The following is a 911,769-nucleotide window of genomic DNA, read 5'->3' on the forward strand; positions in this document are numbered from 1 at the left end:
TGGGACGAGATCACCGCCGAGATCCACACCGGCGCCGTGGACGTGCTGCTGATCAGCCCGGAGCGGCTCAACAACCCCGACTTCCGGGACACCGTGCTGCCGAAGCTGGCGGCCACCACCGGCCTGCTGGTGGTCGACGAGGCGCACTGCGTCTCCGACTGGGGGCACGACTTCCGGCCGGACTACCGCCGGCTGCGTACCTTCCTCGGCAACCTGCCCGAGCACACCCCGGTACTGGCGACCACGGCCACCGCCAACGCCCGGGTCACCGCCGACGTGGCGGAGCAGCTCGGCGACGCCCTCGTGCTGCGCGGCAGCCTCGACCGGGAGTCGCTGCGCCTCGGCGTGGTCGAGCTGCCGAGCCCCGCGCACCGGCTGGCATGGCTCGCCGACCACCTGGACCGGCTGCCCGGCTCGGGCATCGTCTACACGCTCACCGTCGCCGCGGCGGGGGAGACCGCCGAGTTCCTGCGGTCCCGGGACTACGCCGTCGCCTCCTACACCGGCCAGGCCGAGGACGCCGACCGGCGGGCGGCCGAGCAGGACCTGCTGGACAACAAGATCAAGGCGCTGGTCGCCACGAGCGCCCTGGGCATGGGCTTCGACAAGCCCGACCTCGGCTTCGTGGTGCACCTCGGCGCGCCGCCCTCGCCGATCGCGTACTACCAGCAGGTCGGCCGCGCCGGCCGCGCCGTCGCGCACGCCGAGGTGCTGCTGCTGCCCGGCGCCGAGGACGCCGCCATCTGGCGCTACTTCGCCTCGCTCGCCTTCCCGCCCGAGGAGCAGGTCCGCGCGGTGCTGGCCGCCCTGCACACCGACCGCCCCCTCTCCACGCAGGCCCTGGAGCCGATCGTCGACCTGCGCCGGGCCCGGCTGGAACTGATGCTCAAGGTGCTCGACGTCGACGGCGCGGTCCGCCGGGTGCGCGGCGGCTGGCTCGCCACCGGCGAGCCCTGGGTCTACGACGAGGCCCGGTTGCGCCGCGTCGCCGAGGCACGCACCGCCGAGCAGCAGGCCATGCGGGAGTACGCGGCCACCGCCGACTGCCGGCTGCGCTACCTGCGCGAGTGCCTGGACGACGCGGGTGCCGCCGACTGCGGCCGGTGCGACCGCTGCGCCGGCCCGCTGTTCGCGCCCGACGTGTCGGACGTCGCGCTGACCGCCGCGCAGACCTTCCTGGGGCGGCCCGGGGTGGAGATCGCGCCGAAGAAGCTCTGGCCGACCGGGCTGGAGGCGGTGGGCGTACCCCTGAAGGGGCGGATCGCCCCGGCGGAGCAGGCGCTGCCGGGGCGCGCGGTGGGGCGGCTGTCCGACCTGGGGTGGGGCGGCCGGCTGCGCGGCCTGGTCGGGCCGGAGGCGCCCGACGGACCGGTGCCGGACGACGTGGCCGCCGCCGTGGTCGAGGTGCTGAAGGCGTGGGCGCACGGCGACGACCCGTGGCCGGCCCGCCCGGTGGGCGTGGTCGCGGTCGGCTCGCGCCGCCGGCCCCGGCTGGTCGGCTCGCTCGCCGAGCGGATCGCCGGCGTCGGCCGGCTGCCGCTGCTCGGCCAGGTGACGCCGACCGGCCCGGCCGCCGGCGACGGCCCGCGCGGCAACAGCGCCCAGCGGGTACGCGCCCTGCACGGCGCCCTCGTCGTGCCTGCGGACGTGGTCGACGCCCTCGCCGGGCTGGACGGGCCGGTGCTCCTCGTCGACGACCTGGTCGACTCGGGCTGGACGATGACGCTGGCCGCCCGGGAACTGCGCCGCGCCGGCGCGCCCGGCGTGCTGCCGCTGGCGCTGGCCGTCGCCGGCTGACCCGCCGCCCGCGCCTGTCGGCCGGGCCGACCTGCTGCCCGCGCTGGCTGCCATGCTGAGCCGCCGCCCGCGCCTGTCGGCCGGGCTGACCTGCTGCCCGCGCTGGCTGCCGTGTTGACCCGCCGCCCGCCACCTGTCGGCCGGGCTGAGCCGCCGCCCGCGCTGGTCGCCGGCTGTCTGTCGGTCGGCCGGTGGCCGGCCCGGCGGGTGGCCGGGCCGTGCGGGGTCCGTCCCGTACGGGGCGGGAAAGTTCCCGGCCGGGCGGGAGTGCGACCGTCGCCACGCCGCCCCGCCGCCGGGCGGGCGCGACCGTGACGGAGGGTAACGTGAGCGGCATGACCGATCAGCAGCCCGGCCACCAGCGGGACGGCGGCCGTGCCTGACCAGTCCCCGGCCGTGCCCGACCAGGCGTCGGCGGCACCCGGCCAGTCCCCGGCCCTGCCCGGCCAGTCCCCGGCCGTTGCTGACCGGGCGTCGGCGGCGTCCGACCGCGCCGCGCCGGACCAGCTCCCGGCCGGGCCGGACGAGGCCGCCGTGGAGTCTCGCGGGGCATCGGCATCGGCCGTGCCGGACCGCAGCACGCTCCGGCTGGCGCTGGTGGTCGGCGGACTGGTGCTCGCGGTGCTGCTCGGCTTCGGCCTGGGCCGGCTGAACGGCGGTGGCCCGTCCGCGTCGGGACGGCTCGACAGCGCCCTCGCCCAGCACACCCACGCTCCGGGCACCGGCGCCCACGAGCACGGCGGCGACCAGGGCGCGGCGGCGGAGGCGGCCGGCCTGTCGGTCACCTCGGCCGGCTACACGCTCGCCCCGGTGACGTCGGCGTTCGCCGCCGGTCGGCCGGGCGAGCTGCGCTTCCAGGTGCGCGACGCGCAGCGCCGCCCGGTGACGCGGTTCGCCGTCGTGCACGACAAGCCGATGCACCTGATCGTGGTGCGTCGCGACCTGACCGGCTACCAGCACCTGCACCCGACCATGGCCGCCGACGGCACGTGGTCGGTGCCGCTGACCCTGCCACAGCCGGGTGTCTGGCGGGCGTACGCCGACTTCACCGCCCTCGCCGACGACGGCCGGCAGTCGGCGGTGACCCTCGGGGTCGACCTGGTCGCGCCCGGCGGTTACCAGCCGCGACCGCTGCCGGCGCCGGCGACCTCGGCCACGGTGGAGGGTTTCACCGTCAGCTACCAGGGCACGCCGCAGACCGGCCTGACCGTGCCGCTGACCTTCCGCTTCGACGCGGCCGGCGGCACTCCGGCGCTGGAGCGCTACCTCGGCGCGTACGGGCACCTGGTGGCGCTGCGCGAGGGCGACCTGGGCTACCTGCACGTCCACCCGGAGCCGCAGGTGGTCGACGGGGCGGTGACGTTCTGGGTGACCACGCCGGGCCCGGGCCGTTACCGGCTCTACCTGGACTTCCAGGTCGGCGGCGTGGTGCGCACCGCCGAGTTCACGCTGGCCGTGCCCTGACCCGTCGGCCCGGCGCGCCGACCGTCGCCCGGCGGTGCCGCGTGGCGGGTCAGCCGGCGCGGCGGATCGGCCGGCGGTGCGTGGTGGGTCAGCCGGCGCGGCGGATCGGGCGGCGGGCCAGGTAGCGCAGCAGGTCGCGGATGTGGTGCTTCTCCTCGGCCGGCACGGTCGGGTCGGCCAGCCGTTGCAGGATCACCCGGACGTCGGCCTCGACCGGGCCGTCGTCGAGGCGGCGGCGCGGGGTGGGGCCGGCGTCGGGCAGGCCGAGCGCGCGGAAGGCGGCCGCTACCGGCAGGTCCAGCGCGGCGCAGAAGCCCCGCACCTTGGCGAGTTCCGGATAGTCCTGCCAGTCGCCGGCGAGCCAGCGGAACACGGTGGAACGACCGACGCCGGTGTGGGACGCCAGGTCCGTCACGGTCCACCCGCGCTCCTCGCGGGCGTCGTCGATGGCGCGCCGCACGAAGCGTGCGAAGGCCATCTGCGGCGATACCTCTACCGAACCCATCCCTGCGGGTCTTCCCTCCCGACCGGCACCCGGCGGTGCGCCTCCGAGGGTAGTACGGAAAGGTAAGGAAACAATTGACTGACCGACCAGACCGTCCCGCCGACGGGACTTTCTGCCGGACCCATGGCGCGGATCACGCGCCCCCGAGCGTTGTCCGCCCTTCCTGATCCAGGTTCGGTGCCCGTCCGTCGACCGGCGCGCGGGTGATCGGCGGGCGCGAATCGTCGTTGCCGGCGGGGGCGTCGTCGGCCGGGCGGAGCAGCGTCTCCAGCCGCGGGGTGACGCCCCACTGGTCGACCAGTTCCCGGTATTCCGCCCGCTGGCCCTCGGTCGGCGGGGCGCCGGTGCGCCGGGCCCGGATCAGCAGGTTGCGCGGCGTGTGCCGGGAGTCGACGAACTCCACCACCTCGGCCCGGTAGCCGTGCAGCCGGAGCAGCCCGGCCCGCAGCGCGTCGGTGAGGACGTCCGCGAAGCGTTCGCGGAGAATGCCCTGCCGGGTCAGCAGCTCGTACGGCGCCGGGGCCGGCCGCGCCCGCAGTTGGGCCGCGACGTCGTGGTGGCAGCACGGCGCGGCGAGCACCCAGCGGGCCCGCCAGCGCACCGCCCGGGCCAGCGCCTCGTCGGTGGCGGTGTCGCAGGCGTGCAGCGCCAGCACCAGGTCGGGGGCGGGCGTGACGACGGCGTCGGCGATCGTGCCGGCCACGAAGCTGACCCGCTCGTCCCAGCCGAGCCGCTCGGCCAGCTCGGTGTTGCGTCGGCGCTGGTCCTCCCGCACGTCCACGCCGACCAGTTCGACGTCGAGCCCCCGCTGCGCCAGCCACCGGTACGCGGCGAAGGTCAGGTAGGCGTTGCCGCAACCCAGGTCGACCACCCGCAGCGGGCCGGTCAGGTCGTCGGGGAGCGTGGCCGCCAGGGCGCGCAGGAAGGCGTCGACCTGGCGCCGCTTCGCCGCCGAGCCGCCGATCTCGGCGAAGATCGGGTCGCCCGGGTCGAGCAGGTACTCCTTCGCCCGGTCGTGCCCACCCGGCTCGGCGGCCGGCCGGGCTGCCGCGGCCCGGTGCACCTGCGCCTCGCCCGACTTCGTCACCCGCAGTTGCAGCGTCGCGTCGGCCGTCTCCACGTGCCAGTTGCCGAACGGCTCGGCCAGCAGCGCGTCCACCGCCGCATCGGCCTCCGCGCCCGGGGCGACGTTACGGGTGTACGGCCGGGATCCGTCGGAGGTGGAGATCTGGATCCGGGGGCCGGCCTTGAGCGCGACCGGCCTCAGCTCGGCCCGGACCACCGAGGGGCGCTGGCCGCGTCTGCGTCCGGCGGCGACCGCCCGGGTCAGCGCGGGGTCGAGCAGCAGGGCCCGGACCTCGGTCAGGGCGGCGTCCAGTGGTTCCGGCATTGCTCCATCTTCCTGCTCGGTCGGGCGAGGCGGCGCAGGGCGTGCGTGGCGTGGCGGGGGCCACCAGACGGACGTCCCCGCACCGGAGACCGGTACGGGGACGTCGGGAAGCACTCGGGTCAGTCGGCGGTCGCCTCGGCCGGCGTACCGGCTGCGGCGCCACCGCCACCACGACGGCGCCGGCGGCGGCGCGGCTTCGGAGCCTCGCCCTCGACGGCGGCGGGGGCGTCGGCGGGAGCGGCCTCGGCGGTGATCACCGCGGTCGGCTCGCCCGAGACCGTCTCGCCGGCCCGGCGGCGCCGGCGGCGACGCGGGGTGCGGGTGCCCTCCTCGGCCGGCACCTCGGCGTCCGGCCCGGCGCCGTGGTCCTGGCGGCGCTCGCCGCGACCGCGACCCTCGCCGCGCCGGGAGCCGCGGCTCTCGCCCCGGCGGGACCGGCCGCCGCCCAGGTCCTCCTCCACCTCGGCCGACAGCCCGGCGCGGGTGCGCTCGGCGGTCGGCAGGGTGCCGGAGACATCGGGGGAGATGTGCAGGTCCGTGTAGAGGTGCGGAGACGTGTGGTAGGTCTCCGGCGGCTCCGGCATGTCCAGGCCCAGCGTCTTGTCGATGATCCGCCAGCGGGGCATGTCGTCCCAGTCGACGAAGGTCACCGCGACGCCGCTCGCCCCGGCCCGGCCGGTGCGGCCGATCCGGTGCGTGTAGGTGTCCTGGTCCTCCGGGCAGTCGTAGTTGATGACGTGGGTGACGCCGCTGACGTCGATGCCGCGCGCGGCCACGTCGGTGGCGACCAGGGTGTCGATCTTGCCGGCCCGGAACGCCCGCAGCGCCCGCTCCCGCGCGCCCTGCCCGAGGTCACCGTGCACGGCGGCGACCGCGAAGCCCCGGAAGTCGAGGTCCTCGGCGACCCGGTCGGCGGCCCGCTTGGTGCGGGTGAAGATCATGGTCAGCCCGCGCCCCTCGGCCTGAAGGATGCGGGCCACGATCTCGATCTTGTTCATCGAGTGGGTGCGGTAGGCCAGCTGCTCGGTCTGCGGCGACGGGCCGGTCTCGGCGGTGTGCCCGGCGTGGATCGTCACCGGGTGGCGCAGGAAGCGCCGGGAGAGGGTGACGATCGGGTCCGGCATGGTCGCCGAGAAGAGCATGGTCTGGCGGTCCTCCGGCAGCATCGCCAGGATCCGCTCGACGTCGTCGAGGAAGCCCAGGTCGAGCATCCGGTCGGCCTCGTCGAGGACCAGCGCGTGCACCCGGTCCAGGCGCAGGTGCTTCTGCTTGGCCAGGTCGAGCAGCCGGCCGGGCGTGCCGACCAGGATCTCGACGCCCTTGCGTAGCGCGTCGACCTGCGGCTCGTACGCCACGCCGCCGTAGATCGGCAGCACCCGGACGCCCCGGGTCCGGCCCGCGGCGGCGAGGTCCTTCGCGACCTGGATGCCCAGCTCACGGGTGGGTACGACGACAAGCGCCTGCGGCACGCCGTCGCCGCCCTCGGCGGGCGCGAAGACCCGCTCCAGCAGCGGCACGCCGAAGCCGAGGGTCTTGCCGGTGCCGGTGGGCGCCTGGCCGATCAGGTCGGTGCCGCGCAGCGCGATCGGCAGCGCGTATTCCTGGATGGCGAACGCGCGGGTGATGCCGGCCGCGGCCAGCGCGTCGACGGTCTCCTGACGCGCGCCCAGCTCGGCGAAGGTGGGTGCCTCCGGTCGCACCGGGGCGGTGGGGGCCAGTTCCTGGCCGTCCATCAGATCTTGGGTCAGCTCGCTCATATGGATCTGGGGGTGCCCTCTCGTGGGTGCGCCCCGTCATGTCCTCAGGGCGCGATCGGTGTGGCGCGGGCCACACGGTCGGCGGCAGAACTGCCGGGCCGGACCGGGCCGCACGCGCGCCGTGGGCTCGGACTTCGACAGGACCGACCGGTCGGTTGAGACCAGGCTGGCCAGCTCGGCGCCCACGGCAACTGCTCCATGCTACCTGAACCGCATGGTGGCCGTCCTGATTCCGGGAGCGGGAGACGCGCCCGGGGTTGCATGTTGTGACCTGCCTCACTTTACCCGTGGCGCGCGGACGGGCGGTAGCCTGCGCTCGTGCCCGCTCCCGATCCCGCGCCCGGCCGTGCCGTCGTCGACCTGCTCGGCCTGGTGGCCTTCGGCGAGCTGCTCGCCTTCGAGCGGATGGCCGCCGACGCCCGGCTCGCCCCCGACGTGCGTCGCCGGGCGGCCCTGAGCGAGATGGCCGCCGCCGAGATCGGCAACTACCGGCGGCTGGCCGACCGGCTGACCGCGCTGGGCGTGCTCCCCGACGACGCGATGGCGCCCTATGTCGCGCCGTTGCAGGCGTACCACGACTCGACCGAGCCGCGGGACTGGGCGGAGGCGGTCACCAAGGCGTACGTGGGCGACGCCGTGACCGACGACTTCGTCCGGGAGATCGCCGCGGGGCTGGACGAGCCGGACCGCCGGCTGGTCCTCGACGTGGTGCACGACTCCACGTACGCCGACTTCGCCGTCGCCGAGATCCGGGCCGCGATCGCCGCCGACCCGAAGGTGGCCGGCCGGCTGTCGATGTGGGCGCGGCGGCTGGTCGGTGAGGCGCTGTCGCAGGCCGGCCGGGTCGCGGCCGCCGACCGGGGCGCGTTGACCGCCCTGATCGCGGGCAGCGACCGGGTGGACGTGCAGGAACTGTTCCGACGGCTCACCGCGGCACACACCACGCGGATGGCCGCCGCCGGACTCAACAACTGACGCGGCGGGGGCCGGCACCCGGGGCGGAAGATCGACGCCCCGGGGCCGGGCAGCGACGCCTCGGCAGGATGCGCCGTGGCCCGCGACGGGTGACCGGGTCACCCGTCGCGGCCGGCCGGCCTGGTCAGCGGACGGTGAAGCCGACCGCCCGCGGCGACGCCTCGGCGATCTCGACGTAGGCGACCTTGTTGACCGGAACGATCACCCGGCGGCCCTTCTCGTCGGTCAGCGAGAGGGTGCCTTCGTCCTTGGCCATGGCGTCGGTCACGATCTGCTCGATCTCGGCCGGCGACTGCGCGCTCTCCAGCACCAGCTCGCGGGGCGCGTACTGCACGCCGATCTTGACCTCCACAGTGCCTCCTCGTTCGGGCGCGAAAGAGCCGCCGAGGGGAAGGCTATCCGATCTCGCGGCCCGATGCTCAGGCTGACTCACCTTGCAGCGGGAAGCTGGCGATGCCCCGCCAGGAGAGCGCGGCGACCAGTGCCTCCGCCTCCGCCTTCGGCACCAGCCGGCCACCGGCGAGCCAGAACTGCGCGGCGGTCTCGGCCGCGCCGACCAGGCCGGAGGCGAGCAGTTCGGCGTGTGCCCGGCTGACGCCCGTGTCGGAGATGATGGTGTCGGTGATCGCCGCGATGCAGCCCTGCTCGACCCGCTCGACGCGCTGCCGCACCGCCGGGTCGTTGCGCAGGTCCGACTCGAAGACGAGGCGGAACGCCTCGCTCTCGTGGTCGACGAAGTCGAAGTACGCGCGCACCGACGCGCCGACCCGCTCCTTGTTGTCGTTGGTGCCGCGCATGGCCTCGTGCACCTTGTCGACGATCGCGTCGCAGTGCGTGTCGAGCAGGGCGAGGTAGAGCTCCATCTTGCCGGGGAAGTGCTGGTAGAGCACCGGCTTGGAGACTCCCGCGCGCTCGGCGATGTCGTCCATCGCCGCCGCGTGGTAACCCTGGGCGACGAACACCTCCTGGGCTGCGGCGAGCAGTTGCTTGCGGCGCGCGGAACGGGGCAGGCGGGTGGGCCGGCCGGCGGTCTGAGCACCGTTCCCCACAGCGGTCATGGGAACCTCCGAGTTCTTCGTACGAGCCGGCATTTCACCCGAACCGGTCGGGGCTCGTCGCCCGTCGCGGAATTGGCCCGCCGCTGTAACTTATCGCCACTGTCACCACACGGTAGCCTCAGCGGGGGCGACCAAGGAGCGCGCGGTGAGTGAAACAGGGCAACCCGGTGCCGCCACCCCGGGAGAGCACGGCGACGGGACGGGTCGGCAGGACGACCTGGGCCGGGCCGGCAGCGGGTGGGCGCCCCCGGCGACCGGTTGGTCCCGGAGCCAGGAGGCCGCCGGAGCCCACGAGCACCCTCCGGCCTGGGGGCCGCCCGAGACCGGTTGGGCCGTCTCGTCACCCCGACACGGAGACCTGCCGTCGCCGCTGCCCGGCCCGCCGGCCGGGGCCGAGCCGCCCGCCCGGGCCAACGGGCACCACGTCAACGGCGTCGGGCACCCCGACGACGCGCCCGCCGGCCGCCAGGCGCCCGTGAGCGCCCCGCCCGGCACGCTCGGCGAGCAGCGCCGCGACCCGGGAGGCGACCGGCTGATGGTGCCCGCGCAGCGGCCGGCGCCGGCGGCCGAGCAGCCGTCGCTCCCGCAGCCCGGGCCCGCCGAGCCAGAGGCCGGGTCGACCCGGCCCGCCCCGGACGAGCCGTCGACCGGCCGTCGGGCGCGCTGGGCGGAGCCGGGGCTGCCGACCTCCGCCCCGCCGGCCGTGCAGGTCCCGCCCGTCGGCACGGCGGCCAGCGGCTTCGAGGTGCCGCCCGGCTTCTACGCGCCGACCGCCGACCGCGCCGCCGAGGAGGCCGCCACGGCCGCCGGCGCGCACGGTTGGGCCGACCAGTTCCCGCCGGAGCCGCCGTCCCTCGCCCCCCGCCCGTTCCCGCCGGCCGGCGAGCGTCCGTCCGAGGCGGAGGTGTCGGCGGGCGATGACCGCCGCTCCGGCGTCGACCGCGCGCTCGACGCGGACCGTCCCTTCGGTGGGGAGCACGGCGCCGGCCGGTTCGGCGAGGAGCCCCGCTCCGCCCCCTTTCGCGCCGACCACGACGCCGTCCCCTTCCGTCCGGAGCACGAGGCCCGGGCGTTCCCCGAGGAGCGCGGCGCCGACGTCGACCGCGGCCCGGTGGTCGGGCAGGATCCGGCGACCCTCGCGGGGCGGGACCGCCCGTCGGACGCGGCCCGCACCTCGGGCCTGGACCGGGCGGCCGGCCTCCCGCACGCCTCGGAGGTCGCCCGTGCCCCGGGCCCCGACCTGGTGGCGGGCGCGGAGCGCGGGCCGGGCCTCGATCGCACGGCGGGCACGGACCGCGCCCCCGGCTTCGACCAGGCGGCCGGCGCGGAGCGGGCGCCGGGCCTCGACCGGCCGTCGGGCGTGGAGGGTGCGCCGGGCCTCGACCGGGCGGCCGGCGTGGAGCAGACGCCCGGTGCCGACCGTGGGCCGGGCGTCGAGCGCGAGCCGGGCGGCGCCGGACGGCCCCCGGCGGCCGAGCCGGACTGGTCGGGCCCGAACTGGAACCGGCCGAGCTGGGGCAACGCCTGGGCGCCCCCCTGGGCCCGGAAGGAGCCCGAGCCGGTCGGCCGGCCCTGGGATGAGCCCGAGCCGTCCGGCCGCCGGTCGCGCGGGGACGAGCCTCCGGACCGCCGGTCCCGCGACGAGCCCGCGCCGATCGCCCGCCGCTCCCGCGAGGAGGACGAACCCGTGGGCCGCCGCTCGCGCGAGGAGGATGCCGTGGGCCGCCGCTTCCGCGAGGAGGACGAACCCACGGGCCGCCGCTCCCGCGAGGAGCAGCCGCCGGCCTGGGCCGCCGAGCCACCCGGCCACCACGAGCCGTCGCGCGCCGAGCCACCCCGCTACCACGAGCCGTCGCGCGCCGAACCGGGGCACGGCCAGGAGGCCGGCTGGGCCGGTGCCGCAGCCCGCGCGGCGTACGAGCCGGCGACCGGTCCCGCCGGCCGGGCCACGTCGTCCGCGGCGGACCGGGCCGTCCCGGTACCGATGGAGCGGCCGGCCTGGGCGGGTGGGGAGCCTGCCGGCGCGCCCGTGAGCGCGCCCCCGCGCCCGTACGACCTGGCCGGCCCGGAGGCCGCCACCCCCTCTGGCGCGGACGAGGATGCCGGCCGGGCCGCCCGGCCGTTCCGGCTCCGGCCGGTCGGCGAGGAGCGGCCCCCGGCGACGCCGGAGGGGCCGGCCGCCACCGGCTCCGCCGCCGCGAGCGGGCTCGGGCGACGCGACCGCGCACCGTCCGCGCCCGCCCCGGCGAGCGCGCCTCCCTACGCGGCCCGCCGGTCCGCCCCCGAGCCGGTGCCGGCGGCCGAGCCGGCCGGCGGTGACGGGCTCTTGGAGCATCCGTCGGCGGCGTTGCCGCAGCGCGTCCCCGCCGAACCGGACGTGCCCGTCGTGCCGGAGCCGCCCGCCGTGGAACCACCCGCCGAAACCCCGGAACTCGCCCGCATCGCCACCCACCTGCGCCGGGACGACGAGCCCGCGCCGCTGCGGGAACGGCCGGAGGGCTTCGACGTCAACGCGATCCTCGACGCCGTACGGGGCGTGGCCGGCGTCCGCGACGCGGCGCTGCGCCGCACCCCGGCCGGCGCGCACAGCCTGCGGCTCGACCTGGCCGACGGGGCCGACCCGGCCGAGGTCAGCCGGCTGGTCGCCCGCCTGCTCCAGGAGCGGATGGGGCTGGCCGCCGCGCCGCAGAACGTGCCGGGCATGCCCGCCGCGCCGGTGCGCCGCCGCTCGGTCGAGCCGCGCGCGGCCGAGCCGAGGTCGCCGGGCTCCGCCCCGCCCCGGGGCGGCGAGCCGGCGTCCGCCGAGACCCGCGTGTCCGGCAGCCGGCGGGCCGGTGGCCCGACCGAGGTCCCGCAGGCCCGCGCCGAGCAGCGTCCCGAGGCGGCGCCGGAGACCCCGCGCCGCCGTCGGCAGTCCGTCACCCCGCACCGGGGTCGGGCCACGGTCGAGGAGCCGGGCTCGGTCTCCGCCGCCCCGGCCGGCGCTCCGCCCGGCAGCCCGGCGACCGTCGGCACGTCGTACTCGGGTGGGCAGGTGACCACCACGGAGAGCGCGCCGTCCCGGCCGCTGGACACCGGCGGCGTGGCCGGCCCCCGCGTGGTGATCGACCACGTCCAGGTGAGCACCTTCGGGCTCGACGCCACCGTGGAGGTGCGCCTCGTCGCCGGTGGCGAGAGCGCCGCCGGCTACTCGACGGGCCCGGCCGTCGACGGGTACGTGCTGCGGCTCTGCGCGGTGGCCGCCGCGGCGGCGGTCGACGAGCTGCTCCGGGGCGGGGAGCCCGGGTCGGACCGGGGACGCTGCTTCGTCGAGCACGCCGCGGTGGTGCCGTTCGGCAACTGCGAGGTGGCCACGGTCGTCGTGCTGCTGGTCTGTGACGGCTGGGTGGAGCAGCTCGTGGGCTCGGCGCTGGTCGCCGGTGACCCCCGGCAGGCGGTCGTCCGCGCCACCCTGGCCGCCGTCAACCGTCGGATCGAGGCGTTGCTGGCCTGAGCGCCGGGGCGCGTACGGCGTGCTGCCGTCGGACGCGGGCGCGGGCAGACTGGAGGGATGAAGCGCGCCACCCTATGGCCGGATCATCTCCTCCCCGAGCACTCCGTCCCGCCGCCCTGGCCGGGGCGCGAGGTGCGCCTCGACGGCACGGTGACGTACGTCCGGGACACTCCGGCGACCGCCTCCGGCGCGGAGCCGGCGCTCTACGTGCACGGCCTGGGCGGCTCGTCGCAGAACTGGACGGACCTGGCCGGCCTGCTCGCCGACCGCCTCGACGGGCAGGCCATCGACCTGCCCGGGTTCGGTCGCAGCGAGCCGGGGCGCAGCTACACGATCCCGGCGTTCGCGCAGCGGGTGGTCCGCTGGATCGAGCACTCCGGCCGAGGGCCGGTGCACCTGTTCGGCAACTCGCTCGGCGGGGCGGTGTCGGTGCAGGTGGCGGCGCTGCGGCCGGACCTGGTGCGGACCCTGACGCTGGTCTCGCCGGCCCTGCCGTTCCTCGACTTCCGGCGCTCGTTGCAGGGGCGGATGCTGCCGCTGCTGGCGATCCCCCGGGGGGAGCGGCTGGCCGCGTGGCGGCTCGCCCAACTCGCCCCCGAGGCGATGGCGCAGCAGGTGCTGGAGGCGTGCGTCGCCGACCTCAGTCGGATCTGCGAGCAGCGCCGGCAGGAGGCGCTGGAGGAGATCCGGGTGCGCTACGAGGCCGAGCACTACGCCGCCGCGTACGTCCGGACGTTCCGCGGGCTGGTCTCCAGCTTCCTGCGGTCGTACCTGCCGGGGGCGGGGTCGCTGTGGCGGCTGGCCGGCGCCGTCCGGGCGCCCACGCTGGTCGTCGGCGGGCGGCACGACCGGCTGGTGGACGTCCGGGTGGCACCGCAGACCGCCCGGGCAGTCCCGGACAGCCGGCTGCTGATGCTCGACGGGGTCGGTCACGTCGCGCAGGTGGAGGTGCCGCGCCTGGTCGCCCGTGCCGTGCTGGGGCTGCTCGCCGAAACGGGGGACACCGCCAGGCGGTCCGACATGGCAGGCTGACCGGGATGCCCTCCGCTCGCCGCCGCCCCGCCACGCCCTCGACCGGGGGCCACCGTGCCCACGCCTCCCCCGCGGGGCGCCGCAGACCGACAGCCCAGGCCCGGCCCGGCGGCCCCGACCTGACGCGGCCACGGCACCGCCGTCCGGGCGGGCGTCGTCGTCTGGTCGAGTTGGTCGCGCTGGTGCTGGCGGTCGGCGCGGCGGTGGCGGTGGTCGCCGACTGGCGCGGCGCCGACGTCGGCGCGGAGGTGCTCACCGCCGAGGAGATGGCTTCCCGGCCGGCGCTCGGGTCGGTCTCCGCCGCACCGGTCACGCCGACGCCCTCCACCAGCGCCTCGACGTCCCCGCCGTCGGTGCTGCGGCTGACCGGGCCGGTGCCGTCGCGGGGCCGGGGCGACTTCGGCTACGACGACCGGACAGGCCCGGTGCTGGGGGAGACCGGCACGCTGCGCCGCTACCGGGTCGCGGTGGAGGACGGCTCCGGCGAGGACGCGGGAGAATTCGCGACCGCCGTCGGGAAGGCGCTCGCCGGGCCGGGAAGCTGGGTCGACGGCGGGCTGCGGTTGCAGCAGGTGGGCGCCGACGCCCGGCACGACTTCACGGTCTACCTCGCCACCCCCGCCACGGCGGGCCGGATGTGCGCGGTCGGCGGGGTCGACATCCGGGTCGGCGGGCGGCCCTACACCTCGTGCCGGGCGCCCGGAAAGGTGATCATCAACCTGGAGCGCTGGCGGCTCTCGGTGCCGCACTACGTCAGCGGTCGGGTGCCGCTGTCGGTCTACCGCACGTACGTGGTCAACCACGAGGTCGGGCACCAGCTGGGCCACCGGCACGAGCGCTGCCCCGGCAAGGGCCGGCCGGCGCCGGTGATGATGCAGCAGACGCTCTTCCTCAACGGCTGCGTCGCCAACCCCTGGCCGTACCGCGACGGTCGCCGCTACGCCGGCCCGCCCCTGTAGCCGGTGGGCGGGCGGCGCCGCGACCGGTGGTCCCGGTGGTCGGCGCTGGCCCGTAGCCCCGCAGGTTGGCGGGGCTACGGACACTCGGCGCATCGGCGCCCAGGCGGGGAGAGGTCGCCACGAAAGGGACCGAACTCGCCTTCCGAATTGCGTTGAAGGCGCGGAAACGCCCGGATTGGCGTGCGACGCTCGGACCATGACGTCGTCGTCCCCTTGCGGCCCACCTGGTCCACCGCCGCCCCACTCGTCGCCGTCGCCGCGTCCGCGCCCGCCGTCGCGGCCGCGATCGCCGGCGGCCCTGCTCCGCGACCGGCGCGTCCTCGGGCCCGCCCTGGCGCTGCTCCTCGCGGCGGCCGTCACGGCCGCGCTGCCCCTGGCGGGCGACCCGGCCGGGGAGCCCACGGACGGCCGGGGCCGGGCGGCCCACGGGGCCGGGGCGGGCGAGCGGGAGCGGCAGACCCGTTATCCATGGGAGGGCGCGGGCGGCTTCACCACCGCGACCGGGGACTCCCCGGTGCGGGGCGTGGCCGGGCCGGTGTGGCGCTACCGGGTGGCCGTGGAGTCGGACATCGGGCAGGACGTCGCCGCCTTCGCCGCCACCGTCGACGAGGTGCTGGCCGACCCGCGCGGCTGGACCGCCTCGGAGGAGTTGCGGGTGCAGCGGGTGGCCGAGGCCGCCGACGCCGACTTCACCGTCTACCTCGCCACGCCGGGGACCTCGGAGCGGATGTGCGCCGAGGGCGGGCTGAGCACCGAGGGCTACACCTCCTGCCGACTCCCCGGGCAGGTGATCATCAACCTGGCCCGCTGGCTGGAGGCGGTACCGGACTACGGCGCGCCGCTGGAGGTCTACCGGGCCTACGTGGTCAACCACGAGGTGGGCCACGAGTTCGGCGAGGTGCACCAGGCCTGCCCGGCGCCCGGCGAGCCGGCGCCGGTGATGCAGCAGCAGACGTACGGCCTGGACGGCTGCGCCGCCAACGCCTGGCCCTACGTCGACGGCTCCCGCTACGAGGGCGAGGTCGTTCCCGGCATCTGAGTTATTCCCGTTCCCGCAGTTCGGGCGACGTGTCACTCCTCATGGCCGATCGAGGTGCGTGCGAGCGACAATGACCCGGTTCGCCTTCAGCCGATCCCGGGGAGTCCACCGTGTCGTTGCCCCCGCTCGTCGAGCCCGCCGCCGAGCTGACCGTTGACGAGATCCGCCGCTACTCGCGCCACCTGATCATCCCGGACGTCGGGGTCGAGGGGCAGAAGCGGCTGAAGAACGCCCGGGTGCTCTGCGTCGGCGCCGGCGGCCTCGGCTCGCCGGCCCTGATGTACCTGGCCGCCGCCGGCGTCGGCACCCTCGGCATCATCGACTTCGACACCGTCGACGAGTCCAACCTCCAGCGCCAGATCATCCACGGCGTCTCCGACGTGGGCCGCTCCAAGGCCGAGTCGGCCGCCGCCTCGATCCGCGAGATCAACCCGCTGGTGCACGTCGAGATCCACAACACCGCACTGGACCGGGAGAACGTGCGGGACATCTTCTCCCGCTACGACCTGATCGTCGACGGCACGGACAACTTCGCCACCCGCTACATGGTCAACGACGCGGCGGTGCTGCTCGGCAAGCCGTACGTCTGGGGGTCGATCTACCGCTTCGACGGCCAGGCGTCGGTCTTCTGGGCCGAGCACGGCCCCTGCTACCGCTGCCTCTACCCGGAGCCCCCGCCGCCCGGCATGGTGCCGTCCTGCGCCGAGGGGGGCGTGCTCGGTGTGCTCTGCGCGTCGATCGGCTCGATCCAGGTCAACGAGGCGATCAAGCTGCTCGCCGGCATCGGCGAGCCGCTGGTCGGCCGGCTGATGGTCTACGACGCCCTGGAGATGAGCTACCGCAAGATCAAGGTCCGGAAGGACCCGGACTGCGTGCTCTGCGGCGAGAACCCCACGGTCACCGACCTGCTGGAGGACTACGAGGACTTCTGCGGCGCGGTGTCGGTGGAGGCCCAGGAGGCGGTGGTCGACGCGACCATCACCGCGCTGGAGCTGAAGGAGTGGCAGGACGCCGGCAAGGACGTCTTCCTCGTCGACGTGCGCGAGCCGGCCGAGTACGAGATCGTCCGGATCCCCGGCGCGACGCTCATCCCCAAGGGCGAGATCATCTCGGGGGAGGCGCTGGCCAGGCTGCCGCAGGACCGGCAGATCGTGCTGCACTGCAAGTCCGGGGTCCGCTCCGCCGAGGCGCTCGCCGCGCTGAAGGCGGCCGGGTTCCGCGACGCGGTGCACGTGCAGGGCGGCGTGCTCTCCTGGATCAAGCAGATCGACCCGTCGCTGCCCGCGTACTGACGGGTCGGCCGAGGTCGCGGCGGGCCCTCCCGACCCCCGCGACCTCGGCCGATTCGCCGAGGCGCGATCACATCCGCGCAGGTAGCGTTGCCGCCGTGGTCGACATCGATGCCGCGGTCGGGTTCGTCGTGGCGCACGGGGACGAGGTGGACCGTGCCCGGCTCTCCCACCTGCGCAGCGGCGCGCCGCCGCCGCCCGAACTGCTCGACGCGGCCGAGGTCGGTCAGACGCCCGGCGGCGGCTGGCCGGCGACGCTGGGCGGGGACGTCGCGTCGGTCGACGCCACCTGCTTCCGCCTGTCGGAGTTGGACGACCTCGGCGCGCTGGGCCGCCCGGCGGCCCGCCGGGCGCTGGACTGGCTGGCCGCCCGGCAGTTGCCCGACGGCGGCTGGGAGGAGGACCCCGCGCTGGCCGACGTCGCCCCCGAGTGGGCCCGGCCGGGCGATCCCGAGGCGGGGTTCCACCTGACCGCCAACGCCGGGTTCTGGCTGACCGTCGCGGGCCTGGACGCCCGGGCCGCCGGCCCGCTTGACCACCGGGTCGGCGGGGCGTACGCGGGCGTCGTCCACGCCGCCGCGCAGTCGCTCGTCGCCCGGCTGCGCCCGGACGGCGGCTGGCCGTCGTTCCTGCCCGCCGGCTGGCTCGGCGCGGCCGTCCTGCACCGGCAGGAGATGTTCCACGAGGCGACGCGGATCCAGGTGCGGCTCGCCGACCGGGTGCCGGAGCTGTCGCCGGGCGACGCGGCCTGGCTGGCCGCGACGCTGCGCCGCGTCGGCATCGACGAGCAGGACTGGCTGCTGGTGCGGGCGCGCCGGCGGCTGGCGGAGACCCAACGCAGCGACGGCGGCTGGGACAGCGAGGACGGGCACCAGTTCGATGTGCACACCACGCTGAGCGCCATCCGGGCCTGCCGCTGACGGCGGCGCGATCCGGGCCCGGCGGCCCGGGGCGGCCGGGCCCACCGGCGACGGCGGCGCGATCCGGGCCCGCCGCCGGGACGGTGGTCGCGGAGGCGGGTGTCGGAGTCGTCGGGGCGGAGGGACCGGCTCAGCGGAGCTGGCTGAGCACCAGCGGCCACCAGGCGTCCGGGGCGAAGGCGGGGCGGTCGATGCTCTCCAGCACGGTGCGCAGCGTCTCGGCCCGCTCGGCCCGGCCCGCCTTTCCCTCGTCGGCCTCCACGAAGAGCGCGAACTGGTAGAGGAACTCGACGAACGTCCGGAAGTTGCTGTTGACCGCCTGGACGTCCTGCTGTTGCAGGTCGAACTGGAGGATCTCGCCGGTCTTCGGGTCGAGCACGTAGAGCAGGTCGGGATTGTCGGCGACCGCGCCGACCACGATCAGCCTGACGTCGAGCGAGCCGTCCTCGGTGCTGAGCTGGATCGTGTCGAACAGCTCGATGTCGCCTTCGAGGAAGGCGGTGTAGACGACCTCCACGTCGAGCGGGATCTCGTCGCCGGCGGGGAGCATGTCGGGGCTGAAGCCCCCCTCCAGCCACGCCTCCCGGGGGTACGGGATCAGCTCGTCCTCGCTCCACAGTGAGCGGAACCGGGGGTCAACGGCCATCGGTGGTCCCTTCGCGACTCGGGTGGCGGAAAAGCGTCAGGACGACAGGTCCGCGGCGATCAGCAGGCGCCGCCAGTTGTCGGCGTACTCACCGGCGTGCCGGCCCCTGCGCAGCCGCTCGTCGCGGACACCGGGACCGAGGACCGTGGCCACCAGCTCCGGGTAGCCGGGGCCGAACACGTGCTCGTCGAAGAACGTGGCGACGTCGGGGGCGATGACGGTGAACTCCACGTCCTCGTCGGGGTGCTCGTACTGGAAGACGTAGTCGTCCGGCTCCATCCAGTACACGTCGAGGTTCTCGGTGTCGAGGTAGATCGGCGACCCGGCCCTGATCTCGCCGCGCAGCCGGGGCGGGATGCTGTGCACCTCGTGGCCGACCGACAACGGGCTGCCCATCGGGTCGTTCTCGTTCACCGTGCGGGCCGCCCACGCCGCCGGAGTGCGGATCTCGTCGGGCGGCTCGAACCGGAAGTTGTCGCCGGCCACGTGCCCGAACAGGCCGTAGACCTCGGCGACGCCGGGCAGGTCGGGGATCGGCTCCAACGGGGTGGGCTCGCCGATGACGACGCCGAGGCCCCGCTCGGCCTCCAGGCGCCGCAGCAGCGCGAGCTTCTCCCGGATCCGGTCGAGGCGGGCGGGATCCTGCGGGCTGCTCACGGGATCACCTTCACGATGACCGGCGTGCCCTCGGGAACGTCCCGCAGCGCGACGGAGATCTCCCTGCCGAGTTCGCGGTTCGTCCAGGCGTCCATCGGCCTGAGGTTATCGTACGTGTCCGTTCCGTCCAGTTGAAGCCGCCGCTTGCCGGTCGACGGGTCGTGGACCTTGTTGCTGTCGCGGCCCGCGCCTGTGCCAGTTGCTCTTCCAGGGCGCTCTCGCCCAGCACGCCGCCTGCCCCAGGACAAGCCGTGCCGGCCCCGACCCACGCTATCGGTGCCGCGCGTCCCCGACCGCCGCCCCACCGTCCGGTGTGGCCGACGCCGCCCCCGCCGGTCAGCCTCGCAGGTGGCCGTCGCCGGTCACCACGTACTTGGTGGAGGTCAGCTCGGGCAGGCCCATCGGCCCGCGCGCGTGCAGCTTCTGCGTGGAGATGCCGATCTCGGCGCCGAAGCCGAACTCGCCGCCGTCGGTGAACCGGGTCGAGGCGTTGACCATCACGACCGCCGCGTCCACCCGGGCCACGAACTCCCGGGCCGCCGTGGCCGAGTCGGTGACGATCGCCTCGGTGTGGCCCGTGCCGTACCGCCGGATGTGCGCGACCGCCGCGTCGAGCGAGTCGACGACGGCGACGGCGATGTCGGCGGAGAGGTACTCGGTGGCGAAGTCCTCGTCGGTGGCCGGCACCACCGCCGCCGCGTGGGCGGCGACCCGCTCGTCGCCGTGCACGGTGACGCCCGCCTCGGCGAAGGCGGCCAGCATCGGCGGCAGGAAGGCGTCGGCGACCGCCGCGTGCACCAGCAGCGACTCGGCGGTGTTGCAGGTGGACAGCCGCTGGGTCTTCGCGTTGAGCGCGATCGCGACGGCCTTCGCCAGGTCGGCGGCGGCGTCGACGTAGACGTGGCAGTTGCCCACGCCGGTCTCGATGACCGGCACGGTGGACTCCTCGACCACCGTGCGGATCAGGGACGCGCCGCCGCGCGGGATCAGCACGTCGACCAGCCCCCGGGCGCGCATCAGCTCCTTGACCGAGTCGCGGCTGCCGGCGTCGAGCAGCTGCACCGCGTCCGCCGGCAGGCCGGCGTCGCCCACCGCGTCGCGCAGCACGGCGACCAGGGCGGCGTTGGACCTGGCCGCCGACGAGGAGCCGCGCAGCAGCGCCGCGTTGCCCGACTTCAGGCAGATGCCGGCGGCGTCGACGGTCACGTTCGGGCGGGCCTCGTAGATGATGCCCACCACGCCGAACGGCACCCGGATCTGGCGCAGCTCCAGCCCGTTGGGCAGGGTCGAGCCCCGGACCACCTCGCCCACCGGGTCCGGCAGCGCCGCCATCTGCCGCAGCGCGTCGGCGATGCCCGCCACCCGCCCCGCGTCGAGGGCCAGCCGGTCCAGCACGGCCGCGCTCAGCCCGGCCTCGCGCCCGGCCGCCAGGTCCGCCGAGTTCGCGGCCAGGATCTCCGGCGTACGCGCCACCAGCGCGTCGGCCATCGCCACCAGCGCGGCGTCCTTGGCCGTACGCGTGGCGACGGCCAGCGCCTCCGCCGCCGTACGCGCCCGCCGGGCCTGCTCGCTCACGCTCATCGCGCACTCCTCACAGCAGCACGAGGTCGTCGCGGTGGACGACCTCCCGTTCGTACGCCGGGCCGAGCGCCGCGGCGAGTTCCGTGGTGGACCGGCCGAGCAGCCCGGGCAGCTCCACCGCGTCGTAGTTGACCAGGCCCCGGGCGACCGGCGCGCCCCCGGCGTCCACCAGGTCGACCGGGTCGCCGGCGGTGAACGCGCCGTCCACGGCCGTGATCCCGGCGGGCAGCAGCGACTTGCGCCGGCCCACCACCGCGTCGACGGCGCCCGGGTCGAGGTGCAACCGCCCCCGGGGCGAGGTGGCGTGGGCCAGCCAGAAGAGCCGGGCCGCCGGGCGTCGGCGGCTCGGATGGAACAGGGTGCCGACCGGCTCGCCGGCCAGCGCCGGGGCGGCCAGCGGGGCGGCGGTCAGCACCACCGGGATGCCGAAGCCGGTGGCGATCCGGGCCGCCTCCACCTTCGTCACCATGCCGCCGGTGCCCACCCCGGCCCGGCCCGCCCCGCCGATGTCGACCCCGGTCAGGTCGCGCTCGTCGTGCACCTCGCTGATCCGGCTCGAGCCGGGGCGGGTGGGGTCGCCGGTCCAGAGGGCGTCCACGTCCGACAGGAGCACCAGCAGGTCGGCGTGGACCAGGGCGGCGACGAGGGCGGCCAGCCGGTCGTTGTCGCCGAACCGGATCTCCTCGGTGGCCACCGTGTCGTTCTCGTTGACGATCGGCACCGCCCGCAGGTCGAGCAGCTTGCGCAGGGTGCGGTAGGCGTTGCGGTAGTGCGCCCGCCGGGTCACGTCGTCGACGGTGAGCAGCACCTGCCCGACGGTGAGCCCGTGCCGGGCGAAGGCGGCGGCGTACCGGCCGATCAGCAGGCCCTGCCCGACGCTGGCGGCGGCCTGCTGGGTGGCCAGGTCGCGCGGGCGTCGGGACAGCCCCAGCGGCGCGAGGCCGGCGGCGATCGCGCCGGAGCTGACCAGCACGACCTCCCGGCCCTCGGCGGCGAGCGCGCCCAGGGTGCCGACGAGCGCGTCGACCCGCTCGTCGTCCAGCCCGCCGGCGGCGGTGGTCAACGAGGAGGATCCGATCTTGACGACGACCCGCCGGGCCGCCGTGACTGCGTCGCGCACCCGCCCATTCTGCGCGGTCGGTCCCGGCGGACTCCGGCGCCTTCTCATATCGTGGCCGGTCGTGAGACCTGACGAGTACGTCGAGGCGGTGCTGGAACTGGTCGAGCGGATCCCGCCCGGCCGGGTGATGTCGTACGGGGCGGTCGCCGACGCGCTCGCCGAACGCTCGGGGCGGGCGTCGGCCCGGCTGGTCGGCTCGATCATGGCTCGGCACGGCGGGGGCGTGCCCTGGCACCGGGTGGTGAACTCGGCGGGCCGCCTGCCACCCGGTCACGAGCGGGAGGCGCGGGCGCGGCTGCGGGCCGAGGGGACGCCGCTGCGCGGCGACGGGGTGGACATGGCGGCGGCGAGCTGGTCCCCGGAAGAGGGGATGTGACGAGGGCCATAACGTGAGTAACATTCGGCCCCATGGACGCGCCGCCGGGTGGAGCCGGCTCGCCGAGCGCCGCCGCGCCGGCCGCCACCACCCCGCCGAGCGCCGCCGGCGCGCTGCCCCGCCGGGTGCACGCGGGATACGCGCTGGGGTCGCTGGCCACGGGCGCGTTCGGCACCGTGCCCGGGCTGCTCCTGCTGCCGTACCTGACCGACACCCTCGGCGTCGCGGCGGGCGCTGCCGCCCTGCTGGTGCTCCTGCCGAAGGCGTGGGACGTGCTGGTCAACCCCGTCGCCGGCCGGATCTCCGACCGCACCCGGTCGCGCTGGGGCGCCCGCCGGCCGTACCTGCTGGGCGCCGGGACGGCCCTCGGCGTGCTCTTCGCCGCCATCTTCGCCGCGCCGTTCGGGGCCGGGCCGGCCGCCGGGGCGTACGTCGCCGTCGCCTTCCTCGCCACCGCCACCGCGTTCGCCTTCTTCCAGGTGCCGTACGTGGCGATGCCGGCCGAGCTGACCGGCGACTACGCCGAACGTACCCGCCTGATGAGCTGGCGGATCGCGGTGCTGGCGCTGGCCATCCTGGTCTCCGGCGCGGTCGCCCCGCTGGTGCGCGACGCGGGCGGCGGGGGCGTCCCGGGGCACCGCTGGATGGGAATCTTCGTCGCCGGGCTGATCGTGCTCGGCGCGGTCGGCGCGTTCCTCGGCACCCGCGCCGCCGGGGAGGGCGCGGTGGGGGAGAGCGAGCCGACGCTGCGCGCCCAGCTCGCCGTCGCCGGTCGCAACCGGCCGTTCCGGGCGCTGCTGGCCTGCTTCGTGGTGCAGTCCGCCGGGGTGGCCACCATCCTCGCCGGGGTCAACTACTTCGCCGACCAGATCCTGCGCGACCCCGAGGGCGGGCCGACGTTGCTCTTCGTCTGCTTCGTCGGGCCGGCGCTGCTGGTGATGCCCCTCTGGACCCGGGTCGGCGCCCGGGTCGGCAAGCTCGCCGCGCTGGTCGCCGCGTCGCTGATCTTCGCGGCGGGCGCGCTGGGCCTGGTCGCCGCGCCGGTGCTGCCCGCGGTGGTGGTCTACCTCCTGGTCGCGCTGGTCGGCGTCGGATACGCCGGCCAGCAGGTCTTCGCCCTCGCCATGCTCCCGGACTGCATCGCGTACGACACGGCGCGCACCGGCCGGCGGCAGGCCGGCGTGTTCACCGGCCTCTGGACGGCGGGGGAGACCCTCGGGCTGGCCCTCGGGCCGGGCATCTTCGGGCTGGTGCTCCAGCTCGGCGGCTACGTCTCCTCCGACACCGGCACCGCCGCCGCCCAGCCCGACACCGCCCGCCTCGGCATCCTGCTCGGCTTCACCGTGCTGCCCGCCCTCCTGGTCGCCCTGGCCACCCTCCTCCTGCGCCCCTACGACCTGACCCCGGCCCGCCTCGCCGCCGCCGGGCCCGCCCCCGCCGCCCCCGCGGCCGGGGACGACAGCCACCGCACCCACGGAAAGGGCGTCACGACTCCATGACCGACGAGAGGCCGGGCGGCAGCGCGCTGCCCGGGACCGGGCTGCCCGCCGAGCGGGTGCTGGCCGAGGTGCGCGCGCTGCGGGCCGCCGACCGGCCCACCCACGGGGGGCGGCTCTTCGCGTACGTGTACGACCCCGCCGTGCCGGGCCTGGACGACCTGGCCGCCGCCGCGCACGCCGAGAGCGCGCACGTCAACGGGCTCGACCCGACCGCCTTCCCGTCGCTGCTGGCGATGGAGAACGCGCTGGTCGGCGCGGCCGCCCGGCTGCTCGGCGGCGGCCCCGGCAGCGCCGCGCCGGACGCGGTCGGCAGCGTCACCAGCGGCGGCACGGAGTCGCTGATCCTGGCCGTGAAGGCCGCCCGCGACGCCCACCCCGAGATCGCCGCGCCCCGGATCGTGGTGCCGGCCAGCGCGCACGCCGCGTTCGCGAAGGCGGCCCACTACCTGCGGGTCGCCGTGGACACGGTGCCCGTGTCCGCGTCCACGCTGCGGCCGGCCGTCACCGACGTGGCCGCCGCCATCGGCCCGGAGACCGTGCTGGTGGCCTGCTCCGCCCCCTCGTACGCGCACGGCGTCGTCGACCCGGTCGCCGGGATCGCCGGGGCGGCCGCCGAGGCCGGAGTGCGCTGCCACGTCGACGCCTGCTTCGGCGGCTGGACCCTGCCGTACCTGCGCCGGCTCGGGGCGGACGTGCCGCCGTTCGACTTCGCCGTCGCCGGGGTCACCTCGATCTCGGTCGACCTGCACAAGTACGCGTACGCCCCGAAGGGCGTCTCGGTGCTGCTGCACCGCGACGCGGCGCTGCGCGCCCCGCAGTACTTCGCGTACGCGGACTGGCCCGGCTACACGATGGTCAACCCGGTCATCGCCTCCACCCGCTCCGGCGGCCCGATCGCCGCCGCGTACGCGACCCTGCGGCACCTCGGCGACGACGGTTACCTGCGGCTCGCGGCGGCGACGCGGGACGCCGTGGCCGGGCTGGCGGACGCCGTCCGCGCGGTCGACGGGCTGCGGCTGGTGGCGGAGCCGGAGTCGACGGTCGTCTGCTTCACCGCCAGCGATCCGGGGCTGGACCTCTTCGTGCTGGTCGACGAGCTGACCGCCCGGGGCTGGCACACCCAGCCCCAGCTCGCGTACGCCGACCTGCCGCGCAGCGTGCACCTGACGGTGACCGCCGCGGTGGCGCCACGGGTGGCGGAGTTCGGTCCGGCCCTCGCCGAGGCGGTGGCCGCCGCGCGGGCGGCCGGGCCGGTCGCGCTCCCCGGTGACCTGCTCGCCCTCGCCGGCACGCTGACCGCCGACGCGCTCACCCCGGACCTGGTCGCCGGCCTCGCGGCCGGGCTGGGACTGGGCGGGCCGGCCGCCGGGGCCGGCCCGGCACCGGACCGGATGGCGGCGGTGAACACCCTGCTCGACGCCGCGCCGCCCGCGCTGCGGGAACGCCTCCTCGTGGAGTTCGTCGGCCTGCTGCAACGCCCGACGTACTGAGGCCCGGCGGGGTGGCGGACACCGCGCCGGGCCCGGTCACCGCCAGTTGATCGTGGCGGTGTTGTTGTCGCGGTCGGGTTCGATCAGGTGGTGGCCGCCCGGTCCGTACGGGACCACGCTCACCTGCGCCGAGCCCGCGGCGAGGGCCGACCCCGGTGGCACCCGCAGCTCCAGCCGGAGGCGGACCTCGCTGCCCGGCGCGATCGGGCCGAGCCGGCAGACGAGCGGGGCGGCCCTCAGCCCGGTGTCGTCGGCGCAGGCCGTCGAGCCCCCGACGAGCCGCAGTTGCCCCGGCAGGTCGAGGTCGAGGACCGCCCTGGTCACCTCCCGGCCACGCAGGTGCCGGACCAGCACCTCCACGGTGCCCGACCGTGAGCCGTCCTCGGCCGTGCTGAGCGTGAGGTCCGTCGCGGAGACCGCGAGGTCGGCGAAGTACGGGTTCGGGCCGAACGTGGTCGGCCCCTCCACCTGCGTGAACCGCCCGTCGCCCCAGCGGTAGCCGCGCCACTGCCGCTGCGACCAGTCGAGCGGCCAGCCGCCGCCCGGGGCGAGGTCGGCCACCTGCACCCGCACCAGGCCGCCGGGGGTGACCTCCAGGTCGGTGATCCACTGCGGTGTCTCGCGCGCGGTGGTCGCCACCCGGCCCAGGGTGACGATCCCGCCGGCCGGATCGCGGTCGAACGCGACCACCTGCATCGGCCCGCCGGTGCCGCGCAGACATTGCGTCAACGCGACCGTCTCGGTCGCGCCGTCTCGGTCGACGTCGCCGTACGCGAGCCCCAACAGCACGTTCGTCTCGTCCCGGGTCGCCTCGCCCACCAGTCGGGCGCCTTTGGTCGGGCAGGCCGAGCCGGGCCGCCACTCCGGCAGCGACACCGGTGTGGCGAGCAGTTGTGCCCGGCTGATCCGGCCGTTGGGGGCCGCCGGAGAGGAGCCGGCGCCGGTCGGTGTCGGCGGCGCCGACGAACCGGCCGAGGTGCTGGGCGCCGGGGAGCCGGACGGGGTTCCGGTGGGCTGCACCGGTCCCGGCGGGGGAGCCGGATCGGTCAGCGCCGCGTACCCGACGACGGGGCCGGTCCCCAGCGCCAGGGCCGCCGCGACGGCCGTGCCGAGTGTCCGGCGCCGGCGCTGCCGCACGCGCCGGCGGACGGCCGCCGGGCCGGGCGGCTCGACCTCGGCCAACACCTCCGTGCGGTACCGGGCGAAGCGCTCGGCGAAGACCACTGCCTCGTGTTCAGACATCCTGTGCCTCCTCGGTGTCCCGCAGGGAAGCGGCGAGCGAGGCCCGCCCCCGGTGCAGCCAGGACTTGACCGTCCCCTCGGCGACGTGTTCCTGCGCGGCGATCTCGGCGACGGTCAGGTCGGCGAGGTAGTGCAGCACCACCGCCCGGCGCTGCCGGGGCGGCAGCAACGCCAACGCCGCCTCCAGCGCCACCCGGTCCGGCGTCGGGCCCGCCACCTGCGCCTCCACCCGCCGCTGCCGGAGCAGGTGGTCGCGGGCGGTCCGCAGCCGCCGCCACCGGCTGCGGGCGAGGTTCCAGGCCACCCGCCGCACCCAGGCCACCGGGTCGTCGTAGTGGACCAGCCGGTTCCACCGCGCCAACGCCCGGCAGAACGCCTCCTGCGCCAGGTCCTGGGCCTGGCCCAGGTCCCCGGTGTACGCGCAGAGTTGCGCGGTCACGCTCCCGAAGTGCGCGTGGTAGAAGGCGTCGAAGACGAGCGGGGAGTCGTCCCGCTTCTCGACCGGCGGTGGTTCGTTCGCGCGGGCCCCCATCGTCACTGTCACTGCCCCTCCCCGTCGGGCCACTCTGGTGTCTGGCGCCGGTAACACCCCGCCGGCAGACGACGGGTTGCGGCACCGCGCCGTCGGGCATCCGACGGCGCGGGCCGTTCCCGCCACCCCGATCGTCGTCGCGTCGGCGGCCGCCGGGGTGCCCCACGGGCCGGCGGCGCCGCGCCGTGCGCCGAGGGGCACCCCGAACACGGACGTGCGGCCGTGGGCGCACCACGGCCGCACGCCCGTCGATCGTCGTCAGTCGCCGGCGACGGCGGTGACGGCGAAGGTGGCGGTGTTGTCGACCGGGTCGACGTCGGTGAGCTCGCCGCCCCAGCCGAAGATCCCGTACAGCCGCACCGAGCCGGTGCCGAGGTCGCCCGGGCCCATCTCGGCGGGCGCCCGGAACAGCAGCGCCAGGGACCGCTCCTCACCCGGCATGAACGGCCCGCCGGCGACCGGGCAGGCGGCCGTGCACGGCTCCTGCGGCTCGCTGCCGGCGAGGCGCACCCCCGACGGCAGCGTCGGCTCCAGCCAGTAGGCGTCGTGCGCCGCGTCGCCCGCCACCCGCACGGTCACCGGCAGCCGGCCCAGCCAGCTCCCGTCCTCCTGCCGGGTCAGGGTGGCGGACCCGACCGTCAGCGACGCGTCGGTCGCGGTGTCCCAGACGTACGGCCGGGCGTCGCGCAGCGAGCCGGTGGTGGAGCGGAACAGCGTGTCGAACGCCCGGGTGTCGTTGGCCGGGTTCGCGTCACCGGTCTCGACCGTCACCCGACCGCCGGTCGCGGACATCGCGTACGCCCGCGGGGTCGTCAACACCTGGAAGTCGACCGTGAACCGACGTCGCTCGCCGGGCTGGAGCGCGCCGCCCGGCACGTAGCAGTAGATCGTCCGCACCGGCTTCGGGGCCCCGTACATGCAGGGCTCGTCCGGGTTCGTGCCGGCGAACGCGCCCGGCACCGGCTCGGTGATCGTCATGTTCACGTAGGACGCCCGCGTACCTCGGTAGGTGACGGTCACCGCCAGGCTTCCGGCGTACCCCCGGTCGGTCGGTTCGAGCACCAGCCGGCCGGTCGACACCGAGGTGTCGGCCGGGGCGGCGGCCTGCGCGGCGGGCGTCGCCGCGCCGAGCAGGGCGAGTCCCGCCCCCAGGACGCCGGCGACGAGCCGACGGGTGATGGTTCCGGTCATGTCTGTCCTCCAGATCCCCGTTGTGCCGCCCGCGGCCTCTCGCCGTCGGGCGGGTGTCACGGGACAGACACCCACGGGCCGGGAGGCGGGTTGCGCGGCGACGGCGCGGATCGGGGTCACGTAACCGACAGTGGTGCGACCGGGGCGCCGGCGGCCGAGCGCGCGGCCGGTGTCGAGCGCGCGGCTGGTGTCGAGCGACCGGTCGGCGCCGAGCGCGCGGTCGGCGTCGAGGGACCGGTCGGCGTCGAGGGACCGGTCGGCGCCGCCGGCGGCTGTGGTTGACTTGGTGCGGGGTCCGGGGAAGGGGGCGGTCGTGCAGGTGCCGGGAGTGCTCGGTGAGCCGATCCGGTTCGTGCTGAACTGGGGCCGCCGCTACTCGCTCTGGGTCTTCAACTTCGGCCTGGCCTGCTGCGCGATCGAGTTCATCGCCACCAGCATGGGCCGGCACGACTTCATCCGGCTGGGCGTGATCCCCTTCGCGCACGGCCCCCGGCAGGCCGACCTGATGGTGGTCTCCGGCACGGTCACCGACAAGATGGCCCCCGCCATCAAGCGGCTCTACGACCAGATGCCCGAGCCGAAGTACGTCATCTCGTTCGGCGCGTGCTCCAACTGCGGCGGCCCCTACTGGGACTCCTACTCGGTGACCAAGGGCGTCGACCAGCTCATCCCGGTCGACGTCTACGTGCCGGGCTGCCCGCCCCGGCCGGAGGCGCTGCTGCACGGCATCCTCCGCCTTCAGGAGAAGATCGCCGCCGAGCAGTCCGGGGTCGGCGGGGTGTCCCGGCCGGACGCGCTCGCCCCGCCGGCCGACGCCCCGCCCCGCCCGGTGGAGTCCCTCACCGCGCCACCGGTGCGTCCCCCGGCCGGCTGAACGGCGCCGGGCGACCGGCCGTGACCTCGACCGCCGAGGCGGCCGCAGGCCCCGACCGCCGAGGGCGGTCGCAGGCCCGCGGCGCGGGGCCGCGGCGTGACCGCGGCGCCCCGGAAGCGCGGCACCGGGGCGTCAGGATCCGGCGGGCCACCACGGCCTGAGCGCGGTGGGGTCGGCGACGGCGGACTCGACCTGACGACGCTCCTCCGCCGTCAGGGTCAGCTCTCGGAGGCGGGCTCCCCACTCCGCCACCCGCTCCGGCTCCCCGAGCGCCGTGGACAGCTCGATGAGCGCGGCCAGCGCCGTCGCCCGCTGCACGACGGGCGCGCTGTCGCCGTGGCGGCGCAGCCCGGAGTTCAACGCCCGGAAGGCGGCCCGGTCGTCGTTCTTGAACTCCCGCAGGATCCGCGCGTTGTCCAGGACCCGGGCCAGCCCTTCGAGTCGCTTGGAGCCGCCGTACTCCAGCTCCATCGGCTCGTCCCGCTGGATGAAGACGATCGAGTTGCCGGACGGATCCAGGACGGTGAACCGGGACGCGCCCGGCCGGTACCGGGTCATCCGAGGCAGCCCCTCGGCGAGCACCTCGCCGTACGCGCGACGCATCGCCTCGGTGAACGCCGCGTGGTAGGGCGCGACGTCGTCGACCATCACCAGGCATCCGCCGGTGTTCTCGAGCGCGGTGTCCACGTTGCCTGACGCGGCCTTGTACTGCAGCTCGAACCCGCTCCACCGGAACGCCAGGGACAGATAGGGTTTCTTCTGTTCGTAGGTCACCGCGAAGCCCAGCGCACGCCAGAAGGCCAGTGTCGCGTCGGCATCGACGCAGGGCAGCAACGGCACGACGGTCTCGGTCGGTTGAACAGGGTTCACGGGCATCGTCATCGCCTCCCGGGTTCGACGGGACGACTGTGGCAGACGATCGATCTCCGCGCACATGCAACCGTTTGCAGTCCGGTCGCGGCAGGGGCGGTGGGCCGGTCGGGCCGGCGGGTGGCGACCGAGGGTTAGCGTGCGGGCCATGACCCAGTCCGCGGACCAGCGTTCCGCCCACATCGTCCACGTGCTCACCGAGGAGTTCGGCGAGTCGATGGCGCTCGACCCGGCCGCCTTCCGGCGCAAGTTCCGCAAGATGGCCGCCTCGCCGTTCGCCTTCTACCGGGGCAGCGCCTCCCTGTTCTACGCCGACCAGCTCGGCGACTTCGCCGACGACCGGTTCCTCGACGACCGGACCAGCCGGGTGTGGATCCACGGCGACCTGCACGCGGAGAACTTCGGCACGTACATGAACGCGTCCGGGCGGCTGGTGTTCAACGTCAACGACTTCGACGAGGCGTACGTCGGGCCGTTCAGCTGGGACCTCAGGCGCCTGGCGGCCAGCGTGGCCCTGCTCGGCTACGCCAAGGCGCTCTCCGACCGGGCGATCAGCGACCTGGTCGCCGGCTTCGCCGGGTCGTACCTGACCGAACTGCGGGCGATCGCCGCGGGCGGCGACGACGCCATCGGCTCGATCACCCTGGACAACGCCGACGGCGTGCTGCGCCGGGTGCTCCAGCAGGCCCGGCTCAACACCCGGGTCGACCTGCTCGCCGCGCAGACCACCGTCGACAACCACGAGCGCCGGTTCTCCCTCGGCGACGGGGTCTTCGCGGTCGACGACGAGACCCGGGAGAAGGTCTGCGCCGCGTTCGACGACTACCTCGGCACGCTGCCGGTCTCCTCGGCGCGGCTCCGCCCGGTGGCGACCCGCATCAAGGACGTGGTGCTGCGCAAGGGCGTGGGCATCGGCTCGGCCGGGCTGCCGTCGTACAACCTGCTGCTGGAGGGGCACACCGAGGCGCTGGAGAACGACGTCGTCATCTACATGAAGCAGGCCCAGGTGCCGGCGGTGGCCCGGCACATCGCCGACGAGGCGATCGCCGGCTACTTCCGGCACCAGGGGCACCGCACCGCCGAGTCGCAGCGGGCGCTCCAGGCGCACGCCGACCCGTGGCTGGGCTTCACCGAGCTGGACGGGGTCGGTCAGCTCGTCGCCGAGGTCTCCCCGTACGCGGCCGACCTGGACTGGGCCGAGGTGAACGAGCCGGAGGAACTGGCCGGGGTGCTGGCCGACCTGGGCCGGGCGGTCGCCCGGATGCACTCGGTCGCCGACGACGAGTCGAGCCACGACCTCGTGGACCACTCCACCGAGGAGGCGATCGTGGCGGCGGTGGACGCCGACGAGGCGGGCTTCGTGGCCCACCTGGTCGACTTCGCCCACGCGTACGGGGTGCGGACCCGACAGGACCACCAGCTCTTCGTCGACCTGTTCCGCAACGGCCGGCTGCCCGGCCTCTGACCCGAGGTCAGGAGCCGAAGTCCAGCACCACCTTGATGTCGTCCGGCTCGGGGGCGTACGCCCGCGCGTACGCCTCCACCGGCACCCGGCGGGTGATCAGCGAGCCGAGCCACGACTGGTCGGCCCGGGTCAGCGCCTCGGCGGCCAGGTCCCAGTGCCGCCGGTTGGCGTTGACGGAACCGAACACGACGTTGTTCTCCAGCACCAGGGAACGGTTGAGGGCGCCCGCGTCGAAGTCGATGGTCCGCCCGCCGCTGGAGACCCCGGTGAGGCAGACGATGCCGGTCGGGCCGGCCTTGCACATCACGTCGAGGACGACGGCCGGCGCCCCGGTGCACTCCAGCACCACGTCCGGCTCGAAGTCCAGCTCGCTGACCGGCACGGTGTGGTAGGTCGCTCCGAGCGCCCGGACCAGCTCCGGCTTCGGCCCGGTGGTGTTGCGGTCCAGCACGTGCACGGCGAGCCCGCGCTGCGTCGCCAGCAGCGCCGCCAGCAGGCCGATCGGCCCGGCGCCGGTGACCAGCACGGTCTGCGGCTGCCACTCGGCACGGGCGCCGATCCGCTCGATGTGGTCCCACGCCTTGGCCACCACGCTGGCCGGCTCCAGCAGCATGCCGACCGGGGCGAGGGCCCGGTCCAGCCCGACGGCGAACCGGGGTTGCAGCCGCCACCGGTCCCGGGCGAAGCCGGGCAACGCCTTGATGCCGTGCTCGGTGAACCGCCCGTTGCGGCACATGTCCCACTCGCCGACCGCGCAGTTCGGGCAGGGCACCGGGTCGGGGTGCCGGACGATCCCGGCCACCAGGTCGCCGGGTTGCAGGGTGCCCGACGGGTCCTCCAGCACCCGGCCCAGCGACTCGTGCCCCAGCACCAGCCGGTCCACGCCGGGCGGCGCCTCGCCGTAGTGGCCAGCGATGATCTCGTGGTCGGTGCCGCAGATCCCGACCGACAGCGCCTCGACCAGGATCGCGCCCTCCTCGGGCGGCGGCTCGGGATGGTCCTCCACGAGCCGCAGGGAGTCGGCGACACCCGGGGTGACAGTCACAGCGCGCACGACCTCATCTTTCCCCGCCGCCCCGCCCACCGCCCGGCGAACCGGCCAGATGACGCGACCACCCCGGGCCGGCCGGCGTACCGCTGCTCCCGTCGGCGGAAGTCGGCCGGGGCGGCGGTCACCCGCCGGCCGGCCGCGTCCCTGACCCCTGCCGGCGGAACACCTAGGATCAGCGGCATGACTCCGGAAGAGGTCGGCCAGCGGATGGTCGCGCTGCTCGCGCCCGCCGAGGCGACCCCGTCGGTCTCCGGCGGTCAGGCGCACGCCCGCGCCACCGTCGACGTACCCCTGGCGGCCTGGCCGGACGCGCTCCGCGCCGCGCGCGACGACGCGGAGCTGGCCTGCGACTTCTTCGACTGGCTCTCCGCGGTGGACGAGCTGGCGGGCGGCTTCGACGTGGTGGCGCACCTCTGGTCCACCACTCACCGGCACGGGCTGCTGCTGCGCACCCGGGTGCCCCGCGAGGCGCCGGCCGTCGCGTCGGTGGTCGACGTCTACCCGGGCGCCGCCTGGCACGAGCGGGAGACGCACGAGATGTTCGGCATCGACTTTCCCGGCCATGCCGGGCTGGCGCCGCTGCTGCTGCCGCCCGAGTTCGAGGGGCATCCGCTGCGCAAGGAGTTCGTGCTCGCCTCCCGGGTGGCCAAGCCCTGGCCGGGCGCCAAGGAGCCGGGTGAGTCCGAGGCCGGCGGGGGGCGCCGCCCGATCCGCCCGCCGGGCGTGCCCGCGCCGGGGGAGTGGGGCACCACGCCGACCCCGGCCGGCGCGGGCGGCGCCGGCGAGGGTCCGCGCGGCGGCGTCCCGGCCCGCCCCGCCCGGGAGCGGCCCGCCCGGCCGGCCCCGGGAGCCCGCCCGGCCCGGCCCGCCGGCCCGGCGGCCCCGGGCGGCGCGGCGCCCGCCGAGCCGACCGCCGCCGAGGCCGGTCCGCTGCCGGGTGCGCCCGGCGGTCGCGGCGCGGGGACCGCCCGCTCCGGTCCGCCGGCCGACCGGCCGTCGCGGGAGGGGCCGGCCGCGACCGAGCGGGCCGACGACGGAGGTACGCCCTGATGCCGCTGTGGTTGGAGCTGGTGATCCGGGTGGGCGGCGTGCTGGTCGCGTTCCTCACCCTGCCGCTGGTGGTCGGTCAGGTCGAGCACAAGGTGATGGCGCACATGCAGGGCCGGCTCGGCCCGATGTACGCGGGCGGCTTCCACGGCTGGGCCCAGCTGATCGCCGACGGCGTGAAGTTCGTGCAGAAGGAGGACGTCACGCCCCGGGAGGCGGACCGGGCCGTCTTCCGGCTCGCCCCGGTCGTCGCGCTCGTGCCCTATCTGCTGGTCCTGCTGGTGATCCCGCTCGGCCCGGACGACCTGGTCGGGCAGCCGCTGGACATCGGCCTGTTCTTCGTGCTGGCCGTCGTGGGCGTGGGCGTCGTGGCGGTGCTGATGTCGGCGTGGGCGTCGGCCAACAAGTACAGCCTCCTCGGCGGCCTGCGCGGCGCCGCCCAGCTGCTCGGCTACGAGCTGCCGCTGGTGCTGGCCGCCGCGTCGGTGGCGATGGCGGCCGGCACGCTCAGCCTCTCCGGCATCGTCGAGGCGTGGCAGCCGTGGTGGCTGCTCTGGCAGGCCCCGGCCATGGTCGTCTTCTTCCTCGCCGGGCTCGCCGAGATCCGCCGCCCGCCGTTCGACATGCCGGTCGCCGACTCGGAGCTGGTCTTCGGCTACATGACGGAGTACACGGGCCTGCGGTTCGCGTTCTTCCTGCTCGCCGAGTACGTCGGCATCGTGGTGATCGCCGCGCTCACCACCGTGCTCTTCCTCGGCGGCTGGCAGGGGCCGTTCGCCGACGCGCAGCTCGGCTGGCTGTGGACCCTGCTCAAGGTCTTCGCCGTCTCGTTCCTGATCATCTGGCTCCGGGTCTCCTATCCCCGGCTGCGCGAGGACCAGCTCCAGCGCCTCTGCTGGCTGGTGCTCGTCCCCGTCTCCCTCGGCCAGCTCGTCCTCACCGCCGCCGTCCGCGTCGCCCTGTAATCCCTCCCGTCCTCCCCGCCCTCGTCCCGCCCCCTGACTCGCGTGGATCTTGCATTTCCTGCCCCGGCACATCGGGCAAAGTGCGCGAATCGCGGGCACAAAGTGCAAGATCGCGGGGGTGGGGGGTGCGGGGGCGGGGTGGGGGTGGGTGGGTCAGGGCAGCGGGGTGTGGGCGGGGTCGACGCGTTCGGCGGGCGGGGGTGGCGGGGGCGGGGTGCCGTCGCCGAAGGGGCGGCCGCCGAGGGCCTCCCGGCCGTGCGGGGTGAGCCAGTTCGTCAGGTCCGGGCCGAGCGGCACCACGCCGGTCGGGTTGATGTCGCGGTGCACCTCGTAGTAGTGCCGCTTGATGTGGTCGAAGTCGACCGTGTCGCCGAAGCCGGGCGTCTGGAACAGGTCCCGGACGTACGCCCAGAGCACCGGCATCTCGGTCAGCTTGCTCCGGTTGCACTTGAAGTGGCCGTGGTAGACCGGGTCGAAGCGGACCAGGGTGGTGAACAGCCGGATGTCCGCCTCGGTGATGGTGTCCCCGACCAGGTAGCGCTGCCCGGCCAGCCGCTCGCCCAGCCAATCCAGCCGGTCGAAGAGCCGGTGGTACGCCTCCTCGTACGCCGCCTGGTCGCCGGCGAAGCCGCACCGGTAGACGCCGTTGTTGACGTCCCGGAAGAGCAGCGTGCTCACCTCGTCGATCTCGTCGCGCAGCCGCTCCGGGTAGAGGTCGGGCGCGCCCGCCCGGTGGTACGCCGTCCACTCGGTGGAGAGGTCGAGGCTCATCTGCCCGAAGTCGTTGGTGACCACCTGCCCGGTCGGCACGTCCACGATCGCGGGCACGGTGATGCCCCGCTCGTACCCGGGGAACCGGGCGAAGTACGCCTCGGCCAGCCGTTCGATGCCGAGCACCGGGTCGCGCCCGCCCGGGTCCAGGTCGAACGTCCAGCTCCGCTTGTCGTGGGTCGGGCCGGCCACCGCCATCGAGATCGCGTCCTCCAGCCCGAGCAGCCGGCGGACGATGATCAGCCGGTTCGCCCACGGGCAGGCGCGGCTGACCGCCAGCCGGTACCGGCCGGCCTCCACCGGCCAACCGTCCCGGGCGTCGGCGGTGATCCGGGTGGTGATGTAGCGCTGGTCCCGGGTGAACTCGCCGCCCGGCTCGACGTACTTGCCGCCGGTCCGCAGCAGCACCTCGTCGGCGCTGGTCGCCGGGCCGCCGCCCGACGTGCCGTCCTCGGTCGTGCCGTTCACGCCCCGCCCCCTCCGCCGTCGCCTTGGTCGCTCGTCCCATCATGGCGGCTCCGCCGCCCGGCGGCGCCCCGAGCGCGGACCTGCCCGCCCCGCCGACCCGCCCGCGCCGGCCTGAGCCGTCGATCTGCGCCCGCTGGCCTGGGCCCGCTGGCCTGGGCCCGCTGGCCTGGGCCCGCCGGCGCACGGGGCGGGGCGGCCGGTCGGCGGTTACGCTGCCGCGATGACCGATGTGGAGGCGGCGGCCCGACGCTTCATCGCCGACGTGTGGAACGGCGCGCGGGAGGAATCGGCGTACGAGCTGGTGTCGCCGGAGTGCCCGGGGTTGGGTGGGGCCGGCCCGGAGGCGACGCTGGCGTGGCACCGGGAACGCCGCGCCGCCTTCCCGGACCTGCGCTACAAGATCGTGGACGTGGTGGCCGCCGGGGACCGGGTGGCGGTGCACTGGCGGGCGGCGGGCACCCAGGCCGGCCAGTTCGGGCCGGTGCCGCCGACCGGGCAGGTGGTCAGCTACTCGGGGGCGACGTTCCTGCGCTTCGACGACGCCGGCCGGATCGTCGACGTGTGGAGCTGCAACGAGCTGTTCCAGCTCCTCCAGCAGCTGGGCGTCGAGATGCTCCCGCCCGCGCCCGGCGGGCTCAGCGGGACCGGGGCGTGATCCTGCTCAGCGGAATGTCGATCTCCCACGGCTCCGGGACGAGGATGCCGTCGGTCATCCGGGCCTGCTCGACGTAGACGCGCTTCGCCGGGTCGAGCTTGTGGGTGTGCACGACGATCCCCGACTCGGTCTCGATCCGCCAGAAATAGGGGATGTCGGCCTCGGCGTAGAGCGCTGGCTTGAGCACCCGGTCGATGCTGCGCGACCCCTCGGAGACGATCTCGACCATCAGCATCACCTCGTGGGGCCGGTAGTGCGAGGGGTTGCGCGAGGCCGCGCCCAGCTCCGTGACCAGCACGTCGGGGATGAAGGCCCGGGTGCGGGAGAGCCGCACCTCGACGCCCTGCGTGACGTCGAGGTCGGCGGGGCAGCTTTCCTGAAGAGCCGCACCGAGCATCAGTGCGATCGACTGGTGGAGTCGCGTGGGGGAGGGCGACACGATGAGGCTGCCGTCCAGGAGTTCATGACAGCGGCCGTCGTCGGGCAGGCGGTCGAGGTCGTCGACCGTCCACCCGCCCGGCGGCGGAAAGTCGCCCTGCAGCGCGGCGGTCATGGCGAGCCCTTTCCGGTGCGTCGTTCTCCCCACGGTCACGGTACCGCCGGCAGACCCCGGGTGGTGGTCGCGCGCGCCGGGGCCACAGGGCAGGATGGTCGGCATGACCGACCGCAGCGAGCGCAGCGAGCCGGGCGGCGCCGGCGGAGACCGTGGCCTGCCCGGCGCGGGCCTGGTAAAGGGGCTCGCGGTCACGTTGAAGACGATGACCCGCCGCTCGACCACCCAGCAGTACCCGGACGTCGCTCCCGAGCTGCCGCCCCGCTCGCGAGGGGTGATCGCGCTGCTGGAGGAGAACTGCACGGTCTGCATGCTCTGCGCCCGGGAGTGCCCGGACTGGTGCATCTACATCGACTCGCACAAGGAGGAGGTGGCGGTGCCCGGCGCCGCCCGCCCCCGCCAGCGCAACGTGCTCGACCGGTTCGACATCGACTTCTCGCTCTGCATGTACTGCGGCATCTGCGTGGAGGTCTGCCCCTTCGACGCGCTCTACTGGTCGCCCGAGTTCGAATACGCCGAGTACGACATCAAGGACCTGCTGCACGACAAGGACCACCTCGGGCAGTGGATGGGCACCGTGCCACCGCCGCCCGCGCACGACCCGAACGGCGAGCCGGCGAAGGAGGAGACCGCCGCCGCGCGCAAGGCCGCGGTCCCGGCCGCGCCCGCCGCCCGTCCCGCCGCCCCGGCCGTACGCCCCGAGCCCGAGGCCGGCGCATGACCGGTGCGGACGTGCTGCTGCTCGCCCTCGGCGCGGTGGCGGTCGGCTCTGGGGTGCTGGTGGTGGCGACCCGGCACCTGGTCCGGGCCGGCCTCTACCTGGTGGTCTGTCTCGGGGCGCTGGCCGGGATGTACCTGGTGCTCACCGCCGAGCTGGTGGCCTGGGTGCAGGTGCTGATCTACGTCGGCGCGGTGGTGGTGCTGCTGCTCTTCGCGGTGATGCTCACCCGCGCCCCGATCGGCGCCTCCGACGACCTGGACCGGCCCGGCTGGGCGGCGGCGCTGATCGGCGGCGGCACCGGGCTCGGGCTGGCCGCCCTGCTGGTCGACGCCTACCGCTGGACAGCCGTCAAGCTGCCCGACGCGGGCACCGCGGAACGCCTGGGCGATCAGATCTTCCGGAGCTGGGTGCTCCCGTTCGAGGTGCTCTCGGTGCTGCTGCTGGCCGCCCTGGTCGGCGCGATCGTGCTCTCCCGCCCCGACATCGGCCGCCCGAAGGCGACCCCCGACGCCGCCCGGCCCGACACCGACGGGCCCGTCGGCGGCAGGCGTCCGAAGGCCGCCTCCGGCAGCGAGCGGCCCGGCGTAGGCCGGCCGGGTGCGACGGTCACCGGGAACGGTCCGGGCGACGGCGGCGGGCGGTCGCGGTGAGACCCGTCATCCCGTACGTCACCGCCGCGCTGCTGTTCGGCCTCGGCGTCTACGGCGTGCTGCGCCGGCGCAACGCGGTGCTGGTGCTGATGGCCGTCGAGCTGATGCTCAACGCGGTCAACCTGATCCTGGTCACCGCCGACACCACCGTGCGCGCGCAGTTGCCGCACGGCGGGCAGGTGTTCGCGCTCTTCGTGATCGTGCTGGCCGCGGCCGAGATCGGGGTCGGCCTGGCGATCGTGCTCCAGCTCTACCGGCTGCGGGCCAGCGTCGCCGTCGACGAGGTCCCGCTGACCGAGCCCGCGTCCGGCGCGCCTCCGGCCGCGCCGGTCACCGTCGCCGCCAGCGCCGGGCCCGCCCCCGCGAGCACCTCCGGCGTCGGGGCCGACCCTGGGAGCGCCGCCGCTGCCGGGGACGACCCCGGGAGCGGCGCCGGGACGGACGTCCGGCCCGGGTCCGCCGACCGCCCGGAGGGACAGCGGTGAGCACGACCACCCTGCTCGGCGCGCTGCTGCCGGCCGTACCGCTGGCGGCGGGCCTGCTGGGCCTGCTGCTGCCGCCCTCGCCGCGCGGCGCACGGACCGGCGAGGACCGGGCGCGGCGGGCGGCGATCGCGCTCGGCGTGGCCGGGGCGGCGGGCGCGCTGGCGCTCGCCGTGGCCCTGCTGGTCAGCCTCGACCGGCCGGCGGAGGCGTCCACCACCTGGGTCGACCTGGGCGGGCTGACGGTGACGCTCGGCGTCCGGCTCGACCCGGCCGCCGCGCTGGTCGCCGTCGCGGTCGCCGCGGTGGCCCTCGCCGTGCAGGTCTACTCGATCGGCTACCTGCGCCGGGGCCCGCACGACGACGTCGACACCGACCACCGCTACCCGCCGTACGCGGCGCAGATCAGCCTCTTCACCGCCGCCATGCTGCTGGTGGTGGTCGCCGGCGACCTGATCCTGCTCCTGGTCGGCTGGGAGGTGATGGGCATCTGCTCCTACCTGCTCATCGCCCACGACCGCCGGCTGCCCGAGGCGCCGGCCGCCGCCATGAAGGCGTTCCTGGTGACCCGGGTCGGCGACGTCGGCTTCCTGCTCGGCATCGCGCTGCTCGGCGTCTCGGCCGGCAGCTTCCGGATCGCCGACGTGCTCGCCCACGACCACGCCACCGGTACGCTGACCGTCGCCTGCCTGCTGCTGCTCGCCGGGGTGGCCGGCAAGAGCGCACAGTTCCCGCTGCACACCTGGCTGCCCGACGCGATGGCCGGCCCGACGCCGATCTCGGCGCTGATCCACGCCGCCACCATGGTCGCCGCCGGCGTGTACGCCGTCACCCGGCTCTACCCGCTGTTCGAGGCGACGCCGGCCGCGCTGGCCGTGCTCGGCGTCATGGCCTCGGTCACCCTGCTGCTCGGCGCGTTCGCCGCCACCGCCCAGGACGACCTCAAGCGCGTGCTGGCCTGGTCGACGGTGTCCCAGATCGGCTACATGACGGGCGCGCTGGCGGTCGGCTCCACCCCGGCCGCGCTGTTCCACCTGCTCACCCACGCCGCGTTCAAGGCGCTGCTGTTCCTCGCCGCCGGCGCGGTCATCCACGCCGTCGGCACCACGCTGATGTCCCGCATGGGCGGGCTGCGCCGCGGCATGCCGGTCACCTTCTGGTGCACGGTGGTCGGGCTCGGGGCGCTGGCCGGGGTGCCGCCGCTGGCGGGCTTCTGGAGCAAGGACGGCGTGCTCACCGTCGCCCAGGAGGCCGCCCTGCACGGCACCGGCCCGGCCCCGACCTGGGTGGGCTGGCTGGTGTGGCTGGCCGGGCTCGTCGGTGTCGCGGTCACCGCCTGGTACGCCACCCGCCTGCTGCTGCGCACCTTCTTCGGCGAGACGCGCACCCCGCTGGCCCGCCCGCACGACCCGCCCGCCGTGATGCGCTGGCCGGTGCTGCTGCTCGCTGTGCCCGCCGCCCTGCTCGGTCTCGCCGGCTTCGACCGGGCCTTCGCCCGCCGGCTGCTGCTCACGTCCACCGTCGGCGAGCCGGCCGGCGAGCAGGCCCTGATCCACGTGGGCCCCGAACTGCTGCTGCCCTTGGCGCTGCTCGCCGTCGGGGCGGGGCTGGCCTGGCTGCGCTGGCGGCGGGACCCGGCCGCCGACCCGGCGACCGCGCTGGGCCCGCTGCGGCCGGTCTTCGCCGCCGCGTTCCGGCTCGACGACGTCCAGCGCGCCCTGGTCGTACGCCCGACGGAGGCGCTGGCCCGCGCGGCGCGTACGGCCGACGAGGTGGTGGTGGACGGCGCGGTCGAGGGCAGCGGCCGGGCCGCGCTCGGCCTCGGCGGCGGCCTGGCGGCGTTGCACCGGGCCGCGCTGCCGCGCGCGGCGGCCGGCGTGCTGGCCGGGGCGCTGCTGATCGGCCTGGCGGCCGTCCTGATCGGAGTTTCCGCATGACCGCGAGGAGTGGGCCGGTGCTGCGCGCCCCACGGCCACGAACCGGGGTGACGCCGTGAGTGACGTCCGGTTCGGGGAGTTCCTGCTGGTGGCGGTGCTGGTGCTGCCGGCGCTCGGCGCGTTGGCGGTGGCGGCGACGCCCCGGGACCGGGCGGCCCGCGCGGTCGGCACGCTCGTCGCCGCGCTGACCCTGGTGGCCGCCGCGCTGCTCGTCCTCGAAGACCGCGGCTGGATGACCTACACGGCCGGCGTCCCCGCCGTGCGCCCGTGGCACCGGCTCGACCTGCCCTGGGTGCCGGGCCTCGACCTGCGGTTCCACCTCGGGGTGGACGGCATCTCCTGGCCGCTGGTGGTGCTGACCGCCCTGCTCACCCTGCTCTGCTGCGCGTACACGCTGTGGAAGGTCCCCGACGGCGGCGGCAGCGGCCGGGCGCTGGTGGCGCTGCTGCTGGTCGTCGAGGTCGGCATCCTCGGCACCTTCCTCGCCCTCGACCTCGTGCTCTTCTTCGTCTTCTTCGAGGTCGTCCTGCTTCCGATGTACGCGATCATCGCCGGCTGGGGCGGCGCGGACCGGCGGCGGGCGGCGGCGAAGTTCGCCCTCTACACGCTGTTCGGCTCGGTCCTCCTGCTCGTCGGCGTCTACGTGGTGGTCGCCGCCGCCGGGACGGCCGACATCGTGGTGCTCACCGGCGGGGCGGGGCTGTCCCGGGGCACCCAGCTTGCCGCGTTCACGCTGCTCGCGCTCGCCTTCGCGGTGAAGAGTCCGCTCTGGCCGCTGCACTCCTGGCTGCCCGACGCGCACACCCAGGCGCCCACCGTCGGCAGCGTCGTCCTCGCCGGGGTGCTGCTCAAGATGGGCACGTACGGGCTGATCCGGATCGCGGTCGGCGTGGCCCCGGAGGGCGCCCGCTGGGCCGCCCCGGTGCTCGGCGTGCTGGCCGTCGCGGCGATCCTGGTCGGGTCGCTGGTCTGCCTCGCGCAGCGCGAGCTGAAGCGGCTGATCGCCTACTCCAGCGTCGGGCACATGGGCTTCGTGCTGCTCGGGGTCGCCACGCTCACCACCACCGGCATCCAGGCCGCCCTGATCGGCAACGTCGCGCACGGGGTGATCACCGGCCTGCTCTTCTTCCTCGCCGGCGCGGTCAAGGACCGCACGCACACCGGGTCCCTGGACGAGCTGTCCGGGCTGCGGGAGACCGCCCCCCGGCTCGCCGGGCTGCTCGGCTTCGCCGCCGTCGCCTCGCTCGGCCTGCCCGGACTGGCCGGCTTCTGGGGCGAGGCGTTCGCGGTGGTCGCCGCCGTTCAGGCCGGCGGGGCGCTCTGGACCACCCTGGGCGTGCTCGCGGCGGTCGGCGGGGCGCTCACCGCGGCGTACTTCCTACGGCTGCTGCGTCGGGTGACGCACGGGCGGCCCAGCCCGGCGGTCGGGCGGCTCGCCCCCGGCCTGGCCCGCGCCGAACTGGTCGCGTGGGCGCCGCTGGTGCTGCTGGCCCTCGCGGTCGGTCTGGCCCCGACCCTGGTGCTCGGCGTCGCCGAGGCCCCGGTCGGCGCCCTGGTGGAGGTGCTGCGATGAGCGACCCGGCCCGGCGGCACGGACGTGACGGGACATCGGCATGAGCGAGCGGAGTGAGCGAATCGTCGGGCTCAGTGCCTTGGTGTCTCGTGGCGGCACGCAGCGGAGCGGAGTGCCGGCATGAGCGAGCGGAGTGAGCGAATCATCGGGCTCAGTGCTTTGGTGCCTCGTGGCGGCACGCAGCGGAGCGGAGTGCCGGCATGAGCCTTGTGCAGAGTGTCGACAACGTGGCGCTGCTCCCGGCGTACCTGGCCGCCGGGACGGCCGTGCTGGTGCTGCTCGCCGACCTGCTGGTGGCTCGGGGCCGGGTCACGCTGGTCACGGCGGCGGCCGGTGCGCTCGCCACGGTGCTCGGCGCGGTCGTGGTCGGCGCCGGGGGCGAGCGGCGGACGTTCTGCGTCGGCGCCGACTGCTCGTACGTCTTCGGCGGGCGCGCCGCCCTGGTCGCCGTCGTCGTCGCCCTGCTCACCCTCGGCGTGCTCGCGCTGTCGGGGCCGCTGCTGCGGGCGGGGCAGTCGCCGACGGGGGAGTACGCCTTCCTGCTCGCCTGCTCGATGACGGGCGGCGTCGTGCTCGGCGCGGCCGGCGACCTGATCACCCTGATCGTGGCGCTGGAGACGCTGACCCTGCCGCTCTACGTGCTCGTCGGGCTGCGGCGCGGCAGCCTGGCCAGCGCCGAGGCGGCGGTCACCTTCTTCGTGGTGAGCGTGGTCGCCACCACGCTGACGCTGCTCGGGGCGGCGCTGCTCTACGCGGCCACCGGCGGGCTGCACCTGGGCCGGATCGGCGCGCTCCTCGCCGACCGGCCGGACCTGCTGGACCTGCCGCTCACCACCGCCGCCGTGGCACTGGTGGTGCTGGGGCTGGCGTTCAAGGTGGCGGCGGTGCCGTTCCACGCCTGGGCACCGGCCACCTACGACGGCGCGCCGCTGCCGGTGGCGGCGTACCTGTCCACCGCCTCGAAGCTGGGCGGCGTGGTGGCCCTGCTCGCCGTGGTGCAGTACGCGCTGCCGGCCGACGTGACCGGCCCGGTGCTCGCCCTGCTGGCGGTGCTGACGATGACCGTCGGCAACCTGGTGGCGCTGCGCCAGCGGCGTACGGTCCGGCTGCTCGCCTGGTCCTCGGTGGCCCAGGCCGGTTACATCCTCGCCCCGCTCGGCGCGTTGGCGCTGGCGGCCGGGCGAAGCGCCGACGCCCGCACCGCCGCGTACGCGGCCGCCGTCGCGTACGCCGTCTTCTTCGTGGTGCTGGAGCTGGCGGCCTTCGCGGCCGTGGTGGCGCTGCGCCCGGCGGGCGCGGACGGCGGCACGCTGGACGACCTGCGCGGCGCGGGCCGGCGGCACCCGTGGCGGGCGGCGGCGCTCGGCCTGGCGCTGGTCGGGCTCGCCGGCCTGCCGCCGGGCCTGGCCGGTCTGTTCGCGAAGGTGACGGTGGTCCGGTCGCTGCTGGACGGCGGCGCGGGCTGGCTGGCCGTGGTGGTGGCCGTCAACGCGGTGATCGGTCTCGCCTACTACCTGCGCCTCACCGCGACCCTCTGGGCCGCCCCGACCACCGATGCCGCCGCCGCACTCTCGGCCGCCGATGCCGGCCCGACCGGTCCCGCCGCCGCTGCTGCCGCCGCCCCGGCCGGGGAGGTTCCCGTCGTGCGGGCGCGGACGGTCGGCGCGGTGCTGGTCGTGGCGACCGTGGTGGCCGTGGTGATCGGCTGCGCCCCGCAGCTCGTGCTCGACGCCGCCACCCGCTGAGGCGCCCTCCCAGGCGCCCCTCGGCAGCCGGCTCCCGCGCCAGGATTCCCGCTCTCGACGGCGGCAATCGGGGCGGGCACTCCGGACATCCCAGGCAACTCACAGCCATGAGACGGATGGTTGACGGGTACCGGGTTGTTGAACCGGTCAGCGGATCCCGCGTGATCCGTGCACCGAAGGAGTGATCGTGCACCACAACCGTCTGAAGACCGCCGCGCTGCTCGGCCTGCTCACCTCGCTGATCCTGGCGGTGGGCTACTGGTTCGGCGGCAGTGGCGGGCTGGTCATCGCCGTCGTCGTCTCGCTGGCGATGAACGGCCTCACCTATTTCTACTCCGACAAGCTCGCGCTGCGCTCGATGCGGGCGCAACCGGTCAGCGAGGCACAGTTCCCCGAGCTGTACCGGATGGTCCGCGAGCTGGCCACCGAGGCCGGGCAGCCCATGCCGCGCCTCTATGTCAGCCCGACGTCGCAGCCCAACGCGTTCGCCACGGGTCGTAACCCGCAGCACGCGGCCGTCTGCGTCACCCAGGGGATCACCGAGATCCTCGACTACCGCGAGCTGCGGGGCGTGATCGGGCACGAGCTGTCGCACGTCTACAACCGGGACATCCTCATCTCCAGCGTGGCGGCCGGTCTGGCCGGCATCATCACCATGCTGGCGAACATCGCCTGGTTCATCCCGCTGGGCGGGGGCGACGACGAGGATTCCCCGAACCCGGTGGTGCTGCTGCTCACCATCATCCTGGGCCCGATCGCCGCGACGGTCATCCAGTTGGCGATCAGCCGCAGCCGCGAGTTCCAGGCAGACGCGTCCGGCGCCCAGCTCACCCGGGACCCGCTGGCCCTGGCCAGCGCCCTGCGGAAGATCCACATGGGCGCCCAGCGCCGCCCGCTGCCGGCCCAGGGACAGCTCACCAGCACCGCCCACCTGATGATCGCCAACCCGTTCAGGGGCGGCGGCGTGGCGGCGCTCTTCTCCACCCACCCGAAGATGGAGGAGCGGGTCGCCCGGCTGGAGCGGATGGCCGCGAGCGGCGGCCCCGTGCAGTTCCAGCGCTGAGGCGCTGATCACCGTTCCGCCCGTGTCCGGTGCGCCGGACACGGGCGGAACGCCGTGTGAGCGCGTTAACCGTTCCGCTCCCGCCGCCGCCGGCGTTAGGGTCCGAAGGTTCCCCGCTCATTACATCCCCTGGAGGTCGACCGTGGCCGTGCGCCAGTACCTGGGCGTCTGGCGGATCCCCGGGGCACCGATGCTGCTGGTCACCGGCATCATCGGACGGCTCGGGATCGGGATGACGCCGCTGGCGCTGCTGCTGGTCGTGGAGCAGGTCACCGGGCGCTACTCGCTGGCGGCCGTCGCCGGGGGCATCTACGCCCTGGCCGGGGCCGCGCTCAGCCCCGTCGCCGGCCGGATCGCCGACCGGATCGGCCCCACCCCGGTGCTCGTCGGCACCGCCGTCGCGCACCCGGTCGCCCTGCTCGGCCTGCTCTGGTCGGCCCGCTCCGGCGCGGGCAGCCTGGCGCTGGTCTTCGTGGCCTCCGGCGTCGCCGGGGCGACGTACCCGCCGCTGACCGCCGCCATCCGGGGCGCGTGGAACGACCTCACCTCGCCCGCGTCCGGCCGGCGCCACCTGCGCAACACCGCGCTCGCCGCCGAGACCACCCTCTTCGAGATCGTCTTCGTGCTCGGCCCGCTGCTGGTCGCCGGCTTCATCCTGGTCGCCGACGCCGGCGCGGCCCTGATCGGTTCGGCCGTCGTCACCCTCGTCGGCACCATCGCGGTCGCGCTCGGCCGGGTGATGCGGGGCTGGCGGCCGCACCCGCGCGAGCACCACACCCGAGGGCTGGGGCCGCTGCGCGTTCCCGGCTTCCCGGCGCTGCTGCTCTGCGTGGGCAGCCTCGGCATCGCCTTCGGCGCGGCCGGCGTCACCGTGCCGGCCTTCGCGACCGCCTACACCTCGGACGACCCGGACAGCCTCGCCGGCGTGCTGCTGGCCGTCTGGGGAGTCGGCAGCGCGATCGGCGGCTTCTGGTTCGGCGTCCGCAAGCCGGCCCGGAACATGACCCGGCAGTTCGCGCTGCTGCTCACCGGGGTGGCCGCCAGCTTCGCCGTCTTCGCGGTGATGCCCACCCCGCTGGCGCTGGGCACCGCCCTGGTGATCGGCGGCGCGACCATCGCGCCCGCGCTCACCCTGGAGAACACCCTGGTCGGTCGGGTCGCCCCGACGAGCATGCTCAACGAGGCGTACACCTGGGTCGTCACCATGTCGGTGGGCGCCAGCGCCGGGGGCGGCGCGGTGGCCGGCCTGATCATCGACCATGCCGGTGGGGTGCCCTGGGCGTTCCTCTTCGCCGGGGCGGCGGTCGCCGTCGGGGCCGGGATCGCGGCCCTGCCCGCCGGGCCCATCGCCCGCGCGGAGGCCACCGCCGTACGCGCCGAGGAGCTCGTGCCCGCCTGATCAGCGCTGGCGCGTCATCAGGTCGGCGAGGCGGCGCAGCGCCGGGGCGGCGGTGAGCAGCGTCGCCCGGTCCGGGGCGTCGAGTTCGGCGAGCGCGGCGCCGAGCAGGTCGTGCCTGACCACCTGGCTGATCGGCATGGCGCTCGGCCAACTGGTCACCGGCCCGCTCAGCGACCTCTCCCTCGCCGTCGTCCTCACCCTGGCCCGCCCGCCCCGGTCGGCCACCCCGGCCCAGGTCGGGGACGTCGCGCCGCTCGCGTCGGTGGCGTCAGAAGTTGAAGTCCCGGATCGCGGCGTCGCCCGCCGCAGCCGTCGCCACGAAGAACTCGACCAGCCCGGCGTGGTGGAATTCGAGGTAGCCGAGGTCGTCGTCGCCCCAGACGGTGGGGTAGACGTTTCGCTCGATCATGCGTTTCGGGTCGTAGTGACGGGCCAGCGCCTCGAACGGCGCCGCGCTCAGCGCCTTGGCGGCGTGGGCGACCAGGGCGTCGTCCCACGCGAAGAGGAGACACTCCTCGTCGATCGCGTCGCCGTCCTCGTAGAGATCGACCCGCACCTCGGCCTCGTCCAGCAGGAACTGGATGCCGGCCCAGGCCTTCTCCAGGAAGCAGCCGGGCCGGTCCTCGTCGTCGACCACGTGCTCCATCGCCCACTCCGGGTCGGCCATCGCCCGGGTCAGCTCCTCAGGGGTGACCCGGGTGAACGACAGCACACTGCCCATGGGTCCACCATCCTCGCGTCGGTCGGTCGGTCGGTCGAGCGGCGGCCATTCTGGCAGCAACCCCCGACAGTCCGGAGGCAGCCGGACCCGTCCGGGCCTGCTCGTGGTCGCCCAACCTCTGGGGTTGCGAACCGTGCCCGACGAGGCTCACCGTCGACACGCAGGCCGGTTTCCCCTGCTGCGCGCGGGCGCTGGCGGATCGCCACGCCTCCACCCGCCCGGTGCGTACGAGCGCGAAGACGCACCCGCACCGCTGCCTCCCGCCCTTCGGGCCGGCGAGGCCGGCAGCGGAGGCCTGCCCGTGTAGTTCGCGCCGCATCCCCACCACGGCCTCGTCGCGGCACCGCCCTGTCCCGGCGTGCGCGAACCGTATGTCAGGGCGACCTTGACACGACTGTCGACCAGCGCGGCCGTGCGCTACGACTACCTGCACGGAGGGGTATCGACCTTCGTCCGGTGTTCACCGGGAACCGCGGCGCAGATCGGCCACCTCAGGTGACGGCGTGAAGCCGGCCGAGGCGTAGGTAGCTACGGCGCCGACGTTGGAACTCTCCACGCACACACTCGCGCTGGACGAACCCATGTCGCGAAGGGCCGCAGCGGCGGCAAGCGTGATCGCCGTGCCGTAACCATGGCCTCGGTGACTGCGGTGAACACCCACCGGTTCCAGCAGTCCTGGCCGACCCGGGCCGGCTGACCACACAGCCGTAACTGCCACGGCCTCGTCGTTGTGATCGAATGCGGCGAGGCAGCGTGCGTCAGCGTAGAACGGGCCGCCGGCCATGGCGAGCCAACCCCCAACCCTGCTGCGCCGGTCGGCATCAGTGAAGGGTGAGCCGCGGAACGCGGACCAGTGGACGCTGACCCACACCTCGGCGCGATCGGGCTCGATCGTCTCGATGCGAAGACCGCAGTCCTGTACCGGGTCCGAGAGACTGCGGTGGAACGTCGTCCACGGCTCATCCGGCTCCCAACCCCGCTCCAGCAGCAGCTGGGTCAGACGCTCCGCACCTCGGGCTTCGACCGTCGCACCGTCGGCATCCAGGACGCGTCCTGGGGCGTCCAGATCAGCGGCGAGCCGGCGGTTCAGTGCCTCGTCATCACGCCAGTCGGGAGCGACGGCCATGCGCGCCAGTTCAGGGCCGTCCAGCAGCCCGATCGCGAGAACCTCCCCGTCGCGCGACCACATCCGGATGGCAGCCGCCGTAGCCTCGGCACCATGTAACGAGTGCCACCCGAGATCGCCGGAGTGCAGATGCAGCGGTCCCCCGTCGTGCTGCCACCCCTTGAGCGCGTCCACCACTGCTGACATCTCATCGACGCTCGGGGTGCTCACACTGATGCTCATGCGTGCACCCAACCCGAGAAAGCGGCCTGGCACCATCGATTTTGGTGGTAGCCGGCGCTCTCGTCACGGTTCGCTGAATGCCTGGCCAGGCCGTCACCACGCCGTCGAAAGCCGATCCGGAACGTGGAAGGACGACTACTGGTGACGACGCCTGACCAGGTTAAGCGGCGTGGCCGACGCGATGACCAGGCCGGCTGGGGCCTGCGTTACCTGTAGTTGGTGAACTGCAGGGCGACGCCGAAGTCCTCGCCCTTGAGCAGCGCGATCACGGTCTGGAGGTCGTCCTTCTTCTTGCCGGTGACCCGGAGCTGGTCGCCCTGAATCTGCGCCTGGACGCCCTTCGGGCCCTCGTCGCGGATCTTCTTGCTGATCGCCTTGGCCTTGTCGGAGTCGATGCCCTGGATCACCTTGCAGTCGATCTTGAACGTCTTGCCCGACGAGCGCGGGTCGCCGGCGTCCAGCGACTTCAGCGAGATGTTCCGCTTGACCAGCTTCTCCTTGAACACCTCCAGCGCCGCCCGCACCCGCTCCTCGGTCTCCGCCTGGAGGCTGATCGCCTCCTCGCCCGACCAGGAAATCTCGGCGCCGGTGCCCCGGAAGTCGAACCGCGTCGCGAGCTCCTTCTCCGCCTGGCGGAGGGCGTTGTCGACCTCCTGGCGGTCGACCTTGCTCACGATGTCGAACGACGGGTTGGCTGCCATGCTCATGCTCCTGCTGTCCGGCGGTTTGTTGTCGTGTGTCCCCCGCTGACCAGCGGTACGACCCCCTGACGGTACCCGGTTGCACCCACGCCGGGGGGAGCCGCTATCCTTGCTTCCGCTGCCGCGTTACGACGCGGTGGGGTGCCCTGGCGGGTTGCCCGAGCGGCCAATGGGAGCGGACTGTAAATCCGTCGCGAAAGCTACAGAGGTTCGAATCCTCTACCCGCCACCAGGAGCACCAACGGCCCCTGACCAGCAGGAATGCTGATCGGGGGCCGTTGTCGTCTGTCCGGCTGCGTCCAGCCGTCGACGACTGGTTGTGGGCGGGTCGATCTTGCACCGAAGGTCGGCGCTTCGTTGTTCGGTGCATGTCTATTGCAGCCGCTTGTGCCTGGCAGACACCTTCGGGCCCCCGCCGGAGGCAGCTTTGTTGCGATACTCCTGCGATGTTGATGTGGATCGGACGGGCCGCGTCTCTGCTCATGGCGCTCGCGTTGGCAGTCGTCGGTGCACTGTTCGTCTACGGCTCCTGGAACGCTTGGGACGATCTGCCGCCGGATGGGCCGCCTCTCGGCGATGCTTCTCGGACCTATGAGGCTGTCATCGCCTTGTTCGGTCTGAGTCTCCTGGCCGGCGGCATCTGGCTCGCTGTCCGAGTCGCCCGCGGCGTGCGTCGACGCCCGGCGTGACCTGAGCCCCGCTTCTGCTGCGGTCTCCGATGCTGCTGAGGGTGGCGAAGCCTGCGCGTAGGGCGGTGTAGACGTCGCGGACGATGTAGCGCTTGAGGCAGCGGAGGGAGGCCGGGGCAAGCCGGTCCCGAGGGCTGGACTGGCGCGGCAGCCGGAAGCTCTGACCACGACGGAGGCCGGGGCGGCGACTTTCGTAGCGGGCCCACTGCTTGTGTAGTGCGGTTGCGCTTCGTGTGACTTGCTGAGCTGGGAAGATCGTCATCACGGGAGGGTCGGGGACATGAAGGCGCTCGACGTTCTGGCAGAGTTCGGCGCGACCGGCCGGGTCGGCCTCCTCCATCCCGGCGCCGGGCTACGAGATGTCGTCGCCGCTTACGGCCTCCCGTGGGGCATCGGGCGGATCGACAGGCGCAGCAGGTGGCCGTACCTGTACTCCTACGGGGACGTCGAGTTCGTCGTGTGCCGCTGCCGGATCATCACCTCAGTGATGGTCCAGACCTGGCGGGGGACGGTCGAGTTGCCGAACGACGCACGGGCGGGCGAGGTGGTCGCCCTGCCCACCCGACTGACCTTCGCACAGGTGGCCGACGCCCTGGCCGCCACGGACTGTGACTGGGAGCCGCTCAAGCCGATCGAGGGGCAGTGCGGGCTGCGCACCCTGCCTCAACGCGTCGACTTCACCTTCGTCACCGACGACGGACCCGATCCCGTGCTGCACGGTGCGGGCACGTGGGCCCACGAGCACGATTGCATGCCTGCGGCAGCCGCCGACGCCGCCTTCGCCGACGACTTTCCGCCCGAGCAGGCCGACTGACCACCGTCCCGGGTGCGGCGTCCTTCCCCGCCGCACAGGTTCGGATCCTTCGCCCCCACCAGGTGCACGAACGGCCCCGTGAGCCGCGGAGACGCGCCCCGGGGCCGCTCTCGCTCGTTCCGGCGTCGACACTGGATCAGGCTGGCACGGAGACCGGGGCGGGGGCCGGCGCCGGCCGGTCCATCAGCCGCCAGGTGCGCCGGCGGACCAGCGGATCCAGGGTGACCAACAGGTACGCCGCGCCCACGACGAGGATGCCGCCGGTGGGGCCGAGCGTCGTGGCGAGCACCCCGCCGACGAGCCCGCCGAGCGGGATGCCGGCCCATGCCAGGCCGCCGACCGCGCCGAGGACACGCGCCCGCAGCTCGGCCGGGATGCGTTCGAACTCCGCGGCGGACAGCAGCGGGTTGATGGCCCCGATCAGCACCCCGCCGGCGAACCCGACGCCCGCGATGACGGGCAGCCCGACCGGCAGCGCCAAGACGAAGATCCGCGGGACGGCGCCGAGCAGGAAGGCCACGGTGTACGTGCGCCAGCGCGGCAGTCGCGCGCCGTACATCGACACGAGCAGCGACCCGACGAGGGCGCCGGCGCTCAGCGCGCCGAACACGAGCCCGACGGGTGCGGCGTCGTCGAAGCGTTCGGCCGCCCACACCGGGACCAGCACCGCCGTCATCGCCTGGTCGAGCAGGTTGGTCAGCAGCACCATGGCGACGATCGCCCGGAGCAGCGGATCACGCCGGACGAAGCGTAGCCCCGCCCCCAGGTCGGCGAGGTAGCCGCGGACGCCGGTGTGGCCCGCCTCGGCCGGTTCGGGTTCGACCCGCCGGACCCGGACCAGTGTCGCCACCAGCGCGCCGGCGAGCAGGAAGGTGGCCGCGTCCAGCGCGATGACCGCGGGCGCGCCGACCAGGGCGATCAGCACCGCGCCCAGCGGCGCCCCGACCAGCGACCCGAGGCGGTGGACGCTGTCGGCCAGCCCGGCGGCGCGCTCGTTGCTCCAGCCGGCGGTGGCCGCGACGTCGGGCACCATCGCGTACTTCGCGTTGTCGGAGGGGCCGCGGAACAGCCCGACCAGGCCGACCAGCACGAGCAGGACCGGATAGGCGAGTAGGCCGGCGGCGTACAGCAGGGGAACCACGCCGAGCACGAGCCCGGCGATCAGGTCGCCGCCGACGCTGGCCACCCGCGGCCCGATGCGGTCCACCAGCGGTCCGCCGAGGATGCGCGCCGCGACCAGGGCACCCATCTCCACGAACGCGGTGACGCCGGTCAGCAGGGCGTCGCCGGTGGTCTCCAGCACGAACCAGGGCACGGCCACGACCGACATCCGGGTGCCCGTGACCGAGACCGCCTGGGCGACGAGCAGCCCGTACGCGGACCGCCGGCTCACGGCCGGTCTCCGTCCGCGGTTTGGGAGGGCTCATCGGTCGGAGTGCCGGAGGATTCGCCACCCGCGGTGGCGGGCCCGTCGGCGGTCGCCGTTCGCGCCGCCAGCAGCGCGTCGAGCTGGCCGCCCCGGGGAAAGATCTGGAACTGCGTGCTCATCGCGACGCGCTCCGATCCGTCACCGGCCCGGTCCGCCGCCTGGTCCCGATAGCGCACCAGCAGGGCCATCATGTCGTCGGCGAGCTGCTGCGCCTCGGCGGCGCTCAGGCTCACCGTGAGGTCGCTCATGCTGGTCGCCCGTACCCACTCCTGCGGCCAGTCGGCCAGCTCGGTGATGGACCGCTCGACGTTCTCCGCGTATATCCGGGCGACCGTGCGCAGGTACGCCTCGCCGAGCTCGCGCTCCGGCGAGTCCCGGTCGGGAGCCTCGAACCAGGTCGAGCGGTGCACGGCGCGCCAGAAGCGTTCCCGGCCCCGCCCCAGCTCCGGCGCGTCGGCGACGAAGCCGTGAGCGGCCAGTGTGCGGAGGTGGTAGCTGGTCGCCGCGCTGGACTCGCCGAACCGGGCGGCCAGCTGGGTGGCGGTCTGCGGTCCGTCGTGACGCAGCGAGCCGAGCAGCCGCAGGCGTAGCGGATGGGCCACGCCGCGCAGCGTCCGCGCGTCGAGAACGACGTCCTGCTTGGAGTCGTAGCCAGGCTTGTGAGGATCCACGGTCATGATGCCAAGATAACTATGCAAAGGAATCTTTGCAACGAGTTGTTGGCATGCCTGGTCTCGCGACCCATGGATGGTCCGATCGTGGCGCGGCGCCCCGGCTCAGTCGTAGGCGTCGGCCACCGGCGCCCTCGGGGCGCTGGTCGCGCTCGCGCTCGGCGCGGCCGCCGTGCTGCCGTCCCTGCGGCCGCCCGTCACTCCGGCGGCCGGCGAGGCCCGTGTGCTGTGGGTCGGCGGCGGCGACCGGGCCCACCTGTACGCGGTGCTGGCCGACTGCGAGACCTGCCCGCAGCGACTGGTCGCCTCGACGGACGGGGGACGAAGCTGGGACCGCCGCACGGACTTCCCGCCCCGTGGCGGCGGCGACCCCGTCACCGTGACCGTGCTCGGCCCGCAGTTCCTGGTGGCGCAGGTGCCGGCGGGGTCGGCCGGCAAGGGTGCGGGCGGGAGCGTCCGGCGGATCAGCACCGACGGCGGCGCGACCTGGCGGGACGCCGGCCGTGGTGGCGCGCCGCGCGTCGCCGCCGCCCCGGGCACCCGGCTCTGGGGCTGCGTGGTCCACGCCCCGCGGGGCTGCGACATCGTGGTGCCCGACCCGGAGCGCGCCGCCGTCGTGCCGCTGGCGACGCAGCCACCGTTGGACGCGGCCGTGCCCGTCGACGCGCCGCCCGCGGCCGGACTCTGGGTACGCGGCTGCGATCCGGCGACCGGGGCGGAGAGCCGTCGCGGTGAGCCGTACCGGCGGCCGGAGTTGGCAGAAGACGGTCCTGGACCGGGAGTCGGAGGACGACCGTTCGACCGGCTGCGAGTTCGACCTCGCCACCACCGACGGCAGGACGCTGTTCGCGACGCTGCCCGACGAGCGGAGCGGCGTGCGCCGGGTGTACCGCAGCGTCGACGGCGCCGTCACCTGGAAGCCGGAGGAGCCGCGGCTGCCGGACGGCTGGGTGGTGCACGCGGGGTCGACGGTCACCGTGGACGGGACGCACGTCCTGCTCGCGGAGCGTGAGTCCCGCTTCGGGCTGTTGACCAGCCGGGACGGGCGGGCCTACGCGCCACTGGCGGTCGACGGGCCGGTGCACCACGACGCGCCGCGGGCCGTGGCCTCGGACCGCTGGGTCCGCCACGACGAGCGGACGGCGTACCTGTCCGACGACGGCCTGCACTGGCGACCGCTGTACATCGGCTGAGCGACGCCGAGGCGCGTCCCTCGCACACGTCGGATCCGCGGTGGTTCGGCGTCGGCGCGATCCCGCGTCGACGCCGAGCCACCGCGGCGGTCACGCGGGCGCGGGGAGCAGACACCCCGAGACGTACGCGCCCGGCGACGGCCGCGTCGCCGTCAGGTGCGACGAGTGCCCCGCGGCTACTCCGCGTAGGGCTGGTCGGTGCCCTGGTCGCTGTAGCCGAGGCTCCAGACGTGGCCGTCGGGGTCGGCGAAGGTGCCGCCGTACCCGCCCCACGGCAGGGCACCGGCGGGCTTGAGGATCGTGGCGCCGGCCTTCTCGGCCTCCGCCATGATCTCGTCGACCCGCGCCTGGCTGCGGACGACGTAGGTGAGGACCATGCCGCCGAAGCCGCTGCCCTCCGGGCTCGCGCCCACCTGCTCGGCCAGGCCCTCCCGCCCGTAGAAGCCGACGAGCGAGCCGTTGTCCGACTCGAAGAACACCGAGATGCCGTAGTCGTCCTTGATTTTCCAGCCGAGCCCCTCCGCGTAGAACTGCTTCGACCGGGCCATGTCCCGCACGCCGAGCAGGATCGAGCTCACGTTCGCCTTCATGCCTTGTCTCCTTGTATTCGAGGAATGCACGTAAGGTCACGCTACGAACAGCTCCGTGTCCGACGCTTCTCGATTCCTGACCGGTTCCGGCTACCAGGGTCGCCGCCTCGAAGGCGGTGTCCTTCCCGGCGGGCTTCCTGCCGGTGGGGTGGCGTCGACGGTGCTGCCGTCGGCGGGACCCGGCGGACTCAGCAGCCGATCTTGTGCAGCGCCGGCCACACCGGGTCGCCGCTGCGGCCGCTGACGTTCAACACGCCGCTGTCGGCACCCCACGTCAGTTCGTACGTGCCCGCGGCGATGGGGCGGTAGCCGTCGTCGGCGGTCCACGAACCGACCCGCCGGCCGATCCCGACGCGACCCACCTCGTACACCGCGCCGCTGCCGGCGAAGAGGAACGCCGTCTCCCGCGCCACGGCCCGGCAGCCGCCCGGGCCGTCCGGGGTCAGGACGTGGTACGTCGTGGAGAGGTCGTTCAGCCCGCCGAGCGCACTGCCCGCCGCCGTCAGGACGGTCAGCAGCGTCAGCGCCCACCGGGATCGGTGGGCCCGGGCGGCCGGGCCGGACGCCGACGCGCGTACGCGGCGCCGGAACAGCGCGAGCGTCCACGAGGCGACGAGCAGGACGCCGCCCAGCGCCCACCCGGGTACGACGCGCCCGCCGACCACCAGCAGCAGCCCGCTCCAGCCCGCGGCGACCACCACGGCGGCCAGCACCCTGCATCCCACCGCGACGGAGCGGAGCGGCGCAGCGCGGAGCGGCCCGACCGACGTACCCGACCGGTCCGCGGCGTCGCCGGTCGGCGGGTACGTCCCCTGCCTGGCCTGCTGTTTCGTCCCTTCCCCCGCGTCCTCTGTCACGCGGCCATCGTATGCAGGCGCCGACCCCTCGGTGCGGTCCCGGGCGTGGGCCGGCCCGGGGACCGTCACACTCCTCGCGATCGCCCCGCCGTCCGCGTCGGCAAATCGACGTGCCCTGATCGGTCGATCCCGCCGAGGGTGACGCCGCCGATCGGACGCGGGGTGTCCCGCCACTGGCGCGATGGCTCAGACCGGGTATGGTGGTCGATGCCCGGATGTGTGTCCGGACGTTGGTGCGACTCGCCGGGCGGTTGACGGATGCTGCCAGCGGGAGCGGCTCGCCCCCTGCCGGGTCCGGTGCCGGCGGAATGCGACGAAGGTCGTATTCAGCACTGTACGAAGTGGTCGGTGACGCCCACAGGGCTCGTGATCTGGCCCGGGACGCCGAGGCCGGTGGTCCGAACGGCGGAACGTCACCGACGCTCGGCTCGGCGGTACGCGCACCGCTTTTCTGGGTACCTGCCTTGTGGCACGATCGTGGAACCTCCACCATCCCCGTGACATCTTCTCGACAGGAGCAAACATGTCTGGTCGAAAGCCGGGCCGGCTGCTTGGCTCGCTTCTCGTGCTCGCCGCCCTCGCCAGCGGTGTCGTCGTCGGCGACCTCTCCACTCTGGGAGAAGCGCGGACGATGGACTGGATCTGGAACATGCCGTCGCTCTGACGACCCACGACTTCGATGATGTGAGCCGGCGCGACCGGTGAGGGGAGCGGCATGGCGGGTCGAGGCCGCACCGGTCCCCGCTCGACGGAGTACGCCTGGCTGATCACCGGCCCGCTGGCGCTGCTCGCCGTCGTCTGCGCGACGGTCGTCGGCCTGGTCGCTCCGGAACCCTTCGGCGAATGGCCACTGGCGGCGCTGCTGCTGGTGGCCATGGTGGCTGCCGGCCTGCCGGTGCTCAACTTCACGGTTCGGCGGCAGTCGATCGGCATGACGCTGAACGAGATCCCCCTCGTCCTGGCGTTCTTCCTCGTCCGACCGCTCACCGTCGTCACGATCTACACGCTCGCGGCGATCATCACCCACGCACGACACCGCTTCGGCGCCACCAAGTTCTGGTTCAACGTGGCCCGGGCGGCCGCGGGATCGTCGCTGGCGGTGCTGGTGCTCCAGGCGTTCCCGCCGTTGCAGGGCGTGGGCCCGCGCACCTGGCTGACCATGCTCGCCGCGGCGAGCATGGTCAATCTCGTCAGCCTGACCGCCATCGCCGGCGTGCACACGCTGTTGCAGGGCTGGCAGGCCGGCCGGGAGGTGTTCCGCAAGTCCGTCCCCGGGCACCTCGCCGCGGCGATCAACATCGTCTGCGGGATCATCATCCTGATCCTGATCGCCGCCACCTGGTGGTCGCTGCTGCTCCTGGCGGTCCTGGTCGCGGCGCTGGCCCTCGTCTACCGCTCCTACGCGCAGTTCTTCCGGCAGCACCGCACCCTCGCCGACATGTACGAGCTGAGCCGCGCGGTGAGCGAGAGCGGCCAGTACGGCACCCTGCCCGACGCCCTCCTCGGGCGCGTACGGGCGCTGATGCAGGCGGAGTACGCCACGCTCTGGCTGCCCGCCCAGGGGCGGCACCCCGAGGTGCTGCTGACCGCGCGCAACGACGACCCGGGCCTGCTCGACTTCGCCAAGACCCCGGCCGCGCTGCGGGAACGCGCCCGCGACGAGGGCCGTACGGTCGCCGTGGGGCGCGGCATGACGACCGACGGCGACCTGCGCGCGGCGCTCTCGGCGCAGCGCGTCAAGGACGTGATCGTGATCCCGCTGCGGTCCGGCCAGGCGGTCATCGGCACGCTTGAGGTGGCGAACCGGCTGGGCGACAGCAACTACTTCGTCCGGGCCGACGTGCCCCTGTTCGAGACGGTCGCGGCGCACGCGGCGGTGGCCCTGGAGAATTCCCGGCTGGTCGACCGGCTGCGGCACGACGCCTACCACGACGCGCTGACCAAGCTGCCGAACCGGCGGCGGATCAGCGGCGCCCTGGACGAGGCGGTGAAGATCCGGGCGCCCGGCGAGGTGGTGGCGCTGCTCCTCTTCGACGTCGACCGGCTGCGTCAGGTCAACGAGTCGCTCGGGCACGCCGCCGGCGACAAGGTGCTGGTCGAGGTCGCCGACCGGCTGCGCTCCTGCGCCCCGTCGTCGGCCCTGGTGGGTCGGGCCGGCGGCGACGAGTTCCTCGTCACGCTGCGGCTGGAGAGCGCGGAGGCGGCGGTCGAGCTGGCCGCGCAGCTGCGCGAGCAGATCCGCGACGAGATGGTCTTCGACGCGCTCACCCTGGACGTGGACACGGCGGTCGGTGTCGCCGTGCACCCGGACCACGGCAGCGACGCCGCCTCCCTGCTGCAACGGGTCGACCTGGCGGCGACGGCGGCCAAGTCCGTGCCGGGCAGCGTGCAGCTGTTCAACCCGGCGCTGGAGTCCCGGTCGTTGCGGCGGCTCGGGCTCGCCGGCGACCTGCGGCGGGCGTTGGACGACGGCGAGCTGGAGGTCTACTTCCAGCCGAAGGTGACGCTGCGGGACCGCCGGCTGGTCGGCGTCGAGTGCCTGGCCCGGTGGGAGCATCCGGCGCACGGGTCGGTCGCCCCGGAGGACTTCGTCGCGGTGGCCGAGCACACGGGTCAGCTCGGCCGGCTCACCGAGGTCGTGCTCCGGGAGGGGCTGCGGCGCAGCCGGGACTGGTCGCACGCCGGCCAGCCGCTCGCCGTCGCGGTCAACCTCTCCGCCCGTACGCTCACCGACCAGCACTTCCCGGCCCGCGTCGGGGAGCTGCTCGACGAGTACGCCGTACCGCCGCAGCGGCTCACGCTGGAGATAAAGGAGGCCGGGGTGCTGGACGGCACCGACCGGCCCATCCCGACCCTGCGGCGGCTGCGCGACCTCGGCGTGCGGCTCTCGGTCGACGACTTCGGCACGGGTGACTCCTCCCTGGCCCACCTGCGCCGGCTGCCCGTGCACGAGGTGAAGGTCGACCGTTCCTTCGTGCAGGGCATGGCGACGGATCCGGGCGACCTGGCGATCGTGAACGCGGTGGTCACCCTCTCCCAGCAGTTCGGCCTGGCCGTGGTCGCCGAGGGCGTGGAGAGCGAGCTGACGCTCGAGCTGCTGCAGGACATCGGCTGCGAGATCGGCCAGGGCTTCCTGTTCAGCCGGCCGCTGCCGTACGAGCGGCTGGAGGCCTGGTTCGGCGCCCAGGTGGACCCGGAGACGATCACCGCGGGGGAGCTGCCCCGGCTGCGGGTCGTGCCCTGAGCTGCGCGGATGCGCGGGTGGGGGATCCGATTTCATCTCCGCCGCGGGGCCGTGTAATGTATCCCCTGCGCGTCACCCCCCGGGGAGATCGCGCAGGCCCCCTTAGCTCAGTCGGCAGAGCGTCTCCATGGTAAGGAGAAGGTCTACGGTTCGATTCCGTAAGGGGGCTCAGAGGGTCCGGCTGGACCCGCCACGGCGGTGTAGCTCAGATGGCAGAGCAAGCGGCTCATAATCGCTGTGTCGCCGGTTCAAGTCCGGCCACCGCTACTCTCGTCCTCCGGGCTGGTTCCCGGTGGCCGGTGGGATGGGCGCCACAGGCGCCCACTTTGCATGTCCGCGCCGTCAGCGCGTAGGCTGATGCGCCGTAGTTGTTACCCGTTAGCGAGGAAGGCACTCCGCCGTGGCGAAGGCGACCGATGTCCGGCCGAAGATCACTTTGGCGTGTGTGGAGTGCAAGGAGCGCAACTACATCACGCGCAAGAACCGTCGTAACGACCCGGACCGCATCGAGCTGAAGAAGTTCTGCCCGCGGGACGGCAAGCACACGGTCCACCGCGAGACCCGCTGACCGGCGGCCGGCCCTGCCGGCCCGGTCCCTGGCACTTCCCGATCGCCGATCCGCGAGGACGGCGCGGCTCCGGCCGCCGCCGCCCGTACGGATCGGCGATCTTTTTTTGCGTGTAGGTTCGCGGCATGTCCCTGGACCCGTCCTTCGTCGGCCGGACGTATCCGCCGACCGCCCCCTACCAGGTGGGCCGAGAAAAGATCCGTGAGTTCGCGACGGCGATCGGCGCGACCGACCCGGCCCACCACGACCCGGAGGTCGCCCGCGCGCTCGGCCACCCCGACGTGGTCGCCCCGCCGACCTTTCCCGTGGTGGTCAGCATGGCCGCCAGCCAGCAGATCATCGACGATCCGGCCCTGGGCGTCGACTACAGCCGGGTCGTCCACGGCGACCAGCGCTTCGCCTACACCCGGCCGGTGGTGGCGGGCGACGAGCTGGTCTGCGTCTGCGTCGTCGAGGACGTCAGCAGCCGCGGTGGGCACGACTTCCTGACCACCCGGACCGAGGTCGGCACGCCGGCCGGCGAGCCGGTGGTGACCGTCTGGTCGAAGATCGTCGTACGCGGGGAGGGCTGAGATGGAGCTGCCAGCCAAGACGTTCCGGGTGACGCGCGCGGACCTGGTCCGCTACGCCGGCGCCTCGGGGGACTTCAACCCGATCCACTGGAGCGACCGGCTCGCCACCAAGGTGGGGCTGCCCGGCGTGATCGCCCACGGCATGTTCACCATGGCGCTGGTCGGTCGCGCGCTGACCGAGTGGGCCGGCCGGCCCGACGCGGTCGTCGACTACAACGTCCGCTTCACCCGGCCGGTGGTCGTCCCGGACGACGACGAGGGCACCGAGATCGAGGTCACGGCGGTGGTCCGTGAGGTCACCGAGGAGGGCCTGACCAGGCTCGACGTGACCGCGACGTGCCACGGCGAGAAGGTGCTCTCGCAGGCCCGGGCGACCGTCCGGACAGCGGGCTGACCAGGCCCGCGACGCGCGATGGGCAGACCGGTTGGGAAAGTCGCGCGACTACCCGTACACTGGTCCGCCGTGGGGCAAGTGACCCCTGCGCGGTCGTGTGACCGGGCGGGGCGAGCGTTGCCGCACAGGGGTGTAGCTCAATTGGCAGAGCAGCGGTCTCCAAAACCGCAGGCTGCAGGTTCAAGTCCTGTCACCCCTGCGCCTCAGGCCTGACCGTTCCCGTGGGTCGCGCCGCCGTAGGGCGGCGTCCGGCCCGTGGTGGTGGCATCGGCGGGGTGGTTCCGAGGCACTCGGGCCGTCCGGCCGATCCGCCGGCCGCGGCCCGTCGCGGGACGGTTGGTCCGGCCGGCGTGACCAAGCGCTGCGCACGCCCCCGGCGTGCGACCCGACATCCCGCGACGGAGGGCGAAGTGGCCGACAAGAAGCGGCGCGGCGAGGACGCCGGCGACGACCGTCTGCACGACGACATCGTCGACGACGTGGCCGACGACGACGCCACCGACGCCGAGGAGCCGGTTTCCCGCGGCGGCACCGCGACGCGGTCGCGGGCGAAGGCCGAGTCGGCCGACAGCCGGCCGAAGACCAAGACGGACACCGATCGCGTGGGTCTGTTCGGCCGCATCGCCCGATTCATCCGCGAGGTCGTGGCCGAGCTGCGTAAGGTCATCTGGCCGACCCGCAAGGAGCTGCTGACCTACACGGCCGTGGTGGTCGCCTTCGTCACGGTGATGCTGACGATCGTGGCCGGCCTGGACTTCGCCTTCGCGAAGGGCGTGCTGTGGGTCTTCGGCAACCCCAGCTGAGCGGCCGACTGAGCCGATAGTGACGGAAGTGAGCGAGCGTGCCTGAGTACGACGAGACCGCCGAGACCACGGACGAGCAGTCCACGGTGGCGACGGCGGCTGGTGACGAGTCGGTCGAGGCCGCCAGCGAGCCGGAGTTCCCCACCACCGAGCCCGCCCCGGACGAGGACTTCGACCCGGTCGCCGAGCTGCGGCAGAAGCTGCGCTACGCGCCGGGCGACTGGTACGTGGTGCACTCGTACGCCGGCTACGAGAACAAGGTCAAGACCAACCTCGAGACCCGGATCACGAGCCTCGACATGGAGGACTACATCTACCAGGTCGAGGTCCCGACCCGGGAAGAGGTCGAGGTCAAGAACGGGAAGCGGTCGCAGGTCCAGGCCAAGGTCTTCCCGGGCTACATCCTGGTGCGGATGGAGCTGACCGCGGAGTCCTACTCCTGCGTGCGCAACACGCCGGGCGTGACGGGCTTCGTCGGCGCGACCGACCGGGCCGACCGGCCGGCTCCGCTCTCCCTCGACGAGGTGCTGAAGTGGCTGGCGCCGGCCGTCGAGACCGAGCAGAAGAAGGCCAAGCCCGAGATCAAGGTCCTCGACTTCGAGGTCGGCGACTCGGTCACGGTCACCGACGGCGCCTTCGCCTCGCTGCCGGCGACGATCAGCGAGATCAACGCCGACCAGCAGAAGCTCAAGGTGCTCGTGTCGATCTTCGGCCGCGAGACGCCCGTGGAGCTCAACTTCAACCAGGTCACCAAGATCTGACGTACGGTCGCCGGCGGTGGGCAGCGTCCCGCCGCCGGCGCACTCGTTCCGGCCCGCTCGACCTCGGCGGGAGGGGCGCCGGGACGCTGCGCTACCCTAGAACGTCGCCGCTGTCGAATCGCGCTGACCGTGCGCGCCCGTGGCCGGCACCTTTCCCAGTTCCAAGCCCCAGGAAGAGACATGCCTCCGAAGAAGAAGCTCGTCAAGACGTTCACGCTTCAGCTGCCGGCGGGCCAGGCCACCCCGGCGCCGCCGGTCGGCCCCGCGCTCGGCCAGCACGGCGTGAACATCATGGAGTTCTGCAAGTCCTACAACGCGCAGACCGAGTCCCAGCGGGGCGACATCGTCCCCGCCGAGATCAGCGTCTACGAGGACCGCAGCTTCACGTTCGTGCTGAAGACCCCGCCCGCCGCCCGGCTGCTGATCAAGGCCGCCGGCGTGCAGAAGGGCTCGGGCGTCCCGCACAAGGAGAAGGTCGGCTCGGTCTCCCGCGCCCAGGTTCGCGAGATCGCCGAGAAGAAGATGGCCGACCTCAACGCCAACGACCTCGACCAGGCCGAGAAGATCATCGCCGGCACCGCCCGGTCGATGGGCCTCAACGTCACCGACTGACCTCGGTCACCGTCAGATCCAGTTCGTGGGAGGGCCCGCGGAAGTCGCGGCCCGCCATAGACCACAGGAGTCACAGGACATGCAGCGCAGCAAGAGCTACCGCAAGGCCGCCGAGGTCATCGACCGGTCGAAGCTCTACACCCCCGCCGAGGCCGTGAAGCTGGCCAAGGACACCACCACCGCCAAGTTCGACGCCACGGTCGAGGTCGCCATGCGCCTCGGCGTCGACCCCCGCAAGGCGGACCAGATGGTCCGCGGCACCGTCAACCTGCCGCACGGCACCGGTAAGACCGCCCGCGTGATCGTCTTCGCCGCCGGCGCGAAGGCCGAGGAGGCCGCCGCCGCCGGTGCGGACGAGGTGGGCACCGATGAGCTGGTCGCCCGGATCCAGGGCGGTTGGCTCGACTTCGACGCGGCGATCGCCACGCCGGACCAGATGGCCAAGATCGGCCGGATCGCGCGGATCCTGGGCCCGCGCGGTCTCATGCCGAACCCGAAGACCGGCACGGTGACCATGGACGTCACCAAGGCCGTCTCGGACATCAAGGGCGGTAAGATCACCTTCCGGGTGGACAAGCACTCCAACCTGCACCTGATCATCGGCAAGGCGTCCTTCTCCGAGGGCCAGCTGATCGACAACTACGCGGCGGTCCTCGACGAGGTCCTGCGGGCCAAGCCGTCCGCCGCGAAGGGCAAGTACCTCAAGAAGGTCACCATCACCACCACCATGGGCCCGGGCGTCCCGGTCGACCCGAACCTGGTGAAGAACCTGCAGGAGGCCTCGGCCGAGGGCTGAGCACACCCACCCGCACCCGTGACGGGGCGTCGCCACACCGTGGCGGCGCCCCGTTCCGCGTCCGCTGTGGCATGCTCGACCGGTGCGGCTGGAAGACGTTTGGCTGCGGTACCGGCGGCGTGGGCCCTGGGTGCTGCGGGCAACCGATGTGCGCGTCGGCCCCGGCGAGGTCGTTGTCGTGCTCGGCCGCAACGGCGTCGGCAAGTCGACCCTGCTCCAGGTGGCGGCCGGGGTGCTGCGGCCGAGCCGGGGGCGGGTGACCGACCGGCCCCGGCACGTCGGGTGGGTCCCGGAGCGCTTCCCCGCCGACCAGCCCTTCACCGTCGAGCGCTACCTGGCCGCCATGGGGCGCGTCGCCGGCCTCGACCCGCTCGCGACGGCCCGGGCCGTCGACCACTGGACCGACCGGCTGGGCCTGGCCGGCTTCCGCCGGGTGCGGCTGCCGGAGCTGTCCAAGGGCACCGCCCAGAAGGTCGGCCTGGCCCAGGCGATGCTGCGCCCGCCCGGCCTGCTGGTGCTCGACGAGCCGTGGGAGGGCCTGGACGCCGCCACCCGGGAACTGGTGCCCGCGGTGATCGACGAGGTGTCGGCCGCCGGTGGGTCGGTGCTGGTCAGCGACCATCGCGGCGAGATCGCCCGGCTGCCCGGGGCCCGGCGCTGGACGGTGGCCGACGGCGTCGTCACCGAGGGCGCGCCGCCGGCCGACGAGGCGGTCGCCGTGGTCGAGGTGGCGGTGCCGGCCGCCCGGGTCGCCGGCGCCGTCGCCCGCCTGCGCGCCGAGGGCCATCACATCCTTCGCGTACGCCCCGACGCGTCCGCACCGCCCGACCTCGCCGAGGGGACGTCGGCGGCGACCGTGGAGATCGGCGCGGCGGAGCCGATCGGGCCGGCCGGCGGGGGAGCGCGGTGACCGCGCTGCTCCGGCTGCGGCTGGCCGGCTTCCTGCGTACGGGAAGGGCGCTGGCGCCGCTGCTCACCGGGCTGGTGGCCCTCGGCGTCCTCTACGGCGGCGGCCGGGCGCAGGCGGGGGAGGCGTACGGCGTCTCGGCGGTGGTGCTCTTCCCCGTGCTGGCCTGGCAGACCAAGGTGCTGCTGGACGTCGAGCCCGACGTGCAGCGCCGGCTGGCCCAGGCCCTGGTCGGCGCGCGCCGGGAGCGGCTCGCCGGGCTGCTCGCCGCCGGCGTGGCGGGGCTGGGCACGGTGGCCGTCGCGCTGGCCTTCCCGTGGCTGGTCGGCGGGGTCACCGGTCCCGTGGCGCCGGGCGACCGCCCGGTGCCCCTCGGCATCGCCGTCGGGCTGTGGGCGCACCTGCTGGCCGTACCGGCGGCGGTGGCGCTCGGGGCGCTGGCCAGCCGCGCGTCGGCGGGCGGTGCGGCCCACGGCGTCGCGGTGCTCGCGCTCGGCGGCGTCGGCGCGGTCGTGCTCGGCCTGAGCGGCTCGGTGGGGCCGTGGCTGGCGCCGCCGGTGATGGCCACCGCGCGGGCCGCCGCCGGCGACCTGGGCGCGTCGACGGTGGCGCTGCTGACCGCCTGGGCGGTCGCCTGGAGCGCGGTCGCCGGCGTGGCCTACCTGTGGCGGCGTCGCCACCGCCCCTGACCGCCACGGCCGCGCCGCCCGACGTGGGGTCGCCACCAATTTCGGGTGGGTGGCGCCCCCGGCCCGCCCACTGGTCCCGGGGGGCGTGACCCGGGACACCAGGGGCGATTTGGCGCTCGCGGCACTCCTCGCGTAACCTTGGCCGCGAAGTTCCACCCAGAGACCGCTGGTCACCGTGCCCCGGCACGGTCGAAGGTCCCGCGACGACGGGCGACCCGCGCAGGGCGGTAAGCGAAATTCGGTGCTGAGCACGGTCCGCCGACTGTGCCTCGTGTCCCGGCCCTCGCCCCGTGCGCCCTGCGCCGGGGCTTTCTCGTTCTCGTGATGCCTCCGCTCCCGTCGAAAGCTCCGGCCGACGACGGTGACCAGCCTCGAGCAACGAGAGAGGAGGGACATGGCGGACAAGCCGATCCGGGCCGACAAGGCCACGGCCGTCGCTGAGCTGACCGAGAGCTTCCGCAACGCGGGCGCCACGGTGCTGACCGAGTACCGCGGTCTGACGGTTTCCCAGCTCACCCAGCTGCGACGCTCGCTCGGCAAGGAGACCAGCTACACGGTCGCGAAGAACACGCTCGCGAAGCGTGCCGCGTCGGACGCTGGCATCTCCGGTCTCGACGAGATGTTCACCGGTCCTACCGCGCTGACTTTCGTTTCGGGCGACGTCGTCGAGGCGGCGAAGGGGCTTCGCGACTTCGCGAAGGCCAACCCGAAGCTCGTCATCAAGGGCGGTGTCTTCGAGGGCAAGGCCATTTCCGCGGCCGAGGTCACGAAGCTCGCCGACCTGGAGTCCCGTGAGGTGCTGCTGGCCAAGCTGGCCGGCGCGATGAAGGGCAACCTGAGCAAGGCCGCGGCCCTGTTCCAGGCTCCGCTCTCCAAGGCCGCCCGTGCGGCGGCCGCCCTGGCGGACAAGCGCGAGAAGGAGGGCGCCGAGGCGGCCTGAGGCCCCACGGCGCACCCAGTTCTTACCTAACAGATTCAGGAAAGGACGCCAGACATGGCGAAGCTCAGCACCGACGAGCTGCTCGACGCGTTCAAGGAGATGACGCTGATCGAGCTCTCCGAGTTCGTGAAGCAGTTCGAGGAGACCTTCGAGGTCACCGCCGCCGCCCCGGTCGCCGTGGCCGCGGGTGCCCCGGCCGCCGGCGGTGCCGCCGCCCCGGCCGAGGAGGAGAAGGACGAGTTCGACGTCATCCTCGAGGCTGACGGTGGCAAGAAGATCCAGGTCATCAAGGTCGTGCGCGAGCTGACCGGCCTGGGCCTCAAGGAGGCCAAGGACCTGGTCGAGTCCGCTCCGAAGGCCGTCCTGGAGAAGGCCAACAAGGAGACCGCCGACAAGGCCAAGACCAAGCTCGAGGGCGAGGGCGCCAAGGTCACCCTCAAGTGACCTGAGGTCGACCAGGCGCGTGTCCGGCTCACGTGAGCCGGGGCACACCGCGTCACGGCGGGCGGTGATCCGACAGTGGATCGCCGCCCGCCGTCTTGGTGGTCCCGGCGTCAACGCGGTGAGCAGGGCGTCCGTGCCCGGCGGCGGTGCCCGCGCGGCGCGTGCCGGTAGCCCTTGGGTGGGAAAGACGGGGCGACCCGGATGCCGGCCCTTGACGCGGCACCGGGCTGACAGGCACGCTGACACCAGCAAGACCTTCCGCGCTTGCAACGGCCACCACTTGGGTAATGGCAGCGGCAGCACCATCGGCCGCGGCACCCGAGCGGCCCGGCAGGAACGTCGCGTTCCGAGCGGCCCGGTGAGACCCGGTTCCAGGGGTCCCGAGGCACGTTCCGCGACGACCTGCGGGGTGGGCTGGACAGCGGTTAGCCTCTCGGCTACACTGCTAGTTTGCGCTGCCTTCCGACTTGACCCCTGCTCGGAAATGTCCGTTTATGGATAATTCCGGTGGGGTCATTGGAGTGCACGCGTACCAGCCGTTCTGCAGCACCGGTCCTCGGAAGGACGCATCTTGGCAGCTTCCCGCCCTGCGAAGACCAGTCGTACGTCGAGCGCATTCGCTCCCCGCCGAGTTTCATTCGGCAGGATCACCGAACACCTCGAGGTCCCCAACCTCCTCGCCATCCAGAACGAGTCCTTCGACTGGCTCGTCGGCAACGAGGCTTGGCAGGGCCGGTCGGCGGACGACCCGCACGCACGCTCGGGTCTCGCGGAGATCCTCGACGAGATCAGTCCCATTGAGGACTTCTCCGGCACCATGTCGCTCTCCTTCTCGGCTCCGCGCTTCGACGAGGTCAAGGCCTCGATCGAGGAGTGCAAGGAGAAGGACCTGACCTACTGCGCGCCGCTGTTCGTGACCGCGGAGTTCACCAACAACACCACCGGCGAGATCAAGAGCCAGACGGTGTTCATGGGTGACTTCCCGATGATGACGCCGAAGGGCACCTTCATCATCAACGGCACCGAGCGCGTCGTGGTCAGCCAGCTCGTCCGGTCCCCGGGCGTCTACTTCGACAAGCAGCCGGACAAGACCTCCGACCGCGACCTCTCCAGCGTCAAGGTCATCCCGAGCCGGGGTGCCTGGCTGGAGTTCGACATCGACAAGCGCGAGACGGTCGGCGTTCGCATCGACCGCAAGCGCCGGCAGGCCGTCACGGTGCTGCTCAAGGCCATCGGCTGGTCCGCCGAGCGGATCCGCGAGCGGTTCGGCTGGTCCGAGCTGATGATGACCACGCTCGAGAAGGACCACATCGCCGGCCAGGACGAGGCGCTACTCGACATCTACCGGAAGCTCCGCCCTGGCGAGCCGCCGACCCGCGAGAACGCCCAGACCCTGCTCGACAACCTCTTCTTCAACCCGAAGCGGTACGACGTCGCCAAGGTCGGGCGCTACAAGTTCAACAAGAAGCTCGAGCTGGACGTGCCGATCACCACCGGCACGCTGACCGAGGACGACATCGTCGCCACCGTGGAATACCTCTGCCGGCTGCACGCCGGTGAGGAGGGCTACGAGGCCGACGACATCGACCACTTCGGCAACCGGCGCCTGCGTACGGTGGGCGAGCTGATCCAGAACCAGGTCCGGGTCGGTCTGTCCCGGATGGAGCGCGTCGTCCGCGAGCGGATGACCACCCAGGACGTCGAGGCGATCACGCCGCAGACCCTGATCAACATCCGCCCCGTGGTGGCGGCGATCAAGGAGTTCTTCGGCACCTCGCAGCTGTCCCAGTTCATGGACCAGACCAACCCGCTGGCGGGCCTGACCCACCGGCGCCGGCTGAGCGCGCTCGGCCCGGGTGGTCTGTCCCGGGAGCGGGCCGGCTTCGAGGTCCGCGACGTGCACCCGTCCCACTACGGCCGGATGTGCCCGATCGAGACGCCGGAAGGCCCGAACATCGGTCTGATCGGCGCGCTGTCCACCTTCGCCCGGGTCAACCCGTTCGGCTTCATCGAGACGCCGTACCGGAAGGTCGTCGACGGTCGGGTCACCGACCAGATCGACTACCTGACCGCGGACGAGGAGGACCGGTTCGTCAAGGCGCAGGCCAACGCGCCGCTGCGGGCCGACGGCACGTTCGCCGAGGACCGGGTCCTGGTCCGCCGTAAGGGCGGCGAGACCGAGGACGTCCCGCCGGCGTCCGTGGACTACATGGACGTGTCGCCGCGGCAGATGACCTCGGTCGCGACCGCGATGATCCCGTTCCTCGAGCACGACGACGCCAACCGGGCGCTGATGGGCGCGAACATGCAGCGCCAGGCGGTGCCGCTGGTCAAGGCCGAGTCCCCGCTGGTCGGCACGGGCATGGAATACCGTGCCGCGGTCGACGCCGGTGACGTGGTCGTCGCCGAGGTCGGCGGCGTCATCGAGGACCTCTGCGCCGACTACATCACCATCCACCAGGACGACGGCCACCGCCGCACGTACCTGCTGCACAAGTTCCGCCGCTCCAACGCCGGCTCCTGCGTCAACCAGAAGCCGGTCGTCTTCGAGGGCGACCGCGTCGAGGCCGGCCAGGTCATCGCCGACGGTCCCTGCACCGACGAGGGCGAGATGGCGCTCGGGCGCAACCTGCTCGTGGCGTTCATGTGCTGGGAGGGCCACAACTACGAGGACGCGATCATCCTGTCGCAGCGCCTCGTGCAGCAGGACGTGCTCACCTCGATCCACATCGAGGAGCACGAGGTCGACGCCCGGGACACCAAGCTGGGCCCGGAGGAGATCACCCGCGACATCCCGAACGTCAGCGAGGAGATGCTCGCCGACCTCGACGAGCGCGGCATCATCCGGATCGGCGCCGAGGTCGTCCCCGGCGACATCCTGGTCGGCAAGGTCACGCCCAAGGGCGAGACCGAGCTGACCCCGGAGGAGCGGCTGCTCCGCGCGATCTTCGGTGAGAAGGCGCGCGAGGTCCGCGACACCTCGCTGAAGGTGCCGCACGGAGAGACCGGCACGGTCATCGGTGTGCGTACCTTCTCCCGCGAGGACGGCGACGAGCTGCCGCCGGGCGTCAACGAGCTGGTCCGGGTCTACGTCGCCCAGAAGCGGAAGATCCAGGACGGTGACAAGCTCGCCGGCCGGCACGGCAACAAGGGCGTCATCTCCAAGATCCTTCCGGTCGAGGACATGCCGTTCCTCGAGGACGGCACCCCGGTCGACATCGTGCTCAACCCGCTGGGTGTGCCGAGCCGGATGAACATCGGCCAGGTGCTGGAGACGCACCTCGGCTGGGTGGCCAAGACCGGCTGGAAGGTCGACGGCGACGACGCCGAGTGGAAGCGCCAGCTCCGCTCGATCGAGGCGCACGAGTCCGAGCCGGACACCAACGTGGCCACGCCGGTCTTCGACGGCGCCCGCGAGGAGGAGATCTCCGGTCTGCTGGCGTCGACCCTGCCCAACCGTGACGGCAAGCAGCTGATCGGCTCCAGCGGCAAGGCGCAGCTGTTCGACGGCCGCTCCGGCGAGCCGCTGCCGGACCCGATCGCGGTCGGCTACATCTACATCCTGAAGCTCAACCACCTGGTCGACGACAAGATCCACGCACGGTCGACCGGCCCGTACTCGATGATCACGCAGCAGCCGCTGGGTGGTAAGGCGCAGTTCGGTGGCCAGCGCTTCGGTGAGATGGAGTGCTGGGCGATGCAGGCGTACGGCGCCGCGTACGCCCTGCAGGAGCTGCTGACGATCAAGTCCGACGACGTCCTCGGCCGGGTCAAGGTCTACGAGGCGATCGTCAAGGGCGAGAACATCCCCGAGCCGGGCATCCCCGAGTCGTTCAAGGTGCTGCTCAAGGAGCTGCAGTCGCTGTGCCTCAACGTCGAGGTGCTCTCCAGCGACGGTGTGGCCCTCGAGATGCGCGAGACCGACGACGAGGTGTTCCGGGCCGCGGAGGAGCTGGGCATCGACCTGTCCCGGCGCGAGCCGAGCTCGGTCGAAGAGGTGTGAGGTGGTGGTTCGGGGCGGGGTGACCGGCTCCAGGCGGTCAGGCTTGATCCTTCCGCCGGTCACCTCGCCCCGAACCCCCCGGATTAACTAGCTTTAAAGACGACGACATAGGGGACATAGTGCTCGACGTCAACTTCTTCGACGAGCTGCGCATTGGCCTCGCCACCGCCGACGACATCCGTCAGTGGTCGCACGGCGAGGTCAAGAAGCCTGAAACGATCAACTACCGCACCCTGAAGCCGGAAAAGGACGGGCTCTTCTGCGAGAAGATCTTCGGTCCGCAGCGGGACTGGGAGTGCTACTGCGGTAAGTACAAGCGGGTCCGCTTCAAGGGCATCATCTGCGAGCGCTGCGGCGTCGAGGTGACCCGGTCGAAGGTCCGCCGCGAGCGCATGGGCCACATCGAGCTCGCCGCCCCGGTGACCCACATCTGGTACTTCAAGGGCGTGCCGAGCCGGCTGGGCTACCTGCTGGACCTCGCCCCCAAGGACCTCGAGAAGATCATCTACTTCGCCTCGTACGTCGTGACGAGCGTGGACGCCGAGGCGCGTCACCGCGACCTCTCGACGATCGAGAACGAGATCCTGGCCGAGAAGCGGCAGGCCGAGAACAGCCGCGACTCGGAGATCGAGAAGCGGGCCGCCAAGCTCGAGGCCGACCTGGCCGAGCTGGAGGCCGAGGGTGCCAAGGCGGACGTCCGGCGCAAGGTCAAGGAGGGCGGAGAGCGCGAGATGCGCCAGATCCGCGACCGGGCCCAGCGCGAGATCGACCGCCTCGACGAGGTGCTGGACACCTTCCGCAAGCTGGAGCCGAAGCAGCTCGTCACCGACGAACTGCTCTACCGCGAGCTGCGCGACCGCTTCGGCGAGTACTTCACCGGCGGCATGGGCGCCGAGGCCATCAAGGCGCTGGTCCAGAACATGGACCTCGACGCCGAGGCCGAGAGCCTGCGCGAGACCATCCGCTCCGGCAAGGGCCAGCGGAAGATCCGGGCGCTCAAGCGGCTCAAGGTCGTCGCGGCGTTCCTGAACACCCGCAACTCGCCGCTCGGCATGGTGCTGGACTGCGTCCCGGTCATCCCGCCGGACCTGCGCCCGATGGTGCAGCTCGACGGTGGCCGCTTCGCGACCTCCGACCTGAACGACCTGTACCGCCGCGTGATCAACCGGAACAACCGCCTCAAGCGGCTGATCGACCTCGGCGCGCCCGAGATCATCGTCAACAACGAGAAGCGGATGCTCCAGGAGGCCGTCGACGCGCTGTTCGACAACGGCCGTCGCGGCCGGCCGGTCACCGGCCCGGGTAACCGCCCGCTCAAGTCGCTGTCCGACATGCTCAAGGGCAAGCAGGGCCGGTTCCGCCAGAACCTGCTGGGCAAGCGCGTCGACTACTCCGGCCGTTCGGTCATCGTGGTCGGCCCGAAGCTGAAGCTGCACCAGTGCGGCCTGCCCAAGCAGATGGCGCTGGAGCTGTTCAAGCCGTTCGTGATGAAGCGGCTGGTGGACCTCAACCACGCGCAGAACATCAAGTCCGCCAAGCGGATGGTCGAGCGGCAGCGGCCGGTCGTGTGGGACGTGCTGGAAGAGGTCATCGGCGAGCACCCGGTCCTGCTGAACCGGGCGCCGACCCTGCACCGCCTGGGCATCCAGGCCTTCGAGCCGCAGCTGGTCGAGGGCAAGGCCATCCAGATCCACCCGCTGGTCTGCACCGCGTTCAACGCCGACTTCGACGGTGACCAGATGGCGGTGCACGTGCCGCTGTCCGCCGAGGCCCAGGCCGAGGCGCGGATCCTGATGCTGTCGTCGAACAACATCCTCAAGCCGGCCGACGGCAAGCCCGTCACCATGCCCACCCAGGACATGGTCATCGGCCTCTACCACCTCACCCACCTCACCGCCGGTGAGAAGGGCGAGGGCCGGGCGTTCAGCTCGGACGCCGAGGCCCGGATGGCGTTCGACAACGGCGAGCTGCACCTGCAGGCCCCGGTGAAGATCCGGCTGCGGGGCGTGGTCGGGGTCGACAACGGCGCCGGCGCCGAGCCGTGGACCGCCCCGGAGGGCTGGGTCGAGGGCGACCCGCTGACCGTGGAGACCACCCTCGGCCGGGTGCTGTTCAACGAGACGCTGCCGCAGGGCTACCGCTTCGTGAACTACGAGATCCGCAAGGGTCAGCTCTCCGCGATCGTCAACGACCTCGCCGAGCGCTTCCCCAAGGTGGCCCTCGCGGCCACCCTGGACGGGCTCAAGGAGGCCGGTTTCCACTGGGCCACCTGGTCCGGCGTGACGATCGGCATGGAGGACGTCATTGCTCCGCCGCGCAAGCGGGAGATCCTGGAGCGGTACGAGAAGGAAGCCGACCGGATCGACAAGCAGTACCAGCGTGGTCTGATGACCGCCGAGGAGCGCCGCGGCGAGCTCATCGAGATCTGGACCAAGGCGACCAACGAGGTCGCCAAGGAGATGGACACCGCGCTGCCGCAGGAGAACCCGCTGTGGAAGATGATCAACTCGGGTGCCCGCGGTAACCTGCTCCAGCTCCGGCAGATCGCGGCGATCCGTGGTCTGGTGGCCAACCCGAAGGGTGAGATCATCCCGCGGCCCATCAAGGCCAGCTACCGGGAGGGTCTGTCCGTGCTGGAGTACTTCATCTCCACGCACGGTGCCCGGAAGGGTCTCGCGGACACCGCCCTGCGTACCGCCGACTCGGGTTACCTGACCCGTCGTCTGGTGGACGTCTCGCAGGACGTCATCATCCGCGAGGAGGACTGCGGCACCGACCGCGCCATCCCGATGCAGATCGGCGAGCGGCTCGACGGCAGGCTGGTCGTGCACGAGCACGCCGAGACCAGCGTGCACGCCCGGACGCTGGCCGACGACATCAAGGGGCCGGACGGCACCGTCGTCGCCGAGCGGGGCCAGGACATCAACTCGATCCTGGTCGACAAGATCGTCGCCGCCGGGGTGGAGACGGTCCGGGTGCGCAGCGTGCTCACCTGCGAGTCGAAGCTGGGCGTCTGCGGTGCGTGCTACGGCCGCTCGCTGCCGACCGGCAAGACCGTGGACGTCGGCGAGGCGGTCGGCATCATCGCCGCCCAGTCGATCGGTGAGCCGGGTACGCAGCTGACGATGCGTACCTTCCACACCGGTGGTGTCGCGGGTGAGGACATCACCCAGGGTCTGCCCCGTGTCCAGGAGATCTTCGAGGCCCGGGTGCCGAAGGGCAAGGCGCCGATCGCCGACACCCCCGGCCGGATCCGGATCGAGGACGGCGAGCGATCGCGGAAGATCATCGTGGTGCCGGACGACGGCAGCGACGAGATCGTCTACGACAAGATCTCCAAGCGGGTCCGGCTGCGGACCCACGACGGCGACCACGTCGAGGTCGGCGAGAAGCTCACCGAGGGCACCATCGACCCGCACGAGCTGCTGCGCATCCTCGGCCCGCGCGCGGTCCAGGTCCACCTGACCCAGGAGGTCCAGGAGGTCTACCGCTCGCAGGGTGTGCTCATCCACGACAAGCACATCGAGATCATCATCCGCCAGATGCTCAAGCGGGTGACGGTCATCGACTCCGGCTCGACCGAGTTCCTGCCGGGCGTGCTGGTCGACCGGGCGCTGTTCGAGTCGGAGAACCGTCGACTCGTCTCCGAGGGCGGCGAGCCCGCCGCCGGTCGCCCGGTGCTGATGGGTATCACCAAGGCCTCGCTGGCCACCGACTCCTGGCTCTCGGCGGCCTCCTTCCAGGAGACCACCCGGGTGCTGACCGACGCGGCGATCAACTCGCGCAGCGACTCGCTCGTCGGCCTCAAGGAGAACGTGATCATCGGTAAGCTCATCCCGGCCGGTACGGGCATCAGCAAGTACCGCAACGTCCGGGTCGAGCCGACCGAGGAGGCGAAGGCCAAGGTCTACTCGATGACCGGCTACCCGGAGACCGACTACGGCTTCGGGCCGGCCAGCGGCCAGGCGGTTCCGCTGGACGACTTCGACTTCGGGTCGTACCGCTAAACAGCACCGACGACGAGGCCCCCGGCACCCGCCGGGGGCCTCGTCGCGTCTCGGGGATCGGCCGGTCCGCGCCGGCGCGGCCGGGGCATGATGGTGGGCATGACGACCGCACCCGGGCAGGCGCCCGTCGCCCCGCCGGGGCCGCCGCGCCACCCGCTCGACCCGGACCCGGCCCGGGCCACCAAGGCGAAGGCGGTCTTCGCGCTGGGCCTGATCGGTGCGCTGACCGGCCTCTTCGTCGGCGGCGTGGTGCCCGCCACGGTGGCGCTCCAGCTCGCCCGGCAGGCGCGCCGCGAGGCGTACGCCTCGGGCGGCTTCCTGACCGGCGCCGCCTGGTTGCGCCAGGGGGAGCGGCTGGCCTGGACGGGCCTGGTCCTGTTCGCGGTCACCGTGGTGGCCGCGGTGGTGATCGGGGTGGTTCGCCTCGCCGACACCCCCTACGGGCAGGACTTCGCGCCGAACGTGGACTGAACGCCCGCCCGGCCGGTCCCGCCCGGGGCGGGGAGCCCGGCCGTCGGCGGTAGCCTGGCCCGGTGTCCGTCGCGTGGCGGTGGACGCCGAGGAAGTCGACAGGAGGACCCGTGACGGAACCGGCGCGCTACCCGGGCAGCGATCCCGCGGCGCACCCCGCCGCGCACCCCGCCCCCGCACCGCCGGGCGCGGGGCAGTGGGCGCGCCCCGACGCGGGCGCCCCGACGGGGCACGCGCCGTCGTCGGCCCCCGCCGCCGCGGGCTGGGGGCCAGCCGCCGGCCCGGGAGCCGGCTGGGGCGCGGGCCCGGCCGCGCCGCCCACGGTGCCTCCGCCGCCGCGGGAGGAGGCCCGGCCGCCGAAGCGGGTCGAGGCCGTCGCCGGTACGCCCTTCGGCGTGGTGCACCTCGACGTGCCGCCGGTCACCTCCGGCCTCGCCGTCGGCTCCCTGGTGGCGGGGATCGTCTCGATCCTCGTCGCGCTGCTGGTGATCTGCTTCGGCGCGGTGGCGGCCATGGGCGGCGCGTGGGCCGCCGGCGCCTTCACGGTGCTGGGCGTGCTGGCGGGCGCGGGCGCGGTCGCCGCGGGCCTGCTCGGGCTGCGGCAGATCCGGCGGGCGGCGCCACCGCCCGCGGTCCGGTTCACCGGCCGTGGGCTGGCGGTGGCGGGGGTGAGCTGCGGCGGCGCGGGCCTGCTGCTCAGCCTGCTCGGCCTGGGGCTGGCGTTGCTGGTGGCGCTGGCGTGACGCCCCGGCGGCGACCGGGGGCGTGGGCGCCCGCCAGCTGCGGCGCCGGCGTGGACGGCCCGGGGTCGACGGGCCGCTCCGGGGGAGAGCCGGTACACTTGTGACCGTAGGTGCCCATCACGGGCGGGCGGGCGCGACGGGTTCGATCGGCGGGCGGTGAGACGCTACGCCGGCCTCTCCGTTTTGACCTGTGCGGTTGTGGTAGGTACTCTTTCCCCTTGTGCCCGGGCAAGCCCGGGCAACTCGTGCGTGCGCTGGATCCGGCGAGCCGGAGATCCCGTGGGAGCACGACAAAGCCAAAGACCCGGTACGCGGCCTGCCGTGTGTCGGCGAAAGACCCCGGTCGACACGCGTGAGCGTAGGCGCCGGGACCGTGATCTGGGCGACACGCCCGACCGCGGGTGCCGGGACCGCCGCGAGGTGGCCCTGGTCGGAATGTAGGAGAGCCGGTCATCAGGCCGGCTACGGCAGACGGCGCGGCCGCCACCCGGCGGTCGAAGGGAGCGGAGAAACCCGGTGCCCACGATCCAGCAGCTGGTCCGAAAGGGCCGCCAGGCGAAGACGAGTAAGACCAAGACCCCGGCGCTGAAGGGTTCCCCTCAGCGGCGCGGCGTGTGCACCCGCGTGTACACCACCACCCCGAAGAAGCCGAACTCGGCGCTGCGCAAGGTCGCTCGTGTCAAGCTCAGCAGCCAGATCGAGGTGACCGCCTACATCCCGGGCGTCGGCCACAACCTGCAGGAGCACTCGATCGTGCTCGTCCGCGGCGGTCGTGTGAAGGATCTCCCCGGCGTGCGTTACAAGATCGTCCGCGGTTCGCTGGACACCCAGGGTGTCCGCAACCGCAAGCAGGCGCGCAGCCGTTACGGCGCGAAGAAGGAGAAGAGCTGACATGCCGCGTAAGGGACCCGCTCCGCGGAAGCCGCTGGTCGCTGACCCGGTGTACAACTCGCCGCTGGTCACCCAGCTGGTGAACAAGATCCTGCTGCGCGGTAAGCGTCAGCTCGCCGAGCGCATCGTCTACGCCGCCCTCGAGGGCTGCCGCGAGAAGTCCGGCACCGACCCGGTCGTCACCCTCAAGCGGGCGATGGACAACGTCAAGCCGACCCTCGAGGTGCGCAGCCGCCGCGTCGGTGGCGCCACCTACCAGGTCCCGGTCGAGGTCCGCCCCGCCCGGGCGACCACCCTGGGCCTGCGCTGGCTGGTCACCTACTCCCGCGCCCGTCGCGAGAAGACCATGGTCGAGCGGCTGATGAACGAGCTGCTGGACGCGAGCAACGGCCTCGGCGCCGCCGTCAAGCGGCGCGAGGACACGCACAAGATGGCCGAGTCCAACAAGGCCTTCGCGCACTACCGCTGGTAACACCCTGGTTCCGGCGCCCTGGCGGCGCCGGAACCGCCACCAGTTGTGTCGAGACGACGATAAGTAGGGATTGAAGTGGCCGCCGCAGACGCGCTCGCCAACGTACGCAACATCGGCATCATGGCCCACATCGATGCCGGAAAGACCACCACCACCGAGCGGATCCTGTTCTACACCGGCATCACGTACAAGATCGGTGAGGTCCACGAGGGCGGTGCCGTCATGGACTGGATGGAGCAGGAGCAGGAGCGTGGTATCACCATCACCTCCGCTGCTACCAAGTGTGAGTGGAAGGGCCACACGATCCAGATCATCGACACGCCCGGCCACGTCGACTTCACGGTCGAGGTCGAGCGGTCGCTGCGGGTGCTGGACGGCGCGGTCGCGGTCTACGACGGTGTCGCCGGCGTCGAGCCGCAGACGGAGAACGTCTGGCGGCAGGCGGACAAGTACAACGTCCCCCGGATGTGCTTCGTCAACAAGCTCGACCGGACCGGCGCCGACTTCTTCCGCTGCGTGCAGATGATGATCGACCGGCTCAACGCCACCCCGCTGGTGCTCCAGATCCCGATCGGCGCCGAGTCCGACTTCATCGGCGTGGTCGACCTGGTCGAGATGCGCGCCCTCACCTGGCGCGGCGAGACGCAGAAGGGTGAGGACTACGCGATCGAGGAGATCCCGGCCGACCTCGCCGACTCCGCCGCGGAGTGGCGCGAGAAGCTGATGGAGACCCTGGCCGACGTCGACGACGCGGTGATGGAGAAGTACCTGGAGGGCGAGGAGATCTCCGTCGAGGAGATCAAGGCCGCCATCCGCCGGGCCACCATCGCCGGCAAGGCCAACCCGGTCCTCACCGGTACCGCCTTCAAGAACAAGGGCATCCAGCCGATGCTGGACGCCGTCGTCGCGTACCTGCCGTCGCCGCTGGACATCCCGGCGATCGAGGGCACGGCCACCGACGGCGAGACGCCGATGCAGCGCAAGCCGTCGAAGTCGGAGCCGTTCTCGGGCCTCGCCTTCAAGATCCAGACGGACAAGCACCTCGGCAAGCTCACCTACGTCCGGATCTACTCCGGCACGCTCGAGTCCGGCTCCCAGGTGGTCAACTCCACCAAGGACCGCAAGGAGCGGATCGGCAAGATCTACCAGATGCACGCCAACAAGCGGGAAGAGCGCAGCTCGGCCCAGGCTGGCGACATCATCGCGGTGCAGGGTCTCAAGCAGACCACCACCGGCGACACCCTGTGCGACCCGGCGAACCCGGTCATCCTGGAGTCGATGACCTTCCCGGAGCCGGTCATCGAGGTCGCCATCGAGCCGAAGACCAAGGCCGACCAGGAGAAGCTCAGCACCGCCATCCAGCGGCTGGCCGAGGAGGACCCGACCTTCCGCGTCAAGCTGGACGACCAGACCGGCCAGACGGTCATCTCCGGCATGGGCGAGCTGCACCTGGACATCCTGGTCGACCGGATGCGCCGCGAGTTCAACGTCGAGGCCAACATCGGCAAGCCGCAGGTGGCGTACCGCGAGACCATCCGCCGCAAGGTGGAGAAGGTCGAGTACACCCACAAGAAGCAGACCGGTGGTTCCGGCCAGTACGCCCGGGTGATCATCAGCCTGGAGCCGCTGCCGCTGGGCAACGACGCCCCGACCTACGAGTTCGCCAACGCCGTCACCGGTGGCCGTATCCCCCGGGAGTTCATCCCGTCGGTGGACGCGGGCGCCCAGGACGCGATGCAGTACGGCATCCTCGCCGGCTTCCCCCTGGTGGGCATCAAGCTCACCCTGGTGGACGGCCAGTACCACGAGGTCGACTCGTCGGAAATGGCATTCAAGATCGCCGGCTCGATGGCGATGAAGGAGGCGGCTCGCAAGGCCGACCCCGCGCTGCTCGAGCCGATGATGGCCGTTGAGGTCACCACTCCCGAGGAGAACATGGGTGACGTCATCGGCGACCTCAACTCCCGCCGCGGCATCATCCAGGCGATGGAGGAGCGCAGCGGCGCCCGCGTCGTCAAGGCTCTGGTGCCGTTGTCGGAGATGTTCGGCTACGTCGGCGACCTGCGGTCGAAGACCCAGGGCCGGGCTAGCTACAGCATGCAGTTCGACTCCTACGCCGAGGTTCCGTCCTCGGTCGCCAAGGAGATCATCGCCAAGGCGACGGGTGAGTGACGCTCACCTGAGCTGATCCGGTGACCCGGGGCTGGTCGCGGGAGGGGCATCCCGCCCGCGGCCACCTCGGTCGGATTGTGTGAATCCGGGCCTGTAGGCTTCATCGCCGCAGAACCCACAAAGGCTCTCCGGCCGTCAGGTCGGAAAGGCTGTCGACAGAGTCCTAAGCGCCGACCGGCGCGCCGGGGCGAACGAACCAAGAAGTCCACAGGAGGACACCAGTGGCGAAGGCGAAGTTCGAGCGGACTAAGCCGCACGTCAACATCGGCACCATTGGTCACATCGACCACGGTAAGACGACGCTGACGGCGGCCATCACCAAGGTCCTGCACGACCAGTACCCGGACCTCAACCCGTACACGCCGTTCGACGAGATCGACAAGGCGCCGGAGGAGAAGGCCCGCGGCATCACGATCTCCATCGCGCACGTCGAGTACCAGACCGAGGCTCGGCACTACGCGCACGTCGACTGCCCCGGGCACGCCGACTACATCAAGAACATGATCACCGGTGCCGCGCAGATGGACGGCGCGATCCTGGTGGTCGCGGCGACCGACGGCCCGATGCCGCAGACCCGCGAGCACGTGCTGCTGGCCCGCCAGGTCGGCGTTCCGTACATCGTCGTGGCGCTCAACAAGAGCGACATGGTCGACGACGAGGAGCTCCTGGAGCTCGTCGAGCTCGAGGTCCGTGAGCTGCTCTCGTCGCAGGAGTACCCGGGTGACGACCTGCCGGTCGTCCGGGTCTCGGCGCTGAAGGCCCTCGAGGGCGACCCCGAGTGGACCCAGAAGCTGCTGGACCTGATGACCGCTGTCGACACCGCGATCCCGCAGCCGGAGCGCGAGACCGACAAGCCGTTCCTGATGCCGATCGAGGACGTCTTCACGATCACCGGTCGTGGCACCGTCGTCACCGGTCGCGCGGAGCGCGGCGTGCTCAAGCCGAACGAGGAGGTGGAGATCGTCGGCATCCGCGAGAAGTCGATGAAGACCACCTGCACCGGCATCGAGATGTTCCGCAAGCTGCTCGACGAGGCCCGTGCGGGCGAGAACGTCGGTCTGCTGCTGCGTGGCATCAAGCGCGAGGACGTCGAGCGCGGCATGGTCGTCATCAAGCCGGGCACCACGACCCCGCACACGGAGTTCGAGGCGACGGTCTACATCCTCTCCAAGGAGGAGGGCGGCCGGCACACCCCGTTCTTCCAGAACTACCGTCCGCAGTTCTACTTCCGGACCACGGACGTCACCGGTGTCGTCACGCTCCCCGAGGGCACCGAGATGGTCATGCCGGGTGACAACACCACCATGACGGTGAAGCTGATCCAGCCCATCGCCATGGAGGAGAACCTCAAGTTCGCGATCCGCGAGGGTGGCCGCACCGTCGGCGCCGGGTTCGTCACCAAGATCATCAAGTGAGCTAGGTAACCCCGATTAGACCCGCCGCCGGTCGTGCGGCATACTAGTCAGGTTGCGTAACGACAGTTCGCTGCCCGTGTTCGGCTTCGGCTGAACCGCCGGGCTGCAGGACAGTCGGGCGTAGGGTGGTTGGCGGCGTGTCCGCCAACCACCCTCGCACGGCGTTCAGGTCGCGGTAGTGCGATCGGCGCCTTGACCCACCGCGCGGTCAGTATCGCTCCGGAGTCCCGGGGCGGAGCCTGGCCCGGGAGCGCGACACGCCCGACCGCGGGGGTCGGCGAAGAGGGCCTGTACCAGCCGGTACAGGCGCCCGCAACACAGCGGCATCGAGAGAAGGAACAGAAGCCACCATGGCGGGACAGAAGATCCGCATCCGGCTCAAGGCCTATGACCACGAGGTCGTCGACTCCTCGGCTCGGAAGATCGTCGAGACGGTGACGCGTACCGGGGCGCAGGTCGCGGGCCCGGTGCCGCTGCCCACGGAGATCAACCGTTTCTGCGTTATCCGCTCGCCGCACAAGTACAAGGACTCGCGCGAGCACTTCGAGATGCGCACGCACAAGCGGCTGATCGACATCATCGACCCGACCCCGAAGACGGTCGACTCGCTCATGCGCCTCGACCTGCCGGCTGGCGTCGACATCGAGATCAAGCTGTAGGGACCGGACAAATGGACAGGCAAGTCAAGGGGATCCTGGGCGCAAAGCTCGGCATGACCCAGGTCTGGGACAACAACCGAGTTGTCCCGGTGACCGTGGTTCAGGCCGGCCCGTGCGTCATCAGCCAGGTTCGTAGCGCCGAGAAGGACGGTTACTCCGCGGTCCAGCTGGCGTACGGCACGATCGACCCGCGCAAGGTCAAGAAGCCGATCAGCGGGCACTACGCGAAGGCCGACGTCGCGCCGCGGCGGCACATCGTCGAGCTGCGCACCGCCGACGCGGCGGACTACTCGCTCGGCCAGGAGATCACGGTCGAGGAGTTCCCGGCCGGCGTCTCGATCGACGTCACCGGCAAGACCAAGGGCAAGGGCTACGCCGGCCCGATGAAGCGGCACGGCTTCCACGGTCTGCGCGCCAGCCACGGTGTCGAGCGCAAGCACCGCTCGCCGGGCTCGATCGGCGCCTGCGCCACCCCCGGTCGTGTCTTCAAGGGCACCCGGATGGCGGGCCGGATGGGTGGCGTGCGCTACACCGTCCAGAACCTGACCGTCCAGGCGGTCGACACCGAGAACAACCTCCTGCTCGTCCGCGGCGCCATTCCCGGCCCGAAGGGCGCGCTGGTCCTGGTCCGCACCGCGGCCAAGACCAAGGCGAAGAAGGGCGGTGTGGCCAAGTGACCACCGTTGACGTCCTCACCGTCGAAGGCACCAAGAGCGGCTCCGTCGAGCTGCCCGCCGACATCTTCGACGTCCAGGCCAACGTCGCGCTGATGCACCAGGTCGTGGTGGCCCAGCTCGCGGCGGCCCGGCAGGGCACGCACAAGACCAAGACCCGCGGCGAGGTCGCCGGCGGCGGCAAGAAGCCGTACAAGCAGAAGGGCACCGGTCGCGCCCGCCAGGGCTCGATCCGCGCTCCGCAGTTCGCCGGCGGTGGCGTGGTGCACGGTCCCGTGCCGCGCGACTACAGCCAGCGCACCCCGAAGAAGATGAAGGCCGCCGCCCTGCGTGGCGCCCTGTCGGACCGGGCCCGCGCCGGGCAGGTGCACGTCGTCGAGGCGTTCGTCTCGGGCGAGAAGCCGTCGACCAAGGCCGCCCTGGCCACGCTGGCCAAGCTGACCGACGCCCGCCGGGTGCTGGTCGTGCTGAGCAGCACCGACGAGCTGAACTGGGTGTCGCTGCGCAACGAGCCGCGGGTGCACCTGATCGAGGCCGGCCAGCTCAACACGTACGACGTGCTGGTGGCCGACGACGTGGTCTTCACGAAGGACGCCCTGGACGAGTTCCTCGGCGTTCCCGCCGAGACCACCGAGGAGGGTGGCAAGTGAGCACGATCGCCGACCCGCGCGACATCATCGTGGCGCCGGTCGTCTCGGAGAAGAGCTACAGCGAGCTGAACCGCAACTGGTACACCTTCCTGGTGCACCCGGACGCGAACAAGACCGAGATCAAGATCGCTATCCAGCAGATCTTCAACGTCCGCGTCCTGACGGTCAACACGCTCAACCGCGAGGGCAAGCGCAAGCGGACCCGCACCGGGTTCGGCAAGCGCAAGGACACCAAGCGGGCGATGGTGAAGCTGGCTGACGGTGACCGTATCGAGGCCTTCGGCGGCCCGGTCAGCTGAGGGGTGTAGACAATGGCTATCCGTAAGTACAAGCCGACGACGCCGGGCCGGCGTGGCTCGAGCGTCGCCGACTTCGCCGAGATCACCCGGTCGACGCCCGAGAAGTCGCTGCTGGCTCCGCTGCCGAAGAAGGGCGGGCGTAACGCCCACGGCCGGATCACCACGCGGCACCACGGTGGCGGTCACAAGCGCCAGTACCGTCTGATCGACTTCAAGCGGGTCGACAAGGACGGCGTGCCGGCGAAGGTCGCCCACATCGAGTACGACCCGAACCGCACCGCGCGCATCGCGCTGCTGCACTACGCCGACGGCGAGAAGCGCTACATCCTCGCGCCGAAGGACCTGAAGCAGGGCGACCGTGTCGAGTCCGGTCCGGGCGCCGACATCAAGCCGGGCAACAACCTGCCGCTGCGCAACATCCCGGTCGGTACCACCATCCACAACGTGGAGCTGCGTCCGGGCGGCGGCGCCAAGCTGGCCCGCTCGGCCGGCGTCGGCATCCAGCTGCTCGGCCGCGAGGGCGCGTACGCGACCCTGCGTATGCCGTCCGGTGAGATCCGGCGGGTCGACGTGCGCTGCCGCGCCAGCGTCGGCGAGATCGGCAACGCCGACCAGTCGAACATCAACTGGGGTAAGGCCGGCCGCATGCGGTGGAAGGGCAAGCGCCCGACCGTCCGTGGTGTCGCGATGAACCCGGTCGACCACCCGCACGGTGGTGGTGAGGGTAAGACCTCCGGCGGTCGCCACCCGGTCAACCCGCAGGGTAAGCCCGAGGGCCGCACCCGTCGTAAGGGCCAGCCGAGTGACCGGCTGATCGTCCGCCGCCGCTACGCCACGCGTAAGCGCGGCTGAGGGAGATAAGACATGCCTCGCAGCCTGAAGAAGGGCCCGTTCGTCGACGACCACCTGCTCAAGAAGGTGGAGACGCAGAACGACAAGGGCTCGAAGAACGTCATCAAGACCTGGTCGCGGCGCTCGACGATCATCCCGGAGATGCTGGGTCACACGATCGCCGTGCACGACGGACGCAAGCACGTCCCGGTGTTCGTGACCGAGGCGATGGTCGGGCACAAGCTCGGCGAGTTCGCGCTGACCCGCACGTTCAAGGGTCACGAGAAGGACGACCGGAAGAGCCGTCGGCGCTGACGCCGCGGGCATACGGATAGAGGAACAAGGGGTTACAGCGATGCCAGGAAAGGGCGACGCTCCGGTGCTTCCGGGCGCGCGGGCGGTTGCGCGGCACGTGCGCATCTCGCCGATGAAGGCGCGCCGGGTGGTCAACCTCGTCCGCGGCCTGCCCGCGAAGGAGGCGCTCACGGTGCTGCAGTTCGCGCCGCAGGCTGCGAGCGAGCAGGTGTACAAGGTGCTCGCGAGCGCGATCGCCAACGCGGAGAACAACGAGCGGCTGGACCCCGACGCGCTGCTCGTCAGCGAGGCGTACGTGGACGAGGGCCCGACCATGAAGCGGTTCCAGCCGCGGGCGCAGGGCCGGGCGTACCGGATCCGCAAGCGCACCTGCCACATCACCGTCGCGGTCGAGGCCGTGGCGCCGGCCGCGCCGAAGAAGGCCGCGGCGAAGAAGGCGGCCCCGGCGAAGCAGGCGGAGCCGGCTGAGACGCAGAGCAAGACGGAGGGCGCCGAGTAATGGGTCAGAAGGTTCACCCGCACGGGTTCCGGCTCGGCATCTCGACCGACTGGAAGTCCCGCTGGTTCGCGGACAAGCTCTACAAGGACTACATCGGCGAGGACGTCAAGATCCGCCGCATGATGTCCAAGGGCCTCGAGCGCGCCGGCATCTCCAAGGTCGACATCGAGCGCACCCGGGACCGGGTCCGCGTCGACATCCACACCGCCCGGCCGGGCATCGTCATCGGCCGCAAGGGTGCGGAGGCCGACCGGATCCGCGGCGAGCTCGAGAAGCTGACCGGCAAGCAGGTCCAGCTGAACATCATCGAGGTGAAGAGCCCCGAGTCGGACGCGCAGCTCGTCGCCCAGGGCGTCGCCGAGCAGCTGTCCAGCCGGGTCAGCTTCCGTCGGGCGATGCGCAAGGCCATGCAGTCCGCGATGAAGAACCCGGTCTGCAAGGGCATCCGGGTCCAGGTCTCGGGCCGTCTGGGCGGCGCCGAGATGAGCCGGACCGAGTTCTACCGCGAGGGCCGGGTCCCGCTGCACACGCTGCGGGCCAACATCGAGTACGGCTTCTTCGAGGCCCGTACCACCTTCGGCCGGATCGGCGTGAAGGTCTGGATCTACAAGGGCGACGCGGTGCCGGGTCGGGAGACCCCGGCCGAGGCTCCGTCGCGCCCGCGCCGTGAGCGCGGCGACCGCCCCGAGCGGCCGCGCCGTGGTCGGTCCGGCTCGTCCGGCACGACCGCCGGCGGCACCGAGGCCGGCCGGGCCGCCGCGACCACCATCGCGCAGCAGGCCGAGACGCCGAGTGGTGACGCGGTGGATCCCGCCGCCGTCTCCGCCGCGGCAGAAACGCAGCAGGAGGGCTGACAGATGCTGATGCCGCGCAAGCCCCCGAAGGGCTTCCGCAAGCCGCACCACCCGGACCGCAGTGGCGCGTCCAAGGGTGGTAACCGGGTGGTGTTCGGCGAGTTCGGGATCCAGGCTCTCGAGCCGGCGTACGTGACCAACCGCCAGATCGAGTCGGCGCGTATCGCGATGACCCGCCACATCAAGCGTGGCGGCAAGGTCTGGATCACGATCTTCCCGGACCAGGCCCTCACCAAGAAGCCGGCCGAGACCCGGATGGGTTCCGGTAAGGGTTCGCCCGAGTGGTGGGTCGCCAACGTGAAGCCGGGGCGGGTTCTCTTCGAGATGTCCTTCCCCAACGAGCAGATCGCGCGAGAGGCGATGCGTCGCGCGATCCACAAGCTCCCGATGAAGTGCCGCATTGTTACGCGCGAAGTGGGTGAATCCTGATGGCAGCGGGCGTTAAGGCCTCCGAGCTGCGTGAGCTCTCCGAGGAGGAGCTGGTCACGAAGCTGCGCGAGGCCAAGGCGGAGCTGTTCAACCTCCGCGTGCAGGCCGCAACCGGGCAGCTGGACAACAACCGGCGGCTGCAGGTCATCCGTCGGGAGATCGCCCGGATCTACACGATCATGCGTGAGCGCGAGCTGGGTCTCTCGGCCGCGCCGACTGAGGTGACTGCATCATGAGCGAGAACACCACCGCCGCCGCGCGGGCCCGCCGCAAGGTGCGTGAGGGCCTCGTGGTCAGCGACAAGATGGAAAAGACCGTCGTCGTCGAGGTCGAGGACCGGGTCAAGCACGCGCTGTACGGCAAGATCATGCGCCGTACCAGCAAGCTGAAGGTGCACGACGAGCAGAACACCGCCGGCATCGGCGACCGGGTCCTGATCATGGAGACCCGGCCGCTGTCCGCCACGAAGCGGTGGCGGCTCGTGGAGATCCTGGAAAAGGCCAAGTAGCGAAGGCTCAAGCTCGCCCGGCGTCAGTCGGGCGCGGGTTCCGCCAGGCTCCGGCCGCCTCGCGCGGCCGGAGAACCGGCAGACATAGGAGATAGACGTGATTCAGCAGGAGTCGCGACTGCGCGTCGCCGACAACACGGGTGCTCGGGAGATCCTGTGCATCCGGGTTCTCGGTGGCTCCGGTCGGCGCTACGCGAGCATCGGCGACGTCATCGTGGCCACCGTCAAGGACGCGATCCCGGGTGCCGGTGTGAAGAAGGGCGACGTCGTCAAGGCCGTCGTCGTTCGCACCGCCAAGGAGAAGCGGCGGCCGGACGGTTCGTACATCCGCTTCGACGAGAACGCCGCCGTCATCATCAAGGACGGCGGGGACCCGCGCGGCACCCGTATCTTCGGCCCGGTGGGCCGGGAGCTGCGGGACAAGCGGTTCATGAAGATCATCTCTCTCGCGCCGGAGGTGTTGTGACCGTGAAGGTCAAGAAGGGCGACACGGTCGTCGTCATCGCCGGCAAGGACAAGGGTGCCAAGGGCAAGGTCATCGCGGCCTACCCGCGGCAGGACAAGGTCCTGGTCGAGGGCGTGAACCGGGTCAAGAAGCACACCCGCATCAGCACCACCCAGCGTGGCGCCAAGACCGGTGGCATCGTCACCCAGGAGGCCCCGATCCACGTCTCGAACGTGATGGTCCTGGACTCCGACGGCAAGCCGACCCGCGTCGGTTACCGGATCGACGACAACGGCCAGAAGGTCCGCATCGCGCGTAGCACCGGTAAGGACCTGTGATGACCACGGCTACCGAAACCAAGACCATGCCGCGCCTCAAGGAGCGGTACCGCAACGAGATCGTGGCCGAGCTGCAGAAGCAGCACAACTACGGCAACCCCATGCAGGTGCCGCGGTTGGTCAAGATCGTCGTCAACATGGGTGTCGGCGAGGCCGCCCGGGACGCCAAGCTCATCGACGGCGCGGTCCGGGACCTGGCCACCATCACCGGCCAGAAGCCGCAGGTGCGGCGGGCGACCAAGTCCATCGCGCAGTTCAAGCTCCGCGAGGGCATGCCGATCGGCGCGAAGGTGACCCTCCGCGGCGACCGGATGTGGGAGTTCCTGGACCGGCTGCTGTCGATCGCCCTGCCGCGTATCCGCGACTTCCGCGGTCTGGACGGGCGCAAGCTCGACGGGCACGGCAACTACACGTTCGGTCTGACCGAGCAGTCGGTGTTCCACGAGATCGACCAGGACAAGATCGATCGGCAGCGGGGCATGGACATCACGGTGGTCACGACCGCCACGACCGACGACGAGGGCCGGGCGCTGCTCAAGCTCCTGGGCTTCCCGTTCAAGGAGAACTGAGATGGCCAAGAAGGCGCTGATCATCAAGGCGGCCGCGAAGCCGAAGTTCTCGGTTCGCGCGTACACCCGCTGCCAGCGGTGCGGGCGTCCGAAGGCGGTCTACCGCAAGTTCGGTCTCTGCCGGGTGTGCATCCGGGAGATGGCCCACCGCGGTGAGCTGCCCGGCGTGTCCAAGGCTTCCTGGTAATAGCTATTGCTCTTCGCCGTAGGCCCGGGGCTCATCGCCCCGGGAACCCCGGCGAGAAAGGCTGACGAATTCCATGACGATGACCGACCCGATCGCAGACATGCTCACGCGTCTGCGTAACGCCAACCAGGCGTACCACGACCGGGTGACGATGCCCTACTCGAAGATCAAGGCGAACATCGCCGAGGTCCTCAAGGCCGAGGGTTACATCGCCACCTGGTCGGTCGAGGAGCCCGAGGAGGGCGCCGTCGGCAAGCGACTGGTCGTCGAGCTGAAGTACGGCCAGAACCGCGAGCGGAGCCTGGCCGGCATCAAGCGAGTGTCCAAGCCCGGTCTGCGGGTTTACGCCAAGTCGGACGGGCTCCCGCGGGTGCTCGGCGGGCTGGGCGTGGCGATCATTTCGACGTCCCAGGGGCTGCTCACCGACCGGCAGGCCCGCAAGCGGAGCGTTGGCGGGGAAGTCCTCGCCTTCGTCTGGTAACGGGAGACAGGTAGAAATGTCGCGTATTGGACGTAAGTCGATCCCGGTGCCAGCCGGCGTCGACATCACGATCGACGGGCAGACCGTCAAGGTCAAGGGCCCGAAGGGCGAGCTCTCGCACACCCTGGCCGAGCCGATCACGATCGACCGGGCCGAGGACGGGCAGCTGAACGTCAACCGCCCGAACGACGAGCGCAAGGCCAAGGAACTGCACGGCCTGAGCCGTACCCTGGTCGCCAACATGATCGTCGGCGTCACCGAGGGCTACCGCAAGAGCCTGGAGATCGCCGGTACCGGTTACCGCGTCACCGCCAAGGGCAAGGACCTGGAGTTCGCGCTCGGGTTCTCGCACCCGGTGCTGGTGCCGGCGCCGGAGGGCATCACCTTCACGGTGGAGAAGCCGACGCTGTTCCACGTGGCCGGCATCGACAAGCAGCTGGTCGGTGAGGTTGCCGCCAACATCCGGAAGATCCGCCCGCCGGAGCCCTACAAGGGCAAGGGCGTGAAGTACCAGGGCGAGGTCATCCGCCGCAAGGCTGGAAAGGCAGGTAAGAAGTGAGCGCCACGCTGCTCAAGCGCCGCCGCGGCGTCGCCGCCAAGCGTGCCGTCGGGCGTGCGCGCCGGCACTTCCGGGTCCGCAAGAACATCAGCGGCACCGCCGAGCGTCCCCGCCTCGTGGTCACCCGCTCCCTGCGGCACATCGTCGCCCAGATCGTGGACGACACCAAGGGTCACACCCTGGCGTCGGCCTCGACCCTGGACGCGTCGCTGCGCGGTTCGGAGGGCGACAAGAGCGCCCTGGCCGGCAAGGTCGGCGCCCTGCTCGCCGAGCGGGCCAAGGCCGCCGGCATCTCCAAGGTCGTCTTCGACCGCGGTGGCAACCGGTACGCGGGGCGGGTCGCCGCGCTTGCCGACGCCGCCCGCGAAGCCGGGCTCGAGTTCTAGAAACCCCGTCACGAGAGAGAAGGAAGGCTGCTGATGCCAGGTCAACAGCGCCGTGGCGGCGGGTCCGGTGGCAACGAGGGTGGTCGCCGCGACAACCGCCGTGAGGGCGGCCGCGGAAACGCGCCCGTCGAGAAGACCCCGCACCTCGAGCGGGTCGTCGCGATCAACCGCGTCGCCAAGGTCGTGAAGGGTGGTCGTCGCTTCAGCTTCACCGCCCTGGTGATCGTGGGCGACGGCGACGGCACCGTCGGCGTGGGCTACGGAAAGGCCAAGGAGGTGCCCGCGGCGATCGCCAAGGGTGTCGAGGAGGCCAAGAAGCACTTCTTCAAGGTGCCGCGGATCGGTCAGTCGATCCCGCACCCGGTGCAGGGCGAGGACGCCGCCGGCGTCGTGCTGCTCAAGCCGGCCTCCGCCGGTACGGGTGTCATCGCCGGTGGCCCGGTGCGCGCCGTGCTGGAGTGCGCGGGTATCCACGACGTGCTCTCCAAGAGCCTCGGTTCGTCGAACCCGATCAACATCGTGCACGCCACCGTGGCGGCGCTGAAGGGGCTCGAGTCCCCCGAGGCCGTCGCCGCCCGTCGTGGTCTGCCGGTCGAGGACGTCGCGCCGGCCGCCATGCTGGCGTCGCGGGCGGGGGTGGCTTCCTGATGGCTCGCCTGAAGGTCACCCAGGTCCGGTCCGAGATCGGGACCAAGCAGAACCAGCGTGACTCGCTGCGCTCGCTCGGTCTCAAGCGGATCAACGACGTGGTGGTCAAGGAGGACCGTCCGGAGATTCGCGGCATGATCTTCGCGGTCAACCACCTCGTGAAGGTCGAGGAGGTCGAGTAATGACGATCAAGGTCCACCACCTGCGTCCGGCGCCCGGTGCCAAGACCGCGAAGACCCGTGTGGGTCGCGGTGAGGGCTCGAAGGGCAAGACCGCCGGTCGCGGTACCAAGGGTTCGAAGGCCCGCAAGAACATCTCGGCGGCGTTCGAGGGTGGGCAGATGCCCATCCACATGCGCCTGCCGAAGATGAAGGGCTTCAAGAACAAGTTCAAGGTGGTCTTCCAGGTGGTCAACCTGGACCGGCTCGCCGAGCTGTTCCCGAACGGCGGCCAGGTCGGCCCGCTGGAGCTGGTCGAGGCCGGCGCGGTCCGCAAGGGCCAGCCGGTCAAGGTCCTCGGCACCGGGGACCTCGGTGGGGTCGCCCTCCAGGTGTCGGCGCACGCGTTCAGCGCGTCGGCCAAGGAGAAGATCACCGCCGCCGGTGGCACCGTCACCGAGCTGTAAGGGCTGTACGACCTGTGGCGCCCGCTCAGTTGACTCAACTGGGCGGGCGCCATGGTCTCCCCGGCATGTGTGCGCCGGGTAACATCGGATTCGGTTTATGTAGCCGGGCACATCTGCCCGGACGGGGATCGGGCTGTTAGAGTCCCTTCCCAGCTATGGATATCGGGCGTTCGCCCGGCACCCACCCCGACCCGCCCGGGATCACCGGCGGCCCGCCGCGCGCAGGAGGAAGAAGTTGCTGTCCGCCTTTCTCAGTGCGTTCCGTACGCCTGACCTGCGCAAGAAGCTGCTGTTCACAGTAGGCATCATCGCGGTCTACCGGCTCGGGGCGACGCTGCCCAGCCCGGGTGTCTCGTACGGCAACGTCCAGAAGTGCCTCGACACCCTGGAGAACGGCTCCACCGGGGTGTTGAACCTGCTCAACCTCTTCTCCGGCGGCGCGCTGCTGCAGCTCTCGGTCTTCGCGCTGGGCATCATGCCCTACATCACCGCGTCGATCATCCTGCAGCTGCTGACGGTGGTCATCCCGCGGCTGGAGCAGCTCCGCAAGGAGGGCCAGGCCGGCCAGGCGAAGATCACCCAGTACACCCGCTACCTGACGCTGGGCCTGGGTGTCCTGCAGGCGTCGGCGTTCGTGGCGCTGGCCCGCTCCGGGCAGCTCTTCCAGAACCAGTGCGACCAGTTCCCGATCATCCCCGAGGGCACCGGGATCCCGGACTGGCTGACGCTGACCATCCTGGTCATGACCATGACCGCCGGCACCGGCGTGGTGATGTGGCTCGGTGAGCTGATCACCGACCGGGGCGTCGGCAACGGCATGTCCGTCCTGATCTTCACCTCGATCGCCGCCCGGCTCCCCGCCGAGGGCTGGCAGATCAAGCAGACCGGCGGCTGGGGCCGCTTCCTCCTGGTCATCGCGCTGGTCCTGGTGGTCATCACCGCCGTGACCTTCATCGAGCAGTCGCAGCGCCGGATCCCGGTGCAGTACGCCAAGCGCATGATCGGCCGGCGGATGTACGGCGGCACCTCGACCTACATCCCGCTGAAGGTCAACCAGGCGGGTGTCATCCCGGTCATCTTCGGCTCGTCGCTGCTCTACCTGCCCCAGCTGGCGCTGCAGTTCTTCGACCAGACCAACCCGGGCAAGACCCAGACGTGGATCCAGAACAACCTGGTCGACCCGACCAGCCCGATCTACATCTCGGTCTACTTCCTGCTGATCATCTTCTTCACGTACTTCTACGTCTCGATCACGTTCAACCCGACCGAGGTCGCGGACAACATGAAGAAGTACGGCGGCTTCGTGCCGGGCATCCGCCCCGGCAAGCCGACCGCCGACTACCTGGACTTCATCCTCAGCCGGATCACGCTGCCGGGCGCCCTCTACCTGGGCATCATCTCGATCCTGCCGAACTTCTTCTTCATCTGGCTGGACAAGCAGCAGTACCTCAACTTCCCGTTCGGCGGCACCGCTGTCCTGATCATGGTCGGCGTCGGTCTGGAGACCACCAAGCAGATCGAGAGCCAACTCATGCAGCGGAACTACGAAGGGTTCCTGCGGTAGATGAGACTCGTTCTGGTTGGCCCGCCGGGCGCGGGCAAGGGTACGCAGGCCGAGTTCGTCGCCGCGCACCTCTCGGTCCCGAAGATCTCGACCGGCGACATCTTCCGGTCGAACGTCTCGCAGGGCACCCCGCTGGGTGTCGAGGCGAAGCGCTACATGGACGCCGGCGAGCTGGTGCCCGACGAGGTCACCATCAACATGGTGCGGGACCGGCTCGCCGAGCCGGACGCCTCGGAGGGCTTCCTGCTCGACGGCTTCCCGCGGACCACGCCGCAGGCCGCCGCGCTGGACAAGCTCCTCGCCGACCTGGGTACCGCGCTCGACCTGGTGCTGGAGCTGGTCGTCGACGACGACGAGGTGATCCGGCGGCTCTCCGGCCGGCGCACGTGCCGGGGCTGCGGCAAGATCTGGCACGTCGAGTTCGACGCGACCACCCGCGAGGGCATCTGCGACCGGTGCGGCGCCGAGCTGTTCCAGCGCGACGACGACAAGCCGGAGACCATCGCCACCCGCCTGCGGGAGTACGCGGACAAGACCGCGCCGCTGGTCGACTACTACGGCGCCCAGGGCAAGCTGGTCGGGATCGACGCCACCGGCCCGGTGGAGGACGTCACCGTCCGGGCCATCGACGCCCTGCGGTCGTACGGCGGCTGACGTCCCGCCGGGCTCCGGCGGATAGAGTGCGAAGAGCGGGGTACGTCCGACGTGCCCCGCTCTTCGGCTTCGGCAACGAAAGGTAACGGCTCCATGCGTCGTCCCCAGCTGGACATCCAGCTGAAGACCCCTGACCAGATCGAGAAGATGCGGGCCGCCGGGCTGGTGGTCGCCGAGGCGCTGCGTCGGATGCGGGAGGCGGTCGCCCCCGGGGTCAGCACCGCCGACCTGGACGCCATCGCCGAGTCGACCATCCGCGAGGCAGGCGCGGTCCCCTCGTTCAAGGGCTACCACGGCTTCCCCGCGTCGATCTGCTCGTCGGTCAACGAGCAGGTCGTGCACGCCATCCCGTCGCCGGGGCAGGTGCTCCGCGACGGCGACCTGATCTCGATCGACTGCGGCGCGGTGCTCGACGGGTGGCACGGCGACGCCGCCATCACGGTCGGGGTGGGCGATGTCGACCCGGCGCTGCTGAAGATGGCCGAGGTGGCCGAGGACGCCATGTGGGCGGGCATCGCCGCCGCCGCCCGGGGCGCGGCCAGCGGCAAGGGCCGGCTCACCGACATCTCGCACGCGGTGGAGAACGCGGTCCGCAAGGGCGGCCGGTACGGCATCGTCGACGGCTACGGCGGGCACGGCATCGGCACCGAGATGCACCAGGACCCGCACGTGCTCAACCACGGGCGGCCGGGCAAGGGCCCGCGCCTCGTGCCGGGCGTGGCGCTGGCGATCGAGCCGATGATCACGATGGGCTCGCCCCGGACGGTCGAGCTCTCCGACGGCTGGACCGTGATCACCCGGGACCGGTCGATGGCGGTGCACGTGGAGCACACGATGGCTCTGCTCCCGGACGGGGTCTGGGTGCTGACGGCGCCGGACGGCGGGCGCGCCCGCCTGGGCGAGCTGGTCACGTCCCGCCAGCCCGCGGATTCGTCGGCCCGCTGAGCCCGCCGGCTCCGCTGACCGTCGGCCCGCTGAGCCCGTCGGCCCGCAGTGGGCGCCGGCTCCGCTGACCCAGCCGGCCCGCTGACCCAGCCGGCCCGCTGACCCAGCCGGCCCGCTGAGCCCGTCGGCCCCGCTGACCCGTCGGTCTCCGCTACCCGCCGGTCCCGTTGGCTCCCGGCCCGGCGAGCCCGCCGGTCCGTCCGTCCCGGCGGCCCGTGCAGGGAGGGCGGTGGCTGGTGGGGTGGTGTCATGCTTGCGGGCATGGAGGGACGCGACGGGATGCGGGCCGCCGACGCCGACCGTCACGCGGTCGCGGAGCGGCTGCGGGTGGCCGTCGACGAGGGCCGGCTGGACCTGCACGAGTACGACGAGCGCCTCCAGCGGGCGTACGCCTCGCGCACGTACGGCGAGCTGGACGCGCTGGTGAACGACCTGCCGGTCACCGGACACCTTCCGGTGCCGGCCGCCCCGGCGGCGTCGCAGCTCGCCACGCCCCCGGAGGACGTCGCGCCGCCGTCGGAGGGGGACCGGTCGCCGGCCACCCCGGCGGTGGTCGCCCGGTGGCTGGCCGAGGTCTGGCTGCCGTACCTGCGGGTGGTCGCGATCGTGGTGACCGTCTGGGCGGTGGCCTCCGCGCTCTCCGCCGAGCTGCTCTACTTCTGGCCCGCCTGGGTGGCGGGGCCGTGGGGCGCTGTGCTCGTGGTGCGTACGGTCGCCGGCCTGACCGGGGGAGAGCCGCAGCGGCGGGCGGTGAAGCGGGAGCGGCGGCGCACGCGCCGACTGGCGAGGCGGGCGCGGAAGCGGGAGTTGGCCGCCGCCGCCGACCGCCGGGAGCGCGAGTTGCCCGCCGCCGCCGCGGACCGCCGGGAGCGCGAGTTGGCTGCCGCCCCTGACGCGGACGTGCGGGAGCGGGAGCGGGAGTTGGCCGCCGACGCGGACCGCCGGGAGCGGGAGCTTCGGGTGGGGGAGGCGCCGACGGCCGGGAGGGAACGCCTGACCGGCGACGTCGAGCTCTGAACGGGCCCTTCTGTCCGGTTCGACGCACCGATTCCCGGCCGGTTTGGCGACGGCGTGCAGGCGGGCGTACACTTTCTGATCGGCGCACAGCGTCCACTCCGGCATGCCCGCCCAGCGCTTCGGCGGGAGTCGGAGCCGCGGCTGGCGCGGGCTTTCTGATCTTGATCAGTCACCCGTGTAAGACGTTGTGGGCCGTCCGGAGTAACCGACGTCAGGACAGCGGAGGACATGCCGAAAAAAGACGGAGCCATCGAGATCGAGGGTCGGGTCATCGAGCCCCTGCCGAACGCAATGTTCCGCGTGGAGCTCGCGAACGGTCACAAGGTGCTGGCTCACATCAGCGGCAAGATGCGGCAGCACTACATCCGCATCCTGCCGGAGGACCGGGTCGTCGTCGAACTCTCGCCGTACGACCTGACCCGCGGGCGCATCGTCTACCGCTACAAGTAAGCCTGACGACGGCCGGGACGTCCCCGTGTCCGTCTTCGACGTCCGGTGTCGCGCCTCGGCGCGTCCTCGGGCCAGATGGGAAGTAAGGCAACCGTGAAGGTCAAGCCGAGCGTCAAGAGGATCTGCAACAAGTGCCGGGTCATCCGCCGGCACGGCCGGGTCATGGTCATCTGCACCGACCCGCGCCACAAGCAGCGCCAGGGCTGAACCAGTTCCGACCGGCCGTTCGACAACGGTCGGTCGTAATCGGTCCGGGCCGCGGATCCAGACAACGAATCACATGCTCGTCCCAGCCGCGGGCGGTGCGCGTCGCGTACCAGTGCGTGGTTGACCCCCGGTCGGAGGCCGGGGCCCGCTCGGGCAGCGACCGATCCCGGTCGCCGGCGCAGTCGCCGGAAGGACAGGGACGGTCGGTAGCGGGATGGGACGGGTCCACACCTCCGCCAGAACACCACGAGGAGCACGCCCGCACATGGCACGTCTAGTCGGCGTCGACCTCCCCCGCGAGAAGCGGATGGAGATCGCGCTCACCTACATCTTCGGCGTGGGTCGCACCCGCGCTCTGGAGACGCTCGCCGCCACCGGCATCTCGCCGGACAAGCGCGCCCGGGACCTCACGGACGAGGAGCTTGTCCAGCTCCGCGACCACATCGAGGCCAACTACAAGGTTGAAGGCGACCTGCGCCGCGAGGTCGCCGCTGACATCCGCCGCAAGGTCGAGATCGGCTGCTACGCCGGTATCCGGCACCGCCGGGGCCTCCCCGTGCGTGGCCAGCGGACGCGGACCAACGCCCGCACCCGCAAGGGCCCGAAGCGGACCGTCGCCGGCAAGAAGAAGCCCGGCAAGAAGTAAGACGTAAACCGGAATCCGGGTCGGCGTCGGCCGAGGTAGGCCGGACTCCAACCCGTTTCGGTAAGTCAACTAGGAGCGCACAGACTTATGCCACCGAAGGCTCGTGCCGGAGCCGCCGTCAAGAAGGTCCGGCGCAAGGAACGCAAGAACGTCGCCCACGGGCAGGCGCACATCAAGAGCACCTTCAACAACACCATCGTGTCCATCACGGACCCGACCGGTGCGGTCATCTCCTGGGCCTCCGCGGGCCAGGTGGGCTTCAAGGGCTCCCGCAAGTCGACCCCGTTCGCCGCGCAGCTCGCCGCCGAGGCCGCCGCGCGCCGGGCGATGGAGCACGGCATGCGCAAGGTCGACGTGTTCGTCAAGGGCCCCGGCTCCGGCCGGGAGACCGCCATTCGTTCGCTGCAGGCCGTGGGCCTGGAGGTCGGTCAGATCTCCGACGTGACCCCGCAGCCGCACAACGGGTGCCGTCCGCCGAAGCGTCGCCGGGTCTGAGAGGTTAGAGAGAGATGGCTCGTTACACCGGTGCTGACTGCCGCCGTTGCCGGCGGGAGAAGATGAAGCTGTTCCTCAAGGGCAGCAAGTGCGATGGCCCGAAGTGCCCGTTCGAGTCCCGGCCGTTCCCGCCCGGGCAGCACGGTCGCGGCCGCACGAAGGAGACGGAGTACCTGCTCCAGCTCCGCGAGAAGCAGAAGGCCCGCCGCGTCTACGGCGTGCTGGAGAAGCAGTTCCGCGGTTACTACGAGGAGGCCGTGGCCAAGCAGGCCAAGACCGGTGAGGTCCTCCTGCAGATCCTCGAGTCGCGGCTGGACAACGTGGTCTACCGGGCCGGCTACGCCAAGTCCCGGGACATGGCCCGCCAGCTGGTCAAGCACGGCCACTTCACCGTGAACGGCAAGAAGGTCGACATCCCGTCGTACCGCGTCAAGGAGCACGACATCATCGAGGTCCGGGGCAAGAGCAAGGAGCTCACCCCGTTCGTCGTGGCGCAGGCCGAGGCCGGCTCGAAGTCGGTTCCGGCGTGGCTGGAGGCTATCCCCAGCCAGATGAAGGTGCTCGTGCACTCGCTCCCGGCCCGCCAGGTCATCGACACGCAGGTCCAGGAGCAGCTGATCGTCGAGCTCTACTCCAAGTAGTCGGAGCTCGTTGCGGTGGCCCGCCCTCACGGGGGCGGGCCACCGGAACAGTTTGTCGTGGGCGTCATATGGCGGGCGCCCCGGAAGAGAAGAGAAGACATGCTCATCAGCCAGCGACCGACCCTCTCCGAGGAGTCGATCAACGAGACCCGGTCCCGGTTCACCATCGAGCCGCTGGAGCCCGGCTTCGGCTACACCCTGGGCAACTCGCTGCGGCGTACGCTGCTGTCGTCGATCCCGGGTGCGGCGGTCACCTCGATCAAGATCGACGGTGTGCTGCACGAGTTCACCACGATCCCCGGTGTCAAGGAGGACGTGGTCGAGCTCGTCATGAACATCAAGGAGCTCTGCGTCAGCTCCGAGCACGACGAGCCGGTCAGCATGTACCTGCGCAAGCAGGGCCCGGGCGACGTGACGGCGGGCGACATCCAGCCGCCGGCCGGCGTCTCGGTGCACAACCCCGACCTGAAGCTCGCCACCCTCAACGGCAAGGGCCGGCTCGACATGGAGCTGACCGTCGAGCGGGGCCGCGGCTACGTCACGGCGGCGCAGAACAAGCAGGCGGGCGCGGAGATCGGCCGGATCCCGGTCGACTCGATCTACTCGCCGGTGCTCAAGGTGACCTACCGCGTCGAGGCGACCCGTGTCGAGCAGCGGACCGACTTCGACCGGCTGATCATCGACGTCGAGACCAAGCCGTCGATGGGCCCGCGTACGGCGCTGGCCTCGGCCGGTTCGACGCTGGTGGAGCTGTTCGGTCTGGCCCGGGAGCTGGACGAGACCGCCGAGGGCATCGACATCGGGCCGTCCCCGCAGGACGCCCAGCTCGCGGCGGACCTGGCGCTGCCGATCGAGGAGCTGGACCTGACCGTCCGCTCCTACAACTGCCTCAAGCGCGAGGGCATCAACTCCGTTGGTGAGCTCATCGGGCGTACCGAGGCCGACCTCCTCGACATCCGCAACTTCGGCCAGAAGTCGATCGACGAGGTCAAGATGAAGCTCGCCGGGATGGGTCTGGGGCTGAAGGACTCGGCTCCGAACTTCGACCCGGCGCACGTCGTGGACGCCTTCGGCGAGGCCGACTACGACACCGACGACTACCGCGAGACCGAGCAGCTCTAGTCCGCGCTGCCGCCACACCTGAGGAGCACCAAGCATGCCCACGCCCACCAAGGGCCCCCGCCTCGGCGGCAGCCCCGCGCACGAACGGCTGATGCTGGCCAACCTGGCCACCGCGCTGTTCCAGCACGGCAAGATCCAGACCACCGAGACGAAGGCCCGGCGGCTGCGTCCGCTGGCCGAGCAGCTCATCACCAAGGCCAAGCGCGGCGACCTGGCGTCCCGCCGGCGGGTGCTGGGCGTCGTCAAGGACAAGGACGTGGTCTACGCCCTGTTCGACCAGATCGCGCCCCGGTACGCCAACCGCAACGGTGGCTACACCCGGATCGTGAAGACCGGTCCGCGCAAGGGTGACGCCGCACCGATGGCGATCATCGAGCTGGTCGAGGAGCTTCAGGTCGCCGAGCCGAAGGCGAACAAGAAGACCGCGGCCCGCAAGGCCGCGCAGCAGGACAAGGTCGAGGCGCTCGCCCCGGCGGAGGAGACCCCGAAGTCGAACTCGGGCGACCAGGACGCCGAGCCGCCCGTGTCGGCGTCCGGCGACACCGCCGCCGCCCGCGAGGACAGCGACGAGGCCGGCGAGAACGACAAGGCCTGATCGAGGCCACCGTCGGGCCCGGCACCCCTCCACGGGGTGCCGGGCCCGATCCATGAGGCGGAGGTACGAGTGGACGAGCGCACCCGGCTCCGGCTGGACGTCGCGTACGACGGCACCGGCTTCTCCGGCTGGGCCGCCCAGCCGACCCGGCGTACCGTCGCCGGGGTGCTCGTGGAGACCCTCGACCTGGTGCTCGGCGCCGGGACGGCGACCGGGCTGACCGTGGCGGGACGCACCGACGCGGGCGTGCACGCCACCGGGCAGGTCTGCCACGTCGACCTGCCCGCCGCCGTGTGGCGGGAGCACGAGGGGCGGCTGCTGCGCCGGCTGGCCCGGCTGCTCCCCACCGACGTGCGGATACGCGCGATGACCGAGGTGCCGGCGGACTTCGACGCCCGGTTCTCGGCCACCTTCCGCCGCTACGAGTACCGGGTGACCGACGCGCCCTGGGGCGCCGAGCCGCTGCGCCGGCACGAGGTGCTGGCCTGGCCGAAGCCGCTTGACCTGGCCGCGCTCAACGCCGCCGCGGCGGGCCTGGTGGGGGAGCACGACTTCGCCGCGTACTGCCGGCGCAAGGAGAACGCCACCACCCTGCGCGAGGTGACCAGGCTGGACTGGCGGCGGGATCCCGACGGGATCCTCGTCGCCACCGTGCAGGCCGACGCGTTCTGCCAGGCGATGGTGCGCAGCCTGGTCGGGGCGATGCTCGTGGCCGGGGACGGGCGCCGGCCGGTCGAGTGGCCGGGCAGCCTGCTCGCCCGCCGGGAGCGTTCCAGCGAGGTGACGGTGGCCCCGGCGCACGGGCTGACCCTGGTCGCCGTGGGCTATCCCGACGACCCGGCCGAGTACGCCCGCCGCGCCGAGGCGACCCGCCGGCTGCGCGTACCCCTGGAGGGTTGACGGCGTCGGCGCGGCACCGCCGACGGCCCGGCGCCGCGCACGCCCCCCGGCAGCGCGCACGCCCCCCGGCAGCGCGGGCGCGGCCGGCACCGGGGACGCGGCCGGTAGCGTGGGCGCGGCTGGTAGCGCGGGCGCGGCCCGGCACGGCGCACGCGGCCGGCAGCGAGAAGGGATCGGAGTCGTGCAGGAATCCCGGCGGGCCCGCGAACTCGGCATCGTCGTGGGGACGCTGCCGACGGGGCCGGTGAACGCCGTCACCGACGTCCCCGGCGTCCGGGTGGGCCACACCACCCTGGTCGAGGGCGACAGCATCCGGACCGGGGTGACGGCGATCGTCCCGGATCAGCTGACCGAGCGCCGGTCGCTGCCCGCCGGGCTGTTCGTCGGCAACGGGCACGGCAAGATGGTCGGCTCCACGCAGGTGACCGAGCTGGGCGAGATCGAGACCCCCGTGGTGCTGACCGCGACGCTGTCCACGTTCCGGGCCGCGGACGCGCTGCTCACCTACATGCTCGGGCAGCCGGGCCGGGAGGCGGTCGAGTCGCTGAACCCGGTGGTCGCCGAGACCAACGACGGGTTCCTCTCCGACATCCGGGCGCGACCGGTGCGGGCGGAGCACGTGCTCGCGGCGCTGGGCGAGGCGCGCGGCGGGCTGCCCGCCGAGGGGGCCGTCGGCGCGGGTACGGGCACGGCGGCCCTGGGCTTCAAGGCCGGCGTCGGCACGTCCTCGCGGCTGGTCGCGACGTCGCGGGGTGCGGTCACCGTCGGCGTGCTGGCGCAGGCCAACTTCTCCGGCGTGCTCCAGGTGCTGGGGGTGCCGATCCGCTGCGAGCAGGTGGGCGTGCCGGTCGCCCCGGGGCGGCCGGAGCACCGGGGGAACTCCTGCGTGATCGTGGTCGCCACGGACGGCCGGTTCGACGCGCGCCAGCTCGGCCGGATCGCCCGCCGGGCCGTGTTCGCGATGGCGCGGGTCGGATCGGACTTCGCCGGCGGCAGCGGCGACTACGCGCTGGCGTTCTCCACGGCGGATCCGGGGGCGTCGGCGGCGCCCGAGCACGACCTGGAACCGGTCTTCGCGGCGGTGCTGGAGGCGGTGGAGGAGGCCCTGCTGAACTCGCTGTTCACGGCGCGCACCACCGTCGGCTTCGCCGGGCGGGTCAAGTACGCCGTCCCGCACGACCGGATGCGGCACCTGCTGCGGACGCACCGCGTCGACCTGCGCGGGTGAGGCGGGGCCGCCGCCCCGCGCGGGTACGCCCGGGTCGGTTCACGAGGCGGGGCGGCGAGACACCGATCGCCACTGGTGGGCGTATCGCGAGGCGCGGCGGGCATCGGCAGGCGCCGTGGCCGCCACGACCGCCCCGCCGACCTGCCAACCGCAGAGCTGGTGGCGGAGTCGCGCGGAACGGGTGCGCGGCCCCGTGGCCCACGCACCCGTCCACACCGGAGGCCCGTCACTCGCCCGGCAGTTCCCCGCCGTCCTGCGTGCCGGTGCGGTCCGCGCCCTCGTCGGTCGGCTGGCCGGCCGTCCCGCCGTCGGCCCGGCGCTCCAGCACGCCCCGGTTGAGGTGCAGCTCGATCATGTCGAACAGGACCTCGCGGGCCTTGATGTCGCCGGACCGGATGGTCTCGCCGTCGGCGCGGGCGACCACCGCGTACGCCAGGTAGTGGCCGCGCACCTGCCAGCCGACCCGGGCCGGCGCGGTGGCGACGGCCTCGCTGTCGTCGTCGGCCGCCATGCCCCGGAACCGACCCTGCCGCTCGTCGAGCATGAGCCGGATCCGGTCGCGGGCGCGCTCGGCGTTGGCCCGGTCGGTCAGGTTGAACAGGCCGGTGGTGACCAGGAGGTCGCCGTCGGGCGTCCGCAGCGTGGCGCGGACCACCTGGTTGCAGCCGAGGCGGACCAGCAGGTCGGCGACCTCCCCGGTGGCCGCCACCGCGCAGCTCGCGCTGGAGTGGGTCTTCAGCACCCGGTAGGCGGGTTGCCCGTCGGCGACGACGAGCTGCTTGCCGGGGAAGACCTCCTTGGCGGTCAGCGGGGCCTGGTCGGTGTCGCGGGAGTCGAGGTCGTGCGCCTCGGCCCCGGCCGACTCGGCGACCTCGGGCCGGCCGGTGGACGTGGCCTGCGGGGACTGGTCGCGCTCGTCGAGCAGGGCGGCGGCGGCGAGGCCGCAGAGCGCGAGCAGCACGAGCACGGCCGCGCCGCCGACCAGCACCTGCCACAGCCGCCCGCCGCCGCGCCGGGGCGGCGGCGGCCCGGCCGGCGCGGTCGCCTCGACAGTCGCGGGCGGCTCGACCGGTGGCGGGGACTGGACCTGCGTGTACGGCTGGGGTGACGACGGCGGCTGCGCGTGCGGCGGGGGCGACGCCGGTGCCGCCGCGCGGACGGGCTCCGGCTCGGCGGAGGGCAGCACGACCCGGTTGGCCCGCGGCAGCGACGGCGTCGGGAAGCGGGACGGGGAGGGGCCGGCCGGGGGAGGCGGACCGGCACCGAGCACCGACCGGTCGGACCCGGGCTCCGGGTACTCCATGAATGCGTCCTCATCGGACTCGTACCGATACACCATGTCGCCCAGAGTAGGAGGCATTGTCCCTTTAGGGGGTAATAATTGGAAATTGTCGGCCGGGTCGTTTCGTGTCGTGCTGCGCCCCGCGCCCCGGACCCGGGCCGGCCGGGCGCGACGGCGGTGCGAGAATTGCCGGCGTGACCGGCGACCACTACTTCACCGCTGAGCCCGCGACGGCCGCCCACCCGCGCGAGGTCGAGTTCTCCGTCGCCGGCCGCGACTACACCCTGACCTCCGCCGGCGGGGTGTTCTCCGCAGCCCGCCTCGACCCCGGCACGGCGGTGCTGCTGCGCAAGGCGGAACTGCCGCCCGCCGGCACCACGGGCGCGCTGCTCGACCTGGGCTGCGGCTTCGGGCCGATCACCTGCGTGCTGGCCAGCTCGGCACCCACGGCGACCGTGTGGGCCGTCGACGTCAACGAGCGGGCCCGCGAGCTGACCGCGGGCAACGCGGCGCGGGTCGGCGCGGCCGACCGGGTGCGCGTCGCCGCACCGGACGACGTGCCCGCCGACGTCACGTTCGCCCAGCTCTGGTCCAACCCGCCGATCCGGGTCGGCAAGGACGAGCTGCACCGGATGCTCCTGCGCTGGCTGCCCCGCCTCGCCCCCGACGGCGTGGCCTGGCTGGTCGTCGCCCGCCACCTGGGCGGCGACTCGCTGCACCGCTGGCTGGTCGAGCAGGGCTGGCAGGTCGAGCGGCACGCCAGCCAGAAGGGCTACCGGGTCCTCCGCGTCACCCGGTAATTGGCTGGGCCGCACGACGGGTGCTCGGGCAGGATGCCGACGTGGGATACGTGGACGTGGCAGCGGTCGGGCACCTCCTCCCCGACGGTCGGGAGCTCTTCGCCGACGTGTCGTTCCGGGTCGGTGAGGGCGCCAAGGTGGCCCTCGTCGGGCCGAACGGCGCCGGCAAGACGACCCTGCTGCGCATGGTCGCCGGCGACCTGCCGGTGAAGACGGGCGCGATCGCGCGGGCCGGCGGGCTCGGCGTCATGCGCCAGTTCATCGGCATGATCGGCGACGAGTCCACGCTGGCCGACCTCGCGTTGTCGCTGGCCCCGCCGGCGCTGCGCGACGCCGGCCGCCGGCTCGCCGCGACCGAGGCGGCCATGCGGGCGGCCGAGGTGCGCGGCAAGTACAGCACCGCCGCCGGCAAGGCCCAGCTGGCGTACGCGGACGCGCTCGCGGCCTGGGGCGAGGTCGGCGGGTACGACGCCGAGGTGCTCTTCGACACCGTCGCCACGATCGTGCTCGACCTGCCGTGGGACGCCGCCCGGGAACGTCCGGTGCGGACCCTCTCCGGCGGCCAGCAGAAACGATTCGCCCTCGAACTGCTGCTGCGCGGCCCCGACGAGGTGCTGCTCCTCGACGAGCCGGACAACTTCCTCGACGTGCCCGGCAAGCGGTGGCTGGAGGGGCGGCTGCGGGAGTCCGGCAAGTCGGTGCTCTACGTCTCGCACGACCGGGAACTCCTCGCCCACACCGCCGACCGGGTGGTCGCCGTCGAGGGCGGCAGCGCCTGGGTGCACCCGAGCGGCTTCGCGAGCTGGCACTCCGCCCGGGTGGCCCGGCACGCCCGCCTCGACGAGCTGCGCAAACGCTGGGACGAGGAACACCAGAAGCTGCGCGAGCTGATGCTGATGTACAAGCAGAAGGCCGCGTACAACGACGGGATGGCCTCGCGCTACCAGGCCGCGCAGACCCGGCTGCGCAAGTTCGAGGAGGCCGGGCCGCCGCCCGTACCCCCGAAGGACCAGGACATCCGGATGCGGCTGACCGGCGGGCGGACCGGCAAGCGCGCGGTGGTCTGCGAGCAGCTCGAACTCGACGGCCTGACCTACCCGTTCGACCTGGAGATCTGGTACGGCGACCGGGTCGCCGTGCTCGGCGCCAACGGCACCGGCAAGTCGCACTTCCTGCGGCTGCTGGCCCGGGGCGGCACCGACCCCGACCCCGCCAACGGCCCGGTCGACGGGGCGGCGGCGCTGGCGCCGGTGGCCCACGCCGGGGTGGCCCGGCTCGGCGCGCGGGTGCGCCCCGGGCACTTCTCGCAGACCCACGACCGGCCGGAGCTGATGGCGAAGACCCTCGTCGAGATCCTCTGGCGGGGCGACGACCACCGGGCCGGCATGGACCGGCACGCGGCGATGGCGGCACTGAGCCGGTACGAGCTGGCCGGGCAGGGCGACCAGCGCTTCGGCACCCTCTCCGGCGGGCAGCAGGCACGCTTCCTGGTGCTGCTGCTGGAGCTGTCCGGCGCGACGCTCCTGCTGCTCGACGAGCCCACCGACAACCTCGACCTGGCCTCCGCCGAGGCGCTGGAGGCCGGGCTGAACGCGTTCGAGGGGACCGTGGTGGCGGTGACCCACGACCGCTGGTTCACCCGGTCGTTCGACCGGTTCGTGCTCTTCCGCGGCGACAACGAGGTGGTGGAGACCCCCGAACCGGTCTGGGACGTGGCGTGATCCCCGCCGGCCTCGCCGACCGCCTGTGCGCGGTCGACGGGGTCGTCGCCGTCGCGCTCGGCGGCAGCCGGGCCCGGGGCGAGCATCGGCCCGACTCCGACTGGGACCTCGGCCTCTACTACCGGGGCGAGCTGGACGTGGCGGGGCTGCGGGCCGTCGCCGCGGCGGTCGCCGACGAGGGGGTCGAGCTGACCCCGCCCGGTGGCTGGGGGCCGTGGATCGACGGCGGCGGATGGCTGCGCGTCGGCGGGGCGGCGGTCGACTGGATCTACCGGGACCTCGACCGGGTGCACCGGATCTGGGCGGACTGCCGGGCCGGCCGCTACGAGGTCGGCGTGCAGGCCGGGCATCCGCTCGGTTTCTACTCGTGCGCCTACGCCGGGGAGGTGGCGTTCTGCCGCGTGCTCGCCGACCCGACGGGCGAGCTGACCGCGCTGCGGAAGGAGACGCTCCGCTACCCGCCAGCCCTGGCCGGGGCCCTGGTCGACGGCGGCTGGGAGGCCCGGCTGCTGCTCGACGGCGCCGGCAAGGCGACGTCCGCCGGCGACAGCGGTTACGTGGCCGGCTGCCTGTTCCGGGTGGTCGGGGTGCTCGCCCAGGTGCTGCACGCCCGGGCCGGGCGGTGGCTGGTCAACGAGAAGGGCATGCTCGCCTCCGCCGGGCGGTTGCCGGACGCCCCGCCCGACTTCGCCCGGCGGGCGCAGGCGCTGCTCGCGGCGGTCGGGCGGACGCCGGACGAACTGGCCGCCACGCTCGCGGACGCCCGCCGCCTCACCGCCGACGTGCTCGGCTGACCGGGGCGGGCGGGTTTCGCGCTCGTCGGCGTGCGGCTTGTGGCCGGCATAGGGTTGATCTCGTGACTGAGATGACCTATCGCCGGCTGGGCGACTCCGGGCTCGTGGTGTCCGTGGTCGGCATCGGCTGCAACAACTTCGGCCGCAAGCTGGACCTCGACGGCACCCGGGCGGTGGTCGACGCCGCGCTCGACGTCGGGATCAACTTCTTCGACACCGCCGACATCTACGGCGAGCCGCAGGGCGGCTCCGAGGAACTGCTCGGCCAGGCTCTCAAGGGCCGCCGCGACGACGTGGTGGTGGCCACCAAGTTCGGCATGGACATGCACGGGCTCAACGGCCCCGACTTCGGCGCTCGGGGCGCGCGACGCTACATCGCCCGCGCGGTCGAGGCGTCGCTGCGCAGGCTCGGCACCGACCACATCGACCTGTACCAGATGCACGAGCCGGACCCGGGCACCCCGATCGACGAGACCCTCGCCGCGCTCGACGACCTGGTGCGCGCCGGCAAGGTGCGCTACCTGGGCAACTCCAACTTCGCCGGGTGGCAGATCGCCGACGCCGACTGGGTGGCGTCGTCCAACGGCCGGTCGCGGTTCATCAGCGCCCAGAACCACTACAGCCTCCTGGAACGCTCCGTCGAGACCGAGGTGGTGCCGGCCTGCGAGCGGTTCGGTCTCGGGCTGCTGCCGTTCTTCCCGCTGGCCAACGGGCTGCTCACCGGGAAGTACAGGCGCGACCAGGCCCCGCCCGCCGGCAGCCGCCTCGCCGGTGGCGGCCGGTACGCCCAGCGCCTCGCCGCCGCCGACTGGGACCTCATCGAGGCCATCGAGGCGTACGCGGACGAGCGGGGCCTGTCGATGCTCCAGGTGGCGATCGGCGGGCTGGCCGCCCAGCCGGCGGTCACCTCGGTGATCGCCGGCGCCACCACGCCGGAGCAGGTGCGGGCCAACGCCGAGGCGGGTGCCTGGCAGCCCACCGACGAGGATCTCGACGCCCTCCGCGCGGTCCTCTGAGCCCTCACCCTCCCCCGCCCGAGCTGCCACGGGTGGAACACCACGGACCCTTCCGACCCCGGGAGACGCGCTTGGTGTTCCACCCGTCGCTGCCGGGCCGAAACGCGCAGCATGGCGCGGGTCAGGAGGCCGTCGGCGACGGCGACGCTGCCCGGAACGGCAGGAAGGCCAGGCGCGGCGGAACCCGGGCGGCGGAGGGCATCCGGACAGCATGTCGGGGGCGGGCGGTCACCCGCTGCCCCGACCGTCGCGATCGGGCGGTCGATGTGAAATCCGCATCCCGACCTTGGCGGATCCGGCGATCCGTCGTACGGTGACACCCGCAAGTGACCCACGGGAGCCCGGTGGACCGGGCTGAGAGGGGGGCTGTGAGCCCCCGACCGTCGAACCTGATCCGGATAATGCCGGCGCAGGGAGGAGTGTTGCCGTGCCGTCCCTCGGGCGACTGCATCTGATCACCGACACCCGACCCGGGCGTGACCCGCTGGCCGTGCTGCGGGCCGCCCTGCCGGTGGCCCGTGACGAACTGGTCGTGCAGGTCCGCGTGGAGGACGACGCCACCGACCGGGAGGCGTACGAGCTGGCCAGCCGGGTGGTCGCGCTCTGTGCGCCGTACGGCGCCACCTGCCTGGTCAACGACCGGTTGCACGTGGCGCTGGCGGTGGGCGCCGCAGGCGGGCACGTCGGCGCGGACGACCTGCCGGTCGGGGCGGCCCGCCGGGTGCTCGGCGCCACCGCCGTGCTCGGCGCCACCGCCCGCGAACCGGGAACGGCCGCCGAGGCGGTCGCCGCCGGGGCCAGCTACCTGGGCGTGGGCCCCTGCCACGCCACCAGCACCAAGACCGGGCTGCCGGCACCGATCGGCCCGGCCGGGGTGCGCGCCGTCGCCGAGGCCGTGGACGTGCCGGTCGTCGCGATAGGCGGCGTGACCGCCGCCAACGCGCCGGCGCTGCTGGCCGCCGGGGCGTACGGGGTGGCGGTGGTGGGGGCGCTCTCCGGGGCGGCCGATCCGGGCCGGGCGACGACGGAGCTGCTGGGAGCCCTGGGGTGCTGAGCCGGCCCGACGTCGCCGTGGTGGGGGCGGGACCGGTCGGGCTGGGAATCGCGTGGCGCTGCGCGGCGCGAGGGCTCCGCGTCGTCGTCCACGATCCCGCCCCGGGCTCCGGCGCGTCCCACGTCGCCGCCGGGATGCTCGCCCCGGTCGCCGAGGCGTACTTCGGGGAGCACGAGCTGACCGGGCTGCTGACGGCCTCCGCCGCCCGCTGGCCCGCCTTCGCCGCCGAGCTGACAGCCGCGACCGGCGCGGACATCGGCTACCGCACCGAGGGCACGCTGATGGTCGGGCTCACCGCCGACGACCTGGCGGAGGCGCGGCGGCTGTGGGCGTACCAGCAGGGTCTCGGACTGCCGGTGACGCCGCTGCGCCCCTCGGCGCTGCGGGACCGCGAGCCGGCGCTGGCCCCCCGGGTGCGCGGCGGCGCGCTCGCCGCCACCGACCACCAGGTCGACCCGCGTCGGCTCGTGCCGGCGCTGCGCACCGCCGCCGAGCGGGCCGGCGCCACGCTGCTGCCCACCGCCGTGCGGCGGCTGTCCGACGTGGACGCCCGCGTCACGGTGGTCGCGGCCGGCTGCGGCGCGGCGGCCCTGACCGGGTTGCCGGTGCGGCCGGTGAAGGGCCAGGTGCTGCGGCTCCGCGCGCCCGGCGGCGTCCCGCCGGGCTTCCGGCACGTCATCCGGGGGTACGCCGACGGCGAGCACGTCTATCTCGTGCCCCGCGAAGACGGGGAGGTGGTGGTGGGCGCGACCGTCGAGGAGCGCACCGACACCGACGTCTCCGCCGGGGCGGTGCTGCGCCTGCTCCGCGCCGCCGTCGACCTGCTGCCGGAGTTGGCCGAGTACGACCTCGTGGAGACGCTCGCCGGCCTGCGCCCCGGCACCCCGGACAACGCGCCGATCCTCGGCCCGCTGCCGGACCGGCCGGGCGTGCTCCTCGCGACCGGGCACCACCGGCACGGCATCGTGCTCACCCCCGTCACCGCCGACCTGATCGCCGACCTGGTCGTCACGGGCACGCCAGACCCGCTGCTCGCCCCCTTCACCCCCGCCCGGTTCCTGCCCCCGAACCCGGCCGGTCCGGTCGGCGTCACTGGGCCGGTCGGCGTCGCCGAGCTTGCCGAGAGCGCCGATTCTGCCGGCATCGCCGGTTCGGCCGCGACGGGCGGTTCGGCCGCGACCGCCGGTTCGGCCAGCGTCGTCCGGTCGGCCGCCGGTGTCGCGCCGGCCGTACCCGCAGTCGGCGGCCGGACCGGTCCCGGACCGTCCGCACCCGAGGAGGAGCACACGTGGAACTGACGGTGAACGGCACCGGGCGCAGCGTGCCCGGCGGCTCGACCGTGGCGGACGTGGTCCGCGCGGTCACCGACCAGCAGCGCGGCCTCGCCGTCGCGGTCAACGGGGAGGTCGTGCCGCGTACCGGCTGGCCGGCGACCGTGCTGCGCGACGGCGACCGCGTCGAGGTGCTCAGCGCCGCCCAGGGCGGGTGACGGGGTGAGCTTCGACGTGGGCGGCGTGAGCTTCACGTCCCGGCTGATCCTCGGCACCGGTGGCGCGGCCAACCTGCGGGTGCTGGAGGACGCCATCCGCGCCTCCGGCACCGAGCTTGTCACCCTGGCCCTGCGCCGGGTGGACACCGCCCCCGGCACCGCCGGCGGCCTGCTGGACCTGCTGGACCGCTGCGGCGTACGGCTGCTGCCGAACACCGCAGGCTGCTACACGGCGGGCGAGGCGGTCAAGGTGGCGCACCTGGCCCGGGAGGCGTTCGGCACCGACTGGGTGAAGCTGGAGGTGATCGGCGACGAGCGCACGCTGCTGCCCGACGGGGTGGAGCTGCTGCGCGCTGCCGAGGAACTCGTCGACGACGGCTTCGTGGTGCTGCCGTACACCTCCGACGACCCGATTCTCGCGCGGCGGCTGGCCGACGTCGGCTGCGCGGCGGTGATGCCGGCGGGCGCGCCCATCGGCTCCGGCCTGGGCGTGTCGAACCCGCACCACATCCGGCTGATCCGGCAGAGCGTCGACGTGCCGGTGATCCTGGACGCCGGCATCGGCACCGCCTCCGACGCGGCGCTGGCGATGGAGCTGGGCTGCGACGCGGTGCTGCTCGCCAGCGCGGTCACCCGCGCCGCCGACCCGGTGGCGATGGCCACCGCGATGCGGCACGCGGTCGAGGCGGGGCGACTCGCTCACGGGGCGGGCCGGATCGCCCGCCGCTTCCACGCCCTCGCCTCCACCCCCGACGAGGGACGGCCCGACCTGTGACCCGCCCCGCCCCCACCGCCCCGCCCCGGGCTGCGGCCCCGCCCCCGGCTGCGGCGCCGGCTGCGGCTGCGGCGCCGGCTGCGGCTTCAGATCTTGGTACCGAAGGGTCCCTGGAGGGGCAGTTTCCTACCAAGATCTCCTGTGCGCCGTCCGGGGTCGTGCTGCTGACCGACCGGTGGCAGGCGCGGCGGCCGTTGGTCGAGGTGGTGGCCGGGGCGGTGGCCGGCGGCGTGCGCTGGGTGGTGCTGCGGGAGAAGGACCTGCCCCGGGCCGAGCGCGCCGCCCTCGCCGCCGAACTGCGCGCGATCCTCGCCGAGGCGGGCGGCACCCTGATCGTCGCCGGCCCCGATCCGCTCGGCGGCGACGCGGTGCACCTGCCCTCCGCCGGTCCGTACCCGCCGCCGAGGCTCGGCCTGGTCGGCCGCTCCTGCCACGACCGGGCCGAGCTGGCTCGGCTCACCACGGAGGACTACGCGACCCTCTCACCCGTCTATCCGACCAGCACCAAACCCGGCTACGGCCCACCCCTGCGCCCGGACGGTCTCGGCGAGCTGATCCGGCACAGCCCTGTGCCGATCCTGGCGCTCGGCGGAGTGCAGAGCCCGGACCAGGTGGCCGCCTGCGTCGAGGCGGGAGCCGTCGGCGTGGCGGTGCTCGGTGCGATCATGCGCGCCGACGACCCCGAGGCGGCAGCAGCCGCCCTCACGGCAGCCGCTCCGACGGTAACCACCCAAACGGCCGCCCCGAAGGCGGTCGCCCTCACAACAGCCGCTGCCCCGGCGGACCGGACCCGGCACGGCAGCACAGATCCCGCCGGGACGACGCGCAGCCGGCACGACCGGACGGAGGTCTCCGCGACGGGGCTGCGGCCGACCGTGCCCGCGGAGGGATCAAGCCTGACCGCCCGGAGTGGGCACGGTCGGCCGCAGCCCCAAACTGTCACGGCCACGCAGGCCCGGACCGAGCTCCCGTCCGGCACCACGGAAGAGGAACGATGACCCCGACGACCGTGCTCACCATTGCCGGCTCCGACTCCGGCGCCGGTGCCGGCATCCAGGCGGACCTCAAGGTCTTCGCGGCCCTCGGCGCGTACGGCACCAGCGTGCTCACAGCGGTCACCGCGCAGAACACGCGCGGCGTAGACGCCGTCCTGCCGTTGCCGCCCCGCACGGTCACCGAGCAGCTCGACAGCGTGCTCGCCGACTTCAGCGTCCGAGCCGCCAAGACGGGCATGCTCGGCACCCCGGCGATCGCCGACGCGGTGGCCGACGCCGCGCAGGACGGGCGGCTGCCGCACCTCGTCGTCGACCCGGTGCTCGTCGCCACCAGCGGGCACCGGCTGGGCGTGGTCGCCGCGGTCGAGCGGCTGCTGCCGTACGCCCGGGTGGCGACGCCGAACTGCGCGGAGGCCGCGGCCATCACCGGGCGGCCGGTGACCACGGTCGAGGAGATGGTGACCGCAGCCGAGGCGCTCGCCGCCGGCGGGTCGGAGCACGTCGTGGTGACCGGCGGCGACGTGGACTCCGACGGCGAGGCGGTCGACGTGCTGCACGGCGACGGGGTCACCACGCTGCTCCGCGCGCCCCGGGTCGCCACCCGGCACAACCACGGCACGGGGTGCTCGTTCTCGGCGGCGATCGCCGTCCGGCTGGCCCTCGGCGACCCGGTGCCGACGGCGGTCGCCGCCGCCAAGGAGTACGTCTTCCGCGCGCTGACCGGCGCGCGGAACTGGGAGCTGGGCGCGGGACGCGGCCCGCTGGACCACTTCGGCTGGTCCGCTTGATCACCAGGGAGGCTGTCATGCAGGCACGTCGCAAGGTGTACGTGGAGGGGTCCCGGCCGGACGTGCGGGTGCCGTTCGCCGAGGTGGAACTGACCGGCGACAACCCGCCGCTGCGGCTCTACGACACCTCCGGGCCCGGCTCCGAGCCGGAGGTGGGTCTCCCGCCGCTGCGCGGGGCGTGGATCGCCGAGCGCGGCGACGTGGCCCCCGTCCGGGGCGCGGGCACCCCGCTCGCCGGCGCCGACGGGCGGCGTCCCACCCAGCTCGCGTACGCGCGGGCGGGCGTGGTGACGCCGGAGATGGAGTTCGTGGCGATCCGGGAGGGCATGGCGCCGGAGTTCGTCCGGGACGAGATCGCCGCCGGGCGGGCGGTGCTGCCGCTCAACGTCAACCACCCCGAGTGCGAGCCGGCGATCATCGGCAAGGCGTTCCTGGTGAAGGTCAACGCCAACATCGGCACGTCGGCGGTCACCTCGTCGGTCGCCGAGGAGGTGGAGAAGCTGACCTGGGCGACCCGGTGGGGCGCGGACACCGTGATGGACCTGTCGACGGGAAAGCGGATCCACGAGACGCGCGAGGCGATCGTGCGGAACTCGCCGGTGCCGATCGGCACCGTGCCGATCTACCAGGCGTTGGAGAAGGTCGGCGGCGACCCGGTGAAGTTGAGCTGGGAGGTGTTCCGGGAGACCGTGATCGAGCAGGCCGAGCAGGGCGTCGACTACATGACGGTGCACGCCGGGGTGCTGCTGCCGTACGTGCCGCTGGCGGTCGACCGGGTGACCGGCATCGTGTCGCGGGGCGGCTCGATCATGGCGGCCTGGTGCCTGGCGCACCACGAGGAGAACTTCCTCTACACGAACTTCCGGGAGCTGTGCGAGATCCTGGCCCGCTACGACGTGACGTTCTCGCTCGGCGACGGGCTGCGCCCCGGCTCGATCGCGGACGCCAACGACGAGGCGCAGTTCGCCGAGCTGCGCACCCTGGGCGAGCTGACGAAGGTCGCCTGGGAGTACGACGTCCAGGTGATGATCGAGGGCCCCGGTCACGTGCCGATGCACAAGATCAAGGAGAACGTGGACCTCCAGCAGGAGTGGTGCCACGAGGCGCCGTTCTACACGCTCGGCCCGCTGACCACGGACATCGCCCCCGCGTACGACCACATCACGTCGGCGATCGGCGCCGCGATGATCGGCATGTTCGGCACCGCCATGCTCTGCTACGTGACCCCGAAGGAGCACCTGGGCCTGCCGGACCGCGACGACGTCAAGGCCGGCGTGATCGCGTACAAGATCGCGGCGCACGCGGCCGACCTGGCCAAGGGGCACCCCGGGGCGCAGGCGTGGGACGACGCGCTGTCCAAGGCGCGGTTCGAGTTCCGCTGGGAGGACCAGTTCAACCTGTCGCTGGACCCGGAGACCGCGCGCTCGTACCACGACGCGACCCTGCCGGCGGAGCCGGCGAAGACCGCCCACTTCTGCTCGATGTGCGGCCCGAAGTTCTGCTCCATGAAGATCACCCAGGAGCTGAAGGAGTACGCGGCGCGCGGCATGAGGGACAAGTCGGAGGAGTTCGTCTCCTCGGGCGGCCGGGTCTACCTGCCGCTGGCCTGACCGTGAGCGGCGGCCCGGCCCGCGCTGTCGGACGGGCCGCCGCGCGGGCCGGTGAGGGTGTCGGACCCGACGTCGGCCCTCCGGGTCAGTCGCGGTGGTGGCGGCCGGTGGAGCGCAACGACCGCCGGCCGCTCTCCTGGTCGGGCTCGTTGTCGGCGATCGGCTTGCCCAGCCCGGCGACCCAGTCCACGTACTCCTCGTCCTGGGCAGGCAGCGGCTCGGGATCCTGGCCCGCGGCGGCGTCCTCGGCCCGGGACCGGTTGCGCCGGAACAGTCCCAGTCGTGCTCGGATCCCCCCGCCGGACTGGTCGGACGCGCCGGCCGCCGCCTCGCGCTCGACCGGCACGTCGGGCGCCTCGGTGGCCGCCGTGCCGTTGCCGAGGGCGGCGTCGACCGGTGCCGGCGCGGGGCCGCCGCGTCGGGCGGTGGCGAGGGCGTCCCAGTTCGCCGCCCGGGCCAGGTCGGGCATCGGGGCCAGGTGCCGGGGCCGGGGCGCCGGATCGGGCGTGGGCTCCGCGTCGGCCGGGCCGGTCGTGTCGGCGGCGGTGTCCGGTCCGACCCGGGGAGTCGTCGGCCACGCCGAGGCGGGCCGCCAGGCCGGTCGGAGCGTGGCGGACGGTTCGCCGGGGGTGGCCCCGCCGACCGGGAAGAGCGGCGCCGGGCGGGGACCGACGCCGTCGGTCTCCGGCGAACCGTAGCTGTCCCCGGTCGCGGCGAAACCGGCGTCTGCCGGTGGTACGGCGGCGGCGGAGTGGGCGGTCACCGGGGTGTCGGTGGCGGCGGGGGAGTGGGTCGGCACCGGGGTGTCGGCGGCGGGGGAGGCGGTGGCCGCAGAGGGCTCGGCGGCCGTCGGCGTTTCGCCGTGCAGGTCACGGTCCGCTGTGGGGGAGCCGGCGGTGGGTACCGGGTCCGTGCTGTCCGTCGAGGCGGTCGCCGGCTGCCGCGTCGCGCGGGTCTTGCGGGCGCGGCGGGGCTTGGGCGCGGGCGAGCCGGCCGGCTGCCCGGTGGGCGCGGCGCCCTCATCGGCGGCCGGCGGCTGCTCGTCGGCCTGGGACGTGGCCGCCGGCCGCTCGCCGTCGGGGGTGCCCGGCGACGGCCCGCCCGCGTCGGGGGCGGTCGCCGGCTCGGCCCGCCCGGGCGTGGCCGGCCTTCGTCCGCCGACCTGCGGTGTGGTCGAGGGCCGGACACCGGCGTCCGGTGTGGCCGGGGGCTGGCTGTTGGCGTCCGGCGTGGTCGGGGGCCGGACACCGGCGTCCGGTGTGGTCGAGGGCTGGGCGGCGGCGTCCGGGGTGGCCGGGGGCCGGGCGGCGGCGTCCGGTGTGGCCGGGGGCAGCACGTCGGCGTCGAGGCGGAGCAGGGTGTCGTCCCGGCCGCCGGGCGCCCTGGCCTCGGCCCGGGCCGGCGACCCGCCCGGGCGCGCGGTGGTGGCGGCTGGTCCGGTCGGGCGCGCGGGGTCGGTGGTGGCCGGCGATCCGGTCGGGCGCGCCGCGTCGGTGGTGGCGGGTGTCGTCGAGGTGGTGCTGCCGTCGGCGGGCCAGTCCCAGTGCGCCGGGGTGGCCCGGGGCGACCCGTCGTCGGCGGAGCCCGCACCCGCGGGTCGGTCGGTGGCGGCGAGCCCCGCGTCGGCCAGGTCGACAGTCGCCGGCTCGTCGGCCCCGGCCGGCTGCGGCAGCGCGGGACCGGCGGGCAGCGGGCGCAGGATGTCGGTCGGCTCGATGGCGCCGGTCGGGGCGGTGCGCGTGACGAGCGGCCAGCGCAGCAGCGTGGCGGCGGCCGAGCCGAGGGCACCGGCGGCCACCGCGAGCAGCGCCGCGTAGTAGGGCGTGAGCTGGTAGCGGTCGGCCGTGTCGCCAGGGCCGGCGGTCAGATAGGCGAACGCCACCAGCACCGGACCCGCCACCCCCGTGGCGCCGCTGACCAGCGGCGGGTGGCCGCGCCACCGCGCGGACCCGCCGGTCGCCGCGCCCGCGAGCAACGCCACCAGGGGCAGGATCACCAGGGCCAGCCGCTGGGCCGCGCCGGCGTCGAGCCAGGTGGGCTCCAGCACCCCGAGGCGTACGGTGGGCAGTTGGCCGGTCGACGCCAGCGACGGCGCCACCGACAGCAGCGCCAGCAACCAGACCACGCCCGCGACCGCCGCGAGGTTCCAGCCGACCGGCGGATGCAGGAGTACGGCGACCGCGGCGCCCGCGCCGGCCAGCGCGCCGAGGAGCGCGCAGATGCCGACGGCCCAGACCGGATCGACCGAGACGAGTTCGGCGGCCCGGGCGGGCTGCATGCACAGCGGCGCGACGACGGTGGCGCCCAGCGCGGCCGCGCCGGCGACGGCGAGGTGGCGGCCGGTGCTGGCCGGCAACCCGTCGCGGCGGGCCAGGCGCTCGGTGAGCACCGCACCGACCACGGCGGCGTTCGCCGCGAACCAGCCCGCCCAGACGAGCTGGGCCGGCCACTGGTTGACGGTGGCGCCGGTGAAGGTGCCGGTGAGCCGGACGATGCCGAAGCCGAACGCGACGCCGAGCTGACCGGCCCCGGCCAGCAGGCTCACCCCGAGCGCCGTGAGCAGCGGTCTGCCCCAGGTCCGATAGGCCATGTCCGGCACGTTACGCACCTGTTGGGCACGTCGCCACCGGCGCGCCGCGAGCGGTCCGGCCCGCCCGGCCAGCGGTTACTTCAGCTCGACCAGCCGCGCGAGGTACGTGGTGTCGCCGACGTTGGTGAGCATGTGCACGGCGCCCGGGTCCCGGTAGACCACTCCGCCGGTCGGCTCGTCGGCGTCGATGGTGGTGCCGTCGATCGTCTGCACGACGTTCTTCGCGCCCTGGACCGCCACCACGAGGTACGGATGGTCGTGCCGGTGCAGCGGCTGCCGCTCGCCCGGTTCGAGCCGGATGTGCCACACCCGGACCCGGTCGTTCTCGTACACGATCTCCTGGCCCACCGGGCCGAGTTCGGGCTGCGTGTCGGTCATGGGGTTCCGTCCAGTCGGGGAAGCACCTCGGTGGCGATGAGTTCCAGGTGGTCGAGGTCGGCGAGGTCGATCAGCCGCAGGTGCACCCGGGTGGCGCCGATCGCGGCGAACTCGCCGATCCGGTCGACGAGCTGCGCGGGCGAGCCGACCACCGGGTCCTCCGGCGGCAGCGCGCTCTTCACGTGCAGCGGGGCGGCCCGGCGCTGCGCCTCGGCGTCGGTGCGGCCGATCGCGACCACGATCCCGGCGGAGAGCGTCAGCGGGGCGCGCCCCGACTCCGTCCGGCCGGTCCGGTCGCAGGCCTCCCGCACCCGCGCGTACGCCTCGGCGGTCTCCTCGACGGTCTTGAACGGCATGTTGAACTCGTCGGCGTACCGGGCGGCGAGTTCGGGGGTGCGCTTCGGGCCGCGTCCGCCGACGATGACCGGCGGGCCGGGCACCTGCACCGGCTTCGGCAGGGCGGGGGCGTCGACCAGCCGGTAGTGGTCGCCGGTGAAGCTGTACGTCTCGCCGGGCGGGGTCCGCCACAGCCCGGTGATGACCTCGAGCTGCTCGGCCAGCCGGTCGAAGCGCTCGCCGACGCCGGGGAACGGGATGCCGTACGAGGTGTGCTCCCGCTCGTACCAGCCGGCACCGATGCCGAGCTCGACCCGGCCGCCGCTCATCTGGTCGACCTGGGCCACCATCACGGCGAGCGGGCCGGGCAGCCGGAAGGTGGCCGAGGTGACCAGGGTGCCGAGCCGGATCCGGGTGGTCTCGCGGGCCAGCGCGGCCAGCGTCAGCCAGGCGTCGGTCGGGCCGGGCAGCCCGGGTTCGTCGCCCATCGCCTGGTAGTGGTCGGCGCGGAGGAAGCCCTCGAAGCCGCCGGCCTCGACCAGCCGGGCGAAGCGGAGCTGGTCGTCGTAGCTCGCGCCCCGGTGCGGCTCCGTGAAGACGGTGACCCGCATGCTCATCGTCCTTCCGCGCCGGCCGCCGCCGGCAGGTCCCGCTCCATGAGGAGTTCGTGCAGTTCGGCGCTGACCCGGGCGACGTCCGCCAGGTGCGCGGTGCGGCCGAGGGTGCGCGGCCGGGGGATGTCGACGTCGACCACCTTGCGGATCCGGCCGGGGCGCGGGCTGAGCACGACCACCCGGTCGGCCAGCAGCACCGCCTCGTCGATCGAGTGGGTGACGAAGACGACGGTGGCCTTGGACTCCATGTGCACGCGCTGGAGTTCGCCGGAGAGTTCCTCGCGGGTGAGCGCGTCGAGTGCGGAGAACGGCTCGTCCATCAGCATCACCCGGGGCTCGCCGATCAGCGACCGGCACAGCGAGACCCGCTGCTGCATGCCGCCGGAGAGCTCGTGCGGCAGCCGCTTCTCGAAGCCGGCGAGCCCGGCGAGGTCCAGCAGTTGCCGGGCCCGCTCGCGGTGCTTCGCCCGCTTCCAGCCGAAGATCTCCACCGGGAGCAGGACGTTGTCCAGCACGGTGCGCCAGGGGAGCAGGGCCGGCCGCTGGAAGAGCATGGCGATGTCGCGGCGGGGCTTGGTGATCGGCGTGCCGGCCACGGTGATCTCGCCGTCGGAGACGGGCAGGAGGCCGGCGATCAGGCGCAGCATGGTGGACTTGCCGCACCCGGAGCGGCCGAGCACCGCCAGGAACTCGCCGTCGGCCACGTGCAGGTCGATGCCGCGCAGCGCCTCCACCCGGCCGCTGCGACCGTCGAAGGTGCGGGACACCCCGGACAGGCGGATCATCTCCGGCGGCCTCCCTGAGTCGGCAATCAGTGGTCGCGGCACAGGGTAGCTCCGCTCCGGGCCTGGACACCGTCCGGGGTGGATCACGCCGGCCCGTCGTTAGTGGAGCGGTGCGCGTGCGTGGTGCCGTGGCGAGTTGTTTCCGTAACGCAACCCGATACGCCTGGCACCGCAAAGGCTGTTTTCTCGTACGCTGTGCCCGCTAAGAGTCCCCTCACGACGGTGGCGTCGGCCTCACCCCTCCGGCCGGCCCGCCAGACAACCCCCTCCGGCGGCGGCGCGCCGTTCCGGTCGGAAAGGACATGGTGTTCTGATGAGAAGGCTGACCCGTACGGTCGCCGCGGCCGCGCTGGCCACCGCCCTCGCCCTGGTCTCCGCCTGCAGCGGCGGCTCTGACTCCGGCGACGACGCCAAGGGCGGCAACGGCGGGAAGCTGGAGAAGGTGACCTACCTCACCTCGTTCGGCAACTTCGGCCGTGACTCCTACGCGTGGGTCGCGAAGGAGAAGGGCTTCTTCAAGGAGGCCGGGTTCGACGTCGAGATCAAGCCGGGCCAGGGCACCGGCATGGTGATCCAGACGGTCGTCGGCGGGCAGGCCGACTTCGGCCCGATCGACCTCACCGGTGGGCTGCTCCAGCTCGGCAACGGCCAGGCCAAGGACTTCGTCGCGGTCGCCGCCATCCAGCAGCGCACCATGGCCGCCATCGCCACCGTCGAGGGCAAGGGCATCGCGTCGCCGAAGGACCTGGAGGGCAAGAAGCTCGCCGACACCCCCACCTCCGTCGTCCGCAACCTCTTCCCGACGTACGCCCGGCTGGCCGGCGTGGACGCGAGCAAGGTGACCTGGGTCAACGGCGAGGCGCAGGCCCTGATGGGCACGCTCGCCAACGGCACGGTGGACGGCATCGGCCAGTTCGTCGTCGGTCAGCCGACCATCGAGACGGTGACCAAGAAGAAGGCCGTCCTGCTGCCGTACAGCAACGTGATGCAGGACCTCTACGGCAACGTGCTGATCACCTCCTCCAAGATCGCCAAGGAGAAGCCGGAGATGGTCAAGCGGTTCACGCAGGCCCTGATGAAGGGCCTCGAGTACTCGCTGACCAACCCGCAGGAGGCGGGCGAGACCCTGAAGAAGAACGTGCCCGCCGCTGACGTCGCCGCGGCCGCCGCCGAGCTGCAGCTGATGGCCGCCTACGTGCGGTCCAGCAACTCGGGCACCCAGCTGGGCGCCCTGGACAGCGGCCGGGTCGCCAAGAGCATCGCCATCCTGCAGGGCGCCGGCCAGCTCAAGCAGAACCTCACCCCCGACCAGATCATCGACTTCAGCCTCGCGCCGAAGGCCTGATCGACGCCGACCAGCCGCGGGGGTGCGGCCCGCCGGGACGACCGGTGGGGCGCACCCCCGTCGCATGCCGGCCCCGGCCGGCGAGGAGAGGAGAATCTTGTGACGGAGACGACCGGTACCCGCGCCGGCGACGCCGGGGCGGAGCGCGAGACCGGCGCCCCCGCGGTGGCGACGCCCACCACGGCGCCGGCAGCCGCGGCCGCCCGCCGGGGCGCCGGTTCCCCGCTGGCCGTCGGCCTGCCGCTGCTCGGCGCGGTGATCGCGCTGGCCGTCTGGTGGCTGGTCACGTCCGTGCTGGAGCTGGTGCACCCGGCGTCCCTGCCGCCGCCGCAGGCGGTGTGGAAGTCGCTGACCGCCTCGGCCGACGTGCTGCTGCCGGCGCTGGGGACGACCACCATGCTGACCCTGGTCGGCTTCCTGCTCTCGACGGTCGCCGGGGTGCTCATCGGGATGGCCCTGGCCGCGTCCCGCCACGTCGAGCGGATGTTCTCGCCGCTGCTGGTGGCGGTGAACGCGGTGCCGAAGATCGCCCTCGGCCCGCTGCTGGTGGTCTCGGTCGGCTGGGGGGAGAAGCCGATCCTGACCATGGTGTTCCTGCTCTGCTTCTTCCCGATCGTGCTCTCCACCGCCACCGGGCTCACCACCACTCCCGCGGACCTGGCCGAGCTGGCCAGGTCGCTCAACGCGTCGTGGTGGCAGTCGTTCCGCAAGGTGCGCTTCCCGGCCGCGCTGCCGCAGGTCTTCGTGGGCCTGAAGGTGGCGATGCCGCTGGCCGCGATCGGTGCGGTGATCGGGGAGTTCTACTCCGACATGCCTGGGCTGGGCTACCAGATCCTGCAGTACAACGGTGTCGGGGACACCGCGACCGCCTGGGCGGCGATCGTGCTGATCGCGGTGATGAGCATCGCGCTCTACAGCGCCCTGTCCCTGGTCGAGCGACTCGCGCTGCCCTGGGTCCGGGCCACCACGTCGGCCCGCTGACCCGGCGGCGGCCGGGCGGTGATCCGCCGCGCTCCGGCGCGGTGTGTCGGATCGTGCCCGGCCGCCGGCACGGAGGCGTGCCCGGCCGCCGGGGCCGGGCACGCCTCCCACCGGCCTCAGCCGGCGAGGCGCCACCGGCCGTTGCGGGCGACCAGGGTCGTCAGGGCCTGCGGCATGAGGCCGGAGTGATTGTCCGGCGTCATCCGGATCGGGCCGGACAGGCCGTCCAGCTGGGACGTCTCCAGCACGTCGCGGATGCCGTCGCGGTCGACCCGGCCGGGCTCGCCGCCGGCGCGCAGTTCGGCGTCGGTGATCAGCTGCACCGCGTCGGCCGCGAACGAGGACGAGCCGTTGTAGGCGCCGAAGCGGGCGGTGTAGTCCTGGAACCACTGCCGGCGGGCGGCCTTGGCCGGGGTGGTCGCGATGATGTCGTCGATGACCATCGTCTGGGTGAAGACCAGGGTCGCGCGCTCGGTGGCCTTGGCGGCGGCGCCGAGGAACAGGTCGCCGGCGGCGGCCGCGTCGAAGAAGAGCGAGCCGGTGAACTCGGCCTGCTGGGCCGCGGTGGCGGCGAGCGCCGCCTGCTCCGGCGGCGTCCAGACCACCAGCGCGTCCACCTTGCGGTCGGTCAGCGCCTTGATCTTCTCGCCGACCTCGGTGTCGGTGGTCTTGACCGACTCCGCGCGCTGCAGCTTGACGCCGGTCTTGGTGAACTCGCCGCGCAGCGCGGCCAGCCCTTCGCGGCCGTAGTTGTCGTCGCTGTACAGCACGCTGGCCTTTCGGACGCCCTTTCGGCGCATCTCGAGGGCGAGGGCGGCGGCGCTGTCGGACGCGTTCGGGGCGAGCTTGAACACGTACCGCCGCTCGGCGACCGGGCTGGACACCGCGCCGGACGAGGCGAGAGCAATGGTGGGAATGCGCTTCTCGTTGATGGTCCGGGCGGCGCCGACGGCGCATTCGTTGCAGCCGCCCATGATGATGGCGCTGACTTCGGAATCGTTGCTGAAGTCGCCGATGTTGCGCAGGGACTCGGCCGGGTCGGACCGGTTGTCCTTCACCTTGAGTTCGACTCTCCGGCCGTTCAGCGCGCCGGAGGAGTTAAGTTGCTCGATCTTCAGTTCCAGAGCCCGCTGGTACGCCTTCCCGACGGGCGCCGCCGCGCCGGAGAGTTCGAGGTCCGCCGCGATGACGATGGGACTGGTGTCCTGCTCGTCCGCGCCGAATTGGCAGCCGGTGAGGGTGGTGGCCAGCACGGCCGATGCGAGCGCCGCGGCGGTCGCGGAGCGGATGGGGCTCAACTCAGTCCTCCAGAAGCGGCCCGGGGCGTTGCCCGGTCACCGCCGGTTGTCCGTCCTCAGTGGAGAAACGGGATCAGTCTGCCGTACGGTGTGCGCGAAGCCTGCAAAACCTTGCCAACGCCGGGCCCTGTGGTCAAGCGCGGGCGTCGGTGGCGTTTCGGGACGCGTATCCCACATGGTGGGGTCGCGGCAAGTTCGTAAGCGCTTACTAATCCGACATGGACGACCACTCTGGAGTTACATGCCCTGTTCACGGGCATGGGGAAATGAAGGTATTAGTTGACCGGATCACGGGATGCGTGCCGTCCGACCGTTTCCTACCCCACTGCGGCTTCCCAAACAGGATCACTTCTGATGAAATCGCGGCCGTGCCGCGTGTGGCGCAGTCCGTCGCACCGGGCGCGAGTCGGCGGGGCAGGCGTGGAAGAAACGACGGAGGCGATGTCGTGAGCACCGGACCGACGACCCTGCCCGACGGTGGCGAGACCGAGCAGCCGAAGCGTCGCCGCCTGTTCCGGCTGCGTGACGCGCGGATCCGCTCCAAGCTCGCGCTGATCCTCGTGGTGCCGGTCGCCGCGGTGCTCGCGCTGGCGACCGTCCGGCTCATCGCCGTCGGCGAGGGCGCATTCGACGCGACCCGGGCCCGGGCGCTCACCGGGCTCTCCATCGACATCTCCGCCCTGACCCAGGACCTGCACGCCGAGCGGATGGCGGCGTCCGCCTTCCTGGCCGCCCCGCCGCGAGATGTCGAGGCGCGGAAGGGGACGTACAACCTGCGGGTGCGCAGCACCGACGCGCGGATCGACGCCTACCGGGCGGAGCGCGGCCGGATCGGCGAGGTCCCGGCCGCCGTCCGGGACCGGCTGGAGGTCATCGACGAGCACCTGGAGGCGCTCGACGGCACCCGGCAGAAGGTGCTCGACCGGCAGCAGATGGCGGTCGCCGAGGCGGCGCTGCGCTACGGGGTCATCCTCACCGACCTGGTCGCGTACGGCGACGGGCTCGCCCAGCTGCCCGGCGAGGAGCGGCTGGCCGACGCCCGGCGCGCGGTCGCCGCGTTCGCCCGCGCCAAGGCGGCGGTCGCCGAGGAGCAGTCGGTGGCCTACACCGCGTTGACCGCCGGCCAGATCGACGAGGAGCAGTTCTCCTCGTTCGTCGCCACCCTGACCAGCCAGCAGGAGGCGCTGCTCGCCTTCTCCCTGGCCGCCGATCCGGCCCAGCGCGCCCTGGTCGACAGCACCGTCTCCGGCGACGCGGTCACCCTCGCCGACCGGGTCGCCGCCGACATCACCCGCTCGGTCGGGCAGCGCCCGCTGGTGACGGCCCAGGACGCCACCGCCGCCATCGGCGCGGTCAACGACCTGATGCGGTGGGCCGAGGTCCGGCTCCAGGAGCGGCTGCTCGACCAGGCCGACGAGGCCCGTTCGGACGTCATCCAGCAGGCCGTCGTCGAGTCGGTGCTGGTGCTGCTCACGCTCGTCATCGCGGTGACCCTCGCCGTGGTGCTGGCCCGCTCGCTCAACCACTCGCTGCGCCGGCTGCGGGAGGGCGCCCTCTCGGTGGCCAACCACGACCTGCCGGACGCCGTGCAGCGGCTGCAGAACGTCGGCAACGTCGGCGACGGCGGCGTCGACGAGATCGTCCGGCAGGTGCGCGACCCGATCCAGCTCAACAGCCGCGACGAGGTCGGCCAGGTGGCGCTCGCCTTCAACGTCGTGCACCGCGAGGCGGTCCGCGTGGCGGCCGAGCAGGCCGCGCTGCGTACCAGCGTCTCCGCGATGTTCCTCAACCTGGCCCGGCGCAGTCAGACCCTGGTCGACCGGATGATCGGCGAGCTGGACGCGATCGAGCGCGGCGAGGAGGACCCGAAGCGGCTGGCGCAGCTCTTCGAGCTGGACCACCTGGCCACCCGGATGCGCCGCAACGACGAGAACCTGCTCGTCCTGGCCGGCGCCGACTCGGCCGTGCCGCGCCGCGACGACGCCCTCCTGGTGGACGTGCTGCGCGCCGCGCAGTCCGAGGTGGAGCTCTACAACCGGATCGAGTTCGGCACCGTCGACACGGACATCTCGGTGGCCGCGCACGCGGTCAACGACGTGGTCCGGCTGGTCGCCGAGCTGCTCGACAACGCCACCCGCTTCTCGCCGCCGACCACCACGGTGGTCGCCGACGGCCGGCGGATCCGCGACTACGTGCTCATCCAGGTGGAGGACCGGGGCCTCGGCCTGACCGACGACCAGCTCGACTCGCTCAACCGGCGGCTCGCCGCCCCGCCGAGCGTCGACGTCGCGGCGTTCCGACTGATGGGTCTGGCCGTGGTCAGCCGGCTCGCCTCCCGCTACGGCATCCGGGTGGAGCTGCGCCGCAACGTGGAGGGTGGCACCGTCGCCCAGGTGACGCTGCCCGCCTCGACGGTGGTGCTGCCCGCGCTCCACAGCGGCCGCGACCAGCAGATCACCCGCCCCCGGCAGCCGCTCGCGGTCGAGCAGACGCCGCTCACCCCCGTCGGCCTCGGCGAGCCGCTCGCCGGGGCGGGACGGACCGCCTCGGCCACGCTGACCGACCAGTGGCGGTCCGCACCGGCGCCGTGGCAGGCGCCCGAGCAGGCGCGGGACACCGCGTCCCCGGTGCAGGCCGGTGGCCTGGCCGCGTCGCCGTCGACTCCGCCCGCGACGCCGCCGGCCCGGCCGGCCTTCGCCGGCGGCGGTGGCCCCTCCGTCGGCACGCCGACCGTCGCGTACCCCACGCTCGACCCGCTGCCCAAGCGCGTCCCGGGCGGCGCGGAGGCCGGTGCGCCGGCCGCGCCGGTCCTGCCGGTCGGGCCGATCGCCGGCACGTCGGTCACCACCCCGACCGCCGGTGGACCCGCCCCGGCGACGGGACTCGGCGCAGGCCGGGGCCTCGGTGCGGACCTGGCCGCCACCGCTCCGCCCGCCCCCGCCGCGCCGATCACCCCGCGTGCCGAGCTGCCGGCCGAGGCGCCGATCTTCCGGGAGATGGAGGCGGTGTGGTTCCGGTCACACGGCAACGACGCCACCGCCATCTTCACCCGTCCGGACTTCAACCAGCCGCCGGCCCCGGCCCAGCCGTCCGCCCCGGCCCAGCCGTCCGCCCCGGCCCAGCCGGCGCCGGCCGAGTCCCGCCCGCCACGGCTGCCCACACGTACGCCGGGCGGCACGGCCACGCCGTCGCCCGCGCAGGCGCCGCCGCCGTCGTACACCCCGCCGGCCCCGGCTCGGCGGCCGGCGCCGGAGGCGGCTCCCGCGGCGTCGACCCCGACGCCGGCCGCCGAGCCGACCCCGGCGGCCGACGCGGACGCCTGGCGGACGGCGGCCGACGAGGGCTGGTCCCGGGCCAGCCGGGCCGCGGAGCCGGCCGCCGGCGGCACCACCCGCTCGGGGCTGCCAAAGCGGGTGCCGCAGGCGCAGCTCGTGCCCGGCGGCATCGAGCCCCGAGGCGGCCGTGACCGCAGCCGGCGCACCCCTGACGAAGTACGCGGCCTGTTGTCGGCCTACCACCGCGGCGTGCAGCGCGGCCGGGCGGCCGGAACGGATCAGAACAGCACCTCGAACAAGGAGACGAGCCGATGAACAGGCCAGCGGCCATGCAGGACATGAGTTGGCTGCTCACCAACTTCGCCGACAGCGTGGCGGGCATCGCCCACGTGGTGGCGGTGTCGGCCGACGGGCTGCTGCTCGCCTCCTCGCGGGACCTGCCCGCGGACCGGGCGGACCAGCTCGCCGCGATCACCTCGGGCGTGGTCAGCCTGACCGAGGGTGCCGCCCGGATGTTCAGCGCCGGCGGCGTGCTGCAGACCGTCATCGAGATGGACAGCGGCTACCTCTTCCTGATGTCGATCAGCGACGGCTCGTCGATGGCGGTGCTGGCCGCCCGCAGCTGCGACGTCGGGCAGGTGGGTTACGAGATGGCGCTCCTGGTGGAGCGCGTCGGCGCCGCGCTGGTGCCGCTGCCCCGGGACGCCGTGCGGTCGTAGCGGGGCGCGACGCGCGGTCGCGCGTCGGCAGGGACGAGGAGACCGGTGCCCGGAAGGCCCGGCCGGAGAGGAGGTGATCGCGGATGGACCAACGGCGCGCGGACCCGCGTGGCGCGCTGGTGCGGCCGTACGCGGTCACCCGCGGTCGGACCGAGGCCCAGATGGACATCGCCCTGGAGGCGGTCCTGTCGGCCAGCCCCACCCAGGTCGCGGAGTCCCGCTTCGCGGGGCACGACAAGCACCGCATCGCCACCGTCTGTGAGGGGCGGGCACAGTCGCTGGCCGAGATCGCCGCGTACACCCGGATGCCGCTGGGCGTCGCCCGGGTGCTGGTCGCCGACATGGTGGCCGAGAGCCTGCTGACGCTACACACTGCCGCTCCCGCCGAGGGGTTCGAGGAGCGGATGGAAATCCTTGGAAGGGTGCTAAGTGGACTTCGCAGGCTATGACCCCGCCGGGGCCCGCCAGAACCGGGGAATCATCTCCGCGAAGATCGTGGTCGCGGGCGGCTTCGGCGTGGGCAAGACGACCCTGGTGGGCGCGATCTCGGAGATCACGCCGCTGAGAACCGAGGCGGTGATGACCGCGGCCGGGGTCGGCATCGACGACCCGTCCAAGGTGCCCGGCAAGCAGACCACCACGGTCGCGATGGACTTCGGCCGTATCACCATGGCCGAGGACCTGATCCTCTACCTCTTCGGCACGCCGGGCCAGACCCGCTTCTGGTTCATGTGGGACGAGATCATCCGGGGTGCCGTGGGCGCCGCCGTCCTGGTGGACACCCGCCGGATCACCGACGCCTTCGCGCCGTTGGACTACTTCGAGAACCGCAAGCTGCCGTACGTGGTGGCGTTGAACCGGTTCGACGGCGCGCCGCAGTACGAGCTGGAGGAGGTCCGCGAGGCGCTCGCCATCTCGCCGGACGTGCCGCTGGTGATGACCGACGCCCGGCACCGGGACTCGGTCAAGCAGGTGCTGGTGACCGTCGTGGAGCACGCCATGATCCGCCTCCAGGCCGAGCACGGCCGGGGCTACCCGGCGCCCGTCGGCTGAGGCCCGGCGGGCGCCACGCCCGGCGCGCGGCGTGAACCCTGGGCCGGCGGGCGGCGTGAACCCCGGGCCGGCGCGCGGCGTGAACCCCGGGCCGGCGGGCGGGCGGCCGGGTTGCCGCCCGGGCGCGCGTCCGTGCCGGCGTACGGCGGGTCGGCTCCCGGCGCGCGTCAGGTGCGTGGCCCCCGCGTCAGTCCACCCGGAGCCGGTAGCCGCGCTTGACGACGGTCTGCACCACCCGGGGCGCGCGCAGCCCGGCCCGCAGCCGGGCCACCGCCATCTCCACCGCGTGCTCGTCGGCGCCGCGCGGCAGCGTGCGCAGCAGCGCGGTGCGGGACAGCACCCGGCCGGGGGAGTGCGCCAGCGCCCGGAGCACCGCCATCGGCGCCGGGGCGAGCGGGCGCAGCTCCCCGTCGATCACGGCGGCGTGCCCGCGCAGGGTGAGCAGGTGGCCGGCCGCCTTCAGGGTGACCGTGCGGCGCGGCAGCTCGTCGACGATGGTCCGGACCAGGGCGCCCAGCCGGGCCCGCGCCGGCGCGCTGACCGGCACCCCGCGCCGCAGCAGCGGTTCGGCCGTGACCGCCCCCACGCAACTGGCGAGCACGTCGTGCCGGAACGCGTCCAGCACCGCGTCGCCACGGTCGCCGGCCGCCCGCAGCAGCGCCTCCGCCGCCGGGGCGGAGGTGAACGTGACGGCGTCGACCAGGCGGCCGGCGACCAGGTCGATCAGCCGGTGCAGCGGGGCCGGGTCGGTCGGCGGCGCCCACCGGTAGACCGGCACCTCGATGACGGTTGCCCCGGCCGCCTCCAGCGCCGCCGTGCACTCCGGCTGCCGCTCGCCGTGCAGCTGCATGGCGATCACCTGCCCGGCGACGCCGCGCCGGCACAGGTGGTCGACCACCTCGTCGCAGCTCTCCGAATCCGGTGACCACTGGTCGTGCAGGCCGGCGGCCCGGATCGCCCCGCGCGCCTTGGGGCCCCGGGCCACCACGTACGCGTCGGCGAGGACGCCGCGCAGCGGCTCGGCCAGCCCCCAGCCCTCGGCGGCCTCCAGCCAGCCGCGCATCCCGATGCCGGTGTTGGCCATCAGGACGTCCGGCGGCCGGTCCAGGCAGGCGCGGGTGGCCTCGCGCAGGTCGGTGTCGTCGGCCAGCGGCACGATCCGCAGGGCCGGGGCGATCACCACCCGGGCGCCACGCCGCTGGAGCAGCGCGGCGAGTTCGTCCCGTCGGCGGTCGGCGGTCACCCCGATGGTGAAGCCGGCCAGGTCGTCGCGCATTCACCCCTCCTGTCGCAGCCGCACCTCGACGAGTCCGTCCCGGCAACGCGCCTCGTGCCGGGGCACGGCGACCCCGGGCAGGTCGAGGCAGATCCCGGTGCGCAGGTCGTACACCTGCTTGTGCAGCGGCGAGGCGACGGTGGGCACCCCGCCCCGGCTGCCGACGATCCCCCTCGACAGCACGTACGCCCCGCCGACCGGGTCGAGGTTGTCGAGGGCGAACAGCCCGTCGGCGGTGCGGAAGAGGGCCACCTGTGCGCCGTCGACCAGGGCCGCGACGCCCCGGTCGGGCTCCAGCCGGTCGATCGGGCAGACCGGGGTCCAGGCGCGCGTCGGGGCGGCCGACCGCGGGGCGGTGGTGGTCGTCGTGGTCATCGCGGTACCTCCGGAGGTCCGGGCGTCGTGGGGGTCATCGCCGCACCCGCGGCATCCCGAGCGCGACCGGCTGCCGGCCCTCGGCGGCGGGCGCGCGCCCCGCCGGGACCGGCTGGCCCCGTTCGAGCGCGAAGGTGATCGACGGGTCGGGCACCTCGGGGGCGTTGACGAAGGAGGCGAAGCGGCGCAGCCGGGCCGGGTCCTCCAGCACGTCCCGCCACTCGTCGGAGTACGAGTCGACGTGCCGGGCCATCGCCGCGTCGAGTTCGGCGCAGAGGCCGAGCGAGTCGTCCACGATCACCGCGCGGAGGTGGTCGAGGCCGCCGTCCATCGCCTCGATCCAGGCGGCGGTGCGTTGCAGCCGGTCGGCGGTGCGGACGTAGTACATCAGGAACCTGTCGATGAGCTGGACCAGCGCCTCCGTCGACAGGTCGGTGGCGAAGAGGTCGGCGTGCCGGGGCCGGAAGCCGCCGTTGCCGCCGACGTAGAGGTTCCAGCCGGTCTCGGTGGCGATGACGCCGAAGTCCTTGCTGCGGGCCTCGGCGCACTCGCGGGCGCAGCCCGACACCGCCGACTTGATCTTGTGTGGGGCGCGCAGGCCCCGGTAGCGCAGCTCCAGGGCGACGGCCAGCCCGACCGAGTCCTGCACCCCGTACCGGCACCACGTCTCGCCGACGCAGGACTTCACCGTGCGCAGCGCCTTGCCGTACGCGTGGCCGGACTCGAAGCCGGCGTCGACCAGCCGGCGCCAGATCTGCGGCAGCTGCTCGACCCGGGCCCCGAACAGGTCGATCCGCTGCCCGCCGGTGATCTTCGTGTAGAGCCGGAAGTCGCGGGCCACCTCGCCGATCACGATGAGCTTCTCCGGGGTGATCTCCCCGCCCGGGATCCGGGGCACCACCGAGTAGCTGCCGTCGCGTTGCAGGTTGGCCAGGAAGTGGTCGTTGGTGTCCTGCAACGACGCCTGCTCTCCGTCGAGCACGTGCCCGGTGCCGAGCGAGGCGAGGATCGAGGCGACCACCGGCTTGCAGATGTCGCAGCCACGGCCCCGGCCGTGCTCGGCGACGAGCTGCGAGAAGGTGCGGATGCCCCGGACCCGGACGATGTCGAACAGCTCCTGCCGGCTGGCGTCGAAGTGCTCGCAGAGCGCGGTCGACTGCGACACCCCGGCCGCGTCGAGGAGCTGCTTGAGCATCGGCACGCAGGAGCCGCAGCTCGTGCCCGCCCGGGTGCACGCCTTCAGCGCCGGCACGTCCGCGCAGCCGCCGGCGATCGCGTCGTCGACGTCGGCGCGGGTCACCGCGTTGCAGGAGCAGACCTGCGCGGTGGCGGGCAGCGCCCCCGCTCCCGCGCCCGGTGCGCCGGCGGGCGCGAGCAGCGCCAGCGGGGGAGCGGGCAGCGGGCCGCCGACGCTGGCCCGCAGCGTGGGGTACGCGCTCGCGTCGCCGACCAGCACCCCGCCGAGCAGGGTCTGCGCGTCGTCGGAGAGGACCAGCCTGGCGTAGACCCGGGTGGCCGGGTCGGTGAACGTCACGTCGAGGCAGCCCGGCGTGGTGCCGTGCGCGTCGCCGAACGAGGCCACGTCCACGCCGAGCAGCTTCAGCTTCGTGGCGGTGTCCGCCCCGGGGAAGGTGGCCGCGCCGCCGACCAGCCGGTCGGCGACGACCTCGGCCATCGCGTAGCCGGGGGCGACCAGGCCGTGGCAGGCGCCGTCGACCGCCGCGCACTCGCCGACCGCCCAGACCCGCTCGTCGGTCGTGCGGCAGGAACCGTCGACCAGCACCCCGCCGCGTGGGCCCAGCGCCAGTCCGGCCGCCCGGGCCAGCTCGTCGCGGGGCCGGATGCCGGCCGCCACCACCACCAGTTCGGCGTCGACCACCGAGCCGTCGGCCAGCTCCAGGCCGGCGACGGCGCCGTCCGGGCCGGGCCGCAGGGCGGTGGTGGCGACGCCCAGGTGGGTGGCCACGCCCAGCTCGTCGACGTAGCGCCGCAGCATCGCGCCGCCGGCCGTGTCCACCTGCGCCGGCATCAGCCGGGGCGCGAACTCCACCACGCTCGTCGCCAGGCCGAGCAGGCGCAGCGCGTTCGCCGCCTCCAGGCCGAGCAGCCCGCCGCCGATCACCGCGCCGGTGCGCCGGCCGCGCGCGTGCTCCCGGATCGCCTCCAGGTCGTCCAGCGTGCGGTAGACGAAGACCCCCGGCAGCGCCGCCCCCCGCACCGGCGGAACGAAGGCGTACGAGCCGGTGGCCAGCACGAGCGCGTCGTACGGATGCTCGCCGGCCGCCGTGCGCACCACCCGCCGCACCCGGTCGATCTCCGTGGCCGGCTCGCCGAGGCGCAGCTCCACCCCGTCGTCGGGGGTGTGCAGGTTGAGCTCCTCGGCGGTGGCCCCGTCGAAGAACGCCGAGAGCCGCACCCGGTCGTACGCCGGGCGGGTCTCCTCGGCGAGCACCGTGACCCGCCACCGTCCCTCGGGGTCGCGGGCGCGCAGCGCGTCGACGAGGCGCTGCCCGACCATGCCGTTGCCGACGACGACCAGCCGACCGTGACTGCCGCTTCGCCCGCTCACGACCGCGCTCCGCTTCGTCGCGTGCCCGCCTGGGGCACTCCCGCACGGAGCCTGCCTCGCCCGCTCATCGCGCCACCTCCACCGAATCCACCTCGGACAACCAGTCGACGATGCCGGCGACCGCGTCCCGGCAGCCGCCGCAGCCGGTGCCGGCCCGGGTGGCCGCCACCACGGCGTCGACCGTCCGGGCGCCGGAACGCCAGCAGCTCACCAGCGCGCCCTTGCTGACGTGGTTGCACTGGCAGACGGTCGCCGCGTCCGGCATCAGCGCCGGGGTGGCGGCGGGCGCCGCCGGGGCCGCACCGAAGGCCCGGCCGAGCAGCAGGGACCGCCGGTCGGCCGGCACCGGCTCACCCCGGTCGAAGAGCTGGACCACCGTGCCGACCGCCGGGTTGTCGCCGAGCAGGATGGCGGCCGTCAACCGCTCGTCGCGGATGCGCAGCCGCGCGTACGTGCCCCGGGCCGGGTCGGCGAAGGTCAGCTCCTCGCCGGCCCCGCCGTCGGCCGGGTCGCCCATCGCGGCGAGGTCGATGCCGGCCGCCTTGAGTCGGGTCACCGCCGGGCGGGGCCGGTAGCGGGCCAGCGGGTCCTCGCCGGTGAGCACCTGCGCCACCACCCGCGCCTGCGCCCAGGCCGGCGCGACCAGCCCGGTGAGGGCGCCGTCGTGCTGGGCGCAGTCGCCGATCGCCGAGATCCGCCGGTCGCTGGTGCGCAGCCGGTCGTCGACCAGCACGCCCCGCTCCACGGCCAGCCCGGCCGCGGCGGCGAGGTCGGTGTCGGGGCGTACCCCGCAGGAGAGGACCAGCAGGTCGGCGGCGAGCGAGCGGCCGTCGGCCAGGTCGAGGCGGACCCCGTCGGCGTCCGCCACCACCCGGGTGGCCGACACGGCCAGGTGGGTGGTCACCCCGAGCCCCGCGAGCGTGCCGGCCAGCACGGCCGCGCCCGCCGGGTCGAGCTGCCGTTCCATCAGGTACGGCAGCGGGTGCACCACCCCGACGGCCAGGCCCCGGGCGGCGAGCCCGCGGGCCGCCTCCAGCCCGAGCAGCCCGCCGCCGAGCACCAGGGCGGTGTGCGCGCCGTCGGCGACGGCGAGGATCCGCCGGCAGTCGTCCAGGGTGCGGAACGGGACCACCCGGTCCGGCAGCCGGAGCCCGTCCAGCCCGGGCAGCGGGGGCACCACGGCCCGGCTGCCGGTGGCGAGCACCAGATGGTCGTACGCGATGCGGTCGCCGTCGTCGGTGCGGACCGTGCGGTCGGCCCGGTCGACGGCGGTGACGGTCACCCCGGGGCGCAGGTCGACGCCGTGCCCGGCGGCCTCCGCCAGCTCCACGTCCGCCTCGCCGATCTTGCCCGCCAGCAGGGTGGAGAGCATGATCCGGTTGTACGCCCGGTGCGGCTCCGCCCCGAGCACGGTGACCTTCCGGTCCCCGCCCCGGGCGTGCAGCTCGGCGGCCAGCCGGGCGCCGGCCATCCCGTTGCCGACGATCACCACGCGCCCGGTCACGGCCGGCCCCCGTCGCGCGGCGGACGGCCCCGGGCCGGCGCCGCGGGACGCCGGACGGTTCGCTCGCTCATGGTCGCTCCACCCTCTCCAGCCGGACGGCGCAGATCTTGAACTCCGGCATCCCGGAGACCGGGTCGACGGCGTCGTTGGTCACCGAGTTGGCCCGCGCCGCGCCGCCCCAGTGGAACGGCGCGAACACCGTGTCCGGCCGGATGGCGGCGCTGAGCCGGGCCGGCGCGCGCAGCTCGCCCCGGCGGGAGACCACCCGCACCAACTCGCCGTCGCCGATGCCCAGCCGGGCGGCCAGGTCGGGATGCAGCTCGACGAAGGCGTCCGGGGCGGCCCGGCGCAGCGCGGCGACCCGGCGGGTCTGGGTGCCGGACTGGTACTGCGCGAGCACCCGGCCGGTGGTGAAGTGCAGCGGGTACTCGGCGCAGACCTCCTCGGCCGCCGGCCGGTGCTCCACGGGGTGGAACCGGGCCCGCCCGTCGGGGGTGGCGAACCGGTCGACGAAGAGCCGGGGCGTGTCGGGCCCGTCCTCGGCCGGGCAGGGCCAGAACACCCCGTCCCGCTCGTCGATCCGCTCCCAGCTCACCCCGGCGTAGTCCGCGGGGCCGCCGGCCGACGCCCGCCGCAGCTCCGCGAACACGGCCCGCGGGTCGCCGCCGTCCTCCTCGCCGGCGGGCGGGGGAACCGGAGTGGCTCCCGCCCGGAGGCGTGCGGTGAGGCCGGCGAGGATCTCCAGGTCGGTACGGACGCCCGGGGGCGGCGGACGCAGCGCCCGCCGGCGCAGCACCCGACCCTCCAGGTTGGTCATCGTGCCGTCCTCCTCGGCCCACTGCGCGGTGGGCAGCACCACGTCGGCCAGCGCGGCCGTCTCGGAGAGCAGGAAGTCGACCACCACCAGCAGGTCGAGCCCGCGCAGCCGGCGTTCGACCCGGGCGGCGCGGGGCGCGGAGACCACCGGGTTGGAGCCGAAGACCAGCAGCGCCCTCGGCCCGGCGGGCGTGCCCAGCGAGTCCAGCAGCTCGTACGCGGGCACGCCCGGGCCGGGCAGTTCGTCGGCCGGCACCCCCCAGACCCCGGCGACGTGCTCCCGGGCGGCCGGGTCGTCGATCCGGCGGTAGCCGGGGAGCTGGTCGGCCTTCTGCCCGTGCTCCCGCCCGCCCTGCCCGTTGCCCTGGCCGGTCAGGCAGCCGTAGCCCGAGCCGGGGCGGCCGGGCAGCCCCAGGGCGAGCGCCAGGTTGACGAAGCCGGTGACCGTGTCGACGCCCTTGGCGTGCTGTTCGGCGCCCCGCGCGGTCAGGATGATCGCGCGCTCGGCGGTGCCGAGGGCCCGGGCGGTCGCCTCCAGGTCGGCCGCCGGCACCCCGGAGAGCGCCTCGGCGCGGGCCGGCCACCAGGCGGTCACGCTGCGGCGGACCGCCTCGAAGCCGGTGGTGCGGGCGGCCACGTACTCGCGGTCGACCAAGCCCTCGGTGAGCGCGACGTGCAGCAGCGCGTTCGCCACCGCCAGGTCGGTGCCGGGCAGGGGCTGCAGGTGCAGGTCGGCCTGCCGGGCGGTGGCGGTGAGCCGGGGGTCGACCACGATCAGCCGGCCGCCGCGCTCGCGCTGCTCGGCCAGCCAGCGCACCAGCGGGGGCATGGTCTCGGCCGGGTTCGCGCCGACCAGCAGCAGCGTGTCGGCCCGCCCCAGGTCGGCCAGCGGGAACGGCAGGCCCCGGTCGACGCCGAAGGCGCGCATCCCGGCCGCCGCCGCCGAGGACATGCAGAACCGGCCGTTGTAGTCGATGTGCCTCGTCCGCAGCGCCACCCGGGCGAACCTGCCGAGCGCGTACGCCTTCTCGTTGGTGAGCCCGCCGCCGCCGAAGACGGCCACCGCGTCCCGGCCGTGTCCACGCTGGACGGCGCGGACCCCGGCCACGATCCGGTCGAGGGCGGCGTCCCAGCTCGCCGGGCGCAGCTCGCCGGTGCGGGGGTCGCGCAGCAGCGGGGTGGTCAGCCGCTCGGGGTGGTCGAGGAGTTCGGCGGCCGTCCAGCCCTTCTGGCAGAGGCCGCCCCGGTTGGTGGGGAACTGGCGGGGGAGCACCGCCACCCGGCCGTCCTCCTCGCGCAGCCGCATGCCGCACTGGAGGGCGCAGTACGGGCAGTGTGTCGCCACCTCCCGGGGCTCCCGCCCCGGTCGAGTCGCCGTCCGCGCACCGTCCGTCATGTCGGCAAAGCGTGCCGGGGGGCGGTTTCCGGCCCGGGTCCCGTTTGTTTCGCTCCTGTCAAGAGCGGCTCACACCGCACCGAGGCACGGGGCCGCTTCGGTGCCTTCTGAGGGGGCGCGGTCGGGCGGCGTGCCGGTGGTCGGCGCAGCCGAGGCCCGGCTGTCGTCGGTCGCGGCCGTTCCAGACGTACCCCGGCCGGCCGGGCCCGGGCGAACGGTGGGATGACTGCCGGTCATACCAGCGGTAGGCTGTTCGGCATGACGGCCAAGGTGACCCTGTCGTTCTCCGACGAGACGATCGAGGAGGCCCGCCGGTTCGCCAAGCGCGAGGGGCTCTCCCTGTCGGCGTGGATGGACCAGGCGGCCCGCGAGAAGGCGCTGCGCGAGGTCTTCACCGCGCACGCCGCCGCTGTCGGCCGCGCCGGGCTCGACCTCGAATCCGCCGCCCTCGCCGACGCCCGCGAGGTGGGCATGGTCGACGACCTGCTCTTCGGCGGGCGCCCGCGTGCTGCGTAGGGGCGAGGTCTGGCGCATCGACGGCGCCCGGGAGCGGCTCGGGCTGGTGATCAGCTCCGACGTCTACAACTCCACCGACGTGCCGATCGTCATCGTGGCCGAGGTGGTCGAGGAGGCGCTGCTGCGCGACTCGCCCCTGGCGGTGCCGATGGGCGCGTACGTGGTGATGCCCGACCGGCTCTCCTCACCGATGAAGAAGTGGTTCACCGAGTGCGTGGACGTCGCCGACACCGAGACCATGCAGCGGGTCGGCCGGGCGCTGCGCATCCTGCAACAGCTCTGACACCTCACCGGCGGCGCCCGGCCGAGGTGCGGTCTCCGTTTCCGGCCCGACCCGCGACGGGCATCGCGGGGTAACCCCCGATTCCTAGCGTTCCTCCAGGTCACACCGACGAGGAGGAGCCGCCGTGCGCACACTCGCCCCCAGCACGCCCCCGGCCGAGGCCGCCCCGGCCGCCGCCGGGCGCCGCCGCATCGACGACTGGCGCCCCGAGGACCCGGAGTTCTGGCGTACGACCGGGGCGCCGATCGCCCGCCGAAACCTCTGGATCTCGATCTTCGCCGAGCACGTGGGCTTCTCCGTGTGGAGCCTCTGGTCGGTGACGGTGCTCTTCCTCGGTCCCGAGTACGGCATCGACCCGGCGGGCAAGTTCCTGCTCACCGCCGTGCCGGCCGCGCTCGGGGCGGTGCTGCGCCTGCCGTACACGCTCGCCGTGGCCCGGTTCGGCGGGCGGAACTGGACGGTCGTCAGCGCGCTGCTGCTGCTCGTCCCGGCCGTGCCGATGGCCGTGCTGCTGGAACCGGGCGTCTCCTACCCCACGCTGATGGTGCTGGCCTGCCTGACCGGCGTCGGCGGCGGCAACTTCGCCTCCTCGATGGCGAACATCAACCTCTTCTTCCCCCAGCGGCTCAAGGGCCGGGCGCTCGGGCTCAACGCCGGCGGCGGCAACCTCGGCGTGCCGGCGGTGCAACTGGTCGGCCTGGCGGTGCTGGCCACGGCGGGCGCCGCGTACCCCCGGCTGGTGCCGGCCGTCTACCTGCCGCTGATCGTGCTGGCCGCGCTGGCCGCGGCGCGCGGGCTGGACAACGTCCCCGGGGCGCGCAACGAGCCCGGCGCGCTGCGCGAGGCCGCCCGCGACCCGCACACCTGGATCATGTCGCTGCTCTACGTCGGCACCTTCGGCTCCTTCATCGGCTTCGGCTTCGCCTTCGGGCAGGTGCTCCAGCTCCAGTTCGCCGAGCGCTTCCCGACGCCTGTCGACGCCGCCTGGCTGACCTTCCTCGGCCCGCTGACCGGCTCGCTGATCCGGCCCGTCGGCGGCCACCTCGCCGACCGGCTCGGCGGGGCCCGGGTGACCTTCTGGAACTTCGTCGCGATGGCGGCCGGCGCCGCGCTCGTGCTCTTCGCCGCCCGGGAGCGCTCGTTCGGGCTCTACCTGGTCGGTTTCCTGTCGCTCTTCGTCTTCTCCGGGATCGGCAACGGGTCGACGTACAAGATGATCCCGGCGATCTTCCGGGCCCGGGCGACGGCGGCGGTGGACGCGGGCCGGCGGGAGGCGGCGGCGGCCGAGCGCTGGGCCGTCCGGATGACCGGGGCGTTGATCGGCGTCGCGGGGGCGGTGGGGGCCTCCGGCGGGGTGCTGGTGAACATCGCCTTCCGGCAGTCGTTCCTCACCCAGGGCAGCGCGGACGCGGCGTATGTCGCCTTCGTGGCCGCCTACGCGGTCTGTTTCGCCGTGACCTGGTCGGTCTACCTGCGGCCGGGACCGCGGCGGCTGGCCGGGGTGTGACCCGGTCCGTGCCGCGCCGCAGGTCAGGGCGGGTGGCACCCCGTTTTGACCTGCCGACGGGGCGCCGGGTATCGTTGCCTGCTGTTGTACGACATCCAGAGGCGTGCCACTGAGGTACGCTTGGTCGTTCGTGCGCGCCCGGTCACCTCGGCGCGCGACCCCAGACCGACGACGAGACAAGGTAGACCTGTGCGTACGTACAGCCCGAAGCCGGGTGAGATCGAGCGTCAGTGGCACGTCATCGACGCCTCTGATGTCGTGCTGGGCCGCCTGGCCACCCACGCCGCCACGCTGCTGCGCGGCAAGCACAAGCCGACTTTCGCGCCGCACGTCGACACGGGCGACTTCGTCGTCATCGTGAACGCGGGCAAGGTGGCGCTGACCGGCAACAAGCGGCAGCAGAAGATCGCCTACCGCCACTCCGGTTACCCGGGTGGTCTGAAGCAGGTCGGCTACGACGAGCTGCTGACCAAGCGCCCCGAGCGGGCCATCGAGCTCGCCGTCAAGGGGATGCTCCCGCACAACAAGCTCGGCCGTAAGCTCATCAAGAAGCTGAAGGTCTACGCCGGTGCCGAGCACCCGCACGGCGCGCAGTCGCCGGTGCCGTTCGAGATCAAGCAGATCGCGCAGTGAGCGCGGGCGAAGGAATCAGCATGACCGACATCACCGCCACCGAGGTCGCCCCCGAGGCCACCGAGGCGCCGGCGCCCGTCGCCCGCGCGCCTCGTGGTGACCGGCCGATCCAGACCGTGGGTCGCCGCAAGGAGGCCATCGTCCGGGTCCGCATCGTGCCGGGCACCGGCAAGATCACCTGCAACGGCCGTGACCTCGAGGCCTACTTCCCGAGCAAGGTGCACCAGCAGCTGATCAAGGACCCGCTGGTCACCGCCGAGAAGCCGGAGGCGTTCGACGTCATCGCCAACCTGCGCGGCGGCGGCACCACCGGTCAGGCCGGCGCGCTCCGGCTGGCCATCGCCCGGGCCCTGATCGTCAGCGAGCCGGACGACCGCCCGGCGCTGAAGAAGGCCGGCTTCCTCACCCGGGACGCCCGGGTCAAGGAAAGCAAGAAGTACGGCCTCAAGAAGGCCCGTAAGGCTCCCCAGTACTCGAAGCGCTGACCCTCAGCGGCACGTTGTACTTCTGACGGACGGCCGGGTCCGCCTCCCCTCGACGGGAGGTGGCCCGGCCGTTCGCCTTTCCTGGACCGTTTCATCGGAGGTTGGCGGGTATGGGCCGGTTGTTCGGCACGGACGGCGTACGCGGGCGGGCGAACGCGGATCTGACGCCCGAGTTGGCGCTGGCGGTGGCGGTCGCCGCCGCGCACACGCTCGCCGAGTCGGATCGGAGCCATCCCCCGCTCGCCGTGGTCGGCCGGGACACCCGGGCCAGCGGCGAGATGCTGGAGGCCGCCGTCGTGGCCGGGCTCACCAGCGCCGGCGCCAACGTGGTCCGGGTGGGCGTGCTGCCGACCCCGGCCGTGGCGTTCCTCACCGCCGAGGCCAAGGCCGACCTGGGCGTGATGCTCTCCGCGTCGCACAACCCGATGCCCGACAACGGCATCAAGCTCTTCGCCGCCGGCGGGCACAAGCTGCCGGACGAGATCGAGATGAAGATCGAGGCGGCCGTCGAGGCGAACGCCACCAGCGCCTGGGCGCGGCCGGTCGGCGCCGGCGTCGGCCGGGTGCACGACCTGCTCGACGGCGCCGACCACTACGTGCAGCACCTGGTCAACACCGTGCCGCACCGCCTGGACGGGATCAAGGTCGTCGTCGACTGCGCCAACGGCGCCGCCGCCGAGGTGGCCCCCGTGGCCTACCGGGAGGCGGGGGCGGAGGTCGTCGCCATCCACGCCGAGCCGGACGGGCTGAACATCAACGACGACTGCGGCTCCAACCACATCGAGGCGCTGCGGGCCGCGGTGGTCGAGCACGGCGCGCACCTGGGCATCGCCCACGACGGCGACGCCGACCGCTGCGTCGCGGTGACCGCCGACGGCGAGGAGGTCGACGGCGACCAGGTGATGGCCATCCTCGCCCTCGCCATGCGCGAGGCCGGCACGCTGACGCAGGACACGCTGGTCGCGACCGTGATGAGCAACCTGGGCCTGCGCCTGGCCATGTCCCGCGAGGGCATCCGGCTGGTCGAGACCAAGGTCGGCGACCGGTACGTGCTGGAGGAGCTGCGGGCGTCCGGGCTGGCGCTGGGCGGCGAGCAGAGCGGGCACATCGTGATGCCCGCGTACGCGACCACCGGCGACGGCGTGCTGACGGGGCTGCACCTGATGTCGCGGATGGCGGCCACCGGCAAGTCCCTGGCCGAGCTGGCCGGGGTGCTCACCCGGCTGCCGCAGGTGCTGGTCAACGTCCCGGTCGGCGACCGCACGATCGGCGCCGCCGCGCCCGCCGTACGCGCCGAGGTCGAGCGGGCCGAGGCGGAGCTGGGGGAGACGGGCCGGGTGCTGCTGCGCCCGTCCGGCACCGAGCCCCTGGTCCGGGTGATGGTCGAGGCCGCCACGGAACACGTCGCCCGCGAGACGGCCGAGCGCATCGCCGACGCGGTCCGCGTCGCCAGCCCCGCCTGACCCGTCCGGCCGCAGTGGCCGGGCCCGCCGGCCCGGCCACGACGCCCCGGTCCCGCAGGGGCGGTCGGAGCGCGGGGCCGACGGGCGGCCCCCTTTCGGGCCGATCGCCGGCTCAGCTCCCGGGCAGCCGGCGCAGCCGGTCGGCCGCCTCGGTCAGCACCTCCGGGCGCTTGCAGAAGGCGAAGCGGATCAGGTGCCGGCCGGCGTCGGGATCGTCGTAGAAGCCCTGGGTGGGGACGGCGACGACCCCGCACCGCCCGGGCAGCGAACGGCAGAACTCCAGCCCGTCGCGCCCGCCCAGTGCGGTGACGTCGGCGGTGACGAAGTACGTCCCCTCCGGCGCGAACACCTCGAACCCGGCATCGGTCAGCCCGCCGACGAGCTGGTCCCGGCGGGCCTGCATGCCGTCGCGGAAACCCGTGAAGTAGTCGTCCGGCAGGGCCAGCGCCACCGCCACGGCCGGCTGCAACGGCGCGGCGTTGACGAAGGTGAGGAACTGCTTCACCCGCAGCACCGCCGAGACCAGCGCCGCCGGGCCGCTTGCCCAGCCGACCTTCCAGCCCGTGCAGGAGAACGTCTTGCCGGCCGAGGAGATGCGCAGGGTGCGCTCGCGCATGCCGGGCAGCGTGGCGAGCGGGACGTGCGGGCTGGACGTGTCGGTGAAGACCAGGTGCTCGTACACCTCGTCGGTCACCGCGTACGCGCCGTGCTCCTGGCACAGCTCGGCGACCAGGGCCAGCTCGTCGGGGGTGAACACCTTGCCAGTCGGGTTGTGCGGCGAGTTCAACAGCACCAGCCGGGTGCGTGGGCCGAACGCGGCGCGCAGGGCGGCGGGGTCGAAGGCGTAGCGGCCGTCGACGTCGGGGCGCAGCGTGACGGGCCGCCGGACCGCGCCGGCCAGCGCGATCGAGGCGGCGTACGAGTCGTAGTACGGCTCGAAGCAGACCACCTCGTCGCCCGGCTCGCAGAGCCCGAGGATCGCCGCGGCGAGCGCCTCGGTGGCGCCCGCGGTCACGACGATCTCGCCCTCGGGGTCGTACTCCAGGCCCCAGAAGCGGCGCTGGTGCGCGGCCACCGCCGCGCGCAGGGCCGGAACGCCCGGGCCCGGCGGGTACTGGTTCTGCCCCGAGCGCAGCGACTCGGCCGCGGCGGCGAGCATCTCCGGCGGCCCGTCGGTGTCGGGGAAGCCCTGACCGAGGTTGACCGCGCCGGTGCGGACGGCGAGGGCGGACATCTCGGCGAAGACGGTCGTCCCGAACGGGCGCATCCGGGCCACCAGCGGATCGACGTCGTCGGTCGTCGTCATCCCGACAGCCTAGAACCCGCCCCCGGAGGGGCCATCGCACGCCTTGCGAGGATGGCACTGCCGACTCGGCCCCCGCGGTGAGAGCCGGCGACCATGACAGGAAGGATGACCAACGTTGCGGGAATGGCAGCTGACCAGGACGTACGACAGCACCATCGGCGAGGTCCGGTGGGACCGACTCGGAGCGGCCGAGGCGGGGCGGCCACCGGTCGTCCTGCTGCACGGCACCCCCTTCTCCTCCTATGTCTGGCGCGGGACCGCCGGCGCGCTGGCGCAGCACCGTCAGGTGTACGTCTGGGACATGCCGGGCTACGGGATGTCGGCCAAGTTCGACGGGCAGGACGTCTCCCTCGCCGCGCAGGGCCGGATCTTCGGCGAACTGATCGAGCACTGGGGGCTGGCCGAGCCGGCGGTGGTCGCGCACGACGTCGGGGGCGCGGTCGCACTGCGCGCGCACCTGCTACACGGTGTCCCGTATCGCAGGCTCGCTCTCGTCGACCCGGTCGCCCTTGCGCCCTGGGGGTCGCCGTTCTTCCGTCTGGTCGGTCAGCACGCGCCGGTGTTCGGCCAGCTCCCGTCCGCCCTGCACCGCGCCCTGGTTCGTGAGTACGTCAGTTCGGCGAGCAGTTGCGGGCTGCACCCGGCGGTCCATGACCGGCTGGTCGAGCCCTGGCTGGGCGAGGCCGGCCAGGCGGCGTTCTACCGGCAGATCGCACAGGCGGACCAGCGGTACACCGACGAGGTCGAGGAGCGGTATGGCGCGATCGACGTGCCGGTTCTGGTCTGCTGGGGTGCCGACGACGAGTGGATTCCGGTGGCGAAGGGTCACGAACTCACCTCGCGGGTCCCGGGTGCGCGTCTGCGGCTCATCCCCGGGGCTGGGCACCTGGTCCAGGAGGACGCCCCTGCGGCGCTCACCGCCGCTCTCCTGGCCTTCCTCGACGAGGATTCCGCCTGAACAGGGTTATCCGCTCTGAAACCGGGAATTGATCAGATCGCCTGCTTGATTGGCCGGCTTTCGCGCACGCGCAATGAGCGAAACTGGGTTAGGCTGCGGGACATGTGTGGAATCGTGGGTTACGCCGGCGCGCGCCCGGCGCTCGGCATCGTGCTCGACGGACTGCGGCGGCTCGAATACCGCGGCTACGACTCGGCCGGCGTCGCCGTCGTCTGCGACGGCGAGCTGCTGACGGAGAAGAAGGCCGGCAAGCTGGCCAACCTGGAGAAGGTGCTCTCCGAGCGGGCCGCCGAGGACCCGACGTCCTGCGCGGCCAGCCCGATCGGCATCGGCGACGGCACCACCGGCATCGGGCACACCCGGTGGGCCACCCACGGCGGCCCCACCGACCGCAACGCCCACCCGCACCTCGCCCCCGACGGCCGCGTCGCCGTGATCCACAACGGCATCATCGAGAACTTCGCGAAGCTCCGCGCCGAGCTGGAGGCCGACGGCGTCCAGTTCGCCAGCGACACCGACACCGAGTGCGCCGCGCACCTGCTCTCCGCCGCGCTGGCCGACCTGCGCGCCGCCGGCCACCCCGACGGCCCGCAGCTGCTCGCCGCCGGCATGCGGGTGGTCTGCCAGCGGCTGGAGGGCGCGTTCACCCTGCTCGCCGTCGACGCGGCGGTGCCCGGCGCCGTCGTCGGCGCCCGGCGCAACTCGCCGCTGGTCGTCGGCCGGGGCGACGGGGAGAACTACCTCGCCAGCGACGTGGCCGCGTTCATCGAGCACACCCGGGACGCGGTGGAGCTGGGCCAGGACCAGATCGTCCTCATCACCGGCGACACCATCGAGATCACCGACTTCGCCGGCCAGCCCGCCAGCGGCAAGGACTTCCACATCGACTGGGACTCCTCGGCCGCCGAGAAGGGCGGCTACGACTGGTTCATGCTCAAGGAGATCGAGGAGCAGCCGCAGGCCATCGCGGACACGCTGCTCGGCCGGCTCACCGAGACCGGCGAGATCATGCTCGACGAGGTCCGCCTCAGCGACCAGGACCTGCGCGACGTCGACAAGATCTTCATCGTCGCCTGCGGCACGGCCTACCACTCCGGGCTGGTCGCCAAGTACGCCATCGAGCACTGGACCCGGATCCCGTGCGAGGTGGAGCTGGCCAGCGAGTTCCGCTACCGCGACCCGGTCCTCGACCGGTCCACGCTGATCGTGGTGATCTCGCAGTCCGGCGAGACGATGGACACCCTGATGGCGCTGCGGCACGCAAAGGAGCAGAAGGCCCGGGTGCTGGCCATCTGCAACACCAACGGCTCCACCATCCCCCGCGAGTCCGACGCGGTCCTCTACACCCACGGCGGGCCCGAGATCGCCGTCGCCTCGACCAAGGCGTTCCTCACCCAGCTCGTCGCCTGCTACCTGATCGGCCTGCACCTGGCCCAGGTGCGGGGCATCAAGTTCGCCGACGAGGTGGCCGCCGTGGTGGAGCAGCTCCACCAGATGCCGGGCAAGCTGCGCGAGCTGCTGGCGCGCATCGAGCCCGTCCGCGAGCTGGCCCGCGACCTGCGGTCCGAGCCGACCGTGCTGTTCATCGGCCGGCACGTGGGCTACCCGGTGGCCCTGGAGGGCGCGCTCAAGCTCAAGGAGCTGGCGTACATGCACGCCGAGGGCTTCGCCGCCGGCGAGCTGAAGCACGGCCCGATCGCCCTGATCGACAAGGGCACCCCGGTGATCTGCATCGTGCCGTCGCCGGTGGGCCGGGGCATGCTGCACGACAAGGTCGTCTCCAACATCCAGGAGGTGCGGGCGCGCGGTGCCCGGACGATCGTGATCGCGGAGGAGGGCGACGAGGCGGTCGTCCGCTACGCCGACCACCTGATCTACGTGCCGCGTACGCCGACCCTGCTCGCGCCGCTGGTCACCACCGTGCCGTTGCAGGTCCTCGCCGCCGAGATCGCCGCCGCCCGGGGGCACGACGTGGACCAGCCCCGCAACCTGGCCAAGTCGGTCACCGTCGAGTAGCCACCGCCGGGCCCGGCCATCCACCCGCTGACGGCCGGGCCCGGCGCGCGCCCGGCGGTCAGCGGCCCAGCACGACCCGGGCCATGCCGTCCAGCGCCGGGTTGTCGGGCGCCCAGTAGCCGGTGTGGCCGTGCCGGCCGCTGGGAAAGGTGCGCCCGCCGAACGCCGGGTGGCTGGGGTCGTGGCCGAACCACAGCTCCCGCGCCGGCCCGGCGACCGTCAGCGGCGACGCGGCGTACAGGGCCTGCCGGGCCAGCTCGTCCGGCGGCCGGGCCAGCCGGATCACGTCGTCCGACGCGGTGCTCGCCCAGACCTGCCCCGGAGGCAGCCGCAGCTCGGCGGCGTGCGCGACCCCCACCCCGGGCGAGCCGACGAAGACCAGGGCGTCGGCGGCGAGCCCGTGGTCGCGCGCCGCCGTGCCGACCACCAGCGAGCCGTAGCTGTGGCCCAGCACGGTCTGCCGGCCCGGCGGCCCCTCGTGGGTCGCCCGCAGCCCCTCCTGGAACCGGTGCAGCGCCGGCCCGGCGTCCCGGGCCTGCCCCGGCCAGGCCGCCTCGTGCAGGAAGTCGGGGGCGTCGTAGTCCAGCCAGAGCACCGCCGCGGCCTCCTCCCCGGGAGCCAGGGCGGCGCAGCGGGACAGCACCCGGGCCGCCCGGCCCAGCTCGCCGGTCGCGTCACCCAGTCCGGAGGTCATCCCGGGCACGTACGTCAGCACCCGCGCCGAGCGGTCCGGGTTGCCCAGCGCCACGACCGCGCGCCCCTCGCCGGCCGTGCCCAGCCCCAGCAGGTACGCCCGGGGCGCCTCCCCGGCGGCCAGGCGGCCGGCCAGCGCGTCCAGCCCGGCCAGCGCCGTCTCGACCCGCAGCAGCCCGGCCAGCTCCGCCGGCCCGCGCGGCACCCGCGCCAGCAGCGCTCGCCGCGCGGCGAGCAGCTCCTCCCGCCGCGCACCGAGCAGCAGCCGGTTGGCCTGGTCGCGGGCGTCCGCCGGCACCCCGTCGAGGCGGCCGACAAGCCCCGGCTCGTGGGCCACCAGCCACCGGCGCTGCGCGGGAGTGAGCCCCGCCCACCACGCCCGCACCGCGGCGGGACTCGCGCCGGGCGACGGCCGGCCGGGCGGCGGCGGGGCCACCCACGTCGACCGGGCGGCCGCCGCCAGGGCGTCCAGCCGGCCGGCCGCCTCCCGGTCGGCGGACCCGGCCAGCTCCAACGCCTCCCGGATCGCCGCGCCCACCCCGGCCGCGACCTGCCCCGACGCAGGGGTGGCCGGCGCGCGGGCGGGGTCGGCCGACACCCGCCCCTGCCGGTCGACCAGCAGCCCGGCGCCCTCCGCGCGCGTCACCGCCGCGGCGAGCCGGGCCTTGGCCGCCCCCAGCCGGCCGGCGAACTCGGCCAGCACCTGATCGACCTCGACGAGGGCGGGGGAGACCGTGGTCAGTTCGGCGCGCAGCGCCGTGAGCCGGGCGTCGGCGGCCCGGGCCGCACCACCGGTCCAGTCGGCGCGCAGCGCCGCCGCGTCGGCGGACAGCTCGCCGGCCCGGCGCCCGACCGGGTCGGTCAGCCCGCGCCAGGCCGCGCCGGCGGTCCGCCACCCACCCGGGTCGGCCGCCCAGAGCTGTCGGTAGCCCACGGCCACCGCCCGCTCGGCGGGGTGGGCCGGCCGCGCGGCGGGCCCGGTCCGGCCCGCCGCCGATGCCCGAGCAGGCGGGCCGGCAGGAGCCGGGACCGCTCCCGGCGGCCCGGGCCCGCCTGCCGCCGTCGTCGGCCCGTTCGGGCCTGCCGCCGTCGTCGGCTGGTTCCGGCTCGCCGCCGGGACCGGCCCGGGCCCGCCGGCTGCCGTTGTCGGCTGGTTCCGGCTCGCCGCCGGCACCGGCCCGGGCCCGCCGGTCGGCGGTGCCGGCGCGGTCACCGGGGCAGGGCGGTGAGCCGGCCGGCCGACCGGTCGTCCACCGCCTCGTAGGCCTGCGCCGCCGCGCGCACCGCCCCGGCCGTCGCGGCCACCCGGGCACCGAGGGCGCCGAACCAGGCGTGCACCGCCGACTCCAGCCCGGTCAGGGCCGCCCCGGCCGCCCACTCCGGGGCCGGCACCACCAGCCCGGTCGCCCCGGCCAGCCCGTGCGCCAGCCGGTACGCGTCGTCGCCGAGCGCGCTCGCGGCCCGGCGCAGCGCCTCTGGTCGTACGGTGATCGGCTCCTCGGTCATCCCGGCCCCCGTGCCTCGCGGAACATCGACGACCCGGACGCTAGGCGGTGTCCACCGGCCGCCGGGCGCCCTGTGGACGGCGGCCGTCGGCCGGCGTGCGCCGCTGTCCACAGGCGTTGCCCCGCCGTGAGCCGGCGGCTAATGTGCGGCGGCCCGCGCCGGTAGGGTGAGCCCGTGATCGTCGCTGTCGGCATCGACGTCGTCCTGGTCGAGCGGTTCGCCAGGGCCCTGGCGCGGACGCCGCTGCTCGCCGACCGGCTCTTCACGGAGGCCGAGCGCTACACCAGCTCCGGCAACCCCCGGTCGCCCGAGTCGCTGGCCGCCCGGTTCGCGGCCAAGGAGGCCGTCGCCAAGGCGCTCGGCGCGCCGGCCGGTCTGAGCTGGCACGACTGCGAGATCGTGCCGGATCCCGACGGTCGTCCCTGGCTGACCGTCTCCGGCACGGTCGCGGCGGCGGCCGCCGAACGCGGGGTCAGCCGCTGGCACCTGTCGTTGTCGCACGACGGCGGGATCGCCTCGGCCATGGTGGTCGCGGAACGGTGATCGGGGCGCGCGGCCGGGCGCGCGCGGAAGTCGGACGGGGGCGGTGGCGTGAGACCGGTGTGGCGGGTCGCGGACGTACGCGCGGCGGAGGCGGGCCTGATGGCGACCCTTCCGCCCGGGACGCTGATGAGGCGGGCGGCCGCCGGGCTGGCCCGCCGGTGCGCGCTGCTGCTCGCCGACCGGGGCGGGGTCTACGCGGCCGGGGTGCTGCTGCTGGTCGGCTCCGGCGACAACGGCGGCGACACCCTCCTGGCCGGCGCGCACCTGGCCCGCCGGGGCGCGGCCGTGTCGGCGCTGCTGCTCACCCCCGGTCGGGCGCACGCCGAGGGGCTGGCCGCGCTGCGGGCCGCCGGCGGGCGGATCGTGGACCGGCCGCCGGCGACGGTCGACCTGGTGCTGGACGGCATCGTCGGGATCGGCGGCCGGGGCGGGCTGCGGGACACCGCCGACCAGCTCGCCGCCAGCCTGGTACGGCACTGCGGGCGCGACGGCGCCCCGGCCACCGTGGTCGCGGTGGACGTGCCCAGCGGCGTCGGGGTCGACACCGGGCACGTGCCGCTGACCGCCTCCGGGCGGCCGAGCGCCGTCCGCGCCGACGTGACGGTCGCCTTCGGCGCGCTGAAACCGGCGCTGGTGGTGGGCCCGGCCGCCGCGCTCGCCGGCGAGGTGGAGCTGGTCGACATCGGGCTGGAGCCGTGGCTGCGCGGCAGCCCGGCGCTGCGCGTCACCGAGTGGTCGGACGTGGCCGACTGGTGGCCCCGGCTCGGCCCGGCCTCGGAGAAGTACACCCGGGGGGTGGTGGGCGTCGCGACCGGTTCGGCGACCTACCCCGGCGCGGCGGTGCTCTCGGTCGCCGGGGCGCTGGCCGGCCCGACCGGCATGGTGCGCTACGCCGGCTCCGCGCGGGCCGACGTGCTGCACCGGCACCCGTCGGTGATCGCGACGGGGCGGGTCGCCGACGCGGGGCGGGTGCAGGCGTGGGTCTGCGGTTCGGGGCTCGGCACCGGCGGGGAGGCGGCCGGGGAGCTGCGCGCCGTGCTCGCCGCCCCGGTGCCGGTGGTGCTCGACGCCGACGCGCTGACCCTGCTGGTCGACGGTTCGCTGGCCGACCGGCTGCGCAAGCGGGACGCTCCGATCGTGGTCACCCCGCACGACCGCGAGTTCACCCGGCTCTGCGGGGAGAGCCCGGGGGCGGACCGGGTGGGGGCCACGCTGCGGCTGGCCGCCTGGATGAACGCGGTGGTGCTGCTCAAGGGGGACCGCACGGTGATCGGCACGCCGGACGGCCGGGCGTACGTGAACCCGACCGGAACCCCGGCGCTGGCCACCGGCGGCACCGGCGACGTGCTGTCCGGGCTGCTCGGCTCGCTGCTCGCGGCCGGGCTGGCGCCGGAGCGCGCGGCGGCCGCGGCCGCGTACCTGCACGGGCTCGCCGGCCGGGAGGCGGCCCGGGGCGGGCCGGTGACCGCGCCCGACGTGGCCGACGCCCTCCGCCCGGTCCTCGCCCGCCTCGGCCAGGGAGATCAGCGCGGAAAGTAGGCTGGGGGCATGTGGCAGGCCGAGGTGCGGGTGGATCTGGACGCGATCCGCGAGAACGTGAGCCGGCTGAGGTCCGGCACCGCCGCCGAGCTGATGGCGGTGGTCAAGGGCGACGGCTACGGCCACGGCATGGTCCCGGCCGCCCGCGCCGCGCTCGACGCCGGGGCGGACTGGCTGGGCGTCTGCACGCTGGACGAGGCGCTGACGCTGCGGCGGGCGGGGATCACCGTGCCGGTGCTGGCCTGGCTCCTCGCGCCGGGGCTGCCGCTGCACGAGGGCGTCTCCGCCGGGGTCGACCTCGGCGTCGCCAGCCTGCCCCAGCTCGACGAGATGGTCGAGGCGGGCCGCGCCGCCGGCCGGCCGGCCCGGCTGCACCTCAAGATCGACACCGGCCTGTCCCGGGGCGGCGCGACCGTCGCGGACTGGCCGGCCCTGCTCGACGCCGCCGCCAAGGCGCAGGCCGACGGCCTGGTCGAGGTGGTCGGGGTGTGGAGCCACTTCGTCTACGCGGACTCGCCGGGCCATCCGACCATCGACCGCCAGATCGCCGTCTTCCACGAGGGCCTCGGCATGGCCGAGCAGGCCGGCCTGCGGCCGCGCTACCGGCACCTGGCCAACTCGGCCGCCACGCTGACCCGACCGGACACCCACTTCGACCTCGTCCGCCCCGGGCTGGCCGTCTACGGCCTCTCCCCGATCGCCGGGGAGAGCTACGGGCTGCGCCCGGCGATGACCGCGCGGGCCCGGGTGATGCTGGCCAAGCGCGTCCCCGCCGGCTCCGGCGTGTCGTACGGGCACACCTACACCACCGAGCGGGAGGCGAACCTCGCCGTGGTGCCGCTCGGCTACGCCGACGGGGTGCCCCGGCACGCCTCCAACAGCGGGCCGGTGCGGCTGCGCGGCAAGCGGCGGACGATCTCGGGCCGGGTCTGCATGGACCAGTTCGTGCTCGACTGCGGCGACGACCCGGTGGCCGCCGGCGACGTCGTCACGCTCTTCGGCAGCGGCGCCGACGGCGAGCCCACCGCCGACGACTGGGCCGAGGCGACCGGCACCATCAACTACGAGATCGTCACCCGGTTCGGCAGCACCCGGGTCCCCCGCGTCTACGACGGCGAGCGCCCGTGACGTCGCGTTCCCGGATCCCCCTGCCCCGCTCCGGGCACGCCAGGGCCGCCGTCGGCGCGCTGGCCGCCGTCGGGGTCGCCGCCGCCGGGCTGGCCGCCGAACGCGCCCTGGTCCGCAAGCTCAAGGCAGACCCCACCGACCGGTACGCCGACGAGGTCTTCGACGAGCAGCGGTACGACGAGTCGTTCCGGCTGGAGATGCCCGACGGCACCGACATCCACGTCGAGGTGGTCGAGCCGACCCGGCCGACGCCCGGCAACCCGACAGTGGTGCTGGTGCACGGCTTCTGCCTGGACATGGGCACCTTCCACTTCCAGCGCAAGGTGCTCGCCGAGCGGGGCGAGCACCGGATCGTCGCGTACGACCAGCCGGGGCACGGCCGGTCGGGGCGGCTGGAGACCGGCGAGTACGACCTCACCGCGCTCGGCCGGACGCTGCGCGAGGTGATCGACCGCGCCGCCCCGGAGGGGCCCCTCGTGCTGGTCGGCCACTCGATGGGCGGCATGACCATCATGGCGTTCGCCGAGCTGTTCCCGGAGATGTTCGGCGACCGGGTCGTCGGCACCGTGCTGATGGCCACCTCCGGCGGCCTGCTCGCCGAGACAAAACTGGTCGCGCCCGCCCTGCTCGGCCGGGTCGGCGCGCCGGTGCTCTACATGGTCGGCAACGTCACCCGCTACGGCGGCACCGCGATCGACTGGGCCCGCAGGTCCACCACCAACGTGGCCTGGCTGCTCACCCGCCGGTACGGCTTCGGCACCCGGCACCCCAGCCCGGCGCTGGTGTCGTACGTCGAGACGATGAACTCGCGCACGTCCGCCGACACGGTGACCCGCTACCTGCGCACGCTGGCGACGCACTCCCGGTTCCCGGCGCTCGCCGCGCTGGCCGGCACCCCCGTGCTGGTGATCGTCGGCGACAAGGACATGATCACCCCCGTGACGCACTCCGAGGAGATCGTCCGGCGGCTGCCGCACGCCGGGTTCGTCAAGATCCCCGACAGCGGGCACGTCGTGATGCTGGAGCACGCCGACGAGGTCAACGAGGCGCTGACGCGCTTCCTGGAGGAGCTGTGACGCACGTCGTCGAGCTGCCGACGGTCGAGGACACCCGCGCGTTCGGGCGGCGGCTGGCCGGGCTGCTGCGCGCCGGCGACCTGCTGCTGCTGACCGGGCCGCTGGGCGCCGGCAAGACCGCGCTCACCCAGGGAATCGGGGCGGGGCTCGGCGTGCTCGGCGACATCACCTCGCCCACCTTCGTGATCGCCCGGGTGCACCGGCCCGACCCGGCGCGGGGCGGCACGGTGGCGCTGGTGCACGCCGACGCGTACCGGCTGGGCGACGCCGCCGACCCGCGCGCCGAGATCGACGACCTCGACCTGGACGCCTCGGTGGACGAGTCGGTCACCGTGGTCGAGTGGGGCGAGGGCCTCGTCGAGCAGCTGGTCGAGGCCCACCTGCGGGTGCGCGTCGACCGGCGCGACGACGACACCCGGGTAGTCGGGCTGGAGCCGGTCGGCGGCGACTGGGCGCGGCGCCTGACCGCCCTCGGGTGAGCGCTGTCGTACCGCCTGCCTAGAGTGCGCGGGACGGACCCGACAGGCGAAAGGTTGCCGATGCCCGACGACGCCCCCACCCTGGACCTGCTGGCGCTGCTGCCGGAGGACTGGCGTGCCGTACTCACCCCGCACCTCGACCCGGCCCGCACGGCCGCGCTGGCCGAGTTCGTCGCAGGGGAATACGCGACCCGCACGGTCTACCCGCCGGTGGAGGACCTCTTCTCGGCCTACCGCCTCTGCGCGCCGGCCGACTGTCGGGTGCTGATCCTCGGGCAGGACCCCTACCACAAGGCGGGGCAGGCGCACGGGCTGAGCTTCAGCGTGCGCGAGGGCGTCAGCGTGCCGCCGTCGCTGCGCAACGTCTTCAAGGAGCTCGGTGAGGACCTCGGCGTGCCGAAGCCGAGCAGCGGCAACCTGAGCGGCTGGGCGGCGCAGGGCGTCCTGCTGCTCAACGCGGTGCTCACCGTCCGCGAGGCCACGCCCGGCTCGCACGCCAACCGGGGCTGGGAGGAGTTCACCGACGCCACCATCCGGGCGCTCGACGCGATGGGATCCCGGGTGGTCTTCCTGCTCTGGGGCGGCTACGCGCGCAAGAAGGCCGCGCTGGTCACCAACCCGCAGCACGTGGTGCTGGAGGCGGGGCACCCCAGCCCGATGAACCCGCGCGGCTTCCTGGGCAGCCGGCCGTTCAGCGCGGCCAACAAGGCCCTCGCCGACGCCGGCCTGCCCACGATCGACTGGGAGCGCTCGGCCGGCTGACGAAGTCCGCAAGCTGCGCGTAATCGGGCGGTGACCGTCCGCTGTAGCCTGTGCCCGCAGGCGCTCGGCGAGCCGGGAGGCGGCGGGATGACGGCGACGGTCAGCGACGAACGGTGGCAGGTGGCGCGGGCGGCCCTGGCGGAGCAGACCGACCGCTTCGTCGAGCTGGTCCGCGCCGCCCCGCCGCAGGCCCACGCCACCGCCCACTGGTCGGTGGCGGACACGCTCGCCCACGTCGGGTCCATCGCGTGGCTGTACGTCTGCCTGGTGGACCCGGAGCGCCCGCTCCCGCCGGTGCCGGGCTTCGACGGGCTGCTCCCCGAGACCACCGTCGACACGGTGGCGGACTTCAACGACGTGCTGCTCGGGCACCTCACCGAGCGCGACCCGCACCTGCTGCTCGACCGGTTGCAGACCGACGTGAAGCAGTTCCTGGTCGCCTGCGAGAGGCGGCGCCCCGACGAGACGGTGCCGTGGCTCGGCGGGGCGCGGGTCCCGCTCGCCGGTCTCTGCGCCCACCTGGTCAACGAGGTGCTCGTCCACGGCCACGACATCTCCCGCGCCACCGGCCTGCCCTGGCGGATCCCCGACCCGCACGCCGCGCTCTTCCTGGAGCTGTTCCTGGCCGGCGTGGTCCGGCACGGCTACGGCCGGCTGATCGACGGCGGCGCGCCCCCGAGCGAGCGCCGGATCGTGGTCGAGTTCCGTTCGGCGTACGCGCCCCCGCTCCGGCTGCTGCTGCACCGGGGCCGGGTGACCTTCGCCGAGCCGGACGCCCGGCCCGACGCCGTGGTCGACCACGAGCCCGCGACGCTCAACCTGATGATGTTCGGCCGGATCAGCCGGGCCCGGGCGGTGCTCAGCGGCAAGGTGCGCGTCAGCGGGCGGCGTCCCTGGCTGCTGCCGGCCTTCCAGCGCAAGTTCCGCACCCCGAGCTGACAGGCGTCGCCGGGTCCGCCGACCGGGGCGGCTAGGCTGGCTTACCGTGCTCGTACTGGTGGTGGACAGCTCGACGCCCGCGGTGACGGCGGCGCTGGTGGAGGTCACGGCGCAGGGCGTCGCGACCCGGGCGCACCGCTGCACCGTCGACGCCCGCGCCCACGGCGAACTGCTCGCCCCGCAGGTCGACGCGGTGCTCGCCGACGCCGACGCCCGGCCGGCCGACCTGGGGGCGATCGTCGCCGGGCTCGGCCCCGGCCCGTTCACCGGGCTCCGGGTGGGGCTGGTCACCGCCGCCACCATGGGCCAGGTGCTCGGCGTGCCCACGTACGGCGTCTGCTCGCTGGACGCCATCGGCCACCCGGCGGCCGCCGGCGAGCCGGTGCTGGCCGCGAGCGACGCGCGGCGGCGCGAGATCTACTGGGCGGTCTACGACGGCGCGGGCCAGCGGCTCGTCGGGCCGGAGGTCTCCGCCCCGGCGGTCGCCGCCGAGCGCGCCCGGGGCCTGGCCGTCACGGTCGCGGTCGGCGACGGCGCGCACCGGTACGCGGACGCGCTCGGCCTGCCCGTGCGGGCGGAGCCGCGCTACCCGGACGCCGGCGTGCTGGCGACCCTGGCGGCCGAGCGGATCCGGGCCGGCGCCCCCGGCGAGGCGCTCACCCCGCTCTACCTGCGCCGCCCCGACGCCGTGGCGGCGACGGCGCGCAAGCCGGTCCTGCCGTGAGCGCGATGAGTGAGCCGCGTGTGCGAGCCGCGCGGCCGCGAGCCGAGGTGGCGCCGTGAGCGGTGTGCGTCTCGAACGGTTCCGGTGGTGGCACGTCGACGAGGTGCTGCCGATCGAGGCGGACCTCTTCGGCGCCGAGCAGTGGTCGGCGGCCATGTTCTGGAACGAGCTGGCCAACGGGCACCACTACCTGGTCGCCACCGACGACGACGGCGCCGTGCTGGGCTACGCCGGGCTCACCGCGGCCCCGCCCGAGGAGGCGTGGGTGCAGAACATCGCAGTGCGTCGGGACGCCCAGCGGCGCGGCGTCGGCCGGCTGCTGCTGGAGGCGCTGCTCGCCGAGGCGGCCCGGCTCGGGGCCCGGAGCACCCTGCTGGAGGTCGCGGCGGACAACGCGCCCGCCCAACTGCTCTACGCGGCGTACGGCTTCGAGCCGATCGGCGTACGGCGCGGCTACTACCAATCGAGCAACACCGACGCGCTGGTCATGCAGCGCACCGCGGGAAGTGAGCGATGACCGAAATTCGCGGCGCGCGAGCTCCTGGCTTTGGCGCTGAGGTAAGCGCGTTTGAAATGCGGTCTTGCTAGTGTTTCAGCGTGGCGGGTCGAGTGGTGAAGCGGGCGTACAAGTACCGCTTCTACCCCACGGTTCAGCAGGCGGAACTGCTGAACCGCACGTTTGGCTGCGTGCGGTTCGTCTACAACCGTGCCCTCGCCGAACGTACGCGGGCCTGGTTTCAGGAACAGGAGAGAGTGACGTTCGCCGCGACCTGCCGGATGCTCACCGCGTGGAAACGCGACCCGGAGATGGCGTGGCTGTCCGAGGTGTCCAACGTGGCCCTGCAACAGGGCCTGCAACACCTGCAACGGGCGTACCTCAACATCGTCTGGTCGAGGCCGCTGCCCGAGGGCGCGAGTCCGTCCACGGTCACGGTGTCACGCGACAGCGCGAACCGCTGGCACATCTCGATCCTGGTCGAGACCACGATCGCAACGCTCGCGCCGAGCCCGAACCGGGTCGGCGTGGACGCCGGCATCACCAGCCTGGTCACCCTGTCCACCGGGGAGAAGGTCACCAACCCGAAGCACGAGAAGCGGGACCGCGAATGCCTGGCCAGGGCGCAGCGGGACCTGGCCCGCAAGGCCAAGGGCTCCATGAATCGGGCCAAGGCCCGGATCAAGGTCGCCCGCATCCACGCCCGTATCGCCGACCGGCGACGCGACCTGCTGCACAAGCTGTCCACGAGGATCACCCGCGAGAACCAAACGGTGGTTATCGAGGACCTGTCGGTACGCAACATGGTCCGCAACCACAGCCTCGCCCGCGCCATCTCCGACGCGGCGTGGTCGCAGTTGCGCCGCCAACTGGAGTACAAGGCCGACTGGTACGGGCGGACCGTGGTCGCGGTCGACCGTTTCTATCCGTCGTCCAAGACCTGTTCGACGTGCGGGCGGATCACCCCGTCCCTGCCGTTGGACGTCCGGTCGTGGACGTGCCTCTGCGGCGCGGTCCACGACCGGGACGTCAACGCGGCGATCAACATTCTGGCGGCCGGGCTGGCCGTGTCCGTCTCTGGAGATGGTGTGAGACCAGCCCGCGCCTAGCGTGGGAAGGCGGCTGTCGATGAAGGAGAAAACCTCGGGCCGTGAGGTCCGGGAATCCCCCGCCTTCAGGCGTGGGAAGGAAGTCAATGACGAACCCCTGATCCTCGGCATCGAGACCTCCTGCGACGAGACCGGGGTCGGCATCGTACGCGGGCACACCCTGCTGGCCGACGCGCTCGCCTCCAGCGTCGAACAGCACGCCCGCTTCGGCGGCGTGGTGCCCGAGGTGGCCAGCCGGGCCCACCTGGAGGCGATCGTGCCGACCATGGACCGGGCGCTGCGCCAGGCGGGGGTGACCCTCGCCGACATCGACGCGATCGCCGTCACCTCCGGCCCGGGGCTGGCCGGCGCGCTGCTCGTCGGGGTGGCCGCCGCGAAGGGGTACGCCCTCGCCGCCGAGAAGCCCGTCTACGGCGTCAACCACCTGGCCGCGCACGTCGCCGTGGACACCCTGGAGCACGGCCCGCTGCCCGAGCCGGCGATCGCCCTGCTGGTCTCCGGCGGGCACTCGTCGCTGCTGCTCGTCGACGACCTGGCCCGCGGCGTCACCCCGCTCGGCGCCACCATCGACGACGCGGCCGGCGAGGCGTTCGACAAGGTGGCCCGGCTGCTCGGGCTGCCGTTCCCCGGCGGCCCGCACATCGACCGGAAGGCCCGGGCCGGCGACCCGGTCGCCATCGGCTTCCCGCGCGGCCTGACCGCCGCCAAGGATCTCGCCGCCCACCGCTACGACTTCTCCTTCTCGGGCCTGAAGACGGCGGTGGCCCGCTGGGTCGAGGCGCGGCAGCGGGCCGGCGAGCCGGTCCCCGTCGCCGACGTGGCCGCGTCCTTCCAGGAGGCGGTCTGCGACGTGCTGGTACGCAAGGCGCTGGACGCCTGCCGGGCCAACGGCGTGGAGACGCTGGTGATCGGCGGGGGCGTCGCGGCCAACTCCCGGCTGCGGGCGATGGCGGAGGACCGCGCCGCCAGGGACGGCATCCGGGTCCGGGTGCCCCGCCCCGGGCTCTGCACCGACAACGGCGCGATGGTCGCCGCCCTCGGCTCGCACCTGGTCTCCGCCGGTGTCGCCCCGAGCCGACTGGACCTGCCCGCCGATTCCGCCATGCCGCTGACCACGGTCAGCGTGTGAACCCCGAGGACGGCTGACGTGATCGTGCGGATGTGGGAGGCCCGGGCGGAGCCGTACGGCGTCGCGGACCTGATCACCTGGGTCTGTGACACCGCGCTGCCGGAGTTCGAGCACGACCCGATGCACCTGTCCAGCGAGGTGTTCTCCTCCACCGACCACCGGGTGGTGGTCATCTCCAAGTGGCGCGGCAACCCGCGCGCCCTGCCGGCGCCGCCCGCGACGCTGCTCGCCCGCCCGCCGCACTCGTGGGACTTCACCCAGGTCGACCGCTGAGGCCCGCGGTCGGCGCGCCGCGCGTCCCACCGCGCTCGTGCCGGCGTACGACCGGCCCGGGTCGAGGCGGCAGCCGGGGCGCCCGGCGGCGGTAATTGGCTGGCGGGCGGGCCGGCCGGGCACCTAGCGTCGAACGGCCATGCGCTTCTCACCGGCCGGCGACCCCGGCGTCCCCGACACCCGCTCGGCCACCCGCTATCTCGTGTGGCTGGCCGGCCGGCAGAGGGTGCTGTTCACCGTCGGCATCGCGCTCGGCGTGGTCTGGATGGTCGCCCAGGCGCTCGTGCCGGCGGCCGTCGGCCGGGCCGTCGACGGGCTCACCGGCCGGGACGAGGAGGCGCTGCTCACCTGGGGGCTGGTGCTGTTCGGGCTGGGCGTGCTCCAGGCGGTCGCCGGGATCCTGCGGCACCGCTGCGCCGTGCACAACTTCCTCGGCGGCGCGTACCGGACGGTGCAGCTCACCGTGGGCGCGGCGAACCGGCTCGGCGCCGCGCTGCCCCGCCGGGTGGCCGCCGGCGAGGTGGTGAGCATCGGCACGGCCGACATCAGCCAGATCGGTTCGGCGATCGACATCACCGCCCGGGGCGCCGGCGCGATCGTGGCGATCGTGACGGTGGGGGTGATCCTGCTCGACGCGTCCGTGCCGCTCGGGCTGGTCGTGGTGCTCGGCGTGCCGCTGCTGATGGCGGTCGTCGGGCTGCTCATCCGACCGCTGCACCGGCAGCAGCAGGCGTACCGGGACTCCGAGGGGGCGCTGACCACCCGGGCCGGCGACATCGTCTCCGGGCTGCGCGTGCTGCGCGGCGTCGGCGGCGAGCCCGTGCTCTCCGCCCGCTACCGGGCGCGGTCCCAGGCGCTGCGCGCCGACGGCCTGCGGGTGGCCCGGGTCGAGTCGCTGCTGGAGGCGGCGCAGGTGCTGCTGCCCGGCGCGTTCCTGGTGCTGGTCACCTGGCTCGGCGCCCGGTTCGCGCTGCGCGGCGAGATCACCGCGGGCCAGCTCGTGGCGTTCTACGGCTACACCGCGTTCCTGGTCAGCCCGCTGCGGCAGCTCACCGAGGCGGTCGACAAGCTGACCCGGGGGCACGTCGCCGCCCGGCGCGTCGTGCGGCTGCTGCGGCTCACCCCCGAGCTGACCGACCCGCCCCGCCCGGCGGCCCTGCCGGACGGTCCCGGCGAGCTGGTCGACGTGGCGTCCGGCGTGGCGGTGCGGCCCGGCCGGTTCACCGCCCTCGCCGCCACGGCACCCGAGGACGCGGCGGCGATCGTGGACCGCCTCGGCCGGTACGCCGACTCGGACGCGACGCTGCACGGCGTACCGCTGCGGGCGCTGCCGCTCGCGACGGTGCGGGAGCGGATCCTGGTGGCCGACAACGACGCACACCTGTTCACCGGGCGACTGCGCGCGGAGCTGGACCCGCACGACCGGGCCGACGACGCGGCGATCGCGGCGGCGCTGGCGGCGGCGAGCGCGACGGACATCGTCGAGGCCCTGCCCGACGGGCTGGACAGCGTCGTGGCCGAGCGCGGGCGGGAGTTCTCCGGCGGGCAGCAGCAGCGGCTGCGGCTGGCCCGGGCGCTGGTCGCCGACCCGGAGACCCTGCTGCTGGTCGAGCCGACCAGCGCCGTGGACGCGCACACCGAGGCCCGGATCGCCGAGCGGCTCACCGCGGCCCGGGCCGGCCGGACCACGCTGGTCTGCACCACCAGCCCGCTCGTGCTGAGCCACGCCGACCACGTGATCTTCGTGGAGGACGGCAAGGCGACGGCCGAGGGCTCGCACACCGCGCTGCTCGACGGCGAACCGCGCTACCGGGCGACGGTCAGCCGGGGGGAGGACTGATGGCCACCGCACTGCCGGTCGCCGACGCGCGCCAGGTGCGGCAGTACGCCCGCACGCTGGTCCGCCGGCACCCGAGGGCGCTCGCCGCCGCCCTCGGCCTGCACGCCCTGGCCGCCGCGGCCGGACTGGTCGCGCCGCGGCTGCTCGGCGACCTCGTCGAGGGCATCTCCCGGGGCACGACAGGCGTCACCGTCGACCGGATCGCGCTGCTGATCGCCGGCTTCGTGGTGGCGCAGTCGGTGCTGGTCCGCTTCGCCCACCTGGCGTCGGCCAGGCTCGGCGAGCGGGTGCTGGCCGAGCTGCGCGAGGAGTTCGTCGACCGGATCCTGGCGCTGCCGCTCGCCACCGTGGAACGGGCGGGCACGGGCGACCTGCTCACCCGGACGTCCCGGGACGTCTCCGCGCTGTCCCGGACGGTCCGGTTCGCGGTGCCGGAGACGCTGATCGCGGTCGTCACCGGCTGCTTCATCGTCGGCGCGCTGCTCCTGGTCAACCCGCTGCTGGCGGTGCCCTGCCTGGTCGCGGTGCCGCTGCTGTGGGTGGGCACCCGGTGGTACCTGCGCCGCGCCCCGGACGGCTACCTGCGGGAGAACGCCGCCTACTCCGACATCACCGACGGGATCAGCGAGACCGTCGAGGGCTCGCGGACCACGGAGGCGCTGCGGCAGCAGGCGCGCCGCCGGGCCCGCACCGACGCCGACATCCGCCGGTCGTACGCGGCCGAGCGCTACACCCTGCGGCTGCGCACGGTGTTCTTCCCGGTCACCGAGATCGGCTACGTGCTGCCGGTGGTCGCCACGCTGATCGTCGGCGGCTGGTTCTACCTCGAGGGCTGGGTGAGCCTCGGCGAGGTCACCGCCGCCACGCTCTACGTGCAGCAACTGATCGACCCGGTCGACCGGCTGCTCTCCTGGCTGGACGAGTTGCAGGTGGGCGGCGCCTCGCTGGCCCGCCTGCTCGGGGTGGCCGACGCGCCGGAAACGTCCCCGGCGCCGACCGGGTCGTCGGCGCGGTCGGCCGGGCCGACGGGGGACCGGCAGCTCGCCGCCCGGGACGTCCGGTACGCCTACCGGGCGGGCCGGGACGTGCTGCACGGGGTGACCCTGGTACCGGAACCGGGGGAGAAGCTGGCCATGGTCGGCCCCTCCGGGGCGGGCAAGTCCACCCTGGGCCGGCTGCTCGCCGGGGTGCACGCGCCCCGCTCCGGCTCGGTCACCGTGGCCGGGCAGCGGCTCGACGAGCTGCCCCTGGCCGAGCTGCGGACGCACGTCGCGCTGGTCACCCAGGAGCACCACGTCTTCATCGGCACCCTGCGGGACAACGTGGCGATGGTCCGGCCGGGCGCCGACGAGGCCGCCGTCCGCTCCGCGCTGGCCGCCGTCGACGCGCTGGACTGGGCCGTCGCGCTGCCGGACGGGCTGGACACGGTGGTCGGCTCGGGCGGGCACCCGCTGTCGCCCGCGCAGGCGCAGCAGCTGGCGCTGGCCCGGTTGGTGCTGGCCGACCCCCACACCCTGGTGCTGGACGAGGCCACCTCCCTGATCGACCCCCGGGCCGCCCGGCACCTGGAGCGTTCCCTGGCCGCGGTGCTGGCGGGCCGGACGGTGATCGCCATCGCACACCGCCTCTTCTCGGCGCACGACGCCGACCGGGTCGCGGTGGTGGAGGACGGCCGGATCACCGAGATCGGCCCGCACGACGAGCTGGTCGCCGCGGGCGGTTCCTACGCGGCCCTCTGGCGCTCCTGGCACGGCACCGCCTCCTGACGCTCGGCACCGCCGCCAGGCGCGCCGCGCGGCCGGCACACCGCGCCGCTGGCACACCGCGCCGCTGGCACACCGCGCCGCTGGCACACCGCGCCGCTGGCACACCGCGCCGCTGGCACACCGCGCCGCTGGCACACCGCGCCGCTGGCACACCGCGCCGCTGGCACACCGCGCCGCTGGCACACCGCGCCGCTGGCACACCGCGCCGCTGGCACACCGCGCCGCTGGCACACCGCGCCGCTGGCACACCGCGCCGCTGGCACACCGCGCCGCTGGCACACCGCGCCGCTGGCACACCGCGCCGCTGGCACACCGCGCCGCTGGCACACCGCGCCGCTGGCACACCGCGCCGCCGGCACGCCGCGCGGCGTTCGCGGGTGTCGCCCGTCGACACCCGGCGGGGCCACCGCCCGTTTCCCGGGTTCCGGGGCGCCGCGCCGCGGCGTCGTACCACGATGGTGGAGCGGCAGGCGACCGGCGCGCACCCGGCACCGAGGCGTTGGCCGGTGACGGGGGTGCGGCGTGGGCAGTCTCGAACTGATCGTGGTGCTGGGCGTCACGGTGCTGGTCGGCACGACCCTCGGCGGCCGGTACAGCGTGGCGCCCCCGGTCCTGCTCATCACGATGGGCGCGCTGCTCGCGCTCCTGCCGCCGCTGTCCCGCGTGGTGCTGGAGCCCGACGTGGTGCTGCTGCTGTTCCTCCCGGCGATCCTCTACAAGGAGAGCATCACCACCAGCCTCCGTGAGATCCGCACCAACCTTCTCGCGATCGCGTTGCTCGCGGTGGGGCTGGTGGTGGCGACGATGGTCGCGGTGTCGCTCGTCGCGCAGCGGTTCGGCGTGGACCCGGCCGCCGCCTGGGTGCTCGGCGCGGTGCTCGCGCCGACCGACGCCGCCGCGGTCGCCGGCCTGGCCAAGCGGATGCCGCGCCGGATCCTGACCACCCTGCACGCGGAGAGCCTGATCAACGACGGTACGGCGCTGGTGCTCTTCTCCGTCGGCGTGGGCCTGATCGTGGGCGGCACCGAGCCGGGGGTGCTCGGGCTCACCGAGCGGTTCGTCGGCGCGTCGGCCGGGGGCGTCGCCGCCGGCCTGCTGGTGGGCGGTGCGGTGATCCTGGTCCGGCGACGCCTCGACGACCCGCTCCGCGAGGGCGCGCTGAGCGTCCTCACGCCGTTCGTCGCCTTCCTCCTCGCCGAGCTCGTGCACGCCAGCGGCGTCCTGGCGGTGGTGGTCGCGGGCCTCCTGCTGTCGTACGCCGCGCCCCGGGTCGTCCGGGCCCGCTCCCGGGTGCTGGCGTACGGCTTCTGGGACCTCGCCACGTTCCTGATCAACGGTGGGCTCTTCGTGCTCCTCGGGATGCAGATTCCACGGGCCCTGCGCGGGGTCACCAGCCTGTCGGTGATGCGGGCGCTGGCCATCGCGGTCGTGGTGACCGGTGTGGTCGTACTGACCCGGATGCTGTGGATCCACCTGGCGGCGTTCGCCTTCCTGGCCGTGGACCGCCGGGCCGCGCAGCAGGACGAACGGTTCAACTGGCGGGTACGGACGGCGGCCGGCTGGGCGGGGTTCCGTGGCGCGGTCTCCCTCGCGGCCGCCCTGGCGGTGCCGGTGGCCACTCCCACCGGCACACCGGTGCACGAGCGTGACCTGATCATCTTCGCCACCGCGGTGGTCATCATGCTGACGATGCTGGTCCAGGGCACCACGTTGCCCGCCGTCGTCGGGTGGGCGGGCCTCGTCGGCGACACCCGGCGGCTCGGCGAGGTGCGGCTGGCCCGGATACGCGCCACCGAGGCCGCGCTGGCAGTGCTGCCCGAGGTCGCCGAGCAGGTAGGCGCCGGGCGGGAGACGGTCGACCGGATCCGGGCGGACTACGAGCAGCACCTCGACGACGTCCGCTCCGCCGACGAGGCCCGCTCCGCCGACGAGGCCCGCTCGGCGGTGCGGGCCCGGGAAGTGGACCGGCGGCTGCGGCTCGCCGTGCTGGAACACAAGCGGCGCGAGATCACCCGGCTGCGGGACACGAACGAGATCGACGACATCGTCCTGCGCGAGTTGCAGGCCGTCCTCGACATCGAGGAGATCCGCCTGCTGGGCCCGGAGCTCAACGAATAGTCGTTACTGAGCGTGCTGAGTCGCCGGGGACTGCGGCTACCTCACGCAGGGTAGTCGATTTCTGCGGCGCTCAATGTCGAATGCGACGCCGTTTCCGGGCCGAGCCCGCTGACCAGGGACTTCTCTCCCGGCCCGCCGGGACGGCCGACAACCTCTCCGGTCCCTTTGCTCTGCAGCCATTTATGCACCAGCCACCGTCTGTAGCCGGTGCGTCGATGGCTGCAGAGCAAAGGGAGCGAGGAGGGTGGCCGGTGGAGCCGCAGGAAACGCCCTGATGGCTACTCACGGTGACGTGAATGCCGGCGCCGCCAGTAACCAACTCCCCCTGTCAAGCCGTCCCGCCGCGACGGCCGGGAGCGGTAGGACCGCCTGGCCGGGAGCGGTAGGACCGCCTGGCCGGGAGCACCCGGACCATCTCGCACGGTCCGACCGCGTCGCGGCCGGCCGCCGTTGGACAGCGGCGGCGGTGGTCAGGTGCGGCGCAGGACGCGGTACGTGGCGATGCCGCCCGTGCCGAGGGCGGCGAGGAAGACCAGCCAGACCACCGTGCTGCTGACCCCGATCGGCGGGCCGGCGTTGGCGGAGGCCGCGGCGAGCAGCCCGTCGTCGCCGGGCGCGGGCAGGGCGGCCGGCGGCAGTTCCGGCCAGCGGACCAGCCCGGTGCTCTCCAGCATCTGCATGTGGTGCAGGACGAACCTGTTGGCGTCCTCGGCGAGTTTGCGGACGATCGGGTTCCGGGTGCTGGCCCGCACCGCCCCGATCACCGGGAAGATCTTGCCGTGGGCGACCCGGAGCCGGGTGACGAAGATCTGGTCGAAGCGGGCGCCGGAGGCGTTCTGCATCTCGGTCAGCCAGCCCCGCTGCTCGGCCGTCGGGTCGGTCGGGATCGTCGCCCCGAGCTTGTTCGCCGCCTCGACGGTGAGCCGGTCCAGCTCCTCGTGTTCGGTGGCGATGCCGGCGCCGATCTCGCGTACCTTGGCGCTCTGTCCCTTATCGGCGGCCATCTGCCCGGCCGGCATCTCCCATAGCCCGGCCAGCCGCACCCCGTTGAGCAGGGCGGAGTCGGCGGCGTTGAGCTGCTGGCCCGCTGGCGCGGCGACGGCCACGCCGGGCAGCACCCCGAGCCCGGCGGCGATCGTGACGAGCAGCACCGCCAGGCGGTGGGACCGGTGCCCCTGCCGGCGACGGGCGGGTCTGAGCGGTGCCATGTCCGTGGTGCCTCCTCGGTCCGACCGACGCGTCGCGGCCGGGCGGCAGCGCCTGCCGTCCGCCCGTCCGTCCGCGCAGTGGTACGGATTGGCCGGCCGATCAGTTCACCGGGCCCGCCTCGCGGGGCGTCGACCGACCGCCTCGCGGAGGTCGCCGGCCGTCGCCGGCCGACGTGCGGTGGCGACCGTGCGGTGGCGACGACCGGGACCTGGCCGGAAGGCGAGGGCCGGGCGGGTCAGCCGGCGTCGAGCGGGTCGGCGAGCAGCCGTTCGAAGGCCAGCTCGGCGGCGCCGATCAGCGTCGCGTCGTCGCCCAGTTTCGGTGTGCGCAGCCGGACGTGCTCCAGGCAGGCGGGCAGGGCGATCGAGTTGAGCCGGCTGCGGACCTGGGCGGCCGCGGCGAGGTAGAGGTCGCGCATGGTGCCACCGAAGAGGATCATTTCCGGGTTGAAGATGTTCACCAGGTTGGCGACTCCGAAGCCGAGCCAGTCGCCGGCCTGGCGGACCGCGCTCTGGGCCCGGGCGTCGCCCCGGTCGGCGGCGTCGAAGACTGCCAGCAGTGCGTCCCGGCCCCGCGCGTCGGTGCGGCCCGCCGCGCGCAGCAGCGCGTACTCGCCGATCTGGGTCTCCCAGCATCCCCGGGAGCCGCACTCGCAGGGCGCGCCGTCGCGGACGACCACCATGTGCCCGACCTCGCCGCCGTAGCCGCCGTGCCCGGTCAGCCGCCGCCCGCCGGCGATGATGCCGGCGCCGACGCCGACGTCCCCGTACAGGTAGATGACGTTGTCGCAGCCCGCCGCCGCGCCGCGCGCGTGCTCCGCGAACGCCGCCACGTCGGCCACGTTGCCGACCGTGACCGGCACCTCGCAGCCCAGTTCGGCGCGGAGCGCCGAGCCGATCGGCTCGTCCACCCAACCGGTGGTCGGCCCCAACCGGACCAGCCCGTCGTCGCGGCGGACCATGCCGCAGACCGCGACGCCCGCACCGACGCAGACCGCGTCCGCCGGCACGGTCTGCTGCATCTCCTTGACCGCCCCGGCCAGCAGCGGGGCGGCCTCGGCGGCGGTCAGACCCCGGGGCCGGGCCAGCTCCCGGCGGTCGAGCACCGCGCCGCCGAGGCCGATCCGCGCGGCCCGCAGGCGGTCCACCTCGATGCTGTACGCGTACGCGTGCACCCGCTCCGACTCGGGCCGGACGACCAGCGACGGTCGCCCGGCCCGGCCGGTCTCCTTCGGCGTTCCCTCGGTGACCAGCCCGGCGCCGGCCAGGTCGGCGGTCAGCGCGCCGATGGTGCTGCGGTTGAGCCCCAGCCTGGTGGTCAGCTCCGCACGGGTGGTGGCGCCGTGCACGTGCACGTACCGCAGCAACGCGCCCAGGTTCTGCCGGCGGATCTCGTCCTGGCTCGGTCCTGCGCGCATCGTGTCGTCACTCCGGTCGTGCGGTCGTCAGCGGGTGCCGGTCGCGGCGGACCGTCGGCGCGAGAGGGCGTCCACACCGGCGGCGAGGAGCAGCACCAGTCCGGTGAAGACGTACTTCAGCCCCGAGCTGAGGTTGAGCAGGTTCATCCCGTTGATGATGACCGCCACCACCGCACCGCCGAGCACCGCGTCGATCATCCGGCCCTTGCCGCCGAAGAGGCTGGTCCCGCCGATCACCGCCGCGCCGACCGCGTACAGCAGGACGTTACTGCCCCCGGTGCTCGGGTCGACCGACCTGTCCCGGCTGGCCGCGATGATGCCGCCGATCGCCGCCATCGTGGAGCAGATGACGAAGGCCGAGATCCGGATCCGGTCGACGTTGATGCCGGCACGGCGCGCGGCCTCCCGGTTGCCGCCGACGGCGTAGAGGTGCCGCCCGTACGCGGTGCGGTTGAGCACGAACGTCCAGGTGACCAGGAGCAGGGCGATCAGGGGCACGACGATCGGCATGCCGCGGTTCGACGTGATCAGTGGGTTGATGCTGCGCTCCTGGTTGAGCACGTGCACGGCCAGGCCGAGAACGACGGCCAGTCCCGCGATCCGGGCGAGCACGACCGCCGCGGGGTCGGTCTGCAGTCCGCGGCCGGCGCGCTTGCGCTGCCGCAGCAGCTGGGCGGCGGCGTAACCCGCGACCGCGACGCCGGCGAGCAACCAGCCGAGGGCCGGCGGCACCCAGTCGTTCTCGATGGAGATGATCACCTCGTCGGCGATGGAGATGTTGGTGCCCTCCTCCATCAGCAGCAGCACGACGCCCTGGAAGGCCAGGAAGCCGGCCAGCGTGACCACGAAGGAGGGGATGCCGACCTTGGCCACCAGGACGCCGAGAGTCAGGCCGATCAGCATCCCGGTGCCGAGCGCGGCGAGTACCGCCACGTACCAGGGGTGGCCGAGCACGGTCACGACGTTGGCCAGGATGGCGGCGCAGACGCCGCTGGTGAAGCCCGCCGAGAGGTCGATCTCGCCCAGCAGCAGAACGAAGATCAGCCCCATCGCGATCACGGTGACGGCCGCGCCCTGGGTGAAGAGGTTGGCGAAGTTGCCCGCGGAGAAGAAGACCGGCCGTACGAGCGCGAACACCGTGCAGAGGACGACCAGGCCGATGACGGCCGGCAACGAGCCGAGATCGCCGCCGCGTACCCGGGCGAGGTAGTCGCGGACGTGGCTTCCGACGGTGGGGCCCGGGGCGACGGTCGCCGACGAGCCCTGCTTCACCGCTGTGTCGGTCATCGGACGGCTCCTGACGTGGGGTCGTGCTCGGTGGCGTCGCGGCCCGTGGCCGGCTCGGTGGTGAGCCCGAGAGCGCCGGAGCGGCCGACGGTGATCAGCTCGACCACTTGAGAGTGGGTGATGTCGATGGTCTTCACCTGGGCGGCCAGCTGGCCGAGGTAGAGCGCGGCGATGCGGTCGGAGACGGCGAAGACGTCGTTCATGTTGTGCGAGATGAGGACGACGGCCAGGCCGTTGTCGGCGAGCCGGCGGACGAGTTCGAGCACCTGGGCCGTCTGCGCGACGCCGAGCGCCGCGGTGGGCTCGTCCAGGATGACCAGCCGGCTGTTCCACAGCACCGCCTTGGCGATCGCCACGGTCTGGCGCTGCCCCCCGGAGAGGCTGGAGACGTGCTGGCGCAGTGACTTGACGGTGCGGACCGAGAGCCCGGCGAGGGTCTCGGCGGCCATCTGTTCCATGGTCGGCTCGTCGAGCACGAGGCCGTTGCGCTTCTCCCGGCCGAGGAACATGTTCTGCACGATGTCGAGGTTGTCGCAGAGCGCGAGGTCCTGGTAGACGACCTCGATGCCCAGCGCGGCGGCGTCCCGGGGGCTGTTCACGCTGACCGGGCGGCCCTCGAAGAGGAAGGTGCCGGAATCGGCCGGGTGGATGCCGCTGATGCACTTGACCAGCGTCGACTTGCCGGCACCGTTGTCGCCGACGAGCGCGGTCACCTCGCCCGGATGAACGGTGAGGTCGACGTCACGCAGGACCTGGACGGGACCGAAGCTCTTGTCGATCCCACGGAGTTCCAACAGGGGGGTCGCTGACACGGGGTCTCCTTCGCCAGATGTGGAGGATCGCGGAGCTCCGCCCGCGGCCGGCGCCGCCCGGCACGGGGACCGTGCCGGGCGGCGGGTGGGCGGCGGAGCGCGCAGTCAGGTCAGCTGATGCCGGCGTCGGCGCAGAGCTTGGCGTACGCACCGGTGCAGACCTGCTCCTTGGTGACGTAGCCGTCGGCCACGACGTCCTTGACGTTGTCCTTGTAGATCGCCTTCGGGGTGAGCAGCACGGAGGGCACGTCACGGCCGCTCTGCGGGTCCCTGACCGTCTTACCGGTGTCCTTACGTTCCCCCTTGGCCAGGGCGATGGCCAGCTCGGAGGCCGCCTTCGCCTGCTCGCGGACCGCCTTGTAGACCGTCATGCACTGGTCCCCGGCGAGGATGTTCTGCAGCGCCTGCGGGGTGGCGTCCTGGCCCGTGACCGGGACCTTGCCGTTGAGCTTGTTCTTCTTGAGTATGGAGATGGCGGCGTTGCCGAGAGCGTCGTTGGCGGCCACCACGCCGTTGATCTTGCCGCCGGTCTGGGTCATCATCTGCTCGAAGATGCCGCCCGCCTCGGTGGCGTTCCACTCGGGGACGGCCTGGTCCGGGCCCTTGACGTACGCGCCGGAGTCGAACTTCGGCTTGAGCACCGAGTCGTAGCCGGTCTTCAGCAGCGTGGCGTTGTTGTCGGTGGGCGACCCGTTGAGGTAGGCGACCACCGGCTTCTGCGCGTTCTTGTCGGTGAGGCACCTGCTGACACCCTCGCCCATGAGCCGGCCGACGGCCTCGTTGTCGAAGCTGACGTAGTACTCGGCCGAGCCGCCCAGCGTGAGCCGGTCGTAGTCGATCGTCGCGACGCCCTGGGACTTGGCCTTCTCCAGCACCGCCTTGCCCGTGCCGGAGTCCAGGTTGACGATCATCAGCGCGGTGACGCCGTCGGTGAGCATGCCGTCGGCGATGGTGGAGAAGCTGGACTTGTCGCCCTGCGCGTTCTGGATGTTGTAGTCGACGCCGGCGGCCTTGAACGCCTCCTCCAGGAACCTGCGGTCCGCGCTTTCCCAACGCGCGGAGGACTTGCTGTCCGGGAGGATCACGCCGATCTTCGCCTTCCTGTCGCCGCCGGCCCGGTCGCTGCCGGAGTCGTCACCACAGGCGGCCACGCTGCCGGTGGCCAGCAGGCTCACGGCGGCGAAGGTGAGGAAGCCCTTGCGCATGTGCAGGGTCCTTTCGGTGGAGGAAGTGACGGTGGTCGTTTGTTGTGCCCGGCAACGTATTCCGCGTCACGCTCGGTGCGCAAGGGTGCCGGGGTCGGAGTTTGTTGGCGGCGGTAACAATTCCGCAACGTCGGCGACGCGCCCGCCCTCGCCCGGGACGGCTCCTCGCGGGTCCCGCGCGGCGTAGCGCGTGACGGGCGGCGACGCGGGGTGCGGCGCCCGGGTCGGGCGGGGTGCTGCATTCCGTGACGGTCTCTTGACGGAGCGCGGAAGTTCCACGAAGATCCTCCCTGTACATCGACAGGCGTTTACATCCTCTCCGTATGGGGGCGCTGTCGACGCAGCTCACGGGAGTGTCCTCATGCGTGTCGAATGCTGCTCCGCACATGACGGGTCGCGCCGGTGAGCGCCGCCGAACTCCTCGCCACCGTGTCGATCTGCCTGGTCTCGGCGATCCTCGTCTGCTCCGGCCTCGGCAAGCTGGCCGCGCCCAGGCACGCCCGCCAGCTCTTCATGGCGCTCCTGCCGGTGCGCCGCGGCACGGCCCTCTCGCTGGTGAGGGCGGTCGCGGTCGTGGAGGCCGTCGTCGGTGCGGCCCTGCTCGTGCCGGCCGGCCGCCCGGCCGCCGCCGCGGCGACCGCCGGCCTGGGGGCCGGCTTCGCGGTGGCCGGTCTCGCGGGTCGGCAGCGCGGGACGACGTTGCCCTGCGGATGCTTCGGTCGGCCCGAGGGCCGTCCGCTGGGCGTGCGGAACGTCCTGATCGGGCTCGCGCTCGTGGGCTTCGGCGCCGCGCTCCTGCTCACCTCACCGGCGGCCCTCCCGGCCGACCGGATGGCCGTCGTGGCCGCGAGCCTCGTCGCGGGCACGGCCCTGCTGCTGTGGCGCGGCATGGTCGTCGACCTGGCCCGACCCCGGACGCGCCCGGCCGGCGCGGAGTTGTCTAAGGAGATCGCTGGATGAGTTACCTCTTCGGGTTCGGGTTGCTGGTGGTCGCGGGCGCCGTGGTGGTGCTCTTCGCGATGCTGGGCGAGCTGTACGCGCGCTCCGGCGGCATGGAGGGCGCGGGCGCGCCCGGCGGCGGCAGCGGCACCGTCCGGTTGCTCGACGGAGCCCGCGTCGGGTCGCGGCCGGAACGCTGGCCCGCCGGTCTGGCGGAGGTCGCCACCGCGGACCTGCGGGTGGTGCTGGTGTTCAGCACCTCCTGCAACAGCTGCGAGAAGGCGGCCGGTGAGGTCGGCGACCTGGCCGACACGCGTGACTTCGCGGTCCTGATCTCGACGATCGACCAGGAACGCGGCGAGGACTTCATGACCCGGCACGAATTGTCGGGACTCCCGCACCACATCGACGTGGGCGGCGAATGGGTGGCTGAAGAACTGGGCGTGATGACCAGCCCGTCGGCGCTGGTCTTCCGGCACGGGCGCCTGGTTTCGGCATTGTTGTTCACCGATCTGGCGGCCCTCAGCGCCGCCGTCTTCCCGGTCAAGGAGGCTGTGGGGAATGAGTGAGGAAAAAATGACGGCGACAGGCCGTCGCGGGGGTAGCCGGCGAGGCTTCCTCGCAAAGATCGGCGTCGCCGGCCTGGTGGCTTCGGGGGCGGTCTTCGCCCGTTCGACGCCGGCGATGGCGGGCAACTACCAGTGCTGCAACCTCGTCTACGTCCCACCGAACATCTCGTACTCGACGTGCAGTTCGGCCCGCTACAAGTACATCTGGTACTGCTCGGTGAACGGCTACCTGCACTGCAACTGCTGCGAGCGGAAGACCAGTTCGGGCAGCATCAATGCCTCTGCGATCCACTGCCAGTACAACTGAGCCCACTGATGGTCGTCTGGCTCGTCGTCGGCATCGCGGGAGCGGTGCTGCAGATTCTCAGTCCTTGAGGCCTCTCCATGGCTGGGGTCGCCAGCCCGATGCTGAGGCGGAACGTCTCTGAGGGACTTCGATTCCTGGCGGGCCTTGCGGTCGGCGGACTCGTCGCCGGAATGGTTCTCGCCGTTCCGGTCCACCTGATCGGATCGGCGGTCGGGGAACTGGTCCCCGAGAGATGGCGGGTCGTGACCCTCGTCGCGCTCGCGGTGCTGTTCGGCGTTCTGGATCTGCTCGACCGGACGCCGCACATCTGGCGACAGGTGCCGCAGCGACTGGTCCGGACCCTGCCGGCCGGCACGCTCGGGGTGGTCTGGGGGATCGACCTGGGTCTGCTCTTCACCACGCAGAAGACCACGTCGCTGATCTGGCTGGCCACGGCGGGCGTCGTGCTCGTCGCGCCCGGGTCCGCGCCGCTGGTGCTGGTCGTCACGGCCCTCACCGTGACCCTCCTGGTCACGCTCTGGAGCCTGACCAGGAAGGCCGCCGAGATCGAGGAAAGGGGTGACCGGGTATGGGTGAGTCGGGTTCGACGGGTCTCCGGAGCGGCGATGCTGCTGCTGGCGGCAGCCCTCGCCGTGACCGTCGCATCTCCGTGACCCCCACTCTGGAAGCCGACACGACCCAGGGGCAGGTGGTGATCACCACGTTCCACTGCGGCGACCTGGCGCGCGTGCTGGTCGTCCTGCTGCTGCATCTGCGGGTGAAGCGGGACGTCCGTCGCCATGCCGAGGGATTCCTCGGCATCAGGCTGCTCGTGCGGTGGCGGGAGCGGACGGTGTGGAGCATCTCGCTCTGGCGTGATCTCGACAGCGTCTACTCGATGGGCGGGGTGTCCAGGCACGTCGCCGCGTCGCGGGTGCCCGCGAAGCTCGGCGTCACCACCAGTTGCGACATCTTCTGCCACGTCGGTGAGTGGACCCGGGTCATGTTCGGCGGCGGCAGGTGTCCGTCACGGCCCGATGGACGCTCCGGAGAGTGATGTCCGAACACATGGAACAACAGGTTCTGCTAACCGGGAGGAGTCCCAGAATGCCTTTGCCAACCGATCGCGGCGTCGTCGTCATCGACGTCGAGGACGACGGCACGAGCACCGTGCGCATCTGTGCGGAGGTCGTGAACGGCGCACCCGTCGACGTCTTCGCGGAGCACCACGGCGCCGTGCACGTCCGCGTGCACAACGACGTCCCGATGTTCACCCAGGGGCGGCGTAGCGTCTCCAAGCGGATCGCCGAGGTCTACGACGACAACGGCACGATCAACGTCGGCCGGGTCCGCGGCGCGGCCTGATCCGTTGGTAGTCGCGGGGGACGGGCCGGTCGTGCCGGCGGTCGGTCCTCCGCGCGTTCCTCGTCCCCGTGTTCCCCGTCCCGCCGCCGGTCGGCGGACGGACAGCGAAGCGGCCCGCGTGCCCGGCGGGTCCGCGCGCCCGACGGCGGGGCGGCCCGCGCGTCCGTCACCGGGTGGGCGGCGGGGCGGCCCGCGCGTCCGTCACCGGGTGGGCGGCGGGGCGGCCCGCGCGTCCGTCACCGGGTGGGCGGCGGGGCGGCCCGCGCGTCCGTCACCGGGTGGACAGCGGGGCGACCTGCGCGTCCGTCAAGGTCAGCAGGTCGGCCGGGGCCAGTTCGACCTGGAGCCCGCGCCGACCCGCCGAGACGTACACGGTGGGGTGGTCGAGCGCCGACGAGTCCAGCACGGTGGGCAGCCGCCGGCGCTGGCCGAGCGGGCTGATGCCGCCGCGCACGTATCCGGTGGCCCGCTCGGCCGCCGCCCGGTCGGCCATGGCCGACCGCTTGCCGCCGACGGCCGCGGCGAGGGCCTTGAGATCCAGCTCGCCGGTGACCGGCACGACCGCCACGGTGAGGGCGCCGTCGACCTCGGCGACCAGCGACTTGAACACCCGCTCCGGCGGCACCCCCAGCGCCGCCGCGACCAGCGCGCCATAGTTCGGCGCGTCGGGGGAGACGTCGTACGGATGGGTGGTGTGGGCGACCTTCCGCTTCGTCAGCAACGCGGTCGCCGGAGTGCCCTGTCCCGCCATGACCGTCACGCTAACCGGGTGCGGCACGGGTGGGCGAGCCGAAAACGCCCGCGCCCCGAGGTGTGGGACGGCCGGCGCGTCGGGGTGCGGGCAGGGCCGCACCGCCTCGTCGGACGGCAGCTCGGCCGGGGCGGGCCGCCGGCCCCGGAGCCTGCCGGGGCCCACCCGACGGGGCCGGCCGGCACCTGCCCGGCCGGCACCTGCCCGGCCGGCACCTGCCCGGTCGGGCCCATCCGACGGGCCGGCTGGCACCTGCCCGGCCGGGGCCTACCCGACGGGCCGGCAGACCAGCACCGTCGGCGCGCCGGCCACCCGGGTCAGCACCAGGCTGGCCGCCTCGTCGCCGGCCAGCCGCAGGTCGCGGCGGAGCTTCTCCGGCTCCAGCGCGGACCCGCGCTTGAGGATCTCCACCCGGCCGACCCGGCGGTCCCGCAGCAGCGCCCGCAGCCGCTTGAGCGAGAACGGCAGCACGTCGGTGACCTCCAGGCAGCGGGCGAACGGGGTCGCCGCCGGGGCGTCCCCGTAGAGGTAGGCGATGCTCGGGTCGGCCAGCGTCGCGTCGAGGGCGTCGGCCAGCTCCGCGACGAGGTGCGCGCGGACCACCGCCGGGTCCGGGTCGTACACGTAGCGGCGCGTCGGTCCGACGGCCGCCTCGGCGTCGCCCGAGCCGCTGAGCTGGAAGAAGGGAATCCCTGCCGCGCCGGAGGCGTCGGCAGGGCGCCCTGCCCCGCCGCGCAGCAGGGTGGCGCGGCGGGGGACCGCGGCGAGCCGGCCGCACCACAGCGCCGCCTCGACCAGGTCGCCGTCCGCGCTCACCCACTCCGCCTCGGCGCCCGCCGGGATGAGCGCGTGGTCGATCCCGGGTGCCACCTTGACCACCGTGTACGGCACCCGCTCGGCCAGCCCGACGACGAAGTCCCAGGGCGGGGAGTAGGCGTTCGGGTCGAAGATCCGCCGCCCGGTGCCGGCCCTCCGCCGCGCCGGGTCGCAGAACACGCCGTCGACCCGGTCCACGTCGAACGCCGTGGCGTCGCCGCACTCCACCGTGAACAGCTCGGCCAGCCCGGCCGCCTCGGCGTTGGCGGCGGCCATCGCGGCGGTCAGCGGGTCGGCCTCCACGCCGTACACCCGGATGCCGACGCGGGCGGCGGCGAGCGCGTCCGCGCCGAGGCCGCAGCCGAGGTCGGCCAGGGTGCGCACGCCGGCGTCGCGCAACCGGGCGGCCCGCCGGTCGGCCACCGGCCGGCGGGTGGCCTGCTCGAGCCCGGCCCGGGTCAGGAACATGCCCGCCGCCGCCGGCCCGAACTTGCCGACCGCCCGGCGGCGCAGCTCGGCCTGGGTGAGCGCGGCCGCGGCCAGCGCGGGCGGCAGTCCGGCCGAGCGGAGCGCGGCCGCCGCGGCCAGCGGATCGCCGCCGGCCACGCGCGCGGCGGCGTCGAGCGCGGCCGACCCCTCGGGCGTACGCAGGGCGGCGAGCTGGTCGAGGTCCACCCGGTCATTCTCGCCGCCCGGTCCGACGCGCCGACCGGCGGGCTGGCACTCTCCTTGACGGAGTGCTAGCCGAGGAATAACCTGCGATTAGCACTCTCACCCCGAGGGTGCCAGCTTCCGGGCCGTCTGGTCCGGGCGCTGAACGCCAGGCGGACCGGCACCCGCGACGACGGCCCCGCCCGGTGGCATGTGGCAGATTGACGCCGGTCGGCATGCCGTCCGGTAACGAAACCAGTACCCCAGGAGGGTATGCCCGTGACTACCGCGACCAAGGTTGCGATCAAGCCGCTCGAGGACCGGATCGTGGTCCAGGCGAACGAGGCTGAGACCACCACGGCGTCGGGCATCGTGATCCCCGACACCGCCAAGGAGAAGCCGCAGGAGGGCACCGTCCTCGCTGTCGGCCCGGGCCGGATCGACGACAAGGGTAACCGCGTGCCGGTCGACGTCAAGGTCGGCGACACCGTCCTCTACTCGAAGTACGGCGGCACCGAGGTCAAGTACGCCGGCGAGGAGTACCTGGTGCTCTCCGCCCGCGACGTCCTCGCGGTCATCGAGAAGTAAGCAACCGATCAGTGTCGCTGCCCCGGTCCGGCTCGCCGGGCCGGGGCAGCGTCGCTTCGAAGGGACATTCATGGCGAAGATCCTGAGCTTCTCGGACGACGCCCGGCACCTGCTCGAGCACGGTGTCAACGCCCTCGCGGACGCGGTCAAGGTGACCCTCGGCCCCCGCGGGCGCAACGTCGTCCTGGACAAGAAATTCGGTGCGCCCACGATCACCAACGACGGCGTGACCATCGCCAAGGAGATCGAGCTCACCAACCCGTACGAGAACCTCGGCGCGCAGCTGGTCAAGGAGGTGGCGACCAAGACCAACGACGTCGCCGGCGACGGGACCACCACCGCCACCGTGCTGGCCCAGGCGATGGTCCGTGAGGGCCTGCGCAACGTGGCCGCCGGCGCCAACCCGACCGGCCTCAAGCGGGGCATCGACGCGGCGGCCGCGAAGGTCTCCGAGGCGCTGCTCGGCCGCGCGGTCGAGGTCGCCGACAAGAAGTCGATCGCGCACGTCGCGACGATCTCCGCGCAGGACGCCACGATCGGCGAGCTGATCGCCGAGGCGATGGAGAAGGTCGGCCGCGACGGTGTCATCACCGTCGAGGAGGGCTCGGCCCTGCACACCGAGCTGGACGTCACCGAGGGTCTCCAGTTCGACAAGGGCTTCATCTCGCCGAACTTCGTCACCGACGTGGAGGGGCAGGAGTCGGTCCTGGAGGACCCGTACATCCTGATCACCACCCAGAAGATCTCGGCGATCGAGGAGCTGCTGCCGCTGCTGGAGAAGGTCCTCCAGAACAGCAAGCCGCTGCTGATCATCGCCGAGGACGTCGAGGGCCAGGCGCTGTCCACCCTGGTGGTCAACTCGATCCGCAAGACCCTCAAGGTCTGCGCGGTCAAGGCCCCCGGCTTCGGCGACCGCCGCAAGGCGATGCTGCAGGACATGGCGATCCTCACCGGCGCCGAGCTGGTCGCCCCGGAGCTGGGCTACAAGCTCGACCAGGTCGGCCTGGAGGTGCTCGGCACCGCCCGCCGCGTGGTGGTCGACAAGGAGAACACCACGGTCGTCGACGGTGGCGGCCAGGCGAGCGAGGTGGCCGACCGGGTCGCGCAGATCCGCAAGGAGATCGAGGCCTCGGACTCCGACTGGGACCGGGAGAAGCTCGCCGAGCGGCTGGCCAAGCTGTCCGGCGGCATCGCGGTCATCAAGGTCGGCGCCGCGACCGAGGTCGAGATGAAGGAGCGCAAGCACCGCATCGAGGACGCGATCGCCGCGACCAAGGCCGCGGTCGAGGAGGGCACCGTGCCCGGCGGCGGCGCCGCCCTGGCGCAGATCCTCCCGGCGCTCGACGACGACCTCGGCTTCACCGGTGACGAGAAGGTCGGCGTCTCGATCGTGCGCAAGGCGCTGGTCGAGCCGCTGCGCTGGATCGCCCAGAACGCCGGCCACGACGGCTACGTGGTGGTGCAGAAGGTCGTCGGCAAGGAGTGGGGCCACGGCCTCGACGCCGCCACCGGCGAGTACGTCGACCTGGCGAAGTCCGGCATCGTCGACCCGGTGAAGGTGACCCGCAACGCGGTCAGCAACGCCGCGTCGATCGCCGGCCTGCTGCTCACCACGGAGAGCCTCGTGGTGGAGAAGCCGGAGAAGGCCGAGCCGGCCGCGGCCGGCGGGCACGGTCACGGCCACGGTCACGGCCACCAGCACGGCCCGGGCTTCTGACCCTCGCCGTACGCGACACACAGGGCGCGCCGTCCTCGCGACGGCGCGCCCTGTGTGCCTTCCGAGGCCGGCGTCGGCCGGTCCGGCCGTCCGGCGCGGTGTGCGGCTCCGGGCCGAGGTGTGCCCGGCCCCTACCCGGGGCGACTGTCCAGGCCCGGTCTGCGCCGGGCCCGCCGGCGGTGGGACGCACGTCTTGGGCGTGATGTTGATCTTCGCCGCGTCTTGACCCGGACGCGCGGACGCCGCGCCCCGGGTGGGGCGCGGCGTCCGAGTACGTCGGTCCGCGAACTCAGGCGATCTTGCGCTGGGCGGGGACGGTCGACTTGTGCGGCCGGCCCAGGCGGGCCTCCAGCCGGGCGACGTCGACTCGGGTCTGCCGGCGGTCGGCCAGGTCCTCCCAGCCGAGGGCGAGCAGCCGAAGCCGCTCCGACTCGCTGAAGCCGCCCCACACGCCGTACGGCTCCCGGACGGAGAGCGCGTGTGCGGCGCACTCGGCCCGGACGGGGCAGGCGCGGCAGACCGCCTTGGCTGCGGACTCGCGGCGCAGTCGCGACGAGCCGCGCTCGCCGTCGGGGTGGAAGAACTGCGCGCTGTCCCGCCCCCGGCAGGCACCGAGCCGCTGCCAGTCCCACAGGTCGACGATGGGTCCGGGCAGTCTGCGTACGTTCGACATCAGCACCCCTCCTCCCGCGCGGCACCGCGCAGATCCTTGTGAATCGGCGTCCGGGCGGCGGTCCGCGCAGGCGCGCCGTTTCCGGCCTGGATGCTCCCTACCCGAGCTTTCCCCGGCTCACACTTCTTTGATCCAAAACTTCGGACAACTCGCGGCATATGCCCTACTTGTCGGAAAAGTTCGGAGGATTGTCGGGAACCCCCTCGCGACTCGACTCGGCCGTGGTCTGCTCGTGGGCGGAGAGGAGACCACTGTGCGTACGGTTCTCGTGTGCGTTCGGACACCGCTTGCGGCGCAGCATCTGACGTCCGCGGCGGCACGGCTGGGGCTGTCCGCCGTCGTGCGGACCGCCGTCTCCGATCCCGAGGTGATGCTGCGACTGGCCGAGCGTCCGGCCGACGTGGTGCTCGCCGACACGGCCCTCACCCGGCCGGACAGCGCGGGCTTCGTCCGGCGGGTGCTCGCCCGCGCGCCCCAGGCCTCCGTCCTGCTGCTCGGCACCGAGGAGTCCGAGGCCGCCGCCGCCACCATCAGCGCCGGCGCCCGGGGTCTGATCCAGGGCGCCGACCACGACCTGACCAGCGCGGTGGCCAAGGCCCTGCTGCTGCTCTCCGCGCCCGGCCGGACGACCCGCCCCCGCATCACCGACCCGGCCCGGGACACCGCGGCGGTCGGCGGACCGGTCCGCGCCACGCCGTCCGGCCGGTCACCGGCCGATCCGGGTCCCGCCTGGTCGACGGCGTCGGCCGACGGCGCGGGTGCCCCGACGGTGGTGCCGGCGCAGCGCGGCGACGACCCGGCCGAGCCGGCCGACGCCCCGCCCGCGGGGCAGCGGGGCGCCTCCGGCGGGCGCGGCGGCCGGTCCGCGATCGGGCTCACCGAGCGCGAGCTACAGGTGCTGCTCGGCATGGCGGAGGGCAAGAGCAACGCCGAGATCGGCCGGGAGTTGTTCGTCTCGGAGGACACGGTGAAGACCCACGCCCGCCGGCTGTTCCGCAAGCTCGGCGCGCGGGACCGCGCGCACGCGGTGGCGGCCGGCTTCCGCGCCGGCCTGGTGGCCTGACCACGCGATGCCCTGGTGCCTCGGTGCCCTGATCGCCTGGCGGCCTGGTGCCGGCCCGTCCGGTGCCCTGATCGCCTGGCGGCCTGGTGCCGGCCCGTCCGGTGCCCTGATCGCCTGGCGGCCTGGTGCCGGCCCGTCCGGTGCCCTGATCGCCTGGCGGCCTGGTGCCGGCCCGTCCGGTGCCCTGATCGCCTGGCGGCCTGGTGCCGGCCCGTCCGGTGCCCTGATGGATCGCCCGGTGTCCCGATCCCGGTCGCCCCAGTGAACTGACCGCGCCGTGCCGGCCGGCGTCAGCGGTCGGCGTCGGGCTCCTCGTCGGTGCCCTCGGTCAGGGTGTCGTGCACGCCGTCGGCGTAGCCCCGCGCGTAGTCCCAGGTGACGTAGTGGTCCGGGTCGGGGTCGTAGGCCGGCTCGTGCACCCTGGGCCGCCCGGAGCTGAGCAGGTGACGCAGGTTGCCCCGGAGCAGGTCCCAGTCGAAGTAGTGCGGCTCCCGGCAGTCCTCGCACTCGATGACCAGCCCGCGCACCCCGATCGGCGCCAGCAGCGCCTGGTAGATCTCCAGGTCGGCGAGGTCCTCCAGCACGTCCTGGCGCTCGACGTCGGTCAGCGGGTCGAGCGGGGCGTCGTCGCCCGGATCGTGCAGGCCGGCGGCCGGGTCGGCCGGGTCGCCGTTGAAGGGGTCGATGGGCTCGTCGTGCACCCCCTCACCGTAGACCCAACGCCCGGGCCACGTCCGCCCCCGGGCACCGGTGACCTGGGCCGCCACCGGCGGGGACGGCCCGGGCCGGTGGGTACGATGGGACGACGCGCCGTCACCCGGCGCGCGCCGGTGCCCGCGCGCGCCACCTCGCTGAAGCCCGTCCGAGCAGCTCAGGGGAGCAATCGTGGAATTTTCGCCCAGCACCGATCTTCCGGCCGGCGCCGACAACGGCGAGGTGGGTGGCCACCTGCCGGAGCTGCCCGCCGGCTCGGCCCGGGTGGTCCCGCTCGGCCTGACCTTCGACGACGTGCTGCTCCAGCCGGGCGAGTCGGACGTGGTGCCCAGCCGGGTCAACACGGTGACGAAGCTGACCCGCAACATCGACCTGAGCATCCCGCTGCTGTCCAGCGCCATGGACACGGTGACCGAGGCGCGGATGGCCATCGCGATGGCGCGTCAGGGCGGCATCGGCGTGCTGCACCGCAACCTGTCGGTGGAGGACCAGGCCCTCCAGGTCGACCTGGTCAAGCGCTCCGAGTCCGGCATGATCACCAACCCGGTCACCGCCAGCCCCGACGACACCCTCCGCGAGGTCGACGCGCTCTGCGGCCGGTACCGGATCTCCGGCGTGCCGGTGGTGGACGGCGAGGGCCAGCTGGTCGGCATCGTGACCAACCGCGACATGCGCTTCGTCACCGACCCGGACACCCCGGTCCGCGAGATCATGACCCGGACGCCGCTGATCACCGCGCCGGTCGGCGTGAGCAAGGACGAGGCGCTGGCCCTGCTGCGCCAGCACAAGGTCGAGAAGCTGCCGATCGTCGACGGGGCCGGCAAGCTGCGCGGGCTGATCACCGTCAAGGACTTCACCAAGAGCGAGCAGTACCCGATGGCGACGAAGGACGAGGCCGGCCGGCTGCGCGTCGCCGCCGCGATCGGGGTCGGCGAGGACTCGTACAAGCGGGCCCGGGCGCTCGTCGACGCGGGCGTGGACGTGCTGATCGTGGACACCGCGCACGGCCACCAGCGGGCCGTGCTGGACATGGTCCGCCGGCTGAAGAAGGACGTGGGCGTCGACATCGTCGGCGGCAACGTCGCCACGTACGCCGGGGCGAAGGCGCTGGTCGACGCGGGCGCCGACGGCGTCAAGGTCGGCGTCGGCCCGGGCGCCATCTGCACCACCCGGATCGTGGCGGGGGTGGGCGTACCGCAGATCACCGCGATCATGGAGGCGGCCCGGGCCGCCCGCCCGGCCGGCGTGCCGGTGATCGGCGACGGCGGCATCCAGTACTCGGGCGACATCGCCAAGGCGCTCGTCGCCGGCGCCGACACGGTGATGCTCGGCAGCCTGCTGGCCGGCTGCGAGGAGAGCCCCGGCGAGCTGATCTTCGTCAACGGCAAGCAGTTCAAGGCCTACCGGGGGATGGGCTCGCTGGGCGCGATGCAGTCCCGGGGCCAGGCGAAGTCCTACTCGAAGGACCGCTACTTCCAGCAGGACGTGACCAGCGACGAGAAGCTGGTCCCCGAGGGCGTCGAGGGTCAGGTGCCCTACCGGGGGCCGTTGGCCCGGGTGGCCCACCAGCTGGTCGGCGGCCTGCGGCTCGCCATGGGGTACGCGGGCGCGGAGAACATTCCCGACCTGCACCACCGGGGCCAGCTCATCCGGATCACCGCGGCCGGGCTCAAGGAGAGCCACCCGCACGACATCCAGATGACCGTCGAGGCGCCCAACTACCACACCCGCTGACCCACCACCCCCAACCACCTGGAGTCCCCCATGCGTGACGTGGTCGAGATCGGGCTGGGCAAGACCGCGCAGCGCGGCTACCACCTGGACGACATCGCCATCGTGCCGAGCCGCCGGACCAGGGACGTCGACGACGTCTCCACCGCCTGGCAGCTCGACGCGTACCAGTTCGGCATCCCCTGCGTCGGGCATCCCTCGGACGCGACGATGAGCCCGGCGTCCGCCGTCCGGCTCGGCCAGCTCGGCGGTCTCGGCGTGCTCAACGTCGAGGGACTGTGGACCCGCTACGAGAACCCGGCCAAGGTGCTGGAGGAGCTGTCCGCGCTCGACGAGGACGCCCGCACCACCAAGCGGCTCCAGGAGGTCTACGCGGAGCCGATCCGCCCCGACCTGATCGCCGAGCGGGTCCGCGAGCTGCGCGCCGGCGGCGGGACGGTGGCGGTGCGGGTCAGCCCGCAGCACACCCTGGCGCTGGCCCCGGTGATCCTCGACGCCGGCGTGGACATCCTGGTCATCCAGGGCACCCTCGTCTCGGCCGAGCACGTCTCGACCACCGAGGAACCGCTCAACCTCAAGGAGTTCATCGCCGACCTCGACCTCCCGGTCGTCGTCGGCGGCTGCACCGACTACAAGACGGCGCTGCACCTGATGCGCACCGGCGCGGCCGGCGTGATCGTCGGCATCGGCGGCGACGAGTGGTCCACCACCGACTCGGTGCTCGGCATCCGGGTGCCGATGGCGACCGCGATCGCCGACGCGGCGGCGGCCCGCCGGGACTACCTCGACGAGACCGGCGGCCGGTACGTGCACCTGATCGCCGACGGCGACATCGAGACCTCCGGCGACATCGCGAAGGCGCTCGGCTGCGGCGCGGACGCGGTGATGCTCGGCGAGCCGCTGTCGCTCTGCGCGGAGGCGCCGGCCGGCGGCGCCTGGTGGCACTCCGCCGCCAGCCACCCGTCGCTGCCGCGCGGCGCGTTCGAGGCGGCCGGCGAGCCGCTCGGCTCGATGGAGCAGCTCCTCTTCGGCCCTGCCGACGAGCCGGACGGCCAGCTCAACCTCTTCGGCGGGCTGCGCCGCGCGATGGCCAAGTGCGGCTACCGCGACCTCAAGGAGTTCCAGAAGGTCGGCCTGGTCCTCGACCGCTGACCTGCGCAAGCGCCACCATCCGCACCGGCCGCGCCGATAGGCTCGGCCGGTGCGTCGTACCCGCCGTCGGATCCGTCCCGCGCTCGCCGTCGCCCTCGTCGCGGCGCTGACGTTCACCTCCTGCACCGACGGCGGTGAGCGGGGCGACTTCCGGCCGGGGGCGGCCGACCTCGCCGACCCGTACGTGCCGGGGGCCGGCAACGGCGGCTACGACGTGGACAACTACCGCCTCGCAGTCCGCTACGACCCGCCCGCCGACCGGCTGACCGGCCGGGCCGTCGTCACCGCCACCGCCACCGCGCCGCTGTCCCGGTTCAACCTCGACCTCGCCGGGCTGGACGTGTCGCGGGTGAGCGTCGACGGCGCGCCGGCCCGGTCCGCCCGCGACGGCGACGAGCTGGTGGTCACCCCGCGCGACGGCCTCTCCCGGGGCGCCCGGTTCGCCGTCGAGGTGGACTACGCGGGCGTGCCGTCGGCGCGGGCCGACGGGCAGCTCGGCAGCGGCGGCTTCCTGCACACCGGCGACGGCGCGATCGCGCTCGGGCAGCCGTGGTCGGCGGCCACCTGGTTCCCGGTCAACGACCACCCGTCCGACAAGGCCACGTACGACATCGAGGTGACCGTCCCGGAGGGGCTGGCCGCGCTGAGCAACGGGGTGCCGGGGGAGCGGACCAGCGCCGACGGCTGGACGACCTGGCGCTGGGCCGAGCGGGCGCCGATGGCCAGCTACCTGACGACCCTGGTGATCGGCGACTACCGGGTGCGGAGCGGCACGCACGCCGGCAGGCCGATCGTCACGGCGGTGCCGGCGAGCCTGCCGGTGGACGGGCCGGAGGCCGCCTCGCTGGCCCGCACCGGTGAGATCGCCGACTTCCTGGCCACCCGGTTCGGGCCGTACCCGTTCGACTCGTACGGGGGGATCGTGGTCACCGACGCCCGGGTCGGCTACGCGCTGGAGACCCAGTCACGACCGGTCTACGGGCCGGGATTCTTCCGCGGTGGACGCCCCAACCTGGGCGTGGTCGCGCACGAGCTGGCCCACCAGTGGTTCGGCAACAGCGTGGCGCTGAGCCGGTGGCGCGACATCTGGCTCAACGAGGGCTTCGCCAGCTACGCGGAGTGGCTGTGGGAGGAGCACGACGGCGGCCGCACCGCGCAGCGCAACTTCGAGCTGGAGTACGCCGCCACCGACTGGTCCCGCCCGGTCGTCGACCCCGGACGGTCGGGGTTGTTCGGCACGGCCGTCTACAAGCGGGGGGCGCTCACCGTGCACGCGCTGCGCCGCACGGTCGGCGACGACGCGTTCTTCCGCATCCTGCGCACCTGGACGGCCGAGCGGCGGGGCGGCAACGCCACCACGGAGGACCTGGTCGCGCTCGCCGAGCGGGTCTCGGGGAAGTCCCTGCGCCCGCTCTTCGACGCCTGGCTCGTCGGCGGCACCGCGCCCGCCCGGCCCTGAAGCGCCCCCGCCCGACCCGGGCGTGCCGGCACTGCCCTGACGCGCCCCGCACTGCCCTGACGCGGCCGTCTCATCCGGGCGTGCCGGCACTGGCCCTGACGCGCCCCGCCATGCCCTGACGCGGCCGTCTCATCCGGGCGTGCCGGCACTGGCCCTGACGCGGGCCGCCGGGCGCGCTCGGTAGGCTGCCGCGGACCGGCCGGGCGCGGGCCCGGCTCCGTCGTCGGCGGCGGGCGGGTCGTGCGGGCGCGGCGACCGGCGGTCGCGGGCCCGCCGTGCGGGCGGCCGGCGAGGCAGGGAGGGGACGAGTCGATGACGCTGTCGCGGCGGGTTCTGCGCGCGGGCACGGGCCTGCTGCTGGGCGGGACGCTCGGGTTGACCGGGTGCGGGTCGGCCGACGACCCGGCCCCCGAGCCGACCACCGCCGCCGCCGCGTCGCCGAGCGGGGGTCGCCAGTTCAAGCCCGGAGCGGCCGGCGTCGGCGACGCGTACTTCCCCACCTACGGCAACGGCGGGTACGACGTCAGCCGCTACACGGTCAAGGTCCGCTACGACCCGGAGCGGGACCGGCTCACCGGCACCACCACCGTGCAGGCGGCCGCGACCGGCGACCTGTCCTCGTTCAACCTGGACCTGGCCGGTCTGAGCGTGCGGTCGGTGACCGTGGACGGCGCCCCGGCCAGGCACAGCCGCAAGGACGACGAACTCGTGGTCACGCCGGCCACCGGCCTGATCGCGGGCAACGGCTTCGTCGCCGAGATCGCGTACGAGGGCGAGCCGCAGCCGCTGCGCAACGAGACCCTCGGCGTCGGCGGATTCCTGCACACCGACGACGGCGCGATCGCCCTCGGCCAGCCCGAGTCGGCGAGCACCTGGTTCCCCGTCAACGACCACCCGTCGGACAAGGCCACCTACGACTTCGAGATCACCGTCCCGAAGGGACTGGCGGCGGTCAGCAACGGCGTGCCGGCGGGAAGGAGCACGGCCGGCGACTGGACCACCTGGAAGTGGTCCGAGCGCAGCCCGATGGCGAGCTACCTCAGCACCGTGGTCATCGGGAAGTTCCGGATCACCGAGGGCGAGCACAAGGGACGGCCGGTGTTCCACGCGGTCACCACCGGCCTGCCCGAGGGCGCGGCGGACCGGTCGATCGCCGACACGGTCGAGGTGGCCGACTACCTGGAGACCGTCTTCGGGCCGTACCCGTTCGGGTCGTACGGCGGCGTGGTCATCTCCGACGCCCGGATCCGGTACGCGCTGGAGACGCAGAGCCGGCCCGTCTACTCGGCGGGCTTCTTCTCCGGCGGCGACAACACCGGGGTCGTGGCGCACGAGCTGGCCCACCAGTGGTTCGGCAACAGCGTGTCGCTGGCCCGTTGGCAGGACATCTGGCTCAACGAGGGGCTGGCCACGTACGCCGAGTGGCTCTGGGCCGAGCACGACGGTGGGCGCACGGCCCAGCAGGCGTTCGACGCCCGGTACGCGGGCTCGTCCGGACAGGTCTGGCGGACCCCGCCGGGCGATCCGGGGGTGGCGAACCTGTTCAGCGAGTCGGTCTACCAGCGGGGCGGGATGACCGTGCACGCGCTGCGGGTGGCCGTCGGCGACAAGAAGTTCTTCGAGATCCTGAAGGCGTGGGCGGCGCAGAAGCGCGACGCCAACGCCACCACGGCCGAGTTCGTCGCGCTGGCCGAGCGGATCTCGGGCAAGCAGCTCGACGGACTCTTCGACGCCTGGCTGCGCGGCACCGAGCGCCCCGCCCGGCCCGCGCGCCTGTGACGGCGGTCAGCCCTTGACGCGCAGCTCCGGGTGGGCGGCGAGGTACGCGTCCGCCCGGCCGGCGCGCAGCTCGGTGAGGAACTTCCGGCCGGTCGGCTTGAGCTGCTCGCCCCGGTAGGCGCTGCCCTTGCCCACCCCCTCGCCGGGCAGGCCCACCAGCACGAACCGGTCCGGCGAGAGCCCGCCGAGGGCGTACGCGACGTCGACGATCCGCGGCCCGCCGGCGTAGACCAGCGTGTCACCGAGGGCGTCGACGACCTGCTGGACGCGCTCCGGCTGCCGGGCCAGGTCCTCGTCGAGGATCTTGGTCACCAGCGCCTTGACCAGCTGCTGCTGGTGGCGCTGTCGGGCGTAGTCGCCGCCGGTGATGTAGCGCTGGCGGGCGTAGTCCAGCGCCTGCCAGCCGGTGAGGTGCCGCTCGCCCTTCTCGTACACCATCTGCGGCCCGACGTAGCCCCCGCCGCCCGGCGCGGGCTCCCGGTGCCGGCCGTCGGGGCGGCGGTGCAGCGAGACGACCCGCTGGTCGACGTAGAGGTCCACCCCGCCGAGCTGGTCCACGAGCTTGTCGAAGCCGTTGAAGGTGAGCACCGCGCCGGCGTCGATGCGCAGCCCGGTGTAGCCGCTGACCGTGCTGCGCAGCAGCTCGTACCCCTGGGCGGCGCTCGGCTGCTTGGGCTTGCCGGGCACCCGGCTGCCGTAGCTCATCGCGTGGGTGAGCTTGGTCCTGCCGCCGCGGTAGCCGGCCCTGGGGAAGGCCGGGATGTCGACCAGCAGGTCGCGGGGGAGGGAGAAGAGGTACGCCCGGTCGAGGCCCTTCGGCACGTGGACCACCAGCACGGCGTCGCCGTGCGGCTCCCAGCCGGGCACGCTGACCCGGGTGTCCACGCCGACCAGCAGGAGGTTGAGCGGGCCGGTGATGCCGGCGCCCGGCGGCGCGGTCGGGCCGGGGGTGGGGCTCGGGGTGGCGGCCGGGCCGGGCGTCCCGGTGGCGGCGGTCGGGCCGCCGCGCCGCGGCCCGTCGTCGCCGACGAGCCGGGTGACCACCAGCGCGCCGACGGCCACCAGCGCCACCGCCGCGAGGGCGGCGAGCCCCAGCACCCACCTCGGGCGCTGCGCCCCTGTCCCCTGAGCCATGCGACACCCCCGTGTGAGACAACGTACGGACGCCGGGCCCGGGTTCGGGTGGGCGCGACCGGATCGACGGACCGGAGCATGATCGCGCGAAACCCGTGCTGGCGCGATGGCTACCGACCGGTAATGATGCGTCCATGCGGTACGACGTGGTCGTCATCGGGTCCGGCTTCGGCGGCAGCGTCGCGGCGCTCCGGCTGGCCGAGAAGGGCTACTCGGTCGGGGTGCTGGAGGCGGGGCGGCGCTTCGCCGACGACGAGTTCCCCCAGACCTCCTGGCGGCTGCGCCGGTTCCTCTGGGCGCCCCGACTCGGCTGCTACGGCCTCCAGCGGCTCACCCTGCTCCGGGCGGCCGACCGGCGGGCCGGCGGCGGCGTGCTGGTGCTCTCCGGGGCCGGGGTGGGCGGCGGCTCGCTGGTCTACGCGAACACGCTCTACGAGCCGCTGGACGCCTTCTACGCCGACCCGCAGTGGCGGGACGTCACCGACTGGCGTGCCGAGCTGGCCCCCCACTACGACCAGGCGAAGCGGATGCTCGGCGTCACCACGTACCCGGTCGACACCAGGGCGGACCGGGCGATGCGGGCGGTGGCCGAGCGGATGGGCGTCGGGCACACCTTCCACTCCACCCCGGTGGGCGTGCACATCGGCATGCCCGGCCAGCGGGTCGCCGACCCGTACTTCGGCGGCGCCGGGCCGGAGCGCACCGGCTGCACGCACTGCGGCGCCTGCATGACGGGCTGCCGGCACGGCGCGAAGAACACGCTGGTCAAGAACTACCTGTGGCTGGCCGAACGGCTCGGCGCGGCGGTGCACCCGCTGACCACGGTGACCGCCGTCCGCCCCGCCGAGGGCGGCGGGTACGCGGTGCACACCGTGCGCACCGGCGCCTGGCTGCGCCGCCGGCGCCAGGTGGTCCACGCCGACCAGGTCGTCTTCGCGGCCGGCGCCCTCGGCACGCAGCGGCTGCTGCACGAGATGAAGGCCACCGGCGCGCTGCCCGCGCTCTCGCCCCGCCTGGGCGAGCTGACCCGCACCAACTCGGAGGCGATCCTCGGCGCCTCGGTGCCCCGCCGGCGGGCCCGCGCCGACGGGCTCGACTTCACCGAGGGGGTGGCGATCACCAGCTCGTTCCACCCCGACGCGCAGACCCACGTCGAGCCGGTCCGCTACGGGCGGGGCTCCAACGCGATGGGCCTGCTCCAGTCGCTGCTGGTCGACGGCGGGCCGCGCCGGGTGCGCCGCTGGCTGGGCGCGCTGCTGCGCCAGCCCGGGCTGGCGGCGCGGATGCTCTCGGTGCGCGGCTGGTCGGAGCGTACGGTGATCGCCCTGGTCATGCAGTCGGTGGACAACTCGCTGACCACCCGGTTCCGGCGTGGCCCGCTCGGCCGGCGCCTGGTCTCCGGGCCGGGGCACGGCGCGCCCAGCCCGACCTGGATTCCGGCGGGGAACCGGGCGGTCCGGCTGCTCGCCGAGGAGATCGGCGGTACGCCCGGCGGCGCGCTGACCGAGCCGTTCGACATCCCGGTGACCGCGCACATCCTCGGCGGGGCGGTCATCGGCGTCACCCCGGCCGAGGGCGTGATCGACCCGTGGCACCGCGTCCACGGTCACCCGGGGCTGCACGTGGTGGACGGCGCGGCGGTCTCGGCGAACCTCGGGGTCAACCCGTCGCTCACCATCACCGCGCAGGCGGAACGCGCGATGTCCTTCTGGCCCAACAGGGGCGACGCGGACCCGAGGCCCCCGCTCGGTGAGCCGTACCGTCGGCTGGAGCCGGTGCCGCCCCGCCTCCCGGCGGTCCCGGCCGACGCCCCCGGCGCCCTCCGGATGTGACGAGGGCGCGGCGTCCGGGTCAACCCGTCGGGCGTCGGAGTCCGGGTTCGCGACGGTCCGTCCAGGCGACCAGTACCGCGTGCGGGAGGGTGAGCGCGGCCAGCACGGCGACCGTCGCGGGCAGCGGGTCGACCCGGTGGCCGGGCCAGGCGACCAGCGCCAGCAGGGCACCGACGGCGACCACCGTGGGAGGCGCCGCCTGCCGGGCGAAGCGACGCAGCGGCGGTCCGACCCGCCCGGCTCGCAGGTCGGCCGCGTTGCGCGGATCGTGTCGCAGCAACCGGGCGACGTGGCGGCCGGAGTGCCAGGCCGCGAAGTACGCCCCCACGGCCAGGGACGGCGGCACGGTGCCGAACAGCGCGGCGAGGAGGGCCGGCTGGACGGCGTCGCCGACACGTCCGGCATTGACGTCCCTGATCATGGTGACCGCGACCGCGCCCAGCACGGTGGCCAGTGCCAACGCCCGCACCTCGGTGGTGAGCAGCGCCGGTGCCCGCGGGGCCACCGCCGCCAGCAGCGGGTCGACGTGGTCCCGCCACAGCGCCAACGGAAGGACGACCGGCAGCCCCCCGTACGCGACCACGGCGGCCACCCTCGGCCGGACCGGGCGGCCGTCCCGTTCCGCGTGGAACGCCTCGTCGGCGGTGCCGAAATGCACGACCGAGACGGTGAGGAACCCGACCAGCGCCAGGGCCGGTGCGGCCCGGAAGGCGGCCAGCCCGGCGCCGGCCACGGCCGCGTAGCTCACCAGCAGCGTCACGCGCGCCGACAGCGGCCGGGCGCGCGCCGACAGCCACGCGGGCACCAGGTGGTCGACGGCGCCGTGCGGGAGCCCGAGGAGCAGCCCCACGAGCAGGAAGACCGGCGAGCCGCCCAGCCCGACGACGTCTATCAGTGGTGCCAGTGCCAGCAGCCCGCCGAGCGCGAGTCGCGAGGCGGTCCCGGCGTGCCGCAGCAGCCGGTCCGGGCGTTGCGAGCCCTCCGCCGGGTCGGTGGTGCCCGCCGGGAGCCGTCGGGTCCCGGCCGACACCCGGCCGGTCGCCGCTGGCGCTCGGCGGCCGGACCCGGCGGCCGGGTCAGGCGACGGTGAGGTGGCCACGATCGGACAGGGCGCGTAGCCGGCCGAGATCGAGGATGCTCCAGCCCACCTTCGACAGGATGGAGAGCACGACGAAGAGCAGGCTGGTGGTGGCGGAGCCGAGCAGGCCGACACCGGACGGGCCGAGGATCCAGAACAGCGGGTAGCCCACCCAGAGCGCGCTGAGCAGCAGGGCCGCCTCCTTGTACACCGCCGCGATCCCCGCCGGCTGGCGATGGGCGTGCAGGCGCAGCGGTCCCCAGATCAGGCCGTACACCGCGCAGAGGGCCAGCACCCCGATCCCGTAGAGGGCGTAACGGACCGTGGCGTCCGTCGCGAACTCGGCGACCAGGCCGCTGAGGAGCATCACCACGTTCACCCCGACGAGGGCGCCCATCAGTCTCCAGCGGCGCCCCGGCAGCGAGTGCGTCGCGGTCAGCATCAGCGCCACCAGCAGCAGGGACGCGGTCACCACCCAGTCGACGTACCGCGCCCAGTAGAGCGTGTGGCCGGCCACCTCCGCCCGGCCGCCGCCCAGCGCCATGACCAGGTACCAGAAGCCGGACCAGAGCGGGATCGCGATCGCCACCCGGTACTCGCTGAGTGGGACTCCGCGCGGGTCGGCGCGCCACCGGTTGAACAACACGACCCCGCCCGCCATGGCGGCGACGTACATCCACAACCACCACTCGGTCATGCCCGCTCCTCGGCCGCGTTCCAGGCGTGCCACATCCGTTCTTCGACTGGCCTTCCGCCCCGCCCTGAGCGGAGCCCTGGTCTCCGTTGCCGGGGATCTCGTTCGGGAAGCCCGTGCCGCCCGGTCCCGATAGCCTATACGCGCAGAAAGGGTAGTTTGTCCAACAGGTGCGTTTTGCTGGAGAGCCCTGAGGTCGCCATGAACGTCGAGAACCTGTTCGGTTACAACGTCGTCCAGTACACGCTGGTGTCCCACGTGCTCACGCTGGGCTTCGCCGTGATGGCCGCCGGGCTGGTCTACTTCCTCGCCACCCGCGGCGCGGCCGCACCGCGCTATCAGCTCGCCTCGGTGCTCTCCGCCGTGGTGATGGTGTCGGCCTTCTTCGAGCTGTGGGTGCTCTCGGAACGCTGGCGCCAGGCGTTCACGTGGAACGGAACTGCCTACGTCCAGTCGGACGTGCTCTTCTCCAACGGCTACCGGTACATGAACTGGTCGATCGACGTCCCCGTCCTGCTGATCCAGCTACTCATCGTGCTGGGGGTCACCGGCCGGGCGTTCCACCTCAACTGGGCGATGTTCGTCGTCGGCGGCCTCGGGATGATCTACACCGGCTACGCCGGGCAGTTCCACGAGGCGGACCGCTCGGCGCCGTACTGGGTCTGGGGCCTGGTCAGCACGGCGTTCTTCCTGTTCCTGCTCGCCCTCGTCGCCCGGGTGATCTTCGGCAGCCTGGCCCGGCTGCCGGAGTCGGCCCGGGGCGTCGCCCGGGCCGTCTGGTGGCTGGTGCTCGTCTCCTGGCTGCTCTACCCGGGTGCCTACCTGATGCCGGCCATGTGGGACTCCGCCGACGGGGTGGTGGCGAGACAGATCACCTACACCGTGGCCGACATCACCTCCAAGGTCGTGTACGGCGTGCTGCTCGGCGTCATCGCGCGGAAGGTCAGCGTGGCCGAGGGGTACGCCCCGGCGGTCGAGGACGACGTCGCCCGGCCCCGCGGTGGGATCACCGCCGCGGCGCGGTGACGGACCGGCGGGGACCGTGCCGGGGTCGTCGGTAGGATTTCCTGCCATGAGCACGCCTCGCCCCGTCCTCGTGGTGGACTTCGGAGCCCAGTACGCCCAGCTCATCGCGCGCCGGGTGCGCGAGGCCAACGTCTACTCGGAGATCGTGCCGCACTCGATGCCGGTCGCCGAGATGCTGGCGAAGGACCCGGCCGCGATCATCCTCTCCGGCGGCCCGTCCAGCGTCTACGCGCCGGGCGCCCCGCAGATCGACGCCGGCATGTTCGACTCCGGGGTGCCGGTCTTCGGCATCTGCTACGGCTTCCAGGCGATGGCCCAGGCGCTCGGCGGCACGGTGGCGCGCACCGGCAACCGCGAGTACGGCGGCACCCCGCTGCGCCCCCGCCTTCTCGACCCCGGCGTGCTGCTCCGCGACCTGCCGGCCGACCTGCCGGTCTGGATGAGCCACGGCGACTGCGTGACCGAGGCCCCGGAGGGCTTCACGGTGACCGCCGAGTCGGCGGGCGCGCCGGTCGCCGCCTTCGAGGACCTGGCCGGCCGGCGGGCCGGCGTGCAGTTCCACCCGGAGGTCGGGCACACCGCGCACGGCCAGGAGATGCTGCGCCGCTTCCTCTACGACATCGCCGGCATCGAGCCGACCTGGACGCCCGAGAACATCATCGACGAGCAGGTCGCCCGGATCCGCGAGCAGGTCGGCGACAAGGAGGTCATCTGCGGCCTGAGCGGCGGGGTCGACTCGGCCGTCGCCGCCGCGCTGGTGCACAGGGCGGTCGGCGACCAGCTCACCTGCGTCTTCGTCGACCACGGCCTGCTGCGTGCCGGCGAGGCCGAGCAGGTGGAGAAGGACTACGTCGCCGCCACCGGCATCAGGCTCAAGGTGGTCGACGCGCAGGAGCGGTTCCTGGGCGCGCTGGCCGGGGTGACCGACCCGGAGCAGAAGCGGAAGATCATCGGTCGCGAGTTCATCCGGGTCTTCGAGGCCGCCGCGCGGGAGATCGCCGCCCACGGCGACGTCGAGTTCCTGGTGCAGGGCACCCTCTACCCGGACGTGGTCGAGTCCGGCGGCGGCACCGGCACCGCCAACATCAAGAGCCACCACAACGTCGGCGGCCTGCCGGAGGACCTGAAGTTCGCCCTGGTCGAGCCGCTGCGCACGCTGTTCAAGGACGAGGTCCGCACGCTCGGCCTCCAGCTCGGCCTGCCCGAGGCGATGGTCTGGCGGCACCCGTTCCCGGGCCCCGGGCTGGCCATCCGGATCATCGGCGCGGTCGACCGGGGGCGGCTCGACCTGCTTCGTCAGGCCGACCTCATCGCCCGGGAGGAGCTCACCGCCGCAGGCCTGGACCGGGGCGTCTGGCAGTTCCCGGTGGTGCTCCTGGCCGACGTGCGCAGCGTCGGGGTGCAGGGCGACGGCCGCAGCTACGGGCACCCCGTGGTGCTGCGGCCGGTCTCCAGCGAGGACGCGATGACCGCCGACTGGTCGCGGCTGCCCTACGAGGTGATCGCCCGGATCTCCACCCGGATCACCAACGAGGTCGCCGAGGTCAACCGGGTGGTGCTGGACGTGACGAGCAAGCCGCCGGGCACCATCGAGTGGGAGTGACCGGCCCTCACGCCGCCGGCGGGTAGACCGGCGGCGTGGGCTGCGCCACCGTCGGCTGCGCGGCCGGCGCCGGGTGCGGCCAGGCCGGGGCGTCCGCCGGCTCCTCGGGCATCAGGAACCACATGATCGGGTACGCGAGCAGCGCGAGCCCGCCCGTGAGCAGGCCGGTGACCGCGAAGACCACCCGGACGAGCGTCGGGTCGACGGCGAAGTAGCGGCCGAGACCGCTGGCCACCCCGGCGACCATGCGGTCGGTGACCGGGCGGCGGAGCTGCTTGTACGGGGGCTGGGAAGGGGCGGTGTGAGTCATGCCTCCACCATCCGCGCCGGCGACCCGGCCGGCCTCGGTGACCGCCCGGAGCCTTACCCTGACCTGCCCCTGAGCCGCGAGTCTAGAGTCAGGAATCTGACTCTTTTCGATGCAGGTAACCCGGGCCGGGGAGAATTTGGCCCCGTGACCACCATGCTGGAGCCGCTCCGCAGGATCGCGGCATACGCAGTTTGTGCAGATTCAGTCGGCCGAGTGTTGCTGGTCCGCGCATCGGAGCGCTCCGGCACCCCCGGCACGTGGTCGCTGCCCGGCGGGGCGGTCGATCACGGTGAGGACCCGCACCACACCGTCGTCCGCGAGACGGCCGCCGAGACCGGCCTCTCCGTCACCGTCGACGGCCTGCACGACGTGCTGGCCGACATGCGGGCGCTGCCCGACCGGGGCATCACCATCCACACCGACCGCCTCGTCTACCACGTCTCCGTCCGGGGCGGGACGCTCACCGACCGCGTCGACCGGCCGACCGACCTGGCCCGCTGGTTCACCCCCGAGGAGGCCCGGGAGCTGCCGCTGCGGTCGTTCACGGCGCGCGCCCTCGGGCTGCCCGCCTCGTCCGCCGACATCGTCCCGGACGAGCCGCCGGAGTTCCCCTCGTTCTACGCCGTGCCCGGCCCCGACGGGCTGCACCGGGCCCAGCGCTTCGCCGCGTACGCGGTGGTGACCGACCCGGACGGGCGGGTGCTGCTCACCCGGGTCTCCGACGGCTACCCGGGGGCGGGCTGCTGGCACCTTCCGGGCGGCGGCACCGACTACGGCGAGCAGCCGGGGGCGGCCCTCATCCGCGAACTCGTCGAGGAGACCGGGCAGACCGGCCGCCTCGTCGAGCTGCTCGGCGTGGCCAGCCACCGGGACGCGGCGTCCCTGGGCCCGGAGGGCTACCCGATCGACTGGCACGGCGTCCGCGCCTTCTACCGGGTCGTGGTCGACAAGCCCGCCCCGCCCACCGTCGCCGACGTCGGCGGCTCCACCTGCGAGGCCCGCTGGTTCGCCCGGGACGAGCTGGGCGCCCTCCCCACCGACCGCCTGACCGAGGTGACGGCGGAGGCCGTCCAGGCCGCCCGCCTGGCCTGACCCCCACCCCACCCCGCCCTGCGTGGTCATGAGCTCGACCGGGCGGCACGCCGGACCGGCTGCCGCTAACCTCATGATCGACGTGAGCGGGTCGGCGCGGGCGGGGGAGTGCGGCGGGTGGAGCGACGGCGGCGGGTCGGGGCGTACGGGGTGTGTCGGGGCTCGGGCGGGCGGGTGCTGCTGGCCCGGGGCTCGGCCTCGTGCCCGTACCCGGGGGTCTGGCGGCTGCCCGGCGGCGGGCTGGAGCACGCGGAGGATCCGGCGCACGCCGTGGTCCGCGAGTTCGCCGAGGAGACCGGCCTCGCCGTCGAGGCGACCGGCCTGCGGGCCGTGCTGGCCGACGTGGCCACGTTCCGTGACTCCGGCGTGGCGGTGCACACCGACCGCCTCGTCTTCGACGTGACCGTGGGCGGTGGCGAGGCGCGTCCGGAGCCGTCCGGCGGCAGCGACGAGGCGGCTTGGTTCACCCCCGACGAGGCGGCGGCGGTGCCGCTGATGCCGTTCACCGCCGAGCTGCTCGGAATTCCCGTCGCGCCCCTGCCGGCGGGCCTGCCCCGGTCGCTGCCCCCGGAGCAGGCCGGCCCGCCCCACCCCGACCGGCGTCAGCGCTTCGGTGCGTACGGCCTGGTGACCGACCCGGCCGGGCGGGTGCTGCTCACCATGATCGCCGACGGCTATCCAGGCGCCGGCCGGTGGCACCTTCCCGGCGGGGGCACCGACCACGGCGAGCAGCCGGTGGCCGCGCTGCTGCGCGAGCTGGTCGAGGAGTCCGGCCAGCTCGGTCGGGTGGTCGAGCTGGTCGGCGTCGACAACCTGCACAACCCGGCCGCCCTGGGCCCGGAAGGGCGCCCGCTGGACTGGCACGGCATCCGGGTGGTCTACCGGGTGGCGGTCGACGCGCCGACCGAGCCGCGGGTGACCGAGCTGGCCGGCGGCTCCACCGCCCGGGCCGACTGGTTCACCCCCGAGCGCCTCGCCGGCCTGCCGCTCACGGAGATCGCCGCCCTGGCGCTGGACCGCCCGCTTCGCTGACCGTCCGCCTCGCTGACCGGCCGTCCCGCTGGACCGGCCGTCCCGCTGGACCGGCCGTCCCGCTGGACCGGCCGTCCCGCTGGACCGGCCGTCCCGCTGACCGCCCGCCTCGCTGACCGGCCGTCCCGCTGGACCGGCCGTCCCGCTGACCGCCCGCCTCGCTGACCGGCCGTCCCGGAAGCGCCCGACGCGTCGGCGGCGGCGGTCCGTAACCGGGCATCGGGGCAGCCGCCGCCCGCTCGCCGAGCCGGTGGCGGAGGCGTCCGGTACATTCGATGTGGGGTTGGTGGAGGAAACGGGCGATGGAGCCCGGGATGGGAATAAGAGAGCGGTTCGCGCGGTTTCAGGAGATATAAGTACCGCCGGCAGCTATCGCCAATCCCCACCCCCCTATGCGATGGTGTACTCCGCAAAACGGCTGCCGGGCCAGGAAGGTCCGGCACGAGACAGCCGGACACCCGCCTTTCGTGGCGGCCAGCCGATCCGGTGATGGAGGAAACGTGCCGAGAGCCCCATGGCGCCGGCGTCGTACCACTGACAGTCCGCGTCCCGCAGGGCGTCGCTGGGCGGGCCCGTTGCGCCGCAGCAGCACGCTCGCCCGGCAGGTGCTGCTGGTCCGGGTGGGTCGCCGCGACGACGACCTGCGCGGCGCCGGCGACCTGTCGCTGCCCGAGCACCGCTACGCCGACCGGCCGCGTCGCCGTTACGGTCCGAGCCGGTTCCAGCGCGCCGAGGTCGAGGCGATCGTCCCGGTCAGCCCCGCCCTCGCGCCCGCGACCCCCGTCGACGAGCCGGCCATGTCGATCCCGCTGCTCCCCGGCGAGCGGACGGTCGCCCGCCGGATGAAGTTCGCGGTGGTCAACGCGTGCACCCTGAGCAGCCTGATGCTCGGCATGCTGGCGATCTTCCTGGCCATGCAGGGCGAGGTGCGGGTCGCCGCGCTCTGCCTGATCGCCTGCGTCGTCTTCGACGGTCTCGACGGCGCGCTCGCCCGCAAGTTCGGCGTGGCCAGCCCCTTCGGCGCGCAGATGGACTCGCTGGCCGACATGTGCTCGTTCGGGCTGGCCGCACCCGTGGTGGTCTACGCCTCGCTGGCCGGTTCGGTCTCCACCCCGGCGGCGGCGGTGGCGTGTGCCCTCGTGGCGGCCTGCGCGGCCATCCGGCTCGCCCGGTTCAACGTCTCGCCGAAGGACGGCCGGTTCTTCTGCGGCGTGCCCACCACGATGGCCGCCGCCGTCCTGGCCCTCACCGTGGCCATCGGGCTGCCGGTGCCGGGCACGGTCCAGGTGGCCGGCGTGGCGCTGCTCGCCTTCGCCATGGTCTCCAGCTTCCCGTACGCGAAGCTGGCCCGCCTGGTCAAGCTGCCGCCGTGGCTGTGGCTGGCCCCGGTGATCGGCGCGCTGATCGACATCCGGCTCACCTTCGCCCTGATCGTGGTCGGCTACCTGATCAGCGGCCCGGTGCTCTGGCTCCGCCAGCGCCGCACCGCCTGACCCACGTACGCGAAGAAGGGGCGCCGCGCGATCGCGCGGCGCCCCTTCTTCGCCTGTGCTCAGCGCCAGCGGGCGATGACCGTCGAGCCCCCGACCACCTTGTCGCCGGGCCCGACCAGCGGCTCGGCGGCGTCGGCCGGCAGGTAGACGTCGGTGCGCGAGCCGAACCGGATCAGGCCGAACCGCTCGCCCCGGGCCAGCAGCGCGCCGATCGGCGCCCGCTGCACGATCCGCCGCGCGATCAGGCCGGTGCGTTGCGCCACGACCACCGTGCCGTGCGCGGTGTCCAGCACCGTGTACGCGGCCACGTTGTGCTCCGCCGCCGGCTTCATCGCGTTGGCGAAGCCGCCGTCGGCGACGAAGTAGTCGATCACCTTGCCGGCCACCGGAGCGCGGTTGACGTGCACGTCCAGCACCGACAGGAACACCGCGATCCGCAGCCACTCGCCCTCGCCGAAGCGCTCGTCGTGCAGTCGCTGCACCGACAGCACCTGGCCGTCGGCCGCGGCGACCACTGCCGACGGGTCCTCCGGCACGTCCCGCTCCGGGTCCCGGAAGAAGGCCGCGACCGGGGCGGCGGCCACGGCGGGGAGCAGCCAGAGCTTCGACTTCGGCCGGGCCAGCCGGGCCAGCGCGGCCAGGCCGAGCGTGATGCCGGCGGCGGCCACCCCGTTGGAGTCGATGTGCATGCCGCGGGTCAGCGGCACGCTCGACGGGCGGTGCGCCGGGGCCAGCCGGGCCGCCGAGGCGGCGTCGGCCGGGGTGAAGCGGAGCCGGTACACCCGCAGCGGCGGGGTGTTGCGCAGCACCAGGTCGGCGCCGACGCCGTACAGCGCGCCCTGCCGGTCCAGTTCCGTGGCCGCGCCCGCGGTACGCCCCGGCGTGGCGGTCGTCGCCACGCTGAGCACCGCGCCGTCGGTGAGGTGCTTCGCCAGGCCCTCGACGGCGCTCCGGGTCTCGTCGGCCGTGCCCGTGAAGGGCTCCCCGACGATCACCACCGCGGCGGGCTCGGCCTCGGCGAGCGTGTCGACCACGCGGACCCGGTCGGCGACCCAGCGGCCCTGGGCGGTTACGTGCTCACGCAGCGCCCCGGGGCCGGTCGCCCCGGCGGGCACCAGCGTGAGGGTGTCGCCGGGCAGCAGGGCGTCGATCGCCGCGGCCAGGACCGCTGACTCCGGCGCCGCTCCGACCAGCAGGGCGGCCTTCGGGTCGTTCATCCGGGCGAGCTCGGTGACGAGGGTACGGGCGGCGCGCTCGCCGATGCGGACCGGACCGGACCGGCCGGCGGCGCGCACGGCGGGGGACTGCGTCATGTCGGACGGGCTCCTGACGGGGTAGAGACGGGAAGCGCGGCGGGACCGCCACGGCGGCGCGGTCCGGCCGGCTCGGCGGCCGGGTCGGCGCGGGCCGGCCGGCGGAGGCGGGATCTCCACGGCCAGCATAGGCGGCTGCGGACGCGGGCCGCACCGCTGTGGTCAGCCGCGCGGCCGCTCCTCGTCGGCCGACGGCCCGCCCGTCGGCCGGGGACGGTCGTCCTCCTCGGCGGGCCGGTCCTCGACCGCGTCGGCGCGGACGTCGGTGACGGCGTCGGTCGGCCGCTCGTCGGCCTCCTCCTCCGCCGACGGCCCGCCCGAGACCGGCGTGGCCCCCGACTCCGGCCGTCCGCCCGAAACCGGCGCGGAGGCCTGCGACTCCGGCCGTCCGCCCGAGACCGGCGCGGAGACGTCCCACTCGGCACGTTCGCCCGACACCGGTGCGCCGGCCTCCCAGCCGGGTCGCCCGCCCGAGACCGGTGCGGCGGCGTCCCACTCGGGTCGCCCGCCCGAGACCGGTGCGGCGGCGTCCCACTCGGGTCGCCCGCCCGAGACCGGCGCGGAGACGTCCCACTCGGACCGTCCGCCCCACTCGGCCGGCTGGCCCCAGTCGGACCGCCGGCCCCACTCGGCGGGGCCCGGGTCGGGCCGTCCGGCCTCCCGGGTCGTCGGGTCGTCGGCCGGGGTCGCGCGGTCGAGGTCCCACCGGGTCGGATCGACGTCGGCGGGATCGGCCGCAGCCCCGGACGCCCCCGGGGCCGGCGGGGCGGAGGCGGGGCCGGCGCCGTCCGGCGCGGTGGCCGTGCCCTGCCCGGTCGCGGCGTTCCGGCCGGAGCGCAGCGCGCCCATCAGGCCCAGGAGGCCGATCACGATAAGCGCGCCGGCCAGGAACCAGCCGACCGGTGGCAGGGCGAGCCCGAGCAGTTGGGCGAGCAGCCACCAGGCGGCGATCCCCACGAAGATCAGCCCGAAGGCGAAGGACACGATGTCGGTGCGGTGGGCCTTCACCGGGTCACCTCCAGGTTGCCGGCGTTCACGTGGACGTAGAGGCGCAGCGTGCCGCCGCCGGCGCCGTCCGCGCCCAGGTCGGTCGTCTCCCGCAGCGGGCCGTCCAGCCCGCCGGAGCGCTTGCCGAAGACGAGCGCGTCGCCGGCGTTGACGTCGACCACCGTGGTCACGTCGACGCCCGGCGGCACCACCACGGTGCACTCGCCGAAGTTGACGGCGACGGTGATCTCGGTGCTCTTCTTGTCGAAGTCGACCGCCCGGAGGTCGAGGATCGCGTCACCGAAGCTGTTCTCGTACCGGACGGCGAGGTCGCGGTGGTCGGTCGGGGCCCAGGTCACGTTGCCGTCGACGCCCCGGATCCGGTCGTAGGACTCGGTCACGGTGGCGACCGTGAGCGCGGCGGCGGCCACCAGGCCGAGCGCGATGAGCCAGCGGGCCCGCCCGAACCAGGTGCCGACCAGCAGCCCGAGACCGACGGTGGCCAGCGTGGCCGCGAAGTACGCCGACGCGCGGACGTCGAAGACGTCGAGCAGGTCGAGGATCGTGACCACGCCCAGGGCCAGGAAGATCAGCGAGAAGGTCACCGCGCCGAGCGGGGAACGCTCGCGGGGCCGCTTCGGCGGCTTCACCCGAGGCTTGGGCGGTGGCGGCGGGGCCGCCGTCTGTCCGGCGTACGGGCCGTGCGGGGCGAACGGGGGCCGGTAGCCCGGCGGCCGGGGCGCGGGATGGCCCGGGGCCGGTGCGCCCGACGTCGCGGTGGGCCAGCCGGCCGTCGGCGGGGCGGGTGGCCAGCCGGCCGTCGGCGGGGCGGGCGGCCAGCCGGCGGTCGGCGTACCCCCGGAGAGGGGTGCGGGCGCCGGCGGGCTCCAGGCGGGCAGCTCGGCGGTCGGCTCGGCCGGCTGGCCGGCGACCGGGACGCCGTCCTCCCGCGCGGCCGGCGGCGCGGCCGGGACCGGTGCCCCGCCGGGGGCCACGGCGACGCTCGGCGGGGCCGGGTACGCGGCCGGGGCGGGATAGCTGACCGGCGGCACCGGGCCGGGCGGGGCGGACGGTGCGGCGCCCGACGCGGGCTGGGCACCCCGGTTTTCCCGGTTGAGCATGAGCGCCCCACCGATCAGGATCGTGGCGCCGAGCAGCACCGCGCGGAACGGGTCGGTGACGATGTAGCCGAAGCTGACCGCGACCAGGATGCTGAGCACGATCACGGTCACCGGGGACATGCTGGACCGGCCCCGGCCGAGCATCGACTCCACCGGGGAGGCGGTGTCCCCCTCACCGGGGATGATCAGCCAGGCGGTGACGTAGACCAGGATGCCGATGCCGCCGAAGAAGCCGAGCACCGCCAGCAGCACCCGCCAGAGCACCGGGTCGGTGTTGGTGGCCCGGCCGATGGCCGCGCACACGCCGGCCAGGTAGCGGCCCTCGCGCGGGCGGACCAGCCCGTACCGCGAGGTGAAGCTGACGCCCCCGGGCGGCGGCTGTGGCCCGGCGCCCGGCGGCGTCGCACCGGCCGCGTCGGGCGCGGCCACCGGCGGCGGGGTGCCGAACCCGGCGGTCGCGGGCCAGTCCGCGGGCGGCGGTCCACCCGGCTGTGCCGCCCCGGGACGCGGCGGCTGGGCAGCTTCCTCGGTCATGCCCTCGATCCTGCTGCCCCGACCGCCCGGACGACCTCAGGACCCGACCCTGACGCCACCCTGAGATCCGGGCGGCCGGAATGTCGGGGGCGTCCCCGTGGCCGCGCGGCGGCGCACCGTGTGACGATCGAACCGGCGCCGGCAGCGGACGGTCGCCCGCCCCGTGCCCGTCGTGACCAGGGAGCCTCCGATCGACGCCGTGACCCAGCCACCCCGCCTCTACCGCGCCCCCGAGCACCGGATGGCCGCCGGGGTGGCCGCCGGCATCGCCGACCACCTCGGCATCTCGGTGCTCCGGGTGCGGGTCGCCTTCATGGTGCTGCTCGGGCTGAGCGGCTTCGGCCTGCTGCTGTACGCGGCCTTCTGGGCGGTCGTGCCGCTGCGTCCCGGCGACATCACGGTGCCACCCCGCCGGGAAGTCGGCCAGTTGCTGCCGTTCGTGGTGATCGGCCTCGGCGTGCTGCTGGTGCAGGTGATGCTCTTCGACTCGGTGGGCGCGGCCGGCACCGCCGGCTGGCTCGTCGCGATCATCGCGGTCGGCGCCGGCGTGATCTGGCACCAGTCGGCCCCCGAGCGGCGACGGCAGTGGGGCGACTCCATGCCGGTGCCCTGGCTGGGCGCGGTCGTGGAGGAGAGCGACCGGCGCGCCTTCGTGCTCCGGTTCATCGGCGGCGGCGTGCTGGTCGCCGTCGGCATCATCGGCGTCGCCGCGGTCTACTCCCCGGCACAGAACTTCGACGCGGTGCTCAACGGCGTGATCTTCGCCCTGGTCGGGCTGGCCGGCGTCGGCGTGGTGGCCGCGCCGGTGCTTTGGCGGACGTACAACCAGCTCCGCTCGGAGCGCGAGGGGCGCATCCGCGAGCAGGAGCGGGCCGAACTGGCCGCCATGGTGCACGACCAGGTGCTGCACACGCTGGCTCTGATCCAGCGCAACGCGACCGACGTCAAGACCGTCCAGCGGCTCGCCCGGGGGCAGGAACGCTCCCTGCGCAACTGGCTCTACAAGCCGACCGGCTCGCCGACCGAGCGCTTCGCCGCCGCCCTCGAGCAGGCCGCCGCCGAGGTCGAGGACACCTTCGCCATCACCGTCGAGACTGTCGTGGTCGGCGACCGGGAGACCGACGAGCGGGTCGGGGCGCTGGTCGCGGCCGCGCGCGAGGCGCTGGTGAACGCCGCCCGGCACGCCGGGGTGCAGACGGTCTCGCTGTACGCCGAGGTCGAGCCGGATCAGGTCAGCGTCTTCGTCCGCGACCGGGGGAAGGGCTTCGACCCGGATACGGTGGAGGATCACCGGCACGGGGTCCGGGGCTCGATCGTCGGGCGGATGAAGCGGCACGGCGGCCGGGCGGAGATCCGCTCCGGGCCGGGGGAGGGGACCGAGGTCCGGTTGATCCTGCCGATCTCCCGGGACTCGTCCACGGCGGAAAGGGACAAGTGATGACCGAGCAGTCGATGGAACCGGTCGAGGGAGCGGGTGCCGGCGCGGAGCGGCTGCGGGTCTTCCTCGTCGACGACCACGCCATGTTCCGCGCGGGGGTCCGCGCCGAGCTGGGCGCGCACGTCGAGGTGGTGGGGGAGGCGAGCACGGTCGCCGAGGCGATCACCCGGATCGCCGCCACCCTGCCCGACGTGGTGCTGCTCGACGTGCACATGCCCGACGGCGGTGGCCGCGCGGTGCTGGAGGGGATGCGACGCACCCACCCGCAGGTCAAGTTCCTGGCGCTGAGCGTCTCGGACGCGGCGGAGGACGTGATCGGGCTGATCCGGGCCGGCGCGCGGGGCTACGTCACCAAGACCATCTCCCCGGACGAGCTGGCCGCCGCGATCCGCCGGGTGGCCGACGGCGACGCCGTGTTCAGCCCACGGTTGGCGGGGTTCGTGCTGGACGCGTTCGCGGCCCGTCCCGACGCGCCGGTGGCCGACCCCGAGCTGGACCAGCTCACCAACCGCGAGCGCGAGGTGCTGCGGCTGCTCGCCCGGGGGTACGCGTACAAGGAGATCGCCAAGGAGCTCTACATCTCGATCAAGACGGTCGAGACGCACGTCTCCAACGTGCTCCGCAAGCTTCAGATGTCCAACAGGTACGAATTGTCCCGCTGGGCGGCCGACCGACGCCTCGTCTGATCAAATTCTCTTCCCCATCATTTCGGGACGAGAGCGACGAATGTGGCACACAGGGGCTGACAAACTCTCAATTCCCGTCCCATAATGCCCCGTCGCGTTCTCGCGCGCGGGTGGTGCGAAATCCCGCGGGAACGGCGACTCCGCTCCGACTCCGTCGCGGGTCACCCCTGGGGAGAGGTACACGAATCTGATGTTCGGACAACGAGGACGGCGCTGGGCGCAGATCGCCCTGGCGACCGTCGCCGGTGGCGCGCTGGCGCTCGGTTTCGCCGCGCCGGCCGCCGCAGCCGATGCGACCGGCGTGGCCAAGTCGGTCGAGGGCAGCAGCGTCAAGCTGATGCTCAACGGCAAGCCGAAGAGCGTCAGCGCGCTGGCGCTGGAGATCGACGGGAAGCTCGTCCCGACCTTCTGCATCGACTACCGCACCAACGTCGCCATCAACGGGAAGTACAAGGAGGGCACCTGGGACGAGTCCCAGGTGAAGAACCTCGGCAAGGTGCAGTGGGTGCTCACCCACGGCTACCCGAACGCCGACCCGGCGAAGCTCCTGGCCGCCGCCGGCGCCACCATGCCGGCGAAGGCCGACGCCAAGAAGCTGCTCTACTTCGGCACCCAGACCGCCATCTGGCGCTTCAGCGACGACGTCACCCTCGGTGACTGGGTCGCCGACAAGGGCCTGCTCGGCAAGCAGCAGTACGACGTGGTCAAGCGGGTCCACGACTACCTCGTCGCCAACGCCACCGACCAGCCGGAGCCGAAGGCCGAGCTGAGCGTCGACCCGGCGAGCGCCAAGGCCACGGTCGGCGAGAAGGCCGGCCCGTTCACGGTCAAGGGCCCGGCGGGCGAGATCGCCCTCAAGGTCAGCGGCGGCACGGCGGTCGACGCCGAGGGCAAGCCGGTCACCACGACCACCAACGGTGGGCAGTTCTGGCTCGTCGCGGACGGTGCCGGCGAGGTGAAGGCCACCCTCTCCGCCGAGGGCTCGGTCTCCTTCGGCCGCGTCTTCCTCTTCACCGGTGACCGTCCCGCGCAGAAGCTGATCCTCGGCGGCAGCACGGGCGAGACCGTGACCGCCAAGGCCGAGGCCATCTTCACCGCCGCCCCGACCGAGTCCCCGTCGCCGAGTGCTCCGGCGGAGTCCCCGTCGCCCAGCGCCCCGGCGGAGTCCCCGTCGCCCAGCGCCCCGGCGGAGAGCCCGGCCCCGTCGACCTCGCCCGCCAGTAGCGGTGGCGACCTGCCGCTGACCGGCTCCCCGATCGCCGCCGCCATCGCGGCCGGCGTGGCGCTGCTGGCCGCCGGCGCGGTCGCCGTGCTGGTGGTGCGTCGCCGCCGGCTGCGCTTCACCGCCTGACCGGCATCCGCTCCACGGCTCCGGCCCCGGCACCCGTTCCACGCGGTGCCGGGGCCGGACCCGTCCGCGTCGGCAGTTCGCCCGACCCCGCCTGTTGTCGCCCACGGCGGCCCGGTCCTGCCGGCTGCCGCATGGGCGGCCCGGCCCTTCGGCGCCGCCCGCGGCAGCCCAGCCCCTTCGGCGCCGCCCGCGGCGGTCCGGTCGGCCGCCGTCGGACGGCGGCGGACGGCGGCGGCGTCATCCGGTACGCAGCACCGTGAACGCCTCGGCCAGCCGGCCGGCGGGCAGCCCGGCCGCGTCCGCCGCCGCGGTCAGCTGGTCCCGCACCCAGGTCTCCACGTCCATCCGCGCGGTCTGCGAGCGGTGTGCCCGCATCGCGGCGACCTTGCGCGCGTACTGCCCGGTGACGTCGACGGTGTGGTCCGGCGCGGGGCCGCCGGCGTACCAGACCTCCCGGACCACCCACGGCCCGAGCCCTCCGGCCAGCAGCTCGGGGTGGGCGCACGGGTTGCGCGCGTCCGGGTAGACCGCGCAGGTGGCCGCCTCGCCGACGGCGAGGTGGTCGGGGTGGCCCGGCCCGGTGAGATGCTCCCAGCGGCGCAGCGGCGAGCTGGTCAGCACCCGGTCGGGCCGGTGCCGGCGGATCGCCGCGGTGATGTCCCGGCGCAGGTCGGGCGTCGGGGCGAGGGCGCCGTCGCCGTACCCGTCGAGGAACTCCACCTGCCGGACGCCGACCGCGGCGGCCGCGGCCCGCTGCTCCTCCTCCCGCAGCCGGCTCGGCGGCTCGCGTGCGGCGTCGTCGCAGCCGCCGGCCTCGCCCCGCGTGACGAGCAGGTACGCGACGTCGACACCCTCCTCCACCCAGGCGGCTATTGTGCCCGCACAGCCGAAGTCGATATCGTCCGGATGGGCAAAAACCGCAAGTGCCCGGGCGACGTCGGAGAGCGCGGGGGCAGAGGCGGGGAAGCTCACAAACGCCGAGCCTACGCCGGGTGCGGCCCGTGTCGATGAGTGTTTTTCCTGCTCATGGCGGTGCGGGTCCGACGTTTCATGATCTTTTCTCAAGTATCGGCAACGTGGCGACCAACTAACGGCTTGATAACGGCACCTTCACGGAACCGGCCGCTGAGTGTCACAGTGGCAGCACCTCGCCCCTCGTGTGAGGCACTCCGTACGGCCCGACGACCACGGCCGCCGTTCTGTGAACGGTGCTCCGTGGTGGTCTCGCGTGCGCGGTGCCGATCCCGGCGGGCGGGGCGGCCCGGCGAATCGGTGCAACCCCTTGTCCCGATCTCACTGCGGTAAGACCGGTGTCCCGCGCTGCGGAGCCGCCGGACGTGTCACCCCCATGCGTGCGTGAAACCCACGACGGAACCAGGTCAGAAAGAGGAGGCCCCTCGGAATGAGAGTCTCGAAGCGGGCAGGCAGCGCGGTCGCGCTGGGCGCGGCGTTCGCGCTCGTCGCGACCGGTTGCTCGAGCAGCGACGGTGGCGACGCCGGCGCGAGCGCCGACGGCGCGATCACCATCGACGGCACGCAGCCGGAGGTCGGCCTGGTCCCGTCGAACACCACCGAGACCGGTGGTGGGGCAGTCATCGACTGGCTCTGGACCGGTCTGGTCGAGTACCCGAACGACGGCAGCGCCCCGCGCAACGCGGTCGCCGAGTCGATCGAGACGACCGACTCGAAGGTCTACACGATCAAGATCAAGAAGGACACGAAGTTCCACGACGGCACCGCCGTCAAGGCCAAGAACTTCGTGGACGCCTGGAACTGGGGCGCCTACTCCAAGAACGGCGCGCAGAACGGCAGCTTCTTCGCCGACATCCAGGGCTTCGCCGACGTCCACACCGAGGACCCGGACGGCGCCGAGGGCCCGAAGAAGGCCCCGGAGCCCAAGACCGACAAGATGTCCGGCCTGAAGGTCATCGACGACTGGACCTTCGAGGTCACCCTGGCCGCGCCGACCGCCGTGTTCCCGACCAAGCTCGGCTACAGCACCTTCATGCCGCTGCCGGACACGTTCTTCACCCAGGGCGCCGAGGCCTTCGGCAAGAAGCCGATCGGCAACGGCCCGGTCAAGTTCGTGTCGTGGGAAGACGACGTCCAGATCAAGCTGACGCGCTTCGACGACTACACGTTGACCGACAAGATGAAGGTCAAGGACGTCAACATCAAGCTCTACCAGGACGACACGGCGGCGTACAACGACCTGCTCGCCGGCAACCTGGACTTCATGCAGCAGGTGCCGGTCTCCTCGCTCGCGGGCGACAAGTGGAAGCAGGACCTGGGCGATCGGGCGATCCAGACCACTATCCCGTCGACCGGCATCATCGCCTTCCCGATCTACGACAAGCGCTTCCAGAACGCCGACCTGCGCCGAGCGATCTCGCTGTCGATCAACCGCCAGGAGATCAGCGACAAGATCTTCTTCGGTGCCCGCAAGCCGGCCGACAGCTGGGCCAACCCGCTGACCCCGGGCGCCAAGCCGGGCAACTGCACCGCCTGCCAGTTCAACCCCGACGAGGCCAAGAAGCTCCTGGAGCAGGCCGGCGGCTTCACCGGTGAGCTGGTCCTGTACTACAACGCCGACGCCAGCCACAAGGAGTGGATGGAGGCCGTCGCGCAGCAGATCAAGACCAACCTGGGCATCAACGCCCGCGCCGAGGGCATGCCGACCTTCGCGGTGTTCCGCCAGGCGATCAACGCCCACAAGATGAAGGGCATGTACCGCGCCGGCTGGCAGCAGGACTACCCGGACGTGGAGAACTGGGTCAACCCGCTCTACGTGACCGGTGGTTCCTCCAACGACGGTCTGTACAGCAACCCGCAGGTCGACGCCCTGGCCAAGGAGGCCAGCGCCGCGCCGAGCCTGGAGGCGTCGCACGCCAAGTTCGCCGAGGCTGTCGCCCTCATCGACAAGGACGTCCCGACGGTTCCGGTCTACTTCAGCGGCCAGCAGTCCGGCCACTCGGAGAAGATCAAGAAGCTCGAGGTGTCCAACGTCGGCGAACTCGACCTCACCTCGGTCGAGCTCTGATCCGAACGGTATGACCCCGGGTCGGGCTCACCTACAGGTGAGCCCGACCCGGGCCGTTCCGTGAGGGAGTGTCACCACAGTCCCTCGCCACGTCCGTCATCCCCGTGTCGGCCGTCCGACGCGCCCCCTGTCTGGAGGACCATCCCATGGGCCGTTATCTGTTGAGACGGCTGCTCCAACTCATCCCGGTCTTCATCGGAACGACGTTCCTGATCTACTGGCTGGTCTGGTCGGTGCCCGGCGACCCGTTCGCCGGCAAGTGCGGCGAACGCCCCTGCCCGGACAGCTACGTCAACTTGATGACCGAGAAGTTCAAGCTGGATCAGTCGATCTGGGTGCAGTACGGGAACTACATGCAGAACCTGTTCCGGGGCGACTTCGGGCAGACGTTCGGCGGCCGGGAGATCGGCGACATCATCGCCACGTCGTACCCGAACACCCTGAAGCTGGCCCTGGTCGCCCTCGCCATCGAGGCGCTCATCGGCCTCACCGCGGGTGTGCTGACCGGCCTGCGCCGTAACGGCTTCCTGGACAACCTGGTCCTGGTCTCCAGCCTCTTCCTGATCGCACTGCCGATCTTCGTCATCGGCTTCGTGATGCAGTGGGTGCTCGGCGTGCAGTGGGGGATCATCAAGCCCACCGTCTCCAGCGAGATGCGCATCTCCGAGCTGATCGTTCCCGGCTTCGTGCTCGGTAGCGCCTCCATGGCGTACATCGCCCGCGTGGCCCGGACGAGCATCGCGGAGAACCGTCGTGCCGACTACGTTCGCACCGCGATCGCCAAGGGCCTGCCGATGCGCCGGGTGGTCGGGGTGCACCTGCTGCGCAACTCGCTCATCCCGGTCGTGACGCTGCTCGGCACCGACCTCGGGGCCCTGATGGGCGGCGCGATCGTCACCGAGGGCATCTTCCAGGTCAACGGGATCGGCCGCCAGGTCTTCCGCGCGATCACCACCAAGGAGAGCGCCACCGTTGTCTCCATCGTGGTGGTCCTGGTGCTCGTCTACCTGGTGATGAACCTGTTGGTCGACCTGCTCTACGCCGCCCTGGACCCGAGGATCCGCTATGAGTGAGCGCAGCGAACGAATCGTCATTGCAGCGTCCGCGGGCACCCGTGCCCGCGCAGAGCGGAGCGAGGTACGGGCATGAGCGACCCGAGTGCCGCGTCGATCGTCACCACACCGCCCGCCCAGCAGCCGACCGAGCTCGGCGCCCCCACCAACGCGGGGCTGCCCGAGAACGCCCGCAAGGAGAAGCCGCGCGGCCTGCTCGGCGACGCCTGGATCATCCTGCGCCGCAAGCCGCTGTTCTGGATCTCCGCGGCGTTCATCGCCGTCTTCCTGCTGATGACCGCCTTCCCGTCGCTGTTCAGCTCCGGCGACCCGGAGACCGGCGATCTGAGCCGGAGCCTGGTCGGCCCGTCGTCGGACGCCTGGTTCGGCTACGACTTCCAGGGCCGCGACGTCTACGCCCGGGTGATCTACGGTGCCCGCGCGTCGATCGTGGTCTCCGTCCTCTCCGTGCTCGGCGTGCTGTTCATCGGCGGCGCGATGGGCATCATCGCGGGCTACCGCGGTGGCTGGGTGGACGCCCTGCTCTCCCGGATCGCCGACGTCTTCTTCGGCCTGCCGTTCGTGCTGGGCGCCATCGTCATCCTGACCACCTTCAACGGGTCGGGCACGAGCAACAGCAAGGCCGAGATCATGGGCCTGGTGAGCATCTCGCTGATCGTGCTGGGCTGGCCGGTCGTGATGCGGCTGATGCGCTCCTCGGTGCTGGCCACCAAGGAGGCGGACTACATCGTCGCCGCCCGTGCGCTGGGTGCCGGCACCGGCCGGATCATCCTCAAGCACCTGCTGCCGAACTGCCTCGCGCCGCTGCTGGTCTACGGGACGATCCTCGTCGGCTCCTTCATCGGCGCCGAGGCGACGCTGTCGTTCCTGGGCGTCGGCCTGAAGAGCCCGGTGGTCTCCTGGGGCATCATGGTCAACGAGGCGCAGGCCCTCATCCGGGTCGCGCCGTACCTGCTCTTCTTCCCGGCAGCCTTCCTCGTCACCGCCGTGCTGAGCTTCGTGATGCTCGGTGAGACGGTCCGCGAGGCCCTCGATCCGAAACTCCGCTAGGGGCGATTCAGTTGTCCGACATTCTCGTGTCCGAGCAGTCCGCAGCGGGTACCTCCGGTCGCCCCTCCGGTCGGCTGCTCGAGGTCGAAGACCTTCGAGTGGAGTTCCGCACCCGGGACGGCGTCGCGAAGGTCATCAACGGGGTCACGTACCACGTCGACGCGGGGGAGACCCTCGCCGTGCTCGGCGAGTCCGGCTCCGGTAAGAGCGTCACCGCCCAGACCATCATGGGCATCCTCGACACGCCGCCCGGCTTCGTCACCGGCGGTGAGGTCCGCTTCCACGGCAAGGACATGCTCAGCATGTCCTTCGAGGAGCGGCGCCGCATCCGCGGCGAGGGCATTGCCATGATCTTCCAGGACGCGCTCTCGGCGCTCAACCCGGTTTTCACCGTCGGGTTCCAGATCGCCGAGCAGTACCGGGTGCGGCGCGGGATGAGCCGCGCCGACGCGAAGAAGCGCGCGATCGAGATGCTCGACCAGGTCAAGATCCCGAACGCCAAGGGCCGGTTCAACAGCTATCCGCACCAGTTCTCCGGCGGCATGCGGCAGCGCGCGATGATCGCGATGTCGCTGGCGCTGGACCCGGAGGTGCTGATCGCCGACGAGCCGACCACGGCGCTGGACGTGACGGTGCAGGCCCAGATCATGGACCTGCTCGCCGAGCTGCAGCGCGAGCGGCAGATGGGCATGATCCTGATCACCCACGACCTCGGCGTGGTCGCCGACGTCGCGGACCGGATCGCGGTCATGTACGCGGGCCGGATCGTCGAGGAAGCCAACGTGTACGACCTGTACGCCAAGCCGGCGCACCCGTACACCATCGGCCTGATCAACTCGATCCCCCGGCTCGACGAGAAGGGGCAGGAGCTCCGGACCATCAAGGGCCTCCCGCCGAACCTGATGAACATCCCGCCGGGCTGCCCCTTCAACCCGCGCTGCCCCATGGCGCAGCCGGTCTGCCGGGAGAAGGTCCCGCCGCTGCTGCAGGTGGGTGCCGGTCGGGCCAGCGCCTGCCACTTCGCCGAGGAGCTGGTGAACCGTGACTGAGAACATCCTCGAGGTGCGTGACCTGGTCAAGCACTACCCGGTGACCCGGGGCGTGGTGTTCAAGAAGACCATCGGCCACGTCAAGGCGGTGGACGGGGTCTCCTTCGACCTCAAGGCCGGCGAGACCCTGGGCGTGGTCGGCGAGTCCGGCTGCGGCAAGTCCACCCTGGCCCGGGTCCTGATGAACCTGGAGCGGCCGACCTCCGGCAGCGTCCTCTACAAGGGCCAGGACATCTCCAAGCTCTCCGGCGGGGCGCTGCGGCGGCTGCGCCGGCAGATCCAGCTGGTGATGCAGGACCCGTACACCTCGCTGAACCCGCGGATGACGGTCGGCGACCTGATCGGCGAGCCGTTCGAGATCCACCCGGAGGTGGCGCCGAAGGGCAGCCGTCGGGGCAGGGTCAAGGAGCTCCTCGACCTCGTCGGCCTCAACCCGGAGCACATCAACCGCTACCCGCACCAGTTCTCCGGCGGTCAGCGCCAGCGCATCGGCATCGCCCGGGCGCTCGCCCTGCGGCCCGAGATCATCATCTGCGACGAGCCGGTGTCGGCGCTGGACGTGTCGATCCAGGCGCAGGTGATGAACCTGCTGGAGAAGCTCCAGGGCGAGTTCGGCCTGTCGTACGTGTTCATCGCCCACGACCTGTCGGTGGTCCGGCACCTGTCGGACCGGGTCGCGGTGATGTACCTCGGCAAGATCGCGGAGATCGGCACCGAGGACGAGATCTACGAGCGGCCGACCCACCCGTACACCCAGGCGCTGCTGTCGGCGGTGCCGGTCCCGGACCCGACCGTCCGGGAGCACAAGGCGATCATCCGCCTCACCGGTGACGTGCCGTCGCCGGTCAGCCCGCCCTCGGGCTGCCGGTTCCGGACCCGCTGCTGGAAGGCGCAGGACGTCTGCGCGGAGCAGGTCCCGCTGCTGGAGATCCGGCCGGGCTCGGACCACCCGAGCGCCTGCCACTTCGCCGAGAAGCGGGAGATCGTGCACACGCACGAGGCGTGACACCCACGGGACCGCCTGCCGACGTCATCGCGACGACGGCAGGCGGTTCCGCCGTTTCCGGGCAGGAACGCGGTACCGGCCCGGCCGTGCGGGGCCGCCCCGCCGGGCCGCCCGGCCCACGTCTCACAGGGGGCCGCGGCCGGCGCGCAGCAGCAGCAGCGCGAGCTGCGTGCCGTCGGCGCCGAGGGCGGCCCGGAAACGCTCCAGGATCTCCCGCTCCCGGGCGAGCACCAGCCGGGTGCCACCGGACGCCATCCGGGTCGCGCCGACCTCCTGCGAGAGACGGGCCCGCTCCTGCCACAGCTCGATCAGCGCCCGGTCGATCTCGTCGATCCGCTCCCGGATCTCCACGATCCGGGCGGCCGCGGTCGGCTCCGCGGTGCCGGTGCGCGCCTCCGGCTTCGCGTCGCCGGCCCGCGCGTCGACCGGGCCGGCCGCCTCCGGGCCGGGCCGGCCCGGTTCGGGCCGGGTCAGGCTGCCGCTGGACTCCACCACGTCTGTCATCATCGGGTACCCCTCGCCGTCAGGTGCCCGGTGCCCGGATCCCGAGACGGAAAAGCCCCGGGCTCCTGGAGCCCGGGGCTTTTCGTAGGTCTGGTGTGCTCAGGCGCGACCTACGGCTGCCGGACTCCCGGTGCCGTAGTAAAAGTAGAAGCGCTCAGCGAACACGTCGTCGAGTATGCCGACCTCGGGGCGGCCGGCGCAAGGATTCGGCCGGACGCGTGCCCGAACGCACGACCCCGGCGCCGGGCGGTCGACGACGGCTCGGTCGCACCCGGGCCCACGCGGCGGGGAAGTGTCCGTCCGGCGGCATAGACTCGCCGTGCGATGCATCCTCTCTTCGACATCCCCGTGTCCCCGCCCGCACCGGCGCCTGCCCCGACCCCGCCGCACCGGCCGGGGGCGGCCGCCCGCCGCCTCGACCCGCAGGCCCTGGTCGAGGGCCTGAACGGGCCGCAGCGCGACGCCGTGATCCACGCCGGCTCGCCGCTGCTGATCGTGGCCGGCGCCGGCTCGGGCAAGACCCGCGTCCTCACCCACCGGATCGCCTACCTGCTGGCCGCCCGGGACGTGCATCCCGGCGAGATCATCGCGATCACCTTCACCAACAAGGCGGCCGGGGAGATGAAGGAGCGCGTCGCCCACCTGGTGGGCCCGCGCGCCCGGCTGATGTGGGTGTCGACGTTCCACTCCGCGTGCGTGCGCATCCTGCGCGCCGAGCACGAGCACGCCGGGCTGAAGTCGACCTTCTCGATCTACGACGCCGACGACTCCCGCCGGCTGATGCAGATGGTCGCCCGCGAGCTCGACCTCGACCCGAAGCGCTACCCGGCGCGAGGGCTGGCCGCCCAGGTCTCCAACCTGAAGAACGAGCTGGTCGACCCGGAGGAGTTCGCCGGCCGGGCCAAGGGCCCCAACGAGCGGGCGCTGGCGGAGGCCTACACGCTCTACCAGCGGCGGCTGCGCGAGGCGCACGCGCTCGACTTCGACGATCTGATCATGACGACGGTGCACCTGTTCCAGTCGCACCCGCACGTCGCGGAGAGCTACCGCCGCCGGTTCCGGCACGTGCTGGTCGACGAATACCAGGACACCAACCACGCCCAGTACGTGCTGATCAAGGAGCTGGTCTCCGGCACCGAGGGGGTCGAGCCGGCGGAGCTGTGCGTCGTCGGCGACGCCGACCAGTCGATCTACGCGTTCCGGGGCGCCACGATCCGCAACATCCTGGAGTTCGAGCGGGACTTCAGCGACGCCCGGACGATCCTGCTGGAGCAGAACTACCGCTCCACCCAGACGATCCTGAACGCGGCCAACGCGGTGATCGACCGGAACACCTCGCGCAAGCCGAAGCGGCTGTGGAGCGAGGCGGGCGCCGGCGAGCAGATCGTCGGCTACGTGGCCGACACCGAGCACGCCGAGGCCGACTGGGTGGCCCGCGAGATCGACCGGCTGGTCGACTCCGGCGACACCCGCCCCGGCGACGTGGCGGTCTTCTACCGCACCAACGCGATGTCCCGCGTCTTCGAGGAGGTGTTCATCCGCGTCGGCCTGCCCTACAAGGTGGTCGGCGGGGTCCGCTTCTACGAGCGCAAGGAGGTCCGCGACGCGCTGGCCTACCTGCGCGCGGTGGTCAACGACGACGACACGGTCAGCCTGCGTCGGATCCTCAACACGCCTCGCCGGGGCATCGGCGACCGCGCCGAGGCGTGCGTGGAGGCGCTGTCCAGCCGGGACCGGATCTCCTTCGGCGCGGCGCTGCGGCGGGCGAAGGACGCCCCGGGCATCTCCACCCGGGCGGCCAACGGCATCGCCGACTTCGTCGCCCTGCTCGACGGCGCCCGCGAGTTGGCCGAGACCGGCACCCCCGAGGAGGTGCTGGAGGCGCTGCTGACCCGCTCGGGCTACCTCACGGAGCTGGAGGAGAGCCTCGACCCGCAGGACGCCGGGCGGGTCGACAACCTCCAGGAGCTGGTCAGCGTCGCCCGGGAGTACACGGAGCGGATCGAGGCGACCGGCGAGGAGGGGGAGCGGGCGACCGTGGCCGGCTTCCTGGAGCAGGTCGCCCTGGTCGCCGACGCCGACCAGCTGCCGACCGACGACCCGGACCACCAGGGCGTGGTCACCCTGATGACGCTGCACACCGCCAAGGGGCTCGAGTTCCCGGTGGTCTTCCTGACCGGCCTGGAGGACGGCGTCTTCCCACACCTGCGCTCGCTCGGCGACACCCGTGAGCTGGAGGAGGAGCGCCGGCTGGCCTACGTGGGCATCACCCGGGCCCGGCAACGGCTCTACCTCTCCCGGGCGGTGACCCGCTCGGCGTGGGGGCAGCCGTCCTACAACCCGCCCTCGCGGTTCCTGGAGGAGTTGCCGCCGGAGCTGGTCCACTGGGAGCGCACCGAGGGGTCGTACACCTCGTGGGCCGGTGGGGGCGGCGGCGTCGGCGGCCGCGCGGACCGCGTGCCCGGCGGGCGCGGCACCTTCAACGGCGGCACGCCCAAGGCCGCGCAGCTGGCGAAGCGGCTCGGCGTCGACGCCAGCCGGCTGACCACGGCGAGCGAGCTGCCGCAGGGGCCGAAGGTGTCCGCCGGGGACCGGGTCAACCACCAGCGCTACGGGCTGGGCCGGGTGCTCGCGGTGGAGGGGCACGGCCCGAGCGCCCGGGCGCAGATCGACTTCGGCGACCAGACCATGTGGCTGGTGCTCCGGCACGCCCCGATCGACAAACTCTGAGCCCCGGTCGGCTTCGTCCCGGGGCCCCGGCGACCGTCCGGCCGGCCCCGGCCCCGGGGCTTCGGGCCAGGGCGGCCCGAACGACGGGTCAAAGACCGGCGCGGCCCGGCCCGGCAGACGCGCCGGGTCGGGCCGTTCGTCGTGCTACGCGGTCAGCAGGCCACGTCGACGCCCCGGGCGCGCAGGAACGGCGCCGGGTCGATCTGGTTCCACATCTGGCCCTGGTGCACCTCGAAGTGCAGGTGCGGGCCGGTGGAGTCGCCGGTGGAGCCCTCCAGGCCGATGGTCTCCCCGGCCCCCACCTTGTCGCCCACGCCCACCTTGGCGGTGCTCAGGTGGGCGTACTGGGTGAGGTAGCCGTTGCCGTGGTCGATGACGACGGAGATGCCGTAGCCGTCGCCGACGTCCCCGGCCTTGGTGACCGTGCCGCCGAAGGCGGCGCGGACGGGGGTGCCGGCGGGCAGCGCGAAGTCGATGCCGGCGTGCAGGGTGCCCCAGCGCGGCCCGTAGCAGGAGGTGATCGCCGCGCCCTTCATCGGGATGACCCAACTCGGCTTCGGCTTGCTGGTCTTCTTCGGCGTGGGCTTGGCGGTGGTGGCCTTCGGGCTGGGCTTCGCCGTCGGGCTGGCCTTCGTGGGGCTCGGTGTCGGGCTGGCGGAGGGGGTGACCGGGGCGGTCGACTCGCGGGCGGACCGGTCGGCGCGGTCGGCGGCCTCGGCGCGGGCCTGCGCGTCGAGGGAGACGGCGGCCGGGGTCGCGGGGTCGTCGTCGCCGGTGGCCGCGAAGGCGGCTCCGCCGAGGCCGAGCCCGGCGAGGGCCGCCGCGGCGATGACCACGCGGGTACGGCTGCCGGCCGACCGCCGGTGCCGGGCCGGGGCGTCGGGGGTGTTCTCGTTCCGGATGTCTTCCTGCACGGCGGACCTTCACTGCGTCGAGGGGGCACTTGACCTCGAAATACTGGTGTCGGCGCCGGCCGGAACGGGTATGGGGCCCGGGTCGGGCGGGCTCGCGGCGGGCGTAGCCGTCCGTTACGTCCCGCCCTGCGGCATTAATTGGGATAACTGATCATGGGCGGCAGTGGCGCCGCTCACAGCTGCGGTTGTGACCCAGCAGACTTTCCTTGATGGCCGGGCAACGAAAAACCGCCCGGATCGACAGATCCGGGCGGTCAACGGTCTATGCGCAGCGTCAGGACGTGGCTACCTCGCTGTAGAATGCCTCGACTTGTAGCTTGATGTCCACTCCGCGCTCCTGGAGCCACGGCACCGGGTCGAGCGGCTCGCCCTTGACATGGACCTCCAGGTGGAGGTGGGAGCCGTAGGAGTGGCCGGTGTTGCCGACCAGGCCGAGCTGGTCGCCCGCCTTGACCTGCTGCCCCTCCTTGACGCTCAGGGCGGAGGAGTGGCCGTAGATCGCCTCGCTGCCGTCGGCGTGCTGGACGATGACCGTGTAGCCGTAGCCGCCGAACCAGCCGGCCTTGGTGACGGTGCCGGCGTGGATGGCGACGTAGGGCGTGCCCTCGGGGGCGACCAGGTCGACGCCGGTGTGCAGCTTGCCCCAGCGCATGCCGTAGGGCGAGTTGAACTCGTAGCCCTGGAGGGGGAGCAGCCACACCTCGCGCTCGGAGGCGGCCTCGGCGCCGGCGGCCCGCGTGCTGTCGCGGGAGGCGCGGTCGGCGGCGTCGGCGCGGGCCGCGGTGTCCTGGCTGAGGGTCGAGGCGGCCTTCAGCTCGTCGAGCACCGACGGGCTGACGCTCTTGGCGTCCGGCAGGGCGCCCGCGCCGATGGCGACGATGCCGGCACCGACGAACGCGGTGGTGACGACGGCCGCGTAGCGGCTACGCGGGGGGGTGGGTACGCGGCGACGGCCGCGATATCTATCGGGCTCAGACGACAGGCGCTGGCGCACGCACACCCTCCGTTGTCGGGGATCCGATGCGGCTTCCCCGACGCCCGTGAAGCTCGGGTGAACGTCGGCTGGCCGCGTCGTCACCCGTCCGTGGACCTGATGACAACCGTGGACACGTTAGCCAACCGCCAGGGGCGTTACAAGCCGAAGCGCCGAATTGCCGCCGCGTTCTGTCCCTTTGCGTCCGTGATTGTCATGGCTCGTACCCCTCGATCGGGGACCCCGTAACTGCCCGTTCGTCGCGCAGCGTGACCGAACGGCGGAGGTGTCCGGCTTGACGGCGGTGATCATCTGCGGCAAGCGTGGCGTCTGCGCCGCCGGGCCTCCCGGCGTCAGGGCGGCCGGTGCGCGGTGAGCTTCGCCGCCCGGATTTCCCGGGCCGGGCGGGGCGGGTTACCGTTCGTTCAGGTGAAGCCGCGGAGCCGGTGAAAGGGATGCGCTGATGAGCTCTCGTGTTCGGGTCGTCGTCGCCAAGCCGGGCCTGGACGGCCACGACCGTGGCGCCAAGGTCGTCGCGCGTGCCCTCCGGGACGCCGGTATGGAGGTCATCTACACCGGCCTGCACCAGACCCCGGAGCAGATCGTGGAGACCGCGATCCAGGAGGACGCCGACGCGGTCGGGCTCTCCGTGCTGTCCGGGGCCCACATGACGCTGTTCCGGCGGGTGGTGGAACTGCTCGGCGAGCGGGACGCCCGCGACATCGTCGTCTTCGGCGGCGGCATCATTCCCGACGCCGACATCCCCGAGCTCCAGAGGCTCGGCGTCGCCAAGATCTTCACGCCGGGGGCCACCACCGCGTCGATCGTGGAGTGGGTGCGGGAGAACGTCGCCCAGCCGGTCGCCTGACCCGCCGTCGTGCCCGGCGGCTGTCCCCGGGCACGGGGGAGGGGCCGGACGCACCCCTCACACGTCCGGCCCCTCTATGCACGATGCCCCGCCGCCACCCCTCGACCGACAGGGCATCGGCCGTTTCCCGCCGTCGCGCTGCATCAGCGCTCCGACACCTGACTCAACGACGCCCCCAATCAGGGGTTACGCGGCCCGGACAACATCGCCCGGACGGCTGACGTCGGGGCGGAAGTCGCGGAAAGGCCGCGCGACGACGCCGGTTGTGCATTACCGCACACCGCGCACCCGTCCGGTTGCCGCCGGTGTCCGCCTCGCTAGGCTGCGCCCAATGGCCTGTTTCAACTTCTGACAGGCGTCAAACTGTTTTCCATAACGCTGGTGGCGGCGCGACGGCGCGCCGCGGAGACGGGACGGGACGCGCAAACGTGGACCTGTACGAGTACCAGGGGCGGGACCTGTTCGAGCGGCACGGTTTGCCCGTGCTCGCCGGCGGCGTCGCCACGACCCCGGAGGAGGCCCGCGCGATCGCCGAACGCCTCGGCGGTCGGGTGGTCGTCAAGGCGCAGGTGAAGGTCGGCGGCCGGGGCAAGGCCGGCGGCGTGAAGCTGGCCGAGGGCGCGGAGGAGACGGTGGCCCGCGCCACCGACATCCTCGGCATGGACATCAAGGGTCACACCGTCCACAAGGTCATGATCACCGTGACCGCGGACGTGGCCGAGGAGTACTACTTCTCCTACCTGCTCGACCGGGCGAACCGCACCTTCCTCTGCATCGCCAGCGTCGCCGGCGGTATGGACATCGAGCAGGTCGCCGCCGACACCCCGGAGAAGGTCGTCAAGGCCCCGATCGACGCCAACACCGGCGTCGACGAGGCGAAGGCGCGCGAGATCGTCGCCGCCGCCGGCTTCCCGGCCGAGGTCGCCGACCAGGTCGTCGAGGCCGCCGTGGGCCTGTGGAAGGCCTTCGTCGCCGAGGACGCGACGCTGGTCGAGGTGAACCCGCTGGCCAAGACCGGCGAGGGCAAGCTGCTGCTGCTCGACGCCAAGGTCACCCTGGACGAGAACGCCGGGTTCCGGCACCCGGACCACGAGGCGCTGGTCGACCAGGCCGCCGTGGACCCGCTGGAGCAGGCCGCCAAGGAGAAGGACCTCAACTACGTCAAGCTCGACGGCGAGGTCGGCATCATCGGCAACGGCGCCGGCCTGGTCATGTCGACCCTCGACGTGGTCGCGTACGCCGGCGAGCGGCACGGCGGCGTCAAGCCGGCCAACTTCCTCGACATCGGCGGCGGCGCGAGCGCCGCGGTGATGGCGAACGGGCTGGAGATCGTCCTCTCCGACCCGTCGGTGAAGAGCGTCTTCGTCAACGTCTTCGGCGGCATCACCGCCTGCGACGAGGTCGCCAACGGCATCGTGCAGGCGCTGGCCCTGCTCGAGCAGCGCGGCGAGAAGGTCACCAAGCCGCTGGTCGTCCGCCTCGACGGCAACAACGCCGAGGCCGGTCGGGCGATCCTCGACGGCGCGAACAACCCGCTGGTGCAGCGGGTCGACACGATGGACGGCGCGGCCGAGCGGGCCGCCGAGCTGGCGGCTGCGGGGGTCTGACAATGGCTATCTGGCTGACCAAGGACTCGAAGGTCATCGTCCAGGGGATGACCGGTTCCGAGGGTTCCAAGCACACCCGGCGGATGCTCGCCGCGGGCACCAACGTCGTCGGCGGCGTCAACCCGCGCAAGGCGGGCCAGACGGTCGACTTCGACGGCACCGAGCTGCCGGTCTTCGCCAGCGTCGCCGACGCGATGGCGCAGACCGGCGCGGACGTGACCGTGATCTTCGTACCGCCGCAGTTCACCAAGGGCGCGGTCGTCGAGGCGATCGACGCCGGGATCGACCTGGCCGTGGTGATCACCGAGGGCGTGCCGGTGCACGACACCGCCGCGTTCTGGGCGTACAACGTCGCCAAGGGCGAGCGCACCCGGATCATCGGGCCGAACTGCCCGGGCATCGCCTCGCCGGGCGCCTCCAACGCCGGCATCATCCCGGCCGACATCACCGGCTCCGGCCGCATCGGCCTGGTCAGCAAGAGCGGCACGCTGACCTACCAGATGATGTACGAGCTGCGGGACATCGGCTTCTCGACCTGCGTCGGCATCGGCGGCGACCCGATCATCGGCACCACCCACATCGACGCGCTCGCCGCGTTCGAGGCCGACCCGGACACCGACGCGATCGTCATGATCGGTGAGATCGGCGGCGACGCCGAGGAGCGGGCCGCCGAGTTCATCAAGGCGAACGTGACCAAGCCGGTGGTCGGCTACATCGCCGGCTTCACCGCGCCCCCCGGCAAGACCATGGGGCACGCCGGCGCGATCATCTCCGGCTCCGCCGGCACGGCCGAGGCCAAGAAGAGCGCGCTGGAGGCCGTCGGCGTCAAGGTCGGCAAGACCCCGACCGAGACCGCCAAGCTGATGCGGGAGATCATGTCCGCGGGCTGACCGCCGCTGACGTACGACCGGAGGGCCGACCGTTCGCGGTCGGCCCTCCGTCGTCGTGCGGCGGACCTCAGTCGTTGTAGACGGGGTAGTTGCCGCCGGCCCAGAGGAACCCGCTGCCGATGATGTTGAGCACGCCGAACACGATCGCCAGCCAGCCGAGCACCGGCGACCTGCCGGAGCGCTTGGCGTCCCGGATCGACAGGTAGCCGAAGACGATTCCCAGGATGCCGCAGCAGAGCAGGCCGAGGACGATGCCGAGCACCCCCCACAGCGTGGTGCGGTCCTGGCCGGCCGCGGGTGGCGGCGGGGGCGGTGGGTACGGAGCGTTCACGGCTTCCCTCCGGGCGTCGGTGCCGCGACTTCGGTCGCGTCCCTGGGCCGAGGCTAGACCGGATCGGAGGCGGGAGACGGTGGATCACGGAACTCGCCGCCGCTACGGGGCGGTATCGGACTGCCGCCGGGCGCGCGGCATGCCAGAGTAGACGCGATGTCCTCCGTCACCCCTGATCAGCCGAGCCGTCCCGGCGTCGAGCCCGGTCCCGACGCCCGGCCGGACGCGCCCGCCGGGCGGGGCAGGCGGGTGCCCGCGCAGCGCGGCGGTGAGCCGCCCCGCAGCCGCGCCCCGCTCGCCGTCGCCGCCGGGGTCGCCGCCGGATGGGCGGCGCTCACCTCGTGGCTGCCGGTCGTGGTCGTGCTCTGGCTGTTCCAGCTCAGCGAGGACGCCGCCTCCGTGCCGGGCGCGCTGCGCGCCGGCCTGGCCGGCTGGCTGCTCGGGCACGGCGTCCCGCTGGAGACCGGCGCCGGCCCGCTCGGGCTGGCCCCGCTGGCGCTGACCGCGTTGGTGATCTGGCGGTTGACCCGGGCGGGCGTGCACACCAGCCGGGCGATCGGCGCGCGCGGCGGGCGGTCCCCCCGGCAGGCGCTCGTCGCCGCCGGCGCGGTCGGCCTCGCGTACGCGCTGCTCGGGATGCTCGCCGCGGTGCTGGCCGGCGCGGGCGGTCCGGGGGCGTCGCCGGTCCGCGCCGGGGCCACCTGCGCGGTGCTGGGCACGCTCGGCGCGCTGATCGGCTCGGCCCGCACCACCGGCGTCGCCGGCCTGCTCGCCGCGCGCTGCCCGGAGCCGCTGCGCGACGGGATCCGCACCGGGCTGGTCGCCGGCCTGCTGCTGCTCGCCGCGGGCGGCGGAGCGGCGGGGCTCGCCGTGGCCACCGGGGGCGGGGACGCCGCCGACCTGATCGGGGCCTACCGCACCGGGGTCGCCGGTCAGGCCGGGATCACCCTGGTCAGCCTCGCCTACGCGCCCAACGCCACCATCTGGTCGACGAGCTACCTGCTCGGCCCGGGTTTCGCCGTGGGCACCGACACGGCGGTCCGCACCAGCGAGGTCTCCGTCGGCGCGCTGCCGGCCGTGCCGCTGCTGGCGGGCCTGCCGCGCGGCCCGGTCGACGGGGTCGGCGCCGGCCTGCTCGCGGTGCCGGTCCTCGCCGGGATGGCCGCGGGCTGGCTGCTGGCCCGGCGGCTGCTCCGGCTCGCCGCCGACGACCGGGCACCGCTGCGCTGGGGCCCGCTGCTCGGGCCGGCGGCGCTCGCCGGTCCGGTGGCCGGCCTGCTGCTGGGCGCCGCCGCCGCCTCCTCCACCGGGCCGCTCGGCGGCGGCCGGCTCGCCGAGATGGGCCCCGTCGCGTGGCAGGTGGCCGGGGTGGCGACCGCCGTGATCGCGGTCGGCGCGCTGCTGGGCGCCGCCGCGACCCGGCTGCTCGCCCGCCCCGCGTCCCGCTGACCTCGGCCTGCCGCCCCGCTTGTTGCCGCCGCGCGCCTTGCTGGTCTCGGCCGCCGCGCTTGACGCCGGCCTTCGCCCCGCCGCGCGCCTCGCTTGACGCCGGCCTTCGCCCCGCCGCGCGCCGTCGACCGGCTCGCTCCTCCGATACGCCGCGCTGTCGGCCGGCTCGTCCCTGGCGGTACGCCGAAGGGGCGCCCCGGACGAGCCGGGACGCCCCTTCGCGCGGTGCCGGTCAGGGCTGGTAGGCGATCCCGAAGATCAGCAGGACGATCTGGAGCAGGCCCAGCGCGGCGCCGATGCCGCCACAGATCAGGCCGGCCAGGGCCTGGCCCTGGTTGTCGGCCAGCCCCTGCGCCGCCTTCTGCCTGCCCATCCAGCCGGTCACCAGCGCGCCGATGCCCAGCGGAATGCCGAGGTAGCAGCAGACCATCGGGATCGAGACGATGCCGAGGATCATCGACACCAGGCCGAGGGTGTTCTGCTGCTGGCCCGGCCCCTTACCCGCGAAGCCGGCGTTCGGGTACATGGGCGGCGGGTACGCCTGCTGGCCGTACGGGTCCTGGTACGGCGGCTGGCCGTAGGGCTGCCCCGAGGTGGGCGGCTGGCCGTAGGGCTGGCCGGAGGTCGGCGGCTGGCCGTAGGGCTGCCCGGAGGTCGGCGGCTGGCCGTAGGGCTGGCCGGAGGTCGGCGGCTGGCCGTAGGGCTGGCCGGAGGTCGGCTGGCCGTAGGGGTTCTGGGGTGCGGCGTACGGGTCGTTCGGCTGCCCGGAGGTGGGCTGCTGACCGTACGGCGCCGCCGGCGGCGGAGCGTACGGGTCGTAGTGCGGCTGCGCGGCCGGATCCTGGTGCGGCTGCTGGCCGTAGGGATCCTGACCGGGGTAACCGGGCTGCATGCGAACTCCTCGTCAGTTCTGTCAGTAGCTGCTGCTCGAGCTGCCGTCGACCATCCCGGCGAGGCCACCGAGCAGGCAGCACACCAGAACGATCACATACCAGCTGATGCCGACGATCAGCGCCCACTTGGACCACTTCTTCGACTCGGCGGCCGCGGCCTGGGCCCCGGCGTAGTCGCCCTGCTGGAGCAGCGGGTTCACCTTGGAGGCGTTGATGATGGCCGGGATCGCCAGCGGCCAGAAGAGGAAGATGGCGACGATCGACATCGTCATGTTGTTGTTGATCGGGGGCTGCTGCGGCTGGTATCCGGGCTGCATCTCGGCGTACTCCTCATTCCACTCGACACCCCCGCGGGGCGTCGGATCACTGACGGGTGCGGGCCGGACGCGCGCCGGGCCCGAGCGACCGGCAGCGTACCTGGTCCGGGCCATTCGCGTCGTCGGTGAATGTCGCGCTGCCCAGCGAATGGACCCGCCGACCTGCCCGATAAGGTTGCCGGGTGACCGAGCCCGCGTCCGTCGCCCGCATCGTCGTCCTCGTCTCCGGCTCCGGAAGCAACCTCCAGGCACTGCTCGACGCCTGCGCCGATCCGGCGTACGGCGCCCGGGTGGTCGCGGTCGGCGCCGACCGGGACGGCATCGCCGGACTGGACCGGGCGGCCGCGGCGGGAGTGCCGACGTTCGTCGAGAGGGTCCCCGACCATCCCACCCGCGAGGACTGGGACGCGGCGCTGACCGCCCGCGTCGCCGAGCACCGGCCCGACCTGGTCGTCTCCGCCGGCTTCCTCAAGCTGGTCGGCCCGCGCTTCCTGGCCGCCTTCGGCGACCGCTACCTGAACACGCACAACACGCTGCTGCCGGCGTTCCCCGGCATCCACGGCCCGCGCGACGCCCTCGCCTACGGCGTGAAGGTCACCGGGGCCACGCTCTTCTTCGTCGACGCCGGAATGGACACCGGCCCGATCGTCGCGCAGGTCGCCGTGCCGGTGCGCGACGACGACGACGTCGAGACGCTCACCGAGCGCATCAAGGAAGCCGAGCGGCGCCAGCTCGTCGAGCAGGTGGGCCGCCTGGTCCGCGAAGGTTGGACGATCACCGGAAGAAAGGTCACGGTCCCGTGAGTTCCACTCAGGACGAACGTCGCCCGATCAGGCGGGCGCTGGTCAGCGTCTACGACAAGACGGGCCTGGTCGAGCTGGCCCGGGCGCTGCACGCGGCCGGGGTGGAGATCGTCTCGACCGGCAGCACGGCGTCGACGATCGCCGGCGCCGGCGTGCCGGTGACCCCCGTGGAGACGGTGACCGGCTTTCCGGAGATCCTCGACGGCCGGGTCAAGACGCTGCACCCGAAGGTGCACGGCGGGCTCCTCGCCGACCTGCGCAAGGATTCGCACGCCGCCCAGCTCGACGAGCACGGCATCGAGGGGATCGACCTGCTGGTGTCCAACCTCTACCCGTTCCAGGCCACCGTCGCCTCCGGGGCCGGCGTCGAGGAGTGCGTGGAGCAGATCGACATCGGCGGTCCCGCCATGGTCCGGGCCGCCGCCAAGAACCACGCCTCGGTCGCCGTGGTGACCGACCCGGCCGCGTACCCGGCCCTGCTCGCCGCGCTCGGCGAGGGCGGCTTCACCCTGTCCCAGCGCCGCGTGCTGGCGGCCCGCGCGTTCGCGGTCATCGCCGAGTACGACGTGGCGGTCGCCGAGTGGTGCGCCACCACGCTGGCCCCCGAGCAGGACGGCTGGCCGGGCTTCGCCGGGCTGTCGCTGCGCCGGCAGGCGGTGCTGCGCTATGGCGAGAACCCGCACCAGGCGGCGGCCCTCTACGCCGACCCGTCCCGCCCCGCCGGACTCGCCCAGGCCGAGCAGCTGCACGGCAAGGAGATGTCCTACAACAACTACGTCGACGCCGACGCCGCGTGGCGGGCGGCCAACGACTTCGCCGACCGGCCGGCGGTGGCGATCATCAAGCACGCCAACCCGTGCGGCATCGCGGTCGGCGCCGACGTGGCCGAGGCGCACCGCAAGGCGCACGCCTGCGACCCGGTGTCCGCGTACGGCGGGGTGATCGCCGTCAACCGCCCGGTGAGCGTGGAGCTTGCCCGGCAGGTCTCGGAGATCTTCACCGAGGTGCTGGTGGCGCCCGGGTTCGACGAGGGCGCGGTGGAGGTCCTCCAGGGCAAGAAGAACATCCGGCTGCTGCGTGCGCCGGCCTTCGACCCGCTGCCGGCGGAGTGGCGGCAGGTCACCGGCGGCGTACTGGTGCAGATGGCCGACCGGGTCGACGCGGACGGCGACGACCCGGCCAACTGGCGACTGGCCACCGGCGAGGCGGCCGACGAGGAGACCCTGCGCGACCTGGCCTTCGCCTGGCGGGCCGTGCGCGCGGTGAAGAGCAACGCGATCCTGCTCGCCAAGGACGGCGCGACCGTCGGCGTCGGCATGGGGCAGGTCAACCGGGTCGACTCGGCGCAGCTCGCGGTCAGCCGGGCCGGGGCGGAACGCGCCCGCGGCTCGGTCTGCGCCTCGGACGCGTTCTTCCCGTTCGCCGACGGCCCGAAGATCCTCATCGACGCCGGGGTGCGGGCCATCGTCCAGCCGGGCGGCTCGATCCGCGACGAGGAGGTGATCGCCGCCTGCAAGGAGGCCGGCGTCACCATGTACCTCACCGCCACCCGCCACTTCTTCCACTGACCACCCCCCACCCCACCCGCCCCGACTCGTCGGCGATCTTGCAGTTTCTGCCCCGGAAAATCGGGCCGAACAGACAAAACGAGGGCAGAAAGTGCAAGATCGTGGGTGCGGGTGCGGGTGCGGGTGCGGGTGCGGGTGCGGGAGTCAGGGGAGGGGGCGGAGTTCGGCGAAGTGGCAGGCCGAGGGGTGCGGGTCCGCCGCCCGGGGCACCGCGTGGGGCTCCTGGGTGGCGCAGACCTCCTGGGCCTTCCAGCAGCGGGTGCGGAAGTTGCAGCCGCTCGGCGGGTCGGCCGGGCTCGGCACGTCGCCGGTGAGCCGGATCATGGTGCGCCGGTCGCGGGCGTCCGGGTCCGGGACCGGCACCGCCGACAGCAGCGCCTGGGTGTACGGGTGGGTCGGCCGCTCGTAGATCTCGTCCTCGGTGCCGATCTCCGCGATCTTGCCGAGGTACATCACCGCCACCCGGTCGGAGATGTGCCGGACCACCGACAGGTCGTGGGCGATGAAGATGTACGACAGGCCGAACTCGTCCTGTAGCTGCTCCAGCAGGTTGATCACCTGCGCCTGGATCGACACGTCGAGAGCGGAGACGGGTTCGTCGCAGATGATGATCTCGGGCCGCAGGGCGAGCGCCCGGGCGATGCCGATGCGCTGGCGCTGACCGCCGGAGAACTGGTGCGGGTACCGGTTGATGTGCTCCGGGTTCAGCCCCACCACGTCGAGCAGTTCCCGCACCCGGTGCCGCCGGCTGCCCTTCGGCGCCGCGTCCGGGTGGATCTCGAACGGCTCGCCGATGATGTCGCCGACCGTCATCCGCGGGTTCAGCGAGGTGTACGGGTCCTGCATCACCATCTGCATGTTGCGCCGCAGTCGGCGCAGCTCGGCGCCGGAGGCGGAGAACAGATCCCGGCCCTCCAGGGTGGCCCGGCCGGCGGTCGGCGTCTCCAGCCGCATGAGCAGCCGGGCCAGGGTGGACTTGCCGCAGCCGGACTCGCCGACCACCCCGAGGGTCTCGCCCCGGCGCAGTTCGAAGCTGACCCCGTCGACGGCCTTCACCGCGCCGGTCTGCTTCTGCAACAGCACGCCCTGGCGGATCGGGAAGTGCTTGACGAGGTTGTCGACGGCGAGGACCGTTTCGCCCCGGACCTTGGTCGGGCTAGCGGGCGCTGTCATCACGGACCTCCTGGGCGAAGTGGCACGCGCTGGTCCGGCCGTCGCCGAGGACCAGGTCGTGCGGCACCACGTCCACGCAGACCTGCTGCACGTACGGGCACCGGGGATGGAAGGGGCAGCCGGACGGGATCCGCATCAGGTTCGGCGGCAACCCCTTGATGGTGGAGAGCTGCTGGCCCCGCACGTCCATCCGCGGGATCGACTCCAGCAGGCCCTTCGTGTACGGATGGGCCGGCGCCCGGTACAGCGAGCGGACGTCGGCGTGCTCGACGATGCGGCCGGCGTACATGACGGCGATCCGGTCCGCCACGCCGGCGACCACGCCCAGGTCGTGGGTGATCAGGATCATCGCCATGTCGAGGTCGCGGCGCAGGTCGGCGAGGAGGTCCATGATCTGGGCCTGCACGGTGACGTCCAGCGCCGTGGTCGGCTCGTCGGCGATCAGCACCTTCGGGTTCATCGCCAGCGCCATCGCGATCATGACCCGCTGGCGCATGCCGCCGGAGAACTGGTGCGGGTAGTCGCCGAGCCGGTTGGTGGCGGCCGGGATCTTCACCAGGTCCATCAGCTCGACGGCGCGCCGCCGGGCGTCCGCCTTGGACATCCCCTCGCGCTGGCGCAGCGTCTCGCCGATCTGCCAGCCCACTGGAAAGACGGGGTTCAGCGCGGAGAGTGCGTCCTGGAAGATCATCGCGATCTCCTTGCCGCGTACCTGGCGGCGCTGCTCCTCCGACGCCTTCAGCAGGTCCCGGCCCCGGTAGAGGATCTGGCCGGAGCGGATCACCGCCGGCGGAGTGTCGAGGATGCCCATGATCGCCTGGGCGGTGACGGACTTGCCGGAGCCGGACTCGCCGAGCACGGCGAGGGTCTCGCCCGGATCCAGGTGGTACGAGACCCCGTTGATCACCTTGGCGACGCCCTCGCCGGTGCGGAACTCGACGTGCAGGTCCCGTACGTCCAGCAGGTGCCCGCCCTCGGGGGTCGGGGAGGCCGGCGTCGGTCGGACGGCGGACTGGCTCACTGCGTTCGCCTTTCGCTCGCGGCTGCGGGGCCCGCTGCGCGCGCTCCCCGCGCTCGCACCGGCCGCTGCCTGTCGTTCACGACTGCCCGGCTCGTTTCGCGTGCTCGCACCCGTCACCGCAGCTTCGGGTCGAACGCGTCGCGGATCGCGTCGCCGAGCATGATGAACGCCAGCACGGTCAGCGCGAGGAAGGCCGAGGGGACGATCAGCGGGGTGGCCGACTCCCGCATGTGCACCCGCCCGGAGTCGATGTCGATGCCCCAGGAGATGGTCGGCGCCCTCAGGCCGATGCCGAGGAAGGAGAGCGTGGCCTCGGCCGCGATGAAGGAACCGAGCGCGATGGTCAGCACCACGATCGCCGGGGCGAGCGCGTTCGGCAGGATGTGCCGCAGCATGATCCGACCGTCGCCGGCGCCGAGCATCCGGGCCGCCGCCACGTAGTCCTGCTCCTTGGCGGTGATCACCGAGGAGCGGACGACGCGGGCGGCCGTGGTCCAGCCGAGGATCGCCAGCACGAAGATCACCGCGCCGATCCGGACCGCGGAGCTGTCGCTGTTCACCCGCTTGAGCAGCACGATCGCGGCGAGCAGGAGCGGAATGCCGAGGACGATGTCGATCACCCGGGAGAGCACCGCGTCGACCCAGCGGCCGAAGTAGCCGGCCAGCATCCCCACGGCGAGCGCGATCAGGCCGGTGAGCAGCGCGGAGAGCGCCCCGACCAGCAGCGACGCGCGGGCGCCGTACACCGCCCGCGAGTAGGTGTCGCAGCCCTGGAAGTCGTACCCGAAGATCGCCCCGCCGGACGGGCCGGCGTGCTGGCGGGCCAGCACGCAGTCGCGGGGGTCGTTGGCGGTGAACAGGCCGGGTGCGGCGGCCATGGCGGCGACCAGCACCACCAGGGTGAGGCTGATCCAGAAGATCGGCTTGCGGCGCAGGTCGCGCCAGGCGTCGCCGGCCAGGCTGCGGGGCTTCTGCGGTACGCCCACCTGGTTCGGCGCGCCGGGCTCACCCGACGGCCCTCGCCGCGCGGCCTGGTTCTCGCTCGCGGCGACGGTCTCGAAGTCACTCATGCCCGATTCCTTCGCTGCGCGCTGTCGGCCCGCCCCCTCGCTGCGCTCCGGGGCGCGCCGAGCCGCGAAACACCGCGCTGCCGATTCGTTCGCTGCGCGCTGTCGGCCCGCCCCCTCGCTGCGCTCCGGGGCGCGCCGAGCCGCGAAACACCGCGTTGCCGATTCGTTCGCTGCGCTCACTCATAGCGGATCCTCGGGTCGAGTACGGCGTACAGGACGTCCACCACCAGGTTGGAGACGAGGTAGACCACGACGAGCACGCTGACGATGCCCACCACCAGCGGGCCGTCCTCGGTGCGGATGCCGCGGAAGAGGTTGAAGCCGACACCGGGGATGTTGAACACGCCCTCGGTGATGATCGCGCCGCTCATCAGGTTGCCCAGTTCGACGCCGAGGAAGGTGACCACCGGGATGAGCGAGTTGCGTAGCACGTGCACGCTGACGATCCGCCGTTTGACCAGGCCCTTCGAGCGGGCGGTGCGGACGTAGTCGGCGCGCAGGTTCTCGGCCACCGAGGTCCGGGTCAGCCGCAGCGCGGTGGCCAGGGAGAGGGAGCCGAGCACGATGCCGGGCAGCAGCAGCGCGTACAGGTCGGGGTCGGCGCCGGCGGTGGGCGGGAAGAGCTGCCACCTGACGCCGAGGAAGTACTGCGCGAGCGGGGCGAGCACGATCGTCGGGATGCCGAGCACCAGCAGCGTCAGCAGCAGCGTCGAGTTGTCGAAGATGCTGGCCCGCCGAATGCCGGCGAGCACGCCGGCGGTGACCCCGAAGAGGATGGTGACGGCCATGGCGATCAGCGCCAGCTTGACCGTGACCGGCCAGGCGGCGGCCAGGATGTCGCCGATCGAGCGTCCGGTGAGGGACTGCCCGAGGTCGCCCCGCAGCAGGTTCTTGATGTAGTCGAAGTAGCGGTAGAAGAAGCCGCCGACCCCGGTCTGGTCGAGGTGGAACTTCTCCGTCAGGTATGCCCGCTGCGCGGCGGTGACCGGTCGCTCGCCGGCGAGCGCCTGGATGGGGTCGCCCTGGCCGGCGAACATCAGCGCGTAGACGATCAGCGTGGTCCCGAAGAACGCGAGGACCATCTGGAGCAGGCGCCGCAGGATGAAGCGGAACATACTTGGCAGTCTCTCTGAAAAAGGGCGAAGAGGAAGGCGGGTCGGGCCACCGTCCGCCGATGGCCCGACCCGTTCTGCCGTGGTGTTACTTGACGGCCTCGATCTTCAGCAGGTCGATCCGGTCGAAGAGATCCATCTCCACGTTCTTGACCTTGGTCGAGTGGCCGAAGTTGTTCTGGCCGTACCGCAGCGGGATCACCGGCAGGTCCTGCGCCAGCAGGCCCTCCGCCGCCTGGTACTTCTTGATCGCCTCGTCCTCGTTCGCGGCGCTGGCGCCCTCGGCGAGCAGCTTGTCGAACGCCGGGTTGCTGTAGCCGTAGTAGTTCGACGAGCCGTTGCTGCTGTACAGCGGGCCCAGGTAGTTCTCCATGGACGGGTAGTCCATGACCCAGCCCATCCGGAACAGGCCCACCGGCTGCTTGGCCTTGACCTTGGTCAGCAGGTCCGCGAACTTCGGCTCGGCGGTGCCCACGCAGTCCACGCCCAGGTTGGCCTTGAGCTGGTTGCAGGTCGCGTCGATCCAGTCCTTGTGGCCGCCGTCACCGTTGTAGGACAGCTCGATCTTCGCCGGACCGCCCGCGGCCTGGTAGAGCGCCTTGGCCTTGGCCGGGTCGAACTCGCCGGCCTCGCCGATGGTGTTGTCGCGGTAGCCGGCGACGACCGGCGAGACGAACGAGCGGGCCGGCTGCTGCGAGTCCTTGAAGATCGACTTGGTGATCTCGTCCCGGTCGATCGCCATCGAGATGGCCTTGCGCACGTCCGGGTTGCTGAACTCCTTCTGGAACGTCGGGAAGGCCAGCACCTGGAGCGACGAGGCAGGGCTCTGCTGGAACCGGTCACCGAGGTCGGTGGCGGCCGTCGACAGGTTCTCGGTCGGGATGGTCTTGATGACGTCCAGGTTGTCCGAGAGCACGTCCGCGTACGCGGCCGTCGGCTGCTGGTAGATCCGGAACTCGACGCCGGCCACCTTCGGCTTCTCGCCGGGGAAGGCGTCGTACTTCTCGACCTCGACCTTGGCGTCGTGCTGCCAGGTGCCCTTCATCTTGAACGGACCCTGGCCGATCGGCGCCTGCTCGTACCCCTCGGCCAGCACGCCGGGCGCGGAGAACGCGGCCTTCGGCATCGGATAGAAGGCGGTGTAGCCGAGCATGCTCTTGAACTCGCTGTACGGCTCGGTCAGCGTGACCGTGAAGGTCAGGTCGTCGACCTTCTTCAGGCCGGACAGCGTCTTCGCCTTCGGCGTCTCGCCCTGCAGGTCCTCGTAGCCCGCGACCTTCTCGAAGAAGTAGCTCGAGTTCTGACCGTTGGGGGCGTAGGCACCGTAGTTCCACGCGTCGATGTAGCTGTCGGCGGTGACCTTCTCGCCGTTGTGGAAGGTGTAGCCGTCCTTGAGCTTGACGGTCCAGGTGGTGTTGTCCTCGGACGTGACCGACTCGGCCGCCACCTCGTACGGCTTGTTGGCCTCGTCGTAGTCGACCAGCGGGCTGAACAGGGCGGCGAGCACCTGCGAGCCGCTCGTCTCGTTGGTGTTGGTCGGCACCAGGTGCTGCGGCTCGGCGATCTCGATCCGCACGGCCGCGTCGGGGTTGCTCTCGCCGGATCCGCCGTCGCCGCCCGAGCCGCAGGCCACCAGGCCCAGGGTCACCGCGAGCGGGAGGGCGGTCCAGGTAGCGAGCCTGCGAACACGCATGTAGCCTCCTCATCTCCTCACGCTGCGCAGTCGGGCCCGACGCTGGGTTTACGCTGCGCAACGTTGGGCAACGGTAGGCCGCAGGTCGGCGTTCGACAACGAGTGCGTTGCGAAGCAATCACGGGGCGCGTTCGGGGCCTTGCCCTGGCTGGCTCGGCCTGGTAGTGCCCGGTCGGTGCCGCATCGCGCCCGACGTGGGAGATGTCTCGTCGTCGGTGGTGTTCGCCGGTGCTCCTTGCCCTCCCTGAGTCGTTTCGGGACCAGCGTCCGCGATCAGCGCCGTCGCGGTCCGCTCGTCCGGATCCGGGTGTGACCGGGCCGACGGAGGATAACTCACAGTGACTAAGGCCACGTCACTCAACGTGATCACCGGTGGGCTGGCGCAGGTCGTCAGCCCACCGGGCGCCGACCGTGAGACGATCTGGGCGTGACGGCGACGCTTCTGGACGGCAAGGCGACCGCGGCCGAGATCAAGGACGAGCTGCGGACGCGGGTCAAGGCACTGGCGGAACGCGGCATCACCCCGGGGCTGGGCACCGTCCTGGTCGGCGCCGACCCGGGCTCCCAGGCGTACGTCAACGGCAAGCACCGCGACTGCGCCGAGGTGGGCATCGCCTCGATCCGCCGGGAGCTGCCGGCCGACGCCACCCAGGAGCAGGTCGACGCCGTGCTCGCCGAGCTGAACGCCGACCCGGCCTGCCACGGCTACATCGTCCAGCTGCCGCTGCCGGGCCACCTCGACACCCAGCGGGTGCTGGAGCTGATCGACCCCGACAAGGACGCCGACGGCCTGCACCCGGTCAACCTGGGCCGGCTCGTCCTCGGCTACGACGGCCCGCTGCCCTGCACCCCGCGTGGGATCGTCGAGCTGCTCCGCCGGCACGACGTGGCGCTGCGCGGGGCCAGGGTCGCGGTGGTCGGCCGGGGCAACACGGTCGGCCGCCCGCTCGGCCTGCTGCTCACCCGGCGCAGCGAGAACGCCACGGTGACCCTGTGCCACACCGGCACCCTCGACCTGGCCGCCCACACGCGGGCCGCCGACATCGTCATCGTGGCCGCCGGCGTGCCGGGGCTGCTCACCGCCGACATGGTCACGCCGGGCGCGGTCGTGGTCGACGTCGGCATCACCCGGGTGATCGGCCCGGACGGCAAGGGCCGCTACACCGGCGACGTCGCCCCCGAGGCCGCCGAGGTGGCCGGCAAGCTCGTGCCCATGCCGGGCGGCGTCGGCCCGATGACCCGCGCGATGCTGCTGACCAACGTCGTGGAGCGCGCCGAGCGCGACTGAACCGCCCGGCTCCCCAACCGGTGGGGCCGGCGCCCGGCCCCGGCCGGTGGTGCGTCCGCCCGGCCCCAACCGGGTGAGTCCCTCGCTTGGTCCCGCCCGGCGGGCGGGACGGCGGTGACGTTCGCCCCATCCCGGCGATGGCCGCCGCCCCTGGCCCGATCGGTGTCAGGATGACTGATACGGTCCGGAAAACCGACTGGTAGCAGGGAGTGGGACGACCATGGGTAAGAAGGTCACTGTCGTCGGGGCCGGCTTCTACGGCTCCACCACCGCGCAGCGCCTGGCCGAGTACGACGTCTTCGACACCGTCGTGATCACCGACATCGTGGAGGGCAAGCCCGCGGGTCTCGCCCTGGACCTCAACCAGTCGCGCGCGATCGAGGGCTTCGAGACCAAGGTGGTCGGCGTGACCACGGGCCCGAACGGCGAGGGCTACGAGGCCATCGAGGGCTCGGACGTCGTGGTGATCACCGCCGGCCTGCCGCGCAAGCCGGGCATGAGCCGGATGGACCTGCTGGAGACGAACGCCAAGATCGTCCGTCAGGTCTCCGAGAACGTCGCCAAGTACGCCCCGAACGCCGTCGTCATCGTCGTGTCCAACCCGCTGGACGAGATGACCGCGCTGGCCCAGCTCGCCACGCAGTTCCCGAAGAACCGCGTGCTCGGCCAGGCCGGCATGCTGGACACCGCCCGGTTCACCAACTTCGTGGCCGAGGCGCTGAGCGTACCGGTGAAGTCGGTCAAGACCCTGACCCTCGGCTCGCACGGCGACACCATGGTGCCGGTGCCGTCGAAGAGCACCGTGGACGGCAAGCCGCTGCGTGAGGCGATGCCGGCCGAGCAGATCGAGGAGCTGGTCGTCAAGACCCGCAACGGCGGCGCCGAGGTGGTCGCGCTGCTCAAGACCGGCTCGGCCTACTACGCGCCGTCGGCCGCCGCCGCCCGGATGGCCAAGGCCGTCGCGGAGGACTCCGGCGAGGTCATGCCGGTCTGCGCCTGGGTCGACGGCGAGTACGGCATCTCCGGCGTCTACCTGGGCGTCGAGGCCGAGATCGGCGCCGAGGGCGTCAAGCGGGTCGTCGAGACCGACCTGGACGCCGACGAGCTGGCCAGCCTGAAGGAGGCCGCCGAGGCCGTCCGCGCCAAGCAGGCCGACGTCGCCAACATGTGACCTGAGCACCACCTCCGGAAGGGGCACGCCACACCAGGCGTGCCCCTTCCGCCGTCTCCGCCCCCACCCATGCGGTCGACCATGAGGTTGTTGTCGCCCGCCTCGGCCTGTCGCGGCAACTTCGTGATCAACGGGGTGACGGGCGGGGACCGGTGGGTGGGGGTTGGAGGGGGAGGAACGGAGGGGTGAGGTGGGGGGTGGCGAGGACGATGGGGCCTCGGGCGGTGAGGGTGCGCAGCAGGGTGGTGCGGGAGGTGCGGGCCGCCTCCGGGTCCATCTCGTGGGCGTACGCCAGCTCCGGGTCGACCAGTTGCACGGCGTGGACCAGCAGGTCGCCGGTGAGCAGCAGGCGCTCGTCCCCCACCTCCAGCAGCACCGACTGGTGCCCGGGCGTGTGGCCCGGGGTCGGCAGCAGCCGTACGCCCGGGTCGATCCGCTCCTCGCCGTCGACCACCCGGAGCTGGCCGGCGGCGCGCAACGGCGCGATCAGGCCGGCCGGCAGCGCCGGGTTGACGCTCTCCACGGCGGCCAGTTCGGCCCGCTGGAGCACGTAGTCGGCGTTCGGGAAGTACGGCGTGCCCGGTGAGCCGGTGACCGCCCAGCCGATGTGGTCGGAGTGCAGGTGGGTGAGCACCACCGTGCGCACGTCGGCCGGGTCGATGCCGGCGGCGGCGAGCTCGGCGGGCAGCCGACCGGGCACCGGCGCCCAGCTCGCGGCGGGGGAGTCGGCCGGGCCGATCCCGGCGTCGACCAGGGTCACCGGGCCGTCCCCGGCGCGGATCGCGAAGCTGCGGAACGGCAGCCACCACCGCCCGTCGGCGGTCACCGCGCCCGGGTCCCGTCGGTCGGCCGCCCGCCAGTGCTCGCCGGTGGCGTCCGGGAAGGCCTCCTCACGGGGTTGGAAGAACGGCCCCTCCCCGTCGGTGAGCGCGGTGACCGTGATAGACCCGAGGGTGCGGCGCGGTGGCATCGGGCGATGATGCCAGCGGAATCGCGCGCCGTGCATCCCGTTATCCGGCCCGACCGAGGCCGGCTGGGGGCTGCCGGCCAGTTTCCAGTACGCTCGTACTGCTTGAGCACGTGTCCCCCGAGAGGAGCGCCGGTCGATGGCGAAGATCAAGGTAAACAACCCGGTCGTGGAGCTCGACGGCGACGAGATGACCCGGATTATCTGGAAGCAGATCCGGGAGCAGCTGATCCTGCCCTACCTCGACGTCGACCTGCACTACTACGACCTGTCGATCCAGCACCGCGACGAGACCGACGACCAGGTCACCGTCGACGCCGCCAACGCCATCAAGGAGCACGGCGTCGGCGTCAAGTGCGCGACCATCACCCCGGACGAGGCCCGGGTCGAGGAGTTCGGCCTGAAGAAGATGTGGCGGTCGCCGAACGGCACCATCCGCAACATCCTCGGCGGCGTCGTCTTCCGCGAGCCGATCATCATGTCCAACGTGCCGCGGCTCGTCCCCGGCTGGACCAAGCCGATCATCATCGGCCGGCACGCCCACGGTGACCAGTACAAGGCCACCGACTTCGTCGTCCCCGGCCCCGGCACGGTGACCATCACCTACCAGCCGGCCGACGGCGGCGCCCCGATGGAGATGGAGGTCGCCAACTTCCCCGGCGGCGGCGTCGCCATGGGCATGTACAACTTCGACGAGTCGATCCGGGACTTCGCCCGCGCCTCGATGCGCTACGGCCTGGACCGCGGCTACCCGGTCTACCTGTCGACCAAGAACACCATCCTCAAGGCGTACGACGGCCGCTTCAAGGACATCTTCGCCGAGGTGTTCGAGAACGAGTTCAAGGCCGAGTTCGAGGCCGCCGGCATCAGCTACGAGCACCGGCTGATCGACGACATGGTCGCCGCCGCGCTGAAGTGGGAGGGCGGCTTCGTCTGGGCCTGCAAGAACTACGACGGTGACGTGCAGTCCGACACCGTCGCGCAGGGCTTCGGCTCGCTGGGCCTGATGACCTCGGTGCTGATGACCCCGGACGGCCGCACGGTCGAGGCCGAGGCCGCCCACGGCACCGTCACCCGGCACTACCGGCAGTGGCAGAAGGGCGAGAAGACCTCGACCAACCCGATCGCGTCGATCTACGCCTGGACCCGGGGCCTCGCCCACCGGGGCAAGCTGGACGGCACCCCGGCGGTCACCGAGTTCGCCGACACCCTGGAGCAGGTCATCATCGACACCGTCGAGGGCGGCCAGATGACCAAGGACCTCGCGCTGCTCATCTCGCGGGACGCCCCGTGGCTGACCACCGACGAGTTCATGGCCGCGCTGGACGAGAACCTGGCGCGCAGGCTCTCCGCCTGATCCTCCGGGCACACCTGGCGGCACCGTCGTGGTGCCGCCGCCGTGTCACACAGGAGCCCGCCGGCACCCGCCGGCGGGCTCCTGCCGTCCCGGTGGCCGCCGGTGGGCTCCTGCCGTTCCGCCGGTTTTCAGATCCTGGTAGCGGAGGGCCCCTCGGAGGGCTGTTTCCTGCCAGGATCGCTTCGGTTGCCACCGGCTGGCGGCGTGTCGGCCGGCGACGCGCCGGGCCGCGTCACCTGGCTCGGCGCGCCTCGTTGACCTGGGTGGACGAGATGCCAGTCGCGTCCAGGAAGGTTGACCGCGGTCGCCTCGCGGCAAGCGTGCCGATCAGCCAGCCTTCCCGGCTGTCGCGCACAGCCAGCCGTCCCTTCCCTGCGGGGGGCCCTGTCCCGGGCCCCCCGCGCCCTGTCCCGGGCCTCGTGCCCCGCGCGCCCGGTCTCGGGCTTCTGCGCCGCGCGCCCTGTCCCGGGCCTCGTGCCTCGCACGCCCCGTCCCGGCTCGTGCGCCGCCCCGCGCTCCGTCCCAGGCCCCCTTGTCCCGCACCGTTTCCCGGGCCCGTGCCCCGCGTGCACCGCCATGGGCTCCGGGGCCCCGCACCGTGCCCGGGCCCCCGCGTGCACCGCCCCGGGCCCCGCGCGCACCGTCTGCGCGGGCCGGTGGCTCAGGCGGCGCGAAGGAGCTCGGCGGCGCGTTCCGGGGCGATGTCGTTGATGAAGACGCCCATGCCGGACTCCGAGCCGGCCAGGTACTTCAGCTTGTCCTTCGCCCGCCGGATGCTGAACAGCTGCAGGTGCAGGTGGCCCAGCTCGCGGTCGACGCGTACCGGGGCCTGGTGCCAGGCGGCGATGTAGGGCATCGGCAGGTCGAACAGCCCGTCGAAGCGGCGCAGCACGTCGAGGTAGAGCGGCCCGAAGGCGTCCCGCTCGGCGTCGTCGAGCGCCGGGATGTCCGGCACCGGCCGGTGCGGGGCGACGTGCACCTCGAACGGCCAGCGCGCCGCCGCCGGGACGTACGCCGTCCAGTGCTCGTTGGCGGCGACCACCCGGTCGCCCGCGGCCCGTTCGGCGGCGAGCACGTCGGCGTAGAGGTTGCGCCCGCCGGTGCGGTCCGCGTGCCGCCGGGCGGCGGCCAGGAGCGCCCGGGTGCGTGGCGTCACGAAGGGGTACGCGTAGATCTGGCCGTGCGGGTGGTGCAGGGTCACGCCGATCTCCACGCCCCGGTTCTCGAAGCAGAACACCTGCTCGACGCCGGGCAGCCCGCCGAGCACGGCGGTGCGGTCGGCGAGCGCGTCGAGCACGGTGCGCACGCGGCGCGGCGGCAGGCTCGCGAACGAGGCGTGGTGGTCGTCGGTGAAGCAGACCACCTCGCAGCGCCCCAGCCCGGGCCGGACCGGGGTGAACGGGGTGATCTCGGCCGGCTCGTCGGCCACCCGGCCGCTCAGCGACGGGAACCGGTTCTCGAAGACGGCGACGTCGTAGTCGGGCGCCGGGATCTCGCTGTGCCGCTCGGTGGTGCTGGGGCAGAGCGGGCACTGGTCGGCCGGCGGGAGGAAGGTGCGGGTCTGGCGGTGCACGGCGACCGCCACCCATTCGTCGGTCAGCGGGTCGAATCGCAGCTGTGACGCGGGCGGCGGCGGGGGCAGCTCGCGCCGGTCCGGCTGGTCGCGGACGGCGTCGTCCCGCTCGTCGAAGTAGACGAGCTCGCGGCCGTCGGCCAGCTCGATCGTGGTGCGCTTCACCGGGCCACCCCTTCCGTGGCGGGGGCCGTGCGGGCGGCCGCCCGTTCCCCGTCCGCCACCGGCACGATCACCAGCTCGCCGACCCGGTCGTCGAGCACCCGTCGCGCGTCCGGGGGCAACCGGTCGTCGGTGACCAGCACGTGGGCGGCGGAGAGCTCGACGATGGAGGAGATGCCGACCGTGCCCCACTTGGTGTGGTCGGCCAGCACCACCAGCCGGTCGGCCGCGGCCACCAGCGCCCGGTCGGTCTCGGCCTCCATCAGGTTAGGGGTGGTGAAGCCGGCCCGCTCGGTGATCCCGTGCACGCCGAGGAAGAGCATGTCCAGGTGCAGGGACCGGACCGCGCCGACGGCCAGCGGCCCGACCAGGGCGTCGGAGGGCGTACGCACCCCGCCGGTGAGCACCACGGTCTGGTCCGGGCGGCCGCCGGCGTGCAGGATCTCGGCCACCGGCAGCGAGTTGGTGACCACGGTCAGGCCCGGCACGTCGACCAGCCGGCGGGCCAGCTCCGCGGTGGTGGTGCCGGCGGAGAGGGCGATCGCGGCGCCCGGCCGGACCAGCTCCGCCGCACGCCCGGCGATGGCGGCCTTCTCCGCCAGTTGCCGCACCGACTTGGCGCGGAACCCCGGTTCGTCGGTCGAGCCGGGGCCGGCGACCGTCGCGCCGCCGTGCACCTTCGCCAGCAGGCCGCGCTCGTCGAGCGCTTCCAGGTCGCGCCGGATGGTCATGTCGGAGACGCCGAACTCGGCGGCCAGCTCCGTGACCCGCACGCCGCCGGTGGCGCGTACCCGGTCGAGGATGGCCGCCTGGCGCTGCTGAGCGAGCAAACTGCCGCACCTCCGTGCTCCCGCGCTCACGCGGTCAAACGTGTTCGAACAAAGATGAACACTAGCGCGCGCGGACGACCCACGGAAGGAAACGGGCGAGGATCAGATGGACTGCAGCCGCGGCTCGACCCAGCCGGTCTCGGTCAGGTGGTGCAGGACGGCCTGGACCGCCTCGTCGACCGTCAGCTCACTGGTGTCGACGACGAGATCCGCGTCGGTCGGCTCCTCGTAGGGGTCGTCGATGCCGGTCATCCCGGTGAGCAGGCCGGCCCGGGCCCGCGCGTACAGGCCCTTGCGGTCGCGCTGCTCACAGACCTCCAGCGGCGTCGCGACGTGCACCAGCAGGAAGCCCGCCCCGGCCGCCAGGGCCATCTCGCGGGCCGTCGCGCGCGCCTGCGCGTACGGGGCGATGGGGCAGCAGATGCCGACGCCGCGGTGCCGCGCGATCTCGGCGGCCACCCAGCCGATCCGCCGTACGTTGAGGTCGCGGTCGGCCTTGCTGAAGCCCAGGCCGGCGGAGAGCTCGCGGCGCACCACGTCGCCGTCGAGCAGCGTGATCGTCCGGTCGCCCTGCTCGCGCAGCGCGTCGGCGAGGCCGCGCGCGATTGTCGACTTGCCGGAGCCCGACAGCCCGGTCAGGAAGACCACCAGGCCGCGGTGCCGCCGGGGCGGCCGAGCCCGGGCCAGCTCCCTCGCCACCGCCGGCGGGGTGTGCCACTCGGGCAGCGGGAAGCCCCGGTCGAGCAGGTCCTCGATCTCCGCCTGGGTCAGCGCCAGGCGCCGGTTGCGCGGTGGGATGTCCTCCCGCCAGCGCCACTGCCCGTCGCGGTTGTCGTAGGCCAGCTCGCGCGGCACCAGCACCCGCAGGCCCGCGCCGGAGAGCGTCTCGCCCGTCGAGAGCAGGTGCGTCACGCCGTACGCCGCCGACACCCGGGCGCGCAGCAGTGCGTCGGTGATCTCGTCGCGGCGCCGGGTGAGCGGCACGGCGACCAGGGTGGCCGGCGGCATCCGGTCGCGGGCGGCGAAGACGCTGCGCACCAGCGCCTCCGGGGGCAGCCCGCCGGTGCCGTCCTCCCCGACGGGGATCATCACCAGCAGGTGGGCGCCGAGCGTCCGGGCGGCGTGGGCGATCTGCGCGAGCTGGGGCCGGTGCAGCGGTCGGTCGGCGACCACCCCGAGCACCCGGCCGGGGGGCAGCAGCGCGCGTACCTCCTCCGGGGTGCGGCGCAGCCGCTGGAACGGGCCGTGACCGCCGTCGCCGAGCCGGCGCACCGCGCCCCCGACGCCGGCCACCCCGTCGCGGACCTGCCAGACGTCGGCGACCTCCAGCGCCGCCACCGGCGCGCCCTCGCCGTCGGTCAGCACCAGGAGCCGGCGCGCCTCGTCGCGCGGGTCCAGGCCCGCGGCGAGCGCCGCGGGCACCTGGAGCGTCACCGCCACCGGCCAGGGGGCGCCGTCGGCGAGCCGCCCCCGGCGGGCGACGGAGACCAGGTCGGCGCGGGTCATGAAGCCGGCCAGCGGGGCGTACGCCCCGGTCAGCAGCAGCTCCAGGTCGGCGAGCTCACCAGGGCGCGGCGTGTACGCCGGCGCGTCCCGGAGCACCTCGTCGGGCAGCACCCAGCCGTTGCTCATCCATCCCCCAACCCACTGACCGGCACACAGTTTCTCAGCCCGTCGGCGATCGGTCGAGAGCGCCACTCCACTCGCAGGGGGCGCGGCCGGCGGATCAGCGGGGCGCCGCCAGGGGTGCCGCGCCGAACGGGACGGCGAACCGCTCGCACCAGATGGCGACGCTGGTCAGGCCGGCCAGGCCGACGTCGGCCGGGATCTCGTACCCCTGGTCGCCCCGGTTGCCCCTGAGCCGGCCCAGCTCGACCCACCGGCCGTCGTCGAGGACCGCCACCCGGCGGTGTCGGTGCGCACCGGCTGGTCGGTGAGCCAGACCCGAAGGTACGGGCCGTTCGAGGCGGCCGGCCCGACCAGCTCCAGCCGGGGCCGGGGGAAGCCCTTCCCCGGCCCCGCCGAGGGCCGGCGGGCGGCCCGGTCAGGGGCGCCCGAGGCGGCGCCGGACGGCCCGGCGCAGGCGGGGCCAGAAACGCTGGTAGTCCTCCACCACCGGGGCGGCGCCGTCGGCGGGGAACCACAGCCGCAGCCGCAGGTGGCCGTCCTCGGCCCAGCCGGCGCTGGTGACGCGGACCTTGAGCGTCCAGGCGCCCGCGGTGCGGCCCCCGTTCAGGGTGGCGGTGTCGACCGTGGCGACGGCCCGGTGCCGCAGGTGCCGGACGCCGGCGGAGCCGGGCACCCAGTCGTGCTCGACCGTGACCGGCAGGAACAGCTCCTCCCTCGTCACCTCGTGCCGGGCGACCAGGTCGAGCCTGCTCCGGCCGAGGACGGCCGGCACCTCCCGCAGCGCGGGGTCGACGCCGTCGACCGGCAGCACCAGGACGTCCCGGTCGCCGTCGGCGGTGAAGGCGACGGGCCGACCGGCCGACTCCAGCCGGGCGGAGACCGCGATCGTCAGCGTGGCGCCGGACAGCTGGTGCCGTTCGACGGCGCCGACGGCGCGGACGCCGGCCTCCCACTCGGCCATCCGGCGCAGGTCCGCCGTGCGGCCCTCTTCGAGCAGGTGCGTCAGCACCCGTTGCAGCGGGGGCAGGCCGGCGGCGACGCCGGGCGCGAACCGCTCCCGGATCACCCCCTGGATCTCCCGTACGACCTCTGCCAACCAGTCCTCGGGGGCGTCGAGCATCCGCCTGCCGCGTACCCGGTTGAGCATCTCGTTGCGCAGCCACCGGCGGTGCAGCCGGTCGCGCAGCGGCCCCGGCTCGGTGTGCGCGTCGACGATGTCCAGCGCCTCCCGCAGGCTGGCGTAGTACTCCACCGGGTCCAGCCGGTTGGCCGTCACGTTCCCGGCGTCGCCGCGGCGCGCGTGGTGATAGCAGGTGTAGTCCGACAGCACGCAGGTCCGCCGGGACAGCAGATAGGACCGCACCACCATCCGGTGGTCCTCCAGGCGCCGCGGCCAGCCCTCCGGGAAGCGCAGCCCGTGCTCGTCGAGGAAGGCGCGGCGGAACATCTTGTGGCAGGTCAGGCTGTCGATCAACGGCGAGTTGGCCAGGGTGGCGTCGAAGCGGTTCCGCCGGAACAGCTCCCGTGGCACGCCGCGACCGTGCCCGGCCATCCGGCCGATCACCACGTCGGCGTCGTGCGCCCGGGCACAGTCGTGCAGCCGTTCGAGCGCCTCGTCGCCGAGCCAGTCGTCGTCGTCGACGAACAGCACGTACTCGCCCCGGGCGTGTGCGACGCCGACGTTGCGCGGCCGGGACGGCCAGCCGGAGTTCTCGATGCGCAGCACCCGGAAGTGCGGGTGCTCGGCGGCGAGCTTCTCCATCCGGTCGGGCGTGTCGTCGGTCGAGCCGTCGTCCACGAAGATCGCCTCGAACTCCGTCGACGGCAGCGACTGGCGCAGCAGCGAGGCCACGAGACTGTCGATGTGCGACCCGGTGTCGTGCGTGGGCACCACCACACTCACCCTGGGTGACGTCGTGCCGCCGGTCATGCTTCTCCCCGTGGTCGGTCGACCCCGGCGGATCCGACTGCCGGGCAGCGGTGAACCGCTCTATGTTGGACGTTTCGCGCACCGGATCGGTTGCGGGGAGATTTCCGCGAAATTGCGCGGTGCCCCCGGGCGGGCGGACCCTAGGGGGCGCGGACGGCGAGGATCAGGGGAGTGCCCGGGGGCGAGCCGCTGCCCACGGAGGCTTCCGCCTCCTAGGCTGGGCGTCGTGACACTGATAGCGACCGAGTCGCTGACCAAGACGTACGGGGGTGGGGTCACCGCGCTGGCCGACCTGACCGTCGCGGTCGAGCCGGGCATCATCGGGCTGGTCGGTGCGAACGGCGCCGGCAAGTCGACCCTGATCAAGATCCTGCTCGGCCTCCTCGCCCCGACCAGCGGGCGGGTCCGGGTGCTCGGCCTCGACCCGGCCACCGACTCCGCCCGGGTCCGCGCCCGGGTGGGCTACATGCCGGAGCACGACGCCCTGCCGCCCGATCTCTCCGCCGCCGAGCTGGTCACCCACCTCGGCCGGATGAGCGGGCTGCCGCGCACCGTGGCCCGGGAGCGGGCCTCCGAGGCGCTGCGGCACGTCGGGCTCTACGAGGAGCGCTACCGCCCCGTCGGCGGCTACTCGACGGGCATGAAGCAGCGGGTGAAGCTCGCCCAGGCCCTGGTGCACGACCCCGACCTGCTGCTGCTCGACGAGCCGACGAACGGCCTCGACCCGGCCGGCCGCGACGCCATGCTGGCCCTGGTGCAGCGGATCGGCACCGAGTTCGGCATCTCCGTGCTGGTCTGCTCGCACCTGCTCGGCGAGGTGGAGCGGATCTGCGACACGCTCGTCGCCATCGACGGCGGGCGGCTGCTGCGCGCCGACCACATCTCGGCCATGACCTCCGCCACCGACGTGCTCGCCGTCGAGGTCAGCGAGGGCACCGACGAACTCGCCGCCCGCCTCGCCGCGCTCGACCTGCCGGTACGCCGCGACGGCCGGCTGCTCCTCGTCGAGCTGGCCGACGACGCCACCTACGACCTGATCCTCGGCGCGGTCGCCGAGCTGGACCTGCCGCTGCACCGGCTGGACCAGCGCCGGCACCGGGTGGCCGAGCTCTTCGCCACGAGGGAGCCCAGCCATGCCTGAGCCGACCGGCGTCATCCACGACATCGGCTACCAGCGCTACACCGGCCCACGGCTGGGCCGCCGGGCCGTCTTCGGCGCGCTCTATTTGCACGGCCTGCGGACGGCGTTCGGGCTGGGCCGCAGCGCCAAGGCCAAGATCTTTCCCTGGCTGGTGGTCGCCATCGTCACCGTGGTGGCCGCCGGGCTCACCGCCGTGCGCAGCCAGATCGGCGAGGCGGTGATGACGTACGCCCAGTTCGCCGACAACATGAGCTGGCTGGTCATCTTCTTCGTCGCGGTGGTGGCGCCCGAGCTGGTCTCGCGGGACCTGCGCAGCGGGGTGCTGCCGCTCTACTTCTCCCGGCCGCTGCCACGTTCGGACTACCCGCTGGCCAAGCTGCTGGCGCTGGCGACCGCGCTCTGGCTGCTGCTCGGCGGGCCGCAGCTGGTGATGTTCCTGGGCGCCGCCTTCACCACCGGCGACGGCATGCGCGGGGTCTGGAACGAGCTGCTCGACCTGCTGCCCGGGCTGCTCTACGCCGGGCTGTGGGCGGTGGTCTTCGCCTCGGTCGGCCTGCTGGTCGCCTCGCTCACCGGCAAGCGGGCGTTCGCGGCCGGCGGGATCGTGGCCGTGTTCCTGATGACGACCCCGATCGTCGGCACCCTGTCGATCATGCCCTCCCAGGCGGTCAACGAGCTGGCCTTCCTCGCCTCGCCGTCGACGCTGGTGGGCGGCGTGGGCGCCTGGGCGCTCGGCGACCTGCTGGTGCCGGCGAGCCAGGGCGGCGGGCTACCGATCGGCGACTTCGGCCCCGTCTACGCGGCCGCCGCCGTGCTGCTCGTGGCCGGCTGCGTGGCCCTGCTGCTGCTGCGATACCGGAAGGTGGCCGCCCGATGACCACGATCAGCGCCGACCCGGCGGCGGGCACTCCCGCCGCCACCAGCACCCTGGACCTCGCCGGCGTCTCCCGCTGGTACGGCAACGTGGTCGCGGTCAACGACGTCAGCATGCGCCTCGGCCCCGGCGTGACCGGGCTGCTCGGCCCGAACGGGGCCGGCAAGACCACCCTGCTGCACATGATGGCCGGCTTCCTCGCCCCGTCCCGGGGCGCGGTCACCCTCGACGGCCGGCCCACCTGGCGCAACCCGGAGGTCTACCGCCGGCTGGGGCTGGTGAGCGAGCGGGAGGCGGTGCACACCTTCCTCACCGCGCACGAGTTCGTGCTGGCCAGCGCCAAGTTGCACCGGCTGCCCGACCCGGCGGAGGCGGCCCGCCGGGCCATCGCCCTGGTCGAGCTGGAGGGCGCGCAGGACCGCCGGATCGGCACGTACTCCAAGGGCATGCGGCAGCGCGCCCGGGTGGCGGCGGCGCTGGTGCACGAGCCGCAGGTGCTGCTGCTGGACGAGCCGTTCAACGGGATGGACCCGCGCCAGCGGCTGCACATGATGGAGCTGCTGCACCGCCTCGGCGACGCGGGCCGCACGATCCTGTTCAGTTCGCACATCCTGGAGGAGGTCGAGCAGGTCTCCGGCACCGTCCAGGTGATGGTGGCCGGCCGGCTGGCCGCCTCCGGCGACTTCCGCACCATCCGCCGGCTGATGACCAACCGGCCGCACGTCTTCGCCGTCCACTCGACCGACGACCGGGCGCTCGCCGTGGCGCTGATGGCCGAGGCGTCGGTGACCGGCGTCGAGCTGGGCCGCACCGGGCTCACGGTGCGGGCCGGCGACTACGGGGCGTTCACCCGCGTCCTGCCGAAGATCGCCCTGGCGCAGGGCATCCGGGTACGGCAACTGGTGCCCGAGGACGAGTCCCTGGAGAGCGTCTTCTCCTACCTGGTGGAGGCCTGAACCCATGTCTACCGTTTCCTGGATCACCGTGCGGGGGCTGTTCGGGCGTCGCCGGTTCCTCCTGCTGCTGCCGCTGCCCGTGGTGCTGGTGCTGCTCGCCGTGCTCTCCCGCTCGCTCGGGGTGGACCCGGGCCAGTGGGGCCCGCCGGTGCTGGTCGGCCTCGGCCTCGCCGTGGTGCTGCCGGTGGTCGCGCTCATCGTCGGCACCGGCGTGCTCGGCGCCGAGATCGACGACGGCACGGTCGTGCACATCCTCACCAAGCCGCTGCCGCGCTGGCAGATCGTGCTGCCCAAGTTGGCGGTGGCCACCGGCGTCACCGCGGTCACCGTCGCCGTGCCGCTCTACGTGGCGGGCGTGCTGGCCGACTCGGCGCGCCTCGGGCTGGCGCTCGCCGCCGCGTCGGCGGTCGGCGCGCTGGCGTACTCGGCGCTGTTCGTGGCGCTCAGCATGCTCACCCGGCGGCCGGTGCTGCTGGGCCTGGTCTACGTGCTGATCTGGGAGGGGCTGCTCGGCAACGTCGTCAGCGGCACCAAGGTGCTCTCCATCCAGCAGTACGTGATCGCCCTCGCCGACCGGATGGCCCCGACCGGGCTGCTGGAGGCCGGCGTCTCGGTGCCGGTGGCGGCGGTGATGGCCGCGCTGATCAGCGCGGGCTTCACCGTGCTGGCGATCGACCGGCTGCGCTCCTTCAGCGTGGCCGGCGAGACGAGCTGACCCCGACGGGCCGGGCCGGCCCTCCGGGACGCGACCTGACGGCCTCCGGGCAGCCCGACCCGGCGATGGTAGGGCTGCCCGGATGGACCGGGCCGGGCGGCTGAGCGAGGCTCACGGAGTGAGCGCGGAGACGGGGCTTGTGATGTCGCGGGAGGCCTATCCGGGTGCCGGTCGGCACTGGATGGTGAGCCTGGCGGTGGCCGGGTTGGCGGCGGCGGCGACCACCACTGCCGCACAGGCCACCGGGCACTTCCACTGGTGGGCGGGGTTCGTGCTGATTCCCGGCGCGCTGATCGCCGCCACCGGCGGGCCGCTGCTGGCCAGGGGCGGCGGGCGGGCCTTCGCCGGCTACGTGGTCGCCTGCCTCGGCGCGCTGGTGTTCGCGGTCGGGGCGCTGCTGATGTTCGGCGTGTTCGGGCGGGGCTGGCCCCTGATGATCATCCTGCCGTGCCTGGCGGTCGCCGGCACCTACCGCTGGCGGCTGGTCCATCCGTTGGCCCGGGGGCTGCACCGGGCGGTCTCCCTGCTGGCGCTGGCCGGCGCCGTGCTGCTCGGCGGGACGCTGCAACTGACCCGCGTCGACCTGGTCGGCGTCGATGCCGCGCCGATGTGGGGCGCGTTCCTGATGCTGGCCGGGGTGATCGTGCTGGGCAACGCCGTGGAGCTGACCCGGCACCGGATGCCGTACCGCCTGCAGGCGATCACCCTGCTGGTCGGCCCCGCCGTCGTCGCCTTCCTGCTGGGTCTGCGGCTGCTGCGCGGCTGGTGACCCGGGCGGGGCGGGCCCGGGCCAGCCGGCGGTGTCGGCGAACGGCCGCCGCCTGACGTCGCAGACGACTCAGTCCGACAGCGTCGTACGGCCGCGTGTCCCGGGCACGGAGCAGGCACAGTGGGCTGCGTGAGGCATCGGCTCGACGGGGCGGCGGGCGGGCGTGCGCAGGGCCCCCGCCACCGAGCCGACCAGGGCCAGCAGCAGGACGACGGCCATGAAGATCTGCCCGTGCATGCCGAGGACGAAGACGGTCCGGTCGGCGAACTCCGGGTCGTAGGCGGCCGTCCCGGGAAACAGCAGCGCGCCGAGCATGCCGAGCCACGGCGTGGCCACGACCGCGTCGGCGCAGAGCAGCCGCGCGCGCAGGGTCGGTCCCGGCCGGGCCGCGAGCCCCAGACCGATGAGGCCGAGGAGAACGGTCATCACCACGTACTGGGCGTCGTGGAACTTGGCGTGCGGCGGCCAACCGGGGTTGTGGACGTGCTGTGCCGCCAGGTCGGGGACGACCAGGTCGGCGAGGAGGGCGCCGATCGTCGTCACCGTCGCGACGAGGATGGTCAGGGTTCGTGGCAGGGTCATGGCGGTGTCACCTCTCGGCGGTCAGTCTCGTGAGGGCGTCGGCGTCGGCACCGACTCAGTGCAGGCCCCGCTTGCCGGGGGCCCAGAACGGCTTGACCTTGACGGAGGTACGCGGCCAGCCGCGCTCGCGGACCAGGAGGTCGCGGACCAGCTGGCAGGTCCTGGCCTCGCCGGCCACGTAGGCGGCCCCGGCGTCGTCGGGCAGGTCGAGGTCGGCCACGGCCGCGAGCAGCACCTGGGAGGAGGCCGCCGGCCGCCCGTGCCGGTGGACGCGACGCAGCGGCCGGTTCCCGGGCATGGGCAGGTCGTGCTCCGGGCTCTCGCTCTCCAGGACCCCGTACACCTCGGCCGAGGCGTCCAGCGCCCGGATCATCGGCCCGAACGCGGCGCTGGCGGTCTCCTCCCCGACGAACACGTGGTAGGGCGCCGGGTGGGTGAAGAAATGGCCCTGCGCCCACCAGAAGGTGACCCGATCGCCGGCCCGGGCCGCGCGGGCCCACCGCAACCCGATGCCGTCGCCCGGATACAGGTGGACGCGGAGTTCGATGGCCCGCCGGTCGGGACCGAGCTCCCAGATCGTGTAGGTGCGCAGTGTCTCGGCGGGACGCAGGATGCCCGCCACCGACAGCGGGTCCGTCAGCTGGATCCGGATGTGCTGACCCGGGGTGCAGGGGAAGGTGACGGGCTGGTCGGCCTCCAGCCGGAGGCGTCGCATGGTGGGCGTGACCTGCTCGGCGACCGTGATGGTCGCCCCGTGGGCGTACCTGCCGAAGACGGCGGTCAGGGGGTTACGCGTCGTACGGGCCACGACTCTCCTTAGAGGCTCTAAATTACTTAGAGGCTATAAGGAAACATAGGTGCCCTAGGATGTCAACCGGCGGGGTGAGCGATGGAGGGCGTGGCGATGGCGACACCGGTCAGCAGGCGGGAGAGACTGCGCCAGGCGACCCTGGAGGAGATCCACGCAGCCGCGCGCGAGCTGCTCGTCGAGCAGGGATCGGCCGCGGTGACCATCAACGCGGTGGCCCGCCGGGTGGGCATGAGCGGGCCGGCCCTCTACCACTACTTCGCGGGCCACGACGAGCTGGTCGGCGCGGTGACCGCCCGCTTCTTCCGTGAGATGGCCGCCGCGATGGAACAGGCCCGCGACGCCCGTGCCGACGCCCCGGTGGGCGACCGCATCCTCGCGGCCTGCCGGGCCATGCGAGCCTGGGCCGTCGCCCATCCGGCCGAGTTCGGCTGGATCTTCGCCAGCCCGATCGCCGCGCCGAACCGCCGGCCGGACTCGGCACGACACCAGGCGGCCGTACGATTCGAGCAGATCCTGCTCGACCTGACCGCCGAGTCGTGGCGGACGCGGCCGTTCCCGGTGCCGGACCTGGCCGACCTGCCCCCGTCCCTGCGCGAGCAGTTGGTCGCCTACTCCGCAGCCATCGACGGGCAGTTGCCGCCCGAGGCCGCGCACGTCTTCCTCGACTGCTGGATCCGCCTGTACGGGCTGCTGTGCATGGAGGTCCTGCACCAGCTGGACTTCGCCTACACCGACGTGGAGCCCGTCTTCGAGGCGAGTCTGCGCGACCTGTCCGCCCGCCTCGCCCTGGACCCCGCCGCGCCGTAGGGGGCGCGGCGGGGCGCCACGGTCAGAACGCGCAGGCGATCACGAGCTCGGACGTGCGGTCGGGGAGCAGGTCCAGCTTGGCGATGCGGCCGGCGGCCCGGACGTCGTCGGCGATCACGGTCAGCTGTTCCAGCAGGGCCGACGGGCCGAGCGCCTCGGCCAGCGGCACCTCCGCCTTCATCGACAGTTTCCGCTCCGACTTGGCCCGGCGCACCTGGCCGAGCGCGTCGGCGGCCAGCCGCAGCAGCTCCGGTTGGCCGGTGCCCTCGATCGCCCGGTCCACCTCGTACGTGGTGGGCCAGGTCGCGCGGTGCACCGAGCCGTAGCGCCACCACGACCACACCTCCTCGGTCACGTACGGCAGCACCGGGGCGAACAGCCGCAGCTGCACCGAGAGCGCGGTGGCCAGCGCCGCCCGGGCCGAGTCCGCCCCCGGCCCGGAGCCGTAGGCGCGCTCCTTGACCAGCTCGATGTAGTCGTCGCAGAACCGCCAGAAGAAGCCCTCTGCGACCTGCAACGCGGCCGTGTGGTCGTACGCCTCCAGCGCCGACGTCGCGGCGGCGACCACGCCGGAGAGTTCGGCGAGCATGGCGCGGTCCAGCGGCTCGGTGGCCGGTGCCCGCAGCGCGTCGGCGGCGCCCAGCCCGAGGGCGAACTTCGACGCGTTCAGCAGCTTGGTCGCCAGCCGCCGGCCGACCTTGATCTGGGCCGGGTCGAAGGCGAGGTCCATGCCCGGCTTGCCGTTCGCCGCCCAGTACCGCACCGCGTCGGCACCGTGCTGCTCCAGCAGCGCCATCGGGGTGACCACGTTCCCCTTGGACTTGGACATCTTCTTGCGGTCGGGGTCGAGGATCCAGCCGGAGAGCACCGCGTCCCGCCACGGCAGCACCCCGTGCTCCAGGTGCGAGCGGACCACGGTGGAGAAGAGCCAGGTGCGGATGATCTCCTGCCCCTGCGGGCGCAGGTCCATCGGGAAGACCCGGGCGAACAGGTCGGGGTCGGTCTCCCACCCGCCCACGATCTGCGGTGTCAGCGACGAGGTGGCCCAGGTGTCGAGCACGTCCGGGTCGCCGACGAAGCCGCCCGGGCGGCCCCGCTGCGACTCCTCGAACCCGGGCGGGGCGTCGCTGGACGGGTCGACCGGCAGCGCGGACTCGTCCGGCGTGAGAGGGTGGGTGTGGTCCGGCTCGCCAGCGTCGTCGAGCCGGTACCACACCGGCACCGGCACTCCGAAGAAGCGCTGCCGGCTGACCAGCCAGTCACCGGTCAGGCCGCCCACCCAGTGCTCGTAGCGGTGCCGCATGTGCTCCGGCACCCAGCGCAGCTGTCCGCCCCGGGCCAGCAGCTCGTCGCGCAGCTCGGCGTCCCGGCCGCCGTTGCGCAGGTACCACTGCCGGGTCGAGACGATCTCCAGCGGCCGGTCGCCGCGCTCGTAGAACTTCACCGGGTGGGTGATCGGGCGCGGCTCGCCGACCAGGTCGCCCGCGTCGGCCAGCATCCCCACCAGCGTCCGCCGGGCGCCGTTTACGGTCTGCCCGGCCAGCGCCGCGTAGGGCCGCGCCGGCACCCCGGCGGGCGCGTCCGGCAGCAGCCGGCCGTCCCGGCCGATCACCACCCGGGTGTCCAGCCGCAGCTCCCGCCACCAGGTCACGTCGGTCAGGTCGCCGAACGTGCAGACCATCGCGATGCCCGTGCCCTTGGCCGGATCCGCCAGCGGGTGCGCCCGCACCGGCACCTCCACCCCGAAGACCGGCGTACGCGCGGTGCCGCCCACCAGGTCGGCGTACCGCTCGTCGTCGGGGTGGCAGACCAGCGCCACGCAGGCCGGCAGCAGCTCCGGGCGGGTGGTGTCGATCAGGATCTCGTGCCCGCCCGGCCCGGCGAACCGCAGCCGGTGGTACGCCCCGGGCCGCTCCCGGTCCTCCAGCTCCGCCTGGGCGACGGCGGTGGCGAAGCCGACGTCCCAGAGCGTCGGCGCCTCCGCCTGGTAGGCCTCGCCCCGGGCCAGGTTGCGCAGGAACGCGCGCTGTGCGGTGGCCCGGGCCGCCCGCCCGATCGTCGTGTACGTCAGCGACCAGTCGACGGAGAGGCCGAGCCGCCGCCACAGCGCCTCGAAGACCTGCTCGTCGGCGATCGTCAGCCGCTCGCACAGCTCGATGAAGTTCCGCCGGGAGATCGGGGTCGGGTCCCTGCGGGCCGCCTCGTCCACCGGGGTCTGCGGGGCCCGCCAGTCCGGGTCGTACGGCAGCGCCGGATCGCAGCGCACGCCGTGGACGTTCTGCACCCGCCGCTCGGTCGGCAGGCCGTTGTCGTCCCAGCCCATCGGATAGAAGACCGCCCGCCCGCGCATCCGCTGGAACCGGGCCACCAGGTCGGTGTGCGTGTACGAGAAGACGTGCCCCATGTGCAGCTCGCCCGATACGGTCGGCGGCGGGGTGTCGATCGCGTACACGTCCGAGCGCTCCTTCGAGCGGTCGAACGCGTACGTGCCCTCCTCCTGCCAGCGGCGCGCCCAGGTCTCCTCGAGCCCGTCCAGGGTCGGACGCTCGGGGACACCGGCGCGGGCCGTCCTCGCCGTATCAGTCATCCGTCGATGGTAGGCAGCGGCCGACGGCCGGGCCACGGGATTGCCGCGCGCGCCGCGCCGGGACCTGCGCCGGCGCTCCCGCCCCGCGCCGGCACTCCCACGCCGCGCCGGGATCCCCGCGGACGCTCCCGCACCGCCAGGCCGGGGAGGGCCGGGTCAGCGGGGGACCGGGCCGCTCACCGGGCCCTTGGTGGCCAGCCGGATCCGCAGCCCGCCGTCGGTGAGGGCGTTCGCCCGGTCCAGGATCGTGGAGACCGGGGCGTAGGAGTTGCGCTCGTTCGGGTTGGTGCACGCGCCCTGGCCCGGGTCGCCGTGCGACAGGATGCCCAGCGCCTTGCCGTCCGCCTCGGTGAACAGTGGACCGCCGCTGTCGCCCGGACGGGCGCAGATGCGCACGTCGATGCCGCCGCTGGCCTTGCCGATGATCTCGCCGCAGCGGGTGCCGGGCAGGTAGCCGGCGCCGGCGCCCGAGTCGACGTACTGCTCGCCGGCCTTCGGGGTGTACGCCGCGCCGGTGGCGCAGACCACCCAGCCGGGCTGGATGGCGCTCCACGGCACGTGCCCGGTGACCGCCACGTCACCGCTGCCCCGGGTGGCACAGCGGGGGTTGTCCGGCACGCACCAGTAGTTGACGAGGCTGGGCACCTGGGTGGCTCCCACCGGGTACGCCCACCTGCCGATCGCGCCGGGCTGGTACGGCATGACCGCGTAGTCGTACGGGTAGGCGTTCTCCGCCAGCCGCGGCTTCGTCGACTCGACGGTCACCGGCACCTTCGGCCCGAGGAACTGGTGCCAGGTGCGGTCCACGAGCTGGTGTCGCCCCCCGACGACGCAGTGCCCGGCCGTCAGCACGTACGGGGTCCGCACTCCGACGATCACGTTGAAGCCCGTCGTGCAGCCGCCGACGGTGCCGTCGTCGCGCGGCACGTCGAGCCGGATGCCGCCGCGCATCGGGGCCTGCGGGCAGTCGCGCGGGTCGCACGCCTTCTGCACCACCGAGCCGGCGATCCGGGCCCGGGCGCGGGCCGGCACCCCGGCTGCGCGCAGCGCGTCGGCCAGCCGGGGCTCGTCGGCGCGGATCCGGTCACCGGTGAGCACGACGACCTCGTTGGCCCGCTCGTCAACGACCACGTCGGCGCCGGCGGTGGCGTCGAGTGTGGCGGCCAGGCGGGTCGCCGCCTCGGTGAGCTGCCGCAGCGGATGCCGGGCCGGCACGACCCGGACGTGCGCCGCGTCCGGCAGGTCGGCGACCGCCGCCCGGACCGGCTCGACGGTCGTGGCGGCGACGGTGAGCACGCCCCCGGCGGCCTGGTCCAGCCACATTCCGCCGTACGCGGCGGGGAACCGCGACGCGAGCGACGCGGCCAGCGGCGCGGAAAGCTCCTGGAGCGCGAGCCGCCGGACCGCCTCGTCGGTGTCGATCCGGTAGCGGTCGCGCAGGTAGGCCACGGAGGCGGGGCTGCCCTCGGCGACCTCGGCGGGCGGGCGGGCCCGGAGGGTCACTCCCGCCCCCGGCGGGGCGCCGCCGCCTGAGGCGCGGCTGCCCAGGCCGCTGTCGGCGCTGGCCGGCGCGGCCGCCGGGACGGCGCCGTCGCCCGGCCGGACCGGGGCCGCCTCGGCGGTGGGCCTGGCCGGCGTCCGGCCGGCGTCGCCGAACGGAAGCCCGGCGACGGCCGCCGCCCCCGCCGCGCAGGCGACGACCACCCCGGCCACCACCACCCGTCGTCGCAACCGCACCTGGGTACCTCCCCGTCGTCGCCGCGGACGGTTGGGAACCGCTCCGCTCGGCGCGGTGAGTCTAGTGGCACCGGTGATCATCGTGGGCCCCGCGCGTTCGTCGGACGCGGTCGTCCACGCGGCCTCACACCAGGGACTCGCGCCACTGCCGGTGCAGGGCGGCGTACCGGCCGCCGGCCCGGGCGAGCCGGGCGGGTGGGCCGTCCTCGACGATCCGGCCGGCGTCGAGCACCAGCACCCGGTCGGCCGTCTCCACGGTGGAGAGCCGGTGGGCGATCACGAGGGCGGTACGGTCCCGCAGGACGGTGCCGAGCGCGCGCTGCACCAGCCGCTCGGTCGGCACGTCCAGCGAGGACGTCGCCTCGTCCAGGATCAGCACCGCCGGATCGGCCAGGAACGCCCGGGCGAACGCGACGAGCTGCCGCTGGCCGGCGGAGAGTCGGCCGCCGCGCCGGTGCACCTCGGTGGCGTACCCGTCGGGGAGGGCCGCGATGAAGTCGTGCGCGCCGATCGCCCGCGCGGCGGCCTCCACGGCGGCGTCGTCGGCGCCCGGCCGGCCGAAGCGGATGTTCTCCGCGACGGTGCCGCCGAAGAGGTGGGTCTCCTGGGTGACCAGCACGACCGCGCGGCGCAGCTCGGCGTCGGCGACGTCGCGCAGGTCGACCCCGCCGAGGCTGACCGTGCCGGCGAGCGGGTCGTGGAACCGGGCGAGCAGCTTCGCCACCGTCGACTTGCCGGCGCCGGTCGACCCGATCAGGGCCACGGTCTGCCCGGCCGGGACGGCGAGGTCGAGCCCGGCCAGGATCGGCGCGTCCGGCCGGTAGCCGAAGGTGACCGCGCGGAACTCGACCGCCCCCCGCCCCGGCCCGGCGCGCAGCGGCACGGGCCGGGCCGGCTCGGCCACCGACGGCCGCTCGTCGAGCACCCCGGCGAGCTTCTCCAGGGCGGCGGTGGCCGACTGCAACGAGTTGTAGAACTGGCTCAGCTCCTGCATCGGCTCGAAGAACCGCCGCAGGTAGAGCAGGAAGGCCGCCAGCACGCCGACCTCGGTCGCCCCGCCCAGCACCCGCCAACCGCCGTAGCAGAGCACCACCGCCACGGTCACGTTGCCGATCACCTTGATCCCCGGCGAGTACGTCGCCATCAGCCGGAACGCCTGCCGGCTCGCCACCCGGTAGTCGTCGTTGACGGTCGCGAAGATCCGTTGGTTGCGGGGCTCCCGGCGGAACGCCTGCACCGCCCGGATACCGCGCATCGACTCGACGAAGTGGACGATGACCAGAGCCATCGACTCCCGGGTGCGCCGCCAGGCGTGCGCCGACGCCCGCGCGAACCAGCGCGACAGGCAGAACAGGAACGGGAACGCGAGCAGGGTCACCGCGGCCAGCGGCAGGTCCAGCCAGAGCAGGATGGCGGCCACCGACAGGATCGACAGCACCGCCAGGACCAGGCCGTCGATGCCGCCGCCGACCAGTTCCCCGATCGCGTCCAGGTCGCTGGTGAGCCGGGAGACCATCCGGCCCGAGGTGTACCGCTCGTGGAACGCCACCGACAGGCGCAGGAAGTGCCCGTACACCCGCTGGCGGAGGTCGAGCAGGACGGCCTGGCCGATCCGGGCGGAGAGGGTGAGGAAGCCCCGGCGGGCCGCGTACTCGACGGCGGAGGCGGCGGCGAACGCGGCGGCGACCGCCAGCAGCGGGCCGGGCTCGCCGGCCCGCAGCGGCGCGATCGCCCGGTCGATGCCGAGCATCACCAGGTACGGCCCGGCCATCGCCGCCGCGTTCTGACCGAGCAGCAGCGCGACGGCCAGCCCCAGCCGTCGCCGGTGCGGGCGCAGCAGGTCGCGCAGCAGCACGCGGCTGCGGGCCCGGAGCCGGGCCACCGCCTCGGGTGAGGTGTCCTCGGCACGGCTGCGGTCGGCGTCCGGGTCGGTGGCCATCCCGCGCCACCGGGTGAGATCCGCCCCGCCGGGGTGGGCGGCCCCGCCGGTCACGACCGCACCAGGCCGCGACCGTCGGGCGGCGCGGGGGCCGGCTCGGCGGAGAGCACCGCCCGGTACGCCGGCACGTCGGCGAGCAGGTCGGAGTGCCGCCCGACGGCGGTGATCCGACCCCCCTCCAGCAGCGCCACCCGGTCGGCGAGGGCGATCGTGGAGGGCCGGTGCACCACCAGCAGGGCTGTGGCGTCGCGCAGCACCCGCTTCAACGCGGTCTCCACCAGCGCCTCGGTGTGCACGTCGAGCGCGGACAGCGGGTCGTCCAGCACCAGCAGCGCCGGCCGCCCGAGCACCGCCCGGGCCAGCGCGAGCCGCTGGCGCTGCCCGCCGGAGAGCGACAGCCCCTGCTCGCCGACCCGGGTGGCCAGCCCCCACGGCAGCTCGTACGCGAACTCCGCCCGGGCCAGCGCGAGTGCGGCCCGGACCTCGTCCTCCCCGGCCTCCGGCCGGCCCAGCGTGAGGTTCTCCCACACCGACATGGAGAACAGCGTCGGCTCCTCGAAGGCGACCCCGACCAGCCGGCGCAGCGAGGAAAGCCGCAGCTCGCGCAGGTCGTGCCCGTCCAGGGTGACCCGGCCGCCGGTCACCTCGTGCAGCCGGGGCACCAGGGAGAGCAGGGTGCTCTTGCCGCTGCCGGTCGCGCCGACCAGCGCCACGGTCTCGCCCGGCTCGACGGTCAGGTCGACGCCGCGCAGCACCGGCGTCGTGGTCCCCGGGTAGCGGAACGAGACCCGCTCGAAGCGCAGCCGGCCGCGCACCTGGGCGCGGCGCAGGGCGACGGCGTCCGGGGCGTCCACGATGGCGGGCGGGGTGTCCAGCACGTCGAGGACCCGGTCGGCGGCGGTCGCCGCCTCCTGGCCGTTGGCGATGATCCAGCCCAGCGACTGCACCGGCCAGATCAGCATCAGCTGGAGGCTGACGAACGCGACCAGCTCGCCGATGGTCAGCACCCCACGGGCGGCGGCCGCCGCGCCGGCCACCAGTACCACGCCCAGGGTCACGTTCGGCACCAGGTCGAGCAGGGCGGAGGTGCGGGCCAGCAGCCGGCCCTTGCCGACCCCGGTGTCGTGCAGCGCGCGGGCGTCGACGGCGAACCGGGCGGCCAGTTCCGGCGCCCGCCCGTACGCCTTCATCGTCCGCAGGCCCTGGGCGGTCTCCTCGACCAGCGTGGCCACGTCGCCCTGCTGGTCCTGCATCCGGCGGGACGCGGCGTGGTAGCGCCGGGCGAAGCGGCGGGTGATCAGGAACAGCGGCACCGCGCTCGCCGCCACCAGCAGCCCCAGCGCGGGGTGCAGCCGGATCAGCAGCACCACCACGGCCAGGTAGGTCACCAGGTTGAGGACCAGGAAGAACAGCCCGAAGGAGAGGAAGCGGCGCAGCACCGACAGGTCGCTGGTGATCCGGGACAGCAGTTGCCCCGACCGCCACCGGTCGTGGAAGCTCGCGGGCAGCCGTTGCAGGTGGGCGTAGACGTCGGCGCGGATCGCCGCCTCGATCCGCATCGAGGACGACGACTGCACCCACCGTCGGATGAAGATCAGCAGCGCCTCGGCCAGGCCGAGCAGCAGGGCCAGTCCGGCCAGCCGGAGCAGCCCGGCCGGATCCTGCCGGGCCACCGGGCCGTCCACCACCCGCTGCGTGACCAGCGGTACGGCGATGCCCGCCCCGGTGGCGGCGAGCCCGGCCAGCAGCAGCCAGCCGAACTCGGCCGCGTGGGGACGCAGGTAGTGGCGCAGCCGCCAGAGGCTGTGCAGCGGACGCGGGCCGGCCTCGACCCCGGGAGCGGGGTTGCCGTCGCTCGCCGCAGGCACTACCCGACGGTAGCGTCAAATGTGAACGACGCCGCTGTCAGCTTCCCGTCACGGCCGCTCGTGCCCGAGAAGCCACTTCTTCACGTCCAGCCCCCAGCGGTAGCCGCCGAGCGTCCCGTCGGTGCGCAGCACCCGGTGGCAGGGGACGAAGAGCGCGGCAGCGTTGCGGGCGCAGGCCGCGGCGGCGGCGCGTACGGCCGCGGGACGGCCGGCGAGCCCGGCGTAGGCCGTGTAGGTCACCGGGTCGCCCGGCTTCACCTCGCGCAGCACCTGCCAGGCGTGCGCCATGAAGACGCCGCCGGTGTGCTGCTGCACCGGCACGTCGTCGATCGCGGTCAGCTCGCCGTCGAGGTAGGCCCGCACGGCGGCGGTGACCGGCCCCAGGTCGGTCCGGCGCCGCAGGGGCGCCCGCAGCGTCGGGTGCACCAGGGGGAGGAGGTGCTCGGGGTCGCCGGTGAAGCCCGCCGCGCGGACCTGGCCGTCCGGGCCGGCCACGATGCTGAGCGGCCCGATCGGGGTGTCGACGACGGTGCTGTCGTTCATGCTCATGCTGCTCTCCAGAGTCGGATCACCGCGTACGAGCGCCAGGGGCGCCAACGGTCGGCGTACGCGTCGAGGGTCTTCGGGTCGTCGGGCAGGCCGAGGGCGGCGGCGCCCCGGCGCACGGCCAGGTCGGTGGGGAGGAGGACGTCCGGGTCGCCGAGGGCGCGCATCGCGACGTAGCCCGCCGTCCACGGGCCGATCCCGGGCAGCGCCAGCAGCCGCCGCACGGTCTCCGCGCGGTCCCCGCCCGGCGCGAGGTCCAGCGCTCCGTCGGCGACGGCTCCGGCCAGGGCGCGGATCGTGCCCCGCCGCCCCGCCGGCATCCCGAACACCTCGTCCGGCACCCCCAGCACCTCCTCGGCGGTGGGGAAGCCGGTCAGCCACGGCGCCGGCCCTTCGGGGTCCTCCGGCGCGGGCGGACGGAGGTGGGTCAGCAGGCGGGTGAGGGTGGTGCGGGCCGACCGCACGGAGACCTGCTGGCCGACGATCGCGCGCAGGGCCATCTCGAAGCCGTCGACCGAGCGGGGCAGCCGGATCCCCGGCTCGGCGGCGACCGCCCCGGCCAGGGCCGGCTCGGCGGCGAGGGTGCCGTCGACGGCGGTCGGGTCGGCGTCGAGATCGAGCAGGCGCCGGCAGCGGGCCACCGCGGGAGCCAGGTCGCGCATGTCGGTCAGCCGCAGGGTGGCGCTCACGTGCCCGTCCGCCGGGGTCAGGGTCGCCTCGCCCGCGCCGTGCGGCAGCCGCAGGCCCCGGCGGTACGTCCCGTCGCGCACCTCCTCGACGCCCGGCAGCGCGCGCAGCGCGAGGAAGTCCAGCAGCGCCCCCGCGTGCAGCGGCGGACGGTACGCGAGCCGCAGCGTGATCGTGCCCGCCCCGCCGGGGGCGCGGCACCGGCCACGGGCGCTGCGCAGCTCGGACGGGGCCCTCCCGTACACCTCCCGGACCGTGTCGTTGAACTGCCGGACGCTGCCGAAGCCGGCGGCGAACGCGATCTCCGCCATGCCCAGGCCGGTGGTCTCGATCAGCGTGCGGGCGGTCTGCGCGCGTTGCGCCCGGGCCAGGGCGAGCGGGCCGGCGCCCATCTCCGCCCGCAGCATCCGGTGCAGGTGCCGTTCGGTGTAGCCGAGCCGGGCGGCCAGCCCCGGGATGCCGTCCCGGTCGACCACCCCGTCGGCGATCAGCCGCATGGCCCGGCCGACCACGTCGGCCCGGACGTCCCACTGCGGGGAGCCCGGGGCGGCGTCCGGCCGGCACCGGCGGCAGGCGCGCAGACCCGCGCCCTGGGCCGCCGCGGCCGAGGGGAAGAACCGGACGTTCTGCCGCTTCGGCGTCGTCGCCGGGCAGGAGGGCCGGCAGTAGATCCCCGTCGAGGTGACGCCGGTGTAGAACCAGCCGTCGAACCGCTGGTCGCGGCTGTCGACGGCCCGGTAGCACCGCTCGAAGTCCAATTCCACGTCACCGATGATGCCCCTGCTCCGGGCCGTCGGCTCGCGGGAATCGGACGTGGTCGTACGGGTGGGAACGGGACGTCCGGCGCCGAAAGTGTCGGTTGTGGCCGGTACCGTCCGGCCACCAACTCAAGAAGGGGTGCGGCAATGGCGAGCGTGGCGGGTCGGGAAGCGGCGTCGACACGGGACGGGCACCCCCCGCTGGACGGCGCGGTGGTGCAGGGCTTCTACGACCGGATGCGTGCGGTCGCCCCGGCCGCTGTCGGCGCCATCGAGCGGGACCGGGCCGGTGACCCGGGGCGGGCGTTCGGCGACACCGCCTGCGGCCGGCTGGTGCGCTCGCTGGACGCCGACGGGCTCCGGGCGCTGGGCATGTGGGTGCACCACTGGTGCATGCGGTTCTACGACGACGACACCCGGGTGGCGCTGCGTCTGGTCCGGGAGATCGCCGGCCGCCCCGGGCTGGGCTGGACGGCCGACGAGGTGCGCTGGATGCTCCGCGAGTCCTACGCGGCCGGCCCGGCGGCCGAGGCGCGCTTCACGCTGCCGCTGGCCGCCGCCGGGGAGCTGGGCCCGGGCGTCCTGCGGATCGAGCCGGTCGTCCCGCGCCAGCCCGGTCCCCGCGACTGACCGGCGGCGTGCCGGCCCGGTCCCCGCGACCGACCGTCGTCGCGGCGGCCCGGCTGCCGTGACCGGCTGCCGGTGACCGGCTGCCGCGCTCGGCGGTCCGGCTCCCGGTGACTGGCTGCCGCGCTCGGCGGCCCGGCTCCCGGTGACCGACCGGCGGCGTGGCGGCCCCGCCCTCGTGGCCGGCCGTTCGCCCGGCAGGATGGGCAGCGCCGACACCGACGGAAGGACGACCGTGCCCGCCAGCGAACCGACCATCCTCGCCACCAGCATGGGCATCCACGCGCCGCGCCGCGCCGGCGAGGCCCGTCGGGTCAACCCCGTCTTCGACCTCGCCGCCGAGCTGGCCGGGGCGGGGCCCGAGCCGAGGATCTGCTTCCTCAACCAGGCCGAGGGGGACCAGCCGACCACGCTGGCCTGGGTCTACGAGGCGTTCGCCGGCAGCCGGTTCCGGATGACGCACCTGGCGCTCTTCCCGATGCCGAACGTCGACGACGTCCGCGCCCACCTGCTCGCGCAGGACGTCGTCTGGGTGGGCGGCGGCAGCGTCGCCAACCTCTGCGCGGTGTGGCGGGTGCACGGCCTCGGCGAGATCCTGCGGGAGTGCTGGGAGGCCGGCGTCGTGCTCGGCGGGGTCTCCGCCGGCTCGATCTGCTGGCACGCCGGCGGCGCCACCGACAGCTTCGGCACCACCCTGCGCGGCTTCACAGACGGGCTCGGCTGGCTGCCGTACGGCAACGGCGTGCACTACGACAGCGAGGACCAGCGCCGGCCGCTGATGCACCGGCTGGTCGGCGACGGCACGCTGCCGACCGCGCACTGCACCGACGACGGCACCGGCCTGCTCTACCGGGGCGACCGGCTGGTCGAGGCGGTCGCGGACCGCGAGGGTGTCTCGGCGTACGAGGTCAGCCGCGGCCCGGACGGCAACGTGCGGGAGACCCCGATCGCGCCGCGCCTGCTCGGCTGAGCGCACCCCCTGACCGGGCCGGTCCCGCGGGCCGATCCTGGTACGGGAGCGCCCCTCGCGGGGCCGTCTCGTACCAGGATCGGTCGGGCGCCGGCCCGGTGCACCGGCCTGCCTCGTCGGGGGCGTGGGGCACCGGCGTAAGCTGGCTCGTCGTGAGTCTCACCATCGGCATCGTCGGCCTGCCCAACGTCGGCAAGAGCACCCTGTTCAACGCGCTGACCAAGAACGACGTGCTCGCGGCGAACTACCCGTTCGCCACCATCGAGCCCAACGTCGGCGTCGTCGGGTTGCCGGACGAGCGGCTGCACAAGCTCGCCGAGATCTTCAGCTCGCAGAAGGTGCTGCCCGCCCCCGTGTCGTTCGTCGACATCGCCGGCCTGGTGCGCGGCGCCTCCAAGGGGCAGGGCCGGGGCAACGCGTTCCTGGCGAACATCCGTGACGCCTCGGCGATCTGCCAGGTCGTCCGGGCCTTCTCCGACCCGAACGTGGTGCACGTCGACGGCAAGGTCTCCCCGGCCGACGACATCGAGACGATCAACACCGAGCTGATCCTCGCCGACCTCCAGACGCTGGAGAAGGCGGTGCCGCGGCTGGAGAAGGAGGCCAAGCTCCGCAAGGACCGGGCCGCCGCGGTGACCGCCGCCAAGCAGGCCGTCGAGCTGCTCGACACCGGCGTCACCCTCTACGCGGGCGCCAAGGACGCGGGCATCGAGCTGGAGCACCTGCGTGAGCTGCACCTGCTCACCACGAAGCCCTTCCTCTACGTCTTCAACGTCGACGAGGCCGAGCTGGGCAACGCCGAGTTCCTCGACGAACTGCGCGCCCTGGTCGCCCCCGCCGAGGCCGTCTTCATGGACGCCAAGATCGAGTCCGAGCTGGTGGACCTGCCCGAGGAGGAGGCCCGCGAGCTGCTGGAGTCGATCGGCCAGCAGGAGCCTGGCCTCGACCAGCTCGTCCGGGTCGGCTTCCGCACGCTCGGGCTCCAGACGTACCTCACCGCCGGCCCCAAGGAGGCGCGGGCCTGGACCATCCCGGTCGGCGCGACCGCGCCGGAGGCCGCCGGGGTGATCCACTCCGACTTCCAGCGCGGCTTCATCAAGGCCGAGGTGGTCTCCTACGCCGACCTGGTCGCGGCGGGATCGATGGCGGCGGCCAAGGCGGCGGGCAAGGTCCGCATCGAGGGCAAGGAGTACGTGATGCAGGACGGCGACGTTGTGGAGTTCCGCTTCAACGTCTGAATCCGACCTGTTTCCCCAGGTCAGGAAGGTGTGCCCTCGCTCTGGGGCACAACCCCGGGCCTCATCGGCCGCGCCGAGGTCAGATGTTGAGGAGAGTCTCGTCGTACCAGACGTCCTCGTAACCGGGTGCCAGTACCACGCCCCAACCTGGTGAAGGGCGAGATACGGCCCAAGCTCCGGGGCGTGTTCGTCCAGGTGCTCGACGTGCAAGGGTGCAGAAGTTGTCGTCTTCCTGGGGAATCGCAGGGCCCCGCCACACGAACCAGCCGTTGCCGTTGCCGGCGGTCGGGTGCCGCAGGGCGTTGAGCGGCTCCATGTGGCGTGGGCGCGACAGCGCGAGGCCGACCATCGTTCGCTGTCTGGGCGGAACTGGCTCGACCGTGAAGCGTCGACACGTGTCGCGTTGCGCGGCTGGGACACCGAAGCCCGGCATACGCCGACGCCAGCTGATCATGTTGCCCATCATGTGAAGTCGAGTTGTCATGGGTCAACCGGAGTACGACAGCGGCTGCCGGCGATGTCGGGTCTCATGACCTGCGTGACAGATCGGTCTCGGGACGTGGGTGACGCGTCCGGCCAGGACGATCGTGGCGTGCCCGCGCTTCCGGTCCAGCCTGGCGGAAGGGGACATGCCCGCCTGGGACGATGGGCGGGTGCAGATCACCCGACTCATCACCTCGGAGGATGCGTCGGCCCTGGACGAGTTGCTTTGCGTCAACCGCGAGTTTCTCGCGCCGTGGGACCCGATCCGGAGTGAGGACTACTTCACCGCACACGGCCAGCACGCCGTCATCGAAGCCGATCTCCAGCAGCACGAGCAGGGATCGAAGTTGCCCCACGTCATCCTCGACGACTCCGGTCGCGTGATCGGCCGCATCACGCTCAACGGCATCGTGCGCGGCCCCTTCCAGTCATGCGCCATGGGCTACTGGGTGAGCGCCAGCCACAATGGCCGAGGGTTCGCGAAGAAGGCGGTGCGCGAGATCGTGCGGGTGGCCTTCGAGGAGTTGGGGTTGCATCGGGTGCAGGCAGAGACCCTGCTGCACAACGTCAGATCGCAACGGGTGTTGGAACGCAACGGGTTCGTGCGGTTCGGCATGGCGCCGGAGTACCTCAACATCGCCGGCCGGTGGCAGGATCACGCCATGTACCAGGTGGTGAACCCGTCTTGGCAACCGGCTGAACGTCACCGCCCGTAACGCAGCACGTCGAAGCCCGCGTCAGTGCTCAAGGCGCCCAGGTGCTTGCTGACACTGATCGCGCCAGCCGGGTGCGGCCGGTCCCTGTCGGGTCCACCCTGCGGGTCACAAGGTATAGGCGGGTTGTTCGGAGATGCCCGCCCGGCGGGCGTGGGTCGCCCGGCGGTAGCGGGCGTTCAACGACTCGACAGCGTTGGTGGCGTTCGGTGCGCCCTCGATGCTTCGCTGTCTCTTGAGCTACCGCGTACGCAGCCGCTCTGTCTGCTGACTGCCGACCTCGGTGGTGCGCTGCAGGTATCGCTCGATCACCGCGAGTTCCTCGTCGGTGAAGTCTTCGAGCGCTTGGACGAAGGCGTGGCCGGGCACGTCCCATGCCGCTTGCAGTTCTGCGTTGCGCTGTGTGGTCAGCGAGACCCGCGCCTTCCTGCGGTCCTGTGGGTCCGGTCTTCTCTCGACGAGGCGGGCCCGCTCCAGCCGATCAACCAGCCGGGTGGCCGATCCCGAGGTCAGGCCGGTCAACTTCGCGATCTCGCCGGTGGTGAGCGGTTCGGATTCGAGGCCGAGCAGGCTTATGCACTGCAGGTCCGTCGGGTGCAGCCCGAGTCGGTCGGCGAGGGTCTGGTTGAAGAGGGTGTAGGCGGCATGGTGCCGCCGGGCGGCCGTGGTGACGGCCGATAGGAGTTCCGCGCGGCTCTGGTTTGACACGGCTCAGCTCCCCTTCCTACGATATCTGCGTCACGCAGATATCGCGTGACGCAGATATCGTATCTGTTGACAGGAGATCATTGTGAGACCCCCATCCGACGCCCAGCTCCGCGACCTCTACGGCCGCTGGGCCGAGATGTGGCGCGGCGACTTCAGCCACGCCAACGAGATCCTCGACCGCGACTTCGTCGTGCACCAGGCACGGCCGGACGGCACCGACTCCGAAGCGACGACCGGCCCCGCACGGCTGCTCCCCGAGATCGAGCAGACGATGGCAGCGTTCGGCGACGTCACCATCACCGTCGACGTCGGACCGATCGTCCAGGACGACCTGGTCTCCGCGCGGTGGACCATGCACGCCACCTACGCGGGAGGCCTTCCGCAGGCGACCGCGCCGATCGGCACCAAGATTGCGTTCAGTGGCCACGACATCCTGCGCGTGTCCGGCGGCAAGTTCGTCGAGTACTGGACCTGCACCGACGTCTTGGACGGCCTTGCCCAACTCGGAGCGATCGCCGGCCCCAACGGACCGGCCCACCGGTAACGCTCGCCCCATGCTCACTGAGGGGCCAGGCTGGGCGTCCCCATCTGGTTGAACCGGTGAATGACCTGCCGGACGGAGTCCTCGTCGGTCAGGGCCAGGCGGGCGATCACCGGCACGGTGTTCCCTCCAGCCGAGGCGAGCACGACCAGCGTTCGACACAGACGGACCGCCGATCTCGTCCCGAGAACCAGACGTTGCGAGTCCTGACCTTCTTGATCACTCAATCGGCGTGCCCGCACGGGTTCTGCCACCCGCATAGCCTCGACCGGTGCCGGGTCCGCGGAGCGGGCCCGGCACCGCGTGTCACCAGACCCGCCGCCGTCTGTGGTCACGACACCAGGGGCTCATTCGCCCAGCGGAGCACCCCGCCAGCGCCATTCCCCGAGCTGTGGGCGTCCCGGCAGCTCGATCCGGCCGGTGGACCACCGCAGTGCCGCCCACGGGTCGACGGTGGCCAGTTCCCGCGCCGCCTCAGGAAACAGTCGGGCGAGTACGCGAGCGCACACCTCACGCGGGGGGTCGATGGCAAGACCCAGGCCCTGGGCGATGTCGTCCCCGTGCAGCAACGTCTCCACGCACCCCATGGCGGCGAAGCCCTCCGGATCAGCTTGACCCGCCGGGTGGTAGGCCCGGACATCCGCTCCGGACGTGCGCACCGTGGCTGCCAGGATGCGGCCACCCGCCTCGGCGAACTCCAGTACCTCCGCCGGGGAAGCGTCCTTGTCGGCGACTGCCATGAAGCGCGTGAACCGCCCCTCCGGCCGGGCCACCAGCTGGCCCGCGAACGACATCAGGCAGTCACCGATGTGTTCGGCGGTGTGCCAGCAGTCCCACTCCAGGCTGCCCGCCCGCGTGGACCAGTCCAGCCCGGTCGCTGGTCGTAGGCTGGCGACAACGCTGGACAATGCCGCATCGAGATCATCGGCGGTGACCGCCACGTCTTCCCCCCAGGTGCGCGAGGCCGATGTCGCACCGGCCTTGATCGGTAGCCGCCACCATGCCTGACCGGTGTGACACCGAAGCCCTGAAAGCCTCGTGAGCAGGCGTGCAGCAGCGGTGCCCTCGGCGGACGAACGCGGCCAGGGGTCCCGCTTCAGCGCCTGAGCGCGCGCACCTGGCGACGGTGTGCGGCACGACGCGCCCGGCGGGACGACGGCAGGCTGACCCCCTTCCTCCTCGTCCCCGGCGAGAGGGCCGTGGTCCCGCTCAGGTCAGGCCGCTCCCGGCGCCGGGATCGCCTTCTCGGCGGCGCGGCTCACCTCTTCCCAGGCCGCCCAGGTCTCCATGCGCCGCTTCGAGATGTCGAAGGCGACGTCGTAGACCATGCTGCCCAGCAGGAGCCGCAGGGGCGGGTCGTCGCTGGCGACCAGCTTCATCACGGCCTCGGCGGCCAGCCGCGGCTCGCTGTCGACCGACCCCTCCGCCCACTGCCTGGCCAGTTCCTCGCGCAGGGCGTCGTAGGCCGGGTTCGGGGTGGTCGCCCTGCTGCTGGTGTAGAGGTCCGTCCAGTAGCCGCCCGGCTGGACGATGGTGACCTTGACGCCGAAGCGGGCGGCCTCGGCGGCCAGCGCCTCGCTCATGCCCTCCAGGGCGAACTTGCTCGCGCTGTAGAGCCCCGTGCTGGGGAACCCGCCGAGCGCGCCGATGCTGGAGATCTGCACGAGGTGCCCGCTGCCCTGGGCCCGCAGGTGCGGCAGGACGGCCTGGCTGACCCAGAGCGCGCCGAAGAAGTTGAGGTCCAACTGGGCGCGGGCCTCGGCCTCGGTGAACTCCTCCACCATCCCGGCATACAGCGCGCCCGCGTTGTTCACGACGATGTCGAGCCGGCCGAAGTGCTGGACCGCCCGGGCGGTGACGTCGAAGACCGCCGCGCGGTCGGTGACGTCGAGGCGCAGCGCCAGCAGCCGGCCGGGATGCCGGGCGGCGAGGTCGTCGAGCGGCGAGACGTCGCGGGCCGCGCCGACCACACGGTCACCGGCGGCGAGCGCGGCCTCGGTGAACGCGCGGCCAAGGCCACGACTCGCTCCGGTGATCAACCAGACCCGGGACGTGGCGGTGGCTGAGGCTTCCATCAGGGTTCCTCCCCATTAGCGAGACGGACCGTCTCGTCTTGCTGATGTCGGTGACTCTACCCGCCCCGGCGCGACTGTCAAGACGGACCGTCTCGTCTCTTTGCTAGATTGGCTCCGTGCCCAAGCAGAAGACCGCCCCGGACTCCAGCCGCCGCAGCGAAGCGGCGCGGAGGGCCATCCTCACCGCCGCCCTCGACCTCGTCGGCGAGCTGGGCTACGCGAAGCTCAGCATCGAGGGCATCGCCGCCGCCGCCGGCGTCGGCAAGCAGACCATCTACCGCTGGTGGCCGTCGAAGGGCGCGCTGCTGTTCGACGCCCTCCTCACGTTCGCCACGGACGGGCAGGACGGGCAGAGCGCCGCCCTGCCCGACACCGGCGACCTGGCGGCCGACCTGAAACTGGTCCTGCGGGCCACCGTCGCCGAGCTGAACGAGCCGCGCTACGACCAGCCCATGCGCGCCCTGCACACCGAGATCGTCCATGACCCCGCGCTGGCCGCCGACTACGCGGAGCGGCTGGACGGGCCCATGCGGGAGATCAAGAAGGAGCGCCTGCGCGCCGCCCAGCGGGCGGGCCAACTGGCCGGGGACGTCGACCTCGACGTGGCCGTCGACCTGTTGTTCGGGCCGGTGCTCAACCGGTGGCTCCAGCGCACCGCGCCGCTGACTCCCGAGTACGCCGACCAGGTGGTGGACACGGCACTGCGCGGGCTGCGGCCCCGCGACCGCCAGGGCTGACGGGCCGAACGCGGCTCAGCCCGGCCGACGCCGGGTCGCCCCCGCCCAGCCGGTCCGACGACGGTCACCTCCGCTTCGAGGAGTTCACCGCCCAGACCGCCACGGCGGCGCAGACGCCCAGGCAACCGACAACGCCGCAGAGCAGTCCGCCGACGGCGACGAGGCTCGATCCCATGAGCGGATCCTAGGCGTACGGCGGGCGACGGCAGACCCGGCCCGGTGCTCCCGCGTCGCGTCGGGGCGCCTCTCGGCTGGTCCCTCCAGCGGGGGAGACGGATCCCCCCGGCACGGGAGTGGAACCCCCGTCGGCCGTGGCTACGGTCGCAGGTATGGACGATCATGTTCGCGGCCGGAGATGGCCGGCGTACGGGGTGGCGGCGCTGTTCCTCGCGTATGCGGTGGGAAAGGCCGTCTTCGCCGCGGAGTCCCGGCTCGGATTCCCGGGCGGTCCGGTCGTGTCGGCCGCCGAGCACGAGAGCTACGCCCGCGACGTGATGGACGTGGCCACCGCGCAGTGGTCGGCGGCCGCGTCCGGGCTGCTGGCCGCCTGCCTCGCCGTCGCCACCGTCACGAGGCCGGGGCGCAGGGTGCCGCGCCCTCTGATGCTGCTGGTGCTCGTCGGCATGCTGCTGGCCGGCGGCTCCGGCGCTCTGATCATGGCGGTGGACGGGTTCGTCGGCATCGGTGTGGGCTGGCAGTGGTACCACGGGCTCGTCGGGCTCGTCGCGATCGGGCTGCTCCTGGAGACGATCCGGTCCTACGCGAAGTCGACGAGACGTGCCCCGGCCTGACCGCGCCCGATGGGGCGCGTACGGGGCGGCGGCGTGCGCCACGGCCTACGGGTCGATGAAGCTCGCGCAGGCGCTCGGCGCCAACGCGCTGGCCGACAAGGACCCGCTCCCGCCGGAACTGCGGGAGCGGTTGCTCGCCCGGGATCCGATGTTCGTGGCGAGCCACTGGGTGCTGGCCACCGCCGCGGTGGTCGGCGTCGTGGTCGCGCTGGCCACCCTGCGCCCGTGGCAGGCCGCCCTGCCGCGCCGTCTCCTGCTCGTGGTCGCGTGGACGCTGGGAGTCTTCATGATCTCGCGGTCGGTCGGGCTGCTCGGGTTCGGCTTCGTCGGCGACACGCTGCTGTTGACGGGGGTGCGCCCGCCACCGGCCGAACACGCCGCGCTGGCCCGCGAACTCGCGTGGTGGGACCTGCTGCTGTGGTCGCCGTTCTTCCTGCTCTGGGGGGCGTCGTGGACGGCGGCGGGATGGCGGCTGGGCAGGAGGCGGGCCGCCACCGAGCCCCGGGTGCCCGGGCCGGCTCAGCCACCGCCCATCTGACCGTGCCGCCACACCTCCCCCTGGACGCCGTGGCGCTCCGCCGCGTACCGCTCCTGCGTGGCGGCCGCGTCGCGCGCGGCGGCGGAGTCCTCAGGGGAGGACCGCCGCCGTCGGTCCCGCCGACCCACGACGGCGAACGCCAGCGCGGCGAGCACCACGACGATCCCGATGATCACCAACGCCGTCTTCATGCGCCGCAGGGTGCGGCCTCGGCGCCACCGTCGCGGGGGCCGCCGGTCCCGCCGAGTCGACCGGTCGAGGACCTGGCGGGCCCCGACCGGCGGCGGCCGACCCGCGGGCTGGGCACGGACCCCGGGCCACGCTGCGCCCCATGGCTCTCCCCGACGCGCCGCGCGGATCCGGCGCTCCCCGTCACAAGGCCCGGGAACAGGGGCGGGAGCAGGGCGGCCGACGGCGCCGTCTGACCGGGGAGCCGTCGACCGCCTACGATCTCGCCATGATCACCCCGCCCCTCCCGCCGGACGCGTTCGCCGCCTACCCCGACCTGGAGCAGCTCGGCCGGACGGCCACCCGGCTGCACCCGCGTCCCGGGGCGGTCACGGCCGCCGACAGTCACGTTGGCGGGCCACTGCTCTGGCCGGCCGACGAGCCCTGGCCCACCTGCGGCACTCCGCACATGGTGCGGGAGGAGGTGCCGATCCCGGTCGAGCTGGTGAACCGGATGCGGGCGGCGGAGCGCGGGCGCCGACAGCCGCACGTCCTGGCCGAGGGTGAGGTCGAGCTGCACGAGGAGATCGCCGCCCTGGTCGGCCCGGGTTTCGTCGGCTGGGGCTCGCGCGACGGCGGGCCGGTCGTCGGCTTCCGGTACGTGCCGCGACCGCACCCCGTGCCGAATCCGATGGTCGCGCTGGCGCAGCTGCGCGCGTCCGACGTTCCCGACCTGCCCCGCCCCGGCGGAGCGGACCTGCTGCAGGTGCTGTGGTGCCCGTTCGAGCACTCGGAGGGCCCGTGGGGGCCGACGGTGCGGCTGCGCTGGCGGCGGGAGGCGGAGCTGACCGACTTGCTCGCCGAGCCGCCGCGCGGCGAGGTCGGCGTCGACCGGTACGTGCCACGGCCGTGCCGGCTGCACCCGGAGCAGGTCGTCGAGTACCCGCACCCCGAGGAGTTGCCGGCGGACCTGCGAGCGCTGGCGGCGGAGGACGAGGACTACGTCGGCACCTTCCTGGCGCCCGGCTGGAAGGTCGGCGGCTACGCGGACTGGAGCCTCACGGACCTGTGCCCGACGCCGTGCCCGCGCTGCGCCGGCCCCACCACGCTGACCCTCGTCGTCGACTCCTCCGAGCGCGGGGCGGGGCGGTGGCAGCCGACGCGGGCCGACGGCGCGCCGGACCTCGACGCCTACGAGCCGACCGGCGTGGTCGTGGGCCGGCACGGCGCACTGCGCGTCTTCGTGTGCCTGCGCTGCCCGGACGTGCCATTCCTGCTCGACCAGCAGTGAGGAGTGACGATGCCGTCGACCAACCCGTGGCTGGCCGGGCCCAGGCCCACCGGCCGCCTGCCCCGCGAACGGCTGGAGGAGCGCATCCTCAACCTGCTGTCGTCGCAGAACATGTGCGTGCTCGCCACCGCCGGCCCGGACGGGCCGCTCGCCACGCCGGTGCGGTACCACCCGCTGGGGTTCGCGGTGCTGTTCACCGCCGCGCCGGGGTCGCCGAAGATGCGCAACGTCGCCGCCGATCCGCGGGTGTCGGTCGGCGTCTTCGCCCCGCTGGTCGGGCTGGCCAGCAGCCGTGGCGCGCAACTGTTCGGCACGGCCCGGGTGCTCGGGCCGGACGACCCGGAGCGGGCGCACTACTGGTCGGCGTTCCGCTGGGAGAACGAGCACGTCGAGCGCGGCGGGTCGCTCGCCGAGCCGCCCCGCGACACGCTCGTGGTGATCGAGGCGGAACGCATCGTCTACACCGAACACTGGCTGCGGCGTGAGGGTTTCGCTCCCCGGCAGTTCTGGCGTCGTGCGGCTTGACGCCGGCGGAGCGGCTGCGCGGAGGCGAATGTTCCTGACCAACGGCATGACGAGCAGGGATCACGAGTTCAAGTTCGGTCATGGCGGGTCGGGGGTTGGCCGGCCCCCTCGTCGTAGCCGGCCTGGTGGTCGTTCTCCGGCTCTGCGGAGGAAGCGTCGGTCATCCCGTCACCGTCCCGGGTTGTGACCCTGCGTGACATCAGCGCGATGGGTGCCCGAAAATCACTCTCCGTGGTCCCATGATGCCGCCCAACTGATCGTACGGACGCCAGCCAGAGGATTCACCCTCCTGAACAGCGCATTCCTGATTTGTCGCGAAGCTGGCCGGGAACTCGCCTCGCGCCCTTTGCTCTGCACCCATATCAGCACCAGTAACCGAGGGTGGCCGGTGCGGATGTGGGTGCAGAGCAAAGCGTCTGCGACGGTGGTGCGAGGTTCGCAGCCGCGAACACGATGAGTGACGACTCTGCGTGGCTTGCTGGTGCCTGGCGCGGTGCCGGCCGCACGGTGCCCGGCTGTCGCGGCGAAGTGGTTCGCTCGGCGTGGCGTCCGGCACGACCGAGTGCTGGCCGGCCCGGCTGACCCGGCCAGACACCGGCCAGCGAGACCAGGAACCGGCTGGCACGACCAGACACCGTCCGGGCGGGGATGCGAGGCTGCGTGGGAGGACCGGCGAAACTTTCGACCGCGACGTGTCCGGAACCGGGCCGCCCGTTCGTCACCCTGGTGAGAACCCGACACCGAGGAGCGCGCAATGAAGTACCTGATGTTCGTCTGCACCGACGGCGAGCCGGACACCGACCGGGCGGACTGGCCGGACATCGAGGCGTGGGTGGCGGAGAACGACGCCCGCGGCCGGCGGCTGACGGGCGACGCCCTCGCCGACACGACGGCGGCCACCACGGTCCGCGTCCGCAACGGTGAACTGCTGGTCTCGGACGGTCCGTTCGCCGAGACCAAGGAGGTGATCGTGGGCTTCGACCTGCTGGAGTGCGCCGACCTCGACGAGGCGATCGAGGTGGCCCGCGCCCACCCGATGGCCCGCCAGGGGCGGCTCGAACTCCGCCCGGTCGTCAGCCTGGATGGCTGACGACGATGCCGACCGGCTCGCGGTCGCTGACGACACCGCCGTCGACCGGCTCGCGGTGATTGACGCCGCCGACCGGCTCGCGGTGGCCGACGCCGTCACGGCCGCGAGCCGGGAGTCGTACGCCGGAATCGTCGCGTCGCTGATCCGGGTGACCGGCGACTGGGCCCTGGCCGAGGACTGCGCCCAGGACGCGCTGACGCTCGCGCTGACGCGGTGGCCCGCCGACGGGGTGCCCGCCAACCCGGGCGGCTGGCTGATGACGGTGGCCCGCAACCGCGCGGTCGACGTGCTGCGGCGCGCCTCGGTGGAGCGGCGCAAGCTGCGTGAGCTGGCCCTGCTCGCGCCGGCCGGCCCGGCGCCCGGACCGGTGGGGGAGGGGGAACTCGTGGACGACCGGCTGCGGCTCGTCTTCACCTGCTGCCACCCGGCCCTGTCGCTGGAGGCGCGGGTCGCCCTGACGCTGCGTACGGTCTGCGGGGTGCCGACCGCGGACATCGCGCGGGCCCTCCTGGTGACCGAGTCGACCATGACCCGGCGGCTGACCCGGGCGAGGACGAAGATCGCCGCCGCCGGCATTCCCTACCGGGTGCCGACCGGCCCGATGCTCGCCGAGCGGCTCCCCGGCGTCCTCGCCGTGCTCTACCTGCTCTTCACGCGGGGCTACGACGCCGACGGCGAGCCGGCCTTCGCCGACGAGGCGATCCGCCTGGCCCGGCTGCTGGACCGGCTGATGCCGGCCGAGCCCGAGGTGGCCGCCCTGCTGGCGCTGTTCCTGCTCCAGCACTCGCGCCGGCGGGCCCGCCGCGACCGCGACGGCAACCTGCTCACCCTCGACCGGCAGGACCGGTCGCGCTGGGACGACGCCGCGATCGCCGAAGGGCTGGCCGTGCTCGCCCGGACGGCGCCGGACGGCCCGTACGCCCTACAGGCCCGGATCGCCGCGTGCCACGCCACCGCGGCGTCGGTCGAGGCCACCGACTGGGGCGCGATCGCCGAGGCGTACGACCGGCTCGCCCGGCGCCAGCCGTCCCCGGTGATCGAGCTGAACCGCGCGGTCGCCCACGGCTACGCGCACGGGCCGGCGGCGGGGCTGGCGCTGCTCGCCGCCGCCCGGGCCGGCGGAGCGCTGGACGGTCATCCGCTCGCCGTCGCCGCCGAGGCCGAGCTGACCGCCCGGCAGGGCGACCGCGAGCGGGCCGCGGCGCTGTTCCGGCGGGCCGCCGACGCGCACTGCGGGGCGGAGCGCCGGGCCCTGCTGGAGCGCGCCGCCCGGCTCAGCTGATGTGGTGCAGGATCACGTTGTGCACGTGGTGGCTCTTCTGGGCGCCACGGAACTCCACCTCGTAGGTGTGGGTGCCGACGTGGATCGCGATCGCCCCGGTGGAGAAGAACGAGCCGCCCCACGACTTGTTGCTGACCACGCTGACGCTCGTGATCTTCGAGTACGGGATGCTGGTGATGGCGTACCGCTTGCCGACGAAGGAGCGGTCCTGGATGATCACACGCCGGTCGGTCAGGCCGATGAAGCCGGTGCCCGTGCCGACGGCGTCGTAGACGGCGATGATCTGTTCTCCCTGGAGCAGGCCGCTCTGGATCTGCTGGAACTGCTCCTTGCGGTCGTACGTCGCGTTGGCCATGTCCCTCACGGTAGGCCGGGCCCGCCAACCGAAAGATCACCTGCGGCGTGCGACGACGACGAACTCGCCGTCGCCCCGCCCGACCGGTTCCCCGTCCCACCCGCCGTGCACCCGTTCGACCGCGAAGCCGGCGGCGCGCAGCGACCCCCGCAGCTCGTCCTCGGTGCGGAAGCGCAGGGTGGCCGAGCTGAGCGGTTCCTCGCCGTCGCCGAACAGGTAGTGGTGGGTGAAGTCGACGACGCCGCCCGCGACGCCGGCCACCTCCGTGCCGGTCGGACCGGCCGCCGGCGCGGGGCCCGTCGCGCGGGTCAGCGTCCGTTCGCGTCGGTCGCGGCCCGGACGAACTCCCGGATCCGGGCGGTGGTGTTGCTCTCCCGCCAGACCAGGCCGCGATGGATCGGCGGCGCGTCGTGGATCGGCACGTACGCCACGTCTGGGCGCGGGTAGTAGCGCCGGGTGTGCTCGCCGACGGGCAGCACACCCCGCCCCATCGCGACCAGCGTCAGCATCTCCGAGAAGGTGTTGCCCGCCGGCCCCTTCGGCACGGGCCGCCCGGACGGGGTGTGCTCGGGCGTGCGGTCGCGCTTGAACTCCGCCGAGGTCACCGCCGGGTACTGCACGACCGGGTGGTCGCCGAGCACTTCCAGGGAGACCGACTCCCGCCGGGTCAACGGGTGCCCCGCGGCCACCGCGAGCACCCGCCCCTCCTCCAGCAGCGCCGGCCCGCAGGCCATCCCGTCGAAGGGGAACGCGGCCATCAGGATGTCGATCGAGCCGTCCACCAGGCTCGGCCGGGAGTTGAAGAGCTGGACCTCGTGCACCTCGACCTGGCAGTCCGGGTGGCGTTCGGCGAACAGGGCGACGGCCTTGAGCAGCACCGGCGCGGTCCACTCGCCGAGGAAGGCGACCCGCAGCACACCGGTGACGCCGCGTCCCGCCTCGACGGCCCGGCGTACCGCGTCGTCCATTCCTGCCACCAGCGGCGCCAGGTCGTCGGCGAGTTGCCGGCCGATCGGGGTGAGCTGCACGACCCGGCTGGTGCGGGCGAACAGTGGGGCGCCGATGCGGCGTTCCAGCTTCTTGACCACGTGGCTGATCCGCCCGGTGGTCACCCGCAGTCGTTCGGCCGTCCGGCCGAAGTGCAGCTCCTCGGCGAGCGTCAGGAAGGTCTCCAGCTCGTGGCGTTCAAGCACGTGGGTGTCCCGTCGTTGAATCCGGATCAACGATCGTAGTGTGATCGCGTCTTGGTCGGCGAGTCCGGTCGGCGGATCGTGAGGGCATGGAAACGACGACAGTCACCGACCGCCCCGCCGGCCCCGACGCCCCGCCGGGGGCGACCTCCGCGCCGCCGACCGGAGGCGACACGAGCGCCGTACGGGTCAAGGGCTTCGACCACCTGGTGCTCAACGTCTCCGACGTCGAGCGGGCGCTGGACTTCTACTGCGGCGTGCTGGGTCTCGCCCCGGTGCGGGTCGACCGGTGGCGGGCCGGCAAGGTCCCGTTCCCCTCGGTACGGGTCAGCCCGGAGACCATCATCGACCTCGTCCGACGCGACCGGGGCGAATCCAACGTGGACCACTTCTGCCTGGTGGTGGAGCCGCTGGACTGGCAGCGGGTCGTCGAAGCGGGGGTGTTCACGGTCCTGGACGGGCCGGTGGGGCGGTTCGGCGCGCGCGGCAGCGCCACCTCGCTCTACGTGCGGGACCCGGACGGCAACTCGGTCGAGCTGCGCTGGTATCCGCAGGACGCCGCGTAGGGAGGACCTGCGACAAGCCCCGCCGGCGTGACGGCCGGCGGGGCTTGTTGTCCCAGGACGTCCGCGACGGAGCGTCAGGATGTCCGCGACGGAGCGTCAGGGCGCGAGCCGGGGCGTCAGGGCTGGGTGACGGCGCGGTAAGCGTCCTCGATGCGCGCCGCCAGCAGGACCTCGCGCTCGCTGAGCGGGACGTTGCCGTGGCCGACCCGGATGTGGGTGTGGTTGGCGCGGCGGCTGATCTCGGGGCGCAGGTGCAGCGCGTCGGCAACCACCTTCACCCGCTCGGTGAGGGCCGCGTGCTGCGTGTCGTCGATCGCCAGGGTCCGTCGGATCTGCTCACCCTCGCGGGTCCAACCCGTCAACAGGGTGAGGGCGTCGCTGAGCTGGTCGTGCTTCGCCCGGCCGCTGAACAGCACGCGCATCACCGCACCTCCCAGGCGCCGTTGCCGGCTTGTGGCCAAATCGTCGCCGTCCCGTGTCTTGTCGGTGCCCTCTAGTCTGTCGTCGCACGGTGGGTGTGTCCACGCCCACACTTCCGTGTTCTCCTGCCCTGACGGTCGGCCACGCTACCCAAATCGCCGATTGATCTGGCACGCTGGACGCCCGTGCGGACCGAACGGGCTAACGGTGGCGGGCAGGCCGAACGACGGGAGCCGAAGGTGATCGTCGGGGCGGCGATCATCAGCGACGGCAGGGTGCTCGCCTGCGCCCGGGCCGCGCCGCCCGAGGTGGCGGGCATGTGGGAGTTCCCCGGCGGCAAGGTGGAGCCGGGCGAGAGCGAGACCGCCGCGCTCGCGCGCGAATGCGCCGAGGAACTCGCCGTGCGCGTGGAGATCGGCGACCGGGTCGGCCGCAACGTCCGGATGGCGCACGGCCGCTCGGTGCTGAAGGTGTACGCGGCCCGCCTGCTGCACGGCGACCAGCCGCAGGCGCTGGAGCACTCGGCGCTGCGCTGGCTCTCCGCCGACGAACTGGACAGCGTCACCTGGCTGCCCGCCGACGCCCCCATCGTGGCGGCCCTCCGCCCGATCCTCGCGCCTGAATGAGCCGAAGCGGACAACCGGGCGGAAACGGGACGGGGGCCGGCGGCATCAGCCGCGGCCCCCGTCATCGTCCGTGCCCTCAGTGCTTGTCCTGCTCCGGGTGGGCGAAGTTCAGGTGTTCCGGAGGCAACGGGAACTTCACGTCCTCGCCGAACGGCGACGGCGCCGCCGCCCGGTCGAAGGTGAGCTCCGTCAGCGGCAGCTTGCCGTGGTCGTCCACGGCCGGCGCCGTCGGCCGCGGCACCTCACGGTGCCAGTTCACGCCGCGCTGCGCCTGCACCTCGGCCTGCGGGTCGTGCGAACCGCCCGCGTGCGAGTGCACGCCCCCGTGGGCCGCGCTGCCGTGCACCGCACCGCTGGCGTGCCCGCTGGTCACGATGGTCTGAGGCACCTGACCCCTCCGGAAGATCTTGCTACCAAGCCACACGAGGGGATCGTACCTGCGGTCGACGACCCGCTCCTTCATGGGGATGATCCCGTTGTCCGTGATCTTGATGTGCTCGGGGCAGACCTCGGTGCAGCACTTGGTGATGTTGCAGAAGCCGAGGCCCTGCTCGGCCTGTGCGTACTCCTTGCGGTCCGTCTTCGCGTCCAGGGGGTGCATGTCCAGCTCGGCTGCGCGGATGAAGTATCGCGGACCGGAGAACGCCTGCTTGTTCTCCTCGTGGTCCCGGATCACGTGGCAGACGTTCTGGCACAGGAAGCACTCGATGCACTTGCGGAACTCCTGCGAGCGTTCCACGTCCACCTGCTGCATCCGGTATTCCCCCGGAGCCAGGTCGGCCGGCGGCGCGAACGCGGGGGTCTCCCGGGCCTTCTCGTAGTTGAACGAGACGTCGGTGACCAGGTCCCGGATGACCGGGAACGTGCGCAGCGGGGTGACGGTGACCGTCTCGTCCTCCGCGAAGGTGGACATCCGGGTCATGCAGCTCAGCCGCGGCTTGCCGTTGATCTCCATCGAGCAGGAGCCGCACTTGCCGGCCTTGCAGTTCCACCGGCAGGCCAGGTCGGGGGCGTCGGTGGCCTGGAGCCGGTGGATGACGTCGAGGACGACCTCGCCCTCGTTCACCTCGACCACGTAGTCCTGCAGGTCGCCGCCGTTCTCGTCGCCGCGCCAGATGCGGAACTGGCGCTTCGCGCCCGGCTTGCCGGGCGCCGCGGAGTCCTGGTTTCCCATTGCGTCAGCGCTCCTTCTCGGTCTCGGCGTCCGCGACGAGGGCGTCGAACTCGGCGAGCTCCTCGTCCGTGAGGTACTTGGCCAGCTCCGCGCGGTCGAAGAGGCCGATCAGCTCCGCGCGCATCTTCGGCAGCGGCTTGCGATCCAGGCGGACATTGTCGCCGTCGAGCGAGCAGACGAGGTTGACCCGGCGCCACTTCGGGTCCATCGCCGGATGGTCCTCCCGGGTGTGGCCGCCGCGCGACTCCTGCCGCTCCAGCGCCGCCTTCGCGGTGCACTCCGAGACCACCAGCATGTTGCGCAGGTCCAGCGCCAGGTGCCAGCCCGGGTTGTAGCGGCGGCCGCCGGCCGCGCTCACCTTGGCCACCCGCTCGCGCAGCTCCGCCAGCCGGCCCAGCGCGTCCACCAGCTCGCCCTCGCGCCGGATGATGCCCACCAGGTCGCCCATGACCGCCTGGAGATCCTGCTGGAGGGTGTACGGGCTCTCGCCGGTGTCGCGCTGCAACGGCGCCAGGGCCGTCTCCACCGCCGCCTCCACCGCCGCGACGTGCACCTTCGGCCGTGCCGGCAGGCTGTCGGCGTACGTGGCGGCGTGGCCGCCCGCGCGCTTGCCGAAGACCAGCAGGTCGGACAGCGAGTTGCCGCCGAGCCGGTTGGAGCCGTGCATGCCGCCGGAGACCTCACCGGCGGCGAAGAGCCCTCGCACGTGGCCGAACGCCGCACCCGTGTCCGGGTCGACCTCGACGCCGCCCATCACGTAGTGGCAGGTCGGCCCGACCTCCATCGGCTCCTTCGTGATGTCGACGTCGGCCAGCTCCTTGAACTGGTGGTACATCGACGGCAGCCGGCGACGGATCTCCTCCGCCGGCAGCCGGGAGGCGATGTCGAGGTAGACGCCGCCGGCGGGCGTGCCCCGGCCGGCCTTGACCTCGCTGTTGATGGCCCGGGCCACCTCGTCGCGGGGCAGCAGCTCCGGCGGGCGCCGGTTGTTGTCCGGGTCGGAGTACCAGCGGTCCGCCTCCGCCTCGTTGTCCGCGTACTGCTTGCGGAAGACGTCGGGGACGTAGTCGAACATGAACCGCTTGCCGTCGGAGTTCTTCAGCACGCCGCCGTCGCCGCGCACCGACTCGGTGACCAGGATGCCCTTCACCGAGGGCGGCCAGACCATGCCGGTCGGGTGGAACTGGAGGAACTCCATGTTGATCAGCGTCGCCCCGGCGCGCAGGGCCAGCGCGTGCCCGTCCCCCGTGTACTCCCAGGAGTTGGAGGTGACCTTGTAGGAGCGGCCGACGCCGCCGGTCGCCAGCACCACGGCCGGCGCCTCGAAGAGGACGAACTCGCCGGACTCCCGGTAGTAGCCGAACGCGCCCGCGACCCGGTCGCCGTCGAGCAGCAGCTCGGTGATGGTGGTCTCGGCGAAGACCTTGATCCGGGCGTCGTACGAGCCGTGGTCCCGCTTGTCCTCCTGCTGCAGGGAGACGATCTTCTGCTGGAGGGTGCGGATCAGCTCCAGGCCGGTCCGGTCGCCGACGTGCGCCAGGCGCGGGTACTCGTGGCCGCCGAAGTTGCGCTGCGAGATCTTCCCGTCCTTGGTGCGGTCGAAGAGCGCGCCGTACGTCTCCAGCTCCCAGATCCGCTGCGGCGACTCCTTCGCGTGCAGCTCGGCCATCCGGAAGTTGTTGAGGAACTTGCCGCCGCGCATCGTGTCGCGGAAGTGCACCTGCCAGTTGTCCCGGCTGTTCACGTTGCCCATCGCGGCGGCGGCGCCGCCCTCGGCCATCACCGTGTGCGCCTTGCCGAAGAGCGACTTCGAGATGATCGCGGTCTTCTTGCCGGCCAACCGGGCCTCGATCGCCGCGCGCAGGCCGGCGCCGCCGGCCCCGATCACGACGACGTCGTAGTGGTGCCGCTCGATTCGCGTGGTGGAGCTCGTCTGGTGGTGAAGATTGGTCATGTCCGGGGCGCCCTCTAGTTGATGAACCGCAGGTCGGAGATCCACTCGGCCGCGACCGCCATGACGTAGAAGTCGGTGAGGGCCAGGGTGCCGAGGGTGATCCAGGCGAGCTGCATGTGTCGGACGTTCAGCTTGGACACGAACGTCCACGCCTTGTACCGCACCGGGCTCTTGGAGAAGTGCTTGAGCCGGCCGCCGATGATGTGCCGGCAGGAGTGGCAGGAGATGGTGTACGCCCACAGCATCACCACGTTGACCAGCAGGATGATGTTGCCCAGCCCGAATCCGAAGCCCTTCGGGGAGTGGAAGGCCAGGATCGCGTCCCACGTGTTGATCAGCGAGATGATCGCGGCGGCGTAGAAGAAGTAGCGGTGCAGGTTCTGCCCGAGCAGCGGGAACCGCGTCTCGCCGCTGTAGGACTTGTGCCCGTCCGGCACCGCGCAGGCGGGCGGCGACAGCCAGAACGACCGGTAGTACGCCTTGCGGTAGTAGTAGCAGGTGAGCCGGAACAACAGCAGGAACGGCAGCGTCAGCGCGGCGTCCGGGATGATCCACCAGCCGGGCAGGAACCGTCCGAAGTGCGCGGCGTCCGGCAGGCAGCGGTCGGTGACGCAGGGGGAGTAGAACGGGGTCAGGTAGTGGTAGTCCTCGACCCAGTAGTTGTCGTGCTGGAAGACCCGGACCGTCGCGTACGCCACCCACGCGCTGAGCCCGATCACGGTGATCAGCGGGGCGAGCCACCAGCGGTCCGTACGCAACGTCTTCGCCGCGATGGCGGCGCGCGCCCGCGCCCCCCGCGGCCTCGTTGCCGTTGATGTCATTCGAGTCGTCTCCCTGACGGGGCCCGCAGGCGCGGGCGGATCAGTTTCCGGTCGGCACGCGGACCGGCGAACCCGCACCCGCTTGCCACGTCATGCGCACACCAACGACCGCGCCGACGATACGGCGCAGCTAAGTGACACACGTTACGCCGATCTTCGCTTGCCGTCCGCGCAAGGCAGTGTCCCGTGTGTCCCGGCCGGTGGAAAGCCCTGAACGATGATCGATGTCCGGATGTTAAGAACCTCACCGGACGCCTGTCCGGCGTACCGGAGCGACTCACTCGGAAGCGTCGCCGGGCGGGCACGGGGGCGGACCCGGTGCGGCTTCAGGCTCCCCACCGGCACGGCGCCACGACCCTGGGCGAGCGCACCGACATCCGTCAGGAGAACAGCTCCTCCGGCCGGACGGTGGCCCGGACGGGCTCGGTCAGCTCGAGCGCCTCCCCGGCCTTGGTGACCGACCGCTCGGCGTAGTGGGCGCCCTGCCACTGGTAGAGGTGCACGGTCAGCGTCTCCTGCTCCACCAGGAGATACCACTCGATGCCCGCCGCCGCGTAGTAGTGCATCTTGAGCACCTTGTCGGTGGCCGCGTTGCCCGGCGAGATGATCTCGCAGACCAGCTTCACGTCGGCCGCGTCGATCCAGGGGTCGTCGAGGTCGATCGGACCCGTGATCACGAGGTCGGGAATCGGGATGCGATCCGGCCGGAGCCGGACGTTCACCGCCTCCAGCAGCTCCAGCCCGAGGGCTTCGGCGCCGGGTTCGAGAAGGTTGCCCAGCCTGCGTGAGATGCGCTGGTGGCGGGGAGTGGGGGCTCGGGTCACGTGGAGGCTCCCGTCGAAGAGTTCGACGCGTTGCCGCGTCTCGCCGAGGGCGAGGTACTCCTCTTCGCTCCACGGGCCGTCGTGGCCGAACACCGCCGCGGTCATGGTCACCTCCACCTCGTGCCGGCGGGAATCCTCCGCGGACTGCCGCGCCCATCGTCGCACCCGCTGTGCGGGCGCGGGGACGTCAACGCCGATGAATGCCGAGGTGAGGGGGTGCGGGCCCGTTGCAGAGTCGTTACGCTGTGGCCCGCTGACAGTCCCCGGCCTTGTAGCTTATTTTCACCCTCGGTGATTTCCTGTAGGTTCTCTTCGTCACTGAGGGAGGCGGTCGTGGGCAGTCCGGAGTCGGCGTCGTCCGGGAGACCGGGCCGCCCCAGCGTGCCGGAACAGCGTACCGGCGCGGATCCGTACCTGCGGGTGAACGACCTGCGGGTCCGCTTCGACACCGAGGACGGCGTGGTGCGCGCCGTCGACGGGGTGTCGTTCACGGTGGAGCGCGGGCGCACGCTCGGCATCGTCGGCGAGTCCGGCTCGGGCAAGAGCGTCACCTCGCTGGCCGTCCTCGGCCTGCACGACGCCAGGCGGACCACCATCACCGGGGAGATCTCCGTCGGCGGGCGCCAACTGGTCGGCCTGCCGGAGGAGGAGGTACGCCGGCTGCGCGGCCGGGACATGGCGATGATCTTCCAGGATCCGCTGTCGGCGCTGCACCCGTACTTCACGGTGGGCCGGCAGATCGCCGAGGCGTACCGGGTGCACCACCCGAAGGCCGGCAAGCGCGAGGCCCGTCGGCGCGCGGTGGACATGCTGGGCCGGGTCGGCATCCCGCAGCCCGCCCGCCGCTTCGACCAGTACCCGCACGAGTTCTCCGGCGGGATGCGGCAGCGGGCGATGATCGCGATGGCGCTGGTCAACGACCCGGACCTGCTGATCGCCGACGAGCCGACCACCGCCCTGGACGTGACGGTGCAGGCGCAGATCCTCGACCTGCTGGCCGATCTCCAGGCCGAGTTCCACTCCGCGATCATCATGATCACCCATGACCTGGGCGTGGTCAGCCAGGTCGCCGACGAGGTGCTGGTCATGTACGGCGGCCGGGCCGTGGAGCACGGCAGCGTCGAGCAGGTGCTCCGCCGGCCGCAGCACCCGTACACCTGGGGTCTGCTCTCCAGCGTGCCCTCCCTGCACGGTGACGCGGACGCGGACCTGGTGCCGATCAAGGGCAACCCGCCCAGCCTGATCAACCTGCCGTCCGGCTGCGCCTTCCATCCGCGCTGCCGGTACGCCGACCGCAACGGCGACCGCTCGCGCGCGGAGGTCCCGGAGCTGCGCCCGGCGGGCGCGCCCGGTCACCTGGTGGCCTGTCACCTCTCCGCCGACGACCGGACCCGGCTGTACGCCGAGGACATCGCCCAGGTGGGAGTTGCCCGGTGAGCGCGAGGAACGCAGCGCAGCGGAGTCCCGCAGTCGCGAACGGAAGGCGGGCCCGGTGAGCGCGAGGAACGCAGCGCAGCGGAGTCCCGCAGTCGCGAACGGAAGGCGGGCCCGGTGAGCGCGAGGAACACAGCGCAGCGGAGTCCCGCAGTCGCGAACGGAGGCGGACTCCGATGAGTGTGGAGGCGGTCGTGGACGGTGGCGCGGCGGGCCGGCAGGCCGTGGAGCCGCTGCTGCGGGTGCGCGGGCTGGCCAAGCATTTCCCGGTGCGCAGCGGGCTGCGCACCACGGGCCTGGTGCGGGCGGTGGACGGGCTGGACTTCGACGTGCGCCCGGGCGAGACGCTCGGCCTCGTGGGGGAGTCGGGCTGCGGCAAGACGACCACGGGGCGGATGCTGGTCCGGCTGCTGGAGCCCAGCGCGGGGAGCATCGAGTTCGAGGGGCGGGACATCACCCACGCGGGTCGCCGCGAGCTGCGCCCGCTGCGGCAGGACCTTCAGATCATCTTCCAGGATCCGTACGCCTCGCTGAACCCCCGGCACACCGTCGGCCGGATCATCGCGATGCCGCTCCAGGTCAACGGGATCGACCCGCCGGGCGGGATCAAGGCCCGGGTGCAGGAGCTGCTGGAGCTGGTCGGGCTGAACCCGGAGCACTACAACCGGTACCCGCACGAGTTCTCCGGCGGTCAGCGCCAGCGCATCGGCATCGCCCGCGCCCTGGCGCTGCGGCCGAAGCTGATCGTCGCCGACGAGCCGGTCTCCGCCCTGGACGTGTCGATCCAGGCGCAGGTGGTCAACCTGCTCCGCGACCTGCAACGCGACCTGGGTCTCGCGTTCGTCTTCATCGCGCACGACCTGGCCGTGGTGCGGCACTTCTGCCAGCGGGTCGCCGTCATGTACCTCGGCAAGATCGTCGAGATCGGCGACCGGGACGACATCTACGAGCGCCCGCAGCACCCGTACACCCGGGCGCTGCTCTCGGCGATCCCGGACGTCACCAAGCTCGGCCCGGCCGGCCGGATCCGGCTGGCCGGCGACGTGCCGACCCCGCTCAACCCGCCCTCGGGCTGCCGCTTCCGCACCCGCTGTTGGAAGGCCCAGGACATCTGCGCGACCGAGGAGCCGGCGCTGGCGCCCCGCGACGGCGGCGACCAGGCCGCTGCCTGCCACTTCCCGGAGCGCGGGCCCGTCGAGACGGGCCCGGACGGCTCGGCGGCCACGCCCGCCGAGCCGTCGGCCACGCCCGAGCAGACAGGCCTGGACGCCTCGATGACCACGCCCGCCGAGGCGTCGGGCGCGGGCACCGGGCCGACGGCCACGCCCGCCGGGCCGACGGGCGCAGGCGCCGAGCAGACGGGCGCGGGCGCCGCGCAGACGGCCACGCCCGCCGAGCAGACGGGCGCGGACGCCGGGTCGGCAGGCCCGGGCGCGGGCACCGGAACGGCGGGCCCGGACGCGGGCGTCGAGGAGGTGTCGAGATGAGCATGTCCCCGGTGGAGGGCGTGGCGCTTGCCGAGATCGAGTCGGGCGGCGACGCCGACGCGCCGAAGGAGAAGGGCTTCGTCGGCCGCTCGCCCGGCCAACTCGCCTGGATCAGGCTGCGCCGCGACCGCACGGCGATGGTCAGCGGGGTGATGCTGGTCTTCTTCGTGCTGGTGGCGCTCGCCGCGCCGCTGATCGAGATGCTCTACGGGATCAGCCCGCGCGACCAGTTCCAGAGCAAGCTGGACGGCTTCGGCATGCCGCTCGGCTACGCCGGTGGCGTGTCGGGTGAGCACTTCTTCGGGCTGGAGCCCAACCTCGGCCGGGACATCTTCATCCGGCTGGTCTACGGCCTGCGTACCTCACTGCTCATCGCCTTCGCGGCGGCGGTCATCACGGCGGCGCTCGGCATCGCGCTCGGCGCCCTCGCCGGCTACCTGGGCGGCTGGCTCGACGCGGTGATCAACTGGGTCACCGACCTGACGCTGGCCATGCCGTTCCTGGTCATCGCGCTCGCCCTGACGCCGACCCTGACGCTGCGCTTCTACGGCGAGCGGGACGCGGTCGACCCGGCCTTCGGGGTCGGGGTGCTGATCGCCGTCTTCGCGATCTTCGGCTGGACCAGCACGGCCCGGCTGGTACGCGGTCAGGTGATCGCGCTGCGCGAGCGGGAGTTCGTGGAGGCCGCGAAGGCCAGCGGCGCGGGGCTGGGACACATGCTCTTCCGGCAGCTGCTGCCGAACATCTGGGCGCCGATCCTGGTGTCGTTCTCGCTGGCGGTGCCGCAGTTCATCACCAGCGAGGCGGCGCTGTCGTTCATCGGCGTCGGTCTGACCGAGGAGACCCCGAGCTTCGGCCGGATGATCTACCAGAGCCTGGACTATCTCCAGACCGACCCGGCGTTCGTGTTCTTCCCCGGCATCACGATCTTCGCGCTCGTGTTCGCGTTCAACCTCTTCGGCGACGCGCTGCGCGACGCGCTCGACCCGAAGTCGTCCCGGTAGGGGTGTCCGATGGCGCGCTTCCTGATCAAGCGGATCTTCTCCGCGGTGCTCACCCTGTTCGCGGTGAGCGTGCTGACCTTCCTGATGTTCTTCGCGCTGCCCCGCGACCCGGTCAGCGGCATGTGCCCGAAGAACTGCAACCCCGAGCGGCTGGAGCGGGTCCGCCAGGAGTTGGGCCTGCGTGACCCGCTGATCACCCAGTACGCCGGCTACATGAAGGGCATCTTCACCGGCCGGGACCTGGGCAGCGCCCAGGGCGGCCGGTGCGACGCGCCCTGCCTGGGCTGGTCGTACGTGAACAACGAGGCGGTGCTGGACACCATCACCCGGGTCCTCCCGGTGACGCTGAGCATCGTGATCCCGGCGGCGATCCTCTGGCTGCTGCTCGGCGTCGGCCTCGGCATGGTCTCGGCGCTGCGCCGGGGCACCTGGCTGGACCGTGCCGCGATCGGCTTCTCGCTGACCGGCGCCTCGCTCCAGCTCTACTTCGTCGGCGCGGTGCTGCTGATGGTCTTCGTCTACAACCTGCGCCTGCTGCCGGTGCCGAGCTACACGTCGATCTTCGACGATCCGGTGAAGTGGGCCAGCGGGCTGGTGCTCGCCTGGGTCGCGCTGGCCTTCCTCTTCTCCGCGATCTACGCCCGCTTGTCGCGGGCGCAGATGCTGGAGACGCTGTCGGAGGACTTCGTCCGCACGGCCCGCGCGAAGGGCCTGGCGAAACCGAAGGTGTACGGGCGGCACGCGCTGCGCGCCGCGATCACCCCCGTGGTCACCATCGCCGGCCTGGACGTCGGGGCGGCGCTGGGCGGCACGGTGATCACGGAGACCACCTTCGGCATCCAGGGGCTGGGGCGGACCGCGGTGGAGGCGGTGCGCGCCGGCGACCTGCCCACCATCATGGCGACCGTGCTCATCTCGGCGGTCTTCGTGGTGCTCGCCAACGTGCTGGTCGACCTGCTCTACGCCGCCATCGACCCCCGCGTGCGGCTGGGCTGAGCGCTTGCCCCGGCGGCGACGCCGAGGCGGGTGTCCGCCGGTCGGACGACGGTGAAATTTATCGACAACTGTTACACAACTCGTAGGTTTTCTTCTTTACGATCCTCGGGACGTCGGCGTTCACGCCCGGCGGCACCTGGGTGGAGGAGGTAGGAGATGCGACCACGCGTGGCGGCCGCCGCAGGCGGCGCGATCGCACTGGTTGTGGCATTGGGTGCGTGCTCGGAGAACACGGGCGAGGGCACCACGGTGGACACCAACCGGCAGCAGACCGGGGTCATCGCGAGCGACCCGAAGGACTCGATGGGTCCGGCGGCCGAGGTGCCGGGCGCCCAGAAGGGCGGCACGCTCACCATCATCCGGGAGACCCCCATCTCCCACCTGGACCCGCAGCGGACGTACTCGTTCGCCGGCCTGATGGCCTCGCCGCTGTTCTCCCGTTACCTGACCACGTGGAAGGACGACGGCAAGGGCGGCCTGGTCCTCGTCGGCGACCTGGCCGAGACGCCGGGCACCAACGTCAACAACGACTGCAAGGTCTGGGAGTTCAAGCTCAAGGACGGGGTCAAGTTCGAGGACGGCCGGCCGATCACCTCCAAGGAGGTCGCGTACGGCATCGCCCGCTCCTTCGACCCGGACCTGTCGGGCGGCCCGACCTACATCCAGGAGTGGCTGGCCGACAGCCCGCAGTTCGACACCAAGTGGGACTTCAAGAAGAACAAGACCTCGCTGCCCCCGGGCCTGACCACCCCGGACGCGAAGACCCTGCGCTTCGAGTTCGCCAAGCCGCGCTGTGACCTGCCGTTCGCGGCCTCGCTGCCGACCACCGCGCCGCTGCCCGCCGACAAGGACACCGGCGTCAACCTGGACAACGCGCCGTTCTCGTCCGGCCCCTACAAGGTCGCCAAGAACCAGGTCGGCGTGCAGCTCACCCTGGACCGCAACCCGAACTGGGACCCGAAGACCGACCCGGTGCGGCACCAGTACCCGGACCAGTTCGTCTGGAGCTTCGGCCCGACGGCCGACGCCGCCAACAACCGGGTGATCGCCGACAACGGCGCGGACCAGAGCGCCGTCGCCTGGAACTTCGTGCCCGCCTCGCTGGTCGCCAAGGTCGCCAACGACCCGGCGCTCAAGCAGCGGAGCATCCTCTCCCCGACGCCGAGCTCCAACCAGCTCGTCATCAACAACCAGCGGGTCAAGGACCTGAAGGTCCGCCAGGCGCTGAACTACGCCATCGACCGCGAGGGCCTGATCAAGGCGGTCGGCGGCCAGACCGTCGCCTCGCCGCTGACCACGCTGATGCCGCCGTCGACGATCGGCTTCAAGGCGTACGACGCCTACCCGGCCGGCGCCAACGGCAACGTCGACAAGGCCAAGGAACTGCTCGGCGGCCAGACGCCGGAGCTGGTCCTCGGCGTCGCCGACAGCACCACCGAGCAGCAGATCGCGACCCAGCTCAAGGGCAACCTGGAGCGGGCCGGCTTCAAGATCACCGTCCGGAACATCCCGGACGACTCGAAGCTCGACGAGGTCAAGAAGAAGGACAACCCCTGGGACCTGTACATCGGTAACTGGGCGGCGGACTGGCCGAGCGGCGCCTCGATCCTGCCGGTGCTCTACGACGGCCGCACCATCAAGCCCGAGGGCAACAGCAACAGCGCGTTCTTCAACGACCCGGCGGTCAACGCCGAGTTCGACCGGATCCTGGCTCTCCCGCCGGCCGACCAGGGCCCGGAGTGGGCCAAGCTCGACGAGCGGATCATGAAGGAGCACGCCCCGGTCGTGCCGCTCTACGTCGACGTGGCCTACCTCGTGCACGGCTCCAAGGTCGGCGGGGTCTACGTCTCCAGCGTCTTCGGCTACCCGGCCTTCGTGAACGCGTACGTCAAGCAGTAACCCGCAGGCACCAACCGCACGGACGGGCCCCGGTCGACAGCGTCGTCGGCCGGGGCCTCCGCGCGTCCGGGCCCGCTCAGCCCCGGTGCCGGCGGTCCGCGTGTCCGGGGCGGGTGCGGCGGCACGTCCAGTCCCGGTGCTGGCGGTCCGCGCGTCCAGGTCCGCTCAGCCGCGGTGCTGGCGGTCCGCGCGTCCGGGTCCGCTCAGCCGCGGTGCTGGCGGTCCGCGCGTCCGGGCCCGGCGCGGCGGGCGGGCTCAGCCCAGGTGCTGGCGGACGAAGTCCAGCTCCAGCCGGAGCAGGCGTTCCGCGGTGCCGCCGGCCGCCATGTGGGTGGCGCCCGTCAGCGGCAGCACCGAGTGCGGGCGGCCGGTCGCCAGCAGCGCCGCCGACAGGCGCAGCGTGTGCGCCGCCACCACGTTGTCGTCGACCAGGCCGTGCACCAGCAGCAGCGGCCGGGCCGCCGCCGGATCCCGCACCGGCTCGCCGGCCAGCTCCACCAGCGAGTGGTGCGCGTAGATGTCCGCCCCGTCGTCCGGCAGACCCAGGTAGCGCTCGGTGTAGGCGGTGTCGTACAGCGCCCAGTCGGTGACCGGCGCCCCGACGACGCCGCACCGGAACAGCTCCGGGTGCCGCAGCACCGCCAGGCCGGCCAGCCAGCCGCCGAACGACCAGCCGCGCACGGCGACCCGGGCGAGGTCGAGGTCGGGGTGCTTGTCGGCCAGCGCGGTGAGCGCGTCCACCTGGTCGAGCAGCACGACGTCCGCCACCCGGCGGTGGATCGCCTTCTCGAACGACGGGGCCACGCCCGGCGTACCGCGGTTGTCGATCGTGACCACGGCGAAGCCGGCGTCGGCCCACCACTGCCGCTCCAGCCAGGCCGAGCGGGCGGCGAGCACCTCCTGGTGGCCCGGCCCGCCGTAGACGTCCAGCAGCACCGGCAGCCGCCGCCCCGTGACGTAGTTGTCCGGATAGAGCACCGCCGTCGGCAGCCGCCGGTCGGTGACCCGCTCCAGCAGCGGCAGCGGAGAGTACGGCGGGGTGGCGGCGAGCGAACGTAGCACCGCCACCTCGCGCTCGCCCTGCCAGACCGTCCACCGGGTGCCCGGGTGGTCGAGCGTGGCGCTGCCCACCACCAGCACGTCCCCGCCCACGGCGGCGGTGTACCAGCCCGGGTCGGTGGTGATCCGGCGCGCGTCGACACCGCCCCCGATCGTGGTGCGCACCCGGAACAGGTGCCGCTCGCTCGGCTCCCCGTCGCTCGCCTCCACCAGCAGGTCGGCCGGGCCGGTGCCGCCCGGCAGCCGCCCCACCACCCGTCGCACGTAGAGCGACGGCGGGGTGAGCAGGGTCCCGTCGGCGAAGAGGCAGCGGGCGTCGTACCCGTCGTGGGCCAACTCGCCGCCGACCAGCACCCGGCCGTCCGGCAGGTGCGCCGGGGTGCCCGGGATCGGCTCCACCCAGCGCGGGTCCGCCAGCTCCGCGTGCACCTGCGTCTCGCCCGTGCGCGGGTCGACGGCGAGCACCAGGCCGTGCTGCTGGGAACGGCGTAGCACGGTGATGAGCGGCCCGCCGTCGGCCCAGTGCACCGCCGTCAGGTACGGGTAGGTCTCCCGGTCCCAGTGCACGTCGACCCAGCCGTCGTCGAGGTCGAGCAGGTGCAGGCTGACCTCCGCGTTCGGGCCGCCCGCCCGCGGGTACGCGACGGTGGTCGGCGGGGTCGCCGGGTCGGCCGGGTCGTGCAGGTGCCAGCGCTCCAGCCGGGACTCGTCCACCCGCGCGGCCAGTACCGAGCGCCCGTCGGGCGCCCACCAGTAGCCGCGGAACCGGTCGAACTCCTCGGCCGCGATGTGCTCGGCCAGCCCCCACGTGACCCCGGAGTCCTCGCCGGCCAGCAGGGTGTCCGTGCCGTCGCCCTCGACCACCCGCAGCTGCCCCCGGCGCACCCCCTCGGCGGCGTCGGTGACGTACGCCAGGCGCTGCCCGGTGGGGTCGGGCCGCGGGTCGAGCACCGGGCCGACGGTGGCCACCTCGACCACGTCGCCGTGCACCAGGTCGGCCCGGAACAGCCGGCCGGCCAGCGCGAAGACCGCCACCCGGCCGGCGCCGTCCAGCGCGTACGAGCCGATGCCGGAAGCGCTCAGCCGCAGCCGCTCGCGCAACGCGCGCTCGCCCGGGCCCAGCGCGTCGACGTCGGCGTCCGCCCCGAGCAGCGCCGCCGGGTCGGCGACCAGCCGCTCCTCGCCGGTCGCCACGTCGAGCAGCCAGAGCGCGTCGGCCGGATCCTCCGGCCCGGCCGAGCGCAGGAAGACCACCCGGGAGCCGTCGTCGGCCACGCAGACCGCGCGCGGCGCTCCCCGGCTGAACCGGCGGGTGCGGGCGGCCAGCTCCGGAAAGTCCACACGCCAGATCGTAGAGCGGCGCCGGTGGTGATGTGGCCGACCTGCCTGGACGCGTCAGAGCCGCCGGGGGAGAACCGCCGGATAGAGTGACCACCGTGACGACGCTGCCCGACCGCCGCCTCCTGCTGGTCCACGCGCACCCCGACGACGAGTCCATCGGCACCGGCTCGACGATGGCGCACTACGCCGCCACCGGTGCCCACGTCACGCTGGTGACCTGCACGCTGGGCGAGGAGGGCGAGATCCACGTGCCGGCGCTGGCCCAGCTCGCCGCCGCCGAGGCGGACCAGCTCGGCGGGTGGCGGATCGCCGAGCTGAACGCCGCCTGCGCGGCGCTCGGCGTCACCGACCACCGCTTCCTCGGCGGCGCCGGCCGCTACCGGGACTCCGGCATGATGGGCCTCGCCACCAACGACCACCCCCGCGCCTTCTGGCAGGCCGACCTCGACGAGGCCGCCGGGCACCTGGTGGAGATCATGCGGGAGGTACGCCCGCAGGTCATGGTCACGTACGACGACAACGGCTTCTACGGCCACCCGGACCACATCCAGGCGCACCGGGTGGCGATGCGCGCGCACGAGCTGGCCGCCGTCGAGGGCTTCGCCCCGGCGAAGGTCTACTGGACGGCGATGCCGCTCAGCGTGCTGGAGGCCGGGATGACCCACTTCGCCGAGTCGTCGGACAACCCCTTCGCCGGCATCGGAGAGGTCTCCGAGCTGCCCTTCGGCACCCCCGACGCGCAGATCGCGGCGCGGATCGACGCCACGGACCAGCACGCCGCCAAGGAGGCGGCGATGCGGGCGCACGCCACCCAGATCCCCGACACCTCCTGGCTCTACTCGATCGCCGGCAACTTCGGCAGCGAGTTCATGGGCGTGGAGTACTACACCCTCGCGGTGGGGGAGAAGGGGCCGGGCAGCGGCCCGTACGGCTGGGAGGACGACCTCTTCGCCGGGCTCGACGTCGCGGACGGCCCGGACCGGTCCCCGGTCGGGGCGGCCGGCCTCCGGTGACGCAGCCCGCCGCGCCGATGTCGGTCGTACCCGAGGAGATCGCCCCGCCGCCCCCCGGACGGCCCCGGCCGATGCTCGACCTCGCCCTGCGGGTGGCCGGCGGGCTCGTCGCCGTCGTGGGCGGGGTGCTCACCGCGGTGCTGGAGCTGCTGCTCGCCACGCTCCGCGTCGGCGGGCACCTGGTCGGCGTCTCGGTGCTGCTCGCCGTCGTGGCGAACGTCGCGCTGAGCTGGTTCGCCCACGAGGCGGTCGGCCGTCGCTGGGCGGTGGCGCTGCCCGCGCTGCCCTGGTTCGTCCTGATGGCGGTCGCGGCGGTCCGCACCGCCGAGGGGGACCTGCTCGTCGCCGGCGACAACTGGGTCGGCCTGGCGATGATCGTGGCCGGCGCGATGACCTTCGCGGTGATGGGCTTCCGGCAGGTCCTGGCGCCGCCGCCGGCCCGTCCGGGGGGCTGACGACACCCAGGTTCCGGTGGTAGACATTCCTGCCAGGAAGCCCGCCGTGGGGGCGGGCGGTACGGCGGGAGGCGTGCGATGAGTGAGCGGTGGCGCGCGATCGGGGTGCTCGCGGTCGCGCTGTTCGCGGTCAACGTGGTCGCCCGGCTGGTCACCCGGTTCGGCTTCGACGGTGACGACACCACCGCCGCCGACCGGGTGTCGCTCGGGATGTTCGTGGTGATCGGGCTGGTGCTGGCCGCGGTCGCCTTCGTCTGGGGCAGGCGCCGGCCGGTCGCCGCCTGGGGGGCGGACCTGGCCGCGGCGGTCGGGATCGCGCTGCTGCTGACGGTGCTGGTGGGGCCGCTGCTGGTCGGCCAGAACCCGTTCGGCGGGGGTGCCGGCACCTTCTTCGCCCAGATCTGGCTCTACCTCGCGGCCACCGGCGTCGGCGTGCTGCTCGGCTACCTGCTGCTCACGGCGCTCGGCCTCGACTACCGCTCGCAGTCCCTCAAGCGCTACGCCGAGCTGCGGGCCACCAAGCCCCGCCGAGTAGTCCGCCGCTAACCCCCCGGCCCCCCGGACCCCCCCCGGGGCCCCCGACTCCCCGCGGCCTCACCTTCCCGACCGCGTTGATCATGACGTTATTGCCGCCGGAAAACGCTTTCAGTGTCGGTAACTCCATGATCAACGCGGCGGTCCCGGGGGTGGGGGGTGGGGGTGGGGGTCAGTGGGGGGCGGTGCGGGTCAGGTAGGTGTGGTGGGTGGTGAAGCCGAGGGAGCGGTAGAGGGCCACGGCCGGCGTGTTGCGCTGTTCGACCTGGAGGAAGGCGTGCGAGGCGCCGGTCGCGGCGCCCCAGTCGACGAGAGCGCGGATGATCCGACCGGCCAGGCCCTGCCGCCTCGCCTCGGGCAGCACCTCGATCAGGCTCAGCCCCAGCCAGCGCCCCTGCCCCGTCACCGTGCCGCGGCCGACCGCGACCAGCGTGCCGTCGGCGTACACGTGGGCGAAGCGGACCTGGCCCACGGCGGTGAGCACGTGTCGGGCGGCGTCCGGCAGGCCGCCCTTGCGGCCGGCGGCGACGGCGAGCCAGTCGTCCGACGGCGCGGCGGCCAACTCCACGGGCGGCGACCCGGCGGGCGCCGGCGTGGCCGGCGGCAGCGCCGCCAGCGGCACGGTCTGCACCAGCACGGGCGGGCGCGCGCCCCAGCCCCGCGCGTCGAGTTCGGCGCCGACCGGAGCGGCGAGCGGCAGCGGGGTGTTGACCATCGCCGGCAGGCCGAGGTCGGCGTACCAGCGTTCCACGGCGTCGAGCGCGGCGGGCAGCGGCCGGTCCGGGTCGCCCACCGGCAGCGCCGAGTTGGCCCGGCCCGTCCACCCGTCGGCGGCGCGCAGCAGCCAGCCGCCGAGCCGCCCCCGGACGGCGGCGGGCCAGGCCTCGTCGGCGGCCAGTTCCAGCTCGACCACGGCAGCGGCGGTGGGCCGGCGGGTCGGCGGCACCCGCTTGGCCCGGTGCACCTCGGCCACCGGGACCCGGAGCCGACCCTGCGCCGTGGCGATAGTGAGATGGGTCTCGCTCAGCTCGACCAGCTCGCCGAGGGCGTCCGAGAAGAGGGGCCGGCCTTCGCGAATCCCCACAATCCGGCGAACCACGATCCGGTGTCCCACATCCTGCTGTCGGAGCACGATCGACCCCCTCCCCGGCGAGATACTAGGCTCTTACCGTCGCGGGTGATCGCGGCGTGTCTTGCGGAGGAGAAGACCGGTGACCTACATCATCGCCGAGCCGTGCGTGGATGTGCTCGACAAGGCATGCATCGAGGAGTGCCCGGTCGACTGCATTTACGAGGGCAACCGGATGCTCTACATCCACCCCGACGAGTGCGTCGACTGTGGTGCCTGTGAGCCCGTCTGCCCGGTCGAGGCGATCTTCTACGAGGACGACGTCCCGGAGCAGTGGAAGGACTACACCGGCGCCAACTACGAGTTCTTCGAGGACCTGGGCTCCCCCGGTGGCGCCTCGAAGATCGGCAAGGTGGAGAAGGACGCGTCCTTCGTCGCCGCGCAGCCGCCGCGCGGCGAGGGCCACTGAACCGCCCCGCGCCGGTCTCGGCACGGCTGCCCGAGTTCACCTGGGACTCCCTGGACGCCGCGGCCGCGCTGGCCGCGGCGCACCCGGAGGGAATGATCAACCTCTCCATGGGTACGCCGGTGGACCCGGTGCCCGAGGTGATCCGGCGGGCGTTGGCGGAGGCGTCGGACGCCCCGGGCTATCCGCTGACCGCCGGCACCCCGGCGCTGCGCGAGGCGATCGCCGCCTGGGTCGCGCGGGCCTGCGGTGCGGGCGTCGACGGCCTCGGCGTGCTGCCCACGATCGGCTCCAAGGAACTCGTCGCCTGGCTGCCCACGCTGCTCGGCGTGGGCCCGGGCGACGTCGTCGTGGTGCCCTCGGTGGCCTACCCGACATACTTCGACGGGGCCGCGCTCGCCGGCGCCACGGTGGTGCGCGCCGACTCGCTCACCGCCGTCGGCCCGACCCCCCGGGTGCGCCTGGTCTGGGTCAACTCGCCGGGCAACCCCACCGGGCGGGTCCTGCCGGCGGCCCACCTGCGCAAGGTGGTCGACTGGGCCCGGGAGCGGGGTGCGGTGGTCGCCAGCGACGAGTGCTACCTGCCCCTGGGCTGGTCCGCCGAGCCGGTCTCGGTGCTCTCGCCCGAGGTCTGCGACGGGTCGTACGACAGCGTGCTGGCGGTGCACTCGCTCTCCAAGCGCTCCAACCTGGCCGGCTACCGGGCCGGATTCGTGGCCGGCGACCCGGCGCTCGTGGCGGAGCTGCTCAAGGTCCGCAAGCACGCCGGCATGATCGTGCCCGCGCCGGTGCAGGCCGCGATGGTGGCCGCGCTGCGCGACGAGCGGCACGCCGACGAGCAGCGCGAGCGCTACCGGGCCCGGCGGGAGGTCCTGCACGCCGCGTTCACCGGCGCGGGCTTCACCGTCGAGCACTCCGAGGCGGGCCTCTACCTCTGGCTGACCCGCGGCGAGGACTGCTGGGAGACGGTCGACTGGCTGGCCCGGCGGGGCATCCTGGCCGCCGCCGGAGCCCTCTACGGCCCGGGCGGCCGGCAGCACGTCCGGGTGGCGCTGACCGAGTCCGACGAGCACGTGGCGGCGGTCGCCGGCCGACTCGCCCAGCCCTGATCACTCAGTCGCCGGTCAGAGGGTGACCGGCCGCACCTCGGTCACGTCTCGTCGGCCTGCGGCAGAGCAGTTTCGGCGGCTCGGCGACATGGTGACCGAACTGCCTTGGGCGTACCTCGACCGTGACGATCCGGGTACCCCGTACGCGCAGTGGCGGGAGAAGGTGACCGGCGGCTGGGGCTGACCGGGGCCGGGCGATATCCTCGGCCGGACGGGGGAGGGGCGGTGTGCCCCGTACCGAACGGAGACGCCGAGGTGGGCCGATTGGCGGGCAGTGCCGGCGGACCGGCCCGTGCGGCGGTGGTGGGCACCGGAATGATCGGTGGCTCGGTGCTGCTCCGGCTGCGTGACGCCGGGCTCGACGTCGCCGGCTGGGACCCGGACCCGGCGACCCGACGGTACGCCCGTGAGCAGGGGTTCGCCTGTCCGGACACCGTCGAGGAGGCGGTGGCGGACCGGGACTTCGTCTTCCTCTGCGGACCACTGCCCAGCCTGCCCGGGATGCTCAGTCGGGTGGCCGCCGCCACCGACGAGGATTGCGTGCTCACCGACGTGGGCAGCACGAAGGCGGCGCTGGCCGCCTTCGCCGACACCCGGGGCGTCGGGCATCGTTTCGTCCCTGGGCACCCGATGGCCGGAGCGGACCGAGCCGGCGTCGCCTCGGCCAGTCCGGCGCTGCTCGACCGCGCGGCCTGGGTGCTCTGCCCGGACCCGGCCGGCGTGGTGGCGTTCCGCCGGCTGGCTCCGTTGATCATCGACGTGTTCCGGGCCAGGTTGGTGCCGATGTCGCCGACCCAGCACGACACGGTGGTCGCGCTCTCCTCGCACGTGCCGCACCTGCTGGCCGGCGCGCTCGCCGGGGCGGTGCAGGAGGCGCCCCTGCGGGACGCCGTCCTCGCGCTGGCCGCCGGCAGCTTCCGTGACGGTAGCCGGGTCGCCGGCACCCCTGCCGAACGGACCGCCAACATGCTGCTCAGCAATCGGGAGCGGGTGCTCGAGGAACTGACCCGGGTCACCGACTACCTCGACAAGCTGGCGGGGGCGGTCCGGGCGGGGGACGCCGAGGCGCTGACCTCGCGGTACCGGGCGGCGGCGGCGGCCCGGACCGTGCTGGCCGGGCGGAACTTCGCCAGCCGGGAGCGCGCCTTCCCGGTCGCCGGGGACGCCGACGCGGAGGTCGCGTACCTGTGGGAGCTCGGGGCGGCCGGCGGTTATCTGAGCGGGTGCCGCGTCGACGCCGGGACCGTCTCGTACATCGCGCACCTTCCGGCGGACGCCGGGCCGGTCTGACCGTTGTTCCCGCGCGCGGGTGGGCCGGTGCGCGATTAGGGTGAGGGCATGGTGGACGGGCCGGTGGTGGCGGTGCGCGGCGAGGCGTACCGCGAGGTCGCGCCGGAGATCGCGCAGTTCACTGTGACCGCGACGGCCCGCGACCGGGACCGGGAGGCCACCCTGACCCGGCTGGCCGAGCGGGCCGCCGCCGTGCGGGTGCTGCTCGACGGCTACGGCGCCGCCATCGACCGGCGGGAGACCGGCGAGCTGCGGGTCCGGCCGGAGACCAGGCGCTCCGGGGAGCGGGTCGTCGCCTACCACGGCAGCGTGGCCACCACCGTGACGGTCAGCGACTTCACCGCGCTCGGCGACCTGATGCTGCGCCTGGCCGACCAGGACCAGGTCGAGGTGGCCGGGCCGTGGTGGTCGCTGCGGCCGGACAGCCCGGCCCACCGGGAGGCCCGGCACGCCGCCATCGCCGACGCGCTGCTGCGTGCCCGCGAGTACGCCGAGGCGCTGGGCGCCCGGGTGACCGCCCTGATCGAGCTGGCCGACGCGGGCGCGGCGGAACGGCCGATGATGAGCAGGATGGCCTACGGGGCGGGTGGGGGTGCCGAGAGCGCCCCGGAGCTGGAGCTCGACCCGCAGCCGCAGACCGTGCAGGCGGCGGTGCACGCGCGCTTCGCGATCAGCGAGCCGGTCCTCGGCTGATGGAGACCGCCAGGGTCGTCGTGGTCGACGAGTTGGTCACGCGGGCGCGGGCCCTCGCCGACGCCGGCCCGCGGCAACTGCTCGGCATCGCCGGGGCGCCCGGCGCGGGCAAGTCCACGCTGGCGGAGCGGATCGTCGAGGCGGTCGGCCCGACCGCCCGGCTGGTGCCGATGGACGGCTTCCATCTCGCCCAGGCCGAGCTGCACCGGTTGGGTCGGGCGGAGCGCAAGGGCGCCATCGACACGTTCGACGCCAACGGCTACGTCTCGATGCTGCGGCGCCTGCGCCGGCTGGAGCCGACCGCCGTCTACGCGCCGGCGTTCCGCCGGGACCTGGAGGAGCCGGTGGCCGGCTCCATCGAGGTGCCGCCGTCGGTGCGGCTGGTGGTCACCGAGGGCAACTACCTGCTGGTGAACCGGATGCCCTGGGACGAGGTGCGGCAGCTGCTGCACGAGGCGTGGTTCCTGGACCTGGACGCCGAGCTGAGGCTGCGCCGGCTGACCGCCCGGCACCAGGCGTACGGGCGGACGGCGGAGCAGGCCCGAGCCTGGGCCACGGGCAGCGACGAGACCAATGCCGCCCTGGTGGCCGGCACCGCGCAGCACGCGGACCTGGTCGTCCGGCTGGCCGAGCCGCCCCCCGTCGGGCCGGCCGTCGGCTGACCCGTACGCGCGGCCGGCGGCGGTCATCGGCGGGCAGGTTCGCACGGGGGCCGTGAGCGACCCCCGTCCGGCAGGGACGTGCCCGGTCCGGCCCGCCCGGCGGGTCGGGCGGGCGGACGTCGGGTCAGCCGGATCCCTGCCGGGGCGCCGGCACGCCCCGCCGCAGCAGCCAGGCCACGCGCGAGCGTTCCCGGTGGAACTCGGGCGCCTCCGGATAGCCGCTGTGGTTGCGGATGGGCGGGTCGGCCACCTCCCCGTCGCTGGGGTGCAACGCCTCCGGGTCCCGTACGGGCAGGTCGCGTTCGCCGGCCGTGACCTGCCAGCCGAGCGGGTCGGTGTCGCGCCAGAAGTTGGTCCAGCGGGTCCGGCCGCCGGGCGGCGTCAGCGCCTCGGCCAGCACCGGCAGCCGGTCCGGCCCGAAGTAGGCCGGGAAGACCCGCCCGTAGAGCCGGGTGAGCTGGCATCCGTAGGAGAAGAACCAGATCCGTCGGCGGGACCGGGCGGGAAGCTGGAGGAGCACGGCCGCGCAGATCACCGTGCCCTGGCTGTGTCCGGAGAGGATGATCCCGTCCACGGCCCGCGGGTCGTGCTCGTCCAGCGCCAGCAGCCCGGCCGCGCGGGTCTGCAACTCGGGCACGGCGCGCTCCGCGTAGCTGGGCGGGGCCAGCGGGTGCGCGGCCCGGGGCCAGAAGGTGCCGACGTCCCAGAGCACGCCGACGGAGCGGCGCACGAGGTCGTTGCGGTAGACGAGCAGGCCCACGGTGCCGACCAGCATCGGTAGCCAGCCGAGCAGCCGGTTGCCCAGGTCGGAGGCCCACGCGACCACGGCGGCGCCGCCGGTGGCCACCGTCGGGTGCGGCGGGTCGCCGGAGAGCACGGCGGCGCAGCCGACGGCGACCAGCACACCGGCCGCGACGGCGTAGCCGCCCACCAGCCGCACCGCGTGCTCGCCGACCAGCCGGTGCAGCGCCCGCCAGGCGCTCACCTGGTGGCCGCGTCGCAGGTCGTGGCCGGAGAGCCGGTGGCCGGGGGGCACCAGGTTCGCGTACTCGCGGCGGCGGAGGCGGACGAAGAGCAGTCCGGCCCGGGCGGCCGTGGCGGCGAGCGCGAGCAGGGCGACGACGAAGGCGAGCCCGGCCCAGCTCAGCGGCACCGGCGGCGTGACGGGGGAGAGCCCGCCGGCCGGCTGGTCGCCGCCGAGCCGATCGGCGGCCCAGTGGAGCATGCCGGCGCTGTAGGAGACGCAGAGCAGCCAGCCGGAACCGGCCAGCAGCGCCGGCGCGCGGCCACCCCAGGCCAGGTCGGTGTGGGGCTCCAGCGGCTGGCGCTCGGCCGGCGTGGGGACGCGGGGCAGCACCAGGCCGGTCGCGGCGAGCGCGACGGCTCCGAGGACGAGCACCCAGATCTCCAGCGGCGCGGGCGGGAGCCCGGGCAGCCGGCCGGTGGTCCAGGCGAGGCCGAGGGCGAGCAGCAGGGCGGCCCCCGCCGGCGCGGCCAGCCCCCGCCGCCCCGACCGGCTGACCGACCCGATCGCGATCAGCAGGAGCAGTTGTCCGGTGCCCAGTCCGGCGACGACCTGGTCGAAGCCGGGCAGCGACCGGTCGGCCACGCACGCCGGCCCGCCGGTGGCGCCGCAGCCGGACACCGGGCGCAGGTCGGCCAGCGGAGTGCCGGCGGGGCCGTCGGGCAGCAGCAGGATCAGCAGGGTCCCCGTCAGCCCGGCGGCGGTGAGCCCGGCGACCGCGACGCTCCACGGGCCGAGCGGGGTGTGCCCCGCGCGCCGGGTCAGCCAGGGGCGCGCGAGCGCGACCACCGCGATCAGCCCGACGGCGGCGAGCGCGGCCACGGTGGGCCAGGCGACGACGGCCCGGACGCCGCGGGGCGGGTCCATGGCGAGGACCGCACCGAGCGGTACGGCGGCGGCGACGACCGTCCCGGTGCACAGGTGCAGCACGGCCGCGCGGCGCAGCTGCCCCTCGCCGCTCCAGAACCTGGCGTCCTGCAGCGGGTTGCCCGGTGGGCCGGGCGGCGGCTCGGGCGCGGGCGGCTCCGGCGCGGGCTGGCCGGGTTCCCCGCTCGGGCCCTCGTCGGTGGGCCGGGCGACGGCGAGCGGCGCGGGCTCGGCCGGCATCTGCGCCTCGTACTGGTAGGTCCGCCAGCTCACCAGCCCGAGCAGGGCCAGCACGCCGAGCGGCGCGAGCAGGCCGACGGCGAGGGGCCGGGCCGCCTCGCTCCACCAGCCCCGCCCGAGGAACTCCCAGGGACCGGGGATCCGGCCCAGACAGTCCTCGTCGACGCACTGCCAGCCGACGAGGTCGACCCCGACGCCGGTGAAGGCGAGCGCGAGGGTGCCGGTGAGGCTGAGGCAGAACAGCCGGATCAACCAGGCGGTGGCGCCCGACCGGCAGGACGGGCGCTCGTCGTCCGGGTCCGCCGGGATACCCGGCCGGGCGTGCAGCGCGATGTTGGCCAGGGTGAAGGGCAGCAGCAGCGTCCACAGCGCCCGTTCCACGTCGCGCGCGGTCCGCGCCCCGGAGGTCAACTGCCCCCAGCTGTACGCCTCGACGACGATCGGGTCGTCCGGCCCGCTGCCGGGCGAGCGGTAGAAGCCGGTCACCGGGCCGCCCGCGACGAGCCACGGCGGGGGCGGGTCGGCCCCGGGTGCGGGCCGCAGACCCAGGATCTGACCAGGGGGCGTGTTGGAGACCCCGTGCACCCGCAGTTCGAGCACTCGACCGATCATCGCGCCTCCTGGTGACGGCATCACCACCCACAGTGCCGTGGGCGGGGCGCGACACGCCAGGCGCAAATGGACGTTTGTGCAGGTGGCGGGCTTGATCGGGGTCAGTCGAGCTGTCGTACGACCCGGGCCGGGTTACCGAGCGCGACCACGTTTGCCGGCAGGTCCCTCGTCACGACGGCGCCCGCGCCGACGACGGTGTTCTCCCCGATGGTGACGCCGGCGAGCACGATCGCCCCGCCGCCGAGCCAGACGTTGTCGCCGATGGTGATCGGCTTGGCCGCCTCCCACTTGTCGCGTCGCGGCCCGGGCTCGACGGGGTGGGTGGGGGTGAGCAGTTGGACGTTCGGTCCGATCTGGACGTCGGCGCCGATGGTGATCGGGGCGACGTCGAGGAAGACCGCGTTGAAGTTGACGAAGCTGCGCGGCCCGATCCGGATCTGCCACCCGTAGTCGCAGTGGAAGGGCGGCCGGACCCAGGTCTCGTCGCCCACCTCGCCGAGCAGGTCACGCAGGGCGGCGAGCCGGCCCTCGGGATCGGCGGCGGGGCTGGTGTTGAAGCGTTCCGTCAGGCGCGCGGCGCGGTCCAGGTCGGCGAGGATCTCCGGCTCGTCGGCGATGTACGGCTCGCCGGCCAGCATGCGTTCCTTCATGGAGGTCACCGGTCGATCCTGCCCGAGGGGCGGGGGATCTGTTGGCCGGTCCGTCACATTCAGGCCTTCACTATGCATACCCGGTATGTAAATATGATGACCGTCAATGCACGTCTCTCTCACAGGTAGTAACGCCCGACGAGGAGGATCCGTTGCAGCGAACAAGAAGAATGGCCGGTCTCGGTCTGGTGCTCGGTCTGGTGCTCGGCACCCCCGGAGTGGCCGTGGCCCAGGCGCCCGCCGAACCCGCCGCCCGTCCCGTCCCGACCGCCGACCGGGGCGCCGCCGCCCCGGCGGGAGTGGCGGGCGAGCGTCCGACCACCGTCACCCTGCTCACGGGCGACCGGGTGACGGTGACCGGCGCCGGGGCCAGCGTGCGTCCGGGGCCGGGGCGGGAGAAGGTCCGCTTCCTGGCCCGGCGCGAGCAGGGCCGGCTCAGCGTCGTGCCGCAGGACGCGGTCCCGCTTATCCGGGCGGGGCGGGTCGACCAGCGGCTGTTCGACGTCACCGGGTTGATCGCCGCCGGCTACGACGACGCGCGGCGCGACGACCTGCCGGTGCTCATCACCGGGCGGGCCGGCGCGGCGCGGCGCGCGGCGACGCCGGCCGGCGTCACGGTCACCCGCGAACTGCCGACCGTCGGTGGGGTCGCCGGGACGGCGGCCAAGGACCGGGTCGGCGAGGTGTGGGCGGCGGTCACCGCCGCCGGGGCGTCGGTCGGCACGGCGGGGGGTGTCGACCGGATCTGGCTCGACGGCCGGCGGCGGCTCACCCTGGACCGCAGCGTGCCGCAGATCGGCGCGCCGGCGGCCCACCGGGCCGGCCTGACCGGCCGCGGCGTGCGGGTGGCGGTGCTGGACACCGGGCTGGACGCCACCCACCCGGATCTGGCCGGCCGGGTGGCGCAGGCGCGCAACTTCACCGAGGAGGCCGCCGCCGGCGACGTGGTCGGGCACGGCACCCACGTCGCCTCGATCATCGCCGGCAGCGGCGCCGCCTCGGGCGGCCGGCACCGGGGAGTGGCCCCGGACGCGACGCTGCTCGACGGGAAGGTCTGCGAGACCAACGGCTGCCCGGAGTCGGCGATCCTGGCCGGGATGCAGTGGGCCGCGGCGGAGCAGCGGGCCGACGTGGTCAACCTGAGCCTCGGCGGCTTCGACACCCCGGAGGTCGACCCGCTGGAGGAGGCGGTCAACACGCTCACCGCGCAGACCGGCGCGCTCTTCGTGATCAGCGCCGGCAACGACGGCGAATTCGCCCCCGTCAGCTCGCCCAGCACCGCCGACGCGGCCCTCTCGGTGGGCGCCGTCGACCGGGACGACAGTCTCGCCGACTTCTCCAGCCGTGGCCCCCGCACGGGTGACGACGCCCTCAAGCCCGACGTCACCGCCCCCGGTGTGGGCATCGTCGCGGCACGCAGCCGGGACGCGGTGATCGGCGAGCCGGCCGGGGACGGCTACGTGTCCCTCTCCGGCACCTCGATGGCCGCGCCGCACGTCACCGGCGCGGCGGCGCTGCTGGCCCAGCGGCACACCGACTGGACCGCCGGGCGGCTCAAGGCCACGCTGACGGCCTCGGCCAAGCCGCACCCGGGGCTGACCGCGTACGAGCAGGGCGCCGGGCGGGTCGACGTGGCCCGCGCGATCGACCAGACGGTGACCAGCGACCCGGCCGGCGTCTCCTTCGGCCGGGCGCTCTGGCCGCACGGCGACGACACGCCGGTCACCCGCACCGTGACCTGGCGCAACGACGGCACGGCCCCGATCACCCTCGACCTCGCCGTCGAGGCGACCGGCCCGGACGGCGATCCGGCGCCGGCCGGTGTGTTCACCCTCGGCGCGAGCCGGCTCACCGTGCCGGCCGGCGGCACGGCCAGCACCACCGTCACGGCCGACACCCGCGTCGAGGGCCCCGACGGCCACTACACCGGCCGGGTCGTCGCCCGCTCCGGCGCCACCGTGGCGGTCACCCCGCTGGCCGTGCACCGGGAGGTGGAGAGCTACACGCTGACCGCTCGGCACATCGACCGCGCCGGCGGGGCCGCGAGCATGTACGGCACCACGCTGATCTCGCTGGACGGCTTCGCCACGTACGACCTGTACGACGCCGACGGCACCGCCGAACTGCGGGTGCCCAAGGGGCGCTACGGCCTGTCCAGCGTCGTGTACGACTTCGACGGCGAGGAGTTCGTCGGGGCCAGCCAGCTCAGCCAGCCGGAGCTGGCGGTGGCCGGGGACACCGCCATCACCGTCGACGCCCGCCGGGCGGGCCCGGTGCGGATGACCGTGCCGCAGCGTTCGGCCACCCCGGCGCTGGTCACCCTCGAGGCGGACTTCGTCACCGACCAGGGCGGCTACGGCTTCTCCCTGCTGTCGGAGAACTTCGACGGCCTCCACGCGGGCGGCATGGGACAGCCGGCGCCCGGGGACCGGTTCGTCGCCTCGGTGAGCAGCCAGTGGGCGGACCGGAATGCGGCGAGCAGCCCCTATCTCTACGCGCTCAGCGAGACGCTGCCCGGCCTGATGCCGGCCGGCTTCGTCCGCCACTACCGGGCGAAGGACCTGGCCACCGTCACCCACCGGTTCAACGGCGGTGCCCCCGGCCTGATCAGCGAGCGCGTGGTCTTCCCGCGCCGGGACCCGGACCTCGGCGGCTGGGCGGTCGTCCTGCCCACCGCGACCCCTGGCCAGCGGGTCGAGTACCACAACACCCGTGGCGTGCGCTGGTCCTCGGAGTTGGACTTCGGGGTGCCTTCGACGGACGGCTGGACCGACATCAAGGCGGTGCTGTTCGGCGAGGAGCGGAGCCTGCGGGCCGGGCGGCACTACCGGGAGAGCTGGAACAGCGCGCCGTACGGGCCGTCGTTCCCGGCGGCCGGCATCACCCGGCGGGGCGACCGCATCGAGGTGAGCCTGCCGCTGCACAGCGACGCCGAGGGGCACGCCGGCGGCTCGCTCGCCGACACCGCCCGCACCGCCCTCTACCGCGACGGGGTGCTGGTCGGGGAGAGCGAGGAGCCGGCGTACGGCGGGTTCGACGTGCCGCCGGGCGCGGCCGACTACCGGCTGGAGGTGTCGTCGAAGCGGAGCTTCACCGACCTCGCCACCGAGGTGGCGGCCACATGGACGTTCCGGTCCCGGCACGTCGCCGGGGACGATCCGGTCGCGCTGCCGGCGTCGGCGATCCGGTTCACGCCCCGGCTCGACCGGGCGAACGCCGCCCCGGCGGGCCGGAGCTTCGCGATCCCCGTCCGCGTGGAGCGGCAGCCGGGTGCGCCCTCGGCCCGGGTCGCGGCGCTGACCGTCGACGTCTCCTACGACGGCGGGAAGACCTGGCAGCGGGCCCGGGTCCGCTCCGGTGGGGACGGCTGGACGGCCACCGTGCGGCACCCCGCCGGCCCCGGACACGTCTCGCTGCGGGCCACCGCCCGGGACACCGCCGGTAACACGGTGACCCAGCGCGTCATCCAGGCGTACCGCCTGCGGTGAGGCGTACCCCCGCCGGGTCCGCGACCAGCGCGGACCCGGCGGGAGGGCCCGTCAGTCGTTGGCGTGCAGCGCGGCGTTCAGCTCGATGCCCCGGCCGCTGCGCTGCCTCGCCTCCAGCGCGCCGGTCACCGAGTTGCGCCAGAACAGCAGCCCGTCCACCCCGGACAGCTCCCGGGCCTTGACCACCCGGCCGTCCGGCAGGGCGATCTTGGACGCGGCCGTCACGTAGCAGCCGGCCTCGACCACGCAGTCGTCGCCGAGCGAGATGCCCACGCCGGCGTTCGCGCCGATCAGGCTGCGCTCGCCGATGCGCACCTTCTCCGTGCCGCCGCCGGAGAGGGTGCCCATGATCGAGGCGCCGCCGCCGATGTCGGAGCCGTCGCCGACCACCACGCCCTGCACGATCCGGCCCTCGACCATCGAGGTGCCGAGGGTGCCGGCGTTGAAGTTGACGAAGCCCTCGTGCATGACGGTGGTGCCGGCCGCCAGGTGCGCGCCGAGCCGCACCCGGTCGGCGTCGGCGATCCGCACGCCCGAGGGCACCACGTAGTCGGTCATCCGGGGGAACTTGTCCACCCCGTGCACGGCCAGGTGGCGGCCGGCGGCCCGCTCGATGACCCGCAGCTCGTCGACCCGCTCCGGCGGGCACGGCCCGGCCGAGGTCCAGGCCACGTTCGCCAGCTTGCCGAAGATGCCGTCGAGGTTGAGCTCGTTCGGCCGCACCAGGCGGTGGGAGAGCAGGTGCAGCCGCAGGTACGCGTCCGCGGCGTCCTTGATCGGGTCGTCCAGCGAGCCGATAACGGTGACCACCTGGACGGTACGCAGCCCGGGCAGCGCCCGGTCGCCGACCGCTCCCGGCGGCAGGTCCAGCACGTCCGCCTCGTCCTCGCCGGCGACCAGCGGCAGCTCGCCGAGCCCCAGCTTGCCGGTCGGATACCAGGTGTCGAGCACCTGGTCGTCAGCGGTCACGGTGGCCAGGCCGATGCCCCAGGCGGATTCGGACGTCACGGATTCACCTCTCGTTCGTGGCTGCGGGTCGCGGGCCCGCCCTGCGCCCCGCGCGACCGCCTCCCGCGGCGGCCACCCGGGCACGCTCGCTCCTCGCGCACACCCGACCTGACGGTACCGTGCGAACCATGGAGAACCCGCTGACCCCCGAGGTCCTGGCCGATCCGGTGGCGCTGACCCGTGCGCTGGTCGACATAGAGTCCGTGTCCCTCAACGAGAAGGCCATCGCCGACTGCGTGGAGGAGGTGCTGCGGGGTGTGCCGCACCTGACCACCTACCGGCACGGCAACACCGTGATGGCGCGGACCGACCTGGGCCGGGACCAGCGGGTGGTGCTCGCCGGGCACCTGGACACGGTGCCGCTGAACAACAACTTCCCGTCGAGCATGCGTGGCGATCTGATGTACGGGTGCGGCACCTCGGACATGAAGTCCGGGGTGGCGTACGCGCTGCACCTGGCGGTGACCCTGCCGGACCCGCGCTACGACGTGACGTACTTCTTCTACGAGGCCGAGGAGATCGAGTCCAGGTACAACGGCCTCTTCCTGGTCGCCGAGGCGCACCCGGAGTGGCTGGAGGCGGACTTCGCGGTGCTGCTGGAGCCGACGTACGGCATCGTCGAGGCCGGCTGCCAGGGCACCATGCGCTCGGTCGTCACCACCACCGGCGTACGCGCCCACTCGGCCCGCTCCTGGCACGGCGTGAACGCCATCCACGCGGCGGGCGAGGTGCTCGACCGGCTGGCCCGGTACGAGGCCCGGCGCGTCACGATCGACGGCTGCGACTACCGGGAGGGGATGAACGCGGTCCGCATCCACGGCGGCGTGGCGGGCAACGTGGTCCCGGACCACTGCGAGGTCGAGGTCAACTACCGGTTCGCGCCGGACCGCACCCCGGCGGAGGCCGAGGCGCACCTGCGCGAGGTCTTCGCCGGCTTCGAGGTGCGGGTCACCGACTCGGCCGCCGGCGCCCCGCCCGGGCTGGAGGCGGCCCCCGCCCGCGAGTTCCTCGCGGCGGTCGGCGCCGCGCCGATCGGCAAGCTCGGCTGGACGGACGTGGCCCGGTTCGCGGCGATGGGCATCCCGGCCCTGAACTTCGGCCCCGGCGACCCGAACCTGGCCCACCACCCCGACGAGCACGTCGAGATCAGCAAGATCCGGGACGGCGCCGCCACACTGCACCGCTGGCTCGCCTCCGCCTGACGGGCGCGCCCGGCCGGGCGTCGGCCGTTCCGGCGGTCGTGCCCCGGCCCGGTGCCGGCGTGCTGAGGGCTGAGTCCCGCCGAATGCCGCCGTGCTGACGGGCGCGCCGCGGTCACGGCGCCGGGGCTCGTCGCGCACGTGACCGGGAGGCCCGCGTCAACCGAGCGGTGCTCGGTAACGCGGGCCTCCCGGTCGACGTCGTGTCGTCGGCGCCGTCAGACGGCGGCGGACGTGTCGGCGGTGGGCCGGGCGTCGGTCGGGCCGCCCTGGTCGGCGGCAGACGGCTCCATCAGGCGGGCGCGGCGGCGCTCGGCCACCACGTCGCGGATCCGGCGCTGCATCTGCCGCCGGATCCGGATCATCTCGCTGTTGCTGATCACGCTGACTCCTCCCCCGCAGGCGCGTGCCGGGGCATACCCGGTATGTGAATAGTAAGACGTACGAGCGACAGATTTAGTTGCCCATGATCCGGAACTAATTTCCGCCGCTGGTCGCCCCGCACACCCGGCGGGTGCCGCTCCACTACGGTTGCTCCCATGGGTCAGAGCAACGGGCGGGAGGCCGGCCGCGAGCCGGGACGGGAACGGCACCGGGGGGCCGTGACGCTGCGGCGGCAGGCGATCACGGACAGCACCGCCGACCAGCGCCTGCTCGACTCGCGGGGGCGCGGCGACTGGAAGACCAAGGACGCCTGGCGGGCCCTGCGCATCCTCTCCGAGTTCGTCGAGGGCTTCGACACCCTCGCCGACCTGCCGCCCGCGGTGAGCGTCTTCGGCTCCGCGCGCAGCCGACCCGAGAGCCCGGAGTGCCGGATGGCCGAGGCGCTCGGCGCGGCCCTGGCCCGGGCCGGCTACGCGGTGATCACCGGCGGCGGGCCGGGCGTGATGGAGGCGGCCAACCGGGGCGCCAGCGAGGCCGGCGGGCTCTCCGTGGGGCTCGGCATCGAGCTGCCCTTCGAGCAGGGCCTCAACGACTGGGTCGACCTGGCCATCGACTTCCGCTACTTCTTCGCCCGCAAGACGATGTTCGTCAAGTACGCGCAGGCGTTCGTCGTGCTGCCCGGCGGGTTCGGCACCATGGACGAGCTCTTCGAGGCGCTCACCCTCGTGCAGACGGGCAAGGTCACCCGGTTCCCCGTGGTGCTGATGGGCGTCGACTACTGGCGTGGCCTGCTCGACTGGCTCCGCGACACCATGGCGGCCGACGGCAAGATCGGGCCGGTCGACCTGGAACTGATCTGCGTGACCGACGACATCGACTCGGCGGTCCGGCACATCGTCGAGGCCGAGGCCACCCTCTCCGCCGAGCAGGAGGCGGTCCGCGAGGAGGCGGTGGCGGTCACCGCAGCCGACCAGCGGGCCGCCGCCGAGGCGGGCGACGAGAGCCGGGAGCGCTGAGCGTGGCGGCGATCTGTGTCTTCTGCGCCTCGTCGCGTACCCTCGACCGGCGCTGGCTGGACCTGGCGGCCGAGACGGGCGCGGAGATCGCCCGGCGCGGGCACACGCTCGTCAGCGGCGGCGGCTGCGTCGGCATGATGGGCGCGCTGGCGGACGGCGCGCGGGCGGCCGGCGGTCGGACGATCGGGGTGATCCCGCAGTCGCTGGTCGACCTGGAGGTCGCCGACCTGGCGTCGGACGAGTTGCTCGTCACCGACTCGATGGCCAGCCGCAAGACGGTCATGATCGACAAGTCGGACGCGTTCGTCACCCTGCCCGGCGGCCTCGGCACCCTCGACGAGCTGTTCGAGGTCTGGACGACCGCGACGCTCGCCCTGCACGCGAAGCCGATGGTGCTGGTCGACACCGACGGCTTCTACCGCCCGATGCTCGACTGGCTGGGCGCCCTGGCCGACCAGACCTTCCTCAAGCCCGCCGGCCTGGGCCTCCTCACGGTGACCGACACAGTCACCGCCGCCCTGGACGCCCTGGACCGCCAGCTGACCTGATCCGGGCGGGCGGAGCGGGGTGGCGGGGTGGGGGTGTCGTACGGGCGTGGTGGGATGGGCAGATGCAGGCGTACCGGCTGGTGCGCCGGCCTGCCGAGGCGGCCCGGGGGGACCGCAGGTCCGGCGGGCCGGCCCGGGGGGACGGTCGGTCCGGTGGGCCGACCGAGGGCGAGCGGCGGTCCGATGGACCGGCCGGCGGTGACGCGCACCGTCGGGCGGCGCGGCTGACCGATCCGCACCAGGCGGAGGTCGTCGCGCACACCGACGGGCCCATGCTGGTGCTCGGCGGCCCCGGCACGGGCAAGACCAGCACCCTGGTCGAGGCGGTCGCCGCACGCGTGGCCGAGGGCGTCGACCCGGAGCGGATCCTGGTGCTCACCTTCAGCCGCCGGGGCGCCACCGCGCTGCGCCAACGGATCGAGGCGCGGGCGGCCGGCGACGGGCACCGGGTGCTGCGCGAGCCGCTGGTCCGCACCTTCCCGGCGTACGCCTTCGGGCTGCTGCGCCGCGCGGCGGCCGAGCGGGGCGAGCCGTCCCCGCGCCTGCTCACCGGCCCGGAGCAGGATCTCATCATCCGCGAGCTGCTCGACGTGGTCGGCGAGGAGCCCGACGACGACCCGGTGGGCTGGCCGGAGGACCTGCGCCCCGCGTTGCGCACCCGGGCCTTCGCCGCGCAACTGCGCGACCTGCTGATGCGCGCCGCCGAGCGCGGCGTCGGCCCCGTCGAGCTGGCCCGGCTGGGCGAGAAGCTCGGCCGCGCCGACTGGCCGGCCGCCGCGCGCTTCCTCCGGGAGTACGTGGCCGTGCTCGCCCTGCGCGACGTGAGCAACCGCGGCTCCGTCGCCTACGACCCGGCCGAGCTGGTCCGGGCCGCCACCGGGATGCTGCTCGACGATCCGGAGCTGCTCGCGGCCGAGCGCCGCCGGCTGGCCCACGTCTACGTCGACGAGCTGGCCGACACCGACCCCGCCCAGCAGGATCTGCTCGCGACGGTGGCCGGCGGCGGCAAGCACCTGGTCGCGTTCGCCGACCCGGATTCGTCCACGTACGCCTTCCGCGGCGCGGACCCCGCGGTGGTGACCACGTTCGCCCACCGCTTCCGCACCGCCTCCGGCGCGCCCGCGGCGCAGGTGGTGCTGACCACCTCCTACCGGGCCGGCCCCCGGCTGCTCGCCGCGTCCGGCCGGCTGGCGCGGCGGCTGCGGGGCCCGGCCGCGCACCGAAGGCAGCATCCGCTGCCCGACGCGCCGCCCGGCTCGGTGGAGGTGCGCACCTTCCGCTCGGCCACCAGCGAGGCGGCCTGGCTGGCCCACGCGTTGCGCGAGGCGCACCTGCTCGGCGGCGTGCCGTGGTCGGAGATGGCCGTGCTGGTGCGCTCCACCGGGCGGCAGCTGCCGTCGCTGCAACGCGCGTTGCACGCCGCCGGGGTGCCCACCGTGGTGCACGGGGAGGACCTGCCACTGCACCTGCAACCGGCGGTCGCGCCCCTGCTGCTCCTGCTGCGCTGCGCGCTGGAGCCCGAGCGGCTCGACGAGGAGGCCGCCGTCGCGCTGCTGCACTCGCCGCTCGGCGGCGCCGATCCGCTGGCCGAGCGGCGGCTGCGGCAGGGGTTGCGCGCCCTGGCGCTGGCCGCCGGCGACCGCCGGCCCTCCGGCGAGCTGATCGTCGAGGCGCTGCGGGACCCGGCCGAGCTGGCCGGGATCGAGCGGCGCTGGGCCGAGCCGGCGCAGACGGTCGCCGGCCTGCTGGCCGTGGCGCGGGAGACCGCCGCCCGGCCCGGCGCGACGGCGGAGGACGTGCTCTGGGCGGTCTGGCGGGCCAGCGGCCTGGCCGAGTTGTGGTCCGCGGCGATCGGCCGGGGCCAGACCGTGGCCGGCGAGGGCGACGTGGCCCGGCGCCGCCGCGCCGAGGCCGCCGACCGGAACCTCGACGCCGTGATGGTGCTCTTCGACGCGGCGGCCCGCTTCACCGACCGGCTGCCCGGCGCGCGCACCGAGGTCTTCCTCGACCACGTCCTCGCCCAGGACCTGCCGGCCGACACCCTCGCGCCGACCGCAGACCGGGGCGAGGCCGTGCGGCTGCTCACCGCGCACGCCGCGAAGGGGCTGGAGTGGGATCTGGTGGCGGTGGCGGGGGTGCAGGAGGGCGTCTGGCCCGACCTGCGGCTGCGCGGCAGCCTGCTCGGCTCCGAGCGGCTGGTCGACGTGCTCGCCGGCCGGGCGGCCGGCGCCGGCCGGGTGGCGACCCTGGTCGGGCAGACCTCGGCGCTGCTCGACGAGGAGCGGCGGCTGTTCCACGTGGCGGTCACCCGGGCCCGGCGGCGGCTGCTGGTCAGTGCGGTCGCCTCCGCCGCCGTGGGCGGCGACGACCACGAGGAGCAGCCCAGCCGATTCCTCTACGAGCTCGGCCCGACCGACCCGCCCCCGCCGGACGACGGCACACCACCGCCTTCGGCCGATCCGGACGGCACACCACCGCCTTCGGCCGATCCGGACGGCACACCACCGCCTTCGGCCGATCCGGACGGCACACCACCGCCTTCGGCCGGTGCGGGCGGTGCACCACCGCCTTCGGCCGGTGCGGACGACGCGGGGCGGACGGCGGCCGGCCCGGACCGCGCCCGACGGTCTCCGGCCGGTCGGGGCGAGGCGGGATCGACCCCCGGCGACGACGGGTTGGCGGCGGTCGAAGAGGAGCCCGACCGGCCGACGACGCTGCCGGTGAGCCGGCCGCCCCGCGCGCTCACCCTGCCGGCGCTGGTGGCGGAGCTGCGTACCGCCGTCAGCGACCCGGCCGCGCCCTACGCCCGGCGGCAGGCCGCGGCGGCCGAACTGGCCCGCCTCGCCGCCGCCGGGGTGGCCGGCGCGCACCCGGACGACTGGTGGGGGCTGCGGCAGCTCTCCGACGACCGCCCGTTGGTCGAGGAGGGGGCGCCGGTCAGGGTCACCCCGTCGGCGATGGAGAGCGCGCTGCGGTGCAGCCTGCGCTGGCTGCTGGAGCGGCACGGCGGCAGCGCCCCGGCCAGCGCCGCCCAGGGCGTCGGCAACCTGGTGCACGCCGCCGCGATGCTCGCCGAGGACGCCAGCGTCGACCGGGGCGCGCTGCTGGACTACGTGGCGGCCCGGTTCGACGCGATCGAGCTGGCCGCCCGCTGGATGGTCGGCCCCGAGCGGACCCGCGCCGAGGCGATGGTCGACAAGCTGCTGCGCTGGCTCGCGGCCAACCCGCGCCGGCTGCTCGCCATCGAGCACGAGTTCGCGGTCCGCCTGGACGACCCGCACCGGCCGGTCGAGCTGGCCGGCCGGGTGGACCGGCTGGAGGTCGACGCCGACGGCCGGCTGGTCGTGATCGACCTGAAGACCGGCAAGTCCACCGCGGTCACCGCGAACGACCTCGCCGAACACCCGCAGCTCGGCGCCTACCAGGCGGCGGTGGAGGCCGGGGCGTTCGCCGAGTTCGGCGAGGAGTCCGGCGGGGCGGCGCTGGTGCAGCTCGGCACCGGGGCCAGGGACGCGAAGGAGCAGAGCCAGCCGCCGGCCGGGGAGGGCCCGGAGGCCGGCTGGGCGACCGCGCTGGTGCGGCGCACCGCCGATACGATGGCCGCCGCCACCTTCGCCGCGGTCGCCAACTCGAAGTGCCGGGTCTGCCCGGTGCGGACGAGCTGCCCGGTGTCCGGGCAGGGGCGCCAGGTGGTCGAGCCCCCGACCACCCGTCCGCCGGAGCACCCGTGAGCGCGAGGAGTGAGCTTGCGAGCCCCGCAGTCGTGAACCGAGACGGCACCGTGAGCGCGAGGAGTGAGCTTGCGAGCCCCGCAGTCGCGAACTGAGGCAGTGCGGTGACGCAGCCCGCCCTGTTCGGCACGGCGACCCCGGCGCCACGGGCGGCCGACGCCGGCCCCCGGTACACGCCGGTGGAGCTGGCGAGGCTGCTGCGGCTGCCGGCCCCCACCCGCGAGCAGGCGGCCATCATCGCCGCCCCCGTCGAGCCGCTGCTGGTGGTCGCGGGCGCCGGCTCGGGCAAGACCGAGACGATGGCGGCCCGGGTGGTCTGGCTGGTCGCCAACTCGTACGTGCGGCCGGAGCAGGTGCTCGGGCTCACCTTCACCCGCAAGGCCGCCGGTGAGCTGGCGCACCGGGTGCGTACCCGGCTGGACCAGTTGGTGCGGCGGCTCGGGCGGCGGGGGCGCGACCCGCTCGACGACCCGCTGGCAGGGGAGCCGACGGTCTCCACCTACCACTCGTACGCGGGCCGGATCGTCACCGAGCACGGGCTGCGGGCCGGCTACGAGCCGTCCACCCGGCTGCTCACCGAGGCGTCCCGCTGGCAACTTGTCGACCTGCTGGTACGCAACTACGACGGCGACATGTCCGAGGTGGACCGGATGCCGAGCACGGTCACCGACGCGGTGCTGGCGCTCGCCGGCGAGCTGGACGAGCACCTGGTCGACCCGGACGCGCTGGCCGCGTGGACGGGCCGCTTCTTCGCCGACGTGCAGGCGCGTCCGGGCCGGGTCTACGCCGACGTGCGCAGGGCGCTCGCCCTCCAGCAGACCCGGCTGAAGCTGCTCCCGCTGGTGCGCGCGTACGCCCGGCGCAAGGAGGACTTCGAGGCGATGGACTTCGCCGACCAGCTCGCGCGGGCGGCCCGGGTGGCCCGGGACCATCCCGGGGTCGGCGAGATCGAGCGGGACCGGTTCCGGGTGGTGCTGCTCGATGAGTACCAGGACACCAGCCACGCCCAGGTGGTGCTGCTCAACGCGCTCTTCGGCGGCGGGCACCCGCTGACGGCGGTCGGCGACCCCTGCCAGTCGATCTACGGGTGGCGGGGCGCCAGCGCCGGCACGCTGGACCGCTTCCCCACGGAGTTCGCCCGCGCCGGCGGCGCGCCGGCCGAGGTGCTCAGCCTCACCACGAGCTGGCGTAACCGGCCGGAGATCCTCGGCGTGGCCAACGCCCTGGCCACGCCGCTGCGGGCCGCCGGCGCCCGGGTGCCGGAGTTGCGCGCCGCGATGAGCGTCGCCGACCCGGTGCCGCACCGCAGCGCCCGCGGCGCCGCCGGTGGCACCGTCCACTGCGCCCTGCTCCGGACGTACGCCGACGAGGCCGACTGGATCGCCGACAGCGTGCTGCACGCCTGGCGTGGGGCGGCGGGGATGCCCGGGGCGCTGCCCGAGCACATCCCGGTGCCGCTGCGCCCCACCACGGCCGTGCTCGTGCGGCTGCGCAGCCAGATCCCGGCGATCGAGTCGGCGCTGCGCGAGCGCGGGCTGCCCGTCGAGGTGGTGGGCCTGGGCGGCCTGCTGGACACCCCCGAGGTGCGGGACGTGGTGTGCACGCTGCGGGTGCTGGCCGACCCGACCGACGGGGCCGCGCTGCTGCGGCTGCTCACCGGGGCGCGCTGGCGGATCGGGCCCCGTGACCTGGTGGCCCTGCACCGCCGGGCGAAGGCCATCGCCGCGGCCCGGCGCAGGCTCGCCGACGACGGCACCCCGGAGATCACCCCGGACCTGCTCGACGAGGCCACCCTGGTCGAGTCGCTGGCCGACCTCGGCCCGGCGCAGGCGTACTCGGCGGAGGGCTACGCCCGGCTGCGTGCGTACGCCCGGGAGCTGGGCCTGTTGCGCTACCGGATGGACCAGTCCCTGCCGGAGTTGATCGCGGACATCGAGCGGACGATCGGCCTGGACGTGGAGGTGGCGGTGCGGGCCGGCCGGGACGGGGCCGGCGACGCCGGCCTGGCCCGGGGCCACCTGGACGCGCTCGGCGACGTCGCGGCCCGGTTCAGCGGGGAGACTCCGGGCGCCACCCTGTCGGGTTTCCTGGCCTATCTCGCCGCCGCCGAGGACGAGGAGCGTGGCCTCAGCCCGGGTGAGGTGGAGGTGGTCGAGGGCGCGGTGCAGATCCTCACCGCGCACGCCGCCAAGGGCCTGGAGTGGGACGTGGTCGCGGTGGCCGGCCTGAGCCGGGGCGTGTGGCCGGGGCCGGTCCGCAACTCCGACCACTGGCTGGGCGGGCTGGGCGTGCTGCCGTTCCCGCTGCGCGGCGACGCCGACGGGCTGCCCGAGCTGGGGCTGGACGAGGCCGAGGACCAGCGGGGGGTGGCCCGGGCGCTGGAGGACTTCACCGACGCCTGGCGGGCGCACGACGAGCGGGAGGAGCGCCGGCTGGCGTACGTGGCGGTGACCCGGCCCCGGCGGCTGCTGCTCTGCTCCGGCCACTGGTGGGGGGAGGGCACGAAGCGGCCGCGCGGCCCGTCGGTGCTGCTGCGCGAGGTGCACGACGCCTGCCTGGACGGCGGCGCGGGGCACCTGGTCGACGAGTGGGCCCCGGAGCCGCCGGGCGACGCGGTCAACCCGACCACCGAGGTGGTGCTGCGCGCCGAGTGGCCGGCCGACCCGCTTGGCGCCCGCCGCCCGGCGCTGGCCGAGGCGGCCGCGCTCGTTCGCCGCTTCCTCACCGACGGCGACGCCGCCCGTCGGCCTGCCAACTCCGAACAGCCGGTCGGCCCGGAACGCCCCGCTGGCTCGGTGCAGCCGGCCGGCCCGGAACGGCCGGTGGACGTGGCCGACGAGGCCGGGGGCGCGGTCGATCCGCTGGCCGACGACCCGGACGTCGCGCGGTGGCGGCGGGAGGCCGACCTGCTGCTCGCCGAGCGGGCCGAGCTGACCCGGCAGACCGGCGCGGTCGAGGTGGCCCTGCCCGGGCAGCTCTCGGTGACCCAGCTGGTGGCGCTTCGCCGGGACCCGGCCGCGCTGGCCCGGGCGCTGCGCCGCCCGGTTCCCACCGAGCCGAGCCCGTACGCCCGCCGGGGCACCGCCTTCCACACCTGGCTGGAGCAGCGGTTCGGCGCGGACCGGCTGCTCGACCTGGACGAGCTGCCCGGCGCGGCCGACGCCGACGCCGCGCCCGACGAGGCGCTGGCCGAGCTCCAGGAGCGCTTCCTGGCCAGCGAGTGGGCCGACCGGGTGCCGGTCGAGGTGGAGGTGCCCTTCGCCACGGTCGTCGCGGGGGTGGTGGTGCGGGGCCGGATGGACGCCGTCTTCGCCCGCCCCGGCGGGCGCTTCGACGTGGTCGACTGGAAGACCGGCCGGCAGCCCTCCGGCCCGGCCGCCGACGTGGCCGCCGTGCAGCTCGCGGTCTACCGGCTGGCCTGGGCGGAGCTGGCCGGGGTGCCGGTGGAGCGGGTCGGCGCGGCGTTCCACTACGTGCGCGACGGCGTCACGGTTCGCCCGGCGGACCTGCTCGACGCCGACGGGCTGACCGCGTTGATCACTTCGGTGCCGGAAAATCCGGCAGACGGTGGCCATCCGGCGAATCCGTGATAGGTTGGTGGCGTTGCAGTTATGGTTCCCAGAGACTCTGTGTGCGCCTGGAGGATTGTGGCCCAGGCGCTCTTTGTTGTGTCCGGAGTTCTCCGGGCGGGGCGACCAGAAGCGACAAGCGAGCCAGGCAGTTCCGCGTGGCGCGCTCCTCTTCGAGCCCACAACAGGTGTGGGCTCGACGTTCCGTCAAGGAGACGAAACAAAAATGGCTATTGGCACCGTCAAGTGGTTCAACGCTGACAAGGGCTTCGGCTTCATCACCCCGGACGGCGGCGGCGCCGACGTCTTCGCCCACTTCTCGGCGATCCAGACCTCCGGCTACCGGAGCCTGGACGAGAACCAGCGGGTCGAGTTCGAGGTGACCCAGGGCCAGAAGGGCCCGCAGGCGGAGAACATCCGCCCGCTCTGATCTTCGGATCTCCACGTAACACCCACCGCGCCCTCCGGGCGTGGTGACGGAACCGGCCCGCCCCCGCCGTCGACCTGCGTACGCAGGCGGCGACGCGTGGCGGCGGGCCGGCCCGTACCCCTTTCGGTTCGTGCTTGTGAGTCATCCGCGGCCTCGCCCGCCGATGACAGCGCCGCCTCCGGCGCCCTCCCTCGACACGTGCCGCGTCGAGGAAGGCTTCCGCATGACCACCGTCGTTCCGTCGTTCGCCCATACCGGGCTGGCCCCGGCGCTCCTCGCCGAGCTGGCCGCCCAGGGCATCACCGAGCCGTTCCCGATCCAGGCGGCGACCCTGCCCGACTCGCTCGCCGGTCGCGACGTGCTCGGCCGGGGCCGCACCGGCTCCGGCAAGACCCTCGCCTTCGGGCTCCCCGTGCTGTCCCGCACCGCCGGTCGCCGCGCCCGCCCGGGCCGTCCGCTGGCCCTGGTGCTGGTGCCGACCCGGGAACTGGCCCAGCAGGTCACCACCGCACTCGACCCGTACGCCCGGGCGGTCGGCCTGCGCTGCGCCACCGTCGTCGGCGGCCTGTCGCTGCAACGCCAGGCGGACGCCCTGCGCGCGGGCGCCGAACTGGTGGTGGCCACCCCCGGGCGGCTGCACGACCTGATCAACCGCGGCGACGCCCGGCTGGACCAGGTCGCGATCACCGTGCTCGACGAGGCCGACCAGATGGCCGACATGGGCTTCCTGCCGCAGGTGACGAAGCTGCTGGAGCAGGTCGCCCCCGACGGGCAGCGGATGCTCTTCTCGGCCACGCTGGACGGCGGCGTGGACAGGCTGGTCCGCCGCTTCCTCACCGACCCGGTCTCGCACTCGGTCGACCCGGGCACCGCGACCGTCACCGCGATGACCCACCACGTGCTGCACGTCGACCCGGCGGACAAGCCGGCCGCGCTGACCCAGATCGCCGCCCGCGAGGGTCGCACCATCCTGTTCATGGGCACCAAGCACCGTGCCGACCGGGTCGCCCGCCAGTTGCTGGCCAAGGGCGTACGCGCGGCGGCGCTGCACGGCGGCAAGTCGCAGCCGCAGCGCACCCGGATCCTGGAGCAGTTCCGCAACGGGCAGGTGACCGCGCTGGTCGCCACCGACGTGGCGGCCCGGGGCATCCACGTGGACGGGCTCGACCTGGTGGTCAACGTGGACCCGCCGACCGAGGCGAAGGACTACCTGCACCGGGGCGGGCGTACGGCCCGGGCGGGGGAGTCCGGCGCGGTGGTCACCCTGGTCCTGCCGGAGCAGCGCCGGGACGTGTCCCGGCTGATGGCCACCGCCGGCATCCGACCCGAGTCCGTCCAGGTGCGCCTCGGCGACGAGGCGCTGGCCCGGGTGACCGGCGCCCGCGAGCCGTCCGGCGTGCCGGTGACGATCGCGCCGCCCCCGCCGCGGCCCGCCGCGTCGGACGCCGGGCGGTCGGGCGGTCGCGCCGGCGAGGGCGGCCGGACCGCGCACCGCGCCTCGGGACGGTCCCGCCGCTCCCGACGTCCCCGCCCGCCGCGCGCGTCCTGACGCCCGCCCGTCCCGCGTCCCCGGCGCTCGGCGGCCGGGCCAGGGCGGCCGTGGCCGTGCCAGGGCTGCCGTGACCGACTGTGAGCAGTCGCTTCCCGTTCGACGTCTGAGCCCGGAATCAGCAGACATTGCGTCCGATCGGCGACTGTTCCGCCGATCGGACGTGGTGGAAGCTGGGGCGGGGGGAAGACCCGGGCGGAACCGCCCGGCGCAGGAGGGGTGACCATGGCGGGTGACGTCGGCTCGGGCGCGGTGCGTGAACTGCTGCTGGTGTTCGCGGTCGCGGTCGCCGGGCTGCTGCTCGCCATGGTCGCGGTCTTCACGCCGTGGCACGCCAGCCCGGACGAGGCCGCGCCGGCCGCACCGGTCGAGCTGCACAGCCCGACCGGAGGCCCGACCGCCATCGCCGGCTGACCCGGCGACGGCGGGGCGCTGCGCGCGGAGACGCACACGTCACTGACCCGCCTGGTCCAGCACGCCCCAGCGACGCCGGATCGCCTTGTCCGCCGCCCCGAACGCGGCGTCCACCGCCAGGCCCAGCACCAGGATCACGATCATCGTGGAGATCAGCCAGGGGGAGTCGGAGAGTTCCCGCGAGTAGGTCAGCTGCGCGCCCAGCGAGGTCTGCGAGATGCCGACCACGATCAGCTCGCCGGCCATCAGGCTGCGCCAGGAGAACGCCCAGCCCTGTTTGAGGCCGGCCACGATGACCAGCAGCGCGGCGGGCGCGATGACGTACCGGTACAGGTTGAGCCCTCGCGCGCCGAGGTTGCGGCCGGCGCGCAGCAGCAGCGGCGGCACGTAGTCCACGCCGGCGATCACGCCGTTGGCGATGGACGGCGCCGCGCCGAGCACCACCACGAAGAAGATCGCCTTCTCGCTCAGCTCGAAGAGCAGGATCGCCAGCGGGAACCACGCGATCGACGGCATGGTCTGCAGCGCGGTGATCATCGACCCGATGGCGGCCCGCAGGATCCGCGACCGGGCCACCGCGAGGCCGAGCAGCAGGCCCACGGCGACCGAGAAGAGGTAGCCGACGGCCGCCCGGCGCAGCGTCGTGGCGAGGCCGTCCCAGAGTTGGACGCCGCTGAGCTGCCGGAGCAGTTCCTGGCCCACGGAGGCCGGGCCGGGCACGGCGTACTCGGGCTTCCAACCCGTCCAGACCACGACCTGCCAGGCGCCGACGGCGATGCCGAGCGCCGCCAGCTTCGGCCAGGTCGCGGCCCAGAGCCGGGCGGCCCGCGGCCGGTTCTCCGCGCGGCCGGCCAGCTCCAGGGCGTCGAGTCCCGAGATCTCCGTGTCGGTACGCGGAACGGCGGCGAGGGTGTCACCGGCCATGGCGGCCCGCGTCCCGGAAGTGTCGGCAATTCCTACTGATTGAATGGCCTTTGCGTTGCCGGCGCGGGGCGTCCTCGCACGACGCCCGGCGGGGCCGGCGGACAGCCGGGGACGCCGGTCGGAGCGGCTGGGGGAAGGTCGACGGTGACAGGGGTGCCGACGCGCTAGGGTCGATCACGTGCCGACGCGGAGAGCCAGAATTCCAGCGACGAAATACCCGGTCGAGCGGTTCACCCTCGACAACGGCCTACGGGTGGTCCTCACCCCCGATCGCAGCGCACCGGTGATCGGGGTCGCGGTCGTCTACGACGTCGGCATCCGCTCCGAGCCGGAGGGGCGCACCGGCTTCGCCCACCTCTTCGAACACCTGATGTTCCAGGGCTCGGAGAACCTGGAGAAGCTCGCCCACTTCCGGCACGTGCAGGGCGCCGGCGGCACCTTCAACGGCTCCACCCACCTGGACTACACCGACTACTTCGAGACGTTGCCGAGCAACGCCCTGGAACGGGCGCTGTTCCTGGAGGCCGACCGCATGCGCGGCCCCCGGCTGACCGAGGAGAACCTGCGCAACCAGGTCGACGTGGTCAAGGAGGAGATCCGGGTCAACGTGCTCAACCGGCCGTACGGCGGATTCCCCTGGCTGACCCTGCCGCCGGTCATGTTCGACACCTTCCCGAACGCGCACGACGGCTACGGCTCCTTCGTCGACCTGGAGTCGGCCACCGTCGCCGACGCCGCCGACTTCTTCCGCCGCTACTACGCCAGCGGCAACGCGGTGCTCGCCGTCAGCGGCGACATCGACGTCGCCGAGGCGACCACGCTGATCGAGCGGCACTTCGGCGACGTGCCGGCCCGGCCCGCGCCGGAGCGGCCCGACTTCGCCGAGCCGGACCTGGCCGCGGAGCGGCGCACCTCGTACACCGACAGGCTGGCGCCGCTGCCGGCGGTGGCCGGCGCCTGGCGCGTACCCGACCCGGTCACCGACTTCGCCGGCTACCTGCCGTACGTCGTGCTGGCCGAGGTGCTCACCGACGGCGACGCCTCCCGGCTGGTCGAGCGGCTGGTCCAGCGCGACCGGGCGGTCACCAGCCTGGGCGGGTACCTCAGCTTCATGGGCGACCCGTTCGACGTGCGGGACCCGACCGCGCTGCTGCTCCAGGCGCACCTGCCGCCGGGCGGGGACGTCGACAAGGTGCTGCGCACCATCGACGAGGAGCTGGACCGGCTGGCCACCGACGGGCTGACCGAGGGGGAGCTGGCCCGCACCCAGGCCCGGATGGCGACCCACCTGCTGCGGGACACCGACGCGGTGCTGGCCCGGGCGCTGCGGATGGCCGTGCTGGAGCAGCAGCGCGGCGAGCCGGGCCTGCTCAACGAGCTGCCCCGGCTGGTCGGCGAGGTCACCGAGGAACAGGTCCGCGCGGCCGCCGCCACCCTGCGGCCGGAGCGCCGCGCGTCCATCGAGGTCATCCCCGGAGGTGGCCGGTGAGCGCGAGGAGTGAGCTTGCCAGCCGCGCAGCCGCGAACGAAGGAAAGTCAGTGAGTACGACCGCACCGGCCGCGCCGCGGGCGCTGCCCCCGCTCGGCCCGAACCGCAGGCTCAAGCTGCCGAAGCAGGCCGAGCGCACGCTGGGCAACGGGCTGACCGTCATCGCCGTACGCCGGCCGGCGGTCCCCCTGGTCGAGCTGCGGCTCTGGATGCCCTTCGGCCGGGCCCACCTGGCTCGGGGCGCGATGCTCGCGCAGACCCTGCTCTCCGGCACGGAGACGATGACCAGCGTGCGGCTCGCCGCCGAGTTGCAGAAGGTCGGCGGCGGGCTGTCCGCCGGGATCGACCCGGACCGGCTGATGCTCTCCGGCACCGGCCTGGTCACCGGGCTGGACCGGATGCTGGAGATTCTCGCCGAGGTGCTCACCGGCGCGACCTATCCGGACGACGACGTGGCCACCGAGCGGGACCGGCTGGTCGACCGGATCCAGGTCGCGCAGAGCCAGCCCGGGCACCTGGCCCGCACCGCCCTGCTCAAGCGGGTCTACGGCAAGCACCCGTACGCGGTGCAGACCCCCGACCCGGACGCGGTCCGCGCGGTCCGGCCGGGCGCCCTGCGCACCCTGCACGCCCAGCGGGTGCATCCCGCCGACGCGGTGCTGGTGCTGGTCGGCGACGTGCAGCCGGAGCGGGCGCTGGACGCCGCCGAGAAGGCCCTGTCCGGGTGGAACGGCGCCGGGCACACCGCCGACCTGCCGCCCGCCCCGGCGCTGGAGCCCGGGCCGCTGCTGCTGGTCGACCGGCCGGGTTCGGTGCAGTCCTCGCTGCGGGTCGCGCTGCCGGCGGTGCCCCGCACCCATCCCGACCACGCCGCGCTGCAACTGGCCAACCTCGTCTTCGGCGGCTACTTCTCCTCCCGCTGGGTGGAGAACATCCGCGAGGACAAGGGCTACACGTACGGGCCCCACTCGCTCGTCGAGCACTCGGTCGCCGGGTCGGTGCTGGTCGCCGCCGCCGAGGTGGCCACCGAGGTCACCGGGCCGGCGCTGCTGGAGACGACGTACGAGCTGGGCCGGCTGGCCACCCTCCCGCCCGGCGAGGACGAGCTGGAGCAGGCCCGCCGGTACGCCCTCGGCACCCTCCAGCTCGGCATGTCCACCCAGGCCGGGCTCGCCTCGCTGACCAGCGCGTACGCCGGCAACGGGCTGCGCCTGGACTTCCTGGCCGAGCACGCCGCCCGGCTGGCCGGGGCCACCGTGGCCGACGTGGCCGAGGCGGCGGCCCGCTACCTCGCCCCGGCCCGGGCGGTGACGGTGGTGCTGGGCGACGCCGAGCGGATCGCCCCCCAGTTGGCGGCGCTCGCCCCGGTCGTCACGGAGCCGGCGCGGCCGTGAGCGGAGAGGCCGCGCCGCCGCTGGCCCGCTCCACCCTGGACCGGGCGGCGCACCGGCGCACGGATCCCGGGTGGCTGGCCCAGGCGTGGGCCCGGGCCCGGGTGCTGGTGCTCGACTCGGGCGACGAGGGCAGGGCGCTCGTGCGGGCCGACGCCTCGCCGCCGACGCTGGTGCTGGTGGACGCGGCCGACCTGCCGGCGGCGGCGTCGCCGATGTTCCTCGGCGTCGAGCCCGACGGGGTGCCGGTCTTCGCCGTGGACGGCCCGCTGCCCGAGGTGGCGGGGGCCCGGGCGGCGCACCTGCGCGAGGTCGGTCACCTGCTCGGCGACCGCGACGCGGGGCTGTTCACCACCGCGCTTGCGCTGGTCAACTGGCACCTGCGGCACCGCTACTCGTCGGCCACCGGCCATCCCACGGAGGTGGACGAGGCCGGTTGGTCCCGCGTCGACGGGGCGGGGGAGCGGATCTGGCCGCGTACCGACCCGGCGATGATCGTGCTGGTGCACGACGGCGTGCCGGGCCCGGACGGTCGGTGCCTGCTCGGTAACAACGCCACCTGGCCGCAGACGCCCGGCCAGCGCCGCTTCTCCTGCCTCGCCGGCTACGTCGAGCCCGGGGAGTCGGCCGAGGCCGCCGTGCTGCGCGAGGTCCGCGAGGAGGTCGGCGTCCCAGTCGCCGACATCGCGTACGCGGGCAGCCAGGCCTGGCCGTTCCCCGGCTCGCTGATGCTGGGCTTTCTCGCCACCGCCGATCCGGAGCATCCGGTGCAGGTCGACCCGGCGGAGATCGCGTACGCGCGGTGGTTCAGCCGCCGGGAGATCGGTGCCGCCCTGGCGGGACGCCCGGTCGACGTGGGCGGCGCCCGGCTGGTGCTGCCACCGCCGTCGTCGATCGCGTTGTTCCTGGTCCACCGTTGGCTCGACGGGCACTGCTGACGGCGCTGTCGTGCGGTCCCGGCTCGTGGCCGCCGTTGCCGCGACGGCCACGAGCCGGGAACACGGACCGTCGTGGTCGGCTGGGCAAGGAACGCGGCGGGGGAGCCGGTCCGGCCACGACGGACGCCTCGGGGTGGGGTCAGCTGCCCCGGTCGGGGGGTGCGGCCCGCCAGGGGCGGGTCGGCTCGTCGAGCGGGAGCACCTTGACCCGCTGTTTACCGCACCGGACCGCGCCGACCGTGGACAGGGCACGGGCCAGCAGCAGCGCGGCGTCCCGGTCCTCGGCGTGCACGATCTGTCGGCGCGGTTCGGGCGCGGTGGTCTCGTCCCGCAGGCGGCCCCCGCACGCCCAGGCGGCGGCGATGTCCACGTCGGCGGCGGCGCGGATGTCGGTGCGAACGATCAGGAAACGCATGTGGGTCTCCGGATGAACCGCGACGGTGGGGGAACGGGTGGAAGTTCCACGTCACTCTGCCGTCATGTTACGCCGCGCGAGTGGCTCAGCAAGTGAAACGCGACTATCGGTCCGCAGCCTCGTCCGATCATCGGATGCCTGGTCAGCGCGGTCGGCGGTGCGGGCGCGGGGCGCGGGCACGGCGGTGGCAACGCGGGGTGTGGCGGTGAAGCGGGTGTGGCGGTGGAGCGGCGGCCGCGGGGGAGCGGCGGTGGCGGCAGGGGGCGGCACGGAGACGCGGCGGGGCCGCCGACACCGTGCCGGCGGCCCCGCGACGGTCTGCGGATCAGTTCAGATCGAACTGTCCGTTCTTCGCGCCGGCGATGAAGCCCAGCCATCCCGCCCGGTTGAACAGCAGCACCGGACCGCCTTGGTCCTTGCTGTCCCGCAGGGCCACCGCCGCCGGGCCCGTCCCCAGTGGCGCGACCTCGACGCAGTTCGAGGTCTGGCTGCGCGTGCTCTTGCGCCACGGGGCGTCGGCGAACTGCGTGTGCGGGGACGGCGTGTTGCGGATCTCGTTCATCGTTTCACTCCTGAGGTGAACTGCACCGATGGAACGAGTGGCGCCGCACGACCCGACGGTGGTTCCCCCGTGATCACCGTTCCGTCAGGCGCCCCGAGTGCCGGCGGCGTTGGGTCGGCGCCGTTGCCGAGCCGTACGCCACCGTGGACGCGGCCGTACCGGGCAGCCGTCCCGTCGCCTCGATCAGCCAGGAGAGGGTGTCCGATGCGGAGAGTGCCGCCGTGCATAACCACTCGAAGACCACTTTATAGCGATTTAGCGCGTTTGCCTCGGTCGACATGACGTCGGTGAACCCACCTTCGATGGCCAGCGTCTCGGGGTCGAGCGGGTCGGCGAACCGGTAGACGGAGAACGCCGTCGGCGGGAGGTACCAGCCGCCGATCTGGGTGTCGCGGGGCAGCACGTGCAGCGTGATGTTCGGCAGCATGGCCAGCTCACAGAGCTGCGTCAGCTGCTCGTGCAGCACCTCGGGCGGCCCGGCCCGGCCGCCGAGCGCCGCCTCCTCCAGCACGGCCGTGTAGCGGGGCGCGTCGGGCGTGCGGGTCAGCAGCGACTGGCGGGCCAGCCGCGCCCTGACCTCGGTGTCGATGTCCTCCCCGGCCTCCGGGTCGCCCGCCTCCTCGCCGACCTGGCGGGCCGAGGCGATCCGCACCGAGGCGTACCCCGGCGTCTGGAGCAGGCCCGGCACCAGGACCGGGTTGTACTCGGAGATCTCCGCGCAGCCCGCCTCCAGCTCTGCGAAGCTGCGCTGCTGCTGGGTCATCACCGGGTAGTTCTTCAGCCAGCCGCGCATGTCGCCGGCCTCCCGGGTGATGCCGAGGAGCTCGTCGCGCAGCGCCTGGCCGGCGCCGTAGAGGTCGAGCAGCACGCGCACGTCGTCGGGATCCGGGCGGCTGCGGCCGTTCTCCAGCCGGGACAGCTTGGACGCGGAGGCCCAGCCGATCCGCTCGATGACCTGGTCCCCGGTGAGACCGCTGGCCTCGCGCAGCCGGCGCAGTTCGGTGCCCAACCTGCGGCGGCGCAGGATCGGGCTGGGTGAGGCAGGAGGCACGACGTCCTCTTTTCCCGTGGACCGCCGCGGACGCGACGGTAACTGTATGAAATTCGCCCCCCACGGTCAGTATGGACGGCGCAACCCCCGCCGGAGGTACCGGTGGGGGCGTGTCTCGCAGAAAAGAGCACCGTGGAAGGGGAGTGGCGGCCGGCACGGCGCCGTCCCCGACCGACCTCACGAACCGACCGCGAGGCGCGTACCACCCCGCCGGAGGGACCCATGCGCACCGTCCTGCGCCGCCCGGATTTCCGCCTGCTCTTCGGCGGTCTGCTCGCCAGCATGGCCGCCGAGTCGATCCTGCTGCTCGCCCTCGCCATCTGGGTGAAGGACCTGACCGGGTCGGACGGGCTGGCCGGCGCCACCATCTTCGCCGTCATCGCGCCGATGACGCTGGCCCCGCTGGTCGGGTGGCTCGTCGACCGCTACCCGCGCCGCCCGTTCTTCGTGACGGCCAACCTGGTCACGGCGGCGCTGCTCACCCCGCTGTTCGCCGTCCGGGACCGCACCGACGTGTGGATCATCTACGCGGTGGCGGCGCTGTACGGCCTGTCGTACATCACGCTCAGCGCCGTGCTCAGCGGCCTGATCCGGCAGATCGTGCCGCTCGACCTGCTGGCCGAGGCGAACGGCGTGCTGCAGACCGTACGCCAGGGGCTGCGGCTGATCGGCCCGCTGGCCGGCGCCGGCCTCTACGCCGCCGTGGGCGGATGGATGCTCGCCGCGATCGGGATGGTGGGCTTCCTGTCGGCGGCCGCCGTGGTCGGGGCGCTGCGCACGACGGACGCCCGGCCGCCCGGGCCGGGGCTGCGCTGGCCCGCCGAGGTGGGCGCCGGGCTGCGGCACCTGGCCGGGGAGCCGGCGCTGCGCCGGGCGCTGCTGGGCTACGGGCTGGGCTCGCTGGCGATGGGCTTCACCGAGTCGCTGATCTTCGCCTACGTCGACCGGGGGCTGGGCCGGGACGCCGCGTTCGTCGGCGTGCTGGTCACCGTGCAGGGCATCGGCGGGCTGATCGGCGGCCTGCTCTCCCCGGCGGTGGTGCGCCGGGCCGGCGAGGTGGGCACGCTCGCCGCCGGGGTGGCGTTCTTCGGGCCGGCGTCGCTGGCGCTGGCGTACCCCAGTCTCTGGCTCGGCTTCGTCGCGGTGCTGCTGGCCGGGGTGTCGCTGCCGCTGACCATGGTCGGGCTGCACACGCTCATCCAGCGGCGCACCCCGGCCGGCCTGCTCGGGCGGGTCGCCGCGGCGTCGGAGGCCGTGGTGAGCGGTCCGCAGGCGCTCTCCATCGGCGCCGGTGCGCTGCTGGTCGGGGTGCTGGACTACCGCGTGCTCTTCGGCCTGATCGGCGTGGCCACCCTGCTCGCCGGCGGCTACCTCTGGCACGGCCGCGCCCTCAGCCGGCCCCCGGCGGGCGCCGCCCCCGCCCGCCGGATCCCCGCCACCCGGCCGTCGGCCCCCGCCGCCCCCGTCCCGGCCCCGCGCCGCCCCGCCGACGACGGGGTCGTGGCCGCGACACGCCGGCGACACGGGCGGTGACCGCACGGCCGGCGGCGGGGCGTCCGCAACGGCCGGCGGCGGGGCGCCCGCAGACGCGACGAGCGGCCGCCCGGGTGGGTCGGCCGCTCGTCGACGGGTGCTGCGCCAGGTCAGGCGGCGAGGCTGGCGAGGTGCTGCTTGACCTGCGTGATCGACGGGTTGGTGAGGGCGCTGCCGTCGGCGAAGCGCAGCGTCGGGACGGTCTGGTTGCCGCCGTTGACGCTCATCACGAACTCGGCGGCCTTCGGGTCCTGCTCGATGTCGACCACCTCGTACCCGATGCCCTCGCGGTCGAGCTGCGACTTCAGCCGGTGGCAGTAGCCGCACCAGGGGGTGGAATACATCGTCAGCATGGTCAGATCCTCCAACGTTCCGCCCGGCGGCTTGCCGATCAAGCCCAGGCTATCCGCTGCAACGTCCGGCGGAGCTGAGACAATTCCTCGCTGTGGTGGTTCACTCAGCGTCCGAGCGCGTGCTCGCCGGTCTGGATCCGGAGCAGCGGTCGGCGGTGACCGCCCCCGCCGGGCCGGTGTGCATCCTGGCCGGCGCCGGCACCGGCAAGACCCGGGCCGTCACCTCCCGCATCGCCCACCGGGCGCTCTCCGGGGAGATCTCCCCCCGGCACGTGCTCGCGGTCACCTTCACCGCCCGCGCCGCCGCCGAGATGCGAAGCCGCCTGGCGGTCCTCGGGGTGCCGGGGGTGCAGGCGCGGACGTTCCACGCCGCCGCGCTGCGCCAGGTGCGCTACTTCGCGCCCCGGCTGCTCGAGGGGCGGGCCATGCCCGAGCTGCTGGACAGCAAGGTCCGGCTGGTCACCCTCGCCGCGGCGAAGGTCGGTCTGCGCGCCGACCGGGCCGCCGCGCGGGACCTGGCCGGCGAGATCGAGTGGGCCAAGTCGTCGCTGGTGGAGCCCGGGGAGTACGTGGTGGCGGCGGCCAAGGCCCTGCGGGACACCCCGCACGAGCCGGCGAAGGTCGCCGACGTCTTCGCCGCGTACGAGCGGCTCAAGCGGTCCAACGGCGTGATCGACTTCGAGGACATGCTGCGCGCCGCCGTCTGGGGGATCGAGGAGCACCGGGACGTCGCCGAGCAGGTCCGCGCCCAGTACCGGCACTTCGTGGTCGACGAGTACCAGGACGTCAACCCGCTCCAGCAGCGGCTGCTCCAGGCGTGGTTGGGCGGCCGGGACGACCTGACCGTGGTCGGCGACGCCAGCCAGACGATCTACTCGTTCACCGGGGCCACCTCGTCCTACCTGGTCGACTTCCCGCGCCGGCACCGTGGGGCGACGGTCGTCCGGCTGGTCCGCGACTACCGCTCCACGCCGCAGGTCGTCGGGCTGGCCAACGCGGTGATCTCCCAGGCGCGGGGCGCCGAGGCGCGGCTGCGGCTGGAACTGGTCGGCCAGCGCCCGCCCGGCCCCGAGCCGGAGCTGCGGATCTTCACCGACGAGCCGGCGGAGGCCAACGCCGTCGCCGCCCGCTGCCGCGCCCTGGTCGAGGCGGGCACGCCGGCGAAGGAGATCGCCGTGCTGTTCCGCACCAACGCGCAGTCCGAGGCGTACGAGAAGGCGCTGACCGAGGCGCAGGTGCCGTACGTGGTGCAGGGGGCGGAGCGGTTCTTCGAGCGCGCCGAGGTCCGGCAGGCGATGGTCGCGCTGCGGGCCGCCACCCGCTCGATCCCGGGGGAGACGCCGCTGCCCGCCGCCGTCGTCGAGGCGCTCGCCGCGGTCGGCTGGGCCCCCGACGCCGCCCCGGCCGGCGGCGCCGCGCGTGAGCGGTGGGAGGCGCTCGCCGCGCTGGTCCAGCTCGCCGAGGAGTACGCGGCCACCCCGGAGGTGCTGCCGATCGGGCCGGCCGCCGCCGTCGAGCGCCCGGTCACCCTGGCCGACTTCAACGACGAGCTGGCCCGCCGGGCCGCCGCGCAGCACGTGCCGACCGTCGACGGGGTGACGCTGGCCTCCCTGCACTCGGCCAAGGGGCTGGAGTGGGACGCGGTCTTCCTGGTCGGCCTCTCCGAGGGCACCCTGCCCACCACGTACGCCAGGACCGCCGAACAGGTCGAGGAGGAGCGCCGGCTGCTCTACGTCGGCATCACCCGGGCGCGGGAGTGGCTCTGGCTGTCGTACGCCTCGGCGCGCTCGCCGGGCGGGCGGGCCCGGCGGCCGTCGCGGTTCCTGCCGCAACTCGACCGCTCGGGCGGGGCGGAGCGGGCCGGCGCCGGCCCGGGGCGGCGGCCGGAGCGCCGGCGGACCCAGATCGTGTCCTGCCGGATCTGCGGCGCCACCCTGCTCGCCGGGCCGGACCGCAAGCTCGGCCGCTGTCCCACCTGCCCCTCCGACATCGACGACGAGCTGCACGAACGGCTGCGCGAGTGGCGCCAGCGGGTGGCCGGCGGGCAGCGGGTTCCGGCCTATGTGGTCTTCACCGACGCCACGCTTGTCGCGCTGGCGGAGCGGCGTCCCGCGCGCGCCGAGGAGCTGATCGCGATCGCCGGCATCGGGCCCCGCAAGCTCGGCCTGTACGGGGAGGCGGTGCTGGCGCTCGTGGCGGGCGCGGCGGTCGACGACGTCTGCCCGGAGAAAACTTTCGAAATCTCGCCGTAAATTCGTTTGCCCTCGCCCCCGGCCGAGGAATAGCCTCATGGCACACCTCGCGAGCGGCGTCATTCGGGCTGCTCACGAGGGGTCGAGACCGTGTCGGCAACGAGTGAACGTCAGAGGAGGTGGCCCCCATGGAGATCGTCTACAACTGCGAGCGTCCGGCGGCGCTGCCCGCTGCCGTCGCTCCGCTGTCGGCTGTCCGGGTGGCCCTTGCCGCTGCGCGACCGTCGGTTCCGCAGGTGCACCAGGTCGAGGCTCAGGCCGAGCTGATCCTCGCGACCGCGCCGAACGGGACCCGGGGGACCAGTGGCTTCACGGGCAAGGGTGTCGATGTCGCTGCCAAGCGCATGGACGTCCGCGGAGTTCCACCTCGAGGTAGACCGGTCTGATCATCAGACCACCGGCTCACCTCGAGGCCGCGGAACCCGCTACCGGGATCCGCGGCCTCAGTTTTTTGCCCGCCAAGTACGTCGGTAGTGCGATCCACGAGATCGAAACGAGAGAGAGGTGACCGGGCGATGAGTCTGGCGTTGGCCCCGCTCGACGTGAGCGTCGAGATGGAGGCGAACCTGCCCTGCCGGAAGTTCGACCCCGACCTGTGGTTCTCCGACTCGCCCGCCGAGCTCGAGCTGGCCAAGTCGCTCTGCGGGGACTGCCCGCTGCGCGTCGAGTGCCTGGCCGGGGCGGTGGAGCGGGCCGAGCCCTGGGGCGTCTGGGGCGGCGAGATCTTCGAGCGTGGCGCGGTCGTCCCGCGCAAGCGGCCCCGTGGCCGTCCGCGCAAGGAGGACCTCGCCCGCGACGCGGCGCTCCGGGTCGAGGCCGAGGCGCGGCTGGCGGCCAGTGGGCTGTCCGAGTCGCGCAACGCGGTCCGGCTGGCGGCCTGACATGCACCCGATCCGCACCATCCACGCCGGTGTCGCACCGGCGACGAGAGAGCTGACCACCATGCTGAACGTTCTTAACGGAGTCGCCGAAATGCAACTACTTCACGAAGCGTTGTCCCGGGCTCGAATGCGCCGGCCTCAGGCCGGTCGTACCACCACGAGCACTGAGGCAACCCGTTCCGCCCGTACCGTCGCGATGAACAGCCGTAACCGATCGGCGCGCGACCTGGGCGTTCTCTAGATCACCACTGATGCCCGAGGGGCGGCGGCCGGTTCGGCCGCCGCCCCCCGGCGTGTTCCGGGGCCGCCTGTCGGCGTGTTCGCGGGCGGCCCTCCGTACGGTCGGGGCGGCGGCGGTCTCAGGAGACCGGGGCGAAGCCGGGCAGCCAGCGCTCCAGGATGCCTCGGTAGGGCGCCTTCGCCTCCAGTTGGCAGAGCACGCCGATCGACCCGAGCGTCACCCGGTGGATGAGCAGGTACGACGGCGGCAGGTTGAGCTGCCGGCTCAGCTGGTACGCGGGGGAGCGTGGGCTGGCCAGCCGGGTCGCCTCGGCGCGCAGCCACGCCCGGGTGAAGCGGAACTCCTCGGCGGCGATCGGCTCCAGCATCGGCCGGAGGAAGTCGAGCACCGCCTGGGCGTCGATCTCCTCGGCGGCGCCGATGAACCCCTCCGCCCGCAGGCCCGCCACCACCTCGTCGGCGTCGCCCCGCAGCGCCAGCCCGGCGATGCGGCCGATCGGCTCGGGCGTGCCCTCCGGCATCCGGGCCACCGCGCCGAAGTCGATCACGCCGAGCCGGCCGTCCGCCAGCAACCGGAAGTTGCCCGGGTGCGGGTCGGCGTGCAGCAGCCCGGCCCGCTGCGGCGCGGACAGGTGCAGGATGGCCATCAGGCGGCCGGCCTCGTCGCGCTGCTTCTCCGTGCCCTCGCGGATGATGTCCGCCAGCGGGGTGCCCTCGACCCACTCGGTGACCAGGACCCGGGGCGACGCCGAGACCACCGCCGGGATGTAGATCTCCGGGTCGTCGGCGTACGCGGCGGCGAAGGCACGCTGCGACTCGGCCTCCAGCTCGTAGTCGAGCTCCTCGGTGATCCGTTCCCGCAGCTCGGTCAGGAGCGGCTTGACGTCCAGCCCGGGCTGGATCGCCCGGAACATCCCACCGAGCCGGGAGAGCTGCTTGAGGTCGGCGAGCAGGGCGTCGCCCGCGCCCGGATACTGGATCTTGACGGCGACGTCGCGGGTCCTCGGCGCGCCCGAGGCCTCGTAGCCCGGCTCCCGCCACACCGCGCGGTGCACCTGGCCGATGCTGGCCGCGGCGGCGGGAGTGTCGTCGAACTCCACGAACCGGTCCCGCCAGTCCGGGCCGAGCTGCTCGGCGAGCACCTTGTGCACGCTGGCCGCCGGCAGCGGTGGCGCGGCCTCCTGGAGCTTGGTCAGCGCCTGGCGGTATGGGGCGGCGATCTCCTCGGGCAGGGCGGCCTCGAAGACCGACAACGCCTGACCGAACTTCATCGCACCGCCCTTGAGCTGCCCCAGCACGCTGAAGAGCTGCTCGGCGGTGCGCTGCTGGATCTCTGCGGAGATCACGTCGGAGGCGAGCCCGGTGACGCGCTTACCCATGCCGAGGACGGTCCGACCGGCGAAGCCGAGCGGCAGAGCGGCGAGCTTGGCGGTCCGGGACACGGCCCGGCGCGGGATGTCGGTCACCCGGTCATTGTTACCGACTCCGGGGGTCCGCGGCTGCTCTGCCGCCGGGCTGGGTGCTGGCCCCCGCCGTCGCGCCGCCGGTCCACCGCCCCTCCCGCCGCCGGTTGCGGGGTCCGGTCGGCTCCCGCCGCCGGTTCCGGGGCTCGGTCGGCTCCCGCTGCCGGTTCCGGAGCGCGGTCGGCTCGCGCCGCCGGTTCCGGGGCCGGGTCGGCTCCCACTGCCGGTCCCCGGGCTCGGTCGGCGTCACCGGCGGCCCCGGGAGCATCCGCAGGCCGGGTGGGGAGGCCAGACCCGGCGGCGGAACCGGCCGGGGCCGGCGATCTCCACCGCACAGCCGAGGGTCTCCGGGCTGCCCCCGTCGAGCTGGGCGAGCCCCTCCGCCGCCGCGTACGCCCCCGCCGCGAGGAGCGTCGCGGTGGCGCACGCCTGCTCCGCGCCGCCGGCGGCGAGCTGGGCGGCCAGCGCCGGCCAGTCCGGGTCGAGGTCGGTCCGGTGCAGGTCCAGGCAGTTCAGGCAGGGGCCGGCCGGCGGTCGGACGAGCGGGCCGACCACGGGCACGCCCTCCCGCAGGCCGACCAGCAGGTGCGGCTGGCGGCGTCGGGCGTGACCGGCGGCGAGCAGGGCGGCCGGTCGGTCCGTGCCGAGCTGGATCACCAGGTCGACCCGGCCGCGCCGCAGCGGACCCGTGCCCGCGCCCGGGGCGGCGCGATCGAGGGCGTCGCGTACCGCCTCGGCGAGCGGACGCCCGATCGCGGCGGCGGGGATCCCGGTGCCGGCCAGGTCGGCCGGGCGGACCGGACCGGCCAGGTCGGGGTGCACGTGCCCGACGCCGGCCTGGGCCAGCGCCAGGGCGACCTGGGCGCCGAGGGGCCCGGCGCCGGCGACCACCACCCGGGCGGCCAGCCGGCGACGCAGCACCTGGGCGGGCGTGCCGGGCAGCCGGGCGGCGGCCAGCGCCAGCGCCCCGGCCTCCGCGGCGAGCCGGGCCCGGAACGGGCTGGCCAGGTCCCTCGGCAGCAGCGTGTGCGCGGGTACGACCAGGCCGGCGGCGCGCAGCGCGTCGAGCAGGATGCGGGCCTCGTCGGGTGCCACCTCGGCGGCGACGGCGTGCTCCAGCACCAGCCGCTCGCTGCGGGTGCCGTCGATCAGGTCGAGCAGCCGGGCCGCCCGGGGGTCGGCGACCTCCAGCAGCACGGCGCGACCAGGCTCGACGCCGAGCTGGAGGGTGTGCCGGTCCCGCCAGAGGCGGGTGATGCCGGGCAGCAGCGTGGGACGGGGCAGTGGGGCAGGGCGCATGACACGAATCGTGACCGTGTCCGTGCTGTCCGTCGATCGTTGTCCACAGGTGGCCGGTCCCCTGTCCAGCGCTGTCCACAGGAATTTCCGCGATATCCACAACCGGCCGGTAACCGTGTCGGTGAGCCGACAGTGGCGGCCGTGCCCGGCGGCGCGGGGAGCGGCCCGTCGGCCGGGGCGCGCCGGATCAGGTGCGGCAACGCCGGAGGGGGCGGCCGGCGGCCACCCCCTCCGAAGCATCCGTACGGGTCAGACCTTGGCCTTGCCCAGGATGCGGTTCACTGTTGTCCCGCACACCGGACACTTGCCCTTGGCCATGTTCATCCCGGTCTTCGAGACCTCGACGCGCCCCTCGAAGTCCCGCTTCTCCTTGCACTTGACGCAGTAACCGTTGTAGGTCTGGGCCTGGTCGGCCACGGTGCCCTCCTCGTCTCGTCCGCCGGCCGATGCCGTCCCGGCGGGTTTCCCGGCGGCGGGCCACACGGGCGCCGGCGCTGGGTCGTTCTCCGCGGCCACCCTCGTGACCGCTGGTCCGCGGACCCTACCCAGGTCTGGGCAGTTCCATGTCAGCTGTGCTTCGTCACTGTGAGCAAGTCGACGTCGAGAGTGTGCATGGCGAATTACGTCTGATAAGTCAGTTTGGCGGGGACACGCCGACCGAATCCGGTCGAATGCCCCGAGCGGGGCCCGGTGCCGGCCCCCGAGCTGTGCCTCGCGGGGTGATCACCTACGGTGGACGTGTCGCCGTCGTACGCCGGCCATCCGCCGCCACGAAGGGTGACGGCGGCGATTGTCGGCCACCCGATCAAAGTTTTTTCGGGACTCTGCCGACCAATCACCATTTTCCGGGCGCGTGTCGACGTGTTGACTCTTGCGGACCCCTGGTCAGTACGCATTAGCTTGCGTTCGTGGCAGGAATCCGAGGCTGCGCGGTCCGCTGATGGCAGGGGCGCGCAAGCCGGTCGTCGAAGTACGGCGCAGCCAGCGCCGGCGACGGACGGTGTCCGCGTACCGCGACGGTGAGCGGGTGGTCGTCCTCATTCCGGACCAGTTCTCCCGGGCCGAGGAGAGCGAGTGGGTCGACCGGATGCTCGCCCGGCTGGCCGCCCGGGAGGGGCGCCTCGCCCGGTCCGACGCCGAACTGCTCGCCCGGGCCACCCGGCTGATCAAGCTCTACCTCGCCGAGCACGGGACGCAGGCCGTGCCGACGAGCATCCGCTGGGTCACCAACCAGAACGGCCGGTGGGGATCCTGCACCCCGGCCGACGGCACGATCCGCATCTCGCACCGGGTGCAGGACATGCCCGACTGGGTGATCGACTACGTGCTCCTGCACGAACTCGCGCACCTCATCGTGCCCAGCCACAACGACCGGTTCTGGGCGCTCGTCGCGCGCTACCCGAAGACCGAGCGGGCGCGCGGCTACCTGGAGGGCGTCGCCGCGGCCGCCGGCGCCCCGCTGACGGACTGACCTCCCCTCGGCTGCGCGCTTCGGCGGTGGTGCGTGTGTGGCGGTGTCGCGTGTGTGGCGGCGTTCCCTCGGCTGTGCGCTTCGGCGGCGGTGCGCGTGCGGCGGTGTCGCGTGTGTGGCGGCGTTCCCTCGGCTGCGCGCTTCGGCGGCGGTGCGCGTGCGGCGGTGTCGCGTGTGTGGCGGCGTTCCCTCGGCTGCGCGCTTCGACGGTGGTGCGCGTGCGGCGGTGTCGCGGGGTGCCCGGATAGGGTCGTGGGGTGGCCAGACGTGTGGTGGTGGCGTTGCTCGGACCGGTGACCTGGTCGCCGCCCGGCATCGATCCGGTGGACTGGCGGGCCGCGCTCGCCGAGGACGTGGTCGACCTGCTCGCCACACTCAACGAGGTGGAGACGGCAGTCGCCGTCACGCCGGACGACCGGTGGCTGGCCGACGCGGTGGTCTGGCCGGACATGGCGATCCACGAGGTGCCCGAGCCGACCCCGAACGCTGTCTTCGCCGCCCTCGCCGAGAACGGTCACGACCAGGTGGCGGTGGTCGCCGGGGACGCTCCGGACGTGCCGGGCCTGACGATCGGCAAGCTGCTCCGCCCGCTCACCACCCGACCCGTGGCGGTCGCCCCGGTCGAGGGCGGCCAACCGGGGCTGCTCGGCGTGGCCGCCCGGCTTCCCGTACCGGCGTGGCTGCCGGCGCTGGACCTGAACGACGCGCGGCCCGCGGCCGTTCGCGGCGCGGCACCGCGCCCGGGCGACCTGGCGGTCACCCCGGCTTGGCGCCGCCTGCGCGGGCCGGCCGACCTGGCCTTCCTCGACCCGGCCGTAGAGGGCTGGGAGACCACCCGTGCCCTGCTCTCGGGCGTCGGCCGGGCCCGCTGACCGCGCCGCCGGGACATAGAGCCGCCCGGCCCGTCCGAGCTGTCTGCCCGGGGCCGGCCCGGCGCCGCCTCGCCTGCCCGGCTCGGAGCCGTCCGGCCCGTCCGAGCTGCGCGACCCACCCGGGTCCGTCCGGCACGCCCGAGCTGCGCGACCCACCCAGGGCCGTCCGGCACGCCCGGCCCGAAGCCGCCCGGTGCGGTCAGGGCCGGGCGGCTTCGGGCCGCGGGTGGGTCAGGGGCGGGCGTCGCCGCCCTCGGTGTCGTCGTCCGGGCGCTGCCCCGGCTCGCCCGGGGCCTTCTCCTCCGGGCCGCCCGGCGCGCTGAAGTCGAAGTTCTCCAGCTCGCTCAGGTCCAGCTCGGACATCGCGAAGGCCACCGGGTCGGCGAAGTCGTCGTCGGAGGGGAGCAGGTCGGGGTGGCCCCACAGGGCGTCCCGGCCGGAGATGCCCCGGTGCTCGGTGAGCGCCGCCCAGAGCGCCGCCGCCTCGCGCAGCCGGCGCGGGCGCAGCTCAAGGCCGACCAGGGCGGCGAACGTCTGCTCCGCCGGCCCGCCGGCGGCCCGGCGGCGACGGAACGCCTCGCCGAGGCTCACCACGTTGGGCAGCCGGCCGCTCGCCGCGCTGTCGACCACGTGGCAGACCCAGCCCTCGACCAGCGCCAGGGCGGTCTCCAGCCGGGCCAGCGACGCCTTCTGCGCCGGGCTGTCCTCCGGCGTGAAGATGCCCTCCAGCGCGATCGCCTGCATCGACTCGGGGTCGGTCGGGTCGACCCGGCCCATCGCCTCCTCGATCGCCTCCCGGTTGACCCGGATGCCGGCGGCGTACATCTCCACGGCACTGAGCACGTGCCCGCGCAGCCACGGCACGTGCTGGAAGAGCCGCTGGTGGGCGGCCTCGCGCAGGGCCACGTAGAGGCGGACCTCGTCCTCCGGCAGCTCCAGGCCCTCGCCGTACGCCCGGATGTTGGCCGGGATGAGCGCGGCCGTGCCCGCCGGGCCGAGCGGCAGCCCGATGTCGCCGGCGGAGAGCACCTCCGCGGCGAGCGAGCCGAGCGCCTGGCCGAGCTGTCCGCCGAAGAGCGCCCCGCCCAGGGTGGCGACCATGGACTGCATCGGGCCGAGCTGGGCGCGCGCCTCCGGCGGCACCAGGTCGCCCATCGCGCCGACCATGCGGCTGGCGACCGGGTCGCAGAGCTTGCGCCAGACGTCTAGGGTCTTGAAGATCCACTCGTTGCGGTTCCAGGCCAGCGAGGTCTGGATGCCCGAGGGCAGGGCGGAGGCCGGCTCCAGCCACAGGTCGGCGAGCCGCAGCGCCTCCTCGACCGCGTTGCGCTCGTAGGGCGAGACCGCCGGGTCACCGGAGGCGGCGAGTTGGCTGGCGGCCACCTGCCGGGCCAGGTCCCAGTTGACCGGCCCGCTGCCCGACGAGGAGAGCAGGTGCTGCAACTGCGACATGAACTGCTGCATCTGCGCGGGATCGTTGGGGTCTGGTGGTTGCCCACCCGGGAGCGCGAAACCGAACGGAATATCAGGCACGACGTCTACGGTACGCGCGCCGCGCCCCAGGTAGCCGCCGCTGGCGTTGCGCTGAGGGCGAAGTCGCGGTTCGCCCGCCAGGGCCACCCACCCCGATCGGTACGCTCAGCCGCATGAGACGTCGCGGCGTGACCGTCCTCCTCGGTGCTCTGCTCACCACCCTGCTCAGCATCGGCGTGCTCGGCGCGCCCATCCCGTACGTGGTGCTCGGCCCCGGGCCGACCGTCAACACGCTGGGCAAGGAGAACGGCAAGGAGGTCATCCAGGTCAGCGGCCGGGAGACCTCCACCTCGGCCGGCCAGCTCCGGCTGACCACGGTCGGGGTGCAGCCCACGGTCAAGCTGCGCTCGGCGATCCAGGGCTGGTTCTCCGACGACGAGGCCGTGGTGCCGCGCGAGCTGGTCTATCCGCCCGGGGAGAGCCGCGAGCAGGTCGAGGAGCGCAACGCGGAGGACTTCAAGGTCTCCCAGACCAGCGCGGAGACCGCGGCGCTGCGCGAGCTGGGGTACCCGGTGCAGGTGGTGGTGAAGACCGTGGCCGCCGACGGCCCCGCCGCCGGTGTGCTCAAGCCCGGCGACGTGGTGACGTCGGTGGACGGGCAGCCGGTGTCGGTGGCCGCCCGGCTCACCGAGCTGATCCGGGCCAAGCCCGCCGGGACCGCGCTGGAGATCGGCTACACCCGGGGCGGCGCCGCCGCCACGGCGAAGGTGACCAGCCGGGAGCAGGACGGCCGGCCCCGCGTCGGCATCGAGATCGAGCAGCAGCAGCCGCACCCGTTCACCCTCAACATCGACCTGGAGGACATCGGCGGGCCGAGCGCCGGCCTGATGTTCGCCCTCGGCATCGTGGACAAGCTGACCCCGGAGGACCTGACCGGCGGGAAGATCATCGCCGGCACCGGCACCATCGACGACACCGGCCGGGTCGGCCCCATCGGCGGCATCGCCCAGAAGCTGGTGGGCGCGAAGGAGGCCGGCGCGACGGCGTTCCTGGTGCCGGCGGACAACTGCGCCGAGGCCGTCCGCAACCCGCAGCCGGGCCTGCCGCTGCTGAAGGTCGGCTCGCTCGACGAGGCGCTGACGGCCCTGGAGACGCTGCGCGCCGGCGGCCAGCCCGCCCGCTGCTGACCGCCGCGCGGCGTGCGACGGCCGGCTCGCCCGCTGCCGGCCGTCGTCCGCCCGCTGACCCGTCGCACGCCGCCGCACCGGCCCGCCCGCCGCCGGCCGTGGCACGCCCGCCGCCGCCGCATCGGCCCGCCCGCCGCCGGCCGTCGTACGCGGGTGCGGGGCCCCGCCGGGGCGGCTCCGGGCACCCGCCGCGTGACCTTGGACCGACACGTTCAGGAACACCCCGTACTCTGGGTGCCTGGTCGGAGCCGATCACATCGAGCGTGCGGAGCCAACAGTGGTCATGCGTAGCAGCAGCCCCCTGCCGAGGATGAGCCGACGCGGACGCGTCACGATCGGTGTCCTGGTCGGGGTGTTCGTGCTCTTCACCCTGCTCGGCTGGGGTGTCCAGGCGTGGACGGACTGGCTGTGGTTCGACGAGGTCCGCTACACCCAGGTCTTCACCGGGGTGCTGACGACCCGGCTGCTGCTCTTCCTCGCCGTCGGCCTCGGCATGGCCCTGATCGTCGGCGGAAACCTCTGGCTCGCCCACCGGCTGCGGCCCCGGATGCGCCCGCATTCGCCCGAGCAGGCCACCCTGGAGCGCTACCGGATGGTGCTGGGCCCCCGGCTCGGCCTGTGGATCGCGCTGGTCGCCGGCGTGGTCGGCCTCTTCGCCGGGCTGTCCGCGCAGTCCCGGTGGAGCCAGTGGCTGCTCTTCCGCAACGGCGGGGACTTCGGCGTCAAGGACCCGGAGTTCAAGGTCGACATCGGCTTCTACGTCTTCGAGCTGCCGTTCTGGCGCTACCTGCTCGGCGTCGGCTTCACCGCGGTGGTGCTGTCGGTGATCGGCGCGCTCGCCGTGCACTACATCTTCGGCGGCGTCCGGCTCCAGGGCGTCGGGGACCGGATGACCAACGCCGCCCGCGCCCACCTCAGCACGCTGGTCGCGGTCTTCGTGCTGCTCAAGGCCATCGCGTACGTGCTGGACCGGCGGGCGATGCTGCTGGAGTACAACGACGGCGCCAACGTCTACGGCGCCGGCTACGCCGACGTCAACGCGTTGCTGCCGGCCAAGGAGATCCTCGCCTACATCTCCATCGTGGTGGCGATCGCGATCATCGTCTTCTCCAACGCCTGGATGCGGAACCTGGTCTGGCCGGGCATCTCGCTGGCCCTGCTCGGCGTCTCCGCGGTCGCCATCGGCGGCATCTATCCCTGGGCGGTGCAGACCTTCGAGGTCAAGCCGAGCGCCAAGGAGAAGGAGGCGCCGTACATCGAGCGCAGCATCAAGGCCACCCGGGCGGCGTTCGGGCTGGAAGGGGTCACCACCACGCCGTACGCGGCGAGCAATCTGACCCCGCCGGCGAGCCTCGTCACGAACACGTCCGTGGTGCCGAACATCCGGCTGCTCGACCCCCAGTTGGTCTCCGAGACCTACACCCAGCGGCAGCAGGTGCGGCAGTTCTACGACTTCGGCGAGAAGTTGGACGTCGACCGGTACGCCGTCAACGGCAAGGTGCAGGACTACGTGGTCGGCCTCCGCGAGGTCAACTACCGGCAGCTGACCGCGCAGCAGAACACCTGGATCAACCGGCACACCGTCTACACCCACGGCTACGGGCTGGTGGCGGCGCCGGGCAACCGGGTGGTCTGCGGCGGCCAGCCGTTCTTCGTCTCCGGTTTCCTCGGCGACCCGCAGGAGCAGCAGAAGGACCAGCCGGGGCAGACGGCGAACGAGCAGTGCGCCGCGCAGACCGAGCAGATCCCGGCGCAGCAGCCCCGCATCTACTACGGCGAGCGGATGGACTCCGGCGACTACGCGATCGTCGGGCAGACCGACCCGGAGCGGAAGGCGGAGTTCGACCGCCCCGTCGGCGAGGGCGGCGAGTCCTACACCTACACCGGTGAGGGCGGCGTCGAGATCGGCTCGTTCACCCGCCGGCTGCTCTACGCGATCAAGGAGCAGGAGTCGAACTTCCTGCTCTCCGACGCCGTCAACGAGAACTCGAAGCTGCTCTACGTGCGCAACCCCCGGGACCGGGTCGAGAAGGTCGCCCCGTTCCTGACCCTCGACGGCGACCCGTACCCGGCGGTGGTCGACGGCCGGATCCAGTGGATCATCGACGGCTACACCACGGCGGCGACCTATCCGTACGCCGAGCGGGTCAACCTCCAGGAGCAGACGGCCGACGAGCTGACCGGGCGGGGCACGTTCCAGCTCGCCCGGGAGAACGTCAACTACATCCGCAACTCGGTCAAGGCCACCGTCGACGCGTACGACGGCACCGTCCGGCTCTACGAGTTCGACGAGGCCGACCCGGTGCTCAAGGCGTGGAACAAGGCGTTCGGCGGCGACCTGGTGGTGCCGAAGTCCGAGACCCCGGTGGAGCTGGCCGAGCACTTCCGCTACCCGTCCGACCTCTTCAAGGTGCAGCGCAACCTGCTGACCCGGTTCCACGTGACCGACCCGGGCGACTTCTACTCCGCGCAGGACTTCTGGCAGGTGCCGAACGTGCCGGACGCCCCCGACACCGGCCAGAAGCAGCCGCCCTACTACCTCTTCACCCAGTTCCCCGGCCAGGATTCGCCGCGCTTCCAGCTCACCTCGGCGGTCACCCCGAACGGCCGGGAGAACCTCGCCGCGCTGATCTCCGGGTCGTACGTCGACGGGCAGCCGAGGCTGGAGGTGCTCGACCTGCCCGACCAGACCCGGGTCTCCGGCCCGGTGCAGGTGCACCAGTCGATGACCAACAACGCGAGCATCCGGCAGCAGCTCAACCTGCTCCAGTCCGCGCAGGCGCAGGTGCAGTACGGCAACCTGCTCTCCCTGCCGTTCGGCGACGGCATGCTCTACGTCGAGCCGGTCTACGTGAAGACCGCCGCGCAGAACGCGCCGCCGCTGTTGCAGCGAGTGCTGATGTCCTACGGCGACGGCGGCTCCTACGTGGTGCTGGCCAACAACGTGGCCGACGGCATCAAGCAGCTCGTCGAGCAGGGCAAGCAGGGCGCCGCGCCGGGCGCGCCGCCGCCCGCCGGTGGCACCCCGCCGACCGGCACGCCGCCCGCGCTGACCGGCGAGCTGGCGGAGGCGGCGAACCGCGTCCAGAGCGCCATCACGGAGGTCCGGGCCGCGCAGACGTCCGGCGACTTCGAGCGGTACGGGCGGGCGTTGAAGGCGCTGGACGAGGCGCTCACCGCTTTCCAGCGGGCCCAGCAGGCGGCGGCCGCCCCGACGCCGGGGGCGACGCCCAGCGGCAGCCCTCCGGCCTCCCCGGCGGCCAGCGGCAGCGCCGCACCGACCCCGAGCGGCTGACCCCGTACCACCGTCGCAGCGCCCCCGGCCCGCGGACCGACCAGGTCCCGGCCCCGGGGGCGCTGTCGCTTACCCGACCGGCGGCCGGGTCGCCGCAACCCGCGCTCCCCTGACCTCGTCCTTCCTGCAAGAGGCGGGAAACGGGCCGGGGGGAGCGTGGTCGAGGATGAGGGACGCGACGAGTTTCGACGAGTTCTACCGGAGCACCTCACGACGGATGCTCCGCTACGGCCACGCGGTCGCCGGCGACCACGCCGAGGCCCAGGACCTGGTGCAGGAGGCGTACGCCCGGGCCTGGCGGCAGTGGGGCCGGCTGACCACCCACCCGGCGCCGGAGGCCTGGCTGCGCTTGGTGATCGCGCGGCTCGCCACCGACCGGTGGCGCCGGCTGCACGGCTGGCGCTCGATGCTCAGCCGGACGGGGCCACCCGAGCCGGTGCCGCCGCCGAGCGAGGACGGCGTGCTGCTGGCGGGCGCGCTGCGCCGACTGCCGGCCGTCCAGCGGCAGGCGCTGGCCCTGCACTACCTCCTCGACATGTCGGTGCAGGACATCGCCCGGGAGACGCAGGTGCCCACCGGCACCGTGAAGTCCTGGTTGGCGCGGGGGCGGGCACGGCTGGCAGCGCTGCTGCCCGACCTCGACGAGGAGTTGGAGGCGAACGATGTCGCGTGAACTGTCGGACCTGTACCGGTCGCTCGCCGAGGACGCCGACGGCCACAGCCTGGCCGCCCCGGAGCAGGTGCGGCGGCGCGCCGACCGCCGCGCCCGGGTGCGGGTCGCCGGCGCCGCGCTCGCGACGGCGCTGCTGGTCGGCGGACTGGCGACCGGCACCCGGCTGGTGCTGGCCGGGGAGGAGACCGCGCTGCCGTCGCCCGCCGGCACCCCGGCGCCCACGGCAAGCGCCCCGGCGCCGGGCCCGTCGCCGTCGCCCGGCGGGACCGCCTCGCCGACCGGCTCGCCCTCGCCGACCGGCGCGCCGCCGTCGACGGGCACGCCCGCGGCGCCGACGACAGGCACCGGTGCGCCGCCACGTACGCCCGCCTCGATCCCGGACCGGGCGTTCTTCGTCCAGGCGCCCGCGAACCGGACGGGCATCGAGCCGGTCTTCCGGGACACCGTCGCGCTGCCGAGGCTCTGCGACGCCCGCTACCGCAGCGACGCCGGCATCGTGCAGCGCCGCACCCGGAACCTGGCCTACAAGCTGCCGCGGACCCCGCAGGGGTACGTCCCCGACGGCAGCTACACGCACAGCATCACCGTCTACCGTCCGGGCCGGGCCGGCGACTTCCTGCGAGAGTTGCGGGCGGCGGTGCGGGGCTGCCCGGAGCAGCCGGGGGTGAGCGGCGGCAACCCGTCGACCTCGCGGGTGCGGCTGCTGGCCGACGGCCGCTTCGGCGACGACTCGGTGCTGTTCGAGATCCGTACGCCGGCCCGGGACGTCGAGGGCGACCCGACCGGCGGCGAGGAGGTCCGGCTGATCCGGGCGGTCCGGCTCGGCGACGTGGTTACCGTGCTGTGGGAGCAGGGCTGGGAGGGCACCTCCGCCGAGCGGTCCCAGGTCGACGCCGACAGCCGGCGTGCGGTCGACGCGATCGAGCGCTGGCTGGGCTGACTCGTACGGCGGTCCGGGCGGCGGCGCGCGGCCCGGACCGCCCCGGTCGGCGGTCGTTTTGCGGCGGCCGGGGTCGGTGAGATACGGTGTACGAACCGACGCGGGGTGGAGCAGCTCGGTAGCTCGCTGGGCTCATAACCCAGAGGTCGCAGGTTCAAATCCTGTCCCCGCTACCACGTCGGAACGGCCCCGAGGATCTCCTCGGGGCCGTTCCGCGTTCCGGGGCCGTTTCGCGGTTCCGGGGCCGTCCGCCGAGCCGCGCCTCCGGCGGCCGGCCGCGTTCCCGTTGCCCGGCGACGGGGACCGTGCCCGGTCCAGCTCGGCCCGCGCGGCGCTCCGCTTCCGGCGGGCCGAGCTGGTCCGGGAGGGAATCGGGGCGGAATCGGGGCCCCGCTGATCATCCGCCCGGGGGATGCGATAGAGTAAACGAGCCGACGCGGGGTGGAGCAGCTCGGTAGCTCGCTGGGCTCATAACCCAGAGGTCGCAGGTTCAAATCCTGTCCCCGCTACTCACGCGAAAGGCCCCGGAGAAACCTCCGGGGCCTTTCGCCGTTTCCGGCCCCGTGACCGGCAGCGCGTCGGTGCTTGCCGACCGACCGACGTGCCGGGGTTGCGGCTGTCGGCGAGGATGTCTGCATGTCTTCATTCGGAAAGTGGTGGGGCCGGCTCAGCGCCGTCCTCGGTGCGGTCGTGCTGTCGGTGTTCGTGCCCGTCGCGGCCTGGGCGTCCACCGGCACGGGTGAGCTTGTGGTGGAGGCCGCCCGGCGGCGTCGCGGCGGTGGCTTCGGATTCCTGAGCCTGCTCTGCTGCCTGGTCGTGGTGGCGGCGATCGTGTTCCTGGTGCTGCGGATGATGCGCAACCGTCGCGGGGGCCCGCCGCGCTGACCTGAGCCGAAGGCCCGGCCGGCGACCCCGACCGCGCAGACGGCGGTCACCCGGCGAGCGCGGCCTCCGCCCGGGCCATGAAGCGCGACGCCGCCGCCCAGGTCCCGGCCGCCCCGCTGCGGACGGTCTCGGCGGCCTCCAGCAGCAGCGCGCGCACGCGCGGGTGGCCCTGCGGCGGCGGGCCGGGCGCCGGCCCCAGCCGGTCGGCCAGCGCGGCGCCGAACGCCGCCGCGCGTTTCTGCGCCGGCTCGGTGATGGTGCCCTCGACGTAGCGGCGGACGGCGAGGCTGGGGTTGAGCCCGCGGTCGTGGCCGAGCACGGCGCCCGCCTCGCCGTTGCCGGTGAGGAAGTTGATCACGTCGGCCACCACCGCGGGGTGCCGGGTGCCGTGGAAGCCCGCCCAGTACATCGACGCCCGCGCCCACTGCGCCGCCACCGGGCCGGGCAGGACGGCCAGGCCGAGTTCGGCGTCGGTGAGCCGCTGCAGTTCCGGGAGCTGGTGCGACCAGGCGAAGGAGGCGGCCGCGGCGCCGGTGACCACCAACTGCCGGGCGGGCACGTCGCTGTCGGCCTGCTCGACCAGGGCGGCGCTCGGGGTGGCCCGGCCGGACCGGGCGTCCCGCCACAGCTCGAACCACTCGGCCAGCGCCTCGGCGTCGAACCCGAGCTGCCGGCCCCGGTAGAGATCGCCGCCCCGGCCGCGCAGCCAGTGCCAGAACGCGCGGTAGTCGCCCGACGCGTCCATCGTGCCGGCCACCCGTCCGTCGCTGGCCCGGGTGACCCGCCGCGCCCAGGCGACGTACTCCGGCCAGGAGATCCCGGCGTCCGGTTCCGGCACGCCCAGCCGGCGCAGCAGCGTGCGGTTGAGCACCAGCGCGGCGGCCGTCTGCCCCGCGGCGACGCCCACCGTGCGCCCGTCGACCTGCCCGTAGCGGAGCAGGCCCGGAGGCAGGGTGCGCACGTCCAGCCGGTGGTCGGCGACGTACTCGCTGAGGTCGAGGACGATCTCGCGCCGGGCGTACTCGGCCAGCATGCCGTCGTCGAGCTGGATCAGGTCCGGCACGTTGCCGCCCGCAGCCTGGGTGGCCAGCCGGTCGTGGTAGCCGTCGACGCCCTGCCAGGTGATCCGGAAGCCGACGCGGGGGTTGCGGTCGGTGTAGAGGCGCAGCACCCGTTCGGTGAGCTCGGCGCGCTTCGCCCCGCCGTACCAGAAGACCGACAGCTCGATCGGGCCGGTCTCCGTCGGCGCCGCCTGCTCCTCGCTGCACCCGGTCAGCCCGCCGGCCGCGAGCACCGGCGCCCCGAGCAGCGCGGCGAGCACCCGCCGCCGGCCCGGGGCCGCCCCGGCGGGGGACAGCGGGCGGCGGGCGGCGGACACGGGGACTCCTGGCGGACGGGCGGATGCGGCCGGATCATTCACGCAGGCGGCGCGGGAGGTGTCAACGTCCGTCCGGCCACACCGCCGCGCCCGTGGGCGTACGCATCGACGCCGTCCGCCACCGCCGCCGGCCGTACGCAGGTCGCCTGGTGTAATAGGCCGCGTGGAACTTCTGCACTCGGGCAAGGTCCGGGACGTCTACGCCGACGGCGACGACCTGATCCTGGTCGCCTCCGACCGCATCTCGATCTACGACGTGGTGCTGCCGACGCCGATCCCCGACAAGGGCAAGTTGCTCACCGCGCTGTCCCTGTGGTGGTTCGAGCAGCTGTCCGACCTGGTGCCGAACCACGTCATCTCGGCCACCGACGTGCCGGCGGAGTTCGCGGGCCGGGCGATCCGCTGCCGGCGGCTGGAGATGGTTCCCGTGGAGTGCGTCGCCCGGGGCTACCTGACCGGCGGCGGCCTGAAGGAGTATCAGCGCACCGGCGCGGTCTCCGGCGTGGAGCTGCCGCGCGGCCTGGTCGAGGCGTCCATCCTGCCCGAGCCGATCTTCACCCCGTCGACCAAGGCGCCGGTGGGGGAGCACGACGAGCCCATCACCTTCGCCGAGGTGGTCGACAAGGTCGGCGCCGAGACCGCCGAGCGGCTGCGGCAGATCACCATCGACGTCTACCGCCGGGGGGCCGAGCTGGCCGCCGACCGGGGAATCCTGGTCGCCGACACCAAGATCGAGCTGGGCTGGGCGGCCGACGGCACCCTGACGGTCGGCGACGAGCTGCTCACCTCCGACTCGTCCCGGTTCTGGCCGGCGGAGTCGTACCAGCCGGGCCGGGCGCAGTTCTCCTACGACAAGCAGTACGTGCGCGACTGGGCGGTGGAGAGCGGCTGGAACAAGCAGGCCCCGGCGCCCGAGGTGCCGGCCGAGGTGGTCGAGGCGACCAGGGCCCGCTACGTCGACGTCTACGAGAAGCTCACCGGCAACCGCTGGGACTGATTTCCCGACCGGTGCAGCGCCTCGGCCACCCCACGGACTTTCTGGGGCGGAGGTGCCATGCAGCCGACGTTCGAGGAGTTCGTGACCGCCCGCGGGGCAGCCCTGCTGCGGTTCGCGCTGATGCTCACCGGGGACCGGCACCAGGCCGAGGACCTGGTGCAGTCGGTGCTGGCCAAGGCGTACGTGCGGTGGGCGCGGGTGGCGGAGATGAGCCGGCCCGAGGCGTACCTCAAGCGGGTCCTGGTCAACGAGAACCTGCGCTGGTGGCGGCGGCTCTCCTCGCGCGAGCTGCCGGTCGCCGCCCCCGCTGACGGGGCGGCCGGCCCGGACGACGCCGGCAGCCACGCGGCGCGCGAGGCCGCCTGGGCGCTGTTGCGCCGGCTGCCGAGCCGCCAGCGGGCGGTGCTCGTGCTGCGCTACTACGAGGACCTCTCCGACACCCAGATCGCGGAGGTCCTCGGCTGCGCCCCGGCCACTGTGCGGTCGCAGGCGACGCGGGCCCTCGCCACGCTTCGGGCCACGGTGCCCACGATCGATCGGGAGGCGCTGCCATGAGTCGGTACGACGTCGAGACGCTGATCCGGGACACGTTCCGCAGCCACGAGGCCGAGGCCGACGAGGGCGGTGCGGACCTGGCCGGGGCGGTGCGGGCGCGGGTGGCCCGGCGGCGTCGCCGGGCCACGGTGGCGGGGGCCGGGGCGGCGGCCGTGGCGGTGCTCGTCGCCGTCGGGGTGGTCCCGGCGCTCGTCGGGCAGGACCGTGCCCGACCGCCGGCGGGAGACACGGCGGCCGAGGACCGGGCGGCGACCGCGGACTGGCGCTGGGAGAGCTCCCTCGGCGCGGAGATCCGGGTGCCGGCGGGCTGGGCGGTCAACGACTTCGGCTGCGGGATGACCGACGGGCCCAGCGTGGTGCGGGGCGGGGGCCTGGCGCACACGTGCCTCACCCCGGAGGCGGTCCACAAGGAACTCGCGATCATCAGCGACCGGGTGGGACGGCAGCCGGACGACGCGCGGTTGCCAGGGCGGTCGGTCACCGTCAGCGGGGTGCCCGCCCTGCGCGCGGAGGGACGGCTGCCCGACGGCCGCTACGCCGGCACCATCAACGTGCCCCGGCGCGACGTCGCGATCGCGGTGCGGACCCGGGACGCGGCCACCACCCGGCGGATCCTGGACAGCCTCCGACTGGTGCAGACGGACCACGTCGGCTGCCCGACCCAGCGCCAACCGGTCGTCAACGCGCCGTTGCCCGGGTGGGAGCCGCCGCAGTCGTCGACGGCCTCCGATGCCCGCACGCCGCCGCGCGAGCCGTTCGTGCCGGAGCACCCGTCCGCCGTCTCCATCTGCGCCTACGGCTCCGGTGTGGGAGGGATGCCCCGCCCCGAACGGATCCGGGCGTCGACCCGGCTGGCCGGCGCGGACGCGACCGCGCTCGCCGTGGCGCTGAACGCCGCCCCCGCCGGGAGCAACCCCGCTGGCAAGGCGTGCCCCAGGCCCGAGCCGGCGGACGGCTACGACGTCCTGCTCCTCCTGCGCAGCCGGGACGGCGAACGACGGGTGGTGGCGAGCTGGAACCGGTGCGTGGGCCGCGGCCTGGACAACGGGGTGCGTCGGGCCCAGCTCACCGAGCCCCTGCTGGCCGCCATCATGCGACCGCTGGGCGTCGGATACGTCCTGGCCGCCCCTCTGTCCGACTGAGCGTGCTCAGTCGACCCAGTCCAGGGTGCGCTCGACGGCCTTGCGCCAGTTGCGCAGCTCCCGTTCCCGGTGCGCGGGGTCCATGGTCGGCTCCCACTGCGCGTCGGAGCGCCACTGGGCGCGCAGCGTCGCCAGGTCCGGCCAGAAGCCGACCGCCAGGCCGGCCGCGTACGCGGCGCCGAGGCAGGTGGTCTCGGTGATCCGGCTGCGGACCACCGGCACGTCGAGCACGTCGGCGAGGAACTGCATCAGCAGCCCGTTCGCGGTCATCCCGCCGTCGACCCGCAGCCGGCGCAGCGCCACGTCGGAGTCGGCGTTCATCGCGTCGACCACCTCGCGGGTCTGCCAGGCCGACGCCTCCAGCACGGCCCGGGCCAGGTGCCCCTTGGTGATGTAGCCGGTCAGCCCGGCGATCACGCCGCGCGCGTCGCTGCGCCAGTGCGGGGCGAACAGCCCGGAGAAGGCCGGGACGACGTAGCAGCCGCCGTTGTCGTCGACGGTGCCCGCCAGCTCCTCCACCTCGGCGGCGGTGGAGATCAGCCCGAGGTTGTCGCGCAGCCACTGCACCAGGGAGCCGGTGACCGCGATCGCCCCCTCCAGCGCGTACGCGGCGGGCTGGCCCTCGATGCGGTAGGCGACCGTGGTGAGCAGGCCGTGGGTGGAGGGGACCGGGCTGGCGCCGGTGTTGAGTAGCAGGAAGCTGCCCGTGCCGTAGGTGCACTTCGCCTCGCCCGGCTGGAAGCAGGTCTGCCCGAACAGGGCCGCCTGCTGGTCGCCGAGCGCGCTGGCCACCGGCACCCCGGCCAGCACCCCGGTCGCCTCCCCGTAGACCTCGGCGGAGCTGCGGATCTCGGGCAGCATCGCCGCCGGCACGCCCATCGCGTCGAGCAGCTCCGGGCTCCAGTCGAGGGTGGTCAGGTCCATCAGCAGGGTGCGGCTGGCGTTGGTCACGTCGGTCACGTGCCGCCCGGTCAGCTTCCAGATCAGCCAGCTGTCCATCGTGCCGAAGAGCACCTCGCCGGCCTCGGCGCGCCCGCGCAGCCCGTCGACGTGCTCCAGGAGCCAGCGCAGCTTCGGCCCGGCGAAGTAGGTGGCCAGCGGCAGGCCGGTGCGGGTGCGGAACAGCTCCTCGCCGTACGCCTGCTCCAGCTCGCGCAGCAGCGGGCCGGTGCGGGTGTCCTGCCAGACGATGGCGTTGGCGACCGGCCGGCCGGTCGCCCGGTCCCAGACGAGGGTGGTCTCCCGCTGGTTGGTGATGCCCACGGCGGCGAGCCCGGCGGCGTCGGTGCCGGCGGCCCGCAGCGCCTCCCGGACCACCAGCTCCACGTTCTGCCAGATCTCCTCGGCGTCGTGCTCCACCCAGCCGGGTCTGGGGAAGATCTGCCGGTGCTCCCGCTGCGCCACGGAGACGATTTCCCCGGCGCGGTCGAAGACGATGCACCGGGAGGAGGTGGTGCCCTGGTCGATGGCGGCGACGTACTGGGGGGTCACGGCAGCACCGTACCCGGACCGGCCGTGCCCCGCCGACCGGCCGCGCCCCGCCCGGCGGTCCCGGCCCCGGTCGGGGGCGGCCCGGGGTGGCGTCCGTACGATGTGTGGACGTGCGTGACATCGCCGTCTTCAGTGGTACCGCCCATCCCGAACTCGCCGCCGAGATCTGCGCCCACCTCGAGGTGCCCCTGCACCCGGTGCGGGTGTCCCGGTTCGCCAACGACTGCCTGGAAGTCCAGTTGCAGGCCAACTGCCGGGAGCGGGACGTCTTCCTGATCCAGCCGTTGGTGCCGCCCGTGCAGGAGCACCTGGTCGAGCTGCTGCTCATGATCGACGCGGCCCGGGGTGCCTCCGCCGGCCGGATCACGGTGGTGCTGCCGCACTACGCGTACGCCCGGTCGGACAAGAAGGACGCGCCGCGCATCTCCATCGGCGGGCGGCTCGTCGCCGACCTGCTCACCTCGGCGGGCGCGGACCGTGTGCTGGCGATGACCCTGCACTCGCCGCAGGTGCACGGCTTCTTCAGCGTGCCGGTCGACCACCTGCACGCGCTGCGCGAGCTGGCCGAGCACTTCGCCCGCTACGACCTGAGCAACACGGTCGTGGTCTCGCCGGACCTGGGCAACGCCAAGGAGGCGGCGGCGTTCGCCCGCCGGCTCGGCACCCCGGTGGCCGCCGGGGCGAAGCAGCGGTTCAGCGACGACCGGGTCAAGATCAGTGCGGTGATCGGGGACGTGGCCGACCGGGACGTGATCGTGCTGGACGACGAGATCGCCAAGGGCAGCACGGTGATCGAGCTGATGGAGCACCTGCGCGAGCTGAAGGTCCGCTCGATCCGGCTGGCCTGCACGCACGGCCTCTTCTCCAGCGACGCCCTGCGGCGGCTCAGCGAGCAGGAGGGCGTGCTGGAGATCGTCTGCACCAACACGGTGCCGATCCCGGCCGACAAGCGGGTGCCGAAGCTCGAGGTCCTCTCCGTCGCGCCGGCGCTGGCGGAGGCGATGCGTCGCATCCACAACGGCGAGTCCGTCAGCACCCTCTTCGCCTGACCCACCCACCCCACCCACCCCACCCCACGCCCCGCCACCCCACGCCCGCCACGCCGGTCCCGCCCGCGATCTTGCCCTTCCTGCCCCGGCAAACAGGGCAAAGCGCCCGATCCGAGGGCTGAGACTGCAAGATCGCGGCGGTGGGGTCGCGGGGGCGGCGCGGCGGTGGCGAGGTCAGTCGCGGCGGTGGCGGCCGATGTGCTCGGGGGCGCCGACGGTGGTGCTGATGCGTACGGTGGTGCCGGCGGCGCCGGTGTCGACCTCCATGGCGTCGCTCAGCTCCCGGGCCAGCCAGAGCCCCCAGCCGCCGGCCGTGTCGGGTGCGGGTCGGCTCCGGTCGCCCAGCCGCTGCGTGCTGATGCCCCTACCGTGGTCGGACACCTCGCAGACGAGTTGCCCCGACTGCCGCCACAGCCGCAGCCAGCCCCGGCCGCCGCCGTGCCGGACCGCGTTCGTGATCAGCTCGTTGACCGCCAGCACGAAGTCGTCCAGGCGCTGCCCGGCCAGCCCGGCGGCGTGCGCGCAGGAGGTGACCGAGTGTCGCAGCTCGGTCACCTGGGCCTGTTCGAAGGCCTCGGCGATCAGGGGGGAAGGTTCGATGGGCACAACCGTACGCGGTGTCGGGGATTCTGCGTTCGTCATGGCCCCGTCCCGACAACTGATCACTGGATTTTTTGCGGCATTTCCACCGTACGTCAGCGTTTCTCGCCGTGCATGTGGCGGCCCGCCGGCCGCCCACTTGGCTGTGGCATCGTGACGACCGTGCCGACGCCCCCCGGTGGTTTCGAGGTCCCGCTCTGGCGGGCCATCGCCGTGTTCCGGGTGGCCTCCCTGGCGTACGTCTGCGTGCTGGTCGTGCGGCACTTCGACCGGTACGCCCACCCGCTCGCGGCCGGCGGCCTGGTCCTGCTGATGGCGGCCTGGACCGGCGTGACCGCCGTCGGGTACGCCCGCCCGGCCCGGCGTGGCTGGCCGCTGCTCGTGGCGGACCTCTCGGTCGTCCTCGGCATCCTGCTGGTCAACCCGTGGGTGGTCGGGCGGGAGGCGCTCGCCTCCGGCGTGCCCACCCTGGCGGTTGCCTGGCTGGCCGGCCCGGTGCTCGCCTGGGCCGTCTCCGGCGGACGGCGGCGGGGCACCGTGGCCGCGCTGGTGCTCGGCGCGGCGGACCTGGCCACCCGGGAACGGATCGGCCAGTCCTCGCTCACCGGGGTGATCCTGCTGCTGCTCGCCGGGGTGGTCGTCGGGCACGTCGCCCGGCTGGCCGTGACCGCCGAGGAGCGGCTGCACCGGGCGGTCGAGCTGGAGGCGGCCACCCGGGAACGGGAGCGGCTGGCCCGGGACATCCACGACGGCGTCCTCCAGGTGCTCGCGCTGGTGCAGCGGCGCGGCGCCCACCTGGACGGCGAGGCCGGCGAGCTGGCCCGGCTCGCCGGGGAGCAGGAGGCGGCGCTGCGCGCCCTGATCGCCGGTGCCGCGCCGGCCGGCGCCGGCACCGAGAGCGGCCCGGTGGACCTGCGCGCGCTGGTCGGCCGGTACGCCTCCGCGACGGTCTCGCTCTCCGCGCCGGCCACCCCGGTGTCGTTGCCCGGGCCGGTGGCCCGCGAACTGGCCGCGGCGACGGCCGCCGCGTTGGACAACGTCGCCCGGCACGCGGACGGGCGGGCCTGGGTGCTGATCGAGGACGAGGAGGCGACGGTGACCGTCTCGGTCCGCGACGAGGGCCCGGGCTTCCCGGACGGTCGGCTGGACGAGGCCGTCGCCGAGGGCCGGCTCGGCGTCGCCCGGTCCATCCGGGGGCGCCTCGCCGACCTGGGCGGCACGGTGCGGATCACCTCCGCGCCGGGCGCCGGCACGGAGGTGGAGCTGACCGTCCCGAGGGCGGCACGGTGAGGCCGGGGACCGGCCGTCCCCGGCCGGTGCGACGGAGGGGGAGACCATGAGCGGTGTGCGCGTGATGGTGGTCGACGACCACCCGATGTGGCGGGAGGGGGTGGCCCGGGACCTCACCGAGGCCGGCCACGTCGTCGTCGCCACCAGCGGCGAGGGGCGGCAGGCCGTCCGGGTCGCCGCGGCCACCCGGCCCGACGTGGTGGTCCTGGACCTGCAACTGCCGGACGTCTCCGGGGTGGAGGTGATCCGGGGGCTGCGCGCCGCGCTGCCGCAGGTGCGGGTGCTGATGTTGTCGGCCAGCGGCGAGCAGCAGAGCGTGCTGGACGCGGTGAAGGCGGGCGCCACGGGCTACCTGGTGAAGTCCGCCGCCCCCGCCGAGTTCCTGGAGGCGGTGCGCCGGACGGCGGCGGGGGAGCCGGTCTTCACGCCCGGCCTGGCGGGGCTGGTCCTCGGCGAGTACCGCCGGCTGGCCGCCGCCCCGTCGGGGGCCGCCGCGACGGCCGGTCGGGACTGCGCCGCCGGCCCGGCACCCCGCCTCACCGACCGGGAGACCGAGGTGCTGCGGCTCGTGGCCAAGGGCATGTCCTACAAGCAGATCGCCGACCGGCTCGGGCTGTCCCACCGCACCGTGCAGAACCACGTGCAGAACACGTTGGGCAAGCTCCAGCTGCACAACCGGGTCGAGCTGACCCGGTACGCGATCGAGCGCGGCCTGGACGACTGAGGCCGCCGGGAGACCGCCCCCGGACGGTTCCCCGACAGCCCCGGCGCCGGCCACGGACCCACTGTCGCGCCGGGTCAGACCGAGTGCGGCGGCCGTGTCTCGTGGATGGCCAGCTCCTCGGCGCTCGCGCCGCCGCCGGCCGAGCCGGCGTCGTACGCGACCGAGTCGGTCTCCTGGTCGGTGTGCGCCCCCTCGTCCGGTTCGACGAGCCGGCCGACCTGGGCGTCGGCGACGCTGCCGAGCTGGCCGTGGTCGTAGAGGGAGACCGGCGAGTTCGGGTCGGAGGTGGGGCCGGGGTCGAGCACGTCCGCGTCGAGCTGGGCCTGCGCCGCGGCCTCCTCGCTGTCGGCCTCGGCGGCGATGTCCGGGTCGACGGGGCCGGCCAGCGGATCGTCGGCGGGGCGCTCGTACAGCTCCCGGTCGAGCTTGTAGTCGAGCGACTCGCCGTCGAGCTGCTCCTCGGCGGTGGTCCCGTACCGGTCCACCGCCACCGGCGTCCGGTCGCCCGGCAGCTGGGCCGGCTCCGGGCCGTCCGCCTCGCGCCCGGTCAGGACGTCGTCGTTGGCGGTCGAGTCGTCGTCGGCGGTGTCGGGCAGGCCCTCCGCCTCGGGGTCGGACACGGGGGTCGGGTACTCGTCGTCGCGCATGGCTGACCTCTACCCACTGCCCTCCCGGCGTAACCGGTGCCGGGCGTGGCCATCCGGGCGGAAGCATCGCTTCCCGGGACGGACGGGGAGGACCCGGGCGACGGTCAGCCGTCGGCGGCGAGCTCGTCCGCGGCGTACAGGACGCACCAGACGACCTTGCCGTCCGGGACGGGGCTGCTGCCCCAGCGGCGGGCGACGGTGTCGATCAGCAGCAGGCCGCGCCCGCCGACGGTGTCCAACGGCGCCGGCCCGGTGAAGGCCGGCTGCCGCGACGAGTGGTCGCGTACCGCGAGGTGCAGGGTGCTGTCCCGGGGGGCCAGCCGCACCGTCATCGGGGTCCGTGCGTGGGCGACCACGTTGCCCACCAGCTCGGTGACCGCGATGCAGCCCGGCTCGGTCAGCTCGTCCAGGCCCCAGCGGCGGCAGCCGTCGGTGACCAGTTGGCGGGCCTGCCGGGCGGCCTCCACGGCGGGCGGGAACTCGGCGTCGACCACGGCGGCCATCGGCGCGGCGGCCAGCCCGGCCATCGCCCCGTCCAGGGTCGGCCAGGCGGGAACCCCCTCCACGGTGCCGGTCGGGTCGCAGAGCAGCAGGTCGGCGGCGGGCCAGTCGCGGATCTCCCGGCGCACTCCGGCGAAGACGTCCCGGGCCGCCGGGTCGGTCATCCGCAGGTCGGTCACGTCGGCCACCACCGGGCCGGGCCGGGCGCAGAGCCGGGCGAGCAGCCCGTCGCGGACCGTGCGGACCTCGGACCGGTCGAGCACGCCGGTCAGCCGGACCACCCCGGAGGACCGGTCGGTCTCCACCCGGCAGCGCACGTCGGTCGGCATGATCGTCCCATTCTGCCTTCCCGGGCCGGGTCCCGCACCGGTCCGCCCGGCCCTGTGCATCAGCGGTCCGTCCGCGTCCGGCGGGCCATCGCGGCCACCGTCCCGACGGCCGTGCCCGCCGCCGCCAGCCCGAAGGCGGCGGACATCCGCACCAGTTGCCGTCGCCGGCCGTGCCAGCCGCCCTCCCGCTGGGCCGCCGCGTCGGCGTGGAAGACGTTGCCGGTGCTGTCCAGCCGCGGGGCGGGTCCGAACTGGGTGCGGTGGGTGTACCAGCCGAGGACCCGTTCGGCCAGCGCCGGGGCGAGCCGCCACTGCAGGCCGATCAGCCGGGCGGCCCCGCCGGCGTACGCCTCGCGGCGCGGCCGGCGCAGCATCCGGACGATCGTCTCCGCCACCACCTCGGGCGGGTACACCGGGGGCGGCGGCGTCAGTTCCCGCCCGCTGTGGTTGGCGGCGTGCCCGAAGAACGGGGTGTCGATGGTGGCCGGCAGCACCGTGCAGATCGAGATGTTGCCGCGCCCGGTGACCCGCAACTCCTGGCGGACCGTGTCGGCCAGGCCGCGGATGCCGTGCTTGGTGGCGTTGTACGCCGACTGGTAGGGCATCGCCACCTCGGCCAGCACCGAGGCGTTGTTGATCAGCACCCCGCCGCCCGCCGCGCCCAGGTGCGGCAGCGCGGCCCGGGTGCCGTACGCGGCGCCGAGCAGGTTCACCTCCAGCACCCGGCGGAACTCGGCCACGGGGATCTCGTCGAAGAGGCCGACCGCGCTGACCGCGGCGTTGTTGACCCAGCCGTCGATCCGGCCGAACTCGGCCACGGCGCGCGCGGCGAGGCGCTCGACCGCCGCCGGGTCGGTCACGTCGGTCGGCACGACGAGCGCGCGCCCGCCCAGTTCCCGGCACCGCTGCGCCACCCGGTGCAGGGCGGGCTCGCTGCGGGCGGCGAGCACCACGGCGGTGCCCCGCCGGGCGAGGGCGTACGCCGTGGCCGTGCCGATCCCGCTGGAGGCACCGGTGATCACCACGGTGGCGTCGGCGAGGCTGCGGGTGAGAGGCATTGTCAGCCCGTACCCAGGCTGACGGGGGTCATGCGGCCGATCATCGGTCGGATAACCGTCGGTGCGCGGGCGGTGAACAGCGGAGGGTTGACGCTTGCCGTCGGGCAAGCACCCGCCGGGCTCTTCCCGATCTGCCAGGTTTCGGCTTGCGGGAGTCTGGTTAATGGGACCCTCTGACCGAGGACCACCGCTTGAGAAGTTCGCATGGAGGTGACCCATGCGCGTCGGCCTCGTCTGCGCGCACGCCGGCCCGCCCAGGCGTGCCGACGCCCCGACCGTCGGCACCCACCAGCACATCGCCAGGGTCGCCGCGGAACTGGCCGCGCGGGGCCACGACGTCCGGGTGTACGAACGCCGCGACGACCCCGACCTGCCGGACACGGCCATGGTCGACGGCTACCGGGTGGAGCGGGTGCCCGTCGGCCCGGCGGCCCCGATCCCCACCGCCGAGCTGGTCCCGTACGTGTCCGAGTTCGGCGCCTGGCTGGCGGACCGGTGGACGGGCGACTGGCAGCCCGAGGTGGTGCACGGGCACTACTGGATCGGCGGGCTGGCCGCCGCGCACGCCGTCCGGGAGACCGACGTCCCGGTGGTGCAGACGTTCCACTCCCTCGGGGTCGAGCAGCTGCGCCACCTCGGCGGCCAGTACGACGGCCCGGGGGAGCGCATCCCGCTGGAGCGGGCGTTGACCCGGGCGGTGGACGTCGCGGTCGCCCAGTGCAACGACGAGGTGGACGAGCTGACCCGGATGGGGTTGCAGCGCGCCTCCGTGGCGATGGTGCCGGCGGGCGTCGACACCGAGCAGTTCCACCCCGACGGCGAGGCCGCCCCCCGCGACCAGCGGGCCCGGATCCTCTCCGTCGGTGGGCTGTCGCCCGGGCACGGCCAGGAGGACCTGATCCGGGCCATGCGGCTGGTCGGCGACGCCGAGCTGGTGATCGCCGGCGGCCCGCCGGCCGAGCAGCTCGCGGGCCACGCCGAGGCCCGCCGGCTGCGCGAGCTGGCCGAGCGGAACGGGGTGGCCGAGCAGGTGAAGCTGGTGGGCGCGGTGCCGCACGACCAGATGGCCACCTGGTACCGCTCGGCGGACGTGGTGGCCTGCACCCCGCACTACTCGTCGGCCGGGCGCGTGTCGCTGGAGGCCATGGCGTGCGGCGTGCCGGTGGTGGGCTATGCCATGGGCGGCATCGCCGACGCGGTGGTCGACGAGGTCACCGGGCGGCTGGTGCCGCCGGGCGACGTGCGCACGCTGGGCGTCACCCTGCGCCGGCTGCTCGCCGACAACGCGGGGCGGTTCGCGTACGGGCACGCCGCCGTGGACCGGGTGCGGTGCAGCTACACCTGGGAACGGACGGCGGGCGCGCTGGAGCGCCTCTACGAGCGGGTGGTGCGCCGGCGCAAGCCGGTCGAGGCGGCCTGACCGGCAGCGGCCCGCCTCGCGCCGGTGACCCGCCCCGCGCCGGCAGCCCGCCCGGTGGCGGGTCGCACGGCGGCGGGCGTCCCGGCGGCGGTCCTCACATCGGGCGGCCGGGGGCGCCGACGCCCACGACGGCCGGCTTCCGCTCCCCGGCCACCGCGTGGTGGTGCTGGGGTTCGGCGTACCGGGTGAGGCCGATGACCGAGGCGAGGGTGACCAGGAACCCGGCCGCGGCGAGCCACTCCCGGCCGGGCCAGATCTTGTCGTTGAGCAGCAGCAGGCCGACGATCGCCGCGGGCACCGCCCCGGCCGCGTCCATGGCGGCGACGGCGGCCGTGGTCGAGCCGCGCTGCATGGCCAGGCCGAGCAGGAGCTGACCGACGATCGAGTGCGCGATCAGCAGGTAGAGCAGCGGGTGCCGGACCAGGTCCTCCGCCGTCGGGGCCGAGGCCAGCGGTCGGGCGGCCACCGCGGCGGCGGAGAACGCCAGCCCGGCCAGCGAGCCGAGCGCCACCGAGCCGGGCGCCCCGTGCAGGCGCACGGCGAAGAAGCCGACCACCGCGATCACGACGAGCACCGCCGCCAGGACGATCATGCCGGTGGTGCCGAGCGGCTTGGACTGCGCGGGCCGGGCGGAGAGCACCAGCGCGGAGATTCCCGCGAAGAGCAGCACCAGCAGGGCCACCTCGGCCGCCGGCAGCCGCCACTTGAGCAGCAGCACGCCGAGCAGTGCGGTGACGCCGAGCCCGGCCGCGACGCTGGACTGGACCAGGAAGAGCGGCAGGTCCCGGCGGGCCAGGAAGGCCAGCACGAACCCGGCCACCTGGCAGGCCAGCCCGACCAGGTAGGTGCGGTGCCCGGCGAGCCGCAGCAGCAGGCCCGGGTCGAAGGTGTGGTGCACGGTGGTGCGGGCGGCGGCGACCGACTGGAGCAGGTTGGCGACGCCGTACGCGATGATCATCGCCGCGAGGAAGCACCAGCCGGAGGAAACCACCTGGCGAGGATAGAGGCTGGCGGAGGTCAGTGCTCGGTTGGCCGACCCAGCCGGGCGAGGATGTCGGCGTGCAGCGCGCCGTTGCTGGCCACGGCGCTGTTCTCGGTGCCGGCGTCGCCCGAGAGGGCCGGCCGGCCGGCCAGGTCGGTGAACGCGCCGCCCGCCTCGGTGACGATCGGCACCAGCGCGGCGACGTCCCACAGCGACAGCTCCGGCTCCACCATCACGTCCAGCGCCCCCTCGGCCAGCAGCATGTAGCCGTAGAAGTCGCCGTACGCCCGGCTGCGCCAGGTGTCCCGCATGAGCTGGAGCATCGCGTCCAGCCGGCCGGCGGACTCCCAGCCGGTCAGGGACGAGTAGCAGAAGCTGGCGTCCGCGAGGTCCCGGACCCCGGAGACCCGGATCGGCGCGCCGCTCGCGGCGTCGGGCCCCGCGTACGCGCCCGCGCCCAGCGCGCCCCACCAGCGGCGGCCCAGCGCCGGGGCGGACACCAGCCCGACGACCGGGCGGTCGCCCTCCAGCAGCGCGATCAGGGTGGCCCAGACCGGCACGCCGCGGATGAAGTTCTTCGTGCCGTCGATGGGGTCGACCACCCAACGCCGGCCGTCCGGGCCGCCGGCCGGCTGCTCGCCGTACTCCTCGCCGAGCAGGCCGTCGGCCGGGCGGTGCGTGGCCAGCAGCGCGCGGATCTCCCGCTCGACCGCGGTGTCCGCGTCGGAGACCGGGGTCAGGTCGGGTTTCGCCTCGACGCGCAGGTCGAGCGCGCGGAACCGGGCCGTGGCGACGGCGTCGGCGGCGTCCGCGAGCAGGTGGGCGAGGGCGATGTCGTCGGCGTACCCGGTCATGCCGCAAACGGTAGCGACGCCCCGGTCAGGACCCGCCGTGCGGGTCGCCCTCGCCGTCACGCGCGCCGGGGCCGCGCTGGTCGGGCTCGCTGCGCGCGTCGCCCTCGCCGGAGCGGGAGGCCAGCAGCCGGCGGTACGAGGCCAGCCGGCGCGGGTCGGCCTTGCCGGCGGCCACCCAGGAGTCCAGCCCGCAGTCGGGGGCGTCCGGGGTGTGCGGGCAGTTGGCGGGGCAGTCGACGCTGCCCTCCACCAGGTCGGGGAAGCCGTGCAGCAGGCTGTCGGCGGAGACGTGTGCCAGCCCGAAGCTGCGCACCCCCGGCGTGTCGACGATCCAGCCGGCGGCGGCGTGCTCGCCGTGCGTCGGGTCCCGGGGCAGGCGCAGCGCGACCGCGCTCGTGGAGGTGTGCCGCCCCCGGCCGATCGCGCTGACCGTGCCGACCGCCCGCGCGGCGTCCGGCACCAGGCGGTTGACCAGCGTCGACTTGCCCACCCCGGAGTGCCCCACCATGACCGAGACCCGGCCGGCGAGCAGGCTGCGCAGGGCGTCGAGGTCGGAGTCGGGGCGGATCAGCACGTACGGCAGCTCCAGCTCCGCGTAGTAGCCGAGCACGGTCTCGGGGCCGGCCAGGTCGGCCTTGGTGAGGCAGAGCAGCGGCTCGATGCCGGCGTCGTACGCGGCCACCAGGCAGCGGTCGACGAACCCGGTGCGCGGCGGCGGGTCGGCCAGCGCGCTGACGATCACCAACTGGTCGGCGTTGGCGACGACCACCCGTTCCAGCCGCCCCTCGGCGGTGGTCTCGTCGTCGTCGGCGGTGCGCCGCAGCACAGACGTCCGCTCGGCGATGCGGACGATCCGGGCCAGCGCCCCGGCCGCCCCGGACGTGTCCCCGACCAGGCCGACGCGGTCGCCGACCACCACCGACTTGCGACCCAGCTCCCGGGCCCGCATGGCGGTGATCGGGGGCACGTCCGGCCCGGCGTCGGGCGGCACGCACGTGTAGCGGCCCCGGTCGACGGCGATCACGAACCCGTCCACCGCGTCGGAGTGCCGGGGCCGGGTGCGGGTACGCGGGCGCGACGACTTCCCGGGCCGGACCCGGACGTCGTCCTCGTCGTACTCCCGCCGTCTGGTCGCCAGGACCCGCCCCCCGTCGTGTCAGCTCTTGCCGGTCACCATCGCCGACCATAGTGCCGGAAACTCGGGCATGGTCTTCGAGGTGCACGCCACGTCGCTCAGCTCGATGCCCGGAACGGCCAGGCCGGCCACCGCGGCGGCGTGCGCCATCCGGTGGTCGTGGTAGGTCTCGAAGACCCCGCCGCGCAGCGGCCGGGGCCGGATCTCCAGCCCGTCGGGGGACTCGGTGATGTCCGCGCCGAGCGCGGCGAACTCCCGCGCCAGCGCGGTCAGCCGGTCGGTCTCGTGGCCCCGGATGTGGCCGATGCCGGTGAACACCGACGGCGAGTCGGCCAGCATGGCCAGCGCGGTCAGCGCCGGGGTCAGCTCGCTGACGTCGGACAGGTCGGCGTCCAGCCCGTGCACCGCGCCGGTGCCCCGCACGGTCAGCCCGGCGGTGGAGAGGGTCACCTCGCCACCCATCCGCTGCAGCAGCGCGCGGAGCTGCTCGACGGGCTGCGCGCTGCCGCGCGGCCAGCCCTGGAGGGTCACCTCGCCGCCGGTGACCAGGGCGGCGGCGAAGAACGGCACCGCGCCCGACAGGTCCGGCTCGATCTCCCAGCCGCGCCCGGTCAGCGGGCCCGGCTCCACCACCCACACGTCGGGCGTGCCGTCGTCGACCGCCGCGCCGGCCGCCCGCAGCATCTGCACCGTCATCCGCAGGTGCGGCGCGGAGGGCACCGGCGGGCCGACGTGCCGGACCACGACGCCCCGGTCGAAGCGCGGGGCGGCCAGCAGCAGCCCGGAGACGAGCTGGCTGGAGGCCGAGGCGTCGATCACCACCTCGCCGCCGGCCACCCGCCCGGCGCCGAGCACGGTCATCGGCAGGCTGCCGGTGGCGGGGGTGTCCACGCGTACGCCGAGGGAGCGCAGCGCGCCGATCAGCGGGCCGAGCGGCCGGATGCGGGCCTGCGGGTCGCCGTCGAAGGTGATCCGCCCGTCGGCCAGCCCGGCCACGGGCGGGACGAAGCGCATCACGGTGCCGGCCAGGCCGACGTCGACGTGGGCGGGGCCGACCAGCGGGTGCGGCCGGACCAGCCAGCGCTCGTCGTCGCTGATCGACATGTGCGCGCCCAGCGCGCGCAGCCCGGCGGCCATCAGTTCGGTGTCCCGCGCGCGCAGCGGCCCGGCCAGCGTCGAGGGGCCGCTGGCCAGCGCGCTGAGCACGAGGGCGCGGGCGGTCATCGACTTGGAGCCGGGCAGGCACAGCGTGGCCGAGACCGGGTCGGAGGCGGTCGGAGCGGTCCACGGCTGCGGCGGCCGGGTCGCGGTCAGGTTCCCCACGGTTACATTCTGCCGTGTCCGGAGGACGATGACGCCGGCCACCGTCCGTGCTCCCGGCCAGCGGGACAGCCGGGCGACGCCCCGCCGGGTTAGCGTGTGCGACATGTGCGGGAGGTATGCGACGACCCGGAGCGCGGGCGACCTGAGCGCGCTGTTCGAGTCCCTCGACGAGACCGACGGCCGGCTCGGCCCCGACCACAACGTCGCGCCCACCGACCCGGTGCCGCTGGTGCGGGTCAGCCCGGAGGGGCACCGCGCGCTGTCTCTTGGGCGCTGGGGGCTGGTGCCGGCCTGGTCCCGGTCGCCCGCCGGCGCCGCCCGCATGATCAACGCCCGTGCCGAGACGGTCGCCACCAGCCGGGCGTACGCGGGGGCCTTCGCCCGCCGCCGCTGTCTCGTCCCGGCCGACGGCTGGTACGAGTGGGTCCGCTCGCCCGACGGGCGCAAGCAGGCCTACTACATGACCCCGCTGGACGGCTCGGTGCTCGCCTTCGCCGGCATCTGGTCGGTCTGGGAGGGCCCGGGCGGGCCGCTGCTGACGTGCAGCGTGCTCACCACGGCCGCCCTGGGCGAGCTGGCCGAGGTGCACGACCGCATGCCGTTGCTGCTGCCCGAGGGCCGGTGGGGGGCGTGGCTGGCGTCGACCGGGGAGCCGGCGGAGTTGCTGGCGCCGCCGCCGTCCGACTGGCTGGCCGGGCTGGAGATCCGCCCGGTGGGGCCGGCGGTGGGCGACGTGCGCAACGACGGGCCGGAGCTGACCGCCCGGGTGCCGGTGGCACGGGCCGTGACGCCGGAGCAGGAAATGACGCTCTTCTGACAGCGGCGGCGCATTGTCGGGTGTGATTTGCCAGAGTTGCGGGTGAAACGTCGGCCGGTTTTTAAACCATATTTGCCGCAGAGTCTTGTCTCCGTGTCCGGAAGTGCGATAGAACACAGCGCCGGTAGTGGGCGGCGATTCGCACGGGGCGAACGGCGTCCACCGATCTTGCCGGTCCCACGGGGGAGGTGGGTGGATGACACGGGCACGTATGCCCCGCCCGCACGAGGTGGCCGCCGCACGACGAGATCCGCGACTGCTGCGGGCGTTGCGGGAGCGGCGACATGACGAGGCGTGGCGGACCAGAGGAACCTGCCAGAATGTCGACCCGGAAACATTCTTTCCGGCGCCGAACGAGCCGGCCGACGCGGCCGTCGCGCTGTGCCGAAGTTGCGATGTGCAGGGCTCCTGCCTCGCCTGGGCGTTGGACGTGGGTGACTGCCACGGAGTCTGGGGCGGCACGACCCCGCGCGAGCGGCGGGCGATGCTGGTCGCCTGGCGTGACGAGGTGCAACCGGATCCGGACGCCGCCGACGAGGCGGGCCCGCCGGTCCGGGACCGGCTGCTCACGCTGGTGCCGCTGAGCTGACCGTCGCCCGGTGGGGCGGGGGTGGCGGACGCACCCCGAATCGATCGACCGGTCTCAGCCGGCCCGCCATGTCGGTGGGCCGGCTGACCGTCGTGCCTCCCACCTCGCAGAATGGGCTGATGCCCCAGGACGACGAGATCCTCACACCGCGCGGGCCCGCCCGGGTCGACACGGACCTGCCGCAGGGGCCACCGACGGCGCTGCTGGTGCTCGGTCACGGCGCGGGTGGCGGTGTGGGCGCCCCGGACCTGTGCGCGCTTCGCGACGCGGCGGTCGGTGCCGGTTCGGTGGTGGCCCGGGTGACCCAGCCCTACCGGGTCGCCGGCCGACGAGCGCCGGCGCCCGCCGGGCACCTCGACGAGGCGTGGGTGGCCGTGCTCGCCGTGCTGCGGAGGCGGCATCCCGGCGTACCGCTGGTGGTGGGTGGACGCTCCAGCGGCGCGCGGGTGGCCTGCCGGACCGCGCGGGCGGTCGAGGCGGCCGGCGTGGTCGCGCTCGCGTTCCCGCTGCACCCGCCGGGCCGCCCCGAGCGGTCGCGGGCGGCGGAGCTGGACACCGGCGTCCCGACCCTCGTGGTCAACGGCGACCGCGACCCCTTCGGGGTGCCGGAGCCGGGGCCCGGGGTGCGGGTGGTGACCCGCCCGGGTGAGCGACACGACCTGCGGGCGGACCCGGCCGGCACCGCCGAGGTCGTGCGCGACTGGCTGCACGGGCAGGGCTGGGCGCGGGCCTGACCATCCCGCCCACGGACGCCTGGCGGGACGACGGGCGGTGCTGCGGTTCGGCGGCCGTGTCCGGCGGCTGCGGCGGGTCGTTGCATCGGATGGCGCCGGACGCCCGGTCCGGGCGGCGGCGCCGGTCCTCCCAGGCCCTTCCTGGTCCCAGCGCCGGCTCCCCGTCGGGGCCGGGACCAGGAACGGGAGACGTGGCCGGAATGCCCCGCCCATCCCTGGGCGTTGCACCCCCCGGGACGACATTTCTGGCGAGGGGGGTGACCGGGTGCCGATCGAGACGCAGGCCCGGGAACGGGACGAGCGGGGGACGCGGCAGCTGCGGCAGTTGCTGGACGCTCCGGACTGGCCCGCGACGGTGCCGCCGGTCGGCGCGACCGCGGTGAGCGCGAGCACACCCGCCGGAAGTGAATCTGCGGGCAGGCCGGTGCGCGTATCCTCGGCGGGAAAGCATCCGACGCGAGGGGATGTGCGGTTGACCACCGAGAAGACGGACGAGCGCAGGGCCCGCTTCGAGCGGGACGCGATGCCCTTCGTCGATCAGCTCTACGCTGCCGGGCTGCGGATGACCCGCAACCCGGCGGATGCCGAGGACCTGGTCCAGGAGACCTACCTGAAGGCGTACGCCGCCTTCCACCAGTTCGAGCAGGGCACGAACCTGAAGGCCTGGCTCTACCGGATCCTGACCAACACCTACATCAACACCTACCGCAAGCGGCAGCGCCAGCCCATCCAGGCGCCGACCGAGGAGATCACCGACTGGCAGCTCGCCGAGGCCGAGTCGCACACCTCCAGCGGGCTGCGCTCCGCCGAGACCGAGGCGCTGGACCGGCTGCCGGACAGCGACGTCAAGGAGGCCCTCCAGCAGTTGCCGGAGGAGTTCCGCCTGGCCGTCTACCTGACCGACGTCGAGGGCTTCTCCTACAAGGAGGTCGCCGACATCATGGGCACGCCGATCGGCACGGTGATGTCGCGGCTGCACCGGGGTCGACGTAATCTGCGCAAGCTGCTCGAGCAGTACGCCGCGGAGCGGGGCTTCAGCGCCGCGTCGTCGAAGAAGGGCTCAACCGCTGCGGCCGGCCGGGAGGTGTGACGTGAGCTGTGGAGATCCGCACGAGACGGACTGCCGTGAGGTCCTGGCCGAGGTCTACCTCTACCTCGACCTGGAGTGCGCGGAGGAGCGGCGGACGCTGATCCGGCACCACCTCGACGAGTGCGGGCCGTGCCTGCGCGAGTACGGCATCGAGCAGGAGGTGAAGGCGCTGGTCGCCCGCTGCTGCGGCAACGAGACCGCGCCCGACCAGCTGCGCGAGCGGCTGAGGCTGCGCCTCACCGAGATCGTCGTCTTCGAGAGCACCGAGTCGCGGGAGCTGGCCGACTGAGGTCGGCGACACCGACGAAAGCAGGTGGCCCGGGTCGTCTCCGACCCGGGCCACCTGCGTTCCGCCGGCTGATCGACGCCGGGCCGTGGGCCCGGCCGCCGCTCAGGAGTTGGGGCGCTTGCCGTGGTTCGCGCCGCTCTTCTTGCGGGCCTTCTTCTTGCGGGCCTTCTTCGCCATGGTGACCTCCTCGTGATGGTCGGATCCGCCTGCGCACGACCTCGGCGCCGGTGCACGCACCGGTCGTCCCGGCGCCGGGGTCCGACCCGCTGATGCTAGTGCGGCCGGCACCCGCCGTCGTGCGCCGGGGCGGCCCGCCGCACGACGCGCCGCACGACACGCCCGCCGTCGCCCCGGGCTGTCGCCGTCCGACCCGCCGCCCGTGGTGGTCGCCGCCCGGCCGCGGCCGCCGCCGGCCCCCGTGTCGCGCCGCGCGCCGGGCAGGTCGGGGACGTGGTCGGGGCCCGCTCCGACGGTGGACCGTTCCGGGCGCCCGGGGGCGCTCCGCATCCCCGTGGGCGGTCCGCATGATTGGATACGTCGGCAGGCAAACGCGAGAGAAGGGGCCGTGGAGATGGCCGAGGAGATCCGCGCCGAGATGGTGGCGAACGTCTGGAAGGTCGTCGCGTCGGCCGGGGACACCGTGTCCGAGGGGGACACGCTGGTGATCCTGGAGTCGATGAAGATGGAGATCCCGGTCGTCGCCGAGTCCGACGGTGTCGTCAAGCAGCTCGCGGTCAACGAGGGCGACGTCGTGCAGGACGGGGACCTCATCGCGGTGATCGATTGACCGGCCTGTCGGTCCGGCACGCCGGGCCGGAGGACTTCGCGGCGGTGGCCCGGCTGACGGTCGCCGCGTACGAGGCCGACGGTCAGCTCAAGGGCGAGCACGGCTACGCCGCCGTGCTCGCCGACGTGGCGGCCCGCGCGGAGCACGGCGAGGTGCTGGTCGCCGTCGACCCGGCCGGCGGCGAGGTGCTCGGCTCGGTGACGTTCGTCCTCCCCGGCAGCCGGTACGCCGAGCTGTCCCGCGCCGGCGAGGCGGAGTTCCGGATGTTGGCGGTCGACCCGGCCGCGCAGGGCCGGGGCGTCGGCGCGGCCCTGGTCGAGGCCTGCGTGTCGCGGGCGACCGAGCTGGGCTGCACGGCGGTGACGATCTGCGTGCGCAGCGGCTTCGCGACCGCGGCCCAGCGGCTCTACGAGCGGCGGGGTTTCGTCCGCGTGCCGGAGCTGGACTGGTCGCCCGTCGTCGGCGTGGAGCTGCTCGGCCTCCGGCTGGACCTCCCGCACGCCTGATCCGGCGGCCCTTGCCGAGCCGCGCCGGGCGGCCTGCTGACCGGCCCGTGTCGGGCGGCCCGCGGTTCGGGCCGGCCGCAGCCCTCTGTGGATCCGGCCGCCCTCGGCCCGCTGCCGATCCGGTCCACCGCGTCCGTTCCGGCGCGGCGGCGACGGGCGTCAGGGCGCCCCGGGCGCGGCTTCGTCGCGCTGCCCGCCGATGGGGGCGAGCAGTTCGTCGGCCATCGTCAGCGCGAGCTCCATCCGCTGGGCGTCGGTGAGCGCCGGGGCGCGGACCGCGAACCAGCTGCTGTGCACGGCGAAGATCGCCAGCACGGCGCGGAGCTGCGCAGCCGGTGACTTGTCGTCCCGGCAGAGCAGGTCGGCCAGCCGCAGCATCCGGCCGCGCATCTGCTGCCCGGCGGAGAGGCTCTTCAGCACGGTCTGGTTCTGCTCGAAGAACCGCATGACGGAGGGTTGGTCGCCGGCGAACATGGCTTCGGCGTACCGGCCGATCACGGCACGCCGGGTGTCCAGGCCGTCGGGCTGCGACTCGGCCCACTCGATGAGGGCGTCCAACCGGGCCAGCCGGTCCTCGACGACGCTGGTGACGATCTCGTCCTTGCTCTTGAAGTGGTAGTAGAGCGCGGCCTTGGTCACGTCCAGCCGCTCGGCGATCTCGCGCAGCGAGGTCTTCTCGTACCCCTGCTCGGTGAAGAGCTCCAGCGCGACGGCCTGGATGCGTTCCCGCGTGCCGCCTGTGCTCTCCCTCACCCGCACCACCCAATCCGCTTGACCGATCCTGGTGCCCAACTTACCGTCCGGCTAGTAAGGTGGCTAGCCGGCCGGCAAGTAAGTGCGGCACATCTCGGGGGGAGCTTACCCATGACGCAGGCAAGCCAGGCTCCGGCACGACCCCACGTGCGGGTGGTGCTCTTCGGCCTGATGATCGCCATGATGCTGGCGATGCTCGACAACATGATCGTCAGCACGGCGCTGCCCCGGATCGTGGGCGAGTTCGGCGGGCTGGACCACTTCACCTGGGTGGTCACCGCCTACGTGCTGGGAACCACCGTCTCCACCCCGATCTGGGGCAAGCTCGGCGACCTCTACGGGCGCAAGTCCGTCTTCCTCACCTCGGTGGTCGTCTTCCTGGTCGGCTCGGCGCTCTGCGGCATGGCCGGCTCCGACCTGCTCGGCGGTCCGGACGACGGCATGGTCGAGCTGATCGCCTTCCGGGCGGTGCAGGGCCTCGGCGCGGGCGGCCTGATGGTCGGCGTGATGGCCATCATCGGTGACCTGGTCCCGCCCCGGGAGCGGGGGCGCTACCAGGGGATGATCGCCGGCATCATGGCCTTCGCCATGGTCGCCGGCCCGCTGGTCGGCGGGTTCATCACCGACCACCTCTCCTGGCGTTGGGCCTTCTACGTCAACCTGCCGCTGGGCGGGGTCGCGCTGGCGCTGCTGGTCACCACCCTGCGACTGCCGAAGCACCGCACCGAGCACCGCATCGACTGGCTTGGCGCGGCGCTGCTCTCGGTCGCCATCACCGCGATCGTGCTGGTCACCACCTGGGGCGGCAACGAGTACGACTGGACCTCCGGGCCCATCCTCGGCCTCGTCGCGCTCACGGTGGTCGCCCTGGCGGCGTTCGGCCTCGTCGAACGGCGCGCCGCCGAGCCGATCCTGCCGCTGCGGCTCTTCGCCAACCGCAACTTCGCCCTGATCTCGGTGATCGGCTTCCTGCTCGGCTTCGCCATGTTCGGCGCGATGAACTTCCTGCCGCTCTACCAGCAGACCGTGCAGGGCGCCTCGGCCACCAACTCCGGTCTGCTGCTGCTCCCGCTGATGTTCGGCATGCTCGTGGTCTCGCTGGTGGTGGGCCGGTCGATCACCAGGACCGGGCGCTACCGCGCCTACCCGATCGTCGGCGGTGTCGTGATGGCCGCCGGCATGGCGCTGCTGACCCGGTTGGACGTCGACACCAGCAAGACCGAGTCGTCGCTCTACATGCTCGTGCTCGGCGTCGGCATGGGCTTCCTCATGCAGACGTCGATGCTGATCGCGCAGAACAGCGTCGAGCAGCGGGACCTGGGGGCGGCGAGCGGCGCGGCCACCTTCTTCCGGTCGATCGGCGGCTCGTTCGGAATCTCGCTGTTCGGGGCGGTCTTCGCCAACCGGCTGGCGGGTTCGCCGGGCGGCAACGCGTTCGGCGGCGGCGGCGAGGCCGGCGCCGCCATGGACCTGGAGAAGTTGAAGAACCTGCCGGCGCAGGCCCGCGAGCTGGTGCTGGGCGGCCTCGCCGACGCGGTCTCGCACGTCTTCTGGTGGGCGTTGCTCTTCAGCGTCGCCGTGCCGGTGCTCGCCTGGTTCGTCCGGGAGGTCCCGCTGCGCACCGCGAACGAGCCCCCGGCGCAGCCCGCCGACGGTGAGCAGGCCGAGATCTCCCTGGCGAAGGCCCCCACGGCCTGAGCCGCGGCGACGTCCGACCCGCCAGGTGCCCGCCCGCCGCCGGCACCCGGCCCGCGGAGATGCCAAGGCCCGCGCGTCGCGTCGGTCCCACCGGGCCGGCGCGCTGCGGTCCGGGTCGCGTCGGCCGCGGTCGGGCCGGCACGACGTGGCCCGAGGGCGCGCCGGTGACGGTCCGAGACGGCGCGGCGCGGTCCCGGGTCGTGCCGGTGGCGGACCGGGTCGGCGCGGCGCGGTCCGGGTCGCGTCGGCCGGTCAGGGGCGGCGGAGCGGGGCGGTGAGGCGGCGCCAGAGGCGGCGCAGGCGGGAGCCGGGCTCGCGGGGTCGGGGGACCGGACGGGCGGCGGCCAGCGAGATCGCCAGGGCCGTCGTCTCCGCGTCGAGGGCGGGTGTGGCCAGGGCCAGGTGGGCCAGCGACGCCGCGATGGGCACCGGGCGGAGCCGGGCCACCGCCGCGACGTCCGCCAGCCGCTCCGCCACCACCGCTGCCACGTCGGGGCGGACGGCCGGGTCGATCCAGGCGGCGGTGACCACGGCGAACAGCGCCGCCTCGGTGGTCCAGTCCTCCACGCCCCAGACCAGCTCCAGCAGCACCCGCCGGCGGGTCGAGGTCGCCCACGGCTCGTCCGTGCGGTGGTGCAGCAGGCCGAGGCAGGCCCACACCTGGACGCAGCGCACCCAGAGCGAGGGGTCCTGCGCGAGCACCCGGCCCAGCGCGGTGGGCGGCGCCTCCGGCGGGTGCGCGAGCAGGCCGAGCAGGTCGGCCAGGTCCAGGGTGGCCAGCCCCACCGCCGCGTCGTACGCCGCCGGGGGGTGCGGCCACGCCGGATGGGCGAGCTGTCGCAGCCGGGCGGCGGCCTCCGCCGAGGGCGCCGGCACCGCGGCCGTGACCGCCGTGCCGTCCCAGCGCCAGAGCTGTCGGGCGTCCGGCCGGCGGGGCTCGCGCGGGTCCGGGTCGGGCACGCCGGCCACCTCGACCCGCATCGCCGGCACGGCGGTGGCGACGGTACGCAGGGCGCTCGGCGGCGCGGGCCGGTCCAGCCGCAGGGCGGCGCCGACCCCGCCGTGGTCGTCGGCGACGGCCCGGCGCAGCGCGTCCACCACCGCCCCGGTGGCCGGGGTGACCTGCCCCAGCCAGGCCTGGCCGCGGCAGCACTCGGCCAGGTCGCCGTGCTCGTGCGTGTCGTCGGGGTGGTCCCGGACGAAGTCGGCGAGCGCGACCAGGTGCGCCACGTCGCCGTCGCGCTGGTAGCGCAGCCGGTGGGCGGTGTGCACGGCGCAGTCGAAGGTGGGATCCCGGGCCAGGGCCCGGTCGATCCAGTCCAGCGCCTCGTCGAGCCGCCCGGTGTCGGCGAGGGTGCCGGCGATGTCGGCGTACACGGCGAGGTCGTCGGGATCGTGCGCGACGGCGCGGCCGAGCGCCGCCAGCGCCTCGCGGGTGCGGCCGGCACTGCGGTACGCGTACCCGAGCCACACCTCGCCGATCTTCGACGGTTCCGCGCGTACGCCCCGGGCGGCCCACTGGATCGCCAGGGCGACCTCGCCGACCCGCCGGGCCAGGGCGGACGCCGCGCCCAGCAGCAGGGCGTGCCCGGCGTGGACGGTGACCGCGTTGCGGGCCAGCGCCAGGTAGGGGGCGAGCGCCGCCCGGTCGGCCCGGGGCGCCGGGTCGGGCACGGCTGCGCAGACCTGCATCAGGATCCGGGCGGTGCGATCGGGGTCGAGTCGTTCGGCGAGTTCCGGCGCGGTCACCCAGGGCACGCCGGCCCAGTCCGTGCCCGGCGCGTGACCGGTCGCCGCGACCAGCAGGTCCAGCCCCTCGGCGGGTCGGCCGGCGGCGGCGAGCAGGTGGGCGCGGGCGACCACGGCGCCGACGAAGGCGTGGTGGTGCAGCGGAAAGAGCTCCACCCCGCCGTTCCCGTCGGCGGCGGCGAGCCGGGCGAGCGTCTCGTGCACCTCGGGCAGGGTCGGGGCCCGGACCAGCGCGGCGGCGACGTGCCCGGCGGCGTGTTCGAGGTCGCCGGCGTCCATGGCGAGGCGGGCCAGGGCGAGTTCCTCCGCCGCGGGCAGCGCCCGGTCGTCCTCGGACACGTCGTCCTCTCGCTCGTCGGTGCTCCGGTGGGCCGGGCAAGCCTAGGTGATGTTGGACCGACATGGTGATCAACTGCGCACTCCTGCGCGTTCGATTGCTCAGATCAGATCAAAGATGCAAGACTGAGCAGGAAACGCGCGGCAACCGCGCAGTGGGAGGAGTTTCCGTGACGCGTGCAGGGGCGGGCATGGCCGCCGACATCGACGAGCAGCCGGCGGGCTACGAGCGGTTGCTCTCCACCGAACACGCCGGGGCGATCGCCCGGGTGGCGGCGGTCGTCGCGGAGCGCCGACCCCGGCACGTGGTCTTCACCGCCCGGGGCACCTCCGACCACGCCGCCCTCTACGGGGCGTACCTGACCGAGATCCGGCTCGGCCTGCCCGCCGGGCTCGCCTCGCCCAGCGTCGTCACCGTCTACGGCGCGCGGCCGGACCTCTCCGACGCGCTCGTCGTCGGCGTCAGCCAGAGCGGCGGCTCGCCCGACCTCGCCGAGGTGCTGCGCACCGCCCGCGCCTCCGGCGCGCTGACCCTCGCCGTGACCAACGCGCCCGACTCCCGGCTGGCCGACGTCGCCGAGCTCAGCGTCGACATCGCCGCCGGACACGAGCGCGCGGTGGCCGCCACCAAGACGTACACCGCCGAGCTGCTCGCCCTGCTGATGCTCGTCGAGGGCGTCCGGGCCGGCGACGGGGCGCTGCCCGCCGACGAGCGCGCCGCGCTCGCCGCCCTGCCCGAGCTGGCCGCCCGCACCCTGGCCGACCAGACCCCGGCCCAGCTCGCGCCCCGCTACCGCTTCGCCGGCCAGCTCGTCACCACCGGCCGCGGGTACGCGTACCCGACCGCCAGGGAGGCCGCGCTGAAGCTGATGGAGACCTCCTACCTGCCGGCGCTCGCCTTCTCCGGCGCGGACCTGCTGCACGGGCCGCTCGCCATGACCGACCCGGACGTGCCGGTGCTCGCCGTGGTCGGCTCCGGGCCGGGCGGCCGGTCGATGGGTGAGGTGCTGCCCCGGCTCGGCGAGCGCCGCGCCGACGTGGTGGTGGTCGGCTCCGCCGACGTCGAGGGCGCCACCCGGATCGCCGTCCCCGAGGTCGACGAGCGGTACGCGCCGCTGCTGGACATCCTGCCGTTGCAGCGCCTCGCGCTGGCGCTGGCGCTGGCCCGGGGCGAGGACCCGGACGCGCCCCGGGGGCTGAAGAAGGTCACCGCGACGATGTGACGCCCGGCGTGGCACGCTGGTCGACGTGTCCACGCTGCGCGACCTCGCCGAGGAGCACACCCGCCTCCGTCCGGCCGACATCGACCACCTGCACCGGATCGCCGGCGACTGGCAGTTGCTCTCCGACCTGTCCTTCGCCGACCTGCTGCTCTGGGTGCCCGTGGACGGTGACGGGACGTACCTCTGCGTCGCCCAGGTCCGGCCGACGACCGCCCCCACCGCGTACCTGGACGACCAGGTGGGGCGGATCGTCGGCGGGCCGGAGGTGGCCCACCTGGAGGTGGCCCACCGGCAGGGCCGGATCTGGCGGGAGGGCGACCCGGTCTGGTACGGCGACGTGCCCGCCCGGCACGAGGCGATCCCGGTCCGGCTGCGCACCACCGACGGCGAGGCCGGCGAGGTGATCGCCGTGGTGGGGCGGGACACCAACCTCTCCACCGCGCGCACCCCGAGCCAGCTGGAGCTGAACTACCTCACCACCGCCGACGACCTGGCGCAGATGATCGCCGACGGCACCTTCCCGCCGCCGCGCCATCCCGGCGAGACCACGTCGGCCCCGCGCGTCGGCGACGGGCTGGTCCGGCTCGACGCCGGCGGCAAGGTCACCTACGCCAGCCCGAACGCGCAGTCGGCGTACCGGCGGCTGGGCTACGCCTCGCACCTGGTGGGGGAGGACCTGGCGGCGCTGCACCGCCGGCTGGCCGGCGACCCGCTGGAGGGCACGGACGCGGCGAACGGGATCCTCGCCGCGCTGCGCGGCGAGGCGCCGCCCCGCCGGGAGATCGACGCGCGGGGCGCGACCATGCTCACCCGGGCGCTGCCGCTGATGCCCGCCGGGGTGCCGATCGGCGCGCTGGTGCTGGTCCGCGACATCACCGAGGTACGCCGCCGCGACCGCGCCCTGATCACCAAGGACGCGACCATCCGGGAGATCCACCACCGGGTGAAGAACAACCTCCAGACCGTCGCCGCCCTGCTGCGCCTCCAGGCGCGCCGGGTGTCCATGCCGGAGGCCCGGGTCGCGCTGGAGGAGTCCGTACGCCGTGTCGCCTCCATCGCGCTGGTGCACGAGACCCTCTCCATGTCCAGCGACGAGGCGGTCGAGTTCGACGGCATCGTGGACCGGGTGGCGAGCGCGGCGACCGAGGTGGCGGCGACCGAGTCGACCGTCGGCATGCGCCGGCTGGGCAGCTTCGGGGTGCTTCCCGCCGAGGTCGCCACCTCGCTGGTGATGGTGCTGAACGAACTGTTGCTCAACGCCGTCGAGCACGGCTTCCCGCCCGCCGCCGAGCCGGCCGGTGCCCCCGACGCCGGCGACGCGGCCGGCGGACCGCCCGAGGTGGTGGTGTCGGCGCACCGGTTCCGCAAGATGCTGCACGTCTCGGTGACCGACAACGGCCGGGGGCTGCCGCCCGACTTCGACGCCGAGCGGGGCGGCAACCTCGGCCTGCAGATCGTCCGGGCGCTGGTCACCGGCGAACTGCGCGGCACCATCGAGCTGCGCGACGGCGCGAACGGCGGCACCGAGGCGACGCTCGTCGTCCCGCTGGCCCGCAACGCCCCGGAGGGCCGCTCCACCGCCTGACCCGACGGACTCCCGGTCCGCCGCGCGGCGGCCTCGCCGGCCCGGCTGTCGGGCGGGCGGTCTGCGTCAGCGGTGGGCGGCGCGACGGCCGGCGCTGGTCCGGCTGTCGGGCGGTCTGTGTCAGCGGGTGAGCAGCGCGACGGTCAGCCCGGGGCGGTGCCAGACCCGGTCGACGGTGTAGCCGGCGCGCAACGCGTCCCCCTTGGCGCCGGGTACGGCGGCCAGCGGGTCCTCTCGGCGGCCGGCCACGACCAGCCAGATCCGGTCCGTGCCGGCCAGGCACGCGGCCGGCCGGTCGCACTCGGCGGCCCACAGGTCGCCCCGGCTCACCTGGTCCCGCGTGGCCAGCACGTCCCGGGGGCGGTGGTCGAGGTGGTAGGCGAGACCGAGATCGAGGAAGAGCCAGCTCTCCCGGGGCGAGTAGACGACCGCGTCGCCCGGTCGCTGGCCGTCGCCGACGATGCGGGCCACGCCCCGGTAGTCGACCGGGGCGCTTCGCGGCCACTCGTGGGTGCGCCGCAGCGCCGCCTGCTCCGGCAGGCCGAGCAGCCCGGCGAGCGCCACCACGGCCAGCGCGGCGGGCAACCGCACCGTGGCCAGCGCCGCCCCGGCCAGCAGGCACGCGAACGGCACGACGAAGACCAGGTAGCGGGGCACCCACAGGGGTACGACGGCGGCGGCGGCGAAGACCAGCAGCACCGGCAGCAGCACCGCGCACCCGGGCAGCAGGGCGCGCCGACCCAGCCCGGCCGCCCCGAGCGCGGCGAGGCCGACCAGCAGCCCGCCCACCACGCCGCTCTGCGCCACCCCGCCCGGCAGCGCGGCCAGGTCGTCGAGGCGGGCGGGGTCCACCCAGTCGAGTTGCCGGGACCGCTGCCGCGCGGCCAGCAGCACCAGCGGGGTCACCAGCAGCGCCGCGGGCACCAGGGCGAGCACCCAGCTCAGTGGACGACGCCACGACCGGGCCGCCCGCACGGGGCCGCCGCTCCCCGTCGGCGGCTCGGTGCGTTCCCGCCCTCGGTGGTCGCGGCGTTCCCGCCCCCGGTGGTCGCGGCGTTCCCGCCTCCGGTGGTAGGTGCCTTCCCGTCCCCGGTGGTCGGCCAGCACGGCCACCGCGTGCGCGGCCAGCAGGGTGAGGGCCATCAGGTGGGTCAGCCCGAGGGCGGCGACGGCGGCGGCGTACCCGGCCCAGCGCGCCCAGCCGGGTCGGCGCAGCGCCTCGACGAGCAGCAGGGTCGCCAGCACCGCGAAGAGCGTGGCCAGCGCGTACGGTCGGGCCTCCTGGCCGTACCGGGACGTGCCCGGGAGCACCGCGAGGAGCAGCCCGGCGAGCAGCCCCGCGCGGGCGTCGACGAGCCGTTGGCCCAGGAACGCGGTCAGCCCGGCCGCGGCGGCCATGGCCAGCGCGGCGGGCAGCCGCAGCGCGGTGACCGAGTCGCCGGCGAGCGCCACCCAGCCGTGCATGAGCAGGTAGTACGGGCCGGTGGCGGCATCGATGGTGCCGGCGAGGCGGAGCAGGTCGTCCACCGGGCGGGTGGCCGCGCTCCAGGTGGCCAGCTCGTCGCGCCACGGTTGGGCGCGGCCGATCCCGGTGCCGGTCACCGACAGCGTCAGCAGCGCCGGCCACGGCCAGACCGGCAGCGGCCGGCGGGCCGGATCAGGCCGGGGGCGGTCCCCGCCGGTCCTGGCGGATCGCCACCTTCCGGACAATCTGCCCACGGACCGAGCCTTCCACACCCGCGTCCACCCCGTGCCTCGCGCCGCAGATCGCGCGAGGACTCGCGCCGCAGATCGCGCGAGGACTCGCGCCGCAGATCGCGCGAGGACTCGCGCCGCAGATCGCCCCGTGCCTCGCGCCGTAGATCCCGCAAGTTCCGGGCAGTAGCGCCCTCTCGGGGCGAGGAGGCCCACTACTGCCCGGAAGTTGCCGTCCTCCAGCCGAGGGAGGGCGGGAGCGCGGAGGCCGACGACGCCGCGTCCCGGCACCGGTGCCCGGGGGTGGATCGGGCGGTGCGGCGGGCGGCCCCGGCGCGTCGCCCGTGATGTGGGATCCCGCACGCGGTCGTTGGCCGGCCCGCACCGGGTGTGGCAGCATGACGTCCATGACCGCCGCTGTCGTCCGCCGCTTCGTGGCTCGTCGCCACGTCGATTACGGCCGCGTGCGCAGCGCGATCTGTCCGGCCCACTGACGACGCCCGACCAATCTGTCTCGGGCGCGCCCCCGCGCCGGCTGTTCCGACACCGTTGTCCCCAGCCCGTTCTCCACGGGCCGGCCGCCGCGCCCGCGCACCCCGAGGCACCGCAGACAACGGAGGACGCCGCCATGGCGGTCAGCAGCATTCCGGCGCGGGCCGGGGACCCGACTGCCCCCCGACCGGCCCGGGCCCCGCGCCGCCCGCGCGGCGAGGGCCAGTGGGCGCTCGGCCACCGCGAGCCGCTCAACGCCAACGAGCGGATCAAGAAGGACGACGACCCGCTGAACGTACGGGCCCGGATCGAGAACATCTACGCCCGCCACGGGTTCGCCTCGATCGACCCGCAGGACCTGCGCGGCCGGTTCCGCTGGTGGGGGCTCTACACCCAGCGCAAGGCGGGCATCGACGGCGGGCGTACGGCCGTGCTGGAGCCGCACGAGCTGGAGGACGAGTTCTTCATGCTCCGGGTCCGGGTGGACGGGGGCGAGCTCAACCTGGCGCAACTGCGGGTGGTGGCGGACATCTCCCGCGAGTTCGCGCGGGACACCGCCGACATCACCGACCGGCAGAACATCCAGTACCACTGGATCCGGATCGAGGACGTGCCGGAGATCTGGCGCCGGCTGGAGTCCGTCGGCCTGCAGACCACCGAGGCGTGCGGCGACTGCCCCCGGGTCGTGCTGGGCAGCCCGGTCGCCGGGGTGGCCCGCGACGAGGTGGTCGACCCGACGCCGGCGCTCGACGAGATCGTCCGCCGGTACGTGGGCGACAAGGCGTACTCCAACCTGCCGCGCAAGTTCAAGACCTCCATCTCCTGGCTGGTCGACACCCCGTACGAGGCGAACGACGTCGCGTTCCTCGGCGTCGACCACCCGGACCACGGCCCCGGTTTCGACGTCTGGGTGGGCGGCGGCCTGTCCACCAACCCGATGCTGGCCCAGCGGCTCGGTGTCTGGGTGCCGCTGGCGGAGGTGCCGGACGTGTGGGCCGGCGTGGTCGGCATCTTCCGCGACTACGGCTACCGCCGGCTGCGCAACCGGGCGCGACTGAAGTTTTTGGTCGCCGACTGGGGCGTGGCGAAGTTCCGCGAGGTGCTGGAGAAGGAATACCTGGGCCGCGCCCTGCTCGACGGGCCGGCCCCGGAGCTGCCGGACAGGCCGGTGGACCACATCGGCGTGCACCCGCAGCGCGACGGGCGCAACTACGTCGGGGCCTCCCCGGTGGTCGGGCGGGTCTCCGGCGGGCAGCTGGCCCGGCTCGCCGACGTGGCCGAGGCGCACGGCAGCGACCGGGTGCGGCTCACCCCGTACCAGAAGCTGCTGGTGCTGGACGTGGCGCCGGAGCGGACCGACTCGCTGGTGCGCGAGCTGCGGGGGATCGGCCTGGAGGCGCAGCCGTCGGCCTGGCGGCGCGGCACCATGGCCTGCACCGGCATCGAGTACTGCAAGCTGGCCATCGTCGAGACGAAGGCGCGCGGCGAGGAACTGGTGGCCCGGCTGGAGGAGCGGCTGCGCGACTTCGACGCCGACATCTCGATCCACCTCAACGGCTGCCCCAACGCCTGCGCCCGCACCCAGGTCGCGGACATCGGCCTCAAGGGCCAGCTCGTGGTCGGCCCGGACGGCCGGCAGGTGGAGGGCTTCCAGGTCCACCTCGGCGGCGGGCTCGGCATGGCCGAGGGGCGGACGGCCGGGTTCGGTCGCAAGCTGCGCGGCCTGAAGACCACCGCCGAGGAGCTTCCGGAGTACGTGGAACGCCTCGCCCGGCGCTACCTGGCCGGCCGGGAGCCGGGCGAGACGTTCGCCAACTGGGTGATCAGGGTCGACGAGGAGGAACTCCGATGAGCGAACCAGTCAGCCGGCCCGGCGGCGCGGCGTCCCGGCCCGGCGAGGTGGCGCGATGAGCGAGAGCCGTTCTGTGCCGCTCTACTGCCCCTACTGCGGCGAGGAGGACCTGCGGCCGAGCGAGGCCGGCCACGGCGCCTGGGAGTGCCACGCCTGCGCCCGGGTGTTCTCGGTGAAGTTCACCGGCCTGCTCGGTCGGGCGGTGGCCCGGTGAGCGGGGGGGCCGACCGGCCGGGCCTCGTCTCCGCGGCCGGCCTGGGCCTGGTCGGCGTGGGCGGTGCCGAGCCGGCCGACCCGGCCCGGCGGGGCCCCGACGAGCTGCGCGCGCTGGCCGAGGAGGCGGGCCGGGAACTGGAGGGCGCGCCGGCGCTGGAGATCGCGCGCTGGGCGGCCGAGACCTTCGGCGACCGGTTCTGCGTCACCAGCTCGATGGCCGACGCCGTGCTGGCCCACCTGGTCAGCCGGGTGGCGCCCGGGGTCGACGTGGTCTTCCTCGACACCGGCCTGCACTTCCCCGAGACGCTGAAGGTCCGCGACGAGGTGGCCCGGACGCTGCCGGTCAACGTCCGGTCGATCCGGCCGAGGCTCACCGTGGGCCAGCAGGACGGCCAGTACGGCCCCCGGCTGTTCAACAAGTCCCCGGACGACTGCTGCCAGCTGCGCAAGGTCGAGCCGCTGGAGCGGGCGCTCGCCGGCTACGACGCCTGGGCCGCCGGGCTGCGCCGGGACGAGTCGCCGACCCGGGCGAACACGCCGGTGGTGACGTTCGACGCCCGCCGGGGCAAGGTCAAGGTCAACCCCATCGCGGCCTGGCGGCAGGCCGACGTGGACGCCTACGTCGCCCGCTGGAACGTGCCGGTCAACGAGCTGTTCAAGCAGGGCTACGGCTCGATCGGCTGCTGGCCCTGCACCCGCCGCACCAGGGCGGGGGAGGACCCGCGCGCCGGCCGCTGGGCCATGTTCGAGAAGACCGAGTGCGGCCTGCACGTCTGACCGGGCCGGTCCCGGGCACTCCCGCGTCGGGGGTGTCCGGGCCGTCGGAACCGGCGGGGCCGTCGGAACCGGCCGGCCCGTCGGGGGCGCCCGGGCCGTCGGAGATGGCCGACCCGGTGGTGCTGGTCGCGCACGGCAGCCGGGACCCGCGCGCCGCCGAGGCGACCCGTGCGCTGGCCCGGGCGGTGTCGGCCGCCCGGCCCGGCACGCCGGTGCTGGCGAGCTGGCTGGACCACACCGACCCGGGACCGGCAGCGGTGCTGCGGGACCTGGCCGCCGCCGGTCGGCAGCGGGCGGTGCTGGTGCCGCTGCTGCTCACCGCCGCGTACCACCGGCGGGTGGACATCCCGGCGGCGGTGGCGGCGGCCCGCGCGCAGGGCCCGCCGATGGCGGTTCGGGTGACCGACGTGCTCGGTCCCGTCGAAGGAGAGGTCGACGCCGGGCTGCTGGCCGGCCTGCGCCGGCGGCTGGGCGAGGCGGGGCCGGGGCGGTTCGACGGGCTGGTGCTCGCGGCGGCGGGCACCCGGGACGCCCGGGCGCGCGCATCGGTGGGGCGGGTGGCCGCCGCGCTGCGCGCCGGTCTCGGGGTGCCCACCCGGGTGTCGTACGCCTCGGCAGCCCCGCCGGCCGTCGACGCCGCGGTGGCCCGGCTGCGGTCGCGGGGCGCCCGGAGGGTGGCGGTGTCGGCGTACTTCCTGGCACCCGGCCTCTTCCACGACGGCGTGGCCGCGGCGGCGCGGGACGCCGGCGCGGTGGCGGTGTCGGCGCCGCTCACCGACGCCCCGGAGCTGGCCGACCTGGTCCTGCGCCGCGTCGACGAGGTGGCCGGGGTCACGCCCCGGCCGTGATCGGAAGGGGCGCCACGCGGGTAGGTGACCGGTGTGCGGACAGCAGTACGCCCCGGCGGGCGGACCCGGCCGGGGCGTGACGCTGTGGTGCGGGGGGATCAGGCGGAGTGAGCGCGCAGCACCCGGAGGCCACCGCGGCGCTTCACGGCGCGCCGCTCCTCCTCGCTCATCCCGCCCCAGACGCCGGCGTCCTGACCGGACTCCAGCGCCCACTGCAGGCACTGGTCGGTCACGGAGCAGCGCCGGCAGACGGCCTTGGCCTGCTCGACCTGCAGGAGAGCCGGTCCGGACGTCCCGATCGGGAAGAACAGCTCCGGGTCCTCGTCGCGGCAGACAGCATGGTGACGCCAGTCCATGGCGGCAACACTCCTCATTCTGGGTGGGTGGCAGATATTGCTTTGGTGCTTTTCCTATATGCATCCGCAGCGCCGATGGTGACGGTTCGCGTCCGCTTATTCGGCAGTGCGTGAGCAGGCTGTGTCGGCCCCGCGGACCTGCTGGAACAGCTCAACCTGACGAGCATATCCAGGCAATGTCCCGGTAACTCAAGTTCGCTTGTGAATACTTTCACGAACGCCCGGGATGTCAAGGGGTGACGCTCGGAAAAACTCCGGGCGGTGAGCAAGCCCACAACCCATTTGTCCGGATTCCAGTGCCTTCCTGGTTACCCGGTGTACCACAGTCGAGGATCAATATAGTACGGTCCGCGTGACAATGCTGACATTTCCGGCACCTGCCTCTCGGTGTGGCGGCCACCTCGTCGGTGCGCGCTCGTCGTCGCGTCGACCTAGGGCAGTACCCGAGACCTAGCAGATTACTCTCAGTGCGGCGGGAACGGATGTGAATCTGACTTTCTCCCGCTCGCCGAGGTAGTCGCCGTCGAGCTGGAACGCCTGCGGACGGGCCGAGACCAGGGTGAACTCCGCGACGTCGTGCAGCCGCAGCACCTGACGGCCGTGCGGGTCGGGCGTCCGGGAGAAGAACTGCGTCACGGTGCGTGTCGTACTGGCGACCCGGAGCTGCCGCAGCGCCAGCACGTCCAGGCCCAGGTCGAACGACGCCTCCGGGTTCGGGTTGACCTCCCGGTCGCCCAGGTAGGTCCACGGCGCGGTGTTCTGGATGATGACGGTGGCCAGCTCGCCCTCCGCCGCCTCGCCCGGCCGCTCCAGGCTGATGGCGGGATGGCGCCGGTCGGAGCCGAGGAAGTACTGGGCGACCGTGGAGCGGAAGTAGAGCGCGGGGGTGGAGACCCGGCCCCGCCGGCGTGCCTGCTCCACCCGGTGGATGACGGCCGCGTCGACGCCGAAGCCGGCGCAGAACGTGAAGTAGCGGTCGTCGGCCCGGCCGAGCCCGATCGTCCGGTACCGGCCCAGCCGCAGGCCCTCCAGGATCATGCTGGTGCCGTCCGGCCAGTCGCGGGGCAGGCCCAGCGCGCGGGCGAAGACGTTCGTCGAGCCCCCCGGTACGGTCGCCAGGGCCGGCAGCCGCTCGGCCGGCGTGGCCGCGCCCGGCACGGTCGGCGGCTGCGCCGCCATCAGGCCGTTGACCACCTCGTTGACCGTGCCGTCGCCACCGAGCGTGACGACGACCTCGACGCCCTCCTCGGCCGCCTCGCGCGCCAGGTCGGTCGCGTGCCCCCGCCGTCGGGTGTAGCGCACGGAGAGGTCGACTTCGCTGCGCAGCGCCCGGACCAGGACGTCCCGGCTGCGCTCGCTGGTGGTGGTGGCCTTCGGATTGACCACCAGGACGGCCCGCATGGGCGGCACTGTACCCCGCCGGAGCCCGGGTATCGTGGCGCGCGTGACCATCGACTCGGACCCGATTCCCGTCACCCTCCGCTGGGCGGTCCGGCTGCTGCGGGGCGAGGCGGTCGCCGTGGGGCTGGTCGCCGCGTGGCTGGTCTGGGCCGATCTCACCGCCACCACCACCGACCTGACGTCGGCGCTGCTGGTCACCGCGTTCGCGGTCGGCGCGGCGGCGGCGCTCTGGGCGCTGGGCGGCGCGCTGGCGCGCCGCCGGGCCGGCGCCCGGGCCCCGGCGATCGTGTTGCAGCTCATGCTGCTGCCGGTCGGGTGGTTCATGGTGCAGGGCGGGGTGGGCTGGTTCGGCGTACCGCTGATGGCGCTCGGCCTCGGCGTCACCGCGCTGTTGGTGAGCACCCCCACCACCCGGGCCCTCGGCTTCGAGTGACGCCCGGCGCCCGGGGCCGGCCGACGGCGCGGGAACGGCGGCCGGCGTCGGATCAGTAGCCGGAGGCGCGCCGGGTCAGCAGCGAGATGGTGGCCCGGCCGTCGGCGGCGCTCGCGGAGGCCGAGGTGGTCAGCGCGGTGAGCACCTTCCACGCGAAGGACGACTCCGCCGGCAGCGTGGCGCCCCGGACCGTCGGCACCGTCACCTCGACGGTGAGCGCGTCGTCGGTGACCGCGAACCGGCAGTCGAGCTCGGCGTCGCGGGTGGCGATGGCGAGCAGCATCGCGCACGCCTCGTCCACGGCGATGCGCAGGTCCTCGATCTCGTCGAGGGCGAACTGTAGCCGCGCCGCGAGCCCGGCGGTGGCGGTACGCAGCACCCCGAGGTAGCCCCCGTCCGCGGGCACGGTGAGGTGCACGACGTCGTCGTCGATCGTCGGCTGCCCGGTCAGTTGAGTCACCACTCATCCCCCCGGTCGGGGACTCTACCCGCTCGGCCGGACCGACGTGTGGGGGCCGCCACGTGCCTGCGCCGCCAGGTCGGCCAGCGCGTCCCCGCTGAGCCGGTACGGCACCCACTCGGAGATCTGCCGCGCCCCGATGGCGGCGTAGAAGCCGGCGGCCGGGTTCCAGTCGATCATCGACCACTCCAGCCGCCGGTAGCCCCGCTCGACGCAGATCGCGGCGAGGGTGGCCAGCAGCCGCCCCGCCCCGGTGCCCCGGGCGGCCGGCCGGACGTAGAGGTCCTCCAGGTGGATGCCGTGCACGCCGGCCCAGGTGGAGAAGTTGAGGAACCACAGCGCGAACCCCAGCGGCCGGTCGTCCGCGTCGACGGCCACGTGGCCGTACAGCGCCGGGGCCGGGTCACGGCCGCTGCCGTTCGGCGCGTCCGGCGCCGCGTCGCGGGCCGGGGCGGTCCCGAACAGGGCGGCGGTGAGCTGCTCCTCGGTGAGGTGGCACTGGTCGGGTGCGCGTTCGTACTCCGCCAGCTCGTGCACCATGGCGACGACGGCCGGCACGTCCTCGGGACGTGCCGGCCGGATCGTCGGCGGACCGGTGAGGGTCACGCCTTCTTGGTCTCCCAGAAGATCTTCGAGATCTCGTCGATCTTCTGCAGCAGCTCGTCGGCCTTGGACGGGTCGGTGCCGCCCTTCGCGCCGGCGGCGCCGGCCAGCTTGGTGGCCTCGTTGAACAGCTGGTGCAGGTGCGGGTACTTCTCGAAGTGGGCCGGCTTGAAGTAGTCGGTCCAGAGCACCCACAGGTGGTGCTTCACCAGGTCGGCGCGCTGCTCCTTGATGAGGATCGCGCGGGTGCGGAACTCGGGGTCGGTGTTGGCCTGGTACTTCTCGCAGATCGCCTTCACCGACTCGGCCTCGATCCGGGCCTGCGCCGGGTCGTAGACGCCGCACGGCAGGTCGCAGTGGGCGCTGGCGGTCACGCGGGGCGTAAGGATGCGCGGAAGTCGCATCGGGATCCTCCATGGGAAGTTTGCGATGATCCAACACGACATTACTCCTGGAGGCGCGCCGCGAGGCCGGGTGGAGGTGAAACCCGTGGAGGCCGATCACCCGGCCGGAGCACCCCGGCTGCGCTGGCCCCTGACCGCCGTGCTGGTCACCGGACCGTCCATGTCGCCGACGCTGCGGCACGGCGACGCGGTGCTGGTCCGCCCCGGCGGGCGGGCCGTCCGCCCCGGCGACGTCGTGGTCGCGGTGTTCCGCAGCCGCCCCGACCTGCTCGTGGTCAAGCGCGCGGTCCGCGCCCAGGACGGCGGCTGGTGGCTGACCGGGGACAACGACCTGGTCACCGACGACTCTCGGGCGTACGGGGTGGCGGACGTGCGGGGGCGGGTGGTGGCGCGCTACTGGCCCCGCCCGGGACGGGTCCGGCCGCGTCGGTTATGACCCTGCTCACATCGGCGTCCCGGCGGCGACACTATGCTCGGGTACGTGCCCGGGTGACCCCCGCACCGCGTGTCGCCGCCCGACGCCTCAACCCGCGCCCGCGCCGGCCGCTCCGTCTGCTCGACAGATCCTGGAGTCACCATGTCATCGTCCACCGTGGACCCCGCTGATCCCGTCTTCCGGCTGCACCGGGGCGGCAAGATGGCCGTCGCCTCGACCGTCCCGCTGACCAGCCGGGAGGACCTCTCCCTCGCGTACACCCCGGGTGTGGCCCGGGTGTGCGAGGCGATCGCCGCCGACCCGAGCCTCGCCGACGACTACACCTGGGCGTCGCACACCGTCGCGGTCGTCACCGACGGCTCGGCCGTACTCGGGCTGGGCAACATCGGCCCGCGCGCGGCGCTGCCGGTGATGGAGGGCAAGGCGGTGCTGTTCAAGCAGTTCGCCGGGGTCGACGCCGTGCCGGTCTGCCTGGACACGCAGGACGTGGACGAGATCGTCGCGGTGGTGCGGGCGCTGGCGCCGTCCTTCGGCGGGATCAACCTGGAGGACATCAGCGCCCCGCGCTGCTTCGAGGTGGAGCGCCGGCTCGACGAGGCCCTCGACATCCCCGTCTTCCACGACGACCAGCACGGCACCGCGATCGTGGTGCTCGCCGCGCTGCGCAACGCCGCCACGCTGCTCAACCGCAAGCTCGGCGACCTGCGGGTGACCGTCAGCGGAGCCGGCGCGGCCGGCGTGGCGGTGACGAAGATGCTGGTCGCGGGGGGCGTCAACCCCGACCAGGTGGTGGTCTGCGACTCCAAGGGCATCATCGGCCGACACCGGGAGGGGCTGACCGGCACCAAGGCCGAGCTGGCCGCCAGCACCAACGCCGACGGCCGCGAGGGCGACGTCACCGAGGCGCTGCGCGGCGCCGACGTGCTGATCGGCGTCTCCGGCGGGCAGATCCCGGAGCGGGCGGTGGCCGGCATGGCCTCCGGCGGCATCGTCTTCGCCCTGGCCAACCCGACGCCCGAGGTGCACCCCGAGGTCGCCGCCCGGCACGTGGCGGTCGTCGCCACCGGCCGCAGCGACTACCCCAACCAGATCAACAACGTGCTGGCGTTCCCGGGCGTGTTCCGGGGCGCGCTGGACGCCCGGGCCACCCGGATCACCGACGGGATGAAGGTGGCCGCCGCCGACGCCATCGCCGGCGTGGTGGCCGAGTCGCTCACCGCCGAGGCGATCGTGCCGTCCCCGCTCGACCCCCGGGTCGCCCCCGCGGTGGCCGAGGCGGTCGCCGAGGCCGCCCGACGCGACGGCGTCACCCGCTGAGCCGGGAGGGGCCCTTCCTGTCACCCGGGTGACAGGAAGGGCCCTTCCCGCGCCGGGGCACTTCTTAACGACCGCTCAGCTTGTTACCGTGCCGATCATGCGTGCCGCCTTCGCCACCCGATTCGACGACGCCAACCCGCTCGCCGCGCTCACCGTCGGCGAGCGGCCCGAGCCGACCCACCCCGCCGACGACTGGGTGACCGTGCAGGTGCGGGCCAGCTCCCTCAACCACCACGACCTCTGGTCGCTGCGCGGGGTCGGGCTGCGCGCGGAGCAGCTGCCGATGATCCTCGGCTGCGACGCCGTCGCGGTCGACCCGGACGGCAACGAGGTCGTCGTCTATCCCGTGGTCGCCACCCCGGGCGACCCGCGCGGCGTCTCCATCCTCTCCGAGCACTTCCCCGGCACGCTGGCCGAGCGGGTCGCCGTACCCCGGTCGAACCTGCTGGCCCTGCCGGCGGGCCTGACGGCCACGGACGCGGCGTGCCTGCCGACCGCCTGGTTGACCGCGTGGCGGATGTTGACCACCAAGGGCCGGGTCGACGAGGCCGACGCCGTGCTGGTGCAGGGCGCCGGCGGGGGCGTGGCCACCGCGGCCGTCGCGCTCGCCGCCGCGATGGGCAAGCGGGTGTACGCGACCAGCCGCGACGCCGCCAAACGGGAGCGGATCGCCGAGCTGGGCGCCACCGCCGTCGAGCCCGGCGCCCGGCTGCCGGAACGCGTCGACGTCGTCATCGAGACGGTCGGGGCGGCGACCTTCGACCACTCGCTGAAGTCCGCCGCGCCGATGGCCCGGATCGTGGTGTCCGGGGCCACCGCCGGGCACGAGCCGAAGGTGAACCTGCGCCGGGTCTTCGCCATGCAGCTGGAGATCCTGGGCACCTCGATGGGCACCCCCGACGAACTGGCCGCCCTGCTCGCGTTCTGCGCCGAGCGGAGCGTGCGTCCGGTGGTGGACACCGTGGTCCCGTTCAGCAGGGTCGCCGACGCCTTCGCCCGCCTGCACTCCGGCGACGTCTTCGGCAAGGTCGTCGTCGACCACACCGCCTGACGCCGCCTTCCGCACCGCGCGCCGCCCGCGTCGCGTCGCGTCGCGTCGCGTCGCGTCGCGTCGCGTCGCGCCTCGCGTCGCACTCCGCACGCGTCGCGCTTGGGGCGGGGCGGGATCGCGCTCTTTCGCGGAAAGAGTGGCCTCCCCGCGTCGGGAGGCCACTATTTCCGGGTAGTTGTGGGGTCGTTGCGGGCAGCGGCATCACCGGGTCACCGATGCCCGAGAGGGCCGACCTGGTGCTGCGCCGCGTCGACGCCGCCGACCGGGTGGCCGGGGCCGGCGGCTCCGGGGAAGGGCGAGGGCGCCGGTCAGAGGCGGTTGTCGAGGGTGGCGATGTCGTCGCGGGCGGCGTCGGTGGGAATGCGGCCCTTGGCGGCCTCGTCGCCGTAGAGGGACCAGCGCAGGAACTCGACGGTGGTGTCCGAGACCACCCGCAGCGCGGTGCCGTCGCTGAGCAGGGCCCGGCCGTGGTCGCCCTTCGGCAGGCTCAGCATGGCCTTCGGCCAGGGCACCTTGTCGTAGGCGGCCCGCCCGGCGGCGTACTCGACCACCTCGTCGGCCTCGCCGTGCACGAAGAGCTGCGGGGCGGCGGCGCCCGCGAAGGCGGTGCCGACGCCGAGCGCGGTGCCGGCGAAGACCACGCCCGCGTCCAGCCGCTCGTCCCGGCCGGCCGTGAAGAGGCCGATCGTGGTCACCCCACCCGCCGAGTGCCCGGCCGCCGCCACCCGGTCGGTGGCCAGCCGGCCGCGCAGCGGGTCGCCGGCCTCGGCGTCGAGGGCGAGCACCCGGGTCAGCGCGTACGACACGTCGGCGGGCTGGTTGAGCACGTCCAGCACGTTGCCGTCGCCGCCCCGGGCCGTGTGCGGGAAGGTCGGCGCGGCCACCACGAACCCGGCCGCCGTCCAGCGGGTGAGCAGCGTCTCGTAGTCGGCCGGTCGTCCGTTCAGCCCGTGGCTGAACATCACGACGGGAAACCTGCCCTCGGCCGCCGCCGCCGACCGCTGCGGCTGCCCGCCGGCTTTCCCGGCCGCCGGGTACCACACGGTCACCGGCAGCGGCCGGTCCCCGTCGCGGTTCAGCTTCAGCTGCCGTACGCCGACGGCGAAGGCCTTGTCGGGCGCGGTGCCGGCGGGTACCCGCGGGGTGGGGACGGCTGCCTGCGGGGGAGCGGTCGGCTGCGGCGCCGCCTGCGGGGCCGGCCCGGCGTCGCGGGAGCAGCCGACCAGGCCGGCGGCGAGCAGAGCGGTGGCGAGCAGGGCGGGGGTGACACGACGCGGCATGGAACCGATTGTGCCTCGCGGCGTGCCGCCACCCTCCGCTGATCGACCGGTGTGCTCGCCGTCCCCGGCCCCCATGATCGGTTGACGCCGACCCGGGCGGACGCGCTCCCAGGCCCGGCGGAGCGTCAACCGGTCATGAACGCCCCTCCGGGACCCCGGCGGCGCGGAGGCGGGCCAGGTCGGCGGCGTCCTTCGCCCGCCGGGGTCGGTCCGGCATCCAGACGGGGAACATCTCCTTGAACTCGACCTGAGCGGCGACCGAGATCATCGGGACGGTCAGCGGGCCGATCCGACCGGGCGGGCCGGCCAGCATCCGGTCGGGCAGCGCCGTGCCCGCCCACGGTCCGGCGCCCACCACGACCCGCCCGGCCGCGTCCCGCGCCAGGTACGCGACGCTCACCTCGACGTCGTCGCGGAGCAGGTCGAGTTGCAGGTCGACGGGCATCGCCGGGTCGGGACGCCAACCGCGGGCGTGGAGCAGCCCGGCCAGCCGCCGCGCGTCGGCGGCCCAGCAGTACCAGTCGACGTCGACGTGCGGCCGGGTCACCTCGCCGAGGTGGAAGTCCATCGCCCAGCCGCCCCGCAGCCACACCTCGACGCCCGCCGCCGACGCCGCCTCGGCCAGCTCGGCGATGCTGCCCAGTTGCCGCCTCGCCAGATCGTCCATCCCGCCAACGTAACGGCGCCGCCTACTCGTTGTGCAGCACCGTGGCGATGGTGAGCCGGGCGGCCGACCGCGCCGGCACGAACGCGCCGAGCACGGCGATCGCGACGCCCGCCAGACCCAGTCCGACCAGCTGGGGCGCGTGCCAGACGTCCTTCATCGACTCGGGGAACGAGACGATGCCGACGTTGTCGACGAGCAGCCGGTGCGCGGCGATGCCGAGGGGGATCCCGAGCAGCCCGGCGATCACGCCCAGCGCCGTCACGGACGTCAGGGTCATGGCCACGACCTGGCGCGGGGTCATCCCGATGGACTTCAGCACGCCGAGGTCCCGACGCCGTTCCCGGGTGGTGAGCAGCACGGTGTTGAACACGCCGAGCGCGGCCACGCTGCTCAGCAGCACGGTGAACACGGTGGCGAAGCCGACCACGGTGGTGGTGACGGCGTCGCCGGAGCCGAACACCGACGGGTGCAGACCGGGATCGGCCGCGCTGACCGCTTCGGCGTAGGCGTGGGCGTCGACGCCGGGTGCGAGCGTGACGGTGTACTCGACGGCCGGGGTGCCCGGGGCGAGGTCGGCCAGGCTCTCCCAGGTGGCTTCCACCGCGCGCGGGTTGCCCGCCACGAGTTCGCCGACGATCGTCGCGGAGGTCAGCCGGCCGTCGACGGTGAGGGTGATCCGGTCACCGAGCGCGAGCCCGCGCTGGACGAGGAACGCCGGCCCGGCGGCGACCTGGCCGGGCCCGTCGGGCCAGTGTCCGGCGACGACCCGGGAGGCGGCGGTCTGCGGTCGCCCCCGGTAGACGTCGACGAAGACGGGCTGCGGGTAGCCGACGATTCCGGCCCGGACGAAGGTGCGGGCGGTCACCTCGCGCGCGCCGGGCAGCGCGCGCAGCAGCGCCTCGATCTGGGCGTCCCCGAGTTCGGTCGGTGTCCCGCGGTTGTCGGGGTTGCCGGCCTGCACACCGACGCGGGCGCCGTCCCCGGCGTCGCCGTAGGCGATCATGGTGGCGCTCAGCCCGGTGGCCAGCGTGACGGTGGCCACCCCGAGCAGGATCGTCGCCATGGTCATCGCGGTGCGGCCGGGGCGCGCGAACGGCTGGCCCAGGCCGAGGCAGACCGGGCGGGGCAGCCGGGTGCCGCTGAGCCAGCGCTGGGTCCGCAGGCCGCGCGCGGTGCGCGGCGCGCTGCCGGCGCTGATCGCCCGCGCCGCGGGGAGTCGGCGGGCGCGCAGCGCGGGGATCAGCGCGGCGGCCGCGACGAGGGCGGGCATGCCCACCAGGGACACGACCGGCACCCAGGAGCCGACGGCGATGGTGGCGGTGCCGGTCTCGATGCCGGAGAACGCGACCGCCAGGATCGGCCGGGCCGCCAGGCTGCCGAGCAGCGTGCCGAGCAGGCAGCCGACGAGGGCGGGTACGGAGACCATCGCGAGGTAGACGGCGGTCACCTGGTCGGGGGTGAAGCCGAGGGCCTTGAGCACGCCGATGTGCCGGTACCCGGAGACGACCGCGCCGCTGACCACGTTGCCGACGATCAGGACGGACACCAGCAGACCCAGTACGCCGAACACGGTCATGAACGGCAGGAAGGCGTCGGCCTGCGCCGAGAACGCCCGCTTGAGGTCGAGGTGCGACTGCGCGGTCGCCAGGGCGTCGTCGGGCAGCCCGGCGGTGACCGCGGCCAGGCCGGTGCCCGCCTCGCGGTCTGTCGTGGCCGCGTGGAAGCGGTACAGCATCTGCCAGGCGGTCGGCCGTAACGCGGCGACCTGCTCCGGCGTCACCCACCCGCCGGCCGACCTGCTCATGCTGCTGGCGAAGCCGACCACGGTCAGCGGCGGGCCGCCGCCGACGTCCAGCCGGGTGCCCAGCGCGTCGGGGTGCCCGCCGTGCGGCATGTCGATGACGATCTCGCCGGGCGCGCTGGCCCACCGTCCGGCCAGGATCTCGATGTTGTCGACCGGGCCGGCGGAGTCGGCGCGACCCACCACGGTCAGCGGCCCGGCCGAGCGGCCGAGCCAGTCCTCGCGGACGTGCACGACGGTCTGGCCGAACGGTCCGGCGGCGGCCCGGACCTCCGGCTGCCGGGCGGTCCGGGCCAACCGTGGCCCGGTCACCTTCGCGGCGTCGAAGGAGGCGACCAGATGCGCGCCCCGCTGCCGGGCGAAGGACTTGTCGAACGGCGACGAGGCGGCGTCGAGCAACCCCAGGGTGATGACGGTCGCGGTGGTGGCGGCCAGGACGACGAGGCCGATGACGAAGGTCTGGAGCCGGCGGCGCCTGACGGCGGCGCGGGAGGATCGCCACACGGCCCTCATACGGCGGCCGCCAGGGCGCGTTCGCGGACCACGCGGCCGTCCGCCATCTCCACCAGCCGACTGGCGCACCGCTGGGCCAGGCGCGGGTCGTGGGTGACGATCAGCAGGGTCTGGCCGGCACGGTGCAGGTCGGTCAGCAGCTCCATCACCTGCTCGCCGGCGCGGCTGTCCAGCGCGCCGGTCGGCTCGTCGGCCAGCAGCAGGGCCGGGCGGTTCACCAGCGCCCGCGCCACGGCGACCCGCTGCCGTTGCCCGCCGCTGAGCGTGGCCGGGTATGCGTCGGCCCGGTCGGCGACGCCGAGCCGGTCGAGCATCTCCAGCGCCCGCGCGCGGGCCTGCCGGGCGGGGACGCCGGTCAGTTGCGCGGCGAGGGCCACGTTGTCCACCGCCGGCAGGTCGTCGAGCAGGTTGAAGAACTGGAAGACGATGCCGACGCGCCGCCGGCGGTACCGGGCCAGCCCGGTCTCGTTCAGCGCCGTCAGGTCCTCGCCGCCGACGGTGACGGTGCCGGCCGTCGGCCGGTCCAGGCCGGCGACCATGTTGAGCAGGGTCGACTTGCCGCAGCCGGACGGCCCCATCACCGCGACGGCCTCACCGGCGGTCACCCGCAGCGACACGCCGTCGAGCGCGGTGGCGCCGTCGTACTCCTTGCGCACGTCGTCGAGTCGTACGACGACGTGGCCCGGGTTGTCTCTCTCGGTCATGCCACGACGCTATGGAGACCGGTGGCGCGCGGCGTCCGGCTGCGGAGCCAACTCCGCGCGTACCTCTCGGGAGCTAGCCGGGTCGGCCGCCGGCCGGGCGCACCACACCCGTCTCGTACGCGAAGACGGCCGCCTGGGTGCGGTCGCGCAGGCCGAGCTTGGTCAGGATGCGGCTCACGTGGGTCTTCACGGTCTGCTCGGCCACCACCAGGTGCTCGGCGATCTCCGCGTTCGACAGGCCCTGCGCGACGAGGGCGAGCACCTCGGTCTCGCGTCCGGTCAACTCGCCGACCCGCTTCCGCAGCGGGGCACGTGGGGTGGCGGAGAGCCGGGAGAACTCAGTGATCAGTCGCCTGGTGACCGTCGGCGCGAGCAGCGCCTCGCCGGCCGCGACGACCCGTACGGCGTGCGCGAGGTCGGCGGCGGAGGCGTCCTTGAGCAGGAAGCCGGAGGCGCCCGCGCGCAGCGCCTCGTAGACGTACTCGTCCAGGTCGAAGGTGGTCAGCATCAGCACCCTGACGGCGGAGTCGGCGGCCTCCGTGAGGCGTCGGGTGGCCTCGATGCCGTCGACGACGGGCATGCGGACGTCCATGAGGACCACGTCCGGCGCCAGCTCGGCGACCTGGGCCACGGCGTCCCGGCCGTCGACCGCCTGGCCGACCACCTCGATGTCGGGTTCGGCGTTCAGCAGCACCGTGAAGCCCTGCCGCACCATGACCTGGTCGTCGGCGATCAGGACGCGGATCGTCGTCATGCGGCTTCCTCGGCGGTTGGTGCGCAGGTGGGTGCGGGCAGGTCGGCGGTCACCTCGTATCCCCCGTCGGGGGTCGGTCCGGCGGTCAGCGTCCCGCCGAGCATGGCGGCCCGTTCCCGCATGCCGAGCAGGCCGTGGCCCTCGTGCGCGGACGGCGGGGCGGGTCGCGTCGGCGGGGTGTTGCCGACCTGGACGACCAGGCTCGTCGGATGGTAGGCCAGCTCGACCCGGACGGTGGCGCCGGGCGCGTGCCGGATCGCGTTGCTGAGCGCCTCCTGCACGATGCGGTAGGCGGACAGCTCGACACCGGGGGGCAGCGGGCGTGGCCGGCCGGTGGTCCGCGTGGTGACGTCGAGCCCGGCGTCGCGTACGTTGCCGACGAGTTCGGGCAACCGCGCCAGGGTGGGCTGCGGCGCGTGGCCGGCGTCGGCCGGACGCTCCACGCGCAGCACCCCCAGCACCCGGCGCAGTTCGGTCAGCGCCTCCAGCGCGTTGCCGCGGATGCCGGCGAGGTTCTGCCGCAGCTCCTCGGGCGGGTCGGTGACCAGGTGCGGGGCCACCTGCGCCTGGATGGAGATGACCGACAGGTGGTGGGCCACCACGTCGTGCAGCTCGCGGGCGATCCGGGCGCGTTCCTCCAGCAGGGTGCGCCGGGCCCGCTCCTCGGCCGACACCAGCTCCTGGGCCACCAGCCGGGTACGGGCCACCCGTCGGGCGCGCACCATCCCGCCCAGGCACGCCGCCAACCCGCAGATCGCGACGACCTGGCCGACGTCGGTGTGGAGCGGGCGGAAGGGCCAGCCGGCGTCGGGACTGTGGTTGTGGACGTGGAACCCGACGCTGGCCAGGCCGGCGAGGACGCTGACCCCCAGCGCCGTGAACACCGCCAGGGGCCGGGTCCGCAGCGCGAGCAGGAAGAGCACCCCGGCGAGGGCGGCGATCGTGGCGCGACTCCACGGGGACGGGGCGTCGACGGCGAGGGGACCGACGACCGCGGTCACGGTGACCGCCCACCAGGCCGGCACCGGTCGGAACATCGCCAGCACGACCGCCGCCGCCTGCACCCCGGTGAGCACGACCGTGGGCCGGCCGATGCCGTGGAACGCCACGAACAGCAGTGCCGCGTAGACCACCACCAGCACGTGCGGCAGCCCGGCCGCCCAGCGCGGCCACGGCAGAGGCGGCAGCGGGTCGGCGGCCACCGTCCACAGCTCACGCGGGGCCGGCGGCAGCCACCGTGCCCGGGATCCCCGACGCCGTCCGGCATCCGGGTCGTCGCTCATGTTCATCGCGTCCGTCCTCGCCGTCGCCGGTCAGAGACGACCCGGGTGCCAGCCCCGGCCCGTCCGCCCCTCCGCGGACCCGGTGCGTGGACCCGGCCGCCGCGCTGTCGGCCCCGTCTCCGGGCACGAGGCTACGGGCGACGCGGGATGGTCCGCGTCCCGCCCCGGAGCGCGATTCGCGCGTAGCTCTCCGGGACTACGCGGGCGCGCCCATCGCCCCCGCGCTGTCCCTTCCGGCGGTCCCGCCCGGCGTAGTCGCGCACGACCGCGCTGACGGCCCCACCCGTCCCGCGCCCCGTCGGACCGCCTGGCGCCGCGGTCGGCCGCCCCCGTTTCCGGTTCAGCGGGCGGGGCGGGTCTCGTAGACCGTCACGCCGGGGGAGCGGGCGTCGCCGGGCAGGCGGCGGCCGGCGGCCGGGTCGCCGTAGAGGGTCCAGCGGAGGAAGTCGGTGGTGGTGGCCAGGACCTGGTCGAAGCCGGGCCGCCCGGGGGTCAGGTACTCGCCGTGGCCCTGCCCGAGCAGGCTCAGGAAGGCGGCCGGCCCGCCCGTGCGGCGGTACGCGGCCCGCCCGACCGACGCCGGCACGATCGGGTCGGCCGTTCCGTGCACGAACAGCAGGGGCGCCGCCGGCCCGGCGAAGCTGCCGGCCATCCCGCCACCGGCGATCACGATGCCGGCCCGCAGCCGCCCCGACCGGCCCGAGGTGAACATGCCCGCCGTGGTGAAGCCCCCCGCCGAGTGCCCGGCGGCGGCGAACCGGGTGACGTCGAGGTGCCCGGCGAGCGGGTCGCCGCCCCGGGCGTCGAGCCGCACCAGGTGCCGGATCAGCCGCCAGCCGTCGGCGGGCTGGCGGCGTACGTCGGCGCGGCTGAACCGGTGTGTGCCGCGCCGGGTGTGCGGGTAGGCCGGGGCGGCGACCACGAACCCGGCGGCGGCCCATCGGGTGGTCAGCCCCGCGTGCAGCTCGGGCAGGCTGTCCAGCCCGTGGCTGTAGACCACCACCGGGAACCGCCCCGCCGCCACCCCGTCGTCGTCCGCCGGGTACCAGACGGTCACCGGCAACGGCCGCGCGGAGGCGGGGTCGACGGTGAACGTGCGCACCCCGACGTCGTACGCCACCGCGGGGGCCGGGCGGGCCGGCGGCGCGCCGGCTCCGGGCGCGGCGGTGGCCTGGGCGCAGCCCGCCAGCAGCGCCGTCATCAGCACGGCGACCAGCCGCTTGACCCCCACCGTTCCACGGTAGGTGCCCGGCTGCCCGGATCGTCCCCGCCGTCCGGTCCGGACCGCCCCGCCACCCGGGCCGGATCGGGTCGACCGGCCGGCCGGACCTGCCGCCCGCGAGCGCGTGGGGGACGGCGGCGGGGGAGCGGTTTGGCTAGGGTCACCGGCATGCCTGAGAACCACACCGACCCCAGCGGCAACACTGCGGCGTTCCGCGCCTTCGCCGAGACCGCCGAGCCCGAGGCGCCCGCCGGCGCGTCCCGCACGCCGCTGCTCGTCGGCGCGGCGGTCGTCGCGGTCGTGCTGGTCGCCCTGCTCGCCTGGCTCGCCCTGGGCTGAGCCCCGCCGTCGCCGCCGGCCGCGACGCCCGCGTCGTCTGCCGCCGCTCCCGACGCCGGCGGATCGGTTCAGCCGGCGGCCTCGACCACCGCGCGGGTCTGGAGGGCGATCTCGCGTTCCTCGTCGGTGCCGACGACGCAGACCGTCACCTCGGCCCCGTCTGGCGAGATGACCCGGTCGCCGCTGCCGGCGTTGCGCTCCGGGTCGACCGCGACACCGAGCCGCTCCAGGCCGGCGAGCGCGGCGGCGCGGACCGGGGCGGCGTGCTCGCCGACGCCGGCCGTGAAGGTGATCGCGTCCACCCGCCCGAGCAGCGCGTAGTACGCCCCGACGTAGCCGGTGATCCGCCGGCAGTAGACGTCGAAGGCGAGCCCCGCCGCCGGGTCGCCGGCCGCCCGGCGGGCCAGCACCTCGCGCATGTCGTTGGCGCCGGTCAGCCCGAGCAGGCCGCTGCGGTGGTTGAGCAGGTCGTCGATCTCGTCGACGGAGAGCCCGCCCTCCCGGCGCAGGTGGAAGATGACGGTCGGGTCGAGGTCGCCGCTGCGGGTGCCCATGACCAGGCCCTCCAGCGGGGACATCCCCATCGAGGTGGCCACGCTCCGGCCGCCGGCCACCGCGCAGGCGCTGGCCCCGTTACCCAGGTGCAGGGTGATCGTGTTGACCTCCGCGTACGGGCGGCCGAGCAGTTCGGCGGTGCGCCGGGACACGTACGCGTGCGAGGTGCCGTGGAAGCCGTACCGTCGGATGCCGTACCGCTCGGCGGTGGCCCGCTCGACCGCGTAGGTCGCGGCGGCCTCGGGCAGCGTGGTGTGGAACGCGGTGTCGAAGACGGCGACCTGCGGCACGTCCGGCAGCGCGGCCAGGGCGACCTCGATGCCGGTCAGGTTCGCGGGGTTGTGCAGCGGCGCGAGCGGGATGAGGTCGCGGATCGCGGCCAGCACCGCGTCGTCGACCAGGACGGGCTCGCCGAAGCGCTTCCCCCCGTGCACGACCCGGTGCCCGACGGCGGTCAGCCCGGCCAGGTCGAGCCCGGCGAGGATCTGCCGGACGGCGGCGTCGTGGTGGGCCGGGCCGCCACCGGGCTCGCCGACCCGCTCCACGGTGCCCTTGCCGAGCACCCTGTCGCCGTCGAAGAGCCGGTACTTGACCGACGACGACCCGCAGTTGAGCACGAGCACCCGGCCCGTGTCCTCGGCGGCGGCCCCGCCGACCGGTACGTTCATGACGACTCCTCGCTGGCCGCGGCCTGGATGGCGGTGATCGCCACGGTGTTCACGATGTCCGGCACGGTGGCTCCCCGCGACAGGTCGTTGACCGGCCGCCGCAGGCCCTGCATCACGGGCCCGACGGCCACCGCTCCGGCGGAGCGCTGCACCGCCTTGTACGTGTTGTTGCCGGTGTTGAGGTCCGGGAAGATGAAGACCGTGGCCCGGCCGGCGACCTCGCTGCCGGGCAGTTTCGTCGCCGCCACCGCCGGGTCGATCGCCGCGTCGTACTGGATCGGCCCCTCGACGAGCAGGTCGGGGCGGCGCTCCCGGACGAGCTTGGTGGCCGCCGCGACCTTCTCCACGTCGGCGCCCGCCCCGGAGCTGCCGGTGGAGTAGGAGAGCATCGCGACCCGTGGCTCGATGCCGAACCGGGCGGCGGTGTCGGCCGAGGAGATGGCGATGTCGGCGAGCTGGGCGGCGTCCGGGTCGGGGTTGACCGCGCAGTCGCCGTAGACCAGCACCCGGTCGGCGAGCAGCATGAAGAAGACGCTGGAGGCGACCGAGACGCCCGGCACGTTGCGGATGATCTCGAACGCGGGACGGATGGTGGCGGCGGTGGTGTGGGTCGCGCCGGAGACCATCCCGTCGGCGTGCCCGGTCTGCACCATCAGGGTGCCGAAGTAGTTGGGCTGGGCGACGATGTCGTGCGCCAGCTCGACCGTGATCCCCCGGTGGGCGCGCAGCCGCGCGTACGTGGTGGCGAACTCGTCGCGCCACTCGCTGGTGACCGGGTCGACGATCTGCGCGCCGGCGATGTCGATGCCCAGCTCGCGGGTCCGCCGCGCGATGTCGTCGGGGCGCCCGAGCAGGGTGATGTCGGCGACGCCCCGGCGCAGGAGGATCTCGGTCGCCCGCAGGATCCGTTCCTCCGCCCCCTCGGGCAGCACGAGGTGGCGGCGGCGCGTCCGGGCCCGGTCGATCAGGTCGTACTCGAACATCAGCGGGGTCACCCGCTCGGACCGGCTGACCCGCAGCCGGCGGGCGAGGTCGTCGGTGTCCACGCAGCGTTCGAACGCGCCGAGGGCGGCCTCGACCTTGCGCGGGTTGTCGGCGCTGGGGCGGCCCTCGATCCGGCTGGACGCGGCCACCGTGTCGTAGCTGTCGCTGGTCACCGAGAGCACCGCGAGGCCGGGCTTCAGCCCCTCCACCAGCCGCATCGCCCGTGGATCCGGCTGCTCGCCGAGGGTGAGCACCAGCCCGGCGACCGACACCTGGCCGGCCACGTGCGCGGCGCTCGTGGCCACCAGCAGGTCGTCCCGGTCGCCGGGCATGATCACCAGGGCGCCGTCGGTGAGGTGGTCCAGCAGGGTCGGCACGTGCGCCGCCCCGACCACGTAGTCGAGCACGTCGCGGGTGAGCGCGTCGTCGTCCCCGGCGAGCAGGGTGGCGCCGAGCGCCGCCGCCACCTCGGCCACCGTCGGCGCCGACACGGTCGGCACCTCGGGGATGGCGTACGTGGGCACGGGCAGTTCGGGCAGCGTCATCTGGCCGGGCACCCGGTTGGCGATCACCGCCAGCACCGTCGCCCCGAGGTCCTCCAGATCGTGGTACGCCCCGCGCGCCGCCGCCGCGATGGCCGCCGGCTCCTGCCCGAAACCGTCGATCACGGGCACCACGACGCTGCCGAACTCGGTCGCCAGCCGGGCGTTGAAGGCCAGCTCGCGGGGCCCGGCCCCGTCGCCGCCGTCGGCGAAGTCGCTGCCCACCACGACCACGGCGGGGCAGCGCCGCTCGACCTCCCGGTAGCGCTCGACGATGCCGCTGACGAGTTCCTCGCGCCGTCCGTCGGCCACCAGCGCGGTCGCCTCGGCGTACGTGGTGCCGCTCAGGTCGGCCAACGGCAGCTCGATCCGGTAGCGGTCGCTGAGCAGGGCGAGGATCGGGTCGGGGCCGTGCCCGCGCACGAGCGGCCGGAACGCGCCGATCCGCTCGACCTGCCGGGACAACAACTCCGCGAGCCCGAGGGCGACGGTCGACTTCCCGCCGCCGGACCCCACACTGGTCAGGTACACACTCCGCGCCACGCACCCACCCTAGGAGATCTTCGGATCCCCGGCTCGGGTCCTTCGCCCTCTCTCGTTGATCATGAAGTTGTTGCGGCGACACGTCGGGCGGACGGCAACTTCACGGGCGTCAGCGGGCGGACGCCGGGGCGGGTGGGGGCGTTCGGGTGGGTTACTCGTCGTCGGGGTCGTCGAGGCGGGCCAGCCAGGTGGCGAAGCGCTCGATCGGCGTCTCGAACTCCGGGTTCAGGTCGACGAAGTCGCGCAGGCGCTCGCCGAGCCACTCCATGCTGACCTGCTCGTCGCCCCGGCGCTCGACCAGTTCCTCGATACCGCGGTCGGTGAAGTACATGCTGTCCGTTCCTCGTTCGTTCCGGATGGTGCGGCGGCGGTCGGTGGCCGGGCGGGGCCGCCGACGGCGACCGGGGCAGAGCCGTCGTGGTGACGGTCCCTGCCCCGGTCGGCGGTGCTGCTCAGGTCACGGGCGGGGCAGGGCCGCCTCGATCAGCGCGGCCTGCTCGACCTCGTGCATCTTGGCCGAGCCGACGGCCGGGGCGGCCGCCGCCGGCCGGGAGATGCGGCGCAGCCGGACGTCGGCCAGGTGCTCCAGCAGGTTGAGCGCGACGAACGACCAGGCGCCCTGGTTGGCCGGCTCCTCCTGCACCCAGGCGTAGTCCTCGGCGTTCGGGTACGCCGCCAAGGCGGCCCGGATCTCCTCCACCGGCAGCGGGTAGAGCTGCTCCAGCCGGATGATCGCGGTGTCGGTGACGCCCCGCTCCTGCCGGGCCTGGAACAGGTCGTAGTAGACCTTGCCCGAGCAGAGCAGCACCCGCTTCACCTGCTCCGGCGCCGGGGCTCCCGAGTCGCCCAGCACCGGGGAGAAGGTGCCGGTGGTGAAGTCCTCGACCGGGGAGACGCAGAGCTTGTGCCGCAGCAGCGACTTCGGCGTGAACACCACGAGCGGCTTGCGCTTCGGCGAGAGCGCCTGCCGGCGCAGCAGGTGGAAGTAGTTCGCCGGGGTGGTCGGGATGGCCACCCGCATGTTGTCCTCGGCGCACATCTGCAGGAACCGCTCCGGCCGGCCCGAGGTGTGGTCGGGGCCCTGGCCCTCGTGACCGTGCGGCAGCAGCAGGGTCACGGCGGAGCGCTGGCCCCACTTCACCTCGCCGGAGGAGATGAACTCGTCGATCACCGACTGGGCGCCGTTGACGAAGTCGCCGAACTGCGCCTCCCAGCAGACCAGCGCGTTGACGTTCTCCACCGAGTAGCCGTACTCGAAGCCCATCGCCGCGTACTCGCTGAGCAGGGAGTCGTGCACGAAGAAGCGGGACCGCTCCCCGTCGCCGGTCAGCGACTGGAGGGGGAGGTAGTCCTCGCCGGTCTGCGCGTCGACCACGGCGGCGTGCCGCTGCACGAAGGTGCCCCGGCGGGAGTCCTGCCCGGCCAGCCGGACGGTGACGCCGTCGTGCAGCAGCGAGCCGAACGCGATGATCTCGCCGAAGCCCCAGTCGATGTTGCCCTCGACGGACATCTTGGCGCGCCGGTCGAGCAGCTGCTGGATCCGCTTGTGCGGGGTGAAGCCCTCCGGCAGGCTGACGTGCGCCTCGCCGACGGCCTTCACGACGGCGGCGTCGGTGGCGGTGTCGACCTGCGGCTCCGGCTCGTCCTCCCGCTTCGGGCGGCTGAGCTGGCGCGGCGTGGTGGCCGCGTCGCGGGTGGCCTTGAAGACCCGCTCCAGCTGCGACTGGTAGTCGCGCAGCAGCTCCTCCGCGTCCTCGACGGTGATGTCGCCGCGCCCGATCAGCTCCTCGGTGTAGAGCTTCCGGACGGACCGCTTCGAGTCGATGATCTTGTACATCTGCGGGTTGGACATCGACGGGTCGTCGCCCTCGTTGTGCCCGCGCCGGCGGTAGCAGACCATGTCGATGACGACGTCCTTGTTGAACGCCTGGCGGTACTCGAAGGCCAGCCGCGCGACCCGGACCACGGCCTCGGGGTCGTCGCCGTTGACGTGGAAGATCGGCGCCTGGATCATCCGGGCGACGTCGGTGCTGTAGAGGCTGGAGCGGCTGTACTCCGGGGCGGTGGTGAAGCCGACCTGGTTGTTGACAACCACGTGCACGGTGCCGCCCGTGCGGTAGCCGCGCAGCTGGGAGAGGTTGAGCGTCTCGGCCACCACGCCCTGGCCGGCGAAGGCGGCGTCGCCGTGCACCGCGAGCGGCAGCACGGTGTAGCCCTCCAGCTTGAGGTCTATCCGGTCCTGCTTGGCCCGGACGATGCCCTCCAGCACCGGGTCGACGGCCTCCAGGTGCGACGGGTTCGCCACCACCGAGACCTTGACCGAGTGGTCGCCGTCCGGCGTGGTGAACTTGCCGTTCTGGCCGAGGTGGTACTTCACGTCGCCGGAGCCCTGCGTGGAGCGCGGGTCCAGGTGCCCCTCGAACTCCGAGAAGATCTTCTCGTACGGCTTGCCGACGATGTTGGCCAGCACGTTGAGCCGGCCGCGGTGGGCCATCCCGATGACGACCTCGTCCAGCCCGCCCTCGGCGGAGGCCTCCAGCACCTCGCCGAGCAGCGGGATCAGCGACTCGCCGCCCTCCAGCGAGAAGCGCTTCTGCCCGACGTACTTGGTCTGCAGGAAGGTCTCGAACGCCTCGGCGGCGTTGAGCCGGTTGAGCACGTGCTTCTGCTCGTCCGGGGACGGCTTCTCGTACTTGCGCTCGATCCGCTCCTGGATCCAGCGCCGCTCCTCCGGGTCCTGGATGTGCATGTACTCGACGCCGACCCGCCGGCAGTACGAGTCGCGCAGCACGCCGAGGATGTCGCGCAGCTTCATCCGCTGCTTGCCGGCGAAGCCGTTGACCGGGAACTCGCGGTCCAGGTCCCACAGGGTCAGCCCGTGCTGGAGCACGTCCAGGTCGGGGTGCTTGCGGATCTTGAATTCGAGCGGGTCGGTGTCGGCCATCAGGTGCCCGCGCACCCGGTAGGCGTGGATCAGCTCGTGCACCCGGGCCGTCTTGTTGATCTGGCCCTCGTTGTTGACCGCGACGTCGCGCATCCAGCGCACGGGCTCGTAGGGGATGCGCAGCGAGGTGAAGATCTGGTCGTAGAAGCTGTGCTCGCCCAGCAGCAGCTCGTGCATGACCTTGAGGAACTCGCCGGACTGCGCGCCCTGGATGATCCGGTGGTCGTACGTGCTGGTCAGGGTGATGACCTTGCTGACCGCGAGCTCGGCCAGGGTGGCCTCGGACATGCCCTGGTAGGGAGCCGGGTATTCCATCGCGCCGACGCCGATGATCGCGCTCTGCCCCTGCATGAGGCGCGGCATCGAGTGCACGGTGCCGATGCCGCCGGGGTTGGTCAGCGAGATCGTGGTGCCGGAGTAGTCCTCCATGGTCAGCTCGTTGCGGCGGGCGCGCCGGACCACGTCCTCGTACGCCTGCCAGAACTGCCGGAAGTCCATCTGCTCACAGGCCTTGATGGAGGGGACCACCAGGTTGCGGCTGCCGTCCGGCTTGACCAGGTCGATCGCGATGCCGAGGTTGACGTGCTCCGGCCGCACCATGGCCGGCTTGCCGTCGACCTCGGCGAAGGAGTTGTTCATCTCCGGGTGGGCCACCAGCGCGCGGACCATCGCGTAGCCGATGAGGTGGGTGAAGCTGACCTTGCCGCCGCGCCCACGGGTGAGGTGGTTGTTGATCACGATGCGGTTGTCGACCAGCAGCTTGGCCGGGACGGCGCGCACGCTGGTGGCGGTCGGCACGTTCAGCGAGGCGTCCATGTTCTGGACGATCTTCGCCGCGACGCCGCGCAGCGGGGTGGTCTGCGGGCCGGTGGCGGTGGGCTTGGCCGGCGCGGGCTTCGCCGCCGCCTTAGCGGGCGCCGGCTTGGCGGGGGCGGCCTTGGCCGCGGGCTTCTCGGGCTTGGGCTCCGGCTTCTTCTCGGCCGGCTTCTTCTCCGCCGGCTGCGCGACCTTCGCGGTCGCCTCCTGCTGACCGGCGGGCTCCGGCTCGGCGGCCGGCTTCGGGGCCGGCTGCTCCGCGCGGGGCGTGCCGGCGCCCGGCGCCGGACGGTAGTCCGCGAAGAAGTCGTGCCAGGCCGAATCGACGCTGGTGGGGTCGGCGAGGTAGCGCTGGTACATCTCCTCGACGATCCACTCGTTCGGGCCGAAACCCGCCAGTGGGTTCTCCTGCGAAGTCTGCTGGGTCGACACGGCCGGTAATCGCCTCTTTCACGCGGGTTTGTGTGTCACGCGGCGTCCGGTGACGCCCTGCCTGCGAGCGCACACGAGACGGCTCCCAGGCTACGCCGTGCGGATCCCGCAGGCATTTCCGGCTCCGCCCCGTGGCCGGTTTCACAGAAGATGCCAGAAGTTCGCCAAACGCTGCGTGTCCGGCCGGCTGCTGGTAGGGGCCGGTGTGTCGCCGCCCCCCGGGAGAAAGCGGGCGGGGGTGGCGCCTCGCGCCACCCCCGCCCCGTCCCGCCGAGGTGCGTCAGGAGACGTCGCGGCGGCGGGTGATCATGATGCCGACGGCCCCGCTGACCACCGCGTAGCCGATGAGCACGAGCGCGCCGACCCACCACGCGGGGGCGAAGTCGTTCTGGCCCTCGCTCACCATCACGGTCGAGGCGACGGCGGGCCAGATCACCTGCCACTTGACCACGGCCTCGTTGTCGAGCACGTTCGCCAGCAGCATGAACAACAGCCCCACCACCTGCGTGCCGACCAGGTAGAGCACCGCGGAGGTGATCACCGCGCCGAGCTGGTTGGTGATGAGCGTGCCGATGCCGACGCCGAGGACGGTCCAGATCGCGTACGCCAGCAGGTTGAGCAGCAGCGCCCGCTGCACGGCCCACTCGTCGAGCAGGGTGCCGTAATCGTTGAGGGACAGGAACGTGGCCCCGGCGATCAGGTCGATCACCGTGGTCACCAGCCAGAAGGCGAAGCCCAGCAGGCTGGCCGCGACGAGCTTGCTGAGGATCACCGAGGTGCGCCGCGGCGTGGACAGGAACGTCGTGGTCGCCGTCTGGTGGAAGAACTCGTTGGTGACCATCAGGATGCCGATCAGCATCACGAACATCAGGCCCAGGTACTGCCCGGAGGTGTAGAGGTTGGCGGCCTGCGCCGCCGCGGTCGCCTGGTCGCCGGTGATGCCCAGGTTCTCGCCCTCGCCGCTGAGGGTCTCGTCGGCGACCCAGGCGTTGAAGGCGAAGGCGAGCGCGATCGACAGGAACGCGCCGATGGCCAGCCACCACCAGGTGCTGGTGGTGCGGATCTTGAGCAGCTCGGATCGGACGAGGTTCATCGGATGCCCGCCTTTCCGGCCGTCAGCTCCAGGAAGACCCGTTCCAGGTCGGGTCGTTCCGTGGTCAGTTCGTGCAGTTCGACGCCGGCGGTCAGGGCGACCCGGCCCACGGTCGGGGCGTCCACGCCGCCCACCAGCAGGACGCCGTGCTCGTCGACCTCGACGGTGGCCGGCCCCTCCTTGAGCGCGGCCGTCAGCGCGTCGGCCTGCGGGGTGCGCACCCGGACCCGGACGCCCTGCGCCATCGACCCGATGACGTGCTCGACGGTGCCCTGCCGGACGAGCTGGCCCGCGGCGATGATCACCACGTCGTCGGCGAGCAGCTGCATCTCCGACAGCAGGTGGCTGGAGACCAGCACGGTGCGGCCCTCGTGCGCGAGGTTCTTGAGGAACCCGCGCATCCACCGGATGCCCTCCGGGTCCAGCCCGTTGGCCGGCTCGTCGAGGATCAGCACCCGGGGGTCGCCGAGCATCGCGGCGGCGATGCCGAGCCGCTGCTTCATGCCCAGCGAGTAGCCCTTGAACTTGCGCTTGGCCGCCGGCGTGAGGCCGACCAGCGCCAGCGCCTCGTCGGCCCGCCGTTTCGGCAGCCCCGCCGCCGCGCAGATGACCCGCAGGTGGTTGATCCCGGTGCGGCCCTTGTGCGCGCTGGACGCCTCCAACACCGCGCCGACGTGTCGCAGCGGGTCGGTCAGGTCGGCGTACCGCCGGCCGCTGATGGTCGCCTCCCCGCCGGTGGGGGTGACGAGGTTCAGCAGCATGCGCAGGGTGGTGGTCTTGCCGGCGCCGTTGGGGCCGAGGAACCCGGTCACCCGACCCGGTTCGACGGTGAACGACAGGTTGTTCACGGCCCGGACGTTCTTGTACTGCTTCGTCAGGCCGGACACCACGATCTGACCCTCACCGGTGGGGCTTCGCTGCCCGTCAGTCATTGCTCTCCTTCGTGCGGGGGCGTCGGGGTACGCCGTTACACAGCGTGGCGGTCCGGCGCAACGAGGTCAATCAGGCGCGCTCCGTAGATCCACCTCCCCCTCAGGCAGGAGGCCCTCCTCCCCGAGGGGGATCAGCCGGCGTGGGCCGCCACGGCGATCCAGGTCGCGCGGGCCCAGGCCAGGAGCGTGCCGTCGGGGGCGTACAGGCTGGTGTGCACGAGCGCCTTGCGGCCCTCGCCGCCGACCATCGCGCCGGTCACCACGCACTCGTCGCCCGGCGCGGGCAGCGCCGCGACCGTCGCGGAGATCCGGCCGAGGACGTACGGGCGGCCGGGGGCGATGACCGCCCAGCCGCCGGGGCAGTCCAGCGCGGCCCAGACCGTGGCGGCGGTGACCGGGCCGGGCACCCGGAACGGCGCGGCGGTCCGGCCGTCCGGCAGCCGGCCGGGGAAGATCCGCAGCCCGTCCGGCCGGTCGGGGCCGCACACGTAGCAGCCGGGGAAGGGGTGGTCCACCAGCCCGGGGTACGCCGCCGACGCGGCCCGCGCCGTCGGCAGGTCCACCGGCGGCACGACCGTCCGGGCGTCCTGCGCCGGGCGGACCTGCGCGACGACCACGCCGTCGGGGCCGCGTACCTCCCCGTCGACCACGGTCAGCGGGGTCTCCAGCGGCGGTGGCCGGCGCAGCGTCACCTCGACCGGCCCGGGGGCGCCGGACGCGGCGGCGAAGACGCCGGCGCTCCAGCCGCCGTTGCCCGAGCCGGGCGGCCCGTTGAAGCGCGACTCGATGATCATCAGACATCCTCCGTGGCGTGGCGCCCGGCCCCGTCGCCGGCACGCGCCGCCGGCAGCCTCGCACGCCGTCGGCCCGACACCGGCACGGGCCGTTCACCTCATCGACACTCCTCACCCCGCCGCCCGGCAACCCGGACCGCCTACACAGGTGCCATGGCCGTTCTGCACGCCGCTGGCACACCCCTGACGACCAGCGGATACACCTTGCTGATCGCCGACGACCCGAGTGCGGTCGCGGCGGCGCAACGTCTGCGTCACGAGGTGTTCGGCGCCGAACTCGGCGCCACCCTCCGCCCGGGCGACGTCGGGCTCGACGTCGACGAGTTCGACGCGTACTGCGACCACCTGATCGTCCGTCGGGAGGGCACCGGCGAGGTCGTCGGCACGTACCGTCTCCTGCCGCCGGGCCGCACCGACCGCCGGTACGCCGAGACCGAGTTCGACCTCGCGGCGCTCGACCCGCTCCGCGACCAACTCGTCGAGGCCGGCCGGTCCTGTGTGCACCCCGACCACCGCTGCGGCGCGGTGATCAACCTGATGTGGGCCGGCATCATCCGCTACCTGCACCTGCGCGGGTCGCGCTGGCTCGGCGGCTGCGCCTCGGTGCCGGTGGCCGACGGGGGCGGTGCCGCCGCCGCGGTGTGGCGGGAGGTCCGAGGCCGGCACCTGGCCCCGCCGCCACTGCGGGTGCGCCCGCACCGCCCCTGGTTCGCCGAGCCGGACGCGGCGTCGGCGCCGGTCGACGGGCCGGCCGGCCGGGCCGCGCTGCCGCCGCTGCTGCGCGGCTACCTGCGCCTCGGGGCGTGGGTCTGCGGCGAGCCCGCGTACGACCCGGACTTCGGGGTGGCCGACTTCTACGTGCTCTTCTCCCTGGACCGGATGAGCCCCCGCTACCTGCGGCACTTCCTCGGGACGCGACGGTGAGCGCCGCGCCCCTGTGGCTACCCGCGTCGGGGTGCGGTCCCGCCTGCCTCCCGGTGGCCGGCGAGGTGCCGTCCGTGCCGGTGCTCCGCCGGGCGGGCCGGCTGCTGGCCGTGCTCGGGATGCTGGGGGCGGGCGCCCTGCTCGCCCCGCTGCTGCCGGTGCTGCCGGCGGGGGAGCGGGCGGCGGCCGTGCGCGGCTGGGCCCGCGGCACGCTGCGCGCCCTCGGCGTACGGCTGGCGGTGCGCGGCCGGGCACCCCGACGGGCGGCGCTGCTGGCCGCCAACCACGCCTCCTGGCTGGACGTGCTGGCGCTGCTGGCGGTCGCGCCGGCCCGGATGGTGGCCAAGCGGGAGGTGCGGTCCTGGCCGCTGGTCGGGCTGCTCGCGGCGGCCGCCGGCACCGTCCTGGTCGACCGGTCCCGCCCGCGCGACCTGCCGGCGACGGTCGCCCGCGTCGCCGCCGCGCTGCGTGCCGGCCGCCCGGTGGCGGTCTTCCCGGAGGGTACGACGTGGTGCGGCGCCGCCGACGCGCCCGGCTGCCGGCCCCGCCGAGGGTTCCGGCCGGCGCTGTTCCAGGCCGCCGTCGACGCCGGGGCGCCCGTGGTGCCGGTGCGGATCGGCTACCGGTGCGCCGCGACGGGCGCGGCGACCACGGCAGCCGCCTTCGTCGGCGACGACGACCTGCTCCGCTCGCTGACCCGGGTGCTCGCCGCCCGGGGGCTGGAGGTGCGGGTGGCCGTCTCCGCCGCGCTGTACCCGGCCCGGGACGCCGACCGGCGGCTGCTCGCCCGGGCCGCCGAGTCGGCCGTGCACCTCGTGCCGCCGCCCGCCCGCCCGGCGGAGACCCGGCGGCCGGCCCGGCCACGCCGCCCCGGCCGCGTCCGGGGGCTGGGTCTGGCCGCCTGATCGCGCGTTCGGCCTGACCGCGCCGCCCGACCGCGCCGCTCCGACCGTGCCCGAGGGCTGGGTCTGGCCGCCTGATCGCGCGTTCGGCCCGGCCGCGCCGCCCCGACCGTGCCCGGAGGGCTGGGCCTGGCCGCCTGACCCGGCGTCCGGCTGTCGCGCTTGCTGTATCGCGATGTATCGCGTTACTGTCGTGGGACACGCCGCGCCGCCTCCGGCGCGCCGCCGGAAGGAGGGCGCCGTGACCGCCTGGACCGTGGCCGCCCCGCGGCGGCTCACCCTGGACGAGCCGGTCACCCGGCTCGACGTCCGACTGCTCGGCGGCAGCCTCAACGTCGTGGCCAGCGACGGCCCGGCCCGGGTCGACGTCACCCGGGTCGGACGCCGGCCGGTACTGGTGGAGCACCGCGACGGCCGGCTCTCCGTGCGCCAGGAGCGGCACCGACGGTGGTCGGAGTTCGCCTGGTGGCTGGGACCGCTGTCCCGGCTGCTCCGGGTCGACGTCTCCGTCGCGGTCCCCGCCGACGTGCTGGCCGAACTGGAGCTGGTGGACGGCTCGCTGGTCGCGTCGGGCCTGCGTGGCCGCACCAGGGTCGAGGTGAGGGCGGGCCGGATCACGCTGATGGGGCTGCGCGGCGACACCTCGGCGAAGATCACGTCGGGCCCGGTCGAGGCGCTCGGCGTGGCGGGCGACCTCGACATGGAGACGGTCTCGGGCGAGGTGACCCTCGCCGACAGCGCGGCCGGGCAGGTGCGCGCCCGGACCGTCTCCGGCGCCATCACCTGCGACCTGGACAACCCCCGACGCAGCGACATCCGGCTCAGCACGATCTCCGGCAGCATCACCGTCCGGGTCCGCGAGGACAGCGACCTCGCCGTCCGCCTGCACACCGCCGCGGGCCGGATCACCAGCGGCTTCGCCCAGGTGCGCGGCAGTGCCGCGCCCGGGGCCGTGGTCGACAGCGAGGGAGTGCTCGGCGCGGGCGAGGGTAGGCTCTGGGCGTCCGCCACGTCGGGCAGCATCGCGCTGCTCGCGCGCCCCGCGGGCACCGACGAGGAGGAGCTGCCGTGACCGCCGTGTTCAGTCACGGGCGGCTCCGGCTCTACCTGCTCAAACTCCTCGACGACGGCCCGAAGCACGGCTACGAGCTGATCCGTCTGCTGGAGGAGCGCTTCCTCGGCCTCTACGCGCCCAGCGCCGGCACCATCTACCCCCGCCTGCAACGCCTGGAGGCCGACGGGCTCGTCGCCCACACCGCCGTCGGCGGCCGCAAGGTATACGAGATCACCGACGCCGGCCGGGCCGAGCTGCGCCACCGGGCCGGCGAGCTGACCGCCCTGGAGTCGGACATCGCGGCCTCGGTCGAGGACCTGTCCGCCCTGGCCGGGGAGATCCGGGCCGAGGTACGCGGCTCCGTCCGCGACCTGAAACGGGAGCTGCGGGAGGCGGCCCGACAGTCCCGCCAGGCCCGGTCGACGCCCTCGGCGCCCGCCCCGACCCACCCGCCCGCGCCGCAGACGGCCCCGCTCGCCGAGTTCGACCAGCGGCTGGCCGCCTTCACCGTCGAGATGGGCGCCCTGGTACGGTCCCGCCGGCTCACCGACTCCCAGGTGCGTACGGCGATCCGGCTGCTCGACGGCGCGCTGGACGGCCTGCGCCGGCTGCTGCGCTGACTCCGGGCGGCGCGCCGCGCGGTGACCGGCCCCCGCCGCCTCCACCGGCCTCACAGGTTTTTTTCAGCGACCGCCCAGCGCGGACGCAGCGACGGCGCGGATGATGGGCGGCATGGCCGCTACCCAGACCGAGGCGCGACTGCTCGTCGTCGAGGACGATCCCAACATCCTCGAACTGCTCTCCGCGAGCCTGCGCTTCGCGGGCTTCGACGTGGCCACCGCGACCAGCGGCAGCGCCGCCCTGCACGCCGCCAAGGACCACCGGCCCGACCTCGTCGTGCTGGACGTGATGCTGCCCGACCTGGACGGCTTCGAGGTCATCCGGATGCTGCGCGAGGGCGGCACCCGCACCCCGGTGGTCTTCCTCACCGCCCGCGACGCCACCGACGACAAGATCCGCGGGCTGACCCTGGGCGGCGACGACTACGTCACCAAGCCGTTCAGCCTGGAGGAGCTCACCGCCCGGATCCGGGCGGTGCTGCGCCGCACCAGCACCGGCGAGCAGGCGCCCTCCCGGCTCACCTTCGCCGACCTGGAGCTGGACGAGGAGACCCACGAGGTGCACCGGGCCGGCCAGCGGGTGCAGCTGTCGCCGACCGAGTTCAAGCTGCTGCGCTACCTGATGCTGAACGCCAACCGGGTGCTGTCCAAGGCGCAGATCCTCGACCACGTGTGGAACTACGACTTCCGCGGCGACGACAACATCGTCGAGTCGTACATCTCCTACCTGCGCCGGAAGGTGGACAACACCCAACCCCGGCTGATCCACACCCTCCGGGGCGTGGGCTACGTGCTGCGCAAGCCGGCGGCGTGAACCCGGTACACCAGGGGAAGACATGGCTGCGCGGCGTCCCGCTGCGGGTGAAGCTGGTCGCCGCGGTGCTCGCCCTGGTCGCCGCCGCCCTCCTGGTGATCAGCTCGCTGACCACCGTCTTCCTCCGGGGCTACCTCATCGAGCAGGTGGACGAGGAACTGAGCCGCACCACCGGCTCAGTGGCCGCGGTGTTGAACCTGTACAAGGAAGGCCGGAGAGGCACCACCACGCTGCCCAGCGACTTCATCATTTCGTTGGCCCAGCCGACCGGGGTGATGTCGCCCGAGTACGACAGCCGCAACATCCGCCCGGAACAGTTGCCGCGACTACCGAGCACCACCGAGGGGTTCGCTGCGCTGGTCGGCGAGCCGCGCACCGTGACCGCGCAGGACCACAGGTCTCGCTGGCGGATGCTCTACACCCAGTTGGACGACGGTGAGGTCCTGGCCGTCGGGCAGCACCTCACCGACGTCGACCTGGCGGTCAAGCGCCTGGTCTGGATAGACCTGCTGGTCGGCGGCGCGGTGCTGATCCTGCTCGCCTCCATCGGCGCGGCGATCGTCCGGACCAGCCTGAAACCGCTGGTGGAGATCGAGCGTACGGCCGCCGCGATCGCCGGCGGTGATCTCACCCGGCGGGTGCCCGACCCGGAGGAGGGGCAGCCCGTCCCGACCTCGGAGCTGGGCCGGCTCTCCCGGGCGTTGAACGCCATGCTGACGCAGATCGAGGCCGCCTTCACCGCGCGCGCCGCCTCCGAGACGGCCGCCCGGGCCGCCGAGGCCGGCGCCCGGGACGCGGCCGGCGCCGCACGCGCCTCGGAGGCGCGGGCCCGGCGCTCCGAGGAGCGGATGCGGCAGTTCGTCGCGGACGCCTCGCACGAGCTGCGGACCCCGCTGACCACCATCCGGGGCTTCGCCGAGCTGTACCGGCAGGGCGCGGCGAGCGCGCCGGAGCAGACCGCCGACCTGCTGCGCCGGATCGAGCAGGAGGCCGCCCGGATGGGCCTGCTGGTGGAGGACCTGCTGCTGCTGGCCCGCCTGGACCGGGAACGGCCGCTCTCCCTCGCCCCGGTGGAGCTGCCCGTGCTGGCCAGCGACGCGGTCGAGGCCGCCCGGGTGATGGCGCCGGAGCGCAGGGTGGAACTGGAGATCGAGCCCGGCTCCGGGCCGCTGGTGGTCTACGGCGACGACGCCCGGCTCCGCCAGGTGATCGGCAACCTGATGACCAACGCCCTCACGCACACCCCGCCGGAGGCCTCGGTGACGCTGCGGCTGCGGGCCGAGGCGGGGAACCTCGCCGTGGCGGAGGTGGCGGACACCGGCCCCGGGCTCACCCCCGACCAGGCGGAGCGGGTCTTCGAGCGCTTCTACCGCGTCGACGCGGCGCGTACCCGGCGAGCCGGCGGAAACACCGGCACCGGGCTCGGCCTGGCCATCGTCGCGGCACTGGTGCGGGCCCACCACGGCACCGTCGAGGTGACCGACACCCCGGGCGGAGGCTCGACCTTCCGGGTCCGGCTGCCGCTCGCGCCCGACACCGAGGGCGACGGCGAGTGACTTTCAGCCAACATTCAGGCCGGTTCCAGGCTGGTCGCAGTGGCACGAGCGAAGCTGGATCCATGACCGAGTACGAGTCCGACCCGCAGCGCCGGCCGGCCGCCACCGACGCCGAGCCGTCGCACCCCACCGCCGAGCTGCCCCGCGCCGAGCGCGCGCAGTCCGACTCCCCGTCGGCCGCCGACACCGTGGCCATGGAGACCGTGGCCTCCGGCCCCGGCGGTTCCGCCCCGGCGCCCGGCGAGGCGTCCCGTACCGCCGGGCCCGGCGCGACCGCCGAGCTGCCGGCCGCCTCCGACGCGGCCCTCCGTGCCCCGGAGCCGGTTCGCGCGCCCGACGCGGCCCCTGCCGCCCCGGCCTCCGCCGGCCCGGCCCCGGCCTCCACCGGCCCGGCCCCGGCCTCCACCGGCCCGGCCCCGGCCTCCACCGGCCCGGCCCCGGCCTCCACCGGCCCGGCCCCGGCCTCCACCGGCCCGGCCCCGGCCTCCACCGGCCCGGCCCCGGCCTCCACCGGCCCGGCCCCGGCCTCCGCCGGCCCGGCCCCGGCCTCCGCCGGCCCGGCCCCGGCCTCCGCCGGCCCGGCCCCGGCCTCCGCCGGCCCGGCCCCGGCCTCCGCCGGCCCGGCCCCGGCCTCCGCCGGCCCGGCCCCGGCCTCCGCCGGCCCGGCCCCGGCCTCCGCCGGCCCGGCCCCGGCACCCGGGTCGCCGGTGCCGGGCTCCTCCGCCGCCCCGGCCGCCTGGTCCGCCCCGGCGGGCCCGTCGGCCCCGGCGGGCCCGTCCGCCCCCGCCGGCCCGTTTGCGCCGGCGGCCACCCCGTCCTATCCGGGCGGGCCCCGGCCCGCGGGGCACCCCCAGGGCCAGCCCGGCCACCCGCCGGCCGCCGCGCACCCCGGCGCGCCGTATCACGGCCAGCAGCAGTCCGGCTGGAGTGGGGGACAGCCGGGCCCGGGCTACGGCCAGCACGCGGGCCAGTACCAGCCGGGCCAGCCCTGGGCGCCCGCGCCGGCGGCCGCTCCCCGGCCGGGCCGGATCGCCAAGCTCGCCGGCGCCGGCGTCGCGGTCTTCGCCCTGATGCTCGGCTCGGGCGTGGCCGGCGGCGCGCTCGCGCTCGCCGTCGACGACGACTCCGGGATCACGCGCACCTACTCGGCGGCTCCCGTGATCAACGGCGCCGACCTGCCCCGGATCGCCGCCGCGGTCCAGCCCAGCGTGGTCTCCATCGCCACCGACAGCGGCGAGGGTTCCGGCGTGATCCTCACCGCCGACGGTTTCGTGCTCACCAACAACCACGTGGTGGCCTCCGCCGGCCGGGACAGCGTCCGGGTGGTCTTCGCCGACGGCAAGACCGCCGAGGCGCGGATCGTCGGCACGGACCCGAAGACCGACCTCGCGGTGGTGCGGGCCACCGGCGTCAGCGACCTGAAGCCGGCGACGTTCGGCGACAGCGACGGGATGCAGGTCGGCGACCAGGTGCTCGCCCTCGGCAGCCCGCTGGGCCTGCAGGGTTCGGTCACCGCCGGCATCCTCAGCGCCCGGGACCGCACCATCCAGGCCGGCAGCGGCCAGCAGCGGCAGGAGCCGGGCCAGGGCGCCAGCTCGATCGCCGGGCTGCTCCAGACCGACGCGCCGATCAACCCGGGCAACTCCGGCGGCGCCCTGGTCAACACCCGCGGCGAGGTGATCGGCATCAACACCGCGATCGCCACCGCCGGTCAGGGCAGCACCGGCAACATCGGCGTCGGGTTCGCGATCCCCAGCAACAAGGCCAAGGACGTCGCCGGCAAGCTCCAGCGCGGCGAGAAGGTGAGCCACCCGTCGCTCGGGGTCAGCGTGACGGCCGCCGAGGGCGGCGGGGCCCTGGTCGCCGCCGTCACCTCCGGCAGCGCCGCCGAGAAGGCCGGGCTCCAGCGCGGCGACGTGATCACCCGGTTCGGCGACAAGGTGGTCAACGACTCCGACGACCTGGTCGGCGCGGTGCAGGCCGGCAAGGTCGGCGACCGGGTCGAGGTGACCTACAAGCGCAACGGCGCCGAGTCCAGGGCAACCGTGACGCTCGCCGAGACGTCGTAACCCGTAACCGGAACTTTCCTCCTCCCTCCGGCGGCGGGTGGCGGGGCCAAGGGGGTTGGCTCCGTCACCCGCCGCTCTCTCCTCGGACGGCGGTTCACCCGGTGCGGGTGAACCGCCGTCACCCGTCCTGGCGGCAGGGTCGGTGGCAGACCCGGCGAGGCGTACGGAGGGGTGCGATGACCACGGCAGCGGCCGTCCGGACCGACGAGCGGATCCAGCGGGACGTGCTCGACGAGCTGGCCTGGGACGCCCAGGTGCAGCCGAACGACATCGGGGTGACCGTGGCCGACGGCGTGGTCACCCTGACCGGATGGGTGGACGGCTACGCCCGCAGGTGGGCGGCGCAACGCTGCGCCCAGCGCGTACGCGGGGTGCGGGCGGTCGCCGACGACATCGAGGTGCGCCTGCCGGGCGAGGCGGGGCGTACGGACGCCGAGATCGCGATCGCCGCGAGCCGGGCCCTGGAGTGGGACAGCTTCGTCCCCGCCGAGCGGCTGGACGTCACCGTGGCCAACGGCTGGGTGATGCTGCGGGGCGAGGTGGAGTTCGGCTGGCAGCGGCGTACCGCCGAACGGGAGCTGCGCCGGCTGCGCGGCGTACGCGGGGTGACCAACCTGGTCGAGGTGCGGCCCGCCGGCCGCCCCGACACCGAGCGGATCCGGCACGACCTGCGGCGGGCGCTGCTGCGGGGCATCGGCACGGAACGCGTGACCGTCGAGCTGGACGGCGACACGGTCGTCCTCGGCGGGGTGGTCCGGTCCTGGTGGGAGCGGGACGAGGCGGAGCGGATGGCCTGGTCGACCGAGGGCGTGCGGGCGGTGCGGGACCAGCTCCTCGTGGGCGGGTGAGCGCCCGGCCTGTCCGGTTTAGTGGTGCGCCCCGTCGGGAAGACGTCGCCGATCCCGCCGAGGGCGGGAACCGGTCGCGGCGCCCGTCCGGGCCGTCCACCACACCAGTGACCGACGGGGGAGGACTCGTGGCCATGAACCACCTGCCGACCGACCGCGTGGCGCGCCGGCCGCTGCGGATCGCGATGGTGGTCCCGCCGTGGCTGTCGGTGCCGCCGCCGGGCTACGGCGGGCTGGAACAGGTGGTGACCGGGCTGGTGGACGCGTTGGTCGACCGGGGCCACGCGGTGACCCTCTTCGGCGCGGGCCGGGAGCACGGGACCAGCGCCGCCTTCGTCTCCACGGCGCCCGACCTCCAGTACGAACGCCTCGGCGAGTCGCTGCCCGAGCTGGCCCACCTGGCCCGGGTCAACCACCTCGTCGACGCGGCCGACTTCGACGTCGTCCACGACCACACCACGATCGGCCCGCTGGTCGCCGGTCGCCGGGCCGTGCCCACCGTGGCCACCGTGCACGGCAACCCCGTCGGCGAGTACGGCGACGTGCTCAGCGACACCGACCGGGGCGTCGGGCTGGTCGCCATCTCCCACGCCCAGCGCCGGCTCAACCCGCGGCTGCCCTGGGTCGGCACCGTGCACAACGCGATGGACGTCCGGGGCATCCCGCACAAGACGGCGCCCAGCCACGGGCCGGTCCTCTGGCTGGCCCGCTTCAGCCCCGACAAGGGCCCGGACGCCGCGATCCGCGCGTGCCGGGCGGCAGGCCTGCCGCTCGTGCTCGCCGGCAAGTGCAACGAGCCCGCCGAGCGTCGCTACTTCGACCAGGTGGTCCGGCCCATGCTCGACGACGACGTCCGCGTCGTGCTCGACGCCGACCGGGCCGAGGCGCTGCGGCTGCTGGTCGAGGCCCGTTGCCTGATCATGCCGATCCAGTGGGAGGAGCCGTTCGGCATGGTGATGGTGGAGGCCATGGCGACCGGCACGCCGGTGGTGGCGCTGAACCGGGGGGCCGTGCCGGAACTCGTCCGGCCCGGGGTGACGGGCGTGATCTGCGATCGCCCGGACGACCTGCCCGGCGCGCTGCGCGCCGCGCCCGACCTCGACCCGGCGGCCTGCGTCGCGCACGTGGCACGGAACTTCACCACCGAGCAGATCGCCGCCGGCTACGAGCAGGTGTACCAGCGTTTCACCGCCGCCGCGGCCCGCTCCGGCGAGGTCCGGGAGCCGGTTCGCGCGGCGGCGCGCTGACCTGGGTCGGTGGCGGGCGTACGGCCCGGTCGGGTCTGGGTGGCGGCGAGCGCGGTGAGCGCGCGGTCGAGGCGGCGGGCGTACGGCCCGGTCAGGTCTGGGTGGCGGCGAGCGCGGTGAGCGCGCGGTCGAGGCGGCGGGCGTACGACTCGCTGATGGCGCCCTCGCCGCGGCGGACCGCGACCTTTTCCCGGAGCCGGGCCACCCGCTCGCTCAGGTCGCCCGTGCCGGCGCGGGCCGCGTCGGTCAGGTTGCGCAGCTCGTTGCGGATGTCCTGGCCGACGTCCGGGCGGATGCCGCCGTCGTCGAGGCCGGCACCGATGAGGCCGTCGAGCCGGTTCGCGGCCTCGACCAGGTCCCCGGGCGCCCGGGGAGTCGTCGGGGCCGGCTCGGGCGTGACCGGCGGGGCGCCCGTCGGGGACGCCGACGGTGACGCTGCGGCGGCCGGCGACGTGGCGGAGGCGGTCGGGGCGGGCGGGCCGGTGGTGGGCAGCGACCGGGGCGGGCGGGCCTCGTCCGGGCGGAACGCCGGCACGGCCAGCGCCACCCCGACGACCACCACGACCGGCACGATCAGCGCGGGCCGCGGCAGCCGGCGTCGCGGGCGTCCCCGGGCGTGGCGGGCACCGCGAGGATCCGCCGGGCCGCCCGATCCGTCCCGTGCCGCCGGGCTGGCCGATCCGTCCTGTGCCGCCGGGCCGCCCGATCCGTCCTGTGCCGTCGTGGCCGGCGCGTCCGTCGTCGCCCCGAGCGGCGCGGGCGGCCCCGCCGCGCCGGCCGGCGGGGCCGCCCGCGGGGGCGCGACGGCCGGGAGGGTCATCGTCGGCGCGAGCATGGTGGCGGCCTGCGGGTCGGCCGGCAGCAGCTGGTCGCGCAGGATGGTGGCGACCTGCCGGGCGGTGGGCCGCTCCAGCGGGTCCCGGGCCAGGCAGCGCAGGCAGGTGCGGGCCACCTCGGGCGGCAGGCCCGGCAGGTCGGCCAGTGGGGGCGGGCCCTCGCCGGCCAGCGCCTCGCTGAGCTGCTCCCAGGTGTCCGCCGGGTACGGCACCCGGCCGGTCAGTGCCTCGTAGAGCAGTACGCCGAGGGAGTAGACGTCCGTGGCCGGCTGCGCGGGCGCCCCGTCGAGCCGTTCCGGCGCCACGTACGCGGGCGTGCCGAAGGTGCCGCCGTCCTCGTCGTCGTCGGGCGTGCCGATCCGGGTGGCGATGCCGAAGTCGAGCACCTTGACCCCGGCCCGGGTCATCATCACGTTGGCCGGGGTGATGTCCCGGTGCACGATGCCGAGCCGGTGCGCGGCGGCGAGCGCGTCGGCCACCTGGGCGGCCACCTCGACCGCGTCGGCCCACGGCAGCGGCCCCTCGGTCAGCCGGAACTCCAGCTCCTCACCGGTCAGCAGCTCCATCACCACGAACGAGGTGATCGACCCGTCGGGCGCCACGGTCTCGCCGTAGTCGTGCACGGAGGTGACGTGCGGGTGGACGAGCTGGGCCGCCGCGCGGGCCTCCTCGCGGACCATGTCGCGGAAGCGGGCGTCGGCGGCGAGCGACGGGGCCAGCACCTTCAGCGCCACGACCCGGTCCAGCACCTCGTCCCGGGCCCGCCAGATCACCGACATGCCGCCGGCCCCGATCTGGTCGAGGAGCCGGTACCGGCGGGACAGCAGACGGCCGGGGTGCAGTGCTGGTTTCACGGAATCGCACCTGCCTCGCTGTGGGAGCGCTATCAGGTTGCGTGAATGTGTCCGGCCTGTCAACGCCCGCCGCACCAGCGCGAGGAAGGCCCCCCTGCTCGGGGACGAGGCACGTTCCGCACGCCTGTCGGAAGGGGCGGTGCGGGCGCGTGCCAGGATGGGGCGCATGGCGCGGGGACCGGTGGCGTTCGTGCTCGGGGGCGGGGGAGTCCTCGGCGCGGTCGAGGTGGGGATGCTGCGTGCCCTGTTCCGGGCCGGGATCCGGCCCGACATGGTGCTCGGCACGTCGATCGGGGCGGTCAACGGCGCGCTGGTCGCCGCCGAACCCTCCGAGTCGGTCACCGACCGGCTGGTCCGGCTCTGGGCCTCGCCGGAGGCCAGCGAGGTCTACGGCGACTCGGTGGCGCGGCAGCTGCGCCGGTTCGCCGCCCGGACCCACCTGCACTCGCCCCGCCCGCTGCGCAAGCTGCTGGAGAGCGAGCTGGGCGCGGAGACCACCTTCGCCGACCTCCAGGTGCCGTTCCGCTGCTGCGCGGCCAACATCGAACGCGCCGCCGAGCACTGGTTCCACAGTGGGCCCCTGGTGCCGGCCGTGCTCGCGTCCGCCTCGGTGCCGGGGCTGCTGCCGCCGGCCCGGATCGGCGACGAGCACTTCGTCGACGGCGGGATCGTCAACTCGATCCCGATCGGCGAGGCGGTCGCGGCGGGCGCCGGCCGGATCTTCGTACTTCAGGTGGGCCGGATCGAACGGGAGCTGAGCCCGCCCCGCCGGCCCTGGGAGATCGCGCAGGTCGCGTTCGAGATCGCCCGGCGGCACCGGTTCGCCCGCGAGATGGCCGCCCTGCCCGACGGGGTCGAGGTGCACGTGCTGCCCACCGGCGGGCTGAACCCACGCGACGACACCCCGTGGGCCTACCGCGACATGGCGGCGGTGGGACGGCGGATCAGCCGGGCCTACACGGCCTCGCGGCACTACCTGGCCACCCAACTGGAGCGCTGATGCCCCTCCCGCCGCGGTGGGTACGCCGGCTGATCCTGGCCCCCGGCGCGGTGCTGCTCGCCTTCCTCGTGGTGACCACCCTGCCGGTGTGGGCGCTCCTCGCGGCGGCGGCCTCGCCGCTGGTCCCGGGCCGGCTGCGGCCGCTGCGACTGCTCTGGATCGGCTGCGTCTACCTGGTCTGGGACGCGGCGGCGCTGCTCGCGCTCTTCGGGCTCTGGGTCGGCTCCGGCTTCGGCTGGCGGGTCCGCTCGCCGGCCTTCCAGCGGGCGCACTACCTGCTCGCCGGCTGGTTCCTGCGGGTGCTCTTCTGGCAGGCACGCTGGACGCTGCACCTGAACATCGACGTGGTGGGCACCGACCCGGACACGGCGCTGCCCGGGCGGCCCGAGCTGGTGCTCTGCCGGCACGCCGGGCCCGGCGACTCGTTCATCCTGATCCACGCCCTGGTGAACTGGTTCAACCGGGAGCCGCGGATCGTGCTCAAGGACAGCCTCCAGTGGGACCCGGCGATCGACGTGCTGCTCAACCGCCTGCCCAACCGCTTCCTCGCGCCCGGCCCGGACGGGCGGGGCTCGGTGACCGAGCAGATCGGGCACCTGGCCGAAGGGCTGGACGACGACGACGCGTTCGTGATCTTTCCGGAGGGCGGCAACTTCACCCCCGGTCGCCGGCTGCGGGCCATCGCCCGGCTGCGCGGGCTGGGCCTGGAACGGATGGCGCTGCGCGCGGAGCGGATGCGGCACGTGCTCGCCCCGCAGCCCGGTGGGCTGCTCGCCGCGCTGGAAGCCGCCCCCGACGCCGGGGTGATCTTCGTGGCGCACACCGGACTGGACCGGATGCTCACCGTCGCCGACGTGTGGCGGGAGCTGCCGATGGACAAGCGGATCGTGATGCGGTTCTGGTCGGTGCCGCCGGAGCAGGTGCCGACCGGCAGGCAGGAGCGGATCGACTGGCTCTTCGACTGGTGGGCGCGGATCGACGAGTGGATCGCGGCCAATCGGGACGGCGCCGCGTAGGGTGCGCTCGTGGACCAGATCTGCGTGGTGACGACGGTGGTGGACGCGCGGTCGGTCGCCGACGTGCTGGCGGCCGCGGCCGTCGCCGGGCGGCTGGCGGCCTGCGCGCAGGTGGGCGGCCAGGTGGACAGCACCTACTGGTGGCGTTCGGGGGTGGAGACCAGCACCGAGTGGTCGGTGCAGTTCAAGACCGCGCCGGACCGGGCCGCCGCGCTGGTGGAGCAGATCCGGGCCAGCCATCCGTACGAGGTGCCGGAGATCCTCGTGAGCCGGGTGGACAGCGGCGACCCCGCGTACGCCGCCTGGGTGCACGAGCACACCCGCCCCTGAGTACGCGCACTCTGGGCCGGTGACGGCCGCCGGCCGAGAATGGCCGGGTGCAGAACCTCGGCTACCCCTGTCCCGCCTGCGGCGCGCCGGCCGACCTCGCCTCCGGCTGCTCCGGTTGCGGGCTGCCGCCGTATCCGCGGGCCGCCGAGGTGATCCGACTCGACGGGGAGATCGTCGCGCTCGTCGGCGAGACCGAGCGGGCCCGTGCGGCGTACCAGGGGCTGGTCGACCGGCTGGCGGCGAGCCGGCGGCGTCGCGCGGAGCTGGCCGCCGCGATCAGGGCGGAGTTCCCCGGCCCGGCCGCGCGCCCGACGCCGGCCGCGCCTCCGATGCCCGCCCACCCGACGCCCGCCGCGCGCCCGGTGCCGGCCCACCCGACGCCCGCCGCGCGCCCGGTGCCGGCCCACCCGGTGCCGGCCCACCCGGTGCCGGCCCACCCGGTGCCGGCCCACGCGGGGGCGGCGTGGCCGGGGCGAGGGCCGGTCGCGCCGGTTCCCGCGTCGGTCGGCGCGGTCGTGGGCGGGGCGGAGACCTCGACCCGGACGGTGCAGAGCCTGCTGTTCGTCCTCGGCGGACTGCTGCTGGGCACCGCGGCGGTGGTCTTCACGGCGGTCGCCTGGGCGGCGGTCGGGGTCGCCGGCCGGGCCCTGATCCTGGCCGCGTTCACCGCGCTCGCCCTGGCCGCGCCCCTGGTGGCGGTGCGTCGGCGGCTGCGCGGCACCGCGGAGACGTTCGCCGCGGTGGGGCTGCTGCTGGTGCTTCTCGACGGGTACGCCGCCTGGTCGGTGGACCTGTTCGGGGTGGCCGGCTGGCCCGCCACCCGCTACGCCGCGCTGGTCGGGGGGGCCGGCGCGGCGGTCGCCGTCGGGTACGCCCGGCTCAGTGGGCTGACCGTGCCGTGGTTCGCGGCGCTGGTGACCGCGCAGCCGGTGCTGCCCCTGCTCGCCGCCGGCGCCCGGCCGGACGCCGCCGGCTGGGCGGTGGTCCTCGTCGGAGTGGCGCTGCTGAACCTGGCGGTGCTGGCCGCGCTGCGCCGCCGGAGCCAGCCGGCGGGCGGAACGGGGGAGCGTCCGGCGGTCCTCGCCGGGCGCGTCCTCGCCTGGGTCGGGTACGCCGCCGCGCTGGCGTTCGCCGCGGGCGGCGCGCTGGTGCCGCTGACCGTCGGCCGGGCCGCCGGCACCCCGCTGCTGGCCGGTGCGCCCCTGCTGCTGGTGGCGCTGACGCTGCTCGGCGCGGCGCTGCTCACCGGCGGGCGGGTGTTCCGCGCCGTCGCCGCCGGGGCGCTGGTGCCGGTGCTGGCCGGCGTGGTCGTCCGCCCGATCGCGGAGCTGTGGCCCTCGCCGGCGCCGCTGCTCGCGGCGCTCGTCGTGGTGGCGCTCGCCGGCGCGGTGCGGCTGCTGCCCGCCGGGTGGCGGACCGGTCCCCGGTTCGGCGCGCTGCTGGTGGCCGGCGGGACGGCCCAGCTCACCGTGCTGGTGGTCGTCCTGCTCGCCGGCGCCACGGCGGTCCGGTCGCTGCCCCCGTGGCAGGACGCCGCCGCCGGCCCGGACCTCGCGCGGGGATGGCAGTTGCCGCTGACTGTCGCGTTGGCGCTCGCGGCCCTGGGACTGCTGCTGCCCCGCGCCGCCCGGTCGCCGCTCGCCGCGTTCGGCGTGGCGGCAGTCGTGCTCGCGGCGCCCGCGGCCTGGCCGTCGCCGTGGCCGGCGGTGGTGGCCCTGGACCTGGCGGCGGGGGCGGGCCTGCTGGCCGTCGCGGTGGGTCGGGCGGGCGTCCGGTCCTGGACGGTGGCGACCGCGGCGACGTCCGGGGTCGTCCTGCTCGGGCACGGGCTGCTGGTGGGGCTCGCGGCCCCCGTCGGCGCGGGGGCGGCGCTCGCGGTGCTCCTCGCCGTCGGGCTCGCCGCGGCCGCCGCCGGACGGCGGGGCACGGCCGTCCAGCGTGGGGTCGCCGGGGTCTCCCTGGCCGTCGCGCCGCTCGCGGCGCCGGCCGGCGCGGCCGTCGCCCTGATCGCCGCCGGGGCACCGGCCTGGTGGCAGGCGCGGGCGGCGCTCGCCGCCGTCGTGCTGCTGCCGGCCGGGCTGCTCGCGGTCCGTCGGCACTGGCCCGACCTGCGGGCGTACGGCGGTGTCGCGCTCGCCGTGGCGGTCACGCTGGTCGGGTCGGCGCCGCTGGTCGTGCCGGCTGACGAGCCGGTGACCCTCTACGCCGCCGTGGCGGTCCTGCTGGCGGCGCTGGGCGGTGCGGCGTGCCCGGGCGTCGTCCTGCGGGTGGCCGGCGTCGGACTGCTGGTGATCTCCGTCGTCGCCGCCGCGCCGGTCGCGCTCACGGTGCTCCTCGCCCCGTACGGCGGGGTGGCGCCCTGGTCCGGTGCGCCGGACGTCGAGCCCGCGCCGGAGGCGTTCCCCGCCGGCGTGGCGCTGGCCGCGCTGGCGGTGGCCGCGATCCTGGCCGCCCGCCCCGGTGCGGGCGTGCCGGAAGCCGCCGGGCCCGGCGCTGGGGAGCCGGGTGTGACGCGCCCGCACCCGGGTGCGTCGGGGGTCGCCCGCCCCGACGCGAACGGCCCGCACGCCGCCGGGTCCGCCGCGCCCGCGCGCGCCGGGCGGTGGCGGGCCCCGCTGGCCGCGCTGCCGTTCGCCGCGACCGCGCTGCCGGTGCTGCTCGTGGCCGCCGGCACGCCGTGGCCGGTGGCGCCGGCCGTCACGCTGGTCGTCGGGGTGGCCGTGGTGCTGGTCGCCGCCCTGGCCGCGCCCCGCCCGTTGCTCGTCCCGGTCGGGGTGCCGGTGGGGCTGGCGCTGACCGGCTCCGGGCTGCTGGGGCTGCTGGCCACCCGGGCGGGCACCCTCGCCGGCCTGGGGGTGCTGGTGGTGGCGGCGACCGTGGTCGGTGTGGCCGCGCGCCGGGACGAGGCTCGGCTCGCCGGCTGCCTGGTGGCGGTGACCGCCGCGACGGGTCTGGCGGTGACCGCCCCGCCGGCCGGCGGGCTGCCGCTGCGGACGGCCGCGTTCAGCGTGCTCGCGGTCGCGGTGCTCACGCTGGGCGCCGCCGCGCTGCTCGGCGGTCCCCGGGCCGCCGTCGCGGCCGGTCAGGCACGGCGGGGAGCCGCCACGGCGGCGGCGCTGGACGCGGTCGCCCAGGCGGTGGCGCTGGTCGCGCTGCTGCTCGCGGTCGGCGCGCTCCGGTACGCCGCGGCGGTCTGCGTGCTGTGGGGTGCCGCCGTCGCGCTGCGGGTGCTGCGCCGGGGCGAGTCGACGGGCCGGCGCTGGGCCTTCGCGGGCGTCGCCGGCGGCAGCGAACTGCTCGGCGGCTGGCTGCTGCTGGCCGCCGGGAAGGTGGCGCTGCTGGAGGCGTACACGGTGCCGGCGGCGGCGCTGGCCCTCGGGGCGGGCGTGGCGGCGCTGCGCACCCGGCCGGGGCTGAACAGTTGGCTGGCGCTCGGGCCGGGGCTCGCGGCCGCGCTGCTGCCGAGCCTGGTGTCGGTGCTGGTGGCCCCGGATCCGCAGCCGTGGCGACGGCTGCTGCTGGGCGCGGTCGCGCTCGGCACGGTGCTCGCCGGGGCGACCCGCCGCTGGCAGGCGCCGGTGCTGCTCGGCGGGGTCACGCTGGCCCTGCTCGCACTGCACGAGCTGGCTCGCGGCTGGGATCTGCTGCCCCGGTGGATCTTCCTCGCCGTCGGCGGGTTCGCGTTGATCGGCCTCGCCGCCACGTACGAGCGACGACGGCGCGATCTGGCCCGGCTCCGCGCCGCCGTCGGCCGGATGGGCTGACCGGCGGAGTCCGCGCCGCGACCGGCGCCGCGGCGGACGGGGGTAGGGCCTGCCCTACCCCCGGTCGGGGGGTTGCCAGGGTTACTCAGAGCTACCGGATTGCCCAGACTGGACGGGAGGGACGCGCCGGCCGGCGCGGCTCGGGGTCGAGGAACGGGGGCCGCGATGGTGCTTGCAGCGGTGGCGGAACCGCCGGTACGGCGGGGCAGTGACTACGCACAGTTGTCCCGGCGGATCAGCGGGGCGGGCCTGCTGGAGCGGCGGCCGGGCCGGTACGTGACGCGGATCGTGCTCACCCTGGGCGTCTACGCGGCGGGCTGGGCCGTCGTCGGGCTGGTCGGCGACTCCTGGGCGCAACTCCTGGTCGCCGTCTTCCTGGCCGTCGCCACCACGCAGGTCGCGTTCCTCGGGCACGACGCCGGGCACCGGCAGATGTTCCGCCGGCGCGGGCCGAGCGAGGCGGTGGGTCTGCTCGCCGGCAACCTGGCGGTGGGGCTGAGCTACGGCTGGTGGGTCGACAAGCACAACCGGCACCACGCCAACCCGAACCACGAGGACGAGGACCCGGACGTCGGGGCGGGCGCGCTGGTGTGGACGTACGAGCAGGCCGCCGGGACGCGCGGCTTCGGCCGCTGGCTGGCCCGCCGACAGGCGTGGCTGTTCTTTCCGATGCTGCTGCTGGAAGGGCTCGCCCTGCACGTGGCGAGCGTGCGGGCGGTGGTGGGGCGGGAGCCGGACGGCCGGTTCGGCACCCCGATGCGGCACCGCCGGGTCGAGGCGCTGCTGCTGGGCCTGCACGCGGTGGGCTACCTCGGCGCGCTGCTGCTGGCGATGTCGCCGGTGAAGGCGCTGCTTTTCGTCGCCGTCCACCAGGGGCTGTGGGGGCTCTACATGGGCTGCTCGTTCGCCCCGAACCACAAGGGGATGCCGATGCCGACCGCCGACGACGACCTCGACTTCCTGCGTAAGCAGGTGCTGACCTCGCGCAACGTCCGGGGCGGCCGGTTCGTCGACTTCGCCCTCGGCGGGCTCAACTACCAGATCGAGCACCATCTGTTCCCGAACATGCCCCGGGCGAACCTGCGCCGGGCGCAGCCGATCGTGGCCGCGTACTGCGCGGAGCGGGGCATCCCGTACGCGCAGACGGGGCTGGTCGAGTCGTACCGCCAGGCGCTCGCGCACCTGCACGAGGTGGGCCGGCCGCTGCGCGGTTGAGACCGGGACGCGGAAGGGGGCGGCGCCGACGGCGCCGCCCCCTTCGCCTCGCGTACGTCCGATCAGGAGCCCATGGCCTTGATCAGCTCCTCCGGGGCCTCCTGGGTGTCGCTCGCGGCGGGCTTCTTCACCGAGACCGGGGCGCCGAAGTCCGAGTACGTCGTGGTCATCATCCCCAGCGACTCGTGCAGCACGCTGGTGTCGATGGCGAACTCGACCAGCCGGCCCTGGTCGTCCACCCTGGCGGTGAACGGCACGGCCTTGGCCTTCTCGCCGAGGGCCTGGATGGCCTTGTCCTCGCTCTTGGTGCGCGTGTAGTCCAGCGTGCCGGCGAACTTGCCCTCGCCGGTCCTCTTCACGTCCACCACGCTGTCGATCATCTGCTTCGCGCCGCCCGGGTCGCCCTCGGGCATCAGGTTGAGGTTGCCGCTCCTGCCGAGCTTCGTGGCGTCCATGTGCAGCCACTTCTTCGGCATCCCCGTCACACCGGTGATCTTCAGGTAGGCGTCGTCGCCGAGCATCAGGACCCGGAAGGTGCCCTGGGCACCCATCTTCATCGTCATGTCGCCGGTCTTGGTGGCCGGGTCCATCACGCCGTCACCGTCGATGACGGACGACTTGAGCTTCATCCGGACGCTCTGCTCGTTGAGCTTCAGCGCGGCGGCGCTCAGCTCGGCGCTGGCGTCCGCCGGGGCCGAGCTGGTGGCCGGTGCCGGGTTGGCGCCACCGTTGCCGGCCGGGGTGTCCGCGTCCGTCTTCGTGCCGCACCCGCTCAGACCGAGGCTGAGCGCGGCGACGATCGCGACCCCCGTGGTCGCCAGCCGTCGAGTGTTCATGCGGGACATCTCCTCACGCAGGGTGGGCCGGGGCGACGAGGGTCGCGGCCCGGCCGGGCCGCCGGTCAGCCTAACGTCCGCCGTCCAGTGGGGTTCGTCCATGCCGCGTCGGGCGGCCTGCCGGAGGTGACGCTCGGCGTCGGCCCGCAGTGAGGTCCGTCCATGCCACGCCGGGCCGGCTGCCGGCTGTGACACACCTCCCGCCGCTGGTCGGCGTCGTGCCGATCAGCCCCGGTAGGGTCTCCCCATGGCAGACGTGCTCACCGCCGAGGCGGTGCGAGACGAGCTGGGCGGGCTGGCGGGCTGGTCGGGGGACCCCGCCGGAATCACCCGCACCGTGGAGCTGGCCAGCTTCCCGGACGCCATCGCGGTCGTCGACCGGGTCGCCGCGACGGCGGAGGAACTGGACCACCACCCCGACATCGACATCCGGTGGCGCACCCTGACCTTCCGCTGCGTCACGCACTCGGCGGGCGGGGTCACCCGGCGTGACCTGGAACTGGCCCGGCGGATCGACGAGATCGTGGAGAGCGTCCGATGAGATTCGAGATCAGCAAGGTGTTGGACGCCATCGAGGGGCGGGTCTGCACCGACCCCTCGCTGGCCCGGGCCGTCCTCGACCTGGCCGAGGTCATCCGTTACCAGAACATCGACGGCGGCAGGCCGGCCAGCCTGCTCCGCCTCGGCATGGTGATCGACGCCCTCGCCCGGGAGCTGGAGGAGGACAGCGTCCCCGTCTACGCGGTCGTCCACCGGGCGCTGCTCTCCGACGCGGACCTCACCTCCAACGAGCGGATGGTGGTCCGTCGGTGGGCCGACGACGGGTTGGTCGAGGTGCTCGACAACCCGGGCGACCGGATGTTCGAGGTGGCCGACCTGCTCGGGCTGCCGGTGCTCACCCGGGCGCGGGCGGACGGCCTGCGCGGGCGCTACCCCTGGTTGGTCGAGCAGGCGGGGCGCGTCCTCGCGCCGGTGCCCGGCGCCGGTGGGCCGGTCTTCATCGCCCACGTCGGCGGCGGACACACCCCGGTCGCCGGCGACCGGTCACCGGCCGGGGTGAAGCTGCTCTCCCGGCAGTGGCGCTGCCCGGAGCCGGGCTGCGCGCTCTTCGGTGGCGGTGGGGGCGGCGGTGCCTTCGCCGACCTGGCCCGGGTGGAGCGCAGCCCGGCCGGTCAGCCGCCGCCCTCGCTGCGCGGCGGGGCGCCGACCTGCCCCCGGCACGGCGCCCGGCTCTCCGACGCCGGCCCGCGCCCGCGCAGCGAGGTCCTGGCCGTCCGCGTCGGCGGGCTGATCCGGCGTCGCTTCGCGCTCACCGAGGAGCAGCCGGTGGTGGTCGGCCGGGCGCCGGAGCAGACGGGCGGGATCGTGCTGGGCCAGTGGCTCAACGACGAGGCGCGCCGCTGGATCAGCCGTAACCACGTCCGGTTCGAGCTGCGCGTCGGCGAGGTGATCGTGACCGACGTGAGCACCAACGGCTCCGGCATCCGGCCGGGCGGGTCGATGGCGGAGGCCGACCGCGTCCCGCTGGCGCCGAGGCAGTCGCGGGTGCTCGCGGAGGGCGACATGGTGGAGCTGTACCCCGGGGTGCAGATCGGCCGGCCGGGCGAGCTGCCCGCCGGCGCCCCCTACACGCCGAACTCGGTCATGGCCGAGGCGCCGACGATGGCGATGCGCCTGCCCAAGTGAGGGCGGGCGGACGACGGCGGGCGCCGGGACCGTGGTCCCGGCGCCCGCTCTCGTCGTACGGAGTTCAGCCGGCCAGCACGGCGGCGAGCTGGGCGACCGCGTGGTCGATCTCCTCCTCGGTGATCACCAGCGGCGGGGCGAGCCGGATGGTCGAGCCGTGGGTGTCCTTGGCCAGCACGCCCCGCTCCATCAGCCGCTCGCAGGCCTCCCGGCCGCTCATCAGCGCGGGGTCGATGTCCAGGCCGGCCCAGAGGCCCCGGCCCCGGACGGCGACGAGGCCCTTGCCGACCAGCGCCGTCAGCCCGGCGTGCAGCCGCGCGCCCAGCTCGGCGGAGCGGCGCTGGAACTCGCCGGTGGCCAGCAGCCGGACCACCTCGGTCGCCACGGCACAGGCCAGCGGGTTGCCGCCGAACGTGGAGCCGTGCTGGCCGGGCTTGAGCACGCCGAGCACGTCGGCGTTCGCGGCCACCGCGGAGACCGGCACGATGCCGCCGCCGAGGGCCTTGCCCAGCAGGTACATGTCGGGCGTGACGCCCTCGTGGTCGCAGGCGAAGGTGTCCCCGGTGCGGCCCAGGCCGGACTGGATCTCGTCGGCGACGAAGAGCACGTTCCGCTCGGTGCAGACCCGGCGCACGCCCGGCAGGTAGCCCGCGGGCGGCACCACGACGCCCTGCTCGCCCTGGATCGGCTCGATCAGGACCGCGACGGTGTTCTCGTCGATCGCGGCGGTCAGCGCGGCCAGGTCGCCGTAGGGGACCACCGTGAAGCCGGGGGTGTACGGCCCGAAGTCGGCGCGCGCGTCCTCGTCGGTGGAGAAGCTGACGATGGTGGTCGTACGGCCGTGGAAGTTGCCCTCGGCGACCACGATGTTGGCCTGGCCCGGGGCGACGCCCTTGACCTGGTAGCCCCACTTGCGGGCGACCTTGATGCCGGTCTCCACCGCCTCGGCGCCGGTGTTCATCGGCAGCACCAGGTCCTTGCCGCACAGCTCGGCCAGCTCCCGGCAGAAGTCGGCGAACTGGTCGTGGATGAACGCCCGGCTGGTGAGGGTCAGCCTGTCGAGCTGCGCGTGCGCGGCCTCGATGAGCTTCGGGTGCCGGTGGCCGAAGTTCAGCGCCGAGTAGCCGGCCAGGCAGTCCAGGTAGCGGCGGCCGTCCACGTCGGTCAGCCAGGAGCCCTCGGCGGAGGCGATCACCACCGGCAGCGGGTGGTAGTTGTGCGCGGTCCACCGCTCCGCGTCGCGGACCGCCTCCGGCGTCCGCAGCATGTCCTCGATCACTTGCTCGCCTTTCCCTGACGGAGTCGCAACGTGCAGCACTTCGGTCCACCGCCGGCCTTGCGCAGCTCGGACAGGTCGACGCCGATGGTCTCGTAGCCCCGGTCGCGCAGCTTCGCGGCCAGGCCGGTGGCCTGCGCCGGCAGCACCACGTGCCGGCCGTCGCTGACCGCGTTCAGCCCGAACACCTCGGCGTCGGCCAGGGTGGCGTGCACCGCGTCCGGGAAGAGCCGGCGCAGCACGGCGCGGCTGCCCGGCGAGAACGCCTCCGGCAGGTACGCCACGGTGTGCTCGTCGAGCACGGTGAGCGCGGTGTCCAGGTGGTAGAAGCGCGGGTCGACCAGCTGCATCGTGACCACCGGGTAGCCGAAGACCTCCTGGAGCTGCGCGTGCGAGGCGTGCGCGGTGCGGAAGCCGGTGCCGGCCAGCAGGTGGTCGCCGGCCAGGAGGATGTCGCCCTCGCCCTCGTTGACGTGCTTCGGGTCGTACATCTCGAAGCCGGCGGCCTCGAACCAGGCGCGGTACGCGGGAGCCTCGTCGGCGCGCTGCGGGTCGCGGAACTGCACCGCCATCGCCTTGCCGTCGATCACGGTGCCGCCGTTGGCGGCGAAGACCATGTCGGGCAGCCCGGGCACCGGAGTGATCTCCTCGACGGTGTGGCCCAGGTCCCGGTAGATCTGGCGTAGCTGCTCCCACTGCCGGACGGCCAGGTCGGCGTCGACCGGAGCGGTCGGGTCCATCCACGGGTTGATCGCGTAGTCGACGGCGAAGTACGTCGGCCGGCACATCAGGAAGCGCTGGCTGGTGGCGTCCATCGTCATTGTCCTGCTCCCAGGGTCGGGCGCGCCCGGCCACCGTCGGCCCACGGGCTGGCGCCGTTGCTCAACGGTATGTGGCCCGGGGCGACGGGATCCACCGCTGGAAGTTGCGCAGGCCGTTCGATCGTTGCGTCTGGGGCGGGGTCGCCGGCCGTTCGTTGCGCCCAGGGCCGCCAGGGCGGACGGATGCGGTCGCGGCCCCGGCAGCGTCGAGGACTGGACGCGGAAACACTTCGGGGGCGGCGAACCGCCGCCCCCGAAAAAGGGTCGCCCGGCTGGTGAACCACCAGGCTGGTCGGGCTGTCCGCCGGTTCCTCACCGGCGGTGTCGCCGGCGCACCGCCGGCGAGCCGGACAGTGCCCGCTAGAACCGGTCCACAAACTGTGAGTCGAGCCACTCCCGGAACCGGGCCACCCAGTCGCCGTCGGTGGTCGGCCAGTCGAACTGGCCGGTCATCGCGACCACGCCCAGGACGACCGCCCCGAGGCCGAACACGATGCCCAGCAGCGCGTCGGTCTTGCCGGCGATGTGCCGGCGCCGGGTGGCCGTCAGGCCCAGCACCGCGAGGACGGCGCCGATCGCGCCGAGCCCGATGCCGTACCCGGCGAGGGTGCCGGTGAGCACGAAGAGCGCGCCGGCCAGGCCGACGACGAGGCCGAGCGTGGCGAGCATGCTTGCCCGGGGCTTCGGGCCGGCGACCACCGGCTGTTCGGCGCGGTCGGCGACGCCGTCGCCGTCCCGGTCTACGGGCCGATCGTCCATCTCGACGGGCCGGTCGGGCCGGCGGTCCACCGGGCGGTCCCGGTCCGTCCCGGCGGCGCGGGCCGCCGCCGCGTCCCGGCCCAGGTCGACGGTCCGGCCGTCGAGGGTCCGTTCCAGGGTCGGGTCCGCGTCGGTGACCCGGGGGTGGCGCCGGGTGTCGTCGTCGACGGGCCGGGCGGTGGCGGCCCGCGCCACGGCGGCCCGCTCGGCCGCCCGCCGCTCGGCCTCGGCGTCCCGCGGGTCACCGGCGCGCGCGCCGCCGCCCGGCCCGTCGACGGTCGCGGCGCTGCTCCGGTACGTCGCCTGGTCGCTGTCGCGTTCGGTGACCACCGGCCGGTTGGGCCCCGAGCCACCGACCGGGTCGGTCCGCGTCGCCCGGTCCGGTCCGACACCCACCGGGGCATCGCGGCCGTCGACGCGGCCGTCGAGGTTCTCGTCCCGCGTCGGCGCCTCTTCCGACCGGCGCGACAGCGAAGGAATCCTGACCACAACACACCTCCTGGGGAATGCGGGTGGCCGATGGAACGACTGCCGCCCACGTTGTCCGTCACAGCAGTACCCAGCAGGCCGTTTCCTGACACCGGGGCACGCGGCGGAGGGCCGCTGTCGTCCGCGCGGCGGGTGGTGAGCCGGCTTCGTCCGCGCGCGGCGGGTGGTGAGCCGGTCGGGCGTGCCGGCGTCCGAGCGGAGCCCGGCGGGAGTGGCTAGCGGCGCCAGGCGTCGAGGGCGGCGACGGCGGTACGGGTGAGATCGTCCATCAGGGCGGGGTCGCCGCTGGTGCCCTCCCACCCCTGGTCGTGGAGCACGGTCGTCACGTCGGCGACACGGATCACGGCGATCTGGCTGACCGCCTCGCCGCCGACGCGGTTGCCCTGAAGGTCGGTCTGCGGCCATCTCAGGGTCACGAGCAGCGCCTCGTCGCCGACGCCGGGCAGCGGGCGGGTCCGGACGTCGACGGTGCCTCCCCAGCGGCGGAAGGATCGGCACGAGTCGAGCGAGCCGCGGACCCGCCGCAGGTGTGCGTCGGCGCCGTCGCCCTCGAAGGCGAAGATCGTCTGTGTGATCGTGCCCTGCGGCACGTTCTCGGGCGGGTCACCGGGCCGCTTGTAGACGCTCATCATCGCGGCGCTCGCGGTCACCGCCCGACCGCCGGTGCCGAACTCCTGACCGCACAGCTTCGGCAGGGCGTTCGCGACGGGCGTCGTCGTCCTCGGTGACTTGCGGATCTCCGCCTGCAGTTCGAGGAAGGCCGAGGTGGGTACGGTCACCGCCGCCCGCACGGTGGGCGAGGGCTGCGGAGTCGTCCCGGTGGGCGTCGGCACGGTCGCCGACGGGGTGGGCGTCGCGTCCCGCCTCCCGCCGTCTGCGCCGGTCGTGCAGCCACCGGCGAGGGCGGCGGCGCCGAGCAACGCCATGCCGAGGGCGACGCGCGGTCGCGCCCGGACGGTGGAACGTCGGCTGCGGTGATCCATACCGTTCCTCCCTGCCTCAGCCCGACTCTACGGGCCTGCCCGCCGTTCGGCAGGCCGCAGCCGAGGGTGGCGGGCGGAGCCGCGGGCGAGGGCGGCCCGGCCGCAGGTGAGGCGGTGCGGCCGGGCCGGCGGTGCGGCGGGTGTGCTGCGCGGTGGGCCGTGCGGCAGGTCCGGCTACGCTTGGCACCCGTGCCTGAGGGACACACCATCCACCGACTCGCCGCGCGGCACGCCGAACTGTTCGCCGGCGACAAGCTGCACGCCGCCAGCCCGCAGGGCCGCTTCGCCGAGGGCGCCGCCCTGCTCAGCGGCACCGTGCTGGAGGCCACCGAGGCGTACGGCAAGCACCTGCTGCACCACCACGCCGGCGAGTTGACCCTGCACGTCCACCTCGGGCTCTACGGCAGGTTCACCGACGGCGCGGGGGAGCCCCCGGAGCCGGTCGGCCAGGTGCGGCTGCGGCTGACCAGCGACCGGCACTGGCTCGACCTGCGCGGGCCGACGGCCTGCGAACTGCTCACCCCGCCCGAGGTGGCGGCGCTGCGCGATCGGCTCGGCCCCGACCCGCTGCGCGCCGACGCCGACCCCGGTCGGTCGTACGCCCGGATCTCCCGCAGCCCGACGCCGCTGGCCGCGCTGCTGCTGGACCAGTCGGTGGTGGCCGGCACCGGGCTGATCTTCGTCACCGAGGCGCTGTTCCGGGCCGGGCTGCCGCCGACGCTGCCCGGGCGGCGGCTGGACCGCGCCCGCTGGGACGCGCTCTGGGCCGACCTGGTGGCGCTGATGCGGCTCGCCGTCGTGCGGGGGCGGATCGACACCGTTCGCGACGCCCATCTGCCCGAGGCGATGGGCCGGGCCGCCCGCGTCGACCGGCACGGCGGCGAGGTGTACGTCTACCGGCGCCCCGGCGATCCCTGCCACGTCTGCGGCACGTCGGTCAGCCGCGGCGAGCTGGCCGGCCGCAACCTCTACTGGTGCGCCACCTGCCAACGGGGCTGACGCCCGCCCCGGGCGTCCGCCCCCGAACGCCGCCCCGCCCGCCCGGACATCCGCCCCGGCGCCCGGCCCTGACGCCCGCTGGCTCCCACCGCCCCGGCGCCCGGCCCTGACGCCCGCTGGCTCCCACCGCCCCGGCGCCCGGCCCTGACGCCCGCTGGCTCCCACCGCCCCGGCGCCCGGCTCCGGTGGTCACTCCTGACCGAGCAGCCAGCGGACCACCTCGACCTGGCGGGGGAAGACCTGCCCCTCGCCGATGCTCCAGGCCAGGGTCTGCCCGACCGCCCAGCCGCGCACCCGCTCCCGGTCCAGCCCCAGCTCCGCGCTGAGCCGGTCCAGCCGGCGCCGGACGGCGTCCGGCGAGTGCCCCAGCTCGGGGCCGCGCACCAGCGGCACGACGCCGAACTCCCGCTCGCCGGTCAGCGGCTTCGGGTCGATGACGAGCCACGGCTCGCGGGTGGCCCGCAGCACGTTGCCGGCGTGCAGGTCCTGGTTGACCAGCACCTGCTCGCCCTGGCTCCCGACGAGGTCCGCCAGCAGGCCGAGGGCCGCGTCGAGCAGCCGCCGCTCGTACGGCCGGCCGGCCCGCTCCCACTTCGCCGGCAGGCGCTCCCGCCACCCGGCGGCCTCCTCGGCGAGCGGGGTGAACGGCGGGCCGGCCGGGCGCCACAGTCGGGGCAGCAGCCCGACGGCCACGTCCAGCGCCGCGTCGGCGGGCAGCGCGTGCAGCGGTGTGCCGGGCACGCACCGCTCGACCAGCAGCGCCCGTCGGTCCGGGTCGTGCGCGAGCAGCCGGGCCGCTCCCGCGCCGGCCCAGAGGTCGAGGGCCGTCGCCTCGTGCGCGCTGTCCGGGTCCGGGTACTGGAGCTTGAGCACGGCCGGCGTGCCGTCGGGCAGCTCGGCGGGCAGGGCCAGCGAGGCGAAGGCGTACGGGAAGGGTGGCCCGACCCGCAGCGACCAGCGTGCGGCGCAGTCGGCCAGCCGCTCCGGCAGGGCCGCCAGCCACAGTCGTCCGGCGGGGACGTCCCGCACCCAGCCGAGCCCGTCGGGGATTCGCAGCTCCGTGTCCATCCGGCCATCCTGTACGCCGGTCCGCCCGGTCGTACAACCGATTCCGGACGGCGACCGTCTACAGGGGGACCGACGGAGGTAACCGGATGCCGGACGCATCGGAACAGGAATACGTCGAGTACCTCAGCGCGCGGCTGCCCATGCTGCGCCGGCTGGCGTACTCGCTGTGCGGGGACAGCGACCAGGCCGACGACCTGGTGCAGGAGGCGGCGACCCGGCTCTTCCAGCGGTGGTCCCAGGCGTCGCGGGCGGATCAGATCGACGCGTACGTGCGCACGGTGGTGGTGCGGCTATTCCTGGACAGCCGGCGCAAGGGCTGGTGGCGGATCCGGCTCTTCCCCGCCCCGCCCGACGTGCGCCGCACGGAGGACCGGGGCGTCGAGGAGCGCACGGTGCTGTGGGACGCGCTCAAGCGGGTGCCGCCGCGCCAGCGGGCGGTGCTTGTGCTGCGGTTCCTGCACGACCTGTCGGTGGAGGAGGTGGCCAGGATCATGGGCTGCTCCGTGGGGACGGTCAAGAGCCAGACCTCGCACGGGCTGGCCGCGATGCGCCGGCTGCTCGACGGCGCGGAGCTGATGGAGACGACGAAGGGGGCAGTGGGATGAGCGAGGACGAGGACCGGATCGTCGGTCTGCTGCGGGGGCTCGACGTCGATCCGGGCCGCCCGACGCGCGTCGACCTGGCCGGCGCCGTACGTGAGGCGCGCCGGCGCCGACGCAGCCGCCGGACGATGAGCGCCTCGGCCGCCGGGCTGGCCGTGGTCGCGGCCGCCGCCGTGCCGCTCCTGCCCGGCGGCGGACCGCAGGCCGACCGGCCGGTGACGGTCTGGCCCGCCGCGCCGTCGGCGGCCGGACGTCCCAGCCCCGTAGCGGCCGGCCCGACCGCCTGCGTCGTCGAGCACCTGACGGTGCCCAGCGGGCACGCCAGGAGCATGGTCACCGGCGGCGACCCGACCGGCCGGTTCCTGGTGGGCCGGTCGTACCCGGTCGACGACCGGGGCGCCTTGGTGATCATCTGGGACGGTGGGCAGGCGCGCGAGTACCGGCTGCCCGGCGCGGAGCAGCGGCTGGTCGACGTGAGCCCCACCGGCCTCGCCGTCGGCTCGACGTACGTCGACAACCGCCCCCAGCCCTGGATCGTCCGCGACGGCCGCCCCGCCCCGCTGTCCGGCGTGCGGGAGGGGGAGGCGACGGCGGTCAGCGAGGACGGCCGGGTCGTCGGGGCGCGGCTGGTCGACGACCGGCAGCTCCCGGTGCTCTGGCCCTCGCCGGACACCCCGCCGGTGGAGCTGCCGCTGCCCGGCAGTGGCTGGGCCGGGACCGCCGTCGGCGTCGACTCCGACGGGACGGTCGTCGGCAAGCTCCAGGACGGTCCGCACGGCGGGTTCCGGGCGGTCGTCTGGCGGGCCGGTGGCGGCCCCGAGGTGCTGCCGCTGCCCGAGGTCGAGGGCGGAACGGCGACCGAGTTCGTGCCCCACACCTTCCAGGGCGGCTGGATAACCGGGACCGCGATCCGCGCGGTGAGCGGAGCGCGGTACGACCAGCCGGCCCGCTACCACCTGCCCACGGGGCGGTACGAGTCACTGCCGTGGCCTACCACCCCCTCGCTGCGGCCGACCCCGTCGGACGGTGGAGCCGCCCCCGGCGGCGTCGCGCCCCCGCCACTCGCGGGCAACGGGCCGGTCGCGGACGTTCCCCCGCCGGGTTCGCCGGGCGACGGGGCCCCCGGCCCTTCGTCCGACGCCTCGACGACCCCGAGCCCATCCGCTGGCAACGCCGGCGGTCCCGCCTGGCACGGCTTCGTCACCAATGCCGGCAACGGCCGGGGCTGGGTGGTCGGCGCGACGCGTGAACGGCGAGCCGGGCTGCTCACCGACGCCCGGCTGGTGAGCCTGCCCGGCCGGGACGAGGACCCCGGCCGGGACGGCGCTCTGGCGGTGACCGTCAGCGACGACGGGCGGGTGATCGGCGGCCAACTGCACGCCGATCAGAACGGCCGCGGGACGACGACAACCGCCGTCCGCTGGCGCTGCCGCTGACCGGACCGCCCCTCCCCGCGGCGGGTTGCCGGGCGGGACGGCGGGGCGGGTGGCCGGGCGGGACGGCGCTGACCGGGCCGGGGGCGGTCCCGCACCACCCCCGGCCCGGAGTCTTCAGCGCAGCCGGCGGATGTCGCCGTACGCGCGGTAGAAGCCGCCCCGGCCGGACTCGCGGACCTGGGTGACGAGGTAGCGCGCGCCCGGTTCGCGGATGCCCTTGGGGAACTGCACCGACCAGTCCGGGTGGTAGCCGGGGGAGAGCACGTGCACGCGCAGTCGGCCCCGGTCCTCGACGCACTGCACGACCACGCCGCCGTCGACGTCGCTGGTCACCTCGACGGTCGTCCACGCCGCCGGCTCGGGCAGCCGGGGCGGGGCCTTGACGTCGACCACCTCCGGCACGCTGCCGGCCTCCGCCGCCCGGATGGCCGGCTCGCTGGCGTCGACGCAGGCCAGGTAGCCGCTCGTGGTGACCACGTAGAGCCGCTCGTCGTGGTATTGCATCGAGTAGGCCGAGCCGCAGCCGGTGCCGAGCTTCCACAGCCGGTTGCCGGCGGCGTCGAAGCAGTAGATCGAGGACTGGCTGTCGCCGGCGAAGACGTACCGGCCGCCCTCGGCGGTGGCGCAGGAGAAGACCGGGGCGTCGCACCGGTAGGCGCGCTCGGCGCGGCCGTCCTTCGCCAGCCGCACCACCTCCCGGGTCGCGGTGCCGGCGAACACGGCGCCGGGCTCCTGCCAGCCGAAGAGCACCGAGCCGGTGCGGGTGTGCCACAGCTCCTGCCCGGTGCGCCAGTCGTAGCCGGTCACGCCCTGCGAGTGACCGTGGTAGACGGCATCGGCGTCGCAGCGCACCATCCACGCCGACCGGCCGCGCCCCGACCGGCGCCAGAGGAACTCGTCCTCGTGGTCGACGGCGGCGATGCCGCCGTCGGCGTCGGAGACGCCCAGCACGCCGTCGTGGATGTCCAGCCAGTAGATGTCGATCTCCGGAGCGATCGCGTACGCGACCCGGGGCACCTTGCCGGACAGGTCGTAGACGTTGCCGTCGTCGCAGCCCGCGTAGATCCAGGCGTCGTCGGCGACGATGCACTTCACCCCGTCGGGGAGGCGGACCTGGTTCAGCACCCGGGCGTCGTGGCCGAGCGTGGTGATGACCCCGCGCTCGTTGCCGACCATGCAGCTGTGCCCGTCGACGAAGATGCCGAACGCGGGCGCGCCGGAGTCGTAGCGCCACAGCACCGGGGCGGTGCGGGCGGTGGAGCGGGTGCTGACGATCTGCCGCCGGGAGACGGCGCGCTTCTGCCGCACGCCGGGCACCGCCGGGGCGTAGCCCTTGCGGACCTTCTCGCCGATCTTCTTCGCCGCCGCCGCGCGCGCCTTGGCGTTGTCGGCGTAGGCGGTGGTCTTGACCTGCCCCTGGTCGCCGATCCTGCCATAGCGGACGGTCAGCGCGGCGTCGTCGACCACGACCTCGTAGAACTTGTGCGCGCCGTCCACTTCGGACAGTTCGAGGTAGGTCGTCTCCTGCGACATGGGCCCTCCGAGGGGTCAGCGACCGGCCCGACGTGGCCGGCGCGGCGACAGCGGGCACACGCTAACCGCCACCCCCGACAAGCCCACGAAAAGGGATCCCCGCGCTGCGGCCCCGCCGCTGACCCTGCCGGGCGGGGACCTCGGCCGACCTGTGCTCGGAGATCCCTGCCCGGCTCACGCGGTGACCGATGCGGCGCAGGGCACCGCGCAGCTCCGACGGCCGCACGTCGCGCAGATCGGCGTCGAAGGTGATGAGGAGCCCCGCGACGCCGACCCAGGACCAGCCGCCGACGGTGAGCCGGCTGTGGCGTGGGTCGACGGGTTCGACGACCGATCCGCCGGGCGCCCAGCGTGCGACGAGGTGCGCGGGGAGGTCGAGGACGGCCGAGCCGACGCACTGCCACTGCCCGGGGGTGTCGCCGCGGTCCGGGTTCCGCACGACGAGGCGGGTCAGGTCGTCGTCGGTGAGCGGGTGGGGCCGGAACGCCGCTCCCGCGGGCGTGCGGGGGGCGATCCGGTCGACGCGGTAGGTGTGCCACGTCCCGCGTCGGTGGTCCCGGGCGACGAGGTACCAGCGTCCCGCCCAGACGACGAGGTGATGGGGTTCGGCCTCGACAGGCGGCCGGAAGCCGGGCTCCGCGGGTGCGGGATCGGCACCGTCCGGCTCGCGGTAGTCGAAGCGCAGCACGCGGGTGGTGCGGATGGCGGCGCCCACGGCCTGCAACGTGTCGACGTCGACGGGTGGTGCGGCGAACTCCCAGTAGTTTCGCAGCGTCGTGACGGTGAAGGTCTCGGTCGTCGCGCGCAGCCGGGCCGGCATGACCTGACGCAGGGTGGTCAGGGCGCGGGTGACGGCGTCGTCGATGCCGGTGACGGTGGCAGGCGCGGTCTGCAGGGCGAGGGCGATCGCGATGGCCTGGTCGTCGTCGAGGACCAGGGGTGGCAGCTTGCCGCCGGGGCCGAGCCGGTAGCCACCGCCGGGGCCCTTGACGGCGTCGACCGGATATCCGAGCTCGCGCAGCGTCTCGACGTCCCGCCGCAGGGTACGGGCCGACACGCCGAGTCGGTCGGCGAGTTCGGCGCCGGGCCATTCGATGCGGGCCTCGAGCAGGGACAGCAGGCGCAGGATCCGGGCAGAGGTGTTGGCCACGAGATCCACCCTCCCAGAGGTAGCGGTCACTCGACGGCCGCCACCGATGCCACGGTGAGGCCATGAGCACTGAAACCGCGCCCCAGGCGCTGCCCGACCAGTCGTCGATCGCGGGCCGACGCGCGTCGCTGGCACTGCTGGTCATCCTGTTCGCCTCGTTCATGGACCTGCTCGACGTCACGATCGTCACGGTCGCCGCTCCGGACATCGCGCGGGACCTCGACGCCGGCGAGGCGCAACTGCAGTGGATGGTCGCCGCGTACACGCTGGCGCTGGGATCCGGGCTGATCACCGGCGGTCGGCTCGGTGACGCCTACGGCCGCCGTAGGGTCTTCCTCGCGTCCCTGGTGTGCTTCACGGTCGCGTCGGCGGCCTGCGCGCTGGCGCCGACGGCAGGCGTGTTGATCGCGGTGCGGGCGGCGCAGGGCCTGGCCGGCGGGTTCATGGTCCCGCAGGTGTTCGGGATCGTCCGCTCCTCCTTCACACCGGCCGCGATGGCCAAGGCGTTCGGTGCGTTCGGCGCCGTCCAGGGCCTGGCGTCGGTCGCCGGGCCACTGCTCGGTGGCGCGCTCGTCGACGCGGACCTGTGGGGCCTGGGATGGCGCACGATCTTCTGGATCAACATCCCCGTCGCCGTCGTCGCCATCGTCCTGGGGGTGCGCGTCCTGCCGGAGTCCACCGCCCCCGTCCGGGCGCGCCTCGACGTGGCAGGGGCGGTCCTGTCCGCGGCCGGGGTCGTGCTGGTGCTGCTGCCACTGGTGCAGGGCCGGGACTGGGGTTGGCCCTGGTGGGGCTGGGCGGTCCTCGTCGTCGGCGTACTGCTGCTCGCCGGGTTCGTGGCCTACGAGCGGAGCGTCGCCGGGCGAGGCGGGCAGCCGGTCCTGGATCCGGCGCTGCTGGCCATCCGCCCGTTCACCGCCGGACTGGCGGCGTCGGTGTTGTTCTTCGGCGCGCTGGCGTCGTTCTTCCTCGTTCTGTCGATCTACCTGCAGGCCGGCACCGGGCGGTCCGCGTGGGACACCGGCCTGGTGATCCTGCCGTACGCGATCGGGTCGATCCTCACCTCCGGGGCAGGGGTCGCCCTCGCGACGAAGGCCGGCCGCGCCCTGATCGTCACCGGGTCCCTCACCCTCGCCGCCTCCCAGGCGCTGCTGTGGCTCCTCGTCCGCGACGACGCGTCCCCCGGCTACTGGCCGCTCGCCGCGGCGATGTTCCTCGGCGGCCTCGGCCTGGGCCTGGGCGCCCCGATCCTGATCAACGTCGTCCTCACCGGGGTCCCCGGCCGGCACGCCGGCGCGGCCGGCGGGGTGCTGTCCACGGTCAACCAGGTCGGCGGCGCAATCGGCGTAGCAGCCCTCGGCACCGTCTTCTTCAACGCGCTCGTCCCCGCCGCAGGCCCCGCGACGGGCGCGGGCGACACGGCCGCGGCCTACGGGCACGCCCTCGTCCAGGTCATGCCCTGGCAGGTCGGCGCCTACCTGCTCGCCGCGATCGCGATGCTCGCACTGCCCAGGACGGCCGCCACGCACCAGCCCTGACCGGGTGTCGCGGAAGGGGCCCCTCCCATGCCTCGGGCGTTGGGAAGGGCCCCTTCCGCACCGTTCACCGCGCGGTGGCGGCCAGGGCGTCGACGGCCTTGCGGGCGGCGATCAGCACCGGGTCCCAGACCGGGGCGTACGGCGGGGCGTAGCCGAGGTCGAGGGCGGTCATGTCGTCGACCGTCATGCCGTTCCACAGCGCCACCGCGAGGGTGTCGATCCGCTTGGCGGCCTCGGACCAGCCGACGATCTGCGCCCCGAGCAGCCGCCCGCTGGGCTTTTCCGCGATCAGCTTCACGGTCATCGACCGGGCGCCCGGGTAGTAGCCGGCGCGGTTGGTGGACTCGGCGATCACCGAGACGAACTCGAAGCCGGCCGCCGCGGCGTCCCGCTCGCGCAGCCCCGTACGCCCAACCTCCAGCTCGCAGACCTTGGTGACGGCGGTGCCGATCACCCCGGCGAACGTGGCGTAGCCGCCGCCGATGTTGATGCCGGCCACCCGGCCCTGCTTGTTGGCGTGGGTGCCCAGCGGCACGTGCACCGGCATCCCGGTCACCCGGTGCACGGTCTCCACGCAGTCGCCGGCGGCCCACACGTCCGGCACCCCCTGCACCCGCATCCGGCGGTCCACCCGGATGCCGCCGGTGACACCGAGCGGCAGGCCGGCGGCCTTCGCGAGCGCGGTGTTGGGGCGTACTCCCAGGCCGAGGACGACCAGGTCGGCGGGGATCGGCCCCTCGGCGGTGACCACCGCGGACACCCGGCCGTCGGTCTCCTCCAGCCCGGTCACGGCGAGGCCGGTGCGGATGGTGATGCCGATGCCCCGCATCGCGCCCGTGACCAGCTCGGCCATGTCCGGGTCGACGGTGGACATCGGCTGCTCGGCCTGCTCGACCAGGGTGACGGTGAGCCCGCGCTGGATCAGCGCCTCGGCCATCTCCACGCCGATGTAGCCGCCGCCGACCACCACCGCGCGGCGGGGCCGCGGCTCGGACTCCAGCCAGCCGCGCAGCGCCGCGCCGTCGTCGAGGGTCTGCACGCCGAACACCCCGGCGGTGTCGGTACGCGCCCAGTCCGGCTTCGTCGGCACCGCGCCGGTCGCGTAGACCAGGGTGTCGAACCGCTCGCGGACCTCGCCGCCGCCTTCGAGGTCCCGCGCGACCACCTCGCGCCGGCCGAGGTCGATGCCGGTCACCTCGTGCCGCATCCGGACGTCGATGTCGAACCGCTCCCGGAACGTCGCCGGGTCGCGGGCGATCAACTGGTCCCGCTCGGGCACCAGCCCGCTGATCCAGTACGGGATGCCACACGCCGAGTACGACGTGAAGTGCCCCCGCTCGAAGGCGACGATCTCCAGGTCGCCGCGATCGCGGCGGCGGCGCGCCTGGGACGCCGCCGCCATGCCCGCGGCGTCCCCACCGATGACGATCAGCCGTTGCGCCACGGGGACCATACTGTCACGGGTGGCCCGACCCACGGGTCTGCCGGGCGACGTCCCGGACCACGTCCACGAGGTCGCCGCCGCGCGCGAGCACGGCGCGCTGCCGGGCCGCCCCGGTGCCGTGCCGGCGCAGCCCGCCGATCAGGTCGGTCACCTCGTCGAGGTCGCCGTGCCGTTCCAGGGCCGGGCGCATCCGCTCGACGAACTGGTCGAACAGCTCCCACGCCGGCCGCAGCTCGCCGTCGGTGAGGTCGACGCCCTCGCCCTCCAGCCCGTCGTGCGCCGCCCGCCAGTGCGCGGCGACCAGCAGGTGGTGGTCGGTGCGGATGGCGGGCCGCCCGGCGGCGATGTCGTCGAGCGCGGTCGCCACCATGGCCCGGACCAGCGCGGCGACGAGCACCGCGTCGTCCACCGACGGGCAGACGTCGCCGATCCGGATCTCGACGGTCGGGTACTTGGCCGACAGCCGGGCGTACCAGTAGAGCATCCCCTCGTCGAGCATCACGCCGCTGGCGATGAGCTGGCGGATCAGCCGCTCGTAGTGCTCGTGCGACTCCAGGAAGGGGGTCGGTGCCACCGAGGGCCAGTGCTCCCACTCGACCGACCGCCAGCTCGCGTAGCCGGTGTCCTCGCCCTTGGCGAACGGGGAGTTGACGGTCACCGCCTGCAGCACCGGCAGCCAGGGCCGGACGTGGTTGAGCACCTGCACGCCGGTCTCCGGGTCGGGCACCCCGACGTGCACGTGCATGCCGTTGTTGCCCGGGCCGGGCACCAGCAGCCGGAACCGCTCGATCATCCGGTCGAAGCGGGGCTTGTCGACCACCGGGGGCACGGGCCCGTCCACCGGCCCGGTGCCGATGGCGAGCAGCCGTACGCCGGCCCGCTCGGCCGCGTCGGCGAGCGCGACGCGCAGCATGCCGAGGGAGTGCCGGATCGAGGAGAGCTCCAGGCCGGGCGGGCTGCCGATCTCGATCTGGCTGGTCTGGAACTCCCGCTCCACCTGGCCGCGCAGCTCGGGCGGCACCTGCTCCATCACGAGGTCGACGGCGGGCACCGCGGTTCCGGTGTGCGGGTCGACGAGCAGGAACTCCTCCTCGACACCCACCGTGAGCAGATCCGTCTCCTCGACCGTCGCGCTCGGGGCCTCCGCCACCTGGCCGGTCATCGTCACCACCGTCCGTTCGTGACCGGGCGCGGTCCGTCCGCGCCGGCCGGCCGATGGTTACCCAGGGTGCCGGTGCCGGAAAACGCGGTCCTGCGTGTCGCCCGGCGCGCCGCGCGATCGGGTGCGACGCCGCGCGACCGGCGGCGGCCACGGGCGCGCGTTTCCGGGCGGCCGGGCGTGACAGGGGGTTCTAGGCTGATCGGCGTGCCGGGTGCGTGGGGGGTCGTGGTGGGGACGTGGGCGTACGCGCTCACCCACCTGGTCCTGCTCGCCGACCGCCCGGCCGGGCTGCTCGCCGGGGCCGCGCTGACCGCCGTCGTGCTCCTCGCCGCCGTGCTCGCGCTGCACGCGGCGGGCGACGCCGGCGCCCCCCGGGCCGCCCGCGCCGCCGCGCTGCGGGCCCGGGCCCGCCGTCGCCGGGTGCCCCGGCAGGTCGATCCGGACGCCGCCGGCCGCCCCCGTCCCCGGGCGCCCGGGGCGCACCCCTCGGCCGCGTAGCGCCCGCCGCGCGGCCGATTCCGCCGTCACCCGAGGCCCGGCGACGTCTTCCGTCCCGTCGGGCCCCACCCGGAATCGGACCGAGGGGTCACCATGTTCGCCTTCGCACCACTGCACGACGCCGTCGGCGCCGCCGGCAGCGCGCTCTCCTGGCTCACCAACCTGCTCGAACCGCTGGCCGGCGGCGCGGCAACGGCCGCCGCCATCGTCGTCCTCACCGTCGTCGTCCGGCTGCTGATCTCGCCGCTGACCGTCGCGCAGGTCCGGGGGGAGCGGCGCCGCGCGGCGCTCGCCCCCGAGGTCCGCGACCTCCAGCGGCGGTACGCGGACGACCCCGCCCGGTTGCAGGGCGAGCTGTTCGCGCTCTACCGGGCGAACGGCGCCAACCCGGTTGCCGGCTGCCTGCCGCTGCTGCTCCAGGCGCCGGTCCTGCTGGTGATGTACCGGCTCTTCGCCACCGCCGAGGGTGGCACCGGGCTGCTCGACGAGCGGCTGGCCGGGGTGCCGTTGGGGCACCACCTCGGCGACGGGCTGGCCGGCGCCGTGCTGCCGCTGTTCGGCGTACTGCTGGCGGTCCTGCTCGCGCTGGCGTGGTGGACCTCCCGGCGGATGCGGCGGGCGGCGGTCGAGACCGGCGCGGTGGCCGGTGCGCCGGCGCAGGGGCCGGGCGCCGCCGTGCTCGGCCGGCTGCTGCCGCTGCTGCCGTACGCGACGGTGCTGGTGGCGCTGGTGCTGCCGCTGGCCGCCGTGATCTATCTGGTCACCACGACCGCCTGGTCGGCGCTGGAGCAGGCGGTGCTGCGCCGTCCACGGCCGGCCCGGGCGGGCGTCGATCGGCGCTGACGAACGCCGGGCGGACGGCGCGGCGGGCCCGCGCCGTCCGCCGCCTGCTGGACAGAAACAGTTAACAGTCCTAATAATAAGCGTCAATGTCGATGGCGATAGATGCCGTCCGGGCGTGGAGGGTGCTGTGAAACGGTCCAGATCTCTGGTGTTGTCGCTGGTCACCGCTTTGGTGGCGGCCGTCGGCGCGGTGTGGGTGGCGATGCCGGCGTTCGCCGCCGGGGCGACCGCGAGCTTCGTCAAGACGTCCGACTGGGGCTCAGGCTGGGAGGGGAAGTACACGATCACCAACGGCGGCGGCAGCACGCTCACCGGCTGGACCGTCACCTTCGACCTGCCCCCGGGCACCACCGTCGGCTCGTACTGGGACGCGCTGCTGACCTCGTCCGGCCAGCGGCACACCTTCACGAACCGGTCCTGGAACGGCAGCGTCGCCCCCGGCGCCTCCGTCTCGTTCGGATTCCTGGGCAGCGGGCCGGGCGCCCCGGCCGACTGCCGGCTCAACGGCGCGCCGTGCGGCGGCGGCACCGGCCCGACGACCGCCCCGCCCACCACCGCCCCACCCACCACCGCGCCCCCGACGACGGCGCCGCCCACCACGCCGCCCCCGACCAGCCCGCCGCCGGACACCGGGCTGCCGGAGCACATCCTCACCGGCTACTGGCACAACTTCGACAACCCGGCCGTCGAGCTGAGGCTGCGCGACGTGCCGGCCGAGTACGACGTGGTCGCTGTCGCGTTCGCGGAGGCCACCGCCACCCCCGGCGCCGTGAGCTTCGCCGTCGACCCGGGGCTGTCCGCCGCCCTCGGCGGCTACCCGGACGCGGAGTTCGCCGCCGACGTGCGTGCCCTGCAGTCCCGGGGCAAGAAGGTGATCATCTCGGTCGGCGGCGAGACGGGCCGGGTGGCGGTCAACGACGCCGCCTCCGCCGCGGCGTTCAGCGACAGCGTCCACGCGCTGATCCAGCGGTACGGCTTCGACGGGGTCGACATCGACCTGGAGAACGGGCTGAACCCGACCTACATGGCGCAGGCGCTGCGCTCGCTGCGGGCCAGGGTGGGCGCCGGGCTGATCATCGCGATGGCCCCGCAGACCATCGACATGCAGTCCCCGGGGAGCAGCTACTTCAAGCTCGCGCTCGACATCAAGGACATCCTCACCGTCGTCAACACCCAGTTCTACAACTCGGGTGCGATGCTCGGCTGCGACCGCAACGCCGCGTACGCCCAGGGGACGGTGAACTTCATCGTCGCGCTGGCCTGCATCCAGTTGGAGGCCGGGCTGCGACCCGACCAGGTCGGTCTCGGCCTGCCCGCCGGGCCGGGCGCGGCCGGCGGCGGCGTCGTCGCGCCGAGCGTGGTGAACGCGGCGCTGGACTGCCTGACCCGCGGCACCAACTGCGGCAGCTTCCGCCCTCCGCGCACCTACCCGGGCCTCCGGGGCGCGATGACCTGGTCGGTCAACTGGGACGTCACCAACGGCAACAACTTCGCCCGCGCGGTGGCTCCCCACCTCGACACCCTCCCCTGACCCCTCGCCCCTCCCCCTGATGCCGCCCCGATGCCGGCCCCACGCCCCGCCGTTCGTCGAGATCCTGATGAGAAGTGCCCCTCCAGGGGCCGTTTCCCGCCAAGATTTCGGCGACGGCGACGGCGACGGCGACGGCGACGGCGACGGCCACCGCGACGGCGAGCGGCCCCCGCGACGGGCTGGTGCGGGTGGAGTGGGGGTCAGCGGGTGGCTGCGTCGGCGTGCTCGCGGCGGCGGGCGGCGCGACGGCGGCTCTTCTTGACCGCCCACCAGGCGATCATCACGACGAAGACGGCGATGATGCCGTAGTCGAACCAGTTGCTGTACCGCTCGATCTGCTGCCAGCGCGAGCCGAGGGCGTAGCCCAGGCCGACGAAGAGGGCGTTCCAGATGCCGCTGCCCAGCGTCGTGAAGGCGACGAACTCGGGCAGCGGCATGCGGTTGGCGCCGGCGGGTACGGAGACCAGGCTGCGCACCACCGGGATCATCCGGCCGAAGAGCACCGCCCACCGGCCGTGCCGCTCGAACCAGCGGTCCGCCTTCTCCAGGTCGTCCCGGTCGACCAGCGGCAGCCGGTCGAGCCAGCGCTTGAGCCGGTCCTCGCCGGCGACCGCGCCCAGCCAGTAGAGGACGAGCGCCCCGGCCAGCGAGCCGGCGGTGGCGGCGAGCACCACCAGCACCACGTTGAACCGGCCCTCGCCGGCCAGGTAGCCCGCCATCGCCAGGACGATCTCGCTCGGGATCGGCGGGATGATGCTCTCCAGGGCGACCAGCAGCGCCACGCCGAGCGCGCCGGCGGCTTCGATCACCCCCGCCACCCAGCCGGTCAGCCCGCCGAGCCGGGTCGGGTCGACGTTCTCGGCGAGTGCCATCGCGATCCTTTCGCCGCTGTCGGGGGATCAGACTTCTCTACCCCGCGACCCGCCGGTCACACCTGCGCCGTGAGCGGAGCCACCCGCTCAGCCCCTCGGCCCGCGACCCGCCGGTCACACCTGCGGCGTGAGCGGAGCCACCCGGCTCAGCCCTCCGGGTGCAGCGCCGCGTCGGCCGGCCCCCGTCGCCAACCGGTGAACCGGATCCGCAGCCCGGCGCGGGTGGGGGAGCAGCAGTACGGCCCGGCCGTCGCCACCGCCTCCGGCGGCAGCGGGGCGAGCCGGACCAGCCGCCACGGCTCGCCGCCGGCCCGGGCCCGGACGGTGAGCGCGTCCCGGTCGCGGCTGACCCGGACGGTCACCTCCCGCCCGGTCCACTCCGGCACCGGGGCGACCGACCAGTCGGACACCTCCCGGGTCACCACGGCCCCGACCTGCGGCTGCCCGTCGCTGACCTCCACCCCGGCCTTGACCCAGTTCCGCTCGTCCACCCGGACCAGCACGCCGGCCTGGTCGAACTGCTCGCCGTAGTCGAGGCGGAAGGCCACCTCGACCGCCTCGCCGACGGGGAAGGGCGCGAGCAGCGCCGGGGCGTCGTCGTGCACGAAGCCGTACGAGGTGTGCCGCCACAGGTCGCTGCCCTCGGCCGGCTGCACCAGCAGCTCGCCCGACGGCCCGCGCTCGACCCGTGCCGGCTCGGCGCGCCACGTGCCCTCTGCCCAGTCGACCGTTCGCAGCTCGTCACCCATGCCGGTGACGGTACCGCCGGCGGTCCTCCGGCCGACGTTCCCCGACCGGCCCCGGTCGCGTGGCCGGCGGCGCGGCGGCGGCTGCCGACAGCGGGCCGACCGCGACGGCTGCCGTCGGGAGAGGGCTGGGCAGGGCGGTGGCCGTCAGGCGGGAGCCGGGCGCGGCGGCGGCCGCCGGCCGTCGGGGGCGCGGTCGTGGGTGGCCGCCGGAGGGGGCCGTCGTCAGGTGGTGGGCCAGCGCCGCCGCGGCCAGGAGCGTCAGCAGGCCGCACACGCCCAGCCACCCCAAGCGGGCGTACGCGGGGGCGCCGACCCACGAGCCCAGGCTGCCGCCGAGGTAGGCGCAGGTCATGTACGCGGTGTTGAGCCGGCTGCGGGCGTCCGGCCGCAGGGCGTAGATCCGCACCTGGTTGGCGACCATGCCGGACTGCATGCCGACGTCGAGCAGCAACGTGCCCAGCACCAGGGCCGCCAGGCCCCCGACTCCGCCGAGCCCGCCGAAGGCGAGGACGACGGCCGAGGCGATGACGCCGAGCAGGCAGATCCGGTTGACCGCGTCGGACCCCCGGCGGTCCACCTGGCGTCCCGCCACCGGGGTGCAGAGCATGGTCGCCGCGTTGACCAGGGCGAGCAGCCCGACCGCCGGGGCGCCGAGGCCGTACGCCGGGCCGGTCAGCAGCAGCGCGACGGTGGTCCAGACCGCCGAGAAGCCGGCGAAGACCGTCGCCTGGTAGAAGCAGGAGCGGCGCAGGTCGCGCTCGGTGCGTAGCAGGCGCAGCGACTCGGCCAGCAGGGCCGGATACCGGTGCCCGGACGGCGGCCGGGTCGCCGGCAGTACGCGGGCCAGGGCCACCGCGATGAGCAGCACGGACACCGCCGCCGTCAGGTAGGGGGCCCGCCACCCCCACCACTCGCTGACGGTCCCCGCGACGGTGCGGGACAGCAGCATGCCGCCGATCGAGCCGCTCAACAGCGTGCCGCTGACCATGCCGCGCCGGTCGTCGGCGGTCAGGTTGGCCGCCATCGGGCCGATGACCGGCGCGACCACCGTCGTTACCCCGACGAGGGCGCTCGCGCCGACCAGCGGCGGCAGGGCGGGGGCGGCGCACGCGGCGAGCAGGGCCAGTCCGGTGATGCCGAGCAGGGTGAGGACCAGCGGCCGGTGCCGGATCCGGTCGCCGAGCGGCACCAGCAGGAAGATCCCGGCGGCGTAGCCGAGTTGCGCCGCGGTCACCACCAGGGCGGCCGAGGCGGGGCTGACGCCCAGGCCGGCGGCGACCAGCGGGCTGATCGTCTGCGGGAAGTAGACGTTTCCGACGGCGACCCCGCAGGCGAGGGTGAGCAGCACCAGCAGCCGGCGGTTCATCTGGGGGCCCGCGGCCCGAGCGACGACCACGTCAGTCCACCGGCCCGCCGGCCACGTAGATGACCTGGCCGGAGACGAACCCGGCCTCGGGGCTCACGAGGTACGACGCGGTGTGCCCGATGTCCTCGGGCTGGCCGACCCGGCGCACCGGGATCGTCTCGGCCACGATCCGCTGGTGCTCCTCGAAGCTGCGGTTGCGGCGCTGCGCCGCGATCCGCGTCATGTCGCTGACCACGAAACCCGGGCCGATGGCGTTGGCGGTCACGCCGTGCCGGCCGAGCCGCAGGGCGAGCGACTTGGTGAAGCCGATCAGACCGGCCTTGGCGGCGGCGTAGTCGACCCGGCCGGAGTCGCCGAGCGCGGAGATGCTCGACATGTTGACGATCCGACCCCAGCCGGCCTCGATCATGTAGGGGACCACGGCCCTGGTGAAGAAGAACGCGCCGCGCAGGCTGACGCCCGTGACCGCGTCCCACTGCTCGGTGCTCGTCTCCTCGACGCCGGCGTTGGGGCCGCCGATGCCGGCGTTGTTGACCAGCACCGTCGGCGGTCCCAGTTCGGCGGCGATCCGGGCGACGGCGGCGCCCACGGCCGCCTCGTCGTTCACGTCCGCGGCGAAGGCCGCCGCCGTGCCGCCGGCGAGGGTGATGGCCCCCACGGTGCCGGCGCAGACGGTCTCGTCGAGGTCGACCACCGCGACCCGGAGACCGTCGCGCGCCAGCCGGGTGGCGACGCCCGCGCCGATGCCGCGCGCCGCTCCGGTCACGATCGCGGTGCGCTGCCGGGGGGCCTGGTCGGTCATGTCCACAGGTGTCATGCCGACAGTCCACGGCAGCGCCCCGCGGCGGCCAACCGATGTAGCGTATGGCTTAATGATCAGCTTTGAGCTCGGCGTCGAGGACCTCGCCGACACCCGCTTCGCGATCTCACCGATCCACGAGGCCGCGCTCAGCCTCCGGGTGCTGCGCGAGCCCGGCCTGTACGCGCTGCACCTGCCCTGGCGCAGGTCGGTCCTGGGGCGGCTGGACGCGTCCGACGTCGACCTGCTGACCTCCCTCGTCGGGCCGGACCGCGCGATCCCCGACTTCCTCACCCGCCGGCCGACCGAGTTCGCCGCCACCTTCGACAAGGAACTGGCCGCCGTACGCCGGACGCCCGCGGACATCGTCCGCCGCGACCTGTGCGCCGCGTACCCGCGCGGCCGGCTGCCGGCCGTCCTGCGCGACGCGACCGCGCCGGACGCCGCCCCCGTCCTGGCCCTCCGCGACACCATCTGCGACCGCCTCCAGCGCTACTGGGACGTCGCGATCAGGCCGAGCTGGCCGCAGATGCGACTCGTGCTGGAAGCCGACATGACCTACCGGGCCCGGCAACTGGCCCTGGGCGGCGCGCGGCTGCTCTTCGCCGACATGCACCCGAACTTGCGCTGGCACGACGGGGTCCTGCACATCGACAGGATGATCGGCCGGCACCGGGTGGTCGCGGGCGGTCGGGGGCTGCTGCTGGTGCCGTCCGTCTTCTCCCACAAGCCCGCCCCGCCGGTCAGCCCGGACGAGGCGCCCCTGCTGGCGTACCCCTGCCGGGGCGTGGCGACACTGTGGGAGGCGCCGCCGGCCGCCGACGCGACCGCGCTCGCGTCGCTGCTCGGCGCGCCCAGGGCGCGTCTGCTCCACCTCCTCGCCGAGCCGCTGCCGACCGTGGAGATCGCCCGCCGGCTCACGGTGACGCCCAGCGCCGTCTCCCAGCACCTGCGGGTCCTGCACGCGGCAGGTCTGCTCAGCCGCGCCCGCGACGGCCGGCACGTCCTCTACCGACGCAGCCCGCTCGGCGACCGACTGATTGGCCAGGCGATCGACACGTGAGCGGCACCGGTCGGCGGGCCCGCCGACCGGTGCCGCTCCAGCAGCAGCCGGTTTCGGGACCCGCCCCGGGCACCGCCGCGCGCCCCCGTCGGCCCGGGAGAGCACCGGCGGTGTTTGCCGGGGGCCGGAACCGGAGACATTAGGCCGGCATGGCTGACAGGTGGTATTCGGAGGCGGTCGTCTACTGCCTCGACATCGACACGTACGCGGACTCCGACGGCGACGGCGTCGGCGACATCCGGGGCCTGATCGGCCGACTAGACTACCTCGCCCGGCTGGGCGTGACCTGCCTCTGGCTGCACCCCATCCACCCGTCGCCCAACCGCGACGACGGCTACGACGCCACCGACTTCTACAACGTCGACCCCCGCTTCGGCACCCTCGGCGACTTCGCCGAACTGCTGCACCAGGCGCAGAACCGGGGCATCCGGGTGATCATCGACCTGGTCGTGAACCACACCTCGGACGAGCACCCGTGGTTCCAGTCCGCCCGCTCGTCGCCGGACTCGCCCTACCGCGACTGGTACGTCTGGTCCGACCACGAGCCGGACGACCGGCACCAGGGCATGGTCTTCCCCGGCGAGCAGCACGAGACGTGGAGCTACGACCGGACCGCCAAGGCCTGGTACTACCACCGGTTCTACAAGTTCCAGCCGGACCTCAACTTCGCGAACCCGAAGGTGCGCGAGGAGATCAAGAAGATCGTGTCGTTCTGGCTCCAGCTCGGCGTCTCCGGCTTCCGGATGGACGCGGTGCCGTTCATCATCGAGCTGACCGAGCCGGGCAACCCGAACTCCCCGAAGGACTTCGAGTTCCTCACCGAGCTGCGCCAGCACGTGCAGTGGCGCCGGGGCGACGCCGTCCTGCTCGCCGAGGCCAACGTCGAGCCCGACCAGCTGCCGACCTTCTTCGCCGACGCCGGCGGCTCGGGCAACCGGCTGCACATGCTCTTCGACTTCATGCTCAACGGGCGGCTGATGCTGGCCCTGGCCCGGCAGGACCCGGAGCCGATCATCGAGGCGCTGCGGGACACCCCGGCGCTGCCCGAGGGCGGGCAGTGGGCCACCTTCCTGCGCAACCACGACGAGATCGACCTGTCCCGGCTCACCGCCGAGCAGCGCAACCAGGTGTACGCGGAGTTCGGCCCCGACGAGAACATGCGCATCTACGACCGGGGCATCCGCCGCCGGCTCGCCCCGATGCTCGGCAACGACCGCCGTCGCATCGAGCTGGCGTACGCGCTGCAGTTCTCGCTGCGCGGCACGCCGGTGCTGCGCTACGGCGAGGAGATCGGCATGGGGGAGGACCTGTCCCTGCCGGGCCGGGAGGCGATCCGCACCCCGATGCAGTGGTCGTACCAGCCGAACGCCGGGTTCTCCACGGCCGACCCGGAGAAGCTGGTCCGCCCGGTGATCGACAAGGGTGACTTCAGCTACGAGAAGGTCAACGTGACCGCCCAGCGCAGCGACCCGAAGTCGCTGCTCGCCTGGTTCGAGCGGATGATCCGTACGCTCCGCGAGGCCCCCGAGGTGGGCTCCGGCTCGACCACGCACATCGACGTGCCGATGCCGCCCGGCGTGCTGGCGCACCGGGCCGACGGGCCGACCGGCACGATGGTCTTCCTGCACAACCTCGGCACCGACGACGCCGAGGTGGACCTCGGCATGCTGGAGCCGGAGGCCGACCTGCCCATCGACGTGCTCGCCGACCGCAACTACGGCGACGTGGGCAAGCTGGACCGCCTCAAGGTGGCCGGCTACGGCTACCGGTGGATCCGTCTCTGCCGGGGCCGCGGCCTCTGACCCGCCCGCCCCGCCGTGGGCCGCCCGCTCCGCCGCCGCGGGCCGCCCGCCCCGTCGCAGGCCGCCCCGCGTCGGCGGGGCGGCCGGTCACTCCCGCCAGCCGGCCAGTTCCACCCCCTTGGCGAGCTCGACCCGGAAGCCCAGGGTGATCTCGCCGCTCTCGCCCGGCCCGAGTCGCAGCCGCCAGGTCAGCTCGCCCAGCTCCGTGCGTTCGGCCGGAGGCGGGACGAGGGCGGACTCCCGCACGACCACCGCCTCGTCGCGCGACACCGGAAGCTGGTCGCGCACCTCCACGGTGGCGGGCCGGGGCGTGTGGTTGGCCACGCTGATCCGGTACTCCACGTCCCGCCGCCGGGTCGAGCCGAGGGTGGCACGGGTGTCGGCGCGCCGGCTGAGCTCGCGCTCCACGCGGACCCGGTCGTCCACGCCGAGGGCCAGCTCGGTCTCCTCGCCGGGCGCCCACGTCGCCAGCCGGGCGGCCGCGACGAAGTCGGCGCCGTGGAAGACCGCCGCCGGGCCGGCGAGCAGCGTGTGCGACGAGGTGTTGCGTACGGTCGCCCGCAGGTGCGCCTCGGCCGCGCGGACCGGCGCGGTCACGTGGTCCAGCCGGGCCGGCAGCTCCAGCACGGCGATGGTGGCGCGGTGGGCGCTGCCGTCCGCCGGCACCGCGACCGGGCGGGCCGGCCGGTAGGTTGCGGCGGTGACGCCCTGCTCGACCGTGGCCGCGCTCTCGCGCACCCTCGGGCGCGGCGTGCCGGACCGGGCCACCGCGCCCGAGGGCGCCGCGCGGGGCGCCGCGGGCGCCGGCATCGCGCCGAAGCCCGCCGCCGCCACCGGCATCGGCGGCGGCACCGGCGGGACCCGGTCGAGATACCAGGGCGTCAGCTCGGGTACGCGGGTCGCCGTCGCCGGGCGGGCCGTGGAGAGTTCGAGCGCGCACTCCGGCCAGTCCTCGCCGGTGTCCTGGCTGACCAGGCCGAACCAGGTGACGGTCACGGTGTCGTCGACGAGCCGCACGTCGTAGGAGGACTGCCAGCGGGCCCCGTCGACCAGATAGGTCAGCTCCAGGTCAAGTTCGGCCTCGTCGGCGTCCACCGACACCGTCACCTCGGCGGCCAGCCGGTCCGGTTCCCGCTTGCCGCTCGCGGCCGCCAACTCCCGCTCGACGACCGCCCGCTCCTCGGTCAGGTCGGTGCGCCGCCGGGCCAGCTCGCGCCGGCGGCGCTGGGAGTCGGCGAGCTGACCCGCCACCGAGTCGGCGAAGGCGGCCACGTCGGTCGGGGCGGCGTCGCCGGAGGCCAGCGCGCGGGCGTACGTGCCGCCGGCCCGGTCGGCCAGTCGGGCGAGGAACTGCCCCCGCTGCGTCTCGACCTCGTCGGCGTCGTCGACCTCGGCCAACTCCTCGGCCAACTCCCGGCTGCGCTGCTCCAGGGCGTGGACCTGCCCGTCGGCGCTGCGGGCCCGCCGCCAGGTCGTGACGTCCACGCCGAGCACGGTGGCCGCGCCCCGGCCGCCGACCCGCAGCGAGTCCCGCCGCACGCCCAGCGGCAACGGTGCGACCCGTACCCGGTGCTCGCCGGCGGTCAGCCGGGTGCTGCCCCGGCGGGTGACCCGGGCCCGGTCCGGATAGACGGTGACGCCGACGACGGGTGCTTCGATCTCCACTGCCTCCACGGCGGCGAGAGTAGCCGGACGACGCTCGCGACCCGACCGGCCGCGACGGCGACCGGCGTCCCGCGTCGGGCCGACCCGGCGTACGCCTGGGTTAAGCTCCTGGCCATCGAGCGCAGGTTACCGGGAGGTAGGCATGTCGGAGGAGCAGCGGGTCGCCATCGTCACGGGCGCGGCGCGGGGGATCGGGGCGGCCACCGCCCGGCGGCTGGCGGCCGACGGTCTCGCCGTCGCGGTGGTCGACATCGACGAGTCGGCGACCAAGGAGACGGTGGACGCCATCGCCGCCGCCGGTGGCCGGGCGCTCGGCGTCGGTGCGGACGTCTCCGACCGGGCCCAGGTCGAGGCGGCCGTCGAGCGGGTCGCCGCCGGGCTGGGCACGCCGACCGTGCTGGTCAACAACGCCGGCGTGCTCCGCGACAACCTGCTGTTCAAGATGACCGACGCCGACTGGGACACGGTCATGGGCGTGCACATGCGCGGAGCGTTCCTGTTCAGCCAGGCCGCCCAGAAGCACATGGTCGAGCAGAAGTGGGGCCGGATCGTCAACCTCTCCAGCACCTCCGCGCTCGGCAACCGGGGCCAGGCGAACTACTCCGCCGCGAAGGCGGGCCTCCAGGGCTTCACCAAGACGCTCGCCATCGAGCTGGGCCCGTTCGGGGTGACCGTCAACGCGGTCGCGCCCGGCTTCATCGTCACCGACATGACCGCCGCCACCGCCGCCCGGATGAAGGTCGACTTCGACGACCTCCAGAAGCACGCCGCGGCGGAGATCCCGGTGCGTCGCCCCGGCCGGCCGGAGGACGTCGCGCACACCATCTCGTTCCTGGTCAGCGAGGGCGCCTCGTTCGTCTCCGGCCAGGTCATCTACGTCGCCGGCGGACCGAAGGACTGAACCCGGCCCCGTCCATCCCTGCCGGCGTGCCGGTCCGAGTGGCGGTCGGCTGCGGCGGCTCCTGCTCGCTCGGCGTCGCTCGTGACGGCCGGCTACGGCGGCTCCTGCTCGTTGGTCGGCGTGGCTCGTGGCGCCCGGCGAGGCCGGCGAACCCGGCCCGGTCGGGCGCCACGACGGCGTGACCGTCGCGCCGGTCGGTGCGGGTCAGTCGCGGGCGGCGCGGGTGCGCCAGAGCCAGAGCAGGCCGAGCGCCGGCAGGACCAGCGGGATGTAGCCGTAGCCGCTGCCGAACCCCGACCAGACCGTCTCGTCGGGGAAGAGTTCCGGGTCGGCCAGGCTGAGGACTCCGACGCCGAGCACCCCGACCAGCTCCACCGCGCAGCACGCCAGGGCGACGCGCCGACCGGTGGCACCCGCGCGGGCCAGCCCCACCGCCGCGACGATGTAGATCGCCGCGGCGAGCGCCGAGAGCAGGTACGCCACCGGGGCCTCGTCGAACTTCGTGGCGATCTGGAGCCCGGCGCGGCTGGTGGCGGCGATCGCGAAGAGCAGGTAGACCGCGATCAGCAGTCGTCCCGGGCCGGCGTTGGTCCGCTTCCGCTCCGGGGCCCGCACCTCAACCACCGAGCACCTCCCACGTCTGCTGCAGCCGCACGACGACCACGGGCGTGACCAGGCAGACCGCGCAGACGATGGCCGAGCCCCAGCGGGTCGGCTCCATCCGGGCCAGCACCCAGGCCAGCGGTGGCAGGCAGACCAGCGTCGCCAGGTAGCCGAAGAAGGCGCCGGGCTCGCCGGGGCGTTCGCCGCCGCCGAGGGCGACCCCCGCCAGCACCGCGAGCACCAGCAGCGCCGCCTCAAGCAGGGCCAGACCGGCGTACTGCACCCGGTCCGGGGCGCGGTGGCGCAGCGTCGCCACCAGCGCCCAGGCCGCGACGAGGAGCGAGAGCACGATCGAGGCGGTCGCGAGCAGCCCGTCCACCGGCGAGCCGGCCGAGGCTGCGCTGGTCATCGGGGCCATCCGGGGCTCGGTTCGGTCACCGGCACAGCCTACTGACCCGCGTGGTACACCCCGCGACCCGCCGCCCCCGTGCCTGCGCCGCGACCCGCCACCCACCCCTATCGACCCCTATTTATGTGTAAGCGCGTCGTTGCGCAGCGTTATCCTCTGGTGATCGTCGCCCGACCTCCGATGGCACGTTCGTCCGACGGAGAGGATCGCCATGTCGCTGCCCACCAACCGCCCGGCGCTGAGTGTGGTGATGCCGAGCTACCAGGATCCGCAGTGCCTCGCGCTGACCCTCCAGGCGCTGACCCGGCAGACGCTGCCGCCCGAACGCTTCGAGGTGATCGTGGTCCGGGACGGCGGCTCGTCCGACGGGTACGCGGAGGCGCTCGCCGAGGGGGCCGGTCTCCGCCTGCGCGTGGTGGAACTCGCCGGACGGAAGGGCCGCTCCGCCGCCCGGAACGCGGGGGCGCGGTGTGCCTCCGCACCCCTGCTGGTCTTCCTCGACGCCGACTCGTGGGCGGTTCCCGACCTGCTGGAGCGGCACCTGGCGTGGCACGGCACGCCCGGCAACGCGGCGGTGCTGATCGGCCGGCGCGACGAGATCGGCCTCGCCGACCTGCCCGCCGTGCTGGCCGGCGAGGCGGACGGGATCGCGCGCGTCTTCCCGCACGGCGGCGACCTGCGGTTCGGGACGGGGCTTCCCGCCGACGACAACGACTGGCTCCGGGTCGGCTGGGTGGTCGCCTACACGCACAACGTCTCGCTGCCCAGCGAGGTCTTCGCCCGGGTCGGCGGCTACCGCGAGGCGTTCGGCCTGAGCTACGGCGTGGAGGACGTCGAGTTGTTCTACCGCGTGGACCGGAGCCTGCCGGACGGCGTGAACTTCGGGTACGACGACGAGGCCCGGGTCGTCCACCTGCCGCACCACAAGAACATCACCCGCAACTGGATGGAGATGAAGGCCAACTTCCAGCAGGCGGCCAGGACGTACCCCTGCCTCGAGTGGGAGTTCCTCACCGCGGTCATGGGATACGAGGCGATCCGGCGGATCCTGCACTACCGGGCGCTCATCGAGGAGTGCGTACAGCGGTCCGCCTGCGCCATCGGGCCCGCCGCCGCGCGCCTCGCCGGCCGGATGCGGGGGCCGCGGGTGCTCTGGATCGGCACCGGCCGTGCCGAGGCGGGACTGCCCGCCGCGGCGCTCACCTACGACTACGCCGCGCCCACCGGGCCGACCAACCTCCACCTGCTCGGCGTCGCCCCGCCCATGCCGCCCGGCAGCCTGGACGCCGTGGTCAGCGTCGACTTCTGGCGGTACCTGCTGTGGCCGGAGCTCTGCCAGTTCATCTCCGCCTCGCTGGCGCTGGCCGGCGAGGTCCACCTGGTCGCCACCGCCGACGCGACGCCGGGGATGTGCGCCGCCGACCCGGCGACGCTGGACTATCTGCGCCAGGCACAGGCGGCCGAGTACGCGGCCGAACTGCGCGCGGTCGAGGGGCTCGGCCACGTGCTGACCCTGCGGTCGCGCCAACCCGTGGCCGGTGCCGCGCGCCGGGTGCCCGCCCAGGCCGCCGCCCGGCGACCCGCGGCGCTGGCGTCCGGGGGCTCCCCGACGCCGGGATAGCGGATCGACGGCGCAGCGGGGCCCGCCGACGGTGTCGGGCCGTCGCGGCCACGCCCGGATTCCGCCGCCAGAGACGGAAAGGCGATCATCATGCGTGTACTGCTGTCGACCCTCGGGTCGCGCGGCGACGTCCAACCACTGGTGGCGCTGGCGTCGCGGCTGAAGGCCCTCGGCCTGCAGGTCCGCCTCTGCGCCCCGCCGGACTTCGCCCGCTGGGTGGCCACCTTCAGGATTCCCTTCGTGCCCGTCGGCCCGCCCTGGCGCAGGTCGGCGGCGCCCACGGCGCGGGCTGCCGCCCTCCGCCCCTCGCCGGCACGGTTACGGCAGCTCGCCGAGTCCTCCGTCGCCGTCCAGTTCGAGGTGCTGTCGGGGGCGGCAGGGGACTGCGACGTCCTCGTCGCGTCGACGGGCCTCCAGATCGCCGCCCGCACCGTGGCGGAGAGGCGGGGCATACCGTACGTCTACACCGCGCTCTGCCCGGCGGCCCTTCCCTCGCCGCACCATCCGCCGCCGCCGCTGCCCCTCCTCGGGGAGGCGCCCGCGCCCGCGTCGGCCGACAACGGCGAACTGTGGGCCGCCAACCTGCGGCACGTCAACGACACCTTCGCCGCGCCGCTCAACGCGCTGCGGACGGCGGTGGGCCTGGTCCCGGTCGACGACGTCAGCGACCACATCCACAGCGACCAGCCGTGGCTGGCCGCCGACCCGACGCTGGCGCCCTGGCCGGAGGCCGCCGACCCGACCGTCTACCAACCGGGCGCCTGGCTCCTGCCGGACGAGCGGGCCCTGCCCGCCGAGCTGACGGCCTTCCTGGAGGCCGGCGGGCCGTGCGTCTACGTCGGATTCGGCAGCGTCGCCGCGCCACCGGGTCTGCTGGAGACGGCGCTTCGGGCGGTGCGCGCGGTCGGCTGCCGACTGGTCGTCTCCCGGGGGTGGGCACCCCTGGCGCCGGTCGACCGGGCGCCCGACTGCGTCGTCGTCGGCGAGGTGAACCAGCAGGCGCTGTTCGGAAAGGTGGCCGCGGTGGTCCACCACGGCGGCTCGGGCACCACGACCACGGCCGCGCTGGCCGGGACTCCACAGGTCGTCATACCGCAGGTCTACGACCAGCACTACTTCGCGCGACGCGTCTGCGCGCTCGGCATCGGGAGCGCGCACCCGGGGTCGGTACCCACCGTCGAGTCGCTGACCGCGGTCCTCGGCGCGGTGCTGCGGCCCGAGGTGGCCGCCCGCGCCCGCGCGTTCGCCGCCGTCATCCGCACGGACGGAGCGCAGGCCGCCGCGCAGCGGTTGACCACCGCTCTCGGGGCCTGAACACCCGGTTGCCGGCGGCTCACCGTCGGTCGCGCCGGCCGGGGCACTGTGGCGGGGCGGGCACCTCGACGAGCCCTCACGGGTACCGTGGTGTGACGACGACGGTGGAGGTTCTCGTGGTGCGGTTCGGGTTGTTCGGCACCGGGCACTGGGCGGCGCAGACGCATGGCGCGGCGCTGCACGCGCACCCGGGGGCCGCCCTCGCGGGGGTGTGGGGCCGCGACCCGCGCAAGGCCGCCAGCCTGGCCGACCACTACGGAGTGCCCGCGTTCACCGACGTCGACGCGCTGCTCGACGCCTGCGACGCCGTCGCGGTGGCCCTTCCGCCGGACGTCCAGGCCGACATCGCGGTCCGCGCCGCCACCGCCGGTCGGCACCTGCTGCTGGACAAGCCGCTCGCGTTGAGCGTCGCCGACGCCGACCGGGTGGTCGACGCCGCGCAGGCGACCGGCGTCGCCTCGGTGGTCTTCTTCACCGGGCGCTACCAGCCGGACATCGCCGGCTTCCTGGCCTCGACCGCCGCCGTCGGCGGGTGGCACACCGCCAAGGCGGTCCGGTTCGGCTCGATTTTTCAGCCCGGCAGCCCGTACGGCGCCTCGCCGTGGCGGCGCACGCACGGCGCGCTCTGGGACATCGGCCCGCACGCGCTGTCGCTCGTCCTGCCGGTGCTCGGCCGGGTCACCCGGGTCGCCGCGATGGACGGCCCGCGCGGGCTCGTCCACCTGCTGCTCACCCACGACGGGGGCGCGACGAGCACCGTCTCGCTGACCCTGGACGCCCCGCCGGAGGCGGTGAGCCGGGAGTTCGTCTTCTACGGCGACAACGGCGTCGAGACCGTCCCGCCCGGCGAGGGCGACTCGGTCACCGCGCTGGGGGTGGCGATCGACCAGTTGCTGGAGGAGATCGCGTCGGGCACCCGGGACCACCGCTGCGACGTGCGCTTCGGCCGCGAGGTCGTCGCGGTGCTCGCCGCCGCCGAGACCGCCCGCGCCGAGGGCCGTACCGTCGACGTGGCGGCCTGACCGGGACGAGCCGCCGCCGGGCGACGGCAGCGGGCCGTCCGCGCTCGGCGGCAGGGGCGGGCCGGGCAGCGGCGGAGGGCCGGTCGGCAGGGGCGGGCCGGGCGGAAATCGGTCGCCGGGTGGGTCCCGGCGGGGCTAGGCTCGCCGGCATGTCCGCGCACGCTCTGATCGACGGGGTCGGCACGCCGGCCGCCTTCGGGCCGCTGTTGACGGCCCGCCCGCGAGTCCGGCGTCCGGCCCTGGCCGGCGCGACCCGCGACTGACTCCGCACACCGCACGCACGGCACCCCGCCCGGACACCTCCGGGTGCCGGCCGCCGTCCCACCGTCGCCCCGGGTGACACCCCGGAGGTGAGCGCCGCCGTCGGCGCCGCCCCGGCCACCGGCTCGGCGACGGGTGCCGTCCCGGCCTCCCCGCCGGCGACGGCGTGCCGCCGTGCGCCGTCGATCCGACGTTCCGCGCCACGCACAGGGCCGTCCGAGTCCGCCGTTTCCTCGGACAGGCCCCCGCTCCCGGCTGCCTGTCCGCTCCGTCGCCGCCCGGCGACAGACAGGACGATGACCCGTGGCGCCCCGCCGTACCCGTGCGACCGAACGCGACCGCTCCCGGCGCTTGCTCTCCCAGAACTTCCTCGTCGACCCGGCCGCGATCGCCCGGCTGGTCCACGCCGCCCGCCCCGCACCCGACCGGCTCCTGCTGGAGGTGGGGGCGGGCCGGGGCCAGCTCACCCGGCCGCTCGCCGACCGCTGCCCACACCTCGTGGCGTACGAGGTGGATCCCGCCGCCGGCGCGGAACTGGCCCGGGTCTGCGCCGCCCGGCCGAACGTGACCCACCGACAGGCCGACTTCCTGACCGCGACGCCGCCGGCCGAGGCGTTCGACGTGGTCGGCAACATCCCCTGGTCGCTCACCTCGGCGGTGGTGCGGTGGTGCCTGGCCGCGCCGGGGCTGCGGGCGGCGACCCTGCTCACCCAGTTGGAGTACGCCCGCCGGCGCAGCGGCGACTACGGACGGTGGACCCGGCTCACCGTGCTGACCTGGCCGGAGTTCGGCTGGCGGCTCGCCGGCAGGGTGCCCCGCACCGCGTTCCGCCCGGTGCCGAGGGTGGACGCCGGAATCCTGCGCGTCGAGCGGCGGCCGGAGCCGCTGCTGCCCGCGTCGGCGCTGCCGGCGTACCGTCGGATGGTGGAGATCGGCTTCGACGGGGTCGGCGGCTCGCTCGCGGCCTCGCTGGGTCGGCGCCATCCCCGGGCGCGGCTGTCGGCGGCGCTGCGGGCGACGCGGCTCGACCCGGCCACGCCGGTCGGGCACGTCTGGCCGGAGCAGTGGCTGGTGCTGTTCCGGCTGCTGCACGCCCGCTAGGGTGCCGCCGACCGGGCGGGCCCGCCCCGTCAGGCCAGCGTGTTCAGGGCGTCGCCGAGCTCGGCGGGGGATTCGAACTCCTCCGCCGGCAGCGACCGGAGCGTCTGGAGCGTCTCCGTGCTGACGCCGTTCTCCTGGCCCCAGCGGATCAGGTCCTCCCGGGAGACCGGGTAGTCGAGCCCGGCCAGGTACTCCTGCAACTGCGCGCCGGTGACGGTCATGCCGTCGGGCTACCCGCTCAGCCCGCCGGCACACCGCCCGGCCCCGCCCCCGGTTCGGCCCCCGCGCGGTGTCCGTCCGGCGGCCGGCACCCGCACCGACACCCTGCGGCGTCCCCCGCCTGGTGTCCCGCCTTCCCGCGCGGCCGTCCCGTGCCCGGCGGCGGTTTGCCCGGCGACCCGCCGGGTAGCCGCCCGGCATGCTGGTTCAGCGGCTCGGCGCGCCGAGCGACTTCGACCCGTTGCTGGAGCGCGTCCGGGACGCCCGGATCGTCATGATCGGCGAGGCCACGCACGGCAGCTACGACTACTACCGGCTGCGCGAGCAGCTCACCCGCCGGCTGATCGCCGAGTGCGGCTTCTCCTTCGTCGCCGTGGAGGGTGACTGGCCGGACTGCGACCGGGTGCACCGGTCGGTGACCGGGGCCCCGGGCGGGGCGGTCGAGCCGCGCGCCGCACTGGAGCGCTTCGAGCGCTGGCCGACGTGGATGTGGGCCAACGCCGAGGTGGCCCGGTTCTGCAGTTGGCTGCGGGCGTGGAACGTCGAGCGACCGGCGGGGGCCCGGGCGGGCTTCCACGGCCTGGACGTCTACAGCCTGTGGGAGTCCATGCAGGCGATCTTCGACTACCTCGGCGAGGAGGACCCGGCGTCGCTGGAGGCGGCGCAGGACGCGTACCGCTGTTTCGAGCCGTACGGCAAGCGCGTCGAGGAGTACGGCACGGCCAGCCGGTTCGTCTCCGCGCGGTGCGAGGAGGAGGTCGTGCGGCTGCTGGCGCGTACCCGCGAACAGGCCGCCGCGGACGGCCCGGACAGCTTCTCGGCCTGGCAGAACGCGGAGGTGGTGGCCGGCGCGGAGCGCTACTACCGGGCCATGGTGCGCGGCGGTCCGGAGTCGTGGAACGTCCGGGACACCCACATGGCGGACACGCTGGACCGGCTCCTCGAACGGTACGGGCCCGACTCGCGCGGGATCGTCTGGGCGCACAACACGCACGTCGGGGACGCCCGGGCCACCGACATGGCCGCCGACGGGATGGTCAACATCGGTCAGCTCGCCCGCGAGCGGCACGGGGCCGACGAGGTGGTCCTGGTCGGCTTCGGCAGCTACCGGGGCACGGTGATCGCCGCCCCTCGCTGGGGCTCGCCGGCCGAGGCGATGGTGGTGCCGCCGGCCCGGCCCGGCTCGGTGGAGCACCGGTTGCACGAGCTGATGCCGGAACGGGCGGTGCTCGTCTTCGGCGGCGCCGACCAGCCCGGCTGGGTCACCGGCACCGCCGACCACCGGGCCATCGGGGTGGTCTACGACCCGTCCTTCGAGTCGTGGGGCAACTACGTGCCGACCCGGCTGGGGGAGCGCTACGACGCCTTCGTCTGGTGCGACGAGACCACCGCCCTGCACCCGCTGCCCGCCCTGACCAGCCCGGGCGAGATGGAGACCTACCCGGCGGGCGTCTGATCCCTCGCTGCGCCCGGAGCCGGTGCGTCCGGTCCCGGCCCGTTCGAAGTCGGTGCGCCCGGTGCCGGGGTGTCCGGTGCCGGTGCGCCCGGAGTCGGCTCGTGCGGTGCCGGCTCGTGCGGTGCCGGTGCGCCCGGGGGCGGCGTGTCCGGGGGCGGCGTGGTGCGCAGGACGCCGGCACGGGCCGCGGTCAGCGCGGCGTCGGCGGCCCGCTCGGCGACCGCCGCGTCGATCGGCTCGCCGCTGACGAAGAGCCGGTAGTAGAGCGGGGCGACGGCCACCCGGACCACCTCGGCGGGGTCGGTGTCGGCGGGCACCTCGCCCCGGCGCACCGCCCGGCTCACCAGAGGCGCGGCCTGCTCGTGCCGGGCGGCGAAGAAGGCGTGCAGCGCGCGGGCGGCGGCCGGGTTCTGCACCGCCGCCGAGACGAAGGCGGTGGCGACCGGCCCGCTCTCGGGGTCGGTGAACCCGACCAGCACCTCCCGGGTCAGCGCCCGCAGGTCGCCGGCGAGGTCCCCGGTGTCCGGGACGGGCCACGGCTCGCCGCCGGCCAGCTCCAGGGCGTCGGCGATCAGCCCCTCGACGCTGCCCCACCGCCGGTAGACGGTGGTCTTGTGCACGCCGGAGCGTTCGGCGACGGCCTCGACGGTCAGCCCCTGGTAGCCCCTCTCCGCCAGCTCCGCCAGGGTGGCCGCGCGGACGGCGGCGCGGACCCGTGCGGTGCGGCCCCCGGGCCGGGTGGCGCGGTCGGCAGGGGCGGCGGAGTCGGGAGACGCGGCGCGGTCGGGAGACGCGGCGCGGTCGGGAGGGGTTGTGCGGTCGGCAGGGGCGGCGCGGTTCGGAGACGCGGCGCGGTCCGGAGACGCGGCGCGGTCGGTAGGGGCGGCGCGGTCGGGAGACAAAGGCAACTCCAGTTGCGTTACGGCGGGGGTTCCGGCATGATGATCCTATCGCAACATCAGTTGCGTTTAACTGGTCGCGCCAGCGCGACGAGAGGAGCCGCATGACCACCGTCCCGGACCCGGCGACCCGTCACCCGCTGCCCGGCTTCGACCGGGTCGCCTTCCTCAAGCCCGTGGTCACCTCACCGACGATCGAGGTCGGGGAGTACACCTACTACGACGACCCGGCCGGGTCGGCCGACTTCGAGCACGCCAACGTGCTCTACGCGTACGGGCCGGAGCGACTGGTCATCGGGCGGTACTGCGCGATCGCCGCCGGCACCCGGTTCCTGATGGCGGGCGGGGCGCACCCCACGTCCGGGGTCTCGACCTATCCGTTCGCCATGTTCGAGGGCGCCTGGCGGGACGCCACGCTGGATCTCGCCACGGGCATGCCGAGCCGGGGCGACACGGTGGTCGGCAACGACGTCTGGTTCGGCTACGGCTGCCTCGTCATGCCCGGCGTGCGGATCGGTGACGGGGCGATCATCGCGGCCGGGTCCGTGGTCACCGCCGACGTGGAGCCGTACGCGGTGGTGGGCGGGAACCCGGCGCGGCTGATCCGGCGGCGCTTCGACGCGGCCGACGTGCGGCGGCTGCTCGACCTGGCGTGGTGGGACTGGCCGGCGGAGCAGGTGACCCGGCACGCCCGCACCATCATGGCGGGCTCCCCGGCTGACCTGGAGCGGGCGGTACGCGGCTGACCCGGCACGGTGCCCGGGTGCCCGCTCGGCACCCGGGCCCGATGGCCCGTCCGGCGTCCCGTCGACGCCGGACGGGCCGGCCGGCTCAGGCGCGCGGAGCCACCGGCGCCCTGTCGTCGAGGTGGGCGCGCAGGCCCTCGCCCTCGATGTCCACGTTGGGCAGGACCTTGTCCAGCCAGCGCGGCAGCCACCAGGCGCTCCGGCCGAGCAGCGACATCACCGCCGGCACGATGGTCATCCGCACCACGAACGCGTCGATGGCGACGCCGACCGCGAGCGCGAAGCCCATCGACTTGATCACCGGGTCGTCGAGGAACACGAAGCCGCCGAAGACGGAGATCATGATCAGCGCGGCGGCCGTGACCACGCGGGCCCCGTGGCCCATGCCGTTGACGGTCGCCTGCTGCGCGGTGTCGCCGTGCACGAAGTCCTCCCGCATCCGGGAGACGAGGAAGACCTCGTAGTCCATCGCCAGCCCGAACAGGATGCCGATCAGCAGGATCGGCAGGAAGCTGACCAGCGGGCCGGGCGTGTCCAGGCCGACCAGGTCGGCGAGGTGGCCCTGCTGGAACACCGCAACGGTGATGCCGAACGTGGCGGCGACCGTGAGCAGGAAACCCAGCGCGGCCTTGACCGGCACCAGCAGCGACCGGAAGACGAGCATCAGCAGCAGCACCGAGAGCCCGACCACCAGGAGCAGGTAGACCGGCAGGGCGTCGGAGAGCTTCTCGGAGACGTCGATGCCGACGGCGGTCGCGCCCGTCAGCAGCACGTCCACGTCGCGGAACTCGGTCACCGAGCCGCGTACGTCGTTGACCAGGGTCTCGGTGGCCTCGTCGGTCGGGCCGGTCTTCGGCACCACGCCGAGCAGCGCGGTGCGGCCGTCCGGGCTGAGCTGCGGCGGGGCCACCGCCAGGACGTTCTCGGTGCGCTGGATCAGCGCGGTGACCTGCGGAATCGCGGCCGAGGTGGCCTGCGGGGTGTCCCCGGCGACCACCACCGCGAGCCGGCCGGTGAAGCCCGGCCCGAAGCCCTCGGTGATCAGGTCGTTCGACGTCCGGGCGGGCGACCCGACGGCCGCGGTGCCCGCGTCGGGCAGCGCCAGCCGCATGTCCGGCGTGGGCAGCGCGAGCAGGCCCAGCCCGAGCAGCCCGACCAGGATCACCGGCACCCGGAGCCGGGTGACGGCGCGCGCCCAGCGGAACCCGAAGCCGGACCGGTCCTCGGCGGCCGCCACGGCGGGGGTGTCCGCCCGGTCCGCGTCGGCGCTGCCGTCCGCGGCCGGCACCGCCGAGCGCAGCTTGCGGGGGAGCACCCGGCGACCCGCGAAGCCGAGCAGGGCGGGCTGGAGGGTGATCGCGACCAGCACCGCGACGGTGACCGTGGCGGCGGCGGCCAGACCCATGATGGTCAGGAACGGGATGTTCACCACGGCCAGGCCGGCCAGCGCGATGACCACGGTGGCGCCGGCGAAGACCACTGCCGACCCGGCGGTGCCCACGGCGCGACCCACCGCCTCGTCCGGCGGCAGCCCTTCCAGCAGGTTCTGCCGGTAGCGGGAGGTGATGAACAGCGAGTAGTCGATGCCGACCGCGAGGCCGAGCATCAGGGCGAGGATCGGCGCGGTGCTGGTCAGGTCGACCACGCTGCTGAGCGCGAAGAGCCCCGCCATGCCGACGCCCACGCCGATCAGGGCGTTGAGCATGGTCATCCCGGCCGCCACCAGCGAGCCGAAGGTGACCACCAGGACGATGGCCGCGATCGCGACACCGATCGCCTCGGTCGAGCCGACCTCCGGCACCTCGCTGAGCACCTCGCCGCCGGGCGCGACCTGCCAGCCCTGGGCCTCGGCCCGCGCGCCGACCTGCTCGTACGCGTCGCGCTGGGCGTCGGTCACCTCGTCGGCGCCGGTGGCGAACTGGACCTGGACCAGCGCGTACCGACCGTCCGGGCTGACCGCGCCCACCTGGAACGGGTCGACGGCGCCGACGACGCCGGGCAGCGTAGCGGCCTCCTGGGCGATCTCCTTCACCACGGCCTGCCCCTGCGGGCTGCCGAGTGCGCCGTCGGCCGGCGCCTTGACCGCGATCGTGCCGGTCGCGCCGCTGGCCGCCGGGAACTGCTCGGCGAGCAGGTCCAGGGCGCGCTGCGACTCCGTGCCCGGCATGGTGAAGTTGTCGCCTATCGGGCCGCGCAGGGTCGCGGCCGCGAGGCCGAGACCGACGAGTACGACGAGCCAGATCGCCGCGACGAGTCGCCGCCGGCGCATCGAGCCCCGGCCGAGCCGGTAGAGCAGGGTGGCCATGAGTTCCTTGTCCTCGCCTAGTGGATGGTTGGGAACGAGTCAGTCGACGGGCTCCAGCGCCCGTCGTACGAGTGCCAGCAGCGCGGGGCGCAGCTCCTCGTCGGGTACGTCGACGAACTCGCCGCAGGTCTCGGAGATGCCGGCGAGCACCACCAGCGCCGCGATCCGCGCGGCGGGGCGCTCCGGGTGCCCGGCGAGCGCCTCGACCAGCCGCTCGGAGATCCGCTGGATGTGTGCGAAGGCGGGCTGCTGGAGCAGTTCCGGGAATTCGCCCCGGAGCAGGGCGATCTCGCGCCGGAAGCGGACCGCGAGGTCGACGAAGCCCTCGGCGGCGACCCGCTGGGCGGCCGCGCCGCGGTGTGCGGCGATCCGCTCGTCGAGCGCCCGGAGGGCGTCGATGGCGGGGGCCATCAGCTCGGTGAGGATGGCCTCCTTGTTGGCGAAGTGGTAGAGCACCGCCGCCTTGGAGCAGCCCACCTCGCGGGCGATGTCCTGGAGCGAGGTGCCCCGGTAGCCGGTCGTCCCGAAGCGCCGCGCCGCCGCCGTCAGGATCTCGTCGTGCGTCTCCGGTACCGCCCGCGCCATGCCGGTCCACCTCCCCGACCAGCATGCCTGACCGATCGGTCAGGTGCTGACCGATCGGTCAGATCGTGGCGTTCCCCACAGGCGCGCCCGCGCCCCGGCGCAAGCGGCCCGGCTGGGCTAGGCGGTGCCGCCGTGCGCCCGGTCGTACGCGGTCCGCGCCTCGGCGATCGCGTTGCGGTGCCTCTCGGCCCAGCTGGTCAGGGCGACCAGCGAGTCGTAGAGCTCCAGCGCGATCGGGGTGGCGGTGTACTCGACCTTCGGCGGCACGGTCGGGTAGACGGTCCGGCTCAGCAGGCCGTCCCGCTCCAGGTTGCGCAGGGTCAGGGTGAGCATCCGGCGGCTGATGCCCTCGACGTGCCGCTCCAGCTCGGTGAAGCGGACCGGCCCCTGGGAGGCGGCGACCAGGATGCCGATGCTCCACTTGCCGCCCACCCGGTCGAGCACCTCGCGGACCGTGCACGCCTTGGCCTGGCCGGGGGTGAAGGGCGCGTCGCCGGCCACGCACGCCTGCGTCGGCTCCACGGACACATCGTTGTTCCCCTGGGACATGAAAGTGCCTCCTTACGCTCCGCCTCATGGTCACAGAAGATGGCGTCGGTAACAAACCATGCACCTAGGAGGCGTGCGATGCCCTTCCGTACCGTCGAGTCCCGCTGGCCGGCGCTGCTCGTACTCTGCGCCGGCAGCCTGATGATCATCCTGGACGGCAGCATCGTCGCGGTGGCGCTGCCCGCCATCCAGCGGGACCTCGGTTTCACCGCGACCGGCCTGGCCTGGGTGGTCAACGCCTACCTGGTCGCCTTCGGTGGGCTGCTGCTGCTCGCCGGACGCCTCGGCGACCTGCTCGGCCGCCGGGCGGTCTTCCTGGCCGGCGTCGCGCTGTTCACCCTGGCCTCACTGCTCTGCGCGGTCGCGGCGGGTCCCGGGACACTGATCGTGGCCCGCTTCCTCCAGGGCGTCGGCGGGGCGCTCACCATGGCAGTCAGCCTCGGCATGATCGTCCGGCTCTTTCCGGAGCCGGCCGAGCGGGCCCGCGCGATCGCCGTCTTCAGCTTCACCGGCGCGGCCGGGTCGTCGATCGGCATGCTGGCCGGGGGCCTGCTCACCGACCTCGCCGGCTGGCCCGCCATCTTCGCGGTCAACCTGCCGATCGGGCTGGTGATCCTGCTCGCCGCCGTACGCCTGCTCGCCGCCGACCGCGGGGTCGGGCTGCGCGCCGGCCTCGACCTGCTCGGCGGGACGCTGGTCACCGGGGGCCTGATGCTGGCCGTGCTGGCGATCGTCGGCACCGAGGAACACGGCTGGGCGTCGGCGCGGACGCTCGGCGTGGCCGGCCTCGCGGCGGCCCTGCTCGCGGCGTTCGCGCTGCGGCAGCGGTCGGCCTCGATCCCGCTGCTGCCGCCGCGGTTGCTGCGTACCCCCGACCTGGTCGCCGCCAACGTCGTGCAGTTCCTCATGGTCGCCGCGTTCTTCGGCTTCCAGTTCCTGCTCGCCCTCGAACTCCAGCTGGTGCTGGATCTCGACCCGACGGCCACCGGGCTGGCCTTCCTGCCCACGCCCGTGACGATCGCGGTGATCTCGCTCGGGCTCGCCGGGCGGCTGATCGCCCGCCACGGCGCGCGGTCGGTGCTGGTGACCGGGCTCGCGCTGGCCGTGGTCGCGTTCCTGCTGCTCGCCCGGCTCCCGGTCGACGGCGGCTACCTGCCCGACGTGCTCCCGTCGATGCTCCTCTTCGGCCTCGCGGGCGGGCTCACCCTGCCGGCGGTCACCACCCTGGCCATGGCCGGCGCCGACCCGGCCGACGCCGGGCTGGCCTCCGGGCTGGTCAACACCACCCAGCAGGTCGGCGGCGCGCTCGGGCTGGCCGTGCTCGCCACCCTGGCCGCCGGCCGCGCCGACGGTCTGCGGGACGCCGGCTGGCGGGAGGCCGACGCGCTCGCCGCCGGCTACCGGACCGCGTTCACCGTGGCCGCCGGCCTCGTCGCGGCGGCGCTGGTGGTCGCCCTGGTCGCCCTGCGCCGCCGACCGGCGCCGGTCCCCCCGACCGCCGAGCCGCCCGCCGACCAGGCCACGGTCCCCCCGACCGTGGCGCCGACCCCGGAGCGCCCCACCGCCGAGCGGCCCACGGACGCACCGACCGCCGAGCCGCCCGCCGGCCCTCCCGGGCACGCGCCGGCCGCCGGGCACCTGGCGGAAGCGCGCTGACCCGCCCCGCCCGCCGCCCGCCCCGCCCCGCCCTCGCCGCCCGCCCCGCCCGCCGCCCGCGCCGCCCCGCCCGCTCCGCGCCGCCCCGCCCGCTCCGCGCCGCCCGGCCCCGCCCGCTCTGCGCCGCCCCGTGCTGCCCGCCGCCCGCCCCGCCGCCCGCGATCTTGCACTTTCGGCCCCCGACATGTGTGGGTTCGCCCCCTTCGCCGGGGCAGAAACTGCATGATCGCGGGCGCGGGCGCGGGCGCGGGCGCGGGCGCGGGCGCGGGCGAGGGCGAGGCGTCGCGGGCGAGGCGGGGCGGCGCGGGCGAGGGCGAGGCGTCGCGGGCGGGGCGGAGCGGGGACGGGGTGCGGGGGAGGGGCGGGTGGGTCAGGGGGTTGTCGTGCGGAGGACGCGCGTCAGCGCGTCGAGGGCGGCCGGGTACGCGTGCGAGGGCGGGGTGGCGTAGCCGACGACCAGGCCCTGCGGTTCCCCGCCGGGGGCGTGCCGGAGCCGGTCGAGGGAGCCCAGGGCCAGCCCCTGACGGGCGGCCTCGGCCAGCACCTCCGCCTCGGTCGGCCCGCCGGGCGGCAGCTCGACCAGGGCGTGCAGGCCGGCCGCGACGCCGCCCACGACATACCGTCCGCCGGCCGCGACACTGCCCACGACATGCCGTCCGCCGGCCGCGACGCCGTCCATGGCATATCGCCCGCCGGCCGCGTCCAGCCGGCCCAGCAGCAGGTCGCGCCGGCGGCGGTAGTGCCGGCGGACCGCGCGGACCTGGCGGTCGTAGCCGTGGGTGACGATCAGGTCGGCGAGCGCGAGCTGCCCGATCGTCTCCGAGTGCAGGTCCAGGTGACGCTTCGCCGCCACCACCGGCTCGACCAGCCGGGCGGGCAGCACCAGCCAGGCCAGGCGCAGCGCGGGACCGAGGGTCTTGGCGGCGGTGCCGACGTAGGCGACCTGCTCCGGCGCGGTGCCCTGGACGGCGCCGACGGGCTGCCGGTCGTAGCGGAACTCGCCGTCGTAGTCGTCCTCGACCACCAGCGCGTCCCGGTCCCGGGCCCAGCGGATCAGCGCGCGGCGGCGCTCGGGGGCCAGGGTCACCCCCGTCGGGTACTGGTGCGCCGGCGTCAGCACCGCGGCGGCCACGTCGGCGAGCGCGCCCGTGCCGAGCAGGTCGGTCCGGGCGCCGTGGGCGTCCACCGGCAGCGGCAGCACCGTGCCGCCCTGGCGGCGGACCACCTCCCGGTGGAACGCCAGCCCCGGGTCCTCCATCGCCAGCACCGGCCGGCCCTCGTCCCGCAGCACGCTGACCAGCAGCACGAGCGCCTGCACGTACCCGGTGGTGACCACGATCCGGTCGGGGTCGGCCAGCACACCCCGGGCGCGGCCCAGGTAGCCGGCGAGCGCGGTGCGCAGCTCGATCCGTCCGCGCGGATCGCCGTAGCCGTAGGCGGCCGGCGGGGCGGCGGCCAGCGCCCGGCGGGTCGCGCGCAGCCAGGCGGTGACCGGGAAGGTACCGAGGTCGGGGCTGCCGGGACGCAGGTCGTACCGGGGCGGGGCCGGGCCGGGCGGCGGGGCGGCCGGCGCCGGCGCGGTGCGGCGCAGGGGGCTCACCTCGGTGCCGGAGCCGATCCGGGCCACCAGCCATCCCTCGGCGACCAGTTGGTCGTACGCGGCGCTGACCGTGCCCCTGGAGAGGCCGAGCTGCGCGGCGAGCGCCCGGGTGGCGGGCAGCCGGGTCGACGGGGCCAGCCGCCCGTCGCGGATGGCGTGCCGCAGCGCCCGTTCCAGTCCGGCCCGGCGGCCGGTCGAGGCGTCCAGCTCCAGGTGCAGGTCGACGCCGAAAGCGGCCCAGTCCATCGGCACGGGATTGGAGCTTAGAGGGGTGCCGCCGCCGACCGAGAATCGGCGCATGACTGACATGCTCGCAACCCGGGCGGAGGCGCTGCGCGAGCTGCACCGGCCCGGTGACCCGCTGGTCCTGCCCAACGCCTGGGACGCCGGCTCCGCCCGCCGCGTCGCCGCGGCCGGCTTCCCGGCGGTCGCCACCAGCAGCAGCGCCGTCGCCGAGTCGCTGGGCCACGCCGACGGCGAGGCCACCCCGCCGGGGGAGATGTTCGCCGCGGTGGCCCGCGTCGCCCGCGCGGTCGCCGTCCCGGTCACCGCCGACCTGGAGCGGGGGTACGGGCTGGGCCCCGCCGAGCTGGTCGAGCGGCTGCTCGGCGCCGGGGCGGTGGGCCTGAACCTGGAGGACTCCGATCCGCGTACGGGCGGGCTGGTGGACGCCGGGGTGCAGGCCGACCTGCTGGCCGGGATCCGGGCGGCGGCCGAGGCGGCGGGGGTCCCGGTGGTGCTCAACGCCCGGGTCGACGTCTTCGTCCGGGCCGACGGCGATTCCGCCGCGCGGCTGTCCGAGGCCATCCGCCGGGCCACCCGCTACCTGGCCGCCGGCGCGGACTGCGTCTACCCGATCCTGCTCGCCGATCCGGCGGCGCTCTCCGCCCTGGTGCGGGCCGTGCCGGGGCCGGTGAACGCGCTCGCCCGGCCCGGCGCGCCGACGGTGCCGGAGTTGGCCGCGCTCGGGGTGGCCCGGGTCAGCTACGGCGGCGGCCTGTACGCCGCCGCCCGCGCGCACACGGACCGGCTGCTCGACGTCGTACGGGCCGGCGGTGACCCGTTTGCCGGGAATCGATCCGCCGCGTCCGGTTGACCGCCGGCCGCCGGGCCGCGAAGGTGGTCGGATGAGTCGCGCTGACGAGACCCGCGACGGGGTGTCGCTGACCAACCTCGACCAGCCGCTGTCCGACGGCGACGACGCGACCAAGCGGGACCTGGTCGACTACCTCGACGCCGTGCACGAGCGGATCCTGCCGGCGCTGCGCGGCCGACCGCTCTCGGTGATCCGGGTCCGGCCCGGCCAGCCCTCGTTCATGCAGAAGAACCTGCCGAAGTACACCCCGGAGTGGGTGCGCCGCACCTCGGTCTGGGCCGAGGCGTCCCACCGCGAGGTCTCGTACGCGCTCTGCGACGACCGGCGCACCCTGCTCTGGTTCGCCAACCAGCGGGCGGTGGAATACCACCCCACCCTCGCCACGGTCGAGGACCTGCACCGCCCCACCCACCTGGTGCTCGACCTCGATCCGCCCGAGGGAGACTCGTTCGGGCTGGCGGTCGCCGCCGCCCTGCTCGTCCGGCAGGCGCTCGCCGACGCGGGGCTCGCCGGTGCGGTGAAGACCAGCGGGGCGAAGGGCGTACACGTCTTCGTGCCGGTGGCGGCGGGCACCGCCGTGGAGGACATGGCCGCCGCGACCCGCGCGGTCGCGGCCCGCGCCGAACGGCTGGATCCGGCGCTGGCCACCACCGCCTTCATCCGCGAGGACCGGGGCGGCAAGGTGTTCGTGGACTCGACCCGTGCCGGCGGGGCGACCGTGGTGGCCGCCTACAGCCCCCGGCTGCGGCCGGGCGTGCCGGTCTCGTTCCCGGTCGACTGGGCCGACCTGGGCGACGTCGCCCCGGCGGACTTCACGATCCGCACCGTGCCGGCGCTGGTCGCCGACCGTGACCCGTGGGCCGAGAGGATGCCCGCGCCGCAGCGGCTCCCGGCGGATCTGGTCGCGGAGGGGCACACCATCCCCATCGCCCGCGTGCAGGCCATGCACGAGGGAAAGCGCCGGGCCCGCGCCCGCCGCGCCGCCGGCTGACGTACGCGCCACGCGCCGCCGGGCGACCGGCCGCTCGTTGGGTGCGGGGGTGAAAGTGGCCGGACGGGCCGGGGACCATTCGATCATCGTGCCTGTGGCGTACCCTACGGACCTCCACCGACGCCATCCGATCGCCAGTGATCCCGCGCCGATCAACGGCAGTTCGACGAGGCGGGCCGGGTCCTCGGCGGTGACGCCTGCCACAGGCCACTGACGATGGACAAACGATGAAGGCCCCTGACCGGATCTCCCTGGTCAGGGGCCTCAACGTGCTGGTCAAGCCTTCTTAGCAAGTGTGCCCCCGGCAGGATTCGAACCTGCGCCCCCGCCTCCGGAGGGCGGTGCTCTATCCCCTGAGCTACGGGGGCTCAGCGACTGGAGAAGACTAGCAAACGCCGCCACGGATTGCCGAATCGGTATGCGGTGCCCGCCCTCGTGTCGCCCAGGCCGCTGTCGGACTGGGCCGGATGCCGCCCGTCGCCGCTGGCCCGGGCCTCGCGCGGCACGAGTGGAACCTCGCGGTTGTCTCCCGGCGCAGGACACACCCATGACGTTCCACTCGTCGATGCCGCCGGCCGTCGGGGCGCTGGCCGGCACGCGGGGCGCTGGCCGGCACGTGGGGCGCGGGCCGCTCCCGGGGCGTTGGCCGTCATGCGGGGTGTGGGCCGGCACGCGGGGCACTGACCGCTCGCGAGGTGCGGGCCGGTCGCGGAGCGTTGGTTGCCCGCGGGTGCCGGCCGTCTGCGGCGCGTTGGCTGTCGTGCCCGGCCCGGGCGGCCGACGCGGTCGCCGGCGTTCGGGGGCGGGGCGGTCAGGCGGCGACGGCGCGGCCGCAGCTGGGCAGCGGGTGCAGCACGATGCGGCGCGGCAGGCGGCGGGGCCACTCGTTGCGGGGCCAGGACCCGTCGACGATCAGGTGCACCGTCCGCTGCTCCTCGCCGCTGAGCCGCAGCACGAAGTCGCGGGGGAGCGGCGGGTCGACCGACGGTGTGGTGATCATGAAGCGGACCCGGCCGCGGGACGAGACGGCGGAGATCACGTCCGCCGCCGGCATCGTGCCGCGCAGGCGTACCCGGCCGATCCAGTAGACCTCGGCGAGGTGCTCCTGCGCCGCCCGGGTGATGGTCGGATACTCGCTGCGTACCCAGCGTTCCACCGCGCCGACGCAGAGCCCGCAGGCGCGCTCCCGGGGCTCCCGCGGACCCAACCCCCAGGCCCGCAGGTACGCCCCGACCGCCCCGGCGTCCATGGGCGCCTCGAAGCGGCTCTGGATGAGCGTGTGCAGGCTCTGCCGCGTCCACAGCTCCTCGTCGAGGCCCAGGTCGTCCGGGTAGACGCCCCGCAGGACGTCGATCAGTTCGAGTTCCTGTTCGCGGCTGAGCGTTCCCGGCTCGCCCTGCCGATGTCCGCGACGGACGGCTGCCACCGCCCCGTCACCGCCGATGGTGTGGCGCCGGCACCAGCTGGTGACCGAACGCCGTGCGTCTCTCAGTGCAACCCCCACGTCCTGCGCAACGAGCCCGAATCGCAACTGGTCACGATATGTGTGGAGAAAACTCTCTAAGTGTCGCAATCGGTCGGACCGCACAGCAAACCACTAATCGGTCAAAGCGGTCGTAGTCCACCGGTCGAGGCCGCGCCTCGCCCGTCGCGCGGAGACGCGAGAGGCCCGCGTCGGCCGGGGTACCGGCGGTGACGCGGGCCTCTGCGACGGGCCGTCAGGCGACGTGACGCGGCGGTCAGCCGCCCAGGCGCTCGAGCGCGTTCTGAAGGTTGGTCAGGTCGTTGCGCTGGGTGTTCTTCATGGTCTGGGCCGTCCGGACGACGTCGGGCTCGTCGCTGGCGTCGAGGATGCCGTCGATCATGTGGATGCCGCCCAGGTGATGCTTGATCATCATTCGCAGGAAGAGGGTGTCGAGTTCCCGGCCCTCGGCCGCGCGCAGCTTCGCCATCTCCTCGGGGGTGGCCATGCCCGGCATGAGCCCGTCCCTGACCAGCCCGGCCCCGTCGGACATCCACGACATCGACGGCTGGCTGCCCGTGGGGTCGAGCCCCCACGAGCGCAGCCACGTCTGCATCGTGCCGATCTCGCCCTGCTGCGCGGCGGCGATGTCGCTGCCGATGTTGCGCACCTCGGGGTCGGTGCCCCGGTCGAAGGCGATCATGCCCATCTCCACCGCCTGCGCGTGGTGGGTCGCCATGTCGCGGGCGAACCCCGCCTCGGCCGAGGCGTCACCCGGCCGGGTCAGCCGGGGCGTCAGCACGCCGCCGGCGTACCCGAGGAGCAGCCCGACCGCGACGGCGAGCGCCAGCGTTACGGTGCCCCAGCGGCGCCCGGACGGCCGCCGCCGCTCCTCCGGGGCCGACCCGGTCGGCCCGCCGGTCTCGATCATGGTCGGGGTGCTCATCGGTCTCCTCAGCCCTGCGGCATCTGGTTGCCGTCGCGCGGGGCGGTGCCGGTGGCGGTGATGCCGCCGCTGCACAGCGCGTTCGGGCCCTCGACGGAGGCGTTGACCCGCAGCGTCTTGATGAACTCGTCGATCCGGCCGTCGTCGGCGCTGTCGACCTTGAGCTGGTAGCCCCAGGCCTGCAGGGAGATCGGCTTGTCCAGCCCCTCGAACGGGCTGAGCATCAGCTTCTCCTTGCCCTGCACCTTCTCCTTGAGCTTCGCCACCTGGTCGGCGGGCAGGTCGGGCCGGTGGGTGATCCACACCGTGCCGTGCTCCAGGCTGTGCACCGCGTGCTCGTTGGCGATCTGGGCGTCGTAGACGTCACCCATGCAGTTCTGCCAGGCGTCGTTGTGCGGGCCGGCCACGGGCGGGAGCACCGAGTAGGTGATGGAACCCCGCTGGTGGTTGCCGCCCTCGACGAGCTTCTTGTCCTTCTCGCGGAAGTTGACGATGCCGTCGATCGCGGCCGCCCGGTCCTCCCACGGCTTGGAGCCCTGGAACGCCGCCCAGGCGCCGTAGCCGATGATCGACACGGCGAGCACGCCCACGGCGACGAAGAGGGCGATCGGGCCCCAGGAGCGGCCCTGGCTCACCTTGACCGGCGTGACCGGCTTGCGGCCCTTGCCGCCGGCGCCAGGGCGAGGGCCCGTCGGCTTGCCGGCGCCGGCCTTGGCGGACCCGGGCTTGGCGCCGGCGGCCGGCCGTCCCGCCGCCGGCTTCTTGCCGGTGCTGACCACGGACGGACGGCGCTCGGGGCCGCCACCCGGTGTGCTGATGCTCATCGTGCCTCGTCAGGTCGGTCGGTCAGGGGATCCGGCGGGCCGGTTTCACACTCTGGGTCGCCGCCGCGGGTGCCGAGTCTACCCCCGATAACATGGATCGGTGACTCCCGCAGAACTCGCCGAGGTCGTCCTCTCCGCAGCCCACGCCGTCTTCACCGAGCGGGGCCTGGACCGTTCCGCCCTGCCGGACTCCACGGCGGTGGAGCGACCCCGCAACCCCGAGCACGGCGACTACGCCTCGACGCTGGCACTCCAGCTCAGCAAGAAGGTGGGCGTCCCGCCGCGCGAGCTCGCCGCCGCCCTCGCCGAGCAGCTCGGCCGGGCCCCGGGGGTCAAGTCGGTCGAGATCGCCGGCCCGGGCTTCCTCAACATCCGGCTCGACGCGGCCGCCGCCGGCCAGCTCGCCCGGACGATCGTCGAGGCCGGCGAGGAGTACGGCCGCAGCGACCGGCTCGCCGGTCAGCGGATCAACCTGGAGTTCGTCTCGGCGAACCCGACCGGCCCGGTGCACATCGGCGGCGTCCGCTGGGCGGCCGTCGGCGACGCGCTCAGCCGGCTGCTGCGCGCCACCGGCGCCGACGTGGGCACGGAATACTACTTCAACGACGCCGGCTCCCAGATCGACCGGTTCGCCCGCTCGCTGCTCGCCGCCGCCCGGGGCGAGCCGGCCCCCGAGGACGGCTACGCCGGGGCGTACATCACCGAGATCGCCGACGCCGTCCGCAGCGCCCGGCCGGATGTGCTGGAGCTGGACGACGCCGCCGCCCAGGAGGTCTTCCGGGTCGAGGGCGTGCAGCTCATGTTCGCCGAGATCAAGTCCTCGCTGCGCGGCTTCGGGGTCGAGTTCGACACCTACTTCAACGAGAAGGACCTGCACGACCGGGGCGAGCTGGACCACGCGCTCGACCGGCTGCGCGAGCAGGGCCACACGTTCGAGGCCGACGGCGCGACCTGGCTGCGCACCACCGACTTCGGCGACGACAAGGACCGGGTGCTGCGCAAGTCCAACGGCGAGTGGACCTACTTCGCCGCCGACTGCGCCTACTACCTCGACAAGCGCGAGCGCGGCTTCGAGCGGGTCGTGATCATGCTGGGCGCCGACCACCACGGCTACATCGGCCGGATGAAGGCGATGGCGGCGTGCTTCGGCGACGACCCGGAGCGCAACCTGGAGATCCTGATCGGCCAGCTGGTCAACCTGGTCCGCGACGGGGCCCCGGTCCGGATGAGCAAGCGGGCCGGCACCGTGGTGACGCTGGAGGACCTGGTCGACGCGATCGGCGTGGACGCCGCCCGGTACGCGCTGGCCCGCTACTCCAGCGACTCCCCGATCGACATCGACGTCGAGCTGTGGACCCGGGCCACCCGCGACAACCCGGTCTACTACGTGCAGTACGTGGCGGCCCGCACGGCCAGCGTCGGCCGCAACGCCGCCGAGGTGGGGCTGACCCGGGGCGACGCCGAGGCGTTCCGCCCGGAGCTGCTCGGGCACGAGAAGGAGAACGAGCTGCTCAAGGCGCTCGCCGAGTTCCCCGCCGTGGTCGCCACGGCGGCCGAGCTGCGGGGGCCGCACCGGGTGGCGCGCTACCTGGAGGAGCTGGCCGGGGCCTACCACCGGTTCTACGACGAGTGCCGGATCCTGCCGCGCGGCGACGAGGAGATCAGCGACCTGCACCGGGCCCGGCTCTGGCTGAACGACGCCACCCGCACCGTGATCGCCAACGGGCTGCGCCTGCTCGGCGTCTCCGCCCCGGAGCGGATGTGACATGGGAGCGCGAGGAGTGAGCATGCGGGCCCGGTCGGCACGAAACGGAGATCGCTGATGCGCGCGCACGAGGCCGGCGCCCTGCACGGTGACATCGGCAGCCGGGGGCCGGCGTGGCTGCGTACGCCGGTCGACGTCAACGCCCTGGTGCCGGCGCTGTGGCCACGCAACGTGACGCGCGGCGCGGACGGCGCGCTCGCGGTGGCCGGGCTCGGCGTCCGCGACGTCGCGGCCGAGTTCGGCACCCCGGTGTACGTCCTCGACGAGGACGACCTGCGCTCGCGCTGCCGCGACTTCCGCGACGCCTTCGACGGCGTCGACGTCTACTACGCGGGCAAGGCGTTCCTGTGTCGCGCCGTGGTGCGGATGATCGCCGAGGAGGGCCTGCACCTCGACGTGTGCACCGGCGGCGAGCTGGCCACCGCGCTGTCGGCCGGGATGCCGCCCGAGCGGATCGGCTTCCACGGCAACAACAAGTCGGTACGCGAACTCACCCGGGCGCTGGACGCCGGGGTCGGCCGGATCATCCTCGACTCGTTCACCGAGATCGACCGGCTCACCGCGCTGGCCCGGGAGCGGGGCGTGCGGCCGAAGGTGATGATCCGGGTCACCGTCGGCGTCGAGGCGCACACCCACGAGTTCATCGCCACCGCCCACGAGGACCAGAAGTTCGGCTTCTCCCTCGCGGGCGGGGCGGCGGCCGAGGCCGCGTTCCGGGTGCTCGACGAGGGCGTGCTGGAGCTGCGCGGCCTGCACTCGCACATCGGCTCGCAGATCTTCGACGCCAGCGGCTTCGAGGTCTCCGCCCGCCGGGTGCTCGCCCTGCAGGCGCAGATCCGCGACGCGCGCGGGGTGGAGCTGCCCGAGCTGGACCTCGGCGGCGGCTTCGGCATCGCGTACACGACGCAGGACGACCCGTCGGCCCCGCAGGACCTGGCGAAGCGGATGCGCCGGATCGTCGAGTCCGAGTGCGCCGCCGAGCGGCTGAGCGTGCCGCACCTGTCGATCGAGCCGGGCCGGGCGATCGTCGGGCCGGCCGTGTTCACCCTCTACGAGGTCGGCACGGTGAAGTCCGTACCGGTAGGCACTGGTGGTGACGGAGCGGAGGGGCGTCGTGCCTACGTCAGCGTCGACGGCGGGATGAGTGACAACATCCGCACCGCGCTCTACGACGCGTCCTACTCCGCGACGCTGGCCTCCCGGGCGTCGGCCGCCGAGCCGATGCTCGCCCGCGTGGTGGGAAAGCACTGTGAGTCCGGGGACATCGTGGTGAAGGATGAATTCCTGCCCGCCGACGTGCAGCCCGGAGATCTTGTCGCGGTGCCCGGCACGGGTGCCTACTGCCGGAGCATGGCCAGCAACTACAACCACGTGCCCCGGCCCCCCGTGGTCGCGGTACGGGACGGCCAGGCGCGCCTGATCGTCCGGCGGGAGACCGAAGAGGACCTGCTCGCATTGGATGTGGGATGACGTCACCTGTGCGCCTGGCGCTGCTCGGCTGCGGCACGGTCGGCAGCGAGGTGGTCCGGCTGCTGCACGAGCAGTCGGCCGACCTCGCGGCCCGGATCGGCGCCCCGCTGGAGATCGCCGGCATCGCCGTACGCCGTCTCGGCCGTGACCGGGGCGACCTGCCGGTCGACCCCGCGCTGTTCACCACCGACGCGCTCGGTCTGATCAAGCGCGACGACGTGGACGTGGTGGTCGAGGTGGTCGGCGGCATCGAGCCGGCGCGGAGCTGGCTCGTCGAGGCGCTGCGGGCCGGCAAGAGCGTCGTGACCGCCAACAAGGCGCTGCTCGCCGAGGACGGCGCCAGCCTGCACGACGCGGCGGCCGAGGGCGGCGGCGACCTCTACTACGAGGCGTCCGTGGCCGGGGCGATCCCGCTGCTGCGCCCGCTGCGCGAGTCGCTGCACGGCGACCGGATCAACCGGGTCACCGGCATCGTCAACGGCACCACCAACTTCATCCTCTCCGCCATGGACGCGACCGGCGCCGGCTTCGCCGAGGCGCTGGAGGAGGCCACCGAGCTGGGGTACGCGGAGGCCGACCCGACCGCCGACGTGGAGGGCTTCGACGCGGCGGCCAAGGCCGCGATCCTCGCCTCGCTGGCCTTCCACACCCGGGTCGGCGCGGCCGACGTGCACCGGGAGGGCATTACCGAGGTCACGGCGGCCGACGTGGCCAGCGCCAAGGCGATGGGCTGCACCATCAAGCTGCTCTGCATCGCCGCCCGGGGCGCCGACGCCGCCGGCCGGGAGACGGTCAGCGTGCGGGTGCACCCGGCGATGATCCCGCTGGCCCACCCGCTGGCCAGCGTCGGCGACGCGTTCAACGCGGTCTTCGTCGAGGCCGAGGCGGCCGGGCCGCTGATGTTCTACGGCCGGGGCGCGGGCGGCGCGCCGACGGCCAGCGCCGTGCTGGGCGACGTGGTGGCGGTCTCCCGCAACCGGCTCGCCGGGGTGCGCTCGGCCAGCGAGTCCGCGTACGCGGACCTGCCGGTGCGGCCGATGGGGGAGGCGCTCACCCGCTACCACATCAGCCTGGACGTGGCCGACCGTCCCGGCGTCCTGGCGGCCGTCGCCGGGGTCTTCGCCCGGCACGACGTCTCCATCGCCACGGTGCGGCAGGGCCCGGCGGGCGGCGAGGCGGCCGGCCGCGGCGAGGACGCCGACCTGGTCATCGTCACCCACGTGGCGCCGGACGCGGCGCTCGCCGCCACCGTGCGCGAGCTGCGCGGGCTGGACATCGTCCGTTCCGTGGCGAGCGTGCTGCGGGTCGAGGGCGGGCTCTGACCGGTCGACCCGCATCCCCGGGGCGCGGGCTCTGATCGGCCGACCGACATTCCCGAGGGGCGGGCTCCGATCGGCCGACCGACATTCCCGTCGGCGGGTGGCCGTGCCGCTCGCCGTCCCGCCCGGCGGGGCGGGTGCCTTCGCGTCTCGCCTGGTGGTTAACTGCGGGTGCGCCGGCGGCGACTTGACGATGCTGGTCCAGGCTGGAGGCGTACCCGGCGGGACGGTAGAGGCGAGGGAGAGCGACATGTGGCGGGGTCTGATCGACGCGTACCGGGACCGTCTGCCGGTCACCGAGGCCACGCCCGTCGTGACCCTGCACGAGGGGAACACCCCGCTGCTGCCCGCGCCCGTGCTCTCCGCCCGGCTCGGCTGCGACGTGCACCTGAAGGTGGAGGGGGCCAACCCGACCGGCTCGTTCAAGGACCGGGGCATGACGCTCGCGGTGTCCAAGGCGGTCGAGGCCGGCAACAAGGCGATCATCTGCGCCTCCACCGGCAACACCAGCGCCTCCGCGGCGGCGTACGCGGCCCGCGCCGGGCTGACCTGCGCGGTGCTCGTGCCGCAGGGCAAGATCGCGCTGGGCAAGCTGGCCCAGGCCCTGGTGCACGGCGCCAGGCTGCTCCAGGTCTCCGGCAACTTCGACGACTGCCTGGCGCTGGCCGCGAAGCTCGCCCAGGACTACCCGGTCGCCCTGGTCAACTCCGTGAACGTCGACCGGCTGCACGGTCAGAAGACGGCCGCGTTCGAGATCGTCGAGGCGCTCGGCGACGCGCCCGACATCCACTGCCTGCCGGTCGGCAACGCCGGCAACGTCTCGGCCTACTGGATGGGCTACTCGGAGGAGCTGCGCGACGGCAACGCCACCCGCGCCCCGAAGATGTACGGCTTCCAGGCGGCCGGCGCCGCCCCGATCGTCAGCGGGCAGGTGGTCCGCGAGCCGTCCACGATCGCCACCGCCATCCGGATCGGCAACCCGGCCAGCTGGACCAGGGCCCTCGACGCCCGGGACTCCTCGGGCGGGCTGATCGCCGCCGTCACCGACCGGGAGATCCTGGCCGCGTACCGACTGCTGGCCCGCGAGATCGGGGTCTTCGTCGAGCTGGGCAGCGCGGCCAGCGTGGCCGGCCTGCTCCAGCAGGCCGCCGCCGGCAGGGTGCCCGCCGGCTCGACGGTGGTCTGCACGGTGACCGGCCACGGCCTGAAGGACCCGGAGTGGGCCATCTCCACCGCCCCGGCCCCGATCACCATCGCCAACGACCCGCTGGCCGCGGCCCGCTCCCTCGACCTGGCCTGAGCCGCGACCCGGTCGTACCGACGGGTCGGGAGCGGCCCGCCCGCGTCCCTGCCGGCGCGGCCGGAGCCGTCACCCTGCCCTCGCGCGACGCGGCGCGGTCCGGTCGCCCGTCACGGCGCGAAGGGCGTCTGCGGTCTTCCGCCCGGCCGACCCGGCGTCCGGGCGCCGGGTCGGCCGGGCGGGAGGGTGTCCGGTTTCCGTGGGGCGACCCCGGAAGGTGTCCGGCTCCCAGCGGGCGGGCCGCTGGGAGCGGTCCCGTGTGCGGGACCCGGGCGGGGGTGCCCGGGGAGCGGCGGGCCGGGTGCGGGAGACTTCAACTCCCGCAACCCGTCCTCTCCAGGAGTGAGCCACGCCGATGTCGCTGCTCGCCAGATTCAGCCTCGCCAACCGAGGGCTGGTCGCCCTCATCGCGGTGGTGATCACGGCGTTCGGAGCGTTCGCCGTACCGTCGCTGAAGCAGCAACTCCTGCCGTCGTTGGAGTTCCCGGCCGCGTTCATCGTGGCGACCTACCCGGGTGCCGGCCCGGAGATCGTCGAGTCGCAGGTCACCGAGCCGATCGAGAACAGCCTCCAGGCCATCCCCGGCCTGGACAAGATCACCTCGACGTCGCGCGAGGGCGCGGCGACGGTCCAGGTGCAGTACGAGTTCGGCACCGACCTGGACGACGTGGTCAACAAGATGGAGACCGCGCTCAACCGGATCGACACGCAACTGCCGGAGGGCGTCGACCCCCAGGTCATCGCCGGTAGCACCGACGACCTGCCCGCCGTGGTGCTCGCCGCGTCCGGCGGCGACGACCCGCGCGCACTCGCCGAGAAGCTGCGCGGCGCGGTCGTGCCGGAGCTGGAGGCGATCGAGGGGGTGCGTTCGGTCGACCTGACCGGCACCCGCGACGACGTCGTGGTCGTCAACCCGAACCCGGCCAAGCTGGCGGCGGCGAAGGTGGCGCCGACCGAGATCGGCACCGCGTTGAAGACCAACGGCGTGACCGTGCCGGCCGGTGCGGTGGCCGACGGCGGCCAGGCGCTGCCCGTGCAGGTGGGCACCCCGCTCGCCACGCTGGACGACCTGCGCGGCATCGTCGTCGCGCCGGCGGCGGGCAAGCGCGCCCCGGTCCGCCTCGGCGACGTGGCCACCGTCGAGCAGCAGCTCGCCCCGGCCACCGCGATCACCCGGACCAACGGCAAGGACAGCCTCGGCATCGCGATCACCGCCGCCCCGGACGGCAACGCGGTGGAGATCTCCCACGAGATCCGGGACCGGCTGGCCGAGCTGCGCGAGGCCTCCGGCACCGAACTGACCGTGGTCTTCGACCAGGCGCCGTTCGTCGAGAAGTCGATCGAGAGCCTGACCACCGAGGGCCTGCTGGGCCTGGTCATGGCCGTCGTCGTCATCCTGGTCTTCCTGCTGTCGGTCCGCTCCACCGTGGTCACCGCGGTCTCCATCCCGCTGTCGGTGGTGGTCGCCCTGATCGCGCTCTGGATCGGCGACTACTCGCTGAACCTGCTCACCCTCGGCGCGCTCACCATCGCGGTCGGCCGGGTCGTCGACGACTCGATCGTCGTGCTGGAGAACATCAAGCGCCACCTGGAGTACGGCGAGCCGAAGCGCGAGGCGATCCTCGCCGCCGTCCGCGAGGTGGCCGGCGCGGTGACCGCGTCGACCCTCACCACGGTCGCCGTCTTCGCGCCCATCGCGCTGGTGGGCGGCTTCGTCGGGCAGCTCTTCGCGCCGTTCGCGATCACCGTCACCGTGGCCCTGCTCGCCTCGCTGCTGGTCTCGCTGACCGTCATCCCGGTGCTCGCGTACTGGTTCCTCAAGCCGTCCGGCGGCACGGCGGACGACGCCGCGGTGCGGCGGGCGGCCGAGGAGAAGGAGCTGCGCAGCCCGTTGCAGCGGGCGTACCTGCCGGTGATCGGTTTCGCGACCCGCAAGCGGGCCACCCGCTGGATCACGCTCGGGCTCGGCGTGCTCGTGCTGTTCGGCACGTTCGGCCTGTCCCGCCAGCTGGAGACCAACTTCATCGACGACTCCGGCCAGGACACGCTGAGCATGACGCAGGAGCTGCCGGCGGGCACCGGGCTGGCAGGCACGGACGCGGCGGCCCGCCAGATCGAGGCGGTGCTGGAGCGCACCGACGGCGTCGAGACGTACCAGGTCACCGCGGGCGGCGGCGACAACCCGTTCGCCGGCGGCGGCAACAACGTCGCCACCTGGTCGCTGGCCCTCGGCGACGAGACCGACGCCAAGGAGATGCGGAAGGTCCTGCGCAAGGAGATCGACGCGCTGGGCGCGGCCGTGGGTGAGGTCAGCTTCGGTTCCGGGCAGGGCGGGGCCGCCGCCAACCAGCTGGAGGTGGTCGTCCAGGCCACCGACCCGCAGACGCTGGCGCGGGCCGCCGACGAGGTCCGGGCCGCCATGGCCGGGGTGCCGGACGTGGAGGACGTCTCCACCAGCCTCGCCACCCGGGTGCCGCGCGTCGACGTCACCGTCGACCGGGTCGCCGCCGGGCGGGCCGGGCTCACCGAGGCCGCCGTCGGCCAGTTCGTGGCGCAGGCGTTCCGGGGCGCGCCGCTGGGCCAGGTGACCCTGGACGGCGGGCAGCGAGACGTGGTGCTGCGGTTCGCCGGCAAGCCGCCGGTCTCCGTCGAGGAGCTGCGCGCGCTGCCGGTGGGGCCGGTGAAGCTGGACGACATCGCCGAGGTCACCGTGGCCGAGGGGCCGCAGCAGGTGACCCGGATCGACGGCGAGCGCAGCGTCTCCGTCACCGGTACGGCCACCGGCTCCAACCTCGGCGCCACCACCCAGGAGCTGCAGAAGAAGCTGGACGCCATCGACGTGCCGAATGCGACGTTCGCCATCGGCGGCGTCAGCGCCGACCAGGAGGAGGCCTTCGCCGACCTGGGCCTGGCGGTGCTCGCGGCCATCGCGATCGTCTTCCTGATCATGGTGGCCACGTTCCGCAGCCTGGTCCAGGCGCTGATCCTGCTGATCTCCGTTCCGTTCGCGGCGACCGGCGCGATCGGCCTGCTGCTGGTCACCGGCACCCCGCTGGGCGTGCCGGCGCTGATCGGCGTGCTCATGCTGGTCGGCATCGTGGTGACCAACGCGATCGTGCTGCTCGACCTGATCAACCAGTACCGGACCCAGGGCATGGGCGTCCGGGAGGCGGTGGTCGAGGGCGGCCGGCGCCGGCTGCGGCCGATCCTGATGACCGCGGTCGCCACGATCTTCGCGCTGCTGCCGATGGCACTCGGCCTCACCGGGGAGGGCGGCTTCATCTCCAAGCCGCTGGCGATCGTGGTGATCGGCGGTCTGCTCAGCTCGACGCTGCTCACCCTGATCCTGGTGCCGACGCTCTACACGATGGCGGAGAACACCAAGGAGAGCCTGCGCTCCCGCCGGACCCGCCGGTCCGGCGCCGCGCCGGTCACGCCGGCCGCCACCGCCACCCCGGGCGCCACCGCCACGCCGGGCGCCAGCGCCGCGCCGGCAGCCGACGCCCCGGCTGCCGGGGCGGAGGCGTCCGCGTCGCCGGCCCCGGTGACCTCGCCGGCCGGCGCGGAGGCGCCGGCCTCGACGGCGTCCCGGCCGGCTCCGTCGGCCGCCCTGGTCGACGGCACCGACCAGTTCGAGGTGCTGCGGCTGCCGAAGAGCCGGAAGTCCCCGCTGCCGCCAGCGGAGTAGCGGCCGGCACGTCCACGAACGCCCCCGACGGGTTCCGCCCGCCGGGGGCGTTCGCGTTCGGTCAGGTACCCGCCGGAGGCCGTGGCGCGTCGGCCCCCGCCGGGTAGGGTCCGGACGTGCCGTCCACCCTCTCGGTCCTCGTCCGCAACCGGAGTTTTCGCAGCCTCGTCCTGGCGGAACTTGTCGTCTTCGGCGCCGACTGGTTCGTCATGGTGCCGCTGCTGGTGCTCCTGCCCGACCTGACCGGCAGCGGTGTGTGGGGTGCCCTGGTGCTCACCGTGGACACCGGCATCGTGGCGCTGCTGCTGCCGTACACGGGCACCGTCGCCGACCGGTTCGACCGACGCAAGATCATGATTGCCGCCAACGTCGCGGCCCTGCTCGGCGTGCTGCTGCTCCTCGGCGTACGCGACGCCGGCACCGCCTGGCTGGCGATGGTCGGGATCGGCGTGATGGCGGTCGCCAAGGCGTTCTACTCGCCGGCGGCGCAGGCCGCCCTGCCCAACGTGCTCGACTCCGACGAGCTGGCGGCGGGCAACGCCGTCGCCGGTTCGGCGTGGGGCACGATGACGATCGTCGGCGCCTCGCTCGGCGGCATGCTCAGCGCCGCCGTCGGCCCGTACGCCTGCTTCTGGGTGGCGGCGGTCGGCCTGGTGGTCGCCGCGGGCCTGGCCACGCTGATCCGCCGGCCGTTGCAGGCCCCCCGCGACGCCGACCGGCCGGCGCAGCAGACCTGGGCGGCGATCCGCGAGGCGCTCGGCTACATCGGGCACCGGCCGAGGGTGCTGGCGCTGGTGACCGTGAAGTCCGCGGTCGGTCTGGGCAACGGGGTGCTGACGGTCTTCCCGCTGCTCGCCGCCGTGTACGGCGCCGGGCCCGTCGGTACCGGGCTGCTCTTCGCGGTACGGGGGGCGGGGGCGCTGGTCGGGCCGATGCTGATGCGCCGGGTGCTGACCAGACGGGCCTGGCTGCTGCCGGGGCTGGCGCTGTCCATGTCCCTCTACGGCCTGTCCTATCTCGGCACGTCGGTCGTCAACTGGTTCCCGCTGGTGCTGGTCCTGGTCTTCGTCGCCCACTTCGCCGGCGGCAGCAACTGGGTGATGTCGAACTTCGCGCTGCAGGGCGAGGTGCCCGACCGGTTGCGCGGCCGGGTCTTCGCCACCGACATGATGCTGGCGACCCTGGCCATCTCGGTCAGCCAGCTCGCCGTGGCAGCCGTGGTGGACGCCGTCGACGAGCGGGTGGTGCTGGCCGGCTGCGGCCTGGTCACGCTCGTCTACGCGGTCGGTTGGCGGATCGCGACCCGCCGGCTCTCCCTCACCGACCCGGTGCCGGAACCGGCCCCCGCCCGCTGACCCGTCGGTACATCCGCTCACCGCCCTCGCGGTCGTCCGCCGGTCAGGGGCGCGCCGCCTCGTCCGCCCCGTCCGGCCGTCCGCTGGTCAGGGGCGCGCCGCCTCGTCCGCGCCGTCCGGCCTCGTCCGGCCACCCCACTGCGCCGGCGGCCCGGCGGGAGCGTCCGCGGCCCACCCGGCGGGAGAAGGCACGGGCGGTCCGGCGGGAGGCGCGGGCGGCCCGGCGAGGGGCGGCGCGGGCGGGCCGGGAGGCCAGCCGCCCGAGGGGCCGGCCGTCGCGCCGGTTGCCCGCCGCCCGGCCAGCACCGCCGCGATCAGCAGGCCCGTCCCGACGGGGTACGCCAGGGCGACCACCCCGCTGTACGTCGTGCTCACGGCCTGGAACTCCGACCAGCCGAAGTCGGCGTGGATCAGGCGGGGAAGCAGCACGACCCAGGCGAGGTTGAGCACCGACGTGACGAGCAGCACGCCCAGCCCGAACAGGGCCAGCAGCCGAGGGCGCCTGGGCAGCCGGCGCCCGGCCGTCGCGGTCAGCACGAGGCCGACCAGCAGCACCAGCACCGTGGGCACCTGGACCGCGCCCACCGTCGCCACGTACCCGAGATCCCGCACTCTGCCTCCCACCGGTCGTCGGTCGGGTCAGGCTAGCGGAGCGGCGCCACTTCCGACCGTCCGCTCGGGACCGGCGGATCCGTCCCACCCGCCGGGCGAAGGGCCGCGACGTCGGCGTGGAGCCATAACATGAGCGCGTGCCGACGACATTCGTCTCCGACCCGGTGCGGGTCCGGGTCCCCGCCACCAGCGCCAACCTGGGGCCGGGTTTCGACGCGCTGGGGCTCGCCCTGACGCTCCACGACGACGTGGCCGCCGAGGTCACGGCCGGGGGCGTCACGGTGGCCGTGACGGGGCAGGGCGCCGGGGAGCTGCCGGCCGACGACCGCCACCTGGTGGTCCGCGCGATGCGGGCCACCTTCGACGCGCTGGGCGGTCAGCCGCCGGGCCTGGCGGTGGAGTGCGTCAACCGCATCCCGCAGGCCAGAGGGCTCGGCTCCTCGTCGGCCGCGATCGTGGCCGGCGTGCTGCTGGCCCGGGCGTTGGTGGCCGACGGGGCGGCCCGCCTGGACGACGCGGCCGCCCTGCGGCTGGCCGCCGAGATCGAGGGCCATCCGGACAATGTGGCGCCCTGCCTGCTCGGCGGGTTCACGCTGGCCTGGACGGAGCCGTCCGGGGCCCGGGCGGTGTCGCTGCCGGTCGCCCCCGGCGTACGGCCGACGGTCTTCGTGCCCGAGGAGCGCGGGCTGACGGCGGCGGCACGGGCCGCGCTGCCGGCCACCGTGCCGCACGGGGACGCGGCGCTCAACGCCGGCCGGGCCGCGCTGCTGGTGCACGCGATGACCGCCGATCCGGCGTTGCTGCTGCCGGCCACCGTCGACCGGCTGCACCAGGACTACCGCGCTGACGGCATGCCCGGCACTGCCGCCCTGGTCAGAGGGTTGCGTGCGACCGGTGTGGCCGCCGTGGTCAGTGGGGCGGGCCCCACCGTCCTGGCCCTGGACGGGCCGCCCGAGGGATTCGATCCGGGAACAGGATGGCAGGTCTGGCGGTTGGAACCGGACGGGCGCGGTGCACGGGTTGCCCGGGGTAGACTGGGACACGCGGAGCGGGACCCTGTTGCCGCAGGTCGGAAGAGTTGATTACGCTCTAGACTTAGCACAGCCGCGAAGCATGCGATCTCCCTGCGGGTCGGCGCACCCCCGAAGCTTTCGGCGGTCAGCCCGTCACCCCTGCCTAGGCCCACGCCGCACCGCAGTCTGCACAGGTCGCCGCAGAGGGCGAGACCTGCTCACCGATGTCGGTGAGTCGGGAAACCGACCGGCTGCTGTGTTACAGACTCCCGCGACGCGTCCATGCGAGGCGGGTGCACCGAGGCCGCCCGGCCACCTTGCTTTTCGACTCCGGGCAGTCCCGGCCTATCGAGGGAAGGAATCCATTGAGCGACACCACCGACGTGACGTCGGATGTTTCCAACGTCGCTGGCGATGCCACCACCGCCGCCGCCCCCGCCCGTCGTCGGCGCAGCGGCACCGGCCTGTCGGCCATGCTGCTGCCGGAGCTGCAGAGCCTGGCCGCGTCGCTCGGCATCTCGGGCACGGCTCGCATGCGTAAGGGCGAGCTGATCAGCGCGATCTCCGAGCGGCAGGGCGGCGCCGCCGCCGGGACCCCTCGACCGCGGGCCGAGGTCGCGGCCGCCGCCGCCCCCGCCCGCGAGGAGGTCCACGCGGAGGTCCGCGAGACCGCCGAGCGGCCGGAGGCCGAGCGGCGGACCGCGGAGCAGGCTCCGGCGGCCGTCGAGACCGAGACGACTCGCGGCCGGACCCGGCGCAGCCGGGCCGCCGCCGCCGAGGCAAGGGGCGCCGAGGCCCGTCCCGCCGAGGTGCGGGCCGGCGAGGCTCGACCCGCGGAGGCCCGCACGGAGGAGGCCGAGGCCGGCGAGCGTGCCGACCGTGGCGAGGGCCGTGGCCGCGACCGTGCGGAGCGTGCCGACCGTGCGGAGCGTGCCGACCGTGCGGAGCGCGGTGAGCGCGGTGAGCGCGGTGAGCGTGCCGAGCGCGGTGAGCGTGCCGAGCGCGGCGAGCGTGCCGAGCGCGAGCGCGGTGACCGTGCCGAGCGCGGCGAGCGTGCCGAGCGCGGCGAGCGTGCCGAGCGCGGTGACCGTGCCGAGCGCGGCGAGCGGAACGAGCGGGCCGAGCGTGCCGAGCGCGGCGACCGTAACGAGCGCGGCGAGCGGGCCGACCGGGGCGACCGCAACGAGCGGGGCGACCGGGGCCAGCGCGCCGAGCGGGACCGCGCCGACGAGGGCGACGACGACGGCGAGGGCGGCGGCCGGCGGGGCCGGCGCAGTCGCTTCCGGGACCGTCGCCGTGGCCGCGGCGAGCGCGGCGAGGGCGAGGGCGGCGGCGGGCGCGAGCCGCAGGTGAGCGAGGACGACGTCCTCGTGCCGGTGGCCGGCATCATCGACGTGCTCGACAACTACGCGTTCGTGCGGACCACCGGCTACCTGGCCGGCCCGAACGACGTCTACGTCTCGATGTCGCAGATCAAGAAGTACGGCCTGCGGCGCGGTGACGCCATCACCGGCGCGGTGCGTGCCTCGCGCGACGGCGAGCAGCGGCGGGACAAGTACAACCCGTTGGTACGGCTGGACACCATCAACGGGATGGAGCCCGACGAGGCGAAGCGCCGGCCGGAGTTCTACAAGCTCACGCCGCTGTACCCGCAGGAGCGGCTGCGGCTGGAGACCGAGCCGCACATCCTCACCACCCGGGTGATCGACCTGGTCATGCCGCTCGGCAAGGGCCAGCGGGCGCTGATCGTGTCGCCGCCGAAGGCGGGCAAGACGATGGTGCTGCAGGCCATCGCGAACGCGATCACGCACAACAACCCGGAATGCCACCTGATGGTGGTGCTGGTGGACGAGCGACCCGAAGAGGTCACCGACATGCAGCGGTCGGTGAAGGGTGAGGTCATCGCGGCGACGTTCGACCGTCCGCCGCAGGACCACACCACGGTGGCGGAGCTGGCGATCGAGCGGGCGAAGCGCCTGGTCGAGCTCGGCCACGACGTGGTCGTGCTGCTCGACTCGGTGACCCGGCTCGGTCGGTCGTACAACCTGGCGGCGCCGGCCAGCGGCCGGATCATGTCGGGTGGTATCGACTCCACCGCGCTCTACCCGCCGAAGCGCTTCCTGGGTGCGGCCCGCAACATCGAGAACGGCGGCTCGCTGACCATCCTCGCCACCGCGCTGGTGGAGACCGGGTCCATGGCGGACACGGTCATCTTCGAGGAGTTCAAGGGCACCGGTAACGCGGAGCTGAAGCTGGACCGGAAGATCGCCGACAAGCGCACCTTCCCGGCCATCGACATCCACCCGTCCGGCACGCGCAAGGAGGAGATCCTGCTCGCGCCGGAGGAGCTTGCCATCATCCACAAGCTCCGCAAGGTCCTGCACTCGCTGGACTCGCAGGCGGCGCTGGACCTGCTGCTCGACAAGCTCAAGCAGACCCGGACCAACATCGAGTTCCTGATGCAGATCGCCAAGTCGACGCCGGGGGAGTGACCTCTCCCGGACGAGGCAGGTGAGAAGGGCACGGCCGTCGCGGCCGTGCCCTTCTGGCGTTCCCGTGTGCCCCGCGCCCCGCGCCCCGTGCCCCGCGCCCCGTGCCCCGCGCCACCTTGCGCCGTCCGTCCGCCCAGGACGGTTACGATCCGTCATCCTGCGCCGTCCGGCGTCTCAGGTGACGCTCGGTAGCCGATTTTCGCCCCGGCCGTGACCGGTGCCGCCGCTTCGAGCGAGGGTACCGCCGCTGAGCAGCGGCTTGCCGAAAAGTGTGCCGCTTCTCCGGCCTCCCCCCACGCTCCCTTTGCTCTGCACCCGCATGCGCACCGCGCACGCAGCGTGGCCGGTGCGGATTCGGGTGCAGAGCAAAGGGGACGGACGGAGGGGTGGCGAGACCCCGGATGAAATCACCCTGCGTCACGGCGGCGCGCGTCCGGGCCCGGGCCCGGAGTGTGCGGCGCGCCGGCGCGGTCGGGCAACGCCGGCGTGGGCCGGGCAACGCCGGCGTGGGCCGGGCAACGCCGGCGGGGCGAGCTGGCGTCAGGAGGATTGTCTCGGGCGGAACCGTCCCGGAAGGGTGGAGTTTTCCTTCGGTTTGGTTGACAGGTATTGAAACTTCTATTCACAGTCCGGTTGACTGTCGTCCATGCGTACCCGCAGACGATCCGCCCGTCTTGCCGGCGTCCTGCTGCTGACGCCGCTGCTCACCATGGCCGGCACCGTGCCGGCGACCGCCGGTGCGCCGGATCCGGCCACCGACCCCTTCCTCACCGCGGCCGAGGACGCCCCCCGCGCCTCCTCGTACCCCACGAACTCCGTGACGCTCGCCGGCGACCCGGCGGCGAGCGCGTCCGCCGCCGGGACGCCGACCGGCGTGGCGCCGGCCGGCGGTCTGGAGACCGCCAAGACCACCCGCCCGGTCGCCCCGGGCCTCCAGCTCACCTCCTTCGACCGGTACGACGCCGACGGCTGGCTGCGTGCCGACGCGCTGACGGCCGACCTCACCGGCGGCGTCACCGTCGACTACGTGAACTCCGGCGCGGTCAGTCGGGCCGAGCCGCTGCGCCGCGCGGTGGACGCCTCCCGCGCGGTCGCCGCCGTCAACGGCGACTTCTTCGACATCAACAACTCCGGCGCGGCCCAGGGCGTGGGCATCCGCAACGGCGAGCTGGTCCAGTCCGCCGTCAGCGGGCACCGCAACGCCGTCGCGATCACCACCGAAGGGCTCGGCCGGGTGATCGAGGTGAACTTCGACGGGACGGCGACGCTGCCCACCGGTGCGGTGCCGCTGACCCAGTTCAACAACATGATCCAGGCGAACGGGATCGGCGTGTTCACCGCGCTCTGGGGGTCGTACACCCGGGAGCGCGCGGTGGCCGGCGCCGCCCGCGTCACGGAGGTCACCGTGGTCGACGGCCGCGTCGCCACGGTGGCCACGACTGCCGGCACCGGGCCGATCCCGGCCGGCACCACCGTGCTGCTCGGCCGCGACGCCGGCGCGGACGCCCTCGCCGGGCTGCGTCCCGGCGACCCGGTGACGGCCGCCTGGCAGCCCAAGCCCGCCGACGGCAGCAAGCTGCGCGCGGCGGTCGGCGGCGGCAACGTGCTGGTCCGCGACGGCGTGGTGCAGAACATCGCCGACGCGTCGCTGGCCCCGCGCACGTCGGTCGGCTTCTCCGCCGACGGCCGGCGCATGATCCTGCTGACGGTGGACGGCCGGCAGGTCGACAGCCGGGGCGTCACCCAGACCGAGATGGGCCGGATGATGGCCGAACTCGGCGCGCACCACGCGCTCAACCTCGACGGCGGTGGGTCGTCCACGCTGCTCGCCCGCGAGCCGGGAGCGGCGGCCGTGCAGGTGGAGAACAGCCCCTCCGACGGCACGGAGCGCGCGGTGCCCAACGGCCTCGCCCTCTACGCGCCCGAGGGCAGCGGCCGGCTCACCGGCTTCTGGCTGGAGACCGCCAGCGACCCGACCAGCGCGCCCGGCGTCGCGCCGGTGCGCGGCGGCCGTCCCGACCGGGTCTTCCCCGGCCTGACCCGCCGGCTCACCGCCGCCGGCCACGACGAGACGTACGGCCCCGCGGCCGGCGCGCCGCTGTGGCGGGCCAACCCGGCGGCGCACGGCGTCGTCGACAGCAAGGGCGTCTTCCGGGCCGGACTGCCCGGCCGCACCACCGTCACCGCGTGGCGCAACGAGGCCCGGGGCACCCTCGACCTCACCGTGCTCGGCCCGCTGGCCCGGATCGACTCCACGGTGGACCGCGTCGGCCTCGACGGCGCGGAGGGCAGCGCGCTGTTCGGCGTGGTCGGCTACGACGCCGAGGGCAACACCGCCCCGATCGAGCCCGCCGACCTCAAGCTCGACTACGACCGGGACCTGCTGAGGATCGCCCCGACCGCCGACGGCAACCTCGCCGTCACCGCGCTGCGGGACACCGGCTCGGCGCTGGTCACCGTCACGGTCGGTCGCAGCAGCACCGTCCTGCCCGTAACCGTCGGCCTCACCGACGTGCCGGTCGCGAACTTCGACGACGCGGCGGCCTGGAAGTTCAGCCAGGCCCGGGCCAGTGGTGCCGTCGCGCCCGCGCCGGGCCGCACCGGCACCGGCCTGAAGATGACGTACGACTTCAGCCAGTCCACCGGCACCCGGGCCGCGTACGCCGACCCGCCGGCCTGGATCGAGGTGGCCGGCCAGCCGCAGGCGTTCGGCATGTGGATCCACGGCAACGGCACCGGGGAGTGGCCCAGCCTGCACCTGCACGACGCGCAGAACACCCAGCACGTCCTGCGTGGCCCGCTGATCACCTGGAAGGGCTGGAAGTACGTCGAGTTCGCCGTGCCGGCCGGGGTGCAGTACCCGGTGCGGATCCGCCGGTTCTACGTGGCGGAGACCAACGCCGCCGCGCAGTACCGCAGCGAGGTGATCATCGACGACCTGGTGGCGAAGGTGCCGCCGACGGTCGACGCGCCGGCCGAGGCGCCGCGCACCGACCGGGTGGTGCTGCGCGACGGCACGGTCGACGGCGCTCCCTGGCGCTTCGCGGTCATGTCCGACGCGCAGTTCGTCGCGGCGAACCCGGACAGCGACCTGGTCGCCCAGGCCCGCCGTACGCTGCGCGAGGTCAAGGCCGCGAAGCCGGACTTCCTGGTGATCAACGGCGACTTCGTGGACACCGCGTACCCGGCCGACTTCGCGCTGGCGAAGCGGATCCTGGACGAGGAACTCGGCGGCGAGCTGCCGTACTACTACGTGCCCGGCAACCACGAGATCATGGGCGCCCCGATCGCCAACTTCCGGGCCGCGTTCGGCGACACCCAGCGGGTCTTCGACCACAAGGGCACCAGGTTCGTCACGCTGAACTCGTCGACCGGCTCGCTGCGCGGCGGCGGCTTCGACCAGGTGCGGATGCTGCGCGAGGCGCTCGACTCGGCTTCCGGCGACCCGGCCGTCGGCTCGGTGGCCGTGCTGCACCACCACCCGCCGCGCGACCCGAGCCCGGCCAAGGCCAGCCAGCTCACCGACCGGAAGGAGGCGGCGCTGCTGGAGCAGTGGCTGGCCGACTTCCAGCACCGCACCGGCAAGGGGGCGGTCTTCGTCGGCGGGCACGTCGGCACCTTCCACGCCGACCGGGTCGACGGGGTGCCCTACCTGATCAACGGCAACGCGGGCAAGAACCCGTCCACCCCCGCCGAGCAGGGCGGCTTCACCGGGTGGACCGAGTTCGGGGTGGATCCGGTGAGCCCGGCCGAGGCCGACCTGGCCCGGCGGAACCCGCTCGTCGAGGGCCCACGCTGGGTCGCCGCCGAGTTCCACGCGCACGTCGACCGGCTCGAGTTGGCCGCCCCGGCCAGCGTCGCGGTCGGCGCCCCGGCCACGGTCACCGCCACGGTGACCCAGCCGGGCGGCCGTACGGTGCCGGTGGCGGCGCCGGTGAGCGCGGACTGGTCCGCCTCGCCGAACCTGCACGTCGGCTCGGTCCTCGGGCTGAAGCCCTGGCACGTGGCCCGCTTCGACCCGGCCACCGGCAAGCTCACCGCCCTGCGCCCCGGCGCCCAGGTCAAGCTGGCCGTCGACGTCAACGGCGTACGCGCCGAGGCGACCGTCACCCTGACGGCGGCCGCCGCGGCTCCCGCCGCCTGAGCTGAGGCCGGCAGGAAGGGCACCGCCGCGGTGCCCTTCCTGCCACTCGGCGGTCGCCCTCGGCCACCACGGAAGCACTCAGAAGTCGCCCTCGGCCACCTGGAAGACGGTGAGGCCGAGGGCGCGCCACATCCGCACCACCTGCTGGCGGTCGTCGAAGACGCCGACCACCCGGTAGCGGCCGGCGACCTCGCGCTCGTAGATCTCCCGCTTGACCACGGAGTCCTTCCGGTTGTCGCCGACGGCGCGCAGGTGCAGCCCGAGGTAGGGGACGCGGACGTGCCGGGCCAGCCACGCCTCGGTGGCGGGCCGGGCGGTGGCGTCCCGGCCGGAGCAGAAGACCACGCCGTACCCGGCCGCGTGCATCGCCCGGACCGCCGCGATCACCGCCGGGTTCGGTTCGTCCTCGCCGACCCGGGTCATGTCGTACGGGCTGCGCGAGACGTTCAGCGCGACCGTGCCGTCGATGTCGACCAGCACGATCTCCGGCGGCTCGGTCGACGGGGCGTGCACCGTGGCCGGCCGTCCCGTCCGGGCCTGCGGCACCGGCAGCGGCAGGGCGCGCCCCTCCAGGTAGCGCTCGTGCAGCCGGCGGATCCACGCCTCGCCGACCCGGTCGGCCTCCGGGCGGGCGGCGTCGCGGCGCAGGCACTCCGCCAGCGGCACGTCGGTGAAGTCGTGCACCTCGAACTCGGCGCCGTGCCGGGCGGCCAGGTCCGCCCAGTCCCGCAGGGTCCGCGACCGCAGGTTGGTGTCGTCGACGCAGACGTCCGCCCGGGCCCGCAGCAGCGCCTCGACCTGCGCCCGCTGCACCACGGTCACCTGCCACTCGGCCCACTGGGTGAACAGCCGCTCGCCGTGCAGCATCCGGCGCAGGTCGTCGCGGTTGACCCGGACCACGGACGGTTGCAGCGTCCGGGCGAAGGTGGTCTTGCCGGAGGCGGGCAGTCCCCGGGTGGCGATCAGGCGGGTCATCGCTCCTCCGTGTCGTGTGTGCGTCCGGACGTGGGGGCGGCGCCCCACCGTGCCCCGGCCGGGGCACGGCCGCGGGCGGCGGCGCTCGTGCCCGAGGCGGCACCGTCGCGGGCGGCGGCCGTGCCGGGATGAATGCCCGTCCAGGCGGCGGGAATGCAGACGGAGAGGCGTGCGTTGTCGATGCCGGACCAGCCGTGCGGCCCGGGTGCCGGGTCGGCCCGCGCCCATGGCACACTGGTCAATCGGCCACCGGTTCCGGTTCACGCCCGAGCCCGTCGCACGTGGCGACGGACACCGAAGGCGACCCGGCGACCATCCACGAAAGGACCGAGGCGACATGAAGCCCAACATCCACCCGGAGTACGTGACCACCGACGTCACCTGCTCCTGCGGCAACACCTTCACCACCCGCAGCACCGCCAAGGGCGGCTCGATCCACGTCGAGACCTGCAGCGCCTGCCACCCGTTCTACACCGGCAAGCAGCGCGTCCTGGACACCGCCGGGCGGGTCGCGAAGTTCCAGCAGAAGTACGCCAAGGTTCAGGCCAAGAAGGCCAAGTAACTCCTCGTTCGGCGCCCGCGCCCGGTTTCGTGCCGGACGCGGGCGTCGTCCGTATCCACCCCGTTTCGTCCTCCGCCCGTCCCGTCGTCGAAGGAGCCTCCCCAGCATGAGCAGCGAGCGCCTGGCCGCCCTCCTCGACGAGTACGCCGAGCTGGAGAAGCGGCTGGCGGACCCGGCGATCCACGCCGACCAGAACACCGCCCGCCGGGTCGGCCGGCGCTACGCCGAGCTGGTCGGACTGCACAAGGCGGCCGGGGAGCTGGAGCAGGCCCGCGCCGACCTCGCCGCCGCCCGGGAGCTGGCCGCCGAGGACGCGTCCTTCGCGGCGGAGGCGGAGTCCATCGCGGCGACCCTGCCGGCCCTCGAGGAGCGGCTGGCCGAGCTGCTCATCCCGCGCGACCCGCACGACGCCAAGGACGTGATCGTCGAGATCAAGGCCGGCGAGGGCGGGGAGGAATCGGCGCTCTTCGCCGGCGACCTGCTGCGGATGTACACCCGCTACGCCGAGCGGCGCGGCTGGCTCACCGAGGTCATCGACGCCCAGGAGTCGGACCTGGGCGGGGTGAAGGACGTCTCGCTGGCGATCAAGACCAAGGGCGTGCCCGAGGGCGGCAACGGCGTCTGGTCGCGGCTCAAGTGGGAGGGCGGCGTTCACCGGGTGCAGCGCGTCCCGGTCACCGAGTCGCAGGGCCGCATCCACACCAGCGCCGCCGGCGTGCTGGTGCTGCCCGAGGCCGAGGACGTGGACGTCACCATCGACCCGAACGACCTGCGCATCGACGTGTTTCGCTCGTCGGGGCCGGGCGGACAGTCGGTGAACACCACCGACTCGGCGGTGCGGATCACCCACGTCCCGACCGGCATCGTGGTCTCCTGCCAGAACGAGAAGTCCCAGTTGCAGAACCGCGAGCAGGCGATGCGGATCCTGCGCGCCCGGCTGCTGGCGGCTGCCCAGGAGCAGGCCGACGCGGCCGCCTCGGACGCCCGCAAGGCGCAGGTGCGCACCGTGGACCGCTCGGAGCGGATCCGCACCTACAACTTCCCGCAGAACCGGATCACCGACCACCGGATCGGCTACACCGCGTACAACCTGGACCTGGCGCTCGCCGGCGACCTGGACGGCGTCCTCGACGCCCTCGCGGAGGCCGACCGCGCCGCCCGCCTGGCCGGCGACACCGAGCTGACCCGCCGCTGACCCCGGCCGGGCACCCACCACCCGGCCCGACGGTCCGCGCCCCGCACACGCCGCCGGCCCGGGACCGGTGCGGGCGGCGGGGTCAGGAGGCGCGGGGGCGGGCCTTCGCCCGGAGCATCTCGCGGTCGGCCGCCTCGAAGGCGGCGCTGAGGGCGTCGCGCAGGCCGGGGCCGGAGGCGCCCACCTCGGCGAAGCCGACGCTGACCCCGACCGGCGTGCCGGGCACCAGGGACTCCCAGTCCTCCGCGCGTACCGCCGCGTCGATGCGGCGACCCACCTCGGCCGCCTCGGTCATCCCGGCGTGCGGGAGCACCACGACGAACTCGTCGCCGCCGTAGCGGGCCACGAAGTCGCCGCGGCGCATCACCCGGTTGATCACCCCGGCGACGCGCTGGAGCACCAGGTCGCCGGAGTGGTGGCCGTGCCGGGTGTTGACCGCCTTGAAGCCGTCCAGGTCGCACACGCCGATCACCACCCGGTCGCCGCCGGCGACCACCGTGGCGATGTAGCGCTCCAGCCGGCGCCGGTTGGGCAGCCCGGTCAGCGGGTCGGTCAGCGCCTCGCCCTCGAAGCGGGCCGCCTCGCGGCGCATCTCCTCGTGGTCGATGCGGGCGGCGATGCCGTCGATGTAGACGTCGCGGAGCCGGTCGTTGCGCTGGGCGGCCAGCCGGAACGCCAGCCGGTCGGCCCGGTGCGCGCCCGCGTGGTCGCCGGAGCGGGCGAGGGCGATGCTGCGCAGCCGCGCCGGCTCGGCGGCGCCCAGCGTCTCGCTGGAGACCTGGACGGTGTCCAGCCGGGTGGCCGCCTCGATCGGGCGGCCCTCGGCGACGGCCAGACAGACCTGGCCGAGCAGGCGCATGTCGCGGGCCCGGGCGCTGTCCCCGCCGTGACCGAGCAGCCGCGCCGGAGCCGCCTCCGTGCCGACCTCCAGCCGGTCGCCGAGGGCGCCCCGCCGGGCGGCGGCGTAGCCGTAGGCGGCCAGGCTGCTCGGGCGCAGCTTCCCGGCCCGGCCGCTGCGCAGGAACCGGTCCAGGTCGGCGGCGACGTCCCGCAGCACCCGCAGGCAGCCGTCGCTGTCGCCGTTGTGGTCCAGCGCCACGGCGTTGCGCAGTCGGATGCCCGGGGCGGCGAAGGTCTCCTCCGGGATCCCGGCGGCCGTGCCGAGCTGCCGGGCCCGCTCGATCGCGCCGAGGGCGTAGCCGTGGAAGCTGAGGTAGGAGTACGCCATCGCCAGGTCGTGCCAGCCCCACGCGGTGTCCCGGTCGGGATCGGGCACCGCGCCCAGCGCCCGGGCGGCCCTCACCAGGTGGGTGACGCAGCGGTCCAGCGCGCCCTGGTGGTGCGCGGCGAGCGCGGCGAGCGCGTTGAGGTGCCCGTGCAGGTAGGGCTCGGCGAGGTCGCGGACGGCCGTGGAGGCCTCCTCGATGGCCCGCGTGTATTCGGCCGTCCGCCCGAGGTTGATCACCGCCGAGAGGCGCTGCACCAGGGCGTCGGCCCGCGCGTACGGGTCGGTGGTGGTGCGGATGACCGGGTCGAGGATCGCGTACGCCTCGGCGGAACGGCTGGACTCCTGCAACGCCCGGGACCGCGTCAGGGCGTCAACCTGGTCGGTGACCCGGTCGAGCCAACCCACCCCGCGACCTCCTGTCGGTGTGCGCCCGGACGCATCCGCTCGTGATGTCGGCCGCGACGCCTCATGATTATCGCGTGACGACCGCGCCGCAACAGCCGTCCGAAGGGACGAGACGGCAACGCCCCTCCGTGACGGTGGCCCGGGCGGCCCGAGCCCTGGCCGACGCCGGGGTGGAGGCGGCCCGCGCCGAGGCCGAGCAGTTGGCCGCGTACGTGCTGGGGGTGCCCCGGGGGCGGCTGGCGCTGGCCGACGGGTTCACCGCCGAGCAGCTCGAGCGCCTCGACGGGCTGGTCGCCCGGCGGGCCGACCGGGAGCCGCTGCAGCACCTCACCGGCGTCGCCGGCTTCCGGCACCTGGAGCTGGCCGTCGGGCCGGGCGTCTTCGTGCCCCGCCCGGAGACCGAGCTGCTCGCCGGCTGGGGGATCGCGCGGGGCCGGGACATGGCCGCCCCGCTGGTGGTGGACCTGTGCAGCGGCTCCGGCGCCATCGCGCTGTCGGTCGCCCAGGAGCTGCCGGCGGCCCGGGTGGTGGCGGTGGAACGCTCGGCCGAGGCGCTGCCCTGGCTGCGGCGCAACGCGGCGGCCCGCGCCGCGGCGGGGGACCGGCCCATCGAGGTGGTGGCGGCGGACGTGACCGCCCCGGACCTGCTGGCCGATCTCGCCGGCCGGGTCGACGTGCTGCTCTGCAACCCGCCGTACGTGCCGTCCGCCGTCGCCGTGCCACCGGAGGTGGGCCGGCACGACCCGGCCGGCGCGGTCTTCGGCGGCGCCGACGGTCTGGCGGTGATCCGTCCCGTGGTCGCCCGGGCGGCGGTACTGCTGCGCCCCGGCGGGGTGTTCGGCGTCGAGCACGACGACACGCACGGCGCGGCGGTGCCCGGCCTGCTGGCCGCGGACGGCCGGTTCGAGGCGGTCGCCGCGCACCCGGACCTGGCCGGGCGGCCCCGCTTCGCGACCGCGTCCCGCCGGGCGGACGGCCCGCACGCCGGCGCGGGCCCGGCGTGGCAGACTGACTCCTCGTGATGCTCTACGACTGCCGGTCGCCCGCCGACCGGGACCGCGGCATCGCCGCTGCCATCGAGGCGGTCAAGAACGGCGAGCTGGTCGTCCTGCCGACCGACACGGTCTACGGGATCGGCGCGGACGCGTTCACCCCGTACGCGGTCAAGGCCCTGCTGGACGCCAAGGGCGGTCGGCACGTGCCGCCGCCGGTGCTGATCGGCTCCCGGCACACCCTCGACGGCCTGGTCTACTCGCTGCCGCAGGCGGCGCGCGACCTGGTGGAGGCGTTCTGGCCCGGCGCGCTGACGATCGTCGTCGAGCACTCGCCGAGCCTGCGCTGGGACCTCGGTGACACGTCCGGGACGGTGGCGGTGCGGATGCCGCTGCACCCGGTGGCGCTGGAGGTGCTGCGCGAGACCGGCCCGATGGCGGTCGCCTCGGCCAACAAGACCGGCCAGCCGGCCGCGCTCACCGCCGAGGCGGCCCGCGACCAGCTCGCCTACTCGGTGCGGGCCTACCTGGAGGCCGGGCCGTGCCCGGATCCGGTGCCGAGCACGATCGTCGACCTCACCGGCGACGCGCCGCGGGTGCTGCGCCAGGGCGCCGTTGCGCTGGAGAAGCTGCGCGACGTGGTGCCGGACATCCTCGCCGGCCAGGGGGTCTGAGTGCCGCCGTTCACCGTGTTGCACGTCTGCATGGGCAACATCTGCCGGTCCCCGATGGCGGAGCGGCTGCTGGCCCTCGCCGTGCGGGAGCGGCTGGCCCGCCGGGAGGCCGACCCGGGCCGCGCCGACGAGCTGGTGCACAGCCACAGCGCCGGCACCGGCGGCTGGCATGCCGGCGAGGAGATGAACCCGCCGGCCGCCCGGCAGGTCACCGGCCGGGGCGGCAGCGTCGCCGGCTTCGCCGCGCGCAAGCTCCGCTCGGACCACATCGACGCCGCCGACCTGGTGCTCACCGCCACCGCCGACCAGCAGGAGTACGTGGTGGCGCTGCGTCCCGACGCCGCGGCGCGCACCTTCGTGCTGGGCGAGTTCGGTCGGCTGCTCGCCGCCGTCGACGCGGCGGGGCTGCCCCCGGCCGAGGCCACCCCGGAGGGGGTGTACGCGCGGGGCGTGGCCCTGGTGGCCGCCGCCCACGCCGCGCGGGAGGGCACCACCGCCCTGCCCACCGACGATCTCGACGACCCGTGGGGGCGCGGCGACCAGTGCTTCGGCCGGGTGGCCGACGAGATCGAGGAGACCGTCCACCCCCTGGCCGCCGCGCTGCTGCCGTAACCCGCCCGAGGTACCCCCGCGCGTGAGTTTCCTGCGGGTTTGGGAGAAAGGGGCGGTGAAGAGGGCTTTTCGGGTCATTCTGGGTTGGTCCTGACCGGCTCCTGCGGGGAGAGCTGATGACCCGGGCACGCCTCGACAAACTGTTCACCGTGCTGATCGCCGGCGTGCTGGCCGGGCTGGCGCTCGCGGTGGCGGCCCTGCCGGCCGCGCTGGTGTTCGGGATCGGGTTCACGGCGCTCGCCGCGCCGTACTCGGAACTGCCCAACACGCTGCGCACGCCGCCGACGGCCCAGCGGTCCAACCTCTACGCCAACGACGGCACCACCCTGATCACGTCCTTCTACCAGGAGGACCGGGTGGACGTGCCGCTGGCCGAGGTCGCGCCGGTGATGCGGCACGCGATCATCGCCGCCGAGGACGCCCGGTTCCACGAGCACAGCGGTGTCGACCTGCGCGGCGTGGTGCGGGCCTTCACGGCCAACCGGCGCGACGGGACGACCCGGCAGGGCGCGTCGACGCTGACCATGCAGTACGTGCGCAACGTGCTCAGCAGCGACCCCCGGCTCAGCGAGCGGCAGCGCGCCGCCGCCACCGAGATCAGCACCGCCCGCAAGATCCAGGAGATGCGGTACGCGCTGGCCCTGGAGCGGGAGCTGACCAAGGACGAGATCCTCACCCGCTACCTCAACATCGCCTACTTCGGCGCCGGGGCGTACGGGGTGGCCGCCGCGAGCAAGCGCTACTTCTCCAAGACGCCGGCCGACCTCACCCTGGCCGAGGCCGCGCTGCTGGCCGGACTGGTCCGCTCCCCGCACACCGACGACCCGATCAACGGCGACGCGGACGCGGCGCTCGCCCGCCGGGCGTACGTGCTCGACCAACTGGTCGAGTCGGGGCACGTCGCCGCCGACGCGGCGGCCCTGGCCGGGGCCGAGCAGTTGCGGCTGCGGCCCAGCCAGACGCCGAACGACTGCACGGCGGTGCCGGCGGAGCACAACGACTGGGGCTTCTTCTGCGACTGGTTCACCCGCTGGTGGAACGCCCAGCCGGCGTTCGGCGCGACCGTCGACGAGCGGCAGCTCACGCTGCGCCGGGGCGGCTTCTCCATCGTCTCGTCGCTCGACCCGGCGGTGCAGCGCGCCGCCACCGAGCAGGTCCGCCGGGTCTACCAGATGGACGACCGCCGGGCGGCGCCGACGGCGGTGGTCCAGCCCGGCACGGGCCGGGTGCTCGCCATGGCGGTGAACCGGAACTACAGCGTGGCCGGCAACCCGGCCGGGCAGAAGAACCACCCGAACACGGTCAACCAGTTGGTCGCCGGGGGCGGGGCGATCGACGGCTACCAGGCCGGCTCGACGTTCAAGCTCTTCACCATGCTGGCCGCGCTGGAGGCCGGGCTGCCGCTGAGCACGGAGTTCGACGCGCCGGGACGGATCGTGACCGACTTCCCGGTGACCGGGGCGGCGAGCTGCGACGGGTACTGGTGCCCGGAGAACGCCAGCGCCGCGATGGACGGGCGGCACACCATGTGGACCGCCTTCGGCGAGTCGGTCAACACCTACTTCGCCTGGCTGGCCGAGCGGGTCGGCGCGGACCGGGTGGTGGAGATGGCCGAGCGGCTGGGCATCGTCTTCCGGGCCGGGGACGACGCGCGGCTGGCCCGCCACGGCGCCCGCGAGTGGGGGCCGTTCACCCTCGGCGTCTCCGCCACCACCCCGCTCGACCTGGCCGGCGCGTACGCGGCGGTGGCGGCCGAGGGGACGTGGTGCGCGCCGCTGCCCGTCGTCTCGGTCACCGACGCCGCCGGACGCCCGGTGGCCGCCGCCGCGCCGGACTGCCGGCGGGCGGTCGACGCGGACGTGGCGCGGGCGGCGGCGGACGCGGCCCGCTGCCCGGTCGGCGACCAGTCGATGTACCGGGAGTGCGACCGCGGCACCGCCGAGGGGCTGCGCCGGCAGCTCGGCCGCCCGGTGGCCGGCAAGACCGGCAGCTCGGACGGGTACGCGACCGAGACGGTGGTCGCCTTCACCCCGCAGCTGGCGGTCGCCTCGATCGCCGCCAACCCCGACGACCCGCGCGACGCCGTCGGCCAGCGGGTGCAGCGGCAACTGGTCGAGGCGGTGGGCGAGGTGCTCTCGTTCGCCCTGCGCGACCAACCCGTGCGGGACTTCGTGCCGCCCAGCGAGGTGATCGCCTTCCGGGTCACCGGCGCCCGCACCGGCGACTGACAGCCGTTTCGCGCCGCAGCGGCCGGACGTCAGCGCGGGCCGGGCTCCGGGCCCGGTCGGCGGGCCGCCTGCTCCGCGCCCCGGGCGATGTTGCGGGCCATCCCACCGAAGACCACCGCGTGGAAGGGCGCGACGGCCCCCCAGTAGGCGTGCCCGGCCAGGCCGCGGGGCAGGAACACGGCCCGCTGGTGGTAGCGGCTGCGGCCGCCGTCCAGCGGGGTCACCCGCATCTCCAGCCAGGCCCGGCCGGGCAGCCGCATCTCGGCGCGCAGCCGCAGCAGCTCGCCCGGCACGATCTCCTCCACCCGCCAGAAGTCGAGCGCCTCGCCGACCCGGAGGCGGTGCGGGTCGCGCCGGCCGCGGCGCAGGCCCACGCCGCCGACCAGCCGGTCCAGCCAGCCCCGGGCCGACCAGGCCAGCGGGAACGAATACCAGCCGTGCTCGCCGCCGACGCCTTCGACGACCCGCCACAGGGCGGCCGGCGGCGCGTGGACGGCCCGTTCGCGGACGTCGGTGTAGGCGGTGCCGCCGGACCACTGCGGGTCGCTGGGCAGCGGTTCGGCAGGCGCGTCCGGGCCGCTCGCCGTCGACCAGCGGGTCTCCACCTCCCCGTCGCGTACCTTCGCCAGGGCCAGGGCGACCGCCTCGTCGAAGCCGGTCAGCCCTTCCGGCGGCTCCGGGACGTACGCGGCGATGTCGTGCTCGCGGGCGACGGCCTCGTGGACCAGGCTCTCCACCAGCGGCCGGGCGATCTTGTTCGGCACCGGGGTGACCAGCCCGACCCAGTACGAGGAGAGCGACGGGGTCAGCGGCCGCACCGGCACGATGATCCGCCGGCGCAGCCCGGCCACCCGCGCGTAGCGCTGCATCATGTCCTGGAAGGTGAGGACGTCCGGCCCGCCGATGTCGAAGGCGCGGTTGACCTCGGGCGGCAGGGTCGCGCAGCCGACCAGGTAGCGCAGCACGTCGCGGACGGCGATCGGCTGGATCCGGTTGCGTACCCAGCGCGGGGTGACCATGCCCGGCAACCGCTCGGTGAGGTAGCGCAGCATCTCGAACGACGCCGACCCGGAGCCGATGATCACGGCCGCCCGCAGCACCGCCGTCGGCACCCCGCTGCCGAGCAGGATCCGCCCCACCTCGGCCCGAGAGCGCAGGTGCGCCGACGGGACGTGGCTCCCCTTTGCCGGCTCCGGCCCGCCGAGGTAGACGATCCGGCGTACGCCGGCGGCGCGGGCCGCGGTCACGAAGTTCGCCGCGGCCTCCCGGTCGGCGGCCTCGAAGCCGGCCTGCCCGAGCGAGTGGACGAGGTAGTAGGCGACGTCCACGCCCTCGAACGCGGCCGACAGCGTCTCCGGCTTGCGCAGGTCGCCCTCGGCGATCTCGGCCCGCGCCGCCCAGGGGACGTCCCGCAGCCGGCCGGCCCGGCGGGCGAGGCAGCGCACCGCGTGCCCCTCGGCCAGCAGCCGGGGTGCGAGCCGCCCACCGATGTAACCCGTCGCTCCGGTCACCAGGCATCTCACGGCTTCCAGTCTGCGGCCCAATAGACTCTGGCGCTGTGACTATCGAGACGAGCACCTTCTGGGGGCCGGACTTCGAGCAGCTCCGCGCGACCGATCCGGAGATCGCCGGGGTGGTGCTCGGCGAGCTGGACCGGTTGCGGGGCGGCCTGCAACTGATCGCCAGTGAGAACCTCACCTCCCCGGCGGTGCTCGCGGCGCTCGGCTCGACCCTGACCAACAAGTACGCCGAGGGCTATCCGGGCCGGCGCTACTACGGTGGCTGCGCCGAGGTCGACCGGGCCGAGGAGATCGGCATCGCCCGGGCCAGGGAGCTCTTCGGCGCGGAGCACGCCAACCTCCAGCCGCACTCGGGGGCGAGCGCCAACCTGGCCGCGTACGCGGCGCTGGTGCAGCCGGGCGACACGGTGCTCGCCATGGACCTGCCGCACGGCGGTCACCTCACCCACGGCAGCCGGGTCAACTTCTCCGGCAAGTGGTTCCACACCGTCGGCTACACCGTCCGGCGGGACACCGAGCTGATCGACTACGACGAGGTGCGAGACCTCGCCCGCGCCCATCGCCCCAAGATGATCATATGCGGGGCCACGGCGTATCCCCGGTTGATTGAATTCTCGCGGTTCCGCGAGATCGCCGACGAGGTCGGCGCCTACCTGATGGTGGACGCGGCGCACTTCATCGGGCTGGTCGCGGGGAAGGCGATCCCGTCGCCGGTGCCGCACGCCGACGTCGTCTGCGCCACCACCCACAAGGTGCTGCGCGGGCCGCGCGGCGGCATGATCCTCTGCCGGGAGTCGCTGGCCCAGCGGATCGACAAGGCGGTCTTCCCGTTCACCCAGGGCGGGCCGCTGATGCACGCCGTCGCGGCGAAGGCCGTCGCGCTGCGCGAGGCCGCCCAGCCCGAGTTCCGGGCGTACGCGGCGCAGGTGGTGGGCAACGCCCAGGCGCTCGCCGTCGGGCTGGCCGCCGAGGGCATGCGCCCGGTCTCCGGCGGCACCGACACCCACCTCGCCCTGATCGACCTGCGCGAGACGGGCGTGACCGGCGCGGACGCCGAGGCTCGCTGCGACGCCGCCGGCATCACCCTGAACAAGAACGCCATCCCGTACGACCCGCAGAAGCCGATGGTCGCCTCCGGCATCCGCGTCGGCACCCCGAGCGTGACCACGCAGGGGATGCGGGAGGGGGAGATGCACCGGATCGCGGGTCTGATCGCCCGCGCGGTGCGCACCGACCCCGCCGCCCCGGGGGGCGCCGACGAGCTGGCCCGGATCGCGTCCGAGGTGACCGCGCTGGTCGCCGACTTCCCGGCGTACCCCCGTGGCTGAGCCCGGGGTGCGCGAGCCGGCGGCGACCACGCCGGCCGACCGGCGGTGGCGGCTGCGGCACCTGCCGGTCCTGCTGGGCGCCAGCGGCGCGCTGGTCGCGGTGGCCGCGCTGGTCGGCGCGCTGACCGGCGGCGCGGACGCGGCGCTGGGCGCGGCGGCCGGGGTCGGTGTCACGGCGGCCAGCTTCACCCTGACGACCGTCGTGCTGGCCTGGGCCGACTCGGTGAACCCGCAGCTCGTGCTGCCGCTCGGCCTCGGCCTGTACGCGGTCAAGATGACCCTGCTCGGCGTCGTGATGGTGGCCGTGGCGTCGACCGGCTGGGCGGGGCTGATCCCGCTCTGCCTGGGCATCGCCGCCGGGGTGGTGGTGTGGACCGGCGTGCACATCTGGTGGCTCACCACGGTGCACGCCCGCCGGTCCCGCTCCTGAGCTGCGTCGTCCCACCACTCGGAACGGCACGGGAAGCTGTCGCCGACCGGTCATTTCCACGGCGGCGGAAGGGGAGTAGCGTGCCTCCAGACGACGCTGCCCGCTCCGGCCCACACAACGACGGTTGTGCGGGGGGCGAGGCACAGCCTCGTAATCCCGACTGATATCGTTCGCCCCGTCATGGCTGGTGACCAAACCCCCCGACCCACCGGCGGCCCGGACGACGTTCCGACCGGAGCCGGCCAGGGTTGGACCGCGCTCAGCTATCTGATCGCGGGCATGCTCGTGTGGGGCTTCATCGGCTGGCTGGTCGACCAGTGGCTCGACTCCGGGGGCATCGCCACCGGGATCGGCGTCGTGCTCGGCATGGCCGGGGGGATCATCCTGGTCGTCCGCAAGCTCGGCACGCCTACTTAGGAAGGGACGCGGTGTTCGGACAGGCGAACGTCCTGGCACAGGGCGAGGCAGCATTCCCACCCAGCGTGGAGGATTTCTACCTGCCCAGCATCCTCCCGTGGGGTGCGGAGAACTCCTACTGGTTCACCAAGATCACGGCGATGGTCTGGCTGGCCGTCGGCGTCCTGATCATCTTCTTCCTGGCCACCTACCGCAAGCCGCAGCTGGTGCCGACGAAGAAGCAGTGGATCGCCGAGTCCATCTACGGCTTCGTGCGCAACAACATCGCGGTCGACATGATCGGGCACGCGGGTGTGCGGTTCGCGCCGTACTTCACCACGCTGTTCTGCTTCATCCTGCTGACCAACTTCTTCGCGATCGTGCCGCTGTTCCAGATCTCGCCGAACTCGCACATCGCCTTCCCGGCGTTCCTCGCGGTGATCAGCTACGTGCTCTTCATCTACGCGGGCATCAAGCACCACGGCGCCGGCAAGTTCATCAAGAACTCGCTCATCCCGCCGGCACCCTGGTACATCCTGCCGCTGCTGATCCCGATCGAGTTCTTCTCGACCTTCCTCGTCCGGCCCTTCTCGCTCGCCGTGCGTCTCTTCGCGAACATGTTCGCCGGCCACATGCTCCTGCTGGTCTTCACGCTCGGCGGCTTCGCGATGCTCAACGCGAACGCCTGGCTGGCGCCCGTCTCGGTGCTGTCCTGGGTGATGACCATCGCGCTCACCTTCCTCGAGTTCCTGGTGATCTGCCTGCAGGCGTACGTCTTCACGGTCCTGACCGCGAGCTACGTGCAGGGCGCGCTCGCCGACGAGCACTGATCCATCCCGCACCAACCGTTGTCGTCCCGCGTGACCGTCACGCGTGATAACCAGGAGGAACCCACTAATGGACATCGTCGCCGCGGTAGAGGGCAGCACCGCCGCCATCGGCTACGGCCTCGCCGCCATCGGCCCGGGTATCGGCGTCGGCCTGGTCTTCGCCGCCTACATCCAGTCGACCGCCCGCCAGCCGGAGTCGTCCAAGATGACCCTGCCGTACGTCTGGATCGGCTTCGCCGTCATCGAGGCGCTCGCGCTGCTGGGCATCGCCTTCGGCTTCATCTGGCAGGGCAACCTCTAATCCCGCCCTTCGACCGGGAGGTTTCCCATGTTCCTGCTCGCCGCTGAGGGCGGTGAAGGCCACAACCCGATCATCCCGATCTGGCAGGAGATCGTGGTCGGTGGCATCGCCTTCGCCCTGCTCTGCATCGTGCTGATGAAGTTCGTCTTCCCCCGCATGGAGCAGACGTTCCAGGCCCGGGTCGACGCGATCGAGGGTGGCATCAAGCGGGCCGAGGCCGCCCAGGCCGAGGCCAACCAGCTCCTCGAGCAGTACCGCGCCCAGCTCGCCGAGGCGCGGACCGACGCCGCGAAGATCCGGGACGACGCCCGGGCCGACGCCGAGGGCATCCGGCAGGACATCCTCGCCAAGGCGCGGGAGGAGTCCGACCGCATCATCGCGGCCGGCAAGGAGCAGCTCGCCGCCGAGCGGGCGACCATCGTGCGCGAGCTGCGCACCGAGGTCGGCACGATCGCGGTGGACCTGGCCAGCAAGATCGTCGGGGAGTCGCTCGCCGACGAGGCGCGTCGCAAGGGCACCGTCGACCGGTTCCTGAGCGGTCTCGAGAGCGCGGGGGCCCGCTGATGCAGGCCGCCAGCCGGGAGTCGTACAAGGTCGCGGCCGAACGCCTCGACGCGTACGTCCGCGGCGCGGAGCCGTCGGCGGTGGCCACCACCGCCGACGAACTCCTCTCCGTCGCCGACCTGCTGCGGCGCGAGCCGCGGCTGCGCCGGGCGCTCTCCGACCCGGCCCGCTCGGGTGCGGACCGTTCCGCCCTGCTCGGCGAGGTGCTCCGGGGCAAGATCGGTGCCGAGGCGCTGGATCTGCTGGCCTCGGTGGTCTCCGGCCGTTGGTCGGCGCCGTCGGAGCTGCTCGACGCCGTCGAGCGGCTGGGCATCGACGCGCTCCTGGCGAGTGCCGACTCCGCGGGCGAGCTGGGCGAGGTCGAGGACGAGCTGTTCCGCTTCGGGCAGGTCGTCTCCGGCTCGCCGGAGCTGTCCAGCGCGCTGGCCGACCCGACCGTCCCGGCCACCCGGCGGGCCACGCTGGTGGACCAGCTGCTCGCCGACAAGGCCCGGCCGGTCACCGGCTACCTCGTCGGGGTCGCGCTCGCCGGCTTCGGCGGACGCAACTTCGCCGGGGCGCTCAGCCGGCTGGTCGAACTCGCCGCCGACCGGCGGGACCGGCAGGTGGCGTACGTGACCGTCGCGGCCCCGTTGAGTGAGGAGGAGGAGCGCCGGCTGGGCGCCAGCCTCTCCGCGATATACGGTCGAGAGGTTTCCGTCAAGCAGACGGTGGACCCTGGAATCCTCGGTGGCGTCAGCGTGCGGGTCGGCTCCGACCTGTACGACGGCACCGTCCTGCGCCGCCTCAACGAGAGCCGCAACGCGCTCGCGAAGCGCTGAGGCGGCACTGCCGCCCAGCGCCCTGATAGACGCCATTCGGACCGGTCGGTACTAGGTATCCCGGGCCCCTGATACTTAAGGAAGCAGAGGATGGCCGAGCTGACCATCTCGACGGAGGAGATCCGCGGCGCCCTGGAGCGCTACGTCTCCTCCTACTCGTCCGAACTCTCCCGCGAGGAGGTCGGCACCGTCGCCGACACCGGCGACGGCATCGCCCACGTCGAGGGTCTTCCCTCGACCATGACCAACGAGCTCCTGGAGTTCGAGGACGGCACCCTGGGTGTGGCGCTGAACCTCGACGTCCGGGAGATCGGTGTCGTCGTTCTCGGTGACTCCGCCAAGCTCGAAGAGGGCCAGCGCGTCAAGCGCACCGGCCGGGTGCTCTCGGTGCCGGTCGGCGACGCCTTCCTCGGCCGCGTGGTCAACGCGCTCGGCCAGCCGATCGACGGGCTCGGCGACATCGCCAACGAGGGCTTCCGCGAGCTGGAGCTCCAGGCCCCGAACGTGATGTCCCGGCAGTCCGTCGACGAGCCGCTGCAGACCGGTCTCAAGGCCGTCGACGCCATGACCCCGATCGGCCGCGGTCAGCGTCAGCTGATCATCGGCGACCGGAAGACCGGCAAGACCACCGTCGCGCTGGACACCATCCTCAACCAGCGGGACAACTGGCGCTCCGGCGACCCGAAGAAGCAGGTCCGCTGCATCTACGTCGCCATCGGCCAGAAGGCCTCCACGGTCGCCTCGATCAAGGGCGTCCTGGAGGAGGCGGGCGCGATGGAGTACACGACGATCGTCGCCTCCCCGGCCTCCGACCCGGCCGGCTTCAAGTACCTCGCCCCCTACACCGGCTCGTCCATCGGGCAGCACTGGATGTACGGCGGCAAGCACGTCCTGATCGTCTTCGACGACCTGAGCAAGCAGGCCGAGGCGTACCGCGCCGTGTCGCTGCTGCTGCGTCGCCCGCCGGGCCGCGAGGCGTACCCGGGTGACGTCTTCTACCTGCACTCCCGTCTGCTGGAGCGCTGCGCGAAGCTCTCCGACGAGCTGGGCGGCGGCTCGATGACCGGCCTGCCGATCATCGAGACGAAGGCCAACGACATCTCGGCCTTCATCCCGACCAACGTCATCTCCATCACCGACGGCCAGATCTTCCTGGAGACCGACCTGTTCAACCAGGGCGTCCGGCCGGCCATCAACGTCGGCACCTCGGTCTCCCGGGTCGGTGGCGCCGCGCAGGTGAAGCCGATGCGGAAGGTCGCCGGTTCGCTGCGGCTCAACCTGGCCCAGTACCGCGAGCTGGAGGCGTTCGCCGCCTTCGCCTCCGACCTGGACAAGGCCTCCCGGGCCCAGTTGGAGCGCGGTTCCCGCCTGGTCGAGCTGCTCAAGCAGGCGAACTACTCGCCGTACCCGGTGCAGGAGCAGGTCGTCTCGGTCTGGGCCGGCACCGAGGGCAAGCTCGACGACATCCCGGTGGGCGAGGTCCGCCGCTTCGAGTCGGAGTTCCTCCAGTACCTGCGCCACAAGCACGAGGGCGTACTGGCCTCGATCGCCGACAACCAGTGGAACGACGACATCATCGGCTCGCTCGACGCCGCCATCGCCGACTTCAAGCAGGTCTTCCTCGGCAAGGCCGACGAGCGTCGGATCAACGAGGCCCCGGCCTCGCCGCTGGAGGGCGACGAGAACCGCGAGACGGTGACCCGCTACCGGGACGGCGCGGGCGACCGCCCGGCCGAGAACCAGTAAGGGCTGATCCATGGCGGCCCAGGTACGCGTTCTTCGTCAACGGATCCGCTCGGCGAAGGGGATGAAGAAGATCACCAAGGCGATGGAGCTCGTGGCGACGAGCCGGATCGCCAAGGCCCAGGCCCGGGTGGAGGCGTCCCTGCCGTACGCCCAGGCCATCACCGGTGTGCTCACGGCGCTGGCGTCCAACGCGCGGATCGACCACCCGCTGCTCACCCCGCGTCCGCGGGTGCGGCGGGCGGGCGTCCTGCTGGTGACCGCCGACCGTGGTCTCGCCGGCGGTTACAGCTCCAACGCGATCAGGATGGCGGAGTCGCTGCTGGCGCGGCTCCGCGCCGACGGCAAGGAGCCGGTGCTCTACGTCATCGGGCGTAAGGGCGTGGGCTTCTTCCGCTTCCGGGACCGGCCGATCGAGGCGAACTGGACCGGGTTCTCGGAGCAGCCGGCGTTCAGCGACGCCCGCGCCGTGGGCGAGACGCTGATCAAGGCGTTCACGGCCGGCGCGGACGACGTCGACGGCGGCCCGGGGGCGGACGGGGTGCTCGGCATCGACGAGTTGCACATCGTCTACACCGAGTTCCACTCTCTGATGACCCAGACCCCGGTCGCGAAGATCATCGGGCCGATGCAGGTCGAGGACCGGCCCCGGTCCGAGGGCCTGCTGCCGGCGTACGAGTTCGAGCCGGAGGCGGAGGCGCTGCTCGACGCGCTGCTGCCGAAGTACATCAACACGCGGATCTACGCGGCGTTGCTGGAGTCGGCGGCGAGCGAGTCGGCGGCCCGTCGGCGGGCGATGAAGAGCGCCACCGACAACGCCGAAGAGATGATCGAGAAGTACACGCGTGAGATGAACTCGGCCCGTCAGGCCGGGATCACCCAGGAGATCAGCGAGATCGTCGGCGGCGCGAACGCGCTGGCCGCGTCGGGAAGTGAAGTGTGATGACTGTATCGACTGCCGCTGGGGGACCAGCGGAGACCAAGACGGCCACCGGTCGCGTGGTCCGGGTCATCGGCCCGGTCGTCGACGCCGAGTTCCCGCGCGACGCCATGCCGGCCCTGTTCAACGCCCTGCACGTGAACGTGACGCTCGCGGGTGGCGAGAAGACGCTGACCCTGGAGGTCGCCCAGCACCTGGGTGACAACATGGTCCGCGCCATCTCGATGCAGCCGACCGACGGCCTGGTCCGCGGCACCGAGGTGCGCGACACCGGCTCGCCGATCACCGTGCCGGTGGGCGACGCGGTCAAGGGCCACGTCTTCAACGCGATCGGCGAGTGCCTCAACCTCACCGAGGGCGAGACGCTCAGCCCGGACGACCACTGGCAGATCCACCGCAAGGCCCCGGCCTTCGCGGACCTGGAGCCGAAGACCGAGATGCTGGAGACCGGCATCAAGGTCATCGACCTGCTCGCCCCGTACGTCAAGGGTGGCAAGATCGGCCTGTTCGGCGGCGCGGGCGTGGGCAAGACGGTGCTCATCCAGGAGATGATCACCCGTGTCGCCCGGAACTTCGGTGGTACCTCGGTCTTCGCCGGCGTGGGTGAGCGCACCCGCGAGGGCAACGACCTCATCGCCGAGATGACCGAGTCCGGCGTCATCGACAAGACCGCGCTGGTCTACGGCCAGATGGACGAGCCGCCGGGCACCCGGCTGCGGGTGGCGCTCTCCGCGCTGACCATGGCCGAGTACTTCCGCGACGTGAAGAAGCAGGAGGTGCTGCTCTTCATCGACAACATCTTCCGCTTCACCCAGGCGGGCTCGGAGGTCTCCACCCTGCTCGGCCGCATGCCGAGCGCCGTGGGTTACCAGCCGACCCTGGCCGACGAGATGGGCGAGCTCCAGGAGCGGATCACCTCCGTCCGGGGCCAGGCCATCACCTCGATGCAGGCGATCTACGTGCCGGCGGACGACTACACCGACCCCGCCCCGGCCACCACGTTCGCCCACCTCGACGCGACCACCAACCTGGAGCGGTCGATCTCCGACAAGGGCATCTACCCGGCCGTGGACCCGCTGGCGTCCTCGTCCCGGATCCTCGCCCCGGAGTTCGTCGGCGCCGAGCACTTCGCGGTGGCGACCGAGGTGAAGCGGATCCTGCAGAAGTACAAGGACCTGCAGGACATCATCGCGATCCTCGGTATCGAGGAGCTCTCCGAGGAGGACAAGGTCACGGTGGGTCGGGCCCGCCGGATCGAGCGCTTCCTGTCGCAGAACACCTATGCGGCCGAGCAGTTCACCGGCGTGCCGGGCTCGACGGTCCCGATCAAGGAGACCATCGAGGCCTTCAAGAAGATCAGCGAGGGCGAGTACGACCACTTCCCCGAGCAGGCCTTCTTCATGTGCGGTGGTCTGGAGGACCTGGAGCGCAAGGCGGCGGAGCTGATGAAGGGCTGACCTGTCGGTCCTGACGAAGGCCGTCCCGGCAATGCCGGGGCGGCCTTTCGTTCATCTTCGGGCCCTATGATCGCCGCTGACCGGTTCCGCGTGCTCGGCGATCAAGCCGGACGCGAGGTACCGTCGATCCGCGCGCCCGAGCTGTCGCGGGCGTCGATCTGTGCAACCAATCGGCTGCGTGCGCCCGTCTCCTGATCGTGGGCGTGACGAACGGAGATGATCGTGGGTAAGGCCGGCAAGGGCGGCGGCAAGTCGTCCATGTGGTCTGGGGTGCCGCGCTGGGCCCGGGTCTGCACCGTCTTCGGTGCCGTCCTCATGCTGCTCAGCGGCGTGGTCCTGGTCGGGGCCGAGGCGCTGATGGCCCGCTACGAGGGCGCGGTGGGCAAGGCCGACCTCTTCGGCGACCAGGCGGCCGGGGCTAAGGAGCGCAAGAGCGACATCAAGGGCCCACTCAACATCCTGCTGGTCGGCATCGATCCACGCAAGCCGGAGACGCCCCCGCTGGCCGATTCGATCATGGTGCTGCACGTCCCGGAGGCGATGGACCGGGCGTACCTCTTCTCCATGCCCCGCGACCTGATCGTGGAGATCCCGCGGTTCGAGAAGGCCGGCTACGACGGTGGCCGGGACAGGATCAACGCGGCCATGTCGCGCGGCAGCCTGGTGCAGGGGCAGAACCCGAGCGCGGCGCAGGGCTTCGAGCTGCTCGCCCAGACCGTGCAGCGGGTCACCGGGATCAAGCGCTTCGACGCCGGCGCCATCATCAACTTCAACGGATTCCAGAAGATCGTCGACGCGATGGGCGGCGTCGACCTCTACATCGAGCGCGAGGTGCGCTCCGAGCACCGGGAGCCGGACGGCAAGCACCGCAAGGGCAACCCGTACGGCGAGGGCTACGTCGGCCCGCAGGCGGTCTACAAGAAGGGCACCCAGCACCTCAACGGGTGGCAGGCGCTCGACTACGTCCGCCAGCGCTACCCGAAGAACGGTGTGCCGGACGGCGACTACGGCCGCCAGCGCCACCAGCAGCAGTTCGTCAAGGCCATGGCGGGCCAGGCGCTCAGCGCCGACGTGGTCACCAACCCGATCAAGCTGGACCGGGTGCTGCGGGCAGCCGGCCAGTCGCTGGTCTTCAGCGGCCGGGGCAACAGCGTGATCGACTTCGGTCTGGCGCTGAAGAACCTCCGCCCGGAGAGCATCCACATGGTCAAGCTGCCCGGCGGTGGTGTCACCGAGAACGGGAGGTACCGGGGGGAGCGCTTCGACCCGGAGGTCGACGACTTCTTCGCCGCCCTGCACAACGAGCAGCTCGACGCGTTCCTGCTGGAGCACCCCGACTTCCAGAACAAGACCAGGTAGCCGTGGCGCAGGTCTCGCCACCCGCGTTGGGGGCGCGCCGGCGGCAAGACTAGACTTTCGACAATCCGCCGCCGCAGCAAGGAGACAGCGTGGCACAGCAGCTTCACGTCGAGCTCGTAGCCGTCGAGGAGAAGGTCTGGTCCGGTGACGCCGAGATGGTCGTCGCCCGGACGACCGAGGGTGAGCTGGGTGTGCTGCCGGGGCACGCGCCCCTGCTCGGCCAGCTCGCTGAGCCCGGTCAGGTGCGCATCAAGCTCGCCGGCGGCGAGCAGGTCTCCTACGAGGTCGCCGGGGGCTTCCTCTCGGTGAGCGCGGAGGGCGTCACCATTCTGGCCGAGAGCGCCACCCCGGTTTCCGCCGCGCAGAGCCGCTGAGTCGCACCGCCGATGGGGATCGTCGAAGGGATCGGAATCGGCTTCGCCGTCATCCTCGGCGCGCTCCTGATCCTCTTCGCCCGTCGGGCGGTCGTCACCCGCAGCGGAGGCATCATCCGGCTCGGCGTCCGGACCTCCACGATGCTCGACGGCCGCGGCTGGTCCCCCGGCTTCGGCCGGTTCGTCGGCGACGAACTCCGGTGGTACCGCATGTTCAGCTTCGCCGTACGCCCCACCCGGGTGCTGTCCCGCAAGAAGCTGGCGGTGGAGCGGCGGCGGCTGCCCGAGGGGCAGGAACGCCTCTCCATGCCCGCCGACTGGGTGATCCTTCGCTGCACCAGCGACCACACTCCGGTCGAGATCGCCATGGCGCGGTCCACCGTCACCGGGTTCCTCTCCTGGCTCGAGGCCGCCCCTCCGGGGGCGGTCTCGCCGCGTCTGGCCTCCCAGGACTGGCCCGCCGCCTGACGTCCCCTCGTCCTCGGGGGTCTCCGGGGAGCACACCCGCTCCGGGCGGTCAGGCTTGATCCCTCCGCGGGCGGGCTCCCCGGAAACCCCTGCCGTCGCGCTGTCCGCAGTCCGGCGCCCACCTCACACCACCCGCACCATCACCGGTTCCGCCAGGTGACCCGCCGAACTAGCCGGGTGGTGCGGCGACGAGTTCGACCTCGTACCCCTGGTTGTCGGTGAGGTAGGCGGCGTAGGTGTCCGGGCCGCCGGCCCGGGGATGGCGGTCCGGGAAGAGCAGCGTCCAGCCGTGTGCCGGCGCGGCCGCGACCAGCCGGTCCACGGCTCCGGGCGGGCCGGCGTGGAAGGCCAGGTGGTTCAGGCCGGGAGCGAGCCGGTCGTGGCGCGACCCGCGCAACGCCGGAGACCGCTCCAGGACCAGGTACGTCGGGCCGAGCCGCCAGGAGCGGCCGGCCGGCCACTCCTGGAACGGCGTCCAGCCCAACTCGCCGAGGAGCCAGCCCCAGCCGCGTACGGCGGCGGCCAGGTCGGGTACCCAGATCTCGACGTGGTGCAACCCGCCGACGGTCAGCGCCTGCCGCCCGGCACCCATAGCACATCTCCGCCCGGGTTGGCCGTTCTTGACAGGATGAACAGCAGGTCGGAGAGCCGGTTGAGATACTTTGCCGGGAGCGAGCTGGTCCGATCGGGGTCGTGCGCGACCAGGGCCCACGCCGCCCGCTCGGCGCGTCGGGCCACCGTCCGCGCCACGTGCAGCAGCGCCGCGCCAGCGGTGCCGCCGGGGAGGATGAAGGAGTCGAGCTTGCTCAGGCGTGCGTTGTATTCGTCGCACCAACCCTCGAGTCGCTCGACGTACTCCTCGGTGACCCGCAGCGGCGGATACTTCGGGTCCGGCTCCACGGGGGTGGCCAGGTCGGCCCCCACGTCGAACATGTCGTTCTGGATCGCCGCCAGGACGCCCCGCAGCTCGTCGTCGAGCTGCCCCAGGGCGAGCGCCACGCCGATCGCGGCGTTGCACTCGTCGACGTCCGCGTACGCGGCGATGCGCGGATCGGTCTTCGGCACCTGCTCGTTGTTGCTCAGCCTGGTCATGCCGGCGTCGCCGGCCTTGGTGTAGATGCGCGTGAGGTGGACGGCCATGACGCACAGCCTACGGATACCGGACCTGACGATCCCGGCGCGCCCGGGCGGCGCCGCCCTTCGGGCGGGTGGAACGGGCCCCGGCGACGCCGGTGACCCGGCGGTCAACGACGTGGACGTCATCCGGGTGCGCGGCGACGCCCGGCTGGCGGGCACGGTGCACGTCGTCGGCGCCAAGAACTCGGCGTTGAAGCTGATGGCCGCCGCGCTGCTCGCCCCGGGGCGCAGCGTGATCACCAACGTCCCGCGGATCACCGACATCGCGATCATGGGGGAGGTGCTGCGCCGGCTCGGCTGCGGCATCCGCTTCGCCGCCGACGACCCGGTCGACCCGATGGTCGCGCACGGCGGGGTGGCCCGGTCCCGGTCGGTCGTCATCGACGTTCCCGAGCACCCCGGCACCGAGGCCGACTACGACCTCGTCCGCCGGCTGCGCGCCTCGATCTGCGTGCTCGGTCCGCTGCTGGCCCGCCGGGGGTACGTGCGGGTGGCCCACCCCGGCGGGGACGCCATCGGCTCGCGAGGGCTGGACATGCACATCTCCGGGCTGACCCGGCTGGGTGCCGAGATCTCCGGCGAGCACGGCTTCGTCATCGCCTCGGCGCCGCACGGGCTGCACGGCGCGGAGATCGTGCTCGACTTCCCCAGCGTGGGGGCCACGGAGAACCTGGTCATGGCGGCGGTGCTGGCCCGCGGCGCCAGCGTCATCGACAACGCCGCCCGCGAGCCCGAGATCGTCGACATCTGCACCATGCTCAACCAGATGGGCGCGCGCATCTCCGGCGCCGGCACGTCGACGCTGCACATCGAGGGGGTGCCCGGGCTGCGGCCGGTGCGGCACGCCACGGTGGGGGACCGGATCGTGGCCGGCACCTGGGCGTTCGGCGCGGCGATGACCCGGGGGGACGTCACCGTCACCGGGGTGGAGCCGGGCTTCCTGGAGGTCGCGCTCGACAAGCTGGTCTCCGCCGGAGGCCTGGTGGAGACCAGGGGCGGCGCGTTCCGGATCCGGATGGACGACCGGCCGAAGGCCGTGGACGTGGTCACCCTGCCGTACCCGGGCTTCGCCACCGACCTGCTGCCGATGGCGATCGGCCTGGCCGCCGTCAGCGACGGGGCGTCGCTGATCACCGAGAACATCTTCGACGGCCGGTTCATGTTCGCCAACGAGATGATGCGGCTTGGCGCCGACATCAAGACCGACGGGCACCACGCGGTGGTCCGGGGCCGGGAGCGGCTCTCCGGCGCCCCCGTACGCGCCACCGACATCCGGGCCGGCGCGGGGCTGATCATCGCGGGGCTCTGCGCGGAGGGAGTCACCGAGGTCTCCCACGTGCACCACGTGGACCGGGGCTATCCGGACTTCGCCGCCGACCTGCGGGCGCTCGGCGTCGAGGTGGAGCGGGGCACCACCCCGGAGGAGCCGGACCTCTCCATCTGAGGGACTTGGCAGTCGTTCGGTCTCGCCGGCCGGGCCGGCCCCGTCATGCCCTCGCTGCGCTCGGTGCGTTCCGTCCTGCAGGGCTGGCTGGTCATGCCGTCACGGCCCTCGCTGCGCTCGGTGCGTTCCGTCCTGACTTGGGCTGGCTGGTCATGCCGTCACGGCCCTCGCTGCGCTCGGTGCGTTCCGTCCTGACTAGGGTGCTGGCAGAACACTCAATCAGGCGAGGGAGAAGCAGATGGCGGGTCGACTCGCGGTCGTCGGGGCCGGGCTGATGGGCTCGGGCATCGCCCAGGTGGCGGCGCAGGCGGGCTGGCAGGTGACGCTGCGGGACCTGGACGACGCGGCCACCCGGCGGGGCGTCGACGGCATCCGGAAGTCGCTGGAGAGGTTCGCCGAGAAGGGCAAGATCGCGGCGGCCGACGTCGAGGCGGCGCTGGGCCGGATCACCCCGACCACCGACCTGGAGGCGGCGGCGGACGCGGACATCGTCGTCGAGGCGGTCTTCGAGAAGCTCGAGATCAAGCACGAGGTGTTCCGGGCGCTCGACAAGATCTGCAAGTCCGACGCGATCCTGGCCACCAACACCTCGGCCATCCCGGTCACCCAGATCGCCACGGCGACCGAGCGGCCGGAGGCGGTCGTCGGCACGCACTTCTTCTCGCCGGTGCCGATGATGAAGCTCTGCGAGCTGGTGCGCGGCTACAAGACCAGCGACGAGACCCTGGCGACGGCGAAGTCGTTCGCCGAGGAGATCGGCAAGACCGTGGTGGTGGTCAACCGGGACATCGCCGGCTTCGTCACCACCCGGCTGATCAGCGCGCTCGCCATGGAGGCGGTCAAGCTGGTCGAGTCCGGGGTGGTCTCCGCCGAGGACCTGGACACCGCGTGCAAGCTGGGCTTCGGCCACGCCATGGGCCCGCTGGCCACGATCGACCTGACCGGCGTGGACGTGCTGCTCAACGCCACGAAGAACATCTACACGGACACGGCGGACGAGAAGTTCTTCCCGCCGGAGCTGCTCCAGCGCATGGCCACCGCCGGCGACCTGGGCCGCAAGTCCGGCAAGGGCTTCTACACGTACTGAGCCGACACCGACGGAGGCGCCGGCACCCGCCGACGCCTCCGTCCTGTGCCGGACCGTCGCCCCGGTGCCCTCGCCGGGAGCCTGCTCACGCCGACGGCGTCGGCATCGCCGTGACCGGTTCGGCTGCGGTGCGTCGCAGCCCCGGGGTGAGCGCGACGGTGGCGGTCAGCGCCGCTCCGGCCAGCAGCGCGACGGCCCAGTACGCCGGGACCAGGTCTGCGATCGCGCCGGCGAGCGCGGCGCACACCGCCTGCCCGGCCAGCATGCCGTTGTGGTGCAGGCCGAGCACCTGGCCCCGGGCCTCGGGTGGCGAGTGGGTGATCAGCCGCTCCTGCAACGGCAGTCCGGCGGCGAAGCCGACCGAGGCGACCAGTGCGACGACCATGGCCAGCGGTAGCGGCGGCGACAGCAGGAAGACCAGATAGGGAACTGCGAGCAGCAACCGCAGCGTGGGCACCCACCGCTCCCGGCGGGCCCCGGTCAGGAACCGCCCCATCACCACGTCGCCGATCAGCATGCCGAGGGCGGCAGCGGCGAACAGGAAGCCGGCGCGATCACCGGCGTACGGGACGAAGAGCGCTTCGCACCCGACGATCAGACCGCCGGGTACCCACAGGTTCAGGAAGAGTGACCGGCGGCCCGGGTCCGCCCAGAGTTCCTTGTTCACCCGCACGGTGCGTGCGATCGTCGTCCGCTCGGTGACCCGGACCGGGCGTTCGGACAGCCCGAACCAGCCCACCGCGGCGGCCACCGCCCGGAGCACCGCGGCGAGCAGGAACACCTGGTACGGGCTCAGTAGGACGAGCAGGGCACCGGCCAGTCCGAATCCGGCGATCTGCATCACGCCGACGCTCGTGTTCATGGTGGCCCGGCCCAGCACGTAGGCGTCGGTCGGCAGGATGTCGGTGAGCAGCGCCCACCTGGCCCCGCCGGTGATCGAGCTCACGTACGCGCTGGCGAAGATGATCGTGAACCGGGCCCACAGCGGCAGCCCGGGCACGGCCTGCACCGCCGCTCCGACGGTGACCAGCACCGCGGCGAGGGTCAGCGCCCGGCGAGGTGGCAGGCTGTCCGCGGCCGACAGCAACGTCAGGCTGCCGAGGACGCCGGCCAGCGGTGCGCCGAACATGCTCAGCGCGGTGAGCAGCGCCGAGCCGGTCGACGTGTAGGTCAACGCGCCCAGCGCCAGCGCCGACGTGGTGTGCGCTGCGATCCCCGCGCAGTTGGCGAGGAACAGGTTGCGGAACTCACGGGCCGCGAACAGGTCTGCGTACGTTCTCACGGGCACGATCGTGTGGGGCGCCGGGTGGAACTCGTAGAGTTACGTCTGGAGGCGAAACGTGGGCGTCTGGCAGATGTCATCGGATCTACTCGCGCGGAGCCGCTTCACGGTCTCGCCGATGGTCGACACGGTCGCGGCGCTGCGCGCGCTGCACGACCCGCGTACTCCCTGGCAGCGGGCCTGGCGAAGGCCCCACGTCGAGGCGTTCCGGCGGATGCTGGCCGCCCGGCCCGTGGCCCGGGCGCTGCTGTCCGCGTCGTTCAACCCCAGGTGGACCGCGGATTTCCTCACCATCGCGCCAACCTCGCCCGAACCGACGTTCCCGGCGGAGCTGGCGGCCGTCGCGCGGTTGTCCGACGAGCGGATCCGGACCGACCTGCGGGCCACCCGCCCGGCGCCGCTCGCCGCCGAGCTGCTGGCGGACGGTCTCACCGGGCAGGTGACGGAGCTTCTCGACTGGGTCTGGACGCACGCCGTCGAGCCGGAGTGGCCGGAGCGGGAACGCCGGCTCCGCGCGGACATCGTGGCCCGCACCACCGCGTTGAGCACGAGCGGCTGGGCCGGGGTGTTCGCCGGCCTCAACCGCGGCATGCGCTGGCTGGGCGACGGTCGTCTCCAGGTCAACGACTACCCGGAGCCGCCGCTGTCGCTCGACGAGGCCGAGCAGCTGGTCTTCATCCCGGCGCACTGCCGTCGCGGCTGGGTGGTCTGGGACAAGCCGATCCGGTTCGGGATGGTGTATCCGGCGCGCGGGATCCTGGTCGATCCCACCTCACCGGCGCCCGACGGGCTCGCCCGGCTGATCGGCGCGAACCGGGCCAACATCCTGGCCCGGCTGGACGCGCCGCTGAGCACCTCGCAGCTGGTGGTGGTGACGGGGCTGTCCCTCGGGACGGTGAGTGACCACCTGCGGGTGCTGCTCGAGGCGGGCGCCGTCAGCAAACGGCGGTCCGGGCGCGAGGTGCTCTACTGGCGTACGCCGCTCGGTGCGACGCTCGTCGGCGGTGGGTGAGCGGGGCCGCCCGGCCGGCGCCGGAACGCCTCAGCGGATCAGCCGTCGCGCCTGGTGGTCCAGCGGAAGGTGGTCAGGCAGAGCACCAGGCCGATCACGCACCAGGCGACGAGCACCAGGGCGACCCGGTCCAGCTCGAACGAGCCCCCCGGCTCCCGCGCGCCGAAGCTCTCCGGCAGGAAGACCGCGCGCAGGCCCTGGCACATCCACTTCAGCGGGAAGATCGCCGCCACCTGCTGCATCCAGCTCGGCAGCTGGGTGAAGACGAAGAAGACCCCGGAGATGAACTGGAGCACCAGCGCGACCGGGGTCACCACCGCCGAACCGCTGCGGGCGGTGCGGGCCAGGGACGAGATGGCGATGCCGCACAGCGTGCAGGCGGTGACGCCGAGCACCGACACCCAACCGAAGGTCAGCCACTTCGCGGCGGTGCCGGGCAGCTCCAGGTCGAACAGCGCGACCGAGACGGCGAGCAGCAGCGCGGTCTCGGCGATGCCGATGGCGACGACCATCAGCACCTTGCCGGCGAACCAGACCCACTTCGGCATCGGCGTGCCCCGGTAGCGCTTGAGCACCCCCCGGTCCCGCTCGATGGGGATCCAGATGCCGAGGTTCTGGAAGCTGACCGTCATCAGGCCGGTGGCGATCATGCCGGTGATGAAGTACTGGGTGTAGCTCACGCCGGGGGCGATCTCGTCGCTGAAGATCGCCGCGAAGATCAGGATCATGATGATCGGGAAGCCCATCGTGAAGACGACGGACTCCCGGCTGCGCAGGAACTGGGTGATCTCCAACCGGCCCTGGCGCAGGGTGAGGGCGACCGGGCCGGGTCGGCGGGCCGGTGCGGCGGTGGCCGGCGGGGCGGGCTTCGTCGTGGTGGTCATCGGTGTCCGATCATGCGCAGGTAGATGTCCTCCAGGGTCGGTCGGGTCACCGTCAGGCCCGGGACCTCGCCGCCGAAGCGCGCGGCGAGCTCCGCCACCAGCGCCGTCGGCGTCGCGCTCTCCGCCGTGTCCAGCGTCCCGTCCGGCGTACGCCAGGAGACCGTCGCCAGGGCCGCCTGCCGGTTGCCGAGCCGGTCGGGCGCGGCGACCTCGACCACCCGGCCGCCGGCGATCACGCCGACCCGGTCGGCCAGCGACTCGGCCTCGTCGAGGTAGTGCGTCGTCAGCACGATGGTGGTGCCGGCGGCGGCCAGGTCCCGGATCAGCTCCCAGAACTCTCGGCGGGCCTCCGGGTCGAAGCCGGTGGTCGGCTCGTCGAGGAAGAGCAGCTCGGGACGGCCGATGATGCCGAGCGCCACGTCGAGCCGCCGCTTCTGCCCGCCGGAGAGGGTGTGGGTGCGGGCCTTCGCCTTGCCGGCCAGCCCGACCCGCTCGATGACCTTGTCCGGGTCGTCGGCGCCCGGATAGAAGCCGGAGAAGTGCCGCACCACCTCGGCGACGGTCAGCTCGTCGAACTCGCCCGTGCCCTGGAGCACGATGCCCACCCGGGAACGCCAGTCGGCGTCGGGCTGGGCCGGGTCGCTGCCGAGGACACGGACCTCGCCGGCGTCGCGCCGCCGGTAGCCCTCCAGGATCTCCACCGTGGTGGTCTTGCCGGCGCCGTTCGGGCCGAGCAGGGCGAACACCTCGCCCCGGCGGACGTCGAGGTCCACCCCCGCCACCGCGACGGTGTCGCCGTACGCCTTGCGCAGCCCCCGGACGGAGATCGCGAGCTCGTCATCCATGCCGTCAAGTGTGCGACCTGGCCCGGGCCGTGACCCGGCCGGGGTGTGGTGCTCCGGCCCATGTCGAGGGCTTCGCACCCCGGCGTCCGCTCCATGGAGCTGTGTGGTTTTCCACAGCCCCGGTGACTGAACGGTAACTTAGACTCCCGCCATGGACGAGAAGGCTCTCCCGGGTCGGCTGCCCGAACGCGACCGCCCGTGGGTGATGCGCACGTACGCCGGGCACAGCTCGGCCACCGCCAGCAACGCGCTCTTCCGCCGGAACCTGGCGAAGGGGCAGACCGGCCTTTCGGTCGCCTTCGATCTGCCGACCCAGACCGGCTACGACCCCGACCACGAGCTCGCCGCCGGCGAGGTGGGCCGGGTGGGCGTGCCGGTGGCGCACCTCGGTGACATGCGGGCCCTCTTCGAGGGCATCCCGCTGGCCGAGATGAACACGTCCATGACCATCAACGCGCCCGCGATGTGGCTGCTCGCCCTCTACGGCACCGTCGGCGCGGAGCAGGGCGCGGAGCTGTCCCGCTGCGCCGGCACCACGCAGAACGACATCATCAAGGAGTACCTGTCCCGGGGGACGTACATCTTCCCGCCGGCGGCGTCGCTGCGGCTGACCGCCGACGTCGTCGCGTACACGCTGCGCGAGATGCCCCGGTGGAACCCGGTCAACATCTGTTCGTACCACCTGCAGGAGGCCGGCGCGACGCCGGTGCAGGAGGTCGGCTTCGCGCTCTCCACCGCCGTCGCGGTGCTCGACGCGGTCCGCGACTCGGGCCAGGTGCCCGCCGAGCGGATGGGCGACGTCGTGCAGCGGATCTCTTTCTTCGTCAACGCCGGGGTGCGCTTCGTCGAGGAGATCGCCAAGATGCGCGCGTTCGGTGCGCTCTGGGACGAGATCACCCGCGAGCGCTACGGGGTGGAGAACCCGAAGCAGCGCCGCTTCCGCTACGGCGTGCAGGTCAACTCGCTGGGCCTGACCGAGGCGCAGCCGGAGAACAACATCCAGCGCATCGTGCTGGAGATGCTCGGCGTGACCCTGTCCCGGGATGCCCGGGCCCGCGCCGTCCAGCTGCCCGCCTGGAACGAGGCGCTCGGCCTGCCCCGGCCGTGGGACCAGCAGTGGTCGCTGCGGATGCAGCAGGTGCTCGCGTACGAGTCGGACCTACTGGAGTACCCGGACCTCTTCGCCGGCTCGCACGTGATGACCGCGCTCGTCGACGAGATCGTCAGCGGCGCCCGGGTCGAGCTGGAGAAGGTGCTGGAGATGGGCGGCGTGGTCGCCGCCGTGGAGACCGGCTACCTCAAGAGCGCGCTGGTCGCCTCGCTGGCCGAGCGGCGCCGCCGGATGGAGTCCGGCGCCGACGTGGTGGTCGGCGTCAACCGGTTCGCCGAGACCGAGCCGTCGCCGCTGACCGCGGCCGGCGCCGAGGCCGTCGAGCAGGTCGACCCCGCCGTCGAGGCGGCCGCCGTGGCGTCCGTACGACAGTGGCGTGCCGGTCGGGACGAGGCGGCCGTGGACGCGGCGCTGGCCCGGCTCCGCGCGGACGCCGCGACCACGGCGAACCTGATGGACGCGACGCTGGAGTGCGTGCGGGCCGGGGTCACCACCGGCGAGTGGGCCGGCGCGCTGCGCCAGGTCTTCGGCGAGTACCGCGCGCCCACCGGACTGGCGGGCGCTGCCGGGGCCGGCGGCGACGCCACCCTGTCCGGCGTCCGGGAGCGGGTCGCCGCCACCGCCCGCGAGCTGGGCAGCGGCCGGCTGCGCCTGCTGGTCGGCAAGCCCGGCCTGGACGGGCACTCCAACGGCGCGGAGCAGATCGCGGTGCGCGCCCGCGACGCCGGCTTCGAGGTGGTCTACCAGGGCATCCGGCTGACCGCCGGGCAGATCGTCGCCGCCGCCGTGGAGGAGGACGTGGACCTGGTCGGCCTCTCCGTGCTCTCCGGATCGCACCTGGCCGCGGTGCCGGCGGTGCTGGACGGGCTGCGCGCCGCCGGCCGGCCGGACCTGCCCGTGGTGGTCGGCGGCATCATCCCGGCCGGCGACGCCCAGCGGCTCCGGGCCGCCGGGGTGGCCCGGGTCTTCACGCCGAAGGACTTCGCCCTCACGGGCATCATCGACGAGCTGGTCACCGTCGTCCGCGAGGCCAACGGGCTCCAGTGACGAGAAGAGGCCCTCGCCGACGCAACGGGTCGACGAGGGCCTCTTCTCCGTCTCGTCAGCGGCTGCTGTACGTCATGCAGTCGGCCATGTCGTTGTCCGGGCCGACCTTGATCCCCGGCGCACGGCACTCCAACTGGTCGTTGTGCCGGCAGTCGGCCCGCTGGCAGGCGCCCACCTGCGCGGTCATCCCGCCGTCCACGCCGCCCCGGACCGACGGCATCTCGACGAAGGTGTGGCAGTGCGCGTGGTCCGGGCTGCCGATCGTGATGGCGAAGGCGTGGCAGTCGTTGGTGTGGTTGTACGAGCAGGCCGCGACCACACACTCCTGGACGCGGGGCATCTCCACTGCTGCGGTCATGAGACCTCCTCTAGATTCTTGCCCCGATTTTAGGCTTTTGGAGTGGTTCGCGATGCGGGTTCAGCCCGCTCCGAGCACCTCCGACAGCGGAGCCGGCTCCAGCCCGCGCTCCGCCAGCCCCGCCAGGATGTGCGGCAGCGCCTCGTCCGTCATCGGCGCGTTCGCCTCCGTCACGTGCAGCACGATGACCGAGCCGGGACGTACGCCGTCCAGCGCCGCCCGCACCACCGGCCGCCAGGACTTCGCGAACGGATCCCCGCTCACCACGTCGCCGTCCACCACCGTGAGCCCCAGCGGCGCCAGCGCGGCCAGCGCCTTCCGGTCGTGGCACAGTCCCGGGAAGCGGAAGTACCTGGTCTGCCGTCCGCCGTACGCGGCCACCACGTCGAAGGTCCGCGCCACGTCGGCGGTCATCTCCCGCTCGGCGATGCGGGGCAGGCCGTAGCAGTCCGGGGTGAACGCCAGGTGCCCGTACGTGTGGTTGGCCAACTCGAATCGCGGGTTCGCGGCGAGCCGCCGGGTCACCGCCGGGTACTGCTCGACCCACTTGCCGGTCAGGAAGAAGGTGGCCGGGACCTGCTCCCGTTCCAGCAGGTCGATGATCTTCAGGTTCGCGTACGACCGCACCGCCCCGCTGCGTAGCTGGTATCGCATCGCGTCCGTCATGTCCGCGTCGAAGGTGAGCGCCACCTTGTTCCCCGTACGCGGTCCGTGGTCGACGACGGGTGGCCTGGTCCCTGGTGGGGTCGCGCCCGGGACGGTCCCGGCGGGTGTCCGCGCCGGCCCCGGTTGTGTCGCCGGCCGTCCCGGGGCCGTCGGCGTGGCCGCGGGCCCCGCGTCCGGGAGCCGGAGGATGCCGGCGTTGGCCGGTGTACGCAGCGGAGCCGGGCCGGCGAGGAGCGCCGCGGCCGCGATCACGGCGGTGACGGTCGCGGCCAACGAAACGTGGGAGATCTTCACGGGCACCGGGAGATGATGCCAGCGGTCGGTGGCTGACGTGTGCCCGCGTGGGTGTGGGTGTGGTTGCCGTGCGTTCTCTGGTGTGCGGTGCGTCGTGGTGGGGGTGTGGGGTGTGGCCCGCCGTGCCCGGCTCCGGGCGGTCAGGCTTGATCCCTGCGCCGGGCACGGCGGGCCACACCCCGTCGGTGGTTGCGCGTCGTCCGTGCCGCCCTGTTCGTCGGCGCCGCTCCGGTCTGCGCTGACGATCCGGTGTGCGTCCGAGCGTTCGGTCTGCGGCGTTGTGCCCGGCGTGTGCCCGGCGTTCTGGGCCGCCTGGTGTTCGACGGTGTCGGGTGTCGGGTCGGGTGTCCGGTTTCGGGGTGTGGCCGGGGGCATCGTGGGCGCGGAATCGTGGCGGGGTCGGGGTCGTTACACCCTGCGTACGGCCGAGTGAGGGCACGTCGCCGCCTGCGGGCGGGGGTGCCGGGCCCGGAATGACGGCGGGCCGGCGGTCGTTGGACATGGTCCGGCCGACGAGGGCGTCCCCCCGCCCCCGCGACACGGGCCACGATCCGGCCCACGCGAGGCCGGTCTGATTCTTCCCGGCACCCGTGCCGGATCCCCCCAGTTCCCTTTTGAGCGCCGGACGGTGCTTGCACCCCTGCTGCCGACCCCCTTCGGCTCGTGGGTGCCTTCCCCCGAATGGAGCCCATCGTGAACACGATCATGCGTAAGAGCGTCCTGGGTGTCGCTGGTCTGGCCTTCGCCGGTGGTGTGTTCGCCGGTCCGGCCACCGCTCACGCCGCCCCGGCCGAGGCCGCTCCGGTCACCGCGGTGGCGGTGCAGGCCGACAAGCCGGCCGTGGACAAGGGCAAGCTGGTTCCGCACGGTGTGCAGGGTGCGCAGTCGCGCATCGATCTGTCGGACGAGCAGGTCGGCAACGTGAAGGCGATCGTCGCGGCGACGAAGAAGGCCGGGATGGACGAGCGTGCCGCCGTGGTGGCGATCGCGACGGCGTTGCAGGAGTCGAAGCTGGAGAACCTGGGTCATCTGGGTGAGCGCAACGACCATGACTCGCAGGGCCTGTTCCAGCAGCGCCCGTCCTCGGGTTGGGGCACGGTGGAGCAGATCACCGACCCGGAGTACTCGACCATGGCGTTCCTGAAGGGTCTCAAGCAGGTCGACGGGTGGCAGGACATGCCGCTGACGAAGGCGGCGCAGACGGTGCAGGTGTCGGCCTACCCCGACCACTACGCGCAGTGGGAGCAGCAGGCCGCCGACCTCGTCACCGAGCACTGGAACAGCTGACACAGACCTTCCACCACAAGGGGGACCGTCGGCCGGCACCCGAACACGGGTGCCGGCCGACGGCACATCCACAAACGTCACGGCCGGCACCCCCACGCGCGGGGTGCCGGCCGTCGACGATCCGCTGGGCCACCCGGCGCACGCGGAAGCCGGGTGGCGGCGCGTACGCGGTCAGACCCGGAAGCCGGCGGCCCGCGCCGCCTGACGTTCCCGGCGGCGGTCGGACCGGCGGCGCAGGAACCAGAAGACGAACAGGACCAGCCCGGCCAGGAACGCCAGCACCAGCACGGGCAGGAGGATGGCCGCCACCGACACGACGACGCTGGTGGCGTCCTCGGCGGTGCTGGCCACGGGGGCGCCCACGCCGGCGGTGGTCGCGTTGATGACGGGTCGGGCGGCCGACTTCAACAGGTGCACGCCGAGGGCGATCAGCACCCCGGTCACCACCGGCACCCACTGGTTCGAGGAGAAGAAGCTCGCGGGGTCGCTCACGGTCACCGTCTCCGACGAGGCTCCCGCCCCGAAGGCCAGGCCGCCGGCGGTCGGCCGGACCACGGTCTGCACCACGTCGTTGACGTGGTCGACGACGGGCACCTTGTCGGCCACCACCTCGATCACCAGCAGCACCGCCAGGATGGCGACCACCCAGCCGTTGCCGAGCCACTGCCACCCGGCGGGCAGGTCGATCACGTCGGTGTAGCGGGCCAGCAAACCCATGGTGAGCAGGGGGATGTAGGCGTTCAACCCCGCCGAGGCGGCGAGGCCGGTACCGGTCAGAACTTCGAGCACCGTCTCAGCATCGCACCGGCACGCCAGTGCCGCTCGGTGGCGCGGGCCGGTGCCTCGGCTACCCTCGTCGGGTGCGGTTGGTCATTGCGAAGTGCTCGGTGGACTACGTCGGACGGCTCTCGGCCCACCTGCCGTTGGCCACCCGGTTGCTGATGGTGAAGGCGGACGGCTCGGTGTCGATCCACGCCGACGACCGGGCGTACAAGCCGCTGAACTGGATGAGCCCGCCCTGCCGGCTGGAGGAGGCTCCCGGCGTCTGGCGGGTGGTCAACAAGGCCGGCGAGGAGCTGCGGATCACCCTGGAGGAGATCTTCCAGGACACCTCGTACGAGTTGGGCGTCGACCCCGGCCTGCGCAAGGACGGGGTGGAGGCGCACCTGCAGGAGCTGCTGGCGGCCAACCCGGAGACGCTCGGCGAGGGGTTCACGCTGGTCCGCCGGGAGTACATGACGGCCATCGGGCCGGTCGACCTGCTCTGCCGCGACGCCAACCAGGGCGCGGTGGCGGTGGAGGTGAAGCGGCGCGGCGAGATCGACGGCGTGGAGCAGCTCACCCGCTACCTGGAGCTGATGAACCGGGACCCGCTGCTCGCGCCGGTGACCGGCGTCTTCGCCGCGCAGGAGATCAAGCCGCAGGCCCGGGTGCTCGCCACCGACCGGGGCATCCGGTGCGTGGTCGTGGACTACGACAAGCTGCGCGGCATCGAACGCGACGAGCTCACGCTCTTCTGACGTCCTCCGCCCGGTGGCCGAGCCCGTCCGCGCGGACGGCGATCAGCGACTTGGGCAGGCCGGCGATCCGCTCGACGAGGATGCGCGAGTCGGGGAAGTAGTGCCGCATCTGCGACCGGTCCAGCAACTCGGTCCAGAGCACCTGGTGGATGGCGGCCTCGTGGGTGCGGGTGGGCTTGTGCCCGAGCGGCCAACGGCGGGCGAACGCGGTGCGCAGCCGTACCGGCAGGAACTGCATCCCCGGCGCGATCCAGTGCGGCTCGATGGGGAAGTAGCGGTAGGGCGTCTGCACCCAGTGCCGGTCGGCCAGGCCGCGTACCGCGTCGGCGAAGCGCAGCCGCCGCTCGTGCCCGCCGACGTGCTCCAGCACGGAGTTGGAGAAGACCAGGTCGTAGCGGCGGGCGGCGATCCGGGCCGGCAGGTCGCAGGCGTCGGCCTGGTCGACCTGCGCCCATTCCGGCACGTCCACCGGCGGCCGCTCCAGGTTGACCACGTGCACGTGGGCCGGCCGCACGTCGGCCCGCGCCCAGGTGCCGAGCCGGCCACCCAGGTCGACGACGTGCATCCGCCCGAGGTCGGGAAACGTCCGGACCAGCCAGTCGGCGCGCCGACGTCGCTGCCGGGCGCTCCACGAGCGTTCGCTGTCGACGAGGTGGAAGCGCAATCGATGGGGGCGCATTTAACGCAATGTACCGCTCCCACCACGGTGGACATACGCGGGCGTCGTCATGATCGGTTATCCGACAGTCACCTACCGTACATCGTCTTGATGGCCTTGACGAGCCGGGCGACGTCGGCGGCCGTCCGCTCGAAGGTCGTGGAGGCCAGCAACGACCGGGCCCGGCGGCGGGTGATCGCCTTGGCCCGGCTGAACTCGCGCAGCCCGTCCTCGCCGTGGATGCGGCCGAAGCCGGAGTCGCCGACGCCGCCGAACGGCAGCGTGGACATCCCGGCGAAGGTCAGCGTCGAGTTGACCGACGCCATCCCCGAGCGCAGCCGCCGGGCGATCGCCACCGCGCGGCGCCGGCCGAAGACCGAACCCCCCAGGCCGTACGACAGGGCGTTGGCCCGGGCGACGGCCTCGTCGACGTCGCGGACCCGGTTGACGGTCAGGGTCGGGCCGAAGGTCTCCTCGCGTACGGCGATCGAGTCCTCCGGCACGTCCACCAGCACGGTCGGCCGCACGTACGGGGGCTGCACGGCGTCCGCGCCGCCGAGCACCGCCCGGCCGCCCCGGGCCAGCGCGTCGTCGATGTGTCGACGGATGACGTCGAGTTGGCTCGGCATGGTGATCGGGCCGATGTCGGCGTCGTCCGGGCCGACGGTCAACCGGCCGGCCCGCTCCACCACCTTGCCGACGAAGGCGTCGAAGACCGGCTCGACCGCGTAGACCCGTTCGATGCCGATGCAGGTCTGGCCGGCGTTGGTCAGCGCGCCCCAGACACATGCCTCGGCGGCGGCGTCCAGGTCGGCGTCCGCGTCGACGATCATCGCGTCCTTGCCGCCGGCCTCCAGCAGCACCGGGGTCAGCGACTCGGCGCAGGCCGCCATCACCTTGCGCGCGGTGGCGGACGAGCCGGTGAAGGCCACCTTGCCCACCCCGGAACGGCAGAGCGCCGCCCCGACGTCGCCCAGCCCGTGCACCGCGGTGAACACCGGCTGCTCCGGCACCACCTCGGCGAACGTGTCGACGAGCCACTGGCCGACGGCGGGGGTGTATTCGCTCGGCTTGAACACCACCGCGTTCCCCGCCGCCAGCGCGTACGCGACGGAGCCGATCGGCGTGAAGACGGGATAGTTCCACGGGCCGATCACGCCGACCACGCCGTGCGGCTGGTATTCGAGGTGGGCCGAGAACTCGGCCAGCACGAGCCGCGAGCGGACCCGGCGGGGGCCCAGCACCCGGCGCGCGTTGCGGGCCGCCCAGTCGACGTGCTCGACGGCGGTGACGATCTCCACGACGGCGTCGGCGACGGGCTTGCCCCCCTCGGCGTGCACCAGGTCGGCGAGTTCCTCGATGCGCCGGGCGAGCAGCGCGCGCCAGCGCAGCAGCCGCTGTCTGCGGCCGGCGAAGCCGAGCCCGGCCCACCACTCGCCGGCCCGGCGGGCCCGGTCGACGGCCCGCCCGACGTCCTCGGGGGTCGCGACGGGCAGGCGGCCGACCTCGGCGCCGCTCGCCGGGCTCGTCGACACCAGTCGACCGTCCTCGATCACCGGGGCGCCCGGGACATGCACAGCCGTCATGGCGGAAGTCTAGACCCGAGGATTACTCGCCGGTAGCCCCGCGACCTGCCGTTCCGGGCGCCGGACCCGCCGGATCCGCGGCCTGCGCCGGCCGTCGGACGCCGAACCGGCGAACGGGAGGTGTCCGCCCGGCGTCGCGGAGGTGACCGCCCGGCGGTCGAGGACGACTACGGTGTGGTGGCAGGCTGACGCGCGGAGTGATCACGTGTGGGCGGAGGGCCGACTGTCCATGGAGGAACATCCGGAACTGATGCCGTTGTTGACGGTCGCCGGCGGGGCGATGCGGGGCCTGAGCGCCCGGATCGGCCCCACGCGGCAGGTCATCGGCCGCGCGCCGACGGCCGACATCGTCGTGCACGACGCGCACCTGAGCCGCCGGCACGCCGAGGTCTGGTTGACCGACGAGGGCGCCTGCCTGGCGGACCTGGGCTCGACCAACGGCACCTGGCTCAACGATCGGCGGATCACCGGCGTGGAACGGTTGGCCGACGGGGACGTGATCCGGGTCGGGCGCACCGAGCTGCGCCTCTTCGACCCGGGTGTGGCACGGACCGATCCGGTGGGGCTGAGCTTCGGCCGGCCGCGCCGCGACCACCGCCCGACGCTGCCGCTGCCGGTCGCCACCCCCGCCCTCCCGGCCGCCGACGCGACGGCGGGCACCGTCCCGTCCTGATCCGCCACACACCCTCCGACCAGCAGACATGGCGGACGCACCCATGGACGCGGCCGGGTCGTCGTGGCAGCATGCCGCGGATGGAGACCGGACAGCAGCTCGTGTCGGCGAACGGCGTCACCCAGGCGGTGCGGGTGGCCGGGCCGCCGGACGGCGTACCCGTGCTGCTGATCCACGGCAACTGCTCGTCGGCGGCCTTCTGGGAGCCGCTGGTGCGCCGGCTGCCCGACACCCTCCGGGTCGTCGCGCCCGACCTGCGCGGCTACGGGGACACCGACACCGCGCCGGTGGACGCCACCCGGGGGCTCACCGACTTCTCCGACGACGTCGCCGCGCTGCTCGACGAGCCGTCCCTGTTCTCGTCCGCCGCCCGGCCGGTGGTGGTCGGGCACTCGCTCGGCGGGGGAGTGGCCATGCGGCTGCTGGTCGACCACCCCGAGCGGGTGGCCGCGCTGCTGCTCGCCGCGCCGGTCTCGCCGTACGGCTACGGGGGCACCCGCGACCTGACCGGCACGCCCACCACGCCCGACTTCGCCGGCACCGGCGCGGGCACCGCCAACGCGGAGTTCGTCAAGCGGCTGGCCGCCGGCGACCGGGGCACGGACAGCCAGGCCAGCCCGCGCAACGTGCTGCGGGCCACCTACGTGGCCGACCCGGCCTCGCTCGGCGCGGACGAGGAACTGCTGCTGGACACCCTTCTCAGCACGGCGACGGGCGACGACAACTACCCGGGCACGGCGGTGGACTCGGCGCACTGGCCCGGCACCGCCCCGGGCCGGCGCGGCGTGCTCAACGCGCTCTCCCCGGCGTACTTCCGGATCGCCGACGAACTCGTGGCCGTGGCCGGCAAGCCGCCGGTCACCTGGATCCACGGGGACGCCGACGTGATCGTCTCGGACACCTCGCTGTTCGACCTGGCCCACCTGGGCTCGCTGGGCGTGGTGCCCGGCTGGCCGGGGGCGGACGCCTGCCCGGCGCAGCCGATGGTGGGGCAGACGCGGGCGGTGCTGGAGCGCTACGCGGCGGCGGGCGGCACGTACCGGGAGGTGCTGCTGCCGGGCTGCGGGCACAGCCCGCACCTGGAGCGGCCGGCCGAGTTCGTCGCCGAGCTGCTGCGGCTGACCGACGGGACGGTCGCCTAGCGGGCTGCCCGGGCGGCTCGTGAAATATCCCACCGCGTCTCGACAACAGCACGTCACGTGGCAGACTCGCGCGCATAACCTTAGTGGCCGTTCATGCGGCCGTGCGGAGCATTGGGGAGGCCGGTCGTGGCGCGCGAGTTCACCAGCGTGGGCGTTGTGGGTCTGGGCACCATGGGTGCCGGCATCGTCGAGGTATTCGCGCGCAACGGCGTCGACGTCGTCGCGGTCGAGATCTCCGAGGCGGCGCTGGAGCGCGGTCGGGCCACCCTGACCGGCTCGACGGACCGGGCCGTGGCCAAGGGCAAGCTCGCCGAGGCCGACCGGGACGCGCTGCTCGCCCGGGTCGACTGGCAGGTCGGGCTCGGCGCGCTGCACTCCGTCGACCTCGTCATCGAGGCGGTGCCCGAGCACCTGGACCTGAAGCAGCGGATCTTCGCCGAGCTGGACCGGGTCTGCAAGCCCGAGGCGATCCTGGCCACCAACACCTCGTCGCTGAGCGTCACCGAGATCTCAGTCGCGACCAGCCGGCCCAACCAGGTGATCGGCATCCACTTCTTCAACCCGGCGCCGGTCATGAAGCTGGTCGAGGTGGTCCGGACGGTGGTCACCTCCGCCGACGTGGTCGCCGACGTCGAGGCGCTCTGCGAGCGGCTGGGCAAGGTCGACGTCACCATCAACGACCGGGCCGGGTTCATCGCCAACGCGCTGCTCTTCGGCTACCTCAACCACGCCGTCGGCATGTTCGAGTCGCACTACGCGACCCGGGAAGACATCGACGCCGCCATGAAGCTCGGCTGCGGGTTGCCGATGGGCCCGCTGGCGCTGATGGACCTGATCGGCCTGGACACCGCGTACGAGATCCTCGACACCATGTACCGGCGCGGCGGCCGCGACCGCCGGCACGCCCCCGTGCCGCTGATCAAGCAGATGGTCACCGCCGGGCTGCTCGGCCGCAAGTCCGGCCGGGGCTTCTACACCTACGAGCGGCCGGGCTCCCCGGTGGTCGTACCCGACGAGCAGACGCCGCAGGCGGCGGAGTCGGCGCTCGCCGACGGCGCCCGCGCGATCGCGAAGGTCGGCGTGGTCGGCTCCGGGACGATGGCCACCGGCATCATCGAGGTCTTCGCCAAGGCCGGCTACGAGGTCGTCTCCGTGACCCGGGGCGCGGAGAAGTCCGCCAAGGTCTTCGAGACGGTCAAGACCTCGCTCAACAAGGGCGTGGTGCGCGGCAAGCTCAGCGAGGCCGACCGGGACGCGGCGCTCGGCCGGATCAACTGGTCGGCCACCCTGGAGCACCTCGCGGACGTCGACCTCGTGGTCGAGGCCGTGGTGGAGGAGCTGAGCGTCAAGAAGGCCCTCTTCGCCAGCCTCGACGAGATCTGCAAGCCGGGCGTGGTGCTCGCCACCACCACCTCGTCGCTGCCGGTGATCGACGTCGCGATGGCCACCCAGCGCCCCGCCGACGTGGTCGGGCTGCACTTCTTCAACCCGGCCCCGATCATGCCGCTGGTCGAGGTCGTGCAGACCATCCGTACCTCCGCGGAGACCGTCGCCACCGCCCGCGCGGTCTGCGCCGCCCTGGGCAAGACGGGCGTGGTCTGCGGCGACCGCTCCGGCTTCATCGTGAACGCGCTGCTCTTCCCGTACCTCAACGACGCGGTCAAGATGCTGGAGGCGAGCTACTCCACCGCCGACGACATCGACCACGCGATGAAGCTCGGCTGCGGCTACCCGATGGGCCCGTTCGAGCTGCTCGACGTCGTCGGGCTGGACGTCTCGCTGGCCATCCAGCGGGAGCTCTACCTGGAGCTGCGGGAGCCGGGCTTCGCGCCCGCGCCGCTGCTGGAGCACCTCGTCACGGCCGGCTACCTCGGCCGCAAGAGCGGTCGCGGCTTCCGCGACCACACCCGCCGCTGATCGGCGGTCGACAGACTGCGTCGGTGACGGCGTCCTGAGGGTGTGACCTTCGAGGAGTACGTCGGCAGCCGCGGTCCGGCCCTGTCGCGCCTGGCCCGGCTGCTGGCCGGGGACCACCTGGGCGTGGACCCCGGCCGGGCCCCGCTACCTGCGCTGGGCCGCTGCTCGACGGCGTACCCCTCCAGCAGTCCGTGACCGGGCTGACCATCGACGGCTCAGTCCGGCAGTTCGGCGGCGCACGGTGGGTGGGCGTCCGGCGCACCTGCACCGGGACGGCAGGACGCTGGAACTGCTCGGCATCCCGAAGGCGCGCGTGACCGCCGAGTTCGGCTCGCCGTTGCCCGGGACGGCCCCGCCCGCGGGCTACCCGACTCTCACGGAGGCCGACGCGACGGTCGTGCTGGCCGGGGCGCGGATCGCGACGGACCTGACCGACCCCGGCACCTGGGAGTGACGGGCGTCGCCGGCCGGGCCGCCCGACCCGGGCCGGTCCGGCCGGCGGCCCGTACGCTTGGCAAGCGTGAGCCCCCGTCGCAACCGACCCCGCCGCGATGACACCGCGCACCTCGACTCCGACCGGGTCCGCCAGGGCGTCGCCTCGGTGCAGCAGTGGCGCGACGGCGAGTGGCAGGTACGCGGAATCAGCGGCGGCGCGTCCACCAAGACGTACCGCTGTCCGGGCTGCGACCAGGAGATCCGCCCCGGGGTGGCGCACCTGGTGGCGTGGCCGGCGGACGGCCGGGGCGACCTGACGGACCGGCGGCACTGGCACAGCGGATGCTGGCGGGCCCGGGACCGGCGCGGCCCGGTCGTCCAGCGGGGGCGCGGCGCGCCCCGCTACGGTTGAGCGATCTGGATCACCCTGTTTCCGCCCCGCCCGGCGCTGCCCGACCGCACGGGTGAGACTGGAGGGGTGAGCACACCGATCCGCGCGTCCACCATCCTGCCCGGGCGCCGCGAGGACATCGAGCTGCACACCGCGGACGGCCTGCGGCTGGTCGGCGAGCTGGCCCGGCCGCTGGACCGGGAGCCGGTGGCCACCCTCGTCTGCCTGCACCCGCTGCCGACGCACGGCGGGATGATGGACAGCCACGTGTTCCGCAAGGCGGCGTGGCGGCTGCCCGCCCTGGCCGACCTGGCGGTGCTCCGCTTCAACACCCGGGGCACCAGCAGCCTGCGCGGCACCAGCGAGGGCGCCTTCGACAACGCGGTCGGGGAGCGCTTCGACGTCGCCGCCGCGATCGAGTACGCCGAGTTCCACGAGCTGCCGGACATCTGGCTGGTCGGGTGGTCGTTCGGCACCGACCTGACCCTGAAGTACGGCTGCGACCCGGCGGTCACCGGGGCGATCCTGCTCTCCCCGCCGCTGCGCTTCTCCGCCCCGGCGGACCTCGACCACTGGGCCGCCTCCGGCAAGCCGCTCACCGCGCTGGTGCCCGAGTTCGACGACTACCTGCGTCCCGACGAGGCGCGGGAGCGCTTCGCGGCGGTGCCGCAGGCCGAGGTGGTCGGGGTGCCCGGCGCGAAGCACCTCTGGGTCGGCGACGCCGAGACCGTGCTGGACGAGGTGGTCCGCCGGGTCAGTCCGGCCGCCGCCGTGCCGTTGCCGACCACCTGGGACGGCCCCGTGGAGACCGGGGACGTCAGCGCGTACGCCGACCGCACGGTCGCCTCCTTCGCCGACCGTCCGGTGCCCGGCCCGCCCGCCGGTCAGGCCGGCTGACCCGGGCGGTCGGCCGGCGCCCCGGGGCCGCCCTGCCGGCCCCGGCGTCCGCTTGGCCCCCGGGCCCTGCGTCTGCTTGGCCCCGGCGTCCGTTTGGACCCGGGCCCTGCGTCTGCTTGGCCCCGGCGTCCGTTTGGACCCGGGCCCTGCGTCTGCTTGGGCCCGGCCCCGACGTCCGCCTCGACGCCGGCCCCTGCGTCCGCCCTCGGGGCGGAGTCAGCGGGACTCCTGCCGGGGCAGCAGCACCTCCCGCAGGATGAGCTGGAACGCGGCCACCGCCGGAATCGCGATGAGCGCGCCCACCACGCCCAGCAGGGACGCGCCGAGCAGCGCGGCGACCAGGGCGGCCACCTCGTTGACCGCCACCGATCGGCGCATGATCTTGGGGTAGATCAGGTAGTTCTCCACCTGTTGATAGATCAGGAAGAACACCACGCAGGCGATGCCCACCCGCAGGTCGGTGGCGAAGGCCACCAGGCTGACGATCACCGCGCCCAGGGTCGCGCCGATCTGCGGGATCAGGTCGGTCACCGCGACCACCACGGCCAGCGCGAACGGGTACGGCAGCCCGACGGCCAGCGCGAAGACGAACGTGGCCGCCCCGGCCAGCACGGCGATGCTGATCGCGCCCACCATGTACGCGCCGACCTTGGTCAGGATCTCGTCGCCGATCAGCCGCACCCGGTCCCGGCGGGAGCGGGGCACCAGTGCGTAGCCCAGGTCGCGGATCCGGTCGAAGTGGACCAGGAAGTAGATCGTCAGCACCAGCACGGTCAGTCCCCGGAACACCGTGCCGAAGATCATCTGAGCCCCGCCGAGCACCCCGCCGAGGGCCTGGCCGACCGTGTCGACGTTCGCCGCGCTCCGCACCCGGTCCATCAGGTCGTACCGCTCGACGAGGTCGTTGACCGTACGGTTGCGGCGCAGCTCCTCGACGTAGTTCGGCAGCTGGTCGATGAACTGCCCGGTCTGCGTGACGATCGGTGGCACCAGGGCGAACAGGCCACCGCAGAGCAGCAGCACGACCGTCAGCGCGACCGCCGCCACGGCAGCGCCGTGCGGCAGCCCCCAGGACCGCAGGCGGACCACGGCCGGGTGCAGGCCGACGGCGAGGAAGAGCGCGATGAGCACCAGGACCAGGATTCCGGCCGCGTTGCGCAGCCCCAGATAGAGGGCGTACGCCAGCAGCACCCCGGCCGCCCCGGAGAAGCCGACCAGGAAGCTGCTGCGCCGCAGCGGTCGTCCCGGCGTACCGAACCGGCTCGACCCGTTCGCGCCCGGCTGCTGACCGCCGCCCGTGGTGCCCGTGGCCGGCTCGTCGCGGTCCGTGGTGCCCGGCGCGGGCTGGCCGCCGGGCGTGTGGCCCGTGGCCTGGTCCTCGCGGTGGGTGGGGCCGGCTCGGTCGGCGTGCCGAGGTGCGGTGGCGTGCTCGGGCCTCGGGCTTCCGCCGCCCGGTCCCGGGGCGCTACCGGGCTCCCGGTCGCCGCTCGACTCCCTCGGTCCGTCGTCTGCCATCGGACCTCCCCTGATCGATTCCCGCCGAGGGTCCGACCTCGGTCCGCGTCGGGCGGATCCCACCCGGGAGCGTACGCCGCCAGCCTGCCCGACCACGCACCCCGAGCGGATCCGCGCACCCCGAGCGGATCCGCGCAGCCTGAGCGGATCCGCGCAGTCCGACCGGGCCAGAGACTTGAGAGATCCTGGTAGGAAGGTGCCCCTCAGGGGGCCGTTTCCAACCAAGATCCGCCCGACGACCTGGGTCGTCGGGCGGAAGGGCTGGTCCGGGTCAGTCCTTCTCGACGACGACCTTGCTCGGCTTGGCGCTGCGCTCGTCGGTGGTCGGCTTCGCCGGTCGCTTGCCGTTCTCGCCGGTGCTGGTGATCTTCGTCGGGGTGGCACCCCGGCCACCCTCGCCCGGCACGGCCGCCACGGTCGGCTCCCCGTCCACGCCCGCGCTCGCGGTGTCGCCGTCGACCGTGGTCACGGCCGCGACGTCGGCGTCGCCCGGCTGCTTGGTGTCGGCGGGTTCGATCCGGCCCTTGGCCGGCTGCCCGGCCGCCGCCGGCTCGACCTTGGCGGGCCTGCCGTCCGAGGCGGTGGTGCCCTTCGCCGTGCCGCCCGTCGGCGCCGCGCCGGCTCCGGCCGGTGCGGCGTCCTTCTTCCCCGCGCCGCCCGCCGGTGTCGTGCCCGCTCCGGCTGGCGCGGCCTCCTTCGCCGCGCCGCCCACCGACGTCGCGCCCGCTCCGGCCGGTGCGGCTTCCTTCTTTCCGGCGCCCGGCTCGGCGGTGTCCTTCTTCCCCGCGCCCGGTCCGGTCGGCGTCCCGTCGACCGGGGACGTGGCCGCCCCGGCGGTCGACGCCTTCCCGCCGTTCGCCCCGGCCGTGCCGGTCGACGCCGGCCTGCCGTCGGCCCCCGCCGGGGCGGTCGCGGCGGCGCCGTCCGTCCCGGCCGGCCGGTCGCCCGCAGCGAGCAGCCCCAGCCGGAGCTCGGCCACCTGGCGCTGGAGCTCGTCGGACTCCTGCCGCGACTTCCAGGTCTCCTGCCGCAGGTCGGCGAGCTGCTGCTGGGCCTGGGCGATCTCCAGCATCACCTGGGCGAGCTGCTGACGGCTGACGGCGGCCTCCTGCTGGGTGGCGGCGAGGTGCTGCTGGGTCGTGGCGAGGTGCTGCTGCGTGGTGGCCGCGTACTCCTCGAACTGGCGGCGTGACGTCGCGACGTGCTCGTCGGCCTTGCGGCGCTTGTCGGCCGCCTCCGACTCGGCACGGCTGAGCAGCGCCGCAGCCTCCTCCTCGGCCTGCCGACGCATCGTCAGCGCGTCCCGCTCGGCGGCCTCGCGCACGGCGGCGGCGCCCTGCTCGATCTCGTTCCTGCGGGCGGTGTACTCCGACTCCAGCGCGGCGCGGCGCGTCTCGAAGCCCGACTCCAGCTCGTCGTGCCGGCTCTTGTGCTTCGTCTCCAGTTCGGTCAGGCGCGCCTTGTACTGCTTCTCCAGTTCGTCGCGGCGCCTGGCGAACTCCTGCTCGGTGGTCGCCCGGCGCTGGGCCAGCTCGCGGTCCGCGGCCTCGCGGCGGCTGTTGACCTCCTGCTCCACCCCCGCCCGCCACGCGCCGAGCTCCTGCTGCGTCTGCGCCCGGGCCTGCTGCACGTACGCCTCGGTCTCGGTGCGCATCCGCTGCACGTACGCCTCGGTCTCGGCCCGGCTGCGCTTGGCCGTCTCGGCCGCCTGGGTGGTGAGCCGCTCCGCCTCCTGCCGGGCCTTGTTGCGGGTCGCCCGACCAGCCTCGGCGGCGTCGTCGATGATCTGCTTCGCGTCCCGTTGGGCCTTGGCGTGGGTGGCCCGACCCGCCTCGGTGGCCTGGTCGATCAGGCGCTTGGCCTCCTGCTGGGCCTTGGCGTGCACCTCCTTGGCGGCCTCCCGGAGCTGGGTGGCCTCCTGCTGCGCCGTGGCGTGCACCTCCTTGGCGGCCTCCCGGAGCCGGGTCGCCTCCTGCTGGGCCCGGTGGTGGATCTCCTTGGCCGCGTCCCGCAGCTGGGTGGCCTCCTGCTGGGCCTTCGCCAGCGCCTCCTGGGCGGCCTTGCGCAGCCGGGCGGCCTCCTCCTTGGCGGCCTTGACCGCGGCGTCCGCCTCGGCCCGGCGGGCCGCGGTGTGCCGCTCCTCCTCGGCGCGTCGGGCGGCCAGCGCGATCTCGAAGTCCTTGAGCGCGGTGGCGGCCTGTTCTCGGGCCTCCTCGACGATGTGCTCGGCGGCGGCCCGGCGCGCCTCGATCTCCTCGTTGGCGGCGGCCAGGATCGCGTCGGCCTGCTCCTCGGCGATCGTGAGGATCTGCTCCACGCGCGGGCCGAGGTGCCGGAAGGAGACGTTCTCCAGCGCACCGGACGACTTGCGCGCCTGGGCGAGATCCCGTTGGAGCACCTCGACCTGGCCGGCCAGCTTGTGGATCTGTGTGTAGGCCTGCTCCCGTTCGGCCGCGAGGGCCGCGATCTCGTGCTCCGCACGAGCGACGTACCGGTCGACCTGTCGTTTCTCGTACCCCCGCAGAGCGGACTCGAAGCTGGGCTCCGTGGTCACGTCCCCGCCGAGAGCGAACAGTTCCTCGCCGTGCGACATGCCCCCATCCTCACACGCCTCCGGGCCGGCTGGGGCGATACGGACGCCCCTGATGGGACCTACTTCACTGGGTTGACGCCCGGGCATTTCCCTGACGGGCAAACGCATACGGCGCGGGGCACACCGGTCACCCGGTGTCACCCCGCGCCGTGGTCATGCCCCGGTCGGCTCGGTCAGTTGGACGTCTCGGCGGCCACCCGCTCGTCCGCGCCGTCGGCCTTCTTGGCCTCCGGCTTGGCGGGCGCGGCCTGGGCGGCCGGCGCCGCCGGGACGCCCGGCACGATCCCGGCGAGGCCGGAGAGCATCTGGCCGAGCTGGGAGGTGACGGCGTCCTTCTGCCGGGTGAGGTCCTCGACCTCGCGGCGGGCCGCCTGGGTGGTCAGCTCGGCCTCGGTGCGCGCCTCGGTGAGCAGCCGCTTCGCCTCGGCCTTCGCCTCGGTCAGCGTCTTGTCGGCCAGCGCCTTGGCCTTGTCGACCGTCTCGTTGGCGGTGCGCTCCGACTCGACCCGGCGGGCCTCGGCGCGCTGCTCGATCTCCTTGGCCCGCTCCTGCGCGGCGTGGGCCCGCTGCTCGGCCTCGCTTACCAGCTTCTGGGTCTGCGCGACCTGCGCCGCGTGCCGCTCCGACTCCTCGCGCTCGGCCTTCTCCCGGCGCTCGGCGAGCTGGAGCTCCAGGGCCTGCAGGTCCTTGTCGCGCTTGTCCCGCGCGTCGGTGAGCAGCTTGGTCGCCTCGGCGCGCTTCTCCTCGGCCTCCCGGGCGGCCTTCGCCCGCTGCTGGGTGATCTCCCGCTCGGCGGTGGCCCGGAGCGTGGCGACCTCGCGCTCGACGGTGGACTTCAGCTCGGCGACCTCGTGCGCCGTGACCGTGCGCAGCTGCTTGGTCTCCCGCTCGGCGTCGGCGCGCAGCGTGTCGGCCTCGCGCCGGGCCTGGACGCGGACCTCGGCGGCCTCCCGCTCGGCGGCGGTGCGGACGCTGCCCGCCTCGCGCTCGGCGGTGGCCTTCATCGCCGCCGCCTCGGCCCGCGCCTTGTCGGTGATCTCGCGGGCCTCGAGGCGTGCGGCGGAGAGGATGCCCTCCGACTCGCGCTTGGCCTCGTTGCGGTGGTCGTTGGCCTGCTCCTCGGCCAGCCGGAGGATCTGCTCGACGCGGGTGCCGAGGCCGGAGAGGGTGGGCCGGCTGTTCTCCTCGAGCTGCTTGTTGGTGTCGGCGAGCTTCTGCTCCAGCGTGCTCATGCGCTGTTCGGCCTGGCGGAGCCGGCGCTGAGCGTCGTTCATGCGCTGCTCGGCCTCGGCGCGGGCCTGCTCGGACTGGGTCAGCGCGGCCGTCATCCGGCCGATGAAGTCATCGACCTGGTGGGTGTTGTAGCCGCGCAGGCCGACGGTGAAATCGGGCTGTGAGTTCGCGTTATCGAAGAACGCAAGAGGGGAGGACTGCTGGGGCATTGGGACATACTCGCAGACCCCCCAGGGTGCTTCGCAAGAGCGGTCCCGAGCTTTCGTGTCCTCTTTACATGGTCAACTGCGGGCGCGCCGGCACGCCGGACCAATCGGCGATCTTGGCAGGTCCCGGGCGGGTCGGACGGTACGGAGAGTGACTGTGGAAAAGGGCCGCGGGGGAACCCCGCGGCCCTTTGTCGCGTCATGGTCCGGGTCACTCGAATGAGCGCCGGCGCGCCGGTGGTGAAAAGGCGATCGCCGTTCGTCGCAATGGTCGACGGCGGATCGTCCGTCGGGTCAGTGGCCGCGGAACCGGTTGATCGCGTCCTCGTGGCGGGAGCGCAGCTCGCGGTCGCGCACGCCGAGCCCGTCGGCGGGCGCGAGGCAACGCACCCCCACCTTGCCCTGGTGGGCGTTGCGGTGCACCTCGTACGCGGCCTGGCCCGTCTGCTCCAGCGCGTACGTCTTCGACACGGTGGGGTGGATCTTGCCGAGGGCCACCAGGCGGTTGGCCTCCCACGCCTCCCGGTAGTTGGCGAAGTGGCTGCCGACGATCCGCTTGAGGTGCATCCACAGGTAGCGGTTGTCGTACTGGTGCTGGTAGCCGCTGGTGGAGGCGCAGGTGACGATCGTGCCGCCCTTCTTGGCGACGAACACGCTCGCGCCGAAGGTCTCCCGGCCGGGGTGCTCGAAGACGATGTCCGGGTCGTCGCCGCCGGTCAGCTCGCGGATCCGCTCGCCGAAGCGGCGCCACTCGTCCTGGTCCTGGGTCTCCTCGTCCTTCCAGAAGCGGAAGCCCTCGGCCGTGCGGTCGATGACCAGCTCGGCGCCCATCTTCCGGCACAGCTCCGCCTTCTCCGGGGAGGAGACCACGCAGACGGGGATCGCGCCGCCGTTGAGCGCCATCTGGGTGGCGTACCCGCCGAGGCCGCCGGAGGCGCCCCAGATCAGCACCACGTCGCCCTGCTTCATGTTCGCGCCGTGGTGGGACACGAGCTGCCGGTACGCCGTCGAGTTGACCAACCCCGGGCTGGCCGCCTCCTCCCAGCTCAGGTGGCGCGGCTTGGGCATCAGCTGGTTGGCCTTGACCACGGCCAGCTCGGCGAGGCCGCCGAAGTTGGTCTCGAAGCCCCAGATCCGCTGCTGCGGGTCGAGCATGGTGTCGTCGTGCCCGGCCGCGTCCTCCAGCTCCACCGACAGGCAGTGCGCGACCACCTCGTCGCCGGTCTTCCACTTCGTCACGCCGGGCCCGGTGCGCAGCACCACGCCCGCGGCGTCCGAGCCGACCACGTGGTACGGCAGGTCGTGCCGCCTGGTCAGCTCGGAGAGCCGGCCGTAGCGCTGGAGGAACTTGAAGGTCGGCAGCGGCTCGAAGATGCTGGTCCAGACCGTGTTGTAGTTGATCGCGCTGGCCATCACGGCAACCAGCGCCTCGCCCGGCCCGAGTTCCGGGGTCGGCACCTCCTGCACGTGCAGCGCCTTGCGCGGGTCCTTGTCCCGGGTCGCCATCCCGTCGAACATCCGGGTCTCTTCGGCGCGCACCACCACGCCCCGGTACGACTCCGGCACCGGCAGGCCGGCGATGCCGGCGAGTTCCCGCTCCGGTTGGTCGGATCCCTCCGCCGCCATGATCGCTTCGAGGATGTCCTGCACGTCGACCTCCCGTTCGTCCGCACCCGCGCACGCGGGCCTGGGTGCTGCCATCGTCGGCGCGAGTGCGGCCGACCGCCATGTCGGCATCCGACACATCCGCGGACCGACCGCGCTCCTGTTGGGGCGGGACGTTACTGAACGGTAGCTAGGGTCGGAAGTCCTCTGTGAAAAACTGCATTGGCCGATGCGTGGAGGTGTCCGGGCAGGCGACGTATCGCGCAGTGCCGTGCTCGGCACGCGGGCGCCGCCGGCCCCCACCCGTGGGCGGGGGCCGACCGTGGCGTCAGTGCGCGGCGGGCTCGACCAGCTCGACAAGCACGCCGCCGGCGTGCTTCGGGTGGACGAAGTTGACCCGGGAGTTCGACGTGCCGCGCTTCGGGGTGTCGTAGAGCAGCTGCACGCCCCGCTCGCGCAGCGTCGCGCAGGCGGCGTCGATGTCCGCCACCTCGTACGCCACCTGCTGCACGCCCGGGCCCTTGCGGTCCAGGAACTTCGCGATGGTCGACTCGGGCGTCAGCGGGGCGAGCAGCTGCACGCAGCCCCCCTCGGCGGTCGGGCCGACGGCCAGCATCGCCTCCCGGACGCCCTGCTCGGCGTTGGTCTCGGTGTGCACGCAGCGCATCCCGAAGGTGCGCTGGTAGAAGTCGATCGCGGCGTCCAGGTCGGGCACCGCGACCCCGACGTGGTCGATGCGGCGCAGGCCGATGTCTGTGACATAGTCGGCAGCGGTCTCGACGGGGGAGTTCTCAGCCATGGCGCTAGTCTGACCGAACAATCGTTAAGGCGTACAGGTCGGCACCCCCTCGGAGGCAGGTAATGGCTTCGGTGATCGTCAGCGGCGCGCGGACCCCCATGGGGCGCCTGCTGGGCAACCTCAAGGACCTCTCCGCGACCAAGCTCGGTGGCGTGGCGATCAAGGCGGCGCTGGAGCGCGCCGGCGTCGCCCCCGAGCAGGTCCAGTACGTGATCATGGGGCAGGTGCTCCAGGCCGGCGCCGGGCAGATCCCGGCCCGGCAGGCGGCGGTCGAGGCGGGCATCCCGATGTCCGTGCCGGCCCTGACCATCAACAAGGTCTGCCTCTCCGGCCTGGACGCGATCGCCCTGGCCGACCAGCTCATCCGGGCCGGCGAGTTCGACATCGTGGTGGCCGGCGGCATGGAGTCGATGACCAACGCCCCGCACCTGCTGCTGGGCCAGCGCGGCGGCTACAAGTACGGCGACGTGGTGATCAAGGACCACATGGCGCTGGACGGGCTCACCGACGCCTGGGACTGCTGCTCGATGGGCGAGTCGACCGAGCGGCTCGGCGCGAAGCACGGCATCACCCGCGAGGAGCAGGACGCGTTCGCCGCGGCCAGCCACCAGCGGGCCGCCGCCGCGCAGAAGAACGGCCACTTCGCCGACGAGATCACCCCGGTGGTCATCCCGCAGCGCAAGGGCGACCCCCTGGTGATCAGCGAGGACGAGGGCATCCGCCCGGACACCACCGCCGAAGGGCTGGCCAAGCTGCGTCCGGCCTTCACCAAGGACGGCACCATCACCGCCGGCAGCTCCTCGCCGATCTCCGACGGCGCCGCGGCCGTGGTCGTGATGAGCAAGGCCAAGGCCAAGGAGCTGGGCCTGACCTGGCTGGCCGAGATCGGCGCGCACGGCAACGTGGCGGGGCCGGACAACTCCCTGCACTCGCAGCCCTCCAACGCCATCCAGCACGCCCTGCGCAAGGGCGGGCTGAGCGTCTCCGACCTCGACCTCATCGAGATCAACGAGGCGTTCGCCCAGGTCGGCATCCAGTCCACCCGTGACCTCGGGATCAGCCCCGACAAGGTCAACGTCAACGGCGGGGCGATCGCGCTGGGCCACCCGATCGGCATGTCCGGCGCCCGGCTCGTGCTCACGCTGGCGCTGGAGCTCAAGCGCCGCGGTGGCGGGACCGGCGCGGCGGCGCTCTGCGGCGGCGGCGGCCAGGGCGACGCCCTGATCATCCACGTCCCGGGCGCCGACGAGAGCGACCAGTGAGCGCGTCGCGCTGACCGGTCACGGTCGCCGAGAAAACGAAGGCAGCACGGTGAGCGGGAGGAGCGAGCTGGTCTTGCGAGCCCCGCGGCCGCGAACAGAGGCAGCACGGTGAGCGGGAGGAGCGAGCTGGTCTTGCGAGCCCCGCAGTCGCGAACAGAGGCAGCACAGTGAGCGAGATCGTCGACAACGGCCCGGCTGCGGGCGCACCCCCGGTGCGCCGCAGCCGGGACGTGCCGATGCTGGTCGAGCGGGCCCGCGCGGGGGATCCCCGCGCGGTGGCCCGGCTGATCACCCTGGTCGAGTCGGGCGACGAGACGCTGCCGCGGATCGCGGCGGCGCTCGCGCCGTACGCCGGGCAGGCCCAGGTGGTCGGCCTGACCGGCTCGCCCGGCGTGGGCAAGTCCACCACCACCAACGAGCTGGTCCGGGCGCTGCGTGCCCGGGGGCACCGGGTCGGCGTGCTGGCCATCGACCCGTCCAGCCCGTTCACCGGTGGGGCGATCCTCGGCGACCGGGTCCGGATGCAGGACCACGCCACCGACCCGGGTGTCTACATCCGCTCGATGTCCAGCCGGGGCCACCTCGGCGGGCTGTCGGCGGCCACGCCGCAGGCGGTCCGGGTGCTGGAGGGCGCCGGCTGCGACGTGGTGCTGGTGGAGACCGTCGGCGTCGGCCAGGCGGAGGTGGAGGTCGCCTCGCTGGCCGACACCACGCTGGTGCTGCTCGCCCCGGGCATGGGTGACGCGATCCAGGCGGTCAAGGCCGGCATCCTGGAGATCGCCGACGTCTTCGTGGTCAACAAGGCCGACCGGGACGGCGCCGACGCGACCTACCGCGACATCCAGGGCATGATCGCCCTGGGCGAGCGCGGCCCGGGCGACTGGCGCCCGCAGGTGGTGCGCGCGATCGCCGCGCGGGGCGAGGGGATCGACGACATCGCCGCCGCGATCGACAAGCACCGTGGCTGGCTCGTCGAGCACGGCGAGCTGCGCCGCCGCCAGGAGGCGCGGGCCGCCGCCGAGATCGAGGCGATCGCGCTGGGCGTGCTCCGCGACCGGATCGGCTCCCTGCGCGACGGTACGGAGCTGCCGGCGCTCGCCGCGAAGGTGGCCGAGGGCGCCATGGACCCGTACGCGGCCGCCGACGAGCTGCTCGCCCAGCTCGGCTCCTGAGGAGCCCACCCGGCGACCCGCCGAACTAGTACGCTCGCACCGCTCCACGACCCCGTGGGGCGGTGCGCGGCCGAGTGGGGGAGACCATGGGCGACGAGGCGACGCAGGAGCTGTCGGTGACGCCGGAGGCGGTGGCGGGCGGGAGCACGCACGTCTCCGACGAGGTGGTGGAGAAGATCGCGGTGGCCGCCACCCGATCGGTGCCGGGGGTGGCCGAGCTGGGCGGCGACGTGGCCCGGTTCTTCAACGCGGTGCTCGACAGGGTCGGCCTCGACCAGGTCGGCGACGCCCGGCGGGGCTGCTCGGCGCACGTCACCAACGGCGCGGCCGTGGTCAACCTGGTCATCGTGATCGAGGCGGGCCGGCCGGTGCCGCAGGTGACCGACGCGGTCCGGGCGAAGGTGACCGAGGCCGTCGAGGCGTACGGGCTGCGGGTCGACGAGATCAACATCCGGGTCGACGACGTGGCCATGGGCGACCCGGTCGCGCCGACCGCCTGACGTGAGGGCCGCCCAGGTTACCGGCCGGTACGACTTCCCTTAGCGATCGTTCAGGCTCCGGCTCTACACTCGACGTGCAGTCGAGGACTCGAGGAGGAGCCCCGCGGATGAACGCCGACGAGATCGCAGCCGGACGGGCACGCTGGCAGGCCCGCTACGACGCCGCGCGCAAGCGGGACGCCGACTTCACCACGCTCTCCGGGATGCCCGTCGACCCGGTCTACGGGCCGCCGGAGGGCGTCGCCTACCCGGGCTTCGAGCGGATCGGCTGGCCGGGCGAGTACCCGTACACCCGGGGCCTCTACCCGACCGGCTACCGCGGGCGGACCTGGACCATCCGGCAGTTCGCGGGCTTCGGCAACGCCCAGCAGACCAACGAGCGCTACAAGATGATCCTGGGCGCCGGCGGCGGCGGCCTCTCGGTCGCCTTCGACATGCCCACGCTGATGGGCCGGGACTCCGACGACCCGCAGTCGCTCGGCGAGGTGGGCCACTGCGGCGTCGCCATCGACTCGGCCGCCGACATGGAGACGCTCTTCGACGGCATCGACCTGGCCGGCGTGACCACCTCGATGACCATCTCCGGCCCGGCCGTGCCGGTCTTCTGCATGTACCTGGTGGCCGCCGAGCGGCAGGGCGCCGACCTGTCCCGGCTGGACGGCACGCTGCAGACCGACATCTTCAAGGAGTACATCGCGCAGAAGGAGTGGCTCTTCGACCCGGAGCCGCACCTGCGCCTCATCGGCGACCTGATGGAGTACTGCGCCCGGGAGATCCCGCGCTACAAGCCGCTCTCGGTCTCCGGCTACCACATCCGCGAGGCCGGCGCGACCGCCGCGCAGGAGCTGGCGTACACCCTCGCCGACGGCTTCGGCTACGTCGAGCTGGGGCTCTCGCGCGGGCTCGACGTCAACGTCTTCGCCCCCGGCCTGAGCTTCTTCTTCGACTCGCACGTCGACTTCTTCGAGGAGATCGCCAAGTTCCGGGCGGCCCGGCGGATCTGGGCGCGCTGGCTACGCGACGTCTACGGGGCCACCAGCGAGAAGGCGCTCTGGCTGCGGTTCCACACGCAGACCGCCGGGGTGTCGCTGACCGCCCAGCAGCCGGTCAACAACGTGGTGCGTACCGCCGTGGAGGCGCTCGCCGCGGTGCTCGGCGGGACCAACTCGCTGCACACCAACGCCCTGGACGAGACCCTGGCCCTGCCCACCGACGAGTCCGCCGAGATCGCCCTGCGTACCCAGCAGGTGCTGATGGAGGAGACCGGGGTGACCAACGTGGCCGACCCGCTCGGCGGGTCGTGGTACGTGGAGGCGCTCACCGACAAGATCGAGGCCGAGGCGGAGGAGATCTTCGCCCGGATCCGCCAGCTCGGCGGGGAGGGCCCGCACCAGATCGGCCCGATGACCTCCGGCATCCTGCGCGGCATCGAGGACGGCTGGTTCACCGGTCACATCGCCGAGTCCGCCTTCGTCTACCAGCAGGCGCTGGAGAAGGGCGAGAAGAAGATCGTCGGGGTCAACTGTCACACGGGCACGGTCGCCAAGGACCTGGAGATCCTGCGGATCTCGCACGAGGTGGAACTGGAGCAGCGCCGGGTGCTGGCCGAGCGGAAGGCCGGCCGCGACGAGGCAGCCGTCAAGGCCGCCATCGAGCGGATGGTCGCCGTCGGCCGGACCGACGGGAACATGATCCCCGCCATGCTGGACGCGGTGCGTGCCGAGGCCACCCTCGGCGAGATCTGCGACGCCCTGCGCGCCGAGTGGGGCATCTACCGCGAACCCGCCCGCTTCTAACCCACCCACCCACCCACCCCCTACCCACCCGCCCCCGCCCCCGCCCTCTCCCGCGATCTTGCACTTGCTGCCCCGGCGAATGCCGCGTACGCCGCGTACCGGGGGCCGAAAGTGCAAGATCGCGGAGGGCCGGGCGGGAGGGCGGGAGCAGGCGTGACAGTTGCAACTGTCGCCGTCGCGGTTGATCTGAGTTCGGCGCGTCGCGTGCGAGACTAGGTAACCATGAGCGACCCACGGATCACCTCGTCGATCTTCACCCGCGGCGCGGTCGACCTCAGCGCGCTGCGCACCCCCGCACCGACCCCCGCCCCCACCCAGCCCGGCCCCTCGGGCGGCCTGCCCGGCGCCACAGCCGGCGGCGGCGTCAGCGTCATCGACGTCAGCGAGGCGACGTTCCAGTCCGAGGTTCTCGAACGCTCGCTGACCACGCCGGTGATCGTGGACTTCTGGGCCGAGTGGTGCGAGCCGTGCAAGCAGCTCTCGCCGGTGCTGGAGCGGTTGGCCACCGAGGGCGGCGGCGCCTGGGTGCTCGCCAAGGTCGACGTGGACGCCAACCCGCGGATCGCGCAGATGTTCCGGGTGCAGGGCATCCCCATGGTCTACGCGGTGGTCGGCGGCCAGCCGATCGACGCCTTCTCCGGCGTGGTGCCCGAGGCGCAGCTGCGGCAGTGGATCCAGGCCGTGCTCAAGGCCGGTGGCGTCACCGTCGCCGAGCCGGAGGACCCCCGGCTCGACGAGGCCGACGACGCCCTGATGAGCGGCGACCTCGACGCCGCCGAGCAGGCGTACAAGAAGATCCTCGCCGAGTCCCCGGCGGACGCCGCGGCGGAGGCGGGCCTGGCCCAGGTCGGGCTGGCGCGCCGGGTGGCGGGGGCCGACCCGGGCGCGGCGATCGCCGCCGCGCAGGCCAACCCCGACGACGTCGAGGCCCAGCTCCTGGCCGCCGACATCGAGGTCCTCAGCGGTCAGGCCGAGGCGGCGTACGCCCGCCTGGTGGGCCTGGTCCGCCGCACCGCCGGCGACGACCGGGAGAAGGTACGCCGGCACCTCGTCGGACTCTTCGCGGTCGCCGGGCCGGAGGACCCCGCCGTCGCCTCGGCCCGCCGGGCGTTGGCCAGCGCCCTGTTCTGAGCACCCTCGACCCGGGCGCGCCCGTTCCTGGGGACGCCCGGTCTCCGCACCTGTAGCACGCCAGCGCGGGCCGGCGTTCCGGCCGGCCCGCCCGATTCTTCGAGGACGGGAGCCCATGATGCGCCGGATCGCCGTCCTCGACGCGCCCAGCAACCTCGGCCTGCGCCCACCCACGCCCACCTCGGTGCCCGGCTGCGCCAAGGCCCCCGGCGCGCTGCGCGACCAGGGGCTGCTCGCCCGGCTGCGGGCCCGGGACGCCGGATGCCTCACCGCGCCCCGCTACGACCCCGGCGACTGGCGGCCGGGCGACGGGGTCTGCCACGCCCGGGAGATCGCCGACTACTCGGTGGTGCTCGCCGAGCGGATCGGCGCGATCATCGACCGCGGGGAGTTCCCGCTGGTCCTCGGCGGGGACTGCTCGATCCTGCTCGGCTCGGCGCTGGCCATGCACCGGCTCGGCGAGGCAGTCGGCGGGCGCATCGGGCTCGTCTTCGTCGACGGCCACTCCGACTTCCGGCACCCCGGCAACGCCTCGTACGTCGGCGCGGCGGCCGGTGAGGACCTCGCGCTGGTGACCGGGCGCGGGCAGGCGGACCTGGCCGCCATCGAGGGGCGTCGGCCGTACTTCCGGGACATCGACGTGGTGGTGCTCGGCATCCGGGCGCAGGACGAGTACCGCCTCGACCTGCAGGCCGCCGGGATCACCACCCGGCCCGTGCCGGCGCTGCGCGCCGAGGGCGCCGCGCGTACGGCGCAGTGGGCGCACGAGCAGCTCGCCGACTGCGCCGGCTACTGGGTGCACATCGACGTCGACGTGCTCGACCCGGCCGTGATGCCCGCGGTCGACGCCCCCGACCCGGGTGGCATCGCCTTCGCCGAGCTGGAGATCCTGCTCGCCGGTCTGGTCGACACGCCGCACTGCCTCGGCGTCGAGCTGACCGTCTTCGACCCCGACTACGACCCCGACGGCGCGTACGCGGCCGAGATCGTCAACACGGTGGTCGCCGGGCTGCGTCCGGTCTCCGCGCCCGGCGCGATGCCGCCCCGGCTGCTGCCGGACGGGACGACCGCCCCGTCGGTCCGTCCGTCGGCTGCCGCCCCGTCGGCCCGGCCTGCGCCGACCGCCTCGTCGGCCCGTTCGTCCGCAACGTCCTCGTCGGTCCGTTCGTCGGGCCCAGCCTCGTCGGTCCGATCGTCCGCAACGTCCTCGTCGGCGGCGGCCCCGTCGGCTGCGTCCTCGTCGGGGGCGGCACCGTCGGCAGCGTCCTCGTCGGTGCCCTCGCCGGCTGCGTCCTCGTCGGCGGCGGACTCGCCGGTGCCGTCCGCCCGGCGGGGTGACAGTCGTCCAGATGGGCCGGCCACGGCCGCGTCGGCACTCGGCCCTGGCTTGGCTCCCGATGCCGGCACTCTCCCCGCCTACGCTGCTGCTGTCGCCGACGGCGCCGGTGACGGCGACGACCGGCATCCGGGGCGCGCCGGGGAGCGCACCGGGGACGCTCCGCCGGCTCCGCTCGGGCCGGTGGCTCCTGTCGTTCCGGTGGCTCCTGTCGTTCCGGTCGCCTCGGTCGATCAGGATGCTCCGCTCGCTGCTGTCGGGAACGGCGGGGCAGGCGGGACCGAGCCGGAGGGGACGGGGTCGGCGCGGCCCGAGCGGGTGGTACCGGAATCGTTGGGACCGGAATTGGCGCGGCCCGAGCTGGCAGGGCCGGAGCCGGTCGGTCCGCCCGCCTCGGCAGGTCCGGGCCGGCTGCGCAGGGTGCCGCTCGTGGGCCTCGGCCCGGAGGACGGGCCGCCCGCGCCCGACGGCGGCTCCTCGTCGTCCGGCGCGGGCATCGCCTGACCCACCCAACCTGCCGTACCGGGCCGGGCCGGCTGCCTCGGCCGTGCTGGCCGCTCCGATCGACCTGCCGCCGGCACAGGGCCGCGGCGGCCAAGTCGCCTGCGTGCGCCCGCGACCAGACCGCTCGGGCTACCCGGTAGCGCCCCATGCCGCGGACTCCCGTCCGCACATCGATGTCAAGATCCGCGCTACCTCCCGGAAATAGTGGCCGCTGGCGCGCCGGAGGCCACTACTTCCCGTAAGTTGTGCGGATCTTGACGCCGGGTGCGGGTGCGGGTGCGGGGATGGCGGGGCGCCGGCTGGGTCGGGTCAGCGGGGGAGGGCGCGTAGGAACCGTTCGACGGCCGGTACGGCGGTGGCGGTGCTGGCGCCGCCCTGCTCGACGAAGACCGCGAACGCGACGTCGCCCTGCCAGCCGACGAACCACGCGTGGGTGTGGGCGGGGTTGTTGTCGTACTCGGCGGTGCCGGTCTTGCCGTGCACGGGCGCCCCCGGCACGTCCTTGAGGGCGCTGCCGCTGCCAGCCGTGACCACCTCGCGCATCATCGCCCGGACGGCCTCGACCGACTCCGGCCTGAGCTGCGGGCCGGGCGCGGCGGGCTGCGCCGGGGCCGGGTCCAGCACCAGTTTCGGCTGCTCGAAGCGGCCCCGGGCGACCGCCGCGGTGGCCGACGCCATGGCCAGCGGGCTGACCACCGTGGTGCCCTGCCCGATCGCGGCGGCGGCCTGCTCGGTCGCGCCGCCGTTCGCCGAGACCTTGCCGGTGAAGGCGTCCAGGCCGAGGTCCCACTGCCCCTCCAGCCCCAGGGAGCGGCCGGTCACGGCCAGCCCGTCGGGGCCGAGCTTCGGCGCCAGCGCGGTGAACGCCGTGTTGCAGGACCTGGCGAAGTCGGTGCGGAACGGCACCGCGCCCAGTTCGAAGTTGTCGGAGTTCTTGAACGACCGGCCGTCCACCGTGAACGTCTTCGGACAGGGGACCGTCGCGTCCGGCGTCACCGCCCCCCGGTCGAGCAGGCCGAGGGCACTGACCATCTTGAAGGTGGAGCCCGGGGGAACCTGCGCGGTGAAGGCCAGGTTCTCGCCGGCGGCGCCGGGACCGTTGGCGGCGGCGAGCACCGCGCCGTCGCTGATCCGTACCGCCACCAGGGCCGAGCGGCGCTTCTCGCCGCGCAGGGCGGCGTCGGCGGCGTTCTGGGTGGCGACGTCGAGGGTCGTCCTCAGCGGCTGCCCCGGCTGTGGCTCGTGGCGGAACACCTCGGTGCCGGTGGGCACCAGCGTGCCGTCCGGGCCGGGGCGCTCGGCGATCACTTTCAGTCCGGGCGTGCCCCGCAGCCGCTCGTCGTAGCGGCCCTGGAGGCCGCCGTGGCCGACCAGGTCGCCGGCCGCGTACCGGTCCGGGTGCTTGGCGAGGTCGTCGGCCTGGGCCTGGTCGACGGAACCGAGCACCGCCCGGGCGAACTCGCGGGTGGGCGCGAGGTCGAGCTTGTCGCCGCGGAACTTGGTGCCCGGCAGGTCGTAGATGCGCGGCTTGATCTGCCGGTACGCCTCCTCGCGCAGCGTCACCACCTCGACGAACGCCCCGGGGTCGGCCTCGGCGAGCCGCTTGGGCAGGCCGGAGAGGTCCACCGGCGGGGTGATCGCCGGCCGGACGGCCCGGAAGGCGGCGTCCAGCTTCCGGGTCAGACCGGGCAGGTCGGTGACCTCGCCCGGCTGCAGCCCGACCCGCACCACCGGGCGGGGCGCCACGATCGGCTTGCCGGCGCCGTCGAGCACCGCGGCCCGAGGGCCGGCGTCGCGGCGCAGCGCGAGCCGGTCGCCCCGGCCGAGCTGCTCCTGCACCACCTGCGGCTCCCAGATCACCCGCCACCCGTCGTCGCCGCCCCGGCTGAGCCGGACCTGCCGGTCGTACGCCCAGCGGGTCTGCCCGGGCAGGGTCCACTCGATCCGGACCGTCGCCGTCGCGACGTTCGCGGTGATCTTCGCGTCGCCCTGCCGGGTCAGTGCCGGCGGCGTGGCCGCCAGCTCGCCGGAGAGCTGCTTGATCTCGCGGGAGACGTCGGCGGCCGGCACCTTCGCGCCCGCCGGGTCGACGAAGCCGACGGCCTGGAGGTCGCCGGAGCGCCAGCCGGCCAGGAACGCGTCGACGCTGCGCTCCGGTCCGTCGCCGCCCGAACACGCGGTGAGCGCGCCGGCCGCGAGAGTGGTCGCGGCGAGCAGCGCCAGCGACGGGCGGCGCCGGTTGCGGCGGTGACGGGTGGGGTACGAGAGGTGCATGGAGCGGGTCCCTCCGGGTCTCGGAACTGCTCCTGCACGCTAGTACGCGCGCGCCGGCCGCACGGCCCCTCCCGGCCGCGACGTGCGCAAAGACAAAGCGGTGACGGTGTGATGAACAACCGGAGGCGGGGTACTCCCCGACCGGCCAACCTCGTACCCGCAACGGGTGAAAGGACGAAGTCCGGAACCGGACGTCCGCACCGTGGTCCGCCGACGAAGGGGCGGAACGGCAGGGCCTAGGCTGGGCGGCAGAGTGACCCACAACGCGGTGGGTCGAGGGGAGTGGCACCGATGGACCGGCGTCCGGCGATCAAACCGGGACCCGACCTCCGGCAGGCTGACACCAGCCGGGACGACAGCTTCGATTCGGCAACCGACGGGGACGGCTTCGGCCGGCTCGACACAGGAGTGACCGGGATGACCGGTACGAGTATCGACACCATCTACGACCTGGGCCTGCCTGCGGACGCGCTGGCCGACGACGTGGAGGACAACGAACTCGACGAGCCGGTACCCAACGCGGAGCGCCTGGTGGCCCAGGCCGTGGCGCTCGCGGGTGACGACCACGACGCGGCGACCCTGGTCGGCCGCTTCTGGCGGTTCGCGCCCGACGAGGAGTTGATCGGCTTCACCGCCGAGGAGATGCTCGACGCCGCCCGGGCGCACCGGGACCTCGCGCAGCAGCGGGTGCCGGGCGAGCTGAAGTTGCGCATCCACGAGCCCGACGCCGACCAGCACCACAGCGTCATCGAGATCGTCACGGACGACATGCCGTTCCTGGTCGACTCGGTGACCGCCCTGCTCAACTCGCACCACCTGGACGTGCACCTGCTGGTGCACCCGCTGGTGGTGGTGCGGCGCGAGCCGTTGGGCCGGCTGCTGGAGGTCGCCGCCGACGTCGAGCCCGACGACGCCATCGCGGGCGACCTGGTCGAGAGCTGGATGCACATCGAGGTCGACCCGGTCCGCGACGCCGACGAGCGGGAGAAGCTGCGCCGGGAGCTGCAGCGGGTGCTGACCGACGTGCGGGAGGCGGTCGAGGACTGGCCCAAGATGCGCCAGCGGGCCCTCGCCCTCGCCGACGAGCTGGCCGCCGCGCGGACGTCGGACAATCGCCCGCCGGTGCCGGAGAAGGACATCACCGACTCGGTGGAGCTGCTCCGCTGGCTCGCCCACGACCACTTCACGTTCCTCGGCTACCGGGAGTACCGCCTGGTCGACACGAGCGACGGCGGCAAGGCGCTGGAGGCCGCGCTCGGCACCGGGCTCGGCATCCTGCGGCAGGACTCGCCCGAGGCCCGGCCGCTGTCGTCCATGACGCCCGAGGCGCACGACAGGGTCACCGAGAAGCGCCTGCTGATCATCACGAAGGCGAACTCCCGGGCCACCGTGCACCGCTCCGCCTACCTGGACTACATCGGCTTCAAGGTCTTCAACTCCGCCGGTGAGGTGGTCGGCGAGCGGCGCTTCCTGGGCCTGTTCTCCACCGCCGCGTACCGGACCAGCGTGCAGGAACTGCCGGTGGTGCGCCGCAAGGTGGCCGAGGTGCTGGACCGCTCCGGCCTGAGCCAGCGCAGCCACTCCGGCAAGGACCTGCTCCAGATCCTGGAGACCTACCCGCGCGACGAGCTGTTCCAGATCAAGACCGACGACCTCTACCACGCGGTGATCGGCGTGCTGCGGATGGCGGGCCGCCGGCAGCTGCGGGTGTTCCTGCGCCGGGACGCGTACGGGCGGTTCATCTCCTGCCTGATCTACCTGCCCCGGGACCGGTTCACCACCCAGAACCGGCTGCGCATGCAGGACATCCTGCTGCGCGAGCTGAACGGTGTCGGGGTCGACTACACGACCCGGGTCACCGAGTCGATGCTGGCCCGGGTGCACTTCATCGTGCGGACCGACCCGACCAGGCCCCCGGGCGACATCGACGCCGACCTGCTCGCCGAGGAGCTGGCCGACGCCACCCGGCTGTGGGACGACGACTACCGGCTGGTGCTGGAGCGCAAGCTCGGCGACGAGCAGGCCAAGCACCTCTTCGCCCGGTACGCCGACGCCTTCCCCGAGGGCTACAAGGACGGCCACACGCCGTACGAGGCGATGAAGGACCTGGCCAAGCTGGAGCTGCTGGAGGAACCCGGCCAGCTGGAGATGCACCTGTTCCGCAAGCAGCTCGCGCCGCGGGCCGGCGGGCGGGGCCCGGACGTCGACGAGGCGATGGACGTCCGCTTCAAGGTCTACCGCTACGGCGAGCCGATGATGCTCTCCGCCGTGCTGCCGGTGCTGCACTCGCTCGGCGTCCGGGTGGTCGACGAGCACCCGCACGAGGTGGACCGGGTCGACGGCCGGGTCTACCTCTACGACTTCGGCCTGCGCCTGCCCGAGGGGCACCAGGAGCTGGCCGAGGTGCGCCCGCACGTGGAGAACGCCTTCGCCGCGGCGTGGCGGGGCGAGGCCGAGGTGGACGGCTTCAACGAGCTGGTGCTGCGCGGCGGGCTCACCTGGCGGCAGGTGGTGGTGCTGCGCGCGTACGCGAAGTACCTGCGCCAGGCCGGCACGGTCTTCTCCCAGGAGTACATGGAGTCGACCTTCATCGCGTACCCGAGGATCGCCGCGCTGCTGGTGCAGCTCTTCGAGGCCCGGTTCGCGCCCGGCGCGACGGACCAGGAGGAGCGGCGGCGGCGCAGCGAGACGCTGGTCGCCGAGATCCGGGGCGCGCTGGACGACGTGGCCAGCCTCGACCAGGACCGGATCCTGCGCGCCTACCTGACGCTGATCCAGGCCACCCTGCGCACCAGCTTCTACCAGAAGCGCTCCGACGGGCGGCCGAAGTCGTACGTCGCGCTCAAGCTGGACCCGCAGGCGATCCCGGACCTGCCGGCGCCCCGCCCGAAGTTCGAGATCTTCGTCTACTCGCCGCGTTTCGAGGGCGTGCACCTGCGGTTCGGGCCGGTGGCCCGGGGCGGGCTGCGCTGGTCGGACCGCCGCGAGGACTTCCGCACCGAGGTGCTGGGCCTGGTCAAGGCGCAGATGGTGAAGAACGCCGTCATCGTGCCGGTCGGCGCCAAGGGCGGCTTCGTGCTCAAGCAGAAGCCGGGGGACCGCGACGAGGCGGTCGTCTGCTACAAGGAGTTCATCTCGGCGCTGCTCGACGTCACGGACAACATCGTCAGCGGCGAGATCGTGCCGCCGGAGGACGTGGTCCGGCACGACGGCGACGACCCGTACATGGTGGTCGCGGCCGACAAGGGCACGGCGACGTTCTCCGACATCGCCAACGAGATCTCCACGGCGCACAACTTCTGGCTCGGCGACGCGTTCGCCTCCGGCGGCTCCGCCGGGTACGACCACAAGAAGATGGGCATCACCGCCCGGGGCGCCTGGGAGTCGGTGAAGCGGCACTTCCGCGAGATGGGCCACGACACCCAGACCCAGGACTTCACCGTGGTCGGCGTCGGCGACATGTCCGGCGACGTGTTCGGCAACGGGATGCTGCTGTCGGAGCACATCCGGCTGGTGGCCGCCTTCGACCACCGGCACATCTTCCTCGACCCGGATCCGGACGCCGCCACGTCGTACGCCGAGCGGAAGCGGCTGTTCGAGCTGCCCCGGTCGTCGTGGGAGGACTACGACCGGAAGCTGATCTCGGCCGGCGGCGGGGTGTATCCGCGTACGGCCAAGTCGGTGCCGATCTCGCCGCAGGTGCGCGAGCGGCTCGGCCTGGACGCCGGCACCGAGCAGCTCTCCCCGCAGGAGTTGATGAAGGCGATCCTGACGGCGCCGGTCGACCTGTTCTGGAACGGCGGCATCGGCACGTACGTGAAGGCCTCCAGCCAGAGCAACGCCGAGGTGGGCGACAAGTCCAACGACTCGATCCGGGTGGACGGCAGGAACCTGCGCTGCCGGGTGGCCGGCGAGGGCGGCAACCTGGGCTGGACCCAGCTCGGCCGGATCGAGTACGCCCAGACCGGCGGCCGGATCTACACGGACTTCATCGACAACGCGGCCGGGGTGGACTGCTCCGACCACGAGGTGAACATCAAGATCCTGCTGAACACGGCGGTCGCCGACGGCGCGCTGACGCTCCCCGAGCGGGACGAGCTGCTCGCCGAGATGACCGACGAGGTCGCCGAGCTGGTGCTGCGGGACAACTACGACCAGGCCCGGGCGATCAACAACGCGCAGGCGCAGGCGGCGTCGCTGCTGCCGGTGCACCGGCGGATGATCACCGAGCTGGAGCGGTCGGGGGCGCTGGACCGGTCCCTGGAGGCGCTGCCGTCGGACGAGGAGCTGGCGGTGCGGACCGAGTCCGGGCTGACCGCGCCGGAGTTCGCGGTGCTGCTCGCGTACGTCAAGATCGTCCTTGAGACGGAGATCCTGGCCGACGGGCTCGCGGACGAGGAGTGGACGACCGGCGTCCTGGTCGACTACTTCCCGACGCCGATGCGCGAGCGGTTCGCCGACCGGATGGGCCAGCACCGGCTGCGCCGGGACATCGTCACCACCGTCCTGGTCAACGAGGCGATCAACCGGGGCGGCATCTCGTTCGTCTTCCGGGTCGTCGAGGAGACGGCCGCCTCGGCGGCGGACGTGATCCGGGCGTACGTGGTGGTCCGCGAGGTGTTCGGGCTGGGCGAGCTGTGGGACGCGGTGGAGGCCCTGGACAACAGGATCGCCCCGGAGCTGCAGACGAGCGTCTACCTCGACACCCGGCGGCTGCTGGACCGGGCGGTGCGGTGGCTGGTCACCAACCGCCGCTCGCCGATCGACGTGCCGGCGGAGATCGCCCGGTTGCGCGACGGGGTGGCCCGGCTCCTGCCCGACCTGGAGGAGCGTTTCCACGGCAGCGAGCGGGAGTCGCTGGCGGCCCACATCGACTCGCTGACCGAGCGGGGGCTGCCGCGTGACCTGGCCGAGCAGGCGACCCGGCTGATGTACAGCTTCGGCCTGCTCGACGTGGTGGAGACCGCGGCGAGCAGCGGGCGGGACGTGGGCGAGGTGGCCTCGGTCTACTTCGTGCTCTCCGACCGGTTCCGGGTCGACTCGCTGCTGTCGAAGATCTCGCTGCTGCCGCGGGAGGACCGCTGGCAGACGCTGGCCCGGATGGCGCTGCGCTACGACCTGTACGCCGCGCTGGCCGCGCTGACCGCGGAGGTGCTCGACTCCACGCCCGCCAGCGAGTCGCCGCAGGAGCGGGTGCTCCAGTGGGAGCAGTCGAACGCCACGTCGATCCACCGGGCCGAGCGGGCGATGGGGGAGTTCGACGAGTCCCGGGCGGACCTCGCCGCCCTGTCGGTGCTGCTGCGCCAGATCCGCACCCTGGTGCGGACCTCCGCCGCCGCCTGACGCCGGACAGCGAAGCGGTCCGGCCGGTCGGGGGAACCGACCGGCCGGACCGCTTCCGTCGTGGGAGCCGTCGCCGCGCCGCCGGCGTGCGGCGCCCGGGCCGGCGAGTGCCGGACGTGCCGGCCGGAACCCGGTGGACGGCCCGAGGTCAGGCAGGCATGGAGGCGAAGACGACCACGTTGTCCGGGTAGCTGCGGGCGGCCTGGTCGAAGACCCCGCCGCAGGTGACCACGCGCAGGCCGGGCCGGTCGCTGGGGCCGTAGACCTGCTCGGTCGGGAACTCGTTCTTCGGGTACGCCTTCACCGACTCGACCGTGAAGGTGGCCCGCTGGCCGTCCTCGCGGGTGACCGTGATCGTGTCCCCGGGTTGCAGGGCGCCGAGGGAGAAGAAGACCGCCGGCCCCATCGCCGCCGAGTCGACGTGCCCGACGATGACCGCGTTGCCGACCTCGCCCGGGCTGGGCCCCGGCTCGTACCAGCCCGCGAGCTGCGCCTGCTCCAGCGGGGGCACCTGGACGGTGCCGTCGGGGTTGGTGCCGAGCGACATGATCGAAGCGTCGACCCCGATGCGGGGAATGGTGATCGTGGTGGGGGTGGAACGGGCGAGCCCGGTGGCGGCCCCGCGGACGACGTCCGGGTCCGCGCCGTCGGAGCCCGGCACGTCGGCGGCCGCCGGCCCGCTGCCGGCCGGCGCGGCCTGGGCCAGGGGCTGGGGAGGGCGGGGCGCGGACGTGGTCTTGAGCGAGGCGCCGATCATGCCGGCGCCCACCATCGCGAGCAGGACGACGACGGCCGCGCCGGCGGCGCGCCACGGTCTCCCGTGACGGCCGCCGGCCGGTGTCGCCGTCACGTCAGACGAAGGACTCATCGGTCCGGCGCCGACGCATCAGCACGAGGCCACCCAGGGCGGCCGCGCCGAGCAGGCTCGCCCCACCGGCGGCCAGGCCCCGGTCGGTGCCGGCGCCGACGCCACCGTCACCGCCGTCGACCCCGCCGCGGGGCAGGACGACCAGTTCGCCCTCGCCGCACGAGCCCTTGAGCTTGTAGCGGCCCGGCTTGGCGTGCTCGGAGACCTCGGCCTCGCCGTAGTAGACGAAGTCCCGCTTGTGCTCCCAGCCCTTGTCCTTGCCGTAGCCCTCGGACTCCTCGTCGGACCAGCCGTTCTCGTGGCCCTTGCGGTCGCGCTCGTCCGAGCCCCACTCGTCCGAGCCGCTGCCCGCGTGGTCCTCGCGGCCGTAGTCGCCACGCTCCGAGTCCCACTTGTCCGAGCCGTAGCCCTCGTGGTCCTCGCGGCTGTAGTCACCGCGCTCCGAGCCGCGCTCGTCCGAGCCGTACCCCTTGTGGTCCTTGCGGTCCTCGCGGCCGCCCTCGGCGTCCTGGCCGTGCTCGTAGCCCTTCCAGTCCCGTCCGCCCTCGTCGGCGGCGGCGTCGGCGGCGCCCCCGCCCCGGCCGTCGGCGGCCGGCGGCTGCGGCTTCCCGGTGCCGTCGTCCGTCGGCTGCGGCTTCGGGGTCTCGTCCTTGCCGTCGTGGTCGCGGCCCTTGTCCTGGTCGCGCCCCTTGTCCTGGTCGTGGCCCTTGTCGTGGTCGCGCCCCTTGTCGTGGTCGCGCCCCTTGTCGTGGTCGCGGGAGCCCTCCTCCCCACGCCGGTCACCGCGGTCCTCGGCCGGCTTGAGCTTGACCTTGCCGGTGACCTTGGACCACACGTAGGCGTGCTCCTGGCGCTCCGTGCAGATCTCGAGCAGCTTGACCGTGTCGCCCGCCTTGACGACGTGGGGCTTGGCGTAGACCTTGCCCTCCTCGCCGTGGTTGCCGTCCGCGAACGCGATCCCCGGCGTGAACACGAGCAGCGACGCGCCGCCGAGGGCAGCGCCCGCAACCATCTTCCCGAGCATCTTGTTTGCCATGACCTGCGTCACTCCATCCCTGTTGTCCTGGGCTCGGTCGACAACCGAGCTAGGAACGACGTTAGACCGTTTCACGAGCTATGCAGGGAAAGATTCGTGTTTTGACCTTTGTTGTGCAGCAGGGCGATAGACGAGTTAAGCCGGTTAAGTCGCTCTCGGTGGCCGGCCGCGCGGTTGCGGCCCTCGGGCGCCGCGACGCCCTCCCCGCGCCCCCCGGGCCGCCGCGGCCGCCGTCGTCCGGTCGGCGCCCCCGCCCTGCCGCCTCATCGCATCGAGGCATTGCCATGGAAGCGCTCCCATGCAAGAATCTCCGCACGCGGTTCTTCACGGAGCCACACCGCGCAGGCAGGAGTTCGAGGGCAACCGGTCCGCCGGGACGACCTCCCGCCCCGGCCGGCCGTCGTCGCCGGTCGCACCACCACCACGCCCGTCCGGGTCGGGCGCCCCCGAAGAATCCCGTTGGTGCCGGCGGTCGTCCGCGCAGGACGCCCATCGGGCCGTATCGCCGGGCCGTTCGCGGATCCGGTCTCGCCCAAGGAGATCAGTGGCATGAATGTGTGGAGAAGGCTGTCCGGTCCACGCCGGGCCCTCGCGCTCGGCGGCGCGGGCGCCCTGGTCGCGGGCGGACTGGTGACCCTTCCGGTCACCGTGGCGCACGCCGCCACCCAGTGCGACGTGTCGTACACGACCAGCGACTGGCAGGGCGGGTTCACCGCCACCGTCAACATCAAGAACGTCGGCGACGCCCTCAACGGCTGGACGCTGGGCTTCACCTTCCCCGACGGCAACCAGCGGGTGCAGCAGGGCTGGTCGGCCCGGTGGTCGCAGACGGGCCAGAACGTCACCGCGCAGAGCGAGTCCTGGAACGGATCGGTGGCCAGCGGGGCCACCGTCAGCATCGGCTTCAACGGCTCGTGGAGCGGCAGCAACCCGAAGCCCACGTCGTTCACCCTCAACGGGGTGACCTGCAACGGCGGCACCACCCCCACGACCCCGCCGCCCACCACGCCGCCGCCGACGACCCCGCCGCCCACCACGCCGCCGCCGACGACCCCGCCGCCCACCACGCCCCCGCCCGGGCAGCGCGTCGACAACCCGTACCTGAACGCCCAGGGGTACGTGAACCCGGAGTGGAAGGCGAAAGCCGAGTCCGTGCCGGGCGGCAACCGGGTGTCGAACAACCCGACCGCCGTGTGGCTGGACCGGATCGCCGCCATCAACGGCACCCCCGACAGCAGCTCCAACGGCGCGATGGGCGTCCGGGACCACCTGGACGAGGCGCTGGAGCAGGGCGCGAAGTACATCCAGTTCGTCATCTACAACCTGCCCGGCCGGGACTGCTCGGCGCTGGCCTCCAACGGTGAGCTGGGCCCGAACGAGCTGCCCCGCTACAAGGCCGAGTACATCGACCCGATCGCCGCGATCCAGGGCGACCCGAAGTACGCCGGCCTGCGGATCATCAACATCATCGAGATCGACTCGCTGCCGAACCTGGTGACCAACACCTCGGGCAACCCCGGCGGCACCGCGATGTGCGACACGGTCAAGGCCAACGGCGCGTACGTCAACGGCGTCGGGTACGCCCTGGCGAAGCTCGGCGCCATCGGCAACGTCTACAACTACATCGACGCCGCCCACCACGGCTGGATCGGCTGGGACAGCAACTTCGGCCCGACCGCCGACCAGCTGAAGGCCGCCGCCGTGGCGTCCGGCAGCACGGTGGCCAACGTGCACGGCTTCATCGTCAACACGGCCAACTACTCCGCCCTGCGGGAGCCGTACGTCAAGATCACCGACACGGTCAACGGCCAGACGGTGCGGCAGTCCAAGTGGATCGACTGGAACCAGTACGTCGACGAGCTGTCGTTCGCCCAGGCGTTCCGGCAGAAGCTGGTCTCCGTCGGCTTCGACAGCAACATCGGCATGCTGATCGACACCTCCCGCAACGGCTGGGGCGGCTCCGCCCGGCCCACCGGCCCGGGCGCGACGACCAGCGTGGACACCTACGTCAACGGCGGCCGGGTGGACCGGCGGATCCACGCCGGCAACTGGTGCAACCAGGCCGGCGCCGGCCTGGGCGAGCGCCCCAAGGCCGCCCCGGAGCCGGGCATCGACGCGTACGTCTGGGTGAAGCCCCCGGGCGAGTCGGACGGCTCCAGCAAGGAGATCCCCAACAACGAGGGCAAGGGCTTCGACCGGATGTGCGACCCGACCTACACCGGCAACGCCCGCAACGGCAACAACATGAGCGGCGCCCTGCCGGACGCCCCGATCTCGGGCGCCTGGTTCCCCGCGCAGTTCACCCAGCTCATGCAGAACGCGTACCCGCCGCTGTCCTGACCCCGGCGCCCACCCGCCGCTGGCAGTAGGTGAGGCACTCCAGCGGCAGGTTCCCCGGGCCCCTGGTCCGACCGCTCGGCGGTCGGGCCAGGGGCCCACTCGCGTACCCCGGTCAGGGGACCGTCTTCTCGATCGCCGCCCGGCCCATCTCCGCCAGGTCGCGCCGGGCCCGCTCGACGTTCTCCGGCGTCAGGTCCTGGCCCCGGGCCGCGACCAGGTCCTCCGGCTCCCAGGGCTGCTCCGCGCCGGTGCGGATGTTGTCCGGGGCCGCCCCCGTGCCGGTGCCGGTGGCTCCCGTGCCGGCGGCGTACGGGTCGCCGATCAGCTCGTCGGTGGGTGCTCCGCCCGCCGGCCGGTCGCCGGGCTCCGTGAACGACGGGGTGTCCCGGTCGGCGCCGCCGCCGGTCATCAGCTGGGGGACGCCGGTGTCGTCCTCGACCGCCGCGGCCACCTCGGGGCTCTCCTCCAGCGGTCGGTCACGGTCACGATCCGTCATATCGCTGCCCTCCTGCCGCCAGGTGGTGTCCTGATCCTCCTCGCGTACCCCACGTGGCGGCGCCCATGCCCGGAACGGCGGGCCGGTCAGCGACCCTCGCCGGGCGGCTCCGACGACGGGGCCGGGGACTCCGGCGGCTGCGCCGGGTTGCGCCACTGCCACAGCAGCATCAGCACGCCGAACGCCAGCATGCCGAGGCCCGCCCAGAGGTTGATCCGCACCCCCTGCGCCTTCTCCACGGCGGTGGCGCCGTCGAAGACGCCGACCAGGGTGACGATCACCCCGTACACCGTGAAGAGACCGCCGATCACCCGACGGATGTCGAACAGCCGCGCGGCGGCGGACCGCCGGCGGGCCTCCTCGGTGGCCCGCACCATGTGGTCGTGCCCCCGGGGGTTGAGGTTCTCCATCGACATGGTCGCGCACCCCTTTCTAGAAGACCGGCAGGTAGAGCAGGAGGGAGAGCACCACCGCGATCAGGCCGAGCAGCACCGGCGACCGCCACCAGACCCGGTCGCCGGCCAGCACGTCGCCCGTCAGGTCGACGTCGCCCGCGCCGTAGACCAGCCCGCGCAGGTCCTCGTCCCGCTTCGGCGCGGTGAACGGGGTGACCACGGCGGCGACGACGGCCGCCGTGACGAACGCGATGCCGGCGCCCCAGAAGCTCTCCTCCAGGTCGGAGTTGAAGTGGATCACCCCGGCCTTGTAGAGCAGGTAGGTGGCCAGCGCGGCCAGGGTGCCGAAGAGCAGGGAGAGGAAGCCGGCCGCCGCGCTCATCCGCCGCCAGAACATGCCGATGATGAAGGTGGCGAACAGCGGCGCGTTGAACAGCGAGAAGAGCGCCTGGATGTAGTTCATGATGTTGCTGAAGCCGGCGGCGATGAACGCCGTGCCGATGCCGACCAGCACGCCGCCGACCGTCGCCCACCGGCCGATGCGGATGTAGTGGTCGTCGGGGCGGTCCCGGCGTACGTACTGCTGCCAGATGTCGTAGGTGAACACGGTGTTGAAGCCGCTGACGTTCGCCGCCATGCCGGCCATGAACGACGCGACCAGGCCGGTCACCGCGATCCCGAGCACGCCGTTGGGCAGCAGGTCGCGCATCAGCAGCGGGATCGCGTTGTTGTAGACCAGGTCGCCGCTCTCCGCGCCGAGCCCCTGCACCGTCACCAGGGCGACCAGGCCGGGGATCACCGTGACCACCGGGATGAGCAGCTTCGGGTACGCGGCGATGATCGGCGTCCGCCGGGCGGCGCTCATGTTCTTGGCCGACAGGGCGCGCTGCACCTCGGCGAAGTTGGTCGTCCAGTAGCCGAAGGAGAGCACGAAGCCGAGGCCGAAGACGATGCCGATCCAGTGCGCGCCGAGCGGGTTGGCGGTGCCGCCCGTGTCCTGCCAGGTGTGCAGCCCCGCCTCGCCCAGCTTCGACTCGCGCACCGCGTCCATCAGGCCGCCGACGCCGCCCACCTTGACCAGGCCCAGGATCGTGATCGGCAGCAGGCCCGCGATGATCACGAAGAACTGGAGCACCTCGTTGTAGATCGCCCCGGAGAGCCCGCCCACCGTGATGTACGCCAGCACGATCAGCGCGCCGACCACGATGGCGACCCAGAGCGGCCAGCCGAGCAGCGCCTGCATGATCAGCGCCAGCGCGTAGAGGTTCACCCCGGCGATGAGCACCTGGGCGGCGGCGAAGCTGAGCGCGTTCAGCAGGTGGGTGGGGCGGTTGAAGCGCAGCCGCAGGTACTCGGGCACGCTGCGGACCTTGGAACCGTAGTAGAAGGGCATCATCACGATGCCGAGGAAGACCATGGCCGGCACGGCGCCGATCCAGTAGTAGTGCAGCGTCATCGCGCCGTACTGGGCGCCGTTGGCGGCCATGCCGATGATCTCCAACGCGCCCAGGTTGGCGGAGACGAAGGCCAGCCCGGTCACCCAGGCGGGCAGGGAGCGGCCGGAGAGGAAGAAGTCGACGCTGGTCCTGATGGCCCGCCGGGCGGCGAAGCCGACGCCGAGCACCGTGACGAAGTAGAGCGCCAGGATTCCGTAGTCCAGGGCGTTCATGCTCAGCCGGAGGCCACCGTCGTCCATCCCGTCACCCTTTCCTCGACCGGCCGCGCCGGATGAGTGCGTGCGTGTCCAGTTACCCGGTACGCGAAGTTAGATGCCTGGAGCGGCCCGGACGTGCGACGGGGATTCGCGCGCCGCCGGGTGGACACGACGGGGCGCCCCGGCCGGTGCCTGCCGGGGCGCCCCGTCGAGCGGTCAGCGGCCGAGGACGCGGTCCAGGAAGTCGCGGTAGTGGCGGACCGCCATCCGCAGTTGCTCGGTGTCGGCCGAGCCGGCGTCCTGCCAGCCGCCCAGCTTGTTCTTCTGCGCGGACAGCGCCGAGGCGAGCGCCTGGATGGCCTCGTCGACCAGCGACTGCGCCTCCCCGGCCGCCGCCCGCGGGTCGTCCACGAACCGCAGCTGGACGTCCCGCCAGCGGTCCCGGAAGCCCTGCGCGGTCGCCGGGTCCAGGAGCGAGGCCGGCTCGGCGGCCACCGTCGACCCGGCCGGCCGGGACGTCCCGGCGTCCTCCAGCGTGCCCGGGGTGCCGGCGCGCCCGGGCGAGGTGTGTTCGGTGTCCGGGTCCACCATCGCGGGGGTGGCGCTGCCGTACCCGGCCCCGCCGGCGGCGGCCGTCTCCGGGTCGCCGGTCCGCCCGGTCACGTCGGCCCGGCGCTCCGGTCGGCCGTCGGTGGCGTCCGGCGGCAGCACGGTCGTGCCGCGCCGGCCCTCCCCGCGCCCGTCCTCCCCCTGCCCGCCGAGGCGGTCCTCCCCGTGCCCGCTCGCGCCGTGACCGCCGGCGCGGTGGAACTCCGCCGTCGGGTCGGCCCGACGGCCCTCGCGCTCGCCGTCCACGGCCCCGTCGCCGGGCCGGGCGGTCCACTCGGCGCGCGGGTCGGGCTCGTTCTCCGGACTCGGGTTCGCCAGGGCGGACGCGGCCACCGCCCCACCGACCGTGGTGGCGCCGAAGGCCGTGGGCACCGGACCCGGCTCGTGGAACTCCGGCCGGCCACCGTCGGTGTCCCGGCCGCGGGATCGCGCCGCGTCGGCGTCCCGGCCGCCGGACCGCCCGCCGTCGGTGGCGCGGTCCGGGGCGCGCTCGCCGGCGACCGCCGGGTCGTCGAAGGTGCCCCGGTCGTCGAGGGCGTCCTCGGGCACCTCGGACCGGCTGGCCTGGTCGCCGGGCGGCGGCACCGGTACCGGCGCGGAGCGGACGGCCTCGGGGTGCGTGTTCTCCACCCGCTGCTCTTCCTGTCGCATCGCGGTCTCCTCAGCGGCTCGTGACGTCGTGCTGACTGTCCGGACTGCGCTGCTCGGGCGGCCGGTGTCCCACCGGCTCCTCGCCGAGCAGGTCGGCGAAGAGGGCGCGGTAGTGGACGACCGCCTGGCGGAGCTCCTCGGTGCTGGCCTCGCCGCGCGAGTTGCGCAGGTGGATCTCGTGGGCGTCGCGGTAGTGGCCCAGCGTCCGGGCGTGTTCCACGGAAAGATGGGCGATCTGGTCGGAGAAGTCACCGGTCGGGTAGCCGCGTTCGGCGATGAGCCGCGTGACGAGTTCGTCCGCGTCGCCCACGGTTTCGGCGGGCGAGTCCACGAAGCGGACCTGCAACTCCTCCCAGGCGGCGGCGTAGCGGGCGCGGGACTCGGGCGCGAGCGGGGTGAGCGCGAGCTCGGCGTGCCGGCGCTCCCGCTCCCGCAGCTCCCGCTCGGCGGCGGTACGGCTGTCCTGCTCGGCGACGGCGCGGTCGTACTCGGGACCGAACCGAGACCGCAGCGCCCGGCGGCGCGCGTATGACCGGGCGGCCACGGCCAGCGCCGCGATCACCAGCACGACGAGAACTATGACGATTACCTGCGTGGGCGACATGGCTCCTCCTTCGCCAGAGGTATTCCCTCCGCTCGGTGATCGCCAATCCCGTTCCGGCGCACTTTCCTGACGAACCCGACGGGTGGGGATTCCCCGGTACCGCCATGGCAAGTCACCCGGACCGACTCGTCGTCGCCACCTCCCGCAAGCTTGACTCGTTCCAGAGAGCGCGCCTGGGTGGGGCGGGTGCCCGGCGCGGGCGGAGGGCCGCCGCTTCCGGGGAAGGATCGCCATGTCGACCGGGAGCGGATCCCGGAGCGCACGACCCGCGCGGCTGCGCGGTGCGAGGCGAAACAGCTACGAACGTCCCACCGGGTTCCGGCGGGGTGCTCGTCCGGTGTGGACGTCCGTCCGGTGGGCCCGACGCGACGGACGGTAGTGCATCGGGCGGTATTTACGTATCCTGCCCAAGGCGTCAGCCGGAGTGCCGGCACCGTGGGTCGGGACCGTCCGACCTCGACGCTGCCCGGCCGGCGCCGGCGCCCCCGCAGCCACACCTTCCGGGCGAGGTCTGATTGAACACCCGCGACTGGCCGATCCGCTCCAAGCTGACCGCGCTGGTCGTCGTCCCGGTCACCGCGCTGCTGGCACTGTGGATCTTCGCCACCACGCTGACCTTCGGGCCGGCCCTCGACCTGCTCTCCGCCCGGACCCTCCTCTACGACCTCGGTCGCCCCGGCGAGGCGGTGGTGGCCGAGCTGCAACGGGAGCGTCGCCTCTCCGTGGTGCAACTGGCCGGGCCGGGTGTCGCCCCCGGGCTCGCCGAGCAGCGCCAGCGGACCGACCGGGCGGTCGCCGAACTGCGCCGCCGGGTCGGCGGGGAGGAACTGCGCGACGCCGCCGACGACATCCTCGACGCCCGGATCGACCAACTGGTCACCGCGCTGGAGGCGCTGCCCGCCGGGCGCGGGTTCATCGACCGGCGCGAGGTCGACCGGGTCGGCGCCGTCGGGCTCTACAGCGGCATGATCAATTCGGCCTTCCTGGCGTTCTCCGCCATGGCCAACCTGCCCGACCGCGACCTGAACCGCGAGGCGCTCGCCGTCACCGCGCTCGGGCGCTCCCGCGAGCTGCTCGGCCGGACCGACGCCCTGCTGGCCGGGGCGTTCACGGCCGGTCGGTTCGGCGAGGGGGAGCACATCCAGCTGGTGCAGAGCGTCGCCAACCAGCGCTTCCTCGTCGAGGGGGCGGTCGCGGACCTGCCCGACGCGGAACGCGTCGCGTTCCAGCGGCTGACCGAGGGCGAGGCCTTCAGCCGGCTGCGGACGATGCAGGACACCCTGGTCGACCCCCGGTCGTCGGCCAGGCCGGCCGTCGACCCGGCGCGTTGGCAGGCCGATCACGAGACGGTGCAGCAGGCGCTGCGCGAGTTCGAGCTGGCCCAGGCCGAGGGCCTCGCCGAACGGTCGGTGCCGTCGGCCGTCCGCATCCTGGTCCGGCTCGGCGCCGCCGGAGTGCTCGGCCTGGTCGCCGTCGTGGTGTCGGTCGTGGTGGCGCTGCGGGTCGGCCGTTCCCTCGCGCACCGGCTCACCGGCGTACGCACGGCCGCGCTCGACATGGCCGAGCATCGGCTGCCCGACGTGGTGGCCCGGCTGCGTCGGGGCGAGCAGGTCGACGTCGCCCGGGAGGCGCCCCCGCTGGAGTACGGCGCCGACGAGATCGGCCAGGTGGCGCGGGCGTTCACCGAGGTGCAGCGGACGGCGGTCCGGTCGGCCGTCGACGAGGTCACCCTGCGCCGGGGGCTCAACGAGGTCTTCCTCAACATCGCCCGGCGCAGCCAGGGGCTGGTGCACCGGCAGCTCGCCCTGCTCGATCGGATGGAGCGGCACACGGAGGATCCGGACGAGCTGGCCGAGCTGTTCCGCGTCGACCACCTCGCCACCCGGCTGCGGCGGCACGCGGAGGACCTGGTCATCCTCGCCGGTGCGGCGCCGGGGCGGGGCTGGCGCAACCCGGTCGCGATGGTCGACCTGATCCGGGGCGCCATCTCCGAGGTGGAGTCGTACGACCGCGTCGACATCGGCGCCGTGCAGCCCGGCGGCACGCTGGGACGGGCCGTCGGCGACGTGATCCACCTGCTCGCCGAGCTGATCGAGAACGCGACGGCGTTCTCCCCGCCGCACACCCGGGTGGAGATCTCCGGGCAGTACGTCGCGAACGGCTACGCGGTGGAGGTGACCGACCATGGCCTCGGCATGTCCACCGCCGCCCTGGAGGACGCGAACCGGCGGCTGGCCCGGTCGCCCGACTTCGAGCCCACCGAGACGGCCCGGCTCGGTCACTTCGTGGTGGCCCGGCTGGCCGCGCGGCACGGCGTCCGGGTGCGGCTGCGCCCGTCCGACGGTGGCGGCGGGCTGACCGCCGTGGTGCTCATCCCCACCGACCTCGTCACCGACGAGCCGGCCCTGGTGCCGGCGGCCGCCGGGCCGGCCGAGCATCCGTCCGGGGGCGCCCCGGAGGAGCGGCGGCTGACCCGGGCGGGCCGGCTGAGCACGCTGCCCCGGCCCCGCCCGGCCCGGCCCGCCGACTCCGCCGCCGGCCAGGCGACCGACGTCGCCGCCGGCCCGGTCCGTGGCGTCGGGCAGCACGAGGACGCTCCCGGCGACCCCGCCCCGGCGGCGCCCGGCGGGCCCGGCCCCGCCCAGACCGCCGGCGAGGTGGACGGGCTGCCCCGCCGGGTACGGCGTCGTGGGTCGGCCGGCCGGCCCGGGCAGTCGAGCCCGGGCGCGCCGGGTGGCCGGCTCGCCGGGGACACGGCGGCCCGGCGGCCGGTGGACGGCCCGACGCTGCGACAGCCGGTGATCGACAGCCCGGCCCCGCGCACCCCGGAGGAGGCGCGACGGGCCATGTCCGCCCTCCAGGCGGGCACCGCCCGGGGCCGCGCGGCCGCCGCCGGTGACGCCGCGCCGGAGCGGGCCGCGGGACGCCCCCCGGGCGCCGACGCCACCACGAACCCGACGCCGGCCGGGTCGCCGGCGGACCCCGACCCCGTGACCGTGACTGAGAGGGACGCCTGATGCTGCATCCGACGAGGCAGAGCGCCGATCTCGACTGGTTGCTCGACGATCTGGTGGAACGGGTGCCACCCGCCCGGCAGGCGGTGGTGCTGTCGGCCGACGGGCTGCTGCTCGGCTCCTCCCGCGGCCTGGACCGCGCCGACGCCGAGCACCTGTGCGCGCTTGCGTCCGGCTTCTCCAGCCTGGCCCGGGGCGCGAGCCGGCACGTGGCCGGCGGGGCGGTCCGGCAGACGGTGGTCGAGATGGAGTCGGCGTACCTCTTCGTCACCGCCGCCGGGCAGGGCGCCTGCCTGGCCGTGGTCAGCGACGCGGACGCGGACATCGGCCTGGTGGCGTACGAGATGGCGATGCTGGTCACCCGAGTGGGGGAGTACCTGAGCGCCCCGGCCCGGTCGACGGCGGGGGCCGCCGATGCGGGCTGAGTCCCCCGGTCCCCAGCACGAGTGGCTCGACGACGACGCCGGCCCCGTGGTGCGCCCCTACACCCTCACCGGTGGCCGGGTCCGGTCGTCCGCGGACGGCTTCGACGTGGTCGCGTACGTGCTGGCCGAACCGGCCGCCGACCCCGACGCCCATCCCGAGCTGCACCCGGAGCACCGGCGGCTGGTGTCGCTGGCGGCCCGCCCGGTCCCCGTCGCCGAGCTGGCGGCCGAACTCGACCTCGCGCTGGGCGTGGTCCGCGTCCTCCTCGGCGACCTGCTGGCCAAGGGGCTCATCGCGGTGCACCAGCCCACCGCCGCCGCCTACCTGCCCGACGACGACATCCTGAAGGCGGTGGTCAGTGGACTCCGTGCGCTATGACCGGCCCGGATCCGGCACCCGGATCCCGCTCGCACTGAAGATCCTCATCGCCGGGGGCTTCGGCGCCGGCAAGACGACGCTGGTGAGCGCGCTCAGCGAGGTCCGGCCGCTGCAGACCGAGGAGGTCCTGACCGGGGCCGGGGTCGGCACCGACGACCTGTCGGGCGTCGAGGCGAAGTCGACCACGACGGTGGCGATGGACTTCGGCCGGATCACGATCAACGACGACCTCCAGGTCTACCTGTTCGGCACGCCGGGCCAGGACCGGTTCTGGTTCCTCTGGGACGAGCTGGCCTTCGGGGCGCTCGGCGCGGTGGTGCTCGCCGACACCCGTCGGCTGGCCGACTGCTTCCCGTCGATCGACTACTTCGAGCAGCGGGGTGTCCCGTTCGTGGTGGGCGTGAACTGCTTCGACGGCGCCCGCCGGTTCGACCTGGAGTCCGTACGCCAGGCGCTGGACCTCGACCCCGACGTGCCGCTGGTGCTCTGCGACGCCCGGGACCGGCAGTCCGGCAAGGAGGTGCTCATCGCCCTGGTCGAGCACGTGGCCCGCCAGCGCGGCGAGCCGGTGCCGGCGGCCTGAGCCCGACCGGCCGGGTGGAGATCGGCGCGGCCCTCGGGGGCTAAGCGGACGGCGCGCGGGGAAGTCCTCTGGTGAGATCGACGGAGGAATCGGCGGAGGGTGGATACGGTGACGGAGCAGGGCGGGATCGTCCACATCGGCGGCTACACGGCGCACAGCGGGGGCCGGGCCACGGGCATCGTCGCGGCGCGGCGGGACCCGCTCTCCGGCGCGCTGTCGCCGCTCGGCACCGTCGCGGTCACCCCGTCGCCCTCCTTCCTCGTCCGGCACCCGCGGCTGCCGGTGCTGTACGCGGTCAACGAGCTGCCCCACGGCGAGGTCAGCGCCTTCCGGGTCGGGTCCGACGGCGACCTGACCCCGCTCGGCACCCGGCCCACCGGCGGTGCGGAGCCCTGTCACCTGGCCGTCGTCCCGGATGGCGGCCATCTCGTCGTGGCCAACTACGGCGGCGGCAGCGTGGCGGTGTTCCCGCTCGACCCCGACGGGGTTCCCGGCGACCGGAGCGACCTGGTGGCGCACGAGGGGCACGGGCCGGATCCGGAGCGGCAGGAGCACGCGCACGCCCACATGGTGAACCCCGCCCCGGGCCGGGGCCCCCTGCTCGCGGTCGACCTCGGCACCGACTCGGTCTACCGCTACGACCTGGACGCCGCCTCCGGGCGGTTGGTGCCCCGGGCGCCCCGGGTGCGTACGGCCGCCGGCTCCGGTCCCCGGCACCTGGCCCGGCACCCCGACGGCCGGCGGTGCTGGGTGGCGGGGGAACTGGACGCCTCGGTCACCGCGTACGAGATGACCGACGGCGCGCTGCACCAGCGGGGCCGGGTCGACGCCAGCGACCGGCCGGGGCACGTCCAGCCGTCGGAGATCGCGGTCGGCCCGGACGGGCGCTTCCTCTACGTGGCCAACCGCGGGGTGGGCACCGTCGCTGTCTTCGCCCTGGCCGGCGAGCTGCCGGAGCTGGTCGCCGAGGTGGACACGGGCGGCGAGTGGCCGCGGCACTTCGCCCGGGCGGGCGAGCACCTCTACGTCGCCGACGAGCGGGCCGACATGGTCCGGGTCTTCCGGGTCGACCCGGAGACCGGCGTCCCGGCCCCGGTCGGCGAGCCGGTGCCGGTGCCGAGCCCCACCTGTGTCCTGCCCTGACCAGCCAGGATCGACGTAGCGGATCGAAGTGGTCACTAGTCGTCAACAATTTGGTGGTCAACTGTTTCTTCTGAGTAACTTTCGTCCGAACGGTTGTGGCAGCCACCCTGGCAGGTACGCACTATGGTCAGCGTGTCAGCAGGCCGCCATCGCATGCGCTCCAACGTTCACGCAGCTACCGCCGCTGCTGCCGTCGGCGTGCTCGCCGTAACGGCGGGCGGCTGGTTCGGCTACCAGCAGCTGGCGCAGCCCGACTGCACCGGCAGGATCGAGCTGTCGGTCGCCGTCGCCGCCGAGCTGGCCCCGGCCGTCGACGAGGCCGCCGCGCAGTGGGTGAAGGAGGGGGCCGCCGTCGGCGGTACCTGCATCGCGGTGAACGTCTCGGCGACCGACCCGGTCGACGTGGCCGCCACGGTCGCCGCCAAGCACGGCGTCACCCTGGCCGGCGTCGGGCAGGCCAGTGGCACGGCGGTCAGCCCGGACGTCTGGGTGCCCGACTCCTCGACCTGGCTGCTGCGGCTCAAGACCGGCGGCGCCACCGCCTTCGACCCGGGCAACGGGGCGTCCATCGCCCGCAGCCCGGTGGTCGTGGCGATGCCGGAGCCGGTGGCCTCCCGGCTGGGCTGGCCGCAGAAGAAGTTCAGCTGGGCCCAGCTCCTCCAGCAGGTGCAGAGCGACAAGCCGCTGCGCACCGGGATCGTCGAGCCGACCCGGGACGCGGCCGGCCTGTCCGGCCTGCTCTCGCTGACCGCCGTCGCCGGCGCCCCCGGCGGCCCGGACGCCGAGAAGGACAAGGTCGCCGCGCTGCGGGCGCTGGCCACCGACCGCTCGGCGCTGCGGCCGGACCTGCTCGCCCGGTTCCCCACCGCCTCGGATCCGACGACGATCGCCAGCAGCCTCGGCGCGGCGGCGCTCTCCGAAGAGGACGTCATCCAGTACAACAGCAAGAAGCCGCCGGTGCCGCTGGCCGCGCTCTACCTGGAGCCGGCGCCCGCGCCGCTGGACTACCCGTACGCGGTGCTGCCCGGCATCGAGCCGGCCAAGGCGTCGGCGGCGCGGGTGCTCTACGACGCGCTCACCACCGACGACTTCCGCGACAAGCTGGCGGCCCGGTCGCTGCGGGCGCCGGACGGCAACTGGGGCAAGGGCTTCGACGCGCCGCAGGGCGCGCCCAGCCCGGCGGGCGGCGCGTCGGCGCCGCCGGCGAACGGCGGTACGGCGGCGACCGGCGGCCTCGACCCGCAGAACATGGACCGCGCGATCTCCAGCTGGTCGATCGCGACCCAGTCCGGCCGGATGCTCGCCGTCATCGACGTCTCCGGCTCGATGAAGGAGAAGGTGGCCAACGCCGGCAACGCCACCCGGCAGCAGGTCACCGTGGAGGCGGCCCGGCGCGGGCTGAACCTCTTCGACGACTCCTGGTCGATCGGCCTCTGGACGTTCTCCACCGAGCTGGTCGGCTCCCGCGACCACCAGGAGCTGGTGCCGATCGGGCCGCTGTCGAGGCAGCGCGGCAGGCTGGAGCAGGCGCTCGGCTCCATCCGCTCCTCCAGCGGCAGCACCGGCCTCTACGACACGGTGCTGGCCGCCTACCAGGAGGTGCAGGACAACTGGGAGCCCGGACGGGTCAACTCGATCGTGCTGTTCACCGACGGCAAGAACGAGGACTCCGACGGCGTCACCCAGCAGCGGCTGCTGGTCGAGCTCAACAAGATCAAGGACCCGGAGCGGCCGGTGCAGGTCGTGATCATCGGCATCGGCGGCGACGTCAGCAAGGCCGAACTGAAGTCGATCACCGACGTCACCGGCGGCGGCGCCTTCGTCACCGAGGACCCGACCAAGATCGGCGACATCTTCCTCAAGGCGATCGCGCTGCGCAAGGCCCCGGCCTGAGTGGTGACGCAGGGCGCGAAGGGCCCGTCGTACCGTCGAATCCGGTATGGCGGGCCCTTTTCCGCAACCGGGTCCGTTCGGCAAAGTGACGGCAATACGTCGGAAGCAATCGTCCACCACGGTTGGCGGGGCAGGATGTCGTAGTGCTCCGCGGCCGGCCCGCGATCCGGACCGGCCGACAGGGGCGGTCGGCGTGCGAAGTGGGGAGGGCCGGTGACCTCGGCGACGCTGTTGACCCCCGCCAGAGCGGCGTCGCGACCGGACGAGACCTGGTCCGGCCCGACGGCCCGCACGGACGAGCGCGCCTACGTCCGTAACCTGGTGGTGCTGGACACCACGATCCTGACCATCGCCGTGCTCATCGGTTACGTGGCCCGCTTCGGCGGCGACACCCCGGGCGGCTCGAAGATCCCCTACGTCGTCGTGGCGCCGGGGCTGGTCCTCGCCTGGCTGGTCTCGCTGCGGGTGCTGCGCTGCTACGACGACCGGGTCCTCGGCTACGGCGCGGACGAGTACCGCCGGGTCAACGCCGCCAGCCTGCGCCTCGCCGGCGGCGTCGCGATCGCCGGCTACATCGCCGAGGTGGGCGTCTCCCGGGGCTTCCTGGCCATCTCGTTCGCGGTGGGCACGGTCGGCCTGGAAGTGGCCCGGTTCGCAGCCCGCAAGCGGCTGCACCGGGCGCGTTCCCGGGGCGCGGGCTGGTCGCGGAAGGTGCTGGTGGTCGGCGACACCGCGCACGTGCTGGAGCTGGTGCACACCCTGCGACGCGAGCCGTACGCGGGCTACCAGGTGGTCGGCGCCTGCATCCCGGACGCGCTGCTGGCCCCGGTCGCGCAGCGGCTGGGCGACGTGCCCGTGGTCGGTTCGTTCCGGGGCATCCCCGAGGCGGTCACCGCCATCGGCGCGGACACCGTGGCGGTGACGGCGTCCGGCGAGCTGACCGCCACCCGACTGCGCCGGCTCGGCTGGCAGTTGGAGGGCACCGGCGTCGACCTGGTGGTGGCGCCGGCGCTGACCGACGTCGCCGGCCCACGCATCCACACCCGGCCGGTCGCCGGCCTGCCCCTGATCCACGTCGAGGCGCCGGAGTTCCGCGGGGCCCGCAAGCTGGTCAAGGGCTTGGTCGACCGGTCGGTCTCCTCGCTGGCCCTGACGCTGCTGCTGCCCCTGCTGGCCGTCATCGCGCTGGCCATCAAGCTCGACAGCCGGGGGCCGGTGCTGTTCCGCCAGACCCGGGTCGGGCAGGGCGGCCGGGAGTTCGGCGTCTACAAGTTCCGCACCATGGTGGTCAACGCCGACGCCCTGCTGGCGGAGCTGGCCTCCCGCAACGAGACCGACGGCCTGATGTTCAAGATGCGCGACGACCCCCGGGTGACCCGGGTCGGGCGGCTGCTGCGCAGGTGGTCGCTGGACGAGCTGCCGCAACTGGTCAACGTCCTGCTCGGGCAGATGAGCCTGGTCGGCCCCCGCCCGCCGCTGCCCTCCGAGGTGGCCCGCTACGACGGGGACGTGGCCCGCCGGCTGCTGGTCAAGCCCGGCATGACGGGGCTCTGGCAGGTCAGCGGCCGGTCCGACCTGAGTTGGGAGGACGGCATCCGGCTCGACCTCTACTACGTGGAGAACTGGTCGCTCGCGGCCGACCTGACGATCCTCTGGAAGACCTTCGGCGCCGTGGTCAACAGCCGCGGGGCGTACTGATGCCGGGTCGGTCCTGCGGGCCGGTCCAGTCCAGGCACACCACCACCGCGTCGTCGACCAGGTCGCCGGCGACGAACGCGCGCAGGTCGCCGATCAGCGAGCGCACCGCGTCCAGCGGCTCCATCGGCCCGGTCCGGCGCAGGAACCGGTCCAGCGCCGTCTCGCCGTACCGGACGTCCTTCCCGGTGGCGTCGACGACGCCGTCACTGACCACGAAGAGCCGGTCGCCCCGGCACAGCTCGAAGCGCTGCTCGCGGTAGTCGGTGGCCTCGAACATGCCGAGCGGGAACTGCGCCTCCAGCGGCAGCTCCCGCACCTCACCGTCGCGCAGCAGCACCAGGCGGGGCGACCCGGCGTCGACCGCGGTCAGCGTGCCGGAGCGCAGGTCGAGTTCCATCAGCAGCGCGGCGAGGTGCCGGTCGCCGCGGTGCAGGTCGAAGATCGCCTGGTCGGCGAGGGCCGCCTGGTCGGCGAGCCTGAGGCCGCCGCGGCGGGCGTTGCGCAGCGCGTACGTGCCGAGCGAGGTGAGCATCGAGGCGGCCACCCCCTCGCCCGTGCCGTTGATGGTGCACAGCCACAGCCGCTGCCCGTCGTCGGACCAGTCGAAGCTGTCGCCGCGCACCGCGTACGCCGGTTCGAGCTGCCCGGCGAGGCTGAACGACGGCCGGATGCGGCTGCGCCCGGGCAGCATCTCCCACTGCATCTCGGCGGCGAGGGTGAGCCGCCGACTGCGCCGGGCCGTCCGGTACACGTCCGTGCCGGCGGTGACCGCGGCGATCTCGTGTGCCAGTGCGGTGGCGATCTCCGTCAGCTCGCCCAGGGCCGTCGGATCGTCCGGGACCGGGGTCACCCGCAGCACCCCCCGGCGTTCCCCGCGCATGGAGACCGGGAGGTAGCCGGCGCCGTCGGACACGATCGGGGTCTGGTGGTCGAAGCAGCGCCAGGCGGGGTGCCCCGGGCCGGTCACCGGCTCCCCGTCGGCGAGGGGCAGCAGGGCCGACAGCCGGTAGTCGACCTGGAGCAGTTCCACCCGCTCGACGCGGTGGGTCTCGGCCAGGACGTCGGCGATCCGGTCCAGCAGGAGATCGGCGGGCGCCTCGGTGAGGGCGCGCCGTGCCCGATTGACCGGTTCGCTCATCGTCGCTCCTTGGTCGCGAGCCCGCAGCAGTGGTTTCGGAGTAGTCTCGGGCGCACCATGGCGGAAGTGCACGGTCCCCCGGGGCCAGATACGAGTATGGCGGTCGAGCTCGACGAGGCGGCCGGTGCCCTGCTGACCGTGTGGGAGGCGGCGCGGGAGCGGACGACCAGCCGCGTCTCCGGCGCCCAGCTTCGCGCGGTCATGCTCGTCGAGCAGCACGACGGGATCAACCTGCGCCGCCTGGCCACCGGCCTCGACATGCTGCTCTCCTCCGCCAGCCGGCTCTGCGACCGGCTGGTCGCCGCGGGCATGTTGGAACGCGAGCCGGGCCGGCTCGACCGGCGGGAGATCTCGCTGCACCTCACCCCGGAGGCACACCGGCTCCTCGCCGAGCTGCGTGACGACCGGCGCCAGCAGCTCTCGGCGATCCTCGCCGACATGACCGCCGAGGGGCGGCAGGCCCTGCTGCGGGGGATGCGGGAGTTCGACGAGGCGGCGCGCCGCCGGAACGCGTCCGTCGAGTCCGTCGAGCCGGCCGGCCCCTGGTCCGGCGGGCGGGCGGAGCACCCGGTCGGGCCACCCCGGCAGGAGTGGCAGGCGGACGAGCCCCGGGTGGCCAGGACGGCCTGACCCGCCGGTCGGCCCGCGCCCGCCGCCGCGACCTGCCCCTCCGAGGTGGCCCGCCCTCCCGGCGTGGCCCGCCCTCCCGGCGTGGTCCGGTCTGTCGGCGTGGTCCCGTCCGCCGTCCGCCGTCCGCCGTCCGCCGTCCGCCGTCCGCCGTCCGCCGTCCGCCGTCCGCCGTCAGGCGGTGGGTGCCGCGGCGACCGCGAGCATCGCGACATCGTCCTGGCTCTGCCCGTCCAACCACTCGTCGACGAGGTGCAGGAGGCGGTCGACCAGCGCCGTGGGGGGCAGCCCGGCCGCCGAGGCCAGCGCGGCGCGCAGCCGCTCCTCGCCGAACATCTCGCCGTCGCGGCGGCCGCCGCGCGCCTCGGTCACCCCGTTGGTGTACGCGAGCAGCAGCTCGCCGGGGGCGAGCCGGACCTCGGCCCGGGCGAACCGGGCGGCGGCCAGCGCGCCCACCGGCATCCCGCCGACCGCGACCGGGGCGACCGTGCCGTCGGCGCGTACGACCAGCGGGGACGGGTGGCCGCCGCCGGCGATCCGGACCGTCAGCCCGCCGCGGGCGGCGCCGCAGAGCGTGCCGAGCAGCAGGGTGGTGAACTGGCTGCGCCGGGCCGCCTCCGGCGCGTCGAGCAGCGCGCGGTTGAGCAGCTCCATCAACTCCAGCGGCCGCTGCTCGACCAGCCGCAGGGTCTGCAGGGACTGCCGGACCCGCCCGGTCAGGACGGCCGCCCCGACGCCCTTGCCGCACACGTCGCCGAGGGCGAACAGCGCTCCGCCGCTGATCCGGAACACGTCGTAGAAGTCGCCGCCGATGCGCAGCCGGTCGCCGGCCGCCCGGTATCCGCCGGCGAGGGTGGCGCCGGGCACGGCCGGCAGCTCGGGCGGGAGCAGGCTGTTCTGCAACACCCGGGCGAGGTGGACCTGCTCGCCGTAGAGCTCGGCCGCGCCGAGGGCGGCCCCGGCCCGGTTGGCGAACTCCCGGGCCAGCTCGACGTCGCGCCGGTCGAAGTCGGGGCGCCCGGCGCGGCGGGCCAGGACCAGGGCGCCGGCGGGTCGGCCGGGTGCGCGCATCGGGCTGACCAGCACCGCGGCGGGGCGGCCGAAGTCGGGCGGCAGCACGGCGGCCAGCTCGCCGGGCTCCGGGGTGGGCCAGGGGCCCGGCTCGGTGGCGTGACCGCGGAGCGCCTCGGCGAGGCCGGGCAGCGCGCCGGTCAGCGACCACGGGGCGAGCCCGGTCGACGGCGCGGGGTCGCCCTCGGCGTACCGGACCCAGTGCGGCAGGTTCTCGGCGGGCGAGGGCGGCAGGTGGACCACCACGGCCAGGTCGGCGAGGTAGGGGACGGGGAGCGTCGCCGCCGCCCGTACCGTCTGGTCGCGGTGCAGGGACAGCCCGAGGCGGCTGCCCGCCTGGGCGAGGAACGCCGTCCGGGAGCGCTCGGTGCGCAGTGCCTCGGCGCGCGCGTGCTCCTCGGTGACGTCCCGCACGTACCAGGCGTGCCGCCCGGCGCCCAGGTCCTGCCGGACGCCGCGCAGCCGGCGGCCCCGGTGCTCGGCCTCGAAGGAGTCCGCGCCGCCCCGGGCCGCGTGGGCGAACGCCGCCACGGCGCACGTCGACAGCTCCGCGCCGGCCACGACCTCGGGGAGGAGCCGGGCCGCGACCGCGTTGACCAGCGCCACCCGTCCCGCCCCGTCGGTCGTCACGACCGCCTCGGTGAGCCCGTCGAGCAGCTCGCGGGCGAGCCGGGGGTCGGTCGGCAGGAGGTTGCCGGCGGAGTGCCGGGCGGGGGAGTGGGCGGGGCCCTCGGGGGCGCCGTCGCGAGGGGTGGTGGTCACCGTCGCTCGCCGGGCGCCCCGGTCCGTCGACCTGTGCGCATGCTGGTCGTGCACTCCTCGCGTGGGGGGTCGTTGCCTCGGGGCAAGCGTACCGAGGCGGTCGCCGCCCGCCCATCGGAGAAGCCGGGATCAGGGCCGACGGCCCAGCCAGCCGGCCGGCCGGGCGAGGATCCGGCCTACCACGGAACCGGCGCCGCCGACGGCCGCGGCGGCGCCGCCGAGCGCCGCGGGACGCACGGTGACCGGCGACCAGGCCGCGGTGAGCACCCGACGCGAGACCTCGGCGAGCACCGGCGGGCGGAGCCAGGGCGTCAGCGGGGCGTAGCCGCCGCCGAGCACCACGGTGTCGAGGTCCAGCAGGTTCACCACGCCCGCGACCGCGATGCCGAGCGCGGTCCCGGCGTCGGCCAGGGCGCGCGACGCGGCCGGGTCGTCGGCCGCGGCCAGCTCGGCGAGGCGGGTCGTCGCGGTGTCCGCCGGGAGGTCCGCGCCGGCCAGGCCGGCCGCCGCGAGGATCGCCTCCTGCCCGGCGTACGTCTCCAGGCAGCCCTGCCCGCCGCACCGGCACGGCCGCCCCTCGGGGCGGACCGGGACGTGGCCGATCTCGCCGCTCCAGCCGCGGGCGCCGCGGAACAGGGACCCGTCCAGGACGATGCCGGCGCCGATGCCGACCTCGCCGGAGATGTGCAGGAAGCTGGCGGGAACGCCCGGCCCGGCGTGCAGCTCGCCCAGCGCGGCGAGGTTGGCCTCGTTGTCGACGACCAGCGGTGGGACGCCGTCGACGCGCGCGGTCAGCGGTGGCTGCCCGGCGAGGAGCGCGGGGACGGGCACGTCGCGCCAGCCGAGGTTCGGCGCGAGGCGGACCAGCCCGGCGTCGTCGACCAGCCCGGGCACCGCGAGGGCCGCGCCGACCAGGGTGAGCCCCTGGCGGGCGGCGTCGGCGCGGGCGCGTGCGGCGAGGCCCGCGAGCCGGGCGAGCGCCTCGGCGGGGGAGACCGGCCGCAGGTCGGCGCGGTGCACGGTGTGGTGGCGGACCCGGCCGGTGAGGTCGACCACGCAGGCGGCCAGGTAGTCGACGTTGACCTCCAGCCCGAGCCCGGCCGGGCCGTCGGCGGCGAGCACCAGGCCCCGGGACGGCCTGCCGGCGCCGGTGCGTGGCGTGGGCTCCGCCTCGCGGACCAGCCGGCCGGCCAGCAGGTCCTCCACCACGGCCGAGACGGTGGCCCGGGTCAGGCCGGTCCCGGCGGCCAGCTCGGCCCGGGAGGGCGGGCGGTCGGCGGCGGCGATCCGGCCGAGCACCACGGCGAGGTTCCACTCGCGCAGGCTGCCCTGCCGGACCGCACCGGGCGGGGCGTCGGGACGGGTCACCCCTTGACACTGCCACAGGCCCGTCAAATAATTCAACCACTGAACAAATAGCGGACGACACCCCCGGAGGAACCGCCATGGCGCCCCGTCCCACCCCCGCCGACAAGTTCTCCTTCGGCCTCTGGACGGTGGGCTGGCCGGGCCGCGACCCGTTCGGCGACGCCACCCGGCCCGCGCTGGACCCGGTCGAGACGGCGCACCGGCTCGCCGGCCTCGGGGCGTACGGGATCACGCTGCACGACGACGACCTGGTGCCCTTCGGCGCGGACGCCGCCACCCGCGACCGGCACGTGGCCCGGTTCCGCAAGGCCCTCGACGAGACCGGCCTGGTCGTGCCCATGGTGACCACCAACCTCTTCAACCACCCCGTCTTCAAGGACGGCGGCTTCACCAGCAACGACCGGGGCGTCCGGCGCTACGCGCTGCGCAAGGTGCTGCGCAACGTCGACCTCGCCGCAGAACTGGGCGCCCGCACCTTCGTCATGTGGGGCGGCCGGGAGGGCGCCGAGTACGACGTCGCCAAGGACGTCCGTGCCGCGCTGGACCGCTACCGGGAGGCCGTCGACCTGCTCTGCCAGTACGTGGTCGATCGCGGCTACGACCTGCGCTTCGCCCTCGAACCCAAGCCGAACGAGCCGCGCGGCGACATCCTCCTGCCGACGATCGGGCACGCCCTGGCCTTCATCTCCACCCTGGCCCATCCCGACCTGGTGGGGCTCAACCCCGAGGTGGGCCACGAGCAGATGGCGGGGCTCAACTTCGCCCACGGCATCGCCCAGGCGCTCTGGCAGGGCAAGCTGTTCCACATCGACCTCAACGGCCAGCGCGGCGTCAAGTACGACCAGGACCTGGTCTTCGGCCACGGCGACCTGCTCAACGCGTTCGCCCTGGTCGACCTGCTGGAGCACGGCGGCCCCGGCGGCGCGCCCGCCTACGACGGCACCCGCCACTTCGACTACAAGCCCTCGCGCACCGAGGACATGGCCGGCGTCTGGGCGTCGGCGGAGGCGAACATGCGCACCTATCTGCTGCTCAGGGAGCGGGCGGCGGCCTTCCGGGCCGACCCGGAGGTCGCCGAGGCGCTGGCCGCCGCGCAGGTCGCCGAGCTGGGCACCCCGACGCTCGCCCCCGGCGAGACCTACGCCGACCTGCTCGCCGACCGGTCCGCGTTCGAGGAGTTCGACGTCGACGGGGCCGCCGCGAAGGGCTTCGGCTTCGTCCGGCTCAACCAGCTCGCCGTCGAGCACCTGCTCGGCGCCCGCTGAGGCGGCCGGCCGTGCCGCTCGTCGCGGGGGTCGACTCCTCCACCCAGTCGTGCAAGGTCGTCGTGCGGGACGCGGAGACCGGCGCCCTGCTCCGGCAGGGCCGGGCGCCGCACCCCGACGGCACCGAGGTCGACCCGTCGGCGTGGTGGTCCGCGCTGGCCGGGGCGGTCGACGCCGCCGGCGGGCTGGCCGACGTCGCGGCGGTCTCCGTCGCCGGCCAGCAGCACGGCATGGTCTGCCTCGACGAGAGCGGCGCCGTCGTCCGGCCCGCGCTGCTGTGGAACGACACCCGCTCCGCCGGGGCCGCCGCCGAGCTGGTCGAGGAGGCCGGCGGCGGGGCGGCCGGCCGCCGGTTCTGGGCGGACGCGGTGGGCAGCGTGCCGGTGGCCAGCTTCACCGTCACCAAGCTGCGCTGGCTGGCCCGGCACGAGCCGGAACACGCCGCCCGGGTGGCGGCGGTCTGCCTGCCGCACGACTGGCTGACCTGGCGGCTGGCCGGCGCGCCGGGCCTGGCCGCGCTGCGCAGCGACCGGGGCGACGCCAGCGGCACCGGCTACTGGTCGCCGGCCACCGGCGACTACCGGCTCGACCTGCTGGAGCGGGCCCTCGGTCGGGTGCCGCACGTGCCGGCCGTGCTCGGCCCGGCGGACCCGGCCGGCGCGGTGCGCCCCGACGCCTTCCGCGCCCCCGGCGGCCGGCTGCCGGACGGGGCCCTGCTCGGCCCCGGCACCGGCGACAACGCCGCCGCCGCGCTCGGCGTCGGCGCGCGTGCGGGCGACGTGATCGTCTCGATCGGCACCTCCGGCACCGTGTTCAGCGTCGCCGACGCCCCCGCCGCCGACCCCACCGGCGCCGTCGCCGGCTTCGCCGACGCCACCGGCCGTTTCCTGCCGCTGGTCTGCACGCTCAACGCCGCGCGGGTGCTCGACGCCGCCGCGGCGATGCTCCGGGTCGGCCTCGACGAGCTGGCGGAGCTGGCACTCTCCGCCCCGACCGGCGCGGACGGGCTGGTCGTGGTGCCCTACCTGGAAGGCGAGCGGACCCCCGACCGCCCCCTCGCGACGGGCGCCGTGCACGGGCTCACCCTGCGCACCTCGACCCCGGCGCACCTGGCCCGGGCCGCCGTCGAGGGGCTGCTCTGCGCCCTCGCCGACGGGCTCGACGCGCTCACCGCCCAGGGCGCCACCGCGCGCCGGGTGATCCTGGTCGGCGGGGGAGCCCGTTCGGCGGCCGTGCGCCGGATCGCGCCCGAGGTGCTGGGGATGCCGGTGGTCGTTCCGCCGCCGGGGGAGTACGTCGCCGACGGCGCAGCCCGCCAGGCCGCCTGGGTCGCGCTGGGCGGCGCGGCGCCCCCCACGTGGTCGGTCCGGGGCACCGAGGAGTACGCCGCCGCGCCCGTCCCCGCCGTCCGCGAGCGGTACGCCGCCGCCCGGGAGCACTTCCTCGACCGGCTCGACCGCGCCCCCGCCGACGACGGGTAAACGACTGTACGGGCGGCCCCCGGCTCGCGATCATCGACGGATGCGAACCACCCCCGACGCGGACGAGGCGCCCGGCGCCGGCATCCCCTCGATGCTCCAGTACGACGACGCGGACACCCCCTGCGACGTCATCGACGCGCTGGTCCTGGCGGACTTCGTCACCGGACGGCATCCCTGGTCGCACACGGTCCGGCTCTCCCGGGTGCGCCCCGACGCGCCGCTGACCGCCCCCGACGGGCGGCTGCTGCGTACGGCTGTGGAGAACCGGCAACGGTCCCGCCTGCTGGCCGGTGACGGCTGGACGGCCCGGGTGGTGACCTGGAAGGGGCGGGGCGCCGAGGTGACGGTCACGGCGGTGACCGAGGAGATCGGTCAGGCGGCGATCGACCGGATCGTCGACGGCGCCGCCGAACCGGAGGACCCGGGCGCCGGCCGGATCGGCTTCTGGCACCAGAATCCGCGCCGGGGCAGCCAGCGGGACGTGCGGGCCATCGCCGCGCCGGAGTGGGCGCAGATCCGGGCCAACTACGCCGCCGCGGCGCGTACCGCCCTCGACGGGCTGATGGCGACCGCCCCGGAGCACCTCGCCGGCCGGCTGGTGCTGCTGCACGGGGCGCCGGGCACGGGGAAGACCACGGCGCTGCGCGCTCTCGCCCGCTCCTGGCGCGACTGGTGCCAGGTCGACGCCGTGCTCGACCCGGACGTGCTCTTCGCGGACCCGGCGTACCTGTCCGAAGTGGCGGTCGGTGACGAGGACGGCGAGCACGGCACGGGTCGCCGGTGGCGGCTGCTCATCCTGGAGGACTGCGACGAGCTGATCCGGGGCGAGGCGAAGCAGGCCGCCGGCCAGGCGCTGTCCCGGCTGCTCAACCTCACCGACGGGCTGCTCGGGCAGGGACGAGAGGTGCTCGTCGCGATCACCACGAACGAGGACCTGTCCCGGCTGCACCCGGCGGTGGTCCGCCCGGGGCGCTGCCTGGCCCGGATCGAGGTCGGCCCGCTGTCGTACGCGGAGGCGACCGGTTGGCTCGGCACGTCGGCGGGGGTGCCGCCGCAGGGCGCCACGCTCGCCGAGCTGTACGCGCTGCGGGCGGGCACGCCGGCCACGCCGGCCGCCCCGCCCACGATCGGCGGCTATCTCTGAACCGCCCGACGCGCCCCGCGCGCCGTCACCCGCTCGTGACCTGACCCTGGTTGGCTGCCGCACATGGCGTTGATCAGGAGCGGGCCGGCGCGGGCCTGGGGCGGGTCGGCCGGGCACCGGTTCTACAGCGTCGTGGTCTTCGTGCTGCTCGCCTCGCTGGACAACGTGGCGATCGGCCTGGTCCCACCGCTGTACGGGCCCATCTCCGACGCCTTCGACGTGCCGCAGCGGCTGCTCGGCCTGGTCACCGCCGTGAGCTTCCTGGCCAGCGCGGTGGCCGCGGTGGGCTGGGCGTACGTCGGCGACCGCGCCAACCGCAAGCCGCTGCTGATGGTCGGCACCCTGATCTGGGCGCTGGGCACGGGCGGCAGCGCGGTCGCGGCGAACTACCCCGCCTTCCTGGCCGCGCAGCTCGTGGCGGCGGTCGGGCTGGGCGCGGTCGGGTCGGTCGGGTTCTCGGTCGTCACCGACCTGATCTCGCCCCGGCGCCGGGGCCTGGTGATGAGCTTCTGGGGGCTGTCCCAGGGGGTCGGCACGCTGGCCGGCACGCTGGTCGGCGGGCTGCTCGGGGCGGCCGACTGGCGGCGGCCGTTCCTGGCGCTGACCGTGGTCGGCCTCGTGGCGACGGCCGCCTACCTGTTCACCTACGACATCCGGCGCGGCCAGAGCGAACCGGAGCTGGCCGACGCGCTCGCCACCGGCGCCGAGTACGACTACCGGATCAGCCGGGCGGACCTGCCGAGGATCCTCGGCAGGCGCACCAACCGGTGGCTGATCCTGCAGGGCCTCACCGCCCAGGCGGCCTTCGGGTCGCTGGTCTGGCTGCCCGTGCTCTTCGCCGAGCGGGCCGAGGACCAGGGCTACTCCGCCGCCACCGCCGTGGTCGTGGGCAGCGTCTTCGCCACCCTGTTCCAGCTCGGCGGGGTGCTCTCCATCGTCGGCGGGCTGGTCGGCGACGCGCTGCAACGGCGTACGCCCCGGGGCCGGGCGATGGTCGCGGCGGTCGGCATCCTCGCCGCCCTGCCGTTCTACCTGGTGCTCTTCTTCGTGCCCGTACGCATCGACGTGCCCGACGGCGCCGGCGCGGGGACGGTGGTCCGCGCGGTGCTGGCCAGCGTGGTCACCGAGCCGACGGTCGGGCTGAGCCTGCTGACCGCCGTGGTGGCGCTGGCGCTGACCTCGGCGAACTCGCCGAACTGGTTCGCCCTGATCGCCGACGTCAACCCGCCCGAGCACCGGGGCACCGTCTACAGCCTCGGCAACCTGGTCAACGGCGTCGGCCGGGCGGCCGGCAACGGGCTGGTCGGGGTGGCCTTCCACGCGCTGCGGGCGGCCTTCCCGCCGCCGCTGAACTACGCGGTCGGGCTGGCCGCCTTCCAGCTCTTCTTCGTCCCCACCGGGATCATGTACTGGCTGGCGTCGCGGACCTCGCCGAAGGACATCGCCGCCGTCCACGACCTCCTGCACGACCGCGCCGAGCGCCTGTGAGGGCGCCCCGTCGACCCGCGTCGACGGGGCGCCCTGCACCGCTACGGCGTCAGGCCGTCCGCACCCAGACCGTCACGTCGGTGGGCACCGCGCCGTCCTCGTCCAGCGGGGCGCTGGCGTGCACCAGCTCGCCGCCGGCCGGCAGCGGCACGGCCGCGTCGCCGAAGTTGGTCAGCACCGTCAGCGCGCCGTTGCGGAACGAGAGCACCTCGTCGCCGGTGGCGAGCCACTCCAGCGGGCCCTCGGCGAGCCGGTACGCACGGCGCAGCCGCAGCGCCGTCCGGTACAGCTCGTACGTCGAGCCGGGCACGTCCCGCTGTCGGTCCAGGGCGTGCTCCGCCCAGACCGGCGGCTGCGGCAGCCAACTCGCGTCGGTCGGCCCGAAGCCGTACGACGGGGCGTCGGCCTCCCACGGGATCGGCACGCGGCAGCCGTCGCGGCCCCGCTCGGTGTGGCCGCTGCGCGCCCAGGTCGGGTCCTGCCGGGCCTCGTCGGGCATCGTGGTGTGCTCCGGCAGGCCCAGCTCCTCGCCCTGGTAGAGGTAGGCCGAGCCGGGCAGGGCGAGCATCAGCAGGGTGGCCGCCCGGGCCCGGCGCAGGCCGAGCGCCGCGTCCGGCTGCGGGTCGCCGATGCCGATGCCGTTGGGCCGCCTGCCGCCCACGGGCAGCCCCAGCCGGGAGGCGTGCCGCACCACGTCGTGGTTGGACAGCACCCAGGTGGTCGGCGCGTCGACGGCGTCGGTGGCCTCCAGCGAGCGGGTGATCACCGCGTACTGGGCCGGCGCGGTCCACGCGGCGAGCAGGTACTCGAAGTTGAACGCCTGGTGCATCTCGTCGGGGCGCACGTACCGGGCCAGCCGCTCGGCCGGCTCGACCCACGCCTCGGCGACCAGGATCCGCTCGCCCGGGTAGCCGTCCAGCACCCGCCGCCAGTCCCGGTAGATTTCGTGCACGCCGTCCTGGTCCCACATCGGCGGGCGCGGCTTGTCGACCTCCTGACCGGAGAGGATCTCCTGCGGCTCCTGCCAGTCGGCCAGGTCGGCCTGCTTGATCAGGCCGTGCGCCACGTCGACCCGGAAGCCGTCGACGCCGCGGTCCAGCCAGAACCGCAGCACGTCCAGGAACTCCGCCCGCACCTCGGGGTTGTCCCAGTTGAGGTCGGGCTGGCCGGTGTCGAACAGGTGCAGGTACCACTGGCCGGGGCGGCCGTCGGGCCCGGTGACCCGGGTCCAGGCCGGCCCGCCGAAGACGCTCTGCCAGTCGTTCGGCGGCTGCGCGCCGTCCGGCCCCCGACCGTCACGGAAGACGTAGCGGTCGCGCTCCGGGCTGCCCGGGGCGGCGGCGAGCGCCGCGGTGAACCACTCGTGCGCCGACGACGTGTGGTTGGGCACCAGGTCGACGATCACCCGCAGCCCGCGCGCGTGGGCCTCGGCGATCAGCCGGTCGGCGTCGGCGAGGCTGCCGAAGAGCGGGTCGACGTCGCGGTAGTCGGCCACGTCGTACCCGGCGTCGGCCTGCGGTGACGGGTAGAAGGGCGACAGCCAGACGGCGTCGACGCCCAGCTCGACGAGGTGGTCGAGGCGGGCGGTGATGCCGGGCAGGTCGCCGATCCCGTCGCCGTTCGAGTCGGCGAAGGAGCGCGGGTAGATCTGGTAGATGACGGCCCGGGTCCACCAGCCGGTGGCCGGGTCGCTGGGTCCGTCCTGGTGGTTCGCGTTGCTGTTCAGGGCCTTCTCCCAGGTGTCTAGCCGTACGGTCGGGTGCGGGTGCCGGAAAGGTCGGCGGTCCCCGTCAGTGTGCCCGGGGCGGCGCGGTCGATTCACGCACGATCAGGCGAGTGGGCAGGATCACGGGCGTCCCGGGCGTGTCGCCGGCGGGGGCGGTGCCGGCCGGGAGCCGGTCGTCGCCGGGGCCACCGGTCGGGCCGGGCCCGCCGCCGACGAGCGGATCGAGCAGCATCCGCGCGGCGAGCAGGCCCTGCTCCGCGGCGGGCTGGGCGATGGTGCTCAGCCCGACGACGCGGGCCAGATCGTGGTCGTCCACGCCGATGACGCTGACGTCCTGCGGCACCCGCAGGCCGGCGTCGCGCAGCGCGGTCATCGCCCCCATCGCCATCTCGTCGCAGGCCGCGAAGATGGCCGTCGGGGGGTCGCCGCGGCGCAGCAGCTCCGCGGTGGCCCGGGTGCCGCCGTCGATGGTGAACTGCGACTCCACGTCCAGCGCCGGGTCCGGGTCGAGGCCGGCCTCGCGCAGGGCGTCCCGCCAGCCCCGCCGCCGGTCGAGGTGGGTGGTGAAGGCCAGCTCGTCGTCGGGGTCGCCGGAGATGTGCGCGATGCGGCGGTGGCCCAGGCCGAGCAGGTGCCGGGTGGCGGTCCGCGCGGCGTCCACGTCGTCGATGCGTACGCAGGGCCAGCCGGGGACCACGCTGCCGGAGCTGACGGTCACCCCGGGCAGCTTCAGCTTCGCCAGGGCGGTCAGGTCGGCGGACCGCAGCGGCGTGGCGACCAGCATGATCGCGTCGACCCGCTTGTGCAGGTTGGCGGCGCGCAGCACCCGCTGGCGGGTCTGCTCCCGCCCGCCGAGGTTGTGCAGGAGCAGGTCGTAGCCCGACTGGTGGACGAACTCCTCGACGGACTCCACGACGGTGCCGAAGAACCACCGGGTGATCCTTGGGACCACGACCGCGATGGCGCCGGTCCGCCCGCCGGCCAGCCGTGAGGCGCTCGGCGAGACGGCGTACTCCAGTTGCTCGGCCGCCGCGAGCACGCGCCGCCGGGTCGCGGCCGAGACCGTCGGGAGCCCGCGCAGCGCCCGGGAGACGGTGGCCGTGGAGACCCCGGCCAGGCGTGCGACATCATCGATCTTCGTCACGGTGGTACCCCCGCTTCGCGCGCTGGCTCCGCCGCCGCCGGGTGACCGGCGGCGGCGGAGCGGCGTCAGCCCTTGACGCTGCCGGCGAGCAGGCCCCGCACGAAGTAGCGCTGCAGGGACAGGAAGACGATCAGCGGTACGACGATCGAGACGAACGCGCCGGAGGTGAGCCGCTGCCACTCGTTGCCCCGGGTGCCGGCCATCTCGGCCAGCCGGACGGTGAGCGGGGCGGTCTCGTTGCTGCCACCGGCGAAGATCAGCGCGACCAGCAGGTCGTTCCAGACCCAGAGGAACTGGAAGATGCCGAACGCGGCCAGCGCCGGGGTGATCAGCGGCAGGACGATGGAGCGGAAGATCTTCGGGTGGCTGGCCCCGTCGACCCGGGCGGCCTCCATCAGGTCGCCCGGGAGCTGCGAGATGAAGTTGTGCAGCAGGAAGACCGCGAACGGCAGCGCGAAGCAGGTGTGCGCGAACCACACCTGCGCGAACTTCTGCTCGTCGACCAGGTCCCAGGCCGGCATGACGGTCACCCCGGCGATGGTGACGCCGGTGGAGAAGAACTTCAGCAGCGGCACCAGGGCCATCTGCAGTGGCACGATCTGCAGCGCGAAGATCGCGATGTACATCCAGTCCCGCCCCCGGAAGTTGATCCAGGCGAGCGCGTACGCGGCCAGGGCCGCGAAGGCGAGCGGGAAGAGCACCGACGGGATGGTGATCGCCAGCGAGTTGATGAAGTAGCTGGCGAGCTGCCCGGACGACGAGGAGCGCCCGAACAGCACCTCCTGGTAGTTCTCGAAGGTGAACTGCGGGTCGGTGAAGAAGGTCCACCACCCGGTGCTCTTGATCTGGTCCTCCGGCCGGAACGACGAGATGAACAGGCCGAAGGTCGGGATGGTCCAGAGCATCGCGATGACGATCGACACGAGGGTCGCGGTGCGGCTGTTGAGGCGCTTGCGCACCCGGGCGGCGGTGGTGGACGTACGGCCGTCGGTCTTCTGGGTGCCGGCGGCGACGGTGGGCGTTGCGGTGGTCATCTCAGCCCTTCCGCTGCTGACGGATGTTGCGGATCTGGTAGATCACGATCGGCACCACCAGGACGAACAGGAAGACCGCCAGCGCCGAGCCCTGCCCGTTCTGGCCGTACCGGAACGCCTGGTTGTACATCTCGTTCGCGATCACGCTCGTTTCGTAGTTGCCGTTCGTCGCCGTCCGCACGATGTCGAAGACCTTGAGGGTGGCGATGGACAGCGTCACCACGACGACGATCAGCGCCGGCCGGATGCTCGGCATGGTGATCTGCCAGAACATCTGCCACGGGGTGACCCCGTCGAGGCGGGCGGCCTCCACGATGTCGGCGGGGATGGCCTTGATGGCGGCGGAGAGCACCACCATCGCGAAGCCGGCCTGGATCCACACCATGATGACGATCAGCAGGAACGTGTTCAGCGGTGACTCGAGCAGCCACTGCTTCGGCTCGCCGCCGAGGCTGACCACGATCTGGTTGAGCAGGCCGATCTGCTCCTGGCCCTCGCCCCGGTACGCGTAGACGAACTTCCAGATGATGCTGGCGCCGACGAAGGAGATCGCCATCGGCAGGAAGATCAGCGACTTGGCGACCGCCTCGAACCGGGCCTTGTCCACCAGCACCGCGTAGATCAGGCCGAACGCGGTGGCCACCAGCGGGACCAGGAGCACCCAGATCAGGCTGTTGACCAGGACCCGGACGATCGAGCCCTCGGAGAACATCCAGCCGTAGTTGCGCAGCCCCACCCAGCCGTTGCTGTTCGCGTCCATGAAGGAGAGCATCGTGGTGCGGATGGCCGGCACCACCAGCCCGATGGTGAGCAGCAGCAGCGTCGGCAGCAGGAAGAACAGCGCGAGGAGCCCCTCCCGCTGCTTCGGACGGCGGGGCAGCGGCGCGCCGTTCGCGGAGGCGGCGACGAGCTGCGCCTCCCGCCGACGGGCGAACCAGGCCGGCACCACGTCGAGGAGCAGGAGCAGACCGCCCACCACCGCGACGAAAGCGATCAGCCCGTACATCAGCATGAGGAACTTCGGCTGTTCCTCCGCGAAGTCGAACTCCATCGACCCTCCCAGGTCTGGATTTGCCGGTGGGCCGGCCCGCGTCCGCGGACCGGCCCACCGGTCAGATCACTTCCAGCTGCTCTCGATGCCGTCGAGCACCGTCTTGGTGTCCTTGCCGTTGATCCAGTCGACCATGCCCTTCCAGAACGTCCCCGCGCCGACGGTCGCCGGCATCAGGTCGGAACCGTCGAAGCGGAAGACCGTGCTCTTGTCCTGCAGGATCTGGACGGAGAGCTTGTCGATCGGGTTGGCGACGTTGGCCAGGTCGAGCTTGTTGTTCGCCGACACCCAGTCACCGATCTTGGCGCGGCTGTTGGCGTACTCGCCGGAGGCCAGGTAGGTCTGCACCGCCTGGACCTCGGGGCGGTCGGCGAAGGCCGTGACGAACTCGCCGCCGCCCAGCACCGGCTTGCCCTTGGCCGCGTCGATGGCCGGGAAGTAGAAGGCGAAGACGTCGCCGTCCTCGGCCACCTTGGTGCCCTGCGGCCACTGGTTGGCGTAGAAGGACGCCTGCCGGTGCAGCGCGCACTTGCCGGTGGTGATCGGCACGCCGGCCTCCTGGAAGGAGGTGGTGGCGATGCTCTTCACGCCGCCGAAGCCGGCGTTGACGTACTTGTCGTTCTTGAGGATGGTGCCGGCCTTGTCGACGGCCTCGACGACCTTCGGGTCGTTGAACGGGATGCCGTGGGTGGTCCACTGGTCGTAGACCTCGGGGGTCTGCGTGCGCAGCATCAGGTCTTCGATCCAGTCGGTGGCCGGCCAGCCGGTGGCGTCACCGGACTCGATGCCGGCGCACCACGGCTTGGTGCCGCTGGCCGCGATCTTGTCGCTCAGGGAGATGAGCTCGTCCCAGCTGGTCGGGACGGTCCAGCCCTTCTCCTTGAAGGTCTTCGGCGAGTACCACACGAACGACTTCACGTTGGAGCCGAGCGGGGCGCCGTAGAACTGGCCGTTGACGGTGCTGTACTTCAGCCAGTCGGCCGGGTAGTTCTCCTCGGCCGTCTTCTTGGTCTCGGCGCCGGCGGGCTTGAGCTTGCCCGAGTCGACGAAGCGCTTGAGCAGCCCGGGCTGCGGGATGAACGCGAGGTCGGGGGCGTTGCCGCCGTCGACGCGGACGCCGAGCTGGGCCTCGAACTCGCCGCTGCCCTCGTGGTCGATCTCGACGCCGGTGCAGGTCTCGAACTGCTTCCAGGACTCCTCGAGGCGGTCCTCCTCGATGTCCCGGATCGACGAGTAGATCGTGACCTTCTTGCCTTCGATGTCGCCGTACTTGTCGTATGCGGCGCACTCCGCGGAGCCCGCGGCGTCACTCTTCTTGTCGTTGCCGGTGCCGCAGGCGGTGGCGCTGAGCGCCAGCCCCAGTACGCCGGCGATCGCGAGAGCCTGGCGTGATCTGGCAAACGCCATGCCGTTCTCCTTCCTTGCCGGCGCGTGGGGGAATCGAACCCGCGCCGGTCCGATGGGCGTCCCCACATGTAAGCGCTTGCATCCGGCCCGGTCCACCCCGGGCCGGACACGACCGAGTAACAATCCGGAAACCCGGCCGCCGTCGCGTGGGCACGCTCCCATATGAGTCCGGACATCTTTTCAGGAGTGGCGATTTCTGTCACGCTGGGGGCAGTCATAGAAAGATTTCAACATGGGAGGTTGTGGATGCGTAAGCGATGGCTCGGCTTGTTGGCGACGGGTCTGTTGGCGGTGGGCGTGGTGCTCCCGGCGGCCCCGGCGATGGCCGCTCCCACGTTCAAGGTGCCCTTCCCCTGCGGGCAGTCCTGGTCCGGCCAGACGAGGACCGGCCACAGCCCGGCGTACGCGGTGGACTTCAACCGCACCGACGACCTCGGCGACCCGGTGGTGGCCAGCGCGCCCGGCACCGTCGACCGGGTCACGGACCTCGGCGGCACCAGCTACGGCAAGTACGTCCGGATCAACCACGGCGGCGGCTACAGCACCTACTACGCCCACCTCAACGGCTTCAACGTCTCCGTCGGCCAGACGGTCGGCTACGGCAAGGTGATCGGCTGGGTCGGCAGCACCGGCGGCTCCACCGGTCCGCACCTGCACTACGAGCAGCGCCTCAACGGCAGCGACATCCAGGTCCGCTTCAACGGCGCGCTCGCTCTCTACTGGGGCACGAAGACCTACACCAGCGACAACGGCTGCGGCAGTGCCGCCGGCTCCGGCACGGTCAACACCAACGGGACCGCGCTGACCGTCCGCTCCGGCCCGGGCACCGGGTACGCCGCGGTAGGCACCGTCGCCGACGGCACCAGGGTGACGATCTACTGCCAGACCAGCGGCACCAGCGTCACCGGCACCTACGGCACCAGCACCATCTGGGACCGGATCGGCAGCGGCCGCTTCATCGCCGACGCCTACGTCTACACCGGCCACGACGGTTACATCCCCAACGTGCCCCGCTGCTGAGCGGGTGCCGGGGCCCCGGCGTCTCGCCGGGGCCCCGGCCCGTCACCCGTCCCGGCGCGGCGGGTCAGCTGTTCAGGCGCCAGATGGTGAAGTTCAGGGCGGCGGCGAAGGTGACCCACGCCCAGTAGGGGAGCATCAGCAGCGTCGCCGGGCGGGAGAGCCGCCGGAAGAGGGCGACCGTCACGCCGATCGCCACCCACATCAGCAGGATCTCGGCGAACGCCAGGCCGTACCGGCCCGCGCCGAAGAAGAGCGGCGTCCAGACCGCGTTGAGCACCAGTTGCGCGATCCACGCCCAGAGGGCCGGGCCGAAGCCGATCCGCCGCCAGACCAGCCAGCCGGCCACCGCGATCATCGCGTAGAGCACGGTCCAGACCGGCCCGAAGAGCCAGGACGGCGGGGCCCAGGAGGGCTGTTCGAGGCTGGCGTACTCCGCCGTGGTGCCCCGCACGCCCAGCCCGCCGACGGCGGCGGCGACGAAGACCGCCGCCCCGAAGCCGAGCAGCGCCCACCACTGCCGCGCGCCGTGCGTCCGCCCCGCGCTCCGAGACATCTCCATGGTCGAGATATCTCCCTTCCGGCGGCCGGTAAACCCGTCCCCGCCCCCCGGACAGCGAAACGCCGGGGTCGTCGCGTCCGGAGGCTCCTGTCGGGAGGACGGAGTTCCGGCCACGACGACCCCGGCGGGTCCTCGGGCGGCGGCGTCGAGCCGCCACGTCAACTGAAGATGCTGACACCACCCGGCCCGACCAGCAGGCCCACCACGATGAGGACGATGCCCCACAGGATCTGCCGGCGGAACAGCGCGAGGATGCCGGCGACCACGAGTACGACTGCGAGAATCCAGAGAATCAGCTCCATGGTCGCTGAGTACCCGAGCCGCCGACCCGGGAAACCTCCGGTTGATCGAGGTGGTCGCCCAGGTGGAAGACGCTGTAGGCCTGCTTGATCACGGGGTGGGCGACGTTGCGGACGCGTACCCCGCCGGGGGTGGTGCCCCGTTCGGTGCCGGCGTGCGCGTGCCCGTGCAGCGCGAGCGCGGTCGGCGCCGAGTCGATCGCCTGCCCGAGCTGGTACGACCCCAGGAACGGGTAGATCTCCAGCGGCTCCCCGGCGAGCGTGTCCGGCACCGGGGAGTAGTGGGTGAGCGCCACCAGCACGTCGCAGTCGAGGCTGTGCAGCGCCGCCGCCAGCGCGTCCGCGCTCTCGGTGGTGGTCCGGACGAACGCCTTCATCTCCGGCTCGCCGAAGTCGCTGGCGCAGCGCCCGGCGAAGCCGCCGCCGAACCCCTTGACGCCGGCGACGCCCAGCCGCCCGCCGGCACACTCGAGCACGACGCCGTCGCCCTCCAGCACCCTGATCCCGGCGTCCTCCAGCACCTTGACCACCTGCGGCACCTGGTCGCACTGGTGGTCGTGGTTGCCGAGCACGGTCACCACCGGCACGCCCAACCCGCCGAACTCGGTGGCCACGCACCGGGCCTCCGACTCCGTCCCGTGCCGGGTCAGGTCCCCGGCGAGCAGCAGCACGTCGGCGTGCTCGGGCAGCTCCTCCAGCGCCGGCCGGAACCGGCCGACCACGTCCTCGTCCAGATGCACGTCACCCACGGCGGCGATCCGGATCACCATGGAACCTCCTCAGGGCAGTTGCTCGATCTCCGTGGGCGCCTGCGCGCGGATCACCCCGATGTCGCTGGTGATCGGCACGTCCGGGAAACGCTCGGCCACCCGGCGCAGGATCTCCTCCCGCCGGTGCGGGCTCTCCACCTCGCCGTAGAGCACGAGGCCGCGCTCCCGGCGGACCACGGTGATGCCCTGCTCTGCCACGTCCGGGTCCTCGGCGAGCAGCCGGTGGATCTCCGCCTCGACGTACTCGTCGGGTGGCCCGGTGGCGACGTCGCGGTGCTCGGTCACGGTGTCCCCTCTCCCTGCGCGGCGCCGGCGTACGGCACCACGTCCAGCCGGTCCAGCAGCACCAGGAACGCCTCGGCGTACGGCGAGTGCTGCGTCTCCTTGCGTACCCGTTCCCAGTCGATCTGCTCCCGCAGCGAGCGGGCGAGCGGCAGGCCCCGGGCGAAGTCGCAGTAGTGCTGCGAGAAGCTCAGCAGCTTGTGCACCATCAACTGGGTGGCCGAGAGCACGGGCATGTGGATCGCGTCGACCGGCCGTACGACCGTGTCGGCGAACGTCTCCTCGGTCACCGGCGTCTCGATGGGCCGGTGGATGAGGTCGACCATCCGCCCGTCGTCGAAGACCTTGACCAGCCAGTCCTCGGGCGGGCGCTCGGCCGTGAAGCCCTCCGCGACCAGGGCCTCCAGCGCGCGCTCCACGTCGACCTCCCGGATGAGGAAGTCGACGTCGTGCTCGCTGGAGTGGCCGCCGTGGGCGTACACGGCGAAGCTGCCGCCGAGCGCGAAGGGAATCTCTTCCTGCTTGAGCACGGCGGCGACCTTCTTCAGCGTGTGCACCAGGCTCTCGTCCCCGCGCTCGGCCATTGGCATCTCCCGTCGTCGTGGTGGGCGGCTGATCCAACTCCGGTACCCGGCATCCCGGCGGGCCACACCTGGCAGGCGGCGCGGGTGGGGTCAACCCGGATGAGTCCGCACAAATCTCCGGGGAACGCGAGCGCGGGTCGGATAGCCTGGGCAAGGTGTCCAGATCACCGGAGGCACGGCGCGGCAGGGCCCGATTGCGCGCCGTCGCCCTGATCGGCATCGACGGCTCGGGCAAGACCACCCAGGCGCACCAACTCGCCGACGCGCTCACCGCGGCGGGTCACCCCGCCACCTACCATCGCAACGCCGGCGGGCGGCGCTGGCTCGGCCGCCTCGCGCACCGCCTCGGCCGCCCGGACGCGCAGCGCCTCGTCGGGCGCACCGGCATGCTGGCCGTGGAGTCCGCGCTGCGCTGGCTCGCCATCGCCGCCGCCCTGCTCGCCTGCCTGACGACCGGCCGGATCGCGGTGATGGACCGCTACTCCGCCTGCCAGTACGCGAGCATCCGCGCGCACGGGGGCCAGCGCTGGGAGCGGCTGGCCCGGTTGGGTTACCGGATCTTCCCGCGGCCGCAGGTGACCTTCCTGCTGGCGGTCGACCCGGCGGAGGCGTACCGGCGGATCGAGCAGCGCGGGACCGACCACGAGAGCATGCGCTACCTGACCGCCGCGGACGCCGCGTACCGGGCCCTGCCGGAATATCCGACCTTCGTCGTGGTCGACGCGGGGCGCCCGCCCGAGGAGGTGTCCCGGCAGATCCGGTCCCACCTGATGGGCTGGCTCGCCGCCGCCGACGGGGGTCGACCCCGCGCCGCCGCGATCCCGGCTCCCCAGGCGGTGGTGGCCGCGCCCGGGGTGGAGCCGGTCGCGGCGGGCGGCTGACGACCGGGGGCGACGGGTCAGGCGCGACCGTAGACCGGGATGCTGGCGCCGCTGGTCGGCGCGGACTCGTCGGAGGCGAGGAAGCGGACCACCGGCGCGATGTCGGCCGGCGTGACCCAGCGCGAGTGGTCGGCGGTGGGTTGGGCCGCGCGGTTCGCGGGGGTGTCGACGACGCTCGGCAGCACGGTGTTGCAGCGGACCCCGGCCGCCCGGTACTCCACCGCCACCGCGTTGGCGAAGGCGAGCACGGCGGCCTTGGCGGTCACGTAGCCCGCGGCGCCGGGAAAGGGCGCGACGGCCGCGCGGGAGGAGACGCAGACGACCGCGCCGCCGCCGGCCGCGACCAGGCGCGGCAGCGCCGCACGGGTGACGAGCAGGGTCGGCCGCAGGTTGAGCGTCAGCATCCGGTCGAACTCCTCGACCGGCGTCTCGTGCACCAGCCCGCCGCCGGCGTATCCGCCGACCAGGTTGACCACGGCCCGCAGCGGCGCCGCCGGGTCGTCGGCGGCCGCCGCGACCGCGCGCTCCGCGCCGGCCGGGTCGGTCAGGTCCGCGACCACTCGGACCGGCCCGCCCCCCGCCGGCTCCGTCGACGTCGGCCGCTCCCGCCCGGGTACGACCACCCGCCAACCCGCCTCAAGAAAGGCGGCGGTGACCGCCCCGCCCAGCCCGCCCGTTCCGCCGGTGACCAGCACACTACGATCCGCCATGCGCCACACGCTAGCGCCCTGAACCGCCGACGCTCGGTGCCGTCGGGGTGGCGGGGCGCCGCGAAACGCGGGAAGGTGGGGTGGTCTGTCCGGATCGGTGCCCATCTTGCGCGCCCGTCCGGCAGGGCCCAGCCGCCCTCCCGGGGGAGGCGACGGCACCGATGGGGTGGCACGCTGTGCGGAACCGGCGATCCCGGGCGGGCAGTGTTTTCCTCGACACGTGGAGTCATGGTTGACGCTCACGCCTCATGAAAGTAAGTTTCATCCGTGGCGAAGAGTCCGAAGATTTCTGCGAGTCACGAGCCGGGTGGGCTGATCGTCCACATCAGCGGCCTGCTCCCGTCGTTGTCGCCGGCCGAGCAGCGGGTCGCCCGGCTGGTCGTCGCCGACCCGGCCGACGCCGCGCGTCGGACGATCACCGACCTCGCCACCGCCGCCGAGACATCCGAGGCGACCGTCATCCGGTTCTGCCGGTCGGTCGGCATGGACGGCTATCCACAGCTTCGGATCCGGCTCGCCGCCGAGGCCGCCCGCCGGGTCGAGCCGCCGGACGCCCGGGTCGTCGGCGGTGACATCCCGCCCGGCGCCGACCTCGCCCAGATCATCGCCACCATCGCGTTCAACGACGCGCGCGCCGTCGAGGAGACGGCCGAGCAGCTCGACCCGGCGATCTGCGAGCAGGTCGTCGAGGCGATCGCGGGCGCCGGCCGGATCGACGTCTACGGCGCCGGCGCCAGCGGCTTCGTCGCCTCGGACTTCCAGCAGAAGCTGCACCGCATCGGCCGCACCGCCTTCTACTTCCCCGACGTGCACACCGCGCTGACGTCGGCCGCTCTGCTCGGCCGCGGCGACGTCGCGGTCGGCATCTCGCACACCGGCACCACCTCCGACGTCATCGAGGTGCTGGAGCAGGCCCGGGCCCGGGGCGCGGCCACGGTGGCGCTGACCAACTTCCCCCGCTCGCCGATCACCGAGGTGGCCGACTTCGTGCTCACCACGGCGGCCCGCGAGACCACCTACCGCTCGGGCGCGATGGCGAGCCGGCTGGCCCAGCTCACCGTCGTCGACTGCCTCTTCGTCGGGGTGGCCGCGCGGAACCGGTCCCGGGCCAGGAAGGCCCTGGAAGCCACCGCCGAGGCGGTCCAGTCGCACCGCGTCGGCTCGGGACGGAGGCGGGCATGACGGCCGAGGCGGTCGAACCGCACGACGTGACGGCCCCGGTGGCGGCCCGGCCGGTGATCCGGGTCGGCGCCCCCACGGAACGGCGCAACCCGCACAGCGCCGACCTCGACCTGATGTCGACCCGGGACGTCCTCGCCGTGATCAACGATGCCGACCGGCGGGTGCCCGGCGCCGTCGCCGACGTGCTGGACGAGATCGCCGCGACGGTGGACCTGGCGGTGACCGCGCTGCGCGGCGGCCACCGGGTGCACTACTTCGGCGCCGGCACGTCCGGCCGGCTCGGCGTGATCGACGCCGCCGAGCTCGCGCCGACCTTCAACTCGCCCCGCCACTGGTTCTGCGCGCACATCGCGGGCGGGCCGGACGCCATGTGGCGGGCCGTCGAGGACGCCGAGGACGACGACCGGGGCGGTGCGGCCGAGGCCGCCGACTGCGTACGGGCGGGGGACCTGGTGGTCGGGCTCGCCGCGAGCGGGCGCACCCCGTACGTCCTCGGGGCGCTCGCCGCGTCCCGGGCCAAGGGCGCCTCTGCCGTGCTGCTCTGTGCCAACCCGGAGGCGGAGGCCGCCCGGTCGGTGGACGTCTTCATCGGGGTGGACACCGGCCCCGAGGTCGTCACCGGGTCGACCCGGATGAAGGCGGGCACGGCGCAGAAGCTGGTGCTGAACACCTTCTCCACGGCCGTGATGGTGCGACTGGGCCGCGTCTACTCGAACCTCATGATCGACATGGTGGCCACCAACGCCAAGCTCCGCGGTCGGATGATCTCGATCCTGATGGAGGCGACCGGCTGCTCGGAGGAGGTCTGCCGGCGGGCCCTCGCCGAGGCCGACGGAGACATGAAGACGGCGCTCGTCTCGCTCGTCTCCGGGGCGGAGATGTCGGCCGCCCGGGCTGCCCTCGCCCGCTCCGCCGACCAGGTCCGCGGCGCCCTGGCCCTCCTGGCGTCCTAGACCCGCCTCACCCACCGGGTCGCCCCGTCACGCGCGGAAGCCCCGCCGCGCGCCGGGCATGGATCCGCGGTGCGGATTGTTCATCTGGGCGTGGGGTATTACCACGGGTGTGGATGAACCGACCGGCCCACCGGCGCGTATCCGGCAGTGACGAGGATCGCAGCGCGGCGGTGAGCCGGGTCGCTGTGCCACCTGGGCGGGCGGTGTTGCCATTACCAGGGGCGGCGGCGACGCGTCGAGCCGCCGACCTCCGTGGTGCCCACCGGCGAGCAGCCACACCGAGTGCTGACAGCAAACGTGGACCGCGCTCTCAGCGGATTATCAGGCATTCGTGACACTTTCGACTCACGACATGGAATCCCCGACGCGTCTCATCTGTTGTGTAGGTGTCAGCACCGGCGGGCACAGCGGAAGTTACGGGGGAGGGCTGATGGACGTGGGGATGGCAAGGAACCGGGCAACCGGCGCGAGCGAGGGGACCGTGGGAAACGTGGACAAGAACATCGGCATGCGAACCGACGAGGTTGCCGAGGAGCGTGACCTGGTCGGCGTCTACCTTCACGAGATCTCCCGGACGCCACTGCTGGACGCCGCCAAGGAGGTCGATCTCTCCAAGGCCATCGAGGCCGGCCTCTACGCCGAGCACCTGCTCGGCGAGGACCGCGTCCCCGCCGGTGTCGACCGGGAGGACCTGGAGCGACTGGTCGCCGAGGGTGAGCGGGCCAAGGACCTGTTCATCCGGGCCAACCTGCGACTGGTCGTGTCGATCGCCCGCCGCTACGTGCGCTCGGGCATGCCCATGCTGGACCTGATCCAGGAGGGCAACACCGGCCTGGTGCGGGCGGTCGAGAAGTTCGACTACGAGCGCGGCTACAAGTTCTCCACCTACGCGACCTGGTGGATCCGTCAGGCCATCAGCCGGGCGATCGCCCAGCAGGAGCGTACGGTGCGCCTGCCGGTGCACCTGGTCGAGGACGTCAACCGGATGCGCAACGTGGCCCGGCAGCTCACCCGTGAGCTGGGCAGCGACCCGGAGCCGGAGCAGATCGCGGCGGCGCTCGGCGTCACCGTCGAGCGGGTCAACGAGCTGGTCCGCTGGTCGCAGGACACCGTGTCGCTGGACACCCCGGTGGGCGACGACGGCGACACCAACCTCGGCGACCTGGTCGCCGACAGCGACGCCCCGTCACCGGAGGAGATCGTCCTCACCGGCCTGGAGCGGCAGCGGATCGAGGGACTGCTCAACCACCTCGACGACCGGTCGGCCGGCATCATGCGGGCCCGCTACGGGTTGGAGGACGGTCGGGAGCACTCCCTGACCGAGGTGGCCTCGCGGTTCTCGCTCTCCCGGGAGCGGATCCGTCAGCTGGAGATCCAGGCGCTGGGCCGGCTCCGCGAGCTGGCCCGGGCCGAGGGGCTCCAGGCGGCCTGAGCAGGTAGCGACCACGGCGAACGGCCGGCGCCCGACAGGGGCGCCGGCCGTTCGCCGTGTCCGCGGGTCAGCGGACCCGACCGTAGCCCTGGATGGGCATCAGGTTCATGCCCCGCTTGAGCACGTTGCGCCCCGCGCTGGGCGCGTCGATCACCTGGCCGCCACCGACGTAGAGGCCCACGTGCCCGAGGCCGCTGTAGAAGACGAGGTCGCCGGGGCGCAGCTCGGCACGGCTGATGTGGGCCACGGCGTCCCACTGCATCCGGGTGTTGTGCGGCAGCGACTTGCCGGCCGCCCGCCAGGCCGCCGAGGTCAGGCCCGAGCAGTCGTAGCCGTTCGGCCCGTCGGCGCCCCAGACGTAGGGCTTGCCGAGCGCGCCGTAGGCGTACCGGACGGCGACGCCGGCGCGGCCGGAGATCGCCGGGGCGTCGTCCGCGCTGTCGGGCCGGGCGGCCGGCTTCTCGGTGGCCCGGCCGTACGCCTGGCGGCGCAGCTCGTAGAGCTCCGCCAGGTCGCCCTCGATCCGCTTCTTCGCGGCGGTCAGTTGGCGGGCCTGGGCGGCCTGCCGGCTCAGCGTGACGTCCAACCGGGTCTTCTCGTCGAGCAGCCGGCGCTGGTTGCCCGTGAAGTTCGCGATCTTCTGCTGTCGCTGCCGGGTGAGCTGGTCGAGCATGCCGAGCCGGTCGAGCATGGTCTCCGACCCGCCCGGGCGCAGCAGCGCCTCGACGGTGGTGAGGTTGCTGCCGGTCTTGTACGCGGTCACCGCCATCTCGCCGACGTCCGCCCGGCTCCGCTCGGTCTCCTCCTCCAGCGGGCCGATCCGGCTCTGCACCCGGGCCACGGCCGCCTTGTTGGTCTTCATCTCCTCCCGGAGCTTGTTGTACGCCTCGACGACGTGTTCCAGCTCCGTGGAGGACTTCTCGATCCGCCGGGTCAGTTCGGCGGGGGACGGTTCGGCCCGGACGGGCACCGCGGGCGCGACCAGGGCGGCCGACACCGCGGCGACGAGCAGGGCGCGCAGCGTGTTCCTGAGGGACGACAAGAGCGGAAGGCTCCTCTCCCATCGGCCGCCGCGGGCTGCTGACGCCCCCGGCGGCACCGGGCCGGTGCCGTCCTGGTGGACGGCGGGCGACCGGCCGGCCCGGACAACGTAACCCGTGGCGAGAGTGACCCGCAGTTGAAGCAGGGGCGAATGTTGGCAAAGTGGCGGGAAGCATCGTCCGGGCGGTTGACGGTGCGTGTCGGTCGGCTCGCCCCGTCGGGGCCTGATCGCCGATTACAAGCGCTTTGGGTCATTCGCGCCGTTCGTCGTTGTCGACTGATGCCGGTGGAGCATGAGTCGCCATGACCGACAAGACGGACATGGAGGTTCGACCTGGCGAGCCAGCAGGTCGGACGTCGCACCGGGCGGGCGGAAACCGGCGTACCGGGTGGCACGTGCGCCACACAATGAACCGCGGAGCCGGGAATCCCGTCGACCGGCATGGATGTGAGCCGTCGGCGGGCCGACCCCGGCACGCAGCCGCGGGAGGTGCAGCCATGGACCCTCAGCCCGCCACGACACGACAGGCGCGGTCGCCGGGGGCGACCGCCGGACGAAACACCCTGCTCTACGCCCGGCCCGGGATCATCGTGACGGTCGACCGGTTCACCGTCGGGCGCAACAGTTGGCCGGTGACGGAACTGACCCACCTGGAGACCACCCGCGGGCCGCACGACCGGGTCGCCGTCCGCGCCGTCGTGGTCACGGGCGCCATGCTCGGCGGGGTCGGGCTGCTGCTCGGCTTCACCGGCGGGCTGCAACGGCTGACCGCCGGGGCGTACCTCATCCTGGGCGCGGTGTTCCTGCTGCCCGTGCTGGTCGCGGTGGTGGGGGACCGGTGGCGGCCGCCGGCGTACGAGCTGTGGGGCCGCCGGCGGGGCGCGCAGGTGCTGCTGTTCAGCAGCGACGACGAACGGCAGTTCGGCCAGGTCACCCGGGCCCTGCGCCGGGCCCGGGAGATGAACCGCCACGGCGGCTGGGAGGACCCGCTCGCCTCGGCCGACCCGTGGCGGCCGAACCGGTAGCCGGCTCAGCCGGCGACCGGCTCCGGGGTGCGCTCCGCCCGGTCGGCGGTCACCCAGCCGCTGACCCGGCGCTCGGCGTAGAAGGAGACGAACGGCACCGTGCCGGCCAGCATGACCAGGACCATCCGCTTCAGCGGCCAGCCCGCCCGGCGGGACAGGTCGAACGCGGCCACCAGATAGAGCATGTAGAGGAAGCCGTGCGCCTGGCCCACGGTCTCCACCAGGATCGGGTTGTCGAAGCCGTACTTCATCGGCATGCCGATCACGACCAACAGGATCAGCGCCACGCCGACGATCCAGGCGATCACGCGGTACCGGGTCAGGGCTGCGCCCACCGTCGTCCGTCCTTCCGCGCCCGGCCTCAGCCGGGGTAGTCACCGGGCTTGGCGCCCGGATTGTCGTTCAGCCATTGCAGGTAGTGGTTGTAGGCGGCCAGGTCCGCGTCCTCGCCGCCGTGGACCGCCGCCGGCACCATCCGGGCGACCCGCACGGGCCGGCGTACGACCGGACGCGCCGGGGCGTCGGCGGGCCGCGTCCCGGCGGTGGCCTGCTCCGGCGCGGCCTGCTCCGGCGCGGCCTGCTCCGGCGCGGCCTGCTCTGGCCGGCCGCGCAGCGTGTGCCGGACCTCACGCCACCAGACGAACACCACGAAGCCCGCGAAGATCGGCCACTCGACCGCGTAGCCCCAGCTGATCGCGTTGCCGGCCGCGGCCCGGCTGACCTGCCACCAGCCCAGCCCCAGGAACCCGGCGACCAGCACGACCATGGCCACGTGGCGCGCGATCCACGCCGGGGTCCAGAGCCGTCTCATGGCATCGAGAGTACCGGGGCGGGCCGGGCTCTCCGACGCGGTGTCGTAGTGGCGGGATGGTTTGGTGCCACCCCCGGTGGGCATCCGTGTAGACGCCAGCCCAAGACGACCAGGGGGGCGATGATGACCGGAACGACACGGCAGGACGAGTTCGGCAGCCCGGAGCAGCGGATGCCCGAGTGGGACGGCGACCACGTCCACGACATGGCCTCCGGCGAGACGGACACCGACGGTGAGCTGCTCGGCGTCGACCCCGCCGAGCTGGGCGACGAGGACCTCGTCCGCGAGATGCACAGCCTGCACCGCACGCGGCTGGACACGCTGCGGCACGCGGCCGACTCGGCGCTCGCCAACCACCTGCGCCGCACGGCGGAACTGGAGACCGAGTACCTCGCCCGGCATCCCGGGCGCGAGGTCGACCCGAGCCGTCTGCGGGACGCCTGATGGCGCACGCCGAGCGCGGCATGTCCGCGCCGCCGGAGGTGGTGTTCAGCACCGCCACCGACCCCGACCGGGCGTCGGCGTGGCTGCCCGAAGCGCTGCGCGCGGACGGCAGCCCGGCGGAGGAGGTCAGCGCGGAGGAGTTGCGGGCCCGGTGGAGCGCCACCGGGGACTGGTCCGCCGAGATCCGGGTGGAGCCGGCCCAGGCCGGCGGCGCCCGGACGCGGCTCGACCTCACCGGCGCGCCGGACGCCGACCGGCTGGCCGGCGAGGCGCTGGACAGCCTCGCCCGCGAGGTGGCCGACAACCTGCAGGCCGGCTGAGCCGGGCCGCACGACCCGAGGAATCGAGGAGACCCGGTGACCGACGTGAAGGAGAAGGTGGCGCGGTTACGCCGGGCGTACGCGCCGCACGAGCACCGGCCGCTCGGCGGCTACCTGGTGTCGATGGGCGTCTACGCCGGCGTGGCGGGCGCGCTCGCCGGCCTGGTCAAGGTGACGGGCCGGCAGGTGCCCGACCGGCCCGCCACGGCCGACGTGGTGCTGCTCGGCATCGCGACCCACAAGCTCAGCCGGCTGCTCGCCAAGGACGCGGTGACCAGCCCGCTGCGGGCGCCGTTCACCCGCTACGACCGGCCGATCGGCAGCGGCGAGGTGATGGAGCAGGTCCGCGACCAGGGCAGCAGCACCCGCCACGCGATCGGGGAGCTGCTGAGCTGCCCCTTCTGCCTGGCCGTCTGGGTCGCCACCGGGCTGACCGGCGGGCTGGTGCTGTCGCCCCGGCTGACCCGACTGGTCGCCACCGCGCTCACCGCCGTGGCCGCCTCGGACTTCCTGCAGATGGCGTACGCGGTGGCGCAGCGCGCCGCCGAGGGCGGCGGACACGACGAGGAGTGAGGACAGGTCGAGCGGGAGCGAGGACGACGACGAAGGGGGGCCGGCACCGCCGGCCCCCCTTCGTGACGTCGAATGTCCGCGGTCAGGTCGGGGTGGTGCCGTGGTCCTCCCCGGCCCAGCCCCGCGACGCCTCCGGCTCGCGCTCGTCCTCGTCCTCGCCGGTGATGACATTACGGTCCACTGCCGTCGCGTCGTGCTCGTTGGCGAAGTCGGGCTCGGGCAGGGTGTCCGTGCCCTCGGGAGGTTGACCGAGCGCCGGCAGCTTCTCGTGCTGCTCCTCGTGGTGGGACATGTAGCTCTCCTCACTGCTCGTCGGCCGCCCGGCGCCCGGGAGGCCGCCCGGCCCACCGGCGGCGCGCCGTGGGCCGGCCGTGCGGGGGCCGGGGGCGTCAGGTGACCGATCCGCCGAGCAGGTCGGCCGCCTCGTCGACCGCGTACTCGCCCTCGGGCAGCGCCGAGATCCGGGTGAGCAGTCGCGCGGGCAGCTCGGCGGCGACGGCCCGGCGGTAGATGTCCGCCTGGCTGATCCGCTCCTGGCCGCGGTAGAGGTCCTCGAGCAGGTCGTCGAGGCGCCGGACGTCCGCCTCGTCGGTCGCGGGCGCTTCGGTCACGGGTGCGTCGTCGGTCACGTCGGGTCAGCTACCCGCGACCGAATCGGTCAAACGTCACCGTGCCCCGCCGCGGTGGCCGGCGCTCGGGGCGCGTCCGGCGGGCCAGGCGCCAGTCGGCGTTGCCGGCGCAGCCGCCGCTGGCGTGTGACGGCGCTCTTGGGCGTGGCCTGCGCAGCCGACCGGGCGTGTGACGGCGCTGATGGGGAGGCCGGCGCGCCGCCCCTGGCGTGTGACGGCGCTCATGGGCGGGGACGGAACACCGGCGGCGGGCGGCCGGTTGAGTCAGGTGTCGGTGTGTCCAGTGTCCCCGGGCCTCACCATATTGCCCTCGCGGAGTTCCGTCCGGCTGGAGCCGCGTCGCGCCACTCGCCGAGAGGCGACCTGCACACCGACACCAGCGACCGCCCCGGGCTCACGAGGCCCGGGGCGGCGCTGTCTCTGTCCCTCCGTCCCGTCCGGCGGGACGGGACGGAGCCGAGATCAGGCGGGGGCCGGTGCCGGGGTGCGGCGGCGGCCACGCACGGCGGCGGCCAGGTGGGTCAGGACCTCCTCCGTCGTCTCCCAGCCGATGCAGGCGTCGGTGACCGACTGGCCGTAGGTCAGCTCGCGGGTCGGATCGAGGTCCTGGCGGCCGGGGAGCAGGAAGCTCTCCAACATGATCCCGACGATGCCGCGTTGCCCGGCGGCGAGCTGGGCGGCCACGTCCGCCGCCACCTTCGGCTGGTTGCGGTGGTCCTTGCCGCTGTTGGCGTGGCTCGCGTCCACCACCAGGCGCTCGGGCAGGCCGGCTGCCCGCAGCAGCTCCAGCGCGCCGGCCACCGACTCCGCGTCGTAGTTGGGACGGCCGCCCCCGCCACGCAGCACCAGGTGCCCGTCGGCGTTGCCCCGGGTGTGCATGATCGCCGGCGTTCCGGAGACGTCGATGCCGGGGAAGACGTGCGGCACCCCGGCGGCCCGGATCGCGTCCACGGCGGTGCCGATGCTGCCGTCCGGGCGGTTCTTCATGCCGATCGGCATCGACAGGCCGGAGGCGAGCTGCCGGTGCACCTGGCTCTCGACCGTACGGGCGCCGATCGCCCCCCAGGCCACGGTGTCGGCGATGTACTGCGGCGTGATCGGGTCGAGGAACTCGCAGCCCACCGGCAGGCCGAGGCGCAGCACGTCGAGCAGCAGCGCGCGAGCCGTACGCAGGCCGCCGTTGACGTCGCCCGATCCGTCCAGCCCCGGGTCGTTGATCAGGCCCTTCCAACCCACCGTGGAGCGCGGCTTCTCGAAGTAGACCCGCATCACCACCAGCAGGTCGTCGGCGACCCGGTCGGCGGCGACGCGCAGCCGGCGGGCGTAGTCGAGCGCGGCGGCCGGGTCGTGCACCGAGCACGGGCCGACCACCACCAGCAGGCGGTCGTCGGCGCGGTCCAGCACCCGACCGACGGCGCGCCGGCCGGCCAGCACGGCCGAGGCGAGCGTGTCGTCCAGGGGCAGCTCGTGGTGCAGCAGGGCCGGGGTGGTCAGCGGCACGACGCGGTCGATCCGCTGATCGCTGACCCGATCGGTCTCCGGGGTCGTCACGGTGGGCATCCTTCCGCCGACCGTGCCCCGGGGCCGGTGCCCGGGTCGAGCCGGCTGCTCGTACGCAAAAGGGCAGGAACGAAAGCTCCTGCCCGGCCGGCTCGATGGGGTGACGTCAGATCATGGTGAAGTCACCGGCGTGCGAGCCGGCTGCCTAAACCATCGATACGAACGCGTCACGCGGCCCAGCCTACCCGACGGCCCGCGAACGTCCACCCGTCGTGACGGAAACGCTCCCCACGAACCCCGGCGGCGCCGGGGCCGCCACGACGTCCGCCGCGTGACCGCAGTGCCGGTAGCGTGGTGCGGCCCCCACCAGCGGGCCGTGCAGCCCGCGGACGGGGCCGATGAACAGGCCGAGTCGCTATCATCGCTCTCCGCAAGATCGACCCAGGAGGGTCCAGAGTTGAGCCGTCACGATGGCAGCGAGGGCGCCGGGCTGGACATCGGCGTTCCTGGGTGCGTGGCTGCCACGGAGATCGGTCGGGGCGGCTTCGGCGTCGTCTACCGGGCCTGGCAGCCGGCCTTCTCACGCACGGTGGCGGTCAAGGTGATCGCGACGGACTCCCACAGCGCGGACTCGCGCACCCAGTTCGTGCGCGAGGTCAGGGCGATGGGGCGCCTCTCCAACCATCCACACATCGTCACGGTGCACGAGGCGGGGCACACCGACGCGGGCAACCCGTACATCCTGATGGCCTACGAGGAGGGCGGCTCCGTCGCGGACCGCCTGGCCCGGGCCGCCGGCCCGACCGGCGCCCTGCCGGCGGCGGGCGACCCGCCGTGGGGCGAGGCCGTGGCCGGGGTGATCGCGGTCGCGGGGGCACTGGAGACGGCGCACCAGTCGGGCATCCTGCACCGCGACGTCAAACCCGAGAACATCCTCGTCTCGCGGTACGGCGAGGCCAAGCTGGCCGACTTCGGCCTGGCCCGGCCCCGGGACCCCGACGTCGGCCGGAGCCCGGTGGTGACGGCCACCGTGCTGCACGCCGCGCCGGAGGTCCTCAACGGCGGCGAGGCGTCGGTGGCCTCCGACGTGTACGGCCTCGGCTCGACGCTGTACGCCTGGCTCGCCGGACGGCCCGCGTTCGCGCCGCCGCGCGACCGCCCGCCGGAGCGGGTGGCCGCCGCCATCACCACCGACCCGGTGCCGGACCTGCGCGCTCGCGGCCTGCCCGAGCGGTTGTGCGCCGCCGTCGAGCGGGCCATGGCCAAGCACCCGCGGGACCGGTACCCCACCGCGGCGAGCTTCGCCCGCGACCTGCAACAGGTGCAGCGCGCCGCCGGCCTGCCCGTCACCAACCTGGTGATCGGCGACGTCGACCTGCCCGTCGGGTGGGACGAGACGCCGGGGGCCGCGCCGGCGGGGCGACCGGCGCTGTCGCTGAGCGCGCGGGCGCGGGCCGCCCGCGCGATGTCCGCCACGGTCGAGCGCCGGCCCTCGCCCCGACGGGCGTCCGGGCGGCGCCGCCGGCCGGTGGCGATCGCGCTCGGCGTCGTCCTGGCGGCGGTCGCGACGCTGACGGCCGGGGGCTCCAACGGCCTGCCCTCTCCGACGGCGGTCGACGTCAGCGAGGGCGTCGACTTCGGCGAGCGGGAGCTCAGCGCCGAGCCGCGCAGGGAGCGGGTGGTGGTCCGCAACGGCGGCGGCCGGTCGCTCGGGATGGACCGGGCCCAGCTCGACGGGGCGCACCACGGCGACTTCGCCATCTTTGAGGACGGCTGCACCGGGCGGTCGCTGCCCGCCGGTGACAGCTGCGCCGTCACGGTGTCGTTCATCCCGGGCGACGTCGGCGCCCGCCGGGCGGCGCTGCGGGTCGTGCACTCCGGGGGCGAGTACGTCGTCTCCCTCGTCGGGGCGGGCGTGCGCCGGCCCGCCAGCCGCGACGACGCCCCGCCGGGCCCCTGCTACGCGGACGCCCGCCAGGTCGGGCGGTCGGCGTTCGGGCACGTCGACGGATTGCGCGCGGTGTCGCTGAAGCTCTACCGGTCGGAACGGTGCGACGCCGTGATGGCCTACGTGTGGGTGTGGAAGCAGTACCGGGACAACGCGGGGGCCGACGGCACCTGGCGTATCGACCTCGAGATCGGCGCCGGGCCGGCCGGGAAGGGCGGCCGGCGTTCCGTGGCGGGCCAGCCCTTCGAGCTGTGGACCGAGCCGGTGCCGGTCGAGGGCGGCTGCGCGGCCGCGACGGCGACCCTCAGCGGCGGCGGGGCCTCGTCGGTCACCCTGAGTACCGTCCCCTACTGCGACTGACCAGGGGAGTGGACGGATGCACAGCTACTTCGAGCTGCACCACGACGAGAACGCCGCGATCGTTCCCGCCGTCGGCGACCTGCTGACCATCGGCCGTGCGCCCGAGAACGAACTGCGGGTCGACAGCAGGGAGGTGTCGCGTCTGCACGCCGTGGTGGAGCGCTACCCGGCCGGCTGGTGCATCCGCGACCTGGGCAGCACCAACGGCACCGAGGTCAACGGCATGCCCCTGCGGCAGGCGCGGGTCCTGCGCGACGGGGACCGGATCACCGTGGGGCCGGCGCGGCTGGTCTTCCGGGTGCCGGCCGGGCAGAGCAGCACGCAGACCGTCCCCACGGCTCCCGCGCTGGCGCCGCCGGAGCTGACCCGCCGGGAGCACGACGTGATCGAGGCGCTGTGCCGGCCGTTCGTCGTCGGCGGCACGCCGTTTCCCCAGGCGCCGCCGTTGCGCGCGCTGGCGACGGAGCTGGGCCTCAGCGAGAGCGCGGTCAAGAAGCACCTCGCGCACCTCTACGACAAGTTCGGGCTGCGGACCAGGGAGCAGCGCCGCAGGGCGTGGCTGGCCGGGGAGGCCCTCCGGCGCGGGGTGGTGGCGGCCGTCGAGTCGAGTTCCTGATCACCCCGGCGGCGGGTGACCGAGTGGACACCTTTTCTTCCCCCGCTAGTTTCTGCTGGCGCCCGTGACGACGCGAGTCGCCGCGGACGCCGTCGCGCAGGTACCAGCGACACAGATCGAAGAAGGTCCACTCGTGTCATCTCCCGTGCCACCTCCGTCGTACGGTCCGCCGGGGCCGGCCTATCCGCCACCGCAGCCGCCACCCCACCAGTACGCGCCGCAGCCGTCCCACCACCAGCAGGCGCCCCCGGCGCCGCAGCAACACGCGCCGTGGCAGCAGCCCCAGCCCGCGCCGTGGCAGCAGCCACAGCCCGCGCCGCAGCAGCCGGCGCCGTGGCAGCAGCCGACCGGAGCGGCGGCCGCGCCCCCCGCCGGCGTCCCGGCGCGCAAGGGCGGGGTCCGTACGGTGCTCGGCGTCCTGCTGATGGTGTTCGGCCTGCTGCCCCTGGCCGGCGGCGGGTTCGTCGTGGCCCACGCGTTCTCCAACTCACGGCAGGGGATGACCAACCCGCAGTTCCTCCCCAAGGCCTGGCACAACCTGCCCGCCGAGCAGCTCCTCCCGGAGCGGCTCGGCAGCCACCAGTTCGCGCACGCCTGGTCACGGCAGGGCGTCGACACCACGTCGTCCTGCGAGAAGGCGGGGCTGAAGGCGAACCTCGCCAAGGCGGTCCGGGACAACGGCTGCAAGGCGGTGCTGCGGGCCACGTACGTCGACACCAGCGCCACCCACGTGGCCACTCTCGCGCTCATCGTGCTGAGCACCCCCCAACAGGCCAGGGACCTGCACCTGGAGTTCGACCGTGCCGCCGGCGACCCGGGTGAGCTGGTCGAGGCGTACCCGGTGCCCGGCACGCCCGCCGCCGGCTGGAAGAACTCCCACCGCGCCGGCGTGGCGGTCTACCAGTTGAGTCCCCTCGTCACGGACCAGCCCTACCTGGTGGCGGTCAGCCTCGGTTACGCCGACGGTCGGGCCGTGCCCAGGCTGCCGCAGCCGTGGACCCTGCCCGCGCCCGGCAGCGCCAACGAGCACAGCCTCGACAGCGAGGCCACGTACCTGATCGACCAGTACAGACACACCCTCGACGTGACGCTTCGCGGGAACGAGGAGGAGGAATGAGCCGGCTCTGGACGAAGGAGGCGGCCGTGGGCCTCGTCGTGGCGGGCACCGTGCTCCTCGGTCCCGCTCAGGCCGCCTGGGCCGCGCCCGCGTGGGAACTGCGGGCCATGTCGGTGCCGGAGGCATGGGCGGTCTCCCGGGGCGACGGCGTCACCGTCGCGGTGATCGACTCCGGCATCCGCACCGGGCACGAGGCACTCAAGGGCCGGGCGACGGAGGGCCCGGACATGCTGAACGAGAACGACAAGGACGCGCCCTACTACGGGAGGCACGGCACCGCCATGGCGTCGCACGTCCTCGACGTCGCCCCCGGGGCCAAGGTGCTGGGCCTGCGCACGATCCGGGACGACGGCGACCCGAAGCTCGACGAACGCCAGGAGGGCTTCGGCCAACCCACGGGGGGCAGCGAACCGAACGACCCGTACGCGCTGGCCATCGCCAAGGCGGTCGACCTGGACGCCGACGTGATCTCGCTGTCCCTCGGCACCGACGACCTGGCGTTGTTCAAACGCTCGACGGCCCAGGCCGCCGCCATCGCGTACGCCACCTCCCGCGGCATCCCCGTGGTGGCGTCGGCCGGCAACTCCGGCGACACGGGCAACGGCGTCAGCTATCCGGCGAACTACCCGGGCGTGATCGCGGTGGCCGCGTCGAACAAGGCCGGCGCACGTGCCGACTTCTCGACCGTGCACAGCTACGTCGACGTCGCCGCGCCGGGTCAGCAGGTCGCCGCGGCCGACATCCGGGGTGGTCGCTCCAGGGTCAGCGGCACGTCCTCCGCCGGGGCGCTGACCGCCGGGGTGGTCGCCCTGATCAAGTCGAAGTACCCGGACCTCGCGCCGCGCCAGATCGAGCAGGTGCTGATCCGGACCGCGTCCCGCTACGACGAGGGCCACGACCCGTTCCGCGGGTACGGCCTCGTCGACGCCGAGGCCGCGCTGAAGGCGGCCGGGGCGCTCAAGCCCGAGCCGGCGACGCTGCCCGCCACCCGCTACGAGGGCCCCGCCCACTTCGGTCCCGGCGACGACGGCACGCCGCTGAACGTGAACCAACCCCTGGAGAAGGGGATGCTCGCGCTGGGCGGCGGTGTCGCGGTGCCGGGGGTGCTGGCGATCCTGGGCGGCGTACTGCTGCTGCTGAGCGGGCGCCGGGCCCGGCGTCGGGCCGGCGGCGCCGGGACGGGCGGCGGGGGGTAGCCCCCGCGACCGTCGGGCCACCGCCCGACGGTCGGCCCGCTGCCGCGCACGGTCGCGTCCGGGCGCCCGGTGTCCCCGACGACGGGGCCCGGTCGCCACGGGGTCGGACGCGACCGTGCGGGCGTGCCCGCCGCGCCGGCGGGGTATGTGGGTGGGCATGAGTCACGAGCAGAGCGACCAGGAACGGGTGGAGTCCCGCGCCCACCTGCTGCCCGAGGAGGCGGCGGTCGGCAGCGACGATCCGCAGGCGCAGGCGGACGCCATCCTCGAGGAGTCCGACATCCGCGAGGCCGACCGCAACGCCGCCCCGGACACCGTCCTGGAGCGGCGCACCTCCGATCAGACGGTGACCCCCATCGAGCCCCCGGACTGAACCCGGGCCCCGCGCACCCGCTGCGAGGCCGGGTAGGTGTGCTCCCGCAGCCACGCGAGCGGACCCGCCGCCCGCAGGCCCGGCGGCAGGTTGCCGATCGGGTCGAAGGCCAGCTCGGCGTCCTCCCGGGCGCCGAGCTGGTCGCCGATACCGACCTGACCGAACGGCCGCCACGGCCCGACCGCGGACGCGACCGCCAGCACCAGCCGGGGCGCGGCCGCCCGGGCCGCGGCGGCCACCTCGGCCAGGCTGCGGCCCAGGTCGGGCGACTCCGGGTCGGCCAGCGCGGCCAGGAACAGCCGCCGCCGCCCGGCCCGGAAGGACATGATCGTGCTGTACGTCCCGGAGAAGCGCCGCCGGGGCAGCGGCAGGTTCCGCAGCACCGGCGCGGCCCCGCTGGAACTGACCAGCAGGTCGAACGGCCGGTCGGGATCCCGGTGCAGCCGCACGGCCAGCCCCAGCACGTCGGGCCAGCCGCCCGGCGTCGGCACCCCCTTCGACAGGCGTACGGTCGCCCGGAAGTGCGCCGGGTCGTCCAGCAGCGGGACCCCGGTCGGCGGTCCCGGCACGCCCCACACGGTCACCTCCCCGGCGAAGGAGCGGCCGGCGGGGTGCAGCAGGCGGGCCCGGCGGAGCCGGGTGAGGGCTGCGGTCGCACGATCGACCACGACGGCGGCCCGGTCGGTCACGGTGGCGGCAGGCGGCATCTCCCCCCGGTACCCGGCCGTGCGCGGTCGATGCCTCGCGCCGCGCCGGGTCCCCGCGCTCGCGGCCCGAGCGGCGGTGTCTCCGGGCGCTCGCGGCCCGGCCGGCGGGCTCCCGCGCCTCGCCCGGCGGCGGCGTGTCCCCGTCCGGCCCGCTCGATCGGATAGCGTCGTGCCATGCCCGACAGCGGTTACCCCTGGCCCATCGAGACGACCCGACTGGACAACGGCCTGCGCGTGGTGGTGAGCGAGGACCGCACCGCGCCCGCCGTCGCCGTGAACCTCTGGTACGACGTCGGCTCCCGGCACGAGCCCGCGGGGCAGACGGGCTTCGCCCACCTCTTCGAGCACCTGATGTTCGAGGGTTCGGTCAACGTGGCGAAGACCGAGCACATGAAGCTGGTGCAGGGCTCGGGCGGCTCCCTCAACGCCACCACCAACCCGGACCGCACCAACTACTTCGAGACCGTCCCGGCCGAGCACCTGGAGCTGGCGCTCTGGCTGGAGGCCGACCGGATGGGCGGCCTCGTCCCGGCGCTGACCCAGGAGACGCTGGACAACCAGCGTGACGTGGTGAAGAACGAGCGGCGCCAGCGCTACGAGAACGTGCCCTACGGCGACGCCTGGCTGCGGCTGCTGCCGCTGCTGTATCCGCCGGGGCATCCCTACCACCACGCCACGATCGGCTCGATGGCCGACCTGAACGCCGCCGACCTGGCCACCTTCCAGGCGTTCCACCGCACGTACTACGCGCCGAACAACGCGGTGCTGACCGTGGTGGGCGACGCCTCGGCCGCCGAGGTCTTCGCGCTGGCCGACAAGTACTTCGGCGCGATCCCGCCCCGCGAGGACATCCCGCCCGCCCCCGACGGCCGGGTGGTGCCAGCGACCGGGCGGCCGGCCGTGGAGACGGTCACCGGCGACGTCCCGGCACCCCGCGTCTACGTCGCGCACCGCACCCACGCCTTCGGCAGCCCCGGCTACGACGTGGTGACCGTGCTCGCCACCGTGCTGGGCAGCGGCCGGGGCAGCCGCCTCTACCAGCGCCTCGCCGACGGCGAGCGGATCGCCCAGCCCGACCTCGTCGGGGCGTACGGGGTGGACCTGGCGCACGCCCCGGCGCCGCTGATCGTCACCGCCACGGCCCGCCCCGGCGTCAGCGGCGAGCGGCTGGCCGCCGGGCTGGCCGAGGTGGTCGACGAGCTGGCCACCGTGCCGGTCACCGCCGCCGAGCTGGACCGCGCAAAGTCCCTGCTGACCACCATGTGGTGGCGGCAGATGTCCACCGTGGACGGCCGGGCGGACACGCTCGGGCGGTACGCCACCCAGTTCGGCGACCCGGCGAAGGCCGCCGAGCGGCTGCCGGCCTGGCTCGCGGTGACCGCCGAGCAGATCGCCGAGGCCGCCGCCGAGGTGCTCGCCGCCGACGACCGGGTGACCCTGACCTACCTGCCCGAGGAGAAGCCCTGATGACGCTGATCACCGACCGTCCCGGGCCGGGCCTCGCCCGCCCCTACCGGTTCCCGCAGGTGGTCCGCCGTACGGTGGCCGGCGGCCGGGTGGTCGCCGCGCACCTGCCCGGGCAGAACCTGGCCGTGGCGCTGCTGCTGCTCGACGCGGGCGCCGGGCGCGAGCCGACCGGCAAGGAGGGGCTCGGCGGGGTGCTCGCCAAGGCCCTGGAGGAGGGGACCGCGCAGCGGGACGCCACCGCGTACGCGCTGGCCATCGAGGCGCTCGGCACCGAGCTGGTGACCGGGCTCGACTGGGACTCCTTCCAGGTCAGCGTGCAGGTGCCGGTGGAGCGGCTGCACGCCGCCGTGGAGCTGCTCGCCGAGGCGGTCCGCACCCCGAAGCTCGACCCGGACGACGTCCGGCGGGTCCGCGACGACGAGGCCACCGCGCTGCGGATGGACTGGGCCAATCCCGGCCCCCGCGCCGACGCGGCGCTGCGCGCGGACCTGTTCGGCGCCGAGAACCGCTGGGGCCGCCCCATGTACGGCGACCCCGACTCGGTGGCCGGGCTGGACGTCGAGGACGTCACCGTCTTCCACTCCGAGTGGTTCATCCGCCCCGGCACGCTCGTCGTCGCCGGCGACCTGGACCGGCTCGACCTGGACGCGCTCGGCGCGGCGGCGTTCGCCGGCACCGGCGGCGGGCCGGTCGACCGGGGCGGCCCGATCGAGGTGCCGACCCGCCCCGGCCGGCGGATCATCCTGGTGGACCGTCCCGGCTCGGTGCAGTCCACGCTGCGGCTGGGCCACCCGTCGCCGCACCGCGCCCACCCCGACCACGTGCCGATGACCCTCGCCGGCACGGTGCTCGGCGGGGCGTTCACCTCCCGGCTCAACCACCTCATCCGCGAGGTGCGCGGCTACACGTACGGCATCCGGGGCGACTTCGCCTCGTCCCGCCGGTTCGGGCGGTTCGCGGTCAGCTCCGGCGTGCAGACGGCGGTCACCGCGCCGGCCCTGGTCGAGGCGGTCGGCGAGATCACCCGTACCCAGGAGACCGGGGTGACCGAGGAGGAGCTGGCGGTGGCGCGCTCCTGGCGGGCCGGCCAGCTCTCGGTGGAGCTGCAGAGCCCTCGGGCGATCGCCTCCGCGCTGACCACCCTGGTCGTGCACGACCTGCCGGACGACTACCACGCCCGGCTGCGGGAATCGCTGCTCGCCGCCGACGTGGCGCAGGTCTCCGCGGCGGCCGCCGCGCACCTGCACCCGGAGGCGCTCACCCTGGTGGTGGAGGGCGACGCCGCGGTGATCCGCGACGAGCTGGCCGCCTCCGGCCTGGGTGACCTGGTCGACCACGCCTCCTGACGGCCCCGCCGCCGGTGTGATCTGGGTCGCGCCGCCCCCGACCGGGCCCGTCCGCCGCCCGGGCGGCGCGGCGCGGATGCTCCGGCGGGGCGGCCCCGGGGCGACCGGTTCTTCCGGGCCGCCGGGCCGATCGGCGGCGTCGTTGCGGCCCGCGACCGTTCGGGCGTGACCAGGGCCACCGTCCGGGCCGGCCCCGTGGCGCCCGGGCGGTGGGAAAGCGTTCCCGGTCGGGCGGCCGGGCTGGGTAGCCTCGCGGGCATGAGGATCGGCATTGTGGGGGCCACCGGCCAGGTCGGTGGCGTGATGCGGCAGGTGCTGGCGGAGCGGGAGTTCCCGGCGGAGCAGGTGCGGTTGTTCGCCTCGGCGCGGTCGGCCGGGCGCACCCTGCCCTTCCGGGGCGGCGAGGTGGCCGTGGAGGACGCGGCCACCGCCGACTACTCCGGGCTCGACATCGTGCTCTTCTCGGCCGGGAAGGGCACCGCCAGGGAGCTCGCGCCACGGGTCGCCGCGGCCGGTGCCGTCGTCGTCGACAACTCCTCGGCGTTCCGCACGGACCCGGACGTGCCGCTGGTCGTCGCCGAGGTCAACCCGCACGCCGTCGCCGTACGCCCCAGGGGGATCATCGCGAACCCCAACTGCACCACTATGGCCGCGATGCCGGTGCTGCGTCCGCTGCACGCCGAGGCGGAACTGGTCAGCCTGGTCGTCTCGACCTACCAGGCGGTCTCCGGCGCTGGGCTGGCCGGCGTGGCCGAGCTGGACGAGCAGGTCCGCAAGGTGGCCGAGCACGCCACCGGGCTTGCCTTCGACGGCGCCGCCGTCGAGTTCCCGGCCCCCCGGTCGTTCGCCCGGCCGATCGCGTTCAACGTGCTCCCGCTCGCCGGCTCGATCGTCGACGACGGCTCCTTCGAGACCGACGAGGAGCAGAAGCTGCGCAACGAGAGCCGCAAGATCCTGGAGATTCCGGGGCTCAGGGTCTCCGGCACCTGCGTCCGGGTGCCCGTCTTCACCGGCCACTCGCTGCAGATCAACGCCCGGTTCGCCCGCCCGGTCACCCCGCAGCGGGCCCGCGAGCTGCTCGACGGCGCGCCCGGCGTGGCGCTGAGCGACGTGCCGACCCCGCTCGAGGCCGCCGGTCAGGACCCGACCTACGTCGGCCGGATCCGCGCCGACGAGACCGTCGAGCACGGGCTGGCCCTGTTCTGCTCCAACGACAACCTGCGCAAGGGCGCCGCGCTGAACGCGGTGCAGATCGCCGAGCTGGTCGCCGCCGAGCGCCGCTGACCCCACGCACGCGCCTCTCCCGGGCCCCCGCCGGCTTACCGGCGGGGGCCCGGCGCGTCGGCGGTCGGTGGTGCCTGCCGTGTCGGCGGTCGGTGGTGCCTGCCGTGTCGGCGGTCGGTGGTGCCTGCCGTGTCGGCGGTCGGTGGTGCCCGGCGGGCTGGCCACGCTCGCCGGCTGGCCGGGTGCCGCTGTGGGGGTACGCCGAAGTCGCGTTATCCCGCGTGACCGGCGGGTAGACGGCCGGTGCCGACACCGAGAGGGGAGCACCATGACAACGGTCGGAGAGTTCATGACGACCCGGTTGGTGACGATGGACGGCAACGACACGCTGACCGCCGCGGCGCAGGAGATGCGCGACAGCGCCATCGGCGACGTGGTGGTGACCGACGGCGACGACGTCGTCGGCATCGTGACGGACCGGGACATCGCGGTCCGGGGCGTGGCGGAGAACCTGGACCCGAACTCGACCCCGCTCAACCGGATCACCAGCAAGGACGTGATCACGGTGAGCCAGTACGACGACGCGGTGGCCGCCGCCGACCTGATGCGCACCTACGCCGTGCGCCGGTTGCCGGTCATCGACGACGGGCGGCTCGTCGGTCTCGTCTCGATGGGCGACCTCGCCGTGGAGCGGGAGCCGCAGTCGGTGCTCGCCGACATCAGCGCCGACGAACCGAACAACTGACCCGTCCCGCCGCGGGCGTGCCGGCTCCTCGATCCGGGGAGCCGGCTTCGCGGCGTTCCCGGCGCCGCCCGCTCAGCCCGGGGCGATGGTGACCCGCACGTCGGCGGCGCCGCGCGCCGTGGCGACGGTGGCGGCCTCGGTGTCGACCTCCTGGCGGGCCCGGGCCGACAGCCCGGCCCACGGCGTGACCGTCACCTCCAGCACGCCCCGGCCGGCCTGCTTCGCGCGCCAGGTGCCGGCCACCTCGCCGTCCACGAGCAGCGCGCCGGGACTGCCGATGACCCGCCAGAGCTGCGCCTGACGGGCCCGGTCGGGGAGCAGCACGTCCCGGTCGCGGGCCTGGAGGAACGGGTCGCCGGGCGGCAGCAGCCGGACCCCCGGCAGGGGCGGCGCGTCGCGCAGCGCGTCGAGCCGCTCCGGCGGCAGCCAGGCCCGCCGGCCGTCCACCCGCACCTCCACCAGCCCTTCCGGCCAGACGGGGCGCAGCGCGGTGACGCTGGTGCCGAGGAAACCCGCGATGTGGGCCGGGGTCGCGGGCCCGAGCAGCCGCAGGCAGGTGCGCACCAGGGCGGTGGTGTCCGCCGCCCGCGCGGGCGGCCCGGGCCAGCCCGGCAGCGGCGCGAGCGTCGTCGCCCGCCCCGACACCGCCAGGCGTACGCCTCCGGCGAGGCCAGCCTGCTGGAACAGCGCCCCGGAGACGTGCCGGGCGCCGCACGGGCGGCAGTCGTACGTCAACTCGGCCGGCACCCGTTCGCTCACCGCGCGGCTGGCCTCGCCGCGGGCCATCGGCGCGGTCACCACCTCGGCGAACGCGCGTGCCGCGGCCTCGAACGCGGCGAGCCCCAGCTCGGCGGCGCCCGCGCGGATCTGGTCGGGAAGCCGCCGGGCGGCGTCGGCGTCGTCCAGCGGCCAGATCGCGGCGGCCAACGCCGGCAGCTCGGCGCGCCGGTGCAGGTGCGGCGCGCCCCGCATCGACCAGACCAGCTCCAGCCGGTCGTCGTCGAACACGGTCACGCCCCGGGCGGCCAGTGCCAGCCGGGCGGAGCCGTGCGGCGTGTCCTGCACCCCCAGCTCTGTGACGGCCAGGTCCGCCGTCCGGCGCGCCGGGCGGTGCAGCTCCTGTGCGGACGCCCGGTAGGCGAGTACGCGCTCCCGACCGATCTCCGGACCGCCGCCCGCCATGCCCGACCTCCGACCTCGCCACCAGCTTTCCGCACGCTACCGCGTCGGTACGACCGTCCGTCGCCGCGACTCACCCGATCCGGGCGAGGTTGAGCCCGCACGGGACGGGGACCCCGGGTCGGGACATGACCGACGGGGAGGAGCCGATGGTGGACGCGACGACGAGGTTCCTCGAGGACCTCGACCGGCGGGACTTCGAACCCCTGCTGGCGAAGTCCTCCGGAACCCTGCGCCTGGACCTGCACGAGGGCGCGCAGACGACGCACTGGCTGCTGCGCATCGACCGTGGTCAGGTGCGGGTGAGCCAGGAGGACCTGGAGGCCGACACGGTGATCGGGGCCAGCCCGGCGCTCTTCGAGGACCTCGCCTCAGGGCGGGAGGACGGGGTGGCGGCGCTGCTGCGGGGGGACATGACGGTGACGGGGGACCTTCGGCTGGTGTTGCAGTTGGAGCGGCTCTTCCCCAGCCCGCCGGACTCCCACGGGCCCCGCCGGCGTTTCCAGGCGGAGCGGGAGGTGCACTGATGGCGCAGAGCAACACCATCCGGATTCTGGACGGCAGCACCTTCGTGGTGTCGGAGGACACCGGCGACATCGAGGCGACGCCGAGCGAGCCGACCGGGCTCTTCTCCCTCGACACCCGCTTCCTGTCCACCTGGGTGCTCAAGGTCAACGGGGAGCGGCTCAACCCGCTCTCGTACGACGACCTCCAGTACTACGAGGCCCGGTTCTTCCTGGTGCCGGGGATGGCGACGCACTACGTCGACGCCAAGCTGTCGATCATCCGGGAGCGGGCGGTGGGGGGCAGCTTCCGTGAGACGCTCACCATCCTCAACCACGACGAGAAGCCGGTCGACCTGGAGATCAGGATGGACGCGGCGTCCGACTTCGCCGACCTGTTCCAGGTCAAGGACGAGATCCTGAACAAGAAGGGCGAGATCTACGCCGAGGTCGAGGCCGACCGGCTGCGCCTGGGCTACCGGCGCGGCAACTTCACCCGGGAGACGGTGATCTCGGCGTCCCCGGCGGCGCGGTACGACCGCAAGGGCTTCGCCTACACGATCCACCTGGAGCCGAACGAGCAGTGGGAGGCCCGGATCGACGTCCAGACCCTGGCGCTCGGCCCGGGCGGCCGGGACCTGCGGATGGGGCTGCGGGCGCACGGCACCGAGCGGCTCGCCCTCCAGCACGACCTGGAGGAGTGGCTGGCCAAGGCTCCGCGGTTGAACAGCCAGCACGAGGACCTGTCGCGGACGTACCGGCGCAGCATGATCGACCTGGCGGCGCTGCGCTTCTCGCCGCTCTCGCTCGGCGGGGCGACGCTGCCGGCCGCCGGCCTGCCCTGGTTCATGACCATGTTCGGCCGGGACAGCATCCTGACGTGCCTGCAGACGCTGCCGTTCACGCCGGATCTGTCGAAGACCACGCTGCGGATCCTCGCCTCCCTGCAGGGCACCCGGTTCGACGACTTCCGCGACGAGGACCCGGGCCGGATCCTGCACGAGATGCGGTACGGCGAGACCGCCGCCTTCGAGGAGCAGCCGCACTCGCCGTACTACGGGTCGGTGGACGCGACCCCGCTGTTCCTGGTGCTGCTCGACGAGTACGAGAAGTGGAGCGGGGACGTCGCGCTGGTCATGGAGTTGGAGCGGGAGTGCCGTGCCGCGCTGAGGTGGATCGACGACTACGCCGACCTGGTCGGCACCGGCTACATCTGGTACGAGCGGCGCAACACCGACACCGGCCTGGAGAACCAGTGCTGGAAGGACTCCTGGGACTCCATCTCCTACCGGGACGGCAGGCTGCCGCCGTTTCCCCGGGCCACCTGCGAGGTGCAGGGCTACGCGTACGACGCGAAGCTGCGGGCGGCCCGGCTGGCCCGGCAGTTCTGGGGCGACCCCGAGTTCGCCGACCGGCTCGAGCGCGAGGCGGCGGCGCTGAAGGAGCGGTTCAACCGGGACTTCTGGGTGTCCGACGGCGAGTACTACGCGCTTGCCCTCGACCCGGAAGGCCGCCAGTGCGACGTGCTGAGCTCCAACATCGGCCATTTGCTCTGGAGCGGCATCGTCGAGGCGGACCGCGCCGAGAAGATCGCCCAGCATCTGGTCGGCCCCCGCCTCTTCACCGGCTGGGGGGTGCGGACGCTGGCCGAGGGGGAGGTCCGCTACAACCCCATCGGCTACCACAACGGCACGATCTGGCCGTTCGACAACTCGTTCATCGCCTGGGGCCTGCGCCGATACGGATTCGCGGAGGAGGCGGCGGTCATCGCCAGCGGCATCCTCGACGCGGCCACCTACTTCGAGGGGCGGCTGCCGGAGGCGTTCGGCGGTTATCCGCGCGAGCTGACCAAGTTCCCGGTGGAGTACCCGACGGCGTGCAGCCCGCAGGCCTGGTCGACCGGCACGCCGCTGCTGCTGCTGCGGACGATGCTCGGCCTGGAGCCGCACGAGGGGCACCTGGCGGTGGAGCCCCGGCTGCCGATCGGGATGGGCCGGATCGAGGTGCTGGACATCCCGGGCCGCTGGGGCCGGGTGGACGCGTTCGCCCGGGGCCGGCTCGACATGCACCGGCTCACCGAATGACCCCGCGCCGGCGCCGGCCCCCACGTGCGGGCCGGCGCCGGCGGTTCGGCGCGACGTCCCGGCGGCGACGGCTCCGGGCCGGCGGTCTGCGGGGTGGGCGCCGGCGTTCCGGCGCTACGTCCCGGCGCAGGCCGCCCTGGCCCGGGGTTGTTGGGGCGGCCGGCGCCGGCCGCCCCGAGCCCGTGGCGGCGTCCTCGGCTCAACCCTTCGGCAGGACGGTGTCGAGGAAGGCCGTGGTCACGGCCGCGAGGTCCGGGCGGTCCAGGTCGAGCCCGTGGCCGCCGTGGGTGATCAAGCTGTGCACCGGGTGCCCGGCGGCCAGCAGCGCGGCGGTCAGGTCGACGGTCTGACCGACCGGCACCGACCGGTCGTCGAGGGCGTGCACCAGCAGCACGGGCACCCCGTTGCCGGCGTGCGTGGCCACCGTCGCGTCGACGGTGGCCGGGTCGTCGGCGGCCGGCGGGTGCCCGATCAGGTCCGCCCACGGGTTGCCGTCGGGCCGCAGCCGGAACTGCGCGGCGAGCGGGTCGGTGGGGGCCCACCAGGCCAGCCCGGCGGCCACGTCGTCGCGGCGGTCGACGCCGCGCAGGGCCAGGTGCAGGGCCAGGGTGGCGCCGGCCGAGTCGCCGCCGACCAGCAGCGGCAGCTCCGGGGCCGCCGCGCGGGCCCGCCGCGCCGCCTCGCGTACGTCGTCGAGCTGGGCCGGCCAGTGCGCCTCGTGGGACAGCCGGTAGGTCGCCTGGACCACCCGCAGCCCGTGCCGGGCCAGCCCCGCGCCGTCCTCGCTCGACCGGCCGCGCCATCCGCCGCCGTGGATCCAGAGCAGTACTCCGCGTTCCGTCATCCCGCCATCGTCGTGCCGCCCGGGCCCCGGGGCCAGCCCGCTCTGCCGTGGGCAGACAGCAGTCCGGGAGGCGGGCTGCCGGGGCCGGCGGGCACGGGGCCGCCGTGGCGTGATTCCCAGGTGGGCGGGGTAAGTTCGCGCCATGCCGGAACTCGTGTACCCGCCCGTGATCGCCGCCGCCAAGACGATGTTCCGGGTCCTCGACCTGAAGATCACCGTCGAGGGCGCCCACCACGTCCCGCGTACCGGCGGGGCGGTGATGGCCAGCAACCACGTCAGCTACCTCGACTTCATCTTCTGCGGGCTGGGCGCGCACCCGGCGAAGCGGCTGGTGCGGTTCATGGCCAAGAAGTCGGTCTTCACGCACAAGGTGTCCGGCCCGCTGATGCGCGGCATGCGGCACATCCCGGTGGACCGGCGGGCGGGCGCCGGGTCGTACGCGACGGCGGTCAGCGCGCTGAAGCGCGGCGAGGTGGTCGGCGTCTTCCCCGAGGCGACGATCAGCCGCTCGTTCACCGTGAAGGAGCTCAAGAGCGGAACCACGCGGATGGCCGTCGAGGCGGGTGTGCCGGTCCTCCCGGTGGCCCTGTGGGGCACCCAGCGGCTCTGGACCAAGGGTCGGCCGCGCACCCTCACCCGTCGACACACCCCGATCACCATCCTGGTGGGCGAGCCGATGGACCCGGCCGCCTACCCGGACGCCAACGCGATGACCGCCGACCTGAAGACGCGGCTGAGCGCGCTCGTCGACCGGGCCCAGCGGGAGTACCCGGACCAGCCCGCCGGCCCCGACGACACCTGGTGGCTCCCGGCGCACCTGGGCGGCACCGCCCCCACCCCGGAGGAGGCCGCCGCCCTCGACGCCCCCACCCGCCGCACCCCCACCCCCTGACCCCCACCCACCCCCACCCCCCTCCTTTCCGTGATCTCGCACTTGTTGCCCCGACAAGCCGGACAAACCAGCGCGAACAAAGGGCCGAAAGTGCAAGATCGCCGCAGCGAGGGGGAGGGCGGATCGCGGGGGGAGTGGGGGTGGGGGAGTGGCTGGATTGGTCCGGTGCGGGGCGGGATCGTGCCTGCCGCGCCGGTGTCCGTCGGGCCAGGCTTCACGGCATGAGCAGAGCAGCACTCGTCGTCATCGACGTGCAGGAGTCCTTCCGGCAGCGGCCCATCTGGGCGTACGCCTCGAATCCCGACATCGTCGGCCAGGTCGGCCGGCTGGTTGACGCGGCCCGGGCGAGCGGTGACCTGGTCGTCTGGGTCCTGCACGCGGAGCCCGGCACCGGCAACGTGTTCGATCCGGCGGGCGGGCACGTCCGGCTGATCGAGGGGTTGGCGGCGGCCCCGGGCGAGCCGACGCTGGTCAAGACGTCGCACAACGCCTTCTCCACGACCAACCTCCAGCAGCTCCTCACCGTGGCGGGGATCCGCGAGATCACCGTCTGCGGGATGCGCACGGAGCAGTGCGTCGAGACGACCACCCGGCTCGGTTGCGACCTCGGCTATGAGATGACCTTCGTGACGGACGCGACGGCGACCTTCCCGATCCCGCACCGGGACCTGCCGGACACCGCCACCCTGGCGGAGATCCTCGCCGACCCGCGCACCCTGTCCAACGAGGACGTCGTCGCCCGCACCGAGTACGCCCTCGCCGGCCGCTTCGCCACCGTCCGCACGGTCGCCGAGGTGATCGGCGCGGTTCCCGCCGGCGGCGCCCTCACCGGCGGCGCTCCCGCCGGCGATGCCGCCGGGGCGGTTCCGGCCGGCGGCGTCCGGGCCGGCGCTCGGGGCTGAGCCGATGGCCCGGGTCGTCTTCCTGCTCGTCCCGCAGCTGCACCTGCTGGACCTCGCCGGGCCGGCCCAGGTCTTCTCCACCGCCGCCGACCTCGGGTACGACTACCGGCTGCACTACGTCGCCGAGCGGGAGGTGGTGCCGACCGTGCAGGGCGTACCGCTGGTGGCCGTGCCGGCGTGGCCCGAGCTGACCCGGGACGACCTCGTGGTCGTACCCGGGTGGCGGCCCCGCGCGCACGGGCCGCAGGGGCCGGTCGGGCCGGACGACCTGCGGCGGCTTGCCGACCACCACGCCGCCGGTGGCACCGTCGCCAGCGTGTGCGCCGGGGCGTACGCCCTCGGCCGGGCCGGCCTGCTCGACGGCCGCCGCTGCACCACCCACCACGAGGTGCAGGACGAGCTGGCGCGCCGGTTCCCGGCGGCGCGGATCGTCCGTGACGTGCTCTACATGGTCGACGACCGGGTCGTCACCTCGGCCGGCATCGCCAGCGGCATCGACGTGGCGCTGCACCTGGTGGCGACCCGACACGGCCCGGCGGTCGCGGCGCGGATCGCCCGCGCGCTCGTCGTCCAGACCCGACGCAACGGCCACGAGCAGCAGGCCAGCGCCATGCTGCGGCACCGCTCGCACCCGTCCGACACTGTGCACCGCGTGCAGGACCTGATCGACCGCCACTTCGCCGAGCCCCTGCCGCTGGCCGACCTGGCCGCCGCGGGCGGGGTGGCCGAGCGGACCCTGACCCGGTTGTTCCGGCAGGCCACCGGGTTGACCCCGCTCGGCTACCAGCAACTGCTGCGGGTGGAACGCGCCGAGCACCTCATCGGGCACGGCGCCACCGTGGAGGCCGCCGCCCGCACGGTCGGCTTCACCGATGCCCGGATGCTGCGCCGGCTGCGGGCCCGTGCCAGCCACGGTCGAAGTGTTCCCGCTGGTAGTAGTCGTCCCGCGAGAGGAACTCCACCGGCAGCGAGCCCGGCAGGGTGATCCGGGCGTCGCCGACGGAGAACGCCGCCGCGGCCCGTACCGCCAGCACGTCGCGTTCGGGCGGCGAGAGGTCCACCAGCTCGGGGTGGGCCAGCCGGAACGCGGCCACCGTGCGGCGCAACCTGCGGGCCAGGTCGGCGATCTCCCCGGCGGGGCCGGCGAGGCCGAGGGCCGGCTGCTGGATGGTGCGCAGCGCGTCGCAGACCACCAGCAGCCGGCAGGGCCGGTCCGGCCCGGCGGGGAGCAGCTCCAGCCGGGACGGCCACTGCCAGCGGATCTGACCACTCACCAGGCCCGGCAGCCGTACGCCCCGGCGGTGCCGGGCGACGTCGCCCGTGCCGCCGACCAGGGCGAGCTGCGGCCCGCCCCCGACGTACGCGACGCGCCGGTCGGTGACCGTCACCGCCACGGGCGCGGGCGGCGCCCACCGCCGTCGCCCGTCGGTCGGCCCGAGCAGGTGCCCCGAGGCGTGCAGCCGGTGCCGGGAGAGCACCCGCTCGCCGGTCTCGGGGACCAGTTCGTGCCGCCGGTCCAGCACCGGCGCGTCGTCGTCGGCGCCGTCGAAGCGGTGCGGTGCGATGAAGAAGGGGGACGCGTCATCGTGCATCGTCATGACCTCCGGTGCAGACGGCATCTCAGCACGAGCGTCGCCGACCCGCGACCGGCTGTCATGACGCCCGTTAGGGGGTCGGCCGGTCGTACGACGCCTGTGACCGGTAGATGCCGATCTCCTCCGGGCGGACGAGGCCGTCCTCGATCGCCCGGGCGAGCAGCGCCGCCTTGGTGGCGGCCGGTCGACCCGCACGGGTGTACTTGATCCGAGCCCGGTCGACGTACTGCTTGACGGTGTGCTCGCTGATCCGCATCCGGCGGGCCACCGACGCCTTCGACATCGACTGGAACCACAGCAGCAGCGCCTCGCGTTCCTTGTCGGACAGGGCGGGACGGTCCGGCCGGGGGTCGCCCACGATGGCCCCGGCCAGCGCCGGCGGCACGTACGGGCGGTCGCTGGCGGCGGCGAGCACGGTGGCCACGCAGTGCTCCCGCCCCTCGTGCTTGGCGAGGAACGCCACCGCCCCGGCGTCGAGCGCGGCGAGCATCGTCTCGGGGTCGGTGTGCTCGGAGTAGACCACCACCCGCCGGCCGGCCGCGCTCAGCTCGGCGAGCTTGTCCAGCGCCATCCGCCCGTGCAGCCGCAGGTCGAGCAGGAGCACGTCGGCGTCGGGGGCGGCCCGCAGCACCGCGTCCGGGTCGTCGCCCGTCGCCAGGACGGTCAGCCGGGGCTCGGTGGCCAGCCAGGCGCGCACCCCCTCGACGACGACCGGGTGGTCGTCCACGATCGCCACGCCGACCGGTCGCCCGCCGCTCACCGGCGCCACCGCGTCTGCGTCCATCTGATCTCCCCGTCCCGCTCGTAGAGGTGTTCCACCGCCCCGCCGTCGTCGGCGGCCCACCCGCCGTCGTCGCCCGTCGGCCCGCCGTCGTCGGTCACCGATGCGCCGTCGTCGGAGGGCGGGCCGTCGGTGTCCGGGTCCTCCCGGTCGGGGGTGACCAGGCTGACCACCACCTCGTCGGGGCCGCAGACCACGGTGAGCCGGGCCCAGCCCCGCGCGTCGGCCAGCGTCGCGGTGAGCGGGTCGGCCAGCCGGCGCCGCACCTCGACCGGCAGCGGCGGCGGGGCGCCGATCGTGACCAGGTCGATCGGCAGGCCGTTTCGTTCGGCCAGGTCGGCGGCGGCCCGCAGCTCGTGCAGCAGCGGGTCCGGCACGTCGTCCGACTCGGCGATGAGGCGGCGCAGGCGGGCCGCGGCCCGCACGGCCCGCCGCTGCACGTCCGCGTCCGCCGGGTCGGCCCGCCCGTCGGCCAGCTCGGCGAGCACCTCCCCGGCGGCCCCGCTGACCAGCGCGAGGCGCTCGCGCCGCTCCCGCCGGGCCAGCTCGGCGGCGTCCCGCTCGGCGGTCGCCGCGTGGGCGGCCGAGGCGGCGGCCGCCCGCTGCCGGGCCAGCGCGGCGATCGTCGTGGCGCCGACGAAGACCGCCACCGGCAGCGTCGCGGTGCCGTAGACGTACATCGCGTACCGGGCCACGTCGGCGGGGGCCGTCGCGCCGTGGGCGAGCACCGCCACCAGCGCGATCGCCGAGTGCGCGCCCAGCAGGGCGAGCAGACCGCCCACCCGCCGGCCCCAGACCGCCAGCACGAAGAACCAGCCGAGCGTGCCCCACACCCAGTTCGCGGCGGTGAAGAGCTGCCGGTCGCCGGCCGCGGCGAAGACCGCCGCGTCGACCGTCAGCAGCAGCGCGGCCACCGGCCAGGCCGGCAGCGGCGCGTCGCGCAGCAGCCGCACCCCGGCCAGCACGCCGGTCGCCGCGACGAGCAGCCAGCCGACGAGGACCACCGCCGGCGCGGCGAACTCCGTCCGGGCCCCCAGCGCCGCGGGCAGCGCGATCGCCGCGTGCCACGCCAGCGCGATGACCACCGCGACGACCCGGGCGCCGCGGTCGGAGGCGTCCGCCACGGCCGCCGCCGCGTCCGCCGGGGGCATGCCGTCTCCGGGGGTACGCGGTGCCGGCACCGCCGTGGCCGGCGGCGCGGTCGTCTCAGTCGCCACCTGGCCACTCCAGCCGGATCCGGGTGCCCGTCCCGGGCCGCGAGCTGACCACCGCCCGCCCGCCCACCGTGGACATCCGGCCGCGTACCGACTCGCGCAGCCCGTACCGGTGCGCCGGGACGCCCGCCGGGTCGAAGCCGGGGCCGTCGTCGGCGACCTCGACCACGACGGTGCCGTCGACCCGGACCAGCCGCAGCGCGGCGGTCGCGCCGGACGCGTGCCGGGCCACGTTGGACAGCGCGGCGTAGGCGCTCTCGGCGAGCGCCTCGGCGACCGGCGCCGGCACCGCGCAGGGGGTCAGTTCGGCGGCGACGGGCAGCTCCGGCAGGCGCGCCCGCACCGACCGCAGCCGCTCGTCCAGCGGCACCGGCCCGTCGGCGGGAGCCGACCGCGCGTCGGCAAGCGCGGCGAGCGTGCGCAGGTCGGCGGCGCACCGATCGCGCAGCGCCGCGGACGGGCCGGCGACCGCGCCCAGCCCGACCATGGTCAGCGTGGCCAGCACGGTGTCGTGCAGGTCACGGTTCTGCCGCCGCTCCGCCTCCCGGGCGGTACGCGCGATCAACGCCTCCCGGGTGAGCCGCTGGTCGGCGCCGAAGGCGGCGTCGGCGCGGCCGATCCGCCGGCGCATGATCGCGGTCATCGCAGCCGCGCAGGCGGTCTGCACCAGCAGCGTCGCCGCGTGGGCGGTGGCCTCGTCGGGGTTGCCGGCGGCGTGCGCCCCGACCGCGTACGCGCCGGTCACCAGCAGCCCCGCCGGCACCGACCAGCGCGCCGGGGCGGTGGCCTGCGTGTTGATCACCGTGGTGCTGGCGAGCACCGCGATCCAGCTCGCCTCGCCGGGGAGCACCTCGGGCGCCACCAGCACCGGGATCGCCAGGCACGCGGCAGTGGTGGCCGCCACGTCGCCGGCCACCAGCAGGCCGCCGATGCCGTGCCGCAGCGCCCGGTACGCGTACCAGACCGACCAGGCGGTCAGCGCCGCGACGGCCGGCACGAGCAGCGCCGGCTCGACCGGCGGGGTGCGCACCGACAGGGCCACCACCGCGCCGACCAGGCCGCAGGTCAGGCGCAGCAGCGCCGGCAGCCGGGTGAAGATGAGGGTGAACGCGCCGCCGGCCGGCGTGTCCAGCGTGGTCGGCGACGTGCTCGGGGCGGCAACGGCCGGCATCGGAAGAGGCGTCCTTCTGCGACAACGACCCGGTCCGGGTCCGCGCGGCGGAGATCGACGCCGGAGAATAACACGAGGACCGGCCCGGGATCACCCTCGGTGCGCGCCGTGTCGCCGATCGGTCAACCCGGTCGTGTCGCGGTCGTCGTGGCTGTGGCCGTCGCCGTGGCTGTGGCCATCGTTGTCGCTGTGGCCGTCGCGGAGCCGTGCCGCCGCCAGCAGGTGTCCGCTGGCCCCGATGACCTCCGGGTCGCGCTCGAAGACGGTGGCGCAGCGCAACACCTCCGCGAACAGCGACCCGTCGGACTCCGGGCCTCCCGCCACGCCCAGCATCGGCCACAGGGGACCCTCGACGCCGTACAGGTCGGGCCGGGGCAGCCCCGCCGCTTCGAACTCGTCGAGCACTTCGGACGGTCGGTGGAAGTAGGCGGTGGTGAAGCCGCCCGTGTCGTTGACGCCGGTCGCGTACGTGCGGAGCACCGAGGGTCGGCTCCGGTCGTCCACCCGACCCTGCCGGATCAGGTCCATCAGCGGCGCGTGGCGGCTGATCGTCGCCGTGACCAGCAGGCCGCCGGGCCGGGTCAGCCGGGCCGCCTCGCGCAGCGCCGCGACCCGGTCGGCGCGCTCGGTCAGGTGGTAGAGCGGCCCCATCAGCAGGGCCACGTCGGCGCAGCCGTCGGCCAGCGGCAGCCGCCGGGCGTCGCCGACGGTCGCGCTCACCGTCGGGTAAGCCCGGCGGGCCGCCGCCGCGTGCGCGGGGACCAGGTCGACCAGGTGCACCCGGTGGCCGGCCGCCGCCAGCCAGCCCGCGTGCGCGCCGGGGCCGCCGCCGACGTCGAGTACCGTCGCGGGTGCCACCGGCAGCAGCCGGGTCAGCACCTGGCGGGTACGCAGGCCTTCCAGCCGCCCGAGCGGGGTGCGCTCCAGCCGGTCCGCCTCCACGAAGACGTCCGTGTAGTAGCGCACGATGTCCGGCTCCGCCGGCCGCGATTCCGTCATCCGTCGATGCTGGCCGCTTCCGGCGGCGCCGTCACACCGATTTTTCGGCCGCCCGCCTCGATGGCGGTGGCGAACGGCCCCGATGGCGAGGCCGGAACGGCGTCGGTGGTGGGAAGGCGACAGGCGCCGCCCATTTCGACGTCGGTGCTACGTTCACGCCATCGCCGTACTCACCGGCCGGAGGCGACCGTGAAGAGGTACGTGGGTCTGTTGGGTGTCGTCGTGGTGACAGCGGGCCTCGCCGTCGTGGGTGCGCTCGGCGGCGCCTACCTGGCCGACCGCGGCGCGTCCCGGCAGGCCGACTCCACCGCCGTCACCGGCCGCCCCGCGACGGGATCCGGTGACGCCGGGCCGGGCCCCTCCGGGTCGGCGGCCCGATCGGAGCCGCCGGCCCGGTCCGGGGCGCCGACCCCGTCGAAGTCGTCGGGGGAGCAGCCCGTGCCGCGGACGTACCGGCTCGACAGGGTCATCTACGACCGGGCCTCGATGAGCGTCACGCTGGTCAGCGCGGAGACGACCGGCGGCAAGCTGCGGCTGAACATCAGGTATCGCAACGATTCGCCGGTCGGGTGGCCGGTGAGCTGCCCGACCGCCGACGTCGACCTGGTCTCCTCCCAGGTCACCCTGCCGGACGGCCGGGCAGTGCGCCCCGAGCGGACCTGGTGCGCCGCCACCCGGGCCGGTGAGTCCTTCAGCATCAGGCCGGGCGAGCAGGTGGACAGCTGGGCCGTCTACCCGGCGATCCCGCCGGCCGGGTCGTCATTCGCGCTGACCTGGTACGACTTCCCTGACATCGAGGTCCGGCTCCGGTGAGCGCCGGGCGCGTGTCGTAGCCGTCGCCTATCCTCCGCGCGTGCCCCACGACCAGCCTCCCGGGCCGCCCCTGCGCGAGCTGCCCGAGTGCCCCGCCCCGCTGCCGCGGGCCGCCTGGCACCGCATCATCGCCGAGCCCGAGGCGGTCGCCGGTCACCTCGCCCGCGCGGCCGTCGACGAGGCAGGCGCGGTGGCCCGCGACTGGGTCGCCGGGCAACGGGCGACGTTTCCGGGCGCGCCCGCCCTCACCGTGGCCCACGGGGCTCGGGCGCACCTGCGCCACCTCCTGCTCTATGCCGGGCCGGTGCGGGTGCGCTCGGCGCTCACCCCGGCCGACGCCGTGACCGCGTGGTCGGAGCTGGCCTGGTACCAGGCGCTGCTCGTGCTGCACGTCGCCGCGGCGCTCGGCGCGGACCCGCAGGACCCGCGCCGGGCCCGGGACCTGCTGACCCTGTGGCGGGTCCGTGGCGACGTCCCGTCCCCCTTGGACGCTCCGGCACCGACGGAAGAGCGGCTGCGCGAGGTCACGCCAGGGCTGGCGTCGACGCTGGGCCGGCTGACCGGCCGGCGCCGCCGGGGCGTCACGGCGTTCGCGCCCGATCCGAGCTGGGGATACGTCGCCAGCGACGATGCCCGCACGCTGCGGCCGCTGGCCGATCGAGCGATCCGGTTGTACGGTTCCGCGCCCTCCTGACCGCCGTGTCCCATGTCGCCGCCGCCGGCCCCGGGGGTGTCTGTGCGGGTCGGGAGTTCGTCCACCCTATGTAGACGTCCGCCATAGGGCTATGTAGAGTTTCGAGCATGGGAGTGAGGATCACCGTGCCAGTGGCCAAGGTGCTCGCCGTGCTGCTCAACGAGCCGGACGGCGAGCACTACGGGCTGCGACTGATGCAGCAGACGGGGGTGGCCAGCGGGACGCTCTATCCGGTCCTCGCCCGGCTCCAGGACGCGGGCTGGCTCACCGCCCGGTGGGAGGACGAGGACCCGGCCGAGGCGGGCCGGCCCGTCCGGCGCTACTACCAGCTCACGGCCGAGGGCGTCACCCACGCCCGGGCGGTGCTGGCCGAGCTGCGCGCCACCACCACGGTCGCGGACACCACCGCGTCGGCCCAGGCGAGGCCGGCGTGGTGACCGTGGCCAACCCGCTGGTCCACTGGCTGCTCCGCCTCGCGGCGCGGCGGTGGCCGGCGGAGCAGCGCGCCGACCTGATGCGCGAATGGTCCGCCGAGATCGCCACCATCGCCCGGGACGCCACCATCCGTCCCGTCGCCCGCCACTGGCGCATGCTCGCCTTCAGCGGGAGCCTCGCGGCCACCCCGGGCCCCGTCCCGTACGCGCCGTTCGGCGTGAAGCGGATCGTCGTCGTCGTGGCGGCGTTGTCGGCGTACCTGCTCGGCCTCACGCTGGTGCAGCGGGCCTGGTACGGCGTCTACCAGGTTCGGGCCGAGGGCGACCGGCCGATCGTCGACGACGGCGGCCTCGCCGCCCGGCTCCTCGTCGGCGCCGTCGCCCTGGCTCCCGTCGTCGTGGCCGCGCTGGCCGGGTGGCTGGTCGGCCGGCGGTCCGCGCCGGCGGTACGGCCGATGTCGTTGGGCCTGTGCCTGATCGCCGTGGTCGCCGCCTGGGTGGGCGTCGGCTTCATGCTCGACGCCGTGGGCGGCGGTTACACCGTGCCCACGATGGGCTACCACTTCGGCAGCCAGCCCGCCGGCATGGTGGCGAGCTGGGTCGTCTGGTTGCTCTGCTTCGCGGCAGTCGCCGGGCTGCTGCGCGGGGCCGCCCGTCGCCGCCTGCTCCTCGGGTTCCTCGGCGCGGTGACAGTGGCCGCGGTGGCGGTCACCGCCGGCACGTTCGTGCAGTTCGACTCGGCCACCGCTCCGCGGACCGAGGCGTGGAAGTGGTTCGCCCAGTGGCTGGTGCCGTCCCACCCGTTCGAGACCGCCTTCGACGCGGGAGGGGACAGCTTCCACTCCGCGCGCGGGGTGATCTTCTTCGTCAGCTCCTACCCGCACGTCCTGCTCGCGGTCGCCGCGTTCGGCGTGGCATTCCTCCTCGCCGGAAGGCGGGCCGGCCACCGGGTCGGAGTCGACGGCGCGGAGCCCGACACGCAACCCGCTTGATCGGTCGCGCGGATGCCAGCACCCTCGACGGGATGACGGCCTACTCCGTGTTGTGGCGCAGCCCGGGGGCGGTCACGGTCACCGCCGCGGGACTCGTGGGGCGGCTGCCGATAGCGATGGTCTCCCTCGGCATCGTCCTGCTGGTGCGGTCCCGGTCGGGATTCGCCGATGCCGGCGTCGTCGCCGGGGCGTACGTCTTCGCGGGCGCGGCGGCGACGCCGGTCCTCGGCCGGGTCATGGACCGGGCCGGCCAGCGCCGCGTCCTGCCGGTCCTGCTGGTCGGCTATCCGGGCGCCCTGGTCGGCCTCGTCCTCGCCGTGGCCGGTGGCGCGCCGGTGGCCGTCCTGATCGGATGCGCGGCCGTGGCGGGGCTGCTGATGCCGAACGTCGGGGCGATCGTGCGGTCCCGGTGGAGCCACCTGACCGCCGGGGCCGTACGCCAGTCGGCGTTCGCCTGGGAGTCGGTGGTCGACGAGTTCATCTACGTCGTGGGGCCGATCGTCGTCACGTCGGTCGCGGCGGCGATCGCACCATCGGCGGGCGTGCTGATCGCGGCGGCGCTGGCCGCCGCCGGCCTGTCGGTCCTGTGGTCGCACCGGAGTTCCACACCGCCCGTGGTACGACGGGCGACGGGCCAGGCGTCGGCGGAATCCGTGTCGGGGGTGTGGCCGGTGCTGCTCGCTCTCCTCGGCGTCGGCGCGCTCCTGGGCGCGGTAGACGTGGCGACCCTCGCGCTGGCCGAGCAGGCGGGCCGGAGCGCGTGGGCCGGACCGCTCCTGGCGGTCCTCGCCTTCGGCAGCCTGATCGCCGGGCTCGGCTACGGCGCGCGGTCCTGGCGGGCGCCGGTCGGCCACCGGCTGGCGATCGGAGCGGCCGGACTCCTCGCGGGCTGCGCGTCCCTGACCGTCCTGCCCTTCCCGGCGCTCGCCGGCGGTCTGCTGCTCACCGGTCTCTTCCTCGCCCCCAGCTTCGCCACCGGCTTCACCCACGCCGCCGACCTGGCCCCCGCGTCGCGCCGGACCGAGGTGCTGACCTGGGTGTCGAGCGCGGTCGGCCTCGGCGGCACCATCGGGGTCGCCACGGGAGGCTGGGTGAGCCAGCACCTGGGGCCCCGGGTCGCCTTCGCGATGGCGGCGGGTTTCGCGCTGGTCTCGGCCGCCGCGGCGCTGGTCGTCGCCGTCCGCCAGCGCGGCGCACGGGTCGTCGAGGCCGGTGGCTGAGCTTCGAGGCCGGGCGGCGCCGGGTCGAACCGTCGGCACCGTGACGGGCCACCACGGACCACGCGGCGCGTACAGGCATGCGAGATCGAAGTACGGCCTGCCGTTCGGCCGAGAGAGGTGTCTGTGCGCCCGGCAGGATTCGAACCTGCGGCCTTGGGATTAGAAGTCCCCTGCTCTATCCGCTGAGCTACGGGCGCGCGGCGTACGTGTCGCGCCAGAAGGGTACCGCCGCCCACCGGGTGACCGGTGGAACGGGTGGTGGCGTCCCACGTCGTCGATCAGGGTCGCACGCACGCCCGTCGGAGGTCACCCCGGTTCCGCCGTCCGTGCGGTCGCCGGACCGGCTGGTCGTACCCTCGGCTGGTGCTGCTTGACCCGGACACCGAGAACGACGTCGCCTACGAGCTGTGCCAGCTCCTCGGCCGCGCGATCCTGCCCATCCGCCGGACCGACGCCGGGGCCGCCGACGGCGGCCGGGACGAGGGCACCGCGTTCCTCTTCACCGGGCAGGGGCGGGAGTACCTGCTGACGGCCGACGCCCTCACCCACGCCCCGGCGGGGGAGATCGGGCTGCGGGCGAGCGTGACCGAGCCGGCCGGGGTGGCCGGCGACGCCGTGGCCCTGCCCGACTTCGCCGCCCGCTGGCGGCACCGGGCGGACCTCGGCGTCGCGATCATGCCCACCGGCGGCCTGCACGAGCTCGCTGACTCGGCGGGCTGGCGCTGGCGTACCCAACAGGTGCCGGATCCCGTCGCGGCCGACCGGGACGCGATCGCCCGCATCGGCGCGGAGCCGGGTTCCGCCATCGTCCTCGCCCACGGGGTCGGCGCGGGCGGTGCGCGGCCGCTGGAGGTGGCGATCGAGCGGGTCGCGCGGGTGGGCGACGGCGTCCGGGTCACCACCGGGCTGCCCCTCGGCTACGTCGGCGCGCCCGTCTTCGGCGTGCAGGCCGGCGGCGGCGACGGCGAGGTGGGGCTGCGGTGCCTCGGCCTGGTCCTGCCGGCCCGCGACGGCGGTCACCCGCTGGCCACCTTCGACCGCATCCGCGAGGCGTTCGCCGCCGGGTGAGGCCGCGTGAACGGCCGGCTCAGCCGCCCTGGGCGGGGGCGCCCGCCGGGTCGACGTCGTCGGCCGGCCGCCGGCTCGCCGGTGGGCGCTCGCCGTCGCGGACCGTCGGCCCGGCGTCGAAGAACGCGTCGGCCCAGCGCCCGACCTCCTCGAAGACCCTTTCGCGTACGGCGGGGCCGGAGAGCGTGAGGTCGTGCATGCCGCCGTCGAAGCGTGCGACGGTGACGTGCCGGCCGAGGCGGGGCGCCCAGCGCACCATGTGCTCGACGTCGAGGACGGCGTCGGCGAGGGCGGCCGACTCGTGCCACCTCCTGCCCTTGAACGAGCGGGTCGAGCAGGCGAGCAGCACCGGCACCTGGATGTCCAGCCCGGCGCGGAGCTGCCGCTGGGCGGTGCGGATGGCGTTCAGCCAGCCGGCCCGGACGGGGAACCCGGCGAGCGGCTTCCAGGTCAGGTCGTAGTCCCATTCGCCGTGGTGCTCGGCGTGGATGCTCTGGCTGTAGACGGTGCCCAGCCCGAACGGCAGGACGCGGCGGGGCGCGCGACGGCCCAGGGGGGCGACGAGGGCGGCGAGCGGCCGGCGGACGGCCCAGGGGGCGTTGATGTCGAAGAAGGGGCTGTTCAGGAAGAGCCCGTCGATGATCCCGGCGTCGCGGCGCGCGTGCGCCCAGAGCGGCATGATCAGCCCGCCGGTGGAGTGGCCCATCGCGAGCAGGACGTCGTGCCCGTCGTCCTCGCGAATGATCCTCGCGGCGGCGTCCAGCTCGGGGAAGTGGTCGCTGACGTCGCGGCAGAAGTTCGGCGTCTGGTGGGGCAGCAGGCTGCGCCCGTACTTGCGCAGGTCGAGGGCGTAGAAGTCCCACCCCCGCTCGGCGAAGAAGTGGCCGAGGTGGGCCTGGAAGAAGTAGTCGGTGAAGCCGTGCGTGTAGAGCACGGCCCGCCTGGTCGGGCGGTCGGCCCGGCGACGGACCAGGGTGGCGACCACCGGTCCCTCGTCGTCGGTGCCCAAGTCGATCGTCTGCCGCTCGTACGGCGGGCCCAGCACGTCGGGTTCCACGAACCGACCGTACGCCCGCAAGCTACCGGACGGTAGCCCCAGCGTGCCCGGCTCCTCGCGTCGCCCGGCCTTCCGGGTGCCCGGCCTCTCGGCTTTCCGCGTGCCCGGCTCCCCGGGTGCCCGGCCCCGCCCGCCCGCACCCGGCGGACGGGGCCTCGGGCGTACGCCTCAGACCGTCTCGGCCTCGACGCGGGCCGGGTCGGTGTCCGGGTCGGTCCGCGTCTCGGTCTCGGCGGCCTGCTGGTTGACGTCCCGCAGGTGCTTGTTGTGCCGCGGCTCCTGCTTGGTCTTCGCGTCGTTGAGTCGGCGCCGCAGGTCGTCCCGGACGTCGTTGAGCGCGGCGTGCAGGTCCTCCTCGGCGGAGGTGGTGACGATCTTCTGCCGGCCGGCGATCCAGCATTCCAGGGTGACCTTCTGGCCCTTGGCCTCCCGGTCCTTGACCGACACCTCCAGCTCGGTGGCGTCGGCGTGGAACCCGGCCAGCCGGGCGTCCAGCGTGGCGAACTGCTCCGCGATCCAGTTCCGGTCGCCCTGGGAGAACCCGGCGCCGACCCGCAGGCACTCCGCGACGGTGGCCGGGTTGGCGACGGCGCTCATCGCCGCACCTGGCCGGAGACGGGGGCGGTTGCGGTGGTGGTCATCTTCATGATCGCTGACCTCTCGTTCGTCGTGCTGTCGGCGGTGCGGTTGATCGAATCCATACCCCGCCGCCTTCCGTCCGGAACGTGACCTCTCCGGCACCTCGATCATGATCCGGTCGCCGTACGCGGCCCAGGGCCGCTCGGCCCTAGCACATCGGGACCTTGATCAGGGGTTTGTCCACAGGCGGTCCGGTTGTCCACAGGTCGGCGGCCGGAGGTGGCGCGGACCGCCCCCGGGGGCCGAGGCTCGGTGCCGAGTCGACTCGCGATGGCAAGCCCGATCTCCCCCTGGAGGGACGATGTTCGACACCTACATCACGGTCGTGGGCAACGTGCTGACCGCCCCGGAGTGGCGCCGCACCACCCAGAGCAACACGCTGGTGGCCAACTTCAAGGTCGCCTCGACGGCCCGCCGGCTCGACCGCGACAGCGGTCGCTGGGTCGACGGCAACAGCCTGCGAGTCCGCGTCAACTGCTGGCGCAAGCTCGCCGAGGGGGTGGCCGCCTCGGTGATGGTCGGCGACCCCGTGGTGGTCTGCGGGCGGCTCTACACCCGCGACTGGACCGACGACGCCGGCAACCACCGCACCCTCTACGAACTGGAGGCGGTCGCCGTGGGGCACGACCTGTCCCGGGGGCGGAGCAGGTTCGTGCGCAACCGGCCGAGCATGACGACCAGCACCGTCGAGGACGCGGAGGCCGAACACCGCGTGCACGGCGAGACCACCGAGCCGGTGCCGGACGGAGAGGCCCCCGCCCTGCCCGACGACCGTCCGCTCGACGAGGAGTTCGAGCTGTCCGACTTCGCGGCGTCCCGGCCCGGTCGTGGGCTGCCGACCGACGCCGCGTTCGACGGCTCGCTAGATCCCTTCGACGACCCGGCGGACGGCGCGCGCGACGAGCCCGGCGACGACGAGCCCGACGACCCCGGGTCCGACGGTGACGACCCGACGCCGTCCGAGGAGGCCGGCGCGGCGGGCCCGCTGGGCGGGGAGACCGAGGCGGGCACCGCCCCGAACGGGCGTGGTCGCCGGGGCCGGGGGCGGGTGCCACAGCCCGCCTGACCTCCTCGGCCGAGGGCGACACGACGGGGGCGGGGTGACGCCGGCCGCGCCGTCGTCACCCCGCGTGTCTCCCGCGGCCGACCCTCGCGCCGGCGGCCACGCCGCTGTCGGCCCACCCTCGCGCCGGCGGCCACGCCGCTGTCCGCCCACCCTCGCGCCGGCGGCCACGCCGCTGTCGGCGCCGCCGGCAGCCGGCGGCCCGTATGGGCGGCCCTCCACCAGACGGCCGCCAGGCAGCCTGTGCCGGCCGGCCGGTGCGAGGGCGGTCCGTGCGGGGCGGCCCTCGCCGGACGGCCCCTGCCGGACGTGGGCGCTCCGGCCGGGGCCGGGGGAGCCGCTCGGCTAGGCTGGCCGGCCGGAGGTGATGGCGGGTGCGACAGGCGACGTCGGTGGCGACCGCGGCGGGACTGGTCGCGGGGTACGCCCTCGACGCGCTGCTCGGTGACCCCCGCCGGTACCACCCAGTGGCCGGCTTCGGCCGAGCCGCCGCGACGCTGGAACGGCGGATCCACCGCCCGGACCGGGGCGCCGGCGCCGCGTTCGCCGCGCTGGCGGTCGGCGCGCCGGTGCTGCTCGGTGCGGCGGCGACCCTCGCCACCCGACGCCGGCCGGTGGCCCGGGCGGTGCTGGTCGCCGCCGGCACCTGGACCGTGCTGGGCGGGCGCACCCTGCGGCACGAGGCCACCGTGATGGGCCGGGCGCTGCGCGACGGCGACCTGCCGGCGGCGCGGCGACGCCTCGGCCACCTCTGCGGCCGGGACCCGGCCGCGCTCGACGAGCCCGAACTGGCCCGCGCGACCGTGGAGTCGGTCGCCGAGAACACGTCGGACGCCGTCGTCGCCCCGCTGGTGTGGGGCGCGGTCGCGGGCCTGCCCGGCCTGCTCGGTTACCGGGCGGCGAACACCCTCGACGCGATGGTCGGGCACCGCTCGCCCCGCTACGCGCGGTTCGGCACGCCGGCCGCCCGCCTCGACGACCTGCTCAACCTGGTGCCCGCGCGGCTCACCGGGCTGCTCACCATCGCGGTGGCGCCGGTCGCGCACGGCGACCGGGAACGGGCCTGGCGGGTGTGGCGCCGGGACCGCAACGACCACCCGAGCCCGAACGCCGGGCAGTGCGAGGCGGCCATGGCGGGCGCCCTCGGCGTGCGGCTCGGCGGGCGCAACGTCTACTTCGGGCGCTCGGAGGTGCGTCCGTTCCTCGGCGACGGCCCCCGCCCCGAGGCGCGGCACCTCAGGCGGGCCGCCCGGATCTCGGGTGCCGTCGGGCTGGCCGCGCTAGGCCTGGCCGCCGCCTATCCGCTGACCGCCGGCCGCCTGGTGAACGCCGTCGTCCGCCGCGCCCTCGCCCCGGCGAGGCCTGGCCGTCGCGCCGCCGACCCGGCGGCGCCGAGCCGCGGCGGCCCGGCCCCGGCGAAGCGCGGTCGCGGCGGCTGGAGTCCGGCCGACCGGGGGCGTGGCGGCTCGGTCCCGGCCGGGCGGGGGCGTGGCGTCTTCCTCCGGATGGCGCGGGGGAACGGCTGGTGAGCGGCGGGCTGCTGGTCGCTGGCACGACCTCCGACGCCGGCAAGAGCGTGCTCACCGCCGGCATCTGCCGCTGGTTGCACCGCCGGGGCGTCAAGGTGGCGCCGTTCAAGGCCCAGAACATGTCGAACAACTCGGCAGTGGTCGTCGGGACGGACGGCCGGGGCGGCGAGATCGGCCGGGCCCAGGCGATGCAGGCGGCGGCCTGCGGGCTCGCCCCCGACCTGCGGTTCAACCCGGTGCTGCTCAAGCCCGGTAGCGACCTGGCGAGTCAGGTGGTGCTGCTCGGCGAGGCGGTCGACACGGTCACCGCCGGCAACTTCCGTTCACTGCGGCCCCGCCTGGCGGAGACGGCGTACGCGGCGCTCGCCGAGTTGCGGGCGGCGTACGACGTGGTGATCTGCGAGGGGGCGGGCAGCCCGGCGGAGATCAACCTGCGGGCCGGCGACTACGTCAACATGGGCCTGGCCCGGCACGCCAACCTGCCCACGATCGTCGTCGGCGACATCGACCGGGGCGGGGTGTTCGCCTCGATGTTCGGCACCGTCGCGCTGCTGGAGCCGGCCGACCAGGCGCTGATCGCCGGCTTCGTGATCAACAAGTTCCGGGGCGACCTCGGGCTGCTCCAGCCCGGGCTGGACATGCTGCGCCAGGTGACCGGGCGGCCGACGTACGGGGTGCTGCCCTGGGCGCTCGACCTCTGGCTCGACGCCGAGGACTCGCTCGCCTACGGGCGCGTGCTCGGCCGACCGGCCGCCCCGCGCGGCACCGAGTGGCTGGACGTGGCCGTGGTCCGGCTGCCCCGGATCAGCAACGCCACCGACGTCGAGGCGCTCGCCACCGAGCCCGGCGTACGCGTGCGGTTGACCGTCGAGCCGGCGGAACTCGCCGCCGCCGACCTCGTCGTCCTGCCCGGGTCGAAGTCGACGGTGGCCGACCTGGCCTGGCTGCGGGAGACCGGGCTCGCCGACGCCGTGCTGGCACACGCGGCGGCGGGCAGGCCGCTGCTCGGCATCTGCGGCGGCTTCCAGATGCTGGGCCGGGCCATCCACGACCCGGTGGAGAGCCGGCGGGGGAGCGTGCCGGGGCTGGGCCTGCTGCCGATCGAGGTCACCTTCGACCCGCGCAAGACCGTCCGGCAGTCCGTCGGCACCGCCGGCGACGTCCAGGTGCGCGGCTACGAGATCCACCACGGGTACGTCTCGCACGCCGACCCGGCGCTGACCCCGCTGCTGACCTACGTCGACGGCACTGGTGAGGGAGCGGTCGTCGGCGCCGTGCACGGCACCCACTGGCACGGGGCCTTCGAGTCCGACGGGTTCCGCCGGCGCTTCCTCACCGAGGCGGCCCGGCTGGCCGGCCGGACCGGCTTCCGGGTCGCGCCGGCCACGTCGTTCGCCGCCGCCCGCGAGCGCTCCCTGGACCTGCTCGGCGACCTCGTCGAGGAGCACCTGGACACCGACGCCCTCTGGCGCCTCGTCGAGACCGGCCCGCCGGCCGGCCTCCCCGTCATCCCGCCCGGCGCCCCCACCACCCCCTGAGGGGAGGTGTCGGGGCCGCGGGTGGGGTCAGTGGCGGATGTCGGCCGGACGGTCCGACATGGGCAGCCCCGCGTCGCGCCACGCCTGCACGCCGCCGATCATGTCCGTCGCGCGGTGCAGGCCGAGCGCCCGCAGGCTCGCCACGGCGAGACTGGAGCTGTAGCCGTGCCGGCAGACCACGACGATCCGCAGGTCGTAGCCGGTGGCCTCGGGAATGCGCCAGGCGCTGGCCGGGTCCAGCCGCCACTCCAGCACCGACCGGTCGATCACGATGGCGCCGGGGAGGTCGCCCTGTTCCCGGCGCTGCGCGTCGGTGCGGGTGTCGACCAGCAACGCCCCGGTGCGGACCGCCTCGACGGTCTGGTGCGGGGTCAGCCGGCGTACCCCGGCGCGGGCCTGTTCCAGCAGGGCTTCGATGCCCGGACTCATCACGCTGTGGGACACCAGCCGATCATCCCGCCCGGTCCCGGGTGCCGCTGGCCGAATGCCCCGGCCCGCCCGACGATTGCTCGTTCGGGCGACCCCCGATCGGTGTGCCCGCACGGCTGTCGCCCGGGAACCGGCCGTCGTCGCCGGCCAGCCGCTGGGCCGGGGCGACGGCCCGGTCCGGGCCGCCCGCTACCGTCGGCCACGTGGTGGTGGCGGTGGTCGAGGCGTACGACCGGCTGGCCCGGCGGGTGCTCGCCGGCCCGGCGCGGTTGGGGCGGACCCGGCTGGTGGCGGTGGACGGGCCGAGCGGCGCGGGCAAGAGCGTCTTCGCGGCCCGGCTCGCGGACGCCCTGGCCGGGCTGCCCGGCGGCGTGCGCCCGCCCGTGGTGCACACCGACGACCTGCTCGACGGGTGGGACGACCAGCTCACCTTCTGGCCCCGCCTCGAAGAGTGCGTGCTCGCGCCGCTGCGCGCCGGGCGACCGGGGGCGTACCGCCGGTACAGCTGGGTCCGTCGGGCGTTCCTGTCCCGGCCGGTGCCGGTGCCGGTCGCGCCGGTGCTGCTGGTCGAGGGGGTCAGCGCGGCTCGCGCCGCGGCTGCGGCCGACCGTACCCTCGCGGTCTTCGTCACCGCCCCGGCACCGCTGCGGCTCGCCCGGGCCGTGCGGCGCGACGGCCCGGAGATCCTGCCGGAGCTGCGCCGCTGGCACCTCGGGGAGCGGACGCACTTCGCCGCCGACCGCACCGAGGCCCGGGCCGACGTGGTGGTCGACGGGGCGCCGAGGCTGCCGCACGACGCCGACCGGTACTACGTGCGGCGGCCCTGAACAGGGTCGTCGCGGCCTCGGGCGGTGCGGCCCGGTAAGGCCGGCATACGATGCCGGTCATGACCACACCGATCATGTCCGAGTCCGAGGTCCGGGCCGCCGTCGAGCGGGAGCTGCCCGGCGTCCGGGCCGATCTGGAACGCCTCGTCCGCATCCCCGGCATCGCCTTCGAGGGCTTCGACCACTCGCACGTGGAGCGCTCCGCGGAGGCGGTGGCCGAGCTGCTGCGCGGCTGCGGCCTCGACGTGAAGATCGTGCGCTCCGGCGGCCAGCCTGCGGTCATCGGCAGGAAGCCCGCCCCGCCCGGTGCGCCGACGGTGCTGCTCTACGCCCACCACGACGTGCAGCCGGTCGGCGACCTGTCGCTGTGGGAGTCGGACCCGTTCGAGCCGGTGGAGCGGGACGGCCGCCTCTACGGCCGGGGCGCCGCCGACGACAAGGCGGGCATCATGGCGCACGTGGCGGCGCTGCGCGCGTTCGGCGACGCGCTGCCGGTGGGCGTCGTCCTGTTCATCGAGGGTGAGGAGGAGTACGGCTCCGACTCGTTGGAGCGGCTGCTCGCCGAGCACCGCGACGAGATCGCCTCGGACGTCATCGTCATCGCCGACTCGGGCAACTGGGACGTCGGCGTGCCGGCGCTGACCACCTCGCTGCGCGGCATCGTCAACTGCTTCGTCGAGGTGCGCACCCTCGACCACGCCGTGCACAGCGGCATGTTCGGCGGCGCGGTGCCCGACGCGCTGACCGCGCTGGTGCGGCTGCTGGCCACCCTGCACACCGACGCGGGCGACGTCGCCGTCGACGGCCTGGTCGGCCGGGAGGGCGCGACCGTCGACTACCCGGAGGGCCGGTTCCGGGCCGAGGCCGGGCTGGCCGAGGGCGTGCAGTTCATCGGCACCGGCCGGATCACCGACCGGCTCTGGACCAAGCCGGCCCTCGCCGTGCTCGGCATCGACGCGCCGGCCACCGGCGAGGCGCCGAACGCCCTGGTGCCGGCCGCGAAGGCCAAGCTCAGCGTGCGGCTCGCCCCGGGCGACGACCCCAAGCGGGCGTACGCGGCCCTGCGCGCCCACCTGGGGAAGCACGCGCCGTGGGGCGCGCAGGTGACCGTCACCTTCGAACACGACGGCGAACCGTGCGTCATCGACGCGTCCGGCCCCATGTTCGACGCCGCCCGCTCGGCGTTCCGCACCGCGTGGGACGACACCGACCCGGTGGACATCGGGGTCGGCGGCTCGATCCCGTTCATCGCCACCTTCCAGGAGATGTTCCCGCAGGCGGCGATCCTGGTGACCGGCGTCGAGGACCCGCACGCGCGGGCGCACGGCCCGAACGAGAGCCTGCACCTCGGCGAGTTCGCCCGGGTCTGCCTCGCCGAGGCGCTGCTGCTGAAGAAGGTCGCCGAGGCGGGCGCCGACGGGCGTTAGGTGTCGGAACCGTAACTTCCCGACCGATGTGGGAGTTTGCGGTGTGTCGGGCGCGGGCTTGTTATAGCCTCTCGAACATGCGTACGAACGAGGTGATGAGCCGGCTCGAAGCCGCCGTCAGCGCTCTGGGGGACGTCGATGTCTCCGCGTGGCCCGAGGACACGCTCAAGGAACAGCTCGGCGAGCTCTCCGCCGCCCTGGTCGCCCTCGACACGGTGCTCTCCCGGGTCGCCGACGAGGTTCGCGCCCGCGGGCTCCGCATCGAGGAACCGGTCTCGGCCTGACACCACCCGGGCACGGCAATGCCCGGGTGGTGTCGGGGGCGGCTGGCAGGATGGGGTCCGTGCGGTTCCTCGACCTGGCAGCCACCTCCGCCGCCGTCGGCGCCACCCGTGCCCGCCGGGCCAAGGTGGAGCTGCTGGCCGAGGCGTTGCGGGCGCTCGACCCCGACGAGGTTCCGGCCGGCGCGGGGTGGCTGGCCGGCGAGCTGCGCCAGCGGCAGACCGGGGTGGGCTGGGCGAGCCTGCGTGACCTGCCGCCGCCGGCGGCGGAGCCGACCCTGACCGTGGCCGCGGTCGACGCGGCCATCGACGAGATCGCGGCGGTGCGCGGGCCGGGTTCGCAGGCGCGCCGCCGGTCGTTGCTCGGCGCGCTCTACGCCGCCGCCACCGCCGACGAGCAGCGGCTGCTGACCGGCCTGTTCAGCGGCGAGCTGCGGCAGGGCGCCCAGGCGGGCCTGCTCGCCGACGCGGTGGCCCGGGCGGCCGAGGTGCCGGTCGCCGCCGTACGCCGGGCCCTGCTGCTCGCCGGCGACCTGCGGGCGGTCGCGGTCGCCGCGCTCGACGGCGGCGCGTCGGCGCTGGCCGCCTTCGGCCTCCAGGTCGGCCGCCCGCTCGCGCCGATGCTGGCCCAGAGCGCGCCCTCGGTCGACGAGGCGCTGGCGGCCACCGGCACGCCCGCCGTGGTCGACGTCAAGCTCGACGGCATCCGGATCCAGGTGCACCGCTCCGGCCACGACATCGCGGTCTTCACGCGCAGCCTCGACGACATCACCGCCCGGGTGCCCGAGGTGGTCGCCGCCGTGCGCGCGCTGCCCGCCCGTGAGCTGGTGCTCGACGGCGAGGCGATCGGGCTGGACGCGACGGGCCGGCCGCTGCCGTTCCAGGAGACGTCGAGCCGGGCGGCCCGGCGCACCACCCCGAGCACCACGGGCCGCGCCCCGGTCGCCCCGGCCGTGCTCGCCGCCGCCGAGACCACCGGCGAGCCGGTGCTGACGCCCTACTTCTTCGACCTGCTGCACATCGACGGCGACGACATGATCGACCTGCCCGGCCGGGAGCGCTGGGCGGCGCTCGCCGCGGCGGTCGACCCGCCGCTGCTGGTCGGCCGGATGGAGGTCGACGGCCCGGAGCGGGCCGGCGAGGCCTTCGCCGCCGCGATCGACGCCGGCCAGGAGGGGGTCGTGGTGAAGGCGCCCGACGCCCCCTACGACGCCGGACGCAGGGGCGCCGCCTGGGTCAAGGTGAAGCCGCGGCACACCCTCGACCTGGTGGTGCTGGCGGTCGAGTGGGGCAGCGGCCGGCGTCAGGGCTGGCTGTCCAACCTGCATCTCGGCGCGCGCGACCCGCGCACCGGCGACTTCGTCATGCTCGGCAAGACGTTCAAGGGCCTCACCGACGAGGTGCTGCGCTGGCAGACCGAGCGGTTCCTCTCCCTCGCCGTCGAGCGCGGCGACTGGGTGGTGCGGGTCCGCCCGGAGCAGGTGGTCGAGATCGCGTTCGACGGGGTGCAGACCAGCTCCCGCTACCCGGGCGGGGTGGCGCTGCGCTTCGCCCGGGTGGTGCGCTACCGCGACGACAAGACGGCGGCCGAGGCCGACACCATCGACGCGGTGCGCGCCATCCACGCCGGCCGGCTCACGGGCTGACCACCGGCCGCTCCGCCACGCGCCCTTCCCGTGCCGGCCCGGGTCGGCGGGGCCGGGCCGGCACGGGTCACATCGTCGACAGGGAACGGGCGTAGTTGACCTGGTTGTTGATGTGCTGCACCTGCGCCTGGTCGGCGACCGGGATCCGCGCCACGTACTGCTGGGCGCCGTTCATCACGCTGACCTGGACGGTGCCGTGGTGCCGGGTCTCCTTGATCAGCAGGAAGAGCAGGCTGAAGATGGTCAGGCAGAAGAAGCCGACGATCGCGCAGACGATGGCCCACTGCGCGGTCTTCTCCTCCTTCTGCCAGTAGTCGGTGACGTGCCAGGACGCCCCGGCGAGCGGCAGCACGCCGGCCGGCGTACGGATCACCGGCGGGCTCACCAGGATCTCGCCGATCTGCACCGCCACCGCGCCCTGCGGCGGCGGATAGCCGCCCGGCAGCGCCGGCACGGGCGCCATCACCGGCGGGTGCGGCCCCGGCCGGACGACCGCCGTGCCGGGCGGGGCGGAGTAGGGCGCGCCGGGCGGGGCGGAGTAGGGCGCGCCGGGCGGGGCCGAGTAGGGCGGGGCGGAGTACTGGGCGGTGGCCGGCGGCGCGGAGTACGGCGTCGCGGGGAACTCCGTGGTGGCCGGCGGCGCGGAGGGCTGGCCGGCGGCCGGCGGGGTGGGGAACTCCGCGGTGGCCGGCGGCGCGGGACGGTGCGCCGGCGGCTCCGCGTAGGTGGGCGGGGGCGGGGCGGCCGCCCAGGGGTCGGTCGACGAGGCCGGCTGCGCCACCGGCTCCGGCGGCATCGTGGGATCGGGGGTCACCGCGACCCCCCACACGCGTTGATCATGTGGCGGACCCTACAACCTCGACGGGCCGGGCCGATGCCCCGCGGACCGACCCGGGTACGGATCGGGACAGCCGGACGGGCCGTCCGGAAAAACAGACCGCCGACCGCTGATCGACCTCCGGGCTGTCGGGGCGGGCGTTGGTCGCGACGGGGTCAGGCGGCGGTGTGCGAGGCGGGCTCGGCGGCGCGGTCGGTGGGACGCTCGCGTCCCACGCCTGCCAGCCGACGGGCCTCCCGCCGGGCCACCCAGCCGTAGCCGAAGAGGGTCATCACGGCGAAGATCCACCACTGTACGACGTAGCCGAAGTTCTGCCAGTTGTTCGTGTAACCGACCGGCACGTCCTTGAAGACCGGATCGGCCGCCGGGGTCTGCTCGTCCAGCAGCAGGTACGCGCCGTGCACCGGGTAGGGCAGCTCACGCGCCAGCCGGGGCACGCCGATCCGCCGGGTCTCCAGCTTGCCCTCGCGCCGCGAGACGTCGACCGAGCCGCTCTCGCTCAGGTGCACCCGGCCGGTGACGGTGACCTCGCCGGTAGGGGCGGGTGGCACCTCCGGCTGGACGGTCGCGTCGCCGCCCCGGGCCGGCGGAATCCAACCCCGGTCCACCAGCACCGCCGTGCCGTCGGCCAGGACGAGCGGGGTCACCACCTCGAAGCCGACCTTGCGGTCCACCGAGCGGCCCCGGACCAGGACGACGTTCGCCGGGTCGTAGCGGCCGGTCACGGTGACCTTGGTCCACGACTTGTCCTCGGCGGGCGCGGGGCCGGCCGTGCCGCTGCCCCCGGTCGGGGCGGGCAGCACGTCGCGCAGTGGCACCGGGGCCATCCGCAGGCCGGCGTCGATCCGCTCGTTGATCTCCGTGCGCCCGTGGTAGCGGTCCAGCTGCCAGTTGCCGAGCAGCACCATCACCGCCGAGGCGACCAGGGTCAGCGCGAGGATGCCCAGCCAGCGCGGCGTCAACAGGAACCGGTACACGACCACGAGGCTACCCCTGTGCTCCGGGCCACCGGCCTCGGCGGCCCCGGTCCGCGCCGCAGCGCCGACCGGCGACCGATCCACGCCGGGCCGCCGGGGCGCGAGCCGGAATCGATCGTGGCCGCTACCGCGTCGGGTCGCGCCGACAGGCCCGCTCGGTGGCGGCCACCCGCCGTCGGGTTGGGCTATCGTCACGCGGGCGGACCGCGCGGTCGGTCCGCCGCAGGGTTTTCCCCCGCCGCCCCGCAGGGAGTCGATGATGACCGACGTGCCGCGCCTGGTGCTCAGCGCGCCGTCCTCCGGCCACGGCAAGAACGCGCTGGCGATCGGGCTGCTCGCGGCGCTCGCCGACCGGGGCGTCGACGTCGCCGGGTTCAAGGTCGGCCCGGACCACGTCGACGCCGCGTACCTCGGGCTGGCCGCCGGCCGCCCCGGCCGCACCCTCGACCCCCGGCTGGTCGGCGCCGACCGGGTCGCCCCGCTGGTCGCCCGCGGGGCGCGGGGCGCCGGGTTCGCGCTCGTGCAGGGCAGCATGGGGCTGTACGACAGCCTCTCCGGCCGGCCCGAGAGCGAGTCGACGGCCGCCGTGGCGACCGCGCTGCGCAGCCCCGTCGTGCTGGTGGTCGACGTCGCCGCGATGGGGCAGTCGGTGGCGGCCCTGGTGCACGGCTTCCGGGCGTACGACGAGCAGCTCTGGCTCGGTGGGGTGGTCCTCAACCGGGTGGCGTCGGCGCGACACGAGGAGTTGCTGCGCGCGGCGCTCGACGACATCGGCGTTCCGGTCTACGGCGTGCTGCGCCGCCACGACCTGCCGGCGGTGCTGCCGTCGCGCCGGCAGGGGGCGGTGCCCGCGCTCGCCCGCACCGGCGAGGCCACCCGCGCGGTCCGCCGGCTCGGCGAGGCGGTCGCCGCCACGGTCGACCTGGACCGGCTGCTGGGGCTGGCCCGCTCCGCCCCGCCGCTGCCGGCGGCCCCCTGGACGCCCGAGGTCGACCGGCCCGCCGCCGACCCGCGCCCGGTCGTCGCGGTCGCCGGGGCGGCGGGCGGCAGCTACGGCCACGTCGAGGCCACGGAGCTGCTCCGGGCGGCCGGCGCGGAGGTGGTGACGGTCGATCCGCTGCACGACGAGGCGCTGCCCACCGGCGTCGGCGCGTTGGTCGTCGGCGGCGGGCTGCCCGAGGCGTACGCCGAGCAGCTCTCCGCCAACCGCCGGCTCTGCATCGCCGTCGCCGAGCTGGCCCGCACCGGACGGCCGGTCGTCGCCGAGGGGGCCGGCCTGCTCTGGCTGGCCCGGGAGCTGGACGGGCTGCCCATGTGCGGGGTGCTCGACGCGGTGGGGACCAGCCGCGACGGCCTGGTCGTCGGCTACCGGGAGGCGACGGCGCTGACCGACAGCGTGGTGGCCTCGGCGGGCGCGGTCGTGACCGGGCACAAGGAGCACCGCGCCGTGCTCACCCCGCGGGCCGGGGCGCGGCCGGCCTGGAGCTGGGACGGCGGGGCGCCCGAGGGCTTCGTCTGGCGGGGTGTGCACGCCTCCCAGCTCACCGTGCACTGGGCGGCGTACCCGCAGCTCGCCGCCCGGCTGGTCGACGCGGCGGCGCGGGCGGCGGCCGACCCCGCGACCGCCCGGCCGGGCGGGGTGCCCGCGTGATCGGCCAGGTGGCGGTGCGCCGCTTCCCGTCGTTGACGGTCTCCACGCCGCGCACCGAGGTGCGTGCGCTGACCGCCGCCGACGCGAAGGCGGCCGACGAGGTCTTCGCCGACCGGCAGACCCAGCGGTGGCTGCCGCTGGTCGACACGTCCGGCCAGATCGACGGGCTGGCCTGGTGCACGGACCTGGCGCGGCAGCGGCGCGACAGCGGCGACGGCGACCACTACGCGGTGGTGCGCCGGGAGGACGACCGGGTGGTCGGCTGTCTGTGGACCCGGCGCACCGACTGGGGCGCCCGGTGCACGGAGGTCTCGTACGCGATGGCGCCGCACGCCCGGGGCTTCGGGCTGGCGGTCGAGGCGGTCGACGCGCTCGCCATCGCGCTGATCCTCGAACACGACTTCCAGCGCGTCGAGCTGCGCGTCGCCCCCGGCAACCTGGCGTCCCGGCGGGTCGCCGAGAAGGCCGGCTTCAGCTACGAGGGGCTGCTGCGCAACGCCGGCTTCGTCCGGGGCGGCCGGGTCGACCTGGAGGTCTGGTCCTTCGTCGTCGCCGACCTCCGCTGAGACGGCGGCCGGCGGGATCCGGCGGTGTCAGCCGACCATGCGGTCCGACGGCGGGGTGAACTGGCGGGTGGGCTGGCCCTTGAGGGCGTCCCGGAGCGTCTGCGCCACCGCCTTGATCGGAATCTGGGACTGGCCGTCGCCGACGGCGTTGAACGGGTTGTCCGGGTCGGAGATGAAGCTCGCCGCCGCCAACTCCGGGGTGTAGCCGACGAACCAGGCCGACCGGGTGCTGTCGGTGGTGCCCGTCTTGCCCGCGACCGGCCGGCCGACCGTCCCCCGCACGCTGTCCGCGGTCGACCAGCCGCCGCAGCTGCCCCGGGCCGGGGTGTCGCCGGTCGGGCAGCGGGCGGCGTCGGTGGCGGCCCGGGCGGCGTCGGCGTTCACCACCTGCCGGCAGCGCGGCTTGGCGACCTCGCGTTCGATGCCGGAGGCGGTCTTCCAGGTCGTCGGCGTGCCGTCCCGGTTGTAGATCGCCTGCACCGGGATCGCCTCGCAGTACCGGCCGTCGGCGGCGATGGCGGCGTACGCGTTGGCCATCTCCAGCGGCGTGGCGTCGGAGACGCCCAGCGTGAACGCGCCCCACTTCTTCACCTTGGCCGGAGACGCCTGCTCCTTGTCGACGTCGGTGCGCCAGCGCAGCCCGAGCTGCTCGGCGAGGCGGACCGCCTTGTCCGCGCCGACCTGCTCCTCCAGCCACACGAAGTACGTGTTGACGGACTTGCCGAAGCCGGACCACATGGTCTGGTTGCCGCTCATCGCGCCGCTGGCGTTGGAGGGCGCCCAGCCGTCGTAGACCTCGGAGCGGTACCGGTGCGGGGCGTTGAACGAGGTGGACAGCGGCATGCCCGCGTTGAGCGCGGCCAGCATCGGGAACATCTTGAACGTCGAGCCGGCCTGGTAGCCCGGCAGGTCGCCGCCGCCGAGCAGGGGGGCCACCGTGTTGGGATAGTTGGCCTTGACGTTCGGCCCGGCCTCGGGGTTGGAGCTGGGCCCGTTCTCGCTCAGGTCCAGCGAGTACGTCCGGTTCACCGCCATCGCCTTGACCCGCCCGGTGCCGGGCTCGGAGACCACGATGCCGTTGGCGAAGGGGCTGCCCGTGTTCTCCTTGGTGCCGACGTTCTCCTCGGCCGCTTCCTGGATCTTCGGGTCCATGCTGAGCACGATCCGGTAGCCGCCCCGGCGCAGCTTGTCCATCCGCTCCAGGCGGTTCTCCCCGAACGCCGGCTGGGCGCTCCACCAGTTCTTCAGGTAGTCGCAGGCGAAGCCCCAGCTGTTCCACTTCTCCGGCACGGAGGCGCAGTCGTTCGGGGGGTAGGACAGCTTCAGCCGGATCGGCTCCGTCTTGGCCCGCGTCGCCTCGTCCGGCGAGAGGTAGCCGAGCTGGGTCATCCGGTCCAGCACGTAGTTGCGTCGGCCGGTGGCGTCCTTCTGGTCGGAGGTGGCGGGGTCGTACTCGGACGGGGACTTCACCAGCCCGGCGAGGGTGGCCGCCTCGACCGGGGTGAGGTCCTTCGGGGGCTTGGAGAAGAAGATCTCGCTGGCCGCGTAGATGCCGTACGCGCGGTGGCCGAAGTAGGCGGAGTTGAGGTAGCGCTCCAGGATCTGCTCCTTGCTCATCTCCTTCTCCAGGTCCAGCGCCATCCGCATCTCCCGGACCTTGCGCAGGCTGGTCTGCTGGGTCGCCTCCTGCACCTCCTTCGGCGTCTTCGCGCTGTCGCGCAGCGCCATCCGGACGTACTGCATGGTCAGGGTGGAGGCGCCCTGGGAGACGCCGCTGGAGCGGGCGTTGGCCACGAAGGCGCGGGCGACGCCCTTCGGGTCGACGCCCCGGTGCTGGTAGAAGCGGTTGTCCTCGGCGGCGACGATGGCCTGCTGCATGCTCGGCGAGATGTCCGCCAGCTTGGTGTACTGCCGGTACTCCTCGTAGAACATCGTCAGCACGGTCTTGCCGTCGGGCGCGTAGACGTACGACGTCTCGGCCGGCAGCGCGGTGGTGAGGATCTTGGTCTTGTGCTCCAGGGCGTGCGCCGTGACCTTGGCGCCGAGGCCGGTGGCGGCGGCCACCGGATAGGCCACGGCGGCGACCACGATGCCGGCGATCAGCCCGGCGCGGAGAAGGGGGACGAGACGACCAGCGGCAGCAAGGGGTCGGTTGCTCACACGGTCAAGTTATGACATTTCCGATTCGTACTTGAGAAATATTCATAAACTCCGGCGTGGTGACGCGGCCCACGCCGCGATCCGCTGTCCCGTGCGCCGGCTTCCCGGCAGGATCGCGGACATGCGTGGTCAGCCGACCGAGACCTTGCCCGACGCGGCGTCCGGAGCCGGGCGCGCGGCGGCCGCACCCGGTCCAGCCGGGCCTGCCCCCGGCGACGGTCCTCGTGCCGCTCCCGCCCCGCCCGGGGCCGACGGCTCCCGACCCGACCCCGCCGGCCCCGACCTCACCCACCACGGTGACGCCGAGGTGGGTGAAGGGCTGGTCGACCTCGCCGTCAACGTGCGGCGCGACGCCATGCCGGACTGGTTGGCCGACCCGGTCACCGCCGCGCTCGGCGACCTCGCCGCCTATCCCGATCCGCGCCCCGCGCGGGCCGCCGTCGCCGCCCGGCACGGCCGCCCGCCGGCCGAGGTGCTGCTGACCGCCGGCGCCGCCGAGGGTTTCGTGCTGATCGCGCGGGCGCTGACGGGCGTACGCCGCCCGGTGGTGGTGCACCCGCAGTTCACCGAGCCGGAGGCGGCGCTGCGCGCGGCGGGGCACCAGGTGGAGCGGGTGCTGCTCGACGCGGCCGACGACTTCCGGCTCGATGCGGCCCGGGTGCCCGCCGACGCCGACCTCGTCGTGATCGGCAACCCGACCAACCCGACGTCGGTGCTGCACCCCGCCGCCGACCTGGCCGCGCTGGCCCGGCCCGGCCGGGTGCTGGTGGTCGACGAGGCGTTCGCCGACACCACGGCGGCGCCCGGGGTGCCCGGCGAGCCGGAGTCGCTGGCCGCCCGGCGGGACCTGCCCGGCCTGCTGGTGGTCCGCAGCCTCACCAAGACCTGGGGGCTCGCCGGCCTGCGGATCGGCTACCTGCTCGGCGAGGCCCCGCTGCTGGAGCGGCTGGCCGCCGCCCAGCCGCTGTGGGCCGTCTCCACCCCCGCCCTGGCCGCCGCGTCGGCCTGCGCCACGCCCGTCGCGGTCGAGGCCGAGCGCGCCATCGCCGCCCGGCTCGCCGCCGACCGCGACCACCTGGTCGCCCGCCTGTCGGCCCTGCCCGGCGTACGCGTCGCCGGCCGGCCCGCCAGCGCGTTCGTGCTCGTGCACCTGCCCGGGGCCGCCGAGGTGCGCACCGCCCTGCGCCGACGCGGCTGGGCGGTGCGTCGGGGCGACACGTTCCCCGGTCTCGGCCCGGACTGGCTGCGCGTCGCCGTGCGCGACCCGGCCACCACCGACGCGTTCATCGAGGTACTGGCGGAGATCCTGGAGGCATGATGCTGGAGACCACGATCGCGGCGATCCGGCCGCCGGACGAGTCGGCGATGGCCGCCGCCCGGGAGTTGCAGGGGCGGTTGACCAAGCCCGCCGGTTCGCTCGGCGCGCTGGAGGAACTCTCCGTACGCCTCGCCGGCCTGGCCGGGCACTGCCCGCCGCCGCTGCCGGAGCCGGCGGCGGTCGCGATCTTCGCCGGCGACCACGGCGTGCACGCCCAGGGGGTGACGCCCTGGCCGCAGGAGGTCACCGCGCAGATGATCGGGAACTTCCTGGCCGGCGGAGCGGTGGTCAACGCGTTCGCCCGGCAGGCCGGCGCCTCGGTCACCGTGGTCGACGTCGGTGTGGCCACCCCGCTGCCGTTCGCCGCGCCCGGCGACCAGGCCGCTCATCCGCCGGCCGGCGACGTGCCCCGGCTGGTGGCGGCGAACGTCCGGCCCGGCACCCGGGACCTGGCGGTCACCGCCGCGCTCACCCGCGACGAGGCCCGGGCGGCGGTGGAGACCGGCATCCGGGTGGCCGGCGAGCTGATCGACGCCGGCGCGGGCATCCTGCTCACCGGGGACATGGGCATCGGCAACACCACCCCCGCCGCCGCCCTGATCGCGGCGTTCGCCGGCATCGACCCGGCCGGGACGACCGGCCGGGGCACCGGGGTCGACGACCCGACGTACGCGCGGAAGGTGGCCGTGGTGCGTGCCGCGCTGACCCGGCACGCCCCCGACCCGGCGGACCCGCTGGGCGTGCTGGCGGCGGTCGGCGGCCTGGAGCACGCGGCCCTGGCCGGGCTGATCCTGGGCGCCGCCGCCCGGCGGACCCCGGTCCTGCTGGACGGGGTCATCGCGGTCTCCGCGGCGCTCGCGGCGGCGGCCCTCGCGCCGCACGCCGTGGGCGCCATGGTGGCCGGGCACCGCTCCGCCGAGCCGGGCGCCACGGTCGCGCTGCGCCGGCTGGGGCTGGAGCCGCTGATCGACCTGGGGCTGCGCCTCGGCGAGGGCACCGGCGCGCTGCTCGCCCTGCCGGTGGTCACCGGCGCGGTCCGGGTGCTGCACGAGGTCGCCACCTTCGACTCGGCGGGGGTGGCCGAGAAGTGAGCGGGCGGACCCTCCGGCGCGCCGGCGTGCCGCCCCGCCCGGCCGGGAAGCGGCGCGGGGCGACGGCGTGACCGGCAACCCGTACCCCCTCGGCCTGCGGCTCGCCGGCCGACGGGTGGTCGTGGTGGGCGGGGGAGCGGTGGCCACCCGCCGGGTGCCGGCGTTGCTGGACGCCGGCGCGGACGTCCTGCTCGTCGCGCCGGAGCTGACCCCGGCGCTGCGGGCCCACGTCGACGCCCGGCGGCTGCGCTGGGAGCCCCGCCGGTTCGCCCCCGACGACCTGGACGGGGCCTGGCTGGTGCAGGTCGCGGTGGACGACCCGGTCGCCGCCGCGTCGGTCAGCGCCGCCGCCGCCGAGCGCCGGATCTTCTGCGTACGCGCCGACGACCGGGCCGCCGCCACCGCCTGGACCCCGGCGGTGACCCGGCACGGGCCGGTGACCGTGGCGGTGCTCGGCGGCGGCGACCCGCGCCGGGCGATGACCGTCCGCGACGCGATCCGCGATCTGCTGAGCCTGCGGAATGGCACCCTGTCGACGCCCGCGGTGGAGGAGGGGCCCCTTCCGCACGCGCGGGGCGGGCGGGTCGCGTTGGTGGGGGCCGGGCCCGGTGACCCGGAGTTGATCACGGTGAAGGGCTGGCGGCTGCTCACCGGGGCGGACGTGGTCGTCGCCGACCGGCTGGTGCCCGGGCTGCTCCTGGACGAGCTGCGCCCCGACGTCGAGCTGGTGGACGCCTCCAAGATCCCGTACGGCCCCTCCCGCGCCCAGGAGGAGATCAACCGGATCCTGGTGGAGCGCGCCCTGGCGGGGAAGGCCGTGGTCCGGCTCAAGGGCGGCGACCCGTACGTCTTCGGCCGGGGCGGCGAGGAGTTGCTGGCGTGCGCGGCGGCCGGCGTGCCGGTGACCGTGGTGCCCGGCGTGACCAGCGCGATCTCCGTGCCGGCGGCGGCCGGGGTGCCGGTCACCCACCGGGCGGTGGCGCACGAGTTCACCGTCGTCTCGGGGCACGTCGCGCCGGACTCGCCCGCCTCCCTGGTGCGCTGGGAGGCCCTCGCCGGCCTGCGCGGCACCCTGGTCGTGCTGATGGGGCTGAAGAACCTCGCCGCGATCGCCGGGACCCTCGTCGGGCACGGCAAGGACCCGGCCACCCCCGTCGCGGTCGTGCAGGAGGGCACCACCGGCGCGCAACGCGACCTGCGGACGACCCTCGGGGCGGTCGCCGCCGACGTGGCGGCGGCCGGCCTGCGCCCGCCGGCCGTCGTGGTGATCGGCGACGTCGTCACCGCCCTCGACAGCCCCGCCGGGTGACCCGCCCCGGGCCCGTGGAGCGCACGGCCGGTCAGGTGGGTGCGGGAGACGCACGGCGGCCCGGGCCAGGTGGCCCGGGCCGCCGTCGACGCCGGTCAGGTCACTGCTTGAGCATGTTGTCCAGCAGCAGGGCGCAGCGGATCAGCCCGAGGTGGCTGTAGGCCTGCGGGTGGTTGCCCAGCCCGCGCTCGGCCAGCGGGTCGTACTGCTCGGGGAGCAGGCCTGTCGGGCCGGCGGTGTCGACCATCTGGTGGAACAGCTCCTCGGCGTCGGTGCGCCGCCCGGTGCGCAGGTACGCCTCGATCAGCCACGCCGTGCAGATGTGGAAGCCGCCCTCGCGCCCGGGCAGGCCGTCGTCCCAGTGGTAGCGGTAGACGACCGGGCCGCTGCGCAGGTCGGCCTCGATCCGCAGGACGGTGGAGAGGAAGCGCGGGTCGTCGCCGGGGAGCAGGCCCGACAGCCCGATCCACAGCGACGAGGCGTCCATGTCCTCGTCCCCGTACGCCACGCTGTACGCCTCGACGCTCTCGTGCCAGCCGTACTCCAGCACGTTCGCGCCGATCCGGTCGCGCAGCTCCACCCACTCCGGCCGGTCCTCGCCGCCGTGCTGGCGCACCACGTGCAGCGCCCGGTCGACGGTCATCCAGCACATCACCTTGGAGAAGATGTGGTGCCGCGGGGGGAGGCGGGCCTCCCAGATGCCGTGGTCGGGCTCGTGCCAGCGGCGGCGGACCGCCTCGACCATGTTCTCCAGCACCCGCCACTCGTCCTCGCGGACCGAGCCCCGGGCGTCGGCCACGGCGGCGATCAGGTCCGCGATCGGGCCGAACACGTCGAGCTGGAGCTGGTGGTTGGCGAGGTTGCCGACGCGGACCGGCCGGGAGCCGGCGTAGCCGGGCAGGGTGTCGATGACCGCCTCGGCGCCCAGCTCGTAGCCGTCGACCGTGTAGAGCGGGTGCAGCCGCTCGGGGTGCCCGCCGGTGCGCTCCACGCAGCCGTCGACCCAGCGCAGCAGCGCCTCGGCCTCCTCCGTCGACCCCAGGTCGACAAGCGCCCGCGCGGTCATCGCCGCGTCCCGCAGCCAGCAGTAGCGGTAGTCCCAGTTGCGGACGCCGCCCAGCTCCTCGGGGAGCGAGGTGGTCGCGGCGGCGAGGATCGAGCCGGTGGCCTCGTGACAGAGCCCCCGCAGCGTCAGCGCGCTGCGGGCGACCAGGTCACGCGCCGTGTTCGGCAGCCGCAGCGAGGCGACCCAGTCCTTCCACGGCTGCTCGGCCAGGGCCTGCCGCTCGTGGACGGGCAGCCGGTGGTGTTCCAGGCTGTGGGTGCCGAAGCGCAGCTCCAGCACGACCTGCCCGCCGGCGGCGGAGAGGTCCACGACCGCCCTGGCCGTCTCGTAGCCGCCGTCGTTGCTGACCTGCCACTCGACCCCGGGCGCGTAGAGCGCGACCGGCTCGTTGGAGCCGAGCACCAGCAGGCCGTCGCCGAGCGGCTGCAACTGCACCGCGACCTGGCCGAACTCGGGGCGGGGCGCGAACTCCAGCCGGGCCCGGCCGGAGCCGGTGAGCACCCGGACCAGCGTCGAGTCGCCGGTGATGACGGCCGGGCCGTCGGGCGTGGTCTCCCTGGCCGGCTTGTCGAGCCAGTCGGTGACGGTCAGCCCCGACCAGCGGGTCTCGACGGTCATCGTGCCCGAGCGGTAGCGCTGGCCGAGCGGGATGCCGCCCCGTTCCGGGGCGACGCTGAAGTGCCCCGCGGGGCTGCCGCCGACCAGGTCGGCGAAGATCGCCGCCGAGTCGGGCTTGGGGTGGCAGAGCCAGGTGACCTTGGCCTCGGGGGTGAGCAGGGCCACCGTGCGCCCGTTGGCCAGCATCGAGTGCCGCTCGATGGGCACCGCCCGCTCGCCGAAGAGCCAGTGCCGGCGGGTCTCCAGCAGCAGGCCGAGGGCGCGGGCGGCCTCGATCGGGTCGGCCACCCGGTAGCCGGCTTTGGTGTCGCCGGGGCCGATCTTGATGCCGACGTCCGGCCCGTGCAGGTTGCCGAAGGCGTTCTCGTCGGTGACGTCGTCGCCGATGAAGAGCACCGCGCTGGCGGAGAGCTGGGTGCGCAGCTGGTCGACGGCGGTGCCCTTGTGGGTGGCCACCACGGAAAGTTCGAAGACCTCCTTGCCCTGGGTGACGGTGACGTCGTCCCAGGTCGCGGGGCCGTTGCGGACCGCCTCGATGGCGGCGGCGGCGACCTGCGGGTCGACCCCGCGGGTGTGCACCGCGACGCTCGCCGGCTTGCGTTCCAGCCGGATGCCGGGGTGGGCCGAGGCGATCTCGCGCAGCGTGTCGCGCAGCCGGGTGCGCACGGCGATCAGCTCCGGGGAGAGCCGCTCGACGAAGCCGATGTCGAACTCGGAGCCGTGGCTGCCGACGAGGTGCACCTCGCTGGGCAGCCGGGAGAGCGCCGCCAGGTCGCGCAGGGCCCGCCCGGAGACCACCGCCACGGTGGTCTGGGGCAGCGCGGCCAGCGCCCGGACGGCGGCCACCGACTCCGGCAGCGGCACCGCCTTGCTCGGGTCCTCCACGATCGGCGCCAGGGTGCCGTCGTAGTCGCAGGCGATCAGGAGCTGGGGCACCCGGGCGATCCGGCCGATGGCCGCGCGCAGTTCCGGGTCCATCGTGCCGGCCGCCGGGGTGACGACGTCGGTGGTGGCGTTCACGCGTCCTCCGCTTGCGGCACACCGAGCTCGGTGAGGAAGGACTTCGCCCAGTGCCCCACGTCGTGGGTGCGTAGGTGGCGTTGCATTGTCCGCATTCTGCGGCGGGCCTCCGGCTTCTCGACGTGCACGGCCCTCAGCAGGGCGTCCTTGACCGCGTCAGGGTCGTGCGGGTTACACAGGAACGCCTGACGCAGCTCGGTGGCGGCGCCGGCGAACTCGCTGAGCACGAGTGCACCGCCCTGGTCGGCGCGCGATGCGACGTACTCCTTGGCTACCAGATTCATTCCGTCTCGCAGCGGGGTCACCATCATCACGTCGGCGGCGGCGTACATCGCGGCCAGCTCAGTGCGACTGTACGACTGATGCAGATAATGCACCGCCGGCACGCCGACCCTGCCGAATTCGCCATTGATCCGACCAACTTCGCGTTCCACCTTGACGCGGAGGGCCTGGTAGTGCTCCACGCGCTCGCGGCTCGGCGTGGCGACCTGCACCATGACCGCGTCGGGGACTGTCAACTTCCCGTCAGCGAGCAGTTCGCGGAAGGCCTTGAGCCGCAGCTCGATGCCCTTGGTGTAGTCGAGCCGGTCGACGCCCAGGATGATCGTCTTCGGGTTGCCCAGCTCCTCGCGGATCTCCTTGGCGCGGGCCTGGATCGCCGGGTCGGCGGCCAGCCGCTCCATCTCCTTGGTGTCGATCGAGATGGGGAACGCGCCGGCCTTCACCTGGCGGCCGTCGACCTGGATCATCTGGCCCTCGTAGCGCAGCCCGAGCAGGTGCCGGGCCAGCCGGACGAAGTTCTGCGCGGCGAGCCGCTGCTGGAAGCCGACCAGGTCCGCGCCGAGCAGGCCGCGCAGGATCTCCGTGCGGAACGGCATCTGCATGAACAGCTCGATCGGCGGGAACGGGATGTGCAGGAAGAAGCCGATCCGCAGGTCGGGCCGCAGCTCGCGGAGCATCGCCGGGACGAGCTGGAGCTGGTAGTCCTGCACCCAGACCGTCGCCCCCTCGGCCGCGACCTCCGCCGCGGCCTCCGCGAAGCGGGCGTTGACCAGGCGGTACGCCTCGCGCCAGCGGCGCTTGTAGGCCGGCGTCTCGACGGCGTCGTGGTAGAGCGGCCAGATCGTCGCGTTGGACTGGCCCTCGTAGTAGCGCTCCAGCTCCTCCGCGCTCAGCGGCACCGGGTGCAGCCGGATGCCCTCCAGGTCGAACGGCTCGGGGGCGGCGCCGGTGCCGCCCGCCCAGCCGACCCAGGTGCCCTTGTGTTCGGCGAGGACGGGGTGCAGCGCGGTCACCAACCCCCCGGGACTGCGGCGCCACTGCCGTCCCTCGGGTGTGCTCACCTCGTCGACCGGTAGCCGGTTCGCCACTACGACAAAGGAGCTGCGGACGGTCACGTTCGGCCACCTCCGGGTGCTGACGGGTCAACCGCGAATGAGCGTACTGAGCGTAGCTGCGGCGTCTGGGGCCCCGTGTCGGAGTCACCTACCCGTCCCACGATCGTCCAACCCCGGGCGTGATCTTGTCGACACCCCTGTCCGGAAGCAGGGGTGTCGCGGTGCGCCCGGTGCGTCGGGGCGGGGTGATGTGGGCGCGGCGCCGCGTACCTGTCAGGATTGACGACGGCGTGCGTGCGGCCGGCCGGTGGCCGGCGGCGACGGGCGGAGGTCGCAGCCCGCGCCCGCGCCCGCCGACCCCAGTCGCAACCTACCGGAGGTAGCCCGCACCGTGGCCCAGTACATCTACGTCCTGGAAAAGGCGCGCAAGGCGCACGGCGACAAGGTCGTGCTCGACAACGTGACGCTGAGCTTCCTCCCGGGGGCCAAGATCGGTGTGGTCGGCCCGAACGGCGCCGGTAAGTCCAGCCTCCTCAAGATCATGGCAGGCCTGGACCGGCCGAGCAACGGCGAGGCCCGGCTGATGCCCGGCTACACCGTGGGGCTGCTCGCCCAGGAGCCGCCGCTCAACGACGCCAAGACCGTGCTCGGCAACGTCGAGGAGGCGGTCGCCGAGACCAAGGCCAAGCTGGAGCGGTTCAACAAGATCGCCGAGCAGATGGCCACCGACTACTCCGACGAGCTGATGGAGGAGATGGGCAGGCTCCAGGAGGAGCTGGACCACGCCGACGCGTGGGACATCGACTCCAAGCTCGAACTGGCGATGGACGCGCTGCGCTGCCCGCCGCCGGACGCCGACGTCACCAAGCTCTCCGGCGGGGAGCGCCGCCGGGTGGCGCTGTGCAAGCTGCTGCTGGAGGCGCCCGACCTGCTGCTGCTCGACGAGCCCACCAACCACCTGGACGCGGAGAGCGTCTCCTGGCTGGAGCAGCACCTGGCCAAGTACGCCGGCACCGTCATGGCGATCACCCACGACCGCTACTTCCTCGACAACGTCGCCGGCTGGATCCTGGAGCTGGACCGGGGCCGGGCCGTCGGTTACGAGGGCAACTACTCCACCTATCTGGAGAAGAAGGCCGCCCGGCTGGCCGTCGAGGGCCGCCGCGACGCCAAGATGAAGAAGCGCCTCACCGAGGAGCTGGAGTGGGTCCGCTCCAACGCCAAGGCGCGGCAGACCAAGTCGAAGGCCCGCCTCGACCGCTACGAGGAGATGGCCACCGAGGCGGAGAAGACCCGCAAGCTGGACTTCGAGGAGATCCAGATCCCGCCGGGCCCGCGCCTGGGCAACACGGTCATCGAGGCGCACAACCTGACCAAGGCCTTCGGCGACCGCGTGCTGATCGACAACCTGTCGTTCTCGCTGCCGCGCAACGGCATCGTCGGCATCATCGGCCCGAACGGCGTCGGCAAGACCACCCTGTTCAAGACCATCGTCGGGCTGGAGCAGCCGACGAGCGGCGAGGTCAAGGTCGGCGAGACGGTCTCGCTGTCGTACGTCGACCAGAACCGGCAGGGCCTGGCCGGCGACAAGACGGTCTGGGAGGTCGTCTCCGACGGGCTCGACCACCTGATGGTCGGCAAGGTCGAGATGCCGTCGCGGGCGTACATCGCGGCGTTCGGCTTCAAGGGGCCGGACCAGCAGAAGCCGACCAAGGTGCTCTCCGGCGGCGAGCGCAACCGGCTCAACCTCGCGCTGACGCTGAAGATCGGCGGCAACGTGATCCTGCTCGACGAGCCGACCAACGACCTGGACGTCGAGACGCTCTCCAGCCTGGAGAACGCGCTGCTGGAGTTCCCCGGCTGCGCCGTGGTCATCTCCCACGACCGGATGTTCCTCGACCGGGTCGCCACGCACATCCTGGCCTGGGAGGGCGACGACGAGAACCCGGCGAAGTGGTTCTGGTTCGAGGGCAACTTCGAGGCGTACGAGAAGAACAAGGTCGACCGGCTGGGCGCCGAGGCGGCCCGCCCGCACCGGGTGACCTACCGCAAGCTGACCCGCGACTGATCGTGGCGGACAGGTTCGTCTACCACTGCGCCCTGCGGTGGTCAGACCTGGACGCGTACGGCCACGTCAACAACTCGCGCTTCCTCACCCTCTACGAGGAGGCCCGGGTGGCGCTGATGTTCGCCGGCGGCCGGGCGTGGGGGGTGGGCTCGTTCGCCGACGGGGTCGTGATCCGTCGGCACGAGGTCGACTACCTGCGCCCGGTCGACTACGCCCTCGGCCGGGCGAGCGCGGAGGCGGCCCCGGCCGTGCGCGTCGAGCTGTGGGTGGAGGAGATCCGGGCCGCCTCCTTCACGGTCGCCTACGAGCTCTACGACGGCGACGTGCTGGCCAGCCGGGCCCGCTCGGTGCTGGTGCCGTTCGACCTGACCCGGCAGGCGCCGCGCCGGGTCAGCCCGCAGGAGCGCGAGTTCCTGCTCTCGTACGCGCCGCAGGGCGGGCCGGCGTGACCGCGTCCGGCGGCCCGGTGCGGGTCCCCGCGGGCGGCGGGCACGGGATCGTGGACGCGGCCGACGCGGGCGCCTTCCTGGCCCGCCTGGTCCGGCTGGACCGGGACGCGCCGGTGCGGCTGCGGCCGACCGACGCGGCGGGCCGTACCGCCCTCTGGGGGCGCCTGCCGTGGGGCGTGCTGGTCGTGCGCACCGTGGCCGGTGCGGGCGCCGGCGACGTCACCGTCGCGGCCGGCGAGCTGCTGGCCGAGCTGGCGGCCGGCGGCGCGGCGCTGCCCCGTCGCCGGGACGAGCGGTGGCGCTGGCCGCTGCCGCCCGGGGCCGGCCGCCGGGTGGAGACGCTGCCGGCGGGGGAGCTGCGGCGCATCGCCGCCGCCGCGGCGGGCACCCTGCGCGACGCCGCCGCGCACGGCGTGGCCGGCCGTGCCGTCGGCCAGCGGGCGCTGCGCGACGCGCTGCTCGACCACGTGCCGGTGGTGGTCACCCCGGACGACGCGCCCGGCGAGCCGGTCGAGGTGACCCAGCGGCTGGTCCAGGGGGTGGTCAGGATGGGCTTCCTGGGCGCGGCCGAGGCCGGCCCCGACGACGTCGGAGCGGGCGACGTCCAGGTGCGTACGGTCGGCCGTTGGGTCGGACTTGCAGGACCTTACGGAGCGGCCTGGTCGCAGACGGCTACGGATCTTGCCGTAAGGCCCCTGTGAGGTCATCCGTTCGGATGACCCGTGGTCATTCTTCTGTCCTGGGGCTGTCGTTGGGGGGGTGCCTCAACCCGGCTGTCCGGGTACCGTCCATCCTCGGATCCAACGCACCGTAGGCGGCTGGATCCGCTGGGGAGTGAGGTGCGCGAACGATGCCGTGGTGGTCATGGCGCCCCGGTCCCGCCAACGGCGGCGGCGATCCGGAAAGTCGGAGCGGGATCACAGTGGAGGGCACCGTCCGGGTCGGACCACCGGCCCCCCGTCAGCCGGGCGACGACTGCCCACCGGTCGAGCGGCCGGTGATGGCGGACGTGCCGGCCACCGTCGAGCCGGTCACCCTGCGTCGCGTCTGCGACGCGCTCGACCTGCTCGACGTCCGCTACCTGGCGGACGGCGACGGAAACCTGCTGGCCATGTGGGAGCGGCACGCGGTGCTGGTCACCCTGGAGGGCCCCGAGGACGAGATCCTGGTGATGCGGGCGCGTCCACACGCCACGGTGCCGCCCGACTGGGCCGACCGGGCCTACCGGGTGGTCAACGAGTGGAACCACACCCGCCGCTTCTGCAAGGCCTACGTCGGCGACCCGACCGAACGCGGCCAGCTGCCGATCTACGCGGAGCTGCAGGTGCCGTTCGGCGCCGGGGCGCACGACGCGCTCCTGGTCGAGATGCTCGACTGTGGCGCGGCCGTGGCCACCAGCTTCGTGGACTGGCTGCACGACGAGGGCGCCCTGCTCTGAGCCGGCCGCCGCGCCCGTCGCGCGTTAGGCCGGCCCGGCCGGGTCCTCCATCACGTTGACCATGAAGTACGCGGCCCGCTCCAGGTAGTCCCAGAACGCGGTGGCGATCTCCGGCGGCAGGTCGAGACTGTCGACGGCGCGGCGCATGTGCAGCAGCCACGCGTCCCGCTCGGCGGCGCCGATCCGGTAGGGCGCGTGGCGCATCCGCAGCCGGGGGTGCCCGCGCTGGGCCGAGTAGGTGTGCGGGCCGCCCCAGTACTGCATGAGGAACAGCGCCAGCCGGTCGGCGGCCGGGCCCAGATCCTCCTCCGGATACATGGGGCGCAGCAGCGGGTCGGTGGCCACCCCCGCGTAGAACTCGTCCACCAGCTTGCGGAAGGTGGGCTCGCCGCCTACCGCTTCGAAGAGGGTCATCGACGCGTCGGGACGGTCGGACTCACCTGCGGCATTCACCGTTCCATCCTGCCAGGTGCCACCCCGGGCGCGGGGGACGGCGGCTGTGGGTCAGCTCACCGCGTGCCGCTGGTGGCCGCCTCGCCGCCGGGCCGGCCGCCCACCGGGTCGTCGTCGGCATCGCCCGACCGGCCGCGCCGGTCGTCCCCGGCCGGGCCCGGCCCCGCCGTGCCGGCCCGCAGCGCGGCCTCGTTCGCCGCCTCGGCGGCCTCGATCGCCGCGTCGACCGTCGAGCGGCTCGGCCAGCGCAGGCCGGCGAGCGCCATCAGCAGGACGCCGACCGCGCTCCACACCCCGACCACGACCGGGATCGGGTAGCGCTCGGACAGCAGGCCGGTGACCAGGACGGCCAGGCCCTGGATCACCTGGATGCCGGTGGCCATCACGCCGAAGGCGCGGGCCCGGAAGCCGGTGGGCAGGGCCCGGACGAAGAGCCCGTTGGCCACCGGGAGCATGCCGGCGACCGCGAATCCGCTGGCCGCGGCGAGCAGCGCCACCACCAGCGGCGGCGGGTCGAACAGGGCGGGCACCAGGGCCAGCGGGGAGAGCACCGCCAGCGGCCGCATCAGGCTCAGCCGCCGACCCGGCCCGAAGGCCCGGCTGACGACCAGGCCGCCGACGATGAAGCCGACGGGGCTGGCGGCCATGATGATGGCCTGGGCGGCCCCGGCGTCCAGGCCGCCGGCGTGCTCGTTGGCCCACGCGGCGGCCAGGCCCTCCGGCACCACCGAGAAGAGCATGGCGGTGAAGACCAGCACGGCGATGGCCCGCAGCACCGGGGTGCCGAACACGATCTGGAAGCCCTGCGCGGTCTCCCGCAGCAGGTGGCTGCGGTGCGCGGCGGTCATCGCCGGCGGCCGGTCGGCCACGCCGGAGCGGACCAGCACGGCCGACAGCGCGAACGTCGCGGCGTTCACCAGGAGCGCGACCGTCGGGTCGAAGGCGGCGATGGCGGCGCCCGCGAGGTAGCCGACGACCTGGGCCGCCTGGCCGACGCTGCTGTTGATCGACAACCCGACCACCAGCCGGTCCCCGGTGAGGATCAGGGGGAGCAGCGCGGACTTGGCCGCCTGGCTGGGCGGATTGGCCAGGGTGGTGGCGAAGAGCAGCGCCAGGACCAGCTCGACGGGCATGCCGGGGATGGCGATGCCCACCATCAGCACCATCCGCACCAGGTCGCAGGCGACCATGACCTGCCGGTAGCGGTGCCGCTCCGCGAGCGTGGCGAGCAGGGGACCACCTACCAGCCAGGGCAGGTAGCTGACCGCGAAGGCGGCCGCGGAGAGCGCGACCGAGCGGGTCTCCTCGTAGACCAGCAGGGTGACCGCGGCCTTGGCGATGTAGTCGCCGATCCAGGAGAGAGCGCTCGCCGAGAAGACGGCGCGGTATTCGCGATTGGCGAACACCTCGCGGAAGGTTGCCGGGCCTTCCGGGGATGGTCGCTCGTCGGGCACCGTCGCCTCCATCGTTCCCCTGGGCGGGCCACTCGTGATGGACGGGCCCGGGAACCGTCGTCAGATCTACGGATCAGCGAGGACGTGATCACGCTCCGGGGGGAGCGCGTGCACCGGATTCTGCCCGATCGTCTGACAACTGGCTAGGGCGAACGGATTGATCGTCGCATCCCCGACTGAACGAACGGACGATACCCGAGGGGCCACCCGGACCGCGACCCCCGCCTATGTCGAACCGCCCCGCTCAGGTCGCGCCGCCCTGTCCCGTCTCGCCGGGGGTGTGGACGGGCAGGCCGGGGTAGAGCCGCGCGGCGGCGATCTTCGCGGTGATGCCCGAGTTCTCCAGCGCCTCGGCCAGCCGGCGGCGCAGCTCCCGGCCGACCGCGAACTGCCCGTCGGCCGTCGTCTTGACCACCGTACGGATCACCGCGCCCTCGACCGTCATCTGCTCGACGCCGAGCACCTCGGGCGGCTCGACGATCTCCGGCGACAGTTCGGGATCCACCGCCAGGGAGGCGGCGGCGGTACGCAGCACCGCCGTCGCCTCCTCCGTGCCGGCGAAACCGATGGGCAGGTCGACCACGACCAGGGCCCAGCCCTGGCTCTTGTTGCCCACCCGGACGATCTCGCCGTTGCGGATGTACCAGAGCACGCCCCGCCCGTCGCGGACCGTCGTGACCCGCAGCCCGACCGACTCCACCACGCCCGTCGCCTCGCCGAGGTCCACCGTGTCGCCGACGCCGTACTGGTCCTCGATCAGCATGAACAGGCCGGCGATCAGGTCCTTGACCAGGCTCTGCGCGCCGAAGCCCAGCGCCACGCCCGCGATGCCGGCGCTGGCCAGCAGCGGCGCCAGGTCGAAGCTGAACTCCTTGAGCACCATCAGCACCGCGATGCCGAAGATGAACGCCGTGCTGAGGCTGCGCAGCACGGAACCGATCGCCTCCGCCCGCTGGCGGCGTCGCTCCGGGACGAACTCGCCCGGCTCGGCGGCGGCGGTGGGGATGCGCTCCCGCAGCGGGCGCAGCATGGTGGGCACGCCCGCGTCGCTGGTGGTGCGCACCAGCCGGCGGATCGTCCGGTGCACCAGCCAGCGGGCGGCGACCGCCAGCAGCAGGATCAGGACGATCCGCAGCGGCTTGAGCAGGATCCAGTAGCTGCCCTCGGCGAACCACACCGACCCGGTCATGTCGTAGACGCTCTTGCAGAGCGCGTCGTCCAGGCAGGTCGGCGACGGGTCCGGCTGCGGCGCCTCGACGGCGGGCAGGGCGGGCGGCGGCAGGCTGACAGCGGTCACGCTGTCTTCGTACCGCACCCGGCGGGCCGCCCTCCCGCCGACCCTCCGGGCCGTGACGCGGACCAGCGGCGGGGTGCCGTCGTGCCCGGCGTACGAGGGCGAACCGGTCATCCTGACAGACGCGACGACCGCTTCCGGAGGGACCCCGGATTAGTACGTGCAATCCGGGGGCCGATCAGGGACGATGGGCGCACGGACGTCGGTGATCCGGCCGGCGTCGGCCGTGGTGGGTCGCCGTGCCCGTTGACGGTCGGCGGTGGTGGGCAGGAGCCGCTGAACCGGAAGGGTGACCACGATGCCTGACATACGACCCACGGTGGGCTCCGGTGCGCTGGTCCTCAATGCCACCTACGAGCCGCTGTGTGTCGTGTCCGTGCGTCGTGCCGCAATCCTCGTGCTCTCCGCCAAGGCGGTCTGCGTCGCCGACGGCGACGGCGTCCTGCACAGCGCGCGCAACGCGCTGCCGGTGCCGTCGGTCGTCCGGCTCACCCGCTTCGTGCGGGTGCCCTACCGCACCCACGTCGGCCTCTCGCGCCGGGCGATCTTCGCCCGGGACGGCTGGCGCTGCGCCTACTGCCGGGGGCCCGCCGAGACCATCGACCACGTCTTCCCCCGCAGCCGTGGGGGCCGGCACGCCTGGGAGAACGTGGTCGCCGCCTGCGCCCGGTGCAACCACACCAAAGGCGACAAGACGCCCGCCGAGCTGGGTTGGCGGCTGCACGCGCTGCCGGCCGCGCCGAAGGGCGCCGCGTGGCGGGTGCTCGGCCACCGCGCGCCCGACCCGCGCTGGGCCGACTGGCTCGACCTGCGCGAGCCCGAGGCCGCCTGACCCGCCCTCGCGCGAGCACCGAGGCCGCCCGACGCCGCTGTCTCGTCCCGGGCGAGCGCCGAGGCCGTCCGACGCGGCCGTCCCGTCCCGGGCGAGCGCCGGCCGAGACCATCTGACCTCGCCGCCCCGCTCCGCGCGTGGGCCGAGCGGGCGCGCCGGGTGGGTCACGCGGTGCGGGCCTTGACCAGGGACGCGAAGACCACCACGTTGTCGGCGTAGCCGGTCTCCCCGCCCACCCAGCGCCCGCCGCAGGTGATCAGGCGCAACCGGGGACGGCTGAAGTCGCCGAACACCTCGTCGACGGGCAGCCGCTCCTTGTCGAAGCGCTCGACCGAGTCCACCTCGAAGACCGCCACCGAGCGGTCGGAGCGGGTGACCTCGATGCGGTCGCCCTCGCGCAGGTCCCGCAGCTTGTGGAAGACCGCCGGCCCGGTCGTGGTGTCGACGTGCCCGACGATGACGGCGGGGCCGTACTGGCCGGGGGTGGGGCCCTGGTCGTACCAGCCGGCCTCCTGGGCGCGGGCGGCGTCCGGCACCGCGATGCTGCCGTCCGGGGCGATCCCGACGCCGTGCACGCGTGCCCGGACGTCGATCGGGTCGATGGCGATGTCGACGGGGCGGCTGGCGGGCAGCACCGGGAACTTCTTCGGCGGTGGCCGCAGCCCCGCGATGAACCGGTCCGGCAGCACGCTCACCCCGGCGACCCGCTCCACCGCGAACATCGCGATGATCAGCACCATCAGCGTCCCGATCACGAGGACCGGGAACCCGGGACCCCGGCCGGGCCCCACCCGGCGGCGGCCGGCCGGCACCCACCGGCGCCGGGGCCGGGCGGGCAGCGGCCCGGTCGCCGGGTCGGTGGTGGCGACGCTGGCCGACACCGCCTCCCCGGCCACCCGGCGCAGCCGGCGGGCGGCGGCGAGCGTGCCCCGGCGGGACGCCCGCAGCGCCCGCCGGGTGGTCGCCCGGAACCGGCCCGGATCGGACCGCCCGGTGCGCCTGTGGGAGCCGGCCATGGCGACGGCGGGTCAGGAACCGGTACCGGTCCGACGACGGTTGCCGAGGAATCCGAAGCCGACGGCCAGGGCCACCGCGGCGAGCCCGCCCACCAGCAGCATCGAGCCGGTGCCCGTGCCGCCGGCGGTGCCGCCGCCACCGGTGGCCGGCCCCTTGCTGGGCTGCTCCATGTTCAGCACGGTGAGCGTCGTCGTCGCGGTGTTGCCGTTGTCACAGCGCAGGTCCACCGGGTAGTCCCCGGGATCCTTGCTGCCCGGGATGGTGACCTGCCCGGTCAGGAAGCCGTTGTCGGGCCGGAGCACCACCCGCCCGAACGCGTCCGATTGCACGGTCGCCTGGCGGTTGTTGGCGTTGTCGCAACTGGCACGGATGCTGACCCGGGTGCCGGCCTGCGCGCTGTTGGGCACCACCTCGACGAAGGTGTTCTCCCCGGCCCGCGCGGGCGCGACGGTCATCAGGACGAACGCCCCGACCAGGGCCAACACGGACAGGACGCTGGTCAGGGCACGTGTGAACGCTGTGAGCACCGGCATGATCCCCCCTTCCGGTGACGATCACCGGAATCCTCCCCGGGCAACAGCGCCTGCTTTCCCGCTGGCCCGGGGGCAAACCCGGATCGCGGTCAGCGGGGGCGGGAGGAGGAGGGCAGCGGGGTGACGGGGTGCCAGTCCAGCGGGGTGGACAGGACCATCGTGCTCGACGGCTGGCCGTACGGGGCGAGGCGGTCGATGACGGCCTCGAACTCCCCGATCGACCCGGCCGCCACCTTCAGCATGCTGCACGCGTCGCCCGTGATGCGGTGGATCTCCAGGATCTCCGGCCATCCGGCCACGTCGGGGTCGTGCAGGATGCAGCGCGAGCCGTAGCAGGACATCCGGATCAGCGCGACCACCGTGCGGCCGGCCCGGGTCAGGTCGACGTGGGCGTGGTAGCCCGTGATGATCCCGGCCTCCTCCAGCCGGCGCACCCGCTCGGCCACGGCCGGCGGCGACAGGTGCACCCGCCGGGACAGCTCGCTGAAGGAGAGGCGCGCGTCGGCCTGCAGTTCCCGCAGCAGCGCCCAGTCCATGTCGTCCATGAGGCGACCTTACTTTCCCGAAGCCCAATCGCGCTCACACCTTTCGCGGCGCAGGTCGTTTGCCCTCAGCGCCGTTGATCCGGCATTCCATCCGGCCGTTCCGCCGCGGGATCATGTCGGTCACCCGGCTCGGCCGACGGCCGCGCACCCGATGAGAGCAGAGGAGGAGCGGTGGAGCAGACGGACCTGCGGGCGCCCACCCGGGCGGCGGTACGCCCGGTCACCCCACGGCAGCGCGCGGCCCGCGCGGCCCGCAACGGCGGCGAGCCGACCCTGGAGTTCGCCGAGCGGGTGCCGTACGACGCGTACGTGCAGGCCAGCACCCTGCACCGGTTGCAGCGGCCGCTGAGCGACGACCCCGGCGAGATGTCCTTCCTGATGGTCAGCCAGATCATGGAGCTGTACTTCGGGCTGACCTGCCACGAGCTGCGCGAGACCCAGCGGCTGCTGCGCGCCGACCGCGTCTGGGACGCGCTGGCCCCGCTGCGTCGCGCCGCGCTGCACCTGGAGGCGCTCAACGCCGCCTGGAAGGGGCTGCGCTGGATGACCCCGGCCGACTTCAACCGGTTCCGCAATCTGCTGGGCGAGGGCTCCGGTTTCCAGTCGGCGATGTACCGGCACCTGGAGTTCCTGCTCGGCCTCCGGGACTCCGCGCTGATCCGGCCGTTCCGCCGGCAGACCGACGTGTACGCCGAACTGCGCGCCACCCTGGCGGCGCCGAGCGTCTGGGACGACGTGCTCGCGCTGCTCGCCCGGCACGGCCACGACCTGCCGGCCGAGCTGCTCGACCGGGACGTCGCGGTCGAGCACGAGCCGCACGCCGCGGTCGAGGGGGCCTGGGTGCGGATCTACGCCGCGCCGGGGCCCGACAACCACCTGCGGATGCTGGGCGAGGCGCTCACCGAGGTCGCCGAGCAGTTCGGCGACTGGCGGCAGCACCACGTCAAGGCGGTGCAGCGCACAATGGGCGCGAAGGTCGGCAGCGGCGGCTCCGCCGGACTGGCGTGGCTGCAGCGCAGCATGGCCCGGGTGGTCTTCCCCGAGCTGTGGTCGGCCCGGACCGCGATGTGACCGGAGAGCGAGACACCCCGATGAGCACCCCTCCAACCGAGTCGTGGCGGTCGGCCGCCGGTGAGGCCGAGGCGCGCCGCCGCGACGACGCCGACCCCGGGCACCGCCACCTGTTCCACGTGCCGTCGGCCGACGGCGGGCGCTACCCGGAGGCGGCGTACCTGGCCGGCAACTCCCTCGGCCTGCAACCGCGGGCCACCCGCGGCGAACTCCTCGCCGACCTAGACGCGTGGAGCCGGCTGGGCGTCGAGGGCCACCTGGAGGCGGAACGCCCCTGGCTGCCGTACCACGAGCTGCTGACGGCGCCCGCCGCGCGACTGGTCGGCGCGGCCCCGGCCGAGGTCGTGGTGATGAACTCCCTGACGGTCAACCTGCACCTGCTGATGGTCAGCTTCTACCGGCCGGCCGGGGAGCGCACCCGGATCGTCATCGAGGACAGCGCCTTCCCCTCGGACAGCTACGCCGTGCGCAGCCAGGCCCGCTTCCACGGCCTCGACCCGGACGCCACGGTCGTGCGGCTGCGCCCGCGCGACGGCGAGGACACCCTGCGCACCGAGGACGTGACCGACTACCTGGCCGCCGAGGGCGACCGCGTGGCGCTGGTGCTGCTCGGCGGGGTCAACTACCTCACCGGCGAGCTGATGGACATCCCGACGATCACCGCCGCCGGCCGGGCGGCCGGCGCCGTGGTCGGCTGGGACCTGGCGCACGCCGCCGGCAACGTGCCGCTCGCGCTGCACGACTGGGACGTGGACTTCGCCGCCTGGTGCTCCTACAAGTACCTCAACTCCGGGCCGGGCGCGCTGGCCGGGGTGTTCGTCCACGAGCGGCACCTCGGTGACCCGGGCCTGCCCCGCTTCGAGGGCTGGTGGAGCACCGACGCGGCGACCCGGTTCGAGATGACCCCGGTCTCCCGGCCGCCGGCCACGGTGGAGGCCTGGCAGGTGTCCAACCCGCCGATCTTCGCGATGGGCCCGGTGCGGACGTCGCTGGAGCTGTTCGACTCCGTCGGCATGCCGGCGCTGCGCGAGCGCAGCCTCCGGCTCACCGGCTACCTGGCGGGGCTGCTCGACGAGGTGACCGCCGACCGCCCGCTGACCGTGGTCACCCCGCGCGACCCCGCGCGGCGGGGCTGCCAGCTCTCGGTGCGCATCGGCACGGGCAGCGCCGCCGGGCTGGCCAAGCGGCTGCGCCACGAGCACGGCGTGATCGCCGACGCCCGGGAGCCGGACATCGTGCGGTTTGCCCCGGTGCCGCTCTACTCCACGTTCCACGACTGCTGGCGGGTCGCCGACGCGCTGGCCGCCACGGTGGAGGTGACCCGATGACGGGCGAGCGCGACGAGATCGCGGTCGTCGGCGCCGGCCTGGCCGGCTGCCTGCTGGCCTGCTTCCTGGCCCGCCGCGGCTACCCGGTGGCGCTCTACGAGCGGCGGCCCGACCCGCGTACCGGCACCGTCGAGCGGGGCCGCTCGATCAACCTGGCGCTCTCCGAGCGGGGCCTGGACGCGTTGCGCCGCATCGGCCTCGACGGGCAGGTGCTGGCGGACGCGCTGCCGATGCGCGGCCGGATGATCCACCCGGTCGCCGGCGAGCCGCAGTTCCAGTCGTACAGCGCCTCCGGCGACCGGGCGATCAACTCGATCAGCCGGGGCGCGCTGAACAACGCCCTGCTGGACGCGGCGACCGCCCTGCCCGGGGTGCGGGTCGCCTTCGACCACCGGCTCGTCGGGCTCGACCCGGCCACCGGCGAGATGACCTTCGAGACGCCGCGGGGCAAGGTCGCGGCCACCGCGTCGGTCGTCCTCGGCGCCGACGGCGCCGGCTCGGCGGTGCGCGGGCAGTTGCTGGCGTACGGGCTGCTGACCGAGAGCCTGGACTTCCTCGACTACGGCTACAAGGAGCTGACGATCCCCCCGCTGGGTGGGGACTTCGCCCTCGACCCGGACGCGCTGCACATCTGGCCGCGCGGCACCTCGATGATGATCGCGCTGCCGAACCCGGACCGCTCGTTCACCTGCACGCTCTTCTGGCCCACCCACGGCACCGCCAGCTTCGCGTCGCTGGGCAGCCCGGCGGCCATCGAGCGGCACTTCGCCGAGCACTACCCGGACCTGCCGCCGCTCGCCCCGAACCTGGTCGACGACTACCAGCACAACCCGGTGGGCGTGCTCGGCACCGTCCGCTGCACGCCCTGGCAGGCCAACGGGCGGGTCGGCCTGCTCGGCGACGCCGCGCACGCCATCGTCCCGTTCTACGGCCAGGGCGCGAACTGCGCGTTCGAGGACGTGGTCGAGCTGGACCGGTGCCTGGCGGAGTGCGCCGACGACTGGTCGGCGGCGCTGCCGCTGTTCCAGGAGCGCCGGCAGGCCAACGCCGAGGCGATCGCGCGGATGGCGCTGGCCAACTTCGTGGAGATGCGCGACAAGGTGGCCTCCCCGCTGTTCCAGGCCGGCCGGAAGGTCGAGCACGCCCTGGAACGGGCGCTGCCGGGCCGGTACGTTTCCCGGTACGAGCTGGTGTCCTTCTCGACCACCCCGTACGCCGAGGTGGTCCGGCGCGTCCGCAGGCAGCACCGGCTGCTCGCGGCGGTGGCCGGCGGCGCGGCGGCCCTGCTGGCCGGCGCGGTCGGCGTGGCGATCAACCGAGGGAGGCGTCGATGACCGTCACCTGGGACCCCCGGCTGATGGCCGGGCGGGCGCCCGACGGCCCGGGTCTGCTGCGCAACTTCGTCGGCGGCGAGTTCGTCGAGGCCGGGCGCCGGTTCACCAAGCGCAGCCCGGTCACCGGCGAGCCGGTGTTCGAGGTCGCGGAGGCCGACCGGGCGTGCGTGGACGACGCGGTGGCCGCCGCGCGGGCCGCGCTGCGCGGGCCGTGGGGCCGGATGGGGGAGCGCGAGCGGGCCGAGGTGCTGCGCCGGGTCGCCGACGAGCTGGAGCGCCGCTTCGACGACCTGGTCACCGCCGAGGTCGCCGACACCGGCAAGGCCATCTCGCAGGCGCGGACGCTGGACATCCCGCGCGGGGCGGCGAACTTCCGCGCCTTCGCCGAGATCGTGGCGACCGCGCCGACGGAGTCCTTCACCACGGTCACCCCGACCGGCGGCCGGGCGCTGAACTACGCGGTCCGCAAGCCGGTCGGCGTGGTCGCGGTGATCGTGCCCTGGAACCTGCCGCTGCTGCTGCTCACCTGGAAGGTCGCCCCGGCCCTGGCCTGCGGCGACACGGTGGTGGTGAAACCCAGCGAGGAGACCCCCGCCTCGGCGACCCTGCTCGCCGAGGTGATGGCCGCCGCCGGCGTGCCCGACGGCGTGTTCAACCTGGTGCACGGCTTCGGGCCCGACTCGGCCGGGGAGTTCCTCACCCGTCACCCCGGGGTCGACGCGATCACCTTCACCGGCGAGTCGGCCACCGGCGGTGCCATCATGCGGGCCGCCGCCGACGGCGTGAAGGCCGTCTCCTTCGAGCTGGGCGGCAAGAACGCCGGGCTGGTCTTCGCCGACGCCGACCTCGACGCGGCCGTGGCCGGCTCGGTGCGCTCCAGCTTCACCAACGGCGGGCAGGTGTGCCTCTGCACCGAACGCATCTACGTGCAGCGCCCGGTGTTCGAGGAGTTCACCGCCCGGCTGGCGAAGCGGGCCGGGGAACTGCCGTTCGGCTGGCCGACCGACGAGGCCACCGTCAACATGCCGCTGATCTCGCACCAGCACCGGGCCAAGGTGCTCGGCCACTACGAGCTGGCCCGCACCGAGGGCGCCGAGGTGCTCGCCGGGGGCGGCGCGCCGGCCTTCGGCGACGCCCGCGACGGCGGCGCGTACGTGCAGCCGACGGTGCTGACCGGGCTGGGCCCGGACGCCCGCACCAACCGCGAGGAGATCTTCGGCCCGGTGGTGCACGTCGCCCCGTTCGACGACGAGGAGGAGGCTTACGCGCTGGCCAACGGCACCGAGTACGGCCTCGCGGCGACGGTGTGGACCCGCGACGTCGGGCGGGCGCACCGGGCCGGCGCCCGGCTCGACGCCGGCATCGTCTGGGTCAACACCTGGTTCCTGCGCGACCTGCGTACCCCGTTCGGCGGGGTGAAGGCGTCGGGGATCGGGCGCGAGGGCGGCGTGCACTCCCTCGACTTCTATTCCGAACTGACGAACGTCTGCGTGGACCTGACATGAGCGAGCGGATCGACAGGCGCGGCGCGGGGCGGCCTCGTGGCGGCTGCGCGCGCGGCGAGGAGCGGACATGAGCGTCGACTACGAGGCGGCGGCCAGGGAACTTCTCGACGCGCGGGAGAGCGGCAAGCCCTGCCCGCCGCTGCGCGGGCGGCTGCTGCCCGAGGGGGACGTCACCTCGGCGTACGTCGTCCAGCAGCTCCAGGTGCGACAGTGGCTGCGGCGGGGCGACCGCCGGGTCGGCGCCAAGATCGGCCTGACGTCGCGGGCGGTGCAGGAGAGCTTCGGCGTCTTCCAGCCCGACTTCGGGGTGCTGACCGACGCGATGGCGGTGCCCGACGGCGCCGAGGTGGCCGTCGACCGGCTGCTCCAGCCCAGGGTGGAGGCGGAGGTCGCGTTCGTGCTCGGCGCGGACCTGCCCGACGAGCGGATCACCACCGCCGACCTCGTCCGCGCGGTCGACCACGTGCTGCCGGCGATCGAGATCGTCGACTCGCGGATCGCCGGCTGGGACATCTCCATCGTGGACACCGTCGCCGACAACGCCTCCAGTGGCCTGTTCGTGCTCGGCACCGCGCCGCGCCGGCTCGCCGACGTGGACCTGCGGCTGTGCGGGATGGTCCTCGAACACGCCGGGGAACCGGTGTCGGTCGGCGCGGGCGCGGCCTGCCTGGGCAACCCGCTGCACGCGCTGGAGTGGCTGGCGCGGACGACGGCCCGCTCCGGCGACCCGCTGCGCGCGGGCGACGTGGTGCTCTCCGGGGCGCTCGGCCCGATGGTGCCGGTGACCCCGGGCGCGGCGTACGAGGCGCGGATCTCCGGCCTCGGGTCGGTCCGGACGTGTTTCTCTCAGGAGGCGTCATGAGTGTCGGGGTGGCGGTGATCGGGTCGGGCAACATCGGCACCGATCTGATGATCAAGGTGCTGCGGTTGAGTGACCGTCTGCGCATGGTGGCGATGGCCGGCATCGACCCTGCCTCCGACGGCCTGGCCCGGGCCCGGCGTCTCGGCGTGGCGACCACCGCCGAGGGCGTCGACGGGCTGGTCGCGATGCCCGAGTTCGCCGACGTGGAGCTGGTCTTCGACGCCACCTCGGCCGGGGCGCACCGGCACAACGACGCCGTGCTGCGCGCGCACGGGCGCACCGTGGTCGACCTGACTCCCGCCGCGATCGGCCCGTACGTGGTGCCGCCGGTCAACCTCGACGAGCACCTGCGCGAGCGCAACGTGAACATGGTGACCTGCGGCGGCCAGGCCACCGTTCCGATCGTCGCCGCGGTCGCCCGGGTCACCCCGGTGGCGTACGGGGAGATCGTCGCCTCGATCGCCTCGAAGTCGGCCGGCCCGGGGACCCGGGCCAACATCGACGAGTTCACCGAGACCACCGCCCGGGCCATCGAGGTGGTCGGCGGCGCGGAGCGCGGCAAGGCGATCATCGTGCTGAACCCGGCCGACCCGCCGCTGCTGATGCGGGACACCGTCTACTGCCTCTGCCCGGACGACGACGCCGATCGGGTCGCGATCGCCTCCTCGGTGGCCGACATGGTGGCGGCCGTGCAGGAGTACGTCCCCGGCTACCGGCTCAAGCAGACCGTGCAGTTCGACTGGATCGACACGTACGTGCCGGCACTGGGCCGGAACCTCTTCGGGTTGCAGGTCTCGGTCTTCCTGGAGGTCTCCGGCGCCGGGCACTACCTGCCGGCGTACGCCGGGAACCTGGACATCATGACCTCGGCCGCGCTGCGCACCGCGGAGCGTCTGGTCGCCGTGCGGTCGGCGGCCGGCCGCGCCGCCGCGCCGGACGCCACGGGGGTGACCGCATGACCGACCTGTACATCCAGGACGTGACGCTGCGCGACGGCATGCACGCCGTCGCCCACCGCTACACCGTCGAGCAGGTGCGCGCCATCGCCGCCGCGCTGGACGCCGCCGGGGTGGCCGCCGTCGAGGTGGCGCACGGCGACGGGCTCGCCGGCTCCAGCGTCAACTACGGCCACGGCGCGGCCAGCGACGCCGAGTGGATCTCGGCGGCGGCCGAGGTGATGACGAACGCGAAGCTGACCACCCTGCTGCTGCCCGGCATCGGCACCATCGCCGACCTGAGGGCGGCGAAGGCGCTCGGGGTGACGAGCGTGCGGATCGCCACGCACTGCACCGAGGCGGACATCTCCGCCCAGCACATCTCCTGGGCCCGGGAGAACGGCATGGACGTCTCCGGCTTCCTGATGATGTCGCACATGAACGACCCGGCCGGGCTGGCCGCGCAGGCCAAGCTCATGGAGTCGTACGGCGCGCACTGCGTCTACGTCACCGACTCCGGCGGCCGGCTGCTGATGTCCGACGTGGCGGAGCGCGTCGACGCGTACCGGCAGGTGCTGGAGCCGCAGACGCAGATCGGCATCCACGCGCACCACAACCTGTCGCTGGGGGTGGCCAACAGCGTGGTCGCGGTCGAGCACGGCCGGATCCTCGGCGACGGGCCGGTCGGCTCGCCGCACGGCCGGACGGTGCGGGTGGACGCCTCGCTGGCGGGGCAGGGCGCCGGGGCCGGCAACGCGCCGCTGGAGGTCTTCGTCGCGGTTGCCGAGCTGCACGGCTGGAAGCACGGCTGCGACGTCTTCGCGCTGATGGACGCCGCCGACGACATCGTCCGGCCGTTGCAGGACCGGCCCGTGCAGGTCGACCGGGAGACGCTCTCGCTCGGCTACGCCGGGGTCTACTCCAGCTTCCTGCGGCACGCCGAGCGGGCCTCGGCGAAGTACGGCGTGGACGTCCGGTCGATCCTGGTGGAGCTGGGCCGGCGCCGGATGGTCGGCGGACAGGAGGACATGATCGTCGACGTGGCGTTGGACCTCGCCAGCAAGGGGGAATCGCTGTGAGCGCGAGGAGTGAGCCGGTTCTGCGAGCCCCGCGGTCGCGAACGAAGGTGGCACGGTGATCGGGCCGGACACGGCGGGGATCGCCGAGCGGCTGGACGCGGCGGCCGGCACCGCCACCGCCATTCCGCAACTGGCCGTCGAGACCGGCCTGGACGTCGACGCCGCGTACGCGGTGCAGACCGCGCTGCTGCAGCGCCGGATCGACCGGGGCGAGCGGCTGGTCGGGCTCAAGATGGGGCTGACCAGCCGGGCGAAGATGGCCCAGGTCGGCGTGGACGAGGTGATCTGGGGCCGGCTCACCGACGCCATGCGGGTGCCCGACGGCGGCGTGGTCGACGTCGGCGACCACATCCACCCCCGGGTCGAGCCGGAGGTGGCGTTCCTGCTGGACCGGCTTCCCGAGCCCGGCGAGCCCGTCGGCGACTTCACCGACGCGGTCCGGGCCGTCGCCCCGGCCCTCGAGGTGATCGACTCCCGGTACGCGAACTTCACCTTCTCGCTGCCCGACGTGGTCGCCGACAACACGTCGGCCGCCGCGTTCGTGGTCGGGCCGTGGTGCCCGGTGCCGGACGGGCTGGACAACCTGGGCGTGCTGCTGGAGGTCGACGGCCGGGTGGCCCAGGTCGGTTCGACCGCCGCCATCCTCGGCGACCCGCGCCGGGCGCTCGACGAGGGCATCCGGCTCGCCGGTCGGCACGGGGTGCGGCTGCGCTCCGGGTGGGTGTTCCTGGCCGGCGCGGCCACCGCCGCCGTGCCGCTGCGTCCCGGCGCCCACGTCCGGGCCGTCGTCGAGAAGCTCGGCACGGCGTCGCTGCGGGCGTCGTCGTGAGCGGGGTGAGGGGTTCCGGGCAGCCCACCCGGCTCCGGGCGGTCAGGCTTGATCCCTGCGCCGGGCTGGCTGCCCGGAACCCCGTCGTGGTCACCGTCCGCGCGTCCCTGCCGGGTGGTTCGCGGTGAGCGGCGAGGCGCGCGTGGTGGCGGGGAAGGCCGTGCCGCGCGGGGCGTTTCCGCACGTCAAGGTGGCCGGCGGGTTCGTGTTCGTCTCCGGTACGTCGTCGCGGCGGCCGGACAACAGCTTCGCCGGTGTCGAGGTGGACGAGTTCGGCACCACCAACCTGGACATCCGGGCGCAGACCCGGGCCGTGATCGAGAACATCCGGGACCTGCTGCGGTCGGTCGGCGCGGACCTCACCGACCTCGTGCAGGTCACCTCGTACCTGGTGAACATGAACGACTTCGGCGGTTACAACGAGGTGTGGGCCGAGTTCTTCGACGCCACCGGGCCGACCCGCACCACGGTCGCCGTGCACCAGCTGCCGCACCCGCACCTGCTCATCGAGATTCAGGCCGTGGCCCTTCTCCCCTCAGGAGGTCAGTCGTGAGTGAGATCGCCGAGCCGTTCAGCTTTCCGGGGTGGATCGCGGAGAACCAGCACCTGCTGAAGCCGCCGGTCGGCAACAAGGAGATGTTCCCGGGCGGGGACGACTTCATCGTGATGGTCGTGGGTGGGCCCAACCAGCGCACCGACTTCCACGTCGACCCGTACGAGGAGTTCTTCTACCAGGTCAAGGGCAACATGCACATCAACCTGATGCTCCCGGAGGGGCCGCGTACGGTGCACGTGCGCGAGGGTCAGATGTGGATGCTGCCGCGCAACACCCCGCACTCGCCGCAGCGCCCCGAGGCCGGCTCGATCGGCGTGGTCGTGGAGCGGGTCCGCGAGGAGGGCACGCTGGAGAAGTTCCAGTGGTACTGCCCCGGGTGCGGGCACAAGGTGCACGAGGTCGAGTTGCAGGTCCGGGACATCGCCGCCGACCTGCCCCCGGTCTTCCAGGCGTTCTACGCCGACGAGGCCGCCCGCACCTGTGCCAACTGCGGCGCGCTGCACCCGGGCAAGGGCTGATGCCCGCCGGGTCCGAACCGGCGCGGCTTCCGGTGGTCGACGTGCACACGCACGTCGTACCGAAGGGATGGCCGGACCTCGCCGCGGCGTGCGGCGGGTCCGGCTGGCCCTGGCTGCGGGTCGACTCCGAGCGGGCGGCCATGATCATGGTGGGGGAGACCGAGTTCCGCCCGGTCGGCGCGGAGTGCTGGGACGCGCCGACGCGCCTCGGGGACATGGACGCCGACGGCGTGGACGTGCAGGTCGTCTCGCCCACCCCGGTCTTCTTCAGCTACGACCGCCCCGCCGACCAGGCGGTGCGGGTGGCGCGGATCTTCAACGACCTGACGCTGGAGGTCACCGCCGCCGGTGGCGACCGGCTGGTGCCGTTCTGCCAGGTGCCGTTGCAGGACCCGGACGCGGCCTGCGCGGAGCTGGACCGCTGTCTCGCCGCCGGGCACGCCGGGGTGGAGATCGGCAACCACGTCGGCGACCGCGACCTGGACGACGCCGGCATCGTGCAGTTCCTGACGCACTGCGCCGAGGTGGGCGCGCCGGTCTTCGTGCACCCGTGGGACATGCCGGGCGGCCCCCGGCTGGACCGGTGGATGGCCCGCTGGCTCGCCGGGATGCCCGCCGAGACGCACCTGTCGGTGCTGGCGCTGATCCTCGGCGGCGTCTTCGACCGGGTGCCCGACACGCTGCGGATCTGCTTCGCGCACGGCGGTGGCAGCTTCCCGTTCTGGCTGGGCCGCGCCGACAACGCCTGGCACCGCCGGGGCGACCTGGTACGCGGCGCCTCCACCGCCCCGCCCAGCTCCTACGTCGACCGGTTCCGCGTCGACTCGGTGGTCTTCTCCCCGCCGGCGCTGCGGCTGCTCGTCGACACGATGGGCGTCGAGGGGGTGCTGCTCGGCAGCGACTACCCGTACCCGCTGGGGGAGCGGCCGGTCGGCCGGGTGGTGCGCGAGGCGGACTTCCTCACCGCCGAGCAGCGCGGCATGCTGCTCGGCGGCAACGCCCTGGGCTTCCTCGGCGCCCGCCCCTGACGCGCGCCCGCCGGGCCGGGCCGTCGGGCGGGGCGGGGTCCGGAGCCGTCGCGGCCCCCGGTGTGCGCGACGGCTCCGGGGCGTGGGTTCAGGAGTGCGGGCAGGTGTCCCGGTACTCCTCGATCGCCGAGCCGCGGGGGGCGGGGCAGAGGAACTGCTCGTAGCGGGTGTCGTCGTCGACGAACCGCTTGAGCCACGAGATGCTGTACTTCGCCACCGTCACGTTCGACGAGGTGGGCGCGGAGTGGCTGGCGGCGTTCAGCTCCAGGTACGCCTTGTCGAGGGTGGCCGGCAGGCTGGTGTAGAACGGCTCCGAGTGCGACGACACCGGGGCCACCGTGTCGTTCTCGGCCCCGACGATCAGGGTGGGCACGCGCACCGAGGACCAGCTCTTCTGGGTGTGCCAGCCGGTCAGCGGGATCGCCGCCTGCAACGTGGGCCGGGTGCTGGCCGCCGAGAGGCTGCCTCCGCCGCCCATCGAGTGACCCATCACGGCGAGCCGGTTCCGGTCGATCCGGGTGCGCACGGCGCTGGTGTTGGTCAGGTGGTCGAGGGCGGCCAGCAGTTGGGTGCCCCGGCTGGCCGGCTGGTCGTACACCGACCGGGTGTCGATGGTGATGACGACGAAGCCCTGCGAGGCCAGGCGGGGGCCGAGCCAGGCGACGGAGGACTGGCGCGCGGTGAAGCCGGGGGAGATGGCGACCGCGCCGAAGGTGCCCTCGGCGGTGCTCGTCGGGTAGTAGATGGTGCCGCCGCCGAAGCCGCTGACGCTGCCGGCGGCGACGGTGGTCTGCGCGATGGCGAACGGGCCGCGGGTGGCCTCGATGCTGGCCACTGTGGGCGCGGGGCCCCGCTCGTACGGGTTGGCGGCGAGCGGCGCGGCCGGGGGCACGTCCCGGGCGCCGGCGGGTGCGGCGGGTGCGGCGGTCAGGCTCGCGCCGACCAGGGCGAGGGCCAGCAGCGGCCGGCCGGCGCGCGAGAGCCAGCGACGGTCCGGGCCGGGGTGGGTGGCGGGTACGGGTTGCACGGCGACGCTCCTCGCGGGGGTGGGGGCGGTGGCGGGGGTGCGGGGCCACCGGGGGACAGATCGTCATTGATCGATGTACGTCCATCTTCGGGGTGGAGCGCGGGCGGGCGGTCATCCCGATGTGGTCATGTCAGGGGGATATGCCGCCCGTGGCGCGCACGGCCGGCCGTGTCGCGCGGCGCGGCGGCGGTGCGGGCGGGCAGGATGAGGGGATGGCCGAGCCGCACGACCTCACCGCGCTGGAGCAGGCCGCCGCGATCGCCCGCGGCGAGCTGTCCAGTGTCGAGCTGGTCGAGCACCACCTGACCCGGGTCGACGCCCTCGGCGACACGGTCGGCGCGTTCGTCACGGTCACCGCCGAGCGGGCCCGCGCGGCGGCCCGCGCCGCCGACGCCGTCCCCGCCGACGGGCGCGGCCCGCTGCACGGCGTGCCGACCGCGATCAAGGACCTCACCCTCACCGCCGGGGTGCGCACCACGTTCGGCTCCGCCGCGTTCGCCGACTTCGTGCCGCCGGTGGACGCCGACGTGGTCCGCTTCATGGCGGCGGCCGGGCTGGTCAGCCTCGGCAAGACCACCACCTCCGAGCTGGGCTGCTCGCTCTACTCGGAAGGGCTGGTCGCGCCGCCGGCCCGCAACCCGTGGGACCTGGCGTACACGGCCGGGGGCTCCAGCGGCGGCGCGGCGGCCGCCGTCGCGGCCGGGCTGGTGCCGGTCGCCCAGGGCTCCGACGGCGGCGGCTCGCTGCGCATCCCCGCGTCGCTGTGCGGCCTGGTCGGCTACAAGCCCAGCCGGGGCCTCGTCTCCGGCGGTCCCGTCGGCTTCGGCGGCTACGGCCTGCCGACCAACGGCCCCGTCGGGCGGACGGTCGCCGACGTGGCGGCGCTGCTCGACGTGCTGGCCCGGCCCGTGCCCGGCGAGCCCTACCTGGCGCCCGCCCCGCCCGCCGGCGGCTGGCTCGCGGCGGCCCGGGCGGCCGAGCCCGGCCGGCTGCGCGTGGGCCGGTTCACCGCCCCGATGCTCGCCGACGAGCCGGTCCACCCCGACTGCGTCGCCGCCGTCGACCGGGCCGCCGCGCTGCTCACCGCCGCCGGTCACGAGGTGGTCGAGGTCCCCGCGCCGCTCGGGCCCGCCGTGTGGCCGCTGTTCGAGATCGTCTGGTACGTGCTGGCGCTCGCGCCCGTGCCGCCGGAGCGGGAGGGCCACCTGCTGCCGCTGACCCGCCACCTGCGGGCCCGGGGCGCCGAGATCTCCGCCGGCACCCTCACCACCACGCTCGGCGAGCTCCAGGCGCAGGTACGCCTCGGTCTGCGCCGCACCGCCGGGTGCGACCTGCTGCTCTGCCCGACCCTCGCCGCGCCGCAGGCGCCGATCGGCTGGTTCGCCGAGGGCGGCGATCCGGCGGAGGACTTCGACCGGCAACGCCGGTTCTCGCCGTACTGCGCCGTCTTCAACGTCACCGGCGATCCGTCCGTTTCGCTGCCGGTGGGCGTCACCGCCGAGGGGCTGCCCGTGGGGGTGCTGCTGACCGGCCGGTACGGCGCGGACGCGAGGCTGATCGCCACCGCTGCGCAACTGGAGAAGTCCAGTGGCGGGTGGGATCGCCACCCCGCAATCTGGCGGGCCGTCGGCTCCGCTAACGTGAATGGCAGCGGAGTCGGGCGGTCGACGCCATGATCGTCCACCCGACCCGGTCGATCGAGGTCTCTTCTTCCGCCTGGGGGCGTTGGGATTGTCTGTAACCGAGACGTTGCTGGTCTTCGTCGGCATCCCGGCGGCCGCGGTGCTGGTGATCGCCGGTCTGGCGTACGCCGGCAGCCGTGGCGGCGGCGGTGGCGGCGCCAAGCGCTACCGGCCGGGCCGGCCCTTCGACTTCACTCCGGTCTGGTTCCTGGGCCGCCCGGAGCAGCTGGCCGACTCGGCCGGCACCGCGCTGGCGGCGGGCGCGCAGGCGCCGGCGCTGACCAGCCACAAGCTTGAGCGGGCCGGCATCGAGCCGCCGGCCGGTGGAACCGGAGGCGCAAGTGACCGTTGGTGAGAAGCAGACCGGCGCGGGCAACCCGCCCGAGGTGCTGGACGGGCCGTTCTCGACCCGCCAGCTGCTGCGCATCGACGAGGCCCTGCGCCTGGCCGACCAGGGCACCGGGCTGGTCTTCTCGGTGTTCGTCGGCGGCCTCGACGAGCCGGTCCGGCAGCACGCCGAGCGGCTGCACCGCCAGCTCGCCGAGCCCGACCGGTCGGTGCTGATCGCGGTGTCGCCCAACCAGCGGCAGTTGGAGATCGTCACCGGTCGGCACGCCCGCAAGCGCATCCCCGACACGTACGCCCGCCTCGCCGCCCTCTCGATGGTGGCGGCCTTCGGCGGTGGCGACCTCGCCGGCGGCATCATCAACGGCCTCGACCAGCTCGCCAGCCACGCCGGCCAGGGCTGACCCCGACCCGTACGACGACGACACCCGGTCCGCCTCGGCGGGCCGGGTGTCGTCTTTTCGCGGCCGGCGACGCCCACGGCCCCGATGCGGCGGGGCCGGCCGCGGGCTTCCGCCCGCGCCGGCCCCGGCCGCATACTCCCGGTCAGGCGCTCTGGCTGTCCTTCGCGCGGGCGGCGAGGGCGCGGACGACGCCGTCGCGGCCCTCGGCGACCAGCCGGCGCAGCGACGCCGGGTGACCCTCGCCGGCCAGCCACGCGTCGGTGGCGGCCACCGTCTCGTCGTCCACCAGGTAGGCCGGGTACGCCTGCTGCGCGAACTCCTGCGCCGGCTCGCTGTCCCGGCCGGCCCAGACCTGGCCCACCACGGCGAAGTACTTCTCCCGGTACGGCGCGACCAGCTCGACCTGCGCGGGGTGGACGAAGCCCTGCAGCAACGCCCGGTGCCGCCAGTTCGGCAGCGCCTCCGGGCCGGTCAGCAGCGCCCACACGGCGGCCTTGTTCTCCGCCGTCGGCACCAGCGCGTGCGCGTGCGCGGCCTTCCGGTCGCCGCTGGCCGTCCGGTCCGTGGCCAGCTCCGCCTCGATCTCGTCGGGGCCGGCCGCGCCGTTGGCGACCAGCGCCTGCAGCACCGTCCAGCGCAGCTCGGTGTCGATGGTCAGGCCGGCCGGGACGCCGGTGCCGGCCAGCCAGCCGCGCAGCGCCGCCAGGTCCTCGGCGGAGCGGGCCGCCGAGGCGTACCCCCGCGCCCAGGCGAGCTGGAAGCCGCTGCCCGGTTCCGCGGCGGCCAGCGCCGTGCGGGCGGTGCGGGCCAGCTCCGCCCAGCCGGTCGGCGCCCAGGCCGGGTCGGCGTAGTAGGTGAGCGTGGTGGTGGCCTGCCGCAGCGTCGCCGTGACCAGGTTGATGTCGGTCTCGGCGGGCAGCCCGGCCAGCACCAGCGCCACGTAGTCGCGGGCGGCCAGCTCGGCGTCCCGGGTCATGTCCCAGGCGGCCGTCCAGCACAGCGCGCGGGCCAGCGACGACTCGAGCCCGGCGATGTGCTGCACCACGGTGGACATCGACCCCACGTCCAGCCGCAGCTTGGCGTAGGTGAGGTCGTCGTCGTTGAGCAGCAGCACGTCGGCGGCGCGGACGCCGCGCAGCTCGGTCAGCTCCGTCCGGTCGCCGGCGACGTCCACCTCGACGCGCTCGCGGCGGACGAGCCGGCCGTCGGTCAGGTCGTAGAGGCCGACGCCGATCCGGTGCGTGCGCAGCGTCGGGTGCGCCGCCGGCGCCTCCTGGCGCACCACGACGCTCTCGTAGGTGCCGTCGGCGCCGACCGCCACCACCGGCCGCAGCGTGTTGACCTGCGCGGTCTCCAGCCACTGCGCGGCGAACTTGCGCAGCTCCCGGCCGGAGGCGGCCTCCAGCTCGGAGAGCAGGTCGTCGAAGGTGGCGTTGCCCCACGCGTGCTTGCCGAAGTAGGCCCGCAGCCCGGCCAGGAACGGCTCCTCGCCCACGTACGCGACCAGCTGCTTGAGCACGCTGGCGCCCTTGGCGTAGGTGATGCCGTCGAAGTTGACCTCGACGGCCTCCAGGTCCGGCATCTCGCAGTAGACCGGGTGGGTGGAGGAGAGCTGGTCCTGCCGGTAGCCCCAGTTCTTGCGGATCGACAGGAAGGTCGTCCACGCCTCGGAGAAGCGGGTGGCGTGGGTGTTGCACCAGTGGCTGGCCCACTCGGCGAACGACTCGTTCAGCCACAGGTCGTTCCACCAACGCATGGTCACCAGGTCGCCGAACCACATGTGGGCCAGCTCGTGCAGGATCGTGTTGGCCCGCTGCTCGTACTCGAAGTCGGTGACCTGGGACCGGAAGATGTAGTGCGCCTCGGCGTGGGTGACGCAGCCGAAGTTCTCCATCGCGCCGGCGTTGAAGTCGGGCACCCAGAGCTGGTCGTACTTGGGCAGCGGGTAGCGCACGCCGAACTGCTCGTGGAAGAAGTCGAAGCCCTGCTTGGTGATCAGGAACAGGTCGTCGGAGTCCATGTACTGCGCCATCGAGGCCCGGCAGTACGCACCCAGGTCGATGCCGTCGTGGCTGTCGCGCACCTCGTGGTACGGCCCGGCGCAGAGGGCGGTGATGTAGGTGCTCATCCGCACCGAGGTGGCGAAGTGCACGGTCTTGAGGCCCTCGCCGGCCGCCTCCTCGCGCTCCACCGGCATGTTGGAGACCACCTTCCAGTGGTCCGGAACGGTGGCGTGCCAGGTGTAGACGCTCTTCAGGTCGGGCTGGTCGAAGCAGGCGAAGACGCGCTGGGCGTCGGCCGTCTCGAACTGGCTGTAGAGGTAGGTCTCGCCGTCGACCGGGTCGACGGTGCGGTGCAGGCCCTGCCCGCTGTTCGAGTACGCGAAGTCCGCGTCGACCACCAGCGTGTTCTCGCTGGCCAGCCCGGTCAGCGTGAGCCCCTTCTCGGCCGACCAGTCGCCGAGGTCCACCGGGGCGCCGTTCAGGGTCGCGGATCGTACCGAGTCGGCGGCGACCTCGATGAACGTGCTCGCGCCGGGCTCGGTGCACCGGAACCGGACCTCGGTGGTCGATCGGAAGGTGCGACCCTCGGCCGCCCGCACGGCGGTCGAGAGGTCCAGACTGATGTCGTACCCGGTCACGTCGAGCAGGCGGGCCCGCTCGGTGGCCTCGACCTGCGTCAGGTTGCGCACTCCCGGCACTGTTCGTCTCCATCCCGTCTCGCCGTACGCCTCGTTGGCGTCGTCACCGACCGCTCGTGACGGCCGGATTCGAGTCTTCCATGCACGAACACCCCGCGGTGGGCGAGGTCACGCTCTCATTCCGGTGCCGGTCGATGCCCGCCGGGGTGAAGATCGCAGCATGGCGCCAGAGGCCGGCGCCCTGGTCGTGAAGGGATCCATCGTGAGCGAGCGTGTCGCCGTAGACATGTGGTTCGACCCCATCTGCCCGTGGGCGTGGATCACCTCCCGCTGGCTGCTGGAGGTCGAGCAGGTCCGGGAGGTGGACGTCCGCTTCCACGTGATGAGCCTGTCGGTGCTCAACGAGGGCCGGGAGCTGCCCGAGCAGTACCAGGAGCTGATGCGTACGGGCTGGGGCCCGGTGCGGGTCTGCGTCGCGGTGGAGCAGCGGTACGGCCGCGACGCCGTCCGCAAGCTCTACACCGCGCTGGGCACCCGGATCCACCTCGGGCAGGAGAAGCTCTCGCCGGAGCTGTTCGCGGCCGCGCTGGCCGACGCCGGGCTCGACCCGGCGCTGGCGGACGCCGCCGAGAGCGCCGGTCACGACGAGGCGCTGCGGGCCAGCCACGAGGCCGGCATGCGGCCGGTCGGCACCGACGTCGGCACCCCGGTGATCCACGCGCCCGGCCCGGACGGCGGCACGGTCGCCTTCTTCGGCCCGGTGGTCACCCCGGCCCCGAAGGGCGAGGCGGCCGGTCGGCTGTGGGACGGCGTCCTGCTGGTCGCCGGCACCCCGGGCTTCTACGAGCTCAAGCGCTCCCGGGAGCTCGGCCCCATCTTCGACTGATCCGCGTCGGCGGCCGTGCGCCGGGCCCGCACCCGACGCACGGCGCCTGCCCACGCGGCGCCGACTGCACGGCGGCATCGGTCCGCACGGTCGCACCGGCCCGCACGGCACCCCGGGCCGGCAGGGCGCTCGTCGTCGGGCGCCGCGCCGCGGCGACCTGCCGTACTCCGGCGTCACCGGGGGACCGGCGGACTCGTTCTCTTCGGTGTCCGCCGCAGCGACCCGCAGGGCCGCACCCCGCAGCTCGTGGAGGCAATCCCGATGGCCAAGCACCGTGCGTCCGCTGACGACCAGTCGACCGGGGAGGAGGTGACCGAGCGCCCGCAGCCGGCGTACTGGTCGGTCGACGACTCCCGCTGGCCGGTGGTCCGCCCCGATCTGCCCGCGCACATGGCGGACCTGCTCGCCCCGCCGATCGTGGTCGGGGTCGCCCGGGTGCCGGTCACCTCCCGGCTCACCCCGCCGCCCGAGCACCGGCGCAACGCGCCGGTCGAGCACCTGCTCGCCCCCGCCGAGCACCGGCGCAACGCCCCCGCCGAGCACCGGCCGGCGGCCGGGCCGCGGGCGGTCGTGCCCGCCGGGGCGGGCGGGTCGGGCCGGCGGTCGGCGAACGCCCCCGCGTCGGGCGGCCGGCACCGCCTGCCGGCGAAGTAGCCACTCCCGTCCGGCGCCGCTCCGGCCCGGCCGCGCTTTCACCTGATGGACGTCACGCGGGTCCGGCGACGCCGGGACCTCCGCCGCCGGTAGCGTGATCGCACATGACGGTCGTGCATCCGATCGCCCGGGCCTGGATCACCACTGGCGGCACCGGCGCGCAGAACTACGACGAGTTCGCCGACGACGCGGAGATCACCGCGATCATCGAGGCGAACCCGCACAGTGCCCTCGGCATCGAGATGCCGCACCGGGCCCCGGAAAGCCTGGGCAAGTCCTTCCTCGACGCCCTGCCCGACGCGGTGGCCCGCCTCGCCGAGGCCAAGGCCGACGGCAGCTACACCCCCGCCGAGCAGGTCGTGGTCCTCTACCGGATCAGCGCGCCGGGGGAGGAGACGGCGTACGGGCTCTGGGCCATGACCGACACCGACCAGATCTCCACCCGGGCCGACGAGCCCGGCCTGGTCATCCGCAACGAGGACGTCTTCATCGCCAAGGTGCGGGAGCGGGTGGCGCTGGCCGAGGCGCTGGGCCACCTGCTCTCGCCCGTACTCCTGCTCCAGACCGGGCGCGGCGACGAGCTGCACGCCGCGCTCGCGGCGGCGACCGACGCGGCCGGGGCGCCCGCGGCGACCGACACCGACCAGGCCGGTCGCACCCATGCCATCTGGCTGCTCGGCCCCGGCCCGCAGCAGGACGAGCTGACCGCCCTCGCGGGCGGCGGCGAGCTGGTCGTGGCCGACGGCAACCACCGCAGCCTCGCCGCGCAGACCGGCGGGCTGCCGCGCTTCCTGTCGGTGATCACCACTCCGGCGTCGGTGGCGATCCAGCCCTACAACCGTCTCGTCAGCGAGCTGACCACCACCGCCGACGAGCTGCTCGACCGGCTCCGCGCCGCCGGCGCCGAGATCACCGACCTCGACGGCCCGGTCGAGGTCCCGGCGGCCGGCGGCACCGTCCACCTCCGGCTGCCCGGCCGGGGATACGCGGTCACCCTGCCGCACGTCGGCGGCGGCCGGCTGGAGAACCTGGACCACGCGCTGGTCGAGCGGCTGCTGCTGCGCGACGCCCTCGGGCTCGACCCGGGCGACAAGCGGATCACCTACGTCGGCGGCGACTACCCGGCGAGCTGGCTGACCGGCGAGGTCGACGCGGGCCGGGCCGAGCTGGCCGTCCTGATCGCCCCGGTGACGGTGGACGACTTCGTGGCCGTCAACCTGGCGCGGGAGAAGATGCCACGCAAGAGCACCTGGTTCACGCCGAAGGCGCGCGGCGGCCTGGTGGTCGCCGAGCTGTCCCGCTGAGTTGTGACGAATCCGCCCCGGGGCGCCGCCCGCGCGGCGTCCCGGGCGCGTGCCCTGAGAGACTGCGCGGTATGCGCGTCTACCTGGGATCCGACCACGCCGGCTTCGAGTTGAAGGTGCACCTGGTCAACCACCTGACCAAGGAGGGGTACGACGTCGTCGACGTCGGCCCGCACGCCTTCGACCCGGACGACGACTACCCGGCCTTCTGCCTGCACACCGGTGACCGGGTGGTGGCGGACGCCGGCAGCCTCGGGGTGGTCATCGGCGGCTCCGGCAACGGCGAGCAGATCGCCGCGAACAAGGTGCCCGGCGTCCGGGCGGCCCTCGCCTGGAACGTCGACACCGCCCAGCTCGCCCGCGAGCACAACGACGCCAACGTCGTCGCGGTCGGCGCCCGCCAGCACACCCTGGACGAGGCGACCGCCATCGTCGAGGCGTTCCTGACCACCCCGTTCTCGGGCAACGAGCGGCACGCCCGCCGGATCGGCCAGATGGCCGACTACGAGCGCACCCGCCAGCTCCCCGACCTGCCCTGAGCCGCGGCACCGGGCGGGGCGACGCCCCGCCCGGCTCGCGGCCGCCCGAGCCACGGGCTGAGCAGCCGCGCACCGGGGGCGCGCACGGGCCGGTTCCGCCGGGCGGGCGGGTCGGCGCGGGCGCCGTCGCAACTCAGCGGCGGGGCAGGTCCTCGCGGGGGGTCCAGTTCCGGCGGATGATCACCACGCGTTCCTCGGCCCGGGCCAGGTCCTCGTCGGTGGGTCGGGCAGCGTCGCGGGCCCGCATCGCGGCGGTCACGCTGACCTGGGAGGAGCCGGAGCCGACCAGGCCGCGCAGGCCGCGATCGCCCTCGTCGCCCGGGCCGCCCCGGCGGGCGCGCGGTGGGTCGCCGCCGTCGTGCACCCCCGTGGTCGACGCCTGCGGCGCCTCGGTCGGGCCCGCGTCGCCGCCCGAGTGCCGCTGCCGGCGTCGCCGTCGCTCCACGTCCCCCATCAGCCGACCGTACCGCCCGCGACGCGCCGCCGCGGGCCCGGCCGACCGGTGCGGGATCGGCGACCGGTTTGCCGGCTGGCTACCCTCGGAACCGGACGGTGGCCGATGGTCGCCGTCGGTCCAGGGGGAGGGGACGAGATGGCCGACCAGACACAGCCGTGGGCCGAGCGCACCGTCGAGGTGCCGCCGCAGCCCGGTGTCGGGGTGCCGCCGCAGCGGGACGCGTACCGGCGGGGGGTTGCCTCGGTGGGGCAGCCCCGGACTCCGCGCACCGAACCGTTCCCCGTCGTCGAGCAGGAGCCGACCGGCACGGGCTGGCCCGGCGCGCAGGCGCCCCGGCGGCCGCTGAGCTGGCACGTCGCGCAGCTTCGGCGCGGCGGCGAGTGGAGCGCGGCGGGGGCGCTCTTCGCGTTCGTCTGCTGGGGGATCTGGGCGATCTCCGGCGGGGGCGACCTGGCCGGGCCGCTGCTGATCTTCGTGCTGAGCCTGCTGGTGGCGGCCGGCCTGTTCGCGCTGGCCCGGCTGCTCGGCCGGCTGGTGCTGGAGCGGCAGTTGGGTCGGGTGCGGCGCAGCGCGCGCGGGGCGCACCTGGTCACCGCCGTCTTCCTGGCCGGCCTCGGGATCGCCTACCTCCAGCAGACCGAGTGGGTCGTGTCCGCCTGGAACTGGATCAGCGGCAACTGACCGTACGCCCGGGCGGGTCGGCGTGCCGCCGCCCGCCCGCGCGTCCGGTCGCGGGGTGCCGCGACCCGGTCGTTCTCCACTCCACCAGGTCGGCGGCTGCTTACCCGGCCGGCCGCGGTTCATCCGCGTCCCGGCTGGGCTGACCCGCCGGTCAGTGCTTGCCGCCGTGGCCCTCCGCGTCCGCCTTCGGGGAGGCGACCCGGGCGGCCGGGTCCTCGACGCCGGGCTCGCCGCCGTCGGGCGCGACCATCCCGTCGTAGTTGTAGACCGTGCCGTTCTCGCCGTGCCGCTGCGTCGTGCGGATGTAGCGGTGCATCATGCCGTCGATCTCGACCTCCACGAGGGCGTCGCCGCCCGCGTCGATGGTGCTGCCGTCTCGAGGGCCGCCGACCAGGTGTGCCTTCGTGTTCGTGTCCATGGGGCAGCGGTACCCGGGGCGACCCGGCGCAAAACGGGCGGTCGCCCGCGAGCGGGTCACCATCCCCTGCGCGGCGGTATGACCGACGCGGGATGAGCGACGACATTGCTGTTCATCGATAGGTGTCCATAGGATCTCCGCCATCGGTTGCCGGCGCGTCGACCCCCGCGCCGCGAAGGTTGGAGGCTCCCCATGGTCCGTTGGCGCAGACTCATCGGCCGGTTGGCCGCCGCGTTGGTGGCGGTCACCGCAGGCTCGTTCGTCCTGGCCGTGCCGGCGCACGCCAAGCCCGCCTCCGACGTGACCCCGTACGTCGTGGGCGGCACCCTGGCCGCGCAGGGCGAGTTCCCCTTCATGGTCCGACTCTCGATGGGCTGCGGCGGGGCCCTCTACAGCCCGCGCCTGGTGCTGACCGCCGCGCACTGCGTCGGCAGGACCGGTACGAACACCAGCATCACCGCCACCCTCGGCGTGGTGGACCTCCAGTCGTCGAGCCGGATCCAGGTGCGGTCCAACTACGTCTACCGGGCGCCGGGCTACAACGGCAGCGGCAAGGACTGGGCCCTGATTAGGCTGGCCACCCCGGTGACCACGCTGCCCACCCTCAAGATCGCCACCAGCACGGCGTACGACAACGGCACCTTCACGGTCGCCGGGTGGGGTGCGACCCGGGAGGGTGGCGCGCAGCAGCGCTACCTGCGCAAGGCGACCGTGCCGTTCGTCAGCGACGCCACCTGCAACTCGTACTACGGCGGCCAGATCATCGCGAACGAGGAGATCTGCGCGGGCTACGCCAGTGGTGGCGTCGACACGTGCCAGGGTGACTCGGGTGGCCCGATGTTCCGCCGGGACGCGAACAACGCCTGGATCCAGGTCGGGATCACGAGCTGGGGCAACGGCTGCGCCCGCCCCAACTACCCCGGCGTCTACACCCAGGTGAGCACCTTCGCGTCGGCGATCGCCTCGGCGGCGGCGAGCCTCGGCGGCTGAGCCCGGGCGACGGCACGCGGGGACCCGACCGGCCCGCCCGGTCGGGTCCCTGCGCGTGTCCGCCCTGCGCGTGTCCGTCCCGCGCGTGTCCGTACCGCCCGCGTTCGTCCCGTGGTGGGTTCCGGGGCGGCCGACTACCGGACGTGATCCGCCCTGCTCGACCGCGCGGCGCGGGCCGGCGCGCGCGACCCCGTGCCGGTTCGCCCCGTCCGGCGACGGCCGGCGCGGGGTCTCCGGGCCGGCCCGCGCGTACGCGAAGGATCGCCTGGTCGCCGGCCGTTTCCCCGGACGATCGGCCGGCCCTGGTCCGGCGGCGGCCGACCGAACTCCAGTAAGCGATCGCCATCGATGTAGCAGAAAGTTGCATATTCCCTACGGTCGATCAGCCCTCTAGTGTCCATGACCGACGGCTGGCCATCGACCAACGCCGATAACTATCGGTGTGCGTCGGGCCGGCTCGGCTCTGCCTGCGGCTGCGAGCGGACAGCCGCGCGGGCTCGGGACAGGAGGCGTGATGAGGTCGGGCGACAGCGGTTCCGCGGCACCGGTTCCCGTCTCGGACACCTCGACGTACCGGTACACCGCCACCCGCCCGGCGGCCACCGGGCCGCACCCCGCGCCGGACCGGGCGGCCACGGCGGCCCTGGCCGCCGCGGAACTGCTCGACCGGCTGGGCCGCCAGGCGCCGGTGCGGGTCCGGACCGGCACTGCCGCGCTCGACCTGCCGGCCTGGCCGGCCCAGGTGCACCGGATGCCCGGCGAGCGGGCCCGCGCCACGGTCCGCGCGTGCGCCGCCGCACCCGATCACGACGGCGCCGACCACGTCCTCGTGCTGCTCGACGGCGGAGCGCCGGCGCCCGGCGCCGCCACCCCACCCGTGCTGCTCACCGCCGACGTCACCGACGAGGCCGTCGCGGTCGTGCTGCACTGCGCCGCCGACGATCCCTGGTCGGCCGGCGGCGCCGCCGTGGCGGAGATGTTCGCCGAACTGCTCGCCGCGCTCCTCGCCGACCCCGCGCTGCCCGCCTCGCGGGCGCCGGCCCTCGGGCCCGCCTCCCGGACGCTGGTCGAGCGCGCCGCCGGCCGCGGCCACGACGACGGGCCCTTCGAGGCGGTACCCCGCATGATCGAACGCCGCGTCGACCTGCACCCGCACCGCCGGGCCGTGTCGTTCCGGGGCCGCTCGCTCACCTACCGCGAACTGGACGACCTGGCCAACGGCGTCGCCGCCGACCTGGCCGCCCGGGGCGTCGGCCGGGGCGACGTGGTGCCCGTCCTCCTCGCCGACGGCCTCGAACTGCCCGTCGTCGACCTGGCGCTGATGAAGCTCGGCGCGGCCTTCGTACCCGTCGATCCCGGCTGGCCGGCCGACCGGCTGCGCGCGTCGCTGCGGGTGATCCGGCCCCGGCTCGCCGTGGTCCGGGGCGACGGCCCGCGCCCCGACACCGGGGACGTCCCCTGCCTGCCGGTCGACCTCGACGACGTCGCCCCGACCCGCCGCCGGCCCGGGGTGCCCGTCGGCCCGGGGGACCTGATCTACGGCATCTTCACCTCCGGCACCACCGGGACCCCCAAGTGCGCGGTGAACCGGCACGACGGGATCGCCAACCGGTTCCGGTTCATGACCCGCTACTTCGCCGCGACCGGCGCGGAGGTGGTGCTGCAGAACAGCCGGCACACCTTCGACTCGTCGGTGTGGCAGATGTTCTGGCCGCTCACCACCGGCGGCCGGGTGGTGGTGCCCGTCGAGGGCGGCTTCCTCGACGTCGAGCGGACGATCCGGACCATCGCCGACGAGGCCGTCACGATGACCGACTTCGTGCCGAGCGTCCTCGGCGCGCTGGTGTCGGTGCTGGACCGCGACCCGGCAGCCCGCCGCGCCGTCGGCACGCTGCGGCACGTCATCGTCGGCGGCGAGGAGATCGACCCGTGGGCGGTGCACCGCCTGGCCGACCTCGTGCCCGGGGTGTCGGCCACCAACGGGTACGGCCCGACCGAGGCCTCCATCGGCATGGTCTTCCACACCGTCGCCCGCTCCGACGGCGACGTCATCCCCATCGGCCGGCCGATCGACAACTGCTACGCGGCCGTGGTGGACGCCGAGCTGCGCCCGCTGCCGCCCGGCGCGACCGGCGAGATCGTCATCGGCGGGGTCTGCCTCGGCGAGGGCTACCTCGGCGACCCGGCCCGCACCGCCGAGGTGTTCGTCCCCAACCCGCTCCCCGGCGTTCCCGGCCCTCGGCTCTACCGGACCGGAGACCTCGGCCGCCTCGCCACCGACGGCCGACTGCACTTCGCCGGCCGGCGCGACTTCCAGCTCAAGGTCAACGGCGTCCGGATCGAGGCGGGCGAGATCGAGACCGCCGCCACCCGCCTGCCGGGCGTACGGCAGGCGAAGGTCCTGGTGGCTCGGGAGGGCAGGGCGAGGTCGCTGGCCCTCTTCGTCGCCGCCGAGCCGGGGGTGACCGAGTCGGCGGTGCGGGCGCACCTGCGCCGGCTGCTGCCCCGGCCCCACGTTCCCCGGCACGTCGTGGTGCGCGACGCGCTGCCGCTGACCGGCAACGGCAAGGTCGACCGGCGGGCGCTGGAGAGCTGGCTCGACCGTACGCTCGCCGACCGGGCGCGCGCCGCCGCCGTCCGCGCCGAGGCGCGTACGCTGCCCGACCGGGTGCTGGCCGTGTTCCGGAGCGTCCTCGGCCGGCCGGACCTCGGCCCCGACACCGACTTCCTCGACGTCGGGGGCGACTCGCTCCAGGCCCTCGACGTGGTGACCGCGCTCGGCGCGGACCACCGCGTCCGGGTCGGCGTCCAGGATCTCTTCGCCCACCCCACCGCCGCCCGCCTCGCCCGGAGGATCGCCGCGCGGCTGGGCGCGGCCGAATCCGCCGAGACCGAGGCCGAGCTGGTGGAGCGCGACGCGGCCGTCCCGGCCGACCTGCCGGTGCGGCCCGCGGCTTGGCGCCGCTCGCCGCGCACCGTCCTCGTCACCGGCGCCACCGGGTTCGTCGGCGCGCGGCTGGTGCACGAGCTGCTCGCCACGACCGACGTGCGGGTGCTCTGCCTCGCCCGGGCCGCCGACGACGCCGGGGCCACCGCCCGCGTGGTCGGGGCGCTGACCGAGCGGGGGCTGTGGCGCCCCGGCCACACCCCGCGCCTGCGCGGGTACGCCGCCGACCTGGCCCGGCCGTCCCTCGGCCTGGACCCGGACGCCTGGGCCCGGCTGGCCCACGACTGCGACCTCGTGCTGCACGCCGGCGCCCTGGTCAACTTCCTGTTCGACTACCGGGCCCACCGCGCCGCGAACGTCCTCGGCACCGCCGAACTGCTCCGGCTGGCCCTGACCGGCCGGCCGAAGCCGCTGCACCACGTCTCCACCCTCGGCGTCCTCGACACCGAGGCGGCCCGCCGCCCCGAACCGCTGCCGGAGGGCTGCGACCCGGCCCTCGCCGTCGCGCCGACCAGCGGCTACAGCCGGTCGAAGTGGGTGGCGGAGCGGTACCTCGCCGAGGCCCGGCGGCGCGGCGCCACCGTCACCGTGCTGCGCCTCGGCGAGGTGATGCCCGCCGCCGACGACGGCGTGCCCAACCCCCGGGCGCTGACCCACCTGCTGCTGGCCGCCTGCCACCGGCTGCGGATGCGCCCCGACGCGCCGGTCCGCTCCGACTGGACGCCGGTGGACTGGGCCGCCCGGCGGATCGTCGCCACCGTGGTCGACCCCCGACAGTGGGGCGGCACGCTGCACGTCCTGCACCCGGTGAGCGTCGACTTCACCGACCTGCCCCTGGCCGGCGCGGGCGCCCTGCCCCGGGTGAGCTGCGTGCGTTTCGTGGCGGCGCTGCGCGAGGCGGCGACCGACGGCGACCGGGCCGCCGCCGTGCTGCTCGCGCTCTTCCCGCCCGGCGCCGGCGCCGACGAGCAGCGGCTGCGGGCGGTCTTCGCGACGCTGCTCACCGACAACCCCCGGCTGTTCCGCCGCGACGGCTGCGCCGAGCTGGAACGGCGCCGGGGCTTCACCGACCACCGGCTCGGGCCGTCCGTCGACGCCTACCGGGCGTGGCTGGGTGAGTACGAGCGGCAGGACACCGACCGGCTGCTGCCGGCGGGACCAGGCTGACCGGCCGCGCACGGCGCGGCGACCGGCACGGATGAGGGAGTGGGATGCGATACCGCAGGATGGGTCGGCTCGGCTGGCAGGTCAGCGAGGTCGGGTACGGGATGTGGGGCATCGGCGGCGGGCCCGGCGGGTTCACCGGCTGGGACTACGACACCGCGCCGGCCTGCCTCGACGAGGCGGTCGAACGGGGCTGCAACTTCTTCGACACCGCCTGGGTCTACGGGCGGGGCGTCAGCGAGCGGCTGCTCGGCGCCCTGGTGCGCCGGCACCCCGACCGCCGGCTCCACCTGGCCACCAAGATCCCGCCGAAGAACCGGGAGTGGCCGCCCGGCCCGCAGGACACGCTCGACGACGTCTTCCCGGTCGACCACATCCGCGAGTACACCCACCGCAGCCTGGAGAACCTGGGCGTGGACCGGATCGACCTGCTCCAGTTCCACGTCTGGGAGGACCGCTGGGCCTCCGACGGCCGCTGGCAGGAGGCCGTGGCGGACCTCAAGCGCGAGGGCGTGGTCGACGGCGTCGGGATCAGCGTCAACCGGTGGGAGCCGACGAACTGCCACGCCGCCCTCGACACCGGCCTGATCGACGTCGTCCAGGTCATCTACAACATCTTCGACCAGGCGCCGGAAGACGAGCTGTTCCCGCGCGCCCAGCGCGACGACATCGGGATCATCGCCCGAGTGCCGTTCGACGAGGGGACGCTGACCGGCACGCTGACCGCCGACAGCACCTGGCCGGAGGAGGACTGGCGCAGCACGTACTTCGGCCCGGAGAACCTGCCGCCCAGCGTGGAACGTGCCGAGCGGCTGGCCACGGACGTGCCGCCCGGCATGACCATGCCGGAGCTGGCGCTGCGGTTCATCCTGCACCACCCGGCGGTGAGCACGGTGATCCCCGGCATGCGCCGGGTCGAGCACGTGCGCGCCAACCTGGCGGTCAGCGACGGCGCGCCGCTGGAGGCCGGGCTGCTGGACCGGCTGCGCGGCCACCGCTGGGACCGCAAGCCCACCTGGTGGTCCCAGTGAGGCCCGTCCGCCGCCCCGGCTCCGCGCCGGCCCGGCGGCCCAGGGGGTACGGGGGCCCGGCATGCCGGTGATCGCCATGTGGGCGCATCCCCGCGCGCTCTCCACCGCGTTCCTGCGCATGATGATCGCCCGCGGCGACGTGACGGTCGTGCACGAGCCGCTGGTGACCCTCGTCGACGAGGGGCACGTCGACCTGCCCACCGCCGACGGCGGCACCGTCACCGTGACCGAACCGGCCGCCGTCACCGCGCACCTGACCGCGCTGGGCCGGGACCGGACGGTCTTCGTCAAGGACACCCTGGAGTACCGGTACCGGCACCTGTTCGACGACCCCGAGGCGATCGCCGACGTCACGCACACGTTCATCGTCCGGGAACCGGCCCGCACGATCAGCTCGCACTACGCGATCAAACCCACGGTGACCTGCCCGGAGATCGGCTTCGAGCACCAGTGGGAGCTGTTCGACCTGGTCCGCCGGACCGCGCGCCGCCCTCCGGTGGTGATCCGGGCCGAGGACCTGCTGCGTCGGCCCGCCGAGACCGTGGCGGCCTGGTGCGCCGCGGTCGGGCTGCCGTTCCGCCCCGAGGCGCTGAACTGGGCGCCGGGGGAGCGCGCCGAGTGGCGGCGCACCCGCAAGTGGCACCTCGACGTCGAACGCACCTCGGGCTTCTCGCCGGTCGCCAAGTCCTTCGCGGTGACCGTCGGGAACAACGACACCCTGCGCGCGTACCACGACCACCACCAGCCCTTCTACCAGCGGCTGATCCGGCACGCCATCTGCATCGGGGAGGACTCATGACCACCACCGTCGCGCCGCCCGCGACCGCGTCGTCGACGCTGTCGCCCGGCGAGCTGTTCGCCCGCGCGTACGTCGACGACCCCGCCGTCGCCGAGGTGCGCTTCGACTACACCATCACCGACGCGTTCCAGCCGACCAAGGAACGCCCCCGGGTCACCGTCCGCAACCTGTTCCGCAAGCGGTCGGTCGGGATGGACCCGGTGCGGTTCTGGTGCGAGGGCCGACCCGACGCCGGGGAGGCCGCGGCCGTGCACGAGTCGGGCCTGCGCCGGGAGGCCGCCTTCCGGTTCGGCACCGCCACCGCCGGCGTGCACCCGATCCGGGCCTGGGTACGCGTCCCCGAGGAGTTGGCCGACGACCCGGAGGCGCTGGCCGTCTTCATCGACTACCGGCTGCTGGTCCGCCTGGCCACGGCCGAGAACCAGGCGCTGACCATCGGCGAGGGCGGCCTGCTGCGGCACCCGGAGATCGGCCGGCTGCCGTACCGGCACGACTGGCTGAGCGGCCTGCTCGCCGCCTGCGACGAGATCGAGCAGACGGGCGCCACCCCGCACGCGATGATCGTCAACCCGAGGGACTACTACACCCACCTGCTCGGGCGGGGCGCGCTGCTGGCCGACCTGACCCGCAACGGCGTGCAGATCAGCCGTACCCGGATGGTGGCGCCGGGCGAGGCGGTGGTGGGCGACTTCGCGATGGCGGCGCGCCTGCTGGACGCCGGGCGCTCGGCCATCCGCGTCGGGACCCCGCCGCCGGGCACCTTCGCGACCGACGGCCCGGCCGTCTGCGCCGAGATCCACGAGGGGCTGGCCGTGCACCTGCCGACCCACTTCTTCCACGTCGTACCGGCCTAGGAGCGTCGCCGCATGACCACCACCGGCGGGAAACTCGCGTTCTACCGGCCCGTCGTGCCGCTCTTCGCCGCCATCTTCCTGTGCCTGCTCGGCGTCGGCGCGTCCCTGGCCGTGCTGCCCTTCTACGTCCTCGACGAACTCGACGGCAGCCGGGTCGAGGTGGGCGTGGTGATCGCCGCGATCGCGGTCTCCGCCGTGATCGCCCGGCCCGTCGCGGGCCGGTTCGGCGACCGGCACGGGTACCGGACGGTGATGCTGGCCGGCGCGGCGGTCTGCGCGGCGGCCGGCGCGGCCTACCTCATGGCCGGCAACGTGGGCGTGCTGGTCGGCGTGCGGGTGCTGCACGGCGTGGGCGAGGCGGCCGTCTACACCGCCGGCGCGGCCTGGCTGGTGGCGCTGGCGCCGGCCGACCGGCGCGGCCGGGTCGTCGGCCTGTACGGCATCCACATGTGGCTGGGCATCACGCTCGGCGCCCTGCTCGGCGCGGTGCTGCTGCGCACCTCGGGCGGCTATCCGACGGTGTGGCTGTTCGCGATCGCAACGGCGGCGGCCGGGGCCGCGCTCGTCGCCGCCCGCCCGCGCCCCGAGCAGCCGGCCCCGAAGGGCCGGGCCGGCATCCTGCCGGGCAGCGCGGTGGCCCCGGGAGTCGCGCTCTCCCTGGCCGGCTTCGGCTACGCCGCGCTGGCCGCGTTCGTCGCCCTGCACCTGGCCGACCGGGGGATCGAGAACGGCATCGCCGCGTTCAACGCGTTCGGCTTCACCTACGTCGGGGTGCGGCTGTTCGTGGGCGGGCTGCCCGACCGGCTCGGCGCCGGCCGGGTGGCGGTCGGGTCGGCCCTGGTGGAGGCGGTGGGGCTGCTCCTGGTCGCGGTCGCGCCGAACCTGGTCGTCGCGGTCGTCGGCGGGCTGGTGATCGGCGCCGGGCTCTCGCTGCTCTTCCCGGCGCTGGCCCTGCTGGTGATCAACCGGACGGACCCGGCCCACCAGGGCGCGGCGCTCGGCGCGTTCACCTCGTTCTGGGACATCGGCCTGGTGGCGGGGGCGCCCCTGGCCGGCCTGGTCGCCAGCGTGGCCGGCTATCCGGCGGTCTTCCAGGTGATGCTGGTGGCGGCCCTGATGTCGGCCGCCCTCTCGGCCTGGACGATGCTCCCCCGCCGCACCCTCACCCCCCACCCCTGACGGCGGGGTCAGCCGCACCCTGCCCCCCCACCGCCGACGGCGGGGTCAGGGGAAGCGGGTGGGGGAGAGGGGGGCGGGGTCCACGGGGGGCGGGGCGTCGACCGCCAGCGCGGCGAGCAGGGCGCCGGCCGCGGGCGAGGTCTGGACGCCGTAGCCGCCGAGCCCGGCCATCCAGAGGAACCCCGGTGCGTCGGCCGCCGGGCCGATCACGGGCACGTCGTCCGGGGCGGCGGTCCGCAGCCCGGCCCAGGGCCGGTGGACGCGGCGGATCCGCAGCGTGGTCGCCGCCTGCACCCGTTCGGCGCCGATCGCCACGTCGAGGTCGTCGGGGCGGGCGTCGCCGGGCGGCACCGCGGTGGTGTCGCACGGCGAGACCAGCAGGCGTCCCGACTCCGGCTTGAAGTAGAAGCTCCCGTCTACGTCGTTGACCATCGGCCAGCCCGCCGCCGCGACGCCGGCGGGCGCGTCCACCAGGAAGGCGGTGCGCCGCAGCGGCGTCAACCCCATCGGCCGTACGCCGGCCGCCGTCGCGATCTCGTCGGCCCAGGCGCCCGCCGCGTTGACGACGACCCGGGCGGTGAACTCGCCGGCGTCCGTGCCCACCCGCCATCCGCCGCCGTCCCGCCGCAGCCGACGGACCCGCGCGCCGCACACGATCCGGCCGCCGGCCGCCCGGAGGCCCCGCAGGTAGCCCTGGTGCAGCGCGGCGACGTCGAGATCCCGCGCGCCGGGCTTCACCATCGCCCGCCGGCACCATTCGGCCCGCACGACAGGGCAGTGCCGGGGCACGTCGGCGACGTCGATCTCGCGGGCCGGCGGGTCGACCTCGGCGCCGTCGCGCAGCGCCGCCTCGAAGGCGTCCTCGCTGCCCGGCGGGCAGAGGCTGAGCACGCCGCGCGGGGTGAGCAGCGGGTGCTCGGCGAAGCCGGGCGGCGGCGCGGCGAGGAAGCCCCGGCTGGCCCGGGTCAGGGCGCGCACCGTCGGCCCGCCGTAGTACTCGGAGAAGACCGCGGCCGAGCGGCCGGTGGAGTGCCGGCCGGGAACCTGCTCCATCTCCAGCAGCACCACGGTCCCGTACGCGGCGAGGTGGTGCCCGGCGCTGGCGCCCGCGATGCCCCCGCCGACGACGAGATAGTCGATCATCGATCGAACGGTAGTCGGCGGTTCCGGCGGAGGCAAGGGTCGACAAACATCGATCTTCGGGGGGCCGCTCGGCTCGTCGGCCGGGCCGGCGTCTCCGCGGCGGCGGCCGGCGTGGCTCGCATGGCGGCGCGACGGGCCCGGCCATTCCGGGCGCGATCAGGGGCCGCAGTAGAGCAGGCGGTTCGGCGTGCCGCTGACCGTGCCGGTGACCACGCCGACCGTCGCCCGACCGGTCAGGTGGGCCGCCACCTGGGCGGGGCTCCAGGTGGGATTGGCCGAGAGGGCGAGCGCGGCGCACCCGGCCACGTGCGCGGCGGCCATCGACCCGCCGCTGAGGATCGTCGCGGCGCTGTCGCCGGTGTGCCAGGTGGAGGTGATGTTCGCGCCGGGGGCGTACAGGTCCAGGCAGCTGCCGTGGTTGCCGCTCGGCATCCTGGCGTCGGTGCTGGTGGTGCCGGCCACCGTCAGCGCCGCCGGCACCCGGGCGGGGGAGTAGTTGCAGGCGTTGGCGTTCGAGCTGCCCGCCGTGACCACGTAGGTGACGCCGGACGCGATCGACCGGTTCACCGCGGCGTCCAGGGCCGTGCTGGCCCCGCCGCCGAGCGCCAGCAGCGCCACCGCCGGGCGGACGGCGTTCGCGGTGACCCAGTCCACCCCGGCGATCACCTGGGCGAAGGTGCCGCTGCCGGAGCAGTTGAGCACCCGCACCGGGCGCAACTGGATCTCCTTGGCCACCCCGTGCCGGGTGCCGCCGATCGTGCCGGCCAGGTGGGTGCCGTGACCGTTGCAGTCGTCCGCCGGGCCGCCGTCGACGAGGTCGACTCCCACGCCGGCCCGGCCGCCGAAGTCGCCGTGGGTGCGCCGCAGGCCCGTGTCGAGGACGTACGCGTGCACGTTGTGGGCCGTGTTCGGGTAGGCGTACCGGCGGTCGAGGGGGAGCGCGCGCTGGTCGATCCGGTCCAGTCCCCAGGAGGGCGGGTCGAGCTGGACGCCCGGCCCGACGAGGGTCACCAGGCGGTCCCGCTCCACGTACGCCACGGCCGGGTCGGCGGCGAGCCGGCGGGCCGCCCGCTCCGGCAGGCGGGCCTGGAATCCGGCGAGCGCGTGCCCGTAGACGTGGCCGACGGAGGCGCCGTACCGGTCGGCGAGCCGGTCTGCGACGCCCCTGACCGCCGACCGCCGGTCGCCGGCGCGGCGCGCCACGCCGTCCTCCCTGAGCACCACGACGTAGCCGTCCGCCACGGCGGCCGGGTCGTCGGCGTACCGGATCGTGCCGCCGGGGGCCGCGGTGGCGGGCGCGCCGACCGTGGCCACGACCGTGGCGGCGAGGGCGAGTGCGCCCGCCGCGCGCGCCCGCCACCGTCGGGTACGGGGAGATGTCATGCCGGTCCTCCTCCTGTCGGCCCCGCGCCGGCTCGTGGCCGGGGCGCGGGGCGGCCTGGTCGTTGAGAGGAGGCTATCGATTACATAGATCGATCTGAATTGTTCGTCCGGGATCCGCTAACTGTCGGCAAACCGGTGGAGCACGAAGTCTCTGCCGGCCCCGCAGGCGATCACGCTGGTGTTCCACGAGCAGGTCTCGCTGCGCACGTCCTCGAGCTGGCCCAGCTCGGCCACCGCGCCCGAGCCGGCCGCCACCCCGGCGACGCTGCGGTCGTCCTCCGCCGGACTCGGCGGGTCGGCGAAGACCAGCAGGTTTCCCGCGTCGAGCCGGACCGCCACCCCGGGCCGGTCCCGCAGCACCGCGCGGCCCTCCGGGTCGAACAGCGTGCTTGTCGACTCCGGGGAGGTCCGGCGCACGAGCAGGTGCTCGCCGAGCGGCACCAGACTGGTCGCCCCCGGCGCCGGCCAGCGGGCCGCCTTCTTCTCGGTCGCCGCCACCACCTCGGTGCTCTCGTCGTCGCCGGCGGTGGTCTCCAGCAGGCACGCCCGGTGCTCGCCGCAGGGCACCAGCGCCTTCGGCCGCTTCCGGTCGCCCGCCGCGGTGTGCAGCACCCTCGGTTGGGCGTCGGTCGACAGGTCGTACGCGAGCAACTGGTAGTTGGCCTCGTCGCGGGCGACGTAGACGCGGTCCTCGTGCGCCACCACCAGGTCGTCGTGGTCGGCCACGCCGGCGCGGCCGTGGACGACGCGGCCGCTGCCCATGTCCAGGATCCGGACGGAACGGTCCGCGCCCACCTGCACGATCCGGCGGACCTCGCCGCGCCACGGATCGCGCGGCGAGCCGTCGACGAAGGCCGGCCCGCCCAGCGCCTTCTCCGTCGTGACCGGGTGGACGCTGGTGCGGGCGCCGCCGTACTCGTCGCGCGGGCTGTCCCGCGCCCACACCTCCCCGCCGTCGGCCAGCCGCAGCCCGACCAGCCGCTTCCCGGCCCGGTCGACCAGCACCGCGACGCCCTCGCCGAAGAGGACGTCGTCGTCGCCCCGGATCGACCGGCGCCACCGCTGCTCGCCGGAGGCGCCGTCGAGCAGCACCAGGTCCCTGGGGGTGTCGTCGCCGATGGCGTCGGCGACGACCGCGACCGCGCCGGGCAGCGCGACGATGCGGTCCCAGCGCTCGGCGGACGCCACCGTCTGCTTCCGCCACTTCTGCGCGCCGGTGCCGGCGTCGACCGCCGTCACCTCCAGCCGCCCGTCGTCGAGCGGGTACGCGAGGTAGGCGCGGTCGCCGAGCACCGCCGTGAACATCGCCGTCGGCCGGTCCGCCCCGGCGGCCACCCGCTCCACGACCTCGACCGAGGTCCGGAACTCCAGGGCGGGGTAGCGGTCCCGGGTCAGGTAGAGCACCGTCGCGGTCACCACGCCGGCGAGGGCGACGACGGCCCCCACCGTGATCCACAGCGCCCGCCGGCGGGGGGACGCCGGCGCGGTCGGGCCGGTGCCGGGCGGCGGCGACACCGGCGCACCGGAGACGGGTACGCCCGGCCACGCCGCCGGCGGCACCCACCCTGCCTGCGGCGGCGCGGGCAGGCCCGGCGGCTGCCCGCCGTGGCCGTCGGGCGCGTGACCCGGCGACCCGTAAGGCACCGGGCTGCCGGCGGGCGCGGCGGCGCCGGGCTGTGCCTGCGCGCCGTACGACATCGGGTGCCCTGCCGGCGCGGCGGCGGGCGACCCGTGGGGCACGGCCGGCGACGGCGCGGCGGTCGGTGTGGCCGACGCTCCCGCCACCAGGGTCGGCGCCAGTGGCGCGGGCAGGGCAGGGGTGACGCCCTCCGGCCAGGCCACGACCATCGGCGTCGGCCCCACCGGCCCCACCGGCCCGGCCGGCTGCTCCGCCTGCGCCTCGGCTGGCTCGGCCTGCGCGACCGGCGGCGACGCCGGCTCTGCCTGGTGCGCCGGCACGGGTGGCGGCGGCTGCTGCGCGGTTGCCCCGCCGGCGCGTCGGGGCAGCGGCAGGTCGGTCAGCGCCCCCTCGGCCACGGGCAGTTCCGGCTGCTCGAGCACGGTCGGCGCCACGCCCAGCTCGGCGTGCAGCAGCCGGGCGACCATCGGCATCCGGGTGGCGCCGCCGACCAGGAACAGGCCGGCGAGCTGCTGCGGGTCGAGGCCGGCGGTGGCGATCACCTCCCGGGTCACCGCCACCGCGCGAGCCAGCAGCGGCGCGGCCACCCGCTCCAGGTCGGCCCGGGAGAGCGTGACGACCGCCTCCACCCCGGGCACGGCCACCGGCGCCGCCGTGACGCGGGACAGCATCTCCTTCGCGCCCCGGACGTTCTCCCACAGCTCGTGCCGCTCCCGCCACTGTGTCGCGGACGACGGGCGGACCAGCCGCTGCCACTGCGCCGGGTGCTCGCCGGCGACCAGCTCGCCCACCCGGCCGAGCAGGGCCGCGTCGACGTCCAGCCCGCCGAGGTCGTCGGCGCCGCCCGCGGCGACCACGCTGAACCCCGAGTCGCCCCACGGGTCGGCGCCCTCGTTGCGAAGCACGGCGACGTCCAGGGTGCCGGCGCCGAAGTCGAACACCGCGATCGCCCCGCCGACCGGCACCGGCCGGCGCAACACCTGCGTGTAGTAGCGGGCGGCGGCGACCGGCTCCCGCAGCAGCCGGGTGCCCGGTGGCGTAGGGCCGGAAAGCGTGTGCTCGGCCGCCGACGGCCACCCGGCGACGGCCAGGGCGTCGGCGAGCACCTGCCGCCGGGCCTCGTCCCACGTCGCCGGGCAGGTGAGCACCGCCTGGGGCAGGAAGCCGACCGCGTCGACGACCGCCCGGGCCACCGCGTGCAGCGTCGCGGCCAGCAGTTCCGCCGGCGGGTACCGGCGGTCGCCGAGCGACACCCCGGGCTCGTCGATGCGCCGCTTCGGGTTGGGCTCGTACCGGCCCGGATCGGTGCGGGCCAGCCGCTGGGCGTCCCGGCCGGCGTGCAGCAGCCCGTCGGCGTCGGCGTACACGCCGGAGGGGATGACCGGCTGACCGTCCACGAGCAGCGGACGGGTGTGCCCGTCGGGCCGGCGCAGCACGGCGACGGTGTGGGACGTGCCGAGGTCGACGCCGAGGGCGTACCCCTCGTGCTGGCCTACCATCTGCCGATACCTCCGCGGGACGAGGGGATGCCCGGCCCGCATCGTACGCAGCCGCCACACCGGCGCCGATCCCGCCCTGACGCGCCCCGGCGGCCGGCTCGACGCCCGCCACGAGATCCGACGACGCCCTGCGGCCCGACGGGTGCTCCCGGCCGCCGGCGTGGCGTCGCCGCCGCCCGCCACGGGGACGTACCAGCCGGCGGGCCGGGTCGACGGGCCGATGGTGCGGCGGCTGCTGGACTCGCCGACCCGGGGCAACCTCGCCGGCGACAGGGCGCTGATCGCGGACATCGAGCGGCAGTACCGGGCAGCCCGTGCCCGGCTGCTGGTCGACCCGACGCTGGACAGGGTGAAGGTGCTGCTCGCGCACGACGTGCCGGGCGCCCGGACCGTGGTGGTGGCCTTCCTGAACGACTCGCACGCGCTGCTGCGCCATGGGGACGGGCCGGCCGGGGCGGCCGTGCCGGAACTGCTGCGAATGACCGGCACCCCCGACGAGCCGCACCCCCTGGAGCCGTACCTCTTCTACGGTCGGCACTGGCCGACGGACGTCGGCTTTCGCCCCGATCTCCTCGTCGGGCTGGCGCCGGCCGGGTGTGTCGTCGAGACCTCCGCCGACGGTCGGATCCAGCGGGACGGACGGGTCGTCCGAAGCTGGCAGGCGGCGGGCACGGACGGGTTCGTCGTGCGCGGCGCGGGCCAGACGGCCGAACGGTGGCGGTTCACCTGCGACGGCGTGGTGCGGTACTCCGCTCCGGCAGGCGGTGGAGGCGTGGTGCGGTACTCCGGTCCGGCAGGCGGTGGACCGGCTGCGGCGGGGCCGACGGCGTCGGCCGTCTCCACCGCCGGCGCGCGCGGCCCGGTGGACGCCACGCTCGCCGCCGACGCGGTGCGCGACCTACGCGGGGAACTCGACAGGCACGGGCTGACCGGATCCGTGCCCCGGGTCGTCTGGGGCGGGCGGTTGCCGGACTGGGTTCCCGGCGCGCCGGAGGCCGTCATGGTGAGTTCCTGCTCGGCCGACGAGGGCTGCGCCCTGCTGCTCAAGACCAGGGCCGGGACGCTGCCGCGATCGGAGCCGGGGTCACCGACCGACTCCTCCGCCGTCGCGGGCAGTCCTGACCTGCTCGTCGTCCCGGTGCCGGGAGAGGCGGCCGGCGTGCTGGTCGTCGGGCCGGAACCGGCGGCGCGCGTCGAGCTGTTCGACGGGAAGGGGCGGACGATCGCCAGCGGCCGGCTCGACAACGGTGCGGGCGCGGTACGCGTCGACCCTCGTCGGGTAGCTCAGGCGAAGGTCTTCGACAAGGGCGGCCGGCCCCTGCGGACCGGGGCCACACCGGGGCTCGACGGCGGCCTCGGCGAGCCGACCGTCTGGGCCCGGTGACGACGGAGCGTCGACCGCGTGTCCGGCTCGACCTCGGTCGACCGGGCACGCGGCTCTCGCCGCCTACGGGGCGATCATGCCGTGAGAGGGCGCCTTCACCGTGCTCATCGCCGCCGTGGCCGTCGAGGCCGCGGCCTTCGCGGTCAGCCAGGCCGTGGCCCTGCGGCAGGCGGGTCCGCGTGGTCTCGCCCAGCGGGCCGTGCGGTGAGTCGAGGGAGGCGGGTCTCCTCGTCGGCCCGTGCCGCCAGCGCGCGCTCCACACCTCGACGCATTCGTCTCGACGCGCCGGGAAGGCGCTGCAGGCGACGCACCTCGTGGGGCGCCAGCTCACGTCGGCCGGCCACCGCGATCGCCGCGGCGTAGGGCCTCGACGTTCGGCGGTCCAGCCGGGCGGCGATCTCCTTCAGGACGTCGAGCAGTACGCCCCGGTCCGCCTGCGGATGCCGGGCGACGAGCCGCAGGAGACGGTTGCGGTCCCACTCGGAGAACGACCCGGCGAGCAGTTCCCTCAGCGCCACCGCGTCCGCGCGGACGTCCTCGGCGACGGCCAGGCGCACGAACGGGTAGGGACTGCGGGCGAGGACGCGCATCCCGGCCGCGTCGACACGCGGGTCTGCGACGACGTCCAGATAGTCCCGGGGCGTCCGCGACCGTGGAAGCAGCGTCTCGACATCCATGACCGCTCCTCACCGCGACCCTCCATGTTGCGCCATGCTCACGGATCGACGCCTGACCGGGGACATCCTCCGCGCGCCGTGACCGGGTCGACAGCGGCCTGATCGAGATCCAGACTGATGTCGATCAGCGGCTGATCCGAGGGAGGAACGCGTGGGTGAACTGGTTGCCGCCACGGACCTGCGCGTCCAGCCGGACCACCACATGTTCGGCATCGGGGACCAGACTGCCGGGTTTGGTGGACGCGCGCCACTACCGGGACGCGGCTGGCTGGGAGTCGGCAGTTCCGCCGTGCTGATCGGGGCCGCCGAAGACCTGGTCTGTCCGGCTCTACGGTTGGAATACTGGGACGGTGAGCCGCCGACCGGCCCACCCGACCACGAAGCGCAGGAGACGACCAGTCTGCTGTTGCCGACGGGCAGGCTCGCGCTCGACGAGATCACCGGCGGGGCCGTTCCGGACGTCTTCGTCCTTCCACCCGGCGTCTACGCGCTCCGGATCACCTGCTGGAACCGGGAGCGGGTCAGACGCGAGTTCGAAGCGCTGTGCCGGGGCGGGCTGGACTGGGACGGACCCGAGTTCGAGGCGGCCCGGGCCGGCCTGGCGGGACAGGAGCGCTACCTGTTCCAGTTCTGGCTCCAGGCGCCCACCTCCGCGCTGCTCGGCTCCACCGGCGTGCTGATCCACCCCGGCTACGACCGCCTCGGGATCACCGACTCCGCCGCCCGGGTCACGCTGATCCCTCCGGCAGAGGCAGAGCCACTCACGGTTGGCCCGTCGAGTGTCCTGATCCCGATGGAGCATCAGCACGGCCGGCCTGCCTTGCGGATGGAGTCGTGGAACGGGCCGCCACCTGCCCCCGGACCCGACCACCCGGGGAAGCAGCTGCGCCTTCACCTTCCGTCCGGCAGGCTGGACCTTCTGCACCTACCGGCGGGGCCGGCGGGAGTCGGAGAGATTTCCGCCGGGATGATCCCACGCATCTTCGACCTGCCGCCCGGTGACTACGAACTCCGCCTGACCAGGCGCGGGTCAGAGCCGGGCGAGGACGCCCGGAAGGAGCGCCAACTGATCCAGTTCTGGCCGATCCGGTGAACCAGTTCGCCGGGCGAGTGCCGGACGCCCGGAGCGGACCTGCTGGGTCAGCTCCGACGCCTGGCGCGATGATCGAGGACCCCGTGGGCGGCCATCAGTGCCAACGCGGCCAGCAACAGCACGGCGGCGATCCAGCGGCCCGGAGTGCGCCACGCGCTGGGCGTGACCTCCGTGAGGTTTCCCAGCGCCAGGAGAACGTAGAGGCCCATGCATGCCGCCCCGGCGGCCCACAGCCGAGGATGACGCAGGACCCGCCCGAAGAGCCGAACCGTCGACGCGCGCCGGCTGTGAATGACCGACCAGGCAGCGCACCCGACCAGGGCGACGGCGGCGCCGGCGAGCAGGATGTCCACGGCCACCGCGCCCGCCTCCGAGGTCGTCACGGCCTCACGGTAGCGGCGTCACCCAAGCCGACCGGAGACAGTCGGTGGCAACGCCGGCGGCCTGGGCCGGAATTCGTGGGGCGGGCGACGGGAATCGAACCCGCACCGTCGGTTCGGGAGAGCGTGCCCGGGTAATCGTGATGCCCGAAGACGCCCGCGGCCAGCAGCAGCGCGCCGTACCTCTCGCGCCCGCTCATGGCCGCCGCACGCCACGGTCACCGGCCCGTGGACGGGCCCAGACGGAACCGGGCCGCAAGGTCATCGACAAGGTCGGTGACGTCACGCGAGCCATCGATGGACACCACCGGCAGGTGTAGCTCGACGGCCTGGCGCCGAACCTCGGCGTCCCACAGTTCGTCGCGAGCCAGTCGCAGAGCGAGTGCTTCGCCGTGGTCGCTGTCTCCCCAGTTCGCTCGGGCCCTCGCGGCGTCGGCGAATCGAGCCCGCAACGCGCGATCCCGAAACTGCGGCGTCGGCAGGAGGAAGGCTGCCTGCTCCGGCCACGCCAGCAGCGGAGCAACCTCGCGGGGCAGAGTTCGGAAATCGTCGACCAGGACCGGACGCCCAGTGCGCATCGCGAGCAGGTCATCGACAACGAACCCGAACGTCTCCCCGTGCAGGCTCGGCATCGATTCGAAGATCTCCTGGGCGCTGCGGCTGTTCCACTTCTGCGCCGGCGGAGCTTGCCGCAATGCCCAGAGGTACGGCTGCTCGTGCGCGGTGCACCGGCTGACGTAGCCGCGCTCCGCGCGGTCGCCGTCGTAGATCAGCACGTCGTAGCGCTCGGCTAGGGCTCGGGCGAGGGTGCTCTTGCCTGACCCGGTGCCCCCGGCGAGCCATCGAACATGCGAAAGGCGGCGAGCCAGGTCTGCACCTTGGTTGTCGGCGACCATGCCACGAGAGACTGCCGACATCGGGGGCAAATGAACAGTCTTGTTCTTTCCTGTGCGGCCGGTGAGGATCAGGAAAGGGCGCTCGGCATGCGGGTGCGGATGCGACGGATCTCTGACGAGGGCCGGGGTTCGGGGCGGAGCCCGAGGTCTCCAACGTCCTGGTCGTTGCTCAGTGTGGCCGGGCGAGTGGGACCGCGAGATCGCCTCGGCCATGCCCCGGCGGATCGCCCGGCAGACCCGAGGCAAGGGCGGCCAGAGCAGCTGTCGGCCCGCAAGATCGAAGCGGGGCGTGGCCGACGGGCCCAGGATCGGGGGGTGCGGCCTCTGACCGGACAGTCACGGCTCGGAGCTGGTAGGAGCTGCTGTTGACCCTTGTTGACCGACCTCACGGGCACGACCGGCTCTCCGTCACCACCGACACCCTGTTCGTGATCGCCGCGGTTGTGCGGCCTACTGGTGCGTCAGCGGCAGATACCGCTCCCGGCCGCTCTGCTCAGTCGTCTGCGTGAACCCGGCCGCCTCCAGGATCGCAGCGAACTTGGCCCGTCTGCGTCGACGAATGGAGACCAAAAATAGGGTGACAGACATCAGCGCCGCCCAGGCGACGGCGGCGACAGCCGCGGCGGCGGTGGGGGACGTCCCTCCTAGCCCGAGCCGCACACCGAGGACCGCGCACAGCACGGTGAGAACGACATAGAGGAGCCACGTTCGCTGCTTGTCGTCGTTCCAGCCCTCGAGGTCGTAGCTGATACGGGCCTTGAACAGTTCCAGCACGTCGGCAGGCACGGGGGGCAGTGCGCCCCCGGTGGAAGCATCCGGGTACTGCACTCGGTTCCGCTCGGCCCTTTCGCGGGCCTGCGGACGGGGGTCGGGTACGAAGAACAGCTGCGGTCCGCTGCGGTGTCGCTGCCGTGTGTCCGTGTACGCGTAACCGAATTGCTCGGCAACAGCGGCCATAAGGGCGAGTGAGCGCAACGTGGCCACCTGCTCGACCTCCACCGGCTGCCCGCCGGCCATCTTCCGCAACATCTTCCGCACGTGCCGCTGTCCCACCAGCGATTCCCCATCACATCGTTGATCCGACTTGCACAGCCTCTCGCCCGGAAAGGCCGGGTCACGTCCGCGCTGGTGGTGTAAGAGACGGCCATCGCGGGATCCGGGTTGATGTTATGCGGCGATCGGGGTGGGCTCGTCCTGGTCGGTGTCGTGTCGGTCGGGCTGGGCAGGGATGAGGCGGGCTTTGGCGAGGAGTTCCAAGCCCATGTAGCGGCGGCCTTCGGTCCACTCGTCGGTCTGCTCGGCCAGGACGGCGCCGACGAGGCGGATGATCGCCGGCCGGTTGGGGAAAATCCCGACGACGTCGGTGCGGCGGCGGATCTCCTTGTTCAGCCGTTCCTGCGGGTTGTTCGACCAGATCTGGCGCCAGATCTCGCGGGGGAAGCCGGTGAAGGCGAGGAGGTCGTCGCGGGCGGTGTCGAGGTGCTCAGCGGCGGTCGGGAACTTCGCCTCGATGGTGGCCACGACCCGCTGGAACTGGGCTCGGACGGCGTCGGCGTCGGGCTGGTCGAAGATCGTCCGCACCAGGGTGGCGATCCACGGCTGTGCGGACTTGGGCACTTTCGTCAGCAGATTCCGCAGGTAGTGGGTCCGGCACCGCTGCCACGACGCCCCGGGCAGGGCGGCGCCGATGGCGGCCACGAGGCCGGCGTGGGCGTCGGAGATGACCAGGCGGACGCCGGTCAGGCCGCGGGCGGTCAACGATCGTAGGAACGCCAGCCAGCCGGCGCCGTCCTCGTCGGAGGCCACATCCACGCCGAGGACTTCGCGTTGGCCGTCGGCGTTGACGCCGACGGCGATCAGGGCGTGGACGTTGACGGTGCGGCCGTGTTCGCGGACCTTCATCGTCAGCGCGTCGGTCCACACGAACGTGTAATGACCTGAGTCGAGGGGCCGGTTGCGGAACGCCTCGACCTGCGCGTCCAGGTGGGCGGCCATCTCCGATACCTGCGACTTCGACAGCTGCCGGATCCCGAGCTGCTCGACCAGCTTCTCCACCCGCCGGGTCGACACCCCGAGCAGGTAGGAGGTGGCCACGACCGAGACCAGGGCCTGCTCGGCCCGCCGGCGATGCGTCAGCAACCAGTCGGGGAAGTAGGAGCCCTGGCGCAGCTTCGGGATCGCCAGGTCGATCGTCCCGGCCCGGGTGTCCCACTCCCGAGGCCGGTAGCCGTTACGGGAGTTCACCCGATCCTCGCTGCGCTGCCCGTAACCGGCGCCGCAGATCGCGTCCGCCTCAGCAGACATCAACGCCTGCGCGAACGTTCTGATCATCGCCTGCAACACGTCCGGCGACGCGCCCTCGATCTGCTCGCGCAGCAGGTCAACAGGGTTCACACTCTCTGAAGCGGCCATCGCGTTCTCTCTTCCTTCTCTGACTTGGTCGTCTTGAAGGATCGACGCGATGGCCGTCTCTCATCTACGCAACACGCCCATCACGGGCAAGTCGTACACAACTTCCCTGGACGCAACCCGAGCGGCGCGGCTACCCGGGCGGCTTACGGCTCACCGCCCCCGGCCTTCGGGCCGGGGGCGGCCTGCCGTGTCGCCGGCTCTCCGCGCGCCTGGACCCCGGTACCCGATGGCAAGCCGCGAAGCGGCGCGGCAGCGATTGCCCGAACCACCACGATGGCGGACTGCCCTCGCAATCGATACGGCCCGGACTCCGTCGTATGGCTCTGTCACGCTCTCGTCATGCCTGAGCGACCAACAGCCCGATGGCTGCGCTATGTCGATGAGCAGACCGCCCAGCTCCAAGCGGGGACTTTGCGGGAGCCGGAGGAAGCCTGGGCCTTGTCCGACTTCCCAAGCTCGCTCATCACCTCGACAGACGCAGCGTTGTCTGACTTCGAGCGGCGCCTGGTGCAGATCGACCCGGAGTCTGACGCCGCCGTCCTCGCTGCGGTGCAGCAAGTCGTCCTCGCTCTCAACGCGGTCAACGAGGACCCGGCAAGCCCCACCTATGACACCGATGGGCGTGAGGATCTCTGTGGGTACATCGACGAGGCGCTGACGAGTGCTGGCGTCGACGTACCAGCACTGGCCGCCAGACACGGCCTACAGCCATGGGAGATCACTGATCGGTGGCGTGACTGGTAGCCAACGCGCTGCGGCGCCCGAGGACGGCCGGAGGCCGCCCGCAGGGCAAGCCGCAGGCGCGTTGCGCCGCGCGAGCGCGGCGCCTTGATCCTAATGAGAACGTTTCGGCAGTGGCGTCGCTTGCAGAATCTCGCCGAGATCTCGCTCACGCTCTGCAGCACGTCCGCTGGCGTCCATGTAGGTCGGCCGCCTCGGGCCATCATCCGCGCGTGTGCCGTGCGCGACTGTCCTCGTCCGCGCCGGTTACTGTCAGCGTTGCTGTCGAAGGACCGCTTCCGTAGCAAGGAACGATCTCACGTCGGTACGCTGCGAGGTTGCCGGTTCCGAATGGTCCATAAAGTCCGGCAGCATCCACAGGCATCCCTTACTGCGCTCAGCCGTCATCCCCAGTGGTCACCTAGGCCAAAGAGCGTCAGCTGTTGAAGTGACACTCAGGTCTGCTCTCCATTCATCAGAACTCGCACATTCGACCTTGGTCGAATTGAGCCCGACACGAAGGACGGCACCCAGGCCAGATCATGTCCAAGAGTGTCCCTTACTTCAAGAGATCTACCTATTGAATCGACGACCAGAAGGTCTAGTTCATCGAGTTGCGGAAGGTTCAACAGAGTCTGTTTAATCCCGGTGGTTAAGCCAAAGTACGGGTAGTCCCCACCGTCCGAAGATATCCGTCGCCGAAGTTCATCCCGGACAGCTACCACTCGCAGGACACGCAGGGCCGAAAGACTCTGCAGGAGAATCAGCTCCTCGCGATTCGGCCAGCCCGTTAACGTGATCTCTTCCACCTGAGTAAGATCACTGAAACTTGACAACGATGGCCTTTTCCAGCTCAGGGAGTGCTGAGGCTCGCGCGAGAGCCGCCCGCTGTAGGCGTCCTCAAAGAGCCGTATCAACGACGCCGAGGAGAGTACTGCCAGAGATCTGAGTGATGGAATCCCCGGAACTACATCGACTAAACCCTTAGCCAAGTATGACGCGTCGATAGTCAACTTCCGCAAGGCCACAAATGACGGGAGGACATCAATGTAAGCTGGCCCAGCTGAATTGGGATCGCGTCCAGAGAAGCCTAGAAGCGTAAGTTCTCGTAGGAGGACTCCGATCATCGGCCTAAGGCCTCCACGCACTGAGGCATAACAGAGGCTCAGCCTCTCCACGTCACCTTGGCTTAGTGGCTCAAGGCTCGCCAGTTCACAATTCGTCAAAGCAACTTGCTCTAGGAATTGGTTCGAACCGAGGGGTTCTAGGGAACCGTTATGGTTCTCGACCGCTAGCCGTCGTAAGCCTTCGATGTGGACGACTGCACCTAACTGCTCCTCACCGCGAGCCACCACCGTCACGTCGTCAAGCTTCATGCCTGCAAGAACCGTGCGCGCGTAGTCGTCTGCAGGAACCTGCGGCCAAAATGAAGCAAGCCTAGACCTTACAACCTGTCGCGGGCAGCCCGCAATGCGGGCCAAGACGGGCAGCGTTTCCTCTGGGTCGAATCTGTTGATCAACTGCAGCAGGTACAGGCCCTGATCATCGTTTAGGTTTGTCGGATCAGGAATCAGGTCGAGAACTATGTCCCCTGCCTGCGCCAGCTGGTCGGCTTCAAATCGAGTTCGTGGGGGAACAAGCCGACCTACCTTCTCTCTTACCGATTCTGCAAGTGCTGGGTCTAGCGCTCCCGGGTGTCCTAGGCATGCTGCGGCGACTAGAATTCGGCGGTTACGTTCTTCAAGATCGAATTCGTCACCGACAAACTCAAGTAAGCCTCTGACGATCCGCTCCCTTTCGTCCCGACGGCCATGACCGACGGCCATGACAACTACTTCTCGCCAAGAATCCTCATGAGCATGTCTGATTAAGTAATCGATGTCGCCATCATCGAGTATTGCTTGAGCCGCCAAATACTCTTGAAACGTTTTATGCAGAAAGTCAATACGGCCCTTGACAGGCTCTCGCAACACTCCAGAACGCATTAGCAGGTGATCGAAGACCTCCTTTGGCGTGGCCGTGACGTGGGACATAGCCTTCATGTAGTTGCGTAGCCGGCGCATGGCTTCACTTCGGTCCGCGTCTGACCTTCCGTTTCGAACCAGCCAATACGCTAGCTGCGCCAGGAGTGCCTCTTGGTCGTTCTGCGACAGAGGCGGACCATCAATGGTTATTTCTTTGGCCTCGTCGCGTCTAACGAGCAACATCTCCAACGCCGCACGGTAGAGACCAATCCTGTCTCGCGGAAGCTGCCGGTACCGATCGAGGTGAAGCGCACAGGTTAGCGCACACAATAGGGGATTGGTGGCGAGTCGGCGCAGGTCTCGCCGCTGCGCCAACTTATCCAAGAGGTCTTCCTCGTACTTCTTTAGAACCTCACGTTCGCCACCATCCTTACGCATGGACGCCATTGCTGCGTGCCATTGCTTCACAAACGCCCTAACGTCCGCCGATCCCATGGGCAGCAACAGGAAAGTCCGAAAATCGTCAGGCACCAAAATGGTTGCGTCGGCGGCTGGCGGACGCGATGTTATAACGTACCGTGCATCTTCGTACGTCACTACCAAATCGTGGAGCCAGAGCCATACTTCGTTCCGCTTAGCAGCTGGTAGCTCATCCACCCCATCTATAAGAACAAGCGCACGTCCCGATCGGAGCGTTCGCTGCACCCAGTTATGGGGCGCTTCGCTAGATAGCGCCGGGGCAATTTCCTTGATGAAATGCTCTGGACTCGGAAGATCCTTAAGCCCGTATCGCCTCAGGGGTATGAAAAAGGGGACGGCTCCTAGCCATCCATGCGGCCTCTCCCCGTCCGGCTTCACCGAGTTAATGGCAAGCCATTGAAGGAGTGTGGTTTTCCCGGATCCCGCCTCGCCGCGAATTAAAACTCGGTTCGTATCAGCGAGCGCTTCGTGAACTCTAAGCCGTTGGGCCGTCGCGAGATCAAGTTGTGGACTGCCTTTACCTTTCCGGCCACCGGCCTCGGGCGTCGCAGAGAGGCTGAGATATGCGGTGCTCAGCGGGTAGGTGTGGTTCTCTTGAAGCGTTACGCCAAAGAGTTGCAGCGAGTCGAGCTTTCTTCGGACCAGATCTCCATACTTCTTCTCGAATTCTCGATCGTCCTGCGTTAGATGGGCTCGATCGAGAGCGTCGACACTTTCCTGTATCGCTGCGGTACGCTGGACGAGTTCCACCTCTACACGCCTAGAGAATTCTGGACGCTGCGTTATGAACTCTATTATCTGCCGGCATGATTCATCCAAGAACCTGTAGTATGCGACCGTGGCAGCGCCACTCAAGGCAACTTTCTGCGGCCTCTCAGGGTCCGCGTCTAACGCCAGCCTAAGTAGGTGCTCATATCGCAGATCCATTGCGATTGCTGTTGTGACGGTAATCGGGGCGGTAGCCTTTAGGGTTGCTGCAACGGCAGCTAAGGCGGTAGTCCATTCGTCTTCGGCAAGATTCCTGAACTCGGCCCGCCTCATTCCCTCTAAACGGTGGGCTAGGCGCTCCAGTAGAACGTCTACATGTTTGCGGGACAGCGACCGCTCAGTCCTCTTCCCCGGGATCCTGAACCGGCTTTCCAGACGGATCGGATCATTTACGAGTCCGGCTCCCTGAGGTGGCTGCTCGATCAGCGACTTGACGAGCCAGTTGATTGCTGGCCCCAGCATGCGAGCCGCCTCGGCGAACACCGCGGCCTCCTTCAAGCGGTCTAGATCCACAAAAACAACCCTGGCTGCGGCGTAGCACTAGACCACCCGCTGGACGAACATGAGGTTCTATCGCAGCACACATGGGCAAGCGGCGCCAGACCGCTCTTGCTTACATCCCGTTCGCCGTCGAACCGGCCTTCAAGGGGAGCGGGCCACCGGCCGGGGGCCGCCATGTCAAGCGCACCTTGACGTACGCAGGGGCGACGGCCGCTTCGGCTGGTGGCGCGCTCGGCTTGCCCGGCTCGATGGCATCCCGGAGCCGGAGCGCCCCATCGGAGGCGTCGTGACCCGCAACCCCCACGACCGCCCGCAGCTCGCCGATGCTTGCCCGGCCGGCTGGCGGCGCATCACCCTCACGATTGAAAGTCATGTCGTCTAGCGGCGGACCATCGCTCTTACCCGCCTCGTGTCAGCCGACGGAAGTTGTTCGCGCGGTCCGCGTGGAGCGACAGCGGAGCGTCGGACGCGACCAGGTGGCGGCGCGTGCGAACCCGTTTGGAGAATCTGAACTAAGGCGTGTTTCAGAAGTCGTGGTGGCCGGTGAGGGTCACGGCGTGGCGGTGATCGACAACTGAAGAGGTCTCCGGTATCTGGTTCTGCGACCAAGCAAGAACTTCATACCGGAGACCTCGTGGCCAGCGTAGCGGTGACGAGGCGGCATGACCTCACCGACGCCCAGTGGCAGCGCCTCGCCGTACTGCTGCCTGCCGCGTCGGCGAAGGGTCGGCCGCCGAAATGGGAGAAACGGCAGCTCCTCGACGGGATCAGGTGGCGGATCCGGATCGGGTCGCCCTGGCGTGACGTCCCGGCCGAGTACGGACCCTGGCAGACGGTCTACGGCCTGTTCCGTCGCTGGCAGCGCGACGGCACCTGGGACAAGATCCTGGCCGCGTCACAGGCCACCGCAGATGCGCAAGGCCGGATCGGCTGGACGATCAGCGTGGACTCGATGACCAGCCGCGCCCACCAACACGCCGCCGGCGCCCGCAGGAACGGCCACCTGCAGAAAGAGCCGCCCGGCGGCGTGCACGACGAACCCGCCGATCACGCCCTCGGACGATCTCGCGGCGGTCTGACCACCAAGACGCATCTGGCCTGCGAGCAGGGCCAGAAGGTCCTATCGATGGTCGTGACCGCCGGGCACCGTGGTGACAGCCCGCAGTTCATCCCGGTCCTGCGCCGTATCAAGGTGACCCGTCTCGGGGTGGGCCGGCCCCGCACCTGCCCCGACCTCGTCCTGGCCGACAAGGCGTACACCAGCCGTGGTAACCGCGCCTACCTGCGCAAGCGTGGGATCAAGGCGTGCATCCCTAGCAAGAAAGACCAGGACGCTCACCGCAAGGCCAAAGGCGGCCGCGGCGGACGCCCGCCGAAGTTCGACCGAGACCTCTACCGGATGCGACACGCCGTCGAGAACGGCATCGCCTGACTCAAGCGCCACCGCGGCGTGGCCACCCGCTACGACAAGTTGGCCGTCCGGTTCCAGGCCGTCCTGACCATCACCATCATCTGCGAGTGGCTCTGACCCGCTTATGAAACACGCCTTAAAGGGCGTTGCCATGCTCCGCATAGGTGGCGTTGCTGCTGTTGCGCGCTGCGATCGCCGTACGCAGCCTCCGAGTGAGTCGAGGCGGTCCGTAATGGTCCAGGCCATCTGCTGTCACGTAGCGCCATTCGGTGAGTTCTCCGTCCGCGAAGCGGATGGCCTGTTCCTGCTCCGTGGTGAGAGGTCCGGCGTCGAAGATGAAGAGGAGCTTGTCTCCTTCGTGCTCGGCCGGCGCCCAGTCAACGACGAGCAGAGGGCCGAGAGAAGTGGTCAGGCCTAATTCCTCCTCGATCTCGCGGATGCACGCGGCACGCGGTGACTCGCCTGGTTCGACGTAGCCGCCGGGGATGTCCCAGTGCTTCTTGTAGCTGGGGCGTACGAGGAGCACGCGGCCTTCGTTGTCGAAGAAGAGGGCGCCGGCGGCGACGCGTGGGGTTGCCATGGGTGGCATCTCGTTGGCCGTCACCAGGGCAGCCTAGATGGGCTTGGTTCAGTCGAGCACCACCGCGATCCGACCGGCGTCCACGATGCCCGGCTCGGTGGCTGCCTGACTGCTCCTTGGCGCGCGGGGCGGGTCGTTTCCCCGCCAAGAGTCCCGGCCCGTCCCGCGCTCTCCCATCCCTCACACATGAAGGAGGGCGTGATGCCCACCGTAGTTCCCCCTGCCCTGAGCTGCTCCGAGGGCCGCTGCTCGTCGGGGTGGTGGTCCTGATGTCCCGTACCCGTCTGGTCGGTCTGCGCCACGCCTACCGGGGACTGGTTCGGGTGGGCCAACGCCGCCATCTCCGAACTCCTCCCCTTGGCCGCGCTGCTTACCATCCGGCGGCGCCGCCGCACGCGCGGGCCGATCGGCTACCCGATGTTCCTGCTCGTCTGCGCCGTCGCACTGTCCCTGTCCGCGCAGCTCGCCGTTGCCAAGCCGGGCGTGTCCGGATGGCTGCTGTCGGCCGTGCCCGCGCTGGCGTTCCTCGGCCTGTCCAAGCTCATCTTCTCCACCACCCTGGCAGCGGCGTCCGTCGACAAGCAGGCAGACGCCAACGCTTGGGGCGATATGCCGCCCGGCTACGACCCGACTGAGGAACGGCCGTCCGCCGACCTCGTCAACGAGGACCAGGCGGCGACCGTCGCCGTGGAAGCCACCAACGAGAAGCCTCGCCCGGCGGCTCTCCGCCCGGTTTCCGTCGTGCCGGTGGAACGGCGGCCCGGACTGGTGCCCGTACCGGCGGCAGCGTTCGCGCCCCGCAACGGCAGCGTCTTCGGCGGGGAGCGTGACCGGTGAACCAACTCGAACTCATCCCCACGACTCCCGTCGACCAGCCCCGACCGGGATCGCGCGCGGACCGGATGCGCAAGCCCCTGGCAAAGGACGCGCTCAAGCAACTCGCCGAACAGAACGGCGTCTGCGTCCGCCCTCTCGCCCTGCGCCGCACCGATACCGCCACCGGCCTGACCGAGGTCGTCGAGGTGCCCTGCGGCGCGACCCTGGCAGCAAAGTGCAAGCCCTGTGCGGAGCGGGGTCGGCGGCTGCGCATCCAACAGATCCGCGAGGGCTGGCACCTCGCCGACGAACCCGCCGTCCGACCCGACAAGCCGGGTGAAGACGTCCTCGCCCTCGTACGGGTCCGGGCACACCTGGAATTCGAGCGCGAAGCCGCGCAGTACCAGCCGATGACCCCCGACGAGCGGGCCGCGCACCTGGCCGAGATCGACGCCGCGATAGCCGAGCTTGATGAAGCGCTCGCCGAAACCAGCCTGCGCGGCCACCTCACTCCGAAGGAGCGCGACGAGCGGCCCCGGCGGAAGCGGTCGACCCGGCGGCGGCAGGACTCGCCGGACCTGCCCCGGCTGCCCGTCGACCCGCGCACGGTCGGACGGGCCTACTCAGGCAGGGCAGGCAAGACGCACCGGCCGTCGATGCTCGTCACGCTGACGCTCGGCTCGCACGGGCCGGTGCACTCCCACCTGCGGCGCGGCGCCTACGTCGCCCCGTGCGAGTGCGGCCAGCGCCACGGCCCGTATGACGACGTGCTCGGCACACCCGTCGACCCGACCAGCTACGACTACCGGCGGGCCGCCCTGGACGCGATCCACTTCGCGCGGGTCCTCGACCGGTGGTGGCAGAACGTCCGCCGCGCCGCCGGCTGGAACGTCCAGTACGCCGGTGCCGTCGAGCTGCAACGACGACTCGCCCCACACGCTCACTTCGCCATCCGCGGCACCCTGCCCCGACGGCTGCTCAAGCAAATCGCCGCGGCCACCTACCACCAGGTGTGGTGGCCACCCTTCGACGAACTGACCTACCCGGTCGACAAACCGCCGGTCTGGGACGTCGACCAGCAGGCATACGTCGACCCCAAGACGCGCGAGCCGCTGCCCACCTGGGGCGAAGCCCTCGACGCCCTGGAAGAACCCGACAGCCGACCCGCCTACGTCGCCCGCCTCGGGCGGATTGACGCCCGGGGCATCGAGCAGGGAACCAAGGACGCGGAACGCTCCATCCGCTACGTGACCAAGTACGTCACCAAGGACCTGACCGACCAAGCCAAGCCACGCTCCGACGCGCAGAAGGCGCACTTCGACCGACTCCACGCGGAACTGTCGGTGCTGCCGTGCTCGCCGACGTGCGCGAACTGGCTGCTCTACGGCGTCCAGCCCGACGGGGTCAAGGCCGGCTTGACCCCGGACGGTGCACCGGCTTGACCCCCGGACGGTGCACCGGGAAGGTCCACCAACGCTCCACCCTCGGCTTCACCGGCCGCCGCGTCCTCGTCTCGCGGCAGTGGTCCGGCAAGACCCTCGCCGACCACCGCGCCGACAACCGGTCCTGGGTCCGCGCCATCCTCGCCGGCGGCATGGCCGACACCGAGGAGCACGACCAGGCGGCCGACGAGGCAGACGGGCCAAAGCGGTACCGGTTCGAACTCGCTCGCCCGGAAGACCCCGACGTGCCACCCCTGGAACACCGCCTCCTGCGATCGATCTCCGCTCGCATCCGGTGGCGTGCAGATCTCGACACCGCCCGGCTACGAACAGCCGCCGCCGTTTCGGCAACCGCACAACCCGCCGCGCTCGCGGCCTGAACTGCTGGGAGGAGCAACCGCATGGATGACGAGCTGTTGACCGCTGACGAGGTCGCCGCTCGCCTGAAGGCAACGCCGCGATTCGTCCGCCGGCTGGTCGCCGAACGACGGATCGCCTTCGTCAAGGTCGGCCGCCTGGTGCGCTTCGAGGCGTCGGCCGTCGCCGCCTACATCGACAGCAACCGGGTCGTACCGATGACTCGGGCGCACCTGCGCGACTACCTGGGGGAGGTGGCCTGATGGCGGCCAGCAAGGGCCGGCGGCGTTTCGGCAACGTGCGTCGCCTCCCCTCAGGGCGGTACCAGGCCCGGTACGTCGGCCCGGACGGGTTGGAGCGGAAGGCGCCGCACACCTTCGAAACCGAGCGCCAGGCGGCCAAGTGGCTGACCGTGGTGGAGTCCGAGATCATCAAGGGGGAGTGGACGGCCCCGGAGGCGGGAGAGGTCAAGCTCGACGCGTACGGCCGGAAGTGGATCGCCGAACGGAAGCTCCAACCGCGTAGCCGGGAGAACTACGAAGACCTGTTCCGGCTGCACATCCGCCCGCACCTCGGCGCGCTCGCCCTGGGCGCGATCAAGCCGCAGACCATCCGCACCTGGCGTCGCACGCTGCTCGACGGCGGCACCACCGAGCCGCAGGCCGTCAAGGCGTACTCACTCCTTCGAGCGATCCTCAACACCGCCGTCAAGGAAGACGAGCTCATCCGGCAGAACCCCTGCCGTATCCCGGGCTATGACCGCTATCACACACCTGAGCGCCCGGTTGCGACCGTCGCCCAGGTGCTCGCGCTCGCCGAGCGGATGCCACCCCGGTTCTCCGCGCTGGTGATCGTCGCCGCGTTCTCCGGGCTCCGTTGGGGCGAGCTGGCGGCGCTGCGGCGCTCGGATGTCGACCTCGCGGCCGGCACGGTTCGCGTCCCGCGCAAGCTGGCTGCACTGCGCAACGGGATGGAGTTCGGGCCGCCCAAGTCGGAGGCGGGCAACCGGACGGTGACCCTGCCGGCGGCGGCCCGGACCGCGCTGGCCGATCACCTGACGGAGTACGTGGGGGAGGGGTCGGAGGCGCTGGTCTTCACGGGCGACAAGGGTGCGGTGCTGCGTTCCGGCAACTTCCGGCGGGCGGTCGGCTGGGCGGCGGCGCTGCGGGCGGCTGGTATGCCAGAGGGCTTCCATTTCCACGACCTGCGGCACACGGGCAACAACCTGGCGGCGGCGACCGGGGCCAGCACCCGGGACCTGATGCACCGGATGGGCCACGCGAGCATGCGGGCGGCCCTGGTCTACCAGCACGCCAACAGCGAGCGGGATCGGGAGATCGCCGACGCCATGGACCGCCGAATCGTCAAGCAGGCGAAGCGATCGGCGGCGCCGGCCAAGGCAAGCAAGACGAAGGACAAGGCGACCAAGGGCAAGGCTGCCAAGCAGAACGCGGCCAAGGGGAAGCCGGCGGCGCGCAAGGCGGCCAAAGGCACGAAGACCGAGCGGCCGGCACGGGAACCCGTCTCGGATGGCACGGCCGGCGCTATTGGCACGCCAATGGCACGCAAGATCAAAAAGAGCTGAAACGAGAACGGCCCAGGCTCGGCGACAACGCCGCTGACCTGGGCCGGAAGCTGTGGAGCGGGCGACGGGAATCGAACCCGCACCGTCAGTTTGGAAGACTGAAGCTCTGCCATTGAGCTACGCCCGCGTCGCGCCCCCGACGCTGCGGGGCGCGCCGACAGCGTACCCAATGCCCGCCCGGCACGCTCAGCCGTATCCCCGCGCGGCGACGCCAAGATCCGCACAACTTCGGGGAAGAAGCTCCCACCCGCCGCCCGGAGGCCACCTCTTCCCCGAAGTTGCTGCCAGCCGCGACACCCCGGACGGCGCGGCGGGTGTCCGGTTGGTCCCCGTTCGGCGCGTTGGGTGACGCCCCGGCACGTCGTGCGGGGCGCGACGGCATAGACTGCTCGTCGCCACGGGGTGTGGCGCAGCTTGGTAGCGCACTCGCTTTGGGAGCGAGGGGCCGTGGGTTCAAATCCCGCCACCCCGACTGTCGTCCGCGGCCGGTCGCCGGGGTCGCCCTCCGCGCGGTCCCCGGCCGCTGCCGGTGCGCCCGGCCGGCTCGCCTACACTCGATGGGCTAATTGCGCCCAGACTCAAAACCGAGATCCGTCAAGGAGTACGCCTGTGAAGAGCACCGTCGAGACTCTGAGCCCGACGCGCGTGCGGCTCGCCATCGAGGTGCCGTTCGTCGAGCTCGAGCCGAGCCTCAAGAAGGCGTACCGGGAGATCGGGCAGCAGGTCCAGGTTCCCGGCTTCCGCAAGGGCAAGGTTCCGGCGGCCGTGATCGACCAGCGGGTCGGCCGGGGCACCGTCCTCAACGAGGCGGTCCAGGAGGCCATCCCGCAGAACATCCTCGCCGCGGTCCGCGAGCACGACCTGAAGACGCTCGGCCGGCCCGAGGTCGAGATCACCGAGTTCAGCGACGGTGACTCGCTCAACTTCACCGCCGAGGTCGACGTCCGTCCGGAGATCATCCTGCCGGACCCGGCCACCATCGAGGTGACCGTCGACGAGCTGCAGATCGACGACAGCGAGATCGACGAGCAGGTGAAGAGCCTGCGCGAGCGGTTCGCCACCCTGAAGACCGTCGAGCGGGCCGCCCAGGAGGGCGACTACGTCCAGATCGACCTGAACGCGACCGTCGACGGCGAGGACGTGCCGGGCGGCTCGGCGAGCAACATCTCCCACGAGGTCGGCAGCAAGCAGCTCCTCCCGGGCCTGGACGAGGCCGTCGTCGGCCTGGCCGCCGGCGAGAGCACCACCTTCACCACCCAGCTCGTCGGCGGCGACTTCGCCGGCCGGGACGCCGAGGTGGCGGTGACCGTCCGCACGGTCAAGGAGAAGGAGCTGCCGGAGCTGGACGACGACTTCGCCCAGATGGCGAGCGAGTTCGACACCATCGGGGAGCTCCGCGACGACCTGCGCGAGCGGGTCACCCGGGGTAAGCGGGTCGAGCAGATCTACGCCGCCCGCGACAAGGCCCTGGAGCAGCTCGTCGCGGCCGCCGACGTGCCGGCGCCGGAGGGCGTCGTCCGCGAGGAGGTCGCCAGCCGCAAGCAGGCGATGGTCGACCAGCTCGAGCGCATCGGCGCCTCCCTGGAGGAATACCTCGCGGCCGAGGAGAAGACCGAGGAGCAGATCGACGCCGAGCTGACCGAGGCGGCGACCGAGGGCGTCAAGATCCAGCTGCTGCTGGACACCCTCGCCGACGCCGAGGACGTCCAGGTCACCGACGACGAGTTCGGCCACGAGATCGTGCACCGGGCGCAGCGCGCCGGGATGGCTCCGCAGCAGTACTACGACCAGCTGGTCCGCTCCGGCGCGGCTGGTGCCGTCTTCGGCGACGTCCGGCGCGGCAAGGCCCTGGCGTCGGTCATGGAGCGCATCAAGATCAAGGATTCGGCCGGCAACGAGGTGACGCTCGACGCGCTGCGCGCCGCGAGCGAGGCCGAGCACGACCACGAGCACTGATCGTCGGGTGAGGCCGCCGTCCGCCGCTCGCGGTGGACGGCGGCCCGATCCCTTTTTCGGGTACGTCTCCAGGGCTGCGCTGTCAGCGAACACTGCCCGGACCGGGACTCTGCCGCCCGGCTGAGCGGTTAGTGTCGGGTAGGACGGTACGGAGAGCGAAGGGCTGCCATGACCGACATGCACATGCAAGCGAAGCCGCTCCGGGCGATCGAGGCCCGCGGTGGCGACAACATTGGCAACCTCGATGACTCGGTCTACAACCGGTTGCTCAAGGAGCGCATCATCTTCCTGGGCAGCGAGGTGACCGACCAGGTCGCCAACCGCATCTGCGCGCAGCTCCTGCTGCTCGCCGCGGAGGACCCGGACCGCGACATCAACCTGTGGATCAACTCGCCGGGTGGTTCGGTCTACTCCGGCATGGCGATCTACGACACGATGCAGTTCATCGACAACGACGTGTCGACCGTGGCGATGGGCATGGCGGCCTCGATGGGCCAGCTGCTGCTCTGCGCCGGCACCAAGGGCAAGCGCTACGCCCTGCCGCACGCGCGGATCATGATGCACCAGCCCTCGGGCGGCATGGGCGGCACGGCGTCCGACATCGCCATCCAGGCGGAGCAGATGCTCTACACCAAGCGGATGTTCCAGGAGCGGGTCGCCTTCCACACCGGGCAGAGCCAGGCGCAGATCGAGGCCGATTCCGACCGCGACCGCTGGTTCACCGCCCAGGAGGCCATGGACTACGGCTTCATCGACAAGGTGATCACCGGAGCCACGCAGGTTCCGGAAGGCGCCGGGACCCTGAGCTGAGGAGCTGACGATGACCGACCTGAGCCTGCCGCCGCAGTTCGCGGCCGTGCACAACCGCTACGTCCTGCCGTCGTTCGTCGAGCGCACGTCGTACGGGGTCAAGGAATCCAACCCCTACAACAAGCTCTTCGAGGACCGGATCATCTTCCTCGGCGTCCAGGTCGACGACGCGTCGGCCAACGACGTGATGGCGCAGCTGCTGACGCTCGAGGGCACCGACCCGGACCGTGACATCATCATGTACATCAACTCCCCGGGTGGCTCGTTCACCGCCATGACGGCGATCTACGACACCATGCAGTACGTCCGGCCGGACATCCAGACGGTCTGCCTCGGCCAGGCGGCCAGCGCCGCGGCCGTCCTGCTGGCCGCCGGCACCCCGGGCAAGCGCATGGCGCTGCCGAACTCGCGGATCATCATCCACCAGCCGGCCACCGAGGGCGGCTACGGGCAGGGCTCGGACATCGAGATCCAGGCCCGGGAGATCCTGCGGATGCGGACCCAGCTGGAGGAGATGCTCTCCCGGCACTGCAACCAGCCGATCGACAAGGTCCGCAAGGACATCGACCGTGACAAGATCATGACGGCCGAGGAGTCTCGGGAGTACGGGCTGGTGGACACCATCCTCACCAGCCGGAAGAAGGGCCTGCTGGCGGCCAACGCCGCCAGCTGAGCACCACGCGTCGAGGTCGGCCGGGAGTACGCTCCCGGCCGACCGTCTGACACACCCGTTTTGGGGGTCGGAGAAACCTCCGCCAGCGGGTAACGTCGGGTCTGTACCGCTGCGCCGGATCCTCCGGCGGGGTGAACGAGGCGGGCGGCGTACCGTCCGCAGGTCAGGGCCGGGTCTCCGGCCGATGAGTGCAGGGAGAACGTAGGTGGCACGGATCGGTGACGGCGGCGACCTACTGAAATGCTCCTTCTGCGGCAAGTCGCAGAAGCAGGTCAAGAAGCTCATCGCGGGCCCAGGGGTCTACATCTGCGACGAGTGCATCGATCTCTGCAACGAGATCATCGAGGAGGAGCTGGCCGAGTCCGGCGAGGTGAAGTGGGAAGAGCTTCCCAAGCCGATGGAGATCTGCCAGTTCCTCGACAACTACGTCGTCGGGCAGGACCAGGCCAAGAAGGCGCTCGCCGTCGCGGTCTACAACCACTACAAGCGGATCCAGGCCGAGGCTGCCGGCGCTCCGGGCTCCGGCGGTGACGCCGTCGAGCTGGCCAAGTCCAACATCCTGCTGCTGGGTCCGACGGGGTGCGGCAAGACCCACCTGGCGCAGACCCTGGCGCGGATGCTGAACGTGCCGTTCGCCATCGCCGACGCCACCGCCCTGACGGAGGCGGGCTACGTCGGCGAGGACGTGGAGAACATCCTCCTCAAGCTGATCCAGGCGGCGGACTACGACATCAAGCGCGCCGAGACCGGCATCATCTACATCGACGAGGTCGACAAGATCGCCCGCAAGTCGGAAAACCCGTCGATCACCCGGGACGTCTCCGGCGAGGGCGTCCAGCAGGCACTGCTGAAGATGCTCGAAGGCACGGTGGCCAACGTGCCGCCGCAGGGTGGGCGCAAGCACCCGCACCAGGAGTTCATCCAGATCGACACCACCAACGTGCTGTTCATCTGCGGTGGCGCCTTCGCGGGGCTCGACCAGATCATCGAGGCCCGCACCGGCCACGGCGGCACCGGCTTCGGCGCCCGGCTCCGGTCGGTCAGCGAGCGTTCGACCGACGACATCTTCAGCCAGGTCATGCCGGAGGACATGCTGAAGTTCGGGTTGATCCCCGAGTTCATCGGCCGGCTCCCGGTCATCACCAACGTGCGCAGCCTCGACCGCACCGCCCTGGTGCGCATCCTCACCGAGCCGCGCAACGCCCTCGTCCGGCAGTACCAGCGCCTCTTCGAGCTCGACGGCGTCGAGCTGGAGTTCGAGCCGCCGGCGCTGGAGGCGATCGCCGACCAGGCGATGCTGCGGGGCACCGGTGCCCGTGGCCTGCGCGCGATCATGGAGGAGGTCCTGCTCTCCGTGATGTACGAGGTGCCGAGCAACCCCGACGCCGCCCGGGTGCTGATCACCCGCGAGGTCGTCCTGGAGAACGTCAACCCGACGATCGTGCCGCGCGAGTTCACCGGCCGGCGCGCCCGGCGGGACCGCGAGGAGAAGTCGGCCTGATCCACTTTCACCGCGCCCGGCCCTCGCGGGTCGGGCGCGGTCGCGTATCCGCCCGTCGGCGTGCTCCGGCCCGGCCGGTGACTCCCGCCGGTCGCCGCCGCTGTCGCCGGGGCCCCTTCCGGCCGTACGCTCATCTCATGCGCGTCGCCGTCTGCCAGCTGAACGCCCGGGACGACCGTAAGGCGAACCTCGCCGCCGCGGAGGCCCTGCTGGAGCGTGCGGCCGCAGCCGGCGCGGATCTCTCCCTCCTGCCGGAGTACGTCGACTATCTCGGTCCCGCCGCCGGCCTGCCGGAGCCGGAGCCGGTGGACGGCGAGGTGGGGCAGTTCTTCGCCGGCGTCGCGCGGCGGCTGGGCATGTGGGTGATCGTCGGGTCGGTCCACGAGCGCGGGCCGGATACGGCCCGCACCTGGAACACCACCCTGGTCTTCGACCGCTCAGGGGCGCTCGCCGCCACGTATCGGAAGATCCACCTGTACGACGTGGAGATCCCCGGCCGGGTCTCCTACCTCGAGTCGGCGACCGTCGCTCCGGGCGACCAGCCGGTGGTCGTCGACGTCGAAGGGCTCCGCGTCGGGTTGTCGATCTGCTACGACCTCCGCTTTCCCGAGCTGTACCGGCAGCTCGCCGCCGACGGCGGCGCGCAGCTGCTGGTGGTGCCGGCGGCGTTCATGCTGCATACCGGGCGGGACCACTGGGAGGTGCTGCTGCGCGCGAGGGCGATCGAGAACCAGTGCTTCGTCGCCGCGGCGGGGCAGACCGGCGACCACGAGCCCGGCCGGACCTGTTTCGGGCGCAGCATGGTGATCGACCCGTGGGGCACGGTGCTCACCCAGGTGCCGGACGGCCCGGGCCTCGCCGTCGCCGACCTCGACCTCGACCGCCTGCGCGCCATCCGGGCGGAGCTGCCGAGCCTGGCCAACCGGCGCCTGTAGCCCGTCACCCCTCCAGCAGCACGCCCACCACGGCGAAGCCGACGATCGCGGCGGCCGTGACCAGGAGGGCCGTCGTCATCCGGGACCGCCCGCGCCGGGCCAGCCGAGCGACCGACACCACGACGACGAAGAGCACGAATGCGCCGATGACCAGATGCCAGAACGGCAGCAGCAGCCCGAGCAGCGCGTCCTCGGCGAGCAACGCCGGCCGGGGGCGGGGGAGGTCATCCATGCCAGACACTCTGGCACGGCGAAGCCCCGTCCGGACCCCGTGCCGCATCACGAAGGACACGGCACCGCCTGCCCACGCCGGCCGGGCGGAAGTCGCCCGACGCCGGGGACCGACGGGCGCCGACGCGCGTCCCGGTACACCCCGCGCCCGCCGCCCGGCCGCGCGAGTGACGCTCCTCGATTTGCCTTCCAGGGACGGTCCGCGTAACTTTCTCTCTGCACGCGGAAGGCCGGGCAAACCGGCTGACAGCGGGCATCAGGCTCGTGGCGGGAACGCCGAGCGAGGCTGGTGACCGGGCGGTGCGAGAACACCCCGACAGGGAGTTGCGCTCGCGAGACTGACCGGGTAGAGTGCTGAAGCCGGCAGGAGCCGGGCGGAGAGCCGCACAGCGGCGATCGGCCGGTCTGCGGCTTCCCACGACAGAAGCGACCGCCGTAACACGGCGTGCGTCATCGTGGATCGGAACGCCAAGTGGTGATGACCTCCAGAGCGAGGTTGACGCCGCGAGGCGGGCCGAGTAAGGTAGAGAAGTTGCCCCAAGCGACTTCCCACGATGTGGGATGCTCGGTTGGTGTGTGGTTGTTCTTTGAGAACTCAACAGGGTGCTTGATAAGCCAGTGCCAAATTGTTTATACCCCGGACTGGTCAGGCTTTGGTTTGGCTGGTTTCGGATTCCTTTGGCAACACTTTTGTTGTCGGGACAGTTTTTCAACAAGTTTTTGTTGGAGAGTTTGATCCTGGCTCAGGACGAACGCTGGCGGCGTGCTTAACACATGCAAGTCGAGCGGAAAAGCCCTTCGGGGTACTCGAGCGGCGAACGGGTGAGTAACACGTGAGCAACCTGCCCTAGGCTTTGGGATAACCCCGGGAAACCGGGGCTAATACCGAATATGACCTCCGATCGCATGGTTGGTGGTGGAAAGTTTTTCGGCCTGGGATGGGCTCGCGGCCTATCAGCTTGTTGGTGGGGTGATGGCCTACCAAGGCGACGACGGGTAGCCGGCCTGAGAGGGCGACCGGCCACACTGGGACTGAGACACGGCCCAGACTCCTACGGGAGGCAGCAGTGGGGAATATTGCACAATGGGCGGAAGCCTGATGCAGCGACGCCGCGTGAGGGATGACGGCCTTCGGGTTGTAAACCTCTTTCAGCAGGGACGAAGCGTAAGTGACGGTACCTGCAGAAGAAGCGCCGGCCAACTACGTGCCAGCAGCCGCGGTAAGACGTAGGGCGCGAGCGTTGTCCGGATTTATTGGGCGTAAAGAGCTCGTAGGCGGCTTGTCGCGTCGACTGTGAAAACCCGCAGCTCAACTGCGGGCCTGCAGTCGATACGGGCAGGCTAGAGTTCGGTAGGGGAGACTGGAATTCCTGGTGTAGCGGTGAAATGCGCAGATATCAGGAGGAACACCGGTGGCGAAGGCGGGTCTCTGGGCCGATACTGACGCTGAGGAGCGAAAGCGTGGGGAGCGAACAGGATTAGATACCCTGGTAGTCCACGCTGTAAACGTTGGGCGCTAGGTGTGGGGGGCCTCTCCGGTTCCCTGTGCCGCAGCTAACGCATTAAGCGCCCCGCCTGGGGAGTACGGCCGCAAGGCTAAAACTCAAAGGAATTGACGGGGGCCCGCACAAGCGGCGGAGCATGCGGATTAATTCGATGCAACGCGAAGAACCTTACCTGGGTTTGACATGGCCGCAAAACTCGCAGAGATGTGAGGTCCTTCGGGGGCGGTCACAGGTGGTGCATGGCTGTCGTCAGCTCGTGTCGTGAGATGTTGGGTTAAGTCCCGCAACGAGCGCAACCCTCGTTCGATGTTGCCAGCGCGTTATGGCGGGGACTCATCGAAGACTGCCGGGGTCAACTCGGAGGAAGGTGGGGATGACGTCAAGTCATCATGCCCCTTATGTCCAGGGCTTCACGCATGCTACAATGGCCGGTACAATGGGCTGCGATACCGTGAGGTGGAGCGAATCCCAAAAAGCCGGTCTCAGTTCGGATCGGGGTCTGCAACTCGACCCCGTGAAGTCGGAGTCGCTAGTAATCGCAGATCAGCAACGCTGCGGTGAATACGTTCCCGGGCCTTGTACACACCGCCCGTCACGTCACGAAAGTCGGCAACACCCGAAGCCGGTGGCCCAACCCTTGTGGAGGGAGCCGTCGAAGGTGGGGCTGGCGATTGGGACGAAGTCGTAACAAGGTAGCCGTACCGGAAGGTGCGGCTGGATCACCTCCTTTCTAAGGAGCACCTTCCGACGAAAGTCGGTGAGGAGCCCGCGACCTGCGAATGTCGGGTCGGGGTGCTCGATGGCGGAGACACTGGTCAGTCAGGCGCCGGCAACGGTCACGGATGTCTAGTACACGCCCTTTCGGGGGTGCAGGAACGATGGATGTGGTGCGGCTGGTGGCTGGTGTATAGCACCCTGTTGGGTCCTGAAAGAACAACCGGTGGTTGTTTCTTTCGGAGCCGTAGGCGAGCGTGAGTGCTTGTCGGGCTGCCAGGCATGGCCTGGTCTCGCATACCGGTCACGGTGGTGGTGCTGGTGTGGGGCTGTGGGTTGTGGGTTGGTCGTTTGTTGAGAATTGCACAGTGGACGCGAGCATCTTTGTGGTCAAGTTGTCAAGGGCGAACGGTGGATGCCTTGGCACCAGGAGCCGATGAAGGACGTGGGAGGCCGCGATAGGCCTGGGGGAGCTGTCAACCGAGCTGTGATCCCAGGGTGTCCGAATGGGGGAACCCGGCATCAGTCATGTGATGTCACCTGCACCTGAACACATAGGGTGTATGGGGGGAACGCGGGGAAGTGAAACATCTCAGTACCCGTAGGAAGAGAAAACAAATTAGTGATTCCGTGAGTAGTGGCGAGCGAAAGCGGATTGAGGCTAAACCGGCTGCGTGTGATACCTGTCAGGGGTTGCGTGGTCGGGGTTGTGGGACCCTGCTGAGCAAGCTGACACTTGTTCGAGGAGTTATAAAGTCAGTGGCTAGCCGAACAGTCTGGAATGGCTGACCGTAGGCGGTGATAGTCCGGTAGGTGAAAGTTGCTGACCTTCTGTGGGTGTTCCCGAGTAGCGGCGGACCCCTGAAATCTGCCGTGAATCTGCCAGGACCACCTGGTAAGCCTAAATACTTCCTGGTGACCGATAGCGGACGAGTACCGTGAGGGAATGGTGAAAAGTACCCCGGGAGGGGAGTGAAATAGTACCTGAAACCGTTCGCCTACAATCCGTCGGAGCCTTGCGGGGTGACGGCGTGCCTTTTGAAGAATGAGCCTGCGAGTTAGTGGCATGTGGCGAGGTTAACCCGTGTGGGGGAGCCGTAGCGAAAGCGAGTCTGAATAGGGCGATTCAGTCGCGTGTCCTAGACCCGAAGCGGAGTGATCTAGCCATGGGCAGGCTGAAGCGCGGGTAAGACCGCGTGGAGGGCCGAACCCACCAACGTTGAAAAGTTGGGGGATGACCTGTGGTTAGGGGTGAAAGGCCAATCAAACTCCGTGATAGCTGGTTCTCCCCGAAATGCATTTAGGTGCAGCGTCGCGTGTTTCTTGCCGGAGGTAGAGCACTGGATGGTCTAGGGGGCCCACAAGCTTACCGAAATCAGCCAAACTCCGAATGCCGGTAAGTGAGAGCGCGGCAGTGAGACTGCGGGGGATAAGCTTCGTAGTCGAGAGGGAAACAGCCCAGATCACCAGCTAAGGCCCCTAAGCGTGTGCTAAGTGGAAAAGGATGTGGGGTCGCATAGACAACCAGGAGGTTGGCTTAGAAGCAGCCACCCTTTAAAGAGTGCGTAATAGCTCACTGGTCAAGTGGTTCCGCGCCGACAATGTAGCGGGGCTCAAGCACACCGCCGAAGCTGTGGCATTCACATTTTTACTTCGCAACGCCTTGATGTGTTGTGCAGGTGTGTGGATGGGTAGGGGAGCGTCGTGCCGGGGGTGAAGCAGCGGGGTGACCCAGTTGTGGACGCGGCACGAGTGAGAATGCAGGCATGAGTAGCGAAAGAAGGGTGAGAAACCCTTCCGCCGGATGACCAAGGGTTCCAGGGCCAGGCTAATCCGCCCTGGGTGAGTCGGGACCTAAGGCGAGGCCGAGAGGCGTAGTCGATGGACAACGGGTTGATATTCCCGTACCCGCGAAAGAGCGTCCCTGATGAACCTCGTTGTGCTAACCACCCAAACCAGCCAAGGCCTTCGGGTTGAGGTTGGGGAGCGTGGGAACCTGGCGGGTAGTAGTCAAGCGATGGGGTGACGCAGGAAGGTAGCTGAGCCCGGCCGGTGGTTGTGCCGGGGTAAGCGTGTAGGCCGTGCTGTAGGCAAATCCGCAGCACATGTAGGCTGAGACGTGATGCCGAGCCGATTCAGGTGAAGTCAGTGATCCTATGCTGCCGAGAAAAGCCTCTAGCGAGTTCTGAGCGGCCCGTACCCCAAACCGACACAGGTGGTCAGGTAGAGAATACCGAGGCGATCGGGCGAACTGTGGTTAAGGAACTCGGCAAATTGCCCCCGTAACTTAGGGAGAAGGGGGGCCGGAGACGTGAAGCCCCGCGCGGGTGGAGCGTTGTATGGCCGCAGAGAGCAGGGGGAAGCGACTGTTTACTAAAAACACAGGTCCATGCGAAGAAGTAATTCGATGTATATGGACTGACGCCTGCCCGGTGCTGGAACGTTAAGGGGACCTGTTAGCTCTTCGGGGCGAAGCGGAGAACTTAAGCGCCAGTAAACGGCGGTGGTAACTATAACCATCCTAAGGTAGCGAAATTCCTTGTCGGGTAAGTTCCGACCTGCACGAATGGCGTAACGACTTCCCCACTGTCTCAACCACAGGCCCGGCGAAATTGCATTACGAGTAAAGATGCTCGTTACGCGCGGCAGGACGGAAAGACCCCGGGACCTTTACTATAGCTTGACATTGGTATCTGAGTTAGCTTGTGTAGGATAGGTGGGAGCCGGTGAAGTCCATACGCCAGTATGGGTGGAGGCAATCTTGAAATACCACTCTGGTTGATTTGGGTATCTAACTTCGGACCGTTATCCGGTTCAGGGACAGTGTCTGGTGGGTAGTTTAACTGGGGCGGTTGCCTCCTAAAGGGTAACGGAGGCGCCCAAAGGTTCCCTCAGCCTGGTTGGCAATCAGGTGTTGAGTGCAAGTACACAAGGGAGCTTGACTGTGAGACTGACAGGTCGAGCAGGGACGAAAGTCGGGACTAGTGATCCGGCACTTGCGTGTGGAAGCGGTGTCGCTCAACGGATAAAAGGTACCCCGGGGATAACAGGCTGATCTTCCCCAAGAGTCCATATCGACGGGATGGTTTGGCACCTCGATGTCGGCTCGTCGCATCCTGGGGCTGTAGCAGGTCCCAAGGGTTGGGCTGTTCGCCCATTAAAGCGGTACGCGAGCTGGGTTTAGAACGTCGTGAGACAGTTCGGTCCCTATCCGCCGTGCGCGTAGGATACTTGAGAAGGGCTGTCCCTAGTACGAGAGGACCGGGACGGACGAACCTCTGGTGTGCCAGTTGTCCCGCCAGGGGCACGGCTGGTTAGCTACGTTCGGAAGGGATAACCGCTGAAAGCATCTAAGCGGGAAGCTCGCTTCAAGATGAGGTATCCCACCATCCTTTGGATGGGTAAGGCCCCCAGCTAGACGACTGGGTTGATAGGCCGGAAATGTAAGCCCGGTAACGGGTTCAGTTGACCGGTACTAATAGGCCGAGGACTTGATTACTAAGCTGCTACGCGTCCACTGTGCAACTCTGAACGAGCGAACACTCCACGTGTGTTTGACATGTTCATAGAGTTACGGCGGTCATGGCGGAGGGGAAACGCCCGGTTACATTCCGAACCCGGAAGCTAAGCCCTCCAGCGCCGATGGTACTGCACTCGGGAGGGTGTGGGAGAGTAGGACACCGCCGGACATTCTTTCGTTCAGGGCCACCCCCTTGTGGGGTGGCCCTGAACGCATTCTGGCGTCCATTCCGTTCGCGTCGCGCCGAGGGCTGCCCCCACAAGCCGGCAGCCTGGGCTTCAACCCTCCCACCAGTGGCGCACCGGAGACGACCAACGGCGCGGCCGGCGGAGCCGGCAAGTCAGTGGACGGCGCCCGCCGTGCCCGGTGCAGGGATCAGGCCTGACCGCCCGGAGCCGGGCACGGCGGGCCTCAACCCGCACGCGACACGTACCGCTGGCGCACCTCGTGAGATCGAGCCCGGCGCGCCCTCGCCCCCACCCTCACCCGCGGGTCTGCATCGCCTCGCGCATCGAGCGGAACAGCTTGCCGGCGTCGTCGATCGCGCGCCCGGGGAACATGGCCATCACGACGCTGCCGTGGTCGGCCCACCCGCAGACGGCGAAGTCGCCGCCGTCGCCGCTGGTGGTGCCGCACTTCATCACGCCGCCCAGCCGCCCGGCCGGCACGTCCCGCAGGCCCGTCACCTTGCCGGTCTCGTCGGTCAGCAGGCCGAAGAGGCTGTCGAGGTCCCGCTCCGGCTGCCAGAGCAGGGTCGTGCCGCCGAAGACGAGCACCGAGCGCTTGTCGTCGGCCGGGTCCCGGTAGACCGTGCCGAAGCTGCTGTCCAGGTCGATGTCGGCGGCGAAGCCGCTGCGCAGGTAGTCCGACGTGCTGCGGGCCCGTTCGCTGTCGTCCCGTACCAGGCCCGCCACGCGATCCGGGGTGGCCAGGTCGGCGTCCTTCTGCTGGGCCACGCGCCATCCCGCCGTGCCGATGGTGGCGGCTCCCGCGAGCCCGACCAGCGCCGCGGCGGCCCAGGCGATCCGCCGGCGCCGCGACCGTGCCGCCCGCCGCTCGGGGGCGTTCTCCGGGTCCCGGTTGCTCAGCTGGATGGGCTCGTCGGTCAGGTCGATCGGCTCGGCGCCGTCGTTGACCGGCCGCTCGGTGAGATGTGCGTCGGACATAGCCGACACCGTACGCGAACAGCAGGTGGCGCACGTCGGGTCCGGGGAAGCCCTCCGTAGACTTTCGGGGTGACCGAGAGACTGGATGCCCGACGCCCCGACGCCCCGACCCTTGCCGGCCAGTACCAGCCCGGCGAGGTAGAGCAGCGACGGTACGAGCAGTGGGTAGCCGCCGGCCACTTCCGGGCGTCGGCGGAGAGCGACAAGCCCCCGTTCACCATCGTCATCCCGCCGCCGAACGTGACCGGCTCCCTGCACATGGGCCACGCCCTCGACCACACCGTCCAGGACGCCCTGGTGCGGCGCAAGCGGATGCAGGGCCACGAGGCGCTGTGGCTGCCCGGCATGGACCACGCCGGCATCGCCACGCAGAACGTGGTGGAGCGGCAGCTCGCCGCCCAGGGTCTCTCCCGGCACGACCTGGGCCGGGAGCAGTTCGTGGAGCGGGTCTGGCAGTGGAAGGCCGAGTCCGGTGGCGCGATCCTCGGCCAGATGCGCCGCCTCGGCGACTCCGTCGACTGGGACCGCGAGCGCTTCACGATGGACGAGGGCCTGTCGCGGGCCGTCCAGACCATGTTCAAGAAGCTCTACGACGACGGGCTGATCTACCGGGCCAACCGGATCATCAACTGGTGTCCGCGCTGCCTGACCGCGCTCTCCGACATCGAGGTGGAGCACACCGACGACGACGGTGAGCTGATCTCGATCCGCTACAGCGACGACGTCGTGGTCGCCACCACCCGGGCCGAGACGATGCTCGGTGACACCGCGGTCGCCGTGCACCCCGACGACGAGCGCTACCGGCACCTCATCGGCACCGAGGTGCCCGTGCCGCTGACCGACCGGCGGATCCCGATCGTGGCCGACGAGCACGTCGACCCGAGCTTCGGCACCGGCATGGTCAAGGTGACCCCCGCGCACGACCCGAACGACTTCGAGATCGGCCAGCGGCACGGCCTGCCCTCGCTGACGATCATGGACGAGCGGGGCGTCATCACCGCGCACGGTCCGTTCCAGGGCCTGGACCGGTACGAGGCCCGGCCGGCGATCGTCGCCGCGCTGCGCGAGCAGGGCCTCATCGTGGCCGAGAAGCGGCCGTACGTGCACGCGGTGGGGCACTGCTCCCGGTGCAAGACGACCGTCGAGCCGCGGCTGTCGCTCCAGTGGTTCGTCAACACCGCCCCGCTGGCCGAGGCGGCCGGCGACGCGGTGCGCGACGGCCGGGTGAAGATCGAGCCGGCGGAGCTGGCCAAGCGGTACTTCGCCTGGGTCGACAACATGCACGACTGGTGCATCTCCCGGCAGCTCTGGTGGGGCCACCGCATCCCCGTCTGGTACGGCCCGGACGGCGAGATCGTCTGCGTCGGCCCGGACGAGGAGCCGCCGACCGGCGAGGGCTGGCGCCAGGACGAGGACGTGCTGGACACCTGGTTCTCCAGCGGCCTGTGGCCGTTCTCCACGCTCGGCTGGCCGGAGCAGACCCCGGACCTGGCGAAGTTCTATCCGACGAGCGTCCTGGTGACCGGCTACGACATCCTCTTCTTCTGGGTCGCCCGGATGATGATGTTCGGCCTGTACGCCATGGACGGGCGGCAGCCGTTCGACACGGTGGCCCTGCACGGCATGGTCCGCGACCAGTTCGGCAAGAAGATGTCGAAGTCGTTCGGCAACGTGATCGACCCGCTGGACTGGATCGACCGCTACGGCGCCGACGCCACCCGGTTCACCCTCGCCCGGGGCGCCAACCCGGGCGGGGACGTGCCGGTCAGCGAGGAGTGGTGCCAGGGCTCGCGCAACTTCTGCAACAAGCTGTGGAACGCCACCCGGTTCGCGCTGCTCAACGGCGCGCACACCGAGGGGCCGCTGCCGGCGGCCGACACGCTGTCGACGGTCGACAGGTGGATCCTGTCCCGGCTGGCGCACGTCACCGCCGAGGTCGACGAGCAGTTCGAGGCGTACGAGTTCGCGAAGGTCTGCGACCTGCTCTACCACTTCGCCTGGGACGACGTCTGCGACTGGTACGTGGAGCTGACCAAGCCGGTGCTCGCCGAGGGCGGCCCGACCGCCGAGGCGACCCGCCGGGTGCTCGGGCACGTGCTGGACCAGCTGCTGCGGCTGCTGCACCCGGTCATCCCGTTCGTCACCGAGGAGCTGTGGACCGCGCTCACCGGCGGCGAGACGGTCATGACGGCCGCCTGGCCGGTGGCCGACCGTACCGGCGTCGACGACGCCGCGGAGGTCGAGGTCGGCACCCTCCAGCGGGTGGTGACCGAGATCCGGCGGTTCCGCTCCGACCAGGGGCTGCGCCCGACGCAGCGGGTCGCCGCGCGGCTGGACGGCCTGGCCGCCGCCGGCATCGTCGCGCACGAGCCGCTGATCCGGTCGCTGGTGCGCCTCGACGCGGCCGGCGACGACTTCCAGGCCAGCGCGACGCTCGCCATGCCCGGCGAGGTGAGCGTGGCCCTGGACACCCGGGGAACGATCGACGTGGCCGCCGAGCGGGCCCGGCTGACCAAGGACCGGGCCGCCGCCGAGAAGGAGGCCGCGCAGGCCCGGGCGAAGCTCGACAACCCCGCGTTCGTGGGCAAGGCGCCGGAGCCGGTGGTCGCCAAGATCCGTGACCGGCTCGCCGTGGCCGAGGCCGACCTGGTCCGCATCGACGCCGCTCTGGAGGCGCTGCCCTCGTGACCGACCGCACCGATTTCGCCGCCGTCGAGGCCGAGCTGGCCGACCGCGGGTTCACCCGCATGGCCTTCGAGCTGGACAAGATCGAGTCGCTGCTCGACCTGCTCGGCAGCCCGCAGCGGGCGTACCCGTCGATCCACCTGACCGGCACGAACGGCAAGACCTCGACGGCCCGGATGATCGACTCGCTGCTGCGGGCGTTCGGGCTGCACACCGGCCGCTACACCAGTCCGCACCTGGAGACCGTCCGGGAGCGGATCAGCCTGGACGGCGAGCCGGTCGACGAGGGGCGGTTCGCCGCCACGTACCGGGAGGTCGAGCCGCTCGCCCGGCTGGTCGACGAGCGCTCGGCGGAGCCGCTGACGTACTTCGACATGACCACCGCGATGGCGTTCGCCGCCTTCGCCGACGCCCCCGTGGACGTGGCGGTGGTCGAGGTGGGGCTGGGCGGCGCCGAGGACGCGACCAACGTGATCCAGGCCGGCGTCGCGGTGATCACGCCGATCGGGCTGGACCACACCGAGTGGCTCGGCGACACCATCCAGGACATCGCGCTGGCCAAGGCGGGGATCATCCACAAGGGCGCGACGGTGATCTCGGCGGCGCAGGAGGAGGAGGCCGCCGGGCCGATCCTGGAGCGTTGCGCCGAGGTCGGCGCGACCATCGCCCGGGAGGGCGCCGAGTTCGGGGTGCTGCGGCGGGCGGTCGCCGTCGGCGGGCAGGTGCTCACCCTCCAGGGCCTCGGCGGCGTCTACGAGGAGGTGTTCATCCCGTTGCACGGCGCCCACCAGGCGCAGAACGCGGCGGTGGCGCTGGCGGCGGTCGAGGCGTTCCTCGGCGCCGGGGCGAAGCGGCAGCTCGACGTCGAGGCGGTCCGGGAGGGCTTCGCCACCGCCAGCTCGCCGGGGCGGCTGGAGCGCGTACGCAGCGCGCCCACCATCCTGCTCGACGGCGCGCACAACCCGCACGGGATGGCCGCCACGGTCACCGCGCTGCAGGAGGAGTTCGCCTTCAGCAAGCTGGTGGCCGTCGTCGGCGTCCTCGGCGACAAGGACGCGGCCAGCCTGCTGGAGCTGCTGGAGCCGGTGGTCGACCGGGTCGTGGTGACCCGGAACAGCTCGCCCCGGGCGATGCCGACGCGGGAGCTGGCGGCGCTGGCCGCCGAGGTCTTCGGCCCCGAGCGGGTCGAGGTGGCCGAGGAGATGCCGGACGCGATCGAGACGGCGGTGGCGATGGCCGAGGAGGACGTACCGGGAGAGCTGAGCGGCGTCGGGGTGCTGGTCACCGGGTCGGTGGTGACCGTGGCCGACGCCCGCCGGCTGCTGAAGCGATGAGCCGGCCGGAGCGGGGCCCGGTGGGCGAGGGCCGTCCGGAGGGCGCGACCGTCGGTGCGGACCCCGGCGGGCGGCCGGCGGGCGGGCCGCGCCGATCGGGGCTGCGCAACCCGGAGCGGGCGGTCCGCGGGCTCGGGGCCGGCACGCTGGTCCTGGAGGCGCTGGTGCTGGTGCTGGCCATCCAGCCGATCCGGATGGTCGGGGGAGACCTGGGTGGGGCGGCCATCGCGACGGTCGTGGGACTGGCCGTGGCGGCGGTGCTGCTGGCCGGCACGATGCGCCGGCCGTGGGCCTGGCACGCCGGCACCGTCCTGCAGGGGCTGCTGATGCTGGCGGGCCTGCTGCACTGGTCCCTGCTCGCGCTGGGCGTCGTCTTCGCCCTGGTCTGGGCCTACGCGCTGCACGTCCGCCGCGTCATCCTGGGCTGACCGAGCGGCACACCGAGGAGCCGCCGCCAGGCCGGCAGGCCCGCGCCGTGAGCCGGCAGACGCCGCGCCGACCTGCGACGAGCCCGCAACCGCCGACGGCGGGCCCGGGCCGGCGCCGAGGATGCCGACCCGCAGCGGCGGCGCGGCGAAGCCGACGGAGACCTTCTTGAAAGCCCGAGCCGGCAGGCCCGAGCCGGCAGGCCCGAGCCGGCAGGCCCGAGCCGGCAGGCCCGAGCCGGCGGACCGGCAAGCCCGGGCCGACGGGTTCAGGCGTCGGCGCGTTCGCGCCACTGGGTGAGGGCGATGCCGTGGCCGTCCGGGTCGCGGAACGCGGCCGCCCACACCTCCAGCTTCGTGCCCCGGTTGACCACCCTGGGTGCGTACGTGAACCGGACGCCGGAGCCGCGCAGCCGCTCGTACGCGGAGTCGATGTCGTCGACCTCGAGGTTGACGTGCACGAGCCGGCGGCTGATCGGCGCGGCCTCGGTGACCTCCCGCAGCACCAGCCGGGTCGCGCCGGAGGCGAGGACCGCGTTGCCAGCGCCCCGGTCGACCTCGGTGAAGCCCAGGTCCCGGTAGAACGCCAGCGAGCGGGGCAGGTCGGTGACCAGCAGCGTCAGCCCCACGCCGGCGATCGGCGCACCGGGGTCGTCGGGATCCGCCGCGGTGGCGCCGGCCTCCTCGTCGGCGCGGCCCGCCGTGGGGCCGAAGATCGCCTCGTCCAGCTCCGCCTGGCTGATCCGCTCCCCGCGTGGCCGTTCGCGGGCCTGGATGGGGTCGTCCAGGGGCAGGTCGAGCGGGTCGGCGCTCCGGTCGGCGGGGGCGGGCGGATCGAACCGCTCCTCCGCCGGCGGGCGGGGCGTCGGGGTGGCGCGACGGGGCAGGGTGCCCGTCGTGGGCTGCTCGACGAGCGTGCCCTCCAGCACGACCGGGCCGCCGGGTCGCTGGTGCACCACGACGGGCTCGCGCTCCTCGGGCCGCCCGACGGGCTCGTCGCCGAGCGGGTCGCCGAGCGGGTCGCCCAGCGGGTCCGCGCCGGGGGCGCCGAGCGGATCGCGGAAGTCGTCTTCCGGCGCGCGGTCGGCCCAGGGCGGCGCCTCCTGCTGGATCAGCACGTCGTCCAGCGGATCCGGGCCCGCGTACTCGGGCGGGAGGTCGGCGGCGACGGTGGCGGCGGTCTCCGCGTGGGTGGGCACGTCGTCCCAGAGCACCCGGACGTGGCGCTGGTCGTCCAGGGCCACCCGGATCGGCAGCGTCTGCCCCAGCGACGGCCACTTCGCCACCGGCACCCGCGGCTCGATGATCTTCTTGGACCGGGGCGGCAGCCCCGGCGCGTCGATCACCAGTTGCAGCTCGCAGCGGCCGAAGGCGTACTGGGTGGGCGGCTCGGAGGCGCTGTGCACGTGGCCCACGCCCACCACCCAGGTGCGCCCGCCGCCGCGCACGGTGGCCAGCGCGACGGCCAGCACCAGCAGGGCGACCCCGAGCGCCACGATGGCCCAGCTCGTCATGCCCAGCCCGAAGAGGACCACGAAGGTGGCCACGGTGCCGAGCACCGCGGCGATCAGCTTGCGTACCGGCGCGATGGGCCGGTTCCCGCCATTCGCCACTGTGGACCTCCCGGGGGTCAAGGGCCAGGCTAGGCCGGATCGGCCGCCGGGGGAAAGACCGGCCGCCGCGCCGGCGCCGGGACCGGGTCGCTACGCTGACCGTACCCAGCCCGACCGCCTTCCGCGCACAGGAGGAACCCAGCGTGTCCAGCAGCAGCCCCGATGAGCGCACCCTCGTACTGATCAAGCCCGACGCGGTCCGCCGTGGGCTGGTCGGTGAGGTGATCTCCCGCTTCGAGCGCAAGGGGCTGCGGATCGACGCGATGGTGTCCCGGACGATGGACGCGGCGCTGGCCGACGAGCACTACGCCGAGCACGTGGACAAGCCGTTCTACCCGCCGCTGAAGGACTTCATGACCGGCGGCCCGCTGGTCGCGTTGGTGCTCTCGGGCGACCAGGTCATCGACGTGGTGCGCGGGCTGGTCGGGTCGACCGACGGGCGCAAGGCGGCCGCCGGCACCATCCGCGGCGACTTCTCGCTGTCCAACCGGGAGAACCTGGTGCACGCCTCCGACTCGCCGGACAGCGCGAAGCGCGAGATCGCGCTCTGGTTCCCCGAGCTGGGCTGACCACCCGCGGCGGTTGCGCGGCCCGGCCGTCCGGTCAGGCCGCCCACCGCAGCTTGTCGGGGTTGCCGACCAGGTAGAGCCCGGTGATCCGCCCGCCGGCCGCGCCGACGGTCAACGCGTACGTGGCGCCGTCGGGGCGGGTCACCAGGGCGGCCGGCTGGCCGTTGAGCTCCACCCGGCGCACGGTGAACTCCCGGCCGGGCCCGTAGAGGCCGGCGAAGAAGCGGGCCACCCGGTCCGCTCCCGAGACCGGGTTGCGGGCCGCCTTCACCCGGCCGCCGCCGTCGGACCAGGCGGTCGCGTCGGCCGCCACCAGCCCGGTCAGCGCCGCCAGGTCGCCGTCGCGGGCGGCGGCGAGGAAGGCGTCCAGCAGCCGTTCCTGCTCGGCCCGGTCGGCGGTGAACCGCCGCCGGTCCTGGCCGATCCGGGCCGCCGCCCGGTGGTGCAGCTGCCGGCAGTCCGCCACCGACCGGTCCAGGATCCCGGCGATCTCGGCGTACGGCAGGTCGAAGGCGGTGTGCAGCACGTAGACCGCGCGCTCCGGCGGGGTGAGCCGCTCCAGCAGGTGCAGCAGGGCCGTGGAGAGGGAGTCGCGCAGCTCCACGGCGTCCAGCGGCCCGAACGGCGACGGCGCGGTCGGCACGGGCTCGGGCAGCCACGGACCGACGTACGTCTCCCGGGAGGCCCGCCGGGCGCGCAGCCGGTCCAGCGCCAGCCGGGTGACCACCCGGGACAGGTAGCGGCGCGGCTCCGCGACCGCCGCCCGGTCGGCCCCCAGCCAGCGCAGGTACGCCTCCTGGAGCACGTCCTCCGCGTCGTGCCGGCTGCCGAGCAGGCGGTACGCCAGGCCGAGCAGCATCGGCCGGTGCGCGTCGAGCGCACCGGCCGCCTGCGTCGCCCCTGCCGTGGTCACACGTCCAGCGGCGGCTGGGTCCGGCTGGTCACGGCGATGCGGTTCCACACGTTGATTGTGGCGATCGCGATCAGCAGGTCGGCGAGCTCCCTCTCCGACCACACCTTCGCCGCCGCGTCCCACACCTCGTCGGGCACGCCGTGCTCGCCGAGCCGGGTGACCGCGTCGGTGAGCGCCAGCGCGGCCCGCTCCCGCTCGTCGAAGAAGGGCGCCTCCCGCCAGGCGGCGACCGCGAAGAGCCGCCGGCTCGACTCGCCCTCGGCGAGCGCGTCGCGGGTGTGCATGTCGACGCAGAACGCGCACCCGTTCAGCACCGACGCCCGGAGCTTGACCAGGTGGTACACGGTGCGCTCGACGTTCGTCCGGGCGTACTTCTCCAGCCCCAGCACGGCCTGGTAGCCCTGCGGTGCCGCCTCCGCCACGTTGATCCTGTGCATGACGACCTCCTCGATCCGGTCGGTGTGCCGACACCCGCACGACGGATCGGGCGGGCCCGGGCGTGACAGTCGTGGCTGTGACGCCCGTCATGTCCGCCGGGCCGTCGGCGCACCCCGTTACTCGGCGGCGGTCCCCGCCCGAGGTCGGGTAACCTTGACGGCCGTAAGGCGATGACCCGGCCATCACCGGCGAGCCTCCGGAAGAACAGCCGGGTGACCGGCCCAGTAGAACCGGACGGGTCCGGCCCGTCACAGCCGGCCAACGAGCGGGCGGTCGATCCTGGCCGCCAAGCGGGGTGGTACCGCGGGCCTTGCCCCGGCGCGCCGGACGGCGTACCGGATCGGGGCTCGTCCTCGCAGACCCACACGACGAGTGAGCTGCGCGAGGAGAGCGACCCCGATGGCCTATCCGTTGCACGACCCGACCGCCGCCGGCGTCCCGGCGAGCCCGGACCTGCCCGCGGTCGAACGCCGGGTCCTGGAGCACTGGACGGCCGACAAGACCTTCGAGGCCTCCGTCGAGGCAAGGCCGACCTCCGGTCGACGACCGGAAACGACGGACTCTGCCGATGCCGGCGCCGCAGGCGACGCCGAAAACGAGTACGTCTTCTACGACGGCCCGCCCTTCGCCAACGGCCTGCCCCACTACGGCCACCTCTTCACCGGCTACGTCAAGGACGTGGTGCCGCGCTACCAGACGATGCGCGGGCGCCGGGTGGAGCGGCGCTTCGGCTGGGACTGCCACGGCCTGCCCGCCGAGGTGGTCGCCGAGAAGCAGCTCGGCATCACCAGCAAGGCGGAGATCCTCGACCTCGGCGTGGCCCGGTTCAACGAGGCGTGCCGCACGTCGGTGCTGGAGTTCACCCAGGACTGGGAGCGCTACGTCACCCGGCAGGCCCGCTGGGTGGACTTCGCCGACGACTACAAGACCCTCGACCTGGACTACATGGAAAGCGTCATGTGGGCCTTCAAGACGCTGCACGACAAGGGCCTGGTCTACGAGGGCTTCCGGGTGCTGGCGTACTGCTGGCGCTGCGAGACGCCGCTGTCGAACACCGAGACCCGGATGGACGACGTCTACCGGGACCGGCACGACCCCACGCTGTCGGTGTGGTTCGCGCTGACCGCCGACGAGAGCGCGCCGGAGCTGGTGCGCGGGCCGGTGCGCCTGGGCGTCTGGACCACCACGCCGTGGACCCTGCCGTCCAACCTCGCGCTCGCCGTCGGCCCCGACATCGAGTACGCGGTGCTGGAGCGCGACGGCCAGCGGTACGTCGTCGGGGCGGCCCGGCTGGCCGCGTACGCCAAGGAGCTGGAGGGCTACGAGCAGCTCGGCACGGTCCTCGGCCGGGACCTGGTCGGGCGCCGGTACACCCCGCTGTTCGACTTCCTGGTCGAGCAGGCGGGGGAGAACGCCTACCAGGTGCTCGGCGCGGAGTTCGTCACCACCGAGGACGGCACCGGGATCGTGCACCTGGCCCCCGCCTTCGGTGAGGACGACCAGAACGTCTGCAACGCGGCCGGGATCCCGACCGTCGTCACGGTGGACGACCACACCCGGTTCACCGCGCTGGTCCCGCCCTACCAGGGCGAGCAGGTCTTCGACGTCAACAAGCCGGTGATCCGGGAGCTCAAGGAGCGGGGGGTGGTGCTCAAGCAGGACACCTACACCCACTCCTACCCGCACTGCTGGCGCTGCGACACCCCGCTGGTCTACAAGGCGGTCTCGTCGTGGTTCGTCGCGGTGACGCGGTTCAAGGACCGGATGGTCGAGCTGAACCAGCAGATCAACTGGACGCCCGGGCACATCAAGGACGGCTCGTTCGGCAAGTGGCTGGCCAACGCCCGCGACTGGTCGATCAGCCGGAACCGGTTCTGGGGCTCGCCGATCCCCGTGTGGAAGTCGGACGACCCGAACCACCCGCGCGTCGACGTCTACGGCTCGCTGGCGGAGATCGAGCGGGACTTCGGCGTACGCCTGACCGACCTGCACCGGCCGGCGGTGGACGAGCTGGTCCGCCCCAACCCGGACGACCCGACCGGGAAGTCGACGATGCGCCGGGTGCCGGAGGTGCTGGACTGCTGGTTCGAGTCCGGCTCGATGCCGTTCGCCCAGGTGCACTACCCGTTCGAGAACCGCGACTGGTTCGAGCACCACTACCCGGGCGACTTCATCGTGGAATACATCGGACAGACGCGTGGCTGGTTCTACACCATGCACGTGCTGGCCACCGCGCTGTTCGACCGGCCGGCGTTCCGCAACTGCCTCAGCCACGGCATCCTGCTCGGCTCCGACGGGCGCAAGATGTCCAAGAGCCTGCGCAACTACCCGGACGTCTACCACGTGTTCGACTCGTACGGCTCGGACGCGATGCGCTGGATGCTGATGTCCTCGCCGGTGCTGCGCGGCGGCGACATGGCGGTCACCGAGGCGGGCATCCGCGACGCCGTCCGGCAGGTGCTGCTGCCGCTCTGGAACGTCTGGTACTTCTTCTCGCTCTACGCCAACGCCGACGGGCACACGGCGCGGCGCAGGACGGACAGCACGCACCTGCTCGACCGGTACGTGCTGGCGAAGACCAACGAGCTGGTGTCGACGGTCGGTGCGCAGATGGACGCGTACGACATCTCGGGCGCCTGCGTCACCGTCCGGTCCTACCTGGACGCGCTGACCAACTGGTACGTGCGCCGCTCCCGGGACCGGTTCTGGTCCGGCGACGTCGACGCGTTCGACACGCTCTGGACGGTGCTGGAGACCCTGTGCCGGGTGGTGGCGCCGCTGGCGCCGCTGACCGCCGAGGAGATCTGGCGCGGGCTGACCGGCGAGCGGTCGGTGCACCTGACCGACTGGCCGGACGCGGCGCAGTTCCCGGCCGACCACGACCTGGTCGCGGCGATGGACGCCACCCGCGACGTCTGCTCGGCGGCGCTGTCGCTGCGCAAGGCCAAGGGGCTGCGGGTCCGGCTGCCCCTGGCGAAGCTCACCGTCGCCTCCCCGGCGGCGGAGCAGCTGCGGCCGTTCGCCGACCTCGTCGCCGACGAGGTCAACGTGAAGTCGGTGGAGGTCACCGGCGAGGTGTCCGCGTACTGCCAGCAGGTGCTGACCGTGGTGCCGCGCGCGCTCGGCCCGCGCGTCGGCAAGCAGGTCCAACAGGTCATCAGGGCGGTCAAGGCGGGCGAGTGGGAGCTGGTCGACGGCGCCCCCGTCGCCGCCGGCGTCACCCTCGCCGAGGGCGAGTACGAGCTGCGGCTGGTCGCGGCCGACGCCGAGCACTCCGCGCCGCTGCCCGGCGGTGAGGGCGTGGTCGTGCTGGACACCGAGGTCACCCCGGAGCTGGCGGCCGAAGGGCTGGCCCGCGACGTCGTCCGGGTGGTGCAGCAGGCCCGCCGGGACGCCGACCTGGACGTGTCGGACCGGATCGTCGTGGCGCTGTCGGCCTCCGAGCAGGTGCGCGCGGCGGTCGCCGGCTACACCGACTTCGTGGCCCGGGAGGTGCTCGCCGACACCGTCGACTTCGCCGACGGGGTGGAGGGCTTCACCGGGGAGGTCGGCGAGGGGGACCGGGTGACGGTCGCCGTCCGCCGGGTATGAGGAAGTGACGGGGGTGGTGGTCCGGCGGTGCGCCGCCGGGCCGCCACCACCGGCCCCGGCACCCCTGCCCAGCAGCCGGTCTGCCCGCCACCCCCGTATGGCGGTGTGGATCCGTCCGCTACCGTGACACCGCCTGCCCGCACACGATTCGCCGGAGGACCAGTGCCCCTGCTCTACACCATCGGCAAGCTCACCGTGGCGCCCGCGCTCCGGCTGGCCTTCCGTCCGACCGTGGAGGGGTTGGAGCACATTCCGGAGACCGGTGGCGCGATCTTCGCGGGCAACCACCTCTCGGTCGCCGACGAGCTCTTCCTCGGCACCGTGGTGCCCCGGCACCTGGCGTTCTGGGCCAAGTCGGAGTACTTCAAGGGCACCGGTCCGAAGGGCGCCTTCTCCAAGTTCGTGCTCACCGGCCTGGGGGCCATCCCGGTCGAGCGGGCCGGCGGCCGGGCGGCACTGTCCGCGTTCGACGCCGCCATCCCGGTGCTGAAGGCCGGTGACCTCGTCGCCGTCTATCCCGAGGGGACGCGGTCGCCGGACGGCCGGCTCTACCGGGGGCGCACCGGCGCGGCCCGCCTGGCGGTGGCGGCCGGCGTGCCGGTCATCCCGGTCGGCATGCTGGGCACCGACAAGGCCCAGCCCATCGGCACCCGGGTGCCCCGCCCCGGCCGCGCCAAGATCACCGTACGGTTCGGCAAGCCGCTGGACTTCACCGGCCGGCCCGACGACCGTACCTCGCTGCGCGAGATGACCGACGAGATCATGGCCGAGATCCAGAAGCTCACCGGCCAGGAGTACGTCCCCCGCTACGCCCCGCCGCGCGCCCAGTCCACCGCTCCCGACGACCGTTCGGCCTGAGCCGACGTCGCCACGCCGGCCCGCCGCCGACGTCGCCACGCCGGCCCGCCGCTAGAGTCGGCTCAGCCCTGCTCGGCGGTGACGATCTGCTCCCGCAGCCGGCCCAGCAGGGCGGCGCTGTCGTCGACGGAGAGCCGGGTGAAGACCGCGGTGGTGATGCTGCCGTGGTCGACCGAGGTGCACACGACCACGTCGTCGCCGTCGGCGCGGCCCACCGCGCACCGCTCGTGCCGGCCGCGTACGCCGGTGTCCACCACCTGCGCCTCGCCGAGCGAGTACGGCCCGGCCAGCCGGGTGATCTCCTCCTCCGCGTCCGACTCGGGGGTGAACCGGAAACCGGTGCCGCCGAAGACCGTCACCCGCTTGCCCGCGGACGTGCCGTAGACGCCGGCGAAGGTGTCCTCGGCCAGCCAGTGCGCCTTGCGTACCTCCGTCTCCAGCCGCTTGGCGGCCTCCTTGCTGCCCTGGTCGTCGCGCAGCCGCAGGTCCGCAACCTCGGCGGGGAGGGTGGCGTTGGCCGGGTACTGCGTCACCATCGGCGTCCCGTAGTAGGCCGGGCAGCCGCAGCAGCAGACCAGCGTGAGCAGCAGCATCCACGGCCAGCGGCGACGCTTGCGGACGGCGACCGGGACGTACCCCTCGGGGGCCTGGAAGCCGGGTGGCGGCGCGGCCGGCGGCGTCTTCGCGCGCCGCTGCCGCGGCGGCGCGGGCGGTGGGGGCGGTGGCGCCGCCCGCTGCGCCGGGACGGGCGCCCGGGAGACCGGAGGCGGCGAGACCGGCCGCGCGACCGGAGGCGGCGAGACCGGCCGCGCGACCGGAGGCGGCGAGACCGGCCGCGCGACCGGAGGCGGCGAGACCGGCCGCGCGACCGGAGGCGGCGAAACCGGGTAGGCGACCGGCGGCGGGTCGTGGTGCGGTCGGGCGACCGGCGGCGGGTCGTGGTGCGGTCGGGCGGGCGGCGGCGCGGGGGACTGGACGGCCGGCGCGGGCCGGGCCGGCGGCGCGGCCGGGTAGGGCAGGGTCGGCGGCAGCGGCGGCAGCTCGGCCGGCGGCAGGTCCCACCCGCCGGTGTCCACGCCGGCCCACGGGTCGACCGGGGTGCGGTGCTCGGGCGGCTCCGCCGGGAGCGGCGGCACGGGAGTGGGCTCGGCCGACTCGCCCCAGGCCCGCCTGCGCGGCGGCGGGGGAGGAACCGACGCGGAGCCGCTCCACCGGGGCGCGGACGGCTGCTCGTCGGCGGGCAGCATCCGGGTGCCCTGCGGGCCGACCGTCGGGCGGTCCCCGGCGGCACCATCGGGGGCGAGCGGGCGGGTGCCCTGCGGTTCGGCGGCCGATGGCTCCGCCGCCGGCCCGTCGGTGGGGAGCATCCGGGTGCCCTGCGGGCCGACCGCCGGGCGGTCCCCGGCGGGACCGTCGGCGGGCGGCGGGCCGGTGGCGCCGGACCCGGCGGGGTCTCCCGGGCCGGTGGGGTCCTCCGGGCTGGCGGGTGCCCTGGCGCCGGCGTGGTCCTCCGGGCTGGCGGGGCCCGCCGGAGACGTGGCGTCCGGCTCACCCTGCCCGGCCTCGGGACCGGCGTCGCCCGGGTGGCCGGCGGCGGTCGCCTCGGGGTCGTCGACGGGCAGCTCACGGGTGCCCTCCGGGCCCGTGCGAGCGGGCGCTGCGGGGGAGGACGTGGGCTGCCCGGTGGGCGCCGGATCCCGGCCCTGGACCGGGCCCGGGGTGCTCCCGTCGGCCGGCCGGTCCGGGCCCGGCTGCGGCTGCGGCATCGCGGCAATCTCCTCTCGCGCCGGTCCGAGGTTAGTACCGACGTGCCAACGCGGCGATCCCGCCCGCCCGATCCCGCCCGCCGCCACCGCTGGTGAACCGGACGGAAGCCGGTCGGGCGGCCGGGGCGACCGCCTGCCGGGCGACGGACCGCCGGGGGTGGGCGGCGCGGCGGCGGCGTCCGCGCGGTCGCCCCCGGCGGGGCGCGTACCCTTGGGCATCATGAGCGTCCCGTCCACCACGCCGCGCCCCGTCGCGGCCAATTCGGTCTGGCCCCGGCTGGAATCGCTGCTGCCCCAGGTCACCAAGCCCATCCAGTACGTCGGTGGCGAGCTGGGCGCGGTGGTCAAGGACTGGGACTCGGCGGCCGTGCGCTGGGCGCTGATGTATCCCGACGCCTACGAGGTGGGCCTGCCCAACCAGGGCGTGCAGATCCTCTACGAGGTGCTCAACGAGCTGCCCGACGTGCTCGCCGAGCGGACGTACGCGGTCTGGCCGGACCTGGAGCGGCTGATGCGCGCCCACGGCGTGCCGCAGTTCACCGTCGACGCGCACCGCTCGGTGCGCGACTTCGACGTGTTCGGCGTCTCCTTCTCCACCGAGCTGGGCTACACCAACCTGCTCACCGCGATCGACCTGGCCGGCATCCCCCTGCTCGCCGCCGACCGCACCGACGCCGACCCGGTGATCGTGGCCGGCGGTCACGCGGCGTTCAACCCGGAGCCCATCGCCGACTTCGTCGACGCCGCCGTGCTCGGCGACGGCGAGGAGGCCGTCCTGGAGATCACCGGGATCGTCCGGGAGTGGAAGGCGGAGGGCTCCCCGGGCGGGCGCGACGAGCTGCTGCTGCGCCTGGCCCGCACCGAGAGCGTCTACGTGCCGCGCTTCTACGACGTGGACTACCTGCCCGACGGCCGGATCCAGCGGGTCGTGCCGAACCGGGCGGACGTGCCGTTCCGGGTGCACAAGCGCACGACGATGGACCTGGACGCCTGGCCGTACCCGAAGAAGCCCCTGGTGCCGCTCGCCGAGACGGTGCACGAGCGGTACGCCGTGGAGATCTTCCGGGGCTGCACCCGGGGCTGCCGGTTCTGCCAGGCCGGCATGATCACGCGCCCGGTGCGTGAGCGCTCGATCACCACGGTGGGCCAGATGGTGCAGCAGGGGCTGGAGTTCTCCGGCTTCCACGAGGTGGGGCTGCTGTCGCTGTCGTCGGCCGACCACTCCGAGATCGGCGACATGTGCTCGGGCCTCGCCCAGCAGTACGAGGGCACCAACGTCTCGCTCTCGCTGCCGTCGACCCGGGTCGACGCGTTCAACATCGACCTCGCGCAGGAGCTGTCCCGCAACGGGCGGCGCACGGGCCTGACCTTCGCCCCGGAGGGCGGGTCGGAGCGGATCCGCAAGGTCATCAACAAGATGGTGTCGAAGGACGACCTGATCCGCACCGTCGTCACCGCGTACACCAACGGCTGGCGGCAGGTGAAGCTCTACTTCATGTGCGGCCTGCCGACCGAGACGGACGAGGACGTCCTCGAGATCGCCGACATGGCGCACGAGGTGATCAAGGCCGGTCGGGCCGCCACCGGGTCCAAGGACATCCGCTGTACGGTCTCCATCGGCGGGTTCGTGCCGAAGCCGCACACCCCGTTCCAGTGGGCGTCGATGGAGCGGCCGGAGGTCATCGACGGCCGGCTCAAGCTGCTCAAGCAGGCGATCAACTCGGACCGGTCGCTGGGTCGGGCCATCGGCTTCCGCTACCACGACGGCGAGCCCTCGCTGATCGAGGGCCTGCTCAGCCGGGGTGACCGCCGGGTCGGCGCGGTGATCCGCAAGGTCTGGGAGAACGGTGGCCGGTTCGACGGCTGGAGCGAACACTTCTCCTACCAGCGCTGGGTGGACGCGGCGGCCGAGGTGCTGCCGGCCTTCGGGGTCGACCTCGACTGGTACACCACCCGGGAGCGCGACGAGCTGGAGGTCCTGCCCTGGGACCACCTGGACTCGGGCCTGGACAAGGACTGGCTCTGGCAGGACTGGCAGGACTCGCTGAGCGAGTACGAGCAGGACGACTGCCGGTGGACCCCGTGCTTCGACTGCGGCGTCTGCCCCTCCATGGACACCGAGATCCAGATCGGCCCGACCGGGAGGAAGCTCCTCCCGCTCACCCCGGTCAACGGCCTCAGGTCGCCCACCGGCGCCCAGCAGTAACCCGCCCCCGCCGGGCCCCACTCCGTTGACCATGGCGTCGGTGGCGGCTGGTCATGGCGTCGGTGGCGGTGCCGCCGAGCGTCGTCGACAATGACGCCATGATCAACGAGCACTGACCGAACGAGGAGCACGACGATCAGTAGGAAACCACAGCCAGAGGGCGGCCAGGCGCCGGTCGTCCAACGCGTCCGGATCCGGTACGCCAAGCGCGGCCCGCTGCGCTTCACCTCCCACCGGGACTTCGCGCGGGCGTTCGAGCGGGCGCTGCGCCGGGCCGGCGTCCCGATCGCCTTCTCGCAGGGCTTCACCCCGCACCCCAAGATCTCGTACGCCAGCGCCGCGCCCACCGGGGTCGCGAGCGAGGCGGAGTACCTGGAGATCGGCCTGCGGGAGCCGGTCGACCCACGGGAGCTGCGCGCCGCGCTGGACGCCGCGCTCTCGCCCGGGCTCGACGTGCTCGACGCGGTCGTGGCCGGCGGCGGGAGTCTTGCCGACCGGATCGAGGCGTCGCACTGGCGGATCGAGCTGCCCGAGGTAGACCCCGCCGTCCTGGAACGGGCGGTTTCCGCCTTCACCGCCGCGGACGAGGTGCTGGTGGAGCGGATGACCAAGCAGGGTCGGCGCACGTTCGACGCCCGAGCCGCAGTCATCCGCATCGATGTCGTGGCGTCGCCGGAGACGCCTTCCGGGGCCCCGGCCGTACCGTGTGCGATACTCGAACTGGTCGTGCGGCAGGTCACCCCCGCCGTGCGGCCCGATGACGTCCTTTCCGGCCTCCGCGTGGTGGCCGACCTGGAGCCGCCGGTCTCCCCGAGGGTGATCCGGCTGGCACAGGGCACGCTGACCGCGCAGGGTGCGATCGCGGATCCGTTGGACGCGGACCGCGACGGGGCAACCATCGGTGGACGCTGACCGTCGGTCGGCGTCCAGGCAGGCAGACTTCGGCGGTCGCGCACCCTGCGCGCCCGGCGGAAACACTTTTGCGGCGACCCTGCGTGGCAGCGCTCACCCGCGCCCGGGGCAGCCAGAACTGGAGAACGTCCATGCTCGAGAACGAGCCCGAGGGCGGCGAACGGACCGGTTCACAGCCGGCCGACGAGACCGCTGACAACAGCACCACCGGGAACGCGACCGGCGCCCCGAGCGGCACGGGAGCGGAGGACACGGCCACCGGCACGGCCGACGCCGGAGCGACGGAGGCGGGACAGGCCCCGGTCGCGCCGGCCCGACGGCGCACCACCCGGCGGCGCACCGCGCCGCTGAACCAGCCGGAGCAGACCGAGGCGCCGGCCGAGGCGTCGACCGCCCCGGTGGCGGGCAGCGCCGAGGCGCCGCAGGCCGAGGTCCTCGCCCCGGTCGCCGGCGACCTCGAAGCCGCCCCGAAGGCGACGCGCCGCCGCCGCAAGGCCACCACCGCCAAGGCCGCCGAGGAGCCGGCGCCGGCCGCCGAGGAGCCCGCCGCGGCGCAGGCCGCCGGGGAGCCGCCGGCCACGGCGGGGGAGACCCCCGCCGAGACCGCGCCGCCGGTCAAGGCGACCCGTACCCGCCGGAAGAAGGCCGCCCCCGCGGCGGCCGAGCCGGCCGCGCAGGCCCCGGCCGACGCCGCCGGGCCGGCCACCGGAGCCGAGGAGCGCTCCGCCGCGACCACGCCGCAGACGACGGCGGCGGCCGCGACCACGCCGGAGGCGGGCACCGAGTTCGGCGCCGCCGCGCCCGTGGCGGTCAGCGGCGCGGAGACCCGCTCCGGCGAGGTCCCGCCGGGCGTGGCGGTGACCCCGCCCGCCGAGGAGGAGCCGGTCACGGAGGAGCAGCCGGTCGCCGAGCCGGAGCCCGTCGCCGAGCCGGAGCCGCGCACCCGCCGTCGGCGGGCCGCGCTCTCCGCGCCGACCGTGCTGTTCATGGCCCCGCAGCCGGAGGATATCCCGCTGGCCCGGGTCGTCACGCCCGCGCCGGTCGAGGAGGAGCCCGCCGTCGAGGAGGCGCCCGAGCCGGTCGAGCCGGCGCGCCGCCGCCGGCGCGGACGCCGCGACGCCGAGGTGGTCGAGGCCGTCGAGGCCGAGGAGGAGCCGGCCGAGGAGGCCGAGGAGGCCGCCGAGGAAGAGGACGAGGACGAGGACGACGCCGCCGCGGCCCGCCGTCGGCGCCGCCGGGGCCGTCGCGGCCGTGGCCGGGGCAAGGGCGGTGCGGACGAGGCCGAGGACGAGGAGTCCGAGGAGGCCGCGCAGGCCGAGGCCGAGGCCGAGGAGGCCGAAGGCGAGGAGGACGAGGAGGCCGAGGGCGGCGACGGGCTGACCCGCCGGCGCCGGCGTCGCCGCCGCCGGGGCGCCGGAGACGTCGAGGCCGGGGCCGACGACGGCGTGCCGACGGTCGTCAAGATCCGCGAGCCGCGCAAGACCGTCGACGAGGTGCAGGGCGTCTCCGGCTCGACCCGGCTGGAGGCCAAGCGCCAGCGCCGCCGCGACGGCCGCGAGCAGCGCCGGACCCGGCCGCCGATCCTCAGCGAGTCGGAGTTCCTGGCCCGCCGGGAGGCCGTCGACCGGGTGATGGCGGTACGCCAGCGCGGCGACCGCACCCAGATCGCCGTCCTCGAGGACGGGGTGCTGGTCGAGCACTACGTCACCCGCAACTCGTCCGGCACCATGGCCGGCAACGTCTACCTGGGCAAGGTGCAAAACGTCCTGCCCAGCATGGAGGCGGCATTCGTCGACATCGGGCGCGGTCGCAACGCCGTGCTGTACGCCGGCGAGGTCAACTGGGACACCACCGGCCTGGAGGGCCGGGCCCGCTCGATCGAGCAGGCGCTGAAGTCCGGCGACTCCGTGCTCGTGCAGGTCACGAAGGACCCGATCGGCCACAAGGGCGCGCGGCTGACCAGCCACATCGCGCTCTCCGGCCGGCACCTGGTCTACGTGCCCCACGGCAACGCCTCCGGCATCAGCCGCAAGCTGCCCGACACCGAGCGCAAGCGGCTGCGCGACGTGCTGAAGAAGCTGGTCCCGGACGGCGCGGGCGTGATCGTCCGGACCGCCGCCGAGGGCGCCAGCGAGGACGAGTTGGCCCGCGACGTCAAGCGGCTGCAGGCGCAGTGGGAGGACATCCAGGCCAAGGCGGCCGAGGGCGGCGCCCCGGTACTGCTCTACGAGGAGCCGGACCTGGTCATCCGGGTCGTGCGGGACCTGTTCAACGAGGACTTCCGCGAGCTGGTGATCGAGGGCGAGCAGTCCTACGACATGGTCGAGTCGTACCTGTCGCACGTCTCGCCGGACCTGGTCGCCCGGCTGCGCCGGCACGTCGGGACCACCGACGTGTTCGCCGAGTACCGGATCGACGAGCAGATCATCAAGGGACTGGACCGCAAGGTCTTCCTCCCCTCGGGCGGTTCACTGGTGATCGACCGGACCGAGGCGATGACCGTCATCGACGTCAACACCGGCAAGTACACCGGCTCCGGGGGCAACCTCGAGGAGACGGTCACCCGGAACAACCTGGAGGCGGCTGAGGAGATCGTCCGCCAGCTCCGGCTGCGCGACCTCGGCGGCATCGTGGTGATCGACTTCATCGACATGGTGCTGGAGTCCAACCGTGAGCTGGTGCTGCGCCGGCTGACCGAGTGCCTGGGGCGCGACCGCACCAAGCACCAGGTCACCGAGATCACCTCGCTCGGCCTCGTGCAGATGACCCGCAAGCGGATCGGCGCGGGCCTGCTGGAGGCGTTCAGCGAGACCTGCGAGTGCTGCAAGGGCCGGGGCCTGATCATCCACACCGAGCCGGTGCCGGAGAAGCCGCGTTCCGGCGGTGGGGCGGGGGAGAAGGTCAAGGCGGTCGCCTCGGCCGTGGCCGCCCCGGCGACGGAGCAGGGCGGCGGGGCGTCGTCGCGGCGGCGGGCCCGCAAGAGCGCGCCGGTCGAGCGGACCGTGGCCGAGGTCGTCGAGGCCGACACCGGGGCCGTCCCCGACGCCGACTACCACGACACCATGGGCTACGACCTGTCCCGCTACGAGGCGGACACCCCCGCCGCGCTCGAGGTCGCCGACAGCCAGACGGGCGAGTCCGCGCGGCTGGCCGCCCCCGACGACCCGGACGCGCTGGCCGACACCGACGGCGACGAGTCGGAGGGCGGCTCCGGCCGACGCCGGCCCCGGCGCGGCGGCGCGCGGCGGCGTACCCGGCCCTGACCGGCTGACCGGCCCGATGTTTGGCAGGGCCCCTTCCCCGGCAATGTCCCGGGGAGGGGGCCCTGTCGTATGGTCGATCCCCGGTCACGACCGGCCACCTGTGGTCAGGAGAGGAACGATGCGCCGTCTGCTCGCCGTCATCACGGTCACCGCTGTCCTGTTCACCGGCGCCGGGTGCGCGGACGATCGGCCGGAGCCGGCCACTCCCGGCGCCGCGTCCGGCGGCCCGGGGGGCGGGGCGCCGGGTGCCGGCAGCGGGGCGGCGGGCGGCAACGCCCCCGAGGTGTGCGCCGCCGCACAGGCGGCCGGGGACACGGCCGTGCGGACGTACGTCGAGGAACTCGGCAAGATGGTCGCGGCGGTCGGGGCGAACGACGGCACGGCCGCCGAGACGGCCCGCAAGCGCATCTCCGCGGCGCTGACCGACTGGCGGGCCGCGCTGCGCCGGGAGTCGGGCCGGGCCGAGGACACCCAGCTCAAGACGCTCCTCGCGGACATGGCGGCCGAGGTCGGCACCCTGGGCACCGACGTCGACGCGATCGACGAGACCGAGCTCGACCGGCTCCGGCAGCGCCTCGACCAGCTCTGCGCCCGCTGACCTGCGGGGCCGGTTTGGGCGTCGGGCCCGCCATGGCGTACGCTTGCCTGCGGCGCACTTTGGTGTGCCGAGTTCTCGCGTGCCCACGCCGCCGTGCCTCTGCTGCCCGGCGAGCCGCCGCGGGAACGACCGACCGGCAACGGTGGGAAAAGACGCTAGCAGCCTCAACGACAGGGAGTCCGCCTCCGATGTACGCGATCGTCAAGACCGGCGGCAAGCAGTACAAGGTCGCCGAGGGCGACGTGATCGAGGTCGAGAAGCTCGCCGGTGCCCCCGGCGACGCGGTGCAGCTCACCGCGGTGCTCCTCGTCGACGGTGACGACCTGGTGACCGACGCGGCGAAGCTTGCCTCGGTCGCGGTGTCCGGCGAGATCGCCGCGCACACCAAGGGCCCGAAGATCCGGATCCACAAGTTCAAGAACAAGACCGGCTACCACAAGCGCCAGGGTCACCGCCAGCCGCTGACCCAGGTCAAGGTGACCGGCATCTCCAGCGGGAAGTAGGTCGTCCTCCAATGGCTCACAAAAAGGGTGCGTCCAGCTCGCGTAACGGTCGCGACTCCGCGGCCCAGCGGCTCGGCGTGAAGCGCTTCGGTGGTCAGGTCGTCAGCGCGGGTGAGATCCTCATCCGTCAGCGTGGCACCAAGTTCCACCCCGGTGACCTGGTCGGCCGCGGCGGAGACGACACGCTCTTCGCGCTGGCCGCCGGTGCGGTCCAGTTCGGCACCAAGCGCGGTCGCAAGACCGTCAGCATCGTGCCGCAGCAGTAGTCCCTCCGGCGCAGCGGGCCGCGGACCTCGTGTCCCGGCCCGCTTCGCTTTTCTCGTGCGGGGCGTCGACCTCGCTGGAAGGATTGACGCCCGTGGCGACGTTCGTTGACCGGGTCGTCCTGCACCTGCAGGCCGGCGATGGCGGGCACGGTTGTGTCTCGATCCACCGGGAGAAGTTCAAGCCGTTCGGCGGCCCCGACGGCGGCAACGGCGGGCACGGCGGCAGCGTGTCCCTGGAAGTCGACCCGCAGGTGACGACGCTGCTCGACTTCCACTTCCGTCCGCACGTCAAGGCCGAGAACGGCAAGGGCGGCGCCGGGTCGAACCGCGACGGCGCCAACGGCCGCAACCTCGTGCTGAAGGTGCCCAACGGCACCGTCGTGCAGGCGCCCGACGGCACCGTGCTGGCCGACATGGTCGGCGCCGGCACGACCTTCGAGGTGGCCCGGGGCGGGCGCGGCGGCCGGGGCAACGCGTCGCTGGCCAATGCCCGGCGCAAGGCCCCCGGCTTCGCGGAGCTGGGCGAGCCCGGCGAGCAGCTCGACGTGGTGCTGGAGCTCAAGAGCGTCGCCGACGTCGGCCTGGTGGGCTTCCCGTCGGCCGGCAAGTCGTCGCTGATCTCGGTGATCTCCGCCGCCAAGCCGAAGATCGCGGACTACCCGTTCACCACCCTGGTGCCGAACCTGGGCGTGGTCCGGGTGGACAACCACACCTTCACGGTCGCCGACGTGCCCGGCCTGATCCCCGGGGCCGCCACCGGCAAGGGCCTCGGCCTGGAGTTCCTGCGGCACATCGAACGCTGCTCGGTGCTGGTGCACGTGATCGACACGGCCACCCTGGAGCCCGGCCGGGACCCGGTCGCCGACATCGACACCATCGAGGCCGAGCTGGCCGAGTACGGCGGCCTGGCCGACCGGCCCCGACTGGTGGCGCTGAACAAGGTCGACGTGCCGGACGGCCGGGACCTCGCCGAGATCGTCCGCCCCGACCTGGTGGAGCGCGGCTTCCGGGTGTTCGAGGTCTCCGCGGCCACCCGGGAGGGGCTGAAGGAGCTGACGTACGCCATGGCGGAGCTGGTGGAGCAGGCGCGCAGCGCGGCGCCGCCGGCCGAGCCGACCCGGATCGTGATCCGGCCGCGGGCGGTCGACGACGCCGGCTTCACGATCGAGGCCGCGCCGGACGGCGCCTGGGTGGTGCGCGGCGTCCGTCCCGAGCGCTGGGTGCGGCAGACGAACTTCGACAACGACGAGGCGGTGGGCTACCTGGCCGACCGGCTGGCCCGGCTGGGCGTCGAGGAGAAGCTCGGCAAGGCCGGCGCGGAGCCCGGCGACCTGGTCCGGATCGGCGACCGCGAGTTCGACTGGCAGCCGACCCTCTACGCCGGCGCCGACTTCGTCCCGGGCAACCGGGGCACCGACGTCCGGCTGGAGGAGAAGTCGACCCGCGCCTCGGCGGCGGAGCGGCTGGCGGCCCGCAAGGCCCGCCGGCAGCGGCCGGCCGACGAGATCGAGGGCACGGACGCCGACGTCTCGGACGACGTTCCCGACGACGCCGAATAGCTCGTTGCGCTCCGTGACCGCGACGGCTGGCGGAAACCTCCGCGAAACGCGGTCGGCCTAACGTGGCGGGATGCTGATCGAGACGCGTCCCGCCACCGATCCGGAGATCGCCACGCTGGTGGTCGCCCAGCAGCGTGAGCTGCGGGAGGCCGACGGCGGCCTCGAGGGCCAGGCGACGCTGACCCACGACGACATCCGCTACCTGGCGGTGGTGGTCGACGGCCGGGCCGTCGCCTGCGGCGGCCTGCAGGCCCTGCCCGACGGCGGCGGCGAGGTCAAGCGGATGTACGTGCGCCCGGCGTACCGGGGGCGGGGCATCGCCCGTCAGTTGCTCTCCGCCCTGGAGGAGCTGGCCCACCAGCACGGGCACCGCAGGGTCTGCCTGGAGACCGCGACCTACCTGCCGGCCGCGATCGGCCTCTACACCTCCTGCGGGTACGAGCCGATCCCGGTCTACGGCGAGTACGTCGACAACCCGTACAGCGTCTGCTTCGCCAAGCGGCTGCCCGTCTCGGCCTGACGGCGGCCGTCCCCGGCGGCGGTCGCGACCGGCCGTGCCGCCTCGGGCTCGTGGCGGTCCCGGCTCGCGGGCTCGCGGCTCGTGGTTCGTGGCGGTCCCGGCTCGCGGGCTCGCGGCCTTCGCGCTTCGTGGGTCCGGCCGGGCGGTTCCCGGTCAGTCGCCGGTGTGCGCGTGCGCCACCGTGACCGGCTTCGACTCGGGCGAGGCGTGCTGGCGCAGGAAGATGCTCAGCACGATCAGCGTGCCGACGGCGAGGAACTCGCTCTGCCAGTTCTGCATGGACTGGAACCAGAACTCACTGGTGCCGAGGAAATCCCACGCGCCGATCGGCGGCGCCCCGCTCTGCAGCGCCTGCTGCTCGTTGTAGTCGGCGGTGCCGCCGAGCAGGTGGCCGACGAACGAGCCGGCGAAGATCAGCAGCAGCGCGATGGAGAGGCCGTTCCGGTAGATCACCAGGGGCAGGCCGCCGATGCGCACCGGCCAGGGCGAGTCGGCGGTGGCCCGGCGCTCGTCGTCCTCGGGCCGGTCGGTCTGCTGCACCGGCTTCGACTCCGCCGAGCCGCGCTGCACCAGGTACGCGGTGAGCAGCACGTAGCCGCCCATCTGGAGGAACTCCGACTCCCAGTTCTCGAAGACCGACTCCATGAAGTGGCCGCTGCGCAGGTACGCCGCCCAGCTCGTCGGCTCGGCTCCGAACTCGGCGAGTTCCTCGTTGTGGGTCTGCCAGCCGAACACGCTCTGCAGCACCAGGAAGACGAGGAAAGCGCCGAACATGGCGATGGTCAGCGCGTTGTCGCGCAGCCAACGAGGCATGACGACCTCCTTGTCGACGTCCTGATCCTCGGTGCCCGGGAGGCGAGTCGGGCAAACGCCACAGAGCCGGCGAGGGTCAGGGGCGGTCGAAGGGGTCGTCCAGGGCGGTGCCCGTGCCCACCCGGTTGGACAGCAGCAGGCCGAGGGCCAGCATGCCGAAGCCGAGGACCAGGTGCAGCCAGTTGTCGGCGTCGTTGACCGGGATGAAGTTCGCCGCGCTCTCCCGGTCGATCGCCAGACCGTACAGCCACAGGCCGAGATAGAGCGCGCCGCCGCCGGCGAGGAAGACCCGGGCTCCGGCGACGCTGCGGGCCAGCACCAGGCCGACCAGCCCGAAGCCCAGGTGCAGCACGTTGTGCAGGATCGACACCTGGAACAGGCCGAGCAGCCGGGCCTCGGAGTGGTGCCCGGCGAACGTCATGTCGCCGTAGTCGGTGGTGATGCCGGGGACGAACCCGAGCACGCCGACCAGGAGGAAGACCCCGGCTGCGGCCACGGCCGCCAGCTGCACCCGCGGCCTGGGTCCCGCCGGTCCGCCGCGTGCGTTCCGTGCCATCGATGTCACCTCCGTGGAGCCGCGGAACGCCCTGCCCGCGGCGCCGGTCGCGGAAACGTCGACCGTCACACTGTGCGACGGCTTCGATACCCGGCCCGACGATCCTCCATTTTGTAGTTCCTCGGCGGCGGGGCGCAGGAGAAGCCACGAACGAGGTATGGAAACGACGACGGAGGGTAGGTCAAGGGAGGCGACGGCAGGAACGGCCGGCGCATCCCCCCAGCACAACCGCGACGACTTTCCGAGCGGAAGGGAAACCATGACTTACGATCTGTCACCCACGACTTCCACGTACGGGCAGGAGTCGACCAACGGCGGTGGAGTCCGCGACCAGGCCCGTCAGGTCGGTACCGAGGCCAAGCAGGCCGGCGGCGCCGTCGCCGAGACGGCCAAGCAGCAGGGCAGGGAGGTCGTCGGCGAGGCGAAGCTCCAGGCGCGCAACCTCCTCGGCGAGGCCCGCACCCAGGTCGCCAGCCAGGCAGGCGATCAGCAGCGGCGCGCCGCCGGCGGGCTCCGCTCGCTGGCCGACGAGATGCGCTCGATGGCCGAGCAGGGCGGTCAGGCGGGCCCTGTGAGCGAGATCGCCCGCCAGGCCGCCGACCGGGTGCACGGGGTGGCCGGCTGGCTGGAGCAGCGGGAGCCCGGCGACCTCATCGCCGAGGTCCGCGACTACGCCCGCCGCAATCCGGGCACCTTCCTGGTCGGCGCGGCCGTGCTGGGTGTGCTCGCCGGCCGGCTGACCAAGAACATCTCCGCCGCCGGCGACGACCAGGGCGGCAACGGCTACTCCGCGTACAACTCGGGTGCCGGCTACGACCCGGACCGCACCGCGGTCATCCCGACCCCGCCGGCCCCGCGCGCGGTGCCGGACGCCGTGCCGCCGGGCGGCTACCTGGACCCGACCCCGGGCGCGTACGCCGACCCGCAGACCACCACCAGCTACGCCGACCCGGCCGGCGGCGTGGGGCAGCCGCTGCCGCCGGTGTCCCAGACCGACCCGCTGCCGGGCGTGCCGTCGAGCGGGACCACCCGTCCGTGAGACCACGAGTCATTCGAAGGGAGGCGGCGGCATGAGCATGCCGACGCAGGGGTCGGGGCTGAACTCCGGTTACCACCCCCACGACGCGGACGAGGTCCGGAGCAGCTCGATCGGTGAGCTGATGCGCCAGGTCACCACCGGCCTGTCCACCCTGATGCGGCAGGAGGTCGAACTCGCCAAGGCCGAGATCCGCCAGGAGGGCAAGAAGGCGGGCAAGGCCGCCGGCTTCTTCGGCGGCGCCGGCTTCGGCGGCTACATGGTGGCCCTGTTCCTGTCGCTGGCCCTCTGGGCCGGGCTGTCCAACGTGATGGACGCCGGCTGGGCGGCCCTGATCGTGGCCGTCATCTGGGGCGCCATCGCCGCGGTCCTCTACTCCATGGCCAAGAAGAACGCCGAGCGGATCCGCGGCCTCAAGCAGACCAACGACAGCGTGCAGCGGATTCCCGACGCGCTCAAGCCCCACCCGCAGGAGGTCACCCGATGAGCACCGACCCGGACCAGATCCGCCGGGAGATCGAAGCCACCCGGAGCAACCTGAGCTCCGACGTGGACGCGCTGGCGTACAAGGTCAGCCCCGCCCGCATCGTCGACGACCGCAAGCAGCGGGCCCGCAACGCACTGCAGAATGTGAGGGACAAGGTGATGGGAACCGCTTCCGACCTGGGTCACAGCACCAAGCACGGCGCCCACTCGGTGGGCGACCACGCCTCCTCGGCGGCGTCCGCCGTCAGCGACAAGGCGCACTCGGCCGCCTCGACGGTCGGTGACAAGGCGCACTCGGCCGCCTCGACGGTCAGCGACGCCGCGCACCGGGCCCCGCACGTGATCCGCCAGAAGTCCGAGGGCAACCCGCTGGCCGCCGGCCTGATCGCGTTCGGCGTCGGCTGGCTCGCCTCCTCGCTGATCCCGGCCACCAGCCGCGAGCAGCAGATGGCGTCGCAGGTCAAGGAGAAGGCCGGCGAGCACGCCGGGGTCGTGAAGGAGAAGCTGGGCGAGGTCGCCACCGAACTGAAGGAGGAGCTGCGCGAGCCGGCGCAGCACGCCACCGAGTCGGTCAAGTCCACCGCCCAGGAGGCGGTGCACGCCGTCAAGGACGACACCCGCTCCGCCGCCCACGACGTGAAGGACCAGGCGCAGCAGTCGCGCGAACAGGTGCGGTACTGACCGGACCGGTCACCGTACGCCGCAGCTCGCGGCCACTCCCGGAACTGCCCGGGAAGTGGCCGCGAGCTGTCGCGTGCGTCCCGGCCCATCGCCACCCCGCGCCCCGACGCGCCTCCCCGCCTTCCGCGATCTTGCAGTTGCGGCCCCGCTTTTGCGCCTTGTGCCCGTTGTGTCGGGGCAGAAAGTGCAAGATCGCGGGAGTGTGAGGGGGGTGCGGGGGAGGGCGCGGGGGTCAGCGGCGGTGGTGGCGGAGGGTGCGTTCGAAGTGGGCGGCGCGGCGTACCCGGCCGCCGGCGTAGCGCACCCCGCCGAAGAGGAGCCGCCGGCCGACGGCGAACCAGCTGCACGTGCCGCGTTCCAGCACCCAGAGCGGTGCCGCCAGGGCGGTTGACGGCGGGAAGACCTCGACGCCGCCGCCCCGGCGCCGGCCCGCCTCGGCCAGAGCCACCGTGGTCGCGGCCGCGCCGAGCAACAGCCCCGGTCGCCGGGCCGCGACCGCCGCCGCCAGCGCCGGCAGGACCGCGAGCGAGGCCACCAGGCGGGCCGGCTGGGCCAGGTCGTCGTACGCCTGGCGGACCCGCTGGCCGAGGAAGTGGCCGGTGTCGGGCGGCAGCCGGCGTACGTGCAGCCAGGCGGGCGCCGCCTCGGTGCCCCCGTACGCGCGCACGGTGCGGATCAGCTCCAGGTTCTCGAACAGCACGTTCGGGTCGTAGCCGCCCATGGCGAGGAAGGTGCTCCGGCGCACCGCCAGGGTGCCCGGGTAGTCGGCGCCGAGCGCCCGGTTGAGCAGGGTCCGCCCGGTGTCCCACCAGGCGTGCCAGGGCAGCGGGTCGAAGTAGTTCTGCGGCCGGACCAGGTCCACCCGGTCGAGCAGCCGGTGCACGGCGCGCAGCCCCGCCTCGTCGTACCGGACGTCGTCGTCGGCGATCACCACGTGCTCGTGTCGGGCCGCGCCGACGCCGGTGAGCACGCCGGTCACCTTCCCGTTGACACCGCGCAGGGCGGGATCGGGCGGCAGGTGCCGGACCAGCCCGCGCCAGGCCGACCGGTGCCGGTGGAACAGCTCCGGCGGCGACCCGTCCACCACGGTCACCTCGACGCGGGCGCTCAGCCAGCGCAGATAGCCGGTCAGCCCGGGCAGCCCGCCGTCGTCGGCCCAGCGCAGCGGCAGGACGTACGCGACGGGCAGGCGACTGCCAGCGACAGGGGCGGCGGCGGGCGTGGCGCGGCCGACCCGGGCGGTGCCCGGAGTCGGCGCCGGGCCGGCGGAGTCGTCGTCGGGGGTGGTCGGGGCCGGCGGGGGGCGGTGTCGGTCGTCCTGGGCGGTGCCCGGAGTCGGCGCCGGGCCGGCGGGGCGGTGGTCGGGGGTGGTCGGGGCCGGCGCGCGGCGGCCGTCCGGGCCCGGAGCGTCGGGCGCCCGGGTGGGCGTGCTCACGCCCGCTCCGGGCGGCGGTAGACCGACACGTGGTCGCGGCTGTCGTCGGTGAAGGGCCGCCCGGTCCAGTCGGCCCACCGGTGCTCCCGGCGCAGCCCGGCCAGCTCGGCCATCAGGTCCAGCTCGGCGGGCCAGGCGTAGCGGTGGTTGGCCGGCAGCAACTGCACCCCGGCGCTGCTGAGCCGCACCTTCGTCGTGGTCATCCGTTGCTCGGCGGGGTGCAGCAGGGCCGCCTCCAGCAGCACCGCGTCCTCGGCGACCCGCACCGGGCGCAGCGCGCCGCCGGCCCGGAACGCCCCGGGATCGGGCACCCAGGCCTCGACCACGAACCGGCCGCCGGGCCGCAGGTGGGCGGCGGCGTTGCGGAAGCAGGCGACCTGGGCGGCCTGGTCCGGCAGCGCGAAGATGGTGTTGAACGCGAGCACCACCAGCGCGAACTCGCCCGGCACCCGGGTCTCGGCGAAGTCGCCGACGGCGACCTCGATCGCGTCGCCGCCGGGCTTCTCGCGCAGGCCGGCGACCATCTCGGGGGAGCCCTCGATGCCGGCGACGGTCAACCCTCGGGCGACCAGCGGCAGCGCCAGCCGGCCGGTGCCGATGCCGAACTCGCACACCGGGCCGCCGTCGGCCAGCGCGGCCAGCCGCTCGACGGCGGCGTCCGGCGTGAGGTGGGCGTACGCCTCGTCGTAGACCTCGGCGACGTGTCGGCCGTACTCGCTGGCGTCGAAGGACAACGGTGGCTCCCGGTGACGGTGGCTGCCCGCAGCAGGTGCCCGGATAACGGGCGGTCAAACCGGTTCGTCGTTCCGGTCCGGCGGCGCCGGGTAGCACGATTGCCGCGGGTGGTCCCTCCGACCGCCCCACCATGCTGCTGGACCGGCTCACGGTCGGCGAGATCGACCCCGGCTACCTGGCCACCCACCCGATGTCGCTGGCAGAGGGCGCGCGCGGCTACGAGGTGTTCGAGAAGAAGGAGGACGGCTGCCTGCGGTCCGTCCTGCACCCGGCCTGAGCCGCCGCGCCGGCGGGGGCCGGTCGTGTCCCCGTCGACGCGGCGCCGCTCAGGCCGTACGCCGGACGTTCGTGATCATGAAGCCGCTCGGCGGCAGCGCCGGCATCCGGCTGAGGCTCAGCGCCAGGTCCTGCGGGGGCACCTCGTAGCGCATGGCGGTGGTCAGGTTGGTCACGGCCCGCTTCATCAGCTCGATGGTGATCCACTCGCCCGCGCAGCGGTGGCCGGTCAGGTGCTGGCCGCCGCCCTGCGGGACGAGGCCGAACGGGTCGCCCCGCCAGCCGGTGAAGCGTTCCGGGCGGAACCGCTCCGGCTCGGGCCAGAGCCGGGGGTGGTGGTCGGTGCCGTACAGGTCGAGCAGCACCCGACGGCCGCGCGGGAAGTGGTAGCCCCGCCAGTCGAAGGAGCGGCGGACCCGGGCCGCGGCGACCGGGAAGAAGGGATAGAAGCGGCGTACCTCCTGCACGAAGCTCTCGGTGACCTCCTCGCTCTCGCGGACGCGCTGCCGCCAGGCCGGATGGTCGTGCAGGGCCAGGGCGGCGAAGACGACGAAACGGTCGACGGCGACCGTGGGGCGCAGGATGTTGAGCAGCTCGACCGCCGCTATCCGGCGGGGGAGCAGCCGCCCCCGGGCGTCCCGGTGCTCGGCGATGACCCGCAGCGCGCTGCCCTCGGGCGCCGGCAGCGTGCCGACGCGCTCGCGGTCGATGACGCCGCCGATCCAGCGCTCGCCCCGGCGGCGGCCGAACAGGCCCCGCCAGTGCCGCAGGCCGAGCGCCGCCGGTCCCTCGATCATCGCGTGCAGGTCCGCGGTGCGTCGGTCGACCTCGCCGCCGGCCAGCGGGACGCCCGCCCAGGCGCAGACCGCGCGGGTCAGCATCCGGGCCACCTCGTCGTAGAGCACCACCGGGCCGCCCGACTCCCAGGCCGGGACACGGGCGCGCCACTCGTCGTCGAAGAGTTGCCCGAGGTGACGGATGGCGTCCGGCGTCATGATCGACATGAACATGGCCTTGCGGTCCGCGTGGTCCGGGCCGTCCAGGCCCTGCACGCCGCCCCGGCCGGTGAGGGTGCGCTGCGCCCGCTTCGGCATGGCCCCCGCGCGGACGAAGCGCTCGGCGTCGTAGAAGAGCTCGGCAGCCGGCCGCCCGCGCAGACAGATGGTGCGCTCCAGCAGCAGCCGGGCCTGGAAGATGTCGCTGCCGTGGCGGTCGCATCGGCGGCCGACGAAGCGGTAGCCGTCGCGCAGGAACGCCAGCGAACTGTCGGGGCTGCGCTCCGTCGGGATGGTGGCCATCGGGTCTCCTGACCGGGGTGGCGGCCGTCGCCGGCCGGCGGATCTCGTCGACGCCTCTGCGTCTACCCAGGCCGGCGTGGCTGAATCCCACCGGCGGTCCGGCCGTGTCACCGGCGGCTTCGCGGTCCGGCCTTGTCACCGGCGTTCGCCCGCCCCGGCGGTGCGGTGGCGTGACGATAGGCGTGGGGGAGGGGCCAGCCGGACGGCAGGGCGCTGGCCCCTCCCAGGGGCGCGGAAAGCTGGTTGGCTCGGGGGAGCGGTCCGGTCGGGTGCCGGCGTACCGACGGCCGGCCGGGCCGCAACCGGGCCCGTCACGCCGACGACGGGCCCGTCCACGATCGCCACGGGGAGGACGCATGCGCGACAACAGGCCGCCGTACTGGCGGCAACGGCGGGCGCTGGAGGGGCTCGGCGCGGGACGGGAGGTCGCCGGCGCGTCCTTGATCGCGCCGCCGCGCCGTCCGGCCCGCCCGGGTCGGTTCTTCACCGTGCACCTCGGGTTCACCGCGCCCGACACGGAGTCCGCTCGGGAACTCGCCGTCGGGTACGCGGAGGCGCTGAGCCTGCTGCGCCCGGAGCTGGCCCTGGGCGCGTCGGCGCTGTCGCCGGCCGACGCCTGGCAGCGGGCAGAGCGGCTGTTCTGCGGCGCGTCCGGCCCGGACGGCGAGCGCTGCGTCGACGTGGCCGGCCACCCCGGCTTCCACCACGCCCCCGGTCCTGGCGGGCTGGGCTGGGGCGACGGCGACGGCGATTGACGGCACCGCGCGACGGGCCGGCACCACGGGCCGGCCCGTCGTAGCGGGATCGCAGGCACGGCGCGGCGCCGATGGGACGACCGCACCGACAGGCGCGGTGCCGGCGACCCGGCTGCACCAGCAGGCGCGGCGCGGACGGACGGCCGCGTCAACAGGCGCGGTGCGGGCGTGGTGGCGCGGGGGCCGGCGGGACGGCTCCGCCGAGCGCGGATCAGTCCAGGTCGAACTCGCCGTCCTGCGCGCCGGCGACGAAGGCGTCCCACTCCGCCTGGGTGAAGACCAGCACCGGGCCGTCCGGCTCGGCGGAGTTGCGCATGCCGATCAGGTCGTCGACGAAGGCCACCTCGACGGCGCTCTCGGAGGTGTCGCCCTCGGCCCGCTGCCAGACCGCCCGGGACAGGTCGAAGTCGCCCTTGGGGTGCGAAGCCATGGTTCAGTCCTCCAGTGCCACGGGTCATGGGGAGACACGTGCGCATCCCCATCGGGCAGGATAAGCGGATGCCGAGCCTGACCCGTGTAGAGGCGACCGCGCGTGGCGCGGCGATCACCGTCGAGTCCTATCAGGTGGACCTCGACCTGACCGGCGGCGGCGAGCGGTTCCGCTCCCACGTCACCATCCGCTTCCGGGCGACCCCCGGCGCGGAGACCTTCGCCGAGGTCAGGCCCGCGACGCTGCTCGCGGTACGCCTCAACGACCGGGAGCTCGACCCGGCCACGCTGGACGACAACCGGCTGCCGCTGGCCGGGCTGGCCGAGGCCAACACGCTGACCGTCGCCGCCGAGATGGCGTACACGAACACCGGCGAGGGGATGCACCGCTTCGTCGACCCCGCCGACGGCGAGACCTACCTCTACGCCATGTCCTTCCTGGACGACGTGCAGCGCATCTTCGCCGCGTTCGACCAGCCCGACCTGAAGGCGCCGGTCACCCTCTCGGTGACGGCCCCGGAGCACTGGGTCGTCGCGGCCAACGGCCGGCTCGCCGACAACCCGGGGCCGGGGCGCTGGGAGTTCGCCCCGACGGCGCCGCTGGCGACGTACTTCGTCTCGCTGGTCGCCGGGCCCTGGCACGTGCGGCGCGACGAGCACGACGGCATCCCCCTCGGCCTCTACTGCCGGCGTTCGCTCGCGCCGCACCTGGACGCCGACGCCGAGGAGATCTTCACCGTCACGAAGCAGTGCCTCGACCGGTTCCACCGGCTCTTCGCCGAGCGTTACCCCTTCGAGAAGTACGACCAGGCGTTCGTGCCGGAGTTCAACGCCGGCGCGATGGAGAACCCGGGCCTCGTGACCTTCCGGGACGACTACGTCTTCCGTTCGGCGGTCACCGACACCCAGCGCGAGCTGCGCGCCACCACCATCGCCCACGAGATGGCCCACATGTGGTTCGGCGACCTGGTCACCATGCGCTGGTGGGACGACCTCTGGCTCAACGAGTCCTTCGCGGAGTACCTCGGCACCCGGGTCACCGCCGAGGCCACCCGCTTCGACCGGGCCTGGACGACCTTCGCCCTGCGGCGTAAGGCGTGGGGCTACGCCGCCGACCAGCGCCCCTCCACCCACCCGGTGGCCCCGCAGGAGGTGGCCGACGCGGCCCAGGCGCTGCTCAACTTCGACGGCATCTCGTACGCAAAGGGCGCCAGCGTGCTGCGGCAGCTGGTCGCCTGGCTCGGCGACGACGCCTTCCTCGCCGGCCTCAACGCGCACTTCGCGAAGCACCGGTTCGGCAACGCCACCCTGGCCGACCTGCTCGGCAGCCTCGGCGCGGCGAGCGGGCGCGACCTGTCCGGCTGGGCCGAGCGCTGGCTGCGGGCGGCGCAGGTCAACACGCTGCGCGCCGAGGTGGCCGTCGACGCGGACGGCCGCTACACCGAGGTGGCGATCGTGCAGACCGCCCCGGCGACGCATCCGGTGTCGCGGCCGCACCGCGTCGGGATCGGCCGGTACGCCGCCGACGGGACGGTCACCCGCGCGGAGGTCGACCTCGACCCGGGTGCCGAGGGTGGCCGGACCGTCCTCCCGGAGCTGGCGGGGGAGCCGGCGGCGCGGCTGCTGCTGCCCAACGACGGCGACCTGACCTTCGCGAAGATCCGGCTCGACCCGGCGTCGGCGGAGGCCGCGCCGACGGTGCTGCCCGCCCTGACCGACCCGTTGGCCCGGGCGCTGCTCTGGGGCGAGGCGCTGGACGCCGCCACCGACGGGGAACGGCCGGTCACCGGCCTGGTCGCCCTGATCGCCGCCGCGCTGCCCGTCGAGACCGAGGTGATCATCGCGGAGGACGTGCTCACGCTCAGCCGCTCGCTGGTCGACCGTTACCTCGACCCGGCCGCCCGCGAGGCCGCGCTGGCGCAGATCGCCGGGGCGTGTCGCGGGCTGCTCGACGGTGCCCCGGCCGGCGGGTCCCTCCAGCTCGCCGCCGCCCGGGGCTGGATCGCGGCCACGACCGACGCCGACCTGCTGACCGGCTGGCTCGCCGGCCGGGACGTCCCGGCGGGGCTGGCGGTCGACGCCGAGCTGCGCTGGGCGGTGCTGCGCCGGCTGGTGGTGCTCGGCGCGGCCGGGGCGGCGGAGATCGCCGCGGAGGCGGCGGCCGATCCCAGCGCCACCGGTGCCGAGCGGGCCGCCCGCTGTCGGGCGGCGCTGCCCGACCCGGCGGCCAAGCAGGCCGCGTGGGAGATCATCGTGTCGAACACGGAGCTGTCCAACCGGCTCGTCGAGGCGACCGCCGAGGGCTTCTGGCAGCCCGAGCAGGCCGAGCTGACGAGCGCATACGTCGAGCGGTACTTCGCCGACATGCCGGCCGCCGCGCGGGCGCGTACGCCCTGGGTGGCGGACCGGGTCGCGAACCTGGCCTTCCCCCGCTACGCCGTGGCGCAGCCCACCCGGGAGGCGGCCGCGGCGCTGCTGGCCCGCGACGACCTCACCCCCGGCCTGCGCCGGGTGGTGACCGACGCCGACGACGACCTGCGCCGGGCGTTGGTGGCGCGGACGGCGGTGGCTGCCGCGTCGGCCTGAGCCGACGGGTGGACGCCGACGGCCGGCGACCCGGGAGGGGCGCCGGCCGTGCCCGGCCTACGATCATCGGATGGAGGAGGACATCCGGCGGGTCGGCATCATGGGCGGCACCTTCGATCCGATCCACCACGGGCACCTCGTCGCGGCCAGCGAGGTGGCGGACCGGTTCGGGCTGGACGAGGTGGTCTTCGTGCCCACCGGCCAGCCGTGGCAGAAGGCGGACGAGCCGGTCAGCCCGGCGGAGGACCGCTACCTGATGACGGTGATCGCCACCGCCTCCAACCCGCGTTTCCAGGTCAGCCGGGTCGACATCGACCGGGGCGGGCCGACCTACACGGTCGACACGCTGCGCGACCTGCAGGCCGAGTACGGCCCGAAGGTGCAGCTGTACTTCATCACGGGGGCCGACGCGCTGGAGCGGATCCTCTCCTGGAAGGACCTGGACGAGATCTTCGAGCTGGCCCACTTCATCGGTGTCACCCGGCCCGGCTTCGAGCTCACCGACGCGCACCTGCCCGCAGACACGGTGAGTCTGGTGCAGGTTCCGGCGATGGCCATCTCGTCCACGGACTGCCGGGCCCGGGTCGCCCGGGGCGAGCCGGTCTGGTACCTCGTGCCGGACGGTGTGGTGCAGTACATCGCCAAGCGGCGCCTCTACCAGCAGTGATTTGACACCGTATCGGGCGGTTCGGGAGGGTAACACGGCGAAACTGGCGAGTCGGGATTCCGCCGTGTGTGAGACGCTTGGAGGATCGCACGGTTGATCGAAGGAGTACGGTGACAGTTTCCGAACGCGCTCACGAGTTGGCTCTCGCCGCCGCCCAGGCCGCGGCCGACAAGAAGGCGCAGGACATCGTCATCATCGACGTGGGCGATCAGCTCGCCATCACCGACGCGTTCCTGCTCGCCTCGGCTCCCAACGAGCGGCAGGTGCTCGCCATCGTCGACGCCATCGAGGAGCGCCTGCTCCAGCTGCCGGAGAAGGCCAAGCCGGTCCGCCGCGAGGGCGAGCGGGGCGGCCGGTGGGTGCTGCTCGACTACGTCGACATCGTGGTGCACGTCCAGCACACCGAGGAGCGCGAGTTCTACGCCCTCGACCGGCTGTGGAAGGACTGCCCGACGATCCCGTTCGTCGACCGGGACCTCGTCGACGCCGAGTCCGGCGCCGGCTCCGCCGCCGCCGAATGACCCGTCTGATCGTCTGGCGGCACGGCAACACCGACTGGAACGCCGCCAGCCGGGTGCAGGGGCAGACCGACGTGCCGCTCAACGACCTCGGCCGCGAGCAGGCCCGCGCCGCCGCGCCCCTGCTCGCCGCGCTGCGGCCGGACGCCATCGTCGCCAGCGACCTGAGCCGCGCGATGGACACCGCCGCCGCGCTCGCCGCGGTGACCGGGCTGCCGGTGGGCACCGACCCCCGGCTGCGGGAGCGGCACTTCGGGCTCTGGCAGGGCCTGGTCCTCGCCGAGGCCGCCGAGCGTCACCCCGCCGAGTACGCCCGCTGGCGCGCCGGCGACCCGGATCCGGGTGCCGGCATCGAGACCCTCGACGACCTCGGCAAGCGGGTCGGTGCGGCATTCCAGGACGCGGCCGACCTCGCCCCCGGCGGCACCGTCGTGGTGACCACCCACGGCGCGGGCGCCCGCCAGGGCGTCGGTCAACTGCTGGGGTGGGAGCACGCGGTGCTGCGCACCATCGGGTCGCTGTCCAACTGCCACTGGACGGAGCTGCGGCACGACGACGCCCGCGGCTGGCACCTGCGCGCCCACAATGTCGGCCTGATCACCGTGCCGGCCACCGAGGCAGTCTGATCCCGGCGTTCCCCAGCCGGATCGGCTAGCGTGCCGGGCATGCCCGTCGCGGTCGTCACCGACTCCACCGCCTATCTCCCGTCCGAGCTGCTGCGCGCCCACCGGCTGACGGTGGTGCCGCTGACCGTCGTGCTCAACGGCGCGGAGGGGCTGGAGGGGGTGGAGACCACCCCGGCCGACGCCACCCGGGCGCTCGGCGGCCGGCGGGTCTCGGTGAGCACGTCCCGGCCCGCGCCGGAGCAGTTCGCGCGGACGTATCGGGAGCTGTTCGACGCCGGCGTGGACGGCATCGTCTCGGTGCACCTCTCGGCCGAACTCTCCGGCACGGTGGAGGCCGCCCGGCTGGCCGCCGCCGAGTTCGGCGACCGGGTCGCCGTGGTCGACAGCCGCTCGACCGGCATGGGCCTGGGCTTCCCGGCCGTCGTCGCCGCCACGGCCGCCGAGCGGGGCGAGGACCTTCCGGGCGTACGCGACGCGGCGCTCGCGGCGATCGCCCGCACCAGCATCTGGTTCTACGTCGACACGCTGGAGTTCCTGCGCAGGGGCGGCCGGATCGGCGCGGCCGAGGCGCTGCTCGGCACCGCCCTGTCGGTCAAGCCGATCATGCACATGCCGGACGGCGCGATCGTCGTCAGGGACAAGGTGCGCACCGCCAGCCGGGGCATCGCCCGCCTGGTCGACCTGGCCGTCGAGGCGGCCGGCGACGACGAGGTGGACCTGGCCGTGCACCACCTGGCCGCCCCGCAACGGGCCGACGCGCTGCTGGAGGCGCTGACCGTCCGGCTGGGCGACCGGCTGCGCCACGCGTACGTCTCGGAGGCGGGCGCGGTGGTCGCCGCGCACGCCGGACCGGGCCTGGCCTGCGTGGTCGTGCACCGCCGCCCGACCGCCGAGTAGCGTCGATCCCCACGGGGGGACGCTCCGTCTTCGGCCCGGATCCGGAGGCCCACTGACCTGCGGCGTGCCGGGGCCTAGCACAGCTCCGGCATGATCAGGCGGTTGTCCACAGGTGGTCCCGCCGTCCACAGCCCACCCGCCGGGCGGCCACCGCCGTCCTAGCCTCGCCTCGTGTCAGACGACGAGGAGACGGTGGTCCGGGAACGGCTGCGCCGGCTGGTGACGGGCCCGCCCCCGGCGGTCGCCCCGGCGCGTCCGGCCCGCCCCGCCGAGCACACCGGATGGTCGCCGTCGGCCCCGGCCGTGCCCGACCTCGATGCGCCGCCGGGGGCCGGTCCCGGCAATGCTTCGACGTTGCGGCCGGCGCCGGCGCTCGCGTCCACCCCGGGCCGGCGGGCGAGCCCGGTCCCGGCCGGGTGGGCGGCGGAACCCGAGCCGTCGCCCGGGACCGAGCCGTCGCGGGCCGAGGCGGCGTCGCCCTCCCGGTTGCCAGGGCCGGGCGCGTTCGACCCCGGGCGGCGGGGTGTGCGGGCGCTGGCCGTCGTCGCCGTGCTGGTGGTGCTCGGTGCCGGCTTCTGGGCCTGGCGGTCCCGGCCGCAGGCCGAGCCGGTCCGGCCGGTGGCCACTGCCGGGCCGCCGGTGGCGTCGGAGGGCGGGCCGGTGGAGCCGGGGGCGTCGTCCCCCGACGGCGAGTTGGTGGTCGCGGTCGCCGGCAAGGTACGCCGCCCGGGGCTGGTCCGGGTGCCGGCCGGCGCGCGGGTCGCCGACGCCGTCGAGGCGGCCGGCGGGGCGCTGCCCGGGGTGGACGTGGCCCTGCTCAACCCCGCCCGCAAGGTCACCGACGGTGAGCTGATCCTGGTCGGCGTGGCCGCGCCGCCGGGCGCCGCGCCACCGCCCGGGACGGCGTCCGGCGGCGCGCCGGGAGCGGCCCCGGGACCGGGCGGCCGGCTCAACCTCAACACCGCGACGCTCGCGCAGCTCGACGCCCTGCCCGGGGTCGGCCCGGTGCTCGCCCAGCGCATCCTCGCCCACCGCGACCAGCACGGCGGCTTCCGTTCGGTCGGCGACCTGCGCCAGGTCGACGGCATCGGCGACGCCCGCTACGAGCAGCTCAAGGATCTGGTGACGGTGTGACGACGACGGGCGGACGACCCGCGCCCGGGACGTCCGGCCCGGTGAAGGAGCGGGGGACCGGCGTCCCCGACGAGCGGGGCGCGGACGGGCCGGACCTGCGGCTGGCCGGCCTGGCCGTCGCGGCCTGGCTCGCCGCGCTGGCCGGGCTGCACCTGAGCGTCGGCGCGGCGCTGCTGCTGGCGGCGGTGGCCGCCGGCGCGGCCGGCCTGGCCGGCCTGCACCTGGCAGGCGTCGTCGGCCGACCGTCCGTCCCGGTGCGGCGGTACGGCTGGATCGCCGTCGCGGTGCTGATCGGCGTGGTCTGCGGCGCGACGGCGACCGCCGCCCGGGTGTCGGTCCGCGACGCCGGGCCGGTGCGCGCCCTGGTCGAGCAGCGTGCCGTGGTCACCGCCGAGCTGGTCGTCCGCGACGATCCCCGGCCCGTACGCGGCGTCGCGGGGCGGCCGGCCACCCTGCTCGTGCCGACCGAGCTGACCGAGGTCACCGGCCCGGACGGGCGGCGCGTCGGCGCGCCGGTCCGCGTGCTGGTGCTCGCCGCCGATCCGGCCTGGAAGGGGCTGCTGCCGGGGCAGCGGGTGACCGCCGAGGGGCGCCTGGCCGCCCCTCGCGGCGGGGACCTGACCGCCGCCGTGCTGAGCGCGGCGGGGCCGCCTGAGCCGCGTGGCGCGGCGCCGACGTCGCAGCGGGCCGCCGGGACACTGCGCGCCGGCCTGCAACGGGCCTGCGCGCCGCTGCCGGACGAGCAGGGCGGGCTCCTGCCCGGTCTGGTGGTGGGCGACACGAGCCGGCTGCCGCCCACTGTGGAGGAGGACTTCCTCGCCACCGGAATGACGCACCTGAACGCCGTCTCCGGCTCCAACGTGGCCATCGTCGTCGGCGCCGTGCTGCTGCTGGCCCGCTGGGCGCGGGCCGGCCCGTGGCTGGCCGCGGCGCTGTGCGGGCTGGCGCTCGTGGGCTTCGTCATCCTGGTCCGCCCCTCGCCGAGCGTGGTGCGCGCCGCCACCATGGGCGCGATCGGGCTGGCCGCGCTGGCGGCCGGGCGTCCCCGGGCGGCGCTGCCCGCCCTGGCCGCCGGCGTGGCCGTGCTGGTGCTGCTCGACCCCGAGTTGGCCGGCGACGCCGGCTTCGCGCTCTCCGTCCTGGCCACTGGCGGTCTCCTGCTGCTCGCCCCGAGGTGGCGCGACGGGCTGCGCCGCCGCGGGGTGCCGGCCGGGCTCGCCGAGGCGCTGGCCGTGCCGGCCGCCGCCCAGCTCGCCTGCGCGCCGGTGGTGGCCGGCATCTCGGGCACGGTCAGCCTGGTCGCGGTGCCGGCGAACCTGCTGGCGGTGCCGGCGATCGCGCCCGCCACGGTGCTCGGCGTGCTGGCGGCGGCGGTGTCGCCCGTCTGGCCCGCCGGGGCGGAGTTCCTCGCGTGGCTGGCCAGTTGGCCGGCGTGGTGGCTGGTCACCGTGGCCCGGCACGGGGCACGACTGCCGGCCGGGACGCTGCCGTGGCCGGGCGGGGTGACCGGGGCACTGCTGTTGACCGGGCTGACCGTCGCGCTGCTGGTGGCGGCGCGACGCCCGGTGGTCCGCCGGTTGGTGGCGGTGGTCGTCGTCGCGGTGGTGGCCGGCGCGTTGCCGGTGCGGCTGGCGGCACCCGGTTGGCCTCCGCCGAACTGGGTGGTCGCCGCCTGCGCGGTGGGCCAGGGCGACACCGTCGTACTGCCGGTGGCGCCGGGCCGGGCCGTGGTGGTCGACGCCGGGCCGGACCCGGCGGCGGCGGACGGCTGCCTGCGCCGCCTCGGCGTACGCGAGGTCGCGCTGCTGGTGTTCAGCCACTTCCACGCCGACCACACCGGCGGTGTGACGGGCGTCTTCCGGGGGCGGCCGGTGGACGCCGTGCTCGCCCCGCGTTGGCCGGAGCCGGCGGCCGGTCGGGATCTCGTCCGTGCCGAGGCGGCGGCGCGCTCGGTGGAGGTGGTGCCCGCCCCGGCCGGCTGGCGGTACCGGGAGGGCGCGGTCGACCTGCTCGTCATCGGCCCGCCGTACCCGTTGCGGGGCACCCGGTCGGACCCGAACAACAACTCGCTGGTGCTGCTCGCCACCGTCGGCGGGGTGCGGATCCTGCTCGCCGGCGACGCCGAGACCGAGGAGCAGCGGGCGCTGCTGGACGGCCCACCGCCGGGCGGGTTGCGGGCCGACGTGTTGAAGGTGGCCCACCACGGCTCCGCCTACCAGGATCCGGCCTTCCTGGACGCGGTCCGCCCGGCGGTCGCCCTGGTGCCGGTCGGGGTCGGCAACACCTACGGGCACCCCAATCCGGCGGTGCTCGGGCGGCTGGCCCGGGGCGGGGCGCGGGTGCTGCGTACCGACACCGACGGGGACGTGGCGGCGGTGCTCGGCCGGTCGGGGCTCGCGGTCGTGACGCGCGGCACGCCGCCGGGCCGGCAGCCCTAGAAGATCGATGGAAATTCAAGGCTTTGGAGGCGAATTGAAATAAATGTCTGGATTTGCACTGAGTGCGGGCTCCGCCGTCACAGTGGCGGATGAGCAGGCTGGATCCGGCCACCGGCCGTGCGAATATGGGCGGCGTGACCGCCGCCAGTCTCGCCCCCATTCTGCTCGTTCTCGGCGACGAGGAGCTGCTCGCCACGCGCGCGGTCACCGAAGCCGTGGCCCGGGCCCGCAGTGTCGACCCCGACGTCGACGTCCGCGAGTACCAGGCCGGCTCCCTGGCCGTCGGCGAGATCGCCGAGATGCTCAGTCCGTCCCTCTTCGGCGGGCGGCGGGTGCTGGTGCTCCGCGCCGGTCAGGACGCCCGCAAGGACCTGGTGGCCGCCCTGTTGGCGTACGCGAAGAACCCCGACCCCGAGGTGCAGCTCGTCGTGCTGCACCTCGGCGGCGCCAAGGGCAAGGCGTTCGCCGACGGGCTGAAGGCGGCCGGCGCGACGGTCGTCCCGGCGGCCAAGCTGAAGGGGCACCGCGAACGGGTGGCGTTCGTGCGCGACGAGATCCGCCGTGCCGGCGGGAAGTGCACCGAGGACGCCGCCGAGGCGCTCATCGCGGCCGTCGGCAACGACCTGCGCGAGCTGGCCGCCGCCTGTTCGCAGCTGATGGCCGACACCGACGGTCGCATCGGCGCCGAGACGGTCGCCCGCTACTACCGGGGCCGGGTCGAGGTGACCGGCTTCACCGTCGCCGACGCCACCATGGTCGGCGACGTGCCGGCCGCGCTGGAAGCGTTGCGCTGGGCGCTGCACGTCGGGGTCGACCCGGTGCCGATCGCCGACGCGATCGCCGACGGCGTGCGCACCGTGGCCCGGGTCGCGTCCGCCGGGCGGGGCAGCCCCTACCAGCTCGCGAGCAGCCTGGGCATGCCGGCGTGGAAGATCGAGCGGGCGCAGCGGCAGGGGCGCGGGTGGACGCCGGAGGGCCTCGTCGAGGCGATGCGGGCCGCAGCCGAGTGCAACGCCGCCGTCAAGGGTGGGGCGGACGACCGGGCGTACGCCCTGGAGCGGGCCGTCTTCTCGGTCGCGGCCGCCCGGCGGGACGGCGCCCGGTGAGCGGAGCGCCCCGCGGCTCGTGGGCCACGATCCCGGCCGACGAGGAACGCTACCGCCCGCTCTACGCCAGGGCCCTCGGGCTGCGCGTGGTCAACCCGGGCGGGGTGCTCTGCTTCCTCTTCTTCGAGGGCGCCCTCGCCCTCGCCGCGCTGCTCGCCCTCGCCGAGCTGGTCACCTGGTGGGCCGTGCTGATCCTGCCGGCCACGGTGGCGGTGATGGTGAAGCTCAACGACATGGTGGCCGCGATGGTCGTCCGGTCCGCGGCCCTCGTGCCCGAGCAGGAGCGGGACCGTTTCCGCCGGCAGATGGAGCCCGTCGTCGGGCGGGCCAGGGTCGACTGGATCACGCACAGCGTGCCCGGTGTGGTCGTCACCGCCGAGCCGACGCCGCGGGCCGCCCGGCCCGAGCGCAGCCGGCCCGGCCAGCCGGACCCGCACCCGGGCACCTGAGGCGACCGGACCCGTGCCCCGCGCGGGCAGCGTCCGACGAATGCCCGGCCGGGCGGCCGGATCCCGGGCGACGTGCCGACCGGGCACGCCGAATGCCCGGCCGGTCATTCCGGCCGGGTGCGGAACGCAGAAGGGCAGACAGCCGGAAGCCCCGGGGAATGCCCGGGGCTTCCGGTCAGGTCTGAGGTCGCCGCGTCAGGCGGAGAGCGAGACCACGCGCTTGGCGATCGCGGACTTGCGGTTCGCGGCCTGGTTCGAGTGGATCACGCCCTTGCTGACCGCCTTGTCCAGCTTGCGCGAGGCGTCGCGCATGAGGATGGTGGCCTTCTCGACGTCACCAGCCTCCGCGGCCTCGTGGAACTTCCGGACGGCGGTCTTCAGCGACGACTTGACCGACTTGTTACGCAGCCGGCGCTTCTCGTTCTGCCGGTTGCGCTTGATCTGGGACTTGATGTTCGCCACGCGACAGCCTCGTCTTGATAGCTCGGGTTGGTCAGCTTTTGCGCGCGACGAGCATGCGTCATCGCTGCGCGAATAGCCAGGTTACCAGGTCGCCCGGGACGAGCCAAAACGGCTCCGTCCCACCCTGGTCGCCGCGCCCGGCCGGCGGCGGGCACGGGGAGCGGTCGCCGCGCCGGGCCGCCGGCGGACCTGGGCGCGGGGGTCGGTCCGGGCGCGGGTCAGGTCCAGCCCTGCCGGCGGGCGAGCCAGCCGAGCGACTGCTCGCCGCTCCACCGCTGGTGCGCCGGCAGGTGCGGGGACGCGGTCGCGGGTGCCGAGGCGGCCGTGGTGAGGAAGTAGCCGGACAGCGCGGCCAGGGTGGCGTCCAACGCGTCCGGGGGCGCGCCGGCCGCCGCCGAATGTCGGGCGAAGAGCGCGTCGGCGTCCAGGCCGCTGGCGTACGCGGTGAGGAGCAGGCCGGCCAGGTCGAACCAGGCGGGCCCGTGACAGAGCCAGGTCCAGTCGCAGAGCCAGGCCCGCCCGGTCGGGTCGACCAGCACGTTGTCCAGCCGCAGGTCGCCGTGGATCAGGCCGGTCGCGCCGGCGGCGTACCCGGGGAGCCGGGACTCCAGGGCGACCAGCTCGGGCAGGCGGTCCCGGGCGGGCGCGGGCAGCGACGGCGTCGGCTCCCGGCCGGCGGCCACCTCGCCCCACCAGAGAATGTCCTCGCGGGCCAGGTCGGCGAGGTGGGGCAGCCCGAGCCCGACCAGCGCCGCCGGGGGCGTGGTCAGCGCGGCGGCGACCTCGGCGTACCCGGCGAGGGTGGCGTCCAGCTCGGCGGGATCCCAGGGCATCCGGGGCGTGTGGCCGTCGACGGCGTCGAGGCAGAGCGCGTACCAGCCGGCCACGTCCAGCGTCCAGCGCGGGCGGGGGGCCGGCAGGCCGGCCGGGAGCCGGTCGAGGATCGCGGCCTCCCTGGCGTACCAGTCGACCAGGCGCGGTTGCTCGGCGGTGGCCGCCGCCTTGACGAAGGCCCGGTCTCCGGCGGCGGTGGTGACCACGGCGGCGAAGCCGCGGGTGAAGCCGGCGCCGGCGGTCCGGGCGGCGACGACCGGGGCGCGGAGCCGGTCGCCGATCGCGGCGCGCAGCGTCGCCGGCAACGTCTCCCAGGCCGGACGGCGGGCGGTCGCGTGGTACGGCACCGGGGGCGGGCAGGAGGGGAGCACGCCACCATGCTGCCCGGTTCCGGGTCCGGCGGCACCGGGACGCTCCGCCGGGGCGGGGGCGTCGGTACGGTCTGCCAGACTGCCAGCTCATGAGGACCGACGACTTCTGGCAGTTGATCGACCGGGCGCGCGCCGGCGGCGGGGGAGAGCCGCACGCGGTCGCCGCGCGGGCCGTCGCCCTGCTCGCCGAGCGCGACCCGGAGGAGATCGTCGGGTACGCCCGCCACCAGGCCCGGGTGCTGGCGGCCTCGCACAAGGCCGACCTGTGGGGCGCCGCCTACCTGATCAACGGCGGGGTCTCCGACGAGGGCTTCCACGACTTCCGCGGTTGGCTGATGACGCTGGGCCGGGAGGTCTTCGCCCGTGCCGTCGCCGAGCCGGACTCGCTGGCCGCGCTGCCGCAGGTGCGGGCGGCGTCGCTGAGCGGCGAGGAGTTCTCGGCCGGGGAGATGCTGGCGGTGCCGTGGGACGCGTACCGCAGGGCCACCGCCACCGACCTGCCGGCGGACCGGGAGCCGGCGCCCGTGCCGGACCTCAACGACCTCTGGGACTTCGACGACGAGGAGGAGGCGCGGCGGCGGCTGCCCCGGCTCGCCGCCCTCTTCGTCGAGCCGCCCGCCGAGTGACGCGGCGGGGCCCGGTCCGGTCGTCCTCGGGGCGGGGATCGCCCGCGCAGCGGGTGCGCGGCGGCGACGTGGGAGCATAGAGGGGGCCGGCGTCGCGCCGGCCTGCTCACGTCAGCCGACCAGAACGGACCGCTGTGCCACCGACGCTCGATTCCGGCGCGAACGCTCCTGGTGCCACCGACCCGGCGCGCATCCGGAACTTCTGCATCATCGCCCACATCGACCACGGGAAGTCGACCCTGGCCGACCGGATGTTGCAGCTCACCGGTGTGGTCGACCCACGGCAGATGCGTGCGCAGTACCTCGACCGGATGGACATCGAGCGCGAGCGCGGCATCACGATCAAGAGCCAGGCGGTCCGGATGCCCTGGACCGTCCGGGAGGGCGACCGGGCCGGCGAGACCGCCGTGCTCAACATGATCGACACCCCGGGCCACGTCGACTTCACCTACGAGGTGTCCCGGTCGCTGGCCGCCTGCGAGGGGGCGATCCTGCTGGTCGACGCCGCCCAGGGCATCGAGGCGCAGACCCTGGCGAACCTCTACCTGGCGCTCGAGAACGACCTGCACATCATCCCGGTGCTCAACAAGATCGACCTGCCGGCCGCCCAGCCCGAGAAGTACGCCGAGGAGTTGGCCCGCCTCATCGGCGGAGACCCGGCGGACTGCATCAGGGTCTCCGGCAAGACCGGCGAGGGCGTGCCGTACCTGCTCGACGAGATCGTCCGGCAGTTCAAGCCCCCGGTCGGCGACGCCGACGCGCCCGCCCGCGCGATGATCTTCGACTCGGTCTACGACGTCTACCGGGGCGTGGTCACCTACGTCCGGGTGATCGACGGGCGGATCAGCGCCCGGGACCGGATCAAGATGATGTCCACCGCCGCGGTGCACGAGCTGCTGGAGATCGGCGTCATCTCGCCGGAGATGGTGAAGGCCGACGCGCTCGGCGTCGGCGAGGTCGGTTACCTGATCACCGGCGTGAAGGACGTCCGCCAGTCCCGGGTCGGTGACACGGTCACCATCAACTCCCGGCCGGCGGCGGAGGCCCTGGGCGGCTACAAGGACCCGAAGCCGATGGTCTACTCGGGTCTCTACCCGATCGACGGTTCCGACTACCCCAACCTCCGCGAGGCGCTGGACAAGCTCAAGCTCAACGACGCCGCGCTCGACTACGAGCCGGAGACGTCGGGGGCGCTCGGCTTCGGCTTCCGCTGCGGCTTCCTCGGCCTGCTGCACCTGGAGATCATCCGGGAGCGGCTGGAGCGCGAATACAACCTCGACCTCATCTCCACCGCGCCGAACGTGGTCTACCGGGCCATCACGGAGGACGGCCAGGAGATCGTCGTGACGAACCCGAGCGAGTACCCGACCGGCAAGATCGCCGAGGTGTACGAGCCGGTCGTGCGCGCCACGGTGCTCACCCCGAACGACTACGTCGGCGCGGTGATGGAGCTCTGCCAGGGCCGGCGGGGCAGCCTGCTCGGCATGGACTACCTCTCCGCCGACCGGGTGGAGCTGCGCTACACGCTGCCCCTCGCGGAGATCATCTTCGACTTCTTCGACCAGCTGAAGAGCCGCACCAAGGGCTACGCCTCGCTGGACTACGAGCCCTCCGGCGAGCAGGCGTCCGACCTGGTGAAGGTCGACATCCTGCTGCACGGCGAGCCGGTGGACGCGTTCAGCGCGATCGTGCACAAGGACAAGGCGTACAACTACGGGGTCACCATCGCGGCGAAGCTGCGCAACCTGATCCCGCGCCAGCAGTTCGAGGTGCCGATCCAGGCGGCGATCGGCAGCCGGGTGATCGCCCGGGAGACCATCCGGGCGATCCGCAAGGACGTGCTCGCCAAGTGCTACGGCGGTGACATCAGCCGTAAGCGCAAGCTGCTGGAGAAGCAGAAGGAGGGCAAGAAGCGGATGAAGATGGTGGGCCGGGTGGAGGTCCCCCAGGAGGCCTTCATCGCCGCGCTCTCCTCCGACTCCGGCGACGGCAAGGCGCCCGGCAAGAAGTGACGCGCCGCCGGTCCGCCGGCGGATGACGACGTACGACGGCCGGCGCCCCCGGCCGGGCAGCGGACCTCCATCGGTTCCGCCCGGCCCGGGGGCGTCGGCCGTTCGCGTCGGACCGCCCGGCGGTCCCGCCCGCCCGGCCGTCCCGCCCGCCCGGCCGTTCGCGTCGGACCGCCCCGTGGCCCGACCTGCCCGGCGTGCCGGCCGTCCGCGGCGGAAATTTTCTACGGCTCGCCGTCGTCCGTCCCGTCCGCGCGGGACGGGGCGCCACCTGCGCGGACGGGCGCGCGGCGGTATTCGCGGCGCGGTACGCATCGACGTCTGACACCGTCTCCGGAACTGCGAACCGGTTTGGCCTTTCGGCCGGTCGGGAACATTGCGGTCACGACAGGAACACCACAGACCGTGGAATTGCTTATTCGCAGAAGGAGGGGCGACGTGGAGCTCACCGTTTGGGGCATCATCACTGCGCTCATCGTTGGTCTGATCGTCGGCGCTCTGGGTCGCCTGCTCGTGCCGGGCCGCCAGAACATGCCGATGTGGCTGCACATGCTGATCGGTGTCGGCGCCGCGCTGCTGGGCACCGTGCTGGCTCGGGCGATGGGTATCGCCACCGAGACCGCCGGTATCGACTGGGGCGAGCTGCTGGTCCAGGTGGTGCTGGCCGCCATCGCCGTGGCGCTGGTCGCCGGGGTGGGTCGTCGCCGCAGCGTCACCCACCGGTAATCCCCGCGCAGCCTGAACTCGAACGGGCGCCCGACCACCAGGTCGGGCGCCCGTTCCGCGTCCGTCCGACGCCGGTCGGGCGCCCGTTCCGTGCCCGCCCGGGCGACCGGACGGTTGTCCGTGCCGCGTCCGCCCGGGCGACCGGACCGGTGCCCGTTCCGGGTAGGCCCGGGCGACCGACGATCGCCCGTTTCCGCGTACGCCGAAGGCGCCGGACGGCCGCCGCAGCCCCGTCTGCGGGCCGCCCGTCGCCCGACGGTGGATCGACGGGCGTCGGTCGAGCGCGTGGCGGAGCGAGGGGTGCCCGGTTCGGGGTGGACGCGTATTCCGCGTGCCGCAAAGTCGGTTTGGGGCCGCGACGGGTCGGGAACTTAACGGTCACGACAGGAACACCACAGACCGTGGAATTGCTTATTCGCAGAAGGAGGGGCGACGTGGAGCTCACCGTTTGGGGCATCATCACTGCGCTCATCGTTGGTCTGATCGTCGGCGCTCTGGGTCGCCTGCTCGTGCCGGGCCGCCAGAACATGCCGATGTGGCTGCACATGCTGATCGGTGTCGGCGCCGCGCTGCTGGGCACCGTGCTGGCTCGGGCGATGGGTATCGCCACCGAGACCGCCGGTATCGACTGGGGCGAGCTGCTGGTCCAGGTGGTGCTGGCCGCCATCGCCGTGGCGCTGGTCGCCGGGGTGGGTCGTCGCCGCAGCGTCACCCACCGGTAATCCCCGCGCAGCCTGAACTCGAACGGGCGCCCGACCACCAGGTCGGGCGCCCGTTCGCATGGGTACGCCCGGTTTCGCCCCGGTCCCGACTCCCGCCCCGCCCGCCGCTGCGATACCGTCGCCTCTCTTTCGCCGTGCCGTCCACTGTCGTAAAGGAATTTTTCCTACTAAGGTGCGGCGGAGAAGGTTAGTGCCAAGTGGCGCGAGGGAGATATGGCGTGAACAGGTGGAAGCGGCTGGCCCCGGTCACCGCCGTCGTGGCCTCGGCCGCGATGGTGCTGTCCGGTTGCGGTGGCTCCGATGACGAGAAGGCCGCCGACAACAGCAAGCTGACGGTCTGGATGATGGGCGAGGGAAGCGAGGCGCAGACCAAGTTCCTCGACAGCGTCGAGGCCGAGTTCCGGCAGAAGCACCCGGACACCGACGTGGTGGTCCAGTACATCCCCTGGCTCGAGGCGCCGAAGAAGTTCCAGGCCGCCCTCGCCGGCGGTGAGGGGCCGGACGTCACGGAGCTCGGCAACACCGAGACCCAGGGCTGGGCGGCGCAGGAGGCCCTGGCCGACGTCACCGACAAGATGAACGGCTGGAGCGAGGGCAAGGACATCCTGCCCGACCTGGTGAAGAACGCCCAGCTCGACGGCAAGCAGTACGGCGTGCCGTGGTACGCCGGCGTCCGGGCGATGTACTACCGCACCGACTGGTTCGCCGAGGCGGGCGTGAAGCCGCCGACGAACTGGGAGGAGCTGGTGGCCGCCGCCAAGGCCGTGCAGGCCAAGAAGCCGGGCACCTACGGCATCGCCCTGCCGGGCAACTCCGAGCTGCCCTTCTACTCGTTCCTCTGGGGCGCGGGCGCGGAGATCGCCACCCAGCAGGGCGACACCTGGAAGTCCGGCTACACCACGCCGGAGGCGCAGAAGGCGGTCAAGTTCTGGACCGACCTGGTGACGGTGCACAAGGTGGCCCCGCCGGCCGCCGCGGGCTGGAACGAGATCGACGCCCGGACCCAGTTCGCCACCGGTAAGGCGGCGATGGCCTTCGGTGGCAGCTGGCAGCAGGGCGCCATCAAGAAGGACAACCCGGAGATCGAGAAGGTGTGGGGCACGTTCCCGATCCCCGGCCCGGACGGCAAGGCCGCGCCCGGCTTCGCCGGCGGCTCCGACATCGCGATCTGGAAGGACAGCGAGCGGCAGAGCCTGGCCTGGGACTACCTGACCGTGCTGCTCAGCAAGAAGAACGACCAGGCCTTCGCCGACAGCCTCGGCTTCTTCCCGGTCTACAAGGACCTCGTCGGCGGCGACAAGTACGCCAACGACAAGATCATGGCGGCGTTCGCCACCACGATGCAGAACACCAAGCTCACGCCGCTCACCCCGAAGTGGGTGGAGGTCAGCCGCACCAAGACGGTGACCCAGGCGATGAACAGCTCGGTCATGAAGGGTCAGAAGACGGTCGAGAAGGCTACCGCCGACGCGGCCGCGGAGATGGAAAGCATCCTCAACGCCAAGTGACCACGCTGACCGAGGCGCCGGAGGCGGCCGCCGCGCGGGAGACCCCCGCGCGGCGGCGCCGCCGGGTGGACCGCCTGCCCTACCTGCTGCTCCTGCCCTGCCTGGTGATCATCGGCGTGCTGCTGCTCTGGCCGCTCGGCCAGGTGGTGGTGATGTCCTTCCACCAGCTCAACAACGTCCGACAGCTGCGCGGCGACCGCGAGTGGCCGTGGGTGGGCCTGGGCAACTACACCGAGATCCTCGGCGACCCGTTCTTCCTGACGGTGCTGCGCAACACCGTGCTCTTCGCGGTGGCCAACGTGGTGCTCACGATGATCCTCGGCACCCTGGTCGGGCTGCTGCTCAACCGGCTCGGCAAGCGGATGGCCGCGTTCGTGGCCAGCTGCGTGATGCTCGCCTGGGCCACCCCGGCCCTGACCGGCACGATCGTCTGGAAGTGGATCTTCGACGACACCAGCGGCCTGGTCACCTGGCTGTTCAACGCGCTGCCGGACGGGCTCTCGCAGAGCCTCTTCGGGCGCAGCGACTGGACCGGGTACGGCTGGTTCAACTCGCCGCTGCTGTTCTTCTCGATCCTGACGCTCGTCGTGGTCTGGCACTCGTTCCCGTTCATCGCGGTCAGCGTGCTGGCCGGGCTCAAGAGCGTGCCGAGCGAGCTGCACGAGGCCGCCCGGGTCGACGGGGCCGGGCCGTGGAAGGTGTTCTGGAAGATCACCTTCCCGCTGCTGCGGCCGGTCTTCGGGATCCTGATCGTGCTCTCCACGATCTGGGACTTCAAGGTCTTCACCCAGCAGTTCGTGCTGGCCGGCGGCACGCAGGACCGGCCGACGTTCATGCTCTCCATCTACTCGTACGCGGAGGCGTTCTCACCCCCGCCCAAGTACGGGCTCGGCGCGGCGATCGCGGTGATCCTCACCCTGATCCTGCTGGTGGTGACCGGCCTCTACGTCCGCATGGTGCTCAAGCAGGAGGAGGACGCGTGACGCGACCCGCAGGAGGAGGATGCGTGACGCGGCGCGGAGGCGGCGGGGGCGTGAAGCGACTCGCCCTCAACGGCGCGGGCCTGCTGGTGGCGCTGTTCGCGGCGTTCCCGGTCTACTGGATGATCGCCACCTCGCTCAAGCCGAGTTCGGAGATCTTCTCGTCCACGCCCCGGCCGGTGCCGACGGAGCCGACGCTGGAGCACTACCAGCAGATCCTCACCGGCAACCTGATCCCGGGGGTGACCTTCGCCGACTTCTTCCTCAACAGCGCGTTGGTCGCCGTCTCCACGGTGGTGCTCAGCGGCCTGGTCGCGCTGCTCGCCGCCACCGCCGTGGCGCGGTTCCGGTTCAAGCTGCGGACCACCTTCCTGATCATGCTGCTGGTGGTGCAGATGATCCCGCTGGAGGCGCTGGTCATCCCGCTGTTCCTGATGATCCAGCGGCTGGGGCTCTACAACACCCTGCCCAGCCTGATCCTCACCTACCTCGGCTTCTCGCTGCCGTTCGCGGTCTGGATGCTGCGCGGCTTCGTCGCGGCGGTGCCGAAGGAGTTGGAGGAGGCCGCCGCCATCGACGGGGCCAGTCGGGCGCAGACCTTCCGGAAGGTCCTCTTCCCGCTGGTGGCGCCCGGGCTGGTGGCGACGAGCATCTTCTCGTTCATCACCGCCTGGAACGAGCTGATCTTCGCGCTGACCTTCATCAACGACCAGGACAGCTACACCCTCCCGGTGGCGATGACGTTCTTCTTCGGCCGCGACGACACCGCGTGGGGGCCCGTGATGGCCGCCTCCACGCTGTTCACCCTGCCGGTGATCATCTTCTTCCTGCTGGTGCAGCGGCGGATGGTCTCCGGCCTGGTGGCCGGCGCCGTGAAGGGCTGACCCGCGCGGGTACGCACAGGGCCCCTCGTCGACGCCGAGCGCCGACGAGGGGCCCTTCCCTGCGTCCGGGGGGTGGCTGTGGGGCGGACTAGGCTGATCACCATGACGGGCAGGCTGGCATCGGTGAACCTCGGCATCGTGACCGAGGCCGAGTGGGCGGGCGACGCGAGCGGGCGCAGCGGCATCGACAAGCGCCCGGTGGACGGCCCGGTGCTGCTGCGCGCCGACGGGGTGGCCGGCGACTTCATCGGCGAGCCCGCCCACCACGGCGGTCCGGACCAGGCGGTCTACGCGTACGCCGAGGAGGACGCCGGCTGGTGGGCCACCGAGATCGGCCGCGCCATCCGCCCCGGCGGCTTCGGCGAGAACCTGACCACGTACGCGGTCGACGTGACGGGCGCCGTGATCGGCGAGCAGTGGGCGGTCGGGTCGGCGCTGCTCCAGGTGACCAAGCCTCGGACGCCCTGCCGGACGTTCGCCGGCTTCTGGGGCGTACCGGACCTGATCAAGCGGTTCACCGTGCGGGCGATGCCGGGGGCGTACCTGCGGGTGCTGCGGGAGGGTGAGGTCGGCGCGGGCGACCCGGTGGAGGTGGTGGACCGGCCCGCGCACGGGGTGACGATCGGCGAGGTGTTCCGGGCGCTGAACCTGGAGCCCGAGCTGCTGCCCCGGCTGCTCGACGCCCCGGACCTGCCCGAGCCGCTCCGGCAGAAGGCCCGCCGCCGGCTCGCCGCCCGCGGCTGACGCCTGGCCCCGCCGGCGGCCGACGCCTCACGGGTGTCGGCTCCGTCGGCCCTCGCCGCCCGCGGCCGACGCCTCACGGGTGTCGGCTCCGCCGGCCCTCGCCGCCAGCGGCCGACGCCGGACGGGTGCGGGTCGGCCGGGCCCGCAGCCGACGCCGGACGGGTGCGGGTCGGCCGGGCCCGCAGCCCGACGCGCGGTGTCGACTCCGCCGGGCCGCGGGCGGGAAGTGTGGAATGACGGCAACGGGCCCCCTCCCACACAGGGAGGGGGCCCGTCCGACGTCGTCCCGACGGAAGCCGGGTGACCGGCTCAGCGCAGCCAGGGAATCCGGCTCAGCGCAGCCCGGGGGATCCGGCTCAGCGCAGCCAGGGGATGCTGCGGTCGAGCAGACCGCGCTGCTTGAGCTCCTTGCGCAGCGGGATCTCGTCGTCGATGTAGCCGTCCCAGTTGATGCCCCAGTAGTTGGCGGTGTGGGTGCCCTCACCGCAGAGCTGGCGCTGCACCGGCGTGCGGTTGGCCCACCACTCGCCGTCCTTGTCGATGTGCAGCTCGTCCAGGGGCCGGATCCAGCGGTAGGTGTAGCCGACGAAGAGCATCTTGCGGGTGATCGTCGACAGGTTCGTCGACCGGGAGTGCCACTGGCGGCGGTCGAAGATGAAGGCGTCGCCCGGGTTCGCGGTGATCTCCACCGTGCCCTCCGGGTCCGGGTTGTGCACCGAGGTGTCCGCCGGGCGGGGCAGCGAGTTCCACAGGTGGCTGCCCGGGATCACCTTGGTGGCGCCCCGGCCCTTCTCCGACAGGTCGGACAGGACGTAGGCCACCTTCAGCGAGAACATCGGCCGGGGCAGGTTCGGGTCCATCGTCTCCGGGTCGGAGTTCTGCCGGTACCCGTCCTGGTGCCATCCCCAGTACGGCTTCTCCGGCTCCGCCGCCGGCGGGGTGACGTCCAGGTGGTTGTGGTGCGTGTAGATGTTCCAGCCGGCCAGGCCCCACATGTAGGGGAAGGCGATCGGGTGGGTCAGCAGGTCGCCGAAGAGCTCGTCGCGCTCCAGGAAGCCCAGCAGGTGCAGGGTGCCGTCCTTGGTGGTGTTGCCCTTGGCCTGCTCCTCGGCGTAGACGCGGTCGACCGCCGCCTCCAGCGCCGCCCGGTGGTCCTCCGTCAGGACGTTGCGCAGCAGGAGGAAGCCCTGCTCGTGGAACTCCTTGCGGTCGGTGTCACTGATCGGTTCGTAACCGGTCCGGTCGCCGTAGTCGAACACCTCGACGTACCCCTCCCCATGAGGCGAAACCATTGCTGGCACAGGCCGCCGATCGTAACGCGCTGGAGTCGGGGCGGGATAGCGCCGGGCGTGATATGCGACCGTTGCCCGGACCGTGGGGAGTCGGTCGACTACCATGCGTCATCACCGCTCGCGTTCGCGGGGTTTTTGGGGCGAAATGACGGATTGTGCGGTTACTGCCGGTAGGGAGATCGGGGCCCGTGCGGCCATCGGCCGCGCACCTGCGGCTACGCCTCGGCGAAGACCTCGGCCACCACCCGGTCGCCGGCGGTGGGCTCGCCGTCGACCCGGTTCCAGGTGCCGTCGCGGGCGGTCCACTCCAGGCCGCCGAAGCGCACCCGCTTCACTCCGTGGTCGTGCGCGTGGGAGACCAGCCAGTGCGCGTACCGCCAGCCCCGGCGCTCGTCGGCGGCCGGAACGGTGAGGCCGGTCAGGTCCGCCGCGCCGGCGGCGGCCAGGCCCCAGTCCAGCGACAGGCCGCGGGTCAGCGCGGTCGCCGCCGCCTCCCCGCGCATCGCCGGGTCGCGGCTAACCGTGCAGGCGACCGCGCCGGTGGCGTGCCCGAGCAGGGCACGGGTCAGCACCTCGGACTCGTCCGCCCACTTCTGGTACGCCTCGGGGAAGGCGGAGCGCTGCACCTTCTGCGCGGCGTCGGTGACCCGCATCCGCTCCCAGCCGCGCACCTTCTTGAGCGCGGCGTAGAACCGGTTCGTCGCGTAGCGCGGGTCGCGGATCTCCTCCGGGGTGCCCCAGCCCTGGCTCGGGCGCTGCTGGAACAGCCCCACCGAGTCGCGGTCGCCCCCGGCGAGGTTTCGCAACCCGGACTCCTGGTAGGCGGTGGCCAGCGCCACCACGACGGCCCGCTCGGGCATCTTGCGCTGGATGCCGATGGCCGCGATCGTCGCCGCGTTGGCCATCTGGTCGGCGTCCAGGGCCACCCGGCCGTCCGCCTGCACCGTGCACGTCCGGCTGGACAGCGGCAGGCGCAGCTGCCCGCCCACCTGCCGGACGACGATCCAGATTCCGACCACGGCGACGAGGACGAGGACGACGCCGCCCGTCACGACTGCCCGAGTTCGCACCCACACCCCCTGTTCGACAGCCCGACAAGCGTACGTCCCCCGTGGGGCCCGGCGGGTCGTCCGACCGGTTCCGGTGCCCGGCCGGGCGGAGCGCTGGCCGGCCGACCCGCCGCAACCACGGCCCTCCACGGGCCTGGCGGGGGTGAGCCCCACGTTTCCCGTTTCCGGCACGGCCTCACCTGCCGGCCCCGGCGAGCCGTCGGACCCCGGCACGGCGTCGCCCAGCCCGTTCGCCCACGGCGGGTCCGCCCGCTACCGGCCGGCGTCCGCCTCGGCGTCGCCGTCGGCGGCGGGCACCCAGCGTGCCGGACGCTTCTCCCGGAACGCCAGCACGCCCTCGCGGCCCTCCTCCGACAGGAAGTAGCCGGTCGACAGCGTCGACAGCCCGGCGATCTCCTCCCGCAGGTCGGCGGCGGGCCGCCGGCGCAGCAGCTCCTTCGCCCCGGCCAGCGCGCGGGGCGCCCCCCGCACCAGCGAGTCGCAGTATCCGGCGACGGCGGCGTCCAGCCCGTCCGCCGGCACCGCGGCGGTGACCAGCCCGATCTCCGCCGCCCGCCGGCCGTCGAAGGTGTCCCCGGTCAGGTAGAGCTCGGCCGCCGCGCGGGGGTGCAGCCGGGGCAGCACGGTCGCGGAGATCACCGCCGGGACCACCCCGATCCGCACCTCGGTGAAGGCGAACGTCGCCTCCCGCGCGCACACCGCCAGGTCGGCCGCCGCGATCAGGCCCAGCCCGCCGGCCCGGGCCGGCCCCGCCACCTTCGCCACCACCGGCTTCGGGCACTCCCAGACCGCCGCGAGCACGTCGCCCAGCATCCCCGCCGGCACCGTTCCGCTGGCGTACGCGGCGGCCGTCTCCTTCAGGTCCGCACCCGAGCAGAAGACCGGACCGGTGTGGTCCAGCACGATCACGCGTACGGCGTCGTCGGCGACCGCCTCGGCGAGCCCGGCCAGCAGCTGGGTCATCAGCGGCGTGGAGAGCGCGTTGCGGTTGTGCGGGCTGTCCAGGGTGAGCGTGGTCACCCCGCGGGCCGTGGCGGCCCGTACGAGCACGTCGGGAGAGGTCATGGAAGGGCACACTAGTGGCCATGCCCGGCGTCCTTCCAGAAGGCGAAACCGTCCCCGTCGACGGGTCGCTGCCCGCCACCGCCACCCGTGCCGTCGGCGCACGCGGCTTCGGCGTGTACGTGCACGTGCCGTTCTGCGCCAGCCGCTGCGGCTACTGCGACTTCAACACGTACACCGCCGCCGAGCTGGGCGGCGGCGCGAGCCGGGAGGGGTACGCCGACACCGTGCTGGCCGAGCTGGCGCTCGCCCGCCGGGTGCTGGGCGACGCCCCACCACCCCGGGTCGACACGGTCTTCGTCGGCGGCGGCACCCCGACCCTGCTCCCCGCCGACGACCTGGCGCGGATCCTCGACGGCATCGACCGCACCTGGGGGCTCGCGCCCGACGCCGAGGTGACCACCGAGGCCAACCCGGAGTCGGTCACGCCGGAGTCGCTCAGGGCGCTGCGGGCCGCCGGCTACACCCGGATCTCGCTGGGCATGCAGTCCGCCGCCCCCGGGGTGCTGGCGATCCTCGACCGCACGCACAGCGCCGGCCGGGCCGTCGCCGCCGCCCGCGAGGCCCGCGAGGCGGGGTTCGACCACGTCAACCTGGACCTCATCTACGGCACGCCGGGGGAGACCGAGGCCGACTTCGCCGCCTCCCTCGACCAGGTCGTCGCCGCCGGGGTGGACCACGTCAGCGCGTACGCCCTGATCGTGGAGGACGGCACCCGGCTGGCCGCCCGGATGCGGCGCGGCGAGCTGCCGTACCCCTCCGACGACGTCGCCGCGGACCGCTACCTCGCCGCGGAGGCCGCCCTCGGCGCGGCCGGTCTCTCCTGGTACGAGGTGTCGAACTGGGCTCGCGGCGAGGCGGCCCGGTGCCGCCACAACCTGCTCTACTGGACCGGCGCCGACTGGTGGGGCCTCGGCCCGGGCGCGCACAGCCACGTCGGCGGTGTGCGCTGGTGGAACGTCAAGCACCCCACGACGTACGCGAAGCGGCTGGCCGCCGGCGAGTCGCCCGGCCTGGCCCGGGAGGTGCTGACCGCCGACGAGGCGCACATGGAGGACGTCATGCTCCGGCTGCGCCTCGCCTCGGGGCTGCCCCTGGCCGCGCTGGACGACGCGGGCCGGGCCGGGGCCGCGCGGGCGCTCGCCGACGGCCTGCTGGCCGCCCCCGGGTACGCGGCGGGCCGCGCCGTGCTGACCCTGCGCGGGCGGCTGCTCGCCGACGCGGTGGTCCGCGACCTGCTGCCCTGAGCGGCCGGTGGGACGTGGCCGGGGCCGGCCGGGGGAGCGGCCGGCGCCGGCTCACCTGGTGAAGCTGTAGCTCATCGGGTAGCGGTAGAGGACGCCCTCGTTGGCCTTGACCCCGCCGATGATCCCGAAGATCAGCGGCACGAGCCAGACGAGCATCGGGACGAAGAACAGGATCCCGCAGGTGATCAGGGTGAGCACCCAGCTCAGCACGCTCGCGATCGCCCAGGTGATCTGGAAGTTCAGCGCCGCGACGGCGTGCGCCCGGGCGGTCGGCGACTGCTGACCCCGGGTCATCAGCGCGATGAGCGGCGCCACCCAGCCGAGGAGGCCGCCGCCGACGATCACCCCGAGCGCGCCGCCGAAGTGGGCGATCAGGGCCCAGTTCTTGTCGTCGTTGCTGGCGTAGCCGGCGGTGGGCGCGCCGTAGCCACCGCCCGGCGGGGGATAGCCGCCTGGCGGGGGATAGCCGCCTGGCGGGGGATAGCCGCCCGGCGGGGGATAGCCACCCGGCGGCGGGTAGCCACCCGACGGCGGTTGGTCACCGACGGGCGGCGGATGGCCACCGGGCGGGGGATGGCCGCCCGGGCTCGGTGCCCCGGACAGTGGTGCGGTGGGTTCGTCGGCGCCGGGCGGGCCGGGAACCCCCGACGGAGCGGCCAGGTCCGGCCGGTCGCCGGGGTCCCCCGCTCCGGGAGGGCGAGGTGGTTCAGTCATGGACGTCACGGTAGGTGCAGCCGGCAAGGCCGCACCAGAGCGACACCGGCCGGGTTGTCGGGATGATCGGCCCTGGCGGCCGTCGCCCCGGCCGTCCCCCGGCACGCCTCGGACGACCGGTCCAAGGTCGATCATCGCGTGGCCGGGCGCGCCGACGTAGACTGGCACTCGCTACGGACGAGTGCCAGCGGCCCGCCCGGCCCCTCGGGTGCCGGGCCCGACGTGCGACAGGGAGGTGGGGAGGATGGGTCTCGACGAGCGCAAACTCGCCGTGCTGCGCGCGATCGTCGAGGACTACGTCGCCACGCAGGAGCCCGTCGGCAGCAAGGCGCTGGTCGAGCGGCACCAACTCGGGGTCTCCCCGGCGACCGTCCGCAACGACATGGCCGTGCTGGAGGAGGAGGGCTACATCCGCCAGCCGCACACCAGCGCCGGCCGGGTGCCCACCGACCGCGGCTACCGGCTCTTCGTGGACCGGCTGTCCCGGGTCAAGCCGCTCAGCCCGGCCGAGCGCCGGGCGATCGAGCGCTTCCTGGTCGGCGCCGTCGACCTCGACGACGTGGTGCACCGCACCGTCCGGCTGCTGGCGCAGCTCACCCGGCAGGTCGCCGTCGTGCAGTACCCGTCGCTGGCCCGCTCCTCGGTGCGCCACCTGGAGCTGGTGCCGATCTCCACGACGCGGCTCATGCTGGTCATGATCGCCGACACCGGGCGGGTCGAGCAGCGGCTGGTCGAGCTGCCCGCGCCGATCCCCGCCGAGGACGTCACGGACCTGCGCCGGCTGGTCAACGAGAAGCTGGTCGGCACCCGGATGTCGGAGACCCCGCCGCTGGTGCAGGCGCTGGTCGACGAGTCGGTGCCGCACCTGCGGCCCGCCATGACCACCCTCTCCACGGTGCTGCTGGAGACGCTGATCGAGCGGCACGAGGAGCGGATCGCGCTGGCCGGCACCGCCAACCTCACCCGCGGCGGCCTGCTCGACTTCCAGGGCTCGCTGCGCCCCATCCTGGAGGCGCTGGAGGAGGAGGTCGTGATGCTCAAGCTGATCGGCGAGGCGGAGCCGAGCACGACGCGGGTGCTGATCGGCGACGAGAACGAGATCGACAACCTGCGCGCCGCCTCGGTGGTCAGCACCGGCTACGGCCCGGGCTCGACCAGCGTCGGCGGCCTCGGCGTGCTCGGGCCGACCCGGATGGACTACCCCGGCACCATCGCCACGGTGCGGGCCGTGGCACGCTACGTGGGCGAGCTGCTGGCCCAGAACTGACCAGTCAGGGCCGACGGCCGGCTCCGGCCGACGACCGGCGCAACGCGAGACGAACATGAGGACACGGAACGCAGTGGCCAGGGACTACTACGGCATTCTCGGGGTTGGCCGGGAAGCCTCCGACGACGAGATCAAGCGCGCCTACCGCAAGCTGGCGCGGCAGTTCCACCCGGACGTCAATCCGGACCCGGAGGCCCAGGAGAAGTTCAAGGACATCAACGCCGCGTACGAGGTCCTCTCGGACGACCGGAAACGGCAGATCGTCGACCTGGGCGGCGACCCGCTCGCCCCGGGCGGCGGGGGCGCGGGCGGCCCGGGCGGTCCCGGCGGCGCCGGCCCGTTCGTCGGCTTCCAGGACATCATGGACGCCTTCTTCGGCGGTGCGGCCGGCGGTTCGCGGGGTCCCCGACCCCGGACCCGGCCGGGCGCCGACGCGATCCTGCGGCTGGAGCTGGACCTGCACGAGACCGCGTTCGGCGTCGAGGCGCCGATCACGGTCGACACCGCCGTGCTCTGCACCACCTGCTCCGGCGCCGGTACCGCCGCCGGCACCCACCTCGCCACCTGCGAGGCGTGCGGCGGCCGGGGCGAGGTGCAGTCCGTGCAGCGCACCTTCCTCGGCCAGGTGGTCTCCGCCCGGCCGTGCACGGTCTGCCAGGGCTACGGCACCACCATCCCGCATCCCTGCCCGACCTGCGCCGGCGACGGCCGCGTCCGCACCCGGCGTTCGCTGACCGTCAAGATCCCGGCCGGCGTCGAGGACGGCATGCGCATCCGACTCGCCCAGCAGGGCGAGGTCGGCCCGGGCGGCGGCACGGCCGGCGACCTGTACGTGGAGATCCACGAGCGGCCGCACGACGTCTACTCCCGCAAGGGCGACGACCTGCACTGCCGGGTCACCGTGCCGATGACGGCGGCGGCGCTGGGCACGCGGCTGACCATCAAGACGCTCGACAGCGAGGAGACCGTCGACGTCAAGGCCGGCACCCAGCCGGGCAGCACGCTGCGGCTGCGCGCCCGGGGCGTGCCGCACCTGCGCGGCACCGGCCGGGGCGACCTCTACGTCCACCTCGACGTGCGCACCCCGACCAAGCTCGACGCCGACCAGGAACGGATGCTGCGCGACTTCGCCAAGACCCGGGGCGAGGAGGTCGCCGAGCTGACCAAGCAGGGCGGCTTCTTCTCCCGGATGCGCGACGCGTTCAACGGTCACGCCTGACCGACGGCTCGCCGTCCCCGGAGCAGCCGGGGACGGCTAGCCTGTTGATCGTGTCCGCACCGCTGTTCCTGGTCGAGTCGCTGCCCACCGCCGACCGGCTGACCCTCGACGGCCCCGAGGGGCACCACGCCGCCACCGTGCAACGCCTGCGCGTCGGCGAGGAGCTGCTGCTCGCCGACGGGCGCGGTGGCACGGCCGCCGCCGTGGTCACCGCCGTCGGCCGGGGCACGCTCGACCTGGAGATCACCTCCCGGGGGTACGCCGACGCGTCCGTCCCACGCCTCGTGGTGGTGCAGGGCATCGCCAAGGGCGACCGGGGCGAGCTGGCCGTGCAGGCGATGACCGAGGTCGGGGTGGACGAGATCGTGCCCTGGGCGGCGGCCCGCTCGGTCACCCAGTGGCGCGGCGAGCGGGGCGTACGGGCGCGGGAGAAGTGGGCGGCGACCGCCCGGGAGGCGGCCAAGCAGGCCCGGCGCGCCTGGCTGCCCGTGGTGGCGGGCACCCCGGACGAGTCGACCGCCCGGGTCGCGCGCCGGATCGCCGGGGCCGCCGCGGCGTTCGTGCTGCACGAGGAGGCGCAGGAGCGGCTGACCACGGCCGAGCTGCCCGCCACCGGCGAGATCGTGCTGGTCGTCGGCCCGGAGGGCGGCATCGCCGACGCCGAGCTGGACGCCTTCACCGGGGCCGGCGCCCGCGCCGTACGCCTGGGTTCCTCGGTGCTGCGCACCTCGACGGCCGGCGTGGCCGCCCTCTCGGTGCTCGCCACCCGCCTCGCCCGCTGGTGACCCGGCCCGCGCACCCGGGCGCGACGGACGGTCAGGTGCGCAGGTAGGACGCGCCGTTGAGGTCGACGATCGTGCCGGAGGCCCACTCCGCCCCGGGGCTGGCCAGCCAGTGCACGGCGGCGGCGATCTCCTCGGGGCGGGCCACCCGGTTGAACGGGCTCTGCGCCCGGATCGCGGCGCCCCGCTCGCCGCGCAGGTGCTCGGTCGTCATGTCGGTCTCCACGAAGCCCGGGGCGACCGTGGCGACGGTGATGCCGTACGGGGCGAGGGCCACGGCCAGCGACTGCCCCAGCGCGTTCAGTCCCGCCTTGCTGGCCCCGTACGCGGGCTGCTCCGGCTCGCCCCGGAAGGCTCCCCGGGAGGAGACGTTGACGATCCGGCCGCCCCCGTCGCGCATGTGCTGTGCGGCGCACCAGATGACGTTGCCCGCGCCGGTCAGGTTGGTCTCGACCACCTGCCGCCACTGCTGTCGCCACTGCTCGTAGGAGGCGCCGAAGACGGGGTGCGGGGCGTCCCGCTCGCCGTACACGCCGGCGTTGTTGACCAGCACGTCCAGCCCGCCCAGCAGGCCGGCGGCCTCGTCGACCATGGCGCGTACGGCGTCCGGGTCGGTCAGGTCGGCGCGCACCACCACGTGCCCCTCGCCGGGCAGTTCGGCGCGCAGCCGCTCGGCCGCCACCGCGGAGTCCCGGTGGTGGATCGCCACCCGGTCGCCGCCCGCGGCGAACGCGCTCGCCACCGCCCGCCCGATGCCGCGCGAGGCCCCCGTCACCAGTACCGCCCGTGAAGTCACGCCGGCCATCATGCCGTGCCGGCCCGAGGGGCGGGGAAGGGACCCGTCCGCCACGCAGGCGCTGGCGGGGTGCCCTTCCTTACACTGCCCCGATGGGAACCGACTGCCTGTTCTGCCGGATCGTCGCCGGGGAGATCCCGGCCACCGTCGTCCGGGAAACCGCCGCCACGCTCGCCTTCCGCGACATCGACCCCAAGGCGCCCGTGCACGTGCTGGTCATCCCGAAGGAGCACTACGCCGACGTGGCGACGCTCGCCCAGGGCGACCCGGCGCTGGCCGGCGAGGTGCTCGCCACGGCCGCCGCGGTGGCCGAGGACGAGGGGCTGCTCGGCGACGGCTTCCGGCTGATGTTCAACACCGGCGCGTACGGCGGCCAGGAGGTCTTCCACGCGCACGCCCACGTGCTCGGCGGCGCGCCGCTGGGCCCGATGCTGGCCCGGGACCTCGCGTGACGGGGATCGACGAACGCCTGTCCCGGCTGGTGCGCGCGGTGCAGGCGCAGGCCCGGGTGCCGGCGGTCTCGGTGGCCCTGCACCGGGCGGACCGCCCGCTGTGGACGTGTGTGGTCGGCGGCACCGGCAACGACACCGAGCTGGGGCCGGGCACGCGGTTCCGGATCGGCTCGGTCACCAAGACGTTCACCGCCGTGCTGACCCTCCAGTGCCGCGACGACGGCCTGCTCGACCTGGACGACCCGCTGGGCCGCCACCTGGACCTGCCGGCCCACGGCGAGCTGACCGTGCGCCGACTGCTGTCGCACACCGCCGGCCTGCAGCGGGAGCCGTACGGCGACGTCTGGGACACCCTGCGCGCCCCCGACGTCGACGAGCTGGTCGCCGACCTGGCCCGGGCCGAGCGGGTGCTGCCGCCGGGCCGCCGCTACCACTACTCCAACCTCGGCATGGCGCTGCTCGGTCGGCTCGTCGGGCACCTGCGCGGCGGCACCTGGGCGGAGGTGCTCGCCGAGCGGGTGCTGACCCCGCTGGGGCTGGCCGACACCTCGGTGACGCCGGGCCCGCACGCGGCGACCGGTTTCCTGGTCGACGCGTACTCCGACGAGGCGCACCCGGAGCCGCCCACCGACTTCGGCGCGGTGGGCCCGGCGGCGCAGCTCTGGGGCACCGCCTCCGACATGGCCCGCTGGGCGGCCTTCCTCGCCGACCCGGCGGCGCTGGACCCGGCGGGCGCGGTGCTCGCCCCGGCCACGCTCGAGGAGATGCGCTGGCCGGCGACGGTCACCGACGAGACGCTCTGGTCGGGCGGCTTCGGGCTCGGGCTGATCCTGGTGCCGCAGGGCAGGCGGATCATGCACGTCGGGCACGACGGCGCGATGCCCGGCTTCCTGGCCGGCGTCTACGGCCGGCGCGGCGGCGAGGGGACGCCCGGCGCGATGGGCGTGGCGGTGCTCGGCTCCTCCGGCACGGCCGCCGAGGTTCTCGACCTGCCGCACCGGCTGCTGTCCGCCGCCGTCGAGCACGATCCCGCCGACATCGCGCCGTGGCGGCCGGGCCCGCCCGCCCCGCCGGACGTACGCGGGCTGCTGGGGCGCTGGTGGGGCGAGGGCTTCGAGTACGTCTTCTCCTGGCACGACGGCGCGCTGCGCGCCCGGGGCGCGGACGACCCGGCGGGGAAGCCGCCGGCGGTCTTCGCGCCGCTGCCGGACCGGCCCGACGTCTACCGCACGGTCTCGGGCCGCGAGGTGGGCGAGCTGCTGCGGCTCACCCGGGACGAGAGCGGGGCGGTGGTCCGGATGCACTGGGCGACCTACCGGTTCACCCGCGCCCAGGAGACCTTCGACCGGTACGACTTCCGCGTCGGCTCCTGAAGGCCGTCCCGCATGTCCCGGTCGGGCCGGGGCTGCCCGCTGTGTCCGCCTTCGCGGCCGTCTGGCCGGTCCGGGCGGGCGTGCCGCGCGCGCGGAAATGGGCGCGGTGCCGCCCCTGTCGAACCGATACGATGGAGCCAACGTCAGCACGCCGCGCCGGCAGGCCCGGCAACGAGATCGAGAGCAGGTGGCGCAGGGCCCTTCGGCCCGACCTATGACCGGCACCCCACCTCCCGGCCCGCCCCGGGTGCAGACCAGGATCACCGTCCCGGATCCCAAGATCATGGTCAACCTGCTGGGCGCGGGCGACGAGATCCTGCGACTGGTCGAGCGCTCCGTCAACAGCGACGTGCACGTGCGGGGCAACGAGATCACCATCACCGGCGCCCCCGCCGACAACGCCCTCGCCGAGCGGGTCTTCAGCGAGCTGCTCGAACTCATCGAGAAAGGCGAGACCCTGACCACTGACGCCGTCCGGCGTACCGTCGGCATGCTCGAGCAGGGTGGCGCCGAGCGGCCCGCCGAGGTCCTGACGCTCAACATCCTCTCGCGGCGCGGGCGCACCATCCGTCCCAAGACGCTGGGGCAGAAGAAGTACGTCGACGCGATCGACGCGCACACCATCGTCTTCGGCATCGGCCCCGCGGGCACCGGCAAGACCTACCTGGCCATGGCCAAGGCCGTCCAGGCGTTGCAGGCGAAGCAGGTCAACCGGATCATCCTCACCCGGCCGGCGGTCGAGGCGGGGGAGCGGCTCGGCTTCCTGCCCGGCACGCTCAACGAGAAGATCGACCCCTACCTGCGCCCGCTCTACGACGCGCTGCACGACATGCTCGACCCGGACTCCATCCCCAAGCTGATGGCGGCGGGCACGATCGAGGTCGCGCCGCTGGCATACATGAGGGGCCGAGCGCAGCCGTACGACGCCCGGGTGTTGACCCCGGAGGGCTTCAAGCCGTTCGGTTCGCTGCGGATCGGTGACCTGGTCATCGGCTCGAACGGCGCGCCCACGCCGGTGATCGGCATCTATCCGCAGGGCCCGAAGCAGGTCTACCGGGTCACCACGCAGGACGGGGCATCCACCGTCTGTTGCGGTGAGCACCTCTGGACCGTCGCCACTCCCGACGACAAACGGCGCGGCCGTCGGCGCACTCTCGAGACGCGAGAGATGATCGGCAAGGAGTGGCGGGGGCACGCCCGACGGTACGAACTCCCGGTCGTGGCGCCCGTGCACCTGGAGCCGCAGGACGTCCCGCTCGATCCGTACGCCCTCGGTCTGCTGCTCGGTGACGGCTCGATCTCGTCCCGAGCGACGCCCGCCTTCTGCACGTCGGATCCGGAGCTCGCCGTCGCGCTCGAGGACGCGCTGCCCGACATCGAAGTCGTCCGCACGGGCGGCTACGACTACGTCCTCCGGCACGTCAACGGGCACCGGGGCGGGGTGATCGTCGCCAACCCGGTGACGCTCGCCGTCCGTGAGTTGGGCCTGGCCGGGGCCAAGCCGGGCACGAAGTTCGTGCCCGACGTCTACAAGAACAACAGTGTCGGCGTCCGGCTGGCCGTGCTTCAGGGGCTGCTGGACACGGACGGCGGGCTGGTCGTCCAGGCGGGGCGTACGTGTCGGGTGCAGTACTCGACGACGTCCCCGCGGCTGCGAGACGACGTGGTGCACCTGGTCCAGTCGCTCGGCGGAGTGGCCACTTGGCGGGTCCGGGAGGCCGAGGGGCGCAAGCCCGGGCTGGCCAAGGGTCGTCCGGTTCCCTACCGTGCCGACGCCTACGTCGTGGAGATCCGGCTTCCCGCCGGTGTGGCGCCGTTCCGCCTGTCCCGTAAGCGACGGCTGTACGACGAGGGCGGTGGCGGCAGGCCCATGCGTTTCATCGACTCGATCATCCCGGCGGGTGTGCAGGAGACGATGTGCATCCAGGTGGCGGCGGAAGACTCGCTGTACGTGACCGATGACTTCCTGGTCACGCACAACACCTTGAACGACGCCTTCATCATCCTCGACGAGGCGCAGAACACGACGCCCGAGCAGATGAAGATGTTCCTGACCCGGCTCGGCTTCAACTCCAAGATCGTCGTCACCGGTGACGTCACCCAGGTGGACCTTCCCGGCGGGACGACCAGCGGCCTGCGGGTGGTCCGGGAGATCCTGGAGAACGTCGAGGACGTGCACTTCGCCCAGCTCTCCAGCTCCGACGTGGTCCGCCACCGGCTGGTCGGGGAGATCGTCGACGCGTACGCCCGCTGGGACGCCGAGCGGGAGAACCAGCAGGCGCAGAGCGTGCACGCCGTGCCCGGGCGGACAGCCCAGGGCGGCCGGGCCGGCCGGCGCCGCTAGACCACCGAGGGAAGACAGTTGTCCATCGAGATCGCCAACGAGTCCGGCGTCGACGTCGACACCGACGCCGTGCTCGCCGTCGCCCGGCACGCCCTCGACGAGATGGGGGTCAACCCCCTCGCCGAGCTCTCCGTGCTGCTGGTCGACATCGACTACATGACCGAGCTCAACCACCGGTGGATGGGCGGCGACGGCCCGACCGACGTGCTCGCCTTCCCCATGGACGAGGGCAGCGTCGACCACGGGCCGGGCGAGAGCACCGCGGCCGGCGGCGAGCCGGCGTTGCTCGGCGACATCGTGCTCTGCCCGGAGGTGGCGGCCAAGCAGGCGGCCACCGCCGGGCACTCCGCCGCCGACGAGCTGCACCTGCTCACCGTGCACGGGGTGCTGCACCTGCTCGGCTACGACCATGCCGAGCCGGAGGAGGAACGGGAGATGTTCGCGCTCCAGGCCCGACTGCTGGCGAGCTGGCGGTCGACCCGGTCCCGGTGATGGCCACCCCGACACTGGCGGCAGGTGCCACCGGCCTGCCCGACCTGCAACTGCTGGTCTCCGCGGCGGGCCTGGTGGTGCTGGCCGGCCTGATCGCGATGACCGAGGCGGCCCTCGCCGCGGTCTCGCCCGCCCGCGCCGCCGAGCTGGCCCGCGACGGCGTGCGGGGCGCGCGCACGCTCCAGGTCGTCGCCGGCGACGTGGTCCGCCACCTCAACCTGCTCCTGCTGCTGCGGCTGCTCGCCGAGCTGACCGCCACCACCCTGGTGGCGCTCGTCGCGGTCGACACCTTCGGCGCCGGCTGGCGTGCGGCGCTGGTCACCGCCGGCGCGATGACCGTGATCAGCTTCGTGGTGGTCGGGGTCGGGCCGCGCACCATCGGCCGGCAGCACGCGTACGTGGTCGGGCGCTCCGTCGCGCCGCTGGTGCGCTGGCTGGGCCGGGCGCTGAACCCGCTGGCCTCGCTGCTGATCCTGATCGGCAACGCGGTCACCCCGGGGCGCGGCTTCCGGGAGGGGCCGTTCGCCACCCAGGTGGAGCTGCGCGAGCTGGTCGACCTCGCCGAGCAGCGCGGCGTCGTGGAGCACGGCGAACGCCAGATGATCCACTCGGTCTTCGCGCTGGGCGACACGATCGCCCGCGAGGTGATGGTGCCGCGCACCGAGATGGTGTGGATCGAGGAACGCAAGACGCTCTCCCAGGCGCTGGCGCTCTTTCTGCGCTCCGGGTTCTCCCGGATCCCGGTCATCGGCGAGAGCGTCGACGACGTGCTCGGCGTGCTCTACCTCAAGGACCTGATCCGGCGCACCCAGGGCGGCGCCCCGGAGGACCGCCGGCTCCCCGTCGCCGAGCTGATGCGCCCGGCCACCTTCGTGCCGGAGTCCAAGCCGGTCGACGACCTGCTCTCGGAGATGCAGGCCGCCCGCAACCACCTGGTCATCGTCGTCGACGAGTACGGCGGCACCGGCGGGCTGGTCACCATCGAGGACATCCTGGAGGAGATCGTCGGCGAGATCACCGACGAGTACGATGTCGAGCGTCCGCCGGTCGAGCACCTCGACGACGGGGCGGTGCGGGTCACCGCGCGGCTCCCGGTGGAGGATCTGGGCGAGCTGTTCGACACCGAACTGCCCACCGACGAGGTGGAGACCGTCGGCGGCCTGCTCGCCCAGTCCCTGGGCCGCGTCCCTATCCCCGGGGCGCAGGTCGAGGTCGCCGGTCTCCGGCTGATCGCCGAGGGCACCACCGGCCGACGCAACCGGATAGACACCGTACTGGTGAGCCGGGTGAAGTCGACCGACACGCAGGAAGCCCCGGGCCGCGGCGAGCACGCCGAGCCCCGGGACGACACGAACCGATCCGAGGAGAGGCAACCCGCCGATGCCTGAGTCACCCGCCGTGCCGGCCGCCCGGCCCACCCCGTCCGAACCGGTCGAGCTGAGCGCCGAGGACGGCAAGCTGGTCGTCCTGGCCCGGGGCGCGCGCGGCCGGGTGGGTGCCGTGGAGGGCGCGGCGGTGCGCGACCAGGACGGCCGGACGTACGCCGCGGCCAGCGTCTCCCTGCCCTCGCTGACGATCACCGCGCTCCAGCTCGCGGTGGCCTCGGCGGCGGCGGCCGGCGCGAGCCGGCTGGAGGCCGCCGTGGTGGTGACCGAGGCGTCGACGCTCGACGGCGCCGGGCACGCGGCGGTGCGGGACCTCGCCGCCGACGCGCCGATCCACGTGGCCGCGCCGGACGGCACCGTCCTGGGCACGGTGGTCGAGTGAGCTGCCGGGCGGCGACGCGCGCCGGCCAGCGGGACGGGGCGGCGGCGTGAGCGACCCGCAGCGGCCCCCGTACCGGGCCGGTTTCGCCTGTTTCGTCGGCCGGCCGAACGCCGGGAAGTCGACGCTGACCAACGCGATCGTCGGGCAGAAGATCGCCATCACCTCGAACAAGCCGCAGACCACCCGGCACGTCATCCGGGCCGTCCTGCACCGCCCCGACTCCCAGCTCGTCCTGGTCGACACCCCGGGCCTGCACCGTCCCCGCACGCTGCTCGGCGAGCGCCTGAACGACCTGGTGCGGCAGACGTGGAGCGAGGTCGACGTGATCGGCCTGTGCATCCCGGCGGACGAGCCGATCGGGCGCGGCGACCGGTTCATCACCGGGGAGCTGGCCGAGCTGAAGGCCACGGTGCTGGCGGTGGTGACCAAGACCGACCTGGTGGATCGCAAGCGGCTCGCGGAGCAGTTGCTCGCCGTCAGCGAGCTGGGCGAGTTCGCCGAGGTGGTGCCGGTCAGCGCGGTCTCCGGGCACCAGGTGGACACGCTGGTCGAGGTGATGACCCGCTACCTGCCCGAGTCGCCGCAGCTCTATCCGGACGACATGCTCACCGACGACCCGGAGCAGGTGCTGGTCGCCGAGCTGATCCGTGAGGCCGCCCTGGAGGGCGTCCGCGACGAGCTGCCGCACTCCATCGCGGTGGTCGTCGAGGAGATGATCCCCGAGGGCAGGCTCACGAAGATCTATGCCGACGTGTACGTCGAGCGGCCCAGCCAGAAGGCGATCGTGATCGGCCACCGGGCCAGCCGGCTCAAGGAGGTCGGCACGACCGCGCGGCGGCAGATCGAGGAGCTGCTCGGCACCCGGGTCTACCTGGACCTGCACGTCCGGGTGGCGAAGGACTGGCAGCGCGACCCGAAGCAGCTGCGCAAGCTGGGCTTCTGACCGGCTCCGGGTCGGGGCGCGCCCCGGCCCGGAGACCCGGCCGTGATCGGTACCGGTCGGCCGAATGGGACATCTCACGTTTCGTCGGGCCGCCGGCCGTTTGCCGGTGTCGCTCCGGAGGGTAGGGAAAGGAACAGCCCCCGTGCCCCCGGACATAGATGCAGGCTGATGCGAAACCGATACCTGGACCTGCTCCGCTTCCTGGCCATCGTTCGAGTCGTCGTCTACCACGTCACCGGATGGGCCACCCTGACCCTCGTCTTCCCGGCGATGTCGGTGATGTTCGCGCTGGCCGGCTCCCTGATGGCCGCCTCGCTGCACCGCTGGGGGCCGGGGGCGGTCGTCCGCCGGCTGCGGCGCCTGCTGCCGTCGCTCTGGGTGGTCGCCGCCGTCTTCGTGCCCGCCATGCTGCTCACCGGGCTGCCGTTGAGCCCGAAGGTGCTGCTCTGGCTCTTCCCCGTCGCCGACCCGCCGGCCAACGGCTGGGGCGCGATCGCGCTCAGCGTGATCTGGTACCTGCGCGACTACCTCTGGTTCGTGCTCGCCTCCCCGGTGGCCCTCTGGCTGTTCCGCCGCGCCCCGGTGCCCACGCTGGTCGCGCCGTACGCCCTGATCGCCGCGGCCGAACTGGGCCTGCTGCCGGCGCTGCCGGTGGCGCTGCACCACTTCGGGCTCTACTTCGGCGCCTGGCTGCTCGGCTTCGCCCACCAGGCGGGCATGCTGCGCCGCCTGGCCAACCGGGTGCTGGTGCCGGTCGCGCTGGCCCTCGCCGCCGCCGGTGCCGCCTGGATCGTCACCCACCCGGGCCCTCGCGGGTACGACCTGAACGACAACCCCCTGGGCAACGCCCTCTGGTCGGCGGCCTTCGTCCTCGTCCTGCTCGGCCGGGGGCCAGCGAGCGCCTCCTGGGTGGACCGCAGCGCGCTGTTCGGCCGGGTGGTGACCGTGTTCAACCGGCGGGCGCTCACCGTATACCTGTGGCACATGCCGTTCGTGGTGGCGCTCACCCCGCTGGTGGACGTGGTGGGCTGGTCGCACCAGGACCCGGTCGGCCTGGCGATCCGGGTGGCGCTGGTCTTCGCGCTGGTCGCGGTGGTGACCGCCCTGGTCGGGTGGGTCGAGGACGTGGCGGCCCGCCGACCGCCGGAGCTGATGCCCGGTGGCCCGGCCGTGGGCTCCGCCGGTCCGGGCGTGGGCTCTCGTGGCCCGGCCGTGGGCTCCGCCGGTCCGGGCGTGGGCTCTCGTGGCCCGGTGGTGGGCTCCGGCGGCCGGGTCGCGGGGCGCGCCACCGCGCCGGCGCCCCGCGTGGCCCGGGAGCCGGAGACCGTCGAGATCAGCGCTGGGTGACCGTCTGGTCGCCCCCGCCGGTGGAGAGGTCGAGCACCAGCGGGGCGGACGGATCGTGGCTCACGCCCAGCTTGGTCTCCCCGCCGTCGGCGTCGGAGCGGACCTGGTAGCGGCCCGCCGGCACGACGAGCTCGATGTCCCCGCTGGAGGTGTGCGCCCGCGCGGAGGCGGGCACGCCCAGGTCGAGCGTGATGTTGCCGGACCCCGCCTCGGCGTCCGCTCCCGCGCCGAGCCGGCGCCCGGTGATGTCGCCGGAGCCGGCCCGCAGGGTCACGGCCGCCGGGGCGTCCTCCACCTCGATGTTGCCCGAGCCGGTCCGGATGGTGACCGTGTCGCCGGCATCGGTCACCCGGACGTCGCCCGAGCCGGTCTCGGCCCGGACGGGGCCGTCGGCGCCGCTCACCCGGATGTTGCCGGACCCGAGTGTCATCTCCACCGGACCGACCTTGCTCAGGTCGACGTCGCCGGAGCCGGTCTCGCCCTTCACGGCAACGCCCTCCGGGGCGATGACCTCGTAGGAGACGCTGCAGTCGTTGCCGCAGTCCGTGTCCAGCACCAGCTCGGAGCCCGTCACCTCGTACGTCGCGTCGGGCTGGCCTCCGTGGTAGCGCACCACCCGCTTGATCCGCACCTCGCCCGGCACGCCGATGGCGCGGACGGTGATGTCACCGGCCCCCGGCAGCACCCGCACGGTGCTGATCCGGACCGCCTCGGTGCTGTCGTAGTCGAGCCGGCGGGAGGCCAGGTTGTCGCACCCGGCGGAGACGATCAGGGTGGCGGCCACGGCGATCGTCGCGGCGGTCCGGTGGAGAGCCATGCGAGCACGCTACGAGGCGGCGTGAGCGCCGCGCATCGGGGTTCTCCGCGCGTCCACCCCGAGCCGACCCTGATTTCGCACCCCGAGAGAGAATGGTCCGATGCCCGGTTACCGCCGACAGCTCTACCGCGACGACGCGGTGGTCCTGCGTGTGCAGAAGCTCGGCGAGTCCGACCGGATCATCACCCTGCTCACCCGCCGGCACGGCCGGCTGCGGGCCGTGGCCCGGGGGATCCGCCGCACCACCAGCAAGTTCGGCGCCCGGCTGGAGCCGTTCGGGCACGTCGACCTCCAGCTCGCCGGCGACCCGAAGGGCAACCAGGGCAGCTCGCTGCACACGGTCAGCCAGGTCGAGGGCATCGACCTCTACGGCAAGCGGTTTTTCGGCGACTATCCCCGCTACACGGCCGCCAGCGCGATCGCCGAGACAGCCGAGCGGCTCACCCCCGTCGAGCGGGAGCCGTCGCTGCGGCTGTTCCAGCTGACCCTGGGCGCGCTGCGGGCGCTCTCCGACGGCAGCCACGACACCACGTTGGTGCTCGACGCGTACCTGCTGCGCGGGATGACCCTCGCGGGCTGGGCGCCGGCGTTGACCGCCTGCGCCGTCTGCGGCACGCCCGGGCGGCACCGGGCGTTCTCCGTGCCGGCCGGGGGCGCGGTCTGCCCGGACTGCCGGCCCCCCGGCGCGGCCCACCCCGCCCCGGCCACCATCGACCTGATGTCCGCGCTGACCACCGGCGACTGGCGGGTCGCCGACGCCACCGAGACCGGCGTACGCCGGGAGTGCAGCGGCCTCGTCGCGGCGCACCTGCAGTGGCACCTCGAACGCGCGCTACGCTCGCTGCCGCTGGTCGACCGGGGTGCCCCGACGCCCGGCCCGGTCCCGCCGCCGGGCGGTGGCGCGGCCGGCCCGGTCCCGCCGCCCCGTGGCGTCGGGCCGGAGCGGACGGCGTGAGCAGGGAGAGAAGCGAGTGATCCGATCGATGAGGGCCGGCCGGCGCGAGCCGGTGCCGCCGACGCCGCACCCGTCGGGCGCCCGGCCGCCTGCGCTGCCCGCCGAGGCGGTGCCGCGGCACGTCGCCGTGGTGATGGACGGCAACGGCCGGTGGGCCAAGGAACGCGGGCTGCCCCGCACCAAGGGCCACGAGGCGGGGGAGTTCTCCCTCTTCGACACGATCGAGGGCGCCATCGAGCTGGGCATCCCCTACCTCTCGGCGTACGCCTTCTCCACCGAGAACTGGCGGCGCTCGCCCGACGAGGTCCGCTTCCTGATGGGCTTCAACCGGGACGTCATCCGCCGCCGCCGCGACCAGCTGGTCGACCTCGGGGTGCGGGTGGTCTGGTCCGGGCGCGCCGGGCGGCTCTGGAAGAGCGTCATCTCCGAGCTGCAGACGGCGGAGGAGATGTCGCGGGGAAACTCGACGCTGACCCTCCAGTTCTGCGTCAACTACGGCGGGCAGGCCGAGATCGCCGATGCCGCCGCCGCCATCGCCCGCGACGCGGCCGCGGGCCGGCTCGACCCGGCGAAGGTCACCGAGAAGACGGTGGCGAAGTACCTCTACCACCCGGAGGTCCCCGAGGTGGACCTGTTCCTGCGCCCCTCCGGGGAGCAGCGGATCTCCAACTACCTGCTCTGGCAGACCGCGTACGCCGAACTGGTGTTCCTCGACACGCTGTGGCCCGACTTCGACCGCCGGCACCTCTGGTACGCCTGCGAGCTGTACGCCCAGCGGGACCGTCGCTTCGGCGGCGCGCTGCCCAATCCGGTCGCCCCGCCGACCTGAGGCTTACCGCCCCGCCGCGCGGGGTACCACCTCGGTCAGCAGCCACTGACGGAGGTGAACCCACATGATCCAGAAGCGTATCGCCCAGTGGGCGCTGATGGCGGTCGCGGTGCCGCTGGCGGCGGCCGGCGCGCGTCGACTCAGCCACACGCTGGAGGCCCGCCGCGGCCCGTCCGGGGTGAGCCGCCTGCTCAACAAGGGCGCCGACATGCTCCGCCCGCAGAAGGCGAAGCGCCGCCGCTTCTTCTGACGCCTCGCCGGTCAGCGTCGCCGCGCGCGACGCTGACCGCGCCCCATCCCGATCACCGGCCCACCCCTCCGCCGTGACCCGCCCGGCGATGGTGCGGGTTGTGCCGTCCGCGACGGCTCCCGGGGCGGGATGCGCCCGCCCGGCGATCGTGCGGGTTGCGCCGCCCGCGGCGGCCCCCCGTGGCGAGATCCCCAGCCCAGCGATCGCGCGGTCTTGCGGCTTGGCCCTGTGCCGGAACGCTCCGCCAGCCGCTCGGGCGCGGTCGCGTGCTGGGCCGGTGTTCGCGGTTTGGACGCGGGGGACCGGGGCGCGGTGCCTAGGATCGGGAAGCGGGGCGGACGCCCCGGGCCGCGTCGAGCCTCGGGGGTGGGGATGCGGGATCTCCGGCACAAGATGATCATGGCGTTGAGCGCCGCCGACCTCGGCGACCCGATCTGCGAGCAGGCGGCCGAGATCTGCGCCGAGATCGCCGAGCAGCACTGCCAGGAGCTCGGCCACGCGCCACGGCTGCGCTCCGGCGAGATCGCCGAACTGGCCACGGGCGAGCCGGCGCTCACCTGGGCGCCCACCGACACCGGGCAGCGAGCCTGGTGACGGCTCCCGCGCCGGCCGTCGACGTCCGACGGGCCGCCGACCGCTTCGCCACCCGCATCTCCTGGCTCGACTCGAAGCACTCCTTCTCGTTCTCGCGGCACTACGACCCGGCCAACACCCACCACGGTCTGCTGCTGGTCAACAACGACGACGTGGTCCGGCCGGGCGCCGGCTTCGAGACGCATCCCCACCAGGACATGGAGATCGTCACCTGGGTGCTGCGCGGGTCGTTGGTGCACCAGGACTCGACCGGTCACTCCGGGGTGATCTACCCGGGGCTGGCGCAGCGGATGAGCGCCGGGAGCGGCATCCTGCACTCCGAGAAGAACGACTCCTGGCGGCTCGACGGCCGCGACCCGCACACCGACCCCGTGCACTTCGTGCAGATGTGGGTGCTGCCGGACGAACAGGGCGTCGACCCCGGGTACGAGCAGCTCGAGATCGACGACCGGCTCCTGCGCGGCGCCCTGGTGCCCGTGGCCTCCGGAATGGAACGCCACGACGGGGCCGCGGCGATCCGAATCCGCAACCGCCTCGCCGCCCTGCACGCCGCCCGCCTCGAACCCGGCGACGCGGTGGATCTGCCCGACGCGCCCTTCGTCCACCTGTACGTGCCGACCGGCGCGGTCGCCTTGGAGGGCAGCGGTCCGCTCGGCACCGGCGACGCCGCCCGGCTCACCATGACGGGCGGGCGACGAGTCACCGCCACCGAGCCGGCCGAGATCCTGGTCTGGGAGATGCACGCCACCCTCGCCTGACCCCCGCCCCCTCCGCGCCCCCGCACCCTCCCGCGATCTTGCACTTTCGGCCCCCGTGACGCGGCCTTTGCGGTCATTCACGGGGCAGAAACTGCAAGATCGCGGGCGGTGGGTATCGCGGGGGTGGCGGGGTGGTGGGGCTGGGCCGGCGAGGCTGGTGGGGGCGGTAGGGAGGGGGGCGGCAGGGAGGGGGGGCGGGCGGGTCAGGGTTGGACTTCGGTGCGGTCGGCGGCCCAGCGGGTGTGGAAGGTGCCGTCGCGGTCCACGCGGTGGTAGGTGTGCGCGCCGAAGTTGTCCCGCAGCCCCTGGATCAGCGCCGCCGGGAGCCGCTCCGCGCGCAGCGCGTCGAAGTACGCGAGCGACGAGGCGAACGCCGGCGCCGGCACCCCGGCCCGGGCCGCGTCGGCGACGACCCGCCGCCAGCTCGGCACGCCGTCGTCGACCGTGTCGGCGAACCACGGCGCGACCAGCAGCGTCGGCAGCTCCGGCTGCTCGTCGTACGCCTGCCGGATGCGGTCGAGGAAGCGGGCCCGGATGATGCAGCCGCCCCGCCAGATCGTCGCGGTGCCGCCCAGGTCGATGCCCCAGTCGTACTCCCGGGAGCCGGCGCGGATGTGGTCGAAGCCCTGCGCGTACGCGACGATCTTGGAGGCGAGCAGCGCGCGCCGCACGTCCTCGACGAACGTCTCCCGGTCGCCGACCTGCCACCTCTCGCCCGCGTCCGGGAACGCCCGGCGCGCCGCCGCGCGCTGGTCGGCGTGCCCGGACAGCGACCGGGCGAAGGTCGCCTCGGCGATGCCGGTGATCGGGATGCCGAGGTCGAGGGCGCTCTGCACCGTCCACCGGCCGGTGCCCTTCTGCTCGGCGCGGTCCAGCACGACGTCCACGAACGCCCGCCCGGTGGCCGCGTCGGTGTGCGCCAGCACGTCCGCGGTGATCTCGATGAGGAAGGACTCCAACTCGCCGGAGTTCCAGCCACGGAAGATCTCCGCGATCTCCGCCGGCTCCGCCGACAGCCCGGCCCGCAGCAGGTCGTACGCCTCGGCGATGAGCTGCATGTCGGCGTACTCGATGCCGTTGTGCACCATCTTGACGAAGTGCCCGGCCCCGTCCGGCCCGATGTGCCGGCAGCACGGCACCCCGTCCACCTGCGCGGCGATCTTCTCGAAGATCGGGCCGAGCTTGCGGTACGACTCCGCGGAGCCGCCGGGCATGATGCTCGGGCCGTGCAGCGCGCCCTCCTCGCCCCCGGAGACACCGGTGCCGACGAAGTGCAGCCCGTGGCTCCGCAGCGCCTCCTCCCGTCGGCGGGTGTCGGCGAAGTGCGCGTTGCCGCAGTCGACGACGATGTCGCCGGAGTCGAGCAGCGGGACCAACTCGTCGATCACGGCGTCGGTGGGGCCGCCCGCCTTGACCATCACGATCACCGCCCGGGGCCGCTCCAGCGCGGCGACGAAGTCGGCCATCGACTCGGCCGGCAGGAACCGCCCCTCGTCGCCGTGCTCGTCGACCAGGCTGCGGGTGCGCTCCGGCGAGCGGTTGTGCACCGCCACGGTGAAGCCGTTGCGGGCCAGGTTCCGGGCCAGGTTGCGGCCCATCACCGCCAGCCCGGTCACGCCGATCTGCGCCGTCGCCCGCTCGGCCATCCGTCCGCCGCCCTCCCGCCGCCGGCCGCCACTCGCCGGTGAGCGGCATGCCGGGCTCCCACGACACCTGTCGCTGCGACCGTATCGCGGCGCGCGGCGGGTGCGAGGCCGTGTTCGGCAGCCGTCACCGCCGCGTGGCGTACCGCGTCGGGCCCGCTCCCGTACGGAGGGAGGCACCGCCAACGGGCCCGTGTCGGTGATTCGCGCCCGCACGGCGGTGCCGTCAATTCGCGTGCGCGCGGCGGTGCCGGTCGGTTAGTGTGTGGGCATGCGTAACTGACGCCCCACCTCCGAGCCGGCCCGCCGCTCCTGCGGCGCGGTCCGCTTGCTCCCGGGCGTCCGCATTCCCACCTGCCGCCGACGCGGCGGTGTCCTTCCAGGTCGCACCCGGGGAGCAGTCCCTTTCCGTTCGACCGTCGCAGCCCGACGGTCGCCCAACGACGTGGGCACCCGTACACCGGACGTAGCGCCGGGCCGGGACGGCCCACAGACCGAGGAGGCACCGGATGCCCGCCAGGCGTAACCCGAAGAAGTCCCGTACCAACCAGCCCGTGCCGTCCGTCGCGGACCTGACGCCGGTCAACCTCGACGAGGTGGCGGTCGCGCAGGTCACGCCGGCTGTGCCGGCGCTGCCTGCCGCCCGGCCGGCGGCGCCGAAGGCCGGCCCGCCGGTCGCCGGTGCCGTCCGCGCCGGCGGATCGCGCGGCCAGCGGGCCGGCCAGGCCCGCCGCTACGCCTTCCGGCGTAGCTGACAGGGCCCGCCGGGTGGGGTCGCCGCGGCGATCCCACCCGGCCCGAAACGCCTGTCCGGGACGGCCCGGACGGCCCGGCCGGTCTGAACGGCCTGGCCGGCCCGGCCGGCCCGGACGGTCCGGTCCGTCTGGACGGCACGGAAGGCCCGGCCGACGGAGATCGGGGCGCTCGCCGGCGCGCCTCAGCCGATCAGCGGGCGGAAGGTGCCGAGGAGCACGCTGACCGTCAGCGCCGCCCCGGCGAGCGCCGCGGCTGCGGCGATCAGCAGCGCGTCGGCGGCGACGAAGCGCTGCCGGCGGGCGACAGTGCGCGGGGTGCCGGCGTCGAAGCCCCGGGCGTCCATCGCCACGGCCAGCCGGGTACCCCGGCGGATCGCGCCGACCAGCAGCGCGAACGCAGTCGAGGCGAACAGCCGCAGCTTCGCCAGCGGGCTGCGTCCCGCCTCCACCCCTCGGGCGCGGCGGGCCATGGAGATCATCTGCCACTCCTGGCCGAGCAGCGGCACCAGCCGGAACGCCGCCAGCGCCCCGATGGCGAAGCGGGCGGGCGCCTTCGCGTTCTGGACCAGGGCGTCGGCCAGGTCGGTCGGGTCGGTGGTGGCGAACACGATCACGCCGGGCAGCGCCACGGCGAACATGCGCAGCACCAGGCCGAGCGCGGTGAGCAGCACCCCGGAGGTGACCACCGCCGGACCGGCCTCGACCAGCACCCGGCCGGAGCGCTCGGCCGCGAAGAGCACAAGCGTCACCACGATGCCGACCGCGCCGACGAGCAGCGGCAGCGCCCGCCGGGCCAGCACCCGGAGGCGAACGCCGAACAGCGGCAGCACGGCCAGTTCGACGGCGATCGCGATCGCCGGGGCCACCGGGTCCAGGGTGGCGATCAGGATGAACGAGAACACCAGCGCCGCGGCGAGCTTCGCCACCGGGTTGCGCCGGGCCAGCGGCGCGTCCGGGGTGGCGACCGGCTCCAGACTGATCACGACGACTCCCGACGAGCGGGCCGGCCATGGTGCGAGGCCGAGTTGGGGCTGGTGAGGGCTGTTCCCTGGCGACGGGCCGCTCGGGAACCGGGATCGGTCGACGGGCCGGTCACGGCCGGCCTGGGGGCGAGCGCCGTTCGGGGGCCGGGGTCGGTCGGCAGACCGGTCACGGCCGGTCCGGGGCGAGGCACCGCCCGGGTGCCGGTGCGTGGGCCGGTCACGGCCGGTCCAGGGTCAGGCGCCGGTCCGCCAGGGCGGCGACGAACTCCGCGTCGTGGGTGACGGCGACGAGGCCGTGCCCGGCGTCGCGCAGCTCGGCGAAGAGGTCCACCAGCTCCAGCCAGGTCCGCCGGTCCTGGCCGAAGGTCGGTTCGTCGCAGACGAGCAGGCGGGGCGCGGTGGCCAGGGCCGTCGCCACGCTCAGCCGCCGCGCCTCCCCGCCCGAGAGGGTGTACGGGTTGGCCGCGGCGAGTTTCGTCAACCGCAGTCGGGACAGTAGCGCGTCCACGGTGGAGCGGACCGCCGCCTCGGGCTGGCCGGTGCGGCGCGGGCCGAGGGCCAGCTCGTCGAAGACGGTGTTGGTGACGAACTGGTGCTCCGGGTCCTGGAAGACCGAGCCGATCCGGCGGGCCAGCGCCGGGGCGCGCCAGCGGTGCGGGGGAGTGCGGGCGTCGGCGCCGGCCAGTGCCGCCGTCGCCGCGACCCGCCCGACGCCCGGCTTCAGCAGCCCGCCGAGCAGCAGCGCGAGGGTGGACTTCCCGGCCCCGTTCGGGCCCAGCACGGCGAGCGCCTCGCCGGCGCGTACGGTCAGGTCGACGGCGGCCAGCCGGGGCGGCAGGCCGAGCCGGTCGGCGGTGAGCAGCACGTCGCCGGCCGGGGCGGTCGCGTGTCGGGGCGGTACGGGCCGGCCGGGCACCCAGACGCCCTCCGCGGCGAGCGCGTCGCCGTGCGCGCCGAAGACGGCCTCGGGCGGGCCGTCCGCGCGGACGCCGCCGCCGGGTTCGAGCACGACCACCCGGTCGACCAGCGGCAGCGCCTCGGCGACCCGGTGCTCGACCAGGATCAGGGTGGTGTCGGCGTCCAGGGCGCCGGCCACCGCCGCCCGGATCAGCGCGGCGCCGGTCGGGTCCAGGTTGGCGGTCGGCTCGTCGAGCAGCAGCAGCCCCGGCCGCAGGGCCAGCACGCCGGCCAGGGCGAGTCGCTGCTGCTCGCCGCCGGAGAGGGCGGCGGTGGGCCGGTCCCGGTGGTAGGGGAAGCCGACCCGGGTCAGCGCCTCGTCGACGCGCGGCCAGATCTCCTCGGCGGGCACCCCGCGGTTCTCCAGCCCGAACGCCACGTCGTCGCCGCTGCGGGCCATCACGAGCTGGGTCTCCGGGTCCTGGAAGACGATGCCCACCCGCTCCCGGCCCTTGCGGGGGTCGAGGCCGTCGATCTCGACGGTGCCCTCCTGCTCGCCCGAGTCCTCGGGTAGCAGCCCGGCCAGCGCGGCGAGCAGCGTGCTCTTGCCGGCCCCCGACGGCCCGAGCAGCAGCACCCGCTCGCCCAACTCGACGCGCAGGTCGACCCCGCGCACCGCCCAGGCCCGGCGCCCGGCGTGCCGCCACCCGAACCCCCGCAGCGTCACCGCCCCCACGCCGCCCTCCTTCCCGCCTGCCCACAGGCGTTGATCATGACGTTGTCGTCATCCGGTGCGGCGTGTCGCGGCGATAACGTCATGATCAACGCGGCCGGGTCCGTGGGTGGGGGTGGGGTGGGGTGGGGTTAGATCAGGGGGCGGTCGCGGGCGGCGGGGAAGCGGTCCAGGGCGCCCGTGGTGGCCAGGGCGCGGGTCAGGGCCCAGCCGCCGGCGCCGGCGACGATCGTCGCGCTGACGACGGTGAGCAGGGCGTACGGGATGCGGTAGCTGCCGAGCGCGTAGTCGACGTTCCAGACGAAGAAGTCGAACAGCGCCGCGCCCAGGCCGGTCAGCGCGCCGGCGAGCAGCGCGGTGGGCAGCCGGAACGAGCGGTACCGGAACGCGGCGAACGCCAACTCGGCGCCCAGCCCCTGGATCAGGCCCTGGACGATGGTGATGCCGCCCCACTCCGAGCCGAGCAGCGCGGAGACCGTCGCGGCCACCGCCTCGCAGAAGAGCGCCGCCCCGGGCTTGCGGACCACCAGGCCGCCGAGCACGGCGGGAACCAGCCACACGCCGTACATGATCGCCTGACCGGCCGGGAAGAAGGCGAACGCGGGGTCGACGGCCCGCCACAGCAGGCCCCAGGCCCAGAAGATGACGCCGAACGCCACCGCGATCACCGCGGCGACGACGACGTCGAGTGTGCGCCACCGGGTGGTGGTGTCGTCTCGCATGGTTGCTCCCAGTCCTGAACGCGAACCAGGAGAAGACGCACGCCGCGCCCGGAGGTGCCGGACGTCGACGCGGCTGGAGGTCGACCGAACTCCCTGCGCTGGCATTACCCAGATCAGGTTCGAGGGTCTGCGGGCGTGCCCGCACTCTCAGCGCTGTGCGCTCCCCTGTCGGATGTGAAGTTGTCGCGCCGACGCTAACACCTTCGAAGATCATCGGGCAAAGTGATCTTTCCGCAGGTCATCAGCGCGTTCTGTCGACCCCGTCGATTCCGGCCGGTAGTCTCGGGCGGCCACTGGCGGGACCGGCAGAGGGACGCGTACGTGACATCCGAGGTTGACCGTGGTGCCCGGGAGGGCGGGGCGGTCGGCGGGGCCCCGCCGGACGTACCGCCGAACGAACCGGCGGACGGCGACGGACCCTGGCGCATCGGGTCGGTCGAGGTGCTCGCCGGCCTGCTGGTCCTGCTCGTCGTCCTCCGGGAGCCGCTCGCCCGAGCCCTCTCCACGCCCCGGCTGCAGACCTGGACCACCGTCTTCGTCTCGGTGCTGGTGCAGGCGGTGCCGTTCCTGGTCTTCGGCGTGGTCCTCTCCGCGGTGATCGCGGTCTTCGTGCCGCGGTCGTTCTGGGCCCGGGCGCTGCCGCGCCACCCCGCGCTGGCGGTGCCGGTCGCGAGCGCGGCCGGCGTGGTGCTGCCCGGCTGCGAGTGCGGCTCGGTGCCGATCGCCGGGTCGCTGATCCGGCGCGGGGTCACGCCGGCGGCCGCGCTGGCCTTCCTGCTCGCCGCTCCGGCCGTCAACCCGATCGTGCTCACCGCCACCGCGGTGGCCTTCCCCGGCGACCCGGAGATGGTGGTCGGCCGCGCGGTGGCGAGCCTCGTCGTCGCGATGGTCATGGGCTGGCTCTGGTTGCGGCTCGGCCGGGCCGAGTGGATCCGGCTGCCGCGCCGGCCCGAGCTGGACGACGGCTCCCGTGGACGGGCGTTCTGGGCGGCGGTCCGGCACGACGTCACGCACGCCGGCGGGTTCCTGGTGATCGGCGCGGCGGCCGCCGCCACCATCAACGTCGTCGTGCCCGAGCGCTGGTTGCAGACCCTCGCCGACGACCCGGTCCTCTCCGTGCTCGCGCTGGCCGGGCTCGCGGTGCTGCTCTCCCTCTGCTCCGAGGCCGACGCCTTCGTCGCCGCCTCCCTGTCGCAGTTCTCGCTGACCTCCCGACTGGTCTTCCTGGTGGTGGGGCCGATGGTCGACCTCAAGCTCATCGCGATGCAGGCCGGCGTCTTCGGCCGGCGGTTCGCGCTGCGGTTCGCCCCGGCCACCCTCGCCGTGGCCGTGGCGGTCGCCGCCGCGACCGGGGCGGTGCTGCTGTGAACCGGCAGGCGCAGGCCGTCGTCCTGCTGCTGCTCGGTGGCGCGGTGGTCCGGGCCGGCCTCACCGACCTGCACCTGCGCTACGTCAAGGAGGGGCTGCGTCCGTTCCTGGTCGCCGCCGGCCTGCTGCTGGTGGTCGCCGCGGTGATGACCCTCTGGTACGAGCTGCGTCCGCTCCTGCGGCGCACCGACGCGCCCCCGGCCACCCCCGCCGGGTCCGCCGACCACGACGAGCACTCCGCCGGCCGCGCCGACCACGACGCGCGCGATGCCGGCCGGGCGTACGATGCCGGCCGCGCCGACCACGACGCGCGCGATGCCGGCCGGGCGTACGACGCCGGCCGCGCCGACCGGGATGCCGCCAGCGTCGACCACGATTACGGGCACGACGGGCACGGGCACGAGCCGCGGGTCGGCTGGTTGCTGATCCTGCCGGTGCTGGGCCTGCTCCTGGTCGCCCCGCCGGCCCTCGGGTCGTACGCGGCCGGGCAGGCCGGCACCGCGCTGTCCGACCGGCAGCAGCCCTCCGACTACCCGCCCCTGCCCGACGGCGACCCGGCGCAGGTCACCGTGCTCGACTACGCCTCCCGGGCGCTGTTCGACCGGGGCACCTCGATCGGGCAGCGCCGGGTCCGGCTGACCGGCTTCGTCACCACCGGCCCCGACGGCCGGCCGCTGCTGGCCCGCATCGTGCTCTCCTGCTGCGCCGCCGACGGGCGGCCGGTCAAGCTGGGCCTGACCGGCGCGGTGCCCGAAGGGCTCGCCGACGACACCTGGATCGAGGTGACGGGCCGCTACAGCGACCGGATCGCCCGCGACCCGGTCAACGACGCCGAGATCCCCTACCTCGACGTGGAGTCCTGGCGGCAGGTGCCCGTGCCCCGACGCCAGTACGAGTGACGCGCGCCCGCCCTGGGTAGGCTGGCGATCATGCGGATCGACGCCCGGGGGTTCACGTTCGACGTACGCGTCGGCGGTCCGGCCGGCGGCGCGCCCGTCCTGCTGCTGCACGGCTTCCCCCAGCACGGCGGCGAGTGGGACGACGTGGTCCCGTACCTGCACACCGCCGGCCTGCGCACGTACGCGCTCGACCAGCGCGGCTACTCGCCGGACGCGCGGCCCGAGGCGGTCGAGGCGTACCGGCTGCCGGAGCTGGTGGCCGACGCGGCGGCCGTGCTGGACGCCCTCGACGTCGACGCGGCGCACCTGGTGGGGCACGACTGGGGCGCGATGGTGGCCTGGGACCTGGCCGCCCGTCACCCGCAGCGGGTCCGCACCCTGACCGCGGTCTCCGTGCCGCACCCCGCCGCGATGGCGCACGCGCTGGCCGAGGACCCGGGGCAGAAGGCCCGCTCGGCCTACATCGCGCTGTTCCGCAAGCCGGGCAAGGCGGAGAAGGCGCTGCTGGCGTTGGGCGCGACGGGGCTGCGCCGGATGCTGCACGGGGTGGGCGACGACGAGCGGGTGGCGACGTACGCCGACCCGATGCGCCGGCCCGGCGCGCTCACGGCCGCGCTGAACTGGTACCGCGCGATGTCCCGCCGCGACATGGCGGCCACCGGGCCGGTGCGGGTGCCGACCACCTTCGTGTGGAGCGACCGCGACATCGCGATCGGCCGGACGGCCGCCGAGGCGTGCGCCGGGCAGGTGAGCGCCGACTACCGTTTCGTCGAGCTGCCCGGGATGAGCCACTGGATTCCCGACGAGGCGCCCGCGCCGCTGGCCGAGGCGATCCTGGCCCGGGCGCTCGGCCCGGCCTGACCGGGGCGCGGCGGCGCCCGGCCGGTGGTGAGCGGGAACGGGACGACGGACGACCGGTGGCCGGGCGGCCGGCGAGGGGCCGACGCCAGACCGGCGCCCGGTGGCCGGTGAGGGACCGACGACCGGTGGCCGGCCCGGCGTCCGGTGGCCGGGCAGCCGGTGAGCGACGACGACCGGTGGCCGGGCAGCCGGTGAGGGACCGACGACCGGTGCCCCGGGCAGCCGGTGGTGGACCGACGACATGGACGGAGGAGACATGACGGTGAGCGCCGAGGACTACCTGACCGTGGTGACGGACACGATGCGGCGGGTGGCCGCCAGCCAGCGTGAGGCGGTGGGGCGGGCCGCCGACCTGATCGCCGACGCCGTGCGCGCCGACGGGGTCGTGCACGCGTTCGGCACCGGCCACTCCGAGGCCCTGGCCATGGAGATCGCGGGCCGGGCCGGCGGGCTGGTGCCGACCAACCGGATCGCGCTGCGGGACCTGGTGCTGGTCGGCGGCGCGCCGTCCGACGTGCTCGGGCCGCTGCTGGAGCGCGATCCGTCGGTGGCGCACCGCCTCTACGAGCTGGCCCCGGTGGGCCCCCGGGACGTGTTCGTGCTCGCCTCCAACTCCGGCGTCAACGGCGCGATGGTGGAGTTCGCGTCCCTGGTCAAGGAGAAGGGCCACGGGCTGGTCGCGATCACCTCGGCGCAGCACTCCGGGCAGATGACGTCCCGCCACCCGTCGGGGCGCAAGCTCGCCGACTTCGCCGACGTGGTGCTCGACAACGGCGCCCCGTACGGCGACGCCACGCTGCCGCTGCCCGGCGGCGGCGCGGTCGGCGCGGTCTCCTCCATCACCGCGGCGCTGCTGGCGCAGCAGATCACGGTCGAGGTGGTGGCCCGGCTGCTGGCCGCGGGGGAGCGGCCCCCGGTCTACCTGTCGGCCAACATCGCGGGCGGCGACGAGCACAACAACGCCCTGGAGGCCCGGTACGCCGGCCGGATCCGTCGCGGCTCCTGACCCGGCGGGCCGCCCGGCGGCGACCGTACGCCGGGGCAGCCCCGGCGGTGACTGTTCGGCGGGTCGCCCCGGCGGTGACCGTTCGCCGGGTCGCCCGGCGGCGGCCGTGCACCGGCGACGTGAGTCGGTTTCGCGGCAGCGCCGGTGGGGCATCAGCGTTGCTGCCGACGGGCCACCCCCCGTCGGCAGTACCGTCTGACCGGAGGTAGCCCGTGTCCAAGGAAACCGAGCGGCAACGCTGGCAGCGCAACTTCGCCGACCTGTTGCAGGAGCTGCGGGTCGCCCAGACGGGTGTGCAGATCCTGTTCGCCTTCCTGCTCACCCTGCCGTTCAGCAACGGGTTCACGCGTACGAGCGGTTTCCAGAAGGACGTCTACATCGTCGCGCTGCTCGCCGCCGCCGCGGCGACCGCGATGATCATCTCGCCGGTGGCGTTCCACCGGGCCCTGTTCCGTCAGGGCCGCAAGCCGGAGCTGGTCCGGTTCGCCCACCGCATGGCCAGCGGCGGTCTCGCGTTCATGCTGATCTCGATGGTCAGCGCGGTGCTGCTGATCACCGACTTCGTGCTGGACCGGGCCGTCGCGCTGGTGCTCAGCGGCGTCACCGGCCTCTGGTTCCTCACCTTCTGGGTGTTCCTGCCGTTCGCCCGGCGCAACTGGGGCGAGGACGACCTCGACGACGAGGACGACGACCCGCGCAGCCTCCCCGGCGACTGACGGGACGCCGCGCGGCCGGCGACCGGCCCCGCCGCCCGTCGACGCAACTCGATCTTTACGGAGCGCTACCCCTGGGTAACACCCGGGGGTAGCGTGCTGTTTGTCGAGCACGTCGACGCAGCCGGACCGAGGTTCGAGGGGGCAGCCGTGACCACGACGCAGAACAGCCGACCCACGCCGGACGGATCCGGCGCCGACCAGCCCGGGGCGACCGCCGCCGGTGACGCGGCCCCGGCCGCCGCCGAGGAGGCGTCGACGGCCGGCACGACCGGGCCGCTGCCGAAGGAGGCGGGACAGGTCTCCGAGAAGGAGGCCCGCCAGGTCGCCGAGGCGGCCCGGGAGTCCTCCTGGGACCGGCCCAGCTTCGGCAAGGAACTCTTCCTCGGCCGCTTCCGGCTCGACCTGATCAACCCCTGGCCGCGCTCCGACGCGGCGGACGTCGCCCGGGCCGACGACTTCCTCGGCCGGTTCCGCGACTTCCTCACCTCCGAGGTGGACGGTGCGGCGATCGAGCGGGACGCGTCCATCCCGGACGAGGTGTTCCACGGCCTGGCCCGGCTCGGCGCGTTCGGCATGAAGATCGACCGGTCGTACGGCGGGCTCGGGCTGAGCAACCTGCACTACTGCCGGGCCCTCATGCTGGCCGGCTCGGTCAGCCCGGCGATCGGCGCGCTGCTGTCGGCGCACCAGTCCATCGGGGTGCCGCAGCCGCTGAAGATGTTCGGCACCGCCGAGCAGAAGCAGCGCTTCCTGCCCCGGCTCGCCGCCGGCGAGGTGTCGGCGTTCCTGCTCACCGAGCCGGACGTCGGCTCCGACCCGGCCCGGCTGGCCACCACCGCCGAGCCGACGCCCGACGGCACCGGCTACCGGCTCAACGGAGTCAAGCTCTGGGCCACCAACGGCACGGTCGCCACCCTGCTCGTGGTGATGGCCCGGGTCCCCGCCGCCGAGGGGCGGCGCGGTGGGATCACCGCCTTCGTCGTCGAGGGCGACAGCGAGGGCATCACCGTCGAACGACGCAACGCCTTCGTCGGCCTGCGCGGCCTGGAGAACAGCCTCACCCGCTTCCACGACGTCTTCGTACCCAACGAGAACGTCATCGGCGGGGAGGGCAAGGGGCTGAAGATCGCGCTGACCACCCTCAACACCGGGCGGCTGTCGCTGCCGGCCATGTGCGTGGGCGCGGGAAAGTGGGCGCTGAACGTGGCCCGGGAGTGGGCCGCCGACCGGGTGCAGTGGGGCCGGCCTGTCGGCGAGCACGAGGCGGTGGCCCAGAAGCTCTCCTTCATCGCCGCCACCACGTACGGCATGGAGACCATGCTCGACCTCTGCTGCCTGCTGGCCGACGACGACCGCAACGACATCCGGATCGAGGCGGCGCTGGTCAAGCTCTACGCCAGCGAGATGGCCTGGAAGATCGCCGACGAGCTGATCCAGATCCGGGGCGGTCGCGGCTACGAGACGGCCGACTCCCTCGCGGCGCGGGGCGAGCGCCCGGCGGCCGTCGAGCAGTTGCTGCGCGACCTGCGGATCAACCGGATCTTCGAGGGCTCGACCGAGATCATGCACCTGCTGATCGCCCGGGAGGCGGTCGACGCGCACCTCTCCGTCGCCGGCGACATCATCGACCCGGACGCCGGGCTCGGCCGCAAGGCGCGCGCCGGCGCACGGGCCGGCGCCTTCTACGCGAAGTGGCTGCCCACCCTCGCCGTCGGCAAGGGCCAGCGCCCCTCGGCGTACGCCGAGTTCGGCCCGCTCGCCGGCCACCTGCGGCAGGTCGAGCGCGCCTCGCGCAAGCTGGCCCGCTCGACGTTCTACGCGATGTCGCGCTGGCAGGGAAGGATGGAGCGCAAGCAGGCGTTCCTCGGCCGGGTGGTGGACATCGGCGCGGAGCTGTTCGCGATGTCCGCCGTCTGCGTGCGCGCCTACGCCGAGCGGGACACCCGGCCGGAGAACGTCGAGCTGGCCGACCTCTTCTGCCGGCAGGCCCGGGTCCGCGTCGACGCGCTCTTCACCGCCCTGTGGGACAACACCGACTCGGTCGACGTGGCCGCCGCGAAGCGGATCCTGGCCGGGCGCTACGCCGGCCTGGAGGACGGCGTGATCACCCCGGCCGACGAGCTGCCGTGGGTGGCGCGCTGGTCGCCCGGCCCGTCCACCGCCGCCGACGTCCGCCGCCGGGTGTGAGCGGGGCAGGTCGTCCCACCGGGTGACGCCCCGGTGCCGGGCCGGGCGCGCAGCCGGCCCGGCACCGGCGGGTCAGCGGGCGATCCCCCAGGCCAGGACCGCCGCGAGGATCAGCCCGTTGAGCACGGCCAGCCACAGGTGCGCCGCCGGCGGGATCTTGCGACCCTTGCGGAGGAAGATGACCAGGACGGCGGCGTAGACGAGCAGCAGGACGGCGATGCCGACGAGGAAGTAGAACACCCGACGACCCTATCGGCCGCCCCGCAGGCCGAGTTGGCGCAGCTCCAGTGCGGCGAGCGCGTCGACCGTGGCGTCGTCGCCGCGTCGCCACGCCTCGGCCACGTCGGGCGCGATCCGGGTCAGCCGCCCCAGCGGCTGGGTGGCCAGCGCCCGCAGGGCGAGCAGGTCCCGGCCGGCAGGCGCGCCGGCCAGCCTGGCGGCGGAGGAGGCCCGGCGCACCCAGCGCACCCGCAGCGGCAGCCAGCCGAAGAGGACGAGGCCGAGTGGGAAGACCAGCACGGCCACGGCCAGCGCGAGGGCGAGCTGGTCGACCAGCTCCTGCTGGTCCCGGCCGGCCTCGGCGAGCGACCGGGCGGCGCCGGCGGCCCGCTGGAACGGGGCGGTCAGCTCGTCGCCCACCAGCGGCACCCGGCCGACCTTGCCGCCGGCCTCGGCCAGGTTGTCGGCGAGGCCGCCGCCGGCCCCCTCCAGCTTCTGCCCGGGTACGGCGAGCTTCTGGACGAGGTCGTGCAGCCAGAGCGCGCCGCGGACCGCGGCGTACACCCAGACGACGACGAGCAGGTCGGTGATCAGCTGTCGGACGGCGGTGGGGAAGCGATCAGCGTAGATCTTCACGCCGGACAGCGTGCCACGCCCCGCCGCCGTCGGCATCGGTCGCGAGGAGCGGGCCGGCGCCGGGAGGGGTCAGCCGGCGCAGGCCGGGCAGGTGCCGAAGATCTCCAGGGTGTGGCTGACGTCGGCGTAGCCGTGCTGCGCGGCCACCCGCTCCGCCCAGTTCTCCACCGCGGGCCCGGCCACCTCCACCGTGCGCCCGCAGCCGCGGCAGACCAGGTGGTGGTGGTGCCCCTCGCTGCACCGGCGGTAGAGGTGCTCGCCGCCCGGCGGGCGCATCACGTCGATCTCGCCCGCGTCGGCCAGGCCCTGAAGGGTGCGGTAGACGGTGGTGAGGCCGACGCGCTCGCCGCGTTCGCGCAGCATCGCGTGCAGCTCCTGGGCGCTGTGGAAGCCCTCCACCTCGCCCAGCAGCGCGCTGACGGCCGAGCGCTGCCGGGTGTTGCGGACCGCGGAACTCGTCATGACCCCTCCCCGGCGTGGCTGACCGCGTCGGCCACGATGTGCGCGACGTGCTCGTCGACGAGGGCGTACGCGATCTCCCGCCCCCGTCGTGAGCCGCGCACCACGCCGGCGCCCCGCAGCACCCGCAGGTGCTGGGAGACCAGCGGCTGCGCGGCCCCGAGCTTGTCGACCAGTTCGTGCACGCAGCGCTCGCCCTCGGCGAGCTCGCTGACGATGGCCAGCCGGATCGGCGCCGACAGGGCCCGCAGCAGCTCGCTGGCTCCCTCGAAGGCGTCGTAGCCTGATCCACCGGTCACCCAGTAACGGTAACCAATCCCACCGGCACGCCGCTGAGCAGGATCAGTGGAGCACGACCTCGTGCGGTTCGGGGGTCGGGGCGGCGGCCGGCACGCGCCGCCGGCGCACCGCCCGCCAGCCCGCGCCGAGCATCGCGACGACCGCGAACGAGGCGATCGCCATCAGCACCACCGACGCGCCGGGGGCGGTGTCGGCGTTGGCGGCGACCCAGACCCCGGAGCCGGCGGCGAAGAGACCGAGCGTCATGGCCGCCGCCATCGTGCTGCGGAACCCGCGCGTCACCTGCTGCGCCGTGGCCACCGGCACCACCATCAGCGCGCTGATCAGCAGCACGCCGACCGCCCGCATGGCGATCGTCACGGTGACCGCGGTCGCCACGGCGAGCAGCAGGTTGAGCGTACGCACCGGCAGCCCGGAGACCCGGGCGTACTCCTCGTCGTGGCAGACCGCGAAGAGCGCGGGACGCAGCCCCAGCATGGTGACCAGGATCGCGCCGCCGAGCACCGCGATGGTGACCAGGTCGCCCGTGGCGATGGTGCTCAACGATCCGAAGAGGTAGGAGTTGAGGCTGGAGCTGGTGCTGTCGGAGAGCCCCACCAGCATCACGCCGCCGGCTATGCCGCCGTAGAAGAGCAGGGCCAGCGCCAGGTCGCCGGAGGTGCGGCCGCGCGCGCGGACCACCTCGATGGTGATCGCGCCGACGGTCGCCACGACCACCGCGACCAGCACGGGGGACCGGTTGAGCAGCAGGCCCGCGCCGACGCCGGTGAGCGCCACGTGCCCGACCCCGTCGCCGATCAGCGCGAGCCGCCGCTGCACCAGGTAGATGCCGAGCGCCGGGGCGGCCAGGCCGATGACCAGCGCGCCGATCAGGGCGCGCTGCATGTAGGGGTACTGGAAGAGTTCCATCTCAGCTGCTCCACAGCCCGGCGGGCTCGTCGGGACCGTGCGGGTGCACGTGGTCGTGGTCCGGCTCCGCGTGGTGGCCGGCGGGCTCCGGCACCGCGCCGTCGTGGCAGATCCCACCCTGGTGTACGACGACCGCCCGGCTGATCAACGGTCGCAGCGGCCCGAGTTCGTGGGCGACCAGCAGCACCGTGCCGCCGTCGGCCACGAAGTCGCGCAGCGCCCCGGCGAACGCCTCCTGGCTGGCCGCGTCCACGCCGGCGGTCGGCTCGTCGAGGACGAGCAGTTCCGGCTGGCCGGCCAGCGCCCGGGCGATCAGGGTGCGCTGCTGCTGCCCCCCGGAGAGGGTGGCGACCGGGTCGCGGGCCCGGTCGGCGAGCCCGACGGACTCCAGTGCCGCGTCGACGGCGGCCCGGTCGGCCCGCCCGGGCGGGCGCAGGACGCCCCGGCGCGCCAGCCGGCCGGAGGCCACCACCTCGCGGACGGTGGCCGGTACGCCGCTGCCGGCACCGAGGCGCTGCGGGACGTACCCGATCCGGTGCCACTGCCGGAAGCGGCGCAGCGGGCGGTCGAAGAGGGTGACCGACCCGGAGCTGAGCGGCACCAGGCCGAGCGCGGCGCGGATCAGCGTGGACTTGCCGGAGCCGTTGGCGCCGAGCACCGCGACCACCTCGCCGGCGGTCACGGTCAGGGAGACGTCACGCAGCACGGGGCGGCCGTCGTAGCCGACCACCCCGTGCGCGACGGTGATGACTGGGGTTGTCACGAGCAGCTCAACGCCGTCCTCAGGGTCGCAAGGTTGGTGCGCATCACCGAAAGGTAGTCGCCGCCGCCGGGCGTCAGCCCCTCCAGGGGGTCCAGCACGGCGGTCTTCGCGCCGACCTCCTTGGCGATCGTCTCGGCCACCTTCGGGCTGACCAGCGTCTCGAAGAAGATCGTGGTGGCCTTGTGCTCCCGGGCCTCCTCGATCACCTCGGCGAGGCGCTGCGGGGCGGGCTCGTTCTCCGGGCTGAGCCCGGTGATGCCGATCTGCTCCAGCTGGTAGCGCTCGGTGAGGTAGCCGAAGGCGGTGTGGCTGACCACGATCTCCCGCCGCTGGCAGGTCTTCAGCCCGGTCGTGAACTCGGCGTCCAGCTTCTCCAGCTCGGTACGCAGCGTCCTGGCGCGGGCGGTGTAGTCGGCTGCCCGGTCCGGGTCGGCCTGGCCGAGCCGCTCGGCGAGCTTGTCGCCGACCGTGGCCAGGCGGGTCGGGTCCAGCCAGAGGTGCGGGTCCTTGGCGCCGTCCTTCTCGTGGCCGGGCTCCTCGGCCTTGGCCGACTCCTCGGGGTGGGCGTGCTCCTCGCCCTCGTGGTCGTGGTCGTGGCCGCCCGCGGCGGCGTCCATCAGCGGCTGCACGGTCGACACGTCGAATGCGCGCTCCTTGGCGTTCTGCTCGACGGCCTCGTCCAGCGCCGGCTGGAAGCCCTTGAGCAGGACGACCAGCTCCGCCTCGGCGACCTGGCCCACCTGGCCCGGGTTCAGCTCCAGGTCGTGCGGCTCCGCCCCGGGCTTGACCAGATTGGTCACATTCACCGCGTCGCCGCCGATGCGCTCGGCGAGGAACTGCAACGGGTAGAAGGCCGCCACCACGTCGACCCGCTGCGGGTCGGCGCCGGCGGTGCCGTCGTCGGAGCAGGCCGTGACACCGCCCAGGGCGAGCAGGGCGGCGGTGGCGGCGGCGAGGGCGCGCGGGGCGGGGCGGATGTTCATGACATGAACCTTCCGCGACAACGACAATGATTGTCAAAAACGCATGCTTGCATGTCAGAGCAGCTTCACCAGGCCCGCGGTCACCAGCAGGGTGAGCACCACCAGCCGGATCACCCGGGTCGGCGCGGTCTGCACCGCCCAGGTGGTGACCAGCAGCGCGGCGACGGCCGCGGCGAGCAGCAGGGTGAGCAGGCCGCCGACCGCTCCGGGGGTGAAGAACGCGACCAGCGCCAGCACCAGGGTGACCAGGAACACCGTCGTCGGGTTCGCCCGGGCCAACCGGGCCGGCAACCGGCTCTGCGTACGCTGCATCCCACAGACTCTACGAGGAGGAACCCGGTGCTGGTGACCAACCGGTTCGTGGTCGACGTCGATGTCGCCGACGGCTTCACCGAGCGGGCGCACGCCGCCCTCGCCGCGCTCGCGGCCCGCCCCGGTTACCTGCGCGGGCAACTGGTCCGGGCGCTGGACGACCCGCGGCACTGGTGCCTGGTCACCGAGTGGGAGTCCGTCGGCGCCTACCGGCGCGCCCTCGGCGGCTTCGACGTCAAGGTCACAGCGGTGCCGCTGCTCGCCGAGTCGGTCGACGAGCCGTCCGCCTACGAGGCGCTCGCCGCCGCCGCCCCGGGTGGGGACGTGGTCGTGACGGCGAGCGATCGGGCCGCTGGTCCGTACCGCTGAGCCGGCGGCCACTAGATTGCTCTCATGACCGCTCCCGGATCGGCGGCACCGCCGCCGCACTCGTCGCTGCCCGGCCAGGAGGGGGCGCAGCCGCCCGGCGTGCCCGTCCCGCCGGCGGATCCGGGCGTGCCCGTCCCGCCGGCCGGCCCCGGGGTGGCCCCGCCGTTCGCGGCGCCGCCCACCGAGGGGCGCAACACCCGGCTCTGGCTGGGGCTGGGCGCCGGGGCGCTCGCCGTGCTGCTCTGCTGCGGCGGTGGCGGCGCGGCCGTCGTGGGCCTGGTGGTGACCGGGGTGCAGGCCGTCCGGGAGCAGGGGCACACCGTCTCCACCGACTACTACCAGGCGCTTGTCGAACGGAAGTACGGCGCCGCGTACGACCAGCTCTGCGACGACGCGCAGCGCCGCGAGTCGCGTGGGGAGTTCGAGCGTCGGGTCGCCGCCGAGCCGCAGATCTCGGCGTTCCGGGTGGGCGAGGTGGACGCCACGACCCTGACCGTCCCGGTGGACGTGACCTACACCGGCGGCCGGCAGGACCGGCAGGAGGTCGTCCTCGGGCAGGACCGGGAGACCGGCGGCATGGAGGTGTGCGGGGTCAACTGACCCGCCCCCGGTATTCTGCTGGGCTCGGGGCGGTGCTGGTCGTACCGTTGTCCCGAACTGCTCCTTCCGTCCTTTTGCCGCGTCCCCGCCGACCGCCAGTCGGCGTAGGAGGAAACATGCCAGCCGACCGTATCGACGCCGTCGTCAGTCTCGCCAAGCGCCGAGGCTTCGTCTTCCCCTCCAGCGAGATCTACGGAGGCACCCGGTCGGCGTGGGACTACGGTCCGCTCGGCGTGGAGCTGAAGGAGAACGTCCGCCGGCAGTGGTGGAAGACCATGGTCCAGCAGCGTGACGACGTGGTCGGCCTCGACTCCGCCGTGATCCTGGCCCGCGATGTCTGGGCCGCCTCCGGCCACCTGGACGCCTTCGTCGACCCGCTGACCGAGTGCCAGTCGTGCCACAAGCGGTTCCGGGCCGACCACCTCGAGGAGGCGTACGAGGCCAAGCACGGCAGGCCGCCGGCCTCGCTGACCGAGCTGAACTGCCCGAACTGCGGCAACAAGGGCACCTTCACCGAGCCGAGGATGTTCAACGGCCTGATGAAGACCTTCCTCGGCCCGGTCGAGAGCGAGGAGGGCATGCACTACCTGCGGCCCGAGACCGCCCAGGGCATCTTCGTCAACTACAAGAACGTCGAGACCGTCGCCCGCAAGAAGCCGCCGTTCGGCATCGCCCAGACCGGCAAGTCGTTCCGCAACGAGATCACCCCGGGCAACTTCATCTTCCGCACCCGCGAGTTCGAGCAGATGGAGATGGAGTTCTTCGTCGAGCCGGGCTCCGACGAGCAGTGGCACGAGTACTGGCTTCAGGAGCGCTGGAACTGGTACCTCGACCTGGGCTTGTCGGAGGGCAACCTGCGCTTCTACGAGCACCCGAAGGAGAAGCTCTCCCACTACTCGAAGCGCACGGTCGACATCGAGTACCGCTTCCAGTTCGGCGGCACCGAGTTCGCCGAGCTGGAGGGCATCGCCAACCGCACCGACTTCGACCTCAGCACGCACAGCAAGCACTCCGGCGTCGACCTGTCCTACTTCGATCAGACGAAGCAGGAGCGCTGGGTGCCGTACGTGATCGAGCCGGCCGCCGGCCTCACCCGGGCGGTGCTCGCGTTCCTGCTCGAGGCGTACGACGAGGACGAGGCGCCGAACACCAAGGGCGGCGTGGACAAGCGCACGGTGATGCGCTTCGACCCGCGGCTCGCCCCGGTCAAGGTGGCGGTGCTGCCGCTGTCGCGCAACGAGGCGCTCTCGCCGAAGGCGAAGGGCCTCGCCGCCGACCTGCGCAAGCGCTGGGTCGTGGAGTTCGACGACTCGCAGGCGATCGGCCGCCGCTACCGCCGCCAGGACGAGATCGGCACGCCGTTCTGCGTGACGGTCGACTTCGACACCCTGGACGACAACGCGGTGACCGTGCGGAACCGGGACACCATGGCCCAGGAGCGCATCTCGCTGGACCAGGTCGAGCGCTACCTCATCGAGCGCCTCCCCGGCTGCTGAGCTGCCCGGACGGGGCCCCGGTCGGCGTGGGAACGCGCCGGCCGGGGCCCCGTACACTTGTCCGGTGACCGCACCGACCGTTCCCGCGCTGCGCCCGCTGACCGTCGGGCCGCACCAGGTGTGGCCGCCGGTGGTGCTCGCGCCGATGGCGGGCATCACCAATGTCGGCTTCCGGCAGCTCTGCCGCGAGCAGGGCGGTGGCATCTACGTCTGCGAGATGATCACCACCGTCGCGCTGGTGGAGCGGAACCCGAAGACGCTGCGCATGATCGCGTTCGGCGAGAACGAGCGCCCCCGCAGCCTCCAGCTCTACGGCACCGACCCCGAGATCACCGCCGCCGCCGTGCGGATCGTGGTCGAGAAGGACCTCGCCGACCACATCGACCTCAACTTCGGCTGCCCGGTGCCCAAGGTCACCCGCAAGGGCGGCGGCTCGGCGCTGCCGTGGCGGCGCCGGCTCTTCGCCCGCCTGGTCAGGGCCGCGGTGGACGCCGCGTCGCCCGCCGGGGTGCCGGTCACGGTCAAGATGCGCAAGGGCATCGACGACGACCACCTGACGTACGTCGAGGCGGGCCTCGCCGCGCAGGACGCCGGCGTGGCGGCGGTCGCCCTGCACGGTCGTACGGCGGCGCAGCGCTACTCGGGCACGGCGGACTGGGACGCCATCGCCACCCTCAAGCAGGAGCTCGACGTGCCGGTGCTCGGCAACGGCGACATCTGGGAGGCCGACGACGCGCTGCGCATGGTGGCGCACACCGGTGTCGACGGGGTGGTGATCGGCCGGGGCTGCCTGGGCCGTCCGTGGCTCTTCGCCGACCTGGAGGCAGCCTTCAACGGGCGTCCGGAGCGCCGGCTGCCCACCCTCGGCGAGGTCGCGAAGACCATGCGCCGTCACGCGGAGCTGCTGGTCGACCAGTTCACCGCCGGCTCCCGCACCCCTGCCCGGGGCGAGCGGGACGGCTGCACCGACTTCCGCAAGCACGTCGCCTGGTACCTGAAGGGCTTCCCCGTCGGCAGCGAGCTGCGCCGCGAACTGGCCATGATCGAGAGCCTGGCCCAGCTCGACGACCTGCTGGGCAAGCTCGATCCGACCGAGCCGTTCCCGGTCGCCACGCTCGGCCAGCCGCGCGGCCGCACCAACTCGCCCGGCAAGGTCTTCCTGCCCGACGGCTGGCTCGCCAGCCGGGACGACGACACCGTGCCCGAGGGCGCCGAACTGGCCGACTCGGGCGGCTGAGCCGGCTCCCGCCGCACGCCCCGGCTCAGCGGCATGACTCATGACGAAAGGGCCGGCCCCCGAGGGCCGGCCCTTTGCGTCGTGTTGGTGTCAGGCGGTGTAGCCGCGGGTGGCGATCCAGTCGGCGAGGTTGCCGGTGCTCATCCGGTAGGAGGCCTGGTTGGGGTCGGCGGAGTCGGCGATGGTGACGGTGTTGCCGTTGTCGCGGTAGCCGACGACGCTGATGTAGTGGCCGCCTTCGAAGGAGTGGGTGGTGCCGTCGGTGTCGGTGGCGGTGCCGGCGATGTTGGCGACGACGGCGTGGCCTTCGTCGATGGCGGTGACGATGTCGGTGCGCAGCTTGTCGGTCTTCTTGTCGTCGGCCTTGGCTTCGCGGATCTCGACGGACTGGTAGGCGTCCTTACCGGTTTCCTTGTTGAGGACGGGGGTGATGTCGTTGATGGAGTTGGTGCCGGCTTCGGTGGTGCCCATCAGTTTGGCCATGCCGTCGACGTCGATGTCCTTGCCCTGGACGCTGAGGGCGTTGCGGGCGGCGGCGGGGCCGCAGTAGTAGAAGTTCGGCTGGGCCTCGTAGCGCACGCCGAGTTCCCGCTCGCCGTTGTTGCGGTCCTGGCTGACGGTGGCGGGCTTGTTCTCGGTGGTGGTGGCGTGGGCGGCGGTGACGGGGCCGGCGATGGCGCCGCCGGTGAAGGCGAGGCCGGCAGCGGTCAGGGCGGTCTTACGCAGGATGTCGGTACGCATGGTGAGGTCACCTTTCGATCGGGGGTACGTGACACGCCCGGGGGGTGGGTCGTGTCGCGAAAGGGAAGTCAGAACGGATCGCTCCGGCGGCGGGGCCTGCTCGGGCGTCCGGGGTGTCTCAACGACCCGACCCGGCCACGCATTCCACCAGCCGATCGGGCACCGCGGCGCGGGGGAGCGCCGTGGGTATGCCATGTTCAACGACCCGGGCCCGCCCACGATTCCGCGGCCCGGGTGGCGCCGACCACGGAACGTAAACGGACATAAGCTGACATCCTGGCATTCATCGGACGCCGCAAATCGGACAAAAGACCCTTATCTCGCAGGCTGCCGCCGTCGGTCGTCGGGTGAGCATGGCACCGCGAGCGCCCTGTCGAGCTGATGTCGTAAACGATTCACCAGTCCCGCCTGCCCGAGCCGGGCCCTGAGTCGGGGCGTGCCGAGGCCCGACCCCGGGGGGTGCCGGGGGCCAAGGTCTGGGCGTGTCGGGCCCAGTCGGGCGTGCCGGGGCCCGGAGTCTGGGCGTGCCGGAGTCTGACCCGAGGGTGCCGGGGGCCAAGGTCTGGGCGTGTCGGGGTCGGGAGTCTGGGCGTGTCGGGGCCCGAGTTGGGGGTGCCGGGGCCGGGAGTCTGGGCGTGTCGGGGCCGGGAGTCTGGGCGTGTCGGGGGCCCGAGTCGGGGGTGCCGGGGCCGGAAGTCTGGGCATGTCAGAGGCCCCAGTCGGGCGTGTCGGGGTCCGGCTGGGCGTGCCGGAGTCTGAGCCGGGGGTGTCAGAGTCTGAGCCGGGCGTGCCGGGCCCGCCGGGTGACCCGTTGGGCCCGCTGTTCCGGCAGGCCGGCCACCCGGCCAGCATGTTCCGGCCAGCGTCGGCAACCGCCGCCCCGACGGCGCGGCGTTCGCCGAGCAACGCGCCCACCACGAAGGCCCCGGTCCAGGCCCCGGCCGTCGGGCCCGCCGTTCCGCCCGTCCGTTCGCCGCGCCCCGTTCGCCGTTCCGCCCGTCCGTTCGCCGCGCCCCGTTCGCCGTTCCGCCCGTCCGCCGTCCGATTCGAGACGGGCGGGCATCCCTGAATCGTCTACGACATCAGCTCGACAGCGGTGCGGGGAGGTGTGGGTGTCAGGCGGGCCGGGTGGGTGCGGAGGCGTCCTCATCGGTTCGGCAGGGGTGCGGGGAGGTGTGGGTGTCAGGCGGGCCGGGTGGGTGCGGAGGCGTCCTCATCGGTTCGGCAGGGGTGCGGGGAGGTGTGGGTGTCAGGCGGGCCGGGTGGGTGCGGAGGCGTCCTCGGGGCCGGGCTGGCGCAGGACAGCTGTGGGCGCCGGTGCTTCCGGCTGGGTGGGGACTGCCGGGTGAGGTCGGGTGGGAGCCGGCGGTTCCGGCCGGGTGGGGATCGCCGTCTCCGGCGTGCTGGAAGCCGGTGCCTCCGTCGGCCACGGGATCTCCGGCGAGCGGTGGAAGGCGATGCCGGCGGCCGACCAGCGCGGACCGTGCCCGGCGAGCCGGTCGCGGAACCCGGCCCAGTCGTGCGTCGTCCGCGGCGACCAGCCCAGCTCGGCGATCGCGGGCAGCCGCGGGAAGAGCATGAACTCGACCTCGGCCCGGGACGTGACGGACTCGGTCCACAGCGGCGCCTCCACCCCGAGCACCGCCTCGGCCGGGACGTCTGCCACGTGGGCGCCGGGGTCCCAGTCGTACGACCGCCGGAGGTCGATCAGGCCCGCCCAGTCGTGCCCGATGGGGGTGTCGGCGGCGTACTTCATGTCGAGGTAGGCGTGGTTTCCGGGGGAGAGGATCACCCGCGCGCCCCGGCGGACTGCGTCGGCGGTGACCGGGTCCTCGCCCGCCGTCCCCCACCACTGGAGCACCCGCCCCTCGGCGTGCCGGACGGGCGCGATCTGGTGCCAGCCGACCACCGTCTTGCCGGTGCCGGCGACGATCCGCTGGACCCGCTCGACGAAGGCGGCGTAGGCGTCGGGGAGCACCTTGAACGCCTCATCGCCCCCGATGTGCAGCCAGGGCCCGGGGGTGAGCTCGGCGATCTCGCCGAGCACGTCGGCGACGAACTCGTACGTCCGCTCGCTGGCCGGGTCGACGTAGCTGAAGCCGACCTCGGTGCCGGTGTACGGCGGCGGTGCGACCCGGTCCGGCGCGAGCTCACCGTACGCGGTCAGCGCCGCGTGGGTGTGCCCCGGCAGGTCGATCTCCGGCACCACGGTGATGTGCCGCTGGGCCGCGTAGGCCACGATCCGGCGGTAGTCGTCGCGCGTGTAGTGCCCGCCGGGGCCGTCGCCCACCTCGGTCGCCCCGCCGACGGTGGCCAGCCGGGGCCAGGAGTCGACCGCGATCCGCCAGCCCTGGTCGTCGGTGAGGTGCAGGTGCAGGTGGTTGAGCTTGTAGCGGGCCAGGTGGTCGATCACCCGGAGCACGTCCGACACGCCGAAGAAGTGCCGGGCCACGTCGAGCATCGCGCCCCGGTAGGGGAACCGGGGTCGGTCGATGATCGAGCCGCCGGACAGCGTCCAGCGCTCGACGACCGGCGTCCGGCTCTCGATCGCCGCCGGCAGGAGTTGCCGCAGCGTCTGCACGCCGAGGAAGAGGCCGGCCGGGGTGGCGGCCCGGAGGCGCACCCCGTCGGGCGTCACGTCGAGCCGGTAGCCCTCCGCGCCGAGGTCGCCGGCGTCGACCAGCTCCAGGGCGATGCCGCCGGCGGGCTCCGGCCGGGCGGCGTCGGCGACCGGCAGCGGGTAGCCGGTGGCGGGCCGGAGCAGGGCGGCGAGCTGCTCGCCCACGTTCCGGGCGGCGTCGTCGCCGCTCACCTGGACGACCGACTCGGCGGTGAGGACGAAGTCGGCGGCCGGGTCCGGCGCGACCAGTTCCGGGGCGGGCACCACGTCGCCGAGCCGGACCGGGGTCGGCGGGGCGAGCAGGTCTCCGGCGGTGCGGGCCGCCGCCCGGGCCAGCTCGGCGGCGGCGGGCGCGTGGGTCGCCAGGTCGGCGTGGCCGGGCAGCCGGTCGTCCGGCCTGACGGCGGACGGGCCGAGGGGTTCCGGGACGGCGGTGGGAACGGTTGCCACGGTGACGGCTCCGAGGGGGTGTATTTGCGGCTGTTATGGCAAAGGTGAAGTTCACCGAAACGCGTGCCGTCAAGAGTACGGGGGAGGGCCGGAATTGCGTGATCGTGCTCGTGGAAGCGTTCCCAAAAACCCGTACGAACGCGGATAGTCGTGATGGCTGTGCCTATTGTCACCGAACGCTCCCAGGCCACGCGATGTTCGCTTAGCCTTCGCCCACCAGCCGGCATGGCATCGGGATTACCGGTGGTCCGCCCCGGGGTATGGGAGCAACTGAACCTTCGTTAAGTGTCTTACCGGCGCGCGTGGGAGGCTTCTGGTGGCAGCGCAAGAGACGGCGGCAGACAAGTACGTCTACGACTTCGCCGAGGGCAACAAGGACCTGAAGGACCTGCTCGGCGGCAAGGGGGCCAACCTGGCCGAGATGACAAACCTCGGCCTGCCGGTGCCCCCGGGCTTCACCATCACCACCGAGGCCTGCAAGGCGTACCTGGCCACCGGCGAGGAGCCGGAGGGGCTCGCCGAGCAGATCGCCGCCCACCTCGCCTCGCTGGAGCAGGCGATGGGCAAGCGCCTCGGTGACCCGCAGGACCCGCTGCTCGTCTCCGTCCGCTCCGGGGCCAGGTTCTCCATGCCCGGCATGATGGAGACCGTCCTCAACGTCGGGCTCAACGACCGCAGCGTGGTCGGGCTGAGCGCCCAGGCGGGCGGCAACGACAGGTTCGCCTGGGACTCCTACCGCCGCCTGATCCAGATGTTCGGCAAGACCGTCTGCGAGGTGCCGGGCGAGGAGTTCGAGCACGCGCTCGACGAGGCCAAGCGCGCCAAGGGCACGACGAACGACCTGGACCTGGACGCGGACGACCTGCGCGGGCTGGTCGACGAGTACAAGAAGATCTTCCTCAAGCACACCGGCCGGGACTTCCCACAGGAGCCGCGGGAGCAGCTCGACCTCGCCATCCGCGCGGTCTTCGAGTCGTGGAACGCCGAGCGCGCGGTGCTCTACCGTCGCCAGGAGCGGATCCCGGCCGACCTCGGCACCGCGGTCAACGTGGTGTCGATGGTCTTCGGCAACCTCGGCCCCGACTCCGGCACCGGCGTCGCGTTCACCCGCGACCCCGCCAGCGGCGCGCAGGGCATCTACGGCGACTACCTGGCCAACGCGCAGGGCGAGGACGTCGTCGCCGGCATCCGCAACACCGTGCCGTTGCAGGAGCTGGAGCGGCTGGACAAGAAGTCCTACGACGAACTGCTCGGCATCATGGCCCGGTTGGAGGGCCACTACAAGGACCTCTGCGACATCGAGTTCACCATCGAGCGCGGCAAGCTCTGGATGCTCCAGACGCGGGTCGGCAAGCGCACCGCGGCGGCGGCGTTCGTCATCGCCGGTCAGCTCGTCGACGAAGGGCTGATCGACCTCGACGAGGCGCTGCACCGCGTCAACGGCGCCCAGCTCGCCCAGCTGATGTTCCCGCGCTTCCAGCTCGACCACGAGTTCCAGCCGGTCGCCAAGGGCATCGGCGCGTCCCCGGGGGCGGCGGTGGGCAAGGTGGTCTTCACCTCCGCCCGCGCCGTCGAGCTGGCCGCCGAGGGGGAGTCGGTGATCCTGGTCCGCCGGGAGACCAACCCCGACGACCTGAACGGCATGATCGCGGCCCAGGGCATCCTCACCTCCCGCGGCGGCAAGACCAGCCACGCCGCCGTGGTGGCCCGGGGGATGGGCAAGACCTGCGTCTCCGGCGCCGACGAGCTGGACATCGACATCCCGCAGCGGCGGTTCACCGTCGCCGGGCAGACGGTCACCGAGGGCGACGTCGTCAGCATCGACGGCACCACCGGCAAGGTCTACCTCGGCGAGGTGCCGGTCATGCCCTCCGAGGTGGTGCAGTACTTCGAGGGCGAACTCGACCCCGAGCAGGCCGACGACGTGCTGGTCAGGGCCGTACACCGGATCATGTCGCACGCCGACGCCAAGCGGCGGCTGGCCGTGCGGACGAACGCCGACACCGGCGCGGACGCCGCCCGGGCCCGGCGCTTCGGCGCGGAGGGCATCGGGCTCTGCCGCACCGAGCACATGTTCCTCGGCGACCGGCGCGAGCTGGTCGAGAAGCTGATCCTGGCCCGCGACGACGCGGAGCGGCAGGCCGCGCTGGCGGCGCTGCTGCCGTTGCAGCGGGCCGACTTCATCGAGATCTTCCGGGAGATGGACGGGCAGCCGGTCACCGTCCGGCTGATCGACCCGCCGCTGCACGAGTTCCTGCCCCCGCTGGAGCAGCTCGCGGTCAACGTGGCGGTCGCCCAGGAGCGCGGCGAGGACGTGGCCCAGGAGGAGGCGCTGCTCGCCGCCGTCCGCCGGATGCACGAGCAGAACCCGATGCTGGGGCTGCGCGGCGTACGCCTCGGCCTGGTCATCCCCGGCCTGTTCGCGATGCAGGTCCGCGCGATCGTCGAGGCTGCGGTCGAGTGCGCCCGGGACGGCCGCACGCCGCGTCCGGAGATCATGGTGCCGCTGGTCGGGGCGGTGCAGGAGCTGGAGACGGTACGGGCCGAGGCGGAGCGGATCATCGCCGAGGTGACCCGGGAGCAGCCGGTCGAGGTGCTGATCGGCACGATGATCGAGGTGCCCCGGGCGGCGCTGACCGCCGGCCAGATCGCCGAGGCGGCACAGTTCTTCTCCTTCGGCACCAACGACCTGACCCAGATGGGCTGGGGATTCTCCCGCGACGACGTCGAGGGCGCGTTCTTCTGGCGCTACCTGGAGCTGGGCATCTTCGGCATCTCGCCGTTCGAGTCCATCGACCGGGACGGCGTGGGCCGGCTCGTCCGGATCGCCGCGGAGGAGGGCCGGGCCGCCCGGCCGGAGCTGAAGCTCGGCGTCTGCGGCGAGCACGGCGGCGACCCGGACTCGGTGCACTTCTTCCACGAGGTGGGGCTGGACTACGTCTCCTGCTCGCCCTTCCGGGTGCCCGTCGCCCGGCTGGAGGCCGGCCGCGCCGCGGTGGAGACGGACGGCTCCGACAGCCGCTGAGCCCGGACGAGTACGGCCAGTCGGTGGCGGACCCGGGGCGCGGGTCCGCCACCGAGCCGTCCGGGCCACCCGGGCGTAACCTGATCGACATGAGCAGCGTCTGGGAGAGCCTGACCGTCGACGCCCGGGACCCGGCCCGGCTCGCCCGCTGGTGGGCCGAGGCACTGGGCTACCAGGTGGTGACCGAGGAGCCGGACGGGGCGGTGGAGATCCGCCGGTCCGCCGACCGGCTCCCGGGCCTCACCTTCGTGCCCGTCGGCGACGACAAGGAGACCAAGAACCGGCTGCACATCGACCTGCGCCCCGACGACCAGGAGGCCGAGGTCGAGCGGTTGGTCGACATGGGCGCCCGGCACGTCGACATCGGCCAGGGTGACGTCGAGTGGACCGTGCTCGCCGACCCGGAGGGCAACGAGTTCTGCGTGCTGCGGCAGCGTGGGGACTGAGCGTCCGGGGCCGGACGACCCGGACACCGCCCGCCGGGTCGGCGAACCGCCGAAGGACACCGGCTACGGGCGGTCGGCGTACGAGCGGGACCGGGCCCGGGTGCTGCACTCGGCCGCGTTCCGGCGGCTCGCCGCGAAGACCCAGGTGCACACCGCCGGCACCGACGACTTCCTGCGTACCCGGCTGACCCACTCGCTGGAGGTCGCGCAGATCGCCCGGGAGATGGGCGCCCGGCTGGGCTGCGACCCCGACGTGGTGGACACCGCCGGGCTCGCCCACGACCTGGGGCACCCGCCGTTCGGGCACAACGGCGAGGACGCGCTCGACGAGTTGGCCGCCGGCTGCGGCGGCTTCGAGGGCAACGCGCAGACGCTGCGGGTGCTGACCCGGCTGGAGGCCAAGGTGGTCGCCCCGGACGGCACGTCCGCCGGCCTCAACCTCACCCGCGCCTCGCTCGACGCGGTCAGCAAGTACCCGTGGCCCCGCCGCCCCGGCACCCGCAAGTTCGGGGTGTACGCCGACGACCTGCCCGTCTTCGGCTGGCTGCGGGCCGGGGCCCCGGCCGGCCCGCCCGCGTCCGGCGGCGGTGACGCGCGGCGCTGCCTGGAGGCGCAGGTGATGGACTGGGCCGACGACGTCGCGTACTCGGTGCACGACGTCGAGGACGGCATCCACGGCGGGTACGTCGCGCTGCGGCTGCTCGACGACCCAGACGAGCGGGCGGCGCTCTGCGCCGACGTCGCGGCCACCTACTCCGGCGAGTCCCCGGCCGACCTCGACGAGGTGCTGCGGGAACTGCTCGGCGATCCGGTGCTCGCGCCGCTGGCCGGCTACGACGGCAGCCACCGCGCGCAGGCCGCGCTGAAGGCGACCACGAGCGTGCTGACCGGCCGGTTCGTGTCGACCGTGGTGGCGGCCACGCGGGAGCGGCACGGCCCCGGCCCGCACCGCCGGTACGCGGCCGACCTCGTGGTGCCCCGGCCGACCCGGGCGCGGTGCGCGCTGCTCAAGGGCATCGCCCTGCGGTACGTCATGCGCCGCCCCGGCGCGGAGGACCGCTACCGGCGGCAGCGGGAGGTGCTGGCCGAGCTGGTGCACGCCCTGGCCGACCGGGCGCCGGAGGGGCTGGACCCGGTCTTCGGCCCGCTCTGGCGGGCCGCGCCGGACGACGCCGCCCGGCTGCGGGTGGTGATCGACCAGGTCGCCTCGCTGACCGACCCGGCGGCCGTGGCCTGGCACGAGCGGCTGGTGCGTGCCCCGGGGCGAGGGGGAATGGGCGGCCCGAGCAAGTTAGGTTAGCCTAACCAGCATGACGGAGCGCCCGAAGAAGGTCACGTCCGCCCGCGTACTGCGCACCGAGCGGCCCACCCCCCACCTGATCCGGCTCGTGCTCGGCGGCGAGGAGCTGACCGGCCTGCCCGTGGGCGAGTTCACCGACCACTACATCAAGATCGTATTTCCGGTGTCGGGCGTCGACTACCCGAGCCCCATGGACCTCGCCGCGATCCGGCGTGAACTGCCGCGCGAGCAGTGGCCCCGGCTGCGGGCCTACACGGTGCGCGCCTGGGACCCGCTGGCCGGGGAGTTGACCGTCGACGTCGTGCACCACGGCGACGAGGGGCTCGCCGGGCCGTGGGCCGCCGCGCTGCGCCCCGGCGACCCGGTGCGTTTCGTCGGCCCCGGCGGCGCGTACGCCCCGAGCCCCGACGCCGACTGGCACCTGCTCGTCGGCGACGAGAGCGCGCTGCCGGCGATCGCCGCCGCCCTGGAGCGGCTGCCGGCCGGCGCCCCGGCGCTCGCGTTCGTCGAGGTCGCCGACCCGGCGGAGGAGCAGCCGCTGGCCAGCCCGGGCGCGGTGCGCCTGACCTGGCTGCACCGGGGCGACCGCCCGGTCGGGCAGGCGCTGGTCGCGGCGGTCCGCGACCTGGAGTTCCCGCCCGGCGAGGTGCACGCCTTCGTCCACGGCGAGGCCACCTTCGTCAAGGAGCTGCGCCGGCTGCTCCGGGTGGAGCGCGGCGTCCCGCGCGACCGGCTCTCCATCTCGGGCTACTGGCGCCGGGGCATGGACGACGAGGGCTGGCGCGCCACCAAGCCCGACTGGAACCGCCAGGTCGAGGCCGAGGAGTCCGCCGCCGTCCCGGCCTGACCGGCCGCCCGGTGGGGTTCCTGCGATAACCGCGTGCGTCGCCCCCGCGCCCAGCAGGATGGGCGGGGGGTGACCATGAGCGAGCAGGTACGCGACCACGCGCCGGCCGTCGGCAGGGTCGACCGGGTGGTGCTGGCGCTCAGCGTCGGCGGCGTGCTGGCCGTGGTGGCGTGGGGCGTGCTGGCCCGCGGTTCCCTGGCCGGCTTCGGCGAGTCCGGCCTGGCCTGGGTGATCGACACCTTCGGGTGGTTCTTCGTCGTGGCCGCCGACGCCTTCCTCGTGCTCTCGGTGGTCATCGCCGCGACGAGGTTCGGCCGGATCCGGCTCGGCGCCGACGACGACGAACCGGAGTTCAGCACGCTGGCCTGGGTGGCCATGATGTTCAGCGCCGGGATGGGGATCGGCCTGGTCTTCTTCGCCGTCGCCGAACCCATCCAGCACTACGCGACGCCGCCGCCGGCCACCGGCGTCGCGGCGCAGACCGGCGCGGCCGGTGCGACGGCGATGCAGTACACCCTCTTCCACTGGACCCTGCACCCCTGGGGGATCTACGCGCTCGTCGCGCTCGCGTTGGCGTACTCGACCTTCCGCAAGGGCCGGGAGAACCGCATCTCGGCCGCCTTCCGCCCCCTGCTCGGGCGGCGTGCCGACGGCGCGGCCGGCCGCGCGATCGACCTGCTGGCCGTCTTCGCGACCGTGTTCGGCTCGGCGACCAGTCTCGGCCTCGGCGCGCTCCAGGTCGCCGCCGGCCTCGACCTGGTGGCGGGGGTTCCGGACACCACCACGGTGGAACTGGTGGTGATCGGCGCGCTCACCCTGGCCTTCGTGATCTCCGCCTTCTCCGGGCTGCACCGGGGCATCAAGTGGCTCTCCACCACCAACGTGCTGTTGGCGGTGCTGCTGATGCTCTTCGTCTTCGTGGTCGGGCCGACCGTCTACACCCTGGAGGTGCTGCCGGCCTCGGTCGGCGACTACCTGAGCAACCTGGTCTTCATGTCCACCCGCACCGGCGCGTTCTCCGACCCGTCGTGGCTCGGCTCCTGGACGATCTTCTACTGGGCGTGGTGGATCTCGTGGGCGCCCTTCGTGGGCACCTTCATCGCCCGCATCTCCCGGGGCCGCACCGTCCGGCAGTTCCTCGTCGGGGTGCTGCTGGTGCCGAGCGGGGCCAGCGCGGTCTGGTTCGCGGTGATGGGCGGCAGCGCTCTGCGAGCGCAGGCCACCGGCGCCAGGGATCTCGTCGCCGACGTCGGCGCGGGCACCGAGCAGGCCCTCTTCGGCCTGCTGGACGGGCTGCCGTTGGCGTCCCTGACCAGCGTGCTGGCGATGGTGCTGATCGCGCTGTACTTCGTCACCAGCGCCGATTCGGCCTCGCTGGTGCTCGGCTCGCTGACCTCCCGGGGGGCGCTGCGCCCGCACCGCGCGCTGGTGGTGGTCTGGGGGGTGCTGATCGGCGCGGTCGCCGCCGTGCTGCTGCTCGTCGGCGGGCTGGACGCGTTGCAACAGGCGACGATCCTGGTCGCGCTGCCGTTCGTGGTGGTCATGCTCGGCCTGGCCGTCGCGCTGGTCCGCGAGATGGCCCGCGACCCGGCGGTCAACCCGCCCTCCCGGGTACGCCGCTCCGGCCTGGCCGCCGCGATCCGGGCCGCCCGCTCGTACGACGAGGAGGACCCGCCGCCGGTGCGGCGCTACCTGCGGCGCCGCCCCCGCTGACCCGCGCGCCGAAAGCAGCGAGCGGCAGGCGCTCGACACCCTGCTCGCCGCCATGCCGGGGCGGGGTGACCCGGCCGAGGCCGCCGGCCGGCGGCGGCCGCCCGGGGAGTAGCGCCGGTCGCGGCGACCGACCGGCCGCGCCGGCCGCGCCCGCGAGTGGGCCCGGTGGAGCGCACGACCTCCCCCGGCGTCGCGCCGCCGACCGGGCAGGGCAGGATGTACGACGAGGGGGTGGCGGACATGGCTGGGCGGATCCGGGACGAGGACATCGCGCTGGTCCGGGAGCGCACCTCGATCGCGGACGTCATCTCCGAGACGGTGACCCTGAAGTCGGCCGGCGGCGGCAACCTCAAGGGCCTGTGCCCGTTCCACGACGAGAAGAGCCCGTCGTTCAACGTCTCGCCCGCCCGCAACGTCTGGTACTGCTTCGGCTGCGGCGCCGGCGGCGACGCGATCAAGTTCCTGATGGACGCGGAGCACCTGAGCTTCGTCGAGTCGGTCGAGCGGCTCGCCGCCCGGGCCGGCATCCAGCTGCGCTACGTCGAGGGCGACTCCGCCGCGCCCCGGCCCCGCCCGCAGCAGGGGCAGCGGCAGCGCCTCGTCGCCGCGCACGCCGCCGCCGTCGACTTCTACCGCGCCCAGCTCACCACGGCCGGCGCGCGCCCGGCCCGGGAGTTCCTGGCCCGGCGCGGCTTCGACCGGGCCGCCGCCGAGCGCTACGGCTGCGGGTTCGCCCCGGACGCCTGGGACCTGCTCACCAAACACCTGCGCCAGCAGGGCTTCACCCACGACGAGCTGGTCACCGGAGGGCTGTCCCGGCCGTCGCGCTCCGGCACGCTGATCGACCGGTTCCGCCGCCGGCTGATGTGGCCGATCCGCGACATCACCGGCGACGTCATCGGCTTCGGCGCGCGGAAGCTCTTCGACGACGACGACGGCCCGAAATACCTCAACACCCCCGAGACGCCGATCTACAAGAAGTCGCACGTCCTCTACGGCATCGACCAGGCCAAGCGGGAGATCGCCAAGCAGGGCAAGGTGGTGGTCGTCGAGGGCTACACCGACGTGATGGCCTGCCACCTGGCGGACGTGCCGACGGCGGTGGCGACCTGCGGCACGGCGTTCGGCGCCGACCACATCGCCGTGCTGCGCCGGGTGCTCTTCGACAGCGACGAGCGGGCCGGCGAGATCATCTTCACCTTCGACGGGGACGCCGCCGGGCAGAAGGCCGCGCTGCGGGCGTTCGAGGACGACCAGCGCTTCGTCGGGCGCACCTTCATCGCGGTCAGCCCCGACAACATGGACCCGTGCGACCTGCGCCTGGCCAAGGGCGACATGGCGGTCCGCGACCTGGTCGCCCGCCGCGAGCCGCTCGTCGACTTCGCGCTGCGCCACGTGATCAACCGGTACGACCTCGACACCGTCGACGGCCGGGTGGAGGCGATGCGCCGGGCCGCGCCGCTGGTCGCCAAGATCAAGGACCGGGAGAAGCGCCCGGAGTACGTCCGCAAGCTCGCCGGCGACCTCGGCATGGAGATCGAGCCGGTGCAGCGGGCCGTGCTGGCCGCCGGATCCGCCCCCACCGGCCGGGACGCCCCGCCGCCGTCCCGGCCCGCCCCGGCCGAGCCGGTCGTCGACAACCCGCAGTCGATGGTGGAGCGGGAGGCGCTCAAGCTCGCCCTCCAGGAACCCGTGCTGGCCGGGCCGATGTTCGACGCGGTCGAGGCGTCCGAATACCGCCACCCCGTGCACGTGGCGGTGCGGGCGGCGGTCGCTGCCGTCGGCGGGGCCGCCACGGCGACCGGCGGCGCGGTCTGGATCGAGTCGGTCCGCGACGCCTGCGAGGACCTCGCGGCCCGGGCGCTCGTGGGCGAGCTGGCCGTCGAGCCGCTGCGCATCGACGGGGAGCCCGACCCGCGCTACGTCTCGGTCACCATGGCCCGGTTGCAGTGGGGCTCGGTGACCGGCCGGATCAGGGATCTGAAGTCCCGGATCCAGCGGATCAACCCGGTCAACAACAAGGACGAGTACTTCGCCGCCTTCGGCGAGCTGCTCTCGCTGGAGCAGCACGCCCGGGCGTTGCGCGAGCAGGCCGCGGGAGGACTGTAGATGGGACTGTTCCGCCGCAGGCCGAAGCTGCCGCCGGCCGACCGCCCGCCGCTGGCCACCGACGAGCGGGTGCTCGCCTGGGCCGCGGCCGGCAACGGCGAGGGCGGCGGCGTGGTGGTGGCCAGCAACCTCGGGCTCTGGCTGCCCGGCCGGGCGCACCGGCTGGGCTGGCACGACATCCTCAAGGCGGTGTGGTCCGGCCGGGAGCTGGCCGTCACGCCGGCGGAACGGATCGCCGAACGCGACGGCTATCTGGTGGTGGCGGACGGCCCCGCCGAGACCCACCTGCTGCTCGACCCGGGGGAGCTGCCGCACCAGGTGCGGCAGCGGGTCACCGGCTCGGTGGCGTACACCCGGCACCACCCGGTGCCCGGCGGCGCCGGCCGGATCGCCGCCCGGCGGGTGCCCGGCGTGGACGGTCTGACCTGGACGGTGCGCCTCGACCCCGGCACCCCGGCGGACGACCCGGACGTGCTCGCCGAGACCGACCGCCTCGTGGCCGAGGCCCGCGCCGCCACCGCCCCGGCGGACGCCTGACCGCCACCGCCCCGGCGGACGCCTGACCGGCGCCGGTCAGCCGCTGCGGTAGAACCGGGCCGCGCCGGGGTGCAGCGGGATCGGGTCGGTGCCGGCGGCGCTCTGCCGGGTGAAGTTGCCCCCCTCCGGGTGCACGCTGACCAGGTCGGCCTGATAGGTGAAGAGCAGCCGCGTCAGGTCGTACGCCAACTGGTCCGGCATGTCGGCGCTGACCAGGATGATGTTCGCCACCGTGACCGTCGGCGTGCCGCGCCTGGTCTTGTAGACCTCCTTCGGCAGCTCCGCCGTCGTGTAGACCGCGCCGTACTTCGCGGTGAGCGGCTCGATCAGGTCGGCGATCGGCAGCAGCGCGAACTTCCCCGGCGCGCTGGCCAGCAGGTCGGCGACGCCCGGGGTGGGCAGGCCGCCGGCGAAGAACATCGCGTCGAGGGTGCCCGCGCGCATCCGCTTCACCGTCTCGGGCAGCGACAGGGTGGCGCGGCGGACGTCCCTGTCGGGGTCGAGCCCGGCGGCGGTCAGCAGCCGCCCCGCGACGATGTCCGTGCCCGACTTCGGCGAACCGGTGGAGACCCGCTTGCCACGCAGCTCCGACAGCTTCCCGATCTTGGCGTCGACGCGGACGATCACGTGGGTGTAGTTGCTGTAGACGCGGGCCAGCGCCCGTACCCGCTGGGGCTGCCCCTCGAAGGCCCCGCGTCCCTGGGCGGCGTCCGCCGCGGTGTCCGCGAGACTGAAGGCGATCTCCATGTCGCCGCTGGCCAGCCGGTTGATGTTCTCCACCGACGCGCCGGTCGGTTCGGCCCGGGCCTCGTAGCCGGGCAGGTGCCGGCTGATGATGTCCGCGTAGCCGCCGCCGAGCTGGTAGTAGACGCCGGTGGTGTTGCCGGTGGCGAGGAAGATCCGCCCGCCGTGCCACGGCTGCGGGCCCTCGTCCTCGGCGCCGCAGCCGGCGGCGGCGAGCACGGTCACGCCCACCAGCAGACCCGCCAGCAGCCGGGACAACCGTCCGGTCACGACCGGACCGCCGGTTCCAGCGCCTCCGCCACCCGCTGGACCAGCATGGCGGTCTCGTAGCCGACCTGGCCCAGGTCGCAGCCCGGCGCGGCCAGCACCCCGACGAGCGCACGCTCACCGACCGCCATCACCAGCAGCACGCCGCCGTCCATGTCGACGATCTGCTGGCGTACCCGGCCGGCGGACATCAGCCGGGCGGCGCCGACGGTCAGGCTGGCCAGGCCGCTGATCACGGCGGCGAGCTGGTCGACCTGATCCGTCGCGAGGTGGGGCGACGCCGCCAGGCGCAGCCCGTCGCCGGAGACCGCGAGGGCGTGCGACACGTCCGGCACCTGCTCGGCGAAGTTGGCCAGCAGCCAGTCGAGGCCGGCGCTCGCGGAAGGGTGGTTCATGTGGTTCTCCTGGTGGGTGTCGTCTGCTGGGTACGCGACGCGGCGGCCACGCCCTCGGAGAGCGCGGACAGCCTCGACCGCACCGTCTCAGGATCGAGCAGGTCGTCCTTCGGACGCGGCGCGGGGACGTCGTGCAGGGCGGCGGGCAGCTGGCTGCCCCGGGTGCGCCGGGGCAGCCCGGCTCCGGTGACGCCCGGGGCGGCCGGCGACGGGGGTGGGCCCGCCGGCTGCGGCGGTGGCGTGGGCTGCGCGGGTGTCATCGGGTGCGTCGCTCCCATCGGTGGGCGACCGGCGGTCGGTGCCCCGAGCACGGGCAACGCGACCGTCGGCGCGCGGTGGACGCTGGTCATGTCGGCCGGATAGGCCGGGCGGCCGGCCACCGGCGCCGGCGGGGACGCCGCGGCGGAGCGCGGTTGGAACCAGGCGGTCGTGCCGGCCATCGCGTCGACCGCCGGCCGGCCGGCGGTCGGCACGGACATCGGGATGGTGGCCGGGCCGCCGCCCGGGGCGGCGCCGGCCACCGGCCGGCCGAGGCCGGCGGTGGGGTCCGTGGCGGGACGCGCGGCCACCGCCTCCATCCGGGTCAACACCGACTCCGGGATGTCCACCTGCGCCACGGTGCCCGCGCCGGTGTTGTGCAGTTGTACGCGTACCCCGTGCCGCGCCGCCAGGTGCGACACCACGTGCAGGCCCATGCTGCCGGCCGCCGCGCTGGACAGCGTCGCCGGCATCCGGAGCCGTTCGTTGATCGCCCCCAGGCGGTTGTCGCCGATGCCGATGCCCTGGTCGTGCACCCGCAGCGTCAGACCGTCGATCGTGCGCCGGCCGTCGACGTGCACATGGGTGTGCGGTGGGGAGTAGACGGCGGCGTTCTCCAGCAGCTCGGCGAGCAGGTGCACCAGGTTGCCGACGGCGGCGCCGTCCACCGCCACGGCGGGCACGTCGACGTCGACCCGGGGATAGTCCTCGATCTCGGACGCCGCGGCCCGTACGACGTCGGCCAGCAGGTGTGCGCCCTCCTGCGCGCGTCCGGGCTCGCCGCCGGCGAGGACCAGCAGGTTCTCGCCGTTGCGCCGCATCCGGGCGGCGAGGTGGTCCAGCGCGAAGAGCCGGGACAGCGCGTCCGGGTCGGTCTCCTCCCGTTCGAACTCGTCGAGCAGCCGCAACTGCCGGGTGATCAGGGTACGGATGCGCCGGGCCAGCGCCTCGACCATCCGGGTCACGTCCATGCGCAGCTCGGCCTGCTCACCGGCCAGCCGCAGCGCGGCCTGGTTCACGGTGTCGAAGGCCTCGGCCACCTGGGCGATCTCGTCGCGTCCCTGTCGGATGCCGGCGGTGATCCGGCTCGCCTCACCCTCGCCCGGCGCGCCGCCGCCCGCCGAGATCGCGGTGATCCGCTCGGGCAGCTCGCGGTGGGCCATGGCCAGCGCGGCGGCCCGCAGCCGGCGCAGCCGGCGGCTGGTGCGCACGGCGAGCAGCACGGCGGTGATCAGTGACGCCAGCGCGACGGCGGTGGTCGCGCCACCGGTCACCAGGGCGCGCCGCTCGGCGTCCCGGGCCAGCTCGACCGCCTGCCGGTCGAGGTTCTCGGACAGCTCGCGGCCGAGCAGGTTGTAGCGGCGGATCGCGCCGCTCTGCGCCACGTACCAGGCGTCGCCGTCGGCCCGGAGCCCGGCCGGTTCGGCCTCGGCGTTGAGGGCGCTGTCCCGCATCCGCCGGGCCGTGGAGACGTCGTTGCCCGCCACCAACCGGGTGTACGCGTCCGCCGACCGCCGGCCGGCGATCCGCGAGAACTCGGCCTGGCGCTGCTCCTGGGCGCCGCGCAGCTGGCCGAGGCGGACCAGCTCGCCGTCGACCAGCGCCCCACGGACGAAGACGGTCCGCAGCAGGTCGCGTTCCAGGGCGGCGAGGTGTTCCTGGGCGGCCACCGTCGCCACCTCCCGCGCCCCGTTGGCCAGGCCACGGTCGCGGAGCTGGGCGGGCAGCGCGTCGGCGACGGCGAGCAGCGACTCGACAAGCGCCAGGTAGGTCGCGTCGGCGGTGGTGGCGCCCAGCGCGGTCTGGCGGGCCGGGGCGAGCCGGTCGAGCTGCGCGTCGGCGCCGTCGAGCACCTGGTCGAGGTCCGGGGCGGCGCGGCGGGCGTCCCGGCTGGCGCCCCGGTACCGCTCGACGGAGGTGTCGACCCGCCGTCGTTGCGCGTCGACGAGGGGACGGCCGGTCGAGCCGCCCCGCTGGCGCAGCGCCGCCGTCTCGCCGAGTTCCCGCTCCAGCTCGTGCACGAGGCGCACGGTGGCCGTGGCGGTGCCGGCCAGCACCCGGGCCCGGTCGGCGTCGGCGGAGGCGTCCAGGGCGGTGGCGGTCTGGGTGGCGCCCAGCACCACCAGGCCGATCGTGGCCACCAGGATGGGCGCGAGCAGTTGGGTGCGTACTGACCAGAGCCGGTCGGTGTGGTCGGCGGAGCGGTTGTGCCGGCGCACGCGGGCGGGGTCGGGGAGCGACACTCGGGCCTTCCGGGGGTGGGTCGGGAGGGTGCCGGGTCCGGGGCGTCGCCCGGACCCGGCACCGGCGGGTCAGCTCGCGCCGAGGTCCTGCAGCGCCTTGGCCGCGCCGCGGTGCAGCGGCACGGGCTCGGTCTTGCGGGCGGTCTCCAGGCTGATGCCCTTGGCCGCCGGGTTGGCCTGGGCCAGGGCGTCCTTCTTGTCGAACACCGTCCGGGTGATCGCGCACGCCACGTCGGCGTTGAGGTTCTTGCGGACCAGCAGCACGTTCGGCACCACGATGGTCGGGGTGTCCGCCGTCGTCTTGTAGACGTCGGCGGCGATGGTGCCCGCCTGGTACGCGGGGTTGAGCTCGGCCATCTTCGGTAGCAGCGGGGTGATGTCGATGAACTTCACCTTGTCGCCGGCGGTGGTGAACAGGTCGGTCACGCCGCCCGTGGGCACGCCGCCCGACCAGAAGAGGCCGTCGATGCTGCCGTCCTTGACGCCCTCGACGGTCTTGGTCAGGTCCAGCCGCTGCGCCTGGACGTCCTTGGCCGGGTCGAGGCCGGCGGCCTCCAGCAGCCGGTTGGCGATGACCTCGGTGCCGGACTTCGGGGAGCCCGTGGAGATCTTCTTGCCCTTCATGTCGGCGACCGAGTTGATCCCCGAGTCGGCCCGGACGACGACCTGCGTGTAGTTGTCGTAGATCCGGGCGAGCGCCTCGACCGGCTGGGGCGACGTGAAGGTGCCCTTGCCCTGCACCGCGTTGACCGCCGTGTCGAACAGCGAGAAGGCGACGTCGTACTGGCCGGCGACGAGCTGCTCGATGTTCTGCACCGAGGCGCCGGTCTCGGCGGCGGTGCCGCTCAGCTTGCCGTCGGTCGTGCCGGAGAGCTGGCCGGCGAGGGCGTTGCCGACCACGTAGTAGACGCCGGTGGCGTTGCCGGTGGCGATGCCGACGCGGGTGTTCTCGGTGACCTTGCAGGTGACCTCGCTCGCGGCGTCGTCCTTGGTGGCGCCGTCCTGGCGGCCCCCGCAGCCGGCGACGCCCGCCGCGACGAGCGCCAGCGCACCCATCCCGGCGGCGATCCGCACGTTGGTCCGTATCACTGTTTCTCCTCCCCATGGTGCAGCGTTGGCACTGCTGACGGCTCGCCGGTCCGGCCGGCGGCGCCGCGTCTGACGAGCACACCCGCCACCATGACGGCAGCCAGGACGGCGCCGACCGTGACGGGTACGGGTTCGAGCCAGAGCAGCGTCAGCCCGGCGAGGGCGCCGAGGATCCGCTCCGGCGTGCCGGCCGGGCCGACGCCGGGCAGCCAGCCGCCCGCGGCCACCGCCAGCACGGCGACGCTGAGGGCGGCGACGACCCCGGCCACGGCGATCCGCTGCGCGCCCCCGATGCCGAGCAGCCCGAGACCGGTCGGGGTGACCACGAAGGCGAGCGGGATGAGGTAGGCGGGCAGGGCGTACCGCAGGGTCTGCCACATGGTCGGCACCAGCCGGCCGCCGGTCACGGCGGCGGCGGCCACCGCGGCGAGCGCGGTCGGCGGCGACGCCTCGGACAGGACCGCGAAGTAGAAGACGAACATGGCGGCGGCCGGCGCGGTGACGCCCAGGTCCAGCAGGGCCGGACCGATGATGACCCAGCCGATCACGAACGACGCGGTGACCGGCACGGCCAGCCCGAGCAGCGTGAGGGCGACGGCGGCGAGGACGGCGGTGAGCGCCAGCACCACGGCCGGGTCGGAGCTGACGGCCTGGGCCCCGCTGACCAGCAGCGCCGCCGCCTGTGGGCCGAGGCCGGTCTTGGTGGTGGTGGCCGTGATGATGCCGGCCGCGGCGCAGACCGCGCTCACGGCGAGCACCCCGCGCACGCCGGCGCTCAGCGCGGAGAGCAGGCGGGCGGGGGTGAGCCGGTGCCGACGATCCAGGTAGGACAGCGTGGCGGCCAGGACGGTGGCGAGCACCACGGCGCGGGTCGCGGAGAAGCCCACCGCGAGCAGCACGACGATCGCCAGCAGCGATAGGAAGTGGTAGCCGAACCTGCCCAGCAGCCGCCAGGGCGAGGTGGTGTCGAGCACCACCGGGCGCACCCCCGAGCGTCGGGCGTCGATCTCCACCGCGAGCAGGATGCCGAGGTAGTAGAGCACCGTCGGGACGGTCGCCCAGCCGAGCACCTGCAGGTACGACACGCCGAGGTACTCGGCGATGATGAAGGCCGCCGCGCCGAGGGTGGGCGGGGACAGGATCGCCCCGACGCCGGCCGCGGCGAGCATGCCGCCCGCGCGCTCCGGCGGGTAGCCGGCCCGCCGCAGGACGGGCCAGGTCACCGCGCCGATGCTGACGGTCGTCGCCGCGCCGGAGCCGGAGACGGTGCCGAGCAGGAAGCCCGAGGCGACGGCCGTGCGCCCGGCCGCCGTCCGGGAGCGCCGGAACGCGGCGGCGGAGAGCTCCACGAAGAACCGGCCGGCCCCGGAGAGGTCCAGCACCGCGCCGTAGATGGTGAACAGCACGATGTACGTCGCCGCCACGTCGAGCGGGGTGCCGTAGAAGCCGCTGTCGGAGTTGTAGAAGGCGTCGACGAGCTGCCCGAAGTCGAGGCCGGCGTGGGCCACCGGCCAGGACTGGGGCAGCAGCCCGCCGTAGTAGCCGTAGGCGAGGAAGACCAGGCAGACGGCCGGCAGGATCCATCCGGTGGTGCGCCGGCACGCCTCCAGCAGCAGCAGGAGCAGCACCGTCCCCATGGCCACGTCGACCCCGACCAGCAGGCCCTGTCGGTCGAGGAAGGCGTCGTACCCGCCGCCGCCGGCGCCGAGGCGGATCGGCAGCACCGGGTAGAGGCAGCTGACCAGCGCCGCGGCGGCCAGCACCCAGTCGGCGACGCTCGGGCCGCGCTCGCCGGCGTCGGGCCGGTCCGCTCCGTCCGGTCCCCGCCCTCCGCGCCGCAGGCGCCGGGGCAGTCGCAGATCCGCCGGGTACGCCAGGAAGACGATCGGCAGGACGCCGGCCAGGAAGATCATCAGGTAGAACTTGCTGCCCTGCGGGAGCGGGCGGAACACCTGCCAGAGGGCGAGCAGCGCGATCGCCAGGGTGGCGCCGGTGACCAGGACCGCGACGGGCCCGGAAAGCGGCCGCTCCGGCTTCTCCTCCTCGAACTGGGCGGCCAGGTCCCGTGGATCGGGCGCACCCGGATCGGTCCGCTCGGTGGGCTCCGGGGGCAGGGGCATCGGGGCGTCGTCCACGCTGGATCCGGAGGCCGCCGAAGGCTGCTGGGGGGCGGATTCGCCGGGGGAACGTACTGGTGACACGAGGGGGCACGATACGCGAATTGCACACCCGAGGGGAATATTGCTGATCATAATTGCGGTAAGTAATGGTTGGGGGTGATCAATTACGCAGAGGCACCTTGTTTGGGCCGGCTATTGATCGGAATGTGCACCGCAACTGGCGGCAATACGGATTGCTGGCGACCGTTTGAATCCATCTTGTCCACTATGGCCCCCGGCGTGGCCAGCCGGAGCCACCGGTCGGCCACGCGCCGTCGCCGCGTCCCCTGCTGGTGGCCCCATGACGGAGAGTAGTTTCGTCGCTCTCCGTGCCCGTCGGCTGGTCGATTCCGCCGCTTCGCGGGCGCGTCCCGCCGCGCTCGCGGCCCGCGAATCCGGTGGGAGGTGTCGGTCGGGGCGGCTAGGGTCGGGCGGTGACCACGGCTCGACCACTCATCCAGGCGGAAGGGTTGGTGAAGCGGTTCGGCGACTTCACCGCCGTCGACGGCATCGACGTCGAGGTGCGCGCCGGTGAGGCCTTCGGCTTCCTCGGACCCAACGGCGCCGGCAAGTCCTCCACCATGCGGATGGTCGGGTGTGTCTCCCCGCCCAGCGGTGGCAGGCTGCGCATCCTCGGCATGGATCCGGTCCGCGACGGGCCGGCCATCCGTGCCCGGCTCGGCGTCTGCCCCCAGCTCGACAACCTCGACCCCGAGCTGACCGTCCGGGAGAACCTCACGACCTACGCGCGCTACTTCGGCGTCCCCCGCCGGGTGGCCCGGGCGCGCGCCGCCGAGCTGCTCGACTTCGTCCAGCTCGGCGAGCGGGCCGACAGCAAGGTCGAGCCCCTCTCCGGAGGCATGAAACGCCGGCTGACCATCGCCCGCGCGCTGGTCAACGAGCCGGAGATCGTGCTGCTCGACGAGCCGACGACCGGGCTCGACCCGCAGGCCCGGCACCTGGTGTGGGAGCGGCTGTTCCGGCTCAAGCAGCAGGGCGTCACGCTGGTGCTCACCACGCACTACATGGACGAGGCCGAGCAGCTCTGCGACCGCCTGGTCGTGATGGACGGCGGGCGGATCGTCGCCGAGGGTTCGCCACGCGCGCTGATCGAGCGGCACGCCACCCGCGAGGTGGTGGAACTGCGGTTCGCCGCCGAGTCGCAGGAGGACCTCGCAGGCAAGCTCGACGGCCTGGGGGAGCGGGTCGAGGTGCTGCCGGACCGGATTCTGCTCTACGTCGCCGACGGCGACGCGGCCGTCGCGGAGGTCGGCGCCTCGGGGCTGCACCCCGCCAACGTGCTGATTCGGCGCAGCAGCCTGGAGGACGTCTTCCTCCACCTGACCGGCCGCACCCTGGTCGACTGACCGGCCCGCCGACGTCCGGGCTCGCCGGCCGCCGGAGTCGCGGTCGCGGGCCCGCTGGTGTCGCGGTCGCCGGCCGCTGGTGTCCCGGCCCGCGCCGACCCGGCCCGCTGGGTCGGGGTCGCCGGCGCGCGGTTGCCGCCGGGGCGCCGGCTCGCGGTTGCCCGGCCCGGCAGGGGCCGCCGGACGCGGCGATGATGATCCTTCGTAGCATCGGCGGGCCGCGGCACGCCGCCGCCGGCGAGAGCACGGGGGTGTCATGTCGAGGTTGCAGTTCCAGTCCCGGCACCAGGCCGGGTTGGGCGCTCTTTATCTGGGTGTCTTCGCCACCATCTGGTTCAGCGTGCCGGCCGCGGACCTACCGCTGCGGGCCCTGCTCGTCGTGGGCAGCGGCGTGGCGCTGCTCACGGCGGTGGCCGGCGCGGTCGTGGCGGCGCGGAGCCGGAGGGCCGCCGTCGCCCGGGACCGCACCGCCGACCGCCGGTACCTGCTGATCGTCGCCGCAGAGTTCGCCGCCGCCGGGATCGGGGCCGCCGTGCTCGGCCTCGTGGGCTGGTCGGAGTTCGCTCCGGTGCTGGTGTGCGCCGTGGTGGGGTTGCACTTCTTCCCGCTCACCCCGGTGCTGCGCGACCCGCTGCTGCGTCCCCTCGGCGCCGCCATGTGCGCCGTCGCGCTGGCCGGGCTGATCACCGGGCTCGCCTCGGGGGTGTCGGCGGGCCTGGTCGTCGGCACCGGCGCCGGCGTGCTGCTGCTCGGCTACGCGGTGCTGTCGCTCGTACGCGCCCTCCGCACGCGCTGACCGTCGGCCGGCGGCCACCCGCGCGGGCAGTCGACCGTGGGTCAGGCCCTCGGCACCGCCAGGGCGGCCGGCCGCGAAACGGGACGACAGGGCGGACGGCCCGCCGTAGGGTTGCCGCGGTCTGTCGTACCGTCCGGGTAGGAAGGCCGTGGTGGACGCGGAGCGAGGCGGGGTGGTCGCGTGAGCGCGGCGCAACAGGCACGGGAGCGGGCACGGCCCTCGCTGCCGCGGGTGCCGGCGCTGGCGGTGCTGGCCCACCACCTGGTCGGCTACCGGCGCACCTGGCGGGGCGGGGTCTTCTCGTCCTTCCTGCTGCCGGTGTTGACCGTGCTCGGGTTCGGGCTCGGCGTCGGGGCCTACATCGACGAGGGCGTCGGCGGGGTGCGCTACCTCGACTGGATCGTGCCCGGCCTCATCGCGTCGACCGCGCTGCAGACGGCGATCGGCGAGTCGACGTGGCCGGTGTTCAGCAACTTCCAGTGGATCAAGACCTACTTCGCGCAGAGCGCCGCGCCCCTGCGGGTGGGCGACATCCTCACCGGTCACCTGGCCTTCGTGGTGTTCCGGGTGCTGACCACCATCGCCGCGTTCCTGCTGGTGACGGCGTTGTTCGGGGCGCTGCGCTCACCGTGGGCGGTGGCCGCCCTGCCGGTGGTGGCGCTGCTCGGCCTCGCCGTCGCCGCGCCGACCTTCGCGTACGCGGCGGTGGTGTCCACCGACAGTTGGCTGGCGATGCTGCTCCGCTTCGCGGTGATCCCGATGACGCTCTTCGCCGGGGTGTTCTTCCCCGTGGAGTCGCTGCCCACGGCGCTGCGCTGGCTGGCGTACGCCACGCCGCTGTGGCACGGCGTCGACCTGTGCCGGGCGGCGACGCTGGGCACCGCTCCCCAGTGGTCGGTCGCCGGTCACCTGCTCTACCTCGCGGCATGGGTGGTCGCCGGCTGGCTGCTGGCCCGTCGCGCGTTCCGTCGCCGGCTCGTCGTCTAGGGAGGCGCCCGTGGTCAGTCTCGTCCTGCCCCGGCTGGTCGACGTCTCCGGCGCGTCCCGTCGGGCGGCGTCGGTGGCCGAGCGCAACGTCGCGGCCCTGAAGTCCGTCTACTGGCTGCTGCTGGTGTCCGGGTTCGTCGAGCCGCTGCTCTACCTGCTCTCCATCGGCGTCGGGGTGGGCGCGCTGGTCGGCGACCTGACGCTGCCCGAAGGCCAGGTGGTCACGTACGCGGCGTTCGTCGCCCCGGCCATGCTCGCCTCGTCGGCGATGACGGGCGCGCTGTCGGAAACGACGTTCAACTTCTTCGGCAAGATGAAGTACATGAAGCTGTACGACGGGGTGATCGCCACCCCGGTGCAGCCGTTCGAGATCGCCCTCGGGGAGTTGGGCTGGGCGATGCTGCGGGGCGGCTCCTACTCGGCCGCGTTCCTGGTGGTGATGGTGGGGATGGATCTGACCACCGCGGCGCGGGCGCTGGTCGCCTTTCCCGCGGCGGTGCTGGTCGGCTTCGCCTTCGGCGCGCTCGGCATGACGATCTCGACCTTCATGCGCAGCTGGCAGGACTTCGACCTGATGGGCTCGGCCCAGTTCACGCTCTTCCTCTTCTCCGGCACGTTCGTCCCGGCCGAGGCCTATCCGGCCCTGCTGCGCTGGGTGGTCGAGGTGACCCCGCTCTACCGCGCGGTGCACCTGATCCGCGGCGTCACCGTGGGCACCGCCGGCCCGGAGTGGGTGCTCGACGTGCTCTACCTGCTCGGCGTGCTGGCCGTCGGTCTGCTGGTCGCGTCGCGCCGGATGGGCAGGTTGCTCTACAAGTAGGTGGTTAACCGTCGCCGCTGCCGGGGCATGTCGAGGGGACACGAACCGACCAGCAGGGGAGGGGCGATGGCCTCCGACGAGTCTTCCGCCCGCGGGCGCGACCACGACGTTTCCGGGGCGGTGGGCGCGGGGCGGGCGGGCGGTGACCGCCGGGCGGGCGGCGCCGACCGGAGTCCGGATCCCGGGCACGGCGAACGGCACCGCGCCGGGCGCGGCCCCGTCGGGCCCGACGAGGGCCCCGACAGCCCGACCGAGTTGCCGGGCACCGGGTGGAAGGCGGCGCTGCGTCGCACGCTGCGCGAGTTCCAGGAGGACAGCCTCACCGACTGGGCGGCGGCCCTGACCTACTACGGCGTGCTCTCCATCTTCCCCGGCCTGCTGGTGCTGGTCTCGATCCTCGGCCTGCTCGGCCCGGAGGCGACGCAGGGCGTCAAGGACACCGTCAACCAGGCCGTTCCGCAGGAGAACGTCCGGCAGATCGTCGAGGGCGCGATCAACCAGGCGCAGCAGAGCGGCGGGTTCGCCGGCCTCGCCGCCATCCTCGGTCTGGTGGCCGCGTTCTGGTCGGCGTCGGGCTACATCGCCGCCTTCATGCGCGCCTCGAACACGATCTACGACGTCCCGGAAGGGCGGCCGATCTGGAAGACGCTGCCGATCCGCGTCGGCGTCACCGCGCTGATCGGCGTGATGCTGCTGGCCAGCGCGGTGATCGTGGTCTTCACGGGCGGCTTCGCCGAGCAGGCCGGTGAGGCGATCGGGCTGGGCTCCACCGCGGTGACCGTGTGGAACATCGCCAAGTGGCCGGTGCTGCTGCTCCTGGTGAGCCTGATGTTCGCGATCCTCTACTGGGCCTCGCCGAACGCGCGGCACGGCGGGTTCCGCTGGGTCAGCCCGGGCGGCGTGCTGGCCGTGGTGATCTGGCTGATGATCTCCGGCCTCTTCGCCCTCTACGTCACCAACTTCGGCTCGTACAACAAGACGTACGGGGCGCTCGCGGGTGTGATCATCTTCCTGATCTGGCTGTGGCTGAGCAACATCGCGATCCTCCTCGGCGCGGAGTTCGACGCCGAACTGGAGCGCAGCCGCGCCATCGAGGCAGGGCACTCGCCCGACGAGGAGCCCTACGTCGAGCTCCGCGACGACCGCAAGCTCAAGAAGAAGCGCAACGCGCCGGCCCGCCGCTGATCCCGCACGCCCGACATCGCACCGCTCCCGCGCCCCGCCGCCCACCCGGTCGGCGGGGCGCTTCCCTCTGCGCCCCACCACCCCCTCAACCCCGCCCCGCCCACCCTCGCCCCCGCCCCCGCGTGCCCGCTGCCGCGATCTTGCAGTTTCGGCCCCTCGGATCGCCCGGTTACGCCCCGGTCGCGGCATATGTCGAGGGCGCGAACTGCAAGATCGCGGGGGGAGGGAGGGGGAGGGAGGGGGTCGCGGCGGGCGCGGCGGGGCGGGCGGGAGCGGGTGGCGCAGGGCGGGCTTTTGCTCGATCCGACAAAAGTTGGTGTCGAATCTGCCGAAGGTATGGACAGCCCGCGCAGAAGGCTCCTACTGTGTCGGACACAACACCTCGGCGTCAGTCGATGTGAAGCGAGCCCGTGAAGAGGTGAGTCCGGTGCGGAGCATCGATCCCCTGCACGTACGGCTGTTGCGGCTGCTCCGCGACGAGGGGGCCGTGTCCCGGGCCGAGCTGGGCGCCCGGCTCCAGATGCCCCGCCCCCGGCTGCTGGCCGAGCTGGAACGCCTGGTCGGCCTCGGCTACGTGGCCGAGGCGGGTCTGGCCGCCTCCCGGGGCGGTCGCCGATCCACCCTGGTCGAACTGAGCCCGCGCCTGCGCTTCGCCGCCGTCGACCTCGGCGCCAGCTCGATCGACGTCGAGGTCGTCAACGGGCGCCTGGAACCGGTGGCCGCCTACGCCGAGCCGGCCGACATCCGCACCGGCCCGAAGGCGATCCTCCAGCGGGTCAACGAGCTGCTGCACAAGGCCCGGGCCGATGGCGCCTACGAGCGGCTCGACGCCGTCGGCATCGGGGTGCCCGGCCCGGTCAGCTTCCGCGACGGCGTCCCGGTCTCCCCGCCGATCATGCCGGGCTGGGACCGGTTCCCGGTGCGCGAGCTGCTCACCCGCGAGCACGGCTGCCCGGCGGTGGTCGACAACGACGTCAACATCATGGCCATCGGGGAGCGACACGGCGGGGTCGCCCACTCCGTGGACGACTTCCTCTTCGTGAAGATCGGCACCGGAATAGGGTGCGGGATCTACCTCAGCGGCGAGGTCTACCGGGGCACCGACGGCTGCGCCGGGGACATCGGCCACATCCAGGTCGACGCGCAGGGCCCCATGTGCTCCTGCGGCAACGTCGGCTGCCTGGAGGCGCTGTTCAGCGGCGCCGCGCTGGCCAAGGACGCGACCACCGCCGCGCGCAGCGGGGTGTCGCCCGCGCTGGCCGAGCGCCTCGCCGCACGCGGCGCGGTGACGGCGCTGGACGTCGCCGGGGGCGCCGTCGAGGGGGACGTGACGTGCATCCAACTGATCCGCGACGGGGGGCGGCGGGTGGGTGGGGTCCTGGCCGGGCTGGTCAGCTTCACCAATCCGTCGATGATCGTGATCGGCGGCGGGCTCGCCCAGCTCGGGCACATCCTGCTCGCCGAGATCCGCAGCGTCGTCTACCGCCGGTCGCTGCCGCTGGCGACCGGCAACCTTCCCGTCGTCCTCTCCGAACTCGGCCCGCGCGCCGGCGTGGCCGGCGCGGCCGTGCTCGCCAGTGACGTCGCCTTCGCGGAGGCATCGTGAGCGCGAGGAGTGAGCCGGGTCTGCGAGCCCCGCAGTCGCGATCGGAAGGTGGGCCTGTGAGCGCGAGGAGTGAGCCGGGTCTGCGAGCCCCGCAGTCGCGATCGGAAGGTGGGCCTGTGAGCGCGAGGAGTGAGCCGGGTCTGCGAGCCGCGCAGTCGCGATCGGAGAAGGCATCGTGACCGAGCGCGAGGAGGAGACCGTGGTCCCATCCGAGGAGACGCCCGCCGGGTCGGCGGAGGCCGTCCCCGTCGGCGCCCCGCTGGTCGAGACGCCCGCCGACGCCGTCGCGGGCGAGGTGGTGCTGCGCCTCACCGACGTGGTCAAGACCTTTCCGGGCGTACGGGCCCTGGACGGGGTGCGCCTGGAGGTGCGCGCCGGCGAGGTGCACTGCCTGCTCGGGCAGAACGGCGCCGGCAAGTCCACCCTGATCAAGGTGCTCGCCGGGGTGCACCGGCCCGACTCGGGGCTCGTCGAGTGGCGGGGCGAGCCGACCACGTTCGCCGATCCGCAGGCCGCCATGCGCGCCGGCATCGCCACCATCTACCAGGAACTCGACCTGGTCGAGGACCTCTCGGTCGCGGAGAACGCCTTTCTCGGCCACGAGCCGCGTCGGCTCGGCTTCGTCCGGCGGGGCGCCATGGTCCGGCGTACCCGGCAGATACTCGGCCGGCTCGGCCACGCCGAGATCCCGCCCGGACGGATGGTGCGCGCGCTGCCCGCCGCCGGCAAGCAGATCGTCAGCATGGCCCGCGCCCTCTCCCACGAGGCCCGGCTGATCATCATGGACGAGCCGAGCGCCGTGCTGGCCCACGACGAGGTGGGCAACCTGTTCCGGATCATCCGGGAGCTGACCGCGCAGGGCATCGCCGTCATCTACATCTCGCACCGGCTGGAGGAGATCCGCGAGATCGGCGACCGGGTCACCGTACTCAAGGACGGCCGGACCACCGCGGCGAACCTGTCGGCGCGCGACACCCCGACCCGCGACCTGGTCAGCCGGATGACCGGCCGCACCATCGAGTACGTCTTCCCGGACCGCCCGGCCGGCGCGGCCGGCGGCGCGCAGCTGCTCACGGTCGAGGGGCTGACCCGGGCCGGTGAGTTCGCCGACGTCTCGCTCGACGTCCGGGCCGGCGAGATCGTCGGCATCGCCGGGCTGGTCGGCTCGGGCCGTTCCGAGCTGCTGGAGACCATCTACGGCGCGCGCCGCGCCGACGCCGGCTCGGTGCGGATGGCCGGCCGGGCGCTGCGCCCCGGCAGCGTCGGCGCGGCGGTACGGGCCGGCATGGGAATGGCCCCCGAGGAGCGCAAGAGCCAGGCGCTGCTGCTGGGCGAGCCGATCTACCGCAACGTGACCCTGGCGACCTTCGCCCGCTACGCCCGCGCCGGGTTCACCGACGCCGGGCGGGAACGGGCCGAGGCGGACCGGATCGCCGAGAGCCTGGAGCTGCGCCCCCGCGACGTACGCCGGCCGGTGCGCACCCTCTCGGGCGGCAACCAGCAGAAGGTGGTGGTCGGCCGCTGGCTGCTCGGCGACACCCGGCTGCTGCTGCTCGACGAGCCGACCCGGGGCGTCGACGTCGGCGCGCGGGCGGAGCTCTACCAGGTGATCCGGGGGCTGGCCGCGCGCGGCGTCGGGGTGCTGCTGGTCTCCAGCGAGGTCCCCGAGGTGCTCGGCCTGGCCGACCGGGTGCTGGTGATGCGGGAGGGGCGGGTCGTCCACGAGGCCCCGGCCCGCGAACTCGACGAGAACACCGTGCTCGACCTCGTCATGGCGGGGTCCCTGATGGAAGGCGCACCGGCATGACCGAGGGTCCTGTTCCCACCGTGGCGCCGCAGGCTGCGGCGCAACTGCCGGCGCAGTCGCCGCCGGTGGATCCGGCGCAGACCGGGGCGGGCGTCGACAAGAGGCCGGCACCGGGCCGGATCTCCTGGTGGCGGGGCGACGGCGGCGAGGGCGCCCGCCGCAACCTCGGCCTGATCGGGGTGCTGGTCGTGCTCGTCGTGATCGGCGCCCTCACCCGCTCCGACCTGTACTCGAACCCGGACTGGGTGTGGGACAACGTCCTGAGCATCCTCAAGCTGGCGGCCGTGGTCGGCGTGGTCACCGTCGGCATGACCTTCGTGATCATCGGCGGCGGCATCGACCTCTCCGTCGGCGCGATCGTCGCGCTGGCCGGCGTCTGGTGCACCACGGTGGCCACCCAGAGCTACGGCGCCGGCGGCATGATCTTCAGCGCGCTCACCGTCGGGCTGGCGGTCGGCCTGGTCAACGGGCTGCTCATCTCGTACGGCCGGCTGGTGCCGTTCATCGCGACCCTCGCGATGCTGGTGGCGGCCCGGGGCCTGGCGGCCGAGATCTCCGACAAGCAGACCCAGGTGTCGGAGAACGGCTTCATCAACGGGCTCGCCAGCAACAGCCTGCTGGGCATCCCGCTGCTGGTCTACATCCTCGCCGCCGTGGTGGCCGCCGGCTGGGTGCTGCTCAACCGCACCACCTTCGGCCGGCGTACGGTCGCCGTCGGCGGCAACCCGGAGGCCGCCCGGCTCGCCGGCATCAACGTCCGGCGGCACACCGTGCTGCTCTACGCGCTCTCCGGGCTCTGCTGCGGGATCGCCGCCATCATGCTCACCGCCCAGGCCAACTCGGCGCAGGCGGCGATGGCGAACCTCTACGAGCTGGACGCGATCGCCGCCGCGATCATCGGCGGCACGCTGCTCAGCGGCGGGCGGGGCACCATCATCGGTTCCCTGCTCGGGGTGGTCATCTTCGCCACCATCACCAACCTCTTCGCCATCAACGGCCTCTCCACGGAGGCCCAGAACATGGTCAAGGGCGGCATCATCGTCGCCGCCGTACTGGTCCAGCAGGTCCAGTTCCGCAGCCTCACCCAGTTCCTGAACCGCAACCGGCTCACCACCACCTGACCCGCACCACAGCACACCCGGCCGGGTCGCACCGACCCGCATCCGCACTCCCGCGACATCCGGGCCACCCGAGCGACGGTGGCCGGGCACCGCACGCGCTCTTCCGTTCCGCACCGCGAGATTTCCTCCACCACCGTCAACCCAGGAGGTCGTCATGACCCAGCACAGTCGCGACATGTCGCGTCGCCGGCTGCTCTTCGGCGGGGCCGCCGTCGGCGCCGGCGTGCTGCTCGCCGGCTGCACCAGCAACGAGGCCAAGCCGACCGAGGCGCAGACCAAGGCGGCGGCCGCGCCGGGCGGCAACAACGAACCCGGCAAGCGGGTCGTCATCGGCTTCTCCGCGCCGGCCGCCGACCACGGCTGGATCGCCGCCATCACCAACAACGCCAAGGCGCAGGCCGGGACGTACTCCGACGTGGAGTTCAAGTCGGTCGAGGCCGGCGCGGACGCGGCGGCCCAGCGGGCGGCGCTGTCCACGCTGATCTCGCAGAAGCCCGACGTGATCGTGCTGCTGCCGCACGACGGCAAGGAGCTCAACGCGTTCGGGCTGGAGGCGATGAAGGCCGGCGTGCCGGTGGTCAACCTGGACCGGGCGTTCCCCGACGCGCGGGCCTACCGGCTCCAGATCAAGGGCGACAACTACGGCATGGGCGTGGCCGCCGCCACCTACATGATCGAGCAGTTCAAGGCCAAGGGCGTCAGCAACCCCGTGATCGCCGAGATCGCCGGCATGGACGAGCTGGAGCTGACCCAGGAGCGGTCGAAGGGCTTCCTCGACACCCTGACGGCGAGCGGCTTCAAGGTCGCCAACCGCCGGGCCGCCCGGTTCACGGCCGACTCGGGGCAGCAGGAGGCGGCGCAGCTGCTCCAGGCCCTGCCGAAGATCGACGCGCTCTGGAACCACGACGACGACCAGGGCATCGGCGTGCTGGCCGCGGTCAACCAGAGCGGCCGCAAGGAGTTCTTCATGGTCGGCGGCGCCGGCTCGAAGAAGGCGATGGAGGACATCCAGGCGGACAACACGGTGCTGAAGGCGACGGTGACCTACAGCCCCTCGATGGCCTCCTCGGCCATCTCCCTGGCCCGGCTGATCGGCCAGGGCAGGGGCATGTCCGACCTGGTGGAACTCCAGGTGCCCAAGGAGATCATCCTCGCCTCGGAGACGATCACCAAGGAGAACGCGGGCAGCTACCTCAAGCTCGGGTTCTGACACACGGGGGGAGACCCACCTTGTCCACGACAGACAGACAACTGCGGGTCGGCATGGTCGGCTACGCGTTCATGGGCGCCGCGCACTCGCAGGCGTGGCGCACCGTGAACCGGGTGTTCGACCTGCCGGCGCGGGCCCGGATGTCGCTGATCTGCGGCCGGGACGCCGGGAAGGTGGCCGACGCCGCCGACCGGCTCGGCTGGGACGCGTACACGACGGACTGGCGCGACCTGATCGCCCGGGACGACATCGACGTGGTCGACGTCTGCACGCCCGGGGACAGCCACGCCGAGATCGCCCTCGCCGCGCTGGCCGCCGGCAAGCACGTGCTGTGCGAGAAGCCGTTGGCCAACACGGTCTCCGAGGCCCGGGCGATGGCCGCCGCGGCGGTCACCGCGCAGGCCGCCGGGGTGCGGTCGATGTGCGGGTTCAACTACCGGCGGGTGCCGGCGGTCGCGATGATGCGCCAGTTCGTCGCCGACGGGCGGCTCGGGGTGATCCGGCACGTCCGGGCGACGTACCTGCAGGACTGGATCGTGGACCCGCAGTTCCCCCTGGTGTGGCGGTTGCAGCGGGACAAGGCCGGCTCCGGCGCGCTCGGCGACATCGGCGCGCACATCATCGACCTGACCCAGTACGTCACCGGCCGGCGGATCACCGGGGTCAGCGCGGTCACCGAGACGTTCGTCAAGGAGCGGCCGCTGCCGGCCGGGTCGAGCGGGCTGGCGGCGACGGTGGACGGGGCGGCGGTCGACGGCAACGGCGCCGACGGTCACCGCCCGGCCACCGGGGCGGTCACCGTCGACGACGCGGCGGTCTTCGTGGCCCGCCTCGACGGCGGCGTGCTGGCGACGTACGAGGCGAGCCGCTTCGCCACCGGACGCAAGAACGCCCTCCGGGTGGAGATCAACGGCTCGTTGGGCACGGTGGCCTTCGACCTGGAACGCCTCAACGAGCTGGAGTTCTACGACGCGACGCGACCCGCCGGCGAGCAGGGTTTCAGCCGCATCCTGGTGACCGAGGGGGAGCACCCGTACATGTCCGCGTGGTGGCCGCCCGGCCATCTCATCGGCTACGAGCACTCCTTCACCCACCAGGCGCGCGACTTCGTCGAGGCGGTCGCCACCGGCGTCGACCCGGCGCCCTCCTTCGTCGACGGGTTGCAGGTCCAGCTGGTGCTGGACGCGGTGACCCGGTCGGCGGAGCTGGGCTCCTCGTGGACCGAGGTGGAGCCGGCCCTGGCCACGGTCGCCGCCTGAGCCGACTCCGGCGCCGACCGGCGAGGGACCGGCCGCGGTTGCGCCCCGCGGCCGGGACGAGGTCGGAGCCGGAGGACGTGCGGCCGGGCCGGCGTGGCCCGGTGACGCACGAGCAGAACGGTCGTCCGGTGCGGCCGGACCGGGATTCCCCGGTCGCACCGGAGGACCGTCACCACCCGGCGACCGTTGCCGGGCCGTGTCACCCCACGACGTCCGGTCGGCGCGCGCCGTCGTCCCGACCGGCGGACGCGGGGGAGGCAGGGACGAGACGCCGACCGGCCCTGCCTGCCAGCCCCGTCCGTCCGTGCCCGCGCCGGGATCCGGGCCGGGGTCGTCGCCGCCGACGTCGACACCGGACCGGTGGGCTCCTCCCGGGGCGGCCGGCGGACGGGGCCCATCCGCATAGATGCATATCTTTCTGAACAAACTTCTGATATCTATATAACTCTATGCACGGCTGGTTCCTCCTGATCGGGAAGGAGCACCATGCGCACGGGTGTCTGGCTGGTGGGAGCACGCGGCTCGGTCGCGACCACCAGCATCGTGGGGGCGCTCGCCCTGCGGTCCGGGCTCACCGGCCCGACCGGCTGCGTCACCGAGCTGCCCGACCTGCGCGGGCCCGCCCTGCCGGCCTTCACCGACCTGGTCCTCGGCGGGCACGACGTGGTCACCACCCCGCTGGCGAAGCGGGCCGAGGCCCTGGCCGCCGCCGGCGTGCTGCCCGGCCGGCTGGTCGCCGCCCTCCCCGACGAGCTGGCCGCCGTCGAACGCGAGCTGCGTCCGGCCCCCGCCGGCGGCACCCAGGCGGACCGGGCCGCCGTGACCGTACGCGACCTCACCGACTTCCGCCGCCGGCACGGGCTCGACCGGGTCGTGGTGGTCAACGTCTCGGCCACCGAACCCGCCGCCCGTCCGCACCCGGGCCACGCCGACCCGGACGCGCTGGCCGCCGCGCTCGCCGGTGGCGACGAGGTGCTGCCGCCCAGCTCCCTCTACGCGTACGCGGCGGTGCGCGCCGGCTGCCCGTACGTCGACTTCACCCCGTCCACCGGGCTGCGACTGCCGGCCCTGGTGGCGCTGGCCGCCGAGCGCGGGATCCCGTACGCAGGGCACGACGGCAAGACGGGGGAGACGCTGGTCAAGTCCGTGCTCGCGCCGATGTTCGCGATGCGGCACCTGGCGGTGCGCTCCTGGTCCGGCGTCAACCTGCTCGGCGGCGGCGACGGCGCCACCCTCGCCGACCCGGCGGCCAACGCGGCCAAGGTGGAGAGCAAGCAGCGGGTGCTCGGCGAGACCCTCGGCCACCTGCCGCAGGGCGGCACCCGGATCGAGTACGTCGAGGCGCTGGGCGACTTCAAGACCGCCTGGGACCTGGTCACGTTCGCCGGGTTCCTCGGCACCGGGATGCGGATGGAGTTCACCTGGCACGGCTGCGACTCCGCGCTGGCCGCGCCCCTCGTGCTCGACCTGGCCCGGCTCACCGCCGCCGCGCACGCCGCCGGCCACGCCGGCCCCCTGACCGACCTCGCCTTCTTCTTCAAGGACCCGCTCGGCTCGCCCACCCACTCGCTGGCCGACCAGTGGACCCGACTGTGCGGCTTCGCCCACCGGCTGCACGCGGGAGGCACCGATGCCGCGCCTCGCTGACCTCGCCGAACTCGTCCGGGCGCCGGCCGCGCTCTCGGTGCCCGGGGACGTCGTCGCCGGGGCGGCGGCCGCCGGCACCCTCGGGCGGCGTACGCCCGCGCTGGCCGCCGCGTCCGTCCTGCTCTACTGGGCGGGGATGGCGGCCAACGACTGGGCCGACCGCCGACTCGACGCCGTCGAACGCCCCGAGCGGCCCATCCCCAGCGGCCGGGTGGCCCCCGGGGCCGCGCTCGGCCTCGCCGCCGGGCTCACCGCCGCCGGGGTCGCGCTGGCCACCGCCGCCGGGGGCCGGCGTGCCGCGACGGTCGCGGTCCCGCTCGCCGCCGCCGTCTGGGGGTACGACCTGGCGGCGAAGTCGACCCCCGCCGGCCCGGCCGTGATGGCCGCCTGCCGAGGGCTGGACGTGCTGCTCGGCGCGACTGGCGGCCGGATGCTGCGGGCGGTGCCGGCGGCGGTCACCGTCGCCGCGCACACGTGGACGGTCACCGCCCTGTCCCGCCGGGAGGTCAGCGGCGCCGACGCCGCGCTGCCGCTGCGTACCCTCGCCGGCACCGCCCTGGTCGCCGCGGGCGCCGCCGCGCCGCGCGTCGCCCCGCCGGTGCGGGACCGCCGTCCCGGCGCAGGCGCCGAACCGCCCGGCCGCGCCCCCCGGCGGGGCCCGGCCGCCGCGCTGCCCGCCCTGCTGGCCGGCTGGTACGCGGCCCGCTACGGCGCGGCCCAGGCCCGGGCCGCGGCCGACCCCCGCGCGGGCCGGGTGCGGGCGGCGGTGGGGGCCGGCATCACCGGGCTGCCCGCGTTGCAGGGCGCCCTCACCGCACGCGCCGGGGCCGGGCTGCTGGGGCTGGCGGTGGCGGCGGCCGCGCCGCTCGGCGGCCGGCTCGCCCGAAGGATCTCCCCGACATGACCGCCCCGACCCGTCCCGCGCCGGGCCCCCGGGGGCCGGCGGCGGCCGACGGCGGGCTCCGGTTCGGCTACGGGACCAACGGGTTCGCCAACCACCGGCTGACCGACGCGCTCGCCGTCCTCGCCGACCTGGGCTACGAGGGCGTCGCGCTCACCCTGGACCACGACCACCTCGATCCGTTCGCGGCCGCGCTGGCCCGCCGGGTGGCCGCCGTCGCCCGCCGGCTCGCGGCGCTCGACCTCGCCGTGGTCGTCGAGACCGGCGCCCGCTACCTGCTCGACCCGTGGCACAAGCACGCCCCGACGCTGCTGCACGACGACCCGGCGCGGCGGGTCGAGTTCCTGCGCCGGGCCGTGCGGATCGGCGCCGACCTGGGCGCGGAGGCCGTCTCCCTCTGGTCCGGCGTACGCCCCGACGCCGTCGCACCGGAGACCGCCTGGGACCGGCTGGTCGCCGGCTGCGCGACCGTGCTCGACGCCGCCGAGGCGGCCGGCACGACCCTCGGCTTCGAGCCGGAGCCGGGCATGCTGGTCGAGGACATCGCCGGCTGGCGCCGGCTGCGCGCCGCGCTCGGCGATCCGGCCCGCTTCGGCATCACCCTCGACATCGGGCACTGCCGCTGCCTGGAGCCGCGGCCGGTCCCCGAGTGCGTCCGCGAGGTGGGCGCGTACCTGGTCAACGTGCAGATCGACGACATGCGCCGGGGCGTGCACGAGCACCTGGAGTTCGGCGCGGGGGAGATCGACTTCCCGCCCGTGCTGCGGGCCCTGGGCGAAGCCGGCTACCGGGGCCTGGTCGCCGTGGAGCTGCCCCGGCACTCGCACGCCGCCCCCGCCGTCGCGGCCCGCTCGCTCGACTTCCTGCGCGCCGCCGCGACGGAGGCGGCACACCCCGAAACGGGTGACGCCGCGACGGAGGCGGCACGCCGGCAACGGTGACGGGGCCACGTCGGCAGCACGAGGGAGGAGACGGGATGACACCGGATCAACTGCGGGCCGCGCTGCGGGGCGTACCCGAGCCCGACTGGCTCGACGAGGCGCTGCGGCGGGTGGCGGCCGATCCGGCGACGATCGACCGGTTCTTCCCGGCCGCCGGGCGGCGCTGCGGCCGGGCGCCGCTGCCCGGGGCGCCCGGCTGGAGCGCCGACGAGGCGGCCCGGGCGCTGCTGCTGACCGCGCTGCCGACCGACCACGCGACCCACGCCGAGACCCGCTACCGGCAGGGCGACGCCGCCGAGAAGCGGGCCGTGCTCAAGGCCCTGCCGCTGCTGCCGGTCGGCGCGGCCGGGACGCCGCTGCTGCACGACGCGATCCGCACCAACGACACCCGGCTGCTGGCCGCCGCCCTCGGCCCGTACGCCCGGCACCTCGACCCGCCCGCCTGGCGGCAGGCGGTGCTCAAGTGCGTCTTCACCGGCGTGCCGCTGGCCGTGGTGCACGACCTCGACGCCCGCGCCGACGGCGAACTCGCCGCGATGCTCGCGTCCCTGGCCGCCGAGCGGCAGGCCGCCGGGCGCGCCGTGCCGGCGGACGCGACCGACCTGCTCACCCGGCTGCGCGACATCCAGGAGGCCTGATGCGCATCTTCGACCCGCACATCCACATGACCTCGCGGACCACCGACGACTACGAGCGGATGGCCGCCGCCGGCGTCCGGGCGGTGGTGGAGCCGGCGTTCTGGCTCGGCCAGCCCCGCACCAGCCCCGCCTCCTTCGCCGACTACTTCGACTCGCTCGTCGGCTGGGAGCCGTTCCGGGCCGGACAGTTCGGGATCCGCCACCACGCCACCGTGGCGCTGAACCCGAAGGAGGCCAACGACCCGCGCTGCCGCCCGGTGCTCGACCTGCTGCCGCGCTACCTCGACAAGGACGCCGTGGTGGCGGTCGGCGAGATCGGCTACGACTCGATGACGCCGGAGGAGGACGAGGCGTTCGCCGCCCAGCTCGCCCTGGCCGTGGCCCACGACCTGCCGGCCCTGGTGCACACCCCGCACCGGGACAAGGCGCGCGGCGTCGAGCGCAGCCTCGCGGTGGTGGCCGAGTCGGGGATCGAGCCGGGCCGGGTGGTGCTCGACCACCTCAACGAGGTGACGGTGGGGCTGGTCCGCGACACCGGCTGCTGGCTGGGCTTCTCCATCTATCCCGACACCAAGATGTCCCCGCCGCGCATGGTGGAGCTGCTGCGGACGTACGGGACGGAACGGGTGCTGGTCAACTCGGCGGCCGACTGGGGGCGCTCGGACCCGCTGCTCACCCGGGCCACCGGGGAGGCGATGCTGCTGGCCGGCTTCACCGACGACGACGTGGACCGGGTGCTGTGGCGCAACCCGGTCGAGTTCTACGGCCAGTCCGGGCGGCTCGACCTGACGGGCCTGGACGCCGCCGTCGACGCCGGGACGGGCACCTGGGCCGGCAACTCGATCCTGCGTGGCGGCAGCTGATGCGGCTGCGGCACGCCGGCGGCGACACCGTCCACCTCGGCTACTGCACCAACGTGCACCCCGCCGAGGACCTCGCCGGCATCCTGCGCCAACTGGACACCCACGCCGTGCCCGTACGCGAGGCGCTCGGCGCCGACCTGCTCGGCCTCGGGCTGTGGCTGGCCGCCCCGGTCGCCGCCGAGCTGGCCGCCGACCCGGCCGCCCGCCGCCGGCTACGGGCCGCGCTGGCCGCCCGAGGGCTGGAGGTGGTCACCCTCAACGGCTTCCCGTACGCGGCCTTCCAGGCGCCCGTGGTCAAGGGCGACGTCTACCACCCGGACTGGACCACGCCAGAGCGGCTCGCGTACACCCTGGACCTGGCCCGGGTGCTCGCCGACCTGCTGCCCGACGACGCGGCCCGGGGCTCGGTCTCCACCCTGCCGCTGGCCTGGCGGCGGCCCTGGGACGCCGCCCACGCGGACGCCGCCCGGCACCGGCTGGACCAGCTCGCGGCCGGTCTCGCGGCCGTCGAGCGGGCGACCGGCCGCAGCGTGCGGGTCGGGTTCGAGCCGGAGCCGGGCTGCGTGGTGGAGAGCACCGGGCAGGCCGTCGCGGCGCTGTCCGGCGTGGACACCGAGCGGCTCGGCGTCTGCCTGGACCTCGCCCACCTCGCCTGCGCGTGGGAGGAGCCCGCCGACGCGCTGGGCCGGCTGCGCACGGCCGGACTGCCGGTGGTGAAGGTGCAGGTGTCGGCCGCCATCGAGGCGCCCGCCGGGGCGACGCCGGCGCTGCGCCGCTGGGTGGAGCCGCGCTTCCTGCACCAGACCCGCGCGGCCGGCTGCGCGGGGGCCGCCGACCCCGCCGACCCCGCCCACGCCGCCGACGACCTGGACGCCGCCCTGGAGGCGCGGCTGCCCGGCCCGTGGCGGGTGCACTACCACGTGCCGCTGCACGCCCCGCCCGAGCCGCCGCTGGGCTCGACCCTGCCGGTGCTGCGCGCCGCGCTGGCCGCGCTCTACGCCGGGCCGGAGGCGGGCTGCGACCACCTCGACGTCGAGACGTACACCTGGGGGGTGCTGCCGGCCGCGCGGCGCCCGCGCACCGACGCGGAGCTGGCCGCCGGCATCGCCGCCGAGCTGGCCTTCGCCCGCGCGGAGCTGGTCGCCCTCGGCCTCGCGCCGGCGGGCCGCGCGGTCCCGGCGACGGCGGAGGTACGGCGATGAGCGGGCGTCAGCGAGCGAACCGTCGACACCGCGCGGGGGTGCCGGCATGAGCCGGCGGCTGGTGGTGCTGGACGTGGTGGGGCTGACCCCGCGCCTGCTGGCGCACATGCCGCGGCTGCGCGCGGTCGCCGACGCCGGCTTCCGCGCGGAGCTGGGCACGGTGCTGCCCGCGCTGACCTGCCCGGTGCAGTCGACGTTCCTCACCGGGGAGCTTCCGGCCGGGCACGGGATCGTCGGCAACGGCTGGTACTTCCGGGACCTCGGCGAGGTGCTGCTCTGGCGGCAGCACCACGCCCTGGTCGGCGGCGAGAAGCTGTGGCAGGCGGCCCGTCGGGTCGAGCCGGGCTTCACGGTCGCCAACGTCTGCTGGTGGTACGCCATGGGCGCCGACGTGGACTGGACGGTCACCCCCCGCCCCGTCTACCGGGCGGACGGGCGCAAGGAGCCGGACTGCTACACCGACCCGCCGGAGCTGCACGACGCCCTCACCGATGGGCTCGGCACCTTCCCGCTGTTCAGCTACTGGGGGCCGGGCGCCGGGCTGGCGTCGTCGGCGTGGATCTGCCGGGCCGCCGAGCGGATCCTCGCCGACCACGCGCCGGACCTGACCCTGGTCTACGTCCCGCACCTCGACTACGACCTGCAACGCTTCGGCCCCTCGTCGCCCCGCGCCGCCGCGGCGGCGGCCGAGCTGGACGGCGTGCTCGGGCCGCTGCTGGACGCCGCCCGCGCCCGCGACGCGACCGTGGTGGTGCTCTCGGAGTACGGCATCACCGACGTCTCCCGCCCGGTCGACGTCAACCGGGCGCTGCGCGCCGAGGGGCTGCTGCGGGTGCACACCCAGGCCGGCATGGAGTACCTGGACCCGTGGACCTCGCGGGCCTTCGCGGTGGCGGACCACCAGGTGGCGCACGTCCACGTCCGCGACCCGGCCGACGTGCCGGCGGTGGCGGCGCTCTGCGCGGGGCTGCCCGGGGTGGCCGAGGTGCTCGACGCCGACGGCCGGGCCGCGTACGGGCTGGACCATCCGCGCGCCGGGGAGCTGGTCCTCGTCGCCGAGCCGGACGCCTGGTTCACCTACTACTACTGGCTCGACGACGCCCGCGCGCCGGACTTCGCCCGGCTGGTGGACATTCATCGCAAGCCGGGTTACGACCCCGCCGAACTCTTCTTCGACCCGGCCGCACCGTTGGCGGCGAAGCGGCGGGCCGCCGTGGCGTTGGCGCGCAAGAAGCTCGGGATGCGCTACCTGATGAGCGTGGTGGGGCTGGACGCCGGCGCCCGGGCGGTGCGCGGGTCGCACGGCCGGCTCCCGGCCGACCCGGCCGACGGGCCGGTGCTGCTCTGCTCCGATCCGTCCGCCGCCCGGGACCGGGTCGCCGCGACCGAGGTCAAGGCGCTCCTGCTGGAGCTGGCGGGGCTGGCGCCGCCGGCGCTCCCCGGCACGGTCCCGCCACCGCGCCGCGCCGGGCCGTCCACCCCGGCGTCGGCCGGGCCGTCCACCCCGGCGTCGGCCGGGCCGTCCACCCCGGCGTCGGCCGGGCCGTCCACCCCGGCGTCGGCCGGGCCGCCCACCCCGCAGTCGGCCGGGCCGTCCAGGGAGGAGGCGTGACCGCCGTCGTCGCCCCGACCGACACGAGCGGGCTGCGGGCCCGGTTCGACGCCGCGCTCGCCGCCTTCCTCGACCGGCAGGGCCGGGACTGGCCGGACGGCGCGCCCCGGGGCGTCTTCACCGCGCTGCACCGGTTCGTGCTGGCCGGCGGCAAGCGGCTGCGTCCGCTCTTCTGCTACTGGGGCTGGCGGGGCGCGGGCGGCGCCGACGGCGCACCGATCGTGGCGGCCGCCGCCGCGTTGGAGCTGTTCCACGCGTTCGCGCTGATCCACGACGACATCCTGGACGGCAGCGACCGCCGTCGGGGCGGGCCGTCGGTGCACCGGCTCTTCGCCGACCTGCACGCCCGCTCGTCCTGGCGCGGCGACCCCGAGGCGTACGGGCGCAACACCGCGCTGCTCTGCGGTGACCTCTGCGCCGCCTGGTCCGACCAGATGTTCCACGAGTGCGGCCTGGACGTGGGGCGGGTGCGCCGGGGGTACGCGGTCTACGCGCTGATGCGCACCGAGGTGATCGCGGGGGAGTACCTGGACCTGGTCTCCGGGGTGGGCGACGGGTCGGTGGCGAGCGCGCTGACCGTCGTCCGGATGAAGGCGGCCCGCTACACGGTCACCCGGCCGTTGCAGATCGGGGCGACGCTGGCCGGGGCCGGGCCGGAGCTGCTCGCCGCGCTGGCCGAGTTCGGCGACCCGCTGGGCGACGCGTTCCAACTGCGCGACGACGTGCTGGGGGTCTTCGGCGACCCGACGGTCACCGGCAAGTCGGTCCTGGACGACCTGCGGGAGGGCAAGCCGACGGTGATGATGGCGCTGGCCCGTGGCGCCGCCGACCGGGCGCAGGCCGCGCGGCTGCGGGAGCTGTTCGGCAACCCGGCGCTCGACGGCGACGGCGCCGCCGAGCTGCGGAAGATCATCGAAGCCACCGGGGCCCGCGAGCGGATCGAGGAGATGATCCGGGTGCGCGCGGAGGCCGCCCTGGCGGCCCTGGGGGCCACCCCGGTGACCGCCGAGGCCCGCGCCGCCCTGACCACCCTCGCCGCCCGGGCCGTCGACCGTCCCCACTGAGTCGTGGCTTCGGGCAGGCGGCGACTTTTGACGAGATCGACGAAAGTTGGTGCCGAATCGGCGGAAGGTATGGACACATCGATGCTCGTCGCTTAATGTCGGGCCATCACGAATGTGTTTCGTCGAGGTGAACCGGCGGCGCGGGAACCCATCGACTGGTGACCTCCGATCGATGGGGTCCGCTCCATCCCTCGCAGGTCGCGGCCGGCCGGGCACGGCACCCCGGCGGGCCGACCGCATCCCCCCGCTACGGCATCCGGCGCGACGGCGCGCGCCCGCCCTGGCAGTCACTCGTCAGGAAGGGACGGCACACCCATGTCCACCCAGGACGTCTCCACTCCACGGCTCCGGCGACGCTTCTCCGCCGCCTCGGCGCTGCTGCTGGTCGCCACCGCCGGCACGGTCGCCCTCGGCGCCGGCCCGGCCCAGGCCCACCCCATCGTCGGCACCGACTTCCAGCAGGTCACCCTCGCCAAGGGCGTCGCCGAGGTGGGCGAGCCCATGACGATCGCGGTGCTGCCGGACCGGTCGGTCCTGCACACCGCCCGCAACGGCACCGTCCGGCGGACGGACTCCGCCGGCACCACCTCCGTGATCGGCACGCTGCCGGTCTACACCCACGACGAGGAGGGGTTGCAGGGCATCGGGGCCGACCCGAACTTCGCCAGCAACCGGCACATCTACCTCTACTACGCGCCACCGCTGGCCACCCCCGCCGGCGACGCGCCGGCGACCGGCACCGACTTCTCGGCCTGGCAGGGCGTCAACCGGCTGTCCCGGTTCACCCTCAACGCCGACTTCACGATCAACACCGGCAGCAGGGTCGACATCCTCGACGTGCCCGCCGACCGGGGCATCTGCTGCCACGTCGGCGGCGACATCGACTTCGACGCCGCCGGCAACCTCTACCTCTCCACCGGCGACGACACCAACCCGTTCGACTCGGCCGGGTACGCGCCCATCGACGAGCGCACCAACCGCAACCCTGCGTACGACGCGCAGCGCACCGCCGCCAACACCAACGACCTGCGCGGCAAGATCCTGCGGATCAAGGTGAACGCCAACGGCACGTACTCGATCCCGGCCGGCAACATGTTCGTCGACTCGGACGCGCGGACCCGCCCCGAGATCTACGCGATGGGCTTCCGCAACCCGTTCCGGATGAGCGTCGACCGGGCCACCGGCATCGTCTACGTGGGCGACTACGGCCCGGACGCCGGCACCACCAGCGCCCGGGGCCCCAGCGGCCAGGTCGAGTTCAACCGGATCACCGGTCCCGGCAACTACGGCTGGCCGTACTGCACGGGCACCAACACCGCCACCGAGACGTACGCCGAGTGGGACTTCGCCGCCGGGACCGGTGGGGCGAAGTACAACTGCTCCGGCGGGCCGACCAACAACTCGTTCCGCAACACGGGCCTGCCCACCCTGCCCGGCGCGAAGCCGGCCTGGATCCGGTACGCCGGCGACGCCGGCACCCCGCCGGAGTTCGGCGGCGGCTCCGAGTCGCCCATGGCCGGCCCCGTCTACCGCTACGACGCCGCGCTCAACTCCACCACCAAGTTCCCGCAGTCCTTCGACGGGCAGTTCTTCGCCGGCGAACTCGGCCGGGGCTGGGTCAAGCCGATCCACCTCAACGCCGACGGCAGCCCGGGCGGCATCGACACGTTCCCGTGGAACGGCAAGCAGATCATGGACATGGCGTTCGGGCCCGAGGGCGCGCTCTACATCCTCGACTACGGCACCGGCTACTTCAACGGCGACGCCAACTCGGCGCTCTACCGCTACGACTACATCGCCGGCGGCAACCGGGCGCCGACCGCTGTCGCCGCGGCCGACAAGACCTCCGGCGCGGCCCCGCTGACCGTGAACTTCTCCTCGGCCGGGTCCAGCGACCCGGAGGGCGGGGCGCTCACGTACTCCTGGGCGTTCGGCGACGGCACCAGCTCGACGGCGGCCAACCCCAGCAAGACCTACACCGCCAACGGCACCTACCAGGTCACGCTGACCGTACGCGACCCCCAGGGCGCCACCGGCACGGCGAACGTGCAGATCGGCGTCGGCAACACCGCGCCCACGGTCACCATCAACAGCCCGGCCAACGGCAAGCTGTTCAGCTACGGCGACACCGTGCCGTTCAGCATCACGGTGACCGACCCGGAGGACGGGGCCATCGACTGCACCAAGGTCAAGATGACGTACGTGCTGGGCCACGACAACCACGGCCACCAGATCACCTCGAAGAACGGCTGCTCGGGCTCGATCACCATCCCCGTCGACGGTGAACACGACGACGCGGCGAACATCTTCGCCGTCTTCGACGCCGAGTACACCGACGCGGGCGGGCTGACCACGCACAAGCAGCACACCCTCCAGCCGCGCAAGCGCCAGGCGGAGCACTTCAAGACCTCCTCCGGCGTCGGCACCTTCGACAAGGGCACCGCCGAGGGCGGCAGGACCGTCGGTGACATCCACAACGGCGACTGGATCGCGTTCGAGCCGTACCGGATCGACAACGCGACCTCGTTCAGCGCCCGGGTCTCCTCGGCCGGTGCCGGCGGCACCCTCCAGGTGCGGGTCGGCTCGCCCACGGGCACCGTGCTCGGCTCCGCGACCGTGCCGGTCACCGGCGCCTGGGACGCGTTCACCACGGTCAGCGGCAGCATCTCCGGGGCGCCGGCCAGCACCGGCACGCTCTACCTCACGTTCGCGGGTACGGGCACCGGCGCGCTCTACGACGTGGACACGTTCGCCTTCACCACCGGCTCGGCGGGGGTCCGCACCGGCCCGGTCGTCGGGCTCGGCGGCAAGTGCCTGGACGTGCGCAACGCCGCCACGGCCGACGGCACCCAGATCCAGATCTACGGCTGCAACGGCTCCGCCGCGCAGACGTGGACGGTGACGCCGAACTCGACGGTGAAGGCGCTGGGCAAGTGCCTGGACGTCTCGGGCGGCGCGTCGGCCGACGGGACGAAGATCCAGTTGTGGACGTGCAACGGCACGGGCGCGCAGAACTGGTCGGCCCAGGCGGACGGGACGCTGAAGAACCCGCAGTCGGGCAAGTGCCTGGACGTCTCGGGCAACAACCCGGCCGACGGTCAGGCCGTGCACCTGTGGACCTGCCACACCGGCGCCAACCAGAAGTGGACCCTGCCCTGACCTGAGGCGGGGAGGGGCCGCCGTGCTCCTCCCCGCCCCGGTAGGCCCTCGACAGCCCCGGCAATTGGAGAGCGACATGCGCAGACTCCTCCGACCCCTCCTCGGCGCGGCCACCGCCGTCCTCGCCGTCCTCGCCTGCACCACCCCGGCCACCCCGGCCAGCGCCGCCGACGCCCCGTACGACGTGCTGGTCTTCTCCAAGACGGCCGGCTTCCGGCACGACTCCATCGCGGTCGGCACCCAGGCGATCCGCGACCTCGGCGCGGCCAACAACTTCACCGTCACCGCCACCGAGGACGCCGCCCAGTTCACGACCGCCAACCTGTCCCGCTTCGAGGCGGTGGTCTTCCTCAACACCACCGGCGACGTGCTCGACGGCACGCAGCAGAGCGCCTTCGAGTCGTACATCGGCGCGGGCGGCGGGTACGTCGGCGTGCACGCCGCCGCCGACACCGAGTACGGCTGGTCCTTCTACGGCAACCTGGTCGGGGCGTACTTCGCCTCGCACCCGCACATCCAGCAGGCGAACGTGAAGGCGGAGAACCGGGCGCACGCGGCGACCGCGCACCTGCCGCAGACCTGGACCCGCACCGACGAGTGGTACAACTACCAGACCAACGCCCGCTCCACGGCCCGGGTGCTGGCCACCCTGGACGAGTCCTCCTACTCGGGCGGCTCGATGGGTGCCGACCACCCGCACTCCTGGTGCAAGACCTACAGCGGCGGCCGGTCCTTCTACACCGGCGGCGGGCACACCCAGGCGTCGTACGCCGAGCCGGCCTTCCGCGCCCACCTGCTCGGCGGCATCCGGTACGCGGCCGGCCGGGCCAAGGCCGACTGCCGGCCCGAGACCGGATACACGCCGCTCTACAACGGCTCCACCACCGGCTGGTCCCAGGCCGGGCCGGGCAGCTTCAGCAACGCCGACGCCACCCTCACCTCGGTCGGCGGGATGGGCCTGTACTGGTACAGCGCGAAGCAGTTCACCAACTACTCGCTGAAGCTGGACTGGCGGCTCGCCGGTGACGACAACTCCGGCGTCTTCATCGGCTTCCCGGCCTCCAGCGACCCCTGGTCGGCGGTCAACAACGGCTACGAGGTGCAGATCGACGCCACCGACGCCGCCGACCGCACGACCGGCGCCGTCTACACCTTCAAGTCCGCCGACATCGCCGCCCGGGACGCGGCGCTGAACCCGCCGGGGGAGTGGAACACCTACGAGCTGCTGGTCGAGGGCGAGCGCCTCCAGGTCTTCCTGAACGGCATGAAGATCAACGACTTCACCAACACCGACCCGGTCCGCTCGCTCGCCGGCCACATCGGGCTCCAGAACCACGGCACCGGCGACGACGCCTCGTTCCGCAACATCCGGATCAGGGAACTGGGTGTCAACCCGCCGGGCGGGAACACCGTCCAGGCCGAGGCGTTCAGCTCGGCCTCCGGGGTCTCGCCGTTCACCAAGGCCGGCGCGAACGGCGGGCAGACCCTCGGGCACATCGACCCGGGCGACTGGGCCGCGTACGCCGGGCTCGACCTGACCGGCACGACGTCGCTGCGGGCGCGGGTGGTCTCCGGCGGGCCGGGCGGCACCCTCCAGGTGCGTACCGGCTCCGCGACCGGCACCGTGCTCGGCTCGGTCGCCGTGCCGAACACGGGGAGCTGGACCACCTTCGCCGACGTCACGGCCGCCCTCTCCGGGGTGCCGTCCGGCACCGGCACGCTCTACCTGACCTTCACCGGCTCGGGCACGGGGCTCTTCGACGTGGACGACTTCACCCTGGTCAGGTCCGGCGGCAGCGGCGGCGTCGGCCCGATCCGGGGTCTGGGCGGCAAGTGCCTGGACGTGCGCAACGCGGCCACGGCCGACGGCACGCAGATCCAGATCTACGGCTGCAACGGCTCCGCCGCGCAGACGTGGACGGTGACGCCGAACTCGACGGTGAAGGCGCTGGGCAAGTGCCTGGACGTCTCGGGCGGCGCGTCGGCGGACGGGACGAAGATCCAGTTGTGGACGTGCAACGGCACGGGTGCGCAGAACTGGTCGGCCCAGGCGGACGGGACGCTGAAGAACCCGCAGTCGGGCAAGTGCCTGGACGTCTCGGGCAACAACCCGGCCGACGGTCAGGCCGTGCACCTGTGGACCTGCCACACCGGCGCCAACCAGAAGTGGACCCTGCCCTGATCCGCTGACCCTCCCGTTCCTCCCCGCGATCCCGCGGTCCGTCCCCGGCACGGTGTGCGCACCGGGGACGGACAGCCGCGGCATCGCGGGGAGGGCGGGGGGTTTCGTGGAGGGCCCGGCGGTTCTAGAGTGGGGGCGGCGACCGTGGCGGTTGCCGGTGACCGGCGGGAGGCGCAACCCGGCGGGTCCAGGTGCGCACCCGCACCCACCGGTGCCCCGCCGTGGCCCGCCGCCGCACCGGCCCGGCCGGTCACCCTCGCCCCGGTCACGCACCCACGGAATCCCCCATCACCCCAGGGGAGAAGCACCATGGCGCGACCCATCACGCTCTTCACCGGCCAGTGGGCCGACCTTCCGTTCGACGAGGTCTGCCGGCTCGCCTCCGAGTGGGGCTACGACGGGCTGGAGATCGCCTGCTGGGGCGACCACTTCGAGGTCGACAGGGCACTCGTGGACGACTCGTACGTCGAGCGGAAGCGCGAGACCCTGGCGAAGCACAACCTGAAGGTCTTCGCGATCTCCAACCACCTGGTCGGCCAGGCCGTCTGCGACCACCCGATCGACGAGCGGCACCAGGGCATCCTGCCGGCCAGGATCTGGGGCGACGGCGAGCCCGAGGGCGTACGCCGCCGGGCCGCCGAGGAGATGAAGGACACCGCCCGGGCGGCGGCGAAGCTCGGCGTCGACACCGTCGTCGGCTTCACCGGCTCGTCGATCTGGCACACGCTGGCGATGTTCCCGCCGGTGCCGCCGTCGATGATCGAGCGTGGCTACCAGGACTTCGCCGACCGGTGGAACCCGATCCTCGACGTCTTCGACGAGACGGGGGTGCGCTTCGCCCACGAGGTGCACCCGAGCGAGATCGCGTACGACTACTGGACGACGAAGCGGGCGTTGGAGGCGGTCGGGCACCGGCCCGCGTTCGGGCTGAACTGGGATCCGTCGCACTTCGTCTGGCAGGAGCTGGACCCGGTGAACTTCATCTTCGACTTCGCCGACCGGATCTACCACGTCGACTGCAAGGACGCGAAGGTGCGTACGGGGGACGGGCGGCGGGGCCGGCTCGCCTCGCACCTGCCGTGGGCGGACATGCGGCGCGGCTGGGACTTCGTCTCCACCGGCCACGGCGACGTGCCCTGGGAGGACTGCTTCCGGGCGTTGAACGCGATCGGCTACGCCGGCCCGATCTCGATCGAGTGGGAGGACGCCGGCATGGACCGCCTCGTCGGCGCCCCGGAGGCCCTGAAGTTCGTCCGCGGGCTCGCCTTCGACGCCCCGGCCGCCGCGTTCGACGCCGCGTTCAGCAGCCGGGACTGAGCCGGGCCGTCGCACCTGCCCGTACGCACACGAGCGGGTCGGTCACCGGATGGCGACCGACCCGCTCGGAGGTGCGATCAGAGAGTGCTGCCGTTGGTGCCCGAGCTGGACGGCTTGCTGCGGGGCGTGGTGGTGGCCGACGTCGACGCGGAGGTCGAGCCGGTGCCGGACGAGCCGGAGCCCGCCTTCGCCCCCACCGTGGCCGGCGTTCCGGCGAACGCGTCGTCGGCGGCGGTGAGCTCCTGCTTGCTGCCGTTGCTGCTCAGCTTCTCGCCCAGCTTCGACTGGCCGAGCTTGTCCTTGCCCTCGCTGTAGAGGCGGGTCGCCTGGGCCTGCGCGACACCGGCCGCCTCCTGGACGGTCGGGTGGTCGAGCACCTTGCGGCCCCGGATCACCAGCTCCTCGTACTTCTCCCGACCGGCACGGGCGCCCAGGACGAATCCCGCAGCCAGCCCGCCAAGAAACATGATCTTTCCGCGCATGGCGGCTCCTTCCGTACCTGACGCGCCGTCGTCCGGCGGTTACCCCGCCGGAGGCGACCAAATCGCGCCTGTCTCCTCTGTCCGCAGCTAACTACCCATCCTGCTCTCCGCTCATACCTCCTTGTGCCCGGATGACGATTTGTCTGGTTTATTGTCGTGTCGGCGGGGCACGGAGGGCGGGGGGTAACCCCCTGGACCAACACCCCCCGGAATCCTGTACTCTTGTCCCCGTCGCACGGCGCGGAGAGATCCGCACCGCACGGCACAGCGGTCCCCCGTAGCTCAATTGGCAGAGCAGCCGGCTGTTAACCGGCAGGTTTTTGGTTCGAGTCCAAACGGGGGAGCTTCCACACCGAACGCCCGTCGGCCCTGCCGGCGGGCGTTCGTCGTAGGCGCCCCCTCCGTCCTCCCGGCGGCCGGGTTTCGGCCACCCCGAGCGCTCTCGCCCGGCAGGATGGGCGGTGTCGACCTAGGCTCCATCTGCGTCGATCGGTGCGTCGATTCTTGGAGTGGGTGCGGATGCCCGGAAGAGGTGGCCACGGCAAAATCACGCTCGCCGCCGTGGCGGTCGTGCTCGCGTGGCTGATCGTCGGGGCGGTCGCCGGGCCGTTCTCCGGCCGGCTCGGCGAGGTCGCGACCAACGACAACGCCTCGTTCCTGCCCGCCGACGCCGAGGCGACCCGGGCGCAGGAACTGGCCGGGCGCTTCGTCGACCGGGAGACCACCCCGGCCCTGGTGGTCTACGAGCGCGCCTCCGGCATCACCGAGGCCGACACCCGACGGGCCGCCGCCGACGCCGCCCGGTTCGCCGAGGTGCCCGGCGTCGTCGGCCCCCTGCCGCCGCCGATCCCCAGCGAGGACGGGCAGGCGCTCCAGGTGGTGGTGCCGATCGACGACGCCGGCGGCGAACGGATCGGCACGGTCGTCGAGGAACTGCGCGACATCGCCGGCGGCGACCGCGACGGGCTCACCGTCGACGTGGCCGGACCCGCCGGCCTGCTCGCCGACCTGATCGAGGTCTTCTCCGCCATCGACGGCACCCTGCTGGTCGTCACGCTCTGTGTGGTGCTGGTCATCCTGCTCGTCGTCTACCGCAGCCCGATCCTGTGGCTCTTCCCGCTGCTCGCCGCCGGGATGTCCTTCGCGCTCGCCGCCGTCTTCGTGTACCTGCTCGCCGACGCCGACGTCATCAAGCTCAACGGGCAGGCCCAGGGCATCCTCACCGTGCTCGTCTTCGGCGCGGGCACCGACTACGCGCTGCTGCTCGTCGCGCGCTACCGCGAGGAGCTGCACCGGCACGAGCGCCCCTGGGACGCGATGCGCACCGCCTGGAAGGGCGCCGCGCCGGCGATCGTCGCCTCCGGCGGCACCGTGATCGTCAGCCTGCTCTGCCTGCTGCTGTCCAGCCTCAACTCCAACCGCGCGCTCGGCCCCGTCGCCGCCATCGGCATCGCCGCCACCCTGCTGGTCATGCTGACCTTCCTGCCCGCCCTGCTGGTGCTGGGCGGGCGGTGGGCGTTCTGGCCGCGCCGGCCCCGGCCCGACCAGGCCGACCCGCGCGTCGAGCACGGCCTCTGGAGCCGGATCGCCGGCTTCGTCGCCCGCCGGGCCCGGCCCGTCTGGGTGCTCACCACCCTCGCGCTGGCCGCGCTCGCGCTGGGCGTGACCCAGCTCGGCGCCACCACCCTCGGCCAGACCGACCTGTTCACCGAGCGCACCGACTCCGTCGCCGGCCAGGAGGTCGTCGCCCGGCACTATCCCGCCGGCACCGGCAGCCCGGCCACCATCTTCACCAGGCAGGAGACCGCGCGGCAGGTCGCCGAGGTCGCCCAGGGCGTGCCGGGGGTGGCCGCCGTACGGCCGGTCACCGGCGAGCGAACCGGCCCGCCCGACCCGAACGCGCCGCCGAAGGTCGTCGACGGCACGGTGCAACTGGAGGCGACGCTCGCCGACCCGCCCGACTCCGACGGCGCCGAGCGAGCCATCCGCGACCTGCGGGCGGCGGTGCACGCCGTACCCGGCTCCGACGCCGTGGTCGGCGGCTTCACGGCGATCAACGTGGACACGTCCGACGCCTCGACGCGGGACCGGAACGTGATCATCCCGGTCGTGCTGCTGGTGATCGCGATCATCCTGGCCCTGCTGCTGCGGGCGCTGCTGGCGCCGCTCCTGCTGATCGCGACCGTGCTGCTGAGCTTCGCCGCCACCCTCGGCCTCTGCGCGTTGATCTTCCGGTACGTCTTCGACTTCCCCGGCGTGGACGCCTCGTTCCCGCTGTTCGCCTTCGTCTTCCTGGTCGCCCTCGGCATCGACTACAACATCTTCCTGATGAGCCGGGTCCGCGAGGAGTCCGCCCGGCGGGGCACCCGGGCCGGCGTGCTGACCGGGCTCGCCGTCACCGGCGGCGTGATCACCTCCGCCGGCATCGTGCTCGCCGCGACGTTCTCCGCGCTCGCCGTACTGCCGTTGGTGGTGCTGGTCGAGCTGGGCGTCGCGGTCGCGGTCGGGGTGCTGCTCGACACCGTCGTCGTCCGCTCGCTGCTGGTGCCCGCGCTGTCGTACGACATCGGTCCGAAGGTCTGGTGGCCGGGCCGGCTGTCCCGGACGAACGGTGAGCGGGAGGCGCGACATGCTCGCTGAGACCGACGTGGTCGTGGTCGGTGGCGGCCTGGCCGGCCTGGCGGCGGCCCGGCGGCTGCACCGCGCCGGGGTGCCGTGGCGGCTGCTGGAGGCCGGCGGCCGGCTCGGCGGCCGGGTCGCCACCGACGCGGTCGACGGATACCTGCTGGACCGGGGCTTCCAGGTGCTCAACACCGCCTACCCCCGGCTCGGCACCCTGCTCGACGTCGACCGGCTGCGGCTGGGCCACTTCACCGCCGGCGTGCTGGTGCGCAGGGGCGACCGCCTCGACCGCCTGGTCAACCCGCTGCGCGAGCCCACCGGCGCGCCCGGCACCGCGCTGGCCGGCGTCGGCTCGCTGCTCGACCGGCTGCGCTTCGCCGCCCTCGCCACCGGCTGCGCCACCCTGCCGAAGGCGCGGCTGCTCGCCGCGCCGGAGACCACCACCCAGACCGCCCTGCGCCGCGCCGGCCTCTCCGACGCGATCATCGAGGAGTTGCTGCGGCCGTTCCTCTCCGGCGTCTTCGTCGAACGGGAGCTGGAGACCTCCAGTCACGTGCTGGCGATGGTGCTGCGGTCGTTCGCCCGCGGCCGGATCGGCCTGCCCGCCGAGGGGATGGCCGCACTGCCCCGCGCCGTCGCCGAGCCGCTCCCGGCCGAACTGATCGACCTGGACAGCCCTGTCTCGGCGGTGTCGCCCGGCCGGGTCCGCACCCAGGCCGGCGACATCCGCTGCCGCGCCGTCGTGGTCGCCGTCGACCCGCCGGCGGCGACCGCGCTGCTGCCGACCCTGCCGGCGGTACGCACCCACAGCTACACGACGTACTACCACAGCGCGCCGGAGGCGCCGCTCGACGAGCCGATCCTGCTGGTCGACGGCGACCGGCGGGAGATCCTCGCCAACACCGTGGTGGTCAGCCGGGCCGCGCCCACGTACGCGCCGGCCGGGCGGCACCTGGTCGCCACCTCCGTCGTCGGCCCGTCGGCCCCGCCCGAGCCCACGGTGCGGGCGGAGCTGACCCGGCTCTACGGACGGTCCACGGCGGACTGGACCCACCTGACCACGGTGTCGATTCCCGACGCGCTGCCCGCCGCGCCGCCGCCGCAGGGACGGCTGCGCAAGCCGGTGGCGCTGGGGGAGGGCCTCTTCGTGGCCGGCGACCACCGCGACAGCCCATCCATCCAGGGCGCGCTGGCCAGCGGCTGGCGCGCCGCCGGGGCGGTCCTGTCGGCGCTGCGTACCGGCTCCTGACGGCGGCGACCGGACGGGTGCGGGCCGACGCGGGCCGGCTGCTCGCTGTTATCCTCGCGTTGCCCATCGTGCTGCCGCGCCGACGACGCCGATGAGCGACGGTGCCGGTTCGTGCTGGCCGGTGATCCACCGGGCGGGATAAGATCCGGCGCGGTGCCGGGGCGGTAGCTCAGCCGGTTAGAGCAGGGGACTCATAATCCCTCGGTCGCGGGTTCGAGTCCCGCCCGCCCCACCTTCTTGATCTTCCATGCGAATGAGTTGGCCGCGGTGCGTCGTGGCGCTCTGCGTGGCTGCCCGACGCGGGACTGTGGCCGGCCACGGATCCGCCGCCCGAATGTACTAGCGTCGAGGGAATGAGGAATCGCGCCGCCCGGTACGAGCCACTGACGGTGGCGCGCCTAGGGGCTCTGCTCGTCGGATCAGACGAGCCGCGACGGTGGCGGTTGGTGGCGGAGTTCCTTGAGGAGTACCGCTGGGAACCAGCCGAGATGCGCGCCGGTCTACTGGACCAGGAACCAACGTCTACCGGCGACGAGCGCTGGGACGTATTCCTCGCGGCACTGACGGAACACCTGGCAGCCAAGGACGGGCGGGGTGCGCCGGCGTGGGTCGAGGCCCGGTCGCTCCGGCGGTTCTGGTTCCCCTTCAACACCCGTGCCGCCCGTGTCGACGCGGTGGTACACGCGCCAGCAGCGTTCCGTCGTCGGGGCGTGTACGTGTCGGTGCAGGAGTTGAATGTCGCGTGAGCATCAATGATCCATTGCTGGACCGCTCGGCGATCGAGGATGCCTTCCGCCGCCTCGGGGACCGGCTGGCGAGGCGAGGTGTGGTCGCAGACCTCTACATCTTCGGTGGGGCGGCGATGGCTCTGGCCTACGACGCCCGACGGGCTACTCGGGACATCGGGGCGGTGTTCCAACCGCATGGCATCGTGCTCGACGAGGCTCGTGCGGTAGCGGACGAACTCGGCCTGCCGCACTGGTGGCTCAACGAGCAGGCGAGTGCTTATGTCGCTCCGGGAGGCGATGCGACGGCTCCGCGCGTCTTCGACCACCCCGGCCTGCGGGTGGCGGCGGCGTCTCCGGAGCATCTGCTGACCATGAAGGTCCTTGCCGCACGGCGGCGGGACGCCGAGGACATCCGCTTCCTGGTCGACCACCTCGGGTTGACCAGCGCGGAGCAGGTCCTCGCCCTGTGTGCGGAAGTCTTCCCGGAGGAGGAGGTCCCAGGCCGGGCGAGACTCGTGCTCGACGACGTCTTTGACGACTCGTAGACCCGTCATCGGGCTCTCAACGCGGTAGGAAAACTGTGCAAACGCAGCGGCAGCGGCTCACCGGCGATCGTGGCGGTGTGGTTCGTGCGGTGGCACCTCGGCCCACCACGGAAACGCCCCGGTCACGCATGGTGCCGGCGATTTGGACGCACCGCGTGAGGGTCCGGACCGACTCCGTCAGTCCGCACCGGGTCCGCGGCAGCACGGTTCGCTGCCTGGTCGAGACGGTACAAGCGGGCGGCCAGTGGGCTGGTGGACCGGGCCTACCATGAGCCGATGATCGAGCAACGACGGCGACGCGTTCCTGTGCCGGTTGCCGCCGCCTCGGTGATTCTGGTCGTGGCGGCCGCGCTCGCGGTGGCGATGATGTCTTCAGGTGGTCCGTCCATTGCCACCGGGTTGATAGGGGTGCTTCTTCTCCTGGCGTTGGCCTACGGCCTGTGGCGTGGTAGCGGGCGGGCCCGGTTCTGGACAACCGTTCTCGCGACCGTCGGCGTTGTGCACGGCGTCGTCACGATCAGGGCTGACACGTTCGGGCTGTTGCAGATCGTTGGTGCGTCAGTCCTGGTCGGCCTGTTGCTGGTGCCCGCATCGTCCCGGCGGTGGTTTGACGGCTTGCCGGCGGGGGAGTAGCGCCCGCCGCCAGTTGGGCGTGCGGTCGGCCTCTGGTCCACAAGAGGTCGACGGACGGTGGGGGAGCGGTGTGCGGTGTCGAGAGACGTTTCCGCTGCCGGGACCCCGTTCGCGCAGGTCGTCCGGGTTGATCCCCGGGTTGCGGGTACGAGTCCCGCCCCGCCCATCGTGGCCGCTCACGTATGAAGGCCGCCGCTCGCCTGTCGACCGGCGTTCGAGGCCGAGGTTCTGGTGAACCTGCGGGCGAGGTGTGCGAAGGCGTCGGTCAGTTGGGCGGGACCGACGACTTCCGAGGTGCCCTAGCCGGCGGCTTTCCTCAAGTCGGAGACGATGTTCACACTGTTGCCTTCGGTGTCCATGAACGTCGCGAAGACCATGGCGATGGCCGGGATCTCAGTACGATGAACGATCGTTCTTCCGCCGGCCTCCGTGATCTTCCGGAGGGCTTCGTCGAGGTCGTCGACGCGGATCACCAGTCGAGGATGGTGCAGTTCCTCGGTGCGCTGCGCGATCTCGCCGTTGATGGCGCCTGGCTGCGCCACGTTCGCGTACGCCGCATCCCGGCTCCAGCCGAAGGCCTCCTTGTAGAAGCTCCAGGCTCGCTCGACGTCGTCCGCTGGGAGTTGAAACCAGGTCACCATGTTGGACGGAATCTCGGTCACTCGATCCTCCTGTTTTGTGCTCGCGACCTTCGGCAGACCCGACCGGCGGCGACACATGCAGACGTAGCTAGTCGAAGTGCGCCGGAGATTACCGGCGGGGTCCGACAGGCGGCCGCCAGACAAGGCCCTCTGGTCTCCCAGCCTGATGCCAACGGCCGCCCCGCCAGCGCGGAATGCCTGGCCAGTTGGTCTGCCTATGCCCACGGCACTGCGCGGGTCCGGGCGTCGGTACCCGACGACTTCCGCAACCGTCGGAAGTCCTGCTGCTCAGTGCGCCCGGGCGGCCAGGTCCCAGACCCTGACCGTCCGGTCGTCGCCTGCGCTCACGGCCACGGGACGGCCGCGCAGGGTGCCGGTCACCACCTTGCGCACCGAATCGCGATGGCCGGTCAGCGGAGCGCCGAGCGCCCGCCCGTCGGACAGGTCCCAGACGCGCACGCTTCCGTCGGCTCCGCCGGTGACGACGACCGGGCGGTCATCGACGACGGCGGTCGCCAACGCGGTGATCGAACCCTCGTGCCCGACGAACGGGTCCCGGACCGGCTCGATCTCCTCGTCCGGCTCATCGAGGTCGTCAGGCAGGCCCGCCCGGGCCCGCGTCAGCCCCTCGCGGGCAGGCTCACCATCCGTGCCGGCGGGGCGGGGCGACGGGAGCGTCCAGACCAGGACGCTCCCGGAATCCGTCAGTGCCACGACCGCCAAGCCGCCGCCCTGCCGGGCGAGGGCGACGGCACGGATCCGCTCGTCGTCGGCGTCCTCGTCGTAGTCGTCGATGTCCTCGTCCTCGTCGACGTGTTCGTCCCCGCCGTCGGTGTACAGCGAGGCCCATCGCTCGCGCGAATCCACGTCCCACAGCGTGACGTCCTCGCGAGTGCCGGCCACGACCAGCGAGCGGCCCTCGAAACTGCCCGTGCCGAGGGCGTCCACGGTGGACTCGGGCAGCTCGACAGGGGACGGCCCCCCGAGCGGCTCCCACATCGTGATGCCGTCCCGGTGCACTCCGCTGCACGAAACGAACCGCGCCGGACCGTCCCCACCGCCCAGGGCCGCAACGGCCGCGACGTAGGGGGCGTCGAAGGACGTCCCGCTGATCAGCTCGCCGGCGCCGACATCCCAGAACGCGACGCCCTGCTCGTCGCCGCCGGCCGCCAACACCACCCGCCCGTCGGAGACGGCCAACGCCAACGAGTCCAACTCGTTCCCGGCGTCCGGATATTGCGCCGCCTGCGGATCCGCGGCGCAGGCGAACGGCAACACCAGGTTGCGCCAGACGTTCCGCGCCGGCTCCCAGACCCACACCCCGTCGCGGCCCCAACGGGACACGCCGACCACGGTCAGCGCGCCATCCACCTCGACCGCCGCGATGTCCCCGATTCCACCACCGGGCATCTCATCACTGACAAACAGGGCTGAATTGATCATCGTGAGAATCTAGCGCGTTCAGTGTGCTCTTCGGGGGGCACCTACCGGGCCGGCGTCCGGCGCCGATGCTCCGGGAGCACGTGCGGCACCCGCGACAAGATGGCTCGACATCAGTCCGGCGCACAGCCCGAACGCCCGGCGGCGCGTGGCGGACCGTCAGTCGGCGGAGGGCGCGGCGCGCCCGCTCCGACCGGACCGGGCACGCGGGCGGCTCTGGGCGAGCGTTAGCGCGCGCCGGTTCAGCGACTCGACGCGCCCGGTCAACTCGCGTACCCCGGCCTCGTCGGCACCGTCGACGGCGGCGAGGCGGTCGAGCACGGCGGTGTAGTCGGTGGTCAGTTTCAGGTAGTTCCGGGCGAACTTCGAATCGCTGCCGCCGCGGCGGGCCGCGTGGGCGTACCGCTGGTCCAGGTCGATGATCTGCTGGGCCAGGACGGCGGCGGCGGCGCCCAGCGCGCTGCGGGCGTCGGCGTGCTCGTCGCGCCGGTGGCGCCGGGCGGCGGCGAGCCGGCCGGCGCGGCGCCCGCCGACCCAGAGCGTGGCCGCGCCGGCGACGACGGCCAGGACCGCCGCGGCCGCGAGCATGAACCGGGGCAGCGACGGGCTGATCGTACGGGCGCCGTCGGGCACGGTGCCGGCCTTCACCAGCAGGTCGTAGTTGACGGTGACGACCTTCAGCGCCTCCAGGGGACGGTCGGCGAAGATGTCGACGCCCCGACTGACGGTCGTCTCCGCGACCACGGCCCGGCCGAAGTTGTCGTCGTCGCGGTCGGGGAGCAGCGCGCAGCCGTAGGTGTCGTACTCGTCGTTGTCGCGGCTCATCACCAGCACGAGGGTTCCGTCGGCGGCGTGCTCGACCTGGCGGCAGGCGTCCCGCAGGTCGGCGCCCGGCTCCAGCAGGACCACGACCAGCCGGCGGTTGCCGATGATCCGCTGCGCGGCGGCCCGGTCCAGGTCGACGCCGGGCGCCACGTACACAGACGAGGTGCGGACCTCGCGGGCGATCGGGCCGTCCAGCGCCCCGCCGGTCCACAGCGCCCAGCCGGCCAGGACCGTGCAGGCCAGGACCGCGAGGCCGAAGGGCGTGCCGACCAGGCCACCGAGCCATCGACGTACGGACGGTGTCACGACAGCCTGCCCCGCAGGTAGAGGTCCGGACGGTAACTGGGGATGCCCAGGGTGCGGGCGGTGTCGTCCAGTTCGGTGGCGGCCTCGGCCAGCAGCGTACGCACGTGCCGGTCGGGCAGCCCCTCGTCGAGCGCCGCGCGGGCGGCCCCCAGCTTGACGATGCCCCGGGCCAGGGCCGGGTTGCCGCGCGCGTCGGTCAGCAGGGACACCTCGACGGCCAGCGCGGTGAGCCCGGCCAGCCGGGCCGGCGTGCCGCCCCGCCGGACGCCCGCCGCGCCGTCGGCCCGGCGCAGCGAACGGACCGACAGGACCAGGAACGTCGCCACGCAGCCCGCGAAGATCCACGGCAGGGCGGGCAGCGCCACCCGCAGCGGATCGACCGGCCGGTACGGCAGCTCGCGGTCGAACAGGCCCGCGTAGCGCAGGTCGGTCACCCGGTTCAGCCAGGCCGCCAGCACGTTGCCCTGCGGGTAGTCGTACCGGCTGAGGCGGGCGGCCACCTGACCGTAGAAGCTCGCCCCGGCCAGCTCCGCGAAGTCCGCCGCCGCCGGGCCGTGGTATTCGATCCAGAGGCCGTACATCACCACGATCGGCGTGTCCGGGAAGAGCCCGGTCAGCGCGGGCCCGTACCGGGGGAGCGGCTGGCCGTACGGCTGCGCGGGCAGCGCCACCACCCTGACCCCGTCCGGGAAGGCGTTCCGCGCGGCCTCGCCGGGAACGCCGGTCAGGGTGGCGCCCGGCCCGACGTGCACGCCCGTGGCCCGCAGGTCGGCGGCGACGGCGGCCAGCTCCCGGTCGGTGGGCTCGCGCCACCGCAGCTCGTCGCGGTCGGGCGGGGCGGGCGCGTCCCGCAGCCCGGCGATCAGCCCCACCAGCAGGTCCGTCACGTCACCGGTGGCGAACTGGGCCCGCCAGCCCGGCAGGGTGTCGGCCAGGGACCGGTAGAGCCCGCCGCTGACCTCGGTGCCGATGACCCGGATGGTGGCGTTCTCCACGTCCCGGACCCGGTCGCGCTCTTCCTCGTCGAGGCCGGGCGGCGCGACCAGGATGCGGACCGGCCGGTCGCCGGCGGCCTCCCGGACCCGTTGCTCGTTCCAGCGCGCCACGGAGCCGGGGAGCCGCACCACGGGCTCGGCGTCCACCATCGCGGTCATCTCGGCCACCGACGGCACGCTCGCCTCGCTCAGCTCGCCCGCCGACCCCTCCTCGATCGTGGCGGCGGACGACGGCGACCGGCCGTAGCTGACGTCGACGCTCTGCCGCTGGGCGAGCAGGAAGACCACCAGGACGACCACGGCGAGGCCGAGCAGCGCCCAGCGCAGCAGCTCGTACCACCGGCGGCCGGTCATCGGCGTGTCCGCCACAGCAGGTCCGCCTCCTTCGCGTATCCCGCCGCCGCTCTGGCCGCCGTCGCCCCGCCGCCCTCGGCGGCGATCGACTCGGCGCGGGCCAGCAACTGCTCGGCCTCGGGCACCCGGACGGCCGCCGCGTCCCGGCTGACGGCCGCGCTGTCGATCGCCGCCCGGGCGGTGGACCAGGCGAGCAGGCGCTCCTGCCCCCGGGCCCGCAACCGGGGCAGCAGGGTCGTGGCGAATCCGGCTCCCACCAGCAGCACGCCGCCGACCAGCCAGATCGGGAGGGTGTCGGGCATGTGCTCCAGCCGTCTGGTCAGGGGCGCGGGACTGCGCCGCGGGGGGAGTCGGGGCGGGGTGTGGGCTCCGGCCGAGTCTGGCTGATCGAGTCAACGCGATCCGCGCCACCCCCGCCACGTCCTTCCCGCCGCCCACCGCTCACCGCCCACCGTCGTCCACCGCCCGTCGCCGTCCGCCGCCCACCGCCGTCCGCCGCCCACCGCCCACCGCCGTTCACCGCCGCCCACCGCCGCTCGTCGCCGGCCGTGCGCCGTCGCGCCGAGCGGTCCGCGCCGGGCCGCCCGGCGTGCGGGTCCGCCGTATGGTGTGCGAATGGCGCATCCGGTCTGGGCCGACGGCGCGGCCTACGAGGCGTACGTCGGCCGGTGGAGCCGCCCGGTCGCGGCGGCGTTCCTGCGCTGGCTGGCCGTACCGCCTGGGCGCCGGTGGCTCGACGTGGGCTGCGGGACGGGCGCGCTGACGTCGACGGTGCTGGCGCTGGCGGAGCCGGCGCGCGTCGTGGGCGTCGACCGGTCCGAGGGTTTCGTGGCCCACGCCCGGGCCCGGGTCGGCGACGCACGCGCGGCCTTCCACGTCGGCGACGCCCGGTCGCTGCCGCTGCCCGACCGCGCCGTCGACGCTGTCGTCAGCGGCCTGGCGGTCAACTTCGTGCCGGACCCGGCGCGGGCCGTGGCCGAGTTCGCGCGGGTCGCGCGGCCGGCCGGCGTGGTGGCGGCCTACGTCTGGGACTACACCGACGGCATGGCGATGATGCGCCACTTCTGGGACGCCGCCGCGGCGCTCGACCCGGCGTTGGCCGACCTGGACGAGGGCCGCCGGTTCCCGCTCTGCGAGCCGGAGGCGCTGCGCGCGCTGTGGGTCGGCGCGGGCCTGGAGGCGGTGTCCGTCCGGTCTGTCGACGTGCCGACGGTGTTCGCGGACTTCGCCGACTACTGGACGCCGTTCCTCGGCGGGCAGGGAGCCGCCCCGGCCTACGTCACCTCCCTGGCCGAGCCGGACCGGGCCCGCCTGCGCGACCTGCTGGCCGCCCGCCTGCCGGTCCAGCCGGACGGCTCGATCCGGCTCACCGCCCGGGCGTGGGCGGTCCGGGGATCCGTGCCGCGCTGACCGCCCCGCATCCACGACTGACGTCGATCCGCCTGTCCGCTTGGGGACTGAGCGGTCTTCGCGGTCGGTGTCCTCGGCCAGCCTGGTCCGTGACGCCGGGCGTCCGCGCGTCGTGGAGATCGGAGGACCGATGAAGACGCATCCCCGATGGCGGTCGACCGGCGGGCGGCTGGTCGTGGCGCTCGTCGTCGCGCTGGCCGCCACCCTGCTGCCCGCCGCGCCCGCGCTCGCGCTGCCCTCCGGCAGCGGCTGGTCGGGCTCGTGGAGCTACTACCATCCCACCGCCTACCAGTACGCCGGCACGCTGCCAGGGGTGCGGCTGACCGGCTACGCGACCGACAACGCCGGCACCGCCACCACGGTCGGCACCATCGAGGACACCGCCGACGACGGCCGGTGCGCCCGCGTCATGCTGTACGCCACCGGCGTCGGCTACGTCGCCGACCGGACCACCTGCGGCAACGGCAGCTACCTGACCTATTCCACCGGCAGCTTCAGCCAGGGGCTGCTGGTGATCGTCTATCGGATGGTGCCGGGCACGAACACCCAGGACAAGGGCTTCGCGATGTTCGTCCCCGGCTCGTCCGCCGACCCTGAGCTGCGGACCGTGGGCACCGGCGCGAGCTGGTCGTACTACACGTCGACGGCGTTCCAGTACACGGTGACCCGCCCCGGCGTGCGGTTGGTCGGCTACGGCGTCCACCAGTACACGGACGAGCGTTCCTCGCTGAACACGGTGGAGAAGACCGCCGGCACGGTCGGCTGCGCCACGGCCAAGGTCACCGGCGGCGTGACCACCAGCGGCGGCACCTGCGTCAACGGCGGCAGCACCTCGTTCTCCCGGTTCGACCTGACGAACAACCTGGAGGCGTCCGCCTGCTACCAGCCGGTCCCCGGCACCCGGCGCTGCGTGGCGGTCAACATCCCCGAGCCCTGGTGACCCGACGGCCCGACGCCCCCGGCCGGTCGGGGGCGTCGGGATCCGTCAGCGGCGGGTCTTCGGCAGGTCGAGCCGGTCGGCGGCCACGCAGTCGCGTCGGCCGCCGACCGCGCCCGGCCCGGCCCGGTCGAGCGCCTCGCGTGCCCGGACCCGGCCCAGGTTCCAGGCGTACCAGGGGTCCGGCTCGTCGAGGTCGTCGGCGATCCAGCTCAACGCGCAGCGGCGCGCCGGGTCGGGCAGGCCCGTGAGGGCCGGCGTCGCGTCGGCCGAGAGCGCCCGCAGGTACCAGGCGTCGATCTTCCCCGTCTGCTCGTAGCGGGCGATGTTGCGGCGCGCCGCGTAGTCCTCGGGGTTGAGCACGGCCAGGCTCAGCAGCATCGCCACGGCGAGCGCCACGGTCAGCCGGGGGATCCAGGCTCCCCGCCACCGGATCCCGGCCACCAGGATCATCAGGAAGACGGTGCCGAGCAGCAGCTCGAACGCCATCACGAAGAGCCGTTCCCCGGTGAAGCTGTAGGCCTTCTGGTACGTGTACATCCGGGACAGCGCCGACACCACGATGACGAAGCTGAGCGCGCTGAGCAGGCCGAGCAGGATCCGGAGCAGCTGCCGCTCGACCGGGCGGTCGCGCCGGGCCCAGCGGGCCACCGCGGCGAGCACCGCCAGCGTCAGCATCGTGACGACGACGAGCTGCCAGAAGCCGCTGCGGGCGTACTCGGCGTAGCTGAGGCCGGCGGTGCGCAGCACGTGCCGCTCCCCGCCGAACAGGACGGTGAACTGCACCGCGACGAAGCCGCCGAACAGCAGCGTCAACGCGGTGATGACCGGTGCCCACTCCACGACGCCGAGGCGGCGCCTGCCGGGCCGGTCCACGGTCGACAGGTCGGGCGGCGCGGCCAGCGTGTAGACGGCGGCGATCGCGCTCAGCCCGCCCACGGCGCCGAGGAAGATCCACCGGAACACCGTGCCGGCGTTGACCTCGGGGATGACCTCGTCGAGCACCACGGAGAAGGCCCCGTCGGCGGAGGAGAGGAGCGCACCGAAGACGATCAGCGCGGCCAGCGTGGCCGCCGCCGAGCCGACGACGCGGCGGACCAGGCCCGGGTTCGCCGGGGCGTGCAGGTGGCCGCCCACCCAGGGCAGCCCTCGTAGCGCCGCGAACGGCGCCGCCACCAGGCTGAACAGGATCGAGCGTACGAGCCGGCCACCCACGATCGCGAGGGTCGCGCAGCCGAGGGCGCCGAGGACGCAGAACGTCACCAGCCACCAGGCGTTGCGGAAGGCCAGGACCGCCAGCAGCGCCAACGCGGCCACCGCCCAGCCGGCGCGTACCCACCGCTCGGCGCGCGGCAGGTCGGCGCCGGCCCGGCGGACCGCGAGGACCACCGCGACGGTCAGGGTGAGCCAGCCGAGGAACCAGCCGATGCCGGTGCGGGTCAGCGGCACGAACGCCGCCAGCCCCAGCGCGCCGGCGAGGACGGCGAGCGGCGCGGACCGGTCCCGTGCCGCCGTCGGGCCCGGCCAGCGGGTGGCGAGGAACGACGGCCGCGGCGGCAGCGGCTGGAAGCCGCGGTACGGCATCGGAGGATGGCCCGGCGCGCCCGCCGGGTACGGCGGTGGGTACGGCCCGGCACCCGGCCGCCACGGAGCGGCGACGGTCGTCGCCGCGGTGGCGGGTGCCGACGCGGCGGCGGTGGCCGGCTGCGGCGGTGTGCCGGAGGCGGCCGGTGCGGTGGTCGGTGGTGTGCCGGGGGCGGCGGGCGCGGTGGTCGGTTGTGGCGGCGTGCCGGGCGCGGTGGCGGCGGAGGGCGGCTCGCTGTCGGTGGGGGAGGGCGTCGGGGCTCCGGCCGGGGCCGGCCGCGCCGAGCCGGCGTCGTCGGGCGACGGCTCGCCGGGTGGCGGCGACGCCTGCCCGGTGACCGTGTCGGCGGGGGCCGTCGGGGTCGGGCGGGCCTCCCCGCCTCCCTGCCGAGGCACGGCCGCCGGGCGGACGTCCGGACCCGCCGTCGCCTCGGCCGTGCGGGCGCCCGGGGCCGCCGGTGTCGGCGTCTCGGCCGCCGGGTGCGTGCCCGGGCCAGGCGATGAAGTCGTCCCGGCCGCCGGGTGGGTGTCCGGGCCAGGCGGGGTCGGCGTCCCGGCAGTCGGGCGGGTGCCCGGGTCCGGTGCCGGCGCGGTTGTCGACACCAGCGGGACGAACACGGCGTACCCGGGTGTGCCCGCCGGGATGCTGACCGGGATCGCCCAGGCGGGCACGCCCTCGGGACCGGGCCACGCCATGGTGGGCGGTGCCCCTTCGAGGGGCGGCATGACGAGCAGGTAGGGCGTCGCGGTCCCGGGGTTCTCACCGCCGGGGCTCGGGGGCGCGCCGGCGGGTTCCGGGGATCCCGGCACCGGTGGCGGCTGGGTCACGGGACCCTCCTTGATCGAATGGTCCGCACACTGTACGGCCGATTCCGATCCCCTCGCCGCCCGGTGCACGGTGCGTCATCCGCCCCGCACGGTGAGGTGATGCCGGGCCGGTGCCGTCGGTCGCTAGGCGTCCGGACCGGCGGTGGCGCGGCGCCGCGTGGCCGCCCGCAGCAGGCGCAGGCCGCTGCGGGCCGCGCCACCGAGGGCGAGCGAGGCGGGCAGGAAGACGAAGACCAGCGCCGCCACGCCGGACCAGCCGGCCAGGGTGGTCAGGCCGGGATCTTCGATCGCGCCCACGGCCATTCGGAGAATGCGCAGGGAGCCGGGGATTCCGAAATACGCGAGATATCCGAGCGCGTAGACCAGGCCTGGCACGTACAGGCACACGAATACCTTTGCCCATCGCAGTTCCCGTGCGGTGGCGTCGGCCAGGGTGGTGCGGTCGGCGGCGGTTTCCCGGCGTATCCAACGGCGCAGCAGCGCCCCTTTCAGAACCCACAGGTTCCGGCTGCTCGTGGCGGTCGTGAACAACGCGTACAGGTCGGTCCGCATGAATATCCAGGTCTGGATGAGGATTCCGCTGATCTGCACGAGCACGAGCGTGCGCAGGATCTGCACGGCGTCGGCGTCGAGCCTCGGCGCGAGGAGCGCCTGCGCGATCAGGAACGCCCCCAGGGTCGCGGCGTCCAGCGCCATGCCGGCCAGCAGCGGCCCGAAGCGCTGGCGGCGCGGCACGCTCCACAGCCGGGTCAGGTCGGCCTGGAACACCACGAAGTAGAGCCGCCGGCTGACCGAGAGCGAGCTGCGCAGGCCGAGGCGGGCCGCGGCGGCGACGTGACCGGCCTCGTGCACGAGGATGCAGACGACGGTGACGAGCGAGACGAGCAGCAGGCTGGACAGCGCGGACCGGGTGGGCGTCAGGTCGGTGTAGTGGGGCCGCAGCTCCGGACGGGCGACGAGCAGCAGTACGGCGGCGACGGCCAGCGCCGCGTGGACGGCCCACGCGACCGGGTGGAAGAGGACCCGGCCGACGAGCCGCCAGCCGGCGGCGGCGGTGCCGGCGGACCCGAACGCGCCGGGGGCTCCGGGCGATCCGGCTGCGTCGGCGCCGTCCGTCCCGTCGTCGCCCCCACCCGCCGGCAGCAGGCCGTGCTCGACCAGCGTGTCGACGAAGTCGGCCACGTCCACCGGCTCGCCGGCGAGTTCCTCGGCGCGGGCGGCGCACCGCTCGATGCTCTCGCCCGCCTGCAACCAGCGGATGACGGTCGCGCCGATCTCGGGTACGGCCAGGTATTCCGCCGAGTGCAGGCTGCCGACGATGTGGACGTCGCCGTCGGGCACCACGGTCAGCGCGGCGAAGCGCTCGGCGGTGGGCGCGGTCATCGGTCGCCGCCTGAGGCCCGGCCGCACAGCGCGCAGTCGGGGTGCCGTTCCCAGGCCGTCGCGTCGGTGCGCATGCGGTCGCCGATCTCGATGGTCTGGTAGGTGCCGCCGGCGACCGGCTCCTCCGTCCGGGCGAGGTAGCGCTGCGCCTCCAGGGCGATCAGCCCGGACAGCAGCTGCGCCACCGGGCCGGTGGTGCGGTTGACCGGGTCGGCCTCCAGCCGCAGCCCGCTGCGGACCCACTCGTCCCGGCCGCGAAGGTCGTCGTCGCGGTGCAGCTCCAGGCAGAGCCGGCAGGGCGTGTGCCCGGGCTCGACGGACCAGTAGAACAGGGTGGAGAGCTTGAAGCCCCCCGCGATGAACGGGACGCCGAGGTCGAAGCACGCCTCGTTGGTCATCACCTGGATCCCGACGGGCTGGTCGGCGGCGAGCACGACCAGATCCACGCCGGCGCCGAGCGCGCGGATCGTCGCGGCGTCGGTGACCTCCCGCTCGACGGCCTCGACCACGGTCTGCGGCGAGTACCGCCGGGCCCAGGCCGCCGCCGCCGTGACCTTGGGCTGGCCGACCTCGCCCGCGCCGTAGACGAACTGGCGGGCCAGGTTCTTGGGCTCGACCGCGTCGAAGTCGACGACGCGTACCCGGCCCACGCCCAGCCCCAGCAGCGACTGGAGCACCCCGCCGCCGAGGCCACCCGCGCCGATCACGAGCACGGTCGAGTCGGCGAGCCGGCGGTGCAGGTCGCCGCTGGACCGGCCGAGGTCGGCGTAGAGGTCGTAGAAGCGCAGGTTGCTCTCGTGCCGGCGCAGCGTCTCGGCGTCCGGGTCCGCGTCGGCGTTCTCCAGCAGCCGCAGGTCGTCGAGTGCGGCGATGGCGTCGCGCACGTCCTCGCAGGTGGTCGGGTGGCCGAGGCGGGCGAGTTCCGCCGGCAGGTCGGCCTCCTCGTGGGTGCCCCGGGCCAGGAGCTCGACCAGCGCCCGTACGCCGCCGCCGGGGTCGTCGAGGTGGATCCGTTCGGTCGGCCGCCGGTAGATGACGACCGTGCCGTCGGTGGTGAGTGTGTTCAGGGACTTCAGCCTGGGGCGCACGGCGGTCGGCATCCTTTCCGGGCGGGACTGGTGGGAGGGAGGGGGCCCGGCCCGCCGGAGCAGACCGGGCCACGTGGCGGCTGTCAGGCGCCGCCCTCCAGCTCCGGGTCCGGGTGCGGACGGGTCGCCTCGATACGCTCGACCTTGATCACCTTGATCTTCATTTCTGTACACCCCCACTCTTTTTCTCGTGTCGATTTCACGTGGCCCGCAGGTTATTTGCAGGGCGTCGTGGTGTGCCGAAAACATCTCCCGAACAAAGGTGTCGCCGCAACCATTCGATCGTCTTGGCGACAATGCGCGAAACCGACCGGAAGCCGGGACGGGTCGTTTGTCGGATTCGGGTTCCCGGTCGGTCGGGAAATGTCGCCGAAGGGGCTGTTCCGTCGTGTGCCCCGATTACGCCGCATCGGCGCGGAACGGCAGTTCCGCGGACACGGGCCGCCGCGCCCGCGCCGGCTCCGCCCGCCCGATCGGTCCCGTCAGACGTACGGCCGGGTGGCGTACGCGGCGCGCAGCGCGGCCAGCCCCGTCGACTTCGGCGAGAGCGTGCCCCAGCCGGAGTTGAAGTAGTTGGTCCGCACGATCCGGGGCCCCCGCTCGGCGTTGAGCTGGGCGATGGCGGCCGGCACGGTGGCGATCCAGGCCGCCTGGTCGGGGATCTCGGCCACCCGTACGCCCCACTCGGCGATGATCACCGGCCGGGAGAGCGCGACCGGGCCGAGGTCGGCCACCGCCCAGTCCTTCGTCCGCCGGAACCGGGCCAGGGCGGTGTGCGTGGCGTTGGTGGCGTAGACGTTCCACTGGAGGAAGTCGAGCTTCGCCATCAGCGCCTCCGGGTGGGTGCGCTGGTAGCAGGCCCGGTCGAAGCCGCCCACCCCGACCGAGAAGGTGGTGTCGGCGGGCAACTGCCGGGCCCGGAACCAGTTCACGACGTACGTCATCGCCTGCACCGCCCGGGCGTCCGACTGGGCCCAGGTGTAGGTGACCCCCGACTCGGTGGTGCCGAACTCGTGGTCGGTGTCCAGCTCCGAGGCGAGCTGGATGTTGACCCCGAAGCCCATGGTCCGGTACTGGGACAGGGCGCGGGCGAACAGGCCGTCGCAGTGCCCGGCCATGACCTGGCCGTAGCCGTACGCCCGGGGCCAGGTCGTGCCCGGTCGCTGCTGGATGGTCATCGCGGGCGCCGGGACGGTGTAGGTGACGCCGTCCACGGTGAAGGTCTGCGGCCCGACGGTGGGCGCGCCGTAGTGCTTCAGCTCCAGCACCATGTTGATCCGCACCCCGGCCCGGCCCAGGGTGATGAGCCACGGTCGCTGGTAGCCGGGGAACGTGTAGCCGTCGGCGAAGCTGCGGTACTGCGTCAGCGAGCGGAAGTTGCCGCCGGCCATGTCCGCCGTCGGGTCCGCGCCGCCGGAGAGGTAGTAGCCGCCCAGCACGGGCGGCGCGATCGTGTAGTCGGCGGTGGCGGTGGCGGTGCGCCCGCCGTTGTCGCGGACCGTGACGGTGACCCGGGGCATCACGCCACCGCCCGGTAGACGGCCACCGAGCCGTTGTCCGACACCCTGGTCCAGGTGCGGCCGGAGTCGTCGGTGACGGTGACGGTGAGCGGGTCGATTACTGCGGTGACCGTGACGGGGGCGCTGCTGTTGCCCTGGGCGTCGGTGACCACGATCGTGACGGTCACCGGCTTCGTGTCGGCGTCGCCGTAGGTGACCGTCAGGGTCATCTGGTCGCCGGGGGAGTAGGTCGAGGCGTTCAGGGAGGCGGTCGCGGTGGGAGCGGCCATGGCCGGCTCCTCTCGTGCTCGGTCGCCGGCCCGGCCGGTTCGTGACCACGGCCGGGCCCGGCGGAAATGATGGGTCTGGCGACGACCGGCCGCCGGGCCCGCGACGGCGCGGCCGGGGGCCGGTTCGGGGGTACGACTCGTCGACCGCGCCCGCTTCGGGGTCGCCGCGCGCGGGGCTCGACGGCTGCCGCAGTTGGTGACGTCGGTGTCGGTGACAGTGCGGCGGCACCGCCCCGGGCGCCCGGGACGGCGGCTGCCGGAGCGCGGTCCCACGGTGCGCGGTCCGGCGCTGCGTCACGCCGGGGCCGTCGCGGTGCGCGGTCCGGCGCTGCGCTACGCCGGGGCCGTCGCGGGGCCGGGCTCGGTGATGGCGGCGTCGGCGGGGACGGTGCTGTCCCCGCCGGACCCGAGGAATGGGATGTGGCCCGCCATCCTTACGCCTCTCACCTGCTACAACAGTGCGACGCGGAGGTGCCCGGCGTCCTGTCCGCTACCCGACCGTCGTCTCGTCGGGCAGCGGACTGCGCTCGGCGCGGATCTGTGCATGCCGCGCTGGTGCCGCCTGCGAGCGCGGGCCGCCTTGTCGGCCACGGCGTCGTCTGCGGCAGCGTGCCGCCTTGTCGGCCACGGCGTCGCCTGCGGCAGCGTGCCGCCTTGTCACGGGCGTCGCCGGTGACCGCGCGGCCTCGTCGCGGCACCGTCTGCGACAGCGCCGCCTCGTCAGGGTGCCGGTGTCAGTAGGCCAGCTCCACGGGCCGGCCGAGCACCCGGGCGCCGTTGTTGCCGAGCCAGCCCTCGGCCGCCGCCGCGTGCTGGCTGAAGGTGTGGATGTCCCGGAACCGCCGCTGGAGCGGCGACGAGTCGCGGGCCGCCCCGCCGCCGGCCGCCCGGTAGCAGGTGTCGACCGCGGCGGCGGCCCGCTCGGTCACCCACGGCAGGGCGGCGGAGACGCGCGGGTGCAGCCCGGGTATGGCCGCCGGATCGGTGGCGCAGGCCGTCCACAGCTCGTCGGCCAGGTCGCGCAGCAGCGCCCGGGCCGCCCGTACGTCCAGGTCCGCCCGGCCGAGCTGGAGGCGGAAGGCGGGCGAGTCGGCGAGCGACTGCCGGGCGTACAACCGCTGCCGGCCGCCCTCGATCAGGGCGACCATGTCGTCCAGCGCGCCCTGCGCGATGCCGACCGCCACCGCGCCGAGGTGCAGGACGAAATGGACCAGCGGCGCCACGAAGCCCGGCCCCGGCACGCAGGGCACGCCGGTGAACAGGTCGAAGCTCTCCTCCGCCGAGCAGAACGCGTCCGTCACCTCGACGTCGTGGCTGCCGGTGCCGCGCAGGCCCAGCACGTGCCAGGTGTCGTGGACGGCGACCCGGGAGGCCGGGAAGAGCATGGAGCGCACCGGCGGCGGCGCCCCCGCCGGCCCGGGCAGCGGCGCGTCGCCGTCGGTCAGCACGCAGTTGCCGAAGATCCAGTCGGCGTGCCGGGCACCGCTCGCGAACGCCCACCGGCCGGTGACCCGGTAGCCCCCGTCGACCGGCTCGGCGCGCCCCTGCGGGGCGAAGCCGCCCCCGACCACCACGTCCGGCCCGTCGGCGTAGACCTTGTCGAACCGGTCGCGCGGCAGCATCGCCAGCAGGTGCGGCGTCTCTGCGCCGATCATGACCGTCCACCCGGTCGAGCCGTCCGCCCGGGCCAGCGCCTCCAGCACCCGCAGCCCGGTGCGCAGGTCCGCCTCGTACCCGCCGTGGCTGCGGGGGACGAACATCCGGAAGCAGCCGGCCGCGCGGAGCGTGTCGAGCAGGTCGGTGGGGATCTCCCGCGCCGCCTCGATCTCGCCGGCCCGGCGGGACACCTCCGGCAGCAGCGCGTCGACCGCGCCGGTCAGCCGGTCCCGGTGCTGGTCCTGCATGTGGTTCTCCCTCGCCTCGTCGCCCGCCCTCCACTCTGGACCGGCGAGGACCCGGGAACCAGAGGCGCCGCTATCGGATGCCCGCCACTTCGCTCGGCGGGCGCCCGTCCGGCCCGCCGGCCGGGAGGGGAGTGCGTCGGCCGGGAGGGGATCGCGTGGGCCGGGAGGGGCCGGACCGGCACGCCGGCCCGGCCGGCTCCCTATGCTCGGAAGCATGGAACTGCGGATCTTTACCGAACCCCAGCAGGGCGCCACCTACGACGACCTGCTCGCCGTGGCCCGCTGCGCGGAGGACGCCGGCTACGGCGCCTTCTTCCGCTCCGACCACTACCTGAAGATGGGCTCGGTGAGCGGCGATCCCGGTCCGACGGACGCCTGGACCACCCTCGCCGGCCTGGCGCGGGACACCCGGCGGATCCGGCTGGGCACGTTGATGACCGCCGCCACCTTCCGGCTGCCCGGCCCGCTGGCGATCACCGTGGCGCAGGTCGACCAGATGAGCGGCGGCCGGGTCGAGCTGGGCATCGGCACCGGCTGGTACGCCGAGGAGCACACCGCGTACGGGATCCCGTTCCCGTCGCTGGGGGAGCGCTTCGACCGGCTGGAGGAGCAGCTCGCCGTCATCACCGGGCTCTGGGCGACGCCGCCGGGCGGGACCTTCGACTTCGCCGGCACGTACTACCCGGTCAGCGACTCGCCGGCCCTGCCGAAGCCGGTGCAGGACCCGCGCCCGCCGATCCTGCTCGGCGGCATGGGCCCGAAGCGCACGCCCCGCCTGGCCGCCCGGTACGCCGACGAGTTCAACCTGCCGTTCGCCTCGATCGAGGACTCGGCCGCCCAGTTCGCGCGGGTCCGCGCCGCCTGCGCCGAGGTCGGCCGGGACGCCGGCGAGTTGTGCTGGTCCAACGCCCTGGTGCTCTGCTGCGGCCGGGACGACGCCGAGGTGGCCCGGCGGGCGGCCGCCATCGGCCGGGAGCCGGACGAACTGCGCCTCAACGGCCTCGCCGGCACCCCCGCCGAGGTCGTGGACAAGATCGGCCGGTACGCGGAGATCGGCAGCGAGCGGCTCTACCTCCAGGTGCTCGACCTGGCCGACCTGGATCACCTGGAGCTGGTCGCGGCCGAGGTGATGCCCCAACTGTGAGCCGACGACCGCCCGCCCCGGCGTGGGGCGTGAGCCGCCCGTCCCGGCGTGGGGCGTGAGCCGCCCGTCCCGGCGTCGGGCGTGGGCCGGTGGCGGTCGGGCCTGCGTCAGGCGGGAACCGGCGACGCTCAGGCGTGGGCCAGGCCGGCCGCGCGCGGTGCCGGCCCGGGGTGGGGCACCGGGTGCGGTGCGGGCGGGGGCGCGGGCGTCGGCTGGGGCCCGGGGGTCGTACCCGCCGGGTGCCCCCCGGCCGGCGGCGCGCTCGACGGCGCCAGCCCGGTGCCGGTCGGGTCGATCTCCTCTTCGGAGGGGTACACGTCGCCCCGCGGGGCCGGATCGCGATGGGTGCTCATCGGCGTAGGGTTCCCCGACGACGGCGGTGGTAACCGGCGCCGCCGAGTGGCGGCGCGGGGGTGGCCCGGCGTCGCGGGGCGGCCGACACCGGCACCCGGTAGGGGACAGGGGGATCGACGTGGACGTGGACGGCGTCAGGGCGGCCGGCAGGGACGGCCCGCCGCAGCCCCGGCGCGAGGCCGGGACGCCGGGCGGCGACGGCGGCCCGCCGCGTCCCCGGCGCGGGGTCGACCCGCCCGGCGACGGGGCGGTGCCCGGCCGCAACTGGGCGGGCAACGTCCGCTACGCCGCCCGCCGGCGGCACCGGCCGGCCTCGCTCGACGAGCTACGCCGGCTGGTCGCGGGCGGCGAACGCGTCCGGGCCGTCGGCACCGGGCACTCCTTCAACCGGCTCGGGGACACCACCGGGGACCTGGTCTCGTTGGCCGGGATGCCCGCGACCGTCGCGCTCGACCCGGACCGGCGGACCGTCTCCGTGCCGGCAGCGATGCGGTACGGGGACCTGGCCGCCCGGCTGCACGAGCGGGGGTACGCCCTGGCGAACCTCGCCTCCCTGCCGCACATCTCGGTCGCCGGGGCGGTCGCCACGGGCACCCACGGCTCGGGCGTGACCGTCGGCAACCTCGCCACCGCGGTCGCCGGGCTGGAACTGGTGACCGCCGACGGGGACCTGCTGACCGTGGACCGGGCCACGGACGGGGACACGTTCGCCGGGATGGTGGTGTCGCTCGGCGCGCTGGGCGTGGTCACCCGGCTCACCCTCGACGTGGTGCCCGCCTACGACCTGCGCCAGTACGTCCGCCTCGGCCTGCCCCGCGAGACGCTGGACGCGGCGTTCGCCTCGGCGTACAGCGTCAGCGTCTTCACCGACTTCCGGAGCCGGCGGCTGCGGGAGGTGTGGCTGAAGCAGCGCGCGGACGCGCCCCCACCGCCGGCGGACTGGCTGGGCACGACGGCGGCCGAGGGGCCGCGGCATCCGGTGCCCGGCATGCCGGCGGAGAACTGCACCCCGCAGCTCGGCGCGCCCGGGCCGTGGCACGAGCGGCTGCCGCACTTCCGGCTCGGATTCACCCCGAGCAGCGGCGACGAGCTCCAGTCGGAGTACCACCTGCCGCGCGGCGCGGCGGCGGCCGTGCTGGCCGCGCTGGACCCGGTGGCGCACCTGATCGCGCCGGTGCTCCAGGTCTGCGAGCTGCGGGCGGTGGCGGCGGACGCGCTCTGGCTCAGCCCGAACCACGGGCGGGACAGCCTCGCCGTCCACTTCACCTGGGTCGCCGACGCGGCGGCGGTGCTGCCGGTGGTGGCGGCGGTGGAGGAGCGGCTCGCGCCGTTCGCGCCGCGCCCGCACTGGGGCAAGGTGTTCGGCCTCGCCCCGGCGGCGGTGGCCGCCGCCTGGCCCCGGTACGCGGACTTCCTCGACCTGATGCGACGGCTCGACCCGGCCGGGAAGTTCCGCACCGACCTGCTGGACCGCTACTTCCCCCGGAGCTGACGGGCCGGGCGGGGCGGTCTCGACGGGGACGCCGGCGGCCGGGCGGGGCGGTCCGACGAGACGCTAGCGGCCGGGCCGGTCGGCGAGCTGCTCGCGCAGGCTGCCGCGCTGCACGGCCCGGCTGATGTCGCTGGGCGAGACGATCCCGACCAGCCGCCCGTCGGCGACCACCAGGGCTCGCCCGTCGGCGCACTCGCTGAGCCGGGGCAGCAGGTCGTTCAGCGACTCCTCCGGCCGCGCCAGCACCAGCTCGTCGGCGCGGCACGCCACCTCGGCCAGCGTGGTGGCATCCCGGCGGTCCGCCGGGATGCCGCGCACCCGGTCGAGGGTGACCAGGCCGACGGGCCGGTCGTCCTCGGTGAGCGGCAGTGCCGTGTGCCGGTACGCGAACAGGTAGTGGTCGACGAAGTCGGCAACCGTCATCTGACCCGACGCGGTCTGCGGCTGCGGCGTCATCACGTCGGCGACTCGCACGCCGCGCAGCGCGCTGCCCATCCGGGCCTGCCGCTCCTCCATGCCGGCGGCGCCGATCAGGAACCAGCCGATCAGGGCCAGCCACAGCCCGCCGAAGCCGACGCCCGCCAGGAACTGCCACAGCCCCAGCCCGATCAGCAGCGCGCCGAGCACCCAGCCGGCCCGGGCGGCCACCACCGACGCCTTCGTCCGGTCGCCGGTCGCCTTCCAGACCGCCGCGCGCAGCAGCCGCCCGCCGTCCAGCGGGGCGGCCGGCAGCGCGTTGAAGACCGCCAGCAGCACGTTGATGCCGGCCAGCCAGGCCAGCGAGCCGAGCAGCAGCCCCTCCACCCCGGCCAGGGCGAGCAGCACCGCGATCGCGCCGAAGAAGAACCCGATCAGCAGGCTCACCAGCGGCCCCACGCCCGCGATGCGCAGCTCCGCGCCCGGGTCGCGCGCCTCGCCGCGCAGCTCGGCCACCCCGCCGAAGAGCCAGAGCGTGATGCCGCCGACCTCCAGCCCGTTGCGCTTGGCGACGACCGCGTGCGACACCTCGTGGGCGAGCAGGCCGAGGAAGAAGACCACCGCCGCCGCGAGCCCCGCCAGGACGTACGCGATCACCGGCCGGTCCGGGTAGGCCCGGGGGAACTGGTTGGCCGACAGCGCCCAGGCGATCAGCGCGAAGATGACCAGGACGCTCCAGTTGACCCCGACCGGAACGCCCGCGATCCGGCCGAGCCGGAAACTCGCCCTCATTCCTGCCCCTTACCCAGGGCGAGCCGGCTCATGCCGCCGACAACGGTTGGCGCCGACAACGGTTGGCGCCGCCGCTGCGGAATGTGGAGGCGGCGCAGGCAATCAGGTCAGCAGCCCAGCGTCTCGTCCTTGACGGCCCGAACGAAGGCAGCCCAACTGATCGGCTCGAAGGCGAGGATCGGGCCGGTCGGGTCCTTGCTGTCACGAAGCCCGACGACGCCGGGGAGATTGTCGGCGAACTCGACGCAGTTGCCGGAGCCGTTGCTGCGGGTGCTCTTGCGCCAGGTCACTGCGGCCTGGTTGACCTCTTCCACCCGCGCCGTCCTCTCACAGCTCGTCGATCGCCCCCTGGATCAGGTCGCGTGACTCGCGGGCGCTGGCCGCCGTGGCGACCAGGTGCTCGAAGACGCGGCTGTACTCCCTGACCTGTTGGCCTTCGAGATAGAGGCTACCCGCGCGGGTTTCGACGTAGACGACCCCCGGATCGGCCGGCTCGGGGAAGGTCAGCACGCTGAAGGCGCTGCCCATCGAGCCGTACTCGCCTGCGCCGAAGGTCAGGATCTGGATGGTGCGGCCGGGCCGGTCCGCCTCCTCGACCAGCCGCCGCAACTGTGCCGCGAACACCTCCGCGCCGCCGACCGGCCGCCGCAGGGCTGCCTCGTCCAGCACCACCCAGAGCTTCGGCGGAGTGTCGGAGTTCTGGCGGCGCATCCGCAACTCCACCCGCCGGTCGACCTCGTCGCCGGGCGCGTCCGGGTGCTCGGCGCGGATCACCGCGCGGGCGTAGTCGGCGGTCTGGAGCAGGCCCGGGATCAGTTGCGGCTCGAAGGCTCGGATCTCCGACGCCTCGGCCTCCAGCCCGACGTAGACCTCGAACCAGTCCGGCAGCACATCGTCGTACGCCTGCCACCAGCCGCGTTTCCGGGCGTCGCGGGCCACCTGGACGAGTGCGTCGACCTCCTCACCCTCGACGCCGTACAGCTCAAGGAGGCCACGGGCGACCGGCGGCATGACGGAGACCTGGGCGTTCTCGATGCGGCTGATCGCCGACTTCGAGATACCCACCTCCTTGGCGGCCTGGTCGGCGGTCATGCCGGTCTGCTCGCGAAGGCGACGAAGCGCGGCAGCCAGGCGTCGACGTCGGACGGTCGGACTTCCAGTCATGCCGGTCAGTGTGGCGGATCCGGACGTGCTTCGCAATGACACGCTCCCGAATCGGGAGTTGCGTAACGGGTGCAGTTCGCTGCACGATGCGTGAGTGGCCGGATCGCCTGGGTTACCAGACCCGTGGTCCGCGCTGCCCGGTATGCCCTGCTGCCGTACCGCCGATCGAGGCTGCGGTGGTAGGTGCCGGGGCGGGTCCGTCGGTTCGCGGCGGATCGACGGGTCCGCCCCTTCCACAGATCAATCTCGATGATGAGAGGCAGGTTCCTGTCATGCGCGTCTTCTTTCGGCATGCCCGGCGTCGCCAGCGGTCGGTCCTCGGGCCGACCCGCTACCGCTCGGCGGCCTACCATCCGTTGCGGCCGTGGCAGGTGCGCGAGCGTCGGTTCCGGCCGACCCCGCTCGGCCGGCGCGGGCTCGACCCGGTCGAGGTGCGGGAGTTTCTCGACCAGGTCGCCGGGGACCTGGCCATCGTCTACGACGCGCTCGCCCAGAGCCGCCGGGAGACCGACCGGATCAAGGACGCGCTGCGCCGCTGGCAGTCGGAGCAGACCCGGGCCCGCAACGAGCGGCGGTACGACCGGTGAGCGGGCGGTGGGTCATCCACCTGCCGGTGGTCGCCAGCGACCTGCTCTCCGCCCAGCGGCTGGCCCGGGTGGTGGCGCACTGGACGCACGTCCTGCCGCAGACCGATCCGGGCGGCACCAGCGTCTCGGCCGAGGATGACCAGAACGTACGCCACTGGGCCTTCTGCGACCGGTTGATGCCCGGAGGTCTGCGCTGCCTGCTGCGGCCCGAGCACGACGGCGAGTGCTCCCGGCGTTTCCGTTGGCGGTGACGCTGAAGCTGCGTATCGGACAGCGGCAGCACCCGCAGCGCAAGTCAGCGCGGTCTCTCGTTGGGCGACTGGGCTAATCAGGTGGCGGCTACCGCGACGTCAGTCGGCGGTGCCGGCCGGGACGACCCAGGTCGTGGGCTGCCCGGTGATCGCGGTGATCATGTCGAAGTCACCGTCGTAGTGGAGGACCGTGACTCCGTGCCGCTCAGCAGTTACCGTGCACGCTCGACGGGGCCGGTGAGGTCGGGCAGCCCTCCGCTCGCGAGCCAGTCGGCGAACTGCCGCCGCTTCTCACGGTCGACGATCGCCTTGAGCGCCGCGTTGACGGTGGCCTTCCTGGTCGTCGTGCCGAGGATCTTGCCGGCCTCGGCGAGCAGCTCGTCATCGACGTCGAGAATCGTCCGGCTCACGGGTGGACTCCTCCGGTAGGCGGTACTCGCCGATGAGATCGATCTGGCGTCACCTTGATATCACCGACGCCAGGCCTGTTGCCCGGGTGGTCGTCGCCATGCCGACAGTCGGCCGGGCATGGGGGCGCGGCGTACGTCGGGGATAGTGGCGAGCGTGACCGTGC

819 protein-coding genes, 12 tRNA genes, 3 rRNA genes, 19 pseudogenes and 2 riboswitches (2 of these 855 only partly in view) are annotated in these 911,769 nt (G+C 73.8%); of the genes and pseudogenes, 542 read left to right on the forward strand and 311 right to left on the reverse strand.

The features are described 5' to 3' along the window. Together GA0070606_RS19270 and GA0070606_RS19275 are read left to right on the forward strand one after the other, a co-directional pair. On the forward strand, positions 1-1,797 hold the 3' portion of the coding sequence (locus tag GA0070606_RS19270) for a RecQ family ATP-dependent DNA helicase (RefSeq protein WP_091102339.1). 426 nt of this gene lie to the left of the window's left edge; 1,797 of the gene's 2,223 nt are visible here — the last part of the coding sequence; its start codon lies off the left edge, out of view; its stop codon occupies positions 1,795-1,797. A 375-nt stretch (positions 1,798-2,172) separates the two neighbouring features. Then, entirely contained in the window at positions 2,173-3,261 is a 1,089-nt protein-coding gene (locus tag GA0070606_RS19275) for a hypothetical protein (protein WP_245724741.1), read from the forward strand. An 88-nt stretch (positions 3,262-3,349) separates the two neighbouring features. Here the strand turns inward: GA0070606_RS19275 and GA0070606_RS19280 are convergent, their stop codons facing one another. The 3 genes from GA0070606_RS19280 to GA0070606_RS19290 all read right to left on the reverse strand — a co-directional run bounded on the left by GA0070606_RS19280 (position 3,350) and on the right by GA0070606_RS19290 (position 6,913). Next, a complete protein-coding gene (locus GA0070606_RS19280; protein WP_091102342.1) occupies positions 3,350-3,766 on the reverse strand; it encodes a helix-turn-helix domain-containing protein in 417 nt (138 codons plus the stop codon). 133 nt (positions 3,767-3,899) lie between these two features. Beyond that, positions 3,900-5,156, reverse strand: a complete 1,257-nt coding sequence (locus GA0070606_RS19285) for a class I SAM-dependent methyltransferase (protein WP_245724742.1) — start codon at positions 5,154-5,156, stop codon at positions 3,900-3,902. A 119-nt stretch (positions 5,157-5,275) separates the two neighbouring features. Then, positions 5,276-6,913, reverse strand: a complete 1,638-nt coding sequence (locus GA0070606_RS19290; protein WP_091102346.1) for a DEAD/DEAH box helicase — start codon at positions 6,911-6,913, stop codon at positions 5,276-5,278. Between the two features lie 318 nt (positions 6,914-7,231). Between GA0070606_RS19290 and GA0070606_RS19295 the strand changes: the two genes are divergently transcribed. After that, a complete protein-coding gene (locus tag GA0070606_RS19295) occupies positions 7,232-7,888 on the forward strand; it encodes a ferritin-like fold-containing protein (protein WP_091102349.1) in 657 nt (218 codons plus the stop codon). A 124-nt stretch (positions 7,889-8,012) separates the two neighbouring features. Here GA0070606_RS19295 and GA0070606_RS19300 read toward each other — a convergent pair whose 3' ends face one another. Further along, on the reverse strand, positions 8,013-8,240 hold the full coding sequence (locus GA0070606_RS19300) for a DUF3107 domain-containing protein (RefSeq protein ID WP_091102353.1): 228 nt from the start codon (positions 8,238-8,240) through the stop codon (positions 8,013-8,015). 67 nt (positions 8,241-8,307) lie between these two features. Continuing rightward, positions 8,308-8,946 carry a TetR/AcrR family transcriptional regulator gene (locus GA0070606_RS19305; RefSeq protein ID WP_091102356.1) on the reverse strand — a complete coding sequence of 213 codons (639 nt, stop codon included), beginning with the start codon at positions 8,944-8,946 and terminating at the stop codon, positions 8,308-8,310. A gap of 1,717 nt (positions 8,947-10,663) precedes the next feature. On the opposite strand from GA0070606_RS19305, the gene GA0070606_RS33400 reads away from it, so the two are divergent. From GA0070606_RS33400 to GA0070606_RS19335, 6 genes are all read left to right on the forward strand, one after another. Beyond that, positions 10,664-12,439: a hypothetical protein gene (locus GA0070606_RS33400; RefSeq protein WP_425413104.1), complete on the forward strand. Its 1,776-nt coding sequence runs from the start codon at positions 10,664-10,666 to the stop codon at positions 12,437-12,439. Positions 12,440-12,496: 57 nt separating this feature from the next. After that, positions 12,497-13,471: an alpha/beta fold hydrolase gene (locus GA0070606_RS19315; protein WP_091102363.1), complete on the forward strand. Its 975-nt coding sequence runs from the start codon at positions 12,497-12,499 to the stop codon at positions 13,469-13,471. A 170-nt stretch (positions 13,472-13,641) separates the two neighbouring features. After that, the gene (locus GA0070606_RS19320) at positions 13,642-14,430 is read left to right on the forward strand and encodes a DUF3152 domain-containing protein (RefSeq protein WP_245724743.1); all 789 of its coding nucleotides are present in this window, start codon (positions 13,642-13,644) and stop codon (positions 14,428-14,430) included. Positions 14,431-14,626: 196 nt separating this feature from the next. Beyond that, positions 14,627-15,469: a DUF3152 domain-containing protein gene (locus tag GA0070606_RS19325; protein ID WP_091102369.1), complete on the forward strand. Its 843-nt coding sequence runs from the start codon at positions 14,627-14,629 to the stop codon at positions 15,467-15,469. Positions 15,470-15,579: 110 nt separating this feature from the next. After that, positions 15,580-16,761, forward strand: coding sequence for an adenylyltransferase/sulfurtransferase MoeZ (gene moeZ, locus GA0070606_RS19330; RefSeq protein ID WP_091102373.1), 1,182 nt, complete (start codon positions 15,580-15,582; stop codon positions 16,759-16,761). 71 nt (positions 16,762-16,832) lie between these two features. Then, complete coding sequence (locus GA0070606_RS19335; RefSeq protein ID WP_245724973.1) at positions 16,833-17,678, forward strand: prenyltransferase/squalene oxidase repeat-containing protein; 846 nt, start codon at positions 16,833-16,835, stop codon at positions 17,676-17,678. A gap of 130 nt (positions 17,679-17,808) precedes the next feature. Here GA0070606_RS19335 and GA0070606_RS19340 read toward each other — a convergent pair whose 3' ends face one another. The 4 genes from GA0070606_RS19340 to proB all read right to left on the reverse strand — a co-directional run bounded on the left by GA0070606_RS19340 (position 17,809) and on the right by proB (position 21,682). Then, on the reverse strand, positions 17,809-18,324 hold the full coding sequence (locus GA0070606_RS19340) for an SUKH-4 family immunity protein (RefSeq protein WP_091102376.1): 516 nt from the start codon (positions 18,322-18,324) through the stop codon (positions 17,809-17,811). A gap of 36 nt (positions 18,325-18,360) precedes the next feature. Then, positions 18,361-18,981 (reverse strand): hypothetical protein, encoded by a 621-nt coding sequence (locus GA0070606_RS19345; RefSeq protein WP_091102379.1) that lies wholly within the window; start codon positions 18,979-18,981, stop codon positions 18,361-18,363. Between the two features lie 336 nt (positions 18,982-19,317). Beyond that, positions 19,318-20,562, reverse strand: a complete 1,245-nt coding sequence (locus tag GA0070606_RS19350) for a glutamate-5-semialdehyde dehydrogenase (RefSeq protein WP_091102382.1) — start codon at positions 20,560-20,562, stop codon at positions 19,318-19,320. Positions 20,563-20,572: 10 nt separating this feature from the next. Next, a complete protein-coding gene (gene proB, locus GA0070606_RS19355) occupies positions 20,573-21,682 on the reverse strand; it encodes a glutamate 5-kinase (RefSeq protein ID WP_176737367.1) in 1,110 nt (369 codons plus the stop codon). Between the two features lie 61 nt (positions 21,683-21,743). On the opposite strand from proB, the gene GA0070606_RS19360 reads away from it, so the two are divergent. From GA0070606_RS19360 to GA0070606_RS19370, 3 genes are read left to right on the forward strand one after another with little or no spacing between them, the layout of a single operon-like run. Beyond that, a complete protein-coding gene (locus tag GA0070606_RS19360; RefSeq protein ID WP_091102387.1) occupies positions 21,744-22,058 on the forward strand; it encodes an MGMT family protein in 315 nt (104 codons plus the stop codon). Between the two features lie 32 nt (positions 22,059-22,090). Further along, positions 22,091-23,557: an MFS transporter gene (locus tag GA0070606_RS19365; protein ID WP_091102390.1), complete on the forward strand. Its 1,467-nt coding sequence runs from the start codon at positions 22,091-22,093 to the stop codon at positions 23,555-23,557. Next, a complete protein-coding gene (locus tag GA0070606_RS19370; RefSeq protein WP_091102394.1) occupies positions 23,554-25,047 on the forward strand; it encodes a pyridoxal phosphate-dependent decarboxylase family protein in 1,494 nt (497 codons plus the stop codon). Before GA0070606_RS19365 ends, GA0070606_RS19370 begins: the two co-directional genes overlap by 4 nt. Before the next feature lie 36 nt (positions 25,048-25,083). On the opposite strand, the gene GA0070606_RS19375 is transcribed toward GA0070606_RS19370, so the two are convergent. The 3 genes from GA0070606_RS19375 to GA0070606_RS19385 form a co-directional block, all read right to left on the reverse strand. Continuing rightward, positions 25,084-26,289: a hypothetical protein gene (locus GA0070606_RS19375; RefSeq protein ID WP_141721734.1), complete on the reverse strand. Its 1,206-nt coding sequence runs from the start codon at positions 26,287-26,289 to the stop codon at positions 25,084-25,086. Continuing rightward, entirely contained in the window at positions 26,282-26,833 is a 552-nt protein-coding gene (locus tag GA0070606_RS19380) for a sigma-70 family RNA polymerase sigma factor (protein ID WP_425413060.1), read from the reverse strand. Before GA0070606_RS19380 ends, GA0070606_RS19375 begins: the two co-directional genes overlap by 8 nt. 246 nt (positions 26,834-27,079) lie before the next feature. After that, positions 27,080-28,012, reverse strand: a complete 933-nt coding sequence (locus GA0070606_RS19385; RefSeq protein ID WP_091102404.1) for a hypothetical protein — start codon at positions 28,010-28,012, stop codon at positions 27,080-27,082. 313 nt (positions 28,013-28,325) lie between these two features. Here GA0070606_RS19385 and GA0070606_RS19390 point away from each other — a divergent pair, with 313 nt between their 5' ends. Then, positions 28,326-28,886 carry an NADH-quinone oxidoreductase subunit B gene (locus GA0070606_RS19390; protein WP_091102407.1) on the forward strand — a complete coding sequence of 187 codons (561 nt, stop codon included), beginning with the start codon at positions 28,326-28,328 and terminating at the stop codon, positions 28,884-28,886. Between the two features lie 132 nt (positions 28,887-29,018). On the opposite strand, the gene GA0070606_RS19395 is transcribed toward GA0070606_RS19390, so the two are convergent. After that, a complete protein-coding gene (locus GA0070606_RS19395) occupies positions 29,019-29,768 on the reverse strand; it encodes a VOC family protein (RefSeq protein ID WP_091102410.1) in 750 nt (249 codons plus the stop codon). A 136-nt stretch (positions 29,769-29,904) separates the two neighbouring features. On the opposite strand from GA0070606_RS19395, the gene GA0070606_RS19400 reads away from it, so the two are divergent. After that, a complete protein-coding gene (locus GA0070606_RS19400) occupies positions 29,905-31,221 on the forward strand; it encodes a DUF2252 domain-containing protein (protein ID WP_091102413.1) in 1,317 nt (438 codons plus the stop codon). A gap of 7 nt (positions 31,222-31,228) precedes the next feature. On the opposite strand, the gene GA0070606_RS19405 is transcribed toward GA0070606_RS19400, so the two are convergent. Next, positions 31,229-32,275 carry a glucose 1-dehydrogenase gene (locus GA0070606_RS19405; RefSeq protein WP_091102415.1) on the reverse strand — a complete coding sequence of 349 codons (1,047 nt, stop codon included), beginning with the start codon at positions 32,273-32,275 and terminating at the stop codon, positions 31,229-31,231. Between the two features lie 177 nt (positions 32,276-32,452). Between GA0070606_RS19405 and GA0070606_RS19410 the strand changes: the two are divergent. Further along, positions 32,453-33,052: pseudogene (locus tag GA0070606_RS19410) on the forward strand (NADH-quinone oxidoreductase subunit C); the annotation flags it as partial. A gap of 269 nt (positions 33,053-33,321) precedes the next feature. Continuing rightward, positions 33,322-34,284, forward strand: a complete 963-nt coding sequence (locus GA0070606_RS19415) for a complex I subunit 1/NuoH family protein (RefSeq protein WP_091102422.1) — start codon at positions 33,322-33,324, stop codon at positions 34,282-34,284. A 153-nt stretch (positions 34,285-34,437) separates the two neighbouring features. Here GA0070606_RS19415 and GA0070606_RS19420 read toward each other — a convergent pair whose 3' ends face one another. Next, entirely contained in the window at positions 34,438-35,523 is a 1,086-nt protein-coding gene (locus GA0070606_RS19420) for a glutathione S-transferase family protein (RefSeq protein ID WP_425413061.1), read from the reverse strand. 220 nt (positions 35,524-35,743) lie between these two features. Between GA0070606_RS19420 and GA0070606_RS19425 the strand changes: the two genes are divergently transcribed. Continuing rightward, a complete protein-coding gene (locus GA0070606_RS19425) occupies positions 35,744-36,178 on the forward strand; it encodes an ester cyclase (protein WP_091102426.1) in 435 nt (144 codons plus the stop codon). Here GA0070606_RS19425 and GA0070606_RS19430 read toward each other — a convergent pair. Next, positions 36,159-36,731, reverse strand: a complete 573-nt coding sequence (locus GA0070606_RS19430; RefSeq protein WP_091102430.1) for a Uma2 family endonuclease — start codon at positions 36,729-36,731, stop codon at positions 36,159-36,161. The two genes, GA0070606_RS19425 and GA0070606_RS19430, sit on opposite strands and share 20 nt — an antisense overlap. A gap of 94 nt (positions 36,732-36,825) precedes the next feature. On the opposite strand from GA0070606_RS19430, the gene GA0070606_RS19435 reads away from it, so the two are divergent. From GA0070606_RS19435 to GA0070606_RS19470, 8 genes and pseudogenes are all read left to right on the forward strand, one after another. Continuing rightward, a complete protein-coding gene (locus tag GA0070606_RS19435) occupies positions 36,826-37,452 on the forward strand; it encodes a NuoI/complex I 23 kDa subunit family protein (protein ID WP_091102433.1) in 627 nt (208 codons plus the stop codon). Continuing rightward, positions 37,449-38,102: an NADH-quinone oxidoreductase subunit J family protein gene (locus tag GA0070606_RS19440; RefSeq protein WP_245724744.1), complete on the forward strand. Its 654-nt coding sequence runs from the start codon at positions 37,449-37,451 to the stop codon at positions 38,100-38,102. Before GA0070606_RS19435 ends, GA0070606_RS19440 begins: the two co-directional genes overlap by 4 nt. Next, positions 38,099-38,455 (forward strand): annotated as a pseudogene (gene nuoK / locus GA0070606_RS33405) (NADH-quinone oxidoreductase subunit NuoK); the annotation flags it as partial. The gene GA0070606_RS19440 and the pseudogene nuoK, both read left to right, overlap by 4 nt. A 128-nt stretch (positions 38,456-38,583) precedes the next feature. Next, positions 38,584-40,521, forward strand: coding sequence for an NADH-quinone oxidoreductase subunit 5 family protein (locus tag GA0070606_RS19450; protein WP_091102441.1), 1,938 nt, complete (start codon positions 38,584-38,586; stop codon positions 40,519-40,521). 55 nt (positions 40,522-40,576) lie between these two features. Continuing rightward, positions 40,577-42,094, forward strand: coding sequence for a complex I subunit 4 family protein (locus GA0070606_RS19455; protein ID WP_091102445.1), 1,518 nt, complete (start codon positions 40,577-40,579; stop codon positions 42,092-42,094). A 200-nt stretch (positions 42,095-42,294) separates the two neighbouring features. Next, positions 42,295-43,839, forward strand: coding sequence for an NADH-quinone oxidoreductase subunit N (locus GA0070606_RS19460; RefSeq protein ID WP_091102449.1), 1,545 nt, complete (start codon positions 42,295-42,297; stop codon positions 43,837-43,839). 187 nt (positions 43,840-44,026) lie between these two features. After that, complete coding sequence (gene htpX, locus GA0070606_RS19465) at positions 44,027-44,902, forward strand: zinc metalloprotease HtpX (RefSeq protein ID WP_091107908.1); 876 nt, start codon at positions 44,027-44,029, stop codon at positions 44,900-44,902. Positions 44,903-45,092: 190 nt separating this feature from the next. Next, the gene (locus tag GA0070606_RS19470) at positions 45,093-46,301 is read left to right on the forward strand and encodes an MFS transporter (RefSeq protein ID WP_091107909.1); all 1,209 of its coding nucleotides are present in this window, start codon (positions 45,093-45,095) and stop codon (positions 46,299-46,301) included. On the opposite strand, the gene GA0070606_RS32080 is transcribed toward GA0070606_RS19470, so the two are convergent. The 4 genes from GA0070606_RS32080 to GA0070606_RS19485 all read right to left on the reverse strand — a co-directional run bounded on the left by GA0070606_RS32080 (position 46,302) and on the right by GA0070606_RS19485 (position 49,071). Next, positions 46,302-46,460: a hypothetical protein gene (locus GA0070606_RS32080; RefSeq protein ID WP_176737368.1), complete on the reverse strand. Its 159-nt coding sequence runs from the start codon at positions 46,458-46,460 to the stop codon at positions 46,302-46,304. 109 nt (positions 46,461-46,569) lie between these two features. Further along, positions 46,570-47,022, reverse strand: a complete 453-nt coding sequence (locus GA0070606_RS19475) for a DUF1877 family protein (RefSeq protein ID WP_091102452.1) — start codon at positions 47,020-47,022, stop codon at positions 46,570-46,572. A gap of 460 nt (positions 47,023-47,482) precedes the next feature. Further along, complete coding sequence (locus GA0070606_RS19480; RefSeq protein WP_091102456.1) at positions 47,483-48,370, reverse strand: GNAT family N-acetyltransferase; 888 nt, start codon at positions 48,368-48,370, stop codon at positions 47,483-47,485. A gap of 206 nt (positions 48,371-48,576) precedes the next feature. Then, the gene (locus GA0070606_RS19485; RefSeq protein ID WP_091102462.1) at positions 48,577-49,071 is read right to left on the reverse strand and encodes a YajQ family cyclic di-GMP-binding protein; all 495 of its coding nucleotides are present in this window, start codon (positions 49,069-49,071) and stop codon (positions 48,577-48,579) included. A gap of 148 nt (positions 49,072-49,219) precedes the next feature. On the opposite strand from GA0070606_RS19485, the gene GA0070606_RS19490 reads away from it, so the two are divergent. The 3 genes from GA0070606_RS19490 (at position 49,220) to GA0070606_RS19500 (ending at position 50,574) form a co-directional block, all read left to right on the forward strand. Then, a tRNA-Tyr gene (locus tag GA0070606_RS19490) sits at positions 49,220-49,303 on the forward strand. Positions 49,304-49,517: 214 nt separating this feature from the next. Then, positions 49,518-49,760: a hypothetical protein gene (locus tag GA0070606_RS19495; RefSeq protein ID WP_091102465.1), complete on the forward strand. Its 243-nt coding sequence runs from the start codon at positions 49,518-49,520 to the stop codon at positions 49,758-49,760. A 280-nt stretch (positions 49,761-50,040) separates the two neighbouring features. Beyond that, the gene (locus tag GA0070606_RS19500) at positions 50,041-50,574 is read left to right on the forward strand and encodes a hypothetical protein (RefSeq protein WP_091102467.1); all 534 of its coding nucleotides are present in this window, start codon (positions 50,041-50,043) and stop codon (positions 50,572-50,574) included. A 136-nt stretch (positions 50,575-50,710) separates the two neighbouring features. Here the strand turns inward: GA0070606_RS19500 and GA0070606_RS19505 are convergent, their stop codons facing one another. Then, positions 50,711-51,967, reverse strand: coding sequence for an MFS transporter (locus tag GA0070606_RS19505; protein WP_091102471.1), 1,257 nt, complete (start codon positions 51,965-51,967; stop codon positions 50,711-50,713). After that, complete coding sequence (locus GA0070606_RS19510) at positions 51,964-52,680, reverse strand: winged helix-turn-helix domain-containing protein (RefSeq protein WP_091102474.1); 717 nt, start codon at positions 52,678-52,680, stop codon at positions 51,964-51,966. The genes GA0070606_RS19505 and GA0070606_RS19510 overlap by 4 nt, the downstream gene beginning before the upstream one ends. A gap of 725 nt (positions 52,681-53,405) precedes the next feature. On the opposite strand from GA0070606_RS19510, the gene GA0070606_RS19520 reads away from it, so the two are divergent. Continuing rightward, the gene (locus GA0070606_RS19520) at positions 53,406-53,867 is read left to right on the forward strand and encodes a beta propeller repeat protein (protein ID WP_091102486.1); all 462 of its coding nucleotides are present in this window, start codon (positions 53,406-53,408) and stop codon (positions 53,865-53,867) included. A 176-nt stretch (positions 53,868-54,043) separates the two neighbouring features. Here the strand turns inward: GA0070606_RS19520 and GA0070606_RS19525 are convergent, their stop codons facing one another. Together GA0070606_RS19525 and GA0070606_RS19530 are read right to left on the reverse strand one after the other, a co-directional pair. After that, positions 54,044-54,457 carry a VOC family protein gene (locus GA0070606_RS19525; protein WP_091102489.1) on the reverse strand — a complete coding sequence of 138 codons (414 nt, stop codon included), beginning with the start codon at positions 54,455-54,457 and terminating at the stop codon, positions 54,044-54,046. Positions 54,458-54,645: 188 nt separating this feature from the next. After that, positions 54,646-55,314, reverse strand: a complete 669-nt coding sequence (locus tag GA0070606_RS19530; protein ID WP_141721736.1) for a hypothetical protein — start codon at positions 55,312-55,314, stop codon at positions 54,646-54,648. Between the two features lie 523 nt (positions 55,315-55,837). On the opposite strand from GA0070606_RS19530, the gene GA0070606_RS32615 reads away from it, so the two are divergent. The 58 genes and pseudogenes from GA0070606_RS32615 to GA0070606_RS19815 all read left to right on the forward strand — a co-directional run bounded on the left by GA0070606_RS32615 (position 55,838) and on the right by GA0070606_RS19815 (position 100,638). After that, a complete protein-coding gene (locus tag GA0070606_RS32615) occupies positions 55,838-55,978 on the forward strand; it encodes a hypothetical protein (protein ID WP_176737369.1) in 141 nt (46 codons plus the stop codon). A 51-nt stretch (positions 55,979-56,029) separates the two neighbouring features. Continuing rightward, a complete protein-coding gene (locus tag GA0070606_RS19535; protein WP_091102501.1) occupies positions 56,030-58,558 on the forward strand; it encodes a putative bifunctional diguanylate cyclase/phosphodiesterase in 2,529 nt (842 codons plus the stop codon). Between the two features lie 96 nt (positions 58,559-58,654). Next, a tRNA-Thr gene (locus GA0070606_RS19540) sits at positions 58,655-58,727 on the forward strand. Positions 58,728-58,752: 25 nt separating this feature from the next. Beyond that, a tRNA-Met gene (locus GA0070606_RS19545) sits at positions 58,753-58,825 on the forward strand. 133 nt (positions 58,826-58,958) lie between these two features. Then, the gene (gene rpmG / locus GA0070606_RS19550) at positions 58,959-59,126 is read left to right on the forward strand and encodes a 50S ribosomal protein L33 (protein ID WP_013288652.1); all 168 of its coding nucleotides are present in this window, start codon (positions 58,959-58,961) and stop codon (positions 59,124-59,126) included. 125 nt (positions 59,127-59,251) lie between these two features. Further along, the gene (locus GA0070606_RS19555) at positions 59,252-59,698 is read left to right on the forward strand and encodes a MaoC family dehydratase N-terminal domain-containing protein (protein ID WP_091102506.1); all 447 of its coding nucleotides are present in this window, start codon (positions 59,252-59,254) and stop codon (positions 59,696-59,698) included. A 1-nt stretch (position 59,699) separates the two neighbouring features. Continuing rightward, on the forward strand, positions 59,700-60,092 hold the full coding sequence (locus GA0070606_RS19560; RefSeq protein ID WP_091102510.1) for a MaoC family dehydratase: 393 nt from the start codon (positions 59,700-59,702) through the stop codon (positions 60,090-60,092). Between the two features lie 126 nt (positions 60,093-60,218). After that, positions 60,219-60,291, forward strand: a tRNA-Trp gene (locus tag GA0070606_RS19565). 211 nt (positions 60,292-60,502) lie between these two features. Further along, on the forward strand, positions 60,503-60,895 hold the full coding sequence (gene secE / locus GA0070606_RS19570; RefSeq protein ID WP_091102514.1) for a preprotein translocase subunit SecE: 393 nt from the start codon (positions 60,503-60,505) through the stop codon (positions 60,893-60,895). A 38-nt stretch (positions 60,896-60,933) separates the two neighbouring features. Continuing rightward, complete coding sequence (gene nusG, locus GA0070606_RS19575; protein ID WP_091102517.1) at positions 60,934-61,656, forward strand: transcription termination/antitermination protein NusG; 723 nt, start codon at positions 60,934-60,936, stop codon at positions 61,654-61,656. Between the two features lie 180 nt (positions 61,657-61,836). Further along, positions 61,837-62,268, forward strand: coding sequence for a 50S ribosomal protein L11 (gene rplK, locus GA0070606_RS19580; RefSeq protein ID WP_013735966.1), 432 nt, complete (start codon positions 61,837-61,839; stop codon positions 62,266-62,268). 79 nt (positions 62,269-62,347) lie between these two features. Then, complete coding sequence (gene rplA / locus GA0070606_RS19585) at positions 62,348-63,064, forward strand: 50S ribosomal protein L1 (RefSeq protein ID WP_091102521.1); 717 nt, start codon at positions 62,348-62,350, stop codon at positions 63,062-63,064. An 82-nt stretch (positions 63,065-63,146) separates the two neighbouring features. Further along, a complete protein-coding gene (locus GA0070606_RS19590; protein ID WP_091102524.1) occupies positions 63,147-63,974 on the forward strand; it encodes an ATP-binding cassette domain-containing protein in 828 nt (275 codons plus the stop codon). Beyond that, complete coding sequence (locus GA0070606_RS19595; protein WP_091102528.1) at positions 63,971-64,660, forward strand: hypothetical protein; 690 nt, start codon at positions 63,971-63,973, stop codon at positions 64,658-64,660. Before GA0070606_RS19590 ends, GA0070606_RS19595 begins: the two co-directional genes overlap by 4 nt. 394 nt (positions 64,661-65,054) lie before the next feature. Further along, complete coding sequence (gene rplJ, locus GA0070606_RS19600) at positions 65,055-65,600, forward strand: 50S ribosomal protein L10 (RefSeq protein ID WP_091102532.1); 546 nt, start codon at positions 65,055-65,057, stop codon at positions 65,598-65,600. Positions 65,601-65,654: 54 nt separating this feature from the next. Continuing rightward, positions 65,655-66,044 (forward strand): 50S ribosomal protein L7/L12, encoded by a 390-nt coding sequence (gene rplL / locus GA0070606_RS19605; RefSeq protein WP_091102535.1) that lies wholly within the window; start codon positions 65,655-65,657, stop codon positions 66,042-66,044. Between the two features lie 571 nt (positions 66,045-66,615). After that, on the forward strand, positions 66,616-70,047 hold the full coding sequence (rpoB, locus tag GA0070606_RS19610; RefSeq protein ID WP_091102539.1) for a DNA-directed RNA polymerase subunit beta: 3,432 nt from the start codon (positions 66,616-66,618) through the stop codon (positions 70,045-70,047). A gap of 119 nt (positions 70,048-70,166) precedes the next feature. Then, positions 70,167-74,054, forward strand: a complete 3,888-nt coding sequence (locus GA0070606_RS19615; RefSeq protein ID WP_091102542.1) for a DNA-directed RNA polymerase subunit beta' — start codon at positions 70,167-70,169, stop codon at positions 74,052-74,054. A gap of 99 nt (positions 74,055-74,153) precedes the next feature. After that, complete coding sequence (locus GA0070606_RS19620; RefSeq protein WP_091102546.1) at positions 74,154-74,525, forward strand: hypothetical protein; 372 nt, start codon at positions 74,154-74,156, stop codon at positions 74,523-74,525. A gap of 323 nt (positions 74,526-74,848) precedes the next feature. Next, positions 74,849-75,268, forward strand: coding sequence for a hypothetical protein (locus tag GA0070606_RS19625; RefSeq protein ID WP_091107912.1), 420 nt, complete (start codon positions 74,849-74,851; stop codon positions 75,266-75,268). A gap of 516 nt (positions 75,269-75,784) precedes the next feature. After that, on the forward strand, positions 75,785-76,159 hold the full coding sequence (gene rpsL, locus GA0070606_RS19630; protein ID WP_014440718.1) for a 30S ribosomal protein S12: 375 nt from the start codon (positions 75,785-75,787) through the stop codon (positions 76,157-76,159). Between the two features lies 1 nt (position 76,160). Then, a complete protein-coding gene (gene rpsG, locus GA0070606_RS19635; RefSeq protein WP_013735957.1) occupies positions 76,161-76,631 on the forward strand; it encodes a 30S ribosomal protein S7 in 471 nt (156 codons plus the stop codon). Positions 76,632-76,706: 75 nt separating this feature from the next. Next, positions 76,707-78,803: an elongation factor G gene (fusA, locus tag GA0070606_RS19640; protein ID WP_091102550.1), complete on the forward strand. Its 2,097-nt coding sequence runs from the start codon at positions 76,707-76,709 to the stop codon at positions 78,801-78,803. Between the two features lie 221 nt (positions 78,804-79,024). After that, positions 79,025-80,218 carry an elongation factor Tu gene (gene tuf, locus GA0070606_RS19645; protein ID WP_091102553.1) on the forward strand — a complete coding sequence of 398 codons (1,194 nt, stop codon included), beginning with the start codon at positions 79,025-79,027 and terminating at the stop codon, positions 80,216-80,218. Between the two features lie 350 nt (positions 80,219-80,568). Then, on the forward strand, positions 80,569-80,877 hold the full coding sequence (rpsJ, locus tag GA0070606_RS19650) for a 30S ribosomal protein S10 (RefSeq protein ID WP_007073037.1): 309 nt from the start codon (positions 80,569-80,571) through the stop codon (positions 80,875-80,877). Between the two features lie 11 nt (positions 80,878-80,888). Continuing rightward, a complete protein-coding gene (gene rplC, locus GA0070606_RS19655; protein WP_091102556.1) occupies positions 80,889-81,554 on the forward strand; it encodes a 50S ribosomal protein L3 in 666 nt (221 codons plus the stop codon). After that, entirely contained in the window at positions 81,551-82,201 is a 651-nt protein-coding gene (gene rplD, locus GA0070606_RS19660) for a 50S ribosomal protein L4 (RefSeq protein WP_091102560.1), read from the forward strand. Before rplC ends, rplD begins: the two co-directional genes overlap by 4 nt. Continuing rightward, entirely contained in the window at positions 82,198-82,500 is a 303-nt protein-coding gene (rplW, locus tag GA0070606_RS19665; protein WP_076466668.1) for a 50S ribosomal protein L23, read from the forward strand. Before rplD ends, rplW begins: the two co-directional genes overlap by 4 nt. Positions 82,501-82,512: 12 nt before the next feature. Next, positions 82,513-83,352: a 50S ribosomal protein L2 gene (gene rplB / locus GA0070606_RS19670; protein ID WP_091065788.1), complete on the forward strand. Its 840-nt coding sequence runs from the start codon at positions 82,513-82,515 to the stop codon at positions 83,350-83,352. Between the two features lie 12 nt (positions 83,353-83,364). After that, entirely contained in the window at positions 83,365-83,646 is a 282-nt protein-coding gene (gene rpsS, locus GA0070606_RS19675) for a 30S ribosomal protein S19 (protein WP_007073032.1), read from the forward strand. Between the two features lie 40 nt (positions 83,647-83,686). Beyond that, positions 83,687-84,145: a 50S ribosomal protein L22 gene (rplV, locus tag GA0070606_RS19680; protein ID WP_091102565.1), complete on the forward strand. Its 459-nt coding sequence runs from the start codon at positions 83,687-83,689 to the stop codon at positions 84,143-84,145. After that, positions 84,145-84,999 carry a 30S ribosomal protein S3 gene (gene rpsC / locus GA0070606_RS19685; RefSeq protein ID WP_091102569.1) on the forward strand — a complete coding sequence of 285 codons (855 nt, stop codon included), beginning with the start codon at positions 84,145-84,147 and terminating at the stop codon, positions 84,997-84,999. Before rplV ends, rpsC begins: the two co-directional genes overlap by 1 nt. Before the next feature lie 3 nt (positions 85,000-85,002). Then, entirely contained in the window at positions 85,003-85,428 is a 426-nt protein-coding gene (gene rplP / locus GA0070606_RS19690; RefSeq protein WP_007465292.1) for a 50S ribosomal protein L16, read from the forward strand. Continuing rightward, complete coding sequence (gene rpmC, locus GA0070606_RS19695) at positions 85,428-85,664, forward strand: 50S ribosomal protein L29 (protein WP_007073028.1); 237 nt, start codon at positions 85,428-85,430, stop codon at positions 85,662-85,664. The genes rplP and rpmC overlap by 1 nt, the downstream gene beginning before the upstream one ends. Further along, complete coding sequence (rpsQ, locus tag GA0070606_RS19700) at positions 85,661-85,936, forward strand: 30S ribosomal protein S17 (protein WP_088998356.1); 276 nt, start codon at positions 85,661-85,663, stop codon at positions 85,934-85,936. The genes rpmC and rpsQ overlap by 4 nt, the downstream gene beginning before the upstream one ends. A gap of 97 nt (positions 85,937-86,033) precedes the next feature. Continuing rightward, positions 86,034-86,402 carry a 50S ribosomal protein L14 gene (gene rplN, locus GA0070606_RS19705; RefSeq protein ID WP_007073026.1) on the forward strand — a complete coding sequence of 123 codons (369 nt, stop codon included), beginning with the start codon at positions 86,034-86,036 and terminating at the stop codon, positions 86,400-86,402. After that, entirely contained in the window at positions 86,399-86,719 is a 321-nt protein-coding gene (gene rplX / locus GA0070606_RS19710) for a 50S ribosomal protein L24 (protein ID WP_013288626.1), read from the forward strand. The genes rplN and rplX overlap by 4 nt, the downstream gene beginning before the upstream one ends. Beyond that, the gene (rplE, locus tag GA0070606_RS19715; RefSeq protein WP_073834925.1) at positions 86,719-87,288 is read left to right on the forward strand and encodes a 50S ribosomal protein L5; all 570 of its coding nucleotides are present in this window, start codon (positions 86,719-86,721) and stop codon (positions 87,286-87,288) included. The genes rplX and rplE overlap by 1 nt, the downstream gene beginning before the upstream one ends. A gap of 1 nt (position 87,289) precedes the next feature. Continuing rightward, positions 87,290-87,475: a type Z 30S ribosomal protein S14 gene (locus GA0070606_RS19720; RefSeq protein WP_007465272.1), complete on the forward strand. Its 186-nt coding sequence runs from the start codon at positions 87,290-87,292 to the stop codon at positions 87,473-87,475. A 73-nt stretch (positions 87,476-87,548) separates the two neighbouring features. Next, positions 87,549-87,956 carry a 30S ribosomal protein S8 gene (gene rpsH, locus GA0070606_RS19725; protein WP_013288624.1) on the forward strand — a complete coding sequence of 136 codons (408 nt, stop codon included), beginning with the start codon at positions 87,549-87,551 and terminating at the stop codon, positions 87,954-87,956. A 16-nt stretch (positions 87,957-87,972) separates the two neighbouring features. Continuing rightward, positions 87,973-88,515: a 50S ribosomal protein L6 gene (gene rplF / locus GA0070606_RS19730; protein WP_091102572.1), complete on the forward strand. Its 543-nt coding sequence runs from the start codon at positions 87,973-87,975 to the stop codon at positions 88,513-88,515. Continuing rightward, positions 88,512-88,901: a 50S ribosomal protein L18 gene (gene rplR / locus GA0070606_RS19735; RefSeq protein WP_091102576.1), complete on the forward strand. Its 390-nt coding sequence runs from the start codon at positions 88,512-88,514 to the stop codon at positions 88,899-88,901. Before rplF ends, rplR begins: the two co-directional genes overlap by 4 nt. A gap of 33 nt (positions 88,902-88,934) precedes the next feature. Further along, positions 88,935-89,549: a 30S ribosomal protein S5 gene (gene rpsE / locus GA0070606_RS19740; protein WP_091102580.1), complete on the forward strand. Its 615-nt coding sequence runs from the start codon at positions 88,935-88,937 to the stop codon at positions 89,547-89,549. Further along, the gene (gene rpmD, locus GA0070606_RS19745; RefSeq protein WP_007073018.1) at positions 89,549-89,731 is read left to right on the forward strand and encodes a 50S ribosomal protein L30; all 183 of its coding nucleotides are present in this window, start codon (positions 89,549-89,551) and stop codon (positions 89,729-89,731) included. Before rpsE ends, rpmD begins: the two co-directional genes overlap by 1 nt. Beyond that, positions 89,731-90,174: a 50S ribosomal protein L15 gene (rplO, locus tag GA0070606_RS19750; RefSeq protein WP_091102583.1), complete on the forward strand. Its 444-nt coding sequence runs from the start codon at positions 89,731-89,733 to the stop codon at positions 90,172-90,174. Before rpmD ends, rplO begins: the two co-directional genes overlap by 1 nt. Before the next feature lie 235 nt (positions 90,175-90,409). Beyond that, entirely contained in the window at positions 90,410-91,738 is a 1,329-nt protein-coding gene (gene secY / locus GA0070606_RS19755) for a preprotein translocase subunit SecY (protein WP_091102586.1), read from the forward strand. Further along, positions 91,739-92,392, forward strand: a complete 654-nt coding sequence (locus GA0070606_RS19760; RefSeq protein ID WP_091102592.1) for an adenylate kinase — start codon at positions 91,739-91,741, stop codon at positions 92,390-92,392. A gap of 93 nt (positions 92,393-92,485) precedes the next feature. After that, on the forward strand, positions 92,486-93,337 hold the full coding sequence (gene map, locus GA0070606_RS19765) for a type I methionyl aminopeptidase (protein ID WP_091102596.1): 852 nt from the start codon (positions 92,486-92,488) through the stop codon (positions 93,335-93,337). 261 nt (positions 93,338-93,598) lie between these two features. Then, positions 93,599-94,183, forward strand: a pseudogene (locus GA0070606_RS19770) (DUF1707 SHOCT-like domain-containing protein); the annotation flags it as partial. 399 nt (positions 94,184-94,582) lie between these two features. Then, a complete protein-coding gene (gene infA / locus GA0070606_RS19775; protein ID WP_007073013.1) occupies positions 94,583-94,804 on the forward strand; it encodes a translation initiation factor IF-1 in 222 nt (73 codons plus the stop codon). A 93-nt stretch (positions 94,805-94,897) separates the two neighbouring features. Continuing rightward, positions 94,898-95,011, forward strand: a complete 114-nt coding sequence (rpmJ, locus tag GA0070606_RS19780; RefSeq protein ID WP_012184307.1) for a 50S ribosomal protein L36 — start codon at positions 94,898-94,900, stop codon at positions 95,009-95,011. Positions 95,012-95,276: 265 nt separating this feature from the next. Beyond that, positions 95,277-95,657 carry a 30S ribosomal protein S13 gene (rpsM, locus tag GA0070606_RS19785; protein WP_007073012.1) on the forward strand — a complete coding sequence of 127 codons (381 nt, stop codon included), beginning with the start codon at positions 95,277-95,279 and terminating at the stop codon, positions 95,655-95,657. 87 nt (positions 95,658-95,744) lie between these two features. Then, positions 95,745-96,152: a 30S ribosomal protein S11 gene (rpsK, locus tag GA0070606_RS19790; protein ID WP_007073011.1), complete on the forward strand. Its 408-nt coding sequence runs from the start codon at positions 95,745-95,747 to the stop codon at positions 96,150-96,152. Between the two features lie 14 nt (positions 96,153-96,166). Further along, a complete protein-coding gene (rpsD, locus tag GA0070606_RS19795; protein WP_091102599.1) occupies positions 96,167-96,793 on the forward strand; it encodes a 30S ribosomal protein S4 in 627 nt (208 codons plus the stop codon). A 99-nt stretch (positions 96,794-96,892) separates the two neighbouring features. Continuing rightward, the gene (locus GA0070606_RS19800) at positions 96,893-97,915 is read left to right on the forward strand and encodes a DNA-directed RNA polymerase subunit alpha (protein WP_013735931.1); all 1,023 of its coding nucleotides are present in this window, start codon (positions 96,893-96,895) and stop codon (positions 97,913-97,915) included. A gap of 34 nt (positions 97,916-97,949) precedes the next feature. Beyond that, positions 97,950-98,510 (forward strand): 50S ribosomal protein L17, encoded by a 561-nt coding sequence (gene rplQ, locus GA0070606_RS19805; RefSeq protein WP_091102603.1) that lies wholly within the window; start codon positions 97,950-97,952, stop codon positions 98,508-98,510. Between the two features lie 69 nt (positions 98,511-98,579). Further along, a complete protein-coding gene (gene truA / locus GA0070606_RS19810; RefSeq protein ID WP_091102607.1) occupies positions 98,580-99,410 on the forward strand; it encodes a tRNA pseudouridine(38-40) synthase TruA in 831 nt (276 codons plus the stop codon). Positions 99,411-99,591: 181 nt separating this feature from the next. Further along, positions 99,592-100,638, forward strand: a complete 1,047-nt coding sequence (locus tag GA0070606_RS19815; protein ID WP_245724745.1) for a P1 family peptidase — start codon at positions 99,592-99,594, stop codon at positions 100,636-100,638. Positions 100,639-100,864: 226 nt separating this feature from the next. Here GA0070606_RS19815 and GA0070606_RS19820 read toward each other — a convergent pair whose 3' ends face one another. Next, entirely contained in the window at positions 100,865-101,977 is a 1,113-nt protein-coding gene (locus GA0070606_RS19820; protein ID WP_176737370.1) for a hypothetical protein, read from the reverse strand. 137 nt (positions 101,978-102,114) lie between these two features. Between GA0070606_RS19820 and GA0070606_RS19825 the strand changes: the two genes are divergently transcribed. From GA0070606_RS19825 to thiC, 11 genes and pseudogenes are all read left to right on the forward strand, one after another. Next, complete coding sequence (locus GA0070606_RS19825; RefSeq protein ID WP_091102616.1) at positions 102,115-102,720, forward strand: class I SAM-dependent methyltransferase; 606 nt, start codon at positions 102,115-102,117, stop codon at positions 102,718-102,720. A 41-nt stretch (positions 102,721-102,761) separates the two neighbouring features. Further along, the gene (locus GA0070606_RS19830; protein WP_091107916.1) at positions 102,762-104,441 is read left to right on the forward strand and encodes an ABC-F family ATP-binding cassette domain-containing protein; all 1,680 of its coding nucleotides are present in this window, start codon (positions 102,762-102,764) and stop codon (positions 104,439-104,441) included. Beyond that, complete coding sequence (locus GA0070606_RS19835) at positions 104,438-105,235, forward strand: nucleotidyltransferase domain-containing protein (protein WP_091102618.1); 798 nt, start codon at positions 104,438-104,440, stop codon at positions 105,233-105,235. The genes GA0070606_RS19830 and GA0070606_RS19835 overlap by 4 nt, the downstream gene beginning before the upstream one ends. Positions 105,236-105,306: 71 nt before the next feature. Continuing rightward, positions 105,307-106,251: an aldo/keto reductase gene (locus tag GA0070606_RS19840; protein ID WP_091102621.1), complete on the forward strand. Its 945-nt coding sequence runs from the start codon at positions 105,307-105,309 to the stop codon at positions 106,249-106,251. Positions 106,252-106,575: 324 nt separating this feature from the next. Next, positions 106,576-106,684, forward strand: a riboswitch (TPP riboswitch). Continuing rightward, the gene (thiE, locus tag GA0070606_RS19845) at positions 106,679-107,305 is read left to right on the forward strand and encodes a thiamine phosphate synthase (protein ID WP_091102625.1); all 627 of its coding nucleotides are present in this window, start codon (positions 106,679-106,681) and stop codon (positions 107,303-107,305) included. (Overlaps the previous riboswitch by 6 nt.) Continuing rightward, the gene (gene thiO / locus GA0070606_RS19850) at positions 107,299-108,603 is read left to right on the forward strand and encodes a glycine oxidase ThiO (RefSeq protein ID WP_091102628.1); all 1,305 of its coding nucleotides are present in this window, start codon (positions 107,299-107,301) and stop codon (positions 108,601-108,603) included. The genes thiE and thiO overlap by 7 nt, the downstream gene beginning before the upstream one ends. Then, the gene (gene thiS, locus GA0070606_RS19855; protein ID WP_091102631.1) at positions 108,594-108,794 is read left to right on the forward strand and encodes a sulfur carrier protein ThiS; all 201 of its coding nucleotides are present in this window, start codon (positions 108,594-108,596) and stop codon (positions 108,792-108,794) included. The genes thiO and thiS overlap by 10 nt, the downstream gene beginning before the upstream one ends. A 4-nt stretch (positions 108,795-108,798) precedes the next feature. Beyond that, entirely contained in the window at positions 108,799-109,569 is a 771-nt protein-coding gene (locus GA0070606_RS19860; protein WP_091102635.1) for a thiazole synthase, read from the forward strand. A gap of 134 nt (positions 109,570-109,703) precedes the next feature. After that, positions 109,704-110,283: pseudogene (locus GA0070606_RS33410) on the forward strand (thiamine phosphate synthase); the annotation flags it as partial. A gap of 280 nt (positions 110,284-110,563) precedes the next feature. Further along, the gene (thiD, locus tag GA0070606_RS19870) at positions 110,564-111,352 is read left to right on the forward strand and encodes a bifunctional hydroxymethylpyrimidine kinase/phosphomethylpyrimidine kinase (RefSeq protein WP_091102640.1); all 789 of its coding nucleotides are present in this window, start codon (positions 110,564-110,566) and stop codon (positions 111,350-111,352) included. Positions 111,353-111,369: 17 nt separating this feature from the next. Beyond that, entirely contained in the window at positions 111,370-112,962 is a 1,593-nt protein-coding gene (gene thiC / locus GA0070606_RS19875; protein ID WP_091102643.1) for a phosphomethylpyrimidine synthase ThiC, read from the forward strand. 85 nt (positions 112,963-113,047) lie between these two features. Here thiC and GA0070606_RS19880 read toward each other — a convergent pair whose 3' ends face one another. From GA0070606_RS19880 to GA0070606_RS19895, 4 genes are all read right to left on the reverse strand, one after another. Next, entirely contained in the window at positions 113,048-115,552 is a 2,505-nt protein-coding gene (locus tag GA0070606_RS19880; protein ID WP_091102646.1) for a hypothetical protein, read from the reverse strand. A 75-nt stretch (positions 115,553-115,627) separates the two neighbouring features. Further along, positions 115,628-115,930 carry a cupin domain-containing protein gene (locus GA0070606_RS19885; protein ID WP_091102648.1) on the reverse strand — a complete coding sequence of 101 codons (303 nt, stop codon included), beginning with the start codon at positions 115,928-115,930 and terminating at the stop codon, positions 115,628-115,630. Beyond that, positions 115,927-116,877, reverse strand: coding sequence for an LLM class F420-dependent oxidoreductase (locus tag GA0070606_RS19890; RefSeq protein ID WP_091102651.1), 951 nt, complete (start codon positions 116,875-116,877; stop codon positions 115,927-115,929). The genes GA0070606_RS19885 and GA0070606_RS19890 overlap by 4 nt, the downstream gene beginning before the upstream one ends. 2 nt (positions 116,878-116,879) lie before the next feature. Then, positions 116,880-117,665 carry an ABC transporter ATP-binding protein gene (locus GA0070606_RS19895; protein WP_091102654.1) on the reverse strand — a complete coding sequence of 262 codons (786 nt, stop codon included), beginning with the start codon at positions 117,663-117,665 and terminating at the stop codon, positions 116,880-116,882. A 313-nt stretch (positions 117,666-117,978) separates the two neighbouring features. Between GA0070606_RS19895 and GA0070606_RS19900 the strand changes: the two genes are divergently transcribed. Both GA0070606_RS19900 and GA0070606_RS19905 read left to right on the forward strand, forming a co-directional pair. Then, complete coding sequence (locus GA0070606_RS19900; protein ID WP_091102658.1) at positions 117,979-119,010, forward strand: ABC transporter substrate-binding protein; 1,032 nt, start codon at positions 117,979-117,981, stop codon at positions 119,008-119,010. A gap of 165 nt (positions 119,011-119,175) precedes the next feature. Then, a complete protein-coding gene (locus tag GA0070606_RS19905) occupies positions 119,176-119,991 on the forward strand; it encodes an ABC transporter permease (protein ID WP_091107920.1) in 816 nt (271 codons plus the stop codon). A 116-nt stretch (positions 119,992-120,107) separates the two neighbouring features. Here GA0070606_RS19905 and GA0070606_RS19910 read toward each other — a convergent pair whose 3' ends face one another. Beyond that, positions 120,108-121,289 carry an ABC transporter substrate-binding protein gene (locus GA0070606_RS19910; protein WP_091102662.1) on the reverse strand — a complete coding sequence of 394 codons (1,182 nt, stop codon included), beginning with the start codon at positions 121,287-121,289 and terminating at the stop codon, positions 120,108-120,110. A 446-nt stretch (positions 121,290-121,735) separates the two neighbouring features. Here GA0070606_RS19910 and GA0070606_RS19915 point away from each other — a divergent pair, with 446 nt between their 5' ends. From GA0070606_RS19915 to GA0070606_RS19930, 4 genes are all read left to right on the forward strand, one after another. Further along, the gene (locus GA0070606_RS19915) at positions 121,736-124,879 is read left to right on the forward strand and encodes a sensor histidine kinase (protein ID WP_091102666.1); all 3,144 of its coding nucleotides are present in this window, start codon (positions 121,736-121,738) and stop codon (positions 124,877-124,879) included. Next, entirely contained in the window at positions 124,876-125,283 is a 408-nt protein-coding gene (locus tag GA0070606_RS19920) for a roadblock/LC7 domain-containing protein (RefSeq protein WP_067359650.1), read from the forward strand. Before GA0070606_RS19915 ends, GA0070606_RS19920 begins: the two co-directional genes overlap by 4 nt. Positions 125,284-125,366: 83 nt before the next feature. Next, on the forward strand, positions 125,367-125,732 hold the full coding sequence (locus GA0070606_RS19925) for a DUF742 domain-containing protein (protein ID WP_091102670.1): 366 nt from the start codon (positions 125,367-125,369) through the stop codon (positions 125,730-125,732). After that, entirely contained in the window at positions 125,713-126,336 is a 624-nt protein-coding gene (locus GA0070606_RS19930; protein ID WP_091102673.1) for a GTP-binding protein, read from the forward strand. The genes GA0070606_RS19925 and GA0070606_RS19930 overlap by 20 nt, the downstream gene beginning before the upstream one ends. Positions 126,337-126,523: 187 nt before the next feature. Here GA0070606_RS19930 and GA0070606_RS19935 read toward each other — a convergent pair whose 3' ends face one another. The 5 genes from GA0070606_RS19935 to GA0070606_RS19955 form a co-directional block, all read right to left on the reverse strand. After that, positions 126,524-127,612 carry a uroporphyrinogen-III synthase gene (locus tag GA0070606_RS19935; protein WP_091102677.1) on the reverse strand — a complete coding sequence of 363 codons (1,089 nt, stop codon included), beginning with the start codon at positions 127,610-127,612 and terminating at the stop codon, positions 126,524-126,526. Then, positions 127,613-127,987 carry a nitrite reductase small subunit NirD gene (gene nirD, locus GA0070606_RS19940; RefSeq protein WP_091102680.1) on the reverse strand — a complete coding sequence of 125 codons (375 nt, stop codon included), beginning with the start codon at positions 127,985-127,987 and terminating at the stop codon, positions 127,613-127,615. A gap of 34 nt (positions 127,988-128,021) precedes the next feature. Continuing rightward, a complete protein-coding gene (gene nirB, locus GA0070606_RS19945) occupies positions 128,022-130,556 on the reverse strand; it encodes a nitrite reductase large subunit NirB (protein ID WP_281190818.1) in 2,535 nt (844 codons plus the stop codon). Between the two features lie 64 nt (positions 130,557-130,620). Continuing rightward, a complete protein-coding gene (locus GA0070606_RS19950) occupies positions 130,621-132,060 on the reverse strand; it encodes an FAD-dependent oxidoreductase (protein WP_091102684.1) in 1,440 nt (479 codons plus the stop codon). Positions 132,061-132,127: 67 nt separating this feature from the next. After that, on the reverse strand, positions 132,128-134,272 hold the full coding sequence (locus tag GA0070606_RS19955; RefSeq protein WP_091102688.1) for a molybdopterin oxidoreductase family protein: 2,145 nt from the start codon (positions 134,270-134,272) through the stop codon (positions 132,128-132,130). Positions 134,273-134,530: 258 nt separating this feature from the next. Between GA0070606_RS19955 and GA0070606_RS19960 the strand changes: the two genes are divergently transcribed. The 6 genes from GA0070606_RS19960 to glmM all read left to right on the forward strand — a co-directional run bounded on the left by GA0070606_RS19960 (position 134,531) and on the right by glmM (position 139,159). After that, the gene (locus GA0070606_RS19960) at positions 134,531-134,788 is read left to right on the forward strand and encodes a DUF6364 family protein (protein WP_091102692.1); all 258 of its coding nucleotides are present in this window, start codon (positions 134,531-134,533) and stop codon (positions 134,786-134,788) included. Further along, the gene (locus GA0070606_RS19965) at positions 134,778-135,071 is read left to right on the forward strand and encodes a type II toxin-antitoxin system PemK/MazF family toxin (RefSeq protein WP_091102696.1); all 294 of its coding nucleotides are present in this window, start codon (positions 134,778-134,780) and stop codon (positions 135,069-135,071) included. Before GA0070606_RS19960 ends, GA0070606_RS19965 begins: the two co-directional genes overlap by 11 nt. Before the next feature lie 124 nt (positions 135,072-135,195). Further along, positions 135,196-136,578, forward strand: coding sequence for an MFS transporter (locus GA0070606_RS19970; protein WP_091102700.1), 1,383 nt, complete (start codon positions 135,196-135,198; stop codon positions 136,576-136,578). 189 nt (positions 136,579-136,767) lie between these two features. Then, a complete protein-coding gene (rplM, locus tag GA0070606_RS19975) occupies positions 136,768-137,211 on the forward strand; it encodes a 50S ribosomal protein L13 (protein WP_091102704.1) in 444 nt (147 codons plus the stop codon). Positions 137,212-137,231: 20 nt separating this feature from the next. Then, positions 137,232-137,696: a 30S ribosomal protein S9 gene (gene rpsI, locus GA0070606_RS19980; RefSeq protein WP_018784602.1), complete on the forward strand. Its 465-nt coding sequence runs from the start codon at positions 137,232-137,234 to the stop codon at positions 137,694-137,696. Between the two features lie 110 nt (positions 137,697-137,806). After that, on the forward strand, positions 137,807-139,159 hold the full coding sequence (glmM, locus tag GA0070606_RS19985) for a phosphoglucosamine mutase (RefSeq protein ID WP_091102708.1): 1,353 nt from the start codon (positions 137,807-137,809) through the stop codon (positions 139,157-139,159). A gap of 112 nt (positions 139,160-139,271) precedes the next feature. On the opposite strand, the gene GA0070606_RS19990 is transcribed toward glmM, so the two are convergent. Then, the gene (locus GA0070606_RS19990) at positions 139,272-140,465 is read right to left on the reverse strand and encodes a pyridoxal phosphate-dependent aminotransferase (protein ID WP_091102712.1); all 1,194 of its coding nucleotides are present in this window, start codon (positions 140,463-140,465) and stop codon (positions 139,272-139,274) included. Positions 140,466-140,580: 115 nt separating this feature from the next. On the opposite strand from GA0070606_RS19990, the gene GA0070606_RS19995 reads away from it, so the two are divergent. Together GA0070606_RS19995 and glmS are read left to right on the forward strand one after the other, a co-directional pair. Beyond that, positions 140,581-141,423, forward strand: a complete 843-nt coding sequence (locus tag GA0070606_RS19995) for an alpha/beta fold hydrolase (RefSeq protein ID WP_091102717.1) — start codon at positions 140,581-140,583, stop codon at positions 141,421-141,423. Between the two features lie 102 nt (positions 141,424-141,525). After that, positions 141,526-143,439 (forward strand): glutamine--fructose-6-phosphate transaminase (isomerizing), encoded by a 1,914-nt coding sequence (glmS, locus tag GA0070606_RS20000; protein ID WP_091102719.1) that lies wholly within the window; start codon positions 141,526-141,528, stop codon positions 143,437-143,439. 58 nt (positions 143,440-143,497) lie between these two features. On the opposite strand, the gene GA0070606_RS20005 is transcribed toward glmS, so the two are convergent. Both GA0070606_RS20005 and GA0070606_RS20010 read right to left on the reverse strand, forming a co-directional pair. After that, positions 143,498-145,072: an alpha/beta hydrolase gene (locus tag GA0070606_RS20005; protein WP_091102723.1), complete on the reverse strand. Its 1,575-nt coding sequence runs from the start codon at positions 145,070-145,072 to the stop codon at positions 143,498-143,500. Positions 145,073-145,341: 269 nt separating this feature from the next. Further along, positions 145,342-145,638, reverse strand: a complete 297-nt coding sequence (locus GA0070606_RS20010; RefSeq protein ID WP_091102726.1) for a type VII secretion target — start codon at positions 145,636-145,638, stop codon at positions 145,342-145,344. A 174-nt stretch (positions 145,639-145,812) separates the two neighbouring features. Here GA0070606_RS20010 and GA0070606_RS20015 point away from each other — a divergent pair, with 174 nt between their 5' ends. The 15 genes from GA0070606_RS20015 to GA0070606_RS20085 all read left to right on the forward strand — a co-directional run bounded on the left by GA0070606_RS20015 (position 145,813) and on the right by GA0070606_RS20085 (position 161,559). After that, on the forward strand, positions 145,813-146,181 hold the full coding sequence (locus GA0070606_RS20015; RefSeq protein WP_091102729.1) for a holo-ACP synthase: 369 nt from the start codon (positions 145,813-145,815) through the stop codon (positions 146,179-146,181). Positions 146,182-146,229: 48 nt separating this feature from the next. Next, positions 146,230-147,720 (forward strand): NAD(P)H-hydrate dehydratase, encoded by a 1,491-nt coding sequence (locus tag GA0070606_RS20020; RefSeq protein WP_091102734.1) that lies wholly within the window; start codon positions 146,230-146,232, stop codon positions 147,718-147,720. Positions 147,721-147,729: 9 nt separating this feature from the next. Continuing rightward, positions 147,730-148,848 carry an alanine racemase gene (gene alr / locus GA0070606_RS20025; RefSeq protein WP_091102737.1) on the forward strand — a complete coding sequence of 373 codons (1,119 nt, stop codon included), beginning with the start codon at positions 147,730-147,732 and terminating at the stop codon, positions 148,846-148,848. Further along, the gene (locus tag GA0070606_RS20030) at positions 148,845-149,924 is read left to right on the forward strand and encodes an alpha/beta fold hydrolase (protein WP_091102740.1); all 1,080 of its coding nucleotides are present in this window, start codon (positions 148,845-148,847) and stop codon (positions 149,922-149,924) included. The genes alr and GA0070606_RS20030 overlap by 4 nt, the downstream gene beginning before the upstream one ends. Beyond that, positions 149,921-150,403 carry a tRNA (adenosine(37)-N6)-threonylcarbamoyltransferase complex ATPase subunit type 1 TsaE gene (gene tsaE, locus GA0070606_RS20035; protein ID WP_091102744.1) on the forward strand — a complete coding sequence of 161 codons (483 nt, stop codon included), beginning with the start codon at positions 149,921-149,923 and terminating at the stop codon, positions 150,401-150,403. Before GA0070606_RS20030 ends, tsaE begins: the two co-directional genes overlap by 4 nt. A 60-nt stretch (positions 150,404-150,463) precedes the next feature. Then, entirely contained in the window at positions 150,464-151,165 is a 702-nt protein-coding gene (gene ung / locus GA0070606_RS20040) for a uracil-DNA glycosylase (protein WP_091102747.1), read from the forward strand. A gap of 30 nt (positions 151,166-151,195) precedes the next feature. Continuing rightward, positions 151,196-152,104, forward strand: coding sequence for a maleylpyruvate isomerase family mycothiol-dependent enzyme (locus GA0070606_RS20045; RefSeq protein ID WP_245724746.1), 909 nt, complete (start codon positions 151,196-151,198; stop codon positions 152,102-152,104). Positions 152,105-152,150: 46 nt separating this feature from the next. Beyond that, a complete protein-coding gene (tsaB, locus tag GA0070606_RS20050) occupies positions 152,151-152,828 on the forward strand; it encodes a tRNA (adenosine(37)-N6)-threonylcarbamoyltransferase complex dimerization subunit type 1 TsaB (protein ID WP_091102753.1) in 678 nt (225 codons plus the stop codon). Positions 152,829-152,883: 55 nt separating this feature from the next. Continuing rightward, positions 152,884-153,345 (forward strand): ribosomal protein S18-alanine N-acetyltransferase, encoded by a 462-nt coding sequence (rimI, locus tag GA0070606_RS20055; RefSeq protein WP_176737372.1) that lies wholly within the window; start codon positions 152,884-152,886, stop codon positions 153,343-153,345. A gap of 80 nt (positions 153,346-153,425) precedes the next feature. Next, positions 153,426-154,433, forward strand: a complete 1,008-nt coding sequence (locus GA0070606_RS20060) for an RNA-guided endonuclease InsQ/TnpB family protein (protein ID WP_218106032.1) — start codon at positions 153,426-153,428, stop codon at positions 154,431-154,433. Positions 154,434-154,452: 19 nt separating this feature from the next. After that, positions 154,453-155,562 (forward strand): tRNA (adenosine(37)-N6)-threonylcarbamoyltransferase complex transferase subunit TsaD, encoded by a 1,110-nt coding sequence (tsaD, locus tag GA0070606_RS20065; protein WP_245724747.1) that lies wholly within the window; start codon positions 154,453-154,455, stop codon positions 155,560-155,562. Between the two features lie 18 nt (positions 155,563-155,580). Further along, positions 155,581-155,835, forward strand: a complete 255-nt coding sequence (locus tag GA0070606_RS20070; protein ID WP_091102763.1) for a hypothetical protein — start codon at positions 155,581-155,583, stop codon at positions 155,833-155,835. 139 nt (positions 155,836-155,974) lie between these two features. Further along, complete coding sequence (locus GA0070606_RS20075; RefSeq protein WP_091102766.1) at positions 155,975-157,675, forward strand: ABC transporter ATP-binding protein; 1,701 nt, start codon at positions 155,975-155,977, stop codon at positions 157,673-157,675. Beyond that, complete coding sequence (locus tag GA0070606_RS20080) at positions 157,675-159,441, forward strand: ABC transporter ATP-binding protein (protein ID WP_091102770.1); 1,767 nt, start codon at positions 157,675-157,677, stop codon at positions 159,439-159,441. The genes GA0070606_RS20075 and GA0070606_RS20080 overlap by 1 nt, the downstream gene beginning before the upstream one ends. A 522-nt stretch (positions 159,442-159,963) precedes the next feature. Next, a complete protein-coding gene (locus GA0070606_RS20085) occupies positions 159,964-161,559 on the forward strand; it encodes a Na+/H+ antiporter (RefSeq protein ID WP_091102773.1) in 1,596 nt (531 codons plus the stop codon). A gap of 470 nt (positions 161,560-162,029) precedes the next feature. Here GA0070606_RS20085 and GA0070606_RS20090 read toward each other — a convergent pair whose 3' ends face one another. From GA0070606_RS20090 to GA0070606_RS20110, 5 genes are all read right to left on the reverse strand, one after another. Beyond that, on the reverse strand, positions 162,030-162,767 hold the full coding sequence (locus tag GA0070606_RS20090; protein WP_091102780.1) for a DUF4142 domain-containing protein: 738 nt from the start codon (positions 162,765-162,767) through the stop codon (positions 162,030-162,032). Between the two features lie 236 nt (positions 162,768-163,003). Next, complete coding sequence (locus tag GA0070606_RS20095) at positions 163,004-164,185, reverse strand: ROK family transcriptional regulator (RefSeq protein WP_091102784.1); 1,182 nt, start codon at positions 164,183-164,185, stop codon at positions 163,004-163,006. A 27-nt stretch (positions 164,186-164,212) separates the two neighbouring features. Further along, positions 164,213-165,472 carry a sugar ABC transporter permease gene (locus tag GA0070606_RS20100; RefSeq protein WP_091102788.1) on the reverse strand — a complete coding sequence of 420 codons (1,260 nt, stop codon included), beginning with the start codon at positions 165,470-165,472 and terminating at the stop codon, positions 164,213-164,215. Next, positions 165,469-166,284 carry an ATP-binding cassette domain-containing protein gene (locus tag GA0070606_RS20105; protein ID WP_091102791.1) on the reverse strand — a complete coding sequence of 272 codons (816 nt, stop codon included), beginning with the start codon at positions 166,282-166,284 and terminating at the stop codon, positions 165,469-165,471. Before GA0070606_RS20105 ends, GA0070606_RS20100 begins: the two co-directional genes overlap by 4 nt. A gap of 110 nt (positions 166,285-166,394) precedes the next feature. Beyond that, positions 166,395-167,489, reverse strand: a complete 1,095-nt coding sequence (locus tag GA0070606_RS20110) for a sugar ABC transporter substrate-binding protein (RefSeq protein ID WP_091102794.1) — start codon at positions 167,487-167,489, stop codon at positions 166,395-166,397. A 402-nt stretch (positions 167,490-167,891) separates the two neighbouring features. Here GA0070606_RS20110 and GA0070606_RS20115 point away from each other — a divergent pair, with 402 nt between their 5' ends. The 6 genes from GA0070606_RS20115 to GA0070606_RS20140 all read left to right on the forward strand — a co-directional run bounded on the left by GA0070606_RS20115 (position 167,892) and on the right by GA0070606_RS20140 (position 170,648). Continuing rightward, the gene (locus tag GA0070606_RS20115) at positions 167,892-168,449 is read left to right on the forward strand and encodes a MauE/DoxX family redox-associated membrane protein (RefSeq protein WP_091102798.1); all 558 of its coding nucleotides are present in this window, start codon (positions 167,892-167,894) and stop codon (positions 168,447-168,449) included. Beyond that, positions 168,446-168,997 carry a hypothetical protein gene (locus tag GA0070606_RS20120; RefSeq protein ID WP_091102802.1) on the forward strand — a complete coding sequence of 184 codons (552 nt, stop codon included), beginning with the start codon at positions 168,446-168,448 and terminating at the stop codon, positions 168,995-168,997. Before GA0070606_RS20115 ends, GA0070606_RS20120 begins: the two co-directional genes overlap by 4 nt. Next, positions 168,990-169,304: a hypothetical protein gene (locus GA0070606_RS32090; protein WP_141721740.1), complete on the forward strand. Its 315-nt coding sequence runs from the start codon at positions 168,990-168,992 to the stop codon at positions 169,302-169,304. Before GA0070606_RS20120 ends, GA0070606_RS32090 begins: the two co-directional genes overlap by 8 nt. A 242-nt stretch (positions 169,305-169,546) precedes the next feature. Beyond that, a complete protein-coding gene (locus GA0070606_RS20130; RefSeq protein ID WP_141721742.1) occupies positions 169,547-169,957 on the forward strand; it encodes a hypothetical protein in 411 nt (136 codons plus the stop codon). Next, positions 169,954-170,340 (forward strand): hypothetical protein, encoded by a 387-nt coding sequence (locus GA0070606_RS20135; protein WP_091102814.1) that lies wholly within the window; start codon positions 169,954-169,956, stop codon positions 170,338-170,340. The genes GA0070606_RS20130 and GA0070606_RS20135 overlap by 4 nt, the downstream gene beginning before the upstream one ends. A gap of 50 nt (positions 170,341-170,390) precedes the next feature. Further along, a complete protein-coding gene (locus GA0070606_RS20140) occupies positions 170,391-170,648 on the forward strand; it encodes a hypothetical protein (RefSeq protein WP_141721744.1) in 258 nt (85 codons plus the stop codon). Positions 170,649-170,919: 271 nt separating this feature from the next. Here GA0070606_RS20140 and ybaK read toward each other — a convergent pair whose 3' ends face one another. Next, positions 170,920-171,399: a Cys-tRNA(Pro) deacylase gene (ybaK, locus tag GA0070606_RS20145; protein WP_091107927.1), complete on the reverse strand. Its 480-nt coding sequence runs from the start codon at positions 171,397-171,399 to the stop codon at positions 170,920-170,922. A 267-nt stretch (positions 171,400-171,666) separates the two neighbouring features. Next, positions 171,667-172,890 carry a THUMP-like domain-containing protein gene (locus tag GA0070606_RS20150; RefSeq protein WP_091102820.1) on the reverse strand — a complete coding sequence of 408 codons (1,224 nt, stop codon included), beginning with the start codon at positions 172,888-172,890 and terminating at the stop codon, positions 171,667-171,669. 249 nt (positions 172,891-173,139) lie between these two features. Here GA0070606_RS20150 and groES point away from each other — a divergent pair, with 249 nt between their 5' ends. Next, positions 173,140-173,454, forward strand: a complete 315-nt coding sequence (gene groES / locus GA0070606_RS20155) for a co-chaperone GroES (protein WP_088998427.1) — start codon at positions 173,140-173,142, stop codon at positions 173,452-173,454. Between the two features lie 70 nt (positions 173,455-173,524). Further along, positions 173,525-175,171, forward strand: coding sequence for a chaperonin GroEL (gene groL / locus GA0070606_RS20160; RefSeq protein ID WP_091102824.1), 1,647 nt, complete (start codon positions 173,525-173,527; stop codon positions 175,169-175,171). A 289-nt stretch (positions 175,172-175,460) separates the two neighbouring features. Here the strand turns inward: groL and GA0070606_RS20165 are convergent, their stop codons facing one another. Then, a complete protein-coding gene (locus GA0070606_RS20165; protein WP_091107929.1) occupies positions 175,461-175,844 on the reverse strand; it encodes a WhiB family transcriptional regulator in 384 nt (127 codons plus the stop codon). A gap of 253 nt (positions 175,845-176,097) precedes the next feature. Here GA0070606_RS20165 and GA0070606_RS20170 point away from each other — a divergent pair, with 253 nt between their 5' ends. Next, entirely contained in the window at positions 176,098-176,907 is an 810-nt protein-coding gene (locus GA0070606_RS20170; protein ID WP_091102827.1) for a helix-turn-helix transcriptional regulator, read from the forward strand. A 290-nt stretch (positions 176,908-177,197) separates the two neighbouring features. Here GA0070606_RS20170 and GA0070606_RS20175 read toward each other — a convergent pair whose 3' ends face one another. Next, positions 177,198-177,608 carry a DUF5319 domain-containing protein gene (locus tag GA0070606_RS20175; protein ID WP_091107931.1) on the reverse strand — a complete coding sequence of 137 codons (411 nt, stop codon included), beginning with the start codon at positions 177,606-177,608 and terminating at the stop codon, positions 177,198-177,200. A 184-nt stretch (positions 177,609-177,792) separates the two neighbouring features. Between GA0070606_RS20175 and guaB the strand changes: the two genes are divergently transcribed. The 4 genes from guaB to GA0070606_RS20195 all read left to right on the forward strand — a co-directional run bounded on the left by guaB (position 177,793) and on the right by GA0070606_RS20195 (position 183,742). Further along, the gene (gene guaB, locus GA0070606_RS20180; RefSeq protein ID WP_091102830.1) at positions 177,793-179,355 is read left to right on the forward strand and encodes an IMP dehydrogenase; all 1,563 of its coding nucleotides are present in this window, start codon (positions 177,793-177,795) and stop codon (positions 179,353-179,355) included. Between the two features lie 30 nt (positions 179,356-179,385). Continuing rightward, positions 179,386-180,504, forward strand: a complete 1,119-nt coding sequence (locus tag GA0070606_RS20185; RefSeq protein ID WP_091102833.1) for a GuaB3 family IMP dehydrogenase-related protein — start codon at positions 179,386-179,388, stop codon at positions 180,502-180,504. 49 nt (positions 180,505-180,553) lie between these two features. Beyond that, a complete protein-coding gene (locus GA0070606_RS20190; RefSeq protein WP_091102835.1) occupies positions 180,554-181,963 on the forward strand; it encodes a M1 family metallopeptidase in 1,410 nt (469 codons plus the stop codon). 312 nt (positions 181,964-182,275) lie between these two features. Then, positions 182,276-183,742 (forward strand): M1 family metallopeptidase, encoded by a 1,467-nt coding sequence (locus GA0070606_RS20195; protein WP_176737373.1) that lies wholly within the window; start codon positions 182,276-182,278, stop codon positions 183,740-183,742. Positions 183,743-183,748: 6 nt separating this feature from the next. On the opposite strand, the gene GA0070606_RS20200 is transcribed toward GA0070606_RS20195, so the two are convergent. Continuing rightward, a complete protein-coding gene (locus GA0070606_RS20200) occupies positions 183,749-184,876 on the reverse strand; it encodes an LCP family protein (protein ID WP_091102839.1) in 1,128 nt (375 codons plus the stop codon). A gap of 134 nt (positions 184,877-185,010) precedes the next feature. On the opposite strand from GA0070606_RS20200, the gene GA0070606_RS20205 reads away from it, so the two are divergent. Continuing rightward, the gene (locus GA0070606_RS20205) at positions 185,011-186,708 is read left to right on the forward strand and encodes an FAD-dependent oxidoreductase (protein ID WP_091102842.1); all 1,698 of its coding nucleotides are present in this window, start codon (positions 185,011-185,013) and stop codon (positions 186,706-186,708) included. A gap of 19 nt (positions 186,709-186,727) precedes the next feature. Here the strand turns inward: GA0070606_RS20205 and GA0070606_RS20210 are convergent, their stop codons facing one another. Continuing rightward, positions 186,728-187,738 carry a Brp/Blh family beta-carotene 15,15'-dioxygenase gene (locus GA0070606_RS20210; RefSeq protein ID WP_176737374.1) on the reverse strand — a complete coding sequence of 337 codons (1,011 nt, stop codon included), beginning with the start codon at positions 187,736-187,738 and terminating at the stop codon, positions 186,728-186,730. 46 nt (positions 187,739-187,784) lie between these two features. Beyond that, the gene (locus tag GA0070606_RS20215) at positions 187,785-188,483 is read right to left on the reverse strand and encodes a bacteriorhodopsin (protein ID WP_091102850.1); all 699 of its coding nucleotides are present in this window, start codon (positions 188,481-188,483) and stop codon (positions 187,785-187,787) included. Between the two features lie 174 nt (positions 188,484-188,657). Here GA0070606_RS20215 and GA0070606_RS20220 point away from each other — a divergent pair, with 174 nt between their 5' ends. Together GA0070606_RS20220 and guaA are read left to right on the forward strand one after the other, a co-directional pair. Next, a complete protein-coding gene (locus tag GA0070606_RS20220; protein WP_245724748.1) occupies positions 188,658-189,506 on the forward strand; it encodes a bacteriorhodopsin in 849 nt (282 codons plus the stop codon). A 46-nt stretch (positions 189,507-189,552) separates the two neighbouring features. Beyond that, on the forward strand, positions 189,553-191,109 hold the full coding sequence (guaA, locus tag GA0070606_RS20225; protein WP_091102858.1) for a glutamine-hydrolyzing GMP synthase: 1,557 nt from the start codon (positions 189,553-189,555) through the stop codon (positions 191,107-191,109). A gap of 7 nt (positions 191,110-191,116) precedes the next feature. Here guaA and GA0070606_RS20230 read toward each other — a convergent pair whose 3' ends face one another. Further along, on the reverse strand, positions 191,117-191,419 hold the full coding sequence (locus tag GA0070606_RS20230) for a PspC domain-containing protein (RefSeq protein ID WP_091102861.1): 303 nt from the start codon (positions 191,417-191,419) through the stop codon (positions 191,117-191,119). Between the two features lie 144 nt (positions 191,420-191,563). Between GA0070606_RS20230 and GA0070606_RS20235 the strand changes: the two genes are divergently transcribed. From GA0070606_RS20235 to GA0070606_RS20245, 3 genes are all read left to right on the forward strand, one after another. Continuing rightward, on the forward strand, positions 191,564-192,511 hold the full coding sequence (locus GA0070606_RS20235) for an NUDIX hydrolase (RefSeq protein WP_091102864.1): 948 nt from the start codon (positions 191,564-191,566) through the stop codon (positions 192,509-192,511). A 117-nt stretch (positions 192,512-192,628) separates the two neighbouring features. Continuing rightward, positions 192,629-193,543, forward strand: a complete 915-nt coding sequence (locus GA0070606_RS20240) for an NUDIX hydrolase (protein WP_091107934.1) — start codon at positions 192,629-192,631, stop codon at positions 193,541-193,543. A 575-nt stretch (positions 193,544-194,118) separates the two neighbouring features. Then, positions 194,119-195,036 carry a CDP-alcohol phosphatidyltransferase family protein gene (locus GA0070606_RS20245; protein WP_091102868.1) on the forward strand — a complete coding sequence of 306 codons (918 nt, stop codon included), beginning with the start codon at positions 194,119-194,121 and terminating at the stop codon, positions 195,034-195,036. Positions 195,037-195,095: 59 nt separating this feature from the next. Here the strand turns inward: GA0070606_RS20245 and GA0070606_RS20250 are convergent, their stop codons facing one another. The 3 genes and pseudogenes from GA0070606_RS20250 to GA0070606_RS20260 all read right to left on the reverse strand — a co-directional run bounded on the left by GA0070606_RS20250 (position 195,096) and on the right by GA0070606_RS20260 (position 198,991). Further along, positions 195,096-196,349: a phosphatidylserine decarboxylase gene (locus GA0070606_RS20250; RefSeq protein ID WP_091102870.1), complete on the reverse strand. Its 1,254-nt coding sequence runs from the start codon at positions 196,347-196,349 to the stop codon at positions 195,096-195,098. Positions 196,350-197,114: 765 nt separating this feature from the next. After that, positions 197,115-197,357, reverse strand: a pseudogene (locus tag GA0070606_RS34040) (hypothetical protein); the annotation flags it as partial. Then, on the reverse strand, positions 197,354-198,991 hold the full coding sequence (locus GA0070606_RS20260) for a PspC domain-containing protein (RefSeq protein WP_091102879.1): 1,638 nt from the start codon (positions 198,989-198,991) through the stop codon (positions 197,354-197,356). The gene GA0070606_RS20260 and the pseudogene GA0070606_RS34040, both read right to left, overlap by 4 nt. 172 nt (positions 198,992-199,163) lie before the next feature. Between GA0070606_RS20260 and GA0070606_RS20265 the strand changes: the two genes are divergently transcribed. The 3 genes from GA0070606_RS20265 (at position 199,164) to GA0070606_RS20275 (ending at position 202,466) form a co-directional block, all read left to right on the forward strand. Further along, positions 199,164-200,429 carry an ATP-binding protein gene (locus tag GA0070606_RS20265; RefSeq protein WP_091107936.1) on the forward strand — a complete coding sequence of 422 codons (1,266 nt, stop codon included), beginning with the start codon at positions 199,164-199,166 and terminating at the stop codon, positions 200,427-200,429. Next, a complete protein-coding gene (locus tag GA0070606_RS20270; protein WP_091107938.1) occupies positions 200,429-201,115 on the forward strand; it encodes a response regulator in 687 nt (228 codons plus the stop codon). The genes GA0070606_RS20265 and GA0070606_RS20270 overlap by 1 nt, the downstream gene beginning before the upstream one ends. 190 nt (positions 201,116-201,305) lie before the next feature. Continuing rightward, positions 201,306-202,466: a thioester domain-containing protein gene (locus tag GA0070606_RS20275; protein WP_091102884.1), complete on the forward strand. Its 1,161-nt coding sequence runs from the start codon at positions 201,306-201,308 to the stop codon at positions 202,464-202,466. A gap of 237 nt (positions 202,467-202,703) precedes the next feature. Here GA0070606_RS20275 and GA0070606_RS20280 read toward each other — a convergent pair whose 3' ends face one another. Further along, positions 202,704-203,438 carry a PIG-L deacetylase family protein gene (locus GA0070606_RS20280; RefSeq protein WP_091102888.1) on the reverse strand — a complete coding sequence of 245 codons (735 nt, stop codon included), beginning with the start codon at positions 203,436-203,438 and terminating at the stop codon, positions 202,704-202,706. Between the two features lie 430 nt (positions 203,439-203,868). Here GA0070606_RS20280 and GA0070606_RS20285 point away from each other — a divergent pair, with 430 nt between their 5' ends. The 5 genes from GA0070606_RS20285 to GA0070606_RS20305 all read left to right on the forward strand — a co-directional run bounded on the left by GA0070606_RS20285 (position 203,869) and on the right by GA0070606_RS20305 (position 209,684). Further along, on the forward strand, positions 203,869-205,506 hold the full coding sequence (locus GA0070606_RS20285; protein ID WP_091102891.1) for a peptide ABC transporter substrate-binding protein: 1,638 nt from the start codon (positions 203,869-203,871) through the stop codon (positions 205,504-205,506). 146 nt (positions 205,507-205,652) lie between these two features. Then, entirely contained in the window at positions 205,653-206,579 is a 927-nt protein-coding gene (locus GA0070606_RS20290) for an ABC transporter permease (RefSeq protein ID WP_091102895.1), read from the forward strand. A gap of 72 nt (positions 206,580-206,651) precedes the next feature. Beyond that, positions 206,652-207,629 carry an ABC transporter permease gene (locus tag GA0070606_RS20295; RefSeq protein WP_091102899.1) on the forward strand — a complete coding sequence of 326 codons (978 nt, stop codon included), beginning with the start codon at positions 206,652-206,654 and terminating at the stop codon, positions 207,627-207,629. A gap of 26 nt (positions 207,630-207,655) precedes the next feature. Then, complete coding sequence (locus GA0070606_RS20300) at positions 207,656-208,678, forward strand: ABC transporter ATP-binding protein (RefSeq protein ID WP_091102903.1); 1,023 nt, start codon at positions 207,656-207,658, stop codon at positions 208,676-208,678. Further along, positions 208,671-209,684 carry an ABC transporter ATP-binding protein gene (locus GA0070606_RS20305; protein WP_091102907.1) on the forward strand — a complete coding sequence of 338 codons (1,014 nt, stop codon included), beginning with the start codon at positions 208,671-208,673 and terminating at the stop codon, positions 209,682-209,684. The genes GA0070606_RS20300 and GA0070606_RS20305 overlap by 8 nt, the downstream gene beginning before the upstream one ends. Positions 209,685-209,807: 123 nt before the next feature. Here GA0070606_RS20305 and GA0070606_RS20310 read toward each other — a convergent pair whose 3' ends face one another. Then, a complete protein-coding gene (locus GA0070606_RS20310; RefSeq protein WP_091102911.1) occupies positions 209,808-210,191 on the reverse strand; it encodes a chorismate mutase in 384 nt (127 codons plus the stop codon). A 321-nt stretch (positions 210,192-210,512) separates the two neighbouring features. Between GA0070606_RS20310 and pcrA the strand changes: the two genes are divergently transcribed. Next, entirely contained in the window at positions 210,513-212,918 is a 2,406-nt protein-coding gene (gene pcrA / locus GA0070606_RS20315; protein WP_091102914.1) for a DNA helicase PcrA, read from the forward strand. A gap of 152 nt (positions 212,919-213,070) precedes the next feature. Here pcrA and GA0070606_RS20320 read toward each other — a convergent pair whose 3' ends face one another. Further along, positions 213,071-213,832, reverse strand: coding sequence for a M23 family metallopeptidase (locus tag GA0070606_RS20320; protein ID WP_091102918.1), 762 nt, complete (start codon positions 213,830-213,832; stop codon positions 213,071-213,073). A 274-nt stretch (positions 213,833-214,106) separates the two neighbouring features. Beyond that, positions 214,107-214,826, reverse strand: a complete 720-nt coding sequence (locus GA0070606_RS20325; protein WP_091102921.1) for a M23 family metallopeptidase — start codon at positions 214,824-214,826, stop codon at positions 214,107-214,109. Between the two features lie 442 nt (positions 214,827-215,268). Between GA0070606_RS20325 and icmB the strand changes: the two genes are divergently transcribed. From icmB to sucD, 3 genes are all read left to right on the forward strand, one after another. After that, entirely contained in the window at positions 215,269-215,673 is a 405-nt protein-coding gene (gene icmB, locus GA0070606_RS20330; protein ID WP_091102925.1) for a coenzyme B12-dependent isobutyryl CoA mutase small subunit, read from the forward strand. A 428-nt stretch (positions 215,674-216,101) separates the two neighbouring features. Beyond that, the gene (gene sucC / locus GA0070606_RS20335; protein WP_091102928.1) at positions 216,102-217,280 is read left to right on the forward strand and encodes an ADP-forming succinate--CoA ligase subunit beta; all 1,179 of its coding nucleotides are present in this window, start codon (positions 216,102-216,104) and stop codon (positions 217,278-217,280) included. 2 nt (positions 217,281-217,282) lie between these two features. Next, complete coding sequence (sucD, locus tag GA0070606_RS20340) at positions 217,283-218,170, forward strand: succinate--CoA ligase subunit alpha (RefSeq protein ID WP_091102932.1); 888 nt, start codon at positions 217,283-217,285, stop codon at positions 218,168-218,170. Positions 218,171-218,237: 67 nt separating this feature from the next. On the opposite strand, the gene GA0070606_RS20345 is transcribed toward sucD, so the two are convergent. Further along, on the reverse strand, positions 218,238-218,501 hold the full coding sequence (locus GA0070606_RS20345) for a hypothetical protein (protein WP_091102935.1): 264 nt from the start codon (positions 218,499-218,501) through the stop codon (positions 218,238-218,240). Between the two features lie 156 nt (positions 218,502-218,657). Between GA0070606_RS20345 and GA0070606_RS20350 the strand changes: the two genes are divergently transcribed. Beyond that, entirely contained in the window at positions 218,658-219,950 is a 1,293-nt protein-coding gene (locus GA0070606_RS20350) for a cell division protein PerM (protein ID WP_091102940.1), read from the forward strand. A gap of 232 nt (positions 219,951-220,182) precedes the next feature. Here GA0070606_RS20350 and GA0070606_RS20355 read toward each other — a convergent pair whose 3' ends face one another. After that, positions 220,183-220,842, reverse strand: a complete 660-nt coding sequence (locus GA0070606_RS20355) for a DUF4190 domain-containing protein (protein WP_091102945.1) — start codon at positions 220,840-220,842, stop codon at positions 220,183-220,185. 21 nt (positions 220,843-220,863) lie between these two features. Further along, on the reverse strand, positions 220,864-221,160 hold the full coding sequence (locus tag GA0070606_RS20360) for a CD225/dispanin family protein (protein WP_091102947.1): 297 nt from the start codon (positions 221,158-221,160) through the stop codon (positions 220,864-220,866). A 182-nt stretch (positions 221,161-221,342) separates the two neighbouring features. On the opposite strand from GA0070606_RS20360, the gene purN reads away from it, so the two are divergent. Both purN and purH read left to right on the forward strand, forming a co-directional pair. Beyond that, on the forward strand, positions 221,343-221,963 hold the full coding sequence (purN, locus tag GA0070606_RS20365) for a phosphoribosylglycinamide formyltransferase (RefSeq protein ID WP_091102952.1): 621 nt from the start codon (positions 221,343-221,345) through the stop codon (positions 221,961-221,963). Continuing rightward, the gene (gene purH / locus GA0070606_RS20370) at positions 221,960-223,531 is read left to right on the forward strand and encodes a bifunctional phosphoribosylaminoimidazolecarboxamide formyltransferase/IMP cyclohydrolase (protein WP_091102957.1); all 1,572 of its coding nucleotides are present in this window, start codon (positions 221,960-221,962) and stop codon (positions 223,529-223,531) included. The genes purN and purH overlap by 4 nt, the downstream gene beginning before the upstream one ends. Before the next feature lie 144 nt (positions 223,532-223,675). On the opposite strand, the gene GA0070606_RS20375 is transcribed toward purH, so the two are convergent. The 5 genes from GA0070606_RS20375 to GA0070606_RS20395 all read right to left on the reverse strand — a co-directional run bounded on the left by GA0070606_RS20375 (position 223,676) and on the right by GA0070606_RS20395 (position 229,600). Beyond that, positions 223,676-224,704, reverse strand: a complete 1,029-nt coding sequence (locus GA0070606_RS20375; protein WP_091102960.1) for an ABC transporter ATP-binding protein — start codon at positions 224,702-224,704, stop codon at positions 223,676-223,678. Then, positions 224,688-225,725 carry an ABC transporter ATP-binding protein gene (locus tag GA0070606_RS20380; protein ID WP_091102963.1) on the reverse strand — a complete coding sequence of 346 codons (1,038 nt, stop codon included), beginning with the start codon at positions 225,723-225,725 and terminating at the stop codon, positions 224,688-224,690. The genes GA0070606_RS20375 and GA0070606_RS20380 overlap by 17 nt, the downstream gene beginning before the upstream one ends. A 113-nt stretch (positions 225,726-225,838) precedes the next feature. Continuing rightward, entirely contained in the window at positions 225,839-226,795 is a 957-nt protein-coding gene (locus GA0070606_RS20385) for an ABC transporter permease (protein ID WP_091102967.1), read from the reverse strand. A 176-nt stretch (positions 226,796-226,971) separates the two neighbouring features. Beyond that, entirely contained in the window at positions 226,972-227,910 is a 939-nt protein-coding gene (locus tag GA0070606_RS20390; protein ID WP_091102970.1) for an ABC transporter permease, read from the reverse strand. A gap of 85 nt (positions 227,911-227,995) precedes the next feature. After that, the gene (locus GA0070606_RS20395; RefSeq protein WP_091102974.1) at positions 227,996-229,600 is read right to left on the reverse strand and encodes a peptide ABC transporter substrate-binding protein; all 1,605 of its coding nucleotides are present in this window, start codon (positions 229,598-229,600) and stop codon (positions 227,996-227,998) included. 427 nt (positions 229,601-230,027) lie between these two features. Between GA0070606_RS20395 and GA0070606_RS20400 the strand changes: the two genes are divergently transcribed. Both GA0070606_RS20400 and GA0070606_RS20405 read left to right on the forward strand, forming a co-directional pair. Beyond that, positions 230,028-230,888 (forward strand): bifunctional methylenetetrahydrofolate dehydrogenase/methenyltetrahydrofolate cyclohydrolase, encoded by an 861-nt coding sequence (locus tag GA0070606_RS20400; protein WP_091102978.1) that lies wholly within the window; start codon positions 230,028-230,030, stop codon positions 230,886-230,888. Between the two features lie 220 nt (positions 230,889-231,108). Further along, positions 231,109-232,059: a malate dehydrogenase gene (locus GA0070606_RS20405; RefSeq protein WP_091102982.1), complete on the forward strand. Its 951-nt coding sequence runs from the start codon at positions 231,109-231,111 to the stop codon at positions 232,057-232,059. A 127-nt stretch (positions 232,060-232,186) separates the two neighbouring features. Here GA0070606_RS20405 and GA0070606_RS20410 read toward each other — a convergent pair whose 3' ends face one another. Beyond that, positions 232,187-233,029 (reverse strand): MBL fold metallo-hydrolase, encoded by an 843-nt coding sequence (locus GA0070606_RS20410; RefSeq protein ID WP_091102985.1) that lies wholly within the window; start codon positions 233,027-233,029, stop codon positions 232,187-232,189. Positions 233,030-233,165: 136 nt separating this feature from the next. On the opposite strand from GA0070606_RS20410, the gene GA0070606_RS20415 reads away from it, so the two are divergent. Then, positions 233,166-234,383: an NADP-dependent isocitrate dehydrogenase gene (locus tag GA0070606_RS20415; RefSeq protein ID WP_091102989.1), complete on the forward strand. Its 1,218-nt coding sequence runs from the start codon at positions 233,166-233,168 to the stop codon at positions 234,381-234,383. Positions 234,384-235,044: 661 nt separating this feature from the next. On the opposite strand, the gene galT is transcribed toward GA0070606_RS20415, so the two are convergent. The 5 genes and pseudogenes from galT to GA0070606_RS20440 form a co-directional block, all read right to left on the reverse strand. Beyond that, the gene (gene galT, locus GA0070606_RS20420) at positions 235,045-236,121 is read right to left on the reverse strand and encodes a galactose-1-phosphate uridylyltransferase (protein ID WP_091102994.1); all 1,077 of its coding nucleotides are present in this window, start codon (positions 236,119-236,121) and stop codon (positions 235,045-235,047) included. After that, positions 236,118-236,948: a DeoR/GlpR family DNA-binding transcription regulator gene (locus GA0070606_RS20425; protein ID WP_091102997.1), complete on the reverse strand. Its 831-nt coding sequence runs from the start codon at positions 236,946-236,948 to the stop codon at positions 236,118-236,120. Before GA0070606_RS20425 ends, galT begins: the two co-directional genes overlap by 4 nt. A 102-nt stretch (positions 236,949-237,050) precedes the next feature. Continuing rightward, on the reverse strand, positions 237,051-238,580 hold the full coding sequence (cysC, locus tag GA0070606_RS20430; RefSeq protein WP_091102999.1) for an adenylyl-sulfate kinase: 1,530 nt from the start codon (positions 238,578-238,580) through the stop codon (positions 237,051-237,053). A 94-nt stretch (positions 238,581-238,674) separates the two neighbouring features. Beyond that, positions 238,675-238,940, reverse strand: a pseudogene (locus tag GA0070606_RS20435) (DM13 domain-containing protein); the annotation flags it as partial. 52 nt (positions 238,941-238,992) lie between these two features. Beyond that, a complete protein-coding gene (locus tag GA0070606_RS20440; protein ID WP_091103003.1) occupies positions 238,993-240,507 on the reverse strand; it encodes a glycosyltransferase family 2 protein in 1,515 nt (504 codons plus the stop codon). A 226-nt stretch (positions 240,508-240,733) separates the two neighbouring features. Here GA0070606_RS20440 and GA0070606_RS20445 point away from each other — a divergent pair, with 226 nt between their 5' ends. The 5 genes from GA0070606_RS20445 (at position 240,734) to GA0070606_RS20465 (ending at position 244,962) form a co-directional block, all read left to right on the forward strand. Continuing rightward, a complete protein-coding gene (locus GA0070606_RS20445) occupies positions 240,734-241,648 on the forward strand; it encodes an ABC transporter ATP-binding protein (protein ID WP_091103007.1) in 915 nt (304 codons plus the stop codon). Further along, on the forward strand, positions 241,641-242,525 hold the full coding sequence (locus tag GA0070606_RS20450; RefSeq protein ID WP_091103010.1) for an ABC transporter permease subunit: 885 nt from the start codon (positions 241,641-241,643) through the stop codon (positions 242,523-242,525). Before GA0070606_RS20445 ends, GA0070606_RS20450 begins: the two co-directional genes overlap by 8 nt. Then, the gene (locus GA0070606_RS20455; protein ID WP_091103014.1) at positions 242,522-243,478 is read left to right on the forward strand and encodes an ABC transporter ATP-binding protein; all 957 of its coding nucleotides are present in this window, start codon (positions 242,522-242,524) and stop codon (positions 243,476-243,478) included. The genes GA0070606_RS20450 and GA0070606_RS20455 overlap by 4 nt, the downstream gene beginning before the upstream one ends. 4 nt (positions 243,479-243,482) lie before the next feature. Beyond that, complete coding sequence (locus GA0070606_RS20460; protein ID WP_091103018.1) at positions 243,483-244,193, forward strand: ABC transporter permease; 711 nt, start codon at positions 243,483-243,485, stop codon at positions 244,191-244,193. A gap of 118 nt (positions 244,194-244,311) precedes the next feature. Then, positions 244,312-244,962: a hypothetical protein gene (locus GA0070606_RS20465; protein WP_245724749.1), complete on the forward strand. Its 651-nt coding sequence runs from the start codon at positions 244,312-244,314 to the stop codon at positions 244,960-244,962. 69 nt (positions 244,963-245,031) lie between these two features. On the opposite strand, the gene GA0070606_RS20470 is transcribed toward GA0070606_RS20465, so the two are convergent. Together GA0070606_RS20470 and GA0070606_RS20475 are read right to left on the reverse strand one after the other, a co-directional pair. Beyond that, on the reverse strand, positions 245,032-245,544 hold the full coding sequence (locus GA0070606_RS20470) for a DUF6640 family protein (RefSeq protein WP_218106033.1): 513 nt from the start codon (positions 245,542-245,544) through the stop codon (positions 245,032-245,034). Positions 245,545-245,599: 55 nt separating this feature from the next. Further along, positions 245,600-246,352 carry a siderophore-interacting protein gene (locus GA0070606_RS20475; RefSeq protein ID WP_091103022.1) on the reverse strand — a complete coding sequence of 251 codons (753 nt, stop codon included), beginning with the start codon at positions 246,350-246,352 and terminating at the stop codon, positions 245,600-245,602. 96 nt (positions 246,353-246,448) lie between these two features. Between GA0070606_RS20475 and GA0070606_RS20480 the strand changes: the two genes are divergently transcribed. Further along, on the forward strand, positions 246,449-247,162 hold the full coding sequence (locus GA0070606_RS20480) for a TetR/AcrR family transcriptional regulator (protein WP_091107940.1): 714 nt from the start codon (positions 246,449-246,451) through the stop codon (positions 247,160-247,162). Between the two features lie 22 nt (positions 247,163-247,184). Here the strand turns inward: GA0070606_RS20480 and valS are convergent, their stop codons facing one another. The 6 genes from valS to GA0070606_RS20510 form a co-directional block, all read right to left on the reverse strand. Next, a complete protein-coding gene (valS, locus tag GA0070606_RS20485; RefSeq protein ID WP_091103025.1) occupies positions 247,185-249,749 on the reverse strand; it encodes a valine--tRNA ligase in 2,565 nt (854 codons plus the stop codon). Positions 249,750-249,905: 156 nt separating this feature from the next. Beyond that, the gene (locus tag GA0070606_RS20490) at positions 249,906-251,486 is read right to left on the reverse strand and encodes a trypsin-like serine protease (RefSeq protein WP_141721747.1); all 1,581 of its coding nucleotides are present in this window, start codon (positions 251,484-251,486) and stop codon (positions 249,906-249,908) included. A gap of 124 nt (positions 251,487-251,610) precedes the next feature. Next, the gene (locus tag GA0070606_RS20495) at positions 251,611-253,479 is read right to left on the reverse strand and encodes an ABC transporter ATP-binding protein (protein ID WP_425413062.1); all 1,869 of its coding nucleotides are present in this window, start codon (positions 253,477-253,479) and stop codon (positions 251,611-251,613) included. Next, a complete protein-coding gene (locus GA0070606_RS20500) occupies positions 253,476-255,293 on the reverse strand; it encodes an ABC transporter ATP-binding protein (protein ID WP_091103030.1) in 1,818 nt (605 codons plus the stop codon). Before GA0070606_RS20500 ends, GA0070606_RS20495 begins: the two co-directional genes overlap by 4 nt. Before the next feature lie 48 nt (positions 255,294-255,341). Next, complete coding sequence (locus GA0070606_RS20505) at positions 255,342-255,842, reverse strand: methylated-DNA--[protein]-cysteine S-methyltransferase (RefSeq protein WP_091103032.1); 501 nt, start codon at positions 255,840-255,842, stop codon at positions 255,342-255,344. Beyond that, positions 255,839-257,290, reverse strand: coding sequence for a DNA-3-methyladenine glycosylase 2 family protein (locus GA0070606_RS20510; protein ID WP_091103035.1), 1,452 nt, complete (start codon positions 257,288-257,290; stop codon positions 255,839-255,841). Before GA0070606_RS20510 ends, GA0070606_RS20505 begins: the two co-directional genes overlap by 4 nt. A 141-nt stretch (positions 257,291-257,431) precedes the next feature. Here GA0070606_RS20510 and GA0070606_RS20515 point away from each other — a divergent pair, with 141 nt between their 5' ends. From GA0070606_RS20515 to ychF, 3 genes are all read left to right on the forward strand, one after another. Further along, complete coding sequence (locus GA0070606_RS20515) at positions 257,432-257,914, forward strand: hypothetical protein (RefSeq protein ID WP_091103038.1); 483 nt, start codon at positions 257,432-257,434, stop codon at positions 257,912-257,914. Positions 257,915-258,113: 199 nt separating this feature from the next. Then, complete coding sequence (locus GA0070606_RS20520) at positions 258,114-258,881, forward strand: Type 1 glutamine amidotransferase-like domain-containing protein (RefSeq protein ID WP_176737375.1); 768 nt, start codon at positions 258,114-258,116, stop codon at positions 258,879-258,881. A 152-nt stretch (positions 258,882-259,033) separates the two neighbouring features. Next, entirely contained in the window at positions 259,034-260,119 is a 1,086-nt protein-coding gene (gene ychF / locus GA0070606_RS20525) for a redox-regulated ATPase YchF (protein WP_091107946.1), read from the forward strand. 79 nt (positions 260,120-260,198) lie between these two features. On the opposite strand, the gene GA0070606_RS34045 is transcribed toward ychF, so the two are convergent. Next, positions 260,199-260,603, reverse strand: a complete 405-nt coding sequence (locus GA0070606_RS34045; RefSeq protein ID WP_425413063.1) for an immunity protein Imm33 domain-containing protein — start codon at positions 260,601-260,603, stop codon at positions 260,199-260,201. A 169-nt stretch (positions 260,604-260,772) separates the two neighbouring features. On the opposite strand from GA0070606_RS34045, the gene GA0070606_RS20535 reads away from it, so the two are divergent. Beyond that, positions 260,773-261,318, forward strand: coding sequence for a GNAT family N-acetyltransferase (locus GA0070606_RS20535; protein ID WP_091107948.1), 546 nt, complete (start codon positions 260,773-260,775; stop codon positions 261,316-261,318). A gap of 61 nt (positions 261,319-261,379) precedes the next feature. Here GA0070606_RS20535 and GA0070606_RS33415 read toward each other — a convergent pair. Continuing rightward, positions 261,380-261,525, reverse strand: a pseudogene (locus GA0070606_RS33415) (IS256 family transposase); the annotation flags it as partial. A gap of 30 nt (positions 261,526-261,555) precedes the next feature. Next, the gene (locus tag GA0070606_RS20540) at positions 261,556-262,023 is read right to left on the reverse strand and encodes a MarR family winged helix-turn-helix transcriptional regulator (RefSeq protein WP_091103041.1); all 468 of its coding nucleotides are present in this window, start codon (positions 262,021-262,023) and stop codon (positions 261,556-261,558) included. A gap of 82 nt (positions 262,024-262,105) precedes the next feature. On the opposite strand from GA0070606_RS20540, the gene GA0070606_RS20545 reads away from it, so the two are divergent. Next, a complete protein-coding gene (locus GA0070606_RS20545) occupies positions 262,106-262,567 on the forward strand; it encodes an ester cyclase (RefSeq protein ID WP_218106034.1) in 462 nt (153 codons plus the stop codon). A gap of 14 nt (positions 262,568-262,581) precedes the next feature. Here the strand turns inward: GA0070606_RS20545 and GA0070606_RS20550 are convergent, their stop codons facing one another. The 3 genes from GA0070606_RS20550 to GA0070606_RS20560 form a co-directional block, all read right to left on the reverse strand. Further along, positions 262,582-262,818: a COG3415 family protein gene (locus GA0070606_RS20550; RefSeq protein ID WP_342672170.1), complete on the reverse strand. Its 237-nt coding sequence runs from the start codon at positions 262,816-262,818 to the stop codon at positions 262,582-262,584. A gap of 93 nt (positions 262,819-262,911) precedes the next feature. Then, positions 262,912-263,505 carry a maleylpyruvate isomerase mycothiol-dependent enzyme family protein gene (locus GA0070606_RS20555; protein WP_091103046.1) on the reverse strand — a complete coding sequence of 198 codons (594 nt, stop codon included), beginning with the start codon at positions 263,503-263,505 and terminating at the stop codon, positions 262,912-262,914. A gap of 273 nt (positions 263,506-263,778) precedes the next feature. Beyond that, positions 263,779-264,639: an SDR family oxidoreductase gene (locus GA0070606_RS20560; RefSeq protein WP_091103049.1), complete on the reverse strand. Its 861-nt coding sequence runs from the start codon at positions 264,637-264,639 to the stop codon at positions 263,779-263,781. A gap of 116 nt (positions 264,640-264,755) precedes the next feature. Between GA0070606_RS20560 and GA0070606_RS20565 the strand changes: the two genes are divergently transcribed. The 3 genes from GA0070606_RS20565 (at position 264,756) to GA0070606_RS20575 (ending at position 266,705) form a co-directional block, all read left to right on the forward strand. Then, positions 264,756-265,376, forward strand: a complete 621-nt coding sequence (locus GA0070606_RS20565; RefSeq protein WP_091103052.1) for a TetR/AcrR family transcriptional regulator — start codon at positions 264,756-264,758, stop codon at positions 265,374-265,376. 329 nt (positions 265,377-265,705) lie between these two features. After that, positions 265,706-266,167, forward strand: coding sequence for a hypothetical protein (locus GA0070606_RS20570; RefSeq protein ID WP_091103054.1), 462 nt, complete (start codon positions 265,706-265,708; stop codon positions 266,165-266,167). A gap of 55 nt (positions 266,168-266,222) precedes the next feature. After that, the gene (locus GA0070606_RS20575; protein ID WP_091107952.1) at positions 266,223-266,705 is read left to right on the forward strand and encodes a DUF3995 domain-containing protein; all 483 of its coding nucleotides are present in this window, start codon (positions 266,223-266,225) and stop codon (positions 266,703-266,705) included. On the opposite strand, the gene GA0070606_RS20580 is transcribed toward GA0070606_RS20575, so the two are convergent. Next, the gene (locus GA0070606_RS20580) at positions 266,687-266,896 is read right to left on the reverse strand and encodes a hypothetical protein (protein ID WP_091103056.1); all 210 of its coding nucleotides are present in this window, start codon (positions 266,894-266,896) and stop codon (positions 266,687-266,689) included. The genes GA0070606_RS20575 and GA0070606_RS20580 overlap by 19 nt on opposite strands. A 266-nt stretch (positions 266,897-267,162) precedes the next feature. Here GA0070606_RS20580 and GA0070606_RS20585 point away from each other — a divergent pair, with 266 nt between their 5' ends. The 4 genes from GA0070606_RS20585 to GA0070606_RS20600 all read left to right on the forward strand — a co-directional run bounded on the left by GA0070606_RS20585 (position 267,163) and on the right by GA0070606_RS20600 (position 271,061). Next, the gene (locus tag GA0070606_RS20585; protein WP_091103059.1) at positions 267,163-268,164 is read left to right on the forward strand and encodes a hypothetical protein; all 1,002 of its coding nucleotides are present in this window, start codon (positions 267,163-267,165) and stop codon (positions 268,162-268,164) included. 9 nt (positions 268,165-268,173) lie between these two features. After that, entirely contained in the window at positions 268,174-268,689 is a 516-nt protein-coding gene (locus GA0070606_RS20590) for a pyridoxamine 5'-phosphate oxidase family protein (protein WP_091103061.1), read from the forward strand. 754 nt (positions 268,690-269,443) lie between these two features. Next, positions 269,444-269,779 carry a YciI family protein gene (locus GA0070606_RS20595; RefSeq protein ID WP_091103063.1) on the forward strand — a complete coding sequence of 112 codons (336 nt, stop codon included), beginning with the start codon at positions 269,444-269,446 and terminating at the stop codon, positions 269,777-269,779. Then, positions 269,772-271,061 carry an RNA polymerase sigma factor gene (locus GA0070606_RS20600; protein WP_091103065.1) on the forward strand — a complete coding sequence of 430 codons (1,290 nt, stop codon included), beginning with the start codon at positions 269,772-269,774 and terminating at the stop codon, positions 271,059-271,061. The genes GA0070606_RS20595 and GA0070606_RS20600 overlap by 8 nt, the downstream gene beginning before the upstream one ends. Here the strand turns inward: GA0070606_RS20600 and GA0070606_RS20605 are convergent. From GA0070606_RS20605 to GA0070606_RS20615, 3 genes are read right to left on the reverse strand one after another with little or no spacing between them, the layout of a single operon-like run. Beyond that, on the reverse strand, positions 271,054-271,416 hold the full coding sequence (locus tag GA0070606_RS20605) for a PH domain-containing protein (RefSeq protein ID WP_091103067.1): 363 nt from the start codon (positions 271,414-271,416) through the stop codon (positions 271,054-271,056). The genes GA0070606_RS20600 and GA0070606_RS20605 overlap by 8 nt on opposite strands. Before the next feature lie 36 nt (positions 271,417-271,452). Then, positions 271,453-271,677, reverse strand: a complete 225-nt coding sequence (locus GA0070606_RS20610; protein WP_091103069.1) for a hypothetical protein — start codon at positions 271,675-271,677, stop codon at positions 271,453-271,455. A 47-nt stretch (positions 271,678-271,724) separates the two neighbouring features. Next, positions 271,725-272,609 (reverse strand): LysR family transcriptional regulator, encoded by an 885-nt coding sequence (locus GA0070606_RS20615; RefSeq protein ID WP_091103072.1) that lies wholly within the window; start codon positions 272,607-272,609, stop codon positions 271,725-271,727. Between the two features lie 86 nt (positions 272,610-272,695). Here GA0070606_RS20615 and GA0070606_RS20620 point away from each other — a divergent pair, with 86 nt between their 5' ends. Further along, complete coding sequence (locus tag GA0070606_RS20620; RefSeq protein WP_091103074.1) at positions 272,696-273,172, forward strand: VOC family protein; 477 nt, start codon at positions 272,696-272,698, stop codon at positions 273,170-273,172. 116 nt (positions 273,173-273,288) lie between these two features. On the opposite strand, the gene GA0070606_RS20625 is transcribed toward GA0070606_RS20620, so the two are convergent. Beyond that, complete coding sequence (locus tag GA0070606_RS20625; RefSeq protein ID WP_091103077.1) at positions 273,289-273,594, reverse strand: 4a-hydroxytetrahydrobiopterin dehydratase; 306 nt, start codon at positions 273,592-273,594, stop codon at positions 273,289-273,291. Positions 273,595-273,777: 183 nt separating this feature from the next. On the opposite strand from GA0070606_RS20625, the gene GA0070606_RS20630 reads away from it, so the two are divergent. Beyond that, complete coding sequence (locus tag GA0070606_RS20630; protein WP_091103079.1) at positions 273,778-274,218, forward strand: (deoxy)nucleoside triphosphate pyrophosphohydrolase; 441 nt, start codon at positions 273,778-273,780, stop codon at positions 274,216-274,218. Positions 274,219-274,294: 76 nt separating this feature from the next. Here GA0070606_RS20630 and GA0070606_RS20635 read toward each other — a convergent pair whose 3' ends face one another. From GA0070606_RS20635 to GA0070606_RS20650, 4 genes are all read right to left on the reverse strand, one after another. Beyond that, complete coding sequence (locus GA0070606_RS20635; RefSeq protein WP_091103082.1) at positions 274,295-275,392, reverse strand: succinate dehydrogenase/fumarate reductase iron-sulfur subunit; 1,098 nt, start codon at positions 275,390-275,392, stop codon at positions 274,295-274,297. 4 nt (positions 275,393-275,396) lie between these two features. Next, entirely contained in the window at positions 275,397-277,346 is a 1,950-nt protein-coding gene (locus tag GA0070606_RS20640) for a fumarate reductase/succinate dehydrogenase flavoprotein subunit (protein ID WP_091103084.1), read from the reverse strand. A gap of 14 nt (positions 277,347-277,360) precedes the next feature. Next, on the reverse strand, positions 277,361-278,167 hold the full coding sequence (locus GA0070606_RS20645; RefSeq protein ID WP_091103087.1) for a hypothetical protein: 807 nt from the start codon (positions 278,165-278,167) through the stop codon (positions 277,361-277,363). 380 nt (positions 278,168-278,547) lie between these two features. Further along, entirely contained in the window at positions 278,548-279,096 is a 549-nt protein-coding gene (locus GA0070606_RS20650) for a Uma2 family endonuclease (protein WP_091107954.1), read from the reverse strand. Between the two features lie 276 nt (positions 279,097-279,372). On the opposite strand from GA0070606_RS20650, the gene GA0070606_RS20655 reads away from it, so the two are divergent. The 5 genes and pseudogenes from GA0070606_RS20655 (at position 279,373) to GA0070606_RS20675 (ending at position 285,811) form a co-directional block, all read left to right on the forward strand. Continuing rightward, complete coding sequence (locus tag GA0070606_RS20655; RefSeq protein ID WP_245724750.1) at positions 279,373-280,428, forward strand: ABC transporter ATP-binding protein; 1,056 nt, start codon at positions 279,373-279,375, stop codon at positions 280,426-280,428. A gap of 173 nt (positions 280,429-280,601) precedes the next feature. Continuing rightward, positions 280,602-281,660, forward strand: a pseudogene (locus GA0070606_RS20660) (ABC transporter ATP-binding protein); the annotation flags it as partial. A gap of 248 nt (positions 281,661-281,908) precedes the next feature. Continuing rightward, on the forward strand, positions 281,909-282,916 hold the full coding sequence (locus GA0070606_RS20665) for an ABC transporter permease (RefSeq protein WP_091103093.1): 1,008 nt from the start codon (positions 281,909-281,911) through the stop codon (positions 282,914-282,916). Between the two features lie 9 nt (positions 282,917-282,925). Continuing rightward, complete coding sequence (locus GA0070606_RS20670; protein WP_091103096.1) at positions 282,926-283,912, forward strand: ABC transporter permease; 987 nt, start codon at positions 282,926-282,928, stop codon at positions 283,910-283,912. Positions 283,913-284,068: 156 nt separating this feature from the next. Continuing rightward, on the forward strand, positions 284,069-285,811 hold the full coding sequence (locus GA0070606_RS20675; RefSeq protein ID WP_091103099.1) for an ABC transporter substrate-binding protein: 1,743 nt from the start codon (positions 284,069-284,071) through the stop codon (positions 285,809-285,811). A gap of 255 nt (positions 285,812-286,066) precedes the next feature. On the opposite strand, the gene GA0070606_RS20680 is transcribed toward GA0070606_RS20675, so the two are convergent. Next, the gene (locus tag GA0070606_RS20680) at positions 286,067-288,211 is read right to left on the reverse strand and encodes a S9 family peptidase (protein ID WP_091103103.1); all 2,145 of its coding nucleotides are present in this window, start codon (positions 288,209-288,211) and stop codon (positions 286,067-286,069) included. A gap of 86 nt (positions 288,212-288,297) precedes the next feature. Here GA0070606_RS20680 and mshB point away from each other — a divergent pair, with 86 nt between their 5' ends. The 3 genes from mshB to GA0070606_RS20695 all read left to right on the forward strand — a co-directional run bounded on the left by mshB (position 288,298) and on the right by GA0070606_RS20695 (position 290,225). Further along, positions 288,298-289,224, forward strand: a complete 927-nt coding sequence (gene mshB / locus GA0070606_RS20685; protein ID WP_091103105.1) for an N-acetyl-1-D-myo-inositol-2-amino-2-deoxy-alpha-D-glucopyranoside deacetylase — start codon at positions 288,298-288,300, stop codon at positions 289,222-289,224. 17 nt (positions 289,225-289,241) lie between these two features. Beyond that, complete coding sequence (locus tag GA0070606_RS20690; protein ID WP_091107956.1) at positions 289,242-289,679, forward strand: hypothetical protein; 438 nt, start codon at positions 289,242-289,244, stop codon at positions 289,677-289,679. 78 nt (positions 289,680-289,757) lie between these two features. Then, positions 289,758-290,225: a hypothetical protein gene (locus GA0070606_RS20695; protein ID WP_091103108.1), complete on the forward strand. Its 468-nt coding sequence runs from the start codon at positions 289,758-289,760 to the stop codon at positions 290,223-290,225. Positions 290,226-290,385: 160 nt separating this feature from the next. Here the strand turns inward: GA0070606_RS20695 and GA0070606_RS20700 are convergent, their stop codons facing one another. Next, positions 290,386-291,345, reverse strand: coding sequence for a GNAT family N-acetyltransferase (locus tag GA0070606_RS20700; RefSeq protein ID WP_091103110.1), 960 nt, complete (start codon positions 291,343-291,345; stop codon positions 290,386-290,388). A 79-nt stretch (positions 291,346-291,424) separates the two neighbouring features. On the opposite strand from GA0070606_RS20700, the gene fdxA reads away from it, so the two are divergent. From fdxA to GA0070606_RS20725, 5 genes are all read left to right on the forward strand, one after another. Next, positions 291,425-291,751: a ferredoxin gene (gene fdxA / locus GA0070606_RS20705; protein ID WP_089005361.1), complete on the forward strand. Its 327-nt coding sequence runs from the start codon at positions 291,425-291,427 to the stop codon at positions 291,749-291,751. Continuing rightward, the gene (dapC, locus tag GA0070606_RS20710) at positions 291,748-292,857 is read left to right on the forward strand and encodes a succinyldiaminopimelate transaminase (RefSeq protein ID WP_281191074.1); all 1,110 of its coding nucleotides are present in this window, start codon (positions 291,748-291,750) and stop codon (positions 292,855-292,857) included. Before fdxA ends, dapC begins: the two co-directional genes overlap by 4 nt. A gap of 264 nt (positions 292,858-293,121) precedes the next feature. Beyond that, positions 293,122-294,147: a prephenate dehydrogenase gene (locus GA0070606_RS20715; RefSeq protein WP_281190888.1), complete on the forward strand. Its 1,026-nt coding sequence runs from the start codon at positions 293,122-293,124 to the stop codon at positions 294,145-294,147. Between the two features lie 48 nt (positions 294,148-294,195). Further along, complete coding sequence (locus GA0070606_RS20720) at positions 294,196-294,840, forward strand: SIMPL domain-containing protein (RefSeq protein WP_091103116.1); 645 nt, start codon at positions 294,196-294,198, stop codon at positions 294,838-294,840. Continuing rightward, positions 294,840-295,502, forward strand: a complete 663-nt coding sequence (locus GA0070606_RS20725; RefSeq protein ID WP_091103118.1) for a nucleoside/nucleotide kinase family protein — start codon at positions 294,840-294,842, stop codon at positions 295,500-295,502. The genes GA0070606_RS20720 and GA0070606_RS20725 overlap by 1 nt, the downstream gene beginning before the upstream one ends. Positions 295,503-295,626: 124 nt before the next feature. On the opposite strand, the gene GA0070606_RS20730 is transcribed toward GA0070606_RS20725, so the two are convergent. Further along, positions 295,627-298,245, reverse strand: coding sequence for a hypothetical protein (locus GA0070606_RS20730; RefSeq protein WP_245724751.1), 2,619 nt, complete (start codon positions 298,243-298,245; stop codon positions 295,627-295,629). A 101-nt stretch (positions 298,246-298,346) separates the two neighbouring features. Further along, positions 298,347-298,904: a sugar O-acetyltransferase gene (locus GA0070606_RS20735; RefSeq protein ID WP_091103121.1), complete on the reverse strand. Its 558-nt coding sequence runs from the start codon at positions 298,902-298,904 to the stop codon at positions 298,347-298,349. A 161-nt stretch (positions 298,905-299,065) separates the two neighbouring features. On the opposite strand from GA0070606_RS20735, the gene GA0070606_RS20740 reads away from it, so the two are divergent. Continuing rightward, positions 299,066-302,383 (forward strand): S8 family serine peptidase, encoded by a 3,318-nt coding sequence (locus tag GA0070606_RS20740; protein WP_091103124.1) that lies wholly within the window; start codon positions 299,066-299,068, stop codon positions 302,381-302,383. 51 nt (positions 302,384-302,434) lie between these two features. Here the strand turns inward: GA0070606_RS20740 and dapD are convergent, their stop codons facing one another. After that, positions 302,435-303,391, reverse strand: coding sequence for a 2,3,4,5-tetrahydropyridine-2,6-dicarboxylate N-succinyltransferase (gene dapD / locus GA0070606_RS20745; RefSeq protein ID WP_091103126.1), 957 nt, complete (start codon positions 303,389-303,391; stop codon positions 302,435-302,437). Between the two features lie 128 nt (positions 303,392-303,519). Here dapD and dapE point away from each other — a divergent pair, with 128 nt between their 5' ends. After that, complete coding sequence (gene dapE, locus GA0070606_RS20750; RefSeq protein WP_091103129.1) at positions 303,520-304,593, forward strand: succinyl-diaminopimelate desuccinylase; 1,074 nt, start codon at positions 303,520-303,522, stop codon at positions 304,591-304,593. Positions 304,594-304,808: 215 nt separating this feature from the next. Here dapE and GA0070606_RS32620 read toward each other — a convergent pair whose 3' ends face one another. Continuing rightward, positions 304,809-304,973, reverse strand: a complete 165-nt coding sequence (locus GA0070606_RS32620) for a hypothetical protein (RefSeq protein WP_176737376.1) — start codon at positions 304,971-304,973, stop codon at positions 304,809-304,811. 156 nt (positions 304,974-305,129) lie between these two features. Between GA0070606_RS32620 and GA0070606_RS20755 the strand changes: the two genes are divergently transcribed. The 7 genes from GA0070606_RS20755 to GA0070606_RS20785 all read left to right on the forward strand — a co-directional run bounded on the left by GA0070606_RS20755 (position 305,130) and on the right by GA0070606_RS20785 (position 316,231). After that, positions 305,130-305,990, forward strand: coding sequence for an LOG family protein (locus GA0070606_RS20755; protein WP_091103132.1), 861 nt, complete (start codon positions 305,130-305,132; stop codon positions 305,988-305,990). Between the two features lie 2 nt (positions 305,991-305,992). Continuing rightward, entirely contained in the window at positions 305,993-306,538 is a 546-nt protein-coding gene (locus GA0070606_RS20760) for an LOG family protein (RefSeq protein ID WP_091103134.1), read from the forward strand. Positions 306,539-306,600: 62 nt separating this feature from the next. Next, the gene (locus GA0070606_RS20765; RefSeq protein ID WP_245724752.1) at positions 306,601-310,269 is read left to right on the forward strand and encodes an ATP-dependent helicase; all 3,669 of its coding nucleotides are present in this window, start codon (positions 306,601-306,603) and stop codon (positions 310,267-310,269) included. 104 nt (positions 310,270-310,373) lie between these two features. Next, positions 310,374-313,859 carry an ATP-dependent helicase gene (locus tag GA0070606_RS20770; RefSeq protein WP_091103137.1) on the forward strand — a complete coding sequence of 1,162 codons (3,486 nt, stop codon included), beginning with the start codon at positions 310,374-310,376 and terminating at the stop codon, positions 313,857-313,859. Between the two features lie 205 nt (positions 313,860-314,064). Next, the gene (locus tag GA0070606_RS20775) at positions 314,065-314,268 is read left to right on the forward strand and encodes a cold-shock protein (protein ID WP_067374184.1); all 204 of its coding nucleotides are present in this window, start codon (positions 314,065-314,067) and stop codon (positions 314,266-314,268) included. 223 nt (positions 314,269-314,491) lie between these two features. Further along, positions 314,492-315,817 (forward strand): DEAD/DEAH box helicase, encoded by a 1,326-nt coding sequence (locus GA0070606_RS20780; protein WP_091103140.1) that lies wholly within the window; start codon positions 314,492-314,494, stop codon positions 315,815-315,817. 225 nt (positions 315,818-316,042) lie between these two features. Then, positions 316,043-316,231: a hypothetical protein gene (locus GA0070606_RS20785; RefSeq protein ID WP_091107960.1), complete on the forward strand. Its 189-nt coding sequence runs from the start codon at positions 316,043-316,045 to the stop codon at positions 316,229-316,231. Positions 316,232-316,270: 39 nt separating this feature from the next. Here GA0070606_RS20785 and GA0070606_RS20790 read toward each other — a convergent pair whose 3' ends face one another. Next, positions 316,271-317,155, reverse strand: coding sequence for an ABC transporter permease (locus GA0070606_RS20790; RefSeq protein WP_091103142.1), 885 nt, complete (start codon positions 317,153-317,155; stop codon positions 316,271-316,273). 178 nt (positions 317,156-317,333) lie between these two features. Between GA0070606_RS20790 and GA0070606_RS20795 the strand changes: the two genes are divergently transcribed. The 3 genes from GA0070606_RS20795 to nudC are packed head-to-tail and all read left to right on the forward strand — an operon-like array spanning position 317,334 to position 320,973. Next, entirely contained in the window at positions 317,334-318,644 is a 1,311-nt protein-coding gene (locus tag GA0070606_RS20795; RefSeq protein ID WP_091103144.1) for a M16 family metallopeptidase, read from the forward strand. Between the two features lie 50 nt (positions 318,645-318,694). Next, on the forward strand, positions 318,695-320,038 hold the full coding sequence (locus tag GA0070606_RS20800; RefSeq protein WP_091103147.1) for a M16 family metallopeptidase: 1,344 nt from the start codon (positions 318,695-318,697) through the stop codon (positions 320,036-320,038). Then, a complete protein-coding gene (gene nudC, locus GA0070606_RS20805; protein ID WP_091103150.1) occupies positions 320,035-320,973 on the forward strand; it encodes an NAD(+) diphosphatase in 939 nt (312 codons plus the stop codon). The genes GA0070606_RS20800 and nudC overlap by 4 nt, the downstream gene beginning before the upstream one ends. Positions 320,974-321,112: 139 nt before the next feature. On the opposite strand, the gene GA0070606_RS20810 is transcribed toward nudC, so the two are convergent. The 3 genes from GA0070606_RS20810 to GA0070606_RS20820 form a co-directional block, all read right to left on the reverse strand. After that, positions 321,113-321,388, reverse strand: a complete 276-nt coding sequence (locus tag GA0070606_RS20810; protein WP_091103153.1) for a hypothetical protein — start codon at positions 321,386-321,388, stop codon at positions 321,113-321,115. A 325-nt stretch (positions 321,389-321,713) separates the two neighbouring features. Beyond that, a complete protein-coding gene (locus tag GA0070606_RS20815; protein ID WP_091103156.1) occupies positions 321,714-321,950 on the reverse strand; it encodes a DUF397 domain-containing protein in 237 nt (78 codons plus the stop codon). A gap of 73 nt (positions 321,951-322,023) precedes the next feature. Then, positions 322,024-323,001, reverse strand: a complete 978-nt coding sequence (locus GA0070606_RS20820; protein WP_091103159.1) for a helix-turn-helix domain-containing protein — start codon at positions 322,999-323,001, stop codon at positions 322,024-322,026. A 222-nt stretch (positions 323,002-323,223) separates the two neighbouring features. Between GA0070606_RS20820 and GA0070606_RS20825 the strand changes: the two genes are divergently transcribed. Beyond that, positions 323,224-324,534, forward strand: coding sequence for an MFS transporter (locus tag GA0070606_RS20825; RefSeq protein WP_091103161.1), 1,311 nt, complete (start codon positions 323,224-323,226; stop codon positions 324,532-324,534). A 110-nt stretch (positions 324,535-324,644) separates the two neighbouring features. Here GA0070606_RS20825 and GA0070606_RS20830 read toward each other — a convergent pair whose 3' ends face one another. Further along, positions 324,645-324,887, reverse strand: a complete 243-nt coding sequence (locus tag GA0070606_RS20830; protein ID WP_091103164.1) for a mycoredoxin — start codon at positions 324,885-324,887, stop codon at positions 324,645-324,647. 92 nt (positions 324,888-324,979) lie between these two features. On the opposite strand from GA0070606_RS20830, the gene GA0070606_RS20835 reads away from it, so the two are divergent. The 3 genes from GA0070606_RS20835 to GA0070606_RS20845 all read left to right on the forward strand — a co-directional run bounded on the left by GA0070606_RS20835 (position 324,980) and on the right by GA0070606_RS20845 (position 328,020). Beyond that, positions 324,980-327,139, forward strand: coding sequence for an ATP-dependent DNA helicase UvrD2 (locus GA0070606_RS20835; protein WP_091103166.1), 2,160 nt, complete (start codon positions 324,980-324,982; stop codon positions 327,137-327,139). Positions 327,140-327,267: 128 nt separating this feature from the next. After that, the gene (locus GA0070606_RS20840; RefSeq protein WP_091107962.1) at positions 327,268-327,525 is read left to right on the forward strand and encodes a hypothetical protein; all 258 of its coding nucleotides are present in this window, start codon (positions 327,268-327,270) and stop codon (positions 327,523-327,525) included. Between the two features lie 129 nt (positions 327,526-327,654). Next, positions 327,655-328,020 carry a WhiB family transcriptional regulator gene (locus tag GA0070606_RS20845; RefSeq protein ID WP_091103169.1) on the forward strand — a complete coding sequence of 122 codons (366 nt, stop codon included), beginning with the start codon at positions 327,655-327,657 and terminating at the stop codon, positions 328,018-328,020. Between the two features lie 359 nt (positions 328,021-328,379). On the opposite strand, the gene GA0070606_RS20855 is transcribed toward GA0070606_RS20845, so the two are convergent. The 3 genes from GA0070606_RS20855 to GA0070606_RS32625 form a co-directional block, all read right to left on the reverse strand. Further along, positions 328,380-329,726, reverse strand: a complete 1,347-nt coding sequence (locus GA0070606_RS20855) for an ABC1 kinase family protein (protein WP_091103173.1) — start codon at positions 329,724-329,726, stop codon at positions 328,380-328,382. A 243-nt stretch (positions 329,727-329,969) separates the two neighbouring features. Continuing rightward, positions 329,970-331,022 (reverse strand): PqqD family protein, encoded by a 1,053-nt coding sequence (locus tag GA0070606_RS20865; protein WP_091103177.1) that lies wholly within the window; start codon positions 331,020-331,022, stop codon positions 329,970-329,972. A gap of 249 nt (positions 331,023-331,271) precedes the next feature. Continuing rightward, a complete protein-coding gene (locus GA0070606_RS32625) occupies positions 331,272-331,439 on the reverse strand; it encodes a DUF5679 domain-containing protein (protein WP_012014940.1) in 168 nt (55 codons plus the stop codon). Between the two features lie 523 nt (positions 331,440-331,962). On the opposite strand from GA0070606_RS32625, the gene GA0070606_RS20875 reads away from it, so the two are divergent. Both GA0070606_RS20875 and GA0070606_RS20880 read left to right on the forward strand, forming a co-directional pair. Further along, positions 331,963-332,493: a M48 metallopeptidase family protein gene (locus GA0070606_RS20875; protein WP_091103182.1), complete on the forward strand. Its 531-nt coding sequence runs from the start codon at positions 331,963-331,965 to the stop codon at positions 332,491-332,493. Positions 332,494-332,750: 257 nt separating this feature from the next. After that, on the forward strand, positions 332,751-333,365 hold the full coding sequence (locus tag GA0070606_RS20880) for a hypothetical protein (RefSeq protein ID WP_091103185.1): 615 nt from the start codon (positions 332,751-332,753) through the stop codon (positions 333,363-333,365). A gap of 231 nt (positions 333,366-333,596) precedes the next feature. Here the strand turns inward: GA0070606_RS20880 and GA0070606_RS20885 are convergent, their stop codons facing one another. After that, on the reverse strand, positions 333,597-334,829 hold the full coding sequence (locus GA0070606_RS20885) for a zinc-dependent metalloprotease (protein WP_091103187.1): 1,233 nt from the start codon (positions 334,827-334,829) through the stop codon (positions 333,597-333,599). Between the two features lie 182 nt (positions 334,830-335,011). Here GA0070606_RS20885 and GA0070606_RS20890 point away from each other — a divergent pair, with 182 nt between their 5' ends. The 7 genes from GA0070606_RS20890 (at position 335,012) to GA0070606_RS20920 (ending at position 341,818) form a co-directional block, all read left to right on the forward strand. Then, positions 335,012-336,025, forward strand: coding sequence for a YlbL family protein (locus GA0070606_RS20890; RefSeq protein ID WP_091103190.1), 1,014 nt, complete (start codon positions 335,012-335,014; stop codon positions 336,023-336,025). A gap of 283 nt (positions 336,026-336,308) precedes the next feature. After that, positions 336,309-339,320 (forward strand): UPF0182 family membrane protein, encoded by a 3,012-nt coding sequence (locus GA0070606_RS20895; protein WP_091103192.1) that lies wholly within the window; start codon positions 336,309-336,311, stop codon positions 339,318-339,320. 166 nt (positions 339,321-339,486) lie between these two features. After that, positions 339,487-339,993: a SigE family RNA polymerase sigma factor gene (locus GA0070606_RS20900; RefSeq protein ID WP_091103194.1), complete on the forward strand. Its 507-nt coding sequence runs from the start codon at positions 339,487-339,489 to the stop codon at positions 339,991-339,993. Next, positions 339,983-340,933: a hypothetical protein gene (locus GA0070606_RS20905; RefSeq protein ID WP_091103195.1), complete on the forward strand. Its 951-nt coding sequence runs from the start codon at positions 339,983-339,985 to the stop codon at positions 340,931-340,933. The genes GA0070606_RS20900 and GA0070606_RS20905 overlap by 11 nt, the downstream gene beginning before the upstream one ends. 99 nt (positions 340,934-341,032) lie before the next feature. After that, positions 341,033-341,109 (forward strand) — tRNA-Met (locus tag GA0070606_RS20910). 259 nt (positions 341,110-341,368) lie between these two features. Continuing rightward, a tRNA-Met gene (locus GA0070606_RS20915) sits at positions 341,369-341,442 on the forward strand. Between the two features lie 127 nt (positions 341,443-341,569). After that, on the forward strand, positions 341,570-341,818 hold the full coding sequence (locus GA0070606_RS20920; RefSeq protein WP_091103197.1) for a hypothetical protein: 249 nt from the start codon (positions 341,570-341,572) through the stop codon (positions 341,816-341,818). 46 nt (positions 341,819-341,864) lie between these two features. On the opposite strand, the gene GA0070606_RS20925 is transcribed toward GA0070606_RS20920, so the two are convergent. Continuing rightward, a complete protein-coding gene (locus tag GA0070606_RS20925; RefSeq protein WP_091103199.1) occupies positions 341,865-343,196 on the reverse strand; it encodes an ABC transporter substrate-binding protein in 1,332 nt (443 codons plus the stop codon). 163 nt (positions 343,197-343,359) lie between these two features. Between GA0070606_RS20925 and GA0070606_RS20930 the strand changes: the two genes are divergently transcribed. From GA0070606_RS20930 to GA0070606_RS20940, 3 genes are read left to right on the forward strand one after another with little or no spacing between them, the layout of a single operon-like run. Further along, the gene (locus tag GA0070606_RS20930) at positions 343,360-344,193 is read left to right on the forward strand and encodes a phosphoribosylaminoimidazolesuccinocarboxamide synthase (protein WP_091103201.1); all 834 of its coding nucleotides are present in this window, start codon (positions 343,360-343,362) and stop codon (positions 344,191-344,193) included. 57 nt (positions 344,194-344,250) lie between these two features. Beyond that, entirely contained in the window at positions 344,251-344,748 is a 498-nt protein-coding gene (locus tag GA0070606_RS20935) for a SigE family RNA polymerase sigma factor (protein ID WP_091103203.1), read from the forward strand. Then, the gene (locus tag GA0070606_RS20940) at positions 344,745-345,890 is read left to right on the forward strand and encodes a hypothetical protein (RefSeq protein ID WP_091103206.1); all 1,146 of its coding nucleotides are present in this window, start codon (positions 344,745-344,747) and stop codon (positions 345,888-345,890) included. The genes GA0070606_RS20935 and GA0070606_RS20940 overlap by 4 nt, the downstream gene beginning before the upstream one ends. Positions 345,891-345,896: 6 nt before the next feature. Here the strand turns inward: GA0070606_RS20940 and glpK are convergent, their stop codons facing one another. Continuing rightward, entirely contained in the window at positions 345,897-347,381 is a 1,485-nt protein-coding gene (gene glpK / locus GA0070606_RS20945; RefSeq protein WP_091103208.1) for a glycerol kinase GlpK, read from the reverse strand. Positions 347,382-347,491: 110 nt separating this feature from the next. Between glpK and GA0070606_RS20950 the strand changes: the two genes are divergently transcribed. Further along, entirely contained in the window at positions 347,492-348,430 is a 939-nt protein-coding gene (locus GA0070606_RS20950) for a ribose-phosphate diphosphokinase (protein ID WP_091107964.1), read from the forward strand. 174 nt (positions 348,431-348,604) lie between these two features. On the opposite strand, the gene GA0070606_RS20955 is transcribed toward GA0070606_RS20950, so the two are convergent. Beyond that, a complete protein-coding gene (locus GA0070606_RS20955; protein WP_091103210.1) occupies positions 348,605-349,072 on the reverse strand; it encodes an ATP-binding protein in 468 nt (155 codons plus the stop codon). A 120-nt stretch (positions 349,073-349,192) separates the two neighbouring features. Here GA0070606_RS20955 and macS point away from each other — a divergent pair, with 120 nt between their 5' ends. Both macS and GA0070606_RS20965 read left to right on the forward strand, forming a co-directional pair. Next, the gene (gene macS, locus GA0070606_RS20960) at positions 349,193-350,320 is read left to right on the forward strand and encodes a MacS family sensor histidine kinase (RefSeq protein ID WP_245724753.1); all 1,128 of its coding nucleotides are present in this window, start codon (positions 349,193-349,195) and stop codon (positions 350,318-350,320) included. A 46-nt stretch (positions 350,321-350,366) separates the two neighbouring features. Continuing rightward, complete coding sequence (locus GA0070606_RS20965) at positions 350,367-351,044, forward strand: response regulator (RefSeq protein WP_091103215.1); 678 nt, start codon at positions 350,367-350,369, stop codon at positions 351,042-351,044. A 74-nt stretch (positions 351,045-351,118) separates the two neighbouring features. Here GA0070606_RS20965 and GA0070606_RS20970 read toward each other — a convergent pair whose 3' ends face one another. The 3 genes from GA0070606_RS20970 to GA0070606_RS20980 all read right to left on the reverse strand — a co-directional run bounded on the left by GA0070606_RS20970 (position 351,119) and on the right by GA0070606_RS20980 (position 353,579). Then, entirely contained in the window at positions 351,119-351,691 is a 573-nt protein-coding gene (locus tag GA0070606_RS20970; RefSeq protein ID WP_091103218.1) for a DUF5709 domain-containing protein, read from the reverse strand. 104 nt (positions 351,692-351,795) lie between these two features. After that, a complete protein-coding gene (locus tag GA0070606_RS20975) occupies positions 351,796-352,521 on the reverse strand; it encodes an ATP-binding protein (protein WP_245724754.1) in 726 nt (241 codons plus the stop codon). 59 nt (positions 352,522-352,580) lie between these two features. Further along, on the reverse strand, positions 352,581-353,579 hold the full coding sequence (locus GA0070606_RS20980) for an SDR family oxidoreductase (protein WP_091103224.1): 999 nt from the start codon (positions 353,577-353,579) through the stop codon (positions 352,581-352,583). Positions 353,580-353,796: 217 nt separating this feature from the next. Here GA0070606_RS20980 and GA0070606_RS20985 point away from each other — a divergent pair, with 217 nt between their 5' ends. Then, the gene (locus GA0070606_RS20985) at positions 353,797-354,999 is read left to right on the forward strand and encodes a glycosyltransferase (protein WP_091103225.1); all 1,203 of its coding nucleotides are present in this window, start codon (positions 353,797-353,799) and stop codon (positions 354,997-354,999) included. A gap of 94 nt (positions 355,000-355,093) precedes the next feature. Here the strand turns inward: GA0070606_RS20985 and GA0070606_RS20990 are convergent, their stop codons facing one another. The 4 genes from GA0070606_RS20990 to aroA form a co-directional block, all read right to left on the reverse strand. Further along, entirely contained in the window at positions 355,094-355,957 is an 864-nt protein-coding gene (locus tag GA0070606_RS20990) for a hypothetical protein (protein WP_176737556.1), read from the reverse strand. Between the two features lie 59 nt (positions 355,958-356,016). Beyond that, positions 356,017-356,835, reverse strand: coding sequence for a histidinol-phosphatase (hisN, locus tag GA0070606_RS20995; protein ID WP_091103230.1), 819 nt, complete (start codon positions 356,833-356,835; stop codon positions 356,017-356,019). 25 nt (positions 356,836-356,860) lie between these two features. Further along, a complete protein-coding gene (gene rsgA / locus GA0070606_RS21000) occupies positions 356,861-357,826 on the reverse strand; it encodes a ribosome small subunit-dependent GTPase A (protein WP_091107966.1) in 966 nt (321 codons plus the stop codon). A 165-nt stretch (positions 357,827-357,991) separates the two neighbouring features. After that, the gene (gene aroA / locus GA0070606_RS21005) at positions 357,992-359,293 is read right to left on the reverse strand and encodes a 3-phosphoshikimate 1-carboxyvinyltransferase (protein WP_091103233.1); all 1,302 of its coding nucleotides are present in this window, start codon (positions 359,291-359,293) and stop codon (positions 357,992-357,994) included. Positions 359,294-359,396: 103 nt separating this feature from the next. On the opposite strand from aroA, the gene GA0070606_RS21010 reads away from it, so the two are divergent. The 5 genes from GA0070606_RS21010 (at position 359,397) to rsrA (ending at position 362,812) form a co-directional block, all read left to right on the forward strand. After that, positions 359,397-360,110, forward strand: coding sequence for an SOS response-associated peptidase (locus GA0070606_RS21010; RefSeq protein WP_091103236.1), 714 nt, complete (start codon positions 359,397-359,399; stop codon positions 360,108-360,110). A gap of 196 nt (positions 360,111-360,306) precedes the next feature. Then, complete coding sequence (locus GA0070606_RS21015; protein WP_091103238.1) at positions 360,307-360,699, forward strand: WhiB family transcriptional regulator; 393 nt, start codon at positions 360,307-360,309, stop codon at positions 360,697-360,699. A gap of 119 nt (positions 360,700-360,818) precedes the next feature. Further along, a complete protein-coding gene (locus GA0070606_RS21020) occupies positions 360,819-361,433 on the forward strand; it encodes an alpha/beta hydrolase family protein (protein ID WP_091107968.1) in 615 nt (204 codons plus the stop codon). 265 nt (positions 361,434-361,698) lie between these two features. Further along, the gene (locus GA0070606_RS21025) at positions 361,699-362,523 is read left to right on the forward strand and encodes a sigma-70 family RNA polymerase sigma factor (protein WP_091103241.1); all 825 of its coding nucleotides are present in this window, start codon (positions 361,699-361,701) and stop codon (positions 362,521-362,523) included. A 1-nt stretch (position 362,524) separates the two neighbouring features. Further along, a complete protein-coding gene (gene rsrA / locus GA0070606_RS21030) occupies positions 362,525-362,812 on the forward strand; it encodes a mycothiol system anti-sigma-R factor (RefSeq protein WP_091103244.1) in 288 nt (95 codons plus the stop codon). 102 nt (positions 362,813-362,914) lie between these two features. Here the strand turns inward: rsrA and GA0070606_RS34050 are convergent, their stop codons facing one another. Then, entirely contained in the window at positions 362,915-362,989 is a 75-nt protein-coding gene (locus GA0070606_RS34050) for a 50S ribosomal protein bL37 (RefSeq protein WP_369700219.1), read from the reverse strand. 388 nt (positions 362,990-363,377) lie between these two features. Between GA0070606_RS34050 and GA0070606_RS21035 the strand changes: the two genes are divergently transcribed. After that, positions 363,378-363,599, forward strand: a complete 222-nt coding sequence (locus tag GA0070606_RS21035; protein WP_176737378.1) for a biotin/lipoyl-binding carrier protein — start codon at positions 363,378-363,380, stop codon at positions 363,597-363,599. Then, positions 363,596-364,105, forward strand: a complete 510-nt coding sequence (locus tag GA0070606_RS21040; RefSeq protein ID WP_091103246.1) for a GNAT family N-acetyltransferase — start codon at positions 363,596-363,598, stop codon at positions 364,103-364,105. Before GA0070606_RS21035 ends, GA0070606_RS21040 begins: the two co-directional genes overlap by 4 nt. Before the next feature lie 159 nt (positions 364,106-364,264). Here GA0070606_RS21040 and GA0070606_RS21045 read toward each other — a convergent pair whose 3' ends face one another. Continuing rightward, positions 364,265-364,864, reverse strand: a complete 600-nt coding sequence (locus tag GA0070606_RS21045; protein ID WP_176737379.1) for a TetR/AcrR family transcriptional regulator — start codon at positions 364,862-364,864, stop codon at positions 364,265-364,267. A 105-nt stretch (positions 364,865-364,969) separates the two neighbouring features. Here GA0070606_RS21045 and GA0070606_RS21050 point away from each other — a divergent pair, with 105 nt between their 5' ends. Beyond that, positions 364,970-366,556 carry an MDR family MFS transporter gene (locus GA0070606_RS21050; protein WP_091103248.1) on the forward strand — a complete coding sequence of 529 codons (1,587 nt, stop codon included), beginning with the start codon at positions 364,970-364,972 and terminating at the stop codon, positions 366,554-366,556. A gap of 252 nt (positions 366,557-366,808) precedes the next feature. Here GA0070606_RS21050 and GA0070606_RS21055 read toward each other — a convergent pair whose 3' ends face one another. Beyond that, the gene (locus tag GA0070606_RS21055) at positions 366,809-368,644 is read right to left on the reverse strand and encodes a tetratricopeptide repeat protein (RefSeq protein ID WP_091103251.1); all 1,836 of its coding nucleotides are present in this window, start codon (positions 368,642-368,644) and stop codon (positions 366,809-366,811) included. Positions 368,645-368,832: 188 nt separating this feature from the next. Here GA0070606_RS21055 and GA0070606_RS21060 point away from each other — a divergent pair, with 188 nt between their 5' ends. Further along, positions 368,833-369,864: an SIS domain-containing protein gene (locus tag GA0070606_RS21060; protein ID WP_091103253.1), complete on the forward strand. Its 1,032-nt coding sequence runs from the start codon at positions 368,833-368,835 to the stop codon at positions 369,862-369,864. A 25-nt stretch (positions 369,865-369,889) separates the two neighbouring features. After that, entirely contained in the window at positions 369,890-371,449 is a 1,560-nt protein-coding gene (locus tag GA0070606_RS21065) for a PAS domain-containing sensor histidine kinase (protein WP_091103256.1), read from the forward strand. A gap of 120 nt (positions 371,450-371,569) precedes the next feature. Here the strand turns inward: GA0070606_RS21065 and GA0070606_RS21070 are convergent, their stop codons facing one another. Continuing rightward, on the reverse strand, positions 371,570-373,090 hold the full coding sequence (locus GA0070606_RS21070) for a glycosyltransferase family 39 protein (protein WP_245724977.1): 1,521 nt from the start codon (positions 373,088-373,090) through the stop codon (positions 371,570-371,572). A 682-nt stretch (positions 373,091-373,772) separates the two neighbouring features. Between GA0070606_RS21070 and GA0070606_RS21075 the strand changes: the two genes are divergently transcribed. From GA0070606_RS21075 to GA0070606_RS21085, 4 genes are all read left to right on the forward strand, one after another. After that, on the forward strand, positions 373,773-375,488 hold the full coding sequence (locus tag GA0070606_RS21075) for a nitrite/sulfite reductase (RefSeq protein ID WP_091103259.1): 1,716 nt from the start codon (positions 373,773-373,775) through the stop codon (positions 375,486-375,488). 55 nt (positions 375,489-375,543) lie between these two features. Then, positions 375,544-375,702, forward strand: a complete 159-nt coding sequence (locus GA0070606_RS32100) for an IS1 family transposase (RefSeq protein ID WP_141721751.1) — start codon at positions 375,544-375,546, stop codon at positions 375,700-375,702. Then, entirely contained in the window at positions 375,699-376,481 is a 783-nt protein-coding gene (locus GA0070606_RS21080; protein WP_091103262.1) for a phosphoadenylyl-sulfate reductase, read from the forward strand. The genes GA0070606_RS32100 and GA0070606_RS21080 overlap by 4 nt, the downstream gene beginning before the upstream one ends. A gap of 104 nt (positions 376,482-376,585) precedes the next feature. Continuing rightward, positions 376,586-377,329, forward strand: a complete 744-nt coding sequence (locus GA0070606_RS21085; RefSeq protein WP_091103265.1) for a sirohydrochlorin chelatase — start codon at positions 376,586-376,588, stop codon at positions 377,327-377,329. A 98-nt stretch (positions 377,330-377,427) separates the two neighbouring features. On the opposite strand, the gene GA0070606_RS21090 is transcribed toward GA0070606_RS21085, so the two are convergent. Together GA0070606_RS21090 and GA0070606_RS21095 are read right to left on the reverse strand one after the other, a co-directional pair. Next, positions 377,428-377,685 (reverse strand): WhiB family transcriptional regulator, encoded by a 258-nt coding sequence (locus tag GA0070606_RS21090; RefSeq protein ID WP_007072794.1) that lies wholly within the window; start codon positions 377,683-377,685, stop codon positions 377,428-377,430. 450 nt (positions 377,686-378,135) lie between these two features. Continuing rightward, entirely contained in the window at positions 378,136-379,086 is a 951-nt protein-coding gene (locus GA0070606_RS21095) for a diacylglycerol/lipid kinase family protein (RefSeq protein WP_091103267.1), read from the reverse strand. 43 nt (positions 379,087-379,129) lie between these two features. Between GA0070606_RS21095 and GA0070606_RS21100 the strand changes: the two genes are divergently transcribed. Further along, positions 379,130-379,519 carry a hypothetical protein gene (locus tag GA0070606_RS21100; protein WP_091103270.1) on the forward strand — a complete coding sequence of 130 codons (390 nt, stop codon included), beginning with the start codon at positions 379,130-379,132 and terminating at the stop codon, positions 379,517-379,519. A gap of 52 nt (positions 379,520-379,571) precedes the next feature. On the opposite strand, the gene GA0070606_RS21105 is transcribed toward GA0070606_RS21100, so the two are convergent. The 3 genes from GA0070606_RS21105 to sodN all read right to left on the reverse strand — a co-directional run bounded on the left by GA0070606_RS21105 (position 379,572) and on the right by sodN (position 380,986). Then, the gene (locus GA0070606_RS21105) at positions 379,572-379,979 is read right to left on the reverse strand and encodes an ATP-binding protein (protein ID WP_091103273.1); all 408 of its coding nucleotides are present in this window, start codon (positions 379,977-379,979) and stop codon (positions 379,572-379,574) included. A 24-nt stretch (positions 379,980-380,003) separates the two neighbouring features. Continuing rightward, positions 380,004-380,519, reverse strand: a complete 516-nt coding sequence (locus GA0070606_RS21110; protein WP_091107974.1) for a GNAT family N-acetyltransferase — start codon at positions 380,517-380,519, stop codon at positions 380,004-380,006. 62 nt (positions 380,520-380,581) lie between these two features. Beyond that, positions 380,582-380,986 carry a superoxide dismutase, Ni gene (sodN, locus tag GA0070606_RS21115; protein WP_091103276.1) on the reverse strand — a complete coding sequence of 135 codons (405 nt, stop codon included), beginning with the start codon at positions 380,984-380,986 and terminating at the stop codon, positions 380,582-380,584. A gap of 25 nt (positions 380,987-381,011) precedes the next feature. Between sodN and GA0070606_RS21120 the strand changes: the two genes are divergently transcribed. The 3 genes from GA0070606_RS21120 (at position 381,012) to GA0070606_RS21130 (ending at position 383,790) form a co-directional block, all read left to right on the forward strand. Beyond that, on the forward strand, positions 381,012-381,422 hold the full coding sequence (locus tag GA0070606_RS21120; protein ID WP_091103278.1) for a S24 family peptidase: 411 nt from the start codon (positions 381,012-381,014) through the stop codon (positions 381,420-381,422). A 141-nt stretch (positions 381,423-381,563) separates the two neighbouring features. Then, positions 381,564-382,739, forward strand: coding sequence for an NAD(P)-dependent malic enzyme (locus GA0070606_RS21125; RefSeq protein ID WP_091103281.1), 1,176 nt, complete (start codon positions 381,564-381,566; stop codon positions 382,737-382,739). Positions 382,740-382,827: 88 nt separating this feature from the next. After that, positions 382,828-383,790: a zinc-binding dehydrogenase gene (locus tag GA0070606_RS21130; protein ID WP_091103283.1), complete on the forward strand. Its 963-nt coding sequence runs from the start codon at positions 382,828-382,830 to the stop codon at positions 383,788-383,790. Between the two features lie 308 nt (positions 383,791-384,098). On the opposite strand, the gene GA0070606_RS21135 is transcribed toward GA0070606_RS21130, so the two are convergent. From GA0070606_RS21135 to GA0070606_RS21165, 7 genes are all read right to left on the reverse strand, one after another. After that, the gene (locus tag GA0070606_RS21135) at positions 384,099-385,070 is read right to left on the reverse strand and encodes an alpha/beta hydrolase family protein (protein ID WP_091103286.1); all 972 of its coding nucleotides are present in this window, start codon (positions 385,068-385,070) and stop codon (positions 384,099-384,101) included. 133 nt (positions 385,071-385,203) lie between these two features. Next, positions 385,204-385,737: a nucleotidyltransferase domain-containing protein gene (locus tag GA0070606_RS21140; RefSeq protein WP_091103288.1), complete on the reverse strand. Its 534-nt coding sequence runs from the start codon at positions 385,735-385,737 to the stop codon at positions 385,204-385,206. 22 nt (positions 385,738-385,759) lie between these two features. Beyond that, on the reverse strand, positions 385,760-388,042 hold the full coding sequence (locus GA0070606_RS21145) for an ABC transporter permease (protein WP_425413064.1): 2,283 nt from the start codon (positions 388,040-388,042) through the stop codon (positions 385,760-385,762). Between the two features lie 5 nt (positions 388,043-388,047). Then, positions 388,048-388,755 carry an ABC transporter ATP-binding protein gene (locus tag GA0070606_RS21150; RefSeq protein ID WP_091103292.1) on the reverse strand — a complete coding sequence of 236 codons (708 nt, stop codon included), beginning with the start codon at positions 388,753-388,755 and terminating at the stop codon, positions 388,048-388,050. 73 nt (positions 388,756-388,828) lie between these two features. Further along, positions 388,829-389,509, reverse strand: a complete 681-nt coding sequence (locus GA0070606_RS21155) for a response regulator (protein ID WP_091103294.1) — start codon at positions 389,507-389,509, stop codon at positions 388,829-388,831. Next, the gene (locus tag GA0070606_RS21160) at positions 389,506-390,798 is read right to left on the reverse strand and encodes a sensor histidine kinase (RefSeq protein ID WP_218106036.1); all 1,293 of its coding nucleotides are present in this window, start codon (positions 390,796-390,798) and stop codon (positions 389,506-389,508) included. Before GA0070606_RS21160 ends, GA0070606_RS21155 begins: the two co-directional genes overlap by 4 nt. A gap of 334 nt (positions 390,799-391,132) precedes the next feature. Then, positions 391,133-391,993 carry an alpha/beta hydrolase family protein gene (locus tag GA0070606_RS21165; protein WP_425413105.1) on the reverse strand — a complete coding sequence of 287 codons (861 nt, stop codon included), beginning with the start codon at positions 391,991-391,993 and terminating at the stop codon, positions 391,133-391,135. Between the two features lie 189 nt (positions 391,994-392,182). Here GA0070606_RS21165 and GA0070606_RS32630 point away from each other — a divergent pair, with 189 nt between their 5' ends. Then, positions 392,183-392,353: a hypothetical protein gene (locus GA0070606_RS32630; protein WP_176737380.1), complete on the forward strand. Its 171-nt coding sequence runs from the start codon at positions 392,183-392,185 to the stop codon at positions 392,351-392,353. A gap of 68 nt (positions 392,354-392,421) precedes the next feature. Here the strand turns inward: GA0070606_RS32630 and GA0070606_RS21170 are convergent, their stop codons facing one another. The 7 genes from GA0070606_RS21170 to GA0070606_RS21200 form a co-directional block, all read right to left on the reverse strand. Further along, the gene (locus GA0070606_RS21170) at positions 392,422-393,576 is read right to left on the reverse strand and encodes an acetate/propionate family kinase (RefSeq protein ID WP_091103299.1); all 1,155 of its coding nucleotides are present in this window, start codon (positions 393,574-393,576) and stop codon (positions 392,422-392,424) included. Then, positions 393,573-395,645: a phosphate acetyltransferase gene (gene pta / locus GA0070606_RS21175; protein ID WP_091103302.1), complete on the reverse strand. Its 2,073-nt coding sequence runs from the start codon at positions 395,643-395,645 to the stop codon at positions 393,573-393,575. The genes GA0070606_RS21170 and pta overlap by 4 nt, the downstream gene beginning before the upstream one ends. Positions 395,646-395,796: 151 nt before the next feature. After that, positions 395,797-395,976, reverse strand: a complete 180-nt coding sequence (locus tag GA0070606_RS21180; protein ID WP_091103304.1) for a DUF6104 family protein — start codon at positions 395,974-395,976, stop codon at positions 395,797-395,799. 126 nt (positions 395,977-396,102) lie between these two features. Next, entirely contained in the window at positions 396,103-399,837 is a 3,735-nt protein-coding gene (locus GA0070606_RS21185; RefSeq protein ID WP_091103307.1) for a multifunctional oxoglutarate decarboxylase/oxoglutarate dehydrogenase thiamine pyrophosphate-binding subunit/dihydrolipoyllysine-residue succinyltransferase subunit, read from the reverse strand. A gap of 280 nt (positions 399,838-400,117) precedes the next feature. After that, complete coding sequence (locus tag GA0070606_RS21190) at positions 400,118-400,930, reverse strand: ABC transporter permease (protein ID WP_091103310.1); 813 nt, start codon at positions 400,928-400,930, stop codon at positions 400,118-400,120. Then, positions 400,927-401,862, reverse strand: a complete 936-nt coding sequence (locus GA0070606_RS21195; protein ID WP_091103313.1) for an ABC transporter ATP-binding protein — start codon at positions 401,860-401,862, stop codon at positions 400,927-400,929. Before GA0070606_RS21195 ends, GA0070606_RS21190 begins: the two co-directional genes overlap by 4 nt. 131 nt (positions 401,863-401,993) lie before the next feature. After that, on the reverse strand, positions 401,994-402,656 hold the full coding sequence (locus GA0070606_RS21200) for a hypothetical protein (protein ID WP_091103315.1): 663 nt from the start codon (positions 402,654-402,656) through the stop codon (positions 401,994-401,996). 153 nt (positions 402,657-402,809) lie between these two features. Between GA0070606_RS21200 and GA0070606_RS21205 the strand changes: the two genes are divergently transcribed. The 10 genes and pseudogenes from GA0070606_RS21205 to GA0070606_RS21245 all read left to right on the forward strand — a co-directional run bounded on the left by GA0070606_RS21205 (position 402,810) and on the right by GA0070606_RS21245 (position 412,690). Next, the gene (locus GA0070606_RS21205; protein WP_091103318.1) at positions 402,810-403,580 is read left to right on the forward strand and encodes a GNAT family N-acetyltransferase; all 771 of its coding nucleotides are present in this window, start codon (positions 402,810-402,812) and stop codon (positions 403,578-403,580) included. A 74-nt stretch (positions 403,581-403,654) separates the two neighbouring features. After that, a complete protein-coding gene (locus GA0070606_RS21210; RefSeq protein ID WP_245724755.1) occupies positions 403,655-404,485 on the forward strand; it encodes a lysophospholipid acyltransferase family protein in 831 nt (276 codons plus the stop codon). Positions 404,486-404,723: 238 nt separating this feature from the next. Further along, positions 404,724-405,554 carry a DUF4097 family beta strand repeat-containing protein gene (locus tag GA0070606_RS21215; protein WP_091103323.1) on the forward strand — a complete coding sequence of 277 codons (831 nt, stop codon included), beginning with the start codon at positions 404,724-404,726 and terminating at the stop codon, positions 405,552-405,554. Continuing rightward, on the forward strand, positions 405,551-406,156 hold the full coding sequence (locus tag GA0070606_RS21220) for a PadR family transcriptional regulator (RefSeq protein ID WP_091103326.1): 606 nt from the start codon (positions 405,551-405,553) through the stop codon (positions 406,154-406,156). Before GA0070606_RS21215 ends, GA0070606_RS21220 begins: the two co-directional genes overlap by 4 nt. 112 nt (positions 406,157-406,268) lie before the next feature. Then, positions 406,269-406,970, forward strand: a complete 702-nt coding sequence (locus tag GA0070606_RS21225; RefSeq protein WP_091103329.1) for a response regulator transcription factor — start codon at positions 406,269-406,271, stop codon at positions 406,968-406,970. Beyond that, positions 406,967-407,132 (forward strand): annotated as a pseudogene (locus GA0070606_RS34055) (two-component sensor histidine kinase); the annotation flags it as partial. The gene GA0070606_RS21225 and the pseudogene GA0070606_RS34055, both read left to right, overlap by 4 nt. Before the next feature lie 182 nt (positions 407,133-407,314). Then, a pseudogene (locus GA0070606_RS21230) lies at positions 407,315-408,526 on the forward strand (HAMP domain-containing sensor histidine kinase); the annotation flags it as partial. 62 nt (positions 408,527-408,588) lie between these two features. Further along, positions 408,589-410,595, forward strand: coding sequence for a S1C family serine protease (locus GA0070606_RS21235; RefSeq protein ID WP_245724756.1), 2,007 nt, complete (start codon positions 408,589-408,591; stop codon positions 410,593-410,595). A 176-nt stretch (positions 410,596-410,771) separates the two neighbouring features. Beyond that, positions 410,772-411,443: a BON domain-containing protein gene (locus GA0070606_RS21240; RefSeq protein WP_091103333.1), complete on the forward strand. Its 672-nt coding sequence runs from the start codon at positions 410,772-410,774 to the stop codon at positions 411,441-411,443. Positions 411,444-411,577: 134 nt separating this feature from the next. Then, positions 411,578-412,690 carry a glycosyltransferase family 4 protein gene (locus tag GA0070606_RS21245; protein ID WP_091103334.1) on the forward strand — a complete coding sequence of 371 codons (1,113 nt, stop codon included), beginning with the start codon at positions 411,578-411,580 and terminating at the stop codon, positions 412,688-412,690. 91 nt (positions 412,691-412,781) lie between these two features. Here the strand turns inward: GA0070606_RS21245 and GA0070606_RS21250 are convergent, their stop codons facing one another. Then, positions 412,782-414,380 carry a serine/threonine-protein kinase gene (locus GA0070606_RS21250; protein WP_245724757.1) on the reverse strand — a complete coding sequence of 533 codons (1,599 nt, stop codon included), beginning with the start codon at positions 414,378-414,380 and terminating at the stop codon, positions 412,782-412,784. A gap of 166 nt (positions 414,381-414,546) precedes the next feature. Between GA0070606_RS21250 and GA0070606_RS21255 the strand changes: the two genes are divergently transcribed. From GA0070606_RS21255 to GA0070606_RS21275, 5 genes are all read left to right on the forward strand, one after another. Beyond that, positions 414,547-415,380: a patatin-like phospholipase family protein gene (locus GA0070606_RS21255; protein ID WP_091103341.1), complete on the forward strand. Its 834-nt coding sequence runs from the start codon at positions 414,547-414,549 to the stop codon at positions 415,378-415,380. Beyond that, positions 415,380-416,396, forward strand: a complete 1,017-nt coding sequence (locus GA0070606_RS21260) for a 1-acyl-sn-glycerol-3-phosphate acyltransferase (protein WP_091103343.1) — start codon at positions 415,380-415,382, stop codon at positions 416,394-416,396. The genes GA0070606_RS21255 and GA0070606_RS21260 overlap by 1 nt, the downstream gene beginning before the upstream one ends. A 9-nt stretch (positions 416,397-416,405) precedes the next feature. Continuing rightward, entirely contained in the window at positions 416,406-416,726 is a 321-nt protein-coding gene (cutA, locus tag GA0070606_RS21265; protein WP_091103345.1) for a divalent-cation tolerance protein CutA, read from the forward strand. A 47-nt stretch (positions 416,727-416,773) separates the two neighbouring features. Next, positions 416,774-420,490 (forward strand): SCO7613 C-terminal domain-containing membrane protein, encoded by a 3,717-nt coding sequence (locus GA0070606_RS21270; protein ID WP_091103348.1) that lies wholly within the window; start codon positions 416,774-416,776, stop codon positions 420,488-420,490. 165 nt (positions 420,491-420,655) lie between these two features. Beyond that, positions 420,656-421,705, forward strand: a complete 1,050-nt coding sequence (locus GA0070606_RS21275; protein WP_091103351.1) for a fatty acid desaturase family protein — start codon at positions 420,656-420,658, stop codon at positions 421,703-421,705. A gap of 62 nt (positions 421,706-421,767) precedes the next feature. Here the strand turns inward: GA0070606_RS21275 and GA0070606_RS21280 are convergent, their stop codons facing one another. Beyond that, positions 421,768-422,541 carry a hypothetical protein gene (locus tag GA0070606_RS21280; RefSeq protein ID WP_091103354.1) on the reverse strand — a complete coding sequence of 258 codons (774 nt, stop codon included), beginning with the start codon at positions 422,539-422,541 and terminating at the stop codon, positions 421,768-421,770. Positions 422,542-422,788: 247 nt separating this feature from the next. On the opposite strand from GA0070606_RS21280, the gene GA0070606_RS21285 reads away from it, so the two are divergent. Both GA0070606_RS21285 and GA0070606_RS21290 read left to right on the forward strand, forming a co-directional pair. After that, positions 422,789-423,082, forward strand: a complete 294-nt coding sequence (locus GA0070606_RS21285; RefSeq protein WP_091103356.1) for a 4a-hydroxytetrahydrobiopterin dehydratase — start codon at positions 422,789-422,791, stop codon at positions 423,080-423,082. After that, positions 423,079-424,227: an FHA domain-containing protein gene (locus GA0070606_RS21290; protein ID WP_091103359.1), complete on the forward strand. Its 1,149-nt coding sequence runs from the start codon at positions 423,079-423,081 to the stop codon at positions 424,225-424,227. Before GA0070606_RS21285 ends, GA0070606_RS21290 begins: the two co-directional genes overlap by 4 nt. Before the next feature lie 64 nt (positions 424,228-424,291). Here GA0070606_RS21290 and rocD read toward each other — a convergent pair whose 3' ends face one another. The 4 genes from rocD to GA0070606_RS21310 all read right to left on the reverse strand — a co-directional run bounded on the left by rocD (position 424,292) and on the right by GA0070606_RS21310 (position 428,555). Then, positions 424,292-425,506 (reverse strand): ornithine--oxo-acid transaminase, encoded by a 1,215-nt coding sequence (gene rocD / locus GA0070606_RS21295; RefSeq protein ID WP_176737381.1) that lies wholly within the window; start codon positions 425,504-425,506, stop codon positions 424,292-424,294. Next, complete coding sequence (gene ddaH / locus GA0070606_RS21300) at positions 425,503-426,318, reverse strand: dimethylargininase (RefSeq protein WP_176737558.1); 816 nt, start codon at positions 426,316-426,318, stop codon at positions 425,503-425,505. Before ddaH ends, rocD begins: the two co-directional genes overlap by 4 nt. 366 nt (positions 426,319-426,684) lie before the next feature. Then, complete coding sequence (locus GA0070606_RS21305; RefSeq protein WP_245724758.1) at positions 426,685-427,572, reverse strand: UbiA family prenyltransferase; 888 nt, start codon at positions 427,570-427,572, stop codon at positions 426,685-426,687. A 215-nt stretch (positions 427,573-427,787) separates the two neighbouring features. Next, positions 427,788-428,555 (reverse strand): hypothetical protein, encoded by a 768-nt coding sequence (locus GA0070606_RS21310; RefSeq protein ID WP_091103364.1) that lies wholly within the window; start codon positions 428,553-428,555, stop codon positions 427,788-427,790. 159 nt (positions 428,556-428,714) lie between these two features. Between GA0070606_RS21310 and GA0070606_RS21315 the strand changes: the two genes are divergently transcribed. Continuing rightward, the gene (locus GA0070606_RS21315; protein ID WP_141721753.1) at positions 428,715-429,554 is read left to right on the forward strand and encodes an Fpg/Nei family DNA glycosylase; all 840 of its coding nucleotides are present in this window, start codon (positions 428,715-428,717) and stop codon (positions 429,552-429,554) included. A 189-nt stretch (positions 429,555-429,743) separates the two neighbouring features. Here the strand turns inward: GA0070606_RS21315 and GA0070606_RS21320 are convergent, their stop codons facing one another. Beyond that, positions 429,744-430,622: an aminoglycoside phosphotransferase family protein gene (locus GA0070606_RS21320; protein WP_091103368.1), complete on the reverse strand. Its 879-nt coding sequence runs from the start codon at positions 430,620-430,622 to the stop codon at positions 429,744-429,746. A gap of 86 nt (positions 430,623-430,708) precedes the next feature. Between GA0070606_RS21320 and GA0070606_RS21325 the strand changes: the two genes are divergently transcribed. Then, positions 430,709-431,227, forward strand: coding sequence for a SigE family RNA polymerase sigma factor (locus GA0070606_RS21325; protein ID WP_091103370.1), 519 nt, complete (start codon positions 430,709-430,711; stop codon positions 431,225-431,227). Beyond that, the gene (locus GA0070606_RS21330) at positions 431,224-432,660 is read left to right on the forward strand and encodes a hypothetical protein (protein ID WP_091103373.1); all 1,437 of its coding nucleotides are present in this window, start codon (positions 431,224-431,226) and stop codon (positions 432,658-432,660) included. The genes GA0070606_RS21325 and GA0070606_RS21330 overlap by 4 nt, the downstream gene beginning before the upstream one ends. 114 nt (positions 432,661-432,774) lie before the next feature. Here the strand turns inward: GA0070606_RS21330 and GA0070606_RS21335 are convergent, their stop codons facing one another. Then, on the reverse strand, positions 432,775-434,193 hold the full coding sequence (locus GA0070606_RS21335; protein ID WP_091103376.1) for a WGR domain-containing protein: 1,419 nt from the start codon (positions 434,191-434,193) through the stop codon (positions 432,775-432,777). A 61-nt stretch (positions 434,194-434,254) separates the two neighbouring features. Then, positions 434,255-435,343: a helix-turn-helix transcriptional regulator gene (locus tag GA0070606_RS21340; RefSeq protein WP_091103378.1), complete on the reverse strand. Its 1,089-nt coding sequence runs from the start codon at positions 435,341-435,343 to the stop codon at positions 434,255-434,257. A 62-nt stretch (positions 435,344-435,405) separates the two neighbouring features. Between GA0070606_RS21340 and GA0070606_RS21345 the strand changes: the two genes are divergently transcribed. Further along, positions 435,406-436,881, forward strand: a complete 1,476-nt coding sequence (locus tag GA0070606_RS21345) for an MFS transporter (RefSeq protein ID WP_091103381.1) — start codon at positions 435,406-435,408, stop codon at positions 436,879-436,881. A 64-nt stretch (positions 436,882-436,945) separates the two neighbouring features. Here GA0070606_RS21345 and GA0070606_RS21350 read toward each other — a convergent pair whose 3' ends face one another. Then, positions 436,946-438,325 carry an FAD-dependent oxidoreductase gene (locus GA0070606_RS21350; RefSeq protein ID WP_091107981.1) on the reverse strand — a complete coding sequence of 460 codons (1,380 nt, stop codon included), beginning with the start codon at positions 438,323-438,325 and terminating at the stop codon, positions 436,946-436,948. A gap of 13 nt (positions 438,326-438,338) precedes the next feature. Beyond that, positions 438,339-439,487, reverse strand: coding sequence for a carboxylate-amine ligase (locus GA0070606_RS21355; RefSeq protein ID WP_176737382.1), 1,149 nt, complete (start codon positions 439,485-439,487; stop codon positions 438,339-438,341). A gap of 204 nt (positions 439,488-439,691) precedes the next feature. Between GA0070606_RS21355 and GA0070606_RS33750 the strand changes: the two genes are divergently transcribed. The 3 genes from GA0070606_RS33750 to GA0070606_RS21370 all read left to right on the forward strand — a co-directional run bounded on the left by GA0070606_RS33750 (position 439,692) and on the right by GA0070606_RS21370 (position 442,359). Beyond that, positions 439,692-439,985 (forward strand): DUF6412 domain-containing protein, encoded by a 294-nt coding sequence (locus GA0070606_RS33750; RefSeq protein WP_091103386.1) that lies wholly within the window; start codon positions 439,692-439,694, stop codon positions 439,983-439,985. A 93-nt stretch (positions 439,986-440,078) separates the two neighbouring features. Continuing rightward, entirely contained in the window at positions 440,079-440,828 is a 750-nt protein-coding gene (locus tag GA0070606_RS21365) for a YidC/Oxa1 family membrane protein insertase (protein WP_091103389.1), read from the forward strand. Positions 440,829-440,955: 127 nt separating this feature from the next. After that, positions 440,956-442,359: a chitinase gene (locus GA0070606_RS21370; RefSeq protein ID WP_091103392.1), complete on the forward strand. Its 1,404-nt coding sequence runs from the start codon at positions 440,956-440,958 to the stop codon at positions 442,357-442,359. A 200-nt stretch (positions 442,360-442,559) separates the two neighbouring features. On the opposite strand, the gene GA0070606_RS21375 is transcribed toward GA0070606_RS21370, so the two are convergent. The 4 genes from GA0070606_RS21375 to GA0070606_RS21390 form a co-directional block, all read right to left on the reverse strand. Further along, complete coding sequence (locus GA0070606_RS21375) at positions 442,560-443,231, reverse strand: DedA family protein (RefSeq protein WP_091103395.1); 672 nt, start codon at positions 443,229-443,231, stop codon at positions 442,560-442,562. Positions 443,232-443,377: 146 nt separating this feature from the next. Next, positions 443,378-443,980, reverse strand: coding sequence for a DUF1349 domain-containing protein (locus GA0070606_RS21380; protein ID WP_091103398.1), 603 nt, complete (start codon positions 443,978-443,980; stop codon positions 443,378-443,380). Continuing rightward, entirely contained in the window at positions 443,973-445,346 is a 1,374-nt protein-coding gene (locus tag GA0070606_RS21385; RefSeq protein ID WP_091107982.1) for an MFS transporter, read from the reverse strand. The genes GA0070606_RS21380 and GA0070606_RS21385 overlap by 8 nt, the downstream gene beginning before the upstream one ends. Before the next feature lie 31 nt (positions 445,347-445,377). After that, positions 445,378-446,163 carry an SDR family NAD(P)-dependent oxidoreductase gene (locus tag GA0070606_RS21390; RefSeq protein ID WP_091103400.1) on the reverse strand — a complete coding sequence of 262 codons (786 nt, stop codon included), beginning with the start codon at positions 446,161-446,163 and terminating at the stop codon, positions 445,378-445,380. 55 nt (positions 446,164-446,218) lie between these two features. Here GA0070606_RS21390 and GA0070606_RS21395 point away from each other — a divergent pair, with 55 nt between their 5' ends. Continuing rightward, positions 446,219-447,208, forward strand: a complete 990-nt coding sequence (locus GA0070606_RS21395; protein ID WP_091103403.1) for an ArsR/SmtB family transcription factor — start codon at positions 446,219-446,221, stop codon at positions 447,206-447,208. 149 nt (positions 447,209-447,357) lie between these two features. Then, positions 447,358-449,010, forward strand: coding sequence for an alpha-amylase family protein (locus GA0070606_RS21400; protein WP_091103406.1), 1,653 nt, complete (start codon positions 447,358-447,360; stop codon positions 449,008-449,010). 87 nt (positions 449,011-449,097) lie between these two features. Here GA0070606_RS21400 and GA0070606_RS21405 read toward each other — a convergent pair whose 3' ends face one another. Continuing rightward, positions 449,098-450,675 (reverse strand): DUF4139 domain-containing protein, encoded by a 1,578-nt coding sequence (locus tag GA0070606_RS21405; RefSeq protein WP_425413106.1) that lies wholly within the window; start codon positions 450,673-450,675, stop codon positions 449,098-449,100. A gap of 142 nt (positions 450,676-450,817) precedes the next feature. On the opposite strand from GA0070606_RS21405, the gene fabG reads away from it, so the two are divergent. Next, on the forward strand, positions 450,818-451,576 hold the full coding sequence (gene fabG / locus GA0070606_RS21410) for a 3-oxoacyl-ACP reductase FabG (protein ID WP_091103409.1): 759 nt from the start codon (positions 450,818-450,820) through the stop codon (positions 451,574-451,576). A 204-nt stretch (positions 451,577-451,780) separates the two neighbouring features. On the opposite strand, the gene GA0070606_RS21415 is transcribed toward fabG, so the two are convergent. Both GA0070606_RS21415 and GA0070606_RS21420 read right to left on the reverse strand, forming a co-directional pair. Next, positions 451,781-452,200: a hypothetical protein gene (locus GA0070606_RS21415; protein WP_091103411.1), complete on the reverse strand. Its 420-nt coding sequence runs from the start codon at positions 452,198-452,200 to the stop codon at positions 451,781-451,783. After that, a complete protein-coding gene (locus tag GA0070606_RS21420; protein ID WP_176737383.1) occupies positions 452,193-452,588 on the reverse strand; it encodes a hypothetical protein in 396 nt (131 codons plus the stop codon). Before GA0070606_RS21420 ends, GA0070606_RS21415 begins: the two co-directional genes overlap by 8 nt. Before the next feature lie 211 nt (positions 452,589-452,799). Between GA0070606_RS21420 and GA0070606_RS21425 the strand changes: the two genes are divergently transcribed. From GA0070606_RS21425 to erm, 4 genes are all read left to right on the forward strand, one after another. Continuing rightward, positions 452,800-454,209, forward strand: a complete 1,410-nt coding sequence (locus GA0070606_RS21425) for a glycosyltransferase family 2 protein (RefSeq protein ID WP_091103416.1) — start codon at positions 452,800-452,802, stop codon at positions 454,207-454,209. 90 nt (positions 454,210-454,299) lie between these two features. Beyond that, positions 454,300-455,523 carry a glycosyltransferase gene (locus GA0070606_RS21430; RefSeq protein WP_091103418.1) on the forward strand — a complete coding sequence of 408 codons (1,224 nt, stop codon included), beginning with the start codon at positions 454,300-454,302 and terminating at the stop codon, positions 455,521-455,523. Positions 455,524-455,639: 116 nt separating this feature from the next. After that, a complete protein-coding gene (locus GA0070606_RS21435; RefSeq protein ID WP_176737560.1) occupies positions 455,640-456,545 on the forward strand; it encodes a Gfo/Idh/MocA family protein in 906 nt (301 codons plus the stop codon). A gap of 564 nt (positions 456,546-457,109) precedes the next feature. Then, complete coding sequence (gene erm, locus GA0070606_RS21440; RefSeq protein ID WP_091103421.1) at positions 457,110-457,907, forward strand: ErmE/ErmH/ErmO/ErmR family 23S rRNA (adenine(2058)-N(6))-methyltransferase; 798 nt, start codon at positions 457,110-457,112, stop codon at positions 457,905-457,907. Between the two features lie 29 nt (positions 457,908-457,936). Here the strand turns inward: erm and GA0070606_RS21445 are convergent, their stop codons facing one another. After that, positions 457,937-458,128: a DUF2795 domain-containing protein gene (locus GA0070606_RS21445; RefSeq protein WP_091103424.1), complete on the reverse strand. Its 192-nt coding sequence runs from the start codon at positions 458,126-458,128 to the stop codon at positions 457,937-457,939. Positions 458,129-458,325: 197 nt separating this feature from the next. Here GA0070606_RS21445 and GA0070606_RS21450 point away from each other — a divergent pair, with 197 nt between their 5' ends. Then, complete coding sequence (locus GA0070606_RS21450; protein ID WP_091103427.1) at positions 458,326-459,582, forward strand: erythromycin esterase family protein; 1,257 nt, start codon at positions 458,326-458,328, stop codon at positions 459,580-459,582. On the opposite strand, the gene GA0070606_RS21455 is transcribed toward GA0070606_RS21450, so the two are convergent. Then, positions 459,564-460,490, reverse strand: coding sequence for a TetR/AcrR family transcriptional regulator (locus GA0070606_RS21455; protein WP_342672171.1), 927 nt, complete (start codon positions 460,488-460,490; stop codon positions 459,564-459,566). The genes GA0070606_RS21450 and GA0070606_RS21455 overlap by 19 nt on opposite strands. Positions 460,491-460,585: 95 nt before the next feature. On the opposite strand from GA0070606_RS21455, the gene GA0070606_RS21460 reads away from it, so the two are divergent. Further along, positions 460,586-461,227, forward strand: a complete 642-nt coding sequence (locus GA0070606_RS21460; protein WP_091103430.1) for a CatB-related O-acetyltransferase — start codon at positions 460,586-460,588, stop codon at positions 461,225-461,227. A gap of 85 nt (positions 461,228-461,312) precedes the next feature. Here the strand turns inward: GA0070606_RS21460 and GA0070606_RS21465 are convergent, their stop codons facing one another. The 3 genes from GA0070606_RS21465 to GA0070606_RS21475 form a co-directional block, all read right to left on the reverse strand. Continuing rightward, positions 461,313-463,532 carry an MMPL family transporter gene (locus tag GA0070606_RS21465; protein WP_091103433.1) on the reverse strand — a complete coding sequence of 740 codons (2,220 nt, stop codon included), beginning with the start codon at positions 463,530-463,532 and terminating at the stop codon, positions 461,313-461,315. A 39-nt stretch (positions 463,533-463,571) separates the two neighbouring features. Next, positions 463,572-464,117 carry a TetR/AcrR family transcriptional regulator gene (locus GA0070606_RS21470; RefSeq protein WP_091103435.1) on the reverse strand — a complete coding sequence of 182 codons (546 nt, stop codon included), beginning with the start codon at positions 464,115-464,117 and terminating at the stop codon, positions 463,572-463,574. 117 nt (positions 464,118-464,234) lie between these two features. After that, complete coding sequence (locus tag GA0070606_RS21475; RefSeq protein ID WP_091103438.1) at positions 464,235-464,666, reverse strand: winged helix-turn-helix transcriptional regulator; 432 nt, start codon at positions 464,664-464,666, stop codon at positions 464,235-464,237. 78 nt (positions 464,667-464,744) lie between these two features. Between GA0070606_RS21475 and GA0070606_RS21480 the strand changes: the two genes are divergently transcribed. After that, on the forward strand, positions 464,745-466,322 hold the full coding sequence (locus tag GA0070606_RS21480) for an MFS transporter (RefSeq protein WP_091103440.1): 1,578 nt from the start codon (positions 464,745-464,747) through the stop codon (positions 466,320-466,322). A gap of 370 nt (positions 466,323-466,692) precedes the next feature. Here the strand turns inward: GA0070606_RS21480 and pdxR are convergent, their stop codons facing one another. Then, positions 466,693-468,168: a MocR-like pyridoxine biosynthesis transcription factor PdxR gene (gene pdxR, locus GA0070606_RS21485; RefSeq protein ID WP_091103443.1), complete on the reverse strand. Its 1,476-nt coding sequence runs from the start codon at positions 468,166-468,168 to the stop codon at positions 466,693-466,695. Between the two features lie 52 nt (positions 468,169-468,220). On the opposite strand from pdxR, the gene GA0070606_RS21490 reads away from it, so the two are divergent. Together GA0070606_RS21490 and GA0070606_RS21495 are read left to right on the forward strand one after the other, a co-directional pair. After that, positions 468,221-469,018 (forward strand): isocitrate lyase/PEP mutase family protein, encoded by a 798-nt coding sequence (locus GA0070606_RS21490; RefSeq protein WP_091103444.1) that lies wholly within the window; start codon positions 468,221-468,223, stop codon positions 469,016-469,018. Between the two features lie 31 nt (positions 469,019-469,049). After that, on the forward strand, positions 469,050-470,009 hold the full coding sequence (locus GA0070606_RS21495; RefSeq protein ID WP_091103446.1) for a DNA polymerase domain-containing protein: 960 nt from the start codon (positions 469,050-469,052) through the stop codon (positions 470,007-470,009). Between the two features lie 296 nt (positions 470,010-470,305). Here GA0070606_RS21495 and GA0070606_RS21500 read toward each other — a convergent pair. The 4 genes from GA0070606_RS21500 to GA0070606_RS21515 all read right to left on the reverse strand — a co-directional run bounded on the left by GA0070606_RS21500 (position 470,306) and on the right by GA0070606_RS21515 (position 473,241). Next, positions 470,306-470,377 (reverse strand) — tRNA-Arg (locus GA0070606_RS21500). 443 nt (positions 470,378-470,820) lie between these two features. Continuing rightward, entirely contained in the window at positions 470,821-471,513 is a 693-nt protein-coding gene (locus GA0070606_RS21505) for a winged helix-turn-helix domain-containing protein (RefSeq protein ID WP_091103449.1), read from the reverse strand. A 235-nt stretch (positions 471,514-471,748) separates the two neighbouring features. Further along, positions 471,749-472,417, reverse strand: coding sequence for a DUF305 domain-containing protein (locus GA0070606_RS21510; protein ID WP_091103451.1), 669 nt, complete (start codon positions 472,415-472,417; stop codon positions 471,749-471,751). 8 nt (positions 472,418-472,425) lie between these two features. After that, positions 472,426-473,241, reverse strand: a complete 816-nt coding sequence (locus GA0070606_RS21515) for a thioredoxin-like domain-containing protein (RefSeq protein WP_091103453.1) — start codon at positions 473,239-473,241, stop codon at positions 472,426-472,428. 100 nt (positions 473,242-473,341) lie between these two features. On the opposite strand from GA0070606_RS21515, the gene argS reads away from it, so the two are divergent. The 6 genes and pseudogenes from argS (at position 473,342) to GA0070606_RS21545 (ending at position 484,138) form a co-directional block, all read left to right on the forward strand. Next, positions 473,342-475,006 (forward strand): arginine--tRNA ligase, encoded by a 1,665-nt coding sequence (gene argS / locus GA0070606_RS21520; protein WP_091103455.1) that lies wholly within the window; start codon positions 473,342-473,344, stop codon positions 475,004-475,006. Between the two features lie 57 nt (positions 475,007-475,063). Next, positions 475,064-476,476: a diaminopimelate decarboxylase gene (lysA, locus tag GA0070606_RS21525; RefSeq protein ID WP_091103458.1), complete on the forward strand. Its 1,413-nt coding sequence runs from the start codon at positions 475,064-475,066 to the stop codon at positions 476,474-476,476. An 8-nt stretch (positions 476,477-476,484) separates the two neighbouring features. Then, the gene (locus GA0070606_RS21530; protein ID WP_176737561.1) at positions 476,485-477,798 is read left to right on the forward strand and encodes a homoserine dehydrogenase; all 1,314 of its coding nucleotides are present in this window, start codon (positions 476,485-476,487) and stop codon (positions 477,796-477,798) included. A 247-nt stretch (positions 477,799-478,045) separates the two neighbouring features. Continuing rightward, positions 478,046-479,095, forward strand: a complete 1,050-nt coding sequence (gene thrC, locus GA0070606_RS21535) for a threonine synthase (RefSeq protein WP_091103464.1) — start codon at positions 478,046-478,048, stop codon at positions 479,093-479,095. 355 nt (positions 479,096-479,450) lie between these two features. Beyond that, positions 479,451-482,499 (forward strand): annotated as a pseudogene (locus tag GA0070606_RS21540) (efflux RND transporter permease subunit); the annotation flags it as partial. A 400-nt stretch (positions 482,500-482,899) separates the two neighbouring features. Further along, the gene (locus tag GA0070606_RS21545; RefSeq protein ID WP_091103470.1) at positions 482,900-484,138 is read left to right on the forward strand and encodes an MFS transporter; all 1,239 of its coding nucleotides are present in this window, start codon (positions 482,900-482,902) and stop codon (positions 484,136-484,138) included. Positions 484,139-484,225: 87 nt separating this feature from the next. Here GA0070606_RS21545 and GA0070606_RS21550 read toward each other — a convergent pair whose 3' ends face one another. After that, positions 484,226-484,750 carry a hypothetical protein gene (locus GA0070606_RS21550; RefSeq protein WP_091103472.1) on the reverse strand — a complete coding sequence of 175 codons (525 nt, stop codon included), beginning with the start codon at positions 484,748-484,750 and terminating at the stop codon, positions 484,226-484,228. A 137-nt stretch (positions 484,751-484,887) separates the two neighbouring features. Here GA0070606_RS21550 and thrB point away from each other — a divergent pair, with 137 nt between their 5' ends. The 3 genes from thrB (at position 484,888) to GA0070606_RS21565 (ending at position 492,399) form a co-directional block, all read left to right on the forward strand. Continuing rightward, entirely contained in the window at positions 484,888-485,832 is a 945-nt protein-coding gene (gene thrB, locus GA0070606_RS21555) for a homoserine kinase (protein WP_091103475.1), read from the forward strand. A 296-nt stretch (positions 485,833-486,128) separates the two neighbouring features. Continuing rightward, positions 486,129-488,255 carry a transcription termination factor Rho gene (gene rho / locus GA0070606_RS21560; protein WP_091103478.1) on the forward strand — a complete coding sequence of 709 codons (2,127 nt, stop codon included), beginning with the start codon at positions 486,129-486,131 and terminating at the stop codon, positions 488,253-488,255. 646 nt (positions 488,256-488,901) lie between these two features. Continuing rightward, positions 488,902-492,399, forward strand: a complete 3,498-nt coding sequence (locus GA0070606_RS21565) for a phosphodiester glycosidase family protein (protein WP_091103480.1) — start codon at positions 488,902-488,904, stop codon at positions 492,397-492,399. Between the two features lie 78 nt (positions 492,400-492,477). Here the strand turns inward: GA0070606_RS21565 and GA0070606_RS21570 are convergent, their stop codons facing one another. Continuing rightward, positions 492,478-493,374, reverse strand: coding sequence for a phosphatase domain-containing protein (locus GA0070606_RS21570; RefSeq protein ID WP_091103484.1), 897 nt, complete (start codon positions 493,372-493,374; stop codon positions 492,478-492,480). 337 nt (positions 493,375-493,711) lie between these two features. Here GA0070606_RS21570 and rpmE point away from each other — a divergent pair, with 337 nt between their 5' ends. Continuing rightward, on the forward strand, positions 493,712-493,936 hold the full coding sequence (gene rpmE, locus GA0070606_RS21575) for a 50S ribosomal protein L31 (protein ID WP_091103487.1): 225 nt from the start codon (positions 493,712-493,714) through the stop codon (positions 493,934-493,936). Between the two features lie 106 nt (positions 493,937-494,042). Continuing rightward, entirely contained in the window at positions 494,043-495,131 is a 1,089-nt protein-coding gene (gene prfA / locus GA0070606_RS21580; protein WP_091103490.1) for a peptide chain release factor 1, read from the forward strand. An 82-nt stretch (positions 495,132-495,213) separates the two neighbouring features. Here prfA and GA0070606_RS21585 read toward each other — a convergent pair whose 3' ends face one another. Continuing rightward, a complete protein-coding gene (locus GA0070606_RS21585) occupies positions 495,214-496,764 on the reverse strand; it encodes a GGDEF domain-containing protein (RefSeq protein ID WP_091103493.1) in 1,551 nt (516 codons plus the stop codon). Positions 496,765-496,838: 74 nt separating this feature from the next. Between GA0070606_RS21585 and prmC the strand changes: the two genes are divergently transcribed. The 4 genes from prmC to GA0070606_RS21605 all read left to right on the forward strand — a co-directional run bounded on the left by prmC (position 496,839) and on the right by GA0070606_RS21605 (position 501,270). After that, positions 496,839-497,786: a peptide chain release factor N(5)-glutamine methyltransferase gene (prmC, locus tag GA0070606_RS21590; protein ID WP_176737384.1), complete on the forward strand. Its 948-nt coding sequence runs from the start codon at positions 496,839-496,841 to the stop codon at positions 497,784-497,786. Further along, the gene (locus GA0070606_RS21595) at positions 497,786-498,430 is read left to right on the forward strand and encodes an L-threonylcarbamoyladenylate synthase (protein ID WP_091107986.1); all 645 of its coding nucleotides are present in this window, start codon (positions 497,786-497,788) and stop codon (positions 498,428-498,430) included. The genes prmC and GA0070606_RS21595 overlap by 1 nt, the downstream gene beginning before the upstream one ends. After that, positions 498,431-499,042 (forward strand): arsenate reductase/protein-tyrosine-phosphatase family protein, encoded by a 612-nt coding sequence (locus GA0070606_RS21600; protein ID WP_091103497.1) that lies wholly within the window; start codon positions 498,431-498,433, stop codon positions 499,040-499,042. A gap of 116 nt (positions 499,043-499,158) precedes the next feature. Continuing rightward, positions 499,159-501,270 (forward strand): transglycosylase domain-containing protein, encoded by a 2,112-nt coding sequence (locus tag GA0070606_RS21605; protein ID WP_091103500.1) that lies wholly within the window; start codon positions 499,159-499,161, stop codon positions 501,268-501,270. Between the two features lie 29 nt (positions 501,271-501,299). Here the strand turns inward: GA0070606_RS21605 and GA0070606_RS21610 are convergent, their stop codons facing one another. After that, positions 501,300-502,793, reverse strand: coding sequence for an SDR family oxidoreductase (locus GA0070606_RS21610; RefSeq protein ID WP_091103502.1), 1,494 nt, complete (start codon positions 502,791-502,793; stop codon positions 501,300-501,302). 35 nt (positions 502,794-502,828) lie between these two features. Between GA0070606_RS21610 and GA0070606_RS21615 the strand changes: the two genes are divergently transcribed. The 14 genes from GA0070606_RS21615 to GA0070606_RS21675 all read left to right on the forward strand — a co-directional run bounded on the left by GA0070606_RS21615 (position 502,829) and on the right by GA0070606_RS21675 (position 513,801). After that, on the forward strand, positions 502,829-504,118 hold the full coding sequence (locus GA0070606_RS21615) for a serine hydroxymethyltransferase (RefSeq protein WP_176737385.1): 1,290 nt from the start codon (positions 502,829-502,831) through the stop codon (positions 504,116-504,118). Continuing rightward, a complete protein-coding gene (locus GA0070606_RS21620) occupies positions 504,111-504,548 on the forward strand; it encodes a hypothetical protein (protein ID WP_091103503.1) in 438 nt (145 codons plus the stop codon). Before GA0070606_RS21615 ends, GA0070606_RS21620 begins: the two co-directional genes overlap by 8 nt. 180 nt (positions 504,549-504,728) lie before the next feature. Beyond that, on the forward strand, positions 504,729-504,965 hold the full coding sequence (locus GA0070606_RS21625) for an AtpZ/AtpI family protein (protein ID WP_091107991.1): 237 nt from the start codon (positions 504,729-504,731) through the stop codon (positions 504,963-504,965). 11 nt (positions 504,966-504,976) lie between these two features. Further along, positions 504,977-505,774, forward strand: coding sequence for a F0F1 ATP synthase subunit A (gene atpB, locus GA0070606_RS21630; RefSeq protein WP_091103506.1), 798 nt, complete (start codon positions 504,977-504,979; stop codon positions 505,772-505,774). A 67-nt stretch (positions 505,775-505,841) separates the two neighbouring features. Further along, positions 505,842-506,075 (forward strand): ATP synthase F0 subunit C, encoded by a 234-nt coding sequence (locus tag GA0070606_RS21635; RefSeq protein WP_091103509.1) that lies wholly within the window; start codon positions 505,842-505,844, stop codon positions 506,073-506,075. A gap of 27 nt (positions 506,076-506,102) precedes the next feature. After that, entirely contained in the window at positions 506,103-506,639 is a 537-nt protein-coding gene (locus GA0070606_RS21640; RefSeq protein ID WP_091103512.1) for a F0F1 ATP synthase subunit B, read from the forward strand. Next, positions 506,639-507,460: a F0F1 ATP synthase subunit delta gene (locus GA0070606_RS21645; protein WP_091103515.1), complete on the forward strand. Its 822-nt coding sequence runs from the start codon at positions 506,639-506,641 to the stop codon at positions 507,458-507,460. Before GA0070606_RS21640 ends, GA0070606_RS21645 begins: the two co-directional genes overlap by 1 nt. Positions 507,461-507,550: 90 nt before the next feature. After that, on the forward strand, positions 507,551-509,206 hold the full coding sequence (gene atpA, locus GA0070606_RS21650) for a F0F1 ATP synthase subunit alpha (RefSeq protein ID WP_091103518.1): 1,656 nt from the start codon (positions 507,551-507,553) through the stop codon (positions 509,204-509,206). 10 nt (positions 509,207-509,216) lie between these two features. Continuing rightward, positions 509,217-510,146 (forward strand): F0F1 ATP synthase subunit gamma, encoded by a 930-nt coding sequence (locus tag GA0070606_RS21655; protein ID WP_091103522.1) that lies wholly within the window; start codon positions 509,217-509,219, stop codon positions 510,144-510,146. Next, complete coding sequence (gene atpD / locus GA0070606_RS21660; RefSeq protein ID WP_091103525.1) at positions 510,146-511,600, forward strand: F0F1 ATP synthase subunit beta; 1,455 nt, start codon at positions 510,146-510,148, stop codon at positions 511,598-511,600. The genes GA0070606_RS21655 and atpD overlap by 1 nt, the downstream gene beginning before the upstream one ends. A 66-nt stretch (positions 511,601-511,666) precedes the next feature. Continuing rightward, a complete protein-coding gene (locus GA0070606_RS33755) occupies positions 511,667-511,795 on the forward strand; it encodes a hypothetical protein (RefSeq protein ID WP_281190942.1) in 129 nt (42 codons plus the stop codon). Positions 511,796-511,816: 21 nt separating this feature from the next. Continuing rightward, on the forward strand, positions 511,817-512,959 hold the full coding sequence (locus GA0070606_RS21665) for an LCP family protein (protein ID WP_091103527.1): 1,143 nt from the start codon (positions 511,817-511,819) through the stop codon (positions 512,957-512,959). A gap of 89 nt (positions 512,960-513,048) precedes the next feature. Next, entirely contained in the window at positions 513,049-513,333 is a 285-nt protein-coding gene (locus tag GA0070606_RS21670; RefSeq protein ID WP_091103530.1) for a F0F1 ATP synthase subunit epsilon, read from the forward strand. 12 nt (positions 513,334-513,345) lie between these two features. After that, positions 513,346-513,801 (forward strand): DUF2550 domain-containing protein, encoded by a 456-nt coding sequence (locus GA0070606_RS21675; RefSeq protein ID WP_091103533.1) that lies wholly within the window; start codon positions 513,346-513,348, stop codon positions 513,799-513,801. A gap of 169 nt (positions 513,802-513,970) precedes the next feature. Here GA0070606_RS21675 and GA0070606_RS21680 read toward each other — a convergent pair whose 3' ends face one another. Both GA0070606_RS21680 and GA0070606_RS21685 read right to left on the reverse strand, forming a co-directional pair. Further along, a complete protein-coding gene (locus GA0070606_RS21680) occupies positions 513,971-514,393 on the reverse strand; it encodes a VOC family protein (RefSeq protein WP_091103534.1) in 423 nt (140 codons plus the stop codon). Then, entirely contained in the window at positions 514,369-514,941 is a 573-nt protein-coding gene (locus GA0070606_RS21685) for a cob(I)yrinic acid a,c-diamide adenosyltransferase (protein WP_091103536.1), read from the reverse strand. Before GA0070606_RS21685 ends, GA0070606_RS21680 begins: the two co-directional genes overlap by 25 nt. Here GA0070606_RS21685 and murA point away from each other — a divergent pair. After that, the gene (gene murA / locus GA0070606_RS21690) at positions 514,940-516,382 is read left to right on the forward strand and encodes a UDP-N-acetylglucosamine 1-carboxyvinyltransferase (RefSeq protein WP_091103538.1); all 1,443 of its coding nucleotides are present in this window, start codon (positions 514,940-514,942) and stop codon (positions 516,380-516,382) included. The two genes, GA0070606_RS21685 and murA, sit on opposite strands and share 2 nt — an antisense overlap. Positions 516,383-516,620: 238 nt before the next feature. Next, complete coding sequence (locus GA0070606_RS21695) at positions 516,621-517,469, forward strand: 3-hydroxyacyl-CoA dehydrogenase family protein (RefSeq protein WP_091103541.1); 849 nt, start codon at positions 516,621-516,623, stop codon at positions 517,467-517,469. A gap of 85 nt (positions 517,470-517,554) precedes the next feature. Here the strand turns inward: GA0070606_RS21695 and GA0070606_RS21700 are convergent, their stop codons facing one another. Continuing rightward, complete coding sequence (locus GA0070606_RS21700; RefSeq protein WP_091103543.1) at positions 517,555-518,751, reverse strand: MFS transporter; 1,197 nt, start codon at positions 518,749-518,751, stop codon at positions 517,555-517,557. 118 nt (positions 518,752-518,869) lie between these two features. Here GA0070606_RS21700 and GA0070606_RS21705 point away from each other — a divergent pair, with 118 nt between their 5' ends. Continuing rightward, positions 518,870-519,763: an ArsR/SmtB family transcription factor gene (locus tag GA0070606_RS21705; RefSeq protein WP_245724759.1), complete on the forward strand. Its 894-nt coding sequence runs from the start codon at positions 518,870-518,872 to the stop codon at positions 519,761-519,763. A gap of 38 nt (positions 519,764-519,801) precedes the next feature. Here GA0070606_RS21705 and GA0070606_RS21710 read toward each other — a convergent pair whose 3' ends face one another. After that, positions 519,802-520,647: an ABC transporter permease gene (locus tag GA0070606_RS21710; RefSeq protein WP_091103549.1), complete on the reverse strand. Its 846-nt coding sequence runs from the start codon at positions 520,645-520,647 to the stop codon at positions 519,802-519,804. Beyond that, on the reverse strand, positions 520,644-521,492 hold the full coding sequence (locus GA0070606_RS21715; protein ID WP_091103551.1) for an ABC transporter ATP-binding protein: 849 nt from the start codon (positions 521,490-521,492) through the stop codon (positions 520,644-520,646). Before GA0070606_RS21715 ends, GA0070606_RS21710 begins: the two co-directional genes overlap by 4 nt. A 151-nt stretch (positions 521,493-521,643) precedes the next feature. Between GA0070606_RS21715 and GA0070606_RS21720 the strand changes: the two genes are divergently transcribed. Beyond that, on the forward strand, positions 521,644-523,650 hold the full coding sequence (locus GA0070606_RS21720) for a protein meaA (protein ID WP_091103553.1): 2,007 nt from the start codon (positions 521,644-521,646) through the stop codon (positions 523,648-523,650). A gap of 55 nt (positions 523,651-523,705) precedes the next feature. On the opposite strand, the gene GA0070606_RS21725 is transcribed toward GA0070606_RS21720, so the two are convergent. Continuing rightward, complete coding sequence (locus tag GA0070606_RS21725) at positions 523,706-524,008, reverse strand: DUF1540 domain-containing protein (protein ID WP_091103556.1); 303 nt, start codon at positions 524,006-524,008, stop codon at positions 523,706-523,708. Between the two features lie 60 nt (positions 524,009-524,068). Continuing rightward, entirely contained in the window at positions 524,069-524,887 is an 819-nt protein-coding gene (locus GA0070606_RS33430; protein ID WP_342672192.1) for a polysaccharide deacetylase family protein, read from the reverse strand. Between the two features lie 774 nt (positions 524,888-525,661). Here GA0070606_RS33430 and GA0070606_RS21735 point away from each other — a divergent pair. Then, positions 525,662-526,255: a hypothetical protein gene (locus GA0070606_RS21735; RefSeq protein ID WP_091107992.1), complete on the forward strand. Its 594-nt coding sequence runs from the start codon at positions 525,662-525,664 to the stop codon at positions 526,253-526,255. 171 nt (positions 526,256-526,426) lie between these two features. Here the strand turns inward: GA0070606_RS21735 and GA0070606_RS21740 are convergent, their stop codons facing one another. Continuing rightward, on the reverse strand, positions 526,427-527,044 hold the full coding sequence (locus GA0070606_RS21740) for a DUF4126 domain-containing protein (RefSeq protein WP_091103559.1): 618 nt from the start codon (positions 527,042-527,044) through the stop codon (positions 526,427-526,429). 71 nt (positions 527,045-527,115) lie between these two features. Between GA0070606_RS21740 and nucS the strand changes: the two genes are divergently transcribed. Further along, the gene (nucS, locus tag GA0070606_RS21745; RefSeq protein WP_091103562.1) at positions 527,116-527,775 is read left to right on the forward strand and encodes an endonuclease NucS; all 660 of its coding nucleotides are present in this window, start codon (positions 527,116-527,118) and stop codon (positions 527,773-527,775) included. Here nucS and GA0070606_RS21750 read toward each other — a convergent pair. Both GA0070606_RS21750 and GA0070606_RS21755 read right to left on the reverse strand, forming a co-directional pair. Continuing rightward, positions 527,762-528,454: a class I SAM-dependent methyltransferase gene (locus GA0070606_RS21750; RefSeq protein ID WP_091103565.1), complete on the reverse strand. Its 693-nt coding sequence runs from the start codon at positions 528,452-528,454 to the stop codon at positions 527,762-527,764. The two genes, nucS and GA0070606_RS21750, sit on opposite strands and share 14 nt — an antisense overlap. A gap of 68 nt (positions 528,455-528,522) precedes the next feature. Continuing rightward, positions 528,523-530,019: an aldehyde dehydrogenase family protein gene (locus GA0070606_RS21755; protein WP_091103568.1), complete on the reverse strand. Its 1,497-nt coding sequence runs from the start codon at positions 530,017-530,019 to the stop codon at positions 528,523-528,525. Between the two features lie 229 nt (positions 530,020-530,248). Here GA0070606_RS21755 and GA0070606_RS21760 point away from each other — a divergent pair, with 229 nt between their 5' ends. The 7 genes from GA0070606_RS21760 to GA0070606_RS21785 all read left to right on the forward strand — a co-directional run bounded on the left by GA0070606_RS21760 (position 530,249) and on the right by GA0070606_RS21785 (position 535,474). Next, complete coding sequence (locus tag GA0070606_RS21760; protein WP_091103570.1) at positions 530,249-530,692, forward strand: FHA domain-containing protein; 444 nt, start codon at positions 530,249-530,251, stop codon at positions 530,690-530,692. 71 nt (positions 530,693-530,763) lie between these two features. Then, positions 530,764-531,834: an alpha/beta hydrolase gene (locus GA0070606_RS21765; RefSeq protein WP_176737386.1), complete on the forward strand. Its 1,071-nt coding sequence runs from the start codon at positions 530,764-530,766 to the stop codon at positions 531,832-531,834. A gap of 126 nt (positions 531,835-531,960) precedes the next feature. Continuing rightward, a complete protein-coding gene (locus tag GA0070606_RS21770; protein ID WP_091103576.1) occupies positions 531,961-533,751 on the forward strand; it encodes a 3-hydroxyacyl-CoA dehydrogenase family protein in 1,791 nt (596 codons plus the stop codon). Positions 533,752-533,793: 42 nt separating this feature from the next. Then, positions 533,794-533,946 carry a hypothetical protein gene (locus tag GA0070606_RS33435; RefSeq protein ID WP_245724761.1) on the forward strand — a complete coding sequence of 51 codons (153 nt, stop codon included), beginning with the start codon at positions 533,794-533,796 and terminating at the stop codon, positions 533,944-533,946. 46 nt (positions 533,947-533,992) lie between these two features. Beyond that, entirely contained in the window at positions 533,993-534,205 is a 213-nt protein-coding gene (locus GA0070606_RS21775) for a hypothetical protein (protein ID WP_091103578.1), read from the forward strand. Positions 534,206-534,271: 66 nt separating this feature from the next. Further along, positions 534,272-534,598, forward strand: coding sequence for a hypothetical protein (locus GA0070606_RS21780; protein WP_176737387.1), 327 nt, complete (start codon positions 534,272-534,274; stop codon positions 534,596-534,598). 66 nt (positions 534,599-534,664) lie between these two features. Further along, entirely contained in the window at positions 534,665-535,474 is an 810-nt protein-coding gene (locus tag GA0070606_RS21785) for an alpha/beta hydrolase (protein ID WP_091103582.1), read from the forward strand. Between the two features lie 216 nt (positions 535,475-535,690). On the opposite strand, the gene GA0070606_RS21790 is transcribed toward GA0070606_RS21785, so the two are convergent. The 5 genes from GA0070606_RS21790 to mce all read right to left on the reverse strand — a co-directional run bounded on the left by GA0070606_RS21790 (position 535,691) and on the right by mce (position 543,425). After that, positions 535,691-536,989: an AI-2E family transporter gene (locus tag GA0070606_RS21790; protein WP_245724762.1), complete on the reverse strand. Its 1,299-nt coding sequence runs from the start codon at positions 536,987-536,989 to the stop codon at positions 535,691-535,693. Positions 536,990-537,260: 271 nt separating this feature from the next. Next, the gene (locus tag GA0070606_RS21795) at positions 537,261-539,582 is read right to left on the reverse strand and encodes a hypothetical protein (RefSeq protein ID WP_091103584.1); all 2,322 of its coding nucleotides are present in this window, start codon (positions 539,580-539,582) and stop codon (positions 537,261-537,263) included. Positions 539,583-539,755: 173 nt separating this feature from the next. After that, on the reverse strand, positions 539,756-541,024 hold the full coding sequence (locus GA0070606_RS21800; protein WP_091103586.1) for a coiled-coil domain-containing protein: 1,269 nt from the start codon (positions 541,022-541,024) through the stop codon (positions 539,756-539,758). Positions 541,025-541,315: 291 nt separating this feature from the next. Further along, positions 541,316-542,671, reverse strand: a complete 1,356-nt coding sequence (ccrA, locus tag GA0070606_RS21805; protein WP_091103588.1) for a crotonyl-CoA carboxylase/reductase — start codon at positions 542,669-542,671, stop codon at positions 541,316-541,318. Between the two features lie 283 nt (positions 542,672-542,954). Next, entirely contained in the window at positions 542,955-543,425 is a 471-nt protein-coding gene (gene mce / locus GA0070606_RS21810; RefSeq protein ID WP_091103589.1) for a methylmalonyl-CoA epimerase, read from the reverse strand. A 62-nt stretch (positions 543,426-543,487) separates the two neighbouring features. Between mce and GA0070606_RS21815 the strand changes: the two genes are divergently transcribed. The 6 genes and pseudogenes from GA0070606_RS21815 to GA0070606_RS21840 form a co-directional block, all read left to right on the forward strand. Beyond that, positions 543,488-544,687 (forward strand): acetyl-CoA C-acetyltransferase, encoded by a 1,200-nt coding sequence (locus tag GA0070606_RS21815; RefSeq protein ID WP_091103592.1) that lies wholly within the window; start codon positions 543,488-543,490, stop codon positions 544,685-544,687. A gap of 236 nt (positions 544,688-544,923) precedes the next feature. Beyond that, positions 544,924-545,859 (forward strand): methylmalonyl Co-A mutase-associated GTPase MeaB, encoded by a 936-nt coding sequence (gene meaB / locus GA0070606_RS21820; RefSeq protein ID WP_425413107.1) that lies wholly within the window; start codon positions 544,924-544,926, stop codon positions 545,857-545,859. Between the two features lie 86 nt (positions 545,860-545,945). Beyond that, a complete protein-coding gene (locus GA0070606_RS21825; protein WP_091107996.1) occupies positions 545,946-546,359 on the forward strand; it encodes an Asp23/Gls24 family envelope stress response protein in 414 nt (137 codons plus the stop codon). Positions 546,360-546,466: 107 nt separating this feature from the next. Continuing rightward, positions 546,467-548,155, forward strand: coding sequence for a coenzyme B12-dependent isobutyryl-CoA mutase large subunit (gene icmA / locus GA0070606_RS21830; RefSeq protein ID WP_091103598.1), 1,689 nt, complete (start codon positions 546,467-546,469; stop codon positions 548,153-548,155). 222 nt (positions 548,156-548,377) lie between these two features. Next, positions 548,378-549,286, forward strand: a complete 909-nt coding sequence (locus GA0070606_RS21835) for a tetratricopeptide repeat protein (RefSeq protein ID WP_091103601.1) — start codon at positions 548,378-548,380, stop codon at positions 549,284-549,286. Positions 549,287-549,401: 115 nt separating this feature from the next. Further along, a pseudogene (locus GA0070606_RS21840) lies at positions 549,402-550,383 on the forward strand (arginase family protein); the annotation flags it as partial. A 1,052-nt stretch (positions 550,384-551,435) separates the two neighbouring features. On the opposite strand, the gene GA0070606_RS21845 reads toward GA0070606_RS21840, so the two are convergent. Then, entirely contained in the window at positions 551,436-553,400 is a 1,965-nt protein-coding gene (locus tag GA0070606_RS21845; protein ID WP_091103604.1) for a penicillin-binding transpeptidase domain-containing protein, read from the reverse strand. A gap of 291 nt (positions 553,401-553,691) precedes the next feature. Here GA0070606_RS21845 and GA0070606_RS21850 point away from each other — a divergent pair, with 291 nt between their 5' ends. Continuing rightward, positions 553,692-558,743 (forward strand): NAD-glutamate dehydrogenase, encoded by a 5,052-nt coding sequence (locus GA0070606_RS21850; protein ID WP_091103607.1) that lies wholly within the window; start codon positions 553,692-553,694, stop codon positions 558,741-558,743. 148 nt (positions 558,744-558,891) lie between these two features. Here the strand turns inward: GA0070606_RS21850 and GA0070606_RS21855 are convergent, their stop codons facing one another. Next, on the reverse strand, positions 558,892-559,593 hold the full coding sequence (locus tag GA0070606_RS21855) for a class F sortase (RefSeq protein WP_091103610.1): 702 nt from the start codon (positions 559,591-559,593) through the stop codon (positions 558,892-558,894). A gap of 1 nt (position 559,594) precedes the next feature. Next, the gene (locus GA0070606_RS21860; protein ID WP_091107998.1) at positions 559,595-560,647 is read right to left on the reverse strand and encodes a hypothetical protein; all 1,053 of its coding nucleotides are present in this window, start codon (positions 560,645-560,647) and stop codon (positions 559,595-559,597) included. A 549-nt stretch (positions 560,648-561,196) separates the two neighbouring features. Between GA0070606_RS21860 and GA0070606_RS21865 the strand changes: the two genes are divergently transcribed. Next, positions 561,197-562,987 carry a glycoside hydrolase family 6 protein gene (locus GA0070606_RS21865; RefSeq protein ID WP_091103613.1) on the forward strand — a complete coding sequence of 597 codons (1,791 nt, stop codon included), beginning with the start codon at positions 561,197-561,199 and terminating at the stop codon, positions 562,985-562,987. A gap of 112 nt (positions 562,988-563,099) precedes the next feature. Here GA0070606_RS21865 and GA0070606_RS21870 read toward each other — a convergent pair whose 3' ends face one another. From GA0070606_RS21870 to GA0070606_RS21890, 5 genes are all read right to left on the reverse strand, one after another. Then, positions 563,100-563,483, reverse strand: a complete 384-nt coding sequence (locus GA0070606_RS21870; protein ID WP_091103616.1) for a hypothetical protein — start codon at positions 563,481-563,483, stop codon at positions 563,100-563,102. A gap of 86 nt (positions 563,484-563,569) precedes the next feature. After that, positions 563,570-563,899: a hypothetical protein gene (locus tag GA0070606_RS21875; RefSeq protein WP_245724763.1), complete on the reverse strand. Its 330-nt coding sequence runs from the start codon at positions 563,897-563,899 to the stop codon at positions 563,570-563,572. A gap of 16 nt (positions 563,900-563,915) precedes the next feature. After that, entirely contained in the window at positions 563,916-565,574 is a 1,659-nt protein-coding gene (locus tag GA0070606_RS21880; RefSeq protein ID WP_091103622.1) for a sodium:solute symporter family protein, read from the reverse strand. 174 nt (positions 565,575-565,748) lie between these two features. Continuing rightward, entirely contained in the window at positions 565,749-566,792 is a 1,044-nt protein-coding gene (locus GA0070606_RS21885; RefSeq protein WP_091103625.1) for a hypothetical protein, read from the reverse strand. A 10-nt stretch (positions 566,793-566,802) separates the two neighbouring features. Beyond that, positions 566,803-567,396, reverse strand: a complete 594-nt coding sequence (locus GA0070606_RS21890; protein ID WP_091103629.1) for a hypothetical protein — start codon at positions 567,394-567,396, stop codon at positions 566,803-566,805. Between the two features lie 515 nt (positions 567,397-567,911). On the opposite strand from GA0070606_RS21890, the gene GA0070606_RS21895 reads away from it, so the two are divergent. From GA0070606_RS21895 to GA0070606_RS21925, 7 genes are all read left to right on the forward strand, one after another. Beyond that, entirely contained in the window at positions 567,912-570,413 is a 2,502-nt protein-coding gene (locus GA0070606_RS21895) for a sensor histidine kinase (RefSeq protein ID WP_091103631.1), read from the forward strand. Beyond that, a complete protein-coding gene (locus tag GA0070606_RS21900; RefSeq protein WP_091103634.1) occupies positions 570,413-570,835 on the forward strand; it encodes a roadblock/LC7 domain-containing protein in 423 nt (140 codons plus the stop codon). Before GA0070606_RS21895 ends, GA0070606_RS21900 begins: the two co-directional genes overlap by 1 nt. Next, positions 570,825-571,214: a DUF742 domain-containing protein gene (locus GA0070606_RS21905; RefSeq protein ID WP_091103635.1), complete on the forward strand. Its 390-nt coding sequence runs from the start codon at positions 570,825-570,827 to the stop codon at positions 571,212-571,214. Before GA0070606_RS21900 ends, GA0070606_RS21905 begins: the two co-directional genes overlap by 11 nt. After that, positions 571,195-571,797: a GTP-binding protein gene (locus tag GA0070606_RS21910; RefSeq protein ID WP_091103638.1), complete on the forward strand. Its 603-nt coding sequence runs from the start codon at positions 571,195-571,197 to the stop codon at positions 571,795-571,797. Before GA0070606_RS21905 ends, GA0070606_RS21910 begins: the two co-directional genes overlap by 20 nt. 108 nt (positions 571,798-571,905) lie before the next feature. Next, the gene (locus tag GA0070606_RS21915) at positions 571,906-572,940 is read left to right on the forward strand and encodes a lactonase family protein (protein WP_091103641.1); all 1,035 of its coding nucleotides are present in this window, start codon (positions 571,906-571,908) and stop codon (positions 572,938-572,940) included. Positions 572,941-573,072: 132 nt separating this feature from the next. Further along, the gene (locus GA0070606_RS21920) at positions 573,073-574,833 is read left to right on the forward strand and encodes a substrate-binding domain-containing protein (protein ID WP_091108000.1); all 1,761 of its coding nucleotides are present in this window, start codon (positions 573,073-573,075) and stop codon (positions 574,831-574,833) included. A gap of 213 nt (positions 574,834-575,046) precedes the next feature. Beyond that, on the forward strand, positions 575,047-576,531 hold the full coding sequence (locus GA0070606_RS21925; RefSeq protein WP_091103644.1) for a sugar transferase: 1,485 nt from the start codon (positions 575,047-575,049) through the stop codon (positions 576,529-576,531). On the opposite strand, the gene GA0070606_RS21930 is transcribed toward GA0070606_RS21925, so the two are convergent. Continuing rightward, positions 576,509-577,669: a PP2C family protein-serine/threonine phosphatase gene (locus GA0070606_RS21930; protein ID WP_091103647.1), complete on the reverse strand. Its 1,161-nt coding sequence runs from the start codon at positions 577,667-577,669 to the stop codon at positions 576,509-576,511. The two genes, GA0070606_RS21925 and GA0070606_RS21930, sit on opposite strands and share 23 nt — an antisense overlap. A gap of 96 nt (positions 577,670-577,765) precedes the next feature. Here GA0070606_RS21930 and GA0070606_RS21935 point away from each other — a divergent pair, with 96 nt between their 5' ends. Beyond that, positions 577,766-578,299 carry a MarR family winged helix-turn-helix transcriptional regulator gene (locus GA0070606_RS21935; RefSeq protein ID WP_091103650.1) on the forward strand — a complete coding sequence of 178 codons (534 nt, stop codon included), beginning with the start codon at positions 577,766-577,768 and terminating at the stop codon, positions 578,297-578,299. Positions 578,300-578,470: 171 nt separating this feature from the next. Here GA0070606_RS21935 and GA0070606_RS21940 read toward each other — a convergent pair whose 3' ends face one another. After that, positions 578,471-580,129 (reverse strand): PP2C family protein-serine/threonine phosphatase, encoded by a 1,659-nt coding sequence (locus tag GA0070606_RS21940; RefSeq protein ID WP_245724764.1) that lies wholly within the window; start codon positions 580,127-580,129, stop codon positions 578,471-578,473. Positions 580,130-580,258: 129 nt separating this feature from the next. Next, entirely contained in the window at positions 580,259-581,497 is a 1,239-nt protein-coding gene (locus GA0070606_RS21945; protein ID WP_245724765.1) for an ROK family protein, read from the reverse strand. A gap of 77 nt (positions 581,498-581,574) precedes the next feature. Here GA0070606_RS21945 and xylA point away from each other — a divergent pair, with 77 nt between their 5' ends. The 4 genes from xylA (at position 581,575) to GA0070606_RS21965 (ending at position 586,875) form a co-directional block, all read left to right on the forward strand. Further along, positions 581,575-582,762 (forward strand): xylose isomerase, encoded by a 1,188-nt coding sequence (xylA, locus tag GA0070606_RS21950; RefSeq protein WP_091103656.1) that lies wholly within the window; start codon positions 581,575-581,577, stop codon positions 582,760-582,762. A gap of 11 nt (positions 582,763-582,773) precedes the next feature. Then, complete coding sequence (xylB, locus tag GA0070606_RS21955; protein WP_091103659.1) at positions 582,774-584,243, forward strand: xylulokinase; 1,470 nt, start codon at positions 582,774-582,776, stop codon at positions 584,241-584,243. Positions 584,244-584,283: 40 nt separating this feature from the next. Beyond that, positions 584,284-585,387: a DUF5925 domain-containing protein gene (locus tag GA0070606_RS21960; RefSeq protein WP_176737388.1), complete on the forward strand. Its 1,104-nt coding sequence runs from the start codon at positions 584,284-584,286 to the stop codon at positions 585,385-585,387. A 63-nt stretch (positions 585,388-585,450) separates the two neighbouring features. Next, on the forward strand, positions 585,451-586,875 hold the full coding sequence (locus GA0070606_RS21965; RefSeq protein ID WP_091103662.1) for an MFS transporter: 1,425 nt from the start codon (positions 585,451-585,453) through the stop codon (positions 586,873-586,875). 49 nt (positions 586,876-586,924) lie between these two features. Here the strand turns inward: GA0070606_RS21965 and GA0070606_RS21970 are convergent, their stop codons facing one another. The 5 genes from GA0070606_RS21970 to GA0070606_RS21990 form a co-directional block, all read right to left on the reverse strand. Continuing rightward, positions 586,925-588,601 (reverse strand): glycoside hydrolase family 13 protein, encoded by a 1,677-nt coding sequence (locus GA0070606_RS21970; protein ID WP_091108005.1) that lies wholly within the window; start codon positions 588,599-588,601, stop codon positions 586,925-586,927. 64 nt (positions 588,602-588,665) lie between these two features. Beyond that, positions 588,666-589,745 carry a LacI family DNA-binding transcriptional regulator gene (locus GA0070606_RS21975; protein ID WP_091103665.1) on the reverse strand — a complete coding sequence of 360 codons (1,080 nt, stop codon included), beginning with the start codon at positions 589,743-589,745 and terminating at the stop codon, positions 588,666-588,668. Between the two features lie 65 nt (positions 589,746-589,810). Then, positions 589,811-590,779 (reverse strand): carbohydrate ABC transporter permease, encoded by a 969-nt coding sequence (locus tag GA0070606_RS21980; protein ID WP_091103667.1) that lies wholly within the window; start codon positions 590,777-590,779, stop codon positions 589,811-589,813. A 1-nt stretch (position 590,780) separates the two neighbouring features. Next, positions 590,781-591,830, reverse strand: a complete 1,050-nt coding sequence (locus GA0070606_RS21985) for a carbohydrate ABC transporter permease (protein WP_091103670.1) — start codon at positions 591,828-591,830, stop codon at positions 590,781-590,783. A 66-nt stretch (positions 591,831-591,896) separates the two neighbouring features. Then, positions 591,897-593,237, reverse strand: a complete 1,341-nt coding sequence (locus GA0070606_RS21990) for an ABC transporter substrate-binding protein (protein WP_091103673.1) — start codon at positions 593,235-593,237, stop codon at positions 591,897-591,899. 246 nt (positions 593,238-593,483) lie between these two features. Between GA0070606_RS21990 and GA0070606_RS21995 the strand changes: the two genes are divergently transcribed. Further along, a complete protein-coding gene (locus GA0070606_RS21995) occupies positions 593,484-594,257 on the forward strand; it encodes a M23 family metallopeptidase (RefSeq protein WP_091103676.1) in 774 nt (257 codons plus the stop codon). Between the two features lie 64 nt (positions 594,258-594,321). Here GA0070606_RS21995 and GA0070606_RS22000 read toward each other — a convergent pair whose 3' ends face one another. The 5 genes from GA0070606_RS22000 to GA0070606_RS22015 form a co-directional block, all read right to left on the reverse strand. Next, positions 594,322-594,816, reverse strand: a complete 495-nt coding sequence (locus tag GA0070606_RS22000) for a TspO/MBR family protein (protein WP_091103679.1) — start codon at positions 594,814-594,816, stop codon at positions 594,322-594,324. Positions 594,817-594,974: 158 nt separating this feature from the next. Next, a complete protein-coding gene (locus GA0070606_RS32635) occupies positions 594,975-595,118 on the reverse strand; it encodes a GPGG-motif small membrane protein (RefSeq protein WP_018786997.1) in 144 nt (47 codons plus the stop codon). Beyond that, on the reverse strand, positions 595,109-595,885 hold the full coding sequence (locus tag GA0070606_RS22005; protein WP_091103681.1) for a metallophosphoesterase family protein: 777 nt from the start codon (positions 595,883-595,885) through the stop codon (positions 595,109-595,111). The genes GA0070606_RS32635 and GA0070606_RS22005 overlap by 10 nt, the downstream gene beginning before the upstream one ends. Before the next feature lie 9 nt (positions 595,886-595,894). Beyond that, positions 595,895-596,170, reverse strand: coding sequence for a hypothetical protein (locus tag GA0070606_RS22010; RefSeq protein WP_091103684.1), 276 nt, complete (start codon positions 596,168-596,170; stop codon positions 595,895-595,897). Further along, entirely contained in the window at positions 596,167-596,751 is a 585-nt protein-coding gene (locus GA0070606_RS22015) for a nucleotidyltransferase (protein WP_091103687.1), read from the reverse strand. Before GA0070606_RS22015 ends, GA0070606_RS22010 begins: the two co-directional genes overlap by 4 nt. Before the next feature lie 155 nt (positions 596,752-596,906). Between GA0070606_RS22015 and GA0070606_RS22020 the strand changes: the two genes are divergently transcribed. Further along, on the forward strand, positions 596,907-597,632 hold the full coding sequence (locus tag GA0070606_RS22020; protein ID WP_091103690.1) for a dTMP kinase: 726 nt from the start codon (positions 596,907-596,909) through the stop codon (positions 597,630-597,632). A gap of 17 nt (positions 597,633-597,649) precedes the next feature. Here GA0070606_RS22020 and GA0070606_RS22025 read toward each other — a convergent pair whose 3' ends face one another. Further along, positions 597,650-598,342 (reverse strand): SDR family NAD(P)-dependent oxidoreductase, encoded by a 693-nt coding sequence (locus GA0070606_RS22025; RefSeq protein ID WP_091103693.1) that lies wholly within the window; start codon positions 598,340-598,342, stop codon positions 597,650-597,652. A gap of 267 nt (positions 598,343-598,609) precedes the next feature. Here GA0070606_RS22025 and GA0070606_RS22030 point away from each other — a divergent pair, with 267 nt between their 5' ends. The 3 genes from GA0070606_RS22030 (at position 598,610) to GA0070606_RS22040 (ending at position 601,909) form a co-directional block, all read left to right on the forward strand. Next, positions 598,610-599,524: a MurR/RpiR family transcriptional regulator gene (locus tag GA0070606_RS22030; RefSeq protein ID WP_091103696.1), complete on the forward strand. Its 915-nt coding sequence runs from the start codon at positions 598,610-598,612 to the stop codon at positions 599,522-599,524. Continuing rightward, entirely contained in the window at positions 599,521-600,477 is a 957-nt protein-coding gene (gene murQ, locus GA0070606_RS22035; protein ID WP_091103698.1) for an N-acetylmuramic acid 6-phosphate etherase, read from the forward strand. Before GA0070606_RS22030 ends, murQ begins: the two co-directional genes overlap by 4 nt. Before the next feature lie 442 nt (positions 600,478-600,919). Continuing rightward, a complete protein-coding gene (locus GA0070606_RS22040) occupies positions 600,920-601,909 on the forward strand; it encodes a sigma-70 family RNA polymerase sigma factor (protein WP_176737563.1) in 990 nt (329 codons plus the stop codon). 67 nt (positions 601,910-601,976) lie between these two features. On the opposite strand, the gene GA0070606_RS22045 is transcribed toward GA0070606_RS22040, so the two are convergent. Next, the gene (locus GA0070606_RS22045; RefSeq protein WP_091103704.1) at positions 601,977-602,951 is read right to left on the reverse strand and encodes a C40 family peptidase; all 975 of its coding nucleotides are present in this window, start codon (positions 602,949-602,951) and stop codon (positions 601,977-601,979) included. A gap of 497 nt (positions 602,952-603,448) precedes the next feature. Between GA0070606_RS22045 and GA0070606_RS22050 the strand changes: the two genes are divergently transcribed. After that, entirely contained in the window at positions 603,449-603,976 is a 528-nt protein-coding gene (locus tag GA0070606_RS22050; RefSeq protein ID WP_176737389.1) for a DUF6232 family protein, read from the forward strand. A gap of 5 nt (positions 603,977-603,981) precedes the next feature. On the opposite strand, the gene GA0070606_RS22055 is transcribed toward GA0070606_RS22050, so the two are convergent. Both GA0070606_RS22055 and GA0070606_RS22060 read right to left on the reverse strand, forming a co-directional pair. Continuing rightward, positions 603,982-604,311, reverse strand: coding sequence for a DUF3817 domain-containing protein (locus GA0070606_RS22055; protein WP_091103707.1), 330 nt, complete (start codon positions 604,309-604,311; stop codon positions 603,982-603,984). A 26-nt stretch (positions 604,312-604,337) separates the two neighbouring features. Continuing rightward, the gene (locus GA0070606_RS22060) at positions 604,338-604,787 is read right to left on the reverse strand and encodes an SURF1 family protein (RefSeq protein ID WP_091103710.1); all 450 of its coding nucleotides are present in this window, start codon (positions 604,785-604,787) and stop codon (positions 604,338-604,340) included. Positions 604,788-604,907: 120 nt separating this feature from the next. Here GA0070606_RS22060 and GA0070606_RS22065 point away from each other — a divergent pair, with 120 nt between their 5' ends. From GA0070606_RS22065 to GA0070606_RS22075, 3 genes are read left to right on the forward strand one after another with little or no spacing between them, the layout of a single operon-like run. Next, positions 604,908-605,231 carry a DUF6158 family protein gene (locus tag GA0070606_RS22065; protein ID WP_091103712.1) on the forward strand — a complete coding sequence of 108 codons (324 nt, stop codon included), beginning with the start codon at positions 604,908-604,910 and terminating at the stop codon, positions 605,229-605,231. Next, positions 605,231-605,551: an SRPBCC family protein gene (locus tag GA0070606_RS22070; RefSeq protein WP_091103715.1), complete on the forward strand. Its 321-nt coding sequence runs from the start codon at positions 605,231-605,233 to the stop codon at positions 605,549-605,551. The genes GA0070606_RS22065 and GA0070606_RS22070 overlap by 1 nt, the downstream gene beginning before the upstream one ends. Before the next feature lie 36 nt (positions 605,552-605,587). Further along, on the forward strand, positions 605,588-606,124 hold the full coding sequence (locus GA0070606_RS22075) for a DUF1360 domain-containing protein (protein ID WP_091103717.1): 537 nt from the start codon (positions 605,588-605,590) through the stop codon (positions 606,122-606,124). 82 nt (positions 606,125-606,206) lie between these two features. Here the strand turns inward: GA0070606_RS22075 and GA0070606_RS22080 are convergent, their stop codons facing one another. The 3 genes from GA0070606_RS22080 to GA0070606_RS22090 all read right to left on the reverse strand — a co-directional run bounded on the left by GA0070606_RS22080 (position 606,207) and on the right by GA0070606_RS22090 (position 608,313). Further along, positions 606,207-606,416, reverse strand: coding sequence for a hypothetical protein (locus GA0070606_RS22080; RefSeq protein ID WP_091103720.1), 210 nt, complete (start codon positions 606,414-606,416; stop codon positions 606,207-606,209). A 97-nt stretch (positions 606,417-606,513) separates the two neighbouring features. Continuing rightward, positions 606,514-606,753 (reverse strand): hypothetical protein, encoded by a 240-nt coding sequence (locus GA0070606_RS22085; RefSeq protein WP_091103723.1) that lies wholly within the window; start codon positions 606,751-606,753, stop codon positions 606,514-606,516. Between the two features lie 462 nt (positions 606,754-607,215). Beyond that, a complete protein-coding gene (locus GA0070606_RS22090) occupies positions 607,216-608,313 on the reverse strand; it encodes a 3-deoxy-7-phosphoheptulonate synthase (protein WP_091103725.1) in 1,098 nt (365 codons plus the stop codon). Positions 608,314-608,710: 397 nt separating this feature from the next. On the opposite strand from GA0070606_RS22090, the gene GA0070606_RS22095 reads away from it, so the two are divergent. The 5 genes from GA0070606_RS22095 to GA0070606_RS22115 all read left to right on the forward strand — a co-directional run bounded on the left by GA0070606_RS22095 (position 608,711) and on the right by GA0070606_RS22115 (position 613,863). Continuing rightward, positions 608,711-610,561, forward strand: a complete 1,851-nt coding sequence (locus GA0070606_RS22095) for a protein kinase domain-containing protein (protein WP_141721755.1) — start codon at positions 608,711-608,713, stop codon at positions 610,559-610,561. Between the two features lie 16 nt (positions 610,562-610,577). Further along, positions 610,578-611,177 carry an FHA domain-containing protein gene (locus GA0070606_RS22100; RefSeq protein ID WP_218106037.1) on the forward strand — a complete coding sequence of 200 codons (600 nt, stop codon included), beginning with the start codon at positions 610,578-610,580 and terminating at the stop codon, positions 611,175-611,177. Positions 611,178-611,310: 133 nt separating this feature from the next. Beyond that, complete coding sequence (locus tag GA0070606_RS22105) at positions 611,311-612,294, forward strand: hypothetical protein (RefSeq protein ID WP_141721757.1); 984 nt, start codon at positions 611,311-611,313, stop codon at positions 612,292-612,294. Continuing rightward, positions 612,291-613,490 carry a S8 family peptidase gene (locus GA0070606_RS22110; RefSeq protein WP_091103734.1) on the forward strand — a complete coding sequence of 400 codons (1,200 nt, stop codon included), beginning with the start codon at positions 612,291-612,293 and terminating at the stop codon, positions 613,488-613,490. Before GA0070606_RS22105 ends, GA0070606_RS22110 begins: the two co-directional genes overlap by 4 nt. Positions 613,491-613,647: 157 nt before the next feature. Next, a complete protein-coding gene (locus GA0070606_RS22115; protein WP_176737390.1) occupies positions 613,648-613,863 on the forward strand; it encodes a hypothetical protein in 216 nt (71 codons plus the stop codon). Here GA0070606_RS22115 and GA0070606_RS22120 read toward each other — a convergent pair. Further along, positions 613,830-614,570 (reverse strand): phosphodiesterase, encoded by a 741-nt coding sequence (locus GA0070606_RS22120; RefSeq protein WP_091103736.1) that lies wholly within the window; start codon positions 614,568-614,570, stop codon positions 613,830-613,832. The genes GA0070606_RS22115 and GA0070606_RS22120 overlap by 34 nt on opposite strands. A gap of 174 nt (positions 614,571-614,744) precedes the next feature. Between GA0070606_RS22120 and GA0070606_RS22125 the strand changes: the two genes are divergently transcribed. The 4 genes from GA0070606_RS22125 (at position 614,745) to GA0070606_RS22140 (ending at position 619,352) form a co-directional block, all read left to right on the forward strand. Beyond that, complete coding sequence (locus GA0070606_RS22125) at positions 614,745-616,037, forward strand: M16 family metallopeptidase (RefSeq protein ID WP_091103738.1); 1,293 nt, start codon at positions 614,745-614,747, stop codon at positions 616,035-616,037. After that, positions 616,037-617,383: a M16 family metallopeptidase gene (locus GA0070606_RS22130; protein WP_091103741.1), complete on the forward strand. Its 1,347-nt coding sequence runs from the start codon at positions 616,037-616,039 to the stop codon at positions 617,381-617,383. Before GA0070606_RS22125 ends, GA0070606_RS22130 begins: the two co-directional genes overlap by 1 nt. Before the next feature lie 258 nt (positions 617,384-617,641). Further along, on the forward strand, positions 617,642-618,667 hold the full coding sequence (locus GA0070606_RS22135; protein ID WP_091103744.1) for an aspartate-semialdehyde dehydrogenase: 1,026 nt from the start codon (positions 617,642-617,644) through the stop codon (positions 618,665-618,667). 268 nt (positions 618,668-618,935) lie between these two features. After that, on the forward strand, positions 618,936-619,352 hold the full coding sequence (locus GA0070606_RS22140; protein ID WP_091103746.1) for a CBS domain-containing protein: 417 nt from the start codon (positions 618,936-618,938) through the stop codon (positions 619,350-619,352). Between the two features lie 72 nt (positions 619,353-619,424). Here GA0070606_RS22140 and GA0070606_RS22145 read toward each other — a convergent pair whose 3' ends face one another. Further along, entirely contained in the window at positions 619,425-620,534 is a 1,110-nt protein-coding gene (locus tag GA0070606_RS22145; protein WP_091103748.1) for a DNA glycosylase AlkZ-like family protein, read from the reverse strand. 146 nt (positions 620,535-620,680) lie between these two features. On the opposite strand from GA0070606_RS22145, the gene GA0070606_RS22150 reads away from it, so the two are divergent. Further along, positions 620,681-621,058: an SCP2 sterol-binding domain-containing protein gene (locus GA0070606_RS22150; protein ID WP_091108014.1), complete on the forward strand. Its 378-nt coding sequence runs from the start codon at positions 620,681-620,683 to the stop codon at positions 621,056-621,058. Next, the gene (locus tag GA0070606_RS22155) at positions 621,058-623,118 is read left to right on the forward strand and encodes an amylo-alpha-1,6-glucosidase (RefSeq protein ID WP_091103750.1); all 2,061 of its coding nucleotides are present in this window, start codon (positions 621,058-621,060) and stop codon (positions 623,116-623,118) included. The genes GA0070606_RS22150 and GA0070606_RS22155 overlap by 1 nt, the downstream gene beginning before the upstream one ends. A 199-nt stretch (positions 623,119-623,317) precedes the next feature. Here the strand turns inward: GA0070606_RS22155 and GA0070606_RS22160 are convergent, their stop codons facing one another. Beyond that, entirely contained in the window at positions 623,318-623,962 is a 645-nt protein-coding gene (locus tag GA0070606_RS22160) for an alpha/beta hydrolase (protein ID WP_091103753.1), read from the reverse strand. 142 nt (positions 623,963-624,104) lie between these two features. Between GA0070606_RS22160 and GA0070606_RS22165 the strand changes: the two genes are divergently transcribed. From GA0070606_RS22165 to GA0070606_RS22175, 3 genes are all read left to right on the forward strand, one after another. Further along, on the forward strand, positions 624,105-624,854 hold the full coding sequence (locus GA0070606_RS22165; protein WP_091103755.1) for a lysophospholipid acyltransferase family protein: 750 nt from the start codon (positions 624,105-624,107) through the stop codon (positions 624,852-624,854). A 221-nt stretch (positions 624,855-625,075) separates the two neighbouring features. Beyond that, positions 625,076-625,756 (forward strand): isochorismatase family protein, encoded by a 681-nt coding sequence (locus GA0070606_RS22170; RefSeq protein ID WP_091103758.1) that lies wholly within the window; start codon positions 625,076-625,078, stop codon positions 625,754-625,756. Positions 625,757-625,760: 4 nt separating this feature from the next. Further along, entirely contained in the window at positions 625,761-626,741 is a 981-nt protein-coding gene (locus GA0070606_RS22175) for a GlxA family transcriptional regulator (protein ID WP_091108016.1), read from the forward strand. Here GA0070606_RS22175 and GA0070606_RS22180 read toward each other — a convergent pair. The 5 genes from GA0070606_RS22180 to GA0070606_RS22200 all read right to left on the reverse strand — a co-directional run bounded on the left by GA0070606_RS22180 (position 626,623) and on the right by GA0070606_RS22200 (position 631,516). Next, positions 626,623-627,348, reverse strand: coding sequence for a hypothetical protein (locus GA0070606_RS22180; protein ID WP_141721934.1), 726 nt, complete (start codon positions 627,346-627,348; stop codon positions 626,623-626,625). The two genes, GA0070606_RS22175 and GA0070606_RS22180, sit on opposite strands and share 119 nt — an antisense overlap. A gap of 73 nt (positions 627,349-627,421) precedes the next feature. Next, entirely contained in the window at positions 627,422-628,135 is a 714-nt protein-coding gene (locus GA0070606_RS22185; RefSeq protein ID WP_091103761.1) for a response regulator, read from the reverse strand. Next, positions 628,108-629,283 (reverse strand): hypothetical protein, encoded by a 1,176-nt coding sequence (locus GA0070606_RS22190; protein ID WP_091108018.1) that lies wholly within the window; start codon positions 629,281-629,283, stop codon positions 628,108-628,110. Before GA0070606_RS22190 ends, GA0070606_RS22185 begins: the two co-directional genes overlap by 28 nt. A gap of 55 nt (positions 629,284-629,338) precedes the next feature. Further along, positions 629,339-630,517, reverse strand: coding sequence for a sensor histidine kinase (locus tag GA0070606_RS22195; protein ID WP_091103764.1), 1,179 nt, complete (start codon positions 630,515-630,517; stop codon positions 629,339-629,341). A gap of 90 nt (positions 630,518-630,607) precedes the next feature. Beyond that, on the reverse strand, positions 630,608-631,516 hold the full coding sequence (locus tag GA0070606_RS22200) for a class I SAM-dependent methyltransferase (protein ID WP_091103767.1): 909 nt from the start codon (positions 631,514-631,516) through the stop codon (positions 630,608-630,610). A gap of 189 nt (positions 631,517-631,705) precedes the next feature. Between GA0070606_RS22200 and GA0070606_RS22205 the strand changes: the two genes are divergently transcribed. From GA0070606_RS22205 to GA0070606_RS22225, 5 genes are all read left to right on the forward strand, one after another. Further along, entirely contained in the window at positions 631,706-632,329 is a 624-nt protein-coding gene (locus tag GA0070606_RS22205) for a hypothetical protein (RefSeq protein WP_141721759.1), read from the forward strand. Positions 632,330-632,369: 40 nt separating this feature from the next. Beyond that, positions 632,370-633,023 (forward strand): hypothetical protein, encoded by a 654-nt coding sequence (locus GA0070606_RS32640; protein ID WP_091103772.1) that lies wholly within the window; start codon positions 632,370-632,372, stop codon positions 633,021-633,023. 107 nt (positions 633,024-633,130) lie between these two features. Further along, the gene (locus GA0070606_RS22215; RefSeq protein WP_342672172.1) at positions 633,131-633,460 is read left to right on the forward strand and encodes a PadR family transcriptional regulator; all 330 of its coding nucleotides are present in this window, start codon (positions 633,131-633,133) and stop codon (positions 633,458-633,460) included. Beyond that, positions 633,454-634,449, forward strand: coding sequence for a hypothetical protein (locus GA0070606_RS32645; RefSeq protein WP_091103777.1), 996 nt, complete (start codon positions 633,454-633,456; stop codon positions 634,447-634,449). Before GA0070606_RS22215 ends, GA0070606_RS32645 begins: the two co-directional genes overlap by 7 nt. A 32-nt stretch (positions 634,450-634,481) precedes the next feature. Continuing rightward, a complete protein-coding gene (locus GA0070606_RS22225) occupies positions 634,482-635,669 on the forward strand; it encodes an MFS transporter (protein ID WP_091103779.1) in 1,188 nt (395 codons plus the stop codon). A gap of 124 nt (positions 635,670-635,793) precedes the next feature. Here GA0070606_RS22225 and GA0070606_RS22230 read toward each other — a convergent pair. Beyond that, a tRNA-Arg gene (locus GA0070606_RS22230) sits at positions 635,794-635,866 on the reverse strand. Between the two features lie 166 nt (positions 635,867-636,032). Here GA0070606_RS22230 and GA0070606_RS22235 point away from each other — a divergent pair. Next, complete coding sequence (locus GA0070606_RS22235; protein ID WP_091103781.1) at positions 636,033-636,737, forward strand: hypothetical protein; 705 nt, start codon at positions 636,033-636,035, stop codon at positions 636,735-636,737. 19 nt (positions 636,738-636,756) lie between these two features. Here the strand turns inward: GA0070606_RS22235 and GA0070606_RS22240 are convergent, their stop codons facing one another. Both GA0070606_RS22240 and GA0070606_RS22245 read right to left on the reverse strand, forming a co-directional pair. Further along, the gene (locus GA0070606_RS22240) at positions 636,757-637,794 is read right to left on the reverse strand and encodes an alpha/beta hydrolase (RefSeq protein ID WP_091108020.1); all 1,038 of its coding nucleotides are present in this window, start codon (positions 637,792-637,794) and stop codon (positions 636,757-636,759) included. 168 nt (positions 637,795-637,962) lie between these two features. Then, positions 637,963-638,391: an HPF/RaiA family ribosome-associated protein gene (locus GA0070606_RS22245; protein ID WP_245724767.1), complete on the reverse strand. Its 429-nt coding sequence runs from the start codon at positions 638,389-638,391 to the stop codon at positions 637,963-637,965. A 343-nt stretch (positions 638,392-638,734) separates the two neighbouring features. Here GA0070606_RS22245 and GA0070606_RS22250 point away from each other — a divergent pair, with 343 nt between their 5' ends. The 3 genes and pseudogenes from GA0070606_RS22250 (at position 638,735) to GA0070606_RS22260 (ending at position 642,563) form a co-directional block, all read left to right on the forward strand. After that, positions 638,735-639,499, forward strand: coding sequence for a single-stranded DNA-binding protein (locus GA0070606_RS22250; protein ID WP_091103783.1), 765 nt, complete (start codon positions 638,735-638,737; stop codon positions 639,497-639,499). 371 nt (positions 639,500-639,870) lie between these two features. Continuing rightward, positions 639,871-640,845, forward strand: a pseudogene (locus tag GA0070606_RS22255) (cobalamin biosynthesis protein); the annotation flags it as partial. A 176-nt stretch (positions 640,846-641,021) separates the two neighbouring features. Further along, positions 641,022-642,563 (forward strand): cobyric acid synthase, encoded by a 1,542-nt coding sequence (locus GA0070606_RS22260; protein WP_091103788.1) that lies wholly within the window; start codon positions 641,022-641,024, stop codon positions 642,561-642,563. 27 nt (positions 642,564-642,590) lie between these two features. Here GA0070606_RS22260 and GA0070606_RS22265 read toward each other — a convergent pair whose 3' ends face one another. After that, on the reverse strand, positions 642,591-642,992 hold the full coding sequence (locus GA0070606_RS22265; RefSeq protein ID WP_091103791.1) for a rhodanese-like domain-containing protein: 402 nt from the start codon (positions 642,990-642,992) through the stop codon (positions 642,591-642,593). Between the two features lie 203 nt (positions 642,993-643,195). On the opposite strand from GA0070606_RS22265, the gene GA0070606_RS22270 reads away from it, so the two are divergent. The 4 genes from GA0070606_RS22270 to GA0070606_RS22285 all read left to right on the forward strand — a co-directional run bounded on the left by GA0070606_RS22270 (position 643,196) and on the right by GA0070606_RS22285 (position 647,173). Continuing rightward, a complete protein-coding gene (locus GA0070606_RS22270; RefSeq protein ID WP_091108022.1) occupies positions 643,196-643,819 on the forward strand; it encodes a uridine kinase family protein in 624 nt (207 codons plus the stop codon). Between the two features lie 74 nt (positions 643,820-643,893). Further along, positions 643,894-645,246: a dipeptidase gene (locus GA0070606_RS22275; protein ID WP_176737564.1), complete on the forward strand. Its 1,353-nt coding sequence runs from the start codon at positions 643,894-643,896 to the stop codon at positions 645,244-645,246. A 77-nt stretch (positions 645,247-645,323) separates the two neighbouring features. Further along, on the forward strand, positions 645,324-645,530 hold the full coding sequence (locus GA0070606_RS22280; RefSeq protein WP_091103798.1) for a hypothetical protein: 207 nt from the start codon (positions 645,324-645,326) through the stop codon (positions 645,528-645,530). Between the two features lie 50 nt (positions 645,531-645,580). Next, entirely contained in the window at positions 645,581-647,173 is a 1,593-nt protein-coding gene (locus tag GA0070606_RS22285) for an ATP-dependent DNA ligase (protein WP_176737391.1), read from the forward strand. A gap of 67 nt (positions 647,174-647,240) precedes the next feature. Here GA0070606_RS22285 and GA0070606_RS22290 read toward each other — a convergent pair whose 3' ends face one another. Then, entirely contained in the window at positions 647,241-648,002 is a 762-nt protein-coding gene (locus GA0070606_RS22290) for a hypothetical protein (RefSeq protein WP_245724768.1), read from the reverse strand. A 164-nt stretch (positions 648,003-648,166) separates the two neighbouring features. Continuing rightward, on the reverse strand, positions 648,167-648,994 hold the full coding sequence (locus GA0070606_RS22295; RefSeq protein WP_245724769.1) for an SURF1 family cytochrome oxidase biogenesis protein: 828 nt from the start codon (positions 648,992-648,994) through the stop codon (positions 648,167-648,169). Between the two features lie 253 nt (positions 648,995-649,247). Here GA0070606_RS22295 and GA0070606_RS22300 point away from each other — a divergent pair, with 253 nt between their 5' ends. Further along, a complete protein-coding gene (locus tag GA0070606_RS22300) occupies positions 649,248-650,639 on the forward strand; it encodes a cobyrinic acid a,c-diamide synthase CobB (RefSeq protein ID WP_091103804.1) in 1,392 nt (463 codons plus the stop codon). Beyond that, entirely contained in the window at positions 650,636-651,205 is a 570-nt protein-coding gene (locus GA0070606_RS22305) for a GNAT family N-acetyltransferase (protein WP_091103806.1), read from the forward strand. The genes GA0070606_RS22300 and GA0070606_RS22305 overlap by 4 nt, the downstream gene beginning before the upstream one ends. A gap of 27 nt (positions 651,206-651,232) precedes the next feature. Here the strand turns inward: GA0070606_RS22305 and GA0070606_RS22310 are convergent, their stop codons facing one another. Then, entirely contained in the window at positions 651,233-653,365 is a 2,133-nt protein-coding gene (locus tag GA0070606_RS22310) for a transglycosylase domain-containing protein (RefSeq protein WP_091103807.1), read from the reverse strand. Positions 653,366-653,486: 121 nt separating this feature from the next. On the opposite strand from GA0070606_RS22310, the gene cobC reads away from it, so the two are divergent. The 3 genes from cobC to cobA all read left to right on the forward strand — a co-directional run bounded on the left by cobC (position 653,487) and on the right by cobA (position 657,083). Then, complete coding sequence (gene cobC, locus GA0070606_RS22315) at positions 653,487-654,683, forward strand: Rv2231c family histidinol phosphate aminotransferase CobC (protein ID WP_091103810.1); 1,197 nt, start codon at positions 653,487-653,489, stop codon at positions 654,681-654,683. Continuing rightward, a complete protein-coding gene (gene cobT / locus GA0070606_RS22320) occupies positions 654,683-655,774 on the forward strand; it encodes a nicotinate-nucleotide--dimethylbenzimidazole phosphoribosyltransferase (protein WP_091108028.1) in 1,092 nt (363 codons plus the stop codon). The genes cobC and cobT overlap by 1 nt, the downstream gene beginning before the upstream one ends. A 67-nt stretch (positions 655,775-655,841) precedes the next feature. Next, the gene (gene cobA, locus GA0070606_RS22325) at positions 655,842-657,083 is read left to right on the forward strand and encodes a uroporphyrinogen-III C-methyltransferase (RefSeq protein WP_091103812.1); all 1,242 of its coding nucleotides are present in this window, start codon (positions 655,842-655,844) and stop codon (positions 657,081-657,083) included. A 100-nt stretch (positions 657,084-657,183) separates the two neighbouring features. Here the strand turns inward: cobA and otsB are convergent, their stop codons facing one another. Beyond that, the gene (gene otsB, locus GA0070606_RS22330) at positions 657,184-659,745 is read right to left on the reverse strand and encodes a trehalose-phosphatase (protein WP_425413108.1); all 2,562 of its coding nucleotides are present in this window, start codon (positions 659,743-659,745) and stop codon (positions 657,184-657,186) included. A gap of 38 nt (positions 659,746-659,783) precedes the next feature. Then, positions 659,784-661,184: an alpha,alpha-trehalose-phosphate synthase (UDP-forming) gene (locus tag GA0070606_RS22335; RefSeq protein WP_091103817.1), complete on the reverse strand. Its 1,401-nt coding sequence runs from the start codon at positions 661,182-661,184 to the stop codon at positions 659,784-659,786. 331 nt (positions 661,185-661,515) lie between these two features. Between GA0070606_RS22335 and ettA the strand changes: the two genes are divergently transcribed. The 4 genes from ettA (at position 661,516) to GA0070606_RS22355 (ending at position 665,079) form a co-directional block, all read left to right on the forward strand. After that, a complete protein-coding gene (ettA, locus tag GA0070606_RS22340; protein WP_091108030.1) occupies positions 661,516-663,192 on the forward strand; it encodes an energy-dependent translational throttle protein EttA in 1,677 nt (558 codons plus the stop codon). Between the two features lie 2 nt (positions 663,193-663,194). Then, positions 663,195-663,641 carry an acyl-CoA thioesterase gene (locus GA0070606_RS22345; RefSeq protein ID WP_091103820.1) on the forward strand — a complete coding sequence of 149 codons (447 nt, stop codon included), beginning with the start codon at positions 663,195-663,197 and terminating at the stop codon, positions 663,639-663,641. Further along, positions 663,638-664,342, forward strand: coding sequence for a DUF8185 domain-containing protein (locus GA0070606_RS22350; RefSeq protein WP_091103823.1), 705 nt, complete (start codon positions 663,638-663,640; stop codon positions 664,340-664,342). The genes GA0070606_RS22345 and GA0070606_RS22350 overlap by 4 nt, the downstream gene beginning before the upstream one ends. Before the next feature lie 149 nt (positions 664,343-664,491). Further along, positions 664,492-665,079, forward strand: coding sequence for a type III secretion system chaperone family protein (locus tag GA0070606_RS22355; protein ID WP_091103825.1), 588 nt, complete (start codon positions 664,492-664,494; stop codon positions 665,077-665,079). A gap of 24 nt (positions 665,080-665,103) precedes the next feature. Here the strand turns inward: GA0070606_RS22355 and GA0070606_RS22360 are convergent, their stop codons facing one another. The 3 genes from GA0070606_RS22360 to GA0070606_RS22370 form a co-directional block, all read right to left on the reverse strand. After that, complete coding sequence (locus GA0070606_RS22360; protein ID WP_245724981.1) at positions 665,104-665,493, reverse strand: globin; 390 nt, start codon at positions 665,491-665,493, stop codon at positions 665,104-665,106. A gap of 95 nt (positions 665,494-665,588) precedes the next feature. Next, positions 665,589-666,998: an MFS transporter gene (locus GA0070606_RS22365; protein ID WP_091103831.1), complete on the reverse strand. Its 1,410-nt coding sequence runs from the start codon at positions 666,996-666,998 to the stop codon at positions 665,589-665,591. A 232-nt stretch (positions 666,999-667,230) separates the two neighbouring features. Next, on the reverse strand, positions 667,231-668,301 hold the full coding sequence (locus GA0070606_RS22370; protein WP_483819076.1) for a mechanosensitive ion channel family protein: 1,071 nt from the start codon (positions 668,299-668,301) through the stop codon (positions 667,231-667,233). A gap of 277 nt (positions 668,302-668,578) precedes the next feature. Here GA0070606_RS22370 and GA0070606_RS22375 point away from each other — a divergent pair, with 277 nt between their 5' ends. Beyond that, positions 668,579-669,112, forward strand: coding sequence for an HNH endonuclease (locus GA0070606_RS22375; RefSeq protein WP_091108032.1), 534 nt, complete (start codon positions 668,579-668,581; stop codon positions 669,110-669,112). A gap of 164 nt (positions 669,113-669,276) precedes the next feature. On the opposite strand, the gene GA0070606_RS22380 is transcribed toward GA0070606_RS22375, so the two are convergent. The 3 genes from GA0070606_RS22380 to GA0070606_RS22390 all read right to left on the reverse strand — a co-directional run bounded on the left by GA0070606_RS22380 (position 669,277) and on the right by GA0070606_RS22390 (position 671,207). Continuing rightward, entirely contained in the window at positions 669,277-670,128 is an 852-nt protein-coding gene (locus GA0070606_RS22380) for a class F sortase (RefSeq protein ID WP_091103836.1), read from the reverse strand. A 12-nt stretch (positions 670,129-670,140) separates the two neighbouring features. Beyond that, positions 670,141-670,662: a hypothetical protein gene (locus GA0070606_RS22385; RefSeq protein ID WP_091103838.1), complete on the reverse strand. Its 522-nt coding sequence runs from the start codon at positions 670,660-670,662 to the stop codon at positions 670,141-670,143. An 89-nt stretch (positions 670,663-670,751) separates the two neighbouring features. After that, the gene (locus tag GA0070606_RS22390; RefSeq protein WP_091103841.1) at positions 670,752-671,207 is read right to left on the reverse strand and encodes an Lrp/AsnC family transcriptional regulator; all 456 of its coding nucleotides are present in this window, start codon (positions 671,205-671,207) and stop codon (positions 670,752-670,754) included. Positions 671,208-671,378: 171 nt separating this feature from the next. On the opposite strand from GA0070606_RS22390, the gene GA0070606_RS22395 reads away from it, so the two are divergent. The 11 genes from GA0070606_RS22395 to GA0070606_RS22445 all read left to right on the forward strand — a co-directional run bounded on the left by GA0070606_RS22395 (position 671,379) and on the right by GA0070606_RS22445 (position 682,252). Further along, positions 671,379-672,278 carry a tryptophan 2,3-dioxygenase gene (locus GA0070606_RS22395; protein ID WP_091103843.1) on the forward strand — a complete coding sequence of 300 codons (900 nt, stop codon included), beginning with the start codon at positions 671,379-671,381 and terminating at the stop codon, positions 672,276-672,278. A 20-nt stretch (positions 672,279-672,298) separates the two neighbouring features. Further along, on the forward strand, positions 672,299-673,606 hold the full coding sequence (gene kynU, locus GA0070606_RS22400; protein WP_091108034.1) for a kynureninase: 1,308 nt from the start codon (positions 672,299-672,301) through the stop codon (positions 673,604-673,606). Then, positions 673,603-674,940: an FAD-dependent oxidoreductase gene (locus tag GA0070606_RS22405; RefSeq protein ID WP_091103844.1), complete on the forward strand. Its 1,338-nt coding sequence runs from the start codon at positions 673,603-673,605 to the stop codon at positions 674,938-674,940. Before kynU ends, GA0070606_RS22405 begins: the two co-directional genes overlap by 4 nt. A gap of 23 nt (positions 674,941-674,963) precedes the next feature. Beyond that, entirely contained in the window at positions 674,964-676,445 is a 1,482-nt protein-coding gene (locus GA0070606_RS22410; protein WP_091108036.1) for a 2-hydroxymuconic semialdehyde dehydrogenase, read from the forward strand. 67 nt (positions 676,446-676,512) lie between these two features. Beyond that, positions 676,513-677,307: a 2-keto-4-pentenoate hydratase gene (locus GA0070606_RS22415; RefSeq protein ID WP_091103847.1), complete on the forward strand. Its 795-nt coding sequence runs from the start codon at positions 676,513-676,515 to the stop codon at positions 677,305-677,307. Next, positions 677,304-678,266 (forward strand): acetaldehyde dehydrogenase (acetylating), encoded by a 963-nt coding sequence (locus tag GA0070606_RS22420; protein WP_091103849.1) that lies wholly within the window; start codon positions 677,304-677,306, stop codon positions 678,264-678,266. Before GA0070606_RS22415 ends, GA0070606_RS22420 begins: the two co-directional genes overlap by 4 nt. Further along, the gene (gene dmpG, locus GA0070606_RS22425; protein WP_091103852.1) at positions 678,263-679,321 is read left to right on the forward strand and encodes a 4-hydroxy-2-oxovalerate aldolase; all 1,059 of its coding nucleotides are present in this window, start codon (positions 678,263-678,265) and stop codon (positions 679,319-679,321) included. The genes GA0070606_RS22420 and dmpG overlap by 4 nt, the downstream gene beginning before the upstream one ends. 55 nt (positions 679,322-679,376) lie before the next feature. Then, a complete protein-coding gene (locus GA0070606_RS22430) occupies positions 679,377-680,150 on the forward strand; it encodes a 2-keto-4-pentenoate hydratase (protein ID WP_091103854.1) in 774 nt (257 codons plus the stop codon). A gap of 124 nt (positions 680,151-680,274) precedes the next feature. Next, positions 680,275-680,703, forward strand: a complete 429-nt coding sequence (locus GA0070606_RS22435; protein WP_091103857.1) for a RidA family protein — start codon at positions 680,275-680,277, stop codon at positions 680,701-680,703. Further along, on the forward strand, positions 680,700-681,224 hold the full coding sequence (locus GA0070606_RS22440) for a 3-hydroxyanthranilate 3,4-dioxygenase (RefSeq protein ID WP_091103860.1): 525 nt from the start codon (positions 680,700-680,702) through the stop codon (positions 681,222-681,224). The genes GA0070606_RS22435 and GA0070606_RS22440 overlap by 4 nt, the downstream gene beginning before the upstream one ends. Continuing rightward, entirely contained in the window at positions 681,224-682,252 is a 1,029-nt protein-coding gene (locus GA0070606_RS22445) for an amidohydrolase family protein (protein ID WP_091103863.1), read from the forward strand. Before GA0070606_RS22440 ends, GA0070606_RS22445 begins: the two co-directional genes overlap by 1 nt. A gap of 88 nt (positions 682,253-682,340) precedes the next feature. Here the strand turns inward: GA0070606_RS22445 and GA0070606_RS22450 are convergent, their stop codons facing one another. After that, the gene (locus GA0070606_RS22450; protein ID WP_425413109.1) at positions 682,341-683,198 is read right to left on the reverse strand and encodes a poly(ethylene terephthalate) hydrolase family protein; all 858 of its coding nucleotides are present in this window, start codon (positions 683,196-683,198) and stop codon (positions 682,341-682,343) included. Between the two features lie 293 nt (positions 683,199-683,491). Here GA0070606_RS22450 and GA0070606_RS22455 point away from each other — a divergent pair, with 293 nt between their 5' ends. From GA0070606_RS22455 to GA0070606_RS22465, 3 genes are read left to right on the forward strand one after another with little or no spacing between them, the layout of a single operon-like run. Continuing rightward, the gene (locus GA0070606_RS22455; protein ID WP_091103868.1) at positions 683,492-684,955 is read left to right on the forward strand and encodes an amidase; all 1,464 of its coding nucleotides are present in this window, start codon (positions 683,492-683,494) and stop codon (positions 684,953-684,955) included. A 55-nt stretch (positions 684,956-685,010) separates the two neighbouring features. Then, positions 685,011-685,316 (forward strand): aa3-type cytochrome oxidase subunit CtaJ, encoded by a 306-nt coding sequence (gene ctaJ / locus GA0070606_RS22460; RefSeq protein ID WP_452275566.1) that lies wholly within the window; start codon positions 685,011-685,013, stop codon positions 685,314-685,316. Then, positions 685,303-685,710 (forward strand): DUF5130 family protein, encoded by a 408-nt coding sequence (locus GA0070606_RS22465; protein WP_091103872.1) that lies wholly within the window; start codon positions 685,303-685,305, stop codon positions 685,708-685,710. Before ctaJ ends, GA0070606_RS22465 begins: the two co-directional genes overlap by 14 nt. Before the next feature lie 142 nt (positions 685,711-685,852). Here GA0070606_RS22465 and pepN (GA0070606_RS22470) read toward each other — a convergent pair whose 3' ends face one another. Beyond that, complete coding sequence (pepN, locus tag GA0070606_RS22470; RefSeq protein WP_091103875.1) at positions 685,853-688,402, reverse strand: aminopeptidase N; 2,550 nt, start codon at positions 688,400-688,402, stop codon at positions 685,853-685,855. Between the two features lie 211 nt (positions 688,403-688,613). Here pepN (GA0070606_RS22470) and GA0070606_RS22475 point away from each other — a divergent pair, with 211 nt between their 5' ends. The 4 genes from GA0070606_RS22475 to GA0070606_RS22490 all read left to right on the forward strand — a co-directional run bounded on the left by GA0070606_RS22475 (position 688,614) and on the right by GA0070606_RS22490 (position 691,734). Beyond that, positions 688,614-689,237, forward strand: a complete 624-nt coding sequence (locus GA0070606_RS22475; protein ID WP_091108038.1) for a mycothiol-dependent nitroreductase Rv2466c family protein — start codon at positions 688,614-688,616, stop codon at positions 689,235-689,237. 261 nt (positions 689,238-689,498) lie between these two features. Further along, a complete protein-coding gene (locus GA0070606_RS22480; RefSeq protein WP_091103877.1) occupies positions 689,499-689,891 on the forward strand; it encodes a hypothetical protein in 393 nt (130 codons plus the stop codon). A gap of 104 nt (positions 689,892-689,995) precedes the next feature. Further along, positions 689,996-691,195, forward strand: coding sequence for a DUF1015 family protein (locus GA0070606_RS22485; protein ID WP_091103880.1), 1,200 nt, complete (start codon positions 689,996-689,998; stop codon positions 691,193-691,195). A 71-nt stretch (positions 691,196-691,266) separates the two neighbouring features. Beyond that, positions 691,267-691,734, forward strand: coding sequence for a ribose-5-phosphate isomerase (locus GA0070606_RS22490; RefSeq protein ID WP_091103883.1), 468 nt, complete (start codon positions 691,267-691,269; stop codon positions 691,732-691,734). Positions 691,735-691,867: 133 nt separating this feature from the next. On the opposite strand, the gene GA0070606_RS22495 is transcribed toward GA0070606_RS22490, so the two are convergent. After that, complete coding sequence (locus tag GA0070606_RS22495) at positions 691,868-692,188, reverse strand: hypothetical protein (RefSeq protein WP_091103885.1); 321 nt, start codon at positions 692,186-692,188, stop codon at positions 691,868-691,870. A gap of 138 nt (positions 692,189-692,326) precedes the next feature. Here GA0070606_RS22495 and GA0070606_RS22500 point away from each other — a divergent pair, with 138 nt between their 5' ends. Then, the gene (locus GA0070606_RS22500) at positions 692,327-692,872 is read left to right on the forward strand and encodes a hypothetical protein (protein WP_091103888.1); all 546 of its coding nucleotides are present in this window, start codon (positions 692,327-692,329) and stop codon (positions 692,870-692,872) included. Between the two features lie 151 nt (positions 692,873-693,023). On the opposite strand, the gene GA0070606_RS22505 is transcribed toward GA0070606_RS22500, so the two are convergent. Next, complete coding sequence (locus GA0070606_RS22505) at positions 693,024-693,290, reverse strand: hypothetical protein (protein WP_091103892.1); 267 nt, start codon at positions 693,288-693,290, stop codon at positions 693,024-693,026. A gap of 192 nt (positions 693,291-693,482) precedes the next feature. On the opposite strand from GA0070606_RS22505, the gene GA0070606_RS22510 reads away from it, so the two are divergent. The 6 genes from GA0070606_RS22510 (at position 693,483) to GA0070606_RS22535 (ending at position 702,254) form a co-directional block, all read left to right on the forward strand. Beyond that, complete coding sequence (locus tag GA0070606_RS22510; RefSeq protein WP_091103895.1) at positions 693,483-694,280, forward strand: S1 family peptidase; 798 nt, start codon at positions 693,483-693,485, stop codon at positions 694,278-694,280. A 514-nt stretch (positions 694,281-694,794) separates the two neighbouring features. Beyond that, positions 694,795-698,394 carry a non-ribosomal peptide synthetase gene (locus tag GA0070606_RS22515; RefSeq protein ID WP_091103897.1) on the forward strand — a complete coding sequence of 1,200 codons (3,600 nt, stop codon included), beginning with the start codon at positions 694,795-694,797 and terminating at the stop codon, positions 698,392-698,394. Positions 698,395-698,438: 44 nt separating this feature from the next. Beyond that, positions 698,439-699,422, forward strand: coding sequence for an aldo/keto reductase (locus GA0070606_RS22520; protein WP_091103900.1), 984 nt, complete (start codon positions 698,439-698,441; stop codon positions 699,420-699,422). Positions 699,423-699,483: 61 nt separating this feature from the next. After that, the gene (locus GA0070606_RS22525) at positions 699,484-700,221 is read left to right on the forward strand and encodes a sulfotransferase-like domain-containing protein (protein WP_091103902.1); all 738 of its coding nucleotides are present in this window, start codon (positions 699,484-699,486) and stop codon (positions 700,219-700,221) included. Continuing rightward, positions 700,218-701,075, forward strand: a complete 858-nt coding sequence (locus tag GA0070606_RS22530; protein ID WP_091103905.1) for a family 3 encapsulin nanocompartment shell protein — start codon at positions 700,218-700,220, stop codon at positions 701,073-701,075. The genes GA0070606_RS22525 and GA0070606_RS22530 overlap by 4 nt, the downstream gene beginning before the upstream one ends. A 12-nt stretch (positions 701,076-701,087) precedes the next feature. Beyond that, a complete protein-coding gene (locus GA0070606_RS22535; RefSeq protein WP_091103908.1) occupies positions 701,088-702,254 on the forward strand; it encodes an MFS transporter in 1,167 nt (388 codons plus the stop codon). 45 nt (positions 702,255-702,299) lie between these two features. Here the strand turns inward: GA0070606_RS22535 and GA0070606_RS22540 are convergent, their stop codons facing one another. The 3 genes from GA0070606_RS22540 to GA0070606_RS22550 all read right to left on the reverse strand — a co-directional run bounded on the left by GA0070606_RS22540 (position 702,300) and on the right by GA0070606_RS22550 (position 707,918). Next, a complete protein-coding gene (locus GA0070606_RS22540; RefSeq protein ID WP_091103911.1) occupies positions 702,300-703,397 on the reverse strand; it encodes an NAD(P)/FAD-dependent oxidoreductase in 1,098 nt (365 codons plus the stop codon). Positions 703,398-703,553: 156 nt separating this feature from the next. Further along, the gene (locus GA0070606_RS22545) at positions 703,554-704,780 is read right to left on the reverse strand and encodes a S8 family peptidase (RefSeq protein WP_091103914.1); all 1,227 of its coding nucleotides are present in this window, start codon (positions 704,778-704,780) and stop codon (positions 703,554-703,556) included. A 117-nt stretch (positions 704,781-704,897) separates the two neighbouring features. After that, positions 704,898-707,918 (reverse strand): Hsp70 family protein, encoded by a 3,021-nt coding sequence (locus GA0070606_RS22550; RefSeq protein ID WP_091108040.1) that lies wholly within the window; start codon positions 707,916-707,918, stop codon positions 704,898-704,900. 142 nt (positions 707,919-708,060) lie between these two features. On the opposite strand from GA0070606_RS22550, the gene GA0070606_RS22555 reads away from it, so the two are divergent. Continuing rightward, entirely contained in the window at positions 708,061-709,302 is a 1,242-nt protein-coding gene (locus GA0070606_RS22555; RefSeq protein ID WP_091103916.1) for a hypothetical protein, read from the forward strand. A 143-nt stretch (positions 709,303-709,445) separates the two neighbouring features. Here GA0070606_RS22555 and GA0070606_RS22560 read toward each other — a convergent pair whose 3' ends face one another. Beyond that, positions 709,446-709,979 carry a hypothetical protein gene (locus GA0070606_RS22560; protein ID WP_245724771.1) on the reverse strand — a complete coding sequence of 178 codons (534 nt, stop codon included), beginning with the start codon at positions 709,977-709,979 and terminating at the stop codon, positions 709,446-709,448. Positions 709,980-710,181: 202 nt separating this feature from the next. On the opposite strand from GA0070606_RS22560, the gene GA0070606_RS22565 reads away from it, so the two are divergent. After that, entirely contained in the window at positions 710,182-711,072 is an 891-nt protein-coding gene (locus tag GA0070606_RS22565; protein WP_141721761.1) for a hypothetical protein, read from the forward strand. 47 nt (positions 711,073-711,119) lie between these two features. Here the strand turns inward: GA0070606_RS22565 and GA0070606_RS22570 are convergent, their stop codons facing one another. The 4 genes from GA0070606_RS22570 to GA0070606_RS22585 all read right to left on the reverse strand — a co-directional run bounded on the left by GA0070606_RS22570 (position 711,120) and on the right by GA0070606_RS22585 (position 714,760). Then, positions 711,120-711,455 (reverse strand): hypothetical protein, encoded by a 336-nt coding sequence (locus GA0070606_RS22570; RefSeq protein WP_091103921.1) that lies wholly within the window; start codon positions 711,453-711,455, stop codon positions 711,120-711,122. 215 nt (positions 711,456-711,670) lie between these two features. Then, complete coding sequence (locus tag GA0070606_RS22575) at positions 711,671-712,348, reverse strand: nucleoside/nucleotide kinase family protein (protein WP_091103924.1); 678 nt, start codon at positions 712,346-712,348, stop codon at positions 711,671-711,673. A gap of 450 nt (positions 712,349-712,798) precedes the next feature. Beyond that, the gene (locus tag GA0070606_RS22580) at positions 712,799-713,377 is read right to left on the reverse strand and encodes a hypothetical protein (protein WP_176737392.1); all 579 of its coding nucleotides are present in this window, start codon (positions 713,375-713,377) and stop codon (positions 712,799-712,801) included. Between the two features lie 138 nt (positions 713,378-713,515). Further along, positions 713,516-714,760 (reverse strand): IS256 family transposase, encoded by a 1,245-nt coding sequence (locus GA0070606_RS22585; RefSeq protein WP_091103929.1) that lies wholly within the window; start codon positions 714,758-714,760, stop codon positions 713,516-713,518. A 339-nt stretch (positions 714,761-715,099) separates the two neighbouring features. On the opposite strand from GA0070606_RS22585, the gene GA0070606_RS22590 reads away from it, so the two are divergent. Then, on the forward strand, positions 715,100-715,504 hold the full coding sequence (locus tag GA0070606_RS22590) for a hypothetical protein (RefSeq protein ID WP_218106038.1): 405 nt from the start codon (positions 715,100-715,102) through the stop codon (positions 715,502-715,504). 431 nt (positions 715,505-715,935) lie between these two features. Here GA0070606_RS22590 and GA0070606_RS22595 read toward each other — a convergent pair whose 3' ends face one another. Continuing rightward, on the reverse strand, positions 715,936-719,175 hold the full coding sequence (locus GA0070606_RS22595; RefSeq protein ID WP_141721764.1) for an NACHT domain-containing protein: 3,240 nt from the start codon (positions 719,173-719,175) through the stop codon (positions 715,936-715,938). 652 nt (positions 719,176-719,827) lie between these two features. Here GA0070606_RS22595 and GA0070606_RS22600 point away from each other — a divergent pair. After that, positions 719,828-720,721, forward strand: a pseudogene (locus tag GA0070606_RS22600) (IS5 family transposase). 19 nt (positions 720,722-720,740) lie between these two features. Here GA0070606_RS22600 and GA0070606_RS22605 read toward each other — a convergent pair. After that, on the reverse strand, positions 720,741-721,208 hold the full coding sequence (locus GA0070606_RS22605) for an NUDIX domain-containing protein (protein ID WP_091103933.1): 468 nt from the start codon (positions 721,206-721,208) through the stop codon (positions 720,741-720,743). 279 nt (positions 721,209-721,487) lie between these two features. Between GA0070606_RS22605 and GA0070606_RS22610 the strand changes: the two are divergent. From GA0070606_RS22610 to GA0070606_RS22625, 4 genes and pseudogenes are all read left to right on the forward strand, one after another. Further along, a pseudogene (locus GA0070606_RS22610) lies at positions 721,488-722,021 on the forward strand (DUF2637 domain-containing protein); the annotation flags it as partial. Between the two features lie 65 nt (positions 722,022-722,086). Beyond that, positions 722,087-723,822, forward strand: a pseudogene (locus GA0070606_RS22615) (replication initiator). Between the two features lie 21 nt (positions 723,823-723,843). After that, entirely contained in the window at positions 723,844-724,062 is a 219-nt protein-coding gene (locus GA0070606_RS22620) for a helix-turn-helix domain-containing protein (protein ID WP_018825185.1), read from the forward strand. Next, a complete protein-coding gene (locus GA0070606_RS22625; protein WP_091103936.1) occupies positions 724,062-725,384 on the forward strand; it encodes a tyrosine-type recombinase/integrase in 1,323 nt (440 codons plus the stop codon). The genes GA0070606_RS22620 and GA0070606_RS22625 overlap by 1 nt, the downstream gene beginning before the upstream one ends. 53 nt (positions 725,385-725,437) lie before the next feature. Here the strand turns inward: GA0070606_RS22625 and GA0070606_RS22630 are convergent. After that, a tRNA-Gly gene (locus tag GA0070606_RS22630) sits at positions 725,438-725,511 on the reverse strand. A 271-nt stretch (positions 725,512-725,782) separates the two neighbouring features. Here GA0070606_RS22630 and GA0070606_RS22635 point away from each other — a divergent pair. The 6 genes from GA0070606_RS22635 to GA0070606_RS22660 all read left to right on the forward strand — a co-directional run bounded on the left by GA0070606_RS22635 (position 725,783) and on the right by GA0070606_RS22660 (position 731,259). Further along, positions 725,783-725,856 (forward strand) — tRNA-Pro (locus tag GA0070606_RS22635). A 137-nt stretch (positions 725,857-725,993) separates the two neighbouring features. Further along, complete coding sequence (gene tig / locus GA0070606_RS22640; protein WP_091103939.1) at positions 725,994-727,340, forward strand: trigger factor; 1,347 nt, start codon at positions 725,994-725,996, stop codon at positions 727,338-727,340. 168 nt (positions 727,341-727,508) lie between these two features. Then, positions 727,509-728,150 carry an ATP-dependent Clp protease proteolytic subunit gene (locus GA0070606_RS22645; RefSeq protein ID WP_091103942.1) on the forward strand — a complete coding sequence of 214 codons (642 nt, stop codon included), beginning with the start codon at positions 727,509-727,511 and terminating at the stop codon, positions 728,148-728,150. Positions 728,151-728,160: 10 nt separating this feature from the next. Beyond that, positions 728,161-728,823: an ATP-dependent Clp protease proteolytic subunit gene (locus tag GA0070606_RS22650; RefSeq protein ID WP_091103946.1), complete on the forward strand. Its 663-nt coding sequence runs from the start codon at positions 728,161-728,163 to the stop codon at positions 728,821-728,823. Between the two features lie 205 nt (positions 728,824-729,028). Beyond that, positions 729,029-730,324 carry an ATP-dependent Clp protease ATP-binding subunit ClpX gene (clpX, locus tag GA0070606_RS22655; protein ID WP_091103948.1) on the forward strand — a complete coding sequence of 432 codons (1,296 nt, stop codon included), beginning with the start codon at positions 729,029-729,031 and terminating at the stop codon, positions 730,322-730,324. A 137-nt stretch (positions 730,325-730,461) separates the two neighbouring features. Then, positions 730,462-731,259: a carbon-nitrogen hydrolase family protein gene (locus GA0070606_RS22660; protein WP_091103951.1), complete on the forward strand. Its 798-nt coding sequence runs from the start codon at positions 730,462-730,464 to the stop codon at positions 731,257-731,259. 4 nt (positions 731,260-731,263) lie between these two features. On the opposite strand, the gene GA0070606_RS22665 is transcribed toward GA0070606_RS22660, so the two are convergent. After that, on the reverse strand, positions 731,264-731,491 hold the full coding sequence (locus tag GA0070606_RS22665; protein WP_091103952.1) for a hypothetical protein: 228 nt from the start codon (positions 731,489-731,491) through the stop codon (positions 731,264-731,266). 719 nt (positions 731,492-732,210) lie between these two features. Here GA0070606_RS22665 and GA0070606_RS22670 point away from each other — a divergent pair. From GA0070606_RS22670 to rrf, 3 genes are all read left to right on the forward strand, one after another. Further along, a 16S ribosomal RNA gene (locus GA0070606_RS22670) occupies positions 732,211-733,725 on the forward strand. Positions 733,726-734,097: 372 nt separating this feature from the next. Continuing rightward, positions 734,098-737,208 (forward strand): 23S ribosomal RNA (locus tag GA0070606_RS22675). Positions 737,209-737,281: 73 nt separating this feature from the next. After that, positions 737,282-737,398, forward strand: a 5S ribosomal RNA gene (gene rrf, locus GA0070606_RS22680). Together the 16S, 23S and 5S rRNA genes form the textbook arrangement of a ribosomal RNA operon. 313 nt (positions 737,399-737,711) lie before the next feature. On the opposite strand, the gene GA0070606_RS22685 is transcribed toward rrf, so the two are convergent. After that, entirely contained in the window at positions 737,712-738,395 is a 684-nt protein-coding gene (locus tag GA0070606_RS22685; protein WP_091103954.1) for a hypothetical protein, read from the reverse strand. Positions 738,396-738,464: 69 nt separating this feature from the next. On the opposite strand from GA0070606_RS22685, the gene GA0070606_RS22690 reads away from it, so the two are divergent. Genes GA0070606_RS22690 through GA0070606_RS22700 form a run of 3 tightly spaced genes read left to right on the forward strand, consistent with a single transcriptional unit; the run spans position 738,465 to position 742,842 of the window. Then, a complete protein-coding gene (locus GA0070606_RS22690; protein ID WP_091103957.1) occupies positions 738,465-741,083 on the forward strand; it encodes a valine--tRNA ligase in 2,619 nt (872 codons plus the stop codon). Then, positions 741,080-742,414: a bifunctional folylpolyglutamate synthase/dihydrofolate synthase gene (locus GA0070606_RS22695; RefSeq protein ID WP_091103960.1), complete on the forward strand. Its 1,335-nt coding sequence runs from the start codon at positions 741,080-741,082 to the stop codon at positions 742,412-742,414. The genes GA0070606_RS22690 and GA0070606_RS22695 overlap by 4 nt, the downstream gene beginning before the upstream one ends. Beyond that, the gene (locus tag GA0070606_RS22700; protein WP_091103964.1) at positions 742,411-742,842 is read left to right on the forward strand and encodes a DUF4233 domain-containing protein; all 432 of its coding nucleotides are present in this window, start codon (positions 742,411-742,413) and stop codon (positions 742,840-742,842) included. The genes GA0070606_RS22695 and GA0070606_RS22700 overlap by 4 nt, the downstream gene beginning before the upstream one ends. 266 nt (positions 742,843-743,108) lie before the next feature. On the opposite strand, the gene GA0070606_RS22705 is transcribed toward GA0070606_RS22700, so the two are convergent. Next, on the reverse strand, positions 743,109-744,452 hold the full coding sequence (locus tag GA0070606_RS22705) for a VOC family protein (protein ID WP_091103967.1): 1,344 nt from the start codon (positions 744,450-744,452) through the stop codon (positions 743,109-743,111). 143 nt (positions 744,453-744,595) lie between these two features. Here GA0070606_RS22705 and ndk point away from each other — a divergent pair, with 143 nt between their 5' ends. After that, positions 744,596-745,021 carry a nucleoside-diphosphate kinase gene (gene ndk / locus GA0070606_RS22710; protein WP_091103968.1) on the forward strand — a complete coding sequence of 142 codons (426 nt, stop codon included), beginning with the start codon at positions 744,596-744,598 and terminating at the stop codon, positions 745,019-745,021. Positions 745,022-745,055: 34 nt separating this feature from the next. Here the strand turns inward: ndk and sigJ are convergent, their stop codons facing one another. Both sigJ and GA0070606_RS22720 read right to left on the reverse strand, forming a co-directional pair. Further along, on the reverse strand, positions 745,056-745,934 hold the full coding sequence (gene sigJ, locus GA0070606_RS22715) for an RNA polymerase sigma factor SigJ (protein WP_245724772.1): 879 nt from the start codon (positions 745,932-745,934) through the stop codon (positions 745,056-745,058). Continuing rightward, a complete protein-coding gene (locus GA0070606_RS22720; RefSeq protein WP_091103971.1) occupies positions 745,931-746,371 on the reverse strand; it encodes a carboxymuconolactone decarboxylase family protein in 441 nt (146 codons plus the stop codon). The genes sigJ and GA0070606_RS22720 overlap by 4 nt, the downstream gene beginning before the upstream one ends. A gap of 400 nt (positions 746,372-746,771) precedes the next feature. Here GA0070606_RS22720 and ileS point away from each other — a divergent pair, with 400 nt between their 5' ends. After that, positions 746,772-749,963 carry an isoleucine--tRNA ligase gene (ileS, locus tag GA0070606_RS22725; protein WP_091103972.1) on the forward strand — a complete coding sequence of 1,064 codons (3,192 nt, stop codon included), beginning with the start codon at positions 746,772-746,774 and terminating at the stop codon, positions 749,961-749,963. Between the two features lie 162 nt (positions 749,964-750,125). Next, positions 750,126-750,821: a lysophospholipid acyltransferase family protein gene (locus GA0070606_RS22730; protein WP_091103974.1), complete on the forward strand. Its 696-nt coding sequence runs from the start codon at positions 750,126-750,128 to the stop codon at positions 750,819-750,821. 62 nt (positions 750,822-750,883) lie between these two features. Here the strand turns inward: GA0070606_RS22730 and GA0070606_RS33760 are convergent, their stop codons facing one another. Then, positions 750,884-752,587: a collagen-like domain-containing protein gene (locus GA0070606_RS33760; protein WP_281190987.1), complete on the reverse strand. Its 1,704-nt coding sequence runs from the start codon at positions 752,585-752,587 to the stop codon at positions 750,884-750,886. Positions 752,588-752,807: 220 nt separating this feature from the next. On the opposite strand from GA0070606_RS33760, the gene GA0070606_RS22740 reads away from it, so the two are divergent. The 8 genes from GA0070606_RS22740 (at position 752,808) to GA0070606_RS22775 (ending at position 762,414) form a co-directional block, all read left to right on the forward strand. Beyond that, a complete protein-coding gene (locus GA0070606_RS22740) occupies positions 752,808-754,793 on the forward strand; it encodes a TIGR03960 family B12-binding radical SAM protein (RefSeq protein ID WP_091103976.1) in 1,986 nt (661 codons plus the stop codon). A gap of 192 nt (positions 754,794-754,985) precedes the next feature. Then, positions 754,986-755,705 (forward strand): TIGR03936 family radical SAM-associated protein, encoded by a 720-nt coding sequence (locus GA0070606_RS22745; RefSeq protein WP_091103978.1) that lies wholly within the window; start codon positions 754,986-754,988, stop codon positions 755,703-755,705. Between the two features lie 131 nt (positions 755,706-755,836). Continuing rightward, a complete protein-coding gene (locus GA0070606_RS22750) occupies positions 755,837-758,968 on the forward strand; it encodes an Rne/Rng family ribonuclease (RefSeq protein ID WP_091103983.1) in 3,132 nt (1,043 codons plus the stop codon). A gap of 118 nt (positions 758,969-759,086) precedes the next feature. Next, on the forward strand, positions 759,087-759,566 hold the full coding sequence (locus tag GA0070606_RS22755; RefSeq protein WP_091103985.1) for a hypothetical protein: 480 nt from the start codon (positions 759,087-759,089) through the stop codon (positions 759,564-759,566). A 188-nt stretch (positions 759,567-759,754) separates the two neighbouring features. Next, a complete protein-coding gene (gene rplU, locus GA0070606_RS22760; RefSeq protein WP_091103988.1) occupies positions 759,755-760,069 on the forward strand; it encodes a 50S ribosomal protein L21 in 315 nt (104 codons plus the stop codon). Between the two features lie 11 nt (positions 760,070-760,080). Then, positions 760,081-760,335 carry a 50S ribosomal protein L27 gene (gene rpmA, locus GA0070606_RS22765; RefSeq protein WP_088975624.1) on the forward strand — a complete coding sequence of 85 codons (255 nt, stop codon included), beginning with the start codon at positions 760,081-760,083 and terminating at the stop codon, positions 760,333-760,335. A gap of 92 nt (positions 760,336-760,427) precedes the next feature. Continuing rightward, on the forward strand, positions 760,428-761,894 hold the full coding sequence (obgE, locus tag GA0070606_RS22770) for a GTPase ObgE (RefSeq protein WP_091103991.1): 1,467 nt from the start codon (positions 760,428-760,430) through the stop codon (positions 761,892-761,894). 70 nt (positions 761,895-761,964) lie between these two features. Beyond that, on the forward strand, positions 761,965-762,414 hold the full coding sequence (locus GA0070606_RS22775; protein ID WP_091103994.1) for a GNAT family N-acetyltransferase: 450 nt from the start codon (positions 761,965-761,967) through the stop codon (positions 762,412-762,414). 153 nt (positions 762,415-762,567) lie between these two features. On the opposite strand, the gene GA0070606_RS22780 is transcribed toward GA0070606_RS22775, so the two are convergent. Both GA0070606_RS22780 and GA0070606_RS22785 read right to left on the reverse strand, forming a co-directional pair. Further along, positions 762,568-763,227, reverse strand: coding sequence for a DUF6766 family protein (locus GA0070606_RS22780; protein WP_091103996.1), 660 nt, complete (start codon positions 763,225-763,227; stop codon positions 762,568-762,570). 76 nt (positions 763,228-763,303) lie between these two features. Further along, positions 763,304-763,783, reverse strand: coding sequence for a DUF4383 domain-containing protein (locus tag GA0070606_RS22785; RefSeq protein WP_091108047.1), 480 nt, complete (start codon positions 763,781-763,783; stop codon positions 763,304-763,306). 259 nt (positions 763,784-764,042) lie between these two features. Between GA0070606_RS22785 and GA0070606_RS22790 the strand changes: the two genes are divergently transcribed. Genes GA0070606_RS22790 through GA0070606_RS22800 form a run of 3 tightly spaced genes read left to right on the forward strand, consistent with a single transcriptional unit; the run spans position 764,043 to position 765,986 of the window. Further along, positions 764,043-764,822: a hypothetical protein gene (locus GA0070606_RS22790; RefSeq protein WP_091103998.1), complete on the forward strand. Its 780-nt coding sequence runs from the start codon at positions 764,043-764,045 to the stop codon at positions 764,820-764,822. A 31-nt stretch (positions 764,823-764,853) separates the two neighbouring features. Beyond that, entirely contained in the window at positions 764,854-765,306 is a 453-nt protein-coding gene (locus tag GA0070606_RS22795) for a phage holin family protein (protein ID WP_091104001.1), read from the forward strand. Then, positions 765,303-765,986: a DUF3618 domain-containing protein gene (locus tag GA0070606_RS22800; RefSeq protein ID WP_091104003.1), complete on the forward strand. Its 684-nt coding sequence runs from the start codon at positions 765,303-765,305 to the stop codon at positions 765,984-765,986. Before GA0070606_RS22795 ends, GA0070606_RS22800 begins: the two co-directional genes overlap by 4 nt. 232 nt (positions 765,987-766,218) lie before the next feature. Here the strand turns inward: GA0070606_RS22800 and GA0070606_RS22805 are convergent, their stop codons facing one another. Together GA0070606_RS22805 and GA0070606_RS22810 are read right to left on the reverse strand one after the other, a co-directional pair. Continuing rightward, positions 766,219-767,421, reverse strand: coding sequence for a glycosyltransferase family 2 protein (locus tag GA0070606_RS22805; protein ID WP_141721767.1), 1,203 nt, complete (start codon positions 767,419-767,421; stop codon positions 766,219-766,221). Beyond that, a complete protein-coding gene (locus GA0070606_RS22810) occupies positions 767,418-768,155 on the reverse strand; it encodes a class I SAM-dependent DNA methyltransferase (protein WP_176737393.1) in 738 nt (245 codons plus the stop codon). Before GA0070606_RS22810 ends, GA0070606_RS22805 begins: the two co-directional genes overlap by 4 nt. Positions 768,156-768,286: 131 nt before the next feature. Here GA0070606_RS22810 and GA0070606_RS32125 point away from each other — a divergent pair, with 131 nt between their 5' ends. Continuing rightward, a complete protein-coding gene (locus GA0070606_RS32125) occupies positions 768,287-768,433 on the forward strand; it encodes a hypothetical protein (RefSeq protein ID WP_245724773.1) in 147 nt (48 codons plus the stop codon). Positions 768,434-768,482: 49 nt separating this feature from the next. Here GA0070606_RS32125 and GA0070606_RS22815 read toward each other — a convergent pair whose 3' ends face one another. Further along, complete coding sequence (locus tag GA0070606_RS22815) at positions 768,483-769,730, reverse strand: cytochrome P450 (RefSeq protein ID WP_091104007.1); 1,248 nt, start codon at positions 769,728-769,730, stop codon at positions 768,483-768,485. A gap of 356 nt (positions 769,731-770,086) precedes the next feature. Here GA0070606_RS22815 and GA0070606_RS22820 point away from each other — a divergent pair, with 356 nt between their 5' ends. Continuing rightward, the gene (locus GA0070606_RS22820; RefSeq protein ID WP_091104010.1) at positions 770,087-770,485 is read left to right on the forward strand and encodes a hypothetical protein; all 399 of its coding nucleotides are present in this window, start codon (positions 770,087-770,089) and stop codon (positions 770,483-770,485) included. A 211-nt stretch (positions 770,486-770,696) separates the two neighbouring features. Here the strand turns inward: GA0070606_RS22820 and GA0070606_RS22825 are convergent, their stop codons facing one another. After that, a complete protein-coding gene (locus GA0070606_RS22825; RefSeq protein WP_088992395.1) occupies positions 770,697-770,915 on the reverse strand; it encodes a DUF397 domain-containing protein in 219 nt (72 codons plus the stop codon). Positions 770,916-770,983: 68 nt separating this feature from the next. Here GA0070606_RS22825 and pepN (GA0070606_RS22830) point away from each other — a divergent pair, with 68 nt between their 5' ends. The 9 genes from pepN (GA0070606_RS22830) (at position 770,984) to GA0070606_RS22870 (ending at position 781,335) form a co-directional block, all read left to right on the forward strand. Further along, positions 770,984-773,500, forward strand: coding sequence for an aminopeptidase N (pepN, locus tag GA0070606_RS22830; protein WP_091104013.1), 2,517 nt, complete (start codon positions 770,984-770,986; stop codon positions 773,498-773,500). A gap of 70 nt (positions 773,501-773,570) precedes the next feature. After that, a complete protein-coding gene (gene nadD / locus GA0070606_RS22835; protein ID WP_091104016.1) occupies positions 773,571-774,167 on the forward strand; it encodes a nicotinate-nucleotide adenylyltransferase in 597 nt (198 codons plus the stop codon). Positions 774,168-774,277: 110 nt separating this feature from the next. Beyond that, on the forward strand, positions 774,278-774,688 hold the full coding sequence (gene rsfS / locus GA0070606_RS22840; protein ID WP_091104018.1) for a ribosome silencing factor: 411 nt from the start codon (positions 774,278-774,280) through the stop codon (positions 774,686-774,688). Continuing rightward, entirely contained in the window at positions 774,685-775,311 is a 627-nt protein-coding gene (locus GA0070606_RS22845) for a histidine phosphatase family protein (RefSeq protein ID WP_091104021.1), read from the forward strand. Before rsfS ends, GA0070606_RS22845 begins: the two co-directional genes overlap by 4 nt. Positions 775,312-775,350: 39 nt before the next feature. After that, entirely contained in the window at positions 775,351-776,208 is an 858-nt protein-coding gene (locus tag GA0070606_RS22850) for a DegV family protein (protein ID WP_091104023.1), read from the forward strand. A gap of 171 nt (positions 776,209-776,379) precedes the next feature. Beyond that, positions 776,380-777,342, forward strand: coding sequence for a ComEA family DNA-binding protein (locus GA0070606_RS22855; RefSeq protein ID WP_091104026.1), 963 nt, complete (start codon positions 776,380-776,382; stop codon positions 777,340-777,342). Between the two features lie 41 nt (positions 777,343-777,383). Beyond that, positions 777,384-779,780, forward strand: a complete 2,397-nt coding sequence (locus GA0070606_RS22860; RefSeq protein ID WP_091104029.1) for a ComEC/Rec2 family competence protein — start codon at positions 777,384-777,386, stop codon at positions 779,778-779,780. Positions 779,781-779,905: 125 nt separating this feature from the next. Further along, positions 779,906-780,886 carry a DNA polymerase III subunit delta gene (gene holA, locus GA0070606_RS22865; RefSeq protein WP_091104031.1) on the forward strand — a complete coding sequence of 327 codons (981 nt, stop codon included), beginning with the start codon at positions 779,906-779,908 and terminating at the stop codon, positions 780,884-780,886. Beyond that, on the forward strand, positions 780,883-781,335 hold the full coding sequence (locus GA0070606_RS22870; protein WP_245724774.1) for a hypothetical protein: 453 nt from the start codon (positions 780,883-780,885) through the stop codon (positions 781,333-781,335). Before holA ends, GA0070606_RS22870 begins: the two co-directional genes overlap by 4 nt. Positions 781,336-781,530: 195 nt before the next feature. Here the strand turns inward: GA0070606_RS22870 and rpsT are convergent, their stop codons facing one another. Both rpsT and GA0070606_RS22880 read right to left on the reverse strand, forming a co-directional pair. Then, on the reverse strand, positions 781,531-781,797 hold the full coding sequence (gene rpsT, locus GA0070606_RS22875) for a 30S ribosomal protein S20 (RefSeq protein WP_091104033.1): 267 nt from the start codon (positions 781,795-781,797) through the stop codon (positions 781,531-781,533). A 218-nt stretch (positions 781,798-782,015) separates the two neighbouring features. Next, positions 782,016-783,002, reverse strand: coding sequence for a phosphotransferase family protein (locus GA0070606_RS22880; protein WP_245724775.1), 987 nt, complete (start codon positions 783,000-783,002; stop codon positions 782,016-782,018). A gap of 89 nt (positions 783,003-783,091) precedes the next feature. Here GA0070606_RS22880 and GA0070606_RS22885 point away from each other — a divergent pair, with 89 nt between their 5' ends. The 8 genes from GA0070606_RS22885 (at position 783,092) to GA0070606_RS22920 (ending at position 791,201) form a co-directional block, all read left to right on the forward strand. Next, positions 783,092-783,628, forward strand: coding sequence for a DUF4240 domain-containing protein (locus tag GA0070606_RS22885; RefSeq protein ID WP_091104037.1), 537 nt, complete (start codon positions 783,092-783,094; stop codon positions 783,626-783,628). A gap of 134 nt (positions 783,629-783,762) precedes the next feature. Beyond that, on the forward strand, positions 783,763-785,640 hold the full coding sequence (gene lepA / locus GA0070606_RS22890) for a translation elongation factor 4 (protein ID WP_091104040.1): 1,878 nt from the start codon (positions 783,763-783,765) through the stop codon (positions 785,638-785,640). Between the two features lie 435 nt (positions 785,641-786,075). After that, positions 786,076-786,363, forward strand: coding sequence for a GlsB/YeaQ/YmgE family stress response membrane protein (locus GA0070606_RS22895; protein WP_091104043.1), 288 nt, complete (start codon positions 786,076-786,078; stop codon positions 786,361-786,363). A 434-nt stretch (positions 786,364-786,797) separates the two neighbouring features. Further along, complete coding sequence (locus GA0070606_RS22900; protein WP_091104043.1) at positions 786,798-787,085, forward strand: GlsB/YeaQ/YmgE family stress response membrane protein; 288 nt, start codon at positions 786,798-786,800, stop codon at positions 787,083-787,085. 218 nt (positions 787,086-787,303) lie between these two features. Continuing rightward, entirely contained in the window at positions 787,304-788,593 is a 1,290-nt protein-coding gene (locus tag GA0070606_RS22905; protein ID WP_091104045.1) for a sugar ABC transporter substrate-binding protein, read from the forward strand. Beyond that, positions 788,590-789,576 carry a carbohydrate ABC transporter permease gene (locus GA0070606_RS22910; RefSeq protein ID WP_091104047.1) on the forward strand — a complete coding sequence of 329 codons (987 nt, stop codon included), beginning with the start codon at positions 788,590-788,592 and terminating at the stop codon, positions 789,574-789,576. Before GA0070606_RS22905 ends, GA0070606_RS22910 begins: the two co-directional genes overlap by 4 nt. 50 nt (positions 789,577-789,626) lie before the next feature. After that, the gene (locus GA0070606_RS22915) at positions 789,627-790,457 is read left to right on the forward strand and encodes a carbohydrate ABC transporter permease (RefSeq protein WP_091104050.1); all 831 of its coding nucleotides are present in this window, start codon (positions 789,627-789,629) and stop codon (positions 790,455-790,457) included. A 102-nt stretch (positions 790,458-790,559) separates the two neighbouring features. Then, complete coding sequence (locus tag GA0070606_RS22920; RefSeq protein ID WP_091104052.1) at positions 790,560-791,201, forward strand: MOSC domain-containing protein; 642 nt, start codon at positions 790,560-790,562, stop codon at positions 791,199-791,201. Between the two features lie 356 nt (positions 791,202-791,557). On the opposite strand, the gene GA0070606_RS22925 is transcribed toward GA0070606_RS22920, so the two are convergent. From GA0070606_RS22925 to GA0070606_RS22935, 3 genes are all read right to left on the reverse strand, one after another. Continuing rightward, on the reverse strand, positions 791,558-792,493 hold the full coding sequence (locus tag GA0070606_RS22925) for a phytanoyl-CoA dioxygenase family protein (protein WP_091104054.1): 936 nt from the start codon (positions 792,491-792,493) through the stop codon (positions 791,558-791,560). 215 nt (positions 792,494-792,708) lie between these two features. After that, positions 792,709-793,569 carry a hypothetical protein gene (locus GA0070606_RS22930; protein ID WP_091104056.1) on the reverse strand — a complete coding sequence of 287 codons (861 nt, stop codon included), beginning with the start codon at positions 793,567-793,569 and terminating at the stop codon, positions 792,709-792,711. Positions 793,570-793,815: 246 nt separating this feature from the next. After that, the gene (locus GA0070606_RS22935; RefSeq protein ID WP_091104058.1) at positions 793,816-794,628 is read right to left on the reverse strand and encodes an enoyl-CoA hydratase-related protein; all 813 of its coding nucleotides are present in this window, start codon (positions 794,626-794,628) and stop codon (positions 793,816-793,818) included. Between the two features lie 20 nt (positions 794,629-794,648). Here GA0070606_RS22935 and hemW point away from each other — a divergent pair, with 20 nt between their 5' ends. Beyond that, the gene (gene hemW, locus GA0070606_RS22940; protein ID WP_091108051.1) at positions 794,649-795,872 is read left to right on the forward strand and encodes a radical SAM family heme chaperone HemW; all 1,224 of its coding nucleotides are present in this window, start codon (positions 794,649-794,651) and stop codon (positions 795,870-795,872) included. 51 nt (positions 795,873-795,923) lie between these two features. On the opposite strand, the gene GA0070606_RS33765 is transcribed toward hemW, so the two are convergent. Beyond that, positions 795,924-796,586: a DUF4870 domain-containing protein gene (locus GA0070606_RS33765; protein WP_091104062.1), complete on the reverse strand. Its 663-nt coding sequence runs from the start codon at positions 796,584-796,586 to the stop codon at positions 795,924-795,926. 244 nt (positions 796,587-796,830) lie between these two features. On the opposite strand from GA0070606_RS33765, the gene hrcA reads away from it, so the two are divergent. The 3 genes from hrcA to GA0070606_RS22960 all read left to right on the forward strand — a co-directional run bounded on the left by hrcA (position 796,831) and on the right by GA0070606_RS22960 (position 799,857). Next, a complete protein-coding gene (hrcA, locus tag GA0070606_RS22950) occupies positions 796,831-797,853 on the forward strand; it encodes a heat-inducible transcriptional repressor HrcA (RefSeq protein WP_091104064.1) in 1,023 nt (340 codons plus the stop codon). A gap of 73 nt (positions 797,854-797,926) precedes the next feature. Then, entirely contained in the window at positions 797,927-799,072 is a 1,146-nt protein-coding gene (dnaJ, locus tag GA0070606_RS22955; protein WP_176737568.1) for a molecular chaperone DnaJ, read from the forward strand. A gap of 50 nt (positions 799,073-799,122) precedes the next feature. Further along, the gene (locus GA0070606_RS22960) at positions 799,123-799,857 is read left to right on the forward strand and encodes a 16S rRNA (uracil(1498)-N(3))-methyltransferase (protein WP_091104070.1); all 735 of its coding nucleotides are present in this window, start codon (positions 799,123-799,125) and stop codon (positions 799,855-799,857) included. Between the two features lie 31 nt (positions 799,858-799,888). Here the strand turns inward: GA0070606_RS22960 and GA0070606_RS22965 are convergent, their stop codons facing one another. Continuing rightward, a complete protein-coding gene (locus tag GA0070606_RS22965) occupies positions 799,889-800,650 on the reverse strand; it encodes an SDR family oxidoreductase (protein WP_091108053.1) in 762 nt (253 codons plus the stop codon). 92 nt (positions 800,651-800,742) lie between these two features. Here GA0070606_RS22965 and GA0070606_RS22970 point away from each other — a divergent pair, with 92 nt between their 5' ends. The 10 genes and pseudogenes from GA0070606_RS22970 (at position 800,743) to GA0070606_RS23005 (ending at position 809,368) form a co-directional block, all read left to right on the forward strand. Continuing rightward, positions 800,743-801,102, forward strand: coding sequence for a histidine triad nucleotide-binding protein (locus GA0070606_RS22970; RefSeq protein ID WP_091104073.1), 360 nt, complete (start codon positions 800,743-800,745; stop codon positions 801,100-801,102). Beyond that, entirely contained in the window at positions 801,099-802,475 is a 1,377-nt protein-coding gene (locus GA0070606_RS22975; RefSeq protein ID WP_091104075.1) for a serine hydrolase domain-containing protein, read from the forward strand. The genes GA0070606_RS22970 and GA0070606_RS22975 overlap by 4 nt, the downstream gene beginning before the upstream one ends. Positions 802,476-802,689: 214 nt before the next feature. Next, positions 802,690-803,436: pseudogene (locus GA0070606_RS33445) on the forward strand (PhoH family protein); the annotation flags it as partial. Positions 803,437-803,643: 207 nt separating this feature from the next. Further along, positions 803,644-804,192: pseudogene (locus GA0070606_RS33450) on the forward strand (LAGLIDADG family homing endonuclease); the annotation flags it as partial. A gap of 264 nt (positions 804,193-804,456) precedes the next feature. Then, a pseudogene (locus tag GA0070606_RS33455) lies at positions 804,457-804,819 on the forward strand (PhoH family protein); the annotation flags it as partial. 18 nt (positions 804,820-804,837) lie between these two features. Beyond that, entirely contained in the window at positions 804,838-805,311 is a 474-nt protein-coding gene (ybeY, locus tag GA0070606_RS22985; protein WP_091104080.1) for an rRNA maturation RNase YbeY, read from the forward strand. Continuing rightward, on the forward strand, positions 805,287-806,699 hold the full coding sequence (locus GA0070606_RS22990) for a hemolysin family protein (protein ID WP_091108055.1): 1,413 nt from the start codon (positions 805,287-805,289) through the stop codon (positions 806,697-806,699). Before ybeY ends, GA0070606_RS22990 begins: the two co-directional genes overlap by 25 nt. Beyond that, on the forward strand, positions 806,692-807,078 hold the full coding sequence (locus GA0070606_RS22995) for a cytidine deaminase (protein WP_091104082.1): 387 nt from the start codon (positions 806,692-806,694) through the stop codon (positions 807,076-807,078). The genes GA0070606_RS22990 and GA0070606_RS22995 overlap by 8 nt, the downstream gene beginning before the upstream one ends. A 46-nt stretch (positions 807,079-807,124) precedes the next feature. Beyond that, positions 807,125-808,021, forward strand: coding sequence for a GTPase Era (gene era / locus GA0070606_RS23000; protein ID WP_091104084.1), 897 nt, complete (start codon positions 807,125-807,127; stop codon positions 808,019-808,021). 168 nt (positions 808,022-808,189) lie between these two features. Next, positions 808,190-809,368 carry an acyltransferase family protein gene (locus GA0070606_RS23005; RefSeq protein WP_091104087.1) on the forward strand — a complete coding sequence of 393 codons (1,179 nt, stop codon included), beginning with the start codon at positions 808,190-808,192 and terminating at the stop codon, positions 809,366-809,368. Here the strand turns inward: GA0070606_RS23005 and GA0070606_RS23010 are convergent. Continuing rightward, positions 809,355-810,185 (reverse strand): DUF4097 family beta strand repeat-containing protein, encoded by an 831-nt coding sequence (locus tag GA0070606_RS23010; RefSeq protein ID WP_091104090.1) that lies wholly within the window; start codon positions 810,183-810,185, stop codon positions 809,355-809,357. The genes GA0070606_RS23005 and GA0070606_RS23010 overlap by 14 nt on opposite strands. Positions 810,186-810,285: 100 nt before the next feature. Between GA0070606_RS23010 and recO the strand changes: the two genes are divergently transcribed. From recO to GA0070606_RS23035, 5 genes are all read left to right on the forward strand, one after another. Continuing rightward, entirely contained in the window at positions 810,286-811,140 is an 855-nt protein-coding gene (recO, locus tag GA0070606_RS23015) for a DNA repair protein RecO (protein WP_091104092.1), read from the forward strand. A 28-nt stretch (positions 811,141-811,168) separates the two neighbouring features. Beyond that, positions 811,169-811,969: an isoprenyl transferase gene (locus GA0070606_RS23020; RefSeq protein WP_091108057.1), complete on the forward strand. Its 801-nt coding sequence runs from the start codon at positions 811,169-811,171 to the stop codon at positions 811,967-811,969. A 64-nt stretch (positions 811,970-812,033) separates the two neighbouring features. Further along, on the forward strand, positions 812,034-812,219 hold the full coding sequence (locus GA0070606_RS23025) for a hypothetical protein (RefSeq protein ID WP_091104095.1): 186 nt from the start codon (positions 812,034-812,036) through the stop codon (positions 812,217-812,219). A gap of 372 nt (positions 812,220-812,591) precedes the next feature. After that, on the forward strand, positions 812,592-812,813 hold the full coding sequence (locus GA0070606_RS23030) for a thioredoxin reductase (RefSeq protein ID WP_091104098.1): 222 nt from the start codon (positions 812,592-812,594) through the stop codon (positions 812,811-812,813). Continuing rightward, positions 812,810-813,571, forward strand: a complete 762-nt coding sequence (locus GA0070606_RS23035) for a pirin family protein (protein WP_091104100.1) — start codon at positions 812,810-812,812, stop codon at positions 813,569-813,571. The genes GA0070606_RS23030 and GA0070606_RS23035 overlap by 4 nt, the downstream gene beginning before the upstream one ends. Before the next feature lie 203 nt (positions 813,572-813,774). Here the strand turns inward: GA0070606_RS23035 and gndA are convergent, their stop codons facing one another. After that, the gene (gene gndA / locus GA0070606_RS23040) at positions 813,775-815,217 is read right to left on the reverse strand and encodes an NADP-dependent phosphogluconate dehydrogenase (protein ID WP_091104103.1); all 1,443 of its coding nucleotides are present in this window, start codon (positions 815,215-815,217) and stop codon (positions 813,775-813,777) included. A gap of 506 nt (positions 815,218-815,723) precedes the next feature. On the opposite strand from gndA, the gene GA0070606_RS23045 reads away from it, so the two are divergent. Beyond that, complete coding sequence (locus GA0070606_RS23045) at positions 815,724-815,969, forward strand: hypothetical protein (RefSeq protein ID WP_091104104.1); 246 nt, start codon at positions 815,724-815,726, stop codon at positions 815,967-815,969. Between the two features lie 182 nt (positions 815,970-816,151). Here the strand turns inward: GA0070606_RS23045 and GA0070606_RS23050 are convergent, their stop codons facing one another. The 3 genes from GA0070606_RS23050 to GA0070606_RS23060 form a co-directional block, all read right to left on the reverse strand. Beyond that, positions 816,152-816,952 carry an energy-coupling factor transporter transmembrane component T family protein gene (locus GA0070606_RS23050; protein ID WP_091104107.1) on the reverse strand — a complete coding sequence of 267 codons (801 nt, stop codon included), beginning with the start codon at positions 816,950-816,952 and terminating at the stop codon, positions 816,152-816,154. Between the two features lie 217 nt (positions 816,953-817,169). Beyond that, the gene (locus GA0070606_RS23055; RefSeq protein ID WP_091104110.1) at positions 817,170-818,585 is read right to left on the reverse strand and encodes an ABC transporter ATP-binding protein; all 1,416 of its coding nucleotides are present in this window, start codon (positions 818,583-818,585) and stop codon (positions 817,170-817,172) included. A gap of 128 nt (positions 818,586-818,713) precedes the next feature. Further along, positions 818,714-819,304, reverse strand: coding sequence for an ECF transporter S component (locus tag GA0070606_RS23060; RefSeq protein WP_091104113.1), 591 nt, complete (start codon positions 819,302-819,304; stop codon positions 818,714-818,716). A 72-nt stretch (positions 819,305-819,376) separates the two neighbouring features. After that, positions 819,377-819,481: riboswitch (TPP riboswitch) on the reverse strand. Positions 819,482-819,730: 249 nt separating this feature from the next. Here GA0070606_RS23060 and GA0070606_RS23065 point away from each other — a divergent pair. The 6 genes from GA0070606_RS23065 to GA0070606_RS23090 all read left to right on the forward strand — a co-directional run bounded on the left by GA0070606_RS23065 (position 819,731) and on the right by GA0070606_RS23090 (position 826,341). Beyond that, positions 819,731-820,672: a permease gene (locus tag GA0070606_RS23065; protein ID WP_245724984.1), complete on the forward strand. Its 942-nt coding sequence runs from the start codon at positions 819,731-819,733 to the stop codon at positions 820,670-820,672. Beyond that, positions 820,669-821,571 (forward strand): TIGR03943 family putative permease subunit, encoded by a 903-nt coding sequence (locus GA0070606_RS23070; protein ID WP_091104119.1) that lies wholly within the window; start codon positions 820,669-820,671, stop codon positions 821,569-821,571. Before GA0070606_RS23065 ends, GA0070606_RS23070 begins: the two co-directional genes overlap by 4 nt. Positions 821,572-821,601: 30 nt before the next feature. Continuing rightward, positions 821,602-822,432 carry an alpha/beta fold hydrolase gene (locus tag GA0070606_RS23075; protein ID WP_091104122.1) on the forward strand — a complete coding sequence of 277 codons (831 nt, stop codon included), beginning with the start codon at positions 821,602-821,604 and terminating at the stop codon, positions 822,430-822,432. A gap of 256 nt (positions 822,433-822,688) precedes the next feature. Next, positions 822,689-823,438: a sugar isomerase domain-containing protein gene (locus tag GA0070606_RS23080; RefSeq protein ID WP_091104125.1), complete on the forward strand. Its 750-nt coding sequence runs from the start codon at positions 822,689-822,691 to the stop codon at positions 823,436-823,438. Positions 823,439-823,650: 212 nt separating this feature from the next. Further along, the gene (locus GA0070606_RS23085; RefSeq protein WP_091104128.1) at positions 823,651-824,154 is read left to right on the forward strand and encodes a DUF6328 family protein; all 504 of its coding nucleotides are present in this window, start codon (positions 823,651-823,653) and stop codon (positions 824,152-824,154) included. Positions 824,155-824,301: 147 nt separating this feature from the next. Next, complete coding sequence (locus tag GA0070606_RS23090) at positions 824,302-826,341, forward strand: acyl-CoA dehydrogenase family protein (protein WP_091104131.1); 2,040 nt, start codon at positions 824,302-824,304, stop codon at positions 826,339-826,341. Between the two features lie 72 nt (positions 826,342-826,413). Here GA0070606_RS23090 and GA0070606_RS32650 read toward each other — a convergent pair whose 3' ends face one another. The 8 genes from GA0070606_RS32650 to GA0070606_RS23125 all read right to left on the reverse strand — a co-directional run bounded on the left by GA0070606_RS32650 (position 826,414) and on the right by GA0070606_RS23125 (position 830,922). Further along, complete coding sequence (locus tag GA0070606_RS32650; RefSeq protein ID WP_176737394.1) at positions 826,414-826,581, reverse strand: hypothetical protein; 168 nt, start codon at positions 826,579-826,581, stop codon at positions 826,414-826,416. Between the two features lie 9 nt (positions 826,582-826,590). Beyond that, positions 826,591-827,196, reverse strand: coding sequence for a hypothetical protein (locus tag GA0070606_RS23095; protein ID WP_091108059.1), 606 nt, complete (start codon positions 827,194-827,196; stop codon positions 826,591-826,593). A gap of 69 nt (positions 827,197-827,265) precedes the next feature. Then, positions 827,266-827,658: a Fur family transcriptional regulator gene (locus GA0070606_RS23100; protein WP_091104134.1), complete on the reverse strand. Its 393-nt coding sequence runs from the start codon at positions 827,656-827,658 to the stop codon at positions 827,266-827,268. Then, the gene (locus GA0070606_RS23105) at positions 827,655-827,954 is read right to left on the reverse strand and encodes an ArsR/SmtB family transcription factor (RefSeq protein ID WP_091104136.1); all 300 of its coding nucleotides are present in this window, start codon (positions 827,952-827,954) and stop codon (positions 827,655-827,657) included. The genes GA0070606_RS23100 and GA0070606_RS23105 overlap by 4 nt, the downstream gene beginning before the upstream one ends. Positions 827,955-827,997: 43 nt before the next feature. Continuing rightward, complete coding sequence (locus GA0070606_RS23110) at positions 827,998-828,864, reverse strand: metal ABC transporter permease (protein WP_091104139.1); 867 nt, start codon at positions 828,862-828,864, stop codon at positions 827,998-828,000. Between the two features lies 1 nt (position 828,865). Beyond that, positions 828,866-829,627 (reverse strand): metal ABC transporter ATP-binding protein, encoded by a 762-nt coding sequence (locus GA0070606_RS23115; RefSeq protein WP_091104142.1) that lies wholly within the window; start codon positions 829,625-829,627, stop codon positions 828,866-828,868. Next, entirely contained in the window at positions 829,624-830,610 is a 987-nt protein-coding gene (locus GA0070606_RS23120; protein WP_091104144.1) for a metal ABC transporter substrate-binding protein, read from the reverse strand. Before GA0070606_RS23120 ends, GA0070606_RS23115 begins: the two co-directional genes overlap by 4 nt. Positions 830,611-830,664: 54 nt before the next feature. Further along, positions 830,665-830,922, reverse strand: coding sequence for a hypothetical protein (locus GA0070606_RS23125; protein WP_091104146.1), 258 nt, complete (start codon positions 830,920-830,922; stop codon positions 830,665-830,667). Between the two features lie 27 nt (positions 830,923-830,949). On the opposite strand from GA0070606_RS23125, the gene GA0070606_RS23130 reads away from it, so the two are divergent. From GA0070606_RS23130 to dusB, 4 genes are all read left to right on the forward strand, one after another. After that, on the forward strand, positions 830,950-831,291 hold the full coding sequence (locus GA0070606_RS23130) for an antibiotic biosynthesis monooxygenase family protein (protein ID WP_091104148.1): 342 nt from the start codon (positions 830,950-830,952) through the stop codon (positions 831,289-831,291). Positions 831,292-831,417: 126 nt separating this feature from the next. Then, positions 831,418-831,891 (forward strand): hypothetical protein, encoded by a 474-nt coding sequence (locus GA0070606_RS23135; protein WP_091108061.1) that lies wholly within the window; start codon positions 831,418-831,420, stop codon positions 831,889-831,891. A 116-nt stretch (positions 831,892-832,007) separates the two neighbouring features. After that, entirely contained in the window at positions 832,008-833,387 is a 1,380-nt protein-coding gene (locus tag GA0070606_RS23140) for a glycine--tRNA ligase (protein WP_091104151.1), read from the forward strand. A 64-nt stretch (positions 833,388-833,451) separates the two neighbouring features. Further along, positions 833,452-834,624 (forward strand): tRNA dihydrouridine synthase DusB, encoded by a 1,173-nt coding sequence (dusB, locus tag GA0070606_RS23145; protein WP_091104154.1) that lies wholly within the window; start codon positions 833,452-833,454, stop codon positions 834,622-834,624. A 90-nt stretch (positions 834,625-834,714) separates the two neighbouring features. Here the strand turns inward: dusB and GA0070606_RS23150 are convergent, their stop codons facing one another. Together GA0070606_RS23150 and GA0070606_RS23155 are read right to left on the reverse strand one after the other, a co-directional pair. Beyond that, entirely contained in the window at positions 834,715-835,365 is a 651-nt protein-coding gene (locus GA0070606_RS23150) for a C39 family peptidase (protein WP_091104156.1), read from the reverse strand. Between the two features lie 1,249 nt (positions 835,366-836,614). Next, on the reverse strand, positions 836,615-838,435 hold the full coding sequence (locus GA0070606_RS23155) for a beta-N-acetylhexosaminidase (RefSeq protein WP_425413065.1): 1,821 nt from the start codon (positions 838,433-838,435) through the stop codon (positions 836,615-836,617). A gap of 316 nt (positions 838,436-838,751) precedes the next feature. Between GA0070606_RS23155 and ppdK the strand changes: the two genes are divergently transcribed. The 7 genes from ppdK to GA0070606_RS23190 all read left to right on the forward strand — a co-directional run bounded on the left by ppdK (position 838,752) and on the right by GA0070606_RS23190 (position 848,412). Continuing rightward, entirely contained in the window at positions 838,752-841,460 is a 2,709-nt protein-coding gene (gene ppdK, locus GA0070606_RS23160) for a pyruvate, phosphate dikinase (protein ID WP_091104162.1), read from the forward strand. An 89-nt stretch (positions 841,461-841,549) separates the two neighbouring features. Then, positions 841,550-841,906 (forward strand): VOC family protein, encoded by a 357-nt coding sequence (locus GA0070606_RS23165; protein ID WP_091108062.1) that lies wholly within the window; start codon positions 841,550-841,552, stop codon positions 841,904-841,906. Then, entirely contained in the window at positions 841,896-843,206 is a 1,311-nt protein-coding gene (locus GA0070606_RS23170; RefSeq protein ID WP_091104165.1) for a deoxyguanosinetriphosphate triphosphohydrolase, read from the forward strand. The genes GA0070606_RS23165 and GA0070606_RS23170 overlap by 11 nt, the downstream gene beginning before the upstream one ends. A gap of 10 nt (positions 843,207-843,216) precedes the next feature. Continuing rightward, positions 843,217-844,053 carry a siderophore-interacting protein gene (locus GA0070606_RS23175; RefSeq protein WP_091104168.1) on the forward strand — a complete coding sequence of 279 codons (837 nt, stop codon included), beginning with the start codon at positions 843,217-843,219 and terminating at the stop codon, positions 844,051-844,053. A 75-nt stretch (positions 844,054-844,128) separates the two neighbouring features. After that, positions 844,129-845,766 (forward strand): BCCT family transporter, encoded by a 1,638-nt coding sequence (locus tag GA0070606_RS23180; RefSeq protein WP_091108064.1) that lies wholly within the window; start codon positions 844,129-844,131, stop codon positions 845,764-845,766. A gap of 216 nt (positions 845,767-845,982) precedes the next feature. Further along, positions 845,983-847,875, forward strand: a complete 1,893-nt coding sequence (gene dnaG / locus GA0070606_RS23185) for a DNA primase (protein ID WP_091108065.1) — start codon at positions 845,983-845,985, stop codon at positions 847,873-847,875. After that, on the forward strand, positions 847,876-848,412 hold the full coding sequence (locus GA0070606_RS23190; RefSeq protein WP_091104170.1) for a hypothetical protein: 537 nt from the start codon (positions 847,876-847,878) through the stop codon (positions 848,410-848,412). Between the two features lie 36 nt (positions 848,413-848,448). On the opposite strand, the gene GA0070606_RS23195 is transcribed toward GA0070606_RS23190, so the two are convergent. The 5 genes from GA0070606_RS23195 to GA0070606_RS23215 form a co-directional block, all read right to left on the reverse strand. After that, complete coding sequence (locus tag GA0070606_RS23195; protein WP_091104172.1) at positions 848,449-849,426, reverse strand: TAXI family TRAP transporter solute-binding subunit; 978 nt, start codon at positions 849,424-849,426, stop codon at positions 848,449-848,451. Next, the gene (locus GA0070606_RS23200; protein ID WP_091104175.1) at positions 849,423-849,818 is read right to left on the reverse strand and encodes a roadblock/LC7 domain-containing protein; all 396 of its coding nucleotides are present in this window, start codon (positions 849,816-849,818) and stop codon (positions 849,423-849,425) included. The genes GA0070606_RS23195 and GA0070606_RS23200 overlap by 4 nt, the downstream gene beginning before the upstream one ends. After that, positions 849,815-852,319 (reverse strand): sensor histidine kinase, encoded by a 2,505-nt coding sequence (locus GA0070606_RS23205; protein ID WP_141721769.1) that lies wholly within the window; start codon positions 852,317-852,319, stop codon positions 849,815-849,817. The genes GA0070606_RS23200 and GA0070606_RS23205 overlap by 4 nt, the downstream gene beginning before the upstream one ends. A gap of 69 nt (positions 852,320-852,388) precedes the next feature. Next, a complete protein-coding gene (locus GA0070606_RS23210; protein WP_425413110.1) occupies positions 852,389-853,375 on the reverse strand; it encodes a TAXI family TRAP transporter solute-binding subunit in 987 nt (328 codons plus the stop codon). A gap of 29 nt (positions 853,376-853,404) precedes the next feature. Continuing rightward, positions 853,405-855,528: a TRAP transporter permease gene (locus tag GA0070606_RS23215; RefSeq protein WP_091108067.1), complete on the reverse strand. Its 2,124-nt coding sequence runs from the start codon at positions 855,526-855,528 to the stop codon at positions 853,405-853,407. 473 nt (positions 855,529-856,001) lie between these two features. Here GA0070606_RS23215 and GA0070606_RS23220 point away from each other — a divergent pair, with 473 nt between their 5' ends. The 21 genes from GA0070606_RS23220 (at position 856,002) to GA0070606_RS23320 (ending at position 883,251) form a co-directional block, all read left to right on the forward strand. Beyond that, a complete protein-coding gene (locus GA0070606_RS23220) occupies positions 856,002-856,934 on the forward strand; it encodes an ABC transporter ATP-binding protein (protein WP_091104181.1) in 933 nt (310 codons plus the stop codon). 256 nt (positions 856,935-857,190) lie between these two features. Further along, positions 857,191-857,730: a hypothetical protein gene (locus GA0070606_RS23225; RefSeq protein WP_141721771.1), complete on the forward strand. Its 540-nt coding sequence runs from the start codon at positions 857,191-857,193 to the stop codon at positions 857,728-857,730. Between the two features lie 180 nt (positions 857,731-857,910). Continuing rightward, complete coding sequence (locus GA0070606_RS23230; RefSeq protein ID WP_091104187.1) at positions 857,911-858,717, forward strand: ABC transporter permease; 807 nt, start codon at positions 857,911-857,913, stop codon at positions 858,715-858,717. Positions 858,718-858,727: 10 nt separating this feature from the next. After that, positions 858,728-859,537, forward strand: coding sequence for an ABC transporter permease (locus GA0070606_RS23235; protein WP_091104190.1), 810 nt, complete (start codon positions 858,728-858,730; stop codon positions 859,535-859,537). A 66-nt stretch (positions 859,538-859,603) separates the two neighbouring features. Further along, on the forward strand, positions 859,604-860,722 hold the full coding sequence (locus GA0070606_RS23240; RefSeq protein ID WP_091104193.1) for a YihY/virulence factor BrkB family protein: 1,119 nt from the start codon (positions 859,604-859,606) through the stop codon (positions 860,720-860,722). Positions 860,723-861,149: 427 nt separating this feature from the next. Continuing rightward, positions 861,150-862,328, forward strand: coding sequence for an ROK family protein (locus GA0070606_RS23245; RefSeq protein WP_091104195.1), 1,179 nt, complete (start codon positions 861,150-861,152; stop codon positions 862,326-862,328). A gap of 295 nt (positions 862,329-862,623) precedes the next feature. Continuing rightward, positions 862,624-864,135 carry a sugar ABC transporter ATP-binding protein gene (locus GA0070606_RS23250; protein WP_176737571.1) on the forward strand — a complete coding sequence of 504 codons (1,512 nt, stop codon included), beginning with the start codon at positions 862,624-862,626 and terminating at the stop codon, positions 864,133-864,135. Then, positions 864,132-865,256 (forward strand): ABC transporter permease, encoded by a 1,125-nt coding sequence (locus GA0070606_RS23255; protein WP_091104197.1) that lies wholly within the window; start codon positions 864,132-864,134, stop codon positions 865,254-865,256. Before GA0070606_RS23250 ends, GA0070606_RS23255 begins: the two co-directional genes overlap by 4 nt. Positions 865,257-865,410: 154 nt before the next feature. Next, on the forward strand, positions 865,411-866,466 hold the full coding sequence (locus GA0070606_RS23260; protein WP_091104199.1) for a substrate-binding domain-containing protein: 1,056 nt from the start codon (positions 865,411-865,413) through the stop codon (positions 866,464-866,466). Between the two features lie 53 nt (positions 866,467-866,519). Further along, positions 866,520-867,725: a Gfo/Idh/MocA family protein gene (locus GA0070606_RS23265; RefSeq protein ID WP_176737395.1), complete on the forward strand. Its 1,206-nt coding sequence runs from the start codon at positions 866,520-866,522 to the stop codon at positions 867,723-867,725. Between the two features lie 486 nt (positions 867,726-868,211). Then, positions 868,212-869,372 carry an inositol-3-phosphate synthase gene (locus tag GA0070606_RS23270; protein WP_091104204.1) on the forward strand — a complete coding sequence of 387 codons (1,161 nt, stop codon included), beginning with the start codon at positions 868,212-868,214 and terminating at the stop codon, positions 869,370-869,372. After that, on the forward strand, positions 869,356-870,276 hold the full coding sequence (locus tag GA0070606_RS23275) for an SCO3242 family prenyltransferase (protein WP_091104207.1): 921 nt from the start codon (positions 869,356-869,358) through the stop codon (positions 870,274-870,276). Before GA0070606_RS23270 ends, GA0070606_RS23275 begins: the two co-directional genes overlap by 17 nt. Beyond that, entirely contained in the window at positions 870,273-871,214 is a 942-nt protein-coding gene (locus tag GA0070606_RS23280) for a sugar phosphate isomerase/epimerase family protein (RefSeq protein WP_091104209.1), read from the forward strand. Before GA0070606_RS23275 ends, GA0070606_RS23280 begins: the two co-directional genes overlap by 4 nt. A gap of 35 nt (positions 871,215-871,249) precedes the next feature. After that, positions 871,250-871,852, forward strand: coding sequence for an EboA domain-containing protein (locus GA0070606_RS23285; protein ID WP_091104212.1), 603 nt, complete (start codon positions 871,250-871,252; stop codon positions 871,850-871,852). Then, complete coding sequence (locus GA0070606_RS23290; protein ID WP_091104216.1) at positions 871,852-872,715, forward strand: TatD family hydrolase; 864 nt, start codon at positions 871,852-871,854, stop codon at positions 872,713-872,715. Before GA0070606_RS23285 ends, GA0070606_RS23290 begins: the two co-directional genes overlap by 1 nt. After that, positions 872,715-873,917, forward strand: a complete 1,203-nt coding sequence (gene eboE / locus GA0070606_RS23295) for a metabolite traffic protein EboE (protein WP_091104219.1) — start codon at positions 872,715-872,717, stop codon at positions 873,915-873,917. Before GA0070606_RS23290 ends, eboE begins: the two co-directional genes overlap by 1 nt. A 46-nt stretch (positions 873,918-873,963) precedes the next feature. Then, positions 873,964-875,529, forward strand: a complete 1,566-nt coding sequence (locus tag GA0070606_RS23300; RefSeq protein WP_245724777.1) for an alkaline phosphatase family protein — start codon at positions 873,964-873,966, stop codon at positions 875,527-875,529. After that, positions 875,526-876,593, forward strand: coding sequence for a polyprenyl synthetase family protein (locus tag GA0070606_RS23305; protein ID WP_091104222.1), 1,068 nt, complete (start codon positions 875,526-875,528; stop codon positions 876,591-876,593). Before GA0070606_RS23300 ends, GA0070606_RS23305 begins: the two co-directional genes overlap by 4 nt. A 315-nt stretch (positions 876,594-876,908) precedes the next feature. Then, the gene (locus GA0070606_RS23310; protein WP_091104224.1) at positions 876,909-879,752 is read left to right on the forward strand and encodes a PQQ-dependent sugar dehydrogenase; all 2,844 of its coding nucleotides are present in this window, start codon (positions 876,909-876,911) and stop codon (positions 879,750-879,752) included. A 76-nt stretch (positions 879,753-879,828) separates the two neighbouring features. Next, on the forward strand, positions 879,829-881,934 hold the full coding sequence (locus GA0070606_RS23315) for a ThuA domain-containing protein (protein WP_091104227.1): 2,106 nt from the start codon (positions 879,829-879,831) through the stop codon (positions 881,932-881,934). Between the two features lie 309 nt (positions 881,935-882,243). Further along, positions 882,244-883,251 carry a sugar phosphate isomerase/epimerase family protein gene (locus GA0070606_RS23320; RefSeq protein WP_091104229.1) on the forward strand — a complete coding sequence of 336 codons (1,008 nt, stop codon included), beginning with the start codon at positions 882,244-882,246 and terminating at the stop codon, positions 883,249-883,251. 77 nt (positions 883,252-883,328) lie between these two features. Here GA0070606_RS23320 and GA0070606_RS23325 read toward each other — a convergent pair whose 3' ends face one another. Beyond that, positions 883,329-883,733, reverse strand: a complete 405-nt coding sequence (locus GA0070606_RS23325; protein ID WP_091104231.1) for a hypothetical protein — start codon at positions 883,731-883,733, stop codon at positions 883,329-883,331. 271 nt (positions 883,734-884,004) lie between these two features. Between GA0070606_RS23325 and GA0070606_RS23330 the strand changes: the two genes are divergently transcribed. The 7 genes from GA0070606_RS23330 (at position 884,005) to GA0070606_RS23360 (ending at position 889,510) form a co-directional block, all read left to right on the forward strand. Next, positions 884,005-884,077, forward strand: a tRNA-Asn gene (locus GA0070606_RS23330). A gap of 175 nt (positions 884,078-884,252) precedes the next feature. After that, complete coding sequence (locus tag GA0070606_RS23335; RefSeq protein ID WP_091104233.1) at positions 884,253-886,373, forward strand: MMPL family transporter; 2,121 nt, start codon at positions 884,253-884,255, stop codon at positions 886,371-886,373. Further along, complete coding sequence (locus GA0070606_RS23340; RefSeq protein WP_091104236.1) at positions 886,363-887,604, forward strand: NAD(P)/FAD-dependent oxidoreductase; 1,242 nt, start codon at positions 886,363-886,365, stop codon at positions 887,602-887,604. Before GA0070606_RS23335 ends, GA0070606_RS23340 begins: the two co-directional genes overlap by 11 nt. A 158-nt stretch (positions 887,605-887,762) precedes the next feature. Further along, positions 887,763-887,836, forward strand: a tRNA-Ile gene (locus tag GA0070606_RS23345). Between the two features lie 214 nt (positions 887,837-888,050). Beyond that, on the forward strand, positions 888,051-888,350 hold the full coding sequence (locus tag GA0070606_RS23350) for a hypothetical protein (protein WP_141721773.1): 300 nt from the start codon (positions 888,051-888,053) through the stop codon (positions 888,348-888,350). Further along, the gene (locus GA0070606_RS23355) at positions 888,347-888,877 is read left to right on the forward strand and encodes a DUF6036 family nucleotidyltransferase (protein WP_141721775.1); all 531 of its coding nucleotides are present in this window, start codon (positions 888,347-888,349) and stop codon (positions 888,875-888,877) included. Before GA0070606_RS23350 ends, GA0070606_RS23355 begins: the two co-directional genes overlap by 4 nt. A 276-nt stretch (positions 888,878-889,153) precedes the next feature. After that, positions 889,154-889,510, forward strand: a complete 357-nt coding sequence (locus tag GA0070606_RS23360) for a hypothetical protein (protein WP_141721777.1) — start codon at positions 889,154-889,156, stop codon at positions 889,508-889,510. Between the two features lie 299 nt (positions 889,511-889,809). Here the strand turns inward: GA0070606_RS23360 and GA0070606_RS23365 are convergent, their stop codons facing one another. From GA0070606_RS23365 to GA0070606_RS23385, 5 genes are all read right to left on the reverse strand, one after another. Then, a complete protein-coding gene (locus GA0070606_RS23365) occupies positions 889,810-890,172 on the reverse strand; it encodes a VOC family protein (protein WP_091104245.1) in 363 nt (120 codons plus the stop codon). Between the two features lie 267 nt (positions 890,173-890,439). After that, a complete protein-coding gene (locus GA0070606_RS23370) occupies positions 890,440-891,594 on the reverse strand; it encodes a WD40 repeat domain-containing protein (RefSeq protein ID WP_091104248.1) in 1,155 nt (384 codons plus the stop codon). 156 nt (positions 891,595-891,750) lie between these two features. After that, positions 891,751-892,722, reverse strand: a complete 972-nt coding sequence (locus GA0070606_RS23375; RefSeq protein ID WP_218106039.1) for a hypothetical protein — start codon at positions 892,720-892,722, stop codon at positions 891,751-891,753. Continuing rightward, complete coding sequence (locus GA0070606_RS23380) at positions 892,719-894,086, reverse strand: hypothetical protein (RefSeq protein WP_245724778.1); 1,368 nt, start codon at positions 894,084-894,086, stop codon at positions 892,719-892,721. The genes GA0070606_RS23375 and GA0070606_RS23380 overlap by 4 nt, the downstream gene beginning before the upstream one ends. After that, positions 894,068-894,373: a DUF6403 family protein gene (locus GA0070606_RS23385; protein ID WP_091104251.1), complete on the reverse strand. Its 306-nt coding sequence runs from the start codon at positions 894,371-894,373 to the stop codon at positions 894,068-894,070. The genes GA0070606_RS23380 and GA0070606_RS23385 overlap by 19 nt, the downstream gene beginning before the upstream one ends. A gap of 313 nt (positions 894,374-894,686) precedes the next feature. Here GA0070606_RS23385 and GA0070606_RS23390 point away from each other — a divergent pair, with 313 nt between their 5' ends. Both GA0070606_RS23390 and GA0070606_RS23395 read left to right on the forward strand, forming a co-directional pair. Next, complete coding sequence (locus tag GA0070606_RS23390) at positions 894,687-895,481, forward strand: class I SAM-dependent methyltransferase (RefSeq protein ID WP_091104253.1); 795 nt, start codon at positions 894,687-894,689, stop codon at positions 895,479-895,481. Positions 895,482-895,611: 130 nt separating this feature from the next. Then, a complete protein-coding gene (locus tag GA0070606_RS23395) occupies positions 895,612-896,421 on the forward strand; it encodes a hypothetical protein (protein ID WP_091104257.1) in 810 nt (269 codons plus the stop codon). Positions 896,422-896,466: 45 nt separating this feature from the next. Here the strand turns inward: GA0070606_RS23395 and GA0070606_RS23400 are convergent, their stop codons facing one another. The 6 genes from GA0070606_RS23400 to GA0070606_RS23425 form a co-directional block, all read right to left on the reverse strand. Next, complete coding sequence (locus tag GA0070606_RS23400; RefSeq protein ID WP_091104259.1) at positions 896,467-898,830, reverse strand: DUF4153 domain-containing protein; 2,364 nt, start codon at positions 898,828-898,830, stop codon at positions 896,467-896,469. Positions 898,831-898,953: 123 nt separating this feature from the next. After that, positions 898,954-900,213: a hypothetical protein gene (locus GA0070606_RS23405; protein ID WP_141721779.1), complete on the reverse strand. Its 1,260-nt coding sequence runs from the start codon at positions 900,211-900,213 to the stop codon at positions 898,954-898,956. Next, positions 900,210-901,301, reverse strand: coding sequence for a HesA/MoeB/ThiF family protein (locus GA0070606_RS23410; protein ID WP_176737396.1), 1,092 nt, complete (start codon positions 901,299-901,301; stop codon positions 900,210-900,212). The genes GA0070606_RS23405 and GA0070606_RS23410 overlap by 4 nt, the downstream gene beginning before the upstream one ends. 482 nt (positions 901,302-901,783) lie before the next feature. Next, complete coding sequence (locus tag GA0070606_RS23415) at positions 901,784-902,821, reverse strand: hypothetical protein (RefSeq protein ID WP_091104267.1); 1,038 nt, start codon at positions 902,819-902,821, stop codon at positions 901,784-901,786. After that, a complete protein-coding gene (locus tag GA0070606_RS23420) occupies positions 902,821-903,090 on the reverse strand; it encodes a hypothetical protein (protein ID WP_091104269.1) in 270 nt (89 codons plus the stop codon). Before GA0070606_RS23420 ends, GA0070606_RS23415 begins: the two co-directional genes overlap by 1 nt. Positions 903,091-903,824: 734 nt before the next feature. After that, a complete protein-coding gene (locus GA0070606_RS23425; RefSeq protein WP_091104272.1) occupies positions 903,825-904,994 on the reverse strand; it encodes an acyl-CoA dehydrogenase family protein in 1,170 nt (389 codons plus the stop codon). A 214-nt stretch (positions 904,995-905,208) separates the two neighbouring features. Between GA0070606_RS23425 and GA0070606_RS23430 the strand changes: the two genes are divergently transcribed. Together GA0070606_RS23430 and GA0070606_RS23440 are read left to right on the forward strand one after the other, a co-directional pair. Next, on the forward strand, positions 905,209-906,138 hold the full coding sequence (locus GA0070606_RS23430; RefSeq protein WP_091108074.1) for an LLM class F420-dependent oxidoreductase: 930 nt from the start codon (positions 905,209-905,211) through the stop codon (positions 906,136-906,138). A 604-nt stretch (positions 906,139-906,742) separates the two neighbouring features. After that, on the forward strand, positions 906,743-907,984 hold the full coding sequence (locus tag GA0070606_RS23440) for an FAD-binding protein (protein WP_091108076.1): 1,242 nt from the start codon (positions 906,743-906,745) through the stop codon (positions 907,982-907,984). A gap of 63 nt (positions 907,985-908,047) precedes the next feature. Here the strand turns inward: GA0070606_RS23440 and GA0070606_RS23445 are convergent, their stop codons facing one another. The 3 genes from GA0070606_RS23445 to GA0070606_RS23455 all read right to left on the reverse strand — a co-directional run bounded on the left by GA0070606_RS23445 (position 908,048) and on the right by GA0070606_RS23455 (position 910,357). Then, complete coding sequence (locus tag GA0070606_RS23445; RefSeq protein ID WP_091104274.1) at positions 908,048-909,193, reverse strand: site-2 protease family protein; 1,146 nt, start codon at positions 909,191-909,193, stop codon at positions 908,048-908,050. A 107-nt stretch (positions 909,194-909,300) separates the two neighbouring features. Then, positions 909,301-909,507, reverse strand: coding sequence for a DUF397 domain-containing protein (locus GA0070606_RS23450; RefSeq protein WP_091104276.1), 207 nt, complete (start codon positions 909,505-909,507; stop codon positions 909,301-909,303). A gap of 13 nt (positions 909,508-909,520) precedes the next feature. Beyond that, positions 909,521-910,357, reverse strand: a complete 837-nt coding sequence (locus tag GA0070606_RS23455) for a helix-turn-helix domain-containing protein (protein ID WP_091104278.1) — start codon at positions 910,355-910,357, stop codon at positions 909,521-909,523. A 272-nt stretch (positions 910,358-910,629) separates the two neighbouring features. On the opposite strand from GA0070606_RS23455, the gene GA0070606_RS23460 reads away from it, so the two are divergent. Both GA0070606_RS23460 and GA0070606_RS23465 read left to right on the forward strand, forming a co-directional pair. Next, positions 910,630-910,944, forward strand: a complete 315-nt coding sequence (locus GA0070606_RS23460) for a DivIVA domain-containing protein (RefSeq protein ID WP_091104281.1) — start codon at positions 910,630-910,632, stop codon at positions 910,942-910,944. Then, positions 910,941-911,195: a hypothetical protein gene (locus GA0070606_RS23465; protein ID WP_091104283.1), complete on the forward strand. Its 255-nt coding sequence runs from the start codon at positions 910,941-910,943 to the stop codon at positions 911,193-911,195. Before GA0070606_RS23460 ends, GA0070606_RS23465 begins: the two co-directional genes overlap by 4 nt. A 212-nt stretch (positions 911,196-911,407) precedes the next feature. Here the strand turns inward: GA0070606_RS23465 and GA0070606_RS23475 are convergent, their stop codons facing one another. Continuing rightward, positions 911,408-911,605: a type II toxin-antitoxin system VapB family antitoxin gene (locus tag GA0070606_RS23475; protein WP_091104286.1), complete on the reverse strand. Its 198-nt coding sequence runs from the start codon at positions 911,603-911,605 to the stop codon at positions 911,408-911,410. 154 nt (positions 911,606-911,759) lie between these two features. Between GA0070606_RS23475 and GA0070606_RS23480 the strand changes: the two genes are divergently transcribed. Then, a protein-coding gene (locus GA0070606_RS23480) for a prolyl oligopeptidase family serine peptidase (protein ID WP_245724779.1) crosses the window boundary here: on the forward strand, positions 911,760-911,769 show its 5' end (the start). It continues 2,147 nt past the right edge of the window; the window shows 10 of its 2,157 coding nt (coding positions 1-10); the start codon lies at positions 911,760-911,762; its stop codon lies off the right edge, out of view.

This window comes from Micromonospora citrea, assembly GCF_900090315.1.
Lineage (GTDB): Bacteria > Actinomycetota > Actinomycetes > Mycobacteriales > Micromonosporaceae > Micromonospora > Micromonospora citrea.

What these genes read in the sequence shown, in the direction of transcription:
- GA0070606_RS20875 (WP_091103182.1), top strand. Translation starts at nt 331,963, where the DNA reads ATGGCAGGGGCGCGCAAGCCGGTCGTCGAAGTACGGCGCAGCCAGCGC.
- GA0070606_RS21595 (WP_091107986.1), top strand. Translation starts at nt 497,786, where the DNA reads ATGCTCTACGACTGCCGGTCGCCCGCCGACCGGGACCGCGGCATCGCC.
- GA0070606_RS22280 (WP_091103798.1), top strand. Translation starts at nt 645,324, where the DNA reads ATGCGTACGAACGAGGTGATGAGCCGGCTCGAAGCCGCCGTCAGCGCT.
- GA0070606_RS22820 (WP_091104010.1), top strand. Translation starts at nt 770,087, where the DNA reads ATGCGCGACAACAGGCCGCCGTACTGGCGGCAACGGCGGGCGCTGGAG.
- rpsS (WP_007073032.1), top strand. Translation starts at nt 83,365, where the DNA reads ATGCCTCGCAGCCTGAAGAAGGGCCCGTTCGTCGACGACCACCTGCTC.
- GA0070606_RS20585 (WP_091103059.1), top strand. Translation starts at nt 267,163, where the DNA reads ATGATCACCCCGCCCCTCCCGCCGGACGCGTTCGCCGCCTACCCCGAC.
- GA0070606_RS19525 (WP_091102489.1), bottom strand. Translation starts at nt 54,457, where the DNA reads ATGAAGGCGAACGTGAGCTCGATCCTGCTCGGCGTGCGGGACATGGCC.
- GA0070606_RS21225 (WP_091103329.1), top strand. Translation starts at nt 406,269, where the DNA reads ATGGCCGCTACCCAGACCGAGGCGCGACTGCTCGTCGTCGAGGACGAT.
- GA0070606_RS20480 (WP_091107940.1), top strand. Translation starts at nt 246,449, where the DNA reads ATGGCGACACCGGTCAGCAGGCGGGAGAGACTGCGCCAGGCGACCCTG.
- dapE (WP_091103129.1), top strand. Translation starts at nt 303,520, where the DNA reads ATGGAGAACCCGCTGACCCCCGAGGTCCTGGCCGATCCGGTGGCGCTG.
- GA0070606_RS20095 (WP_091102784.1), bottom strand. Translation starts at nt 164,185, where the DNA reads ATGCGCGCAGGACCGAGCCAGGACGAGATCCGCCGGCAGAACCTGGGC.
- GA0070606_RS22550 (WP_091108040.1), bottom strand. Translation starts at nt 707,918, where the DNA reads ATGGTAGGCCAGCACGAGGGGTACGCCCTCGGCGTCGACCTCGGCACG.
- GA0070606_RS23150 (WP_091104156.1), bottom strand. Translation starts at nt 835,365, where the DNA reads ATGCGTACCGACATCCTGCGTAAGACCGCCCTGACCGCTGCCGGCCTC.
- thrC (WP_091103464.1), top strand. Translation starts at nt 478,046, where the DNA reads ATGTGGCGGGGTCTGATCGACGCGTACCGGGACCGTCTGCCGGTCACC.
- GA0070606_RS22660 (WP_091103951.1), top strand. Translation starts at nt 730,462, where the DNA reads ATGCGCGTCGCCGTCTGCCAGCTGAACGCCCGGGACGACCGTAAGGCG.
- GA0070606_RS20350 (WP_091102940.1), top strand. Translation starts at nt 218,658, where the DNA reads ATGTCCTCCGTCACCCCTGATCAGCCGAGCCGTCCCGGCGTCGAGCCC.
- GA0070606_RS21510 (WP_091103451.1), bottom strand. Translation starts at nt 472,417, where the DNA reads ATGAGCACCCCGACCATGATCGAGACCGGCGGGCCGACCGGGTCGGCC.
- rplJ (WP_091102532.1), top strand. Translation starts at nt 65,055, where the DNA reads ATGGCGGACAAGCCGATCCGGGCCGACAAGGCCACGGCCGTCGCTGAG.
- GA0070606_RS22265 (WP_091103791.1), bottom strand. Translation starts at nt 642,992, where the DNA reads ATGAGTCCGGGCATCGAAGCCCTGCTGGAACAGGCCCGCGCCGGGGTA.
- GA0070606_RS21320 (WP_091103368.1), bottom strand. Translation starts at nt 430,622, where the DNA reads ATGGACACGGAGCTGCGAATCCCCGACGGGCTCGGCTGGGTGCGGGAC.
- GA0070606_RS21475 (WP_091103438.1), bottom strand. Translation starts at nt 464,666, where the DNA reads ATGTCCCAGGGGAACAACGATGTGTCCGTGGAGCCGACGCAGGCGTGC.
- GA0070606_RS19720 (WP_007465272.1), top strand. Translation starts at nt 87,290, where the DNA reads ATGGCCAAGAAGGCGCTGATCATCAAGGCGGCCGCGAAGCCGAAGTTC.
- GA0070606_RS21490 (WP_091103444.1), top strand. Translation starts at nt 468,221, where the DNA reads ATGACTGACATGCTCGCAACCCGGGCGGAGGCGCTGCGCGAGCTGCAC.
- GA0070606_RS22360 (WP_245724981.1), bottom strand. Translation starts at nt 665,493, where the DNA reads ATGACCCTCTTCGAAGCGGTAGGCGGCGAGCCCACCTTCCGCAAGCTG.
- GA0070606_RS20360 (WP_091102947.1), bottom strand. Translation starts at nt 221,160, where the DNA reads ATGCAGCCCGGATACCAGCCGCAGCAGCCCCCGATCAACAACAACATG.
- GA0070606_RS20390 (WP_091102970.1), bottom strand. Translation starts at nt 227,910, where the DNA reads ATGTTCCGCTTCATCCTGCGGCGCCTGCTCCAGATGGTCCTCGCGTTC.
- GA0070606_RS20840 (WP_091107962.1), top strand. Translation starts at nt 327,268, where the DNA reads ATGGAGATCGTCTACAACTGCGAGCGTCCGGCGGCGCTGCCCGCTGCC.
- GA0070606_RS22070 (WP_091103715.1), top strand. Translation starts at nt 605,231, where the DNA reads ATGGCGCACGCCGAGCGCGGCATGTCCGCGCCGCCGGAGGTGGTGTTC.
- GA0070606_RS20355 (WP_091102945.1), bottom strand. Translation starts at nt 220,842, where the DNA reads ATGCAGCCCGGTTACCCCGGTCAGGATCCCTACGGCCAGCAGCCGCAC.
- GA0070606_RS19800 (WP_013735931.1), top strand. Translation starts at nt 96,893, where the DNA reads ATGCTCATCAGCCAGCGACCGACCCTCTCCGAGGAGTCGATCAACGAG.
- GA0070606_RS21170 (WP_091103299.1), bottom strand. Translation starts at nt 393,576, where the DNA reads ATGAACGTACCGGTCGGCGGGGCCGCCGCCGAGGACACGGGCCGGGTG.
- dmpG (WP_091103852.1), top strand. Translation starts at nt 678,263, where the DNA reads ATGACCGACCTGTACATCCAGGACGTGACGCTGCGCGACGGCATGCAC.
- GA0070606_RS22565 (WP_141721761.1), top strand. Translation starts at nt 710,182, where the DNA reads ATGTTCGGCATCGGGGACCAGACTGCCGGGTTTGGTGGACGCGCGCCA.
- GA0070606_RS22775 (WP_091103994.1), top strand. Translation starts at nt 761,965, where the DNA reads ATGCTGATCGAGACGCGTCCCGCCACCGATCCGGAGATCGCCACGCTG.
- GA0070606_RS22015 (WP_091103687.1), bottom strand. Translation starts at nt 596,751, where the DNA reads ATGGCCGAGCGCGGGGACGAGAGCCTGGTGCACACGCTGAAGAAGGTC.
- GA0070606_RS22165 (WP_091103755.1), top strand. Translation starts at nt 624,105, where the DNA reads ATGCCGGAACTCGTGTACCCGCCCGTGATCGCCGCCGCCAAGACGATG.
- rpsM (WP_007073012.1), top strand. Translation starts at nt 95,277, where the DNA reads ATGGCACGTCTAGTCGGCGTCGACCTCCCCCGCGAGAAGCGGATGGAG.
- cobT (WP_091108028.1), top strand. Translation starts at nt 654,683, where the DNA reads ATGCTGGAGACCACGATCGCGGCGATCCGGCCGCCGGACGAGTCGGCG.
- GA0070606_RS19890 (WP_091102651.1), bottom strand. Translation starts at nt 116,877, where the DNA reads ATGCGGGTCACCGTCTTCACGGAGCCGCACCGGGGCGCGAGCTACGAC.
- GA0070606_RS20620 (WP_091103074.1), top strand. Translation starts at nt 272,696, where the DNA reads ATGGAAACGACGACAGTCACCGACCGCCCCGCCGGCCCCGACGCCCCG.
- GA0070606_RS22575 (WP_091103924.1), bottom strand. Translation starts at nt 712,348, where the DNA reads ATGGTCGCCGACAACCAAGGTGCAGACCTGGCTCGCCGCCTTTCGCAT.
- GA0070606_RS21635 (WP_091103509.1), top strand. Translation starts at nt 505,842, where the DNA reads ATGGACATCGTCGCCGCGGTAGAGGGCAGCACCGCCGCCATCGGCTAC.
- GA0070606_RS23165 (WP_091108062.1), top strand. Translation starts at nt 841,550, where the DNA reads ATGAGCAGCGTCTGGGAGAGCCTGACCGTCGACGCCCGGGACCCGGCC.
- ung (WP_091102747.1), top strand. Translation starts at nt 150,464, where the DNA reads ATGCCCGACGACGCCCCCACCCTGGACCTGCTGGCGCTGCTGCCGGAG.
- GA0070606_RS23265 (WP_176737395.1), top strand. Translation starts at nt 866,520, where the DNA reads ATGGTCGGCTACGCGTTCATGGGCGCCGCGCACTCGCAGGCGTGGCGC.
- GA0070606_RS22185 (WP_091103761.1), bottom strand. Translation starts at nt 628,135, where the DNA reads ATGGACGCAGACGCGGTGGCGCCGGTGAGCGGCGGGCGACCGGTCGGC.
- GA0070606_RS19370 (WP_091102394.1), top strand. Translation starts at nt 23,554, where the DNA reads ATGACCGACGAGAGGCCGGGCGGCAGCGCGCTGCCCGGGACCGGGCTG.
- GA0070606_RS20640 (WP_091103084.1), bottom strand. Translation starts at nt 277,346, where the DNA reads ATGACCAATCTTCACCACCAGACGAGCTCCACCACGCGAATCGAGCGG.
- GA0070606_RS21790 (WP_245724762.1), bottom strand. Translation starts at nt 536,989, where the DNA reads ATGGCAGACGACGGACCGAGGGAGTCGAGCGGCGACCGGGAGCCCGGT.
- GA0070606_RS23255 (WP_091104197.1), top strand. Translation starts at nt 864,132, where the DNA reads ATGACCGAGGGTCCTGTTCCCACCGTGGCGCCGCAGGCTGCGGCGCAA.
- glmS (WP_091102719.1), top strand. Translation starts at nt 141,526, where the DNA reads ATGTGTGGAATCGTGGGTTACGCCGGCGCGCGCCCGGCGCTCGGCATC.
- GA0070606_RS22540 (WP_091103911.1), bottom strand. Translation starts at nt 703,397, where the DNA reads ATGATCGACTATCTCGTCGTCGGCGGGGGCATCGCGGGCGCCAGCGCC.
- GA0070606_RS21985 (WP_091103670.1), bottom strand. Translation starts at nt 591,830, where the DNA reads ATGGAGTTCGACTTCGCGGAGGAACAGCCGAAGTTCCTCATGCTGATG.
- GA0070606_RS20980 (WP_091103224.1), bottom strand. Translation starts at nt 353,579, where the DNA reads ATGCCTCTCACCCGCAGCCTCGCCGACGCCACCGTGGTGATCACCGGT.
- GA0070606_RS21310 (WP_091103364.1), bottom strand. Translation starts at nt 428,555, where the DNA reads ATGGATCACCGCAGCCGACGTTCCACCGTCCGGGCGCGACCGCGCGTC.
- GA0070606_RS22750 (WP_091103983.1), top strand. Translation starts at nt 755,837, where the DNA reads ATGCTCGAGAACGAGCCCGAGGGCGGCGAACGGACCGGTTCACAGCCG.
- GA0070606_RS20725 (WP_091103118.1), top strand. Translation starts at nt 294,840, where the DNA reads ATGGAGACCGCCAGGGTCGTCGTGGTCGACGAGTTGGTCACGCGGGCG.
- GA0070606_RS20260 (WP_091102879.1), bottom strand. Translation starts at nt 198,991, where the DNA reads ATGACCGAGGAAGCTGCCCAGCCGCCGCGTCCCGGGGCGGCACAGCCG.
- GA0070606_RS20985 (WP_091103225.1), top strand. Translation starts at nt 353,797, where the DNA reads ATGCGCGTCGGCCTCGTCTGCGCGCACGCCGGCCCGCCCAGGCGTGCC.
- GA0070606_RS21720 (WP_091103553.1), top strand. Translation starts at nt 521,644, where the DNA reads ATGGACGAGAAGGCTCTCCCGGGTCGGCTGCCCGAACGCGACCGCCCG.
- lysA (WP_091103458.1), top strand. Translation starts at nt 475,064, where the DNA reads ATGCGCGCGCACGAGGCCGGCGCCCTGCACGGTGACATCGGCAGCCGG.
- GA0070606_RS21470 (WP_091103435.1), bottom strand. Translation starts at nt 464,117, where the DNA reads ATGGCGCGGGCGGTACCGGAGACGCACGACGAGATCCTGACGGCGGCG.
- GA0070606_RS23360 (WP_141721777.1), top strand. Translation starts at nt 889,154, where the DNA reads ATGATCGAGCAACGACGGCGACGCGTTCCTGTGCCGGTTGCCGCCGCC.
- GA0070606_RS21445 (WP_091103424.1), bottom strand. Translation starts at nt 458,128, where the DNA reads ATGACCGTCACCGGCGCGCAGTTGCAGGAGTACCTGGCCGGGCTCGAC.
- GA0070606_RS21880 (WP_091103622.1), bottom strand. Translation starts at nt 565,574, where the DNA reads ATGGACGACGGTGGCCTCCGGCTGAGCATGAACGCCCTGGACTACGGA.
- GA0070606_RS22405 (WP_091103844.1), top strand. Translation starts at nt 673,603, where the DNA reads ATGACGGGCGAGCGCGACGAGATCGCGGTCGTCGGCGCCGGCCTGGCC.
- GA0070606_RS23455 (WP_091104278.1), bottom strand. Translation starts at nt 910,357, where the DNA reads ATGACTGGAAGTCCGACCGTCCGACGTCGACGCCTGGCTGCCGCGCTT.
- GA0070606_RS22720 (WP_091103971.1), bottom strand. Translation starts at nt 746,371, where the DNA reads ATGCACAGGATCAACGTGGCGGAGGCGGCACCGCAGGGCTACCAGGCC.
- GA0070606_RS19460 (WP_091102449.1), top strand. Translation starts at nt 42,295, where the DNA reads ATGAGCCTTGTGCAGAGTGTCGACAACGTGGCGCTGCTCCCGGCGTAC.
- sodN (WP_091103276.1), bottom strand. Translation starts at nt 380,986, where the DNA reads ATGCGACTTCCGCGCATCCTTACGCCCCGCGTGACCGCCAGCGCCCAC.
- GA0070606_RS19495 (WP_091102465.1), top strand. Translation starts at nt 49,518, where the DNA reads ATGTTGATGTGGATCGGACGGGCCGCGTCTCTGCTCATGGCGCTCGCG.
- GA0070606_RS19955 (WP_091102688.1), bottom strand. Translation starts at nt 134,272, where the DNA reads ATGACGGACGGTGCGCGGACGGCGACTCGACCGGGGCGGGAGCCCCGG.
- GA0070606_RS20720 (WP_091103116.1), top strand. Translation starts at nt 294,196, where the DNA reads ATGGTGGACGGGCCGGTGGTGGCGGTGCGCGGCGAGGCGTACCGCGAG.
- GA0070606_RS22190 (WP_091108018.1), bottom strand. Translation starts at nt 629,283, where the DNA reads ATGCCCCCGGCGGACGCGGCGGCGGCCGTGGCGGACGCCTCCGACCGC.
- GA0070606_RS21680 (WP_091103534.1), bottom strand. Translation starts at nt 514,393, where the DNA reads ATGGGTGCCGGGCGGCAGGCGCTGACCGTCGGCGGGTTGCACCACGTC.
- GA0070606_RS19880 (WP_091102646.1), bottom strand. Translation starts at nt 115,552, where the DNA reads ATGGCCTATCGGACCTGGGGCAGACCGCTGCTCACGGCGCTCGGGGTG.
- GA0070606_RS21825 (WP_091107996.1), top strand. Translation starts at nt 545,946, where the DNA reads ATGGGCGACGAGGCGACGCAGGAGCTGTCGGTGACGCCGGAGGCGGTG.
- GA0070606_RS20670 (WP_091103096.1), top strand. Translation starts at nt 282,926, where the DNA reads ATGGCGCGCTTCCTGATCAAGCGGATCTTCTCCGCGGTGCTCACCCTG.
- GA0070606_RS21605 (WP_091103500.1), top strand. Translation starts at nt 499,159, where the DNA reads ATGACCCGGGCACGCCTCGACAAACTGTTCACCGTGCTGATCGCCGGC.
- GA0070606_RS19620 (WP_091102546.1), top strand. Translation starts at nt 74,154, where the DNA reads ATGACGACCGCACCCGGGCAGGCGCCCGTCGCCCCGCCGGGGCCGCCG.
- GA0070606_RS21380 (WP_091103398.1), bottom strand. Translation starts at nt 443,980, where the DNA reads ATGGGTGACGAGCTGCGAACGGTCGACTGGGCAGAGGGCACGTGGCGC.
- GA0070606_RS19430 (WP_091102430.1), bottom strand. Translation starts at nt 36,731, where the DNA reads ATGACCGCCGCGCTGCAGGGCGACTTTCCGCCGCCGGGCGGGTGGACG.
- GA0070606_RS22525 (WP_091103902.1), top strand. Translation starts at nt 699,484, where the DNA reads ATGCCGGTGATCGCCATGTGGGCGCATCCCCGCGCGCTCTCCACCGCG.
- GA0070606_RS20570 (WP_091103054.1), top strand. Translation starts at nt 265,706, where the DNA reads ATGGACGATCATGTTCGCGGCCGGAGATGGCCGGCGTACGGGGTGGCG.
- GA0070606_RS20375 (WP_091102960.1), bottom strand. Translation starts at nt 224,704, where the DNA reads ATGACAGCGCCCGCTAGCCCGACCAAGGTCCGGGGCGAAACGGTCCTC.
- GA0070606_RS34045 (WP_425413063.1), bottom strand. Translation starts at nt 260,603, where the DNA reads ATGACAACTCGACTTCACATGATGGGCAACATGATCAGCTGGCGTCGG.
- GA0070606_RS21430 (WP_091103418.1), top strand. Translation starts at nt 454,300, where the DNA reads ATGCGTGTACTGCTGTCGACCCTCGGGTCGCGCGGCGACGTCCAACCA.
- GA0070606_RS23005 (WP_091104087.1), top strand. Translation starts at nt 808,190, where the DNA reads ATGCGAAACCGATACCTGGACCTGCTCCGCTTCCTGGCCATCGTTCGA.
- rpsE (WP_091102580.1), top strand. Translation starts at nt 88,935, where the DNA reads ATGCCAGGTCAACAGCGCCGTGGCGGCGGGTCCGGTGGCAACGAGGGT.
- GA0070606_RS20675 (WP_091103099.1), top strand. Translation starts at nt 284,069, where the DNA reads ATGCGACCACGCGTGGCGGCCGCCGCAGGCGGCGCGATCGCACTGGTT.
- GA0070606_RS21665 (WP_091103527.1), top strand. Translation starts at nt 511,817, where the DNA reads ATGATCGTGGGTAAGGCCGGCAAGGGCGGCGGCAAGTCGTCCATGTGG.
- thiD (WP_091102640.1), top strand. Translation starts at nt 110,564, where the DNA reads ATGACCCCGACGACCGTGCTCACCATTGCCGGCTCCGACTCCGGCGCC.
- GA0070606_RS19435 (WP_091102433.1), top strand. Translation starts at nt 36,826, where the DNA reads ATGGTCGGCATGACCGACCGCAGCGAGCGCAGCGAGCCGGGCGGCGCC.
- GA0070606_RS22080 (WP_091103720.1), bottom strand. Translation starts at nt 606,416, where the DNA reads ATGTCCCACCACGAGGAGCAGCACGAGAAGCTGCCGGCGCTCGGTCAA.
- GA0070606_RS22590 (WP_218106038.1), top strand. Translation starts at nt 715,100, where the DNA reads ATGCCTGAGCGACCAACAGCCCGATGGCTGCGCTATGTCGATGAGCAG.
- GA0070606_RS20110 (WP_091102794.1), bottom strand. Translation starts at nt 167,489, where the DNA reads ATGCGCAAGGGCTTCCTCACCTTCGCCGCCGTGAGCCTGCTGGCCACC.
- GA0070606_RS23260 (WP_091104199.1), top strand. Translation starts at nt 865,411, where the DNA reads ATGACCCAGCACAGTCGCGACATGTCGCGTCGCCGGCTGCTCTTCGGC.
- GA0070606_RS20285 (WP_091102891.1), top strand. Translation starts at nt 203,869, where the DNA reads ATGAGAGTCTCGAAGCGGGCAGGCAGCGCGGTCGCGCTGGGCGCGGCG.
- GA0070606_RS20690 (WP_091107956.1), top strand. Translation starts at nt 289,242, where the DNA reads ATGTCGGTCGTACCCGAGGAGATCGCCCCGCCGCCCCCCGGACGGCCC.
- GA0070606_RS21715 (WP_091103551.1), bottom strand. Translation starts at nt 521,492, where the DNA reads ATGGATGACGAGCTCGCGATCTCCGTCCGGGGGCTGCGCAAGGCGTAC.
- pepN (WP_091104013.1), top strand. Translation starts at nt 770,984, where the DNA reads ATGCCGAGCCTGACCCGTGTAGAGGCGACCGCGCGTGGCGCGGCGATC.
- GA0070606_RS21450 (WP_091103427.1), top strand. Translation starts at nt 458,326, where the DNA reads ATGCTGGTTCAGCGGCTCGGCGCGCCGAGCGACTTCGACCCGTTGCTG.
- GA0070606_RS22825 (WP_088992395.1), bottom strand. Translation starts at nt 770,915, where the DNA reads ATGGCTTCGCACCCCAAGGGCGACTTCGACCTGTCCCGGGCGGTCTGG.
- xylA (WP_091103656.1), top strand. Translation starts at nt 581,575, where the DNA reads ATGGCGCCCCGTCCCACCCCCGCCGACAAGTTCTCCTTCGGCCTCTGG.
- GA0070606_RS32615 (WP_176737369.1), top strand. Translation starts at nt 55,838, where the DNA reads ATGTCTGGTCGAAAGCCGGGCCGGCTGCTTGGCTCGCTTCTCGTGCTC.
- valS (WP_091103025.1), bottom strand. Translation starts at nt 249,749, where the DNA reads ATGACTGATACGGCGAGGACGGCCCGCGCCGGTGTCCCCGAGCGTCCG.
- GA0070606_RS23280 (WP_091104209.1), top strand. Translation starts at nt 870,273, where the DNA reads ATGACCGCCCCGACCCGTCCCGCGCCGGGCCCCCGGGGGCCGGCGGCG.
- GA0070606_RS21155 (WP_091103294.1), bottom strand. Translation starts at nt 389,509, where the DNA reads ATGACGACGATCCGCGTCCTGATCGCCGACGACCAGGTCATGGTGCGG.
- GA0070606_RS23390 (WP_091104253.1), top strand. Translation starts at nt 894,687, where the DNA reads ATGGCGCATCCGGTCTGGGCCGACGGCGCGGCCTACGAGGCGTACGTC.
- GA0070606_RS23225 (WP_141721771.1), top strand. Translation starts at nt 857,191, where the DNA reads ATGTCGAGGTTGCAGTTCCAGTCCCGGCACCAGGCCGGGTTGGGCGCT.
- GA0070606_RS22850 (WP_091104023.1), top strand. Translation starts at nt 775,351, where the DNA reads ATGCCCGTCGCGGTCGTCACCGACTCCACCGCCTATCTCCCGTCCGAG.
- GA0070606_RS21815 (WP_091103592.1), top strand. Translation starts at nt 543,488, where the DNA reads ATGGCTTCGGTGATCGTCAGCGGCGCGCGGACCCCCATGGGGCGCCTG.
- GA0070606_RS23395 (WP_091104257.1), top strand. Translation starts at nt 895,612, where the DNA reads ATGAAGACGCATCCCCGATGGCGGTCGACCGGCGGGCGGCTGGTCGTG.
- rpsG (WP_013735957.1), top strand. Translation starts at nt 76,161, where the DNA reads ATGCCGCGTAAGGGACCCGCTCCGCGGAAGCCGCTGGTCGCTGACCCG.
- GA0070606_RS21845 (WP_091103604.1), bottom strand. Translation starts at nt 553,400, where the DNA reads ATGCACCTCTCGTACCCCACCCGTCACCGCCGCAACCGGCGCCGCCCG.
- GA0070606_RS19475 (WP_091102452.1), bottom strand. Translation starts at nt 47,022, where the DNA reads ATGGGCAGTGTGCTGTCGTTCACCCGGGTCACCCCTGAGGAGCTGACC.
- GA0070606_RS20905 (WP_091103195.1), top strand. Translation starts at nt 339,983, where the DNA reads ATGTCGCGTGAACTGTCGGACCTGTACCGGTCGCTCGCCGAGGACGCC.
- pdxR (WP_091103443.1), bottom strand. Translation starts at nt 468,168, where the DNA reads ATGGACTGGGCCGCTTTCGGCGTCGACCTGCACCTGGAGCTGGACGCC.
- GA0070606_RS20520 (WP_176737375.1), top strand. Translation starts at nt 258,114, where the DNA reads ATGGGCAGCGCCGACACCGACGGAAGGACGACCGTGCCCGCCAGCGAA.
- GA0070606_RS19385 (WP_091102404.1), bottom strand. Translation starts at nt 28,012, where the DNA reads ATGACCGGAACCATCACCCGTCGGCTCGTCGCCGGCGTCCTGGGGGCG.
- cobC (WP_091103810.1), top strand. Translation starts at nt 653,487, where the DNA reads ATGCGTGGTCAGCCGACCGAGACCTTGCCCGACGCGGCGTCCGGAGCC.
- GA0070606_RS22245 (WP_245724767.1), bottom strand. Translation starts at nt 638,391, where the DNA reads ATGAGCGCCGTCGCCAACCCGGCCACCGTCGCGGAGTGCCTGCGGGTC.
- nadD (WP_091104016.1), top strand. Translation starts at nt 773,571, where the DNA reads ATGGAGGAGGACATCCGGCGGGTCGGCATCATGGGCGGCACCTTCGAT.
- GA0070606_RS22225 (WP_091103779.1), top strand. Translation starts at nt 634,482, where the DNA reads ATGACGGCCTACTCCGTGTTGTGGCGCAGCCCGGGGGCGGTCACGGTC.
- GA0070606_RS20695 (WP_091103108.1), top strand. Translation starts at nt 289,758, where the DNA reads ATGAGTGAGCGGTGGCGCGCGATCGGGGTGCTCGCGGTCGCGCTGTTC.
- GA0070606_RS22650 (WP_091103946.1), top strand. Translation starts at nt 728,161, where the DNA reads ATGACCGACCTGAGCCTGCCGCCGCAGTTCGCGGCCGTGCACAACCGC.
- GA0070606_RS20895 (WP_091103192.1), top strand. Translation starts at nt 336,309, where the DNA reads ATGCGTAGCAGCAGCCCCCTGCCGAGGATGAGCCGACGCGGACGCGTC.
- GA0070606_RS19925 (WP_091102670.1), top strand. Translation starts at nt 125,367, where the DNA reads ATGGACCAACGGCGCGCGGACCCGCGTGGCGCGCTGGTGCGGCCGTAC.
- GA0070606_RS23290 (WP_091104216.1), top strand. Translation starts at nt 871,852, where the DNA reads ATGCGCATCTTCGACCCGCACATCCACATGACCTCGCGGACCACCGAC.
- GA0070606_RS20865 (WP_091103177.1), bottom strand. Translation starts at nt 331,022, where the DNA reads ATGCGCCCTGCCCCACTGCCCCGTCCCACGCTGCTGCCCGGCATCACC.
- GA0070606_RS20200 (WP_091102839.1), bottom strand. Translation starts at nt 184,876, where the DNA reads ATGGCTCAGGGGACAGGGGCGCAGCGCCCGAGGTGGGTGCTGGGGCTC.
- GA0070606_RS22545 (WP_091103914.1), bottom strand. Translation starts at nt 704,780, where the DNA reads ATGACATCTCCCCGTACCCGACGGTGGCGGGCGCGCGCGGCGGGCGCA.
- GA0070606_RS22490 (WP_091103883.1), top strand. Translation starts at nt 691,267, where the DNA reads ATGCGCGTCTACCTGGGATCCGACCACGCCGGCTTCGAGTTGAAGGTG.
- groES (WP_088998427.1), top strand. Translation starts at nt 173,140, where the DNA reads ATGCCCGTGACTACCGCGACCAAGGTTGCGATCAAGCCGCTCGAGGAC.
- GA0070606_RS23370 (WP_091104248.1), bottom strand. Translation starts at nt 891,594, where the DNA reads ATGATCAATTCAGCCCTGTTTGTCAGTGATGAGATGCCCGGTGGTGGA.
- GA0070606_RS22375 (WP_091108032.1), top strand. Translation starts at nt 668,579, where the DNA reads ATGCCTGACATACGACCCACGGTGGGCTCCGGTGCGCTGGTCCTCAAT.
- GA0070606_RS22410 (WP_091108036.1), top strand. Translation starts at nt 674,964, where the DNA reads ATGGCCGGGCGGGCGCCCGACGGCCCGGGTCTGCTGCGCAACTTCGTC.
- GA0070606_RS19535 (WP_091102501.1), top strand. Translation starts at nt 56,030, where the DNA reads ATGGCGGGTCGAGGCCGCACCGGTCCCCGCTCGACGGAGTACGCCTGG.
- rplP (WP_007465292.1), top strand. Translation starts at nt 85,003, where the DNA reads ATGCTGATGCCGCGCAAGCCCCCGAAGGGCTTCCGCAAGCCGCACCAC.
- GA0070606_RS22025 (WP_091103693.1), bottom strand. Translation starts at nt 598,342, where the DNA reads ATGGCGGATCGTAGTGTGCTGGTCACCGGCGGAACGGGCGGGCTGGGC.
- GA0070606_RS22110 (WP_091103734.1), top strand. Translation starts at nt 612,291, where the DNA reads ATGAGCCGGCTCTGGACGAAGGAGGCGGCCGTGGGCCTCGTCGTGGCG.
- GA0070606_RS22510 (WP_091103895.1), top strand. Translation starts at nt 693,483, where the DNA reads ATGGTCCGTTGGCGCAGACTCATCGGCCGGTTGGCCGCCGCGTTGGTG.
- GA0070606_RS20165 (WP_091107929.1), bottom strand. Translation starts at nt 175,844, where the DNA reads ATGTCGAACGTACGCAGACTGCCCGGACCCATCGTCGACCTGTGGGAC.
- GA0070606_RS21875 (WP_245724763.1), bottom strand. Translation starts at nt 563,899, where the DNA reads ATGTCGATGGAGAACCTCAACCCCCGGGGGCACGACCACATGGTGCGG.
- GA0070606_RS19480 (WP_091102456.1), bottom strand. Translation starts at nt 48,370, where the DNA reads ATGAGCATCAGTGTGAGCACCCCGAGCGTCGATGAGATGTCAGCAGTG.
- tsaD (WP_245724747.1), top strand. Translation starts at nt 154,453, where the DNA reads ATGAAGGAGAAAACCTCGGGCCGTGAGGTCCGGGAATCCCCCGCCTTC.
- GA0070606_RS19500 (WP_091102467.1), top strand. Translation starts at nt 50,041, where the DNA reads ATGAAGGCGCTCGACGTTCTGGCAGAGTTCGGCGCGACCGGCCGGGTC.
- GA0070606_RS23320 (WP_091104229.1), top strand. Translation starts at nt 882,244, where the DNA reads ATGGCGCGACCCATCACGCTCTTCACCGGCCAGTGGGCCGACCTTCCG.
- GA0070606_RS20415 (WP_091102989.1), top strand. Translation starts at nt 233,166, where the DNA reads ATGGCGAAGATCAAGGTAAACAACCCGGTCGTGGAGCTCGACGGCGAC.
- GA0070606_RS20505 (WP_091103032.1), bottom strand. Translation starts at nt 255,842, where the DNA reads ATGAGCATGAACGACAGCACCGTCGTCGACACCCCGATCGGGCCGCTC.
- GA0070606_RS20310 (WP_091102911.1), bottom strand. Translation starts at nt 210,191, where the DNA reads ATGATGACAGACGTGGTGGAGTCCAGCGGCAGCCTGACCCGGCCCGAA.
- rpsQ (WP_088998356.1), top strand. Translation starts at nt 85,661, where the DNA reads ATGAGCGAGAACACCACCGCCGCCGCGCGGGCCCGCCGCAAGGTGCGT.
- rplE (WP_073834925.1), top strand. Translation starts at nt 86,719, where the DNA reads ATGACCACGGCTACCGAAACCAAGACCATGCCGCGCCTCAAGGAGCGG.
- GA0070606_RS20810 (WP_091103153.1), bottom strand. Translation starts at nt 321,388, where the DNA reads ATGCGTTTCCTGATCGTTCGCACCGACATCCGCGCCGCCGCCGACGTG.
- GA0070606_RS21245 (WP_091103334.1), top strand. Translation starts at nt 411,578, where the DNA reads ATGAACCACCTGCCGACCGACCGCGTGGCGCGCCGGCCGCTGCGGATC.
- GA0070606_RS21110 (WP_091107974.1), bottom strand. Translation starts at nt 380,519, where the DNA reads ATGGTGCACGAGCTGGCGGAGTACGAACGCGCACCCGACCAGTGCCAC.
- GA0070606_RS21135 (WP_091103286.1), bottom strand. Translation starts at nt 385,070, where the DNA reads ATGCCGCGTCGTGTCACCCCCGCCCTGCTCGCCACCGCTCTGCTCGCC.
- hemW (WP_091108051.1), top strand. Translation starts at nt 794,649, where the DNA reads ATGCCCGGCGTCCTTCCAGAAGGCGAAACCGTCCCCGTCGACGGGTCG.
- GA0070606_RS21570 (WP_091103484.1), bottom strand. Translation starts at nt 493,374, where the DNA reads ATGACCCGCCTGATCGCCACCCGGGGACTGCCCGCCTCCGGCAAGACC.
- GA0070606_RS19510 (WP_091102474.1), bottom strand. Translation starts at nt 52,680, where the DNA reads ATGACCGTGGATCCTCACAAGCCTGGCTACGACTCCAAGCAGGACGTC.
- GA0070606_RS22065 (WP_091103712.1), top strand. Translation starts at nt 604,908, where the DNA reads ATGATGACCGGAACGACACGGCAGGACGAGTTCGGCAGCCCGGAGCAG.
- atpA (WP_091103518.1), top strand. Translation starts at nt 507,551, where the DNA reads ATGGCCGAGCTGACCATCTCGACGGAGGAGATCCGCGGCGCCCTGGAG.
- GA0070606_RS20625 (WP_091103077.1), bottom strand. Translation starts at nt 273,594, where the DNA reads ATGCGCGTGCTGTTCAGCGGCCGGGCGAAGCACGACCAGCTCAGCGAC.
- GA0070606_RS23120 (WP_091104144.1), bottom strand. Translation starts at nt 830,610, where the DNA reads ATGAACATCCGCCCCGCCCCGCGCGCCCTCGCCGCCGCCACCGCCGCC.
- GA0070606_RS21960 (WP_176737388.1), top strand. Translation starts at nt 584,284, where the DNA reads ATGCGAACCACCCCCGACGCGGACGAGGCGCCCGGCGCCGGCATCCCC.
- GA0070606_RS20935 (WP_091103203.1), top strand. Translation starts at nt 344,251, where the DNA reads ATGCAGCCGACGTTCGAGGAGTTCGTGACCGCCCGCGGGGCAGCCCTG.
- GA0070606_RS20090 (WP_091102780.1), bottom strand. Translation starts at nt 162,767, where the DNA reads ATGGCACCGCTCAGACCCGCCCGTCGCCGGCAGGGGCACCGGTCCCAC.
- GA0070606_RS22140 (WP_091103746.1), top strand. Translation starts at nt 618,936, where the DNA reads ATGACAACGGTCGGAGAGTTCATGACGACCCGGTTGGTGACGATGGAC.
- GA0070606_RS20635 (WP_091103082.1), bottom strand. Translation starts at nt 275,392, where the DNA reads ATGGGAAACCAGGACTCCGCGGCGCCCGGCAAGCCGGGCGCGAAGCGC.
- GA0070606_RS22215 (WP_342672172.1), top strand. Translation starts at nt 633,131, where the DNA reads ATGGGAGTGAGGATCACCGTGCCAGTGGCCAAGGTGCTCGCCGTGCTG.
- GA0070606_RS21010 (WP_091103236.1), top strand. Translation starts at nt 359,397, where the DNA reads ATGTGCGGGAGGTATGCGACGACCCGGAGCGCGGGCGACCTGAGCGCG.
- GA0070606_RS21965 (WP_091103662.1), top strand. Translation starts at nt 585,451, where the DNA reads ATGGCGTTGATCAGGAGCGGGCCGGCGCGGGCCTGGGGCGGGTCGGCC.
- mce (WP_091103589.1), bottom strand. Translation starts at nt 543,425, where the DNA reads ATGGCTGAGAACTCCCCCGTCGAGACCGCTGCCGACTATGTCACAGAC.
- GA0070606_RS20075 (WP_091102766.1), top strand. Translation starts at nt 155,975, where the DNA reads ATGCGCTTCTCACCGGCCGGCGACCCCGGCGTCCCCGACACCCGCTCG.
- GA0070606_RS21495 (WP_091103446.1), top strand. Translation starts at nt 469,050, where the DNA reads ATGAGTCGCGCTGACGAGACCCGCGACGGGGTGTCGCTGACCAACCTC.
- GA0070606_RS23210 (WP_425413110.1), bottom strand. Translation starts at nt 853,375, where the DNA reads ATGGGTGCGCTGGCGCTCGTCGCGGCGGGCGTCGCCGGCTGCGGGGGC.
- thiC (WP_091102643.1), top strand. Translation starts at nt 111,370, where the DNA reads ATGCAGGCACGTCGCAAGGTGTACGTGGAGGGGTCCCGGCCGGACGTG.
- GA0070606_RS22625 (WP_091103936.1), top strand. Translation starts at nt 724,062, where the DNA reads ATGGCGGCCAGCAAGGGCCGGCGGCGTTTCGGCAACGTGCGTCGCCTC.
- GA0070606_RS20600 (WP_091103065.1), top strand. Translation starts at nt 269,772, where the DNA reads ATGGCTGACGACGATGCCGACCGGCTCGCGGTCGCTGACGACACCGCC.
- GA0070606_RS23140 (WP_091104151.1), top strand. Translation starts at nt 832,008, where the DNA reads ATGCCAGCCGACCGTATCGACGCCGTCGTCAGTCTCGCCAAGCGCCGA.
- GA0070606_RS21695 (WP_091103541.1), top strand. Translation starts at nt 516,621, where the DNA reads ATGGCGGGTCGACTCGCGGTCGTCGGGGCCGGGCTGATGGGCTCGGGC.
- GA0070606_RS23180 (WP_091108064.1), top strand. Translation starts at nt 844,129, where the DNA reads ATGAGCGAGCAGGTACGCGACCACGCGCCGGCCGTCGGCAGGGTCGAC.
- GA0070606_RS22005 (WP_091103681.1), bottom strand. Translation starts at nt 595,885, where the DNA reads ATGGTGATCCGGATCGCCGCCGTGGGTGACGTGCATCTGGACGAGGAC.
- rpsD (WP_091102599.1), top strand. Translation starts at nt 96,167, where the DNA reads ATGGCTCGTTACACCGGTGCTGACTGCCGCCGTTGCCGGCGGGAGAAG.
- GA0070606_RS21850 (WP_091103607.1), top strand. Translation starts at nt 553,692, where the DNA reads ATGGACCGGCGTCCGGCGATCAAACCGGGACCCGACCTCCGGCAGGCT.
- GA0070606_RS22145 (WP_091103748.1), bottom strand. Translation starts at nt 620,534, where the DNA reads ATGGCGGGCGGCGGTCCGGAGATCGGTCGGGAGCGCGTACTCGCCTAC.
- GA0070606_RS23045 (WP_091104104.1), top strand. Translation starts at nt 815,724, where the DNA reads ATGCCCGCCAGGCGTAACCCGAAGAAGTCCCGTACCAACCAGCCCGTG.
- GA0070606_RS20955 (WP_091103210.1), bottom strand. Translation starts at nt 349,072, where the DNA reads ATGACGAACGCAGAATCCCCGACACCGCGTACGGTTGTGCCCATCGAA.
- GA0070606_RS32090 (WP_141721740.1), top strand. Translation starts at nt 168,990, where the DNA reads ATGAGTGAGGAAAAAATGACGGCGACAGGCCGTCGCGGGGGTAGCCGG.
- GA0070606_RS23335 (WP_091104233.1), top strand. Translation starts at nt 884,253, where the DNA reads ATGCCCGGAAGAGGTGGCCACGGCAAAATCACGCTCGCCGCCGTGGCG.
- GA0070606_RS22135 (WP_091103744.1), top strand. Translation starts at nt 617,642, where the DNA reads ATGAGGATCGGCATTGTGGGGGCCACCGGCCAGGTCGGTGGCGTGATG.
- GA0070606_RS22170 (WP_091103758.1), top strand. Translation starts at nt 625,076, where the DNA reads ATGAGCAGAGCAGCACTCGTCGTCATCGACGTGCAGGAGTCCTTCCGG.
- GA0070606_RS22780 (WP_091103996.1), bottom strand. Translation starts at nt 763,227, where the DNA reads ATGCCTCGTTGGCTGCGCGACAACGCGCTGACCATCGCCATGTTCGGC.
- dnaG (WP_091108065.1), top strand. Translation starts at nt 845,983, where the DNA reads ATGTACGACGAGGGGGTGGCGGACATGGCTGGGCGGATCCGGGACGAG.
- GA0070606_RS21480 (WP_091103440.1), top strand. Translation starts at nt 464,745, where the DNA reads ATGCCCTTCCGTACCGTCGAGTCCCGCTGGCCGGCGCTGCTCGTACTC.
- GA0070606_RS21890 (WP_091103629.1), bottom strand. Translation starts at nt 567,396, where the DNA reads ATGTCGCCCACGCAGGTAATCGTCATAGTTCTCGTCGTGCTGGTGATC.
- GA0070606_RS22580 (WP_176737392.1), bottom strand. Translation starts at nt 713,377, where the DNA reads ATGTTGCGGAAGATGGCCGGCGGGCAGCCGGTGGAGGTCGAGCAGGTG.
- GA0070606_RS20775 (WP_067374184.1), top strand. Translation starts at nt 314,065, where the DNA reads ATGGCTATTGGCACCGTCAAGTGGTTCAACGCTGACAAGGGCTTCGGC.
- GA0070606_RS21285 (WP_091103356.1), top strand. Translation starts at nt 422,789, where the DNA reads ATGGCAGACGTGCTCACCGCCGAGGCGGTGCGAGACGAGCTGGGCGGG.
- GA0070606_RS20140 (WP_141721744.1), top strand. Translation starts at nt 170,391, where the DNA reads ATGCCTTTGCCAACCGATCGCGGCGTCGTCGTCATCGACGTCGAGGAC.
- GA0070606_RS20830 (WP_091103164.1), bottom strand. Translation starts at nt 324,887, where the DNA reads ATGCTGACGATGTATTCCACCCCCTGGTGCGGCTACTGCCACCGGCTG.
- GA0070606_RS20385 (WP_091102967.1), bottom strand. Translation starts at nt 226,795, where the DNA reads ATGAGTGACTTCGAGACCGTCGCCGCGAGCGAGAACCAGGCCGCGCGG.
- GA0070606_RS21385 (WP_091107982.1), bottom strand. Translation starts at nt 445,346, where the DNA reads ATGAACCGCCGGCTGCTGGTGCTGCTCACCCTCGCCTGCGGGGTCGCC.
- GA0070606_RS22935 (WP_091104058.1), bottom strand. Translation starts at nt 794,628, where the DNA reads ATGACCTCTCCCGACGTGCTCGTACGGGCCGCCACGGCCCGCGGGGTG.
- GA0070606_RS22060 (WP_091103710.1), bottom strand. Translation starts at nt 604,787, where the DNA reads ATGAGACGGCTCTGGACCCCGGCGTGGATCGCGCGCCACGTGGCCATG.
- GA0070606_RS23310 (WP_091104224.1), top strand. Translation starts at nt 876,909, where the DNA reads ATGTCCACCCAGGACGTCTCCACTCCACGGCTCCGGCGACGCTTCTCC.
- GA0070606_RS32630 (WP_176737380.1), top strand. Translation starts at nt 392,183, where the DNA reads ATGCCTGAGAACCACACCGACCCCAGCGGCAACACTGCGGCGTTCCGC.
- GA0070606_RS20270 (WP_091107938.1), top strand. Translation starts at nt 200,429, where the DNA reads ATGACCGAGCAGTCGATGGAACCGGTCGAGGGAGCGGGTGCCGGCGCG.
- rpmE (WP_091103487.1), top strand. Translation starts at nt 493,712, where the DNA reads ATGAAGCCCAACATCCACCCGGAGTACGTGACCACCGACGTCACCTGC.
- rplU (WP_091103988.1), top strand. Translation starts at nt 759,755, where the DNA reads ATGTACGCGATCGTCAAGACCGGCGGCAAGCAGTACAAGGTCGCCGAG.
- recO (WP_091104092.1), top strand. Translation starts at nt 810,286, where the DNA reads ATGCCCGGTTACCGCCGACAGCTCTACCGCGACGACGCGGTGGTCCTG.
- GA0070606_RS21865 (WP_091103613.1), top strand. Translation starts at nt 561,197, where the DNA reads ATGAATGTGTGGAGAAGGCTGTCCGGTCCACGCCGGGCCCTCGCGCTC.
- GA0070606_RS21710 (WP_091103549.1), bottom strand. Translation starts at nt 520,647, where the DNA reads ATGACCACCACGACGAAGCCCGCCCCGCCGGCCACCGCCGCACCGGCC.
- GA0070606_RS19395 (WP_091102410.1), bottom strand. Translation starts at nt 29,768, where the DNA reads ATGACGATGCCCGTGAACCCTGTTCAACCGACCGAGACCGTCGTGCCG.
- GA0070606_RS22180 (WP_141721934.1), bottom strand. Translation starts at nt 627,348, where the DNA reads ATGCACGATGACGCGTCCCCCTTCTTCATCGCACCGCACCGCTTCGAC.
- rpmD (WP_007073018.1), top strand. Translation starts at nt 89,549, where the DNA reads ATGGCTCGCCTGAAGGTCACCCAGGTCCGGTCCGAGATCGGGACCAAG.
- GA0070606_RS20965 (WP_091103215.1), top strand. Translation starts at nt 350,367, where the DNA reads ATGAGCGGTGTGCGCGTGATGGTGGTCGACGACCACCCGATGTGGCGG.
- GA0070606_RS22000 (WP_091103679.1), bottom strand. Translation starts at nt 594,816, where the DNA reads ATGGAGATGTCTCGGAGCGCGGGGCGGACGCACGGCGCGCGGCAGTGG.
- GA0070606_RS22535 (WP_091103908.1), top strand. Translation starts at nt 701,088, where the DNA reads ATGACCACCACCGGCGGGAAACTCGCGTTCTACCGGCCCGTCGTGCCG.
- GA0070606_RS22300 (WP_091103804.1), top strand. Translation starts at nt 649,248, where the DNA reads ATGACCGACGTGCCGCGCCTGGTGCTCAGCGCGCCGTCCTCCGGCCAC.
- GA0070606_RS21015 (WP_091103238.1), top strand. Translation starts at nt 360,307, where the DNA reads ATGACACGGGCACGTATGCCCCGCCCGCACGAGGTGGCCGCCGCACGA.
- GA0070606_RS20575 (WP_091107952.1), top strand. Translation starts at nt 266,223, where the DNA reads ATGAAGCTCGCGCAGGCGCTCGGCGCCAACGCGCTGGCCGACAAGGAC.
- GA0070606_RS22155 (WP_091103750.1), top strand. Translation starts at nt 621,058, where the DNA reads ATGGCGCAGAGCAACACCATCCGGATTCTGGACGGCAGCACCTTCGTG.
- GA0070606_RS21870 (WP_091103616.1), bottom strand. Translation starts at nt 563,483, where the DNA reads ATGACGGATCGTGACCGTGACCGACCGCTGGAGGAGAGCCCCGAGGTG.
- GA0070606_RS22520 (WP_091103900.1), top strand. Translation starts at nt 698,439, where the DNA reads ATGCGATACCGCAGGATGGGTCGGCTCGGCTGGCAGGTCAGCGAGGTC.
- GA0070606_RS20295 (WP_091102899.1), top strand. Translation starts at nt 206,652, where the DNA reads ATGAGCGACCCGAGTGCCGCGTCGATCGTCACCACACCGCCCGCCCAG.
- GA0070606_RS20560 (WP_091103049.1), bottom strand. Translation starts at nt 264,639, where the DNA reads ATGGAAGCCTCAGCCACCGCCACGTCCCGGGTCTGGTTGATCACCGGA.
- GA0070606_RS23460 (WP_091104281.1), top strand. Translation starts at nt 910,630, where the DNA reads ATGCGCGTCTTCTTTCGGCATGCCCGGCGTCGCCAGCGGTCGGTCCTC.
- GA0070606_RS21195 (WP_091103313.1), bottom strand. Translation starts at nt 401,862, where the DNA reads ATGACTGACGGGCAGCGAAGCCCCACCGGTGAGGGTCAGATCGTGGTG.
- GA0070606_RS22100 (WP_218106037.1), top strand. Translation starts at nt 610,578, where the DNA reads ATGCACAGCTACTTCGAGCTGCACCACGACGAGAACGCCGCGATCGTT.
- GA0070606_RS21280 (WP_091103354.1), bottom strand. Translation starts at nt 422,541, where the DNA reads ATGAACACTCGACGGCTGGCGACCACGGGGGTCGCGATCGTCGCCGCG.
- rpsI (WP_018784602.1), top strand. Translation starts at nt 137,232, where the DNA reads ATGACCGACATCACCGCCACCGAGGTCGCCCCCGAGGCCACCGAGGCG.
- GA0070606_RS20785 (WP_091107960.1), top strand. Translation starts at nt 316,043, where the DNA reads ATGGCGGGTGACGTCGGCTCGGGCGCGGTGCGTGAACTGCTGCTGGTG.
- GA0070606_RS22200 (WP_091103767.1), bottom strand. Translation starts at nt 631,516, where the DNA reads ATGACGGAATCGCGGCCGGCGGAGCCGGACATCGTGCGCTACTACACG.
- GA0070606_RS22620 (WP_018825185.1), top strand. Translation starts at nt 723,844, where the DNA reads ATGGATGACGAGCTGTTGACCGCTGACGAGGTCGCCGCTCGCCTGAAG.
- rplK (WP_013735966.1), top strand. Translation starts at nt 61,837, where the DNA reads ATGCCTCCGAAGAAGAAGCTCGTCAAGACGTTCACGCTTCAGCTGCCG.
- GA0070606_RS21725 (WP_091103556.1), bottom strand. Translation starts at nt 524,008, where the DNA reads ATGACCGCAGCAGTGGAGATGCCCCGCGTCCAGGAGTGTGTGGTCGCG.
- GA0070606_RS19340 (WP_091102376.1), bottom strand. Translation starts at nt 18,324, where the DNA reads ATGGCCGTTGACCCCCGGTTCCGCTCACTGTGGAGCGAGGACGAGCTG.
- GA0070606_RS21180 (WP_091103304.1), bottom strand. Translation starts at nt 395,976, where the DNA reads ATGTACTTCACCGACCGCGGTATCGAGGAACTGGTCGAGCGCCGGGGC.
- GA0070606_RS22795 (WP_091104001.1), top strand. Translation starts at nt 764,854, where the DNA reads ATGAGCATGCCGACGCAGGGGTCGGGGCTGAACTCCGGTTACCACCCC.
- GA0070606_RS20645 (WP_091103087.1), bottom strand. Translation starts at nt 278,167, where the DNA reads ATGACATCAACGGCAACGAGGCCGCGGGGGGCGCGGGCGCGCGCCGCC.
- GA0070606_RS22275 (WP_176737564.1), top strand. Translation starts at nt 643,894, where the DNA reads ATGTCCGAGTCCGAGGTCCGGGCCGCCGTCGAGCGGGAGCTGCCCGGC.
- GA0070606_RS21705 (WP_245724759.1), top strand. Translation starts at nt 518,870, where the DNA reads ATGGTCGACACGGTCGCGGCGCTGCGCGCGCTGCACGACCCGCGTACT.
- GA0070606_RS22740 (WP_091103976.1), top strand. Translation starts at nt 752,808, where the DNA reads ATGAGCGTCCCGTCCACCACGCCGCGCCCCGTCGCGGCCAATTCGGTC.
- GA0070606_RS23215 (WP_091108067.1), bottom strand. Translation starts at nt 855,528, where the DNA reads ATGCCCCTGCCCCCGGAGCCCACCGAGCGGACCGATCCGGGTGCGCCC.
- GA0070606_RS20730 (WP_245724751.1), bottom strand. Translation starts at nt 298,245, where the DNA reads ATGATCGGTCGAGTGCTCGAACTGCGGGTGCACGGGGTCTCCAACACG.
- GA0070606_RS22815 (WP_091104007.1), bottom strand. Translation starts at nt 769,730, where the DNA reads ATGGCCACCATCCCGACGGAGCGCAGCCCCGACAGTTCGCTGGCGTTC.
- guaA (WP_091102858.1), top strand. Translation starts at nt 189,553, where the DNA reads ATGAGCACGCCTCGCCCCGTCCTCGTGGTGGACTTCGGAGCCCAGTAC.
- GA0070606_RS22495 (WP_091103885.1), bottom strand. Translation starts at nt 692,188, where the DNA reads ATGGGGGACGTGGAGCGACGGCGACGCCGGCAGCGGCACTCGGGCGGC.
- GA0070606_RS22125 (WP_091103738.1), top strand. Translation starts at nt 614,745, where the DNA reads ATGCCCGACAGCGGTTACCCCTGGCCCATCGAGACGACCCGACTGGAC.
- GA0070606_RS19350 (WP_091102382.1), bottom strand. Translation starts at nt 20,562, where the DNA reads ATGAGCGTGAGCGAGCAGGCCCGGCGGGCGCGTACGGCGGCGGAGGCG.
- GA0070606_RS20890 (WP_091103190.1), top strand. Translation starts at nt 335,012, where the DNA reads ATGAGACGTCGCGGCGTGACCGTCCTCCTCGGTGCTCTGCTCACCACC.
- GA0070606_RS21240 (WP_091103333.1), top strand. Translation starts at nt 410,772, where the DNA reads ATGACCACGGCAGCGGCCGTCCGGACCGACGAGCGGATCCAGCGGGAC.
- GA0070606_RS22920 (WP_091104052.1), top strand. Translation starts at nt 790,560, where the DNA reads ATGACGGGCAGGCTGGCATCGGTGAACCTCGGCATCGTGACCGAGGCC.
- GA0070606_RS20780 (WP_091103140.1), top strand. Translation starts at nt 314,492, where the DNA reads ATGACCACCGTCGTTCCGTCGTTCGCCCATACCGGGCTGGCCCCGGCG.
- GA0070606_RS19415 (WP_091102422.1), top strand. Translation starts at nt 33,322, where the DNA reads ATGCCGCTGTGGTTGGAGCTGGTGATCCGGGTGGGCGGCGTGCTGGTC.
- GA0070606_RS19285 (WP_245724742.1), bottom strand. Translation starts at nt 5,156, where the DNA reads ATGCCGGAACCACTGGACGCCGCCCTGACCGAGGTCCGGGCCCTGCTG.
- infA (WP_007073013.1), top strand. Translation starts at nt 94,583, where the DNA reads ATGCCGAAAAAAGACGGAGCCATCGAGATCGAGGGTCGGGTCATCGAG.
- GA0070606_RS21795 (WP_091103584.1), bottom strand. Translation starts at nt 539,582, where the DNA reads ATGTCGCACGGCGAGGAACTGTTCGCTCTCGGCGGGGACGTGACCACG.
- GA0070606_RS21565 (WP_091103480.1), top strand. Translation starts at nt 488,902, where the DNA reads ATGCGTACCCGCAGACGATCCGCCCGTCTTGCCGGCGTCCTGCTGCTG.
- GA0070606_RS21120 (WP_091103278.1), top strand. Translation starts at nt 381,012, where the DNA reads ATGATCCAACACGACATTACTCCTGGAGGCGCGCCGCGAGGCCGGGTG.
- GA0070606_RS23325 (WP_091104231.1), bottom strand. Translation starts at nt 883,733, where the DNA reads ATGCGCGGAAAGATCATGTTTCTTGGCGGGCTGGCTGCGGGATTCGTC.
- GA0070606_RS23190 (WP_091104170.1), top strand. Translation starts at nt 847,876, where the DNA reads ATGGGACTGTTCCGCCGCAGGCCGAAGCTGCCGCCGGCCGACCGCCCG.
- GA0070606_RS23415 (WP_091104267.1), bottom strand. Translation starts at nt 902,821, where the DNA reads ATGCCCCGGGTCACCGTCACGGTCCGCGACAACGGCGGGCGCACCGCC.
- GA0070606_RS21150 (WP_091103292.1), bottom strand. Translation starts at nt 388,755, where the DNA reads ATGACCGAGAGAGACAACCCGGGCCACGTCGTCGTACGACTCGACGAC.
- GA0070606_RS23445 (WP_091104274.1), bottom strand. Translation starts at nt 909,193, where the DNA reads ATGAGGGCGAGTTTCCGGCTCGGCCGGATCGCGGGCGTTCCGGTCGGG.
- GA0070606_RS21345 (WP_091103381.1), top strand. Translation starts at nt 435,406, where the DNA reads ATGAGCACTGAAACCGCGCCCCAGGCGCTGCCCGACCAGTCGTCGATC.
- GA0070606_RS22845 (WP_091104021.1), top strand. Translation starts at nt 774,685, where the DNA reads ATGACCCGTCTGATCGTCTGGCGGCACGGCAACACCGACTGGAACGCC.
- GA0070606_RS23020 (WP_091108057.1), top strand. Translation starts at nt 811,169, where the DNA reads ATGAGGGCCGGCCGGCGCGAGCCGGTGCCGCCGACGCCGCACCCGTCG.
- murQ (WP_091103698.1), top strand. Translation starts at nt 599,521, where the DNA reads ATGACGGCCGAGGCGGTCGAACCGCACGACGTGACGGCCCCGGTGGCG.
- GA0070606_RS19895 (WP_091102654.1), bottom strand. Translation starts at nt 117,665, where the DNA reads ATGATCCGCCTGTCCGGGGTGTCCCGCACCTTCGACGGTCGCAGCGGC.
- GA0070606_RS20215 (WP_091102850.1), bottom strand. Translation starts at nt 188,483, where the DNA reads ATGACCGAGTGGTGGTTGTGGATGTACGTCGCCGCCATGGCGGGCGGG.
- GA0070606_RS21860 (WP_091107998.1), bottom strand. Translation starts at nt 560,647, where the DNA reads ATGGCAAACAAGATGCTCGGGAAGATGGTTGCGGGCGCTGCCCTCGGC.
- GA0070606_RS23425 (WP_091104272.1), bottom strand. Translation starts at nt 904,994, where the DNA reads ATGCAGGACCAGCACCGGGACCGGCTGACCGGCGCGGTCGACGCGCTG.
- GA0070606_RS20120 (WP_091102802.1), top strand. Translation starts at nt 168,446, where the DNA reads ATGAGTTACCTCTTCGGGTTCGGGTTGCTGGTGGTCGCGGGCGCCGTG.
- murA (WP_091103538.1), top strand. Translation starts at nt 514,940, where the DNA reads ATGACGCACAGCCTACGGATACCGGACCTGACGATCCCGGCGCGCCCG.
- GA0070606_RS22390 (WP_091103841.1), bottom strand. Translation starts at nt 671,207, where the DNA reads ATGGACGACATGGACTGGGCGCTGCTGCGGGAACTGCAGGCCGACGCG.
- GA0070606_RS21675 (WP_091103533.1), top strand. Translation starts at nt 513,346, where the DNA reads ATGGGGATCGTCGAAGGGATCGGAATCGGCTTCGCCGTCATCCTCGGC.
- GA0070606_RS20440 (WP_091103003.1), bottom strand. Translation starts at nt 240,507, where the DNA reads ATGACCGGCGGCACGACGTCACCCAGGGTGAGTGTGGTGGTGCCCACG.
- GA0070606_RS22700 (WP_091103964.1), top strand. Translation starts at nt 742,411, where the DNA reads ATGAGCCGGCCGGAGCGGGGCCCGGTGGGCGAGGGCCGTCCGGAGGGC.
- rpsH (WP_013288624.1), top strand. Translation starts at nt 87,549, where the DNA reads ATGACGATGACCGACCCGATCGCAGACATGCTCACGCGTCTGCGTAAC.
- GA0070606_RS20590 (WP_091103061.1), top strand. Translation starts at nt 268,174, where the DNA reads ATGCCGTCGACCAACCCGTGGCTGGCCGGGCCCAGGCCCACCGGCCGC.
- GA0070606_RS22195 (WP_091103764.1), bottom strand. Translation starts at nt 630,517, where the DNA reads ATGCCGGCCGTTGCCGCCCCGAGCACGTCGCCGACCACGCTGGACACG.
- GA0070606_RS21645 (WP_091103515.1), top strand. Translation starts at nt 506,639, where the DNA reads ATGCAGGCCGCCAGCCGGGAGTCGTACAAGGTCGCGGCCGAACGCCTC.
- GA0070606_RS23430 (WP_091108074.1), top strand. Translation starts at nt 905,209, where the DNA reads ATGGAACTGCGGATCTTTACCGAACCCCAGCAGGGCGCCACCTACGAC.
- GA0070606_RS23100 (WP_091104134.1), bottom strand. Translation starts at nt 827,658, where the DNA reads ATGACGAGTTCCGCGGTCCGCAACACCCGGCAGCGCTCGGCCGTCAGC.
- GA0070606_RS19920 (WP_067359650.1), top strand. Translation starts at nt 124,876, where the DNA reads ATGAACAGGCCAGCGGCCATGCAGGACATGAGTTGGCTGCTCACCAAC.
- GA0070606_RS21140 (WP_091103288.1), bottom strand. Translation starts at nt 385,737, where the DNA reads ATGGACGATCTGGCGAGGCGGCAACTGGGCAGCATCGCCGAGCTGGCC.
- GA0070606_RS21335 (WP_091103376.1), bottom strand. Translation starts at nt 434,193, where the DNA reads ATGTCGCAGGAGACGACCTACCTCGAACTGTCCGAAGTGGACGGCGCG.
- GA0070606_RS20410 (WP_091102985.1), bottom strand. Translation starts at nt 233,029, where the DNA reads ATGCCACCGCGCCGCACCCTCGGGTCTATCACGGTCACCGCGCTCACC.
- GA0070606_RS21290 (WP_091103359.1), top strand. Translation starts at nt 423,079, where the DNA reads ATGAGATTCGAGATCAGCAAGGTGTTGGACGCCATCGAGGGGCGGGTC.
- GA0070606_RS20250 (WP_091102870.1), bottom strand. Translation starts at nt 196,349, where the DNA reads ATGACGCAGTCCCCCGCCGTGCGCGCCGCCGGCCGGTCCGGTCCGGTC.
- GA0070606_RS20975 (WP_245724754.1), bottom strand. Translation starts at nt 352,521, where the DNA reads ATGCCGACCGACGTGCGCTGCCGGGTGGAGACCGACCGGTCCTCCGGG.
- GA0070606_RS21200 (WP_091103315.1), bottom strand. Translation starts at nt 402,656, where the DNA reads ATGATCATCGAGTCGCGCTTCAACGGGCCGCCCGGCTCGGGCAACGGC.
- GA0070606_RS23240 (WP_091104193.1), top strand. Translation starts at nt 859,604, where the DNA reads ATGGCCTCCGACGAGTCTTCCGCCCGCGGGCGCGACCACGACGTTTCC.
- GA0070606_RS20920 (WP_091103197.1), top strand. Translation starts at nt 341,570, where the DNA reads ATGTCTTCATTCGGAAAGTGGTGGGGCCGGCTCAGCGCCGTCCTCGGT.
- atpD (WP_091103525.1), top strand. Translation starts at nt 510,146, where the DNA reads ATGACTGTATCGACTGCCGCTGGGGGACCAGCGGAGACCAAGACGGCC.
- eboE (WP_091104219.1), top strand. Translation starts at nt 872,715, where the DNA reads ATGCGGCTGCGGCACGCCGGCGGCGACACCGTCCACCTCGGCTACTGC.
- icmB (WP_091102925.1), top strand. Translation starts at nt 215,269, where the DNA reads ATGAGCTCTCGTGTTCGGGTCGTCGTCGCCAAGCCGGGCCTGGACGGC.
- GA0070606_RS23300 (WP_245724777.1), top strand. Translation starts at nt 873,964, where the DNA reads ATGAGCCGGCGGCTGGTGGTGCTGGACGTGGTGGGGCTGACCCCGCGC.
- GA0070606_RS21165 (WP_425413105.1), bottom strand. Translation starts at nt 391,993, where the DNA reads ATGACGGCGCTGCTGGCGGGCTGCGCCCAGGCCACCGCCGCGCCCGGA.
- GA0070606_RS20405 (WP_091102982.1), top strand. Translation starts at nt 231,109, where the DNA reads ATGGGTAAGAAGGTCACTGTCGTCGGGGCCGGCTTCTACGGCTCCACC.
- GA0070606_RS20845 (WP_091103169.1), top strand. Translation starts at nt 327,655, where the DNA reads ATGAGTCTGGCGTTGGCCCCGCTCGACGTGAGCGTCGAGATGGAGGCG.
- GA0070606_RS22585 (WP_091103929.1), bottom strand. Translation starts at nt 714,760, where the DNA reads ATGGCCGCTTCAGAGAGTGTGAACCCTGTTGACCTGCTGCGCGAGCAG.
- GA0070606_RS19485 (WP_091102462.1), bottom strand. Translation starts at nt 49,071, where the DNA reads ATGGCAGCCAACCCGTCGTTCGACATCGTGAGCAAGGTCGACCGCCAG.
- GA0070606_RS22485 (WP_091103880.1), top strand. Translation starts at nt 689,996, where the DNA reads ATGACGGTCGTGCATCCGATCGCCCGGGCCTGGATCACCACTGGCGGC.
- GA0070606_RS23010 (WP_091104090.1), bottom strand. Translation starts at nt 810,185, where the DNA reads ATGGCTCTCCACCGGACCGCCGCGACGATCGCCGTGGCCGCCACCCTG.
- GA0070606_RS22530 (WP_091103905.1), top strand. Translation starts at nt 700,218, where the DNA reads ATGACCACCACCGTCGCGCCGCCCGCGACCGCGTCGTCGACGCTGTCG.
- kynU (WP_091108034.1), top strand. Translation starts at nt 672,299, where the DNA reads ATGAGCACCCCTCCAACCGAGTCGTGGCGGTCGGCCGCCGGTGAGGCC.
- GA0070606_RS22995 (WP_091104082.1), top strand. Translation starts at nt 806,692, where the DNA reads ATGCCTGAGTCACCCGCCGTGCCGGCCGCCCGGCCCACCCCGTCCGAA.
- GA0070606_RS21990 (WP_091103673.1), bottom strand. Translation starts at nt 593,237, where the DNA reads ATGGCGTTTGCCAGATCACGCCAGGCTCTCGCGATCGCCGGCGTACTG.
- rplQ (WP_091102603.1), top strand. Translation starts at nt 97,950, where the DNA reads ATGCCCACGCCCACCAAGGGCCCCCGCCTCGGCGGCAGCCCCGCGCAC.
- prfA (WP_091103490.1), top strand. Translation starts at nt 494,043, where the DNA reads ATGAGCAGCGAGCGCCTGGCCGCCCTCCTCGACGAGTACGCCGAGCTG.
- GA0070606_RS23200 (WP_091104175.1), bottom strand. Translation starts at nt 849,818, where the DNA reads ATGAACCACCCTTCCGCGAGCGCCGGCCTCGACTGGCTGCTGGCCAAC.
- GA0070606_RS19365 (WP_091102390.1), top strand. Translation starts at nt 22,091, where the DNA reads ATGGACGCGCCGCCGGGTGGAGCCGGCTCGCCGAGCGCCGCCGCGCCG.
- GA0070606_RS22645 (WP_091103942.1), top strand. Translation starts at nt 727,509, where the DNA reads ATGACCGACATGCACATGCAAGCGAAGCCGCTCCGGGCGATCGAGGCC.
- GA0070606_RS21325 (WP_091103370.1), top strand. Translation starts at nt 430,709, where the DNA reads ATGCCGGACGCATCGGAACAGGAATACGTCGAGTACCTCAGCGCGCGG.
- alr (WP_091102737.1), top strand. Translation starts at nt 147,730, where the DNA reads ATGTGGCAGGCCGAGGTGCGGGTGGATCTGGACGCGATCCGCGAGAAC.
- GA0070606_RS22115 (WP_176737390.1), top strand. Translation starts at nt 613,648, where the DNA reads ATGAGTCACGAGCAGAGCGACCAGGAACGGGTGGAGTCCCGCGCCCAC.
- glmM (WP_091102708.1), top strand. Translation starts at nt 137,807, where the DNA reads ATGGGCCGGTTGTTCGGCACGGACGGCGTACGCGGGCGGGCGAACGCG.
- rpmA (WP_088975624.1), top strand. Translation starts at nt 760,081, where the DNA reads ATGGCTCACAAAAAGGGTGCGTCCAGCTCGCGTAACGGTCGCGACTCC.
- GA0070606_RS21160 (WP_218106036.1), bottom strand. Translation starts at nt 390,798, where the DNA reads ATGAACATGAGCGACGACCCGGATGCCGGACGGCGTCGGGGATCCCGG.
- GA0070606_RS20290 (WP_091102895.1), top strand. Translation starts at nt 205,653, where the DNA reads ATGGGCCGTTATCTGTTGAGACGGCTGCTCCAACTCATCCCGGTCTTC.
- GA0070606_RS21655 (WP_091103522.1), top strand. Translation starts at nt 509,217, where the DNA reads ATGGCGGCCCAGGTACGCGTTCTTCGTCAACGGATCCGCTCGGCGAAG.
- GA0070606_RS21235 (WP_245724756.1), top strand. Translation starts at nt 408,589, where the DNA reads ATGACCGAGTACGAGTCCGACCCGCAGCGCCGGCCGGCCGCCACCGAC.
- GA0070606_RS20990 (WP_176737556.1), bottom strand. Translation starts at nt 355,957, where the DNA reads ATGATCATCGCGTACGGCGTCGCCAACCTGCTCCAGTCGGTCGCCGCC.
- GA0070606_RS22250 (WP_091103783.1), top strand. Translation starts at nt 638,735, where the DNA reads ATGTTCGACACCTACATCACGGTCGTGGGCAACGTGCTGACCGCCCCG.
- GA0070606_RS22050 (WP_176737389.1), top strand. Translation starts at nt 603,449, where the DNA reads ATGGACCCTCAGCCCGCCACGACACGACAGGCGCGGTCGCCGGGGGCG.
- hrcA (WP_091104064.1), top strand. Translation starts at nt 796,831, where the DNA reads ATGGGTCTCGACGAGCGCAAACTCGCCGTGCTGCGCGCGATCGTCGAG.
- sucD (WP_091102932.1), top strand. Translation starts at nt 217,283, where the DNA reads ATGGCTATCTGGCTGACCAAGGACTCGAAGGTCATCGTCCAGGGGATG.
- GA0070606_RS21400 (WP_091103406.1), top strand. Translation starts at nt 447,358, where the DNA reads ATGGCTGACAGGTGGTATTCGGAGGCGGTCGTCTACTGCCTCGACATC.
- GA0070606_RS20580 (WP_091103056.1), bottom strand. Translation starts at nt 266,896, where the DNA reads ATGAAGACGGCGTTGGTGATCATCGGGATCGTCGTGGTGCTCGCCGCG.
- GA0070606_RS23110 (WP_091104139.1), bottom strand. Translation starts at nt 828,864, where the DNA reads ATGGAACTCTTCCAGTACCCCTACATGCAGCGCGCCCTGATCGGCGCG.
- rplB (WP_091065788.1), top strand. Translation starts at nt 82,513, where the DNA reads ATGGCTATCCGTAAGTACAAGCCGACGACGCCGGGCCGGCGTGGCTCG.
- nirD (WP_091102680.1), bottom strand. Translation starts at nt 127,987, where the DNA reads ATGACCACGACGACCACCACCGCCCCGCGGTCGGCCGCCCCGACGCGC.
- GA0070606_RS23340 (WP_091104236.1), top strand. Translation starts at nt 886,363, where the DNA reads ATGCTCGCTGAGACCGACGTGGTCGTGGTCGGTGGCGGCCTGGCCGGC.
- GA0070606_RS32100 (WP_141721751.1), top strand. Translation starts at nt 375,544, where the DNA reads ATGAGCGAGAGCCGTTCTGTGCCGCTCTACTGCCCCTACTGCGGCGAG.
- GA0070606_RS20595 (WP_091103063.1), top strand. Translation starts at nt 269,444, where the DNA reads ATGAAGTACCTGATGTTCGTCTGCACCGACGGCGAGCCGGACACCGAC.
- rpmC (WP_007073028.1), top strand. Translation starts at nt 85,428, where the DNA reads ATGGCAGCGGGCGTTAAGGCCTCCGAGCTGCGTGAGCTCTCCGAGGAG.
- GA0070606_RS23030 (WP_091104098.1), top strand. Translation starts at nt 812,592, where the DNA reads ATGCGGGATCTCCGGCACAAGATGATCATGGCGTTGAGCGCCGCCGAC.
- GA0070606_RS21060 (WP_091103253.1), top strand. Translation starts at nt 368,833, where the DNA reads ATGGCCGCCGACATCGACGAGCAGCCGGCGGGCTACGAGCGGTTGCTC.
- GA0070606_RS20010 (WP_091102726.1), bottom strand. Translation starts at nt 145,638, where the DNA reads ATGACCGAGGAGCCGATCACCGTACGACCAGAGGCGCTGCGCCGGGCC.
- GA0070606_RS20940 (WP_091103206.1), top strand. Translation starts at nt 344,745, where the DNA reads ATGAGTCGGTACGACGTCGAGACGCTGATCCGGGACACGTTCCGCAGC.
- icmA (WP_091103598.1), top strand. Translation starts at nt 546,467, where the DNA reads ATGAACGCCGACGAGATCGCAGCCGGACGGGCACGCTGGCAGGCCCGC.
- GA0070606_RS22355 (WP_091103825.1), top strand. Translation starts at nt 664,492, where the DNA reads ATGCCGTGGTGGTCATGGCGCCCCGGTCCCGCCAACGGCGGCGGCGAT.
- GA0070606_RS21330 (WP_091103373.1), top strand. Translation starts at nt 431,224, where the DNA reads ATGAGCGAGGACGAGGACCGGATCGTCGGTCTGCTGCGGGGGCTCGAC.
- GA0070606_RS21930 (WP_091103647.1), bottom strand. Translation starts at nt 577,669, where the DNA reads ATGAGCGAACCGGTCAATCGGGCACGGCGCGCCCTCACCGAGGCGCCC.
- GA0070606_RS19990 (WP_091102712.1), bottom strand. Translation starts at nt 140,465, where the DNA reads ATGACGACGACCGACGACGTCGATCCGCTGGTGGCCCGGATGCGCCCG.
- fabG (WP_091103409.1), top strand. Translation starts at nt 450,818, where the DNA reads ATGTCGGAGGAGCAGCGGGTCGCCATCGTCACGGGCGCGGCGCGGGGG.
- GA0070606_RS20650 (WP_091107954.1), bottom strand. Translation starts at nt 279,096, where the DNA reads ATGACCGCGGCGGTGTTCGGCCACGACGGCCCGTGGAGCGAAGAGGAG.
- GA0070606_RS22090 (WP_091103725.1), bottom strand. Translation starts at nt 608,313, where the DNA reads ATGCCCACCGTGACGACCCCGGAGACCGATCGGGTCAGCGATCAGCGG.
- GA0070606_RS22560 (WP_245724771.1), bottom strand. Translation starts at nt 709,979, where the DNA reads ATGGATGTCGAGACGCTGCTTCCACGGTCGCGGACGCCCCGGGACTAT.
- map (WP_091102596.1), top strand. Translation starts at nt 92,486, where the DNA reads ATGCGTCGTCCCCAGCTGGACATCCAGCTGAAGACCCCTGACCAGATC.
- groL (WP_091102824.1), top strand. Translation starts at nt 173,525, where the DNA reads ATGGCGAAGATCCTGAGCTTCTCGGACGACGCCCGGCACCTGCTCGAG.
- GA0070606_RS19440 (WP_245724744.1), top strand. Translation starts at nt 37,449, where the DNA reads ATGACCGGTGCGGACGTGCTGCTGCTCGCCCTCGGCGCGGTGGCGGTC.
- GA0070606_RS22150 (WP_091108014.1), top strand. Translation starts at nt 620,681, where the DNA reads ATGGTGGACGCGACGACGAGGTTCCTCGAGGACCTCGACCGGCGGGAC.
- GA0070606_RS20885 (WP_091103187.1), bottom strand. Translation starts at nt 334,829, where the DNA reads ATGCAGCAGTTCATGTCGCAGTTGCAGCACCTGCTCTCCTCGTCGGGC.
- GA0070606_RS21625 (WP_091107991.1), top strand. Translation starts at nt 504,729, where the DNA reads ATGGCTGGTGACCAAACCCCCCGACCCACCGGCGGCCCGGACGACGTT.
- ddaH (WP_176737558.1), bottom strand. Translation starts at nt 426,318, where the DNA reads ATGGACGCCACCAGCCAGCGCTTCCTGATGTGCCGGCCGACGTACTTC.
- GA0070606_RS21800 (WP_091103586.1), bottom strand. Translation starts at nt 541,024, where the DNA reads ATGCCCCAGCAGTCCTCCCCTCTTGCGTTCTTCGATAACGCGAACTCA.
- GA0070606_RS21905 (WP_091103635.1), top strand. Translation starts at nt 570,825, where the DNA reads ATGCGGGCTGAGTCCCCCGGTCCCCAGCACGAGTGGCTCGACGACGAC.
- GA0070606_RS32125 (WP_245724773.1), top strand. Translation starts at nt 768,287, where the DNA reads ATGCTGCTGGACCGGCTCACGGTCGGCGAGATCGACCCCGGCTACCTG.
- GA0070606_RS21935 (WP_091103650.1), top strand. Translation starts at nt 577,766, where the DNA reads ATGGCGGTCGAGCTCGACGAGGCGGCCGGTGCCCTGCTGACCGTGTGG.
- GA0070606_RS23275 (WP_091104207.1), top strand. Translation starts at nt 869,356, where the DNA reads ATGCCGCGCCTCGCTGACCTCGCCGAACTCGTCCGGGCGCCGGCCGCG.
- GA0070606_RS20455 (WP_091103014.1), top strand. Translation starts at nt 242,522, where the DNA reads ATGACCACGATCAGCGCCGACCCGGCGGCGGGCACTCCCGCCGCCACC.
- GA0070606_RS23270 (WP_091104204.1), top strand. Translation starts at nt 868,212, where the DNA reads ATGCGCACGGGTGTCTGGCTGGTGGGAGCACGCGGCTCGGTCGCGACC.
- otsB (WP_425413108.1), bottom strand. Translation starts at nt 659,745, where the DNA reads ATGGACCCGGAACTGCGCGCGGCCATCGGCCGGATCGCCCGGGTGCCC.
- GA0070606_RS20100 (WP_091102788.1), bottom strand. Translation starts at nt 165,472, where the DNA reads ATGACCGACACAGCGGTGAAGCAGGGCTCGTCGGCGACCGTCGCCCCG.
- GA0070606_RS19305 (WP_091102356.1), bottom strand. Translation starts at nt 8,946, where the DNA reads ATGACCGCTGTGGGGAACGGTGCTCAGACCGCCGGCCGGCCCACCCGC.
- GA0070606_RS20080 (WP_091102770.1), top strand. Translation starts at nt 157,675, where the DNA reads ATGGCCACCGCACTGCCGGTCGCCGACGCGCGCCAGGTGCGGCAGTAC.
- GA0070606_RS21900 (WP_091103634.1), top strand. Translation starts at nt 570,413, where the DNA reads ATGCTGCATCCGACGAGGCAGAGCGCCGATCTCGACTGGTTGCTCGAC.
- GA0070606_RS22785 (WP_091108047.1), bottom strand. Translation starts at nt 763,783, where the DNA reads ATGGCACGGAACGCACGCGGCGGACCGGCGGGACCCAGGCCGCGGGTG.
- GA0070606_RS20195 (WP_176737373.1), top strand. Translation starts at nt 182,276, where the DNA reads ATGACGCTGTCGCGGCGGGTTCTGCGCGCGGGCACGGGCCTGCTGCTG.
- GA0070606_RS22130 (WP_091103741.1), top strand. Translation starts at nt 616,037, where the DNA reads ATGACGCTGATCACCGACCGTCCCGGGCCGGGCCTCGCCCGCCCCTAC.
- GA0070606_RS23385 (WP_091104251.1), bottom strand. Translation starts at nt 894,373, where the DNA reads ATGCCCGACACCCTCCCGATCTGGCTGGTCGGCGGCGTGCTGCTGGTG.
- GA0070606_RS21275 (WP_091103351.1), top strand. Translation starts at nt 420,656, where the DNA reads ATGGTGCTTGCAGCGGTGGCGGAACCGCCGGTACGGCGGGGCAGTGAC.
- meaB (WP_425413107.1), top strand. Translation starts at nt 544,924, where the DNA reads ATGCTGGTCGAGCGGGCCCGCGCGGGGGATCCCCGCGCGGTGGCCCGG.
- GA0070606_RS20230 (WP_091102861.1), bottom strand. Translation starts at nt 191,419, where the DNA reads ATGACTCACACCGCCCCTTCCCAGCCCCCGTACAAGCAGCTCCGCCGC.
- GA0070606_RS19560 (WP_091102510.1), top strand. Translation starts at nt 59,700, where the DNA reads ATGGAGCTGCCAGCCAAGACGTTCCGGGTGACGCGCGCGGACCTGGTC.
- hisN (WP_091103230.1), bottom strand. Translation starts at nt 356,835, where the DNA reads ATGACCGGGTACGCCGACGACATCGCCCTCGCCCACCTGCTCGCGGAC.
- GA0070606_RS22175 (WP_091108016.1), top strand. Translation starts at nt 625,761, where the DNA reads ATGGCCCGGGTCGTCTTCCTGCTCGTCCCGCAGCTGCACCTGCTGGAC.
- GA0070606_RS20450 (WP_091103010.1), top strand. Translation starts at nt 241,641, where the DNA reads ATGCCTGAGCCGACCGGCGTCATCCACGACATCGGCTACCAGCGCTAC.
- GA0070606_RS19325 (WP_091102369.1), top strand. Translation starts at nt 14,627, where the DNA reads ATGACGTCGTCGTCCCCTTGCGGCCCACCTGGTCCACCGCCGCCCCAC.
- rplC (WP_091102556.1), top strand. Translation starts at nt 80,889, where the DNA reads ATGGACAGGCAAGTCAAGGGGATCCTGGGCGCAAAGCTCGGCATGACC.
- GA0070606_RS22755 (WP_091103985.1), top strand. Translation starts at nt 759,087, where the DNA reads ATGCGCCGTCTGCTCGCCGTCATCACGGTCACCGCTGTCCTGTTCACC.
- GA0070606_RS19555 (WP_091102506.1), top strand. Translation starts at nt 59,252, where the DNA reads ATGTCCCTGGACCCGTCCTTCGTCGGCCGGACGTATCCGCCGACCGCC.
- pcrA (WP_091102914.1), top strand. Translation starts at nt 210,513, where the DNA reads ATGCATCCTCTCTTCGACATCCCCGTGTCCCCGCCCGCACCGGCGCCT.
- GA0070606_RS19935 (WP_091102677.1), bottom strand. Translation starts at nt 127,612, where the DNA reads ATGCGCGACGACCTGGCCGGCTTCACCATCGGGGTGACCGCCGACCGC.
- GA0070606_RS22380 (WP_091103836.1), bottom strand. Translation starts at nt 670,128, where the DNA reads ATGGCCGGCTCCCACAGGCGCACCGGGCGGTCCGATCCGGGCCGGTTC.
- GA0070606_RS21765 (WP_176737386.1), top strand. Translation starts at nt 530,764, where the DNA reads ATGCCGCGGATGGAGACCGGACAGCAGCTCGTGTCGGCGAACGGCGTC.
- GA0070606_RS21375 (WP_091103395.1), bottom strand. Translation starts at nt 443,231, where the DNA reads ATGGCACTCGCCGAGAACGTCGACCCGACCCGGCTCGGCGGGCTGACC.
- GA0070606_RS21020 (WP_091107968.1), top strand. Translation starts at nt 360,819, where the DNA reads ATGCCCCAGGACGACGAGATCCTCACACCGCGCGGGCCCGCCCGGGTC.
- GA0070606_RS21465 (WP_091103433.1), bottom strand. Translation starts at nt 463,532, where the DNA reads ATGGCCACCCTGCTCTACCGGCTCGGCCGGGGCTCGATGCGCCGGCGG.
- GA0070606_RS22500 (WP_091103888.1), top strand. Translation starts at nt 692,327, where the DNA reads ATGGCCGACCAGACACAGCCGTGGGCCGAGCGCACCGTCGAGGTGCCG.
- rplA (WP_091102521.1), top strand. Translation starts at nt 62,348, where the DNA reads ATGCAGCGCAGCAAGAGCTACCGCAAGGCCGCCGAGGTCATCGACCGG.
- GA0070606_RS19760 (WP_091102592.1), top strand. Translation starts at nt 91,739, where the DNA reads ATGAGACTCGTTCTGGTTGGCCCGCCGGGCGCGGGCAAGGGTACGCAG.
- GA0070606_RS19885 (WP_091102648.1), bottom strand. Translation starts at nt 115,930, where the DNA reads ATGACCGACACGCAGCCCGAACTCGGCCCGGTGGGCCAGGAGATCGTG.
- GA0070606_RS22385 (WP_091103838.1), bottom strand. Translation starts at nt 670,662, where the DNA reads ATGCCGGTGCTCACAGCGTTCACACGTGCCCTGACCAGCGTCCTGTCC.
- GA0070606_RS22415 (WP_091103847.1), top strand. Translation starts at nt 676,513, where the DNA reads ATGAGCGTCGACTACGAGGCGGCGGCCAGGGAACTTCTCGACGCGCGG.
- GA0070606_RS19840 (WP_091102621.1), top strand. Translation starts at nt 105,307, where the DNA reads ATGACCTATCGCCGGCTGGGCGACTCCGGGCTCGTGGTGTCCGTGGTC.
- GA0070606_RS20755 (WP_091103132.1), top strand. Translation starts at nt 305,130, where the DNA reads ATGGGTCAGAGCAACGGGCGGGAGGCCGGCCGCGAGCCGGGACGGGAA.
- rpsK (WP_007073011.1), top strand. Translation starts at nt 95,745, where the DNA reads ATGCCACCGAAGGCTCGTGCCGGAGCCGCCGTCAAGAAGGTCCGGCGC.
- GA0070606_RS21685 (WP_091103536.1), bottom strand. Translation starts at nt 514,941, where the DNA reads ATGGCCGTCCACCTCACGCGCATCTACACCAAGGCCGGCGACGCCGGC.
- rplO (WP_091102583.1), top strand. Translation starts at nt 89,731, where the DNA reads ATGACGATCAAGGTCCACCACCTGCGTCCGGCGCCCGGTGCCAAGACC.
- GA0070606_RS21390 (WP_091103400.1), bottom strand. Translation starts at nt 446,163, where the DNA reads ATGACACCTGTGGACATGACCGACCAGGCCCCCCGGCAGCGCACCGCG.
- GA0070606_RS19280 (WP_091102342.1), bottom strand. Translation starts at nt 3,766, where the DNA reads ATGGGTTCGGTAGAGGTATCGCCGCAGATGGCCTTCGCACGCTTCGTG.
- GA0070606_RS23285 (WP_091104212.1), top strand. Translation starts at nt 871,250, where the DNA reads ATGACACCGGATCAACTGCGGGCCGCGCTGCGGGGCGTACCCGAGCCC.
- GA0070606_RS20970 (WP_091103218.1), bottom strand. Translation starts at nt 351,691, where the DNA reads ATGCGCGACGACGAGTACCCGACCCCCGTGTCCGACCCCGAGGCGGAG.
- GA0070606_RS32635 (WP_018786997.1), bottom strand. Translation starts at nt 595,118, where the DNA reads ATGGAGCTGATTCTCTGGATTCTCGCAGTCGTACTCGTGGTCGCCGGC.
- GA0070606_RS20205 (WP_091102842.1), top strand. Translation starts at nt 185,011, where the DNA reads ATGCGGTACGACGTGGTCGTCATCGGGTCCGGCTTCGGCGGCAGCGTC.
- GA0070606_RS21205 (WP_091103318.1), top strand. Translation starts at nt 402,810, where the DNA reads ATGGCCGTTCTGCACGCCGCTGGCACACCCCTGACGACCAGCGGATAC.
- GA0070606_RS21085 (WP_091103265.1), top strand. Translation starts at nt 376,586, where the DNA reads ATGGCCGACCCGGTGGTGCTGGTCGCGCACGGCAGCCGGGACCCGCGC.
- GA0070606_RS22515 (WP_091103897.1), top strand. Translation starts at nt 694,795, where the DNA reads ATGAGGTCGGGCGACAGCGGTTCCGCGGCACCGGTTCCCGTCTCGGAC.
- GA0070606_RS22885 (WP_091104037.1), top strand. Translation starts at nt 783,092, where the DNA reads ATGAGGACCGACGACTTCTGGCAGTTGATCGACCGGGCGCGCGCCGGC.
- GA0070606_RS22665 (WP_091103952.1), bottom strand. Translation starts at nt 731,491, where the DNA reads ATGGATGACCTCCCCCGCCCCCGGCCGGCGTTGCTCGCCGAGGACGCG.
- GA0070606_RS19425 (WP_091102426.1), top strand. Translation starts at nt 35,744, where the DNA reads ATGACCGATGTGGAGGCGGCGGCCCGACGCTTCATCGCCGACGTGTGG.
- GA0070606_RS21190 (WP_091103310.1), bottom strand. Translation starts at nt 400,930, where the DNA reads ATGAACCTCGTCCGATCCGAGCTGCTCAAGATCCGCACCACCAGCACC.
- GA0070606_RS22040 (WP_176737563.1), top strand. Translation starts at nt 600,920, where the DNA reads ATGGCAAGGAACCGGGCAACCGGCGCGAGCGAGGGGACCGTGGGAAAC.
- cysC (WP_091102999.1), bottom strand. Translation starts at nt 238,580, where the DNA reads ATGAGCAACGGCTGGGTGCTGCCCGACGAGGTGCTCCGGGACGCGCCG.
- GA0070606_RS23025 (WP_091104095.1), top strand. Translation starts at nt 812,034, where the DNA reads ATGATCCAGAAGCGTATCGCCCAGTGGGCGCTGATGGCGGTCGCGGTG.
- GA0070606_RS22420 (WP_091103849.1), top strand. Translation starts at nt 677,304, where the DNA reads ATGAGTGTCGGGGTGGCGGTGATCGGGTCGGGCAACATCGGCACCGAT.
- GA0070606_RS20185 (WP_091102833.1), top strand. Translation starts at nt 179,386, where the DNA reads ATGCGTGACGTGGTCGAGATCGGGCTGGGCAAGACCGCGCAGCGCGGC.
- ileS (WP_091103972.1), top strand. Translation starts at nt 746,772, where the DNA reads ATGGCCTATCCGTTGCACGACCCGACCGCCGCCGGCGTCCCGGCGAGC.
- GA0070606_RS22160 (WP_091103753.1), bottom strand. Translation starts at nt 623,962, where the DNA reads ATGACGGAACGCGGAGTACTGCTCTGGATCCACGGCGGCGGATGGCGC.
- GA0070606_RS21755 (WP_091103568.1), bottom strand. Translation starts at nt 530,019, where the DNA reads ATGACGGCTGTGCATGTCCCGGGCGCCCCGGTGATCGAGGACGGTCGA.
- GA0070606_RS20395 (WP_091102974.1), bottom strand. Translation starts at nt 229,600, where the DNA reads ATGCGTGTTCGCAGGCTCGCTACCTGGACCGCCCTCCCGCTCGCGGTG.
- GA0070606_RS23125 (WP_091104146.1), bottom strand. Translation starts at nt 830,922, where the DNA reads ATGCAGCGTACGCAGAGCCGGTTGCCGGCCCGGTTGGCCCGGGCGAAC.
- GA0070606_RS21090 (WP_007072794.1), bottom strand. Translation starts at nt 377,685, where the DNA reads ATGGACTGGCGTCACCATGCTGTCTGCCGCGACGAGGACCCGGAGCTG.
- GA0070606_RS19900 (WP_091102658.1), top strand. Translation starts at nt 117,979, where the DNA reads ATGAGAAGGCTGACCCGTACGGTCGCCGCGGCCGCGCTGGCCACCGCC.
- GA0070606_RS19960 (WP_091102692.1), top strand. Translation starts at nt 134,531, where the DNA reads ATGACGGCCAAGGTGACCCTGTCGTTCTCCGACGAGACGATCGAGGAG.
- holA (WP_091104031.1), top strand. Translation starts at nt 779,906, where the DNA reads ATGGGCGGCGTGACCGCCGCCAGTCTCGCCCCCATTCTGCTCGTTCTC.
- rplV (WP_091102565.1), top strand. Translation starts at nt 83,687, where the DNA reads ATGCCAGGAAAGGGCGACGCTCCGGTGCTTCCGGGCGCGCGGGCGGTT.
- GA0070606_RS22455 (WP_091103868.1), top strand. Translation starts at nt 683,492, where the DNA reads ATGGCCGAGCCGCACGACCTCACCGCGCTGGAGCAGGCCGCCGCGATC.
- GA0070606_RS21050 (WP_091103248.1), top strand. Translation starts at nt 364,970, where the DNA reads ATGACGCAGGCAAGCCAGGCTCCGGCACGACCCCACGTGCGGGTGGTG.
- GA0070606_RS22285 (WP_176737391.1), top strand. Translation starts at nt 645,581, where the DNA reads ATGGGGTCCGTGCGGTTCCTCGACCTGGCAGCCACCTCCGCCGCCGTC.
- GA0070606_RS21750 (WP_091103565.1), bottom strand. Translation starts at nt 528,454, where the DNA reads ATGCGCCCCCATCGATTGCGCTTCCACCTCGTCGACAGCGAACGCTCG.
- GA0070606_RS20515 (WP_091103038.1), top strand. Translation starts at nt 257,432, where the DNA reads ATGGCGAGCGTGGCGGGTCGGGAAGCGGCGTCGACACGGGACGGGCAC.
- GA0070606_RS22800 (WP_091104003.1), top strand. Translation starts at nt 765,303, where the DNA reads ATGAGCACCGACCCGGACCAGATCCGCCGGGAGATCGAAGCCACCCGG.
- GA0070606_RS21425 (WP_091103416.1), top strand. Translation starts at nt 452,800, where the DNA reads ATGTCGCTGCCCACCAACCGCCCGGCGCTGAGTGTGGTGATGCCGAGC.
- GA0070606_RS33765 (WP_091104062.1), bottom strand. Translation starts at nt 796,586, where the DNA reads ATGACTGAACCACCTCGCCCTCCCGGAGCGGGGGACCCCGGCGACCGG.
- GA0070606_RS23405 (WP_141721779.1), bottom strand. Translation starts at nt 900,213, where the DNA reads ATGACCGCGCCCACCGCCGAGCGCTTCGCCGCGCTGACCGTGGTGCCC.
- GA0070606_RS22445 (WP_091103863.1), top strand. Translation starts at nt 681,224, where the DNA reads ATGCCCGCCGGGTCCGAACCGGCGCGGCTTCCGGTGGTCGACGTGCAC.
- GA0070606_RS21255 (WP_091103341.1), top strand. Translation starts at nt 414,547, where the DNA reads ATGGCGCGGGGACCGGTGGCGTTCGTGCTCGGGGGCGGGGGAGTCCTC.
- GA0070606_RS20900 (WP_091103194.1), top strand. Translation starts at nt 339,487, where the DNA reads ATGAGGGACGCGACGAGTTTCGACGAGTTCTACCGGAGCACCTCACGA.
- GA0070606_RS19470 (WP_091107909.1), top strand. Translation starts at nt 45,093, where the DNA reads ATGCTGCTGGTCACCGGCATCATCGGACGGCTCGGGATCGGGATGACG.
- GA0070606_RS21095 (WP_091103267.1), bottom strand. Translation starts at nt 379,086, where the DNA reads ATGCGGGCCGTCCTGGTGGTCAATCCGAAGGCCACCACCACCAGCGAG.
- GA0070606_RS23060 (WP_091104113.1), bottom strand. Translation starts at nt 819,304, where the DNA reads ATGCGAGACGACACCACCACCCGGTGGCGCACACTCGACGTCGTCGTC.
- GA0070606_RS20275 (WP_091102884.1), top strand. Translation starts at nt 201,306, where the DNA reads ATGTTCGGACAACGAGGACGGCGCTGGGCGCAGATCGCCCTGGCGACC.
- GA0070606_RS21515 (WP_091103453.1), bottom strand. Translation starts at nt 473,241, where the DNA reads ATGAGCATCAGCACACCGGGTGGCGGCCCCGAGCGCCGTCCGTCCGTG.
- GA0070606_RS19315 (WP_091102363.1), top strand. Translation starts at nt 12,497, where the DNA reads ATGAAGCGCGCCACCCTATGGCCGGATCATCTCCTCCCCGAGCACTCC.
- GA0070606_RS21125 (WP_091103281.1), top strand. Translation starts at nt 381,564, where the DNA reads ATGTCATCGTCCACCGTGGACCCCGCTGATCCCGTCTTCCGGCTGCAC.
- rpsC (WP_091102569.1), top strand. Translation starts at nt 84,145, where the DNA reads ATGGGTCAGAAGGTTCACCCGCACGGGTTCCGGCTCGGCATCTCGACC.
- GA0070606_RS21355 (WP_176737382.1), bottom strand. Translation starts at nt 439,487, where the DNA reads ATGACCGGCCAGGTGGCGGAGGCCCCGAGCGCGACGGTCGAGGAGACG.
- GA0070606_RS22480 (WP_091103877.1), top strand. Translation starts at nt 689,499, where the DNA reads ATGGCCAAGCACCGTGCGTCCGCTGACGACCAGTCGACCGGGGAGGAG.
- GA0070606_RS22970 (WP_091104073.1), top strand. Translation starts at nt 800,743, where the DNA reads ATGGGAACCGACTGCCTGTTCTGCCGGATCGTCGCCGGGGAGATCCCG.
- GA0070606_RS20460 (WP_091103018.1), top strand. Translation starts at nt 243,483, where the DNA reads ATGTCTACCGTTTCCTGGATCACCGTGCGGGGGCTGTTCGGGCGTCGC.
- GA0070606_RS20665 (WP_091103093.1), top strand. Translation starts at nt 281,909, where the DNA reads ATGAGCATGTCCCCGGTGGAGGGCGTGGCGCTTGCCGAGATCGAGTCG.
- GA0070606_RS23075 (WP_091104122.1), top strand. Translation starts at nt 821,602, where the DNA reads ATGCGGATCGACGCCCGGGGGTTCACGTTCGACGTACGCGTCGGCGGT.
- GA0070606_RS21460 (WP_091103430.1), top strand. Translation starts at nt 460,586, where the DNA reads ATGACCACCGTCCCGGACCCGGCGACCCGTCACCCGCTGCCCGGCTTC.
- GA0070606_RS22120 (WP_091103736.1), bottom strand. Translation starts at nt 614,570, where the DNA reads ATGCCGCCTGCCGCCACCGTGACCGACCGGGCCGCCGTCGTGGTCGAT.
- GA0070606_RS33760 (WP_281190987.1), bottom strand. Translation starts at nt 752,587, where the DNA reads ATGCCGCAGCCGCAGCCGGGCCCGGACCGGCCGGCCGACGGGAGCACC.
- GA0070606_RS22925 (WP_091104054.1), bottom strand. Translation starts at nt 792,493, where the DNA reads ATGGTTTCGCCTCATGGGGAGGGGTACGTCGAGGTGTTCGACTACGGC.
- GA0070606_RS21980 (WP_091103667.1), bottom strand. Translation starts at nt 590,779, where the DNA reads ATGACCACCGCAACGCCCACCGTCGCCGCCGGCACCCAGAAGACCGAC.
- GA0070606_RS20470 (WP_218106033.1), bottom strand. Translation starts at nt 245,544, where the DNA reads ATGACCCTGCCACGAACCCTGACCATCCTCGTCGCGACGGTGACGACG.
- GA0070606_RS23080 (WP_091104125.1), top strand. Translation starts at nt 822,689, where the DNA reads ATGACGGTGAGCGCCGAGGACTACCTGACCGTGGTGACGGACACGATG.
- GA0070606_RS23175 (WP_091104168.1), top strand. Translation starts at nt 843,217, where the DNA reads ATGACGGAGCGCCCGAAGAAGGTCACGTCCGCCCGCGTACTGCGCACC.
- rplL (WP_091102535.1), top strand. Translation starts at nt 65,655, where the DNA reads ATGGCGAAGCTCAGCACCGACGAGCTGCTCGACGCGTTCAAGGAGATG.
- GA0070606_RS19375 (WP_141721734.1), bottom strand. Translation starts at nt 26,289, where the DNA reads ATGTCTGAACACGAGGCAGTGGTCTTCGCCGAGCGCTTCGCCCGGTAC.
- GA0070606_RS21075 (WP_091103259.1), top strand. Translation starts at nt 373,773, where the DNA reads ATGGCGGTCAGCAGCATTCCGGCGCGGGCCGGGGACCCGACTGCCCCC.
- rplF (WP_091102572.1), top strand. Translation starts at nt 87,973, where the DNA reads ATGTCGCGTATTGGACGTAAGTCGATCCCGGTGCCAGCCGGCGTCGAC.
- GA0070606_RS21995 (WP_091103676.1), top strand. Translation starts at nt 593,484, where the DNA reads ATGCGTAAGCGATGGCTCGGCTTGTTGGCGACGGGTCTGTTGGCGGTG.
- GA0070606_RS22365 (WP_091103831.1), bottom strand. Translation starts at nt 666,998, where the DNA reads ATGGAGGCGACGGTGCCCGACGAGCGACCATCCCCGGAAGGCCCGGCA.
- GA0070606_RS19290 (WP_091102346.1), bottom strand. Translation starts at nt 6,913, where the DNA reads ATGAGCGAGCTGACCCAAGATCTGATGGACGGCCAGGAACTGGCCCCC.
- gndA (WP_091104103.1), bottom strand. Translation starts at nt 815,217, where the DNA reads ATGGCCGAGCGGGCGACGGCGCAGATCGGCGTGACCGGGCTGGCGGTG.
- GA0070606_RS21395 (WP_091103403.1), top strand. Translation starts at nt 446,219, where the DNA reads ATGATCAGCTTTGAGCTCGGCGTCGAGGACCTCGCCGACACCCGCTTC.
- GA0070606_RS21365 (WP_091103389.1), top strand. Translation starts at nt 440,079, where the DNA reads ATGTTCGCCTTCGCACCACTGCACGACGCCGTCGGCGCCGCCGGCAGC.
- GA0070606_RS21885 (WP_091103625.1), bottom strand. Translation starts at nt 566,792, where the DNA reads ATGCGACAGGAAGAGCAGCGGGTGGAGAACACGCACCCCGAGGCCGTC.
- GA0070606_RS22685 (WP_091103954.1), bottom strand. Translation starts at nt 738,395, where the DNA reads ATGTCCGACGCACATCTCACCGAGCGGCCGGTCAACGACGGCGCCGAG.
- GA0070606_RS21260 (WP_091103343.1), top strand. Translation starts at nt 415,380, where the DNA reads ATGCCCCTCCCGCCGCGGTGGGTACGCCGGCTGATCCTGGCCCCCGGC.
- GA0070606_RS21760 (WP_091103570.1), top strand. Translation starts at nt 530,249, where the DNA reads ATGGAGGAACATCCGGAACTGATGCCGTTGTTGACGGTCGCCGGCGGG.
- GA0070606_RS23420 (WP_091104269.1), bottom strand. Translation starts at nt 903,090, where the DNA reads ATGGCCGCTCCCACCGCGACCGCCTCCCTGAACGCCTCGACCTACTCC.
- GA0070606_RS19400 (WP_091102413.1), top strand. Translation starts at nt 29,905, where the DNA reads ATGACCCAGTCCGCGGACCAGCGTTCCGCCCACATCGTCCACGTGCTC.
- ybaK (WP_091107927.1), bottom strand. Translation starts at nt 171,399, where the DNA reads ATGGCGGGACAGGGCACTCCGGCGACCGCGTTGCTGACGAAGCGGAAG.
- GA0070606_RS22505 (WP_091103892.1), bottom strand. Translation starts at nt 693,290, where the DNA reads ATGGACACGAACACGAAGGCACACCTGGTCGGCGGCCCTCGAGACGGC.
- GA0070606_RS20765 (WP_245724752.1), top strand. Translation starts at nt 306,601, where the DNA reads ATGCAGGCGTACCGGCTGGTGCGCCGGCCTGCCGAGGCGGCCCGGGGG.
- GA0070606_RS33755 (WP_281190942.1), top strand. Translation starts at nt 511,667, where the DNA reads ATGATCGCCGCTGACCGGTTCCGCGTGCTCGGCGATCAAGCCGGACGC.
- GA0070606_RS20790 (WP_091103142.1), bottom strand. Translation starts at nt 317,155, where the DNA reads ATGGCCGGTGACACCCTCGCCGCCGTTCCGCGTACCGACACGGAGATC.
- GA0070606_RS23315 (WP_091104227.1), top strand. Translation starts at nt 879,829, where the DNA reads ATGCGCAGACTCCTCCGACCCCTCCTCGGCGCGGCCACCGCCGTCCTC.
- GA0070606_RS20605 (WP_091103067.1), bottom strand. Translation starts at nt 271,416, where the DNA reads ATGGCCAACGCGACGTACGACCGCAAGGAGCAGTTCCAGCAGATCCAG.
- GA0070606_RS19820 (WP_176737370.1), bottom strand. Translation starts at nt 101,977, where the DNA reads ATGGTGTATCGGTACGAGTCCGATGAGGACGCATTCATGGAGTACCCG.
- GA0070606_RS21640 (WP_091103512.1), top strand. Translation starts at nt 506,103, where the DNA reads ATGTTCCTGCTCGCCGCTGAGGGCGGTGAAGGCCACAACCCGATCATC.
- GA0070606_RS20825 (WP_091103161.1), top strand. Translation starts at nt 323,224, where the DNA reads ATGCGCACCGTCCTGCGCCGCCCGGATTTCCGCCTGCTCTTCGGCGGT.
- GA0070606_RS21420 (WP_176737383.1), bottom strand. Translation starts at nt 452,588, where the DNA reads ATGACCAGCGCAGCCTCGGCCGGCTCGCCGGTGGACGGGCTGCTCGCG.
- GA0070606_RS20740 (WP_091103124.1), top strand. Translation starts at nt 299,066, where the DNA reads ATGGCCGGTCTCGGTCTGGTGCTCGGTCTGGTGCTCGGCACCCCCGGA.
- GA0070606_RS21835 (WP_091103601.1), top strand. Translation starts at nt 548,378, where the DNA reads ATGAGCGACCCACGGATCACCTCGTCGATCTTCACCCGCGGCGCGGTC.
- GA0070606_RS22790 (WP_091103998.1), top strand. Translation starts at nt 764,043, where the DNA reads ATGACTTACGATCTGTCACCCACGACTTCCACGTACGGGCAGGAGTCG.
- GA0070606_RS20815 (WP_091103156.1), bottom strand. Translation starts at nt 321,950, where the DNA reads ATGAACGAGATCCGCAACACGCCGTCCCCGCACACGCAGTTCGCCGAC.
- rpsJ (WP_007073037.1), top strand. Translation starts at nt 80,569, where the DNA reads ATGGCGGGACAGAAGATCCGCATCCGGCTCAAGGCCTATGACCACGAG.